Genomic DNA, 889,611 nt, shown 5'->3' on the forward strand with positions numbered 1-889,611 from the left:
GCGGCTTGGCGAGACCGTCAGCGCCATCGACACGGCGCGCCGGCAGTCGAAGGAGGCCCACACCCACCTGCCCGAGGCCCCGGAGGGCTGGGAGCGCCGCGCGTGGGAAGACCCCAATCCGGATGCCGCCGAGATGCTGGCGGGCCTGCCGCTGACCGAGCAGATGGCGGTCAAGCGGGAGCTGAAGAAGGCGGCGCAGGTCGCGTTGTTCGACACGTGGGATTACGTGCGGGGCGACGAGATGGTGCGCCTTTCGGCGCGGTATATCGGAAATGATTCCAAGGAGCGGGGGATCGTGGCGCTGGGGCACCTGGTGTCGGAATCGATCTATGGCGCCTCGGGCCCGAGCTATGCGCCCTATGCCGTGGTGCAGGGCGTGCCGTTTTTCGAGGTGACGGGCGCCGAGGTGCAGGGCGGCGCGGCCCTGGCGCTGGAGGCCTTCATCGGGGAGGACATCCTGATCGGGGTGGCGGCCAATGCGGCGCCTAAGACGGTGCGCGCCTTCCTGGAACGGATCGATTACGACAGCCTCAACCTGATGCTGGACGAGCCGGTGGCGGGCGTGGGCAGAGCGGCGCCGGCGCTGAGCGCGGCGGAGGAGCTGGAGGTTGCCACGCTGGCTGCGGAACAGCGCTATGGCCAGGCCGGCGATGCCGAGGCAGAGGGGGCGCCCGAGCCGCAGGAACCGGCCGCTGCGACGGTGACGCTCAACGGCGGCAACGCGCTTGGCGGACGCGCGGAAGAAAGCGGCGTCAGCCGGCTGCAACTGTCCGGCGGGCGGACCTGCCTGGGGGCCTCGAGCGGCAAGTTCTGCGACTGACCCGCGCTTTTTCGTGACACGCATCTGCCGCCCGGGGTCCGACCGCCCCGGGCGGCGTCGGTTTTAAGCCTGTTTATGTCGGCTGAAACCGCCGTCGCCATGCAGGAATGATACATATGCGCCAACGCATGCACGAAGGAGTCGCAGCCCATGAAAACGCAAGTGAAAGCCCTGGTCGTCGGCGGCGGCGCCGTTGGCACCTCGATCGCCTATCACCTGGCCAAGGCCGGCTGGGAGGACGTGATGCTGGTCGAGCGCGACGAGCTGACCGCGGGGTCGACATGGCACGCGGCCGGGCTGCTACCGCTGTTCAACATGTCCTATGCGACGACGCATATCCACAAGTACTCGGTCGATTTCTACAAGACGCTGGAAGAGGAAACCGGGCTGAATGCCGGGTTCGCCGTGGTGGGCAACCTGCGCATGGCGCAGACTCAGGAGCGGATGGACGAGTACATGCTCTATGCCTCGACTGCCGAGACCTGTGGCGTGTCCTACGAGTTCCTGAGCCCGGACGAGATCAAGGCGCGCTGGCCGTTGATCAACACCGAGGACCTGGCGGGCGCCATCTATCACCAGACCGACGGCTACATTAACCCCGCCGACGTGACCATGGCGATGGCCAAGGGTGCCCGCCAGCGCGGCGTGATGATCGAGCGGAAGTGGCAGGCCGACAAGTTCGAGTGGATGGGCGACCACTGGGACGTGACGCTCACCAAGATGGTCGAGAAGGGCGGCAACCTCGTGCCCGGGGAAGAGCAGACCGTGATCAGCGCCGAGCACGTGGTGACCGCGAGCGGCAACCACGCGCAGCGCACCGCGAAGCTGCTGGGCATCAAGATGCCGGCCATCCCGGTGGAGCACCAGTTCATCGTGACCGATGCCGACCCGGCGCTGCAGAAGTACCGCGCCGAGGGCAATGGCGAGCATCCGGTGATCCGGGACGCCGATGCGCAATCCTACGTGCGGGAAGAGCGGGGCGGCTGGATCCTGGGCGTCTACGAGAAGAACGCGCCGGCCTGCTTTGAATACGGCGTGCCGGACAGTTTCCGTGCCGACCTGTTCCCGCTCGACCTCGAGCGGATCGAGGAGCAGTACATGGCGATGATCCACCGCATGCCGTCGAGCGAGGAATGCGGGCTGAAGGACGATTTCAACGGGCCGATCTGCTATACGCCGGACGGCAACCCGCTGGTGGGCCCGGCGCCGGGGCTGCGAAACCTGTGGCTGGCCGAGGGGTTCAGCTTCGGGATCACCGCTGCCGGCGGCACCGGGTACTACCTCGCGCAGATGATGGTGGATGGAGAGGCCGAGATCGACATGGCCTCTCTCGACCCCAAGCGGTACTCGTCGAACTGGATGACCACGGAATTCGCGGCGCGCAAGAACGAGGAGTGCTACGACCACGTCTATATCCTGCACCACCCCGACGAGGAACGCCCGGCCTGCCGCCCGCTGCGGACCGTGCCGGCCTATGACCGGCAGAAGGCGCGGGGCGCGCAGTTCGGCTTCGTCAACGGCTGGGAGCGGCCGAACTATTTCGGGCCGCTGGATGCGCCGGACAGCTTCGACCACGACGCTCGCAGCTTCCGCCGCGGCGCGTGGTGGCAATACGCGGTCGAGGAGGCCAAGGCGATCCGCGAGGGCGTGGGCCTGATCGACGCGTCGGCCTTTACCAAGCATATCGTCAAGGGCGCGGGCGCGACCGCCTTCCTCGACTGGTTCACCTGCAACAAGCTGCCCAAGGTGGGGCGGATCAACCTGACCTATGCGCTGACCGCCAATGGCACGACGCGGACCGAGTACACCATCGTGCGGCTGGAGGAGGACAAGTATTACCTCGTCTCGGCCGGGGCGTGGACGGAGTATGACGCCGATTACCTGAAGAAGGCGATCGAGGACAAGGAGGCCGAGTTCGGCCGGATCGAGCTGCAGGACGTGACCAGCCAGTGGGGCGTATTCGCCATTGCCGGGCCGAAGTCGCGCGACGTGCTGAACGAGGTGATCAAGGATGCCGACCCGGCAACGGCGTTGTCGAACAAGCGCTTCCCGTGGCTGTCGGCGCGGCCGATCGAGCTGGGCATGTGCCCGGTCAACGCGATCCGCGTGGCCTATACCGGCGAGCTGGGCTGGGAGCTGCATCACCCGATCGAGATGCAGAACTACCTGTTCGACCTACTGGAAAAGGCGGGCGAGAAACACGGCATGAAGCTGGTCGGTGCGCGGGCGCAGAACTGGCTGCGGCAGGAGAAGAGCTATCGCGCCTTCGGCAACGAGCTGGGCCGCGATGCGACGCCGCTGGAGGCCGATCTGCCGCGCTTCGTCGACCTCGACAAGGAGTTCCACGGCAAGGACAAGCTGGTGGAAACCGGCGTGCGGGTGAAGTGCTGCACCCTGCTGATCGACGGGCCGGAGGATGCCGACCCGTGGGGCCGCGAGGTGCTTTACACCGAGGATGGCACCCGCGTGGGCCGCTTGACCTCGGGCGGGTATTCGGTTCACTTCGGGAAGTCCATCGGCATGGGTTACGTCAAGCCCGAGCAGGCGGTGGAAGGCACGAAGCTGAAGGTCAAGATGCAGGACAAGCTGTGGGATGCCGTGGTGACCTGTGACAGCCCCTACGATCCGAAGAACGAGGTGATCCGCAAGGATGGATAAACCCGCCCGCCATCGGTACTTTCTAGCCCCGGTGGCGGCGGTTTTCTGCTTTGCGTTGGCGTTCTTCTATCCGCTCAACCCGTTGTCCAACGGGGCGGAAAGCTATGCCAGCCGGGTCGCGGCGGCGAGCGCGGTGACCTATGTCTCGCTGCGCACGATCAACGCGTTCCTGTCGACCGCGCAGGAGGCCGAGGTCGGCCTGTCGGTGGGGGCGTCGGCGTCGGTGCAGCCGCTCAAGACGCTGGAGCCGATCGACGACACGATCGAAAGGATCGCCTCTGTCGTCTTCGCGATGATGATGGTGTCGGGGGTGCTGTCGGTCGCCATGGGGCCGGTGGGGGCCATCGGGTTCGCGATGAGCGGGTTTGGCCTGCTGGCCATGGTGCTGGTGACGCGAATGCGGGTCGGGCGGAAGCTGTTGCTGTACGGGGCGTTCTTCGCGGTTGCCTTGCCCCTGTCGTACTGGCTGTCGGGGTCGCTGGCCGATTTGATGACGGAGCGGACATGGACCGAGAACCAGCGCATCGTCAGCGAGATCATTGACGGGGTGGACACCGCGCAACCGGAGACGGAGGACGAGGGCTGGCTCTCGGGATGGTTCGAGCAGGGGGATGCGATTGCCAGATACAGCTCGATGGCCACGCGGATCGCGTCGGAGGCCGACGAGCTGATCCAGAGCTATATCAAGCTGCTGGCCGTGCTGCTGTTCAACCTGATCCTGCTGCCGATGATCCTGATCGGCGGGGTCTTCGTGCTGTTCCGCTGGGTGGCCAACGACGCGCTGGCGTGAGCGCCTTATTCTGCTTTGTGAAATGCGGTTTCGGGCGTATCATTGGCGCACTACCGCCGTCGGGCGGTTGTTCGATGGCGATAGCGTTAACCTTTTACAGGAGGGCGCTCCCATGAAAATCACCCTGAAATTGACGACCACGACCTGCCTGTTGCTTGCGGTGACCTCGTCGGCCCGGGCGATGGACGTCTCGGCCGAAGACCTGATGCAACGGCTCGAGGGCGTCGCCCCCGTCGCAGTGCTCGCCAACGCGACGCTGTTGCACGTCCCCGAAGAGGGCGAGCCCGAGGTCTTGCGGGAGGGCACCAACGGCTGGACCTGCATGTATCCCGGCGGTGACCCGATGTGCCTCGACGGTGCAGCGATGGCATGGGCTCAGGCCTGGATGAGCAAGACGGAACCGCCCGCCACGGTCGGCTTCGCTTACATGATGTTGGGCGACGAAGGGGCGAGCAACATCGATCCCTTCGCCATGGCCGAGTCCGCCGACAACCAGTGGATCGAGACCGGACCGCATGTCATGATCGTCGGCTCGGACGCGAAGGAAATGCTCGCCACTTACCCGCACGAAGTGCCCGAAGGTGCCGGTGCGCCCTGGGTCATGTGGCCTGGCACGCCCTATGCCCACGTGATGCTTCCGGTCAAGTAAGGGACGGCAAACGCCGGTGCGGGCAGGCTCTCTCGTCGACCCGCCCGGCCGCGAAAAATACGCATTTTCCGGGGAGGACACCCGCGCGGCATTTCGCCCCGGAAAACGCTGCCTAGAACGCCTCTGGCTTCGCCTCGCGCGCCATGTGGTCGAGCACGGCGTTGACGAACTTGGGCTCGCGCCCCTCGGGGTAGAAGCTCTTGGCGATGTCGACGAATTCCATGATCACCACCTTGGGCGGGGTGTCGGAATTGACCATCTCGGCCCCGGCGGCGCGGAAGAGGGCGCGGAGCGTCGGGTCAATGCGGTCGATCTTCCACTTGGCGACGATGGCGCGGTCGGTCATCTGGTCGATCTTTGCCTGCCAGGTGACCGCGTCGTCGAGCAGCTTGCGGAAGAGGTCGATATCGCCGTCGGCCATCTCGACGCCTTCATCGAGTTCCGCGCCGAACCGGTGCGACAGGAACTCCTGCGCCACCGCATTGACGCTTTGCTGCGAATGCTCCATCTGGAACAGCGCCTGCACGGCGTAGAGCCGCGCGGCCGAGCGCATGCGGCGCTTCTGGTTTCCGGAAACTGCTTTCACGTCGTCGGTCATGCCTTGGGGGCGTCCTTGTCATGGTCGGATGGCGTCGTGTCGGGCTCGGGCAGGAAGCCCACGCCCTTGCGACGGCCGCCCCACTTACGGCCCAACGCGACCAGATGCAAGGCTGCCGCCGCGGCGCCGGCGCCCTTGTTCATCTGGGTGGGATCGGCGCGGGCGACGGCCTGGTCGCGGTTCTCGACCGTGAGGATGCCGTTGCCCACCAGCGTGCCCTGAAGCCCCAGCAGGGTGATCCCGCGCGAGCTGTCGTTGCAGACGGTGTCGTAATGGGTCGTCTCGCCCCGGATGACGCAGCCGAGCGCGACGTAGCCGTCGAACTTGGCCATCCGGTCGGCCATGCCGATGGCGGTGGGGATTTCCAGCGCGCCGGGCACCTCGACGATCTCGTGCGTGCCGCCGCTGGCCTCGATCTCGGCCACGGCGCCGGCGATCATCATGTCGGCGATGTCGCGGTAGAAGGGGGCCACCACGATCAGGAGTTTCACCGGGTCGGTGAAGGTGGCCCGGGGCAGGGTGTATTCGGTTCCGGCCATCAGGATTTTCCTTGGCTGAGGGGCTTGGTGCCGACGATGGTGATGCCGTAGGCGTCGAGCCCGAGATAGCGGGTGTCGCGGTTGTCGGACAGCAGGATCAGCTCGTGCAGGCCCATGGTCGACATGATCTGGGCGCCGAGGCCGGTCTGCTTGATGGTGCGCGGGCCCTCGTCTTCCTCGATCTCGCCGGAGAGCTTGGGGCGGGGCTGGCGGAAGAGGAAGACGGCGCCGCGGCCTTCCTCGGCGATGATGTCCATGGCGCGGGGCAGCTTGCCGGTGGGGCGGCCCTCGGCGGCCGAGAGGCCGATGCCGAGCACGTCTTCCAGCGCGTTGAGCGCATGGGCGCGGGCCAGTACCGGCTTGCCGTCGGTGATGTCGCCCTTGGTGAGCACGACGTGCTCGGTGCCGGTGATCTGGTCGGCGAAGATGCGCATCTGCCACTCGCCGCCATGGGAGGAGGTCACGGTGTCGCGCCGCACTTCGCGGATCAGGTTGTCGTGCTTGTGGCGATAGGCGATGAGGTCGGAGATCGTGCCGATCTTGAGGTCATGCGCCTCCGCAAATTCCACGAGGTCGGGGAGGCGGGCCATGGTGCCGTCTTCCTTCATGATCTCGCAGATCACGCCGGAGGGGTGCAGCCCGGCAAGCCGGGAGATGTCGACGGCGGCTTCCGTGTGACCGGCGCGGACCAGCACGCCGCCGTTGCGGGCGCGGAGCGGGAAGACGTGGCCCGGCGTGGCGATCTGGGCTGCCGTGTTCTGGTCGTTGATCGCGGTGGCGATGGTGTGGGCGCGGTCGGCGGCGGAGATGCCGGTGGTCACACCCTCGCGCGCCTCGATCGAGACGGTGAAGGCGGTTTCGTGCCGCGAGGAGTTGTTGACCGCCATCATCGGCAGGCCCAGCCGGTCGATCCGTTCGGCGGTCATCGGCAGGCAGATCAGCCCGCGGCCATGGGTGGCCATGAAGTTGATCACCTCGGGCGTGGCGAACTCGGCGGCGACGACGAGGTCGCCCTCGTTCTCGCGGTCCTCGTGGTCGACGAGGATGAACATTTCGCCCTTGCGGGCGGCGGCGATGATCTCCTCGGTGGAGGAAATCGCGCTTTTCAGGCCGGATTCGACCGGTCCGGGTTTTTCAAAGGCATGGGTTTCGGACATCTCGGCTCCCCGGGGGCGGTGCAGGACTGCCAGATAGCGCAGGGGCGATGCAATGGCCAGAGCGGAATCCGGTGGCAGAAATACGCATGCGACCGGAAATCGCGGGTCGGAAACCGGGGATTTCCTTGAGTGCCGGGCCTCTTGTGCTACACTTATTGGCGCACCTCGCAAAGGAGTCGCACACCATGCCCAAGCTTATCAGCCTCTACATCAAGAATGTCGCCATCGGCTTCGGTCTTGCGGGGGTGTTCGTGGGCATGCTGCTGTGGTTCAACATCGCAAATCTCTGGCACCTGATCAGCACGTCCGACAAGGGCTGGATCGCGCTTGTCGTGCTGTGGATTTCGAACGGGGTGATCTTTGCCGGCGTGCAGTTCGGCATTGCCGTCATGCGGATGAAGGATGACGACGACGATGACGGCCCCGGCGGCGGGCTGCGCCAGCATGTCGAGATGCGGCGCGACTACGCGACCATCCCGGTGCGGGCCGACCAGGGGAACCGGGCGTTCTGGGAAAAGCGGTAGGGCTACCGACATATCGCAAGCAGTGATGCCGCGCGGGTCAACCGACGCGGCATTTTTCACTGGCGGTGTCGTCGTTGTGCGGAATGTGTGACGGGCCCGCACGCAACCGTTTGGTTATCTCATTCCCGAGGACCTGCATGTACAGGTGGGCGCCGGGTAACCGGACCAGGGCCCGGACAGAGCCAGCTCCCTCGGAATTATTTAAGGCCACCGGAATGCAACCGTTCACGAGAAGGGCAGCACCCGTCACGCGCAATAGGTAAGCTGCGGAAGGGCCCAGAGCAAGGGGTCTGTCAGTCTTCTTGCGTCACGAAATTGTATTCGCGAAGCTGTTCGGGCAGCAGCACGTAGATCTCGTCGGGCGGGGTGGCCAATGCGTGGGTCATGACCATCGGGTCGATGCCCATGTCGTTGAGGTAGACCATCACCTCGCCCTGTCCGGCCTGGATGTCCTCGACCGCGAAGGAGGCGGGCAGGATCGAGCTTTGGCCGAAGTAATGCTGGTGCACGCCGACCTGGGCGCCATCGTCGATGTCGCGCGTCGCGCCGCCGGCGAGGATGTAGGGGCAGGCGGAGAGGCAGAACTCGCCGGCCAGCATCTGCGTGCCGATCTCGCGGTCGCGCAGGTGGCGGCCAAGCTCGAGCGCGTCCTGCACCGAGCCGCCGGGGGATTGCAGGACGAGGGTTTCGGGCGTGGGCGTGGCCTCGGCCAGCAGTTTCTTGACGCGCGCCCCGTCGCCCTCGGCCACGGCGCCTTCGAGCCGGTAGGTGGCGCCGTCTATTTGGGTCAGCATCAGGCGTTCAGGCAATTGGCCGGGGTCGCGGGCGGGCTGGGTCGGTGGGCGGTCGCGCTCGGGGGTGTAGGTGCGGCGCTGGTCGCCGGGGCGCACGGGTTCGGTCAGGCGCGGGGCGTCCGGGCCGAGGCCGGGGAGGGAGAGGCGGCCAAGCTGCACGTCGCCCAGTACCAGCATGGCGCCGATGCCGAGCTGGAAGATCAGGATGGCGGTGAGGATCCGGCCGACGCCGTTGCCCTTCCTGTCCTTGCGGTTCGTCCCGGGCGGGCTCTCGCTGTTCATGACGAACCGCCGGTGATGCGCTTGATCTTGTTGCCGTCGGCATCGCGGGCGGGGGGCTCGTCATGGTGGTCCATGGCGGCGTCGACCTCCCGCGCCGCCGCCAGGGCGGCGCGCAGTTCGGCCAGTGTCAGCGTGTCCTCGACAGTGGTGCCGTCGCGGCCCGACCGGATGGCCGACTGGGTGATGGCGAGGATCAGGACCAGCACGGCGGGCAGCAGGTCGATGGCGATGGCGCCGGCCCAGGAGGGCACGAAATTGCCGGCATAGAGGATCACCGCGTCGGCGGCGGAAATGGGCGTGTAGGTGACTTCCGGGGCGGCGGGCAGGTTGGCCACCTCCTGTGCCGCGCCTTCGAGCGTGGCGGCGCGCTGGCCCAGCACCTCGAGCACGGAGGTGATGGTCGAGGACTGGCTGTCACGGCTTTCGGCGGTGCTGCCGTCGAGTTCGGGGAGGACGACGGAATCGGCGAGATCCTGCGCGGCGCGGGTCACGAGGGGGGCGACGGTGAGTTGCCGGAGCTGAGTGATCAGGCCCTGAAGGCGCACGGCGAGTTCGGAGAATTCGATGGAGCGGGCCTCGACCGGCCCGGGCTCGACCGTGAGCGCGCGCATCCGGCTGAGGATTTGGTTGCCCTCGGTGAAGGCGTTGTCGACCAGCGGGGTCTGCTGGGCGATCTGGGTTTCGAGCGCCGTGAGTTCCGCCGCCTTCTGGCGGAGGACGCGGAACACGGCGCCCCGCCCGGCGAGGCCAGAGAGGTTGCCGGTGGCTTCCTGTTCGCTGAGATCCTCGAAGGACTGGCGGACACGGGCGACGTCGCGTTCGAGGGCCTGGCCGGTCAGGGCGACCTCGTGGGCGCGTTCGAGGCTGGTCTGGTAATCCTGCACGGTCTTGGCGAGGTGCTGTTCCACCGCTGCCGAGCCGGCCAATGCCGCGGCGTTGAGCCAGCTGGACATGGCGACGATGGCGAGCGAGCCGAGGCCCATGGCGCCCAGCAGCCCCATCCGCGCCTGCCGGGAGTTGACCGCCGGGAAGAGCCGCAGGAGGTAGGACCAGAAGACGAAGATGCCGACCGAGACCGCCACCGAGTAGGCAATGGCAGCGAAGGCCGACATGGCGCCGGTGTCGTCGAGCAGCGAGGAGACGCCGAGATAGGTATAGATGCCCGAGGCCACCGCCAGTACGCCGAGCGCGGTGCCCGAGAAGGAATTGAGCCAGTCCACGTGGCCCTCGAGTTCGCGGGCATAGCGCACACCCCGGCTGCGGGCGGTTTCGGATTTCGGTTCGGACATGGTCAGGCGCTTTCGGTTGGGCGGGTTCGGGGCGGAGCCCCTTGGGGAGTATGAGTTGGTTGCGGCAAACATCAAGCGCGCAAAGCCCGGCCTTACGGGCACGTGAAGGAAGGGGTTGTCAATGTTCACGTATTGTTCATAAATTGGGGCCATGACGCAGGTGCTGATCCCTTCCGAAACGCTGATGCCCGGCCAGTTGCTGGCGCGGGGCGTGTGCCGTCACCTGGCCAGCCACGACTTCGTCTGTGTCGAGGAGTTCACGCCGGAGCGGGGCCGCCGGGTGGACGTGATGGCGCTGGGGCCGAAGGGCGAGATCTGGGTGATCGAGTGCAAGTCGTCACGCGCCGATTTCATGTCGGACGCGAAGTGGGAAGCCTACCTGGGCTGGTGCGACCGGTATTTCTGGGCGGTGGACGAGGCGTTCCCGTCGGACCTGCTGCCGCCGGAGACGGGGCTGATCATGGCCGATGCCTATGACGCCGAGATCATCCGGATGGCGCCGGAGGACAAGCTGCCGGCGGCGCGGCGCACGGCCCTCACGCGGCGCTTTGCCCGCCACGCGGCGCGGCGGCTTCAGGCGCTGCGCGATCCGCTGTCATGAGCCGCGCTTCTCGGCGGCCTTGGCGGCTGCCATGATTTCCTCGGCAATCTCGCGGGCCTCGTCGGGCTCGAAATCCATGGGGATTTCAACGCCGTCCGCCTCGACGTAGATGCGCACCATGCCCTGGTCGGTCGGCCCGATCTGCAGGTTCGCCTCGATGTCGCGTTCGGTGTTGATGCCCATGGTGGCCTCCTGAAAAAGCGCTCTGCAGGTATATCTTTCCGGCTTGAAAGACAAGCCTGCAAACGCTTTGGTTGTTCCATGGATACCATCACCATCCGCCCGTTCACGCCCCGCGACGCCGACTGGATCGTCGCCCGGCATGGTGCGCTTTACGCGCGGGAGGCGGGGTTCGACGACAGCTTCGGGGAGTTGGTGGCCGAGATCGTGGCCGATTTCGTGGCCGCGCACGACCCGGCCTGCGAGCGGGGCTGGATCGCCGAGCGGGAGGGGCAACGGCTGGGTTGCATCTTTTGCGTGCGGCTGGAGGGGGAGGTGGCCAAGCTGCGGCTGTTCCTGGTGGAGCCGGAGGCGCGGGGCACGGGGCTTGGCCGGCGCCTGCTGGAGACCTGCCTGGGGTTTGCCACGGACTGCGGGTACAGGCGGCTGACGCTCTGGACGCATGAGAGCCACCGGGCGGCCTGTGCGCTCTACAAGGCGCGGGGGTTTGCCTGCGAAAGCTCGGTTCCCGTCCGCTCCTTCGGGCAGGACCTGGTCGAGCAGAGCTGGACGATCGAGCTTTCCGATCGCTGAGGGCGGGGTGCGCGGGTCGCCATAAAAACGTTGACCGGTTGCTTTACGTAGGGTCAAATATTTCCCCAATGACCCGACCCTGGGGCGTGCGGCGCGTTGCAGGCGCTGGTCAGCATGGGGAGACGGGGACATGGCAATCACGCAAAGGGGACGTGCGGGTGCGCTGGCCAGCGTGTCGGCGATGGCATTGCTGGTGGCGGGAGGCGCCACGGCAGGCGAGTGGGAGATCGAGGTCAGCGGTTACATGGAGCAGTACCTGGGCTTCAGCGACTACGATGCGACCGGCGCCCCCAATCGCGATGCGTTCGATGCGGGGCTGGAGACCGATTTCCATGTCCGCCCGGCTTTCATTGCCGACAACGGGCTCAAGTTCGGGGCGGATTTCAACATCGAGGGGTCGGCGTCTACCAACGGGATGTCGGATGCGGAGATCGACGCGGCCTTTCTGTTTGTCCGGGGCAGCTTCGGCGAGGTCCTGATCGGCGACCACGAGCTTGCCGGCAACCGTTTGCAACCGCGCACGCCGGGGACCCGGGGGCCGGGGCCGGATATCACCTTCGACTCCATCAGTTCCGGCTCGATGTCGAATTTCATTGCGTTCTCCGGTTCGGTCGACGGGGTGCGGACGGGCGGCGACATCCGGCGCGGCTCGCTGGGCAGCACGCGGATTGCCTTCGGCGGCGAGGACCTGTCGGCCGGGATCAGCTATTTCACACCGCGTTTCGCCGGGTTCCAGCTTGGGGTGAGCTATGTTCCCGACGCGGGCGACAGCGTGTTCGGCTCGCCCGACTATCGCGACGTGAGGGATGTCTTCGATATCGGGGCCAGTTACTCGGGCAGCTTCGGGGAGGCGCAGGTGACGCTGTCTGGGCGCTGGGCCACGGCGGACAACAGGTTCGATCCGAGGGCCGACCCGCAGCTCTGGGGCGGTGGGATCAATATCGTGATCGGCGATCTCTCGATCGGTGGGAGCTGGGCCGAGATCCGGGGCACGTCGCGCGGGCGAAACGACGGCGTGTCGTATGATATCGGCGTGCAGTATGACCTGGGGCCGTGGACCTACAGTGCCGCGCATTTCCACGGGCAGAACACCGACAACGAGCATATCGGCTTTGGCCCCAAGGAGCGGCTGGACGCTTTCAGGATCGGGGCGTCCTATGACCTGAAGCACCCGGCCTCGCGGTGGTCGCCACCGGGGCTGCTGGGCTGGGCGGAGGAAGCGCGGCTTTTCGGGTCGGTCTCGACGATCTGCTTTACCGAGGATGTGGGCGACCTCGGTTTCGGAACGCCCGGAAACGATGTCGACGGGTTCGTCATCGCGACCGGGCTGCGGCTTACGTTCTGAGGAACGGGGTTTTTCCGCCAGAGGCCCGGTCGGGGGGCGCTTTTCCCGGTTGCATCGGCCGGTGAGCTTTGGCATACGAGGCTCCAGTCTCGGCACCTGACGGTTTCGCCTGTGCCGGGATGGATTGGCAGTGCCGCCTTAGCTCAGTAGGTTAGAGCGCTAGATTGTGGATCTAGAGGTCCCCCGTTCGAGCCGGGGAGGCGGTACCATCTTCCCCCCAGTTTCACAGGTCCGGCAATCATTCCACCTGGAGGGTCTGGCGCAGCACGCCGCTGTCGAGGTCGAAGATCAGGATCCGGTCGTCGGAGGTGACGACGGCGTACCAGTCGGCGCCCTTGGTGAAGGCGGTGGGGGTGGTGCCGTCGGGCAGGGTGATGACATCGGGCAGCTTGGGGCCGAAGGCATCCGAGAAGCGGATGACAAACAGCACGACGATCACTATGAACCCCAGAATCATCGTCGCGGTCAGCACCGTGACCAGAATACGCAGGTATTTCACGGTTCCGGCATCGACCGGCTGTTCGTGGGAGTTGTCCGCCATGGGGTCGTCACCCTTGTCTTTCCGGATCGCGGCCGCGCCGCCGCCCCGCCTTGATAAGGCGCTTTCGCGTGATGTGCCAGAGGGGGCGGCGTTGTCGCGTACGCGGCTGGCGCGGCTGATCGCGGAGGGGCAGGTGCGCGTGAACGGCGCCGTGGTGACCGACGGCAAGGCGCGGGTGGCCGAGGGCGACCTGGTGGAGATCGAGGTTCCGGAGGAGGGCGAGGTCGAGACGGTGGCGCAGGATATCGCGCTCGACGTGGTCTACGAGGATGACGACCTGATCGTCGTGAACAAGCCCGCCGGGATGGTGGTGCATCCCGCGCCCGGAAGCCCCGAGGGCACGCTGGTCAACGCGCTGCTGCATCATTGCGGTGACACGCTGTCGGGCGTGGGGGGCGAGAAGCGGCCGGGGATCGTGCACCGGATCGACAAGGAGACCTCGGGCCTGCTGGTGGCGGCGAAGTCGGACCGGGCGCATCACGGGCTGGCGAAGCAGTTCGAGAAGCACAGTGCGGAACGGGTTTACCTTGCGCTGGCCTATGGCTGCCCGGATGCGGCCGACCCGAGGCTGCGCGGGACGCGGGGGGTGTCGTTCGAGCCGGGCAACGTGCTGAAGATCACCACGCAGCTGGCCCGGCACCGGACCGACCGGCAGCGGCAGGCGGTGCTGTTCGATGGCGGGCGGCACGCGGTGACGCGGGCGCGGGTGATCGAATGTTTCGGAAATCCGGGCGCCGTGAGCCTGTTGGAATGCCGGCTGGAGACGGGGCGGACGCACCAGATCAGGGTGCACATGGCCCATGCCGGGCACGGGCTGATCGGCGATCCGGTTTACGGGGGGCGGCGGAAACTGGCGGCCAACGCCTTGTCCGAGAACGCTTTTTCGGCGCTTTACGGGTTCAGGAGGCAGGCGTTGCACGCCGCCGTTCTGGGCTTCGAGCACCCGGTGTCGGGCGAGTGGCTGCGGTTCGAGGCGCCGCTGCCGGCGGATTTCGCCGGGGTGCTGGAACTGCTGCGGGACTGACATCGTTTGCACGGTTGCGTGAGAAGACTGTCACAGGTCTGGCCAAATCAGTGCAAGAGGTTCATGCTAATTTAAACTATTCGGTTCAGTTGGGTTGAAACGGCCCCTACGTCATCTTAAATCAATGTTAACGGGTTAAACATTGGTTAACCGGTTCACTTGGAGGAACGAGGCTTTGAGTAACTACGCAAATCTTCCCGCACCGACGCCGGAGGGCGGGCTTAACCGGTACCTGCAGGAAATCCGCAAGTTTCCCCTGCTGGAGCCGGAAGAGGAATACATGCTGGCCAAGCGCTGGGTCGAAGGGCAGGACACCGAGGCCGCGCACCAGCTTGTCACCAGCCACCTGCGGCTGGCGGCCAAGATCGCCATGGGCTATCGCGGCTACGGCCTGCCGCAGGCCGAGGTGATCTCGGAGGCCAACGTGGGCCTGATGCAGGCGGTCAAGCGGTTCGATCCCGAGAAGGGGTTCCGGCTGGCGACCTACGCGATGTGGTGGATCCGCGCCAGCATCCAGGAATACATCCTGCGCAGCTGGTCGATGGTGAAGCTCGGCACGACGAGCGCGCAGAAGAAGCTGTTCTTCAACCTGCGCAAGGCCAAGTCGCGTATCGGCGCGCTGGAGGAGGGCGACCTGCACCCCGACAACGTCAAGCAGATCGCGCATGACCTGGGGGTGACCGAGGACGAGGTGATCTCGATGAACCGGCGGATGTCGGGCAGCGACGCGTCGCTGAACGCCACGGTCGGCTCGGACGAGGACAGTTCGATGCAGTGGCAGGACTGGCTTGAGGACGAGGACGCCGACCAGGCCGCCGATTACGAGAAGCAGGACGAGCTGACCGCGCGGCGGGAATTGCTGGCCGAGGCGATGGACGTGCTGAACGATCGCGAGAAGGACATCCTGACCCAGCGGCGGCTGAGCGACCAGGCGGTGACGCTGGAAGAGCTGAGCGGCCAGTATGACGTGAGCCGCGAGCGGATCCGGCAGATCGAGGTGCGCGCCTTCGAGAAGCTGCAGAAGCGGATGCGCAGCCTGGCGCAGGAAAAAGGCATGATGCCGGCCGTCTGAGGTCTTGGAGCGTCCGTGAATTCGAAGTAGCCTTCCCGCGCAGTCCGTGGGGAGGCTTTTTCATGACCGGCGTTCCGAATTCGTTAATGGCCCGGCCGGTCGTGCGGACCGTGGCCCGCAGGGTGGCCCTGATTGTCCTGGCGGCGGCGCTGGTCGCCTGTTCGCCGCGGCAGGCCGCGCAGTTCGCCCCGCCCCATCCTTCGGCCAGTATCGAGCGGATCTACGTGGCGACCGAGCTGGAGCTCGACGACCTGGGCCGGCAGTTCGGGCAGACCCGGCCGCGCGGCTTGAAATACCTGCACGTGGATGTCTCGGTGCCGCCGACGCACAGGCCCGGCAACGTGGAATGGCCCGAGGGCCCGCCGGATGCGGCGACGGATTTCGTGATGACCGGCAGCCAGGTCTATCGCGGGGCGGACGAGATGCTGGGGGCGATGCGGCGCCGGACGCCGGGCCGCGAGACGCTGGTTTTCGTGCATGGCTACAACAACACGTTTTCCGACGCCGTCTATCGGTTTGCCCAGATGCGGGCCGATTTCGGAACCACCGGGCCGGGGCTTTTGTATGCGTGGCCTTCGGCGGGCGATCCGCGCGGCTATGCCTATGACCGCGACAGCGTGCTGTATTCGCGCGACGATTTCGGCAAGGTGCTGAAGAGCGTGACGGCGAGGGGCGACGACCGGGTCTTCCTGCTGGCGCATTCCATGGGCTCGCAACTGGTGATGGAGACGCTGCGGCAGGCGGCGCTGCGGGGGGACCGGGCGCTGTTGAGCCGGATCAACGGCGTGGTGCTGATGTCGCCGGATATCGACCCGGACGTGTTCCGGATTCAGGCGGCCGCGATCGGCCAGCTCCCGCAGCCGTTCCTGATCTTCGTCTCGCAGCAGGACCGGGCGCTGTCGCTGGCGGGGCTGTTGTCCGGGCGGAAGCCGCGGCTGGGCACCATCGACAATCCCCGGCAACTGGAGGGGGTCGAGGGGGTTCGCGTGATCGACATCACCGCGCTGGGCGATGGCGAGGGGCTGAACCATTCGACCGCCGTGACCTCGCCCGCCGCGATCGAGGTGCTGAAGGGCATGATCTCTCAGCTGACCGACGGGGCGCAGGATTTCGAGGATTACATGGTGCTCGACGCCGACACGTGACGCGGCGGGGCGCGCCGTGGAAGTGCTTGTATTTTCCCGGCGTTGGCGCATCTTGGGCGCTGTTCGCAGCAACGGGAGGGGCAGCGCATGCATGCCATAGCGGATACGAAAAGCCTGGTGGCCGATGGGGTGATCGACGCGGGACAGGCGCGGGTGATCGAGGCGCGGGCGCGGGAGACGATGGTCGCCATGGCGATCAACTCGATCCTGTGTTTCGGCATCGTGGCGGCGACGGCGGGGCTGATCTTCTGGCTGGCCAACGCGGTATCGGTGGCCATTTTCGGGGCGCTGGCGCTGGCCGGGGGGCTGGCGGTCCTGGCGAAGGGCGGCGAGATGTACCGCATGTTCGGCAATGCCGCCGCGCTGATCGGGGCGGGGATGCTGATCGGCGGCGGGGTGTTCGAGCTGATCGACAAGTACGAGGCGAATGCCGGCTGGGTGATGCTGTTTGCCGGTGTGATCGTGGCCGTGGCGGGGGCCGTGGCGCTGTGGCGGGGGGCGTGGACCACGCATTTCGTGACCGGGGCCATCTTCCTGATGGGCGTGGCGTTGCACCTGGGCGGCTGCGCCTTGCTGATGGTCCAGTACGAGGTGACCGGCCTTCCGGTGGCGATGATGTATCTCTATGCCAGCCTGCTGATTGCCGGGGCCGGGATGCTGACCGACGTGCGGCTGATCACGGCGCTGGCCATCGCGCCCTTCGCGCAGATGCTGGATACCGGGACGGCCTATTTCCATGCCGCTTACGTGTTCTATTCGCCCGAGCCCACGCTGACGATATTGCAGATGGGGGTGATGGTTCTGCTGCTGATCTGGGCCAAGAACGTGTGGCCCGAGCGCTGGGCGAGACACGCGCGGGTGCTGTCGGTGCTGGGGTTCATCGTGGCGAGCCTGTGCGCGCTGGTGGGCTCGCTCTGGGGTGACGTGGTGGGCGAGACGATGTGGGGGCCGGGGCGGTTCAGCGATCCGGACCAGACATGGGAAGAGTTCGAGGCGCAGCGCGAGGCCTTCCGGGAGAGCACGCTGGTGATCTCGCACCACGTCTATTCCGTGGTCTGGGCGGTGGTGCTGGCGGTGGTGATCTATGTGGCCGCCATGCGGGCCAACCGGGGCATATTCAACGCGGCGATGACCTTTGCGGGCATTCACGCCTATACGCAGCTGTTCGAGAGCTTCGGGGACGAGCCGCTGGCCTATGTCATCGGCGGGCTGGCGGCGATCCCGCTGGCCTGGGGGATGTGGCGGCTGAACGGGTGGATCACGGCGCGGCTGGAGTAGGCGTTTTCCGGCGGCGGAATTTTGGAAAATTCCGTGTGTGGCCGGGGGCTGGATCAGGAAGCGGGTAACGGAAAACTGGAGTTTTCCGAACCGGAAACCTGGAAGTTTCCGGTTCGGCAGGGCTTCCGGCCGTGGGTCGGTGCCGGAGAATTGGAATTCTCCGGGACGGAATTTTGGAAATTTCCGTCAGGGGCCCATGGCGCTTGTCGCAGGCGGGTACCGGAAGACCGGGGCCTTCCGGTTGACCCTGCTCAGTCCTCCATCGCTTCCAGCTCGTCGATAAAGCGAGAGATCATCGACAGGCCCTTGTCCCAGAAGGCCGGGTCCGACGCATCGAGGCCGAAGGGCGCCAGAAGCTCCTTGTGGTGCTTGGAGCCGCCGGCGCGGAGCATGTCGAAATACTTGTCCTGGAAGCCCTCGGGGTTCTCCTCGTAGACCGCGTAGAGCGCGTTCACCAGACCGTCGCCGAAGGCGTAGGCGTAGACGTAGAAGGGCGAGTGGACGAAGTGGGGGATATAGGCCCAGAAGCTGTCGTAGCCGTCCATGAATTCGAAGGCCGGGCCGAGGCTTTCGCCCTGCACCGACATCCACAGCGCGCCGATATCCTCGGGCGTGAGTTCGCCGTCGCGGCGGGCGGCGTGGAGCTTGCATTCGAAGTCGTAGAAGGCGATCTGGCGGACCACGGTGTTGATCATGTCCTCGACCTTGCCGGCGAGCAGGACCTTGCGTTCCTGTTGGTCCTTGGCGGCGTCGAGCATCTTGCGGAAGGTCAGCATCTCGCCGAAGACGCTGGCGGTTTCGGCGAGCGTCAGGGGCGTGGAGGAAAGGAGTTCCCCCTGGTCGGCGGCGAGCACCTGGTGGACGCCGTGGCCGAGTTCATGCGCCAGGGTCATCACGTCGCGCGGTTTGCCGAGGTAGTTGAGCAGCACGTAGGGGTGGACGTTGGTCACCGTGGGGTGGGCAAAGGCGCCGGGGGCCTTGCCGGGCTTGACGCCCGCGTCGATCCAGCCCTTGTCGAAGAAGGGTTCGGCGATCTCGCCCATGCGGGGGTCGAAGGCCACGTAGGCATCCATCACCATGGAGCGGGCGGTGGGCCAGTCGAGGACCTTTTTCTCTTCCATCGGCAGGGGCGCGTTGCGGTCCCAGACCTGCATGGTGTCGAGGCCGAGCCACTTGCGCTTCAGCTCGTAATAGCGGTGGCTGAGCTTGGGATAGGCGGCGACGACGGCGTCGCGCAGGGCCTCGACCACTTCCGGCTCGACATGGTTGGCGAGGTGGCGGCCGGTCTGGGCCGTGGGCATCTGGCGCCAGCGGTCGATGATTTCCTTTTCCTTGGCGCAGGTGTTGTGGACGCGGGCGAAGGTGCGGATGTTTTCGCCGAAGACGCGGGCGAGTTCGCGGGCCGCGGCCTCGCGCTTGGCGCGGTCCTGGTCGGTGAGCAGGTTCAGCGTGCTTTCGATGCCGAGCTCTTCGCCGTCGACGGTGAAGGTGAGCCCGGCGATGGTTTCGTCGAAGAGGCGTTCCCACGCGTCGCCGACGACGCCGAGGTCGTGCAGGAACCTCTCGAGCTCGTCGGAGAGCTGGTAGGGCTTCATCGCGCGGATGCGGTCGAGCACCGGCTTGTAGCGGGCGAGCCCTTCGTTCTCGGCGTACATCGAGGCCAGGGCGTCATCGTCCAACCGGTTGAGCTCGAGCGTGAAAAAGACCAGCGGGGTGGTGTAGTTGGTGATCTTTTCCTGGCAGTCGGAGAGGAACTTGGCCCGGCCCGGATCGGTGGTGATCTGGTGATAGCGGAGGCCGGCGAAGGACATGATGCGCCCGGCGATGTTGCTGATCTTCTCGTCGCGTTCTATGCAGGTCAAGAGGCCCGCGGCGTCGAGCGAGGCGAGCTTTCCCTCGTAATCGGCGGCGAAGGCGGCGCATTCGGTTTCCAGCCAGTCGAGATCGCGCTGGAGTTCGGGGGCGTCCTCGGATGCGTAGAGATCCGTCAGGTCCCATTCCGGCAGGTCGCCAAGGTTGTCGGAGCCGGAGCTGGCGTTGGCGTCGAAGGCGGGCCGGGGCAGATGGATCATGAAGCACTCCTGTCAGGTTTGGGCTCAGACATAGAAGCAGGTGGCGGCGGGCTCAAGCGGGGAGATTGCCGCGGTGGCCGGGCATCCTTGGGCGAATCGGGGTTAACGGACTGAAACGGTAGGATTTCCCGGTTTCGGTATCGCGTCGGTATAACGTCGGTATTACGTCGGTATTTCTTGCGGTATTGCCCCGGCCGCGGGGCGGGTTAACCGGCCGGGCGTTGCGAACCCACGGGTCTGCCCGGTCAGAACCGCTGTTCGAGCGTGGCGTGAAAGGCGGTGCCGTCGCGGCTTTCGGTGGCCGACATGATCCAGGACGTGCTGTCGCGCAGGATGAAATCGGCCGCCACGCCGTAGGCGTCGTCCTTGTCGTCGAGGCTGATCTCGCCGAAGGCCAGCAGGTCGAGCCCCTTGGTGGCGGAGAAGGCAAGATCGAGCGCCAGCGTATCGGGCCGGGCATTGGCACCGGGGTGGAGATAGGCGAGGCCCATGCGCGTGCGGCCGAAATCGTAGGTTCCGCCGATCTTGGCGTTGACGCCGTCGGTGGTGACGATGTCGGCCCAGACGCCCTCGACGGCGCCGGCGAGGGTAAAATTCTCCCACTCGCGCGAGACGGCGAGGGCGACTGCGGTGAAATCGCCCTTGCTGGCATGGTGGGCGGAGGCGACGACCGTGGTCTGGCCGAAGGTGCCGGTATAGGAGAGGCCCCAGGGCACGGCGCCGCGGCGGATCGGTTCGACGGTGGCGAGCGCGCGGGTGTATTCCACGCGGTTCGAGCCGAGCCGCGGGGCGGTGTGGTCGAAGGTGGAAATCAGCACCGAGTCATAGGCCGAGGGGGTGAAGCCCAGGCGCCAGGTGTCGTTCCAGGTCAGCGCCGCGTAGGTTTCGTGCGGGCGGCCGGCCTTGCCGGCGAAGCCGTAGAAGCCCAGCTCGGCGCCGAGGGGGACGGTGCGGAAGAAGTCGAATCCGACGATCAGGTCGGCGGCGCCGATCCCTTCGCCGCCATTGAGGCTGGTGGCGCCGACGCGCAGTTCGCCGTCGAAGTCGAGCTGCTGCGCCTGGGCGGCGGACAGGGACAGGACAAGCGCCAGGGTGGCGCAGGCTACTCGGAACATGGCCTCGGCCTTGTGATTGTTGTTGCGGGGGAACATGCACCAGGGGAGGGGAATAGGGAAGCGGGAAAGGGTCTGGGTGGGATTTGGCGTGGGGGGCGTGGTGTTATTGGCGAAAGGTTTGGCAGAAACTCAACCGCGCTGTCCCGGAATTTGTTCCGCCGAGCGAGCGCCGGCCCGTGGGGAGGCGCGGCAACGGTGTTGGTTGGCAGTTTATGGTGCCAAGTACATCCTGCGTCTGCGGCCTCGCGCTACACCCGCCAAAGCGCCTGCCCGCCGGGACGGGCCGGCGCTCGCCCGGCGCCGCGCCAAGGCGCGGCTTTGTTCCGGGCGTGTGACCGGCATGACCGTGGGCGCCGCCCGGCGCTCGCCCGGCGTCAACCCTCCTCGGCCTACTGGTACCCCAGTGCCGAAATGGCCGTGTCCTCGTAATGCGTGCCGGGGTAGGTGGCGAGGATCTCGAGCTGGAGCCAGCGTTGCGCCGCCATGCCGGGCAGGTCGAAGCGCTGCCAGTCCATCGTGTCGCGCAGGGAAAGCGTGGCCTGCGCCCCGGTGGAGCCGGTGACGCGCAGGCTGGCGACGCGGGCGTTGCGGGTGAAGGTGCGCTCGGATTTGGCGTAGCCGTTGACAAGGTAGAGCGTGCGGATGTCGGTATCGGCGCCGAATTCCCAGGCCAGCGTCTGGCCTTCGCCGGTGCCGCTGACGCCTTCGACCCAGGCGGTGGCGAGGCTGTCGTCGATCAGGTTTTCCGGCCCGTAGCTGTTGGACCCTTGCGAGGCCAGCACGCTGGAGGCGCAGAGCCGGGTGGGCACGCCGTCGATCTCGCCCGAGAGGCAGGTTTCGGTCACCAGGGCCGGGCGGGGATTGTGGGTGACGGCCGGCCGGGCGAGGGCGGTGTTGGCGTCGGTATTGTTGTCGGCGGTGCGGGGCAGGCCGGCGAGGTAGACCTCGTCGATCAGGGCCGAGTTTTCCCACGGGATCTGGCGGTTGTTGGAGGCTTCCATCACGTCGGCGCGGACGCGGCGCATGACGGCGTGGATGTTCTCGCCGGGCCGGTCGATGTGGCGGAGCAGCGCCTCGGTGAAGGGGCTGTTGCGGCCGGCGCCGTCGGAGGCGACGTTGCCCGGCTCGGTCGAGTAGGCGATGAAGGAGCCGACGCCGGCATCCATGCGGAAGAGGCCGCGTGTGCCGTCATCGGCGGAGCGGGAGCCGTCGGTGCTGGCGACGAAGGGGTTATTGCGGCAGGCGTCGAGGATCACGAGGCGGGTCTGGGCGCGGGATTCCAGCGTGGCGAGAATGGATTGCAGGCTGATCGAGCTGAGGACCAGCTCGTTCTCGGATCCCGGCGAGGCGTCGACCGGCATGATGTAGTTCTGGCTGCCGAGCTGGGTGGCGTGGCCGGCGAAGTAGAAGAGCACGGTGTCGTCATACTGGAGGCGCTGGCCGACCTGCTGGACGAGGAGCAGCGCGTCGCGCTGGGGCAGGTCGATGCCTTCGTAGACGGTGAAGCCCATCTCGCGCAGGCGGGCGGCGACGTCGGTGGCGTCGTTGACCGCGTTCTTCAGCGGCTTGGCGTGGCGGTAATTGCCGTTGCCCATGACGAGGGCGACACGTTCGGCGAGGGCGCCGGAGGCGGTGGCGAGCAGCAGGGCAAGGGCAATGAGCAGGCGCATGGAAAGGATCGCTATCTAAATCGAGAGCGATGTTAGCGCGGGATTTGACGTCGGGGAAGGCGGATTCAGCCGTATTGCGACAGCAGGGCGTGGAGGTCGTCGAGGGAGTTGGCCTCCTGCACCGGCTTGTCGTGGCGCCAGCGGGCCATGCGGGGGAAGCGCAGCGCGATGCCGGATTTGTGGCGGGGGCTTTCGAAGATGCCCTCGAAGGCGATCTCGAACACATGCTCGGGGCGGACCTGCCGGACGGGGCCGAAACGCTGCAGGGTGTTCTTGCGGACCCAGGCGGTGATCTTGCGGAACTCGGTATCGGTGAGGCCGGAATAGGCCTTGGTGAAGGGCACGAGATCGTTGCCGGACCAGACGGCGAAGGTGAAATCGGTAAAGAGGTTGGCGCGGCGGCCGTGGCCCTGCTGGGCGTAGATCATGACGGCGTCGATGGTCAGCGGGTCGAGCTTCCATTTCCACCAGTCGCCCTTCTTGCGGCCGACGTGATAGGGGCTGTCGCCGCGTTTGAGCATGAGCCCTTCGGCGCGGTGATCGCGGGCGGTGGCGCGGGTTTGGGCGAGGTCGTCCCATGATGTGAAGGGGATGAGGCGCGAGGGGCGCAGGGGGGCGTCGGGGGGCAGGTCTTGCAGGAGGGCGTCGAGGCGCGCGCGGCGGGTGGTGAAGGGGAGGTCGCGGAGGTCGTGGCCGTTTTCCTCGAGCAGGTCGTAGGCGAGGAGGATGACGGGGGCTTCCTTGAGGAGCTTCTTCGGGACGGTCTTGCGGCCGATGCGTTTCTGCAGGGCGTTGAAGGGGAGGGGGTGGGGGTCTTCCCAGGCGACGATCTCGCCGTCGATGACGGTGCCTTCGGGGAGGAAGTCGCGGGCGCGGGCGAGTTCCGGGAAGCGGTCGGTCATCAGTTCCTCGCCGCGGGACCAGACGAAGTGCTCGGCGCCGCGGAGGATGAGCTGGCCGCGGATGCCGTCCCATTTCCATTCGGCGTGCCAGTCGGCGGGTTGGCCGAGGCTGTGGGGGGTGGCCTCGTCGAGCCCGTAGGCGAGGCAGAAGGGGTAGGGGCGGGAGAGTTCCGCCGCCTTGTCCTCGGCTTCGATGAGGCTGTGGTAGCTGGTGGTTTCCGGCGTCCAGTCGCCCATGAGGCGGTGGGCGAGCTGGGCCTCGTCCTGGCCGGTGGCCTGGGCCAGCGCGCGGGTCATCAGTTTGCGGGAGATGCCGACGCGGAAGCCGCCGGTGAGGAGCTTGTTGAAGACGAGCCGTTCGAGCGGCTCCATCCGGTTCCAGGCGTCGAGGATGGCGGTTTTGCGGTCGTCTTCGGGGGCGGCGTCGAGGGCGCGGAGGCGGGTGATCCAGGTGGTGAGGCTGTCGTCATGCGTCTCGGTGGGTTCGGGCAGGACGAGGGCGATGGTCTCGGCAAGATCGCCGACGATGGGGTAGCTTTCCTCGAAGAGCCAGAGGGGGATGCCGGCGCGTTCGGCCGCCCATTCGCGCAGGCGGGTGGTGGTGATGGTGCGGCGGGGGCGGCGGCCGGAGAAGAGCGCGATGGTCCAGAGGCGGTCATCCTCGGGGGCCTCGGAGAGGTAGGCGGCCAGCGCCTCGACCTTGCGGGTGGTCTTGGTGGTCTGGTCGATGGTGGCGTAGAGGGCGGCGAAGCGTTTCACGGGCGGACCTCGTCGAGGAGGCCGGTGACGTTCTCGATCGGGACGGGGCCGAGGCCGCCGGAGATGTCGGTGAGGCGGCTGTCGACGGAATTGTCGCGGTTGTCGCCGAGCACGAAGATATGGCCCTCGGGGACGGTGACGGGGGGCGTGTTGTCGAGCGGGCCGGGGCCTGCGTCGAGGATGTCGTAGCTTTGGTGGCCGAGGGTTTCGGTCAGGCGGGTCTTGGTGCAGTCGCCGCCGGGGGCGGGGGCGTTGGCGCAGCGGGGCAGGGCGCCGCTGTGGTCGGACGGGGTGTTGGGTTCGGTGAAGGTGCCGGCTTCGGACGTGGGGACCGGGGTGCCGTCGATATGGAGACGGCCCTCGCGCATCTGGACGGTCTGGCCGGCGGTGGCGACGATCCGTTTGAAGAATGGCGCGTCGGTGGCGGGGTGGCGGAAAATGACGATGGTGCCGGGGGTTAGATCGACGGGGTCGAAGACGGTACGGGCGGTGAAGCACTGGCCGGGCAGGATGGTGGGTTTCATGGAGCCGGCCGGGGCCCAGTAGCTGTCATAGAGCTGGGTCAGGCATTTGAGGCAGACGCAGACGGGTTGCGCCGGCGCGGGCGTGGCGAGGAGGAGGAGCAGGAGGGCGAGGCGGATCATGCGGCGGTGTCCCCTGCCGGGTCGTCGTCGGTGGTGTCGAGGGATTCGCCGGTGAACTCGGTCGGGACGACATGGGCGTCGTAGCCCTGTTCGGTGAGCCAGCGGGCGAAGATGTCGGTGTAGCCGTGGGTGGCGTAGATGGTTTCGGCGCCGGTGGCCTTGATGGCGGCGTTCAGCCCGTCCCAGTCGGCGTGGTCGGACATGACGAAGCCGCGGTCGACGGCGCGGCGACGGCGGACGCCGCGCAGGCGCATCCAGCCGGAGGCGAAGCCGGTGGAGGCGGGGCGGAAGCGGCGGGCCCATGGCGTGGAGAGCGCGCCGGGCGGGGCGAGGACGAGGGCGCCTTGGTGGTCGGCCGCCTTGGTGTCGGGGGTGACGTGGATGGTGTCGGGGAGGGGGAGACCCTGCCCGCGCAGGACGGCGTTGGTGTTTTCCACGGCGCCGTGGGTGAGGATGGGGCCGATTTCCGGGTCGAGGAGCGACAGGACGCGCTGGGCCTTGCCGAGGGAATAGGCGCCGAGGAGGGAGAAGCGCCCGTTTGCGGCGTTGTCGGCCCACCAGCGGTTGAGTTCGGCGGCGACCTCGGGTTCGGGGGCCCATGTGAACACGGGCAGGCCGAAGGTGCATTCGGTGATGAAGCTGTGGCAGCGGACGGGTTCGAATGGCTCGGAGAGGCGGTCGGCCTCGGTCTTGTAGTCGCCGGAGACGACCCAGACCTGGCCCTTCACCTCCACGCGGATCTGGGCGGAGCCGGGGACGTGGCCCGCCGGGTGGAAGGAGACGCTCGCCCCGCCGATTTGCCGTGTCTCGCCATAATCGACGGTATCGAGGGTGATCTCGCCGAGGCGGTGATGCATGACGGGGGCCGCGGCGGCGGTGGCGAGGTAGCGGGAGTGGCCGGGGCGCGCATGGTCGGCATGGCCATGGGTGATGAGCGCCCGGTCGACGGGGCGCCACGGGTCGATGAAGAAATCGCCCGCCGGGCAGTAGATGCCCTGTGGTTTGAATTCCAGAACCATGGGCGAAGGATAGCCCGGTTCCGGCGGGGGGAAAGGGGGCTCAGGCGGGGGTGGCGACGCTGCCGTGTGAGGCGAAGAAATCGCCCATCAGGCCGAAGACCGTGGCGCGGGTTTCGGGGTCGTCCATCATCACCTCGTGGCGGCCGCCCTCGATCACCTCGAGCCGGCCGCCGGGCCAGGCCGCCATCCGCTGGCGGATGCGGGGGACGTCGACGATATCCTCGTCCGAGCCCATGATGGTGAGGCAGGGCAGGTCGGGCGAGGGCAGGCGGGCCAGCGCGCGGGTTTCCATCAGCGCCTCGTGCAGCCAGTGCAGGCTGGGGCCGCCGAGGCCGAGCTCGGGCCGGTCGGTGAGATGACGGGTCATGTAGTCGTACATCTCGCGGTCGCGGGTGAGCTTGTTGGTCTCGAAGGGTTCGGTGAGCACGTAATTGCCGCCCGCCGTGCCGGGGGCGTAGCGGTGGCCCATGCCGAGGCGCTTGGAGGTCCAGGACAGCGACCAGGCGACGGGCCGCAGGGCGTCGGCGATGCGTATGCCCCACATCGGCCCGGAGAAGACGCAGGAGGCGACGGGCATCCCTTCCATCGCCGCGCGCAGGCCGATGCAGCCGCCCATGGAATGCCCGAGCAGATGCCACGGGCGGGGCAGGTCGAGCTCTTCGGCCGCGGCGAGCATGGCGCGGACATCGTGCTGGTAGTCGGTGAACTGCATCACGTGGCCGGCCATCGCGTCATCGACGAGCCGGTCGGCCAGGCCCTGGCCGCGCCAGTCGATGGTGAAGGTGGCGAGCCCTTGGGCCGCGAGGTCGCGGGCGGCACGGCCGTATTTTTCGATATACTCGGTGCGGCCGGGGAAGAGGAACACCGTGCCGCGCGCCCCCTCGTGCCGCCAGAGGCCAAGGCGGATGCGGGTGCCGTCTTCGGTCTCGGCCCACCAGGCCCGGCCGCCGCCGGGCCCGTCGGACATCTCGTCGAAGAAGGGGGCGGTTTCGGTCACGCGAGGACGGAACCGAGCTTCATGGCGAGGCCCATGTCGCCGTCGACGCTGAGCTTGCCGGACATGAAGGCGGAGGTGGGGTCGAGATCGCCTTCGAGGATGGCCTGGAAGGTCTCGGCCTCGGCGGTGAGGGTCACGTCGGCCTCCTCGTCGCCTTCGCGCACGCCGTTCTCGTCGATCATGATGGCGCCTTCGCCTTCGATCACGAACTTGGCGGTGCCGTCGTCGAACCCGTCGCCGACCTTGGGCTTGAGGGCCGCGACGGCGCTGTCGATCACATCACTCATGTTCAATTTCCTCCGGTATTGCCATCGGGGGGCTATGATTCCCCGCGACGGGCGCTAAATTCAGGGGTGTTATGGGCATGTCATTCCAATTTCTCAATCGTACCGTTGCGTCGGTTCTGGCGATAGTCCTGTTTTCAACCGTTTCATGGGCGGCGGACCGGGAGAAGCTCGACCGGCTGTATGGCCAGTTGCAGGATGCCGACCCCGCCGGGGCGCGCCGGGTGGCGCGGGATATCGAGATGGAATGGTCGAAATCGGGCTCGCCGGCGATGGACCTGCTTTTGAAGCGCGGGACGGACGCGCTGGAGGCGGGCGACATGGAGGCGGCCATCGGCCATTTCACCGCGCTGACCGATCATGCGCCGGATTTCGCCGAGGGCTGGCACCGGCGTGCCGTGGCCCTGGCGCGGGCCGAGATGTTCGGGCCGGCGGTGGCCGATCTTGAACGCACGCTGGCGCTGGAACCGCGGCATTTCGAGGCGATTGCCGCGCTGGGCGCCATCCTGGGCGAGATCGACCGGTTCGACCTGGCCGTCGAGGCCTTCGAGCGGGTTCTGGCTATACATCCGCATCACGCGGAGGTAACCGAGACCCTTGAACATCTGGGAAGCCGGGCCGGCGGCGCAGATCTCTGATCAATTACGGAGCGGTCGCATGGCCGAGCAGTCAAGAACCCTTGCGGTTCTGGGGCCGACGAACACGGGCAAGACCCATTTCGCGATCGAGCGGATGCTGGGCTACCGGACCGGGGTGATCGGTCTGCCGCTGCGCCTGTTGGCGCGGGAGGTGTATGACAAGATCGTCAAGGTGCGCGGGCCCTCGGTTGTGGCGCTGGTCACCGGCGAGGAACGGATCGTGCCGGAGCGGACGCAGTACTGGGTCTGCACGGTGGAGGCGATGCCGGAGGGGATGGGCGCCGATTTCGTGGCCGTCGACGAGATCCAGCTTTGTGCCGACCCGGAGCGGGGGCATGTGTTCACCGACCGGCTGCTGCGGATGCGGGGGCAGCACGAGACGCAGTTCTTGGGCTCGCACACGATGCGGGGGGCGATTGCCGCGCTGGTGCCGCAGGTCGAGTTCGTGGGGCGCGAGCGGATGTCGCAACTCATGTACACGGGCTCGAAGAAGATCCCGAAGATGCCGGCGAGGAGTGCGATCGTGGGGTTCTCGGTGGAGAATGTCTATGCCATCGCAGAGCTGTTGCGCCGCCAGAAGGGCGGGGCGGCGGTGGTGATGGGGGCGCTATCCCCCCGGACGCGGAATGCGCAGGTGGAGCTCTACCAGAACGGGGACGTCGATTACCTCGTGGCGACGGATGCGATCGGGATGGGGCTGAACCTCGATATCGATCACGTGGCGTTCTCTTCCCTGACGAAATTCGACGGGCGGCGGATGCGGGCGTTGCAGCCCAACGAGCTGGCGCAGATCGCGGGCCGGGCGGGCCGGGGGATGAGCAACGGCACGTTCGGGGTGACCGGAGAGGCGCCCGACCTCGACCCGGAGGTGGCGCAGGCGATCATGGATCACAGGTTCGCGCCGATCCAGAAGCTGGAATGGCGGAACCCGGCGCTGAGCTTCGGGCACCTGGATGCGCTGATCGCCTCGCTGGAGGCGCGGCCCGACAACGAGCGGCTGGCCAAGGCGCGGCAGGCCGACGATCTTGGCGCGCTGAAGACGCTGGCGGAGGTGGCCGAGGTGCGGGCGCGGGCGAGCGACGGGCCGTCGGTGCGCCTGCTCTGGGACGTGTGTCGGGTGCCGGATTTCCGGGGCATCAGCCATGCCGAGCATGCCGGGCTTCTGGAGACGATCTATTGCGACCTGCACGAGCGCGGGCGGGTCTCGGAAGACTGGTTTTCGCGGCAAGTTCGCCGAATCGACCGAACCGAAGGCGACATTGATACGTTGAGCAAACGTCTGGCCTATATCCGGACGTGGACATACGTGGCCCAGCGGAATGGCTGGATCGAGAACGAAACCCATTGGCGCGAGGCGACTCGCGCGGTAGAAGACCGCCTGTCGGATGCGCTGCACGGCGCCTTGACGCAGAGATTTGTCGACAGGCGCACCTCGGTGCTGCTCAGGCGGCTCAAGCAGAAGGAGGCCATCGTGGCCGAAGTGAACGATACCGGTGAAGTGACGGTCGAGGGCGAATTCGTCGGCCGGCTGGAAGGATTCCGTTTCATCCAGGACAAGGCGGCCGCCGGGCAGGAGGCCAAGACGCTGCAGCAGGCGAGTTTGCAGGCGCTGAGCCCGCATTTCCACCTGCGGGCGGACCGGTTCTACAATGCGCCGGACACCGAGATCGATTTCACCGAGCAGGGTGGCCTGATGTGGGGCGACCAGGCAGTGGGCAAGCTTGTCGCCGGGTCGGACCCGCTGAAGCCGGGGGTTTCGGCCTATGTGGACGACACCGCCGGGCCCGAGGTGATGCAGAAGGTGCAGCGGCGCCTGCAGCATTTCATCGACCGCAAGATCGCCACGCTGTTCGAGCCGCTGCTGAACATCCAGCGCGACGAGGCGCTGGCCGGGCTGGCGCGGGGCTTCGGCTTCCGCATGGTCGAGAATTTCGGGGTGATCCCGCGGGGGCAGGTGGCCGACGAGGTCAAGGCGCTGGACCAGGAATCGCGCGGGGCGCTGCGCAAGCACGGTGTGCGGTTCGGGCAGTTCACGATTTTCATGCCGCTATTGCTGAAGCCCGCGCCGACGCGGTTGCGGCTGGTGCTGTGGTCGCTGTCGAAGGGGCTGGACGAGTTCCCCGAGTCGCCGCCGCCGGGGCTGGTGACGGTGCCGGCGACCGAGACGACTGAAGGGTATTACGCCATGGCCGGCTATCGCGCGGCGGGCGAGCGGGCGATCCGGATCGACATGCTGGAGCGGCTGGCCGACATGCTGCGGGCCGAGGACAGCCGGGGCGGGTTCGAGGCCAAGGCCGACATGCTGTCGATCACCGGCATGACGCTGGAGCAGTTCGCCGACCTGATGCAGGGGCTGGGCTACAAGGCCGAGCGGGCCGAGCGCGAGAAGGTGAAACCGGTCGATCAGGCGGTGGCCGATGCCTCTGCCGACGAGGCGGCGGCGGCCGAGGCCGGTGAAGCGCCGGTGATGGACGCGGGCGAGGCCGGCGATGCGCCGGAGGGTGCGGATGCGCCGGTGATGGATGCCGCCGAGGCCGCGGCGGGCCACGTGCCGGAGGCTGCGGATGCGCCGGCGGAGACCGCCGAGGACAAGGTCGAGGAGATTGCCGACGAAGGCGAGGCGCCGGTGGCGGCAGAGCCCGCCGAGGCGCCCGAGGACGCGGCGGAAATCCCCGCGACGCCCGAGGAGGAGATCCTGCCCGGCGAGACGCCGGCGGAGGTGGCCCAGCCCGAGCTGGAGATTTACTATACCTTCACCTGGGCCGGGCGGCCCAAGGCCAACCGGCAGAACCACCAGCGCCGGCAGGGCAAGCCGCAGGGGCAGGAGAAGGGCCAGGAGCGCGGGCAGGAGCGAGGCCAGGGCCGCAAGCCCAAGGGCAAGCCCCGGGGCGCCAAGCCCGAGCAGAAGGGCGCGCGCAATTATTCCTCCCGCCCCGAGAAGAAGGACCGGATCGACCCCGACAACCCCTTTGCCGCCGCGCTGATGGGGTTGAAGGACAAGAGCTGATGGTTCGGTGACACAAGGCCCGGGCAAGATCCGCCTCGACAAGTGGCTATGGCAGGCGCGGTTCTTCAAGACGCGGGGCCTTTCGGCGAAGCTTGTCTCGGGCGGGCATGTGCGGGTGAATAGCCAGAAAGTGGCCAAGCCCGCCCATGCGGTGGGCGCGGGCGACGTGCTGACCTTCCCGCAGGCCCGGCAGGTGCGGGTGATCCGGATCGTGGCGCTGGGTGAGCGGCGCGGGCCGGCGCCCGAGGCGCAGGCGCTTTACGAGGACCTGGCCCCGCCCGAGCGCGAGGAGGCGAACAGTGTTCCGGCTGCGCCGCGCTACGAGGGAAAAGGGCGGCCCACGAAACGGGAACGCCGCAAACTCGACCTCAATCGCCCTGATACGCTTGAATGATCCGGGGCTCTGGATTAGTTCAGGCGCGAGATATCAAGGATGAACCCGCCAGATGACTTACGTGGTGATCGATAACTGCATCGAATGCAAATACACCGACTGTGTCGAGGTGTGCCCCGTGGACTGTTTCTACGAGGGCGAGAACATGCTGGTGATCCACCCCGACGAATGCATCGACTGTGGCGTGTGCGAGCCGGAATGCCCGGCCGACGCGATTCGGCCCGATACCGAGCCGGACATGGAAGAATGGGTGGAGTTCAACCGCAAGTATTCCGAGATGTGGCCGGTGATCATCACCAAGAAGGACCAGCTTCCCAATGCCGACGAGCGCGACGGGGAAGAGGGCAAGCTGGCCAAGTATTTCTCGGAAACCCCGGGCGAGGGGGGCTGAACCGGGCGGTTCAGCTGATTCGATGGAAGACGGCCTTGCGCGGGCTTGAATCGACTTGAGGACTGTCGTGTAAGGCCTTTGTTTCAAAGGCAGAATGCGGCGGATCAAGTGATTGTGCTTCCAGATGTCGCATTTTTATGCTATGATTTTATGACATATGAAGAACACCGGCTGGTATCCATTCACCCGAGACACATTTGGGAATGGATATTTCTGCGCCTGTTGCATCGGCTCATCGGATCCCCACATCCCCTGGGACGTGCCCAATGCGCTGTCTGCGACGGTTTGCATGATGAGGAAAGACTGAATGAGCAAATCCAAGAAATCCGAGTTTCGGCCTGACGATTACGTTGTCTACCCCGCCCATGGCGTGGGGCAGATCGTCTCGATCGAGAAGCAGGAGATTGCCGGGATCGAGCTGGAACTGTTCGTGATTTCGTTCGAAAAGGACAAGATGACCCTGCGGGTGCCGACGAACAAGGCGGCCGAGATCGGCATGCGGAGCCTGTCGAGCCCGGACGTGGTGTCGAAGGCCATGAGCACGCTGAAGGGCAAGGCCCGGGTGAAGCGCGCCATGTGGTCGCGCCGCGCGCAGGAATACGAACAGAAGATCAATTCCGGCGACCTGATCGCGATTGCCGAGGTGGTGCGCGACCTGCACCGCACCGACGACCAGCGCGAGCAGAGCTATTCCGAGCGCCAGCTTTACGAGGCCGCGCTGGAGCGCCTGACCCGCGAAGTGGCCGCCGTGAGCGGTGGCGACGAGGTGCAGGCGGCCAAGAAGGTCGACGAAGTGCTGGTGTCGCGCGCGGCGTAACCGCCCGGCGACATTGAGATAAACGTGCGAAGGCCGTGCCCGTTCCGGGTGCGGCCTTTGGCGTTTTCGGGGGCGTGATCGGGGCTCAGGTGACGAGGCTGAAGAGGATGGCGATCTCGGCCACCTGCTGGGTCGCGCCGAGGATGTCGCCGGTCTGACCGCCGATCATGGAGCGGGCGAGAAAGCCGATGGCCAGTGCCGCGGCGAGGGCCCAGAAGATGGCGGGCAGGCCGCTCCACCCGGCGAGGAGGAGGGCGGCGAGGGCGGCGATGGCCAGCGCCAGCCACGCCGTGCGCTCGGGCACGGGGCCCACGCTGTGCGAGAGGCCCCCGGCACGGGCATGGGGCAGGCGGGCCATCAGGAGCGGCATGGCGGCGCGGGAGAGCGCGGCGGCGGTGATCAGGGCCGCGGCCGCGATGCCGCCGCCGGCTTCGTAGAGCAGGGAAAGCGCGGCCCAGCGGGCGGCCAGCGACAGGACAAGGGCCACCACGCCATAGGTGCCGATATGGCTGTCCTTCATGATCTCGAGCCGGCGGTCGCGGGTCCAGCCGCCCCAGAGCCCGTCGGCGGTGTCGGCCAGCCCGTCCTCGTGCATGGCGCCGGTGGCGAGGATCAGAAAACTGAGCGCGATCAGGGCCGTGAGGGGCGAAGGTAATCCGAGGGTATGGGCAATGGCGCCGGCCAGCGCGGCCAGCCCGCCGAGGATCAGCCCGGCCACCGGGTAGGCCCAGGCGGCCGCCGCCGTGCGCTCCATGTCGGCGGGCGGGACCGGCAGGCGGGAGAGCAGGCCGAGGGCCGTGGCGATATCCGACGGGGCAACGAGAGCGGTTTCGTTTTTGTGCATGCCGGTGCCTCTTTTGGGGCTGTCTCGGGGTACGGGCTGGGGTAAACGGGCGGAAACGGGAATGACGGGGACAGGTATGCATCAGGATTTCGGGTCGGTCGAGGCGTTTTCGCAGCTGTTGCAGGACCTTCCGGAAGAAGACGCCGCGGCGCGGGCGGCCGCGCAGGAGCGCAATGGCCAGCTGACCAAGCCCCCGGGCGCGCTGGGCCGGCTCGAGGACCTGGCGGCGTGGTACTGCGCGTGGCGGGGGGATGCAAAGCCGGTCATCTCCAGGCCGCAAGTGATTGTTTTCGCGGGTAATCACGGGGTGACGGCGCAGGGGATCTCGGCCTTCCCGGCCGATGTGACCGCGCAGATGGTGGCGAATTTCGAGGCCGGTGGCGCGGCGATCAACCAGCTGGCCAATGCATTTGGCGCGCGGATGGATGTGCATGCGCTGGAGCTGGAGCGGCCCACGGCGGATTTCACGCAAGGACCGGCAATGGCGGCGGAAGAGTTCGTGGCGGCCTTGAAGACCGGCTGGGAAGCCGTTGATCCGGAAGCGGATTTGCTTGTCGTCGGCGAGATGGGGATCGGCAACACGACGGCCGCCGCGGCGATGGCGCTGGCGCTTTATGGCGGCGAGGCGGGCGACTGGACCGGCCGGGGCACAGGGGTCAGCGACGAGGCGCTCAGGCTGAAGGCCGACGTGGTGGCGCGCGCGGTGGCGGCCAATGCCGGCTGTGGCGCGGACGGGCTGGAGGTGCTGCGCTGCCTTGGCGGGCGGGAGATAGCCGCGATGGCCGGGGCGATGGTGCGGGCCAGGGGGCTGCGGATACCGGTGATCCTGGACGGGTTCATCTGTACGGCGGCGGCGGCCTGCCTCGCAGTCACGCGGAAGGGCGCGCTCGACCACGCGGTGGCGGGCCATGTGAGCGCCGAAGCGGCGCATCCGGCGCTTCTCGAACGGCTCGGGAAGGAGCCGCTTCTGGCGATGGGGATGCGGCTGGGCGAAGGCTCGGGCGGGGCGCTGGCGATCGGCGTGCTGAAGGGGGCGGTGGCCTGTCATTCCGGCATGGCCACCTTTGCCGAGGCGGGCGTGTCGGGGGGCTAGGCGCCGTCGGTGTCCTTGTCGGGCAGGTCGTTGGCGGCCGTCTCTTCCAGTTGGGAGAGCAGCATGGTCTGGAGTTCCGATTCGAGATCCTTGGCGCGGGAAATGTAGGCCGCGTTCTCGACCGTGGGCAGTTCGGGATCCCAAAGGGTGGCCAGTTCGCGGACGGAATGGCGGTCGTGCTTGTAGAAGGTCTTTTCGAGCTGGGACGCCTCGAATTCTGAGAGCCCCATGTTTTCAAGGACATAACGCCCCGCGCGGAGCGAGCTGTCGAACAGCTCGCGGACGATGTCGTCGGCGCCGGCCTGGTAGAGACGGAAGACATGCGTGCGGTCGCGGGCGCGGGCGACGATGTGCAGGTCGGGCCGTTCGCGGCGGGCGAAACTGACCAGCCGGGTGGTGGCCTCGGGGTTGTCGAGGGCGACTACGAGCACCTTGGCATCCTTCAGCCCGGCGGCATGGAGCAGTTCGGGGCGGGAGGGATCGCCGAGGAAGCCCTTGATGCCGAAGCGGCGCATCCTCTGGATGGCGGCGAGGTCATGGTCGAGGACCACGGTTTCGAAGCCGCTGGAGCGGACGAGGCGGTTGACCACCTGGCCGAACCGGCCGATGCCGGCGATGATGACCGGGCCGCGCGCGTCGATCTCGTCGGGTTCATGGGCATCGGACCCGTCGTCGATGCGGTTGGACAGCCAGTCGTAGAGGATGAAGAGCAGCGGCGTGATCAGCATGGTGATCGCGACGACGAGGAGCAACATCTCGGTCATGGCTCGGGGAATGACGTTCTGTTGACCCGAGAAGGAGATCAGGACGAAGCCGAATTCGCCCGCCTGGGCCAGCGACAGGGTGAAGAGCCACAGGGTGCGGCCGCGCAGTGTGAAGATGCGGCCAAGGAAATAGAGGATCGCGCCCTTTAGTATGATTATTGAAAGTGCAAGGCCGATTACTGTGAAGAAATTGGCAAAGAGGATCGTAAAATTGATACCTGCGCCGACGGTAATGAAGAACAGCCCGAGCAGCAGGCCCTTGAACGGCTCGATATCGCTTTCCAGTTCGTGACGGAATTCGCTGGAGGCGAGGACGACCCCGGCCAGGAAGGCGCCGAGCGCCGGGGAGAGGCCCACCACGTTCATCAGGAAGGCGATGCCCACGACAATGAGCAGGGCCAGCGCCGTCGACATTTCGCGCAGGCGGGCGGTGTGGATGTAGTGGAAGACGGGCCGCGTCAGGTAGATGCCGGTGAGGATGATCGCCGCCACTGCCGCCAGCGTGACAAGGGTGACGCCCCAGCCCGGCAGGCTCTGGATGAAGGTGGCGGCCGCCTCGTGCGCGCCTTCCGAATGGGCCGCGGTCTCGCCCTCGCGGACACGCTTGATGGTCTCGCCCAGGATCATGTCGGGCGTCTTGGGCATGGCGAGGAGCGGGATCAGTGCCAGCATCGGGATGACCGCGATGTCCTGTGTCAGCAGGACGGAGAAGGCCGAACGACCGCCGCCGGTCTGCATCAGCCCCTTTTCCGACAGGGTCTGCAGCACGATGGCGGTCGAGGAGAGGGCGAAGACGAGGCCGATGGCGAGCGAAATGCTCCATCCGATGCCGAGCGCCATCGCGCCGGCCATGACGGCGAGCGTGGTCAGCGTGATCTGGAGCCCGCCGAGGCCGATCAGTCGGTGCCGCATGTCCCAGAGCGCGCGGGGTTCGAGCTCGAGCCCGATGAGGAAGAGCATCATGACCACGCCGAATTCGGCGAAATGCTGGAGTTCTTCGGTCTCGTGCCCCGCCACGAAGCCGAGGACCGGGCCGATCAGGATGCCGGCGGCGAGGTAGCCCAGGACCGAGCCCAGCCCCAGCCGCGCCGCGAGCGGCACCGCGATCACCGCGGCGGCGAGGAAAATCGTGGCCTGGAACAGGAAACCTTCCATGAAATGTTAAGTCCTTCGTAATGATGTTGCGGTCATAATGGCAGGGGCGCGTCGGGTTTGCACTGGTCCATGACGATCTGGCTTTGCACCTTGGCGACGGCGGCGTGCGGCAGAAGGATTTCGTGGATCAGGCGGTTGAGCGCGGGGAGATCCTCGCAATAGACGCGGAGGAGGTAATCGGCATTGCCCGTCAGGGTCCAGGCGCTGACGACTTCGGGCCTTGTGTCGAGCAGGCGGGTGAAGGAGCCGCCCTGTTCGGGGCCGTGGCTGATGAGTTCGACCTGCACGAAGGCCTGGATGGCAAGGCCGAGCTGGGCGGGGTCGAGCTTGGCGGAATAGCCGCGGATCAGGCCGCTGGATTCCAGCCGCTGCCGGCGGCGGCCGGCCTGGCTGGGCGAGAGGCCGAGCTCGGCGCCGAGATCCTGCGCGGTGAGCTGCGCGTTCTTCTGGAGGGCGGAGAGCAGGCGGATATCGGTTTCATCAAGCATATGCGGATATTATGCGGATTCTGCGACGGAATTGCAAATCCCCCGCAATAGTCATGTGAAATCCGGGCGTGAATGCGCGCATCGCGTATGTGGCATGCGGTATATTGGTCCTGAACAGGAGCAACCGCGAAGGAGATGCGCCAATGGGACCGTTCCCGCATGACCGCCCGCAATCGAAAGTCACCGAGGAGAACCCCGCCGGCACGGACGGGTTCGAATTCGTCGAGTTCGCGCACCCTGACCCGGAGGAGCTGCGGACGCTGTTCGCCTCGATGGGTTATCAGAAGGTGGCGCGGCACAAGGAGAAGGATATCGAGCTGTGGCAGCAGGGCGATATCACCTATGTCGTGAACGCCGAGAAAGGCAGCTTCGGCCAGAAATTCGTGAACGAGCACGGGCCTTGCGCGCCGTCGATGGGCTGGCGCGTGGTGGATGCGCAGCACGCGTTCGAGCATGCGGTGGCCAAGGGTGCCGAGCCGTATGAGGGGGGTGGCAAGGTCCTTGATGTTCCGGCGATCTACGGGATCGGGGGGAGCCTGATCTATTTCATCGACCAGTATTACGACACCTCGCCCTATAACGAGGAATATCAATGGCTTGAAGTGTCGAAGCCGAAGGGCGTGGGGTTCTATTACCTCGATCACCTGACGCATAACGTGTTCAAGGGGAACATGGACAAGTGGTTCCGGTTCTACGGGGACCTGTTCAACTTCAAGGAAATCCGGTTCTTCGATATCGAGGGCAAGTTCACCGGGCTTTACAGCCGCGCGCTGACCTCGCCCTGTGGCCGGATCCGCATCCCGATCAACGAGGACCGCGGCGAGACCGGGCAGATCGTGTCCTACCTGAAAAAGTACAACGGCGAGGGAATTCAGCACATCGCGGTGGGGACCGAGGATATCTATGGCTCGACCGATGCGATTGCCGAGATGGGCGTGAAGTTCATGCCGGGGCCGCCGGACACCTATTACGAGCTGTCGAAGGAGCGGGTGACCGGCCATGAAGAGCCGATCGACCGGATGAAGAAACACGGCATCCTGATCGACGGGGAAGGCGTGGTCGATGGCGGGGAGACGAAGATCCTGTTGCAGATCTTCTCGAAAACCGTGATCGGGCCGATCTTCTTCGAGTTCATCCAGCGCAAGGGCGATGACGGGTTCGGCGAGGGCAACTTCAAGGCGCTCTTCGAATCGATCGAACAGGAGCAGATCGACAGTGGCGAGTTGAAGGCGGGCTGAGGCCGGCCGGGGCGAGGGGCGGGTTGCCGCCCTTCGCCGTCCCGGGGCTAGCCCTGGGGCATTTTCAGAACGACGGAGCGGCCGCCCTTGACGTAGCGCAGCTCGCTCTCGCCGATGGCGGCGACCTGGCCGCCATCGAGGCGATCCCCCACCTGCACCTTCTGATAGCTGCCATTGGCCATGCGGACCAGGGCGCGACGGCTGCTGGGTTTGCCGTAGACGCCGATAAGGTTCAGTTTTCTCAGGGAAATCTGTTTGCGCTCGGTCGCCGCGCGGGCGACGGAAGTGGCGGTCGGGATGCTGACGGCGACGCGCTGTTCGCGGCTGACGGGCTGGGCGGCGGCGGCCTGCTGCGCGGCGGCGGCGGCCTTGCGGGCGTCGGCGATGATGGTCTCGAACCCGGTGGGCCGGTTCTGCGGCTTGAGCGAGGCGGCGACGGCCTGTTCGGTGGCGGTGGCCATCGGGTCGGCGCTGTCGGGGTCGATGCCGGTTTCCCGGGCCAGCGCCTCGACCGCGCGCTGCTGGTCGCTTTTCGGGCGCAGGCGGGGGCGGAAGCTGGCCAGTTCCGTGCGGGTCCGGCCGCCGAGGATCGAGCGTTCGCGGGTCTCCTGCAGGTCGCCGGGACGGGCGCGCGGGCGGATCGTGGCGCTGTCGGGCGCGGCGGCGGCAGGGCCGTCGACGACCTCGGCCGAGGCGCGCGGCGGCGTGTCGGGCGGGATGATGGGCGGCGGGCCGCTGAAGACGATGGCGCCTTCAGGGGTTTCGGCGCCTTCCCGCGTGGCGGCGATGAAGCCGCGTTCGTCGAGCTGGTAACGCACGCCCGGCAGCGGCGGATCCGAGGGCGTGACGGGCCGGGCGCCGGGGGTCAGTTCCTCGGCCCCGGGCAGGGCGACCGCGTCGGAGAAGTTCACCTCGGGGTCGAGGTTGGTCTGGTAGACATCCTCCAGAGTCGTAACGCCCGGCACCTGTGAGGGTTCGGGCGCCATTTGCCAGATGCCGGTGGCCGCGTAGCGGGCGCGGGCCTCGTCGGGGGTCAGCTCTTCGGTGACGAGCTCGGGCCGGGGGGAGGGCGGCGGTTCTTCCAGAAGTTCGACCTGGGGGGTGGAGGCGTCGGGCTCGGCCGGATCGCTGCCCGAGAGGGCGGCGGTTTCGGTGCCGGTCTCGCCCTCGACCGGGTCTTCGGCGGTCTGATCGGTCAAGGCGGCGGAGACGGCCTCGTCGATGGCGCCCGCCTCGGCATCGGGATCGGCCTGCTGGACCGTTTCCACCGGGTCGCCGGTGCGGAAGAGGCCGGCGACGCCGTTGTCGAGGAAAAGCGCCGCCCATGCGGCGACGCCCACGAGGACGAGCAGGAGGATGGCGGTGAAGATCAGCGCCATGTAGCGCGGCTTCTCGGGCTGGATGTTTTCCGAGCGGCGGGCGCCGAAAATGGTCATCCGGTCCTTTTCGTCGAGGGAACGGGCGGCGGCGGTGGGTTGCGGCTCTGTCGCCGGGGCGATGCTGGTGTCCGCGGGAGGTGGCGCGGGCACAGGCTGCCGGGGTTTGGCGGCGGTTTTCGCGGCCGGCAGCCCGGTGGAGGCATTGCGCCGGGACAGGAAGCCGCCGATGCGTGATTTCTCTTTTGCTTCAGGCGCTTCCGGCGTGAGGCTCGCGGGGGGCTGACCGGTGTACTCCTCGTCCTGCGGACGTGGCGCGAACGCGGTCTCGGGTTCGGGCGCGGGCACGGCGGCGAGGGAGGCCGCAAGCTTGGCCGGCGGCATTTCCGGGGTTTTTTCGGGTGGCGGCGCCACCTTCGGCGGCCGGTCGGCCGGCGGTGCGGGGTTGCTGATGCCGGAGACGGGCGGCGGCGTAAAGCGGGCGCCGGGCAGGTTGCCCGGGCCGCGCGGCGCGGCGGGCTGCGGTGTCTTTTCGGGTGCGGGGCGGGGCGCGGTGCGGATCGAGGTGAAGGCGACGGCGGGGACAGCTTGCTGGTCGCCGTCTTGGTGCGCCGGTGCCTCGTCGGCGGGTTCCGGGCCTGACGGGCGCGCGGTGGCCGACGCCTGATCGGGCTGTGGCCTGGCAGGCTGTGGCTGTTCCTGTTGGGCCTGGCGCCCCTTGCCCTTCTTGCGGTTCTTCTTGTTGCGCTTGGCGTTGGGGGCGGGGTCGGCATCGGCCCGTGGCTGGGCAACCGGCTTTGCCTCGGTTTCCGTCACGCGTTCCGGTGCCGGCTCGGGCTCGGGGGTCGGTTCGGGCTCGGGTTCGGGGGCCGGTGCCGATTGGGGCTCGGGGGTCGGCGTGGCTTTCTGGGCCGGATCAGCCTTCGGCTGTGCATCGGCGGTCGCCTCGGGCACGGGGGCCGGTTCGGGCAGGCGGGCGGCGCCGACGATGTGGATGACCTCGTTCTCGCGGTCGACCGATTCGTCGGGGCCGAGGACCTTGCCGGCATAGGCGGTTTCGCCGAAGAACGGCTCGCCCGCGAACGCGTCGTCGGCGGGCATGGCGACGAAGCAGAGCGGGTTGAGCTTGTGTTCCTGCGCGAAGCTTTCGGCCTCGGCCAGGGTTTCGCGGGCGCAGGCGGCGACGTGAACCCGGCCGTTGCGCACCGACCAGTCGTAGGACAGGTCGCGCAGCGGGTAGGGCGTGGCGCCGTCAAGCGCCTCGCGCACCTCGGCCTCGATGGTGTTGACGTCGCGGGCGGAGCTTTCGAGGGAGAGATACTTGATCTGGTCGTCGGGCAGGACCAGCTTGGTGCGCAGGCCGGTCGGGTCGAGCATGCGCGCCTTGGAGGTAAGCTCGGCCAGGTCGGCCGTCAGATCCTCGGCGTTGAGCGCCACCTCGCCGACAAGATGCCAGCCTGCATGCGTGCGGTGCAGCAGGCTGATCCCGTCAAAGGAAAGTGTCAGCGCGAAATTCGGTTTCATCGGCAACGCTTTAGCACAAGGAGTTCACTCGGGTACATACGTTTGAGACCACCGATTTTACCGCAGCTTGGCCCCGAGGGAAAGACAAAGCCCCGCGCCCCTTCGAGGGGTATATAGGGCGCGGGGCGGGAGGCTTTAAGTGGGTCAGCTTGATGCCTTTTTCAGGGCCTGGTCGAGATCGGCGATGATGTCGTCGGCATCCTCGATCCCGATGGAGATGCGCACCACGTTTGGCGCGGCACCGGCGGCGGTCTGCTGTTCGGGGGTGAGCTGGCGGTGGGTGGTGGAGGCCGAGTGGATCACCAGCGAGCGGGTGTCGCCCAGGTTGGCGACGTGGCTGAAGAGCTCGAGATTGTCGACCAGCTTGACGCAGGCCTCGTAGCCGCCCTTGAGCGCGATGGTGAAGAGGCCGCCGGCGCCCTTGGGGCAGATCTTGGCCACCCGGTCGTAGGAGGGCGAGGATTTGAGGCCGGCATAGGTGACGGCCTCGACCGCGTCGTGCTTTTCGAGCCAGGCGGCGACGGTTTCGGCGTTTTCCACGTGTTTCTGCATGCGCAGGCTGAGGGTTTCGATGCCCATCAGCGTGTAATGCGCGGCCTGGGGGTTCAAGGTCATGCCGAGGTCGCGCAGGCCGATGGCGATGCCGTGGAAGGTGAAGGCCAGGGGCCCGAACGTCTCGTGGAATTTGAGGCCGTGATAGGCGGGCTCGGGCGCGGAGAGGGAGGGGAACTTGTCGGAGGCGGACCAGTCGAACGTGCCCGAATCGACGACGCAGCCGCCGGTGACGGTGCCGTTGCCGGTGAGGAACTTGGTCATCGAGTGGACGACGAGGGTCGCGCCATGCTCGATGGGCCGGCAGAGGTAGGGCGTGGCGGAGGTGTTGTCGACGATGAGCGGCAGGCCGGCGTCGTCGGCGATTTTCGCCAGCGTGTCGAGATCGGCGATATGGCCGCCCGGGTTGGCGATGGATTCGCAGAAGACGGCGCGGGTGTCGTCGTCGATCGCGGCTTTCACGGCGTCGGTGTCGTCGATGTCGACGAACTTGGCCGACCAGCCGAAGCGCTTGATGGTTTGCGAGAACTGCGTGACCGAGCCGCCGTAGAGGCGGGTGGAGACGACCACGTTCTTGCCCGGGCCCATGAGCGGGAAGAGCGCCATGATCTGGGCCGCGTGGCCGGAGGAGCAGCAGACGGCGCCGGAACCGCCCTCGAGCGTGGCGATGCGTTCCTGAAGGACAGCAACGGTGGGGTTGGTGAGGCGGGAGTAGATGTAGCCCACTTCCTGGAGGTTGAAGAGGGCGGCGGCATGTTCGGCGTCGCGGAACACGTAGGCCGTGCTTTGGTAGATTGGCGTCTGGCGGGCGCCGGTGGCCGGGTCGGGGCGCGAGCCGGCGTGGATCTGCAGCGTGTCGAAGCCGAATTCATGAATCTTGTCGGACATGAGAAACCTCCCTGAATGCGTTGCTCTCAGGGGTATGCCAAGTTCAGGATCGGAACAACAACGATATTGACGGGGCCGGCCTGTCGTCGGGGCGGGTGGCAGGCCTTGTCCCGGCCCTCGGCCCGGCGCGTGCCGGTCAGTCGGGGCCGGAGCCCTTTTCGCCGACGCCGGCGGGGAGTTTCTCTTCCTTCGCGGCCTCGGGGGTGGCGGTGACGGAGAAGGAGCCGTCGCTTTCGATGACCACCGTCTGGGCCTGATCCGGAGAGGCGAGCCCGGCGGAGCGCAGGATGGTGTCGAGCTCGGAGCGGGTGACGCGCTCGCGCCGGAGGGCGTCGTCGCAGGTCTCGCCGCGGTAGACGAGGAGTTGCGGCTCGGACCGGACCAGCCGCGCGACGCGGGCGGAGCGGACCGAGGTGGCGGTGACCGCCCATTGCAGGCCGATCAGCAGCAGGAGCGCGGTGAGCCCTTCGAAGAGCGTGACGGTCTTGGAGAGCAGGATGGTGGCCAGCGTGGAGCCGATGGCGACGGTGACGACGAGATCGAAGGCGTTGAGCTTGGCCAGCGTGCGCTTGCCGGAGATGCGCAGCATGGCGACGAGCGCGGCATAGGCGAGCGTGCCGACGAGGACCACCCGGAAGAGGTCGGCCCAGCTTTGGAACAGCATGTCTTCGATTTGCACCATCGGAGGGTCAACCGGTGGCGCAGCCGCAAGTTCCCCCCGGTCAGCGCATCCAGTAGCCGTTGCGGCGGATGGTGTTGCGGATCGCCTGTTCCTTGCGGGGGAGATTGTCGCGGTCGAAGAGGGCGCGCGCCTTCCGGCCGCGGCCATGGTAGACCATGAACTTGATCGGGTCGTATTTCTTGAGGACCTTCTTGACCGGGTTGGGGGCGGCGATCTCTTCCAGCACCTCGACCACGCGGTCGGATTCGCGGGCATAGAGCAGGGGAAGCATGCGGTAGTGGCAGGTGATGTCGCCGTCGAGCAGACCTTCCGGCAGGGTGTCGCGGCCGCCGCCCAGGGAATGGATGACGAGGGGCAGCGCCACCTGGTCGAGCCAGGGGTCGAGGGACTGGCAGACCAGTTCCGGCGGCGGGTCGTCGCGGATGGAGAGCGCGTAGTCGAGGAAGCGCTGGCCGAAGACGTGGGGGCATTTGTAGAAGAAGAAGCCCGCGTTGAAATAGAGGTAGCGGCGCCAGTATTCATCCGGCTGGGACAGGTCGAGCGAGCATTCGAAGTCGAGGCCGAAGCGGTCGTAGAGGGATTTCCAGATTTGCGTGTAACCGGGGCCGTAGAGTTCGATCTCGGGCCAGGTGCCCTCGCGGCGGAGCGAGGCGGTGGGGCGGTCGAAGTCGAAGGGGACGGTGGCGAGGTCGCCGGTGACCAGCGTGTCGGTGTCGAAGAAGACGAAGGGTTCACCCTTGGGCAGGGCGAAAAGGGCTTCGATCTTGTTGCCGTAGGGGTAGGCCTCGCCGAAATGGACGCTATCGAAGGGCAGGATCTCGGCGCCGAGGCGGTCGAGGAGTTCGAGCGTGTCATCGCCGCGGATCGTCGGATCCTTCTCCCACAGGGGGCCGGGCCGGGGTTCGGCGACGATGAGGCGCCCGGGGAAATCCGGCGCGTTCATCCGGAGCGAGGCCGCGAAGAGGATGGCCTCGTATTGCAGGCGGCCGCCCTGGCCGACGATCACGACGTTGAACGGTTGGGTCTCGCGCGCCTTTGCGGCCATGTCGGGTATTGTCCTGCCTGTCTGCCCTTTGGGCCAGTATAGGCGGCGAGGGGCCGGGGCAGAAGGGGGAGTTTGGGGCGATTCTCGGCGGTGCTCGGGGCGGGTGGAGACGCGATACTCGTGGGGTCGCGGAGACCGGGGCGGGGGCGCAGGAAGAGATTAATGCCTCCGGCGGGGATATTTTCGGCCAGAAGAAGCCGCGGGCTTGCCTCGGGCCATGCGTTTCCGCTTAAGTTTCGCGGCGATCCGCATATATTGGGCGCGAGGATGTTTCAGACAGGGAGTTTTCGATGGCCGATTTGGACGCGCAGGTGCGCGAAAGCCAGCAGCAGGTGGAACAGGCGCAGGCCCGGATCGCCGAGCTGACCAGCCGGATCGAGACGGCGCGCAGCAAGATCAAGGGCGGCGAGGACGCCACGCTCGACATCGAGAACGCCACGCTGGAAGAGGTGCATGCGCATACCGACACGATGAATGCCAACATTGCCGAGCTGATCATGGGGCTCGACGATGTGACCGCCGCGTTTTCGCGCGATTTCGACGAGATGCGCAACAAGACCGGGTGGGAAAGCTTTGTCGGAATCTTTTCCAAGGCCAAGGCCGACAGCATGCGGCAGGACCGGATCCGGACGGCGAATATCGACGACAAGCTGCAGGACCTGATTTCCAAGTCGGACGTGATCGTGAACCTTCTGGAGGGCCAGCTGACCATGCTGGAGGAGCAGAAGGTGAAGGTGGAACAGAACCTGTCCGAGACGCTCGACGAGCGGGAGGCGACGGTGGGCGAGCTGGAGACGCTGCGCGCCGATATCCAGGGGCTCGACCCGGAGATCATCCAGCTGGAGCAGAAGATCGCCAACGAGACGGATGCCGCGGCGCGCACCAAGCTGGAGACGCAGCTGGCGGAGATGAACGCGAAGTACAACGAGAAGGTGCAGCAGGAGCAGGTGAAGCTGGCCAAGAGCCAGACGCTTGAGCGCTATATCGAGAAGGGCAAGACCTGGGTCGACAGCCTTCAGAACCAGGCGGCGACGCAGATGGTGCTGATCAACAAGCTGCAGACGGATACCAAGCAGCGGGTGGTGCTGTACGATGCGCTCACGAAGTCGCTGAAGACCGCGCAGCAGCAGGACGTGGCGCACCGGATCAACGAGATCGGGGTGCAGACCGACCAGGAGGCGCAGAGCGCCATGGCCGGGATCGGGGCCGCGACCAACCAGCGGATGGCCGACATGATGGAGCAGCACGAGGAGCACATGGTGTTCGCCCGCGAGGTGCTGGAGGCGAAGGCCAAGGCGGACGAGCGGTTCGCGCGGCGCTTCGCGAAGATCATCGAGAAGCACGACAAGAACCTTTATGGGGCGTAAGTGAGCGAAGGAAAGGCCATCAAGCTCGTGCTGCGGGTGGTGGTGCGTTACGGATTGGTGGCCGGCTTCCTGGCCGTCGCGATGCTGGCGGCCCGTCACCAGGTCTATTGGCTTTCCATCGCGGGGGTGATCGGGGCGGGTGCCATGATCGCCTTTATCATGGCCACCACGAAGGGCGGAGCGGTGACGCTCGATGCCTACAAGGACCAACAGATAATGGTAGATCGGAACAAGATTGATTGATGAACTGCCACAGAACGCGCGGAGGGCTGCGGCCAACGACCATGTCGGGCTGACCGATCTTTACGCCTCGCGCCGGTATTTCGCCAAGTTCGAGCGGATCACGCAGCACCTGAATCGGGTGGCCGCGGTGATGCAGGCGGACGGCAAGTTCGACAAGGACGAGGTGGAGGTGCTGACCGCCTATGTGCAGGGCATCGCCTATACGTTCCGGGCGCTGGGCATGAAGTACCTGCTGGTGGGGCGGGACACGGGGCGGTTCTTCGGCTCGCTGGCGATGGATATGCGGGAAAGCGGCTTTCCGGTCTTCAACGAGTTGATGGTGATGGCCAACGACGCCCAGCAGGCCGGGCGGCACCTGCAGAACATGCCCGGCGCGGACACGCTCAAACGCGAGATGGTGGAGCAGATCATCGGCGAGCGGGTCATTCCCACCAAGCTGCAATTTGCCTTGTCGCAAAGGCTTTACTACGAGGAGCTCATCCGCGGGCACCTGTTCTGGGCGCAGAACGATCCGCAGCTTGTCTGGCTGAGCGGGATGGGCGAACGGCGGCGTTACCTGATGCACTGGGCGGTCTATGACAGCCAGGTGAACCTGCCCACGATCTACCTGATGGAAATCGAGGATACCGGGCGCACGCCCTTGCCCAAGGACGGGCGGCGCTGGCCGGAGGTGCAGGCGCACCTGATGGGGCAGGCGCTGGGCGGGCTGAAGCTTCTGACCATCGCGCGGGGGTTCGACGAGACGTTCGATGACATCCACCCCAAGCGCCTGCGGCGCCTGCATATGGGGCCGATGTATTCGCATGCCTATACCGAACAGACCGGGCCGATCCGGGACGTGCTGGTCGAGGCGCGGGCGCCGGAGGGGCAGGACTGGGCGCTGGCCTGGACGGACGAGGTGCTGGAAAGCGAGCGGGTGCGCGAGGAGCGGTCGGGCTGGTTCGGGACGGTGGAGCGCGAGGTCTTCGCGCTCGACCCGTTTTCCGGGCGCGGCGTGGATACCGGGGCCACGCGGACGGAGCGGAGCATCATCCTGCCCGAGCGGCCCTATCAGGTGCTGGCCGAGAAAACGCCGGCGGGGTTCGCGGCGGTGACGAAATACGTGGTGAGCCCCGGCGGCCGCGTTCTGCGGTATTGAGGGGTGGGAAATTGAGTATTTTCGGAACAGTGAAGGAACGGGGGGCAGCGCATTGAAACGATTTGCTTTTCTGGTCGTGGCGGCGTCCGTTCTGGTGGCGGGCTGTGCGCAGGTCAAGGAGCCGGCGGCGCCGTCGGCGCAACTGATCGCCGAGCGGCTGGCGGTGCGCAAGGAGAGCCCGGCGACGGTCAAGCGCTGGCTGGTGTCGCGTGGGTTCCAGCCGATCGGGCGGACGGGTTACGGCGGGGTCTGGCCGCGCACGGGCCCGTGCTATCAGACGGTGAAGGGGCTGCTGTACCGCGACCGGACGATTACGCGGGTGTGTTTCGCGGGCGACCTTTACCCGGTGGTCCTGCTGCGGGAAACCGACGGGTATTACTGGACCGAGGTCTATCCGAACGACCTGTCCTACAACCTCAACGGGCCCAGCGGGCTTGGGACGATTTCCGATGAAACGGTGGAGATTTTGAAGCGATGAGCCTGACAGCGGATACGATGGAGCTTCGCGAGGAGGAGATCGCGAAACATTACGAGGCGGCGCAGGCCATGCTGGACGGGTTCGACCACACGCCGCGCGTGGGCAAGCCGCGGGAGACCGAGCAGGTGGAGCGCTCGGCCGGGCTTGGCACGCGGCGGCGGTTCCGGACGACGACGCCGGGGCTGGTGACACGCTCGACGGCGCGGGCCGAGGGGGTGCACCTGCTGGCCACGATCGCGGCGGCGGACGGGGATGACCCGCTGACGAGCCCGTTGCAGGCGACGGTGATGCACGGGCTGCGACGGGCGCTGGCCATTGCGCTGGCGGTGGGCGAGGCGTTTGCCGAGGCGACCGGCCTGGCGGAGCTGCGGCGGGCGAACCTGGCGGGGTCGCTGGGGGCGGACCGGAAGACGGAGTTTACCGAGCTGCTGGCCGCCGAGGCGCTGGCGGTGGCGCATGTGTTCGCCAACGCGACCGCGTTCCTGATGGGGCCGCATGGCTCGGAAGTGTCGGTGGAGGTGGGCGAGGTCGAGGAATTGCTCACCGACAACGCGCAATTGGCGCTGCACGGCCTGCTCTGGGAGCTGGACCAGGATATCGCCGGGCTGGCGGGCGACGATGCGCGGCTGGTGGCCGTGGTGGCGGCGTTTGCCGAGCAGGTGATGGAGAAGGTCGCGATCCGGGCGCAGAATGCCGGGCGGCTGGGGGCCTTTACCGGGGCGAGCTGGCGGGTGGAGGCGGATGATTTCACCATTCGCGGCTTCGAGGCGGCGGCGAAGGGCAAGTCGACCACGCTGACGATGGAGTTCAAGCAGCCGCACGAGGTGGTGGGCAACCATATCGCCAAGTACCAAGCGCTGAAGCTGGCGAAGATGATCATGGCCTATGATTTCGACCGGCGGCTGAACCCGTTCGTGGAGCTAGGCGGGTTCATCTTCACCTTCATGGGCGACGGCAAGCCGGGCACGGGGAAGACCACGCTGATCCGGATGATGGCGGGGCTGATGAACGGCTATTGCGAGGTGGCGGGATACCCGTTCCGCTACATGAACCTTTCCACGGAAAGCATTGATTCCTATCAGGGAAAGAGTGCGCAGAATGCCAAGACCTTCATCAATACGGTGCTGGATCCGGGGGTGATCGGGTTCGGCACGATCGACGATATCGACCAGCTGGCCGGCAAGCGCGGCGACCGGCAGTCGAGCGCGGGGCAGCTGGAGATCACGGCCGTGCTGATGGAGAGCTTCTCGGGGGCGAACACGGTGGTGCGGGGGAACTGCACCTTCGGGATGTTCTCGAACTACCCCGAGAATGTGGACGATGCGCTGCGGCAGCGGGCGGGGGCGAGGTTCCTGGTGGACGGGCCGCAGACGCGGGAGGATTACATCGACATCCTGCACCTGCTGATGGGAAAGAACCATTCGATCCCTCTTGGCGCCCATGAACTGTACGCCGCGCAAGAGATCAAAAAGGCGGTTGCGGCGAGCTTCGAAAGCCACGGCCGGCCACATGAGGATGGCCTTATAAAGGTCTATGATCGCGTGGAAAAAGACCTTGGCAAGCTGGACACGATCGCCAAGCTGGGCAGTTACCTGAAGGGCATCCAGGAGGCCGACGAGCGGTTCACCGGGCGGGCCATCAAGAACATCACCGACGCGGTGAAGGTGCGGGCGATGGATTTCGAGCTGCCGGATGAGTGGATGGAGGAGCCGGACCGCTTCCTGTTCAAGCCGTACGAGGAAAAGCTGGGCATGATCGAGGAGCTGCGCCAGCCGATCACGGTGGAGATGGTGATCCAGGAGATCAACCGCTACGCGGATTCGGAATTCCGCTATGCCGACAAGTCGGACGAGGTGGCGATCGAGAATATGGTGCGGGAGTTCGGACGGACGGAAGAGGCCAAGCGGCGGTACCTGGAAGGGAAGGATGGGTGAGACCGGCTTCGCGACGGGGCCGGCGCGCGGGAGGCGCGATTGAACGAGACGACGATAGACTTCTGGAACACGGGGCTTCCGCTGGCGCTGATTGCCGGGGCGACGGTTCTGCTGCCGCTGGTTTTGATCCCGGGGCGCACGCGCTCGCATCGGCGGGTGTTGGGCGGTATGGCACTGTGTGCCCTGTTGATGATCGGGGTTTCGGCGGGCGTTTCCGCGCTTTTCGACAAGCGCGGTATTGCTGCGGGGATCGAGATCATGGGGCTTTGGCCGTATGTGTGGTTCATGATCGTGTCGTCGCTGAAAGCGGCCTTGCTGTGGGTGCCGCTTCTGGGGCTTTTCTGGTTCAACGCGGCGCAGCGGGTGGAACGGTTGCGCGGCGAGGACATGGCGCGGAAGGGGAGCGTGTGATGCGGTCGATGGTTGCGGATTTGGGGAGAGGCCCCGGCTCGGGGGCCGGGGCGGGAAGAGAGCGATGAAACGCCTGATCACATCCGGCCTGATGTTCGGCAATCTGATCCACGTGGACAGCCCCGCGCTGGTGGAGCGGTATAACCGGGCGCTCAAGCACCTGACGGGGAAAGAGACGGGCCTTACCGATTTCTATATCGACATCTCGGGGTATTCGCCCGAGGTGGGGGACGAGCTGGGCGATCCGCTCTACCTGAACCATGCGGGGGTGAACCGGCAGTTCATATTGCTGACGACAGCGCAGAAGACGGCGCCGCTTCTGGATGCGAAATTCTCGACCTCGCGGGGCATCCTGCGGCAGTTCATCGAGGAGAACGAGCCGGCGCTTTTCGCTCTGACGGCGCGGGACGCGGTGGCAGGGGAATTGGTGAACTCCGTCTTCGATATGACTGAACCGAAACGGCTTTTCGATATCCGGCGGATCGTGATCGAGGCCGACACGACGAACGGGCGGATCCGGCGGGCGGCGGAGCTCGATGCCAAGGTGGACAGGTTCCTCAACGAGGAGGATGCGTGGTTCGACGACGTGCTGATCGCCGAGATGATCGGGCTGGCGGGCGAGACCGGGGATATCGTGCGCAACCCGGTGACGCTGAAGCAGATGGAGTTCGAGCAGCGCAATTTCTGGACGGCGCATTTCGGCGGGCTCTACCTGTTCCAGGACCTGGAGCTGCCCGGCGTGCTGGCCTCGGCCGGGACGGAGGGGTTGGGCGAGCTGCCGATCGAGTATGTCTTCGGGCTGGAGGAGCGGAACCGGATCGCCAATTTCCTCGACCTGAACGGATTGGTGGAACCGATTGTAAAGGCTCGGGGAATCGACGCGGGCGCGCTGCTTCGGCAGAAGATGGATTTCCTTATGGTCGATGCGCTGGCCGATGCCGGCGTCGACCTTGCCGGGCGCACGCGCACCGATATGCGGCGGCTGGCGCGCACCCATGCAGGGCAGTTGCCGGAGGAGTTTCACGCGCTGGCCGCGCTGCTGAACTGGGCCGAGAGCGGAGGGGCGTGGCCCACGATCGGCAGCGACAGCCCGGCCTATTTCTATACGTTGCGGGCCTCGGCCCACAAGGATGCGGACCTTGTGAACATGCTGCTGGCCGAGCTGGCGCCCAAGGATTTCCGGCAGCTTTTCATCTGTCACAAGGAGCTGTTCTATCGCCGCTATGCCGGCTGGACGGAAACCAAGAAGGCCTATGTGGTCGAATACCTGCTGCGCGAATATCAGGTGGACAAGGTGGGCGCGCGCAAGGCACTCTTTGGCAGGGACGCGCCCATGGAAGAGGCGAAACCGGTGCGGGACATGGACGAGCTGATCGAGCTTGTCGGTCCCTGGGGCCCGGTGAGGAGGTAAGGCATGGCGGCACTGGCCAAGCTCGTGGTGATCGGGTTCATCGTGTTGACGGTGATCTATGTGTGCCTGTCGCTGTATTCCCGGTCGGTGCGCAAGGGGAAGCTTGCCGAATGGTGGGAGGAGGAGGGCCGGCCGGGCGACCGCGAGGCCTATATCGACGCCGGGTTGAAGGAATACGAGGGCTCGCTGCGCCGCAAGTTGATCTGGGGCGTTTATATCGTGCCGGTCGTGGTGATCAGCGCGGTCATTTATTTTACGAATTTTCACTGAGGCGGGGCGATGGTTTATCTGAAATGGGGATTCTGGATCATCGTCTGGCTGCTGATCGCGGCGTTTTTCCATTACACCCTGCCGCAGCACGATATCGCCCGGATCACCGACACCTATGAAAAGCGGATCGATTTCGGGGAGAACTCGATCTTCTGGGCAAGCCCGGACGTGGGGAACGATACCGGCGCGGTGAACCGCGACGTGTTCTTCATCCAGGCGGTGCGGACGAACGGTCGGGTGATGGTCTATCGGAACGAGGATACCGGCTGGGGCTGGCCGCCCTATTTCAAGTTCGACACGTCGAACCTTCAGGCCGAGGCGGCCGACCAGAGATCGACCGGGGACAATCCGAAATGGGTGTCGATCAAGCACTATGGCTGGCGCAACGAATTCATGTCGATCTATCCCAACGCGGTCAGCGTGCGGGCCGTGGCGGGGCCGGATGTGGGCACTGGAATTCCGTCGTTCAACATCCTGATAATCGGGTGTTTTCTTGCGGTCGCGCTTGGCCTCTGGGCGCTGTGGCGGCGGTTTCGGGCGCGGCGGATCGACCCGGTGTTCGACGATATCGGCGAGAGCTGGGATGCCGCGGGCGATCGGGTGGATCACCATCGCGGGCGGTTCAAGCGCTGGCGTGACAGCTGGAAGCCCAAGCACAAAAGGTGAGGTTCCGGGAGGGGGAAAGTGGTGGGCGACCTAGGAATCGAACCTAGCGTGCGTCTCCGCGAGGGAGTTACAGTCCCCTGCCACACCTTGCGGCCTGTCGCCCACTGAGCCCCGGGTTGCCCCGTGGCGTGACGGCGTATTTAGAAGCGCCGCCTTGGCCCGTCAACCGGAAAATGCCTTGCGGGCGGGACGATGGCCGCGCATTGTCGCGGCCCGGACAAGGAGGGCTGAGATGGCCACGAAGAAACCCCGCTGGGTCGTCGAGAAGGAGCAGGCGAAGAAGGCCGCATCGGCTGAGACCGTCTGGCTTTTCGGGCTGCACGCGGTGCGCGATGCGCTGCAGAACCCGGCGCGCGAGAAGCTGCGGCTGGTGGTGACGAAGAACGCGCTCGACCGGCTGGGCGAGGCCGTTGTGGCAGAGGCCGGGGTAGAGCCCGAGATGGCGGATGCGCGGAAGTTCCCGGCGCCGCTCGACCCGCAATCGGTGCACCAGGGGGCGGCGCTGGAGGTGAAGCCGCTGGACTGGGGGAGCCTGGCGGACCGGTGCCTGGGCGATGGCGAGCGGGTGCCGCGGGTGGTGATGCTCGACCGGGTGACGGATCCGCATAACGTGGGGGCGATATTGCGCTCGGCAGAGGTGTTCGGGGCCTGTGCCGTGGTGGCGCCCCGGCATCATTCGGCGCCGGAGACGGGGGCGCTGGCCAAGACCGCAAGCGGGGCGCTGGAGCGGCAGCCCTACCTGCGGGTGCGGAACCTGTCGGATGCGATCACCGAGCTGCAGGGGATGGGTTACGTGGTGCTGGGCCTCGATGGCGAGGCGGAGGCCACGATCGAGCAGGCGCTGGAGGGGCGGCGGGACCGGCCCGTGGCGCTGGTGCTGGGGGCCGAGGGGCCGGGGCTGCGCGAGAAGACGCGGGAGACTGTGGACCAGCTTGTGCGGATCCCGTTTGCCGGCGCGTTCGGGTCTCTCAACGTGTCGAACGCGGCGGCGGTGTCGCTTTATGCCGCGCGGGCGGAGGGCTAGGCCAGCGGCGGCTCGTCGCGCAGGACGCCGAAGACGCGGCCCTTGAGGCACCAGGATACACCGAAGGCGACCAGCCCCAGCGCCTCGAACCAGAAGGTGAGGTTGGCGCGGTTCCAGGCCGAGAAGCCCTGAAGCGGGTCTTCGAGGCCGAAGGAGCGGATGAACTTGTAGATCAGCGCGCCGATCGCCACGAGGATCAGGATGCCGCAGGCGCGGTAGGCGAGATTGCGCAGCTTTTTCCTGCCGTGGCAGAGCCCCGTGGCGGTGACCGAGGCGGGCGACTGGGGTCGGGGGAAGACCACGAGCGAGTAATAGGCCAGCACCAGGAACATGCCGGCGGCCGAGCCGTAATGCATGTAGGTAAGCAGCCCGTCATTGATGCCGAGGGTCGCCCAGAAATCGAAGCTGGCGGTGCCGGTGACGGGCGTGTCGGGCGCCTGCGTGGCGTGGCCGCCCTGGGTGTTGGTGAGGAAGACGCGCGAGGCGAGGCCGCCGTAATCCTCGCAGCCCTTGCCGGTGGTGGGAATAAGCGCCACGCCGAAGGCGCAGAGCCCGGCGAGGCGGGCGGCGCGGATGTCCCACTTGTTGTGGCCGAGATAGCCGTCGACCGCCTGCTGCTGCCCGCCGGGGGCGGCAGGGAGGTGGTAGAAGAAGGTCATCTGCAGCCCGATGAAGCAGAGCGTGCCGACGAGGATGTCGCCGCCGAGGCGCGAATAATAGTAGTGGCTGATCGAGTCGATGCCGGGGCAGGTGTTGCCGAGGGCGCTGACGAGGAGCAGCACGAAGGGCAGCAGGAGGGCGGCAAGACCGATGCCCTTGTTGACCGATTCCAGCTTGATCCGGAAGGGCAGGCCATCGTCGGCATGGGCCCTGAGCGAGACGATATCCATTGTATTCTTCCCCGACGGCTAAACCTATGGGCGAATCCTACGCCAGCGGCGCCACGCGCGTCCAGCCGTTGCGGTTGCAACCGGCGCGCCGAGTGACTTTATGGAAGAGGTGGATTTTGACGGGGGACGGATGCCCGAAGGACGAAAGATTGCCACCTGCTGTTATTGCGGGACACGCGCCGTTCTGGTCTTTGACCGGGCGCGTCACGAGCTGACCTGCCAGGGCTGCGGGGCGCCGCTGCACAACATGAAGTCGATGCCGCAAGAGCCTGGCCGGGAAAGGAAATCACCGTCTGGCCGTAACGTGGCCCGCGGCCGGCTGCCGGAGTATCCGCGCGAGGCGCCGCGGGAGCGCGGCCACGGCTATCACCGCGACTGGCACCCGGTGAAGCACAAGCAGACGCGCAAGAAACGCAAGCCGATACTGCGCCGGCTGGTCGAGGAGATCTGGGACGAGGTCGAGGATATCTTCGACTGAACCGGGGCGCGCCTTAACGCTCCGTTCACAGCTATATTACATTCTCTTTTTATTCTTGGAATCGGACCTATCTATTGTCCCAGAGGCGCTGGTACGGAACACCGGCGTTTCTCTTCACTGTCCCTCGTTCCGCGACTGGCGCCCGGGAATTGCCCGGGCGCTTTTTTTTGGTCCGGGCGGAGCGAACGCTTTCACGGACACTCGGCCCGGACTATTCCTGATGACATGACCGAGCATTATTCCGATTCCCACCTGCGCCGCATCCTGAACCGCACCCGCCGCATCGCGGTGGTGGGCGTGTCGCTCAACGAGGTGCGGCCGAGCTATTACGTGGCGCGGTACCTGTCGCTGAAGAAGTTCGAGGTGTTTCCGGTGAACCCGGCCTATGCCGGGCAGAGCGTGTTCGGGCGCGAGGTGCATGCCAGCCTGTCCGATATCGGGGAGGCGGTCGACATGGTCGATATCTTCCGCCGGCCGGAGCATGTGCCGGAGGTGGTGGACGAGGCGCTGGAGGCGTTTCCGGAACTGCAGACGATCTGGATGCAGATCGGGGTGATCCATGAGGCGGCGGCGGAAAAGGCGCGGGCGCGGGGCGTGGACGTGATCATGAACCGGTGCCCGAAGATCGAGTATCAGCGGCTGTTTGGCGAGTTGCGCATGGGCGGGTTCAATACCGGGGTGATTTCCTCGAAGCTGTAAGCGTGGTTCGGGGCGCTGCCCCGTCGCGCCGGGGGCGCGACTCCCCGGGATATTTTCGGCCAGAAGAAGCGCGGGCGTTGCGTTATGCCGGGGCGGCCTCGATGTCGGCGGCGATGCGGGTGTCGCGGAGAGGTTTCACGATCGCGATGGCCTGTTGGTAGAGCGGGTGGGCCTTGTAGGCCTGCAGGGCGGCGGCGTCGGTGAACTCGGCGTAGACGACGAGGTCGACCGGCGCTTCGGTGAGCGCGTCGGCGTTGAGGTTTGGGCCGACCTCCCAGTGGCTGGCATGGGGGATGCCGGCCAGAAGGGTGAGGCCCTCGCGCACGCGGTCGAGATCGGCCCTGTCGCGGACGGTGAAGAAGACGATGTGGCGGATCATGACTTGCGGGCGGCTTTCTCGGCGAGGCCGGAGCGGGATTGGCGGCTTTCGAGCTCGGCCATGACGTCGGCCACGGAAACGCCGCGGGCGTGCAGCATGACGAGCAGGTGAAAGAGCACGTCGGCGGCCTCGGAGGTGAGGCGTTCGGGGTCGTTCTTCACGGCTTCGATGATGGCCTCGATGGCCTCTTCGCCGAACTTCTCGGCCACCTTTTCGGGGCCCTTGGCGAGCAGCTTGGCGGTCCAGCTTTCGTCGGGCGAGGCGGCGGCGCGGGTGGCGACGATCTGTTCGAGCTCTTCGAGGGTCATGCGCCGGTTCTCATCGGGATGCCGGCGGCGGCCATGTGGGCCTTGGCCTGGGCGATGGTGTAATCGCCGAAATGGAAGATCGAGGCGGCGAGCACGGCGGAGGCGCCGCCTTGGGTCACGCCGTCGACGAGATGGTCGAGATTGCCCACGCCGCCCGAGGCGATGACGGGGATCGAGACGGCGTCGGAGATGGAGCGCGTCAGGGGCAGGTTGAAGCCCGCGCGGGTGCCGTCGCGATCCATCGAGGTGAGGAGGATTTCGCCGGCGCCTTTCGCTTCGACCAGTTTGGCAAACTCGACCGCGTCGATGCCGGTGGGTTTGCGGCCGCCATGGGTGAAGATCTCCCACTTGCCGGGCGAGACGGTCTTGGCGTCGATGGCCACCACGATGCACTGGCTGCCGAAGCGGTCGGCGGCCTCTCGCACGACGTCGGGGTTGGCGACGGCGGCGGAGTTGAAGCTGACCTTGTCGGCGCCGGCCAGCAGGAGGGCGCGCACATCTTCCGCCGTGCGCACGCCGCCGCCCACGGTGAGCGGGATGTAACAGTTCTCGGCCGTGCGGCGGACCACGTCGAACATGGTGCCGCGGTTTTCGTGGGTGGCGTGGATGTCGAGGAAACAGAGCTCGTCGGCGCCGGCGGCGTCATAGGCGCGGGCCGCATCGACCGGGTCGCCCGCGTCGCGCAGGTTGACGAAGTTGACGCCTTTCACCACGCGGCCGTCGGCCACGTCTAGGCAGGGGATGATGCGGGTCTTGAGCATGGATTGCCGCCTGTCGGGTGTATCACCGGCTGTTTAGGGGCAAACCGGGGGACATGCCAGAGGGGGCGATCAGGCCGGGCCGGGTTTGCGCCCGAGGACGAGGTTGGCGGCGTAGGCGAAGACGGCCAGCGGGATGCCCGCGAGGATGTAGATCTTGCCGGCGAGGACCTGCAGCGGAAGGGTGCCGGTGACGGTTTCCCCCAGCGCGGCGCTGCCGAGGCAGGTGTCGTAGCCGGTCATGAGCGAGCCGTCGCAGGCCAGCATCGGCAGGATCACCATGGCAGCCAGGACCACCGCGACGCAGCCGCCCCAGAACATCAGCGCGCGGGCCGGCGGGAAGGTGAGGTTGCGGGCGGTGGCGACCGCGACGATGGCGGGCATGCCGAAGAAGAAAGACAGCAGGACGGCGTTCAGCATGGGCGGGCCCTTCTCGCGGCGGTGAAGCTGGACGGTATTATGGGCGCATCTTTGTGGCTGTCAACGCGGGGGCGCGGGCAGGGGGCCGCCGTTGAAGGGCACCTCACGCGGATGTTGGTGGGCAAGCCGCGCGGCATGGCCGAGGATGGAGGTGATTTGAGCACGGGATTGAAAGGAGCGATGAGATGCGGAAACTTTTGCAGGCGCTGGTGCTGGGCGGGGCGGTATGGGCCGCGCCGGGCTGGGCCGACGATGACGATATCGTGCGGGTGCAGGCCGCGGGCGACGTGGCGGCGACGATGGCGGCGCTGGAGGCCGCCGTGGAGGGCGCCGGGGCCACGGTGTTCGCGAAGGTCGACCACGGTGCCGGGGCGGAGGGCGCCGGGCTGGAGCTTGGCGCGTCGCAGCTTCTGATCTTCGGCAATCCGCAGCTTGGCACGCCGGCGATGCAGGCCAACCCTTTGGCGGGGCTTTACCTGCCGCTGAAGGTGCTGGTTTACGAGGATGCGGGCGGGCAGGTGTGGCTGGCCTATGAAGCGCCGGAAGAGACGCTGGACGACCTGGAGGGGATCGACGACGATGCGGCGTATATCGGCAAGATGACCGGGGCGCTTTCGAAGCTGACGAAGAAGGCGGCGGGCGGTTGATCAGCCGCGGCGCGCGCGCAGGCGCAGGTGGCGGATGAGGGCGAAGAGACCCCACGCCGCGCCGGAGGCCAGCACGAAAGGCCCGAAGATGAGCGGGCCCCAGGCGGCCAGCACGCCCAGCATCGCGGCGGTTTCGCCCACGTCGCGGCCGAGGGCGTCGCACGGGTAGGCGCCGGCCTCGTCGATGCGGCAGCCATAGAGCGAGCCGAGGATCAGAACGCCAAGCACGCAACCCAGCCAGACCAGCACGGGCAGTAGGGTCATGAACGCGAAGAAGCGGTTGATCCAGCGGGACATTTCCCACTCTTAGCTCGGCGGGGCGGTGCTGTCACGCGGTTCAGATCTCGAAGGCGGGCAGGCGGTCGAGCGCATCGGTGAGCGCGATGCCCCAATCGCGGGAGACGGTCTGGAAATAGGGGTCGTCCAGCTCGATCCGGCCGGTCCTGCCCTTTTTCAGGCTGTCGGTTTCATAGACGTGAAAGTCGATCGGCGCGCCGACGGTGAGATTGGCCTTGAGGGTAGAATCGAAGCTGACCAGCAGCAGGCGGAGCGCCTTTTCGAAGCTCATGTCGGGCCGGTAGGCGCGGACCAAAATTGGCCGGCCGTACTTGATCTCGCCGATCTGGAAATAAGGGGTATCTTCGCCGGTCTCGATGAAGTTGCCCTCGGGGTAGATCAGGAACATGCGCGGCGGGCCGCCCTTGATCTGGCCGCCGAGCAGCATGGTGGCATGAAAGGCGCTGTCGGCCTTCTGGCCGGTATTAGCATGGGCCTCGATCACCTCGCGCAGGACATCGGCGACCAGCCGGGCGGCCAGGAACATCGAGGGGGCCGCCATGATCGAGGGGTCGCGGTCGTCGGGGGCCTTGGTGCGTTCCTCGAGCAGGCTGATCACCGCCTGGGTGGTGGCGAGGTTGCCGGCGCTGAGCAGGGTGAGCACACGCTCGCCCGGGGCCTCGAAGATCTTCATCTTGCGGAAGGTCGAGATGTTGTCGAGCCCGGCATTGGTGCGGGTGTCGGACATGAAGACGAGGCCGTGATCCAGCATCATACCCACGCAATATGTCATCTGTCGGCCCTTACTGCTGCGCCACCTCGATCTCGACCGACAGGCTTTCGCCCGATCCGCCGATCCGGGTTCCAGTTACAGGCGCGGCATCGGCATAGTCCAGCCCGGTTGCGACGCGGACGTAGCGTGTATCCGGCGAAATGCCGTTGGAGATGTCGAATCCGACCCAGCCCAGCCCGTCGACATGGGTCTCGGCCCAGGCGTGCATGGCCTCCTGACGGATCGAATCGTTCAGCATGAGGTAGCCCGACACGTAGCGCGCCGGGTAGCCCATGCGGCGGGCGGCGGCGAGGAAGATATGGGTGTGATCCTGGCAGACGCCCTTGCCGGCGGTGATCGCGTCCTCGGCCGACCAGTTGGGTTCGGACGCCTCGAGCTGGTAGGTGACCGCGTCGCGGATCACGGCGGAAAGGGCGTGGAGCTGGTCGAGGTCGCCCTCGGCCTCGACCTCGCGGACGAGGCTTGCCACACCCTGGCCCGGTTTGGTCTGGGCCGTGCCGCGCAGGTAGAGCCAGAGCGGCGCCGGGCCGGGGTGGGGCCCGAGGATGCCGTGGCTTTCGGTGATGTCGAGCGTGCCGGAGGAGGTGATGGTCAGCTCGCGCGTATCCGGGGCGATGCTGAGCAGTTCGACCACGTTGTTGTGGTGATCCTGGAAGGACAGCTCCTTTTGTCCGCCAGTGACCTCGGTCGTCCAGTCCAGGACCTTTTGCTGGTGGCTGGTCTTGGGGGTCTTGCGCAGCTGTTGCAGGCCGAAGCTGACGGGTTCGGGGAACTGGTAGCGGGTGGTGTGGCTGATGGATAGGCGCATGGGCTTACTTGTAGAACCTGTAGTCGATCTCGATCTGGCCGCCGAGGTCGGAGAGCAGGCCGAGGATTTGTTGCAGGTATTCGTGGAGGCCGTAGTCGAAGATGGCGTCGATGTCGTGGCTGAGGAACTTGCGCTCGATATGGTCGGCCTTGGCGAAGGCCTGTGGGCGCGCGCCGTAGTTGGTGCAGAGATAGCCGAGATTGTCGCGCAGTTTGCAGATGCAGAAGGCGAGCGAGCGGGGCATGCGCTTGTCGAGGATGAGGAAATGGGCGATGTCGCGTGGTTCGTAATGGCTGCCGTATTCCATGCGGAAGCCGCCGCGGGCCGAGACCGAGCGCAGGATCGTCTCCCACTGCACATTGTCGATGGAGGAGCCCACGGACATGACCGAGGGCAAGAGGACGTAGTATTTCACGTCGAGAATGCGGGCGGTGTTGTCGGCGCGTTCCAGGAAGGTGCCGAGGCGGGCGAAATCGTAGATGTCGTTGCGGAGCATGGTGCCGTGGGTGGCGCCGCGCACCAGCGCGCTGCGCTGGCGCAGGTCGCCCAGCACGGCGGGCAGGTCGCGTTCCGAGACCTTGCGGGTGAGCAGGTCGCGGGCCGCCATGTAGGCGCTGTTCGTGGCTTCCCAGACCTCGTGCGTGAGGGCGGTGCGCACCATCCGGGCATTCAGGCGGGCGGCCTCGATCGAGGAGCGGACGGAGGAGCCGTTTTCCTTGGAGCGCAGCATCCAGTCGATGGCCGCGTCCTTGGTGAGCGTGTCGTGATGGGCGTGAAAGGCGGCCTCGACCCCGGCCGTCTGCATGACCGAGCGCCATTCCTCGTCAGTGCTGCCCGAGCGGGTCAGCGCGATGCGCTGGCCGGTTTCGATCAGGCGGGCGGTGTTCTCGGCCCGCTCGAGGTAGCGGTACATCCAGAAGAGGCCGTTGGCGGTTTTTCCCAGCATCGTCAGTCCTCCAGCACCCAGGTGTCCTTGGTGCCGCCGCCCTGGGACGAGTTGACGACCAGCGAGCCCTTCTCGAGCGCGACGCGGGTCAGCCCGCCGGGGGTGATGTGCACGCGTTCGGGGCTGCAGAGCACGAAGGGCCGCAGGTCGACATGGCGGGGCGTGAGGCCCGAGCGGCCTAGGATCGGCACGGTCGAGAGCGAGAGGGTGGGCTGGGCGATGTAATTGCCGGGGCGGGCCTTGAGCTTCTTGCGGAACTCGGCCAGCTCCTTTTTCGAGGAGGTGGGGCCGATCAGCATGCCGTAGCCGCCGGAGCCGTGCACCTCCTTGACCACCAGATCGGCGAGGTTGTCGAGCACGTAGGCGAGCGACTCCTCCTCGGAGCAGCGCCAGGTGGGCACGTTCTCCAGCAGGGGCCGTTCGCCGGTGTAGAACTCGACGATATCGGGCATGTAGCTGTAGATCGCCTTGTCGTCGGCGATGCCGGTGCCGGGCGCATTGGCGATGGTGATGCCGCCCGCGCGGTAGACATCCATGATGCCGGGCACGCCCAACGCGCTGTCGGGATTGAAGTTGAGCGGGTCGAGGAAATCATCGTCGACCCGGCGGTAGAGCACGTCGATGGGCTTATAGCCTTCGGTGGTGCGCATGGCGACCCGGCCGTCGGCCACGCGCAGGTCGTGGCCCTCGACCAGTTCCACGCCCATCTGGTCGGCCAGGAAGGCGTGCTCGAAATAGGCGGAGTTGTAGATGCCCGGCGTCAGGATCGCCACGGTCGGCTTTCGCCCGGTCACGGCCGGGGCGCAGGCGGCGAGGGACCGGCGCAGATCGGAGGGGTAGTTCTGCACCGGCTGCACGCGGTTGCGCGAGAAGAGTTCGGGGAACATCCGCAGCATGGTTTCGCGGTTTTCCAGCATGTAGCTGACGCCCGAGGGGGTGCGGGCGTTGTCCTCGAGCACGTAGAACTGGTCGTCGCCGGTGCGCACGAGGTCGATGCCGACGATATGGGTGTAGATGCCGCCCGGGGGTGTCACGCCGATCATGTGCGGCAGGAAGGCGGCGTTGCGGCTGATCATCTCCTCGGGGATGCGGCCGGCGCGGACGATCTCCTGCTTGTGGTAGATGTCGTGCAGGAAGGCGTTGATCGCGCGGACCCGCTGTTCGATGCCGCGCCCGAGCTTCTGCCATTCGCGGCCCGAGATGATGCGGGGCACGATGTCGAAGGGGATCAGCCGTTCCTCGGCCTCGGCCCGGCCGTAGACGTTGAAGGTGATTCCCGTCAGGCGGAAGAGCTCCTCGGCTTCGCGCTGCTTGGCGCGCAGGCGCTTGGGTTCTTCGCCGTCGTACCAGGTCTTGAAATCGGCATAAGGGGGGCGGAGCGTCTCGGACGTGCCCCACATCTCGTCGAAAATGTCCTGCGTGTTCATGGGATGATTAAGACATGGTTTTTCGTTTCCGCAAAGGGTCTTGCTGGGGCGGGTGCCCGCGGGGCGTGCGGAATGGTTACTTTTCAGGCGTTTGCACGAGGCAGGGTCGGGCCGTGTCGGACACCTGGCGTCGCCGGAGGGGGTGGCGCAACGTGACGCTCGAAAAAATGCGCGCGGCTGCTATCGTCGGAGGTATCTGAGGGGTTCGGGTGCGGCAGCGCGGCGAACCGTTGCAATCACCAGAGGGAGCGGTGACGCGCCATGAAACTGACGGTCAACGGGGTGGAGCACGAGGCGGATGTCGAGCCGGAGATGCCGCTACTGTGGGTGCTCAGGGACGAGTTGGGGATTCGCGGGCCGAAATACGGCTGTGGGATCGCCCAGTGCGGGGCCTGCACGGTGCATATGGACGGGATCGCCGTGCGGTCCTGCCAGATTGCCGCCGGGGATGCCGAGGGGGTCGAGGTGGTGACGATCGAGGGGCTGGGCACGCCCGAGAGCCTGCATGCCGTGCAGGCCGCGTGGATCGAGCACCAGGTGGCGCAGTGCGGGTATTGCCAGTCGGGGCAGATCATGCAGGCGGCGTACCTGCTGGAGATGATGCCGGAGCCCACGGACGAGGAGATCGACAAGGTGATGGGCGGGAACCTGTGCCGGTGCGGGACCTATCCGCGTATCCGGGCCGCGATCAAGGCGGCCTCTGCGGCGATGAAGGGGGCTTGAGATGAGCCGGGTGAGAACGATCACGCGCCGCGCTTTCCTGGTGGGCTCCGCCGCCGTGGCGGGCGGGGTGGCGTTCGGTGTCTATACGGTGCGCAAACCACACGCGAACCCGCTGGCCAAGGGGCTGGGGGCAGGGCAGGCCGCGCTGACGCCCTATGTGCGGATCGACGGGGACGGCGTGACGCTGATCACCCCGCGGGCCGATATGGGGCAGGGGGCCTATCACGTGCAGGCCGCTTTGCTGGCCGAGGAGCTGGATGTGGCGCTGGAGGATATCCGGGTCGACCCCGGACCGCCGAGCGGGGCCTACTGGAACACCGCGATGGCCGAGGAGGCGGCGGAGTTCATGGTGCCCTCGCAGGGGATCATGCAGGCCGGCGCAGCGAATGTCGTGGGCGCCGCGATGAAGGTGATGGGGCTGCAGATCACCGGCGGGTCGACCACGGTGCCCGACGGGTTCGACAAACTGCGCGCGGCCGGCGCCTCGGCACGGGAAACGCTGAAGGCGGCGGCCGCGGCGAAGGCGGGCGTTCCGGTGGGCGAGGTGACGACCGAGGCGAGGCAGGTGGTGCTGCCGGACGGGGCGAAAGTTGCCTATGCGGACCTGGTGGCGGATGTGGCGGGCATGGAGGTGGTGCAGGACGTGCCGCTGCGCGATCCGTCCGAGTGGCGCTATATCGGCAAGCCGATGCGGCGGATCGACGTGGTGGCGAAATCCACCGGCACGCAGGCTTACGGGATCGACGCGGAGATCGAGGGGATGGTGCACGCCGCCATCCGGCTGAACCCGGCGCAGGGCGGGCCGGTCAATGGCTTCGACGCCAGCGAGGCGGAGGCCATGCGCGGGGTGAAGGCTGTCGTGCCGGTAACGGGCGGCGTGGCGGTGGTGGCCGACAATACGTGGCGCGCCTTCCGGGCGGCGGAGGCGGTGAAGGTCGAGTGGGGCGAGGCGGCTTTCCCGGCCTCGATGGAGGAGCATTGGGCGGCACTGGGCCGGGCCTTTGCCGATGAGGCGCAGGACAGCCGGAACCGCGATGACGGCGATGTCGAAGGGGCCTTGGGCGGCGATGAGGTGATCGAGGCGGAGTACCGCGCGCCCTACCTGGCCCATGCGCCGCTGGAGCCGATCAACGCCGTGGTGCGGGTGGATGACGATGGCGCCGAGGTCTGGACCGGCACGCAGATCCCGCGGTTCGTGCAGCAGAACGTGGCACAGGTGGCCGGGCTGGAACCGGACCGGGTCGTGGTTCACGTGCTGATGATGGGCGGGAGTTTCGGGCACCGGCTGGAGGACGAGGTGGTCAAGCAGGCGACCGAGATCGCGATGACGATGAAGGGCACGCCAGTGAAGCTGACCTATTCACGGGAGGAGGACATGATGCACGACTTCCCACGCCAGATCGCCATGGGGCGGTTGCGGGGCAGGGTGGCGGAGGGCAGGGTCGAGACGCTGGACCTGTCGATTGCCATGCCGTCGGTCATGGGCTCGCAGATGGGCCGGCAGGGGCAGCCGGTGCCGGGGCCGGACAGCCAGATCGTGGCAGGCGCCTGGAACGCGCCGTTTGCCATTCCGAACCACCGGGTGACCGGGTATCGCGCGCCGGAGCTGGCGCCGGTGTCGTCGTGGCGGTCGGTGGGGGCCTCGACGAACGGGTTTTTCTACAATGCGGCGCTGGATGAGCTGATCCATGCGGCGGGGGCCGATCCGATGGAGGAGCGTTTGCGGTTGTGCGACGATCCGCTGTCGCGGCAGGTGCTGGAGGCGGTGGCGGAGATGTCCTCGTGGAACGGGCCGTTGGGCGACGGTCGAGGGCGCGGTGTGGCCTTCGTGCAGAGCTTCGGGGTGCGCTGTGCCGAGGTGGTCGAGGTCAGCCAGGGCGACCGGGGGCTGCGCATCGACAAGGTCTGGGTGGCGGCCGAGGTGGGCCGGGTGGTCGACCCGGTGAATTTCGAGAACCACGTGCAGGGCGCGGTGATCTGGGGGCTGGGACACGCGATGAATTGCGAGACGACCTATGCCGATGGCCGGGCCGAGCAGGACAATTACCACGCCTTCGAGGGGATGCGGATATGGCAGGCGCCCGAGATCATGGTGCGGGGGCTGGAGAATGGCGCGGGGGTGACCGGGGTGGGCGAGCCGCCCGTGCCGCCCGCCGCGCCGGCGCTGGCGGGGGCGATCTTTGCCGCCACGGGGCAGCGGTTGCGAGAAATGCCGTTCAGCAAGTTCGTGGAGTTCGCATGAGGGGCGGGGTGAGAGGTGCGGTGTTGGTGCTTGCGCTGGTCCTGCCGGTGCAGGCGACGGGCGAGGAACTGGTGATCGAGCCGCCCGCGGACGGGTCGGTCAGCCGGGCGGACGGGCTGGCGGCGTGGGCGCGGATCTACGAGGTCACCTCGCACCCGCGCTGTGCCAATTGCCACGTGGGGCCCGACAACCTGCCGATGTGGTCGGGGCCGAGCTATGGGAAGGCGCGGCCGCATGGCATGAACATCGACGCGGGCGAAAGCCGGGTGGGCGCGGAATACGTGCCGTGCCAGGCGTGTCATGCGTTCAGCGAAGCCGGCGGCAACATGGGCGCGCACGAGGCGCCGCAGGTGGCGGACGCCTGGCACCTGGCGCCGGTCGAGATGGAATGGTTCGGCAAGAGCTCGGTCGAGATCTGTCACCAGTTGCGCGACCCGGAGCGCAATGGCGGCCAGGATTACATCGAGCTGGCCGAACACCTGGGGCACGGGCCGCTGGTCGCCTGGGGCTGGGCGCCAGGCGGCGGGCGGGAGCCGGCGCCCTACAGCCTGCAGGCGCATATCGACGACATGCTGGCCTGGGGCGCGGCGGGATTTCCTTGCGAGGATGAATGAGGAGGAGCCGATGAGGAGCGAGCTGTTGCGGATGGCGGCGGTGCTTATGCTGATGATCGGCGGGCTGCATGCGGTCGCGGCGGTGTTTGCCGGTATCGGGGCGGCCGGCATGGCCGGGGTTCTGCCAACGGTGGCGGCGATGATCGTGGCGGCCGGGATGCTGCGCGGCTGGCGCTGGCTGGCGTGGCTGGCGATGCTGGGCGTGATCGTGGCCACTGGATGGGTGCTGGGCCGGCTCGGGGCCGGGCCGGTGCCTGATGTCCTGCATTTTTTGCTGTTGGCCGCTTACGCGGTGTTCGTCGCGCTTACCTTTGCCGGGCTTTGGCAGGGCAGATCCGAACCGGCGGGCGATCGTTCAGAACCCGTCGAAATCCGACAATGAGGGCAGTGCCGGGCCGTCGGTACCGGTCGCCGCGGCGGGCAGGTCAGGCAGCCGTGGGGCGGGAGACGCGGCGGGCACGACCCCAGCGGCGGGTTTCGATGGCTGCGGGGGGCGGGCCTTCGCGCGCGGTCGGTCCGTAATGTGGCCGCGGTCGGGCACGGGGCGTCGGGCCTTGCCGGGGGCCTGCTCCGACGGCCCGGTCGCCAGCGCCGTGGTGTCCTGCTCCAGCCGGGCGGCGATGCCGGTGACCTGGTCGGTGATCCCGGCGGTGGCTTTCGTGGCGGCGTCGAGCTGGCCGATGCGGTCATTGATCTCGCGGATGCCCGCGGCCTGGTCGCGGGCGTCACGGGCGGTTTCCGAGATCACGGTTTCGAAGCTGATGGTATTTTCGAGGATCGCCTCGAGCCGTTCGCCGGAGGTGGTCACCAGCCGGCTGCCGGTGCTGACATGCGTGGCGCTTTCGGTGATCAATGCCTTGATTTCCTTGGCGGATTCGGAGGCGCGCTGAGCGAGGGACCGCACCTCGGAGGCGACGACGGCAAAACCCTTGCCGGCCTCGCCCGCGCGGGCGGCCTCGACCCCGGCGTTGAGGGCGAGCAGGTTGGTCTGGAACGCGATGCCGTCGATCACGCCGATGATGTGGCGGACGTTGTCGCTGCTTTCCTCGATCCGGTGCATCGCTTCCATCGCTTCGCGCACGACGGCGGCGCCGCTTTCGGCCTGTGCGCGGCTGTCATGGGTGACGGTCTCGGCATGATCGAGCCGTTCGCTGGTGCCGCGGACGTTTTCGCCCAGCTGGCTGAGCGCCGAGGCAGAGCCGTCCAGGAGCGAGGCCTGCGATTCGGTGCAATCCGCCAGCTCGGTGGCCGCGCGATGGATGTCTGCCGCGCCGTTGCGGATGGTGCCGACAGCCCCCTGGACCGGGCCGAACCGCGCCTCGAGCGCGGCGGCGGCGGTGTTGAAGGATCGGTGGAGGGCGTCCAGGTCTGGCTGGCCGGGATCGCGGGGCGTGTCGGAGAGACGGGTGGAGAGCTCGCCGGCGGCCAGCCGCGACAGGGCCTCGGTCATTGCGGCGATGGCACGGGCCGCCGCTTCGGTCTCGCGCTCGGGCGGGGCGGCGTTCGGCGGGGCGAGAGATTGCGGCACGTCGCGCTTAGGCGGCGCTGTGGCCAGCCCCTCCCTGAGCGCGAGGAAACCGCGGGCAAGCTCGCCCGCCGCGCCGGGCTGGCCTGAATGGGGTATGTCGGTCGTCAGTTCGCCGCGATTGAGCCGGTTGGCCGCACGCCTGATGTCGGAGAGCGGGGTCAGCAGGCGCTGTTTCAGTATCCCGAAGGCGCCGAGCGCCAGCGCGGCGACGATGCCGGCCGGGCCAAGCCCGGCGAGAACGGCCGCGGTGCGGGTGTCGGGGGCGACGCGCAGCAGTGCGGCGAGGGCAAGACCCGCAAGCCCGCAGGTCAGGATTGCCATGATCGGGCCAATGAGGCGGGGGGCGAAGCGGGGCATGGGGCTATCCTTCATGCTGATCGGCTGGGGGCGCGGGGTGGCGCATTTCAGAACAGTTCGACGCTGCAGGCGGGCGGCGCGGGACGGCGCCCGGCCTGGTCGGGCCGCGGAATGTCAACGCGCGCGGGATCGACCCGTTCGGCCCGCGCGAGCCCGGTGGCGGGCCGGAACCGCAGGCGCCGGCCGAACGTACCGCCCAGGTCCTCGGCGCGGAGGATGAACCCCTCCTGCCGGACGAAATCGCGGGCGAAGATCGCGTTGCTGTCGCCGATCCGGCTGAGGCCCTGAACGACATTCGCGCCGCCGAAGAGCTGAATCTCGAGGCGGTTGCGCTGGGCCCCCGCGCGCAGCATCGCGTTGATCAGCTGCTCCATCGAGTGGGCCCCGTACCGCACGTTGTTGCCCGCCGAGGGATCGTTCCCGGGAAGCAGGAAATGGTTCATGCCGCCGAGCTTGCGGAACGGGTCGAACAGGCAGGCCGCAACGCAGGAGCCCAGTATGGTGGTCATTTCCGCGTCGGGGCTGTCCGAGACGCGGAACTGGCCCTGGATGATGTGGATGACGTTGCCGGGTCGGTCAGCCATGTCGGCTCCTTTCGGTGGAATGGGCGGCGGCGGACAGAAGGGCCGACCCGATGCGGGAGATGGGCAGTTGCTGGGCGACTGCGCCCATCTGGTGGGCGGCGCGGGGCATGCCGTAAACGGTGCTGCTGGCCTCGTCCTGGCCGATGGTCCAGCTTCCTGCGCGGCGCATGGCGGCGAGCCCCTCGGCCCCGTCGCGCCCCATGCCCGTCAGCAGCACCCCGACGGCGGCGGGCCCGAGGGCGGCGGCCGAGTGAAACAGCACGTTCACCGATGGACGGTGGCCCGAGACGGGGGCGCCGGGGGTGAGCCGGCAGCGGTGGCCCGGCGCGACGATGGACAGGTGCCTGTCATTGCCGGGCGCCAGCAGGACGAGCCCCGGCGCGAGCCTGTCATTGGCGGCGGCCGGCCGGACCGTGGCGGCGCAGTGCCGGTCGAGGCGCTGGGCCAGGCCGGGCAGGAAGTTGGCGCTGATATGCTGGACGATCAGGGTGGGCGGGCCGGTTTCCGGATAGTCCGAGAGCACCCGGATAAGCGCCTCGACCCCGCCGGTGGAGGCACCGATCACCACGGTCTTCCACCCCGTGTCCCGGCCGGTACCCGACCCGCTCGGGACCGTCATCCGCCGCAGGCCACAGCGCGCGGCGAGGAAGGGGCCGAGACCGCCCGACAGGTCGATCTCGGCGTCGGTCGCGCTGCTGTACGGTCCCGGCGCCGTACTGTGGCCGGCGGCGATCACGACACAATCCACCTCGAGCGCGGCGAGCATGGCGGCATACATGGGGAAGTTTCCCAGCCGCGTCACCTCCTCCGCCAGGAGCACGAGGTCGGGATGCTCGTGTTCGGTGAGGTTGTAGGCCTGGGTCAGGTCGCGGGCGCAGCCCACCAGGGCGATCTCGGGCGTTTCCGCGATGGACAGCAGGTAGCGGTGCGACCGGTGCCGTCGCGGATCGAGCAGAAGCACGGAGAGGCTGGACGATCTGTCTGGCGGCACGGGTCACTCCCTCATACGGGCGCCCGGCCTGTCCGGGCATGCGGGATGTTTACGGGCAGATGGTTAAGAGCCGGAAAACGGATTCCGGGCATTTTAGTGGATTACCCGCGTACCGGCAGGGCCGATGTTAACCGATTGTTCTTTGTTGATGCCTAACGTCCGACACTGACCGGAGCCGGTGCGCCGCCGACAGGACTGGTCGCCGCAGGCAGGGCGAGGCGAAAAGAGGTAAGACATGGAAGCTCGGAACATCGTTGAGGAAATGCCGGAGGAGCGCTTTGCCGGGTTCGGGCTCGATTCGGCCAATACCGCGACGCTGAGACGGCTGCGGCCAACGATCGAGGGCGCGCTTGGCCAGGCCCTCGACGGGCTTTACACCAGCATTCGCGCAAACCCCCATCTCAACGGGTTGTTCGATGACGAAACGCAGATGGCCGGCGCGAAGGAGGCGCAAAAGCGCCACTGGCTGGCGATGTGCAACGGCCGGTTCGACGACGACTTCCAGGACCGCGCGCGCCGTGTCGGCAGGGCCCACGCCCGGATCGGCCTGCGCCCGCTCGACTATATCGGCGGCTATTCGCATGTCATCGATCACCTGATCGCGGCCGTCGTCGCCGAGCATATGGGCCGACCCCGCCGCCTGTTCCGGCCGGGCGTGCCCGATGCCGACGAGCTCACGCTGGATATCTGCACGTTGGTCAAGGTCACCCTGATCGACGTGGGCGCCGCGGTGTCGGTCTATACCGACAGCGTCGAGGGGATGAAGGACGAGGCGCAGACCTGCCTGGAGTTCTCGCTCGACAAGCTGGCCGATGCGCTGGGCGCGCTGGCGGATGGCGATCTTACGGTGTCGGTCGATACCGGCGGCTTCAACGGGAACGAACGGCTCGCCAACGCGCTGAACCTGGCGGTGACCAACCTGAGCGACCTGATCTCGGAAACCCGCAGAAGCGCCGAGACCATCAAGTCGAGTTCGCGCGAGGTGGCACAGGCCGCCGACGACCTGGCCAAGCGAACGGAGCAGCAGGCGGCCAACCTCGAGCAGACCACCGCCGCGGTGAACACGCTCAACGCGTCCGTGCGTGAAACGGCGGCCTCTGCCAAGACGACGAACCAGACGGTGGACCACGCGCTTCGCGATGCGCGGGCCGGCGGACAGGTGGTCGAGGATACGCAGAAGGCCATGGCGCAGATCGAATCGTCGGCCCACGAGATGAGCCAGATCATCGGCGTGATCGACGAAATCGCGTTCCAGACCAACCTGTTGGCGCTGAATGCCGGGGTGGAGGCCGCGCGGGCCGGCGAAGCCGGGAAGGGCTTTGCCGTGGTGGCTTCGGAGGTGCGCACGCTCGCGCAGCGTTCGGCCGAGGCGGCGAAATCGATCAAGTCGCTCATCGGCGCCAGTTCGGATCATGTCTCGGCGGGGGTCGACCTGGTGCAGAATACCTCGGACGTGCTCCAGCGCACGATCGCCGCGTTCGGCGAGGTGAGCGACCAGGTGACGGCCATTTCGGAGGCCACCCAGACCCAGGCCTCGAACATCGAGGAGATCAATGCCGCCGTCTCCTATCTCGACCAGATGACCCAGCAGAATGCCGCAATGGTCGAGCAGACATCGGCCGCGGGCGCCTCTCTGGCGAACGAGGCCGACACGATGGCCGGCCAGGTGGCGGAGTTCAGGCTGAACGGATGAGCCGCCGGGCCCGGGCCCGGCTTCCGGAAACACGAAGCGAGACACGGATGTTCATGTTCCGATCGAGAAGGACTACGAGAATGGACGAAAAGCTATTGCTTCCCCAGCGGATCGACAGCGCCGCCGTCCGCGCCGTCGCGGAGGGGATACAGGCCAGGCGCGGGCAACCCCTTGTCCTCGACGCGGGCCAGGTCGAGTATGCCGGGGCGCTCGGGCTTCAGGTGCTGGTCGCGGCCCACCGCCAGTGGCGGGAGGCGGGGCTCGCGTTCCGGGTGACCGGCGCCGGCGCGGCCCTGCTCGACATCTGCCGCACGCTCGGGGTCGCCCCGGCCGAGATCGGCGCGGGCCCGGAAGAAGGGGCGCCGGCATGACGGTTCAGGTTCTCGCGATCGACGATTCCCGCACCATGCGCAACCTCCTCAACGCCACGCTCAGCTCGGCCGGGTTCGAGGTCGACCTCGCCGAAGACGGCGAGGACGGTCTGCGCCGGTTCGACCAGACCGACCCCGACGTGATCATCACCGATATCAATATGCCCCGGCTCGACGGGTTCGGCTTCATCGAGGCGGCGCGCGGCCGGCGCCGCGACCGGGTCGTGCCCATTCTCGTACTGACCACGGAAAGCGCCGCCGAGCTCAAGAGCCGCGCCCGGGCGGCCGGTGCCTCGGGCTGGATCGTCAAGCCGTTCGACGAGGAAAAACTGCTCTGGGCGATCACCCGCGTCGCCGGGCCGGAGGTGCGAAAATGAGCTCCGGGGGGACCGAGGATTTCCGCAGCTCGTTCTTCGAGGAGTGCGAGGAACTGCTGGAATCGATGCATGACGGGTTCGACCTGCTGGCCGACGGGGCGCAGGACGGCGAGACGATGAACGCCATCTTTCGGGCCGTCCATTCCATCAAGGGGGGCGCGGGGGCGTTCGGGTTCACCGATCTTGTGACCTTTGCCCACCAGTTTGAGACCGCGCTCGACCATGTCCGGTCGGGCAAGTGCGATGCCGAGGAGGACCTGCTCGATCTCTTCCGGCAGTGCGGCGATCACCTGGCCGACCTTGTCGCGGCCGCCCGGTGTGACGGCGATGCGCCACCGCGGGGGGAGGGATTGCTCGACCGCCTGACCGAGGCGACGGGCACCGGCGATTCCGGCCCCGAGGAGGTCCTGCCCGATTTCGAACCGGTGACGCTCGACCTTGGCGGCGGCGCGCCGGCCGACCGGGCGGTCACCCTCCGATTTGCCGCCGAGCCGGGCCTTTTCGCGTCGGGCAACGAGCCGCTGATCCTGTTCCGGGCGCTGGCGGGGCTGGGCCCGCTCGAGGTCGAGGCCAACCTTTCCGATGTACCGGCGCTCGATGCTCTCGACCCGTCCGAGTGCCGGATGGACTGGACGGCACGGCTCGTCACTGCCGCGTCTGACGATGATATCCGGGAGGTGTTCGAATTCGTGGACGGGGTGTGCCGGCTCGACATCGAGTCGGACACGGCGCCAGTGGTCGCCCCGGCGGTCCTGCCGGACGGGCCATTGCCCTCGCTGTTAGAGCTGATCGGTGGCGGCGACCCTGCCGGCCCCCCGGGGCCGGAGGGATCGGGGCCGGAGCCGTCGGCGGCGCGCCCCGACGCCGGCGCCCCCCGGCCCGGCGGCACGATACGGGTCGATCTCGACAAGATCGACAAGCTCATCAATCTCGTCGGCGAGTTGGTGATCAAGGAGGCCATGCTCTCGCAATCGATCGCCGACCTGCCCGGTCAGGCCGAGAGCGACCTGTCGGCTTCGCTGGAAAGCCTCAAGCAACTCGCCGGGGAGATCCAGGAAGGCGTGATGGCCGTCCGCGCCCAGCCGGTCAAACCGATGTTCCAGCGCATGGCCCGGATCGTGCGGGAGGCCGGGGCGGCCACCGGAAAACGTGTGAAATTCGTGACCAGCGGCGAGTTCACCGAGGTCGACAAGACCGTGATCGAGCGGCTGGTCGACCCGCTGACCCACATGATCCGCAACGCGATCGATCACGGTCTCGAAACCGGGGACCGGCGCGAGGCGGTCGGCAAACCGCGGGAGGGAACGGTGACGATATCCGCGGCGCACCGGTCGGGCCGCGTCATGATCGACGTCGCCGACGATGGCGGCGGCATCAACCGGGAGAAGGTCAGGGCGCTCGCGATCGAGCGCGGCCTGATCTCCGCGGCGGATATGCTGTCGGCCTCGGAGATCGACAACCTGCTGTTCCTGCCGGGGTTCTCCTCGAAGGACGAGGTGTCGGAACTGTCGGGCCGCGGGGTCGGGCTCGACGTGGTGCGCAGCGAAATCCAGACGCTGGGCGGGCGGCTCGCGATCCATTCGGAACCGGGCGAGGGGACGGTCTTCTCGATCAGCCTGCCCCTGACGCTGGCGGTCCTCGAGGGGATGGTCATCCGCGTGGCGAGCCAGACGATGGTGGTGCCGATCTCGGCGATTCACGAGACGCTGCAGCCGCGATCGGCTGCGATCCATGCGATCGGCGCCGGGGGCTGGGTTCTGAAGAACCGTACGGGGCTCGTCCCGGTCATCGACCTGGGCCATTTCTTCGGCTTTCGCAGCCCGGTGACCGATCTCGATTCGCACGTGCTGCTGCTGATCGAATCCGACGCCAGCCAGTACTTCGCACTGATCGTCGACGACATCCAGGAACAGCGGCAGGTCGTGATCAAGAGCCTCGAGACGAATTACCAGCAGGTCCAGGGCGTTGCGGCAGCCACGATCCTCGGCGATGGCCGCATCGCGCTCATCATCGACCCGGACAACATCACCCGCGGCAGCGTCGCGCTGGGCGGGGCGCATTCTTCTATCCAGATGGCGGTATGATCATGAAACAGTCGGTCCCCGAGCAATCGAAAACATATCAGGAGGTGGTGGCATTCCGGGTGTCGGATCAGGATTTCTGTTTCGACCTCACCTCGGTACGCGAAATCCGCGGATGGACGGAAACCACGATCCTTCCGCGCGCGCAAAGCTATGTCAAAGGCGTCATCAACCTGCGGGGGTCGGTGGTGCCGGTAGTCGACCTGTCCGAGCGGTTGGGCCTCGGACCGACGGAACCTCATCCCCGCAACGTGATCATCATCACCGTGCTGGGCAATCAGACGGTCGGCCTTCTGGCGGATGTCGTCTCGGATATCCTGACCGTCTCGCCGAACGATTTGCAGCCGATTCCGGACATCGTCGATGATGTCGTGCGGCGGTTCATTTCCGGTGTCCTGGTGATCGAGGACCGAATGATCCGCAAGATGGACCTTGCAGAAGTCCTGCCGTCCGGGCAGGTCGAGGCGGCATGACGTGACGGGGATGCTTCACCCGGCCGCCGGTCTCGCGCTCAACGAGGTCGACGATCGCTCGTTCCGGCGCCTCGCCGAGCGGGTCTATGCCGATTGCGGGATCGTCCTGAGCGACGGCAAGCGCAACCTGGTGACCTCGCGGCTGGCGCGCCGGCTGCGAGATCTCGGGCTGGCCGATTTCGACGCCTACTGCCAGTTTGTGGAATCGCCCGACGGCACCGAGGAGCGACGGCGCATGATCTCGCTTCTGACGACGAACGTGACCAAGTTCTTCCGCGAGGCGCACCATTTCGCCAGTCTCGAGACAGAGGTTCTGCCGCCCCTGGCCAAGCGGGCCCGGGCGGGCGGGCGCGTGCGCATCTGGTCGGCCGGGTGCTCGTCGGGGCAGGAACCTTACAGCATCGCGGTAACGGTTCGGAAGGTGATGCCGGAGGCGGCGCAACACGATGTCCGCATCCTCGGCACCGATATCGATCCGGAGATGATCCGGGTCGGGCGGGCGGCGGTCTATCCGGACGCGGGCGATGCCCAGATTCCACCGGAGATGCGGCGGTTGATGTTCGGCCCGGGGCCGGCCGGCGACGCGGCCCGGCCGATTGCCCCCGAGCTTCGGGCGCTCGTGACCCTGACCGAATTGAACCTGATGCAGGACTGGCCCATGCGCGGAAAGTTCGACGTGATCTTCTGCCGCAACGTGGTGATCTATTTCGACGCGCCGACCCAGGCCCGCCTGTGGTCGCGCTTTGCCGAGGTGCTGGCGCCTGGTGGGTTCCTGTTCGTCGGGCATTCGGAGCGGGTTTCGGGCCCGTCGGCGAGCCTTTTCGCCCCCGCGGGCGTGACGCAATACCGCCGTTTGTGACCCCGGTCCGCGGCATCTGAAACACAGGAGACGAACTTGAGTCTGAAGGAAAGATTGAGCGTGATGGTCGTGGATGACATGTCGGTCAGCCGCGGCCTGATCATCCAGGCACTCGAGGATATCGGCATCAAGTCGATCGATTTCTGCAATGACGGCGAGGCCGCGTTCCGCAAACTGGCGGTCAAGCCCGTGCATCTGGTCATCTCGGATTACAACATGCCGGGCGCGAACGGGCTGCAGCTTCTGGCCGGGCTGAGGCAGTACCAGGCGACGCAGCGGATCGGGTTCATCCTGATCACCGGCACGGCCTCGCAGGAGATTGTCGACAAGGGCAATCAGCTGGGAATGAACAATTACCTCAAGAAGCCGTTTTCCTCGGTCGACCTCAAGGCCTGCATCGAGCAGGTGGTGGGGCCGCTATGAGCGCGGCGGGCGATGACAGGATTCCGCTGGCCTCGGTGCTGTCGAACACGGCGCAGTTGCTGGAGGTTCTGTCGGACAAAGCGGCCGAGATCGACGAGGCGGTGGGCGACTGGCTGGTCAGTGGCGACGGGACACGCCCGCCGCTGGCGTTGCTGCAGGACGTCGACCTGATGCGGCAATCGGTGGATTGCCTGCGGATCCTGACGGCGAACCTTGCGCGGCAGGACCTGGAAGACTGCAACATTTCCGTCGTTGAGGCGGTGGACGGCATCTACCTGGAATCGATCCGAAGCGGGTGTCGCCGCATCTGAACATATCCGCCCCCCGCGCCGGAAACATATGCGCCGCCGCCCGGACCCGGGCGGCGGCGTCTTCGTTCGGGAGTCCGGGCCTGCTGTCGGATGCCCCGCGGCCTGGCGGAGCGCGCAGGTGCGGCGATGACCGGGTCAGGCGACGCGGGCGGTGCGGGCGTGCTGTTCGGTGCGGAAGCTTTGCACGGCGGCGTTGAGATCACGGGCGTCCTGGTCGAGCTGGTGGGTGGCCGCGGTCGATTGCTCGACCATGGCGGCATTCTGCTGGGTGACGCCGTCGAGCTGGCTTACGCCCGTGTTGATCTCGGTCAACCCGACCGACTGTTCCTGGGTGCGTTCGGCGATCCGACCGATGTGCTCGGAAATCTCGGAGACCTGGCGCACGATGAGTTGCAGCGCGTCGCCCGCCTTTCGGACGAGCGAGACGCCTTCCTCGACATGCGTGGCGGAGCCGTCGATGAGGGACTTGATCTCGAGCACGGCCTCGGACGAGCGGTGCGCCAGCGCGCGCACCTCGGTGGCGACCACGGCGAACCCCTTGCCGGCCTCGCCCGCGCGGGCGGCCTCGACCCCGGCATTGAGAGCGAGCAGGTTGGTCTGGAAGGCGATATCCTCGATCACGCCGATGATCTGGTGGATCTGGGCCGAACTTTCCTCGATCGTGCTGACCGCATCGACCGCGCGGTTGACCACGTCGCCGGTGTCGTTGGCATCGCGGCGCGCGGTATTGGCGATATCGGCCACCTCGCGGCTTTCGCTGGCGGTGGTGGCGATGCTGCGGGTCAACTCGTCGAGCGCGGCGGCGGTTTCCTCGAGCGTGGCGGCCTGGCCCTCGGTGCGCTGCGACAGGTCGTCGGAGGAGCGGGCGATCTCGGTCGAGCGCTGGCTGATGAAGCCGGCATTGTCGCGCACCTTCTCGACGGCCGTGGAGAGCAGGGTGGTTGCGCGATTGAAATTCTTGCGCAGCGCCTCGTAGTCGGAGGTGAAGGGCACGTCGATCCGGCGGGTCAGGTCGCCCTCGGCCAGCCCGTCGAGACCGATGGTCAGCGCGTCGACGACCGTGCGTTGTTCCTGTTCCTTGCGGGCGATGAGCTCGGCGGATTCGAGGGCCTTTGCATCTGCCTCGCGTGCGGCGCGTTCCGTTTCCTGGGCACGGACGAGTTTCTTGCGCTGGCCGTCGAGGGCACGGGCGATGCGCCCGATCTCGTCACCCTTTCCGAGATGCGGAACGGGCGTTTCCAGTTCGCCTTCGGCGACACGGGTCATGGCCAAGGTCACGTCTTCGAGCGGGCGCGAGAGCCAGTACCGGAGCAGCCAGGCGGAGACGAGCAGAAGGGAAACGAGAACGCCTATGGCCCAGAGCCAGGCCTCGCGGCTGGCGTCGTGCACGATCTGCATCTGCCCTTCGGATGACCACAGGCTGCTGACGGCGCCGACGATCGTCGCCTCCTCGCCCATCGTGACCGGAACGGCCACCGCCAGGCCGTCGTCGCTGAACTGTGCCTCGCCGCTTTGCATGGCGGCGAGGGCCAGCGGCCGGAGTGCCGATGTCGGATCGAAGCCGACGACCCCGGCACGGGCCGCCTCTTCCGCGCCGGGGCGGTAGGCCGCGAGGCCGATGATGTCGCCGCGCTCCTTCTCCAGTAGCGTGGCCATTTCGTCATTAATGCGGTCGAACTTGCCGAAACGGATGGCGCCCGCCGACCGGTCGGCCAGGGCGGAGGTCGTCGAAGTGGCCCGCATCGCGAGCTGGTCGCCGACCAGATCCTTCAACATGGCCGAGTAATGAAACGCCGGTATCGTCGCGACGCAGACCGCCGTGAGGAAGACCATGGTGATGGCTTTGAAAAACACGTTGAATTGCATCCGGATCTCCAGTTCCTCGACGCCGCCCCGCGGGGCCTTACATCAGGGCTTCGGCATTGACGCCTACGGTGAGCGCGCCCACCGCGGCGCCGGTCGCCGGGTCCGTCAGGGTGACGGAAATCTGGCCCTGGTAGGTCTGGGTGGACTCGTCGAACTCCACATCGCCGAGATGCGTGGCGCCCGGACCCATGGCATAGGTCTTGGTGAATTTCGCCTCGTCGCCCTGCCACATGTCCGAGGTCACCGCGGTAGCAGCGACATTGAGGCCGTGGGCATCCATGGTGAAGGCTTCGGTGATGATGCCGCCGGAATCAGCCACGCGGGCGCGCAGGAAGTCGGCGGCGGCGTTGTTCAGGACAGGGTCGATCACCGGGGCGTCGGCCGCGCCGACCTGGGCCCGCCATTCGCTGTCCATCGCGTCGATATCGGCCTGGGTCATCCCTGAGCGCGCGGCATTCTGCTCGGCGATGGCCGAGATCAGCGCCGGATCGTTGGCCCAGGCGGCAATCTGGCTGTCGTAATACCCCGACAAGGCCTCAGAGAATTCATCGGCCGCGGCGGGCAGGCTGACAAGAGACAGGCCCGCCGTGGCGGCGAGGGCGAGGGTGGTTTTGAGCATGGATTGCCTCCGTTCATGATTGGACATTGAACAGGGCTAGAGAAAATTAGCTTACATGCGGTTAAGGCCGGTCCGGCCGACGGCGAGGGCGCCGGGTGCGGCGCATCGCATTTGACTAGATTTGGCGCGGTTCCGGGCTCAGGTCACCCGGTTGGCCCTGCGGTAGTCCGGCCTGTCCCAGGCGGACGTGTCGAGGATGTCGGCGAGGATGGCCACCGCGGCGGAGACGTCGGCGCTGTCGATATAGAGCGGCGTGAAGCCGAAGCGCATGACATCCGGCGCGCGGAAATCGCCGATGACGCCGCGGGCGATGAGGGCCTGCATGGCGGCATAGCCGTGCTCGAAGGCGAAGGAAACCTGGCTGCCGCGGGCCTGTGGGTCGCGCGGGCTGACGAGGCGGAGGGCGGGGCAGGCCGCTTCCACCTCGGCGATGAACTGTTCGCAGAGGGCGACGGAGGCGGCGCGGATGTCGGCCATGTCGATGCCCTCCCAGACTTCGAGGGCCGCTTCGAGGGCGGTCATCTGCAGGACCGGGGGCGTGCCGACGCGCATCCGTTCGATGCCGGGGGCGGGGCGGTAGCCCTGTTCGAAGGCGAAGGGCGCGTCGTGGCCAAGCCAGCCGGAGAGGGCGGCCTGCGCCGCGGCGGCGAGGTCGGGGCGGATGTAGATGAAGGCCGGGGCGCCGGGGCCGCCGTTGAGGTACTTGTAGGTGCAGCCGACGGCGAACTCGCAGTTGGAGCCTGCCAGATCAACCTCGAGCGCGCCGGCGCTGTGGGCGAGATCCCAGATCATCACGGCGCCGGCGGCCTGGGCTTTCTCGGTGATGGCGTGCATGTCGTGGCGGCGTCCGGTGCGGTAATCGACCTCGGTCAGCATCACGGCGGCGAGGCTGTCGTCGATGGCGTCGGCCACCTTCTCGGGGGCGACGGTGCGCAGCTCGTAGCCTGCGTCCTTGAGCGCGATCAGCCCCTCGGCGATGTAGAGGTCGGTGGGGAAGTTGCCGGTGTCGGACAGGATCACCCGGCGGTCGGGGCGCATGGCCAGCGCGGCGGAGAGGGCCTGGAAGACCTTGATGGAGAGCGTGTCGCCCATCACGACGGAGGCCTCGGGCGCGCCGATCAGCCGGGCCACGGCGTTGCCCACGCGCAGCGGTTGCTCCATCCAGCCGCAGGAATTCCACGCGCGGATCAGCTCCTGCCCCCATTCGCGGGTGACGGCCTCGGCCACGCGGGCGGGGACGTGTCTGGGCAGGGGGCCGAGCGAGTTGCCGTCGAGGTAGATGACGCCGTCGGGCAGGTCGAACAGGTCTTTCCGGGGCAGGGTGGGCATCACAATCCTCCGCGCATGTGCCAGAGTTCGGGGAAGAGCTCGACCTCGAGCATGCGGCGCAGGTAGGCGACGCCGCTGGTGCCGCCGGTGCCGCGTTTGAGGCCGATGACGCGCTCGACGGTGGTGACGTGGTTGAAGCGCCAGCGGCGGAAGTAATCTTCGAGATCGACGAGTTTCTCGGCGAGTTGGTAGAGGGTCCAGTGCTTGTCGGGGGCGCGGTAGATGGCGGTCCAGGCGGCGATGACGGCGTCGTCGGCCTTGTGCGGTTCGCGCTGGCGGAAGGTTGCGGGGTCGAACCGCTGGCCAAGGTGGTCTTCCAGCAGGTGCAGGGCGACGTGGTAGAGGGTGGGTTTGTCCAGCTCCGCCTCGAGCAGCGCCAGCAGGTCGGGGCGGTGGCCGTGGACCTTCATCATCGCGGTGTTGCGGTTGCCGAGGAGGAATTCGATCAGCCGGTACTGGTGCGACTGGAAGCCGGAGGATTGCCCAAGGCTTTCGCGGAAGGTGGTGTAATCGCTGGGCGTCATGGTGCGCAGCACGTCCCAGGCGCCGTTCAACTGCTCGAAGATGCGGGCGACGCGGGTGAGCAGCTTGAAGGCCTGTTCGGGCTGGCCCTGTTGCAGCAGGTCGCGGGCGGTGCCGAGCTCGTGGAGCGCCAGTTTCATCCAGAGCTCCGAGGTCTGGTGCTGGATGATGAAGAGCATTTCGTCATGGGCGTCCGACAGCGGGTGCTGGGCGGCGAGGAGCGTGTCGATGGAGAGGTAGTCGCCGTAGCTCATGTCGCCCGCGAAACTCGTCTTGGCGCCGTCGTCGGTGGGGTCGTATCCGCTCATCGCAGGATTTCTTTCGTGAGCGGGCTGTCGGGCTGTTCCAGTGCGCCGATGACGGTGAAATGGTTGTGGCCGGGGTCGTAAACGGCGGTGACGTCGGCGCCCTTGAGGGCCCAGACTTCCTCGATCAGGCGGGTCTGGCGGAGGAATTCGGGGCGTTCCTGTGCGCCGACCCAGGCGGTGAGGGGGACGTTCGGCAGCGGGTCGTGGGCGGCGGGGCTTTCGGCATCGGCCTCCTCGGGCGTGAGGCGGAGGGTGTCGTTGAGCTTGATGCCGACGAGCGGGCCCAGCTGGTGCAGGCCGGAGATCGAGGTGACGCGGGCAAGGCGGGTGGCCACGGCGTCGGGCAGCACGCCCTGGCACATCATCCGGGTCACGAGGTGCCCGCCGGCGGAATGGCCGGCGAGGCGGATGGGGCCGGCGACCTGCCCGGCGGCGGCCGTCACGGCGCGGGTGATGCAGGCGGTGATGTCGCTGATCCGCACCTCGGGGGCCAGCGGGTAGGAGGGCAGGGCGACCGTCCAGCCGTTCTCGACGAGGCCGCGGGCAAGGTGGGTCCAGTGTGACTTGTCGAAGGCGCGCCAGTAGCCGCCATGGACGAAAACCACGATGCCGCGGCTGTCGCCCTCGGGGGAGACGATATCCATCACCTCGCGGGCCCCGTCGCCATAGGCCACGTCTTCCTTCAGGCGGCCGGCCCCGGCCATTTCGGCGCGAAAGTTCGCGGCGGCCTCGGCCCATTGGCCCGGCAGGGCCTGGCCGCCCGGCACGTAGGCCATGTTCTCGAACGCGTCGTCCCAGTCGATCATGTAAACTCCTCCGAGTCTTGCCCGCATTGGCGGGCATGGTACAGGTGCGCCGATATATTTCAAGCTTGAAATTTCAGGCTTGAAATAAATGCGCGCTGCGCCTATCCTGACCGGGAAACGCTTTGCGGGAAAGGGAGGAAGAGCCATGCGCGTTGCCTGTCTGGGCGGAGGGCCCGCCGGCCTTTACTTCGTCATCTCGCTGAAGCTGCGCCAGCCGGAGGCTGAGGTCGTGGTGATCGAGCGCAACAAGCCCGACGACACGTTCGGCTGGGGTGTGGTGCTGTCGGACGAGACGCTCGACAACCTGCACCAGAACGACGCCAAGAGCGCCGAGGCGATCCGGGCGCATTTCGCCTATTGGGACGATATCGCCGTGCATTACCGGGGCGAAAAGGTGGTTTCGACCGGGCATGGCTTCTGCGGCATCGGGCGCAAGCAGTTGCTTTTGTTGCTGCAGGAGCGGGCGCGCGAGCTGGGCGTCGAGCTGCGGTTCGAGACGGAGGTGGAGAGTGCCTCGGCCTACGCGGCCGAGTATGACCTCGTGGTCGCCTGCGACGGGCTGAATTCCCGGACCCGGACAGAGTTTGCCGACACGTTCAAGCCGGATATCGAGCCGCGCGCCTGCAAGTTCGTCTGGCTGGGGACCCGCCAGAAGTTCGACGACGCCTTCACCTTCATCTTCGAGGAGACCGAGAAGGGCTGGGTCTGGGCCCATGCCTACCAGTTCGACGAGGACACCGCGACCTTCATCGTCGAGACCGACGAGGCGACGTGGGAGGCCTATGGTTTCGGAAATATGAATCAGGAGGAGAATATCGCGGTCTGCGAGGAGATCTTCCGCGATTACCTCGACGGGCACAGCCTGATGTCGAATGCGAAGCATATCCGCGGGTCGGCCTGGCTGAACTTTCCCCGGGTGCTGTGTGAAAAATGGTATCACGAGAATATCGTGCTGATGGGCGATGCCTCGGCCACGGCGCATTTTTCGATCGGGTCGGGCACGAAGTTGGCGGTGGAGAGTGCCATCGCGCTGGCCGAGTACCTGACGACGAAGCCGACGATGGAAGCCGCCTTCGAGGCCTACCAGGACGAGCGGCGGCTGGAAGTGCTGCGGCTGCAATCGGCGGCGCGGAACTCGCTGGAGTGGTTCGAGGAGGTGCATCGGTACCTGCACCTTGACCCGGTACAGTTTAACTATTCCCTGCTGACCCGGTCGCAGCGGATCAGCCACGAGAACCTGCGCCTGCGGGATGCGGCGTGGCTGGAAGGGGCCGAGAAGTGGTTCCAGACCCGCGCGGGCGGGCCGGAGAGCCCGGTGCGCTCACCGATGTTCGCGCCGTATCGGTTGCGGGAGATGGCGCTCAAGAACCGGATCGTGGTGTCGCCGATGGCGCAGTACAAGGCGGTCGATGGCTGTCCGACCGACTGGCATCTCGTGCACCTGGGCGAGCGGGCCAAGGGTGGGGCGGGGCTGGTTTATACCGAGATGACCTGTGTCAGCCCCGAGGGGCGGATCACGCCGGGCTGTCCGGGGCTTTATGCGCCGGAGCATGAGGCGGCGTGGCGCCGGGTCGTCGATTTCGTGCATGGCGAGACGGATGCGAAGATCTGTTGCCAGATCGGCCATTCGGGGCGCAAGGGCTCGACGCAGCTTGGCTGGGAGGAGATGGATGCGCCTTTGCCGGAGGGGAACTGGGAGACGATGTCGGCCTCGGCGATTGCGTGGTCGGACCGGAACGCCGTGCCGCGGGAGATGACTCGGGAGGATATGGACCGGGTCAGGGACGAGTTCGTGGCGGCGGCGGAGATGGCCGAGCGGGCGGGGTTCGACATGATCGAGCTGCACGCGGCGCACGGCTACTTGATTTCGTCGTTCATCTCGCCGGTGTCGAATATCCGGGAGGATGAGTATGGCGGGTCGCTGGAGAACCGATTGCGCTATCCCTTGGAAGTCTTCGAGGCGATGCGGGCGGTGTGGCCCGAGGAGAAGCCCATGGCCGTCAGGATTTCCGCCAATGACTGGGTCGGCGATGATGGGGTGACGCCGGAAGAGGCGGTGGAGATCGCCAATGCGTTCCATGAGGCCGGTGCCGATATCATAGACGTCTCGGCCGGTCAGACCAGCATGCAGGCCAAGCCCGTCTATGGCCGGATGTTCCAGACGCCCTTCTCGGACCGGATCCGCAACGAGACCGGCATCGCGACCATGGCGGTGGGGAATATCTACGAGGCGGATCACGCCAACTCGATCCTGATGGCGGGGCGGGCGGATCTGGTGTGCCTGGCGCGGCCGCACCTGGCGGATCCCTACTGGACACTGCATGCGGGCGCCGCGATTGGCGACAGGCATGCGGACTGGCCGCTGCCGTATGAGGCCGGGCGGGATCAGCTGTGGCGCCTGTCCGACCGCGAGGCCGAGGCGGTGCGGGTATGAGCGTGGCGGGCCAGCATGTGGTGATCACCGGAGGCGGCTCGGGCGTGGGGGCGGAGATGGCCCGCGTCTTTGCCGGCGAGGGGGCGAAGGTGACGATCCTCGGGCGGAGCTACGCGCCGTTGAAGGCGGTGGCGGAGGAGACGGGCGCGCTGCCGCTGGCGGCGGATGTGACGCGGCGCGACAGTCTCAACGCGGCCTTGGGGCAGGCGCGGGAGGTAAACGGGCCGGTGGCGATTGCCATCGCCAATGCGGGCGCCGCGCCGTCGGCGCCGTTCCGGAAGGTGAGCGCGGAGGATTTCCGCGCCTCGCTGGCGGTGAACCTCGAAGGGGTGTTTCACGTCTGGCAGGCCTGTCACGAGGAGATGGCGGCGGCGGGTTGGGGGCGGCTGATTGCCATTGCCTCGACCGCCGGGTTGAAGGGGTATCCTTACGTTTCGCCCTATTGCGCGTCGAAGCATGGGGTGGTTGGCCTGACCCGGGCGCTGGCGCAGGAGCTGGGGCGGACGGGGATCACCGTCAACGCTATTTGCCCCGGGTTCATCGACACGCCGCTTCTGGAGAAATCCATCGAGGCCATCACTGCCAAGACCGGCAAGACGGAGAACGAGGCGCGGGCGCAGCTTTACGCGGGCAACCCGCAGAAAAGGTTCGTGGAAACGGGCGAGGTGGCGGGCACGGCGTTGTGGCTGTGCTTGGATGCCGCCGCCTCGGTCAGCGGGCATGCGCTGGCCCTTTCGGGAGGAGAGATATGAACAAGATCAAGGCACGCCCGGCGCCGTCGCCCGCGTCGAAGGAAAGCCTGCGGCTGTGGCTGCGCATCCTGAAGGTGCAGCGGATGGTCGAGGCGGAGTTGCGGGAGCGGCTGCGTGTCGAGTTCGACACCACGCTGCCGCGGTTCGACGTGATGTCGGCGCTTTACCGTTACCGCGACGGCATGAAGATGAGCGAGCTGTCGCGAGCGCTGAAAGTGTCGAACGGCAACGTGACCGGGATCGTCGACCGGCTGGCCGAGGACGGGCTGGCGCTGCGGGTGCCGGTGCCGGGCGACCGGCGGGCGGCGATGGTGCGGCTGACGAAACGCGGCGTCGAGCTGTTCGAGGCGCAGGCCGCCGCGCACGAGGTCTGGGTCCACGAGGCGCTGGGCGGGCTGGAAGGCGAGGAGAGCGCGATGGTGACCCGGATGCTCGACCATGCTTTGACGGAAGGAGACGACGATGCGGAGTGACGTTCAGCATTTCCAGTGCAGTATCGAGGACGGGATCGCGCGCGTGGCGCTCGACCGGCCTGAGCGGAAGAACCCGCTGACCTTCGACAGTTATGCCGAGCTGCGCGACTGGTTCCGCGACCTGCATTACGCCGATGACGTGGATGCGGTGGTGTTCGCGGGGAGCGGCGGGAATTTCTCCTCGGGCGGTGATGTGCACGAGATCATCGGGCCGCTGACCAAGATGAACATGAAGGAGCTGATGCGGTTTACCCGGATGACCGGCGACCTCGTGAAGGCGATGGTGAATTGCGGCAAGCCGGTGATCGCGGCGGTGGATGGCATCTGTGCAGGGGCGGGGGCGATTATCGCCATGGCCTCGGACCTGCGGATTGCCACGCCGGAGGCGAAGACGGCGTTCCTGTTCACCCGCGTGGGGCTCGCTGGGTGTGACATGGGGGCCTGCGCGATCCTGCCCCGGATCATCGGGCAGGGCCGGGCGGCGGAGCTGCTTTACACCGGGCGGGCGATGAGCGCCGAGGAGGGGGAGCGTTGGGGGTTCTACAACCGTCTCGTCTCGCAGGAGGAGCTCGAGGCCGAGGCGATGGAGATGGCCCGCCGCATCGCCGCGGGCCCGAACTTCGCCCACATGATGACCAAGACGATGCTGGCGCAGGAATGGTCGATGTCCATCGAACAGGCCATCGAGGCGGAAGCGCAGGCGCAGGCGATCTGCATGCAGACCGGGGATTTCACGCGGGCGTTCAACGCGTTCGTGGCGAAGGAAAAACCGGTCTTCGAGGGGGATTGATGGCTGACAAAAGCTATCTCGACTGGCCGTTCTTCGAGCCGCATCACAAGGCCCATGCCGATGCGCTGGCCGGGTGGTGTACCTCGCTGGAGGTCGACCATTCCGATACCGACGCCGCCTGCCGCAAGCTGGTGGCCGAACTTGGCGCCGATGGCTGGCTGAAACCGACCGCCAGCGTCGATGGCGGCCCGCTCGACGTACGCACGCTGGCGCTGTCGCGGGAGACGCTGGCGCGGCATGACGGGCTGGCGGATTTCGCCTTTGCCATGCAGGGCCTCGGCACCGGGGCATTGTCACTTTTCGGCTCGGACGCGCAGAAACAGGCCTGGCTACCACTCACGACCGCCGGACAGGCGATTTCGGCCTTTGCGTTGACCGAGCCGCAGTCGGGCTCTGACGTGGCGGCGTCGACGATGACGGCCACGCAGGACGGTGGGGATTTCATCCTCAATGGCGAGAAGACGTGGATCTCGAATGGCGGGATCGCGGATATCTACACCGTCTTTGCCCGAACGGGGGAAGCGCCGGGGGCGAAAGGGCTCTCGGCCTTTCTTGTCACGCCGGACATGCCCGGCTTCGAGGTGGTGGAGCGGTTGCAGGTGATCGCGCCGCATCCGCTGGCCCGGCTGCGGTTCAATGATGTGCGCGTGCCGGCGGCGAACATGATCGGCGCGCCGGGGCAGGGGTTCAAGGTGGCGATGGCGGTGCTGGACGTGTTCCGCACCACGGTGGCCGCCGCCGCGCTGGGCTTTGCCCGGCGGGCGCTGGACGAGGCGGTTGCGCGGGTGACCGAGCGGCATATCCAGGGCGCGCCGCTTTCGGATCTGCAGATGGTGCAGGGGCATATCGCCGACATGGCGCTCGACGTGGATGCCAGCGCCCTGCTGGTCTATCGCGCGGCCTGGACCAAGGACAGCGGTGCGCCGCGGGTGAGCCGCGAGGCGGCGATGGCGAAGCTCTTCTCGACCGAACAGGCGCAGAGCGTCATCGACCGGGCCGTGCAGCTTCATGGCGGCGACGGCGTGCGCAGTGGCCAGGCGGTGGAGGCGCTTTACCGCGATATCCGGGCGCTGCGGATCTACGAGGGCGCCTCGGACGTGCAGCGCGTGATCATCGCGCGCGCCACATTGGATCAACTGAAAGGGAAATGACGATGCTTGGCCCTTCTGCTCATGTCGATACGTTCACCCGTGACAACCTGCCGCCCGAGGAGATGCAGCCCGCCTTCCTGCTGGACGGGTTCGAGTACCCCGAGCGGCTGAATGTCGGGGTGGAGCTGACCGACCGCATGGTCGAGCGCGGCATGGGCGACCGAACCGCACTGATCGGCAACGGGCGGCGGCGGACCTACAAGGAGCTGTCCGACTGGACCAACCGGCTGGCGCATGTGCTGGTCGAGGACCTGAAGGTGCAGCCCGGCAACCGCGTGCTGATCCGCTCGGCCAACAACCCGGCGATGGTGGCGGCGTGGCTGGCGGCGACCAAGGCCGGGGCGGTGGTGGTCAACACCATGCCGATGCTGCGGGCCGGCGAGCTGGCGAAGATCGTCGACAAGGCCGAGATCACCCACGCGCTGTGCGACACACGGCTGATGGACGAGATGGTGACCTGCGCCAAGGGGTCGAAATTCCTGAAATCGGTGGTGGGGTTCGACGGGACGTCGAACCACGATGCCGAGCTGGACCGGCTGGCGCTGGAGAAGCCCGTGACCTTCGAGGCGGTGGAGACGGGCCGGGATGACGTGGCGCTTCTGGGCTTCACCTCCGGCACGACGGGCAACCCGAAGGCCACGATGCATTTTCACCGCGACCTGCTGATCATCGCGGATGGCTATGCGAAAGAGGTGCTGAACGTCGTGCCCGACGACATCTTCATCGGCTCACCGCCCCTGGCCTTTACCTTCGGGCTTGGGGGGCTGGCGGTCTTCCCGCTGCGCTTCGGGGCGACGGCGACGCTGCTCGAGACGGCTTCGCCGCCCAACATGATCGAGATCATCGAGAAATACCGCGCCACGGTCTGTTTCACCGCGCCCACCGCCTATCGCGCCATGCTGCGGGCGATGGAGGAGGGCGCCGACCTTTCCAGCCTGCGCGCCGCCGTGTCGGCGGGCGAGACCCTGCCGGGGCCGGTCTATGACGAGTGGATGAAGAAGACCGGCAAGCCGATGCTCGACGGGATCGGGGCGACGGAGATGCTGCATATCTTCATCACCAACCGGTTCGACGATCACCGGCCCGCCTGTACCGGGCGGCCGGTGACGGGCTACGAGGTGAAGGTCGTCGACAATGACGGAAACGATGTGCCGGTGGGCGAGCCCGGGCGGCTGGCGGTGCGGGGGCCCACGGGGTGCCGCTACCTCGCCGACGAGCGGCAGGCGGAATACGTGCAGGACGGCTGGAACATCACCGGCGATACCTTCGTGATGGACGAGGGCGGCTATCTGCATTTCGCGGCGCGGAACGACGACATGATCGTCTCGTCCGGCTACAACATCGCCGGGCCCGAGGTCGAGGCGGCGCTGCTGTCGCACGAGGCGGTGGTGGAATGTGCCGTGGTGGGCGCCCCGGACGAGGAGCGCGGCGCCATCGTCGAGGCGCATGTGGTGCTGGCCGAGGGGTATGAGGGCGACGCGCTGATGATCAAGACGCTGCAGGATCACGTGAAGTCCATGATCGCGCCTTACAAGTATCCGCGCTCGGTCAAGTTCTGCGCCGAGCTGCCCAAGACCCAGACCGGCAAGATCCAGCGGTTCCGGCTGCGGGAGGGCGCGGCATGAGCGCCCCGGCCTGCGCCTTTTGCCGGGACGCCAAGGTTATGTTCAAGCATTGCGACCCGGCGGAGCTGGTGTTCTTTCCCCGGTTCTTCGAGATGATGAACGACCTGGTGGAGGAGTTCTTCGACAGCATCGGCTACCCGTTCGAGGAGTTTCACCATCAGGGCGCCATCCCTACCGTGCAGGTCGAGGCCGGGTTCCCGAAGCCCAGCCGGCATGGCGACCGGCTGCAATTCTTGCTGTGGGTCGAAAAGATCGGGCGGACGAGCAGCACCATCCGCATCCTGACGGAATGCGATGGCGAGACGCGGATGAGCTATCGCGCGACGATGGTGCTGGTGGGCGAGGACGGGCGGCCCAAGGGGTTTCCCGACGCCCTGAGACAGGCAATGATGCCCTACATGGAAAGCGAGGACGCATGACACACCAGGTGATCTCTCCCGAGGGTTGGGCGCCGGCCAAGGGCTATGCCAACGGCATCCTGACCAAGGACGGCACGCTGTATGTCGGCGGCCAGATCGGCTGGACCGCCGAGCAGGTGTTCGAGAGCCACGATTTCATCGGCCAGATGGAGCAGGCCCTGCGGAATATCCTTGCCGTGATCGAGGCGGCGGGCGGCGCGGCGGAAGACCTGACGCGGCTCACGTGGTATGTCACCGACAAGCAGGAATACCTGGCCCGGCAGCGCGAGGTGGGCGAGGTCTATCGCCGGGTGCTGGGGCGTCATTTCCCGGCGATGACCATGGTGGTGGTCGCGGGCCTCGTCGAGGACGAGGCGCTGGTGGAGATCGAGGCGACGGCGGTGATCGGCTGACAGGGGGAGACGGGTTCATGAAGGTTCTGATCGTAGGCGGAGGGATTGGCGGGCTGACATTGGCGCTGATGCTGCATGAGCGGGGGATAGCGGCGCAGGTGTTCGAGCAGTCGGCGCAGGTGCGCGAGCTGGGCGTGGGGATCAACACGCTGCCGCATGCGATTGCCGAGCTGGAGCGGCTGGGTCTGCTGCCGGCTCTGGATGCGGCGGCGATCCGGACGCGGCGGCTGATCTATAAGACGGGGCAGGGGCTCGATATCGTGGCACAGCCGCGGGGGCTTTGGGCCGGGCTGGACGCGCCGCAGTTTTCCATTCATCGCGGGCGGTTACAGAAACTGATCCATGACGCGGTGCTGGAGCGGCTGGGCGAGGGCGGTGTGCAATGCGACCGGCGGCTGGTGTCGTTCGAGGAGACCGGGGAGGGTGTTAGGGCCGTGTTCGAGGCGCGCGATGGCACGCGGTACGAGGAGAGCGGCGATGTCCTGATCGGGGCCGACGGCATCCATTCCACCGTGCGGGCGCAGTATTACCCCGACCAAGGGCCGCCCTCGTGGAACGGCGTGCTGATGTGGCGGGGGGCGGCGTGGTGGCCGCAATTCCTCGATGGCGCGTCGATGATCGTGGCGGGCGGGTTCCGGCACAAGCTGGTGCTCTATCCCATCGCGCATGACCCCGACCGGCCCGGCGCGGCGCTGACCAACTGGGTGGTGTGTTCGAAGCTGGGCGATGCGGACATGCCCATTCCGGGGCGGGACGACTGGTCGCGCAAGGCCTCCGCCGAGGAGGCGCTGGAGATGGCGGAGGGGCATCTACACGTGCCGGAGATGGATATCCGCGAGCTGATCCGCGCGACGGAGGAGATCTTCGTCTACCCGATGTGCGACCGCGACCCGTTGCCGCGCTGGACGCATGGAAGGGTGACGCTTTTGGGGGATGCGGCGCATCCGATGTACCCGGTGGGCTCGAACGGGGCGAGCCAGGCGATCCTGGATGCCCGCGACCTGGCCGACCGGCTGGCGGAGGGCGGCGACCCGGCGGCGGCGCTGGTGGCCTATGACGCGGTGCGCCGCCCGGCGACGGCGGCGATTGTGGCGGCGAACCGCAAGGGCGGACCGGAAGGGGTGATTGACTTCGTCGAGGAGCGCGCGCCGGAGGGGTACGAGGACGTGCACGACGTGGCGACCGAGGCGGAGTTGCGCGCCATCGTGGGGGATTACGAGGTGCTGCAGGTGGCGGGGCGGTAGCGGCCGGGTGCCCCGGAATTTGCGCAGGAAACAGCAGTCCGGACGCTTGGAGGAAGCTGCGTATCGACCATTTCGGAAATTGCGGTATAATTTGCGGTATATTCCACAGCCCGCCATGAGGCCGACGTGCCAAGGACACCACGCAAATCCACTTCCATGACCCTCGATGCCGCCACGCTGGAAGAGGCGCACCGGCTCGGGATCAACGTCTCTCGCGCCGCGGAGGAGGGCGTTCAGGCGGCGATCCGGGCCGAGCGGGCCCGGCAATGGCGCGCGGAAAACGCTGATGCCATCGCGGATTACAACGCCTTCGTCGAGGCCGAGGGCGTGCCCTTGTCTGGCTTTCGCAAGTTCTGAGGCATGGCGGCTCAGTACGACGTCTACCGCCTTCGGGATGGCACCCTCGTCGTCGTGATACAAGGCGATCTTCTCGACCAGCTTCAGACGCGCGTGGTGGCGCCGCTGATACCCGCTGGCAAGGTCAAGCGCGTATTGCGCAGCCTGAATCCAACTGTTTCTCTGGGAGAGGAAACCTACCTCATCATGCCGCAACTGGTCGCCACGCTGACACTGGCCGAGCTTGGTGAACGCATCGGATCTCTCTCCATGATGCGGGATCAGATCACACGGGCGGTGGATGCGCTGTTGTCGGGCGTGTAAGGCATGATCGCCGTTTAACCGGTCTCCAACCTGTATTTCAGAAATTCACAGCCCTCGTGGTCAACCCGCCCGAAATACCGCGCCCCCAGCCTTTCCAGCGGGCGCAGGTGCCGGCGGGATGGCGGCAGCAGGAAGGTCACGTAGGGAATGCGGGTATCCGAACGGGCGAACGCCAGAGCCTGACGGGTGACGGCCATGCCAAGGCCGAACCGCTCCGGCTTCAGGACCAGCCCGAAATCCCACTCCGCGCCTTCCTTCTGGAAGCCGCCCCAGCCGGCATAGGCGCCGTCGGCGAGGATGGCCCAGTGGCCCAGCCCGTCACGCTGCCAGCAGGCTTCCTTGGCCGTGACGAACTCCGCCACGGTGTCGCGCGTCCAGCCGCCCTTCAGGAGCGGCATGTGCCGGGCGGTCACCGGGTGGGACATGTGGGCGAGGATCGCCTCGGGGGCGATGTCGGGCAGGCGGGTGAATGTGAGGGCGGCGCGCGGGCGGGTCATGCCGGACATAGACCCCGGATGGCGCGCGAAAGGCAAGGGGGCGCCGGTCACCATTTGGCGACGGGGCAGGGGATCGGCCCCGGTGTTCCGGGGCCGAGAGGGACACGGGAAAGGGCGCCGCCTATTCGGGCGGGGGCAGGAAATCGACTTCGTGCTCGGCCGAGATGCGCACCAGCTCCTCGGGGTCGGTGACGCCGTCGAGCTTGCCGAAGAGCTCGAACAGTTTCCGCGAGGGCGCCACGCCGAAGAGGCAGGTGGCGGTCTTGCCGGAGCGGTTGTAGATGCCATGCGCCAGGCCCATCGGCATGCGGATCGTGTCGCCCGCGCGGCCGACTTGCTTCTCGTCGCCGAACTCGACCTCCAGCTCGCCCTCCAGCATGCAGATCCATTCGTCCTGCGTGGGGTGGATGTGCGGCGGCACGAAGGTGCCGTCGGGGATGTCGGCATGCCAGACGAAGGCGTTCTCGGAGTGCATTTTCGGCGTGTAGGTATGGCCGACGACGTTCCATGCGAGGCCGTCGAGCCCGTCTTTTTCAGGCGTTATTCCGGGGGTCAGTGTCATCTTTCGGGTCTCCCTCATTGGTTCCGGATCAAAGATGCAAATGGCGTTCGAGCGTGGCGGTGATGGTGTGGCCTTCCTCGGCGGCGGTGACGGTGGTGATGATCTCGCCCTTCTCGATCACGTAGTGGCGGTCGGCGAGGCCGGCCAGCGCGCCCACGTTCTTGTCGATGAGCAGGATCGCCTCGCCTTCCGCCTTCAGCGTCGCGAGGCGGGCCCAGATTTCCTCGCGGATGAGGGGGGCGAGGCCCTCGGTCGCCTCGTCGAGGATCAGCAGGCGCGGGTTGGTCATGAGCGCGCGGGCGATGGCGACCATCTGTTGCTCGCCGCCGGAAAGCTGTGCGCCGAGATGGGTGCGGCGTTCCTTCAGGCGGGGGAAGAAGTCGTAGACGGAGGCGAGATCCCACCGGTTGCGGCCCTGGGGCGTCTTGGCGGCGGCGAGGAGGTTTTCCTCGACCGTGAGGGTGGGGAAGACCTGACGGCCCTCCGGCACGAGGCCCACGCCCGCGCGGGCGATGGCATAGGGGGGCTGGCCCGCGAAGTTCCGGCCGTCGACCTGCACCTCGCCCGACCACGGCTTGATCAGCCCCATGATGGCGCGCACGGTGGTCGTCTTACCCATGCCGTTGCGGCCCAGCAGGGTAACGACCTCACCCTCGCCGATCTTCAGGTCGATGCCGAATAGGACCTGGGCCGCGCCATAGCCGGCGGTGATGTTGGTCAGTGACAGCAGCCTCATGCCGCACCCTCCGCATGGTCTTCGCCGAGATAGGCGGCGCGGGCCTTGGGATCGGCGCGCACCTCGTCGGGGGTGCCGGTGGCGACGATGGCGCCGGCGACCAGCACCGAGACCCGGTCGGCGAGGCGGAAGACGGCCTCCATGTCATGCTCGATCAGCAGCATGGGGTAGGTGGCCTTCAGCTCGAGCAGGGTGGCGGTGAGGCTTTCGCTTTCGGCGCGGCCCATGCCCGCCATCGGCTCGTCGAGCAGCAGGGCGCGGGGCTTTCCGGCGATGGCGATGGCCAGTTCCAGCATCCGCTTCTCACCGTAGGAGAGGGCGCCCGCCATGGTGGCGGCGCGGGGGGCGAGGCCGATGCGGGCGAGCGCGGTCATGGCGGCATCGTTCAGCGCCTCTTCGCGGTCGGCGCGGGCAAAGAACCGCATGCTGGAGCCCGCGCGCATCTGGGCGGCGAGGGCCACGTTCTCCAGCACGGTGAAGTCCGGCAGGATCGAGGTGATCTGGAACGACCGGCCGAGGCCCGCCACGGCGCGCTCGTGCTGTTTCTGGCCCGTCACGTCGCGGCCTTCGAAGGCGATACGGCCCGCGTCGGGTTGCAGGAGGCCCGAGACCTGGTGGATCAGGGTGGATTTGCCCGCGCCGTTGGGGCCGATCAGGGCGTGGCATTCGCCGTGGCGCAGGTCGAGATCGACCTTGTCGGTGACCACCAGCGCGCCGAAGGCCTTTTGCAGGCCCTTGAGTTGCAGGACGGCTTCGGTCATTGCGGCCCCCTGACGCGGTCGAGCAGGCCCACGAGGCCGCCCCGGGCATAGAGCGCGATCAGCACCAGCAGGGGCCCGAAGATCAGCCGCCAGTCATGGGTGATGGACGACAGCGTTTCCTCGATCAGGATGAAGAAGAGCGCGCCGATCAGCGCCCCGTTGCGGGTGGCCATGCCGCCGAGGACGACCATCACGATCAGGTCGCCCGAGCGCTGCCATGCCCCCAGCGAGGGCGAGATGAAGGCGGCGTGGGTGGCCCAGAGCACGCCCGCGATGGCGGCGATCACGCCGGCGATGACGTAAGCCGTCAGGCGGTAGCGGAAGACCGAGTAGCCCATCGAGGCGACGCGCGTGGGGTTCTGGCGGGCCGCGCGCAGGACGCGGCCGAAGCGCGCGCCGGTGATGCGGTGGACCAGCGCCCAGGTGGCCAGCAGCACGGCGAAGACGGTGACATAGACGCCCATCTCGGAGCCGAGCCAGCGTGTGCCGAGGAAATCCGGCCCCGACCACAGCGTCAGTCCGTCATCGGCGCCGTATTGCGCGAGCGAGCCGAGGGCGAAGTAGATCATCTGCCCGAAGGCCAGCGTGATCATGATGAAGGAGACACCCGAGGTGCGCAGGCAGATCGCCCCGCTGACGAAGGCAAAGAGCGCCGCCGCGCCGATGGCCACGGGCAGGATCAGGGCCATCTCGTAGACCCCTTCGGTGATCATGATCCCGCAGGCATAGGCGCCGATGGCGACGAAGGCGGAATGGCCGAAGCTGACCATGCCGCCCTGGCCCATCAGCAGGTCGAGCGAGATGGCGACGATGGCGAGGATCATGGCGCGCACCGCCAGCGAGGTGAGCCAGGCGCCGCCCCAGGCCTCGGCCAGCAGCGGGACGAGGGCCAGCGCGGCGAAGATCACGCCGGCGACGATCAGCGGCGCGCGGGGGGTGGCGGCGACGGGGGCCTGGATGTCGGTCTGGTCGGTCATCGCGCCACCTTGGGGGCAAAGAGGCCCTCGGGCCGCCAGAAGAGCACCAGCGCCATCAGCACGTAGATCAGCATCGAGGCGATGGCCGGGCCGATCTGGTTGGCCGAGGAGGGATCCATCACGAGGCGCAGCCCGTCGGTGACCAGCGTGCGGCCCAGCGTATCCACGAGCCCCACCAGCAGCGCCGCGACGAAGGCGCCGCGGATCGAGCCCGCGCCGCCGATGATGATGACGACGAAGGCCACGATCAGGAGGTTGTCGCCCATCCCCGGCTCGACCGAGTAGAGCGGCGCGGCCATGACGCCGGCGAAGCCCGCCAGCATGGCGCCGAAGCCGAAGACAATGAGGAACAGCCGGCGCACGTTGACGCCCAGGGCCGAGACCATGTCGGGGTTGGTGGCGCCCGCGCGGATCAGCATGCCGACGCGGGTGCGGGTGATCACCAGCCAGAGACCGAGCGCCACCAGCAGCCCCGCGACGATCAGCGCCACGCGGTAGGCCGGGTAAAGCAGCCCCTCGACCAGGGTGAAGGAGAAGTCGAGGAAGGCGGGCGGCGGCACCGAGAGGGAGGCGGGCCCGAAGATCACCTTCATCAGCTCGTTGAGGAACAGGATCACCCCGAAGGTGGCCAGCACCTGGGACAGGTGGTCGCGGTCATAGAGATGCCGGAAGACGAGGAATTCGAGCACCAGCCCCAGCAGGAGCGCCAGCGGCAGGGCCAGCACCAGCGCGGCAAGGAAGCTGCCCGTCAGCCCGTAGAGATAGACGGCGAGGTAGGCGCCCAGCATGTACTGCACCCCGTGGGCGAGGTTGATGAAGCCCATCACCCCGAAGACGAGCGTCAGACCGGCCGCGATCAGGAACAGGATCACGCCAAGCTGCAGCCCGTTCAGGAGCTGGATCAGGATCAGGATTGAGGACATGGGAGGCCTTTACCGCCGGAGCCGGGAATGGCGGGGCCGGTGGCCGGCCCCGCCGCATCGGCTTACATGCTGCATTCTTCGGCGAAGCTGTCGCCGTAGTTCTCGAACACCAGTTCGCCCGTCGCGGTGGCCCACTGGCCGTCTTCCCGCTCTTCCACCGAGAGCTGGTAGAAGTTCTGGGTCGGGTAGTGGTTGGTGTTGAAGGCGAAATCGCCGCGGAGCGAGGTGAAATCGGCCTTCTCCATCGCGGCGCGCACGGCGTCCTTGTCGGAGAGGTCGCCGCCCACGGCGGCCACGGCGCTGTCGATCAGCAGGGCCGCGTCATAGGCCTGCATGGCGTAACCGCCGGGGACGTAGCCGTATTTCTCCTCGAAGGCGGCGACGAATTTCTGGCTGGCCTCGTTGTCGGCATCCGGGGCCCAGTTGCCCGCGGCGATGAAGCCTTCGGCGGCCTCCTTCTGGGCGGGCAGGGTGGTCTCGTCGGTGGTGAAGACCGACATGAACTGGATGCGGTCGGCAAGGCCTGCGTCGCGGAACTGGCGGACGAAGCGCACGCCCATGCCGCCCGGCGTGAAGGCGAAGACGGCGTCGGCTTCGGAGGTGGCGATGCGGGCGATCTCGGCCGAGTAGTCCTGGTGGCCGAGCGGCACGTAGACCTCGTCGACGATCTCGCCCTCGTAATGCATGCGGAAGCCTTCGAGGTTGTCACGCCCGGCCTGGTAGTTGGGGGCGATCATGAAGACCTTCTTGTAACCCGCCGCCTGGGCGTGGGCGCCCATCACCTCGGCGTTCTGGTTGTTCTGGTAGGAGGTGACGAAGAAATAGGGGTTGCAGTTGCGCCCGGCAAAGGTCGAGGGGCCGGCATTGGGGCTGATCAGGAAGGTTTCCGACTCGATCACCGGCTTGAAGATCGCCTGCAGCATGTTCGAGAAGATCGTGCCGACGACGAAATCGACCTCTTCCTGCACCATGCCGTTGGCCTTCGAGAGGGCCACTTCGGGCTTCAGCTCGTCATCCTCGACGATGAGCGTGGCGTCTTCGCCGCCAAGCTTGCCACCGAGGTCGTCGAGGGCGAGGTTGAAGCCGTCGACGGCCTGCTGGCCGAGGGCCGCGGGCGGGCCGGAAAGGGTGACGATCATGCCGACCTCGATCTCGGCAGAGGCGGCGGTGCCGAGGCCCAGAAGACCGGCGGCGAGGGTTGTGCCAAGTTTTTTCATCCGTACTTCTCCCTGTTCGCGCGTTTTTGCGCGTATTTTTCCAGTCCGCGTGGCCGGGCCTTGCAGATCGGTCGCGGGCGGCGGTCCTGCGGCTGGCTGGTCCCCAACCTTGAGCAGGACGCCCCGCCGCCGTCAACGCCTCTTTGGCCGGGTCCGGCGGGACCTGGGGGAAGGATAGGCCGGAAGCGAATGATATTTCAAGCTTGAAATTTCAAGCCTGAAGTAAACCGGCGGAATATATGCGGAAAGGCCGGGTGGCGCAGGGCCCCGGAACGCGGTGGTTAACGAAGTGTGAAGGGAGGGGTGGCAGCCCGTAGGGGAATCGAACCCCTCTTTCCAGGTTGAAAACCTGGCGTCCTAACCGATAGACGAACGGGCCATGCCTTGGCGTGAGGCGTTTCCTATGAAAAAGCCGGTCCCTGCGCAAGAGGCAAAATGCAAATTTTTCGCGTGGCGCGCCGTTGTTGAGGCCTGCCGGTGGCGAACGTGGCGTCAGGTGTGGCGGAGGCGGGTTAAGGCCGGGTGAATTGGCCGTGTCAGGGGGATCGGGAGGGGGTGGCGACGGGTTGGCGCAGCACGATTCGGGCGGCTCAGCCGGCTCGGGCCGCGTCTTCGAGTCGAAGCTGCACGGTCTGACGCCCGCCCCATGTGTTGAGGTCGAGCCGGCCGGCGAGGTGGAAGCGGGCGCCGCCGTGCTCTTCCAGCGTGGCGCCGATCTCGGTGTCGTAGGCACCGAAGGCGATGGCGTCGAGCTTGGGGCCCGTGCCGTCGCCGAAGCGCAGCTTGAGGTGATTGGCGCCCACGCGCTTGGCAAAGCCGATCTGCATGTCGGGGAAGGCGTAGCGCGGGCCGGGAGCGCCCGCGCCGAAGGGGCCGGCGGTTTCGATCTGGGTGACCAGTTCCGGCGTGGCAGCCCCTGGCATGAGCAGGCCGTCGAGGGCGAGGTCGCGGGGGCCGGCGGTGCCGGCGCCCTGGCGTTCCAGCAGCTCGGAGAGGCGCTCCATCGCCGCCTCGAGCTTGTCGCGGGCGACGGTGAGGCCCGCGGCCATCCGGTGGCCGCCGCCCTTGATGAGGAGGCCTTCCGCCGCCAGCCGGTGGATCGCCGCGCCGAGGTCGACGCCCGAGACGGAGCGGCCGGAGCCCTTGCCCTCGTCCCCTTCGAAGCCAATGACGATGGCGGGCCGGTTGGTGGCCTCCTTGAGGCGGGAGGCGACGATGCCGACGACACCGGGGTGCCAGCCATCCTTGGCGGCCCAGACCAGCGGCGCGTCGAGCCCGCGCGCCTCGGCCTGTTCGAGGGCGGCGTCGCGTACCGCGGTCTCGATCTCGCGCCGCTCGGTGTTGAGCTGGTCGAGGCGGTCGGCCATGGCCCTGGCCTCGTGCGGGTTGTCGCAACACAGAAGCCGCGCGCCAAGGTCGGCCTTGCCGATGCGGCCGCCGGCGTTGACGCGGGGGCCGAGGACGAAGCCCAGGTGGTAGGAGGTGGGCGCGCTGTCGAGGCGGGAGACGTCGGAGAGCGCCACGAGGCCGGGGCGGTGGCGACCGGCCATGACCTTGAGGCCCTGCTGGACGAAGGCGCGGTTGACGCCCTTGAGCGGGGCCACGTCGGCCACGGTGGCCAGTGCCACGAGGTCGAGCATGGCCATCAGGTCGGGGCCCTTTTGGCCGGCTTCGCGCAGTTGGCGGCCGGCCTCGACCAGCATGAGGAAGACGACGGCGGCGGCGCAGAGATGGCCGAGATCGCCCGGCTCGTCCTGCCGGTTGGGGTTCACCACGGCCAGCGCGTCGGGCAGGGTTTCGCCGCCCAGGTGGTGGTCGAGGATGATGACGTCGGCACCCTTGGCCGCGGCCACGGCATCGTGGCTGAGCGTGCCGCAGTCGACGCAGACGATGAGGTCATGCGCGGCGGCAAGTTCGGCCATGGCGGGCTCGTTCGGGCCATAGCCCTCATCGATGCGGTCTGGGATGTAGAGCGTGGCGGCAAGGCCCATCTGGCGCAGCCAGTCGATCAGCAGGGCGGCGGAGGCGCCGCCGTCGACGTCGTAATCGGCGAAAATGGCGATGCGGCCCTTCCGGCTGACTTCTTCGAGGAAGCGGGCGGCGGCCTTTTCCATGTCCTTGAGGCGGCGGGGATCGGGGAGGAGGTCGCGGAGCTTCGGCTCGAGGTAGCCCGCGCAGGCCTCGGGCGCGACGCCGAGGCGGGCGAGCGTCTGGCAGAGGGCGCGGGGCAGGGCGGCGGATTGCACCAGCGCCTCGGCCAGCCGGTCGGTTTCGGCCGTGGGGCCGACCCAGCGGCGGCCGGTCAGCGAGGATTCGACGCCGAGGAAGCTCATGCCCGGCCTTGCAGGATGTCGGCCACGGCGCGGGCGGTGGCGAATTCGCCGTGGAGGTGGGAGATGGCGGCCTGGTGGATGGCGTCGGCTGTCATCGGGGCAAGGCCCGCCTGCCAGCCCGTGTCGGCATTGGCGGTGAAGCTGGCGCAGGCGTCATGGGCGAGGGTGACGGCGAAGCCCAGGTTGGCGGCCATGCGCACGGTGGTCGAGACGCAATGCGGCGTGGTGAGGCCGCAGATCACGAGGCCGGTGATGTCGCGCTCGCGCAGGTGCGCCTCGAGATTGGTGCCGATGAAGGCGGAGTTGACCGATTTCTCGAAGACCGGTTCGCCCGGGCGCGGTATGACCTGCGGCTTGAAGGCGGTGCCGCCGGTTTTTGGCCCCAGCGGGCTGTTGGGTTCCGTGCTGACATGGAGGACGTGGCAGACCGGATCGCCCGCCGCCCGCCAGGCGGAGAGCAGGGCGCCGGCGGCGTCTTCGGCGCCGGGGTTGTTGCGCTCCCCCCAGGCCGGGTGGTCGAACCCCGTCTGGATATCGATCAGGATCAGCGCCGCCGCCATGGCCCGGTCAGAGCGGGTGGCGGCAGGTCATCCGGCGGCGTTCCCCGGTCTTCGACCTGAGCAGCAGGGTTTCGGTCTGTATGCTGTCGCCGCGCGGTTTGAGCCCGGCCACGAGCGAGCCGGTGGTGACGCCGGTGGCGGCGAAGATCACCTCGTCGGTGACCATCTCGTCGCGGGTATAGACGCGGTCGAGATCGGTGATGCCGGCCTTCTCGGCGCGGCCCTTCTCGTCATCGTTGCGGAAGAGGAGCCGGCCCCAGATCTGGCCGCCGAGGCACTTGAGCGCGCCCGCCGCCAGCACGCCCTCGGGCGCGCCGCCCGAGCCCATGTACATGTCGATGCCGGTGGCCTCGGGGTCGGTGCAGTGCATGACGCCCGCCACGTCGCCATCGCCGATCAGGTACACCGAGGCGCCGACCTCGCGCAGCTCGGCGATGACCTCTTGGTGGCGGGGGCGTTCGAGCACGCAGACGGTGATGCCCGACGGCTCGCAGCCCTTGGCCTTGGCCAGCGCCTCGACCCGTTCGCGCGGGCTCATGTCGAGCGAGACCACGCCCTCGGGGTAGCCGGGGCCGACGGCGAGCTTGTCCATGTAGACGTCCGGCGCGTGCAGCATGGTGCCGCGCGGGGCCATCGAGATGACGGTGAGCGCGTTGGGCATGGCCTTGGCGGTGATGGTGGTGCCCTCGAGCGGATCGAGCGCGATGTCGACGCCGGGGCCGTTGCCGGTGCCCACCTCCTCGCCGATATAGAGCATCGGCGCCTCGTCCCGCTCGCCTTCGCCGATCACCACGACGCCGGCGATATCCAGCTTGCCCAGCTCCTCGCGCATGGCGTTGACGGCGGCCTGGTCGGCGGCCTTCTCGTCACCGCGGCCAATAAGCGGGCGGCAGGCCAGCGCGGCCTGTTCCGAGACCCGGGCGAGGGCGAGCGACAGGATGGTGTCGTCGAATTGGGCGGCGTCGGACATGGAAACTCCTCAAGGAAAGGGCCGGGGACGTGGCCCGGACGGTCGGGCAACAGAATTAGCGGCGGGGTCGGCCCGGCACAAGGGCCGGGCACCGGGATCAGACGGATTCGATGCGCAGGGCGACGGGCTGGACGGCCATGACGTCGAGCCGGCCCATGGCGTCGAGCGCCTCGTCGAGCGCGCTGCGGGTGGTGCGGTGGGTGACGATCAGCACCGGCGCGGTGTTGTCCTTGTGCTTGGTCTGGCGCATCCGGTCGATCGAGATGCCGGCATTGCCGAGCGCCGTCGCCACCTTGGCCAGCGCGCCCGGCTTGTCGTCGAGCGCCATGCGCAGGTAGTAGGGCGCAGGCGTCGCCGTCTTGGCCGGGGTGGCGCGGGTGAGCGCGGCGGCCGGCACGCCGAAGGTGGTGCAGCGGAAGCCGCGGGCGATGTCGAGCACGTCGCCCATCACCGCGCTGGCGGTGGGGCCTTCGCCCGCGCCGGGGCCGCGCAGGACGATCTGCTGCACCTGGTCGCCTTCGAGCACGACCATGTTGGTGCCGCCCTCGAGCTGGCCCAGCGGGCTTTTCTTGGGCACGAGGCAGGGCGACATGCGCTGTTCCAGCCCGCGGCCGGTCATCTGTGCGACGCCCAGCAGCTTGATGCGGTAGCCCAGGTCGTCGGCATGGCGGATATCGGCGATGGTGACCCGTTCGATCCCTTCCAGTTCCACGGCGTCGAAATCGACCTGGCAGCCGAAGGCGATGGCCGAGAGGAGCGACAGCTTGTGGCCTGCGTCGATGCCGCCCACGTCGAGCGCGGGGTCGGCCTCGAGGAAGCCCAGGGCGTTGGCCTCCTCGAACACCTCGTCATAGGGCAGGCCGCCCGATTGCATGCGGGTGAGGATGTAGTTGCAGGTGCCGTTCATCACGCCCATGACGCGGGTGATCTCGTTGCCGGCAAGGCCCTCGGTAAGCGACTTGACCACCGGGATGCCGCCGGCGACCGCGGCCTCGAAGCGCAGCACGGCGCTGTTCGCCTCGGCCAGTTCGGCCAGCGCCTGGCCGTGATGGGCGAGCATGGCCTTGTTGGCCGTGACCACGTGTTTGCCGGCCTTCAGCGCGGCCTCGGTCGCGGCCTTGGCGGGGCCGTCACTGCCGCCCATGAGCTCGACGAAGAGGTCGACATCGTCGCGCGTGGCCAGCGCCACGGGGTCGTCTTCCCAGTCGTAGTTCGACAGGTTCACGCCGCGGTCCTTGTCGCGGGTGCGGGCCGAGACGGCGGAAATGGTGACCGGGCGGCCCGCGCGGGTCTCGAGCAGCTGGGCTTTCTGGCGGATGATCTTGACGACACCGGTGCCGACGGTGCCGAGCCCGGCGATGCCTAGGCGCAGGGGGGTGGTCATTTGGGCGCTCCGATCAACAACTCAACTTCGCGGAAAGGTCTGGGATGGGCGTGTAAACCCTTGGTGCGGGGCTTGCAACGCGGGTTTTGTACGGGAGCGGGCGGGGGCACCATGCTCGGCGCGGAACAAGGGCGAAGCCCGCCGCGCATCGACGGGCCGTACCGACGGCACGGCGATCCGGAGAGGGCAATGCCGCTTTCGGATGATGGATGTGCACGGCGGGCATAAAGTGGTGGCCATAAGCGTTGGGTCGCCGTACCACGGCCCGTCGATGCGCGGCTTGTCGGTGTTTGGAATGGCAGGGTGCCTCGGAAGCCTGGCCTGGCCCGCCGGGGCCAGGCGGCGGGGGTCAGCCCTCGTCCTCGTCCATCTCGATCGTCTGGTTCAGCCGGTCCCTGTCGGCCTCGCCGATCACCTCGCCCCTGAGCCTTGCGGCGCGGGCCTTGAGGCTTGCGGCGCGGGCGTCGATCTCGGGCGCGGGGGAGGTGGCGGAGAGGGTCGTGCCGTCGGCCGAAACCGGCCGGGCCGTGGCGCGGGCGCGGAGGGTTTCGGCGGGAACCAGCGCAGGATAGTCGGAGGCCCAGGCCTCGTCGCTGACCACGGCGTCGAGCTGCGGGAACGAGCCGCAAGCCGCCACCAGCGCGGCGGCGCAGAGCACGAGGGAAGGGCGCAGGGGCATTGGCGCTGTCCTTGGAGTGGCCACTGTCTCTTCCTTGCCACTTTTGCGTGGGGGGTGGCAAGTCGGGCGTTGATCTGAACAGGCGTTCAATTATGCTGCGGCCCATGGCAAGAACCCAAGGCTCTCATTCCGGGATCACCGGCCCCAAGGTGCGCGAGGCGGCGCTTAAACTCTTTGCGGACAAGGGGTTCGCCGCCGTGTCCATGCGCCAGATCGCGGCCGAGGTGGGGGTGCAGGCGGGCGCGCTCTACAATTACACGCCCGACAAGCAGAGCCTTCTGTTCGACCTGATGAAGACCCATCTGGAGGACCTGCTGGCCGCGCAGAAGGCGCAGGCGGCGCGGGAGATGCCCTTCCCGGCGCTGCGGGAATTCACCCGGTTCCACATCAATTTCCACAGCGAGCGGCCCGAGGAGGTGTTCATCGCCTACATGGAGCTGCGCAACCTCAGCCCCGAGAATTTCGCGGTGATCGAGACGCTGCGCCGGGCCTATGAGCGGCGGCTGGAGGACATCCTGCAGCGGGGCATCGACAAGGGGGTCTTTGCCATTGCCGACACGCGGATCGCGGCGATGGCGCTGATTGCGATGCTGAACGGGGTGAATACCTGGTTCCGGGAAGGCGGGCGGCTGTCGCTGGCGGAGGTGCAGGAATTGTACTGGGACATGGTGCGCAAGTCGGTGGCGGCCTGAGGGGCGCGAATCGGGGTTAACGGGCTGATTTGGCTGGGAAACCGGGTATCGGTATCGCGTCGGTATAACGTCGGTATTTTGTCGGTGTTTTTAGCGGTGCCGCGCCGGGTTGATGTGGCGCGCGATGGGGGGTGACGCAAGATGTGGTTCGGCGCGCAACGGCGCCGGGGCGGCGGTTGCCCTCCGGCGGCATCCCGCCTTCGCCCGCAAAGAAGTCGGAACAGGCCCGGCGGGGGTTTTGTTGACCTCCTGCAATGAAAAGGAGGACTTCCATGACCGTTGCACGCGTAACAGAACTTTCCGCGACATCCCCGAACAGCTTCGACGACGCCGTCGAGAAGGGTATCAGCCGCGCGACCGAAACCCTGCGCAACGTGAAGAGCGCCTGGGTCAAGGATTCGAACGTCGACGTGGAGAACGGCAAGATCTCGACCTACCGGGTCAACCTTGCGGTGACCTTCGTTCTCGACGACTAGGATCTCCGGCGATGCCGGAGGTGAAAGCAGGCCGCGCCCGGAGGGGTGCGGCCTGTTTTCGTCTGGCGGGGTCGCTGCGTCATCCGGCGAGGCGGGCGGTGCGCAGGGCGCGGGCCCACCAGTCGAGCTGTGCCAGCATCCTGTCGGCGGAGCGTTCGAGATGGGGGAGGTCGGCAAGCTGCGTCTCGCCCTTCGAGACGGGCAGGTAGTCGGACATGGTGATATGCACCGCCGCCTGCATGGTGGGCATTTCCAGCTCGGCGGCGATGCCGCGGACATGCTCGACCGCGCGGGCCCCGCCGACCCCGCCATAGCCCACCAGCCCGGCCGGGCGGCGCGACCAGTCACCGTGATCGAGCGCGTTCTTCAGCACGGCGGTGGGGGCGTGGTTGTATTCGGCCACGGTGAAGAGGAAGGCGTCGAACGCGGAGAGGCGGGCGGCGAAATCCGTGGCGGCACGTGTCTGGGCGTCGGTCGCCGCAGGGTCGCCGAGGAAGGGCAGGGGCACGTCGCGCAGGTCGATCACGGTCACGTCGAACCCGGCCTGCCGCGCCTTGCCGGCGATCCAGATGGCGGGTTTGTCGCCGAACCGCCCCTCGCGGGTGCTGCCGAGAATGACGGCGAGCCGGAGCGGGGTGTCCTCCCCGGCGCCCTGGAAGGCGCCGGCGAGGCGGACGGGCATGGAGTTCACCGTTTCCACGAGCGGCGCGATCCGGTCGAGATGGGCGGCGAATTCGGGCGAGGCCTGCCATTGCGCCTTGGCCTCTTCCGAGCGGAAGCGGGTGACGATGACCAGCGCGTCGCCTTCTGTCGCGCGGTAGACGGTGTTGCCGAGCCATCCGGTCTCGGCCGCGGCGGCACGGAGAACGCCGATTTCCTTCAATTGCAGGTCGAGCAGCCTGTCGGCCATGCCGGGCCTGGGGGTGAAGGTGTTGATCAGGGTATGCGCGGTGTCGTCGGTCATGGTGGGCGCCTGTCTTTTAAGGTGGATTTGAGTATGGGCTTACAATAAGTAAGTAACTGACCGGATTTAAGACCGGACCTTGATGGTAGGACCTGACATGAAAGTAAGCCCAAGCCACGCCGCCCCGTCGGACCCGATGCATTCGGACTGTCCGGGGCGGGACGTTTTCAAACTTGTCACCGGCCGCTGGAGTCTTCTGATCCTGTGGGCGCTGAAATCTGGGCCGGTGCGGTTTCACCGCATTCGCGATACCGTCGACGGGATCAGCGAGCGGGTGCTGTCGAGCAGCCTGAAGGAGCTGTGCCGCCACGGGCTGATCACCCGCCACGTGGAGCCCAGCGTGCCACCGCGGGTGAGCTATGAGCTGACGGCGAGCGGTGAGGGGTTGCTGGGCGTCATGGAGGGGCTGACCGGCTGGATCGCGCGGGAGCTGGAGGGGATCGAGGCGGCGAAGCGGCGGTATGACGAGGGCGCCGGGGGCTGAGGGCCGGGGGCGTTTTCCGCGCGGAAAACGGGACAGAAAATGCGCATTTTCTGTTCCGGAATCTTCGAAAATTCCGGGGCGTGTGGCGACGGGTGGCATTCTTCCGTCAGGCCGGGCAGGGTGGTGCCGGAAAAGGGAGGTGCCACATGGTCTTCGGGCATTGGAACCAGACGGGGGTCGATATCTGGCTGACGCTGATCGGGATGGCGGTGGTCGGCTTGGTGCTGCTTTACGTGGTGCGGCGGAAGAAGTGAGGGCGCGGCCCGTGGACGGGCCGGCCCCGTTGGTGAGCAGGGTCAGGCGGCTTCCGCGTCGGGGCGGCTGAAATTCACCTCGCGGGTCACCTGCCAGCGGCCGTCTTCGAAGATGAAGTCGATGCTGAGGTCGATCATCATCTTCGGCCCGCCCACGGGGATCTTGCGGGAGATCAGCACGTGTCCGCGATGGCCCGAGACGGTGAGGCGGTGGAGGTGGAACCAGAGGTGATCTTCGGGCGTCTTGTCGCGGAACGTCTCTTGCAGCATTGCCATGAACTCCTGCTTTTTCAGGGTCACCAGGCGGCCGTCGATGCCGAGGTCCATCACCTCGATATCCTCGTGATAGATGGTGTCGAGTGTGGCCATGTCGGCGCGCACGCCGGCCTGCATGAGCTCTTCGAGCCGGGCGCGGAGGGTGGTTTCGGTGGGTTGGGTCATGGGTTGTCCTTTCAGGCGTGGGTGCCGTTGATGGGGGTATTGGCGAAGGCGCCGCGGCGGAAGCCGATGCCCTTGGCGATCCATGCCAGGTCGGGGCGGGCGAAGGGGACGTTGGAAATGTCGGTGATCTGGAGGAGGCCCGCATCGTCGATGACGAAGAGGCCGGGTTCGGCGAAGGGCGCCTCGACGTCGCGGCCGTTTTCAAGGCCGGAGATGTAGAGGCCAAGGGTCTGCATCTGCGGAATGGTGAGCCCGTAGGCGACGTCGAATTGCGGTGCGACCTCCTCCATGTGGGCCGCCGCGCGGGCCTCGGTATCGGCCGAGACGGCGAGCACGTCGGTGCCTTGCGCGGTGAAGTCGGGCAGGCGGTCGTTCAGCTCCTTCAGGTAGGTGGTGCAGAGCGGGCAGTGCTTGCCGCGATAGACGATGGTGAGCAGCCAGTCGAAGCCGTCGCGGGGTTTGGCGAGGCTGCGGGTGCCGCCGGAGAGCACGGGGAGGTCGATCGCCGGAAACAGGGTTCCGGCGGCGCGTTTGGGGGTGGTCATGGGGTGTCCTTCGTATTATATATCGAACGATACACATATGCCGGTGGCGGCGGAGCGGGTCAAGGGTTATATATTGAACGATACAAAAAAATTAGGACGGCCGCGGAGTTTCGACTACGACGCGGCGCTGAGGCAGGCGATGCATGTCTTCTGGACGATGGGCTATGACGGCGCGTCGCTGCGCGATCTGAAGGGGGCGATGGGGATCACCGGGCCCAGCCTTTACGCGGCCTTCGGCGACAAGCGGGAGCTGTACCTCAAGACCATCGACCATTACCGCGATGCCGAGGGCTGTGCGCCCCTGGTGGCCTTCGAGGCGGAGGAGGATATCGGGGCGGCGATCCGGGCCTTCCTTATCGAAATCATCGATTCCGCCACGGGCCACGAGAGCGGGGCGAAGGGGTGTTTCCTGGCCTCGAGCGTGGCGACGACGGCGGGGCAGGTCGAGGGCGTGTCCGAGCGGTTGCAGGCGGCGATTGCCGAGGCGCAGGCGCGGCTGACGGCGCGGTTCGAGCGGGAGGTGGAGAAGGGGACGCTGCCCGAGGGGTTCCCGTCAGGGGCGCGGGCTGCGCTGCTCTTCGATATAAGGCAGGGCTACATGTTCCGCGGCCGGGCCGGGGCGGGGCGGGAGGAGCTGATGCGGGATCTCGACGCGCGGGTGGCGTTGTTGCTGGCGTGAGCCGGGCCGCGGCAGTGCGCGGCCCGGGGTATTGCGTCAGTGGGCGGGCTTGATGAAGGTGCCGTTGCGCAGCTCGCTCATGGCGGTCATCAGCTCTTCGCGGGTGTTCATCACGATCGGCCCGTGCCAGGCCACCGGCTCCTGGATCGGCGCGCCGGAGACCAGCAGGAAGCGCACGCCGTCCTCGCCCGCCTGCACCGTGATCTCGTCACCGGTGCCGAAGCGGATGAGCGTCCGGTTGCCCGACATGTCGCGGATGTTCACCTCCTGCCCGGCGACCTCCTTCTCGAGCAGCACGCCCGAGGGGGCCGAGGCATCGGCGAAGGCCGCGGAGCCTTCGAAGACATAGGCGAAGCTGCGGCGGTAGGTGTCGACCTTGAAGGTCTTCTTCACGCCCGCCGGCACCGAGATGTCGAGATATTGCGGATCGGCGGCGATGCCGTCGACCGGGCCGGTCTTGCCCCAGAAGCTGCCCACGACGACGCGCACGGTGGTGCCGTCATCGTCGGTGATGACCGGGATGTCGCCGCCCTTCACGTCCTGGTAGCGGGGCGCGGTCATCTTCAGCGACGAGGGCAGGTTGGCCCAGAGCTGGAAGCCGTGCATCTGGCCGCGGTCGTTCCCCTTGGGCATCTCCTGGTGCATGATGCCCGAGCCGGCGGTCATCCATTGCACGTCGCCCGCGCCCAGCGTGCCGGTGTTGCCCAGCGAGTCGCCGTGCTCGACCGTGCCCGACAGGACATAGGTGATCGTCTCGATGCCCCGGTGGGGGTGCCACGGGAAGCCTTGCGCGTAATGTTCCGGCACGTCGTTGCGGAAATCGTCGAAGAGCAGGAACGGGTCGAGCTCGGACGGGTCCTGGAAGCCGAAGGCGCGGTGAAGGTGGACGCCGGCGCCTTCCATCGTGGGCTGGGCGGGGCGTTGCTCGAGGATGGGTCTGAGGGACATGGGATGGTCCTCCTTTCCCGACAGATGTAGAGATTTGCCGGCGCCGCACCAGTGGGGCGGGTGGCCGGTTCCGGCAGGGCGTTTGTGCGCGGATGCGCAAATCCCCCTCGCGCCGGGCCGGCGGAGCCTGTAGAGCCGGGGCAGACGGTCAGGAGAGGACGGATGCGGGAGAACGACATGGCGGATGGGGAAACGGTGCTGGCCACGGTCCGCGCCTCGGCCATGCGGCGCGGGCTGGGGGTGACGATGCTGGCGGTGCTCGGGCTGCTTCTGGTCTATACCGGCATTGCCAGGCCGCCGGCCCAGTTCGCCTGGCAGGCCTTCCTGATCGTGATGGGGATCATCGCACTGTGGGGCGCCGAGCGGATGCGCCGGGCGACACGGGCGACGGTGGAACTGACCGAGGCCGGGCTGCGCACCAGCGACGGCGAGGAGATCGCGGCGATGGACAACATCGCCTCGGTCGACCGGGGGGCGTTCGCGTTCAAGCCGTCGAACGGGTTCATCCTGCGGCTGAAGCGCCGGGCGCCGGGTCGCTGGCAGCCGGGCCTGTGGTGGCGGATGGGTCCGCGCGTGGGCATCGGCGGGGTGACACCGGGGGCGCAGGGCAAGGTGATGGCCGACATCATCGCCGCGAAACTGGCCGAGCGCGACGCGCGCTGAGCCGGTTTACGAGGAGCATTCCACGAAGCAGAGCTTCGGCGAGAAGCGGAGGCTGGTGAAGACCCGGGTGTCGATGTTGATCTTGTCGCTGTAGACCAGCGAGAAGAGCGAGTCGTAGAGCGAGACGCTTTCGACCACGATGACCTCTTCGCCGTCGCTCAGGATCGGAAAGCTGTCGTGCTGCGTGGCGGTGTCGCTGGTGGTCAGGACGGTCATGCGGCCCTCGCCGCGCACTTCCGACCATTGAACCTTGTACTGGTCGTCGGTCTCGCTGTAGCGGATGACGGTGACGCGGATCTGGTTGTCGCCGTTGTCGTTGGAGATCTCGTCGAACAGGATCTTGACGTTGTCCATATAGGTTTCGGTCACGGTCAACTGTTCGCGCGACAGCAGGTCGGCGATGGTGTAGGTCGCCTTTTCGCGCACGCTCTTGTAGCGGTGGACCTCGAAGAACTCGTAGGTGGCGCAGATCGTCCAGAAGAGGAGCGGGAAGGCGAGCACCGACTCGACCATGAACGAGCCGCGCTCGTCGTCGCGGAAGCGTGTCAGAAGGTGCTTGAGATACAGCCAGGACATCAGAGCGGCTCCTGCACGAAGGCGGTCATGGACACGATCGAGGACTGGCCGTTGGCGTCCTTGGTCAGGGCGCTGCCGAGCGCGTCGTCGGGGAAGAGCGGGTCGAAGCGCAGGCAGGCACGCAGCAGCATGAGCTGGTTCTGCTGGCCGTTGACGAACTGTTTCACCGGCTTGGTGGGTTCGGCCGCGTCGGTGCAGTCGGCGGTGGTGTCGAGCGAGTTGAAGGCGCGGATGTCGGCCGAGCGCATCTCGAGCCGCAGCGTGGTGGCGCAGTCGCGGATCATCAGGGCGTTCTGGCAGATCAGATCCTTGATCTCGTCATGCTGCGGCGCGGTGCCGGTGCCGAGGCGGACTTCGCGCACGGCGATGTCCAGCCCGCGTTCCAGCAGGGTATGGCGCAGGGTGACGAAACCCAGCTCGATCGACATCAGCATGAGCGCGAGATAGGCCGGGAAGACCAGCACAAACTCGACCGAGGCATTCCCGCCTTCTTCCCGGAGGAAGCGGCGCAGCTCGTATCCGAAGGGGCCGATCATTCCGTGAGCCTCAGGTTCTGCACGTTCGAGGCGATGGAGTTGAACGCCGCGCTGATATCGGTGCCCGACGCCGGGTAGTAGTGGTTGAGCGTCGAGGCGCAGGAGGACAGGGTGGTTTCGGCGGTGCCGCCCGCGGGCACCTCGAAGCCGATCGTGTAGACGATGACGCCCTCGGTCTTGGTGGCCGTGCAGACGCCCAGCATCCGGGTGTTCTTGTCCGAGCCGCTGAGGGATTCGGAGCCGACATAGTCGTTCCACGGGCCCCAGTCGCCGGTGATGTCGCCGTAATACTCGGGCGTCATCAGGCCCCAGGCCATTTCCCAGGTAAGCTGCTCGGTCGAGATGTAGCCTTCCAGCGTGTTCTCGAGGTCGTTGAATTCCGATGTCGAGATCCAGTTGTCGGCCACTTCCGGGTCATCGGCTTCGGCGGCGTAGAAGCGGTCGTCGGCTGCGTCGCGGAGGTAGTAGACGGACATTTCCGGGCCGTTGGCCTCGTAGACGCAGGTCCACTTCACCTTGCCGCACTTGCTTTCGTCGTCGCTCTTGGTGTGCTTGTACTCGTGGTAGGCGTATTTGAAGACGCGGTCCTGGTACTTGACGTGGTACAGGTCGGAATGCGCGCCGCGGTATTTCGGGCTGCTCTTGTCGAAGAAATAGGAGGTGGTGTTGGCGCCGTCGCCCATCATCACGATGATCTTCAGGGTTTCCGCCTCGTTGTAGTTCGAGGGCACGGTCGAGAGCGAGCTGTCGACCTCGCCCGAGGCGATCAGGTCGGCGGACACGGCCCGGAACGAGGGATCGAGCAGGGCGGCGCCCCAGTTCATGCCCTGGTGGCCGCTGGTGTTACCCGACGCCTCGAGCGCCTCGATCTTGGCATGGAGGGCCGTTTCGCTGATCGAATAGGGCATGATCTCCATGTAGCTGTCGGGGTAGCAGGAGCGCCATTCCAGGTTGAGGCTGTCGAAGCCGCCATAGACCGAGGTGTAGATCATGTGATCGACGGGAATGCCGCTGCTGAGCGCCGATGCACCTGTCGTGAGCGTGGCGTGGTTGTAATCGTTGTCCTTGAATTTCAGGCAGGTGGAATAGTTGTGTGCCCGGTCCACCGCGAGCGCGTCGAAGATGGTCCAGCCGGGGGTGACCGACCAGCTGAACGGCACGATCGAGATCACGACGTTGCCCGGCTCGGAGCCGTTGAGGACGGTGGTGACGAATTCCTTGGCGGCCGCCTGGAGGTTGAGAAGCTTGTCGCCCTTCATCGAGCCCGAGACGTCGAGCACGATGACGATTTCCAGTTTCGGGGTCCGCACTTCGGCGGCGGCCGTGCCGTAGGCGGAGAGCTGATCGACGCCCGACAGCTTCATCATGTAGGTGTCGAGGGTCATGCTGGCCGACGCGCGGACCATGGTCGAGTTCAGCGAGGTCACGATGTCGTCGTCGCCTTCGCCGTCGACGTCGATATCGTGCAGGTAGCTGGCCATGTCGCTTTTGGTGAAATAGTCCTCGATGATGGCCTTGACCTCGGCCTTGTCGGTGCCGGGCGGGGCGCCCGCGCCGGCGAGCACGGCGGCGTCGAGCGTGGCCTGGAGGTGGGCGCGTTCCATTTCCTGGCGCATGGTGTCGACGCCGAGCCCGGCCATCACGAACATGAACAGGAAGAAGAACAGGACGAGGATCGTGGCGGCGCCCTCTTCGTCGTCACGAAAGCGGACGAGACGGCCCCGCGCCACGGCGATGTCCGCGCTTTTTCTGGCCCGACGCCAATACGTCCGGCCCCCCAAAAGATCCAGCATTCCGGCACCCTCACAAATGTAAAACGCAGATTCGCGCGCACTTTTTGACCGGCAAGATATTGCTGACCACCGTGGCATAAATATGGCGAAAGAGGGGATTATTCCCCCGAATCAGGTGGTTGTCGGGCAACTATTGGGCAGGGCGCGGGGAATTGTTGCGAAGGCGTGGAGGATGGCCGGGCGGCCTGCCCGAAAAATCGGCGGGTGGACAAAGCCACGCCATGCAGTAACGATACCGCCAAAAAAGATCCGTAAAAGCCAACAGGACGGACGCGAAACGCAAATGGGAGAGACGTGACATGAGTACCCCCCGGAAGGAGCCGAGTTTCCGCGAAAGCGTGGACTTGATGTTTAACCACGCGGTCGCGCTGATGGATCTGCCGCCGGGGCTGGAGGAGAAGATCAGGGTCTGCAACGCCACCTATACCGTGCGCTTCGGCGTGCGGCTGCGCGGGCAGATCCAGACCTTTACCGGCTATCGCAGCGTGCATTCCGAGCACATGGAGCCGGTCAAGGGCGGTATCCGCTATTCCATGGGCGTCAACCAGGACGAGGTCGAGGCGCTGGCGGCGCTGATGACCTACAAATGCGCCATCGTCGAGGCGCCGTTCGGCGGCTCGAAGGGCGGTCTGCGGATCGACCCGCGGGAATGGGACGAGCACGAGCTGGAGCTGATCACCCGGCGGTTCGCCTACGAGCTGGCCAAGCGCGACCTGATCCACCCCAGCCAGAACGTGCCCGCCCCCGACATGGGCACCGGCGAGCGCGAGATGGCGTGGATCGCCGACCAGTACCGGCGGATGAACACTACCGACATCAACTCCCGCGCGTGCGTGACCGGCAAGCCGGTCAACGCCGGCGGCATCCAGGGCCGGACCGAGGCGACGGGCCGGGGCGTGCAATACGCGCTGCAGGAATTCTTCCGCCACCCCGAGGACATCAAGGCGGCGAAGCTGTCGGGCACGCTCGACGGCAAGCGGGTGATCGTGCAGGGCCTCGGCAACGTGGGCTATCACGCCGCCAAGTTCCTGTCGGAGGAGGATGGCTGCAAGATCGTCGGCATCATCGAGCGCGACGGCGGGCTTTGGGACGATGACGGGCTCAACGTCGAGGAGGTGCGCAACTGGATCGCCAAGCATGACGGGGTGAACGGCTATTCCTCGGGGAAGTACGTCAAGGACGGGTCGAGCTTCCTCGAGGAGGAGTGCGACATCCTGATCCCGGCGGCGATGGAGGGGGTCATCAACCTCGACAATGCCGAGCGGATCAAGGCGCCGCTGATCATCGAGGCGGCGAACGGCCCCGTCACCGCCGGGGCGGACGAGATCCTGCGCAAGCGGGGCACGGTCATCATCCCCGACATGTATGCCAACGCGGGCGGTGTGACGGTGTCGTATTTCGAATGGGTCAAGAACCTCAGCCACATTCGCTTCGGCCGGATGGGCCGGCGGCAGGAGGAGGCGCGCCATCAGCTCATCGTGTCGGAGCTGGAACGGCTGGACAGTCACCTTGGCGATGCCTGGGTGATGTCGCCCGACTTCAAGAAGAAGTACCTGCGCGGCGCGGGCGAGCTGGAGCTGGTGCGCTCGGGTCTCGACGACACGATGCGCACCGCCTACCAGCAGATCCGCGAGGTCTGGCACGGCCGCGAGAACGTGCATGACCTGCGCACCGCCGCCTACCTGGTGGCGATCACCAAGGTGGCGGCGAGCTACCGGGCGCTGGGGCTCTGACAGGCGTGGCGGGGCGGGAGATCGACATCGCGTGCCGTTGCGGGAAGCTGACGGGACGCATGTCGGGGATCTCGCCCGCCACGGGCTGCCGGGTGACGTGTCATTGCAAGGATTGCCGGGCCTTCGTCACCCATGTGGGCGCCGCCGGGATGCTTGACCGCAACGGCGGGGTCGAGCTGTTCCAGACCTTGCCGGCACGGCTGGAGATCACGTCGGGCCGCGAGCACCTGCGCTGTCTGCGGTTGTCGCCGAAGGGGATGATGCGATGGTACGCGGGGTGCTGCGGCACGCCCGTGGGCAATACGCTGGCAAGCCCGGGGTGGTATTTTCTGAGCCTCGTCGTGGGGACCGTGCCCGAGGGGCAGGCGGCGGCGCTTGGGCCGAACCGGGGGACGTTCTTTGCCAAGGACGCGCCGGAAGGGGCCAGCCCGCCGGCGGATCATGGGAAATGGGGCTTGCTGTCCGGGGCCTTCGGGCGGCATTTCGCGGCCATGCTGGGACTGGCGCCGAAGGGGTCGCCTTTCTTTGAAGGCGGCCGGCCGGTGGTGGAGCCGGAGATCCTGTCGAAAGAGCAGCGGCTGGCGGCTGAGGCGGTTTAGCGCAACGGTGCCGCCCGTCGCGCATCGACGGGCCGCGGGGCGGCGAACCGACATTGGTGGCCTGGCGCTTTATGGTGGCCAAGTCAGGAATACCTTGTTGCGTGGTGTTCCATTTGCAAAATCGCCGGACCGTCGGGGCGGCCCGTCGATGCGCGGCGGGCTTTGCCCTTGATTCCGCGCGTTTTCGCCGGCTTGAAGGACATCGCTGTCGCCTCCGGACCTGAATTTGTCGAACCGGTGATCGCATGTCATTCCGCGTGTTGCTATCCGGGGCGGGACTTGCTTCACTCCGGCCAACCAAAGGGGAGTCTTTACATGCGCTTTTCCGGCTTGCGCGTTCTCAAGGAAGGCCTGACGGGCAACAAGGGCTGGCAGGCCCACTGGCGCGATGCCGAGCCGAAGGGCGAGTATGACGTCGTCATCATCGGCGGCGGCGGGCACGGCCTCTCGACCGCCTATTACCTGGCGAAGAACCACGGCATCCGCAACGTGGCGGTGCTGGAGAAAGGCTATCTCGGCGGTGGCAACGTGGGGCGGAACACCACGATCGTGCGGGCCAACTACTTCCTGCCGGGGAACTCGGAATTCTACAGCCACTCGCTCAAACTGTGGGAGGGGCTGGAGCAGGACCTGAACTACAACACCATGCTGTCGCAGCGCGGGCAGATCGCGCTGTTCCACTCGGACGGGCAGCGGGACGCGGCGATCCGGCGGGGGAATTCGATCGTCAACCAGGGCGACGAGGCGGAGCTTCTGTCGCTGGCGCAGCTGAAGAAGATGGTGCCCTATCTCGATTACGAGCAGCAGCGCTTTCCGATCCATGGCGCGCTGCTGTCGCGCCGGTCGGGGACGGCGCGGCATGACGCGGTGGCCTGGGGCTATGCGCGGGGCGCGAGCGAGCGGGGCGTGGACCTGGTCCAGAACTGCGAGGTCACGGGGATCGACATCGAGGGCGGAAAGGTGACCGGCGTGCAGACCACGCGGGGCGCGATCCGGGCGAAGAAGGTGGCGATGATCGTCGCCGGCCGGTCGAGCCAGGTGGCGGCGATGGCCGGCATGCGCCTGCCGATCGAGAGCCACGTGCTGCAGGCCTTCGTGACCGAGGGACTGAAACCCTGCATCGACCACGTGATCAGCTTCGGCATGGGGCATTTCTATATCAGCCAGTCCGACAAGGGCGGGCTGGTCTTCGGCGGCGATCTGGATTTCTACGCCTCCTACGCGCAGCGCGGCAACCTGCCGATGGTCGAGCACGTGATGGAGGCGGGGATGACGCTGATGCCGGCCATCGGCAAGGCCCGGGTGCTGCGCAGCTGGGGCGGGATCATGGACATGTCGCCCGACGGCTCGCCCATCATCGACCGGACGCATATCGGCGGGCTCTACCTCAATTGCGGCTGGTGCTATGGCGGGTTCAAGGCGGTGCCGGGCTCGGGCTACTCGATGGCGCACCTGGTGGCGACGGACACGCCGCACGAACCGGCGGCGCGGTTCCGGCTGGACCGGTTCCGCACGGGATACGGGCTGATGGACGAGGAAGGCACGGGGATGCAGCATAACCTGCATTGATGGTCTGCGTGGCGAGGTCGGGATAGTGAGTATTTTCGGAACAATGAAAGGCGCGGGGATGAGCATGGACGGCGGCGCGCGGGGAGAGGGCGGGAATTTGAGTATTTTCGGAAAGATGAAAGGGCTGGGGTGTGCCTTGTGTCTGGTGGCGGTGCCGGGCGGGGCGGCCTTCGCGCAGGACGATCCGCTGCCGGCGGGGAAATACACGCTCGACCCGTATCACTCGACGCTGGTCTTCTCGGTGAGCCATATCGGGTTTTCCAACTACGTGATGAGCTTCGACAGTTTCGATGCCGAGCTCGAGCTCGATCCGGCCGATCCGGGCAAGGCGGCGCTGAGCGTGACGGTGGATCCGGCCTCGCTCGACGTGCCGCGGCCGCCGGAGGGGTTCTTGGAGGAGTTGACGGGCGAGACCTGGCTGAACACGGGCGCGCATCCGGAGATCACATTCACCTCGACCGGGATCGAGATGTCGGGCGAGAAGGCCGCGACGGTGACGGGCGACCTGACCCTGCTGGGGGTGACGAAGCCCGTGACGCTGGAGGTCACGTTCAACGGCGGTTACACCGGCCACCCGATGGACCCCAACGCGCGGATCGGCTTTTCGGCGGAGGGGGCGTTCAACCGCTCGGATTTCGGCATGGGCTACGGCATTCCCGCGCCGGGCACGACCATGGGCGTGGGCGACGAGGTGACGGTGCGGATCGAGACCGAATTCACCGGCCCGGCGATGGAAGAGAACAAGGACTGAGGACGGTTTCATGCGGATCACCTGCCCCCTCTGCGGCACGCGCGACCGGCGCGAATTCTATTACAAGGGCGATGCCGTGGCGCTGGACCGGCCTGATCCGGCGGCGGGCGAGGCGGCGTGGGACGACTATGTCCACAACCGCGACAACCCGGCCGGGCCGACGCGCGAGCTGTGGTATCACGAGGCCGGTTGTTCGGCCTGGCTGGTGGTGACGCGGGACACGCGGACGCACGAGATTGCCAGTGTCGAGCTGGCGTCCGACGTGGCGGCTAACGTGGCGGAGGCGGGCGCATGAGGGTTGCGGGCGAGGGGTTGATCAACCGCAAGCGCCGGGTGGAGTTCACCTTCGACGGGCGCGCCTACCAGGGGGTCGAGGGCGATACGCTGGCCTCGGCGCTGCTGGCCAACGATATCCGGCTGATCGGACGGTCGTTCAAGTATCACCGGCCGAGGGGCCTTCTGACTGCCGGAAGCGAGGAGCCCAACGGCCTCGTGACCACGGGGCGCGGCGCGGGGCAGGAGCCCAACATGCGCGCCACGATGGTGGAGCTGTTCGACGGGTTGCAGGCGCGGAGCCAGAATGCGTGGCCGACGCTGGATTTCGACCTGATGGCGGTCAATGACCTGGCGGCGCCGTTCCTTGGGGCGGGGTTCTATTACAAGACCTTCATGTGGCCGGCGAAGTTCTGGGAGAAGCTTTACGAGCCGGTGATCCGCCGGGCGGCGGGGCTGGGCGCGCTGTCGATGCGGGCCAATGCGGACAAGTACGAGAAGGCCTGGGCGCATTGCGACCTGCTGGTGATCGGCGCGGGGCCAACCGGGCTGATGGCGGCGCTCACCGCGGCGCGGGCCGGGCTCGACGTGGTGCTGGCCGAGGAGGACACGCGGACGGGCGGCAGGCTCAATGCCGAGAGTTTCGAGGTGGACGGCGTACCGGGGCGCGTCTGGGCCGAGGAGGTGACGCGGGAACTGGCGGCGATGGAGAATGTGCGCATCCTCACGCGGACCACGGTGACCGGCGCCTATGATCACTGCACCTTTGGCGCGCTGGAGCGGCTGTCGCCGTGGGATGCGGCCAAGAAGGGCGCTCCAAGAGAGTGTTTCTGGCGGATCGTGGCGAAGCGGGCGGTGCTGGCGGCGGGGGCGATTGAACGGCCCATCGCGTTCCAGAACAACGACCGGCCGGGGATCATGAATGCGGGCGCCGTGCGGGCCTATCTCAACCGCTGGTGCGTGAGCCCGGGGCAGAGCGTGGCGGTCTTCGGCAACAATGACGATGCGCACCGGACGGCGGCGGATTTGCTGGAGGCGGGGGTGCATGTGAGCGCGCTGGTGGATGCGCGCCATGATGCGACGACGAGCCTCGACGTGCCGTTCTATGCCGGGGCGCAGGTGTGCAACAGCGAGGGGCGGCGCGGGCTGGAGGCGGTGTCGATCGCCACCGCCTCGGGCATCGAGAAGGTGAAGGCCGAGGCGCTGGCCGTCTCGGGCGGGTGGAACCCGACGGTGCACCTGACCTGTCACATGACCGGGCGGCCGGTGTGGAACGCCGAGATTGCGGCGTTTGTGCCGCAGCCGGGGGCGATCCCGGGGTTGGTGACGGCGGGGGCGTGCGAGGGCGTGTTCTCGACCCGCGGCTGTCTCGGGGCCGGGGTGCGGGTGGCGACGGCCGTGCTGGAGGATCTGGGGGTCAAGGCGCCGGAGGTCGACGTGCCGGGGGCCGAGGACAGCGACTATGACATCAGCCCGCTCTGGGCCGTGCCGGGCAAGGGGCGGGCGTGGCTGGATTTCCAGAACGACGTGACCGTGAAGGACGTGAAGCAGGCCGCGACGGAGAATTTCCGCTCGGTCGAGCATATGAAGCGCTACACGACGCAGGGCATGGCGACGGATCAGGGCAAGAACTCGAACGTCGCGGCGCTGGCGGTGCTGGCGGACGTGACCGGGCGGGGGATACCCGAGACGGGGACGACCACGTTCCGACCGCCCTACGTGCCGGTATCCATCGCCGCGTTGGGCGCGGGCGGGCAGGGCAAGGGCTTCGCGCCGCAGCGCTTCACCACCTCCCATGCCGCTACGGTCGAGCGGGGCGCGCCGATGATCGAGGCGGGGTTGTGGTACCGGCCGAGTTACTTCCCGCAGAAGGGCGAGCGGACGTGGCGGCAATCCTGCGACCGGGAGGTCGGGATGGTGCGCGAGCATGTGGGGGTGTGCGATGTCTCGACGCTGGGCAAGATCGACATCCAGGGGCCGGATGCAGGGGCGTTCTTGGATTTCGTCTATACCAACCTGTTCTCGACCCTGAAGGTGGGGCGGGTGCGCTATGGCCTGATGCTGCGTGAAGACGGGCACGTGATGGATGACGGCACCACGGCACGGCTGGGCGAGACCCATTACGTGATGACCACCACCACCGCCGCGGCGGGGGAGGTGATGCGGCACCTGGAATTCGTGCACCAGGGGCTGTGCCCGCAGATGGACGTGCGCTTCGTGTCGGTGACCGAACAGTGGGCGCAGTTCGCGATTGCCGGGCCGAAATCGCGGGAGGTGCTGAACGGGGTGCTGGGCGAGGCGATCGACGATGAAAGCTGGCCGTTCATGTCCTGCGGGGAGGCGACCGTCGGCGGCGTGAAGGGGCGGCTGTTCCGGATTTCCTTCTCGGGCGAACATGCCTACGAGGTGGCGGTGCCGGCGCGTTATGGCGCGGCGCTTTTTGCCGAGCTGGTTCGCCGGGCCGAGGCGATGGAGGGCGGACCTTACGGGATGGAGGCGCTGAACGTGCTGCGCATCGAGAAGGGGTTCATTACGCACGCCGAGATACACGGGCGGGTCACCGCCTTCGATATCGGGATGGGCCGGATGGTGAGCGGCAAGAAGGATTGCATCGGCAAGACCATGGCGGCGCGGCCGGGCCTGACGGACGAGAACCGTGAGCAACTGGTGGGGCTGAAACCCGTGGGCGCGGTGAAGCAGCTTGTCGCCGGCGCGCATCTCTTCAACGAGGGGGACGAGGCCGTGCGCGTGAACGACCAGGGCTATATCACCTCGGTCGCCTTCTCGCCCACCTTCGGGCACGTGCTGGCGATGGGGTTCCTGAAGAACGGGCGGGCGCGGATCGGCGAGCGGATCCGCATGGTCGAGCATCTGAAGGGGGTGCAGACCCTGTGCGAGGTGATCGACCCGGTGCAGTTCGACCCGGAAGGAGGGCGCGTGCGTGGCTGAGTTGACGGCAATGACCCCGCTGGACGGGATGGCGCCGCTGGCGATCGGCGGGATGACGCTGAGCGAGGTGGATCTCGGGCGGCTGACCTCTGTGGCGCCTTACAAGGGGCGCGACGGGGCGCTGGGCAAGGCGCTGGAGGCGGCGCATGGCGTGGGCTGGCCGGAGCCGAACCGGGCCACCGGGGCGGAGGGCGCGCGGGCGATCTGGTTCGGGCAGCGTACGGCGCTGCTGGCGGGGCCGGAGCCGGCGGAGGGGCTGACCGAGCACGCCGCGCTGACCGACCAGTCGGATGCGTGGACGGCGGTGACGCTGGAGGGCGCAGGCGCGGCGGACGTGCTGGCAAGGCTGGTGCCGCTCGACCTGCGGCCCGGGGTGTTCGCGCCGGGCCATACCGCGCGGACCGAGTTGCAGCACATGATGGCCTCGGTCACCAAGACGGGCGAGGCGGCGTTCCTGATCCTCGTCTTCCGGTCAATGGCGCAGACGCTGCTGCATGACATGCAGGTGGCGATGGAAGGGGTTGCGGCACGGGGCCGGCCCTGACACTCTGTCCCGGTTGGGTGTCATGCGGAGGGGTCTGTCGTGTCACGGCTGTGCCTTGCACTGTTTCTGAGTATCGCGCTGCCCGCTGCGGCGGCGGCGCAGGGCCTGAGCCGCGAGAATTGCCGGGCGACGCGGGATATCCTGGCGCAGGTGATCGAGGGGCGGAAGGCCGGGATGTCGGCCAGGGCGGTGACCGCGCGATTGTCGAAGGGCGAGCAGGCGGTCGACGAGAAATACGTCGAGACCGTGCCGCCGCTGGTGAAGCTGGCCTATTCGCTGGAGCCCGCGATGCTGACCGGGCAGGTGGCGAAGGATTACGAGGCACAGTGCCTTAGCTACAGGCCGTGATGTGGTCTTGGCCCCGGGGCCGGATTGCCCCATATTCGGGGCATGAGCCTGCCCCCCGGATTCCTTGACGAGCTGAGAACGCGCACCTCGCTGTCGCAGGTGGTGGGCCGCAAGGTCATGTGGGACAACCGCAAGTCGAACCAGGGCAAGGGCGACATGTGGGCGCCGTGCCCGTTCCACCACGAGAAGACCGCCAGTTTCCACGTCGATGACCGGAAGGGCTATTACTACTGCTTCGGCTGTCACGCGAAGGGCGACGCGATCAGTTTTGTCCGCGAGACCGAGAACGTGGATTTCATGGAAGCCGTGAAGATCCTCGCGCAGGAGGCCGGGATGACCGTGCCCGAGCGCGACCCGCAGGCGCAGCAGAAGGCCGACCGGCGGACCGAGCTGGTAGAGGTGATGGAGATGGCGGTGCGCCATTTCCGGATGTCTCTGCGAACCGGCGCGGGCGAGGCCGCACGGGAATACCTTGTCGGGCGAGGGCTAAACGAGTTGGCACTCGAGCGGTTCGAGATCGGCTTTGCCCCCGATGGCTGGCAGGGGTTGTGGGATCACCTGACCGGCAAGGGGGTGGAGCCGCAGAAGATCCTCGATTGCGGGCTGGCCAAGCCCTCGCAGAAGGGCGGCAAGCCCTATGACACGTTCCGCAACCGGATCATGTTCCCGATCCGCGACGTGCGCGGGCGGTGCATTGCTTTCGGCGGGCGGGCGATGGACCCCAACGACAACGCCAAGTATCTCAACTCGCCCGAGACCGAGCTCTTCGACAAGTCGCACACGCTTTACAACCACGCGCCCGCGCGCGAGGCGGCGGGCAAGGGCCAGCCGCTGATCGTGGCCGAGGGCTACATGGACGTGATCGCGCTGTCCGAGGCCGGGTTCGGGGCGTCGGTCGCGCCGCTTGGCACTGCGGTGACCGAGCACCAGTTGCAATTGCTGTGGCGGATATCGGACGAGCCCATCGTGGCGCTGGATGGCGACACGGCGGGTCTGCGCGCGGCCTACCGCGTCATCGACATCGCCCTGCCGCTGCTGGAGGCGGGCAAGTCGCTGCGCTTTGCCCTGATGCCCGAGGGGCAGGACCCCGATGATTTGTTGCGCCGGTCCGGTGCGAAGGCGGTGCAGGACGTGCTGGATGCCGCCATGCCGATGGTGACGCTGCTGTGGCAGCGTGAGACGGAAGGGCGCAGCTATGACAGCCCCGAGCGGCGGGCCGCGCTCGACAAGGCGCTGCGCGAGAAGATCGCGCTGATCAAGGATCCCTCGATCCGGCACCATTACGGCGAGGCGGTGAAGGAGCTGCGCTGGCAGCTTTTCAACCCGCGCAACAACCGGCCGCAGGGGGGGCAGGGCGCCCGGCGCACCGGCGGCGGCAAGGGCAAGTGGACGCCGGTCGAACCGGTCCGGGCCGAGACCAAGAGCTCGCTTCTGGTGACTTCGGACGAGAAGGCCTATGGCGAGCTGCGCGAGGCGGTGATCCTGGCCGTGCTGATCCTGACGCCCGAGGTGCTGGACGAATTCGAAAGCCGGATCGAGACCCTGCCCTGTACCGGGCGCGACCATGCCCGCCTGCGCGACCTGCTGCTGCGCCACGGCGACACGGGGGCGGAAAGCCTGCATGAATATATTGCCGCCGAAATGGGCGAGGGGGCCGTTGAAAACCTGTGCCGCCGCCCCCATGTGGCGCTTATTCCCGCGGTGCGCCGGCCGGGTGATCATGACCTTGCCCGGCAGACCGTGAAGGAAGAGCTTGAGAAACTCGACGCCGCGCGTGGATTGGAACAGGAAATCAACGAGGCGTCCGAGGATATCGGGGGCATGGCCGGAGAGTTCGTGACCCACCGGCTCAAGGCGGCCGCGCAGGCGCGTGAAAGCGCGACGCGCAGCGTGCAGGAGGATCAGACCGAGTATGAAATCGGGGCCAATGGCGCCCCGGTCAGCCGGTCGGAAAAGGAAGCGTTCGACGCCTTGCTGGAGACCATGGGGTTCCGGAAGAAGCACGATGAGTGACTTTTGGGCACGAATCAGTAAAGAAATCAGGGTAAAGGGTTTGCGAATCACCTATTCGCGCTATTGATTCGGATTATCCGCGAATCACCCGCCCACTGTTCAGGAGACGTTCATGGCCGCCAAGGACAACGACGACCAGAAGCCCGAAGATCAGGAGGCTGAAATCTCGCTCGACATGAGCCAGGCCGCGGTCAAGAAGATGATCGCCGAGGCGCGTGAGAAAGGTTTCATCACCTACGATCAGCTCAACAAGGTCCTGCCGCCCGACCAGGTGGGCAGCGAGCAAATCGAGGACGTGATGTCGATGCTGTCGGAGATGGGCATCAACATCATCGAGGACGAGGAAGCCGAGGAGGAAGAGCAGAAATCGACCGCCGTGGCCGAGATCGGCCGCAAGGGCGAGTTGACGCTGGGTTCCGGCAAGGAAGAGAAGCTCGACCGTACCGACGACCCGGTGCGCATGTACCTGCGCGAGATGGGCTCTGTCGAACTGCTCAGCCGCGAGGGCGAGATCGCCATCGCCAAGCGGATCGAGGCGGGGCGGAACACGATGATCGCGGGGCTGTGCGAAAGCCCGCTGACCTTCCAGGCCATCACCATCTGGCGCGACGAGCTTCTGGGCGAGGACATCCTGCTGCGCGACGTGATCGACTTGGAGACCACCTTCTCGGGCCAGATGGGCGACGAGGAAGGCGAGCCGATGGTCGAGGCGGCGAACATGGCCTCGGCCCCCTCGGGCGGCGGCCAGAAGGACAGCGGCTCGGAGCCCGAGCTCGACGCCGACGGCAACCCGCTCTCGCGCGAGGATGACGGGGACGAGGACGAGGACGAACAGGCCAACATGAGCCTCGCCGCGATGGAGGCCGCGCTGAAGCCGCGCGTGCTGGAAACGCTCGACCGGATCGCCAACGATTACGAGAAACTGGCGGCGATGCAGGACAGCCGGATCTCGGCCACCCTGAACGAGGACGGCTCGTTCTCCCAGGCGCAGGAAGACACCTACCAGACGCTGCGCTCGGAAATCGTGCAGCTGGTCAACTCGCTGCACCTTCACAACAACCGGATCGAGGCGCTGATCGACCAGCTTTACGGCATCAACCGCCGGATCATGCAGATCGACAGCGCGATGGTGAAGCTGGCCGACCAGGCCCGCATCAACCGCAAGGAATTCGTCGACGAATACCGCGGGCGCGAGCTGGATCCGAACTGGATCGACGACATGGCGGCCAAGTCGGGCCGCGGCTGGCAGGCGTTCATGGAGCGCTCGCCCGGCAAGGTGGCCGAGCTGCGCGCCGACATGGCGCAGGTGGGCCAGTACGTGGGCCTCGACATCAGCGAATTCCGCCGCATCGTGGCGCAGGTGCAGAAGGGCGAGAAGGAAGCCCGCAACGCCAAGAAGGAAATGGTCGAGGCGAACCTGCGGCTGGTGATCTCGATCGCCAAGAAATACACCAACCGGGGCCTGCAGTTCCTCGACCTCATCCAGGAGGGGAACATCGGCCTGATGAAGGCGGTCGACAAGTTCGAATACCGCCGCGGCTACAAGTTCTCGACCTACGCGACCTGGTGGATCCGGCAGGCCATCACCCGCTCGATCGCCGACCAGGCGCGCACCATCCGCATTCCGGTGCACATGATCGAGACGATCAACAAGCTGGTCCGCACCGGCCGCCAGATGCTGCACGAGATCGGGCGGGAGCCGACGCCGGAAGAGCTTGCCGAGAAGCTGCAGATGCCGCTCGAGAAGGTCCGCAAGGTGATGAAGATCGCCAAGGAGCCGATTTCGCTCGAAACGCCCATCGGCGACGAGGAAGACAGCCAGCTCGGCGATTTCATCGAGGACAAGAACGTCATCCTGCCGCTGGATTCGGCCATTCAGGACAACCTGAAGGAAACCACCACGCGGGTGCTCTCCTCGCTCACCCCGCGCGAGGAACGGGTTTTGCGGATGCGCTTCGGCATCGGCATGAACACCGACCACACGCTCGAGGAGGTGGGCCAGCAGTTCAGCGTGACCCGCGAACGGATCCGCCAGATCGAGGCCAAGGCGCTGCGCAAGCTGAAGCACCCGAGCCGGTCGCGGAAGCTGCGGTCGTTCCTGGATCAGTGAGCGGGCTGTACAGCCGGACATGGACTTGGCGGGCTGTCGAGAGACGGCCCGTTTTGCGTTCAGGGCCGGCAGTGCGTGAGACCGGGGGCGAGCATTTGTTTGAGATGGACCACGGCGGGGCGCCGCGATGACCGAATATCGGTTTTACATCCATGACTTCGACGGTGATGCGAAGGAGGTTGCAGGGTTCCTTGGCTTCCCCGGTGCAAGCCACGCGAACCGCGGTGAGCGCAATCCGGAGAGGATCGTCCCCCGACGGAACAGCGTGATCTTCTCGGTCAATGACCCGACGGAACGGGGCGCGGCCCGCCTGACAGCCTTTGCGATGGAAGTGACGAACAGGCGCGAAAAACTGAGAGAGCTGGGAGGGGGGACGACGTTCAAGATCGCGCTGGTCGTCACGGGGCGCGGGGCCGAGGAAGACGTGCATGTCACCATTCCGCCTGAGATTTCCGAGTTAGCCTGCGAGCTTGGCTGTGAGATCGACGTCTTCGCGTCGAGCGTGGAGTGATCGGGCGGACCGGTTTTACTGGCTTTCAGGTCAGGCCGAGGAACCGCCGCGGGAATGCCCCCAACCTTGACACAGCCCGACCGCCGCACCACCCTTTGCGCTGTCCGGCATGGCCGGGCAGAGGATCAGCCGGAAGGGAAACCGCCCATGTCGCTCTTGTCACGTCTCTTCGGGTCCGGCTCCGGCTCGGACAAAGGTTGGGGCAAGGGCTCGGCGCCCGCGCACGACCCGGTCGAGTACGAGGGCTTCACCATCCATCCCGAGCCGATCAGGGAGGGCAGCACCTACCGTGTCGCCGCGCGGATCGAGAAGGAGGTGGGGGGCGAGATGAAGGCGCACCATCTTATCCGGGCCGACATGGTGAGCGACCTCGACGGCGCCGCCGCCGAGTCGGTGCGCAAGGCGCAGCGGCTGATCGACGAGCAGGGGGAGCGGCTGTTCGACCGGGCCCGGTGAGGGACAGTTTGGCAGTCCCGAACCGGCGGCGGCTCCAATACGTTGCCAGGGAAACCCGCCGGGAGAGCGCCGGCCCGTGGGGAGGCGCTGCTACGGGTTTGGCTCACGCTTTATGACGCCGCGTACATCTTCCTTATGAACGTCATGATACACCTCGAAAGCGCCTGCCCGTGGGGACGGGCCCCTCTCGGCGATTGCACTGCAATCGCCTGCCGGGCAGCGGGCGCTCGCCTATCGTGAATTGCGTTGCAATTCACTTGCGGCAGGCGATTGCAAGCAATCGCCGATAGCCCGGCGCCGCGCCTTGGCGCGGCTTGATTCCGGGCGGACGCGCGCGTCGGACGGCCACGGTAAGGGAGGATCAGGGGTTGGGTTGTGCCGGGGAGGTGCCGGGCTGAAGCCCGGCCTACGGGCCTACCGCCCCGCCAGCCACTCCGCCACACTCATCCAGACCGGCAACGTCACCGCACTGAGGATCGTCGTCTGGGCAATGAGCGTCGCCGCCAGCCGCCGGTCGGCGCCGAACCCCGAGGCCAGCACATGCGCCGCCGAGGCCGTGGGGAGCGCGGCGAAGACCACCAGAACCGGCACGATCGGCGCCGAGGAGCCGAGCGCCAGCGCCACCAGCGTTACCGTCAGCGGCAGGATCACCAGCTTGGTCGCCACGATCACCCCGGTAAAGCGGTTCATCCGCCCCAGCGCGCGCCAGTTGAGCGTCGCCCCGATGGAGATGAGCGCCACCGGGATCGCCGCCTCCGCCAGCAGTGTCACCGGCGCCAGCACCGGCGCGGGGATGGTGACCTGCGACAGCCCCACCGCCACGCCCGCGAGGCTGGCCAGCAGGAAGGGGTTGAGCGCCACCCGCCGCAGCATCGCCCCCGCCGTCAGCCCCGTCCCGCGCGACAGGGCCGAGACGGCGAAGATGTTGGCCATCGGGATGCCGAGGCCGATGGTGACCGAGTAGAGCCCGATATCGGCCGAAGGCAGCGCCTGCACCAGAACGAAGCCCAAGGCCGTGTTGAACCGCCAGGCCGATTGCCAGCAACCGGCGAAGTCGAGGAACTTCTCGGGCCCGAACGGCCGGGCGAGCCAGCCAAGCGCCAGCCCCAGCGCCAGCACCGCCCACACCAGCGGGCCCACGATCAGCAGGCTGGCCGGTTCGATCGGCCGGGAGGCGGCGGCGGTGAAGATGAGCGCCGGAAAGAGGATCTCGAAATTCAGCCGGTCGAGCCCGGCCCAGGCGTTCTCGCTCAGCCGGTTGCGCACCGCCCCGCCCAGCAGGACGAGCAGGAAGACGGGCAGCAGGCCGGTAAGCAGGATGGGCAGCATCGGGATCGAGGGTCCGGGAATGGCGGTCTGCCCCGTCATGCCCGCTGGCGGGCGCAGGGTAAAGGCCCCCGGGCGCGATTGCGTCATCGCCGTTGCCGGGCGCGGGGTGCATGGCGTATGTCTGTTGGCAGTTGGTTCATGTCATTTCCGGAGACCGCCGATGCGCCTGTCCCTCATTGCCGCCTGCCTTGTCCTGTCGCCCCTAGCTCCCGGCACCGCCGCCGCGCAATCCGGCTGCGCGGGCATCCCGCTGTTCCAGTGTCAGGCGGGTAGCAAGGCCATCGACCTCTGCCTGGTGGGCGACGTTGCGGTCTATCGCTACGGGCCCGCGGGCCGCGCGGCGGAGCTGGTGCTGGAACGCCACGTGACCGAGGTGGACCTGCAGCCGTGGAACGGCGTCGGGCGCTACCTGTGGGAGGAGCTGACGCTTCATAACGCGGGCTATTCCTATGCGCTCAATTACAGTGTCGACCGGATGGCACAGGGCGATCCGCAGGTCACCGGCGGGGTGACCGTGGCAAAGGGCGGCCAGGTGCTGGCCGAGGTGCAGTGCAGCCCCGGCACGGTGGGCGCGCATGATTTCTACCCGGTCTTCGAGCGCAAGGAAGCCAACGGGCAGTGCTGGAACCTCGACAGCCACGCATGGCAGCGGTGCTGAGCGACATGCAGACCAGTTTCGGCATCGAGACGCGGGGGCAGGGGCTTTACGAGTTCACCGGGCAGGTGGACCGCTGGCTGCGCGAGGCGGGCGCGGACGAGGGGCTGCTGACGCTTTTCATCCGCCACACCTCGGCCAGCCTGCTGATCCAGGAAAACGCCGACCCGGACGTGCAGCGCGACCTGCTGGCCTATTTTTCGCGCCTCGTGCCGCCCTCGGACGACCCGTCGATGGGCTACCTGCGGCACACGATGGAAGGGCCCGACGACATGCCCGCCCATATCAAGGCGGCGATGATGCCGGTCAGCCTGTCGATCCCGGTGAGCGGCGGGCGCATGGTGCTTGGCACCTGGCAGGGGCTCTACGTCTTCGAGCATCGCGACCGCCCGCACCTCCGGAAGGTGGCCGCGCACCTGGCTGTGTCCGGCTGACCCGTTCGGCCGGATTTCGCAGGGGCGCCGCAAACATCCGTTGCGCGATTCCAAAAAGGGAATAAAAGCGAATCAGGGCAAGATCGCCCGTATCGGCCGTGGCGCGACCCGCGCCCGGTAACAGTCGAAAGGACTATAAAAGATGGCTGAAGCCAAAACCAAGACCCCGCTCACCGAAGAGCAGAAACAGCGCCGCTGGGCCGGCCGCAAACTGGCGTACCTGCATTTCGCCCAGCAGTACCGCGCCGCCAATCCCGAGGCCAGCAAGGAAGACCGCAAGGCCGCGTGGAAAGAGGCCAAGAAAGCGCAGACCAAGATGGCGATGCGCACGCTGACCCAGATGGAACGTGCCGGCTTCGGGTTCACCGTGCCGGAAAAGGCGGCCGAGGCCGCCGAATAACACCCTGACCTGACGCGCGCCCGGCCCGGCAGACCGCCGAAAGCGATGCCCTGGGCCGGGCGCAACACCAAGCTCCCCTTCATATAGCGCCGCAAAATCCCCTCTACCCAAAACTTTGCGGCTGCCCTATAGTGGCTGTGGATAAATGGGCCAGAGACCCATAACCAACGAGGCAGAGAAGAGAAGGGGCTGGGGCGATGCGGTGCCCGTTTTGCGGAAACATTGATACACAGGTGAAGGACTCGCGTCCGGCAGAGGATCACGTGTCGATCCGGCGGCGGCGGTTCTGCCCGGCCTGCGGGGGCCGGTTCACCACCTACGAGCGGGTGCAACTGCGCGACCTCGTGGTCGTCAAGACCAACGGGCGGCGCGAGGATTTCGACCGCGACAAGCTGGAACGCTCGATCCGGATCGCGCTGCAGAAGCGCCCGGTGGAACCCGAACGGGTAGAGCAGATGATCTCGGGCATCGTGCGGCGGCTGGAAAGCCTGGGCGAGACCGATATCCCGTCGAAGACGGTGGGCGAGATCGTGATGGAAAGCCTGGCCCGGATCGACACCGTGGCCTACGTGCGGTTTGCCAGCGTTTACAAGAACTTCCAGGCGGCGGACGATTTCGACAAGTTCGTGAGCGAGCTGCGCCCGAACGCCGCGGAAGACGCGCCCGCGGACGAGTGAGCGACACCGACATCCGGTACATGCGCCTCGCGCTGTCGCTCGGGCGGCGCGGGCAGGGGCAATGCTGGCCCAACCCGGCCGTGGGCTGCGTGATCGTGCAGGGCGGCCGGATCGTCGGGCGCGGCTGGACGCAACCGGGCGGCCGGCCCCATGCGGAGCGCGTGGCGCTGGCAGAGGCGGGGGCGGCGGCCAGGGGGGCAACCGCCTATGTCAGCCTCGAACCTTGCGCGCATCACGGACAGACGCCGCCCTGTGCCGAGGCGCTGATCGAGGCGGGCATCGCCCGCGTCGTGGCGCCGCTGGAGGACAGCGACACACGGGTCTCCGGCCGGGGCTTTGCCATGCTGCGCGCGGCCGGCGTCGAAGTGGTGACCGGCGTGCTTGCAGACGAGGCCGCGGCCGACCTCGTCGGATTCTTCCGCAAGGCCACCGAGGGTCGGCCGTGGATCACCCTGAAACTCGCCAGCTCCTTCGACGGGCGCATCGCCACCGCCAGCGGGCACAGCCAGTGGATCACCGGGCCCGAGGCGCGGCGGCTTGTCCACGGGCTGCGCGCGCGGCACGACGCGGTGATGGTGGGGGCGGGCACGGCACGGGCCGACGACCCGATGCTGACCGTGCGGGGCCTTGGCGTGGCGCGGCAGCCGGTGCGGGTGGTCGTCTCGCGCAGGCTGGACTTGCCGCAGGATGGCAAGCTGGCCCGGACGGCGGGCGAGGTGCCGGTGTGGCTGTGCCACGGGCCGGATGCGGACGAGGATCGGGTCGCGGCCTGGCAGGGTTTCGGCGCAAAGCTGCTGCCCTGCGAGCTGACGGGCCGGCAGATCGACCCGGTCTCGGTCTGTGCGGCGCTCGGGGCCGAGGGGCTGACGCGGGTGTTCTGCGAGGGCGGCGGGGCGCTGGCGGCCTCGCTCCTGTCGGCCGGGCTGGTCGATGAGCTTGTGGGGTTCACTGCCGGCTTCGCCGTGGGGGCCGAGGGGCTGCCCTCGGTGGGGGCGATGGGCATTTCGTCGCTGGACGAGGCGGAGCGGTTTGCCTTGGCCGAGGTCCGGCAGGTGGGCGGGGACGTGATGCACCGGTGGGTTCGGACCTGAAGCGGCGGTTCCAAGTGGGGCTGTCGGATGCCTCCGGCGGGGATATTTTTAGCCAGAAGAAGCACGGGGTTAAGTAATCGGGCCGGAGCTCAGAAGGGCAGGTCGCGGCCGTCCCATGTGCGAAAGCAGCCGGTGGTGTCGAGGGTCAGGCGGTCGAACTCGGCGATCAGGCCATCGGCGCTGTCGCCGACACCGACCTCGCCCTTTTCCCCGCCCATGTCGGTGCGGACCCAGCCGGGGTGGTAGATGCCCACGGCGATATCCAGCTCCTTCAGGTCGACGGCCAGGTTGCGCCCGAGGTTGAGCGCGGCGGCCTTGGAGGCGCGGTAGACATAGCTTCCCCCGGCGGCGAGCTCGTCACTGCCCAGGCGGCTGGAGAGGATGGCGATCTTCGGCTGTTTCGCCAGTTGCAGCCCGGTCATCAGGGTCTGGACCGCCAGGAAGACGCCGGTCACGTTGGTGGCCATCACCTCGGCCCATGTTGCGGGCGCGAAGCCGCTGGCCAGTGACTGGCCCTTGTCGGGATAGATGCCGGCGTTGCAGACGAGGAGGTCGACCGGCTTGCCGTCGACATGGGCGGCCAGCGCCTCGAACTGGTCGGACTCTGTCACGTCCAGAGCGACCTCGGCCCCGCCGGAACGGGCTGTGCCCGTCACCTCGTGGCCCATGCGGCGGTAACGCTCGGCAAGGGCGTGGCCGATCCCCCGGCTGACCCCGGTGATCACGACATGCATCGCCGCCTCCTCAGTTGGATTTCCGGTTGGGCAGGAAGGGCAGGGGCGCGATCGGCACGCCGTCCTCGATCAGCTTGCGGGCCTCCTCGGGCTTGGCTTCGCCGTAGATCGAGCGTTCGGGCGCGCTGCCCTCGTGCATCTGGCGGGCCTCGCGGGCGAAGTTGAGGCCCACGTATTCCGAGTTTTTCTCGACATGGCGCTTCAGGTCTGCCAGCGCCTGTTCGGCGGTGGTCGCGGGGGCGGAAAGCGGGCGGGGGCGGGGGGTGTCGGGCGCCTCGGGCGCCTGCGGGGTCTTGCGGCGGCTGTCGCGCACGCTGGGCGCCATCAGGGCCTTTTCCACGTGGGTCGAGCCGCAGATCGCGCAGGCCACCATGCCCGCCGACTGCAGCTTGTCGAACGCCGCGGCCGACTGGAACCAGCTGTCGAAGCGGTGGTCCTTGTCGCATTTGAGGGTGTACTGAATCACACCGTCTACTCCATCACGCAATTGCGGAATAGTTATACTGTCGGGCCCGGTTTTCAAGCGGCGCGGCCCGCGCTCAGAACCGCAGCAGCTTGGGGTCGAAGCGGCGGATGATCTGGGCCAGCTCCGGCTCCTCGACCTTGGCGGCCGCCTTCTTGCGGCGCATCCACTTGCGCCTGCGCTCGTCCTTTTCGGGATAGTCGTCGGCCAGCGCGCGCACCCGCACCGGGTAGACCATGGCGACACAGGGCAGCCCGCCCTCCTGCGGGGCGGATTTGTGATAGGAGAACAGCCCAAGGCTCGGGCCCGCCACGCGGCCCAGCACGCCCGCCTCCTCCCACGCTTCCTGCAGCGCGGCGTTGGCCGGGGTGTGCCCGTCGAGCGGCCAGCCCTTGGGGATGATCCAGCGCTTGGTCCCGCGCGAGGTGACCAACAGGAATTCCGGCTTGTCGTTGCGGATCCGGTAGCACAGCGCGGCGAACTGCGTGCGCAGGTCGGACTTGTGTCGCGAACGAAGCGCGATGGGCACCTGTTTGAGATAGTGCTGGGACATCGGGTTGTCCTTCTCCCTTGCGCCCGGCTGCTCGGCCGAATTGTATATACAGGTTGCCAGAGAGGCGCCGTCAAAGCGAGTCCTGATTTTTGCGGGCGCGGGATTTTCTCGGGCGGGGCCGGGGCGGTCCTGGGGCGGGGCCAGCGCAGTCCCGGGGCGGGACACGGGCGAAGATCTGCATGGCCTAATCCCAGTGAAACAATCAGGATTGACAAAGCTGAGTGAAAAAGTCAGAAATGAAACCAGCCAACCCGCAGCGGTCAGCCATCAGCCCAGGACACCAGGAAAGGAGCGACGGATGATTGCTGAACGGGTGACGCGCCAGGCGGCGCCGGTGCGGGGGGCCTTGCCCACGCGCGACCAGGCGGCGGAAATGGCCATGGCGGGGCTGCTGACGCCCGACATGGTGCTCGAGCACCTGCTCGACCGGATCGAGGGGCGCCCGGCATGATGACGCTTCGCAAAACCCCCGATGGCGACGTGGCGACGGCCCAGCCGCAATACGACGCCCGCGAGCTGATCGGCGAGGGCGCCACCGCGACGATCACGCTGGACGGCCAGATCTACACCCTGCGCATCACCCGGATGGGCAAGCTTATCCTGACGAAGTGACCCGGATGAAACATCACAGCGACATGCGCGGCGGGTTTCCCGTCGCCGGGTTCGACACCCTTTCCGGCGCCGAGCGCGTGCTGGTCCGGGCGCTGCGCCACTGGTCCGACGGGCCGGAGGGGCAGGACCATATCGCCCGGCTGCTGCTGGAGGTGATGGGCGCGGCGCGGGCGAAGACCTGCCAGCGGGCGCTCAACGACGTGATGGGCATGATCGGGCGGCACGGGCGGCGCAAGCTGATACGGCACCAGCCGCACTGTGCCTGCGTCGGCGCAGACGAGGCGGTGTTCGCCCATTTCATCATGCTCGCCGCCACCGGCGAGCGGGAGGACGCGATGCTGGTGGGCTCGCTGATCGTCGAGGGGCCGCTGCTGCTGCCGCTGACCGAGGCGGCGCGCGAGGCCGGGCTCTACCTGCACCGCTCGACCCTGTCGGGCATGCTGCCCTCGGCGGACATGGCGGGGGTCACCGTTCATTGATGCGGGGGAACCTGCGGCAAAGCCGCGCGTTTCCCTGTATCCGACAGAAAAACTCTGGTTTCTGCCGCCGAATCGTGCAGAAGTCAGCAACAGGACGGGGCGAGCCCGATCCGATGATGAGGCCGAGATGATAATCTGCCATTGCCAGTCGATCACAGACCGCGATATCCGCGCCGCCGTGGACTGGATGCGCGCGGCCGACGAAGACACGCTCATCACGCCCGGCAAGGTCTATCGCGCGCTCGGCAAGAAGGCCGATTGCGGCGGCTGCCTGCCGCTCTTCCTTGACACCATGCAACAGTGTGACACCTTTGTCATACCCATGCAGCGGCGCGACCGGCGCCGCGAGGAATCAAAGGAAGCGAGCGATGAAGGGCGACGAAAAGGTTATCGAGTACCTTAACAAGGCACTGCGGAGCGAACTCACGGCGGTCAGCCAGTACTGGCTGCACTACCGGCTCCAGGAAGACTGGGGCTATGGCAAGAACGCCGCCAAGTCGCGCGAGGAAAGCATCGAGGAGATGCACCACGCCGACAAGCTGATCACGCGGATCATCTTCCTCGGCGGCCACCCCAACCTGCAGAAGCTCGACACGCTGCGCATCGGCGAGACCCTGCGCGAGACGCTCGATGCTGACCTTGCCGCCGAACACGACGCCCGCACCCTCTATATCGAGGCGCGCGACCATTGCGAGAAGGTGGGCGATTACGTCTCGAAGAACCTGTTCGAGGAGCTGATCGCCGACGAGGAGGGCCATATCGACTTCCTCGAGACGCAGATCGACCTGTATGACAGCATCGGCGCCGAGCGCTATGGCCTGCTGAACGCGAGCCCGGCGAACGAGGCGGAATAGGGGCTCCGCCCCCGACGTTGAAATCCCGAAGGATTTCAACGTCTCCCCCGGGATATTTGGACCAAGAAGAAGCATGGGGCGGCGCCTTTGCCGGGGCCGCCCTTTTGCTATTCGGCGAAGTGGCAGGCGGCCTGGGTGCCGTTGGCGAGCGTGCGCAGTTCGGGGCGGTCCTGGCGGCAGACGGCCTCGGCCATGGGGCAGCGCGGCGCGAAGGGGCAGCCGGGCGGCGGGTTGACCGGGTCGGGCAGTTCGCCGGGTTTGCGCGGGTTGTCGAAGGAGCCGCCCTCGAGCTTGGGGATCGCGTCGAGCAGGAGGCGCGTGTAGGGGTGCTTCGGCGTAGCGAAGAGATCTTCGGCGCGCGCCAGCTCCATGATCCGGCCCAGGTACATCACCGCGACGCGGGTGCCGAAATGCTCGACCACCGACAGGTCGTGGGTGATGAAGAGGTAGGTCAGCCCGCGCTCGGCCTGCAAATCGGTCAGCAGGTTGAGGATCTGCGCCTGGATCGAGACGTCGAGCGCCGAGATCGGCTCGTCGGCGACGATGAAGGCGGGGTTGGTGACCAGCGCCCGGGCGATGGCGATGCGCTGGCGCTGCCCGCCCGAGAACTCGTGCGGCAGGCGGCGCTGCCAGCTCTGGTCGCAGCCGGTGGCATCCAGCACCTCCTCCACCCGCTGGCGCACCTGCTGGGCGTTCATTTCCGGCATCAGGTGGCGCACCGGCTCGGCCAGCGTGTCGAACACGTTGCGGCGCGGGTTGAGCGAGGCGTAGGGGTTCTGGAACACCATCTGCATGTCGCGGCGCACCGGCTTGCGGGCGGTCTCGTCCATGGTGTCGATGCGCCGGCCCTGGAAGTGGATCTCGCCCTCGGTGGGGTTCAGCAGGCCGATGATGGCGCGGCCCAGCGTGGTCTTGCCACAGCCCGACTCGCCCACGACGCAGAAGCTTTCGCCGGGCTCGATGGCCAGGTCGACGCCGTTCAGCGCGTGCAGCACCGGGGTTTCGCGCGACAGAAAGTGCGTCGGCAGCGCGAAGCGCACCTCGACGCCCTTGGTTTCGACGATGGGCTGGCTCATGAGGCGGCCTCCGCCGGGGTCAGGGGGTGGAAGCAGGCGGCGTGGCCGCCCGCGCGTTCGGGGATCTCCCGCCGGCAGCGCTCGGTCGCGCGGTTGCAGCGGGGGTGATAGGCGCAGCCCTGGGGCAGGGCGGTGATCGGCGGCATCGAGCCCGGGATCTGGTAGAGCCGCTCGCCCCGCGCCGCGTTCTGCGGCAGGGCCTGCAGCAGGCCGTAGGTATAGGGGTGCTGCGGGCCGCGGATGATCTCCTGCGTGGGGCCTTCCTCGACGCATTTGCCGGCATACATGATCATGATCCGCTCGGTCACCTCGGCCACGACGCCAAGGTCGTGGGTGATCAGGATCAGCGCCACGTCATTCTCGCGGCAGAGCTTGAGGATGAGCGCCATGATCTCGGCCTGGATGGTCACGTCGAGCGCGGTGGTGGGCTCGTCGGCGATGATCAGTTCCGGGTCGGTCAGCAGCGCGATGGCGATGACGACCCGCTGGCGGAGGCCACCCGACAGCTCGTGCGGGTAGGAGGTCATCCGGTTCTCGGCCGAGGGGATGGCGACCATGCGCAGCTTTTCCACGCAGAGCTTGTGGGCCTGCGATTTGGAGATCTTCCGGTGCGCCTGCAGCGTCTCGATCATCTGGGCGCCGATCGTCATCACCGGGTTCAGCGTCACCATCGGATCCTGGAAGATCATCGAGATGCGGTTGCCGCGCAACTTGCGGATCTTCCGCTCGGACAGCGCCAGCAGGTTTTCCCCGTGAAAGTTGATCGTCCCGCCCGACACCCGGCCGGGCTCGGCAATCAGGTTCAGGATGGCGAAGGCCAGCATCGACTTGCCCGCGCCGGATTCGCCGACAACGCCAAGGCGTTCGCCCTTCTCCAGCGTCAGGTCGACCCCGCGCAGGGCCTCGACCTCGTCGCGCTTGCCGCGCGGAAAGGCCACGTGAAGGTCGCGCACTTCGAGCATCGCCATCAGTCCTCTCCCCGCCGCAGTTTCGGATTGAGCACGTCGCGCATCCAGTCGCCCAGGAGGTTCAGCGCCAGGATCAGCACCACCAGCACGATGGCGGGGTAGAGGGTGATCCACCACGAGCCCGAGAAGATGAACTCGAACCCCGAGCGGATGAGCGAGCCCAGCGACGGCTTGTCGGTCGGCATCCCGAGCCCGAGGAAGGAGAGCGCCGCCTCGGTCATGATCGCCTCGGCCACCTGGATAGTCGAGATCACCAGCACCGGCGTCAGCGTGTTGGGCAGGATATGCCCCCACATCACCTTGCGCGGCGGCAGGCCGATCACCCGGGCGGCGTCGACATATTCCTTCGACTTCTCGCCCAGGACCGAGCTGCGCACGGTACGGGCGAACTTGGGCCATTCGGCGACGCCGATGATCAGGATCAGCATGAAGATGGCGTAATCGGCATAGGTGTTGGCATCGAAAGCGGCGTTGAAGATGGCCAGCACGATGATGGCGATCATCAGCGTCGAGAGCGACATCTGGATATCCGCCAGCCGCATCAGGAAGGCGTCGATCCAGCCGCCCTTGTAGCCGGCGATCAGCCCCAGCGTGATGCCGAGGATGGCCTGCACGATCACCGCGCCGATCCCGATCAGGAGGGAGATGCCGGTGCCGTACATGATGGTCGACAGCACCCCGCGCCCCTGCGCGTCGGTGCCCAGCAGGAAGCGTTCGTCGCCGCCGTCGCGCCACGACGGGGGCATCTCGCTGTCCATGATGTCGAGCTGCATCAGGTCATAGGGGTTCTGCGGCGCGATGAAGGGCGCGAAGATCGCCATCAGGATGAGCAGCAGCAAAACGATGCCCGCGGCCATCGCCACCGGGTCGCCAAGGAAGCGTTTGAAGACAAAGCGCCAGGTGATCATGATTTGGCCCCCGGCAGTTTCACGGTGGGGTTGATCAGCGTGTAGATGAAATCGACGATGGTGTTGACCACCACGAAGATCAGGCCGACCACGATGATGTAGGCGATGATGAGGGGCGTATCGACCCGGTTCACCGCCTCGAGAAAGAGAAAGCCCATGCCCGGCCACTGGAACACCGTCTCGGTCAGGATGGTATAGGCGATGAGCGTGCCGATCATCAGCCCGCCCACCGTCACCACCGGCAGAAGCGTGTTACGGAAGGCGTGGACATAGCGCACCCGCCGGGTCGAAAGGCCCTTGGCGCGGGCGAAGCGCACGTAATCGGTGGCCATCGTCTCCATCATCTCGGCCCGGATCAGGCGGATGAAGAGCGGCAGCATGATCGAGCTGAGCGCGACCGAGGGCAGGATCAGGTGCGCCCAGCCATCCGCCGTCAGAAGGCCGGTATCCCAGCCCCATGGCAGCTCGACCGTGTCGCCGCGCCCGAAGGCGGGCAGCCATTTCAGCTCGACCCCGAAGATCCAGACCAGCATGATCGCGGTCAGGAAGACCGGGATCGAGATGCCGATGATCGACCCGGTCATGATGACCCGCGTGAGGAAACTGTCGCGGTTGATGGCACAGTAGATGCCCGCCGGGATCGACACCGACAGGAAGATGACGACGGCGCCCAGCACCAGCTCGAACGTGGCCGGGAACTTGTCCATGATCACGTCGAGGGCAGGGCGCTTGAAGAAATACGAGGTGCCCAGGTCCCCCTGCACGGCATTGCCGAGGAACCGGAGATACTGTGCGAGGAACGGGTCGTTGAGGCCCAGCTTCTCGCGCAGGGCGACGCGCTCTTCCTCCGAGACCGACTGGCCCACGAGTTCGCGCAGCGGATCGCCGAGGTTGTCCTGGATGGAAAAGCCGATGAGCGAGATGACGAACATCACGATCACGGCCTGCAGGGCCCGGCGGATGAGGAAAGCTAGAATGTGCATGGCTTCGGTTCTGTCCCGTGGCGCGCGCCTGTCAAGCGACTCAGGTGTTGCGTGGCGCGCGACAAATCACGGATGGCGCACCGGGTGCAAGGCGCGGAATGCCGGCGGGCCGGGAAAACCGGCCCGCCGGACGCAGCGTAATGCTTACTCTTCGATGACCAGGTCGCCCAGGTAGGGGAAGTTCATCACGTTGAGCACGGGCTCGATGTCGACACCCTTGCGCGCGGCCCAGGCCAGGTCCTGCCAGTGCAGCGGCACGAAGGCGGCCTCGTCATAGAGGATCTGCTCGACCTGCTGCAGCATCTCGGCACGCTTCTCGCTGTCGGTCTCGGTCAGCGACGCCATGGTCAGGCGGTCGACCTCCTCGTTCGAGTAGTTGCCCGAGTTGTACTGGCCACGGCCGGTATCGGCGTTCGGGGTCATGGTCAGGAACTCGTTGAAGTTGGCGCTGTCCTCGGTGTCCGCGTGCCAGCCGATCATCATGATGTCGGCGGCGCGTTCGTCGAACTTGGGCCAGTATTGTGCCTTGGGCATGGTGGTCAGGTCGATCTCGATGCCGATCTTGGCCAGCATGGCCGCCGCCGCTTCGCAGATCTTGTAGTCGTTCACGTAGCGGTTGTTGGGGCACATCATCGTGGCCGAGAACCCGTCGGCATAGCCGGCCTCTTCCATCAGCGCCTTGGCCTTCTCGACGTCGAAGCGCGGCTCGAGGCTGGGGTTGTGGCCCACGTAGCCCTCGGGCGATTGTTGCGCCGCGACGGTGCCGAAGCCCTTCATGATCTTCTGCACGATGCCTTCGTTGTTGATGGCATGAACGATCGCCTGGCGGACCTTGACGTCGGCCAGCGCCTCGTTGCGCTTCTGGTTCAGCTGCAGCGTGATGATCCGGGTGCCGGTCATGGTGACGAGGCTGGTGTTCTCGTCGTTCTCGATCCGCTCGAGATCGGTCGGCGGCACCGGCGCGATGAAGTCGACGTCACCCGACAGAAGGGCGGCCACACGGGTCGGCGCTTCCTTGATCGGGGTCAGCACCGCGGTCTGCACGTTGCCCGGGCTTTCGGTGTCCCAGTAGTCGGCATTGCGCTCGAAGGTCACCTTCACGCCCTGTTCGCGCTCGGCCACGGTGAACGGACCGGTGCCCGAAACGTTCTGGCTGGCAAAGCTGTCGCCGTGCTTGGTGATCTCGTCGCCGCCCTCGGTGTAGAACTTCTTGTCGAGCGGGAAGACGTAGGTCGCCGTGTGCAGGATCAGCGGGCTCGGCCCGTCGGTCTTCACTTCGACGGTGTAGTCGTCGACCGCGGTGGCCGAGGTCCAGCCGGCGAAGATGCCCTTGAAGTCGGCCGAGGATTTCAGCCGCTCGATCGTGTAGACCACGTCTTCCGCCGTCAGCTCGTTGCCGGAATGGAATTTCACGCCTTCGCGGATGTGGAACCGCATGGTCGTGTCGTCGACCCGCTCCCACTCGGTCGCGATGCGCGGGTCGAAGCCCAGGTCCTTGTTCCAGCGGACCAGCGGATCGAAGATCATGTGGCTGAGCTGCAGCGTGCCGCCCGAAAGCTGTTCATGCGGGTCGAGCGAAACCGGGTCCGCGTCATAGGCGAAGTTCAGCGTCTGCGCCGAACCGATCCCCGCGGCCGCCACGAGAATCGCAGAGGCTGTTGCGAGATTGCGTAGGATTTTCATGTATTTCTCCCTGGATAAGCCGGTTTTCGTGGCACCACCATAGCGTGGGTGCCCCGACATGCGCGCAAGGTTGTCGCGATTCTGGACGGGTGTAAAGGCCGTGTGCCCTTACGTCAGGGCTGTCAAGCGGGATAAAAAGTCAGCCAATCCAGCAGCATATGGGAATTTTATCAAAAGGTCAAAGGCTTGCGCCGTGCCGTGGCGCGGGGCACGCGACGCGGGCCGGGCTGGTCCGGAGAGGCGATTTCCAATCCTGACAATAATGCATGGCTTTGTTGACACTCATGGCAGGGGGCAATACCAATTATTTCTATCAGGAACCCGAGGAGATCCAGCAATGACCGACACCCCCGAAAAACCCCGCCGCCTTGTCGCCGCCCGCCGCAGCGTGGCGCTGGGCACGCTGGCCGCCGTCGTCGCCGGTGGCACCGCCGCGCACGCCGCCGTGGTGACCCCCGACATGACCGACACGCCCGACTGGGTCCTGCTGGCTTCCGGTGAGGGGGAATCCGAAGGCGAAGGTGAAGCCGAGGGTGAAGGTGAAGCCGAGGGAGAAGGCGAAGGTGAAGCCGAGGGCGAAGGCGAAGCCGAGGGAGAAGGTGAAGGCGAAGGCGAAGGCACCGAGGAATACTCCGAGGAAGGCGAAGGCGAGTCCTCCGGCGAAGGCGAAGGCGAAGGTGAGGGCGAAGGCGAAGGTGAGGGCGAGGGCGAAGGCTCCTGACCTCCGGCCAGTCACCGGCCAACCGACCCTGCAGGCGCCGCATGTCCCACATGCGGCGTCCATGATTTCAGAGCTTCCCGAAAGGATCGCGCCATGACGCAGACGCCCCGCAAACCCCGCCGGCTGGTCGCCGCGCGCCGTACTCTGACCGTCGGCACGCTGGCCGCCGGCCTTGCCACCGCCGCCCATGCCGCCGTCATCACCCCGGCCGAGGCCGACCTGCCCGACAGCTACTGGCTCGCCGCCGGCGAGGGTGAGGGCGAAGGCGAGGGAGAAGGTGAAGGCGAGGGAGAAGGCGAGGGCGAGGCCAGCGAGGCCCGGCTCGACGACGATACCTTCCTCGTGGCGCTCGGCCGTCTGGAAGGCCGGCTGCGCGCCGCCACCGCGATGGCCGAGGATGGCGAGGTCGAAGCGGCCTCGGCCCTGCTCGCCATACCCGAGGCCGAGGCGCTGGACGCGCTCGAGGCCCGCGGCATCGACGGTGTGCCCGAGGCGCTGGACGCGCTCGAAGCCGCCCTGCCGGAGGGAGCGCCCCAGGCAGAATACGAAGCGGCCCGCGACCTTTTCGAAGACGCCCGCCGCGAGACCACCGCCCGCGCCCAGTTCCGCGCGCTCATCGCGCTGGCCCGCGAGGCCGGCAAGACCTATGCCGCCGCCATCGAAGGCGACCAGATCACCGACCCCGCCGCCTACCAGGCCGCCTGGGGCATGATCGAACTGGCGAAGACCGAGGCGCAAGAGCTGGCCGATGCCGGCAACGAGCGCATCGCCCGCGCGGGCCAGGGCCTGCTCGACGCGCTGGCCTTCGCCGACCCGGCCTTCACCGACCTGCAAGCGGCGGGTCTGGACCCCGATGCCAGCCTCCTCCACGGCGCCGCCGGGCGGATGGAGCTGGCCCTGTCGAAGGTGTATTGACCCATGTTCATGGTGATCGGAGACGTGCTGACCAAGGACGAGGTGGCCGAGTTGCGCCAGGCCGCCGACGCCATCGAGTTCCAGGACGGGCGCGCCACGGCGGGCCGCTATGCCCGCGACGTGAAGTCGAACCTGCAGGCGAAACCCTCGAAGGACCTCGACGAGATCCTCGCCACGGTGCGCTCGAAGCTCTTCAAGAACGAGCTCTTCCGCTCGGTCGCGCGCCCCCGCAAGATCGCCCGCTCGCTGCTCTCGCGCTATGGCCCCGGCATGGAATACGGCTTCCACGTCGACGACCCGATCATGAAGGGCAGTCGCACCGACCTGTCCTTCACCCTCTACCTGTCGGAACCGGAAGAATACGAGGGCGGCGGGCTGGTCATCGACGACGTGATCGAGGAACGGGTGATCCGGCTTCAGGCGGGCGACATGGTGCTCTACCCCACCTCCGCCCTCCACCGGGTCGAACCCGTCACCACGGGCGAACGCGTGGCGGTCGTGGGCTGGGTCACCAGCTGGGTGCGCGACGCGGCGAAACGCGAGGTGCTGCACGATCTCGACGTGGCCACCCGCTCGATCTTCGACCAGCACGGCAAGACTCCGGCCTTCGACCGGCTCTTCAAGGCGAAAAGCAACCTTTACCGCATGTGGGCGGACGGATAGGCAGGCGGCCCGCGCCCCGGTGCGGCCATGGACGAGGAAAGGCGGACCGACCCTGAAACTGCTGAGTGAACCCCTCCTGCACCGGCTGGCCTGGGTCGTCGTGGCGTTCTGCGTCGCGCCCATCCTCGCGGCGGCGCTGGCGGCCTTCACCGGCGACCTCGACACCTGGCGCGACGTGCTGGCCTCGGTCCTGCCGCGCTATGCGCGCACCACGCTGATCCTCGTGGCGATCGTGGGCATCTCGACGGCGGTGATCGGCAGCGTCACGGCCTGGCTGGTGACGGTCTACCGCTTCCCCGGCGCCCGCTGGCTGGAGATCGCGCTGGCCCTGCCGCTGGCCTTCCCGGCCTACGTGATGGCCTATGCCTATACCTACATGCTCGACCATCCCGGGCCGGTGCAGACGGCGCTGCGCGAGGTAATGGGCTGGGGCCCGCGCGATTACTGGTTTCCCGAGGTCCGCTCGATCGGGGGCGCGGCGCTGATGCTGACCATCGTGCTTTACCCTTACGTCTACCTGCTGGCCCGCGCCTCGTTCCGCCAGCAATCGGCCAATGCCTTCCTCGTCGCCCGCACCCTGGGCCGCTCGCCGCTCAAGGCGTTCTACCGCGTGGCCCTGCCCATGGCCCGGCCCGCCATCGCCGGCGGCGCGCTTCTGGCGATCATGGAGACCATCGCGGATTACGGCACCGTCGCCTTCTTCAACGTCCAGACCTTCGCCACCGGCATCTACCAGGCGTGGTTCTCGCTCGGCGACCGGGCGGCGGCGGCGCAGCTCTCGCTCTGCCTGCTGAGCTTTGCCCTGCTACTCGCCGGGCTGGAACGGGCCCAGCGGGGCCGGGCCCGCACCGCCGGGCGCGGCACACGGTTCGAGACGATGGAGCGGCCCCGCCTGACCGGCGCGCCGGGCTGGATCGCCTGCGCGCTCTGCCTCTTGCCGGTGCTGCTGGGCTTCGTCATTCCGGTGCTGATGCTGGGCGGCATGGCCATCGGCTCGGGCCAGTCGCTCCTGTCGTCGCGCTATGTCGGGCTGATGCAGAACTCCGTCACCGTGGCGGGGGTGGCGGCGGTGCTGACGGTGCTGGGCGCCATCCTGATCGGCTTCCGCGCCCGCACGCGGCCCTCGCGCAGCTCGAAACTGATCGTGATCGGCGCGGGCGTGGGCTATGCCGTGCCGGGTGGGGTGATCGCGGTCGGCCTGATGGTGCCCATGGCCGCGCTCGACAACCTCATCGACGGGGTCATGGAGGCGCGGTTCGGCATCGACACCGGGCTGCTGATCACCGGCTCGATCTGGCTGATGGTGCTGGCCTACATGGCCCGGTTCATGGCGGCCGCCCTCAACGCCTATGACAGCGGCATGGCCACCATCCCCCACCACCTCGACGCGATCGGCCGCTCGCTGGGCCAGCCGGGGCAAAAGCTGCTGTGGCGGATTCACCTGCCGGTGGCACGCAACTCGGTGCTGACGGCGCTGCTGATCGTCTTCGTCGATGTGATGAAGGAGTTGCCCGCCACGCTGATCCTGCACCCGTTCAACTTCCAGACCCTGGCGGTGCAAGCCCACCGCCTCGCCGCCGACGAGCGGCTGGCCGAGGCGGCGGTGCCATCGCTGGTGCTGGTGGCGTTCGGCCTCATCCCCGTCGCGGTGCTCTGCCGGGCGCTGGGGCGCGAGGGGCGGGGGCAAAAGGCGGCGCGGCTCGGCACGGCGGTCAGCGCGGGGTAGGGCCGCCGCGCGGGCGCCCGTTCGGAACAAATTTCCTTGCCGGGCATTCGTGCCGGACAGGAGGCGCGCATCACCTACTTCCAGAGCCTGTCCGCGGCGGGGTTCGCCGCCACCGCCATCAGCTATGGCCCCGGCCGCATGGGGTTCGGGCTGTTCGTGCCTGCCTTCGCCGCGACGTTCCAGCTGAACGACATCACGATCGGCCTGATTTCCAGCCTCGGCTTCGGCGGGTTCTTCCTGTCGCTGCTGGCCGCACAGGTCCTGCTCGGCCGGAAAGGGCCCGAGGTGCCGGTGCTGGCGGGCCTCGCCTCGGCCACACTGGGCATGGGGCTGGTGGCAGCGGCGACCGCGCTGCCGGTCCTGGCGGCGGGCGTGTTCTTCGCCTCGGCCAGCGCCGGGTTCGCCTGGACACCCTTCAACGACGCCGTTCACCGCAAGATCCGCGACGCCGACAGGCCCACCGCCCTGTCGGAAATCAGCACCGGCACCAGCGTCGGCATCGCGCTGGCCGGGGCCTCGGCGCTGGCGATGGTGTATGCCGGCGTCTCGTGGCGCGTGCTCTGGGCGATGTTCGCGCTGGCGGGGGCGGGCGCGCTGGTCGCCAACCGGGCGGCGCTGCGGCAGGTCGAGAAATCCGACGAGGCGCCACACCCCGGAAGCTGGCGCGCGCTATGCGACGGGGCGATGGCGCCGATGCTGGCCGCGGGCTTCGCGCTGGGCACCAGCTCGGCGATCTACATCTCCTTCGCGGGCCGCCATTTCGCACAGGCGGGGGGCGTGGCGGGGCTGCCGGCGGCGGCGACGCCGGGAGCGGTGTTCCTGTGCTTCGGCATCGCCGGGCTGGCCGGGCTGCTGACCGGGCGGTTCAGGTCCATGCTGGGTCTGGCACCGCTCTTGCGCCTGGCCATGCTGGCCGGGGCCGGGTCGCTGGCGCTGGCGGCGCTCCTGCCGGGAAGCTGGGCGGGGCTCGCCGGCTCGGCGGCGCTGCAGGGGGTGCACGTGATGGTCACCAGCGCGATCCTCGCCTTCTGGTCGGAACGGCTTTTCCCCTCGCTGCCGACGCTCAGCTTCACCGCCGCCCTGCTGGCCACGGCGGCGGGCAATATCCTCGGCCCGGCGGTGGCGGGGGCGGTATCCGATGCGCTGGGGATGACGGTGATGTTCCTCGGCGCGGCGGTCATTCCGGGGGCGCTCGGACTGGCGCTGCGCGGTCGGTACGTGCGGGAACACCCGGTCAGGCCGGGCTGAGCCGGCAAAAAAAATCCCGGCCACGAAGGGCCGGGAGGTCATCGCTCTGACCTGAGTAAGGGCCCCGGCCACTCGGGGAGATGTGCGGCCGGCGCCCGGTGTTCGTTGCGATCAGCGTCCCGTCTGCAGATACGCCTCGAGACTGTCGTCGAGCGCGTCCTTCCAGGGCGTGTGGTGCGCCGGGGCCTGCTTGCCGGTCAGCGGCGAGACATAGCCGTTGTCGCGGAAGGCCATGATGTCCTGCTTCTTGTGCTTCTTCCACTCGTAGAACTGCTCGCAGGCCTTATCGACATCGAAGCTCGGGTAATCCGTCTCGGCGATCAGCTCGGCCACGTAATCGCCTTGGTACTTGATGCAGGCGTAATCGTCCTCCAGCGCGTCTTCGTCGGCCTGCCGCTGTTTCCAGTCGGCCTCCATCGCGGCGCGGTCGGGGATCTCGAGTTTGCCCATGATGGCATCGCGCACCCACCAGGCCTGGCCGTCGAACATGTTGAAGGTGAACCACTGGTCCTGCATGCCGAGGTAGAAGAGCTTGGGGTTATGCACCCAGACCACGCCCTTGTAGAGGTCGGTCGTCGCCAGCCGGTTCGCCGTCTTCAGGCGCAAGTCGTCGGGCAGGAAGTTGAAATGGTGCTTGTAGCCGGTGCACAGGATGATGGCATCCACATCGCGGCTGGTCCCGTCCGAGAAATGCGCCGTTCGCCCCTCGACCCGGTCGAGCGCGGGCACCTCGTCCCAGTTGTCGGGCCAGTCATAGCCCATCGGCCCCGACCGGTAGCATGACACGATCGACTTGGCGCCGTACTTCCAGCACTGGCTGCCGATATCCTCGGCCGAGTAGCTCGAGCCCATGATCAGGATGTCCTTGCCCTCGAACTCGCGCGCGTCGCGGAAGTCGTGGGCGTGCAGGATGCGGCCGTTGAACCCGTCGAAGCCCGGGTATTCCGGCACGTTCGGCACCGAGAAATGGCCCGAGGCGACGATCACGTGATCATACTCCTCGGCCGTCTCGGCGTCCTTTTCGCTGTCCCGCGCGGTGACGGTGAACTTGCCCGTCGCGTCGTCGTAGCTGACGTCCCGCACCACGTTGTTGAAGCGGATCCAGTCGCGCACGCCGGCCTTCTTCACCCGCCCCTCGATATAGTCGAACAGCACGGCCCGCGGCGGGTAGCTGGCAATCTCCTGCCCGAAATGCTCGTCGAAGGAATAGTCGGCGAATTCGAGGCCCTCTTTCGGGCCGTTCGACCACAGGTAGCGGTACATCGAGCCGTGGCAGGGCTCGCCATCCTTGTCGACCCCGGTGCGCCAGGTATAGTTCCACAGACCGCCCCAGTCCGACTGCTTCTCGTAGCAGACGATCTCGGGAATATCCTCGCCGTTGTCCTTCGCCGACTGGAACGCACGCAACTGCGCAAGGCCCGACGGCCCGGCCCCGATGATCGCAACTCTCTTCTTGGCCATTCTGCTGGTCTCCCTGTCTGTATTGAACCAATATTTCATTTTGGTACTTTTGGTTCATTTCAGGAAACCAAAGCGTGAACCAATTTGTCAACAACAAACCTGTTCAGGCCGGCAGATTCCCCCTAGACTTGCCCAGCCCGCTTGCAGAAAGGACGCGTACGGTTGGAAGCTTCGAGTTTCGCACAACGGCTGGCGATTTCCGGTGCCATGCCAAGGCTTTCCGTCGGCATGGCCAGCACCGTCAATATCGGTTTCCTGGCGCCCCTGTCGGGGCAGGCGGAAAGCTGGGGCCTGCCGGGGCTGCATGGCTGCCGCATCTGGGAAGGCTGGCTCAACCGCGCGGGCGGGCTGCTGATCGGCGGGCGGCGCTACCCGATTCGCATCCACGCCCATGATTGCGGGGCCGGGCCGGACGAGGCGCATGAAGGCGCCGTCGAACTGGTCCAGGGCCATGACGTCAAGCTGATGATGATGCTGGGCGGCGACGATTACGCCGCCGTCGGCGATTACCTGACCGAGAAGCGTATCCTGACCTCGACGCTTCTGCCCTCCGACCTGTCGCCCGACACGCCCTACCTCATCGCGCCCTCCGAGGTGCACCCGGTCTACGTGGTCACCGGGGTCGATTGGCTGACCCGTACGCAGCCGGGCCTGAAAACCGTCGCGCTCTGCGCCCAGAAGGACGGGATGGGCCTGCCCTCGCTCGCCACCTACCGCGCGGCCTTCAAGGCGGCGGGCGTCGAGATCGTCAAGGAAGTGCAATACCCCGCCTCGGGCGGCGACCCGGCCGAAATCGTGGGGCCGATGCTGGCGGCGGACCCCGACATCCTCTGCTGGTGCACCAGCTACACGCCGATGGTCCACGCCATGACCGAGTACGCCCATGCACAGGGCTTCACGGGCCGGATCCTCTCCTGCACCTTCGACCATTACGACCGGCTGGTGGGCAAGCTGGGCGCGTCCTTCATGGAAGGCGTCACCTTCCAGTTCCCCGATTTCGACGACCCGGCGCTGCGGGAAAAGGCGTTCTTCTTCAACCAGCCCAACGTCTTCTACGAAGAATTCAACAACCGCTACCCGAACAGCTGGTCGGCGGTGAGCTGGGAATACGCCGCCATCCTCGACATCTGGCACGCCGCGGTCGAGAAGGCGGGCACGGTCAACCCGGTCTCGGTGCTGGCGGCGATGAAACAGCTGGGCCACGTCACCCACGCCTTCGGCCCGGCGGAATGGTGGGGCACCGACCTCTTCGGCATCGACAACGCGCTGGTGGGCGACTGGCCGGTGGTGTCGATCCGCGACGGCAAGGCCCGGATAGAGGAGTTCGGCTCGGTCCCCGGCTGGCTGCACGCCCATAGCGGGGCACTCCGCAGCGAGATGCTGGACCTAGGCCAGATGTGGGAACAGCGGCTCACGGGGCCTGCGCGCGCGACGAAGCTGGGGGCGCGGACGGTGGCGGAGTAGGGGGGCGCACCGACGTTATACCGACAAAATACCGACGTGATACCGACGTTGGATTTTGGCCCTGATGAGTCGACTTCCCGCCCCGGGCCTGATCCGGGGCCTCGTGCGCCTCGGCGGTGGGTACGCTGTTTATACAACGTCGCGATCTGGCACACGCCCGGAATCGGGGCCGAAGGCCGCCGGGCGAGCGCCGGCCCGTCCCGGCGGGCAGGCGCTTTTGCGATGTAGTGTCACTTACTTAGGTAGGATGTGTTCGGCAATATAAAATGCCACCCACATCCGTTGCAGCGCCTCCCCACGGGCCGGCGCTCGCCCGGCGGGGCGACGTCGCGTCCTTTGCCTGACCCGGGGACTCTGGCGTCCCGAGGTCCCGGCTCGGGGGCCGGGGCGGCAAAACCCGGAGGGTGGGTGCAAACCCACCACCCACGCACCCCCTCAAAAATCCTGCAACAACAGCTTCTGCTCTTCCACCAGGTGCAGCTTGATGAACTCCACCGCGCTCGCCACGTCCCGCGAGGCAATGGCGTTGAACAGCGTATTGTACCGCTTCTGGTAATCCTGCATCCGCTTCGGCGTCAGGTTCCGCCGCCGCAGCTTGGTGCGGAAGCTCTGCCGGTAGGTCTCGATCGTCAGCCGGTAGCACGACGCCAACAGCGGGTTCCCCGTGCCCTCGGCGATCTGCGTATACAGCTTCTCTTCCAGTTCTATGAACGCATCCACATCCGTCTGGATCGTCTCGATCTTCGACAGCGTTTCCGACAGGTCGTTGATCTCGCGCGGGGTCATGTTCACCACCGCCAGCCGCACCATCTCCGGCTCGAGGATCCCCCGCACCACGAGGTGATGCAGCGGGCTCGTCTCGTCGGCGACCGAGGCCGTCGCGGCATCCCCCGGCGCGGCGGACCGGTAGGTCACGAAACTGCCCGAACCCGGCCGCCGGCGAATGGCCTTCTGGCTCTCCAGCACGTCAAGCGCCTCGCGCACCGTGTTCCTTGCCACACCCAGTTCCGCGGCCAGCGTCCGCTCCGACGGCAGGCGCGTGTCGGTCGGGTATTCCTCCGACTTGATCCGCGCAAACAGCGTGTCGACGACGATCTGCACCGTCGCTCCCACCGGCTGGCCGGTGACGATCCCGCGCGCGCTGTCGTCGAGGTCCTTCTGCATGCGTTCTCCCCCGCTGGGCCTTTGACCGCGCGCACCAGACCAATCCGGACCGGGCCCGCGTGAATTGGTACTATGGCGGGGGATGGCGGCAATTTCCAGCCTCCTCTTGAGGGGCCGGGGCAGGGGGAGAAACCCTTTGCACTCCCGCGCGGCTTCGCCCTATCTTGCCGCGACCCTTGAATCAGCACGCGTGACCATGACCGATACCGGCCCGTTCGTGTCCTCCTTTCTCGAGATCGAGAAGGGCTGGATCGACTACAACAATCATTTGAACATGGGCTATTACACGGTGGTGTTCGACCGCGCCTCGGACCAGCTGTGGGATTGGCTGGGCTTCGGCGCGCATTACGTGGCCGAGACCAACCACACCACCTTCGCGGCCGAGTTCCACGTCCGCTACCTGCGCGAGGTCAAGCTGGGCGACCGGCTCTATTCCCGCATCCGCATCCTCGACCATGACGAGAAGCGGTTCCACACCTTCCAGGAACTCTACCACGAGGATGGCTGGCTGTCGGCGACGGGCGAGGGGCTGACCCTGCATGTCGATCTGGGCGGGCCGAAGGTGGCGCCGATGCCCCAGCATATCCAGCACCGTCTGGCGGAACAGGCCCGGGTCCATGCAGAGCTGCCCGCGCCCGAAGGGGTGGGCAGCCGGATCGGGATCAGGCGGAAGGTGAAAAGCGGCTGAGGGTCTATTCGCCCGGAGTTATCCGCGACAGGCGACGTGGCGCTCCGCGCGGAATCCAGGGCGAAGCCCGCCGCGCGATCGACAGGCCGGCCCGACGGGCTGGCGATTGGGAGACGGCAGAACTCCGTTAAGAGGTTTTTCGGATTTGGCTGGCATAAAGTGCGATTCACGGCCGTTGCATCGCCAGCCCCCGGCATGTCGATCGCGCGGCTTCGCACCGGGAGCACATCGCGCGATCAGCCTCCGGAAAAGCAAAAACGCCCCACGAAACAAATCCGCAGGGCGCTTAACCATTTCTCAACAGGTCTTGACCAACCGTTAACTCAGATCCCCAGCTTCTGCTGCACGATCTCGTTCACCGCCTTCGGGTTGGCCTTGCCGCCCGTGGCCTTCATCACCTGTCCGACAAACCAGCCGGCCAGCTTGGGGTTCGACTGCGCCTTCTCCACTTGCGCGGGATTGTCGGCGATGATCTGGTCGACCGCCGTCTCGATGGCGCCGGTATCGGTGACCTGCTTCATGCCGCGCTCCTCGACGATCTTCGCCGGGTCGCCGCCCTCGGTATAGACGATCTCGAACAGGTCCTTGGCGATCTTGCCAGAGATGGCATCGGAAGAGATCAGGTCGACGATCCCGCCCAGCTGCGCGGGGGAAACCGGGCTTTCGGTGATCTCGTGGCCTTCCTTCTTCAGCCGGCCGAACAGCTCGTTGATGACCCAGTTCGCCACCAGCTTGCCGTCACGGCCCTTGGCGGCCTCCTCGAAGAAGGCCGCGTTCTCGTGCTCGGCGGTCAGCACGTTGGCGTCATACTCCGACAGCCCGAAATCACCCACGAACCGCGCCTTCTTCTCGTCCGGCAGCTCCGGCAGGGACTCGGCGATGCCGTCCACCCAGTCCTGCTTGATCTCGAGCGGCAGCAGGTCGGGATCGGGGAAGTAGCGGTAATCATGCGCCTCCTCCTTCGACCGCATCGACCGGGTCTCGTTCTTGTCCGGATCGTAAAGCCGGGTCTCCTGCACAATCTCGCCCCCGCCCTCGACAATCGCGATCTGGCGGCGCGCCTCGTAATCGATGGCCATCTGGATGAAGCGCATCGAGTTCATGTTCTTGATCTCGCAGCGGGTGCCCAGATGCGAGAAATCCTGCGTTTCCATGTATTTCTCATACGCGCCGGGGCGGCAGACCGAGACGTTCACGTCGGCCCGCAGGTTGCCGTTCTGCATGTTGCCGTCGCAGGTGCCCAGGTAGCGCAGGATCTGGCGCAGCTTGAGGATATAGGCCGCCGCCTCCTCCGGCCCGCGAATGTCGGGGCGGGAGACGATCTCCATCAGGCAGACGCCCGTGCGGTTGAGATCGACGAAGGACATGTGCGGATCCATGTCATGGATCGACTTGCCGGCATCCTGCTCCAAGTGGATGCGCTCGATGCGCACCTTGCGGGCGATGCCCGGCTCCATGTCGACGATGATCTCGCCCTCGCCCACGATCGGGTGGTAGAGCTGCGAGATCTGGTAGCCCTGCGGCAGGTCGGGGTAGAAATAGTTCTTCCTGTCGAACGCCGATTTCAGGTTGATCCTTGCCTTCAGGCCCAGCCCCGTGCGCACCGCCTGCTCGACGCAGAACTCGTTGATCACGGGCAGCATGCCGGGCATGGCCGCATCGACGAAGGCCACGTTCGAGTTGGGCTCGGCCCCGAACTGCGTCGAGGCGCCCGAGAACAGCTTGGCGTTCGAGGCGACCTGGGCATGCACCTCCATGCCGATCACCAGTTCCCAGTCGTGCTTGGCCCCGGCGATCACCTTGGGTTTCGGGGGCTCGTAGGTCAGGTCAAGCATCTGCGGCGCTCCGTTTGCGTATCGTCCGGCGTTCTAGACCGGGCGGGCGGAACGGGCAAGAGGCGCGGGCCGGGCAGGGGCCCGCCCGACGTCTTCAGAAGACTTCGATCCGCGTTCTTTTCAAGAATGCGCTGCCACCGCTCAAAGCGCCGGCAGCCGGTACATGCCTTGCGGCGAGAACGCGATCGAGCTGCCATCGGCGATCTCGCCGGCGAACCGCGCCGCGATGATCCGAAGCGCCGTCTGCCGCCCCTTGACCACCAGCGCCCGGCGCGAGGGCAGCATCGGCACCTTTCCCGGCGCCAGCAGCGTCTGCGACCAGATCAGCGGGTGCAGCTCCTGCAGGTAATCCGCCAGCAGCCAGTCGAGACAGTCATGCAGCTGTTCCCGCGTCGCGTGCCCGCGCCGCGACAGTTGCTTGTCCTGCTTCAGCGGCGCCATGGAAATCGCGCAGAAGGCGGCGAACTGGTTGATCACGTGCTGGTCGCGCTTGCGGTCGATGATGTTCTCCATCCCCTCGATGAAGAAATCCGCGTCCAGCAGCTCGATCGCCTGCGGATCGGCGGTCAGCGCATCGAGATAGACCCAGGTATAACCGCCCGCCTGCCAGACCTCCTCGGTCTGCGAGGCGATGCGGCGGGCCTCGATTTCCAGCACGTTGGGTGACTTGCGCAGCAGCGGCACCATGTGCCGGCCCATGGCGCGCATGTGGCGGTGGCCCTCGGGGTCGATCCCGATCAGCGTGGCGTAATCCTCGGCCAAGTGGCGGCCGCGCTTCTCGTTGGTGGCGTTGAGCGCGCATTGCGCCGCCAGCACCGACGGCGCGTCGAGCGCCACCCCGTCATGGGGCGCCAGGATCTCCTCGGCGCGTTCCAGGTGCTCATGCGCCCGGTTCAGGCTTTTCTCGGGCGCGGTTTCGAACATGATGCTGTGCCAGGCCCAGGCGATATCGAGATGCGCCAGCGCCACGACCAGCGCGCAGGCATAATCGCCCGGCTCCTCCTCCAGCACCTCCTCCAGCGCCTCGATCCCCTCGGGGCTGGGCTCGGCATTGTCGTGCAGCGCGTCCTCGGCGGCCGACACCACGTCGCTGCGCGCCCCGAAGGCCAGCAGCAGCGAGGCCGTCTCGCCCCCCGGCGTGGTCAGGCGCGATTCGTCGGCATAGCGGATGCGGCGCGACAGCTCGGTCCAGCGGTCCTGCCGCGCGAGCTTCTGCCCCTTGTCCTGGTGGGTGGCGCGGGCCATCTCCTCGTCCGAGACGGGAAGCGAGGGCAGGATGATCCGTTTCGTCAGGGCGTCGATGTCCTTCTCGGTCATCTTCCGCGCCTTCGGCGCGGCCGACCTGCCGCCTGATCCGGTCAGCATTCCGCGCAGCTTCGAGAAGGTTCCGGACGCGGACTTTGACTGATTACGCGATTTCAACATACTTTGCCTGTTCAGATGGATTTCGGTGCTGCTTGTGACAGCGTATTCGGCCCAAATTTGGGCAAGTCGAGGGAGATGGCAGGGAAAACATGCGGCCAGTGCATGTATGCCATCGAACGGCGAAAGAAGGGGGTCCGAAAGGATGCGTCGGCTAATTCTTTGTCTTTATTTATTATTCTTGCCTTCCGCTTCTCAGGCTGAGGATGCGGAGCGCACCGAGGCCGGCGTTTTTCCGCCCGCTCGCGCCGCCCAGATTCCCCGCGCCCGCTGGGATCACCGCGCCGAATCCGCCCTCTGGACCCGCAGCGCGCTGTCGGCGCTCAAGCAGCACGGCGCGGGGCTGGTGGAAACGGTCCCGCGCGATATCGCCGATTGGTGCCCGGCCTATCCCACGGCCTCGGCGGAAAAACGCCGCGCCTTCTGGGTCGGGTTCCTGTCGGCGCTGGCGCGCTATGAGAGCACCCACCGGCCCCACGCCGTCGGCGGCGGCGGGCGATGGTTCGGGCTGTTGCAGATCCTGCCGGGCACGGCGCGCGGCTATGGCTGCCGGGCGCGCAGCGGGCAGGCGCTGCTCGACGGGCCGTCGAACCTGTCCTGCGCGATCCGGATCATGACCCGCACCGTCCAGCGCGACGGCGTGGTCTCGAGGGGGATGCGCGGCGTGGCGGCGGACTGGGGGCCGCTGGTCAGCCGCAAGAAACGGCACGAGATGATGGCCTGGACCAGCAAGCAGAAATACTGCACGCCGCTGTCCAGCACCCGGCCGCGCGCCCGGCCCGAGGACCTGGTCGTCCCGCGCGGCATCGTGGACCTGCGCCCCCGGCTCCGGCCGGGCATGCCGCCCGGGCCGCTGCCGCACACGGTGCCGGGGATGGTGACGGAGGTTTCGGCGCCCCGGGGCGCGGCGCCCCGCTAACCGGCCACGTCCCCCAGGTGGCGCAGCTTGTCGGGGTTGCGCACGATCCACAGCGCGGCGATTCGCCCGTTGCGCAGGCTGACGGCAGTGGTCTGAACCACTCCCGCCGGGTCGACCGAGATGAAGCCCGGCGCGCCGTTGATCCGCCGCAGGGGCGGGCAGGGGCGCTGGGGCAACTGCCGCTTGCGCGCCAGCCCCACGAAGAGGCCGGCGGCCCGGCGCGCGCCCGACAGCACGTTGATCGCCGCGGGCACCTTGCCCCCGCCATCGGTGTGCACCGCGATATCCTCGGCGAAGATCTCCAGCAGGCGCTGCATGTCGCCCTCGCGACTCGCCTCCCAGAAGGCGGTGATGATCGGTCGGGCGGCGTCGAGCGAAGCCGCTTCGGGCGGCTCGGCCCCCGCCAGCCGCTTGCGGGCGCGCGAGACGAGCTGCCGGCAGGTCGCGGGCGTGCGGCCCACCACCGGCGCGATCTCCTCGAACTCGTAGTCGAACGCATCGCGCAGCAGGAAGGCCGCCCGCATCTCGGGCGACAGCGTCTCCAGCAGCAGGATCAGCGCGATGCTCACATCCTCGGTCACCATCCATTGCTGTTCCGGCGTCGGCTCGGGGCTTTCCAGCAGCGGCTCGGGCAGCCACGCGCCGACATAGGTCTCGCGCTGCCGCCGGGCCGATTTCAGGTGGTCGAGGCTCAGCCGGCTGACCACCGTGGTCAGCCAGCGCGCCGGGCTCTCCAGCGCCGCCAGATCCTGCCCGGCGAAACGCAGCCAGGCCTGCTGCAGGATATCCTCGGTCTCGGCCACCGACCCCGTCATCCGGTAGGCGAGCCCCGCCAGCCGGCGGCGCTCGCCCTCGAAGGTCGCGATATGCCGGTCAGGCGGCATCCTGCGCCTTCCGCGCCGGGTGTTGCGAGCGGAAGCCCACGGCGAACCGGTTCCATGCGTTGATCGTGTTGATGATCAGCGTCAGGTCGACCTGCTCGGCCTTGCTGAACTCCTCGGCCAGCGCGGCGTAATCCGCGTCCGGTGCGCCCGTCGCCTCGATCCGCGTCAGCGTATCGGCCCATCCCAGCGCCGCCCGCTCGCGCGCATCGAAGGCCGGGCTTTCCCGCCACGCCGCCAGCACGTCGAGCTGCTGCTGGGTCACGCCCGCCTTCAGCGCCTCGGGCGCATGCATGTCGAGGCAGTAGGCGCAGCCGTTGATCTGAGACACGCGCATCTTGATCAGCATCCGCAGGGCCGGGCCGATGGTCAGGTTATGGGCGGCGTTCTCGACCGCCAGCATGGCCTTGGCGGCCTCGGGCGAAGCGGTGTGGATGTTCAGTCTCGGTGTCATGGCGACGTCTCCTTGTCAGGTTGTTACTGCCTCCATGACGATCCACCGCCCCGATCTGTGACAGGGGCGGCGGATTTATTTCCGATCACGCCCCCCGGATGCGGCTGACCATCTCGGTCGTGTCGCGGCTCAGCCCCTCGACGGCAAGGATCCGGTCGAGCTCGGCGCCGATCTTCGCCTGCCGGTCGGCATCGTAGCGCTTCCACGTCTCGAAGGCCGAGCACATCCGCGCCGTGGTCTGCGGGTTGAGCGGGTCGAGCCTTATCAGCCAGTCCGCCAGCACCCGGTAACCCTCTCCCGACGCATGGTGGAACCCAGCCGGGTTCATCGCCAGCGCCCCCAGCGTAGCGCGGAAGCGGTTGGGGTTCTTCATGCTGAAATCCGGATGCTGCGTCAGCCGCTCCGTCACCGCCGCCGCCTCGTCCGGCGCAGCATTGACGATCTGCATCATGAACCACTTGTCGATCACCAGCCGGTCATGCTGCCACTGGTCGTAGAAGGCCGTTGTGGCCGCCTCGCCCTTCCCGGCCTGCAACAGGCAGGAGAAGGCGGCCAGCTGCTGGGTCATGTTGTCAGCCGCATCGTATTGCGTCTGCGCCAGCACCCCGCCATCCAGCCGCGTGATGATCCCCAGCGCCGCATTGGCCAGCGCCCGCGCGCCGGATTGCTCGGCATCGGGCTGATAGGGCTCGGTCACCTGGTGGCCGGCATAGAGCTTCGGCGCAAGATCCTGCATCGCCTCGGCGCGGGCGTGTTTCAACGTCTCCAGCGCCTCGTAAATCGCCTGCGGGTCCGGCGTGGTGCCGCCCTCGTGCAGCGCTTGGGCCAGGTCATCCTGCGACGGCAGGCCAAGCGCCAGCGCCCGGAAGGCGGGGTCGAGGCTCTCGTCCCGCGCCAGCGCCTGCACCGCGTCGAGATACCGGTCATCGGGCTGGGCGCCCTCGCGCAGCATCCGCAACAGCCCGTCGCGGGCAAGGTCGCGGCCGGCCTCCCACTTGTTGAATGGATCGGTGTCATGGGCCATCAGGAAGGCGCGCTCGGCATTGTCGGTCTCGCGCTCGACGATCACCGGCGCCGAGAAGCCGCGCAGGATCGACGGCACCGGCTTTGCCCCCAGCCCCTCGAAGCGGAAGCTCTGCTTGGCCTCCGTCATCTCCAGCACCTGCGTCTCCCGCACCTCGTCGCCATTCGGACCCAGCAGCCCCACGGCGATCGGAATGACCCGCGGCGGCTTGTCGGTCTGGCCCGGCGTCGGCGGCGTCGACTGCTCGAAATGCAGGGTATAGGTGCCATCGGCCCACTCGTCGGTGACTTTCAGGCGCGGCGTGCCCGCGTCCGTGTACCACCGCTTGAACTGCGTGAGATCCCGCCCCGTCGCCTCCTCGAACACGGTCAGCCAGTCCTCGATCGTCGCCGCATCACCGTCATGCCGCTCGAAATAGAGGTCGAGCGCCTTGGCATAACCCTCGTCCCCCACCAGCGTCTTCAGCATCCCGATCAGCTCGGCGCCCTTCTCGTAGACCGTGGCGGTGTAGAAATTGTTGATCTCGACGAAGCTTTCAGGCCTGACCGGATGCGCCAGCGGCCCGTTATCCTCGCGGAACTGCCGAGCACGCAGGGCGATCACGTCCGAGATGCGCTTGACCGCCGCCGAACGCATGTCGGCGGTGAACTGGCTGTCGCGGAAGACGGTCAGGCCCTCCTTCAGGCAAAGCTGGAACCAGTCGCGACAGGTGATCCGGTTGCCCGTCCAGTTGTGGAAATACTCATGCGCGATGATCGCCTCGATCCGCTCGAAATTCATGTCGGTCGAGGTGGCCGGGTTGGCCAGCACGGCGGCGGAGTTGAAGATGTTCAGCCCCTTGTTCTCCATCGCGCCCATGTTGAAATCGTCGACCGCGACGATGTTGAAGGTGTCGAGGTCGTATTCCCGGCCATACACCTCCTCGTCCCACTTCATCGACTTGATCAGGCTTTCCATGGCAAAGGCGCATTTGTCCTCGTCGCCGGGGCGGACCCAGACGTTGAGCTCGACCGCCTTGCCCGACCGGGTGGTGAAGCTGCCCGGATGGTTCACCAGGTCGCCGGCCACCAGCGCGAACAGGTAGGCGGGCTTGGGCCACGGATCGTGCCACTCGGCAAAGCCGTCGCCGCGCGCGCCGGGGTTGCCGTTCGACAGCAGCACCTTTTCGGCCCCCTCGATACGCACGTCGAACGGCGCCATCACGTCGGGGCGGTCGGGGTAATAGGTGATCTTGTGGAACCCCTCGGCCTCGCACTGGGTGCAGTACATGCCGTTCGACATGTAAAGCCCCTCGAGCGCGGTATTGGCCTGCGGGTCGATCTCGACCTCGGCCTCCCACACGAAGGGGGCATCGGGCACCTCGCAGGTCAGCCCCTCATGGGTCACCTCGGGCGTGACGGGCTGGCCGTCGATGCTGGCCGAGATCAGCTTCAGCTTCTCGCCATGCAGGAAAAACCGCCGGTCGCTGCTGTCCGGATTGGGCCGGAACGCAATGCGCGAGAGCACCCGCGTGGCAGACGGATCAAGCCGGAAGGTCAGCGCGACCTCGTCGACCCGAAAGCCGAACGGCGTGTAATCCTCAAGGTAGATCGTCTGGGGGGATGCATCCTTCATCGCGGCCTCCGGTCGGGGAACATAAGCGGTCGGCTGCACGTTATTTCCACAAGCAGGGGGCTGCAATGGCACCGCCCCGCGATTTTCACCTTCAGCTTGAAAGGGTCCGACGTGTCCGCACCCAAAACAGATATCAAGAAGCAGGAACGCCGCCACAAGACGCCGCTGGTCGGCATGGTGGCCGTCGTCGTCTTCGCCTCCGTACTTCTCGTGGGGCTGGTGCTCTGGCTGGGGTATCAGGGAAACGAACCCGGCAATGCCGAACCCCAGATCGACGGCCGCACCGGCGAGCAGGAACAGACCGACGGCTCCTGACCCCCGCGCTGCCGCTTTCGTGATCACGCGGGGCGAAATCTGCACTGGCGCGCGCCCGGTTGTGCGGGAATAGCTGTTTCCTTATCCTCTGGTCGAATATATCCAGAGTGACAGGCTCGAACGCACAAAGGATCAGCATGACCCGCCCGATCATCGGCATCATCGGCAACAGTTATCTCATCGAAGGCAGCTACCCGGTCCATGCCGGCGGCCAGATGAACTCCGACGCCGTGGCACAGGTGGCCGACTGCATCCCGATGATCGTGCCCACCGATCCGCGCTTCTTCTCCGTTCAGGAACTGCTCGACACCTGCGACGGCTTCCTGCTGACCGGCGGCCGGCCCAACGTCCACCCCGAGGAATACGGCCACGAGCCGACCGAGGCGCATGGCACCTTCGACCGCTCGCGCGATGCCGTGTCGCTGCCGCTGGTGCGGGCCTGCGTGGAACGCGGCCAGCCGTTCCTCGGCGTCTGCCGCGGCTTCCAGGAGGTGAACGTGGCGCTGGGCGGCACGCTGCACCCCGAGATCCGCGACCTGCCGGGGCGCGAGAATCACCGTATGCCCCCCGACGGCACGATCGAAGAGAAATTCGCCCTCCGCCACACGGTGAAGTTCACCGAGGGCGGCGTCTTCCACCGCCTGCTGGGCGAGGCCGAGGTCATGACCAACACGCTCCACGGGCAGGGCATCATCGACCCGGGCCGCGGCGTGGTGATCGACGGCTACGCCCCCGACGGCACGCCCGAGGCGATCTATGTCGAGGATGCGCCGGGCTTCACCCTGTCGGTGCAATGGCACCCCGAGTACAACGCCGCCGCCGACCCGGTCAGCCGGGCGCTGTTCGGCGCCTTCGGCCAGGCCGCCCGCGACTGGGCGGCGGGCCGCGTCGCCCCGGTGCGCCGCTCGGCCTGAGCGTTCCGATATTGCCACCTTCAGGCTTGCGGGCACCGCCCCCGGTGATCAGGCGCGGCCCGCGCCTCCTCCCTCCGATCGGGGCAGCATCGCACATGCAGGGCCAATTCCCGTATCGCTCCCGCCAACGCCGGGGCCGCGCATGAGGAGGGGTTGCGCGCCACACCCGGCGGCGGAGAGACCGGAATGAGACTGTCAGCCCCCATCTACAAACTGAAACGCCAGGCGAAACGCATGGCCCGCGACAAGGGCATCGCCCTCCACGCCGCGCTCGACCGGATCGCCGGCGCAGAAGGCTTCCGCTCCTGGAGCCACCTTGCCGAAAACGCCAACCCCGGCCCGGCCGAAGCCGTCCTGCGCCAGCTCGCCCCGGGCGACATGCTGCTCGTCGCCGCCCGGCCGGGGCAGGGCAAGACGCTGCTGGGCCTCGAACTCGCCCGCGGCGCCGGAACCCTCGGCCGCCGCGGCGTGTTCTTCACGCTCGACTACACGCGCCGTGAGGTGGAGGACCACCTGGCACGACTGCCGGGGCAGGGGGAGGTCATGATCGACACCTCCGACGAGATCTGCGCCGCCTACATCACCGCCCGGCTGGCCCGCCTCGATACTCCCGTGCTCGCCGTGATCGACTACCTCCAGATCCTCGACCAGAGGCGCGACACCCCGCCGCTGGCCGAACAACTGGCGGCGCTGAAGGCCCACGCCATGGCCTCGGGCGCCATCCTCGCCATGATCTCGCAGGTCGACCGGGCCTTCGACCCGGCCTCGGGCAAGCTGCCGGGGCTGCGCGACATCCGGATGCCCAACCCGTTCGACCCAGACCTCTTCGACAAGGCCTGTTTCCTGCATGACGGGCAGGTGCGCACGGGCCGGGTGGGCTGAGGTTACGGGGCGGGTGGGCCAACGCTTTCTTAACCGAACTGCGGCTACAGTACCCTACCTCTCACTGCAATTTCCCTGCGCCACGGGCCGATGCGATGGCCGGCGGCGCAGGGGATGGCCTTGAGACGCACACTCGTTAAGGAAATCTTAACCTTCCCAACAGCTTGCTCACTCCAGCACGATCCCCAGCTCGGCCCGTGCCTTCTTTGTCAGGTTCCGCGCCACCATCTCATAGGACGCCACGATATGCTCGCGCAGGCTGTCATCCGACATCCCCTGCGCCTCGTAGACCTGCAGCCATTTCAGACCGCGTGAGGCAAGATACGGGGCAGGGCGCACGCCCGGCTGATCCTGCAACACCTCGAAGGCCAGCTCCGACGCCTTGAAGGTGAACGCCTCCCGCCCCTCGTTCCAGCCACATATGGCAAAGACCTTGGACCCCACCTTCCACACGTCCGCATCGCCCCACTGCACCACGTGATGCGTGCCGGTCAGCCCGCCGCAGAAGGTGTTGAACTCCTCCCGGGTCATCGCCTCAACTCTGCCCGCCCATGATCTCGATCGTCTGGCCGTTGATGCTTTGCGAGCCCGGACCGCACAGCCACATCACCGCCGCCGACACCTCCTCCGGCTCGATCAGCCGCTTGTGCCGGTTGGTGTGGACCATGATCTTCCTCGCCTCCTCCTCGCTGATCCCGGCGCGGTCGCGGATGGTCTCGACATTGCGGGTGATGATCTCGGTATCCGTGTAACCGGGGCAGACCGCGTTGAAGGTGATGGGCTGGGCCAGGTAATCCTCGCTCAGGCTGCGGATCAGGCCGATCATCCCGTGTTTCGACGCGGTATAGGCCGCCGCCCCCTTCAGCCCGCGAATGCCCGCGACCGACGAGATGGCGATCACCCGGCCCCAGTCGGTCTGCCGCATCGAGGCCAGCGATTCCCGTATCGTCCAGAACGCCCCGTCGAGGTTGGTGGTCATCACCCGCCGCCAGAACTCGGTATCCGTCTTGTGCAGCGCGCGCCCCTCGGCCACGCCCGCGTTGGGCACGCAGATCTGCACCGGCCCGCGCGCCTCGACCGCCTGCGCGATCCCGTCCGCGACAGACGCCTCGTCGGTCACGTCCATCACCAGCGGGTGCAGCACGTCGCCCGCCGCTTCCTCCAGCACCTCGCGGCGCCGCCCGGTGATCGTCACCGCCGCGCCCTGATCCGCCAGCGCCCGGGCGATGGCCAGCCCGATGCCCGTGCCACCCCCGGTGACGATTGCGTGTTTCCCGTTCAGCATCGCGGCCTCCTTGGTCCTGTTCCGGCGCAACCCTATAGGACATATCCGGGGGAACAAGCCGGTAGCGCGCCACGTGCCGCATGGACAGCGGGGCGCCCCCGCTTCATATGCTGCGTGCAGGATGTGGAAATGGATCGACATACCGCCGGTCTGGCTGGCCGGCTTCGCCGCGCTCGCCTGGTGGCAGAGCGCGCGTTACCCGATGGGGCTGGGCTTCGGCGGGGGATGGGCCGATTTCGCCGGCGGCCTGCTGGTGGGCGGCGGGCTGGTGCTGGTGGCGCTGGCACTGGCCGAATTCCGCCGCCACAAGACAACCGCCATCCCGCATCGCGAGGCCGACCGCCTGGTCCAGTCGGGCATCTTCCGCCGCACCCGTAATCCCATCTACCTCGCCGACGTGCTGATCCTCGCCGGGCTGATCCTGCGCTGGGACGCGGTACTGTCGCTGCCGCTGGTTCCGGTCCTGCTCTGGGTGCTGGAAAACCGCTTCGTGATTCCGGAAGAAGACCGCCTGCGCCGCAAGTTCCGCGCCGAATTCGCCCGATATTGCCAAAAAACGCGGCGATGGGTCTGAAAAATGGGGCAATCTGGGTGTCGCATATCCGGGGGTATTGTGAAATAACGACCGTTGGACGAATAAAACCGTCACGCGCGCGGGAGGAGTTGACGCGCGCCTTCGAACAGGGAGACAAGCCATGGCCGACAACAAGAAATCCGGCAAGCAGACCCAGTCACCGATGGACCCGTTCGGGTTCTCGCAGATGTTCCAGGACTCGTTCAGGATGTTCGACCCCGACCGCGTCGCCCAGATGTTCGACCCGCAAAAGGTCTTCGCCCAGATGCCGGCGATGCAGGCGGCCGACATGGACATGAACGCGATCATCAAGAAGAACCAGGCCTCGTTCGAGGCGATGGTCGAGGCCAACAAGGCCGCCGCCGCCACCTACCAGGACATGCTGGAAAAGCAGATGGACATCTTCAACCGCATGACCGCCGCCGCCCAGGACGTGGCCAAGCAGACCGAAAGCCCGGTCAATGCCGACGCCGCCGCGAAGAATTCCAAGATCTACGCCGAGGCCGCCGAGACCGCCTTCAACCTGATGCGAGAAATGGCCGAGGCCGCGCAATCGGCCAACCAGCAGGCCTTCGACCGCCTCAGCGGGCAGGTCGCGCAGGCCATGGACAACCTGAAGACCAAGTAACGCCGCGACAGACCGCGGTCCTTTGACAGCAAGGGGAATGAGACATTGAAGATCGGAACGCCAAAGGAAGTTCTGAAGGGCGAGAACCGGGTCGCGATGACGCCGGACTCGGCGTTGCAGCTCCAGAAGCTGGGCTATGACTGCGCCATAGAAACCGGGGCGGGCCTGAACGCCGGCTTCAAGGATGCCGATTACGAGGCCGCGGGCGTCGAGATCATCAAGACACCGGCCGCGCTGTGGAAGGCCGCCGATATCGTCGCCAAGGTGCGCGTCCCCACCGAGACCGAGCTCAAGCGGCTGCGCAAGGACCAGACGCTGATCACCTTCTTCAACCCCGGCGGCAACGAAGAGGGGCTGGAACTGGCCAAGTCCAAGGGCGCCACCGTCATCGCCATGGAAATGGTGCCGCGGATCAGCCGTGCCCAGAAGATGGACGCGCTCAGCTCCATGGCCAATATCGCCGGCTACCGCGCGGTGATCGAGGCGGCCAACAACTTCCCCCGCCTGATGACCGGGCAGGTCACGGCGGCGGGCAAGGTCGCCCCCGCCCGCGTCCTCGTCGTCGGCGCCGGTGTGGCGGGCCTTGCCGCCATCGGCACCTCCACCTCGCTGGGCGCCATCACCTACGCCTTCGACGTGCGCCCCGAAGTGGCCGAGCAGATCGAATCGATGGGCGCCGAGTTCGTCTATCTCGACTTCGAGGAAGAGCAGAAGGACGGCTCCTCCACCGGCGGCTATGCCGCGCCGTCGAGCCCCGAGTTCCAGGAAAAGCAGCTCGAGAAGTTCCGTGAACTCGCCCCCGAGGTGGATATCGTCATCACCACGGCGCTCATCCCCAACCGGCCCGCGCCGGTCCTGTGGACCAAGGACATGGTCGAGGCGATGAAGCCCGGCTCCGTCATCGTCGACCTCGCCGCCGAGCGGGGCGGCAACTGCGAGCTGACGCAAGCAGACGAGAAGATCGTCACTGACAACGGCGTCACCATCGTCGGCTACACCGACTTCCCCAGCCGGATGGCCACGCAAAGCTCGACGCTCTACGCCACCAACATCCGCCACATGATGACCGACCTGACGCCCGAGAAGGACGGCAAGCCGGTCCATGACATGGAGGATGACGTCATCCGCGGCTCGACCGTCACCCACCAGGGCGAGATCACCTGGCCGCCGCCACCGCCCAAGGTCCAGGCCATCGCGGCCCAGAAACCCAAGGAAAAGCCGAAGGAGCTGACCGCCGAGGAACGCCGCGCCCAGGAAGTCGCGGCCTTCAAGCAGCAGACCAAGAACCAGGTCACGCTGCTCGCCATCGGCGGCGCGCTCGTGCTGCTCGCCGGGCTCTACGCGCCCGCCAGCTTCATGCAGCACTTCATCGTCTTCGTGCTGGCCGTCTTCGTGGGCTTCCAGGTCATCTGGGGCGTCTCCCACTCCCTGCACACGCCCCTGATGGCGGTCACGAATGCCATTTCGTCGATCATCATCCTCGGCGCCTTGATGCAGATCGGCTCGGGCTCGTTCATCGTCATCCTGCTCGCCGCGCTTTCGGTCTTCATGGCCGGGATCAACATCTTCGGCGGCTTCCTCGTCACCCGGCGCATGCTCGCCATGTTCCAGAAGTCCTGAAGGAGGCCTGAGAGATGGAATTCGGATTTACCATTGCGGCCTATGTCGTGGCCGCCGTTCTCTTCATCCTCTCGCTCGGGGGGCTGTCGGGGCAGGAAAGCGCCAAGCGCGCGGTCTGGTACGGGATCGTCGGCATGGGGCTGGCGGTGCTGGCCACGCTCATCGGGCCGGGCTCGGGCCTGTGGCTGCTGTCGCTGATCCTCGTCGCCGCGGGCGGCGTGATCGGGGTCTATGTCGCCAAGCGCGTGCAGATGACCGAGATGCCGCAACTCGTCGCGGCCATGCACTCGCTGGTCGGCCTCGCCGCGGTCTTCGTGGGCTTCAACGCCGATATCGAGATCGGCCGCGTCATGGCGATGGAGGCCGACACCTACTCCACCCTCAAGGGCTTCGCGGCGCTCGTCGCCAAGAAGACGCAGGTGGAGATCAACATCCTCCGGGTCGAGCTGTTCCTCGGCGTCTTCATCGGCGCGGTCACCTTCACCGGCTCGGTCATCGCCTTCGGCAAACTGGCGGGCAGGGTCAGCTCCAAGGCCGAGAAGCTGCCGGGCGGGCACATGCTCAACGCCGGTGCCGCGATCATCTCGGTGATCTGCCTGATCTGGTATCTCAACAGCGGCGACTTCTTCCCGCTCCTGCTGATGACGGCCATGGCGCTCTTCATCGGCTACCACTTGATCATGGGCATCGGCGGCGCCGACATGCCGGTCGTGGTGTCGATGCTGAACAGCTACTCGGGCTGGGCGGCCGCCGCCATCGGCTTCTCGCTCGGCAATGACCTGCTGATCGTGGTGGGCGCGCTGGTGGGCTCCTCGGGGGCCATCCTCAGCTACATCATGTGCAAGGCGATGAACCGCTCGTTCATCAGTGTGATCCTCGGCGGCTTCGGCAACGATGGCGGCCCGGCGGCGGAAATCGAGGGCGAACAGGTCGCCATCGAGGCCGACGGCGTGGCCAACGCGCTCAACGAGGCCGACAGCGTGATCATCGTGCCGGGCTACGGCATGGCGGTGGCGCAGGCCCAGCAGGCGGTCAGCGAGCTGACCAACAAGCTGCGCGCCAAGGGCAAGACCGTCCGCTTCGGCATCCACCCGGTCGCGGGCCGTCTGCCCGGCCACATGAACGTGCTGCTGGCCGAGGCGCGGGTGCCCTACGACATTGTCCTCGAGATGGAGGAGATCAACGACGACTTCCCGGAAACGGACGTGGTGATCGTCATCGGCTCGAACGACATCGTGAACCCGGCCGCCCAGGAAGACCCCAACAGCCCCATCGCCGGCATGCCGGTGCTGGAGGTCTGGAAGGCCAAGACCGTCTTCGTCTCGAAGCGCGGGCAGGGCACCGGGTATTCCGGCATCGAGAACCCGCTCTTCTACAAGGACAACACGCGCATGTTCTACGGCGACGCCAAGGACAGCGTGACCAAGCTGATCGGCCTGATCGACTGATCCGGTCCCATGCGGACCATGCGGGCACGGGGGCGAAAACCCCCGTGCCCGTTTCGTTTCGGGGGCAGTTTTTTGCCACCGGGGGGTGGCTTTTCGTATATACACGGTATATCAAACGCATATGCGCCGCACAGCTTGACCAGCGGCGCCACATGAGGAAAGGACATCACATGGCCAAGAAAGCCAAGATCAAGGCACTCAAACAGGAAGTCGCCTCGCGCAAGAAGAAACTCGCGCGTCAGGAAACAAAGCTCAAGAAGGCCAAGAAGGCCCTCAAGAAAGCGGCCTGAGCCATATTCGGCGAAAACCACCACGGGGCGGCGGCGAGGATCCGGCGCCCCGTTGCCATTCGCTGGCCCGAAAACGGATTGCATACGGCAGTATTCATCTAACCTATTGAACCTGCGAATAAATCTGTTCCCTTCAGCGGCCCGGTGTCGTAGTTTGCCCGTGACATCACGGAAAACCCGGGCCCATGCCACCGATCAAGGACCATCCCCTCCGCTACGGCCTCGCCAACGAGCTGCACGCCCGCCCGTTCCCGGCGCTGAGCGTGCCGTCCACCGCCGTCTTCCTCGCCATCAAGCAGGAACACCGCGCCGCCGGCCGCGACCGGGCCGCCGACATGGCCCATCTCGTGGCGCTGCTCGACCGGCACGGCGCGGCCCATCCCCGGCTCGGCGACACGCACTATTCCGGCACCATCGGGCGGCACACGCTGAAATGGGAAAGCCATACCGAGTTCGTGACCTACACCGCCTTCTCCGAAGGGCAGGGCAAGCGCCCCTTCGACCCGGCGGATTTCGAGGTATTCCCCGCCGACTGGCTGGCCGAGGCGCCGGGCCTTCGCATCACCTCGGCGCTGATCCGCATCCAGCCGCTCAAGGATGACGAGGCGCTCAGCGCCGATATCGCCGAGTGGTTCGTGCCCGACAGCGTGGCCGTGGCCCGGGTGCTCGACAACGCCGCCGTCATCGCCGGCGATTTCCGCATCGACCCGGCGGGCCACCAGCGCCTGCTGATCAGCGTCTCGCCCGAAACCGGCCCGCGCCGGGTGGGCCGGATCATGCAGCGCCTCTGCGAGATCGAGACCTACAAGTCGATGTCGATGCTGGGCTTCTCCCGCGTGGGCGAGCTCAGCCCGCGGATGGGCGAGCTGGAGAACCGGATGCGCGCCATGATCGGCGACATGACCGGCGGCGAGAAGAAGGCCGAGGAAACGCTGCCCGACCTGCTCGACATCTCCGCCGAGCTCGAGGCGATGGTGACGCAAAGCTCCTTCCGCTTCGGCGCGACCGAGGCCTACGAGACCATCGTCAACCAGCGCATCTCGGTCCTGCGGGAGGAGCGCTTCAAGGGCCGCCAGACCTTTGCCGAGTTCATGATGCGCCGCTACGACCCGGCCATGCGCACCGTCCGCTCGGCCCAGGGCCGCCTGCGCGCCATGGCCGATCGCGCCCGCCGCGCGGGCGAGTTGCTGCGCACCCGGGTCGATGTCGAACGCAGCGCCCAGAACCAGGCGCTGCTGGAAAGCATGGACCGGCGCGCCGACCTGCAGCTTCGCCTGCAGAAGACGGTCGAGGGGCTGTCGGTGGTCGCCATCAGCTACTATGCCGTGTCGCTGGCGGGCTACCTGCTTTACCCGCTGACGGGCGTGCTGGGCGTCAGCAAGGGGCTGATCACCGCCGCCGTGACCCTGCCGGTCGTCGCCGCCGTCTGGCTTCTCGTCCGCCGCATCCGCAACAAGTTCCACTGACCCGCCAAGGCGAACCCCCAGCTTTCATTGTTCCCCAAATACTCCCGCCGGAGCGTCCCGCGGCCTCCACCCGCACACCGGCCCGCTACTGCTGCCGCAGCCCGACCCATTGCGCCCAGGCCTGCCGCGACCCGGCAAAGGCGTTGAGATCCACATCGCCCTTCAGGCCCGGAACGACCCCCGTGCCGCTATACTGCCAGAAGCTCCAGCGCTGGCCGGGATAGACCTGGTCGAGGGGCCTGGCCACCGACCGCAGCCAGAATTCCTCCTGCGTCAGGCGGTGAAGCCCCGCGTCCTTGTAGAATTGCGGGGTGGTATAAACCACCGGCCGCTGGCCGTAATGCCGGTGCAGCATGTCGAGGAAGATCTTCATCTCGCTCCGGACAACCGACCCGGAGGGCCGTTTCTGGCAGGTGGGCGACAGGTGGTTCCACTCCATGTCCAGAACCGGGGGCAGGGCGCCCTTCTGACGCGGCACGTTGCGGATGAACCATTTCGCCTGCGTCTCGGCATCGGTGCAGAAATAGTAGAAGTGGTAGGCCCCGCGCAGCACCCCCGCGCGGCCCGACATCAGCCAGTTCTGCGCGAATTCCGAATCCAGAAGGTCACCGCCCTCCGTCGCCTTGATGAAGGCGAAGTTGACCCCGGCCCGCGCCGCCGCGTGCCAGTCGACCGTGCCCTGGTAACGGGCCACGTCGATCCCGTGCACCGGGTAGCGATCCGGCCCGTTGCGCCCGAAATCCACCGGGTCGCGATCGTCGAACTCGGCCGACCGGACCGCGATCACCTGCTGTTGCGCCAGCACCACCCCGGGCAGGGCGACACCGGCCAGCAGGATCAGCGACAGCAGCGAAGCGGCAAGGCGGGGCATGGTCAGGTCTCCGGGGCGCGTTGCGTGACGAACGCAAGGTTGTTGGCAGGCATCTCGACCACGTCGACGAGCGTCAGCCCCGCCGCGTGCAGCCAGTCGATGGTGGTGAAATCGTCCTTGTAGCCGACCTCCGGATCACTGGCGCGCAGGCTGGCGTCGAAGCTGGCATCGCCCTCCGACGTGGCCTCGCCGTCGCGCAGGAAGGGGCCGTAAAGGACGAACCGCCCGCCCGGCGCCAGCGCCCGCGCGACCTCGGTGACGATGGCCTGCGCCTCGGGCGTGCTGATCAGGTGCAGCAGGTTGACCAGCACGATCAGGTCCTGCCCGCCTTGCGCATCGGCCCAGCCCGGCGCGGTGGCATCGAGCGCGATGGCGGGCCGGATATTGGCCAGTCCTTCCGTCGTCGCCCAGGCGTCGATGCTGGCCCGCCGCTCGGCCGCGATCTCTGTCGGCTGCCACGTCAGCCCCGGAAACGCCCGCGCGAAGGCCAGCACGTGCTGGCCTGTCCCGCTGGCAATCTCCAGCGCCCGGCCCTCCGCCGGCGCATGGGCCCGCAGCAAATCCGTGATCGGCCCGGCATTGCGCAACGCCGACGGCGCCGACAGCCGCGCGTCCCCGCCCGGCTCGGCGACCGAGGCAAGCTCTGCAGGCAGGTGTCGTTGCGGCATGAAATCTCCCCCGGTTGGCCATTCACGATAGCCGGGGCCGGGACATTTTCAAGCGGCGGCCCCGTAAAAAAGAGAGGCCCGCCGAACCGGCAGGCCCATGCACGCGGGAGCGATCCGACGCGATGCGCCATCCGGGGCCGATGGCCGCCGCGCCCCCTCAGCCGAAGGTTTTTTCCATCAGGTAATTGTGGATCTGCACGTTGTTCCGCTCGAAATCCCGACGCCTGACAACGGCAAACCCGGCCCGAAGAAAGAACCTGCGGGCCGCTTCGCTCGCCTCGACATAGAGGCGCGACAACCCCGCCTCCAGCGCCGCCCTTTCCAGCCGGTCGTAGAGAGCTTTGCCCACACCGCTCCCGGCATGATCCGGGTGGCAGTAAAACAGGTCGATATGACCGTCGCCTTCCAACTCGACAAAACCAATCGGCGTCCCGTCGTCATCGACGGCGACAAAGACCGAGCGTCCATCGGACACACGGGCATGAAACCTGTCCGCGGGCACGGGGGCCGGGCTCCAGGCATCGACCTGGGCCGCACTGTAATCCTTGCGTCCAATGGCATGGACCGACTGGTGAAACACTTCGACCAGTACGGCGGCATCGTCGGGCTTGTAATCGCGTATTGTCATGGGCGCGATCTAGCGGCTTGGCGCGGCAATGGAAATGGCTATTTCGTCCGCGTGACCCGCCTACCGCCCCGGCGTCCTTGCCCGCCAGAAAAGATACAGCGCCGCCCCGAGTGACAGGAGGGCCAGCGACAGCCATGCAAGTCCCGATTGCTCCCGGTACACCACGCCCGACTCCGCATCGAAACAGCGGCCCAGCTCGTTGAAACAGTGACGCCATCGGAAATACTGGACATAGCAGAGGTATCCGAACGCGCCGGACAGCCCGAGGCATAAAAGGGAAAGCACCCGTCCGGTCATCTGTCGCTCTTTCGGATCATTTCGTCAGCGTACTCCCTCGACCGCGCAGGTCAACGACCCCCTTGAACGACACCCCCAAACGCAACAGGCCCCGCCAAACCGGCGGGGCCCTGCCTTGTCTCGCGAACGTCCCGCCTTACTGCGGGATCTCGCCCGTCAGCCCCTCGACGTAGAAATCCATGCCCAAGAGCGTGCCGTCATCCGCCGTCTCGCCCTCGGCCAGCCAGTCCGAGCCGTCCTGCTTCTTCAGCGGGCCGGTGAAGGGGTGATACTCGCCATTGGCCATCGACTCCTTCAGGGCCAGCGCCTCTTCCTTCACCTCGGCAGGCACCGCATCGGTGATCTCGCCGATCTCGACCATGCCCGGGCCGATCCCGTCCCAGGTCTGCTTGCTCTCCCAGGTGCCGTCCATCACCGCCTGGGTGCGCTCGATATAGTAGGGCGCCCAGTTGTCGATGATCGAGCTCACCCGCGGTTTCGGCTTGTACTCGGCCATGTCCGAGGCCTGCCCGAAGGTGATGACGTTCCCGGCCTTCTCGGCGGCGGCCTGCGGCGCGGTCGAATCGGTGTGCTGCAGGATCACGTCGGCGCCCTGTTCGATCAGCGCGGTAGCGGCATCGGCCTCTTTCGCCGGATCGAACCAGGTATAGGCCCAGATGATCTTGAACTGCACGTCCGGGTTGACTTTCTTGGCGTGGATATAGGCCGAGTTGATGCCACGGATCACCTCCGGAATGGGGAAGGAGGCGATGTAGCCGATGATGTTCGATTCCGTCATCTTGCCGGCGATATGCCCCTGCACGGCGCGGCCTTCATAGAACCGGGCCGAGTAGGTGCTGACATTGTCGGCGGTCTTGTAGCCGGTGGCATGTTCGAACTTCACGTCCGGGAACTTCTTGGCCACGTTCACTGTCGGGTCCATGTAGCCGAAGGACGTGGTAAAGATCAGGTCGGCCCCCTGAAGCGCCATCTGGGTGATCGCCCGCTCGGCATCCGCGCCCTCGGGCACGCTTTCCTGGTAGACCGTCTCGACCTTGTCGCCGAAATGCTCCTCGATGGCCAGCCGGCCCTTGTCATGCTCGAAGGTCCAGCCGCCGTCGCCGATCGGGCCCACGTAGATGAAGCCGACCTTGGTCTTGTCCTGCGCCACCGCCGTGGTGGCGAGGCCAAGCGCCAGCGCGGCGCCGGTGAGAAGTCTGGTAAGTGTCATTGAGGTCTCCCGTGTTGTTGGTGTCGTGCGTGTTGCGTTGCCGTCTGCCTCAGGACGAGGCGTGGAAGACGCGGCCCAGGGATGCGGGCGCGCGCGATTTGTCCGCCGACATGATGACCAGCACGACGATGGTGATCAAGTAGGGCGACATCGAAAGATACTCCACCGGGATGGCGACACCCGCGGCCTGCAGGTTGAGCTGCAGCACCGTGACCCCGCCGAAAAGCCACGCGCCGAGCAGGACGCGCCCCGCCTTCCAGCTTGCGAACACCACCAGCGCCAGCGCGATCCAGCCCGCGCCCGCCGTCATGCCCTCGGTCCACTGCGGCACGCGCACGAGGCTGATATAGGCCCCGCCGAGGCCCGCACAGGCGCCCCCGAACAGGATCGCCATCAGCCGCACGCGCACCACCTTGTAGCCCAGCGCGTGCGCGGCATCGTGGTTCTCGCCCACCGCCCGCAGGATCAGCCCGACACGGGTGTATTTCAGCGTGGCCCAGACCGCGGCGACCAGCGCCAGCGCGAAATAGACCATCAGGTCATGGGAAAACACCACGCGGCCGATGAAGGGCAGGTCGCTCAGCACCGGGATATCCAGCTTGGGCGTCGGCGGCGGCTTGATCCCGACATAGCCTTGCCCCATCAGCGAACTGAGGCCCAGCCCGAACAGCGTCAGCGCCAGCCCGCTCGCCACCTGGTTGGCCAGCGCCACCTGCGTCAGCAGCGCGAAAAGCAGCGCCAGCACCGCGCCGCCCAGGGCCGCCAGCAGGAAGCCCAGGGCAGGCGAGCCGGTCTCGACCGACACGGCAAAGCCGCAGATCGCCCCGGTGATCATCATCCCCTCGACCCCGAGGTTCAGAACGCCCGAGCGCTCCACCACCAGCTCGCCGATCGCGGCCAGCAGGATCGGCGTCGCCGCGACAAGCAGCGAGGCCACGAGAAGGGCGGGGTTGATCGAAGAAAGGTCCATCACGCGGCCTCCGCTGTCTTGATCCGGATACGGAAATTGGTGAGCAGGTCGACGGCCAGCAGGAAGAACAGAAGCATCCCCTGGAACATCTGGATGGCGGCGGCCGGCAGGCCGAGGTTCGACTGCGCGATCTCGCCCCCGATATAGGTGAGCGCCATCAACAGCCCGGCAAACAGGATGCCGATCGGGTGCAGCCGCCCGAGGAAGGCCACGATGATCGCGGTGAACCCATAGCCCACGTTGAAATCGATGCTCACCTGCCCCGACGGGCCCGACACCTCGAACATTCCCGCCATCCCGGCCAGAGCACCCGCGGTGCCCAGGCAGAACAGGATCAGCCGCGCCGGGTTGACGCCCGCGAACCGCGCCGCCCGCGGCGCCTCGCCGGTCAGCCGGATGTGATAGCCCAGGATATGCCGGTTCAGCAGCACATAGGCCAGGATCACCGCCAGGAACGCGGCCAGCACGCCCCAGTGCATCCCGGTCCCGGCAATCACCTCGCCATTATAGGCGGACTCGTATTGCTGCAGGTTCCGCGAGCCCGGAAATCCGTGGCCCTCCGGGTTCCGCAACAGCCCCAGCGACATCTTCGCCAGCAACTGCTCGGCCACGTAGACCAGCATCAGCGATACCAGGATCTCGTTCGTCCCGAACCGCACCTTCAAGAGCGCCGGGATCATCGCCCAGGCCCAGCCGCCCAGCGCCCCCGCGATCACCATCAGCGGAAAGATGAACCACGCCTCCATCGGGTAGAAGGCCAGCCCCACCCCGGCGCCGGTCAGCGCGCCGATGATATACTGCCCCTCCGCCCCGATATTCCAGATCCCCGCCCGGAACCCCAGGCTGAGACCGATGGCGATCAGGATCAGCGGCGCCCCCTTCACCAGCAATTGCGGCCGGTAATAGAACGCGAACTCGCCGAACAGCGGCTCCCAGAAGATCGTCCCGATCGCCTCGACCGGGTTCTTGCCCAGAAGCGCGAACAGCGCGCCGCCCGCGATCATGGTGATCACCACGGCCACCACCGGCGTCAGGTAAGTCCAGAGCCGCGACGGCTGCGGCCGTTTCTCAAGCTTCAGCATGCCACGCCTCCTTCAACATTGTCCCTGGATATTGTCCCGCCGGAAGAAACAGGGCACCGCGCCCGGGCTTCTTCTGGCCCGAAATATCCCCGCCGGAGGCATGAAATCTCTTTTCCCGACGCTCAGGCATGCGACACCTCCATCCCGTGGGCACCGCCCATCATCAGCCCGATCTCCTCGACCGTCAGGCCCTTGGCGGGCCGGATATCCGACAGCCGCCCCTCGTTCAGCGCCCCGAACCGGTCGGAGATTTCCATCAGCTCGTCGAGGTCCTGGCTGATGCAGACGATCGCCGCGCCCTCGGCGGCCAGGTCCAGCAGCGCCTGCCGGATGGCCGCCGCGGCCGCGGCATCGACACCCCAGGTGGGCTGGTTCACCACCAGCACCTTGGGCCGTTGCAGCATCTCCCGGCCGATCACGAATTTCTGCAGGTTCCCACCCGACAGCGACCGTGCCGCGTTGTCCGGGCCGGGCGTGCGCACGTCGAAGCTTTCGATCACCTTCTCGGCAAAGCTCCGCGCCGCGCCCCATTTCAGGAAGCCGCGGTTCAGCAGGTTCTCCCGCTGCGCCGCCGTCAGCACGCCGTTCTCGATCAGGCTCATGTCGGGCGCCGCCGCATGGCCCAGCCGCTCCTCGGGCGCCGCCAGCAGGCCCAGCTCGCGCCGCGCCGTCGGCCCCAGCCGGCCGACCGGCTGACCAAGCAGGCGGATCGCGTCGGGATGGGTCTTCAACTCCCCCGACAGCACCGCCAGCAATTCGTCCTGCCCGTTGCCCGCGACCCCGCCGATCCCGAGGATCTCGCCCTGCTGCACCGTCAGGTGGATGTTCTTCAGCGAGGTGCCGAAGGCCGAGGGCGACTTGACCGACAGCCCCGAGATATCCAGCGCCACGTCGCCAAGCGCACGCCCGGCACGTTCCGGCGCCTCGAAGGCCGAGCCCACCATCAGCTCCGCCATCTCCCGCGCCGAGGTCTCCGCCGGCACGCAGGTGCCCACGTTCTTGCCCAGCCGCAGGATCGTCGCGTGATCGCAAAGGGCGCGGATTTCCTCCAGCTTGTGCGAAATGTAAAGGATCGCCACGCCTTCCCCGGTCAGCTTCCGCAGCGTCTCGAACAGGATCTCCACCTCCTGCGGCGTCAGAACCGAGGTGGGCTCGTCCATGATCAGGAGCTTCGGCTCCTGCAACAGGCACCGGATGATCTCCACCCGCTGCCGTTCCCCCGCCGACAGGTCTCCCACCGTCCGATAGGGATCGAGCGGCAGCCCGTAGGTCTCCGACACCGCGCGGATCCGCGCCGCGAGGTCGCGCATCTGCGGCGGGTGCTCCATGCCCAGCGCGATATTCTCCGCCACGTTCAGCGCATCGAAGAGCGAGAAGTGCTGGAACACCATCGCCACCCCCGCGGCCCGCGCCGCGCGCGGCTCGGCCGGGGTGAAGGGCTGGCCGCGCAGCGTCATCGCGCCGCTGTCCGGTTTCACCAGCCCGTAGATCATCTTCACCAGCGTCGACTTGCCGGCGCCGTTTTCGCCAAGCAGGGCATGAACCTCGCCCTCCTTGATCTCGAACGAGACGTCGTCATTGGCAACGACGCCCGGATAGGCCTTGGTCAGGCCCTTGATTGTCAGAAGTGTCCCTGTCACGCGATTTTTCCTTGTTGGAGGCGGGTTTGCGCCCCGTTTCTCAGTATCTCGGCCGCCACGCCGACCGCAATGGCCTGCGGGTGTTTGCCCAAGGACGGGTCGCCGATCGGGCAGCGGATGCCGTCGATTTGATCGGGCCCATGCCCGAGCGCGGTCAGGCGCTTTCGGAACCGGGCCCATTTCGTGGCCGAGCCGATTAGGCCCGCGCTGGCGAAGCCGTGGGTCAGCAGCTGATGACACAGCTCGAGGTCGAGCGCATGGGAATAGGTCAGGATCAGGTGATGCGCGTCCTTGGGCGCGTGTGGCACCAGCCGCGCGGGCTCCGCCGCGGGCAGGGGGGTCACGCCCTCGGGAACCTCCCCGGGAAAGCGGTCGGGCGCCGTATCGACCCAGGTGATCCGCACCTCCGGCAGCGGCTCGAGCACCGAGACCAGCGCCCGCCCCACATGGCCCGCGCCCCAGATCCATATCTCGCGCGTGGGCCGCGCCACCGGCTCGATCATCCAGCCATCGAGCAGCTGCGCCTCCGGCGGCCGCCCCTGGTTTCGCGCGGTCGCCAGCAGGCGCTTCACCGACAGCGGCATCGCCGCCGGGCCACTGACCGGGCGGGCGACAACCGTCTCCGCCTGCGGCAGGCTCCCGGCGTCATACACCTCGCTCACCACTTCCACGGCCCCGCCACAGCACTGGCCCATCTCCGGCCCCAGCGCATGGCGGCTCAACCGAACGGCCACCGCCTGCTCCCGCGCCGCCCGCGCCAGCTCGTACTCGAGCGCACCACCGCCGATCGTGCCCGACTGCCCGTCCTCCCAGACCAGCATCGCCGCCCCGGTCTCCCTCGGGCAGGAGCCATGCGTCGCCGCAATCACCACGCGCGTCACGCGCCCATGCGCGGCCACGGCGCGGGAAAGGCTCTCCAGATCAAACCCCATGACGCACCCGTTCCACCGTCAGGAACACCCGCTCCGCCGTCGCCGGCGCATCGAGCGCCGGATAGGCCTCGCCGCAACTGGCAATCGCATCCGACAGTGCAAGAAAGGCCGAAATCCCCAGCATGAAGGGCGGCTCGCCCACCGCCTTCGACCGGTAAATCGTCTCCTCCCGGTTCTCGTCATCCCAGAGCGACACGTTGAACACGTCCGGCCGGTCGCCACAGGCGGGGATCTTGTAGGTCGACGGCGCATGCGTGGTCAGCCGCCCCTTGTCGTTCCACACCAGCTCTTCCGTCGTCAGCCATCCCGCGCCCTGCACGTAACCGCCCTCGACCTGCCCGATATCGATCGCCGGGTTCAGGCTGGCCCCCGCATCGTGCAGGATATCCGTCCGCAGGATCCGGTTCTCGCCCGTCAGCGTGTCGATCACCACCTCGGTGACAGCCGCCCCATAGGCGAAATAGAAGAACGGTCGGCCCTCGCCGCGAATGCGGTCCCAGGCCAGCTTGGGCGTCTTGTAGAACCCGGTCGAGGACAGGCTCACCCGGTGCTCATAGGCCAGCTTCGCCGCCTCGGCGAAACTGCGTTCATGCTCGCCCACATACACCTTGCCACCCTCGAACCGCACCGTCGCGGGCTCCGCCTGGTGATACTCCGCCAGGAACTCCGCCATACGCTCGCGGATGGTGTCGCAGGCCGCCTTCACCGCCATCCCGTTCAGGTCACTCCCCGAACTGGCCGCCGTGGCCGAGGTGTTGGGCACCTTGCCGGTATCGGTCGCGGTGATCCGCACCATCTCCTGCGGCACCCCGAACCTGTCGGCGGCCACCTGCGCCACCTTCTGGAACAGCCCTTGGCCCATCTCCGTCCCGCCATGGTTCAGGTGGATCGAGCCGTCGTTATAGACATGCACCAGCGCGCCCGCCTGGTTGAGATGGGTCAGCGTGAAGGAAATCCCGAACTTCACCGGCGTCAGCGCGATGCCCTTCTTCAGCACGGCATTCGCGGCATTCCACTCCGCCACCGCCTTGCGCCGCGCGTGATAGTCGGCGCGTTCCACGAGCGCATCGGTCATCTCGTGCAGGATGAAATCCTCGACCGGCTGCCCGTATGGCGTGGTCTGCACGCCCGCGGGTGGCTTCGGCGCCGCGTCCGGCGGCATCTCCGCCTGCGCCCCGCGCGAGGTCGGGTCGATATCGTCCGGGATCGGCCCGGCCCTGCTGGCCCCCGGCGAGAAGTCCCCGCCGAACCGCTGTCCCGTACCCGGCCCTGTCTTCTTCGGCGCGGCATAGTAATTCACCCGCCGCACCTCCAGCGGGTCGCGGCCCAGCTCATGGGCGATATGGTCCATCACCCGCTCGATCCCGATCATCCCCTGCGGCCCGCCGAACCCCCGGAAGGCGGTGGCCGACTGCGTGTTGGTCTTCAGCCGGTGCGACAATATCCGCGCGTTCTCAAGGTGATACGCGTTATCCGCATGCAGCATCGCCCGGTCCGCCACCGGCAGCGACAGGTCCTGGCTCCAGCCACAGCGGGCGTACTGGGTGAACTCCACCCCCAGAACCCGGCCATCATCGTCGAACCCCACGCGATAGGCGATCCGGAAATCGTGCCGCTTGCCGGTGATGATCATGTCATCGTCGCGGTCATAGCGCATCTTGCAGGGCCGGCCCGTCAGCTGCGCCCCCAGCGCACAGGCAATCGCCAGCGCATTGCCCTGGCTCTCCTTCCCGCCAAAACCGCCGCCCATCCGCCGGCATTCCACCCGCACGCCGTGCATCGGGATGCCCAAGGCGTGCGCCACCTTGTGCTGGATCTCGCTGGGGTGCTGGGTCGAGGACATCACCACCATGTCGCCGCCTTCCTGCGGCAGAGCCATGGCGGCCTGACCCTCAAGGTAGAAATGCTCCTGCCCGCCCATCTCCAGCGTGCCCTCGACGGTACGGGGCGCGCCGGCAATGGCCTTGCCCGCATCGCCCTTCTCGTAGAGCCGCGGCCCGTCCTCGAAATGGCTCTTGGCGGCAATGGCATCGTCGATGGTCAGGATCGGCGCACGCGCCTCGATCTCCACCGTCGCCTTCCGCGCCGCCTTCCGCGCGTTCAGGTGGCTGTCGGCGATGACAAGAAACAATGCCTGCCCGGCATAATGCACCTCGCCCGTCGCCAGCAACGGCTCGTCATGTATGGACGGCGAGGTATCCGCCTCCCGCTCCAGGTCATCGGCGGTCAGCACCGCGACCACCCCGGGCGCGGCGCGAACCCCGGAAAGATCCATGCCGGTGATCGTCCCCGCCGCCACCTCGCTCAGCCCGAAGGCCAGGTGCAGCGTCCCCGCCGGCGCCGGGATATCGTCCACGTATCTTGCCTGCCCGGTCACGTGCAGCGGGGCGGCGTCATGCGGGAGGGGCTTCGTCACGCTCATGCCGACACCTCCAGCACGCTCGTCGCCTGCCCCTGATCCTCGTGGAAATACCGGGTCAGCAGGTTCCGCGCCCCCTCCAGCCGATACCGGGCCGAGGCGCGCATGTCCGACAGCGGCGTGAAATCCTTCTCCCAAGCCCCGGCCGCGGCCTCCACCGTCTCCAGCGTCCACGGCTGGCCCGTAATCGCCGCCTCCACATGGCTGGCCCGCTTCGGAACCCCCGCCATGCCACCGAACGCAATCCGCGCCCCGCGCACAACGCCATCCTCGACGGTGATGTTGAAACACCCGCACACGGCGGAGATATCCTGGTCGAACCGCTTCGACAGCTTGTAACAGCGCAGCCGGTCCGCCTGTGCCGGGATGGTGATCGCCTCGACGAACTCCCCCTGCGCCCGGTCCTGCTTGCCATACTCGAGGAAGAAATCCTCAAGCGGCAACTCCCGCCGCACATCCCCCTTCCGCAAGTGCAACACCGCCCCCAGCGCGATCAGCGCCGGCGGCCCGTCACCGATGGGCGAGCCGTTGGCGATATTCCCGCCAATCGTTGCCGCCCCGCGCACCTGGGCCGAGCCATACCGCCGGATCAATTCGGCAAAGGACGGATGCCGCCCGCGCATCTCCCGCATCAGCCGGTCGAGCGTCACGCCCGCGCCCACACGCAGGCCGGCCTCGCTTTCCTCCACCTGCTGCAAATCCCGGCAGCGGTGCAGGAACGCCACCGGCGCCAGCTCCCGCAACTGCTTGGTCACCCAAAGCCCCACATCCGTGGCGCCGGCCACCAGCACCGTCTCCGGCGCCTGCTCCAGCAGCGCCGCCAACTCGTCCGAGCTTTCCGGCAAGGCCGGGGCAGGGGCCACCGCCGCCATATTCTCGCGCAGCCACTTCGGCACCGGCTCGGTCGCCGCCGCCTCCGCCGCCCGGATGATCGGCGCATAGCCGGTACACCGGCACAGGTTGCCCGCCAGCGCCGTGTCGAAATCCGTCTCGCCGTTCAGATGCGCCACCGCCATGGAAACGATGAACCCCGGCGTGCAGAACCCGCATTGCGAGCCGTGATGCTCGATCATTGCCCGCTGCACCGGGTGCAGCGTGCCATCCGGCCCGCTGATCCCCTCCACCGTGCGCACCGCCTTGCCATGCAGCTGCGGCAGGAACAGGATGCAGGCGTTCAGCGCCTTCGCCCCCTGCGCATCGCTCACCATCACCGTGCAGGCCCCGCAATCGCCCTCGTTGCAGCCCTCCTTGGTGCCGGTCAGCCGCCGACGTTCGCGAAGCCAGTCGAGCAGGGTCTCGGTGGGCGACACCCCGGCAAGATCGATGGCCTCCCCGTTCAACCGAAAGGAAATGTCCATAAGCACGTCTGCCTGCCGCGTTACCTCCGCCCTTTTCTGGTGCGCTCCCCCGATGCGGCGTAGAGGGGCGCGGGCTTTCCTTGCATCAAGGCTATGCGCGCAATTCGCGGCTTGGCAAGGATTCAGTGGGCCCCGGAAACGGCCAATCCGGCGGGGAACTGGGCGCTCCCCGGCGTCAATGACGCAAGGGAAATCAACGGGTTGAGCGTGCCGAACCCCGATTGCCTTGGAATCGTAGGAAGTCTTTCTGACCGGATATGGCAATGGTTTCGCCCATTCTCGGGGCGTCACCGCCGGTTTCCGAAGGGCGTCCGGTATTCCGAAACTGCCGCCGGGTCATGCGGCAATCGGCTATTTCCACCGCCCCGTCGCCTGCCGTAAGCTCGCCCCATGAGCAGCGCCCCCCGATTCATCCACCTCCGCGTCCATACCGAATACTCCCTCCTCGAAGGCGCCGTGCGGCTGAAGAAGCTGCCGGGGCTGTGCGAGGCGGCCGACATGCCGGCGGTGGCGGTGACCGACACCAACAACATGTTCGCGGCGCTGGAATTCTCCGTCACGGCACAGGGCGCGGGCATCCAGCCCATCATGGGCTGCCAGGTCGACCTGCAATACGTCACCCCCGCGCCGGGCGAGCGGCCCAGGCCCCCGGCGCCCGTGGTCCTGCTGGCACAGTCCGAGCGCGGCTACGAGAACCTGATGAAGCTCAACTCCTGCCTCTACCTGCGCGGCGACGGCCAGCTGCCGCACGTGACGATGGAGGAGTTGCAGCGCCATTCCGAGGCCGTCATCTGCCTCTCCGGCGGCCCCGACGGCCCGGTCGGCCGGCTCCTGCAGGCGGGCCAGCGCCCGGCGGCGGAGATGCTCATGCGCGACCTGCACAAAGCCTTCGCCGACCGCCTCTATGTCGAACTGCAACGCCACCCCGGCGAGACCGGCGCGCCCGAGAACGAACGCCTGACCGAGCAGGGCTTCGTCGAGATGGCCTACGCCATGGAAATCCCGCTCGTCGCCACCAACGACGTCTATTTCCCGCAGGAAAAGATGTACGAGGCCCACGACGCCATGATTTGCGTCGCCGAGGGTGCCTATGTCGACCAGTCGCAACCCCGCCGCCGCCTGACCGCCCAGCACTATTTCAAATCCCCGCAGGAAATGGCGACGCTCTTCGCCGACCTGCCCGAAGCCATCGAGAACACCGTCGAGATCGCCAAGCGCTGCGCCTTCGGCGCCTACCGGCGCGACCCGATCCTGCCCCGTTTCGCCGATGACGAGGTCGACGAGCTGCGCCGTCAGGCCAAGGAAGGGCTCGAGGCCCGCCTCGCCGTCATCCCCCACGCCGCCCCGGTCGAGGAGTACCAAAAGCGCCTCGAATTCGAGCTCGGCATCATCGAGGGCATGGGCTTCCCCGGCTACTTCCTGATCGTGGCGGACTTCATCAAGTGGGCCAAGGAACAGGACATCCCCGTCGGCCCCGGCCGCGGCTCGGGCGCCGGCTCCCTCGTGGCCTACGCCCTCACCATCACCGACCTCGACCCGCTGCGCTACTCGCTGCTCTTCGAACGCTTCCTCAACCCCGAGCGGGTCTCCATGCCCGACTTCGACATCGACTTCTGCATGGACCGCCGCGAGGAGGTGATCCAATACGTCCAGCGCAAGTACGGCCGCGACAAGGTGGGCCAGATCATCACCTTCGGCGCGCTGCTCTCCAAGGCCGCCGTCCGCGACATCGGCCGCGTCCTGCAAATGCCCTACGGCCAGGTCGACCGCCTCTCCAAGATGATCCCCGTCGAGGGCGTGAAACCCGTCTCCATCGAGAAGGCCCTGCAACAGGAAGACCGCCTCCGCGAGGAGGCCCGCTCCGAGGAAGTGGTCGACCGCCTCCTGAAATACGGCATGCAGGTCGAGGGCCTCTTGCGCAACGCCTCCACCCACGCCGCCGGCGTCGTGATCGGCGACCGCCCGCTGGACGAGCTGGTCCCCCTCTACCAGGACCCCCGCTCCGACATGCCCGCGACCCAGTTCAACATGAAATGGGTCGAACAGGCGGGCCTCGTGAAATTCGACTTCCTCGGCCTCAAGACCCTCACCGTCGTCCAGAACGCCATCGAGCAGATCCACGCCTCGGGCCGCGACCTGCACATCGCCGCCGACGGCAGCACCATCTACGAACCCTTCGACGGCGCCGAGAACGATATCGGCCAGATCCCCCTCGACGACCCCAAGACCTACGAGCTCTACGCCCGCGCCAAGACCGTCGCCGTGTTCCAGGTGGAAAGCTCGGGCATGATGGACGCGCTCAAGCGGATGAAGCCCACCTGCATCGAGGATATCGTCGCCCTCGTCGCCCTCTACCGCCCCGGGCCCATGGAGAACATCCCGAAATACTGCGAGGTCAAGAACGGCCTCTCCAAGCGCGACAACCTGCACCCCTCGGTCGACCACATCCTCGACGAGACGCAGGGCATCATCGTCTACCAGGAACAGGTGATGCAGATCGCGCAGGAGATGGCCGGCTACTCCCTCGGCGGCGCCGACCTGCTCCGCCGCGCAATGGGCAAGAAGATCCAGGAAGCGATGGATGCCGAGCGCCCCAAGTTCATCGCCGGGGCCAAGGAAAACGGCGTCGACGACGCCAAGGCGCTCGAGGTCTGGAACCTGCTCGACAAGTTCGCGAACTACGGCTTCAACAAGTCCCACGCCGCCGCCTACGCCGTGGTCAGCTACCAGACCGCCTGGCTCAAGGCCAACCACCCGGTCGAGTTCATGGCCGGCGTCATGAACTGCGACATCCACCTCACCGACAAGCTCGCCACCTATTTCGAGGAGGTGAAGCACGCCCTCGCGCTGCCCTACGTGCCGCCCTGCGTGAACCGTTCCAACGCCACCTTCATGGTCAGGGACGGCGCGCTGCACTACGCGCTGGGCGCGCTCAAGAACGTGGGCGTCGACGCCATGCGCCTGATCGTCGAGGGCAGGGGAGAGAAACCCTTCGTCACCCTCTTCGACTTCGCCCGCCGCGCCGACCTCAAGCGCATCGGCAAGCGGCCGCTGGAGATGCTCGCCCGCGCCGGCGCCTTCGACGAGCTCGACCGCAACCGCCGCCGCGTCTTCGACAATGTCGAACGGCTGATGAACTACTCCGCCGCGATCCACGAACAGAAGAACTCCAACCAGGTCTCGCTGTTTGGCGAGGCGGGCGACGACCTGCCGGAACCGCGCCTCTCCCCGGTCGAAGATTGGCTGCCCGCCGAACGCCTGACCGAGGAATTCCAGGCCGTGGGCTTCTACCTCTCCGGCCACCCGCTCGACGACTATGCCGCGCCCCTCAAGCGCAAGGACGTCAAGACGCTGGAGGAAGTCACCGAACACGCCCGCCGCGGCGCCGCCGTGGTCAAGATGGCCGGCGTCGTCGCCGGGCGTCAGGAACGCCGCTCGGCCCGGGGCAACCGCTTCGCATTCGTCCAGCTCTCCGACACCACCGGCAGCTACGAGGTCACGGTCTTCTCCGACACGCTGGAGGCCTCCCGCGACCACCTCGAGACCGGCTCGATGGTCGTCCTCACGGTCGAGGCGACGATGGAGGAGGACCAGCTCAAGCTGCTCGCCCGCGTCATCCAGCCCGCCGATACGGTCGTCGCCGATGCCGGCGCCTCGGGCCTGCGCATCTTCGTCGAGGATGCGGGCGCGGTGCCCTCCGTAGCCACCGTTCTGGAAAAATCCGCCGACGCCAAGGGCGGGCGCGGGCCGATCTATTTCTGCCTCCTCGACCAGGCCCTGCCGGGCGAGGTGGAAATCTCCGCCGGGCGCGACTACCCGGTCTCGCCCCAGATCAAGGGCGCGCTCCGCTCCCTGCCGGGCGTCGCCATGGTCGAGGAAATCTGAAGACACGCGGGCAAGTGCCTGAATTGTCGCGGCAATGCCCCCGGGCTGGACGGCGGCGTATGGCGTGGGATAAGGTCTCGGCCAGCCAACGGATGGAAAGGGGCTCACCCGGATGCGTATCGCCGCGGCATGTCTGGTTCTCACCCTCACGGCCGCCTGCGGCGCCGAGATGGCCGAGGTGCCGCGCCTCGCCGAGGAAAGCGTGGAAGCGGGCGCACCCACCATGTCGATGGCCGCCCCCTCCGGCACGCAGAACGCCCGCGGCGGGTTCCTCTCGGGCCTGTTCGGCGGCAACGCCACCGCCCCCACACCCGACGCCGATGCGCGCGAGCCCTCGCTGGACGGCGACGGCGCCACCGTGACCGAGGCCTCGCTGCCCGCCGCCGACGCCTCGAAAAGCGAGATCGCCTTCGGCACACGCCTGCCATACGGCCGCGTCGCCACCATCTGCGGCGTCGACACGCGCCAGCTCGGCACCCGCACGGCCCAGTATCCCGAACGCCGCCCCCGCTACCAGCTTTACGACAGCGCCCCGGGCCACACCGATCCGCACACCTTCTACATCACCGGCTTCGACGATGGCTGCGCCCGGCAGTTCACCGCCGCGATGGCCGTCTTCGGCTCGGTCGAGATGCACGAACAGCTCCGCTACGGCCTCCCGGCGGAGGTGCAGCCCTATTCAGACACCGACAAGGCCTACGAGAAACTCAAGCGCCGGGTCTGCAACAAGCCCCGCCGCAAACCCTGTGGCAGCCGGATCGGCCAGATGGCGAAGGACACGGTTTTCCTCAGCGTCTACGAACGCTTCGGCGGCAATGCCCAGTGGATGAACCTGCTGCTGCATGGCGGCGACCTCGTGGCGCAGGACCGCAAGTCCGGCCTCTGACGGCGCGCCGCCTCAGTAATGCGGCGGCCGCTCGTCGCCGATCACCTCGGCCCCGGAACTCAGGCTCTCCCGCTCCGCCTCGCGCTGCAACAGCAGGGCCACCCGCCGCTTGAGCTGGTCGATCTCGGTTTCCTGCCGGGCCACCACATCGGACAGATCGTCGACGACGCGGGCAAGGTGGGCGATGTATTCTTCGAGCTTTTCCATGAAAGGCATCTAGGCGGGCCGGACGGACCGGTCAAGCGCGCGCCTGCCGCTTGCCCCTTCACGCCCCTTCGGCTAGACCGCGCGGCGAATGGCACCGGCAAGGACCCGCAAGATGGCCAAGACCAAGAAACAGCCCCGCCCCAAGGCCGAAACCCCCAAGGGGTTCCGCGACTATTTCGGCGCGGAAGTGAGCGAACGCGCAGAGATGCTGCAGAAGATCGCCGCGGTCTACCATCGCTACGGCTTCGACGCGCTGGAATCGAGCGCCGTCGAGACGGTCGAGGCGCTGGGCAAGTTCCTCCCCGATGTCGACCGCCCCAACGAGGGGGTCTTCGCCTGGCAGGAGGCCGACGAAGATGGCCGCGGCGACTGGCTCGCCCTGCGCTACGACCTCACCGCGCCGCTCGCCCGCGTCTACGCCCAACACCGCAACGACCTGCCCACCCCCTACCGCCGCTTCGCGATGGGCCCGGTCTGGCGCAACGAAAAGCCCGGCCCGGGGCGCTTCCGCCAGTTCTACCAATGCGACGCCGACACCGTCGGCACCGCCAGCATGGCCGCCGACGCCGAGATCTGCGCCATGCTCGCCGACACGCTGGAAGAGGTGGGCATTCCGCGCAGAGATTACCTGATCCGGGTGAACAACCGGAAGGTTCTGAACGGCGTGCTGGAAAGCATGGGGCTCGCCGACGACGCAGAGCGCAGCGCCGCCGTCATGCGCACCATCGACAAGTTCGACAAGGTCGGCGAAACGGGCGTGCGCGAGCTGCTCGGCAAGGGGCGGCTCGACGCGTCGGGGGCCTATATCGACGGGGTAGGTTTGAGCCAGGCGCAAGTTGAACCGGTGGTTAAATTTCTAACGTCAGGCAAGCGTCTCGCCAACGTAGGCGGTTACGGCGTACAACGAGTTCAAGGAGAAATTGGTAGCGAAGTGTCTCCTACGAACTATGCCCCATTTAAGAATGAAGAACTAAGCAAAGCCGTTCTTACCGGCACGCTTGCTGAACTAAGAAGAATTGTTGAGAGCAGTTCAGAAGGACTACAAGGCGTCGCCGAGCTTGAACAGATCGCCGACCTCCTCGCCGCGCAAGGCTACGGCCCCGACCGCATCATCATCGACCCCTCCGTCGTGCGCGGCCTCGGTTACTACACCGGCCCCGTCTTCGAGGCCGAGCTGACATTCGACATCCTCGACGAGAAAGGCCGCAAGCGCCAGTTCGGCTCCGTCGCCGGCGGCGGGCGCTACGACGACCTCGTCAAGCGCTTCACCGGCCAGGCCGTCCCCGCCACCGGCATCTCCATCGGCGTCGACCGCCTCCTCGCCGCCCTCCGCGAAAAGGGCCGCATCGGCCCCGCCGCCACCGGCCCCGTCGTCGTCACCGTGATGGACCGCGACCGCATGGCCGACTATCAGGCCATGGTCGGCGAACTCCGCCAGGCCGGCATCCGCGCCGAGGTCTATCTCGGCAACCCCAGGAACTTCGGCAACCAGCTCAAATACGCCGACAAGCGCAACTCCCCCGTCGCCATCATCGAGGGCGGCGACGAGAAGGAGAAGGGCATCGTCCAGATCAAGGACCTGATACTCGGCGCGAAAATCGCCGAGAACGCCACGCTCGAGGAATGGAAGGAACGCCCCAGCCAGTTCGAGGTGCCGCGCGACCAGATGGTCGCCAAGGTCCGCGAGATCCTGGACGGGCAGGGCGGATGACCAACCGCGCCGCGATCCGGGCCGAGGCGATGCGCCTGCGCGGCCTGTTCGAGGCGGCGGGGGCGGACCCGGTGGAAACCGCCATCCTCCAGCCCGCCGACCTCCTCCTCGACCTCTATGGCGAGGATATCCGCGCCCGCGCCTACGTCACCTCCGACGCGCTCAGGGGCGAACAGATGCTGCGCCCCGACTTCACCGTGCCGGTGGTGCAGATGCACATGGCCCACGGCGCCGATCCTGCCTGCTACACCTACGCGGGCGAGGTCTTCCGCCGTCAGGAACACGACCCCGACCGCGCCAACGAATACATCCAGGCCGGGTTCGAGGTCTTCGACCGCACCAACCCCGAGGCCGCCGACGCCCGCGTCTTCGCCCTCTTCCACAAGGTGCTGGCCCCCCTGAACCTCCGCGCCGCCACCGGCGATATCGGCATCCTCATGGCCGCCGTCGAGGGCCTCCGCACGCCCGAGCGCCGCAAGGCCGCGCTCCGCCGTCACATCTGGCGCCCGAAACGCTTCCGCGCGCTCATCGACCGCTACGTCGGCCGCGCCCGCGTGCCCGAAAGCCGCGCCGCCCTTTTGGCCGCCACCGACCCGATGGCCCATGCCGCCCCGATGATCGGCCTGCGCAGCGCCGCCGAGATACGAAGCCGTATCGACACCCTGCGCGAGGATGCCGCCGCCGCGCCCCTGTCGGAAAACGAAGTGGCGCTGCTCGACGCCATCCTCGCCGTGCGCGAAACCTCCGACAACGCGCTCGAACAGCTTCGCGACATCGCCGTCGACATGCCCGCAATCGCGCCGGCGATCGACCGGCTGGCCCGCCGCCTCGACGCGCTGGGCGACGCGGGCATCGACGTCACCGCGCTCGATTTCGAGGCCAGCTACGGCCGCACCCAGATGGAATATTACGACGGCTTCGTCTTCGGCTTCTACGCCGAACGCCGGCCCGACCTGCCCCCCGTCGCCACCGGCGGGCGCTACGACGCGCTGACCCGCCAACTGGGCGGCGGCGCGGAAATCCCCGCGGTCGGCGGCGTCATCCGCCCCGGCCTCGTCATCTCGCTGGGGGGTGCGGTATGAGCGTGAAGCTTGGCGTGCCGTCCAAGGGCCGGCTGATGGAAAAGACCTTCGAATGGTTCGGCGCCCGTGGTGTCGAACTGGGCCGTGCCGGCTCCGACCGGGAATACGCGGGCTTCGTCGGCGGCATCGACAATGTCGAACTCGTCCTGCTCTCGGCGGGCGAAATCCCCCGTGAACTCGCCGCCGGCCGCATCCACCTCGGCGTCACCGGCACCGACCTCGTCCGTGAAAAGCTGGGCCGGTGGGATCACCGTGTCGAGGAGCTGGCCGAGCTGGGCTTCGGCCATGCCGACCTCGTCCTCGCCGTACCGCGGGTCTGGGTCGATGTGGGCACGCTCGACGATCTCGACGCCGTCGCCGCCGCCTTCCGGGCGAAACACGGCTTCCGCCTGCGCATCGCCACCAAGTACCACCGCCTCGTGCGCGACTTCCTGCGCGAGAACGGCGTCGCCGACTACCAGCTCGTCGACAGCCAGGGCGCGACCGAGGGCACCGTCAAGAACGAAACCGCAGAGGCCATCGCCGACATCACCTCCTCGGGTGATACCCTGCGCGCCAATCATCTCAAGACGCTGGACGACGGGCTGATCCTGCGCAGCCAGGCCACGCTCTTTCGCGCCCGCGGCGTCGACATGGGCCCGGAGGACCGCCAGACCCTGAAACAGCTGATCGCCAGGCTGGGCGTCGATTGAAGCGGGCAGGGCGGGCAGGGCCCGCCCTCAAGCACCACGCCGTCAGAAAAGCAAAAGGCCCGGATGATCGCTCATCCGGGCCTTTCCAATCTCGGTCAGCCGATGATCAGAACTTGAACACGGTCCGAACCGCCAGCGTGGTGGCTTCCGCGCCAACCGGCGTGCCGGTGAAGTTGTCGTAGTCGTGGTACAGCAGCTCGCCGCCGATGGTCAGGTGATCGCCGACCATGTAGTCGTAACCGCCGCCGATGAAGTAGCCGTCGACATCGCCAACGATGTTGGTGTCGAGGTTGGTGTAACCACCGGTGGCATAAGCCAGGCCACGGCCCATCTTGACACCGCCACGCACCTTGACGCGCAGGATGTTCTCGGCCTGCACGGCCGGGGTCAGGTTCAGGCTGGTCCAGTCATAGTCGACGGCCGTACCCAGCACGAAGCTGCCGAAGTCATAGTCGTAACCGGCGGTGAAACCGGCGATCGGGTCGTCGCCGTCGACACCGGGAAAGTTGGTGTCCATGCTGAGGTAGCCGATTTCGCTACCGAGGTAGAAGCCGGTCCAGTTGGGGATGGCCGGTTTTGCCGGGGCCGGGACCATGACCGGTGCATCGACCACCGGATCTGCCAGGCTGCCGGCCAGCGCGGGGCCTGCAACGGTCAGAGTGGAGGCCACGAGCAGGGAGAGCGCATGCTTCATTTTGTTTGTCCTCACGTTGTCGGTTCGGGGGTGGGTGGGTCCACGAACCTTTTTTGAATATTCACAATTTGCCCGAATTGTCGGGTGCTGAGAAACAGTATCTATGCGAAAGCCGCGCGTACTCAACGGCATAAGGCCGGGAAACGATTATCGTTTCGTGAGTGTTGCTGTGATGAGACTTTGAAGCCGGATTTGGGGCTTTGGCAAGAGGTTTTGGGCAGAAAGTTGCCGAAAAATGAATTTAGGGAGTTGAAAAATGAACGGCCCGGGCTTGGGGCAGCCCGGACCGTCGCCAAATCAGAAGCGGAACGTGCCTCTGAGTTGAACCGTCGTCGCTTCGACATCCGTGCCGGTCGACTGGAAGTTGTCGAACTCGTGGTACAGCACTTCGCCGCCGAGCGACACGTTCTGGCTGATCATGTGCTCATAGCCTGCGCCCACGAAATAGCCGTCGTCGTCACCGATGCCGCTCACGTCGGCATTGGCATAGCCGCCGGTACCGTAGATGAGACCGTCGCCCACCTTGTAGCCGCCGCGCGCCTTGACGCGGTAGACCCGCTCGAGGCTGTTGCCGGGCGCGAGCGTGATGTCGGCGAAATCGTAGTCCATGCCGGCACCCACGACCCAGTTGCCGAGATCGTAGTCGTAACCGAAGGTCAGACCGCCGATCACGTCGTCGCCGTCAACGCCGGGGACGTTGGTCTCGACGTTGCCATAGCCAAGCTGACCACCGGCGTAGAAACCGGTCCAGTCCGGGCCGGCGGGGGCGGGCGGTGCTGCCACGGGCGCCATCACCGGCTCTTCCTGCGGTGCCGGGGTCATGCTGCCGGCCAGCGCCGGGCCGGCGATAAGGGCGGAGGTTGCCGCAAGCACGGTAAGCGTTCTCTTCATGTCTGGTCTCCTTTGTCCTGACGACCATTGTCTTTTCTGCTCTTCCGGTCCGCTGCGCGGCACCGGACACCCCGCCGGACCTTGGCCCGATCTTTTGGGTGTCGGGCGCACATATACGCCTCTCGCCACGTGACAAGGGGGGGACCGGGATATTTAAGCATTCGTGATCCGGCCGTGAGGCGCGGGGCGGCAAAACAGCAGAAACCGGCCGTTATTTCAAAGTCTTAGGCTGATTTACGCCGATGACCCTGCGTCAATCCCGGCCTGTCCCGGGCACTGCCCTCGGACGGATTCGGGGGCGGTCTGGGGCGGGGCCTGCCTTCCGGGGGCGCCTGCCTCGCGCAACACCGCCGCGCGCCGGCTTAACCCGGGCCCGGCACCGATTTTCGCACCGACGAAATACCGACGTTATACCGACATGGGGTTTTTCTGCGGAATCAGGGCGTTAACCCCGATTCGCCCGCCATTTCCAGGAATCCCCGTTTTTCGTCACAAAACCCCGATATCGGCCAGGGCCGCCGACAGGTCGGCGGGCAGGGCATCGTCCTCCTGCCGCGAGGCCGGCAGATCGGGCGGCGCATCGCTTGGCTGCAGGTACCGCCAGCCCTGGAACGGCCGTTTCCGGGCGCTGGTGGTCCGCACGATCTCGGGGTCCAGCACGATGGCACAGCGCCGGATCCCGTCCTGCCCGATCACCTCGTCGAACCGGACAATCCTCTGCCGGCACTGCACCAGCCCCTGGATCACCCAGTAAAGCGACCCGCCGTCGAGCACCTCATCCGCCCGCCGCGGCCACATCCGCGTGACATGCCTAGGCAGACCGTCCTCGGTCTGGGCCCGGCGCAGGGCCTGCCAGTCCGCCATGCTCTCGACGTTTTTCGAGCCGACGCTGAGTTTTATGAGGTGTAATGCGGCCATGGAAAAGAATCGTCCTTTGGGCCATATACGGTAGTGGAAATCCGGTGGGCTTCAAGGTATTGTGGATGTCTCCACAAATCAGGAAGCGCCGCGCATGACCCGTTTCGCCGCCCCCATCGCCGAGTCCATCTGGGACATGAAATACCGCCTCAAGGACGGCGACGGCACCGTGCGCGACCGCACGGTCGAGGATACCTGGCGCCGCGTCGCCCGCGCCCTGGCCCAGAACGAGGCCGAGCCGGAGGCGTGGGAAGACCCGTTCTTCCACGCGCTCGAGGATTTCCGCTTCCTCCCCGCCGGCCGCATCACCGCCGGCGCCGGCACCGCGCGGCAGGTGACGCTCTTCAACTGCTTCGTCATGGGCACCATCCCCGACAACCTCGACGGCATCTTCAACGCCCTGCGCGAGGCCGCGCTCACCATGCAGCAGGGCGGCGGGATCGGCTACGACTTCTCCACCATCCGCCCCCGCGGCGCCGAGGTGAAGGGCGTCGCCGCCGATGCCAGCGGGCCTTTGTCCTTCATGGATGTCTGGGACGCCATGTGCCGCACCATCATGTCCGCCGGCTCCCGCCGCGGCGCGATGATGGCCACCATGCGCTGCGACCACCCCGATATCGAGGATTTCGTCTCCGCCAAGGCCGACGCCTCGCGCCTGCGCATGTTCAACCTCTCGGTGCTGGTAACCGATGCCTTCATGGAAGCGGTCAAGGCCGACGGCCCGTGGGAGCTGACGTTCGGCGGCAAGGTCTATCACACCATCCAGGCCCGCGACCTGTGGAACCGGATCATGCAGGCCACCTATGACTTCGCCGAACCGGGCGTGATCTTCATCGACCGCATCAACCAGGCCAACAACCTCGCCTATTGCGAGACGATCTCGGCCACCAACCCCTGTGGCGAACAGCCCCTGCCGCCCTACGGTGCCTGCCTGCTGGGCTCGATCAACCTGGCCCGGCTTGTACGCGAACCCTTTGAAAACACGGCACATGTCGATGAGGCAGAACTCGACACCCTCGTCGCCACCGCCATCCGCATGATGGATGACGTGGTCGACGTCTCGAACTTCCCGCTGGAACAGCAGCGGCAGGAAGCCCAGGCCAAGCGCCGCATCGGCCTGGGCGTCACCGGCCTCGCCGACGCGCTGCTGATGAAAGGCCTGCGCTACGGCTCCGAGGAGGCCGCGGAACAGACCGAACGCTGGATGCACCGCATCGCCCGCGCCGCCTATCTCGCCTCGGTGGAACTTGCGAAAGAGAAGGGCGCCTTCCCCCTCTTCGACGCCGACGCCTTCCTCGCCAGCGGCACAATGCAGGCGATGGACGAGGACGTGCGCGCCGCCGTGGCCGAGCACGGCATCCGCAACGCGCTGCTGACCTCCGTCGCCCCCACCGGCACGATCAGCCTTTACGCCGGCAACGTCTCGTCGGGGATCGAGCCGGTCTTCGCCTATTCCTACACCCGCAAGGTGCTGCAGAAGGACGGCTCCCGCACCGAGGAGGAGGTCGAGGATTACGCCGTGCAGATGTGGCGCGAGAAGTTCGGCGATGCCGACCTGCCCGACCATTTCGTCAACGCCCAGATGCTCGCCCCCGAGGATCACGTGCGCATGCAGGCCGCGGCCCAGAAATGGGTGGATTCCTCGATTTCCAAGACCATCAACGTGCCCGAGGATATCGGCTTCGAAGCGTTCAAGAACGTCTACATGCAGGCCTACGAGACCGGCTGCAAGGGCTGCACCACCTACCGCCCGAACGACGTGACCGGCTCGGTCCTGAGCGTCAGCGAGAAAAGTTCAACGACGGGTGACGTCGGGAACAGGATTGTCGAATTGGCCAAGAAGAACGGACTGAGCCTGCGGGCGCTGTCCGTGAAGGCGGGCCTCGGACCAAACTACGTGCAGCAGCTCGTGAAGAACGAGAAATCGCCCTCGGTCGACAACGTTGCCAAGATTGCACAGGCTTTGGATGTCACTGCGGCGACAATCCTCGGTGATCAAGCGCCTGAAGTCTTGGCATCTTCTGATGCCGAACCGCTTCAGCCCCATGGCGACGTGGTCTACATGTCCGAGCCGCTCGACCGCCCGGCGGAGCTCGACGGCGCGACCTACAAGTTGAAATGGCCCGACAGCAACCACGCGATCTATGTCACCGTGAACGACGTGGTCCTGAACGGCCACCGCCGCCCGTTCGAGGTGTTCATCAACTCCAAGAACATGGAGCATTTCGCCTGGACCGTGGCGCTCACCCGGATGATCTCGGCGGTGTTCCGGCGCGGCGGCGACGTGTCCTTCGTGGTCGAGGAACTGAAAGCCGTCTTCGACCCGCGCGGCGGGGCCTGGATGAACGGCAAGTACATCCCCTCGATCCTCGCCGCCATCGGCGGCGTGCTGGAACGCCACATGATCCAGATCGGTTTTCTCGAGGGCGAGGGGCTGGGCCTCAAGGCCGACCCCACGGCCGAGGTCGTCAACCTGCCGGGCAAACGCGGCCCCGCCTGCCCGGCCTGCGGGCAGTACGACATGCGGATGGTCGAAGGCTGCATGACCTGCGTCAATTGCGGCCATTCGAAATGCGGATGAAGGCATAGCCGTTCACGTCGGCGGCATCGGAACATGCGGTACATTGCGTAAACCGGCGGAATGGTTCACCCTAGGGCCTGCCTGTGTTGCAGGCCCGGTGGCGTTTCAGAAGGGGCTCGCCCTTGAATACCGAAAAGATCGCATTGGCAGGCGAACTTGCCCTCGGCCTACTCGAGAAGGCCGAATGCGAACGGGTGCGCCGGGATTTGGAAGGTGATGCCGAACTGCGGGACGCCTACCGCTTCTGGACAGAGCGCTTCACCAGCTTCTACGAGGCCGAGGACATGGCCGGGGTGGCCCCGCCGCCGCGCGTTCTGGGCAATATCGAACACGCCCTGTTCGGAGAGGAAGCCCGCCCCCTCTCGGTGCGGCTGTGGAACGCCCTGAGCGCGACGGAAAACCGGGGGCTGGTCGTCACCCTGGCCGTGGCAAAGGCGGCCCTGCTGCTCTGGATACTCTACCTGTTCCTCTGACGGCTCAGCCCGCGGCGGGCACCGTCCGGCCGTCCATGATGCGCCCGATATAGGGCACGATCAGCAGCGTGGCGGCGACCGTCGCACACAGGCCAACCGTCAGGATCCCGACATGCGCCTCGAACCCGTTTGCCAGCGCATAGGCCGCGATGGCCACGATCGGAATATGCAAAAGCGCGGCGCATACGATCTGAACGCGACGCTTCCGGCGGGTTGGGGTCATCTTCGTGCTCCGGGACCATTCTGCATGTCGGTGTATGTCCGACTGTCTCACGTCGGGCGGGGGCGCGCAAGTCTCGGGCGGTGATTGAAAGGCGCTCGGGCGCGCGTCACGGGCAGGATGAACGGGCGAGAATACATTCGGGGCGGAGACCGTGCATTGCCTGCACGGCTGCCGCCCCGAACCACGCGCAGCCATGGGCTGCATCACCATAAAGTCACCTGCTTCGCGCATCCCGCGCGGCCGACAGAGCGGCGTTCCGGTTTACGCTGATGAGTTTTCCCTCATGATCGAAGCCCGCGCGCGGGAACCCTCCAAACAAAAAGCACTCGTCATGGCCGATGCCCAATCTGACCCGAAATGGGAGCAGGAATAGGGCAGGGCGAAGGTCATTGCGTGATGCGGTTTACCGAAATCTGCCGCAAATTATCGTTATGCGTGTATTTCTGCCCCGGCCTCGCCTGTAAAGGCACCGCAGGCTATCGGCGTTTCGCGAGATCCATGACCGTGCGGATCAGGCGCAGATCCCGGCGCTGGGACAGGCAGACGAGCGTCTCGTCCATGTGCAGGCTGGCCCCTTCGATCGACACCACCGTCACCCGGTCATCGGCGCCGAGTTCGGCCTGCGAGACGAACCCCAGCCCGGCGCCCGTCGCCACCAGTTCACGAACCGCTTCGCGCCCCTCGGCGACGATGGCGGGGGTCAGGCGCAGGCCCTGCCGCGCGGCCTCCTCTTCGACCTTGAGGCGGGTCTTGGAGCCGGATTCACGCATCACCAGCGGCAGTTGCAGCAAGTCACTCAGGGGCCGGGACGTGATGCCGGGCGGCAGCATGTCGGACCGCGCGAAGGCAACGATCTCGGCCCCGCCCAACGATATCGATTCGAAGTCCGGACCGGGGGCGATATCTCCCACCACCCCGATTTCGGCCTTGTAGGCGCGCAGGTCTTCGAGGATGGCTTCGGTGTTGCCGCCGCGCAGCGAGATCGTGATCTGCGGATATTTTGCGCGGACCTCGCGCAGCAGGCCGGTCACGTGATGCGCTGCATCGGCGATGACGCGCAGCTCGCCCGCCACGGCGGCACCGGATTGCGACAGGTGCTCGGATATCTGCTCCTCGGCCTCGAAATACGGCCGCGTCAGGCGGAACAGGGCCTCGCCGGCCTCGGTCAAGCGCACCTGCCGCCGGTCGCGGTGAAACAGCAGCGTATCATGATCCTGCTCGAGCTTGCGCACCTGTTCCGAGACGGCGGGCTGGGTCAGGCAGAGCGCCTCGGCGGCGCGGGAAAACCCGCCGAGCAGTGCCACGTGGTGGAAGGCCTTTATCTGGGTATGGCGCATTATAAATTCGGCCTATAGGTTTGTTCCGATCGCCAAATTTACATATACCGGGCCGTCCGGCAAGCAGGAGCGACGTCGGCAGAAGGGTGGCCGTATTCAAGGCCGGCCGCATTCCCGGCCATCGCCTGTATCGACGGCCCGCCCCCCGGCAACCGGACCATTCGGCAGAGGGTGCCGACCGCCTTTTCCCACGCCTTCCGCAATCAGTCCAGTTCACCCTTTTCTGCCCATATTTTGTACCGAAGGCTGGAAAACCTTGCGCAGAATCGGCTCATCTGGACTTATGTATTCTGTGAACTGTCACTTCGCGTTACGGGGAATGGCGGCGACACTCCGCACCATAAAAGCGTTACAATAAGAACCGAGGTTCATCGGGTCAAAGTCCTGAAGGGAGAAGACACATGACAACCAAATCCAACCTCACGCGCCGGTCGGTCTTGCGCGGAGCCACTACGCTGGGCGCCGCGGCGCTGGCCGCACCGCTTTATTCGAAGAGCGCGCTGGCCTCGTCGGGCGAGATCAACATCCTGATGTGGTCCGACTACCTGCCCGAGAAGTTCATCTCCGATTTCGAGGGCGAAACGGGCATCAAGGTGAATTACACCGGCATCGGCTCGAACGAGGAAATCATCAACAAGATGAAGGCCACCAAGGGCCAGGGCTTCGACATCGTCAGCCCCACCAACAACCGTTCGCTTCAGTGGGAGCCGCTGGAACTGTTGCAGCCCTTCGACATGAACAAGGTCAACATCGACGCGGTGAACCCGGCGATGGCCAAGATCGGCACCGACGCCTGGAACTTCGGCGGCGAAGGCGTACACTGGCTGCCGCATATCTGGGGCACCGAGGGCATCGCCTATCGCACCGACCTGTGGCTGCCGAGCGGCGATGCGCCGAGCTACGGCGACGTCTGGTCGGAAGAGAACGCGGGCAAGACCATGGGCCGGGCGCATTCGATGATGCTGGGCGCGGGCCTCTACATGGAAGCCTCGGGCCAGATGGAGCCGGGTTCGGTGTGGTCGGCCTATAACGACGAGGAAACCATGCGGAAGGTCTGGACCCAGATCGCCGACTGGACCATCGAGCGCAAGAACCGCATCAAGCTGATCTGGAACGATGCCGACACCCAGAAGAACGGCCTGCTGAACGAAGGCGTCGTGGTCGGCCAGACCTGGGACGGCCCGCCGCTGGCGCTGAAATCCGCGGGCGAGCCGGTGCACTACCAGGCCCCGGTCGAGGGCGCGATGGCCTGGGTCGACGGCATGTCGGTGCCGGTCGGTGCCCAGAACATGGAGCAGATCTACGCCTTCATCGACTTCGCCTACCAGCAGGAACCTGCGGGCGTCGCCATCGACAGCCACGGCTACAACTCGCCGGTGCTGGGCGCAGACCAGTATTCGGGCGACACCTACAAGAAGAACTTTGCCGAGGCCTATCCGGGCGAAAGCCTGGCCAACCTCAACCCGTGGCCGGCCGAGGCGCCCTGGTACGCCGAGGTGCGCACCGAGTTCGTCAACAAGTTCAAGAGCGCCTGACCCGCGCCTTGCCGAACCCCGGCCCCGTCACGGGGCCGGGGTAATTAGCATGACAGACAAGTGCGCGGCGTCCGGGGATGGGGCGAAACGCGCACGGCAAAGGGGGACAGCGGATGAGTGCAGGGGTCGGTGTCGATCTTGAGAACCTGTGGATCAGGTTCGGCGATTTCGTCGCGGTGCGCGACGCGAACGTGGCCATTGACGGTGGCAATTTCTTTTCGTTCCTCGGGCCGTCGGGCTGTGGAAAAACGACGATCCTGCGGGCTGTGTCGGGGTTCCTCGAGCCGTCGGATGGCCGGGTTCTGATCGGCGGCAAGGACATGAAGGGGATCGGCCCCAACAAGCGGCCGACCGCGCTGATCTTCCAGAACCTCGCGCTGTTCCCGCTGATGAAGGTGTGGGAGAACATCACCTTCTCGCTTGAAATCAAGGGGGCCAGCACGGCCGAGCGACGCAAGCGGGCGGACGAGTTGCTCGACATGATCGCGCTGAAGGGACAGGGCGACAAGCTGCCTTCGGAACTGTCCGGCGGCCAGCGTCAGCGGGTGGCCATCGCCCGCGCGCTCTGTGCCGAGCCGGACGTGCTGCTTCTCGACGAGCCGCTTTCGGCGCTCGACCTCAAGCTGCGCCAGCACATGCGCACCGAACTGCGTGAAATCCAGCAACGTGTCGGCATCACCTTCATCTACATCACCCACGACCAGGGCGAGGCGCTGACCATGTCCGACAAGATCGCGGTGATGAGGGCCGGCGTAATCGACCAGATCGGCACGGGCCGGGCCATCTACAACGATCCGGCCACCGCCTTTGCCGCCTCCTTCGTGGGCGAGAACAACGTGTTCCGCGGCACCATCAAGGAGGTGAAGGGCGACGAGGCGGTGATGTCCACCAACCGGTCGGGCGACCTTCTGGCGACCATATCGACGGCAAACCGCGGCAAGATGAAGGCGGGTGACAAGGCGATGATGTTCATTCGCCCCGAGGCCTTCGCCATTGCCCAGACGGGCGCCAAGGGCAACCATTTCGTCACTGCCAAGGTCACCAACGAAGAGTTCGAGGGCAACGCCTACAACATTTTCATGGAAGGCGAGGGCGGCAAGGAACTGAAGGTCTCGCTGCCCAATGTCGGCCAGTCCTTCCAGAGCCATGTTGGCGCGCCGATGACACTGGAATACGACGTGAGGAACGCGGTCATCGTGCCCCACGGCGAGCTGGCGACGGAATAGGGGGACGTTGGAATGCCCCGTTTCCTGAAGGAGTTCTTCAACCGCAACGGCCTGGGCGTCGGCCTCGTCATGCTGGGGCTGGTGCTGTTCTGGACGATCGGCCTGATCATCCTGCCGCAGCTTTCCATGCTCGACTTCTCGTTCCGGCACAACCTGCCGCCGCCAGCATATGGCGGGCCGAGCGACACCTATACGCTGGAAAACTACCAGTACCTGATCTTCGGCCCGGAAGGCGGCAGCCAGAGCTACAACGCGGTCGACCTGAAGGTATTCTACCGCACGATCATCGCCGCGATCTTCGTGACGATCTTCAACCTGATCCTGTGCTACCCGATCGCCTATTACCTCGGGCAGTCGAAGGGCAACCATATCCGCATCTTCGCGCTGATGCTGATCATCCCCTACTGGATCAACGAGATCCTGCGCGCCTTCGCCCTGCGGATCATCTTCGGCGAGAGCGGCGTGATCAACTCGGTGCTGATGGGGCTGGGCATATTCGACGCGCCCTTCGACTTCATCCGCAACGATATCGCGCTCTATGCGGGGCTGGGCTATGCCTACATCCTGCTGATGATCTTCCCGATCTACAACGTGATCGAAAGCCTTGACCGCAACCAGATCGAGGCGGCCCGCGACATGGGGGCAAGCTGGACCAAGATTCACCGGCGGGTCGTCATTCCCTACGCCAAGCCCGGCATCAGCTCGGGCTGTACCATGGTCTTCATGCTGAGTGCCGGCGCGCTGGCCGCGCCGCAGATCCTTGGCGGACCGTCGAGCCTGTGGTTCACGCAACTGATTTATCAGCAGTTCAACGACAACAATGACTGGCCGCAGGGCGCGGCCTACGCCATCGTCCTGCTGGTGACCTGTATCCTGCTTGTTCTGGCGATCATGCGCCTGTTCAAGGTGAACATGGGGGATATCGGCAAATGAACCTGTCCGCCCTTCGTGTGAGCGTCTGGATCTACCTGGCGATCTTCTTTGCCTACCTGCTGGGGCCGCTGGTGATCATGTCGGTCACGGCGTTCAACTCCTCGATCTTTCCGCGGGCGACGCCGTGGGAATGCCTGACCTTCGACTGGTTCGGCGAGCTTTTCAGGGATGAACGCATCCTCAACGGCATCAAGAACTCGTTCATCATCGGCGCGGGTACGGTGATCCTGTCGGTGGCGATGGGGCTGGCTGGCGCGCTGATGCTGACCCAGGTCTGGCCGAAGCTGCGCGCCACGTATTACACGATCGTCATCGCGCCGATCCTGATCCCCGGCGTGGTTATCGGCATCTCCACGCTGGTCTTCTGGGACCGGATCAACCGTTTCCTCGGCCTCGGCCCCGACAGCTTCCTGTCGAACGGCATCTTCCTGACCGTGATCGGCCAGTCCACCTTCATCGCCAGTTATTGCATGCTGGTTCTGGTGGCCCGCCTGCAGCGTTACGATACCGGCCAGACCGAGGCGGCGCTCGATCTCGGCGCGACGCATGCACAGGCGTTCCGCAAGGTGCTCTTGCCCTTCATGCGCCCGGCCATAGCCTCGGCCGCGGTGCTGGCGTTTCTCGCAAGTTTCGAGAACTACAATACGACGACCTTCACCTTCGGCCAGTATCCGACCCTGACGATCGAACTGGCGCAGAAGGTGCGCTACGGCATCAACCCGTCGATCTCGGCGCTGGCCTTCATCATCGTCGTGCTGACCGTGTTCTTCGCGTTGCTGAACGAGTCGATCATCCGGCGGCGGCAACTGGCCTTTGCGGCGCGTCAGAACCGATCGGTGGGCGAGGTGACGGGCGGCGGCGTGAGGCTGCCCCGGTTCCTGTCGGGCAACCCGGCGGCCATTGTCCTTGTCATCTTCTGCATTGGCGCGATCACCGTGGTGGGCACGGCCACCGCCTACAGCCCCGACGCCTGTATCGCCCGCGTGACCGAAGAAAAGCGCCTCGAGGCCGAGCAACGCATCCAGGAGCTGCGCGAACAGCGCGAAGAGGAGCGGCGCCAGCGGGAAGAGGAACGCCAGCGCAATTTCGACGGCGTGTTCGACCCCGACGAGTTGTCGCCGGGCACGGATTCCCAGGAAGAGGCGGCTCCGGAAAGCGGCAGCGACTCGGGCTTTGGCAACGTCTTCAATCCGGGCAACCTGCAAGGCGGGGAAGAGGACGAGGGGGCCGCGCCAGCCGAAGAGGATGACAGCTCCGGCTTCGGCAACGTGTTCAACCCGGGCAATCTTCAAAGCGAATAGGGCGCAGGATCGCGGGCCCGGCTGTCACAGGCAGTCGGGCCGCCGGGCATCCCCCGCTCTTTCGGGCGAGGTCAACAGGAAAGGGGCGCCCCGAGAGGCGCCCCTTCTTTCACTCGAACCATTGCGCTTGCGCGCTTACTCTTTGATCAGTTCGGGGTTCTCCGCCAGCACCCGGGCTTCGCGCACCTTCAGGGTCGGGCGCACCGGCTCGGAATAGGCCGTGACGTCCTCGCGCAGTTCCGGGAAGAGCTGCAGGATTTCCTCGCGTGCGTCCTCGGCAAAGGCGCCCATACCCACGTGGCCGGGGTGGAAGCTTTCCGACGGGATGCCCTCGGCATAGACCAGCTCGTGACGGTCGAACATCATGTGGTAGTAGTCCACCGTGCCCCCTTCCAGCGGGAAGACCGTCTCGTCGTTGATCAGCGCCTTGGCGGGCACGAGTGCCTCGGGCTTGCCGAACATCAGTTCCACGTGCCAGCCACGCACCAGCATCCGGTGCTGTGGCGAGACGCGCAGATCACGCTCGTTGCCCATTGCGCCCTTGCGGATCACCACCGGGGCAAGGCTTCCCTCGGCCGGAACCGTGGTCGAGCCGATCCAGCGGATTTTCTGGAACCCGTGGTCCATGGTGATCACTTCGTCGCCGGCTTTCAGGTCTTCGATCGGAACCGAACCGCGACGTGTGGCGATCAGCGTGCCCGAAACGAAGCAGGGCACGTTGGTGTTGTCGTAGGTCAGGCTCGACCCGGTGACAGCCCCGCCCGATCCGTCCTGCAGCGTCAGATCGACATCGCCGATCTGGGCGCTATAGTCGGTGCCGCCGATATTGCCGTCGATCCGGCCATCCTCGGCATCCGCCCGCAGCATGTCGATCGCCGAGGTGAAGCTGCCGCCGGCCGCGTTGACATCCGCCAGAGTGGTTTCGTTGTAGAACCCGCTCAGGTCGACGAAGTCGTTGTTCGACTGGTCGCCATCGGTGATCGGACCGGAGTCGCCGACGCCGAAGTCGGTGATCGTGTCGGCACCGTCGCCGCCATTCTCGACGAAGATGTCATTGCCGTCGCCGCCCGACATCTCGTCATCGCCGAGACCGCCGATGAGCGAGTCGTCGTCCTGGCCGCCGACCAGCGTGTCGTTGCCGTCGCCGCCGTCGATGGTGTCTTCGTCGATGCCGCCGTCGAGGTAGTCGTTGCCGTCCTCGCCGTAGATCTCGTCGTTGTCATCCTCGCCATAGACCACGTCGTCGCCCGCGCCGGCATAGATCGTGTCCATGCCGTTGTCGGTCACGAGGTCCGGGCTGGCGCCGCCGGTGTCGTCGTCGGTGATGTTGAGCTGATCCGGGAAGCTCGGGCCGAGGCCGCCGTAGATGGTGTCGTTGCCCTCGCCGGCCTCGACATAGTCCGAACCTTCGCCCAGCGTGATCAGGTCATCGCCGTCGCCGGCATAGACCTCGTCATCGTCGATGCCCGAGTTGATCGTGTCGTTGCCACCGCCCGAAACGATGGTGTCGGCGTCGTCGCCCGTAACGATGTTGTCGTTGCCATCGCCCGTGGTGACCGAGTCACGGTCATCGTTCGGATCGTCATCGGCCGGGAACAGGCCCGGGTAGCCGCGGTCGGGCAGGGCGGCCTGGCCGAGTTCGGAGGACGTGTCGATGGTGTTGTCGCCATCCAGATCCTCGACCACGTCATTGCCGTTTCCGCCGGTGACCGTGTCGTCACCCGCGCCACCGGTTAGCGTGTCGTCGCCGTCGCCGCCAAAGACCGAGTCGGAACCGTCGCCGCCGTCGATGTCATCGTCGCCGTCACCGCCGAAGATCTTGTCATTGCCAGGCACTCCGCTGCCCGACACGTCGAACGCGATGTCGGTGATGTTGATGCCGCTGTTGCCGCCGCCGTCCTGGCTGTGGATCACTTCGAAATAGGCGACCGGGCCCGGAATGCTGACCTTGAACGAGTGTTCGGGGTCGTTGTCGTCGGTGTAGTTGCCATCGTTGCTGTCGGCGAAATTGTTGCCGTCCAGACCATTGGTGCTCGACGTGGTGATGCCCGAGCCTGCGTCCTCGATATAGACCGGGATCTCGTTGCCTTCCGCGTCATAGGCGCGAACTTCGACAAGACCGTCGCCGTCGAGGTCGTTCACGCGGAATTCGACATTCTCGATCGTGCCTTCCTCGGACGTCCAGCGATAGGTGGTGCTGTTGCCGTTCACGTTCGTCACCGACTCGAACGAGGCATCTTCGGCGACCTCGTCGTCGAGACCCGCGGTCAGCTGGTCCTCGGTCTGGTACTGGCTCTGGGAGCCGGCATCGGCGTTCTCGATCGAGAAGGTGATCGATGCGTCGCCGGTGTCCTGGGTGAACTCGCCTGCACTTGCAAGATCGCCGAAGCCAGGCGCTTCCGACCACTGGAAGATCTCGCGGGCGCCGCCGGACGACCCGTCCGGCCCGTCGCCGCGGATGACGTCGTTGCCGCCGGCCCCGTCAATGGTATCGTCGCCGCCATTGCCGTAGATCGTGTCGTCGCCATTGGTGATCTGGTCGCCGCCCTGATCGGTCGGGGCGTTCGAGTCATCGTAACCGAGACCCATGTTCTCGCCGGTGTCTTCACCGTCGACAATGCCGGGATTGTTGGTCGGGGCCATAGTCGTGTTCCTCTTTACTGGGTGGCGGAGCGTTCGAAAACGCGCCGGTACTTGCATCAAGGAAAGTGGTAGCCGCCGGGCAAGGGAAAGACAAACGGATCATTCCGTATATTGAAATCACTCGCGAATTGTGGCGAAATTTGGAAACATTCCGGGCAGAAGCCGCCCAATTGCCTCCGCAGTTTCGACACAATCTCTCTGTCGATGGCGCCCGGATCCGCGTGAAATGAGGCGGATCGCGATGGCCTGATCCGAATCACCCGGCACACGCAAACAGAGCGCGCCCTGCTGGGCGTTCCAGATATAGCCCTGGTACTGGGCCTGGCGATACCGGTCGAGGAACTCGGGCTCGACAGTCACGCCACCCCCGGCTGCCCGCAGGGCGCGGGCGGTCATGCGGGTGACGGCCACCGGGTCGAAATGCGATAGCAGGACCGACGCAAGGTCGCTTTCGAAGAAGTCCACCTCGGTATCCTCGTCGGGGGTGGTGGTTTCAACGATGCGGGCCTCGCCAGCCTGGCTCAACACCGCGATATCGCATTGAATTCTGCGATGTTTCAGCGCCGCGTCCACCGCCGTGGAAACCGTATCGATCCCCGGCGGGCTGAAGAAGGCCCCGCGGAAACTGTCCCGCAGCTCGGCGGTGACGATGACGTGCATCTTGCCGAGCTGGTAGCGGACATAGCCCTGGGCGATCAACGCGTGGATGGCCCGATGCACCGCAGTCCGGCTGAGACCGCTGAGCGAGGTCAGCCGCTGAGGCGAGACCGGGCCATGGTCGAGCACCAGCCCGAGGCAGAGCAGGGCCCGGCCGGCCGATCCCGATACCGCGGCGCCGCGCCCCTCTATGTCGGTTTCGTCAGTCATTCGCGACACAGATTTGCCACATTTCCGCCTTTATGTGGAGCCGGCACGATCATTTCCGGAACGCGAACAACCGGCGCCTGCGACCAGGGAGGACGTGAACCGGTCACCCTGTCGTCACCGGTCCGACGGGCCGCGACATCAAGCCCGGCGGGCGCAGGTCGTCATAGGTACGGTCCGCCAGTGTCTTGGTGCCGATCTGCTCCTTGAGCGCCGACAGGAAGGCCGCCTCGGTCCGGCTCAGCCGGCTGGCAGGGTTGGTGACCACGAAAATGTCGACGGCCGGCGGCTCCTTGTAGGGCGGCAGGCGCCAAAGCGTACCGGTTTCGAGATCCTGCCGGACGACATGGATGGGCAGGGGGCCGATGCCAAGCCCGCAATATATAAGCCGCCGCACCTCTTCCAGGTGTGTGGACCGGCCGACGATGTTGTGGTCGAGGTCGTTGTCGCGGCGAAAGACGGCCACCGGCCGCAACGCGTCATCCATGCTGTCGGTTTCGAACGAAACCCCGGCACAGCCACGCAGATCGCTGATGTCCAGGTCACGCCGCCCGTAAAGCGGGTGGGGCGGGCCGCAGAAAAAACCAAAGTGCTCGCGATAGATTCGCTGGTACTCGAGCTTTGCCAGGCGCCGGTTAAGGAGGCAGATTCCGAAGGGCGCCGTTTTTTCCAGCACACCTCGAAGAACGTTTCGGCTGGTCTCGACGCGCACTTCGAAACTCACGGCGGGATGGGTGCGGTGAAAATCGATCAGCGTCTGGTCAAGGATCGGGGTGACCACGTGGCTTGCCAGCAGGATGTCGACATGGCCGCTGAGGTCTTTCGAGGCCGATCGGGTCAGGTCGGCCAGGCGCGAGACCGATCCGTAGATTTCGGTGCATTCGCGATACAGTTCCCGCCCCGCAGCCGTTAGCCGGAACGCGCCGCCACCCCGTTCTATAAGCCGGCTGCCGATCTGCGTCTCGAGCCGGCCGAGCGCCACGCTGACCGTCGGCTGGCGCCGGAGCAGGCGCGTGGCGGCAGCCGTGATCCCGCCTTCCTCGACAATCACCACGAACGTGCGCAGCAGGTTCCAGTCGAGATTGGTGACGAACTTGTCCGCGTGGTTCAGCGCCCCATCCTTCTCCGCTCGGGCCCGATGCTGCCGGCCCCATAAAACCCGTCTATGCTCTGAATAGGTATTATCAATTTGAGGCATTTTGTCGGGGGCTGCAATAGTTTGGCTCACGAGGCTCGGGAAAAAGAGCCGGGAACCAACGGGAGACAATCCATGACGACTTTCAGACTGCTGACCGCCACCGCGGTCGGCGCCCTTGTGACGGCCGGTGCCGCCATGGCGGCCGACTGCCCCATCAAGATCGGCGGGATCGCCCCGCTTTCCGCCCCCGGCACGGTGGTCGGCGGTGAAGCGATGCGCGAGGCGATGCTGATTGCCGAGGAAGACATCAACGCGGATGGTGGTGTGCTGGGCTGTGACATCGAAGTGGTGATCGGCGATTCCGAGGGCCTGCCCGAGAAGGGCGCCGCACTGATGGAGAAATTCATCACGCAGGATGGCGTCGTGGCCGTGGGCGGCGGCTATCACAGTTCGGTCGGCGTGGCCTCGAAGGACGTGGCGCAGCGCCTCGGGGTGCCGGTGGTCTTTGCCGAGACGTGGAACGACACGATCACCGGCGACAAGCAGAAGTACATCTTCCGCATCGCCCCGCTGAGCTCGTGGGCGTCGGCAACGATCTGGCAGTTCGCGCTGACGGTGCCGGGCGTCGAGAAGGTGGCGATCCTGACCGAGAACACCGATTACGGCATCCCGGCCTCGCAGGAAACGGCCAAGGGGCTGGAAAGCGGCGGCGTGGAAAGCACGACCTTCTCGGTCGATATCGGCACGCAGGACTATGCCGGCATCGTCCAGCGCATCAAGGCCGAGAACCCGGACATGATCATCACGCTGGTGACGGGCGAGGCTGCTTACAACTTCACCCAGCAGGCGGCCGATGCCGGCATCGGGCCGCTCGACCTTCCCTTCGTGACCGGACAGGACGCGCTGGAATCCGGCGCATACTGGCAGAACGTGCCGGACGGGCAGAACGCCTTCGTCCAGCGCATCGGCGTGCCCGAGTCGCAGTTCACCGAAAAGGGCAAGGCCTTCGCCGCCACCTACAAGGAGCGGATGGGCAAGTCGGACGTCGAGAGCTACGCGATGGAAGCCTACGACTCGATCGCCATCATCGCCCAGGCCATCGAGGAGGCAGGCTCGACCGAGGCCGACGCCATCGTGACGGCACTGGAATCGATCGAGCATGACGGAACGCTGGGCAAGATCTACTTCCCCTATGGCACCCAGAAGGATCCGTCGGAAGACGGCAAGGGCGACGAGTGGTGGCACCAGTGGCCCGATCCGGCCCTGACCATGATCCAGTACCAGGAGGAAGGGCAGGACTCGACCAGCGCGGCGATCGTCTACCCGGATGCCTACAAGACCGCCGAGCCGGTCTTCGTGAACGAGTGATCTGCTGATATGTCCGGGCGCCCATGCCGGCGCCCGGACACTCGACAATCCTAAAACAGCCGGGGCAAACCCGGCGTGACACGGGGGACATCGTGGAATTTCCGTTGCTGTTCTGGGGCGTTCTGGCCTGGATGATCTTCTGGGGCGTCGCCGGAAGCATTCTGATCAAGCGCCGCTATCTCGCCCGCGATCTCGACACCTCCAACGCGGCCTTCATCGGCACGATGGCAGGTGCGTCGCTCGGGCCCGTGGGGCTTGCGGCGGTCTGGGCCGCGACACCGCGCACCTCCGTCTACCTGACCACGTCGCTCGCGCTGTTGACCGTGCTGATCATCGCGGTGACCTTCAGCTTCGCCGATCCGGACAACATCTGCGTCGTCTCGGGCGGCTTCGTCGCCAGCCAGTTCGTCAACGGGCTGATCATCGGCATCATCTACGGGTTCATGGCGCTGGGCCTGTCGCTGATCTTCTCGATCCTCGGCGTGGTCAGCTTCGCCCATGGCGAGTTCTACATGATCGGCGGGATGCTCGTTTATTTCATCACCGAGGTCTGGTTTCCCGGGATCAACCCGCTGATGGGGGTGCTCGGCGCCTGCCTCGTGGCCTTCCTGCTGGGCGCGGTCTTCGAGCGGCTGATGCTGACGCCGATGTATCACGGCAAGATCGACCGGCCGATCGAATACGGCATCCTCGTCACCTTCGGCCTGGCCTTCACCCTGCAATACTTCGTTCAGGCCCTCGTCGGCGCCAACCCGGTGAAGGCACAGCGCTTTCTCGAATTCCCGCGCTGGCGCTTCCCGGCCGAGGCCGACCCGATCTGGATCAAGACCAGCCGTGGCAGCATGACGCTGTTCGAGCAGGTCACCATCTCCAGCCCGCGCTTCACGGCGGCGATCACCTGTATCCTCGTGCTGCTGGCGCTGCTGTTCCTCATGCACCGGACATGGACGGGCAAGGCCCTGCGCGCCGTCAGCCAGGACCGTGAAGCCGCGGCCATCACCGGCATCAACCCCAACACCATGAACATGCTGGCCTTCGCGCTTGGCGGGATGATCGCCGCCCTGGCGGGCGCGCTGCTGGTGCAGGCGTTCTCGTGGCTGCCGCAGGTGGGCGCCATCCCGGCGATGCGCTCCTTCGTGATCGTCGTGCTGGGGGGCCTCGGCTCTCTACCCGGCGCCTTCATCGGCGGCATCATGGTGGGGCTGGTCGAGGCGGCGGGCACCGGATGCGTGCCAGATGCGCAGAAGGCCGCCAGCTATATTCCCGCCTACGGGATGATCGTTCTCACGCTCACGCTGCTGCTGCGGCCCACGGGCATGTTCGGCCGCCGCTTCGCCGGCGGCATGCACGGAAAGGGCTAGGGGGTAGAGGCCATGAGAAAACAGATACCCAACCTCGCCGGCGGCGTCTTTCTGATCCTGCTGCTGATCTTTCCGCTGACCTATGGCGCGTCGGATTACGACTACATCATGCATATCCTGATCACCGGCTTCTTCTACGCGATCCTCGCGGCAAGCTGGTCGATGCTTTCGGGATATGCAGGGCAGTTCTCGTTCGGGCACATGGGCTTCATGGCGATCGGGGCTTATACGACGGGGCTCTTCTGCCACTACATCTATCTTTCGCCCGAACCGACGCAGCTATGTGCCGAAATGCCCTTCTTCGGACAATGGCTGGTCGTGGTGAACCCGATCGGGGTGACTTCGACCACGCTGACGCAGGATTGTTTGCGCCAAGCGCTCGATGCCTGGGGCGGCACGGTCGATGTACAGCCGATGCCGGTTCCGCTTGGCATCATCCTCGGCACGCTGATGGGGGCGCTCGCGGGGTTCCTCGTCGGGATGCTGGTGCTGCGGTTGCGGGCGGCTTACCTGGCGCTCTTCACGCTGGGCTTCTCGGAAATCCTCAAGGCCACGATTTCGGCCGAGATCGACATCACGCGGGGCCAGGCGGGGCTGGAACTGCCGCCGCTCTACCCCAACGGCATCAACCTTTTCGGCACCTATTTCGAGCCGACCGACAAGCTGCCGCCCTATTATACCATGCTGGCGCTACTGCTGGCCTGCCTTGCCATTCTCGGATGGCTCGCCCGGTCGAAATTCGGCCTCTTCGTGCGCGCCCTGCGCGAGGATCAGGACGCCGCCGCGGCGCTGGGCGTGAATACCACCCGCTACAAGGTGCTGGTCTTCACCATCACCTGTGCCATGGCCGCCGCAGCGGGCGCGGTGCAGGGGCATTACGTGCAGATCATCACGCCCAACATGCTGTTCCTGCTGCAGATGAGCCTTGTCGTCGCCATGGCGGTGATCGGCGGCATCGAGAATTTCGTCGCCGCCGCCATCGGCGCGATCATCCTGCAGGTGGTGTTGGAACTCTTGCGCAACAGCTTCGTCATTGGCGGGGTCGAGATCGACATGACGATCTGGCGGCTGGTGTTCTTCGGAGTACTTCTGATGATCACGTTGCGGTTCTTCCGCAACGGACTCATCGCCCCGATCATCGGCTATTTCCGCCGCGAGGGCGTGGCCGAGGAAACCGTGGCCAAGCGTGCCTCGACCGTCACCGGCCCGGGCGGCGGACCGCACAGAACGGAGGCACCGGAGTGATACATCTCAAGGTCACCAACCTGCAGAAACGCTTTGGCGGCAACCATGTCCTGAAAGGCGTGAATTTCGAGATCAACGGGCCTGAGCTGATCGGCCTGATCGGCCCCAACGGCGCGGGCAAGACGACGATGACCAACATCCTCGACGGGGCGATCAAGCCCACCAGCGGCACCGTCTACCTGGGCGAGGAACGTATCGACCAGTTGCAGCCCTTCGAGGTGGCCCGCGCCGGGCTTGGCCGCACCTTTCAGGTGACGCGGTCCTTCAGGCGGATGACGGTGCTGGAGAACCTCTACGTGCCGGCGCTCGCCATGGGCAACACGCATGGGCAGGCCGAACTGCGCGACAAGGCGATGGGGGTGCTGGAATTCCTGACCATCGACCACCTGCGCAACGAGTACGCGCAGGCCCTGTCGGGCGGGCAGCAGAAGCTGCTGGAACTGGGGCGCCTCCTGATGCTCAACCCCGACGTCATCATCCTCGACGAGCCCTTTGCCGGCGTTCACCCGCGCCTGATGGAGGTGATCTACGCCTACATCCAGCGCGTCAACGACGAGGGCAAGGCGATCATCATCATCAGCCACCAGATGGACTCGATCTTCTCGCTGTCCCAGCGGCTTCTGGTGCTGAACTTCGGCGACCTCATCGCCGACGGCCCGCCGCAGGAGGTCAAGAACGACCCGGCGGTGATCGAGGCCTATCTCGGCGCCGAGGAAGGCGAGGAGACCCCGGCATGACCGAACCGGCTACCGTTCTGGAAATGAAGAACCTCTCGGTGGGCTACTACCGCGATCTCAACATCCTGTCCGACCTCGACATCAAGGCGCGGCAGGGACAGATTACCACGATCCTCGGCGCCAACGGCGTCGGCAAGTCGACCGCGCTCAAGGCCGCCTTCGGCTTCCTCGCGCCCAACCAGGGCGACATCCTGCTCGGCGGCGAGTCGGTCCTCGGCATCCCGCCACATGAGAAGATCCTGAAGGGCCTAGCCTATATCCCGCAGCAGCCCGGCGTGTTCAAGGACATGACAGTCGAGGAGAATCTCGAACTGGGGGCCTGGACGTTCCGGCGCGACCGCAAGCAGGTGCGCCAGAAGGTCGAGGCGAACTACGACCGCTTCCCGGCGCTGCGCGACAAGCGCAAGCAGGTGACGGGCGAGCTCTCGGGGGGGCAGCAGCGTATGGTCGAGATCGGCCGTACGCTTATGTCGGAACCGAAGATGCTGCTGGTCGACGAGCCCACGGCGGGCCTGTCGAAGATGCTGGCGGAGGAAGTCTACGAGATGCTCACCGACCTGTCGAAGGTCGACAAGCTGACCATCCTCCTGGTCGACCAGGAAATCCGTCACGCGCTCAAGATCGCCGACTATGTGTACGTGCTTGAACTGGGCCGCAACAAGTTCGAAGGTCCGGCCAGCGAGTTCGACGATCTCGAAAAGGCGTTCTGGATAGCGTGAGAGACGACATGGACGGGCAGGGCAGGAGCCACCTATTCTATCAGACCCGGCAACGCCGCCCCCGGCTCAAGAAGGCCGAGGGCGTGTATATCTGGGACGTGGACGGCAAGCGTTATCTCGACGGCTCGTCCGGCGCGATGGTCTGCAATATCGGCCATTCCAACCCGAACGTGCTCGCCGCGATGCGCAAGCAGATGGAGATCGCCACCTTCGGCTATCGGCTGCATTTCGAAACCGAGCCGGGTGAAGCGCTGGCGGCCAAGGTTGCCGGGCTCGCGCCCGACGGGATGGAGCGGGTGTTCTTCGTCTCCGGCGGCTCGGAAGCGGTGGAAAGTGCCATCAAGCTGGCCCGGCAATACAAGCTGGCCGCGGGCGAGCCGCAGCGCTGGAAAGTCATCTCGCGCTACCCGGCCTATCACGGCTGCACGCTTGGTGCGCTCGCGCTGACCGGTTACGCGCCGATGACGGCACCTTTCGACCCGATGATGCGGCAGATGCCGAAAATCCCGGCGCCGCGCGCTTATCTCGACGGGCTCGACCCTGGCGATCCGGAAACCGGACGCCACTATGCCGACATGCTGGAGGAGCGCATCCTGCAGGAAGGCCCGGAAACCGTGCTGGCCTTCATCGTCGAGCCCATCGGCGGCGCCTCCACCGGCTGCCTGATGCCGCCGGAAGGGTACATGAAGCGCATCCGCGAGATATGTGACCGCTACGACGTGCTGCTGATCCATGACGAGGTGATCTCGGGCGGCGGGCGAACCGGTACCTTCTTCGCCGCGGACAACTGGGGCACCGTGCCGGACATCGCCGCGCTCTCCAAGGGGTTCGGCGCCGGTTACATGCCGCTGGGGGCGGTGATCGCACAGGAGGAAATCGTCGAGGCGGTGCTGGGGCAGGGCGGCTTCATCCACGGCTTCACCTATGCCGGCAATCCGCTCGCCTGTGCCGCCGGTCTCGCCGTGATCGAGGAGATCGAACGGCAGGACATGATGGCGAATGCGCTGGATGTGGGCACGCAACTCGGCCATCGCCTGCGTTCGCTGATGAACCGGTACCCGATCATCGGCGACGTGCGCGGCATGGGGATGCTGCAGGCGTTCGAACTGGTCACCGACCGGGCCACCATGGCGCCACTGCCGAAGGAGATGAACGCCTATGACCGGCTGGTCGAGGCGGCCTATGACGAGGGGCTCATCATCTATTCCCGCCGAACCCGGGGCGGGTATTCGGGCGATCACTTCATCGTCGCACCACCGATGATCACCACCGAGGAACAGGTGGATGAGATCATCGTGAAACTCACCCGCGCTCTTGATCGTTTCTGTGAAGAGGCGGGGCTTTGACCATGCGAGCTGACTTGACCGCATGTGCTCCGATGCCCCGTCGGATGCCTCCGGCGGGGATATTTCTGGCCAGAAGAAGAACAGAGCACGCGCGCTTGCTTCTTCTGGCTGAAAGTATCCCGGGGGGTGAGCAGGCAACCCGGAAACGCGCCGGGGGCGCGTTTCGCCTGCGAACGGACAGCGTCCCGGAAAGGGGGCTGGCCCCCAATCTGGCCGGTTAACTCCCATGTCGAAGATCATCATCACCTGTGCCGTCACCGGCTCGATCCACACGCCCAGCCTGTCGCCGCATCTGCCCTTCACCGCGAAGGACATCGAGGATCAGGCCGTGGAGGCCGCCGGGGCCGGCGCGGCGATCCTGCACCTGCATGCGCGTGACCCGGAAAACGGCCGGCCCTCCTCGAAGGCCGCGCATTTCATGGAGTTCCTGCCGGGCATCCGCGACCGCTGTGATGCGGTGATCAACATCACCACAGGCGGCAGCGCGATCATGTCCCTGGAAGACAGGCTCGAGGGTGCGATGGCGGCCGAGCCCGAGATGTGCTCGCTCAACATGGGGTCGATGAACTTCGCGCTTTATCCTCTGTCCGCGCGGGAGCGGGAATGGCGGTTTGACTGGGAGAAACCGTTTCTCGAGGCCACCGACGAGCTGATCTTCAAGAACACCCCGCGCGATATCGCCCATGTCCTGCACGAACTGGGCGAAAAGCGTGGCGCGCGGTTCGAGTTCGAATGCTACGACATGGGTCACCTCGTCATGCTGCGCCATTTTGTCGAGCGCGGCATGGTGAAGCCGCCGATCTTCATCCAATTCGTCTTCGGCGTGCTTGGCGGCATGGCGGCCGCGCCCGAGACGCTGACCCACATGGTGCGCCTGGCCGACGATTATTTCGGCGACGCGTATCGTTTCTCCGTGCTGGCCGCGGGCCGGGCCCAAATGCCCATGGCGGCGATGGCGGCGGGGATGGGCGGGCACGTTCGCGTGGGGCTCGAGGACAGCCTTTACATCGGGAAGGGGCGGTTGGCGGTCTCGAATGCCGAACAGGTCGAGAAGGTTCGCCGCATCGTCGAGGACCTGGGCCGCGAGGTCGCCACACCCGACGAGGCCCGCGCCATGCTCGGCCTGAAGGGAGCGGACCGTGTCGCCTTCTGACAGCTTGCAGGTCAGGCCGGCAGGTCCGGACGATATCCCCGACCTCGCCCGGGCGCTCGAGGCGCTGTCCGCCCATATGGGTGACACGCATTGCGCGACCGAGGCGGTGCTGGCCCGCGCCTGCCTGGGTGAGACGCCCGCCTGTCACGGTCTTTTGGCCCGTGATCGCGGTACCGTCATCGGCGCCGCGCTGGTCTCGCCGGTCTTTTCCACGACCCTGGGCGCCGCGGGCGTCTACGTGTCCGATCTCTGGATCAAGGACAGTGCGCGCGGACAGGGGCTGGGGCGGTCACTGTTGCGCGCCGTTGCGGGGTTTGCCCGCGACACCTGGCAGGCCCGTTTCCTGAAATTGACCGTATATGCCGAGAATACGGCCGCGCAGGCGTTTTACGACCGGCTCGGCTTTGATATTGCCGGGCGTGACCGGACCTGCCTGCTCAAGGCAGAGGCCTTCAACGACCTGCTGGGAGACCCTCAATGAAAGCCATTCTCGACGACCGTCAGCGCGCCCATGATCCGAAGAACTTCATGGCCAATGGATCGCGCAAGCCCAACCCCGAGGTGCCGAAACGGGTGGATATCCTGAAAGCGGGGGCCGAGGCGGCAGGCTGCGTCTTCGAAACCCCCGCCGACGCCGGGCTGGGGCCCATTGCGGCCGTCCATGCGGCCGAGTACCTGACATTCCTGCGCAATATTCACGCCCGCTGGCAGAGGATCGAGGGTGCCTCCGACGAGGTGATCCCCAACGTCCATCCAATGAACCGGACCGACAGCTACCCGGACTCGGCGGTGGGGCAGGCGGGCTATCACCAGGCAGACACCGCGTGCCCAATTGCGGAATACACCTGGAAGGCGGCTTACTGGTCGGCCCAGAGCGCCGTCAGCGGGGCCGACGCGGTCGCCGACGGTATGCGCGCCGTCTATGCGCTGTCGCGCCCGCCGGGGCACCATGCTTTCGCGGATCTCGCCGGGGGCTTCTGCTTCTTCAACAATTCCGGCATCGCCGCGCAACGATTGCTGTCAAGAGGGCTGCGTCCGGCCATCCTCGACATCGACGTGCATCACGGGAACGGCACGCAGGGCATGTTCTATGCAAGAGACGACGTGTTGACCGTGTCGATCCATGCCGACCCGGCGCGCTTCTACCCGTTCTTCTGGGGTCACGCTCATGAACGGGGCGAGGGGGCGGGGCTGGGCGCCAATTTCAACCTGCCGCTTCCCCGCGGTACGGATGACGACGCCTATCTGAAGACGCTCGACCGGGCGCTCGAACGGATCACCGATTTCGGCGCCGATGTCATTGTCCTGGCGCTGGGGCTCGACGCGCATGTCGACGATCCGTTCCAGGGGTTCGCGGTCACGACGCAAGGCTTCACCCGAATTGCCAGGGCCATCGCGGGCCTTGGCCTGCCTCTGGTCATCGTGCAGGAAGGCGGCTACGTCTCCGACGCTCTGGGCGCCAACCTGACCGCATTCCTCCATGGTATCGAAGGACACTGACATGGCCGAGTTTTCCTTTCGCAAAGTCTACCTCAAGAAGCGCTTTCCGCTGGCGATCAGTCGTGGCGAGATCGCAGGGGCCGAGAACCTGTTCCTTTCGATCACCGAGAACGGGCATACCGGCTGGGGCGAGGTTGCCCCAGGCATCACCGAGGGCGCCGAGTCAACGGCTGAAGCCGAAACCATGCTGCGCGGCGTGCTGGATCGCGGGTTCGATGCCCAGGCTATTCACGACACGTGGGACAGGGCTTGCGAAGCGGGCGTCGCCCCCTGCGCGCTGGCGGGGCTGGACATGGCCCTGTGGGATCTCAAGGCGAAACAGGCGGGCATGCCGCTTTACCGCCTTCTCGGGCTCGCACGGCGTGGTGTGCCGACCTCGCTGACCGTCGGGATCAACCCGCCGGAGGTGGTGCGCGAGCGGGTGCCGCTGCTGCTTGAAAAGGGCGCGAAGGCCCTCAAGATCAAGCTGGGCTCGCCCGAGGGGATCGAGGCCGACAAGGCGATGTACGCGGCCGTGGTCGAGAGCGTCGGCGATGCCAGGGTCGTTCTGCGTGTCGACGCCAATGGCGGCTGGTCGCTCGATGACGCGCGCCACATGATGGGCTGGCTGGCCGAGCGTCGGGCCGAATATGTCGAACAGCCGCTGGTGCGCGGGGCCGAGGATCAGCTCACCGAGCTTTTCAAGGACCGCCCCCTGCCGATCTTCGTCGATGAAAGCTGCCGGGTGTCGGGCGACATCCCGGGCTTCGCCGACAGGGTCGACGGGGTGAACCTGAAGCTGATGAAATGCGGCGGCATCACCGAGGCGCTGCGCATCGTCGCCACCGCTCGTGCCTTCGGCCTGAAGACGATGATCGGCTGCATGGGCGAAAGCGCTGTCTCGATCGCCGCGGGCGCCTCGATCGGGGCGCTGTTCGACTACATCGACCTCGACAGCCACCTCAACCTCGACCCCGATCCGGCCGAGGGGGCGCCGCTTGTCGACGGCGTCACCCTTCCCGCCGACCGGCCCGGCCACGGAGGAGACCTGCCCGATGCTTGAGCCGACCCAGAAGATCGCCATCTATGCCGAGGCCAACATGGGTCTCGTCAATGCCAAGATGGCCGAGGGGATCATCCGCTATGGCCGCAACCCGGTCACTTGTGTGATCGACAGCCACGCCGTGGGCAAGAACCTGCGTGATCTGTGCAAGATCGACCGGGACATTCCCATTGTCGCCACGCTGGATGAGGCGATGGAACTCGGCGCCGAGGTGTTGGTGCTGGGCACCACGCCGTCGGGCGGACGGGTGCCGCCGGAATGGATGGCGATGCTGGAACGGGCGATCGGCGGCAGGCTGTCGGTGGTCAACGGCCTGCATGACCGGCTGAACGACACGCTGGGCGACCGCTTGCAGCCCGGCCAGTGGATCTGGGACATCCGCACGCCGACCGACGCCATGCCGCCCATCGCCATGGGACGTGCCGCGAAGCTGCCAAACATCCGTGCGCTGATGGTGGGCACCGACATGGCCGTTGGCAAGAAGACCTCCGGCCTCGAAATCTGGTCATCGCTCTGTGATGCCGGCCACGACGCGGCTTTCCTCGCCACCGGGCAGAGCGGCGTCGCAATCACCGGCAAGGGCATCCCGCTCGATGCCTTCCGTGTGGATCATGCCGCGGGCGCGGTAGAGCGGATGGTGCTGGAAAACGCCGAGCACGACATACTGATCATCGAGGGGCAGGGTTCGCTCCTGCACCCCGGCAGTACGGCCACCCTGCCGCTGATGCGGGGCAGCTGTGCCAACGCGCTGATCCTGTGCCACCGGGCGGGTATGGACGTGCTCGATACCACGGGCGAGGCGATCCCCGTGCCGCCGCTGAAGGACGTCATTGCCCTTAACGAGATGGTGGCACGGGCGGGCGGGGCGCTCACCCCGGCGAAGGTCGTCGGCATTGCGCTTAATACACGCGACCTAGACGAGGCGGCGGCGCGCCAGGCGATCGACCGGACCGCGCAGGAGACCGGCCTGCCCGTTGCAGACCCGGTACGCTTCAGCGCGCAACCGCTGGCCCAGGCGGTGCTCTCCGTCAAGGCGTGACATCGGGCGACTGGTCAAGCCGGTGATAGGCTTGCTAGAACATCGCAATGACGAAGATGCTGCGCACCAGGCTGATCGTGGTCGCCCTGTTTCTCGGGGCGGTCGCGGCGTGTGCGGCGGGAATCTGGCATTACGCCCACGTGCAGGCGCTGGCACAGCTCGAAAAGCAGGGCCGTGCCGACCTTGCCCTCGCTTCGGACAGGTTTACCGGAGAACTTCGCCGCTTTCGTGAACTGGCGGTGCTGATGGCCGAGCATCCGGTCTTCGACGACCTCACGGCCGAAGACGGGGTCGCCCGCGCCGACTGGGTCCTGCAGGACGCGGCCGACAAGAGCGGGGCGCTGGCGCTCTTCTACACCGACACGGCCGGCACCGTCCTGGCACGGGCTGGCGACGTCACCCTGCGCCCGGCCGGCAGCCGTTATTTCCGCCGGGCGATGCGGGGCGCACTTGGCACGTTCTACGGCCGCCTCGGCCCCGATGGCCGCCGCGTCTACGCCTTCGCCGCGCCCGCCTTCGGGCCGGTCGGGGTCAAGGGCAGCGTCATTGCCCTTGTCGACATGATCGAGGTCGAGTGGGACTGGATCGGCGGGCAGCCCCCTGTATTCTTTACCGATCCGGAAGGTCGTATTTTCCTGTCCAACCGTCAGGAGATTCTTGGCTGGCAGCCGCGTGAGGACGGCACGGCCCTGGCACCGCCCGTCGACCCGGCGCCGGAGTTCAGCGCCGTACATCGCGGCTCCTATGAGATCTGGCGCATGGACTGGGGCGATTACCTTCCGCGGGCCGCCCTTCACCTCGCGCGGAACGAGCCGGTGATCGGCATGACCGGCCATGCCCTTGTCGACACGGCTCCGGCCCGCCGGATCGCCTGGCTGCAAACCTCGGTTTTCACCGTGATCTGCCTTGCTTTCGGAGTGGTCCTTCTGCTTCTTGGCGAGCGTCGCCGCACGCTGGCCCGTGCCAATGCCCAGCTTGAAACCCGCGTGGCCGAACGCACGGCTGAACTGTCCGAGGCCAATATCGCGCTCCGCCACGAGGTGCAGGAACGGGAAGAGGCCGAGGCCGCCCTGAAACGCGCGCAGGATGAGCTGGTGCAGGCCGGCAAGCTTTCGGCACTCGGACAGATGAGCGCGGGCATCAGCCACGAGTTGAACCAGCCGCTGATGGCGATCCAGCAATTCGCCGACAATGGCGGCGCCTTCCTCGCCAAGGGCCGCACCGACGCGGCGGGCGAGAACCTCAACCACATATCGCAGCTTGCGGCACGGGCGGCCCGCATCATCAAGAACCTGCGCGCCTTCGCCCGCAACGAAAGCGAACCCATGGGCAAGGTCGATCTCGTACAGGTCATCGACACGGCAACGGAACTGACCGAGTCGCGCCTGCACAAGGACGGCGTGACGCTCGACTGGCACCGCCCGGCACATCCGGTCCATGCGCTGGGCGGCGAGGTTCGGCTGGTCCAGGTCTTCGTGAACCTCATCAACAACGCGGCCGACGCCATGTCGGCGCAGGTCGAGAAGCGGATTGGAATCGCCATCGAAACCGGTCCGCCGCTCAGGGTGACGGTGCGGGACATCGGCCCGGGCATCAGCGATCCCGACAAGATGTTCGAACCCTTCTACTCGACCAAGGCGGTCGGCAGCGATGACGGCATGGGCCTTGGCCTGTCGATTTCCTACGGGCTGGTCCAAAGCTTCGGCGGCAATATTCGCGGCACCAATGCCGAGGGCGGCGGGGCCGTGATGACGGTCGAATTGGAACCGTGGCAGGAAGAGGCGGCGGCATGAGCGTGGACGTCCTTGTCGTGGATGATGACGCCGCGGTGCGCGAGGCGCTGGTGCAGTCGCTGGAACTGGCCGACCTGTCCGCGAAGCCCGCCGGTTCCTTCATCGAGGCCAAGGATCATATCGCCGAAGGTTTCCCCGGCGTGATCCTCTCTGACATCCGGATGCCGGGACGGGACGGGTTCCACCTGTTGAACTACGCCATGGGCATCGATGCCGAGTTGCCGGTCATCCTGCTGACCGGAGAGGGCGACATTCCCATGGCGGTCGAGGCAATGGGGCAGGGGGCGTTCGACTTCCTTGAAAAGCCTTGTGCGCCCGATGACTTGATCCCTGTGCTGCAGCGCGCCCTGTCGACCCGGCGGCTGGTGCTCGAAAACCGCCGGCTCAAGGCGCAGTTGCTGACGGGCGACCCCGCGGCGAGGATGCTGTTCGGTACATCGGCCCTGGCGGACGATCTGCGCGCGCGGGTGCGTGCGGTGGCGCCCATGGGGGTCGAGGTGCTGGTAACGGGCCCTCCGGGGGCCGGCGTGTCCAAGGTCGCCGAGGTCATCCACCTCCTGTCGCCGGTCGCGCGCGGGCCCTTCGCCAAACGCTCGTCGTCGGGCATGGACCTGGCGTCGCTCGACATGGCGTTCAGCGCGGCGTCGGGGGGCACGCTTTTCCTCGACGACATCTCGATCCTTCCCGCCGCCACCCAATATGCGCTGATCGAGAAACTCGAAAGCGGTTCAGATGCCCGCCTCATCGCCGGAACCACGGCCGATCTTGCCAACGAGGTCGAGGCGGGGCGCATGAATGCCGAGCTCTATTACCGGCTCGACGTGACACCCGTGCGCATCCCGGCTCTGGCCGAGCGGCCCGAGGATATTCCCGTCCTCTTTTCGCATTACGTGGCCCAGGCTGCGGAACAGGCGGGTATTCCGGTGCCGGAGGTCACGACCGATCATATGGCCCGCCTCATGGCCCAGGATTGGCCGGGCAATGCCCGGTCCCTCATGTCGGCGGCGATGCGCTTCGTGCTGGGCATGCCGGAAGAGGCCTCGGCCGCCGCGGAACTGGGGCTCGCCGAACAGATGGCCCGGGTCGAACGTTCGTTGCTTGTCGCGGCGCTCGGTCGGCAGAACGGACGCGCGACCGAGGCCGCCAAGGCGCTGAAGCTGCCACGCAAGACCTTTTACGACAAGCTGGCCCGCTACGGGATCCGGCCTGAGGATTATCGCCGCGAATGAGCGTTTCGGTCTCGGGAATCCGGATACAAGTGGCCCGCATTCCGTGTGCGGATTCCCGCACAACCTCGCTGGGGCCATGTGCGGAAATCCGCACAAGTTCCACGCGCCATTTCGTCAGTTTGTTGCATGTCGTTTTGTAAGATTTTGCTTTTATTCAATATTTTTCGCCCATCTTTCAGGCCAAACTAAAAACTTGAGCGATCTCCCTTCCCGGCGAACACTGGAAACACCGCCCCGCAAAGGGGGTGTTTCGTAATGTCTCAATTTTGGGAGGAGACCACACCATGAAGTTTTTGACCGCTGCCACCACCGCGCTGGCGCTGTCCGTTTCGGCCACGGCCGTCAGCGCCGCCTGCGACGATGGCGAGATCGTCGTCAAGTTCAGCCACGTCACCAACACCGACAAGCACCCCAAAGGGATCGCCGCGTCGCTGCTCGAACAGCGCGTGAACGAGGAGATGGACGGCACCATGTGCATGGAGGTTTTCCCGAACTCCACGCTCTACGACGACAACAAGGTGCTTGAAGCCATGCTTCAGGGCGACGTGCAGCTGGCCGCGCCCTCGCTGTCGAAATTCGAGAAGTTCACCAAGCAGTTCCGCATCTTCGACCTGCCTTTCATGTTCAAGGACATCAACGCGGTCGAGGAGTTCCAGGCCTCCGACGCTGGCCAGGCGCTTCTCGACAGCATGCAGCGCCGCGGCCTGCAGGGGCTGGCCTACTGGCATAACGGCATGAAGCAGATGTCGGCCAACGTGCCGCTGCTCGAGCCGTCCGATGCCGAGGGCCTCAAGTTCCGTGTGCAGTCCTCCGACGTGCTCGTGGCTCAGATGGAAGCGCTTGGCGCCAGCCCGCAGAAGATGGCCTTCTCCGAGGTCTACGGCGCGCTGCAACAAGGCGTCGTCGACGGGCAGGAAAACACCTGGTCGAACATCTACGGCAAGAAGTTCTTCGAGGTGCAGGACGGCGTGACCAACACCGATCACGGCATCATCGACTATCTCGTCGTGACCAGCGTGGATTGGCTCGACAGCCTCGAGCCCGAAGTGCGCGACCAGTTCCTGACCATCGTCTCCGAGGTCACCGAGACCCGGAACAAGGAATCCACCAAGGTGAACGAGGAAGCCAAGCAGGCGATCATCGACGCCGGCGGCACCGTGCGCGAGCTCGACGCCGACCAGCGCGCCAAGTGGGTCGAGACGATGAAACCGGTCTGGGACCAGTTCACCGACGACGTGGGCCAGGAGAACATCGACGCGGCGCAGGAAATCAACGCCAGCATGTAAGCTTTGCGGGTGCGTGATATCGCGCACCTCACGGGGCGGGCCTGAAACGACCGGGCCCGCCCTTTTCGCAAGACATTTGCGGGAGGAGGGGACAGATGCAACACGAGCACAGCTTCGTGGACAAGATCGAGGAAACGGTGATCGCCGCACTCCTTGGCCTGATGACGGTGGTGACGTTTTCCAACGTGATCGCACGGTACGTTTTCAATTCGAACATCCTGTGGGCACTTGAACTGACCGTGTTCATGTTTGGCTGGCTGGTGCTTCTCGGGGCTTCCTATGCCGTCAAGAAGCAAAGCCACCTCGGTGTCGACGCGATCGTCAACATCGTATCCCCGCCGGTGCGCAAGGCGATGGCGCTGTTTTCGATTGCCTGCTGCCTGGCCTTCTCGCTCCTGCTCCTCAAGGGCGCGTGGGATTACTGGTCGGTTTACGCCGAATTGCCGCCCACCACCGGCCGCTGGTTCCCGACCGGGTTCAACACCGATTTCCGCGGCCAGGGCTGGTACGAGGTTCAGGATATTCCCATGCCCGCCGTCCTGCGGTTCCTGGAAGACTGGATCAATTTCGGCGAGTCCTACGAAAAGATGCCGAAGGCGATCCCCTACGCGGTACTGCCCCTTTCCATGGCGCTCCTGACATTCCGATTTGCGCAGGTCGCCGTACAGATCTGGCGCGGCGAGGTCGACCGCATTGTCGCAAGCCACGAGGTGGAAGACGAACTCGAACAGGTTCGTTCCCAACAGGGGGAGCATGACTGATGGAAGTCCTTCTGCTTTTCGTGATGGTTATCGGTCTGCTGCTTGTCGGCGTACCGATTGCCGTATCGCTCGGTCTCAGCTCGATCCTGTTCCTGCTGTGGTTCTCCAACAGTTCGATGGCCTCGGTCGCACAAACGCTCTTCAGCGCGTTCGAAGGGCATTACACCCTGCTGGCCATCCCGTTCTTCATCCTCGCTTCCTCGTTCATGACGACCGGCGGCGTGGCCCAGAGGATCATCCGGTTCTCCATCGCCTGCGTCGGCCACCTGCACGGCGGCCTTGCCATCGCCGGCGTGTTCGCCTGCATGCTCTTCGCGGCGCTGTCGGGCTCCTCGCCCGCCACCGTCGTGGCCATCGGCACGATCGTGATCGCCGGCATGCGGCAGGTAGGCTACACGCGCGACTTCGCGGCCGGGGTGATCTGTAACGCCGGTACGCTGGGCATCCTCATACCGCCGTCGATCGTGATGGTGGTCTATGCCGCGGCGGTCGAGGTGTCCGTGGGCCGGATGTTCCTGGCCGGCGTCATCCCCGGGCTGCTCGCCGGGTTCATGCTGATGACGGCCATCTATGTCGTCGCCCGCGTGCGCAACATGCCCAAGGGTGACTGGCAGGGCTGGGGCGAGATCTTTGCCTCCGGGCGCGACGCCGCCTGGGGCCTGTTCCTGATCGTCATCATCCTCGGGGGCATCTACGGGGGCATATTCACCCCGACAGAGGCCGCGGCCGTCGCCGCCGTCTATGCCTTCTTCATCGCCTGCTTCGTCTACAAGGACATGGGGCCGCTGGCGGTCGGCAAAGAGCAGGGGGGCAACCTAAGCCTTCTCCGCAAGCCCTACGCGCTCGTGACGGCCTTCGTGCACCCGGACACCAAGCACACCCTCTTCGAGGCGGGCAAGCTGACCGTGACGCTGCTTTTCGTCATCGCCAATGCCCTCATCCTCAAGCATGTGCTGACCGACGAGCAAATCCCTCAGCATATCGCAGGAGCGATGCTCAGCGCGGGGTTCGGCCCGGTCATGTTCCTGATCGTGGTCAACGTGATCCTGCTGATCGGCGGTCAGTTCATGGAACCTTCGGGCCTTCTGGTGATCGTCGCGCCGCTGGTCTTCCCCATCGCCATCGAGCTGGGCATCGACCCCATTCACCTCGGTATCATCATGGTGGTGAACATGGAGATCGGGATGATCACTCCGCCTGTCGGTCTCAACCTCTTCGTGACCTCGGGCGTGGCGGGCATGCCGATGATGGCCGTGGTGCGGGCGGCGCTGCCGTTCCTCGCGGTGCTCTTCGTCTTCCTGATCATGATCACCTATATCCCGTGGATCTCGACGGTGCTGCCCAACACCTTCATGGGGCCGGAGATCATCACGAACTAGGAACAGGCCGGGCGCAGTCAGCTACTGCGCCCGGCCCGCATTTCCCGCCCGGTTTGTCGCACTTGTGTCATGGACAAGCCGGTTGACCCGCCCGATAGTCGGCCGGGTCAGCGAGGGAATACGTCATGCAATGGACCGACGAATCCGAACCCGGCACACCGTACTGGTGGGATGTTCTGGAAAACGAGCCGGCCGACGATCCGCTGCCGCAGGATTGCGACGTGCTGGTTATCGGCGCGGGCTACGCCGGGCTCTCGGCGGCCATCGCGGCACATGATTGCGGGGCCACAGTGGTGGTCGTCGACAAGGACGAGCCGGGCCACGGCGCCTCCACCCGCAACGGTGGCATGTTCGGCGCCCATCCCCGGCTGGGCTGGAAGGCATTGGCCGACAAGTTCGGCGCACAGGTGGCAGACGCGCTCTTTGCCGAAGCCAAGCCCGCGCTCGACTGGGCCAAGGGGCTGATCGACCGGGAAGGGATAGATTGCGACCTGCAACAGACCGGCCGTATCCAGCTTGCCTGGACAAGACAGCATTTCGAGAACCAGAAAACACTCGCTCGCCATGTCTCCGAGAAAAGCGAGGTCGATGTAGAGATCGTCGACCGTGACAGGCTCGGCCAGAACATCGAAACGCGCCGATACTTCGGCGGCCTGTATTTTCCCGAACATTGCGGTCTGCATCCGGCAAAATATCACCAGGGCCTGCGCGATGCCGTCACCCGCCGGGGCATCACGCTGACCGGCAGGGCCGAGGTCACCGCGCTCGAACGCGCCGGCAACCGTTTCACCGCGACCACCCCCAAGGGCACGGTGCGGGCGGAGAAGGTCATCCTCTGCACCAACGGCTACACCACGCCGCTCTTCCGTTGGCACGTGGCGCGGGTCTTCCCGCTGCCCTCCTACCTGATCGCGACCGAGGAGCTGCCGTCCAACCTGCTGGGCCACCTGGCGCCGGGCCGGCGCATGATGGTCGAGACCCGGGCCCGGCACAGCTATTTCCGCCTGTCTCCGGACGGCAAGCGCATCATCTGGGGCGGGCGTGCCTCGATGCGCGAGATACCGATGGAGCAGGCCGCCAGGCGTCTTCGCGAAACGATGCTCAGCGTCTGGCCCGAGCTGTCCGACGCAAGGATCAGCCACGCCTGGTGGGGCAACACCGGTTTCAGCTTCAATCACATGCCCCATGTGGGCGAGGATCGCGGGCTACACTATGCCATGGGCTTTTCCGGCTCGGGCACCGTCATGGCGCCTTACCTGGGCGCCAAGGCCGCCTATCGGGCCCTGGGCGATCCGCGCGGCGCCACCGCCTATGCCGACACGGTCCTGCGTCGCGATGCGCTGCATCCGTTCACCCGGCCGCATTTCCTCAAGGCGGCGGATATCTGGTACAGGGAAGTGATCGACCGGGTCGAGAACGCGAAAGCGCGCTGAGGCTCAGACCCCGTTGCGGAACTCCCGGGAATCGAGCACCGGCGAGGCATCGAGATTTGCGGCATTCAGCATCGTCGCCACCCGCTCCAGCGAGGCCACGATCATCGACTGTTCCCAATCTTCCAGTGCCTCGAACCGGGCGACAAACTGCTGCTGAAGCGCGTCGGGGGCATTGTCGACGGTCGCACGCCCCTCATCCGTCAGGATGATATTGGTCTGGCGCCGGTCGGTGTTCGACTTCTCGCGCACCACCAGTCCCTTCTTCACGAGCTTGTCCACCAGCGCCGTCACCGTCGCCTGCGATACGATCATCCGGTGCGAGATTTCCGTGGCGGTACAGTGCCCGCGCTCGGCGATCAGCTGCAACACTCGGAACTGCACAGCGGTCAGCCCGGCTGACTGGGCCAGGTCACGTGCATAGGTGTCGGTCGCGCGAAGGATTCTGCGCAGGGCAATAAGGCAGGTGTCGATCCGTTCCATGGCCGTCTCCGCAAACGGTTTTACTTTATAGTCACATAATAATTTTATTTCGGCAATCATCATGATGCTTTGCTGAATGAAGGAATCTAACTGTAAATAGGAGCATAAATCCGCCTCTTTCCAATAAAATAACGACATTCTGGGTCAGTTTGCTTTGCACCTTGAAGTTTGCGCTTGGGAAAACTACTTTAGTATCCAAAGGAAAAGTGAGGAGACAGCAGACCGATGCGACACACGCTCGAACTGATCGACAAGGCGACGCCCTCGTTGCGCAAGCCCGTGCCCGAGGACGGCGCGGACATTTGGGCGCTGATCAAGGCCTGCAAGCCGCTCGATGAAAACTCGATGTATTGCAACCTGATCCAGTGCGATCATTTCCGCGACACCTGTGTTCTGGCAGAGCTGGGCGGCAAGCCGGCCGGCTGGGTTTCGGCCTATGTCATGCCCAACGACCCGGCGACGCTTTTCGTCTGGCAGGTTGCTGTCTCGTCAGAAGCGCGCGGCACGGGCCTTGGCACCCTGATGCTCAAAAGCCTGCTGCAGCGCGACATTTGCAAGGATGTCGAGCGCATCCAGACCACCATCACGCGCTCGAACGCCGCCTCGTGGAAGCTGTTCCGCAAGTTCGCGAAACAGCAGGACGCGCGGCTTTCCTCGCAGGCCTATTTCGGTGAGGCCCTGCACTTCCGTGGAAAACACAACACCGAATACATGGTCACCATCGACCTCGCGGAAGAACTGAAGAAGGCAGCCTGAAGGGGCTGCCCGCCTTCCGCTTCAAATCCATCAAACCAAAGGACACGCCATGCCGACTGACACGTCAGCCGACAAATCTGTATTTGAACGCCGCGAATCTGAAGCGCGCAGCTACTGCCGCAGCTTCGATACGGTCTTCACCAAGGCCCTGGGCTCGGAACTCACCGATGCCGACGGCAAAACCTATATCGACTTCCTCGCCGGGTGTTCGTCGCTCAACTACGGGCACAACGACCCCGACATGAAGGCCGCCCTGATCGAGCACATCTCGGGCGACGGCATTGCCCACGGGCTCGACATGTACACGACCGAGAAGGCCCGTTTCCTGAAGGCATACGAGGACATCATCCTCAAGCCGCGCGGCATGGACCACAAGATCATGATGACCGGCCCGACCGGCACCAACGCCGTCGAGGCGGCGATGAAGCTCGCCCGCAAGGTCACGGGCCGCCGCAACATCGTGGCTTTCACCAACGGCTTCCACGGCATGACCATGGGCGCGCTCTCGCTGACCGGTAACGCCGGCAAGCGTGGCGGCGCCGGTGGCGGCGCGCTGGGCGACGTCACCCACTTCCCGTTCGAAGGCGCACTTGGCGATGATGTGGACACGCTGGCACAAGCCGAAATGATGCTCGACAACTCTTCCTCCGGCATCGACGCGCCCGCTGCGTTCATCTTCGAGCCGGTGCAGGGCGAGGGCGGTCTCACCGCCGCCTCCAAGGCATGGATGCAGGGCGTCGAAAGGCTGGCCCGCAAGTATGGCGCCATGCTGATCGTCGACGACATCCAGTCGGGCTGCGGCCGCACGGGTACGTATTTCGCCTTCGAAGAGGCCGGGATCGACCCCGACATGATCACGCAGGCGAAATCGCTGTCGGGCTTCGGCCTGCCGTTCGCCGCGCTGCTGATCAAGCCCGAGCACGACATCTGGAAGCCGGCCGAGCATAACGGCACGTTCCGTGGCAACACCCACGCCTTCGTCACGGGCCGCGTCGCGCTCGAGAAGTTCTGGAAAACCGATGATTTCGCGAAAGACGTCCAGGGCAAGAGCAAGATCCTGACCGACGGCCTGCAAGCCATCGCCGACGTCATCCCCGGCGCGCGCCTCAAGGGCCGCGGCCTGATGCAGGGGGTCGACGTGGGCTCCGGCGACCTTGCCGGCGACATCTGCGCCCGCGCCTTCGAGAAGGGCCTCGTGATCGAGACCTCGGGCGCCGACGACGAGGTCGTCAAGGTGCTCGCCCCGCTCACCACGCCGGAAGAGACCTTCCGCAAGGGGCTCGACATCCTGCTCGAGGCGGCACGCGACGCCTCGACATCCACGAAGATGGCAGCGGAGTAACAAGATGATTGTCAGAGATTTCAACGATATCGTCGAGAACCACAAGGACCGCGTCGTCAGTGACGCCGAATGGTCGTCGGTCAGGATGCTCCTGGCCGATGACAAGATGGGCTTCTCGTTTCACATCACGTTCCTGAACGCGGGGTCCGAACACACGTTCGAATACAAGAACCACTTCGAAAGCGTGTACTGCATGTCCGGCAAGGGGTCGATCACCGACCTCGCCACCGGGGAAACGCACGAGATCACGCCGGGCGTGATGTACGCGCTCGACCAGCACGACCGCCACGTCCTGCGGGCCGAGGAAGAACTGGTCATGGCCTGTGTGTTCAACCCGCCGGTGACCGGCAACGAGGTCCACCGCGAAGACGGCTCCTACGCCGCCGCCGAAGAGTTGGCGGACTGACCGCCGAAAGGAATGATGTCATGAGTTTTCCCAAGCATACCGTCGAGAAGATCGGCGGCACCTCGATGAGCCGCGTGGACGAATTGCTCGACACGCTGCTGATCGGGGGGCGCGAAGGATCCGATCTCTACCACCGCATCTTCGTCGTCTCGGCCTTTGGCGGCATCACCGACCTTCTGCTCGAGCACAAGAAATCGGGCCGTCCGGGCGTCTATGGCCTCTTTGCCAATGACGACAATGACCATGGCTGGCTCGATGCGCTCTCGTCCGTCGGCGATGCCATGTGCGAGGCGCACCGCAAGGTGCTCGACCATCCCGGCGACCAGAACATGGCCGACGAATTCGTCCGCGAACGGGTGGAAGGCGCGCGCTCGTGCCTCTTCGACCTGCAGCGCCTCTGTTCCTTCGGGCATTTCCGCCTGTCGAGCCACATGCTGGTGATCCGGGAGCTTCTCTCGGGCCTGGGCGAGGCGCATTCGGCCTTCGTCACCGCGCTGCTGCTGCAGCGCAACGGTGTCGACGCCCGGTTCGTCGACCTCAGCGGCTGGCGCGACGAGGCCGAGCACACGCTGGAAGAGCGTATCGCGGCCGGGCTCGACGATATCGACCTGACGCGCGAGCTGCCCATCGTCACGGGCTATGCCCAGTGCACCGAAGGGCTGATGCGCGAATACGACCGCGGCTATTCCGAGGTGACCTTCTCGAACATCGCCGCCCACACGGGCGCGCACGAGGCGATCATCCACAAGGAATTCCACCTGTCCTCGGCCGATCCGGGCCTTGTCGGCGTCGAGAACGCGCGCAAGCTGGGCCACACCAACTATGACGTGGCCGATCAGCTGGCGAACATGGGGATGGAGGCGATCCACCCCAACGCCGCCAAGATCCTGCGCCGCGCCGGCATCACCCTGCGCGTCACCAACGCGTTCGAGCCCGGCGATCCGGGCACGCTGATCGACGAGGAGAAGGCCGATAACCCCGGTGTCGAGATCGTCACCGGCCTCGGCGTGGTGGCGCTCGAGCTGTTCGAACAGGACATGGTGGGCGTCAAAGGCTACGACGCCACCGCGCTCGAGGCCCTCAAGCGCCATAACGTCTGGATCGTGTCGAAATCCTCGAACGCGAACAACATCACGCACTACATCCAGGCCTCGCTCAAGACGGCCAAGCGCGTGATCCGCGAGATCGAGGAGGTCTATCCGCAGGCCGAGGTCACCGCACGCGCCGTTTCGCTGGTGGCGGTCATCGGCCGCGACCTGACGGGCGAGCGGGTGCTGGGCCGTGGCCTGCAGGCGCTGCACGAGGCCGGCATCGACGTGGTTGCCGCCCAGCAGACGCCGCGCAATGTCGATGTCCAGTTTGTGGTGCCGCGCGATGCGGCCGACGAGGCTGTGAAATGCCTGCACGAGGCGTTCGTCTCGGGAAAGAGCGGGGCGGGGCTGGCGCGGGTGGCGTGACCGCTGCCGCATCTGCTCCGCTCTAAGAAGGCGCCCCGCCGGATGATGGCCGGCGGGGCGTCTCGTTTTTCAGCGATGATGCAACCTTACTTGTGGCTGCGATACTTGCCGGCTTCCGTCTTCTGTCCGAAGACCAGCGCCAGCACCGCCATCACGATCGCGATGAACGAAAAAACAGCCGGGGCCGAGCTTCCGACGCCCATGAAGATCGCGCCGGAAACGCCATCCCATGTCGGTGTGTCAAAGGGAAATCCCATGGTTCAGTCCTCCTGTTACTTGGATGCCGGGGGCGATGCCATGATGCCCTCCGGATAGGCTTGGGCCGGCACTTTGACCGTGTCGAGACCGGCGATTTCGGCCGCTTCCGGCACGCGAAGCATGCCGACCATCTTGAGGATGAGCGACCCTGCGTAGCCCGAGATGAACCCGATCGCGACGAAGACGACCGTGCCCACGAGTTGGCCGACGATGCTGACTGTCGGTGCATTCTCGCCGAGCAGGGCAGGGTAGCCGCTGCCGAGGATGCCCAGCATCAGCATCCCGAGCACGCCCATCGTGCCATGCACGGTGACCGCGCCCACGGCATCGTCGATGCCGAAGCTTTCGAGGAAGGTCGCAGCCGGTTTCAGCATCAGGCCCGCCACCATTGCGATGACGAAGGTGATCGACGGGAAGTAGATGTCGAGCCCCGAGGCCACCGAAATCAGGCCGGCCAGTGCGCCCGACATCATCCAGAACGGATCGCGCGTCAGCGACCACGCCCCGATGATGCCGCCCGCAACACCCATCAGGATATTGAAGCTGAGCGCGCCGAGATTGGTGGGCGTGCCATAGATGGTCGAGAAGTTGCTGCCCCAGGACCAGCTTTCGCCGCCCACCACGAGACAGGCCATCAGGAAGCCCCAGAACCCCACGACGATGAGCATCAGGCCGGTGGCCGTGAACGGCATGTTGTGCCCGGCGAGGTGATTGGCTGTGCCGTCCTCGTTGAACTTGCCGATCCGCGGGCCGAGGTTGATCAACACGCCAAGGGCAAAGAAGGCCGCGACCGCGTGAACAAGGCCCGCCGCGCCGAAGTCATGCACGCCCCATTGCTGGATCAGCCAGCCATCGGCATGCCAGCCCCAGGCGGCTGCCAGGGTCCAGCTGAACCCGCCCAGCAGGATTGCCAGAAGCACGAAGCCGACGGTCTGTATGCGCTCGATCACCGCGCCCGAGAAAATCGAGGCCGTGGTCGCCGCGAACAGGGTGAAGGCGCCCCAGAAGACCCCGTCGATCTGGTCTTCCGTGTTCGGGCCCATATAGGCCGCCGCCTCGCCCCAGGCGAGCGCGAAGCCGCTGGCGTATTCCGCGCCGGATATCCCGTTCGGACCGGCCGAGAGCGTGAGCCCTGTGGGAAACGCCCAGTAGACCCACCAGCCGAAGAAGTAGAAGGCCGGGATGACAAAAGCGAAGGCCAGGATGTTTTTCACCCCCGACGACAGGGCGTTCTTGGCGCGCGAGGCGCCCATTTCATAGGCCAGGAACCCGGCGTGAATGATGATCATCAGCGGGATGGTCAGGTAATAGTAGGTCTCCGCGAACATCGTGTTCGTCAGATTCCCCTTTGTTTCTATCGCGGCCACCTTGGCCGCGAGTTCAGCGAGTTGCTCTTCCATGTGGTTCGTACCTCCGTACCGTTGGTGGGCTTGCTTGCCGGCCCTTTTGGCTCACAATTGGTTCACTTTCCCTGAGAGCACTGCACCAATGCTAAGCCAGCACGGGGTTTCAATGTTGCTGAAAAAGAAGGCAAACGCGCTGATAATGCGGGCGTTTGGTCCGGTATGCGGGTCTTTTGCCCCGAAAAATCGCGTTTTGCGGAGTTCCGAAGGCGTCCGGTCCGATTGAACCAAAAGCGCCGGCCCAATGGGCCGGCGCTCGTTTCTTGGGCGGAAGTTCGGGCTGCGCCTATTCGCGCGCCTCCTCGTCGAACACCCTGGCCAGCCGCTCCTTGCTGCGTGCGGCGGCCTCGTCGACCTCGAACTCCTTCTTCTCGATCCGTGCCTGCAGGACGTGGAACAGGAGCCAGAAGGCCACGCCCAGAACGAAGAGCGTCACCTCCCATCCGACGCCTGGATAGATCGGGCCCAGTTGCGTCAGGTCCGCGCCGGACCAGCTTTCGACGATCGTGGTTGACATGGTTCTGTCCTCCTCAGGTCAGCAGTCCGAGGCGCTTGGCCTCTGCGATATCGGCTTCCGACACGGCAATGGCGTCGGCCTCCTCTCTCAGTTCCTCGCTCATATCGAGCCCCACGAGTTCCACCGCGGGCGGCACTCGAAGCATGCCGAACCCTTGCAGGATCTTCGACACGATCCACGCCGGGATGAAGCCCAGAACGATGAACATGATGCACGCCCCGGCGAACTGGCCCCACGGCGTAATGGCGGCGACCTCCTCGTGATAGCCTGCCGTCGCCGGATGGCCCCAGAGGACGAAGCCCGCGATCACCAGACCGATGAAGCCGGCATAGCCATGCACCGCAACCGCGCCGACCGGATCGTCGATCTTGAACGTCCGCTCGACCCAGAAATGCAGCTTGTAGGCACAGTATGCTCCGACCGCACCGATCAGCATGGCCTCGATCGGGTGATAGAGGTCATTACCGGCCGAGGCCGTGATGATGCCCGCAAGCCCCGCGGAATACGTCCAGAACGCCTCGCCGCGAGAAACCACGTAGCCCATCAGCAACCCGCCCGAAAGCGACATGAGGAAGTTGAAGACGATCGCTGACAGGGTGGTGGGGGTCAGGTAGATCGTGGTTGCGGTAAAGCTGCCCTCGGCGGCCCCGATATCGCCCGATGCGATGATCGGAACGTTGCAGGCCACGTAGAAGCCCCAGAAGCCGCAGTAGATCAGGAACAGCCCGATCGTCACCAGCCACTTGTTGTGCGGGTTGATGTTGCGCGGGGTGCCGTCGGGTGCGAACTTGCCAATCCTCGGCCCCAGCACGCAGATCACCCCAAGCGCGAAGCCACCGGCAATGGCGTGGATCACGCCCGACGCATAGGCGTCGTGATAGCCCAGCTGCGTGACCATCCAGCCATCGGGGTGCCAGCCCCAGGCCGCGTCTATGATCCAGGTGAACGAACCGATGACGACGGCCAGGATCCAGAAGGCCGACGGACGGATCCGTTCGATCGTGGCGCCCGAAACGATCGAGGCCGCAGTCCAGCTGAACAGCAGGAACGCCGCCCAGAAGACCCCGTTCAGACGCGCCCAGAACCCGTTCCCGAGATCGGCGCCATACCCCTTGGCCTGCGGGTCGTTCACGCCCGGTCCGCCAAGGTGCGTGCCCATCAGTTCACCCCACGGCACGGCGTTGTCCGATTGCGTGAGCCCACCGGTAATGCCCGGCCCATTGGGGAAGGCGAAGTAGATCCACCAGCCGAAGAAGAAGAAGGTCACGGTCACCAGCGGGATCAGCATGGTGTTCTTCATCAGGGTGTGGATGTGGTTCTTGTGCCGTGTCGCACCGACTTCGTACATGCAAAACCCGACATGGATCAGGAACATGAGCGGTACAGTGACCCAGTAATAAAATTCGGTGAATATCACCGTCAAAGCACCGATATCGGTATCCATTGACGTGTCCTCCCGTTCAGACTTCGGTTCGCGTTTACGGGGGTCTGATCTTCCGGCCCCCAGCTTATCCGGACCAGTTTTGGTTTTCTTTTCGTGCTGTTCGCCGCACCAATTTTAGCCCAAAGACGTTTCAACTCTGCATGAGTGATGAGCATGTTGCCAGATATTTCAGCATTAGAATAGAAAAAATTTCACTGGAGGAATAAAAATTTCACCCAGGGTTCATCCATTCATCCGTATGCGGCGAAAGATCGTCAGGCCGCGGTCATCCGGGGCGGATCGGCAAGCCCGGCACCACGCCAGTAGACCAGGGTCAGGATCGGTGTATCGGTGGTGGTCATGGCATGCGGTTGATTGGCCACGTGAAGCCGCGTCTCGCCGGGGCCGAGCAGGCGGTCGGGCGCGCCGTCGGCATGAAAGAGGCCGGTGCCGGAAACCACGGTATACAGCTCTTCCGGCTCGTGCTGATGGCGCGGATAGTAGAGGTTCGCCCCCCAGAACCCGACCGTGATGCGCGCCTGAGTCGTCAGGAAGTGTCCTTCCGGTCCGGCAAGCTCGAACCACCCGAACCGCTGGAGGAAATCGGCCCCGACCTCGTCCTCGGTATAGGTCAGGCGCCACTCGGCGAACGGGGCGATGGCAAGAATGGCATCCTTCAGGGCCCGCGACCTGTCCGACGCCGCGCCGGGGTCGTTCACCAGGTGGGCCAGCCCCGGCACCTGTGCCGACTCGCGCGGAATATAGGTCAGATCCTCCGGCCAAGGCGCGAATTCACGCTGGACGGGACAGCCCGCATGCCAGTCACGCGCAGCCGCAAGCGCGCGAACGAACAAATCCCGGACATCACCGGAATCGAGCAGCGGGGAGGGGGCGTCGATCAGCATCTGCTGGCCTCGGTCAGGGGGGCGTCAGCCCTGCCTTGCCAGAGAACGCCAAGCCTGTCTTTTCCGTTCGCGGCACCATTACGGCGCGAACAGGCCAGCGCCCCGGTCTGTCAGGCCTACGCCGCCGTCTCCGTCCAGACCGGCTTTTTCCCGATGTCACCCTTCCAGACGACGTAGGCGACAAGCGGCGACTCGTGCGTGGTCAGCGCGTGTGGCGCGTTCACCGGATGGTGCGCCGTTTCGCCCGGACCCAAGCTGCGCGAAGGCGCACCGTGCAGGTGAAACTCCCCCGAGCCCGCCAGCACCAGGTAGATCTCCTCCGCCGGATGGTGATGCAGCGGGTAATGAAACCCCGGTGCCTGGTAGACGAGAAAACTGCGCATCCCCTCGGCACCCAACACCGTGTCGCGCCCCACCACCTCGAAACTGCCGAAATGGGCGTGCAGCGTCTCTCCGAACGCCGTGTCGCGGTAAGTGTCGCGCCACTGCGCGCTTCGGGCGGCAGCCATCGCGCTGGCATGAAAGGGCTGCAGGCCGGGCAGGGGGCGAAGGTCCGGCTGCCCCAACATCGCGTCGCAAATCAGATCATGCTTTGCCGCGCAGCTCTGTGGCCGCACCGGGTCGGGGAAGTCGCAGAAGGCGGCCAGTTCCGGCACATCCTGGTGCAGCGCCCTCGCGGCGTCCAGCAAAGCCTGCCAGTTGGTGTCGATCATGGTTGGTCCAGACCTCGATGCCAGTGCTGTGCCGTTTATGCAGGTTCGCCGTCCGTCCGGAAAGCCCCCCGAGCCGCGCGCCGCCGATTTCCGGTTGCGCTCTGGCAGGGCAAACGGTTTACCAAGGGGCGAACGTACAGCCGGGTGACCGAACTGGACCCTGGCGAGCGCCGAGCACGGGAAAGGGACACCATGGCAGACTACACGCTCTATTACTGGCCGTTGCCCTTCCGGGGTCAGTTCATCCGCGCGGTGCTGGCACATACCGGCAAGACATGGGACGAGCCCGACATCGACGCCATCACCGGCGTCATGGGCCGGGACGTCGACGATCAGCCCCTGCCTTTCATGGCTCCGCCGCTTGTGGTCGACCATGCCAACGATGTGGCCATGGCCCAGATGCCCGCCGTGCTGGCCTATCTCGGCACGTCGCTGGGTATAATGCCGGACGATCCCGAGCGCACGGCGCTGACCCACAAGATCATCGCCGACGCCAACGACGTGCTTGATGAAGTCACCCGCTTCGGCGGCCGTTCCATGTGGATCCGCGAGGAATGGGAGAGCTTCGCAAGCGACCGCCTGCCGCGATGGGCGCAGATTTTCGAGGCGACGGGCCGGGCCCACGGGTTGCAGGCCGACTCCGGCCACATGCTCGGCACCGACGCGCCGGGCCTGGCGGATCTTGCCACGGCCACCCTCTGGTTCACCATGACCGCCAAGCTGCCGGAACTGACCGATCTGGTCCGGGAAAACGCCCCGCGCGTCGCCGCGCTGGCCCACCGTATCATGTCGACCGAGGCGCTGGCGCAGATGCGCGACGACACGGACACCCGTTTCGGCAACGCCTGGTGTGGCGGGCAGATCGAGGCCTCCATCCGCGAGATGCTCAATGGCGACTAGCCCGCGACAGCCTGCCTCTGTCGGCGAGGTCGTCGAGCATGGCCTCTGTATCGGATGCGGGCTGTGCGAGGCGCTCGGGCCCGACCGCTGGAAAATGACGATGACAGAGGAAGGGCGCCTGCGACCTGCGCCTCTGAGCGACGAAAACCCCGCCGCCGATGCGGCAATCCTTGCAGCATGTCCCGGCGTGACCGCAGAGGCCACCGCAGATGGCCCGGAGCATGACGAGGTCTGGGGCCGCTACGCCCATATGGGCGAGGCCTGGGCGGACGACCCCGAAATCCGTTTTCGCGCTGCCACCGGCGGGGTGCTGACGGCGCTGGGCATGCATCTTCTGAAAAGCGGCAAGGCCCGCTTCATCCTGCATTGCGCCGCCGACCCGGCGCATCCGGTCCGCTCCCGCTGGGTGATGAGCGAGACGCCCGAAGAGGTGGCCCTCCGCGCCGGCTCCCGCTACGGGCCGTCCGACACCTTGGCCGGGCTCGAGGCGGCACTGACCCGGAACGAACCCTTCGCCATAATCGCCAAGCCCTGCGACGCCGGCGCCGTGCGCGCCCGCGCCAAGGCCGACCCGCGGCTCGACGACCTGCTCGTCGCCGTGCTGGTCATGGTCTGCGGCGGCGCCTCCGATCTCGGCAAATCTTGGCTGCTGCTCGACGAGTTGGGCGTGACCGAGGACGACGTCACACTGTTCCGATACCGGGGGTTCGGCAATCCCGGGCGTGCCCGCGTGGAAACCCGGGACGGCCGCGCCTACGAGCGCACCTATGACGAGCTTTGGGGCGACGAGGCCGGCTGGCGGATCCAGACCCGCTGCAAGCTCTGCCCCGATGCCATCGGCGAGGCCGCCGATATCGCGGCCGCCGACATCTGGCCGGGCGCCCAGCCTGAGGGCGAGGATGCCGGTTTCAACGGCGTCATCACCCGTACATCCACCGGCCAGCGCCTCATGCAGGCCGCGGTCGAGGCCGGCGACCTCGTCCGCGGGAAGGATCACACACCCCGCGACTACGACCATTTCCAGCCTCACCAGGTCAGCAAGAAACGCGCCATGGCCGCCCGCCTGCGCGGCCTGTCCCGCGCGGGCTGGCCGGTCTACGCCCACAAGGGCCTCCGCCTCGACGCGCTCGACGCGGGCGACGAGGCGGAAGAGCAGGGCGCCCATGACCGCGCCCTCTCGGGCCGGTTCTCCGAAAAGCTGCCGCGCCCATGACCCAGTCGGGCAAGCCCTTCACACAGGACCAGGCCCGGGGCATGCTGATCGGCCTCGCGGTGGGCGACGCGCTGGGCACCACGCTGGAATTCAAGCCGCGCGGCACCTACGAGCCGGTCACGACCATCACCGGCGGCGGCCCCTTCAACCTCAAGCCCGGCCAGTGGACCGACGACACGTCGATGGCCATGTGCCTCGCCCAGATGCTCCGCTCGGCCAATGGCTGGGATCCCGAAGATGCCATGAAGCGCTTCGTCAACTGGCGCCGCCACGGCTACCTCTCCTCGACCGGCGTCTGCTTCGATATCGGCAACCAGACGGCCGAGGCGCTCGACCTCTTCGAGAAAACCCGCAACGCCTATTGCGGCCCGACGGACGAGGCGAAATCCGGCAATGGCGGCATTATGCGGCTGGCGCCCGTGGTGCTGGCCTATGGCGCCGAGGTCGACAGCGCGATGGCGGTGGCCCAGATGCAAAGCCGCCTGACCCATGCCAGCCCCACCTGCATGAAGGCCGCGGCCAGCATGGCGCGCTTCATGGTCACCGGGGACACCTCCCTGCTGCCGCGCCCCGATGCCCCGCCAGAGGTGGCCAGCGGCTATGTGGTCCGTACACTCCACGCGGCCTTCTGGGCGCTGACGCAGGGCGACGCGTTCCGCGACGTGCTGCTCGCCGCGGTCAACCTCGGCGGCGATGCCGACACGGTCGGCGCCGTCGCCGGCCAGCTTGCCGGGCGTATCTACGGTTACGAGGGTATCCCGGCCGATTGGCGCGCGGTGCTTTACGACCACGACAAGATCCTGACCGCCGCAGACGACCTCTATCTCCTGCGGCCCATTGATGTGTGACGGAGGACCCTGACATGAGCACATTCGACGAAGACCTCTTCCTGAAAGGCCTCGAACAGCGCAAGGCGACGCTGGGGGCCGAGTATGTCGAGAAGAACCTCGAAGCGGCCGACGATTTCACCCGGCCCTTCCAGGAGGCGATGACCGCCTGGTGCTGGGGCTTCGGCTGGGGCGACGACGTGATCGAACCCAAGACGCGCTCGATGATGAACCTCGCCATGATCGGCGCGCTGGGCAAGATGCACGAATGGGAAATCCACTGCCGCGGCGCCATCAACAACGGCGTCACCAAGGAGGAAATCCGCGCCATCATCCACGTGGTCGGCATCTATTGCGGCGTGCCGCAGTCGCTCGAATGCTTCCGCGTCGCCAGGAAGGTGCTCGAGGAGAAGGGCCTCTGACCGCGCTCCTCCCCGCTTGCGGGGCAGGGGGCTAGGCCGTAAACCTTCGAAAGACCGGAGGGGATATCAAAATGACCAACCCGTGCATCGTCTGCGTCGCCATCACCGGCTCGGTGCCGCAGAAATCCGACAACCCGGCGGTGCCGATCACCGTCGAGGAACAGGTCGAGTCGACCCACGAAGCCTTCGAGACGGGCGCCGCCATCGCCCATTGCCATGTCCGGATGGATGACGGCACGCCCACCTCCGACCCGGAGCGCTTTGCGCGGCTGAAGGAGGGGATCGAGAAGCACTGCCCCGGCATGATCGTCCAGCTTTCCACCGGCGGTCGCTCCGGCGCGGGGCAGGCGCGGGGTGGCATGCTGCCGCTGAAACCCGACATGGCCTCGCTCTCGGTCGGCTCCAACAACTTCCCCACCCGTGTCTACGAGAACCCGCCGGACCTCGTCGACTGGCTGGCCGGCGAAATGCGCACCTACGAGGTCGTGCCCGAAATCGAGGCCTTCGACCTCAGCCACATCCTCCAGGCGATCCGCCTGCACGAGGCGGGCAAGCTCTACGGGCCCCTCTACGTGCAATTCGTGATGGGCGTGAAGAACGCCATGCCCGCCGACAAGCAGGTGTTTGATTTCTATGTCAAAACCATGCGGGAGCGCGCCCCTGAGGCGCAATGGTGCGCCGCCGGGATCGGGCCGAACCAGATCGTCGTGAACGAATGGGCCATCGCCGCCGGGGGCCATACCCGCACCGGGCTCGAGGATAATGTCCGCCTCGACCGCGAAACGCTGGCACCCTCCAACGCCGCGCTGGTTCAGCGCGCGGTGGAACTCTGCGGCAAGTACGACCGCCCGGTCGCCACGCCCGCCGAGGCACGCGCCCTCCTCGGCCTGAGGTCCGCGTGACCGGGGCCGAACCCGGCGGCTGGCTCGAGGCGGTCGTGGGCGACGCCACGACCGCCGCCCGCCTTGCCGAGGTTCGCCGCCTGCAGGACATGCTGCGCGTCGAGGCCGCCTATTCCCGTGCCCTCGGTGCCGTGGGCCAGGTCATGCCGGAGATTGCCGAGGCCGCCGCCTCCGCCATCGAAACCGCGCAGATCGACACGGCCCGTCTCGCCCTCGAGGCGGCAGAAGACGGCATGCCCGTCCCCTCGCTTTCCCGCCAGTTGCGGAATGCCGTTCCCGAAAACCTGAGCGAGGCGGTCCACAAGGGTCTCACCTCGCAGGACGTGATGGATACCGCCCTCGTTCTCGCCCTGCACGACATCCTCGACGATTTCGAAACCCGGCTAGACCGGGTCGACGCAACGCTCGCGGATCTCGACGCACGTTTCGGCAATGCCCCCCTCATGGCCCGCACCCGGATGCAGGCAGCGCTTCCCGTTACCGTCGCCGACCGTATCGCCCTCTGGCGCCGGCCCCTGGCCGGTCACCGTGAACGCCTTGCTGAGCTCCGACCCCGCCTCCTGCGCCTGCAGCTGGGCGGCCCGGTGGGCACCCGCGGCACGTTTCACGGCCACGGCCCTGCCATCGCCCGCCACATGGCCAAGGCCCTGGAACTCGGCAATCCCGAAACCGCCTGGCACACTGATCGCACCCCGCTGGCCGAGCTCGGCGGCTGGCTCTCCATGGTCACCGGCAGCCTGGGCAAGATGGGCCACGACGTCGCCCTGATGGCCCAGCAGGGTGTCGATACCGCAAAGCTCCGGGGCGGCGGGTCATCCTCGGCGATGGCCCACAAGGTGAACCCGGTCAGTGCGGAATTGCTCGTCACGCTGGCCCGCTTCATCGCCGTCCAACTGCCCGGTCTGCACCTCGCGCTCGATCACGAGCAGGAACGCTCGGGCATCTCCTGGACGCTCGAATGGCTGATCCTGCCACCCATGCTGATCGCTACCGGCGCGGCGCTGTCCCGCGCGGCCGCGCTTCCCGCCGCCATCGAAAGGCTGGGGGAGGAGAGGGGCGAAAAGGGAACACCCGGCGCCTGACACCGATTCCAATCCGGCTCGACTCGGCCCTTAAATCGCCCCGATCGAACCCCGATTCCCCTCCCCGTGACCGCGCCCGGCGAGTCCTGCATACGGGGGGCGCGCGGGCCGGAAATGAGGATATTATAAGGAAAAAAGGACCTTTCCGTGCCGGGCCTGCCGGAAGTGTGTGATTATTACGTCACAACGCGGGCAACAACCGCACCGCCGGGGGGGCTCGCGTTGACACCCGAGGGGTAATTGGACCATTCCATCATCAAGCCGTTTCCAAGTACTGGTGCGGTGGAACATGAAACTTTCCTGCTTACTAGGAGGGACAACCTTGAAAAAGCAACTTCTCTGCACCAGCGCGATCGCTCTCGGCATCGCAGCTGCGCCGGCAGCAGCCCAGGAGTGGAACCTGGACTGGGGCGGCTACATGAACCAGCACGTTGCGTTCGGTGACATCTCGGACAACCTGGCTGTTATCGCGCCCGGCTTCGCCGGTCAGGACTGGGAAGGCGACGGCCTCTCCCTGCACCAGACCTCTGAGATCATCTTCACCCCGAACGTGACTCTCGACAACGGCATGACCTTCGGCATCAACATCCAGCTCGAAGGCGAAAACGTTGGCGCGCGGATCGACGAAACCTACATGTCGATCAGCAGCGACACCTTCGGCCGTCTCGACCTGGGTGCTGAAAACTCGGCTGGTTACAAATCGATGGTTGGCGCCCCGAGCGTGACCTCGATGTACATCAACTCGCCCTCGACCTCGGCGTTCATTCCGTTCACCGGTTATGATGCCGCGCTTACCGCTGCCGTAGCGACCCCGGTCAACATCGTGACCCTGCCGTTCCGTCAAGCGGGTATCTCGTCCTACACCGAAGTTGGTGGCAACAACGACGTTTCGCGTATCACCTACTACACGCCGGACTTCAACGGCCTGACCGTTGGTGTGTCGTACGCTGCTCAGGGCGCCGTCAACGCGGCTTCGAGCTACAGCATCAACAAGAACGCCGTCCTGTCGGACATCTTCGACATCGGTGTGAACTACTCGAACTCGTTCGGCTCGACCGACGTCACTCTGGCCGCTCGCTGGGGTACGGGTGAGACGCCGAGTGTTGCAGCAGGTGCTTCGGACTTCGAAACCTGGGGCGTTGGCTTCCAAGTCGGCTTCAACAACATCACCATCGGTGGTAGCTGGGCCGAGAACGACAACGACGAAACGCTCATCACGTCGGGTATTGGCCTCGGCGACTCCGAAGGCTGGAGCCTTGGTGTCACCTACGACGCCGCTGGTCCGTGGGCCTTTGAACTGCTGACCTACCAGTCGGAAACCGACCTCGTTGTCGGCGGCGCCTCGACCGGGTTCACGACCGATCGTGAAGCCTACAAGCTCGGCGCAAGCCGGACGCTTGGACCGGGCGTCGATTGGGACATCTACCTCGTTCACGAAACCCGTGAAGTGGATGTCATCCCCGGTACGGAAATCGAAGGCACCCTGCTGGGTACCGCGATCAACCTGAGCTTCTAAGAAGCTAAAAGGTTCGTCCTAGCGGGCGGGGGGATGAATAATCCCCCCGCCTTGCGTCGTTCTGCGACACCGAAGTTTCCCGAATAACAGATCATACAGGCGGGGAAGCATGAACAAGAGTATCGTTTGGCTCGCGTCTTACCCGAAATCGGGCAATACATGGACACGAATATTTCTCGCGAATTATTTTGCCAATGAAGACAAGGCGCTGTCCATCAACCATGCCGACAGGTTTGGCTTCGGCGACAGTGCCGAGCCAATGTATCGAAAGATCGCCGGCAAGGCCATTGATCCGCACGACAAGCGCCAGATACTCGCGTTGCGCCCGCGACTTCTGTCAGCCATTTCCACGAACGGCGCCTCGCACAATTTCGTCAAGACGCATAACGCCAACGCTGCAGCATTTGGTTTCGAACTGATACCGCCGCAGGTCACCCGCGCGGCAATCTATATTCTGCGGAATCCGCTCGATGTGGCCGTTTCCTTTTCTCGACATTTCGGCGTCGACCACGCGGAAGCGGTGGAACGCATGGGTCGCAGTGATTATGTGACGAAATCGAATGAGAAGTTTGTGACCGAATTCCTTGGCTCTTGGTCTGACCACATAATGAGTTGGTCAATGACGCGCGCCTTTCCGACGCTGGTGGTGCGTTACGAGGACATGCTCGCCTCACCGGAGGAGGCGTTCGAAAAGATGCTGCGTCATGCTGGTCTGCCGGTAGACGAGCCCCGCTTGGAGAAAGCCGTGCGCTTTTCCAGCTTCGAGGAAGTCTCGAAACAGGAGGAGGAGGGCGGCTTCAAGGAAACCTCGAAGGTATCCGACCGCTTCTTCATCTCCGGCACCAGCGGCCAATGGCAGACCGAGCTTGCACCCGCACTGGCCAAGAAGATACGTAAGCAGCACCGCAAGATGATGAAGAAATACGGATATCTCGAATGAGTGCGCCCAAGAGCATCATATGGCTGGCTTCCTATCCGAAATCCGGGAACACCTGGACCCGGATCTTCCTGGCCAACTACCTGATGAATGCCGACAAGCCCGTACCGATCAACCAGGTGCACCGCTTCGGCATGGGCGATTCCATCCCGCGGATGTACCACATGGTCGCCGGCCGCCAGATCGACATCAGCGATTACGAGCTGACCCTGAAACTGCGCGACAAGGTGCTTGGCGGCATCGTCGCCAACAAGGCCGACGTGAATTTCGTCAAGACCCACAACATCCGCACAGAGGCATTCGGCGTGCCCCTGATCCCTGAGAAATTCACCCGCTCTGCGATCTACATCATTCGCAACCCCTTGGATATGCTGGTTTCTTTCGCCCGCCACTATGGGCTCAGCCACGCCGATACGGCGGATGCAATCTCGCGGCCGGATCATTCCAACTCGGCCGATGGCTCGACCGTGACCCAGTTTCTCGGAAGCTGGTCGGAACATGTGGAAAGCTGGACCGGGGCTTTGCCCTATCCCGTCTGCGTCCTGCGCTACGAGGACATGCTCGCCGATCCGGAAACCAGCTTTGCCAAGGTGCTCGACCTCGTCGGCATCCCGAACGACCCCGAGCGACTGAAGAAGGCCATCCGCTTTTCCAGCTTCGACGAGCTCTCGAAGCAGGAGAAGGAAGGCGGCTTCGTCGAAAGTTCACCCAAGAACGAACGGTTCTTCTCCAAGGGCCAAAGCGGTCAGTGGCAGACAGAGCTCGCGCCCGAGATCGTCGAGCGGGTGAAGAACGATCATCGCAAGGTCATGAAAAAATACGGATATCTCGATGAGTAACCTGCGGCGTATCATCTGGCTGGCTTCCTACCCGAAATCCGGCAACACCTGGATGCGCAGCCTTCTGGCGCATTACTTCATGCCGCCGGGGCAGGCGCCCGACATCAACAACCTGCGCCGCTTCACCACGGCCGACATCCGGCAGGATTTCTTCGACGCCGCCAATGGCGCTCCGTTCTCGACCGACAGCGTCAGCGAATGGCTGCGCGTCCGCGACAAGGCCCTGCGCCTCATCGCCGGCTCCAAACCCGGCACCCATTTCGTCAAGACCCACTGCCAGGCGGTGCAATACATGGGCCACCACCTGATCCCGCCCGACGTCACCGCCGGTGCGGTCTACATCATGCGCAACCCGTTCGACCTCGCCCCCTCCTTCGCCCGCCACCAGAGCGCCGACATTGACACCGCCATCGACCGGATAATGAACCCCGAAACCATGATGGGCACGGAAACCGGCATCCGCGACGCGATGGGCCGCTGGGACACCCATATCGAAACCTGGACAGGCGCCCCCGGCCTCCCGCGCCACGTGGTGCGTTACGAGGACATGCTCGACAAGCCTGCCAAGGTCATGCGCGGCCTGCTCGATTTCCTCAGCGTCAAGCCCGACAGCGCCAAGCTCGCCAAGGCGATCAAGGCCACCACCTTCGAGGCGATGAAGAAACAGGAAGAGGCGCACGGCTTCTTCGAACGCCCCGCGGGCATGCAGGCCTTCTTTGCAAAAGGGCAGGCGGGCGTCTGGCGTGAAGATCTCACCCCGGCCCAGGTCGGCCGCATCCGCGAGGCGTTCCTGCCGACGCTGGAAAAGTGGTATCCCGAGCTCCTGCAGGAAACCGCCGAGGTGGCCGCCGCGGGCTGAACCGCGATTCAACCCGCGTGACCGATCCCGTTATTCCGCGGCCGTCGCCACCGGCTGTCCGTCATGCCCCTTCACGGCCAGCGTGCGATAGGTGCTCCACGCCGCCCCGCGATCGGTATAGCATCCGCGCAGGTGCCGCGCGCCGCTCTCGGCCGAGAATCCCTCCCGGCCATGCACGACCCGGTGATTGTCGAACACGATGCAGTCCCCGGCATTCAACCGGAACCGGCAGACGAACCGCGGGTCCTGCATCATCCGGATAAACTTGCAGAAGGCAGGGTAATAGGCATCCAGAACCTCCTGCGGCAGGTCCATATCCTCTTGAAGATGCTGCGAAATCGTCACGCCCGACACGTTCCCCCGCGCATCCAGCTCGATCACCTTCTGCCACGCCCGGTAATCCCAACCATCGTGCCGGTAGAAGAACGGGATCTTGTGCGTCGACAGTAGCTCGAACGCCTCCGGGTCTTCCTCCCGCAGCGCGCTGGCCACGGCGGCCCCGTCAAGGAACAGGCTGTAGCCGCCCTCCACCGTGTTCACGCGGCAATGCAGGAACTGCACGCCCGGCGCCATCTCCTCGCCCGGCAGATCGGTGTGCATTTCCAGCGGCCCGGCGGTAAAGGCAAGGTTCGTCGGCGCAATCTCCAATCGGACCTCGAAGTAATGCCCTTCGCCCGTGGGCGTCACGGGCCCGAGGCAATTGACCAGCCGCGTCAGGCTGTGGTCGCTGTCCTCCATGTCCGTGACCAGCGCCACGCCTTCCTCGATCAACGCCCGCGCCAGCCGCGCGCGGCCCGCGTCGGTGCCCTCGACCTCGGCCTGCGAGATGCGCCGGAACTGCGCGTCGTGCCCGGCATACCAAAGCCGCCGGGGCAGGTCGGCCGGGTCGGGCTTGCGGCCATTGGCCACGAAGGCCTCCAGCCGGTCCAGCGGCAGGCGGGTCACGTGATCCTCATTCGCCCAGTCGATCTCGAGCGTGTCGTCGGCAATACACGCCCTCCGCGCGCTCGGAGCGGCCTCCAGAGAGGTCACGTCGAACACCCGCTCCCGCGTCTGCGGGTCGATCGTCGTCGGATCGGCATCGCGCAGCCAGTGATAGTTGAAATAGGTCTCACCGCCGCTGAGCGGTGCATAAAGTCCGTTGTCCGTGAGCTGGACCTCGGCTTGCGTCATGGTGGTCTCCCGTCTGGTTCAAGGGTGGTTTTTAGATGGGTAAGTGGCTCAGAGGGCCTGATCTGCCGCGTCGGACATGGCCGGCTTTTCGGCCCGGCTTTCATGGGGCATTGGCATATCCGGCGTCCTGACCTCTGATTCCCCATCTATTGCAGGCCCGCCCCCGGCATTCAAACAATCGGCTCGGTGTGGTCACGTCAGGCGAATGCATATCGGGCGTTCATGTTCCGGTGTGCGGCGGGTCGCATTGCAGAGGGAACGGCCATCCCGCGCGGATGTTCCGTGTTGCGGACGAACAGGAACAAATGCTCGCGCTGTTCTGTTCAGTGAGTCCCACCACTCAACAAAGGAGCCGACAATGGCACTGTTTTCCAAAGACATCGAAACCTTCGAGCAGCTCTACCTGCACATGCTGCAGGACATCTACTATGCCGAAAAGCAGATCGAAAAGTCTCTGCCCAAGATGATCAAGAAGGCGGGCAACCCCGACCTGAAAAGCGGCTTCGAAGGGCATCTGGAAGAGACCCACGGCCATGTGGAGCGGCTCGAGAAGGTATTCGGCCTTATCGGCGAAGATCCGAAGGGCACGACCTGCCCGGCGATCGACGGCATCATCAAGGAGGCCGATGAGGTGGCCGGAGAGATCTCCGATCAGGACGTGCTCGACGCCGCGCTGGCGGCCGCCGCCCAGGCCGTGGAGCATTACGAGATGACCCGCTATGGCACTCTGATCTCCTGGTCCGACGAACTGGGCCGTTCGGACTGCGCCCAGATCCTCAAAAAAACGCTCGAAGAGGAAAAGGCCGCGGACGAGAAGCTCAACAAGGTCGCCAAATCGCGGCTGAACCGGGCTGCCTGAAGCAATTTCCTCGGCGGCCGGACCCCAAGGTTCGGCCCGGCCGCCGGACTGGACAGTTTCAGATTAACCGCGCCCTGATGCTGCCGCGGCCAATCATTTTTTCTAGCCCTCCGAAAAGCTGTAGCCTGACGAGAAACCGCGAAGGTGGGATTCAAGCCCTGGTTCGGACGTGACGTCCTCCGCCGTTCTTGCTACTCGGGAGCAAGCCGTCTTGGACAACCCGGAGACATGGAAGAAAACCTGCCGAAATTCACCGGAAACCCGGCCGGCGAACGCAAGCCCGAGTGTAACTTTAATTAATGAAATCAAACGCGAAACACGCTTCTCGCCTCTCCGTCGCCCCGATGATGGATTGGACCGACCGGCACTGCCGCTACCTGCACCGGCTGCTCTCGGCGCGCGCGCTGCTCTATACAGAGATGGTGACGGCCCCCGCGCTTGTGCGTGGCGGGGCGGTCCACCTGCTCGAATTTTCGCCCGAAGAACACCCCGTCGCCCTGCAACTCGGCGGCTCCGACCCGGATGAACTGGCCGAGGCGGCACGCATGGGGGCAGAGGCCGGCTATGACGAGATCAACCTCAATGTGGGCTGCCCTTCGGATCGGGTGCAATCCGGCACCTTCGGCGCGGTGCTGATGAAGGAGCCGGCGCTTGTCGCCGATTGCTGCGCTGCCATGATCGCGGCCACCGATGTCGAGGTCACCGTCAAATGCCGCATCGGTGTCGACGATCAGGACCCCGAACAGGTGCTCCCCGAATTCCTGTCCCGCGTCGCCGCCTCTGGCGTGTCCCGCTTCACCATCCATGCCCGCAAGGCCTGGCTTCAGGGCCTTTCGCCCAAGGAAAACCGCGACATCCCCCCGCTCGACTACGACCTCGTCCAGCGGATGAAGGGCCTTTTCCCGGCGCTGCACCTCTCCGTCAACGGCGGCATCTCCACGCTGGCCGAAGCGAAGGCCTTCCTGGATGCAGGGATGGATGGCGTCATGCTTGGCCGCGCCGCCTATCACAACCCGGCCGATATCCTCGGCCCGGCCGACCGGCTGATTTTCGGCGAGGAGACCCCGGATCGCACGCCCGAAGACGCGGTCCTCGCCATGCAGCCCTATATCGACCGCCACCTCGCCCAAGGCGGCAAGCTCCACCAGATCACCCGCCACATGCTGGGGCTCTTCACCGGCCGCCCCGGCGCCCGCGCGTGGCGCCGGGTTCTGTCGGAAGGCGCCACGCGGCCCGGGGCCGACTACGCCCTCGTCGAGGAGGCACTGGCCCAGGTCACCGGGGTACCGGTGGCGGGGTAGGGCGCCCTTACGCGTACTGCTCCCGCGGCAGCATCAGCACCGTCAACACCGTCGCGATCACCCCGCACAGCGCAATCGCCGCCAGCATCGGCAGCGCAGTTCCGTCAAAGAACGGCCCCGCCGCCACGATCATCAGCCCGCCGGCCAGCATCTGCAGCGTGCCGCCCAGCGACGAGGCCAACCCCGCGATATCGCCGTGATCATCCAGCGCCAGAACCATCGACGTGGGGATCACCACGCCAAGACAGGCATTGGCACAGAACAGCCCCGCCACGACCAGCGGCAGCGTCGCCCCCACCGTCATCGTCACGGCCACCAGCGCCAGCGTGAACAGGGTGAACCCCGTCACGCCCCGCCGGATCAGCCGCCGCATCCCCATCTTGGCGCCCAGCCACGAGGCCAGCTGCGACGCGGTGAAAAACCCGATGGCGTTCAGGGCAAAGGCCACCGAGAACCCGGTCGGCGACAGCCCGAACTGCTCGACATAGACGAACGGCGCCGAGGCCAGGAAGACGAAGAAGCTCGCCATCCCGAACCCGCCGATCAGCGTCACGCCCATGAACCCCGGATCGAACAGCAGCACCCGGGATCCCCGCATCATCGAACGCACCGAGATCTTCACCCGCTGCGCTTTCGGCAGCGTCTCGGGCTGCGCCAGCAGCGTCAGCACCGCCGACAACACACCGAGCCCCGCCAGCACGAAGAACACCGCCCGCCAGCCGGAAACGGCCATGATCCCGCTGCCCGCCAGCGGCGCAAGCATCGGCGAGATCGCGATCACCAGCATGATCATCGCCATCAGCTTCGTCGCCTCGACCCCGGTATACTGGTCGCGAATGATCGCCCGCGGCACCACCATCAGCGCGGCACCGCCCAGCCCCTGCAGGGCGCGCCAGGCTACCAGAGCCTCTGCCGTCCCGGCCAGCGCAGAGCCAAGCGCACCGATAATGAAAATCCCCAGCCCGAGGAAGATCGGCAACCGGCGCCCGGCCTGATCGGCCAGCGGGCCATAGACAAGCTGCGCCACGCCGAAGGCGATGAAATACCCCGTCAGCGTCATCTGCACACGCGTCTCGGACGTACCGAAATCCTCGGCAATCCGCGGCATTGCCGGCAGATACATATCGATCGCCGCAGGCCCGACCAGCGCCAGCAGGCCGAGCACCAACCCGGTTCTTAACATGGGATGTCCTTTCAGAAACGCGGCCTGTCTCCCGGCCGCCCGTCGCGCGCCGGAAACCTAGAAGCAGGTTATGGAAAAGGCAATGCCGGGATTCCCGCTTGCCGCCGGCGCGGAATTCCGCTCAACATGGCGCCCGCGATCCGGCGCCATATCAAGGATTTTCCTCATGCCCGACACCATGCTCCTTCTCCAGATGCTGGCGCTTCTGCTGGTGATCGGCGGCCTCGCGGGCGTGCTCGCCGGGCTTCTGGGCGTGGGCGGCGGGATCGTGCTGGTGCCGGCGTTTTTCTACGCGTTCCAGACACTTGGCTATGACGGCCCGCAACTCATGCAGATCTGTCTCGCCACCTCGCTGGCGACGATCATCGTCACCTCCATCCGCTCGGTCCTCAGTCACAACAAGAAGGGCGCGGTCGACTGGCATATCCTCAAGACATGGATGCCCGGCATCGTCATCGGTGCCATCGCCGGGGTCATGGTGGCCGCCTCCCTGCGCTCGACCGTGCTGCAAGGCGTCTTCGGTGTGCTCGGTATCGTCATCGGCCTCTACCTCGGCCTCGGCCGGTCGGACTGGCGGCTGGGCCCGGCCATGCCCCGCGGCGTCACCCGCGGGTTGCTTTCGCCGATCCTGGGGTTCCTGTCGGTGCTGATGGGCATCGGCGGCGGCAGCTTCGGCGTACCGCTGATGAGCCTCTACGGCGTGCCCATCCACCGCGCCGTGGCCACCGCAGCAGGCTTCGGCGTGACCATCGCGGTGCCCTCCGTCATCGGCTTCCTGTTCCTCACCATCGCGCCCGAGAACCGCCCGCCGCTCACCTTCGGCGCGGTCAACCTCGTAGCCTTCGTCGTGGTCATCGCCATGACGCTGATCACCGCGCCCTGGGGCGTGAAACTGGCCCACGCGATGGATCCCAAGCCCCTCAAGCGCGTCTTCGCGGTGTTCCTGACGCTGGTTGCGCTCAACATGCTGCGCAAGGCGCTCGGATGGTAGACCAGCTGCTCGACAGGGGCTGGATCAAAGTTCCGGCCGAACCGGCGGTCCGCGATTGGGTCGCAACGGCCCTCCAGGTGGCGCGTGAACGGGTGAACGACCCCGAGGAACAGGCGAAATGGCTCACCTGCGAGGGCACGTGGTTCGTCGGCGTCGATACCTTGCCCAACGACGCCTCGGGCGATGCGGGAGGGGGGCCGCTGACCGGCACGGCTTACGAGACGGCCAGAAGGCTTTACGGCACGCTGCCCCTCCACCGCGCGCAGGTTTCGGTGGTCTATCCGGGCTACCCCCGCCCGCGCGAAGGCGAAAGCGAGGCGGCCTTCCGCTACCGCCTCGACCGCGATTCCGCCCATGTCGACGGGCTGCTCGCCATCGGCCCCGCCCGCCGGCGCATGCTCAGGGAACGCCACGCCTATATCCTCGGCCTCCCGCTGACTGAATGCAGCGCCGGCGCGGCGCCGCTGACTGTCTGGGAAGGCAGCCACCACGTCATGCGCGCGGCCTTCGCCGAGGCGCTGAAGGACATCCCCGAAACGGACTGGGCCGAAACCGACCTTACGGATATCTACAAGACCACCCGCCGCGTGGTCTTCGCCACCTGCCGCCGCATCACCCTTCCGGCGAAACCGGGCGAGGCCTATCTCGTCCACCGCCTCGCCCTGCACGGCGTCGCGCCGTGGCAGGAGGGCGCCACCGCCCCGCCCGACGGCCGGATGATCGCCTATTTCCGCCCCGAGCTTCCCGCCGGCACCCGCGACTGGCTCGATCTGCCCTGAGCGAAGAATGGGGGCGCTGCCCCCGTCGCCGCAAGCGGCGACTCCCCCGGGATATTTCCGGCCAGAAGAAGCAGCGACCCAACCTTTCACCGTTCCGGAAATACTCCGGGGGAGGCGTTGAAAGCCGCAAGGATTTCAACGTCGGGGGCAGCGCCCCCAGCCACGCTTCGGGAAGAACTCAGCCCCGCGACAGCCGCGCTGCGCGCCCGCCACGCCGCTTGCGCAGCATCGGCGCGCGGTCGGCCAGGGCGGCCATGATCTCGCGCCGCTCTTCGGCGGACATCTTCGACCAGCGTGCGATTTCGTCGACCGTGCGGAAACAGCCGGTGCAGATGCGTGCATCCGGATGCACCACGCAAACCCGCACGCAGGGACTCTCGATCTCGTTACGCGTCCAGACTGGAGCGTTATCGTTCAATTGCCTGCCCTCACATGCCTCAGTCGGTCCAGTGCTCCCTGCAGGATATATGAGGCGGCGACCGCGTCGATAACCTCTTTCCGACGCTTTCGTGTCAAATCGGCCTCGATCAGTGCCCTTTCTGCCGCAACCGTCGACAGGCGCTCGTCCCAGAAGCCGATCGGCAGGTCGGTGAGTCGCTCGAGGTTGCGGGCAAAGGCCCGGGTCGACTGGCAACGCGGCCCTTCCGAACCGTCCATGTTGCGCGGCAGGCCAAGGATAATCCCGCCGGCCTCGCGGCCCCCGGCAATCTCCAAGAGCCGCGCGGCATCCAGCCCGAACTTCTTCCGCTTGATCGTCTCGACGGCGTTGGCCGAGGACAGAATGCCGTCCGACGCCGCCACCCCGATGGTCTTTTCGCCAAGGTCCAGCCCCAGGATCGGCCGCATCGGCGGCAGGGCGGCGGCGAAGTCCTCGATCGCTTCCAGTATCACTCCAGAACCCCCGCGTCCCGTGCCGCCGTGCGCAGGATCTCCATCTCCGCCTCGCGCCCCTCGAACACCTGCTGCGCCTCCTGCCAGATGGCGCGCGCCTGCTCCGTCTCGCCCAGGACGCCATACGCACCGATCAGCCGCGCCCACTCCTCCGCCGTGCCGCCCTCGCTGGCCAGCCGCTCCGACAGGCGCGTGACCATACCCCGGATCATCTCGCCGCGATCGGCATCGCTCATCTCGTCCGCGGCCTCGATATCCTCGGCGCTGGGGCCGGGGGTGTCTTCCATGTCCGGCAGCCGATATTCAACGCCCGCACGCCATGCCACTTCCTCGATCCGGCTGCGGATCAGCGGCACCCAGGGCGCGCCGGGGCGGCTCTCCTCCAGCAGCGCCCGCCACGTTCGAAAGGCCGCGTCGGGACGGTCCACCTGCATGTAGTAAAGCCCCAGGTAATACCGCGCCCGTGGCTCCCGCGGCTCGAGCTCCAGCGCGGCGCGGATCGCCTCCTCCGCCTCCCGAGAGATATAGCCGCCCGCGGCCGACACCATCAGGTCGGTCAGCAGCGCGTAATCCGCCGCCGTCGCCGCATCGCCCTTCACCTCAATCAGCTGCCGCTGCGCCGCATGGGCCGCGCGCAAATTGCCGAGCGCCGCCTCGTTGCGCACCAGAAGCTGCAGCCCGCGCTGATCGTCGGGCCGCTGTTCGACCGTCTCCCGCAGCTTGTCCATCAAAGCGAGGAATTCCTCGGACACGTCCGAGGGCACCTCCGCCTCGGGCACCTGCGCTTCCGCCTCGGCCTGCGTCTGCCGGTTGGCCCGCGCTGCGTCCGACGCGGCGATCCGGCCCTTCAGCGGCACATCCGTATAGCCCGGCGCCCCCAGTTCCGAATAGAGCAGCATCGCCCCACCGCCCAGTCCGATCACCGCCAGCCCGGTCACCGCCCAGCCCGCCAGCCTGGGCTGCCCGCCGCTCTCGCCCCCTTCGCGCAGCTTGGCATCGGCCGCAAGGATCCGGCGCGACACCTCGGCCCGCAGCCGCTCGGCATCCTCCTCGCCGATCACCCCGCGTGCGAGGTCGCGGTCCACCTCCTTGAGCTGGTCGCGATAGACCCGCAGGTCGTAGGCTGCAGGCGGCTCCTCCCCGGCACGGCCCCGCAACACCGCGACCCCGAGGACCGCGCCGCAGAACAGGGCAAGGGCAATGACGATGATCCAGAAGAGCATGAGGCCTCCGTAGCTTGCCCCCATGTAGCCGGGCCGGCGCCCGAGCAAAAGAGGCAAGCGGGTGCAGATGGTCGCAGGTCAGCGACCGCGCTCCCGCACCATCCGCGCCCATTCCCGACCGGCATAGCCGATCGCGACGAGGCGGACCTCCTGCCTGTCATCATCAACGGCGAAACAGATCACACCCTTGCGCGCTACGGGAATGGCCCTGAGACCGTGGTAAACATCGTCCCGCACCGTGCCCACATGCGGCAGGTCGGCCAACTCACGCACGGCCGTTTCGATCTCGCCAAGAATGCGCATGGCTGTGTCCTTGCCGGAATAGTTGGCCAGAAGCGCCAGGATGTCATCCAGATCGGACGCAACTTGCGGATGCCGAAGCAGCCTGTAACGGCCCACGCCCCCTTACCGCCCGGCCAGCTTGGCCCGCGCGCCCTCGAACAGGTCGTCCACCCCTTCGTGCCAGTCATCGTCCGGCGCGGTCATCCGGTCACGGATCGCCTGTTCCATCGCCGATAGCGCCGCATCGCGTTCGGCTTCATCCCGGATCATCTGTTCCAACCCGGCCGCCACCACGCTGCTGAGCGATCCGTGCCGGCCTTCCTCGGCCAACCGCCTGGCATAGGCGTGATGGCGGTCGGTCAGGCTGATGGTGGTCTTCACGGTCATTGGCGGTTCCCGATCTTGAGAGTATGACCAAGTATGACCATGGCGGATCGGTCTGTCAATCCACGCGACCCGCCCGCGCATCCCGACCCATGTCGCGAATCGCATATCTTATGCCGCGCCGGATATCCTGCCGTGGCGCGGGATATCGCATTACCACCTCCATGCAGACCGGCTGCGAATCCATCTGACCTGAGAGCGCGCATGAAACGTTATTCCGCCTTCGCCATCGCCAGGGAAGCCCTGAGCTACCACATGGGATGGGAGCGGGCCTGGCATTCCCCCGAGCCGCGCAAGCGGTACGACGCCATCATCATCGGCGCCGGCGGGCACGGCCTTGCCACGGCCTATTACCTCGGCAAGAACCACGGCATCACCAATGTCGCCATCCTCGAAAGGGGCTGGCTCGGTGGCGGCAATACCGGCCGGAACACCACCATCATCCGCTCCAACTACCTGCAGGATTCCTCGGCTGCCATGTACGAGAAATCCCGCAGCCTCTACGAAACCCTCAGCCAGGACCTGAACTACAACGTCATGTTCAGCCCCCGCGGCGTGATCATGCTCGCCCAGACCGAACACGAGGTCCGCGGCTACAAGCGCACCGCCCAGGCCAACGCCCTGCAGGGCGTCCAGACCGAGTTCATCACGCCCCAGCGTGTCCGGGAAATCGTGCCGATCATCAACCTCGAGGGGCCGCGTTACCCGGTGCTCGGCGGCCTCTGGCAGGCGCGCGGCGGCACCGCCCGGCACGACGCCGTGGCCTGGGGCTTTGCCCGGGCCTGCTCGGCCATGGGCATGGATGTGATCCAGAAATGCGAAGTCACCGGCATCCGCTCGGAAAACGGCAAGGTCAAGGGCGTCAGCACCAACCGCGGCGATATCGAATGCGACAAGCTGGGCATCGTCGTGGCCGGCCATTCGGGCCACCTCGCCGACATGGCGGGTTTCCGTCTGCCGATCGAGTCGGTGGCGCTTCAGGCGCTCGTCTCGGAACCCATCAAGCCCTGCATGGACGTGGTTGTCATGGCCAACACCGTGCACGGCTACATGAGCCAGTCCGACAAGGGTGAGATGGTGATCGGCGGTGGCGCCGACGGCTACAACAACTACACCCAGCGCGGCAGCTTCCACCATATCGAGGAAACCGTCCGCGCCCTCTGCGAAACCTTCCCGATGATCCAGCGGCTCAAGATGCTGCGGCAATGGGGCGGCATCGTCGATATGACCGGCGACCGTTCGCCCATCCTGTCGAAAACTCCGCTGGAAAACTGCTTCATCAACTGTGGCTGGGGCACCGGCGGGTTCAAGGCCACCCCGGGCTCCGGCTGGGGCTTCGCCGAGCTGATGGCGACGGGCTACTCGCCGCTGACCGACGAGTTCTCGCTCGACCGTTTCAAGGAAGGCCGTTTCATCGATGAATCCGTCGCGGCGGGGGTCGCGCACTGATGCAAGCACGGGCCCAACGCCCCCATCCGACGCTCTCGTCGGTGTTCGGCGCACAAGATGCGCCGACTATCGCGTGGTCTGTGCAAATTTGCGGCCACACCTCTGACGAGCCATCGGTTTTGGCGGGAACCGGCCCATCCCGGCCCCCCGAAATGGCGCCAATTGGCCCGTCTTTCGGCCGGCGCCCCGCTCTCACTCCCCCTGCAGGCACGACGCGCCTATCTCTATCTTACCATGGAGAGGAGATCGTCTCATGCCTAGTGAACTCGACTACGACCCGAACATCCAGCGCTACCAGCGCATGCCGCAATACCAACTCGAAGAAGACCGTGGCAGCGGGTGGCAAATCTGGGCACTCGTCGTTCTTATCGCCGGTGGTGCCCTGTTCCTCACCGTTCTCACCGGTTTCGGCCCGGACGAACAGACCGGCACCGGCACCGAGCCTGCCGTCAGTGCCCCGGCCGATGGCGAAGAGGGCGGAGCCGTTCCGCAATCCGTCATGGAAGCCGACGGCCAGTAACGCACGCGACCTTACCGACCACGCAGGCGGGCGCCCGGCGGTGCCCGCCTTTGCCATGGCCTGGCGCCACCGGGCGGAAAATGGCGCATATGCAGCACTTGCGCCGACACAGGGGAACCGCGCCCCGTTCGATCTCGTTGATGTGGAAGAAACATGTCCGAAAGGAACCGACCCATGTCAAACCAGACCGATCATACGCATAATACAGAACACGATCGCGACCACACCTATATCGAACGCACCGAAGAGCGGCGCGGCGGCGGAACAGGCATTGCCCTGTTGGTCGGCGGCCTCATCGTTGCGGTGGGTGTGCTGTTCTGGGCCATCTATGGCGGCTTCGAAACCAGCACGACGGGCGGCGATGTCGACGTCAACGTCGAAAGCAGTGAAGGCTCGGTCGATAACGCCGCCGGCGCGGTCGAAGATGCGGCCGGAGCCGTCGAAGACGCAGCCGACACCACGGCTGGCGCAGCCGAGGAAACGGCAGACGATGCCGCCGGCGCAGCCGACGCCGCAGCGGACGACGCCGCCAACTAACGGGCTCCGCCCCCGCACGACATCCACGAAGCCGCGCCTTTTCGGGCGTGGCTTCGCCTTGGCCGCCGTTACCCGCATTACAGCGGAAACCGGCCTAGCGAATCCCTCCCGATACGCGGCCCTTCGCACGGATCGGGCGGGGATTTCCGCTCATTCTTCCGCCGCTCTGCATGACCGGTCATCCTCCCTGTCACTGATACAGGAGGAATCCAGATGTCCTATGAATGGCAAAGATCGAGCAACATGCCCGACTTCACCCGCAGCGGCAATGATGTCGGCTCGGGCGGCGGTCGGCTCACCGTGCTCGTCGTCGTGCTCGCCATACTGGGCGGGCTCGTGCTCTTCAGCGCGTTCAGCTATGCCCCGACGGGCACCGAGGGCGAGGCCAGCGCGCCTGCTGCCGCGGACGGCGCGACCGGCACCGGCACAACAGTCGACTGACTACCTGACGACCGATTTTCCGGGCGGGTGCCTTGCGGCGCCCGCCCTTTTCGTGCGCAACGCACGGCCCAACCCCCACAACACAACCTCAGAATGGTGGAGACGCGCATGCTGATCCTTGAATGCCCCTATTGCGGCGTCAAAGGCGAGGAGACCGAGTTCGCCGGCGGCGGCGAGGCGCACCTGAAGCGCTTCGGTCCGGGCTCGTCGGATGACGAGTTCCACGGCTATCTCTTCTCGAAGGTGAACCCCAAGGGGGTCCACTTCGAACGCTGGCGCCATTCCCACGGCTGCGGCAAGTGGTTCCACGCCGCCCGCGACACCGTCACGCTCGAGGTCTTCGGCACCTATCCCGCCCAGACCACCGAACCCCCGCAGGACATCAAGGACAGGATCTCGGCCAAGAAGCCGGGCTGGAGCTGGAGAGAATTCGCATGAGCACGCGCCTTGCCACCGGCGGGCGGCTTCTGGACAAGAGCCAAACGCTGAACTTCACCTTCAACGGCAAGCAGCTGCGCGGCGTCGCGGGCGACACGCTCGCCTCGGCGCTGCTGGCCAATGACCAGATGCTGGTCGGGCGGTCCTTCAAGTACCACCGGCCCCGCGGCATCGTCGCCTCCGGCGTGGAAGAGCCCAACGCGCTCTTCAACATGGGCAAGGGCGCCGATTTCGAACCCAACCAGCGCGCCACCACGACCGAGCTGTTCGACGGCCTCACCGTCGAAAGCCAGAACCACTGGCCCAGCCTCGAATTCGACGTGGGCGAGATCAATTCCAAGCTCTTCTCGCGCTTCCTGCCGGCGGGCTTCTACTACAAGATGTTCATGCATCCCCGCCCGCTCTGGAAACATGTCTACGAACCCTTCATCCGCCAGTCGGCGGGCCTGGGCCGCGCGCCCAAGGGCGGCGACAACGACACCTACGAGCATTTCTACGCCTTCGTCGACGTCGCCGTGATCGGCGGCGGCGTGGCGGGCCTTCAGGCGGCCAGGGCCGCGGCCGAGGCCGGCGCCCGCGTCCTCGTCATGGAACAGACCGCGCATTGGGGTGGCCGCTCGCCCGTCGATGGCGGCGAGGTCGATGGCCAGCCTGTGGATAAGTTCGTGGACGAAACCGTCGCGGCGCTTGAGGGTATGGAAAACGTGACCCTCCGCACCCGGATGATGGGGGCAGGGGTCTACGACCACGGATATCTGCTGGGCTACGAGCGCGTGACCGACCACACGCCCGGCACGCCGGGACCCCGCCACCGCCTCTGGCGCATCCGCGCGGGTCAGATAATCACCGCCACCGGCGCCATCGAACGCCCGCTCAGCTTCGCCGGCAACGACATTCCCGGCGTCATGCTGGCCTCGGCGGTGCGCGACTACGCGGTCGATTACGGCGTCTCCGTGGGCGACCGCACCGTCGTCGTCACCAACAACGACGATGCCTACCGCACCGCGATCACCCTTAAAAACCTCGGGCTCGACGTGCCCGTCATTCTCGACGCCCGCCCCGAGGGCGGCAGCGCGCTGGCCCAGAAGGCCCGCACCATGGGCATCCGGGTCGAGAACGGCAAGGCCATCGCCAAGGTCAAGGGCGGCAAGCGCGTCGAAGCCGTCGAGATCTGCGCGCAGGCCGGTGAAGGCGCCGTGCTGGAAGAGATCAAGTGCGATGCCGTTGCCATGTCCGGCGGCTGGTCGCCGGTCGTGCACCTGTGGTCCCATTGCGGCGGCAAGCTGCTCTGGGACGAGGCGCAGGCCTGCTTCCGCCCGGATGTGGATAAGGCCCCGACCGGTGACGCCGGGCAACCCTTCGTCATCGCCGCCGGCGCCGCCAATGGCGAACTGTCGCTGGCCGGTGTCCTCACCGATGCCGACGCCGCCGGCAAGGCCGCGGCAAAGGCTCTCGGCCATACACCGAAGCAGACCGACGCACCGAAAGCCGCCACCATCGGCGAGGCCCCGCTTCAGCCGGTCTGGCTCATGCCGCAGGGCGCCAAGATCCAGCTCCGCATGAAATCCTGGCTCGACTACCAGAACGACGTGAAGGTCTCCGACGTGCAGCTCGCCGCCCGCGAAGGCTTCGAATCCGTCGAACACGCCAAGCGCTACACCACGCTCGGCATGGCCACCGACCAGGGGAAACTGAGCAACATCAACGGCCTCGCGATCCTGTCCGACTCCCTCGGCCAGCCGATCCCGCAGACCGGCACCACCACCTTCCGCCCGCCCTACACGCCGATCTCCATGTCGGCCATCGCGGGCGAGGCGAAGGGCGCTCTCTTCCAGCCCCTGCGCAAGACGCCGATGTATGAGTGGCACGCCGAAAACCACGCCGATTTCGAACCCGTCGGCCAATGGCGCCGCGCCTACAGCTACCCCAAGCCGGGCGAAACCCGGCACGATGCCGTCAACCGAGAGATCAAACAGGTCCGCGACAGCCTCGGCCTGCTCGACGCCTCGACGCTCGGCAAGCTCATCGTCAAGGGGCCGGATGCGGGCAAGTTTCTCGACATGCTCTACACCAACATGATGAGCACGCTGAAACCGGGCCGTTGCCGCTATGGCCTGATGTGCAACGAGAACGGCTTCCTGATGGATGACGGTGTCGTCGCCCGGATCGACGAGGATACCTTCCTCTGCCACACCACCACCGGCGGGGCCGAGTCGATCCATGGCCACATGGAAGAATGGCTCCAGACGGAATGGTGGGACTGGAAGGTCTACGTCGCCAACGTGACCGAGCAATACGCCCAGATCGGTGTGGCCGGCCCGAACTCCCGCAAGGTGCTGGAAAAGCTCACCCAGGATGACGTCAGCGCCGAGGCCCTGACCTTCATGGGCTGGAAGGACATCACCGTCGCGGGCGTCCCGGTGCGCTGCTACCGTATCTCCTTCGCGGGCGAGCTGTCCTTCGAACTGGCCATCCCGGCCTCCCACGGCCGCGCCGTCTGGGACGCGCTGATGGAGGCAGGGGCCGAGTTCGGCGTCATGCCCTACGGCACCGAGGCAATGCACGTCATGCGCGCCGAGAAGGGCTTCATCATGATCGGCGACGAGACCGACGGCACCGTGATCCCGCAGGATCTGGGCCTCGACTGGGCGATCTCGAAGAAGAAAGAGGACTACCTCGGCAAGCGCGCGCAGGAACGCAAGCACATGGCCGACCCGAAGCGCTGGAAGCTCGTGGGGCTGGAAACCACCGATGGCGGCGTCCTGCCTGACGGGGCCTATGCGACGGCTGAGGGCACCAACGCCAACGGCCAGCGCAAGACGCAAGGCCGCGTCACCTCGACCTACCATTCGCCCACGCTGGGCCGCGGCATCGCCATGGGCCTCGTGCTCGACGGTCCCGACCGCATGGGCGAGGTGATCGAGTTCCCGAAACTCGACGGCACCGTCATGAAGGCGAAAATCGTCGATCCCATCTTCTACGACAAGGACGGGGAGAAGCAGAATGTCTGACGCAGTCAGCGCACTCAAGGGCGCATCCTTCGACGGCACGGTCACCGTCCGCGACGCAGGGCTTCAGGGCATGATCACCCTGCGCGGCGATCTCGGCTCGGCCAAGCTCAAGAAAGCGGTAAAGGACGCCACCGGCGCCGCCATGCCCGGCCAGCGCGAAATCACCGCCTCGGGCGACAGTGGAGCCGCCTGGATGTCGCCCGACGAGCTGCTTGTAATGGTCCCATATGCAGGGGCCACCGACGCGCTCTCGAAAATCGACACCGCGCTCAAGGGCGAGCACTATCTTGCCGTCAACGTCTCCGACGCCCGCGCCATGTTTGAGATCAGCGGGGCAGGGGTGCGCGAGGTGATCTCCAAGCTCTGCCCGGTCGACATGTCCCCCGGCGCCTTCGAACCGGGCGCGATCCGCCGCACCCGCATGGCGCAGGTCGCCGCCGCCATCTGGATGACCGACGCGCAAACCATCCGCATCGTCTGTTTTCGCTCGGTGGCCGAATACGTATACGGCCTGCTTTGCGACGCGGCCGAACCGGGCGGCGCGGTCGGTTACTTCGCCTGACCGGCCACGCGACGGGTCACACGGAACGAAAGAAGGGGGGCGGCGCCATCGGCGGCCGCCCTCCGCCGTTTTCGCAAGATACGCCTTGACGTCACTGCCCCCCCGATCACATGTAATGCCACAGGTTAAACGCAATAACGCACGAGAGGTCCGATATGGCTTTTGAACTTCCCGATCTTCCTTACGCTCACGACGCGCTGGCCGACAGCGGCATGTCCAAGGAAACGCTGGAGTATCACCACGACATTCACCACAAGGCGTATGTCGACAACGGCAACAAGGCCATTTCCGGAACCGAGTGGGAAGGCAAATCCGCCGAAGAGATCATCAAGGGCACCTATGACCCGAACGCCGTGGCACAATCGGGCATCTTCAACAATTCCTCGCAATACTGGAACCACAACCAGTTCTGGGAAATGATGGCGCCGGGTGGCACCGGCATGCCGGGCGAGCTCGAGAAGGCGCTGAAAGAGTCGTTCGGCTCGGTCGACAAGTTCAAGGAAGAATTCGCCGCCGCCGGCGCGGGCCAGTTCGGCTCGGGCTGGGCCTGGCTGGTCAAGGACACCGACGGCAGCCTTAAGGTCACCAAGACCGAGAACGGCGTCAACCCGCTCTGCTTCAACCAGACAGCACTTCTGGGCTGCGACGTGTGGGAGCATTCCTACTACATCGACTTCCGCAACAAGCGCCCGGCCTACCTGCAGAACTTCCTCGACAACCTGGTGAACTGGGAAAACGTCGCAGGCCGCATGTAAGCCAGACCCGTACCATTCCAGCGAAAGGCCCCGTCATCCGGCGGGGCCTTTTTGCGTCGGGCGGGGCGCGTTTCTGTGCGCGACTGCCGGTGACAGGACGGCCAAGGATGATCTATTCGTGAGAACAGGCAGGCGCCAGCGCCTGCCCAGCCTCGTGGCAGCCGAAAGGGCAGTACATGCAGATCGTCCCGGTCCTGAGGGGGTGCCTCGCCGCCTACGCGATCGGCGTCCTGTTCAACTGGGGCGGACAGCTCTTGTCCGATGCCCAACGTCCGGGCCACCCTCTCGATCCGTGGAACGACCTTTGGTTCAGTGCGGTTTTCGGTGCACTCCTGGCCCTGCCGGTGACCGCGCTCGTCATCGCGCTCTGGTTTCTTCTGGCACGGCGGTCAAGCACCGTGACCTACCGCGATGCCATGACAGCGGGCGCCGCCGGCACGGGCGTCTTGTTCTGGGCCGTGGGCAACCCGCTTCCCTCGCTGCTCGTGGGCCTCGCCCTCGGCGCGGTGTTCGGCGCCGCATTCTGGCTCTCGGCCTTCGGCTTCCGGCGTCAGGTCACCCTGACCCTGCGCTAGCGCCGCCTTGCCGCCACGTCGCCTCCGGAACCCGGATGTGACCCCATGCGTTTTACCATCGAGCACCAATGACAAGGAGGCGCCACGATGGCCGAGCGCAAGCGATCGAAGGACGGCAGTCGCGACAGCGACAAGTTCGTCGACAACTCCACCGACCAGCCGGATCAGGAAGGCCGCGAGGGCGGCACCTTGACCCGCAAGATCGGCACCCGCGACGAAGAGAAACGCGCCAAGGAACGCCCCGCCGGCCGCACCCGCGTCACCGGCGCGGACGAACGCGACCACGGATCGGACAGAGGAGACGAATGACATGAGTACGCTGACCCACGGCACCTGGGTGCTGATCGCCGATGGCGAGAAGGCCCTCTTCCTGCGCAACGATCTCGACGAGAAGAACCCGGATCTCAACGTCATCCGCATCGAGGAGCAGGACAACCCGTCCGATTCCGCCCAAGGCTCCGACAAGCCTGGCCGGATGCAGGACACCGGTGTGCAACAGCTCTCCGCCATGCAGGAAGCCGACTGGCACCAGTTGGCCAAGGACCGCTTTGCCGACGACTTGGCCGAGCTGCTTTACAAGTACGCCCACAAGAACACGTTCGAGCGCATCGTTCTCATCGCGCCGCCCCGCGTACTTGGAGAGTTGCGCGACAAGATGCACAAGGAGGTCGCCTCGCGCGTCGTCGCCGACATGCCGAAAGACCTGACCAACCACCCGCTCGACAAGGTCGAGGAACTGTTGAAGAAGGAACTCGATCCGGCGGCCTGACGCCGTCCCCCTAAACCGGCTTGTCTTCCGCGCCGTCCTGCGTCAGCAAGGCGGCGCGGGCAGGCAAGGCGAGGGGCATCATGACAGACAGCGGCAAGGGCATCGCGGCCATGGTGTCGGCCTGTACGATATGGGGCCTCACGCCACTTTACTACAAGCTGCTGACCCACGTGCCGCCGTTCGAGGTTCTGGCCCACCGCACGCTCTGGTCGCTCGTGTTCTTCGCCGGCGTCCTGACGCTTCAGGGCCGCCTGCGCGTCCTGCGCCAGGCCGTCTCCCACCGGCGCGACCTTGCGATCCTTGCCTTCGCGGCGCTGATGATCTCCAGCAACTGGCTGATCTTCATCACTTCCATCCAGATCGAACGCGCCATCGAGGCCTCGCTCGGCTATTACACTTTCCCGCTCGCCTCGGTCCTGATGGGCGCGATCTTCTTCCGCGAAAGGCTGGGTAAGGCCCAGACCGTCGCCGTGGTCCTGGCCGGTATGGCGGTGGTGGTTCTGGCGGCCGGCTACGGTGCCGCGCCGTGGATTCCGCTCGTGGTCGCCATCACCTTCGCCCTTTACGGCGTGGCAAAGAAATGGCTCAGCATCGGCCCGGTCGTTTCGGTCACCGCCGAGGTGCTGCTGCTTTCCCCCTTCGCGCTGGCGATCCTCTGGGTGGCCCATCGCGGTGACGCCGGCCACTTCGCCTCCGACACCTCCACGACGCTCCTGCTGATGCTCTCCGGCCCGCTCACTGGCCTGCCGCTCATCCTCTTCAGCTACGCCGCCCGCCGCCTGACGCTCGCCACCGTGGGCGTGCTGCAATACATCAATCCCAGCCTGCAATTCCTCTGCGCCACCCTGATCTTCCGCGAACTCTTCAGCCTCTGGCATGCCATGGCCTTCGCCCTGATCTGGACGGCGCTGGCGATCTACACCACCGCCCTCTGGCGTCAGGACAGGGCCGCGCGCAGGGTGCCGCCCAGCGTCTGAACATCGTCGCAAACGGTGACGAAGCCGCGGATCGACTGGTCGGCAAACCCCTCCGCGATCACGTGGTCAATGAGCGCGGCCAGCGGCGTCCAGTACCCTTGCGTATTGAGCAGGATGACGGGCTTTTCATGCAGGCCAAGCTGCCGCCATGTCAGAACCTCGAAGAACTCGTCCAGCGATCCCGCGCCGCCCGGCAGCACGACAATCGCGTCGCAATTCATGAACATGACCTTCTTGCGCTCGTGCATCGTCTCGGTCACCACGTACCGCGTCAGGTCGGTCTTCCCGACCTCCCAGCGCACCAGGTGCTCGGGGATCACGCCGAACGTGTCGCCCCCCGCGGCCTGTGCCGCCCGGGCCACCGCGCCCATCAGCCCGACATCGCCCGCCCCGTAGACCAGCCGCCAGCCTTCTTCCGCGATCCACCGCCCCAGTGCCGTCGCCTCGGCCTCGTATTCGGGCCTCGCCCCCACACGTGAGCCGCAAAAGACACAGACCGACCGTACTGCCATGAAATCACCGGAATTTGCAAAAGGGTTGTTTTGACCCTAGATAGCGGTGTTGATATTCTCCGGCAACCATGCGGCGCATGGCCTGGGGCGGAAGGAATTGGATGAGTAAACTGGCTGGAATGGCGGGCGGTCAATCCGTCGTCATCGCGGGGGCGGCGGTTGCCGGTATCGTCGTGGGCGGCCTTTATATGGCGGGCGTCTTCACCCCGGGTCCGGAACGACCCGAGGTCGAACCTGCCGCGATGGTCAAGACAGACGGGCAAACCGCGCCGGAAACCGGCACCGCTCCCGAAACCCTGCCTGCCACCGATACGGCCGACACCACCGGGCGCGACACTGACAGCCCGGCCGGTCTTGCCCCCGCCACCACCGGTGACCAGCCCGCCGCCGACACGGACCCCGCGGCCCAACCGGACGCCACGACAGGGGCCGACCCGGCCGCGCAGCCCCAGGATACGGCCGGCGGCGCCGAGACGCAGGAAAACACCGATGCGCCGGCCATCAGCCTCTTTCGCCTCACCCCCGACGGCCAGATGCTCGTCGCCGGTACGGGCAAACCGGGCTGGGACCTCTCCATCCTGATCGACGACGAGGTGCTGACCACCGTCACCCCGGATGAAAACGGCGATTTCGTCGAATTCATCGACGTGGACAGCAGCGCCGATCCACGGATCCTGACCCTCACCATGCACTCCCCCGACAGTGGCGAGGATATTGTCTCGCTCGACGAGATCATCATCATCGCGCCCACGCCCCCCGTCGCGATGGCCGGGAACGACACCGCGACACAGGACAGCACGGAAGACAGCGCCGGCACGGCAGCGACGGCGACAGGTGCGACTGACGAGACGGAGAACGCCACCCCGCTCGAGATCGCAGGCATCGACGCCACCGAAGAAACCGGCGCCCCGTCCGCCTCCACGCCCGCGGCAGAGGATGCCGACACGTCCGAATCCCCGCTCGAGATGAGCAGCGCCGATACCGGCACACGCAACCTGCCCGAAAAGGCGCAGGACGGCACCGCCGAATCCGACAACGTCGAGCCGGTCGAAACCGCCGCCCTCGACGTCGAAGCCACCGACCCGGAACCGGCCAGCACCACGTCCGGGGATGTAGGGGCGTCCGAGACCGCCGATACCGACCCGGAAGCCACGACACCTTCTGAAAAAGACGTCACCGCCGAAGCAGACCCGCCCGCCGGCTCCGACACGTCCGACCCGGAAAACATCGCCGCCGCAACAGCCGGCGAGGAGCCGCAGAACCCTGACGCGACCGAGGGTGACCCGTCCAAGCCTGCCGAACTCGCCAGCGCCGAGAGCGGCACCTCCGCCCCCGAGCCGGCAGACCCGGCCCCGGCCGACGCCGAGCCCGCCTCCGACGGCGCCACCTCGCAGGCCGTCCTGCGCTCCGATGCCTCCGGCGTCACCGTCATCCAGCCGCCCACCCCCGGCGACACCGCGCCAGAGGTCATGTCGACCGTCGCGCTCGACGCCATCACCTATAACGACGAAGGCGAGGTCGAACTTACCGGCCGCGCCCAGGGCGACGGCTTCGTGCGCGTCTACCTCGACAACACCCCCATCACCACGTCGCGCATCGCCGAGGACGGCAACTGGCGTTCGGAGCTGCCCGAGGTCGACACCGGCGTCTACACCCTCCGGATCGACGAGGTCGACGAGGACGGCAACGTCCTGTCCCGCGTCGAAACCCCCTTCAAGCGCGAGGACCAGGAACTGCTCGGGACCCGCGACACCAACCGCAAGATCCAAGCGATCACCGTGCAGCCGGGCAACACGCTCTGGGCCATCTCCCGCGACAAGTACGGCGAGGGCGTGCTCTACGTGCGCATCTTCCAGGCCAACCGCGACCGCATCCGCGACCCCGACCTGATCTACCCGGGCCAGGTCTTCACGGTCCCGAACTGAACACGCACCCGCCCCGCACGGTCCGCCGGCAGGCCTTGAACACCCTCCTGTGCGCGCATTCGCACTGGCCGCCTCACCGCACCCGGTCTATCTGTGTCCAAGCCCAGATTGAAGAAACCGAATGCGCCGCAGAACCCTGACCACCACCGAGCCGCCCAAGAACGGCTGGAAGACGATCCGCCAGGTCGCCCCCTACCTGTGGCCCAGGGGCGAGGCATGGGTCAAATGGCGCGTGATCCTCGCCCTCGCGGCGCTCTTCATTGCCAAGCTCGTCGCCGTCGGCACGCCGCTTCTCTACAAGGGCGCGGTCGACGCGCTCGCCGGCGAAAGCCAGGCAGAGGCCTGGATGCTCGCCATCGGCGCCATAGGCCTGACCGTCGCCTACGGCATGGCCCGCCTGATGAACACCGGCTTCCAGCAACTGCGCGACGTCTTCTTCGCCCGCGTGGCCCAGCGGGCCTTGCGCAAACTCGCCCTGCGCACCTTCCGGCACATCCACGCCATGTCGCTGCGCTACCACATCACTCGCAAGACCGGCGGCCTTTCCCGCATCATCGAGCGGGGCGTCAAGGGCGTCGAGTTCCTGCTCCGCTTCCTCGTCTTCTCCATCGGCCCGCTCGTCCTCGAACTGCTGATGATCGGCATCGTGCTCTGGACGCTCTTCGACATCTGGTACCTCGTCGTCGTCGCCGGCGTCATCGCCTTCTACGTGCTCTTCACCTTCAAGGTCACCGAATGGCGCGTGAAGCTGCGCAAGCGGATGAACGACCAGGACACCGACGCCAACCAGAAGGCCATCGACAGCCTGCTCAACTTCGAGACCGTCAAGTATTTCGGCGCCGAACAGCGCGAGGCCGAGCGCTATGACAAGGCCATGGAAGGCTACCAGGAAGCGGCGATCCAGACCTCCTATTCGCTGGCCTTCCTCAACGTGGGGCAGGCGGTGCTGATCACCGGCGGGCTGGTCATCGTCATGGTCATGGCTGCCACCGGGGTCCAGTCCGGCGCCATGACCGTGGGCGATTTCGTCATGGTCAATTCCTACATGATCCAGATCACCATGCCGCTCAACTTCCTCGGCACCGTCTACCGCGAGATCCGCCAGGCCCTCGTCGACATGGGCGAGATGTTCGGCCTGCTGGAACAGGACCCGGACGTGAGTGACAAGCCCGGCGCCGGCCCGCTCCACGTCACCGGCGGCACCGTCGAACTCGATGACGTCACCTTCGGCTACGAACCCGACCGCCCGATCCTCAAGGGCGTCAGCCTGACCGTTCCGGCAGGCCAGACCGTCGCCATCGTCGGCCCCTCGGGCTCGGGCAAGTCGACTATCGGCCGGCTGCTCTTCCGCTTCTATGACGTCTCCGGCGGCGCCCTGAAGATCGACGGTCAGGACGTGCGCGACGTGACGCAAGACAGCCTGCACGACGCCATCGGCGTGGTCCCCCAGGACACCGTGCTCTTCAACGACACGATCGGCTACAACATCGCCTATGGCCGCGACGGCGCCACCCGGGCCGAGGTCGAGGCGGCGGCGAAATCCGCCCAAATCCACGATTTCATCGCCAGCCTGCCCGACGGCTACGACACCACCGTCGGCGAACGCGGCCTCAAGCTCTCGGGCGGCGAGAAACAGCGCGTCGGCATCGCCCGCACCTTGCTCAAGAACCCGCCCATCCTGCTGCTCGACGAAGCCACCAGCGCGCTCGACACCGAGACCGAGCACGGCATCCAGGAAGCGCTCCGCCGCGCGGGACAGGGGCGCACCGTCATCACCATCGCCCATCGCCTGTCCACCGTGGCCGATGCCGACCACATCATCGTGCTCGAAGACGGCCGGATCGTCGAGGAAGGCAGCCACACCGACCTGCTGGACCGCGACGGCCGCTATGCCGGGCTCTGGCGCCGACAGGCCAGCGAGCGCGACCTGGCGGCGGAATAGACCCATGGCCCGAAAGGAACGCCTGACCACCCCCGATGGCCGCTATTTCGTCACCCGCGGCCGCCTCTGGCGCTGCACCGACCCGTCGCTCGACGACAGCGAACGCCGCGCGGCGGTCAAGGCCCTTATGCAGGCCCGCCGGGCGGTCCAGATGGCCGACACGCCGGAAGCCGAACGCGCGGCCCGCGCCGATGTCGACGCCGCCAAGCACCGGCTGGGCGAACGTGGGCCCGTCTGGTGGGATGACGGCGCCCCCGACGAAGGCCGACGACACCCGAAGAACACCAGCTATGCCGACTGGTGGGCCGGGCTCGACGCCGAAACCCGGGACAGGGCCGAGGGGAAAGCCTGACCGGGCGATCTTTCCCGGTCCGGGCCGAAATCACCCGACATCGGCCATGATTTCAACAGGATTCCGGCCTACCGGCTGAGGCGGAGAAAACCGAGCGGACAAGGCGACATGCCGAAACGGGCAATCTGGATTTGCGGCCTTTTCGCCGTCGAGATGGTGCTGATCATGCTGGCCTTCCAGGTGCTGGCCTCGGTCGAGTGCCGCCTGACGCCGATCGAAGCCGCCTGTCGCGGTCTGCGCGGGGCGGTGGTGCGCGCCATGTGCCTCGCCGCGCTGATCGGTGTCTACCTCTGGGCGGCGCCCTCGGCTCGCCACGGCTTTGCCCGCATGGCGCGCGGCCGCGACGGGGGCAGGGGATGGGTCCTGCTGCACGCCGCCGCCTTCGCCGCCGTCTTCGTGCCGCTCTTCGTGATCGCCCCGCGCGACCTGAACGACCTGTTCGGCTACGTCTTCCCTGTCCTGACCGCCGGCGCGCTCACCGCCATGCTGGCGGGGCTCTTCTGGCTCGCCGCGCCCCGCGACTGGCAGCGCTGGCTTCAGGGCCGCACCGGCACGCTTCTGGCCATCGCCGTGCTGGCCTTCCTGCTGCCCGATATCGCCGCGCTTCTGGGCCCGCTCTGGTACTGGGACATCCTGACCGAAATCACCTTCCGGGGGGTCGTGCTGCTCATGTCCCTCGTCGCAGACGACATGGTCATGGCGCCGCCCTTCCAAGTCATCGGCACGCCCGATTTCCTCGTCTCCGTGGCCGATTCCTGCTCCGGCATCGAGGGGTTCGCCCTGATCACCGCCTTCATGGGTATCTATGCCTGGCTCTTCCGTGACACGCTGCGCATGGGCCGTTTCTGGGGCGTCGTCCTGCCCGTCGCGCTGTCGCTGAGCTGGATGCTCAATATCCTCCGCATCACCCTGCTGGTCCTCATTGGCGACCGCGTCTCGTCCACGCTGGCGCAAAACGGCTTCCACAGCTTCGCGGGCTGGCTTTTCTTCATGCTGCTGGCCTTCGGCGTGCTGGTCGCGGCCAGCCGCATCTCCTGGCTTCGCAAGGACACCGCCATTTCCGCCAACCCCTCGACCCCGCTTTCGCAGGACGATACCGCAGTCAAGCTGATCCCCTTCATTGTCTTCATGGTCTCCGGCGTCGTTGCCCAGACCTTCTGGACCGCGCCGGAACTGGCCTACCCGGTGCAGGTGGCGCTGATGTTCGGCGCGCTCTGGTGGGGCAGGGCGGTGCTGGTCCGCTACGCCCAATGGCCGGACATGGTCTCCGTGCTGGCCGGCCTTGCCATCGGCATCGGCTGGCTCGCCATGGCGCCCGAGGCGGAAGCCCCATCAGAGGCGCTGATGGCGCTGCCCCTCTGGGCCTTCCTGCTATGGGCCGTCATTCGTATCGCCGGCACCGTACTGTTCGTGCCGGTCATCGAGGAACTGTTCTTTCGGGGATACCTGCAATCGCGGCTCGATATCGGCGGCTGGCCGGGCAGGGCGCTTGCCATCGTCGTGCCCACAACCGCCTTCGCAGCGCTGCATGGCCGCTATCTCGAGGCCGGCATCGCCGGCATCATCTTCGCGCTGCTGGTGATGCGGCGCGGGCGGCTCGCTGATGCGATCGCCGCCCATGCCGTGGCCAACGCGCTCATCGCCGCGGTCGCGGCGTGGCGCGGAGATTGGGGCCTGATCTGATCAGGCGCTGCGGCGGCGCTTGATTTCCCACGCCAGGATCAGCATCGCGCCCACGGCCGCCAGCGCCAGCGCGCCGCTCGACACGTCGATCTCCGGCGCCGGCGTCGTGTTGGTATGGCCACCCCAGCCGCAATAGATCCCGTAGCGGCTGCAAAGATAGTCGCTCCAACTCTGCGCCGACACAACCGCTGCGGTCGACAGATACATCGTCGTCGCGGCCCCCAATGTCATCATGATGCGTCTCATGGTTCACCCTTCCTCATGCCTAAGCACTTGTTTACCCGCCATAGTCTTGCCACATTTCACGCGGCGCGGGCCAAGTATTTCTGCAATTGTCGGTTGTTTGCGAACAATACGGCGCAATGCGAGGAAACTGTCGGTCTGACGGGCGCAGTCCGGTGGTGAATTGGGCAAAAAATGGGCAACGGGCCAACCGGCCCAAGCGCTCCCAAAATGGTTGATTCGCCCTATTCGGCAGCCTTCAGCGGCTTGCTGCCCCGCGCGCCCAGCACCTTGCGGAACGCATCGAGGCTGGGGCCGTCATCGCCCATGTCCCCCTCGAATCCGCCCCGGCTCTCGCGCTCGTCACCCCAGATGACCTCGGGCGCCTTGTGACGCCGCGCCTCGCGGTTGAGCACCCAGTCCTGCGCCGCCCGGCTCGTCCGGCCCAGCGACAGCTTCGCCATCAGCCGCGCGAACCACGTGACATAGGTCGTGGTCCACACCCTCAGCGCCAGCATCGAGGGCGTGAAGATCAGCGTCAGCACCGTCGCGATCCCCAGCCCGAAGACCACCGCGGTCGCCAGCTGCTTCCACCACAGCGCCGTGGGGCTGTTTACCGTGTACCCCCCGCCGATGAAATCGAGGCTCAGCCCGAACATCATCGGCGCAAGCCCGGCCATCGTCGTGATCGTGGTCAGCAGCACCGGCCGGATCCGCGCCTCCGCCGTCCGCGTGATCGCCTCGATCCGCGGCATGTAGCGGCTGAACTCCTGGTAGGTGTCGATCAGCACGATATTGTTGTTCACCACGATCCCGGCCAGCGCCACGATCCCCGTGCCCGTCATGATGATCGAGAAGGGCTGGTTCATCACCAGCATCCCGATCAGCACACCCGTGGTCGACAGCACCACCGCCAGCAGCACCAGCACGGCATTATAGACGCTGTTGAACTGCGCCAGCAGGATGATGAACATCAGGCCCAGCGCCCCAAGGAACGCCTGCTGCAGGAAGGCGCCGGATTCCTCCTGGTCCTCCTGGTCGCCGGTCCATTCATACTCGATCCCGGCCGGCAGCACACCGCTCTCCAGCCATTCGGTCAGCGTCGTGATCCGCTCGTTGGCGTTGACCGGCACCTCCTGGCTGTCTCCGCTCTCGTCGGTCACCGTCTTGGTCAGGCCTTCCTGCACAGCCGCCTTCACGTCGAAGAACCGTGTCTGGTCCACCCGGTCGATCTGCGACAGCCCCTCGACCGGCTTGCGGGTGATGAAGTTTGACAGCGGCACCAGCCCGTCATCGGTGCGCACCTTCAGCGTATCGAGCGTGCTCAGAACCCGGTCTTCCTCGGGAAGGCGCACCCGGATCTCGATCTCCTCGTCCGACGACGGCACCCGCATCGTGTCGAGCAAAATGCCCCGCGTCACCAGTTGCACCATCGCGCCCACCGTCGCCACGTCGGCGCCATAGCGGCCCGCCTTCTCGACATCCACGTTGATCTGCCAGTCGATGCGGGGCAGGGGCAGCGTATCCTCCACCAGCGTCAGCCCCCGCGTCTCGTCGAACTTCTCCCGCGCTTCCTCGGTGAACGCCTTCAGCGCCTCCCAGTCATCGCCCTTGATCCTGAGATGCACCGGCTTGGCCGAGGCCGGGCCCTGTTCCAGCGACAGGATTTCGAACTGGATACCCGGTATCTCGCGCAGCGAGGCGGTCAGCTGGTCGATCGTCAGGTCGCCGTCTGCGGACGGGTCCAGCACGGTGCGCTGCACCTCATAGCCGATGAAGGGGATCGTGAACCACGTCTCGGTCGTGGTCGGCCGGTCCTCCCACTTGACGATCTCGAACTGCACCTGCCCGATCGTGTCGAGCGGCGGCTGCGCGCCCCCGGTGTTGTTGTTCAGCCCGCTTTCCCCGGCAAAGGCAAAGGCGCTCAGCACGTTGGGATGGGCCAGGACCACCTGTTCGGCCTCCTCGACCAGCGCGCTTTTCTGCTCGATCGACAGGTTGCCACGCGCCTTGACATAGGCGATGGCGTTCTCCGGCTCGGATTCCACGAAGAACTCCGTGCCGTTGTTGTTGTTCACGTAATACAACAGCACCGAGCCCACGAAGACGAAGATCGCGCAGAAGGCCAGCAGCGGCGCCACCGGGTTGCCCGCGATCAGGTGGATGAACCAGCCGAAGACCGTTCGCCGATAGCCCGCCTTCACCTTGCCCTCGCGCCGGGGCATGACCTTGCCACCGACCCAGCGCAGCCCGTATTTCACCCGCCGGAACACCGCCATCGCGCCCAGCAGGATGGCCACCACCCCGGACACCCCGGCCGCGGCCAGCGCCACCACGCCCAGCAGCAGCACGAACACCGTCGCCAGCGTCGGCACGACCGAGCTCAGGATATTGCCGCCGTTCATCTGCCCGAACTGCGCGTTGACCATGCCCAGCAGCACCGGCGCCAGCGCGCCCGTCGCCGCCACGGCCGCCGCCGCGATCGGGAACAGCAGGATATGCCACAACCAGAACCCGTGCGCGATCTGCCGGATGCGGTTGTCGAACCACCGCTCGATCCGCCCCGTCACCCCGCCCATCACCGGCAGGTAGATCAGCGCCACCAGCAACGAGGCAGACAGCACGAAGATCAGCGTCACCGGCAACATCCCCATGAACTGTCCCGGCACACCCGGCCAGAACAGCATCGGCAGGAAGGCACAGAGCGTCGTCGCGGTCGAGCTCACCACCGGCCAGAACATCCGCTTGGCAGCAGCCACGTAGGCATGCATCGGCCCTTCGCCCTCGGCGATGCGCTTGTCGGCATATTCCACCACCACGATGGCGCCATCCACCAGCATCCCCACGGCCAGGATCAGCCCGAACATCACGATGTTCGACACCGACACACCCATCACCGCCAACAGCGCGAAGCACAGCAGGAACGAGGTCGGAATGGCGAACCCCACCAGCAGGGCAGGGCGGATGCCAAGCGCGGCCAGCGTCACGATCATCACCAGCGCGATGGCGGTCAGAACCGACCCCTCAAGCTGGCTGACCATCGACTCGATGATCCGCGACTGGTCGTTCGACGTGCCCACCTGCACGGCGGCCCGCAACTGGTCGGGCCAGGTCTCTTCCGCCGCCGCCACCGTCTCGCGGATCAGCGCGGCGGTGTCGATGATGTTGAACCCCTTCCGCTTGACCACCTGAAGCGCGACCGTGTTCTCGCCGTTGAACCGCGCCGTGCCCACCCGGTCCTCGAAGGTCAGGTTGATCGTCGCCAGGTCGCCCAGCGTCACCACCCGGTCGCCATTGGTCTTCACCGGCAGGTCATAGATGTCGCGCGTCTCGTCGAAGGAGGAGGGGATCTTGACCGAGAACGCCCCTTCCGAAGTATCCACCTCGCCCGCCGCGATCAGCTGGTTGTTGTTCTGAACCACGTTGATCAATTCCAGCGCGGTGACGTTGTAGGCCTCCAGCCGCAGCGGGTCGATCACCACCTCGACCATCTCGTCGCGGTTCCCGGCGATCCCGGCCTCCAGCACCGGCTCGAGCCCCTCCAGCCGGTCCTGCAGATCCTTGGCGAGCCGGGCCATGGTCCGCTCGGGCACGTCGCCCGACAGGTTGACGATGATGATCGGGAACTCCGAGAAGTTGATCTCGGAAATCGTGTACTTGTCCGCACCCTCCGGGAACTCGGCCTCGGCCGTGCTCATCGCGTCGCGCACGTCGGCCATGATCTTGGTCTTGTCCCAGCCGAACTCGAATTCCAGCGCCACCCCGGCGTAATTCTCCGCCGCGGTGCCGGTCATTGTCTTCAGCCCGTCAAGGTCGGAAAGCTCGGTCTCCATCACCTTGACCAGAAGCTTCTCGCTGTCCTCGGCCGAGATGCCCGGAAACTGCACCGAAACGAACAGGGCAGGGATCTCGATATCCGGCTCGCCTTCCTTGGGCAGGCCGACATAGGCCATCGACCCGGCAAGGATCGACAGCACGATGAACGCCACGACCATCCGCGCCCGTGACGCGGCCCAATCGACGATACCCGTCATTGCCCGACCTCTCGGAACGTCGGCGCCACCTTCACGCCCTCGGTCACGTATTCCTGCCCGATGACGATCACGTCGGCCTCCTCGGGCAGCCCGCCCAGCCACGCGCCGTTGGGCGTATCCCGCAGCAGGTTCACCGGCACGAAGGCCACGTTGCGGTCCGCGCCCACCGTGCGCACGCCCAGCGTGCCCTCGTCATTCAACGTCATCGCCGAGTTGGGCAACAGGTGCGCCGTCGTGCCCTCCGCGGCAATCTCGATCTCGGCGGTCTGCCCGTCGCGCAGGGTCAGCTCGGGGTTGGGCACCCGGATATCCACCCGGAAGGTCCGCGTCGTCTCGTCCGCGGCGCGCGAGATGAACACCACCTCGCCCTCAACCGTCTCGCCCGAGGCCAGCTCGGCCGTGGCCTTCGCCCCCATCTCGACCCGGCTCACCGCCGTCTCCGGCACGTAACCCACCAGCATCATCGGATCGAGCCGGATCACCGTCGCGCACAGCCCGCCGGGCTGCAGCAGGCTGCCCCGCTCGGCACTGTCGCTCTCCAGCAGGCCCGAGAAAGGCGCGATGATCTGCAATTGCCGGATTTCCCGCTTGGCCGAGGCCACGGCGGCCTCCGCGCTCTGCACGCCCGCCTTGGCGGCCTCGATATTCGCGGCGACCGTATCCAGCCCCGATTCCGCGGCCCGCAGCCCGGCCCGTGCGCTCACGATCCCGGCCTCGGCGCCGCGCACCGCGGCCTCGGTCGCGGCCACCCGCGTTTGCGGGGCGTATCCGTCCTCGCTCAACCGGCTCGCGGCATTGGCGTTGATCTCCGCCTCCGCCAGCACCGATTCCGCCTCCGTCACCCTTGCCTCGGCCTCTTCCACGCGCGCCTCGGCCTCGGGCTGCTTCGCCTGCGCCTCGGGCACCCGGGCCTTGGCCTCGGCCAGACGCGCCTCGGCCTCGGCCAGCACCGACTCCCGCGTGCCCGGATCGAGCTCGCACAGAACGTCACCCTCTTCGACGAAATTGCCCTTGCGCAGCGGCTCCGACACGACCTGGCCCGAGGTCTCGGCCCGCAATTCCACCTGCCGGTCCGCCTCGGTCTGGCCGCGCACCACCACCGCCCGGTCGATCGGCCGCGCCTTGGAATGCACCGCCACGACGCTCACACCTCCGGCGGGCACGCCGTCCTCCGGCTCTTCCGCCTCGGCCGGGGCCTCCGCCGCCTCGGCCTCCGCCGTGGCCTGCTCGACCTCTTCCGCCGCCGGTTCCGGCAACAGGGCAAGCACCCGATCGCGCTCGAATACAAACGCGTAAATGGCCGCAATCACCAGCAGGGCCGCCAGAATAGGAAACAGTCGCATATATCAACTTTCTGCACAGACGGGGTCTGAACGAACGTCACATGGGGCGCCGCGCCCATTTTGCAACGGTTCCTTACCCTGAACCAACCAGTTTAGTTTAAGGTTTTTGCCAGAGAGGTTCAAGACGTACAAATCCGGGGCCTGCCCGCAACACCGCGCGCCTCTTGGCAGCGCCCGGCGCACACTGTAAGAGGGGGCGACCGGCCGGGATACCCGAACGGCCCAGACACCCAACAGGCGCGAGGCAGCGTGAGCGACAGCGACAGTTTCATCGACGAGGTTTCCGAAGAGGTCCGCCGCGACCGGCTCTACCGTTACGTCCGCCGCTACGGCTGGATCGCCGTTCTGGCCGTGGTGCTGCTCGTCGGCGCCGCCGGCTGGTACGAATGGCAGAAGGCCCAGGACCGTCAGCAGGCCGAGGCGTTTGGCGACGCCATCCTCGCCGCTCTCAACGAACCCGAACGCGCCGCCCGGGCCGAGGCGCTGGCCTCCATCGACGCCCCCTCCGACGGCGGCCGCGCGGTCCTGGCGCTCCTGACCGCCGCGGAGGAGGGTTCCGAGAACCCCGAGGCCGCCGCAGAGCGCCTCCTTGCAATGGCCGACAGCCAGGGCGTGCCGATGGTCTACCGCCAGCTCGCCACGCTCAAGGCCGTCGCCATCCAGGACTCCGGCCTCAGCGTCGAAGACCGTCGCGCCCGGCTCGAGGCGCTGGCCGGCACAGGCGGTCTGGTCCGCCTGCTGGCCGAGGAACAGCTGGCCCTGCTCGACATCGAACAGGGCAACCGTGACGCCGCGCTTGAACGGCTTCAGCGGATCGTCGAAGATGCCGAGGCAACGGCAGGCTTGCGCCAACGCGCCGGCCAAGTGATTGTGGCTCTGGGTGAGGAGCCGGCCGCATAGGGCGGTCTTGATGTATACTAGCCGGGCCCGGCCCGGCGGCACGCACCAAAGACGGGGGCGAAAGCGTTGAAACGAACTGCGATTTCTGTTGCACTGGCCGGCATCGTCCTGCTGGCGGCCTGCGAAAAGAAAGAGGTCATCCTGACCGGCGAGCGCGAGAATATCGACGCCGTCCTGTCCGAGGGCAACGTCGAAACCACGCTGGCCTCGAACCAGGCCCCCGCGGCCGCCCCGCCGCTCAGCCTGCCGGCCACCCGCGCCAACACCGACTGGACGCAAAGCATCGCCAGCCCGGCCACCCGCACCGCGCATCCGGCCCTCGGTGCCACGCCCCGGCTGATCTGGTCGGTGGGCATCGGCGCCGGCGACAGCAAGCGCAACCGCATCACCGCCGACCCGGTGGTCGCCGGCGGCCGCATCTTCACCCTCGATTCGGAGGCCCGCGTCAGCGCCGTCTCCACCGCGGGCCAGCTCCTTTGGACCCGCGACCTGACCCCGCCTAACGATTCCGGCTCCGATGCCAGCGGCGGCGGGCTCGCCTACGGGGCGGGCAAGGTCTTCGTCTCCTCCGGGTTCGGCCTGATGACCGCGCTCGACGCGGCCACCGGCGCCGAGATCTGGCAGCAGGACCTGCGCACCACCGGCACCGGCAGCCCGACGGTCTATGACGGGCTGGTCTACCTCGTCTCCGGCGACGAGATCGGCTGGGCGCTCGACGCGAACAATGGCCGCATCAAGTGGCAGATGTCCGGCACGCCCGACCGCAACAACGTCCTCGGCGCGCCGGCGCCCGCCATCTCCAACAAGTACGCGGTCTTCGCCTTCGGCTCCGGCCAGGTCCAGGGCGCCTTCCGCAAGGGCGGCCTGCGCCGCTGGGATGCCCAGGTCGCCGGGCGCCGCCTCGGCTTCGGCACCGGCAGCGTGACCGACATCACCACCGACCCGGTGATCGACGGCAACGCCGTCTATGTCGGCAGCCATGCCGGGCGCACCGTCGCGCTCGACCTCGGCAACGGCGAACGGCTCTGGACGGCGCCTGACGGGCCGCTCAACCCGGTCTGGCCGGCGGGCGACTCGATCTTCATGGTCTCCGACCGCAACGAGCTTCTGCGCCTCTCGGCCCGCGACGGCAGCCGTCTCTGGGCCCGCAAACTGCCCTTCTTCACCAATGCCAGGCCCCGCCGCCAGAACGAGATCTACGCCCATCACGGCCCGATCATCGCCGGCGGCCGGCTGATCATCGCCTCCAATGACGGGCTGATGCGCTTCTTCAACCCGCAGAACGGCCAGTCGCTGGGCTCGGTCGAACTGCCCGGCGGCGCGACGACCGATCCCGTGGTGGCGGGCCGCACGCTCTACGTCGTGTCGACCAAGGGACAATTGCTGGCTTTCCGTTGATCGCGGAATGCGTTAACAGGGCGGCTTGATCCGCTTTGGAGCATAGGTAAATGACGTTCTCCCTCGCCATCGTGGGCCGCCCGAACGTGGGCAAGTCCACGCTGTTCAACCGTTTCGTCGGCAAGCGCCTGGCGCTGGTCGACAACCAGCCCGGCGTCACCCGCGACCTGCGCGAGGGCGAGGGGCGGCTGGGCGACCTGCGCTTCACCGTGATCGACACCGCCGGGCTCGAGGAAGCCACCGACGCGTCGCTCGAGGGGCGGATGCGCAAGCTGACCGAGCGCGCGGTCGACATGGCCGATGTCTGCCTCTTCCTGATCGACGCCCGCACCGGCGTTACCCCCACCGACGAGCTTTTCGCCGACATCCTGCGCAAGCGCTGCGACCACGTGATCCTCGCCGCCAACAAGGCCGAGGGCTCCGCCGCCGACGCGGGCGTGATCGAGGCCTATGCGCTGGGCCTCGGCGAGCCCGTCCGCCTCTCCGCCGAACATGGCGAGGGCATGAACGACATTTACACCCACCTGATGCCGCTCGCCGACGCATTCGCCAAGCGCGCCGCGGCGGAGGCACCGGACACCGACATCGCCCTCGACGAGGCCGAGGCGGAAGAGGACGGCGTCCGCCGCCCGACGCTCGACCGCCCGCTTCAGGTCGCCGTCGTCGGCCGGCCCAATGCCGGGAAGTCCACCCTTATCAACAAGATACTGGGCGAAGATCGCCTGCTCACCGGCCCCGAGGCCGGCATCACCCGCGATGCCATCTCCCTCAAGCTCGACTGGGAAGGCCTGCCGGTCCGCATCTTCGACACCGCCGGCATGCGCAAGAAGGCCCGCGTTCAGGACAAGCTCGAGAAGCTTTCGGTCTCCGACGGCCTGCGCGCGGTCAAGTTCGCCGAGGTGGTCGTTGTCCTGCTCGACGCCGCCATCCCCTTCGAACAACAGGATCTCCGCATCGCCGACCTGGCCGAGCGCGAAGGCCGAGCCGTGGTCGTCGCTGTCAACAAGTGGGATATCGAGACCGAGAAGCAGCAGAAGCTCCGTGACCTGCGCGAGGCCTTCGACCGCCTCCTCCCGCAGCTCCGCGGCGCGCCGCTCGTCACCGTGTCGGCCAAGACGGGGCAGGGGCTCGACCGCCTCCGCGCCGCCGTCGAAAAGGCCCATGACGTCTGGAACCGCCGTGTTTCCACCGCCCGCCTCAACCGCTGGCTCACCGGCATGCTCGAGGCGCATCCGCCGCCCGCACCGGGCGGCCGCCGCATCAAGCTGCGCTACATGACCCAGGCGAAAACCCGGCCGCCCGGCTTCGTCGTCATGTGCTCGCTGCCGGAGAAACTCCCCGATAGCTACTCGCGCTACCTGATCAACGGGCTGCGCGAGGATTTCGACATGCCCGGCACGCCCATCCGCCTCCACATGCGCTCGCAGGCCGACAAGAACCCCTACAAGGGCAAGAAGAAATCCACGCCCTCGCGCCTGCGCAAACACCTCAAGGACAAGTAGCGCCGGGCGGCTCAGGCTGTCCGCCAGCTCATCACGCCCAGCCCGGCGATCCCGGTCACGGCCAGCCCCAGCACCGGCGCGTTCACCGGCGCCGCGTTGGCCACGGCCACGCCCAGCAGCGCCCAGATCACCGCAAGCCCGTATTCCGGCGTCCCCGGCCGCATCGCCAGCACCGCCGCCGCCAGCACCAGCGCCAGCACCAGGGCCCCCAGCGCCGCCACCTGCGCGCTCACCACGCCATGGCCCGCCAGCACCAGCGCCAGCGCCACGCAGGACGCCGCGGTCAGCCACCCGGCATAAACCGCCACCGGCGCCTGCAGCCACAGCCGGTCACTCCGCCCCGCCTGCATCAGCGCAGCCAGCGCCGTGCCCAGCATCACCCAGATCAGCACGGTCGCCGCCACGGGCGACACCTGCGCCACGGGCAGCCAAGCCGCGCCCACCGCAAGGCTCGCGAAGAGCGGCCCCCGATGCGCCGCCCATCGCCCGTCATCGGCCCGCAATAGCAATCCGAACCCGGCCCCGGCGATCAACCACACATAGATCAGCAACCAGATCGAGAACGCCCACCCCGCAGGCTGCGCCGGCGGATCCTCCTGCGGCACCGGGAACTGCCCCGGCTCGAACCCGTTGAACCCCGGCACCATCAGCGGCGACACGGCAAAGGCAATCGCGGCAGTCAGCACAAGTATGGCAAGCATTCTGGTCATCTCGGTAATACTGGGGCGATAACCCGCCGCTTCAACCGCCCGTCCCGATTTCCCGTTCCACGGCCCTTGCTAAGTTATTAATCTGTTCCAAATAACAGTTAAGTGATCAGTGTAACGAATTGCGATCCTGTAGTTTTTGACGACCCGGGACAAAAATGATGACAGATATACGCGAGTACACACGCCAATACGCGGTCAAGAGCGACGCGATGGGCGCACTGAGCTTTTTCGCCTCCCTCGCCGCCTACGGCACGGCCCTGTGCCTGGCCGCCATCCACGCCTCCACCCTCTGGATCTCCGTCCCGATGGTGGTGATCCTTGCCTTCGCCTCGGTCCGGCTCTACGTGCTCCAGCATGATTGCGGCCACCACTCGCTCTTCGAGACGAAGTGGATGAACGACGCGGCCGGCTACGTGCTCTCGATCTTCTCCCTCACCCCGTTCCGCGTCATGCAGTACAACCACAACCTGCATCACGCCTATCTCGGCAACCTCGAACACCGCGAGACGACCGAGGTCTACACCATGACCCTCCGCGAATGGGAGGAGGCCGGGTTTCTCACCCGCCTCTGGTACCGGCTCTACCGCAACCCGGCCATCATGCTGTCGCTGGGCGGCATCTACACCTATTTCATCGCCTACCGCTGGCCCCGCAACACGCGCAAAGTGGGGGCAGGGGGCGTCATCGCCCACAACCTGATGCTCGCCGCCTACGTGGCACTCGTCTACCTGGCCTTCGGGCTTCCGGGCCTCGTCGTCCTCGGCCTCAGCGCCGTCATCGCCGGCGTCATCGGCGTCTTCCTCGTCTACCTCCAGCACAATTTCGAGGACACCTACTGGGACCGGAAACCCGATCTCGATTTCCGCAAGGCCACGCTGGTGGGCTCAAGCTCGCTCGATCTCGGCCACTGGTGGGATATCGGCACCGGCAACATCGCCTATCACGACCTGCACCATTTCAACCCGTCGATCCCGTCCTTCATGCTCCGCAAGTGCCAGAACAACCTGCCCGACGAGCTCAAAAGCCACGACGTGATCCGCTGGCCCGAGGCGATCCGCTCCTTCCGGCTCAAGCTCTGGGACGAAGACGCCGAGCGCCTCGTGCCCTTCCCGAAGGAACGCGCCCACAGCATGGCCGCGGCGGGCTGACGGGCCCGCCGGGATCAGCCAAAAGGCGCTCATGACCACCGCCCGAACCCAAAGATTTTCGTTGCGAAAATAGGGCGTTATGGCAAATTTGCGGCGAAGGCGCTGTTGCCTTCGATTCGGCGGCAGATGCCGCCTTGGAGAGACCTCTGAAATGATCACCCGTGCTCTGTGCCTTGCCGCCATCCTGGCGGTTTCCGTGGTTCAGGCCCACGCCGAAACCGCGGTGGAAGACGCCGACGGCAACGGCTCCTATTCGATGGACGAGATGACCGCAGCCTTCCCCGAGCTGACCGAAGACCAGTTCGTCGAGATCGATGCCGACGCCTCCGGCGAAGTGAGCGAGGAAGAGCTCGCCGCCGCCATGGAAGGTGGCGTGCTGGCCGAATAACCCCGGCCGCAAACCTATTTCTGACTGTCCCTTCTACTGCCCCGGTGGTCTCCCCAACCGCCGGGGCTTTTTGATGGGCCGGGCAGAATGACAGGATTGGGCGCGGTCTGCCGGGCGCTAGGATCGCCCGTTGATCAATTCGGCACGGAACGACACCCGGCCCAGCTCCACGCCGATCAGGCGCCCGTCATCGACGGCCGCCGCCACGTCCTCGCGAAGATAACGTTTGTGGCCAAGTCCGATGATCGAAGGAAAATCAGCCGTGACCATCCCGAGCTGCTCGGGCAGGGGAATGTCGAGAACCGTCCGCGCCGTGAAGTAATCCCGGAACATCTTGGCGGAGGAGAACCGCAATCCCGGCTGCAAGACCTCCAGGTCCCCAGGGCCATCCAGCGAAACCGCATCGACGCACTGAAACGAGGACGCGCCGAAGTCGATCCACGCTGCCGCGGTCTCCTCCCGGCAGGCCGGCATCCCCAACAGGATCTGCATTTCGTCAAACCCGACGGACAGATGCGCCGCAACTGCGCCACTCAAGGCAGTGTCCAGCCCGAACGACGCCCCCACATCGGTCGAGATCAACAGCCCGCCCGCGAAACACGTTGAATTGGGCAGCAGGATATTGGGTCGGGGCACCCCCTCGCGAAGCGACATGCTGACTGACACAGGATCGTCCGGCCGCGGACGCAGCCCAAGCCGTTCTTCCAGGTCCAACACGGGCTGCGCCACCTTCGGCGGCCCGAACCGGTCTTCCAGCTCGAGAACCGACGAATGATCCAGTGGCCCAAACCCATCCCTCCCCAGATAGGCCAGGTCTTGCGTGATCAGCGAATACTCCATGACCGGCAGCCTACCCGCCGCCCGCCCTTGGGGAAAGTATCAGCCCCCCGTAGGCCGGGCTTCAGCCCGGCACGCAGAGACACACAAACCTGGTAGGCCGGGCTTCAGCCCGGCCCCAGCGGCACCCCAACTGTTACGCCAACTCCCCGTCCGCCCCCAACCGCGTCTTGCCGCGCAGGTACGGATGCAGCGCCTCCGGCAACTCGACCGAGCCGTCTTCCTGCTGCCCGTTCTCCAGCACCGCGATCAGGCACCGCCCCACCGCCAGCCCCGAGCCGTTCAGCGTATGCAGGAATTGCGGCTTGCCGCCATCCGCCGGCTTGAACCGCGCGTTCATCCGCCGCGCCTGGAAATCGCCGCAGACCGAGCAGGACGAAATCTCGCGATACAGGTTCTGCCCCGGCAGCCACACCTCGATATCATGCGTCCGCCGCGCGCCGAACCCCATGTCGCCCGTGCACAGCACGATCGTCCGGTAGGGCAGGCCCAGCCGCTCGAGAATGCCCTGCGCGCAGCCCGTCATCCGGTCCAGCTCCTCGCGGCTCTTCTCGGGATGCGTCACGCTCACCATCTCGACCTTCTCGAACTGGTGCTGCCGCAGCATCCCGGCCGTGTCCTTGCCGGCGCTCCCGGCCTCCGAACGGAAACACTGCGTATGCGCCACGTAGCGCCGGGGCAGGGTGGCTTCCTCCACCGTCAGGCCATTGACGATATTGGTCAGCGTCACCTCCGCCGTCGGCACCAGCCACCAGCCATTCGTCGTCCGGTAGCTGTCCTCGCCGAATTTCGGCAGCTGCCCGGTGCCATACATCATCTCGTCGCGCACCAGCACCGGCGTCCATGTCTCCGACAGGCCGTTCTCCTCGGTGTGCACGTCCAGCATGAACTGCGCCAGCGCCCGGTGAATGCGCGCCACGGCGCCCGACAGCACCACGAAGCGCGAACCGCTGAGCTTCGCCGCCGTCTCGAAATCCATCCCCGGCTTCACGCCGTCGAGCTCGTAATGCTCCCTGGGCTGGAAGTTGAAGCCCCGCGGCTCCCCCCAGCGATGGATTTCCACGTTGTCGGCCTCGTCCTCGCCGTCCGGCACATCCTCCATCGGCAGGTTGGGCAGCGACATCAGAAGGTCGTTGAGCGCGCCGTCCAGCTCCTTTGCCTCGGCCTGCATCGCCGCCACCTCGGCCTTCTTCTCGCCCACGAGCGCCCGCAGCCGCTCGAACTCGGCCTCGTCGCCCTTGGCCTTGGCGGCGCCCACTTCCTTGCTGGCCCGGTTCTGCTCCGCCTGCGCGGTCTCGGCCGCCTGGATCCTCGCCCTGCGTGCCTCATCGGCCTTCAGGATCTCCGACGACGCATCCGACACCCCCCGACGTGCCATGGCGGCGTCGAACTGGGCAGGATTTTCACGGATCGCGCGGATGTCGTGCATCGGACTGGTTCCTTGGATTGATTGAGTCGTGGGTCGGGTTATGCACCAGTTTGCCGCGGAGGTGTAGGGCGGGGTTTCGGCTGGCGCACATCCTCGTCGCACTATCCGCTCCGGGCCTGACCCGGGGCCTCTCACCCCCACCACCCCCCGACACAAACACCGACAAAATACCGACGTTATACCGACGCGATACCGACACCCGTTTCCCGCCTTGCAAATACCCGCCCCCGGACTTAGGTTCCGGCAAAATTTTACGCGGCCAAGGCCGCCTTCAACCGACAAGGAAAGCGCGCATGGAAGCCCTTGGCCAATTCGTCCCCCTCATCCTGATCTTCGCCATCATGTGGTTCCTGCTGATCCGGCCCCAGCAGAAAAAACTCAAGGAACACAAGGCGATGGTCGCCGCTCTTCGCCGTGGCGACCAGGTCGTTACCCAGGGTGGCCTGATCGGCAAGGTCGCCAAGGTCAAGGACGAGGACGAGATCGAGGTCGAGATCGCCCAAGGCGTCAAGGTGCGGGTCGTAAAATCGACCGTGGCACAGGTTCTCTCGAAGACCGAACCGGCCGAATCCTGACCCTGATCTTCGACCTCTATCCTGTTGTAAAGGCTGAATAATGGTACAGATCGACCTGTGGAAGCGCGTTGTCATCTGGGCGGTCGTGGCCCTCGGCCTGTTCATGGCGCTGCCCAACGCGTTCTACCCCCGGGTCGAGTCCCATAACGACGCCGTCGCCGCCATCGAGCGCGGCACCGAGGCGACGCCGGAACTGGCGGAACAGGCCGCCCAATGGCCGGACTGGATGCCCTCCAGCCTCGTCAATCTCGGCCTCGACCTGCGCGGCGGCGCGCATCTGCTGGCCGAGGTGCAGGTGGGGGACGTCTACGAATCCCGGATCGAGGCGATGTGGCCCGAGATCCGCGACGTCCTCCGCGAAGAGCGCGACCGCGTCGGTCCGATCCGGCTGCAACCCATTGAAAACGCGGAGCTTCGTGTCCGCCTCGTCGAGAACCCGGACGAGGCGCAATACGCCGCCTCCGTCGTCCGCGAACTGGCCCGCCCGGTCACCAGCCTCACCGGGGCGGCCGCCAGTGACATCGAGGTCACCACCGACGGTGACGAGATCGTCGTGCGCCTCAGCGAGGCCGAGCAGCGCGCGACCGATGAGCGCACCGTGCGGCAGGCGCTCGAGATCGTCCGCCGCCGGATCGACGAGGTCGGCACCCGCGAACCCACCATCCAGCGGCAGGGCTCGAACCGGATCCTGATCCAGGTGCCCGGCATCGGCAGCGCCGCCGAGCTCAAGGAAATCATCGGCACAACCGCCCAGCTGACCTTCCAGCCGGTGGTCAGCCGCACGTCGAACGCCGAGGAAAGCCCCGGCGCAGGCAATGAAATCCTGCCCTCACTCGACCAGGAGGGCGTTCATTACATACTCGAAAGCGCGCCCGTGGTGACCGGCGAGGAGCTGGTCGACGCGCAGCCCGATTTTGATCAGAACGGCCGCCCGGCGGTCTCGTTCCGGTTCAACCCGTCGGGCGCCCGCAAGTTCGGCGACTACACGGCCGCGAATATCGGCAATCCCTTCGCCATCGTCCTCGACGAGGAGGTGATCAGCGCCCCGGTCATCCAGGCCCATATCGCGGGCGGTTCGGGGATCATCACCGGCGATTTCACCGTCGAGGAAAGCACCAACCTCGCCGTTCTGCTCAGGGCAGGCGCCCTGCCGGCGGGGCTGACGTTCCTCGAGGAACGTACCATCGGCCCCGAGCTGGGCGCCGACAGCATCGAGGCGGGCAAGATCGCCTGTATCGCGGCCTTCGGGCTGGTGCTGGTCTACATGTTCCTGAGCTACGGCATCTTCGGCATTTTTGCCAATATCGCCCTGATCATCAACGTCGGTCTGATCTTCGGCCTGCTGAGTGCCATCGGCGCGACACTGACCCTGCCGGGCATCGCCGGGATCGTGCTGACCATCGGTATGGCGGTCGACGCCAACGTGCTGGTCTTCGAGCGTATCCGCGAGGAAATGGCGACGGCCAAGGGCCCCGCGCGGGCCATCCAGCTTGGCTATGAGCGCGCGCTGAGTGCCATCACCGATGCCAACATCACCACCTTCATGACGGCCGTTATCCTGTTTGCCATGGGCAGCGGGCCGGTCCGGGGGTTCGCCATTACGCTCGGCCTCGGCATCGTGACGTCGGTCTTCACCGCGATCTTCGTGACCCGGCTGATGGTTGTGATGTGGTTCGAGCGCAAGCGGCCCAAGACCGTGCTTCAGGGCCGGGCCCTTCGGCTGGTGCCGAAGCAGACCAACTGGGATTTCTTCCGCCGCTGGAAGTTGTCGCTGGGCGTCTCGGCGGTGCTGATCCTGCTGGCGCTGGGGTCCTTCGGGCTGCAGGGGCTGAATTTCGGGATCGACTTCCGCGGCGGCACCACCATCCGCACGCAGAGCGAGCAGCCCATCGATATCGGCGAGTATCGCGACGCCATCCAGCAGCTGGAACTCGGCGACATCTCGATCACCGAGGTCTTCGACCCGACCTTCGGGCCGGAGCAGAACGTCGCCATGATCCGCATCCAGGCACAGGACGACCAGGAAAGCGTCTCGGCCCAGACCATCCAGACCGTCGAGGCGGCGCTGCAGGAGGTCGTGCCGGATATCGAGTTCACCTCGGTCGAAAGCGTCGGGCCGAAAGTGTCGGGCGAGTTGATCCAGACCGCCGTGATCGCGGTGCTTTTGGCAATCGGGGCGGTGCTGATCTACATCTGGCTCAGGTTCGAATGGCAATTCGCGCTGGGGGCGGTGGCCGCGCTGGTGCATGACGTGGTGCTGACCATCGGCATATTCTCGGAGCTGCAGATACAGTTCGACCTGGCCATCATCGCGGCCCTTCTGACCATCGTCGGCTACTCGCTCAACGACACCGTGGTCGTCTTCGACCGGGTGCGCGAGAACCTGCGGAAATACAAGAAGAAGGCGCTGAGCGAGGTGCTCAACATCTCGATCAATGAAACCCTCAGCCGGACGATGATGACCTCGGTGACCACTTTGCTGGCGCTGGTGGCGCTCTTCATCCTGGGCGGTGACGTGATCCGCGGCTTCGTCTTCGCGATGATCTGGGGCGTGATCGTGGGCACCTATTCGTCGATCTTCGTGGCCAGCACCATCCTTCTGTGGCTGGGGGTCAAGCGCGACTGGTCGAAGCCCGACAAGGGCGCCGGCACGCAGTTCGCCGACGTGGATGCCTGAGGCACTGACCCACGCCCTGGCGACGCCGGGGCTGGTCTGGCTGATCTGTGCCATCGGTGTCGCCGGTATCGTGCGGGGGTTCTCGGGCTTCGGCACGGCGCTGATCTTCGTGCCAGTGGCCAACATCTTTCTCGATCCGAAGACCGTCGTTGCGATCATCGCCCTGACGGGGATTGCCTGCAACGCCGTGGTTCTGCCGCGTGCCTGGCAGCAGGGCAGCCGGGGGGAAGTGGGCCGCCTTGTCGTGGCGGCGCTGCTGACCGTTCCGGTGGGGCTTTGGCTTCTGGATGTGCTGGACAAGACAACGGTGCGCTGGGTCGTCACCCTGGTGGCGGGGGGCATGCTGGCGGCACTTGTGGCCGGCTGGCGGTTCTCGGGCGTGGTGTCGAAACCGATGCTGTTCGTGATCGGGGCGGCGGCGGGACTTATCGGTGGCATGACCGGGCTGACCGGGCCGGTGGTGATTCTGTTCTACCTGGCAGGGCAGGCGGTGGCGCAATCGGTGCGGGCCAACACGATCCTGTTCCTGGCCGCGCTCGACGTGGTGATCCTGGTGACGCTGTTCGTGAAGGGCGACGTGACCCTCTATATCGTCCTGATGGCGGCGATCCTGTCGCTGCCCTACGCGGCGACGACAATGCTGGGCCAGTCGCTGTTTGACCCGAAACACGAACGGCTTTACCGCTGGGCCGCCTACGGGGTGATCGCGCTGGCGGTTGTCAGCGGGTTGCCCGTCTGGAACAATGGGGCCTGACATGCAACTGAACGAGATGAGTTTCGACGGCGCCACCCCGATCGAGGGGTACGGGCCGGGTTTCTTCCGCATCGGCGGGCAGGCCTTCGAGGGCGGCGTGCTGGTCACGGCACGGGGCGCCAGAAGCTGGGGCGGGTACGAGGATACCGGGCCACTGCTGGCGCTGAAGGACGATGTGGACGTGATCTTCGTGGGCACCGGGGCGGAAACCGGGCATATCCCGTCCGAGCTTCGCCAGTCGCTCGAGGCGGCAGGACTGGGGGTCGAGGCGATGAACTCGCCCGCCGCGTGCCGCACCTACAACGTGTTGCTGTCCGAGGGCCGCCGGGTCGCCCTTGCAGTGCTCCCGGTATGAGGCGCGCCCGCTGACGCCTGCCCTCGCTGTTCGTGACGGCACGAGAACTCCGTCTTTCCCACCCGATGCCTATGCGCTAAGGGGTGGCCATGAGCCTTGAGGTCAACGATCTGTCGATCGCACGTGGCGGCGTGCGGGTGCTGGAGGGGGTGAGCTTTACCCTCGCGCCGGGCCGGGCGCTCGTGTTGCGCGGGCCGAACGGGATCGGCAAGACCACGTTGCTGCGCACCGTGGCCGGGCTTCAGCCGCCGGTGAGCGGCGCGGTTCAGGTGGAGCCCGAAAACCTTGTCTATGCGGGCCATGCCGACGGAATCAAGGCCACGCTGACCGTAGCGGAGAACCTGAGCTTCTGGGCGCAGGTCTTTGGCAGGAAAGACATTTCCCCGGCATTGAAGGCGTTCGACCTGGACCCGCTGGCGGCCCGCGCGGCGGGAATGCTGTCGGCGGGCCAGAAACGCCGTCTGGGCCTCGCGCGGCTGCTGGTGACAGGCCGGCCGATCTGGGTTCTGGACGAGCCGACCGTGTCGCTCGACCGGGACGCCGTGGCGATGTTTGCGCGGGCCGTGGGCGTACATCTGGCGGGGGGCGGTACGGCGCTGCTGGCCACCCATATCGAACTGGGGCTGGAGGAGGCCGAGACGCTTGAACTCGCGCACTATCGCGCCCGGGCGGCCGAGGTGGACGATTTCGACGAGGCCTTCCTGTGATCGCGCTGCTGCTTCGTGACCTGCGCCTTGCGATGCGGGCGGGCGGGGGCTTTGGCCTCGGCCTTGCCTTCTTCCTGATCGTTGTCACACTTGTCCCGTTCGGCGTTGGCCCGCAGGGCGCTCTATTGGCCAGGATCGCGCCGGGCATCCTGTGGCTCGGGGCGCTGCTGGCCTGCCTGCTGTCGCTCGACCGGGTCCTGGCGCTCGACTGGGAGGATGGCAGCCTCGACCTGCTGGCGACCGCGCCCTTGCCGATGGAGGCCGTGGTGAGCGTCAAGGCACTGGCGCACTGGCTGAGCACGGGGTTGCCGCTGGTGCTGGCGACGCCGGTCTTCGGGCTGCTTTTGAGCCTGCCGTCAACGGGTTACGCGCCGCTCCTGGTGTCGCTGCTGCTGGGCACGCCGGCGCTGTCGGTGATCGGCACGTTCGGTGCCGCACTGACAGTGGGGCTCAAGCGCGGCGGGCTTCTGCTGTCGCTGCTGGTGCTGCCGCTTTACGTGCCGACGCTGATTTTCGGCGCGGAGGTGGCGCGGCGGGGCGCCGACGGGCTCGACTACACGACGCCGTTGCTGATGCTGGCTGGGATCACCTGCGGCACGATCGCGCTTTTGCCTTTCGCGTCGGCTGCGGTATTGAAGGTCAATCTGAGGTAGGCGGCGGGAATCGGCGATGACTCTCAACAGGCTATGGGCATATGCCAACCCGAAGAAGTTCATCGAGACCACCGACAGGGTGTTGCCCGCGGTGTCGATGCTGGCCATGCTGTGCCTTGTCGTCGGGCTGGTCTGGGGATTCTTCTTCACGCCCGACGACTACCGGCAGGGCTCGACCGTGAAGATCATCTACATCCACGTGCCGAGCGCCCTGATGGCGATCAACGCGTGGCTGATGATGCTGGTGACCTCGCTGATCTGGATCGTGCGGCGGCACCACGTGAGCGCGCTGGCGGCGCGGGCGGCGGCGCCGGTGGGCATGGTGATGACGGTGATCGCGCTGCTGACCGGGGCGATCTGGGGCCAGCCGATGTGGGGCACGTGGTGGGCGTGGGATCCGCGGCTGACCTCCTTCCTGATCCTGTTCATTTTCTACCTTGGCTATATCGCGCTGTGGGAGGCGATCGAGAACGATGACACGGCGGCCGACCTGACCTCGATCCTGTGTCTTGTCGGCTCGGTCTTCGCGCTGCTCAGCCGGTATGCGGTGAATTTCTGGAACCAGGGCCTGCACCAGGGGGCGTCGCTCAGCCTCGACAAGGAAGAGAACGTGGCGGACGTGTTCTATTACCCGCTGCTGGTGGCCATCGCGGGGTTCGTGCTGTTGTTCGTGGCGCTGGTGCTGTTGCGGACGCGGACGGAAATTCGGGCCCGGCGGATGCGGGCCCTGCTGGCGCGGGAGCGGATGGGATGATGCCTGACCTCGGGAAATATGCCGAGACGGTGCTGTCGGCCTACGCGGTGTCGCTGGTGCTGATCGTGGTGCTTGTGCTGGTCAGCCTGCGCCGCGGGCGCAAGGTGAAGGCCGAGCTGGAAGCTGTTGAAAAGAAAGTCGGAAAGAATGGCTAAGGTGTCGCCCCTGATGATCGCGCCGCCGGTGATTTTCGCCGCGCTGGCCGCGCTGTTCTATTTCGGGATGCAGCGGGAGAATCCCGACGATCTGCCCTCGACCTTCATCGGGCGGGAGGCGCCGCCGGTGCCCGAGGCAAGCCTGGAGGGCCGGACGAATTTCACCGATGCCGACCTGCGGGAGGGGAAGGTGACGGTGGTGAACTTCTGGGCCAGCTGGTGCCCGCCCTGCCGGGCCGAGCATCCCACGCTGCACCGGTTGGCCGAGGAAGGCATCCAGCTCTACGGCGTCAACTTCAAGGACGAGGCGGAGCAGGCGATCCGTTATCTCGACGATGACGGCAACCCATTCCTCGGCATTGCCTTTGATCCCAAGGGGCGCACGGCGATCGACTGGGGGGTCACGGCGCCGCCGGAAACCTTCATCATCGGGGGCGACGGCACGGTGCTTTACAAGTTCATCGGGCCCCTGGTGGGCAGCGATTACGAGCAGCGGTTCCGCCCGGAGCTGGAGAAGGCACTGGAGGCCGCGCGGTGAGCACGCCCGCACCGAGACTTGAGGTCAGGCATCTCGTGCGGCGCTATGGCGGGCGCGTGGTGGTCGACGACGTGTCGCTGCACGTGGAGCCGGGGCAGGTGACCTGCCTGCTGGGGCCGTCGGGCTGTGGCAAGTCGACGACGCTGCGGATGATCGCCGGGGTCGAGATGCAGGATGCGGGCGAGATCCATGTCGACGGCAAGCTGATCTGCGACACGGTGTTCCGGGTGCCACCGGAGCGGCGGAATATTGGCCTTATGTTTCAAGACTTTGCGTTGTTTCCGCACCTGAAGGTGGGGGAGAACGTGGCGTTCGGGCTGTCGGGGGACAAGGCCGCGATGGCGCGGCGGGTGGGCGAGCTGCTGGAACGGGTGGGGCTGGCGGATTACGAGAACGCCTATCCTCACGAGCTGTCGGGAGGTGAGCAGCAGCGCGTGGCGCTGGCGCGGGCGCTGGCGCCGGGGCCGTCGATCATGCTGATGGACGAGCCGTTTTCCGGGCTCGACAACCGGCTGCGCGACGGCATCCGGGACGAGACGCTGGAGATCCTGCGGGAGCAGGACACCGCCGTTCTGCTGGTCACGCACGAGCCGGAGGAAGCGATGCGCATGGCCGACAACATCGCGCTGATGCGCGATGGGCGGATCGTGCAGGAGGGGGCGCCCTACAATATCTACAACGCCCCCGCCGATCGGGATGCGGTGGCTTTCTTCAGCGATATCAACGTGATCCGGGGTAAAGTTGAAGGATCCCTGGTGCAGACGCCGTTCGGCCAGTTCCTGGCGCCTGGCGCACATGAAGGCCACGAGGTCGAGATCGTCATCCGGCCCCAGCACGTCAAGATCGACTTCGACCGCAGCGGACGGGGCCCTGACCCGACGATCGAGTATGGCACCCCGGCGCGGGGGGTGGTCAAGCGGGCAAGGTTCATGGGGTCGGAGAGCCTTGTGGAGTTCCGGATGGACCATGACGGATCGGTCTTTCGGGTGACGGTGCCGAACGTGTTCCTGCCCGCGGCGGGCAAGGTGATGTGGCTGATGATCCGGCGGGACAAGTGTTTCCTGTTCCCGGTCAAGAAGGGCGGCAGGGCCTGAGTTAACAGGGGTTTCGGCCTGAAACGGCGTGTCGGTATCGCGTCGGTATAACGTCGGTATTTTGTCGGTGTTTTTTACCGAAATCCTTTAGTTTCAATTGGTTAACGCACCGGACGTTGCGGTGTGGCGGGTCCGGTGGCGCGAGGTCCCGGCTCGGCGGCCGGGACGGGGGTGAGTGGTGGGTTTCACCCACCCTACGGCTCGTCCTCGGGCACCAGCAGTTTGATCTCGCCGGCGGCTTCCAGCGTGCGGATGGTGTTGATCACGGCGGTCATCGCGGCCTCGCCATCCTTGGCCGAGACTTTGCCCTGTTCCTCGATCTCGTCGCGCAGGGCGTCGCCCATGCGTTTCGACAGGCTGTCGAGGAGGAAGTTGGCGGCCAGCACCAGATCCTCGTCCTCCGAGGCCAGCGCGGCGGCCAGCGCCGGGGCGAGATCCTGGCGGGGCATGTCGCGGGTGATGGCGGGCACGTCGAGCGGATTGATCCGGTCGGGGATGTTGGCAAAGGTGAAGATCGCCTTGCGCACGAGGCGGGCGAAGTCAAGATCGGTTTCCTCGAGCCCCGTGAGCACGTCGTCGCGGGTGGCGGCCTGCGAGTAGTTGAGGATGGCGCCGACCCGTTCCACCGGGCCGTTCTCAAAAGCGGTGGGGGGCACCTGGTGCAGCTGGGCGGCGAGCGACAGGCCGATCCGGTCGACGGCATCGGGGGTCGCGGCCTCGGTCTGCGAGACGGCGTAGGTGATGCGTCGGGCCACGGGACCGGGCAGGCGGCCGAGCAATTCGGCCGCGCGGGTGACGTCGAGCTTCGAGAGCAGGATCGCCGCCACTTCGGTGCTTTCGGATTGCAGGATTTTCAGAAGATGTTCGGCCCCGGCGTTGCAGACCTGTTGCCAAGGGTCGCCGAACTGGCGCACGCCGGCCTCCTTCCGGAGGCGGGCGGCGGTCTGGCTGCTGATCCGGCCGTCGAGGGCGGATAACGCCCCGGCGACGCCGCGCGGGAAGGTGAGGCCCATCGCCTCCAACTCCTCCGAGAACTCGGCGACTACGTCGGTGAGCGTGGTCCGGTCGACATAGCGCATCGAGCCCATTTGGGTCGTGAGCTCGGCCTGCAGCCCCTCCGGCAGGTCGGTGAGCGGCACGTCTGCCCCTTCATTGAGCAGGAAGCGGACGATGATGGCAGCTTTCTGCCGACGGGTCAGCCGCGCGGCGGCGGAGCCGGCGGCCGAACCGGGGCCGGAGGGCAGGGCGAGGCGCGCAAGGTCGGTGGAGGACATACCGATTCCCGAACTGGTGACGGCGTGACACTAGGCCGGGAAGGTGAACAAAGGTCTAAGGCAAAACAGGCGGCCCGAGGCCGCCCGTTGCATTCGGATATGGGCCGCGATCAGCTTGTCGTGGGCACGCAGGACTTGGATTCGGAGTCGTAGGTGGTGCCTTCGGCGCAGCTCATGGCCTGCTGTTCATGGTAGGTGCAGCCGGCATAGGCCGAGACGGCCGATGCGAGGGTGAGGGCGGCGGCTGTCAGAATGGTCTTCACTTGCATGGTGTACCTTTCCTGTTCGAATGGGTGGATCATAACATAGATCGCCTTTCCGCGGGGTCACATTTTGCGGGGGCTAGTAGCTGTAGGTCACGCCGGTCATGATCGCCTGCCGGAGGGAAGTTTCCGACCAGGTGCCGCTGCCGCCATGTGCCGCGATTTCGAGCAGTTGCTGCCGGGCGCCGACGAGGTCGCCGGTTTCGACGAGGGCCTGGCCCATGTAGGAGCGGGCGGCGATGTTGCCGGGGTTCCTTGCCAGCGCGGCCCTGTAGAAGCGCATGCCTTCGTCCATGTCGCCCAGCTTGCGGGTGGTGAAGCCCCAGTAGGTGAGTACGCGGTCCTCGGACTGGTCGGACATGGCCGAGAGGGCGGCCTGGGCGTTCTCGTGCTGGCCGGCGTAGGCGAATTCGCGGACCGCGCCGTAGAGCGTGTCGTCGTCCAGCGCGCCGCTTTGCGGGTTGACGCAGCGCCCGGTGCGCTTGTCCCAGACCTGGCCGTTGGTGCAGGTCTGGGTGGTGGGCGAGGGCTTGGGTGGGTCGTCGTCGAACCGGTCCTTGGCGAGGGCCGTGCCCGGGATCAGGGTGGCGGCGAGGATTATGGCGCGTAGCATGGCAACTCCCTGTGATCGGTGTTGCCCCTAGCTACGCAGCCGCGCGGGAAACAGTTGCAAAATACCCGGCCCGATCACGGGGTTGTGAGGTCAGCTTTCGCCGAAGACCCGGCGGAAGATCGTGTCGACATGCTTGGTGTGGTAGTCCATGTCGAACTTTTCCTCGATCTGCTCGGGGCTCAGGGCGGCGCAGACTTCGGCGTCGGCGAGAAGCTCTTCCTTGAAGTCGGTGCGGTGTTCCCAGACCTTGAGCGCGTTGCGCTGGACCATGGCGTAGGCATCCTCGCGGCTGACGCCGGCTTGCGTCAGGGCCAGCAGGACGCGTTGGGACATGACGAGGCCCGGGAACTTGTTCATGTTCTCGAGCATGTTTTCCGGGAAGATGATCATCTTGTCGACCACGCCCGTGAGGCGGGCCAGCGCAAAGTCGAGGGTGACGGTGGCGTCGGGGCCGATCATCCGCTCGACCGAGGAGTGCGAGATGTCGCGCTCGTGCCAGAGGGCCACGTTTTCCATCGCCGGGATCACCGACATGCGCACGAGGCGGGCGAGGCCGGTGAGGTTCTCGGTCAGCACGGGGTTCTTCTTGTGCGGCATGGCCGAGGAGCCCTTCTGGCCCATCGAGAAGAACTCGGCCCCTTCCAGAACCTCGGTGCGCTGCATGTGGCGGATCTCGATCGCGACATTCTCGACCGAGGAGGCGATGACGCCCAGCGTGGCGAAGAAGGCGGCGTGGCGGTCGCGCGGGATGACCTGCGTGCTGATGGGCTCGGGCTTGAGGCCGAGCTTGGCGCAGACATGCTCTTCGACGGCCGGGTCGATATTGGCGAAGGTGCCGACGGCGCCCGAGATGGCGCCGGTGGCGATTTCCTCGCGGGCGGTGCGCAGGCGGGTGAGGTTGCGCTCCATCTCGGCGTAGAAGCGGGCGAAGGTGAGGCCCATGGTGGTGGGCTCGGCATGGATGCCGTGGGAGCGGCCGACGCGGAGGGTCATCTTGTGCTCGAAGGCGCGGCGCTTGAGGGCGGCGAGCAGGCCTTCGAGGTCGGCGATCAGGATGTCGGCGGCGCGGGTGAGCTGGATGTTGAAGCAGGTATCCAGCACGTCCGAGGAGGTCATGCCCTGGTGGACGAAGCGGGCCTCGTCGGAGCCCACGTGTTCGGCGAGGTGGGTGAGGAAGGCGATGACGTCATGCTTGGTCACGGCCTCGATCTCGTCGATGCGGGCGACGTCGAACTCGACATCGTTGGCTTTCCAGACGGCCTCGGCATTTTCCCGCGGGATGACGCCCAGGTCGGCCATGGCGTCACAGGCATGGGCCTCGATCTCGTACCAGATGCGGAACTTGGTGGCGGGGTCCCAGATCTGGACCATGTCGGGGCGGGAATAGCGGGGAATCATGCTGGACGGTTTTCCGGTTTGAATGGGCTGTCGCGGGGGGTTTAGACTTATGCGTGCCGGGCAGCAAGGCGGGAGCGGGTGCGTGGGACTTGGGCTGAATGATTTCGAGGGCGTGTGGCAGGTGGAGCGGCGGATCGATAATGCCGCGGGGCCGGATGCGCGGTTCGAGGGGGTGGCGCGGTTCGAGCGGGATGGCGCGGGGCTGGTCTATGCCGAGGCGGGGGAGTTGCGGCTGGCGGGGCAGGCGCCGATCCGGGGGGAGCGGCGGTATTTGTGGCGGGAGGAAGAGGACGGGAGGATCGCGGTGTTCTTCGATGACGGGCGCGATTTTCACCGGTTCGATCCGGGGGCGGAGGCGCCGGGGGACCGGCATCATTGCGCGCCGGATGTGTATGACGTGGCCTATGATTTTCGGGAGTGGCCGGAGTGGGAGAGCCGCTGGCGTGTGGCGGGGCCGCGGAAGGATTACGCGATGGTGTCGCGGTATCGGCGGTGAGTGGAGGCGGGAAGGGGGGCTTTGCGTTTTGTGTGAGAATGTCGGCTTTGCGGGTCGGAATGGTCCGTGAACTCCGCCGTTGAGAAGCCGCGCATCGACGGGCCGTGGTGCGGCGAACCAACGATGGTAGCTGCCACTTTATCCCTGCCAAGCACGTCGAACCCACGAGCGTGGCACTCCAACTGCCAAATCGCCGTGCCGTCGGGGCGGCCCGTCGATGCGCGGCGGGCTTCGCCCTGGATTCCGCGCAGGCGCTTCATCGGTAGGTCGATTTGGGCTCGAAGCGGGCTTTGGCCGCGCATCGCGGATATAGTGTCGGCATTGCAGAACGGCGCGGGATTCTGTCCTGTCTTACAAGCGCGGCGGGCCTGGCAGGTGATGGACCCGATTTTCCGGAAATCGGGGTCACGTGTGCCATCTTATGGACAAACTGTTCCGGCAGGGTTGAGGGGAGCCCGACGGAAAAGTGCTCCCTACGGCCAGGCAGAGAAGTTTCAACTTGAAGCGGTGCGGCGATGCTGTGCCGCTTCCTTTCGTTTTGCGGATGCGGTCGGTTGTGCGGCTGGCTAAGGTCTGGCGCATGACCGAGATTCTGCAGACCCGCACGCCCCATGACGTGACCTCGCCGAAGCCCTTGCCGGGCGTGGCGCCGCTGGAGGTGGCCGATTGGCTGCTGGTGGACGAGGCGTTCGCGGGGCAGATGGCGGAGCGGGAGAGGCTGCTGGCCGGGCGGCGGGACGAGGTGCTGGCGGTCACCGACGCGGGGCAGGCTGCGGCGGCGGAGCTGCTGGAGCATGTGCTGGGCTGGCTGGCCGAGCATGGGACGGCCTACGAGGTGTCGGGGACGCAGGTGCTTCGGCCCGATGGCGTGACCGTGACGGTCGACCGGGGCGATCCGATGGGCACGCTGGGGCGGCTGGTACAGGAGGACCTGTGCCTGCTGGAAAAGCAGGGCGAGGAGCATGTGCTGACGGCCGCCGTGCTGTGCTTTCCGGCGAGCTGGCGGCTGGCCGACAAGATCGGGCGGCCGCTGACGGGGATTCACGTGCCGGTGCCGGCCTATGACGAGGGCATCGCGCGGCGGGTGCAGCGGCTGTTCGACGGGGTCAGGGTGGGGCGGCCGCTGTGGCGGTTCAACGTGCTGAGCTATGCCGATGCGGAGCTGTTCCAGCCGGTGCGGCGGGAGGCGCCAGCCGCGCCTGAGGATGTGGCGACGTATCCCTTCCTGCGGTCGGAGCGACAATGCGTGCTGCGCCTGCCGGAGACGCAGGCCTGCGTCTTCTCGATCCACACCTACGTTTTGCGAAAACCCGGTCAGACGGCCTGAGCGGCCATCGGGAAGATATCGCGCAGCATGGTGTAGGCGAACATCGCGGCGCCCAGCGGCGGTGCGTAAAGGCAGAGCGACAGGGCCAGCGTGTGAATCGTCAGGCGCAGCGGCTTGGTGGGTTCGGCGCGGGTCAGGAGCATCTGCCCCAGGTCGTTGGTGAAGGTCTTCGGGCGTTCCTCGACCTCGGGCCCGGCGGGCGCGCGCATCCAGGGCGGCGGCATCGTGTCGGCCATGTCGGCATAGCTGTCCGGATCGGGCGCGCCTTCGAAGCGGTCACGGCGCGTGGAACGGGCATCGCCATGCATGTCCTGCGTGTCCATCCGCAGCAGGTCGAACGTCCGGTCGACGAGATCGGCGCTGATCGGCTGGCGCGCGTCGCCGTGCAGGACGGCGGACGAGGGCAGGAAATCCTGGGTGCGCTCGACGATGCGGTCGGCGAGGTAGCGGAAGGAGTTCGGATCGACGCGGACCTCGTCGGTGGCGGTGGAGGCGGTGCCCACGGCGATGACCAGGTGCCACGGCTCGTCCTCTGTCTTCGCGGGCAGCCAGCCAAGGGCGACGCGCACGCTGTCGCGGTCGATGATCGCGATATCGTCGCAATCCCAGATCAGCGCGCGGCTGCGCGAATCGACCATCTGGAAGGCGATGTCGAACTCTTCGACGATGTCCGCGAAACCGATGCTCGGTTTGCGGCGAAACTCCATCGCGACGATTGAACCGAAGGTCTGAACTTCCATTGCTCCAAAGCCTTTTTTGCCCCGTTAAGGCAATGTTAAGCATGCAAATCGGTTTGGAGTTGGGACAGATTGTGGCTGTTTCTTGTTGACCTTGCGAAATTTCCGGATCAGCCGCGCCGGACAAACCGCTGTCCGGGCGCGGTTTTTTCCGGTCAGCCGCCGTCGATCTGGGCGGCCATGATGGCGATGGCCTTCTGGTAGACGCCGGCCGCGTTCCAGGCCTCGATCACCCGGAAGTTCGGCTCGCCCGGCTGGTAGCCCAGGCCCGGCCGCCAGCCTTTCTGGCGCAGGAAATTGGCGGTGGAGGCCAGCGCGTCGGCCTGGCTGTAGAAATCGACGCGGCCGTTGCGGTCGGCGTCGACACCATAGGCCAGCGCGTTGCCGGGCAGGAACTGGGTGTGGCCCAGCTCGCCATGCATGGCGCCCCTGGTCTGCGCGGTGATGGACCCGTTGTCGACAAGCTTGAGGGCGCCGATGGCATGGGGGACGAAGAAGGCCGAGCGGCGGCAGTCATAGGCGAGGGTGGTGATGGCCGAGACGACCTCGGCGTCGCCCATGAAGCGGCCGAAGCCGGTTTCCATGCCGTGAATGGCGATCAGGACGCCGGCGGGCACGCCATAGGAGCGTTCGAGCGCGGCGTAGAACTGGGCGTCGCGGGCCTTGCGCTGGCGGCCCTGCGAGACGATCGTGGAGGAGCCGCGCACCTGCATGAACTTCTCGAGCGTGTAGCCGAAGCTTTTCTGGTTGCGGTCGGCGGAGATGGTTCGGTTGGCGTAGCGGGTGGCGGCGAGGGCCTGAAGCCCCCGTTGGCCGACGCCGGCGCGCTGGGCTTCGCCGGCGAAGGCGGCTTTCCACGCCTCGAACCCGGCGGAGGTATTGCCGCATGTCGCGGCGGTTGCTGGTTGTCCTGAAAATACGGCAAGGCTGCCGAGAAGGGCGAGGGCCGTCGCAAACCGGGTCATTGATACGCCTCCGAATTAAAATATCGAAGGAAGTCTAACCCGGCGCGGCGGCCCTAGGAAGCGTGTTGATGCGCGGATATCAGCCGATAATGCCCTGCAGCGCCGTCATTGCGTGGGCGGTGGTGCCGAAGGTCTGGAAGCCGATGAACGTGCCGGTCAGCGCCGCGGTCTGCGAGGCGAGGCGGAGGTTCTCGCCCTTGGCGCAGTTCAGCACCATCAGCATGACGCCCAGCGGCAGCGCGAAGAGCGCGACGGCGAAGGACAGCATCCAGGCCGACAGGCGCAGGGGCGCCGCGTGTTCGATATCGGCCTTGTCGCGGGCCACCTTCTCGGCCGCGGCCTCGGAGGCGAGCACGTCGGGATCGACCCAGTTCTCGGTGAAGACCTTGCGCAGCCGGTCGGGCGCGGCGGCGTGATCGAAGATCGCCGGGTCCTGGCTGGTGATGCGCTGCTGGAGGAGGTCGTTGGTTTCCTCGATATCCGGCAGCGTCCTGGCGCAGGTCACGCGGCGGGGCCTGACCTTCGCGGGCTGTTTCCCGACCGCCGGTTCGAGCCCCGTGGCCCGGGCGAAATCGGCGGCGGAGAGCACGACATCGGTGTCGATCCACTTGACGAAATCCGGCGTCAGCTCGGTGTAGAGTTTCTGCAGCACCCGGGCGAGGGCGGAATCGCGCGAGAAGGTCGAGGTGCGCCGGTCGTCCTTGCTGGCGATGGCCACGGACAGGTAGGCCGGCGAGGGCGCCGGCAGGGCGGCAAGCGTGACGTCGTCCCGGATGGTGAGGTACAGCTCGAGCTGTTCGGTGGTCACCATCGCCCGGTTGCCGGACAGGATATGCGAGCCCTGGACCCGGTGGCCCAGCGCTTCGAAACTGCCAACCACGTGGTTGGCAAGTTCTACGATGTCGAGCGCGCGGAACCGGCTGAATGCCAGCCCTGCGGTTGCCCATGTGTTGCCTGTCGTCATGATCAGCCCGTTCACGTCTTTTTTGTTGTCGTTCCGGCCGACACTGGCCGCAAAAGGCGGAGGCAGTTTGTTGCAAATGTGGAACTAATTGGGCAAATCGCCCGGCCATTGATGAGCCGGCCTCGTGCGCGCGCGCAAGGGTGGCGCGCAAGTCTTTGACAGAAAAAAGAAAAGGCGCCCCGAGGGGCGCCTTTCCGAAAGGCGGTGAACGCCGGCTCAGCAGCTGTAGTACATCTGGAATTCGACCGGGTGCGGCGTGTGCTCGTACATCTCGATCTCTTCCATCTTCAGCGCGATGTAGCCGTCGATCTGGTCCTTGGTGAAGACGTCGCCGGCCAGCAGGAAGGCGTGATCCGCGGCCAGCGCGTCGATCGCTTCGCGCAGGCTTCCGCAGACGGTGGGGATGCCTTCGAGCTCTTCGGCGGGCAGGTCGTAGAGGTTCTTGTCCATCGCCTCGCCCGGATCGATCTTGTTCTTGATCCCGTCGAGACCGGCCATCAGCAGGGCCGAGAAGGCCAGGTAGGGGTTGGCCGAGGGATCGGGGAAGCGGGCCTCGACGCGCTTGGCTTTCGGGCTTTCCGTCCACGGGATCCGGACGCAGCCCGAGCGGTTGCGGGCCGAGTAGGCGCGCAGCACGGGGGCCTCGAAGCCCGGGATCAGCCGCTTGTAGCTGTTGGTCGACGGGTTGGTGAAGGCGTTCAGCGTCTTGGCGTGCTTGAGGATGCCGCCGATGAACCAAAGCGCTTCCTGGCTCAGGTCGGCGTACTTGTCGCCGGCGAAGAGCGGCTTGCCGTCCTTCCAGATCGACATGTTGACGTGCATCCCGGTGCCGTTGTCGCCCGCGATGGGCTTGGGCATGAAGGTGGCCGTCTTGCCGTAGGCCTGGGCGACGTTATGGATGACGTACTTGTATTTCTGCAGCTCGTCGCCCTGCTTGGTGAGCGTGCCGAAGATCAGGCCGAGCTCGTGCTGACAGGAGGCCACCTCGTGGTGGTGCTTGTCGACCTTCATGCCGAGGCGTTTCATGGTCGAGAGCATTTCCGAGCGGATGTCCTGGGCATCGTCGGTGGGGTTCACCGGGAAGTAGCCGCCCTTGACGCCGGGGCGGTGCCCCATGTTGCCCATCTCGTACTCGGTGTCGGTGTTCCACGAGGCGTCGAGCGCGTCGACCTCGTAGCCGACCTTGTTGATCGAGTTCGAGAAGCGGACGTCGTCGAACAGGAAGAACTCGGCCTCGGGCCCGAAGAAGGCGCTGTCGCCGATGCCCGACGATTTCAGGTAGGCCTCGGCCTTTTCGGCGGTGCCGCGGGGGTCACGCTCGTAGGGCTCGCCGGTGTCGGGCTCGACCACCGAGCAGTGCACGCAGACGGTCTTCTCGGCATAGAACGGGTCGATATAGGCCGAGTCGGTGTCGGGCATGAGTTTCATGTCGGACGCTTCGATCGATTTCCAGCCGGCGATGGACGAGCCGTCGAACATGAAGCCTTCCTCGAGGAAGTCCTCGTCGACCTGGTCGCTCAGCACGGTGACGTGCTGAAGCTTGCCGCGCGGGTCGGTGAAGCGGATGTCGACATACTCGACGTCCTCGTCCTTGATCAGTTTGAGCAGATCGCTTGCGCTCATGGTTACAGATCCCCTTGGTTTGTTGATGTTGCTGGGTGCGGGTTAAAGCGCGTCCGAGCCGGATTCGCCGGTACGGATGCGGATGGCCTGTTCGACGGGCGAGACGAAGATCTTGCCGTCGCCGATCTTGTCGGTCTTTGCGGCCTCGACGATCGCCTCGATGGCGCTGTCGACCTGATCGTCGTCGAGCACGACGTCGATCTTCACCTTGGGCAGGAAATCCACGACATATTCGGCGCCGCGGTAGAGCTCGGTATGGCCTTTCTGCCGGCCGAATCCCTTGACCTCGATCACCGAGAGCCCCTGAACGCCAATCTCCTGCAGCGCCTCCTTGACCTCATCAAGCTTGAACGGCTTGATGATCGCTTCGATCTTTTTCATGCGCCCGACCTCCTTGCGGCTGTGTCCGGGGATTTCGATCACTTCTCCCCTGCGCGCACAATCGTATAGGGTGGGCGGCGAGGTATGGGGCGGGGTCGAATTGGGTGTTGCCTAAAATTTAGGCATAACGCCGCGAAACCGGGCGGAATTGAATCGAGGGAGAGCGGATTTGACGGAATTGCTGACCGCCGCGCAGATGCGGGCCGTGGAACGGGCGGCCATCGAGTCGGGTGAGGTGACCGGGCTGGAGCTGATGGAACGTGCCGGGCGGGGTGTTGTCGAGGCGGTGTTCGAGGAATGGCCGGAACTGGCGCAGGCGCCGCACCGGGCGGTTGTGCTGTGCGGGCCGGGGAACAATGGCGGCGACGGGTTTGTCGTGGCGCGGCTGTTGCGGGAGTGGGGGTGGGAGGTGGAGGTTTATCTCTACGGGGACGCGGAGAAGCTGCCGCCGGATGCGCGGGTGAATTATGAGCGGTGGCGGGAGATGGGGGAGGTTCAAGCCTATCTGGACGAGGGGGACGGGGCGTTCTGGCTGGAGCCGTCCGAATGGGGCCCCGAGACGCTGATCGTGGATGCGCTGTTCGGTACGGGCCTCACGCGGCCGGTCGAGGGGGTCGATCAATTTGGCTGGGCCACGCAGATGTCGGGGTGGCGCGTGGATGGCAGGCCCGCTGGTGGAGAGAATTATCCGGATGCGCGGGTTGTGGCCGTGGATATGCCGAGCGGGGTCTGTTCGGATTCCGGGCGCTACCTGCGCTCGGAGGGGCAGGGGAGACAGCACGAGGATATCCGGACGCACCTGACAGTGAGCTTTCATGCGCGCAAACTGGGTCATGTCCTGGCCGATGGGCCCGATGCCTGCGGGAGGGTCGTGGTCAAGGATATCGGTCTGAGCCAGCCCGCCGACCGGCAGATCGTGCGCGAGGTTGTTGCGTCCCGCCGCGGGGGATTGGGCAAGCGGGGCGGGCATAAGTTTGGATATGGCCACGCCCTTGTCCTGACCGGTGGCTCCGGGCGGACCGGGGCGGCAAGGCTGGCGGCGCGCGGGGCGCTCAGGATCGGGGCGGGGCTGGTGACACTGGGGGTGCCGCCCTCTGCCCAGCAGGAGGTGGCCTGCCAGATCACCGCGCTGATGTTGCGGCGGGTGGCGGATGCCGAAGGCCTGGCGGAGGTGCTGGAGGACAGGCGGGTGAATGCGCTGTGCCTCGGGCCGGGGCTGGGGGTCGAGCGGGCGCGGGAGCTGGTCCCGGTGGCGCTGGGGGCGGAGCCTTCCCGCGCCGTCGTGCTGGATGCGGATGCGCTGACGGCATTTGCCGAGGCGCCGGAAGAGCTGTTCGGGATGCTGCACGGGGCTTGCGTGCTGACGCCGCATGGCGGGGAGTTTGCGCGGCTTTTCCCGGCTATTGCAGAGAAGCTGGATGCGGCGCCCACGAAAGGGCCGGCCTATTCCAAGGTGGATGCGACGCGGGAGGCGGCGGAGCGGGCCGGGTGCGTGGTGCTGTTCAAGGGGCCGGATACGGTGATCGCGGGGCCGGACGGGCGGTGTTCGGTGAATTCGGCGCAGTACGAGCGGGCCGCGCCGTGGCTGGCGACGGCGGGCGCGGGCGATGTGCTGGCGGGGTTCATCACCGGGCTGCTGGCACGGGGTTTTGCGCCGATGCAGGCGGCGGAGACGGCGGCGTGGCTGCACGTGGAATGTGCGCGGGCCTTCGGGCCGGGGTTGATCGCCGAGGATTTGCCGGAGGAATTGCCCAGGGTTTTCAGGGAGTTGGGCGCTAGTTAAGCAAAAACCCCGGGGAGAGCCCGGGGTTTTCACTTGGTTTGGAGGGTTGAAATCGAGTGGTTAACAATTCGTATCCGGCAGTGCGCTTTTACCCATGAAGCTCGCCACTTCGAGGCCGTCGACATAGAGCACGTGGGGTGTGTCGAACTCGAGGTCGTAGACGGTCATCGTGGCGTTATCATGCAGGGTCACGAACTCGCCATCGACGAGGCGGGAGACGGGCACGAGCGCCTGTTCCGCACCGAACAGGGCCCTGGCCCGCCAATCGCGCACGAGAACCGGCTGGCCGGCGGGCAGGGTCGCGTCACGCTCGGGGCGGTTGTGGCCAAGGGAGCTGGCCTTGATCCGCACCGCGCGGCCCGTGATCCGGCGGCGGCGGACCGATCGAAGGACCGCCATCCCGGTGTCGCGGGTGATGACACGACTGCCCGGCCGCAGGTCGGAGACACGCATTTCACCGTCGAGCGTCATGATGACCGAGCCCCCGAGAAGGCCTGCCTCGTTCTGGTCGACGGTTGGAGAGAGGTCAAACGTATCCTGCCGAGCAAATGCCGGTTTCATGTTCGTATCCTGCTGTTTTCTGCCTCAATTTTTTCACCACAATATGGCAATATTGCGTTAATGTCGCGTCCTTTCTTTGGACGCAGCCGCCGGAGGGGCCGATTTTTTCGCTCGCATCGGCCTGTGGGCTTTGCTATTCCACGGCCTCGATGCGGGTGTGGCGAAATTGGTAGACGCACCAGATTTAGGTTCTGGCGCCGCAAGGCGTGGGGGTTCAAGTCCCTCCACCCGCACCACTTATGGCTGGCCTGCCGCATTCAACTGCTTGAGCGCGGGTTATCGCGCGACCGGCTTGCAGACAATATCCCCGAAACCGCCCGTCGAATGAGCCGCAACCATGGCGCGCTTGCGTCACCGTGGGAGGGATTTTCGTGCCGTCGCGGATTGCCGTTGCTGTCCAAGCGCCGATGTGCAAGGCAGAATTTGGGCAATCCCGCCTCAACCTCATGACTACCGGGAGGGAATGGATGCGGCCAATATCCGCCATTCTGCCGTTGGCTTTTCTGGCTGTTGCAGCCTGTGATGACACTGTTTCGGGGGTTCCCACCGGGCCGGACGGGTATCTCGAGACCGTGCCGCCCGAAGTGGCGGCGCTGGCCGCGCCGGACCAGAACCTGCAGACCGTGCAGCTGCGGTCCGACGGGTGTTACTGGTACCTGTACGAAGGCCCGGTCGAGACGCTGATGGTGCCGCTGCGGGCCAATACCGGGGGCAAGATCTGCACCTGAGCCGTCTGGCCGATGCGTGACCCCATGAAAAAAGGCCTTCCGCCATGCCGGCGGAAGGCCTTTTCGTTAGGTCGCCCCGCGGCGCGGCGGGCTCAGAGCACGCCGCTGGTGGGGTAGAGATAGGCCGTCGAGCCGAGCGAGACGTTCGGGTAGAGCTCGTTGATATGGGCCATGACCATGCGGATGCAGCCCGAGCTGGCGCGGCCGCCGATTGTGCGGGGTTCGGGCGTGCCGTGGATGCGGAGATAGCTGTCGCGGCTGCCGCGATAGAGGTAGAGCGCGCGGGAGCCGAGCGGGTTGGTCGGCCCCGGTTCGACGCCGCCTGCGTGCTGGGCGTAAAGCTCGGGGTCGCGCTCGATCATGCTTTTGGTGGGGGTCCAGCTGGGCCACTTGGCCTTGCGCTTGATCGAGTAGATGCCGGGCACGTAGAGCTTGCCGCGGGCGATGGCGACGCCGTAGCGCATGGCCGTGCCGCCGGGCTCGATGTGGTAGAGGAAGCGGGCGACGCTGTCGACATGGATGTCGCCGGCCTTCAGCCCCGGCTTGGTTTCGACCCGCACGGGCAGGAAGCGCGGCTCGAGCCCCCAGGGGTTGGTGGTGGCGGGGTCATAGCCCGGCGGGGTGACCTGGGCATCCCACATGTCCCAGTCGCCGGCGGCGGCGCTGGCCATGCCAGGTGCGAGGGCCGGGCCGGAGAACATGGCGGCAGTCGTTATGATGAAATGGCGCCGGGTGAGCATGGCAGGGGGCTCCTTGGTTTTGTCCGGGCCGCGCAGCGCAGGCCCGCATAGTTATCTGGAACGGACAACGTATGAACTATAGAATCGGGTCCGAAGATCAATCAATAAGTCTTGAACCGTTGCAGGCTTGCAATGAGGGGCGCGCGGGCCGGCCTAGTCCTCGGCAATATCCTCGTTCCAGAGCTCGGGTTTTTCGCGGATGAAGCGCTGCATGAGGGCGATGCAGTCGGGATCCTGCAGGAGGTGCACCTCGACCCCGCGGTCGCGGAGGAAGGGGATGTTGCCCTCGAACGTCTCATTCTCGCCGATCACCACGCGGGGGATGCCGAACTGGATGATCGTGCCGGTGCACATCATGCAGGGGCTGAGCGAGGTATAGAGGGTCATGTCGCGGTAGGAGCGCTGGCGGCCGGCCTTGCGCAGGCAGTCCATCTCGCCGTGGGCGATGGGGTCGCCCTGTTGCACACGCTGGTTGCGGCCCTGGGCGATGAGCGTGTCGCCGCGGGCGAGCGCGCTGCCGATGGGGCAGCCGCCCTCGTTGTAGCCGGCGAGCGCCTCGTCATAGGCGATGCGGAGGAACTGGCGGTCGGTGTCGGTGAGCAATCGGGGCCTCGCTGTGCCGGAAGGGGTGCCGTCAGGGTGGGGCAGACGGCCCCGGAAGGGAAGTGAAATCATGACGCGAGGGGCCCAGACTCCGCTTGCACACGCGCCCCGCCAACCCTAGAAGGGCGCGAGATTTTGACCGCCGCGGACGCCTCTGCGGCCCTTGGATGCAATGGAAGGACGAACATGCAGGTCACGGAAACCCAGAACGAGGGGCTCAAGCGCGCCTACAAGATGGTGCTGACGGCCCAGGAGCTTGACGACAAGGTCATGGACAAGCTCAAGGAGGCCCAGCCCGACATCGAGATGAAAGGCTTTCGCAAGGGCAAGGTCCCGCTGCCGCTGCTGAAGAAACAGTTCGGCCAGCGCGTGCTGGGCGAGGCCATGCAGGAAGCCGTCGACGGCGCGATGAGCCAGCATTTCGAGGACAAGGGCGAGCGCCCCGCCGGCGAACCGGCGGTGAAGATGGTCAACGAGGACTGGAAAGAGGGCGACGACGTCGAGGTCGAGATGTCCTACGAGGCGCTGCCCGAGGTTCCGGAAGTCGACTTCAAGTCGGTGAAGATCGAGCGCATGATGGTGAAGGCCGATGACGGCGCCGTCGACGATGCGCTGAAGAACCTGGCCGAGAACGCGCAGAACTTCGAGGACCGCAAGAAAGGCACCAAGGCGAAGGATGGCGACCAGGTCGTGATCGACTTCGTGGGCCGCGTCGATGGCGAGGCGTTCGAGGGCGGCAGCGCCGAGGATTACCCGCTTGTGCTGGGCTCGAACAGCTTTATCCCCGGTTTCGAGGAGCAGCTTGTCGGCGTCAAGCAGGGCGAGGAAAAGGTCGTGACCGTGACCTTCCCCGAGGAGTACCAGGCCGAGCACCTGGCCGGGAAGGAAGCCGAGTTCACCTGCACCGTGAAGGCGGTGAAGGCACCGGCGGCCGCGGAGATCGACGACGACCTGGCGCAGAAATACGGCTCGGACAGCCTGGATGCCCTGAAGGAGCAGATCAAGGAGCGTCTGGAGCAGGAATATGCCGGTGCGTCGCGGGCCGTTCTGAAGCGCAAGCTGTTGGACGAGCTGGATAAAAAGGTCGATTTCGAGCTGCCGCCGAGCATGGTGGAGGCCGAGGCCAAGCAGATCGCGCACCAGCTTTGGCATGACGAGAACCCGGATGTTCAGGGCCATGATCACCCCGAGATCGAGCCCACCGAGGAGCACACCAAGCTGGCCGAGCGCCGGGTGCGGCTGGGCCTGCTGCTGGCCGATATCGGCCAGAAGGCCAAGGTCGAGGTGACCGATGCCGAGATGACGCAGGCCGTTATGGAGCAGGCGCGGCAATACCCCGGGCAGGAGCGCCAGTTCTTTGAATTCGTTCAGCAAAACCCACAGATGCGGCAGCAGCTTCGGGCGCCGATCTTCGAGGACAAGGTGATCGACTATATCGTCGAGCTGGCCGATGTGACCGAGAAGGAAGTCACCAAGGACGAGCTTGAAAAATCGGTTGAGGCGCTGGAAGACGAGTAAGCCGTCTTGCAGTGACCGGAAGAGGGAAAGGCCGTCCGAGAGGGCGGCCTTTTCTGTTGGCGAAGGCCGAAAAACCAACGTCGGTATAACGTCGGTATTTTGTCGGTATTACGTCGGTGCGCCGTCAGCCCGTGCGGGCGGTACGGTGGCGGTCAGGGCAGCCGCCAGTGGCGTGTGTCGGGGCGGGCGCGGCGCGAGGTCGGGTCGGGGGAGAGGGGCTCGACCGTCAGCCCGGCGACTTGTTGCAGGGCCTGGCGGATGCTCGGAATCTCGGGCGCGGCATGGTGGAGGGCGGCGAGCTCGGTGAGGTTGCCCCTGGCGTCGAGCGTGTAGAAATGGACGAACCTGTTCGCCTCCGGCCCGCCGGGCCGGCGGGAGCCGCCGCGGTCGGAGGGGTCGAGGAATTCGCCCGCCGGGTGGCCGGGGCGGAGAGGGATGGTGCGGGTGCCGAAGGCCGTGGGCAGGACCAGGGCGTCGGGGCGGATCGTGAGCATGGGGCTGCGCCAGGCGTTGAGGAAGGCGAGGCCAAGCGCCACGGCGCCCAGGACGCCGGCGAGGACGAGGAGGTTGGTTGTCAGGTCGAAGCCCGTGCCGGCGAAGAGGGCGAAGCCCAGCCCGGCGCAGGCGGCGGCGATAATCAGCACGCCCATCGCGGCGATGAGCGGGCCATCGGGTCTTCTGAAGTCGGCTGTCTGCACGGGTGCGCCTTTCCAGCGGGTGATCCAGCCTAGCAAGCGGGCGGGGATCGGCCAACGGAAAAGGGGGGGGGCGCTTGCCATCCAGCCCATTGCTTTTCGTGTTGTGGGCGAGGACGACGTGTCAGAGGGCAACGACCGCTTTGAGCCCAAAGCTGACCTGACAATGAAGCGCGTGCGCGGAACAAAGGGCTTTAGCCCGCCGCGCATCGCCGGGCCGTACCGACGGCACGGCGATTTGGCAAATGGAGTGCCACGCTCGTTGGTCGGATGTACGTCGCAGCCATAAAGGGGCAACTACCACCGTCGGTTCGCCGCACCACGGCCCGTCGATGCGCGGCTTCGCACCGTCGGGATCCAATGACCATTCTGTCCGCACAGCGGCCGTTCATGCTGAGCCTTTGATCGTCAATGCCTCCCGAAGAAACCCTCGGGAGGCCTTCCTCGCCCACCATCTATAATTACTGGACCGAACGACAGATTCTGCGATCGGACTACAACACAGAGTGCAAAGGGCTGCGCTTGCCATCGCGGGTTCGGAGCGGGTATCGTCGCGGCACCAGTAACAGGTGAGGCCGGTGCGGTTGGCCCGGCCCCCGCGATGCGGGTCCTTTCGCGCACCGGCGGTCCGGTTGTCGCGTCCCATGGTCCAGGCGCTTGCGCATGTCGCGCAGGCGGAGTGACAAGGACTTGCGACATGCAACAGCAGATTTCGGTGATCACCCTCGGCATCGGCGACCTCGAGAGGTCGAAGCGGTTCTACCGGGAAGGCTTCGGCTGGCACCCGGTTTTCGAGAACGCGGAGATCGCATTCTACCAGATGAACGGGTTCGTTTTCGGCACGTGGCTGCGGGCGGCGCTGGAGGAGGATGCGCGGAGCGGCGGGCTGGCCGCGCCGGGGGCGATGACGCTGGCCCATAACGTGGGGGACGCGGGCGAGGTGAGGCCGCTGATGGCGCGGCTGGTGGCGGCCGGGGCGCGGGTGCTGCGGAAGGCGGATGCGCCGCCGCAGGGCGGGGTGAGGGGCTATGTCGCCGATCCGGACGGGCATATCTGGGAGATCGCGTGGAACCCGGCCTGGCCGATCGACGCGGCGGGGCATGTGACGTTCGGCGTGTAGGGGAGGTGTGGGGCCGCGCCCGGGTCGGGGCGCGGCCCTTCGGCTCGGGCCTATGGCAGCCCGCAGGCCCGGCGGATGGCGATCTGGACCGGCGAGGGGGGCAGGGCCGGGTCGAAGGCGCCCGCCGGGCGCAAGGGGGGCTGGGCCATGAACCGGGGCGCCGTGCCGCGATGCGGCTGGGCGGCATGGACCAGGAAGGGATGGCAGAGATAGACCGTGCCGGCGGCGCCGGTGGCGAAAACGGTGTCGCAGCCCGCGCTGGAGGCGTAACCGTCGGCCGAAAGCTGCCGCAGGGTGGCGCCGGCCTCGCCATGGGGCAGAAGTTCGCGCGCGATGACGGCGTGGGAGCCCTTGCGGATCCGGGTGGGGGCATCATCCGCCCCGGTATCGGAGAGCAGGAACAGCATCAGCAGGGCGCGGTCGCGGCTCAGGATATTGGCGCGCCATTCCATGAAGTCGGGGATGTCGGTGCCGAAGCTGGCATCGATGTGCCACCCGTCGTCGCCGGGGCTTACGTCGGAGGGAAAGCGGATCGGAAAGGTGCCGAGGCCGTCCGGGCGTTGCCAGCGGCCGTGTCCCGCGAGACTGTCATAGGCCGCGTGCAGAGGCGGGGTGTTGGCCGCGGCGACGAAGGGCGGGGCGGACATCCAGCCAACGCGGATGACCGGCTCGGCCCAGGTTTCGGGCCGGTCGGGGGAGAGGCCGATCTCGGCCCATAGCGCCGTGCGGCAGTCGCGGGCGAGCGTGCTGTCGAAGGCGTCGGGGAGTTTCAAGAAGCCGTCGGTGATGAAGGTTTCGACCTGGTCCGGGGACAGGCCGGTTTTCGGGGATCGGGACATGTCATGTCTTCCTGTTCGGCGCGCATCCTGCGGCGCCGGTGTGATCTGTTCGGCGCCGGGGGCGCCTGCGACGAGGGTCGCTCAGACCAGGGGGAAGCGGGTGGACATGAACATCATGGGGATATGGCTATGCCGGCGCGGGGGAGAGGTCAAGCGGCGTGAGGGGCCACGAAAAAGGGCCGCGCCTGGTGGCGCGGCCCCGGATCCTTGCAAGGCGGGAGGCTTACTTGTCCTCGTCGTCGCCCTGGGCGTCTTCCTCGGGAAGCACGTCTTCGACCGCGTCGGCCAGGTCTTCATCGTCGGAGGCGGCGGAGCCGATATCGTCGAAGAGTTCCGCGATCTCGTAATCGGCGGCTTCCTCTTCCTCGGCGGCGACTTCCTGGATGGTCTTGCCGGAGGCCTGAAGCTCGGCCTCTTCCGTCGAGCGGGCGACGTTGACCTTGATGATCACCTCGACCTCGGGGTGCAGGGTGATCATGACCTCGTGCAGGCCGAGCTCCTTGATCGGGCCGCCCATGGCGACCTGCTTGCGGTCGATCGAGAAGCCTTCCTCGCAGACGGCGTCGGCGGCGTCACGGGTGGTGACGGAGCCGTAGAGCGCGCCGGAATCGGAGGCCTGGCGAATCACGACGAACTGTTTGCCGTCGAGGGTTTCGGCCAGTTTCTCGGCTTCCTTGCGGGTTTCGAGGTTGCGCGCCTCGAGCTGGGCCTTCTGGCCTTCGAACTGGGCGATGTTGGCCTCGGAAGCCGTCAGCGCCTTTTTCTGGGGCAGGAGGTAATTGCGGGCGAAGCCCGGTTTCACGTCGACGACTTCGCCCATCTGGCCAAGCTTGGCGACACGTTCGAGAAGGATGACTTGCATTGGTATTCCTCCTTACTTCACGGCGTAGGGCAGGAGCGCGAGGAAGCGGGCGCGCTTGATGGCGCGGGCCAGTTCACGCTGCTTCTTCGCCGAGACGGCGGTGATGCGCGAGGGCACGATCTTGCCGCGCTCGGAGATGTAGCGCTGCAGGAGACGGGTGTCCTTGTAGTCGATCTTGGGTGCATTCTCGCCCGAGAAGGGGCAGACCTTGCGGCGGCGGAAAAACGGTTTTGCGGCCATGGGTTAGTGTCCTTTCTTCAAGCTGATCAACGACGCTCGCGGCGGTCGCCGCGGTCTTCTTTCTTCTGCATCTGGATCGACGGGCCTTCTTCGTGGTCCTCGACCTTGATGGTCAGAACGCGCATGACGTCGTCATGCAGCCGCATCAGGCGCTCCATCTCGTGGACGGCCGGTGCCGGGGCATCGGTCTTGAGAAATGCGTAGTGGCCCTTGCGGTTCTTGTTGATCTTGTAGGCCATCGTCTTGACGCCCCAGTACTCGCTGTCGACGACCTTGCCGCCGTTGTCCGCGAGGACGGTGCTGAAATGTTCGACGAGACCCTCGGCCTGGGTATTGGACAGGTCCTGGCGCGAGATGAAAACATGCTCGTACAGCGGCATGTGAGCTCCACTTCTATCTGGGCGCATTTCAAAGGCGGGCCTTTTCATCCTTTCGCGGCCCATCCACGAGAGACTGCGCGGTTCATGCGTGATGCGAAAGGAATGCGGCCTATACGACGGATCGGCGGGCTTGGCAAGCGCCGGGGGACGTGCCGGGATTTTGCCCACGCGCCGCCCCATTGATGGCGCGATTGTCACGCAGGGTGCGGCGAGATGCAAACCCCCCGGAAGGACCCGACGCGATGACCGTCTTGCCCGATACCATGACCCAGTTCCAGGCCCATGAACGCCGCACCATGCAGCGCCAGCCGGTCGAGGTGGCCGAGGGGCCGGGCGTGCTGGCCGGACGGGTGGTGACGGGCGGTGCGGCGCTGGCGTTGATGGTGGCGGGGCTGGGGATTTGGCTGTTCCCGGCGCCGGATCACGCGGTGATGCTGGTCAAGCTGGGCGCGTCGCTGGCGATGGCCGGGACGGGGGCGGTGCTGTTGTCGGCGCTGAACGCGAGACAGGAGATGGCGCGGGTCGAGATCGACACGCAGCGCGACGAGATCCGGACCTATGACCGGGAATTGCGGGGGCAGGTGTACCTGACCGGGCGCTACCGGATGTCGGAGTTTGCCGAGATCCGGCTGAACAACCGGACCTTCTTTGCGCGCGACACGTCCGGGGCGCTGGTGGTGTCGGTGCCGGTGCGGGGGCGCAAGCAGGAGCGGGCGTTGCGCCGGGCGCTGGCGCTGGCCTGAGCGGCGCGGGCTGTTTTCGGTGTAAGGGATCGAAATCTTTGAAAGGTTTCGATCCGCTTTCTTTTCGGAAACCCTTGCAGAGGAGCCGTCCACAACTTGCAGCACCATGTGACCCCGCCGATGACCAGACTTCGTTACTCCTTGAAATAAGGGATAAAAGAAAGAAAGAACGCGACGAGGACAGATAGAACCAGAATGTATGCGTATCCCTGGTCAGCGCCAATTGCCACCATAACCACTATGAAAAAGGTCACCAGCGCTACGGCCGAGAGAAGCAAAAGTGCTCGGCTTTCACCGTTGATTTTGCGAATTCTTGCCCACCTCGCGATTGTCGGCAAGGAAATGAACGGCCAAAAGAAGTTGTACAAGTCATAAGGAGGGCGGCTAAAAAAACCTACAGAATAGAACATTAAGAATGCAGCAGCAGTAAACCCCAACACCAGTAATGCCGTTCTAAGGGACGACCCCATGAGCATTAACATAAAACCGTGCTTTTGGTATGCTTCGTCTACATTTAACCGGGTCGCTTCGACAATCTTGTTGCCCTGCACGTTACCGCCTCCTCGTGTTCGTCACGCTTTCCGTTACTTTCTTCACCCCGAATATCATTCATAGAGACCTCGGCGAAGCATTGAGGAGTCTTCTGCCCACCTGCGAGCGTGGCGTGCGTTTGGCCGAGGTCGTTTTCAAGAAAGCGGCGTGCACAGGCCGAGTGTTCGTTTCTCCACACGATCTGTTGATTACCGTCGGATTGATCGGTCGCGTACAGGGGTTACTCTGTGTGGCACGACCGATATGACACATTGTAACAGGAGTTACGCGATGAAGACGACACTGATGGCCGCAGCAATGGCCTTCGCGGCCACCGGCGCCGTTGCCGCCCCCGAGGCTTACAAGCTCGATCCGAGCCACAGCCAGGTGGTGTTCAGCTACGAGCACCTCGGCTATTCCACGACCTACGGGATGTTCTCGGGCTTCGAGGGCGAGATCATGTTCGACCAGGAAGACCCGGCGAATTCGTCGGTCGAGGTGTCGATGCCGGTGCGCTCGATGCTGACCGGCTGGGAGAAGCGGTTCGATCACTTCATGTCGGACGATTTCTTCGGCGCGGCCGATGGCGACATGATCACCTTCACCTCCACCGGCATCGAGGTGACGGGCGAGGATACGGCGAAGATCACCGGCGACCTGACGATCGGCGACACGACGCAGGAAGTGGTGCTGGACGCGACGCTGAACCAGGCGGGCGATCACCCGATGGAAGGCAAGGCCTGGGCCGGGTTCGACGCAACGGCGACGGTGCTGCGCTCGGATTTCGGGCTGGAGAAATTCGCGCCCAACGTGAGCGACGAGGTCCAGGTGATGATCTCGATCGAGGCCGGCAAGGCGGAGTGAGCCTTTCACGGTTTTGAGAATGGAGGGCCGCCGGGGGAACCTGGCGGCCTTTTTCTGTTTCGGTTCGGTTAATCGCGCCGGGCAGCGGCCGTCCGCGGGTGGGCGCGCCGACAGGGGTGTTGGTTGATTTATGGTTCGGACCACCTCTGACGATTGTTCTGCATGGTGTCGTTGCAGAAGCGCCCGCCCGTCACGCCGAAGGCGTGCCGCCTAAAGTGGCGCACCTCTGGTGCGACGGGCGGACGGGCGCTGCCCGGCGGTGCGCCTTTGGCGCACCTTGATTCCGGGCGGGGTAGGCTTAGCCCGTCACCGGCGTGCGCACCCAGAGCAGCACCGCCAGGGCGATCAGCAGGCCGAGCCAGATGCCGCCATTGACCAGCGTGGAGCGGCGGGCCTGTTTCTTTTCGAACCATGTGCGGGGCGTGATGCCGCGGGAGAGCATGACGACCTGCGCCGCGAGGTTGACGCAGGCGACGTTGACGCAGAGGAGCAGCAGGGCGCCGAGGGCGTAGGCGGGAAGCCCTGCACCGAGGAAGAGGCCGATGGCGGCGGTGGGGGGCAGGAGCGCCACGGCGACCATCACGCCGACAAGCGCCGAGGAGAGGCCGGTGACGAGCGAGAGCGCCGCGGCGGCGCCGGAGGCGAGCGCGATGGCCATGCCGTCGAAGCCCACCTGCGTGCGCGACATCAGTTCCTTTGACGAGGCATCGACCGGCCAGACCGCGCCGATCAGCAGGCTAAGCCCGAGCGCCACGGCGATGCCGGCGGCGTTGGTGGTGATGGCGCGGGCCATGAGCTTGCCGTCACCAAGCGCCACGCCCACGGCCAGCGCGAGGTTGGGGCCGAGAAGCGGCGCGATCACCATGGCGCCCACGACGACGGCGACGTTGTCGGCGATCATGCCGAAGGCCGCGACCACGGTGGAGAGGACCACGAAGACGATGTAGTTGCGGTCGGTCTGGGCCTGTTTCCAGACGTTGTTGTAGATCTCCTCGCGCGACTGGCCGCCGCGGTGTTTGCGGGCGTCCTTCTTGGCGGCTTCCTTCTCTTCCTCCTCCTTCTCCTTTTCGGGGAAGGGGATGGTGGTTTCCACGGGCAGGAGGGTGATGCGCCAGCCCTCGCGCCCGCCCATGAGGGATTGGAGGCGGTCGAGCAGGGCCTGTCGCGTGTCCTGCGTGGCGAGGATGTGGACGCAGACGTGATTGGTGTTGTGGAGGTCGGCCTGGGCCGTGGTGGAGAGCGCCTCGTGCTCCTCGGCCTGCCGGAGGATATCCGGCAGGGCGTCTTTCGGAGCGGAGACGATGATCTGGCGCAGGCTCATGGCGCCAAGTGTTAGCGCAAGCCTGCGCCGGGGTCACGGGCGTTTGGCGGTCAGGTCGAAGGATATGTCGACGGTGAAGCCGAGGGTGCCTTCGTCCTTGGTGCCGAGGCCGATGTTGAAATCGCGGCGGTCGACGGAGAGGGCGCCCTGGGCGGTGGCGGTGTCGCCGTCTATGGCGAGGGTGAAGGGGAGTTCGACCGGAACGGACTGGTCCTTGATGGTGAGGGTGCCGTCGGCGACGTGGCCATCGCCTTCGGCGAGGATATCGGCGGTGAAGGTCGCGGTGGGGTGGGTTTCGGCGGCGAAATAGTCGGGGCCCATGGCCTGATCGGTGACGGAGCCGAGGGTGAGGGAGGGGATGGAGACGGTGACGGTGACATTGCCGTGCTTGCCGTCGGCGTCGGGTTCCTCGGAATAGGCGATCTCGGCCGTCCAGTCGGCGAAGGTGCCGGAGACGACGGAGCCCATTTGAGAGACGGTGATGTCGAGCGTGCCCTCCTGTACCTGCCAGTCGCTTTCCACGGCTTCAAGTGCCGCGGTTTCGGCGCCGGTTTCGTGCTCGTGCGAGAAGAATCCCGCCGCGGCGCCGCCCCCGATGGCGATGGCCCAGACGGCAAGGGCGGTGACGAAGGGCAGGGCGTGGCCCGGTTGGCGGTCGGTCGGTGTGGCGGTGGTGCGGCCCGGGAGCATGCGGCGCAGGGTGGCGTCGCGGTCGATGACATGGTGCTTGAGGGCGCCGAGGATGTGGAGGGTGACGGCGCCGATCAGCACCCATTGCAGGATGTAATGCAGGGTGGCGCTGGTCTGGGCCACGCCTTCATCCTTGGGCACGAAGGGGAGGGTCTGGCCGAAGGGCCACCAGATGGGGGCGAAGCCCGAGGTGGCGGCGTGGTGGACCCAGCCGGTGAGGGGAACCAGAACGAGGGAGCCGTAGAGCAGCCAGTGGACGGTGGAGGCGAGCCATGCCTCGGCCGGCTTGTCGCCGTTGAGGAGCTTGGGGTGGGGCTGAATGACCGCCCAGAGGATGCGGAGGAGGGCCACGACAAAGATGGTGACGCCGATCGTCTTGTGCAGCGAGAAAAGGAGGGCGGCGCGGGCGGTGTCGGCCTCGGTCGTGGCGATGTCGGGGTTGCGGACCGCGTGGGCGAGGTCGTTGGCGATCAGCCCGAGGGGGATGATCGTCAGGATCAGCAGCGCGGTGAGCCAGTGGAAGCCCTTGGCGATGGCGCCGTAGCTGTGGGTGGTGTTGGCGTAGGGCATGGGGGATCCGGTATCCGAGTTGGGTTCGCGGCAGAGAGTAGGCCCGCGTGGGGCCAGCACAACAGGAAATGGCGCACAGCGTCGGTGCGCGGGGTGAGGGGCGTTGCCTCTGCCCGGCGGGCACGGTATCCGGGGGGAACGATTTGGAGGGGACTGAAGATATGAGCCGAGCATTCGTATTTCCCGGGCAGGGGGCGCAGAGCATTGGCATGGGGCGCGAGCTGGCCGAGGCCTATCCGGCGGCGAAGGCCGTGTTCGACGAGGTGGACGAGGCGCTGGGCGAGAAGCTGAGCGCGCTGATCTGGGAGGGGGAGGCCGACGAGCTGACCCTGACGCAGAACGCGCAGCCGGCGCTGATGGCCACGTCGCTGGCGGCGATGCGGGCGCTGGAGGCCGAGGGTGTGAGCGTGGAGGCGGCCGGCATGGTGGCCGGGCATTCGCTGGGCGAGTATTCGGCTTTGGCCGCGGCGGGCGCGCTGAGCGTGGCGGACACGGCGCGGTTGCTGCGGACGAGGGGCCGGGCGATGCAGGAGGCGGTGCCGGTGGGCGTGGGCGCGATGGCGGCTTTGCTGGGCATGGACCTGGAAGGCGCAAGGGCGCTGGCGGCGGATGCGGCCGAGGGGCAGGTCTTGCAGGCCGCGAATGACAACGACCCGAGCCAGGTGGTGATTTCCGGGCATAAAGAGGCCGTGGAACGGGCCGTGGAGATGGCCAAGGAGCGGGGTGCGAAGCGCGCCATGCTGCTGCCGGTGAGCGCGCCGTTTCATTGCGCGCTGATGGAGCCCGCCGCGAAGGTGATGGAAGAGGCGCTGGCCGGGGTGGAGATCGCCGCGCCGAAAGTGCCGCTGGTGGCCAATGTTCGGGCCGGGGCGGTGAGCGACCCGGACGAGATCAGGCGGTTGCTGGTGGAACAGGTGACGGGCTCTGTCCGGTGGCGCGAGTCGGTGGAGTTCATGAGCCGTGAGGGTGTCACGGAAGTCTGGGAGATCGGGGCCGGGAAGGCGCTGAGCGGGATGATCCGGCGGATCGACAAGGAGATTGCCTGCCGCGCCGTCGGGGCGCCGGCGGATGTGAGTGCGGCGGCGGAGAGCTTGCGGGGCTGAGGCCCGTGTCAATGGATGAACAGGGAGCTATAGATGTTTGATCTGACGGGAAAATGCGCGCTGGTGACGGGTGCCTCGGGCGGGATCGGCGGGGCGATTGCCAAGGCGCTGCACGGCGCGGGGGCGACGGTGGCGCTGAGCGGCACGCGGGTCGAGCCGCTGGAGGCGCTGGCGGGGGAGCTGGGGGAGCGGGCGCATGTGCTGCCCTGCAACCTGGGCGATCCGCAGGCGGTCGATTCGCTGCCGAAACAGGCGATCGAGGCGATGGGGGGCCTGGATATTCTTGTGAACAACGCGGGCGTGACGCGCGACCAGCTGTTCATGCGGATGTCGGACGAGGACTGGCAGACGGTGCTGGACGTGAACCTGACCGCGACGATGCGGCTGTGCCGGGCCGTGGTGCGGCCGATGATGAAGGCGCGCTGGGGCCGGATCGTGAATATCAGCTCGGTCGTGGGCACCACCGGCAATGCGGGGCAGGTGAACTATGCCGCCTCGAAGGCGGGCATGGTGGGGATGACCAAGTCGATCGCCCACGAGGTGGCGAGCCGCGGCATCACCGCGAATGCCGTGGCGCCCGGTTTCATCGCCACCGCGATGACCGACAAGCTGTCGGATGCGCAGAAGGAGGCGATCAATACGCAGATTCCCGCCGCGCGCATGGGCACGCCCGAGGAAATCGCCGCCGCGGTGCTATATCTAGCCAGTCCGGAGGCCGGATATGTCACCGGCGCGACCTTGCATGTGAACGGCGGAATGGCCATGATTTAGAGCGCCGTGGCTTGTAATTTCGCCGGTAAACCCCAGTTCGGGAAAACATTTGCCAATCGCGCGCCATGTGCTATAGGCGGCGCAGTTTCGAACCGGGGGCGGGCAGATGACCTGCCGGCCGACGCCCGTGATGGACGGGCCGAATGAACCGCCCAGAGGGGCACAACCGAAGGCCGCTTCCCGGTGCGGGCAGGGGCGGAAAACGGGCCAGAGCGCCCGAGACAAGATGAGGAACGAAAACATGAGCGATATCGCAGACCGCGTGAAAAAGATCGTTGTCGAGCACCTTGGCGTGGAAGAGGACAAGGTGACCGAGAACGCTTCGTTCATCGACGATCTGGGCGCGGACAGCCTCGACACGGTCGAATTGGTCATGGCCTTCGAAGAAGAATTCGGCATCGAGATTCCCGATGACGCCGCCGAAACGATCCAGACCTTCGGCGACGCGGTCAAGTTCATCAGCGAAGCCCAGTAAGCCACCCGGCTTACCGCAGGAACGCAGGCCCCCGCCCGGAATGGCGGGGGCCTTTTGCATGGGGCGGTGACGGGACGAAGACCGGGTGGACCGGTCCCGGTGCCGCGCTATTTGATGCCTCGAGGCCGCTTACGGGGCCCATCATGCCGATTTGGAGATATACCCGAATTCGCATAGACTTCATTTTCCCCGCCGACCGCCGAGCCGGGCGGGACAAGCCGAATCAAAAGGGCTGAAACCATGATTATCTATCCCACTCTGGAATTGTATAACGGCAAGGTCGTCTCGCTGACGCGGGGGCGGCTGGAAGAGCCGGTGATCTGGCATGTCGACCCGATCGAGACCGTCAAGTCGTTCGCCGCGCAGGGCGCGTCGTGGGTGCATGTCACCGACATCAACGCGCTGGCCGGGGAAGGTGACAACAACGAGCTGCTGGAGGCGATCATCCGCGCCGCCGGCATTCCGGTGCAGCTTGGCGGCGGGTTCCGGTCGCGCGACGGGGTCACCCGCTGGATCGACAAGGGCGCCGGGCGGATCGTGATCGGCACCATGGCCGCGCATGACCCCGACCTGGTGAAGGAACTGGCGAAGTATCACCCCGACCAGATCGTGCTGGCCGTGGACATCTTCGACGGCTCGGTGATGACCGAGGGCTGGCGGACGCGCAGCGCCTTCGTGCCGGAGACTTTCGTGGCGGCCTTCGAGGAGGCGCCGCTGGCCGGGATCATCGTCACCGATATCGACGCGGATATCGAGGATACCGACGGCAGTCTCGGGGTGATTTCCGGGCTGGCGAAGGAAACCCGCCACAACGTGATCGCACGTGGCACGGTGCGCAGCGCCGATGACGTGGCACGGCTGAAATACATCCCCAACATTGCCGGCACGCTGATCGGGCGGGCCCTGCTTTCCAAGGATGTGGACCTCAAGCGCGCGCTGGAGATCGCGGCCGCCGAGGGCGAGCCCGTCGCGGAATTCCAGTAGGCTTCGGGATGCGGAAAACGGAGGGGCGCCGACGTGGGCGCCCCTTTTTCGTTGGGCTTGCCCCTTGGGGGCAAGGCACGGTATGAGCAGCGGACAGAGTTGAGAAAGGGCATAGGTATGCGTCGTGTCGTCGTCACAGGTCTGGGACTGGTTACGCCTTTGGCGGATGGGGTCGAGGAAAGCTGGAAGCGCATACTGGACGGTCAGTCCGGGGCAGGCCCGATCCAGAAATTCGATGCCAGCCGGGTGATCACCAAATATGCCTGCGAAGTCCCCTATGGCGACGGGAGCGACGGGACGTTCAACCCCGACGCCTATCTCGAGCCCAAGGAGCAGCGGAAGGTCGACGATTTCATCCTGTACGGGATGGCCGCCGCCGACCAGGCGGTGAAGGATGCCGGCTGGACGCCCGAGGACGAGGAAAGCCGGCTGCGCACCGGCGTGATGATCGGCTCGGGGATCGGCGGGCTGCGTTCGATCGAGCAGACCACGCTTCTGATGCACGAGAAGGGGCCCAAACGGGTGTCGCCCTTCTTCATTCCCGGCGCGCTGATCAACCTTGTCAGCGGGCAGGTGGGCATTCGCTATGGCTTCAAGGGTCCGAACCATTCGGTGGTGACCGCCTGTTCGACGGGCGCGCACGCCATCGGCGATGCCGCGCGACTGATCCAGCATGGCGATGCCGAGGTGATGATCGCGGGCGGGGCGGAATCGGCCATCTGCGAGATCGGGATTGCCGGGTTCAACGCCTGCAAGGCGCTGTCGACCAAGCGCGAGGACGACCCCAAGGCCGCGAGCCGCCCTTATGACGTGGACCGGGACGGGTTCGTCATGGGCGAGGGCGCGGGCGTGGTCGTGCTCGAGGAATACGAGCACGCCAAGGCGCGGGGTGCCAAGATCTATGCCGAGGTGCTGGGATATGGCCTGTCGGGCGATGCCTATCACATCACCGCGCCGAGCGAGGATGGCGATGGCGGGTTCCGGGCGATGCAGGCGGCGCTGCGCAATGGCGGGCTCGATGCGTCGGAAGTGGATTACATCAACGCGCACGGCACATCGACCATGGCCGACACGATCGAGCTGAAGGCCGTCGAGCGGCTGTTGGGCAACGCGGCGAGCAAGGCGACGATGAGTTCGACCAAGTCGTCGACCGGGCACCTGCTGGGGGCGGCGGGCGCGATCGAGGCGATCTTCTCGATCCTGGCGATCCGCGACCAGGTGGCGCCGCCGACCATCAACCTCGACAACCCGGCGGTGGAGACGCCGCTTGACCTGGCGCCCAATGCCAAGCGGGAGCGGAAGATCAACGTGGTGATGTCGAACAGCTTCGGCTTTGGCGGCACCAACGCGTCGGTCGTGATGGGAGCGCCGCGCTGATGTGGCGGAACATTGCGTCGAATTTCCTGACGTTCCTGGTTGTCCTGGTGTTCCTCGTTGCGGGGGTGATCCTGTGGGGGCAGAACGCGTATAACGCGGCCGGGCCGCTGGAGAGTTCGATCTGCCTGCGGGTGGACCGGGGCAGCAACATGCGGCGGGTGTCGGCAGACCTCGAGGAGCGGGGCGCCGTGAGCAGCAGCACGATCTTCCGGATCGGGGCGGATTACACCGGCAAGGATGGCTCGCTAAAGGCCGGGAGCTGGCTGATCCCCGAGGGGGCGACGATGGCCGAGATCACCGACCTGGTGACCCGCGGCGGGGCGAGCACCTGTGGCACGGAAGTGGTCTACCGGATCGGGGTGACGCAGGTGCAGGCGCAGGTGCGCGAGCTGGACCCGGATACGGAGGCCTATCGCGAGGTCGTGGAGTTCGACCTGCTGGGCGAGGCGGAGAAGCCCGGGGAATATACCGAGGTGGTGTCGCAGGATGACACGCGGTTCCGGATCAACATCGCCGAGGGCGTCACGAGCTGGCAGATCGTCACCGCGCTGAACGCCGTGGAGGTGATGGAGGGCGAGGTCGAGGGCGTGCCGCCCGAGGGGAGCCTTGCGCCCTACAGCTACGAGGTGGAGCGCGGCGACGGGCGGGCCGAGCTGCTGGCGCGGATGAAGGAGATCCAGAAGACGCGGCTGGCCGCGGCCTGGGAGGCGCGGGACGACGACCTGCCGCTGGAAGACCCGGCCGACGTGCTGATCCTGGCCTCGATCATCGAGAAGGAAACCGGTGTTCCGGACGAGCGCGGGCAGGTGGCCAGCGTGTTCGTGAACCGGCTGCGGCGGGGGATGCGGCTTCAGACCGACCCGACGGTGATCTATGGCATCACCAAGGGCGAGGGGGTTCTGGGCCGGGGCCTCCGGCAGAGCGAGCTTCGGCAGGCGACGCCTTACAATACCTACGTTATTCAAGGGTTGCCGCCGACGCCGATCGCCAACCCGGGCGAGGCGAGCCTGATGGCCGCGGTGCAGCCGGCGGAGACGGATTACGTGTTCTTCGTGGCCGATGGTTCGGGCGGGCACGCCTTTGCCGAGACGCTGGACGAGCATAACGAGAACGTGGCCCGCTGGCGCGCGCTGGAAGCGCAGCAGCAGAACCAGTAGGCGGATCAGGCCGGGCGCGAGGGCGCCCGGCCTGCGCGTCAAACCTTAAGAAAATGTAATTATTACGGGCGCTTGGGTTGCATGGCTCAGGCGCTTTTCATTGACATTTGCAGTTCATGCAAGTATAGGTTGTGCTTGCGTGCCGATGGGCCAGGGGGACCGGGACGAAAGCTGCAGGTCATAATCAGCGAGCGTCGCCCGCCCGGAAATGAGCGCGCCTTGCGAGCGGTGAAACATGATTCTGATAACACGGGACGACGGGCCTTCGGGCCTGGCGGCCTCGGTCGGGCTGATCGAACGCCAGATGGCGGAGATGCGGGCCGAGCTGGAGGCAATTCACGCACGGATCAGGGATGGTGAGCTGGAGGGCATCAGGGATGCTTCCCGGATCACGGCCGATATCCGGCACTGGTTGAAACTTGCACTGGAAGCGGAGGTGCAATTTGCAAAGTTCAAAGAGAAAGACAACGGGATCGTGCGGGATTACGCCCTCGATTTCACGGAAGCCAGAGAGTCCATCCGGGGCCGCCTGGCTCGTCTCGGAAGGGGCTGAGGTTCAGGCAGAGTTTCTCGACAGCCTGAGCGACGGGGAGATCCTGGCGCTGCCCTACCTGTTCGAGTTCTGGGCGATGGCGCACCAGGTGGCACCGACGGGCGACTGGCGGGCCTGGGTGGCGATGGGCGGGCGCGGGGCGGGCAAGACCCGCGCCGGGGCCGAATGGGTGCGGGCGCAGGTGGAGGGCGCCAAGCCGCTCGACAAGTGGCGGTGCCGGCGGGTGGCGCTGGTGGCCGAGACGGTGGACCAGGCGCGCGACGTGATGGTGTTCGGCGAGAGCGGCATCCTGGCCTGTTCGCCGCCCGACCGGCGGCCGGAGTGGCAGGCGACGCGGCGGCGGCTGGTCTGGCCCAACGGGGCGGTGGCGCAGGTGTTCTCGGCCAGTGAGCCGGAGAGCTTGCGGGGGCCGCAGTTCGATTGCGCCTGGGCCGACGAGCTGGCCAAGTGGAAGAAGGGGCGCGATGCGTGGGACATGCTGCAGTTCGCGCTGCGGCTGGGGGAGAGGCCGCAGGTTTGCGTTACGACGACGCCGCGGAACGTGGGCGTGTTGAAGGAGCTGCTGGCGCGGGAGAGCACGGTGGTGACGAGCGCGCCGACGGAGGCCAACGCGGCGAACCTTGCGGCGTCGTTCCTGCGGGAGGTCGAGGCGCGCTATGCCGGTACACGGCTGGGGCGGCAGGAGCTGGAGGGCGTGTTGCTGGAGGACGTGGAGAATGCGCTCTGGACGTCGCGCGGGCTGGAGCAGGCCCGGGTGCCGGTGTTGCCCGATCTCGACCGGGTGGTCGTGGCGGTGGATCCGCCGGTGACGGGCAAGGCGGGCTCGGACGCCTGCGGGATCGTGGTGGCGGGCGCGGTGACGCGGGGGCCGGTGCAGAACTGGAAGGCCTACGTGCTGGCTGATTGCACGGTTTCTGCCGCCAGCCCGTCGACCTGGGCCAAGGCGGCGATCCGGGCGATGGAGCGGTTCGGGGCGGACCGGCTGGTGGCCGAGGTGAACCAGGGCGGGGATTTGGTGACGGAGGTGATCCGGCAGGTCGACCCGATGGTGCCGGTGAAGCAGGTCCATGCGAGCCGGGGGAAGGCCGCGCGGGCGGAGCCGGTGGCGGCGCTCTACGAGCAGGGGCGGGTGCATCATTGCGGCGACCTGGGGGCGCTGGAGGACCAGATGTGCGCGATGACGGCGCAGGGGTTCGACGGCAAGGGCAGCCCGGATCGGGTGGATGCGCTGGTCTGGGCGCTGACCGAGCTGATCGTGGAGCCGGCGGCGAAATGGCGGCAGCCGCAGGTGCGGGCGGTGTGAAGTCGTTAACAGGTGAAGTGATTGGGGCGGGGCGCTGATGTGCTCCGCCCTTTTTCGATTCCGGTGCGGAGACGCGGATCGCTGGGCCGTGGTGCGGCGAACCGACATCCGCGGAAGGCAATTTATCCCTGCCAAGTACATCGAACATTCGAGTGTGCCACTTCGATTGCAAAATCGCCGTGCCGTGGGAACGGCCCTGCGATGCGCGGCGGGCGGAAGCCCTGGATTCCGCGCGGGAAACTGCCGCGAGGTGGGACACGCAACGGCCACCGTTCGGTGGCGTAGCACTCCCCTAAGGCTTTCGGTGTCGATTGCCTCTCGAGCGACAGGCCGGGTGACCGGCGAGCAGCAGAGCAAGGAGACCCCGCCAATGATCGTGGATTTCTTCCGTCAGCGCGGCGCAGAGCCCGCGGTGCCTGAACAGAAGGCCAGCGCCACCGGCCCGATCATGGCGTGGCATGGCGCGGGCCGGGTGGCGTGGAGCCCGCGGGACAGCGTGACGCTGACCAGGACGGGGTTCTCGGGCAACCCGGTGGGGTTTCGCTGTGTGAAGATGGTGGCCGAGGCGGCGGCGAGCCTGCCTTTGGTGCTGCAGGACAAGGCCGAGCGGTTTGCCGAGCACCCGGTGCTGGGGCTGATCGCGCGGCCGAACCCGATGCAGGGGAAGGCGGAGCTGTTCGAGGCGCTCTATGGTCAGTTGTTGTTGACCGGGAATGCCTTTGTCGAGGCCGTGGGCGGTGGCGAGGGCGTGATGCCGGCCGAGCGGCACGTGCTGCGCTCGGACCGGATGAGCGTGGTGCCGGGGGCCGATGGCTGGCCCGTGGGGTATGAATATGCCGTGGGCGGGCGGAGGCACCGGTTCGACGTGGCCGAGGCGCCGGCGGTGATCTGTCACCTGAAGAGCTTCCATCCGCAGGACGACCATTACGGGCTGTCGGCCTTGCAGGCGGCGGCGCAGGCGGTGGATGTTCACAACTCGGCCTCGCGCTGGTCGAAGGCGCTGCTGGACAATGCGGCGCGGCCGTCTGGCGCGGTGGTCTATCGCGGGGCGGATGGGCAGGGCACGCTCAATGCCGATCAGTATGACCGGCTGGTGTCGGAGATGGAGAGCCATCACCAGGGCGCGCGCAATGCCGGGCGGCCGATGCTGCTGGAAGGGGGGCTCGACTGGAAGCCGATGGGGTTCAGCCCCTCGGACATGGAGTTCCAGAAGACCAAGGAGAGCGCGGCGCGGGAGATCGCGCTGGCCTTCGGGGTGCCGCCGATGCTGCTGGGGATACCCGGCGATGCCACTTACGCGAATTACCAGGAGGCGCATCGGGCATTCTATCGTCTGACGGTGCTGCCGCTGGCAATGCGGGTGGCGGCGGGTGTGGCCGAGTGGCTGGCGGGGTTTGCGGGCGGCGGGCTGGAGCTGAAGCCCGATCTCGACCAGGTCCCGGCGCTGGCGGCGGAGCGCGATGCGCAGTGGCGGCGCGTGGCGGGGGCGGATTTCCTGACGGATGGCGAGAAGCGGGCGTTGCTGGGGCTGCCGGCGCTGCCTTTGGAGGGTGACGATGCCGGATGAGGGCGGGCGCTATGGGTTCGAGGCGTTCGAATGTGCGCCGGCGCTTCGGCTGGAGGCGCATGAGCGGGTGTTTCGGTTGCACCTGGAGCAGTTGACGCAGCGGTTGGACAAGATCGAGGCGTCGATCGAGCGGCTGGAGCGGCGGTTGTGGTTGGCGGTCTATGGCGTGGCGGCGGCGATGCTGGCGCAGGCGGTGTTGCCGTTGGTGGAGCGGTTGCCGGGGTAGGCGTGGGGCCGGTGGGTGCCGGTGGGTGCCGGGCTGAAGCCCGGCCTACGGGGCCTACGGGGGCCTGCGGGGGTGCGGAGGTCGAGAGATGGAAAAGGTGATGGCGATGGATGGGCAGTTGGAACGGAAGTTCTGCCGGGTCGAGGGAGATCTGGCGGTGCAGGAGGGCGCGGTGATCGAGGGGTATGCGAGCCTCTTTGGCGACCGCGACCGGGGCGGCGATATCGTGGAGACCGGCGCCTATGCGGCCTCGCTCAAACGGTTGGCCGAGGAGGGGCGGCAGGTGAAGATGCTGTGGCAGCATGACCCGGCCCAGCCGATCGGCGTGTGGGACGAAGTGCGCGAGGATGAGCGGGGCCTATACGTCAAGGGCCGGCTGCTGGAGCAGGTGGCGCGGGCCAGGGAGGCGGCGGCGCTGATTGCCGAGGGGGCGATCGACGGGCTGAGCATCGGGTACCGGACGGTGAAGGCCGTGAGGAACGACAAGGGCCGCAGGCTCTTGCAGGAACTGGAGCTGTGGGAGGTGTCGCTGGTGACGTTCCCGATGCTGCCCAGTGCGCGGGTGGGGGCGAAGGGGGAGACCCCGGATGCGTTTCACATGCGTGAGTTGGCGCGGGTCTTCGACGACGCGCGCCGGGAGTTGGCGCGGGGTTAAGGCGCGCCGGAAACCACCACAATCCACGAGGACAAGCGATGAGCAAGACCGGGACGCAGTCTCGGGCCGGGGAAGATGCGTCTCCGGTCGCCGAGGTGAAGAACGCCGTGTCGGGTTTCGTGAGCGAATTCAAAAGCTTTCAGGCCGACATTCAACAACGGATCGAGAAACAGGAAGAGCAGATGACGAAGATGGAACGCAAATCCGCCGGGCTGAAGCGCCCGGTCCTGGCCGCCGCCGAGACGGGCGCCGCGCCGCATCAGAAGGCGTTCGACGCCTACCTGCGTTCGGGCGATGACGACGCCCTGCGCGGGCTGGAGATGGAGAGCAAGGCGATGAGCAGCGCCGTGGCGGGCGATGGCGGCTATCTTGTCGATCCGCAGACGGCGGACGTGATCAAGAGAACGCTGGCCTCGACCGCGTCGATTCGAGCGATTGCCAATGTCGTGCAGGTGGAGGCGACATCGTTCGACGTGCTGATCGACCATTCGGACGTGGGCCATGGCTGGGCCACCGAGAGCGGCAGCGTGAGCGAGACCGGCACGCCGACGATCGACCGGATCACCATTCCGCTGCACGAGCTGTCGGCGCTGCCCAAGGCGAGCCAGCGGCTGCTGGATGACAGCGCGTTCGATATCGAGGCGTGGCTGGCGGGGCGGATCGCCGACAAGTTCGCGCGGGCCGAGGCGGATGCCTTCATCAACGGCGATGGCAGCGACAAGCCGGTGGGGTTCCTGACCCATACCATCGTCGATGATGCGTCCTGGGCGTGGGACAGCCTGGGCTACGTGGCGACCGGCGTCGATGGCGGGTTCGACGGGGGCGAGGCGATCATCGACCTGGTCTATGCGCTGGGGGCGCAGTACCGGGCGAACGGGACGTTCGTGATGAACTCGAAGACGGCAGGCGCCGTGCGCAAGCTGAAGGACGGCGACGGGCGGTTCCTGTGGTCGGACGGGCTGGCCGCCGGGGAGCCGGCGCGGCTGCTGGGCTACCCGGTGCTGATTGCCGAGGACATGCCGGATATCGCGAGCGATGCGATGGCGATTGCGTTCGGTGATTTCGCCGCGGGCTACACCATCGCCGAGCGTCCGGACCTGCGCGTGCTGCGCGACCCGTTCAGCGCCAAGCCGCATGTGCTGTTCTACGCGACCAAGCGCGTGGGCGGGGATGTGAGCGACTTTGCCGCGATCAAGCTGCTGAAGTTCGGCCTGTCCTGATCCCGAGACGAGGCGGGCGGGGGCAACGGCCCCCGCCTGATGGGCGCGGAGATGCCGCGCGACGGGCTTGAAGTTCCTGGAGTAGGTCCATGATTTTGATCGAAGATTCACCGGTGGCACTGGCCGCGCTGCCCGTCGAGAAGTTCAAGGCCCACCTGCGGCTGGGCACCGGGTTTTCCGATGGCGACCTGCAGGATGCGGTGCTGGAAGGGTTCCTGCGGGCGGCCATCGGGGCCATCGAGGCGCGCACCGGCAAGGCGCTGATCGAGCGGGCGTTCACATGGACGCTGTCGGCGTGGCGCGACCAGAGCGGGCAGGCGATGCCGATCGCGCCGGTGACCGGTGTGACCGGGGTGGTGATGCGCGACTCTGGCGGAGTGGAGAGCGTGGTCGATGCCGGGCTTTACCGGCTGGAGGAAAGCGCGGTGCGGCCGGTATTGCGGCCCGTGGGCGCGCTGTTGCCGGGGATCCCGGCCGGGGGGAGCGTCGTGATCTCCTTCACCGCCGGGATGGCGGAGGAGTGGGGCGGTCTGCCGGCCGACCTGGGCCAGGCGGTGCTGCTGCTGGCGGCGCATTACCACGAATACCGGCACGAGACCGCGTTGGGCGGGGGGTGCATGCCGTTTGGCGTGACCAGCCTGATCGAGCGGTACCGGAGCATGCGGCTTTTCATGGGGTCGGCGTGATGGGGCCGGTGCGGTTGAACCGGCAGCTGGTGCTGGAGGCGCCCGAGCGGGTGGCCGATGGCGCGGGCGGCTGGAGCGAAAGCTGGGCGGCGCTTGGCATGCTGTGGGCCGATGTCAGCGCCCGCACGGGCCGGGATGCGCGGGGCGAGACCGCGGGGGTGTCGGTGGCGCCTTACCGGATCATCGTGCGGGCCGCACCGGTGGGGGCGGTGTCGCGCCCGGTTCCGGGACAGCGGTTTCGGGATGGGACACGGGTTTTCGCCATCCGGGCGGTGGCGGAGGCGGACAAGGGCGGGCGGTACCTGACCTGCTTTGCCGAGGAGGAGGTGGCGCTATGAGCTACGGGATGGTGGCGGCGTTGCAGGAGGCCGTGTTCGAGAGGCTGAGCAATGATGCGGGCGTAACGGCGCTGGTGGGCGGGGCGATTTATGACGCGCTGCCGTCGGGGACGGTGCCGGCGTTGTACGTGGTGCTTGGGTCGGAGGATGCGCGGGCGCGGGCCGATGGGTCGGGCCAGGGCGCGTGGCACCGGTTTACCGTGTCGGTCGTGTCGGACGGCACCGGGTTTCATGCCGCCAAGCAGGTGGCGGCGGCGGTCAGCGATGCGCTGGTGGAGGCGGAGATGAGCCTTTCCCGGGGCCGGCTGGTGGCGCTGCATTTCTGGCGGGCAAGGGCCCGGCGGGAGGGCAGCGGGAACCTGCGGCGGGTCGATCTGACCTTTCGGGCGCGGGTGGAGGAGACGTGAGCGTGCCGGGCTGAAGCCCGGCCTACGGGGACCAAATCAACCTTTCAGACGGAGAGAGCAATGGCAGTGCAGAATGGCAAGGACCTGCTGGTCAAGATCGACCTGACGGGCACGGGCAATTTCGAGACGGTGGCGGGGCTGCGTGCGACGCGGGTGAGCTTCAACGCCGAGAGCGTGGACGTGACGAGCCTTGAATCGGCGGGGGGCTGGCGGGAATTGCTGGCCGGCGCCGGGGTGAAATCGGCGGCGATCAGCGGCTCGGGGATCTTCCGCGACGAGGCGAGCGACGAGCGGGCAAGGCAGATCTTCTTCGACGGGGAGACGCCGGATTTCCAGGTGGTGATCCCGGATTTCGGGGTGGTCGAGGGGCCGTTCCAGGTGGGCAGCATCGAGTATGCGGGGACCCATGACGGCGAGGCGACCTATGAGCTGTCGCTCGCCTCGGCCGGGCAGCTGACCTTCACGGCGGCCTGATGCGCGGCGGGGCCAATCCATGGAGCGGCGAGGTGGCGCTGGTGATCGGCGGGGAGCGGCATGTTCTCAAGCTGACGCTGGGGGCGCTGGCGGAGCTGGAGGCGGCGCTGGAGACCGGGACGCTGGTGGAGCTGGTGGATCGGTTCGAGGGCGGGGCGTTCTCGACGCGGGATGTGCTGGCGCTGATCGTGGCCGGTTTGCGCGGGGGCGGCTGGCAGGGGCGGGCCGGTGACCTGGTGGCCGCCGAGATTGAGGGCGGGCCGGTGGGCGCGGCGCGGGCGGCGGCGGAGTTGCTGGCGCGGGCGTTCATGCTGCCCGAGGGGGCGGGATGAGGGGCGTCGACTGGCCCGCGCTGTTGCGGGCGGGGATGCGCGGGCTGGGGCTGAGGCCGTGGGAGTTCTGGGCGCTGACGCCGGCGGAGCTGGAGCTGATGCTGGGAAAACCGGGGGGCGTGGCGCCGCTGATGCGGGGGCGGCTCGACGAGTTGATGCGGGCCTATCCCGATGGCGAGGGGGAGCGAGATGGAGACGGGTGAGCGGATGGATGATTTCGACCTGCAGGTCGAGGCGATGGAAGAGAGCCTCGGGCAGGCCACGGAGATGGCGGCGGCGTTCAATGGCGAGCTGGCCAGGGTGCGGGACACGTTTGCCGGCACCGGGCAGGATGTGGCGACGCTGGAGCGCGGGATCAGCCGGGGGCTGAACAAGGCGATCCGCGGCGCGGTGCTGGAGGGCGACAGCCTGTCGGATGCGCTGCACAACCTGGCGAATTCTATGATCAACGCGGCGTTCAACGCGGCGATGCGGCCGGTGACGAGCCATATCGGCGGGCTGATTGCCAATGGCGTGGGCGCGATGGTTGGCGGGATTTCCCCTTTCGAGAAGGGCGGGAGTTTCGCGCAAGGCCGGGTGATGCCCTTTGCCAATGGCGGGATCGTCAGCGGGCCGGTGACGTTCCCGATGCGTGGGGGCACCGGGCTGATGGGCGAGGCCGGGCCGGAGGCGATCATGCCGCTGAGGCGGGGGCCGGATGGCAAGCTGGGGGTGGCCGCGCAGGGCGGGCGGGCCGTCAGCGTGGTGATGAACATCACGACGCCCGATGCCGAGGGGTTCCGCCGGAGCCGGGGGCAGATCGCCGCCGAGCTGGGCCGGGCCATCGGGCGCGGCAGCCGCAATCGTTAAGGGAGTAGAGGGATGTTTCACGAGGTACGGTTTCCGGCGTCGCTGAGTTTCGGCTCGGTCGGCGGGCCGGAGCGCAGGACGGACGTGGTGACGCTGGCCAACGGGTTCGAGGAGCGCAATACGCCGTGGCGGCATTCGCGGCGGCGGTATGATGCGGGGGTGGCGCTGCGAAGCCTTGACGATATCGAGGCGCTGATCGCGTTTTTCGAGGCGCGGCAGGGGCAGGTCTTCGGGTTCCGGTGGAAGGACTGGACCGATTACAAGTCGTGCGGCGCCAAGGCGGAGCCCGGCCCCGAGGACCAGGTGATTGCCGTAGGTGACGATGTGACGGCGGCGTTCCAGCTTGTGAAGCGGTACCGGTCGGGGCAGCAGGTGTACGACCGGCCGATCTGCAAGCCGGTAGCGGGAAGTGTGCAGGTGGCGCTGGGGGATGTGCCGCAGCAGGAAGGCGTGCATTTCGAGGTGGATACGGCCACCGGGATGGTGACGTTTGACCATCCGCCCAATGCCGGGGCGGAGATCCGGGCGGGGTTCGAGTTCGACGTGCCGGTGCGGTTCGCGACGGACCGGATCGAGACCAGCCTGGCCAGTTTCCAGGCGGGTGAGGTGCCGAGCGTGCCGGTGGTGGAGGTGCGGGTATGATCGGGCTGGACGAAGGCCTTCAAGCGCATCTCGAGGGCGGGCACACGACGCTGTGCCATTGCTGGGCGGTGACGCGGGCCGATGGTGTGGTGATGGGGTTTACCGATCATGATGGGGCGTTGAGCTTCGAGGGGATTGCGTTTCGGGCGGATACAGGCCTGAGCGCGCTGGCGTTGCAGCAGACGACGGGGCTGTCGGTGGACAATACCGAGGCGATGGGCGCGCTGAGCGATGCCGCGATAAGCGAGGTGGATATCGAGGCGGGCCGCTATGACGGGGCCGAGGTGCGGGCGTGGCTGGTGAACTGGCAGGATGTGAGCCAGCGGCAGCTTCTGTTTCGCGGGCGGATCGGCGAGATGCGGCGGAGCGGCGGGGCGTTCGAGGCGGAGCTTCGCGGGCTGACGGATGTGCTGAACCAGCCGGAGGGGCGGGTGTTCCAGAAGCCCTGCGGGGCGGTGCTGGGGGATGACGCTTGCGGGTTCGACCTGGGGACGCCGGATTACACGGTGGAGGCGGCGTTGGTGGCGGTCGAGGCGCGGCGGGTGTTCCGCTTTGCCGGGCTGGACGAGGTCGAGGACGGGTGGTTCCGGTTCGGGTCTTTGACGATGGTGGACGGCGCGGCGGCGGGCCTGTCGGGGCCGGTGAAGCGGGACCGGATCGAGGGCGGCGAGCGGGTCGTGGAGCTGTGGCATCCGCTGCGGGCGGGCGTGGCCGTGGGCGATGTGGCACGGCTGGTGGCCGGGTGTGACAAGCGGGCGGAGACCTGTCGGTTCAAGTTCAACAACTTCCTGAATTTCCAGGGGTTTCCGGACATTCCGGGCGATGACTGGTCCTATACCGATCCGAGCAGGGCGGGCCGGCTGGATGGCGGGAGCCGGCGATGAGTGGGTCGGGTGAAGAGGTGGTGCGCGCGGCAAGGTCGTGGATCGGCACGCCCTACCGGCATCAGGCGTCCTGCAAGGGCGCGGGGGCGGATTGCCTTGGGCTGGTGCGGGGCGTGTGGCGCGAGGTGAGGGGAGCGGAGCCGGAGGCGGTGCCGGCCTACAGTTTCGACTGGGCCGAGGCGGGTGGCCAGGAAAGGCTGTGGCGGGCGGCGTTGCGGCATTTCGTGCCGGTGGAGGTGGGCGCCGAGGCGCCGGGGCATCTGCTTCTGTTCCGGATGCGGGACGGGGCGGTGGCCAAGCACCTCGGGCTTCAGGCCCGGTGCGGCGAGGGCGCCAGTTTTATTCACGCCTTTTCGGGTCATGGCGTGGTGGAAAGCTCGTTGAGCGCGCCGTGGCGGCGCCGGATCGTGGCCCGTTTCGCATTTCCGCAAGGAGTATAGACCATGGCGACAATTCTGCTTTCCGCTGCCGGGGCCGTGATCGGCGGGTCGATCGGCGGCACCGTTCTGGGCCTGTCGATGGCCGCCGTGGGCCGGTTTGCCGGGGCGATGATCGGGCGGTCGATCGACCAGCGGCTGCTGGGGCAGGGCTCGGACGTGGTGGAGACCGGACGGGTGAGCCGGCTGCGCCTGACCGGCACGGGCGAGGGTGACGCGATTGCGCGGGTGCACGGGCGGATGCGGGTGGCGGGGAATGTCATCTGGGCCACGGAATTCCGCGAGAGGAAATCCGTCACGGGCGGGAGCGGCAAGGGCGGGCCGCCGCGGCCGACACAGGTGAGCTACAGCTACTCGGTCAGCGTGGCCATCGCGCTGTGCGAGGGGGAGATCGGCCATGTCGGCCGGATCTGGGCCGACGGGGTGGAGCTGGCGCGGGATGCGCTGACCATGCGGGTTTATACCGGCACGCGCGACCAGTTGCCGGACCCGAAGATCGAGGCGGTCGAGGGGGCGGGCACAGTGACGGCCTATCGCGGCACGGCCTACGTGGTGATCGAGGATCTGGACCTGACGGAGTATGGCAACCGGGTGCCGCAGTTCACCTTCGAGGTGCTGCGCCCGGCGCCGGTGGAGTTGCCCGGGGCCGAGCTGGACCCGGCCCATGCGGTGCGCGGGGTGGCGATGCTGCCGGGCAGCGGGGAATACGTGCTGTCGACGGAAGAGGTGTGGTCGGGGTTCAGCATCCTGGAATCGGCCTTCTCCAACGTCTCGACGCCGGCGGCGAAGGGGGATTTCAACGTCGCGCTGGAGCAGTTGCAGGGGGAATTGCCGGCGTGTCGGGCGGTGAGCCTGGTGGTGAGCTGGTTCGGGGATGACCTGCGCTGTGGCCAGTGCACGGTTCGGCCGAAGGTGGAGCGGGACCACTCCGACGGGTTCGGCCGGCCCTGGCAGGTGGCGGGGCTGACACGGGGGAGTGCCGAGCTGGTGCCGCGCGACGGGGGAGGGGCGCCGGTTTACGGGGGCACGCCGACGGACCAGTCGGTGCTGGAGGCGATTGCCGCGCTGAAGGAGGCCGGGCAGGAGGTGATGTATTACCCGTTCATCCTGATGGATCAGCTGGCCGGGAACGGGTTGGACGACCCCTATGGCGGGGAAGAGCAGCCGGTTCTGCCGTGGCGGGGGCGGATCACCACGTCGGTCGCGCCGGGGCGGGAGGGCAGCCCGGACGGGAGTGCGGCGGCGGCGGCCGAGGTGGACGCGTTCTTTGGCACGGCAAGTGCGGCGGATTTCGCGCTGGCGCCCGAGGACGAGGTCGAGGAAGAGTTCAGCGAGGGCGGGGAGAACATGGAATATGCGCCGCTGGCCTATACCGGGCCGGTGGTGAACAGCCCGGTGCTGTATGATGGGCCCGACGAGTGGAGCTATCGGCGGTTCATTCTGCACCAGGCGATGCTGTGCCTGAAGGCGGGGGGCGTGGAGAGCTTCTGTCTCGGCTCGGAGATGCGCGGGCTGACCACGATCCGCGGGGAGGGGAACAGCTTTCCGGCGGTGGCGCACCTGGTGGCGCTGGCGGCGGAGGTGCGGGCGATCCTGGGGCCGGAGGTGAAGATCAGCTATGCCGCCGACTGGTCGGAATATTTCGGCTATGCGCCGCAGGATGGCAGCGGCGACCGGTTCTTTCATCTCGATCCGCTCTGGGCCGATGACAACATCGATTTCATCGGGATCGACAATTACATGCCCCTGTCGGACTGGCGGGATGGCGAGGACCATGCCGATGCTGGGGCGGGGGCGATTTACGATCTCGACTACCTGATGGGCAACGTCGCGGGGGGCGAGGGCTATGACTGGTACTACCATTCCGACACCGCGCGGGAGGCGCAGATCCGGACGCCGATCACCGATGGCGCGCATGGCGAGCCGTGGGTGTGGCGGTACAAGGATATCCGGGGCTGGTGGGAGAATGCGCATCACGACCGGGTGGGAGGCGTCAGGGCCGGTGAGCCCACGGCGTGGGTGCCGGGGTCGAAGCCTGTTCGCTTTACGGAGTATGGCTGCGCCGCCATCGACAAGGGGACGAACCAGCCCAACAAGTTCCTCGATCCGAAATCTTCGGAAAATGCCGTGCCGCATTTCTCGACCGGGCAGCAGGACGAACTGATCCAGTTCCAGTACCTGCGGGCGATGGCGGGATATTGGGGCGATCCGAAGAATAACCCGGTGTCGGAGACGTATGGCGGGCCGATGGTGGATATGGCGCATGCCTATGCCTGGGCGTGGGATGCGCGGCCCTATCCGTTCTTTCCCAATGACGTCGAACTGTGGAAGGACGGGGAGAATTACCTGCGCGGGCACTGGATCACCGGGCGGGTGACGGCGTGGCGGCTGGCCTCGGTGGTGGAGGAGGTCTGCGGCCGGGCGGGGCTGGAGGATTGCGACACGGGAGGGCTGCACGGGCATGTGCGCGGCTACCTGGTGGAGCAGGTGGCCGAGCCGCGGGCGGCGTTGCAGCCTTTGGCGTTGCGTTATGGGTTCGATGCGGTGGAGCGCGGGGGCGCGTTGGTCTTCCGGCAGCGGGACGGGCTGGCGGACCACGTGGTCGATGTGGACCGCGTGGTGCGGGATGGCGAGCGCGACGGTGCGATCGAGGAGGTGCGCGGGAGCGAGGTGGAACTGGCGGGCCGGGTCAGGCTGCGCTTCATCGAGGCGGGGGCGGATTACGACGTGATCTCGGAAGAGGCGGTGCTGGGCGTGGATGACGCGACGGTGTCGACCTCGGAGATTCCGCTGGCAATGACGCGGGCCGAGGGGCGGCAGACGGTGGAGCGCTGGCTGTCGGAATCGCGGGTGGCGACGGACATGGTGCGGCTGACGCTGCCGCGGTCGCGGCTGGCGGTGGGCGCGGGGGACGTGATCGCGCTGCCCGAGGAGGTCGGGCAGGGGCATTTCCGGGTCGACCGGGTCGAGATGCTGGCGCATGCCCAGAAGCTGGAGGCGATCCGGATCGAGCCGGAGAGTTACCGGCCGGTGCTGGTGGAGCCGGAGGTGGGGCCGCTGCGCGGATTCGATGCGCCGGCGCCGGTGGTGCCGTTCTTCCTCGATCTGCCGCTGATGACCGGCGAGGAGGTGCCGCAGGCGCCGCATATTGCGGTGACGGCGCGGCCGTGGCCGGGATCGGCGGCGGTGTACGTGGCGGACGGGGGCGAGGATTTCCGGCTGGACCAGGTGCTGGAGGCGCGGACGCCGATTGGCGTGACGGAGAGCGCGTTGCTTCCGGCGCCGGCGGGGGTGTTCGACCGGGGGCCGGCGCTTCGGGTGCGGATGCTGCATGGCGGGCTGGAGAGCGTGGGCGAAAGCCGTTTGCTGTCGGGGGCGAACCTGTGTGCCATCGGGGATGGCAGCCCCGGCGGCTGGGAGTTGGTCCAGTTTCGCGATGCGGCGCTTGTTGGGGTGGATACCTACGAGATCGGGCATCGGTTGCGGGGGCAATTGGGGACGGAGGTGGAGGCGATCTGGCCTGCGGGATCCTACCTGGTGCGGCTGGACGGGACGCCGCGGCAGATCGGGCTGACCGAGGGGCAGATCGGGCAGGCGCGGCATTACAGGGTGGGGCCGGCGAACCGGCCGGTGGATGATGCGGCCTATGTGCATACGGTGCTGGCCTTCGAGGGGGCGGGGCTGCGACCGTTGAGCCCGGTGCATTTGTCCGTGAACGGGGTGCCGGGGGCGGATATGGCGTTCGGTTGGACCCGGCGGACGCGGATCGGGGGCGACCGGTGGGAGACGCCGGAGGTGCCGCTGGGCGAGGAGGCGGAGCGGTATGTCGTGCGGGTGGTGCAGGGCGAGAGCGTGCTGCGCGAGGAGATGGTGAGCGCGCCGGGGTGGACCTACACGGCCGGGGCGCAGGCGGCGGACGGGCTTGCGGGGGCGTTCGAGCTGCGGGTGGCGCAGGTCTCGGCGCTGGTGGGCGCTGGGCGGTTCGCGGCTCTGGGGCTGGTGGCGTAGGTAACCCAACGCTCGCTTTTGCCGTCAGGGAGGTGGGTTTGCACCCACCCTACGGCGGGGCGAGGGGCCGGGACGGGGAGGAGCCGGGTGTCGTTAGCCGCTGGCGCAGTCGACGCAGCGGGTGGCGGCCGGATCGAGCTGCAGTCGGGCGGGCGCGATGGCGTCGCCGCAATCCTCGCAATAGCCGAACTCGCCTTCGTCCATGCGGGCGAGGGCCGCCTGCAGCCGGGCGCGTTCGGTCTTGCGGCGGGTGGCACTGGCCTTGGCCATGGCCTGGTTCTGAAGCGCATCCATGCGGCTGAGCCGGCCGACGGCCTGTTGGTCGAGCTCGACCGTGGCCTGGCCCGCTTCGCCCATCTGGTCCTCCGCATCCAGTTCGGCCAGGCGCGTGGCAATCAGGTCGCGAAAGGATTCCTGGCTTTCGTCATTCATTCTTGTGAAAGCTCCCATCACGCCTTTGCATTTTACGCGCCGTGCCTAAATGGTATAGTCCGGCATGCCCATGAGGAGCAATGACATGGCAGAAACCCGTACCAAACTGGCCGAGCTTGACCCGGTCTGGGCCCGGATCCGATCCGAGGCCGAAGAGTCGGTCGAGCATGAACCGCTTTTGGGCGGGGTCGTGCATTCTTCGATCATGCACCACAAGACACTGGAATCGGCGCTGGCCTACCGGGTGTCGATGAAGCTGACCTCGAACGAGATGTCGGAGCAGATCCTGCGGGAAATCTGTGACATGGCCTATGCCGACGACGACAGCCTCGGGCTGGCGGCGCGGGCGGATATCGTGGCGGTCTATGACCGCGATCCGGCCTGCGATCGGTTCCTGCTGCCGATGCTGTTCTTCAAGGGGTTCCAGGCGATCCAGGCCTACCGCGTGGCGCATTGGCTGTGGCGGAAGGGGCGGCGCGACCTGGCGCGGTTCTTCCAGATGCGCGGTTCGGAAGTCTTCGGCGTGGATATCCACCCCGCCGCCCGGATCGGCAAGGGGATCATGATCGACCATGCCCATTCGATCGTCATCGGCGAGACGGCGGTGGTGGGCGACAACGTGTCGATGCTGCACTCGGTGACCCTGGGCGGGACCGGCAAGGAAGAGCAGGACCGGCATCCGAAGATCGGCGATGGTGTGCTGATCGGCGCGGGGGCCAAGGTGCTGGGCAACATCAAGATCGGCCATTGCAGCCGGATCGCCGCCGGGTCGGTGGTGTTGCAGGAAGTGCCGCCCTGCAAGACCGTGGCCGGCGTGCCCGCGAAGATCGTGGGTGAGGCGGGTTGCGACCAGCCCTCGGTGAACATGGACCAGTTGCTGGGCGTGCGCTGAGGCGGCACCACCCGTACCCCCTTGGAAAACGAAAAGCCCCGGAGATGATCCGGGGCTTTGCTGTTTCTTGCGGTCCGACGCGCAATCAGCTCGGGGAGTTGAACTCTTCCTTCTTGGCATCGCGCTTCTTCTGCGCGCGCTTGTAGGCGAAGACCTCGTCGCGCGGGGTCCAGTTGTAACGGGTGTCCTTGCGGACGATTTCCCAGAACAGGTCGCCGGCGTTGCGCCACGGGTCGAGCACGATGCTGTCCTCCATCCGGTCGCCGCGGCGGCCGAGGATGGTGGTCGAGTGTTCCAGCCGGAGGTTGTTGTAATTGGCGATGGCGCGGTGGATCTCGAGGGTCTTGAACCGTTCCATCTGCAGGCGGATGTCGAGATCATGCGCCCAGTGCCAGCACAGGCCGCGGGGCTTCTGGCCGAAATTGACCTTGGTGTTGTGCGCCAGCGGGCTGCTGTCTTCGATCTGGTACTCGACGATCAGCTGGTCGACATAGGTATAGACGACGCGGGCCGCACGGGCCGCTTCCTCGGGGTCGACGCCGGGGCCGAGGTTGAGGAAGGCCTGGCGCAGCTTGTCGATCTCGGCGGCGTGTTTCCGGGCCGAGGCATCGCGGAACGCCTGGTCGAACAGCTTGGGCGGTTGCACGGTACGCACCTTGCGGGTGCCGTATTCCGTCTCCGTTTCGGTGATCGTGCCGCTGGCCGACGTGCTGCTCCCCGGGGCGAGGGTGTTCACGTTGTCCGAGAAGCTGGCCGAGGTGACGGGCGCGCTCACGTCGTTGGGGGCGTCTGCGCACCCCGTTGCAAGCAGGAGAAGCGGAACGGCGGCATACCGTTTGGCGGTCGAGATCATGTAGACGGAATCCAATCGTCGTTGGCACTTTCCGGGGAAGCTAGTGTCGGTGGGGGGGGAAGTCGATAGAAGGGCGCAGATTGTGCGCCGGGGGTGGCCTCGGCGCATCAGTTTGCGGTGACGGTTCCGCTGGGTAACCGGGCGCCCCCCGCCGGTTGGCAGGGGGCGAAAGGACCAGATCAGGCCAGCATGACCATCGGGTTCTCGAGGTTCTGGACGATCTGCTCCAGAAGCTGTGCGCCGAGCGCACCGTCGATGACCCGGTGATCGACCGAGAGGGTGACCGACATGACGGTGGCCACGGTCAGTTCGCCATCCTCGCCCACAACGGGTTTCTTCACGCCAGAGCCCACGGCAAGGATGCCGCCATGGGGCGGGTTGATGACGGCGTCGAAATTGTCGATGCCGAACATGCCGAGGTTGGAGATGGCAAAGCTGCCGCCCTGGTATTCCTGGGGGGCGAGCTTGCGGTCGCGGGCGCGGGAGGCCAGGTCTTTCATCTCGGCCGAGAGGGTCGAGAGAGACTTCATGTCGGCATCTTTCAGCACCGGCGTGAAGAGCCCGCCCTCGATGGCCACGGCGACGGCCACGTCGGAGGCTTTCATCTTCAGCACCCGGTCGCCCGCCCAGACGGCGTTGGCGTCCGGCACGGCCTGAAGCGCCAGCGCGCTGGCCTTGATGATGAAGTCGTTGACCGACAGTTTGACACCACGGCCCTCGAGCTGCTTGTTGAGCTGGCTGCGGAACTTGAGCAGGGCGTCGAGCCTGATATCCCGCCGCAGGTAGAAATGCGGGATGGTCTGCTTGGCCTCGGTCAGGCGGGCGGCGATGGTCTTGCGCATCCCGTCGAGCTTGACCTCCTCGTAGTCGCGGCCCTCGTACATGGCGGCGACGGCATCGGCGGAGGGGCCGGCGGGCGCGGCGGCCGGGGCTGCGGCGGGGGCGGCCTTGTCCTCGGCCTTGGCGGGGGCGGCGCCGGGTTTGGCGTCTTCCACGTCGGCCTTGACGATGCGGCCATGGGGGCCGGAGCCCTTGATCTGGCCGAGGTCGAGCCCCTTCTGCGCGGCGATCCGGCGAGCCAGGGGGGAGGCGAAGATGCGTTCGCCCTTGGCGTCGGTCGGGGCGGCCGGGGCCGGGGTGTCGGGCTTGGCCTCGGGCGCGCCACCGCCGCCGCCTTCGGGCGTGGCGGCGGGTTTCTCGGCCTTCTCGTCGCCGGCGCTTCCACCGCCGGAGGGTTTGGATTTCGAGGCGGATGTGTCGATGTCGGAGGCGTCCTCGCCCTCTTCCAGCAGCACGGCGATGGGGGTGTTGACCTTCACCCCCTCGGTGCCTTCCTCGATCAGGATCTTGCCGATCGTGCCTTCGTCGACGGCTTCGAACTCCATCGTTGCCTTGTCGGTCTCGATCTCGGCCAGCAGGTCGCCGGAGCTGACCGTGTCACCTTCCTTGACCAGCCACTTGGCCAGCGTGCCCTCTTCCATGGTCGGAGACAGGGCGGGCATGAGAATTTCGGTAGGCATTTCTTGATCTCCTTACCGGTAGGTGACTTGGCGGACTGCCTCGAGCACTTCGGCGGTCGAGGTCAGGGCCAGCTTTTCGAGGTTCGCGGCATAGGGCATCGGCACGTCCTTGCCCGTGCAGTTGATGACCGGCGCGTCGAGATAGTCGAAGGCGCGTTCCATCAGCGTGGCCGAGATGTGGTTGCCGATGGAGGCGACGGGCCAGCCTTCCTCGACCGTGACGCAGCGGTTGGTCTTCATGACCGACCTGATCACGGTGTCATAGTCGAGCGGGCGCAGGGTGCGCAGGTTGATGACCTCGGCGCTGATGCCGTCCTCGGCCAGTTTCGCGGCGGCCTCCATGGCGTAGGTCATGCCGATGCCGAAGCTGACGATGGTGACGTCCTCGCCCGCCCGTTCGATGCGGGCCTTGCCGAAGGGGATGGTGAAGTCATCCAGCACCGGCACCTCGAAGCTCTTGCCGTAGAGGATCTCGTTCTCGAGGAAGATCACCGGGTTGGGATCGCGGATGGCGGTTTTCAGCAGGCCCTTGGCATCGGAGGCCGAGTAGGGCTGGACCACCCGCAGGCCGGGGACCTGGGCGTACCATGCGGCGTAGTCCTGGCTGTGCTGGGCCGCGACGCGGGCGGCGGCGCCGTTGGGGCCGCGGAACACGATGGGAGAGCCCATCTGCCCGCCGGACATGTAGAGGGTCTTGGCGGCGGAGTTGATGATCTGGTCGATCGCCTGCATGGCGAAGTTGAAGGTCATGAACTCGACGATGGGCCGCAGCCCGCCCCAGGAGGCGCCGACGCCGATGCCGGCAAAGCCGTGCTCGGTGATCGGCGTGTCGACCACGCGCTTGGCGCCGAACTCGTCGAGCAGCCCTTGGGTGATCTTGTAGGCGCCCTGGTACTCGGCCACCTCCTCGCCCATGATGAAGACGGTGTCGTCGCGGCGCATTTCCTCGGCCATGGCGGAATTGATCGCCTCGCGCACGGTGATGGTCTTCATCTCGGTGCCCTCGGGCCAGTCGGGGCTGGAATCGGGTTCCGGGGCGGCGGGGGCGGCAGCCTTGGCCGGGGCCTTCTCCTCGGACTTGGCGTCTTCCTTGTCGTCGGCCTCGGCCGGCGCGGCGGCGGGGGAGGAGGCGCTTTCGATGTCGGAGGCGTCTTCGCCCTCTTCCAGCAGCACGGCGATGGGGGTGTTCACTTTCACGCCCTCGGTGCCTTCCTCGATCAGGATCTTGCCGATCGTGCCTTCGTCGACCGCCTCGAACTCCATCGTGGCCTTGTCGGTCTCGATCTCGGCGAGGATATCGCCGGATTTCACTTCATCGCCTTCCTTGACCAGCCACTTGGCCAGCGTGCCTTCTTCCATCGTCGGCGACAGGGCGGGCATGAGAATTTCGGTTGCCATCTATCTTATCTCCTTCTCACGCGTTCTGCGGGGCGACATCGGTGATGATGTCGGTCCAGAGCTCTTCGGTCGCCGGCTCCGGGCTGTCCTTGGCGAAATCGGCGGAGGCGTTGACGATGCCCTTGATTTCCTTGTCGATCGCCTTGAGGTCCTCCTCGGTGGCGTGGTCGCCGGCCAGCAAAAGGTCGCGCACGTGTTCGATGGCGTCCTTCTCCTCGCGGATCTTCTGAACCTCCTCGCGCGTCCGGTACTTGGCCGGGTCCGACATGGAGTGCCCGCGGTAGCGGTAGGTCTTGACCTCGAGGATGTAGGGGCCCTTGCCGTCGCGGCAGTGTTTGACCGCCTTCTGCCCGGCTTCCTTGACCGCCAGCACGTCCATCCCGTCGACCGCCTCGCCGGGGATGCCGAAGGCCTCGCCGCGAGTGTAGATGTCGGGGGTGGAGGTGGAGCGTTTCTGCGAGGTGCCCATGGCGTACTGGTTGTTCTCGATCACGAAGACCACCGGCAGTTTCCACAGGGCGGCCATGTTGAAGGTCTCGTAGACCTGGCCCTGGTTGGCCGCCCCGTCGCCGAAATAGGTGAAGGTGACGCGGCCGTTCTCGAGATACTTGTCGGCGAAGGCGAGGCCCGCGCCGAGCGGCACGTTGGCGCCGACGATGCCGTGGCCGCCATAGAAGTGCTTGTCGGTCGAGAACATGTGCATCGAACCGCCCTTGCCCTTGGAATAGCCGCCCTCGCGGCCGGTGAGCTCGGCCATGACGCCGTCGGGATTCATCCCGCAGGCCAACATGTGGCCGTGGTCGCGGTAGGTGGTAACCCGCTTGTCGCCTTCCTCGGCCGCGGCCTCGAGGCCGACGACGACCGCTTCCTGGCCGATATAGAGGTGGCAGAACCCGCCGATCAGGCCCATGCCGTAAAGCTGGCCGGCCTTCTCCTCGAATCGGCGGATCAGCAGCATGTCGCGGTAATACTGTTTCAGCTCGTCGGCAGAAATATTTGGTTTCTTTGTGGTTTTCCGGGCGGCCATGGGTGGCGTTCTCCTCCGATCACAATATAGTTTAGTGTTAAACTATCTATAACATGACAAGGCCCTTCGTGGCGAGGGAGAATTTGCCGCAGGGGAACATGGCAATTGCGCGGGGGCGGTGTAGGCTGCGGCTGCCTGGAGGGAGGGACGCGGATGGCGGTGAGAATCGAAAGGAACGGGCCGGTCTGGACCGTGATCAATTCGCGGATAGAGGCGCGCAACGCGGTCGATCCGGAGACGGCACGGGCGCTTTACGACGCGTTCCTTGCCTTCGAGGCGGAAGAGAGCGCGGCGGTGGCGGTGTTCTGGGGCGAAGGCGGGGCGTTCTGCGCGGGCTGGGACCTCAAGCGGGCGGCGACCCTGTCGGATCCGGATGCCATCGACGCCTATGATTTCACCGACGCGCCCACGCCGCCGATGGCGCCGATGGGGCCGAGCCGCCTGGAGCTGTCGAAGCCGGTCATCGCGGCGGTCGCCGGGCCGGCGGTGGCGGGCGGCATGGAACTGGCCATGTGGGCGGATATCCGGGTGATGGAGGAAAGCGCCTTCATGGGCGTCTATTGCCGCCGCTGGGGCGTGCCGCTGATCGACGGCGGGACGGTGAGGCTGCCGCGGCTGGTGAGCGAGGGGCGGGCGATGGACCTGATCCTGACGGGCCGCAGGGTGGAGGCGGCCGAGGCGCTGCAGATCGGTTTGTGCGAATACGTGGTGCCGGAGGGCGAGGCGCGGGCCAGGGCCGAGGCGCTGGCGCGGGATATCGCGCGGTATCCGCAGAGCTGCGTCCGGGCCGACCGCCGGTCGGCGCGCGGGCAGGCGGGGCTGTCGGAGCGTGACGCATTGCGGGCCGAGTGGGCGGGCAGCAAGGGCGAGGTTGCGGCGGCAGGCGTTGCCGGGGCCGGCCGGTTCGCCGCGGGCAAGGGCCGTGGCGGGGATTTCGGGGATATCTGAGAAAGGGAGCAGACCATGGCAAAGGTACTTTACGAGCGCGACGGGCGGATCGGACGGATCACGCTGAACCGGCCCGAGGTGATGAACGCGATCGACGATGATCTGCCGCGCGAATTGATGCAGGCGGTGCAGGAGGCCGATGCCGACCGGCGGGTTCACGTCATGGTGCTGTCCGGAGCGGGACGGGCGTTTTGCGCGGGCTACGACCTGGCGCATTATGCACAGGACCCCGACAACGTGATTACCCAGGACATGCCCTGGGATCCGATGCAGGACTATCAGTTCATGTGGGCCAACACGCAGGCCTTCATGTCGCTGTTCCGGGCGATGAAGCCGGTGATCTGCAAGGTGCACGGTTTCGCCGTGGCCGGGGGATCGGACATCGCGCTGTGCTCGGACCTGGTGGTGATGGGCGAGGGGGCCGAGATCGGCTACATGCCGGTGCGGGTCTGGGGGTGCCCGACGACGGCGATGTGGGTGCATCGGCTGGGGCCGGAGCGGGCCAAGCGGATAATGTTCACCGGCGACCGGATCGGCGGGGCCGAGGCGGCGGAGATGGGGCTGGTGCTGAAGGCCGTCCCCGACGACCGGCTGGATGCCGAGACGGAGGCGTTGGCGGACCGGATCGCGACCGTCCCGATCAACCAGCTGGCGATGCAGAAGATGGTGATCAATTCCGCCATCGAGGCGCAGGTGCAGCAGACGCAGCGGCTGGCGACGGTCTTTGACGGGATCACCCGGCATTCGCCGGAGGGGCTGAACTTCAAGGCGCGGGCCGAGACGGTGGGCTGGAAGCAGGCCGTGCGCGAGCGGGACGAGGGTACGTTCGACTGGTCCCGGAACCGCCCGTTCGATACGGCCAACGCGCCGGACTGAGGCGGCGCCGGCCTAGCGGATCACAATCTCGTCGGAGCGGATCATGCCGAGCACGTCGCGGGCCTGCTGGTCGAGCAGGTCGAGGTCGAGAAACCCGTCGGAGAGGCGCTTGGTGAGGTTCTCCATCCGGGCGACCTGGGATTCGATCTGGTCGAGCTGGGCCTGGAGGGCCTTTTCCTCGGCCTCGATCTCGGCCCGGCGAAAGAGGCCGTAATCGCCCTGCACCGCGGCAAAGGTGAAATAGCCGCACATCGCGAAGGCGATCATGAAGTAGACGAGCGCACCGAAGGCGGGTCGTTTGCGGGTGGACATGATTGGTCTGCTCTGCCTTTTCCTGCCACCTCTTTGCGGGCGGTCGAGGGGTATCCTGCCACAGGCGAATCGCTTTGTGAATCCCCTTTCGTTCACAAGGATTTGCGCGCTAGGATTAGGGGTGAGGAGAGTCTTTCATGCCACATCTGCCACCCCGGTCCGACCTGCCGACGCACGAGGTGACGAACCAGCCGCCGGCGCGGGGCGATATCGACCTCTGGGCGGGCGATCCGGCGCTGCAGACTCATGCCGGGGCGGCGGGGGCGGATGCGCCGCACCTGGCGGGCTACGGCGCCACGATCGGGACGGAGGAGATGCAGGCGGCGGGGCGCGAGGCCAACCGGCAGGCGCCGGAGCTGGTGCAGTTCGACGCGGGCGGGCGGCGGCTGGACGAGGTGCGGTTTCACCCCGCTTACCATCGGCTGATGGAGGCGGGGGTCGGTGCGGGCTATTCCGCGATTGCGTGGGAAGGCGCCAAGGGCGGGCATGCCACTCATGCGGCGATGGTGTATCTCACCAGCCAGATCGAGCCGGGCGTCTGCTGTCCGATGACGATGACCTATGCCGCCGTGCCGGCGATGCGGGCGGACGAGGGGCTGTTCGGGGAATGGGTGCCGAAGCTGACCTCGCGGGTCTATGACGGCTCGGCCCGGCCGCTGGCGCGCAAGCCCGGGGCGACGATGGGCATGGCGATGACCGAGAAGCAGGGCGGCTCGGACGTGCGGGCGAATGCGACAATGGCCACCCGCGATGGCGAGGCCTACCGGCTGCAAGGGCACAAGTGGTTCTGCTCGGCGCCGATGTCGGACGGGTTCCTGACGCTGGCGCAGGCGGAGGGCGGGCTGACCTGTTTCCTCGTGCCCCGGTGGCTGGAGGAGGGGCGGAACGCCATCCGCATCCAGCGGTTGAAGGACAAGCTGGGCAACCGCGCGAACGCGTCGTCGGAGATCGAGTACGAGGGGGCGGTGGCGTACCGGCTGGGCGAGGAAGGCGCGGGGGTGCGCACGATCATCGAGATGGTGCATCACACGCGGCTGGATACGGCCATGGCGCCGGCCGGGCTGATGCGGGCAGCGCTCGATCATGCGTGGTACTGGGCAAGGCACCGGACGGCGTTCCAGAAGCAGTTGAGCGACCAGCCGCTGATGCGGGCGGTGCTGGCCGATCTTGCGCTCGACTGGGAGGGGGCGCTGGCGCTGGGGATGCACGTCGCGCGGAGCTTTGACAGCCAAGGTGACGGGCACCGCGCCTTTGCCCGGCTGGGGGTGGCGCTGGCCAAGTTCCTTGGCAACAAGCTGTGCCCGAACGTGGTGTACGAGGCGATGGAGTGCCTTGGGGGCATGGGCTATGTCGAGGACACGCCGATGCCGCTTCTCTATCGCGAGGCGCCGCTTAACTCGATCTGGGAGGGGTCGGGGAACGTGATCTGCCTCGATATCCTGCGGACGCTGCGCAAGGCGCCGGAGGCGGGCGAGGTGCTGGCCGCGGAGCTGGGCCGGGCCACGGGCCAGGATGCGCGGTTCGATGCCGGGCTGAAGGCGCATATGGAGCGGTTTCCGAAGCTGCCCGAGGAGGGGCAGGCGCGGTGGTACGTGGAAAGCCTGGCGTCTTTGTTGACAGCGGCGGTGCTGATCCGGAATGCGCCGGCACCGGTGGCCGAGGCCTATGCCGCGACGCGGCTGGGGGCGCCGCGGGGCCGGGTGGCGGGGGCGATTTCGGGCGTGGACACGGGCGCTGTACTGGCGCGGCTGGGGGAGTAGCCCCTAGTTTATCCCGTTCTCGCGCTGCACGGCGCGGACATAGGCGACGATGTTCTCGATATCCGCGTTGGTCAGGCCTTCGACCGGTGGCATGTCGCCGAATTGCCAGTGATGGGCCCGCACGCCCTGGCGCGCGGCCATCAGGAAGGCGCCGTCGCCGTGGTGGCTGGGTTCGTAGATCTTGTGGATGAGCGGCGGGCCCTTGCCAACGAGGCCGGTGGCGTTTTCCCCGTGGCAGGTGGCACAGTTGTTCTCGAAGGCCGTTCTGCCGAGGGCTTGTTGTTCCGTGAATTCGGCGGGCAGCGTGACCTCGACCATCTGAACGCCTTCGGAGGCCGGGCTTGCCGTCTCGGGGGAGGGCTGATCGTTTCGTGTCAGCAGGTAGGTGCCGCCCGCGAGCAGGATCGCCGCGAGAAGCCAGAGAAGTCGGGAATTCATCTGTCGTTTCATCCTTGCCAGTCAGGTCGGCACGCGCCCGGCGGTGGCCGGACGCGTACCGTGCCCGCCTGCTATGCGGGTTCCAGCAGGAGGAAGGTCAAGCGCGAATCCGGGCCGGTCTCACGCGGGAAGGTGGATGCGGAACCGCTCGCGGATGGCCTTGTCGGTTTGCGGGTCGAACCGGGCGGCGGAGCGCTCCGAGAGGATCGCCTCCTTCCGGCGGATGGCGCTCTGGTTCAGGTCGGGCCTGTCCTTTTCGACCCATTCCTTGGGAGACATGCGTTCGCCTGTAGTCGGGTAGACGTAGTCGGACTGCATCCGCGCGAGCGTCTGGCCCGTGCCGAGATAATGGCCGGGGCCATGCAGGCAGACCTCGCGGATTTGTTCCACCGCCAGCGTCTCGTCATCCACCTCGATGCCGCGCACGCAGCGCAGGGCGTGGCCGATGAGGTCGTCGCCGAGGATGAGCGACTCGTGGCAGAAGCCCAGGAGCGAGGCGTGCATGCCCGCCGCCTCGTAGACCATGTTGAGCCCCGAGAGCCCGGCCATGACGTTCGAGCACATGGCTTCCCAGCCGGCCTGCATGTCGGGCAGCTTGGCGTCGGTGATGCCTCCGACAGCGCCGCCGGGCAGGCCGTAGAACTTGTGCATCTGGGCGCAGCCGGCCGAGAGGAGCGCCTGTTCGCCCGAGCCGCCCGTCATCGCCCCGCTGCGCAGGTCGAGGCCGAAGGGCCAGGTGCCGAAGATCGCCGGAGCGCCGGGGCGCACGGCGTTGACGTAGACGAGCCCGGCCAGGCATTCGGCGACCGATTGCACGATGGCGCCGGCGATGGTGGAAGGCGTGGTGGCGCCGGCCATGCCGGCCGAGAGCAGCAGCACGGGCATGCCGCCCTCGATGCAGGCCTCCATCGTCTGGCAGGCCTCGGTCGCGAATTTCATCGGCGGGACGACGAAGCAGTTGGAGTTGCTGACGAAGGGGCGCGCGCGCCATTCCGCCTCGCCCCCGGCAATGAGGTGCAGCATGTCGAAGGACTCCGCCACGTGCGAGGGGTCGGAGAAGGAGACGCCGATATGCTTGGTGGTGCCCGAGCAGCAGGCGTAGATGGTGTTGAGGTCCATCTCGCGGTTGTCGGGAATGTCGCGGGCGACCATCGGGCGCTGCAGGAAGTGGATGTTATCGAGCCGGTCGGTGATGCGGGCGGCGTCGTGCAGGTCCTGCAGGGTGCTGTCGCGGTAGTTGCGGCCCTCGACGTCGACCATGCTGACCGCGGCGCCGGCGGTGCCGTAATGCACGCGGTTGCCGGAGAGTTCGAGATCGTGCCTGCCATCGCGGCTGTAGAGCATGATCTGCCGGTTGGCATTCGCCACCGTATCCTCGACCAGCGCGCGGGGGAAGCGGATGCGCCCGTCGGCCCCGTGAATGGCGCCGGCGCGGGTGAGGTGGTCGATCCCGCTTTGCGGGGCGTCGGCGAGGCCGATCTCCTCGAGCACCTGGAAGGCGGCGTTGTGGATCTTCAGGATGTCCGTCTGCGACAGCACCTTGAGGGCGTCGCTTTCCATACCGGGGCGTACGGGGCGGATGGCGTCATCGAGCGGGGCGGCACGGCTGGCACGGCGCGCAGCGCGGCCACCGGTCCGGCGCGGGGGATTGTCTTTCATGTCTCTGATCCTTGAACGTGGAGGTCGTGGAAGGGGGGTGGGATAAGCTCAGGGCCTTCCCGGCCTTCCACGTGCGGCGCGGCCACGCACGGCGCCGATCGTATAGATCACAAGGGCGATCTTGCAGCTTGGCGACATGGGCCAGCTCCTCCCGAAAGTGGGAGGAGGGGACCATGATTCCCCGGTGCGGTCTGTCTCAATTGCGACTTGTGTCGCTTTCAGACCCTGAAGCGGCGATCGGGGGTGTTCAGGCGGCCAGTTCGGTGGCGAGCTCGATCAGCAGTCCGATGGCGCCGGCCAGCCGGTCGTCATCGACGGTGAGCGCCACGCGGATATGGCCCGATGCTGCCTCGCCGAAGCTTTCGCCGGGCATGACGGCGACGAGGTGCTCGGTCAGCAGGCGGTCGGCGAAAGCCTCGCCCGAGAGGCCGGTGGCGCGCACGTCGAGCATGACGAACATGCCGCCATCGGCGGGGATGGCGCGGACGGCGTTCTGGCCTTCCAGCATGTCGATCACGAGGTCGCGGCGGCGGCGGAAGGGCTCGGAGATTTCGGTCTCGAAGGCGTCGCCCCGGGAGAGCGCGAAGGTCGCGGCCTCCTGCACGAAACCCGCCACGCCGTAGGTGGTGTGGGTCGAAAGGTTGCCTAGATGCTCGATCGCGTCCTCCGGCCCGATGATCCAGCCGATGCGGCTTCCGGTCATGGCGTGGCTTTTCGACATCGAGCCCACCACGAGCGTGCGCTCGGCCATGCCGGGCAGGGTGCGCGGGCTGATATGTTCGCCCTGCCAGATCATGGTGTCGTAGACCTCGTCCGAGATCAGCCAGAGGTCATGCTCCTGGCAGACGCCGGCGATCCCCTGCATCGTCTTGCGGGTGTAGATCACGCCGGTGGGGTTGTTGGGCGTGTTGATGAGCAGCGATTTCGCGCCCGGGGCCTTGGCGGCGATGTCGGCCGGGTCGGGCTGGAAATTGCGATCGGGGCGGGCGAAGACGGGCTCGGCCCTGGCGCCCACGCCGCGGATCGTGCCGGGGTAGGTGGCGTAATAGGGGTCGATGTAGAGCGCGGTGTCGCCCTCGTCGCAGGCGGCGTGATGGGCGGCGAAGAGGCCGGCCTGGCCGCCGGGCACGACCAGCACGTTGTCGGGCGTGGTGGGCACGCCGGTGCGGGCGGTGACGCGGGCCGCCACGGCCTCGCGCAGGTTGAGGTTGCCGTTGAACATGGAATAGCCGACATGCCCCCCCACGGCGGCGGCATGCATCGCGTCGATGATCTTTCGGTCGGTGCCGATATCATGCTCGCCGATGGTGAGCTGCACCACCGGTTGGCCCGCGGCCAGCATGTCCTTGGCGCGGTAATACACGTCCCACCCGTCCGAGCCGCCGGCGGTCAGCCCGGTGATCCTGCGCGACAGTTGCATGGCCTGCCTCCCATTGTCTGAAGTCTCGTTCGCGGCGCCAGATGGCCCGGCGGAGAGGGGCAAGTCAAGCAGGTCGCCGGGCGGGGGCGGTTCAGATCTCGTCGGAGCGGTCGCCCATGACGTAGCGTGGGCCCTGGCCGCGGGTGCGGGCCTTGTCCTTGGGGTTGTAGAGCGCGCAGGTCTTCAGCGACAGGCAGCCGCAGCCGATGCAGCCGTCGAGCCGGGCGCGCAGGGCCTGCATCTGGTCTATCCGGTCATCCAGCACCTTGCCGAAGCGGCGCGAGATGCGGGCCCAGTCGCCCTTGTTGGGAGTGCGGTGCTCGGGCAGGTCGGTGAGCGCCTCGCGGATCTCGGAGATGGTGAAGCCCAGCCCTTGCGAGATCATCACGAAGGAGAGCCGCCTGATGTCGGAGCGGTCATAGCGGCGGTGGCCGCTGTCGTTGCGGTCGGGGGTGACCAGCCCCTCGTCCTCGTAATAGCGGATGGCCGAGGGGGCGAGGCCGGTACGGTCGGCGATATAGCCGATGGTCAGGCCGCGTTGTCGCAAGCTGCTGGAAGGCATGGAGATTTTTCCTATTGGCTTCAAGTTTACTTGAAGAATTACGTTGAATTCAGAACGGAATCAATACTGGAAGGAAAGACCCATGCAGATCGAACACGTGAACATCACCGTCCCGGACCCCAAGGCGAGCGCCGCCAAGCTGTGCGAGCTTTTCGGCTGGCACATCCGCTGGCAGGGCGATGCCCTTAACGGAGGGTTTACGGTGCATGTCGGCGACGACGACAGCTATCTCGCGCTTTATGCCCCGAAACCGCCGCTGGAACCCATGGGCGTGACCTATGGCCGGGTGGGTGGCCTTAACCACGTCGGCGTGGTGGTCGACGACCTGCGCGGCACCGAGGCGAAGGTGAAGGCGGCCGGGTATAAACCGCATAACCATGCAGATTATGAACCCGGCGAACGGTTCTATTTCGACGGGCCCGACGGGATCGAATTCGAGGTGGTGCATTATGGCTGAGGCAGGTGGAAACGGGCGGGCCATCGGCCTTTTGCTCTATACCGGGGCGTTGCTGGGGGTGAACCTTCCCCTCGGCAAGCTGGCCGCGCAGGGGGGCGTGCCGCCGCTTCTGTGGGCGATGGTGGTGTCGGCCGGGGCGGCGGGGCTGATGCTTCCGGCGCTGGTGGTGCAGAAACGGTTCGTCGTGCCGAGGGGGCGGATGCTGCGCTACACGGTCATTTCCGGGCTCATAAGCTTTGCGGCGATCAATGCGCTGCTCTACCTGCTGATCCCCCGCGTGGGGGCGGGTTATGCCGGGCTGATGTTCGCGTTGTCGCCTGTCGCCACGCTGGGGGTGACGGCGCTGGCGGGGCTGAAGACGCCGCCACGGCTGGGCGTGATCGGCATCGGCTTCGGGTTGGCGGGCGCCGCGGTGGTGGCGCTGACGCGCAGCGGGAGTGGCGGGGCCGAGGGGCTGATCTGGCCGCTGGTGGCCTTTGCCCTGCCGGTGATCCTCGCGCTGGGCAACGTGTATCGCACGATCGACTGGCCCGAGGGCGGGCATCCGGCGGTGCTGGCGGTGTGGAGCCATCTTTTCGCGCTGATCGGGCTGGCCGGGCTGCAGGTGGCCACGACCGGCGAGCTGCCGCTGCATCACCTGCGCGAGGTGCCGGGTCTGGTGCTGGCGCAGGCGGTGGTGGCGGGGCTGACCTTCCCGGCCTATTTCGCCCTGCAGAAGGCCGGCGGGCCGGTGCTGCTGAGCCAGATCGGCTATGTCGCGGCGGCGGTGGGGCTGGCGACCGGGACGCTGTTCCTGGGCGAGGTCTATGCGCCGCTCACATGGGCCGGGGCTGCGGTCATCGCGGTGGGCATCGCGCTGACCATCCGGGCGCAGGTGGCACCGCGTCGGGAGGTGGCTCCCGAGGCGACGGCCACCGGTCGCTGCGCCGCCTGAAACAAGGCGCCGCCGTCCGATCCGGGCGGCGGCGTTTTGCGTGGCAGGACGAGGAGGAGAGGCCCATGCAGGTCGAGACGTTCGGCATCATCCTGAACACCGAGCATTACGCGGACTGCGTGGGCTTCTATCGCGACGCGCTGGGCCTGAAGGTGATGTTCGAGAAGGCCACCGCGGAGGAGCGTCTGACCTGTTTCGACATGGGCGGCGCCTATCTCATGGTCGAGCCGGGTGGTCGGGCGTCTGCGGCGGGCAAACCTCCGGGAGAGTGCCCCTCCAAGCTGCGGTTCAACGTGGCGGACGTGGAGGCGGCGGTGGCGGAGCTGGCCAGCCGGGGCGTGCAGGCGGAGGTTCGGCGCAGGCCCTGGGGTGTCACGGCGGAGTTCCTTGACCCCGACGGCAATCGCTGCGCGCTGCGCGGAGTGGCGGGGTTCGGTGAATGAGACGGCTTGACCGGGCCGGGGCGGGCCCATATGGTCGCCGCCATGAAGACCGCAACCATCATCATCTGCTGCATTACCCGCTGACATAGTCAGGCGGGCCGGTCTTCTATTCCAAATTCGAAACCGAGTTGATAAGCCCGCCGCGGGGAACGCATGCCTGCGCAAGAGGGGCCTATGACCGAGATCACGCTCTACAACACGAAGTCGCGGAAGAAGGAGCGGTTCGAACCGCTCGATCGGGATAACGTGCGCATGTATGTCTGTGGGCCCACGGTCTATGACCGGGCGCACCTGGGCAATGCGCGGCCGGTAGTGGTGTTCGACGTGCTTTACCGGCTGCTGCGGCATGTCTACGGGGCGGAGCACGTGACCTATGTGCGCAACTTCACCGACGTCGACGACAAGATCAACGCGCGGGCGAAGGAGAACGTGGGCGAGGGCGGCGACGTGAATGCCGAGATCGCCCGGCTGACGGCGCAGACGACGCAGTGGTTCCTCGATGATATGGGGGCGCTGGGGGCGTTGGAGCCTGACCAGATGCCAAGGGCGACGCAGTTCATCCCGCAGATGGTGGCGATGATCGAAGGGCTGATCGCTGACGGATTCGCCTACGAAAAGGAGGGGCATGTGCTCTTCCGCGTGCGGAAATACTCGGATTACGGCAAGCTGTCTGGCCGGTCGGTAGATGACATGATTGCCGGCGCCCGCGTCGAAGTGGCGCCGTACAAGGAAGATCCGATGGATTTCGTGCTGTGGAAGCCCTCGAGCGATGACCTGCCGGGGTGGGAGAGCCCCTGGGGCCGGGGCCGGCCGGGCTGGCATATCGAGTGCTCGGCCATGTCGCATGAATTGCTGGGGGACAGTTTCGACATTCACGGGGGCGGCAACGACCTGATGTTCCCGCACCACGAGAACGAGATCGCCCAGTCCTGCTGTGCCCATCCGGAGGGGGAGTTCGCCCGCGTCTGGATGCATAACGAGATGCTGCAGGTGGAAGGCAAGAAGATGTCCAAGTCGCTGGGCAATTTCTTTACCGTGCATGACCTGCTGGAGAAGGGCTATCCGGGGGAGGTGATCCGGTTCGTGTTCCTGAGCACGCATTACCGGAAGCCGATGGATTGGACGGAGGCGAAGGCGAAGGAAGCGGAAGCGACCTTGCGGAGGTGGAGAAAAGCGACCAAAGGGGTCGCCCCTAGCGCAACCCCTCCGATTGAGGTCTTGGATGCGCTTGAGGACGATCTAAACTCAAGCTTGGCAATCACGGTGCTAAGTTCGATTGCATCTGGCACGCCGTTAGAATTTTTGGGCTATGCGGAAACTGAAAGTTATGGCGCCGCGGACCTTCTTGCTGGTGCTAACCTGATGGGACTTCTTCTTGAAGAAATGGGTGATTGGGCAGCCGCCCCGCAGGTCGATCTTTCGGACTGGGAAGCGCGTCTTACCGAAGCGCGCAAGATCGCAATGGAGAGCAAGGACTTTTCTGAAGTCGACCGGCTCAAGGCAGCCTTGGTTGACACTGGTATCGAAGTTCGAATGAGCAAGGCCGGCGTTGAGCTAGTGCCAAATCCGGACTTCAACCCCGCCAAGCTGGAGGCCCTGAAATGAGCCGCCCGGCAACGACGCACCATCCCGTCCTGGGCCTGGCCCGGGACCTCTGCGCCACCGCGAGGCCCCGGCTCGGGGGCCGGGGCGGGGAGGTTTGCCGATGACCCGCGAGCGCCTCTACCTCTACGACACCACGCTGCGGGACGGGCAGCAGACGCAGGGGGTTCAGTTTTCTACCCCCGAGAAGCAGGCCATTGCCAAGACGCTCGACAAGCTGGGGCTCGATTATATCGAGGGGGGCTGGCCGGGGGCCAACCCGACCGACAGCGCGTTTTTCGATGCCGCGCCGGAGACGCGGGCCACGATGACCGCCTTCGGCATGACCAAGCGGGCGGGGCGGAGTGCGGAGAATGACGATATCCTTGCCGCCGTGCTGAACGCGGGGACGAAGGCGGTTTGCCTTGTCGGCAAGACCCATGATTTCCATGTCGAGACCGCGCTGGGCGTGACGCTGGCTGAGAATACCGAGAATATCGCCCGGTCGGTCGAGCATATCGTGAAACAGGGCCGCGAGGCGCTGTTCGATGCGGAGCATTTCTTCGACGGGTACAAGGCGAACCCGGATTACGCGCTGGAGGCGCTGAAGGCGGCTCTGGACGCGGGCGCGCGGTGGATCGTGCTGTGCGACACCAATGGCGGTACGCTGCCCACGGAGATCTTCACCATCACCAGCGCGGTGATTGCGGCCGGCATCCCCGGCGAACGGTTGGGCATTCACACCCATAACGACACCGAGAACGCGGTGGGCGGGAGCCTGGCTGCCGTCGATGCCGGGGTACGGCAGATTCAAGGGACGCTGAACGGGCTGGGGGAGCGGTGCGGGAATGCCAACCTGACTTCGCTCATCCCGACGCTCTTGTTGAAGGAGCCCTATGCCTCGCTTTACGAGACGGGGATCACCCGGGAGGCGCTGACCACGCTGACGATGGCGAGCCGGCAGCTCGACGAGATCCTCAACCGAGTGCCGATGAAACAGTCGGCTTACGTGGGCGCCTCGGCCTTTGCGCACAAGGCGGGGCTGCATGCCTCGGCCATCCTGAAGGACCCCACGACCTACGAGCATATCGACCCGGCGGCGGTGGGCAATGCCCGCGTCATCCCGATGTCGAACCAGGCCGGGCAGTCGAACCTGCGTCGGCGGCTGGCCGAGGCGGGGCTGGAGGTGGAACCGGGCGATCCGGCGCTGGCGCGCATCCTCGACGAGATTAAGGAGCGGGAGGATCGCGGCTACACCTATGACAGCGCGCAGGCGAGTTTCGAGCTGCTGGCGCGGCGGGAGCTGGGGCGGCTGCCGGATTTCTTCGAGGTGAAGCGCTACAAGGTCACGGTGGAGCGGCGGAAGAACAAGTATGACCAGATGGTCTCGCTCTCCGAGGCGGTGGTGGTGGTGAAGATCGACGGGGAAAAGACGCTGTCGGTCTCGGAATCGATGGACGAGCTGGGCTCGGACCGGGGGCCGGTCAACGCGCTGGCCAAGGCGCTGGCCAAGGATTTGGGCAAGTACCAGTCGGCGATCGACGACATGCGGCTGGTGGATTTCAAGGTGCGGATCACGCAAGGCGGCACCGAGGCGGTGACGCGGGTGATCATCGACAGCGAGGACGGCTCGGGCCGGCGGTGGTCGACCGTGGGGGTGAGCCCGAACATAGTGGATGCCTCCTTCGAGGCGCTGCTGGACGCGATCGTGTGGAAACTGCTGCGCGATGCATGAGGACGTCATCGCCTGTGCCGACCTGGTGCGCCGGGGCGACCCGGACCGCTTTCGTGCGGTGATGGCCGCGCCGGTGGCGGCGCGGGAGAAGCTGTTTCCGGTCTATGCCTTCAACCTCGAGGTGTCGCGCGCGCCCTGGGTGACGGAGGAGCCGATGATCGCCGAGATGCGCCTGCAATGGTGGCGCGATGCGCTGGGCGAGATCAGGGATGGCGGGCCGGTCCGGCGGCACGAGGTGGCGACGCCGCTGAGCGGGGTGGTGGACGCCGAGGGGGCCGAATTGCTCGATCAGTTGGTCGCGGCGCGGCGGTGGGATGTCTACCGCGAGCCGTTCGAGGACGTGGCGCATTTCCGGGAGTATATCGGCAAGACCTCCGCGAACCTGCTGCTTGTGGCGGCGCGGTCGCTGGCGGAGGTGCCGGACGATACGGTGCGCGAGGCGGGTTATGCGCTGGGCCTGGCCAACTGGCTGCGGGCGGTACCGGCGCTGGAGCAGGCGGGGCGCATCCCGCTGGTGGAAGGCACGCACCAGGCGATCCGGACGCTGGCGGAGGAAGGGCTCGACCACCTGGCCAGTGCGCGGGCGGCAAGACGGACGATCCCGCCGGCGGCGCGGCCGGCGATGCTGGTGCTGTGGCAGGCGGGGCCGGTGCTGAAGGCGGCGCGCGACAGGCCAGGGCGGGTGGGCGACGGCACGCTCGATACGGCGCCGTTCCGCAGCCGGCTGACGCTGATGGCGCGGGCGGCGACGGGGTTGTGGTGAGGCCGGTTCAGGGGCTGGTATGCGTGGTCCAGCCCTGCGGGCGGATCACGAAGCGGCGGGTCTGGGCCATGGCGAAGCGGTGGTCGCCCTCGGCCGCGGCGTAGCGGGTGACGTCGATCAGCCCGTCCTCGATTTCCAGCAGGTTGAAATCATTGTCCTGCCCGCGCAGCCGGGTCGAGAGGCCGGTGCCGGCATGGACCTGCAGCACCGCGTTGCGCTCCGGCTTCTCGGCGAAGGGGTCGGCGCGCCAGCTGTGCAGGTGGCCCGAGAGGACGACATCGGCGTTGAGGCGGGCCAGCTCCTCCATCGCCGCGTCGGCGCCGCGCATGCGCTTCTTCTTCTCGCCGGGCAGGTGTTCAAGCGGGTGATGCGCCACTACGATCCGGGTGCGCCGCCCGCGGGTGTTGCCGAAGGCGTTGCGGACGCGGTCGAGGGCGTGGGGCGTGAACCAGCCGCTTTGATGCGCCATCGGGTTGACGGTGTTGACGCCGAGCACGATCATCTCGCCGTCGTGGAACTCGGGCTCGAGATCGGGGGAGATCCACTTGCGGTACTGCCGCCACGGCCAGAGCAGGCGCAGGAAGAGGTTGTGGAGCGGCACGTCGTGATTGCCCGGCACCGCCAGCACGGGCGCCTCGAGCCGGTCGATGAAGTCGCGCGCGGCGCGGAACTGGGCCGGGCGGGCGCGCTGGGTGAGGTCGCCGGAGATGGCCGCGAGGTCGGGCGACAGGTCGTTCACCGCCTCGACGAGCGGGTCGAGCAATTCCGGGCGGTCGCGCCCGAAATGCAGGTCGGACAGGTGGGCGATGCGTCTCACCGCGTGTCGCTCTGCCGGGTGAGGGGGGCCACGACCTTAAGCTCGTTCTCGATCACCTGCAGGTCATAGGGGGCCTTCATCCGGTCGCGCTCGCCATCGCAGGCGATGTCGTGCTTGCGCTCGTTGTTGATGATCCGGATGCGGTCTGCTGCGATGAAGTCGAACTCCTTCTCGCGCTCGGCCAGGCCGAGGGCCAGCAGCAGCGCGTTGCGCAGCATGCCCCAGCGGTTGGTGTCGGGCGCGATGAAGAGGGCGAGGCGGCCGCGGGCAATCTCGTCCTCGCCCTGCAGGCCGATCTGGTTGAGCTGGAAGGCGTTGTTGACGGCAAAGATCAGCGGCGTGCGGCGTTCGAGCACCTGGTCGTCCGCCTCGACACGCACGCGGAGGGGGCGGCGCAGGGTGACCAGCGTCACCAGCACCGACCAGTAGGCGGCGATGCGGCGGCGGCCCCAGCGGCGGTAGACATCCTCGCGCGTCTTGAGGATGGCGGGGTAGGCGCCGAGGCTGGCGTTGTTGAGGAAGACGCGGTCGTTGATCCGGGCGATGCGGACGGGGCGCGCGGCGCCGTCGCAGAGCAGGTCGATGGCGGCGGGGATTTCGGTGGGAATGTCGAGCGATCGGGCGAAGTAGTTGAACGTGCCCAGCGGCAGGATCCCCATGGTGACGCCGGTGCCGCGCAACACGCTGGCGACGCCCGAGACGGTGCCGTCGCCGCCGGCGGCGACGATCATGTCGAACCCTTCCTCGACCGCCTTGCGCGTGGCGGGCAATAGATCCGACCCGCTTTCCAGCACACGCAGTTCGGCATTGGGGGCGCGTTTGGTTAACGAAGTGCGAATGCGCGACGGGATATCCTGCGTGTCACGACGGCCCGATTTACCGTTCATGATGACGCACATCCGCCCCAGCTCGGTCGGCGTAGGCTCGATGGATTGCATTTTCATTCCGTCCCCGCGCGTTGCGCACCCTTTGCGGGGAAGAAACGCGGTGCAGCCTTGCGGGTTCCCGGGATCACGAAAAGCTGATGGCCGGCCGGGGCGGTCAGCGGACGCGCTTGCGGAAGGCCAGGGCCTTGCGGAGCCAGCTTGCGGGCCGGCGGGAGAGATAGGGGAAGGCGTCTTCGGGTGCGATGGCCTTGCGGTGCAGGAATTCTGCGAGCGCGACCGCGCGCGAGGCCTGTGACATGTACCCCGCCCAACCGGCCTGTTCGGCCGCTTCCAGCTGGATCACGCCATACCCGGCGATAATGGCATGCAGGTCGGTTGCCAGCTCGTGGGCGGGTGCGCCACCCGGCAACGCGTCGACCACCGTGGACAACCTTGCGTGGATAAGCTCGTGTGCAAGGGTGTTGATGAACATGACCGGTTGGCGCATCAGCTTGGGGTTGTAGGTGATCAGAGGTGCCTCGGCATCATCCCAGTATTGACCGGCGGTGTCCCCCATCCGGGTGTAATCGTGCAGCAGCTCGTCGGGGAGGTCGGGCAGCGGCTCCAGCGCGATGGGCTGCGTGAGGCCGAGCTGGCGCTTAATGTCCTCGAACACCAGCAGCGCGGTTTCGTGGTCATGGCCGCCCGGGGCGTGAAAGTACTCTCTCGTCGGACGGATGAGCTCGGCCATGGCCCACCAGGCGGGCCGCTCGCTCTCGACCCAATCGAAATTGTCGATGATCCAGTCGTGCAGATCCTCTCCGATCAGGGGCGTCTTTCCGAAAAGGCGCATCTCACGTCTCTTTCGGCCTCAGCATCAGCCAGATCAGGGCGCCGCCCGCCAGCGTCAGGCAGGGGATCATCGCGATGTTGACCAGGGCCCAGCCGGCCTCGGGCGTACCACCGGAGCAGTTCATCAGCCCGCCCGAGGAGAGCGAGGCCAGCGTCACGCCGCCGAAGACGATCAGGTCGTTGAGGCCCTGCATCCGCCCGCGTTCATGGGGTTCATGCGAAGCGGCCAGCATGGTCGTTGCGCCAATGAAGCCGAAATTCCAGCCGAGGCCGAGGAGGACAAGCGCGATGAAGAAGTTTTCGAGCTCGACCCCCTGGAGCGCCACGGCACCGGCGCCGGCCAGGATCAGCAGGCCCAGCCCCATGATCTTTTCCGTGCCGTACCGCGCGATCAGGTGGCCGGTGAAGAAGGACGGCGCGAACATCGCCAGGACGTGGCCGGTGACCACGTCGGCGGCATCGCCGGTGTTGAAACCGCAGCCCACCACGGCAAGCGGCGTCGAGGTCATCACGAGGTTCATGAGCGCGTAGGAGATCGTGGCGCAGATCACCGCCACGGCGATGCGCGGCGTGGTAAGCAGCTCAATCCGCGAGCGGCCGCGCGGGGCGTCGTCGCCCGGCACCGGGGGTTTGGGGATGTCGAGGAAAAGGAACAGCAGCACGCCCACCACGTTGACGCCGATCACCGCGAGATAGGTGCCGAGGAACGGGATCACCATCGCTTCGGCCGTCAGCTTCACCAGTTGCGGGCCGATTACTGCGCTGACCAGCCCGCCGGCCAGCACGTAGGAGATGGCCCGGGGGCGGAAGGCGTCGCTGGCCGTGTCGGCGGCGGCGAAGCGGTAGAAGCCTTGGGCGGACATGTAGATGCCGGTGAAGAGGCTGCCCAGCAGGTAGACCGAGAAGGAGCCGAGATAGAGCCCGTAGGCGCCGATGGCCGCCCCGAGCGCGCCGCCAGCGGTGCCGATCACGAATCCCGCACGCCGGCCCCAGCGCTGCATCGCCCAGCTGAGCGGCGTGGCCGAGAGCATCGAGCCCAGCACGATCAGCGAGATGGGCAGGGTGGCAAAGCAGATGTTGCTGGCCAGCGATTGCCCGGCCAGCCCGCCGACGACGAAGATCATCGGCATCTGCGAGCCCAGCACCGCCTGCGCCAGCACCAGCACGGCGACATTGCGCCGTGCGCGGGTGTCGGATTGGGGGAAGACGATGTCGGTCATGGGGATCTGCTAGCCGCGTTGGCGGGAAGCTGCAAGTCGCGCTAGCGCACAGTCGGGTCTGCGTCGATCACGTGGGCGAAGCTGCCCGACACGCGGCCGCGGCGGAGGCCCATGTCGGGCAGGGCCGTGCCCTCGGCATCGGTGGCGCGGAAGAGCGGGTCGCCGGCTTCGCGCAGGGTGGTGGCGTAGTGGAATTCGTGTCCGGCGAGCGGGCCGGTGAAGGGGCCGCCCAGCGGGGCGAGGTGACGGTAGCCGAGGTGCAGGCGGCGGTGCTCGAAGGAGGTCTCCACCCCCAGCATCCCGGCCATGGCGTGCCGTGTGCCATCGGCATTGACCAGCCCCTCGCCCAGCACCATGTAGCCGCCGCATTCCCCGTAGACATCAATGGTTTGCGCGGCATGTCTCAGGGTGTTCAGGAAGCGTGTCGCCGCCGCAAGCCGGCCCGCGTGCAGTTCCGGGTAGCCGCCGGGCAGGAAGACGAACCCGGCCTCTGGCACGGCGTCGTCCGCCAGCGGGGAAAAGGGCCGGATCTCGGCGCCCCTGGCCCGCCAGTCGGCCAGCATGTGCGGATAGGCGAAGGCGAAGGCCTCGTCCTGCGCCAGGGCAATGACCTGTGCGGGCGGGTCGAGGCGCGGTGCCGGTTCGGGCGCGGGCAGGGGGCGGGCGATGTTCAGAAGGGCGGCCCGGTCGAGCGTCTCCGCCAGGGCATCCGCCGCCCGTTCGAGAAAGGCGTCGAGATCGGGCCGCTCTCCGGCCTGGACCAGGCCGAGGTGCCGCGAAGGCTGGGACAGCGCCGCATCGCGCCGGAGGGCCGCCAGCACCGGCAGGCCCAGCGGGGCGAGCGCGCGGCGCAGCATCGCCTCGTGCCGGTCGCTGCCGATGCGGTTCAGGATCACGCCGGCCACCGGCACATCGCCGTCGAACCCGGCGAAGCCCGCCACCAGCGGCGCCACCGAACCGGCCATCCGGCCCGCATCGACCACCAGCACCACGGGCAGGCCCAGCTGGCGCGCCAGGTCGGCCACCGCGCCGCGCCCGTCGGGCGGGGCACCGTCGAACAGTCCCATCGCGCCTTCGACCAGCAAGAGGCCCTCGCCCGCCGCCAGCGCGTGCAGGCGAGCGGGCGTCATGGCCCAGGCGTCGAGGTTCAGGCAGGTCCGGCCACAGGCGGCCTCGTGGAATTTCGGGTCGATGTAATCGGGGCCGGACTTCGCCCCGCGCACCGCCACGCCCTCGCGCGCCAGGAGCCGCAGCAGGGCCAGCGTGACCGTCGTCTTGCCCGCGCCCGAGGACGGTGCCGCGAGGATCAGGCCCCTTTCCACGCCCAGCCTTTCACTTTTCCGCAAATACTCCGGGGGAGGCGTTGAAATTCCATGGGAATTTCAACGTTGGGGGCAGCGCCCCCGGATCCCCGTCCACCCTTCAAGACGCCTCGGCCGGGCGCCCCCGGCCCAGCGGGTCGAGGTTGCGCGGGCGCTCGCCCGCCAGCATGCCCTGCCAGTCGAGCACCTGCCGCATCAGCACCGAGCGCCCGACGCAGAGGATGGCGGGCGGCTCGAGCGTGCTGGCGGCGATGTCGCGGGCCATGTCGCCCAGCGTGGTTTCCAGCACCTTCTGGTCGCCGGTGGTGGCGGCGCAGACCACGGCGCAGGGTTCGCTGGCGGGGCGGCCGGCCTCGATCAGGGCGCTGGTGATCTGTTCGACATGCTTCATGCCCATGTAGATCACGATCACCTGGCTGCCCTGGGCGATGGCTTTCCAGTTGAGCGAGGAGGGGGTCAGGCCCGACTGGTCATGGCCGGTGACGAAGGTCACCGACTGGTTCACGTCGCGGTGGGTGACGGGGATGCCGGCATAGGCCAGCCCGCCGATCCCGGCGCTGATGCCGGGGATGATGCGGATGGGAATGCCGTGCTGGACAAGGGTTTGCGCCTCTTCCCCGCCGCGGCCGAAGACGAAGGGGTCGCCGCCCTTGAGGCGCAGGACGCGCTTGCCTTCGGCGGCGAGGTCGACCAGCCGGAGGGAGATGTCGCGTTGCACCGCCGAGGGTTTGCCGCCACGCTTGCCGGCGTAGATATGCTCGGCCTGCGGGGCCCAGTCGAGGATGCGGGGCTCGACCAGCGCGTCGTAGATCACCACGTCGGCCTGCCGCAGCGCGTTGACCGCGTGCAGGGTCAGGAGGCCCGGATCACCGGGCCCCGCGCCGCAAAGCCAGACCCAGCCGGGTTCGAGCGTGGGCCAGGGGCCGTCGGGGAGGGGAAGCGAGTCGGTCATTTTCCTTGTATGCCCCGACTTGGCGCGCCGGGAAAGGGCGGCTGCGACGTCTGGCCCCGGCAATCGCGACATGTGAATTGCCGATTGGCCTTGTTTTACGCCATCCCTATAGTCCGCCCCTGACATGGCCCGCAAACCCGACAGACCCCTGCGCCGTGGCTGGACCACGGGCGCCTGTGCGACCGCCGCGACGCGGGCGGCGCTGATGGGGTTGTGGGGGGGCGGGCGGCCCGAGAGGGTGCAGATCGTTCTGCCGAGGGGCGAGCAGCCGGAATTCGAGATTTCCCATTGGGACCAAGGCGATGGATGGTGCGAGGCGGGTGTCGTGAAGGATGCGGGCGACGATCCGGACGTGACCCATGGCGCCTTGATCCGGGCAAGGGTGTCAGCCTCGACCGGGGGTGTGGTCTTTGCCGCGGGCGAGGGGGTGGGCACGGTGACGATGCCCGGCCTGCCCATTCCGCCGGGGGAGCCCGCGATCAACCCGGTGCCGCGGCGGATGATGGAGGATGCCGTGGGCGAGGTGGCGGCCGAGCTGGGACGGGCGCCGGATATCCGGATCGAGGTGTCCGTGCCCGGGGGTGCGGCGCTGGCGCAGAAGACATGGAACCCGAGGCTGGGGGTGAAGGGGGGCTTGTCGATTCTCGGGACGACGGGGATCGTGCGGCCGTTTTCCTGTGCGGCGTGGATTGCGTCGATTCACAGGGGCATCGACGTGGCCTGTGCGCAGGGGCTGGAGCATGTGGCCGGGTGTACGGGCGCGAGCAGCGAGAAGGCGGTGCAGGCGCTTTATGGCCTGCCGGATCATGCGATGCTGGATATGGGGGATTTTGCCGGGGGCATGCTGAAATACCTGGCGAAACATCCGGTGCCGCGGGTGACGGTGGGCGGCGGGATCGGCAAGATGACCAAGCTGGCGCAGGGGGCGCGGGATCTGCATTCGGGGCGGAGCCAGGTGGATTTCCGGGGGCTGGCGGAGGTGCTTGGGAATGAGAATGTGGCCTACATGAACACGGCCTTGCAGGTGTTTGAGAACACAGGGGAAAGTTACGCGGAATGGGTGGCGCAGGCGGCGCTGGAGCAGGTGCGGGGGATGCTGCCGGAAGGGGTTCGGGCCGATACGGTGGTGACGGATCGGCAGGGCGGGATCCTGGCGAGGGCCGGGGTATGAAACTTCTGCTGCTGGCGGGCACGGGCGAAGCGCAGGAGGTGGCCAAAGCCTTGGCGGAAAAGGGCATTCCGGCGGTGGCATCGCTGGCCGGGGCGACACGTGCGCCCAAGCCCATGGGGTTGCCGACGCGGGTTGGTGGCTTCGGCGGGGATGAGGGGTTCGCCCGGTACCTGGAGGCGGAAGGGATCACCGCCGTGCTGGATGCGACGCATCCTTATGCGCACCGTATTTCGAACAGGTCGGCCGAAATTTGTCGTGATAAATCAGTAGATTACTGTCAAATCCTCAGGCCGGAATGGGTGCCGGGGCCGGGCGATCGGTGGACGGAGGTTCAGCGCGAGGAGGATGTCGCGGCGCTGGTGCCGGAGGGCGCGGTGGTGTTCCTTGCCACCGGGCGGCAGACGCTGGAGAGGTTCGGCAACATGGGCCATGCGGAGTTGATCTGTCGCCAGATCGATCCGCCGGACCGCCCGTTTCCATTCGTTAACGGAAGGTTTCTTGTGGGGCGTCCGCCGTTTTCGGTGGAGGAGGAGCGGGAGTTGTTTCAAAGGCTCGGTGTCGACTGGCTGGTTGTTAAGAATGCGGGCGGGGCGGCGGCGATGTCGAAGCTGGTGGCGGCCAGGCAATTGGGGGTGCGGGTGGCGATGATCGTACGGCCGCCGCAGCCCGAAGCGCTTAAGGTGGCGAGCGTTGCGGAGGCGCTGGCGTGGGTGGACGGGCTGTGACCGGGCGGATCATCCAAACGCTGGCGGATGTCGAGGAGGGTGCGGATCACCTCGAGCGCCTTTGCCCGCGGCTGGCCCATGCCAGGCAGATGACCGGGCCGCTGCCGCTGCGGCGCAAGCCGGAGGGGTTTGCGGAGCTTCTAAGCGCCATCGTCAGCCAGCAGGTGAGTACCGCCTCGGCCGCCGCGATCTGGGGGCGGATGAAGGCGGCCGGGCTGACCGGGCCACGCAAGATCATGTGGGCGAGCGACGATGACCTGCGGGAGGTCGGGCTGAGCCGGCAGAAGATCCGGTATGCGCGGGCGCTGGCGGAGGCGCGAATTGATTTCAAGGGGTTGCGGGACAAACCTGATGCGGAGGTCGTGGCCACGCTGACCCAGGTGCCGGGGATCGGCGTGTGGACGGCGGAGATCTACGCGATGTTCAGCCTTGGCCGGGCGGACGTGTTCGCGCCGGGCGACCTGGCCCTGCAGGAGGCGGCGCGGGTGCTGTACGGGTTGCCGCAGCGACCGAAGGACCGGGAATTCCGGGCGATGGCCGAGGCCTGGCGGCCATGGAGATCGGTTGCGGCGCGGCTTTTGTGGGCCTACTACCGGGTGGACAAGCAAAGGGAAGGGATCAGATGACGCGCGTTCTGAAGGCGGGCCGCAAGGAGCCGCAATCCGGTGAGACACGGTCGATCGTGGTGTTCCTGCACGGTTACGGGGCCAACGGGGCCGACCTGCTGGGGCTGGCCGACGTGCTGGGCGAGCATCTGCCCGATACGCTGTTCGTGGCGCCGGATGCGCCGGAGGTGATCCCGATGATGCCGACGGGCCTGCAATGGTTCCCGATCCCGTGGATCGACGGCTCGTCCGAGGAGGAGGCCGAGCGGGGGTTGCTGGCGGCGGCCGAGGATCTGAACGCGTTTCTCGATGCGCTGATGGTGGACGAGGATGTTCTGCCGGAACAGGTTGTTTTGTTTGGCTTTTCGCAAGGGACGATGATGGCTTTGCATGTCGCGCCCCGGCGGGAGGATGCGGTGGCGGGTGTCGTGGCCTTCTCTGGCCGGCTTTTGTCGCCGGACCTGCTGAAGGACGACGCGGTGAGCCGGCCGCCGGTGCTGCTGGTGCATGGGGACCAGGACGACGTGGTGCCGCCGCAATCGCTGCCCGAGGCGGCGGAGGCGCTGCAGGCGGCAGGGTGGAAGGATGTCTATGCGCACGTCATGAAGGGCACCGCGCACGGGATCGCGCCCGATGGTTTGTCGGTGGCGCTGGCCTTCATGCGGGACAAGCTGGGGCTTTAAGAACCGGTTAATTCCGGGTTTTCGGGGCGTTGCGCGGGGTTTCCGCGGTAATATGCGTAAATGGCTGAAATCGTTGAATACCCGACGTCGGTATTACGTCGGTATTTTGTCGGTATTGCGTCGGTGTCCGTTGCCGGCGGTGACGGGCCCGCAAAAGGATTAACACGCTCGAAAGAGGCGACATAGACGGGGCGTGCCCGGAAAACGGGCAGAACGCGAAAACGGGCCCGGCGCGATCAACGAATAGGCGAACAATCGCCGGCAACCCCCCGGTGTGCGGCGCGAAATTGCTTGCAGGGGTGCCGGTGGTCACGGCGGGGGTGGACCGTGGGCATCGAAGATTAGATGTAATTGCACATCGCAACCACGAGGCCTCACGTGCATCCTGTTTTCAAGAAATCCCGTCACGCCGCCGCGCTCGCCGTCGCTGCTGTTTTCGTTCCCGCCGCCGCGCAGGCCTATGTCGGTCCGGGCGCCGGGCTGACGGCAATCGGCACGATGATTGCGCTGTTCGCCGGCATCGTTCTCGCGATCATCGGATTCGTCTGGTACCCGCTGAAGCGGATGATGAAGAACCGGTCGAAACCTGCGGAGCGTGCGGAGCCCTCTGCGGAGCGTAGCAAGTGATCGTTGCAGCGCTGCTGCTCGGGCTGATCGCCTTCATCGCCGTACTGCGTATCCTGAGGGCCGAGAGGGTGGCCCGGCGCGTGGCGTCGACCGCGCAGACCGCGCTGCGGGTGATGAGCGACCCCGACACGTCGGACGACGAGAAGGAGCGCGAGGTGCGGCGCGCCTCGGTGACGCTCCTGGGCCTGTTCCTTGCGATTGCCGGGATCGGCGTGGCCGCGCTTGGCGCGACGGCGGCGGTGGTCTGGGGCGGGGCGCAGGCCGGGCTCTATTCCCTCGACGCGGCGATTGCCGTGGCCTCGAGCTGGCCGTTCCTGTTGGGCTCGACCGTGGGCGCGGTGGTGCTGTGGCTGGCGCTGGACCGGCTGGGGCGGGGCAAACCCGCACCAGAGAGCCGGGAGACCGCGGACCGCGACGCCGTGCCCTACGGGCCGATGGAGCAGGCGCTGCACAATTTCGCCTTCGCCTCGCCCGCGCGGCAGAAGCGGCTGGGAGCGCTGGAGACGCGGCTTTTCCGGCGCCGGATCGATCCGGAGCGGTCGGCGCGGCCGGTTTTCGTGACCTCTCTGCCGCGGGCGGGTACGACGATCATGCTGAACGCCATGGCGGGGCTGCCGGAGTTCGCCTCGGCCACCTATCGGCACATGCCGTTTACGCTGGCGCCGCTTCTGTGGAGCCGGATCGGGCCGATTTTCCAGCAGGGCGCCGCAAAGGGCGAGCGCGCCCATGGCGACGGGCTGGAGGTGTCGGGGGACAGCCCCGAGGCGTTCGAGGAAATGCTCTGGATGGCGTTCTACCCGGACCATTACCGGCAGGACCGGATCCTGCCGTGGAACGTGGGCCATTACGACCAGGCCTTTGCCGAGTATTTCCGCGTGCACATGGCCAAGGTGGTGGCGACGAAGCCGGGGGCGCGGCGGTACCTGTCGAAGAACAACGCCAATATCGCGCGGCTGCCGCTGATCGAGGCGATCTGTCCGGATGCGACCGTGCTTGTTCCGGTGCGGGATCCCCGGGCGCATGTCGCCTCGCTCATGCGGCAGCATGCGCGGTTCCTCGACCTGCATGCGCGCGAGCCTTTCGGGCGGCGCTACATGGAGGGGGTCGGGCATTTCGAGTTCGGCGCGGCGCTTCGGCCGATCGCGTTCCGCGAGGGAGCGCCGGGGCCCGAGGCGGCGACGGGGCCGGATTTCTGGCTGCGCTACTGGATCGACGCCTACGAGCACGTGCTGGCGACCGCCGGGCGGGGGGTCGTTTTCGTCGATCACGACGCGTTCTGTGCCGCACCGGGGGCGCATCTGCCGCTGCTGGCCGAGGAGATCGGCGCGGCGGACCCGGCGCAGGTGGCCGGGCTGGTGCCGATGTTCCGCGCGCCGGGGCCGGCGCCGGTGCTGGAGGGGGCCGATCCGGCGTTGCTGACGCGGGCGGCCGCGTTGCATGACAATCTTTGCCGCCGCGCCCTCGGGGCCGGGGCGGCCCAATACGCGAAGGAAGCCACCGCATGAGCAAGCGGCCATTTTCGGACCGGATCGCCCCGGTCGTGTTCACGGCCTCGGTTGCCGTTTTGGGAATCGTCTATGGCACGGTCTCGTCCTGGTGGGGCTGGTTCCCGGCGCCGCAGATCGGGCTGGCGCACCGGACCTACATGGATGTGAAGAACAACTGGCGCAACGATATCGGGCTGGAGCCGACACGGCATATCGTGGCGCCCGACGACAGCGGCGAGACGCCGGACCCCGAGCGCGGTTTCACGGCGCACCAGCCCGACCGGGCGGAGGGCGGCTATACGCTGGTCGCCGGGCTGAATACCGACCCGGAGGGAACGTTCCACGTGGTGCGGCTTTACGATGCCAGCGGCGAGGAGGTGCATCACTGGCCCGTCACCTATGGCGAGATCGACAGCCAGAACAAGCCGCAGAACACCATGCTGCACGGGATGGAGGTGTTCGAGGACGGCTCGATCGCGGTGACGTTCGATTCGGGGCAGGTGCTGGCGCGGCTGGATACCTGTGGCGAGCCGATCTGGAGCAACGTCAACTCGTTCCACCATTCGCTGACGCGGGACGGGGAGGGGCACCTGCTGTCGTGGCGGGAAGAGATGATTTCCTGGGTGGACGAGGAGAGCGGCGAGGAGGTGCGCACGCTCGAACTGCGCGAGCAGATCATCTATGGGGATGACAAGGCCCAGCAGGGCTATCTCGATATCCGCACGGTGACGCCGGAGAAGCCGGACGAGCGGGTGCGGTATGTCGACGACCCGTATCACCCCAACGATGCCGAGCCGCTGCTGGCCGAGATGGCCGACGCCTTTCCGATGTTCGAGGTGGGTGACGTGCTGATCAGCCTGCGGGAGCTGAACCTGGTGGCCGTGGTCGACCCGGAGACGGGGAAGATGAAGTGGTGGCAGCACGGGCCGTGGTTCAAGCAGCACGACCCGGATTTCCAGCCCGACGGCACGATCACGGTGTTCGACAACGGCACCGGGACGGGGCGGTCGCGGATCATGCGGGTCGATCCGAAGACCGGCGAGGTGACCGAGGATTTCGCCGGGAGCGAGGAGCTGCCTTTCTATACCTGGCGGCGCGGCAAGCACCAGGTGCTGCCGAACGGGAACCTGCTGCTGACCGAGGCCGAGCACGGGCGGCTGCTGGAGGTGGACCCGGAGGGTGAACTGGTCTGGGAGCGGCACATGCGGTGGGATGACACGATGAACGTGATCGTCACCGAGGCGCGGCACGTGCCGGAGGATTTCTTCACCGACGGCGTGCCGAGCTGCGAGGCCGAGGTGGCCGAGGCGGAGACCAGGGAACAGGGGTGAGGGGCGCCGGTGGCGCCCCTGGCCGGCCGGTCTAGCCCAGCTTGCGCAGGCGCTTGAAGAGGCTGGAGGTATCCCAGCGGCCGCCGCCCATCTTCTGGACGTCCTTGTAATACTGGTCGACCAGCGCGGTGACCGGCAGCGAGGCGCCGTTCTCGTTGGCGGTTTCAAGGCAGATGCCGAGATCCTTGCGCATCCAGTCGACGGCGAAGCCATGGTCGAACTTGTCGTCCAGCATGGTTTCGTAGCGGTTGGCCATCTGCCAAGACCCGGCCGCGCCCTGGCTGATCACCTCGACCACCGAGCGGCCGTCGAGACCGGCCTTCTCGGCGAAGTGCAGCGCCTCCGACAGGCCCTGAACCAGCCCGGCGATGGCGATCTGGTTGGCCATCTTGGTCATTTGCCCGGCGCCCGAGCCGCCGATTCGGCGGCAGAGCTTGGCGTAGGTATTCATCACCGGCTCGGCGGCGGCATAGACATCCTCGTCGCCGCCGCACATGATCGAGAGCTGGCCGTTCTCGGCCCCCGCCTGGCCGCCGGAAATGGGCGCGTCGACGTAGCCCAGGCCGGCCTCCTTGGCGGCTTTGTAAAGCTCTTCCGTCACCTTGGCCGACACGGTGGTGTGATCGACGAAGGTGGCGCCCTTTTTCATGCCGGCGAACGCGCCGTCCTCGCCCAGGCACACGCTGCGCAGGTCGTCATCGTTGCCCACGCAGGACATCACGAAATCGGCCCCTTCCGCGGCTTCCCGCGGGGTGGCCGCGTGGGTGCCGCCATGCTGATCCACCCATTTCTCGGCCTTCGACGCGGTTCGGTTGTAGACACAGACCTCGTGGCCCGCTGCCTGCAGATGCCCCGCCATCGGGTAGCCCATCACGCCAAGGCCCAGGAATGCCAGTTTTGTCATCGTCTCGTCGCCTCCCATTGTCTCGCCCCGAATTTCTGACTATCCCGACCCGAGATGCAAGGAGAAACCGGGCAGGATGGCGCAGGTCTTCAAATGGCTTTTTCGGATCGCCGGGGCGATGGTCGTGCTGGCCGTGCTGGCGATCACGGTGATCTATTTCCTGCTGTCGCGGTCGCTGCCCGAGTATGACAAGACGCTGGCGGTGGACGGGTTGTCGAGCCAGGTCGAGATCGTGCGGGACCATTCCAACGTGCCGCACGTGTTCGGGGGCACCGATCTCGATACCTTCTACGGGCTGGGCTATGCCCATGCGCAGGACCGGCTGTGGCAGATGGTGATGCTGCGCCGGACGGTGCAGGGCCGGCTGTCGGAGGTGTTCGGCACGCAGACCGTGGACGTGGACAAGGTGCTGCGGCGGTTCGACCTTTACGGACAGGCGCGGGATTCGGTCAACGTGCAGGACGCCTGGACGCAGGAGGCGCTGCGGGCCTATTCGCGGGGCGTGAACGCGCGGCTGAACGAGATCAACGAGGAGGCGCGGGGGCGCGGGGCACCGGAGATGTTCCTGTTCGATTTCCCGATCGCGCCGTGGCAGCCCGCCGATTCGATCGCCATCGTGAAGCTTCTGTCGGTGCAGTTGTCGGCGCATCTGGAGGAGGAGGTGCTTTTCGCCCGCACCTCTATGGCGCTGAACGACGACGACCGGATGAAGGATATCATGCCGCTGGCGCCGGGCAGCGGGCTCGCGGCGCTGCCGGATTATGCCGCGCTGTTTCCCGAGCTGCGGGATCATGCGCCGCGCTATGCGAAATCGGATATCACGAAGAACCGGCTGTCGCCGTTCAATCATCGCGCCTTTGCCGGGGCTTCGAACGCCTGGGCGGCGGCGCCCTCGCGCTCGGCTTCGGGCGGCACGCTTCTGGCCAATGATCCGCACCTGGGGTTCACCGCGCCGTCGGTGTGGTACCTGGCCCGGATCGAGCTGTCGACCGGCGGGGTGATCGGCGGGACGATCCCCGGCGTGCCGGTGGTGATGACGGGGCGGAGCGAGAATCTCGGCTGGGGGGTCACCTCGTCCTACATGGATGACCAGGATGTCTATATCGAGCGGCTGAACCCCGAGAACCCGGGCGAGTACCTGACGCCCGATGGCTACAAGGAATTCCGCACCGAAAGCACGATCATCGAGATCAAGGATCTGGATCCGATCACCCTGACGCTGCGCTGGACGGACAATGGACCGGTCATGCCGGGGACGCATTACGACCTGGCCGAGGTGACGCCGCCGGGGCACGTGGCGTCGGTCGCGTGGACGGCGCTTTCGGGGGCCGACACGACGATGACCGCGGCGATGCGGCTGATGCAGGCGCAGGACGTGACCGAGGCGCTGGAGGCGGGGCGGTTTTATGTGGCGCCCTCGCAGAACCTGATGCTGGCGGATGACGAAACCATCGCGATGAAGATGATCGGCGCGATGCCGCGCCGGGATGCCGGGCACGAGACCAAGGGGCGGATGCCGTCGCGCGGGTGGATCGCCGAGAACCGCTGGCCGGCGATGACGCCCTATTCGTCGAACCCCGAGTTCGTGGCGCCGGTGGGCGGGGTGCTGGGCAATACCAACAACAAGACGGTGAGCCGGCCGTTCCCGTCGCATGTGAGTTTCAAGTGGGGCGATACCCAACGGATCCACCGCTGGCAGCGGCTGATGCAGTCGCGCGAGGTGCATACGCGGGACAGTTTCATCGAGGCGCAACTGGATACGGTGAGCTTTACCGCGCGGTCGCTGTTGCCGCTGATCGGGCGGGACCTGTGGTTCACCGGCGAGGCCGCGCCCGACGGCACGCCCGAGCGGCAGAGGCAGCGGGCGCTGGACCTGCTGTCGAACTGGAACGGCGAGATGAACGAGCATCTGCCGGAGCCGCTGATCTATTCCGCGTGGCTGCGGGCGCTGATGACGCGGCTGATCCAGGATGACCTTGGGCCGCTGGCGTCAGAGTTCACCCATCCCGACCCGGTGTTCATCGAGCGGGTCTACCGCGATATCGAGGGCGCCTCGGCATGGTGCGACATCCGGCAGTCGACGCAGAAGGAGAGCTGTACCGACATTGCCCGGCTGGCGCTGGACGATGCGCTGGTCTGGATCGGCGAGCGGTACGGGACGGCGCTGGAAAGCCTGCGCTGGGGCGACGCGCACCAGGCGACGCATGATCACCAGGTGCTGGGGGATGTGCCGTTGCTGCGGTATTTCGTGAATATCCGGCAGTCCACCTCGGGCGGGGATCACACGCTATTGCGGGGCCGGACGAGTGGCGAGGGGCCCGAGCCTTACGAGAACGTGCATGGCGCGGGGTTCCGGGGGGTTTACGACTTTGCCGACCCGGACAGCAGCGTCTTCATCATCTCGACCGGCCAGTCGGGGCATTTCCTGAGCCGGCATTACGACGACCTGGCACAGCTCTGGCGGCGGGGGGAGTATATCCCGATGTCGCTGGATCCCGCGCTGGCAAGGGCGGCGGCGGTGGGTGTGACGATGCTGGTGCCGCGGTAGGGCTTAGTCCCCGAGCGCCTCGACCCCGCACCATTCGGCGATGAAGAGCGCCATGGCGATGGTGGTGCGGCGGATCGATTCGACGCTGACCCGTTCGTCGACGCCGTGGATGTTTTCCGAGATTGGCCCGTAGCAGAGCGAGGGGATGCGGTTGTAGAGCTGGTAGACCCGGCAGTCGAGATAGCCGGGGGTGACGAAGCTTTGCAACTCTTCGCCGGTGGCCGCCTGGTGGGCGCGGCCCAGCACCGCCTCGGCCTCGGAGCCGGGCTCGAGCGTGTAGCCTTCGGAGAAGAAGCCGTTGAAGGTGACCTTGGGCGGGGAGTTCGCCAGGTAGGGGTCGGAGGCGGCGAAGGTGCTGATCGTCTCCTCGATCCGGCGGGCGGCCTCGGCGGCCCTGATGCCGGGAAAGAGGGCGATGCGGCAGTCGACGCGGCACCATGACGGCACCGAGGAGGCCCAGTCGCCGCCCTCGATCTTGCCGATGTTGAGGTTGATCGGGTGGTCGAGATCCTCGAAGAAGCGGTGATCGCCTTTCTCGGCGTTCCAGTCCGCCTCGAGCCCGCGCAGGGCGGCGACGACGCGGTAGGCCGCGTCGATGGCGTTGGCGCCGCTGCCCATTTCGCGCACGTGGACCGGCTTGCCCTGCACCTCGACCTGGAACCAGAGCGTGCCGACATTTGCGCGCACGAGCATTTCCTCTTCCGGTTCGGGGATCAGGACGGCGTCGGCATCGTAGCCCTTGAGGTAGGTCATCAGGGCGCCGTTGCCGGTGGATTCCTCCTCGACCACGGTTTGCAGGTGGACCCGGCCCGCCGGGGCGAAGCCGGCGCGGCGGAGCGCGTCCATGGCGAAGAAGATCTGGGCCTGGCCGGCCTTCATGTCGGCACCGCCGCGACCATAGAGCCAGTCGCCCTCGACATGCGGCTCGAAGGGCGGGTGGCGCCACATGGTGTCGGGGCCGGCGGGCACGACGTCGACATGCGATTGCAGGATGAGCGAGCGGCCAGCCTCGTTCCGGGGCCGGTGCGTGCCGACGACGATCGGTGCCGTGGAGTGCTCGGGCGTGATCTTTCCGCCGCCTTCATGGGCCTCGATGGCGGCGGGGTCCATGTCGAACTGGTCGACCTCGTAGCCCCGTTCCGCCAGCTCGCCGGCGATGAAATCGACGACCTCGTGCTCCTTCCCGCGGATCGAGGGGAAGCGGACCAGCACCTTGGTGAATTCGATCTGGTCCGGGAAGCCCTGTTCGACGGCGTCGATGATGGCGGTCCTCACGTTGTCGGATAGGGGCATTGGGCGTTCCTGTTCTTGTCGCGTGTCGGGGGCACCTTGTCACGTCTGCGGGGAGGCCGGAAGGCTTTGGCGGAAAATCCTTGCCGGGCCGGGATGGGCGCGGCGGGTTGGCGGTATCGGGCTTGGCGGCGGCCTTGCCCTTTCAACGGGTTTGACCTGACGGCGAACCGCCACTAGCTTCGGCTCAGCGCTTCCGAACAGGAGATCCCATGCTCGACCGTCCCGTCGCCCGCATCGAGAATCTGCGGGTGCAGTTCCAGACACGCGATGGCCCTGTGACAGGTGTCGAGGACGTGTCGTTCGAGGTGTTCCCCGGAGAGACGGTTTGCGTCGTGGGCGAATCCGGGTCGGGCAAATCGGTATCGTCGCTGTCGCTGATGCGGCTGGTGGAGTTCGGGGGCGGCGAGATTTCCGGTGGTCGGCTGTTGTTCGACCGCGGACGGGACGACGAGATCGACCTGGCGCAGACGCCGCAGAACCTGATGCGGACGATCCGGGGCAACCAGATCGGGATGATCTTCCAGGAGCCGATGACGGCGCTGAACCCGGTGTTCACCATCAGGCGGCAGCTGACCGAGGGGTTGAGGCTGCACAAGAACATGGACCGGAAGGCGGCCAGGGCGCGGGCGCTGGAGCTGTTGCGCGAGGTGCGTATCCCCGAGCCGGAGCGGCGCCTGACGCAGTACCCGCACGAGTTGTCGGGGGGGATGCGGCAGCGCGTGGTGATCGCGATGGCGCTGGCCTGTCAGCCACGGCTGCTGATCGCCGACGAACCGACCACGGCGCTGGACGTGACGATCCAGGCGGAAATCCTGGCGTTGATGAACCGGCTGAAGCGGGAGACCGGGACGGCGGTGATGTTCATCACGCACGACATGGCCGTGGTGGCGCAGATGGCCGACCGGGTGGTGGTGATGTTCCGGGGCCACAAGGTCGAGGAAGGCACGGTGGAGGAGATCTTCGCCAACCCGCAGCATGATTACACCAAGGCGTTGCTGGCCGCCGTGCCGCGGCTGGGCGAGATGCGGGGGAAGGCGGCACCGGAGCCGATGAAGCTGCTTGGGGTGCCGGACCAGAAGATTGCGCCGATCACCGGAACGGACGAGCGGCTGTTGTCGGTAAAGGGGCTTGTCACCCGGTTTGCCGTGCGCGGCGGGCTGTTGCGCCGGACGCTGGCCGAGGTGCACGCGGTCGAGGACGTGTCGTTCGAGCTGGATCGGGGCAAGACCCTGTCGCTGGTGGGCGAATCGGGCTGCGGGAAGTCGACCGCGGGCCGCTCGATCCTGCGGCTGATCGAGCCGGACCGAGGCGAGATCATGCTGGACGGCACCGATATCATGGCGCTGGGGCCGGGCGAGCTGCGCAAGGCACGGATGGACATGCAGATGGTCTTCCAGGACCCGTTCGCCAGCCTCAACCCGCAGATGAAGCTGTCGGACCAGGTGGCCGAACCGATGAAGAATTTCGGGATCGGCAGCGCATCGGACCGGGGCGACCGGGTGGCGATGCTGTTCGACCGGGTGGAGCTGCCGCGGAGTTTCCTGCGGCGCTATCCGCACGAGCTGTCGGGCGGGCAGAGGCAGCGGGTCGCCATCGCGCGGGCGCTGGCGCTGAACCCCAAGCTGATAGTGGCCGACGAGGCGGTGAGCGCGCTCGACGTGAGCGTGCAGGCGCAGGTGCTGAACCTGATGATGGAATTGCAGGCCGAGCTTGGCCTGTCCTTCCTGTTCATCAGCCATGACATGGCGGTGGTGGAACGGGTGAGCCATGACGTGGGCGTGATGTACCTGGGCCGGATCGTCGAGCGGGGGCCGCGCGCGGCCGTGTTCGAGAACCCGCAGCATGCCTATACCAAGGCGCTGCTGAAGGCCGTGCCCGTGGCCGACCCGGCACGGCGCCGGTCGGAGGAAGATCTGAAGTTCAAGCCGATCCCGTCGCCCATCCACGAGGTGGGGTACGAGCCGGGCCCGTCCGTCTACGAAGAGGTGGAGCCGGGCCATGTCGTGCTGGTGTCGGAGAGCGGATATTGAGGAAGAAGGAGCGAAAGAGATGCCCGTGAAGAACCGGTTTGCAGAGCTGCATGACGAGATCACCGCCTGGCGGCGGGATATCCATGAGCACCCGGAGATCCTGTTCGAGACGCACCGGACCAGCGCCCTGGTGGCCGAGAAGCTGAAGGATTTCGGCTGTGACGAGGTGGTGACCGGGCTGGGCCGGACCGGCGTGGTCGGCATCATCAAGGGGCAGAAGGCCGACAGTGGCAAGGTGGTGGGGCTGCGCGCCGACATGGATGCGCTGCCGATCCACGAGCAGACGGGGCTGGACTATGCCTCGAAGACGGCCGGCGCGATGCATGCCTGCGGGCATGACGGGCATACGGCGATGCTGCTGGGGGCGGCGCGCTACCTGGCCGAGACGCGGAATTTCAACGGCACCGTGGCCGTGATCTTCCAGCCCGCCGAGGAAGGCGGCGGCGGCGGCAAGGTGATGTGCGACGACGGGCTGATGGAAAGGTTCGGCATCCAGGAGGTATATGGCATGCATAACTGGCCCGGCATGCCGCAGGGCCAGTTCGCCATCCGGCCGGGCGCGTTCTTTGCCGCGACGGACAAGATCGAGATCCTGGTCGAGGGCAAGGGCGGGCATGCCGCCAAGCCGCACGAGACGGTGGACCCCTCGGTGATGGCAGCGCACCTGCTGACAGCGGTGCAGACGATCGCCAGCCGGAACGCCGACCCGACCGAGCAGCTGGTGGTGTCGGTCACGTCGATGGAGACCTCGTCGCATACGTTCAACGTGATCCCCTCGTCGGTGAAGATGATCGGGACGGTGCGGACGCTGAGCCCGGAAATGCGGGATCTGGCGGAGGCGCGGCTGCAGGCGCTGTGCGAGAGTTTCGGGCCTGCGTTTGGCGGGAAGATCACGCTGAATTACGAGCGTAATTATCCGGTGATGGTGAACCACCCCGATCAGACCGAGTTTGCGGCCGAGGTGGCGCGATCGGTCAGCGGGCAGTGCGAGGACGCGCCGCTGGTGATGGGGGGCGAGGATTTCGCCTTCATGCTGGAGGAGCGGCCGGGGGCGTATATCCTGGTCGGCAACGGCGATACGGCGGCGGTGCACCACCCCGAGTACAACTTCAACGACGAGGCGATCCCGGCGGGGTGCAGCTGGTGGGCCGGGGTGGCCGAGCAGCGGATGCCTTTGTGATGCGGGGTAGGAGTGGGGGCTCTGCCCCCACGCCCCCGGGATATTTTCTACCAAGAAGAAGCCGGGGCGGGGTGCTGACCTGTGGGCGCGGCTTTGGTGGTGAGGGCAAGAGTGGGGGCCAGCCCCCACACCCCCGGGATATTGCTGGCCAGAAGAAGCGGGGGGTCAGGAGTCCGCCCAGAGCTGGTCGTAGACGGCGGCGATGGCGGTGGCTTCCTGTTCGATGCTGTAGTGGGTTTCCGCGGCGTTGCGGGCGGCGGTGGCCATTTCGGCGTGGCGCTCGGGGTCGGAAAGCAGGGTGGCGAGGGTTTCGGCGGCGCGGTCCGGTTCGGTGATGAGGCCGCAGGTGCCCTGGCCCGAGAAGCTTTGGTAATAGCCCTGGTCGGTGGCGACGAAGGGGGTGCCGGAGGCCATGCCTTCGAGGGGCGCCATACCGTAGCCTTCGTAGCGGGGGAGCTGGACGACCGCCGATAGGGCGCGCATCAGCGGCGGGAGGTCGTCGGGGGGGATTTCTCCGGGGAAAAGGATGCGGTGGGAGAGGCCGGCGGCGGCAATGCGGCTCTGGAGGCCGGCGAGGAAGGCGGCGTCGGATTTGGCGGCGCGGCCTATGATGAGGGCTGTGAGGCCGGGGTGGTGTGGCAGCAGTTCGATCATGGCATCGACGAAGCGGTCGGTGCCTTTCTCGGGGCGGATGCGGCCGATGGTGGCGATGCCGGCGGTGCCGGGGTGGCCGGTGGCGGCCCAGGCGGCGGCGCGGTCGGTTGCGGGGGTGAAGCGGGTCGTGTCGACGCCGTGGGGGACCGTGGCGCGGACATGGGGGACGAAGCTGGCCGCCTTCTCGGTCGTGGCGATCACGGCGTCCATGCGGGAGATGAGCCAGCGGGGGACGGCCGAGTGGCGGCGGATGGCGGCGGAGGTGAAGACGATCTTCACCGGCAGGCGGAGCACGTCGCGGGCCCAGAGAGCGGCGCGCATTTCCGGGTTGCGGCGGACGTGCCAGATGGTGAAGGGGCGGTTTTCGGGCTTGGTCTTCGAGAGGCGGATGGCGTCCTTGCGGGTGACCGGTGTGGGGCAGCCCGGCAGGGGGTGGCCGGCGAGGACCATGTCGAACCGCGCGGCCTGCTGGCGGATGACGCCCGCGGCGGTGGCGGAGACGCCGGTGAAGTTCGGGTTGAAATTGGTGACGATGAGCTCGGGCAAGGGAGGCGCCTTGGTTGGGGTGGCGCCTGACTAGCGCAGGGCGAGGGCCTTGCAAAGGGTTTCGGCGAAGGCGTCGAGCATGTCGGTCTGGGCGGCGGCGAAGGTTCGGGCGTTGGCGCGCATGGTGTCGAGGGCGGCGGGGTCGGAGAGAAGTGTGTCGAGTTCGGTGGCGAGGGCCTCGGCGTCGGTGACTTCGCGGGCGGCGCCAGAGGCGTCGAGCTCGGGGTAGATGGTGGCGAAGTTGGCGTGGAGCGGCCCGTGGAGGATGGCGGAGCCGGCATGGGCGGGTTCGAAGGGGTTGTGGCCGCCGACGGGGGTGAAGGAGCCGCAGAGGCAGGTGATCGGGGACAGGGCGTACCAGAGGCCCGTCTCGCCCAGGGTGTCGGCGAGGTAGACCTGGGTTTCCGGGGTGATCGGGTCGTCGGCGCTGCGGCGGGCCGGGGTGAAGCCGGCGTCGGTGACCTGGTTCGCGATGGTGTCGGCGCGTTCGGGGTGGCGGGGGACGAGGATGAGGAGGGCGTCGGGGTGGGTTTCTAGGAGGGATCGGTGGGCGGAGAGCATGATCTCGTCTTCGCCGGGATGGGTGGAACTGGCGAGCCATAGGGGGCGGTTGGCGATCGTCGCTTGCAGGTCGGTGAGCGTGGCGGCGTCGTAGGGGGCGGGGCCGGCGAGGGATTTGAGGTTCTGGCCGGCTTCGGCCTGGGTCAGGCCGAGGTCGTGGAGGTGTTGGGCGGTGCGCTGATCCTGGCAGTGGATCAGGCGGAAATGGTTCATCAGGTAGCGGGCGGTGCGCGGGAAGCGCTTCCAGTTGCGGGCCGAGCCGTCGGAGATGCGGGCGTTGATCAGGGCCAGGGGGATGCCCGCGTCGTGGGTGCGGGAGAGCATCTGAGGCCAGAGCTCGCTTTCGACGAAGATCGCCGCCTCGGGGTGCCAGGTGCGCAGGAAGCGGCGCAGGGGGCGGGCGGCGTCGAGGGGGGCGAACTGGTGCTGGGTGCGGGGCGGCAGGCGCTTGGCCACGACCTGGGCCGAGGTGGCGGTGCCGGAGGTGAGCAGGAAGGAGGTGTCGGGCAGGGCGTGGCCGAGGTGTTCGATCAGGCGGAGAACCGAGAGGCTTTCGCCGACGGAGGCGGCGTGGAACCAGACGAGGCGCCCCTTTGGGCGCGCGGCGGTGGCACAGCCGCGGCGCTCCTTCTGGCGGGCGGGGGAGATGCCCTGGGCCGAGAGCTTGGCGGCGACGCGGCGATAGGCCAGCGGCGCCACGAGATTGGCAGCGGCGCGGTAGAGCCAGACGGGCAGGGGCGCCCCCTGCATCAGCCGCCGGTGTGGCTCATGTGGCGGGACATCTTGCCGTCGACCGCCTGGCGCGAATAGTCGAAATCGTGGCCCTTGGGCTTATGCGCGATGGCGTCGCGGATGGCCTGTTCGAGCGGCGCGTCGTCGGACGGGTTGTTGCGGAGCGGCGCGCGCAGGTCCGCCATGTCTTCCTGGCCGAGGCACATGAAGAGCTCGCCCGTGCAGGTGAGGCGGACGCGGTTGCAGCTTTCGCAGAAATTATGGGTGAGCGGCGTGATGAAGCCGATCTTCTGGCCGGTTTCCTCGAGCCGGACATAGCGGGCAGGGCCGCCGGTGCGTTCGGGGAGGTCGGTGAGGGTATACTGTACGGCGAGGCGGGCGCGGAGGTCGGTCAGTTTCCAGTACTGGTCGAGCCGGTCCTCGTTGCCGATATCGCCCATCGGCATGACCTCGATGAAGGTGAGGTCCATGTCGCGGGTGGCGCACCATGTGACGAGGTCGAAGAGCTCGTCCTCGTTGAAGCCCTTGAGCGCGACGGTGTTGATCTTGACCCTGAGGCCGGCCTTTTGCGCGGCGTCGATGCCCTTGAGCACCTGCGGTAGGCGACCCCAGCGGGTGATGTCGGCGAATTTCGTCTCGTCGAGCGTGTCGAGGGAGATGTTCACCCGGCGGACGCCCGCGGCATAAAGATCGTCCGCAAAGCGGGCGAGCTGGGAGCCGTTTGTGGTGAGGGTCAGTTCGCGCAGATTGCCGCTTTCGAGGTGGCGGGTCATCGAGTGGAAGAAGGTCATGATATCGCGGCGGACCAGCGGCTCGCCCCCCGTGATGCGCAGCTTTTCCACGCCCATGCGGACGAAGGTGGAGCACATGCGGTCAAGCTCTTCCAGCGTCAGCAGTTCCTTCTTGGGCAGGAAGGTCATGTTCTCGGACATGCAGTAGACGCAGCGGAAATCGCACCGGTCGGTGACGGAGACGCGCAGGTAGGAAATGGCGCGCTGGAAGGGGTCTATGAGCGGGGCGGTCATGGGGAAGAACCTATGCCGTGGGGGAACGCGGCACAAGGGTTGTTCTTTGGATTGTCGGCGGCGGGCGGGGGCCCTAGATTGGGGGGATGAAACAGGTTTTTGCGATCATTGGCTGCGTGGCACTGACCGGGTGCGGGGCGTTCGAGGGCGGGCTTTTCAAGCCGAAGGAGCGGGCCGCGCGGGCGCCGGACCAGGCGGAGGCGCAGGCGACAACCACCGCGGCGGCACCGCCGGCGGGGGCGAATACGGCCGACGCGCTGGATACGACGAGCGACGAGGAACGGCAGAAGGCGGTGGCCGATGCCGGGAACGCCGGGGGCGAGACCGATCTTGGCGTGACGATCGCCTCGTTGGGGGCGGTGTCGGAGCCGGGGATCTGGATGAAAACGCCGCTGGTCAAGGCGCAGGCGCGGGGCCGGGTGGAGTTTCCGGAGAAGGGCACGAAGGTGGCGGTGGACCTGCTGCCGCTCGATGCCGAGCCGGGGGCCGGAAGTCGGTTGTCGCTGGCGGCGATGCGGCTTCTGGAGGCGGATTTGACCTCGCTGCCGGAGGTGCGGGTGTACCGCACCGAGTGAGCGCTTAGCCGAAGTTCTCGTCGAGGTACTTGGAGGCTTCGCGGCGGGCGAAGCGTTTCATGTGGCTGGCATTGGCCTTGAGGAAGGCGCGGACACGCTCGGGGTCGTGTTTCGAAAGCTCGCGCAGCCACCATGCCACGGATTTCTGGATGAACCAGTCGGGGTCCTGCACATAGGCCTCGGCCCAGCCGAGGACGCGGGTGCGGATGGCTTCTTCGTGCGGCTTGGGGTTGTTCTGATGGGCGAAGGGCAGGGTGATGACCATCGCGGCGCGGCGGATCCAGTGGGATTGCGCTTCGGTCCATGTCGCCACCTCCTCGATGCGGGAGGGGTCGGCGGTGAGGCGTTTCTGGCCGGCCATCATGGCGTGATCGGCGATGGCCCAGCTGTCGAGATCGGGGAGCCAGCTTTTGATGAGCTCCCAGACGGCGTCGTCGGGGCGGATGCGGGCCTGGGTCAGCAGCTTGGCGGCGGCGAGGCGGGCCTCGAAGATGTCGGTGTTCCAGAGGTCGCGGGCGAGGGTGACGCGCTCGTCGACCGTGAGGGTCTGGCGCCATTCCTTGGCAAGCTCGTTGATGGCCGGGTTGGCGACGCCGAGATAGCGGCGGGGCACCTTGTGATAATCGGCCATCCCCTCGGCGCGGCCGGGTTCGACATGGGTTTCGAGCTGGGCGAGCGCGTCTTCCAGGGTCATGCCGGGCCCTCGATGCCGGTGGGGGCGCCGTCGAGGGTTTTGGCGTTGCGTTCCGTCCAGTAGGTGCGGATGCCGTCTTCGCCCTTGTCGTCGGTCCAGTGTTTGAGCGTGTCGCGGTCGGCCACGTGCTCGAAGAAGGGCACGGCATAGCCGCAGGATTTCTGCACCATGTCGATGGTCATGTCGTAGATCTGGCGCATGCCGGGCTGGGGCGGGAAATGGTCGGCCATCTCGGCCCAGTCGGCGTCGTGCGGGTGGATGGTGCGGGCGGTGCCGTAGGCGCGCAGGATGATCGGCTGGCGGGTGAAGGAGCACCACATCAGCGTCATGCGGTTGGATTGCGCGAGGTGGCCGGCGGTTTCGTTGCCGCTGCCGGTGAAGTTGCGCCAGAGGATGCGGTTGGGGGACAGGACGCGGAGGCTGTCCATCCCCTTGGGCGAGACGTTGACGAGCCCGGTCGGCGCGGCGGTGGCGCAGAAGAAGAGGTGCTGCTGGCCGATGAGCTTGATATGGGCGTCGGTGAGGGCGTCGTATTGGGTTCCCATGGTTCACTCCACCGTGACGGATTTGGCGAGGTTGCGGGGCTGGTCCACATCGGTGCCCTTGGCCACCGCCGTGTGATAGGCGAGGAGTTGGGCCGGCAGGGCGTAGAGGATGGGAGCGACGAGCGGGTCGCAATCGGGCACGATAAGCTGCCACCAGACGCCGTCATCGGCTTCGGCCGCGCCGCCGCGGTCGGTCACGAGGAGAACCTTGCCGCCGCGGGCCATCACCTCCTGCATGTTGGAGACGGTCTTGTCGAAGAGCGCGTCGCGGGGGGCCATGACGACGACCGGCATGGTCTTGTCGATGAGCGCAATGGGCCCGTGCTTGAGTTCGCCCGACGCATAACCTTCGGCGTGTATATAGCTGATTTCCTTGAGTTTCAGCGCACCTTCGAGGGCGAGCGGGTAGAGCATGCCGCGCCCGAGGAAGAGGGCGTGGTCGGCCTCGGCCAGCTGGTTGGAGGCGCGGCGGAACTCGTCGCCGCGTTCCAGCGTGAGGTTCATCAGCGCCGGAAGGGCGCGGATGGAGGAAAGCTTGTCGGCGAGCTCGTCGCCGGTCATGGCGCCGCGGTCCTTCGCGGCCTTGAGCGCCAGCAGGAGGAGGACGACCAGCTGGCAGGTGAAGGCCTTGGTCGAGGCGACGCCGATCTCGGCACCGGCGTAGATCGGCAGTGCGAGATCGCTTTCGCGGGCGATGGAGCTTTCGGTGACGTTGACCACGGAGAGGATGCGTTCGGCCCGGCCTTCGCAGTAGCGGAGGGCTGCGAGGGTGTCGGCGGTTTCGCCCGACTGGCTGACGAAGAGGGCACCGGTGCGGGCGGGGATCGGCGGCTCGCGGTAGCGGAATTCGGACGCGATATCGACGTCGACGGGCAGGCCCGCCACCTGTTCGAACCAGTATTTCGCGGTGAGGCAGGCGATATGGGCGGTGCCGCAGGCGACGAGGGAGAGCCGGTCGAGCGAGGAGAAGTCGAGGCGCGCGTCGTCGAGCGCGATGTCGCGGCCATCGTCGGAAAGGTAGTGGCGCAGGGCGTCGCCGAGAACGACGGGCTGTTCGGCGATTTCCTTGGCCATGAAGTGCTTGTGCCCGGCCTTGTCGACGCGGGCGTTGTCGATGTTGACGGTGCGGATTTCGCGGTTGGCCAGTTCGCCGTTGACGTCGGTGATGGTGACGCCCGCGCGGGTGACGACGGCGCAGTCGCCCTCCTCGAGATAGGTGATCCGGTCGGTGAGGGGGGCCAGTGCGATGGCGTCACTGCCCACGAACATCTCGCCGTCGCCGTGACCGATGGCCAGCGGGCTGCCCTTGCGGGCGGCGACCAGCAGGTCGGGTTCGCCATCGAAGAGGAAACAGAGAGCGTAGGCGCCTTCGAGCTCGTTCAGGGTGAGCTTGGCGGCCTCTGCGGGCCCGTGGCCTTCCTCCATGAATTGCCGGGCGAGGAGGGCGACGGTTTCGGTGTCGGTGTCGGTGTCGAAAGCGTGACCCTTCTCGGCGAGCCTTGCGCGCAGGTCGCGGTAGTTCTCGATGATGCCGTTATGGACGACGGCCACGGGCCCGGCCTTGTGCGGGTGGGCGTTGGAGACGTTGGGCGCGCCGTGGGTGGCCCAGCGGGTGTGGCCGATGCCGGCCTTGCCCGCGAGCGGCTGGTGCACGAGCAGGTCGGAGAGGTTCACGAGCTTGCCCACCGCGCGGCGGCGGTCGAGTTTACCTTCGTTGATGGTGGCGATGCCGGCGCTGTCATAGCCCCGGTATTCGAGCCGTCTCAGCGCCTCGACCAGTGTGGGGGCGACCTCGTGGGTGCCAAGAATGCCTACGATGCCGCACATGTCAGCCTGCCTCCGTCCTGGTTTTTTGCGCCTTCTTTTTCTTCAGAAGGTCGAAGAGTTTCCGGGCCATGCCGGGCTTGTTCACTTGCGTCGCGCGGGCGATGGCGAGCGCGTCGGCGGGCACGTCTTTCGTGATGACGGAGCCGGAGCCGGTGAGGGCGCCGTTGCCCACGGTGACGGGGGCCACGAGCATGGTGTTCGAGCCGATGAAGACATTCTCGCCGATCTCGGTACGGTGCTTGGAGACGCCGTCGTAGTTGCAGGTGATGGTGCCGGCGCCGATGTTGGAGCCGCTGCCCACATGGGCATCGCCGATATAGGAGAGGTGGTTGACCTTGGCGCCCTCGTCGATGGTGGCATTCTTGACCTCGACGAAATTGCCGATGCGGGTATCCTCGGCGAGTTCCGCGCCGGGGCGGAGGCGGGCGTAGGGCCCGACGACCGCGCCGCGCGAGACGTGGCAGCCCTCGAGATGCGAGAAGGCGCGGATATGAGCGCCGGTTTCCACGGTGACGCCGGGGCCGAAGACGACGTTCTGTTCGATGATCGTGTCGCGACCGATGGCGGTGTCGAAGGCGAAATGCACGGTTTCGGGGGCGGGCAGGGTGACGCCGTTCTCCATCGCCTCGGCGCGGGCGCGGGCCTGGAAGGCGGCCTCGGCGGCGGCGAGGTCGGTGCGGGAGTTGATGCCGAGGGTTTCCGCCACGTCGCAGGCGATGGCGGTGGCGGAGAGGCCGCGGGCATTGGCGATGGCGACGATGTCGGTGAGGTAGTATTCACCGGAGGCGTTGTCGTTGCCGACGGCGTCGATCAGGTCGAAGAGTGTCGCGGCGCCGGCACAGATTACGCCTGAATTACAGAAGCATATGGCGCGTTCTTCATCCGAGGCGTCCTTGAATTCGACGATCCGGTCGAGCTGGTCGCCCTGCATCACGAGGCGGCCGTAGCGGGCCGGGTCGGCGGGTTCGAACCCGAGGACGACGACATCGTGTGACCGTCGCGCCTCGGCCATGCGTTCGAGCGTTTCGGGCGATATGAAGGGGGTGTCGCCGTAGAGGACGATGGCGTCGCCGTCGAAGCCTTCGAGGGCGGGTCTGGCCATGGAGACGGCGTGGCCGGTGCCCTTCTGTTCTTCCTGCAAGGCGATGATGGCGTCGGGGTCGAAGTCTTTCGCGGCCGCCTCGACCTGTTCCGCGCCGTGGCCGGCGACGACGATGGTGCGCTCGGGGGACAGCGCCGCGCCGCCGCGCATGGCGTGGTGCAGCATGGGCACGCCGGCCACCTTGTGGAGCACCTTGGGCAGGTCGGATTTCATGCGGGTGCCCTTGCCTGCGGCAAGAATGATCAGCGCCGTGGACATGCGGTTCCTCTTCCAATTCGGGTGCGCCCGTTTTATCGGGTTGCGTGTCCCGTGCAAGGCGGGGGCCCATCAAAACTGATTGCGGCATGTGACAGGGCTTGGCGGAATGGCGCCGAAACCGTGGGGAGACTGGGTGATGCGGACGGTTGTGTTCGATCTTGACGGAACGCTGGCGGATACGAGCGGCGACCTGATCGCGGCGGCGAATGCCTGTTTCCGGGCGATGGGCGAGGGCGACCTGCTGGACCCGGTGGCCGATGCGGGCACGGCGCTGCGCGGCGGCAAGGCGATGCTGACGCTGGGGCTGGAGCGGCTGGGGCGCGCCGAGGACGTGGCGGAGATCGAGCGGCAGTACCCGTTGCTGCTGGAGGCCTATGCGGGGGCGATCGACACGCATACGGTGCTGTATCCCGGCGCGATGGAGGCGGTGGCGATGCTGGTGGACAACGGTTATCGCGTGGCGATCTGCACCAACAAGCCGGAGCGGTTGGCCGTCATGTTGCTGGACAGGCTTGGGGTGAGCGGGGCGTTCGGGGCGATGATCGGGGCGGATACGCTGGCCGTCAGAAAGCCCGACCCGGAGCCGCTGCGCGAGGCGGTGCGGCGGGCCGGGGGCCTGCCGGAGCGGGCGCTGCTGGTGGGGGACACGGTGACGGATCGCGAGACGAGCCGGGCGGCGGGGGTGCCGTCGGTGCTGGTGACCTTCGGGCCGGCCGGGATGAGCGTGGCCGAGCTGGAGCCGGAGGCGATGATCGGGCATTTCGACGAGCTGCCGGGCGTGTGCGACCGGCTGCTGGGGCCGGCGTGAGGGGCGGCGGGTTATTGACCTGCGGCCAGACCGGGCGCAGAAAAGAGCCATGACGGAAAAGTTCACAGGCAGTTTCACCCAGCAGGAGCCGATCCCCGAAGAGGGGATCGCGGCGGCGCTGGAAGTGATGCGGCACGGGCGGCTGCACCGGTACAACCTGGCCGAGGGCGAGGATGGCGAGGTTGCGCTGCTGGAGCGGGAATTCTCAGGCTACGTGGGTGCGAAATACGCGCTGGCGGTGGCGTCGGGCGGGTATGCCATGGCCACGGCGCTGCGGGCCGTGGGTGTGACGCCGGGCGACCGGGTGTTGACCAATGCCTTCACGCTGGCGCCGGTGCCTGGGGCGATTGCCGGGATCGGCGCGGTGCCGGTCTTCGTGGGGGTGACGGAAGAGCTGGTGATCGACCTTGACGACCTGGAGGCGAAGGCGGGCGAGGCGGATGTGCTGATGCTGAGCCACATGCGCGGGCATATCTGCGACATGGACCGGCTGATGGCGATCTGTGACGCGGCCAGGATCACCGTGATCGAGGATTGCGCCCATACCATGGGCGCGGCGTGGAAGGGCGTGCCCTCGGGCCGGCACGGGCTGGTGGGGTGTTACTCGACCCAGACCTACAAGCACATGAATTCGGGCGAGGGCGGGTTCCTTGTCACCGACGACGACGAGGTGATGGCGCGGGGGGTGATGCTGTCGGGGTCCTACATGCTGTATGGCCGGAACGGGACGGTGCCGCCGGAGGAGGTTTTCGCGCGGGTGAAGTACGAGACGCCCAACGTGTCGGGGCGGATGGATAATCTGCGGGCGGCGATATTGCGGCCGCAACTGGCGAAGCTGGACGGGCAATGCGCGGCGTGGAATGCGCGGTACCGGGCCGTGGAGGATGGGTTGCGCGGCACGCCGGGGCTGCGGGTGGTGGAGCGGCCGGAGGAGGAGCGGTACGTGGGCTCGTCTATCCAGTTCCTGCTGCTCGACTGGCCCGACGCCGCCGTGGCCGACGTGATCGACCGCTGCAAGGGGCGGGGCGTGGAGCTGAAATGGTTCGGCGGGGCGGAGCCCACGGGGTTCACCAGCCGGTACGACAGCTGGCGTTATGCGCCGTCGGAGCGGATGCCGGAGACGGACCGGGTGCTGAAGGGGATCGTGGATATGCGGCTGCCGCTGACCTTTTCCCTCGAGGATTGCGCGCTGATCGCGCGGATCATCCGGGCCGAGGTGGGGGCCGTGTGGCAGGAGCAGGCGGCGTAAAGTGAAACGCGCGGCGAAGTCGTCGGCAGCTTTCTGATCCGAACGTCGGCTCGGCGGGACAGGGCGGACACTGGCGCGATCAGCTGTAGCTTCTGACGACGGCGATGCAGTTGGCCTTGGCACTTGTAAACTCGAACACGTGGCAGAAGCGTCGCGTATGCCCGTTCGCGAACGTCACCTCTCCGCTCGCAGCACCAACCTTGCCGTGCGTAATCGCGTGCTGGACGACGACAGAGCTTGGTTTCGGCCGATCTCGAAGATGCTCGAGAAGCGCACGCTTTCCCGTGATTTGCTCTGTTGAGGGGGTCTCCCAGATCACGTTTTCGCTGAACGCGCCCGGGTCGGTTTCACCACATTCCAGGGCGACCGCCACATCCTGAGCGAACTTGTTCTTCGGGGAGTTGCCACAGTCCTTGCTGCCTTGCACCTGGGTCAAAGTCGCCTCCCTGCTTCGCTCGTTCTCAGCATATGACCAAATTCTTGACGGTCCAAGCGGGCTCGGGGCGGACACTGCACTTCGGGCTCCGAGAAGGTTCGTTTGCACCACGAAACAAAAAGCGCGGCCACAGGGCCGCGCTTTTCGCATTCTGCCATCCAAGTTCAGAACGTCAGGTGGCCGTGCTTGCCGAGGTCGGGCGTGTCCTCGGTCAGGTTGGCGCGGGCCATTTCGAACAGGGTCTTGGCCGTGCCGTCGGTTTCCCAGACCTCGGCCTTGACCGGGGTGAAGCCGACGAGGCAGACCTTGTCGTCGTGGCGGCCGTCTTCGAACCACGCGGCGGCCATGGGCGACCAGATTTCATCGAGCTTCTCGGGATCGTTGACGACCTTCAGGGTGCCCTCGATCGCCGCGTAGAGCTGACCGTGGGAGGAGGCCAGCGTGTACTGGCCCGGCGCGCCGGTTTCGGCGGCCTGCGCGATGTCGGTGCCCTTGGCGGTAATGAACCAGAGCATGCCATCCTTGCGCTTGGCGATATGGGCCATCGGGCGCGGCGGGGCCGAGGGGGCCGAGAGCATCCCGGCGGTGATGTCGTCGAGACGGTCCCAGAACGTGTCTTTCAGGTTGTCGGTCATGATAGGATCCTTTTCCAGATGTCAGCCTCTTCGCACGATCAACGCGGGCTGGCGGGGCGGGGTTCCTCGCCGATCGGGGGTGCGGGCGGGGCCGCGCCGACGGTTGTGGGATTGACGCGACTCGGATTGCGAGTTAGTAAATGAACAAGTGTTCAATAAATGCCGGAGATCCCGATGTTCAACGCCGTCATGAAGTTCGACCTGGGCGAGGATGTGAACGCGCTGCGCGAGATGACGCATCGCTGGGCGCAGGACCGGGTGAAGCCGATGGCCGCCTCGATCGACGAGACGAACACCTTTCCCAACGAGCTTTGGAAAGAGATGGGCGAGATGGGCCTGCTGGGTATTACCGTGCCGGAGGAATATGGCGGGGTCGACATGGGCTATCTGGCGCATGTGGTGGCCGTGGAGGAGGTGGCGCGGGCCTCGGCCTCTGTATCGCTGAGCTACGGCGCACATTCCAACCTCTGCGTGAACCAGATCAGGCTGAACGGCACTGCCGAGCAGAAGGAGAAATACCTGACCAGGCTGGTTTCGGGCGAGCATGTGGGGGCGCTGGCCATGTCGGAGGCGGGCGCCGGGTCTGACGTGGTCGGCATGAAGCTGAAGGCCGAGAAGCGGAACGATCACTACAAGCTCAACGGCAACAAGTACTGGATCACCAACGGGCCGGATGCCGATACGCTGGTGGTCTATGCCAAGACCGACCCGGAGGCCGGGAACAAGGGGATCACCGCCTTCCTGATCGAGAAGAGCATGAAGGGGTTCTCGACCAGCGTGCATTTCGACAAGCTGGGGATGCGCGGGTCGAACACGGCCGAACTGATCTTCGAGGACGTGGAAGTGCCGTTCGAGAACGTGCTGGGCGAGGAAGGCAAGGGTGTTCGGGTGCTGATGTCGGGGCTGGATTACGAGCGAGTGGTGCTGGCCGGGATCGGGCTGGGCATCATGGCGTCCTGCCTCGACGAGATCATGCCCTACATGGTGGAGCGCAAGCAGTTCGGCCAGCCGATCGGGAATTTCCAGCTCATGCAGGGGAAGATTGCCGACATGTACACGGCGATGAACTCGGCCCGGGCCTATGTCTACGAGGTGGCCAAGGCCTGTGACCGGGGAGAGGTGACGCGACAGGATGCGGCGGCGTGCTGTCTCTATGCCAGCGAGCAGGCGATGGTGCAGGCGCACCAGGCGGTGCAGGCGATGGGCGGGGCCGGGTTCCTGAACGACGCGCCGGTGGCGCGGATATTCCGCGATGCCAAGCTTATGGAGATCGGCGCCGGGACGAGCGAGATCCGGCGGATGCTGGTGGGGCGCGAGATGATGGGGGCGATGGGATGAGGTTTGCCTTGGTGGCGTTGATGCTGGCGGCGCCTGTCATGGCGCAGGAGCAGGTGTTCGACGCCTCGGTGGCGGAGGCCTGTCTCGAGAGCGTGGGCGTGGCCGGCCAGTTCGAGGAATGTATCGGGCAGGCCGCCGAGCGCTGCATGGAAGAGAGCGAGGGCGGGCAGACCACGGTGGGAATGAGCCAGTGTCTGCAGGCCGAGGCGCAGTGGTGGGACACGGTGCTGAACGCGACCTATGGCGAGCTGCTGGCGTTTTCCAAGGAGATGGATGCGGAGAATGGCGAGGGAGTGCCCAGCCAGGAAGTCGCGTTGCGGGACATGCAGCGGGCGTGGATCGGCTATCGCGATGCGCGGTGCGGGTTCGAGCAGTCGCAATGGGGCCGGGGCTCGGGCGCCGGGCCGGCGGTGGCGGCGTGCCTGATGCAGGAGACGGCGCAGCAGGCCCGCGTTCTCAAATCGGCCCTGCCGGAGTAGGCGATGCTGGCGCGCACGGAGTCATACGAGGCGCTTTGCGGCGGGTTCCGGTGGAACCTGCCGGAGCGGCTGAACATGGCGGCGCAGGTTTGCGATTACTGGGCGGAGACGGCGCCGGACCGTCTGGCGATCCTCGATCTGAGCGACGGGCGGCAGGAGGTCAGTTACGGCCGGCTGCGGGAGATGGCCGACGGGCTGGCGCAGGCGCTGGTGGCGCGGGGCGTGGGGCGCGGCGATCGTGTTGGCGTGCTGCGGAGCCAGGGCGCGTGGTGTGCGGCGGCGCATGTGGCGATCTGGAAAATCGGTGCGATTTCAATACCCTTGTTCAAACTCTTCAAGCAGGAGGCGTTGACGAGCCGGGTGTCGGATGCCGGGGCGGCCGTGGTGGTGACGGATGCCGAGGGCGTGGGCATGCTGGAGGCGTTGCCGGGGGTGGCGGCCTTCGTTCCGGAAGAGGAGGCGCTGCCCGAGGGGCGGTTCGAGACGGTCGAGACCGGGGCGGAAGAGCCGGCGGTGCTGATCTATACCTCCGGCACGACGGGAAGCCCCAAGGGGGCGCTGCACGCGCATCGGGTGCTGACGGGGCATCTGCCGGGGGTCGAGGTGAGCCACGATTTCCTGGGCGAAGAGGGCGATTGCCTGTGGACGCCGGCGGACTGGGCGTGGATCGGCGGTTTGTTCGACGTGCTGATGCCGGGGCTGGCGCTGGGGGTGCCCGTTGTCGCGGCGCGGCTGGCGAAATTCACGCCGGAGGAGTGCGTGAGGATTGTCGGCGAAGGCGCTGTCAAAAATGTATTTTTTCCGCCCACGGCGCTTCGGATGCTGAAGGCGGCGGATGTGCGGATCGAGGGGTTGCGGACGGTGGCCAGCGGGGGCGAGCCGCTGGGGGCGGAGATGCTCGACTGGGGGCGGACGGCGTTCGGCGTGACGATCAACGAGTTTTACGGGCAGACCGAGTGCAACATGGTGGCGAGTTCCTGTGGCGCGCTGTTCGCGGCGACGCCCGGGTGCATCGGTAGACCGGTGCCGGGGCACGAGATCGCGGTGCTGGATGGTGATGGTCAACCGACCGAGGAAGAGGGGGACGTGGCGATCCGGCGCGGGTCGGCCTCGATGATGCTGGAATACTGGCAGCGGCCGGAGGAGACGGCGGCGAAATTTCGCGGCGACTGGATGCTGACCGGCGACCGGGGTACCTGGGAGGGGGAGTACCTGCGATTCGTGGGGCGCGAGGATGACGTGATCACCTCGGCAGGCTACCGGATCGGGCCGGCGGAGATCGAGGATTGCCTGCTGAAACACCCGGCGGTGGCGACCGTGGGCGTGGTGGGCAAGCCGGACGAGATGCGCACCGAGATCGTCAAGGCTTACGTGGTGCTGAAAGACGGGGTCGCGGCGAGCGAGGAGTTGGCCGGAAGGTTGCAGGATTTCGTGAAGGAACGGCTTGCAAGTTATTCCTATCCAAGGGAAATCGGGTTCCTGGACGCGTTGCCGATGACGGTGACGGGCAAGGTGATCCGCAAGGAGCTGAAGGCCCGCGCGGCGGCGGAGGGGGGCTCATGAACCGGAACGAGATACGGGCCGGCGTTTCCGCCGGCCCGCGCCTGTCCCTTCATCCGACGGGATCAGAATTTCAGGACGTAGGCCGCGCCGATCACGATCGGGTCGATGCTGACATTGCCGATCGGAACGCCGCCGACCGTGGCCTTGGTGTCGATGTCCATCCAGCGGATGTCGGCGCGCAGCGAGGCTTTCTCGCTGATCTTGAAATCGAGGCCGGCGTGGACGGCAACGCCCCAGCTGTCATCGAGGCTGACCGGGACGCCGGTCAGGACGCCGGTGCCTTTTTCATCCCAGAAGTGGGTGTAGTTGACACCGATGCCCGCGAAGGGCGTGATGTTCGACGAGTTGGTGAAGTGGTACTGGATCGAGACCGTGGGCGGCAGGTGCTTGGTCTTGACCACGTCGCCCGCGCCCAGCAGCTGGGCGTCGTGCTCGAAGGGCCATGCGGCCAGCACTTCGAGGCCGATCCGGTCGGCGATGAAGTATTCGAAGGTCAGGGTCGGGCGGACGTTGTCGTCGACGCGGACCGGGCCGGCGGCGGTGGCGCTCCAGCTGTCGGTCGGCACGACCCAGTGGACACCGAGACCGAGGGTCATGTCGCCTTTGGACTGCGCGAGGGCCGGAACGGCCGCGACGGTGGCAAGGGCGGTGGTGAGAGCAAGTTTCGTCAGGGTTTTCATGGTATGTCCCAATCGTTTTTCGTGCGCCCTGATTGCGCCCGGAGGGATGAGTCGGGCCTTGATTCAGGTCAAGCTGCCGCGCGAATGCGGCACTGCAGCATAATTGCAACTACGCGGGCCGTGACGGGCGCCGCGCGTGTGTGAGGAGAGACGATGAAACTGAAATCCAAGGTCCTGACATCGTCGGAGGAATTCCTGTCCAACCGCAAGGCGCATCTCGAGGCGCTGGGGCTGGTCGAGGAGGCCGTGGCCGCCGCCGCGCAGGGCGGGGGCGAGGCGGCGCGGGACCGGCAGCGCAGCCGGGGCAAGATGCCGCCGCGGGAGCGGGTGGCGAACCTGCTGGACCCGGGGAGCCCGTTCCTGGAGGTCGGCGCGACGGCGGCGCATGACATGTACGGGGGCGACGCGCCCTGTGCCGGGGTGATCGCCGGCGTGGGCCGGGTGAGCGGCACGGAATGCATGGTGGTCTGCAATGATGCGACCGTGAAAGGCGGGACGTATTACCCGATGACCGTCAAGAAACACCTGCGCGCGCAGGAGATCGCGGCGGAGTGCGGGTTGCCCTGCATCTACCTGGTGGACAGCGGGGGCGCGAACCTGCCCAACCAGGACGAGGTGTTCCCGGATCGCGACCATTTCGGGCGGATCTTCTACAACCAGGCGAACATGAGCGCGCAGGGCATTCCGCAGATCGCCGTGGTGATGGGGTCTTGCACCGCGGGCGGGGCCTATGTGCCGGCGATGTCGGACGTGACGATCATCGTCAAGGAGCAGGGGACGATCTTCCTGGCCGGGCCGCCGCTGGTGAAGGCGGCGACGGGCGAGGTGGTGAGCGCCGAGGAGCTGGGCGGCGGCGATGCGCATACGCGGCTGTCGGGCGTGGCGGATTACCTGGCCGAGGATGACGCGCATGCGCTGGCGCTGGCGCGGCGGGCGGTGGCCGGGCTGAACCGGCGCAAGCCGGATACGGTGATGTGGCAGACCTCGGAAGAGCCGGCTTACGATCCGGACGAGATATTGGGCGTGGTGCCGGCCGGGCTGCGCACGCCCTATGACATTCGCGAGGTGATCGCGCGGGTGGTGGACGGCTCGCGTTTCGACGAGTTCAAGGCGCGGTTCGGGGAGACGCTGGTCTGCGGGTTCGCCCATGTGAAGGGCTGCCCCGTGGGGATCGTCGCCAATAACGGCGTGCTGTTCTCCGAGTCGGCGCAGAAGGGGGCGCATTTCGTGGAATTGTGCAGCCAGCGGAACATTCCGCTGGTCTTCCTGCAGAACATCACCGGGTTCATGGTGGGCAAGGCCTATGAGAACGAGGGGATCGCCCGGCACGGCGCCAAGATGGTGACGGCGGTTGCGACGACGAGCGTTCCGAAGATTACCATGCTGGTGGGCGGCTCGTTCGGGGCGGGGAATTATGGCATGGCCGGACGGGCTTACCAGCCGCGCTTCATGTGGACGTGGCCGAATTCGCGGATCTGCGTGATGGGGGGCGAGCAGGCGGCGGGCGTGCTGGCCACGGTCAAGCGCGACGCGATCGAGCGCAAGGGCGGGACGTGGTCGGCCGAGGAGGAGGCCGAGTTCAAGCGGCCGACGCTGGAACAGTTCGAGCACCAGAGCCACCCGCTTTATGCCAGTGCGCGGCTGTGGGATGACGGGATCATCGACCCGAGGAAGACGAGGGATGTGCTGGCGCTGTCCTTGAGTGCCGCGCTGAACAAGCCGATCGAGGAGACGCGGTTTGGCGTGTTCCGGATGTAGGTATGGCGGGCGAGCGTAAGGTTCTTCCGTTCCGCCGCGGAGCGCGGCGCCATCCCAAGTGGGATATGGGTTTGCCCAACCCGCGGGGGAAGAAACCGCGGTGGTGGCGGCCGGGGCGGACGAACTGGGCCACGGTGCTGATGATCGTCGGGGCGTTGGTGATATTCGGGCCGGTGGCGCTGGATGCCGCAAGTCTGACATGGAGGGAGAGCGAAGGGTGCAAGGTCTGGATGGTCGTGGATGGCGACACGGTGAAAATGACCTGTCCGGCGGAGGGGCCTGTCAGCGGGCGCCTTCTCGGGTTCGATACCCCGGAGATGAAATCGCGCTGTCCGAAGGAGTTGGGTATGGCGGTGGCAGCCACATTCTATCTTCGCTGGCAGCTCTGGACGGCAGGAAAAGTGGTGGCGACCCCGCGCGGGAAGGATCGGTATGACAGGGTTCTGACGCTGATGGCGATCGACGGTGAACATGTCGGGGCGCGCATGATCGAGGCCGGATTGGCCCGGCGATATGATGGCGGCAGGCGCGGGGGTTGGTGCGGGGCAGATGCATGACCTTCCGGTTCCTTCTCCGCGCGATTGTGCTGACCTGTCTGACGGTGGCGGGATGGCTTTATATCGTGCGGCAGGAGGTGCACTGGACCGAGGGAGGCGAGCCCATGGCGGGTTGCGAGGTAGCTGAAGTGATGGATGTGCGGACGGTGCGGTTGAGTTGCGGGGAAGATGAACGGGTGGCGCGGCTGGCCGGGCTCGAGGTTCCGGACATGGCGGAGCCTGGTTGCGAGGTGGAACGGGCGCATGGGGCGCTGGGGCGGGACCGGTTGCGGGTGCTGCTGGAGGAGGACGACGTGGAGGTTTTCCGTGTCGGTGACCCGGCAGAGGACGGGGCGGTGCCCGTCCGGATGACGATGGCGGATGAGGATTTGGCCGGTCGGCTGGTGCGCGAGGGGCTCGCGGCGGAGGCCGGGACCGGCGCGGCGGTCAACTGGTGTGACCGGCTGGGCGCCCTGGTGGAATGACGGAAGGATGAAGCATGTTTGACACGATACTGATCGCGAACCGGGGCGAGATCGCCTGTCGGGTGATCGAGACGGCGCGGGCGATGGGCGTGCGCACGGTGGCGGTCTATTCCGACGCGGACCGGACGGCCAAGCACGTGGCGATGGCGGACCGGGCGGTGCATATCGGCGGGTCCGCCCCGTCGGAGAGTTACCTGAAGGGCGACCGGATCATCGAGGTGGCGCTGGAGACGGGCGCGCAGGGGATCCATCCGGGTTACGGCTTCCTGAGCGAGAACCCGGATTTCGTGGAGGCGGTCGAGGCGGCGGGGCTGACATTCATCGGGCCGTCGGCGAAGGCGATCCGGGCGATGGGGCTGAAGGATGCCGCCAAGAAGCTGATGGAAGAGGCCGGGGTGCCGGTGGTGCCGGGCTATCACGGCGAGAACCAGGAGCCGGAATTCCTGGCCGGGCAGGCCGGGGAAATCGGCTATCCGGTGCTGATCAAGGCCGTGGCCGGGGGCGGCGGCAAGGGGATGCGGCTGGTCGAGAAGCCCGAGAAGTTCGCCGAGGCGCTGGAGAGTGCGAAGGGCGAGGCGAAGACGGCGTTCGGCAACGAGGCGGTGCTGATCGAGAAATTCGTGCAGAAGCCGCGGCATATCGAGGTGCAGGTGTTTGGCGATGGTACGAAGGCCGTGCACCTGTTCGAGCGGGATTGCTCGTTGCAGCGGCGGCACCAGAAGGTGATCGAGGAGGCGCCGGCGCCGGGGATGACGCCGGAGATGCGCGAGGCGATGGGCAATGCGGCGGTGCGCGCGGCCGAGGCCATCGGCTATGCCGGGGCCGGGACGATCGAGTTCATCGTGGACGGCTCGGACGGGCTGCGGACCGACGGGTTCTGGTTCATGGAGATGAACACGCGGCTGCAGGTGGAGCATCCGGTGACGGAGGCGATCACGGGCGTGGACCTCGTGGAGTGGCAGTTGCGCGTGGCGAGCGGGGAAGGCCTGCCGAAATCGCAGGAGGAGCTGGAGATCAACGGCCATGCCTTCGAGGCAAGGCTTTACGCGGAGGATGTGCCGAAAGGGTTTTTGCCGGCGACGGGGCGGCTGGCGCATCTGGAGTTTCCGGAGGGCGCGCGGGCCGATAGCGGGGTCCGGGCGGGGGACGAGATTTCGCCCTTTTACGACCCGATGATTGCAAAGCTGATCACCCATGGCGCGACGCGGGCCGGGGCGTTGCGGCGGATGTCGGCGGCGCTGGGGGATTGCCAGGTGGCGGGGACGGTGACGAACCTCGCCTTCCTTGGCGCGCTGACGCATCACGCGGGGTTTGCCGCGGGCGACGTTGATACGGGGCTGATCGAGCGGGACCTTGATGAGCTGATCGTGGTGCCGGAGCCGGGGGCGCGGGAGACGGCGTTGGCGGCGCTGGCGGCGCTGGGGTTGCTGAGCATGGAAGGGTTCGAGACCGGCTTCATCCTGTGGACGCCGCTGACGCGCAGTGTGCATCTGCGGCGGGGCGGCGAGGAGATCGTGGTCAAGGTGCGGACGTTGTCGGCCGAGGCGCATGAGGTGGTCGTGGGCGATGTCACGGTCGCGGCGCAACGCAGCGGCGGGCGCTGGCAGCTCGATGGCGAGACGGCGCCGCCGGTGGCGGTGAATGGCGCCCTGGTGAGTGTCTTTGCCGATTACGGGCTGAGCTTCGAGGTGGTGGACCTGCTGGAGCGTGACAGTCTTGCGGGCGGCGATGCCGACGTGATCGAGGCGCCGATGCCGGGGCTGGTGAAGGTCTTGCTCGCCAAGCCGGGGCAGGAGGTGAAGGAGGGCGACCGGCTGGCCGTGCTGGAGGCGATGAAGATGGAGCACTCCCTGCTGGCGGCGCGCGACGGGGTTGTGGCCGAAGTGCTGGTCGAAGAAGGCGCGCAGGTGACGGCGGGCGCGGCGCTGGTCCGGCTGGAGGAGGCGGAGGCGTGAGCGAGCTCACCCTCACCGGCTACCACCTGAGCGTCTACACGCGGGCCGCGCGGATGGCGCTGGTGGCCAAGGGGGTGGTGTTTGCGGATGAGGAATGCGACCCGTTCGATGCCGCCGATGCGGTGCGGCTGCGGGAGGTGCATCCGTTCGGGCGGGTGCCGGTGCTGACACATGACGGGTTCCGGGTCTACGAGACGCAGGCGATCATGGAATATGTCGATTGCGCCTTCGACGGGCCGGCCCTGGTGCCGGAGGCGGCGCAGGCAAGAGCGCGGATGCGGCAGGTGATGGGGATCGTCGACAGTTACCTCTATTGGCCGCTGGTCCGGCAGGTGTTCTCGCACCGTGTGTTTCGCCCGCTGATGGGCGAGGCGGCGGAGGAGGCGACCGTCCGGGAGGGGCTTGAGAAGGCCGGACCGGTGCTGGATGCGCTGGAGGAGATCGCGGCGGAAGGGCTGGTGCTGGTGCCGGGCCGGGTGGAGCTCGAGACCTGCCTGCTGTGGCCGATGCTGGATTATTTCCGCATGGCGCCCGAGGGGGCCGAAATGATGTCGGCAAGGCCGGCGCTGTCGGCGTGGGCGGGCTGGGCCGAAACCTGCGACGCGGCAAGAGTGACTCGGCCGAAACTGCCGGAAGGAGTTTGACGATGATTACCCTGCACCACGTGCCGCAGTCCCGCTCGATGCGGGTTCTGTGGTTGCTGAACGAGCTGGACGTGCCGTTCCAGCTGGTCGAGCACCCGTTCGACAAGTCGCTCCGGCGGCCGGAATTCCTGACCCTGTCGCCTGCCGGCCGGGTGCCGGCGCTGGAGATCGAGGGCGAGCGGATGTTCGAGAGCGGCGCGATGGTCGAGTACCTGTGCGAGAAGTTCCCCGAGGCGGGGCTGGGCCGGGCGCCGGGGGCGATGGACCGGATGGACTGGCTGATGTGGGTGCATTTTGCCGAGACGGTCAGCCAGCATGTCGCCATCCTGACCCAGCAGCATATCATGCTTTACGACGATGCCATGCGCAGCCCCGTGGTGATGAAGCTGGAGGCGGCGCGGCTGAAGAAATGCTATGCCGCGATCGAGGCGCAGTTGTCGACGCCGGTGGAGAACCGGGATTACCTGCTGACGAGCGGGTTCTCGGCCTGCGATATCAGCGTGGGGCAGGCGGTCTACATGGCGCGGCACTTCGCCAAGACGGATGAGTTTCCGGAAGTGAGCGCGTGGATGGAGCGGATCACGGGGCGCGCGGGGTTCAAGGCCTCGCTGCCGGGGCCGGAGGCGATGTTGCTTTACCGGAAGGATTTTTACGAGGCCTGGGATGTCTGAATACGTCGAGATTTTCGAAGTGGGCCCGCGCGACGGGTTGCAGAACGAGAAGCGGCAGATTGCCACGAAGGACAAGATCGCGCTGGTCGACTGCCTGAGCGGGGCGGGGTTCCGGCGGATCGAGGTGGCGAGTTTCGTGAGCCCGAAATGGGTGCCGCAGATGGCGGATTCGGCCGAGGTGCTGGCCGGGATCCGGCGGGCCGAGGGGGTGCGTTACGCGGCGCTGACGCCCAACATGCGCGGGTTCGAGGCGGCGGAGGCGGCGAAGGCGGACGAGGTGGCGATCTTCGGGTCGGCCTCGGAAGGGTTTTCCAAGGCCAATATCAACGCGACGATTGCCGAGAGCCTCGAGCGGTTCGCGCCGGTGGCGGCGGCGGCGAGTGTGGCGGGGTTGCCTGTGCGTGGGTATGTCTCCTGTGTCACCGATTGCCCGTATGACGGCAAGGTGGCGCCCGCGTCGGCCGCCCGCGTGGCCGAGGCGCTTTACAAGATGGGCTGTTACGAGATCAGCCTTGGCGACACGATCGGGCAGGCCACGCCCGAGAGCATCGACGCGATGCTGGCGGCGGTGTCGGAGGTGGTGCCGGTGGAGAAGCTGGCGGGCCATTACCATGACACGTCCGGCCGGGCGGTGGAGAATATCGAGGCGTCGCTCGAGCGTGGCGTGCGGGTGTTCGACGCGGCGGTCGGGGGCTTGGGCGGGTGCCCTTATGCGCCCGGGGCCAAGGGGAACGTGGCGACCGAGAAGGTGCATGCGCGGCTGCGCGGGCTGGGCTACGAGACCGGGCTCGATTCGGCCATCCTGAACGATGCCGCGGTGCTGGCGGTCGAGATGCGGGGCCGTGCGGGCGGATGAGCGGGGTCTACCGCGCCATGGAACGCCTGATGGGCATGAGCGACCAAGTCTGGGCGCGTCATGCGAGCCCGTGGTCTGTCTATTCGCGGTTCGCGATCCTGCCGCTGCTGGCGCTGGCGGTGTGGTCGCGGGTGTGGATCGGGGCGTGGGCCTGGGGGGCCGTGGCATTGGTGTTGTTGTGGACATGGGTGAACCCGCGGGCCTTTCCGCCGCCTGCGCGCCTGGATAGCTGGGCATCGCGCGGCGTGCTGGGGGAGCGGGTGTTCCTGACCCGGCGGGACGAGGTGGCCGGGCACCATCGGCGATGGGCGGCGATCCTGTCGGTGGCGGCGTTTCCGGGTGCGCTGGTGATGGCGTGGGGGTTGTGGGCGCTTGATGCGGCATGGGTGGTGTTCGGCACGCTGCTGACGATGATCCCGAAAATTTGGTTCGTGGACCGCATGGTGTGGGTTTACGCGGACTGGCGGAGACAGACTGGCAAGGAGTTGGGTGATGTATGAGACGGTGAGCATCGAGACCGATGGCCGCGGGGTGGCGACGCTGTGGCTGGACCGGGAGGAGAAGCACAACGCGCTGTCGGCGCGGATGATTGCCGAGCTGCATGAGGCGGCGCAGGTGCTGGCCGAGGATGACGGGGTGCGCGTGGTCGTGCTGGCGGCGAAGGGCAAGAGCTTCTGCGCGGGGGGCGATCTTGGCTGGATGCGCGAGCAGTTCGAGGCCGAGCCGGAGGTGCGCTCGGCCGAGGCAACGAAGCTGGCGATGATGCTGCAGGCGCTGAACACGCTGCCAAAGCCGGTGATCGGGAAGGTGCATGGCAATGCGTTTGGCGGCGGGCTTGGCATGATGAGCGTCTGCGACGTGGCCATCGGGGCCGAGGGCGTGAATCTGGGCTTTACCGAGCCGCGGCTGGGGCTGATCCCGGCGACAATCGGGCCTTATGTCTGTGCCCGGATGGGCGAGGCGAATGCGCGGCGGGTGTTCATGTCGGCCCGGATCTTCGGGGCGGAGGAGGCCGTGCGGCTGGGCCTGCTGGCAAAGGTGGTGCCGGTTGCGGGGCTGGATGCGGCGGTCGAGGAAGAGGTCGTGCCCTATCTCAACTGTGCGCCGGGGGCGGTGGCGCGGTCGAAGGCGCTGCTCCGTACGCTGGGGCCGCGGATCGACACGGAAACGATCGAGCATACCATCGGCGCGCTGGCCGATGCCTGGGACACGGCGGAGGCGCACGAGGGGGTTGCGGCGTTTTTCGACAAGCGCAAGCCGGCGTGGATGCCGGAGGGGTAGGCCGGCCCTGCCGCCCGGGCTTGGTTAACGGCCCATAAACCATGTTGTGCCACACCTTCGGTCATTGGATTGCAGGAGGCTCGGCATGGTTGGACATTTGGCGCGGTGGATTTGGGCGGGGGCGCTTGCGCTGTGGTCGGTGCAGGCGGCCGCCGAGGAGGGGATGTACAACCCCGACGGCCTTGTCCGCACGAGCCTGCACTATTCCGAGGAGATGTTCGACCGGCAGGACCACGTGACCAACAAGGTCGCGCGCATGTTCCTGGCCCGCAGCGAGGCGCGGCTGGAGCCGGGCGCGCTGTACCTGGGCGGGCGGTTCGTGGCGACGCAGATCTGGGAGCGGACGAATACGCCGGGGCGCTTTCCCATCCTGTCGCGGCTGCCGCCGACCCACACCGCCGGTACGTCGGACAGCTATGGCGTGATCAACGACATCTCGGTGCATACGACGCTGGTGCTGCCGATGGTGACGGCGTTTGCGCAAGGGGAATACACCGAGGTGGAGTATCCGGGGCAGAAGCCCATCCAGCTGCGCAAGTACTGGGTGGCGATCGGCGATCCGGACGTGGCGCCGGTCTACCTTGCCTTCGGGCGCAAGACGGTGAATTTCGGCAATTTCGCCACCTATGCGCCGTTCACCCACAGCCATTCGACCCATTATTTCTGGGCGCAGAGCGACGAGCCGGTGATCGAGCTTGGCTATGTCACCCCGCGCACGGAGCTGGCGCTGACCTTCATTCCTGCGCATCGGGGCCTGCGCGTGCTGAGCAGCCCGCGGAATGACGGGGCCTTCAGCAATTTCGCGGTGAACGGGTCGCACCGGTTCGACCTGGGCCGGGGCCGGAGCCTTCGGATGGGGGCGGGATACCTGCACGGGACGATCTATGACAGCGTGATTGCCCACCATCCGCCGGGGCGGGGGATCAACCGGGTCTGGAACGGGTTGTGGGACGTGAACGCGGTCTATTCCACGCCGCGCTTCGACGTGATGGCGGAGTTCACGCGGACGCTGCATGACTGGCCGGCGACGGGCCACCATGTGCAGGCGACCACGGTGCAGGGGCGATGGAGGAGCGAGCTGTTCGGGCGGCCGGCGGTGTGGTCGGCCTCGTTCAGCCGGGGCGTGCAGGGCGCGCGGGGGCTGCCGTGGGAGAAGATGGAGCAGGCGATCCTCGGGCTCGAGGTGGAGGTGGCGCCGCATGTGACGCTGGGGGCGGAGTACATGTTCAACGATGGGTTCGTGCCGCTGATCCTGCCGCGGGTGACGAGCGTGGCGGGGGTGAAATCGCACACGGTGATCGTCGGGGCTGCGCTGACCTTCTGAGGCGCGGGCGAAGCGGTTTGTCCAGGGGACGGACGGTCAGCCGCGTCGGGCGTTGGGATCGGGCGCGACACCGCGGAGGCAGACTCAGGCGCCGGGGCATCGCCGCGCTGCGCGCATGGCGATGCGGCGGCGCGGCGAAATCGTGAGCGCTTCTGCCCTCGACAGCGCCGCGCGCAAGCTTACATCACATGGAATGACACGCCGGATCGCCTTGAAATCAAGCGGTTTCCGGTGAACCTGTGCCCCGCTGACCGGCAGGGCATCGCGGGTGTCCGGACGGGTGCGAAATTGTCACCGTCTGGTTGACCCCACCATGGGGCAGGGGTAAACCCGATTATGTCAAAAGAGCCAGCTTGATGCGCATGGATTGCGCATGAAAGGAGCCACCACGTGGATGAGATGCTGAGGGAATACCTCCCCGTCCTGTTTCTACTGGCCATCGCCATCGGTCTTGGCCTTGTGCTGATCCTCGCCGCCGTCGTCCTGGCCGTCCGCCACCCGGATCCCGAGAAGGTCAGCGCCTATGAATGCGGTTTCAACGCCTTCGACGATGCGCGGATGAAGTTCGACGTGCGGTTCTACCTCGTGTCGATCCTGTTCATCATCTTCGACCTCGAGATCGCGATGCTGTTCCCGTGGGCGGTGGCCTTCCAGGATATCAGCATGGCCGCCTTCTGGTCGATGATGGTCTTCCTTGCCGTGCTGACCGCCGGGTTCGCCTATGAATGGAGAAAGGGAGCCATGGAATGGGAGTGAAGAGCGACATGGCCGAGGAAGAGGCCAGGGTCACCGAGACCCAGGGCCAGGGCCTTCAGAGCGACCGGATCAAGAGCGGCCCGTCGGCGGAAGCGCCGGTGGAGGCCTACAAGCCCGGTTACGAACGCGAGCCGGCGGTTCAGGCGCTGAACCGCGAGTTGCAGGACAAGGGGTTCCTTGTCACCTCGACCGAGGACATCATCAACTGGGCCCGCACGGGCAGCCTGCACTGGATGACCTTCGGGCTGGCCTGCTGTGCCGTGGAGATGATGCACACCTCGATGCCGCGTTACGACCTCGAGCGGTTCGGCACCGCGCCGCGGGCGAGCCCGCGCCAGTCGGACCTGATGATCGTGGCGGGCACCCTGACCAACAAGATGGCGCCGGCCTTGCGCAAGGTCTATGATCAGATGCCCGAGCCGCGCTACGTGATCTCGATGGGTTCCTGCGCCAATGGTGGGGGGTATTACCATTACAGCTATTCCGTGGTGCGCGGCTGTGACCGGATCGTGCCGGTCGATGTCTACGTGCCGGGCTGTCCGCCGACGGCAGAGGCGCTGGTCTATGGCATTCTGCAGTTGCAACGCAAAATCCGCCGGACGGGGACGATCGTAAGATGACGGCAGCATTGAAGGAACTGGGCGAACACATCGAGGCCAAACGCACCGACTGCGTGTTGAGCTGGGAGGTGTCGTTCGACGAGCTGAATGTCGACGTGGCGCTGGCGAATATCGTCGGGCTGGTGGAGTTTCTGAAGACCGACCCGACCTGCCGTTTCTCGACGCTGGTGGATATCACGGCGGTGGATTACCCCGAGCGGGCCAAGCGGTTCGACGTGGTCTATCACTTCCTGTCGATGTACCAGAACCAGCGCATCCGCCTGCGGGTGGCCGTGCGGGAAGAGGATATGGTGCCGTCGATCACCGGGATCCATTCCTCGGCCAACTGGTTCGAGCGGGAGGTTTTCGACATGTTCGGCATCCTGTTCTCGGGCCATCCCGACCTGCGGCGCATCCTGACCGACTATGGTTTCCGCGGCTATCCGCTTCGCAAGGATTTCCCGACCACGGGCTATACCGAAGTGCGCTATGACGAGGTGCAGAAGCGGGTGGTCTATGAGCCGGTGAGCCTTGTGCAGGAATACCGGCAGTTCGATTTCATGAGCCCGTGGGAGGGTGCCGAGTACATCCTGCCGGGGGACGAGAAAGACACCGCATCGAAATGAACGGGTGGGGCGCAGCGAGGGGTGACAGAATGATCTGGCTTATTCTTCTCTCGGTGGCCTTCGTGGTTCCGTTCTGGAAGCTGCTTCCGGAATACGGCATCTCCAGCTACTGGGCGATCACCGCGATCTTCCCGCTCTGCACGCTCATCATGCTCTATATCATGGCCTTTTCGGCCGAACGTAAGGGAGGTCCGCGATGATGGACGGCTCCAAGGGATTTGAAGACGCCCAGACGGGCGAGCAGAAGATCCGTAACTTCAACATCAACTTCGGCCCGCAACACCCTGCGGCGCACGGGGTTTTGCGGCTGGTGCTGGAGCTTGACGGCGAAATCGTCGAGCGCTGCGACCCGCATATCGGGCTGCTTCACCGCGGCACCGAGAAGCTGATGGAAAGCCGGACCTACCTGCAGAACCTGCCGTATTTCGACCGGCTCGACTACGTGGCGCCGATGAACCAGGAGCACGCCTGGTGCCTGGCCATCGAGAAGCTGTGCAAGGTCGAGGTGCCGCGCCGGGCGCAGCTGATCCGGGTGCTCTATTCCGAGATCGGGCGCATCCTGAACCACCTGCTGAACGTGACGACGCAGGCGATGGACGTGGGCGCGCTGACCCCGCCGCTGTGGGGCTTCGAGGAGCGCGAGAAGCTGATGGTGTTCTACGAGCGGGCCTGTGGCGCGCGGCTGCACGCCGCGTATTTCCGCCCGGGAGGCGTGCACCAGGACCTGCCGGACGAGTTGCTTGACGATATCGAGACATGGGCGAACGAGTTCCCGAAGGTTCTGGGCGATCTCGACGGGCTGCTGACGGAAAACCGCATCTTCAAGCAGCGCAATGCCGATATCGGCGTGGTGACGGAGAAGGACATTCTCGACTGGGGTTTCTCGGGCGTGATGGTGCGCGGCTCTGGCCTGGCCTGGGATCTGCGGCGGGCGCAGCCCTATGAATGCTACGACGAGATGGAGTTCCAGATCCCCGTCGGCAAAAACGGCGACTGTTATGACCGCTACCTCTGCCGGATGGAGGAGATGCGGCAATCGCTGAAGATCATGCACCAGTGCATCGAGAAGCTGCGGGCGCCCGAGGGCCGCGGCGACATCCTTGCGCGCGGCAAGCTGACGCCGCCGACTCGGGGCGACATGAAGACCTCGATGGAAGCGCTGATCCACCATTTCAAGCTGTACACGGAGGGCTTCCACGTGCCCGAGGGCGAGGTCTATGCCGCCGTCGAGGCGCCGAAGGGCGAGTTCGGCGTTTATCTCGTGGCGGACGGGTCGAACCGGCCCTATCGCGCGAAGCTGCGGGCGCCGGGGTTCCTGCACCTGCAGGCGATGGATTTCGTGGCCGGCGGGCACCAGCTTGCCGACGTGGCGGCGATCATCGGGACGATGGACGTCGTGTTCGGGGAAATCGACCGGTAAGAACGCCGGCAAGGCTGTCGGGGGACCGGCGGCGACGAGGGGGAACGATGATGGGATTTCGGAAGGTGATGGCGCTTGCGGGGTTGCCCCTTGGCCTGGCCGCCTGTGTCACGACGCCGGAGGGCGTGAACGAGCAGATGATCGCGGATTACACGCTGGCGGCCTCGACCATCGGGTGCGAGCTGAAGCATGATTCCGATTACCTGCCGGTCGAGCTGCAGGCCGGGCTGACCCGGCAGCAAGCCCTTGATATCACATCCTACATGCTTGCCAACGACAAGGCCGTGAACCTGCCTGACGGTGGCGTGAAACTGACTACGGGAGCCTGTGCCTGAGCATGCTGAGACGTCTTCACCACGAACAGCCAGAGAGCTTTGCGTTCACCGAGGCCAACCGGGCCTGGGCCGAGGCGCAGATCACCAAGTATCCCGAGGGCCGGCAGGCCAGCGCGGTCATCCCGCTTCTGTGGCGCGCGCAGGAGCAGGAAGGCTGGCTGTCGCGGCCGGCGATCGAGCACGTGGCGGAAATGCTCGACATGGCCTATATCCGGGCGCTGGAAGTGGCCAGCTTCTACTTCATGTTCCAGCTGCATCCCGTTGGTTCCGTTGCACATATCCAGGTTTGCGGCACGACCTCCTGCATGATCTGCGGGGCCGAGGACCTGATCGGCGTCTGCCGCGAGAAGATCGCGCCGAACGCGCATGAGCTGAGCGCCGATGGCAAGTTCAGCTGGGAAGAGGTGGAATGCCTGGGCGCCTGTGCCAATGCGCCGATGGCCCAGATCGGCAAGGATTACTATGAAGACCTGACGGCCGAGCGGATGGGCGAGCTTATCGACGAGCTGGCCGCCGGCAAGGTGCCGGTGCCGGGGCCGCAGAACGGGCGTTACGCGTCGGAGCCTGCGGCCGGGCTGACCAGCCTGAAGGAATTCGACAGCGGGCAGACCAAGTACAACGCCAGCGTGCAGCTTGCCACCGACCTGAACGACACCGTGAAGCGGATTGACGGCACCGAAGTGCCGCTGCTGGCACCGTGGCGCGACAAGGGGGCGAACCATCGCCCCGCCGATCCTGCGGTGAAGGTGAAGGAGCCGCCGAAGCAGGAGGCCGCGAAGGACCAGCCCGTAGACAAGGTGCCGCCCAAGGCCACTGCCGACGATACCGGCGTGACCAAGGCAGAGGCGCAGGCCAAGGAGAAGGGCAAGCCCGAGTCGGCCCGCGCCCCCGAAGGCAAGCCTGGCAAGGCGGACGAACCGGCGGTGAAATCCAACGCCAAGCCAAAATCCAAGAAGGCCGCTCCGGCAGCGGAAGCGGGCGAGGGGAAGAAACCCGTACTGCTGTCCGAGGCGCGCGAGGGCGGGCCGGACGACCTGAAGCATATCAAGGGCGTGGGGCCGAAGCTGGAACAGGCGCTGCACGATATGGGCGTGTTCCATTTCGACCAGATCGCCGCGTGGTCCGAGGACGAGGTGGCCTGGGCCGATCAGAACCTCGTGGGGTTCAAGGGCCGGGTGAGCCGCGACGACTGGGTGAGCCAGGCCAAGATCCTGGCCGAGGGCGGCTCGACCGAGTTTTCGGACCGGGCCAAGAAGGGCGACGTTTACTGACGCCTCCGCGCGGGGCGTCTGAGGAAAGGCTGTGATGTCACAGACGGCGAAACCGGAAACCTGCCTGTGGGCATGCTGGGGCGTTGGCGCGCTCACCGGTTTCGTCGCGTTGTTCGTCGTGGTGTCGGCGTTCCCGGTTTTGGCGACGCTGATGTTCAGCGGCGGGCTGGCGGTGCTTGTGGCGATTTCGGTCTCGCGGATCGTGTGCGGCGAGGGTGCCGCGCGGCAGGGGACGGCGCCGGTCGCCGGGCCGGTGGGCGAGCGCGTTATCGGTGATGAGGTAGCCGAGGCGCCGGTGGCCGTGGCCGATGCGGCGGACGGGCGGCCCATCGCGCTTGACAGGGCGCGGGGCGATGCGCCTGACGACCTGACCAGGATCAAGGGGATCGGTCCGAAGCTTGCCGGGCTGTGCCACGAGCTTGGCATCTACCATTTCGACCAGATTGCCGCCTGGGGCCCGGCGGAGGTGGCGTGGATGGACGCGCATCTCGAGGGGTTCAAGGGCCGGGTGACCCGCGATGACTGGGTAAGCCAGGCCAAAACCTTGTGTGATCACGCGAAGACGGACGGGTCAAAGCGTGATAAGAATGCGGCGCAAGCCGACACAGGGGGAACGTAGAATGGCGAACGTGGCTCCGAACATGAGTTGCCCGGCGAAATGCTGGCTGTCGGCGGCAGGGGTGGCGGTGCTGACCTTCGTGCTGCTGGCGGGGTTCGACGATGTCGGGCTGTTGTGGCCGTTGGTGTTGGGCGTGGTGATCTTCGCGGCGCTCGGTTTGGCATTCCGGTTCCTGCTGTGCGGTGGGCCTGCGGCCTCCGACGCTTCGGCGGCCCCGGCCAAAGCGGTCCCGGCGGTCGAGCCCGCGCCGACCCCCGTACCGGCCGCGGAGCCGGCGCCGGCAAGCCCGGCCACGGCGGCGGAGCCCGAGGCCGAGGTGACGGATGCACCGGCGACGGACGGCGAGGGTGCCAAGCCCGAGGGCCTGTCAGCGCCGCGCGGTGGCAAGGCGGACGACCTCAAACAGATCCGGGGCGTCGGGCCGAAACTGGAGACGATGCTGAACGGGATGGGGTTCTACCATTTCGACCAGATCGCCGGGTGGGGCCCGGCCGAGGTGGCGTGGGTCGACGAGAACCTGCAGGGCTTCAAGGGCCGCGTGACCCGCGACGACTGGGTGAGCCAGGCGAAGACGCTCGCCTCGGGCGGGGAGACCGCCTTTTCGAAGCGGGTCGACAACGGTGACGTATACTGAATGAGCGAGAGGCATGAGCAAACCCGACACAGCCGCCCGCAAGGGACGCCAGGCAGCGCTGGTCATCGCCGGAACGGCGGTGTTCTGGATCCTGGCCACCCTGATCGGAGACAAAGAAGGCTTCAGCCAGCGGCTGCGGCTTCTCTTCGATCTGCTGGCGCTGGCGGGTTTCGTCTTTGCCTTCTGGCTGATCTTTCAATACTGGCGGGCTCGCCAGGACAATCAGGGGTAGCGGCATGCTAAAGGACCAGGACCGTATCTTTACCAATCTCTACGGGATGCACGACCGCACGCTGAAAGGCGCGCAGGCGCGGGGCCACTGGGACGGTACGAAGAAGCTGATCGAGATGGGCCGGGCCGAGATCGTCGAACAGATGAAGGCGAGCGGGCTGCGCGGCCGGGGCGGGGCAGGGTTCCCGACCGGGCTGAAATGGTCGTTCATGCCGAAGGAAAGCGACGGGCGACCGGCGTATCTGGTGGTCAATGCCGACGAGTCGGAGCCGGGCACCTGCAAGGACCGCGAGATTATGCGGCACGATCCGCATACGCTGATCGAGGGGTGCCTGATCGCGAGCTTCGCGATGGGGGCGCATGCCAGCTATATCTACATCCGCGGCGAGTACATCCGCGAGCGCGAGGCGCTGCAGATGGCCATCGACGAGGCCTATGACGCGGGGCTGATCGGCAAGAACGCCTGTGGCTCGGGCTGGGATTTCGACCTCTACCTCGTGCACGGGGCCGGGGCGTATATCTGTGGCGAGGAAACCGCGCTTCTGGAAAGCCTGGAAGGCAAGAAGGGGATGCCGCGGATGAAGCCGCCGTTCCCGGCGGGCGCGGGCCTTTACGGCTGCCCGACCACGGTGAACAACGTCGAGTCGATTGCCGTCGTGCCGACCATCCTGCGGCGCGGGGCCGACTGGTTCGCGAGCTTCGGGCGCGCGAACAACGCGGGCACGAAGGTTTATGCCATCTCGGGCCACGTGAATAACCCCTGCGTGGTGGAAGACGCGATGTCGATTTCCTTCGAGGAGCTGATCGAGACCCATTGCGGCGGCATTCGCGGCGGGTGGGGCAACCTCAAGGCGGTGATCCCCGGCGGCTCGTCCGTGCCCTGCGTGCGCGGCGAGAAGATGAAGGACGCGATCATGGATTTCGACGCGCTGCGCGAGGTGGGCTCGAGCCTCGGCACCGCGGCGGTGATCGTGATGGACAACTCGACCGACATCATCAAGGCGATCTGGCGGCTGTCGAAATTCTACAAGCACGAAAGCTGTGGACAGTGCACGCCCTGCCGGGAAGGCACCGGCTGGATGATGCGGGTGATGGACCGGCTGGTGCGCGGCGAGGCCGAGGTCGAGGAGATCGACATGCTGTTCGACGTGACCAAGCAGGTCGAGGGCCACACGATCTGTGCCTTGGGCGATGCGGCGGCCTGGCCGATCCAGGGCCTGATCCGCAACTTCCGCGACGAGATCGAGGACCGGATCAAGGCGCAGAAGACCGGCCGGGTCAGCGCCGTCGCGGCGGAGTGACCGGATCATGCGCGCCCTTCTTCCATATTCCTGCCCGGCTGGGCCGGTGACCGCGCCCGCGCGGGGGAAGGGGGCGTCGTGATCAAGAAGTACCGTTTCACCGGCGAGGACGTGGTCGCGGACATCCGCGACAAATACGACTATGACGGCGACCTGGCCGAGATCTATGCCACGACGCAGGATTACGTGGTGCACAAGTGGCATCATTACATCCCGCTTTATGACCGGTACTTCGGCAAGTACCGGGGCACGAAGGTGCGGTTCCTCGAGATCGGCGTCGACAAGGGCGGGAGCCTTCAGATGTGGCGGCGATTTCTGGGCGAGGATGCCGTTCTGTTCGGGGTCGATATCAAGAAGAGCTGCAAGGCGTTCGACGGCGTGGCGGGGCAGGTGAGGATCGGGTCGCAGGACGATCCGGACTTCCTGAATGCCGTGATCGACGAGATGGGCGGGGTCGATGTGGTGCTGGATGATGGCAGCCACCAGATGCCGCATATCGAGGCGTCGCTGCGCGCGGTCTACCCGAGGCTGGAGGTGGGCGGCACCTACATGATCGAAGACCTGCACGCGGCCTATTGGAAAGGGTTCGAGGGCGGCTATGACGCCGAGGCGAACTTTTTCAACACGGTGCGGCGGATCGTCGATGACATGCACGAGCGCTATCACCACCAGGGGCTTCAGGTGCCCGAGCTGGAAGGCGCGGTAAGCGGGCTGCACGTGCACGATTCCATCGTGGTGATCGAAAAGGATGCGGTGCATCCCCCGACCCATTCGAAGGTGAACTGAGATGGCGGGCGGGATGCAAGGGCGGCAAGTTGCTGGTCTCGCTGATCGTGGGTGTCGCGGCCGGGGCAGGGACGTACGACATCTTGTGCGCCGGTGGAAGCTGAGGGGCCGGAATTGAACCGATGATGGATTTCGCTGAATACGGACATGCCCTTGCGGCGATCGTCGGGCTGGCGCTGTTGCAGCTGGTACTGGGGCCCCTGTCGGCGATGCGCAAGACGAAGGCCGGGCTGGCACCGGGGGCACAGCCGCCGGCGGATTATTCCGACAGCGGCTATCGGTGGCACCGGGCCTATGGCAATCTCGTCGAGTCGATGCCGGCCTTTGTCGGGCTGGTACTGGCCGCGATCCTTGCCGGGGGCAGCCCGTTCTGGGTGAACCTGTTCGCCTCGGGCTTTCTGTTGTTGCGTATCCTTCTGGCGGTGGTGCATATCAACGGCATCGGAAAACCGGATATGGGGCTGCGGTCCTTCACCTATGTCGCGGGCTGGCTCATGTGCCTTGGCCTTGCGTATCTTGTTGTAAAGGCGGTGTTTCTCAATGGCTGAACGGATTTGGCACAAGGCGCCGGGGCGCGTGGCGGTGGCACTGCTGCTGGTTGCGACGGTGGCCGTGGCGGGCTGCTCGAAGAAAAGCGAGCGGGTGTTTTTCAACGGCAATTACTATCCGAGCAAGGCGCGGGCCGCCGACAAGGCCGACCGCAAGCGGTTCACCGTGTCGGTTCGACGGGCCGACCAGGGCCGGGCCGGGGCACGCGAGGCGGGGCGGTACGGCGGCAAGCAGTACTGCCTGAAGCATTTCGGCACGTCGGAGATTGCATGGACCGTGGGGCCGGATGCGCCCGACGCGGTGCTGGCCCGGCAAAGCGGTCGGCTGACCTTTAGCGGGACCTGCGTTCTTTGGTGAATTCGTCTTTCATAACAGGGGTTTGGCGCGCGTGTTATTGCATATCACGCGGGGTGCGACCCATCTGCGCTGCAGATGGGTGTGCCGCCGTGGCGCGCCCCCGTGTGAGTGAAAGGAAATCCACATGAAACGCATGACCGCCCTTGTCCTGAGCCTTGCCCTGTCAGCCGGTGCCGTCGGTGCGAGCGCCGGTGCCGGCCTCGAAAACGAGCGCGACATCAACGACGGCCTGCTGGCGCTGGCCGTGGCCGACAAGATCCGCCGCGAGTGCAACAGCATCGGCGGCAAGTACTTCAAGGCGCAGAGCTATGCCAACGGTCTGAAATCGCTGGCCGCGGCACGCGGCTACAGCGACGCGCAGATCGACGCCTACATCAACGACGACGTCGAAAAGGAAAAGATGCGCCAGCGGCGCAACGCCTATTTCGAAGCCAGAGGGGCCAGCAATCTGGATGCCGAGAGCCTGTGCGTGCTCGGCCGGGCGGAAATGGCCCAAAAAAGCCGGATCGGCCAGTTACTGAGAGCAAAGTGAGAACGGATGTCTGACCTTCGCAAAATCATCATCGACGACCAGGAAGTCGAAGTCGACGGGGCGATGACCCTGATCCAGGCGTGCGAGCAGGCGGGGATCGAGATTCCCCGTTTCTGCTATCACGAGCGGCTTTCGATCGCGGGCAACTGCCGGATGTGCCTTGTCGAGGTGGTGGGCGGCCCGCCCAAGCCCGCGGCAAGCTGTGCCATGCAGGTGCGCGACCTACGGCCCGGGCCGGAAGGTCAGCCGCCGGTGGTCAAGACGAACTCGCCCATGGTCAAGAAGGCGCGCGAGGGGGTGATGGAGTTCCTGCTCATCAACCACCCGCTCGATTGCCCGATCTGCGACCAGGGCGGGGAATGCGATTTGCAAGACCAGGCAATGGCTTACGGGGTGGATTTCAGCCGCTTCCGCGAGCCGAAGCGGGCGGTTGACGACCTCGACCTCGGGCCGCTGGTGGAAACCCACATGACGCGCTGCATCTCCTGCACGCGCTGCGTGCGGTTCACCACCGAGGTGGCGGGCATTCACCAGATGGGCCAGACCGGCCGGGGCGAGGATGCCGAGATTACCGCCTACCTGGGCGAGACGCTGGATTCGAACCTGCAGGGCAACATCATCGACCTGTGCCCGGTGGGCGCGCTGGTGTCGAAGCCCTATGCCTTTACCGCGCGGCCGTGGGAGCTGACCAAGACCGAGACGATCGACGTGATGGATGCGTTGGGCAGCAATATCCGGGTGGATACCAAGGGCCGCGAGGTCATGCGCATCCTGCCGCGGAACCATGACGGCGTGAACGAGGAATGGATTTCCGACAAGACCCGGTTCGTCTGGGACGGCCTGCGCCGGCAGCGGCTGGACCGGCCGTATATCCGCGAGGGCGGCAAGCTGAAGCCGGCGACGTGGCCCGAAGCGCTGGCCAAGACCGCCGAGGCGCTGAAAGGCGCCAAGAAGGTGGCCGGGCTGGTCGGTGACCTGGCTCCGGTCGAGGGCGCCTACGCGCTGAAGCAGCTGGTCGAAGGCCTTGGCGGGCAGGTGGAATGCCGCACCGACGGGGCGCACCTGCCGGCTGGCAACCGCTCGGCCTATGTGGGCAATGCCCGGGTCGAGGAGCTGGATACGGCGAAGACGGTTTACCTGATCGGCACCGACCCGGCGGTCGAGGCGCCGGTGCTGAATGCGCGGATTCGCAAGGCGTGGCTCAACGGGGCCGAGGTGATCCATATCGGCCAGCCGACCGACCTGACCTATGAGGCGGCCCAGCACGGCGGGCGGAACAAGTTCATGAACCGGGCGCTGGCAGAGGCCGAGGCGACCGAGGGCGCGATCGTCGTGGTGGGCCAGGGCGGCCTGCGGGGCGAGAACGGGCCGGCGGTGCTGAGCCTGTCGATGCGGCTGGCGGAGAAGCTGGGCGGCAAGATGCTGGTGCTGCACACCGCGGCGTCGCGCGTTGGCGCGATGGATGTGGGCGCGGTTGCCGAAGGCGGCATCGAAGGTGCGCTGGAGGGGGCCGACGTGGTCTACAACCTCGGCGCCGACGAGATCGAGATCGCCAGCGGGCCCTTCGTGATCTACCAGGGCAGCCATGGCGACCGGGGCGCGCATCGCGCCGACGTGATCCTGCCGGCGGCGGCCTATACGGAAGAGCAGGGGCTTTTCGTCAACACCGAGGGCCGGCCGCAGCTGGCGCTGCGCGCGGGGCATCCGCCGGGCGAGGCGAAGGAAAACTGGGCGATCCTGCGGGCGCTGTCGGGCGAGATGGGCAGCGCGCTGCCCTTCGACAGCATCGCGCAGCTGCGCCGGGCGATGGTCGAGGCGGTTCCGCACCTGGCCGCGATCGACACGGTGCCGGAGAATGGCTGGACCCTGGTCGAGGAGGTGGAGCTTGGCGCCGGCCAGTTGCAGCCCGCGATCCAGGACTTCTACCTGACCAACCCGATTGCCCGGGCGAGCGCGCTGATGGCCGAGCTGTCGGCCGAGGCCAAGGCCCGCCGGACAGAGCCGGTGGCCGCCGAGTGATGCGGCGCGGCGCGCTGATATCTCCACTGGCGATTTCGGTGGCGACGGCCGTGTCGGGCTGCGACGCGGCCGATTCCGAGCCGGAAGCGCCGTTCCGGCCGGATTACAGGGGAATCGAAACCCGCCTGCTGGACGGGGATCTCGTGAGTTTCCAGGTGGAAATGGCCGGGGCGCGGGACAGCACCGACCTCGATCGCTATGCCGAATGTGCGGCGGCGCAGTACACGCTGATCCGCGGCTTCGGATTTGCGCGTCACGTGCGCACGAAAGTGGTCGAAGAGGGTGGCATCTGGCGCGGAGATGCGGTTTACACGATCTCGCCGACGATACCCGACGGGATCAAGAAAATAGACGCCGAAGTCGTCGCCGCCGATTGCGCGGAAAACGGAATACCGATGGTGTGAGGAGCTGATGGCTGAATTTCTGACAACCCCCTTGGGGATCGCGCTGATCATCACCGCGCAGTGCCTGGCCGTGGTTGGCTTCGTCATGATCTCGCTGCTGTTCCTCGTCTATGGCGACCGGAAGATCTGGGCCGCGGTGCAGATGCGGCGGGGGCCGAACGTGGTGGGCATCTACGGCCTGCTGCAGACGGTGGCCGACGCGCTGAAATACGTGGTCAAGGAGGTCGTCGTGCCCGCGGGGGCCGACAAGGCGGTGTTCATCCTGGCGCCGCTGACCAGCTTCGTGCTGGCGGTGCTGGCCTGGGCGGTGATCCCGATGAACGAGGGCTGGGTGCTGTCGGATATCAACGTGGCCATCCTCTTCGTCTTCGCCGTCTCCTCGCTCGAGGTGTACGGCGTGATCATGGGCGGCTGGGCGTCGAACTCGAAATACCCGTTCCTCGGCTCGCTGCGGTCCGCCGCGCAGATGATTTCCTACGAGGTGTCGATCGGCCTGATCATCGTGGGCGTGATCATCTCGACCGGCTCGATGAACTTCAGCGCCATCGTCGGCGCGCAGGACACGGCCTATGGCTTCTTCGGCTGGTACTGGCTGCCGCATTTCCCGATGGTGTTCCTGTTCTTCATCTCGGCCCTGGCCGAGACGAACCGCCCGCCCTTCGACCTGCCGGAGGCGGAATCAGAGCTGGTGGCGGGCTACCAGGTGGAATATTCGGCCACGCCCTTCCTGCTGTTCATGGCCGGTGAATACATCGCCATCTTCCTGATGTGCGCGCTGACCTCGCTGCTGTTCTTCGGCGGCTGGCTGTCGCCCATTCCGGGCCTGCCGGACGGGGTGCTCTGGATGATCGCGAAGATGGCGTTCTTCTTCTTCATCTTCGCCATGGTGAAGGCGATCACGCCGCGCTATCGCTACGACCAGCTGATGCGGATCGGCTGGAAGGTGTTCCTGCCCCTGTCGCTGGCATGGGTGGTGATCATCGCGTTCCTTGCGAAATTCGAAGTGCTCGGGGGCTTCTGGGCCCGCTGGGCGATTGGAGGCTGACAGATGACGCAGATCGATTATGGCCGGGCTGCCGGTTACTTTCTGCTGAAGGACGTGTTCAAGGGGTTCGGGCTTGGCCTGAAGTACTTCTTCGCGCCGAAGGCCACGGTGAACTACCCCCACGAGAAGGGGCCGCTTTCGCCGCGGTTCCGGGGGGAGCATGCGCTGCGCCGCTATCCCAACGGGGAAGAGCGCTGCATCGCCTGCAAGCTGTGCGAGGCGATCTGCCCGGCGCAGGCTATCACCATCGATGCCGAGCCGCGCGACGACGGCAGCCGCCGCACCACGCGCTATGACATCGACATGACCAAGTGCATCTATTGCGGCTTCTGCCAGGAGGCCTGCCCGGTGGATGCCATCGTCGAGGGGCCGAATTTCGAGTTCGCCACCGAGACGCGGGAAGAGCTGTATTACGACAAGGCCAAGCTGCTGGAGAACGGCGACCGCTGGGAAGCCGAGATCGCCCGCAACCTGGAACTGGATGCGCCTTACCGATGAGCGACATGAAGAACCCCTTCGAGGCCATGATGGCCCAGGCGCAGGAGATGGCGAAAGCCTTCAACCCGGCGCTTGAGTCGTTCTCGCCCAAGGGGTTCGAACAGCTCTGGCCGACCATGCCGAAGGAATTCATGGAAATGTCCTTCGGCAGGGGGTTGAACAAGGATGGGCTCGATGCCAAGACGCGGCTGCTGCTGACATTGGCGGGGCTGACCATGCTGGGCGCGCAGAGCGACACGCAGATCCGGATGACGGTGCGCCATGCGCTCGAGGCCGGGGCGACCAAGGACGAGATTGCCGAGACCATCGCGCAGATGTCCATGTTCGCCGGCATCCCGTCCATGACCCGGGCGATGGAGTTCGCCCGAGAGGTGCTGGACGAGGACAAGGAAGGGGATAAAGACCGATGACCGTAGCCGCGTTTTCCTTCTACCTGTTTGCCGTATCGGCACTTGTGGGCGGGCTTTTTACCGTGATCAGCCGCAGCCCGGTGCACTCGGTGCTCTGGCTGATCCTGTCGTTCATCTCGGCGGCGGGGCTGTTCGTGCTGCTGGGGGCCGAGTTCGTGGCGATGCTGCTGATCATCGTCTACGTGGGTGCGGTGGCGGTGCTGTTCCTGTTCGTGGTGATGATGCTCGACGTGGATTTCGCCGAGCTGAAGGCCGAGATGGCGAAGTACATGCCGCTGGCGCTGCTGATCGGGGTGATCCTGCTGATGCAGTTCGGGCTGGCTTTCGGCAACTGGCAGATGGCCGACGGGGCCGAGGCCGCACGGGCCGCGGTGCCGGTCGAGGGGGTGGAGAACACCGCCGCGCTGGGGATGATCCTCTATGACAAGTACTTCCTGCTGTTCCAGCTGGCGGGCCTCATCCTGCTGGTGGCGATGATCGGGGCGATCGTGCTGACGCTGCGCCACCGGACGCATGTGAAGCGGCAGGACGTGCTGGCGCAGATGTACCGCGACCCGGCCAAGGCGATGGAGCTGAAGGACGTGAAGCCGGGGCAGGGGCTGTGAAAGCTGCGCGCGGCATAGCGCTCGGCGCGGCCTGGGCCGTGCTGTTTGCCGGGGGCGCCGTGGCGCTGACCCCGCCGCCGCCCTGTGACCGGGAAGAGAACGGCATGATGACCCATGACGTCGAGTACCTGGGCGACGAGACCAGCGGCCACACCATCGAGACCTACCTGAACAAGACCACCGCCGATGGCATCATCGCCGGTGCGCCGGGACCGATCCCTCAGCTCGACAATTTCAACGGGGTCCGGGTGACCGATTGCCGGAGCGGGCATTTCGTGGCGATCCACGGCGTGGGCCAGCGCGAGGCCTATGCCGCGCTGACGGCGACCGAGTTCCTGCGCCCGCGGCTGAAGGCGGGAAAGGCGGTGCGGGTGCAGGACGTGCGCCGCGCGGCCGACGCGCTTTACGGCGGCGAGCATTACCTGCGGGTTCTGACCCTGCGGGAGACCGAGGAAACCTGTGGCTGCAATGCCCTGTACCCGGGGCTTTGGCAGAATTGAGACAAAGGGCCGCGCGCGCCCCGAAGTGACGGATATTTCGGCGGACAAGACCGAAGAGGGACGGACAAATGATAGGACTCGAACATTACCTGACGGTGGCTGCGGCCCTTTTCGTCATCGGCATCTTCGGGCTTTTCCTGAACAGGAAGAACGTGATCATCCTGCTGATGTCGATCGAGCTGATGCTTCTGTCGGTCAACATCAACCTCGTCGCCTTTTCCGCCCACCTGGGCGACCTGGTGGGGCAGGTCTTTACCCTCTTCGTGCTGACCGTGGCCGCCGCCGAGGCCGCCATCGGCCTGGCGATCCTGGTCTGCTTCTTCCGCAACCGCGGCACGATCGCGGTGGAAGACGTCAACGTGATGAAAGGCTGAGGCGATGGAAACGATCATTCTCTTCGCCCCGCTCGTGGGTGCCATCATCGCGGGGTTCGGCTGGAAGCTGATCGGCGACGCCGCCGCGCAGTGGGTGTCGACGGGGCTGCTGTTCCTCGCCTGCCTGCTGAGCTGGATCGTGTTCCTGGGCCATGACGGGCAGAGCCATTCGATCCATATCCTCGACTGGGTGCAGTCGGGCACGCTGGACACGGCATGGGCCATCCGGCTCGACCGGCTGACGGCGATCATGCTGATCGTGGTGACGACCGTCTCGGCGCTCGTGCACCTTTATTCGATGGGCTACATGGCCCATGACGAGAACTTCAACGACGAGACCGAGAGCTATCGGCCCCGGTTCTTTGCCTACCTGTCGCTGTTCACCTTCGCGATGCTGATGCTGGTGACGTCGGACAACCTCGCGCAGATGTTCTTTGGCTGGGAAGGGGTTGGCCTCGCGTCCTACCTGCTGATCGGGTTCTATTTCCGCAAGCCTTCCGCCAATGCCGCCGCGATCAAGGCCTTCGTGGTCAACCGGGTGGGGGATTTCGGCTTTGCGCTGGGGATCTTCGCGCTGTTCTACCTGACGGACTCGATCAAGTTCGACGACGTGTTTGCCGCGGCGCCGGAGCTGGCGGAGACGCAGCTGACCTTCCTCTGGACCGAGTGGAACGCGGCAAACCTGATCGCCTTCCTGCTGTTCGTGGGGGCGATGGGCAAGTCGGCGCAGTTCATCCTGCACACCTGGCTGCCCGACGCGATGGAAGGCCCGACGCCGGTGTCGGCGCTCATCCACGCCGCGACCATGGTGACGGCGGGGGTGTTCCTTGTCTGCCGGATGTCGCCGCTCTTCGAGTTCGCTCCGGAAGCGAAGATGATCGTGGTTGGCATCGGCGCCCTCACCGCCTTCTTCGCCGCGACGGTGGGCCTCGTGCAGAACGACATCAAGCGCGTGATCGCCTATTCGACCTGTTCGCAGCTGGGCTACATGTTCGTGGCGGCCGGTGTCGGCGTCTACTCGGTGGCGATGTTCCACCTGCTGACCCACGCCTTCTTCAAGGCGATGCTGTTCCTCGGGGCCGGTTCGGTCATCCACGGGATGCATCACGAGCAGGACATGCGGAACTATGGCGGCCTGCGTAAGAAGATGCCCTACACGTTCTGGGCGATGTTGATCGGGACGCTGGCGATCACCGGGGTGGGCATTCCGCTGACCCATATCGGCTTTGCCGGGTTCCTGTCGAAGGACGCGATCATCGAGAGCGCCTATGCGGGCACGGCCGGGGGCATCGCCTTCTGGGCGCTGGTCGTCGCGGCGCTGTTCACCAGCTTCTACAGCTGGCGGCTGATGTTCCTGACCTTCTTCGGCACGCCGCGGGGCGACAAGCACACGCATGAGCATGCCCATGAAAGCCCGCCCGTGATGCTGGTGCCGCTGGGGGTTCTGGCGCTTGGCGCGATCTTCTCGGGGATGGTGTGGTATGGCAGCTTCTTCGGCGACCATAACCAGGTGAACCACTTCTTCGGCATCCCGGAGCATCATGCCGAGGCGGATGCCGGGCATGGCGAGGAAGAAGGCCACGGGGAAGACGCCGCGGCGGAGGAAAGCCATGGCGACGACGCGGTGGCCGACGAGAGCCATGCCGAGGACGGCGCCGCCGAGGGCGAGGCCGAGGCCGGGCACGACGTGGCCCATGCCGGCCCGCCGCAGGGTGCGATCTACATGGGGGCCGACAACCACGTGATGGATGACGCGCACCATGCACCCACATGGGTGAAGGTCAGCCCGTTCGTTTCGATGATCCTCGGCTTCCTGGTGGCGTTCTGGTTCTACATCGTGAACCCGGCCATGCCCAGGGCGCTGGCCGAGAGCCAGCGGCCGCTCTACCTGTTCCTGCTGAACAAGTGGTACGTGGACGAGATCTACGACTTCCTGTTCGTGAACCCGGCAAAACGGCTGGCGCGCGTGCTGTGGCGCGGCGGTGACGGGCGGATCATCGACGGCTTCCTCAACGGCGTGGCGATGGGGATCATCCCGTTCTTCACCCGCCTCGCGGGCCGGGCGCAATCCGGCTACATCTTCACCTATGCCTTCGCCATGGTGCTGGGCATCGCGGTTCTGGTCACGTGGATGACCTTCACCGGAGGGGCTGAATAATGGATAACCTGCTTTCCATCACCACGTTCATCCCCGCCATCGCCGCGGCGATCCTGGCGATCTTCCTGCGGGGCGAGGATGCGGCGGCGCAGCGGAATGCCAAGTGGGTGGCGCTGATCGCGACGTCGCTGACCTTCATCGTGTCGATCTTCATCCTTGTGGGTTTCGACCCGAACGACACCGGCTTCCAGTTCGTGGAAGAGCGGGAGTGGCTGCTGGGCCTGAAGTACAAGATGGGCGTCGACGGGATCAGCGTGCTGTTCGTCATGCTGACCACCTTCATCATGCCGCTGACCATCGCCGCGTCGTGGAACGTGACGAGCCGCGTGAAGGAATACATGATCGCCTTCCTCGTGCTGGAAACGCTGATGCTGGGCGTGTTCATGGCGCTCGACCTCGTGCTGTTCTACCTGTTCTTCGAGGCGGGGCTCATTCCGATGTTCCTGATCATCGGCATCTGGGGTGGTAAGGAACGGATCTACGCGTCGTTCAAGTTCTTCCTCTACACCTTCTTCGGCTCGGTGCTGATGCTGGTGGCGATGGTGGCGATGTTCGCGGAAGCCGGCACCACCGACATCCCGACGCTGATGATGCACGAGTTTGCCTTCGAGAGTTTCTCGCTTCTGGGCATCCAGATCGTGGGCGGGATGCAGACGCTGATGTTTATCGCCTTCTTCGCCAGCTTTGCCGTGAAGATGCCGATGTGGCCGGTGCACACCTGGCTTCCCGATGCGCACGTGCAGGCGCCGACGGCCGGCTCGGTCGTGCTGGCGGCGATCCTGCTGAAGATGGGCGGCTACGGCTTCCTGCGGTTCAGCCTGCCGATGTTCCCGGTGGGGGCCGAGGTGATGACGCCGCTGGTGCTGTGGATGTCTGCCATCGCCATCGTCTATACCTCGCTGGTGGCGCTGGCGCAGGAGGATATGAAGAAGCTGATCGCCTATTCCTCGGTCGCGCATATGGGCTATGTCACCATGGGCATCTTCGCGGCCAACCAGCAGGGGATCGACGGCGCCATCTTCCAGATGATCAGCCACGGCTTCATCTCGGGCGCACTCTTCCTGATCGTCGGCGTGATCTATGACCGGATGCACACCCGCGACATCGACGCCTATGGCGGGCTGGTGAACCGGATGCCGGCCTATGCGCTGATCTTCATGCTGTTCACCATGGCCAATGTGGGCCTGCCAGGCACGAGCGGGTTCATCGGCGAGTTCCTGACGCTGGTCGGGATCTTCCAGGTGAACACCTGGGTGGCTGCGGTGGCGACCTCGGGGGTGATCCTGTCGGCGGCCTATGCGCTGTGGCTCTATCGCCGGGTGGTGATGGGCGAGCTGGTGAAGGAAAGCCTCAAGTCGATCAGCGACATGACCGGGCGCGAGCGGGCGATCTTTGCGCCGCTGGTGGTGATGACTCTGCTGCTGGGCGTCTACCCGAGCCTGGTTACCGATGTCACCGGCCCGGCGGTCGAGGCGCTGATCGGCAATTATGAAACGGCCTTGTCAGAGGCGGGCGCCGCCAACGACGTGGCGCAGGTGGCGGAATAACGGAGACCCATGATGCAGGCTGATCTGAATGTTATCCTGCCCGAGATCGTGATCTCGGTCTACGCGCTGGCCGCGCTGCTGCTGACGGCCTACACGGGCAAGGACAAGATGGCGGGGATGCTGACATGGCTGACCGCCGCGATCCTGCTGGCGATGGCACTGTGGCTGAGCACGTCGGGCGGGGGTACGCGCACCGCCTTTGGCGGCATGTTCAACGACGACGCCTTTGCCCGCTTTGCCAAGGTCGTGACGCTGGTTTCGGCGGCCGCGGTGATGGTGATGGGCCAGGAATACATGGCCCGCCGGGGGCTGTTGCGGTTCGAGTATCCGCTGCTCATTGCGTTGGCCGCGGTGGGCATGATGATGATGGTCAGCGCCGGCGACCTGATGGCGCTTTACATGGGGCTCGAGCTGCAGTCGCTGGCGCTTTACGTGGTGGCCTCGCTGCGCCGCGACAGCGTGAAATCGACGGAGGCCGGGCTGAAGTATTTCGTGCTGGGCGCGCTGTCGTCGGGCCTGCTGCTTTACGGCGCTTCGCTGACCTACGGCTATACCGGCACGACGCTCTTCTCGGGCATCATCGCCTCGGCCGAGGGGCAGGCGCCCATTGGCCTGCTGATCGGGATCGTCTTCGTGATCTCGGGGCTGGCCTTCAAGGTGTCGGCCGTGCCGTTCCACATGTGGACGCCGGATGTCTACCAGGGGGCGCCGACGCCGATCACCGCCTTCTTCGCCACCGCGCCCAAGATGGCGGCGATGGGGCTGTTTGCCCGCGTGGTGCATGATGCCTATGGCGGCGTGGTGCAGGACTGGCAGCAGGTGGTCGCGGTGCTGTCGCTGCTGTCGATGTTCCTTGGCGGCGTGGCGGCCATCGGGCAGCGCGACATCAAGCGGCTGATGGCCTATTCCTCGATCGCCCACATGGGCTATGCGCTGATGGGGCTGGCGGCCGGTACGGTGTTCGGCGTGCAGGCGATGCTGATCTACATGGTGATCTACATCACCATGAACGTGGGCACCTTCGCCTTCATCCTGTCGATGGAGCGTGACGGGCAGCCGGTGACGGATATCGCGAGCCTCAACATGTATTCCAAGGCCCATCCGGGCCGGGCGCTGGCCATGCTGATCCTGCTCTTCAGCCTGGCCGGGGTGCCGCCGCTCCTGGGCTTCTTCGGCAAGCTCTACGTGCTGCGGGCGGCCTATGAGGGCGGGCTGGTGTGGCTGGCGGTGGCAGGCGTGATCGCCTCGGTCATCGGGGCGTTCTATTACCTGCGGATCGTCTATTACATGTATTTCGGCGAGGACCAGGAGCCGCTGGAAACCGGCAAGTCGCCGGTGCAGTGGGGCTTCCTGATGGCGTCGGCCGCGCTCATGCTGCTGGGTATCGTGAACATGTTCGGTATCGAGGGCATGGCACAGGCCGCGGCGACGACCCTTGTCAACTGACCTGATGACCAGGCCCCGCCGGAGGATGCCTCCGGCGGGCGTATTTGCGGAACAATGAAGGTCGCGGGCTGGCCAGAGGGGTACGGGCGCCGGGTGCTGCCGGAGGTGGACAGCACCAATGCCGAAGCCGCGCGGGTGGCCGGTACGCTGGCCGGGCCGGAATGGATCCTGGCGCTGAAGCAGACCGCCGCACGCGGGCGCCGGGGGCGGGCCTGGGCCAACCCGGAAGGGAACTTCGCCGCGAGCCTGGTGTTGCAGCCGACCGAGCCGCCATCGGTGGTGGCGCTGCGGTCCTTCGTGGCCTCGCTGGCGCTTTACGATGCCTTCGTGGCGGCGACGGGGCGGCCCGAGGGCTTCGCGCTCAAGTGGCCGAACGACGTGCTGCTGAACGGCGGCAAGGTGGCGGGCATCCTGCTGGAGCAGGCCGGGCAGGGGACGAAGCTGTCGCCGCTGGTGATCGGGATCGGTGTGAACCTTGTCCATGCGCCCGGGGCCGAGGAAGTGGAACCGGGGGCGCTGCGGCCCGTCTCGCTGTTGTCCGAGACCGGGACCGAGATCAGCCCGGGCGATTTCCTCGACCTGCTGGCGCCGGCCTATGCGGCCTGCGAGGCGCAGTTCGTGCAGTATGGCTTCGGGCCCATTCGCCGGGCCTGGCTGGATCGGGCGGCGCGGCTGGGCGAGGTGATTACCGCCCGCACCGGCAAGGCCGAGATCACCGGCACCTTCGAGACGGTGGACGAGGCGGGCAATCTTGTTCTAAAGACCCGCGATACCCGGCAGGCCATCCCGGCGGCCGAAATCTTCTTCTGAGCGAAGCGAGCTGGACATGCTACTGGCGATCGACTGCGGCAACACCAACACGGTCTTTTCCATCTGGAACGGGACAGAGTTCCTGTGCACGCTGCGCACTTCGACCCACCATGCCCGGACAGCGGATGCCTATTTCACCTGGTTCTCGACGCTGGTGAAGCATTACGGGATCGAGATGGACATCACCGACGTGATCATCTCGTCGACCGTGCCGCGGGTGGTGTTCAACCTGCGCGTCTTTGCTGACCGGTTCTTCGGCTGTCGGCCGATCGTGGTGGGCAAGCCCGATTGCGCCCTGCCGGTACAACCTCGGGTGGACGAGGGGACGCAGGTGGGGCCGGACCGGCTGGTGAACACCGCCGGCGCCTTCGACCGGCATGGCGGCGACCTGATCGTGGTGGATTTCGGCACCGCCACCACGTTCGACGTGGTGGCCCATGATGGGGCTTACGTGGGCGGGGTGATCGCGCCGGGCGTGAACCTGAGCCTCGAGGCGCTGCACATGGCCGCCGCCGCCCTGCCGCATGTGGACGTGACCAAGCCGCAGAAGGTGATCGGCACCAACACGGTGGCCTGCATGCAATCGGGCGTGTTCTGGGGCTACGTGGGGCTTGTGAACGGCATCACCGAGCAGATACGGGCGGAGTACGAGCGGCCCATGCAGGTGATCGGCACCGGCGGGCTGGCCCCGCTTTTCGCGCAGGGTGACCTGCTTTTCGATCATATCGAGGAAGATCTGACCATGCATGGGCTGACGGTGATCCATGCGCATAACGAGAAAGGCTGAGGCAGCATGAGCAACGAGCGGCTGATCTACCTGCCCCTTGGCGGGGCGGGCGAAATCGGGATGAACGCCTATGTCTATGGCATCGGCGCACCGGGGAAGGAGCGGCTGATCCTTGTCGATCTGGGCGTGACCTTTCCGGACATGGACGGCACGCCGGGCGTCGACCTGATCTTTCCCGATATCAGCTGGCTGGAAGAGCGGCGGGATAGGCTGGAGGCCGTGTTCATCACCCACGCGCACGAGGATCACGTGGGGGCGATTTCGCATTACTATGACCGGCTGGGCGCGCCGGTTTACGCCCGGGCCTTCACCGCCAATATCGCGCGGAAGAAGATGGAAGAGCGGGGCCATCCGGAGAAGGCCGTGATCACCGCGAGCGCGTGGCCCGAGGTGATCGAGGCAGGCCCGTTCAAGGTGGGCTTCGTGCCGATCTCGCATTCGATCCCGGAAAGCGCGGGGCTGGTGATCGACACCAAGCTTGGCCGGCTTGTGCATTCTGGCGACTTCAAGATGGATACCGGCCCCGTGGTGGGCGAGGCGTTCGACGAGGAGCTCTGGGCCTCGCTGTCGGAGCCGGGGGTGCTGGCGCTGATGTGCGATTCGACCAACGTGTTCAGCCCGCATCCGGGGCGGTCGGAAAGCAGCCTGGGCCCCGAGATCGAAAGCCTGATCGCCGGCGCCAAGGGTATGTTCGTGGCCACCACGTTCGCCAGCAACGTCGCGCGGGTGAAGACGCTGGCCGAGGCGGCGGAGCGGGCGGGCCGGTCGATCTGCCTAATGGGCCGGGCGATGCGGCGGATGATCGAGGCGGCGGTGGAAACGGGCGTGCTGACCGGGTTTCCGCGTACCGTGAGCCCCGAGGACACCAAGAACATCCCGCGCGAGAACCTGATGCTGATCGTCACCGGCAGCCAGGGCGAGCGGCGGGCGGCCAGCGCGCAGCTGGCGCAGGGCAAGTATAACGGGATCGAGATGAAGCCGGGCGATACATTCCTGTTCTCGTCCAAGACGATCCCCGGTAACGAGCGCGGCGTGATCCGGATCATGAACCAGTTCAGCGAGATGGGCGTCGACGTGGTCGATGACGATGGCGGCCGCTATCACGTGTCGGGCCATGCCAACCGGCCCGACCTCGAGCGGTTGCACAAGCTGATCCAGCCGTCCTACGTGGTGCCCATGCATGGCGAGCACCGGCATCTGCGCGAGCACGTGAAACTGGCCAAATCCAAGGGGTTCGGGGCCGTTCTTGCCCCCAATGGCACGATGATCGAGCTGACCGGAGAAAGCCCCTCGGTCGCCGATTACGTGGAGACGGGGCGCGTCTATCTCGACGGCAATGTGCAGGTCGGCGCGCTGGACGGGGTGGTGCGCGACCGGATTCGCATGGCGCTGAACGGGCACGTGTTGGTGAACGTGATCCTCGACGAGCAGGACGAGCCGCTGGGCGAGCCGTGGTGCGAGCTGAAGGGGCTGGCCGAGGAAGGCAGCAGCCGGGCGCCGCTGGTCGACGTGCTGGAAGAGGACCTGAGCCAGTTCCTCGGCCGGGCGGGCGACAGGACGCTGACCGATGATGACAAGCTGGAGGACGGGCTGCGCAAGATCGTGCGGCAGGTGGCGCAGGCCGAGATTGGCAAGCGGCCCGAGGTGACGGTGATCATCAGCCGGCTGACGGCCTGAGGCTCAGTCGCCCCGTCGGATGGCCAGGCCGAGTTCGGTGTGCATGACCGTGTCGTTGCGCGCCCATGAGCCGCTCTTGACCTCGTGAATGCGGGCGGAGGTGTTTTCCTTCATCCGCCCGCCTGCGGCCTCGCCGAAGGCGTCGATGACCTTGAGCAGGATGCGTTCCTTGTCCTCGTCGGTGAACACACCTTCGAGCACGTGAATGTCGATGAGGGGCATGATTGTCTCCCGTCCGTATTGCCGCCTTGATGTTAAGGGCAAGGGACGGGAAGACTAGGCGTTCTAGCCGGTGCGGCGCTGGTCGAAGCTGAGGGCGATGAACTGGGGCATGTGGTCGCCCATGCCGACGGTCTTGTTGTCGTCGCTCTTGCCGCGCCTGCTGCTGCCGCCGCGGGAGGACGAGGAGGAGGATTTCGGCTTGTCGTCGCTCTTCTGCGGCTTGCTGTCCTGCGCCTCGGGCTCCTTGGCGGAGGTGTCCTTGGCCGGGGCGTCGTCGGATTTCTTCGAGCGGCTGCGCGAGCTGCGCTTGGGTTTTTCCTCTTCCTGCGCCTCGTCGGCCGCGGGGGCGTTGCCCAGCGGGTTCTCGGCGCGGGGGATTTCCTTCTGGATCAGCTTTTCCACCGCGTCGAGCGCCTTCTCGTCGCGGGTGCTACAAAGCGTGATCGCCTTGCCGTCGCGGCCTGCGCGGCCGGTGCGGCCGATGCGGTGCACGTAATCCTCGGGGTGGCCGGGTACGTCGAAATTGAAGACGTGGCTGACGGAAGGCACGTCGAGCCCGCGGGCGGCCACGTCGGAGGCCACAAGCAGTTTCAGCGTGCCCGAGCGGAAGCCATCGAGCGTGCGCGTGCGCTGGCTCTGGTCGAGGTCGCCGTGGATCGGCGCGGCGTCATAGCCGTATTTCTTCAGCGATTTCGCCACGATATCCACATCCGTCTTGCGGTTGCAGAAGATGATGGCGTTGGTGCATTTCTCGCCCTCGCCGTCGATCATCGCCCGCAGCAGCGCGCGTTTCTCGCCGTCGGCCTTGTCGCGGCGCGAGGGTTTGAACATCACCACTTCCTGCTTGATCGTCTCCGAGGCGGTGGCCTGGCGGGCGACCTCGATCCGTTCGGGGTTCTGCAGGAAGGTGTTGGTGATGCGCTCGATCTCGGAGGCCATGGTGGCCGAGAAGAACAGCGTCTGGCGGGTGAAGGGCGTCAGGCCGAAGATGCGCTCGATATCGGGGATGAAGCCCATGTCGAGCATGCGGTCGGCCTCGTCCACCACCATGATCTTGACGTCGGAGAGGATGAGCTTGCCGCGCTCGAAATGGTCGAGCAGGCGGCCGGGCGTGGCGATCAGCACGTCGACGCCCTTGTCGATGATGGCTTCCTGTTCCTTGAAGCTGACCCCGCCGATCAGAAGCGCGCGGGTGAGCTTGAGATACCTGGAATAGGTGTCGAAGTTCTCGGCCACCTGCGCCGCGAGTTCGCGGGTGGGGCAGAGCACCAGGCTGCGCGGCATGCGGGCCCGGGCCCGGCCGCGGGCCAGCAGCGACAGCATCGGCAGGGTGAAGCCCGCCGTCTTGCCGGTGCCCGTCTGGGCGATGCCCAGGACGTCGCGGCCTTCGAGGGCCGGGGGGATGGCGCCCGCCTGGATGGGGGTGGGGGTTTCGTAGCCGGCTTCTTCTACGGCCTTGAGGACCTTCGGATTGAGGTTCAGATCAGAAAATTTGGTCATATGTGTCCATGGTTTGCGGACACAATCTTGGCCCGCCGTCTCATCGTATGTGGAGGTGAAAGCTCTCGTATGGTTCAGCGCACCCCCATGCGTGCGCCAGCCTTTATCGAATCAAGGGGGGTGTGGTCAATGCAAGCTTGACCGAAATGGCCGGTAGCGTACCGAATTCACACCGGTTTTCCCGATTGTTTGCAGTGCGGCGACAATCAACCGGCTTCGGGGAAGTGTTTTCGGCGTTTTGCATCGAGGTCGAGGCGGACGGCGTGGAGGTGTCCGTGCCGGTCGAGCCGGGCGCGCAGCTCGGGCGTGGCGGTGCAGACCTCGCGGTAGAAGGCGCGGAGCGCGGGTTCGCCGCCGTCGTCCTCGAGCAGCGAGAAAAGCTGGTTCATGGTGAGCGCCACGCCATCGGGCATCGGCGCGGCGCGGAGGCTTTCGCGGTAGCTGCCTTGCGCCATGCGGAAGCGGAACGTCTCCTGCCAGTGGGCCCAGCTATGGGCGTGGAGGTGGACGAGGGGCGTGTCGTCGAGGCGGGCGGGGTCCGGGTCCTGCTGGCGGTCGAAGAAGGCGTTGTGGATGCGCAGGGAGACGCCGTCGAGCCCGGTGCGGGCAAAGACCTTGCCGGCCACGTGGCTGAGGAAGCCGCCGTTCAGGTGTTCGCCGTAGGTGGGGTAGATCTCGTTGGTCTGGGCGCGGCGGGGGCCTTGCTGGCGGGCGTGGCCCTTGCACCAGAGCTGGCCGTCGGGCGGCGGGTCGTCGGGGTCGGGGGCGAGCGCCTCGATCGGGCGGACGCGGGCGCTGCGGGTGTTGGCCGGGAGGGCGGCGAGTTGGTCGGGCAGGGGCGTGGCGGGCCAGAGGAACTCGTCGACGTCGATATGGGCGAGCCAGTCGACCTGGGGGCGGCGGTTGTAGCAATGGGTGGCGTTGGCCGTCTGGCGGGGCTGGTGGGCGTCGGGGCGGGTCTTGCCGCGGCGGCGCCAGTAGGCGTCATCGGTAACGGTGACGCGGCATTTAGGGTGGGCGGAGAGATGGGCGCGGGCCTGGGGGGCGTCCTCGTCGAGGTAGATATGCACCCGGTGGGCGCCCAGGTCGAGGTGATGGGCGGCGAAGTTCAGGATGTCGTTGGCCGGGGCCTTGATGGTCGAGACCACGCCCCATGTGGGAAGGCTGCTCATGGGGAGACAATGCGGTGTGGTGCCGGGGGGCGCAAGGGGGAGGTGTGGCACCTTAGGCAGGCGTGGGACGCCTCCGGCGGGAGTATTTGGGGAAAGATGAAAGGGCGGGGCGTGAAGGGCCTCAGCCCATCATTTCCTTTGTGGCAGAAAGGGTTACGTCGGGATAGTCGCGTTCGATACGGTCGATGTCCCATTGCAGGCGGGTGAGGTAGACGACGTCGCCGTCATGGTCATGGGCGATGTGCTGTTTGTTAACGGCCATAAACTTTTCGACGGCGTTTTTCTCCCCCGTGACCCAGCGGGCGGAGGTGAATTGCGAGGCTTCGAAGCGCACGGGCAGGCCATACTCGAGCTCGATCCGGGAGCCGAGCACCTCGAATTGCAGGGCGCCGACGACGCCCACGATGAAGCCCGACCCGAAGGTGGGCTTGAAAACCTTGGCCGCGCCTTCCTCGGCAAACTGCATGAGCGCCTTTTCGAGGTGCTTGGCCTTCATCGGGTCGCCGGCGCGGCAGGATTGCAGCAGTTCCGGCGCGAACGAGGGGATACCCGTAACACGCAAAGGTTCCCCTTCGGTTAACGTGTCGCCGATGCGCAACTGGCCGTGGTTGGGGATGCCGATGATGTCGCCCGCCCAGGCCTCTTCCGCCAGTTCGCGGTCGGAGGCGAGGAAGAGGACGGGGGCGGAAACGGTGAGCGGTTTCTTGGAGCGGACATGGGTGAGCTTCATGCCGCGCTTGAAGTGGCCGGAGGCCATGCGGACGAAGGCCACGCGGTCGCGGTGCTTGGGGTCCATGTTGGCCTGGACCTTGAAGACAAAGCCGGAAACCTTTGTTTCTTCGGGAGAAATCTGGCGCGGCTCGGCCGATTGCGGCTGCGGCTCGGGGCCGTAGGCGCCGATGCCTTCCATCAGTTCCTTGACGCCGAAGGAGTTGATGGCGGAGCCGAACCAGATGGGCGTCATGTGCCCTTCGAGCACCGATTGGGGGTTCAGCGTGGGCAGCAGTTCGCGGGCCATCTCGACCTCCTCGCGGAGCTGGTCGACGAGGTGGGCGGGCACGTGCTGGGCGAGCTTGGGGTCGTCAAGCCCTTTGATTTCAATGGTTTCCGCGACCTTGTTGCGGTCGGCGCGGTCCATGAGTTCGAGCCGGTCGTTGAGCAGGTCGTAGCAGCCGACGAAATCGCGGCCGACCCCGATGGGCCAGCTGGCGGGGGTCACGTCGATGGCCAGGTTCTCCTGGATTTCGTCAATGATTTCAAACGTGTCCCGGCTCTCGCGGTCCATCTTGTTGCAGAAGGTCAGGATCGGCAGGTCGCGCAGGCGGCAGACCTCGAAAAGCTTGCGGGTCTGGCTTTCGACGCCCTTGGCCCCGTCGATCACCATGATCGCCGCGTCGACCGCGGTGAGCGTGCGATAGGTGTCTTCGGAGAAGTCGGAGTGGCCGGGCGTGTCGACAAGATTGAAGCGGAAGTGCTTGAAATCGAACGACATCGCCGAGGCGGATACGGAGATGCCGCGATCCTTCTCCATCTGCATGTAATCGGAGCGGGTGCGCCGCGCCTCGCCCTTGGCGCGGACCTGTCCGGCCATCTGGATGGCGCCGCCGAAAAGCAGGAACTTCTCGGTCAGGGTGGTCTTGCCGGCGTCGGGGTGCGAGATGATCGCGAAAGTGCGCCGGCGGGCGATTTCGGCGGGCAATTCCGGGCGGTTATGAGAGGCGTCTGGCATGTGCGGGCATATAGAGAGGTGCGGCGAACGGCGCAAGCTGGCACGTCGGTATAACGTCGGTATTTTGTCGGTATTGCGTCGGTGCGGCTGCGAGGTGGAGCAGTTGTCAAAGGGCGGCCTGGCCTTACGTGGAGGGAGGTAACCGAAAGGAGGACCCATGGCTTCCAAGAGCCGAAACCCGAATTTCGCGCGTCCCGACCGGGACAACGACCCCGCCACCCCGGTGCCGGAGCGTGAGCAGGGCGAAACCGCCAAGGCGAGCAATTCCGTGAAGGCGAAGGACGCGTTCGGCAAGCCGCGCAACGAGACGCAGTGGACGCGGGAAGCGATCAGCGCGCATAACGCCAAACCGGCACTGGAAACGGACGGCAAGACCGCCAAAGAGCAGGCGCGGAAGTTCCGCGGCTGAGGTTCAGCGCGTGGAGGCGCGCTTGAGCAGGCTGGCGGCGTCGGGGTGTTTCAAGAGCGCCTCGCTGACCTCGTATTCGAGATGGCGGCGGCCGGAATGGCCGGCGAGCCCCTCGTCGAGCGTGCGGGTGAGCTCGGCGGGCAGGGCATCGCGCGTGCGGGTATCGACGAGGAAGGTTTCCGCGGCGATGCCTTCGGCGAAGATGATGTGGTGCCGGTCGAAGAGCAGCTGGAAATAGTCGACGAAGCCGCCCGACTGGCGGGTCACGGTGTCGCCATTCACCAGGTGGCGGGCGCGCACCAGCACCTCGTGCCGGCCGGCACCGAGCGCGTCGAAGCGCTGGTAGATGAAAAGCCGGTGATCGGGGCTGACCAGCAGGTCGTTCTCGTTATGGAGCGTGCCGGCCTTGATGCGGATCGGGGCGAACTCGCCCACGGCGCGGACGGTCGACTGGCCGATCCAGCGCACCGCCTGGGGCCCGTCGTCGCGGGTGAGGACGATATCGCCGATCTCGAGCTGTTCGATGGGCTTCTGGGCGCCCGAGGCCATGGTGATATGGGTGCCGCGCGAGAAGGAGACGCAGGCGACCTGGGCGAATTTCTGGCGGGCGGTGTCGCGGTCGATGCCGACGAGGGAATAGCCCATGCGCGGCGTGAGCTGCGCGAGCGGCAGGGCGTAGACATTATCGACATTGCCCTGGTCGTCGACCTCGACCAGCACCAGCAGGTCGGCCGTCTGGCCGGTGGAGGACATCATGGTGAGGCAGCTGTCGAGGTAGAGCGTGGCGCCGGGGCGGCCGAGCGCGGTGTCGGGCGAGATGGTGAAGGTGCCGTTCTCGGCCGGGGTGATGGACAGGCGGCGCAGGCGGGCGTTCAGGCGAAGCTCGTACGTGTCGTCGAGGTCGAGCTCCATCGCGAAGGAAAGCGGATCGCCGAGATTGGCGCCGTTGACGACCGTGAGGTCGGCGGCCTGGAAGACCGGAATGGATTGCGCGGCGTTCTGGGCGGGTGTCTTCATTGGCCTGTCATTCATGCTTGAAATATCGGCGCGTCCCCCAGGGGCGCACCGGTCGATGTCTAGCCGGGCTTTGTGTCAGCAAGTGGCCGAATCCCCGGTGTTTTGCTGGCAAAGCGGGCACAAGCAGTGGTACGCCTTTTGGCAAGGAAATGGGAGAGGTTTGATGGATCTGGGTATACGTGGAAAACGCGCGCTGGTCTGTGCGTCGTCGAAGGGGCTGGGCCTGGGCTGTGCGCGGGCGCTGGCGGAGGCGGGTGTCGACCTGGTGATGAATGCGCGGGGCGCGGAGGCGCTGGAGGCCGCGGCGGCCGGGATTCGCGAGGAATTCGGTGTCGGGGTCAAGACCGTGGCGGCGGATGTGACCACGCAGGCCGGGCAGGCGGAGGTGCTGGAGGCCGCGGGCGAAGTGGATATCCTTGTCACCAACGCCGGGGGCCCGCCGCCGGGCAGCTGGCAGGACTGGGAGCGCGAGGATTTCATCAAGGCGCTCGATGCCAATATGCTGACGCCGATCGCGCTGATGAAGGCGCTGTTGCCGGGGATGATGGAGCGCGGCTGGGGCCGGGTGGTGAACATCACCTCGCAATCGGTGAAGGCACCGATCGCGGTGCTGGGGCTGAGCAACTCGGCGCGGGCCGGGCTGACCGGTTACGTGGCCGGGACGGCGCGGCAGGTGGCGGGAAAAGGTGTGAATATCAACAACCTGCTGCCCGGAATTCACGCGACGGACCGGGCCGATTCGCTGGACAAGGGCGTGGCGGACAGCCAGGGCATCACGATGGACGAGGCGCGGGCGCAGAGATATGCCACGCTGCCCGCCGGGCGGTACGGCACGAAGGAGGAGTTCGGCGCGGCCTGTGCCTTCCTGTGCAGCCAGCACGCGGGGTTCATCGTCGGGCAGAACATCCTGCTGGATGGCGGTGGCGTGAACGCGACGCTGTGAGGGGCTGACCGGGTTGGGCATGGAATTCGGGGTTTTCGACGGCAGGGCCGGCAGTCGGGTGGCGGCGGACGTGGTCTATGGCCAGGCGCCGCTGGGCGGGCAGGAGGTGGCGCTGCGGGCGTCGGTTTACCTGCCGAAGCCGGGCGGACGGCCACCGCCCCTGCTGGTGTGGATCCATGGCGGCGGGTTCCGGGACGGAAGCCATGACCAGCTGCAGATCCGCCGGCTGGCACGGCAGCTGACCATCGAGGGGTTCGCGCTGGCGACGCCGGAATACCGGCTGGGGGCGGAGGAGGCGGATCTTGCGGTGGAGACGCGGGTGCGGCTGACGGCGCTGGAGCGTTTGCCGGTGGCGGGCGGGCCGTGGATGGCGGGCGCGGCGGCGATCGCGGCGACGGAGGATGTGGCGCGGTTCCTGTCATGGCTCGAGGGGCAGCGGGCCGGGCTGGGCTTTGCCGGGCTGCCGGTGCTGGGCGGCAGCGGGGCGGGCGCGGTGACGGCGTTCAACGCCGCGTACCTGGCGCCGTTCCTGAAGCTGGAGCGGCCGGAGCCCGGGGGAATCCTCAGCTATTCCGGGGGCTTCGCGTGGCCGGAGCTGTACGAGCCGGGCAAGTATCCGGTCTTTGCCCTGCACAACCCGTTCGACGAAACCCTGAGCATCGCCCCGGTCCGGGCGCTGTCGCAGATGGACCCGGAGATGGAGCTGATCGAGGCGTGGGAGCAGGAGCACGGGCTGCTGCGGGTGCATCCGCAGGAGACGAAACCCGTCACCTTCGGGCGCATCCGGGGCCTGCTGGAGGCGTGGTCGGGGGCGTGAGGCACGGGCGCCAGCGGCGTATCGTCTCAGCCACGGGGTGCGGCGCGGGGCCCAACCCGCCAAAAAACAGTGCGAGCAGGCCCTTTGGTGCTTTCATCCTTGCGCGCGAGAGCTTAGATACGGTTGACGAAATTGCGAGGGTCGCGCAGAAAAGTGGCCCGAGCTATGGGAGAGAAAGCATGCTCAACAATATCGGCCTTCCGGGCCTTCTTCTGATCGCCGTCGTGGTGCTGGTGCTGTTCGGCCGCGGCAAGATCTCGTCCCTGATGGGGGAGGTGGGCAAGGGCATCACCTCGTTCAAGAAGGGCGTTTCCGAGGGCAACAAGGAAATCGAGGACGCCAGCAACGAGGCGTCGCACGACCCCGTGACCGAGACCGACAAAGAAAAAGACAAGGTCTGATCCCTTAAATGTTCGATCTTGGCTGGACCGAGCTTCTGCTCATCGGCATCGTGGCGCTGATCGTGGTGGGCCCGAAGGACCTGCCCGGGATGTTCCGGACGGTGGGCAATTTCGTCGGCAAGGCCAAGCGCATGGCACGCGACTTCTCGAAGGCGATGAACGATGCCGCCGACGAGGCCGGGGTGAGCGACGTGAAACGCTCGCTCAACGCCGCGTCCAACCCGATGAAATCGGCGATGGACGAGGTGAAGAAATCGACCGACAGCTTCACGTCCAAGACCATGGCTGGCCCCAAGAAGGCCGAGCTTGACCCGGAACGGGCCGAGCAGGCCGAGAAGATCCGTGAACGCGCCGGCAAGATGGCCCAGGAACGTATGGATCGCGAGGCCGCCGAGGCCGCCGCGAAGGAGGCCGACACGGCGTCTGGCGGCGCGGTCGCGAAGGCCGGGGAGAAGACCAAGCCGGCCGGGACGAAGACTGCGGCGAAGGCGACCACGGCGAAATCCGGCACGGCGAAAACGGCTGCGAAAACCGCCTCTTCGGCCAAGACCACGGCCAAGCCGGCTGCGAAGAAGAGCACGGCAAAGACCGCCGCTGCGTCGAAGGGCAACGCCAAGTCGACGGGTACGCGCAAGACGGCCGCGAAATCCGCCTCCGGCACATCGAAATCCACCACCAAGACATCGGCCGCGCGCAAGTCCACGGCCCGCAAGACCGAGGACAAGGCATGAGCCGTGCCGCCGATGACGACATCGAAGACAGCGCCGCCCCGCTGATCGAGCACCTGGCCGAGCTGCGCACGCGGCTGATCAAATGCGTGGTGGCCTTCCTCATCGGCATGGTCATCTGTTTCACCGTCGCCACGCCGATCTTCAACTTCCTGACCGCGCCGCTGTGCCAGGTGCTGGCCGAGCGGGGGCAGAACTGCGACCTGATCTTCATCAAGCCGCAGGAAGGCTTCTTCGTGGCGATCAAGGTGTCGCTGCTGGGTGGCTTCATGCTGTCCTTCCCGTACCTTGCGAACCAGATGTGGCGCTTCGTGGCGCCCGGGCTCTACCGGTCGGAGAAGGGGGCGTTCCTGCCGTTCCTGCTGGCCTCGCCCTTCATGTTCATCCTGGGCGCGTCGTTTGCCTTCTACGTGGTGACGCCGCTGGCCTATGACTTCTTCCTGGGCTTCCAGCAATTCGGCGCCGGCGGAGAGGCCGTGCCCGCGGGCGAGCCGCAGAACCGGCCGGGCCTGTCCGTGGTGTTCCAGGGCTCGGCGCAGGAATACCTGAACCTGACGATCAAGTTCATCGTGGCCTTCGGGCTGTGCTTCCAGCTGCCGGTTCTGCTGACCCTGATGGGCAAGGCGGGGCTGGTGGGGGCCGAGGGGCTCAAGACCATGCGGAAATACGCGGTGGTCGGCATCCTGGTGCTGGCCGCGCTGGTGACGCCGCCGGATGTGATCACGCAGGTGATCCTGTTCGTGGTGGTCTACGGGCTTTACGAGATTTCGATCTTCCTTGTGGGCCGGGTCGAGCGGAAGCGCATCGAGCGGCTCAAGGCCGAGGGGGCGTGGTTCGAAGAGGACGAGGACGAGGATATCGACGCGGACGATCCGCTGCTGGCCGAGTTCGAGGACGAGGATGGCGACCCGGAGGACCGCGGGGGCAAGGCGTGACCGAGCCGCTGGACCGGATCGCCGCGGCGCTGGAGCGGATGAGCCCGGCGCCGCTGGAGGCGCCCGATTTCGGCGCCGCCGACGCCTTCGTCTGGCACGTGGAGCCCGACAGGCTGGTGCCGGTGCCGAAGGTCAACCGGATCGAGATGGGCCTGCTGGTGGGGATCAACCGGTCGCGCGACACGCTGCTTGAGAACACCCGGCAGTTTGCCAAGGGTCTGCCCGCCAACAACGCGCTCCTCTGGGGTGCGCGGGGGATGGGGAAATCCTCGCTGGTGAAGGCGGTGCATGCCACTGTCCGGGCCGAGGGCGCGCCGCTCAAGATCGTCGAATTGCAGCGCGAGGACCTGACCAGCGTGGGCCGCCTTCTGGGCCTGCTGCGCGAGGCAAAGGAGCGGTTCCTGCTGTTCTGCGACGACCTGAGCTTTTCCCATGACGACCAGCATTACAAGTCGCTGAAAGCGGTGTTGGATGGCGGGATCGAGGGGCGGCCGGACAACGTGGTGTTCTATGCCACCTCGAACCGCCGCCACCTGATGCCGCGCGACATGATCGAGAACGAACGCTCGACCGCGATCAGCCCCAGCGAGGCAACCGAGGAGAAGGTGTCGCTGTCGGACCGGTTCGGGCTGTGGCTGGGCTTCCATCCCTGTGACCAGGACGAGTACCTGTCGATGATCCGGGGCTATTGCGATGCCTACGGGGTCGAGATCGACGACGCGACCCTGCGCGCCGAGGCGATCGAGTGGCAGGCCACCCGCGGCGCCCGCTCGGGCCGGGTGGCGTGGCAGTATTTCACCGATCTGGCCGGTCGCCGGGGTGTCTCGGTCGCGCTCTAGGCGCCACGCCCCGCTTCTTCTGGCTGAAAATATCCCGGGGGAGACGTTGAAATCCCGAAGGATTTCAACGTCGGGGGCGGAGCCCCTTACCCGGCTCGCTTACTGCAGATACGGCCCCGGATCGACCGAATCGAACCCTTCGCGCACCTCGAAATGGACCGCTGCCGTGCCGTCGCTGCGGATCTCGGCGAGTTTCTGGCCGCGGCTGACGCTGTCGCCCTTGGAGACCGCCACGCCGCCGACGTTGGAATAGACCGTCAGCAGGTTGTCGGGGTGTTTGACCACGATGATCGGCACGCCGTTGGTGTCCTCGGTGATCGCCGCGACCGTGCCAGAGGCTGCGGCGTTGACGGCCGTGCCGGGGGCGGCGGCGATGTCGATGCCGTCATTCTTGCCCTTCTCGTAGTCGCGGATGATGTCGCCGTTGACCGGCATGCCCATCCGGCCCTTGGGCGCGCTGGTCTCCTGGCTCATGTCGGGGGCGGCGGTGGTTTCGACCGGCTGGGCCGAGGGCACGGTTTGCTCGTCCGGCAGGGGTTGCGAGGCGCTTGGCGGCTCGGGCGTCTGGGTGCCCTGTCCGGGCATCGAGGTGGCCGTCGGGTCGAGCGCGCTTTTCGGCTTGCCGGGAAGCGCCACCGGGATCAGCAGGAATTGCCCCTCGCGAACGCCGAAATCGCTGCCGAGCCCGTTCCACTCGGCCAGGCTGGTGACCGAGACGTTGTAGAGCCGGGCGATGGAATAGGCGGTTTCGCCGCGCTCGACCTTGTGGCGCACCGGCTCTGTGCCGGAGGTGCCGGTAGGCTGGCTGGAGGCCGCGGGGGCGGGGTCGAGCGTGCTGGTCTGTACGCCGGACGTGCCGCTGTCGGCGTTGTCGATGGCATTGCCGGCGAGCGTGGTGATGTCGACGTCACCGGGGCGGATCGGGCCGCCATCGGGTTCGGTGACGCGGTCGGGCAGGGCCACGATCTCGCCGTCGCGCAGCGGGTCGGTGGTCTGCAGGCCGTTGTAGCTGGCGACCGACTGGGCGTTGGCGCCGATCCGCTGGGCGAGCGAGGCGACGGTGTCGCCGCGCCGGGCCACGGCGACCTGGTAGCTGGGATAGGAGATGATGCCGCGGCTGTCGGGCCGGGGCCGGTCGGCCGTGGCCGAACGGGCCGCCTCGGTGGTGCTTGGGGCGTTGCCGAAGGCACCGCGCATGTCGAAGTCGAGCCCCGAGTCAGCGCAGGCCGTGAGGCCCGCGAGCGCGGTGGAGGCCAGCAATACGGCCGGTCGGTGGAAAATTGGCATCTCGATAAGCTCCTCGTCTCTTTCAGCGCCTGCGCGCGCGCCCCGTGTGACCCGGGGTCTACATTCCGGTCGTCCTGTCCTACCCGCTGTCCCGGCCGAGGCCCTCGACCAGCGGCACGAAACGGACCGGCAGCATCTCGTCATATTCGAAGCCGTCTTCCGTGCGTGTCACGCGGATCAGGCTTTGCACGGCGTCCGACTGTCCAACCGGCAATACCATGATACCCCCGATTTTCAACTGGGCCAAGAGCGGGCCGGGCGGGTCCTCGGCGGCGGCGGTGACGAGGATGCGGTCGAAGGGGGCCTGGTCGGGCAGGCCGAAGCTGCCGTCGGAGGTGACGGCGGTGATGTTGGTGAGGTCGAGCTTGCGGAACACCTCGGTCGCCTCGGTCACGAGGCGCTTGTGGCGGTCGACGGTATAGACCCGGCGGGCGAGCTGGCTGAGGATCGCCGCCTGGTAGCCCGAGCCGCAGCCCACCTCGAGCACCTTGTCGCGGTTCGACACCTTGAGGGCCTGGGTCATCAGCCCGACGACGGAGGGCTGCGAGATGGTCTGGCCGCAGGCGATGGGCAGCGGCATGTCCTCGTAGGCGCGGGCCGCGAAATGGCCGCGCACGAAGAGGCCCCGGTCGACCTTTTCCATGGCATGCAGCACGCGCCGGTCGGTCACCCCGCGCGAGCGCAGCGCGAACAGGAACTGCATCTTGCGCTCGGCGATATCGGGGGAGTCGTCGGTCATTCGATCGCTTTCAGCGCCTCCAGCGCGTCATGCGCCGTCAGGTCCGCGCGCATGGGTGTCACCGAGATATAACCCTTCAGGTTCCAGTCTGCATCGGTGCCTTCGGAGGTGGGCTGTTGCTGGGGCGCGCCGGTGACCCAGAGGAAGCGGCGGCCCGAGGGCGAGGTGGTGGGCTGGACGCCGAAACCCATGTCGCGACGGAAGCCCTGCGGCGCGGCGCGGGTGCCCTTGACGCCGGCGGCGGGCGTGGGCGGGAAGTTGACGTTGTAGAAGATGCCGTAATCGTCCTTGGTCCAGACGCCCTTGTCGAGCAGGCGCCGGAGCGTGTCGAGCCCGTGGACGCGGGCCGCTTCGAACTTGTCGTCGAGGTCGCGGTTCTCGGGGCCGTAATACTGGCTGAGGGCGATGGCGGGCAGACCCTGGAGCGCCGCTTCCATGGCGCCGCCCAGCGTGCCGGAATACAGCGCGTTCTCGGCCGCGTTGTTGCCCCGGTTCACGCCCGACAGGACGAGGTCGGGGCGGTCGGGCATGATGTCGTGGACGGCGGCCAGCACGCAGTCGGCGGGGGAGCCTTGGGTGGCGAAGCGGCGCTCGGCCAACTGGCTGACCATCATCGGCTGGGTGTAGGAAATGCAGTGGCCGACGCCGGATTGCTCGAAGGCGGGCGCCACTGTCCAGACCTCGCCCGAGGGCCCGGCGAGCTCGGTCGCGATCTCTTCCAGAACGGCGAGGCCGGGCGCGTTGATGCCGTCGTCATTGGTGATGAGAATGCGCAAGAGTGCCTCCGGGCTGCCTGTCCGCCTTGTGTAGCGGCGGTAATCCGCCGGGGCAAGCGGAGCGGGGGCTGACGTCCGGTCGCGGGGCGGGGTGTGTTCGCGATGCCGCTTGATTGGATCGCGCAGCGGATTGAGGGAACGTGACCGGTCGGTCAGGAGGGGCGAATGAAGCGGGCGTTGAACGATCCGATCCGGGGACGGCTTTACGGGCCCTACGGCCTTGAGGATGTGGCCGGGGCGTTGGCGCGGGTTGTCTCTGAGGGTCGGGGACCATCACCATACCGGGCTGGCGGCGTTTCTGCGGGACCGGGCCGGACTGGATGTGCCGGCGGAGGGGCAGCGGCGCCTGTTCCGAGCGCCCGGGCCCGGATCAGATCATGCCGAGCAGGCGCTGTGCCTCGTCCGCCGTCGGCGTGAGCGTCGCGCGGTCTTCGCCGGGGAAGAAGCGGGCGCGGGTGGCGGTGGGCATGGGTTTGGGCTGGAGGATGTGAACGCGCGGGCCGATCTTGTCGGATTCGGCCTGCCAGCTTCGGGCGAGGGCCGTCTGGGCGGCCTTGGTGGCGCCGTAGGCCGCGAAGAACTTGTCGCCTGCATGCGGGTCGTCGAAGAAGAGCGCGGTGCCGTGCTCGCCCAGGAGCGGCGCGAGGAAGGGGATGAGGCGGCCGGTGGCGGTGACGTTGACGGCGACCGACTTGTCCCAGTCCTTGGGGTCGAGATGGCCCGCAGGCGTCAGGGGGGCGGCGTGGATGGCGCAATGGGCCCAGAGGTCGACCTTGCTCCAGCGGTCGTAGATCGAGCGGCAAAGCTGCGCCATGGCGTCGGGGTTGGTGATGTCCATGGGCGCCAGCGTGGCCTGGCCGCCGCGGGCCTTGATGCGGTCGTCGAGCTCTTCCAGCGCGCCGGTGGTGCGGGCCACGGCGACGACGTGGAAATCGGGCGCAAGCGCCTCGGCCATGGCCGCGCCGAGGCCGCGGGAGGCGCCGGTGACCAGCGCGATCTTGGGGGATGACGTGTCGCTCATGGGCCGGGGATGTCCCACCGCGCGGGAGGGAAATCAAGTGCAATCGCTTGACTTCCCCCCCGCAAAGGCGAAAAAGTCGCACAGGTTTTGAAGCAAAGGATGCGAGGACAACATGCGCGATACCACTCTTGCCGGGGCCGTGATTGGCCACGATTCCCTTCTGAAACAGGCGGCCCTCGTGTTGGGCGGGACGATGTTCATCGCGCTGGCCGCGCAGGTGAGCATTCCGTTCTTCCCGGTGCCGCTGACGCTGCAGACGCTGGCGATCCTGATCGTCGGCCTGACCTTCGGCGCGCGTCTGGGCGCGGTGACGCTGGCGGCCTACCTGGCCGAGGGCGCGATGGGCCTGCCGGTCTTTGCCAACGGCGCCTCGGCGCCGGCGCTGATCGGGCCGACCGCCGGCTTCCTGTTCGGCTTCGTGCTGATGGCATGGCTGGCCGGGCTGGCCGCCGATCGCGGGCTGACCCGCGGGGTGGTGTCGACCGCCATCGTGGCGCTGGTCGCCTCGGCCGTGCTGTACATCCCGGGCGTGGCATGGCCGATGGCCGTGGCCGAGCTGGCCGGGATCGGCGGCAAGTGGGTCGGCACGTCGGCCTCGGCGCTGTGGAGCGGCTGGGTCGCGCCCTTCCTGCTGGGTGACGCGGTCAAGGCCGCGATCGCCGCCATGGTGGTGACCGCCGGCTGGAAGGCCGTTCAGTCCCGCAAGGGCTGAGCCTGTCGCCATACGCGTTTCAGAGCGCCGTCCCGGTTCGGGGCGGCGTTTTGCGTTTCATGGTTCCGGATGTGCCCGGTCCGCCGGTTCGGCGTGCAGATCGCTCAGCGCCTTCTCGCAGAGGCCCAGGTCGAGCCACTGGCAGCCGGCGCAGAGCGAGGCGAGCGCGCCCGGGGGCACGCGCTTGACGATCCGGCGCTTGGCCTCGCCCCAGGTCAGGCGGGTGCCGGCGAAGAGGCCCAGGGCCCGCGCATGGCGGGCGTCGAGCGCGGCGATCTTCGACTGGCTTTCGCACAGCTGGCCGCGGCGCTTGGGGCAGGGGCCGCAGATGTCGTCGGCGGCGCCCACCACCTCGATCTCGACCACGTCGCCGCCGGGCGCGCGCAGGCGCCCGTCGATGATCTCGGACATGTTGGCGACGAAGCCGTCGGAATAGCCCTTGCCCTGGAACCCCAGCGAGCAGAGGAAATGGTGCGGGCGATAGCGGATGGGCGTGTCACTCATGGCGCGGCAGGATGGGGCGGGGCGGCGGTGCCGTCAAGTTTCGTCCTCGTCCCGCTCGGGCCGGGCCTGGGGGCGGACCCGGGCCGGCGGATCGGGCTGGAGCCGCGGCATGGTGAGCCGGCGCGCGAGGCCCCCCTCGGCGAGGTGCAGCGTGCCCGGCTCGATCGCGGTGACGACGGCCTGTCCCAGAAAGTCGCCGCGGACGAGCTTGTGGATACCGCCCGCCGCGCTGCGCACCAGCGCCATGCTGGAATCGTCGCCGCGGATGAAGGTGCCCAGCAGGACGGCGGTGTCGAGCGGGATCACGTTGGTTTCGGTGGCCTTGAAAGAGGTGACGAGCCCCTCGGGGATGAAGTCGGTGTCTTGTGCCATTGGTCCGGTCTTTGGATGCGAAACGGCGCGCCGATGGCGCGCCGAAAACGGGGATTTATGATGAATTGGCGTCAGGCGAAAGGGCGCGAAATGTCCCTGCGCGGAATGATGCCGGCGGGAGGGGTTACTCTGCCGCCTTGAGCTGGAAGCCCTTCTCGATCTGGTCGGAGGGTTCGACCGGGTAGTCGCCCGAGAAGCAGGCATCGCAGTATTGCGGGCATTTCGCGTCGCGGCCCGACGCCTCGCCCACGGCGCGGTAGAGCCCGTCGAGCGAGATGAATTTCAGGCTGTCGACGGCGAGGTGGTCGCGCATCTCCTCTTCCGACATGGTGGCCGCCAGCAGCTTGTCGCGCTGGGGCGTGTCGACGCCGTAGAAGCAGGGCCAGGCCGTGGGCGGGGAGGCGATGCGGAAATGCACTTCGGCCGCGCCGGCGTCGAGGATCATCTCCTTGATCTTGCGGGAGGTGGTGCCGCGCACGACGCTGTCGTCGACGAGGATCACGCGCTTGCCCTCGATCAGGGCCCGGTTGACGTTCAGCTTGAGCCGGACGCCCATGTTTCGGATCTGCTCGGTCGGCTCGATGAAGGTGCGGCCCATGTACTGGTTGCGCACGATCCCCATGGCGTAGGGGATGCCGGATTCGTGGGAGAAGCCGATGGCCGCAGGTGTGCCGCTGTCGGGGACGGGGCAGACGAGATCAGCATCAACCGGCGCCTCGCGGGCCAGTTCCACGCCGATCTGGTGGCGGGTTTCATAGACCGAGCGGCCGCCGATGATGCTGTCGGGGCGCGAGAAGTAGACGTGTTCGAAGATGCAGAAGCGCGACTTGGCGGGGCGGAAGGGCCGGTGGCTTTCGACGCCGTTGTGGTTGATGACGACCATCTCGCCCGGCTCGATCTCGCGCACGAAGCGGGCGCCGATGATGTCGAGCGCGCAGGTCTCCGACGAGAGCACCCAGCCGTCGCCCACCTGGCCCAGCACCAGCGGGCGCACGCCCAGCGGGTCGCGCACGCCGATCAACTTGGTCCGGGTCATGGCCACGACCGAGAAGGCGCCTTCGACCCGGCGCAGCGCGTCTTCCATCCGCTCGGGGATGTTGCGCTGAAGCGAGCGTGCCATCAGGTGGATGATGCATTCGCTGTCGGAGTTCGACTGGAAGATCGAGCCGCGCTCGATCAGCTCGCGCCGCAGCGCGTCGGCATTGGTGATGTTGCCGTTATGGGCAATCGCCGCGCCGCCCATCGCGAACTCGCCGAAGAACGGCTGCACGTCGCGGATGACGGGCTGTTTGCCGCCGGCGGTGGAATAGCGCACGTGGCCGATGGAGAGCGGCCCCGGCAGGGTTTCCATCAGCGACTGGCGGGTGAAGTTGTCGCGCACGTAGCCGAAACGCCGGGCAGAGTTGAAGCCCTGCTCGGGGTCATGGCTGACGATGCCGCCGGCCTCCTGCCCGCGGTGTTGCAGGGCATGAAGGCCGAGGGCCACGAAGTTGGCGGCATCGGATACACCGATGACGCCGAAGATGCCGCATTCCTCGCGCAGTTTGTCGTCGTCGAAGGGATGGGCGGGGGGCATTTGCTTGGGCAAGGGCAGCTCCGAATCTCACGGTATGCCAGACGCCCCCTACATAGGGCGGCATCCCGCCGATGTCACGAAACTATCAAGAAAGTGATGTGACGGAAGATCAGGGTGTGGCAGGGGGGCCGGCGCGCGCTCATGACGCGTCGCAGGCGCCGACCAGTTGCTCGTATTGCAGGGTGATCCAGCCGAGCGCCGCCTCGGGGTCGCGATCCTCGACGCTTTCGGTGAGGCGGGCGAAGACGCGGGCCGAGCGGCTGTCGTCGATGATCTGGATGTCCTGGCTGGTGACGATCGTCTCGTAGACGAAATAGGCGATGGCGACGAGCAGCACGCCGCGGGCCACGCCGAAGAGGAAGCCCAGGGCCTGGTCGACGCCGCCGAGGGCCGAGCGCTGGACCAGCGAGGAAAACAAGGGCGTGATCAGCGAAGCGACGATCAGGGCGACTGCGAAGATGGCGGTGAAGGCGGCGATCATCGACAGCTCGCAGCTGTCGGCGATGAAGTCGCCCACCATGGGCACTTCCTTGACCAGCGGTTCGATCTGGGGCGCGAAGAGGAAGGCGAGGATGCCGGCCGCGACCCAGCCGGCGATGGCCAGCGCCTCGCGGACGAGGCCGCGGGAATAGGCCAGAAGCGCCGACAGCACGATGACGAGCGCCACGACGCCGTCGATGATGGTGAAGCCTTCCATGTGTTCTTCCTGTCCCTTTGCCGCGCTCAACCCGCGCCGAATATGTCGCCGACGAAGGCGGTCAGATCGCCGTATTCGTCAAGGCGCATGCCACCCGATCCGCCCGGCTTTCCGCCGGACGGGACAATCGCGGATGTGAAACCAAGTTTTTGCGCCTCTTTCAACCTGTTTTCGGTCTGGGAGACCGGACGGAGGGCGCCGGAGAGGGATATTTCCCCGAAAACCGCGGCTTCGGGGGGGAGCGCGATGTCTTCGCGGGCGCTGAGCAGGGCCGAGGCGACGGCGAGGTCGGCGGCGGGTTCGGAGATCTTTATGCCGCCGGCGACGTTGAGGTAGACGTCGAGCCCGGCGAAGGGGATGCCGCAGCGGGCCTCGAGCACGGCGAGGATCATGGCGAGGCGGGCGCTGTCCCAGCCGACCACGGCGCGGCGGGGCTGGGCCGTGGTTGTGGGGGCGACGAGGGCTTGAAGCTCGACCAGCAGGGGCCTTGTGCCCTCGATGCCGGCGAAGACGACGGAGCCGGGCGAGGGGGTGCCGCGGCCCGACAGGAACAACTCGGAGGGGTTGGCGACCTCCTGCAGCCCGCTGCCGGTCATCTCGAAGACGCCGATCTCGTCGGCCGGGCCGAAGCGGTTCTTGACCGAGCGGAGGATGCGGAACTGGTGGCCGCGCTCGCCTTCGAAATAGAGGACGGTGTCGACCATGTGTTCGACCACGCGGGGGCCGGCGATCTGGCCCTCCTTGGTGACGTGGCCGACGAGGATGACCGAGCAGCCCTTGCGCTTGGCGAAGGTGGTGAGCTCATGCGCGGCGGCGCGGACCTGGGCGACCGAACCGGGGGCGCTGTCGACGGTGTCGACCCACATGGTCTGGATCGAGTCGATGATGACGAGGCCGGGGGATTCCGCGTCCAGCGTGGTGAGGATGTCGCGCAGGGAGGTCGCGGTGGCGAGCTTGACCGGGGCGTCGGAGAGGCCGAGGCGGGCGGCGCGGAGGCGGATCTGGGCGGTGGCCTCCTCGCCGGAAATGTAGAGGGTTTTCAGGCCGTTGCCGGCGAAACGGGCGGCGGCTTGCAGGAGCAGGGTGGATTTGCCGATGCCCGGATCGCCGCCCACCAGCGTGGCCGAGGCGGGCACGAGACCGCCGCCCAGGGTGCGGTCGAGCTCGGCGATGCCGGAGCTGGAGCGGGGGGGTGGCGTCTCCTGTGCCGCGAGGTCGGTGAGGGCGATGGCGGCGCCGCGTTTGGTGCCGAGGGCCTTCTTGCCGGGGCCGGCGGAGAGGGGGGCTTCCTCGATGATGGTGTTCCATTCGCCGCAGGCGTCGCAGCGCCCGGACCACTTGGTGTGGACGGCGCCGCAGGCGGTGCAGGTGAAGGAGGCTTGCTTGGCCATGGGGGTGTTAGTGCCTGCTGTTCGGCTCGGAGGCAAGCGGGTCGCGTGCCGTCAGGATCGAGAGGGCGAGGGAGGCCAGGATGCAGGCGGTGAAGAGGTAGAGGCCCCAGGCGGTCTCGATCCGGCCGATGCCGATGCCCTTGGCGATAGTGATGTAGAGGGCGATGAGGAAGATGTCGGCCATGGCGAGTTTGCCCAGTATATGCAGGGCCGGGAGCACGGCGCGGTCGAGCAGGTGGAAGTGGACGAGCGCGAGGCCGAGGGTTTTGAGGTAGGGGGCGAAGAGGGCGAAGATCGTGACGATCAGGGCGAGGATGACGTCGGATTGCCAGAGGGACTGGAGCCCGGAGATGACGGAGATTTCCGACAGGCCGAAGAGGGGCAGCATGCCGGCGCGCATCATGGGCGCGAACCACGAGACGGGGAAGAGGACGAGGAGGGCGAGGTTGGCGTAGCGGAGCATGGGCCGGGTCTTTGCGAAAGGTTAGGCAGAGGTAAACGGTGCGGACGGGGGCGGCAAGCCCGGTGTGCGCGGGGTGGGGGCGAATCGGGGTTAACGGCGTTGGTTTGCGGGGAAAGGGCGGGTCGGTATCGCGTCGGTAAAACGTCGGTATTGCGTCGGTGTTTTTCGCGGTGGAGGGCGGGGTTAACGGGGGGCGCGGTGGGGGTGGGATTTGGGTAAGGGGTTGGGGGGTAGGGTTGGGGTGTGGTTTTTTGTGGCGCGAGGTCCCGGCTCGAGGACCGGGACGGGTGAATCCGTGGTGGCGGGGTGGGACACGCCCGGAATCGAGGCCGAAGGCCGCCGGGCGTGTGCCATAGTCATCCGTTGTTAGGTCCGAGGTCGGAACGGTGGGTTGGCACCCGCCCTACGTCACCGTACCGCTCGATCGGGCCTTCGGGGCTGCCGGTGATGAACTGGGCGAGGTAGGGGTCGCCGGACGCGTCCATCTCCGACACCGGCCCCGTCCACTGGATCACGCCGTCATGGAGCATGGCGACGTTGTCGGCGATGGCGCGGACGGAGGTCATGTCGTGGGTGATGGTCATGGCGGTGGCGCCCATCTCGGTGACGATCTCGCGGATGAGGTCGTTGATGACGCCGGCCATGATCGGGTCGAGTCCGGTGGTGGGTTCGTCGAAGAAGATGATTTCCGGTTCCGCCGCGATGGCGCGGGCGAGGCCGACGCGTTTCTGCATGCCGCCCGAGAGCTCGGCCGGGAAGAGGTCGGCCTGTTCGGGCTTGAGGCCGACGCGGCGGAGCTTCTCGATGGCGATTTCGCGGGCCTCGTGTTTCGGCCGCTTGAGCGAGCCGCGCAGGAGGCGGAAGGCGACGTTCTGCCAGACGGGGAGCGAATCGAAGAGCGCGCCGCCCTGGAAGAGCATGCCGAACCGGGCGAGGAAGGCGTCGCGGTCGCCCTTGGTGACGTCCTTGCCGTCGAGGGTGATGAGGCCGCTGTCGGGGCGGACGAGGCCGAGGATACATTTCAGCGCGATCGACTTGCCGGTGCCCGAGCCGCCGATGATCACCATGGAGGTGCCCGAGGGGATGGTCAGGTTCACCCCGCGCAGGACGTGGTTGGATCCGAAGGATTTGTGGATGTCGCGAAGCTCGATCATAGCGAGAAGAAGAGGCTGGTGAGGAGGAAGTTGGCGGCGAGGATCAGGACGGCGGCGGCTTCCACGGCGGACTTGGTGGCGCGGCCCACGCCCTGGGCGCCGCGGCCGGTGTTCATGCCGTAATAGCAGCCCAGAAGCGTGGCGATGAAGCCGAAGGCCGCGCCCTTGACGAGGGAGGAGATGACGTCGCGCGCCTCGATGAAGTCGAAGGTGTTCTGGAGGTATGCGGCGGCGTTGAAGCCGAGGCTTCTGACCCCCACCACATAGCCGCCGAGGATGCCGATGATATCGCCCACGCCCACCAGCAGCGGCACCATGATGAGCCCGGCGAGCACACGGGGCACGGTGAGGTATTTCATCGGGTGGGTGGAGAGGGTGACGAGCGCGTCGATTTGCTCGGTCACCTTCATGGTGGCGATCTCGGCGGCGATGGAGGAGGTGACGCGGGCCGCGACCATCAGGCCCACGAGCACGGGGCCGAGTTCTCGGACCATGCCGATGGCGACGATCTGGGGGACGACCGCCTCGGCGTTGAAGCGGGAGCCGCCGGAGTAGATCTGCAGGGCCAGCGCGCCGCCGGTGAAGATGGCGGTGAGGCCGACGACGGGGAGGCTGAAATAGCCGATGTTCAGGAGGCTTTGCAGGATTTCCTTGAGGTAGATCGGCGGGCGGACGACATGGGAGAGCGTCTGGCCGCCATAGATTGCCAGCCGTCCGATGAACGCGAGCCCCCCCATCACCGCGCGGCCGATGGCGGCCAGGAAGGCGGTGATCCAGCTCATCCGCCGATATAGCGCAGGGAATAGCGCGGGCCGAGCGCCGTGAGGATCTCGTAGGCGATGGTGTCGGCATTGTCGGCCAGCGTGTCGATCGACTGGTGCCGGCCCATGAGTTCGAGCGTGGCCGGGTCGGCGCCGGAGGGCAGGTCGGTGATGTCGACGCCGATCAGGTCCATCGAGATGCGGCCGGCGATCGGGCAGGGCGTGTCGCCGGCATAGAGGTGGGTCTTGGGCCCCAGCGCGCGCAGGATGCCGTCGGCATAGCCCGCCGAGACGGTGGCGATGCGGGTTTCGCGGGTGGCGGTGAAGCTGTTGGCGTAGCCCACGGTTTCGCCGGGTTCCAGCGTGCGGCACTGGATCACGGGGAGGTCGAGCGTGACCACGGGCGCCGCGTCGATATAGGGCAGGCCGCCATAGGCGCCGATGCCGGGGCGGGTCATTTCGAAATGGTAGTCGGGGCCGAGCAGCACGCCGCCGGTATTGGCCAGCGACCTGGGCACGCCGAGCCCGTCGGTGAGCTCGAAGAAGGTCTTGAGCTGCTGGGCGTTCATCGGGTGGTCGGGCTCGTCGGCGCAGGCGAGGTGGCTCATCAGCAGCGTGGGCCGCTGTTCCAGCGCCACCTGGGCCACGGCGCCCCATTCGGCGGGCTCCATCCCAAGGCGGTTCATGCCCGAATCGAGCTGGATGCCGAACGGGTGGTTCGGCAGCGCCTCGACATGGCGGATGAGCTGGTCGATGGAGTTGATCATCGGCACGAGGTGGGTGTCGTGGATCATGTCGGCATCGCCCGGCATGTGGCCGGAGAAGACGTTGATGACGGGGTCGGGCCCCAGTTCCTGGCGGAGTGCGGCGCCTTCCTCGGCCATGGCGACGAAGAAGGTGCGGGCGCCTTCCTTCTGCAGGGCGCGGGCCACCTTGCCCGCGCCGAGGCCGTAGCCGTCGGCCTTGACCACGGCGGCGGTTTCGCCCGAGTTCATTGCCGCGAGGTTGCGCCAGTTGGTGCGGATCGCACCGAGATCGATTGTCAGCTTTCCGGTACCCATGGCAGGGGTTTTGACAGTCTGGGCGGAGGGGTCAAGCGGAAAGGTTCGGGCTGTCAGCCGCGCAGCGGGTTGTGGCGGGTATCGTTGCAAACGGGCGCGATTTCCCGCATCTCTGCGACATGGTGGGTTTCCGGAGCGGGGAGGCTGGAGATGGATGCGCGGCGGGACCGGATTGGGCCGACACCGTTCTCCTTTCGTGATGACCCGGAGGTTCCGGTGTTCGACGACGGGGCGCCGCTGGCCGTGATGGATGCGGAATGTGCCGTCTGTAGCTGGGGCGCGCGGATGATCCACCGGCTGGACCGGAGCCGGTCGGTGCGGATCTGCCCGATCCAGTCGCCGCTGGGGGCGGCGCTGTTGCGGCATTACGGGCTCGAGCCGGTCGATCCGACCACGTGGCTGTTCATCGACGAGGGCGTAGCGCACCGGGATTTCGAGGCGGTCATTCATGCCGCAAGGCGGTTCGGGGGGTGGGGCCGGTTGGCGACGGTCCTGCTGATCCTGCCGCAGCCACTGCGCGACTGGGGGTACCGGCGGCTGGCCCGGAACCGGTACGCGCTGTTCGGGCGGGGGGATATGTGCGCGTTGCCCGATCCCGAGTTTCAGAAGCGTCTGCTGCGGTGAAGATCCTGCTGGTCGGCGGATACGGCGTGTTCGGCGCGCGGCTGGCGCGGCTGCTTGTGGCGGACGGGCATGACGTGTGTGTCGCCGGACGGCGGCTGGACAAGGCCCGGGCCTGTGCGCGGGAGCTGGGGTGTCGGGCGGTTCGGTTCGACCGGGCGGAGGGACGGTATGCGCTGGAGGGGCATGATGTCGTCATTGATGCCGCCGGGCCGTTTCACGCGTATGGAGAGGCGCCGTATCGGCTGGCCCGGGCGGCGGTGGCGGCGGGGGTGCATTGCCTCGATCTGTCTGACGATGCCGAATTCTGTGCCGGTATAAAGGCGCTGGATGCCGAGGCGAGGGCGGCCGGGGTTTGCGTGCTGTCCGGTCTGTCGTCGGTGCCGGCGCTGTCCTCTGCCGCCGTGCGGGCGCTGGCGGGGGGCGAGCGCCCCGTGGTGATCGACACGGCGATCCTGCCCGGCAACCGCGCGCCGCGGGGGATTTCGGTGCTGCGGTCGATCCTGTCGCAGGCGGGGCGGCCGATGCCGGTCTGGCGGGGCAACAGGTGGGAATGGGCCCGTGGCTGGTCGGGGCCGGCGCAGTACAGGCTTCCGGGCGGGCTGGTGCGGCAGGGCTGGCAGATCGGGGTGCCGGACCAGCGGCTGTTTCCGGCGCATTTCGGCGCGGCGACGGTGCGGTTCCGGGCGGGGCTGGAGCTTGGCGTGATGCGGTACGGGCTTGCGTTATTCGCCGGCCTGCGCCGGGTGGTGCCGGTTCCGGTGACGCCCTTCGTCGTGCGCCTGTTCAAACTGGCGGCCGATGGTCTGGCGCCGTTCGGGAGCGGCCGGGGCGGGATGTCGGTGTCGGTGACCACGCGGCAGGAGACCCGGAGCTGGCGCCTTCTGGCCGAGGATGGCGATGGGCCGTTCGTCCCGGCGGTGGCGGCCCGCGCCCTTTTGCGCCGGGCTGCATTGCCGGTGGGGGCGGGCCCGGCGCTCGAGGTGGTCACGCTGGCGGAGGCGGAGGCGGCGATGGCGGACCTTCGCGTGGTGACGGAGCGCGATGTGGCCCCGGTCTCCTTCCTGTTCGCGAGTGTGCTGGGTGATGACTTCGCGGCGCTGCCCGAGGAAATCCGGGCGACCCATCTGACGCTCGGCGTGTCGCGATGGGAGGGGCGGTGCGAGGTGCGTCGTGGCAAAGGCGTCTGGTCGCGGCTGCTTTGCGCGGTCTTCCGGTTTCCGCCGGAGGCGGCGGATGTGCCGGTCGAGGTGACCAAGACGGTCACGCTGCGCGGCGAGACATGGGTTCGACGGTTCGGCCGGAGCGCGTTCCGGTCGCATCTATCCCGGGACGCGGGTGGGCTTTGCGAGCGGTTCGGGCCGTTCAGCTTCGCGATCGGACTGGAGGTGCGAGATGGCGCGTTGCACTACCCGGTGACCGGCGGGCGCGTCGGGCCGGTCGGGCTGCCGAAATGGGGGCTGCCGGGGTCCGTGGCGCGCGAGTTCGCGGCGGAGGGCCGGTTTCATTTCGATGTGGCGCTGTTGGTGCCGCTGACGCAGGCGCCGCTGGTGCATTACCGGGGGTTTCTTGTGGCTGCCGCGGCGGACGATCCGTCCGAGCCGCCGGGCGGCAAGGCGTGAAAGCCCGGCGCCGCCCTGCACTCTGGCGCTGCCTCAGAACTCCTGCTCGCCGCCCTGTTGCCAGGGCTTCACGAGGTTGCCGAAGCGGGTGAACTGGCCCTCGAAGGAGAGCTCGACCGTGCCGATGGGGCCGTGGCGCTGTTTGCCGATGATGACCTCGGCCTTGCCATGGAGGCGTTCCATGCGTTCCTGCCAGGCGGCCATTTCCTCGAGCCGGTCCTCGGAGGGTTTTTCCCGTTCGACGTAGTATTCCTCGCGGAAGACGAACATCACCACGTCGGCGTCCTGTTCGATCGAGCCGGATTCGCGGAGGTCGGAGAGCTGGGGGCGCTTGTCGTCGCGGCTTTCGACCTGGCGGGAGAGCTGCGAGAGGGCGATGACGGGGATGTCGAGCTCCTTGGCGATGGCCTTGAGACCCTGGGTGATCTCGGAGACCTCGTTGACGCGGCTGTCCTTGGCCGAGGAGGGGCGGACGAGCTGGAGGTAGTCGATGATCAGCACGTCGAGCCCGTGGGTGCGCTTGAGGCGGCGGGCGCGGGCGGCAAGCTGCGAGATGGGCAGGGCGGGCGTGTCGTCGATATAGAGCGGGCAGGTTTCCAGCGTCTTGGCGGCATCGACGAACTTGCGGAACTCGCCCTCGGTCATGTCGCCCTTGCGGATCTGCTCGGAGGGGATTTCGGAGGCTTCGGAGAGGACGCGGGCGGCGAGCTGTTCGGCGCTCATCTCGAGCGAGTAGAAGCCCACGACGCCGCCCTCGACCGCACCTTCGGAGCCGTCGGGGCGGGTGCCGCGGCGGAAGGCCTTGGCGATGTTGAAGGCGATGTTGGTGGCGAGCGAGGTTTTCCCCATCGAGGGGCGGCCGGCGAGGATCAGCAGGTCGGACTTGTGCAGGCCGCCCAACTTGCGGTCCATGTCGATGAGGCCGGTGGAGATGCCGGCGAGGCCGCCCTCGCGCTGGTAGGCGGCGTTGGCGACGCTGACGGCATCCTTGACGGCGCTGAGGAAGCTCTGGAAGCCGCGTTCGGCCTGGCCCTGTTCGGACAGCGCGTAGAGTTTCTGTTCTGCCTCGACGATCTGGTCGCGGGGTTCGACCTGGACGTCGGCCTTGGCGGCGCGGCCGGCGATGTCGTGGCCGAGCTCGATCAGCTCGCGCCGGATCGCCATGTCGTAGATCATCTGGGCGTAGTCGCGGGCCGCGAAGGAGGAGATGGCGGCGCCGGCGAGGCGGACGAGATAGGCGGGCCCGCCGAGTTCGGCGAGACCCTCGTCGTCTTCGAGGAAGGTCTTGAGCGTGACCGGCGAGGCGAGGTTGCCCTTGGCGATGCGGGCGGCCGCGACCTCGTAGATGCGGGCGTGCACTGGCTCGTGGAAATGCTGCGGCCCGATGATGTTGGCGACCCGGTCGTAGACGTCGTTATTGGTCAGGATCGCGCCCAGAAGCTGTTGCTCGGCCTCGATCGAGTTCGGTAGAGACTCGGTTCCCGTGGCTTCAGCGCCGGTGGCGTTGAAGCTTGCGACATTGCTCATCATGTCCCCCATGTACCTGTAGGGTGGTGTCATACAAACGTTACCTGCGGCCGCGCAACTTGTATGTTTTTGTGGAAAAGCGTGTGGATAACGATTTCCAACCTCATCTTGTGGTGGGGCGAGGTTGTCTGTCAAGATGTTGGGGTGGGCGGGCGTTGCCATTTGGCCACGCCGGGGCGGAAATTGCCTTTGGGGGCCAAGCGCTTGGGTGAGTCCCCGGCCGGGTCAAGGCGTTTATTTTCGCGCTTCCTGCCAGGCGCGGGGGTCGTTGAGGAAGTGCTCGACCCCGTCGAGCGTGTCCTTGGAAAAGCTGCCCTGTTCGCGGGCCTCGGCGAGCACGTCCCACCAGGTGCAGAGGTAGTGCAGGCTAACCCCGTGATCGCCCAAGGTTTTCACCGTTTCGGGGAAGATGCCGTAGTAGAAGATGACGGCCGTGTGGGCGCAGGTGGCGCCAGTGTCGCGGATGGCGTCGACGAAGGAAAGCTTCGATCCGCCGTCGGTGGTGAGGTCCTCGACGAGGAGGACGCGCTGGCCCTCGGACATGGCGCCCTCGATTCGCGCGTTGCGGCCGTAGCCCTTGGGCTTCTTGCGCACGTAGGTCATGGGCAGGGCCATGCGTTCGGCCACCAGCGCGGCGAAGGGGATGCCCGCGGTTTCGCCCCCGGCGATGTTGTCGAAGGCCTCGAACCCGGCGTCGCGCAGCACGGTGACGGTGAGGAAATCCATCAGGGTCGACCGGATGCGCGGATAGGAGATGAGCTTGCGGCAGTCGATATAGGTGGGCGAGGGCAGGCCCGAGGCGAGGGTGAAAGGCTCGTCGGCGTTGAAATGCACCGCCTCGATCTCGAGCAGCATCCGCGCGGTGAGGCGGGCGATTTCGTCTTTCGGGGGGTAGGTGCTGGGGATCATCGGGTGTCTCGCTTGGGCCGGGGTTGAGGTGGGTTAGCGCCAGTGCGGGCCGAGATCAAGCGGGAGGACCCGGCACAGACGGCACAAAGGCGCGCCGGGGCGCGCCTTTGCGATGATTTCGGAGCGGCGGGGCCGCGATCAGCCGAAGGTGAAATCGTTCTCGTCGATCACCCCGGTTTCGCCCAGCAGCGTGACCGAGCCGCCATCCCACGAGACCACCGTGTCGCCGCCCACCTGTTCGATGGTCAGGTCGCCGAACTCGGTGCTGCCGCGGATTTCGATCGTGTCGAAACCGTTCTCGAAATCGGTGATGGTGTCGTTGCCGGTGCCGAAATCGGGGTTGAAGAGGAAGACGTCGGGCCCGTTCTCGCCGGTGAGTTCGTCGTCGCCCTCGCCGCCGACGAGCGTATCGCGGCCCGGGCCGGCGAGCAGGGTGTCGTTGCCGAGACCGCCATCCATGTAGTCGTTGCCGTTGCTGCCGTCGATGAAATCCTCGCCGAAATTGCCGTAGAGGAAATCGTCGCCGTTGTTGCCGAGCACGCTGTCGTTGCCCTCGCCACCGGATACGGTGTCGTTGCCGTTCTGGCCCAGCATGGTGTCGTCGCCGGCGCCGCCGTCGATCGTATCCCAGTTGAAGCCGCCCTTGATGCTGTCGTTGCCGGCGTCGCCGTTCATGGTGTCTTCGCCGTTGTTGCCGAGCAGTGTGTCGTTGTCGGCCCCGCCGTTCATGATGTCGCTGCCGTTCTGGCCGCGCAGCAGGTCGTCGCCGTCGCCGCCGTTGAGCAGGTCGCCCCCGGCGCCGCCCTTGAGGAGATCGTCGCCGGCGCCGCCATCGATGGTGTCGACCCCGTCCCAGCCGCGCAGGTCGTCGTCGCCGTCATTGCCGCGCAGGATGTTGGCGCTGGCGTCGCCGCGGATGTAGTCGCCCTCGGCGGAGCCGCGCACCTCCTCGATATTGGCGAGGGTCTGGCTGAAGGGATTGCCGTTCCAGGTGCCGGTGGCGGTGCCGGTGAGCAGGTCGACCTCGAGCCCGGCCTCGACGCCGGAGCGGTCGTAGCGGACCCGGTCGAAGCCGGCGCCGCCGTCGATCGTGTCGTCACCGCCTTCGCTGATGAAGGATTCGTCGGCCGCGCTGCCCATCACCGTGTCGGCGAACTCGGTGCCGCGCAGTTCCCAGATGTTGCCGACGATGGTGTCGGTGTCGCCGTCCTGCATCACCGTACCGGCGGCGAGATCGGCGTTGATGGCGCCGCCGCCGCGGAAATCGACCCGAAGCTGGCCGTCGCCGCTGACGGTGATGACGTCACTGCCCGCGCCGGGGCGCAGCGTCATCCACTGTTCGGCGCCGATGTTGAGGTTGAAGACGTCGTTGCCGGCGGTGCCGCGCAGGTCGAGCCCGCCGGTGGTCCAGCCGGCGTTGAGCGGGTTGACGACGTTGACGAGCGTGTCGGTGCCTTCGGCGCCCGCGCTGATGCTGCCGGTGTTGAGTTCGCCGTCTATGTTCACGACGATCGGGCCGGTCAGGCTGTTATGGGAGAGGGTGAAAAAGCCCATGCTGGCGTCGGAGAAGTCGATCGTGTCGTCGCCGGGGCCCGCGTCGATGCCGTCGAAGCCGGTCGCGCCGCCGAGGTTGTCGCCGGGGTTGATGGTGTCGTTGCCGAGCCCGCCGAAGATCTCGTCATTGCCGTCGTTGCCGAAGATCCTGTCATTGTCGGCGCCGCCGTCGAGCTGATCGTTGCCGGCATCGCCGTTGATCGTGTCGTCGCCGCCATTGCCGTTGATGGTGTCATCGCCAATGCCGCCATTGAGCAGCTCGGCGGTGTCGTCGCCGTCGATCATGTCGTCCTCGACCGAGGTGGCGCCGGGCAGGGATTCCCAGGCGATGTCGTCGCCTTCACCGAAGGGCGCGCCGGCCGCGCCGACGCTGGTGATCGAGGCGTTGAGGGCGTTGAAATCGGCCACCGTGTTGATCGCGGGCAGCGGATCGCCGGAGATCTGGATGACGTAATGGGTGTCCTCGACAGGGCCTTCGACGGTCACGATCATGATCACGGCGGAATTGCCGGCGCCGAAATTCACCACGCCGAACTCGACGCTGGCGGTTTCGGGCACGGACACGCCGTCGATGGTGATGCCGTAGCTGTCCTCGTCCACCAGCACCTCGGGGAGGCCGTCCGGCGGGATGTTGTCGATGGTATAGCTGAACGTGGCCCCGCTGTCGGCGGTGACCACCACGTCGACGGAGGGCTGAACGCCGGTCACGTCTTCGGTGGTGTTGTTGGTGCTGTAAGAGAATCCGTTAATCGTGGTCGTGGTCCTGCGTTTCCTGTGTCAAAATTTCACACGCGTCAGCAGGACCGCTCCAACGAGGGGTAGATGGAACGCCTTTAATAAAATGCCTTTAAAAGCAATAGGTACGTCCTGCAAACAGGGGCAGGTTAACCAGATCGAAACGGTCTGGGAAGGCGAAAGTTAACTGCCTTACGTAGGGTAAAGGTCGGGAAGGCCGAAAGGCCGGGGCCTGCGCCGGGGGTGACCGGCAGGTCAGCCGGCCGGGCCGTCCGCCACCTGCCAGAACACGTCGAAGCCCGGGTCGAAGACGGTCACCGGCCCGTCGCCGGTGTCGATCTTGGCCGGGAAGGCCGTGGGGCTGTCGCCCTTCGTGAGGGTGAGCGTGGCGTCGTTCACCGGCAGGCCGTAGAAGCCGGGGCCGTTGCGGGAGGTGAAGGCCTCGAGCCTGTCGAGCGCGCCTTCCTCCTCGAACACGTGGGCAAGGAGGGCCATGGTGTTGGTCGCCGTGAAGCAGCCCGCGCAGCCGCAGCCGGTTTCCTTGGCCGCGTCCACATGCGGGGCGCTGTCGGTGCCGAGGAAGAAGCGCGGATCGCCCGAGGTGGCCGCGGAGCGGAGGGCGAGGCGGTGTTCCTCGCGCTTGGCGACGGGCAGGCAGTAGTAATGCGGCCGGATGCCGCCCACGAGGAGGTGGTTGCGGTTGATGATCAGGTGATGGGTGGTGATCGTGGCGCCGAGGTCGGTGTCGTTGGCGCGCACGTAATCGACGCCGTTGGAGGTGGTGATGTGTTCCATCACCACCTTGAGGCCCGGCGTGGCGCGGCGGATCGGGTCGAGCACGCGGTCGATGAAGACGGCCTCGCGGTCGAAGATGTCGATCTCCGGGTCGGTCACTTCGCCATGCACGCAAAGCGGGATGCCGGCCTCGGCCATCGCCTCGAGCACGGGGCGGACGCGGTCGAAATCGCGCACGCCCGAGGCGGAGTTGGTGGTGGCGCCGGCCGGGTAGAGTTTGACCGCCGTGACGATGCCCTCGGCATGGGCCTGCACCACGTCAGCCGGGTCGGTCTCTTCGGTGAGGTAGAGGGTCATGAGCGGCGTGAAGGGGCTGCCTTCGGGCCGGGCGGCGAGGATGCGCTCGCGGTAGGCGGCGGCCTGGGCGCCGGTGACGACGGGGGGCACGAGGTTCGGCATGATGATCGCGCGGGCGAAGTGGCGGGCGCTTTCGGGGCAGACGGCGGAGAGCATCGCGCCGTCGCGCAGGTGCAGGTGCCAGTCGTCGGGGCGGGCGAGGGTGAGCGTATCGGTCATGGCCGAGGCTTTACACAAAGGCGGAGGGCAGGGCCAGAGGGTGTGTCAGCCGGTGGCGGCGGTGTCGGGGCCGATGTCGGTTGCGGTGTCGATCGTGGTGTCTGCCTCGGTGTCTGGCCCGGTACCGGCCACGGTGTCGGTCACGGCGTTCGGCGTGATTCCGGCCTGGTTTTCCGCGGGCGGGTTCTGCCGGAGGCCCAGCGTGGCCTCGGCGTGGTTGAGGGCCTTGCGGAAGGGCCGGCCGTTGCGCCGGCGCAGCACGTCGTTGCAGAGGTGGATGACGAGGCGGTGCCGTTCCTGCGCCTGGAGGTGGCGGAGCAGGGTGAACTGGTAGGGCGCGTCCTTGTGCCGGGCGCGCAGCAGCCGGGCGGTGGCCGTCAGCGTCAGCTTGTCGGCGCTCATCTGCGCCAGCATCCGGTAGAGCACCTTCATCCGCAACAGAGAGGTTTCGAGGTTCAGGTCGAGGAAGCGGACGCGGATCTTGGTGACGTTGGGCCGGGTGAAGAGCGCGGCATGCATGGCGTCGAGCTCGTTCTCCTGGTCGTAGACGATGAAGGCCTGCGCGGCGGCGTCGAGCATGTCGGGCGCATAGCCGAAGCGCGAGGTGAAATCGGTGCGGCGCATGTGGCGGAAGCGGTCGTCCCAGTCGGTGACGCGGGGGTCGAGCGTGGCCTGCGGTTGCAGGGCCAGCACCTTGGCGCCGGGGGCGGCGACCGAGTAGGCGGCGGCGGCATAGCCGGCGGGGCCCGCGCCGTAGAACAGCACCTGTTCGAATTCCTCGAAGAAGCCGTCGTCGATCAGGCGGTCGAAGAAGCCGATGACCTGCCGGTCGCGGAACCAGGTGTCGCCGTCGGAGACGAGGGTGAGCTGCGACCAGCCCAGTGCGTTCGTCATTTCCCAGCCGATCGGGTGGGCGGCGTCGGAGCGCTCGCGGATGGCGTCGTAGCTTTCGAAGCTGACCAGCAGAACGGGTTTCTTCTCGATGAAGACGGCGGTGTGGCGGGGGCCCAGCCGCTCGGCGAAGCCGTCATCGCCGGCGATGTCGTGCATCCGCTCGGACCAGTCGGCCCATGCCAGGCCGCTGAGATCGGTTTCGGTCGGGTTGGTCCTGTCCTGCATCCTGCTCGGTCCTTCGACACGTAAAGCGCGCGGCCGCTATTCCGCGGCTTTGTTGTACGCTTGTCTAGGCAGGAAGTTGGGCGAAAATTTGGAGAATCCAAGAGGGTTCCGGGCGCATCGGCGGCGATCCTGCGGCGGCGCTGTCTCTTGACGGACAGGGGGCGGCGGGGCAGGTAGAGGGACCAGTGCGGAGGGTTACATGACGGCCATTTCCACCATCGACGACGTGCAGGCCATGCTGGCGGGGCAGGGCTATGTCTGCGGCCGGGCGCTGGGGACGGTGGTGTTCCTGTCGCTGACGCTGGGGCGGCCCTTGTTCCTGGAGGGCGAGGCCGGGGTCGGCAAGACCGAGATCGCCAAGGCGATTGCGGCGGGGCTGGGGCGGCGGCTGATCCGGTTGCAGTGTTACGAGGGGCTGGATGCGTCCTCGGCGGTTTACGAATGGAACTTCGCCGAGCAGATGATCGCCATCCGCGCGGCGGAGGCGGCGGGCGGGGTGGATCGCGAGCGGCTGACGGATGAGCTGTTTACCGAGGAATTCCTGATCGAGCGGCCGCTGTTGCAGGCGATGCGGCCGCAGGCGGGTGGCGCGCCGGTGCTGCTGATCGACGAGCTCGACCGGACGGACGAGCCGTTCGAGGCGTTCCTGCTGGAGGCACTGAGCGATTTCCAGGTCACGATCCCTGAGCTGGGGACGATCGCGGCGCCCGAGCCGCCGATCGTGATCCTGACCTCGAACCGGACGCGGGAGGTGCATGATGCGCTGAAGCGGCGGTGTCTTTATCATTGGGTCGATTATCCAACGTTCGAGCGCGAGATCGAGATCCTGCAGGCCCGCGCGCCGGAGGCGGCCGAGAAGCTGAGCCGCGAGGTGGTGGCTTTCGTGCAGCGTCTGCGGACCGAGGATTTGTTCAAGAAGCCTGGCGTGGCGGAGACGATCGACTGGGCGAAATGCCTGCTGGCGCTGGACGTGATCGACCTCAGCCCGGAAGTGATTGCCGACACGGTGGGGGCGATATTGAAGTACCAGGACGATATCCAGCGGCTTCAGGGGTCGGAGGCGAAACGCATCCTCGACGAGGCGAAGGCGGGGCTGGAGCCGGCATGAGGCTTCTTCTTGGGAAAAGTATCCCGGGGGTGTGGGGGCAGCGCCCCCACGAAACCCTTGCCTGAGATCGCGCCGCTCGACCTGCCGGAGACGCCGCGGCTGTCGCATAACATCACGCATTTCGCGCTGGCCTTGCGCAAGGCGGGGCTGCCTGCCGGGCCGGGGCGGGTGATCGATGCGATAAGGGCGGTGGAGGCGGCGGGGTTCACCTCTCGCGACGACTTCTTCTACACGCTGCGGGCCTGTTTCACGTCACGCCCCGAGCATCGGGCGGTTTACGCGCAGATCTTCCGGCTCTACTGGCGCGATCCGCGCTACATGGAGCACATGATGGCGATGATGCTGCCTGCGCTGCGCGGGGTGCAGGAGGAGCAGGTCGCGGAGGCCGCGCAGAAGCGGGCGGCGGAGGCGTTGCTGGACGGGGTGGAGCGGGAGGCGCCGGAGCGGGAGGACGAGGAGGGCGAAGAGACGGAGATTGAGGTCGATGCCTCGCTCACCATGTCCACCGAGGAGCGGCTCAGGATGCTCGATTTCGAGCAGATGAGCACCGAGGAGATCGCGCAGGCCAAGCGGATGCTGGCGCGGCTGATCCTGCCGGTGAAGCCCTTTGCGTCGCGCCGGGGGATGGCGAGCCATACCGGCCACAGGATCGACCATCGCAAGACCTTGCGGGCGGCGATGCGGCGGGGGGGCGAGATGCGGCGGATCCATCTGAAGAAGCCGCGGCCGCGGTGGCCCAACCTGGTGGTTCTGTGCGATATTTCCGGGTCGATGAGCCAGTACAGCCGGATGGTGCTGCATTTCCTGCACGCGGTGGCCAATCACAAGGGGGCGGGCTGGGCGAAGGTCCATGCGTTCACCTTCGGCACGCAGTTGACCAATATCACCCGGCATCTGGCCACGCGCGACGTGGATGCGGCGCTTTCGGCTGCGGGGAAACAGGCGCAGGACTGGGAGGGGGGCACGCGGATCGGGGCGTGCCTGCATGCGTTCAACCGCGACTGGTCGCGCCGGGTGACGGGGCAGGGGGCGGTGGTGCTCTTGATCACCGACGGGCTGGACCGGGACGACCCCGAGATACTGGGGCGCGAGATCGAGCGGCTGCACCTGTCGGCGCGGCGGCTGATCTGGCTGAACCCGCTGCTGCGGTGGGACGAATTCGCGCCGAAGGCGCGGGGCATCGCGACGATGCTGCCGCATGTGGACAGTTTCCGGGCCGGGCATTCGGTGGCGACGCTGGAAGAACTGGCGCGGGTGATCTCGCAGCCCGACGACATGGGCGAGAAATTGCGCCTGCTGTCCGAAATACGCTGAGGCCCAGAAACCTTTTCGCCTGTCTGCGCGTTTCTTGTGCATATGCGACTATCCCCAGCAGACGCGGGCTTTCCGTGGCTGCGAGAAAAGACCGAAGGAGCAGACATGAAACGCAATTGGCTTAAATCGACAACGGCTCTCGCAGTTGTGATCGGGCTGGCGACACCGCACGGCGCGATCGCTCAAAGCGCGGAGAACAGCACCACCGGCATCACACTGGAAGGCGAGGCGGAGGCCAATACCGAGGCCAATACCAACGCCGAAACGCTTGGCGAGGCGCTTGGTCAGACGAAGGACGAGGAAGAGGAAGCGCAGAACGAACCGGTCGAGGAGGCCGAGACCGAGCAGGCGCAGGACAATGCCGCCGAGCAGGGCACGGCCGAAGAGGCCGAGAACCTGCGCGAGAAGCTCGAGACCAAGGCCGATGCGGATGAGGTGACCGACGAGGCACTGGACAATGCCGGCGAGGTCGCCGAACAGGCGTCGGATACCGCCGAGGAGTCCACGGAGAACGCGGAGGAGATCGTCGACGAGGCGACCGAGACCGCGGACGAGGCCACGGACAGCGCGCAGGACACGGCCGAAGAGGCCACGGAGAACGCGCAGGATACGGCCGAAGAGGCGACGGAGAACGCGCAGGACACGGCTGAACAGGCGCAGGAGAACGTCGAGGAGGCGGTCGAAGAGGCGCAGGAAAACGTGCAGGAGAGCACGGAAGAGGCGCAGGAGACTGCCGAGGACACCGCCGATCAGGCCGAGGAAACGACGGAGCAGGCCGAGGGCGACACCGCCGCCGACGAGCTTCGCAACGCGCTTGGGCTTGACGGGAACGCCGAAGCCGAGGCCGAGGCCGATGCCGAGGCGGATGCCACTGCAACCGGAACTGCCGATGCCGATGTCGATGCAGACGCCAATGCGGAGGCCGATGCGAATGCGGATGCCGGCGATACGACCGATGCCGACGCCAGCGCCGATGCCGATGCGACCGCCGAGGCCACGGCCGAAGTCGACGAAGAGGTCGTCGAGGAGGCGCTGGAGAAGGCAGAGCGTGACGATGTCGAACAGCTGAGTGCCGAAGAGCAGGCCCAGCAGGCCGCACAGACCGCCGCCGATACCGGCGCCGCGGCGCTGAGCGGCGTGGGTGAGCTTCTGGACCGCACGCAGGAGACCGTGACCGAGGAACAGGCACGGTCGTCGAGCGAGGAATTCGATACGGATCTCTCGGACCAGGAGCGGATCAAAGCCAACATGGAGAAGGCCGCGCGGGCCAAGGCGCTGGCCGATGCCAACGACGACGACGATGATCTCGCCGCCGTTCTGGGCGCCGCTGCCGTGGGCGTCCTTGGCGCCTACATGGTCGGCCAGTCCTTCGAGGGCGGCGGGCAGGTCGTCTCGAACACCGGTGACCGGATCGTGATCGAGGATGGCGGCCAGTACCGCGTGATCCGCGACGACAACGCGCTTCTGCGCCGTCCGGGCAGCACGGTCGAGACCGAGACCTACAGCGACGGCTCGACCCGCACCATCATCGACCACGAGGATGGCAGCCGTGTCGTGACCGTGCGGTCGAGCAACGGTGCGATCCTGCAGCGCGTGCTGATCCGGCCCGACGGGCAGGAGATCGTGCTGATCGACGACACCCGCGATTACACCGAGGTCGACGTGACGCGCCTTCAGCAGAACGAGGCGCAGACGATCGACTATGACCCGGGTCAGACCGACCAGCTGCGGACCGCGCTGGCCGCGCAGGGCGGGGTGGACCGCGCCTATTCGCTGAACCAGGTGCGCAACATCAACGTGGTGCGCAGCCAGGTGCCGGTGATCTCGCTCGACTCGATCAATTTCGACACCAACTCGGCCGTGATCCGGCCGGAGGAAGCCGAGGAGTTGCAGGCGCTTGGCGATGCCATGCGCGAGGCGATCGAGGAAGATCCGCAGCAGCTGTTCCTGGTGGAAGGGCACACCGACACGGTGGGCCGGGCCGCCTATAACCTCGCGCTGTCGGACCGCCGGGCGGAATCGGTGGCTCTGGCGCTGACCGAGTATTTCAACGTGCCCCCGGCGAACATGATCGTGCAGGGCTACGGTGAATCGGATCTGAAGGTGCAGCAGGCGGGCGATATCCGCGAGAACCGCCGCGCCGCCGTGCGCAACATCACCCCGCTTCTGAACGGCGGGTAAGCAAAGCCGGCATCCGGGTGTGCCTCACGCACCCCGGAGAGCCTGGAGTCGCGGTCGGGAAACCGGCCGCGGCTTTTTTCGTGCCATCGTGGCTGCGACAGTTTGACGTGGATCAATGCGGCCGGGTTCGTTCCATATATATTCAGTAATATGAATGTATATGGAGACAGGAACATGCCACTCAACTGGAAGACTGGCGGGCTGCTGCTGGGGCTCGTCTTTTTCGCGGCGGTGCTGCTGGTCAAGCCCATCGGGGTGTCGACGCAGTTCGTCATTCTCGACGCGATGATCGGGGATGTCGCCAACCCCGACCTGATCACGCAGACGGAGGAGGGCTATGGCTCGACCAATGCCTACCTGGCGAAGTCGGGCGGGAAGTATGCCAGAAACGCGGCCAACCCGCTGAATTACAGCTTCGTCTTCGTTCTGGCGATGATGGTAGGCGCGGGCCTTTCAGCGCTGATGCGCGGGGGCGTCGGGCGTGAGGAGCGGCGGTTGCCGGCGATCTGGAAAGCCAATTTCGGGGACACGCCGTGGGCGCGCTATGCCGTCGCCTTCGCCGGCGGCTTCGTGGTGCTTTACGGGGCGAGGCTGGCCGGGGGGTGCACCTCGGGGCACATGATGTCGGGGATGATGCAGACATCGCTCTCGGGCTACGTGTTCGCCGCCGGTGCCTTTCTGGCCGCGATTCCCGTTTCCATGATGATGTACCGCAAGGAGGGCTGAGCCATGAGTACCATCATTCTTGCCATTGTGATCGGTGCGGCGTTCGGCGCCGTGCTTGACCGGATCGGGGCGACGAACCCCAACTGGATCGGGAAGATGCTGTCGCTGAAGCATCTGCACCTGATGAAGACCATCCTGCTGGCCATCGGCACGGGCTCTGTCCTGATGTTCGCAGGCCAGATGGCCGGGCTGGTCGAGTTGGGCCACATGGACGTGAAGGCGGTCTATACCGGCGTGTTCATCGGCGGGCTGATGCTGGGCGCGGGCTGGGCCGCGGCGGGGTATTGCCCGGGCACCGGCGTGGCGGCGGCGGCCACGGGGCGGCGGGATGCGCTGTTCTTCGTGGCGGGCGGGTTGCTGGGGGCTGCGGCCTACATGGTGACCTACCCGGCGTGGAAGGCGTGGGGCCTGCTGGAGGGCGCCACGCTGACGCTGGGGACGGTGCCGGATGCGGGCTATGACGGGCTGATCGGGCTGCGCGGCGATGTGCTGGGCATCCTTCTGGGGCTCGGGTTCATTGCGGTTGCCTTTGCCCTGCCGGAGCGTCCCCTGGGCAGGACAGCGCGTGTCGCGGCCGAGTGAGGGCTGCGGCGCTCGCCAAGGGCGGCCGTCCCGAAAGGGGCGGCCGTGCCGGGGGCGAGGCGCCCCAGGATCAAGGCTCCGCTTATGCGGAAGGCCGAGGTTCAAACGGTATCGCGCCGCGTTCGAGTAGCGTTTCCCTGAGTTCTTCTGCAAACCTGTGCGCAAAGGCTTCGCGTTCTGAATCTGGTCTGGAAAAATAGAGACTGTCCGCGACATCCTGATCGAGGTCGAGCGCCGTTTGGTGATCAAGAACCTTTTGATGATAGTCAGCCAGGTGCCCAAGCTCGTGCAGGAAAGTACGATAGAGTATCGTGTTCCGCACCGCTTCTTCGGTCTGCTTTGTCACTTGGTATCGCCTGGTTTCGACAAAGACGTGCCCGTCGCGAAGGAGACGTTCATACTCTGCGCGGTCATCCAAAGCCATTCGTTTTGACCATTTTAGCGGCGATCCCAGCGCTTGAGCTTCTACGACAATTGCCGTTCCGTGCTGCTCGGCAAATTCTGCGCGATACAGGAAACGGCCCCAAACCGGGTTTTGCTGATGTTGCTTTCTGGTGGGTTGTCGAAACGCGACTATGTCCGGAAAAGCTGGGACAAGGCTTGAAACAACTGTCAGCAATTTAACAACGTCCGCGGGTGAACATCCATAAGAGAACCCTTCGCGGGGTGTCTCGTACAGAAACTTCATTTTGCATTCGCCGAAGGTTACATTCTCAACACGAGGCGTCTCGAGCCGTTCAAAGTAGAGCGTGTAGTTCCCGTGCTTGTCCACCCAGCTTTCTGGTATTCGCATGTCGTTGGACTTGGAAAACCCTGACGCCTTGGTTCCAATTCTTCTGTTTCGACGCTCTGGTCGCCAAACGCCCGTCAAGAACACGTCCTCCGAACTTCTTGAACAGGACGTTAGAGAAGCCTGTGGCATGTTTCAATTTGGCCTTTGCCGTTTGCGGATGCAAGGTCGGCACTGCTGGACGACGCCGCCATTCCTTGCCGACGGTCAAATGCCGCGTAGGCGTTTCGTGGTGATGTCCGTGAAGGGCCAGACGGCCAACACGGCGAGGCGGCCGATGGCTGTGCTGCAGGGCCTCCGGCAAGGGGCCTGTCCCGGACGGGGCGGGTGTTTTTCATTGTACCCCGGTGGCCGCGTCTCCATATTGGCCCCGCTGGAAGGAGGCTCTCATGGACCGCTTCGACACCATTCCCGAAACCGCGCTGGCCTGGCACAGAGAGGGCAAGGGCGCCGCGCTTGCGACCGTGGTCGAGACATGGGGCAGCGCCCCGCGCCGGGTGGGCAGCCAGCTGGCGATTTCCGGGGCGGGCGAGATCGAGGGGTCGGTCTCGGGCGGCTGTGTCGAGGGGGCGGTGGTGGCGGAGGCCATCGACGCCATCGACGAGGGCCGTCCGGTGATGCTGGAATACGGCGTGAGCGATGGCGATGCGTTTGCCGTAGGGCTGGCCTGTGGCGGGACGATCCGGGTGCTGGTGGAGCCGATCGGCAGCGTGATGCCGGAGCAGGTGCTGGAAGACCTGACCATCGCGCGGGACGGGCGGGTGCCAGTGGCCTATGTGACCGGCATGAAGGCCGAGCAGAGGCTGGTGCAGGACGGCTATGAAGAGCGGTTCCGGATGGACCGGTCGGGGTTCGAGGAAGATGGCGAGACCTTCGTGGCGATCCACAACCCGCCGCTGAGGCTGCTGATCGTCGGTGCCGTGCATATCGCGCAGGCGCTGGTGCCGATGGCGCGGATTGCCGGGTATGACCCGCTGCTGATCGACCCGCGGGAGAGCTTCGCCAGTGCCGAACGGTTTCCGGGCGAGACCGTGCTGCACGAGTGGCCGGACGAGGGGGTGCGGGCCTTTGGCCTCGACCAGCGGACGGCGCTGGTGCTGCTGACCCATGACCCGAAGCTGGATGATCCGGCGCTGGAGGAGGCGCTGCGGTCGGACGTGTTCTATATCGGGGCGCTGGGGTCGACGCGGACCCATGCCAAGCGGGTGGAGCGGATGAAGGAGCGGGGCTTGAGCGACGCGCAGATCGCGCGGATACACGGGCCGATCGGCCTCGATATCGGGGCGGCGGGGCCGGCGGAGATTGCGGTGGCGATCCTGGCGCAGATGACCCAGGTGCTGAGGCAGGGCGGATGAAGTTCGGCACGGTGCCCGTGGCGGAGGCGGCGGGCGCGATGCTGGCCCATTCGCTGAAGCTGCCCGGCGGGCGGCTGAAGAAGGGGCATGTGCTGGGGGCGGCGGACCTTGGCAAGCTGGCGGAGGCCGGGATTGCCGAGGTGACGGTGGCGCGGCCCGATCCGGGGGATTTGTCGGAGAATGACGCGGCGGAGATGCTGGCGGGGGCGATCCATGACGGGGCAGAGGGGTTGCATCTGAGTGCGCCTTTTACCGGCAGGGTCAACCTCGTGGCGGACGGGCCGGGGGTGGTGTTGCTGGAGGCGGAGCGGATCAACGCGGCGAATGCGGTGGACCCGATGATCACGGTGGCGACGGTGCCGCCCTATCGGCAGATCCACGCGGGCGGGATGGTGGCGACGGTGAAGATCATTTCTTACGCCGTGGCGGAGCGGGCCGTGGCGGAGGCGGCGGAGGCGGCGCGCGGGGCGATCCGGCTGGCGGTGCCGGCGTTCGCGGATGCCACGCTGATCTTGACGGATATTCCGGGCGGGCCGGGGGAGAAGGGTGTCGAGGCGATCGAGGCGCGTCTTGCCGGGCTGGGGATGGCGCTGGCCGAGACGGTGAGCGTGGCGCATGACGAGGATGCGCTGGCGGAGGCTTTGACGGCGGCGAAGGGAGGGATCGTGCTGGTGCTGACCGGGTCGGCCACGTCGGATGCGGAGGATACGGCGCCCGCCGCACTGCGGCTGGCCGGGGGCCGGGTGGAGCGGTTCGGGATGCCGGTCGATCCGGGGAACCTGTTGTTTCTTGGCGATCTGAAGGGCAAGCCGGTGATCGGGCTGCCGAACAGTGCGCGGTCGCCGGTGCTGCACGGGGCGGACTGGGTGCTGTCGCGGGTGGCCTGCGGGATCGCGGTGACGAGCGCGGATATCGCGGCGATGGGGGTGGGCGGATTGCTGAAGGAAATCCCGACCCGGCCGCAGCCGCGGCAGCGCAAGCCGGCCGGGTAAGGCGGGCCAGATAGGCGGGCCGGGCGGCGGACCGCCCGGCGCCGGGGTCAGGCTACGGCCGCCAGTTTCTCGAGAATGGATGTCCAGCCCTTGCGGTGACCTTCGCGCTGGTCCTCGCTGAGGAAGCGGACCTGCGTGAGTTTGACATGGGTGCCGCCGGTGCCGGGGGTGAAGGTGAGCGTGACCTCGCTGTCGTCGCGCGAGGCGTGGCTTTCCCAGGTGAAGACGAGGCGGTTGGGCCGGTCGATTTCCTTGTAGGTGCCGGTGTGGGGCAGGTCCTTGCCGTTGACGCGCATCATCACCTCGAAGCGGCCGCCCTCGTGGGCGTCGGAGAAGGCGGAGGGCACGGTGGTGTCGAACGGGCAGATGAAGCGTTTCATCGTCTCGGGGTCGAGCCAGGCGTCGAAGAGCTTTTCGGCGGGCGCGTCGATCACGCGTTCGACGGTGAGGGTAAGGTCGGTATCGGTGGCAGTCATTGGTCGGTCTCCTGAGTGAGCAGCTTGTCGAGCGCCTCCAGCCGGAGGGCCCAGATCGAACGGAGGTCGCGGAACCAGCGGTCGACATGTTCGAGTTCCTCCACCCGCACTTCGATCAGGTGCTCGCGCCATTCGGTGCGGCGCGTGGCAAGCCCGGCCGCCTCGAGCACCTTGATGTGCTTGGAGACGGAATTGAGGCTCATGTCGAAATGCCCGGCGATGTCGGTGACCCGGAGTGGGCCTTCCTGCGCCAGAAGCGTCAGGATGGCCCGGCGGGTGGGGTCGCCGGCGGCCTTGAAGATCTCGGTCAGTCGTTGGGGCGATTCTTGTTCAACCATATGGGTGAATAACCCGTGGCGGCCCTTCAGTCAACCCTTTGGGTGAATGATGACCGGAACCGGCCTTTGATCGCCACGGGCGGGTGCGCGAAAAAACATTCTTCTCAAGTGAGGGGTCGCGTGTTTAACTCCAACCTGTCGATTGCATAAACATTTTTGGGAGGAGCCAGATGCCCCAGGTCAGCATGACCGTGAACGGCAAACCAGCGACCGGAGAGATCGAGGGCCGGACGCTGCTTGTCGAATTCCTGAGGGAGAGCCTGCACCTGACCGGCACGCATGTGGGCTGTGATACCAGCCAGTGCGGCGCCTGCGTGGTGCATGTGGATGGGAAGGACGTGAAGGCCTGCACCATCTTCGCCGCCGAGTGCGAGGGGGCGGAGGTGACCACGATCGAGGGGATGGCCGCGGCGGACGGCACGCTGAACAAGGTGCAGCAGGCGTTCCAGGATCACCACGGGCTGCAATGCGGTTTCTGCACGCCGGGGATGGTGATGACGGCGGCGGCGCTGCTGGAGAAGAGCCCCAACCCGAGCGAGGAGGAGATCCGCTCGTACCTGCAGGGGAATATCTGCCGGTGCACCGGGTATCACAACATCGTCAAGGCGATCATGGCCGCGGCCGGCCAGGATACGTCGAAGATCGCCGCCGAGTAGGGCGGGCTCGTCGCGCCTTTGCGGCGCGCCTCGTGACGAGGATGGACGGGTTTCAGTTATTCAGGGAGGACAGATCATGCCCAAGGATGGCGGCATAGGCGACGCGACCAAGCGGCGCGAGGACGTACGGTTCCTGTCAGGGACCGGGAAGTATACCGACGATATCAACGTGGCCGGGCAGGCCTATGTGCATTTCCTGCGTTCGGACGTGGCGCATGGGAAGATCACCAGCCTGGATACCGCGGCGGCCGAGGCGATGCCCGGCGTGCTGCGCATCTTCACCGGCAAGGATTTCGAAGGCGTGGGCGGCATTCCCTGCGGCTGGCAGGTGACCGACAAGCACGGTGAGCCGATGCAGGAGCCGGCGCACCCGGTGCTGGCGCAGGGCAAGGTGCGGCATGTGGGCGACCCGATCGCCGCCGTGGTGGCCGAGACGCGCGAGCAGGCACGGGATGCGGCCGAGGCGATCGAGGTCGATATCGAGGACCTGCCGGCGGTGATGGACATGAAGGCGGCGCTGGCGGACGGCGCGCCGAAGGTGCATGACGATCTGACCTCGAACCTGTGTTACGACTGGGGGTTCGTGGAGGACAACAAGGCGGCGACGGATGCCGCGTTCGAGAATGCCGCGCATGTCACCACGCTGGAACTGGTGAACCAGCGGCTGGTCGCGAACCCGATGGAGCCGCGCGTGGCCGTGGGCGCCTATAACCGGGCGGGCGACGATTACACGCTGTATACCACCAGCCAGAACCCGCACGTGATCCGCCTTCTGATGGGGGCCTTCGTGCTGGGCATCCCCGAGCACAAGCTGACGGTGATCGCGCCGGATGTGGGCGGGGGCTTTGGCTCGAAGATCTATCACTATGCGGAGGAGGCGTTCGTGACCTTTGCCGCGAAGGCGATGAACCGGCCGGTGAAGTGGACGTCGAGCCGGTCGGAGGCGTTCATTTCGGACGCGCAAGGCCGGGATCACGTGACGAAGATCGAGCTGGCGCTGGATGCGGATAACAACTTTACCGCCATCCGGACCGAGACCTATGCCAACATGGGGGCGTACCTGTCGACCTTTGCGCCCTGCGTGCCGACCTACCTGCACGGGACGCTGATGGCGGGGAACTACAAGACGCCGAATATCTACGTGAACGTGAAGGCGGTCTTTACCAATACCGTGCCGGTCGATGCCTATCGGGGCGCCGGGCGGCCGGAGGCGACCTATCAACTGGAGCGCGTCATCGACAAGGCGGCGCGGGAGTTGAAGGTGGACCCGATCGCGCTTCGGCGGCAGAACTTCATCACGGAGTTTCCTTATGCCACGCCGGTTGCGGTGGAATACGACACCGGCGATTACGTGGCGACGATGGACAAGCTGGAAGAGATCGCCGACGTGAAGGGCTTCCCGGCGCGGCGGGCCGAGAGCGAGAAGAACGGCAAGCTGCGTGGCTTGGGCGTGAACTGCTACATCGAGGCCTGCGGGATTGCGCCGTCGGCCCTGGTGGGTGCGCTTGGGGCGCGGGCGGGGCTGTATGATGCCGCGACCGTCAGGGTGAATGCGACCGGGTCGATCAGCGTGATGGTCGGTGCGCATAGCCACGGGCAGGGGCACGAGACCGCCTTTCCGCAGGTGGTGGCCGAGATGCTGGGGATCGATCCCGGCATGATCGACATCGTGCATGGCGATACCTCGAAGATCCCGTTCGGGATGGGGACGTATGGGTCGCGCAGCCTTGCGGTCTGTGGGTCGGCCATGGTGCGGGCGACCGAGAAGATCATCAACAAGGCCAAGAAGATCGCCGCGCACCTGATGGAGGCCAGCGAGGCCGATATCGAGTTCAAGGACGGCCAGTTCAGCGTGGCCGGCACCGACAAGTCGGTGGCCTGGGGCGACGTGACGCTGGCGGCCTACGTGCCGCATAACTACCCGCTGGAGGAGATCGAGCCGGGGCTGGAGGAGACGGCGTTCTATGATCCGGCGAACTTCACCTACCCCTCGGGCGCCTATGCCTGCGAGGTGGAGGTGGACCCCGAGACCGGCAAGGTCACGGTGGAGCGGTTCGCGGCGGCGGATGATTTCGGCAATATCATCAACCCGATGATCGTCGACGGGCAGGTGCATGGCGGGATCGGCCAGGGCATCGGCCAGGCGCTTCTGGAGCAGTGCGTCTATGACGAGAGCGGGCAGTTGCTGACCGGCTCCTACATGGATTACGCCATGCCGCGCGCCGATGACGTGCCGTTCTATGCGGTCGACCATTCCTGCCAGACGCCCTGTACGCACAACCCGCTGGGGGTGAAGGGCTGTGGCGAGGCGGGGGCCATCGGCTCGCCGCCCTCGGTGGTCAACGCCGTGATCGACGCCCTGCAATCGGGCGGGCACAATGTCACCCATATCGATATGCCGGTCTCGCCCTCGCGGGTCTGGCAGGCGATGCAAGGGTAAGGAGGACGTAACCCATGTATGCATTCGATTTCGAACGCCCGAAGACACTGGCCGATGCGGTCAAGGCGATGGCGGACGAGGACGCGGTGGCGCTGAGCGGGGGGCAGACGCTGATCCCGTCGCTCAAGCAGCGGCTGGCGATGCCCTCGAAGCTGGTGAGCCTGACCGGCATCGACGAAATCAAGGGGATCTGTGTCGACGATGACGGGCGGGTCTGTATCGGCGCGGCCACGATCCATGCGGATGTGGCGGCGCAGGAGCATTACCCGGCGCTGGCGGCGCTGGCCTCGAGCGTGGGCGACCCGGCGGTGCGCAACCGCGGGACGATCGGCGGCTCGCTGGCCAACAACGACCCGTCGGCGTGTTACCCGGCGGGGGCGTTGGGCTCGGGCGCGGTGATCGTGACCGACAAGCGGGAGATCGCGGCGGATGACTACTTCACCGGCATGTTCGAGACGGCGCTGGAGGAAGGCGAGATCATCACCGAGATCAAGTTCCCGGTGCCGGAAAAGGCCGCCTACATGAAGTTCGAGCAGCCCGCGTCGCGCTTTGCGCTGGTGGGCGTGTTCGTGGCCAAATACGCGGACGGGGTGCGTGTGGCGGTGACCGGCGCCTCGAACGGGGGCGTGTTCCGCTGGTCGGAGGCCGAGGCGGCGCTGGGGTCGGATTTCTCGGCCGGGGCCGTTGAGGGGCTGTCGCTGGATGGTTCGGACATGATCGCGGACGTGCATGGCTCGGGCGATTACCGGGCGCATATCGCGAAGGTGATGACCAAGCGGGCGGTGGCGAAGGCCGGGTGAGTCTGTTTTGGGATTGATTTGAAAGGGGCCGGGGTGACAGCTTCGGCCTCTTACCGGATGTGTTGAAGACTCAAGCGCGACCCCATGTGCAATACTGCTCAGAATATGCCAATGCCCCCGTAGAAATCTGCGGGGGCATTGGCATGTCCCGGAGGTCGGCTTTGCGGACAGAATGGTCATTGGATCCCGACGGTGCGAAGCCGCGCATCGACGGGCCGTGGTGCGGCGAACCGACGGTGGTAGTTGCCCCTTTATGGCTGCGACGTACATCCGACCAACGAGCGTGGCACTCCATTTGCCAAATCGCCGTGCCGTCGGTACGGCCCGGCGATGCGCGGCGGGCTAAAGCCCTTTGTTCCGCGCACGCGCTTCATTGTCAGGTCAGCTTTGGGCTCGAAGCGGACGATCGCCCTTTATGTGATCGAGACTTACATGGTCGAGATCATCAACACTTCTGTTAAAGGTCTTGGTGAAAGCTTCGGCCCTTTTCTTTGTGGCGATGTCACCGGGGCGGTTGCGCAACGGGTTATCGTGGGCGGGCCGCGGGGGCGGGGCCAGCGTTGCGTTGCGAGGCCAATCCTGTAGCTTTTGGGCAGGACACCATTTTCGAAAGTCAAAGATACAGAGATTGGCCTGGTTTCGCAGTTTGAACATCCTTCTGAGCCTTGCGGGCGTCGTGATCTTCGGGGCGGCGCTGGTCGTGCTTGTGACCGCGCCGGACAGGATCGACCGGATGGTGCAGGATTTTGCCGTGAGCCAGGTGTCCGACCGGTTCCAGGAGACGATCGCCGCGCATCAGCTCGAGGATCGGGCAGGGCGGCTGAAGGGGCTTGCGGCAGGGCTGGCGGAGCGGTTCACGGACTCCATCGAGGAACAGAAGGCGCGGCTGGAGGCGGGGTTCGACAAGTTCGTCGCGGATGTCCTGACCGCGGGCTGCAAGATCGATTGCGACCGGCAGGCGGCCGTGCGCGAGGACGTCACCGCGTTTTTCGAGGGAGTGCTGCGCGCGACGGAAGACGCGCGGGCGCGGATCGAGACGTTTATCGAGACGGAGTATGACGAGGTGCTTGCCGAGCTGCGGCGCGACCTGACAATCTTCTGCGCGTCCAACCTGGTGGTGTTCCTGATGGCGCTGGCCCTGGCGGTGTTCAAGGGCCGGGCCAGCGCGCACCTGTTGCCGATTTCGCTGTTGCTCTCGGTGGCGACCGTGATTGCGACCTATTTCTACGTGTTCAACCAGAACTGGCTGTGGACGATCGTCTTCAACAATTACTGGGGGTGGAGTTACCTGGGCTTTGTCGGGGTTCTGTTCGCCTTCCTGATGGATATCGCCTTCAACCGGGGGCGGATCACCACGCGGGTGATCAATTTCTTTTGCCACCTGGTTGGCGCGGCGGCGTCCGTGTTTCCCTGTTAGGGGCGGGGTGGTTCGAGCGCGGCTCAGGAGCCTTTGCCGGGCCGGCGGTGCGCGAGGGCTTCTACGGCGGCCTCGATGGCGGGTGCGATCAGGCGGGCGCCCTGGGTGGAGAGGTGGTCGTCGTCGTGGTAGAGGATACGGCCCAACGCGATGTTTGCGCAGCGGTCCGGGATCATCGTGTCGCACAGGATCCCGGACGGGCGGACATGGGCCAGGTTTTCCGCGGTCAGCGTGTCGAAGGCGTTGATCGCGACGTGGTTCCTGTCGAGAAACCTTTGATGGCTTGTGGACAGTTCGATGTTTTCCAGAGGCTGCCCCTCGAACGCGGCGATCTTGTAGGCCATTCTCGGGACGTTCCACCCGGCTTCGGGGACGGGATGGACCAGCACCACCTTGTAGCCGGTCTCCAGATACGTCTCGATGCCGCGCTGGAAGTGCGCCGCGACCGCATCCCGGTAGGCGGCGCTTCCGCGGCGCAGCTTGTCCACCACAATGGGCTCGGACACCCCGTGTTCCACCCCGCCCTCGCCATTGTCGAAGCGCTGTGCGGTCACGTAGGAGGTCCATCGCGAGGCGATGATGACGATATCCATGCCGGTCTGCTCGAGGGCCTGCTGCAGCCGGGTGTAATAGTGGTCGCAGTTTCGTTTCCCGGTCCGGACCCCCGCGAATGGCGGGCAGGAGTTGGCGGTGAACTGGTAGAAATTGAACTGCCGGTCCGGAAGCTCGCGCAGGGCGCGGGCGAAGTGATCGGCGTGGGAATCGCCGATCAGGGCGACGTTCAGCCTGTCCTTGCCCTTGATGTCGGAGCAGTCGGCGGCAAGCGCCTTCCAGTCGAAGGCGATGGAGGAGGGCAGGCACTGTTTGAGGCGGTCGTTGGTGTCGAACTCGGCCTGAATGACGCGCGGGTCCATGGGCCAGGGCTGCAGGGCGGCGCCCTTGTGAAAGACCACGAGACCAAGGGCAACGAGGGCGGCACTGCCGGCGGCACTGACGCCCAGCAGCCGGACGGGCCCCCGGATGGCCGGGTTGCGGCGGTGGCGGAAGGGTTGTTCGACGAACCGCCAGGTCAGGGCGGCAAGCGCAATGCACAGGGCCGCGAGACCAAGCATGAGGGCGGGGTCGGGCTCGAGAAGGCTGCGGATGCGGGCGAAGGCGAACACCGGCTGGTGCCAGAGATACGCGCTATAGCTGATAAGCCCGAGGCCGACGAAGGCGGGCAGCGACAGGAGCCGCGCGACAAGCGTGCCGTTGCCTGCGAAGAGTATGACAAGGGCGGTTCCGCCGACCGGCGCCAGCGCCCAGACGCTCGGAAAGGGCACGGTGTCGTCATAGGCGAAAATGGCGAAAAGGACGAGGCCGAGGCCAAGCAGGGACAGGATCTGGCTTTTCCACGGGGGCCTGTCCAGAAGCAGGATGGCACAGAGCGAGCCGGCCAGCAGTTCCCAGAACCGCGAGAGGGTGAAGAAGAAATTGGCATCCGGTTCGTGCCGCGCGCCCCATTCGCTGAGCCCCAGGGAGGCCAGTGCCATGAGGGCGATGACCAGCAAGTAGGCCCCGCGTCGAAACCGGCCGAGCAGCAGAAGGATGAGGGGAAACACGAGGTAGTACTGCTCTTCGATGGCGAGGCTCCAGGTATGCAGGAGGGGCTGGATCTCGGCATCGCGGGCGAAGTAATCGGTGTGTTCCCAGAAATGTACGTTGGATATGAAGAGGGCCGTCGCGGCGAGGCTGCGGCCGTAATCCGCGAACTCGTGCGGGTGCATCCAGAGCCACGCGACGGGCACGCTGCAGGCCAGCACGAGAAACAGTGCCGGCAGGATGCGGCGGGCGCGCCGTTCGTAGAAGCGCAGGAAGCTGAACGACCCCTGCCGGCGCTCGGACACGATGATGGTGGTGATCAGGTAGCCGCTGATGACGAAGAAGACGTCGACGCCGACGAAGCCACCGCGGAAGAGCGAGATGCCGGCGTGAAACAGGATGACGGGCAGGACGGCCACGGCCCGCAGACCATCGATTTCACGCCTGTAGTGCATTCACGGGGTCCCGGGTCGACTATGCTTTTGGTCCAGTTTCTTCCCTTACCCATGGTCCGGGGAAATTGCCAAGGGCGTTTGGTGCTTTCGGGCGGCGCTGTTGCCCGGCGGCCCGTCGGTGTGCATGGCGGACGGGCCAGGTGGCCGATGCGCGGGCGGGTCTTGTTTTGGCGGGTCGGGTTTCGCGGCGAGGCCCCGGCTCGGGGGGCGGGGCGGGGTGGCTGCGGTGGCTAGGTACGCCGGCAGATGACGCGTATCTCGACCAGTGTGCCTTCGGTGATCAGTTCGGTCGTGCCGATGCATGACCAGGCCGGGTAGGGCGGTGCGATGAACGCGTCCTTCACCTTGATGAAGGCATTGAGGTGTTTTCGCAGATCGACGTGATATGTCGTCATTTCCACGATGTTTTCCCATGACAGGTCACCTGCGGCCAGCGTGTCGCCGAAAAACGAGAACGCGTCGCTGAACTGCGCCTCCGGGTCGCGGGCGACCGTGCCGTCCGGTCGGCAGCCGGTCACGCCAGAGAAGAACACGAAGTCGCCGGTGTCCAGCCCGGGCGAGAGGTGCCACTGATCGTGGAAACGGGCGAATGCGGGGGCTGAGAATGTCTTGCGCATGATACCATCCTTTTGATGGGCAACGTGCGGCACGGCGTGGCCAGGGCAACCCGTTTCTTGCTGGAAGCGCCGGGGCGGTCTTCGATCGCGGCGCAGCCCGGGGGGCCAGGGCGTAGCGGAGGGCAGGCCCCCGGTTTCCGTTGAGGGTTGCGGGGTGTCGTCATAGGGTGGTCGTGGCGACATGTGTTCGGACGGTGAAAGGGAGGTCCCGGGTGTCGATAACACTTGAAACCTATCTGGCCTATGTGGGCACGGTCCTGATCTTCTTTGCGCACCCTCCCGGACCGGGCCAGCTGTTGTTCATGGCGCATTCGCTGAAGGCCGGTGTCGGCAAGGCTGTTCCGGTCATCGCCGGGAACCATTCGGCCAACGTCATCCAGATGCTTCTGGCCGGGTTCGGACTGGCCGGTGCGATCGCGGCATCTGCCGAGGTCTTCGTCGTCGTCAAATGGCTTGGGGTGGTCTATCTGCTTTGGCTCGGCGTCAGAACGGTCTTGAGGGCCGGCGGCGGACCATCGGCGGGGCGGGACGAGCGCGGGTCTTCCCTGTTCAGGCAGGGGTTCGTGACCGCCGCGGCGAATCCTTACGCGGTGCTGTTCTTCGCGGCGCTGTTTCCCCAGTTTCTCGATCCGGGCGCGGCGCTCCTGCCACAGATCGCGGTGTTCGGAGCCACCTACCTGGCCATCGACGCGGTCATCCTGGTTGCAATGGGGGCATCGGCAGCGCGGATCTCACGGAAGATTGGCGGGCGGGCGATGACGGTCATCGACCGCGTGTCTGGGGCGCTGATGATCGGTGCGGCAGTCCTGCTGGCGACGCGTGACCTTTCGCCCGACCAGACGCGCTGACCGGGGATTTGGTGATGCGCGGCGGGCCCGGGAGCCGGGGCGGGGGTCAGTCCTTGTTGAACCAGAGGTTGGGTTCGGCGATCTCGATGGAATTGCCGGCCGGGTCGCGGAAGTAGATGGAGCGGGCGCCGTTGGGCCAGGGGAAGTCGGCCTCTATCGGGTGGCCTGCGGCTTGCAGGCGGTGGCGCCATTGGTCGAGCTCCTCGGCGGTTGCGGAGAAGCAGAGATGGCCCGGGCCCTTTGCGCCGTGGGGCGGGACGGGGAGGTCGGGGTTGGAGGAGCCCTCGACCGTGGCGTCGGGGTTGAAGATCAGCAGGATGCCGGCGCCCACGCGGTAGAAGATGTGGCGGCCCTCGACGCGGAGCACCTCGGGCAGGCCCATCACCTCGCCGTAGAAGGCGGCGGCGGCGTCGAGATTGTCGGCGTAGAGCGCGGATTCGAGGATCGCGCCGGGGGGCGGGGCCGGGGGCAGGTCAGCGGGGTAGGTCATCTTCCTTATGTAGGGGCGTTCCATCGTTGCACAAACCCCGGGCAGGGGTGTGGATAACTGTCACATCAGGGTCACGGAATCAGGTTACGCAAACCCCAAAATGTTCCGCAATTCGTGGGGCTTGTCAGGTCCGAAACACGATATATAGTGAACATCACGACGGGGCGGGCTGTGCCGCCCCGGAGCAATAACAAGAGGTGTACCGGGCGGGAGCGAGTGGCTGTCATGGATGGGGATTTCAGAACAGAATTTGTCAGGGAGCCGTCAGCGCTGAGGCATCATCCGGCGCTGGTCTTGAACGCCGATTACCGGCCGCTCTCGTACTACCCCCTGTCGCTTTGGCCCTGGCAGGATGCGGTGAAGGCGGTGTACCTCGATCGTGTTGATATCGTTGCCGAATACGAACACACGGTCCGAAGCCCGAGTACCGAGATACGCATCCCGAGCGTGATCGTCCTCAAGGACTACGTCAAACCCCAGAAGCGCGTGGCATTCACGCGCTTCAATCTTTTTCTGAGGGACGAATTCCGCTGCCAGTATTGCGGCTCGAAGGGCGAGCTGACCTTCGACCACGTTGTACCGCGGGCGCGGGGCGGAATCACGAGCTGGGAAAACGTCGTCGCCGCCTGTTCGAGATGCAACCTGAAGAAGGGCGCCAAGAGCCTGCGGCAGGTGGGCATGACGCTGCAGAAACCGCCGCGCGCGCCTGGGGCGGAGGAGCTTCGGAACATGGGGCGCAAGTTTCCGCCGAACCACCTGCATGACAGCTGGATCGACTTCCTCTACTGGGATGCCGAGCTGGAAGCCTGAGCGCTTGCAATCGGCCGGGGCTTTGCGCATCCTTGGTTTTCCGTAATTGGGAGGCCACGCGCGCATGGGGGCGTCGAAACTCAGCCAGGATCCGCACAAGCTTCGGGAAAGCCGCGAGAAAAACCTCGAGACGGCGATCGGCCGGGAGGTGCGCGAGTTTCGCCATGCGCGGGGGATGACCGTGGCCGACCTGGCGGAGGTGACGGGGCTTTCGGTGGGGATGCTGTCGAAGATCGAGAACGGGGTGACCTCGCCCTCTCTGACCACGTTGCAGGCGTTGTCGGCGGCCTTGTCGGTGCCGGTGACGTCGTTCTTCCGCCGCTTCGAGGAGCGGCGGGAGGCGGTGCATGTGAAGGCGGGCGAGGCGCTGGAGATCGAGCGGGCCGGCACACGGGCGGGGCATCAGTACAACCTGCTGGGGCATATCGGGGCCAATAACAGCGGCGTCGTGGTGGAGCCCTACCTGATCACGCTGAGCGAGGAATCGGACACGTTCGAGACCTTCCAGCACGAGGGGATCGAGCTTTTGTACATCCTCGAGGGAGAGGTGGGCTATCGCCATGGCGACCAGAGCTTTCACCTGCGTCCCGGGGACAGCCTGTTCTTCGATGCGGACGCGCCGCACGGGCCGCATGAGCTGATCCGGTTGCCGATCCGGTACCTGTCGGTGATCTCCTATCCGCAGGGTGGCGGGTGATCCGCGGCCAAACGGGTTATTCCTGTGAGGAAATTTTAATTCCAGATATTGAACCAGCGGGTGATTTGCGCTAGCCTGTCTCCAACACCGGTTATGGAGACGCCAATGTGTGGAATCGTCGGACTGTTTCTGAAGGACAAGTCGCTCGAGCCGAAGCTGGGCGAGATGCTGACGGATATGCTGATCACCATGTCGGACCGGGGGCCCGACAGCGCGGGGATCGCGGTTTACGGCACGGATCGTGACGGCTTTGCCAAGCTGACCGTGCAGGCGGCGGACCCGTCGGGGTTCGCGGGGTTGGACAAGGCGTTGGGCAAGGCGATCGGGGCGGATGTGACCTGCCGGGTGATCGACACGCACGCGGTGCTGGACCTGCCCGAGGAGAAGATGGCCGAGGCGCGGGCGGCGCTGAAGGCGGATCATCCGCAGATCCGGGTGATGAGTGCCGGGGAAGTCATTGAAATCTACAAGGAAGTCGGGCTTCCGGGGGATGTGGCCAAGCGCTTCGATATCCCCAAGCTGACCGGCACGCATGGCATCGGGCACACGCGGATGGCGACGGAATCGGCGGTGACGACGCTGGGGGCGCACCCGTTCTCGACCGGGGCGGACCAGTGCCTCGTGCATAACGGGTCGCTCAGCAACCACAACTCGCTGCGGCGGAAGCTGAAGCATGAAGGCGTGGAGGTGGAGACGCAGAACGACACCGAGGTGGCCGCGGCCTACCTGACGTGGAAGATGCGCGAGGGCGCCAGCCTTGGCGAGGCGCTGGAGGCGGGGCTCGACGATCTGGACGGGTTCTACACCTTCGTCGTGGGCACCAAGGACGGGTTCGGCGTGCTGCGCGACCCGATCGCCTGCAAGCCGGCCGTCATGGCCGAGACCGATCAATACGTGGCGTTCGGCAGCGAATACCGCGCGCTGGTGAACTTGCCGGGGATCGAGGATGCCCGGGTGTGGGAGCCGGAGCCCGCCACTGTCTATTTCTGGAGGCATTGAGACATGCAGACCTATGACCTTGCCGCCGATGGCCTGCGCGGCCTGAACGAGGCGTTGCAGGCGCAGACCGCGCAGACCAACGAGACCGCCTGGGAGGTGGTGAACCCGCGGGGCAGCCATGCGATTGCCGTGGGGCTGGATGCGCCGATCGAGGTGCAGGTGAAGGGCTCGACCGGGTATTACTGCGCGGGCATGAACCAGCAGGCGACGGTGCATGTGACGGGGTCGGTGGGGCCCGGCGTGGCCGAGAACATGATGAGCGGCACGGTGGTGGTCGAGGGCGATGCCAGCCAGTATGCGGGCGCCACGGGCCATGGCGGGCTGCTGGTGATCAAGGGCAATGCGTCGAGCCGCTGCGGGATTTCCATGAAGGGGATCGATATCGTGGTGCATGGCAACGTGGGGCACATGTCGGCCTTCATGGGGCAGGCGGGGCACCTCGTGGTGTGCGGCGATGCGGGCGATGCCTTGGGCGACTCGATCTACGAGGCGAAGCTGTTCGTGCGCGGCAAGGTGAAGAGCCTTGGTGCGGATTGCATCGAGAAGGAGATGCGGCCGGAGCATCTGGAAAAGCTGGCCGAGTTGCTGGAGCGGGCCGGATCGGACGCCAAGCCGGAAGAGTTCCGCCGCTATGGCTCGGCCCGGCAGCTTTACAACTTCGACATCGACAACGCCTATTGAGGAGCGCAGGACATGGCCAAGGACAATGCACACGCCCCGCGGACCCCGCCGCGCTTTTCCGCCAGTTTCACGCCGGACGTGAATGCCGAGATCCGGCGGGCGGCGGCCACGGGCATCTATGACATTCGCGGCGGGGGCGCCAAGCGCCGGGTGCCGCATTTCGACGACCTGGTGTTCCTGGGCGCGTCGATGAGCCGGTACCCGCTGGAAGGGTATCGCGAGCGGTGTGATACGAACGTGGTGCTGGGCACGCGGTTCGCGAAGAAGCCGATCGAGCTTAAGATCCCGATCACCATTGCGGGCATGTCCTTCGGTGCGCTGTCGGCGCAGGCGAAAGAGGCGCTGGGGCGCGGGGCGAGTGCGGCGGGTACGTCGACCACCACCGGTGACGGCGGCATGACGAAGGAAGAGCGGGGCGAGTCGAAAACGCTGGTTTATCAGTATCTTCCGTCGCGCTACGGGATGAACCCGGTTGATTTGCGCAAGGCCGATGCGATCGAGGTCGTGGTCGGCCAGGGCGCCAAGCCTGGCGGTGGCGGCATGCTGCTGGGGCAGAAGATTTCCGACCGGGTGGCCGAGATGCGGACCCTGCCCAAGGGGATCGACCAGCGCTCGGCCTGTCGGCATCCGGACTGGACGGGGCCGGATGACCTTGAGATCAAGATCCTCGAGCTGCGCGAGATCACCGCGTGGGAGAAGCCGATCTACGTGAAGGTCGGCGCGGCGCGGCCCTATTTCGACACGACGCTGGCGGTGAAGGCCGGGGCGGACGTGGTGGTGATCGACGGGATGCAGGGCGGCACGGCCGCGACGCAGGACGTGTTCATCGAGCATGTGGGCATTCCGACGCTGGCCTGTATCCGCGAGGCGGTGCAGGCGCTGCAGGACCTGGGGATGCACCGCAAGGTGCAGCTGATCGTGTCGGGCGGCATCCGCTCTGGCGCGGATGCGGCGAAGGCGCTGGCGCTGGGGGCGGATGCGGTGAGCATCGGCACGGCGGCGATGGTGGCCATCGGCGACAACGACCCGAAATGGGAAGAGGAATACCAGAAGCTGGGCAGCACCGCCGGCGCCTATGACGACTGGCACGAGGGGCGCGACCCTGCGGGCATCTCGACGCAGGATCCGGAGCTGTCGAAGCGGCTTGACCCGGTCGAGGCTGGACGGAAATTGCGCAATTATCTCAAGGTGATGACGCTTGAAGTTCAGACGCTGGCGCGCGCCTGCGGGAAGAACCACGTGCATAATCTGGAGCCGGAAGACCTGGCGGCGCTGACGATGGAGGCGGCGGCGATGGCCAAGGTGCCGCTGGCGGGCACGTCGTGGTATCCGGGGATGCCGGGCCAGGGGTTCTGATGCCACGATACATGGTCATCGAGCGGTTCAGATCCGGCTCTTCCGCGGCCGTCTATGCACGGTTCGCGGAAAAGGGCCGGATGCTGCCGGATGGCCTGGCCTATCTCGACAGTTGGCTTTCACGGCAGGACGATACCTGCTTCCAGCTGATGGAGGCCGATGTGCCCGAAACCTTTGACAAATGGGTGGGGCACTGGAACGATCTCGTGGATTTCGAGATCGTCGAATTGAAAGAAAAACCAACCGGGAGCATTCACGTATGACCAAGAGTCTGGCCGCCTTTGCGAAAGACAAGGGCGTAAAATACTTCATGATTTCCTTTACCGACCTGTTCGGCGGGCAGCGGGCGAAGCTGGTGCCGGCGCAGGCGATTGCGGACATGCAGGAAGACGGGGCCGGGTTTGCCGGGTTCGCGACGTGGCTCGACATGACGCCGGCGCATCCCGACATGCTGGCGGTGCCGGACCCGGACTCGGTGATCCAGCTGCCGTGGAAGCCAGAGGTGGCCTGGGTGGCGGCCAACCCGGTGATGGAAGGCGAGGACGTGGCGCAGGCGCCGCGCAACGTGTTGCGGCGGCTGATCGACGAGGCGGCGGCAGAGGGCCTGCACGTCAAGACCGGCGTCGAGGCGGAGTATTTCCTGCTGACGCCCGATGGCAGCGCGCTGTCGGACGAGTTCGATACCGCCGAGAAGCCGTGCTATGACCAGCAGGCGGTGATGCGCCGCTATGACGTGGTGCGCGAGATCTGCGATTACATGCTGGAGCTGGGCTGGGGCCCGTATCAGAACGACCACGAGGATGCGAATGGCCAGTTCGAGATGAACTGGGATTTCGACGATGCGCTGGTGACGGCGGACCGGCATTCCTTCTTCAAGTTCATGACCAAGTCGGTGGCCGAGAAGCACGGTTTCCGCGCGACCTTCATGCCGAAGCCGGTGGAAGGGCTGACCGGCAACGGTGCGCACGTGCATATCTCGGTCTGGGATGCGCCGGGCAAGAAGGCCAAGACCAACATGTTCGCCACGGACAAGAGCGAGGGGCCGACCGGGGAACTGGGGCTTTCCGAGCAGGGCGCGCATTTCCTTGGCGGGATCATGAAGCACGCCTCGGGGATGGCGGCGATCACCAACCCGACGGTGAACAGCTACAAGCGGATCAATGCGCCGCGCACCAGTTCCGGCGCCACGTGGGCGCCCAACACGGTGACCTGGACCGGCAACAACCGCACGCACATGGTGCGCGTGCCGGGGCCGGGGCGGTTCGAGCTGCGGCTGGCGGATGGCGCGGCCAACCCCTACCTGCTGCAGGCGGTGGTGATCGCCGCCGGCCTGTCGGGGATCCGCAGCAAGGCCGACCCCGGCAAGCGGCATGACATCGACATGTATGCCCAGGGCCACAAGGTGCGCGGGGCGCCGAAGCTGCCGCTGAACATGCTGGACGCGATCCGCGCCTTCAACCGCGACACCGCGCTGAAGGCGGCGCTTGGCGAGGAATTCTCGGCGGCGTTCATCAAGCTGAAGACCGACGAGTGGAACAGGTTCTGCGCGCATTTCACCGCGTGGGAGAAAGAGCATACGCTCGATATCTGAACCGGTTGCACGATCATGCGTCAGCGCCTGCCGGATCGCCCGGCGGGCGCTGATTTCTTTCGGGAAATCCGACCGCGCCCCCATTGACCCCACCGGGCGGAACGGCCTTAATGCCGGCATCAGTCCAGGGAGGATATTTCCATGAAGTTCCGTGCATTCACGGCGCTGGCCATTGCCGCCGCCATGGCCGTTCCGGCCGCCGCCGAAACCCGCGTCACCTACAAGTCGGCCAAGTCGTCGTCGTCCTATTACCAGATGGCGGTGCAGATCGCCGAGGCGATGCAGGAGGCCTCGGGCGGCGAGATCAGCGTGACCGTCGAGGAAAGCCAGGGCTCGGTGCAGAACGTGATGGAGGTGCGGGGCCGCGGCGCGGATTACGTCTTTACCACGCCGCCGGTTCTGGTGAGCCTGGCGCAGGGCGGCAAGGCGATGTTCGAGGGCAAGGGCGACCCGGCCTTCGACGATATCCGGGCTCTGTTCCCGATCCCGTCGCTGACCATGCATTTCGTCATGACCGAGGAGAGCGGGGCCAAGACCTTCGACGACCTGAAGGGCAAGACGATCCTGCTGGGCAAGGGCAGCTTCGGCGCCACCGAGGGCGAGAAGTATCTGGGTCTGTTCGGGGTGCAGGACGAGGTGAGCATCGCCGACGTCGAGCTGTCGAACGCGGTGCCGGCGATGCAGAACGGGCAGATCGACGGGTTCGTGACCGCCGGCTCGTGGCCCGCGCCGAACGTGGTGGAGGCCGCGGCTTCGACCGGGGTGCACGTGCTGTCGCTGAGCGACGAGCAGATCGCCGAGACCAAGCGCACCAAGCTGGTCATCCCGGCGGGCACCTATGCCGGCCAGGACGAGGATATCGTGACCACCTCGCTGCCGGTGGTGGCCTATACCACGACCAAGATGGATGACGAGACCGCCTATCAGCTCACCAAGACCTACTGGGAGCAGAAGGCTGCCATGACGGAGGCCGCGAAATGGTGGGGCGGCGTCGACGAGGCGCTGATGGAGAACATCACCGGCCAGATCCACCCCGGCGCCGTGCGCTATTACGAGGAAGCGGGCTTTACGCTCACTGACGATCAGAAGTGAGCCTGACCTCGACCGACAGCCCCGCGCCGGCAGGCCTGGCGCGGGTGATCTGGGCCAGCTTCGCGCTGGCCTCTGTCGTTTTTCACCTCGGGCTGGTGTTTTCCGGGCTGGTGCCGAACCTGGTGAGCCGGCCGATGCACCTGGTGTTCGTGCTGCCCTGGGTGCTGATCTGGGGACGGCAGGGGGTGTCGCTGTGGTCGGGCGTGGTGCTGGCGGCGCTGGGGATGGGGGCGGCACTGTGGATCGTCTTCAACCGCGAGATGCTGGGGGATCAGTACGGGTTCCTCGAGGGGGATTTCCAGGTGGCGCTGGCGGCGGTGCTGGTGTTGGTGGTGCTGGAGGCGGCGCGGCGGTCGATCGGCTGGCCCTTGCCCGTCGTGGCGGCGGTGGCGCTGCTTTACGGGCTCTATGGCCAGCATATTCCGGGGCGGTTCGGGCATTCAGGCACGCCGCTGGAGAGTTTCCTCGGTACGCTGACGATTTCGGAAGGCGCGCTGTGGGGGACGCTGACCGCGGTGTCGGTGAACGTGGTGGCGGTGTTCGTGATTTTCGGCGCGGTGCTGAACGCGGGCGAGGCGGGGCAGGGGTTCATGAACGTGGCCTCGGCCGCCGCCGGGCGGCTGAAGGGCGGGGCGGCGAAGGTGTCGGTGCTGTCTTCGGCGCTGTTCGGGTCGATCTCGGGTTCGGCCTCGGCCAACGTGGCCTCGACGGGGGCGATCACCCTGCCGGCGATGGAGCGGCTGGGGTATCCCAAGCGGATTGCCGGGGCGGTGGAGGCGGTGGCCTCGTCGGGGGGGCAGATCATGCCGCCGCTGATGGGGGCCGGGGCCTTCGTGATGGTCGAGCTGACGGGGGTGCCCTATACCGGCATCATGGCGGCGGCGACGCTGCCGGCGCTTCTGTATTTCTGGGCGGTCTGGATCGGGATCGACGGCTATGCGCGGCGGTTCGACCTGCGCGGTCTTCGGGCCGAGGACCGGCCGGCGGGGCGGGACGTGGCGGTGACCTCGGCGTTTTTCCTGGTGCCGTTCTTCATTTTGCTGTGGGGGATGTTCGGGCTGGGCGTGACGCCGCAATACGCGGCCTGCCTGTCGATTTTCGCCGGGGTGGCGCTGCTTTTGACCGGGGGCGATCTGCGGCTCGACCTGGGGCGGTTCGCGGCGCGGTTCGAGATTGCACTTCTGATCGCCGGGCGGCAGGTGGCGCTGATCGGGTCGATCATCTTCTGCGCCTCGCTGGTGATCGGGGTGCTGGGGGTGACCGGCTTGGGTGTCAAGATCACCTCGCTGATCCTGTCTGCCTCGGGCGGCATGCTGTGGCCGTCGCTGCTGCTCACGGCGTTTGCCTGCCTGATCCTGGGGATGGAGGTGCCGACGACGGCGGCCTACGTGATCTGCGTGTCCGTCGCCGGGCCCGCGCTGATCGAGCTGGGGATGGACCCGTTGCAGGCGCATCTTTTTGTTTTCTGGTACGCGCTTTTGTCGACGATCACGCCACCGGTGTGCGGCGCGGTCTTCATCGCGGCGGGGATGATCGGGGAGAACTGGCTGCGCGTGGCGCTGACGGCGATGACGCTGGGGGTGGGGCTCTACCTGATCCCGCTGGGCATGGTGGCCGCGCCGCAGGTGACGCAGATGGTCGAGACGCCGGTGATGGCGGTGGTGGCGGCCGTCAAGATCGGGGCGGGTTTGGCGGCGATCAGTTTCGCGCTGGTGCGGCGGAAGAGCCTTGCCATGCGCGCGGTCGCGATGGCCGGGGGCGCGGCGTTGGTGTTGTGGCCGTTGTAACGGGACGGGTGCCGGGCTGAAGCCCGGCCTACGATTGGCACGACGCCCCTGTTTCTTCTGGCCGGAAATATCCCGGGGGCGTGGGGGCAGCGCCCCCACTCCGACAGTCAATTCACGCGTTGGCTTCGCGGATTTTCTCGGCGGCGTCCTTGTCGTAGGAGACGCCGGATTTCTCGAAGAGCTGGTCGAGTTCGCCCGACAGCGTCATCTCGGTGATGATGTCGCAGCCGCCGACGAATTCGCCCTTGACGTAGAGCTGCGGGATGGTCGGCCAGTCGGAGTAATCCTTGATCCCCTGGCGGATCGCGTCGTCGGCCAGCACGTTCACGTCGGTATATTCGACGCCCATGTAGTTGAGTACGCCGGCCACGCGGCTGGAGAAGCCGCATTGCGGCATGGTCTTGGTGCCCTTCATGTAGAGCACCACGTCATTGGCTTTGACGGTTTCGTCGATCTGGGTCTTGGCGTCGGTCATAGCGGCGTTCCTGTTCCTGGTCGTGAGGGGCGCCTTGGGCGTCTTCCTCGGGGGCTTCGTAGCTTGGCGCGTCCTCGTCGAAGGGAAACGCGCTGCGCCGGTTTTGCGAGGGACCGTAACGCCACCAGCGCCGGAGTTCCACCCATGCCGCCCAACCGAAAATGAGGATGAAGGGCGCAAGGACGAGGATGACGACGGGATGCGGGTCGATGTCGGGCAGCGATCCCGTGGCGATACAGTCGCGAATGCTTTCCGTGTCACAGATGGCCATTGCGCGCCTCAGGTCAAGAGCGGCCGCGGCGATTCGCGAGGGTCAGGCCGGGGCCTTGGTGGTCAGCGCCAGCGCGTGGAGGTCGCCATCGGGGCCGTCCATCTTGCCCTTGAGGGCGGCGTAGACGGCGCGCTGTTGCTGCACGCGGTTCATGTCCTTGAAGGAGGCGTCGATGACCTCGGCGGCGTAGTGGTTGCCGTCGCCCGCAAGGTCGGTGATCGTGATCTGTGCGTCCGGGAAGGCCTGGCGGATCAGATCCTCGATTTCCTGGGCTTGCATGGCCATGCGCGGATTCCCCCTTGCTGTGTCTGGGTCAGACTTATGACGGTTCGGGGTGGGGTTCAAGCGTCGGACACGACCGGCGGGGTGACAAGTTCGACATGGGGGCAGGTCGCGAGGGCGGCGGTGTCGTCGGCATAGGAGGCGGCCATGGCGGCGTGGTCGGCGGCGGTCCAGGGGTCGAGGCCGGGGGTGGTTTCCGTTTTGGGAAATCGCTTGCGGGCGGCGAGGACGGTGTCCTTGTCAGGGGCCTCTTGCTGGCCGAGCCAATGGGCGGCCTCGGCTGACAGGCCGGGGCGCATGATGCGGTCGACGGGGGTGACCTGTGCGCCTGCGTCGGGGCCGAGGAGGCGGGTGGTCACTTGCGGGAAGACCTGCGGGTAATCCTCGTAGCGCCAGGCGATGATGCGGGCGTGGGGGGCGGCCTCGTGCAGGCGTTGGGCCAGGGCGGACCAGCGCAGCGCGAGCGGGTCGACGCCCTTGGTGAAGCGGCGGAAGGGTTCATAAGGCCCGTGGTGGAGGCTTTCGCTCCAGCACGACGGCATGAAGGTGGCCGGGCTGCGGATGGCGAGGCCGATCTCGATCTCGTGGCCGGGAAAGAGGGTGATGATGCGGCCGAGGCGGTGGTGGGCCCAGGGGTAGAGCCGGGTCTTGCGCATCAGCATCTTGCGGTCGGTGCTGCCGAGGATGTTTTCGTCCATCAGCACGACCGTGGGGGCGGTGCCGCCGTGGAGCGACAGGAAGGCCGCGCCCGCGCCCTGGCCGATCTCGGGGGAAATGCCGTCGCGCACCAGCGCCGAGACCGGGGTGAGATCGGCGCGGATCAGTTTCGGCGGCAGGATGGCGACGCCGCGGGCGGTGAGGGCCGGCGCGGCGTCGAGCAAGCTTTGCTGCAGGTGGCTGGACGCGGTTTTATGCGCGCCCACCAGGAAGACGAGCCGTCGGCGGGCGGGCGCGGTTGGCATGGGCCTAGCCGAAATGGCTGCCGAAGCTCGACCGGTAGAGCTCGGAGAGGTCGGCGAGCGGGGCGGAGGTGCCGCCCATCGTGACATCGCTGCCGGTGAAGCGGCCGACGGTCTGTATGGGCACGCCCGCTTGGCCCGCGGCGGCCATCAGGGCCTCGGCGGCGTCGAAGCTGCAGGCGATGAGGTAGCGGCCCTGATCCTCGCCGAAGAGCTGGCCCATGTCGGCGCTGTCGAGCTGGACGCCGACGCCGGCGGCCTCGGCCATCTCGAAGGCGGCCAGTGCAAGCCCGCCATCGGAGAGGTCGGTGCAGGCGCGGATCCAACGGGCGTTGGCGCGGATGAAATCGCCGTTGCGCTTCTCGGCGGCGAGGTCGACCGGCGGGGCGGCGCCCTCGGCGCGGTTGAAGACCTCGGCGAGGATGGCGGACTGACCGAGATGCCCTTGGGTTTCGCCGACGAGGATGGCGACATGGCCGTCGCGGGCGGTGCCGGTGATGGCGTCGTCGGGGCTGGTGATCAGGCCTACGGCGCCGATGGTGGGGGTGGGCAGGATCGCCGTGCCGTCGGTTTCGTTGTAGAGCGAGACGTTGCCGGAGACGATCGGCATGTCGAGGGCCGAGCAGGCCTCGCCAATGCCGCGGATGGCGCCGACGAACTGGCCCATGATCTCGGGCTTTTCAGGGTTGCCGAAATTGAGGTTGTCTGTGGAGGCGAGCGGCACGGCGCCCACGGCGGTGAGGTTGCGGTAGGCCTCGGCCACGGCCTGTTTGCCGCCCTCGACCGGGTCGGCCTTGACGTAGCGCGGGGTCACGTCGGAGGTGAAGGCCAGCAGCTTGTCGGTGCCGTGGACGCGGATGAGCCCGGCGCCGAGGCCCGGCGTGCGGGCGCTGTCGGCCATGACCATGGTGTCGTATTGCTCGTAAACCCATTCGCGCGAGCAGTAGTTCGGCGAGGAGATGAGCGCGCGGAGGCCGTCGATGGGGTCGACCGAGGGAATGGCGCTGTCGTCGAGCGGGGCGGCCGGGACGGGTTCGTTCCAGGGCCGGTCGTATTCGGGGGCGGAGCCGGAGAGGGTGGCGAGCGGCAGGTCGGCCTTGACGTCGTTGCCGTGGAGGATGAGGAAGCGGTCTTCGGCGATGGTCTCGCCGACGATGGCGAAGTCGAGATCCCACTTGTCGAAGACGGCGCGGGCCTCGGCCTCCTTCTCGGGGCGCAGGACCATGAGCATGCGTTCCTGGCTTTCCGAGAGCATCATCTCGTAGGCGGTCATGTTGGCTTCGCGCTGCGGCACCTGGTCGAGGTTGAGGCGGATGCCGAGGCCGCCCTTGTCGCCCATTTCCACGGCCGAGCAGGTGAGGCCGGCGGCGCCCATGTCCTGGATCGAGATGACGGCGCCGGTGGCCATCAGTTCGAGCGTGGCCTCCATCAGGCGTTTCTCGGTGAAGGGGTCGCCGACCTGGACGGTGGGGCGTTTTTCCTCGATCGTCTCGTCGAATTCGGCGCTGGCCATGGTGGCGCCGCCGACGCCGTCGCGCCCCGTCTTGGCGCCGAGGTAGACGACCGGCATGCCGACGCCGGAGGCGGCGGAGTAGAAGATCTTGTCGGTATCGGCGAGGCCCGCGGCGAAGGCGTTGACGAGGCAGTTGCCGTTATAGGCGGGGTCGAAGCGCACCTCGCCGCCGGCGCAGGGGACGCCGAAGCAATTGCCGTAGCCGCCGATGCCCTCGACCACGCCATGCACGAGCTGGCGGGTCTTGGGATGAGCCGGTTCGCCGAAGGAGAGGGAGTTCATCGAGGCAATGGGGCGGGCACCCATGGTGAACACGTCGCGGAGGATGCCGCCCACGCCGGTGGCCGCGCCCTGGTAGGGCTCGATATAGGAGGGGTGGTTGTGGCTTTCCATCTTGAAGACGACCGCCTGGCCGTCGCCGATATCGACGATGCCGGCATTCTCGCCCGGGCCGCAGATGACCTGGGGCCCGTCGGTGGGCAGGGTGCGGAGCCATTTCTTGGAGGATTTGTAGGAACAGTGCTCGTTCCACATGGCCGAAAAGATACCCAGCTCGGTGAAGCTGGGCTCGCGGCCGATGATCTGAAGGATCCGGTCGTATTCGTCGGGTTTGAGGCCGTGGGCCTCGATCAGCTCGGGCGTGATGGCCGGCTCTTCCATTGCTCGTCAATCCCCTCGGGTGGTCCGCCTTGGCGTCTCTTTAGGGCATACGGGCGCGGGGGAAAAGGGGCAGCGGGCGGGGTGGGCCCGGAGAAGGGAAACCGGGCCGCTTGGTGATGCGGCCCGGCTTGAACAAACGTCTTAGTTGGTGGTGGTTGCTTCGACCTGAGCCGCGATCCGCGACTGCAGCTGGGCCACGCTCATGCCGTAGGTCAGCTCGCCATTGGCGCGGTCGGTGAGGTCCTGTGCCTCGACGGCGACCTGTTTCACCGGGGCGCCAAGATCGTCGGCGAGCGAGATGATGGCCTGCGTGCTGCCGTCCTTGTCGTCGACGCGGGTGCCGGCGACTTCGCCGATGATCTCGCCATCGGTGGACATGACGGTCGCGCCGGTCGTGACGGTGACGTTCAGCTCGCCGCTCGATTCGGTGTCGGCCGTGGCCGATGCGCTCGCGCTGCTTTCGTCTTCGCTGTCGGCCGTCGAGCTGCTGTCTGCCGTATCGGAATCGGCGCTGGCGTCGGCGCTTGCATCGGCTTCGGCATCCGCCGAGGCGTCGGCCTCTGCGGTGTCGGTATCGGCACCTGCATCGACGCCGGCATCGACATCTGCATCTGCGGTGGCACCGTCGGTTCCGACATCGGCGCCCACGTCGGCGCCGGCCGTGGCACCGGCTTCTGCGCCGACGCCGCCGACACCGGCATCGGCGCCAGCATCTGCGTCAGCCGCGCCGCCAACCTGTGCGTAGGCCGGGAGCGACAGTGTGGTGGCCAGGGCGGTCGTCAGTGCAAGGGTCTTGAGTTTCATGGTGGTCACCTTTCGAACAATGGTTTTCCCGGAGCCGCCGGAACGGCCCGGTGGACGATTGGGCAACGTGAGGATTTGGGGAAAGTTCCATCACTTGTCTGTTTCGACATGAAAGGAAGATGAAGTTCGTCGCATATATGACTGGCACAAATAGGAAAACCGCGACCCTAACGATGCGGGCCGCGGTTCGTTTCCGGGTTGCGCGGGTTTAGCCGCCCACAACCTGGCGGATGTGATCGCGAAGGTGCTCGCGGCCCGAGTGATATTCGAGCGCATCTTCCTCATCGACCACTTCGAGCGTGGCGATCGGGAAGGCCAGCATCGGGACCGGCAGGTCGGCTTCCTCGCTGACGTCGACGACCACGATCGCGCCTTCTTCGGCGTCATCGCGGGTCGAGGCGACCGCGCCGATCAGTTCACCCTTCACGGAATAGACCGGGGCGCCGGTCTTGGCGGCGTTGAGGATGTTCTCGGGTTCGGTCAGGGCCGTGTCCTGCGCCTCGTTCGGGGCGACCTCGTCGTTCACGCCCTGTTCGGTGGCCTCCATCTCGGGGCCGACGGTGACCACGCGGTTGCCGTTGATCTCGTAGCTGTCGGCATCGTAGTTGGTGGCCTCGTCCATGCCGGGCGCGTCGTCGGCCTGTGCGGCGTTCTCCATTTCGTGGCCTTTTTCCTCGATCGCGTCGTCGCCGATCGCGCTGTTCTGGGCGTGGGCGCCGAGCGCGGTGGCACTGGTGAGGATCGTGGCAAGGGCCAGTTTGTGGAAGGTCATTCGAAAATCTCCTGTCGTTTGCCTGTATGCAGCAGTTGCTGCGGCGATCTTGCAGCCGGGATCTGCCGGCCTTCGTGGGCATTCAACCAAAGGTGGGGGGGTGATGTTCCTTGGCTGACTTTGCGGAAGGCCGGGAATCGGGCTCGAGGGGATCGTGGCCCGGGGGGGCGGCAGGGCCGGAGATTTTCCCGGGAGTTGCGGCACCTGACCCTTGACCTTGGGGCAGGTGCGGGGTGTCCTGCGGGCAGGAGGGTGGCGATGGATATTCTCGAGAACGCGTGGCGGATGCAGGGCGGGTTGAACGAGGAGGTTCTGCCGGATGTGCCGTGGCCGAGCGTGGCGGCGGAGCGGCCGCGGGGTTTGCTGGCGAGGTGCCCGGCGGCGGGGATGACGCCGCTGACGGTGCTGGACGGGTTCGGTGCAACGGTCTGGGCCAAGGACGAGCGCGGGCGGATGGGGCTGGGCAGCTTCAAGGCGCTGGGGGCGGCCTATGTGATCGCGCATGAGGCGGAGGCCGCGGACGCGGAGGATATGGGGACCGCGCTGGAGGGGCGGACCTATGTGACGGCCAGTGCCGGGAATCACGGCATGTCGGTGGCCGCCGGGGCGCGGGTGTTCGGGGCGAAGGCGGTGGTCTACCTGGCCGAGACGGTGCCAGAGGGGTTCGCGCAACGTTTGCGGGACAAGGGCGCCGAGGTGGTGCGCGAGGGGGCGGAGTACGAGGCCAGCATGGCGGCGGCGGAAAGGGCGGCCGGGGAGAATGGCTGGACGCTGCTGTCGGACAGTTCGTGGCCGGGCTACGTGGATATCCCGCACCGGCTGATGGAGGGGTATCTTGCTCTGGCCGCCGAGGCGGTGGAGCAATGCCCGGAGACGCCCACGCATATCTACCTGCAGGCCGGGGTTGGCGGGCTGGCCGGGGCCCTGGCCGCCTATTTCCGGTCGTGCTGGGGCGGGGCGCCGCGGATCATCGTGGTCGAGCCTGCCGCCGCGCCGGCGCTGATGGAAAGCATCCGGGCGGGGCGGCCGGTGGTGACGGAGGGACCGGTGTCGAACATGGGGCGGCTGGATTGCAAGGCGCCGTCGCTGATTGCGCTGAAGGGGCTGGCGCGGGATGCGGATGCGTTCGTGACGGTGAGCGATGCCGAGGCGGAAGGGGTTCTGGCCGAGCTGGAGGCGCAGGGGATGGCGACGACCACATCCGGCGCGGCGGGGATCGCTGCGGTGAAGGAGATGAACCCGGGCGCCGGGGCGCGGGTGCTGGTGGTGATCAGCGAGGAGGCCGAGTGAGCCGGGGGTTTCCCGTCGCCGAGTACGAGGGTCGGGTGGCCCGGGCGCAGGCGCGGATGGCCGAAGAGGGGCTGGGCGCGCTGTTGCTGACGACCGAGCCGGAGGTGCGGTATTTCAGTGGGTTTCTGACGCGGTTCTGGGAATCGCCCAGCCGGCCGTGGTTCCTGGTGGTTCCCGTGCAGGGCAAGCCGATCGCGGTGATCCCGTCGATCGGGGCGGCGCTGATGGAGAGCACATGGGTCGAGGATATCCGGACTTGGGCGGCGCCGGACCCCGACGATGACGGGGTGAGCCTGCTGGCCGGGACGCTGCGCGAGGTGGGCGGGCCGGTGGGGGTGCCGTCGCATATGGAGACGCATCTGCGGATGCCGCTTGCGGATTTCGCAGGGGTTCAGGCGGCATCGGGGCTGGCGTTTGGCGATGACCGGGGGATCGTGGCGGAGCTTCGGGCGGTGAAGTCGGCGGCGGAGATCGGGAAGATTGCCGAAAGCTGTGACGTGGCGGCGCGGGCCTTTGCGCGGGTGGGCGAAATTGCCGCGCCGGGCGTGGCGCTATCGCGCGTGTTCCGGGATTTCCAGCGGTTGCTGCTGGAGGAGGGGGCGGACTGGGTGCCGTATCTTGCGGGCGGGGCGGGCCCTGACGGGTATGCCGACGTGATCTCGCCCGCGACGGAGGTGCCGCTCGCGGAGGGGGACATCCTGATGCTGGATACCGGGGCGGTGTGGGATGGGTATTTCTGTGACTACGACCGGAATTTCGCCATTGGCCGTGCCTCGGAGGGGCAGAGGGCGGCGCATGGGCGGCTGATCGAGGCGACACAGGCGGGGCTGGAGGTGGCACGGGCCGGTGTGCGGGCCGACGAGGTCTGGCAGGCGATGGCGGCCGTCACGGGCGGCGGAGAGGGCGCCGGGCGGCTGGGGCACGGGCTGGGGATGCAGTTGACGGAGGGGCTGTCGCTGACGGCGAAGGACCGGACCGTGTTGCAGCCGGGGATGGTGATCACGCTGGAGCCGGGGGTGGAGACCGTGCCGGGGCGGATCATGGTGCACGAGGAGAATATCGTGATCACGGAGGGCGCGCCGCGGGTGCTGTCGCCGCTGGCGGGGGCGGAACTGCCGGTTATCTGAGCGTGTAGCGCAGCAGGGGCAGGCGGCGGCCGGGGATCGAGCCGGACGGCGCGCTGCCGGTGATTTTCGCGCCCATGCGCTGGTAGAAGGGGACGGCCTCGGGGTCGGCCTCGATCCGCAGCTCGGCGGCGCCAAGCTTCTCGGCCTGGGCCACGCACCATGCGAAAAGCTGACGGCCGACACCGGTGCCCATGTGCGGCGGGTCGACGAAGAGCTTCCAGATCTCGGCGCCGTTTTCCTCGGGCTTGACCTGGGCCACGCCGGCCAGCGCGCCGTCTCGCCAGGCGGCGGTGAGGGCGGAGGTGTCGAGATCGTTTTCGGTGAGCGTCAGTTCCTCGCGGCAGGCGGCCATGAAAACCGCGTCGTAGCCCCAGTGCGCCTTGGAGCGGAGGCAGAGGGCGGACATGGCGGCAAGGTCGGCGGAGGTGACGGATGACAGCGTGACAGGCATCTTGCCCATATACACGGCATTTCGCGAAAAAAAAGGCCGAGCACTAAGCTCGGCCATAGTCCAACAGGGAGGTGTGATGGTGCGCGCGATGCGCGGCACCGTCACGATTGGCAATTAAGAGTTGCAGCGGCGCCGATCAAGGAAAATGATGCTGCAACTGCATCATGTCCGGTATGTGTTGCATGCATAACTCACACCGAAAACGGTCAAAAATTCAGCTATCTGCCTGTTTTTGAACTTCTTTTCTGTAGAGGATGATCTCCTCTTGCACGAAATCGCGGAAGGCGGCTATCCGCTTAGATTGTCTGAGCTCGGACGGGTAGGCGAGGAAAACGGGGACCTCTACCGAGTGAATCTCGGGCAGAACCCGGACGAGCTGGGGGAAATCCCGACTCAGATAGTCAGGCAATACGCCGATTCCCAGATTGTGCAGCACGGCCTGCAGGACGCCGTAGTAGTTGTTGACGGTCAGAAGCGAGGGAATGTCGTTCGTCATCAGCTCCTGTACCAGCGTGGCGCCGGCGCCGACCTGGGCCGAGCGGGGGTTCTGGCAGATCAGGCGGTTGCCGGAGAGATCGGCGGGCCGTTCGGGCGTGCCGTGCTGGGCGAGGTAGTCCTGCGAGGCGTAGAGGCACATGTGGACGCTCATCAGCCGCTTGCGGATCAGGTCGGCCTGGCTGGGCTCCTTCATGCGGATGGCGACGTCGGCCTCGCGCATGGGGAGGTCGAGCACCTGTTCCTCGAGCATGAGGTCGATGTTGAGCTCGGGGTACTTCTCGAACAGCTTGGGCAGGCGGGGGGCCAGCCAGAGTGTGCCGAAGCCGATTGTGGTGGTGACGCGCAATTCGCCGAACACCTCCTCCTCGCTGTCGCGGATGCGGGCGGTGGCGGTGTCGAGGCGGCGCATCATCGCCTTGGTGGCGTCGAACAGAAGCTCGCCCTGCTCGGTGAGAATCAGGCCGCGGGCATGGCGGTGGAAGAGGGTGGCGTTGAGCGAATCCTCGAGCGCGCGGATCTGCCGGGAGATGGCGGATTGCGACAGGTGTAGCTGATCGCCGGCATGGGTCAAGCTGCCCGCGTCGGCCACCGCATGAAAGATTCTGAGCTTGTCCCAATCCATCGTAATACTTTCGTTACCCGTTCCCCCCGGAAACGAAATAGCAGAAAACCTTGCACAGTATAGATATCAGCGGACGATCATTTCCCAAATATTGTTTGATAGGTCACTAATTATGACCTAATATTGCTCTATATTTGGACACCAGGATCAACCCATACGGGAGGCCCGCCATGAGCAAGCAGAAGATCAGTTTGAATGACCGTTACGACCTGACGAAATCCCCGGTTTTGCTGAACGGCACGCAGGCGCTGGTGCGGCTGATGCTGATGCAGGCGGCGCGGGACAAGGCGGCGGGGCTGAACACCGCGGGCTATGTCACCGGGTATCGCGGCTCGCCGCTGGGGGCGGTCGATCTTCAGATGAAGAAGGCCGAGAAGATCCTGACGGAGTCCAACGTGACCTTCCAGCCCGGCTTGAACGAAGACCTCGCCGCGACGGCGTTGTGGGGTACGCAGCAGGCCGAGATGCGGGGCGAGGGCAAGTATGACGGTGTCTTTGGCCTGTGGTACGGCAAGGGGCCGGGCGTCGACCGGTCGGGCGACGTGATGCGGCATGCCAACATGGCCGGCACCTCGAAGCATGGCGGCGTGCTGATGGCGATGGGGGATGACCATACCGGCGAAAGCTCGACCGTGTGCCACCAGTCGGACTGGGCGCTGGTCGATGCCTACATGCCGGTGCTGTCGCCGGCGGGGGTGCAGGAGATCCTCGATTTCGGGCTGTACGGGTTCGCCATGTCGCGGTTCGCGGGCGTCTGGTGCGGGCTGAAGACGATGAAAGACACGGTCGAGGTGACGAGCGTGGTGGATGCGCGGCCCGACCGGATGCAGTTCGTCGTGCCGGAGTTCGACATGCCCGCGGACGGGCTGAACATCCGGTTGGGCGATCACTGGATCCCGCAGGAAGCGCGGATGATCGACCACAAGAGGTTCGCCGCGGAAGCCTTTGCCCACGCTAATAAAATCGACAAGCGCATGTGGGGCAAGCCGGGGGCGAAGATCGGGTTCGTGGCCGCCGGCAAGAACTGGCTGGACCTTGTCCATGCGCTGGACCTGCTGGGGGTGGACGAGCGCGAGGCCGAGCGGCTGGGGATCACCACCTACAAGGTGGGCCAGACCTTCCCGATGGACATGAAGGGCTTCCACGACTGGGCCGAGGGTCTGGAGCTGATCGTGGTGGTGGAAGAGAAGCGCAAGCTGATCGAGATCCAGATCAAGGAGGCGATCTTTGACGACCGTCGTGGCCGCCGCGTCTATGGCTGGTACAAGGGCGGTGCCGGGGGGATGCATACCGAAGAGCTGTTCCCGACGCGCATGGCGCTGGACCCGATCATGATAGCCGAGAAGATCGGCGATATCCTGATCGAGGAGGGGCGCGGCACCGACCGAGTGAAGGCGGGGCTGGCCGAGATCGCGGAATCGCGCAAGGCGGACAATGCCGAGGATATCGCGTCGCGCCTGCCGTATTTCTGCGCCGGGTGCCCGCACAACACCTCGACCCGGGTTCCGGATGGGAGCCGGGCCTATGCCGGGATCGGCTGTCACATCATGGCGCTGTGGATGGACCGGGAGACCAGCGGTTACACCCACATGGGGGCCGAGGGCGCGAACTGGATCGGGGAGGAGAAGTTCTCCAAGACCGGGCACGTGTTCCAGAACCTGGGCGACGGGACGTATAACCATTCGGGGCTGCTGGCCATCCGGGCGGCGTTGGCTGCCGGCACGAACATCACCTACAAGATCCTTTACAACGATGCCGTGGCGATGACCGGCGGGCAGACCAACGAGGGCGGGCTTGGGCCCGACCGGATTGCGCGGGAATTGCAGGCGATGGGTGTCGAGCACGTCGCCGTCGTCTATGACGAGAAGGAAGAGCCGGACCGGGCGCCGTTCCCGAAGGGCCTGACCTGGCATGAGCGGGAAGAGCTTCCGCAGGTGCAGGAGAAGTTCAAGGATATCAAGGGCGTATCGGCCATCATTTATATCCAGACCTGTGCGGCCGAAAAGCGGCGGCGGCGCAAGCGGGGCAACTTCCCCGATCCGGACAAGCGGGTGTTCATTAACACCGACATCTGTGAGGGCTGCGGCGACTGCGGGGTGAAGTCGAACTGCGTGGCTGTGGTGCCGAAGGAGACGGAGCTTGGCCGGAAGCGGGCGATCGACCAGTCGGCCTGCAACAAGGATTTCAGCTGTCTGAAAGGGTTCTGCCCGTCCTTCGTGACGCTGGAGGGGGCGAAGATCCGGAAGGAGGCGGCGACGGAGTTGACGCTGCCCGAGCTGCCGTTGCCGACGCTGCCGCAGATCAAGCGGACGCATAATGTTGTCATTACCGGGGTCGGCGGCACCGGCGCCGTGACCATCGGGGCCGTGCTGGCGCAGGCCGCGCAGATCGACGGCAAGGGCGCGGGCATGATGGAGATGGCCGGTTTGGCCCAGAAGGGCGGCGCGGTGCATATCCATTGCCGGATTGCCGAAAAGCCGAGCGATATCAGCGCGATCCGGGTGGCGACCGGCGAGGCCGATGCGCTGATCGGCGGTGACCTGGTGGTGAGCGCCGGGGCGAAGACGCTGGGCCTGACCAAGGGCGGGCGCACCGGGGGCGTGGTCAACAGCCACGAGATCATCACCGGGGAGTTCACGCGGAATACGGAGTTCCAGATTCCGTCGGACCGGCTGGAGCTGTCGCTGAAGGCCAAGTTGAAGGACGACGTGCAACTCATTGATACGACTGAGCTTGCGCGGGCCACGATGGGGGATTCGATCTATTCAAACATGATGGTGTTCGGCGCCACGTGGCAGCGGGGGACGATCCCGGTGAGCCTCGAGGCGATCGAGGAGGCGATCCGTCTCAACGGGGCGGCGGTGGATGCCAACCTGCGGGCGTTCGAGATTGGCCGCTGGGCCGCGGCCTTCCCGGAGGAGGCCGGCAAGATGATCGCGCCGAACGTGGTCGAGATGCCGAAATCGCTCGAGGAGCGGATCGCGTATCGGGAGGATCACCTTGTCGCGTACCAGGGCAAGGGGCTGGCAAAGCGGTACCGGAAGCTGGTCGACGGGATTTCCGACCCCGAGTTGAAGGAAGCGGTGGCGAAGGGTTATCACAAGCTGCTGTCCTACAAGGACGAGTACGAGGTGGCGCGGCTGCTGCTGAAGAGCCGGGACAAGGCGAAGGAAGAGTTCGACGGCGACTTCAGGATGACATTCCACCTTGCGCCGCCGATCCTTGGCGGGAAGGGGCCGGACGGCAAGCCGAAGAAGCGTGAGTTCGGGCCGTGGCTGGAGACACCGCTGCGGGTGCTGCCGAAGCTGAAGGCGCTCAGGGGCACGCCGCTGGATATCTTCGGGTATTCCGCCGAGCGCCGGATGGAGCGCGGCTTGATCAAGCAGTACGAGGCGGACATGGCCGAGGTGCTGCCGAAGCTGGATTCCAAGACGCATGATGCCATCGTGGCGCTGGCGGAGCTGCCGCTGTCGATCCGGGGGTTCGGGCATGTGAAGCAGGCCAACGAGTCCAAGGCGTCGAAGCGGCGCGAGGAGCTGCTGTCGGTGATCCGGTCGGGCGGTGAGGAGATGTCGAAAGCGGCGCAGTGAGCTGTCACAAAAGCTTCACCATGACTGTTCAGAACCGTCTAAAACACCGACCAGGCGCGCGAATCGAACAGGACCGGGACCATGCGGCAGGACCATCACGTTGCCCGTGACATAAGCTATTCATATTCCGCGCAAACTCGCAGCGGGCGGGCGATGATCCGGGCGATGGAGAACCTGACGGGGCGCATCCGGCTCATCAAGCGGGCCGAGGGCTATGAACGGGAAGTGGCCGAGGGGCGCGACTTCTGGCAGGTCATGGTGGAGCGCTATGGGCTGACGCTGGACGTGATCGGCGGGAGCCTTGCCAATATCCCGCGCGAGGGGCCGCTGGTGCTGATCGCGAACCATCCGTACGGGATTTTGGATGGGCTGATGATGGGGCATATCCTGAGCCAGACGCGGCCGGATTTCCGGATCCTGGCGCATCACGTGTTTCGCAAGGCGCCGGACCTGAACCGGATCATCCTGCCGATCGACTTCGACGAGACGAAGGAGGCGATGGCGCTGAACCTTCAGACGCGGCGGGTGGCGCATGACTACCTCGGGAATGGCGGGGCGATCGGGATCTTTCCGGGGGGCACCGTGTCGACCGCGATCAAGCCCTTTGCCCAGCCGCTTGACCCGTCCTGGCGGGCGTTTACCGCGCGGCTGGTGGGGCGGAGCAATGCGACGGTGGTGCCGGTGTTTTTCGACGGGCATACGAGCCGGTTGTTCCAGATTGCCAGCCATTTGCATTACACGTTGCGGATGGGCTTGCTGATCAAGGAATTCAGCAAGCGTGTCGATACCTCGGTGCGGGTGGTGGTGGGCGAGCCGATCGGGCGGGAGGAGCTGGATGCGCGGGCAAAGGAGTCGAAATCCCTGATGGCGTTTCTTCGGCAGAAGACGTATGAGCTTAGCCCGAGGCCGATCAATCCGAACGATCTGGGCTTCGAGTTCGAATGAGGGGCGCCCCGCGCGGGCTGCAGGCAGATGACGGTTGGTATCTTCGACAGCGGGCTTGGCGGCCTGACCGTGCTGGATGCGGTCAGCAAGCGGCTGCCCGACGTGAATTTCATCTATCTGGGCGACAATGCCCATGCGCCTTACGGGGTGCGGGATGCCGACGATGTCTATCACCTGACCAAGACGCATGTTGAGACGCTTTGGGATATGGGGTGCAACCTTGTCGTGCTGGCCTGCAATACCGCGTCGGCCGCCGCGCTGCGCCGGATGCAGGAAGACGGCGTGCCGAAGGGCAAGCGGGTGCTGGGCGTGTTCGTGCCGCTCATCGAGGCGCTGACCGAGCGGAACTGGGGCGACAATTCCCCGCCGCGGGAAGTGGCGGTGAAGCATGTGGCGCTGTTTGCGACGCCCGCGACGGTGTCGAGCCGGGCGTTCCAGCGGGAGCTGGCGTTCCGGGCGATCGGCGTGGACGTGGAGACGCAGGCCTGTGGCGGCGTGGTGGATGCCATCGAGGAAGGCGACATGATCCTGGCCGAGGCGCTGGTGAAAAGCCATGTCGAGGCGCTGAAGCGGAAGATGCCGCATCCGGAGGCGGCGGTGCTGGGGTGTACCCATTACCCGCTGATGGAGGATGTGTTCCAGGCGGCGTTGGGCGAGAATGTGCAGGTGTATTCGCAGGCCGAGCTGGTTGCGGCGAGCCTGGCCGATTACCTCGAGCGGCACCCGGAGATGCGGGGCGACGACCTGCCGGCGCGGTTCCTGACCACGGGCGATGCGCGGCGCGTGTCGGACCGGGCGACGCAGTTCCTCCGACGAAAGATCACGTTCGAGGCCGCGCCGGTGATGGCCTGAGCCCCGGACGGAGCGCGGACTGAGCCCAGACGCCGCATTGCGGGGCGCGGGCTTTTCTCTTACATCCTTTCCAGCTTTCCTGAACGAGGTATGACCATGACCCAGAACATCGCGATTCTCGGCGCGTCCGGATATACCGGCGCCGAACTTGTCCGGCTGATCGCCACCCATCCGGGGATGGAGATTGCCGCCCTTGCCGCCAATTCCAAGGCCGGCCAGAGCATGGCCCAGGTGTTTCCGCATCTGCGCCATCTGGACCTGCCCGACCTGGTGACGATCGAGGAGATCGACTTTGCCGGGATTGACCTGTGTTTTTGCGCCTTGCCGCACAAGACCAGCCAGGAGGTGATCAGCGCGCTGCCGCGGGATCTGAAGATCGTCGACCTGTCGGCGGATTTCCGGCTGCGCGATCCGGAGGTCTATCAGAAGTGGTACGGCAATCCCCACGCGGCGGTGGAGATGCAGGGAGAGGCGGTTTACGGCCTGACCGAGTTCTACCGCGACGAGATTGCCGGGGCGCGGCTGGTGGCCGGGACGGGGTGCAATGCCGCGACCGGGCAGTTCGTGCTGCGGCCGCTGATCGCGGGCAAGGTGATCGACCTCGACGAGATCATCCTCGATTTGAAATGCGGGGTGTCGGGGGCGGGGCGGAGCCTGAAGGAGAACCTTCTGCATGCCGAGCTGTCGGAGGGGTACAACGCTTATGCCGTGGGCGGGACGCACCGGCACCTGGGCGAGTTCGACCAGGAGTTTTCTGCGATTGCCGGGCGGGAGGTTCGGATCCAGTTCACGCCGCACCTGGTGCCCGTGAACCGGGGGATCCTGGCGACGGCCTATGTGAAGGGGGAGGCCGCGGCCGTGCATGAGGCGTTGTCGAAGGCCTATGCTGCGGAGCCGTTCATCGAGGTCCTGCCGTTTGGCGAGACGCCCAGCACGCACCATGTGCGGGGCAGCAACTTCTGCCATATCGGCGTGGCGGGCGACCGGTTGCCGGGCCGCACCATCGTGGTGGGCGCGCTCGACAACCTGACCAAGGGGTCGAGCGGGCAGGCCATCCAGAACGCCAACCTGATGCTGGGTCTCGAGGAAACGGAGGGGCTTATGCTGGCCCCGCTGTTTCCGTGAGCTACGGGGTGTAGTGCCATGAAGTCGCTGAAGAAAAAGCGCAGGGTGCAGATCATCGCGATTGCGGCGGTGGCGCTGATCGCCTCGACCGCGTTGATCGGCTATGCCATGCGCGACGGGATCAATTTCTTTCGCTCGCCCAGCCAGGTCATGGCCGAGCCGCCGGCGCCGACGGAAGTGTTCCGGATCGGCGGGCTGGTCGAGGAAGGCAGCCTTGTCCGCGGCGAGGGCGAGACCGTGCGGTTCAACGTGACCGATGGCGGCGCGGCGGTGCCGGTGACCTATACCGGCGTGCTGCCCGACCTTTTTGCCGAGAACCAGGGGATGGTTGGCACGGGGACCTATGAGAACGGGGTGTTCGTGGCGTCGGAAATCCTTGCCAAGCATGACGAGGATTACATGCCCAAGGAAGTGATCGACAGCCTGAAGGAGCAGGGCGTTTACCAGCAACCGGACGATAGCTGAACCTGCTGTTAACCATCTCTACCCAGCTTTTCCGCGAGCAAGTGGCGGAGGGGCTGGTGATGCAGACCGTGGAAGAGATCGCGAAAGAGATCGTGGGCCGTGAAGGCGGGTTCGTGAACGACCCGGACGATCCGGGCGGGGCGACGAAGCATGGCGTGACGATCCACACGATGCGGCGGCTGGGGCTGGACCTGACCGGCGATGGCGCGGTGGGCGTGGCGGATGTGCGGGCGCTGAGCCGGGCGCAGGCCGAGGCGATTTTCATCGAGCATTACTTTCGCCGGCCAAGGATCGGGTCGCTGCCCGTGTCGCTGCAGGCGTCGGTGTTCGACATGTACGTGAATGCCGGGGGCAACGCGGTGAAGATCCTGCAGCGGCTGCTTCGGCAGATGGGCCATGACGTGGCGGTCGACGGGGTGATCGGGCCGCAGACCGCCGATGCGGCGCAGGCGGCCCATGCCGCGGCGCCGGATCACCTGGCCGATGCTTACGGGATTGCGCGGCGCAACTATTACTTCCGGCTGGCCGACCGGCGCCCGGCGTCGCGCAAGTATGCGCGGACGCGGGCCGGCGGGAAGGGTGGCTGGATCAAGCGGGCGGAGGCGTTCATCTCGCCGCGCTACCACATGACGGAGGCCGAGTTCGGCCGGAGGGTGGCGGCATGGGGCTGATCGGGCAGATGTTCCGGTTGCTGTTCGGCGACGGTCGCAACGTGGTGGCGGAAACGGCCGAGGTTTTCCGGGTCAACGCCGACGGGGCGGATGCGCGGGCCGCGGATATCCAGTCGGCCGCGCTGGCACAGCTGGCGGCGGAGTTCCAGCATCAGCGGAAGGGGCTGTTCGACCGGGTGATCGACGGGTTGAACCGGGTACCGCGCCCGGCGATGGCGCTTGGCACGCTGGCGCTGTTCGTGTCGGCGATGACCAACCCGGTGTGGTTTTCCGAGCGGATGCAGGGGATTGCGCTGGTGCCAGAGCCGATGTGGTGGCTGCTGGGAGCGATCGTGAGCTTCTATTTCGGCGCGCGGCACCAGGCCAAGGGGCAGGATTTCCAGCGCTCGCTGGCGGGTGTCATGGCGCGGACGCCGCAGGTGGTGGACAATATCGCGGCGCTGCGCCGGCTGGAGCCGGGGACGCCGGGGGCGGCGGCCACGGGGCACGATGCGGGGCTGGCGCTGGAGACGGTCCTGGCGGGGGAGAACCCGGCGCTGGACGCGTGGCGGCGGGGCAGGGACGTGACCCCCGCGACAATGTGATCCGGCGCACGCGCCGATTGTCATTGGCCCGCGCGGCGCGGAAATCTATAAGGGGCGCATGATTACCGAGCTTGGTCACTTCGCCCTGATCCTCGCCTTCTTCGTGGCGTGCTTTCAGTCCCTCGTTCCGCTTGTCGGCGCCCACAAGGGCTGGGCCGGCTGGATGTCGGCGGCGGAACCGGCGGCGGTGTTGCAGTTCCTGCTGTCCGCCGGGTCGTTCCTGGCGCTGATGTGGGCCTTCGTGACCTCGGACTTCTCGCTGCAGCTGGTGGTGCAGAACAGCCATTCGCTGAAGCCGATGCTGTACAAGATCACCGGCGTGTGGGGGAACCACGAGGGCTCGATGCTGCTGTGGGTGCTGATCGTCACGCTGTTCGGCTTCTTCGCGGCGTGGTTCGGGCGGGAGTTGCCGCCGACGCTGAAGGCGCGGGTGCTGGCGGTGCAGGGGATGATCGGGGCGGCGTTCTTCGCCTTCATCCTGTTCACCTCGAACCCGTTTTTGCGCATGGCGGTGCCGCCGTTCGACGGCACGGACCTCAACCCGCTGTTGCAGGACCCGGGCCTCGCCTTCCATCCGCCCTTTCTCTACCTCGGCTATGTCGGCCTTTCGATGACCTTCTCCTTTGCCGTGGCGGCCCTGATCGAGGGGCGCGTCGATGCGGCCTGGGGCCGGTGGGTGCGGCCTTATACGCTGGCGGCGTGGGTGTTCCTGACCATCGGCATCGGGCTGGGCTCATGGTGGGCCTATTACGAGCTGGGCTGGGGCGGGTTCTGGTTCTGGGATCCGGTAGAGAATGCGAGCTTCATGCCCTGGCTGATCGCGGCGGCGCTGCTGCATTCGGCGGTGGTGGTGGAGAAGCGGGAAAGCCTGAAAAGCTGGACGATCCTGCTGGCGATCATCGCGTTTGGCTTCTCGATGATCGGGGCGTTCATCACCCGGTCGGGGGTGATCACCTCGGTGCACGCCTTCGCGTCGGACCCGGAGCGGGGGGTGTTCCTTTTGCTGATCCTGGCCGCGTTCATGATGCTGGGGCTGACGCTGTTCGCGGCGCGCGCGGGTGTCATGCAGTCGAAGGGGGTGTTCGGGCTGGTGAGCCGCGAGTCGGTGCTGGTGGTGAACAACCTTTTGCTGGGCGTTGCGGCCTTCGTGGTGTTCGTGGGCACGATCTGGCCGCTGGTGGCCGAGATGTTCTTTGACCGGAAATTGTCGGTCGGGGCGCCGTTTTTCAACCTGGCCTTCACGCCGTTCATGATCGCGCTGGGGCTGCTGTTGCCGGTGGGCGCGATGCTGTCATGGAAGCGGGCGCAGGTGGGCCGGGTGCTGCGGAAGCTGGCGCCGGTTTTCGTGCTGGCCGTGGCTGTTGGCGTGCTGGCGTGGGCGATGCAGACCGGGCGGAGTGCTGTGGGGCCGGTGGGGCTGTTCCTGGCCGCGTGGCTGATCGGCGGGGCGGTGACGGATATCTGGTCGCGCACCGGGCGGGGCGGCGACAGGCTGGGCCGGTTGCGGCGACTGCCGCGGGGCGACTGGGGCAAGACGGTGGCCCATGCGGGCCTCGGCGTGACGATGGCGGGCGTGGCCGCGATGACCGCATGGGAGGTCGAGGATATCCGCGTGGTGCAGGAGGGCGGCAGCTTCGAGGTGGCGGGATTTACCCTGACGCTCGATGGCGTGAGGCAGGTTGAAGGGCCGAACTATCGCTCGACCATGGGGGATTTCACGCTGGCCAAGGATGGTGACGTGATCGCCACGATGCATCCGGAGAAGCGGGTCTATCCCGTGGCGGGGATGCCGACGACCGAGGCGGCGCTGGATAACGGGTTCCTGCGCGATGTCTACGTGGTGATCGGCGATCCGCAGACCGGCGGGGGCTGGGCGGTGCGGACCTATTACAAGCCGCTGGCGAACTGGATCTGGGGCGGGGCCATCCTGATGGCGATCGGCGGGGCGCTGTCGCTGTCGGACCGGCGGTATCGGGTGGCGGCAGGCGCGCGCCGCACGCGGGCGCAGGGGGTGCCGGCGGAATGAGGCGGCTGGTGCTTTTGCTTTGCCTTGTGGCGGGGCCGCTGTTCGCGGTGCAGCCGGACGAGATGCTGGACGATCCGGCGCTCGAGGCGAGGGCGCGGGATATCTCCGCGGGGCTGCGCTGTGTCGTGTGCCGGAACGAGAGCATCGACGACTCCAATGCCGACCTGGCCGGCGACCTGCGCGTGCTGGTGCGAGAGCGGCTGCTGGCGGGGGATACGGATGAAGAGGTCGTGGATTACATCGTCGACCGGTATGGCGAGTACGTGCTGCTGAAGCCGCAGACCGGCGGATCGAACCTCGTGCTGTGGCTGGCGGGGCCGGCGATGCTGCTGCTGGGCGCGGCGATCGGCGTGGTCTTCGTGCGCCGGCGGTCACAGGCCGCGCCGCAGGCCGAGGCGGGGCTGACGGACGAGGAACAGGCGCGGCTGCGCGAGATCATGAAGGAATGACGCATCGTCGGGCTTGGCCCGCCGCATGGTTTGCGGCTAGAGCTTTGGCGTGAGACTTGGAAAGGCGCACCCCCGTGAAACAGTACCAGACCATCACGCTCGAGATCGAGAACGACATCGCCGTGCTGCGGCTTGACCGGCCGGACCGGATGAACGCGCTGAACACCCAGATGCGGGCAGAGATTACCGACGCGATGCGTTTCGCCGGGCGGGAGGCGCGGGTGATCGTGCTGACCGGGAACGGCAAGGCGTTCTGTTCGGGGCAGGACCTGTCCGACAGTGGGTCGGCCGCGTCGCTCGACCTCGAACGCGTCCTGCGGGACGAGTACGTGCCGATGCTCAAGGCGATCAGTGAATGCCTGGTGCCGACGATTTCCGCCGTGAACGGCCCGGCGGCGGGGGCGGGGGCGAATCTTGCGCTGGTGGCGGACGTGGTGATCGCGACGGAGAGCGCGTATTTCCTGCAGGCGTTTACGCGGATCGGCCTCATTCCCGATGCGGGCGGCACGTTCTGGCTGCCCCGGCAGATGGGGGCGGCGAAGGCGATGGGGGCGGCGCTGTTCGCGGAGCCGATCAGCGCCCGCGAGGCGGACCAATGGGGCATGATCTGGGAAGCGGTGCCGGATGCGGAGTTCGATACGCATTGGCGGGCGCGGGCGGAGCACCTGGCGAATGGGCCGACGGCGGCCTATCGGAACCTGAAACAGGCGATCCGGGGAAGCTGGGAGAACGGGCTGGATGCGCAGCTCGACCTTGAAGCGCGGCTTCAGGGGGAATGCGGCAACTCGCGTGATTTCAAGGAAGGCGTGGTGGCCTTCCAGGAGAAGCGGACGGCGAAGTTCGAGGGCCGCTGAGGCCCGTCAACGGGGCGTTTGCGTGACGGCGACGTTGTCGAGCGTGAAGCCGGTGTCGTCGAGGAACAGCACCGCCACGGGTTTTCCGTTTGCCATCAGGGCGCTTACGGCGCGGTCTTCATCCGTTTCGATGGTGAGAAGCGGCATGGGCGCGCCGGCGTCGAATTCCAGCGACAGGACATGTTTGCGCGGGTCGAAGGCGGTGATGCGGACCGGGCCTTCGCTTTCCCTCCAGTAGCTCTCACGTTCCAGCGACGTTCTGAGGAAACCCGGCAGGGTGCCGCGTTCGACCTGTGCCACGGCCCGGGCCGCGCTGGGGACCGGCGTGGCTTCTGCCGGCCGGCGCAGGATGGCTGCCGGGGGATTTGGGGGGATATGCGTTGCTCGATGGGTCATGATGCCTGTCGCCCGTTGGAATATCCGGCGGGTATGGCAGAACGAGGGAAAACAGGTGGTGAATCCGCGCCGATTACAAGCCGGCGATTTTAACCGATTTCCATGAAAAAGCCCCGGGCAGGAGGTCTGCCCGGGGCTGATTTCTTCTCGGTGACGGCGCTCAGCGCTTCTCGATATCCACGTAGTCGCGCAGCGTGGCGCCCTGGTAGAGCTGGCGCGGGCGGCCGATCTTGAGCTGGGGATCGGCGATCATTTCCTTCCACTGCGAGATCCAGCCGACCGTGCGGCTGAGCGCAAAGATGGGCGTGAACATCGAGGTGGGGAAGCCCATCGCCTCGAGGATGATGCCGGAGTAGAAATCGACGTTCGGGAAGAGCTTCTTGTCGACGAAGTAATCGTCTTCCAGCGCGGCCTTCTCGAGCTCCTTGGCGACCTGCAGGGTCGGGTTGTCCTCGATCCCGAGGAGGTCGAGCACCTCGTCGGCCGACTGTTTCATCACCTTGGCGCGAGGATCGAAGTTCTTGTAGACCCGGTGGCCGAAGCCCATCAGGCGGAACTCGTCATTCTTGTCCTTGGCGCGGGCGATGTATTCGGGGATCTTGTCGACCGTGCCGATTTCGCGCAGCATTTCGAGGCAGGCCTGGTTGGCGCCGCCATGGGCCGGGCCCCAGAGACAGGCGATGCCCGCCGCGATGCAGGCGAAGGGGTTGGCGCCCGATGAGGAGGCGAGGCGCACGGTCGAGGTCGAGGCGTTCTGCTCGTGGTCGGCGTGGAGGGTGAAGATCCGGTCCATCGCGCGGCTCAGGATCGGGTTCACCTCGTAATCCTCGGCCGGGACGGCAAAGCACATGCGCAGGAAGTTCGAGGCATAGTCGACGTCGTTGCGCGGGTACACGAAGGGCTGGCCGATGGAATACTTGTAGGCCATGGCCGCAATGGTCGGCATCTTGGCGACCAGGCGGATCGAGGCGACCTCGCGCTGCCACGGGTCGTTGATGTCGGTCGAGTCGTGGTAGAAGGCCGAGAGGGCCCCGACCACGCCCACCATGATCGCCATCGGGTGCGCATCCCGGCGGTAGCCGCGGAACAGGAAGTGCATCTGTTCGTGCAGCATGGTGTGGTTGGTCACCCGATCCTCGAAATCCTCGAGCTGTGCGGCCGAGGGCAGTTCGCCATAGAGCAGCAGGTAGCAGACCTCGAGGAAATGCGATTTCTCGGCCAGCTGGTCGATCGGGTAGCCGCGGTGCAGCAGCTCGCCCTTGGCACCGTCGATGAAGGTGATGGTGCTGTCGCAGCTGGCGGTGGAGGTGAAGCCCGGATCATAGGTGAACACGCCCGCCTTGCCGTAAAGCTTGCGGATATCGATCACGTCGGGGCCGGCGGTCGGCGATAGGATCGGCAGTTCGTAGTCGGTTCCGTCGATCGTCAGTTTCGCGGATTTGGTACTGTCAGCCATAAGGGTCCTCCCTCGTCACGCCCGCGCGGTTCAATGCTTTCGGGCAGGTTACTCTCATCTGGCCTTTCGAGACGGTCAACCACTCTCGCAGGCGGCATCCTCGAGCCGGGCAAGGGATTCTTCCCGCCCCAGCACGAGCATCATGTCGAACACGCTAGGTGTCGCAGCCCGGCCGGCCAGTGCGGCCCGCATCGGGCCCGCCAGCTTGCCGAATTTGGTATCAATGGACTCGGCGAACTGCGTGGCGGCAGCCTCCAGATCCTCACGGGTCCACCTAGCATTTTGCATATGCGGCGTCAATTGCCTCAGTATACCACGGGATACATCGTCAAGGTTCTTCGCCGCCTTCTCGTCGGGTTCGATCGGGCGGTCGGTCAGGATAAACGCCGCTTTTTCAAGGAGTTCCGGGAAGGTCTTGGCGCGCTCCTTGAGGCAGTACATGCCGGATTCCAGCAAGGCTGTCTTTGCGTCATCCAAGGGCGGGGCGCCGGTGATCTCGCGGAACTGGAGCAGCTCATGCAGCAGTGCAGCATCGTCGGATGCCGCGATGTGCTGGCCGCTGAGATTGTCGAGCTTCTTGAAGTCGAACCGGGCGGGCGACTTGCCGATGCCGGAGAGGTCGAACCAGTCCTGCGCCTGGGCGTCGGTGAAGAATTCGTCGTCGCCATGGCTCCAGCCCAACCGGGCAAGGTAGTTGCGCATGCCCGCCGCCGGGTAGCCCATGCGCTGGTATTCCTCGACGCCGAGCGCGCCGTGGCGTTTCGACAGCTTCTTGCCGTCGGGTCCGTGGATCAGCGGGATATGGGCGTAAACGGGCAGGGGCCAGCCCATCGCCTGGTAGATCATCATCTGCCGGGCGGCGTTGTTGAGGTGGTCATCCCCCCGGATCACGTGCGTGACACCCATGTCATGATCATCCACGGCGACGGCCAGCATGTAGACCGGTGTGCCATCGCTGCGTAACAGGACCATGTCGTCGAGCTGGTCGTTGCGGATGGTGACGTCGCCCTGCACCTCGTCGCGGATGACGGTGCTGCCGTCGCGTGGGGCCTTGATGCGGATGACGTAAGGCGCATCCGGGTGCGTGGAAGGATCGGCATCGCGCCAGGGGCTCCGGAAGAGGGTGGAGCGGCCCTCGGCGCGGGCGGCCTCGCGGAAGGTTTCGATCTCGTTCTGGGTCGAGAAGCATTTGAAGGCCTTGCCCTTGTCCAGCAGCTCGCGGGCCACCTCGGCATGTCGCTCGGCGCCGGCCGCCTGGCTGACCGCCTCGCCGTCATGGTCGAGGCCGAGCCATGCGAGCCCGTCGAGGATCGCCTGCGTCGCCTCGGGGGTCGAGCGGGCGCGGTCGGTATCCTCAATCCGCAGAAGGAATTTCCCGCCGCGGCCCCGCGCATAGAGCCAGTTGAACAGCGCCGTCCGCGCCCCGCCGATATGCAGAAAGCCGGTGGGAGAAGGGGCAAATCGGGTGACGACCGTCTGGGACATGTCGGGCAGGGTCCTTTCTGGATTAACCTTTCGGTAACGGTTTTGGGGGATATCGAACGGATCAGTTTTCCATGACTGTCTATCGGCCCGCCGGAGGGGAAACAAGTCTTGGAACTCGTCCATAGCGCCGTTTCCGCGTGGTTGGCGCAGCGCGGGCAACTGTTTTGCTGGGCGCCCGTGGCGCTGGCGACAGGTGTCGGGCTCTACTTCGCGCAGAAGGTCGAACCGACCGCGGTGCAGTATTTCTGGATCGGCGGGATGGCGGTGGTGTTCGTGGTTCTTTCGATCCGCACCGGGGCGTTGCTGTCGCCGGTATGGCTGGCCTTGGCGCTTGTCGCGACCGGCATCTGTATCGCGGGGGCCAGGGCGCATATGGTCAAGGCGCCTGTGCTGACATGGCGTTATTATGGCCCGGTCGAGGGGCGGATCGTGGGGATCGACAGGTCGGGGTCGGACGCGCTGCGGCTGACGCTCGACCGGGTGGTGCTTGCGCGAGTCTCGCCGGGGCGGACGCCGGAGCGGGTGCGGGTTTCACTGCATGGGGTTCAAGGCTACCTGGAGCCCGCGCCGGGGATGACGGTGATCCTGACCGGGCACCTGTCGCCGCCCGCCGGCCCGGTGGAGCCGGCCGGGTTCGATTTCCAGCGGCACGCCTGGTTCAAGCGACTGGGGGCGGTGGGGTACACGCGCACGCCGGTGTTGTTGCTGGAGCCTGCGGGCGGGGGGCAGTGGCTGTTCAAGGCGCGGATGTGGCTGTCGGACAGGGTTCAGGAACGGCTGCCGGGCGAGACGGGCGCCTTTGCCGCGGCGATCATGACCGGGGACAGGTCGGGGATCGGGCAGGACACGCTTGAAGCCTTGCGGATTTCCAACCTCGCGCATTTGCTGGCCATTTCGGGGCTGCACCTCGGCCTTCTGGCCGGGGTGGTCTTCGGGGCGGTGCGGCTGGGCTTCGCGGCGGTTCCCTACCTGGGCCTGCGCCTGCCGTCGAAGAAGATTGCGGCCGGCGTCGCCGTGGTGGCGGCGGCGGGGTATTATTCGCTGTCCGGGGGCAACGTGGCGACCGAGCGGGCCTTCGTGATGGTGGCGGTGATGCTGTTTGCGGTGATGGCGGACCGGCGGGCGCTGTCGCTGAGGGCGGTGGCGATGGCGGCGCTGATCGTGCTGGTGCTGCGGCCGGAGGCGATGCTTGGGCCCGGCTTCCAGATGTCCTTTGCGGCGACGACCGCGCTGGTCGTGGTGTTCGGCTGGTTCCGGGATCATGAGGTCTCGCTCGGGCCGCGCTGGTTTCGGCCGGCGGTGGCGGTGGCGGTCTCGTCATTGGTGGCGGGGCTGGCCACGGCGCCGATCGCGGCGGCGCATTTCAATCAGATTGCCCATTACGGCCTGCCTGCCAACTTGCTGAGTGTGCCGCTGATGGGGGTGCTGGTGATGCCGGCGGCGCTGGTTTCGGTGTGTCTGCTGCCGGTCGGGCTGGAGTGGCTGCCGCTCTGGCTCATGGGGCAGGGGCTGGGCTGGATCCTTGGCGTGGCGCACTGGATTTCTGAGCTCGAGGGGGCAAGGGGCACGGTGCCGGGGCCGGGGCCGGCGGTACTGCCGCTGATTGCCGGCGGGGCGCTGCTGCTGATCCTGTGGCAGGGGCGGTTCCGTGTGGCGGGGCTGGCGCCCGCGGCGCTTGGTTTCGTGCTTTGGGCGCAGACGGTACGGCCCGATGTGCTCATTTCCGACACGGGCGCGCTGGTGGGGGTGATGACCGAGGAGGGCCGCGCCCTGAGCAAGCCGCGGGGGGCGGGTTTCGTCGCGGATATCTGGCTGGAGAACGATGGCGATGCAGAGGAACAGGCGGCCGCGCATGAACGCTGGGGGGACGTGGCAGCGACGGGGTGGCCCGTCATCGCCCTGTCGGGCAAGCGGGCGGCGGAGGCGCTGACCACCTGCCGCCCCGAGGACTGGATCGTGCTGACGGCCATGCCGGTGGTGGAGCTGCCCTGTCGCGTGATCACGCCGGAGACGCTGCGCGCCACCGGGGCGATTGCCCTCTTCGACGAGGGCGGCAAGATCAGGCAGGTGACCGCGCGCGAGGTGACCGGCGCGCGGCTCTGGAACACTCACTGGAACACTCAGTAGGTGCGGATCAGGCCGACCAGCTTGCCCTGTACGCGCACCTTGTCCTCGGGCAATACGCGGGTTTCGTAGGCGGGGTTCGCCGCCTCGAGCGCGATGGCGTTGCCGTTGCGGTAGAATTTCTTGAGCGTGGCTTCCTGATCCTCGACCAGGGCCACGACGATATCGCCGTTATCAGCCGTTCCGGTTTCCCGGATCACCACCACGTCGCCATCGTTGATGCCGACGCCGATCATCGAATCGCCTTTGACTTCAAGCGCGTAGTGATGGCCCTTGCCGCTGAGCATGTCGCCGGGCACGGCGACGTTGTGGCTTGCATGGGCGATGGCCTCGATCGGGACACCGGCGGCGATGCGACCCATGAGGGGCAGTTCCGTGGCCGCCGCATGGGCGACCGGCATGGCATTGGCCGGGGCCGCCGCGTCGGGCCTGTCGCCCTCGATCACCCGGGGTTCGAACCCGCCGGCTGTGCCGCCGAGGCTTTCGGGCAGTTTCACGATTTCCAGCGCCCGGGCCCGGTGGGCGAGGCGGCGGATGAAGCCGCGTTCCTCGAGCGCCGTGATCAGGCGGTGGATGCCCGATTTCGACCGCAGGTCGAGCGCATCCTTCATCTCGTCGAAGCTTGGCGGTACGCCGTCGCGCTGGACCCGTTTGTGAATGAATTCCAGCAGATCGAGTTGTTTCTTGGTCAGCATGTTGCACGTCCTCCGCGACCATACGTTTACGTTTGTTCTACGCATGTTCCCGTTTTGTGTCAACTCTGGTGAACAAAACCTGTGGATAAGTCAGAGGGGGATATAGTCGATGCCGTCGCCCTTCGCGCGGGCGGGATCGTCGGGCGGGCGGATCATCAGGGCGTTGGCGCGGGCCAGGACGGAGAGGAGCGAGCTGTCCTGCCGCTCGGCCGGGGTGAGTTCGCCGCCCGAGAGGGTTGCGCGCATGTAATGCTCGCGCGGGCCGTTGGCGGGGATGTCCTGTGCCAGCCGTGCCGTGCGGCGCGGGGCGGGCGCGGCAGGGAGGCCCAGCATCAGGCGGATCATGGGCGCTAGGAAGACGTGGCCGCAGACCATGGCCGAGACCGGGTTGCCCGGAAGGCCCACCATCGCGGCGCGGCCCATGCGGCCGGCCATGAGCGGTTTGCCGGGGCGCATCTTCACCTTGTAGAAACTGCGCTCCATCCCGAGGCTGGCGGCGACGTCGCCCACGAGGTCATGATCGCCCACCGAGGCGCCGCCGATGGTGACGACGAGGTCGGCGCCCTCGGCAAGGTCGAAGGCCATTTCGAGGGAGGGGGTGTTGTCGCGGGCGATGGGCAGAAGGCGGGCCGAGGCACCCATCTGTTCGAGCATCGCCTTGAGGCCAAAGGTGTTCGACGCGATGATCTGGTCCGGGCCGGGATCGTCGCCCGGCATGACCAGTTCGTCGCCGGTGGAAATGAGCGCCACGACGGGTTTGCGGGTGACCATCACCTGCGGGATGTTCATCGCGGCCAGAAGCGCGATGTCCGACGGTGTGAGGAGGCGGGGCACGTCGATGGTGTCGCCGGTGGCAAAGTCGATGCCCTTGCGGCGGATGTGAGGGCCTTCGTCGAGACGGTCGCCAAGGGTGATCGTGTCGCCCTCGCGCGTGACATCTTCCTGGATCACGACACGGTCTGCGCCTTGGGGCACTGGGGCGCCGGTGAAAATGCGGACGGCCTGGCCGGGTTTCACGTTGCCGGGGAAACCATGGCCCGCCGCGGACTCGCCGATCACCTCGAGCCGGGCGCCGGGAGCTGCCTCATCGGAGCGGACCGCGTAGCCGTCCATGGCCGAGGCCGGAAAGGGGGGCTGGTCGCGCCGGGCGGTGGCGGGTTCGGCGAGAATGCGACTCGCGGCCTCCTGCAGGGGGACGGATTCGCGTTCCAGCGGGGCCACGAGGGAAAACAGGTGCGAGAGGGCCTCGTCGACCGAGATCATGACGCCTCGTAACGACCTGATTTTCCGCCGTCTTTCAGTTTCACGCGGGTGCCGCCGATCTCCATGGCCCGGTCGACGGCCTTGAGCATGTCGTAGACGGTGAGCGCGGCGGTGCTGACGGCGGTCAGGGCCTCCATCTCGACCCCGGTCTGGCCGGTGGTCCTGACCGTCGCCTCGATCCGCACGCCCGGCAGGTCGGCATCGGGGGTGAGGTCGACCGAGACCTTGGTGATGGGCAGCGGGTGGCACAGCGGGATCAGCTCGGCCGTTTTCTTGGCGCCCATGATCCCGGCAAGCCGCGCGACGGCCAGAACATCGCCTTTCTTGGCGCGACCTTCTGCCATGATATCAAAGGTTTCGCGGGCCATCTTCACGTGGCCCTCGGCCACGGCGATGCGCGCGGTCACGTCCTTTTCGGAGACATCGACCATATGCGCATGGCCGTCACCGTCGAAATGGGTCAGGCCGCTCACATCATCCCCCCGGGCACGGTGGGCACGTCGAGCATGGCCTTGGTGGCGGTCGTCACGTCCTCCTGCCGCATCAGCGCCTCGCCGATCAGGAAGCAGCGGGCGCCGTAGCGGGCCATTTCGGCAAGATCCCCGGGGCCGGTCAGGCCGCTTTCGCAGACGATGATCTTTTCCGGGGGCACAAGCCGTGAGAGTTCACGCGAGGTGTCGAGCGTGGTTTCGAAAGTGTTGAGATCGCGGTTGTTGATGCCGATGAGCTTCGACTTGAGAAGAGCGGCGCGGTCGAGCTCGGCCTTGTTGTGGACCTCGATGAGGGCGTCCATGCCCCAGCGCGTGGCCGCGGCTTCCAGTTCGGCGGCCTGCTCGTCGGTGACCGAGGCCATGATGATCAGGATGCAGTCGGCGCCCCAGGCGCGCGCCTCGGCGACCTGGTAGGTGTCGTACATGAAATCCTTGCGCAGGACCGGCAGTTCACAGGCCGCGCGGGCCTGCTTGAGGAATTCGGGCGAGCCCTGGAAGCTGGGCGTGTCGGTCAGCACCGAAAGGCAGGCGGCGCCGCCTTCCTCGTAGGCCTTGGCCAGCGCGGGCGGGTCGAAATCGGGGCGGATCATGCCCTTGGAGGGGCTGGCCTTCTTGATCTCGGCGATCAGGCCGAAGCCTGTCTTGCTGGCTTGCAGGAGCGCGTCGGCGAAGGGCCGGACCGCAGGGGCCGCCTCGGCCTGAGCCTCGATTTCCTCGGGGCTGGTGGCCTGCTTGGCGGCGGCGATTTCTTCGAGTTTGTAGGCCTTGATTTCCTCAAGGATCGTGGGCGTGCTCATGCGGCCTCCGATGTGACTTGGGCGAGGGTTTCGATCTTCGCCTTGGCGGCCCCGCTATCGAGGCTTTCGCGGGCAAGGTCCACCCCGTCTTTCAGGGTTTCGGCTTTCCCGGCGACAACCAGCGCGGCGGCCGCGTTGAGCAGCACGGCGTCGCGGTAGGCACCGGGCGCGCCGTCAAGGAGCGCGCGGAAGGCGTCGGCGTTCTGTTGCGGCGTGCCGCCGAGGATATCCTCGAACGGGTGGACGGGCAGTCCGGCATCTTCGGGGTGAACCTCGGTTTCGCGGATGCTGCCATCCTCTTCCAGCGCGGCCAGCCAGGTGGTGCCGGTGATGGTCATCTCGTCGGTGCCGTCGCTGCCATGGACGAGCCAGGCGCGTTCGGAGCCGAGTTTGCCGAGCGTTTCGGCCATCGGGCGGATCAGGTCGCGGGCGAAGGCGCCGGTAAGCTGGCGCTTGACGCCGGCGGGGTTGGTCAGGGGGCCGAGGATGTTGAAGATGGTGCGGGTGCCGAGCTCGGTGCGCACCGGGCCGACATGGGCCATGGCGGGGTGATGCACGGGCGCCATCATGAAGGCGATGCCGGCGGCTTTCAGAGCCTTTTCAACGACTTTCGGGCCGACCATCACGTTGACGCCCAGTTGCGTCAGCGCGTCCGCCGCGCCGGATTTGGAGCTGAGATTGCGGTTGCCGTGCTTGGCCACGGGCACGCCCGCGCCGGCGACGACGAAGGCCGTCGCGGTCGAGATGTTGAGCGTGCCCTTGCCGTCGCCGCCGGTGCCGACGATATCCATGGCGCCGGGCAAGCTGTTGACCTTGTTGCATTTCGCGCGCATGACCGAGGCGGCGGCGGCGTATTCGTCGACCGTCTCGCCGCGGGTGCGCAGAGCCATCAGGAAGCCGCCGGTCTGGGCCGGGGTGGCCTCGCCCTCGAAGAGGCAGTTGAAGGCGGCTTCGGCCTCCTCGCGGGAAAGGGCGCGGTCGGCGGCGATGCCGATCAGGGGTCTGATGTCGCTCATGCGGGCACCTTCATGATGTCGAGGAAATTCTTCAGCAGCGCGTGCCCGTGCTGGGAGGCGATTGATTCGGGGTGGAACTGGACACCGTGGATCGGCAGATCGCGATGCTGCAGCCCCATGATGGTGCCGTCTTCGAGTTCGGCCGTGATTTCAAGGGCTTCCGGGCAGGAGCTGCGCTCGACCACGAGGGAATGATAGCGGGTCGCCTCGAAGGGCGATGGCAGGCCGGCGAAAAGGCCCCGGGCGGTGTGGCGGATATGGCCCATCTTGCCATGGACGATCTCGGAATGGCGGATGACCTTGCCGCCGAAGGCCTGCCCGATGGTCTGGTGCCCGAGGCAGACGCCCAGCAGCGGCGTCTTCGTCTCGGCCGCGGCTTCGGTCAGGGCGAGGCAGATGCCCGCCTGGTCCGGGTCGCAGGGGCCGGGCGACAGCAGGATGCCGGCGGGGTTCATCGCCATCGCCTCCTGCACGTTCAGGGCGTCGTTGCGCCGCACCACCACCTCGGCCCCGAGTTCACCCACGTAATGCACCAGGTTGTAGGTAAAACTGTCGTAATTATCGATCAGTAGCAGCATTTCGAGCATCCTGACGGGATTGGGGGGCTTTAGCCCGGGGTCTCAGTCGCGGTATACTTGTTCAGGGTTGCAAGGCACCGTCAAGGGGCGCAAAGGTAACGAAACGGCAATAAAGAGGGCAGGATTGGTGCTACGCGGGGTATTGGGCGGTTTTCTGACGGGGACAATTCTTTCCGGTTTGGCGCTCGGGACGGCGTCGGTGATGACGTCGCTTCCCAACCAGGCGCCGCCGGAGGCGACGGAGGTCGAAGTGCCCGCCGCGTCGGAGTTCAACCAGTCGCGCGAGGATACAGAGGCCCAGTTGCCCGCCGCCGACGAAACGCCGAGCGCCGACAGCGCGCCCAAGGTCGAGGCGCCGGAACCCGACGATCTGAGCTCTCTCGAGAGTGCCGACACCGCGCCGACCTCGCAGCCGCAGACGGGGAGTGCGGAGAGCACGCTGAACTCGCCCGAAGCCCAGTCGAACAATGCCGGGGTAGACGTCGACAGCGACGAACCGGTTCTGCCCAGCCCGCAGGCGCTGGCGCCGGAAGCGCCCGATAGCGAGGATGACCTGTCGATCTCGACGGAGCCGGCCCAGCCGATACAGCCCGAGGTCGAGGAGGAGAGCGGCGCATTCCCGGCGCAGGACGAGATGGAGACGGCCCCGGACGTCGCGGAACCGGAACCGCAGGTAGAGCTCGAAGACGCCGGCACCATTGAGGTCGAGCCGCAGGACGCGGTGCCGCCTGAAGACGAAACGGACGGTCAGGACGTCGCCGAGGAGGAGCTTGCCGATCAGGAGGCCTCCGATCAGGAGATGGCGGACCAGGAGACCTCGGGCGAGGACATGGCGGTTCTCGACGAGGCGCCGGACGAGCCGTCCGGAACGATCGGCGACCTGGCCGAGGGTGTTACGACCGACCGTCTGCCTTCCGTCAGCGATGACGGGTCCGCCCAGGAAGACAACCCGCCGCCGCTGGAAGCCTATGCAGCCCCGTTTTCCAACCCGGAGGGCAAACCGCTCATGGCGATCGTGCTGATCGATGACGGCAGCAGCCCGATCAGCTTCGAGGCGCTGGCCGATTTTCCCTATCCGATCAGCTATGCGGTCGATGCCAGTTGGCCGGGGGCGGCAGAGGCCGCCGAGAAATACCGGGCGGCGGGGCTGGAAGTGCTGGCCATGGCGGACCTGCCGCCGGGGGCGGGGGCGACGGATGCGGAGGTGGCGATGCAGTCCTACCTCGGCGCCGTGCCGGAGGCCGTGGCGGTGATGGAGGGGCTCGATGGCGGGCTTCAGGCCAGCCGGGCGGCGACCGAGCAATTGATCCCCATCCTTCAGGACAGCGGGCACGGGCTGGTGCTGTTTCCCAACGGGCTTGATACGGCGCAGAAGCTGATGTCGCGGCAGGGCGTGCCGGTGGTGTCGGTGTTCCGTGATTTCGACAGCGAAGGGCAGGATGCCACGGTGATCCGGAGGTTCCTCGACCAGGCGGCGTTCAAGGCCGGGCAGCAGGAGCAGGGTGTGGTGATGGTGGGCCGGTTGAGGGCCGAGACGGTGAGCGCGCTGCTGCTGTGGGGGCTACAGGACCGGGCCGGCAGCGTGGCGCTGGCGCCGGTATCCGCCGTGCTGAAGGCGGAGCAGTAGGTCAGCACGCAAGCGCTCAGGGCGCCTTGTCGCTGTCGGCCTCCTTCCATTCGCCGGGGGCGAGGTCGTCGATCGTCCAGCCGCCGATGCGCCAGCGGACGAGGCGCAGGGTGGGGTGGCCCACATGGGCCGTCATCCGCCGCACCTGTCTGTTGCGGCCCTCGGATATTGTCAGTTCCAGCCAGCAATCGGGCACCGACTTGCGATAGCGGATCGGCGGGTCACGCTCCCATATTTGGGGCGGGTCGATGAACCGGGCCTTCGCGGGGCGGGTGCGGCCGTCTTTCAGGTCGATGCCGCCCCGTAACGCGGCCAGCGCCGCCTCGTCCGGGGTGCCCTCGACCTGAACGAGATAGGTCTTCTCCTGCTTGTGCTTCGGATCGGCGATGCGGGCCTGCAGCCGGCCATTATCGGTGAGCACCAGCAGCCCCTCGCTGTCGCGGTCGAGCCGCCCGGCGGGATAGACGCCCGGCACGTCGATATAGGCCGACAGGGTCGGGCGTGTGCTGCCCTCGGTGCCCTTGTCGGTGAATTGCGAAAGCACGCCGTAGGGCTTGTTGAACAGGATCACGCGGGTCATGGCCCCAGATAGCCGCGCGGGCCGGCCAATTGAAACCTTTCTTTCGGCCCAGAATCGCACGTTTTCCCCCGCAGAGGAAAAATCTGGTATCACTGTCATCGGGGTTGTCCGGGGTTTGTCAGTCGTGTCGGTTGTGTTTCGTGCTCGGGTGCTGTGGGTGGCGTGGTGGTACCGCGCGATCTTTGCCCGGCTGTCGGGACAGCGCGACATCGTCCGGGCCAACCTTGCGCGGGTCTTCGCGGATGAAAGCGACCGGGCGCGCCGGGGGCTCGAACGGCGCATCCTGGGGAACCAGGCGCGGTTCTACGGCGAGATCATGAATGCGGAGCGATTCCTGCCCGCTTTGGGGAAGCCCGAGATCGAAGGGCCGGGGAAGGCGCCGTTCTTCGAAGCGGTGGAAGCGGTCAAGCCGGTCATCCTGCTGACGGGGCATGTGGGGAATTACGTGGTGGGCCTTCAGATGCTGACCGCGCTGGGGATCAGGGCGGGGTTCCTGTACCGGACGCGGGGCAACCTGCTGCTGGACAGCCGGTTCGAACGGGTGCTGGGCCAGATGGGGCAGGTGGGGTTTAAGATCGGCCACCGGAAGCACCGGCAATACGAGGGCAGTCTGAAGGATTTCATTTCCTTCCTTGGCGACGGAAACCCGGTGGTGATGCTGGGTGACCATCGTGATCGGCGGGGCGCGCGGCTGCGGTTCCTGGGGCAGCGCAAGGCGCCGACCTCGCTGACGCCCGCGAAGCTGGCACTGGCGCATGGCGCGCCGCTAATCCCGTGTTTCGTTCTGCGGCAGGGGCGGCACAGCCGGTTTCGGGTACACATGGCGGCGCCGATCCCGCCGGGGGAGCCGAAGAAGATGATGCAGCATTTCAACGATGTGGTCAGCGAGCTGATCTTCGAGGATCCCGCGCAGTGGTCATGGACGATCCGCCGATGGTAGCGCCGAAACTCCTCATCCATGTGCCGGGCAACCTGCTGGACCGGCACGGGCAGGCGGGATTCGGGCTCTATGGCCGGATCGCGCCGGAACTGCGGCGCATGGGGCTGGAGGTGAATTTCGTCGAGCGGCCGTCGACGACCGAATTGAGCACCTATTCGAAGGACGATTTCCACCTCGTCCATCACGGGTTCCTGCGACGGTTCAACCTGCTCAATTGCGGCATCGCCTATGTCTGGCCCTACTGGTATCTCGATCAGCGGGGCGTCCTGTGCGACAGCTCGATGATCAATGCCAATCCGCGGCTGGCGGGGGTGAATGACAGGCAGGCGAAGAAGTTCTTCAACGCGCTCCATGGCAAGACGGTGGAGCGGGGTGTTTCGAAATATGACCAGCCCGAGCGCAGGGAGGCTATCGGGCAGGACGCGATTATCGTCTTCCTGCAGGGCCTGTCCGACCCGGTGCTGCGCAGCATGCACATGATGGAGACCGAGATGCTGGATCTCGTGATGCGATACCGGCAGGGGCGCAGGGTGCTGATCAAGCCGCATCCGAAGTTCCCGGAAACCATCGCCTCGGCCCACGCGCTGAGGCTGGCCGAAAACGAGCCGGACGTGCAGGTCATCGACGCCAATATTCACGACCTTCTGGAGGGGGCGTATTGTTCGGTGTCCATCTGTTCGGGGGCCTCTTTCGAGGGGCTGTTTCATCGCGTGCCGGCGATCCTGTTCGGACGGAGCGATTTCGCGGCCTGTGCCTGGACCGTGCGCACGGATGAGGAGGCCGAGAAAGCGCTGAAGGAGATCGGTGGCGCGGAGTTCCCCTATGAGCGGTTCCTGTTCTGGTTCCTGCGGAAGAAGATGTACAACCAGCGCAACCCGAACCTTGCGGCGCGGGTGCTTCAGCGGATCAAGCGGACAGGGTTCGAGTTGATGCCGGACGGGGCGGTGAGCAAGGTGACGCAGGTGCTGGGCCCGTCGGGCGACGAGGTGCCGCCCGTACCGCTTTCGCGCCCTGAGGCGCGGAAGTCGTCAGACAAGCGCAGCCGAAAGGCCTGAACGGTTCCTCAGCCGTTCCCGTCGCCAGTGAACCGGGCGGCATCGGCCGCCGCGCGGCGGATGGCGTTCGATTTGTGAACGGTTTCCATGTACTCGGCATCCGGGTCGCTGTCATAGACGACGCCGCCGCCGGCCTGGATATAGAGCTTTTCGTCCTTCACCAGCGCGGTGCGCAGCGCGATGCAGATATCCATGTCGCCGCCCGCGCTGAAATATCCCACGCCGCCGCCATAGACGCCGCGTTTCTCGGGTTCGAGCTCGTCGATGATCTCCATCGCGCGGACCTTGGGGGCGCCGCTGACCGTGCCGGCGGGAAGGCCCGCGAGCAGGGCCGAGAGGGCATCCTGATCCTCGGCCAACTCGCCCACCACGTTCGAGACGATGTGCATGACGTGGCTGTAACGCTCGATGATGAATTCCTCGGTTGGGCGGACGCTGCCGATCTTCGCGACCCGGCCCACGTCGTTGCGGCCGAGGTCGAGCAGCATCAGGTGCTCGGCCAGTTCCTTCCGGTCGGCCAGAAGGTCGGTTTCGTTCGCGCGGTCCTCCTCGGGCGTGGCGCCGCGGGGGCGGGTGCCGGCGATGGGGCGGATGGTCACCTGCTTGTCGAACACCCGCACGAGGATTTCCGGGCTGGCACCGACCACCTGGAAGCCGCCGAAATTGAAGTAGAACATGAAGGGCGACGGGTTGGTGCGCCGGAGGCTTCGGTAGAGCGCGAAGGGCGGCTGGCGGAACGGCTGGGTCCAGCGCTGGCTGGGGACGACCTGGAAGATGTCGCCGGCGCGGATGTATTCCTTGGCCTTCTCGACCGCCTCGCGATAAGCCTCGCGGGTGAAGTTCGACACGGGCGGCGCGTCTTCATGAGCCTCGCCCAGGTTGCGGCTGGTCTGGGGCAGGGCGCGGTCGAGGTCGCGCACGGCATCCATCACCCGTTCGGCGGCCTGGGCATAGGCGGCCCTGGCAGAGAGTCCGGCATCGGCCCACGCGGGGGCCACCACGGTCACGTCACCCTTTACCCCGTCCAGCACGGCGACGACCGAGGGGCGCAGCATCAGCGCGTCGGGCACGCCGAGCGGGTCGGGGTTGACGTTCGGCAAGTGCTCGACCAGCCGGATCATGTCATAGCCGAGGTAGCCGAAGAGCCCGGCGCTCGCGGCGGGGAGGTCGTCGGGCAGGTCGATCCGGCACTCGGCAATCAGGGCGCGCAGGTTGTCGAGTGGGCCGCCTTCCTGGTCCTCGAATGCGGCGCCGTCATAACGGGCCTGACGGTTGATGCGGCTGGTGGTGCCGTGGCACTGCCAGATCAGGTCGGGCTTCATGCCGATGATCGAGTAACGTCCGCGAACCTCGCCGCCGGTGACGGATTCCAGCATGAAGGCGTCTTGAGCGGCCCCTGTCAGCTTGAGCATCAGCGAAACGGGCGTATCGAGATCGGCCGCGAGCCGGGCATAGACGACCTGGTTCTTTCCGGCGCTGTAACCCTCGGCGAAGGTTTCGAAAGAGGGAGTCAATTCCACCTTGGGTGCCTTCTACCGGAAGTTCGAATGCACGGCGTTGAGCGCCGCCTGGTCCAGGTTGATGCCGGCGCGCGCGCGGATGTCGTTGGCCAGCAGCTGGAACAGGTCCTGCGACAGGCTGGTCGCGGCGCGTTGCTGCAATGCGCCCTGAAGCTCTTCGAGGTCGCCGTCCTCGGCATCGGGGGGAAGGATCTCGTTCAGCTTGATCACGAAGATGCGGCCATTGCCCTCGATCATCGTGGCGCCGCCTTCTTCCATGCCGAACACCGTCTCGATGAAGGCGGGCGGCACCTCGGCGCGGAAATCGCGGCGGGTCATGGTTTCCGACCCGTCGACCGCCAGGCCCACATCCTCGAGGCTTTCGCCGTTGGACAGCTCGGCCACCAGCGGCTCGGCCTGGGCCTTCAGCTCGGTGACGAGCGCGTCGGCTTCCCATGCGGCGGTGACGGCGTCGCGCACCTCGTCGAGCGGCTGCACCTCGGGCGGCACGACCTCGTCGAGGCGCATGGCGAAGATGCCGCCCTCGTCCAGCTGGATCACTTCGGGGTAGTCATCCTCGGACAGGGCGTTGGCCGCGCTGCGGAAGGATTCGTAGGCGGCGATGCCGTCGCTCACGCCCTCGTGCCAGTCGATCTGGCCAAGCTCCAGATCGGTTTCGTCGGCCAGGTCCTCGATCGTGGCGCCGCCGGCCAGAAGGTCGTCGACCGCATCGATGCGGCTGTCGATAACGCGGCGGGCCCGGTCGGCGGCCAGTTCGGCGCGCAGGTCGGGTTCGGCTTCCTCGAAGCTGGCGACCTGCTCGGACAGTACCGCGTTGATGCGGAACAGGGCAGGGCCAACGGACGAGGGCAGCGGGCCGACCACGTCACCGGTGGAGGCCGCGAACACCTCCTCGCCGGCACCGCCGAGATCGGTCTTGGACACGTCGCCAAGGTCGATATCGGAAAGCTCCAGCCCGCGGTTCGCCACAAGCTCTTCAAAGGTGGCCTCGCCGCTTTCGATCTTCTCGAACGCGGCCCGGGCCGCCTCCTCGTTGCCGAAGACCAGCCGTTCGACCAGCCGCCGCTCGGGCTGGTTGAACTCGGCATTCCGCGCCTCGTAGGCGTCGCGCAGGGCTTTCTCGTCCACCTCGACCGTGTCGATCAGCATGTCGGGCGTCAGCAATGCATAGGTGATGCGCTTGCGCTCGGGGATGGTGAACCGGTCTTCGTTCTCGGAATGATAGGCTTGAAGGTCGTCTTCGTCAGGCACCGGCAGGCCGGTCTGCAGATCGCCCCGCTCGAGCACCGACCATGCGACGGAGCGTTGCTCGCCGAGATATTCCAGCAGCGTCTGCATGTAGCCCTCGGGCATGGTGACGCCGGCCATCACCGACGCCTGCAGGAAGCTGCGCGCGGTTTCGGCGCGGATGTCTTCCTCGAAGGCGGTTTCCGAAAGACCCGCCTGATCGAGGGCATACCGGTATCCCTCGCGGTCGAACTTGCCGTCGACACCCTGGAATTGCTGCATGTTCACGATCTCGTCGCGCAGGTTCTCGTCGCCGATCGACAGGCCGATCTGCGTGGCTTCATGGTCGAAGGCCGCCGACGCGATGAGCCGCGCCAGGACCGAGTCGGTCACGCCCATGTCGCGCGCTTCCGACAGGCTGACGGGTTGGCCACGCTCGGCCTCGACGGCGCGGATCTCGCGCTGGAGCGCCCGGGCATACTCGTCGACGTCGATGTCGGAGTCGCCGACCGAGCCGACCGACCGCACGCTGCCCGACAGGTTGGTCACGCCAAAGCCGCCGAGCCCCAGGATCAGCAGACCCATCAACCCCCAGACAAGCGCGTTCGTGATGCCCTTCTTCGCCATGTTTTCCCCTGTAAGACAGCGATGTTCCGCGCCTGTCTACGCGCTGCTGCCATTCGGGGCAAGGGGCAGGTCCAGCCCTGCCAGACGGTCGAAAAGTGTATCGATGGCGGGGCGGTCTACATTGGCAAAGGCCACGCGCAATTCCCGGGCGCCCCGCGGCTCATCGTCGGGATAGAACATCGTGGCGGGCAGCAGCAGAATTCCGGCCTCGCGCACCAGCAGGGGCGCAAGTTCGTCCGAGGGGATGTCGAACGGATGGTGCAGGTAGGCGAAATAGGCGCCGCATCCCAGAAGCTGCCAGCCCTGCGGGGTGATCTTGGGCATGTTGTCGTGGATGGCGGCGCGGCGGTCGAGGATCTCGTCGCGCTCTCCGGCCAGCCATTGGCCGAGGTTGCGCATACCCCAGAGCGCGGCGATCTGGCCAAGCTGGTTGGGGCAGATGGTGACGGTGTCGAGGAACTTCTCGACCTCGGCGAGGAGAGACGGCTGCGCCACCATGGCGCCGACGCGGTGCCCGGTCAGGCGGTACGCCTTGGAAAAGGAGTAAAGCTGGATCAGCGTGTCGGGCCAATCGGGATCGGTGAACAGGTCATGCGCCGCGCCGGGGCGCGCGTCGAAATCGCGGTAGGTCTCGTCAACGATCAGCTTGAGCCCGCGGGCCTGGGCCAGTCGGTAGAAGCTTTCGACCAGGTCGGCCGGATACTCCACGCCGCCCGGGTTGTTGGGCGTCACAAGCACGATGGCCCGGGTGTTGTTGGTGATCCGCGCCTCGGCCTCGCCCGGATCGGGGAGGAGTTCCGGGCCGGTGGGCAGGGGCACCGCGGTGACGCCCGACATGTCGAGCCACATCTTGTGATTGAAGTACCACGGCGTTGGCAGGATGACCTCGTCCCCTTCGGTGCAGAGCGCGGTGATCGCGGCGCAGAAGGCCTGGTTGCAGCCCGAGGTGATGGCAACCTGCTCGGCCTCGATGTCGCCGCCATAGGCACGGCGCCATTGCCCGGCCACCTCTTCACGAAGCGCCGGAAGGCCGAAAACGGGCCCGTAGAGATGCGCCGACGGCTGGTTCAGCGCGGCCTCGGCAATGACCTGACGAAGCGTTTCGGGCGGGGGCTCGGCCGGGGCGGCCTGGCTTACGTTGATGAGGGGGCGGTCGGCGGGAAATTCCACCCCCTCGACCCAGCGTTTGGCCGCCATGATCGGCGGGGGAAAGGTGGTGGCGGTGCGGGAAGGGCGGGTCATGGGGCGGTCCCTGTGAACTGTGTTTCCCGCTCTTACCGCGCCGGTCCTCCGGTGCCAAGCTGGGGCCCGAAAATCTGGGCGACGATCGCTTCCGCAAGCGCCGGCCCGGGCGGAAGGTGCCCGGCGAGAACCCGGAAGAAAAGCGGCCCATAGATCATGTCGAGCAGGGCGTCCATGTCGGCCGGCTCGGGCAACAGCCCGTCCGCGACCGCCTGGGTCAGCACCGTGCGGCCGGCTTCGCGGCTGGAGAGGATCACGCGGTTGCGGAAGGCCTTGGTGAATTCGCTGTCCGGATCGGCGGCTGCGAGGGTCATGGCCACCTGTCGGCCGCGGGTGCTGGCGAAGGCACGGCAGAGCTGGTCGAGCTGGGCGGCGAGGGCGCGGTCGGGGGGAAGGGTGGTGTCGGCAGGCGCGTCCGGCGCGGTGTCGATCAGCGCGGCCATCGCCAGTTCCTGCGCGTTCGACCAGTTGCGGTAGATCGTGGGTTTGCTGACGCCCGAGGCCTGCGCCACCGCGTCGATGGTCAGGCGGCCCAGCCCATCCTCGATCAGAATGGCGCGCGCCGCCCGCAACGCCTTCTTGCGGGCTTCGGCCGAGGGCGGGCGCCCGCGGCGGGGAGGAGAACTGTCTTGACTCATTTAATTACTAAACGTAACGTAAATTAAATGCAGTCGCAAGGATGTTGTCATGTCTACAGAACAATCTATCACGCCGTATATCGTAACCAAGGGTGCCTCGAAGGCCATCGACTTTTACCGCGACGCGTTCGGCGCGGCGGAGCTGTTCCGGATGACCGATCCGTCGGACAGCGGCAAGATCGGTCATGCCGAGTTGCAGATCGGCGGTTCGATCCTCTACCTCGCTGACGAGTATCCGGATTTCGGGGCGATTTCTCCCGATACGCTCGGCGGTACGCCGGTTACGCTGCATCTGCGGGTCGAGGATTGCGACGCCGCGACCGAGCGCGCGGAACAAGCCGGGGCGATGGTCTTGCGCCGGCCGAAGACGCAGAGCTTCGGGGACCGCAACGCCGTGGTGCAGGATCCGTTCGGTCATCGCTGGATGCTGGGGCAGGTGGTCGAGGAAATGGCACCGGAAGAGATGCAGCGCCGGTGGGAGGCCGAAACCGGGGGCTGAGCCCCCCGGCGGCGTGGGTCACACCCCGCGATAGGGCTCGACATATTGCAGCGCCATGTCCCACGGGAAGAAGATCCACGTGTCCTGGCTGACCTCGGTGACGAAGGTGTCGACCATCTCGCGCCCCATGGGCTTGGCGTAGATGGTGGCGACCGTGGCCTTTGGCATGTGTTTGCGGACCACTTCCAGTGTCTTGCCGGTGTCGACGAGGTCATCGACGATCAGCACGCCCTCGCCATCGCCGACGACGTCCATGTCAGGCGACTTGATCACGATCGGGGCGCTCTGGGTCTGGTGGTTGTAGGATTTCACGCTGATCGTATCGACGGTGCGGATGTCGAGTTCGCGCGCCACGATCATCGCCGGGGCCATGCCGCCGCGGGTGATGGCGACGACCGCTTTCCAGCCGTCCGCCGGCGCCTCGCCCTGAAGCCGCCACGCCAGGGCGCGGGCATCGCGGTGAAGCTGGTCCCAGCTGACATGGAATCCTTTTTCGTGGGGCAGGCGGTCTTGCATGGCGTCACTCCGTCGTTTTTCCGGGCGCATTAGCGCAAAGGCAGGGCGAACGGAAGGCGGACCTTCTCGCCCGGGTCAACTCCGGTCGAAGGCCAGTTTCAGCCCGAGCGCGCCCAGCACCCCGGCCGCGATACGGTCGAGCACCGGTTTCAGCCGGAGGTAGCCATCCCGCGCCGCGCGGGTCGAAAGCGCGCAGGCGAAGGCGGTGTAGGCGGCGAATTCGACAAGCATGTGATTGCCCACGATCAGCGCCTTCTGCGCGAGGGTCATGTCGCGGGGGAAGATGACCACGAGAACGGCGGAGGCGAAGAGCACGGATTTCGGGTTGGCGAAATTGACCAGCAGGCCGCTGACGAACGGGCGCCGCCTGGCGGTCCGGGCCGCGCCGAGAGGCGTCTTCGCCTCGCGCCAGATGGTGATGGCGAGGTAGATCAGGTAGGCGGCGCCGATGATCTTGAGCGTCATGTAGGCCCAGGGGAAGAGCGTGAAGATCACGTCGAGGCCCAGCAGGGCTGCGCCCGTCCATGCCGCCGCGACCGTGCCGAGCCCGAGGCCCGTCAGGATGCCCGCAGTGCGCCCCTCGACCAGGGTGGTGCGCAGGGCCATCAGCATCGCCGGGCCCGGGCTGGCCAGTGCGGCCAGCAGTGTCAGGTTGAAGGCGATGAAATGGGCCGGTTCCATGGTGTCAGGTCTTCTCGATATCGGGCGCGTCGACGGCCTTCATGCCGACCACGTGATAGCCCGCGTCAACATGGAGGACTTCGCCCGTGGTGCCGCTGCCGAGATCGGACAGCAGGTAGAGCGAGGCCTTGCCGACATCGTCGATCGTGACGTTGCGGCGCAGGGGCGAGTTCAGCTCGTTCCATTTCAGGATATAGCGGAAATCGCCGATGCCGCTGGCGGCAAGCGTCTTGATCGGGCCCGCCGAGATGGCGTTGACGCGGATGCCGTCCTTGCCGAGATCCTCGGCCAAGTACATCACCGACGCCTCGAGCGCGGCCTTGGCGATGCCCATGACATTGTAATGCGGCATCACCTGTTCGGCACCGTAATAGGTCAGCGTCAGCATCGCGCCGCCTTCGTTCATCATCTTCTCGGCGCGTTGCGCGACGGCGGTGAAGGAGTAGACCGAGATGTCCATCGTGTTGAGGAAGTTCGTCCGCGTCGTGTCGACGTAGCGGCCGCGCAGCTCGGTCTTGTCGGAAAAGCCGATGGCGTGCACCAGGAAGTCGATCTTGCCCCAGGTCTTCTCGAGCTCCGCGAAAAGCGCGTCGACGCTGTCCATGTCACTGACGTCGCAGGGCAGGACCACGTTTGACCCCAGCTGTTCGGCCAGCGGCGCCACGCGTTTCTTCAGCGCATCCCCCTGGTAGGAAAAGGCCAGCTCCGCCCCGGCCTCGGCACAGGCGCGGGCGATGCCCCAGGCAATGGATTTGTCGTTCGCAAGGCCCATGATCAGCCCGCGTTTGCCTGCCATCAACGTATTCGACATTTTTTGCCCTCGGCGCACTTTGTATTATGCTATTCCTTTAGGCGATCGACCACTCCGCATCAAGGGCATGGCGACGCCAACAAATGCCCTTGGCGGATCAACGGTCTAGCCGGCAGGGCGGAAAATCGGCTTGTGCCCCGCCCCGCGCCATCCTAGCAGCAGGGTTAACGACTTCTACGGAGTGATGCGAGACCATGGAACGCGACGGGATTTTTGCCGGGGACGATCCGTTCCGGATTGCGCGCGACTGGCTGGCCGAGGCCGAGGCGGGTGAACTCAACGATCCCAACGCCGCGGCGCTGGCGACGGTGGACGCGACCGGCCTGCCGAACGTGCGGATGGTGCTGTTGAAGGATATCACTGACAGCGGCTTCTGGTTCTACACGAATTACGAAAGCGCCAAGGGGCAGGAAATTGCCGCGACAGGCAAGGCCGCCATGGTGCTGCACTGGAAATCGCTGCGGCGGCAGGTGCGGGTGCGCGGCGAGGTGGTGAAGGAGGACGGCCCCGAGGCCGACGCCTATTTCGCCTCGCGGTCGCTCAAGAGCCGCCTGGGCGCGTGGGCGTCGCAGCAGTCCCGGCCGCTGGAATCGCGTGCCAGGCTCATGGCGGAGGTGGCGAAAGTGACGTCGCGTAAGGGCGCGAATCCCGAGCGCCCGCCGTTCTGGGGCGGTTTTCGCATCGTCCCGGTCGAGATCGAGTTCTGGGCCGACGGCGCCTTCCGCCTGCACGATCGTTTCGTCTGGCGGCGGGAAACTCATGAAAACGCATGGGAAATTCAGCGGCTCAGCCCCTGAACCTTGCGCAGCACCGATTGCAACGTGCTGAATAAAAATGGAATTTCCCTTGCCTTGTGTGTCCGATACACCTCTAATGCGTGAACATGTCTGGGCGGGGCTTGTAGGTTGAATGCTGTGACGAAAGACCGTGAAAACACGCGAAAGCTGAAAGGGCAGGTCAAGTGGTTCGACCCCGTCAAGGGCTTCGGCTTCGTGGTGGCCGAAGAGGGCGGGCCGGATATCCTGCTTCATGCCAACGTGCTGCGCAATTTCGGGCAGAGTTCCGTCGCCGACCGCGCCGGAATCGAGCTTGAGGTTCAGCAGACCGAGCGCGGCATTCAGGCGGTCGAGGTGCTGTCGATCGAACCGCCGGATCAGGACGCCCTGAGCGGGCTTGCCGATCTCGAGGATATCGACCCCGAAGAAATCCGCGCCGCGCCGTTGGAACCCGCCCGCGTCAAGTGGTTCGACAAGGGCAAGGGTTTTGGTTTCGCCAACACGTTCGGGCGTGACGAGGACGTGTTCATCCATATAGAGGTGTTGCGCAGGTCAGGCATGGCCGACCTGCAATCCGGGGAGGCGCTGGCCATCCGGGTGATCAATGGTAAACGCGGCCGGATGGCCACGGAGGTGTGTGGATGGGAAACCGCGGTAAAGCATTCCGACTGAGCGTGGCGGCTTTCTGGCTTGTGTCGCTGGCTGCGCCTGCGGCGGCAGAGACGGCGTGCCGGGACGACCAGATTTCGCTGCGGGGTGACTGGGGCGAGGCGCGGTTTACCGTGGAAGTCGCCGACGAGCCCGACGAACGCGCCCAAGGCCTCATGCATCGCGAGAGCATGGCCCGCAGTGCCGGAATGCTTTTCGTCTACGACAGCGCGCGTCCCGTGCGGTTCTGGATGAAGAACACGCTCATCCCGCTCGACATGATCTTTGCCGATGAAACCGGCACCGTGCGGAATATCCACCGGATGGCCGAACCGGAAAGCGAAGAGATGATCTTCGGCGGCAACGAGATCCAGTACATTCTCGAGATCAATGGCGGGATGGCCGATGCGCTGAAGATCGGCGAAGGCAGCGAACTTCGCCACCCGGCCATCACGGCGGGGGCCGCCGCCTGGCCCTGCTGACGGTTTCCGCCCCAAGGCGCGGAAGGCCAGATTTGGCTTTTCAAGCCCCGCGTTCCCGATTAGATACCCCGCACGGTCCGGGGCGTGGCGCAGTCTGGTAGCGCACCTGTTTTGGGTACAGGGGGTCGTGAGTTCGAATCTCGCCGCCCCGACCACACCTTCAATCAGCCACTAGATGTAGTTGTTTGCGTGCTCGACCTGCAACAGGTCGTGTTCTGACGGCGATTGCAGCGTCGCGATGCAAATTTTTTCCGATCCCTCGCGCCACCGGATCGAGCGGTCGGGATTGCCGCGTTCTGCGCATCGGCCGCGACTGTCCACAGGCGCCGGTGGCCTTAAGGCGCAATCATAGAAAGACTTTCCGCAACTCATCCACAGCAGGACCGGAAATTGTAACATTCGCGTGAATCACTTCCCGGGCCGGGCGGAATCGAAACCGGAAAATTAATCAACTTTTTTTTGCCCGGGATTGCCAAAAAAAGCCGTTGACCCGCTATGGTCTCATACGCCACTTTGTGTGGGCGGATCGCTAAGCCACAAGATATAGTGGCGGCGGGATGCGGTAGGGACGATCTAATCGGTTTTGACGGGTACCAGCCCAACATCTGATCTTGCGGCTCGCGCACTGGCCGCAATGCCGTCTCCTACTGTCTGAACAACCGCGCAACAGGCCCTGGCCATCAGGCTGGTCCGGAGCCATCACAAACGCAATGCTGAAGTCACGGGGCAGCAATGAAAATTGAACGCAAATTCACCAAGGCAGGCCAAGACGCATACGCCGAGCTCGAATTCGTTACCACGAGCTCGGAAATCCGCAATCCCGACGGCACCACCGTGTTCCGGCTGGACGAGGTCGAAGTGCCCGCCCGCTGGAGCCAGGTCGCCAGCGACGTGATCGCGCAGAAGTATTTCCGCAAGGCCGGCGTTCCGGTCGAGCTCAAGAAGGTCAAGGAAAAGGGCGTGCCCGAGTTCCTGTGGCGCTCCGTGGCGGCGTCGGACAAGACCGAGCGCACCGGCGAAACATCGGCCAAGCAGGTCTTCGACCGGCTGGCGGGTGCATGGGCCTACTGGGGCTGGAAGGGCGGCTATTTCTCGACCGAGGACGACGCCCGCGCCTATTACGACGAGATGCGTTTCATGCTGGCGCGCCAGATGGCGGCGCCCAACTCCCCGCAATGGTTCAACACCGGCCTGCACTGGGCCTATGGCATCGACGGCCCCAGCCAGGGCCACTACTACGTCGACTTCAAGACGGGCGATCTGACCAAATCGAGCAGCGCCTACGAGCACCCGCAACCCCATGCCTGCTTCATCCAGTCCGTCGCCGACGACCTGGTGGGCGACGGTGGCATCATGGATCTGTGGGTGCGTGAAGCCCGGCTCTTCAAGTACGGCTCGGGCACCGGCACGACTTCTCCTCCCTGCGTGCCGAGGGGGAAGCCCTTTCGGGTGGCGGCAAGTCAAGCGGCCTGATGGGCTTCCTCAAAATCGGGGACCGCGCCGCCGGCGCCATCAAGTCGGGCGGCACCACGCGCCGCGCCGCCAAGATGGTGATCTGCGACGCCGACCACCCCGATATCGAGGAGTTCATCAACTGGAAGGTGCGCGAGGAGCAGAAGGTTGCTTCCATCGTGGCCGGGTCCAAGATGCACGAAGCCAAGCTGAACGACATCTTCGCCGCCATCCGTGGCTGGGACGGCAGCGCGGAAGACGCGGTAGATCCGAAGAAGAACGATCAGCTGAAAGAGGCGATCCGGGGCGCGAAGAAAGCCTCGATCCCCGAAACCTATGTCAAGCGCGTGCTGGATTATGCGCGGCAAGGCTATGACAGCATCGAATTCCCGACCTACGACACCGACTGGGACAGTGAAGCCTACGCGTCGGTCTCCGGACAAAACTCCAACAACTCCATCCGGGTGACCGACGCGTTTCTAAAGGCGGTCGAGGACGATGCCGACTGGGCGCTGATCAACCGCACCGACGGCAAGGTCGCCAAGACCATCAAGGCGCGCGACCTTTGGGAAGACGTGGGCCACGCGGCCTGGGCCTGTGCCGACCCCGGCATCCAGTTCCACGACACGATCAATTCCTGGCACACCTGCCCGGAAGACGGCGAGATCCGCGGCTCGAACCCGTGCTCGGAATACATGTTCCTCGACGACACGGCCTGCAACCTGGCCTCGATGAACCTGCTGTCTTTCTACCGTGACGGCCAGTTCGACGCCGATGCCTATGTCCACGCCACCCGGCTCTGGACCGTGACGCTGGAAATCTCGGTCCTGATGGCGCAGTTCCCGTCGAAGGAAATCGCCCAGAACTCCTACGACACCCGCACGCTCGGCCTGGGCTACGCCAATATCGGCGGGCTGCTGATGAATATGGGCTACGGCTACGACTCGACCGAGGGCCGCGCCCTGTGCGGTGCGCTTACCGCGATCATGACCGGTGTGGCCTATGCCACCTCGGCCGAGATGGCGGGCGAGCTTGGGGCCTTCCCGGCCTACGAGCGCAACGGCGCACACATGCTGCGGGTCATGCGCAACCACCGCAACGCGGCCTATGGCGAGACCGAGGGTTACGAGGGCCTGGCCATTCCGCCGGTGCCGCTGGATCACGCCGGATGCCCCGACGACCGACTGGTCGAACTGGCCAAGGCCAGCTGGGACGAGGCGCTGGAACTGGGCGAGCAGCACGGCTATCGCAACGCCCAGGCCACCGTGATCGCGCCGACCGGCACGATCGGGCTGGTGATGGACTGCGACACCACCGGCATCGAGCCCGACTTCGCGCTGGTGAAGTTCAAGAAGCTTGCCGGCGGCGGTTACTTCAAGATCATCAACCGCTCGGTGCCGGCCGCGCTGGAGAAGCTGGGCTACGGCTCGGCCCAGATCGAGGAGATCGTCAGCTACGCGGTGGGTCACGGTACCATCGGCAACGCGCCGGGCGTCAACCACACGTCGCTGGCCGGTCACGGCTTCGGCCCGGCCGAGCTGGAGAAGGTCGACAACGCCGTGGGGCAGGCCTTCGACATCCGCTTCGTCTTCAACCAGTGGTCGCTGGGCGAGGAGTTCTGCACCCGCGTGCTGGGCATCCCGGCCGCCAAGCTGAACGACCCGACCTTCGACATGCTGGCACACCTGGGCTACTCCAAGGCCGAGATCGAAGCCGCCAACGACCATGTCTGCGGGACGATGACGCTGGAAGGCGCGCCGCATCTCAAGACCGAGCATTACTCGGTTTTCGACTGTGCCAATGCCTGCGGCAAGAAGGGCAAGCGCTTCCTGTCGGTCAACAGCCACATCGACATGATGGCGGCGGCGCAGAGCTTCATCTCGGGCGCGATCTCGAAGACGATCAACATGCCCAACAACGCCACCATCGAGGACTGCCAACAGGCCTATGAGCGTAGCTGGAAGATGGGCGTCAAGGCCAACGCGCTCTACCGCGACGGCTCCAAGCTCAGCCAGCCGCTGGCCTCGGCCCTTGTCGAGGATGACGAGGACGCGCAGGAGGTGCTGGAAAGCGGCAGCCCGCAGGAAAAGGCGCAGGTTCTGGCCGAGAAGATCGTCGAGAAGGTGGTGGTCAAGGAGATCGTCCGCACCCATCGCGAGAAGATGCCCGACCGCCGCAAGGGCTATACCCAGAAGGCGATGGTCGGCGGCCACAAGGTCTATCTCCGCACCGGGGAATACGGCGACGGTTCGCTTGGCGAGATCTTCATCGACATGCACAAGGAAGGCGCCGGGTTCCGGGCGATGATGAACAACTTCGCCATCGCGGTGTCGGTCGGCCTGCAATACGGTGTGCCGCTCGAGGAATTCGTCGACGCCTTCACCTTCACCAAGTTCGAACCGGCGGGCATGGTGCAGGGCAACGACTCGATCAAGAACGCCACGTCGATCCTCGACTACATCTTCCGTGAACTGGCGGTCAGTTATCTCGACCGGACGGACCTCGCCCATGTCAAACCCCAGGGCGCGTCCTTCGACGACCTTGGCCGGGGCGAGGAGGAGGGTGTCTCGAACATCTCGGAGATGAGCGAGGATGCCGCCAACAAGTCGCTGGAAGTGCTCAAGCAGATCAGCTCGACCGGCTATCTCCGCAAGCGGCTGCCGCAGGAGCTGGTGGTGTTCAACGGCGGGCAGAGCATGGGGGCCACGGCGCTTGACGGTGCCGCCGATCCCTCGGCCACGCTGAAGACGCTGGTGCCGGAAACGGCGCAGGCCACGGCCACCACCACCACGGCCGTCGCGTCGGGCGCCGTCGGCATGAACGCGGCCACCAAGGCGCGGATGCAGGGCTACGAGGGCGAGGCCTGCGGCGATTGCGGCAACTACACGCTGGTGCGCAACGGCACCTGCATGAAGTGCAACACCTGCGGCTCGACCAGCGGGTGTAGCTGAGGGGACAAGATCGCGCCCTACCGGGCGTGAAGGGGTGGCAGGGCCGAGCCGACCGGTCCGCACCCCGCCGAAACAAAGGGGGGATGCTGCCAAGCTTTTCCCGAACCGACATGGAGCGGGTGCGCTCGCTCCTTGACGGCACTCAGGCCGCAGGCAGAAAACCGGGCGGTACAAATATCGAGCCTGAGTGGCGAAACTTGAACCGGGGGGCCTTGGCCCCCCGTTTTTCTGTTGCAGGGGCAGGCGCGGCTAGGGCAGAGACACCGGCATGAGCACAACGCCCGCCATCAGCGTCTGTATTCCCGCCTATGACATGGGCGGCGCCGGGGGCGATTACCTGGGCCATTCCCTCGACCGGCTCGCGCGGCAGACCTTCAAGAATTTCGAGGTGGTGGTGTCCGACCAGTCCGACGGCCCCGGCGTGGCCGAGGTCTGTGCCGCCTATACCGACCGGCTGACCCTCCGCCGGGTGGCGTATCGCGAGGGGAAACGGCAGGCCTCGGCCAACACGAACAACGCGATGCGCCACGCCGGGGGCCGCATTCTCAAGATCCTGTTTCAGGATGATTTCCTGTGTGATGACAGTGCCTTGCAACAGGTCTTCGATGCGTTTCAGGATCGTGCCTGCAAATGGGTGCTGACGGGCTCCGCCGTCACCCGCGACGGCGAGACGCTGGAACGCCCTATGGTGCCGCGCTGGCACGACCGTATCCGCTGGGGGTTCAACACGATCTCCAGCCCCTCCGTCCTGGCGCTGGAGGCCGGGCACGGCATCTGGTTCGACGAGAACCTGCAATGGCTGATGGATGGTGACATGTATCACAGCTGTCACCAGGCCTTCGGCGCGCCGGTGATCCTGCCCGACACGCTGGTCGCCAACCGCATCCACGCGGGCCAGGTCAGCGCCGGGGTCAGCCGCAAGCTGCGGCGGCAGGAAGTGCGCTACACGGCACGGAAAGGCGGGCTTATGCGGAACAAGGGCGACATGCGCGCTTTCCTCTACCAGTATCTCAAGGCAATTGGCTGACGGCCTAGCGCCCGACCAGCCGGTTGAGCCACGGAATGCGCGGCCTGGGCAATGCCTTTCCGGGTTTTGCCGCCTTCACCACATCTTCGCAGGTATAACCGAACCGCTTGAAGTCTTCCGCGTAGACCTTCGCGATCACGCCCAGCACCTCGTCCGACAGCGGCGCCTGTCCGGCCGCGTAGCTCACGCCGCCGCGGCTCTTGTTCTCATGCGGCATCTTGCGCGGGCCATCTGAGTTGCCGGCCAGCCCGTCCAGATACGCCACCACACCCTCCAACCCGTCCTCCAGCCGGAAAACCGTCGCGCCATGCGGCACGAGATCGGCGGCGGGGCGCGGGTGGTTGTCATAGCGGAACGGCATCCGGTCGCGTTGCGCCACCCAGTCGAGGAACCAGGCGTTGATGTCCATGCCCTCCGGCACCGTCTTCTCGCCCGTCAACTGGTAGTCATACGCGCTGCGCAGGCGTGTCACCGGGTGGCGGACGATACCGAAGCTGGAGGTGATCCAGCCGGGCGGGACCAGCAGGGCCAGCGCTTCGCGGTCGATGTGCTGGGGCGACGATTTCGTCCACCGCTGCGCTTCCGGAAGGTTGTAGAACTGCGAATTGGCGAAGGCGACCTTGCCGAAGCGTTTGCGCAGGTACACCTCGACCGAGGCCCCGGCGCACTTGGGGACATGCGCGAAATAGTGAAGCTCCCCGTCGATTCGAAAGATCGGCATGGAGCATAGTTACTGTCGCGCCATGAAGCCGTAAAGCTCAGGCACCGGCGCGTTGCAGCATCCCGAACAGGTCGCGCGGGTCGTCGGGGTCGGCCAGAAGGTCGAGCTCGAGATAAAAATCGGTGTTGCCGATATGGTCGCGAATGTAGCGAAGGGCGCTGAAATCCTCGATGGCGAAGCCGACGCTATCGAACAGCGTGATCTGCTGCGCGCTGGTCCTGCCCTGCGCCTCGCCATTCATCACGCGCCACAGCTCGGTCACCGGGTGGTCGGGTGCCAGTTGCTGGATTTCGCCCTCGATCCGGGTCTGCTCGGGGTATTCCACGAAGATCGACGAGCGGTGCAGCACACCCGGCGCCAGTTCCGTCTTGCCCGGGCAATCCCCGCCAATCGCGTTGATATGCACGCCGCTGCCGACCATGTTGTCGGTCAGGATGGTGGCATATTGCTTGTCGGCGGTGCAGGTGGTGATGATCTGTGCGCCCTCCATGGCCTCTTCGGCGCTCTGACAGGCCACGACGGTCAGGCCCAAGCCTTGCAGGTTGCGCGCGGCCTTCTCGGTGGCCGCCGGGTCGATGTCGTAGAGCCGCACGCTTTTCAGCCCGCAGATGGCCTTCATCGCCATGCTCTGGAACTCCGATTGAGCCCCGGCGCCGATCATCGCCATCGTGTCGGCCCCCTTGGGGGCGAGGTAGCGGGCGACCAGCGCAGAGGTTGCCGCCGTCCTGAGCGCGGTCAACACCGTCATCTCCGACAGCAGCACCGGGTAGCCGTTGCTGACATCCGCGAGCAGGCCGAAGGCCGTCACCGTCTGCAGCCCGGCCTTGGTATTCTTGGGATGGCCGTTGACATACTTGAACCCGTAGACCTCGCCATCCGAGGTCGGCATCAGCTCGATCACCCCCTCGGCCGAATGGCTGGCCACGCGCGGGGTCTTGTCGAACAGCTCCCACCGCTTGAAATCGTCCTCGATATAGCCCGCAAGCCCGGTCAGCATCTCCTCGATGCCGATATGGTGGACCAGCTTCATCATGTTCTCGACGCTGACGAAGGGCACCAGCGCCTTGTCGGAGGGGGGCAGGGTGGTCATGAGGCGGCTCTTTCGTAGGAGAAGGAATGGGTCGGGCGGTCGAAGACCCGGCGGCCGAGGGCCGAGGCGGTGAGATCGACCATCACCTGCGCCGTGCGCCCGCGGTCGTCGAGGAAGGGATTGAGTTCCACGAGGTCGAGCGAGGTCATCAGCCCGCTGTCGCAGATCATCTCCATCACCAGGTGCGCCTCGCGGATCGTGGCGCCGCCGGGGACGGTGGTACCGACGGCGGGGGCGAAAGAGGGGTCGAGGAAATCGACGTCGAGCGAGACATGCAGCGCGCCGCCCGCCTTGGCCACGTCACCGAGGAAGGCCGCCAGCGGCCGGGCAATGCCGGCCTCATCGATGGCGCGCATGTCGGTATAGCGGATGCGGCTGGCCTGCAGCACCTCGCGCTCCGCCGCGTCGACCGAGCGCAGGCCGAGGATGCAGATGTTTTCCTCCGGCACCGGGGCCGTGACCTCCGGAAAGCCGTGAAACCCGTCACGCCCCGTGACATAGCCCAGCGGCGTGCCGTGCAGGTTGCCCGAGGCGGTCGACATGGGCGTGTGGTAATCGCTGTGGGCATCCAGCCAGAGCACGAATTGCGGCCGGTTTCGCCGCGCGGCGTCCATCGCCACGCCGGCGACCGAGCCCAGCGACAGCGCGTGATCGCCGCCCAGGAAGATCGGCAGACCTTCCTGCATCGCCGCCTCTGCCGCGCCGGCCAGCGCCTCGGTCCAGCCGATGGTTTCCGCCGGCTCGTGCAGATGCCCGGGCAAGTCATCCGGCGTCGCGGCCGGGCGCGGGCGCAGGTTGCCCGCGTCCTGCACCCTGTGCCCCAGCCCTTCCAGGGCCTCCGTCAGCCCGGCCACGCGGTAGGCATCCGGCCCCATCAGGCAACCGCGCCTTGCCTTGCCGCTGTCGACCGGGGCGCCGATCAGGATACAGGTCTGTTCAGTCATCGCTGGCCCATTTGTCAGGAATCTCAGGTTACGCGTAGCGTCTGCGCAAATCGGGTTGAACTGAACCCGGCATTTTGCACTATTCGGGGGCGGTTTGATCGGAACGGACGCGAGAGGCGGCGAAATGGATGATGTGGATCAGCGGCTGATTTCGGCGCTCAGGCACGATGCCCGCGCATCGCTGTCCGATCTGGCGCTGACGCTGGGCGTGTCGCGGACCACGGTGCGCGGCCGGATCGAGAGGTTGCGCCGGTCGGGCGAGATTGTCGGCTTCTCGGTGGTGCTCAAGGGCGACGCGGCGCGCGACCCGGTGCGCGGGTTGATGATGATCGGGATCGAGGGCCGCGGCACCGACCGGATCCTGCGGCAGCTGAACGGCCTGTCGGCCGTTCGCGCCACGCATACCACCAACGGCCGGTGGGACCTGATCGTCGAGATCGGCACCGCCACGCTGGAGGAGTTCGACGACGTGCTGGCCCGCATCCGCCGCTTCGACGGGATCGCCCATTCCGAGACCAGCCTGCTGCTTTCGACGCGGAAAGCGGCAAGCTGAGGGCAGGGGGCTCAGCCCCCGGCCGCCTCGACCAGCTTCTTCTGGAAGTAGGCCACGCCCTGCTCGTGCCGGGGCGAGAGCGGCCCGGCGCGATAGCCGCCGCTTTCGTAATTCTTCTGGGTTTCGATGCAGATCTCGAAATCCTCGCGGACGACGGCAAGGTTGTCGGCGATGGTCTTCTCCCGTGCCGCTTTCCCTTCGGGAGAGGTGTCCTCGAAATAGAAGTTGTAAATCAGCTCTGTCCGCCGGTGATCGAGCGGGTTGATGCGTGACGTGTTCATGCCGCCCGAGAACAGCGAGAGCGTCCAGTTCGGCCACATCCACAGCCACTTGCCGCGATAGAACAGCCCCTCGCGCGGCGGCGCGGTCATCCGGACCATGCCGTCATGGGCGGTGGTCTCGAACCGGTCGAACTCGATCGCGCTGTGAAAGGCCGGGTGGATGCCGGGGATGTGGTAGCCCTCGACGAAATTGTCGGTGTAGATCTTCCAGTTGGCGTCAAAGACCATCCGCTCCTCGTGCATCCATGTGAAGCTCTCGAGCGGCTCGTCCTGAAGCTCCGGGATCACGGCGCCGAGCTGGGCCGTCAAGGGTTTTGCCGGAGCGATGGCGACGAACAACAGCCCGCGCCAGGTATCGAACTCCACCGTGTCGAGCGCCCAGTCGGATTTCTCGAAATCCGGGTCGTCGCCCCACCACGGCACGTTCAGAAGCGAGCCGTCCTCGCCCCAGACCCACTGGTGATAGGGGCAGCGGATGGTGGCGCAGCGGCCGTTGCCCTCGGGCAGAAGCCGCGCGCCGCGGTGGCGGCAGACATTGCGGAAGGCGCGCAGACCATCTCGGGTTCGGATCACGAAGACCTTCTGGCCGGCGATCTCGGCGGCGATGTAGTCGCCCCGCTGGGCCAGCCGCGAGGCGGGGCCGAGCAACTGCCACGTGCTCGAGAAAATATGGCTGACATCGCCCGCGTGAATGTCGGGAGACGTATAGTGAACGGGATCGAGATTTCGCACGCGCTGGCCCTTCTGCTGACGGTTGCGGGAACGCTACGGCCCCCGCGCAGCAAAGGTCAAGCGCGCCGCGCCGCCATCACCCAGATCACCGCCAGCGCCAGCGAGGCCAGCATGTTCCAGCTTGCCATCGACAGGCCGAGCATTTCCCACGGCACCTCGTCGCAGCGCACCAGCGGGGCGTTCATGATCTGGTCGAACAGCTCGTCCGTCGAGACATCCGCGGCCGAGGAGGAGGTGCAGGTCGACGGGCCCTGCCACCAACCGCGCTCGACACCGGTGTGATAGGCGCCGATGCCGGCGGTGGTCAGCGCGGCGAGACCGCCCAGCAACGGCAGAACACGCCCCGGCAGGACAAGCGCCACCACGCCGATCGCGATGGCCGCGCCATGCGGCCAGCGTTGCCAGATGCACATCTTGCAAGGGGCGAGCCCGCCCAGGTGCTGAAAGGCCAGGGCGCCCAGCAAAAGCGCGAGGGAGCCGCCGGCGGCCAGTATCACAAGGGAATTACGTGTCACGGTTGCCTCGATCGGTTGTGGGTGGGAATGGTCATCTGGTCGTTTCCTGGCTTGGCCACCGCATCAAAGGCCGAGCCATGTTTTGATCAGGCTGGCCAGCGTCGCCCCGGCAACCAGCAGCGTGCCGATCCATGCCGTGCCTATCAGGGCGCCGATCAGGACAAGGATGCCATCGCGCTGCAACAGCCCCATCGCCACCAGCACCACGGCAAAGCCGGGCACCGTGTTGGTGCCGGGCAGGGGCACGAGGATCGAGGCGCTGAAGAGGACCAGCGCCGCGCCCACGAGGCGATCAAGCGGCGCGCGGGTCAGCACGCCGAGGCGCGGCCGGCTGACCGCCTCGATCCGCCGCAGCCACGGGCCCGCCCGCTGCGACAGCCCGCGCAGCCCTTCAGCCGAGACGTCGCGCGCAGCCAGTTTGCGCGGCAGCCACGGCACGCGCCGACCGATCAATACCTGCACCGATATGAACATCAGCGGCAGGGCCACGATCTGCGGCACGCCGTAAAGGAACGGGATGCAGCAGGGCAGGGCGAGGATCAGCAGGAACAGGCCGAAGGCGCGCTCGTGAAGCTGTTCGAGAATCCAGCCCAGCGTCACCTTCTCCCCGCCGGCGCGGGCCACCAACTGATCAAGCCGGTCCGAGATCGCAAGATCATCCGATGCGGTCACGGTCGCGGTCATGGTCTGGGATCCTCGGTCAACGGCGCGGGAAGGGCCAACGGCCATCCGGTAGCAAATCGCATGGCCCGACGCCAGCAACAGTTCTGCTATTGTCCTTGATGCAACTGTTGAGTAAAACCCCGAAACGTTGCCCAAGTGGCGGAATGGTAGACGCAGGGGATTCAAAATCCCCCGCCGCAAGGCGTCCCGGTTCGAGTCCGGGCTTGGGCACCATCCTGAAATCGTTGGCGTTTTTGGCCAATGGTGGGATTGTCCCACAATCAGAAATCTCACCTTGTTCCACTGCCTTGTTCTCTTCGATTTGGGCGAAGTCGTAAGGCCACTTTCCGTCGAACCAGCCAGTAAATATCCCGGTTGACCCGTACTCTATGGCGGCAAACTCTGTCCCGTCTTTTGGGCAGTATTGCCCCTCTTTCCACCCCAGTTCCTTCAGGCGCTGGCGGGCATCGCATAGCGCGCGAAGGGCAGCTTTGGTATCCGGCATCATCGCGGCTCGTTGTGCTTTCTCAATCTCAACGGCCTTCCAGAGAGCATCTGCCTCTGCTCTGGTAATCGGAACATGCGTCCCGTCGCTTAATGTGCCGTGTCCGACAATTTCATTTTGACCTTCTGCCATCGCTTTGCCTCACTTCCTTCTCTTCTGCGCATTCCGGCTCAAAACCTTCCGGTTCGCCATCTTCCGGTAATACGCAATCGTTTCTGGTGACTGGTTGGTGATGGCTTGAATCTCGGCATCGGTTGCCCCGCTCTCGGCCAGCTGGATGATGGCCAGCTTTCTCAGGCCGTGCAGGGTGTATTGTTTGGCAGGCTCGCCCAGGCCCTTGCGCCAGCCCCGGAACGCCCGCTCAACGGCGTCGTACCCCATTGGCTCGGTAAGATTCCTGGCAAGGAGGTGCGCGCCCTGTGCGGGCCACTCGGCCACGAAGGCGGCAAGTCGCTCGGGACAGAATACCTCGAATTCCGTCGCGCCTTTCTCGTCGGTGACGGTCATCCACTCTCCGCGAAACTGGTTCCGTTTCATGGTGATGGCGGCGCTCGGGCGCTGGCCGGTGCCTAGGATCAGCTCAGCGGCGCACTGAACCACGTCAGGCGCCTCCGGCAGCTTCTCTATCATCCAGTCAGGCCATGGCTCAAACGGGCGCTGTGTGCCGTACTTGTCGAGCCCCGTTGCTGGGTTGTCTCCCAAGGGCCAATCCAGCTTGGTCTTGGCGTAGTTCCATAGCAGGGAGACGATTTGCACCCGCCAGTCGGCTTTCCTCGGGGTGTCGGCCATCGCGGTGTGAACCACCCGCAGCCCGCCCCGCGTGGTCTTGCGAACGTCCTTGTCGCGGTTATTCTGCAAAAGGGCTTCCATTTCCCGGCGGTAGCTCTTTTTCGTGCCCGGTGCGATGCGGCCCTGAATGCGTGGATCGGCCCGCCATTCCTTGACCAGCTCGCCCCATGTGTACTTGGTCGGTGCCTGTTGCTTTTCGTGGCGGTTGGCTTCGCAGGCCCAATACAGGCGGTCGAGTTCTGCCGGATCGCCGCCCCAATCCAAACGGATCGCGCGTTCCTTTCGCTTGCCGTTCTCGTGCCATGTGATACGATGCTGGGGTTCCCATACGCCCGCAACCGGGCGCCACTGCCAGCGCAGGCGTGGCTTGGTGATACGGGGCTTGGGCGGGCGCTTCATACCTCTATGTCCTCATCGGGTCGCGCGGCGGTGCCATCGAGGATAGCGGCGAGGTCGGACATGCGCCAGCGCTCGATCCCGTCCGCCAGCACGACAGGCGGCGGCATAGCGCCCTTCTTCACGAGGTCGCGGAATTTGGCCGTGGGCATATCCAGCACCTTCGCCGCGTTGGTATCGCGGAGGGCAAGCGGTTGGATATGGCGCGGCGTTCCCATCTCACTCTCTCATGTCGGGGGTGTAGGGGCGGGTCATTGGGGGGGCTCGGCTATCACGACGCGGACGCCAGCCTTTCGAGCCTTGGCGATCATGTCGGCAGTTCCCTTCCCGCCGGGGAAGGCGACCAGCAAGTCTGGCTTGTGCACGTCGATCATGTACTGGTTCCGCATTGGACCGGCGGCACGACCGTATTTATCCCAAGCAGCGGGGCAGGCGATTTGTGGAATCCCACGCCCCTTGGCCCACTCGCCAGCCAGCCTATCCGCGCCGCTTGCCGCGCCGTGAATGACACGAGTTACGTTGTGCGTGTCATGAACAACGTTCAATCCCGCCTCAAGAAACGCCGCGTCCGAATAATTTCTTCCGCCACAAACAAGTACCCGCATCTACTCCCCCTCCGCTATCAGGGCCGGGGGTTCGGGGAGGGGCATCCAGTGGGTTGGCATCGGGTCTTCATCCCAACCAAGCCAATAGTCCTCGTGCCCGTATGTGAACCCCATGCAGTCATGGCCCCATCCATACATCCAAGCATCTTGCTCACTCCCGTCTAGAACCGGGTTGCCGGGGTATTCCATGTATTGTGCCACGGGGTAGCAGTCCCAACCCCTCCGGCCGATAACGATAGGCGTCCCATCCTTCGGCGCCGTCTCAATCGGTTGCCACCCGCTCAGCGCTTCCTTGCTCATGTGTCGTCTCCCCAAATCCTTTGGTGTGTCAACGCGGTTTCCAACATCTCCATTGCAATGGCCCTGTCATAATACTGAGATGATGCGATCCGGGGCACCTCGATCAGTATGCCAGAGGGGATATGATAGAGGCGGATCACGGTATCCATGCCACCGATCCCCATGCCTATTCGCTGGTCAATGACGCGGATATGGACATCGTCTAGATTCACAATGTCGGTCATGTGTCGTCTCCCCAATGCACTACGATCCAAGGCAGCAAGTGGTCGTAGTCTAGTTGCTCGTCGCTGGTTATGGTGCGAGTCGCGTTTGGCGGGTCATCGACAAAGCGAACCTTGCTCCCGATCCGGCACCCCATTTCTCGGAAGGTCATGTGTCGTCTCCCAGGGCGGCGCGGGCGTCAGACACAGACGATATTGTTGATGTGTCTCTCACCATTAGAAAAAGATCGTCCACCGGATCGCGGCGCGGATTTTCATTGATGTGATCGAAGGCGCGCAATAGAAATTGTCCGATCTCCCGCAGCCGGGCGTTCTCTGCCTGTAGGGCTTCTAGGGCGTCGGCTTGCTCACGTATCATATCTCGGACGGCAAAGTGATATTGTGTCGTCGCGGACTGCCATAATTTGCAGGAGCGCCCCATGGCGTCGGCGCTGTTCGCAAGGTGCTTGGGGTCTTTAAACGGTTCGGTCATGTGTCGTCTCCCAGGGCGTCCAGTTTATTGATGGCGGACTCCACGCTGACAAACCCCGCAAACGCCAAGCGAGCTTGATTGCACGCCTCCCGCAGTCTGTCCCTCTCTGCCTGTAGGGCTTCGATGGCGGCATCCTTTTCCGCCAGCTTTACGCTCATGTATTTTGCGTGGCTGTCATAGATATCTTCATCGACATATCGGTGAAATTCCCGATCGCGCTGTTTGTCTCCCTCCCATCGAACTACAGTGGCGTGTTCCGACAGAACTGCGCTCACAACGCCTTGATCGTGTTCATCGCGTTCGGCCATCCAGATTTCGCGGGGCCACTCCAGATCACTCATGGCTCTCTCCCTCTATGGTTCGAGTGTTCCATGCGGTGATCGCCGCCTCCATCTGGCTCATGTCCTCGGTGTAGAACAGTCGCCCACCGATACATGCATCGTCGGGGTCCAATTGGCCCCAATGGTTTTGACAGCCCAGATTGAACCATTCGCCATGATGATCGTTATCGGTTTCGAGTTCAGCAGGATCGCCACAAAACGGGCACGGTTTCAATTGCTCACTCATGGCTCCCTCCCTCTGCTTTGCGGAAGGCGGTGATTGCCGCGTCTGCGGCCTTCGTGGCCTCGTATCGGGCAAGCCCGCCGCGCATCCTGATTTCGTCCCGCATGACTTCCAAAGCCGCCACAGCATCCCGCCCCGCCAACGCCAGCGCGGCAAGGTCAGGGGCGTGGAGTCTGGTGATCGCCATGGGGTCGCGGTCTAGCGCCTCCAGGTCTTTCTCTAGCTGGGTCCAGTCGGTCATCGCGTCATCCTCTCAATCAGGCCACACCGGGCTTCCATCGAAGCGCCGATATGGGATTTTCTTCTTCTTGCGGGTGTCGGCGCCAACGTGCTTCTTGCGAACGCTGGCGTTCTTCTTCTTCACCGCCACGTCCTCGCGGTTCTTCACCGGCAGGCACCAGTTGCAGGTCACGCCAAGGTTGCCTTCCCTGTTCTCGCCCCCGTTGATGAGGGCTTGCAGGTGTTCCAGCGTCCAGCTTTCGCCGGCATTGATCTTCCGCCCGCAGCTATGACAGCAGCCCTCGGCCCGCTCGAAGACGCGGAGCCTCACCCTCGGGGGCGCTTTCGTGTCAGGGGTAGCGCCCTGCCATTCTGCTACGGAGCGGGCGGTCATGCATCCACCCCCAGCCGCTTGGCGATCTTCATCAGCCGATAGCCGCGCGTCACGGGGTCCGGTGAGTTGTGAAGGGCATCGCTGACCTGCCGGTGAAGGCTCTCCGCCTCCCTTTGCGCTTGCCTGTAGACGTGCTCCATGAACACCGGAGACCAGCTTTTCTTGGTCGTGATGAATGCCGGGATGTACTTTACGTTCATCCTGTCTTCTGAGGATGTGCGCCGGATTGCGTGATGCAGGGAATCCGCAAGACGGTCATGCCCCCTGTAGGTGGGGTCGGGGTGGCCCATTGGCTCGCAGGCACTACCCATGCCGCCCATGCCCACGTGACCCGCTGCCTCTGTCGCCCCAGCCGCCGCGAGGGGCGATGCCAGAAGTTTTCCGAGAAATGTCCTGCGTCCAATCGTCATGCTGCACTCCCGTACCCGCGCTCAGCGCCGCGCTGGTTGGCGTTAAGCGAGCGCCAGTATTCAATCTGCATCTTCGCGGCCTCACGAAGCGCTCGCAGTTTCTCGTAGTCCCCCGCCACCTGCGCCAGTTCCGACACCGCGTGCTGATATTGCTCGCTGGCGTAGGCTTCCCGCTCTTGAGCGGCGGCGCTGTTCTGACCGCTGTTCTTCATTGCCAGAGACTTCGTGACGCGCAGCATGTTCTCCGCGCGTACGAGGTCAGCCTTGGCCGCTGCAATCTCGGCGGCACTGTCAATGAGGTACTGCGTGGCCTTCTGGGCCTTCTCTGTGGCGGTGGTATCCATCACTCAGACCTCGCCACGACTTTAGGCTCAAACCCTCGGCGCATGGCGGCGTCGTGAATGGAAAACCCGCTCACCCCGTACCGTTCGGCCATGTCCAATATCGTGGTCTTGGAATACCACATGCGCTTGAATTCCTCGGTGTCGTAGTCTGCTCGACGTGGCGCGGGCATCAGCTTTCCTTCTCCATCTTCTGTTTCAGTGCGTCCTTCATGTCGCGGACCACCTCGTCTTTTTGGTACTCAATCGAAAGATTGCTCCACACAGTCTTAAGCGCCTCTAGGTCGGGCGCGTCGGCCAGCCTCATGAGGGCGAAGGTGCGACCGTTGGGGGTCATTGCGCGGCGTACTGCGAGGTGTCGTTGCCAGTCGCTCGCATCATCTCGTTTTCGTACAGGTCAACGATTTGACCGTGCAGTTCAGGGAACCGGCCCTGCATGTTCTCGATGATCGAGCGGTGCTTGTTCCAGCGGTTCTGGAGAGCCTTTTCGCCCTTGCCCTTGAAGTCCTCGCAGATGGCGTCCGCGTAAGCTTTCGCGCGCTGCTGGGGGGTCGCGCCGGCGGGGATGCTGTCCTCGACCGACTGTTTCCAGGCATCGTTCAGGGCGGCGCCCATGCTATTGCCCTTGCGCTCGGTTTCCGCGTCGTCGTCATCGTCCGCACTGGCAACGCCGGTGATGTTCTCAAGGCCGATCCGCTTGGCGTAGGTGCTGGAAGCCTTGAGTTGCTGCATGTCCTGCTTGCCCATCAGGAGCGGCACGTCTTCTTCGATTGAGGTTCCGCTGGCGGGATGGTACAATATGGTCCTGACGAAATTGCCGGTTTCGTTGGAAATCACGGGCTGCGAAAGGGCAATGCCGTGCTTGTTCAGAGCCGGCTTCACTGCCTCGATCACCGCCAGAAGGTCGGCGTAGGTGTTGCCGAAGTGCTTGTTCGCGGCGTTCTTGCCGGGCGACTTGAATTCCTTCTGCGCCTCAAGAAACGCAGTCCAGATGTTCGGGATGGTTTTGTGTTCAGTCATCTCAACCTCCAATGCTATGAAGCGTCAGTGCAGCGGCGATCCCGGCAAAGGCGCCGGCACCTCCGAGAAAGGCGTAGACAAGCCCGTCGATGTACTTGGCCTTCCGGGTGTCCTGCGGGTCCGTGCGGGCCACCAGATGGCCTTCACGGAGGCGGGCGTAGTGGGGGAGGGTGGTCATTGGGGTGCTCCTATCCCGGGAAATATCCAGCCACACGGGCCGACCGATTTGTTGACGCGGCGAGCGCTTGGAGCGCCCTGTCAGCCGCGTTGCGCTCCGACCCGTTTAGGCTGTCGCGCTTTTCATCGAATCCGCGCTCACCGACCTTGCAAAGGGCTTTGGCCTCCGCCTCTGAGAGGATTATGGAAACCTGCCCACCTTGTCTGAGATACGCGGCCATCACTGCACCTCCACCGGATCGGGATGCACGGAGCGCGCTAGACGCAAAACTTCGTCGATCACGTCATCCAGAGGCATCAAGGGGCGAGCCTCTCTGTGAATGGCTTGGATTGCCCGGTATTCGAGTGAGTTTCGATTGAGGATTTCGGCAGCATCCGAGACGTGCTTTCGGGCCAAGCCCCACTCTCGCCCGCTGTCGTCGGCATAGTGATGGCTTGCGAGTTGCAGGTGCTTGATGACTTGCCTCAGATCGTCTTCCGGCGCGTTCTTGAAAAGCGGCGCATTCGACGGAACATTGTCGATGAAAAAGACCATGACGGCTCCTTTCAGTCGTGTTGGGTTACAGGGTCCGGATGCACGGTTGCGGCGTCCCAGACATCGAAGAAGTGAACGGTCAGCGTCACGACCAGCAGGACCACGAGGCCGATTTGCACGACGGGAATGATGTAGTCAGCCCACCGTTCCGCACGGTTCAGGCCATCATCCAGCCATCCGTAATGCTCCGGCTCCGGTGTGTCGCAGAGCGTCGGGAATACCATGCTGGCGCGCGAGCCGGGACGGGAGGAGGAGGTATCCCGGCCCGCGCTGTTCCCCATGGGAGGGGTGGGGAAGTCGGTGTAAAAGCCGGCGCCTTCGTCGGGGAGGCGGGGGGTGTTACTGAGGTGGGTCATGCCGCGTCCTCTTGGGCTGCGTCTTCTTCGCGCTCGACAAGTTCCAGCCCGAACAGGGCGGCGAGTTCTTGAAGGTCGTCGCGCACCTGTTTGCGCAGGTGGTCAGCGTCTCCAACGGAGCTTTCCATCCAGTAGGCGGCGTGAGCATCCTTCGATATCTGGTTCGCGCGGAAAGACACGCTGCAAAGGTCAAGTGTGCTCGGTTTCATCGTCTCATCCTTTCAAAAAGCCCGGCGGAGCGCGGGATGGCCCCGCCGGGAAGTTGGGGAGAAATCAGTGGGGTCAGACCAGATGCCCCTGTTCGCGCAGTTCCTGCAGCAGCGCCTCTTCTTCGAGGCCCCACACGTACCGGATGCCGAAAACCTTGATGCACCACGCACGGTCGAAGTGGGTGAAGCCGCTGGTGCTCTCGACAGAGAGGCCGTTGAGGGTCAGGGGGTTGTCGTCGCCAGCGCGAAAGCCAACGTCGTCGCGACGAAGATAGGCCACCAAATTGTCGCCCTCGTCAAAGATGCCGGGGTAGCTCTCGCCAATCACCTCGGTCACGTCCATGGTGACATCCTCGATGGTCCACTTGGGCTTAACGTCCGGTGTCGGAATGTTCGCTTGGTAGGTCATGCGTTCCTCCGTGGGGTTAGGCCCAAGCCTGGGCTTCTTCTCTGGTGAGAAAAAAATGCACACCGCCGGTACATTCGACGGTCCAATCTTCATCCCACTCGTGGCAGGTGACGCGCTCGCCAGTGCGATAGATGGTCTTGGCGTCATGCATCCCGACACCCTCGTCAGCGCCTTGCACTTCGAGAACGTCAACGAACTCTGCGCGGCACTTCCGGCCAAAGGCATGGGAGCGGCGAGCCTCCTTCGGGACCAGAAGCTTGACGATCACGCCGCCAGAACATGCCTTCCAAACGATCAGGTCGCCTTCGGGGAGGATGCGGGTGCGGGCAATGATCAGTTCGGCACTCTTGGCACCCGCGAGGTAGGCATCCGCGAGGTTGGCACCCGCGAGGTAGGCACGCGCGAGGTTGGCACCCGCGAGGTTGGTACCCGCGAGGTAGGCATCCGCGAGGTTGGCACCCGCGAGGTTGGCATCCGCGAGGTAGGCATCCGCGAGGTTGGCACCCGCGAGGTTGGCATCCGCGAGGTTGGCACCCGCGAGGTAGGCACGCGCGAGGTTGGCACCCGCGAGGTTGGCACCCGCGAGGCTGGCACCCGCGAGGTTGGCACCCGCGAGGTTGGCATCCGCGAGGTAGGCATCCGCGAGGTTGGCACCCGCGAGGTTGGCATCCGCGAGGTTGGCACCCGCGAGGTAGGCACGCGCGAGGTTGGCACCCGCGAGGTTGGCACCCGCGAGGCTGGCACCCGCGAGGTTGGCACCCGCCTTAACCGCCCATTTCACTGCAAGGCCAAGCTTAACCGACTTCGGTGCATCATCCGCGCAGTCGATGTCTGCGATGAATTGCACCTCTCCGGTGAAGCGGTTGAATACGTCGAATTTCACTGTGCGTTCCTCCTTTGCCCGTGGGCTATGGGAGGAAGGTAGTCCAGAAAAAATGGACAGTCAAGAAAGAAGTTCAAAAAATCTGGACTAGACGTAAGCCGCCCTGCTACCTTGCGTCTGTCAGCAGGGGGCTGGTTGCACCCCAGCGGCATAGACTCAGAAGGAAAGCCATGTGATGATTTTTAGATGCTGGGATTTGGGATTAAGCTTGTTCTATGGGTCGGCGCGGTTGTTTCCGCCGTGGTCGGGTACTTACTTTTCCCCGCCGACTTACAGGCGATCAGACAGCTCTATCCGGACACGCTTTGGTGGGTGCCGGACATGACGGTCAATTTGGTACTGCTTGTAATTTCAATCTCGTTGGCGTCCGTGCTGATCTATCGGGATGGACAAGAGTTTCTGGCGGCGTGGAAAGCTCGATGGCTTCCGGTGTCCCAGGCTTCCAAGTATTTCAGGGACGCGCTGGACAAGACAGACTTGGAGCAAATCAAGGCCGAGTTTGATGTCTGGGGGAAGGAAATGGGAACCGATGACCCATTCGCCATGTATTTCACAGGCTTTATCCCGCAGGGCGTCAATCTCGGAATTCTGAAGGTAAAGGGCACGCCGAACAACGGCTTACGTGCAGTCAAAATAGAGCCGGAAATCAGTTTGAACGAAAATGGGGTGGACTTAGACGACCGCATAATCGGAGGCGATCACCGTCGCTACTCCGGTCTACAGGTTCATAAGGGCTCTATCCTGCGCTACGTTAATTGGCTGGAAGGGCATGGGGGCGGGTAGGCGTTAACCCAACCAATTGAACCCTAGCCAAACCGACCACCCATGAACTACTGCAACCGGCGCTATCAGCGCCCCAACAATCATGAACAACCACGCCTTAGCCATGATACCAACGACGATATGGGTGACCCACCCGGCCAGCGCGGCGAGCATAAGTGTCCCCGCTATGATCGACCCGAAGGAATCCATGTTGCCCGCTCCAATTTTGACATTTCTGTGGCTTCCCGCGTAGCGTGTGCTGGTTGGGAAAGTTGGGAAGATAAGATGAAGGCCAAGTTGATTATACTCATTGCGCGGATCGGGATTTCTCTCGGCGTCGATCTGAACTGGATTTTTGATCCCATTCATCGTTGGCGCGTTGGAGCGCGGGGATTATCCGTTCCACGAGATCAAAGGGGAGCTGGGAAAACTCGCCGTTCATCTGAAAATTAAAGTCCAAACGAAAAGCTCGGTAGATGTACCTCATAATCTCAATGTTCGGGTAATTCACGCCGTTTTCAGCGTTGCTATAAACGGTTTTTGATACCCCAATATTGCTGGCGAGATCCTTCGCCTTTAGTCCTGACATAATCCGGGCTGCACGCAGGCGAATTGCCTGCGCTGTGGGGCTGGTATCGCCCTTGTGGGAAAGTCTTTCTTTCTCATCAATATCCATGCCGCGTTTATACCCTCTGTCCAAAAAATTTGAACATACGCCGCGCTGAACCTTGTCAGTCCAGATTTTTTGGACTAAACTTTCCGCATGAGAACCGATCGAAAGAAAAACGCCGTCGCTGAAATCTGCGATGAGGTGGGGCGAGGTGTCATCGCCGAGCGGATGAAGGTGGGCAAGACCGCAGTTGGGAACGCTGTCAGTGACGGTGTTTTCCCGGCGCGCTGGTATCACGAAATGCGACTTCTCTGCGCCGAACGCGACATCTCGTGCCCGGACGATCTCTTTAACTTTGTCCGCGCTTCCTCCGGAGACGCCGCATGACAGCGGCAGCGCCACTAGGGGACGGGGCAGGGCGCTGCCGCCCGGAGAGGTCTCTGCTTTCTCCATGCCAGCAATGTGCGCCCTTACCCCGCGTCAACCAACCGAAAGCATAGGAAGGATTTTCGGATGAGAGCAGCCAAACCCGGAAGTGTTCAGTGTTGCGTTCAGGAGGCCTATCGAGCGGCAGGCGGACTTGAATGCGTATCCGACGACCTCGGCCTGTCTATCAGCACCCTTTCCCAGCATACCGAAAAGCCGGACGGGCGCAAGAAGGCCGGTGGCCTCGGCATCAACTATGCCGACACGCTGGCCCGGATGCATCCCGCCGTTGCGGTGGTGTTGGCAGAGCATTTCGCGGCACTGGCCGGTGGCCGTTTCGAGCGGTTCCAGTCCGGCGACGCCCGCGAGGCATGGGAGCATGTCTCAGCCCTGTGCCGGGAGGTTGCCGAAGCCGTCGAGAAACTGTCGGACCCGAATGCTGACCCGGCTGAAATCCAGAAAGAACTTCGCGACGTTGTGAATGCGGCCTGCGCCGCCCAGCGGGATACCGCATCACTCGTCACCGTCCCCCATCTCGGGGAGGTGAAGGCGAAATGACCGACCGCCCTATCCTTTTCTCCGCCCCGATGATCCGCGCGCTGCTGGACGGCCGCAAGACGCAGACGCGGCGGGTGCTGAAACCGCAGCCTTCAAACGTCGATGGTGTCGGCCGCTGGTATAGAATGTCGAGCGGCGGCGAGAGCCTGAACTGCTACGAGATCCCAATTACCCCCGGCGACCGCGTCTGGGTGCGGGAGACATGGAACGTCCCTGACGCCTACCTAGAACCCAGAAACCGCCAAACAGCGCTTGAGCTGATGAACTATGCGGCCACGCCATGGGCAATTCCGGGCCGTTGGCGCCCTTCCATCTTCATGCCCCGCTGGGCCTCCCGCCTGACGCTCACCGTGACCGACGTGCGGGTGCAGCGGGTGCAGGAAATCAGCGAGGCGGATGCGATGGCTGAGGGGATCAAGCGGAACATTCCGGGTTGGTTCCCCGTGCCGGGCATAGATGGTTCGGGCACCACGGCGCGCGCCGCCTTTGCCATGCTCTGGGACAGCCTGAACGCCAAGCGCGGCTTCGGCTGGTCCGAAAATCCGTGGATCGCCGCATACACCTTCACCGTCCACCACTGCAATATCGACCAGATGGAGGTGCCGAAATGACATACGTCTGGATATTCCTCGTCCTCTACGCCGCTGTCGGGGCCATCTTCCTACTTCGCAGCAAGTCACGGGGTTTCATCGCAGACGCGCTCTTTGCGCTTCTCTGGCCCGTCTACCTGCACATCACGCGGGGGTACTGATGATCAAGCTCACCAACCCCCACGGTCGCCCCATCTGGGTCAACCCTGACCGCATGTACACCCTCTCCCCTCAGTACCACGAGGGAGAGGCCACGGGCTACACCACCATTCACGTTCCCGGCGGGCGTGTCACCGTCAAGGAAAGCTGCGAGGAAATCGCGGAGATGTGGGGGGATCAGTGAAACCCTCCCGCTCCCCCATATGGATGCACCGCCAGCGCAAGACCCACACCATAGAGCAGCGCACCCGTGAGGCACAGGCAAGGTCGCTGAACCGCAGGAAGACCGCCGTTTCCCTGCCCAAGGCGCCGTGGGTGAAGGGGGCGAAGGGGTGACATACGACTGGCAACAGGACGCTCAAGACAGCTACCTCGTCGGCATTGCCGCCAAGCGGGAAGAACTGCTGATGGACACCATCACCGGCCTGAAGCGGGTCAAGGTGTTTCCGGGCGGCGGGTGTGAACTGTATCAGGGCGATTGCCTGGAAATCATGCCGCAGCTTGGGGCGGTTGATGCCGTGGTGACTGACCCACCGTATGGGATAGCCGACAAGTGGCAGGGCGGCAAAGGCCACGGCTGGGGAAATCAGGACGGCATGAAGGCCGTTCGCAACAAATGGGACGCCGCAGCGCTCGGAGACAATGAATGCGCCGTTCTGCTATCTGCTGGGAAGCGCGTCGTCATTTGGGGCGGCAACTATTTCCCCCTGCCTCCATCTCGCTGCTGGCTCGTGTGGAACAAGCCTGAGCGCGGGTTTACCTTAGCGGAAGCTGAACTGGCATGGACTAACTTCGACAGCGTGGTTCGCGTGTTTGACGCGCCACGTTCTGAGCCGGGCAGGCAGCACCCCACGCAGAAGCCTGTCGCGGTCATGTCTTGGTCGATCCAGAAGGCCAAAGGTGACACCATCCTCGATCCCTTCATGGGCAGCGGCACCACCTTGGTTGCCTGCGCCAAGCTGGGCCGCAAGGGCATCGGCATAGAGATTGACCAGGATTACTTCGACATAGCCTGCAAGCGCGTCGAGGAAGCTTACCGGCAACCGGACCTCTTTGTGGCCCCTCCCAAGCAAGCCGTTCAGGAGGGGTTTGATCTATGATCCGCCGCTTCCGTCTCCGCCGCGCCTATCGCGCCATAGAGGCCGCAGAGCGCGCGTACACCGCCGCCCATGACCGCCGGGACACGCGGTCCATGTCAGCCGCCCTGCAAACGCTCAGAGAGGCCAAGCACGCCGCTCTCAGGCTGGAGGTGATGTGATGGGCAAGCTTCGCGTACTCGACCTTTTCAGCGGTATCGGCGGCTTCAGCCTTGGTCTTGAGCGGACGGGTGGATTCGAAACCGTCGCCTTTTGCGAAATCGAGGAATTCCCCCGCAAGGTTCTGAGAAAACACTGGCCGGAGGTGCCTATCTATGAAGATGTCCGAAACCTCACAGCAGACACTCTGGCCCGAGACGGAATTGAAGTCGATGTCATCACGGGCGGATTCCCGTGCCAAGACCTCAGCCTCGCCGGGAAAAGGGCCGGAATGGGTGAAGGGACTAGAAGCGGGCTATTCTCCGAAATTGTTCGGCTCATTAGCAGTCTTGGACCATCTTACGTCCTCCTGGAGAACGTCGCAAACTTGCTTAGTGGCCCTAGCGAGCAACGAGGCGAATGGTTTGGCAAGGTTCTCCGAGACTTGGCCGGATGCGGGTATGATGTCGAATGGCAAAACATTCCGGCTGGAGCCTTGGGCGCTCCACACCTTAGAGAGCGCGTCTGGATTATTGCCTACCCCAAGGCACAACGACAGCCAGAAGCGCGGGAACTTCAATATCCACGAATTACGCAATGGCTTCCCCGCTGCCGTGAAGCGGCTTTTCTTGCCCACGATCGGAAAAAACGAGCCGAAGGGCGCAAGCCGCAACAGGTTTCGGGGTTCTCCGCATTTTCGTGGTGCAAAGATGTGCGAAGGGCTGAGGATCTGCGCGGACGATCCGATTTACCTACACCCCTCTTTCGCGGAAGCCGCGATGGGATTCCCGATTGGGTGGACCGAGTTGGAGCGTGCGGAAACGCCGTAGTCCCTCAAATCCCCGAGATGATTGGCCGCGCCATCCTGGAAGCGGAGGCAACCGCATGACCACATTCGAGATACCGGGCCGCCCCTTCGCCAAGCAGCGCCCCCGCGCCACACGGCAGGGCAGGGTCTACACCCCCAAGGAAACCGTCAGCTTTGAGCGCACGGTCGGGCAGATAGCTATGCAGCACTTTCCCGAGCCTCTTACCGGGCCGGTGAGCGTCATCATCCGCGCCAGCTTCGAGCCGCCGAAAAGCTGGTCGAAGAAAAAGACCGCCGCGCATCTAAACCGCCCGCACACGCAGCGCCCGGATTTGGACAACATGGCTAAGAGCATCCTCGACGCACTGAACCGTATCGCATGGGCGGATGACGGGCAAGTGTCGGAGATCACGGTGAGCAAGGTCTGGGGTCCGACAGCGCGGACAGTGGTTCACGTGGAGCCGAAGGGCACAGAGGACAACTGGCGGTCTATCGGCAGCATAGCCGCTGAAATGGTGAAGGGGCAGGATAAATGAGCGGATGGTACGCAATGAAGCGCGGCTGGATGGACCACGAAATATTCGAGTCCAAGCAGCCGTACACCAAGCGGGAAGCTTGGGTTTGGATCGTTGAGAGCGCCGCCTACAAGGCAACGCCGGTGGACATAGGGGGGAAGCCCTACACGGTTCCGCGCGGCGGCATGTGCTTCTCTCTCCGGTTCCTTGCCCAGAAGTGGCGTTGGAGTGTCAAGGCGGTTCAGACGTTCCTTTCGCAACTTGAAGCCCACGGAATTGTGCAAGTCAGCGTGGCAAAAACCGGGACAGGAACGAAGACAAAACGGACACAAATAACCCTTTGTAATTACGACAAATATCAGCAGGTGGGCGACAAAACAGAAACAAGAGAGAAACAAAAGAGCGACAAAGAAGAACAAGGAAACAATATTCCCGTAGGGAGCGCTGACGCGCTCGACCCTGACAAAGTGCTTTTCGACAGCGGCATTCAATACCTGACAGCATCAGGCATCCCCGAAAGGAAAGCCCGCATGTTGCTAGGCAAGTGGCGGAAAGAACACGGCACCGAAGCGGTTATTGCTGCGCTCGGCAGAGCAAAGCGTGAAGGCGCGATTGAGCCGGTGGCATTCATCGAAGGGTGCCTGAAGTTCAGGGCCAAGAAGGCAAAACCCGAAATTGGCCAGACCCGCACCACGCCGGACGGTCGCAAGCAGGTTTACGTCAACCACTATGACGGGTGGGTGCAGGAATATGCTTGATATCGACCAGTACGAAAACACGGCGGCATGGCTCGAATACTGCGACGGCATGAGCCGGTTCCAGGCGGAGACGGAAGCCGCGCGCCGCCAAGGTTATCAGCGATGGGAGGCAGTGAATGAAATCCGCAAGCGACATTCTGAGGGACAACGGGATCGAGGTCAGGCGGCAGGCGGGAACGCAGCGCACGACCTGCCCGGAATGCAGCCCGCAACGAAAGAAGAAACGCGACCTGTGTCTGAGCGTGACGTTCAAGGGGGACGGGATCGTCTGGCATTGCTGGCACTGCGGGCATAGCGGAGGGGAATACTTTGACCAAAGACGTGATGGAATGGCTGCAAGAGGTTCGGAGGCTGGATCGCGCCGTTCTGGATCACATGGGCGTCGTGCAGAAGGATATTCCGGGTCTCGGGGCAACCGCCGCGTTCCCGTATCGTCAGGACGGCAAGCCCTACGCTGCTAAGTTCCGCGCGGTCGAGAAAAAGGATTGGCGGTCAACGCGCGGTGTTTCTCGGGGGCTCTACAACGAAGACGTTCTGAAGCTTGGCGAGGGTCCGATTGTCATCACCGAGGGCGAGATTGATTGCCTGTCGATCATGCAGGCCGGCCACTCGCGGGCGGTATCTCTCCCCGATGGTTGGGCCGCAGACGGTGAAAAGCGGGACTGCCTCCTGAAAGAGGAGGCCCGGCTGCGGGAAAGCCCGTATGTCATCGTGGCGGGGGATAACGACGAAGCCGGGCAATCTCTGCCGAAAGCCGTGGCAAACATTCTCGCCGGCCATGACGTTCGGTTTGTGACGTGGCCCGAGGGGTGCAAGGACGCCAACGAGGTTCTTTGCACCTATGGCGAGGGCGAGCTGGCGCGGTGCCTGACGGAAGCCAAGCGGATCGACCCGGAAGGCGGGTTCATCACCGGCATATCGGATCTTCCGCCCATGCCGGAGCGCCGCGTTCTGCGCACCGGGCTTATTCCGTATGACAACGGGCTGGCCTTCGAGGTCGGCGCCATGTCGGTTGGGACCGGCACGCCGGGATCGGGGAAATCCACGTTCTCGACATTCGTGGCGCACCACGTTGCGGAGCATGAAAACGCCCGCGTGGGCTTTCTGGCGTTCGAGACGCACCCCTACCGCATCAGGGACCATCTGAGCCGCCTGCGGGCCAAGCAGCCGTGGGACAGGCTCACTGTGGAGCAGAAGGCCGAGCTGGCGGCAAAACTGGATCGGCAGTTTCGGATTGTTCACCGCACCTTCGAGAAGCGCGAACACAACATCGAATGGCTGCGCCAGATGATTTACACGCTGGCGGTTCGGGATAACTGCAAACTGATCCTTGTGGACCCGTGGAATGAGCTGGAGCACCTGCCGGAGCCCGGCGAATCCATGACCGCCTATATCAATTGGGCGCTTCAGCAGATCAGGACGTGGGCGGAGCGGTACGACTGCCACATCTGCCTGATTGCGCACCCCCGGAAGATGGGAACCGAAGGCAAGCCGAGAAGCCCCACGGGCTACGACATTGCCGACAGCGCGGCGTTTTTCAACAAGCCGTCGCTCGGGTTCAGCGTTCACCAGGAGGAGGATGAAGACGAGGGCGAGCGTTGGGTGCGGATCACCACATGGAAGGTTCGCGACACGCAGCTTTACGGCTTTGAGTGCGGGTCAATGCGCCTGTCCTTCTACCCCGACGCGATGACCTACACGCAGTTTCAATCCAACGCAAAATATGGAGGCCGCTAATGCTCGCATCACAGAAATCTCACCGCCGCTTTGTCCCGGCCAACCACGACAGGCCAGCCCGCCCGGCCCTGGTGGATGCTTTCGGCGCCTCTCCCCACATCGCAGCCCGGCACGAGGCATGTGTTGCCCGGATCATGCACCGGGTGATTGGGCTTAACGGACAGCTGCCCGCCGGCACCAACGGGCTGGTTGGAATTACGAGGACCGCCGAGGAAAACCGGGCGGCGGTGCTGGCTGATCTTCGCGAGCACGGCCCTTCGTCCACGCGGGAGGTTGCCGGTCGGCTTGGCCTTCAGCGTGACCGGGCCGGCTATTACCTGTCGGTTCTTTCACGGCTCGGGAGGGTCACGAAAACACAGCCGGGGCGACTGCTTCCGGCAACTTGGAGGGTAGTGGAATGACCAACTACAACGATGGGAATTGGTGGGGATGGAACGGGGGAGAGTGCCCGGTGCATCCGGAGACGGAAGTTACTGTTACTTATCCTAACGGGGCCGTCTGTCTTAACGCCGTCGCTAGTTCACACCGATGGGAGGGCCCGATTTTGTTCCGCGTCACCAAGGAACACCGGGAGCCGAGGGAGTGGTGGGCAGACCCTGAAACGGGGCAGTTGTGCAAATCAAGTTACGGCAGGTTCACCGTCAAGGTCCGCGAGGTACTGGACGAATGACCCCCGACCAGCGCGACCAGATAGCCGAATGCAAGCAACTCCGCAACGAGGGCGGCACGTTCCAGGCCCGTCTGGACATGGGCTATGCGTATGCCTGCGTTGCCATCGCCTTCGGGCGTGATCCGGAAAACCTCTGCCCCTACGGGGCGAACAACCCACCAGTGAAGGAGACATGAGATGACCACGGTAGCGATGGAAGCCCTGAAGCGTATCGCGCAACGAACACCCTCCTGCGTGGATTGTCGGTTTTTCATGGAGGCGGAGTCTTTCCGGAAGTTCGGATGGTTCGGTCTGCGGAAGGATACGTCCACAGCAAATAGCATGCGCTTCGCCAACTGCGTCAAGCATTTCACATACTGCTCCACGGCCTTCGAGTTCGACTGCAAGGGGCGCGACTTCGAGGAACGGGGCTAACCTCATGACAGCGCTAGACCGCCACCAGACCAAGACAGGCACGATACGCAAGGAGTTGGACAGGCTTCTCCGCAAGGCCGGGGAAATCCATGCGAAGTGCGAGACGGACAGCGACAAGGCGGCGGTATTCGACGCTCTCATGGCAAAGGCAAGAGAAATCAGGGAAGGGCAGTGAATGAACACTTATGCGATCAACACGACGCGCCGAAAGGAATTCGAGGTCGAGGAGGAGCTACAGGCCCTCGGCCTCCACCCGTGGGTGCCGCGCCGCCTCGATAGCAAGTACATCAAGGAAAAGCGCGTGGCTGTCTGGTACGACCGTCCCTACGTTCACAAGCTGATCTTCTGCGTCATCCCGGCAATCTACTGGCGGGACGTGGTGGACATGAAACACGTGATCGGCAAGCCCGTGCCCCTCTCAAGGCTGGACCTGGAGGGAATGCCCGCCATGAACGGCAGGCCGCCCCGCTACGGCCTGAAGCAGTTCAAGGAAGCCGTAGAGGCCGAATACGCCGACATGCAGCGCAGGAAGGCCAACAGCGAGTATGTGTGCCAGTATCGCCCCGGTGAAGCGTTGGAAATGCTGGGAGGGCCGTTCGACGGCTTCCATGCCGAGTTCAAGGACGTGATCCGCCGGGCACATGACGATTTCGCAAAGCTGCGCGTTGAGGTGGCGATTTTCGGTCGCACAACGGAAATGGATGTGGCGCCGGATAAGGTGAGGGCGCGTGGGTAAAAAGCTTGTGGGTGGGCCGAGACACAAATCTCCCAACATGTGCCTCGGCGAATTCCAGTAACCACAGTTGCAGTGCGGCCACCACTCACGGAACAATTAGATGATGCCTTTTTTTGTCGGGATAATCAAGCCGCATTGCAACCCTCCAACGGGTAGTTGCACGGCATCGCGCCATGTGGTAGTGTCTTGTCAAGTGCTGTTATCGGCGGCTTAAGCAATTGCTAGGGGCCCCCAGTGCTGCAAGGGCAAAGACCCGAAAGATGAGGTTATAGGCGATAGCCGATGCCTTGTCGCGGAACCTTGGAGTATGTCTTGAGAAAGCACAGCACAGAAGCCGGAAAATGGATCGCAGAAAACAACCTGTCGTGGGGCCCGAAGAAGGAGCCGCATGGCGGGGAGCAGGCGAAATATTCAGGGGCGAAGGCTAAGCGCGTGAGGCGTGCGAAGGTTCTGGGCGGGCGGATATCTAAGTTCGACAGCATCAAGGACTTCGTGGAGCGCAATAGGGGCCACCGGGGCGATGAATGCTTATTTGTCCCCGCTGCTCAGCCGAGCGTACCTGCTGCGGTGAGCTTCTGTGGCCGCAACATCGCAGCGGCCCGATACATGGCGCTACTTACGATTGGCACGCCGAAGTCCGAGGGAATGATTGTCCGCCACAAATGTGGGAACGGGCATTTGTCGTGCGTGAATCCCGCGCATCTTCTCTGGGGCACGCCCGGCGACAACCTTGCGGACGCGAACAAGCACCGGAAGGCCGGTGATGATGTACGGGACCGCATCAGCGCAATCGACTAGAAAGCGCGGTGCTTCTGCATTTTCAATTTTGAGTTCACGCGACGGCGTGGAACCGCATGGTGACTGAACATCCGGGCGCCGATCCCGGAAAGGTATGGCTGGAGGGTAGCCCCCTCGCTTAGCAGCAAACAGTCGGTCTGGCGATTTAGACAGGTAGTCGGATAGCCAGTGCAGGTAAACCCAACTCCTGCCCATGCACATAATACTGGTGTCGCCCTTGCAAATCATCGAGTTTGACGAAGACGACCTAGACGAAGCCCGTGACCGCATCTGCGATCTACTGGCAGACTGGCAGCAAGAGGGCCGCACACCATCAACGCTTCTCGTTGCTCTCGTGGAAATCATGGACGACATCGAGGACAAGGCCAAGTCGCCGTTACAGTAACGCATCTATCCACTGCGTTTCCCTCCCTCACAAGGACACACCCACATCTTTCAGCGCTGCTATGCGCTAGTCGTTAACACCGCGGAGACGCGCACCATTTGGGTAGCGGTGAATAGCAGACGTGGGAAGATTTTCAGGCGCGCGGTTGGCCCGTGGCGCGACTTGCTCACCCGGTCTAACGATTGCCGAGGTAGCCACTCGGCATAACGGGCCATTCAACATCAAACAGGATCCGCCATGCCCAGAAAGCGCATAACAGACGCTGACTGCAAGACAGCATACGATATGCGCGAAGCCGGTGAAACATGGAAGGCAATAGCGGAAGCCATCGGATGCGCGGAATCAAAGGCGAAAGCATGCTACCACAAGCATGAAGCAAAGCTTGATAAAGAGCAGTACGCCAAGAACGATGGACGGCCCACGAAATACAGCAGGGATATGTCGGACCGCATCTGCGATATGCTGTCGCGCGGAAAGACAATCGACCAAATCGCCGCAATGGACGATATGCCGGTGCAGGCGACAATCTATGATTGGAAGCGTGACCACGCCGAGTTTTCGGAGGCTATTGCGCGAGCGAGGGTTGATCAGACGTGGGCCTGGGCTGAGCAAATCCTGACCATTGCTGACGATATTCAACAGGATGTAGCCCGCAACGAGGATGGCACTGTTCGCCTCAATGACAAGGGTCAGCCCGTTTATATCAAGGAGATGCCGCAGAGGACCAAGCTGCGCATCGAGACGCGGCAGTGGATCATGGAGCGGGTCAACCGCGGCGATTTCGGCAATCGCCAGCAGATGGATGTGCATCACCACTTTGCCGACAAGGACGACGCCGAGATTCTGCATGAACTTCGCACTGCGGCAGAGGCGGCGGGTCTGAGCCCCGATGATGTGACGGCGCTTTTGAGTGGCGAGCAGGCGATTCACTAGCCGTTCTTTCACTTAGGCAACATGTTGCTCCGGGCAGACACTTATAATTGAGTGAATGCCTTTCACAAATCGAACATTTTGGGGGGTGAGATGACCGCACAACTCACTGCCGCTCAACGCCGCTGGGCTCTGGAAAGCGCCATCCCGGCTCTGACAACAATAGGCGAGCGCAAGGCACAGCGGCTGTTCTACTGCCTGTTTCCGGACGAGGATTCACCGGCACCTCCTGCGATGCATGGATACTTCCCGACTGGCGTCATTCATGCCCGCGAGAAGTATCAACGTCATCTCGAATTCTTCGAGGCTGGCGAGAAGTATCGTGAACGCTGCTTCATGGCGGCCAACCGAGTTGGGAAAACGTTTTCGGCAGGCGGCTACGAGATGGCCTGTCACTTGACCGGCGAATATCCGGACTGGTGGCCGGGGCGCCGCTTCAACCGCCCGATCCGCGCATGGGCGGCGGGCAAGTGGAACGAAACGACGCGGGATATCGTTCAGGCCACGCTTCTCGGCCAGATAGCATTCAGGTCCGGGCGGAAGGCGATGGATGGGACCGGCGTCATTCCCGGTCATGCCATCGGCGCCATCACCTGGAAGCAGGGTATCACTGATCTGGTGGATACGGTTCGTGTCCGGCACGTCTCGGGCGGCTGGTCCACGTTGGGGCTCAAGTCTTACCAACAGGGTCGCGGTTCATTCGAGGGCACGTCGCAACATGTGATCTGGTTGGACGAGGAATGCCCGCTCGATGTGTATGGCGAGTGTCTAATCCGTACAGCAACCACAAACGGGCTCGTCATGCTGACGTTCACGCCGCTTGAGGGCATGAGCGAGACGGTCCTGCAATTCCTGCCCGACGACATGCGACCGGGTATCTGATCAAGGAGATCGACTATGCCTAGCTACCCCAGCGCCCCCGCGGGCACTGTTTTCACGAGCGAGGATCGTATCCTCACCCATCTCGACGGCCATCCCATGGCAATGCGCCCGGATAACGTCCTGACTGGGCACTACAACAAACTGGAGGTCGAGGCCGGCAGCGGTATCGCTGGAATTGCCGAGACCTACAAGGCCGGTGTGATCCAGATGGGGCCGTTGGTTTGGACTTCGATTTTCATCGACCTGACCGGGCTCAATTCCAACGCCGCCGGCGACATCATCGGCGATGACGGCGAGGCCAACTGTCACCTCGGGAAAATCACGGTGGCCCGAAACGGTACGTTGATTGGGGGCCGCATGTCCTGTCTGGAAACGCCTACGGGCGGTGAGCCGGATATCGACCTGTATTCTGCGGTGGAATCCACTGGCACCGAGGACGCAGCCATTACCGGGCTGGATGAAACCGCGCTTCTGGCTGCCGCGGCAGATTGGACGGGAGCCACTGCGCCCAAGGGCCTGACCGGCCTCCCGGCTGATGGCGAGTTCCTGTATCTCGTCGGGTCCGGCGACGGGACAAACGCCACCTACACCGCCGGCAAGTTCCTGATCGAGTTCTGGGGCTACAGCGCCTGATTGGGAGGCTAACATGGCTGATATCAAACCTAGCTACGATGGGGCTTACGACAAGCCCATCGAGGTCGTGTGGGAAACCCTCGACAACAGCGACAGCGACGGTGCGGCTTGGGAGCCTGCTGGCCTGTCCGCGCTGGTCTGCGGTGTGCAAGTCACCGGGACGTTCGACAGCGCCACGGTCGTGATGCAGGGGTCGTGGGACGGCACCAACTATGTCACGCTCAAGGATCTGGATGGGTCTGATATCTCCATGACTTCGGCGGGCTCTGCGGAATTCTCGACATCCGCTGTCAAGATCAGGCCATCCACCTCCGGCGGGGGCGGCAGTCAGGACATTGATGTCACACTAATCGCTCGGGGGAACATGTAACCGTGGGTGAGGTGTCGAAGTCTCGTTACATGGTGCAGGCGGGGTGGCGTGATGTTCCACATATCAGCCCGGAGGCACAGCAGGAACTGCTGGACGGGACTGAGCCATACCTGCGCGATGCACGCTCAAAGGGCATTCCGAATCTCGGCACCGGCGCCATCTATCCCATTCATGAGAGCGAAATCACGGTCCCGCCGTTCCAGATACCGGACTACTGGCCCCGCGCCTATGCCATGGATGTCGGCTGGAAAAACACTGCCGCCATGTGGGGCGCGAAAGACCCGTCTGATGGGGTGATCTATCTCTACGGGGAATACAAGCAGGGCGAGGCGCTTCCGGTGGTGCATGCCTCGGCCATCAAGACGCGTGGTGAGTGGATCAAGGGCGCAATAGACCCGGCCAGTCGCGGACGAAGCCAGAGGGATGGTGAGCAGCTCTTCCAGGAATACCGCAATTTGGGGCTGAAGCTGGTGCCGGCGGAAAACGCGGTGGACGCTGGTATCTACCGTGTGTGGTCCGGTCTGGTGCAGGGGCGCATCAAGCTGTTTTCGACGCTGAGCCAGACGCTCAAGGAATACCGGATGTATCACCGGGTCAAGAAGAAAGACGAGAACGGCGTCGAGAAGGTGAAGATCGTCAAGAAGGACGACCACCTCATGGATTGCATGCGCTACCTCATCGCCACCTTCGATCAGATCGCCAGCGTTCGACCGGTGGATACCACGGGCCAGCATGCCTACCAGATCGCGGACCAGACGGCGGGGTACTGACCTATGGCTATGAGCGCACACGCAGTCAAGGGCCACGAGGGGCAGGATACCTACGAGATGGAGGAAAGCGAGCAGCAGAAGATGCTGGAGTCGCTGGAAGCCTTCGCTGCCAAGATGGAGGAGGAGGCCAAGCGCCGGGTCGATCGTCGCCTCCACGTTGAAGAGCGCTGGTTGGATGATCTGCGGCAGTATAACGGCCAATACGACGAAAAGCTGCTGGAGAGGTTGAAGAAGGACCGCAGCAGCAAGGTCTTCGTGAACCTCACCCGGCCCAAGACAAACTCGATGATTGCCCGGCTGGTGGACCTGTTGTTCCCGACAGATGACCGCAACTGGTCGGTGTCACCTACGCCGGTGCCGGAACTGACGGAACAGGCCGAAGCGGCGCTGGAAAAGGTCTATGAGGCCGACAAGAAGGCCATGACGGCGCAGGCGGAGATGGAGCAGGCCGACGCGCAGGGCGACCAGGAAGGGCGCATGCAGGCCGCACAGGCTGCGGACACAGCGGAGGAAGAAAAGAACGCGGCACAGCAGGCCGCGGACCAGCTTCAGGAGGTCATGCAGGAAGCCAAGCGCCGGGCCCGGCTGATGCAGGAGGAGATTGACGATCAGTTCAAGACCTGCCTCTACCAGTCTGAGGCGCGGGATGCCATCGAGGATGCCTGCAAGATCGGCATGGGCGTGATCAAGGGTCCGGTTCTGGGCGAGCGGATGAAGACGCGCTTCCAGAAGGTGGGTGGGGAAGTCTACGAACTGACGCGCGAGCCCAACGACATGCCCGCGGCGCACCGGGTTGATCCTTGGAGCTTCTTCCCTGACCCCGATGCTCGGCGCGTCGAGGACAGCGAGGGGTTCTTCGAGCGTCACCTGATGACGAAGACCCAGCTTCGCAAGCTGGCGCAGCGCCCCGATATTGACGATGACACGGTGCGGACACTCCTGACGGACGGCCCTGATCGGGGTGGATCGCCCAGCTACCTCATTGAACTGGTCAATCTCACCGGGCAGCAGACCGACGCCGCGAAAGAATACTTTCATGTCTGGGAATATACTGGTCCGGTTGACCATGACGACATGATGCTTCTGTCGCAGGCATTCGAGGACGACTCGACCGCGGCAGAAGTCGAAGACGCCGACCCGCTTGTCGAGTTCCACGCAAAAATCTGGTTCGCGCAGGGCAAGGTGCTTTCCTTTGCACTTCACCCGCTGGACAGCAACGAGCCGATTTACTCCGTATTCAACCTCGAACGCGACGAGGGCAGCCTGTTTGGCTACGGCATTCCGTGGCTGATGCGCAACGAGCAGAGCATTGTGAATGCCTCGCACCGCGCGATGATGGACAATGCCGGCCTGACGGTCGGCCCCCAGATCGTATACGACCCGGATCAGGTGGAACCCGACAACGGTATCTCAACGCTGGAACCGCGCAAGATGTGGAAGCGCAAAAGCGGAGGACAGGCAAATCCTTCGGTCCCGGCGTTCGAAACATACAATATCCCGACACAGCAGGATCAGCTTGCCGCCATCATCGAGATGGCCCGCCAGTCGATTGATGAAGTCACGTCGATGCCTCAGATCGCGCAGGGCGAGCAGGGCACGGGCGTCACCAAAACCGCGCAAGGTATGGCGATGCTGATGAACAGCGCCAACGTGGTGTTCCGCCGTGTGGTCAAGAACTTTGATGACGACATGACGACGCCGCTGATCCGACGGTTCTATCACTGGAACATGCAGTTTTCCGACAAGGATGAAATCAAGGGCGATTATGATGTTGTCGCCCGCGGGTCCAGTGTTCTCCTGGTCCGGGAAATGCAGGCCCAGAACCTCGTGATGATCGCGCAGATGTTTGGTGATCACCCGGTGTATGGCCCGATGCTGAAGCACGGCGACCTTCTGCGCGAAGTCTTCCGCGCGCATATGGTTCCGACCGACGAGATCGTCAAAACGGATCGTGAGTTCGAGAAGTTCCAGTCGGAGCAGGCCAAGGAAAAGACGCCGGAACAGCAGCAGGCCGAGAGAGAGGCAAAGAACAAGTCGCGTGAGCTGGATCTGAAAGAGCGCGAGATGGACAAGGATATCGAGATATCGAACATGGAGTGGGATGCCCGCCGGTATATCGCGGATCGCCAGTTCGATGCCAAGATGCATGAATTGGCCGAACGCCTGAACATGAACCGGGAGCAGCTTGAGACCAAGTGGGCCGAGTCTGAATCCAAGGCCAATGACAAGGCAGAGGCCGCCCGCATCACGGCAGAGCAGAGGGACCGCTCGCTGGCGGTGGAAACAGCCATGAAGCAGCGGACGGGTGACAGCAGCGGAGGCGCCATCTGATGGCTGATACGCCGCTATATGCGCTGATCGCGCATGAGAGCAGCGATTGGCGGGCCATCGAGCGCCACGCGGTCGGGCAGATTGAGAAATACCAGCGCCGTCTCGAAGCGGACCTGACGGAGACGGAAACCGCGAAGCTGCGCGGGCGCATTTCCGAGTTGCGCGACTTTCTGAGGGCAGCGCGTATCCCCGACGATATCGGGAACGACGAACAGACAGAATTCGGCTCGAACGTCCCGCTCTACTGAGCAGACCTTCGACCCCGAGTAGGCCGCTTGCAGATGCAGGCCGCCGCTTGCCGCTTGTGCGGCACGACCGAGCCCTTCCCCCGTGGAAGCGCAAAACGTCAACTTAATCAAGGTGTTACAGAATGAAGGACGACGACCTGCAAGGCCGCGATGATGCCGCTGTGAATGATGCAGCCGCTGATGCGGAACAGACTGACGAGCAGCTTTGGGATGAACTCGATAAGCTGGATCCAGATTTCGCTGGCCGGGATGATGAGGACGATGCGCCTCACCCGGAAACAGGCGAAGACGGCGATCCGAGCGAGGATGATCAAGGCACCTCGGGAGATGACGAGCGGGCCGCCGCGCCGGAAAACGACGACACCAAGGATAACCCTGAAGACCTGCGCGAGCAGGTAGAGCGCCTGAAACACGCGCTCAACAGCGAAAAAGGACGGACTGCGGCGAGTCGCCGCGAGATTGAACGCCTCACCCAACAACTCCAACAGCCCAGCGTGAGCTCGGCTGACGGGGAAGGCGACGATCCCTCCAAGCGCCAGGAACTGGAGCAGCACCTCGAAAACGTTCGTGAAGAGTATGGCGATGTCGTCGGCCCTTTGGTCGACAAAATCAAGGAACTGGACAGCCGTGAAGGCCGCTGGACAGCCTTTGAGGAGCGGCAGCGCCAGGATGCTCAATCCCGCCTCGACGCCATTGTCGAGCAGGAGGTGGGCAAATTCGAGGAAGAACACCCTGACGGGTGGGAAACGCTACGCCAGCACGGCGCGGCTTTCCGTGAATGGATTGACGACCAGCCCAAGCAGCTGCGCGACATCTGGACGGAAAACCGGGAGCAGATCGTTGATGGAATCGGGACCGCGTATCTCGTGAGCCAATTCAAGCAGGCCCTCCAAGACGCACAGGGCGATGCCCCCGAACCTCAACCTTCACAGGAAAATCGGCTTCAAGACCGTCGCCAACGCCAGTTGGACGGCGCTCGATCGTCTCGCAGCAACAAGCGCATGGGCGCTCTTCGCCGCGGGCCGCCGGATACGGATGACCCGGAAGCTATCTGGGATTATTTCGAGAAGATGGATGCAGCTAAAGGCTGATCTGTCCTTGGGGCCAGTGCATAAGGAAGCACTGTCATGACTATCACCAAGTCAACTGACACCAACATTTCCCAGCGTACAAACGTTTGGGCGGCGCGGGAAATGCTTAAATTTGCTGGGGCTACGACCGTTCTTGATAAGTTCGGCGTGGCAAAGCGGATGCCGAAGAACAGCTCGACTTCGGTCAAGTTCCGGCGCCCGAAAGTGTTCACCGAGGTCACTGCACCTCTGGTGGAGGGCGTGACGCCCAACACGACCGCATTCGAGTATGAAGATGTATCTGCCGAACTGAAACAGTATGGCATGGTCGTCGGTATCACGGATGTGATCGAGGACACCCACGAGGATCCTGTTCTTCAGGATGCCACCGTTCAGGCCGGTGAAAACATCGGTCGCACCATTGAAGCGCTCTGCTATGCCAAGCTGAAAGCTGGCAGCAACGTCTTCTATGCGAACGGAACCAGCCGCAGCGATGTGAGTACGCCGATCACCCTGAACAAGCAGCGCGCGGTCACTCGTGCCCTGAAGGCTCAGAAGGCGATGAAAATCACGCGGATGCTGTCTCCCTCGCCGGGCTATGAAACCCGCGCGATCGAGGCGTCGTATATCGGCGTGGCGCATACCGACCTCGAAGCGGACCTTCGCGGCCTCGCCGGCTTTGTTCCCGTTGCGGAATATGGCCAGCGCAAGCCGGTCTGCGAGGAGGAAATCGGCAGCGTGGAGGATGTGCGTTACATCCTGTCGCCCGATCTTGACCCGGTTCTGGCGTCCGGTAGCGGCACCCTGAACGGCATGGTCAGCGCCGGCGGCTCCAACGTGGATGTCTATCCGGTTCTGTACTTCGGGAAGGAAGCCTACGGCAACGTGGCGCTTCGCGGTCAGGGCGCCGTCGCTCCCTCGATCATCCCCGTGGGGCAGAAGACCAAGGACGACCCCCTCGGCCAGCGCGGCTATGTCGGCTGGAAGACGTGGTTTGTCTGCGTTCGCCTCAATGAGAACTGGATGGCGCGTCTCGACGTGGCGGTCACGGATCTCTGATCTGACATGAGGGGCTGCCGATCCGGTTAGCCCCTCTCTTTCACCCCCCAAAATGGAGGCTCTTATGTTCAAGGGTCATATCTCTACGGGCACCGTCACTGGTACGGGGTCTGCGATCAACGTCGAGGTCGGCTTTGAGCCGAAGGTCGTCGTGATCATCAACGAAACCGATCCGGGCCTGTATGTCTGGACCGACACGATGGCGAATGCGGAAATGCTCAAGGTGACGGATGCCGTTGCCATGACGTTCCCGACATCGAACGGCGTCAGCGCGTATGCCGGTTCCGTTGCCACGAACAGCACCGGCTTCACGATCGGCGCTGACAGCGACATGAACGCGTCGTCTGACGTGATTCACTACATCGCGCTTGGCGCCGAATAAGCGCCTTTGCCGGGGGCTGTTCGGCCCCCGGTTCCTTTGATCCGTCAAAAAGGATTTGACCGATGGCCAACAAGCCTGACGCAGCCGCGGTAGCCGCTGCGCTCAAAACGCTGTCGCCCGATGACTTCGGAGATGACAGCACCCCCAACATGAAGCCGCTGAACAAAGCCCTGAAAGATGCGGGCTTTGCTCAAATCAAGGCGTCGGAGCGGGATGCTCTCCTGCCCGAAATCCTGAGCGGTGAGCCCGAACTTGAAGACATCCCGCAGGGCATGGTCCGCGTCCGTCTGGATGCCAGCGATGCCAGCCCTCTGCCCTTCTACGTGCATGGCTTCGGAATGCTCTCGCTGCAGGAGGGCGAGGAAGCAGACATTCCGGTGTCCGCCCTCGACGCCCTCCGCAACTCGGATCACGAAATCACCGTCATTGGAGTCAATAAATGAAACAGCGCACACTGAAAATCGAAGAGGCGGCACCGGCGGAACTCCGGGAGTTCGCCAAGACCATCCTTCAGCTTGATCTCGATGGCCGGGAAGGCGCGGACAAGCTTCGCAGCAAGATCAAGGAAGCGGGCTATCACGCCGACACGATCACGCTGTTCGACATGGCCAGCGCGGATGTGAAGGCTGCACAGGCCGACAGCAAGGGCCGGCGCACATTCATGAAAAAAGACGCGGCTGGGAAGGACCGTGAGTATGTCAAGATCCTGATTCCCACCCAGGAAAAGGCGGGTGGCGAGGAACCTGTCCCCGTGGGCGTGAACGGTCGGATCATGTACATCCCCCGTGCCGAGGTTGTCGAGATTCCGGTCGAGTACGCCGAAGTCCTCGAAAATGCCGAGGAGTTCATCTACGAGCCTTATGACGGGAACGGCCTTGGCGGCCTCAAGCCGCCGCGTGTCGTCAAGTCCTACCCGTTCCAATACGCCTGATTCCTGATGGCGACCTTTTTGGAACTGGTTCAGGACGTGGCCCGCGAAAGCGGCACTGAGCCCAATATCAACGACCCGAGCACTCTGACAGGCGTCACCGGGCGCCTGCTTCGGATGAAGCACATGGTCGAGGATTCGTGGCGGGACATCCAGCGCCTTCATAAGAGTTGGCTCTGGATGTATGCCGCGTTCAGCGGCACCACCATCGCCAGCACTCAGGACTATGATGCCGCGGCCATGGGGATTACCGCCAGTCGTTTTTCTCGCTGGGTGATCCATGATGAGCAGGGCGAGCTCACCATGACATCCTACCTGACATCCGCGGGCCGCAGCGAGGAGCGGTTGCTGGCTTACGTGGAGTGGCCGGAGTTCTACCGCCGGTACTTGCGCGGGGATGCGGCGACGACCACAGGCGAGCCGCAGGTTGTCACGGTCGACCCGCAGAGAAAACTGCATTTCTACCCGATCCCGGATGCGTCCTACACGATCAGGGGGCGGTATTACAAAGCGCCGCAGGTGCTCTCGGTCGACGCTGACGAGCCGGAATGCCCCGCAGAGTATCACGACACGATCAAGTGGAAGGCTCTGAGTCAACTCGCGGTGTTTGACGAGAACAGTGAACAACTGCCGATGTGGCAGAACAACTATTTCGGGGAACTCAGCAATCTGCGGTCTGGCCAGCTTGCCCTGATGAACACTGCCGGGCCCCTCGCATGACAAACTATGCCGTGGATATCGCCCCCTGCAAAGGGGGCCTTGATCTGGTTACGTCTCCCATTCAGATCCCGAAGGGGCGGTTGATTGCGTGCCAGAACTACGAGGCTGATTACCGAGGATATCGGCGATTCGACGGGTACGAAAGATTTGATGGGCGCCCCAAGCCGTCCAAGGCGTCCTACTGGGTCATGAACTTTGACGCCGGTCAGACGGCTATATCGGAAGACGACACGGTTACAGGGGCAACGTCTGGGGCAACCGGCATTGCCCTTCAGGACGCAACGGTCAGCAGTGGATCATGGGGCGGGAATGACGCCGCCGGTGAATTGATCCTCTACAATGTGTCGGGCACGTTTCAGGACAATGAAAACCTGGAAGTCTCCGCATCGACGGTGGCTGTGGCTGATGGCGTTGCGACGGAAGGCGGGGCGTCGACGGACGCGCTGAACGATACCTACACGCAGGCCGCGATCGAGAAGCGCCGGGACGCGATATCCGCCATTACCGGGTCCGGGGATATTCTGGGTATCTTCACGCTGTCTGGTACTGTCTATGCGGTTCGCAACAATGCCGGCGGCACTGCTGCGCAGATGTGGCAAGCAACCGCCAGCGGATGGACACAAAAAACCTTTGGCCACACCCTCGACTTTGACAGCGGAGCAACCGCGGAGATTGTCGAGGGCGAGACGATTTCAGGCGGAACGTCTGGCGCGACGGCAACAGTGGAGCGCGTCGTGCTGCAAGACGGGGCGTGGTCGGGCACGGCGGAGGGGTACTTTGTCCTCTCCGGCATAAGTGGCACGTTTCAGGCCGCGGAGACGGTCACGGGCGGGGCATCCGGTGGCACGGCTTCCGCGGGTGGGGCGCAGAGTGCTATCACGCTACCGCCCGGCGGGAAATATCGGGCGGTTCGGCATAACTTCTTTGGCACCAGTAACCTGAAGCGTGTCTATTTCGTGAATGGTGAGGGATACGCCCATGAGTGGGACGGGACTATTCTGGCTCCGATCCGAACCGGGCTGAGTTCTTCGCTCGACAAGCCAAAGCATATCGCCATTCTGAGCAACCACCTGTTTCTCGGGTATGACGGCGGGACCATGCAGTTTTCGTCAACTGGCCTGCCGCTCGTGTTTGACGCGACGACAGGTGCCGGCGAGGTCGGGGTTGGTGACGACATCACGGGCATGAAGGGATTCACCAAAAACTCAATGGTGGCCACGGCCCGCAACAAGGTCGTCTATGTCACCGGGAGTGATGTGAACGACTTTCAGGTGAACTTCGTATCCGAGGATAGCGGCGGGGTCTCCGACACCTTGGAGGCGGTTGGATCGCCAATGTTTCTTGATGATAGGGGTGTTCGCAGGCTTGAGGCGGTGCAGGCTTACGGGGATTGGCGGATTGGGACAATCACCTCTCTGGTTGAGCCGTTCATTCGCCAGAAACGAACGAACAGCGTCACGCCCGTTGGTGTGCAAAGGGTTCGCTCCAAGGATATCTACCGGCTGTTCTACGATGATGCCACGGTCCTGAGTATTTTTGTCGGAGAGAAGTACCCGGCATGTATGCGGCTGTCGCTCGGGTTCACGCCTACAGTCGTGGTATCGTCGGAAGACGCGTCCGGGAATGAGATACTGCTGGCCGGGGACGGCAGCGGGTACGTTTATGAAATGGACGCCGGGACTTCGTTTGATGGCGAAGAGATCGAGGCGTTCATTCGTTTCGCCTTCATGCATCAAGGCTCGCCCAACCAGAACAAGCGCTATCATAACCTGGAGATCGAGGCGGACCTTGACGGGGACAACGTTGAGCTCTCGCTTTCAAGCGATTTCTCCTATGGCAATCCGAACAATTCCAGTGGTGAAGAGCAATCCGTCGATATCTACGGCGGTGGCGGTTTCTGGAACACCATGTTCTGGAACCAGTTTCATTGGTCTTCACAGATTCAGGGACAGGCCGGCGCTGAATTGCAGGGTATCGGCACAAACGTGAGCCCGGTCATCATGTCGGACGCGATATATGAAGAGCCGCATACGCTGACATCAATGCGCGTCAACTACACTCCCCGGAGACAGGTCAGATGAGCAACGATTATTTCAACCACAACTCCCCTCTGTCTCGCCATACCCTGGGCCGCGCGGAGGCCATGAACGCGATATTCAACACCATTGCGTCCGGGTTTGAAAAGCTCCCTGATGTGATCGAAACCAATCAGGGGCGGGTGAACTTTGCTGTCGATGGCGGGGCGGCGGATGTCTATACCGCGGCAATGCCGAAGACATGGACCAGCTATGTCAATGGCGCCACGCTTCTCCTGGAAATCGGGTCCGGCAATACCAACACCGGTGCGGCTACGTTGAATGTGGATGGTCTGGGCGCGAGGGCAGTCAAGACATTCGCGGGTGGAGACCCGGCGGCGGACGATCTGGAGGCGGGGAAGGTATACCACCTCGTTTATGACGCGTCTGCCTCGCAGTTCAGAATGCTGTCCTACGCGTCTCAGGACACTGTGAATATTTCGACCGTGGCTGACAACATCTCCGACATCAACACGGTGGCGGGGATATCAGGAAACGTAACCGCTGTGGCTGACATCGACAGCAACGTGACCACGGTAGCCGGTATTTCCGCGAACGTCACCACGGTGGCAGGCGTCAGTGCCGATGTTGCTACAGTCGCCGGGATCAGTGGCGACGTGACCACCGTTGCCAATGACGGTACGGATATTGGCACCGTGGCCGGTGACAGTGCGGATATTCAGACGCTTGCGGCCATTTCCACGGATATCTCCACGGCGGCGGGAATTAGTTCGGACATTACCACCGTTGCGGCGGACGGAACGGACATCGGCACTGTTTCCACGAACATCGCGAACGTGAACACCGTGGCCGGTATTTCCTCTGATGTCACGACAGTGGCCAATGACGGCACCGACATCGGGACCGTGGCCGGGCTGAGCGCCGACATCGGCACGCTTGCGGACATTGAGGACGGTACGACCGCTACTAGCGCGATTTCGACAGTCGCGGGCATTTCGTCTGATGTGACCACAGTTGCAGCGGATGGAACCGACATCGGGACGGTCGCTGGCATTTCCAGTGATGTGACGACAGCGGCCGGAATTTCCGCCAACATCACCACGGTGGCTGGCATCTCGGCCAATGTTACGATCGTCGCGGGCGATAGCACTGATATCGGGACGCTGGCCGGGATTTCGTCTGACATCACCACGGCGGCGGGAATTGATACCGACATCACGACCGTGGCCGGGATCAGTGCGAACGTCACTACGGTTGCAGGTATCAGTTCGGATGTGACGACCGTTGCGGGCATGTCTGGCGATGTGAGCAACTTCGCGGCGCGCTACCGGATTGCCGCGTCAGCACCAGCCACCAGCCTTGACGAAGGCGATCTATATTTCAACACGACCGACAACCAGCTTTACATCTACGATGGCTCGTCGTGGTCCGCGGCGGCGCTGGACACAAACGGCGCGCTTCTGGCCGCCAACAACCTATCCGATCTGGGCAACGCCGGGACGGCGCGGACGAACCTTGGCCTTGGCTCTCTCGCCACTGTAAACAATATCAATAACGCGAACTGGTCAGGCGCGGACTTGGCCATCGCCAACGGGGGCACAGGGGCGTCTACGGTGGCAAATGCCCGAGCGAACCTTGGCCTTGAAATCGGTACAGACGTGCAGGCTTTTGATGCGGACATTCTCAAGGCCGACACCCATGACACCCTGACCGCAGGCTTCGATAGCGATGCAGAGAACCTCGGCACGGTGACAACTGGCACAGTGACGCCAGAAGTGGATGGCGCAGGCGAGGAAAACTTCAAAACGCTGACGGCAAATGGAGCCTTCACACTTGCACCGCCATCAACCTCAGGGAACTGCACGATTATCATTCAGGTGACGAATGGCGCAAGTGCCGGCACGGTCACCACATCGGGCTTCACCATTGTCAACGGTGATGATTACGAGACGACGAACGGTAACGACTACCTATTCCACGTCAAGAAAGTCGGCTCCTTCTCGTCGCTGACAATCGAGGCGCTGCAATGATAATGCCATTTGCGCACGCTCCCATCGCATACGTGCCAACTGCCACCTTCGGAACCGTTGATATCACAGTCGGGTTTGATGGCAGCATTACTTACGGATACAGCCGAGATGACCTCTCTATTGGCTCGAAGGGCACCGACACTCTGTGCCGATTGAACTCGGACGGTCTTCTGGTCGAATATTACTTCGGTAGTTTCCGAGCGTTTGAGATGGAGTTTGCAAGCAACGCAGATGCCATCACGGCACTAGCGGACATGCAAGCATTGTACACCGGCATTCGTGTCCAGAACGAAAGCCTTCTGACATTTCCCACGAGCTTTATGTCGGTAAACGGATCAAAAATTCAAAGCGCTGGCGGAAGTGGTTCATTCGGCGCTGGCGAGAACGGAAACACCTATACCTTGGAGTGGTACTGATGCTCTACGATCCAGAAACACAGACGCTTTACCGCAACCAGTCAGAGGCCAAGAAGCTCGGGCTACCGAAGGTATCGACCGCACCACGTCCTGATGTTGACGCCGGGCAGGTTGCCGTCCGCGATGACATGCCAACGGAGCAGGGCGATGGTTCGTGGCGGTTCGAATGGACGGTCGAGCGGATGTCGGACACCGAAATTAAAAGGGCCGTAAATGTCGAGCGGGACCGCCGGGTTGCTGCGGGAACCACGGTGGCTGTCACGGGATATGGTGACGTTCCCGTTCAGGGAGGGGTATCTGACCAGATCAACATGATTGCCTTAGATGCTACCGCGAAAAGCCTCAAGGCGTCGGGCGAAACCGGCGCGATTATCCCGTTCCGCGATGCGGTTGATATAATGCATGATTTGACACCCGATCAGATGATTGAACTGGTCGCGAAGTCCAAGCAGGTTGCCACGGCAATTTACGCTGTTTCGTGGGACATGAAGGACGGCACCGGGGATTTTACCGGCGGTATCCCGACCGATTTCACTGACGACAGCTACTGGCCGTAACTGGATTACACGAGGCGAAACCATGGATTCACTGCCGGGCATTTTGCGCGACTGGATAGCTATTGCGGGCGCGCTGGTGGCTGCTGTTTTCTGGTTCGCCACGCTAGAGGGGCGCGCCAGACGGAACGGGCGCGAGGCGCGTGATAACCGGGACGCGATCAGCAAGGAAACGCAGGACCGGATAGAGGCTCTGCGCATGCTGGAACGCCGTCTGGAAAAGCAGCGCGAAGAAGACAGGGCATCGCGGGAGCGGGACTGGCAGCACATGAATGCGCGGCTGGACGGCATTCAGACGGATATCAAAGAACTTTTGCAAAGGACGGTGCCGAGATGACGGATATGCGTCTGGGTGACACGCAACTGATTGTTGAAGAGTGCCAGAAACAGGGCCTTCTTCGCAATCAGGCGGCGTATGTGCTGGCAACGGCATATTGGGAAACCGCCCGCACGATGGAGCCGGTGCGGGAGGCGTTCTGGCTGTCCGAGGGGTGGAGGCAACGCAACCTGCGCTATTACCCTTGGTACGGGCGAGGCTACGTCCAATTGACGTGGGAAGCCAACTACACGCGCATGGGCGAACGCCTCGGGCTGGACCTGACAACAGACCCTGACGTTGTGATGCGCCCCGACATCGCAGTGCAAATCCTCGTTATCGGGTGCCGTGAGGGGCTGTTTACCGGCAAGAAGCTGTCCGATTACATCACCTTGCAACGCTCCAACTATCGCGGCGCGCGGCGCGTAGTGAATGGCATGGACAAGGCTAACGCCATTGCGGAACTGGCCCGTGAATACGAAACGGAACTTGAGGCAATGGGGTATGGCGTGGAGGAGCCCGCGCCAGTAGTGAATGAGCGCCGGGATGGAACGCAGCCGCGCGAGACCATTGCCAAGAGCAAGACGGTGCAGGCGCAGGCTGTCCAGTGGGCGGGTGTGGCCGGGCCGGGGGCGTTTGCGTGGTTTCAGGCCGAAGACCAGATTGTGAAGCTCGCCATCCTCGGCGGCTTGGTGCTGGTGCTTGTGGCTGGTGTCATAGTTTTCCGCGAGCGCATCAAGAAATGGACGGGGGGTGTTCGATGATGACCTACTTTCCCAAATACGAACCCCGCATCTGCTTTGTGAACTGTGGCCTGCCGGGCGAGCAATGCGCTTGCTATCGGGCGATGATGGCGCTGCCGGGTTTGAAGGCCATCGAAAGCACGACAATTGTCGGAACGCACGGCGGTGTCGTGGACGACGATATTCTCGCCATGCTTGAGGGCGCGCGAGACTAATGACCCGCTACGCCCTTATAGCGGCCCTTGTGGCGGCCATTGCCGCCGCCGGGTGGATTGCCCTGCTGCGAATCGAGAACAGCGCCCTACAGGCGGAGAATGAGCGTCTAGGGCGTTCCGTTGTCGCACTCAAGGAGCAAGCCGCACAGTCGGCCCTTGCGCGCGAGGTAGAGAGTGCCCGCGCCAAACGCTGGCAGGCGCGCTCCAAGGAGCTTTCCGCCGCCATCGAGGGCCTGCTTACAGGAGATATCAAAGATGCGCCTCTGGATCCTGATCTTGCCGATCGCATTAACAGCCTGCGCGGAGACTGAGTATGTCTATGTCCGGCCTGAAATACCTTCTGAGACACTTGCGCCCTGCCCAATTTCAGAGCGCCGCGTGGAGACGGTCAACGAACTGGCCGTCCTGGCCACGGAGCACCTGCGGAGTGCGGAGTGCGCCAATGGGAAGCTGGTCGCCGTAGGCGAGATACTGGAGGGCGAGACATGACCTGCTCAAGGCCGTCGAAACCTATCGCGCGTATGTGCGCGTCAAAAGGAGATGTCTGATATGGCGCTCAACGCACAATACCTCCGAGACCAACTGAAGCGCAGTGGCTTGGAAAGGCACGGTCTCGATCTGGCGACAGAACCGCTTGAGAGCACGAAAAAGAGCATGCAGGCAACCTCTGCTCCGAAGCCGATGAGCATGCAGACCGCGCCCCAAGCGAACCCGCCGAAGCCGGAAAAGACCGAGAGCGCACCGCAGACCATGCAGGCCACGAGCGCGACGACACCGCCGCCTCAGGGGTTCTCTGCCACCAATGAGCAGACCGGACGCCTGCGCGGTCTGGAAATGGCGACATCCGGTCCGGATGCTGACACCTACGGCACGACCAATGTCGCGGATATCGCCGCCGAGATGATGAGCGAAGACAGCGATCTGATGCAGCGGGCGAAAGCCGAGGGTCGTCAGGTCGCCAATCGCCGCGGCCTGCTGAATAGCTCCATGGCAGCAGAGGCGAGCGCCAACGCTGTTCTTGATAGAGTTGTTCCCATGGCCTCTCAGGAGGCGCAGCAGCGATTTGGCCGGCTCCTGTCGGAGCAGGAATTCGGTCAGAGGCTACAGGAGGCCGGATACCAAGGGGAAATTCAAAGCGGCTTGTCGCGTCAGGAATTCGAACAGAATTCTGCGCTGTCCGAACAGGACTTCGAGCAGAAACTTGGGCTGTCAAAGCAAGAGTATGAATACGCCCTGAGCCTACAGGAGTCGCAACAAGGGTTTGAACTGGCCTTGTCAAATCAGGAGTTCTCTCAAAACCTGACGCTGCAAGACCGAGAGTTTGCCAACGATCTGGCGGTACAGGCCCAACAGTTTCAGAACGATCTGGCTTTGTCGGATCAGGAATTCCAGCAGAAGTACCAGCTCACCAAGATGGAGATGGCGCAACAGATCGAGTTGCAGCAAAAGGAGTTTGCCTTCCGCATCGAGGACCGCAAACTTCAACAGGACTTCGAGCTCGCCCTTTCTGACAAGGAATTCGAGCAGGCGCTGGGGCTTTCGAAGCAAGAGTTCGACCAGGCCCTTGAACTTTCCGATCAGGAATTTGAGCAAGCACTCGGGCTGTCAAGAGAAGAATTTCGGCAACAGCTTGAAATCGTCGCGCAAGAGAATTCCAACCGCATTGATCTCGCCAATATCGAGAAGGAAATTCGACTTGAACTGTCGGCCCAGGAGTATGAACAGGCACTCGGGCTTTCTCAGGCTGAATTCGAGCAGACGAAAGAACTGACCGATCAGGAATTTGAGCAAGCACTCGGGCTGTCAAGAGAAGAATTTCGGCAACAGCTTGAAATCGTCGCGCAAGAGAATTCCAACCGCATTGATCTCGCCAATATCGAGAAGGAAATTCGACTTGAACTGTCGGCCCAGGAGTATGAACAGGCACTCGGGCTGTCTCAGGCCGAATTCGAGCAGACGAAAGAACTGACCGATCAGGAATTCGAGAACCAGCTTGGCCTGACCCGTGCCGAGTATAGTGAGCGGATGAAGATGCAAGCCGCAGAATTCCAGTTCGACAAGGAAGTTGCCGAGATGGAAATCTTTGCCGAGCAGGAATTGGCGCAGCTTGATTCTGATACGCGTAAGGAGTTGGTTGCTCTTGAGAACGAGACGAAGGAAAAGATCGCCGCACTCGATTTCGAGATGGACGAAAAGCAACTGATTTCCGACATGACCATCTCCATGAATGAGCTCTGGAATCAGTCGTTCGACTCCATCATGCGCAATCCTGACATCTCGTCCAAGGACCGAACGGCACTGATGCTGGCCGTTGGTGAGCGCCTGAACAACCAGCTTATACTGACCGAAGAGCTATATGGCATTGATCTGGAGTGGGAGGTTCCGATTCCGAGCCAAGGCGGCGGCTCGGGAGGTGGTGGAGGCCGCACCGGTGCGGCAAATGATCTTTTCAATTTCCTTGGCGTCGATGGCGGCGGCAGCGGTTTCAGCGACGGATTGCTTGATGCCATTGACGGTGGCAACCGAACCGGCGGGCAAGTCACGTATGAACCAGCCAAACCGCATCCCGGTAGAAGCTCTGGCGCCGGTCGATAACGCCAGTGAGTTTAAATGAGGCAAGGCCGGCGAGATTTGCGGATATTCCGTACATCATCGCGCTTGGGAAAAAGTGCCACGAAAGCAGTCGGCTATTCGAAACTACCGAGATTGTAGAAGACGCGGCTCGAAATTTTCTGTTCACGGCCATCAAGGGTCATAGCACTCCAGCAAGCCTCATGAGCATGTCGGTATTCGTGACCAACGGTATGGAAAACGAGCCGTGGATCAGCGGCGTGATCATCGGGCTTTTGCAGCCTCGATATTTTGTCATGACAGAGGCGGTCGTGACGGACCTGATTTGGTACGTGGATCCAGACATGGCCCATCCGAGGGCTGGCGCAAACCTTCTACATGCGATGCACGAATGGGCGGATACGTTCGAGGATGGTCCGGTTGCGCGGGTCCATTGTGTAAATGACGCAGTAATGAACCCGCGAGTGACGGGCCGAATGTTTCGAATGGCCGGCTACAAAAAGACCGGCGAAATCTACGAAAAGGAGGCAGAGCAATGAGCGCAGCCATCATTCCTATCATTGGGGCGGTCGTTTCCGGTGTTGGCAGCGCCATGGCGGCCAAGAAACAGCGCGAGGCGGAAGAAAAGGCCCGCATCGCCGAAGAAAAACGCCGCGAGGAGCGGTACGCCGGTATCGGTGAGGCCGTTGCCAGCACGCAACCGGTTCGAGGCAGCGCCTTGGGTGGGAATGTTCCAGAGCGGCAAACAAGAGACCCTGTTGGAAAGAGGACAGACCGGGTTGGGCTGGAAGCTGCAACCAAGCTCGATAAGAGCCTGGGTAAGGCGGGACCGGAGGCGGGCAGCCTTGAGGCGCGGCTTAACAAAGTGACTGGCCGGAGAGGGCCGTTGCAGCCGAATTCTGCAAGAACGCAGCCGGCGCTTCCGAAAAACCAAGCGCGTGTTGCCCGCTCCATGGAGCAAAGCCAGCAGCGCTATCAATACGACCCCGGTCAAGGCCGGATTATCCGGGCATAAGGAGCTTCCGACATGATGCCGCCTAAAGGACTGAACGCCGCCACGGATGCAGGCCAGAAGCCTCCGCGCCAAAAGCGTCCCGGTATGCCGCGTCAAAAGGGGCTGGAGGGCCCGGAGCCGCGTGATGCACCTGGGGCCGAAAACATGCCAACCCCGGAAACAAAGGAGGCGTACAACAAGCTGTATGCCTATTCCCTCCTCCACCTCTACAACAAGGAATTCATGCCGAAGGCCGTGGAGTCAATCAAGAAGGCGCCGACACCGGAGGCCGGGATCGCAGGAATTGCCAGTTCGATCGGGGCGAAGCTGTATTTCTCCGCACAGAAGGCCGGTGAGAGAATTCCTGACGAAGCGATGCTGATGGCTGGCTGGCAGGTTGTGAATGAAATCGCGAAGTTTGCAGAGATCAAGGCCGAGGTTGGCAAGCTCTCGGAAGAACAGATCGAGGATGCCTTTCTGATTGCTGCGGATGAACTTCAGGCGAAGTTGGGTCCGGACAGCACGCTGGGCGACGGCGTGACGCCCGAAGAAGTGCAGGCAATGGCAGAGAAGGCAGGTGGGGAAGAAGGTATCCGAGCGCTTGAACAGCGCAAGATGGCCAAAATGATGCCGCAGGATATGCGTCAGCAGATGCAGGGGACCGGGGCTGATGCGCCTATTCCTCGCCAACCGAAAGGGGCAATGTCATGAGCGAGATTTTTGCTGGTGCCCTTCAGGGGTTGGGCCGCGGCCTTGTGGCTTATGCCGAGCAGCAGCGGGAGGATGCGCTGTACGAACGGCGCAAAAAGGACCGTGAAGCATATCGTCAGGCCGCGTGGGACCGGGATGATCGTCTCCTTGAAGAGAAACGCGCCTATGAACGCGGCAAGGAACGGCGGGCAGCTGCGGCCATGGAAAGCGCGAACCGGGCCATGTACGGGCTGGATGCGGCAACCGGAGCCACCGAAAAAAAGGTAGACCCGGCGCGTGACATGGGTCGCGGCACGTCGCCGGGATACCGTGGCGACACGGTTCAGTCGAATGGGAAAACCTACGACATGGGCCGGAAGGTGTCATCGGCAGCGCCGGAGGATCGGGATTTGCTGGCCAAGCTGATTACTGCCGAAGCAGGCAATCAGGGATACGAGGGCATGCTTGCGGTGGGGTCCGTCATCGGCAATCGCATGAAGTCATCGAGATATCCGAACGCGGTTCGCGATGTGTTGATGCAACCCGGTCAGTTTTCCCCGCTCAACAGCAAGACCGGCTACGCCAATGGTGAGCAGGGGCAGGATGTGGACAGCATCCGGGCCTCGGAAGACGCCTACCGTGTGGCAGATGCAATTCTGGCGGGGGCCTACGATGATCCGACAGGCGGCGCGCTGAACTTCTACAATCCCGATATTTCCGACCCGGTATGGGGGCGGAACATGGCCAAGACGCGGATCGGGGATCATGTCTTCGGCACGTCAGGCGCAGGGGCGTTGCGGGAGCAGGAGGCGGTGTCGCGGGGCGAGACACGGCTGGGCATGATTGGCGGCGTGAAGAATGACCGCGATGTGTATCAGGGTTTTGACGCCAAGGGGCGGGCTCATGCATCCAATCCGGAGTATGCGGATTATTCCCAGCTATTTCGGGAATATCGCTTCAATTCTCCGGATGATAGCTGGATCGCGGTGGGCAAGCGTGATGGCAAGACGGTTTATGCAGCGCCTGACTATGCCCGCGATGAAAGCGGTAACTACCTATCGGTTTCGGCTGCCGAGGCGGAACGTCTGGCGCAGGACCGTGGCTCCATTATCCCGACGCGCGACGAGGTGAAGGCTGTCTACGACAAGGCCAAGCGCGTCCGTATGCCCACCAGTGCGGATTTCGGCAAAAAGGGCGGGGAAGGCACTTCGGAGGAATATACCGCGCTTGTCACGCAGCGCATGCGGGATGAGGGCATTGGGCCGGGTGATGCTGTTGTTCATGGCAAGGAATTCTACGCTGAAGCGACATCTGGCCAGGGATCGTCGCAAGCAGGAGGCGGACTACGGCAGCCGCGCGGGCTGGATATCGTGATGAATTCCGAGAATCCGTTTGCCACCACGGACACGCAGGGGAATGTGACGGTGCGCTCCGCCGGAAAAACGGAAGCGGATGCCTCGAAAAAGAAGCGCGCGGAAATCCTTCTGGGCATTATCGGCAACCCTGACGTGGATTATGATACACGTCGCCGCGCCGCCTCCAACCTCGACAAGTTGATGGAGAAGGATGACAAAATCAATCTGGAAGGCGAGGAGTGGATTCCGACCGGCGACGGCAAGGAAACCCTGCACCGCTACAATGGCCGTACCAACGAGGCCATTCCTGTCACGCGCAACGGTGAGCCGGTTACGCGCGCCATGAAGAAGACAGCGCCGGAGCTCTCCAAGGCCACGAAGTCGCGGCTACGTCTCGCTTTGCGTCGAACGGATATGTTCATTGACGATGGTATCGCTGATGACATCGAGACACTGGTCGGAGCGGAGGTTATGCGCCTCATGAAAGAGGAAAACATGAGCGAGGCGCAGGCGATCGACAGTGCGGTTTCCCGACTGGAAACGGATGATGTCGGGTCGCCAACCGGCGTAATACTGCCGCCGTCTCAGCCTCAACCAACACCCACCATGCCATCTGACCCCGGAACTCCGCCTTCGGCTTCGCGTCAGCCCTCACCTGATGGCCGCACGCTTCCGGCGGGCGTGACGGCGCAATCCGCTCTCGATCAGGCACGCAAGGCCATCGAGGCCGGCGCAAATCGCAGCGAGGTCGAGGCACGTCTTCGCAGCTATGGTATCGACCCGAAAGGTCTGTAAATGGGTATCTTTGACGACCTGATCCCAGCCGACGAGGTTGGTCTGTTCGATGACCTTCTGCCCCGGAAGGAACCGGAGAAGCTGCGGGTTTCGCCAGGCGACATGCCGGAAGCGGATGGGGCAGGGGATATCCCACAGGACGACCCCACTCCGTCCAGCCTTGGCATGCGAAGCGCCCAGCGTCAGACGAGCCTTTCGCCGCAGGTAGGCGGGCCCAGGACAGCCCCGCCGGCAGAACCCGTTACGCCGGAACCTGTCGTCAACCGCGGCAATCCTGACACGACCGACGACGCTCGTGCAGAGCGTGGCTTTGGCCGTTCTGCTTATCTGGACGATGGCGCCATGCCGGATGTGCAGCCCAATGCCGTGACGCGGACCGCGCAGCGCCCCGCTGATCCGCCGCCGATGGCGGCACAGGCTGCAACCCGCGACGACCCGTTTGAGGGCGAGGGCTTCGGCTCGCTCGCCAAGCGCCGCGGGCAGCAAGCAGCAAAGGGCGCTACAGAAGTAATCGCCTCAGTCCCCGAAGCGCTTGCGATACTTGACAGAGATATCACCCGCCAACGCTACGGCTCCGCGCTTGATGCCGTTCCGGCTCTGCGGAAGGAGCGTGAAGACCTGAACCGCATCATTGCGGATACCGAAAAGGATGACCCGCGCAACCGTGCGGCCCGGATGCGCCTAACCAATGTCGAAGGGGAAATCTTGCGCGCCGCCAATATGGTGCGTGAAGACAGCGCTTCCCTTGAGACGCCGGTTGAGGATACCGGCATGTTTGGTGTCGGCGGCAAAATTCGCCAATCCTCCGAGGATGTGTTCGGTGCGCCCGATCCGCGCGACACCTCGTTCTGGGCTGGCGTGGCCGAGGGTGCCGGCAACATGACCGCTCTTGCCGGGGCAAGCATCATTGCGGGCCCGGCTGGTCTGGGTGTTGGGGCCGGGCTTGGTTCTTCGCTGAATTCGTCGCAAATCTACAAGGAAGCCCGCGCCGCCGGTGTAGATGAAGAGACGGCTCTGGCGGCTTCTCGCTGGGCCGGCGCCATTGGCGCGACTGAAATCATTCCGATCAGCCGCGCGCTGAAACTGTTGCCGCCCCGTCTCCGTCCGAAGGTGAGCAATACGCTCATGAAGCGGTTCGCGGATATCGCGCAAGGTTCGGGGGAGGAGGCTGCACAGGAATATCTGGCAACGGTTGCTAACAACCTTGTTGCCCAGAAATTCTATGATCCGGAGCGCGGATGGGACGAAGGTGCCGCGGAGGGCGCACTTGTCGGTGCCGTTCTTGGTGGTGGCATGGGGCTCGTCGGGTCCGTTGCTGGTCGTGACGGTGAGACCCCGGCGAGTAAGCCGCCAGAGCCGCAAGGCGCTCCGCCTCGTCCCGACTATGGCAACAGTCCGCTCCTGACGCCGGAGGACAGGGAAAGCCCGATTGCCGATGATGTCATCGGAGAGGGCAAGGAGCTCGTCGACAGTATTGTGCGGGGCGAAACGCCGCCCCGGCCGCCGCAGGCCGGCGTTCAGCCTCTGGATCAGGGCGGTGCGGATGTACTGACACCGCAGCAGAGCGTGGTACAGGAGCCGTCAGCCATCGACAGGCTGTCGCCCACACCTCCGGCACAACCGACCCCTGAGAGCGCGCCCGCAGCCGCCCCTGAACGGGCCACCGAAGGTGTGGTCGGGCGTCCTGTTGAGGACCGCCCTGCGCTGCAAATGCCGGAACCAGAGGATCGCGAGCAAGTCGGCGGTGACGACGATTTCTTCGAAGAAGAGGTGGATGGCCAGTCAACCGGGCGCATGATGCGCATCGACCCGGAAACAGGCGGCGTTGTGCCGGTCGAAACTCAGGTGGCGCCGGAAGCCGTCGAACCCCAACAGGAGAGCAATGACCAAGCGCAACAAGCCGCCCAGCCGACAACTCCGGTACGCGAGACTTCTGAGGATGTGGAAACGCCCCAACCGGCAACTCGACGTGCCCCGAAGGAAAGGACGGCATCTCGCCGCCGTCCGCTGACGGACGAGGTTAAGGCCGCCGGTATCCGGATCGATCCGGAAGGTATTGCAGGGCAGGAGTTGCGCAACGCTGGTATTACCCCGCAAAACACGCCGGGGCTTTTCAAGCGCGGCGGTCGCGCGGACATCGACAATATCGAACCGCAGATCAGTTCCTATCTTGCCGAAACGGTACAGGCTGACGAAACCGGCAATTACCTGGACCGCAATGACTTGATGAATGCGCTTATTGACGAGGCGAACGGTCGTCCGCGTCGGGACGCGGTGGAATCAAATCTGTCGGTTAACGAAGCGGCTCAGGTTCGGGCGCAATCCGGACGAGATAGCGATTTTGAGCCGGAGTTCGACGCCGTAGAGATCGGTGATTATTTCATCCCGGCGCGCGACACCGACATCAGCACCGATAACGAGCGATCGGGGCGCGTGCGGGAAGCCGTGCGCCGGGTGGAGAACGAGAAGCGCACGATTTTAACCGCATCGGAGCGGAAAAACGTGTATGATCGACTTGAACGGGACGGTGGGGATGTCGAGGACATCATCATTGACGAGCAAATCAGGAGTGCCTTGAATGAAGCAGGCATCGAAGACTTCCAGCCTCAGCGCCAAGATCGAGACCGGACGCCAGCAGATGCGGGCGATACTGGACAACCCGAAGTCCAGCGAGGCAGCCAAGCGGAAAGCTCAGCGCGCCCTGAATACGATGAACGCGGTCGTGGAGAGCCGGAACGAAAAGGCCCGGAAATCACGGGAGAGCGCCGGGACGTAGGCGACGAGCGTGAAGGCTGGATAATCCGTCAGAGGGATACCGGCGAAGTCGTGATGGAAACGCGCGACCGCGACAAGATCGATGCCATCAATGCCGACAGGTATGAGGCGGTTCCAGTTCGTGAGCATCTTGCGGATTTGAATGGGGACACTCCGGCGGCGCGCGCGGCGGGGCAATCACCCGACGCTCAGACCGATGCTGTTTCCCGCGCAATCTCCGAACCTGCTACCGAACGCACCGAAGCGGGCGAGCAGCAAGTCATCCCCGGCGCAGAACAGGACGTTGCACGCTCAGAGAGCGCCCGTGAGGCCGACCAGCGCCGTGAGGTGGGTGCCCGTCAACAACAGAGCCGGATGCGGTCAGCCACCCCGCAGGATGAGCCGGGCGGGCTGTTCGACACGCAAGGCGACATGCTGGATCAGGCTGAGCAGGATGAAGCCGTATCCGTTCGCCCGGATGGCAGCGACAATACGTCCCGAAAGTACCAGCGTCGGAACGACACTTTCGCGGCTGAGTTCATGTCCGAGCTTGCGGCCAACGACGATCTTGGTAATATCCAGTCACTGATCGAAGTTTCCACGGAAAGCCTTGCTCATTATGTCCCAGAGTTCCGTAGCGCTCGATATGACTTCCGAACAGGAACCTTCCGAAACTCTGAAGGCGCACCCATATCTGATGAGGTGCTGGACGGGTGGGCATCTAAGCATCCAAGAGTGCGAGCGGCGCGCGCGGGGCGCAGAACGCTTAAAAGAGGTATACTCTTCAATACCCTGGCACGCACAGAGGGCGGAGAAAGATCCGGATTATTGGAGCAAGTTCTACAGCAGCCGGGTAAACTGGTAGGCGATAACCTCGAAGGCACCTTCTACCGACGCGATTCCGCGCTGGACGAGCAGAAGGTACAAAGCCTCCTGCCGGAACTGCGCAAGCGCCTCGACAAGCTGATGATCCGCAACGTCGATCTGCGCTTTGATCCGGCCATGTCCGAGCAGGGTGCCACGGAAATCAGTCCCAACGACGACATCGCTATCCTGATCGGCGCGGCTCTCAATGATGTCGCGACACTGAACCACGAGGTAATCCACGTCCTTCGGGCGCGCAATCTCTTCAAAGATGGCGAGTGGTCCGCGCTGCGCGAAGCCGCGGATAAGGAATGGCTGAAACGCTACAACATTGCCGAACGCTACGGTGATCTGGACCGTGAAGGTCAGATTGAAGAGGCTGTTGCGGAGGCTTTCGCAGATTGGACGCAAGGCAATCTGGACCTGACGGACAAAGCCAAAGGCCCGATGGCCAAGATCAGGCGGTTCTTCAAGGCGCTCATGGAGACACTGCGAGGGCAGGGGGTTACTTCACCGGCGGATATCTTCAAGGCCATTGATGCTGGCGATGTGGGCGCGCGTGACGGCGCCATGCCGGCGGATATGACCCGTAAGTTCCAGCGCCCCGCGACGGCCATGAAAACCGACGCCCGTCAGGCACTGGCGGATGCAACCAATACCGCGACCGTTCCGGATCGTCGCATCTGGGATGAGGCGGTGCGCCGCAACGGAAACCTCCTAAACCGTGCCGGCGGCGCTAAGGGCGCCATCATGGACAGCATTGACGAATTGCGCGTCGAGTTCCAGGACATGATGCTTCCGCTTCTACGTGCGGAGCAAGCTATTGCCGCGGTAACGGGGCAGGAGATATCCAAGGCCGAGAGCGCCTATTATGCGGAGGAGCGATATACGGGCCGGGTCGGGCGCCGTCTCGATGTGCTGCGGGAAGAGTACACCGAACCGATGGCCTACATGATTGCGCAATCGGATGCGCCGATCAAGCTCACCGATCAGAACGGTCAGGTGCGGGAAGGCGCCGATGCAGTGGACCTGTGGCTTACGGCCCGCCACGCCGAGGAGCGCAACGCGCTCGTGCAGCAGCGCGATCCCAATATGACAAGCGGTTCCGGCATGACGGACGCGGAGGCACAGGCTGTCCTTAAGCAAGCCAGTGGCCAGCCTTTCATGCCGGTTTTGCAGCGTATCGGAGACATGGCCGACCGGCTTGGGCAGGACATGATCCAGTGGCGCGAAGATGCGGGGCTCCTGTCCACGACAGAGGCCAATGCGTGGCGCGCCATGTTCAAACATTACGTCCCTCTAAAGGGATTTGCAGAAACAGACATGTATGATGCCATCGCCAACGAACCCACGGTGCGGCGCGGGCGCAAGTACAACGTTACCGGGAAAGAAGCGAAAGCTATTACCGGGCGGAGTTCGGAAGCATTTTCGCCGCTGGCCACCATGCTGGCGATGGCCGAGGAAGTCACGGTTCGCGCTGAAAAGAACCTCGTGATGCAGTCGTTCTATAATCTCGCCACGAAGTATCCGAACCCGGCGATGTGGAAAACGCAGGACGTGAAGACCAAACGGGTGTTCAACCGCAACACGGGCCGTGTGGAAACCCGCCTCATGGACGCCGCACAAACGAACCTTGGTCCGAATGAAATAGCGCTCAAGATCAACGGCGAGGAAAAGCGCATCGAACTTGTCGATCCGCGACTGGAGAAAGCACTGAGTTCCGTGGGTGCGGTCCCGCAGTTCAACAGGATCACGCGGGCCGCCAGTGCCTTCAGCCGGTTCTTTAGTTCTGTCAACACAATGCTGTCACCGCCCTTTGTTATCGTGAACGCCTTCCGTGACATGATCACGGCTCAGTTCAATCTTGGCCAACTGCCGAAGGAAATCCGCGGGAAGGTCAAAAAGGCAGCGGTGCGGGACTGGATCAAAGCTTTCAGTGGCTCCTATCAGGGCCTGGGGGATACAAACGCGCAAGGAGAGTGGGCGCAGTATTTCCATGAGTTCGCGGAGAGTGGTGCCAAGGTCAGCTTCTTCAAGTTGGAACTTCCCGGTGCCCGGCAGCACGAATTTGCCAAGCAAATCAAGCTGAATACGGGAAACAAGATCAAGCGGAGCGCCAAAAAACTGAAACGCGCCAACACGCAAGACAACCCGGTTCTAAAGGTTATTGAGCGTCTGAACCTTGCGGTAGATAATGCTGTCCGTCTGTCGGTGTTCATGGAAGCCCGCAAGCAGGGCATGACTATCGAGGAAGCGTCCTCGCTCTCCAAGAACCTGACCGTGAACTTCAACCGGAAAGGCAGCGCCACGGCTGTAGCGAACGCATGGTTCCCGTTCTTCAATGCGGCGGTACAGGGCTCTCAGGTGATATTCAAGGCGACGACGCACAAGCGTGTTGCGGCGAGCGTTGCCGGGGCGACCGTTCTGGGTTTGGCGCTTGATCTGCTCAATGCGTACCTTTCCGAGCCAGATGAAGACGGAGAATTGAAATATGACAAAATCCCGAATTACATCGGTGAACGTAACCTGATAATCCCCGGGCCCGGTGACAGCTACTTCACCATCCCGCTGCCCTATGGGTACAACGCCTTTTTCTATGCGGGCCAACAGATGGGCAAGACGATGCGGGGCGTGAAGGATGCGGACGAAGCTGCGCTGGATACGGTTTCCGCTGCGTTCGCCGGCTTCTCGCCCTTGAGCGGAGAGAGTGTGACGCAAACCGTGATGCCGACATTGGGCGATCACCTTCTGGAGCTTGTCACCAACAAGGACTGGCTGGGCCGACCGATCCGCCCGGAAAACCCGTGGGACGATACTGGCCCGCAATCGCAAAAGATGTACAAGAACGAGCCGCCAGAGGTTTACCAGAAGGTGGCGACGGGCTTGAACGCTCTGACGGGTGGTGATGAGGGTCGTGCCGGTTGGCTGGATGTCTCGCCCGAATACCTGCATCATACCGCCAAATTCCTGGGGGGCGGCGCTGGACGGTTTGCCGATCGCATGATTGAGACCGGCACGAACCTTGCGCGGGGCGATACCGATCTTATTGAGGCGCATCGTGTTCCCTTGGCGCGTGTCCTGCACTACAGCCATGGCGATTGGTTGAACCAGGGTCGGTACTTTGATTTCAAAACGGAGGTGGAGAAGGCAGAACATGACTATGAGACCAAGCGTGAAAGCAGAAATCTCGAAAACGTCAGCGAAGAGACGTTGAAAGCGGTTCGCTTGCGCGGCCACCTGAAGCTTGCTGAACAGCGGCGGGAATCAAACGCAAAGAAAATTAAATCTATCTATGCCAACCCATATTTGACGGATCAGCAGAGGCGGGATAGGCTTAATGTCTTATACGATAGGCGGAATGATATCTACGTCACCTTCAACAAGAGGTTTATTGACATAATGGGGCCGCAAGCAGAATGACCTGGCTGGTTCCCGGTGCTGTTGCGGCTGGTGCTTTGATAGCATGGACCGCTTACGAGGCGGGGTGGCAGGGCGCCGTGAAGGCGTCTCCGGAATATGAGGCGCTAAAGAAGCAGGAACGCTTGGCCGACGAGGAATTCTGGCGGGAACTTGAATCTCAGGTCACGGACAGGGAGAAAGTTTGCGACCGGATATTCGAGGATGTCGAGGCTCTTCTTCGCGGCGAACACTTCAACGACCAGAACGAAATGAGCCAGACGAGGGAATACTGACGATTTACATCACGCCGAGCCTAAAACGCGGCGGCTGCATTTCCAAAGAGGATATTCCACTCTGATCCATCCGACATACGAACCGTTCCTGAGCCCGCCTGTAGGGAGTTGTCACGGGTGACAGTGGCAATGCCTTTCAGGCCATTACTGCAAGTTACAGGAAACGCCACCGTTGGGGATGTGTTTAGCGGGTCAAAGCTGCCTCCGCACCGCACGCTCCCCCGAGAAACCTCAAAAGAGCCCGTGCTTAAGCCGGCGGTTGTTGAACCCTTGTAGGTTTGCCCATTCTCACCGATAGCGACGACTGGATAGGTAACGGAGCATCCGGACAATCCCGCAAGGGCAAAGGCCGCCAGAATGCTAAGCTGCGTCGTATTTCTCATCAGTAGATTCTCCCAAGGGGGCGGGGAAACTACTGACCGCCCGTTCATAAAGTTTGTCATCCAGCCGGCAGTGTTCCAGTATTTCCTTCCCTCGCGGGTGTTTCTTAATATCATCGGCGCGCCACCTCTTAATGGACGCGCTGTCGTTGAATGAGGGGCCTCTGTAGCCAATCCGCTCCAAGGCAGCATCGAAGTGATCAAACGGGATAAGCTGAAGGTTGCATCCTTCGGTGTCGATATAGCCACATTGAGCACGGAAAACGCGGTTGCGTCTAGAGTCAAATGCCCGGTTTATCGCGTCATCCAGGCTGACTTCCTCGTCAGAAAACTCGCCAAAGGAGTGATTCAGGGCGCTGATGAATCTGGACACAGGTTCCCGCACCACGGCCATGACATCGGGCGGCCCATCCGGCATGAGCCCTTTCTCGGAAGCCTTCTCGAACATTCTTAGAATTGAATCGTGCTCACTGAACACGATCGCATCATCGCCATGCTGCCGCCGCACCGCCTCATGGAGCGTGCGCGTCCCTGTCTTCGGGATCTGGACAACAAACAGGTTCAACGGAGCGACAAACATATCAGGACAATACCCGAACATGCCGAAGGAATACAGCCATGCTCGACTTGCCGATTAACAATTTCCGCCTCTCCTCCCCCTTTGGCCGGAGGAGGGGGTTCTCGCCTGCTGACCTGTTTCGGTTTGGTGAAAAGGGCACGGCGCTAATTGTCGGCCCGAACGTCTGCTTTCAGGACGCCGCAGGCACCACGCCAGCAGGGGCCGGTGATCCGGTTGGGCTGGTGCTGGATACCAGCGGCAACGGTAACAACGCCACGCAGTCCGACAATGACGACTACCGGCCCACGCTACAGACAGCGGGCGGCCTCTGGTATCTCGATCCAGACCTCATTGACGATTGTGTGGTCCACAATATTTCGGGAAGTTTTTCGGGCGGGCGCGCATTCAGCAGCCCTCATGGCCACCAGATTGACAATAACATCCCGCTCGCCGGTTTTGATACCAGATTACCAAATGTCCGACTGCCCAGCTATGTCGCTCGTGAAGGTAACTTTACGGCGACGGAGATTGACAGGGTGTCGGCGCACATGACTGGCGACCGTCAATACATGGTCACGATGACCGATGACCTGACACTTGCGAACCTGCGAATGGAAATGAGCAACGCGGAGACGCCTGTCGTGACGGCTATTGGCGCCAACGGTGTTGAGGCAACCGTTACTTTGGGTGATCCGTCGGATAGCGCACTGGACCTTGGTGCGGCAGGACTGACCGCGCCAGCTACTGTCCTGTGGCCGCTGGTGAATGATAACACAAGTCTTGAGGTTTTCTGGTGCCATAACAACTCTCTGACAGGCTCTATTCCTAATCTGTCGTCTAATACCACCCTTGTGTATTTCTGGTGCTACAGCAACTCTCTGACAGGCTCTATTCCTAATCTGTCGTCTAATACCAACCTTGTGGTTTTCTGGTGCCATAACAACTCTCTGACAGGCTCTATTCCTAATCTGTCGTCTAATACCACCCTTGTGTATTTCTGGTGCTACAGCAACTCTCTGACAGGCTCTATTCCTAATCTGTCGTCTAATACCAACCTTGTGGTTTTCTGGTGCCATAACAACTCTCTGACAGGCTCTATTCCTAATCTGTCGTCTAATACCACCCTTGTGTATTTCTGGTGCTACAGCAACTCTCTGACAGGCTGGGCAGGTGGTACGCTCCCTGTGTCTCTTGATGATTTTCGAGCACAAAATAACGACCTGCCGGAGGCCACGGTGGACGCTCTACTGGCTGCTCTGGACACGGCAGGGGCATCAAATGGCGATTGTAAACTCGAAGGCGGAACAAACGCAGCACCATCATCGGCGGGAGAAACATCCATCGACAATCTGCGTGGTAAAGGCTGGACCGTCACGGTAACGGGAGGATACTAAGATGCACCGCGTAACCCTCATTGTTCCTGCTGCTCTGTGCGAAGCCGGTGCCCATGTTCACGTCCTCATGGGCAAGGCAACCGCGCTGACCACTTACAGCAATCCGTCCTATGAAGACGCCAGTGAAAACTTGTACGCCGTCTCATCTGGTCTCTGGACACCGGATCAACTGGCTGCCGTACAGCACCCGGCCATCCTTGACCGGGAAGATCTACAAGCGCTCTACATTGAGAACGGCGGCATAGTGGACAGGAGCCTCTGTGAGACGGCCCAAGCGGTGTTCGAGGTGTACGACCCGGAAAACCCTGTCACTGCCGCTCCTGGGCGCATTATGGCGATTGTCCATGACGTTCCCCAACAGGCGCTGGAATGGGCCGGGGTGAGCAGGGTCGAGGCTGAAATCTAGCAAGCCCACCCCCTTGCATCGGAGGGATGCAATATGCTGGACCTGCTTGAGCTTCTGGGGTTCGACTTTGACAGTCTGGATTCAGGCGGTTCGTGCAAGTGGCAGCAATGGCTATGGCCCGGTTCAAAACCGCAGAGCGTGTGCAGCTATCTGTTTCATAGAAAGCGGTGGGCGCTTGTGGTGGTTATCGGGTTCTTTCACTCCCGGAGGTCTTGGGGGCGGTATCATGGGTGAGGGGCCGCCAGTGTCGCGCCCGCGACGGCTAGAGCCGAAACCCACCCCCACGGGGTTCTCCTGACATCATCAGGATTTTCGCCGCCGCGTAACGCCTCAATATCATACAGGAATCCCCATGAACGAGCAACAGCAACGTGACGAAAAGATATTGCAGCGCGTGCTGGACCGTGTAGCGCGTGGCGTGCCCGAGCACAGGGAAATCGAAGCAGGGGAAACCATGCCCGTTATCCGTGCCGCCGAGCGCTGGCGCAGGATCGCCATGAACCTCTGGGCCGACAAGATGCAGGCCGAGACAGACAGCTTGAGCCTCCATGGCTAACCGTGAGCGCGTGGAGAGGATAGCGGAGTACGTGTATAAGGCTTGGCCGCAGACCGGGCCTGTCGTTGCCGAACTGCTGCTTGAGATGCTGGAGCGGATTGAACAGCTTGAGGCGGAAGGTTAGGGCGGCTGGGCCCGAAAGCATTGGCTCGTGTCCAGTGCTCATCGCCCTTTAGCCCGCCGAAGGCTGCCACAGTATCGCTGTAGCCCGTGAGCGCTGTCTTGCAAGTAGGAAGCGGCAAAAGGCAACCCCCACAGCGCCCGGTATTCCTAGCAGATTTCCGAAGCACTCGCAACAACGCCAGTGCATAGCCTCAAGGAGGCCCTTACCATGAAGTTCATCCTTGCAGCCGCCTTGGCGGTGTTCTCGACGTGTGCGATTGCTGCACCTTGGATTCTGGAAAATCTCGGCAGGCATGTGCAGGAAACCAACTTTGCCCTCGACGGCAAGTGCTCCTCCACCATGATCGACCGGGAGGCAGGGCTTCTCCTCACCGCGCACCACTGCGTTGCCGACAAGGATCTCGGCGACATGACCATGGTCAAGCAGAACCTCTACGTCGACCACGAGAATACCGGCATTTTCATGGTGCAGGCCGAATACGTGGCAAAGGACCACCTGAACGATCTGGCCCTTCTCAAGCTGTCTGACGGCGCAACGGCCCCGTTCCCGATGGAGGCCAGCATTGCAACGGAAGCCCCCATCGTCGGGGAAACCATCTGGGTCGTCGGCAACCCCCTCGGGCTCGACAACACCGTTACCAAGGGCATCATCAGCGCCAAGCACCGCAAGATGGAGCGGCACGAATACTGGCAGACCGACGCCGTGATCGCCGGCGGTGCATCTGGTGGCGCGGTCTACAATGACCAAGGCGAGCTGATCGGCGTGGTTTCCGCTGGCATCATGGCCCAGATGGGGTTCACCCGTGTTCCGATGAGCTTCAACTTCGTTGTGCCTCTGGATCGGGTTCAGACCCTTCTAAGCAACTACCGCTCTTCCCTTGAGGTGGCGGCGGAGTAGGGGCCATGAAAACCGAACGGCAGGCCGAGGCGCAAAGGCTGCGTCAGGAGGGCCGCTCGTGGGCCGATATCGGGGATATCATGGGCATCCGCGTGTCGGGCGTCAAATCCCTCCTGGAACGCGCCAGTAAGTGGGATGACGCCCCCTCCGCCCTGACAAACGGAGCGCAGGTCATCGGGGCAGACACCCCCGCCAGCATCGTTTGGACCAAGACGCACAAGGACGGCACGACCACTCACAGCGTCATGCACTCCAACAAGCCCGCGCCGCCTGATCCGGTGGAGTACGCGGAGGCCATCCGGGAGGCCATCGCAACCGTTCCGCCGCCCCTGCCTGTCGTGAAGCCGAACGCCCCCAAGGATATCCTGGCGACCTTCACTGTGGCGGATCTTCACATGGGCCTTCTCACCGATCAGGAGGAAGTCGGGGAGGATTGGGACACCAAGAAGGCGCAGAGAGTGTTCAAGGAAACCTTCGGGCGGCTCGTGACCATCACCCCGGACGCCGGCACGGCTCTGCTGGCGCAGCTGGGCGACCTGACCCACACCGACGACCAGCGTAACGTGACGCCCCAGAGCGGGCACCAGCTGGACGTTGACAGCCGGTTTTTCATCATCCTCCGCCGGGCCGTGGCCGTGATGAAATGGGCCATCGAAGCCCTTAGACAAAAGTACGGCAAGGTGATATACTGCGGTCGTCGTGGGAACCATGACCTGACGGCGCACCACGCGGTGACGCTCGCCCTGTCGGAATACTACGCCGACTGCAAGGACGTGACGATCATTCAGGATGCCTCTGACTTCTACGTTCACGAGTTCGGCGCCAACATGATCCTTCTGCACCACGGGGACAGGGCAAAGCCCGACAGGCTGGTCCACTTCGCCGCCGCAGAGTTCCCCGAGATATGGGGTCGAACCAAGTACCGTCTTGCCCTCTCAGGCCATGTGCATCACGAGTCGGCCAAGGAGATCGGCGGGATGCGGTTTGAGAGCGTCGGCACCATCATTCCCCGAGATTTCCATGCATATACACATGCGTACTCTGGGGCACGTTCCTTGACCTCCATTGTCCATCATATAGAGGACGGAGAGATTTCACGGGCGAGGGTCGGGGTGCGGTAGCAGAGCATAGACGGAAGGCGAGGGGTTAGGGGGCCTCTCCACGGGCCTTGGCGAGGGCAGCGGCAGCCTGTTCGAGTTCGCCATCTGTGGCGCCGTGGCAGCATCCATGCTCTTCTTGCCACCACTCAATAGCGGTTACCGCCTTCTCCAGCGCCTCATACAGTTCCGGCGCGGCGGCGATTAGGTGGGCGTTGGCAAACCTAGACGGCTCCCTTTCTGCCGTGTCTGCGTCATTCCCGACCAATGCAACAAAATTGGCCCCACCTTCGGGAAGAGCGTGTGCAATGACGCCATGACAACCGCGCTCAAGTGCGGCTTCCCAAGGCCCTTTTGTCCATTTACGTTCGCTCATCTTCCATCCTCTACAGTTGCCTGTGGAATGCTGGGGTGGGCTATGCTGCCCTCTCCACACGCTCGGGTTCTCTGGTCAGGCAGGAAGTGTCCCAGAAGCACCCACTGGCACAATCCCAACCATAGTACCAATCAAGCTCTAGCCGCCGCTCGTATATGTACGGCGTGATAACAATCCCTTGGTAAAACTGGCCGACCAGTATCCAGTCTATGCCGGAATCCAGAAAGCCACCGTGGCACCAGAAGTCTTGAGTGAATTGATCGAGTTCCTCTGGCCGTGAAAGGTGCAGGACATGAGACATGTCCACCAGAAAATCTGTCCTATTCTCGCCTATGCCATAGGCGTTATCCGCACACCACTCTCCCCAGCCGTAATCACTTTCATCTGAAAGCCAGAAGCCTTTTGGCTTCTCGAAGCTTGATGGTTGCCCTCGTCGGAAATCAGGGGCCACACATCGGATAGGGCCGAGGTGTTCTTTGTGAAAGTGTGTCATTCGCATGGCGGTGGCCTTTCCAATCCCCTCCACCCTACACCCGCCAACGCAAAATATCAACCCACCAAGTGCGCCAACATCACGCTTGCGCTTCCACCCCGTTCCGCGTACACTCCCTGCATGAGTTGGAAGGACTATCTCCGCCCCGGCGAGCAGGCCGAATTACAGCGCGCCATTGAGGCCCGGGACGCCATCCGCGCCGTATACAACGCCACTGTCGCCAAGCTGAAAAGCAGGGCAGAAGCCCGGATGCGGCGGGGGGAAGAACCAGACAAGGAAGCCGATCAGTGACGCTTTTCCTCGTGAACCTCAGCGCGGTTATTGAGATTGAAGCCGATACCGTCGAAGAGGCAGAGGACATTTTGGACACCGCGATTAGGCCGATATGCGAGCGCGGCACTGTAAGTTTTCATGGCCCGCTGACCGAGGCTGAATACGAAGCCCGGATGCGGCGGGGAGAGAAACCGGAGGATGAGGATGGATGACCAAACAAAACTGCGGCCTTATGTATCAAACGCACCAGCCGGAGGGGCTGAGCGGTGATTAAGGCTTTGGTGCTAGTTGCGCTTCTCGAACCTTTTGAGGACCATTGGCTTGAAGGCGTCAGTAGTGGGGCGCGGGAGCAGGTCCATCGCTTTGCAAGTGTAGAGCTGCGCGGCGAAGGCGCGCCTGTCGTCCCAAACGTATTCTACCAGTGCCATGATGTATGCCCTGTTGGCGGTGAGGCCCGATCCGGAAATGTGCATGGCAATTGTCTCGAAGGAGCTGATGGTCGGCTCAATGATTTTTGGTGTGCCAGGGAAAACGCTGTGTTCCGCCATGATAACAGACCGCTCAGCGGTATCTTTCACAAATTGATCAATACTGGTACTTTCGAAAGTATCGCTAACCAAGGACCGAACAACAAAGACCGTCTTGAACGCGGGGGATCTTCCGTGGTTGGTGATTTGAACTTTTGGAGTGATGTAGGGGATAACCCCGCCGTTCTCGGTGTAGGCGTGACGAATTTTGAATTCCAGAATCTCGAAATCAAGCCATGGCCTCTGCTCATTTCGCATGATTTGGTTGGCCTCTTGAGCGGCTTTGGCGGCATCCAGACTAGCAGAGGTAGCTTTCTCACCTTCTCGAACAGCTCTTACGGTTTCATCCAAAGTTCTCTTGAGCAGCCAGACCGCCCAAGCGCTTATGGCCACGCCCAACAGCGCAAAAAACGCCATTGCCCACTGTGCGTAACCGTCCCCGAAAATGACGTGGGGGGGCTTCTGAGGATTTTCATCGCTACCTTTGGTGCTACCGCCATCATGTTCGGGGCTGGTTTCGCTAGCTGGGGTGGCGACCGTTGGCTCAACCGGAAGTGGCTCTACGGCGGATTGTTCGGCGGGATGCTCCTGAGTGGCATCTGGTTGTATTTCTGGCTTGGGTTCATTTTCCTGAGCCTGTAGCGTCTGCGGCGGGCGCGGCTGGTGTACGCCTGAGCAGAACAAGACAGGCTAGGGTGCCACGCACTCATTCCCCCGCGTGGCACCTTCCCGATTTCCCCCAGCAAAAACAACACCCGAATTTCGGGGTGGTAGGCCCGGAGGGACTCGCACCCCCTTGTTCCACTTTCACCATCCGTTCACGGCATGTCCGTGGAACAAGATCGACCTAAGCCGTTGAAGTCATTCAGGACCGATAGGATTCAAAATCCCCCGCTGGCGACAGCGTGTCGGTTCGAGTCCGACCTTGGGCACCAAAACTCCGAAGAGCATTCCGATCGGCCCCGAAGATGGCCGGCGCGGTCAGGCCAGGCGCGGCGGCCGGCCGCTCCGGAAATTGGCGGAAATGTGGCACGAACAGGAACATGCCCTGTGCGCGCGCGACGATTCGGGCAGGGCGGCCCCGATTCGTCCCGTTTGACCGGCTGATTTGGCTTCGGATTCGAAACAGTCTGCCGTGAAACGGGAAACTGATAACGGAACCTACCGCTAAACGCTTGTGGTGCGATGATTTTTCAGACGCGGGTTCGCGAGGTCAAAGTTCGGATGGATTGTTTCGTATCGGGAAACGTCTGGAGCGGGCAAGCCGAAGGGCGCCAGCACCGCGAGAGCAGGGAACCCGTCAGTAATAACTGGCCTGAGGCGCGCTGGAACGGCGACATGAGTGGAGCAACGCCAGGTGCCAATAGCCCCTGACGGCGAAACAATCCACCCGGGAGGAATGGGGCGCGGGGCCCCGATCTTGCCACATTTACGCCCGAATTGCGGCAGTCGATCCTTAAATATGGCTTTATTCGGGCGGCGCTCGACAGTAGCTTCTTAATTGCCTGACTGGGGGGCGAAGATTTGGCTAAGGGGCGGCCGACCTTGTGTCACGAGTTGTTGCGTGACGTGTCAAGGGTCTGGTCGAACAGGTCTGTTTCTGACCGAGGCTCGAGCGATACGCCTTCCGGTGCGAAGGCAGGTATGGCTGACCGGCACGTTCATCGCATGTGTGAGTGAGTGAAGTGCGAGTGCCGGGCAATCCGCCCGGAATGTTTGAAGGTTAACGAGTGCAAGTGCTGGTCTAAAAGGAGACGACATGCCGCCGATCGAGAACCCCGCAAGCCAGAATGCCGCCATCGCGGCGCTTGGCGCAAGCGAGCAGGCAGAGCTGCCCATCGAGAACGTCGTGCCCTGCTTCACCCCCGGCACGGTCATCGCCACGCCGAAGGGCGAGAAACGGGTCGAGGATCTTCAGCTCGGCGACCGGGTGCTGACCCGCGATAACGGGCTGCAGGAAATCCGCTGGATCGGGTCGTGCCGTCTCGGCGCCGAAGACCTGCGCAAGGCGCCGTCGTTGCGGCCGGTCCTGATCCGGTCGGGCGCGCTGGATCACGGGCTGCCCGAGGCCGACATCCTTGTCAGCCCCTGGCATAACGTGTTGATCCAGAACGACAAGACGGCGCAGTTCTTCGAGGATAGCGAAGTCCTATCGGCCGCCGGGCACCTGACCGGGCTCGACGGTGTGGACGTGGTCGACGTGGCACAGGTCACGTATATCCACTTCATGTTCGACCAGCACCAGGTGGTGCTGTCCAACGGCTTCTGGACCGAAAGCTTCCGCCCCGACGAGCGGGTCATGGACAGCCTCGGGACACGGCAGCGCCGCCAGATTTTCGAGTTGTTCCCGGATCTTCGCGATACCGCGGGTCGCAAGGCCTACCAGGCCGCGCGCCGTGCGCTGACCGAAGCGGAGAGCCGTCTCCTTCTGAAGTGAGTACGAGTGTTGCAGCTGGCCGGGCTCCGTTTCGGGGCCCGGCCTCATTGAAATCGGTGCGGGGGCAATTTCCGGTTTCGAAGGCGGCAATCCCGGCGAAAGCCGGGATTGTTCGTTTTCAGGGCCCAGGTTTTTCCTGACGATCACGCCACGCCGCCCAGTCCTCGGGCGTGTCGAGGTCTGTCGTGGCATGACGGCCGGGCAGGGCGATGCGGGTGACGGGTTCGGATTGCAGAACCGGCTTGGCCCCGTCATCGCCGCGCAGGGCCTGAAGCCTCCCGAAGAGGCGCGCCGGCAGGATCACCGGATGGCCCGGCTTGCCCGTGGCATCGGTGGCCCGCAAGACGGTTTCAGGCGCCTTTTCATGGGCCTGCGCCATTTTCTTCAGGTCGTCGAGCGTCAGCTCCGGCAGATCCGCCAACAGGATCATCAACCCCTGCGCCCCTTGCGCGAGCGCCCAGCCGGCCCCGGCCCGGATCGAGGCGGATATCCCCTCATTGGCATCGCGCAGCACGGCCCGGCTCAGCCCGTCCAGCCCGTCGAGCGCCGTGCCCCGCGCCGGCCGGTCCTCGGCCAGGGTCACCATGACCGGAAGGTGCAGCCCCAGCGCCAGCCGCACCTGCCGCCGCAGGATGGGTTGGCCCTCGACCGGTTCCAGCAGCTTGTCACGGCCCCGCATACGCGCGGAGCGGCCCGCGGCGGGGATCAGGACGCAAAGCCGGCTCATGGCCGCCACCCACGTATTTCGAGTATTTGCAGAACGAAGTAGGTCATGCCGAACCCCGGTGTTTCACCGTTCCACAAATACTCCCGCCGGAGGCGTCCCGCCAGTGCGGCCGCGCATTACATCCGGAACCGTTCCCCTTCCGGATCGAATAGCGGCTCGGTGATCAGTCGGGCAGGGCGTTTCTCACCCAGGATCTCGATCTCGGCCTCCAGCCCTTCTTTGGCCATGGACCGGGGGATCAGGGCCAGCGCCACGGATTTCTCCGCATGGTGCGAATAGCCGCCGGAGGTGCAGAAGCCCTGCACGCTGCCGTCGATCCAGATCGGTTCATAAGCGTGCGGATCGGCATCCAGCGCATCGACCTCGAAGGCCACGAGTTGCCGCTCGGACCCCTTGTTTCTCTCGTCCTCCGCGGCCGCGCGGCCGATGAAGTCGGTGTTCTTGGTGAAGCTGATGAACCGGTCCATCCCGGTCTCGCCGGGGGTGTAGTCGGGTGAGAATTCCGACAGCCACGAGCCGAAGAACCGGTCAAGCCGGAGCGACATCATCGCCCGCATGCCGAAGGGTTTCATGCCGTGTTTCTGGCCCTCTTCCCAGAGGGTTTTCCAGAGCGCCCGCTGGGCCATCGGGTCGCAGTAGATCTCGTAGCCCAGGTCGCCGGTATAGCTGACCCGCTGGATCAGGCAGTCGACCATGCCCACCGTGGCGCGGCGCAGGTCCATGAAGCGCATGTCGGCGACCGGGTCGCGGGTGCAGGCCACCAGCACGTCGCGGGCCTTGGGCCCGGCGACCTGGAAGCCGTTGAGGCGGTCGGAGATGTTCTCGACGCGGACGCCCTGGGCCTCGTTCTGTTCGAACCAGCGCATGTGGTAGGCCTGGGCGCCGTAGGAGGCGGTGAGCTGGAAGGCTTCCGGCCCAAGGCAGGAAACGGTGAAATCGCCGATCAGCCGGCCCTTGGGCGAGAGCATCGGGGTGAGCGAGACGCGGCCCTGTTTGGGGATGCGGCCGGCCATGATCCGGTCGAGCCAGTCGCGGGCATTGGGGCCGGTGACGAGGTACTTGCCGAAGTTGTGAACCTCATTGATTCCAACGGCTTCGCGGACGGCCTTCACCTCGCGTTTCGTCGCCTCCCAGGCGTTGGAGCGGCGGAAGGAAGGGGTTTCGAACCGGGGTTCATCGCCTTCGGCGAAGTAGTTCACCACCTCGAGCCCGTATTGGTGGCCCCAGACCGCGCCCATGCTGTCGAAGATGTCGTACATGGGCGTCGTGTTCATCGGGCGGGCCGCGGGAAGTTCCTCGTTCGGGTAGGAGACGGAGAACCTTTTCTGATAGTTTTCAATGACTTTCGGGAGGGTGTAGCCCTTGTTGATCCAGTCGCCGTAGCGGGCGACATCCATGGCCGAGACGTCGCGTTCGCATTCGCCTTCGATCATCCATTGCGCCAGCATGAGGCCGACGCCGCCGCCCTGGCTGAATCCGGCCATGACGCCGCAGGCGGACCAGTAGTTGCGCAGGCCCGGCACGGGGCCGACGAGGGGGTTGCCGTCGGGGGCGAATGTGAAGGGGCCGTGGATGACGGACTTCACCCCGGCGCGTTCGAGGGCGGGGAAGCGTTTGTAAGCGAAATCAATGGATTGCTCGATCTTGTCGAGGTTGTCGGGAAGCAGCTCGTGGCCGAAATCCCACGACGTTCCGTCGACGGCCCAGGGCTTGCAGGGCTGTTCGTAGAAGCCGATGCAGAGGCCGCGGCCTTCCTGGCGGAGGTAGCTTTCGCCGGCGGGGTCCATGACGTGGGGGTGTTCGCCGCCGGCTTCGATGATCTCGGCGATCTCGGGGACTTCCTCGGTCACGACATACTGGTGTTCCATGGGGTGAAGCGGCAGGTAAACCCCTGACATCGCTGCAACTTCCCGGGCCCAGAGGCCGCCGGCATTGACCACGTGCTCGGCGTCGATGGTGCCTTTTTCCGTGACGATTTGCCACGTGCCGTCGGGTTTCTGCTTTGTTTCCAGCACCTTGCAGTGCGTCTCGATCGTGGCACCAGCCATGCGGGCGGCCTTGGCGTAGGCGTGGGTGGTGCCCGACGGATCGAGGTGGCCGTCGAGCGGATCGTAGAGCGCGCCGAGGATGCCGTCGGTGTTGGTGACGGGGGCGATCTTGCGGATTTCTTCCGGCCCGACGATCTCGGTTTCGAGCCCCATGTAGCGGTGCTTGGCGCGCTCGGCGAGGAGCATGTCGAAGCGGTCGCGGTTGTCGGCCAGGGTGACGCCGCCCACGTGATGCAGCCCGCAGGAGAGGCCGGTGATTTCCTCCAACTCCTTGTAAAGCTTGATCGTATAGCCCTGAAGGGCGGCCATGTTGGTGTCGCCGTTGAGGGTGTGGAAGCCGCCGGCGGCGTGCCAGGTGGAGCCGGAGGTGAGCTCGGACCGCTCGACCAGCATGACATCGGACCAGCCCAGCTTGGTGAGGTGGTAGAGAACGCTGCAGCCGAGGACTCCGCCGCCGATAATCGCCACGCGGGTGGTGGTTTTCATGTGTGACTCCCTGCTTTTCCGGTGGCCCTACACTGTCGTCTGACGCGGATCGGGCATGTCCGTTTGCGACAGATCATGTCGGTAACCGATTCGAAGGTTAACGGCCATGATTTGCAGGGAAACCGACGTCGGTATCACGTCGGTATTACGTCGGTATCGCGTCGGTATCGGGTCGGTGGAGGCGGAGTGTTAATGTGGCGCGCGATGGGGGGAGGGGCGAGATGTTGTTTCGGGCGCAACGGGGGGTGGCTTTGGGCGAAGGTTATTTGAAGCCAATCCGTTGGAGCAAAGACATTAGTGGGGGTGTTACACCCGCCGCTCGCTTTACATGGTCAAGCGAAAGAACGCGTCGAATTTCGCTTGAAGTCATACCCTTACGATAACCGGGCCAATGTGCTTGAAGACGTGCCAAGGTTTGACCGCTTGGAGGGTTATCGTGCTCATGTCCAGCAAAATGCCTAAGTAAATGTGCTTCGTGATCTTGGATTTGCCATATGATAATAAACTCTTCTGCGGCAAGTAGATCATGAACCTGTCCCTTCATGGCAGGGTTGTCTGAAAGCCTATCTGCATCAAGCAAGACGGCACGTACTTCAAAGGCGCCTCGACTTCTCGCATCGCGTTTTGCTGAGTCGATGGCTTTCTTCGCCAGTTTAATGGGGTCACCTGCTGGCTGAAGGTTCACCGCTTTGATGTGTACGTGATGTCCGTTGTCTTGAGCTAATCGATCTAGAAAAGCACCATAACCTTGTTCGCTTTCCCCCTCGCAACCAAGGAAAATGCGTCTCCGTCTTGGTATGCGAGCACGTCCACTCATCCAATCCTCGGTACAGCTCCATAAACTCCGCCAAGGTACTTTGACCCGAAGTTTTCGGATCGGCGAATTCCTTGAACATCCTTAAGTGCAAACACTTCGGTTGCTCCGTCACTTGTCTTTTCACAAAAAAGAATTTCTTCCTTGAGTAAGTCGTCCAATAAAGACGTGCTGTGGCAGCTAATCCACAACTGGGCGCCGTTTGGATTACGCCTTTCATCTCCGAACCAACGAAGTATCTCTGGAAGGACCACCGGATGTATAGCTGCGTCAAGTTCATCAATGACGGCGATACCACCTAAGGCTAATGTCTGATACAATAACGGAAATAACCGCATGAATTGCTGTGTTCCGTGGCTTTCGAAATCCATTTCTATTTGGTGTTCTAGGCCAGAGTGGGTGAACATCGCTACAGGGGCGCCGTTTCTTGCAAGTATCTTAATCTCTTCAACGCCCAAGTCGATGCGACGGATGTCCCTATTTAGTGCGCCGAGTAAATCAGTATTTGAAGCGTAGAGTTCCAAAATCTGCCCGGTTTCAGCTTCATGCCTTGTGATAAGAATGTTCGAGATTATCGATCCCGCTGCTTCGACGAAATCGGTAGCGATCTTATTGTTCAATTGGGCAAGGGTTGCGATTACACTGGCATCAGGACGAAGGATCTTTTCGAGCACTCCGCGTTCTTTTCCTAGCCCAATACCGAGGGCACCTTTAACCTCTCCTCTCTCGTTACGCTCAAGTACGCGCGTAAATCGCTTGGCGCCCTTCGGTCGATGGTAAACGCTTTCTAATATGACACGATCTGGCCCTGCGCCTCTTGGAGCAAGTTCCAAGGTATACACATAGGGGCAAGTGGGAGAATTTTCTGGATCGAGAAGGTTCTCTGGCAGTGCGAACGTTATTGAGATGCGCGTGGGCGATTCAACCATCGAGTCACTGGCAAACTTCCGATATGGAAGCTGTTTGCCCGTATCATATCGAAAGCTTGAATGAACAAACCAAGCAAGAAACGAGATCGCTTTGAGTAAGTTAGACTTACCGGAAGCATTTGGGCCATAGACGGCAACCACTCTCGGTGCCCGTTCTTCTGAGTCGTCATATGTTGGAAATAATCTGCCGGGCTCGTCGGGCACTTTTCCACCAACCGTCAGATCAACCACCTGTCGGTCTCGAATTGAATAGAAATTTTCTACTTCAAGCCTGTAGATCATATATGGGCCTCCACGTGAAAGGATATTCCTCCGAAAAGGCGTTTTCAACATTAATTCGTTAAAATCGCGACTTATTATCTAAGATCTCGCTCTTTTCATCATGTTATGTTTTTTGAAGTTCGCTCATGCGCAATTACAAGGGCAGTCGTGAAGGTCAAAAATCGAACACCACCCCCTGCCGCAAACCTAAATCCCCTGACGCAAAACGAAACGACAATGGCCCCCGACCGACGAATGATGTCGGGAACCGGCATTCATGGCGCCTTCAATCGGTGTCAGGCTGGCCGCTGAAACAAGGGTCAAGGGACGACACATGAAAACCCATGCACAGGCTGTCGTGATCGGCGGCGGCGTTATCGGATGCTCCATCCTCTATCACCTCACCAAGCTGGGGTGGACGGACGTGGTTCTGCTGGAGCGGGACGAGCTGACGAGCGGCTCGACCTGGCATGCGGCGGCGAACATCCACGGGCTGCATGACAGTGCCAATATCTCGCGGCTGCAGCATTACACGATGAATCTCTACAAGCAGCTGGAGGAGGAGACGGGGCAGAGCTGTGGCGTGTTCCAGCCCGGGAGCCTCTACCTCGCGCAGACGGAGAACCGGGAGCATCAGCTGAAGCTGCAGGCGGCGAAGGCGAAGCTTTACGGCATGAACTTCTTCGAGATCAGCCGGGAGGAGGCGGAGGAGAAGCATCCGCTGGTGAATTTCGACGGCATCCGCTGCATCATGTGGGAGCCGGACGGGGGGAACGTGGACCCGTCGGGCGTGACCAATGCCTACGCGGTGGGGGCGCGGCAGAAGGGGGCGGAGATTTACCGGTTCACGCCGGTGACGGGAACGGTTCAGAAGCCCGACGGCAGCTGGGTGGTGGAGACGCCCAAGGGGAATATCGAGACGGAGTGGGTGATCAACGCCGCCGGGCTCTGGGGCCGGGAGGTGGCGAAGCTGGCCGGGATCGAGGTGCCGCTGCAGCCCACCGAGCACCAGTATTTCGTGACCGAGACCATGCCGGAGATCGAGGCGGCGGGGCGGCGGTTGCCGTCGGTCGCGGACCGGGATGGCGAGTATTACCTGCGGCAGGAGGGCAAGGGCCTGCTGATCGGCGCCTATGAGCGGGACATGCGGTTCTGGGCGGAGGATGGGACGCCCTTGGATTTCGCGCATGACCTGTTCCCGGATGATCTGGAACGGATCATGGAGAACGTGATGCGGGCGATGGACCGGGTGCCGGCGGCGGCGGAGGCCGGGGTGAAGCGGGTGATCAACGGGCCGATGATCTGGTCGCCGGATTCGAACGTGATCCTGGGCCCGGTGCCGGAGTTGAAGAATTACTTCATGTGCGGGGGGATCATTCCGGGGTTCTCGCAGTCGGCCGGGATGGGGCTGATGGTGGCGCAGTGGATCGTGGAGGGGGAGATGCAGTATGACATGTTCCCCTGGGATATCGCGCGGTTCGGGCTGTGGGCGAATGACCGCAAGTTTGTGATGGCGAAGGTGGAGGACGTGTATACGCATCGGTTTGCCATTCACTATCCGAACGAGGAGCGGGCGGCGGGGCGGCCGTTGCGGACAAGGCCGGTTTACGAGCTGCAGAAGGAAATGGGGGCGGTGTTCGGCCTCAACTATGGCTGGGAGCATCCGCAGTGGTTCGCCGGAGAGCCCGGCGCGAAGGACACGAACGGGTTCGTGCGGCAGAACTGGTGGGGGCCGGTGGGCGAGGAGTGCCGGATGCTGCGGGAGCGGGCCGGGATCATCGACATCTCGAACTTCGCCAAGTACCGGGTGAAGGGGCCGGGGGCGGCGGACTGGCTGAACGCGGTGTTTGCCAACAACATGCCGAAAAGCGTCGGGCGGTCGTGCCTGACGCCGCTGATTTCCGTGCGCGGCGGGATTGCCGGAGATGCGACGGTGACGCGGGTCGAGGAAGACGAGTTCTGGGTGGTGTCGTCGGGGATGGCGGAGCGCTATCAGAAGCGGTTCTACGACATGGTGCCGCTGCCCGAGGGGACCACGTTCGAGAGCATGACCGAGGCGATGTGCGGGTTCAACGTGGCCGGGCCCAAGTCGCGCGAGATCCTGCAGCGGATGACGAACACGTCGCTGGCGACCGAGGATTTCCCGTTCATGCGGTCGAAGATGATCGACATTGCCGGGGTGCGGTGCCTGGCGCTGCGGGTGAGCTTTACCGGTGACCTGGGCTGGGAGCTGCATTGCAAGACGGAGGACCAGGAGAAGCTCTACCGGGCGCTTCTGGAGACGGCGAAGGAGTTCGGCGGCGGGCCGGTGGGGGCTCGGGCGCTGATGTCGATGCGGATCGAGAAGGGCTATGGCTCGTGGAGCCGGGAATACTCGCCCGAATACTATCCGCACGAGGTGGGGCTAGGGGCGCTCTGCAAGATGGAGAAGGACTTCCTCAACAAACCCGCCGCGCAGAAGGTGATGGCCGAGCCCACGCGCGAGACGCTGGTGCTGGTGCATATCGACGAAGAGGCGGTGACGGCCTCGAACGCGGACGCCACCGGGGGCGAGCCGATCTTCAAGGATGGCAAGGGCATCGGGCGGGTCACGTCGGGCACCTATGGCTATACCGTGGGGATGAGCCTCGCGCTTGGGTATATCAAGAGCGGCACGGCAGCGCCCGGCGACGAGGTCGAGGTGATGGTGCTGGGCCAGCCGCACAAGGCGCGGATCCTGGAGGAGCCGCCGTTCGACCCGAAGGGGGAGAAGCTGCGGGCATAGGTCGGAGCGTCGGAAGGATTGCGCGGGCCGGGGGCGACCCCGGCCTGTTCTGTTTTGGGGGGCGGCCTTTTCTGTTGTTGCTTGTCCCCATCTCGGCTTCCTCGCCTGATAGTAAGGGGTAGGGGCACCTCAAATAGAGGTGGCTCGGTTTGTTTTAACAGTTTCGAGCCGTTTCGTAAGTGGATTTCCCGCTCGGTTATGCCGCGACCGGAATTGGCCGGGGCGTGTTGAGATATGCCTGATCGGGGGTCTGCCCGTCCAGCGATGAATGCGGTCTCCTGGTGTTGTAGAAGGCCAGATACCGGCCGAGGCTTTCGCGAGCGGCCGAGACGCTATCATAGGCGCGTAGGTAGACCTCTTCGTATTTGATGGTCCGCCATAGGCGCTCGACGAAGACGTTGTCCCGCCAGGCCCCCTTGCCATCCATGCTGATCCGGATCCCGGCACCTTTCAGCGCGGTGATGAAGTCGATGGAGGTGAACTGGCTGCCTTGATCGGTATTCATGATCTCGGGTGCGCCGTGTCGTGCGAGGGCCTCGTTCAGCGCCTCCACGCACGGGCCGGTTTCCAGCGTGACCGAGAGCCGCCAGCTCAGCACCTTGCGGCTGAACCAGTCGACAACGGCCACCAGGTAAACAAAGCCGCGCGCCATCGGCACATAGGTGATGTCCATTGCCCAGACCTGGTTGGGCCGGGTCACTGCCAGCTTCCTCAGCAGGTAGGGGTAGACCTTGTGCCCCGGCGCCGGTTTCGACGTGTTGGGCCTGCGATACAAGGCCTCGATGCCCATCTGCTTCATCAGCGTGGCCACGTGCAGCCGCCCGGCGGTGAACCCTTCCTGGCGCAGAAGACCCTTCATCATCCGGCTGCCCGCGAACGGATAGTCCATGTGCAGCTCGTCGATCCGGCGCATCAGCCGCAGGTCGTCCTCGCTGGCCGGGCGCGGGGCATAGTAGAGGCTGCCCCGGCTGATCCCGAGCAGCTCGGCCTGCCGGGTCAGGCTCAGCCTGTGGGCGCGGTCCGTCATTTCCTTGCGCTCGGCAACAGACCGGCCTTGGCGAGCGCTCCCTCTAAAAAATCGTTCTCAAGCGTGAGCTGGCCGATCTTTGCATGTAGAGAGGTGACATCGATCTCCGGCTCCTTCGCCGCTTTCGGCTTGTCATCGAATACGCCGGAGACTCCATCCAGCAGCTGATCCTTCCATTGCTTGATCTGGTTCGGATGCACGTCGAACTGCGTCACCAGCTCGCTCATCGTCTTGTCGCCCTTCAACGCCGCCAACGCGACTTTCGCCTTGAAAGCTGGGCTGTGGTTTCGTCTCGGTCGTTTTGCCATATTCGCTCCTTCGTCCCGGCAACGCTGCAGGATTGGGAGCGGAAAATCCACCTAACTCACCTGTTCAGATTTCCCGAGCCACCTCTCCTCTCAACATCGAGATTCACGCCATCTTCAAGAGAATTACTGCGGCAGCGGACGTTTAAGTTTGCAATCGCTCTGTCAAAAGGTTCTGGCGGAACAAAACTGTCATCAATCGAGAAGGAACGATCGGTCATCAAAGTTCACCACATATATCTGCAGTCAAGGGTGACTGATGACTGAAGGTTTAGTCAAGCAAATCAGCGTTCATTCACGCTCATTCCGATGTTCCAGGGCACGGATAGCTGACCGTCGCGGCCAGGCAGAAACTGGGAAGTGTGGGCTCGAAGCGGGCTTTCGCTGCGATCCTGGATCATGGTGAGCCTTGCAGGGCAAGCCGCGCATCGACGGGCCGTGGTGCGGCGAACCGACGTTGGTGATGGGCAGTTTATGGCTGCCAAGTACGTCCATCATTCGCGCGTGGCACTCCGCTGGCCAAATCGCCGTGCCGTCACGCCAGAGGCGTGCCGGGTATGGGCGGCGCACCTTTGGTGCGACGGGGCGGCCCACCTCTCGGCGATTGCGTTGCAATCGCCTGCCGGCCAGCGGGCGATGCGCGGCGGGCTTACGCCCTTTGTTCCGCGCGGTGTGTCTCTGCGAAAAATCCCAAGTCCTCGCCAACCTTTTGACCTCTCGGCGCGTTCTCCTAGGTAACGGGGCAAGCAACGGAGGACCGCCATGCCAACCAATCTCCGCGGCCAGACGGCCACCCGGCCGGCCGAGATCCCGCGGCGCGGGTGGTGGGAGATCGTCAAGCGGCTGGTCGCCGGCATACCCGCCGATCACATGTCGGTCGTCTCGGCCGGGGTGGCGTTCTTCGGGCTGCTGGCGATCTTTCCCGCCGTGGTGGCGCTGATTTCCATTGCCGGCGTGCTGCTCGACCCCGCGGATGTGGCGGGCCAGCTGGAGGGGTTCGTGGCGATGATGCCCGCCGAGGCGGCGGCGATCGTCCGGGACCAGATCCTGAAGGTCACCGGCGGCGACGAGGCGGCCACGGGCTTTGCCGCCATCCTCGGCCTGCTGCTGGCGCTTTATGGTGCCACCAAGGGCATGATGACCCTGATGGAAGGCATGAACATCGCCTATGCCGAGACCGAGCGGCGGGGGTTCGTGAGGCTCTACGCCACCGGGCTGGTGCTGACGCTGGTGATCATCGCGGGCCTGCTGACGGCGCTTGGCGTGATGATCGTGGTGCCCGCGGTGATCGTGTTCCTGGGCCTGCCCGGCGCGGTGGAGACCACCATCGTCTGGCTGCAATGGCCGGTGCTGGCGGTGCTGGCGATGCTGGGGCTGGCCGTGCTCTACCGGTTCGGGCCGTCGCGGGCCAATGCCAGGTGGCGCTGGATCAGCCCCGGGGCGGTGGCCGCGACGGTGCTGTGGATGATCGGGACGATCGGCTTCTCGCTCTACACCCAGAATTTCGCCAGCTATAACGAGACCTATGGCACGCTGGGGGGTGTCATCATCCTGCTGACATGGCTGTGGCTGTCGGCGTTCATCGTGCTGGCCGGGGCCAAGCTGAATGCCGAGATCGAGCACCAGACGCGGCGCGACACCACCACCGGGCCGCCGAAGCCGGAGGGGGAGCGCGGGGCGGTGAAGGCCGACACGCATCCCGACGGCCCCGCGCCGGGCGCGGGGGACGGTTGAGGCGCGCGCCGGGGGTCCGGCATATTTTCATGGACAGGTGGCGTTCGAGGATTCACCATGGGCTGGAGCTTCATCTGTGCCCGGGGGGAGGCGTCGATGGCGGAGGAAGATGATCTGATGGCGCTGTTCCGGCGCTACGAGGCGGCGCTGCGGGACGGGGATTCCGAGAGCTGCGCGGGGTGTTACGCGGAGGATGCGGAATATATCGCCTCGGCCATGGCGCCGGTGCTGGGGCGCGAGGCGATCCGCGACCTGCATGACGAGCTGTTCCTGGTGGGGGTCAAGCAGTGGTCGCTTCGGGTGCGGAGCCTCAGCGTGTCGGGCTGGATGGCCTATTCGCGGCAGAAGATCGTGGCCGACGGGACGTCGTCGGACGTGATGCTGGTGGCGGTGAAGGGGCGCGACGGGGCCTGGCTGATCCAGGCGGAGGCGGAGATCCCGGTGCGGTAGGAGGGAGGGGAGCGATGGCGCGGTTCGCCGATCACGACGCCTATATCGCCGCGGCGCCCGAGGCGTTCCGGCCGCTGCTGGAGGCGCTGCGCGCCCGGCTGGCCCGGGCGTTGCCCGATGCGGAGGAGACCATCCGCTATGACATGCCGGGTTTCGTGATCGAAACGACGATCGTGGCCGGGTATGCGGCGTTTTCGAAACAGTGCGGGCTGTATGTCGGCAAGGGCGCGATTGCCGCCCATGCCGATGATATTGCCGCCGCAGGGTTGAAGGCCACGAAGACGGGGGTGACCTTTACGGTGAAGCGGCCGATCCCGGAGGCGTTGGTGGCGAAGCTGGCCGTCGCCTCGCGGGAGGATTACGGGGTGTGACGGTCAGTCGATGGCCTCGATGCCCTGGGCCTTGAGGCGGGCGAGGCCCTCGTGCATGGCCTGGAGCTGCTCGGGCGAGTGGCCCTCCCATTCCGCAACCTCGCCCACGATGCGGAGCGGTTCGCGGGAGCGGAAGGACAGGGTGGGATTGCCGGGGAATTTCTTGTCGGTGAGATTGGGGTCGGCCTCGAAGGGGCCGGTGGGCTCGACGATGTAGATGCGTTCGCGGCCGTCGCCGGCGGCCAGCTCGGCGCCCCAGATCGCCGCCTCGAGCGTGCCGGCGAAGTAGACCCAGGACATCGGTTTGCGCGAGCCGAAGTTGGATTTGCGCCCGGCGGTGATCAGGTCGCCGGTGCCGAGATCGGCGCGGGTGCCGTGATACCAGGGGCCGGAGGGGGTGTCGGTTTGCGGGGTCAAGGCGCTCTCCTGTCGCAAGGATAATTGTAACGGCTTGAATTTGGGGAGAAAAATCTTGGCGCGCAATTCTTGAATAAATTTTGTCGATGCTCATGTTTATGTCAGGCGGGAGGGATCCGACGGATCGCCCGCCTTTTCCTTTTCCAGGATCGGTGAAACGGGACGCGCGGCGTGTGCCTGGTCGGGCGCGCGCAGGGGCGCGGGTTTGTGGATGGCCACCCCGAGCATGACCAGCAGGACGCCGGCGATATCGGCGGGGCCGGGGATTTGGCGCAGGACGAGCGCGCCGATGATCGTGGCGGAGGCGGGCAGCAGGGCGAGCAGGAGCGCGAAGCTGGCGCGGGGCAGGCGGGCCATGGCGAGCTGGTCGCAGACGTAGGGGATGACCGAGGAGGTCAGGCCGACGCCGATGCCGGCCAGCACCAGCAGGGGGGCGCCGAACGCGTTCAATGCCTGCAGGACCCCGATCGGCATGACGAAGAGGAAGGCCGCCGCCATCGCCGCGCCGAGGCGTTCCACGCCGCCCGAGGCGCCGTTGCGGGAAATCCTGTGGCCGAGGATGATGTAGAGCACGAAGAGCCCGCCGTTGAGCCCCGCCCAGAAGAGACCCAGCAGGTCGGAGGCGGCCCGGCCGGGGGCGGCCAGTCCGGGGATGTCGAGAAGCAGGGCGACGCCCGCAAGGGTGGCGGCGAAGGCCAGCCAGTTGCGCCCGGTGCGCAGGCCCCAGAGGGCGAGGCCGATGGTGCCCGCGAACTCGATGGCGGCGACGAGGGCGATGGGCAGCCGGTCGAGCGCGAGGTAGAAGGCGCAGTTCATCACCGCGAGACAGGCGCCAAGCGCCAGCAGGAGGGCGCGCTCGCCGGGGCCGGCACGCCGGAAGGTGCGCCAGGGCCGGGTGAGGGGCGCGAAGATCAGCGCGGCGGAGGCGATGCGGAACCACGCCACGCCCAGCACGCCGACGGCCGGGAAGAGCAGCACGGCGCAGGCCGGGCCGAGGTAGTGGAAGACGGCCGAGACGCCGAACCACAGATGCGGCGGCACGGCGTCGGAGACGCGGGAGAGGCGCGGGGGTGGGGCTTGATCCGGCATGGGGTCATCATGCAAGGTGTATCCGGGTTTTTATATGGAGATTCGATATGTCCAGCGGCGATATTGCGAACGAACAGAAGGAAATTTCGACGGAAGGCCTTCGATCCGGTGAAACGGGTCTCGACCGGATCGACGCGGCGATTCTGCGCGAGCTTTGCGCCGATGCGCGGATCGCGCGGGCGGAGCTGTCGCGTCGGGTTGGGCTGTCGGCGCCGAGCGTGGCCGACCGGGTCAGGCGGCTCGAGGATACCGGGGTGATCACCGGCTACGGCGCGCGGATCGATCCGGCGCGGCTGGGCTACGGGCTGACGGTGATGATCCGGGCGCGGCCGTTGCCGGGGGAGATGGCGAACATGATCGCCGCCATCCGGGCCACGCCGCAGATCGTCGCCTGCGACCGGGTGTCGGGAGAGGATTGCTTTGTCGCACGGGCACACGTGCGCGACGTGGCGGAGATGGAGGCGGTCATCGACCGGATCGTGCCTTTCGGGGCGACGAACTCGTCGATCGTGCAATCCTCGCCGGTGGCGGAGCGGTTGGTGGCGTTGTGACGGGGGGGGCACCAGGGGTGCGTGGGGGCCGGTGGGGGCCGGGCTGAAGCCCGGCCTACGTGGGCGACGGTAGCCTACAGCTTGCGGATCTTCAGCTTGGTGATGCGGTTGCCGTCTTTCGCCATGACCTCGAAGCGGAAGCCGTGGAGGTTGAAGACCTGGTGGACTTCCGGGATGATCTGGGCCTCGTGGATGACCAGCCCCGCAACGGTGTTCGCCTCGTCGTCGGGGAGGTTCCAGTCGGTGGCGCGGTTGAGGTCGCGGAGCGTCATGGCGCCTTCCACCAGGAACTGGTTGTCGTCGCTGCGGCGGATCGGGTGGTCGGCGTCGGGGTCGAACTCGTCGGCGATCTCGCCCACGATCTCTTCGAGGATGTCCTCGAGCGTGATCAGACCCTGCAGGACGCCGTACTCGTCGACGACCAGCGCGAAATGGGTGCGCAGGCGCAGGAACTGGCGCATCTGGTCGTCGAGCGTGGTGGTTTCGGGCACGAAATAGGGCTTCATCGCCACGTCGGTGATGTCGAAATTCTTCAGCACCTCGTCGGACAGCCCGCCCTCGCTGACCAGCTTGTACATGGCGCGCAGCAGGTCCTTGGCGTGGACCACGCCGATGATGTTGTCGGGGTCGTCGCGGTAGACGGGCAGGCGGGTGTGGCTGCTTTTCAGGCACTGGTCGAGGATCGCCTGGGGTTCCAGCTCGGCGTCGATCATCTCGATGCCGGAGCGGTGGAGCATGATCTCCTCGACCGCGCGGTCGCCCAGGTCGAGCGCGCCGAGGATGCGGTCACGGTCCTCCTTTTCGACGACGCCCTCGGAATGGCCGAGATAGAGGGCGCCCGCGATCTCCTCGCGGACGGCGAGGATATGGCTGTCGGGGTCGATCCGGACGCCGAAGAGGCGCAGTACCATCCGCACGAAGACGCGCACCGCCGAGACGACGGGTGAGAAGATGGAGATGACCAGCGTGATGATCGGCGCGGTGCGGGCGGCGGCGGCCTCGGCATTGGTGATGGCGTAGGTCTTGGGCAGCACCTCGGCGAAGACCAGCACGAGGAGGGTCATCACCAGGGTCGCGAGCGCCACGCCGCTTTCGCCGAAAAGCCGGGTGAAGAGGGCGGTGGCCAGCGAGGCGGCGAGGATGTTGACGAGGTTGTTGCCCAGCAGGACCGAGCCGATCAGGCGCTCGTTGTCCTCGGTGATCTCGAGCGCCTTGGCGGCGCCCTTCTCGCCCTTGTCGGCGCGGGCGCGGAGCTTGCCGCGGGAGGCGGCGGTGAGCGCGGTTTCACTGCCCGAGAAGAAGGCCGAGAGCACCAGCAGGGCGAGGATGGCACCGCCCGTGATCCAGAAGGTGGCGTCGAGCAGCGTAGATGAGGGTTCCATTCGGGTCGTTATCCTTTCAGCCCCTCGGGTTATGGGGGCTCGGGGGGCGGCGATCAAGGGATCATCGGCGCGGAACGTCGGGTGAGGTGTGCTCAGTCCTCGCCGCGGGTGGCGGCGGCCTTTGCGAGTGGGTGGTGCTCTTCCACCAGCGTGCGCAGGCGTTCGTCGACCACGTGGGTGTAGATCTCGGTGGTGGCGACGTCGGCATGGCCCAGCAGAACCTGGATGGCGCGCAGGTCGGCGCCGCGGGCCAGCAGGTGCGTGGCGAAGGCGTGGCGCAGCGTGTGGGGCGTGACGCTTGCCGGCGAGACGCCGGCGGCGACGGCCATTTCCTTGACCAGCAGATAGAAGCGGTTGCGGGTGAGGTGGCCCAGCTTGCCGCGCGAGGGGAAGAGGAAGGGCGAGGGCGGCTTGCCCTCGGCGCGCCCGGCCTCCTCGGCGCGGTCGCGCAGGGCCAGCCAGTCGGTCAGTGCCGCGCGGGCGGGCGGGGAGAGCGGGACCATGCGTTCCTTGCCGCCCTTGCCGCGCACGAGCAGCATTTCCGGGTTGCCGCGGGCCGCCGCGACCGGCAGCGTGACCAGTTCGGTGACGCGCATGCCGGTGGCGTAGAGCAGTTCCATCAGGCAGGTGTTGCGGCCGCGGTCGGCGGCGTTGCGGCCGACATCGCGGGCGGCGGCGAGCAGGCGGTCGACATCCGCTTCCGACAGGGTCTTGGGCAGGCGCTTGGCCCGGCCGGGCCCGCGGATCCGGGCGGCGGGGTTGTCGTCGCGCAGCCGGTCCTCGAAGGCGAAGACGTAGAGCTGGCGGATGGCCGAGAGGCGGCGGGCGCGGGTGGAGGCGGCGAGGCCTTGGGCGTCGAGATCGACGAGGTAGGCCTCGATGTCGGCCTGGGTGGCGGTGGCGAGGGCAAGGGCGTTGCGGTCGAGCCAGCCGGCGAAATCGTCGAGGTCGCGGCGATAGGCGGCGAGCGTGTTGGCCGCTGCCCCCAGTTCGGCCGCGCGGGCCTCGAGAAAGGGCTCTATCCAGCCCCGGCCGGGTGTCATTCCCCTTCCGCCAGCAGCAGGACCTGGAGCGAGGCCTGGCGGGCCACGTCTTCCAGCCCGACGACGCGCAGGGTGGCAAGCGCCGCTTCGAGGTCGCGGGTCTGGCCGGTGCTGGCGTCCTGAAGCTGTACCGCCGCCGCGAGGATGGCCTGGCCCAGCCGCCCTTCGCGCAGGGGGCCGGCATGGTCGGGCGGCACCTTGCGGGCGGCGAAGGCGCGGGCGATGGCGGATTCGACGGCGCCCGTGGCGAGCGCGGCGTCCGGCGCGCCCTTGGCCAGCCCTTCGAGGAAGTTGAGGCGGCGGGTCTGTTCGCCCGGCGCGCGGGCCGCGCTTTCGTAGACCGGCGAGAGGAGCGCCACCTCGTGGGCGAGGCCGGAGGGATCGTCGAGCACGGCCAGGTCGGCGCCGTAGAGGGCGGCGAAGGCCACGGCGAGGCCGTTCTCGCGCATCAGCAGCCAGACGCTGCGCAACTCGCGGTCGATGGCGGCCACGTCGCCGGAGGCGAGGGCGGCGTCGAAGGCCTGGATCGCGCGGACCCGTTCCCAGACCCCGCCGGAGGCGGCCGGGTCGCGGTCGGTATAGAGGCCGAGCAGGCGGTTGGCGGGCAGGGCGCCGGTGCGGGCGAGGCGCTCGGCGGCCTCGACCTCGGCCTTCCAGCCCATGGTGCCGCGCAAATCGGCCACGGCGTATTCGCGCGGCAGGTTGCGGGTGGGCAGCGGCATGCCGTTCGCCTCGTAGAGGCGGAAGATCAGCGGGGTCATGTGGCGCGGCGGGGGCAGGTCGGCCCCGTCGGCGGTTTCTGGGTCGAGGAACCGCGCCAGAAGCTGCGATTCATGGGCGTCGAGCGCGCCGATGGCGTTGGCGGTGTCGTAGGTCAGCGCCGCGGTCGACCAGTCGCCGGCGCGGGCGATGCAGAAGATGCGGGCGGCATAGCTTTCGGACAGGTCGGGCGTGTCGGCGAGCGCCTGGCAGGGATCGTCCTCGGTGCCCTTGAGGAGGGCGAGGTCGAGCCATTCATCGAAGAGGAGCGGCGTGTCGGCGCCGGCGCGTTCGAGCAGTGCCAGCGCCGCGTCGACCGCGCCGTAGCGGCGGAGCGCATCGACCCGGGCGCGCAGGAAGCGGGCGTTCTCGGCCGCGTCGGAGGGCGGGTCGGCCTCGGCCAAGAGCAGGGTGTAGTAGAGCGCCTGGATGGCCGGCAGGGGCGTGTCGCCGAGGCGCGACAGCTGGGCCACCAGCGTGTCGGTCTCGCTGGCGGACCAGAGCGAGCGGGGCAGCCCGGTAGTGGAAGATGGCAGCAGGCCCACCGCGTCGGGGCGCACGTCGTCGAGCGGCAGGACCGTGACGGAGGGCACGGTGACCCCCTCGGTCACCGGCGGGTTCGCCAGCGGCTGGACAAGCGGCTGGGCCACGCTGACCGGGGCCGGCTGGGTCAGCCAGTCGATGGCCGACAGCGGCTCCTCGGCCAGGGCGAGGCCCGGCACCAGAAGCGCGGTGAGGGTCAGGCTATTCGGTTTCAAGGAGGATATCCTGCCGAATCTCTTCCTCGGGCGGAGAGAAATCCGCGCCGAAGAACGGCCCGACATAGGCATAGGCCACGAGGGCCAGGAAGGCCAACACGGCCAGGTAGAAAAGCCACTTGATCAGGCGCGCCATATTGCCTCTTGCTCGTAGGTTTGTTCGTTAACGACTTTATAGCTGGCCTTTTGAACAAGATCACGTCATTCAGTGCAAACGATTTGGCAATTGGCATGGGAGCGCCGAACATTGGCCGCCGTAAGGCATTGGAAACTACACAAGACCGTGGTTCTGGTGGGCATGATGGGGGCTGGGAAGACCGCTGTGGGAAAATCTCTTGCAGCGCGGCTCGGGGTGCCGTTTCTTGATTCGGATGCCGAGATCGAGCGGGCGGCGAACATGTCGATTGCCGAGATTTTCACCCGCGACGGCGAGGCGTTCTTTCGCGACCGCGAGACGCAGGTGATCAACCGGCTGCTGGAGGAAAAGCGCGGCATCCTGTCGACCGGGGGCGGTGCGTTCCTGGCCGAGCGGAACCGCAGGCTGATCAGCGAAAAGGGTGTTTCGGTGTGGCTGGATGCCGATCTGCCGATCCTGTGGAACCGGGTAAAACACAAGGATACCAGGCCCTTGCTGCGCACGGATAAACCTCATGCGACGCTGAAGGCGATCTACGAGGCGCGGGTTCCTGTCTATGCGACGGCCGATCTTTCGGTGAAGGCGCAATCGGCCTACGCGATCGAGACGATGGCGGAAAAGGTGATCGAGACATTGCTGACGCGGCCCGATGTCCTGGAGGAGAGCGAATGACCGAGACCGTGCATGTACCGCTGGGCGAGCGGGCCTATGACGTTCATATCGGGAGCGGGTTGCTGGCCCGCGCCGGGGTGCTGGTGGGCCCTTTGCTGGCCCGCAAACGGGTCGCGATCGTCACCGACGACAATGTCGGGCCGCTGCATCTGCCGAGGCTGGAAGAGGGGCTGGCGGCAGCGGGGATTTCCGCCGTTTCACTGGAATTGCCGGCCGGGGAAGGCACGAAAAGCTGGCCGCAGTTGGAGCGGGTGGTGGAGTGGCTGCTCGAGCAGAAGGTCGAGCGGAGCGACGTGGTTGTGGCCCTGGGCGGCGGGGTGATCGGTGACCTCGTGGGGTTCGCGGCCGCCGTGCTGCGCCGGGGGGTGCGGTTCGTGCAGGTGCCGACGAGCCTGCTGGCGCAGGTCGACAGCTCGGTCGGCGGCAAGACCGGGATCAACGCGCCGCAGGGCAAGAACCTGATCGGGGCGTTTCACCAGCCGAGCCTGGTTCTGGCCGATACGGATGTGCTGTCGTCCCTGACGGAGCGGGATTACCTGGCCGGGTACGGCGAGGTGGTGAAATACGGGCTGTTGGGGGATTCGGAGTTTTTCCAATGGCTTGAGGCGCATGGTTCATCCGCCGCGGGCGGGGATCATGCGGCACGGATCCACGCGGTGCGCCGGTCGGTGGAGATGAAGGCCGAGATCGTCGTGCGGGACGAGACGGAACAGGGCGACCGGGCGTTGCTCAATCTGGGCCATACGTTCTGTCATGCGCTGGAGGCGGCGACGGGGTATTCGGATCGGCTCTTGCATGGCGAGGGGGTGGCGATCGGCTGTGCGCTGGCCTTCGAGCTTTCGGCGCGGATGGGGCTCTGTTCGCAGGAGGAGCCGGGGCGCGTGAGGGCGCATTTGCGTGACATGAAGATGAAGGTCGATCTGTCTGATATTCCGGGGGAATTGCCGGATGCGGACGGGTTGCTCGACCTGATGGCGCAGGACAAGAAGGTGGTGGATGGCACGCTGCGGTTCATCCTGGCGCGGGGGATCGGCGAGGCCTTCGTGACCTCGGATGTGGAACGCGACACGGTCAGGGCGCTGTTGCAGGAGGCGCTGGACGCGCGTTAACCGGCTGCTCAGCCGCCGGTCGCTTTCGGCAGGTTCACCCGTTTCGACAGCTCTTCGAGGCTTTCCACCCGTTCGGAGTACCGGTCGGTGAGGTAGCCGCTTTGGCCACGTGTCAGCAGGGTGAATTTCATCAGCTCTTCCATCACGTCGACGAGGCGATTGTAGAACGGCCCGGGTTTCATGCGGCCGTTATCGTCGAACTCGTCCCAGGCTTTCGCCACCGAGGATTGGTTGGGGATGGTGAGAAGCCGCATCCAGCGGCCGAGGATGCGCAACTGGTTGACCGCGTTGAAACTTTGCGAGCCGCCGGAGACCTGCATCACCGCCAGCGTCTTGCCCTGGGTGGGGCGGATGCCGCCGATCGGGGCCAGCGGGATCCAGTCGATTTGCGTTTTCATGATGCCGGTCATGGCGCCGTGGCGTTCGGGGGTGGACCAGACCATGCCCTCGGACCACATGACGAGATCGCGCAGCTCGGCCACCTTGGGATGGGTGGTGTCGGCGTCGTCGGGGAGCGGCAGGCCCGAGGGGTTGAACATGCGGCATTCGGCGCCGAGTCGAGTGAGGATGCGGGCGCCTTCCTCGGCCGCGAGGCGGGAGAAGGAGCGCGTGCGCAGCGAGCCGTAGAGGAGCAGGATGCGGGGCGGGTGCGTGGGGTGGTCGGAGGGGAAAAGTCGCGCCTCGTCAATGGCCTGGAAGGCGTCGTTCACGAGGTTCGGGGTGGTCTTGTCTTCAGGCAACGCGGGTTCCTTCGGCGGTCAGGAGGGGCGATCCGTCTTCCTTGGTGTAGGGGCCCTGGGGCCAGACCTCCAGCAGGTCGAGCACGGTTTCGGACGGGCGGCAGAGGCGGACGCCCCTGGGCGTGCAGACGATGGGGCGGTTGACCAGGACCGGGTGGGCGAGCATGGCGTCGAGGAGGGTGTCGTTGCTGGTGGAGGGGTCGAGGAGGCCCAGTTCTTCGGCCGGGGACTTGGTGGTGCGCAGCGCCGTGCGGGGTGTGAGGCCGGCCGCGGCGAAGAGGGCGAGGAGTTGCGGGCGGGTCCAGCCGGTGTCGAGATACTCGATTACCGTGGGCTGGTAGCCTGCGTCGCGGATGATCTGCAGCACGTTGCGCGACGTGCCGCAGGCGGGGTTGTGGTGGATGACGACGGCCATGGGGTTATTCGACCGGTTGCCGGCGTGATTGGGACAGGTCCTTGAGGAGCCATCCGAAAAGTGCCACGCCAAGGGCCGCGCCGACGAGTTCGGCGCAGATGAAGCCGGGCAGGTCGAGCGGGCGGATGCCGGAAAAGGTGTCGGTGAAGGCGCGGCCGATGGCGACGGCGGGGTTGGCGAAGGAGGTGGAGGCCGTGAACCAGTAGGCGGCGGTGATGTAGAGGCCGACGAGCCACGGCACGGCCTCGGCCCGGAAGCGGATGCCGGCGAGGATGGTGCCGACGAGGCCGAAGGTGGCGACGATCTCGGCGAACCACTGGGCGCTGCCGGTGCGGGGGGTAGTGGAGAGCTGCACGAGATCGAGGGCGAACATGCCGTGCGCGGCGATCGCCCCGGCCACACCGCCGAGGACCTGCGCCGCGATGTAAGCCACGGATTCGGATGCGGAAATCTCGCGCCGGAGAAGGAAGGCAAAGGTCACCGCCGGGTTGAAATGGGCGCCCGAGATGGGGCCCAGAAGGGTGATCAGCACGACGAGGATGGCGCCGGTGGGAATGGTGTTGCCGAGCAGCGAGACGGCCACGTCATCGGACAGCATGTCGGCCATGATGCCCGAGCCCACGACGGTGCAGACGAGCATCGCGGTGCCGAGCGCCTCGGCGGTCAGGCGGCGGGGAAGGTCGAAGATCATGCCGGGGCGGTGTCCTCTGCGTGGGTGTGCTGGCCGATGCGATCGAGCTCTTTCTGAAGGGAAAATCGGTCGAGCTGGGCCAGGGGCAGGTTGACGAAGATCGAGATGCGGTTGCGGAGCATCCGGTAGGCATCCGTAAAGGCGAAACTGATTTCCGCGTCGGTGCCGGTGGCGGCGGCCGGGTCGGGCATGCCCCAATGGGCGCTCATCGGCTGGCCGGGCCAGATCGGGCAGGGCTCGGCCGCGGCCTGATCGCAGACGGTGAAGACGAAATCCATTTGCGGGGCGTCGGGGCCGGCGAATTCCTCCCAGCTTTTGGAGCGGATGGCGGAAGTGTCGTGGTTGAGGTGCTGCAGAAGCTCGATCGTGCGCGGGTGGGGTGCGTCTTTCGGCCGGGAGCCGGCGGAGAAGCCGCGGAACCTGCCCATCCCTTCGCGGGTGATGATGGCCTCGGCCATGAGCGACCGGGCGGAATTGCCGGTGCAGAGGAAAAGGACATTCTTGGGGGCGTCGGGCATCGGGGCCTCCTTCAGCAGGCGCAGGCGAGTTTGGAGATGAGGGGCTGGCAGAGCTCGGGGTTTCCGCCGCAGCAATCCTCGAGCAGGAAGGCGAGCAGGCCGCGCGTGCCGTCGAGATCGGCGAAGTAGCGGATCGAGCGGCCCTCGCGGGTGTTGCGGACGAGGCCGGCCTGGTGGAGGACGGAAAGGTTGGCGGACATGGTGTTCTGGCGGACGCCGAGCGCGTCGGAGATTTCACCGGCGGCCATGCCGGTCTCGCCGGCCTTTAGGAGCAGGCGGAAGACGTCGAGCCGCGTGGGCTGGGACAGGGCCGAGAAGGCGGTGAGGGCGTGCGTTTTATCCATATATCGTGAAGTATTGATATATGGAGGGGGAGTCAACGGGAAGTTGACGTGCAGAAAATTGGAATTTTCCGGCTCGGAATTTTCGAAAATACCGCAGGGGCGGAACGGTGTGAGGGAGACGTTTTCTTGGAAGAAAACGTCCCGGAAAAATTCGAATTTTCCGGGTCGGTGCCGTGGGTTAGCCGGCGATCTTCACCAGGGCGTGGCGCTTCTTGCCCGCCGACAGCTTGATGGCCTCGGCGAATTCGTCGGGCGTCATCAGGCGCGGTTCCTTCACCACCTCGTCGTTGATGCTGGCGCCGCCGCTGGCGAAGAGGCGCTTGGCTTCCTTGCCCGAGGGGCTGAGCCCCGCCTTCACGAAGAGCGCGGTGTTGGCAATGCCCTCGCCGATATCGGCGGCGGTGAGCGTCACGGTGGGCAGGTCGTCGCCCACGCCGCCCTTCTCGAACACCTCGCGGGCGGTGGCTTCGGCGGCTTTCGCGGCCTCGGCCCCGTGCAGCAGGGTGGTGACCTCGTTGGCGAGGATGATCTTGGCGTCGTTGATCTCGGACCCCGAGAGCGCGCCCAAACGGTCGCATTCGGCCACCGGCAGCTCTGTGTAAAGCTTGAGGAAGCGGCCGGTGTCGGCGTCGGTGGTGTTGCGCCAGAACTGCCAGAATTCGTAAGGGCTGAGCATGTCGCTGTTGAGCCAGATCGCGCCCCCGGCGGACTTGCCCATCTTGCGCCCGTCCGAGGTGGTCAGCAGCGGCGAGGTCAGGCCGAACACCTCGCGGTCGAGCACGCGGCGGGTGAGGTCGACGCCGTTGACGATGTTGCCCCACTGGTCGGAGCCGCCCATCTGCAGGACACAGCCGTAGCGGCGGTTCAGCTCCATGAAGTCGTAGGCCTGCAGGATCATGTAGTTGAACTCGAGGAAGGACAGCGACTGTTCGCGGTCGAGCCGGGATTTCACCGATTCGAAGCTGAGCATCCGGTTGACCGAGAAATGCCGGCCGATGTCGCGCAGGAACTCGATGTATTTCAGCCCGTCGAGCCATTCGGCATTGTTGAGCATCAGCGCGTCCGAGGGACCCTCGCCATAGGTGAGGTACTGGGCGAAGACCGATTTCATCCCGTCGATATTGGCGGCGATCTGGGTGTCGTCGAGCAGCGGGCGCTCGTCGGAGCGGAAGGAGGGGTCGCCCACCTTCGTCGTGCCGCCGCCCATCAGGGTGAGCGGCTTGTGGCCGGTCTTCTGCAGCCAGCGCAGCATCATGATGTTGAGGAGGTGGCCCACGTGGAGCGACCTGGCCGTCGCGTCATAGCCGATATAGGCCGGTACCACGCCCGCCGCGAAGGCCTCGTCGAGGCCCTGGTAATCGGTGCAGTCGGCGAGAAAGCCGCGCTCGATCATGATGGTCATGAAGTCCGATTTGGGGTGGTAGGTCATATGGCTTGTTCCCGGGTTTTTCGCGCGGCATGTATAGGCATGGTTCGGGCGAAGGAAAAGAGCATGTTGAAGGCGGGCCGCGTGTGGGCGCTCGGGGCGATGTCGGGCACCTCGCTGGACGGGGTGGATGCGGCGATGGTCGAGACCGATGGCGAGGCGATCTTCGGCTTCGGGGCGTCGGACTATCGGAGCTATACGGGCGCGGAGCAGGCGGTGCTGGCGGGCGCCCTGGGCAAGTGGCCGGGTGAGGACGTGGCGGAGGCCGAGGCGGTGGTGCAGACGGCCCATGCGGAGTTGCTGGCGCGGTTCGAGGGGGCGCAATTGGTGGGGTTTCACGGCCAGACGCTGGCGCATGAGCCGCGGGGGCGGGGAACCTACCAGATTGGTGACGGGGACGCGCTGGCGGAGGCGTTGGGCGTGCCGGTGGTGTGGGATTTCCGGTCGGCCGATGTGCGGCTGGGCGGGGAAGGTGCGCCGCTGGCGCCGTTCTTCCATTTTGCCTGTGCCAAGTGGATCGGGGCGGACAAGCCCTTGTGTTTCCTGAACCTCGGGGGGGTCGGGAACCTGACATGGGTCGACCCGCGGAAGGCGGTGCCGGAGGCGGAGGGGGCCTTGCTGGCTTTCGACACCGGGCCGGCGAACGCGCCGATCAACGACCTGATGATGGCCCGGCGGAGGGAGCCGTTTGACCGCGACGGCGCGCTGGCGCGGCGGGGGCGGGTCGAGGACGGGGCGCTGGAGCTGTTCCTGGATGACGCGTATTTCACGAGAATGCCGCCCAAGTCGCTGGACCGGAACGAATTTTCCGACATGATCGGCCTGGTGGGCGAGCTGGGCGATGCCGATGCGGTGGCCACGCTGACGGGGATGAGTGCCGCCGCCGTGCTGCGCGGAATGGAGCATTGCCCCGAGCCGCCCGAGCGCTTGCTTGTCACGGGTGGCGGGCGGCATAATCCGGTGCTAATGGAAATGTTGCGGGTGGCGCTGGATTGCCCGGTGGAGCCGGTCGAGGCGGCCGGACTGGACGGCGACATGCTGGAGGCGCAGGCGTTTGCCTATCTCGCGGTGCGCGTGGCGCGGGGGCGGCCGACCTCTGGCCCGGGCACCACGGGGGTGCGGGCCGCGGTCTGCGGTGGCACGATCAGCCGGCCGGAACGCACGGAATAGCCGGTCGAAGGGGACGGGATGACGTATGAGCTTGACCAGGGGGCCGGGGCCGGGCTGCGGCTGGGGATGATCCTGCTGAGCGTCGACGAGACGCTGGAATTCGAGGCGCGGCAGGTGGTGGCCGGGCGCGAGGTGAACCTGCTGCATGCGCGGATCCCGGCGCGGGGTGACGTGACGCGGGAAGACCTCGAGACGATGGCGGGCGAGATGACGGCGACCGCCGCGCTGTTGCCGCAGGGGTTGGATGCGGTGGGGTATGCCTGTACCTCGGGCGCCACGATCATCGGGCCGGAGCGGGTTGAGGCGCTGGTGCAGATGGCGCATCCGGGCGTGCCGGTGACCAACCCGCTGAGCGCGGTGATCGCTGCGCTGGGGGAGTTGGGCTTGAGCCGGATCGCGCTGGTCTCGCCCTACATAGAGGAGATCACCGGACCGCTGCGCGCGGCGCTGGCCGGGCACGGCATCGAGACGGTGAGCGAGGTGAGTTTCGGACAGAAGGAAGAGCATACGGTGGCACGGATCACCGAGCGGAGCACGCGGGCCGCGATCGTCGAGGCGGCGCAGGCGCCGGGGGTGGAGGCGGTGTTCACGAGCTGCACCAACCTGCGGACCTTCGGCATCCTCGAGGAGGTCGAGGCGGAGCTGGGCGTGCCGGTGATCAGCTCCAATTCGGCGCTGATGTGGCGGATGCTGACACTTGCCGGCGAGCCGGCGACAGGCTGGGGGCCGGGGCGGCTTTTCGGCCGCAAGGCCGCGTGAGAGCAGCGGCATGAGCGATCTGGCCTACCGCAGGGAACTTGACGGCGTGCGCGCCATTGCCGTGCTGAGCGTGGTGCTGTTCCACGTCGGTTATCCGGACATGCTGGGCGGGTTCGTCGGGGTCGACATCTTCTTCGTGCTGTCGGGCTACCTGATCTGCGGGCAGACCTACATGCGGCTGGAGCAGGGGACCTATTCGGTCACCGAGTTCTTTGCCCGGCGGATACGGCGGCTGTCGACGGCCTATGCGCTGTGTTTCCTGGTGACCGCGCTTCTGGCAAACGCGTTCTTCCTGCGCTCGGAGATGGGGCTGGTGGCGGACGGGTTCCTGGGCTCGATCACCTTCACGAACAACTTCAACCTGTTGAATTCGGTCGGCTATTTCTCGGCCCCCGCGCATGAGAACCCGTTCCTGCACACCTGGTCACTGTCGATCGAGGAGCAGTTCTACATCGTGCTGCCGATGCTGATCCTGCTGACGCGGCGCAACCGGACGGTGTTCGCGTGGCTGCTGGGCGTGCTGTTCGTGGCGTCGCTGGCGCTGACGCTGTTTTCGGGCGACCTGATCTATGACCGGGAGGAGCGGTTCTTTTCCTCCACCTTCCGGGTTTGGGAGCTGGCGGCAGGGGGGCTGGTCTTCCTCGTGACCTATCACCGGCTGATCCCTGACAGGGTTCCGCTGATGCCGCTGGTGGGGCTGGCGCTGGTGATCGCGCCGGTGAACCTGCTGGATGCGAGCTATCTCTATCCCGGCTGGGCGACGCTGCTGCCGGTGCTGGGCACGGTGATCCTGATCGCCTTTGCCGCGCCGGGGCATAGCTGGATCGCGAAGGCGCTGGCGGTGCGGCCGATGGCCTATATCGGGCGGATTTCCTATGGCACCTACCTGTGGCACTGGCCGGTGATCGTGGGGGCGCTCTATTACGGCGTGACGCTGACCGACGAGATCCGGGCGGTGCTGGTGCTGGTGTCGCTGGGTTTGGGCGCGCTGTCCTATCACGTGGTCGAGATGCCGATCCGGCGGATATCGGTGCGGGGCGCGGGCAAGACGCGGCTTTACATGCTGTTCGCGGGGCAGGCGCTGGTGCTGCTGGGGGTGGCCGTCTACCTGATGCAGCAGCCCGGCAAGGCCGCGGCGGGCGAGGATGCGCGGCTCGAGGCGCTGAAGGCCGAGGTGATGAACGTGCATGACGGCTGGAACCGGTGCTGGGACAAGACGACGCCCGCGACCTTCTGCAAGCTGGGCGTGCCGGGAGAGACGCCGGATTACGTGCTGTGGGGCGACAGCATGGCGAACTCGGCCTTCGCGGCGCTCGATGATTACGGCAAGGCGCGGGACGAGACCGGCTTCCTAATCACGAGGGCGGCCTGTGCGCCGCTGCTGGGGGCCGGCACGAAGGAGGAGTGCATCGCCTTCAACGACCGGATCTTCGCCTATCTCGACGAGGCGGCGCCAATGGACGTGGTCATGTTCGCGCGCTGGTCGTATTACTCGGAAGGGTCCGGCCATGGCGGCGACCGGCCCGGCAGCGTGCCGCTGCTGCGGGCCGACGGCAGCGTGGCAAAGGACGGGTTCGCGCTGTTCGAGGAAAGCCTGAACGCCGCCATCGCGCGGGTGGCCGCGCGGCACCGGGTGATCGTGATCAACCACGTGCCGGAATTCCTCGAGTCGGTGCCGAAATCCATGCTGCGGACCATGCGGTTCGGGTCGGAGCCGCTGCACCTGAGCCGCGAGGCGTTCGACGAGCGCCGGGGCCGGACCATCGAGGCGGTGGCCCGGGCGGCGGAGGAGAACGGGGCACTTCATGTCGCACCGCACGAGCTTTTCTGCGATGATGGGGTCTGTCATCATGAAGTCGATGGTATCCCGCTGTTCATCGACAACGTGCATCTCGGGCCGAAGGGGAACGAGGTGCTGCTGTTCGTGCTGAACGAGGCGCTGAAGAAGGAAGGCCGGCCATGAGCGCAGAAAAACCCCTCGACCCCGCGACGATCGCCGCACGGGCGGCGGGGGCAGTGGACACGGGCCACGGGGGCGTGGTGCCCGGCGTGCAGCCGACCACGACCTTCCGGCGCGACGAGAGCTATGCGCTGCAGTCGGGTGGCAGCTATGGCCGGGATCACAATGCCAACGTGGCGCAGGCCGAGGAGGTGCTGCGCCAGCTCGAGGGGGCGGCGCAGACGCGGCTGTTCCCGTCGGGCATGGCGGCGGTGGCGGCGCTGTTCCGGACGCTGCCGGACGGCGCGCGGGTGGTGATGCAGTCGGGCATCTACTGGGGTGTGCTGGCCTGGGTTCGGAAGTTCTGCGCGCGGCGCAACATCCGGCTGGAGGAGATCGACGCGGCCGATCCGCTGGCCATCCGCAAGGCGCTGGTGGAGAAGGCGGACCTGGTGTGGATCGAGGTGCCGTCGAACCCCTGGCTGAAGGTGGCGGATATCGCCGCCATCGCCAAGCTCACCCATGACAGCGGTGGCCTGCTGGCGGTGGACGGTACGGCGGCGACGCCGGTGCTGACCCGCGCGCTCGATTTCGGCGCCGATATCTCGATGCATTCGGCGACCAAGGCGATCAACGGCCATACGGACGTGCTGGCGGGCGTGCTGTCGTGCCGGGATGCCGACAGCGAGGTGTGGCAGGCGATCTGTGCCGACCGGATGGAGGCGGGCGCGATCCTGGGCGCGTTCGAGGCGTGGCTTCTGATGCGGGGGATGCGGACGCTGCCCCTGCGGATGGAGCGGATGTGCCGCAGCGCGCAAATGCTGGCCGAGGCGCTGGACGCGCATGACCGGGTGGAGCTGGTGCGCTATCCCGGCCTGCCGGAGCATCCGGCGCATGTGCTGGCCCGGGCGCAGATGAAGGGCGGCTTCGGCTACCTGATGTCGGTGCTGGTCAAGGGCGGCACCGAGGAGGCGCTGGCGGTTGCCGGGCGGCTGCAGCTCATCCACCGGGCGACCTCGCTGGGCGGGGTCGAGAGCCTGGTGGAGCACCGGGCGACGATCGAGCCGCATACCGGCATTCCGGGCAACCTGCTGCGGCTGTCGGTGGGGATCGAGGACCCGGGCGACCTGCTGGCCGATCTCGACCAGGCGTTGAGGGGGTAGGCCGGGGGCGGCTCAGTCGTCCTTGATCCGTTCCATCGCCCAGCCGACGCTGAACCCGTGCAGGATGGTGGAGAGCAGGATGACGAGGCCGACGAGCGTCCAGAGCTGGGATTCGTTGGTGAATTCCATGTGGCTGCCGGCATAGCAGAGGTAGTAGATCGAGCCGATGCCGCGCACGCCGTAGACCGATACGGCGGCGCGGTCGCGGTAGGGCATCGGGCTGCCCAGGAGGCCGATCCAGCCGGAGAGGGGCCGCACCACCAGGATCAGCAGCAGCGCGAAGAGCACGTGGATCCAGTTGAGATCGGTCAGAAGCAGCGGCAGCACGGTGCCGAGCCCGACCAGCAGCACGGCGGTGAGCGCGTGTTCGATGGATTCGGAGAAATCGTGCAGGCGGCGGTGGAAGTGGTGGTCCTGCTCGACCCGGCGCAGGGTGAGCCCCATGACGGCGACGGCGATGAAGCCGTAGCCCTCGACCAGCTCGGTCGAGCCGTAGCAGAGCAGCACGCCGGCCAGCGCCACCACGCCCGAGCCGGTTTCGGCGAGGATCGCGCCCTTCGGCACGGAGAAGAGCACGTAGCCCAGCACCCGCGCCCCGGCCCAGCCCATCGCCGCGCCCACGGCGATGCGGTAGACCACGTCGAGCAGCAGCCAGTCGAGCAGCAGGTCGCCCGCCGTCAGCCCGCCCGCGGCGGCGAGCAGGCCGAGATAGACGAAGGGGAAGGCCAGGCCGTCATTGAGCCCGGCCTCGGTGGTGAGGGTGAAGCGGACGGGGTGTTCGACGCCTTCCTGTGGCGGCCCCGCCTGCACGTCGGCGGCCAGCACCGGGTCGGTCGGCGCCAGCACCGCGCCCAGCAGGATGGCCCCGGCGACGGTCAGCCCCTCAAGCCCGATGCCCAGCATCGCCACGGCGAGGATGGTGAGCGGCATGGCGATGCCCAGCATCCGGAACGTGGGCGTCCAGCGGCGCCAGGGGCGGAGCGCGTCGATCCGCATGCCGGTGCCGAAAAGGGCGATGATCACGGTCAGTTCGCTGACAAGTTCCCAGATGCGCGGCGCCTCGCGCGGGTCGGGGAGCGTGGGCAGGTTCGGCACCAGCAGCGCCGCGCCCGCGCCGAAGAGGATCATCAGCGGCGCCGAGGCCGGTTCGCGGTCGGAGACGAGGCGGGGCAGCCAATGGGCGAGGATGACGATGGCCCCGACGACCGCGAGGGCCATGTGGTAGGAGCTGAACGCGAAGAAGTCTTCTGGCGGCACGTGGGGGGGCATCCTTTGTCCTGGGAACCGGGGATATGATAATACGGGGGTACGCCGGTTGAACAAGCGCCATGATCAACGCGGGCCGCGGCCCGGGTGTTCCCCCGGCGGCGGCGCGCGGGCGGCGGGGGTGGTGCATGGATATTTGTGACCAAGAAGAAGCAGGGGTGGCCCGACGGCGGCAGCAGTGTTTTTTCCCCGTGTACAGCGGGCGCAAGGCAGGGTAGGAGGGCGCTTTCCAGACCTGTCGCGCGACAGGGGGCGGTGCCGGTGGCGCCGCGAGCTCAAACAGAACGGTTTTTCCCGATGATCCAGTCCCTCTCCGATGCGCTCGCCGAGCGCGGTTACGATATTCTGACCCCCGTGCAGGAGGCGGTGACGGCGCCGGAGCTGGCGGAGGCCGACCTGCTGGTCTCGGCGCAGACGGGCTCGGGCAAGACGGTGGGGTTCGGGCTGGCGATCGGGCCGACGCTCTTGGGGGAGGCGGGCGTGTTCGGGCCGGCGGAGGCGCCGCTGGGGCTGATCATCGCGCCGACGCGGGAGCTGGCCTTGCAGGTGACCCGGGAGCTGGGCTGGCTTTACGCCAAGGCGGGCGCGCGGATCGCCTCCTGCGTGGGCGGCATGGACATGCGCGACGAGCGCCGGGCGCTGGAGCGGGGCGCGCATATCGTGGTGGGCACGCCGGGGCGGCTGAGCGATCACATCCGGCGCGGGTCGCTGGAGATGGGCAGCCTGCGGGCCGTGGTGCTGGACGAGGCGGACGAGATGCTCGACCTCGGCTTCCGCGAAGACCTGGAGTTCATGCTGGGCGAGGCGCCGGAGGCGCGGCGGACGCTGCTGTTCTCGGCCACGGTGCCGCCGATGATCGTGACGCTGGCCAAGCATTACCAGCGGGATGCCGTGCGGGTGACCACCCTGTCGGACAGGAGCCCGCATGCGGATATTTCCTACCAGGCGCTGCGCGTGGCGCCGCAGGATGCGGAGAACGCGATCATCAACGTGCTGCGGTTCCACGAGGCGCAGAACGCCATCGTCTTTGCCAACACGCGGGCGACGGTGAACCGGCTGACGGCACGGTTCGCGAACCGGGGGTTCTCGGTCGTGTGCTTGTCGGGCGAGCTGAGCCAGGCGGAGCGGAGCCATGCGTTGCAGGCGATGCGCGACGGGCGGGCGCGGGTCTGCGTGGCGACGGACGTGGCGGCGCGGGGGATCGACCTACCGAACCTGGAGCTGGTGATCCATGCCGAGCTGCCGTCGAATTCGGAGACGTTGCTGCACCGGTCGGGGCGGACGGGGCGCGCGGGGCGGAAGGGGATCTCCGCTCTGATCGTGCCGCCGAAGGTGGGCAAGAAGGCCGAGCGGCTGTTGAAGGGTGCCAAGGTGGAGGCCGAGTGGACGGTGCCGCCGGGGGCGGAGGAGATCCTGCGGCGTGACGAGGAACGGCTGCTGGCCGATCCGGTGTGGCAGGAAGCGCCGAGCGAGGCGGAGGCGGAGTTTGCCGCGCGGCTTCTGGCGGAGCAGTCGCCCGAGGCGGTGGCGGCGGCCTATCTGCGGCTGTTCCGGGCGCGCCATTCGGTGCCGGAGGAGCTGTCGGACGTGGCGTCGCGGCCGGAGCCCAAGCCTCGGCCCGAGTTCGGGGCGAGCGTGTGGGTCTCGCTCTCGGTGGGGCGCGACAAGGGGGCGGAGCCGCGCTGGCTGTTGCCGCTGATGCTGCGGGCCGGGGCGCTGGAGAAGGCCGACGTGGGCGCGATCCGGGTGCAGGACACGGAGACCTTCGTGGAAATCGCCGAGGCTGCGGCGGAGAATTTCATGGCGTCGCTGGAGCAGGGTGGCGTGCTGGAGAAGGGCGTGAGCGTTCGGGCCGTCGAGGGGGTTCCGGAGTTCGGGCGGCCTGAGCGGTCAGAGCGGCCGGCGCGTCCGGCGGGCGGTGCGCCGAAACGGGGCGGCGGCAAGCCGTGGCAGGAGAAGAAGGACACGCGGCCGAGGGGGCCGAAGCCCGAGCGGCGCGAGACAGCGGAGCGGGCGGAGAAACCTGCGCGGGCGGAGCGTGGGCCCCGGCCTGAGCGGAAGGCGGAGCCGCCGCGGGAGAAACCGGGGAAGGCGTTCGAGAGGACGGCGCCCGGCGGCAAGCCGAAGAAACCTTATGAACCGCGCAAGCCGAAACCGGCCGCGGAGGGCGGGGCGCCGCAGGATACCCGCAAGCCGCGGAGCAAGGGGCCGAAGCCCGGTAAGCCGGCAGGGAAGCCTGTGGGAAAGCCGGACACGAAGGCCGGTGCGGGCAAGCCGAAGCCCAGGGCCAATGCCTCGGATACTTCGAAACGGTTCACGCCGCCGGGGAAACCGGGCAAGCCGGCCAAGCCCCGGGGCGGGGTGCGTGGAAAGGGTGGCAGCGCCGTGCCGAAGCGGCGCAAGCCGTGACCGGCCGGGCCGTCAGTGGCCCATGATCATGCCTTCGAGGGCGGATTTCTCCATCGAAAGCTCCTGAAGCCGGGCCTTGACCACGTCGCCGATGGTGACGATGCCGACGAGCTTGCCGTTCTCGACCACGGGCATGTGGCGGAAGCGGCCCTCGGTCATGCGGGTGAGCACGGCGTCGGAGCTGTCCTGCTTGGAGCAGCAGACGGGGTCGGGCGTCATCATCTGGTCGACGGTTTCCTGCAGGCACTTGGCGCCGCGGGCGGCCAGCGAGCGGACGATGTCGCGCTCTGACAGGATGCCCTCGGCCGCCTCGCCATCGGACGAGACCACGAGGCCGCCGATGCGCTTGTCGGAGAGAATCTGGGCCGCATCCGAGACGCGCGTGCCGGGTTTTATGGTGATGACACCGTCATTGCCCTTGGATTTCAGGATCTGTTGCACCAGCATGGCCGGTTACCCCGCAATATTATTCCGTCAATTCAAGGGTCTGTTATTCGATTGTTTCTGTCAAGCCTCGGCCTCGAGCCGGGCGATTTCTGCGCGGATTGCCTCGCAGAAGGATTGGGCGAAGCGGTTGAGCCGGTCGAGGCGGCGGTCGTCGGCGGGCCGGACGAGGTAGAAGGCACGGGTGAGGCTGAGCTGATCGGTCAGGAGCTTGCGGGTGCCGGGGAAGAAGGGCATGGCGAAATCATGCATGATGCCGACGCCCGCGCCCTGCCGGATCCAGCCCATCTGGACCGCGACGGAGTTGGAGGCGAGATCGACCCGGGTGAGCCCGGCCTCGCCGAGATAGTCGAGTTCCTTGTCGAAGATCATGTCCTGGATGTAGCCGATGATGCGGTGGCCGTTCAGGTCGTCGAGCGAGGTGATCGGCGGGGCCTCGCGCAGGTACTCCTCGGAGGCGGCGAGGTGGAGGCGGTAATCGGCGATCTTCTGCACCGTCAGCCGCCCGGCGGTGGGGGGCGAGACGGCGACGACCATGTCGGCCTCGCGCCTTGTGAGGTTGAAGAGGCGGGGGAGGGCGACGATCTGGATCTCGAGCCCGGGATTGGCGCGGCCGATGCGGTCGCAGACCTGTGGCAGCAGGAAATTGGCCGAGCCGTCGGGCGCGCCGATGCGGATCTGGCCGGAGATGCCGGCGGCCTGGCCCGCCATGTCGTCGGCGGCGTCTTCCACCGCCTGTTCGGCGCGGGTGGCATGGGTCATCAGGCGTTGGCCCGCGTCGGTGAGCGCATAGCCGGTGGGCGACTTGGCGAAGAGCGGCGCGCCGTAGCTGGCCTCGAGCCGGGCGACGCGGCGGCCGACGGTGGCGGGGTCGAGTTTCAGCAGACGCCCGGCGCGCGACAGGCTTTCGGCGCGGGCCACGGCGAGAAACACTTTCAAATCATCCCATTGCACCTGCATCCCGTTACCCTTTGCATTTATGCAAGACGTTTTTGAGACATTGCCCCTTTTCCATCTATTTTTGCAACGGTAGGGTCGCGCCAAATTCTCATGGAGGAGCGTCATGAAAGAACTGACCCATTATATCGGCGGCGAGCATGTGAAGGGCACGTCGGGCCGGTTTTCCGATGTCTACAACCCCGCGACGGGCGAAGTTCAGGCGAAATGCCCGCTGGCCTCGACCGAGGAATTCGGCAAGGCGGTCGACATCGCCGAGAAGGCGCAGCCCGCCTGGGGTGCGACCAACCCGCAGCGCCGCGCGCGCGTGCTGATGGAATTCGTGCGCCTGCTGAACCGTGACATGGACAAGCTGGCCGAGGCGCTGTCGTCGGAGCACGGCAAGACGGTGCCGGATGCCAAGGGCGACGTGCAGCGGGGCCTCGAAGTGGTGGAATACTGCATCGGCGCGCCGCAGCTTCTGAAGGGCGAGTTCACCGACAGCGCCGGCCCGGGGATCGACATGTATTCCATGCGCCAGCCGCTGGGCGTGACCGGGGGCATCACCCCGTTCAACTTCCCGGCGATGATCCCGATGTGGATGTTCGCGCCGGCGATTGCCTGCGGCAACGCCTTCATCCTCAAGCCGTCGGAGCGTGACCCCTCGGTGCCGCTGATGCTGGCCGAGCTGATGGAAGAGGCCGGGCTGCCCAAGGGGATCCTGCAGGTGGTGAACGGCGACAAGGAAGCCGTGGACGCGATGCTGGATCACCCGGTGGTCCAGTCGATCGGCTTCGTGGGCTCCACGCCGATTGCCGAGTACATCTATGGCCGCGGCTGTTCCAACGGCAAGCGGGTGCAGTGCTTCGGCGGGGCCAAGAACCACATGATCGTGATGCCGGATGCCGACATGGACCAGGCGGCGGATGCGCTGATCGGGTCGGGCTACGGTGCGGCGGGCGAGCGCTGCATGGCGATCTCGGTGGCGGTTCCCGTGGGCGACGAGACCGCCGACAAGCTGATCGAGAAGCTGGTGCCGCGGATCGAGAAGCTGAAGGTCGGGCCCTATACCGCGGGCGACGACGTGGATTACGGCCCCGTGGTGACGGGCGAGGCGAAGAAGAAGATCCTCGGCCTTGTCGAGAAGGGGATCGAGCAGGGCGCCGAGCTGGTGGTCGACGGGCGGGATTTCTCGCTCCAGGGCTACGAGGACGGGTTCTTTGTCGGCCCGCACCTCTTCGACAAGGTGACGCCGGACATGGATATCTACACGCAGGAGATTTTCGGCCCGGTGCTGTCGACCGTGCGGGCGGGCTCCTACGAGGAGGCGCTGGCGCTGGCGATGGACCACGAGTATGGCAACGGCACGGCGATCTTCACCCGTGACGGCGACGCCGCGCGCGACTTTGCCAACCGGGTCAACGTGGGGATGATCGGTGTGAACGTGCCGATCCCGGTGCCGCTGGCCTACCACACCTTCGGCGGCTGGAAGAAATCGGCCTTCGGCGACCTGAACCAGCACGGGCCGGATGCCTTCAAGTTCTACACCCGCACCAAGACCGTAACGGCCCGCTGGCCGTCGGGGATCAAGGAAGGCGGCGAGTTCAACTTCAAGGCGATGGACTGACCTTGCCGACATGAGCATACTGACCGGGCCGCGCGCTTCCTGCCGCGGCCCGGTTTCGTTTTGGGGAGGACGTGGCGATGTGGCCTGACACGCGGCTTTGCAGATTGCTGGGGATCGAGCACCCGATCATCCTGGCGCCGATGGCGGGGACGACGACGCCCGAGATGGTGGCGGCGGTGTCGAATGGCGGGGGGTTGGGCTCGCATGGCTGTGCGACCATGCCGCTCGACCGGCTGGAGCGGGACGTGGAGGTGCTGGCGCGGTCGACGAACCGGCCGGTAAACCTCAATTTCTTCTGTCACACCCCGCCCGAGATCACCCGCGCCCAGCACGAGGCGGTGCTGGAGGCGCTGGCGCCGTTCTATGCCGCGGCCGGGGTCACGCCGCCCGAGGGCGTGCCGAAAGCGCCCTATGCCCCCTTCGGGCAGGCGCATCTGGAGGCGCTGCTGGCGCATCCGCCGGCGGTGGTGAGTTTCCATTTCGGCCTGCCGGAGGGTGACGCGGTGAAGGCGCTGAAGAAGCGCGGCTGCCTGGTGTTCAGCTCGGCCACCACGGTGGCCGAGGCGCGCTGGCTGGAGGCGCGGGGCGTCGATGCGGTGATCGCGCAGGGCTGGGAATCGGGCGGGCACCGGGGCGTGTTCCTCGAGCCCGAGAACGACGCGCAGGTTGGCCTGTTCTCGCTGCTGCCGCAGGTGGCGGACGCGGTGAAGGTGCCGGTGATTGCCGCGGGCGGCATTGCTGACGGGCGGGGCATTGCCGCGGCCTTCAAGCTGGGCGCCTCCGGCGTGCAGATCGGCACCGCCTTCATCAGCGCCGACGAGGCCGCGCACAAGCCCCTGCATGACGAGGCGGTGGCCGCGGGCGCCGATGACAGCACGCGGATCAGCCTTGCCGGCTCGGGCCGCCCGGCGCGGGCGCACCGGACGCCGTGGCTGGACGCGATGACCAAGGTGGGCACGGCGCCCTTCCCGCTGATGTATCATTACACCGCCGGGTTGCAGGCGGCGGAGGCGGAGAAGCACCGCTTCTCGTTGTACGGCCAGAGCGCGCGGCTGGCGCCCGGCGGCGATACCGGCGCGCGGCTGGCAGCGCTGGTCGAGGGGGCGCGGCGGGCCTTCGGGTAGGCCCCGGTTTGACGGCGGCTGGTGCGGTGCGCCGGCATGTCCGCCGGAACATTCGGCCTGGCGGTCCCGTTGACAGGGCAGGCGCGACATCGCGCCGGATGACCCGGAGGACCGACATGCAGACCTTACCCCTTGCCGCCATCGCGTTGCTGCTGGCCGGCGCGCAGCCTTTGCTGGCGCAAAGCACGCAACAGGATATCGAGGCCGAACAATCGCCGACGCTCGAGATGCCGGAGTCCGGCGTCGTCGACGAAGAGGCAGCCGGTTCGGAGGTGGACGACCCCTCGGATGTCGGTGTGGAGACGAATTTCGACTCCGCGGCAGATGACCCGGGCACCGCGGCGGAGACTGACCCCGCGGCCGATCCGGACATGCCGGCCAATGCGCGGCTCTCCTACGAGATGCTGAACGACCGGCGCAAGCTGGCGGACAGCATCCGCAGCAAGACCGCGGCGCCCGACGCGCCGCTGTCGCACCTGGAGGATCTGGCCGATGTGTACATCCTGCCGCTGAGCAAGGTGAAGGAGCAGGGCAATTACGAGGGCCCGCCGATGGACGAGATCCTCGAGGGCAAACAGGACATGGTGGCGGCGTATCGCAGCCAGATGGCAAACAACCAGTTGGTGCGGCTCAAGCTGGACGAGGCCGGGTTCACCCACGAGGACGTGCTGACCTGGGAAACCGCCGGCACGGCCGTGGCGACCGTGGTGGTCGATGATCGCTGAGCCGGGTCGGGCGCGCGCCTCTTTGCGGATGAGCCCTTGATTTCCGCCGTGCAGGGCGGGGAGACTGGGGCGACCAGCGCAGGAGGGGCGGGCATGGCGATTGTGGAACCGGAGTTCACCATCGGGATCGAGGAGGAATATCTTCTCGTCGATCGCGACAGTCTCGACCTGGCCGAGGCGCCGGAGGCGTTGATGGAGGCCTGCCAGACCGAGTTGCAGGACCAGGTCGCGCCGGAATTCCTGAAATGCCAGATCGAGATCGGCACCAAGGTTTGCCGCACCGTGGCCGAGGCGCGGGAGGATCTGAAGCGGCTCAGGTCCTGCGTGTCGAAGCAGGCGGCCAAGCACAACCTCGTGCCGATTGCTGCCTCGTGCCATCCGTTCTCCGACTGGCGCGAGCAGCATCATACCGACAAGGAACGCTATAACGAGTTGCACGACGACCTGGCGGGCGTGGTGCGGCGGATGCTGATTTGCGGGATGCACGTGCATGTGGGCATCGCCGAGCCCGACCGGCGGGTCGACCTGATGAACCAGTTGGCCTATTTCCTGCCGCACCTGCTGGCGCTCAGCTGTTCCTCGCCGTTCTGGCAGGGGCGGGATACCGGGCTCGACAGCTACCGGCTGACGGTGTTCGACAACCTGCCGCGCACCGGGCTGCCTCCACGAATGGCCAGTTTCGGCGAGTTCGAACGCTCGGTGCAGATACTGACCGATCTCGGCGTGATCGAGGATGCCTCGAAGATCTGGTGGGATCTGCGGCCCTCCTCGAAATTCCCCACCATCGAGTCGCGGATCTGCGACGTGCAGCCCCGGCTCGAGCATACGCTGACGCTGGCGGCGCTCACGCAGGCGCTGACGCGGATGCTGTGGCGGCTGGCGACGCGGAACCAGCGCTGGCGGATCTACGACCCGTTCCTGGTGTCGGAAAACCGCTGGCGGGCGCAGCGCTATGGAAGCCGCGAGGGGCTGATCGACCTCGGCCGGGGAGAGATCGTGCCGATGGGCGAGCTGGTCGAGGAGATCGCCGGGCTGATCGCCGAGGATGCGCAGCATTTCGGATCGCTGGAGGAGGTGGAGCGCGCGCAGGAGATCGTGCAGGGCGGCACCAGTTCGGCGCGGCAGCGGCAGGTCTATGTCGATGCGCTCGAGGCCGGCGACGACCCCGAGCGCGCGCTTCAGGCGGTGGTGCGGCACCTGGTCGACGAGTATCACGCCGACCTCTGAAAGGGCCGTGCGGGGCGGCGGCAACGGCGCCGGGTTTCGGTCTGTTTCGGCCTTGCATTCCCCGGCGCAGTATTGTTGCTTGTGCCCGCGACAGAGCGCCCGGACTGAATGGAGGAGCCGCCCATGCGTATCGGACTTTATCCGGGGACGTTCGACCCCATCACGCTTGGTCATATCGACATCATCCGCCGGGCCTCGTTCCTTGTCGACCGGCTGGTGCTGGGGGTGGCGATCAACCGGGACAAGGGGCCGCTCTTCACGCTGGAGGAGCGCGTCGAGATGATTGAGGCGGAATGCGAGAAGCTGAGCCGCCAGACCGGCACCGAGATCGTCGCGCACCCGTTCGAGAACCTGCTGATCGACTGTGCCCATGACGTAAACGCGACGCTGATCATCCGCGGCCTGCGGGCCGTGGCGGATTTCGAGTACGAGTTCCAGATGGTCGGCATGAACCGGGTTCTGGACAGCTCGGTCGAGACGGTGTTCCTGATGGCCGACGCGCATCACCAGGCGATTGCCTCGAAACTGGTGAAGGAGATCGCCCGGCTGAACGGCGACGTGGGCAAGTTCGTGACCCCGCCGGTGAACGAGGCGCTGAAGGCGAAGTTCGCGGCGAAGTAGGCGGGGGCGGGCCGGTGATCGGGTCTGTCGACCGCCTGAAACGTTTCTTGCTCCTGACGGCGCTGTTGGCGCTCTGCGGATGCGCGCAGACAATGACCTCCTCGAGCGTGACTGTCGATGCGGCTTACCTGACGGAGGAGACCGAGGCCACTCTGGTCGCGGCCGTTTACGCCAAGGCCGAGGCGCTGTCCGGGACGTGCAAGCTTGTGAACGCGGAGCGACGATACCATAGCTGCTCGGTTGGAGAGGTTTCGGGAAACCCGTCGTTCGAGATGAATGTGGGGTATGGTCAGAACGGGGAGTTTGGCGTCAGCCTGACCACGGTCCTTGTGCACTGGTTTCCGCCCCCGAAAGTGGACGTCATTTCCGGGGCCTTCCTTTCGGAGCGCCATAAGCGGTTGGAAGACTGGATGCTGAGCCTGGTACCGGAAGAGGCGGCCGTGAATGCCGTGAGGCATTACATCGGGTATGACCACTCCGAAGAATTTTAACCGACGCCTAGCGCCAGAAGGCCAGCCACTCGATCAGGTCGGCGAGCTTGCGGGCCAGGAAGATCGAGCCGGACCAGTCGTAATACATGTAGTCGACGCCGAGCCCGATCAGGATCAGCACGCCTAGGAAAAGAGCAACCTGGTTGTTCATGTCTCGGGCCTGGTCCTGCCTGCCGGTTGTCTGCCGGATATGCCCGAGGCGGGGCGGGGGCGCAAGGGTCCAGGCCGGGCATGACCGCCGGCGCCGGTGACCGGGCCGGTCTATTCGATCACCAGCGAACGTATCGCCACCTGGTGCGGCTGGTTCAGGATGAAGAGGATCGCGCCGACCACCTCGCGCGTGCTGAGGGTGTGGTCGGGCGGCTCCGGCGTGGCCCAGTCCGGGCTCGACGGCGCGACCTCCTCGAAATCGCCGGGATAGACCGCCGTGACCCGGATGCCGGTGGCCGACAGCTCGTCGGCCAGACCTGTCACGAAGCCTGCCTGCGCGTGCTTTGCCGCCGTGAACGGGACCGAGGCGACGTTCAGCGGCCGGTTGGGCACGCCGCTGGTCGACACGACGGTGTGAATGTCCGCCCCGGGCCGCGCCTTGAGGATCGGCAGGACATGGCGGGTGAGGATCAGCGCCCCGATGGCGGCCGAGGCGATGCAGGCCGCGATGTCGGTGTCGGTGGCCGCTTCCATCGCGCCCGGCAGCCACATGGCGCCGTTGTGGACGATCCCGTCGAGATCGGGATGGCCGTGGGCCAGCGCCTCTCCGGCGCGGGTGGCGCTTTCCCGGTCGGCGAGGTCGCAGGCGATCAGGTCCGCGTTCTGCCCCGTCAGGTCGCGGATCGTGCGGGCGGTGGTGTCGAGCGCGGCTTCCGTGCGGGCCAGCAGCACGGGTCGGGCACCGGCGCGGGCCATCTCGATGGCGAGGGCGGCGCCCAGGCCACGGGCGGCGCCGGTGATGGCGAATTTCCGGTTCGATATGCGCATGGCTGTCCCTTCCCTTGGTCACGAGCGGTGATTCGAAGGGCAGCGTAGGACTTCAAGGGCCCTTGAAGGCAAACGCCAAATGCCGTGGCGGGCGAGAAGGGGGTTGTAATGTAAAACGAACGTTTTACATTTGAAGCCATCTGACGATGGAGGCGTCCCGATGGACAGGACAACAAAACTGATCGCCGCCGCCGAGCGGCTGTTCGACCGGCACGGCTATGTGGCCACCGGCATGGACCGGCTGACGCGGGCGGCGGGCATGTCGAGCCGGACGCTCTACAAGCATGCCGGCAGCAAGGATGCGCTGATGGCGCGGGTGCTGGGCGCGCGGGACCGGCGGTTCCTGCGGCGGCTGGAGGTGAGCCGGGTGGATGCGCTCTTTACCGCGCTGGCCGATTGGCTTCGGGTCGAGGGCGCGCGAGGGTGTTTCTTCCTGCGGGCAAGAGCCGAGACCGGCGGCGACGTGCCGGAGATCGCCGAGGCGGTGGCCGCGCACAAGGCGGCGTACCGGGCGAGGATTCAAGCGGTTGTGACGGCCGAGCTGGGCCGGGAGGACGAGGCGCTGGCAGAGCAGGTGCTGGTGTTGCTCGAAGGGGCGACCCACGCGGCCGTCTACCGGGGCGCGGAGGCGGTCGAGGCGGCGCGCGCGGCGGCGGCGGTGCTGGTGGAGAGGGCACGGGCATGAGCTCGGCGCTGCGCATCGGGGCGACGGGCTTCGGCCTGATCGCGGTCTGCTACGGCTTCGCGCGCTTCGCCTTCGGGCTGTTCCTGCCGCAGATCGACGGCGCGCTGGCGCTCGGGCCGGCGGTGAGCGGGGTGATCTCGGGCGGGGCCTTTGCGGGCTATTGCGTGGCCATCGTGGCCTCGGCCGCACTGACCGAGCGGGTGGGCGCGCGGGCCGTGGCATCCGGCGCGGCGCTGGTGGCGGCGGTGGGCATGGCGGGGATCGCGCTGGCGCCGACGGCGGGCGTTCTGGCGGTGGCGGTGATCGTTGCGGGGCTGAGCACGGGGCTGGCCTCGCCGCCGATGGCGGCGGCGGTGGCCGTGGCCGTGCGGCGCGCGCGGCAGGACCTGACCAACACGGTGATCAATGCCGGGACGAGCGCGGGCGTCGCGCTGTCGGGGCCGGTGGCGCTGGCCATGGCGGGGCAGTGGCGGCTGGCCTTCGCGGGGTTCGCGGGCGTCGCGCTGATCCTGGCGGTGGTGGCGTTGCGCGCCCTGCCGCCGGCGGGTGGCACGGCGGCGGGTGGCTTGCCAAAGCTGACCGGACAGCTGCGCCGGCTGATCGGGGCGTCCATCCTGATGGGGATGGCCAGCACGGCGCTGTGGTCCTTCGGCGGTGCGCTGGTGGCGCAGCGACTGGGCTGGGGCCCGGGCGGGGCCGGGATGCTGTGGAGCTGCATCGGCGCGGGCGGCGTGGCGGGCGCGGTGGCCGGCGGGCTGGTGGCGCGGTTCGGGCTCGATGCCGTGCACCGGGCGTTCCTTGGCCTGATGGCGGCGGGGATCGTGGCCGTCGGCGGGGTGGTGACGGCGCCGGCGCTGGTGCTGGCCGGCGGGGCGGCGTTCGGCGCGGCCTATGTCATGCTGACCGGCGTCTACCTCGTCTGGGGCGTGCGGGCGGTGCCGGGGCGGCCGGCGACCGGGCTGATGGTGGGGTTCCTGACCATCGCCGTGGGGCAGACGGCCGGGGCGCCGGTCTTCGGGGTGGTGCTGGGGCGCTTCGGGGCCGGGCCGGCGGTGCTGGTCTTTGCCGGGCTCGCCCTTGTCGCGGGGCTGTTCGCGGCGCGGCGCGGGCCGGCGGGGAAGGCGGCAATGGCGGGGTGACCGCAGCCGGGGGCGGCTGCGGTCGGTGTCAGGTCAATCGGTTCAGGACAGCCGGCCCATGGCGACGGCCACGTCGGCCATGCGGCAGGAGAAGCCCCATTCGTTGTCGTACCACGCCAGTACGCGGACAAGGCGGCCGCCGGTGACCTTGGTCTGCTCGGGGGCGAAGATCGAGCTTTCCTCGGTATGATTGAAGTCGATCGAGACCTTGGGCTCAGGGTCATAGCCCAGCACGCCCTTCATCTTGCCCGCTGCCGCTTCGGCGACGATCTCGTTCACGTCGGCTTCGGTCACGTCCTTCTTGGCGATGAAGGTCAGGTCGACCGCCGAGACGTTGGGCGTGGGCACCCGGATGGCCGAGCCGTCGAGCTTGCCCTTGAGGTCGGGCAGCACCTCGCCCAGCGCCTTGGCGGCACCGGTGGAGGTGGGGATCATCGACATCGCCGCCGCGCGGGCGCGGTAGAGATCCTTGTGCCGTCGGTCGAGCGTCGGCTGGTCGCCGGTATAGGCGTGGATCGTGGTCATGATGCCGCTTTCGATGCCGATCCCCTCGTGCAGGACCTTGGCGACGGGCGCCAGGCAGTTGGTGGTGCAGGAGCCGTTCGAGATCATCTTCTCGCCGGCGGCCAGATCCTCGTGGTTGACGCCGTAGACCACGGTGCGGTCGACATTCTTGCCCGGCGCCGAGAGCAGCACCTTGCCGGCGCCGCGCTCGAGATGGGCCTTGGCCTTTTCACCGTCGTTGAACTTGCCGGTGCATTCGAGCACCACGTCGACGCCGGACCAGTCGAGCTCGTCCATCTCGTAGGTCGAGAACATCTCCATCGGGCCGCGGCCCAGGTCCATCGTGCCGTCGCCCAGCGTGATCTCGTTGGGGAAGCGGCCGTGGACGCTGTCATACTTGATCAGGTGCGCCGCGGTTTCCAGCGGGCCGGTGGCGTTGACCTTCACGACCTTGATGTCGTTGCGCGTGCTGGTGGCGATATGGGCGAGGGTGCAGCGGCCGATCCGGCCGAACCCGTTGATGCCGACGGTGATGGTCATGAGGCAGACTCCCGGTGCGTGGATGTTGGCCGCGATATAGACGTGGGGAGGGCGGGGAGAAAGGTGAAAATCGGCCTTTATCAAAGTGATAGCGATAACGTAGCGGGGGTGTGGCGGGGATGCGCTTATGGTGGCGCTAACGTCGTGGGGGCGGTAGGGCGAAGTCGGGCCAGCCAGGTTGGTCGGGTGCGCGGGACCAAGCGGACACCACTCCCAGGCCAGGAAATGTCAGCTTTCGGTTTGCATCGACCAATCGAGCGCTTTGACCTCAAGCGCTTCGTCTCTGAAGTAGAAATGGAAGTGTCTAGTGCCCAAGCCGTTCATTGTGATCCAAGGTGTTTCGTCGAGATCATCACGAGTGTTACCCGAAATTTCGTAGAACTCGCCCCACTCCGGTGCGAAGCCACTGAAACGACATTGTCCATCATACCAGCAGTCGTCGTTTACGCTTGTAATGCGGTACCTTTCGCAGCTTTGAAATCTTACCGATATCAACGAGACATGCTTGAACTCAGGATAGAAGAATTGATTGGGTCTGAAACGGGCGACGAGCGACGTGTCGTACTGCACGACTCGGAGATTGGGCGCATTCGGTTCCGCATTCCAGTCAGTGTTCAGTTGAGTGAACTTCAGCATTGTTAGTTGCTCTCACGCGAGATCCTCAGAAGCTGATAGCAGACCTTTGTGCAACGCGCAGCATTCCGAATAGTGGATGCCAAGCCGACGTCTGACCCGACAAAAAAAGGACCGGTCGCGATGACCGGCCCTGTGAGGTTTCAAATCGGCGCCCTTAGCTGGGCACTTCTCTGATCCGGTTGACGTCGACCGTGCCGGTGCCCTGCTGGCAGAAGGACATGTCGGCGCGGGTGCCGCTGACTTCGACATATTCGCCTTCGGTGAAGCGGACATCGTCGCTGGTCAGCGACCAGGTGTCGCCGTCGCTCGTGCGCAGGACCATGCATTCGACGCCCTGTTGCACGCGGCCTTCCAGCGTGACGCGGTCGTTGCGGGGGGCCTCTCTGTCGCCGCCGTCGCGGTCGATCTCGGTCAGGCGGATGACGTCGACGGTGCCCAGCCCCTGCTGGCAGAAGGCGGCGGCCTTGCGGGCGCCGCGCACGCGGACGTATTCGCCGGCGGTGAAATCGACATCGGCGCCGGTGAGGGACCAAAGATCGCCATCCGCCGTGGTCAGCGTGGCGCATTCGGTGCCGTCGCCGATGCGGCCTTCGAGGGTCAGCATGTCACTGCCGCGCCCGTTATCTTCCTCGCGGTCGCGACCGTCATCGCCGCCCGGTGCGATCTCGTTCAGCCGGGCGACCTCGACCGTGCCGATGCCCTGCTGGCAAAAGGACATGTCGGCGCGGGTGCCCGAGACCCGGACATATTCGCCGGGGGTGAAGTCGACATCGGCGCCGGTGAGGGACCAGGTGTCGCCATCGGCCGTGGTCAGCGTGGCGCATTCGGCGCCCTGGCTCACGCGGCCTTCCAGCGTGATCCGGTCATTGCCGCCGCCGGTGTCACGGTCGCGCCCGGTGACCTCGAAGCGGCCGGATTTGAGGGTCATGCCCCGGTCGGTATCCAGCACGTAGATCAGGTCGTCGCCCGGATCGGCCCAGTCGGGCAGGCCCACCTGCGCCGAGAGGTTGCCCTCGCCATTGGCGCGGGCCTGGCCCATGGCGCGCCATTCCGACGAGACGCGGCCGACTCCGATGGTGACCCAGTCATCGGGCCGCAGGTTGCGGGCGCGCAGGGTCACCTGCGTTTCCGGCGGGCCGCTGTCGGGGGTGATCCGCACGGCGGCGGAGGGGTCGTCGGTGGGAATGTCGATGACCTCGCCCACGCGCAGGTCGGCGGGGTCGATATCGCCGTTGGCGTTGAGCAGTTCGATGATCGACACGCCGACCGCCTGGGCGATGGAATAGAGGGTTTCGCCCTGGCCCACGCGGTAGGTCTCGGCGCCCCTGCGGGTGCCGTCGCTGTAACTGGCCTCGCCCCCGGCACGTGTGCCGGCGGTCAGGCGGACGCTCTGGCCGACCGACAGGTCGCGGGCGTCGATCTTCGGATTGAGCTCCATGATCCGGGTCAGGCCCACGTCGCAGCGCTGCGAGACCTGGTAGAGCGTGTCGCCCGGCTCGATTGCGTAGGACGTGCCGCAGGCGCCCTGGGCGTTTGCCATGCCCGCCCCGGCGGTCAGGGCCGCCGCGATGACGGCGGCGCGGGTGGTGGTGGGTTTCATCCGGTTTCCTCCGTTTTTTCCTTCTCCCTTTGCGCCCAACCAAACCCCCGGCGGTCATGTTCCGGGGAATTCGGCCTTGCGGCAGGGGGCGAGGCGGCTAATCCTAGGCGGGCACGGACACCACGGGGGCGAGACATGACCGATTTTCTGCTGCTGGCGTTCATCTTCCTCGTGGCGGGCGTGATCTCTGTGCCGATCGCGACGCGGCTGGGGCTGGGCTCGGTGCTGGGCTACCTGATCGCGGGGATCGTGATCAGCCCGATGCTGGCGCTTTTGCGGGTCGACGTGGTCTCGATCCAGCATTTCGCGGAGTTCGGCGTGGTGATGATGCTGTTCCTCGTCGGGCTGGAGCTGGAGCCCAAGCACCTGTGGTCGATGCGGGCGCGGCTGCTGGGGCTGGGCGGCGGGCAGATCGGGCTGACCGTGGCGCTGGTGGCGGGCGCGGGGATCGTGCTGGGCCTGTCCTGGACCGTGGCACTGGCGGTGGGGCTGGTCTTCGCGCTGTCCTCGACCGCCATCGTGCTGCAGACGCTGGGCGAGAAGGGGCTGATGAAATCCGATGGCGGGCAGTCCTCCTTCGCGGTGCTGCTCACGCAGGATATTGCGGTGATCCCGATGCTGGCCTTCCTGCCGCTGCTGGCGCTGCCGGAGCTGGCGGATCACGCGGCGGTGGTGGTCGGGCACGGCGCCGAGGAGGCCGCCCACGGTGCGGCCGAGGCGGGGCATGACGACGGCGGGCACGGGCCCGCGATCAGCCTTGTCGACGGTCTCTCGGGCTGGCAGACGGCGCTGGTGACCTTCGCGGCGGTGGCGGCGGTGGTGATCGGCGGGTCGTACCTGACCACCCCGGTCTTCCGCTTCATCGCGGCGGCCGGGCTGCGCGAGCTTTTCACCGCGACGGCGCTTCTGATGGTGGTGGGCATCGCGCTGCTGATGCTGGTGGTGGGGTTGTCGCCCGCGCTGGGGACGTTCCTGGCGGGGGTGGTGCTGGCCAACTCGCCCTACCGGCACGAGCTGGAAAGCGATATCGACCCGTTCCGGGGGTTGCTGCTGGGGCTGTTCTTCATGACGGTGGGCGCCTCGATCAACTTCGCGCTGCTGTTCGACAACCTGTTCGGCATCCTCGCCATGACCATCGGGCTGATGGCGGCGAAGGTGGCGGTGCTGCTGGTGCTGGCGGTGGTGTTCCGGATCCGGGGCGCCGACCGGTGGCTTTTCGCGCTGGGGCTGGCGCAGGCCGGCGAATTCGGGTTTGTCCTGCTGTCCTTCACCGTGGCCAACGGGGTGATCCCGACGGCGCTGGCCGATCAACTGTTGCTGGTGGTGGCGCTGTCCATGCTGCTGACGCCGGGGCAGTTCATCCTCTACGACCGGGTGATCGCGCCGCGCTTTTCCACCGTGCAGGAGCGCGAGGCCGACGAGATGCCGGGCGACAAGCAGATCATCATCGCCGGCGCCGGCCGGATGGGCGGGCTGATCGACAGGGTGACCAAGGCGGCGGGGCTGAGCACCACGGTGATCGACTACAACGCGCGGCGGCTCGATATCCTCGAACGGTTCGGCACGCGGCATTACTACGGCGACGCCTCGCGCCCCGACCTGCTGCACGCGGCGGGGATCGGGGAGGCGAAGATGCTGATCGTCGCCATCGACGACCGCGGACAGATCAACGAGATCGTCAGGCACGTGACCAAGACCTATCCGCAGGTGCATATCGTGGCGCGCGCCGTCGACCGGGATCATGTCTACGAGCTGTGGACGCTTGGCTGTCGCGACATCATCCGCGAGACCTTCGACAGCTCCATGCGGATGAGCCGCTCGGTCTTCGAGGCGCTGGGGCTCGAGCGGGACGTCGCCCAACAGATGGTCGACGCTTTCATCGAGACCGACCAGGCTGCGATGCTGGAGGCGGCGGAGGCCTATGACAGCGGGGTGCCGCTGCACGAGAACACCGCCTATATCGAGCTTGTCCGGTCGCGCCGCGGCGTGTGGGAGGCGGAAACGCGCGAACGCATGGAACGGATACGGGGCGGCGGGGCTTAGGTTTCCAGGGTAACGATTCTAGCGGGGGCACAGGGTTATGAGCGGACTTATCGCATTGCTGGACGACGTGGCGGCGCTGGCCAAGGTGGCGGCGGCCTCGGTCGACGACGTGGCGGGGCAGGCGGCCAAGGCCGGCGCCAAGGCGGCGGGCGCGGTGATCGACGACGCGGCGGTGACGCCGAAATACCTTCAGGGCTTTGCGCCGGCGCGGGAACTGCCGATCGTCTGGCGGATCGCGCGGGGCTCGCTGATCAACAAGCTGGTCTTCCTGCTGCCGGCCGGGCTGGCGCTGTCGGCCTTCGCGCCTTGGCTCATTCCGCCGCTTCTGATGCTGGGCGGGGCATACCTGTGTTTCGAGGGGGCCGAGAAGGTGGCCCACGCGCTGGGGTTCGGCCACGAGCATGGCGGCCCGGACGGCAACCACAAGATCACCGACCCGGCGCATCTCGAGGAGGAAAAGGTCAAGGGCGCAATCAAGACCGACTTCATCCTGTCGGCCGAGATCATGACGATCGCGCTGGCCGCCATACCGCCCAGCAACATCTGGATGGAAGGGGCGACGCTGGCCATCGTGGCGGTGGGGATCACGGTGGCCGTCTATGGCGCGGTGGCGCTGATCGTGAAGGCCGATGACGTGGGGCTGTTCATGTCGAAGAACGGGGCCCTTCGGGTGACCCGCGCGCTGGGGCGCGGGATCGTGCGGGCGATGCCGCGCTTCATGTGGCTGCTGACGGTGGTGGGCACGGCGGCGATGCTGTGGGTCGGCGGGTCGATCATCATCCACGGGCTCGACACGATGGGCTGGCCGGTGATCTATGACTGGATCCACCATTTCGCCGAGGATATCGCCCACGCGGCGGGCCGGGCCGAGGGCGCGGTGACCTGGGCGATCGTCGCGGCGCTGGACGGGGTTTTCGGGCTGGCGCTCGGGCTGGTGCTGGTGCCGGTGGGCACGAAGCTGGTCGCCCCGGTCTGGCAGCGGGTGGCGCGGCTCAACCCGTTCGTCTGAGCCGAGCGTCCCGGTTTCGGAAACAGACTGACGCCTTGTATTCTTCGGCGAGGCCGGTATCGTTCCGGTTGTATTCGTGCCGGGGGGTGTTGTTTTGGAACTTTTGATCTTGTTGCCGCTGGTCGTCGCGGGGGCGTTCCTGTTCGACTGGGGCGGGGATGACGACGATGACGCCGTTGCGGCCCCGGGCGGGGATATCGACCTCGAGGATTTGCTGGGCCGGGGCGACGGGCCGCCGGTCGAGGACGAGACGCCCGGCGACGATCCGGGCGAAGACGAGCCGGAAGACGATCCCGAGGACGAGCTTACCCATGAAGAGCTGCGCGAGCTTTACGCCGGCGACGACACGATCGAGGGCGCGAACGACAGCGAGCGGCTGCGCGGCTATGCCGGCAACGACGTGATCGACGGCAATCGCGGGGATGACCGGATCAACGGCGACGAGGGCGATGACACGATCACCGGCGGCCGGGGACTGGATTCGATCTTCGGTGGCGCTGGCAATGACGTGATTGACGGCAATGCCGAGATGGACCGCCTCGAGGGCGGGGCGGGCGACGACACGCTGCGCGGCGGCGCCGGCGAAGACACGGTCAGCGGCGGCAGCGGCGATGACCTCGTGGACGGCGGGGACGACGACGACCTGCTGGTGGGCGACGAGGGGATCGACACGCTTCTGGGCGGCGCGGGCGACGACCGGATGGTCGATGCCAACGTGCCGCGCGACGACGGCCCCGGCTGGAGCGTCATGGATGGCGGGGCGGGCGACGACACGCTGATCTTCGAGGGCGGCAGCACGGTGACCGGCGGCGACGGGGCCGATACGTTCTCGCTCTACGATGACCTGTTCGACGACAACGTCACGCAGATCACCGATTTCGACCCGGCGGTCGACCGGCTGCAACTGAGCCTCGGCGTGAACGAGACCAGCGGCGGCGAGCTGAGGCTGGAGACGTGGGAGGATGGCACCGGCGCCGACCTTTATTATGGCGACGACCTGATCGCCGAGATCGCGGGCGGGCAGGATCTCGACCTGTCGTCGATCGACGTCTTCATCGAGCTTGACGAGGAGACCGAAGTCGAGCGCTTTACCGCGGGGGAGGGCGACGACTGGATCTCGGGGAATTTCGAGGACAACACCATCGACGCCGGCGGGGGCGACGACGTGGTCAACGCCCAGCGTGGCGCCGGGGCGGATTTCGTGGAAGGCGGCGCCGGCAACGATTCCCTGACCGGCTCCGGCGGGACGCTGGACTCGTTCGATCCCGATGACGAGGGGCCCGCCGGGCTGGAATACCTGCGGACGATCGAGATCGACACGCTGATCGGCGGCGAAGGCGATGACGTGCTGGTCTCGCAGGACGGCGCGGTGCTGACCGGGGGGCCGGGGGCGGACACGTTCGGCATAGATCACGACCCGACACCCGACGGGGTCGAGCCGCTGCCGGCGACGCAGGTCACGGATTACGATCCGGGCGAGGACCTGATCATCGTGGCGCTCGCCCCCGACCAGGAGGCCGATGACCTTTCCGTGGCGGTCTGGGATGACGGGCAGGGGGCGGATATCGTGGTCGACGGGATCGTCATCGCCAACGTGATTGGCGGGCAGTCGCTGACACCCTCCGACATCCGGGTGGTGGACCGCTCGATCACGGCGACGGCGCTTTAGGCAGGGTCGGCGCGGGCCGCGCGTCGCTTCACGTCCTGCCGCCGCGGGGTAGCCTGCCCAACGGGTCATTCGCGCGGCCGCTCCGGGCCGGAAGGGGGCGTCATGGATGCAGAGACGGTGATATCCACGATCGCCGGTGCATTGCGGGATCAGCCCGCGGTTCGGGCGCTGTTCCTGAGCGGAAGCCATGGCAACGGCCGGGCGGACGCGTATAGCGATATCGACTTCCTGCTGGTGACACCGGACGGGCCGAGCGACGGGGTGGCCGCACTTTGGCGCGATGCCGTCGCGCGGACCGGTGAGATCGTGCTCTGGCGCGACAGGGTGGTGCGCCCCGCGCTGATCAACGCGATCACCGCGGACTGGACGCGCACCGACGTGATCCTGCTGACGCCGGAGCAGGCCGGGACATATGCCCAGGACGGGCTGTCGCCGGTTTTCGACCATGACGGGCTTTACCCGCAGCTTCCGAAGGCGGCGCCGCAAGCGCAGATGCCCCCGGCGCGGCTGCGCTACCAGGTCGAGGAGTTCATCCGGATCCTTGGCCTTCTGCACCTCGCGGCGGGGCGGGAAGAGTATATCAACGGCGTGGCGGGCGTGTTTCACCTGCGCAACCTGCTGGTCGAGCTGCTGGTCGAGGAGACGACCGCCCCCGACCGGGGCGGCGCGCTGCATCTCAACCGGTTGCTGACGGAAGAGCAAAAGGCGCTGGTGGCCGGCCTGCCGGCGCCGGAGGCCAACCGGGGCGCGATGATCGCGGCGCATATGGCCTATGCCGCGGCCTACCTGCCACGCGCCCGCCGGATGGCACGGGCGCGCGGTGTGGACTGGCCGGAACGGTTCGAGGCGGCAACCTGGGCCAGGCTTGCCGAGGCGCTGGGGGTGGAGCGGCCCTACGAGATGTAGGGCCGGGCAACCTGCAACAATGTAGACAAGGGCGCGTTCCGCCGCGCCCGGAATTTGCGCAAATTGCGGGATGGAAAATGCGAATTTTCCATCCCGTTTTCCGCGCGGAAAACGGGCCCGCCGGCTGGCGGGCCTGACCTCAGAGCAGCGAGCGGACCTTTTCGGCCACCGCCTCCGGCGTGATGCCGAACTTCTCGAACAGCACCTCGGCCGGGGCCGATGCGCCGAAGCTGTCCATGCCGACGAAGCCGGATTTCCGCGGCCGGCCGCGTTCGCCGCAAAGCCAGCGGTCCCAGCCCTGCTGCACGCCGGCCTCGACCGCCACGCGGACAAGGTCGCCGCCGGGCAGGACGCGGCGGCGATAGTTCTCGCCCTGCGCCTCGAACAACTCCCAGCAAGGCATCGACACGACGCGGGTGCCGATCCCCTCGGCTTCGAGCAGGTCGCGGGCAGCCAGCGCCACGTGCACCTCGGAGCCGGTGGCCATCAGGATCGCCTTTCTCGGCGCTTCGGAATCGGCCAGCACGTAGGCGCCGAGCGCGGTCATGTTGCGCCGCTTGTGCTCGGTCCGCAGCGTCGGCACGCCCTGGCGGGTCAGCGACAGGACCGACGGCGTCGAGGTGGATTTCAGCGCCAGTTCCCAGGCCTCCGCCGTCTCGACCGTGTCGCAGGGGCGGAAGACGTGGGTGTTCGGCGTGGCCCGGCTGATGGCGAGGTGTTCGACCGGCTGGTGCGTCGGTCCGTCCTCGCCGAGCCCGATGCTGTCATGGGTCATGACGAACACGGTCGGCACCTTCATCAGCGCGGCCAGCCGCATCGAGGGGCGGGCATAGTCGGTGAAGCACATGAACGTGCCGCCATAGGGGCGCACACCGCCATGCAGGGCCATGCCGTTCATCGCCGCCGCCATGCCGTGCTCGCGGATGCCGTAATGGATGTAGCGGCCCTTGCGGTTGCCGGTGTCGAACACGGTCATGTCGCCGGTGCGGGTGTTGTTCGACCCCGACAGGTCGGCCGAGCCGCCGAGGGTTTCGGTCATGATCGGATTGACCACCTCGAGCACCATCTCGCTCGACTTGCGGGTGGCGACCTTCGGAGCCTCCTCGCTGACCTGTTTCTTCAGGGCGGTGATGCGGGCCGAGAGCTTCTTCGGCGCCTCGCCGGCCATGATCCGGGCGAATTCCCGCTGCCGCCGCTCGGAGGCCTCGGAGAGGCGGGCGTTCCAGGCGGAATGCTCCTCTGCGCCGCGGCGGCCGATCTCTTCCCAGGCCGACTTGATGTCGGCGGGCACCTCGAACGGGCCGCCCGTCCAGCCATAGGCCTCCTTGGCGGCCTGAAGCTGGTCGGTGTCGGTCAGCGCGCCGTGGCCCTTGGAGGTGTCCTGCGCCGCGTGGCCCAGGGCGATATGGGTCTTGCAGGCGATCATCGTGGGGCGGCGGGATGTCTTGGCCTTGGTCAGCGCCGTGTCGATCGCGTCGGGGTCGTGGCCGTCGATCTTGATCACTTCCCACCCGGCGGAGGCGAAGCGCTTGGGCTGGTTGGTGCGGTCGGCGAGGCCCACCTCGCCGTCGATGGTGATGTTGTTGTTGTCCCACAGCACGATCAGCTTGCCCAGAGATTGCCGACCCGCGAGCGTGATCGCCTCCTGGCTGACACCCTCCATCAGGCAGCCGTCGCCGGCGATGACATAGGTGTGGTGATCGACCAGCTTGCGGCCGAAGCGCGCGCGCAGGGATTCCTCGGCGATGGCGAAGCCCACGGAATTGGCGATGCCCTGGCCCAGCGGGCCGGTCGTGGTCTCGATGGCGTCGTGCAGGAAGTTTTCCGGGTGCCCGGCGGTGATCGCGCCCCACTGGCGGAAGTTGCGGATCTGGTCGAGGGTCATGCCCTCGTAGCCCGTGAGGTAAAGCAGCGAGTAGAGCAGCATCGAGCCGTGGCCCGCCGACAGGATGAACCGGTCGCGGTCGGGCCAGTTGGGGTCGGCCGCGTCGAATTTCAGGTGTTTCTCGAACAGCACGGTGGCCACGTCGGCCATGCCCATCGGCATGCCGGAATGGCCGGAATTGGCCGCGTGCACGGCGTCGAGCGTCAGCGCGCGGATCGCCGCGGCCTTTTTCCAGTGATCGGGATTGGCAGTGCGAAGGGCGGCGATATCCACGGGTCGGGCATCCTTGATATGAAAACCGGTTGACGGCTGAATACCAGCCACGGGGCAAAGTTCAAGCGGGCTGGACCCGCGAATTTTGAGGGGGCGAACTTTTCCCTGCGATTTTGTAGAGTTGAGCGAGAACGTTCCACCGCCGATTCGCGGCGGGACCAAGAAAAGCAGACGAAGGACTGGGGATATGAGCCAGATAGAGGACCTACAGGGCCGCATCGCCGCCGCGCTCGACCGGATCGGGCAGGGCGTCGACCGGATGGGCGACGGGGCGGCAGCAGGGGGCGGCGCCGCGCCAGGCGCGCTCGAGGCCGTCCAGCAGGAGCTCGAGGACGAGCGGATCGCCAACGAACAGTTGCAGGAGCGGGTCAAGAAGCTGCAGATCCGCCGGCAGCGGCTGGAGGAGGAACTGCAGTCGGCGCGCGACACGATTGCCGAGAGCATCGCGAAATTCGACGGCGATCTGCAGGGGCTGCGTGACGCCAACGAGAAGCTCCGCGAGATCAACGCCCGGCTGCGCGAGGCCAACGAGGCCGGCGTGGGCGATGCGGAGCTGATCAACCGCGGGATGGAGGCCGAGATCGAGGGGCTGCGCGCCACCCGCGCCGCCGACCGGGCCGAGGCCGAGATCATCTATACCGACCTCAACGAAGCGGTCGAGAACGTGCGGTTGTCGCGCCAGGCGGAGGAGTGAGCATGCCCGAGATCGAGATTGAAATCGGTGGCCGGACCTTCGAGGTGGCCTGCCAGGAGGGCGAGGAGCATTACCTCAAGTTCGCCGCCAAGATGCTGGACGAGGAAGCCTCGGTGCTGGCCTCGCAGATCGGCCGCATCCCCGAGGCGCGGATGCTTCTGATGGCCGGTCTGATGCTGGCCGACAAGACCGCCGGGATGCAGGACAAGCTGCGCGAGGCCGAAGACAAGCTGATGGAGAAGGATGCCGAGCTCGACCAGCTGCGCAACGCCCAGGCCGAGCCGCACCGCATCGAGGTGCCGGTGCTGCCCGACGACGTGATGGACGCGATGGCCGAGCTGGCCGCGCGGGCCGAGGCGCTGGCCGACCAGGTCGATGGCGGCGCGGCCCCCCGGCACGACGAGAACGCCTGATCCTTTCGGGCGGCGGCGCGGGCGCTACTGCATGCGCAGCGCGCCGTCGATCCGGATCACCTCGCCGTTGAGGTAATCGCATTCCACGATGAAGCGGGCGAGGCTCGCGTATTCGTCCGGGTCGCCCAGCCGGCGCGGGCAGGTGACGTCGGCGGCCAGCTGGTCCTGCACCTCCTGCGGCAGGCCCAACAGCATCGGCGTCAGCATCAGCCCCGGCGCGATGGCCATGACCCGGATCCCCTCGCGCGCAAGGTCGCGGGCCATCGGCAGCGACAGCCCGACGATCCCGCCCTTCGAGGCCGCGTAGGCCGCTTGCCCCTTCTGCCCCTCGAAGGCCGCGACCGAGGCGGTGTTGACGATCACCCCGCGCAGCCCGTCGTCGCTTGGATCGTTCTTCGCGATCTCGGCCGCGGCGAGGCGCGCGACGTTGAAGCTGCCCACCAGGTTGACGTTGATGGTCTGCTGGAAGGTGCCGAGATCGTGCGGGCCGTCCTTGCCCAGCGTCTTGGCCGCGGGCGCGATGCCGGCGCAGTTGACCGCGCAGGTGATTTTACCCATCGCCTCGGACGCCGCCGCGATGGCGGCCTGGACCGAGGCCTCGTCGGTCACGTCGGTCTTGACGAAACAGGCGCCGATCTCGTTCGCCACGGCGGTGCCGCGTTCCTCGTCGCGGTCGAGCAGGGTGACCTGTGCGCCGCGCTTGCGGAAATGGCGGGCGGTGGCCTCGCCGAGGCCCGAGGCGCCCCCGGTGATGATGGCGGCGGTGTCTTCGATACGCATGGGCGGCTCTCCCGTCAGGAAATGAACATGCGTTCAGATAACCTGCGGAAGGCCGCGTGTCAAAGTCTCAGAAATTGCGCCGCACCCAGGGCGCCGAGGCCATCAGCCAGACCACCGTCATCAGGATGCGGAAGATGTGGTGCAGGGTGACGAAGGCGGGGTTGGCCTGCAGGCTGAGCGCCACCAGCGACATCTCGGTCACCCCGCCGGGGGCGAAGCTGATCAGCAGCACGTCGATCGGTTCCGCCACGAAGGGCACGACCGCGACGGCAAAGACCAGCGCCAGCGCCAGCATGCCGCCCACCGACAGGAGCGACAGCCCCGCGCCGCGCAGGATCAGCCCGCGCGACAGGCCGGTAAAGCGCATCCCCAGCGCGCAGCCGACGATGATCTGGGCGATGTTGACCAGCCAGACGGGGATGTCGACATGGAAGAGGCCGGTCACCGACAGGATCGCCGCCGCCGCCATCGGCCCGGTCAGCTGCGCTGCCGGAAAGCGCAGCAGCCTGCCGCCGAAATACCCCGCCGCCCCGGCCAGCACGATGAAGGGCAGGTCCGTCCACGGCACGTCGTCCCGCGCCAGCGTCATGCCGCCCGAACTGCCCACCGGCTCGCCCAGCCACAGCGACAGGCCGACGGGCAGGGCGGTGACCACCACGATGACTCGCAGGAACTGTTGCAGCGTCAGGCGCGCCACGTCGCCCCCCGCCGCCTCGCCCAGCGCCAGGGATTCGTACAGCCCGCCGGGGGTGCTGGAATAGAAGGCGGTCACGCGGTCGTAACCGCCCAGCCGTCGGAAAACCCAGAAGTTGAAGGCCAGGCAGACGCCCACGAACAGCGTCAGCGCGGTGAAGGTGACCACGAATTCGGGGGCCTGGGCGAACAGCTCGGGCGTCACCTGCGCCCCGATCATCAGGCCGATCACCCCGATGAAGACCGTCCGCAGCCGGTGCGAGAAGCGGTACCCCTCGGGCAGGCGGTGCGGCAGGATCGTGGCGATAGCGGCACAGATCATGAGCGGCCCGATCAGGTAGGGCAGCGGCAGTCCGAGGAGCGAGGCCGCCCAGCCGGTCAGCGCGCCCAGGCAGATCAGGCCGAAGGTGACAAGGATGTTCGCCATGCCGCCTATGAACCACCGGACGGGGGGAGGTGCAAGCCGGTGCGGGCGGCGGTCAGGGGATCCAGACCGGATCGTGCCGGGTCAGCCGGTCGACCGCCTGCGCATGCAGCGCGGGCGTGGCGGCGGCAAGGATCGCGCCCTCCGAGGCCAGCGTGAGGGGGCGGTTCTCCCAGTCGGTGATGGTGCCGCCGGCCTGCGTGACAATGGGCACCAGCGCGCAGATGTCATAGGGGTCGAGGTCGGGGCCGTTGAGGCAGAGATCGACCTGCCCGCGGGCCAGCGCGCCGTAGGCCAGGCAGCCGCCGTCATAGACGGTCAGCCGCGCGGCCTCGGCGATGGCGTCCGCGGGCTCGCGCATTTCCTCTGGGAAGGAGGCGGGGTTGGCGATGGCCACGGTCGCCTGCGACAGGGCGCGGGTATCGCTGGCGGTTATCGCCGCGCCGTTGAGCGTGGCGCCATGCCCCCCGGCCGCGGCAAAACGCGCGCGGGCCAGCGGCTGGTCGATGATGCCCAGCACCGGCCGCCCCTCGTGGCAGAGCGCGATCAGCACGCCGAAATTCATCAGCCGCGCCGCGAATTGCCGCGTGCCGTCGATCGGGTCGAGCACCCAGACGAACTCCTCCTCGAGGTCCGTGGCGCCATATTCCTCGCCGTGGATGCCGTGCCCCGGGTGCCGGTCAGCGATGATCTCGCGCAGGCGCGCCTCAACCTGCGTGTCGGCCTCGGTCAGGGCCGAGCCGTCGGGCTTCAGCCCGGTCTCGGAGGCGGCGAACCAGTGCGCTCGGGCGATCTCGCCCGCCGCGTCGGCCAGCAGGTGCGCGGTCTCGAGGAAACCGTCGAGGGCGGGCCCGCTCATTTCCACGCGAATTCCGGCTGGTCGTAATGCGCCACGCGCGTGTCGTGACCCCGCAGCGCCACCTCGCGGAACTGGTAGAAGACGGCGGCGGTGGGCGCGTACATGGTATGCCCGAGCGTCGGGAAGAAGGCCGAGAGCACCGGGTGCTCGCTATGCGGCTTGAGGTCGAGCAGCGGGATATCGTCGCTGTCCAGCTCGGACAGCGGCAGGGAATGCACCTCCGCCACCTCCGCCGGGTCAGGCTGCATGGCGGAGATGTCGTCGCACCAGAAGACATGCGGCATCATCGCGAAGCCCGAGCGGGTGGGATAGTCGTCGAGCCGGCCGATCAGGTCGGCCTCGGTCAGGGTCAGGCCCAGTTCCTCCCGCGTTTCGCGGATGGCGGCCTGAAGCGGGGTTTCGCCGGGGTCGAGCCGGCCACCGGGCAGGGCATACTGCCCGCTGTGCCGGTTGATCCGCCTGGGCCGCAGGGTGACCAGCACGCCGGCCTCGTGGCTGTCCTCGCGCGGGGCGACAAGCAGGGCGACGGCGGCCAGCCGCAATTCGCCGGTGCGGGCCGTGACCGGGGCGAAGCGCGCCAGCCGGGCCTCCAACCCGCGACGCAGCGCCGGGGTGAAGGCGAAGTCGGGCGGCGTGTCGGTCATGGCATGGTCCCCTCCGGTTTGGCTCAATGGAGCAGGTCTGCCCGCCGGTGTCGAGGCGATAGGGCGGGTGGGGTTAACCATGGGGGCGGTTGGCGCGGGGCGGCGGGCTGAAGCCCTCGATTCCGCGCAGGCGCTACGTGGACACGTCAGGTTCGACCTCGAAAGGCTCACCTGGGATCCGGCAATGAGGGGGGAAGTGGCGGACCGAGGAGGATTCGAACCCCCGACCCCCTGATTCGTAGTCAGGTACTCTATCCAGCTGAGCTATCGGTCCGTGGAGACGAGCATCTAGACGGTGCGGCATCTCAATGCAAGGGGGTGCGGGACAAAATTGTCAGCCCGGTTTCGGGGCGTGGGGCAGGCGGATCTCGAAGGTGGTGCCGGTCTCGTCGGTGCGCGCCAGCGTCAGGTCACCGCCATGCCCGCGCACCAGCTCCTGCGCGATCGACAGGCCGAGGCCCGTGCCGCCCTTGGTGGCGCCGCCGTGGAAGGGCTGGAACAGGTGCTCGCGCGCCTTGGGGGGCAGGCCGGGGCCGGTATCGGTGACGGTGATGATACAGTCGTTCTTCTCGTCATAGGCGGCGATGCCGATCTCGCCCTCGCGGCCGGTATTGATGATCGCCTGCCGCGCGTTGCGCACCAGGTTCGACAGCACCCGGTGCAGCTGTTCGCCATCGGCCCGCGCTGTGAGGCGCGAGGACACGTCGGTGGAAAAGCTGATACCGGCCTCGCCCACGGCCAGCCGCTCGCTTTCGATGACGTCGTCCACGAGATTGTCGAGATTGACGTCTTCCATCCGGGGTGCCGGCTCCTCGGCCCGGCCATAGGCCAGCGTCGCCTCGCAGAGATGCACCGCGCGGGTGATCGAGTTCACCAGCTTGGGCGCCATGCGCTTGACCTGCGGATCCTCGCTCATCTCGATCCGGTCGGTGAACAGCTGGGCCGAGGTCAGGATGTTGCGCAGGTCATGGCCGACCTTGGCCACCGCGCCGCCCAGCTGGGCCAGCCGCTCGCGCTGCTTGAGGGCATGGGTCAGCTGGGTCTGGAGTTTCTGCAGCGCCTCCTCGGCCTCGCGCAGCTCGGTCACGCCGGCCGAGGGGATGATCACCTGCCGCGCATCCTCGGGCGCCGCGGCATAGGATTGCATGTGGCCGACCACCCGGCGGATCGGTTTCACCAGCAGCCCGCGCACGGCGAGGAACAGCAGCACCGCGGTAAAAACCGAGATCACCGCCGACAGCAGCAGGATGCGCAGGCCATAGTCGATCATCGCACTGCGCAAGGGCGCCGATTCCAGCGTCACCTCGATCAGCAGCCCGGCCATCTGTGCCGGCTCGCCGATCACCCGGATCACCCGCGGCGTCGGGTCGGCCAGCGCCGCCAGCGCGTCGCCGATCAGCTCGAACGGGGCGGGATTGCGAAGGTCGTAGGTGGCATGGATGGGCGAGGGGATGGGCGAGCTCAGCACCAGTTGCCGCGCCGCGTCGCGCCGCAGCACCACGTTGAAGACACCCGCGTTGAGCAGCAGTTCCTCCTGCAACTCGTCGGTGATGTCGTCATTGGCCAGCAGCGCCAGCGAGGCGATCTGCGCCCGCTCCAGCCGCGACATCAGGAAATCCTCGCGGAACCGGGCGACGGAGGGCACGAAGATCAGCACCTCCGCCAGCATGACGAAGATCGCGGTCAGAACGAGGAAACGCCCGGATAGAGTCTTGAAAAACCGCATATGCCGCCCGGATCAGGGGAGCCAGCGTTGCACCAGCCCCACGACTTTCTTCACAATAGGATTATCAAACAGTCGCGGAGAGAAATAGGCCCCGGCGGCCGCTTTGTTGATCTCGCCCAACGTGGGGTAGGGCGCGACCATCCCCGCGATCTGGCTCATTTTCAGGTTGTTGGCAATGGCAAGCGCCCAGAGCCCGATCTGCTCGCCCGCCTGCGCGCCCACCATCGAGGCGCCGACGGGCCGGCCGCGCACCACCATCACCTTGAGGAAACCGGTGGTCCGGCGCTCGGCGATGGCGCGGTCGTTGCGGGCATAGTCGGTGCGGATCACCTCGAGATTGCCGCCATGGGTCTCGCGCGCCTGCGCCTCGGTCAGGCCGACCTGCGCCAGTTCCGGATCGGTATAGGTGACATGCGGGATATGCGCCGATTTCGTCCTGGCGGGCAGGCCCAGCACGGCCGAGCGGATCACGATACCGGCGTGGTAACTGGCGACATGGGTGAATTGCAGACCCCCCGCCACGTCCCCGATGGCATAGGTGCGGCGGTTGGTGGTCCGGAGGCGGCTGTCGGTCTTGATGCCGCGTTTCGTGGTCTCGATCCCGGCCTTGTCGAGGGCGAGCCGATCGATGTTGGGTTTGCGCCCCACGGCGATCAGCAGGTGCGTGCCGGCGAAGCGGCGCCCGTCCCCGGTCGTCACCTCGATGGCGCCGGCTTGGCCGCTGATCTCCGACGCCTGCGCGCCCTCGGCAATCTCCACGCCTTCCGCGTGCAGCCGGTCGAGCACGATGGCCGCAAGCTCCGGGTCGTCCTGCCCCAGCGCCTTCGCGCCCTCGATCACCGTGACCTTGCAGCCCAGCCGCACATGCGCCTGCGCCATTTCCATCCCGATCGGCCCGCCGCCGATGATCAGCAGGTGGTCAGGCTTCTCACGCCGGTCGAAGAGGGTCTCGTTGGTGTCGTAGGGCACGCTGTCGAGCCCCGGAATGGGCGGCACCAGCGGCGAGGAGCCGGTGGCGATGACGATCCGGCGGGGCCGGATGAGGGTGTCGCCGGCCTTCACCTCGCGAGGCGATATGAATTCGCCGTATTCCCGGATCACCGTGACGCCGAGCTTTTCGAACCGTTCCTGGCTGTCATGCGGCTCGATCGTGGCGATGGCCTGGGCCACATGCTCCATCGCGGCGCCGTAATCGACCTTCGGCGAGACATTGGCCATGCCGAAAGGCGCGGAATGGGCCTGGCCGTGCGCCGCCTTGGCGCTGGCGATCAGCGCCTTCGACGGCACGCAGCCGAAATTCAGGCAGTCGCCCCCCATCCGGTGCCCTTCCAGCAGCACGACCGAGGCGCCCATCTGCACCGCGCCCGAGGCCACCGACAGCCCGCCGGAGCCCGCGCCGATGACTAGGAGGTCGGGGGTCAGGCGCTTGGGTTCAGGCATTCTTGCGGCCTTTCAGGTGCTTGATGACAATGGGCAGCGCCGCCAGCACGCAGAGCCCCAGGATCGGCCCGATCACCTGCGGCTCCCACAGAAGCGACAGGTCGGGGCTTTCGCCGCGGTCGAACACCTCGCCCAGCCCGACGCCGATCCAGGTGAAGACCAGCGCGCCGGGGATGATGCCCAGCACCGTGGTCACCGCGAAATTCACGAAGCGCACGCCGACAAGCGCGGGCAGGAGGTTCGCCACGAAGAATGGCACCACCGGCACCAGCCGCATGAGAAAGAGCACGCTGACCTCGTTCTCGTGCAGGCCTGCCTTGATCTTCTTCAGCGTGCCCTCGGAGGTTTCGATCCTCTCGGCCAGCACCCGGCCCAGCCCCCAGCGGGCGGCCAGGAAGATGGCAATGGCCCCGATCGAGGCGGCGATCACGTTGAAGACGGTGCCCAGCGCCAGCCCGAACAGGAACCCGCCGGTGACCGAGGCCACCGCGGCGCCGGGCAGCGAGAAGGCGACGATCACCACGTAGATGCCGATGAAGGCCAGCGCGAGACCGGTGAAATTGGCGTCGCGGAACGCCACCAGCGTCTCGCGATGGGCGCGCAGCGTCTCGAAGCTCAGCAGGTCGCCGAGGGTGAAGAAGCCGATGATGGCCGCCGCCACGATGACGGCGAGCGGTATGTGCCGTGCCAGGGGGTGTCTGCCCCCGTGTCTCGCCTGGTCCATGTCCTCGTCCGGTTTTATGGCTGTTTCCCTTCGTCTTTCCTCTAGATGCGCCATGCCGTGCGCCGGGGGAAGAGGCTTCACGCGGCGGTGATCCGGGGTGAGGCGAAAGCGGCCCCGGACGGCGTAAATGATAGAAATCCCCGGCTTTTGTAACAGAAGCCCCGGGCCATGCGCGGTTTTTGTTGCAAAACCGCCTGGCCGGGTTTGACTTGGGCCCGCCGCGCGACTATAGACCGGGCTTCGAAGCATTCCCCGGGCTGCGCCGATTCCGGCAGACGGCCCCGCAAGACCGGAGACCGGAGCGATGAAACGCACCTTTCAACCCTCGAACCTGGTTCGCAAGCGCCGGCACGGCTTCCGTGCGCGCATGGCCACGAAGGCTGGCCGCAAGATCCTGAACGCGCGCCGCGCCCGTGGCCGCAAGTCGCTGAGCGCGTAAGCCTCGGCCCTTCAGGCTCTTTCATGATCATGGCACCGCCGGAGGCCCCCGTAGAGAACACGGGGAATGAGCCCCCGGCGGTGTCTCTTTGCGTCCGGCGCCTGCGCAAGCGGCCGGATTTCCTGGCGCTCAACCGCGCGCGGCGGCAGGGCACCGGCTCGATGTTGGTGCAGGGGCGCGACCGGGGCGATGGCGACGCGACGGTGCGCGTGGGCTTCACATGTTCCAAGAAGGTCGGCAACGCCGTGGCCCGCAATCGCGCCAAGCGCCGCCTGCGCGAGGTGGCAAGGCTGCTTCTGCCCGAGCATGGCCGCGCGGGCTGGGATTACGCCCTGATCGGCCGGCCCGAGGTGACGGCTTCGCGCGATTTCGAGGATCTGCAGCGCGATTTCCTCTACGCCCTGCGCAAGCTGCACGGCGCATGAGCCCCTTTGCCTATATCCTGTCCCTGCCGGTCAAGGCGTACCGGCTGGTCTTCAGCCCTTGGGTGGGCTGGCACTGCCGCTACCAGCCGACCTGCAGCGCCTATGCTCTGGAGGCGCTGGAACGGCACGGCGCCCTGAAAGGTGGCTGGCTGGCGCTGCGCCGGATCGCGCGGTGCAACCCGTGGGGCAAATGCGGGTATGATCCGGTGCCGGAGCGAAAGACCCGAATTCTTTAGAAGAATTCGGGCCGTTTTCTTTTAAAGAAAACGGTATGTTGCACAGCGATGCTAATGTTGCGACGCCGGAAAATTCCAATTTTCCGACCCGCTTTCTTCGAAGAAAACGGCCTCAACCCGCCCCCCTCGCATGAAACACGAACCCCAGCAGGTTCAGCAACACCTGCGCCGCCAGGATCGACGTGCCGCCCGTCGGGTCGTAATCCGGCGCCACCTCGACAAGGTCGATGCCCACCACCTCGTGCCGCCGTGCCACCTGCTGCAGGATCTCCAGCACGTCGTAATAGAGAAACCCGCCATGGCTGGGCGTGCCGGTGCCCGGCGCGATCGACGGGCAGAAGGCGTCGATATCCAGCGTGATATAGACCCGCGCGCCCGCCGGAATGCGCGCCGCCGTGGCCTCGGGCCCCAGCTTGCGCACCTGCCGCACCGACAGGATGTCCGACCCCATGGCGCGGGCGTCGTCATAGCCTTCCTTGGCGGTGGAACTGACATTGCGGATGCCGATCTGCGTCAGCCCCGTGACATACGCCTTCTCCGCCGCCCGCCGCATCGGGTTGCCGTGGCCGAACCGCACGCCGTGGCGCTCGTCGACGAAATCGAGATGGGCGTCGATCTGCAGGATGTGGATATCGCCTTGGTCGTCAAACGCGTTGATGCAGGGGATATTCACCGAATGATCCCCGCCGATCACCACCGGCAGGGCACCCGCCTTCAGGATCGCCCGCACGCCCGCCTCGATATTGGCGTGGCTCTTCACCGTGTCGGTATGGACGATATCGGCGTCGCCCAGGTCCACGATCCGCACGTCGCCCGGAAGATAGGTCACGTCATCCTCGTGATCGTAGGCCCCGGCATGGCCGAAACTGAAGAGCGTCGAGGCCTCGCGAACGCCCCGCGGCCCGAACCGGGCGCCCGCCCGCCACTGGGTGCCGAAATCGAACGGCGCGCCGAGGATCGCGGCATCGGCCTCGATCGCCGCCCAGTCGGCCACGTAGGGCCGCTTGCCGAAGGTCGAGATTCCCACGAAAGGCAGGTCGAGCCGCCCCGCCTCGTAGCCGTGTTTCGTCATGATGTGCCCCCTTCAGCCTCCGCTCGCCGCCACGGTGGCCGGAAATCCCGCCCCCGGCAAGGCCCGAGACCCGGCGCCGCCTGCAACCCCGCCTTGCCCTCCCGCCAACGAATTGGCCTTTCACCCGCCCCCGATCCATGTAATAGGGAAGCGCCAAACGATCCCTGCCATGGAGACCCCCAATGGAGATTCGTGAGGCGCTGACCTTCGATGACGTTCTGCTCGTACCCGCCAAGTCGAGCGTGCTGCCCAACACCGCCGACACGCGGACGCGCGTCACCAGGTCGATCAATCTCAACATACCGCTTCTGAGCTCGGCCATGGACACGGTGACCGAATCGCGCATGGCGATCACCATGGCCCAGGCGGGCGGGATGGGGGTGATCCATCGCAACCTGACAATCGAGGAGCAATCGCGCGAGGTGCGGCGGGTCAAGCGCTTCGAATCCGGCATCGTCTACAACCCGGTGACGCTGACCCCGAACCAGACCCTGGCCGATGCCAAGGCCCTGACCGAGCGCTACGGCTTCACCGGCTTCCCCGTGGTCGACGAGAAACGCCGCGTCGTCGGCATCGTCACCAACCGCGACATGCGCTTCGCCACCTCCGACGAGACGCCGGTGCACGTGATGATGACCTCGAACGACCTGGCCATCCTGCGCGAGCCGGCCGACCGGGAAGAGGCCAAGAACCTGATGCGCGCCCGCCGGATCGAGAAGCTGCTGGTCACCGACAAGGATGGCAAGCTGACCGGGCTCCTGACGCTCAAGGACACCGAGCAGGCCGTGCTGAACCCCACCGCCTGCAAGGATGACCTCGGCCGCCTGCGCTGTGCCGCGGCCTCGACCGTGGGCGACGCGGGCTTCGAACGCTCGGCCGCGCTGGTCGATGCCGGGGTCGACATGATCGTGATCGACACCGCGCATGGCCATTCCGAGGGCGTCGCCAAGGCGGTCGAACGGGCCAAGGGCCTGTCGAACGAGGTGCAGATCGTCGCCGGCAACGTGGCGACGGGCGAGGCCACGCGCGCCCTGATCGGCGCCGGGGCCGATGCCATCAAGGTGGGCATCGGACCGGGCAGCATCTGCACCACGCGGATGGTCGCGGGCGTGGGCGTGCCCCAGCTCACCGCCATCATGGATTGCGTCGAGGCCGCCGACGGCACGCCGATCATCGCCGATGGCGGCATCAAGTTCTCGGGCGATTTCGCCAAGGCCATTGCCGCCGGCGCTTCCTGCGCCATGGTGGGCTCGATGCTGGCGGGCACCGATGAAAGCCCGGGCGAGGTGATCCTCTACCAGGGCCGCAGCTTCAAGGCCTATCGCGGCATGGGCAGCCTCGGCGCCATGGCCCGCGGCAGCGCCGACCGCTACTTCCAGAAGGACGCCGCCAGCGACAAGCTGGTCCCCGAGGGGATCGAGGGGCAGGTGCCCTACAAGGGCACGGCGGCGGCGGTGGTGCATCAGCTCGTGGGCGGCCTGCGCGCGGCGATGGGCTATACCGGCTGCGCCACGGTCGAGGAGATGCGCAACAATTGCAGCTTCGTCCGCATCACCGGCGCGGGGCTGAAGGAAAGCCATGTGCACGACGTCCAGATCACGCGCGAGAGCCCGAACTATCGTATTGGGTAATCAAAGGGTTAGCGGGCGACGTTAAGCCCGGTTCACACCCGCCCGTGCCTGAATCCGACCTGTTCGATCGCGCCCTCCGGGGCGCGATCTGTCTTGTCGGGCATCACCTGACCGGCCAGGCGCCAACGGCAACAACCGGCGCGCGCGACACCGGGTTTCACCACATCGTCATCCTCGGGGAATAAGTGGCGGAGAGACAGGGATTCGAACCCTGGGACCCCGTGAAGGGTCAACGGTTTTCGAGACCGCCCCGTTCGACCACTCCGGCACCTCTCCGCGGGGGTCTGGAGGGTGCGTTTAATCGCCTTTCCGGCGGGGGACAAGGGGGTTTTGCATTGTTTGCCGCCAGAATTTGCCTAGATTCAGGAATGAACAATTCGGCCATAGGAGTGCCCCCTTGTCGCGACGGTCCCTGATCCACGCCCCGTTCATCGCCATACTTGCCGCCATCGCGCTTCTGGCGCCCCTGCAGGCCCGCGCCGCCGACCGCGCCAACCTCGAGGCGTTCCTCGAAGTGACCGGCTTCGACGTGGCGCTCGAATCGATCAAGCAGTCGGCCTCGGACGCGCCCGAGATGCTGGGGATGAAGCCCAGCGATTTCGGCCATGACTGGGCCCGCGTCACCCAGCAGGTCTTCGACACCGGCACCATGCACGACATGGCCATCGAGATCCTCTCCGAGACGCTGAGCGACGAACTGCTGGGCCATGCCGCGGGCTTCTACGCCTCGCCGCTGGGCCAGAAGCTGGTGAAACTGGAAAACGCCGCGCACATGGCCGAGGACAGCGCCGCGCAGCGCGCCGAAGGGGCCGAACTGCTGGCCGAGGCGCGCGCCGAAGGCAACGGCCGGGCCGAGATGTTCGAGCGCATGGCCGACGCCATCGATACCGAGGACCAGTCGGTCCGCGCCGTGCAGGAGATCATGGTGCGGTTCCTGATGGCCGCCTCCTATGCCGGGGTGCTGGATTACGAGATCGACGAAGGCTCGCTGCGTGCCGTCATCCGCAACCAGGAAGACGAGATGCGCGCCGACATGACAGAGGCCGGGCTCGCGAACGCCGCCTATACCTATCGCGACCTGACGCTCGAGGAGATCGAGACCTATACCGAGGCGCTGGAAGCCCCGGAAATGCAGGAGGTCTACGAGCTGATGAACGCCATCCAGTACGAGATCATGGCCAACCGCTTCGAGGTTCTGGCCGCCCGCATGGCCGAGATGCACCCCGGCGAGGAGCTGTGAGAATGGGACCGATCCGTGCCGCCGCGGCGGCCGTTGCCGCCGCCGTGATCTGGGCCATGCCGGCGCAGGCCGAGGACCGGGCCGAGCTTGACGTGCTGCTCCAGGCTTTGCGCGTGGGCGATACGGTCGAGATCATGCGCGAGGAAGGGCTGGCCTATTCCCAGAGCCTGGCGCGCGACATGATGCCCGAGGCCGATCCGGCCCGCTGGCAGGCCACGGTCGAGCGGATCTACGACACCGGCAAGATGCGCAACCTCGTCGAGGAACGCATGGCGCGCGGGCTCGAAGGCGTGGACCTGGCCCCGCTCAACGCCTTCTTCACCTCCGAGCTGGGCGCCGAGGTGGTCGAGCTGGAGCTGTCCGCGCGCGAGGCCTTCCTCGACCCGGAGGTCGAGGACGCCGCCAAGGAGCAATACGAGAAGCTCGACCGCGAGGGCGCGCTGATCGTCGACCAGATCGACACGCTGATCGCCGACAGCGACCTGATCGAGCACAACGTGATGGGCATCCTGAATTCCAACCTGATGCTCTATCGCGGGCTGGCCGATGGCGGCGCCTATGACCTGTCGGAAGAGGATATGCTGCTCGACGTCTGGTCGCAGGAAGAGGGCGTGCGCGAGGACAGCGCCGCCTGGATCGGCGCTTACCTGCTGACCGCCTACCAGCCGCTCGAGGATAACGAGGTGCAGGAGTATATCGACCTGTGGCGCAGCGACGAGGGGCAGGCGCTGAACCGGGCGCTGTTCTCGACCTTCGACCGGATGTACGAGGAGCTGTCCTACCTCGTCGGCCAGGCCGTGGCCCAGCACATGCGCAGCCAGGAGCTGTAGGGTCAGCGGGCACCGGCCCGGGGGAGGGCGCGATGCAGTACCATTTCGACGGGGTCACCCCCGGTGATCCGCGGATCGCCCCCGAGGCCGCGGGGGCGGGCGACCGCCCCTCCGATGTCGATGTGCTGATCGTCGGCTGCGGCCCCGCCGGGCTCACGCTGGCGGCCCAGCTTTCGGCCTTCCCCGACATCGTGACCCGCATCGCCGAGCGCAAACCGGGACCGCTCGAGATGGGGCAGGCCGACGGCATCGCCTGCCGCTCGATGGAGATGTTCCAGGCCTTCGGCTTCGCGACAAGGGTGATGGAGGAGGCCTACTGGGTCAACGAAACCGTGTTCTGGGCCCCGGGCTCAGGAGGGGGTGAAGCGGGCGGGGGCCTCATCCGCACCGACCGGATCGACGACGTGGCCGACGACCTCTCCGAGATGCCGCACACCATTCTCAGCCAGGCGAGGGTGCATGATTTCTACCTCGATATCATGCGCAAATCGCCCCGCCGGCTGACCCCCGATTACGGCTTTCACCTGACCGGGCTGGAACGAACCGACGCCCCCGATTACCCCGTCACCGCCAACTTCGAGGCGCCCGACAACACCACCGAAACCATCCGCGCCAGATACGTGGTCGGCTGCGACGGCGCCCGCAGCGCGGTGCGAACCTCGCTCGGGCTCACGCTCAAGGGCGATGCCGCGCGGCAGCTCTGGGGGGTGATGGATATCCTCGCCGTCACCGACTTCCCCGACATCCGCCTGAAGGCCGCGATCCGCTCGGCCCACAGCGGCAGCCTGCTGATCATCCCGCGCGAGGGCGGGGCGATGGTGCGGATGTACGTGGAACTCGACGAGCTGCACGAGACCGAGCGCGCCGCCGACCGCAACGTCACCGCCGACATGCTGATCGAAAAGGCGCAGGCGATCCTGTCGCCCTATACGCTCGATGTGCGCGACGTGGCCTGGTGCTCGGCCTACGAGATCGGCCAGCGGGTCTGCGACAGTTTCGACGACCTCGGCACCGGTCCGCGCGACGGGCACGCCCCGCGCATCTTCATTGCCGGCGATGCCTGCCACACCCACAGCCCCAAGGCGGGGCAGGGGATGAACGTGTCGATGGCCGACACGTTCAACCTCGGCTGGAAGCTGGCGGCGGTGCTGCGCGGGCAGGCCGTGCCCGACCTGCTCCACACATATTCCGGCGAGCGCCGCGCCAAGGCGCAGGAGCTGATCGAGTTCGACCGCGACATGGCCCGGCTCTTCAGTTCCCGCTCCTCCGACCCCGACGCCTCGGCCCGGTTCCAGCAGTATTTCCAGAAGCACGGCCGCTATACCGCCGGGGTCGAGGCGCGCTACGAGCCGTCGATGATCGTGCAGGCGGGGCACCAGCCCCTCGCCACCGGCCTGCCCATCGGCATGCGCTTTCACTCCGCTCCCGTCATCCGGCTGGCCGATGCGAAACCCATGCAGCTTGGCCATGCCATGCTGGCCGACGGCCGCTGGCGGCTGGTGGCCTTCGCCCCGCGGGGCGACGCGGGCATGCCGGGCGGCGCCATCGCCCGGCTCTGCGACGCGCTCGCCACCGGGCCCGACAGCCCCCTGCGCCGCTACACCCCCGAAGGCGCCGATATCGACGCGGTCATCGACCTGCGCGCCGTCTTCCAGCCCCATCACCGCGACATGGACCTCTCGGCGTTGCCCCGCCTCCTGACCCCGCCCAGGGGCCGTTTCGGGCTCACCGATTACGAAAAGGCCTTCTGCCCCGACCTGAAAACCGGCCCCGACATCTTCGACCGGCGCGGAATCGACCGCGACAAGGGCGCGCTGATCGTCGTCCGCCCCGACCAGTTCACCGCCGCCATCCTGCCGCTCGAAGACCTTGCCGGCCTGACTGCCTTCTTCGCCCGCTTCATGCTCCCGCAACACGGAACCGTTCCGGGCGGAAACCCCGGATTTCCCCCTTGACTTTGGCCCCTCATCCCCCGATAAGCGCCCATCCCGGCAGGTGGCATATCTGCGCGGGGGTTGATGGAATGACGCCCACGACATAGGGCGCGCCGTCCGAGGCGGGGGAGTGACCCCCACGCAACACCCGGAACCGGGGGCCACAGGACGCGGAAGTTGAAAAGGAAGACGAACATGTTTGCGGTCCTCAAGACCGGTGGCAAGCAATACAAGGTCCAGTCGGGCGACATGCTCCGCGTGGAAAAGCTTGCAGCCGACGCCGGTGAAAAGGTGCAGTTCAACGAGATCCTGATGCTGGGCGGCGACAACCCGGTGATCGGGGCGCCTCTCGTCGATGGCGCGGCCGTTCAGGCCGAGGTCGTCGATCAGGTCAAGGGCGACAAGGTCATCCACTTCGTCAAGCGCCGCCGCAAGCACGGCTCGCAGCGCACGAAGGGCCACCGCCAGCAGCTGACCCTGCTGCGCGTGACCGAAATCCTTGAGAAGGGCGCCGACAAGTCGGGCATCAAGGCCGCCGTGGGCGCAGGCGCACTGGCCGCCGGCATGGGCAAGGAACGCTATGCCGACAACGCCACCGACCAGGCCGAGATGGCCAAGCGCGTGAAGAACAAGGACGCCGGCGAGAAAAGCGTCGCCAAGAAGGCGGACAAGAAAGCCGACAAGCCGGCCGAGAAGAAAGCCGAGCCCAAGGCCGAGAAGAAGGCAGAGCCCAAGAAGGCCGAGCCGAAGAAGGCCGCCGCCGACGACCTGACCGCGATCACGGGCATCGGCCCGGCGGTCGAGAAGAAACTGGTCGAGGCCGGCATCACCACCTATGCCGAGCTGGCCAAGGTGGACGCGGACAAGTTCGAGGCCGTCAAGGTCAAACCCGAATGGATTGAACAAGCCAAGGAACTGGCTAAGTAATCCGGCGAGATAGGAGACAACGAGATGGCACACAAGAAAGCAGGCGGTTCATCACGTAACGGTCGCGATTCCGTCGGCCGCCGCCTTGGCGTGAAGAAATACGGCGGCGAAGCCGTCATTCCCGGGAACATCATCGTGCGTCAGCGCGGCAACAAGTTCTGGCCGGGCGACGGCGTGGGGCAGGGCAAGGATCACACCCTCTTCGCCACCGTCGAAGGTTCGGTGACGTTCCACAAGGGCCTCAAGGGCCGCACCTTCATTTCGGTCACGCCAGTGGCGGAGGCCGCAGAGTAAGCCGACCGAAAAGGTGTAATGAGAACATCGGGGGATCGGCAAGGGCCGGTCCCCTTTCTTGTTCGCGGATCGACGCCCACCATCCGTCAATCCCCGGTTCGGGCCCGGCCACGGGCCCCGCGTTTGGGAGGAGAACGCAATGAAACTGGAGACGATCGACACGCAACCCACCCTGGCGGCCGGCCGGTTCGACCTGCGCCCGCCGCGCGCCTCGGATGCGGGGCTTCTGGCGCATTACGCCGGCGACGAGCGCGTGGCGCGCAACACGTCGAGCATTCCGCACCCGCTGCCCCCCGGCACGGTCGAGGCGTTCCTGACCCGCGTCACCGCCCCCGACCGGACCGAAACGGTCTGGATCATCGACGGCTCGCGCGACGGCGGCGAGGAGGTGATGGGCGCCATCGGCCTGAAACGCGTCGACGAGGGCCAGTGCGAGATCGGCTACTGGGTGGCGCACGCCTTCTGGAACACCGGCGTCGCCTCGGAAGCGGTGGGCGCCATCGTGGCCGCCAACCCCTGCAAGTGCCGCACGATCTTCGCCTCGGTCTTCCAGGACAACCCGGTTTCGGCCCGCGTGGTCACCAACCACGGTTTCAGCTACCTGGGCGACGCCGAAACCTTCTCGGTGGCGCGCAACGCGAAGGTGCCCACCTGGACCTACAGCCGGAAAATGGATTGAGCCAGACAGGACCTTTGCCTAAAGGATGACAGCATGAAATTCCTCGATCTCGCAAAGGTCTATATCCGGTCCGGTTCGGGCGGCGGTGGCTGTATCAGCTTCCGGCGGGAGAAGTTCGTCGAGTATGGCGGGCCCGATGGTGGCGATGGCGGCAAGGGCGGCTCGGTCTATGCCGAGGCGGTCGACGGGCTGAACACGCTGATCGACTTCCGCTACCAGCAGCATTTCTTCGCCGATAACGGCCAGCCCGGCATGGGCCGCCAGCGCACCGGCAAGGATGGCGAGGATATCGTCCTGCGCGTCCCCGTCGGCACCGAGATCCTCGACGAGGACCAGGAGACGGTGATCGCCGACCTGACCGAGGTGGGCCAGCGGATCGAGCTCGCCCATGGCGGCAATGGCGGCTGGGGCAACCTGCGATTCAAAACCTCCACCAACCAGGCGCCGCGCCGCTCGAACCCGGGGCAGGACGGGGTCGAGCGCACACTCTGGCTGCGGCTGAAGCTGATTGCCGACGTGGGCCTCGTGGGCCTGCCCAACGCGGGCAAGTCGACCTTCCTCGCCGCCACTTCCAACGCCCGGCCCAAGATCGCCGATTATCCCTTCACCACGCTGCACCCCAATCTCGGCGTGGTCGAGGTGGATGGCGTGGAATTCGTGGTGGCCGACATCCCCGGCCTGATCGACGGCGCGCATGAGGGGCGGGGCCTGGGCGACCTCTTCCTCGGCCATGTCGAGCGCTGCGCCGTGCTGCTGCACCTGGTCGACGGCACCTCCGGTACCTTGGTCGAGGATTATCACACCATCATCAACGAGTTGGAGGCCTATGGCGAGGCGCTGGCCGACAAGCCGCGCGTGACGGTGCTCAACAAGATCGACGCGCTCGATGACGAGGAACGCGCCTTCCTGCGCGACGAGGTGCAGGCCGCGGGCGCGGAAAACGTCATGCTGATGTCGGGCGTCTCGCGCGAAGGTGTGACGGAGGTGCTCCGCGCGCTCCGGGCCCAGATCGACGATGGCCGCCTGCGGGAAAAGGCCAAGGACGAAGAGCCCGAGCCGTGGCAACCCTGAGAGACGCCAAAAGGATTGTCGTCAAGATCGGCTCGGCCCTGCTGGTGGACCGGGCCAGCGGCCAGCTGCGCGCCGATTGGCTCAAGGCGCTGGTGGCCGATGTGGCCCGCATCCGGGCGCGCGGGACGGACGTGATCCTCGTCTCCTCGGGCTCCATCGCCCTCGGACGGGGCGCCCTGGGCCTGCCGATGACCGAACTGACGCTGGAGCAATCCCAGGCCGCCGCCGCCGTGGGCCAGATCCAGCTCGCCCATGCCTATGACCGGGCGCTATCCGAGCACGGCCTCCGCGCCGCTCAGGTTCTGGTGACGCTGGAGGACAGCGCCGACCGCCGCCGCTATCTCAACTCCCGGGCCACGCTGGAACAGCTTTTGAAGCTCGGCGCCGTGCCCATCGTCAATGAGAACGACACCGTCGCCACCGACGAGATCCGCTATGGCGACAATGACCGCATGGCTGCCCAGATCGCGGTGACGGCGGGCGCCGATCAGCTCATCCTGCTCAGCGATGTCGACGGGTTCTATTCCGGCAATCCCACGCAAGACCCGGCGGCGACCCGCTTCGACGTCATCGCCGAGATTACGCCCGACATCGAGGCAATGGCGGGCGATGCCGGCTCGGGCCTCTCGAAGGGCGGGATGAAGACCAAGCTGATGGCCGCCCGCACGGCGACAGCGGCCGGCTGCGACATGGCGATCACCGAAGGATCGGTGCTCAACCCCTTGTCCGCGCTGGAAAAAGGCGCCCCGGCCACCTGGTTCACCGCCCAGGGCGACCCGCAGCAAAAGCGCAAGGCCTGGATCGCCGCGATGAAGCCCAAGGGCCGCATCACCGTCGATGACGGCGCGGCGACAGCGTTGCAGGGCGGCAGCAGCCTTCTGCCCGCCGGCGTCACCGCCGTCACCGGCCGCTTCGGCCGCGGCGACCCGGTCGAGGTGGCCGACACCACCGGCCGCAAGCTGGGCCAGGGCCTCACCCGCTACGATGCGCAGGATGCCGCGCTGATCAAGGGCCTGAAAACACAGGATATCGAGCCACGCCTCGGCTACCCGGCGCGCGGGCCGCTCATCCACCGCGACGATATGGCGTTCTGACCGCCTTTGATGCTACGCTCCCGCCGACCCGCGAAGGACCGCTAACCATGAAAGACCTCGACAACATCCCCGCCCTGATGGCCGAGATCGGCGACCGTGCCAAATCCGCCGCCGCAAAGCTTGCGACCGCAAAGCCGGAGACCAAGCAGAAGGCGCTCGAGGCCGCCGCCGACGCGCTCTGGGCCGCCCGCGCCGACGTGATCGCCGCCAACGGGAAAGACCTCGATTATGGCCGCGAAAAGGGCCTGTCAGACGCGATGATGGACCGGCTCCTGCTCAACGAGGATCGGGTGAAATCCATGTGCGACGGCCTGCGCGCCGTGGCCGCGCAGGATGACCCGGTGGGCGAGGTGCTGGCGGAATGGGACATGCCCTCGGGCCTGCATATCCGCCGCGTGCGCACGCCGCTGGGGGTGATCGGGGTGATCTACGAAAGCCGGCCCAATGTCACCGCCGATGCCGGGGCGCTCTGCCTGAAGTCGGGCAATGCGGTAATCCTGCGGGGTGGCTCGGAAAGCTTCCATTCCTCGGCGGCAATCCACGCGGCGCTGGTCGAGGGGCTGCGCGCGGCGGGCCTGCCCGAGGATGCGATCCAGCTTGTCCCCACCCGCGACCGGGCGGCGGTGAAGGAGATGCTGACCATGACCGGCACGATCGACGTGATCGTCCCGCGCGGCGGCAAGGGTCTCGTCGGCCTTGTCCAGCGCGAGGCGCGCGTGCCGGTCTTCGCCCATCTCGAGGGGATCGTGCATATCTATATCGACAAGGACGCCGACCCCGAGAAGGCGCTGCGCGTGGTGATGAACGCCAAGACCCGCCGCACCGGCATCTGTGGCGCGGCCGAGTGCCTGCTCATTCACCGCAAGGTGGCCGACACGATCGGGCAGGGGCTGATCCGGGCGCTGATCGACGCGGGCGTCGAGGTGCGGGCCGATGCCGCGCTGCAGGTCATTGCCGGCACCCAGGCGGCCAGCGACGAGGATTGGGGCCGCGAATACCTCGACAGCATCATCGCCGCCAAGATGGTCGAGGATATCGACGGCGCCATCGCCCATATCCGGCAGTACCATTCCCAGCATACCGACTGCATCATCACCGAGGATGACAAGGCCGCCGAACAGTTCTTCGCCGAGCTCGACAGCGCCATCCTGATGCGCAACGCCTCGACCCAGTTCGCCGATGGCGGAGAGTTCGGGATGGGCGCCGAGATCGGTATCGCCACCGGCAAGATGCATGCCCGCGGCCCGGTGGGCGCGGCCCAGCTCACCAGCTTCAAATACCTGGTCGAGGGCGACGGCGCGACCCGGGCCTAGAAGAGGATTTCTACTGTCTCTTCAGTGGTTTGAAGCTCGATCTTCGCGTGATCGCCGAGGACATGCGGAAGCAGCAGGAACTGCACCGCCGCCGGCGGTATCGCCTCCGGCCCCGGCGCGCCGCGCAGCAGGTTCCACAGTGCCGGGTCGGGCGACAGCCGGTCCGCCTCGGCCCGGATATGCCAGCGCGCGCCGTCGCGGGCCACCACGATCCGCCCGCCGGCCACCAGCGCCTGTTCCACGCACATCAGCGCCAGCAGCGCCGCCTTGACCCCGGGCCGTGCGAAATCGCCCTCGGCCTGCCAGTCGATCCCGATCCGCCCGGCCTCGTAGACGGCGGCAAGGATGTCGGCCACGGCCTGCCCGGACACCACCTGGCCCGGCTCGGCATCGCCGAAGGCCAGCCGGAAATACTGTATCCTGGCCGAGGCATGGCCCGCACTCTCCGCCACCAGCGAAAATTCCGGGCTTTTCGGCAGGCCCGACAGCTCGAGCAGTTCCAGGCCGTTGGCCACCGCGCCCACCGGGCTGATCAGGTCGTGGCAAATGCGAGACCCTATGAGAGAGGCGATCTTGTCGCTAGGATGGGGCAATGGTTACTCCACGATGGCTGAAACTGCATGTCAGATCTTAACAGTTTCCTGGAACCCGGCATGTTGGTCGAACATCCGCATCAGCCCGACTGGGGCACCGGGCAGGTGCAGTCGAATATCGGCGGCCGGATTACCGTGAATTTCCAGGAAGTCGGCAAGGTCGTGATCGATGGCTCCCGTGTCGAATTGATCCCGGTGATCAAAACATGAAGGAGGTTACGGAAAAGTTAAGGCACCCGAAAGGGGCGATCGGCGCGCGGCCGCCATGTGCCGTTGCGTTCGTGGCCGCTGCGCCATAAAACGCGGGCAACGGAGGCGCGAGGACAGCGATGGGCGGGAGCGAGGAACAGTTCAGCGTCAGGCTGGCGGGCTCGGAAGACGATCTGAGGGCCGCGCAGCGCCTGCGTTACGAGGTTTTCGTCGAGGAACTGGGCGGCGACGGGCCGCTGGTCGACCATGACGCGCGGCTCGAGCGGGACCGGTTCGACCCCTATTTCGACCATATCATCCTGACCGATACCGCCCGGGGCGGCGACGTCGTGGGCGTCTACCGCGTCCTGCGCGACGACCAGGCGCGCGCCGTGGGGCAGTTCTACTCCGAGGACGAGTACGACCTGACGCCGCTGAAACAGAGCGGCCGGCGGCTGATGGAGCTGGGCCGATCCTGCCTGGCGCCACCCTATCGCGGCGGGGCGGCGATGTATCACCTCTGGAACGGGCTTGCGCGCTACGTGCTTGAAAACGAGATAGAAATCCTGTTCGGCGTGGCCAGTTTCCACGGCACCGACGTCAACGCGCTGGCCCAGCCGCTGTCGCTGCTCCATCACCGCCACCTCGCGCCCGAGGCGCTGCGGGTCCGGACGCAGGCGGCGCATTACCAGTCGATGAACCTGCTGCCCGAGGACCGGATCGACCGGCGCGTGGCGATGCTGCAGGTGCCGGCGCTGATCAAGGCCTACCTCCGGCTTGGCGGCTACGTGGGCGACGGGGCCTTCATCGACCACGCGTTCAACACGACCGATATCTGCCTGGTGATGGATACAGAGCGGATGAGCGAAACGCAGAAAAACATTTACTCCAAGGGCATTACGGCGTGACGTTCACCTGGTCGCCTGAGGAGCCCGCGCCGCCCCACAGGATCACGGCGGCGGGCTGGCTTCGGGCCGGGCTGCGCGGGGCGGCGCTGGTTGTCATCCTGCTCGTGGGCGTGGTGGCGATGATGGCGTTGCGGCTGGTGGAGCGGCCGCTTTACGGGCTGCACCGGCCGTGGACGCCCTTCATCACGCAGGTGGTGTGCCGGACGGCGTTTTTCGTGCTTGGCATGCGGCACGAGGCGGTGGGAGAGCGGATGGCGGAACGGGGCGCCGTGGTGGCCAACCATGCGTCATGGCTCGATATTTTCTCGCTCAATGCGCGGAAGCGGGTCTACTTCGTGTCGAAGGCCGAGGTGGCGGGATGGCCGGGCATCGGGTTCCTGGCCAAGATCACCGGGACGGTGTTCATCACCCGCGATCCGAGGGCGGCGAAGGCGCAGCAGCAGGTGTTCGAGGAACGGCTGCTGGCGGGGCACAAACTGCTGTTCTTTCCGGAAGGCACCTCGACCGACGGATTCCGGGTTTTGCCTTTCAAATCAACGCTGTTCCAGGCGTTCTTCAACGATAACCTGCGCGACGAGTTGCATATCCAGCCGGTGACCGTGATCTATCATGCGCCCGAGGGGGAAGACCCGCGGTTCTACGGCTGGTGGGGGGACATGGATTTCGGCTCTCACGCGCTGAAACTGCTGGCGGCGCGTCGGAATGGCAGGGTGAAGGTCGTCTACCATGCCCCTGTAAAGGTTGCCGATTTTGCAAGTCGCAAGGCGCTGGCGGCGCATGTAGAAGGGGTCGTCCGCTCCGGCATGCCGACAGAACGGCAGGTGGCGAGCGGCGAGGCGCGGCCAACCCGTTGAAAACGCTGCAAACGCAACGTCGGTATCACGTCGGTATTTTGTCGGTATAACGTCGGTGCCGGAGACCGTCACACGTCGCCCATCGCCGCGATCAGCCGGCCCAGCTCGGCGGCGGGATCCTCGGCGCCCCAGATCTCGGTGCCGATGCCGAAGAAGTCGGTCACTGGGGCGAGGCGGCGGATCAGCTCCTCGTCGAGCGCGCCCTCGGCCACGACCGGCACCTCGATCATCTGCGACCACCATTCGAACACCTCGAACTCCGCCCGTGACCCGTCGCCCAGCACGGTATCGCCCGCCGGGCCGAAGCTGACGTAATCGGCGCCCGCTTCGCCCGCGCTCATCCCGTCATGGCGCGACGTGCCGCAGAAGGCGCCCACCACCGCGTCTGCGCCCAGCGCCTTGCGGGCGGTGCGGATCTGGCGCGCGCCGTCGGTCAGGTGGACCCCGTCGAGGCCAAGCCGTTCGGCCAGGATGAAATGGGTGTTGATGACGATGGCGATGTCGCGGGCATGCGCCACCTCGCGGCAGGCGTCGGCGGCGTGCGAAAGCGCGGTCTCGTCATGGGTCGAGAGCGCCAGCCGGATACAGGCCACCTCATGCGCGTCGAGCACCCGGGCGAGCGTGTCCGGGAACCGGCTGAGCTCGATCTCGGGCGGGGTGATCAGGTAGATCTGCGGCTGCTCGGGCTCGGCCATCGGGGCGCTCCTCTTTCGGCTTATCCGGGCTGCTATAACTTGGAAAAACGGGGGCGTCCATGGCCGCAAACGCGGGGGCCGCGGAGAGGTCGGGACGCCTCCGGCGGGAGTATTTGGGGAAAGATGAAAGGGCGGGATGCCCCGGCGGGCGCGGCGCCGGTCGCGGGCATCGGACGCCTCCGGCGGGAGTATTTGGCGAACAATGAAAGGGCCGGGGGCTTTTCAGCGGCGGGGGCCTCGCTTAAGAGGCAGGCGGTGAAGGAGAATGCCCATGCCGACCGAGACCCCGCAGCCCGCCTTCGTGCTGGTGCGCCCGCAGATGGGCGAGAATATCGGCGCCGCCGCGCGCGCCATGTGGAATTTCGGGCTGGACCGGATGCGGATCGTGGCGCCGCGCGACGGCTGGCCCAATTCCAAGGCCGCGGCGATGGCGAGCGGGGCCGGGCGGTTGCTGGACGAGGCGGTATTGGCCGACGACCTGCCCGGGGCGCTGGCGGATTGCTCCTACGTGTTTGCCACCACCGCGCGGGTGCGGGGGCTGACCAAGCCGGTCTATGCGCCGGAGCGGGCGATGCAGGTGGCGGCCGAGAAGATCGCCGCGGGCGAGAAGGTGGCGGTGCTGTTCGGGCCGGAGCGGGCCGGACTGGAGAACGAGGACGTGGCGCGGGCCAACGCCATCATCAGCGTACCGGTGAACCCGGCCTTCGCCAGCCTGAACCTTGCGCAATGCGTGTTGCTGACCGCCTATGAATGGCGGCGGGCTTCTGGCGAAGTGGAGATGGAGCGCACCGACATGGCCGGCGCCGACTGGGCCACCCAGACAGAGGTGGAAAAGCTGGCGGATCACTATGAGCAACGCATGGAGGAGGCCGGCTTCTTTTTCCCCGAGCACAAGCGCGAGGGCATGAAGATCAACCTGCGCAACATGTGGAGCCGGATGCCGCTCACCGGCGCCGATGTGCGGATGCTGCACGGGGTTCTGCGGCAGATGGTCCGCTGGAAGGATCGGGCCGAGTGAGCTTGAAGCGGGCGCATGGCGGCACTACCCTCCGCCGGAACAAGGGAAAGGGCCGGGGATGAGCGGCAAGCGCAGCATTTTCGAAGAGGTGGGCGAGGGCACGCCCCGGCGCGAGGCGCCGAAGGGCGGCATGATCGACAAGGGCCGGCGCGGCGCGCGTGGCGCGGTGCGGGCGTGGCTGCTGGTGCTTTTCGCGCTGGTGGTGGTGATGATCGCCGTGGGCGGGCTGACCCGGCTGACCGATAGCGGGCTCTCGATCACCGAGTGGAACGTGGTCAAGGGCGCCCTGCCGCCCACCGACCAGGCCGCGTGGGAGGCCGAGTTCGAGAAATACCGGGCCATCCCCGAGTACGAGCTTCAGAACAAGGGCATGAGCCTCGAGGAGTTCAAGACGATCTATTGGTGGGAATGGGGCCACCGGCAGCTTGGCCGGGTGATCGGTCTTGTCTGGGCGCTGGGGTTCCTGGGCTTCCTGCTGACGCGGAAAATCCCGCCGGGCTGGACCGGGCGGCTTCTGGGCCTGGGCGTACTGGGCGGCGCGCAGGGGGCGATCGGCTGGTGGATGGTATCCTCGGGCCTGACGGGCCAGATGCTCGACGTGGCGAGCTACCGGCTGGCGGTGCACCTCGGCCTCGCCTTCGTCATCCTCGGGCTGATCGCGTGGTATGTCTTCTGCCTCGGGCGTGAGGAGCGGGAGCTGATGCAGGCCCGCCGGGGCCGCGAGCCGAAGCTCTTCAGCCTGTCGACCGGCTGGATGCATTTCGCCTTCCTGCAGATCCTGATCGGCGCGCTGGTCGCCGGCATCGACGCGGGCCGCACCTTCACCGACTGGCCGCTGATGGCGGGGGGGTTCCTGCCCGTCGATTTCTGGATGCCCGAGCTGGGCTGGCGCAACCTGTTCGAGAACCCGGGCTTCGTGCAGTTCACCCACCGGATGGTGGGCTACCTGCTGCTGGCCTTCTCGGTCATGGTCTGGCTCAAGGGCCGGCGCAGCGCCAATAACGCGACGCGCGCGGCCTTTACCGGCGCCTTCATCGCGCTCTGCGCACAGGTGGTGATGGGCATCGCCACCGTGCTTTACGCCGCGCCCTGGCAGGTGGCGATCGTGCACCAGCTTCTGGCGGTGGCGGTCTGGGTGCTGATCATCCGGGCACGGTTCCACAGCCAGTATCCGCTGGCGCAATCGGTCAGGGGGTAAGAGAATGGCGGCCTATGACGAGTTGATGGCGCATGAGCGCGAGACACAGGCGCTGGCGCAGGTGGCCGGGCGGCTGAGCTGGGACCAGGAGACGGTGATGCCCCGCGGCGCGGCCGAGCAGCGCTCGGAGGAATCCGGGGCGATGGAGGCGGTGCTGCATGCCCGCCGGACCGACCCGCGCGTGGGCGACTGGCTGGCGGCGGCCGAGGCGGCGGATGACGTGGCCGAGGCACAGCTTCGGCAGATCCGGCGCGCGCATGACCGGGCGCGGAAGGTGCCGGCCAGCCTTGCCACGGCGCTGGCACGGCTGACCAGCCGGTCACAGGGCATCTGGGCCGCGGCGCGGGCGGCGGATGACTTTGCCGCCTTCGCGCCGACGCTGGAGGAGGTCGTCCGCCTCAAGCGCGAGGAGGCGGCGGCGCTCGCGGAAACCGGCACGCTCTACGATGCGCTGCTCGACGATTTCGAGCCGGGCGCCACGGCGGCGATGCTGGAGACCATGTTCGACGACATGCGCCCCGGCCTCGTCCACCTGCGCAAGCGCGCGCTCGAGGGGGCGGCAGCGGAAGGCGTCAGCGGCGATTTCCCGGCGGAGGCGCAGCTGGCCTTCGCCCGCGAGCTGGCCGCGCGGTTCGGCTATGACGGCACGCGCGGGCGGCTCGACCTTGCGGTGCACCCGTTCTCCTCCGGATCCGGCGACGACGTGCGGATCACCACCCGGACGGCGGCGGACGACCCGTTCAACTGCATCTATTCCACCATCCACGAGACCGGGCATGCCTGTTACGAGCAGGGCGTCGACCCGGCCCTTCGCCTGACCCCGCTGGGCCAGGGCGTGTCGATGGGCGTGCATGAAAGCCAGAGCCGGATCTACGAGAACCAGCTCGGCCGCTCGCCCGCCTTCTGCCACTGGCTTTTCGGCGAGATGCGGGAACGCTTCGGCGATATCGGCGTGGCGGACGAGGCGGAATTCTACCGCGCCGTCAACCGCGTCCATCGCGGCTATATCCGGACGGAGGCGGACGAGGTGCAGTACAACCTGCATATCATGCTGCGCTTCGATCTCGAGAAGGCGCTGGTCTCGGGCGACCTTGCGGTGCGCGATCTCGAGGCGGCGTGGAACGACCGGTTCGAGACGGATTTCGGCTACAAGGTGGACCGCGCCGCCAACGGCGTGCTGCAGGACGTGCACTGGTCGGTGGGGCTCTTCGGCTATTTCCCGACCTACAGCCTCGGCAATGTCTATGCCGGTTGCCTCTACAAGGCACTGCGGGGGGCGGTGCCGGATATCGACGCCCATCTCCAGCGCGGCGATCCGGGGCCGGCCACCCGCTGGCTGCACGAGAACGTGCAGCGCCATGGCGGGCGCTATCGCCCGCGCGAGGTGATCACCCGCGCCTGCGGCGGGGAGGAGCCGTCGGCGGGGCCGCTGATGAGCTACCTCGCCGACAAGTTCTGCGCCCTTTATCCGGGGTGAATTGGGGGCCAGCCCCCTACGTTGAAATCCTGCGGGATTTCAACGCTCCCCCGGGATATTTTCAGCCAGAAGAAACAGGGCGTTGAGCGCCTTTCCTCATGTAAAGCGGCCCCGGCGCGGGGAATGTGCGCCGGGGCCGGAATGGTGCCTGTTGAGGGAGGGAAGGGTCAGGCGACCATCTTCTCGACAACCTCGCCGAAGGAGGAGGGCGTCGGGACAATCGTCACGCCCGCTTCCTTGAGGATGTCGACTTTCTCCTGCGCCGATTCGCCGAAGGCCGAGACGATGGCGCCGGCATGGCCCATGCGCCGCCCCTTGGGCGCCGAGAGCCCGGCGATATAGGCGGCGACCGGCTTGGTCATGTGGTCGCGGATGTATTCCGCGGCCTCTGCCTCCTGCGGGCCGCCGATCTCGCCCACGAGGACCACGGCATCGGTTTCCGGATCGTTTTCAAAGAGTTCGAGGATGTCCTTGAAGCTCGACCCGTTGATCGGATCGCCGCCGATCCCGATCGAGGAGGAGACGCCGATGCCCCGGTCGGACATCTGGCTCGCCGCCTCGTAGCCCAGCGTGCCCGAGCGCCCGACGATGCCCACGCGCCCCGGCTTGTAGATCGAGGGCGGCATCAGCCCGGCAAAGGCCTGGCCCGGCGTGATGATCCCCGCGCAGTTCGGCCCGATCAGGCGCATCCGCCGGTCTTCCTTGTAGCGGCGCATGTAGCGTTTCACCTGGATCATGTCCTGCGCCGGGATGCCGTCGGCGATGCAGACGCAGGTCTTGATGCCCGCATCCGCCGCTTCCATGATCGAATCCGCGGCAAAGGGCGGCGGCACGAAGCTGACCACCAGGTCGGCGCCGGTTTCGGCCACCGCGCCCTTGACCGTGTTGAAGACCGGCAGGTCGAGATGCTTGGTGCCGCCCTTGCCCGGGGTCACGCCGCCCACGACATTGGTGCCGTGCCGGATCATGTCCTGCGCGTGGAAGCTGCCGATCCGCCCGGTGATGCCGGTGACGAGAACGCGGGTGGTGCTGTCGATCAGAATGGCCATCACGAGGCCTCCTTCATATGGGCCGCCTTCCAGGCGCCGACGACCTTCTCGGCCGCCTCGGCCAGGGTGCTGGCGGTGGTGATGTTGAGGCCGCTGTCGGCCAGGAGCTTGCGGCCTTCCTCGACATTGGTGCCCGAGAGCCGCACGACGAGCGGCATGTCGAGCTCGAGTTCCTTCACCGCGCGGATCACCCCCTCGGCGATCCAGTCGCAGCGGTTGATGCCGGCGAAGATGTTGACGAGGATGCCCTCGACATTGCGGTCGTTGAGCACGGCCTTGAAGGACATGAGGACCCGCTCGGGCGAGGCTCCGCCGCCCACGTCGAGGAAGTTGGCCGGCTCGCCGCCCGCCATCTTGATCATGTCGAGCGTCGCCATGGCGAGGCCGGCGCCGTTGACGATACAGCCGATCCGGCCGTCGAGCCCGATATAGTTCAACCCCCGGTCGCCGGCATAGGTCTCGCGCGGGTCTTCCTGGCTCTTGTCGCGCAGCTCCGAGATATCCGGGTGGCGGAAGAGCGCGTTGTCGTCGAAGGCGAGCTTGGCATCCAGCGCCACGATCTCGTTGGCCGAGGTGACGACCAGCGGGTTGATCTCGACCATGTTGGCATCGGTCTCGCTCATCAGGCGGTAGCAGCCGATGATGGTTTTCACGGCCGCGGGGATCAGCGCCGGGTCGAGCCCCAGCTGGAAGGCGATCTCGCGCGCCTGGAAGTTCTGCATGCCGACGGCGGGGTCGACCACGCTGCGGATGATCGAGTCGGGCTCGTTGGCGGAAATCTCCTCGATCTCCATCCCGCCCTGCGCCGAGGCCACGACGACCACGCGCTCGAGCTTGCGGTCCATCACGAAGCCCAGGTAGATCTCCTGCGCGATGTTGGTGGCCTCCTCGACATAAAGCCGGTTCACCAGCTTGCCCTGCGGCCCGGTCTGGTGGGTGACAAGGCGGCGGCCCAGCATCCACTGCGCGGCCTCGGCCACCTCCTCCTCGCTCGCGCAGATGCGCACGCCGCCCGCTTTCCCACGGGCGCCGGAATGGATCTGCGCCTTGACGACCCACTTGTCGCCGGAAAGCTCCGAGCAGCGGTAAACGGCCTGCTCCGGCGAATAGGCGATGCCGCCGCGGGGCGTGCTGACACCGAAGCGGCGCAGCATCTCCTTGGCCTGGTATTCGTGAATGTCCATGGGGTGACCTCCTTGTTATCCCTTGGCCGCGATGGCGTCGGCGACGGTGATGACGTTGTTGGCCATCCGCTCGCTGGCGGCGTCGATCATTTTGCCGTCAAGCGCGGCGGCGCCCTTGCCCTGTTCGGCGGCCTTTTTCAGCTCCTCGATGATGCGGCGGGCCTTGGTGACCTCGCCCTCGGGGGGCGAGAAGACGTCGTTGGCAAGCTTCACCTGGCTGGGGTGGATGGCCCATTTGCCCTCGATCCCCAGCGCTGCGGCGCGTTTCGCCGAGGCGATATAGGCCTCCGGGTCCGAGAAATCGCCGAACGGCCCGTCGATGGCGCGCAGGCCATAGGCGCGGCAGGCCACGGTCATCCGCGACAGGGCGAAATGCCACTGGTCGCCGGGGTAGTCGGGGTTCAGCCCGCCGATCACCACGGTGCGGGCGCGGGTCGAGGCGGCATAATCGGCCACGCCGAAATGCATCGCCTCCAGCCGGCCGGGGGCGGCGGCGATGGCTTCCACGTTGGCCATGCCGAGCGAGGTCTCGATCAGCGCCTCGAGGCCGATCTTGTGGGTGAAGCCTTTCGCCTCCTCGATCTGGCTCAGCAGGGTCTCGACCGTGTAAAGGTCGGCCGGAACGCCCACCTTGGGCACCAGCACGGTATCGAGGTGCTGGCCCGCCTGTTCGACGATCTCGACCACGTCGCGGTACATGTAATGGGTGTCGAGCCCGTTGATCCGGATCGACATGGTCTTGCCCTTGGCCTTCCAGTCGATGTCGTTCAGCGCCTGGATGATGTTGGCGCGGGCCTGCACCTTGTCGGGGGGCGCCACCGCATCCTCGAGGTCGAGGAAGATGTAGTCGACCTCCGACTCTGCCGCCTTGTCGATCATCGACGGGTTCGAGCCCGGTACGGCCAGTTCCGACCGTTGCAGGCGCTGCTTCTTGAGCGGGTGGATGGTGTAGCTCATCGGGGTGTCCTTTCCTCGGGCGGACGGGGTGTCCGTTGCCTTTGGTTGTCGCCCGTAAGCGGCGGCGGCGACACTTCCCTGCGGGTAAGAATGGCGGCACGGGGAAGGGGGGCGGGCGACGAACGGGTAGGGCGGGCCTACCCGGATCGGGGCCTGCGGGATGCGGTGGGATGCACTCGCTGCGGCGCAGAGAAGTGGATGGATTACAGGGGTTTACGATCGGAAACTTGTGCTGCGATCAGGGCCGGGCCTTCGGACAGGCCGCCCGAGTCGCGGCGCCCGGTGAAAGCCCGGAATTTGCGCAAATTCCGGGCTCGGGAAATGCGCATTTCCCGAGGGTCCTTTCCGCGCGGAAAGGACCTACAGGATCACGCGGATCGGTTCCTGGTTGCAGAAGATGACCATCTGGCCGGCATTCTCGACCGCGTGATATCCGCGCCGGGCCAGTTCGGCCTCGAACCGGTTGCGGCCGATATAGCGGTCGATGTCGCGCAATTGCCGGCGGATGACGCGCCCCTCTCGCGCCGCGCGCGAGGAGAACAGCTTGCCCAGCCATTGCTCGGGCGTGATCGGACCATGCACACTCATGCCCCGATCCTTCCCCATCCGTGGTTAATGTCCGGTTTACGTCACCAGATCCCCCGGCGTCTCACCCGCCAGGAAGGCCTTGAGATTGTCGATCGCCCGGTGCCCCATCGCGGCGCGGGTGGCCTCGGTGGCGCTGCCCAGGTGCGGCGCCAGCACGATGTTCTCAAGGCCGAGGAACCGCGCATCCAGCGCCGGCTCGCCCATGTAGACGTCGAGCCCCGCCGCCGCCAGCTTCCCTGACGCGAGCGCCGCGAACAGCGCGTCCTCGTCCACCACGTCGCCGCGGGCCGTGTTCACCAGGATCGCCCCCGGTTTGAGCGCGTCGAACACGTCTGCATTGATCAGCTTGAACGTCTCCGCCCCGCCGGGACAGTGGAGCGACAGGAAATCCGCCTCCGCCGCCACCTCGGCAATCGAGCCGAGCTGTTCCGCCTGGCCGTTCGCCGCCCTGATCTCCGCCGGCACGTCCCAGGCATCCTGGAACACCACGCGCATGCCGAACCCGCCATGGGCCCGCCGCGCCATCGCCTGGCCGATCCGGCCGAAGCCGACGATCCCGAGCGTCGCGCCCGAGACCTTCTTGCCGATCATGTGGGTGGGCCGCCAGCCCTCCCATCCGCCGGCCCGCGTCTCGCGCTCGCCCTCGCCGATGCGGCGGGCGGCGGCGAGCAGCAGTCCCATGGCCAGGTCGGCGGTGCAGTCGGTCAGCACGTCGGGCGTGTTGGTCACCGCGATGCCGTTCTCACGCGCGGCACCGATGTCGATATGGTTGAACCCCACGCCGTAATTGGCCATCACCCGAACCTTGCCCTTTGCGGCCACGTAGAACTCCGGCGGGATCCGGTCCGACACGGTGGGCAGGATGGCGTCGTAGCTTTCCGCCGCCGCCATCCATTCCTCGCGGCTCAAGGCCGTGTCGGGGTGGCGCAGGGTGACGGTGCCCAGCCCTTCCGACACCAGCCTTTCCTCCGCCGCCTTCGGCCAGGCGCGGGTGACGAGAATCTTCCGCTCTCCCATCGATCAGGCCGCTTTCGCGGTGGCGGTCACCGCCGCCGGGGTGGTCTCGCGGAAATGCGCCTGCGCGGCGGCCACGCCCGAACCCGGCACGATCTGCGCGCCCGCATCCACCAGCGCCATCTCGGCGGCCGAGATCGCCCCGCAGAGCATCACCGGGTTCAGCGAACCCAAATGCCCGATGCGGAACGCGCGGCCCATCAGCTTGTTGAGCCCGGTACCGAGCGACGTCTGGTACTTGTAATAGGCGCCGGAGATCACGTCGCGCGCATCGACGCCCTCGGGCGCGTAGATCGCCGACACCGTGTCGGAATGCCATTCCGGCCCGGCCGCCACCAGTTCGCACCCGTCCCACGCCGCCACGGCGGCGCGCACGCCGCCGGCCAGCCGGTGATGCCGCGCCCAGACGCTTTCCATCCCGGCCTCGAGCAGCATATCCAGGGAACAGCGCAGGCCCCGCAGAAGCTGGGTCGCGGGCGTGTAGGGGAAATAGCCGGTATCGTTCAGCTTGATCATGTCCTCGAAGCTGAAATAGCACCGCGCCATGCCGTCGCCCGCCAGCGCCCGGTTGGCCGCCAGCGCCTTGTCCGAGACGCCGAGGATGCCCAGCCCGGCGGGCAGCATGAACCCTTTCTGCGAGCCCGAGACGGCCAGGTCGACGCCCCATTTCTCCATCTCGAACTCGATCGACGCGATGGAGCTGACCCCGTCGACATAGAGCATCGCCGGGTGACCACAGGCATCGAGCGCGCGGCGCACGCCTTCGATGTCGGAGGTCACGCCCGTCGCCGTCTCGTTCTGGGTGGCGAAGACCGCCTTGATCTCGTGACCCTTGTCGGCCTCGAGAATACGCGCATAGTCTTCCACCGGCACGCCCTTGCCCCACTCGACCTCGCACAGCTCCACGTCGAGGCCCAGCCGCTCGGCCATGTCCACCCACAGAAGCGAGAACTGGCCGAAGCGCGACATCAGAACCTTGTCGCCCGGGCGCAGCGTGTTCTGGATGGCGCTTTCCCACGCGCCCGTTCCGGACGACGGGAACACGAACACCCGGCCGCCCTGCATCCGGTAGACCTTCTTCAGGTCCGCCAGCAGCCCGCTGACGAAGCCGGGGAAATCGGGGGCGCGCATGTCTTCCATGGGCAGGTTCATCGCCTGGCGCACGGGCTCGGGCACGTTGGTGGGGCCGGGAATGAAAAGGTGCTGGTAGCCGTTCATGGGATGGTCTCCTCGTCTCGATTGGCCCATGTATCGACGCTCGCGCCCGCCCCGGTAACGCCCAAGGGGATACCCCGTGCAGGCCGGTGGCGGAGGGGCGCCACCGAACGGGTAGGCGCGGCCCACCCTTTCGGGTGAAGGCATGCGACGGAACACGACGGCATGCGCTTGCATACCGATTTTTCGTTTGATTTCATCGGTTTCCGGCGTCGAAGTGTCGCAAACCATTCGCTCCGGCACGGGCCGGTATGGTGTATGCTCGACCGATGACACACGTGCAGGACCAGGCCGAAATGACCGCTGACACCATGGCAGAGCGCCCCCAGGTGATCGTCGCCGACCGGCAGCTCATCGTCTGCCAGGGCATCGGCTCGCTCGTCGCGCAGATCCCCGAGGTGCGGCTGGGGCCCTTCGCCACCGACAAGGCCGGGCTCAAGCAGCTCCTGTCGAAGACCGAAGGCCCGGCAATCCTGATCCTCGGCGTGCGCCTGTCGGATGGCGACCTGACCTCGGTGCTGGACACGGTGCGCAAATCCTACCCGCAGGTGATGATCGTGGTGGTGGCCGAGGATACCGAGTTCGCCTTCATCCGCACGGCGATCAAGTCGGGCGCCAACTCGGTCTGCATGATGGGCCAGATCCTGACCAGCCTGCCGCGCATCCTCGGCAAGCTGGTCGAGGGGCATTCCATCGTCCCCACCGACATCCTGCGCCGCCTGACCTCGGAAAACGCCGACAGCCTGTCGCGGCGCGAGCACGAAATCCTGGCGCTGCTGGTCGACGGGCTGACCAATTTCCAGATCTCCGCCCGGCTGGGCCTGTCCGAGAACACGGTCAAGTATTACCTCAAGGCGATCTACCAGAAACTCGACGTGAACTCGCGCGGGGCGGCCATCGCCAAGTACGTGGCGGGGAATTACTGATCCCCTCGGGCGGCGCGCGGGGCGGGCAAGGGATTTGAGTATTTTTGGAAAGATGAAAGGGCAGGGTGCGCACCCCGCTACCCGGCGCGAATTGGCGCTCTCGGCGCGTGAAACTGTGCTAGGTTTGCGCGCAGGGATTTTCTTAGGGGGGATTGTCATGCGCCTATTTCTGATCGCCTGTTGTGCCGTTCTGTGGGCCGCCGTACCGGCCCGGGCCGACCTGAGTTTCTGCAACGACACGGCCGGGCGGGCCGTGGTGGCCATCGGCTACAAGGGCGCCAAGGACTGGACCTCGGAAGGCTGGTGGGAGGTGACGGCGGGCGACTGCGCCACCGTGGTGCCGGGGCCGCTGCCGCTGACGCATTACTACTGGCGAGGCTCCACGGGGGAGGAGGATTTCCCGGCCGGCGATTTCTACTTCTGCACCAGCGAGACCGCCTTCACCATCGTCGGCGACACCGAATGCGAGGCGCGCGGCCATGCCCGCGAACGGTTCAGCGAGATCGTCGTGGGCCAGACGGGTGAAGCGACCGTGCGGATCACCGGGCCGGCGGCGCCGGCGCCGGTGGCGGGGCAAGCGCCCGCGCCCGAGCCCGAACCGGCGGCGGAGGGGATCGACCTGCAGGCGGTCTCGCGCTCGTTGCAGGGCGTCTGGCATGACCTCGAGGACGACGCCCTCACCACCATCATACGCGAGGACCGGATCGAGGACCGCTACCTCGGCATCGTGGTCGCCAACGCGGCCTTCACGCTCGCCCCGACCTGCGACGGGGCCGGGGGCGCCGGGCCGGTGATGCTGGTGACCTACGAGGACACCGATACCGGGCCGATCTGCTGGATCATCCTCAGGCTCGACGATCACGAGTGGCACTTCGTGCCCGCGGGCTATGACGACCCCAGCCGCATGCGCCGGGGTGTCTGACGCGCGCGCCCGACGCGGGGTCATGCAGACGTGATGGAAACATAAGCCGCCCCATGCGTTGCCTCCGGAAGCCCCCCACGGATGCGACTGGAGGATCCCATGACGAGCACGCTGAAAACGATCAACCCCGCCACGGACGAGACGATCGACACCTACACCACCATGAGCGACGAGGAGATGCGCGCCGCCATCGACCTCTGCCATGGCGCTTTCGAAAAGTGGAAACTGGTCCCGCTCGAAAAGCGGGCCAATGTGATCAAGGCCATCGGCCAGGCCCTGCGCGACAACAAGGAAGACTTCGCCCAGCTCATGACCCGCGAGGTCGGCAAGCTGATCAACGACAGCCGCGAGGAGGTCGAGCTCTGCGCCGCGATCTGCGACTACACCGCCGAGAACGGCCCCAGGGAGCTGGCCGACGAGGAGCGCGACATCCCCGGCGGCACCGGCGTCGTGACCTATGCGCCGGTCGGCGTGATCTACGGCATCCAGCCGTGGAACTTCCCCTGCTACCAGGCCATCCGCTATGCCGTCGCCAACCTGATGGCGGGCAATGGCGTGATGCTGAAACATGCCGAGACCTGCACCGGCAGCGGCCTGTTCCTGCGCGACGTGATGAAACAGGCGGGCCTGCCCGAGCATCTCTTCACCATCCTGCTGATCGACCATGACCAGTCGGACAAGGTCATCGCCCACCCCCATGTGCGCGGCGTCACCCTGACGGGCAGCGACAGCGCCGGGCGGATCGTGGCCGAGCAGGCCGCGAAACACCTCAAGAAGACGGTGCTGGAGCTGGGCTCGAACGACGCCTATATCGTGCTCGACGATGCCGATCTCGACCTCGCGGTGAAGACCTGCGTGGCGGGCCGCATCTACAACAACGGCGAGACCTGCGTCGCCGCCAAGCGCTTCATCGTGACCGAGAAGAACTACGACGCCTTCGTCGAGCGTTTCACCGAGCAGATGAAGGCCATCGAGACCGGCGCCCCCACGGACGAGAACACCAAGCTCGGCCCGATGGCGCGGACCGAGCTGCGCGACACCCTGGCCGAGCAGGTAGAGGAGAGCGTGGCGAAAGGCGCCCGCGTCCTCTGCGGCGGCGAGGTGCCGGCGGGCAAAGGGGCCTATTACCCCGCCACCGTGCTGGTCGACGTGCAACCGGGCCAGCCCGCTTACGACGACGAGCTCTTCGGCCCCGTCGCCTCGATCATCAGGGCGAAGGATGACGAGGACGCCATGCGCATCGCCAATGACAGCCGCTATGGCCTGGGCGGCGGCATCTTCTCGAAGGACACCGAGCGCGCCCGCAAGCTGGCGGCGCAGCATTTCGACACCGGCATGGTCTGCATCAACAAGTACAACGTGGCCCTGCCCAACATGCCCTTCGGCGGCGTCAAGGATTCCGGCTATGGCCGCGAGCATGGCGGCTTCGGCATGAAGGAGTTCGTGAACGCCAAGTCGCTTTACATGGCGGCCTAGGCTTTCCAGGGGCGGTCAGGCCGCGACGAGCTGGCCGCCCTCGACCCGCAGCACCCGGTCGGCATCGCTGATCGTCTGCGGCCGGTGCGCGATCACCAGCGAGGTGCGCCCCTCCGACAGCCGGTTCAGCGCTTTCTGGATGCGCTTCTCCGTCTCGAGATCCAGCGCCGACGTGGCCTCGTCGAGGATCAGGATCGGCGGGTCCTTCAGGAAGGTCCGCGCAATCGCCACCCGCTGCTTCTGCCCGCCCGACAGCGCCACGCCGCGCTCGCCCACCACGGTATCGAGCCCCTGTGGCAGGTTCGCCACCAGCTCGCTCAACTGCGCCTGCGCCAGCGCTTCGAGAATCTCCTCCTCGCTCGCGCCCAGCCGGCCATAGGCCACGTTTTCCCGCAGGGTGCCGCCGAACAGGAACACGTCCTGGCTGACCACGCCGATCTGGCGGCGCAGGCTGGTCAGGGTGAACTCTCGGATATCCACCCCGTCGATCAGGATGCGCCCGCCCTGCGGGTCGTAGAAACGCGGCACCAGCGACACCAGCGTCGACTTGCCCGCACCCGACTGGCCGATGATGGCAACCGTCTCGCCCGCTTTCACGGAAATCGAGATATCCTCCAGCACCGGCATCGCCGGGTCATAGCTGAACGAGACGTTCTCAAGCGTGATGTCGCCGCGAAAGGCCGGGGCCTCCTGCGCGCCGGGCTTCTCGGCCACGTCGGGCTCCAGCGCCATCAGCTCGCGGTAGCGTTTGAACCCGGCCAGCCCGCGCGGATACAGCTCCATCACCGCCGCGATCTTGTCGAGCGGGCGGAAGAACACGCCCACCAGCAGCAGGAACGCCACGAAACCGCCGATCGACAGGCTGCCCCGCGCCACGAACAGCGCGCCGGCCACCAGGATCGCCACCTGCACCAGCCGCATCCCCATGTAGTTCAGCGTGGTCGAGGCCGCCATCAGCCGGTAGGCATCGAGCTTGGTGCGCCGGTAATTGGCGTTGTCCTGCGCGAACAGGTCCTTTTCATGCGCCTCGTTGGCGAAGGACTGCACCACCCGGATGCCGCCCACGTTTTCCTCGAGCCGCACGTTGAAATTCGCCACGCTGCGGTAGATCTGCTGCCATGTCTGTGTCAGCCTGCGGCCATAGACCGCCACCAGCACCACCACCGCCGGGAAGATCACCGCCGTGATCAGCCCCAGCTCGACATTGATGAACACCATCAGGATGAAGGCACCGACGAAGGTCATCAGCGCCACGAACAAATCCTCGGGCCCGTGATGCGCCACCTCGCCGATCTCCTCCAGATCCCGCGTCACCCGCGCCACCAGCGTGCCGGTGCGCTGCCGGTCGAAGAAGGCGAAGGACAGGCGCTGCAACTGGTCGAACGCCTTGCGCCGCATCTCCGTCTCGATATTGATGCCCAGCATGTGGCCCCAATAGGTCACCACCGCCATCAGCCCGGCATTGAACAGGTACACCACCAGCAGCCCGGCCGCCGCCAGGATGATCAGCGGCAGGTCGCCGCTCGGCAACAGCCGGTCAATGTAGAACTTGATGGCGATGGGAAAGGCCAGCTCCAGCAGGCCGGAGGCGATGGCACAGCCGAAATCCAGCAGGAACAGACCCCGCCACGGGCGGTAGTAGGACAGGAAATGTCTGAGCATCCGTCGGTCGCCCGCGCTGTTGGGTCGTGATTTGGCTGGCGTCCGCGTCTGGCGCGGGCCGGCTGGCTGAGCGGGGTGATAATCGCTGAACGGAAAATGGGCAATCCCCGCCGCTTGTAGGATCGGCCCCTTTGGTTGACACCCGCCCGCCACGCGGTACAACAGCCCCCAGCCAGCGATTTCGCCCAGCCATCCCGGATGCAGAGGCGAGGCGCATGAGTTTTCACCCCAGGATGTACGCCGCCGTTCAGGGCTTCCAGCCGCTGGGCGAGCTGAAAAGCCTGTCGCTCGACCGGATGGTCGTGGATTACTGGCGCGTGCGGGGCCGGGCCGGGGCAGGGGGGCGCTATGCCTCGCTCCACCCCCGTTTCGTGCTGATCCTCGACGACCGCCGCCTGTCGCTCTCCCGCGCCCGCGGCGGGGCGGCGGAACCGGCGGCGGGCTGTTACATTCCCGCCGGGCTGGAAATCTGGGGCACGCTGCCGGAGGCCGGAGAGCTGCGCCATGTCGACATCCACCTGCCGCTCGCCCGCCTTCGGGAACTGACCGAGCCCTGCACGCCGCTCGACCGCCCGGTGATCCTGCCCGAGCTCGGCCCGCTGGCGCCGCTGGCGGGCCTCCTGCGCGACGAATGCACGGCGGCGAAACCCTCGGGCCCGCGCGGCGAAGCGCTGGCCCGCGCGGCGGTGACCGAGATGTTCCACCTCGGCCGCGCCGGCCAGCTCGGGCACGGCGAGACATGGCTCGACACGCTCCGCGCCCACGTGCTCGACCGCATGGCCCACCGCATCGCCATCGACGATCTCGCCCGCGCCGCCGGCCTCTCGCGCACCCATTTCAACCGCACCTTCCGCCGCGCCACCGGGCAATCGCCCTATCGCTGGGTGCTGGGGCTGAAGCTGGGCTATGCGAAACGCCTGCTGGTCCACGGCGTGCCCTGCGCCGAGGTGGCCCAGGTGACGGGCTTCGCCGACCAGGCCCATTTCTCGCGCAGTTTCCGGGCGGAAACCGGCGCCGCGCCCGCCCATTGGGCGCGGGAACAGGCGGCGGGGCCGAATGGTCCGATTGTTCAAGACAACCCTTCCCGATAGTTTTTATCAGGAACTCGGATCGCCAGCTGTCAGACCCTCCTTTCCGGTCGGGCCAGCCGCGAAATGACTTTCAGAGGGACGCCGACATGGCCAACACCACCACCCGCGCCCGCGGAGCCGCCCGACTGGGCGCGCTCGGGCTTCTGCTGCTCACCACCGCCACCATGGCCCATGCCCAGGCGGAGGACGAGAATTTCGACCTCGGCACGCTCACCCTGCGCAACCAGGAAGACGCGACAGGCCCCGTCGGCGCCGACACCAACCCGCCCACCGTGACCGGCACCAAGGCCCCCGTCACCGTCAGCGAGGTGCCGCAATCCGTCTCGGTCCTCGGCCGCGAGAAGATCGAACGCTTCGGCGCCAACCGCGTCAGCGAAGCCCTGCGCTACACCGCCGGCGTCACCTCCGACGTGTTCGGCGACGACAACGATTACGACTGGCTCCGCATCCGCGGCTTCCAGGCCGACCAGACCGGCATCTACCTCGACAACGCCCAGAACCTTTCCTTCGCCTTCGGCTCCTTCTTCATCGACCCCTACACGATCGAGCGGATCGAGGTGCTGCGCGGGCCCTCCTCGGCGCTCTATGGCGGGTCGAACCCGGGCGGCATCGTCAACTACGTCTCGAAACGCCCCGGCGGGCGGATCCGCGAATTCACCCTCGGCGCCAACGACGCGACCGGCGCCTATCTCGAATTCGACTACGGCGACGATCTCGGCGACAGCCGCTCCTACCGCCTGACCGGGCGGATCGAAGGCGGCGACACCTACGACGCGCTCAACGAGGGCCTGCGCGGCACCTTCGCGCCCTCCTACCGCTTCACCACCGACGGCGGCACCGAGGTCACGCTGCTCGCCAACATCCACGTCGCGGACGAAAAGCACAACGGCAGCACCTTCCTGCCCTATTGGGGCACCGTCGCGCCGACCGCGCAGTTCGGCTATATCGACCCCGACGCCAACTTCTCCGACCCGAACTGGGACAAGTACGAGCGCCGGCAGGCCTCCGTCTCGGCCATCGTCGAGCACGAGTTCTCCAACGGCTTCACCTTCACCGGCATCGGCCGCCTCGGCTATGCCGACGTGCACGAGCGCTACTACTACCCGTTCGGCTATGCCGGCTTCTCGCCCACGCCGACCGACCCGCAGGGCACGCTCAGCCTCATCGCCTTCGAGCATGACACGCAAGTGGCCACCGCCCAGACCGACCTGCGCTATTACGGCACCGTCTCGACCGGCGCGGTCGAGCATGACCTGCTCTTCGGCCTCGACGCGCGCTATTACGAGATCGACGAGGTTCAGGCCTCGGGCTTCGGCTCCAACCAGGTGGTCGGCCCCACGCCGCCGGGCACCCCGGTGCTGGGCGCCCCCTACCAGGACGCCACGACGAAACAGCGCCAGGTCGGCCTCTACTTCCAGGACCAGATGCGCTGGGGCAGCGGCTGGATCGCCACGCTCAACCTGCGCCACGATGTCGTCAAGACCAGCCAGGACGGCACCGGCGCCTTCAGCCGCGACGACAGCGAAACCTCCTGGCGCGCGGCGCTGGCCTATGAAACGGCCTCGGGTTTCACGCCCTATCTCTCCTATTCCACCTTCTTCAACCCGCTCATCACCTCGCCCGCCAACGGCGTGACCAAGCCGGAAACCGGCGACCAGGTCGAGATCGGCTTCAAATGGGCGCCCGAGGGCGGGAATTTCTCGCTCACCGGCTCGGCCTTCGAGATCAACCGCGAGAACGTGGTCGTCGGCGTCTTCCCGGTCTTCAGCCAGCTGGGCGAAGTGCGCTCGCGCGGGGTGGAACTGGAAGGCGAATACGATTTCGGCAACGGCTTCTACCTGCAGGCGGCGGCCACCTGGCTCGACGCCGAGGTGCGCCGCGACAGCAACGCCGCGCTGATCGGCACGACGCCCACGCTCATCCCGGAAACCGAGCTGTCGCTGCTCGGCACCTACGCCTTCACCGGCGCGCTTCAGGGCCTCGAACTGGGCGCCGGCATCCGCCATCGCGGCGAAAGCTTCGCCGATGCGGCCAACACGCTGACGGTCCCCGACTCGACCATCTACGACCTCTACGCCAGCTACGCCTTCCAGAACGGGCTCGAGGCCAACCTGTCGGTCACCAACGTCGCCGACGAGCGCTACGTCACCGGCTGCCAGACGGTCTATGTCTGCTCCTACGGCTCGGGGCGCGAGTTCAACTTCTCGGTGACCTCGCGGTTCTGAAGACGTTTCACACTACGGAAAAGGGGCGCGGTCCAAAAGGGCCGCGCCCCTCACCGTTTCACCCGCCGTCCCGCACGTTGATCCCATACAGCGAAGTCGACGTGAAGTCGCACGTCTTCGCCATCCGGCCGATCCGGTCCTCGGTCGCGATCAGCGCCCCGGTCCCGTCGAACCAGAAAAGCCGCATGTCCTTGTCATCATGGGCGCGCTCGCCCCATTCCTCGGTGCTGATCAGCGAGACGGTCACCAGCAGATTGCCGGCGGGGTAGGGATCGTCGGGATCGATGAAGCGGTTCGGCCCCGTGGCCGCGCACCTGCCGTGGACCCATCCCCCCGGCGGAACCAGCCCGTCTTCCCGCATCCGGGCGTTCATGTCGATCACCCGGCCCTTGGCGGTGTAAAGAAAGGTCTGCCGGATCAGCAGCGCCTTGTCATTGAGCCGCGAGGGCCGTTTCGGGAACTGCGTTTCCTTGCCCGCGACCGGGCGCCCCAGCACAAGAAGCGTTCCATCCTCGACCTGGTACCGCCCGCCCACGACCGGCAGGAGCATCCGGTGCACGGCGGTGGAATCGAGCGCCACCAGCTTCTGCACCTGCATGACATAGGACAGCCCCGACAGCGGCAGCGCAATCAGCAGGGCGGAAAACGCGGTCGCGGTCGCGGCGGCGGCCACCGGGACAAAGGCCATGACGACAAGCGGCACCAAGATCGCGGCGGCAATCGCGCAAAGACCGATCCAGAGCGGCAGCGGCGAATGCGCGACATGCAGTGCCACGTAGGTGGTGACAAGCGGCAGCGCAAAGCCCAGCACCACCAGCCCCGCCTTCAGCAACCCGCGACCCGCCCGCGGCGGCGGGTCCGCCGGGCGGGCAGGGTGCGCCTCCGCCGTGCCGGCCGTGGCCGTCTCGCGCCCGGCGGGCCTCGCCTCCCTCGGTGACACGCTGTCGTCCGGCTCCTCCGCCACGTCGGCAAAGATCTCCTCGGGCCCGGGATCGTCGTCGATCGAGGCCAGGATCTGCGGCGCCTCCAGCACCGTGCCTTCGCCTCGGACCGGGCCGGTCAGACGCCCCGACAGGGGCGAGCGGATGCGGATCTGCTGCCCCGTGGCCGTCGTCAGGTCATAGAGCCTGTCGCCCTTCGCAATGGTCTCCCCCGCCGCAACCGCCACCGCCGCCACCGTGATCGGATAGTCCACCGATTTCGGCGACATGAGTTTCTTGATGGCCATTGCCCGCTCCCCCCGCGTTTCCCCTTCGTCAATCGCCGAACGAACCGCAATTATCGCCCATTGGCAAGGGGTTGGGCAGGTTGCCTTTGCCCGACCGTGTCCGATAGGCTGCAGGCGGGAACATCGTTTTGGGGGTCTCGGGGATGCGTTTGGCGGGCGGTTCGTGGTGGATGATGGTATGGGTCTGCGCCCTGTTCATGGGGCTCGCCCCGATCGCGCGGGCCGAGACGCTGACACTCAAGGAGTATTCGGCCCGCGAGCTGCTCGAAAGGGTCACCTGCGAGGGGGGCTTCCGGGAAAACTTCTGCACGCTGCTGCCCGTTTTCGAGACGGCCGAGGATTTCGGCTTCTGGCTCGGCCGGTGCCATGCCCAACTGGGTGTCGAGGCGCTGTACGAACAACCCGATTTCGCCTGCACCCCGGACCAGGCCAAGTGGAACACCGAGCCGATGGGCCTTCTGACCCACCTGTCGATCCGGTTCCTCGACGCCAACGCACGGATGCGGGCCGTCTTCCGGCATTACCTCGAGCAGGGGCGGCCGGAGGCGTTTTCCGCCCTGCTGAACCGCCGCGATTCCCGGGGCCGGACCCATCTCGACATTCTGCATGAGCGGGAGTCGAGCGGGCGATATTACGGCCACGCCTCGATTGGCATGGAGGATCGCAAATCCTATGCCTGCGCACTCGGCGGACGATATGCCATGCGGCCGCAACCGCCCGACTGCCAGCGCCGCGACAAGCTCTTCTCCGAAGAGTTCATCCAGCGCGCCCGCGACCGCGCCACCGAATAGGCTGGGTAGGGGCAATCCGCCCCGTTGCGCCCGACACAACATCTCGCCTGTTGCGCCCGGGACGCCGCATTAACACCCCGCCTCACAGACCGGAAAACCGACGTGATACCGACGAAATACCGACGTGATACCGACGTCGAAATCCCTTCAAAACAACGGCGTTAACCTTCGAATCGCTTTTCACGCCGTCCAGTAGGCCGACAGGTACATCTCCTGCCGCTTCAGACCGGCCTCCTCCCGGAAATACTGCCGCGCGGCCCGCACCTCCCCGGCCTCGGCCGCGAACCACACGAACCGGCTCTCCTCCGGCCCCGGCAGCTCCGCGGCCAGCATATACGCCCTCAGCGGCGCATCCTCGCCCCGCGTCAGCCACGTCAGCCGCATCCCCTCGGGCACGGTCAGCGGGTAGCGGTCGGCGGGGTCGCCAAGCTCGATGAGAACCTCGCCCCTCTGGGCCTTCGGCGCGTGTTCCAGGATCCGCCGGATCGCCGGAAGGGCGGTTTCATCTCCGCCCATAACCATATGATCGGCCTCTGGAAAATCGCCTCCGCCAGGCCCCATCACGCCCACGATATCACCGGGCTGCGCGGCTCTCGCCCAGCCCGTCGCCAGCCCGCCGTCATGCTCGAAAACATCGAAGCTGAACCACTTTTCCGCCGCGTTCAGCTCCACGAAAGTATAGGCCGCCCGATGCAGCACCTCTTCCCCCGTGGGCCAGACCGTGCGGCCCTTCTCGTTGACCTCCGGCCAGCGCGGCTCCGGCCCCGGCGGCAGCAGGAGCGAGAAGTGCATCCCCCCGGTCAGAAGGTGTAACACCCCCTCGCAACCCATTGTCACCCTTAGGAAATGCGGCGACACCCGCCGCACCTCCAGCACCGTGCCAAGGTGAAAATTCGGCGGCCTGACATTCCGCGCCACTTCCCCCGTCCATTCCAGCCCCGCACAGGCCTCCGGGCTGATCTGGTCGAGCACCACCAGCACGCCCTCGCGGGCCTGGTGAAGCTGCGCCGAATTGCCCGCCCGGATGTCGAGAGAGAAGCCGGCACCGTCCATTGAGAGTTCCACATAAGCCTCGGAAAACCTTGCGGAAAGCGCGGTATCGCCCAGCTCGATCGGCAGGTCGTAGGCGCGCAGGTAGCCGGCCGTCTGCTGCAGAAGGCCCTCGGGCGGGGCGCCGTCGAACCGGGCGGTGCTGCGGTGGGTGTCAGTCATGCGGGAACCTCCGTTGCAGGGGTATCGAGGGGCACCACCATCGGCGTGCCGGTTACCGGGTCGGGCATCACCTGCGCCCGCAGCCCGAAGGCTGAGGCGAGGTGCTCCGGCGTGAGGACGTGATCCGGCGTCCCGGTGGCGGTCACGCCATTTTCTCCAAGCAAAACAATGTGATCCGAATAGCGCGCCGCCAGGTTGAGATCGTGCAGGACGCTCACCACCGCCGTCCCGGATTGCCGGTTGAGCCGTCGCAGCAGGCCCAGAACCTCCATCTGGTGGGTGAGGTCGAGATAGGTCGTGGGTTCGTCCAGCAGCAGCCACGGCGTGCCCTGCGCCAGCACCAGCGCCAGCCACGCCCGCTGCCGCTGCCCGCCCGACAACTCCGCCAGGTCGCGATGGGCAAGCTCCGTCATCCCAACCGCCGCCAGCGCCTCGGCACAAGCCGCCCGATCCTCCTCGCGCCACGGGCTCAGCAGCCCGCGCCACGGCAGACGGCCCCGGCGCACAAGGTCGGCCACGCGGATCCCCTCGGGCGCACGCGGCGCCTGCGGCAGGATCGCCAGCCGCCGTGCCAGCGCCCGCGGGGGCAGCTGCGCCATGTCCTCGCCATCGAGCGTGACCCGGCCGGAATGTACTGGAAGTATGCGCGCCAATGCCTTGAGAAGTGTGGATTTTCCGCAGCCGTTCGGCCCGATGATCGCGGTGACCTTGTTGCCCGGAAGCGACAGGTCGAGCGCCTCGATCACGGGCGCTCCATCATAGGCCAGCGTCAGGCTGCTTGCCTCCAGCATCACAGGTCCCCCTTGTCCATTTCACGCGACAGGCGCCACAGCAGGTAGGGCGCGCCCAGCAGCCCCGTCGCCACGCCGACGGGCAGTTGCAGACCGGGCAGCGCCGCCCGCGCCAGCAGGTCCGCGAGCACCACGATCAGCGCCCCGGTCGCCGCGCCCGCGGCCATCCGCGCCGCCGGGCTCCGCGCCCCGGACATCCGCGCCCCGAACGGCCCCGCCATCAGCGCCACGAAGGGCACCGGCCCCGCCACCGCCACCCCCGCCGCGGCCAGCAGCACGGCAATGCCCGAAATCCGCCACCGCGCCGGCTCCGCCCGGACGCCAAGCCCGGTCGCCAGCTCGCCCCCCAGCTCCATCGCCATCAGCGGCCGCGCCTGGGAAAAAGCCAATAGAGTCAGGGCCATGCCAAAGCCCCAGACCTGCGCCGCATGCCCCCAGTTGCGGGCGGCGAGCGACCCGGTCAGCCAGCGCTGCGCCTCCGCCGCCGCGGTGCCGGGCAGAAGCGTCATCAGGAAGGTGGCCAGCGCCGTGGCGGTGAACCCGGTGCCGAGGCCGACGAGGATGATGGTCAGCGCCGGCGTGCCGCTGCCCCGGCGCCAGGCCAGCGCGCCCACGACCCCGGCCACCGCCAGTCCGCCGATGGCCGCCAGCACCGGTGCGGGCAGGGCGATGCCGAAGGCGATGCCGGCGATGATCGCAAGGCCCGCGCCGGCGTTGAAGCCCAGAAGATCGGGCGCGGCCAAGGGGTTACGGAACAGCGTCTGGAAGATGGTGCCCGACAGGCCCAGTACCGCGCCTGCGCCCAGGGCTGTCGCCACGCGCGGCCCGCGGATCGTGTCGAGGATCAGCGCACCGGGACCGTCGCCGGTCAGCAGCCCCTGCCAGAGGACCGAAGGCGCGGCGTCGATCTGACCGTGCAACAGGGCCGCCACGCTGGCCAGCACCAGCAACAGGGCCAGCAACATCGCCCCCCTCATGCCATCGCCCCCGGCCGCAGCCGCCGCGCGATCCAGACGAAAACCGGCCCGCCCAGGAGCGCCACCATGATGCCCGCCCGCACCTCGCCCGGCGCGAGGATGACCCGGCCCGCCACGTCGGCCAGCGTCAGGATCAGCGAACCAAGCGCGGCCGATGTGGCAAGCTGCATCCGGAGCGAGGTGCTGGCGAGGGGCCGGGCGAGGTGCGGCGCCATCAGCCCGAGAAAGGCGATCGGCCCGGCGATGGCCACCGCCGCGCCGGTGGTCAGGGTCACCGCCACAAGCCCGCCCGCCTGTACTCGCGCGGGCCGCGTGCCCAGGCCGCGCGCCATGTCGGCGCCCATCGACAGCGCCTCGATCAGCGGCGCGATGAGCAGCGCCAGCGCCGCGCCCGCAAGGGCGAGCAGCGCCATCTCCGCGACCGGGCGATAGACCGCCTCGGTCAGCGACCCGGCCACCCAGAAGCGCAGGATATCGAGCGACTCCTGCCGCACCAGCACCATCGCCGTGACCATCGAGAGCAGGAGCGCGTTCAGCGCCGCCCCCGCCAGCGTCAGCCGCACCGGCCCCGCATCGCCCCGCAGCCCGCCGCCAAGCGCGAAGACCGCGACCGAGGCCAGCGCCGCGCCGGGAAAGGCGAAGAGCGCGATGGCGGCCTGATCGGCGCGCCCGAAGACCGCCGCGCCCAGCAGCAGGGCAAAGGCCGCGCCCGCGTTGATGCCGAGGATGCCGGGATCGGCCAGCGGGTTGCGGGTGAGGGTCTGCATCACCGTGCCCGCCACCCCCAGCGCGGCCCCGGCAATCAGGCCCGCCACCAGCCGGGGCAGGCGGATTGCCATCAGGGTCACATGCGCCGGGTCATGAGGGTCATAGGCGGTGAGGGCTGTGAGGAAATCGGACAGGCCAAGCGCCCGCGGCCCGGTGGTCAGCGACAGGGCGGCAGCCAGAGCCAGCAGAAGGGCGAGGAGGGCGGCCCGCCTCATGGCAGAAGCCCCGCGGCACGGGCGGAGGGCACGACGGTTTGCGGATCGCCATCGAGCGCGGCGGTGATCTCGGCCTCGAGCCGGTCGAGGGCGAAGGGCAGGGAGAGGACGCTGCCGAAGGAGAGAGCGGCGGCGGTCACCTCGTCGGCGAAGACTTCACGGCCTTCGAGATGCGCCTGAAGCGTGCGGCGCATGGGTAGGGTGGCGATGGCCTTCGCGCCGCTGAAGGAGGAAATCCAGACGAGCAGGTCGGCATCGAGCGGCGAGAGGTCCTCGGGCGAGAGCGTGGTGTAGAACCCGTCGACCGCCGCCAATTCCTGCAGCTTGGCGGGCAGGGTGAAGCCCAGCCCCGCGAAGAACTGCGCCCGGCTGTCACCGGGCATGAAGGCGCCGGTCTGGCCGCCGTTCTGCCAGGCCGCGACGGCCGTGGCGCCTTGCCAGCCGGGATGGCGGGCCCGCGCGGCGGCGAAACGCGCCTCGACCCCGGTGATCAGGCGTTCGGCCCGGTCGGACTGCCCCGTGGCGCGGGCGATGCGCCGGGTGTCTTCCTGCCACGGCGTGCCGAAGGCGGGCTGGCCGGGCGCTTGCATCAGGACGGGCGCGATCCGCGACAGAAGCTCGTATTCCGCACGCGATATCCCTGAGCCGATGCCGACGATCAGGTCGGGCGCGAGGCCCGCCACCAGCTCCATCGAGACCTCGCCCGTCAGCACCCGCGGCGCGGCGTCCCCCAGCCGCTCCTCGGCCCAGGGCCAGGCGGCATGGGGCCGCGCGCCGAACCATTCGCGCACCGCCAGCGGCACCACACCGAGCGCCAGCAGCGGATCCTGCGTGGTATAGCCCAGCGACACGACGCGCCGGGCGGGCCGGTCGAGCACCGCCTCGCCCCAGGGCCCGGCAAAACGCAGCGTCTCAGCCGCGCGCAGCAGGGAGGGCGCCGCCAGCAGGGCACAGCCGGCCGCGGTCAGAACCTGCCGCCGGGTGCGGGCCGATGCGGCGCGGGCACGGGTTGGGGAAGGGCGGGTCATGGCATCCGGACAATCGGCAGCGCTGTGGTTTTTCGGGTCGGTGGCGGATGACGCCATCGCGGTCGGAAAGGTGCAGCGGGGTTTCGGGAATGAACCAGATGCCTAGTCGTCACCAATTGCGCCGCACCTTACCGCCCGTGCCGGGGCGGTTCAAGGTCGTACGGGGCGGCATGCCGGCCCCGACGATTCCCCCTTTCCCCCCACCGCGATCCGCGCTACCAGAGCGCTGCTTCGGTCCGGGCGGTGCGCCGCCCGGTGAAAAGGGAACACGGTGAGGATCAGCCATCAGGCGCCAATTCCGTGACTGCCCCCGCAACTGTAGGCGGAGAGCGAAGCCGGACCATGTCACTGCCGCGCGCAAGCGCGGTGGGAAGACCCGGCCTAGCGATGACCCGCGAGTCAGGAGACCTGCCGCAGCGATCACCCTGTCCGGGCGCGGGGCGCGCATGGGCAACGGAGCTTTCCGTAGAGGTGATGTTTCACCGTCTGCGGGGGCCAATCCTCCGAGACCAACCAAGTTGAATTGCACTGCCAAGCCGGTGCGATACGGAGGGACCGACATGAAACGCCACGCGCGTCCTGGCCTGCTGGCCACCACCATCCTTGCAATACAATTCGCCACGCCCGCCAAGGCCGAACAGGTCCATGACCTGGGCACGCTGGTCATCTCCGGCGGCCTGACACCTGTCGAGGCGCGGGAATACGGGCGCGCCGCCACGGTGCTGACCGAGGAGGAGATCGAGGAGAGCGGCGAGGCATACGTGGCCGACCTGCTGCGCTCGCTGCCCGGCGTTTCGGTGTCGCGCACCGGCGGGTTCGGCGGGCGCACGCAGGTACGGCTGCGCGGGCATGAGGGCAACCATACGCTCGTGCTGATCGACGGGGTCGAAGTGGCGGCGCCTGATGTTGGCGAGTACGATTTCGGCAGCCTGCTGGCCGCGGATATCGCGCGGATCGAAGTGATCCGCGGGCCGCAATCGGCGCTTTACGGGTCGAACGCCATCGGCGGGGTGATCTCGATCACCACCAAGCGCCCGACCGAGCCGGGCATCAGCGGCGAAGTAGGGTTCGAGGTGGGCTCGGACGGCACATATGAAGGGCGGATGGCCGTGCGCCAGCGCTCGGAACGGGGCGAGATCAGCTTCTCGGCCGCCCGGCGCGAGACCGGCGGCTTCGACATCTCCGGCACTCCCGGCGGCGAAGACGACGGCGACCTGAACCGCACTTACAACCTGACGGGGCGGTTTTTCGTCAATGACCGGCTGACGCTTGGCGGCACCTTGCGCCACACCGACCGGGTCTCCGACACCGACAGTTCGGTCTTCGGCGCGGCCACCCGCGCCGGGCTGGTGGTCGACGATGCCTCGAATGCCGAGGTACAGGAGAGCTTCGGCTCGGTCTTCGCCGAGCTGGAAACGTTCGGCGGGCGGTTGCAGAACCGGCTCGAGCTGTCCTTCGGCCATATCGACCGGCAGGGCCGCGACGGCGCCGGTGTCCGCAACCAGGACAACACTGGCACCCGCGCCAAGCTGAGCTACAAGGGCACCGTCGCGCTCGATTCCAACGACGTGGACACCGCCGATCACACGCTCACCTTCGCGGCCGAATGGGAATACCTGACCTACAAGGGGAACCAGGCGTTCTTCGGCCCCGGCGAGCTGGTCAAGCGGACGCGCGAGCAGACGGCGCTGGTGCTCGAATACCAGGGCAGCCTTGGCAACGGGTTCGACGTGCAGGGCAGCATCCGGCAGGATTACAACGACAGGTTCGACGATTTCACCACCTACGCGGTCGGCGCCTCCTACACGCTTCCGAACCAGGTGACGCGCATTCACGCCTCCTATGGGACGGGCGTGCAGAACCCCACGCTGATCGAGCAGTTCGGCTTCTTCGCCAATTTCCGAGGCAACCCCACCCTTCAGCCGGAGCAGAGCGAGGGCTGGGATATCGGGATCGAGCAGCAGTTCCTCGACGGGCGCGGGATCGTTGACGTCACCTATTTCGACGACGAGCTGACCGACGAGATCACCTCGGTCTTCGACCCCGCCACCGGGATGTCGACGCCGGTCAACCAGGTCGGCAGGAGCGACCGGAAAGGGGTGGAGGTGTCGGCCGACCTGGCGGTGACCGACCGGTTCGACGTCGGGCTGAGCTATACCTGGCTGGATGCCTCGAACCCCGACGGCACGGTCGAGGTGCGCCGGCCCGAGCACGAGGCGCTTCTGCAGCTGGGCTACCGGCTGCCGAACGACCGGACGCGGTTCAACCTCGACCTGCGCCACGTGGCGGGCAATCACGACAGCGACTTCACATCCCCCTCGTTCGGTGCGATGCAGGTCAGACTGTCCGATTACACGCTGGTCAATCTCCGCATGAGCCACGACCTAACCGACACCGTCCGGCTGACCGCCGGCATCCACAACCTGACCGACGCGCGCTACGAGGAGCTTGACGGGTTTGCCACGCAGGGGCGCACGGTGTTCTTCGGCGCGTCGAGCCGGTTCTGAGGTGACGGGCGCGGGCTTGATATCCCGGCTGGGTGCGGTTGCGCTGGCGGTAATGACCGCCGAGGCAGGGGCGGCGCAGACCGAGGCGCAAACCGGGGCCCCGGCCCGCGTCGTGTCGATGAACCTCTGCACCGATCAGCTTGCCATGTTGCTGGCGGGCGAGGGGCAGTTGCATTCGGTCAGTCACGTGGCGAGGGACGCCCGCGTTTCTCCCATGTCCGACGCGGCGGCAGGCTATGTCGCCAATCACGGTCGGGCCGAGGAGATCTTCCTGATGCGGCCCGACCTGGTGCTGGCGGGCGAGTTCTCGCCCCCGGCGACCCTTGCCATGCTGGACCGGCTGGGGCTGGCGGTTACGGTCATTCCTGCCGCGTCCACGCTCGAAGATGTGCGCGAGCGGATCATCCGGGTGGGAGAGGTGCTGCACCGGGACAACGCCGCCGCGCGCATGGTCGCGGATTACGACGCGCGGCTGGCGGCCCTGCGGGCAGAGGTGGCGGAGCGGCCGTCGGCGGTGCTCTACTATGCCAATGGCTATACCTCTGGCGAGAATACGCTGGCGGGGCAAATCCTGCTGGCCGCGGGCTTCGGGAACGCGGCGGTCGAGGCCGGCTACGGCGCGGGCAGCAAGCTGCCGCTGGAGGTGCTGGCGATGGCCGCCCCCGACACGGTGATCACGGCGCGGGCCTATCCCGGCGCGTCGCGCTCGGAAGAGGTGATGGACCACCCGGCCGTGCAGGCGTTCCGCGCGCCGCGCAGCGCGGCGATGACCGATCAGGACTGGGTCTGCGGCACGCCCTTCGTGCTCCGCGCCATCGAAAGGCTGGGCACCGCGCGGCGCCAGATCACCGGGGCGGCGGATTGAACCGGGTGATGATCCCCCTCGGGCTGCTGGTGGTGGCGCTGATGCTGGCCTCGCTTCTGATCGGGCCGGCGGGGCTGGGCGTGGGTGAAAGCCTTTCGGCGCTGGTGGCGGGGGATGGCGGGCCCATGACGCTGATCATGCGGGAAATCCGGCTGCCGCGGATGATCCTGGCGGTGATGATCGGCGGTTCGCTCGGGTTGGCCGGGGCGGCGATGCAGGGTTACCTGCGCAATCCGCTGGCCGAACCGGGGCTGATCGGCGTCTCGGGTTCCGCCGCGCTGGGGGCGGTGTTGGCGCTTCAGACGGGGCTTGCGGGCGTCTTCGCCCTTGGCCTGCCGCTGATGGCGCTGGCCGGGGCGCTGGGGGGCGTGACGCTGGTGATGCTGCTGGCGGGGCCGCGGGGCGGGTCGCTGACGCTGATCCTTGCGGGCATCGCGGTGTCGGCGCTGGCCGGTGCGCTGACCTCGCTGGTGCTGAACCTGTCGCCCAACCCGTTCGCGGCCAACGAGATCGTCTTCTGGATGATGGGCTCGCTCGCCGACCGCTCGATGACCCATGTGTGGCTGGCGCTGCCCTTCATGGCGGTGGGCGTGGCGATCCTGGCATCGCTGGGGCGGGGGCTCGATGCGCTGACGCTGGGCGAGGACGCGGCCGAGGCGATGGGCGTGCGGCTCAAGCGGCTGCGGCTGCAACTGGTCTTCGGCACGGCCTGCGTCGTGGGGGCGGGCACGGCGATGGCGGGCGCCATCGGCTTCGTCGGGCTGGTGGTGCCGCATATCCTGCGCCCGCTGGTCGGCGCGCGGCCCTCGCGCCTTTTGTGGGCCTCGGCCTTGGGCGGGGCGGCGATGGTGCTGGCTGCGGATATCGCGGTGCGGGTGGTCCTACCCGAGCGTGACCTGAAGCTCGGCGTGCTGACCGCGCTGGTCGGCGCGCCACTCTTCCTGCACCTGATCCTCAAGCTGCGGCGGGAGCGGATATGAGCATGCTGACCCTCTCCGATCTTTCGGTCTCGCTGCAAGGGCGGGACGTGTTCCGCGATGTCTCGCTGTCCATCGGCGAGGGAGAGCTGGTGGGGCTGATCGGCCCCAACGGCGCGGGCAAGACCTCGCTGATGCGCGCCGCGCTCGGGCTGTTGCCTTGCACCGGCACGAGCTCGCTGGCCGGGCTGTCGCCAGCCGAGCGGGCCCGCCAGGTGGCCTGGATGCCGCAATCGCGCGAGATCGCCTGGCCGGTGAGCGTCGAGGACGTGGTGATGCTGGGGCGGATGCCGCACATGACCGGGCGCCGCCCGTCGGAGGCCGACCGCGCCCGTACCGAGGCGGCGCTGGACTGGATGGAACTGAGCGGCATGCGCCACCGCGCCGCCACGCGTCTCTCGGGGGGCGAGCAGGCCCGCGTTCTGATCGCCCGGGCGCTGGCGCAGGACACGCCGCTGCTGATGGCCGACGAGCCGGTGGCCGGGCTCGACCCGGCGCACCAGATCACGACCATGCAGACCTTCGGCAGCCTGGCGCAGGTGGGCAAGGCGGTGCTGGTCTCGCTGCACGATCTCAGCCTTGCGGCGCGCCACTGCACCCGGATCGTCATGCTGGGCGAGGGCAGGGTGGTGGCCGACGGCACCCCCGCAGAGGTGCTGACGCCCGAGCGGCTGGCGCATGTCTTCCACATCACCGCCTGGTATCGCGACACCGAGGACGGGCCGATCTACCAGCCGCTGGAGGTGATCCGGTGAGTGCCGTGACGGTTGACCGCCCGTGGCTAGAGTTCGACCTTGGCCGCGAGATGCAGGTGCTGAGCTGGGCCGTCCATCGCCCCGGCCTGGTCAGGGCGCGGCGCATTCTGTGGCGCGAGGTGCGCAATGCCGACCTGCCGAAAGAACTGGACGTCGAGACGTGGCTTCAGGGCAAACTGGCGGCACGGGGCGCCTCGGATGCCGTCACCTTCCTGACCTCCCGCGATATCCGGCAGGTCACCCGCGCCACCGCCACCATCGGCGTGACCGAGGCGCAGGCGGTGGCGACCGTGGGCCTGTCGAACGCCGAACGGGTGGGGCACCGCGTCGACTACACGGGCCGCGACTGGGGCACGATCAACGTCGCGGTGCGCCTGAACCTCGGCCTGACCGAACCCGCGCTGCTCGAGGCGATGAGCATCGCCGTCGAAGCCCGCACGGCGGCGGTGATCGAGGCCGACATGCCGCTCGGCCCGGGCCGCGCCACCGGGACCGGCACCGATTGCGTGGCCGTGGCGGCCCCGCCGGGGGAGGAGCGCTATGCCGGGCTGCACACCGGGATCGGCGAGGCCGTGGGCTGTGCCGTATATGACGCCGTGCTGGAGGGCGCCTGCCACTGGCTGGCAACGGCGGGCGGGAAGACTGCCTCTTAATGCGGCGTTGCCAGATGCCGGACGACACCGACAGGACACAGCCCGGGTTTGTCCCGCCCGCCGTATTGACATAGAAAAATAGTCGGGTATCAGGCGTGAAACTGCACCAAGCAGTCTCAGTCAGCCAGAACGCCCTCATTTCTCGCGTTTCAGCCAATCGGGAAACACGACGAACACGAGGGTAACCATGAAACATTACGGATGGATTCTGTCCGGCGCGGTCGCGGCGCTTGGAACCGCGCAGGTGCACGCACAGGAGGCGGACCCGTTCTTCCTCGGCACGCTGCGGATCGAATCGAGCAAGGCGCAGGCGCTGCTGGGCAACGAGGAGATCGACGAGGAGGACCTCGAGAACCGCAACGCCTCGACCACCAAGGACGTCTTCGCGGGCGAGTCCTCGATCGTGGCCAGCGGCGGGGCGGCGATTGCCCAGAAGGTCTTCGTCAACGGGATCGAGGAAAGCCTCCTGTCGATCACTATCGACGGCGCGCGGCAGAACAAGTCGGCCTTCCACCACACCGGCAACGTGCTGCTCGACCCCGCGCTTCTGAAGCGCGTCGAGGTGAGCGAGGGGATCGCGCCGGCCGATGCCGGCCCCGGCGCGCTGGCGGGGCGCATCGCCTACGAGACCAAGGATGCCAAGGACCTTCTGGAAGAGGGCGACAATTTCGGCGGCATGGCCTCGGCCACCATCGGCTCAAACGAGGAGAGCGGGCGCGGCACGCTGACCCTCTTCGGCCGGCAGGGCGGGTTCGAATGGCTGCTGAGCGCCACCCGCCACAAGAGCGGCGATTACGATGACGGCTCGGGCAACCGCGTGCCGGGCACCGAGGCGGACCTGACCGACTACATCCTCAAGCTCGCCTATGAAAGCCAGGGCGGCGAACGGCTGGAATTCTCGGCCTCGCAGACCGAGGACACCGGCACCCGCTCGGCCCAGGCGGGCCCGGGCGGCATCCTGTTCACCCGGCCCGACTTCGCTGCCGTGGTGGGCCGGCCCAGCGTCTTCGTCGACGCGCTGTCGCGCCGCACCTCCTACACGCTGACCTATACCGACGAACAGCCCGAGGGCTGGTTCGATCCACTGATCCAGCTCAGCTATAACGAGCAGGAAATCGACGCCTCGGGTGTCTGGGGCGTGAATGATAGCCTGAGCGGAATCTTCCAGAACGAATGGGATATCGGCAACGGCACCCTGACCGCGGGGCTGGATTTCTTCCATGAAACCGCCACCGGGCGGGGCCGCGGGCCGGGCCCGTTCGGCAGTTCCGGCAAGGAAGAGCTGACCAACGTGGGCCTTTACGCGCAGGCCCGGCAGGATGTCAGCGAGCGGGTTTCGGTCTCCTACGGCGCCCGGATCGACACGCAGGAATTCACCGCGGCGACCGGGCAGACCTTCGACGATACCGGCGTCAGCGCCAATGCCGCGGTCGACGTGATCCTCAGCGACCGCTGGACGCTCAACGCCGGCCTCGCCTCGAGCTGGGGCGGCTACGAACTGGGCGAGGCGGCGCTGATCAACTTCGGCGGCGCCTGGACCTATGCGGGCATCACCACCTCGCGCGCCAACGCCGCGCGGATCGGCCTGCGCTATGCCAGCGGCCCGTGGGAAGCGAGCGGCGCGCTGTTCTACACCGAGGTGAACGACATCAACGCCGTGCTGCCCACCGGTGGCAACCGCGGCGCGGTCTCCGACCTCGTCTCGCGCGGCTTCGACGGGTCGTTCGGCTATTACGGCAGCCGGGGCTTCTTCCGCGCGAACTACACCTATGCCGATGTCGAGCTGAACGACGCCGCCATCGGGTCGACCGCCTATTACTTCGGCCGCCCGATGGGCAGCATCGTCGGGCTGGAAGCGGCCTATGATTTCAGCCAGCAATGGCGCCTCGGCGGCACGGCCGAGATCGCCTTCGACAACAACGACACGCCGGTGAAGCTGTCGGGCTACGAGGCGCTCGACCTCTACGCCGCCTACACGCCCAAGGCGGCGCCGAATGTGGAGATCCGGCTGGACGTGCGCAACGTGCTCGACGCCACCTACGCCTCGCGCAGCTCGGACGGCGTGGGCGTGCCGACCGTGGTGCCGCTGAACGAGCCGGGCCGGACGTTCGAGCTGACGGCGCGGGTGAAGTTCTGAGGGGTTAGCCTTAGGTGAAACGAAGAAGGGGCGCGGGTTTCGCGCCCCTTTTTGGGTTTCGGGATGCATCACTTGGCCGAGCCCCGAGGTCGATCAGATTGCTGGACCTAGACCCATTCCCGGTCTCTCCACTTTTCAAGGGGATGCGCGGTCAGCCAGGTGTCGAACTTTCCTTGAATAATACCGTCTATGTTTGATGGATTGGCCTCCGGCCAATGAGGTGCGAAATTTCCAAAACTTTTCAAATCCTCCACGGCACAATCGAGAAAGTAGAAGTCGAGTGCGTCAGGCGGGAACTCTTCCTCATTGGCCAGTCTGGAGATCGCCGCCAATGTCTGCGCGCGACTTGTCCATCCCTTTGCATGCCTTCTGATGTGACACGTAACCAGGATCTCCAGCGCTTCTTTGTCCGAGGAAATCGGGGGCACTTCAAGTTCCCGCCCGGTCCGTTGGAGCAGTTCCTTGAGTTCAAATTGATTGTACGGTGGAACTTCGCCGACCAGTATAATCAGGTAATCGCTATCGAACCCGGCCAGCAGCATCGCCTCGGCCCATGCGACAACTTGAGGTCCAGCGACGCGGTTCAAAACGAGTTCCGCAAAAACCTCTGCCGTATAGGGTGTGCCTTCTGGTGCGCTCATGGAGGTTTACTACGACGTTCGTTGCTGAACTCGAAGACAAACTTGGGCTCGATTCCGACATTGCACGTCGATGTACCTGAAACTCGTCTGTACCACGAACTGCAAAGCGCCGAACCGGAGCGCCCGTTCAGACCGCCTGCCAGTCCATCGTCTCGAAATTCTCGCGGAAGGCGAAGCGGGCGAGATGCGAGTCGATGATATAGCGCGCCACCTTCAGCGCCGCGTCGTCTTCGCCCGTGATCCGCACCGTCAGGTCGCTGTCGGTGGCGTGCAGTTCCGCCGGGCCCGGGGGCAGGGCGGCCTTGCCGGTCTCGGCATCGTAGTCGACCTCGACCTTGTGGGCGAAGTGCTTGCACAGCTGCTGGAGGTACTTGCTGGCGTTCTGCGTGGGGAAGACGCCGGTTTCGGCCTTGAGGGTCTCGGTCATTCTCACATTCCTGACTGTTTTGGAAAGAATTAAGCCTTGCGCCCTCCGCTGACAAGGGCGTATCCAGTGGCCGACCCGCGCCGCCAGCGATCCGCAAGCCCCGCGCACCCCGTTGATCAGGAGCGTCCTGCGATGAAATCCCTTGTGGCGGCCGGGCTGGCCGCGTTCCTTTGCGCCTCGGGCCCGGCATGGGCCGAAGAGGTGACGGTGGAAACCGCGCGCGGAGATGTCGCGGTGCCCGCCGGGCCGGAAAGCGTGGCGGTGTTCGACATCGCGGCACTCGACACGCTTGCGGCGCTCGGGGTGCTGGTCGACGGCGCGCCGCGGCCGCTCTACCTGCCATACATCGAGGCGGCAGCAGGAGAGACCACGCCCGTCGGCACACTCTTCGAGCCGGATTTCGAGGCGCTGGCGGTGATGGGCCCCGACCTGATCGTCGCCGGCGGCCGCTCTTCGCCGCAGATCGACGCGTTGTCGCGCATCGCGCCCACCATCGACATGACGATCTGGGGCGCCGACATGGTGGGGCAGGCCAAGGCGCGGCTGACCTCCTATGGCAAGCTCTTCGGCAAGACCGCCGAGGCCGACGCGCTTCTGGCGCAGCTTGACGCGAAGCTGGCCGAGGCGCGCGAGGCGATCGAGGGCAAGGGCGACGGGCTGATCCTGCTGACCAATGGCGGCAAGATTTCCGCCTATGGCGATGACAGCCGCTATGGCTGGCTGCACACGGCGACGGGCCTGCCGGAAGCTTATCCGGGCGTCGCGGCGGAAACCCATGGCGAGGCGGTCTCGTTCGAGTTCCTGGCCGAGATCGACCCCGACTGGCTCCTGGTAATCGACCGGGGCGCGGCCATCGGCGACGCGGCGAATGCCGGGAACGCGGCCGCCGCGACGCTGGACAACCCGCTGGTCAGGGGCACCACGGCGGCGAAGGAGGGGCGCATCCTCTACCTCTCCTCCGGCCCGCTTTACATCGCCGGCGGCGGGATCCAGTCGATGCTGGGCACGCTGGACGAGCTGATCGCGGCCTTCGGCGGCGAGGGGTCCGGTTCTTGAAGCCATGGGTTGCCTGGGCGCTGCTGCTGGGCGGGCTGTCGGCGGTCAGCCTCTGCGTCGGCGCCACCTCGATCTTCTCGGGGCAGCTTGACGCGGGCTGGATCCTGGCGATCAGCCGCTTTCCCCGCACCGCCGCCGCGCTGCTGACCGGTGTCGGGCTGGCGCTGGCGGGCGTCGTGGTGCAGCAATCGGTGCAGAACCGCATGGTCGAGCCGTCGCTGATCGGCACGCCCGAGGCGGCGATGCTGGGTTTGCTGGCGATCACTCTTCTGGCACCCGGCGCGGCGATCGTGACCAAGATGTCGGTGGCGGCGGTCGCGGCGCTTCTGGGCATGGGGCTCTTCCTGCTCATCGCCCGCGCCATCCCGCGGCATGACCCGATGCTTCTGCCGATCATCGGGCTGATCTATGGCGGCATCCTGTTTTCCTCGGCGATCTGGATCGCGTGGACGACCGACCTGATGCAGTATCTCGGCACCTGGCGGCTGGGCGAGTTCTCGGGCGTGATGCAGGGCCGGTACGAAATGCTCTGGATCGTGGCGATCATCGCCGTGCTGCTCTATGCCATCGCCGACCGCATCACGCTTCTGGGCTTCGGCGAGGCGCAGGCGCGCAGCCTTGGGCTGAACTATGCCCAGACGCGGGGCCTCGGGCTGGCGGCGGTGGCGGTGATCACCGCGGTGATCGTGGTGACGGTGGGCTATCTGCCCTTCGTGGGGCTTCTGGCACCCAATATCGTTTCACGCTGGCGCGGCGACAATTTGCGGGCCAACCTGCCGGTGGTGGCGGCGCTCGGGGCGGCCTCGGTGCTTTCGGCGGATATCCTCGGCCGGGTCCTGCGCCCGCCCTACGAGATCCCGGCGGGCACGATCTTTGCCGTCTTCGGCGCCTGCGTCTTCCTGTGGATGCTCAACGCCCGGCCGGCACGGCGTGCCCATGGCTGACCGCCGCGTGCTGATGCTGACCGGCGTGCTGCTCGCCGCCGCGCTGCTGTTCCTGACATGGCACCTGCGCGAGCCGGTGGGCTTCATCTTGTCGCTCAGGGCCGGGAAACTGGCGGCGCTGATCCTCGTGGGCGCGGCCACCGGGGCGGCGACGGTGCAGTTCCAGACCATCGTCGGCAACCGGCTGCTGACGCCCGGAATCGTCGGGTTCGACGCGCTCTTCATTTTCCTGCAGACGATGCTGGTGCTGGTTCTGGGCGGCGTGGGCTTCACCCAGCTTCACCCCAACCTCACCTTTCTGGGCGAGACCGCGCTGATGACCGGCGCGGCGCTCTTGCTGTTCCATATCCTGCTGCGGCGCGGGGCCGAGGATATTGCGCGCATGGTGCTGACCGGCATTGTGCTGGGCCTGCTCCTGCGCGGGTTGTCGGATTTCGCGCAACGGCTGCTCGACCCGTCGGAATTCTCGATCCTGCAATTCGTCACCTTCGCCAGTTTCAACAGCGTCGAGACCGCCAACCTTGGCGTCGCCGGGGGGCTGATCGCGCTGGCCATGCTGGGCGCGCTGCGGCTGGCGCCGTCGCTCGACGTGGCGGCGCTTGGCCGGCCCGTGGCGCGGGGGTTGGGGCTGGGCTATGACCGGGTGGTGATGCAGGCGCTGGCGCTCGTGGCGGTGCTGGTCTCGGCGGCGACCGCGCTGGTCGGGCCCATGACCTTCCTCGGCCTGATCGCCGCCAGCCTTGCGCGCGAGGTGGTGCCGGAAAACCGCCACGCGCTGCTCCTGCCCGCCGCCGCGGTCATCGGCGCCATCACCCTTGTCGCCGGGCAGTTCCTGTTCGAGCGGCTGCTGGGCCAGCAGGGGGCGCTTGGCGTGGTGGTCGAGTTCCTCGGCGGGCTGCTGTTCCTCGCACTCGTTTTCGGCCGGAGGCGCCTTTGATCACGGTTTACAATCTCAGCCACGAGGCGGGCGGCGCCCGCATCCTGTCCGATGTCTCGGTCGAGATCCCCTCGGGCGGCATCACCGCGCTGATCGGGCCGAACGGCGCGGGAAAATCCACGTTGCTGCACTGCCTGGCGGGGCTGATCAGTCCGGCTGCGGGTGCGGTGTATATCGACGACGCGCCGGTCCTGGTGCTGGCCGATCGCGACCGGGCCCGCGCCGTGGCGCTGCTTCAGCAGTCGCAGACCATCGTCAACCGCCTGACGGTGCGTGATCTGGTGGCCTTCGGCCGCTGGCCGCATCACCAGGGCCGCCCGGGGCCAGAGGATGCCCGGCTGACCCAGGCCGCGCTCGAGACGTTCGAGCTGGGCAGCATGGCCGACCGCGCGCTCGAAACCCTTTCGGGCGGGCAGCGGCAGCGGGCGCAGGTGGCGATGGTCTGGGCCCAGTCGACCCCGTGGCTGCTGCTTGACGAGCCGCTCAACGCGCTTGACCCGAAATATGCCCGCGACCTGATGCACCGCTTGCACGAGCTGACCCGGCCGGGGCCGGAGGCGCGCTCGGTGGTGGTCGTGCTGCACGACATCAACGCCGCGGCCACATGGGCCGACCGGGTCGTGGCGATGAAGGACGGGCGCATTCACGCCAGCGGGGAAAGCGCCGAGATCCTGACGCCGGATGTGCTGGGCAAGCTTTACGAGACGCCCTTCGATGTGCTCGACCACGAGGGACGGCCGGTGGTGGTCTCACGCTGAGGCGCGCCTACTCCGAACGCCGCATCCACAGCCGCGTGACCAGCCAGAGCGCCACGCCAATCCCGATCAGCACCGCCGAGATCGTGTATTGCGCCGGGTCGCGCCCCGTCCACGGGCCCACGAGGAAGGCACAGCTCAGCGCGCCCGCCACCGACACGGCGGTCGGGCTCTCGAAATGCTCGTGCTCGACCTTGTCGCTTCGCAGCACCAGCACGGCCACGTTCACCACCGTGAACACGGCCAGCAGCAGCAGCGCGGTCGTCCCGCCAAGCTCCGGCACCGCGCCCACGAAGGTCACCAGCCCCGCCGCCAGGAGCGAAGTGAAAAGGATCGCCGTCACCGGCGTCTTCCGCGACCGGTTCACCCGGCCCAGCACCCGGGGCAGTACGCCTTCCTCGCTCATGCCATAGACAAGCCGGCTGGCCATCAGCAGGTTGATCAGGGCCGAGTTGCCTACGGCGATCATGGTGATCAGCCCGAACACCCACGGCGGAAAGGCCGGCGCGCCGGTCTCGACCACCTTCAGAAGCGGCGTGTCGCCCTCGGCCAGATCCTCGACCGGCACGATGGAAATCGCCACGATCGAGACGATCAGGTAAAGCAGCGCCGCAATCGCCAGCCCGGCGAACAGCACCTTGGGAAAGGTCCGCGAGGGGTGCTTCGTCTCCTCGGCCATGTTCACCGAATCCTCGAACCCCACCATGGCGAAGAAGGCCAGCGTGGTGCCCGCGATCACCGGCCAGAATATCCCGTCCGAGCTTTCGAACTCGAACGCCTTGCCGATATCCGCCTCGCCCGCGCCGAAGACCATGACGCCGATGCCGATGATGATGATCAGGCCGGTCAGCTCGATACAGGTGAAGACGGCGTTGAGCAGCACGCCCTCGCTGACCCCGCGCAGGTTGATGAGCGCGATCGCCCCGATGAAGGCCAGCCCGATCACCGTCACCGCGACCGGCCCGAACTCGAAAGCGAAGCCGGTCGAGAAGTTCTCGGCAAAGGCCCGTGCCGCCGTGGCCGAGGAGGTGAGGCCCGAGGACATCACCGCGAAGGCCACGAGGAAGGTGACGAAATGGATGCCGAAGGCCTTCTGCGTGTAAAGCGCCGCGCCCGCCGCCTTGGGGTACTTGGTGACCAGTTCGAGATAGCTGCAGGCGGTCAGCGTGGCCACGGCAAAGGCCACGAGGAACGGCACCCAGACCATGCCGCCGACTTCCTCGGCCACCTTGCCGGTCAGGGCGTAGATGCCGGTGCCCAGCACGTCGCCCACGATGAAGAGCAGAAGCAGGCCCGGACCGATGGCGCGCTTGAGCTTGGTATCGGTCGCGTCTGCCGTGTCGGAGGGGCGGGTCGGATCGGTGGTCTGGGCCATGGCCGGCTCTCCGCAAAGTCTGGGTCACGGGATCAACCCGGCCTGGCCCGGCCCGGTTCCCCGCGCCGCTCACGAAAACGCGATCCGGTGTGAGCGGCCGGGGCAGGGGGCGGCATTCCGCCGACGGCGCCACGGCCTGTCGGGGAACGTCACGCACGAGGCCCGCGTTTTGCCCATGACCGCAGCCGACGAAAAGGAGAAAGCAGATGATCGAGATCGGCCATACCCCCGCGAAAAGGCTCGTCACCATCCGCGTGAGCGGCAAGCTGACGTCGAAGGAATACGACACCGCCGTGCCCGAGATCGAACAGGCGATCGAGCAGTCGGGCGGCAAGCTGAATGCCGTGGTCGAGCTGGACGACATGCGCGGCTGGGACATTGCCGCGCTCTGGAAGGATCTGAAGTTCGATGCCCGCCATTTCGACGATTTCCGCCGCATCGCCGTGGTCGGTGGCACGAGCGGCGAGAAGCTGAGCGCCAAGGCGGCCGAGGCGTTGACCAGCGCCGATGTCGAGTTCTTCCTGCGCGACCAGGTCGACAAGGCCGAGGACTGGGCCGCCGCCGACTGAGCGGTTATCCCTAAGGAGAACTACAATGTTGGAACCAACCCCTCATACCCTGAAGGCCGGACGCCAGCCCAACGAGGTGCCCGCACCAAGCCCGGACGAACTGCCCGGCCAGCCCGACGAGGTGCCGCCCGAGCCCCGCGAAGTGCCCGACGAACCGCGCGAGGCGCCCCGCTGGCCTGACGAAACGCCGCCCGAGCCACAATAGGACAAAGGCCAGGGCCGTTCAGCGGATCAGCCTGTCCCAATCGCCATAACTGTCATGCACCGCCCCGCGCGGGATGCTGAGCGCAATCAGCGCCAGCCCCGCCACGGCCGAGATGGCGAACACGCCCCAGCTCGCCTCCACCACGAACGGCGCGAAGAGCAGCGCCACTCCGATGACCATGTTGAACACCCGCGCCAGCCGCGCGACCGGCGCGAGCGCCGTGGCCGCCGCGGTGATCGCCAGCGCGCCGGCCACGTGGAAGGTGCCGGCCATCGGGCTTTCCCACGTCACGAAGATCGGCAGCAGCATCAGCCCGACCCCCAGCGCCGCACTCGCCGCCAGCGTCCAGGGCAGGGTCATGCCACCGGTCAGCATGTCGCGGAGGATCTCACGCGGGCCGCGCTCGAAATCCTCGGCCGGAAAGCGCGTCGGCCCCTCGTCGGTATCGCCGGTGAAGAACACCTTGAGCCACGGCTGCCCGGCCTTGTGGCGGCGGCGCAGGAACTGGTAGGTCGCGACCATCTCGTCGACCGAGAAGGGGATCTGCAGCACCATCGCCGCCGCCGCGATCAGGCAGAGCGTGCAATAGGTACCGATCAGGATCGGCTGAATCACGATGAAGAAGATCGACACCGCGCCCAGCGGCACGATCATGATGCCGAACAGCACCGTCAGCCACGGCATCGTCCGCCAGCGCGAGGCCGAGCCGATGGCGCCCACCAGGATCTCCAGCCCGTAGGTCAGCGCGCCCACACCCGCGTCCGGAACCGGCCATGCCTCCGACACGTCCGATGTGGTGATCTGCTCCGAGCCGTTCTTGCCCGGCACGGTGCCCTCGAAGAACGGCTCCCAGATCCCCGGCAGGCTTTCGAGCTGGTAGCCCGTCAGGTAACGCGAGATGATCAGGCCGACGACGGCCAGCAGGATCACCGGCAGGCGCTGGAACCAGTCCGAGGGCGAATAGCTCCACCCCGGCGGCACCACCGGCCCGGATTGCGCCGCGGCGGCCGACACGCCCGGCGGCGGGCGGATCGCCACGGCGAAGCCCGCGACCAGCATCCCCACCAGCGTGCCGTTGGCATAAGCCGCGGCCGTCGGCGCCCAGAACAGCAAAGGCGCCGCCATCACCCAGACGCCCAGGCCGGCCGTCACCCACCGCGCGGGCCAGAGGCGCCAGGACATCGACAGGAAGGCGAAGACGATGACCAGCGCCCCCGCGACCACGTCGCTGACGGTCATCCACGTATCCTCGTAGCCCAAGAGCGCCGGCGCGCTCATCAGCCAGACGCCCAGCCCGGCATTGACCCAATGCGCCCACAGCCCGTCGCGATGCGCCTCGCGGTAACGCCGCTCGTGGCGGACGCGCAGCGCCTCGGCATCCTCGCTCCGCTCATCGGCCGAGCGCAGCCAGGCCGGCGGCTTGATCCCGTTGGCGCGGTACCAGCCCGCCGGGTCGTCCTTGAGCGAGGCGACCAGCGCCTCCAGCCCGTCGTAAATTCGGTGGTCCGGCGACCAGCCCAGCCGCTCGCGCGCCCGTGTAATGTCGAGCGCGTAATGATCCGAGGCCATGTCGATCATGAAGGGCCGGATGAACGGCGTCTCACCCTCGTCGAAGGCATCCGGAACCACCGGCTCGGCCCGCACCTGCAGCTTGGCGCCAAGCCGCGCGACGGAGGGCGGCAGCGACAGGGTCTGCCAGTCCTCCTCGCCATGGATCAGCCCGCCGATCCGGTGTTGCAGGGCATCGTAATTCATCACCTCCGGCTCGCCCGCCAGCACCTCGAGCCCCGGTTCCAGTTCGCCCCGCCGGTCGACCGCCCGCTCGAACAGGTCCAGCATGTCCTCCTGGTGCAGGAAGGCCTGCCCGGCGGAGGTGTCGCCGGCATAGACATGCGATTCCATGTCGCGCTCGTAGATCCGGGCGATCTGGTGCGACAGGGTCGGCACCGCGGTGGTGTCGTCGTAAAGCCCGGCCAGCCGCAGGAAGAGCACGGGAATACCGCCCGCCTCCTCGCGGAGGACCGCCTCGGTCTCGGCCTTGGATTGCGGATAGGCCCAGCGGGGCCCGAGGGGCGAGCTTTCATCGATCAGCTCGCCGGGGCGGGTGGGGGCGTGCACCAGCATGGTGCCGGAAAAGACGAACTGCTCGACCTCGAACTCCTGCAGGCCCCGGACCAGGTTGTGCGTGCCGCCGACATTGACCTTCTCGTAAAGCGGGCTCTCGCGGCCCGAGAAGTCGAAATAGGCGGCTAGGTGGATGACCGAGGCGATGGCGCGCCCGTGCTCCTCGGCCAGCGTACGAAAGGCCAGCTCGACCGAGGCCGGGTCGGTCAGGTCGCAGCCGATGCACTTGCCTTCGGCCGCATCCGGCAGGTCGAGCCCGACCACGTTGTAGTGTCGCGACAGGCGGGCGCGCAGTTGCTGGCCGATCCGGCCCATCGCTCCGGTGATGACGACTGTCGGGCGTTTCCTGGTGCTCAAGGCTTGCGGCTTTCCTTTTGGCTCGCCGGATACGGGCGGGGCGAGACATCCCGGAAAACAACGTAAGCGGGCGTGCTGATGTTCCGGTTTGCGTGCCACCCGGATCGGCAGATTCCGGCGAGATCGGCGCGCGACCCGGAACTTCCGCGCGCCGGGCTTGTTGGAAAGACATGACGCAGGATAGCTCGCCCCCCCGCCGCCCCGAGACCGAAACCGCCGACAGGACCAACGGCTCCGCGGCGGTCACCCGCCTGCGCGATCACATCGACCGGGGTGGCGCCGCCGACAAGGCCGCGGCCGCCGATCCTGCCGCCGCGCCGCTGGGCACCGATGCCGAGGCCGCGGGCAAGCCCCCCACAGCCGAGGAGGTGGCGGTGGCCAGTTCCGCCGAAGCCGGCCGCGCCGAGCCCGCAGACCGCAAGCGTGGCCCGGCCGAGCTGCAGGGGTCACGCCTGCGCCCGCGTGTCCTGCTGGCGCTGGTGGCCGGGGCCATCGCCGTCATCGCCGTTCTCATCGCCTTCGGAGGGTTCTCATGACGCAGTATTCCGACAACCGCGTACAGGACCAGCAGCCGGGCCTCGAACACGAGATGTCGCCCGCGCCCGACTACATGCCGCGCTATCCCGGCTCCGGCCGGCTCAAGGGCAAGGTGGCCCTGATCACCGGCGGCGATTCCGGCATCGGGCGAGCCACCGCCGTGCTCTTCGCCCGCGAAGGGGCCAAGGTCGCCATCCTCTACCTGAACGAGGACCGCGATGCCGAGGACACGCTCGACGCCATCCGCGCCGAGGGGGCCGAGGGCATGGCGATCCGCGGCGACGTGGGCGACCGGCGCTTCTGCTTCGATGCCGTGGCGCAGGTGGCCGGGGCGTGGGGACGCCTCGATATCCTGGTCAACAACGCCGCCGAACAGCACGGGCAGGAAGAGTTCGAGGATGTCTCGGAACAGCAGATCGAGGCCACCTTCCGCACCAACATCTTCGGCCAGATGTTCATGGTGCAGGCCGCGCTGCCGCATCTCGACGATGGCGGGGCGATCGTCGCCACCACCTCCGTCACCGCCTACCGGGGCGAAGACCTGCTGATCGACTATTCCGCCACCAAGGGCGCGATCCTGTCCTTCACCCGGGCGCTGGCGCACAAGCTGGCGCCGCGCGGCATCCGCGTCAACGGCGTGGCGCCGGGGCCGATCTGGACACCGCTGATCCCCGCCTCCTTCCCGCCGGAAAAGGTGGAAACCTTCGGCGAAGGCAATCCGATGGGCCGCCCCGGTCAGCCCAACGAGGTGGCGCCCTCCCTCCTGTTCCTCGCCTGCCAGGACAGCTCCTTCATGACCGGCCACGTGCTGCACCCGGATGGCGGCGCGCCGACGGCGGACTAGGCCGATGAGAAAGGCGGGGCCATGCCCAGGCTGATCCTGATCTCCGGCCCGTCCTGCATCGGGAAAAGCCCGCTGGTCAAGGGGATCGGCACGCTCTGCCCCAGGGTTGCCGAAACGCTGGAAACCCTGGTCCTGACCACCGACCGCGCCCGCCGCCCGGGAGAGGAGGACGGCAAGGATTACCATTTCCGCACCCGCGAGGAGATCGAGGCGCTGCGCGACGATGACGGGCACGTGGTGGTCGACAATCGTGGCGACCTTCAGGCGCTGGAACTCGCGGCCATCGACCGGATCCACGAGAAGGGGAGTCACGCGCTGTACGAAGGCAACCCGCGGCTGCCGGCGAAGCTGCGCGAGGCGGGGGTGCTGGACCGCTACGACACCCTGTCCATCTTCCTGACGCCGCTGTCGCGCGACGAACTCCGCGCGGCGCAGGAGGCCGGGCTCGACCGCGAGGCGCTGGTCACGCAGATCCAGCGCCGCAAGCTGCTCTACCGCACCACCCTGCAGCAGGGCATGCTCTCTCGTCCCGATCTCGACGATATCGAAACCCGCGCCACCAGCGCCTATGACGAGATGCACGAAGCCTGGCGGTACGACGCCGTCGTGCCGCTTCACGATGGCGAAGGGCACGACAACTGGTCGCGTTTCGGCCTGCCCATCGGCAGCGCCCGCGCCGCGATCCGGACGGTGGCCGCGCTGATCGACGGCCAGCACACGGACGGCACCGAATACTGGGAAGCCGACCTGCTGGAATGACCCGGACCCGCGGCCGGTCTCGTTGCCATGGCAGAGATGGAACCGTCCCGCGCGGCGGTTCGTTTTGATGGTGAAACTCACGACGCCGGCCGACCGGCGTGTTTCGCAAAGGAGGCCACGATGCCCCGAAGACCCGATCACATGACAGACCACGAAGCCCGCATGGAACTGGCCCGCCGCCACCGGCACGAGCGGCCGGGCCCCTACGGCTACGAAGACGAATACGGCGGGCCCCGCGATGCGGCGGCCTATGGCGCCGGCACCTTTCCCGGGGCCGGGTACCCGTGGCCGGTGCCGGTCTATCCCGCACCGGAACCCGGCCTGCCCACCGGCTACCCGGGCCACGCCCCGCGCCGGTCGGACTACGGACACCGCCAACCGCCGCGCGGCTACGAGGAACGCGGCATGCTTGACCGCGCCGGGGACGAGGTCGCCTCGTGGTTCGGAGATGACGCGGCGGAGGAACGTCGCGAGGCCGACCACCGCGGCCGCGGGCCCAGGAACTACGTCCGTTCCGACGCCCGGATCGAGGAGGACGTCAACGACCGGCTGACCGACGACCGGCATGTCGACGCCACCGAAATCGCGGTCAGCGTCAAGGACCGCGAGGTCACGCTCGACGGCACCGTCGACTCGCGCCGTGCCAAGCGGCATGCCGAGGATTGCGCCGACAGCGTGTCCGGCGTGGTCCACGTGCAGAACAACCTCCGCGTCGAACAGGCGGCCCGGTGACACCACACGCCGGACCCCGCAGGAACATTTCCCGGAGCGTTCCGGTTTTCCATCCGTGCAGCAAGCCGCACCGCCCGACCCCCGGGCGGTGCGCCCGCTGCCCATCCGAGAAAGGACATCCCTCAATGACCCACTCCACCCTTTCCCCGTCAAGCCTTCCCCGCACCCTGTGCAGCGCCGCGGCAGCCACGCTGTGCCTCGGGCTTGCCCCGGCAGCCATGGCCCAGGACAGCGACACCGCCGCCCCCACGCAGGAGGTGACCTTCCTCTCGGCCGAGGGCGAAGAAACCGGCACCGCCACGCTGACCGGCACACCGCATGGGCTGATGATCGAGCTGAACCTGCAGAACCTGCCCCCCGAAAGCTGGCACGGGTTCCATATCCATGAAGAGGGGACATGCGACCCCGAGGATGGGTTCAAATCCGCCGGCGGCCACTACAATGCCGGCGATACCAAGCACGGCTTCCTGCTCGAGGACGGCCCGCATACCGGCGACATGCCGAACCAGTATGTCGCCGCCGACGGGACGCTGAAGGCCCAGGTGCTCAACACCTTCGCCTCGCTCGGTGGCGGGGACGGCGATGTCTCGGGCCGCGCGCTCGTCCTGCATGGCGGCTTCGACGATTACGAAAGCCAGTCTTCGGGCGATGCCGGCGAACGCATCGCCTGCGCCGAGATCGAGTGACACACCCGGTGCCGGGCCCGGACAGGGGCCCGGCACCGTCAGGCATTGCCAGGTTTCAGCTCTCGTCCGATGGCCGGTCGTTGCCCTGCTTGTCCTGTTCATCCGAAAGGATGTCCTCGACCTCTCGCATCAGGGCGTCGCGCCCCTCGCGGTGATGCGCGTGTTCGGCCTCGGCCTGCGACAGGCCGGTCAGGAGGGATTTGAGGTATTGCTCGCGATCACCCGCGGAATACCCCGCGTCAAGCAGCAGCTCGTGCAACTCCTCCGGTCCGACGAATCCGCCCTCGCGGGTCCGGAACCTGTTGATATCGGGCATATGTGGCATTGGTGCGCCTCCTGTCGAGCCAACAGCGCAGGCCCCCGAAGGTTCCCGGCCGCAGCGCGTCCTCTGGCCGGTTTCCGCCTGCCGGCAAGAGAGAGTCCGCTCAACACTGGCGGAGGGCGCGCGCCGATCTACCTATCCATGAGGCGCCGGGTCGTGTAGGGTGGCGCTACTGCTCGTCATGCCGAACGGCAGCACAGACGCGGCCGGAGACTGACAATGTTGTCACTCCGGGTTGCGCCCGCCGGCCTGGAACCAGATATCGGGGGAAAGACCGAACCTCGAGAAAGGGATGCCCATGTCTGCCCGCAGGGTGCTGATCCTCGAAGATCAGAAGGTCGTCGCGCTCGACGTGGCGTCGATGCTGGAAGAAAAGGGATACCATCCGGTCATCGTCTGCAGTTCCGCCGAAATCGCCAACCGCGCCATCGACCTCGCCATGCCGGATCTCGGCATCGTCGACCTGGGGCGGCGCGAACGCCGCCAGCGGCTCGATACCGCGGCGCGGCTGGCCGACCGGGCCTGTCCGGTGCTTTTCCTCACCGACGGTGCCAACCCGCTGCACGACCTGCCCGAGGCGATGCAGGATTACGACGTGATCGTGAAACCCTTCAGCGACACCTGCGTTCTGCGCACGGTCGAATCCCTCGTGCTGGGCAGGGGGCCGCAAGGCCTCGAGATGCCGGGCGAGGCGCCGACCCTGCCGCACGACGGCCCCGAGACGCCCGGGGGGCGCCTGTCCTGAGGCCGGCGGGCCAGGGGTGACATCACCACGACCCTCGACGTCTGAAAGGCCGATACCATGACGGGCGACAGCCAGGACAAGGTCATATCCTTTCTCGGCGATCCCGCCACCCATCGCGGCACGCCCCCCGATCACGTCGAAACCCACGGGGCGCATGTCTTCCTGGCCGGGGACACCGCGCTGAAGGTCAAGAAGGCGGTGCATTTCGACTATCTCGACTACACGGCGCTTGCGACCCGCGAGAAGATGCTCCGCCGCGAGCTCGAGCTGAACCGGCCGGCCGCGCCGCAGATCTACCGCGATGTCGTGCCGGTCACGCGCGACGGCGACGGGCTTGCCCTCGACGGGGACGGCGAGACGGTGGAATGGGTCCTCCGGATGCACCGGTTCCCGAAGGAGGACGAGCTTTCCGAGGTGGCCGCCCGTGGCGCGCTGACCGACGAGCTGGCCGACAGGCTCGGGCACGAGATCGCCGCCTACCACGACACCGCCCCGCGGCGCGACGGCACTGGCGCCGACCGCATGGCCGCCATCCTCGACGAGCTGGAGAGCGCCTTTGCCGGGATGAAGGACACGCTCGGCCCCGACCGGATCACGGCATTCGCCCGCCAGACCCGCGCCGCCTTCGACCACGCCTCGCCGCTGCTCGACAGCCGCGCCGCGGAGGGGCACCTCCGTCGCTGTCACGGCGACCTGCACCTGCGCAACCTCGTGCTGATCGACGGCAGGCCGGTGCTGTTCGATGCGCTGGAATTCGACGAGGAGCTGGGCACCTGTGACGTGCTCTACGACCTCGCCTTCCTCGTCATGGACCTGCTGAACCGTGGCCTGTCCCGGCCCGCCAACATCGTGCTGAACGCGTGGCTTTTCGCACATCAAGGGCGGCAGGATGCCGGGCTGGCGGCGCTGCCCGTCTTCCTCGCCCTGCGGGCCGGAATCAGGGCGATGGTCACGGTCCAGACCGGCGCGGGCGATCCCGCGGAAATGCGCGACGCGGCGCAAGGCTATCTCAAGACGGCGCTCGACGCGCTGAACGACCCCGGCCCGCGCCTCGTGGCGGTGGGGGGCCTGTCAGGCACCGGCAAGACGACCCTCGCACGTCGGCTCGCCCCGGCGATCGGACGGCAGCCCGGCGCGGTCCACCTGCGCAGTGACCTGGAACGCAAGGCGCTGGCCGGCGTCGCGCCCGAGGACCGGCTGCCGGCGGACAGTTATACCGCCGAGGCCGCCCGCGCGGTCCACACCCGGCTGACCGATCGCGCCCGCTACCTGCTCGCCGCGGGCCAGTCGGTGCTGCTCGACGCCACCTTCCTGTCGCCGGACGAACGGCGCGGCGTCGGGCAACTGGCAAAGGAGCTGTCGGTGCCGTTCACCGGTCTCTGGCTCGAGGCCCCGGTCGAAACGCTCACCCGCCGCGTGACCGCGCGGCAAGGCGACGCCTCCGATGCCGATGCCGACGTGGTGCGCCGGCAGACGCAAACGGATACCGGGCCGGCCGACTGGCCCCGGATCGACACCTCGGGCGGGATCGAAGTGGTGGAAGCCGCCGCGGCACAACAGCTGGGCGTGACCCCCCGGACGTGATGCCCGGCGCCGGTCAGGACCGCTTTCGCGGCATGACCCCCCCCGTTTTCGTGACCTTGGCCAACGCCCAGGCGCATTGGTCACGTGTCTCGGCCTCCGGTCGTTCTGCCCGCCGTCGACGAATACCGACCGGGCGGTCACCCATCCTGGCCGTTCGCGGCAAAAACCGGAAGGTCGGTTCCGGGATTGGGCCGAACCCCGCGTTCAGCCCTCTTTACCCGGGCCACGGTGATCGCCGCGATATGTCTGGAACGAGGGGGAAATCGAATTCGCCGTGTCCTGCAACTTCGGCAGGATGTCCTTCTCGATCCTCTCGCGGCTCCAGGTATGGGCGGAGACCGAGCATTGCACGGCGGCATAGGCCCGCCCGTTATGTCCGACGATCGGCGCGGCGACCCCGATCTCGTTCAGGATCATCTGGCCGGTCGAGATGGCGAACCCGTCCAGCACCGCACGCTCGATGCTTTCGCGGATTACGGCACGGTCGGTCGTCGTGCTGGGCGTGAACCTCTTGATCGGCCAGGTTTCGATCGCCCGGTTGCGCTCGTCCTCGGGGAAGGTCGAGAGCATCGCCCGACCGCCCGAGGTGGACAGGGCGGGAAGGCGGCGGCCGATGATCGTCGCGGCGAAATAGGTGCGTTTGCAGGGCAGGCGGCTGACATAGACGATGTGATCGCCCGACAATTCGGCAAGGTTGATGGTTTCACCCAGCTCCTGCGAAAGGTCTATCAGCTTGGGGATCGCCTGTCCGACAAGGGGGTCGGACCAGTAATAGGCATAGGCCAGTTGCAGCCAGGCATGAGACGGGCGAAAGCGCCTCGTGTCCGGATCCTTTTCCAGCATCCCCTCGGTATGAAGCGTGTTGGCCAGGCGCTGCGTGGCGCTTCTGTCGAGACCGCTGCGTTCGGCAAGTTCGAGCAGCGACAACTCGGTATGGCTCTCGTCGAAGGCCCGAAGCAATCGCAACGCCTTGGCGACGGAGGCGACGTAAAGCGTGTTCTGTTTTGATTTCATGCAATTACCGGCTGAGTGAGGGAAATGGCGCTGAAAGGGGCTTGACGCATTCGAGTGCGTTGCCCTTAATTGATCATATAACGGTGGTAAATATCATAATGTAATACCACGTCAAGTCGCAAACACAATGACGCCCGCAGACGGGCGCCGTGGAACAGGGAGAGAAAAATGCAGACATCCTGGTTGAGATCGACCATTGCCGGCGTCGCCTTGATCGCCGCAGGGGGCGCCGCCTTCGCGGAAAAGGCCAACGACACGCTGCGCGTGGCCTTCACCAAAGAGCTCGAGAACGTCGACAGTTTCTTCAACTCCTCGCGGGAAGGCGTGGTCCTGCAGCGCGCCATCTGGGATGGCCTGATCTATCGCGATCCGGTCACCAACGAGTATTCCGGCAACCTCGCCACCAACTGGGAGTGGATCGACGACACCACGCTCGAGCTGAAGCTGCGCGAAGGCGTGACCTTTCACAACGGCGAGGCGTTCAACGCCGATGACGTGGTCTACACGGTGAATTTCGTCTCCAAGGAGGAGAACGGCGTCAAGACGCAGCGCAACGTGAACTGGATGGAGTCTGCCGAGAAGGTCGATGACTACACCGTCCGCATCCATCTCAAGGAAAAGTTTCCGGCGGCGATCGAATTCCTGTCCGGCCCGGTGTCGATGTACCCGGACGAGTATTACGCGGAAGCGGGCCCGAGCGGCATGGGGCTCGAACCCGTGGGGACCGGTCCCTACAAGGTCGTCTCGGTCGTGCCCGGACAGCATTTCGTGCTCGAGAAGAACGAGAACTATCACGACAGCCCGAAGGGTCAGCCGGAAATCACCAATATCGACATCCGCACGATCCCGGATGTGAACACCCAGATGGCCGAGCTTTTCAGCGGCTCGCTCGACCTCATCTGGCAAGTGCCGGCCGACCAGGCCGAGAAACTGGCCGAGATGGACAAGTTCGCCGTGAAGAACGAATCCACGATGCGGGTGGGGTACCTGTCGATGGACGCGGCCGGCCGGTCGGGCGAGACGCCCTTCACCGACATACGCGTTCGCCAGGCCGTGAACCACGCGATCAACCGCCAGGAGCTGGTCGACGCCCTTCTCAAGGGCAAGTCCAAGGTTGTCTGGACCCCCTGTTTCCCCAGCCAGTTCGGTTGCGTCGAAGACGCGGCAGCGACCTATGAATACGATCCCGAGAAAGCCAAGGCACTGCTTGCCGAGGCCGGCTATCCGGACGGGTTCACCACCGAGCTCTACGCCTATCGCAACCGTGAATATGCCGAGGCCATCATGAGCTACCTGAACGCCGTCGGCATCCAGACGGATTTCAAGTACCTCCAGTATTCGGCCCTGCGCGAGATGAACATGAAGGGCGACGTGCCGCTGGCCTTCCTGACCTGGGGCAGCTTTTCGATCAACGACGCCTCGGCCATGGTCAGCCAGTTCTTCAAGCACGGCTCGCTCGACGATGCCCGCGACGACCAGGTGCTCGAGGATCTGAACGTGGCCGACAGCTCGACCGACCCCGATGTGCGGATCGAGAATTACGCCAAGGCGATCGAACGCATCACCGAACAGGCGTACTGGGCCCCGATGTTCTCGTACAACACGAACTACGTGTTCACCAAGGAAGTCGAGTACACGCCGACGGCCGACGAGGTCCTGCGCTTCACGACCATGTCCTGGCAGTGATCCGGACAGGGCGCGGGGACACACCCCGCGCCCGACATCCCCAAGGAACAACCTGACGTTTCACAGGTCCCTCGCATGACGGCGAGCGATTCAGAAAGGGTCTGCCCGTGCTCCTTTTCATCATCAAACGCCTCGGGCTGGCCATCCTCGTGGCCTTCACCGTGTCGTTCATCAGCTTCACGCTGCTGTTCCTCGCAGGCGATCCCGCCGCGGCACTGGCCGGCGAGACGGCCAGCGGCGAGGATATCGAGGCCATCCGCAAACTCTACGGTTTCGACCGCCCGATGCTGGTCCAGTACGTGGAATGGCTGCTTGCCGCGCTGCAGGGCGATTTCGGCGAAAGCTACTACTTCCGCCTTCCCGTTGCCTCGCTGATCGTCGAGCGTCTGAGCGTGACCATGACGCTGGGTGTCTGCGGCATCACCTTCGCGCTGCTGACGGCCGTGCCCCTGGGCGTGGCGGCCGCGATCCGGCCCAACTCCTTCATCGACCGGATTGCCCTCTTCCTCTCCGTCGCGGGCCAGGCGATGCCGAGTTTCTGGTTCGGCCTGATCCTGATCGTCATCTTCGCGATCCAGCTTGGCTGGCTGCCCCCCTCGGGCGCCGCGTCGCCGGCGCATTTCATCATGCCGACGATCGTGCTGGGCTATTACGCCATGCCGGCGATCATGCGCCTGACGCGGGCCGGCATGCTCGAGGTGCTGTCCTCGGATTACATCCGGACGGCGCGGGCCAAGGGCGCGCCGGAAGGCCGGGTGCTGTTCCGCCACGCCCTGCGCAACGCCATCATTCCCGTGGTTTCGCTCGCGGCGGTCCAGATGGGCTTCATGCTGGGCGGCTCCATCGTCGTCGAGTCGATCTTCGCGCTGCACGGGGCAGGGTACCTTGCCTGGGAAAGCATCGCGCGCAACGACCTGCCCACGGTGCAGGCGCTGATCCTCGTCTTTTCGATGTTCTACATCGTCTTTACCTTCCTGGCGGACGTGCTGAACGCCTGGCTCGACCCCCGGATGCGGAGTAGCTGACATGGCCACGACCGAAACCAAGGATCCCCTGCTGCAGGACATCACCGGCCCGACCCCGGCGCAGATGCTGCGCAAGCGCGTCTTCGGGCACCAGGGGCTGCTGATCGGGGCAACCGTGCTTGGCGTGCTGCTCTTCGTGGCGATCTTCGCGCCGCTGCTGGCACCGCATGACCCCTATGCCCAAAGCCTGATGAGCCGGATGGAGCCGCCCGTCTTCCTCGGGGGGACGTGGGAACACCCGCTGGGAACCGACCACCTCGGGCGGGATTACCTCTCGCGCCTGATCTACGGCGCGCGGGTCTCGCTGATGATCGGCACGATCGCGGCGCTCATTTCCGGGCTGATCGGCACCGCGATGGGGGTGGCCGCGGGATATTTCGGCGGACGCGTCGACATGGTGGTGACCTTCCTGATCAACGTCCGGCTGGCGATGCCGGTGGTCCTGGTCGCGCTTGCGGTCGTGGCCATCCTGGGGGGCTCCCTGCAGGTGGTGATCGTGGTGCTGGGGCTGCTGCTCTGGGATCGGTTCGCCGTGGTGATGCGGGCGTCGACGCTGCAGGTGCGCGGGCGCGAATATGTCGCCGCCGCGCGGGCCATCGGTGCCTCCACCCCGCGGGTGATCCTGTCGGAGATCATGCCCAATATCGCCAACAACCTGATTGTCGTCGTCACGCTGGAAATGGCGCACGCCATCCTGCTCGAGGCGGCGTTGTCCTTCCTCGGGCTCGGGGTTCAGCCGCCCACGCCAAGCTGGGGCCTGATGGTTTCGGAAGGCAAGAACATGATGCTGTTCGAGCCGTGGATGGTGCTCATTCCGGGGGCCGTGCTGTTCCTGCTCGTCCTGGCGATCAATCTCATGGGGGACGGCCTGCGCGACGTGACCGCCCCGGAAAACCGGAGCTGACAGAATGAGCGACCCCTTGCTGAGCGTCCGCAACCTCACCATCGACATTCCCGTCGGGGCGGGCACGCTCCATGCCGTGCGCGGGATCGACTTCGACCTCCATCGCGGCGAGACATTGTGCATCGTCGGAGAAAGCGGGTCGGGGAAATCCCTCACGTCGCTGGCGGTGATGGGCCTGCTGGGAAAGAACATCCGCCGCGGCGCCGACCGCATGGAATTCGACGGCACCGACCTGATCGCTGCGGGCCCGCGCAAGATGCGTGCGCTGCGGGGCGCGCGCATGTCGATGATCTTCCAGGAGCCGATGACCTCGCTCAACCCGGCCTACACGATCGGCGACCAGCTGACCGAAGCCCTGCTGCTGCACAAGCGCGTCGGGCGGGAGGCCGCCCGCGCCCGTGCCGTCGAACTGCTCGAGAAGGTCGGCATCACCGCCGCGGAAAGCCGGCTGTCGCAATATCCCCATCAGCTCTCCGGCGGGCTGCGCCAGCGGGTGATGATCGCCATGGCCCTGATGTGCGAACCCGAACTGATCATCGCGGACGAGCCGACCACGGCGCTCGACGTGACCATCCAGGCCCAGATCCTGCGGCTGCTCTATGACCTCGGGCGCGAAATGAACATGGCGATGATCCTGATCACGCACGACCTGGGCGTGGTGGCGCGTGTCGCCGACAAGGTCGCGGTGATGTATGCCGGGGAGCTGGTGGAAACCGGGTCCGCCACCGACGTGTTCAACACGCCCTCGCACCCCTACACGCGCGGCCTGCTGCGCTGTATCCCGTTGCCCGGCAAGACCGAACGCGGCAGCGAGCTCGGCACCATCCCGGGCATCGTGCCGTCGTTGATCGGTGACGTTCAGGGCTGCGCCTTCCGCACCCGCTGCCCTCATGCGGTCACCTCCTGCAGGGACACGATCCCGATGCAGGGGGGCCAGGCGCACGCGTTCCGCTGCGTGCACGCGGATGGCAAACGCCAAGCAGAAGAGGAGATGCCGGCATGACCGCAGATGCCTCGAAGGCCGTTCTGGAATTGCGCGGCGTCACCAAGACATACCGCGTCAAGCAGGGCATTTTCGGAAAGGCCCGCCCGCTGACCGCGGTCAACGACGTTTCCCTGTCACTGCCCCGCGGCGAAGTTCTCGGCCTCGTGGGCGAGTCGGGCTGCGGGAAATCCACGCTCGCCAAGATCCTGCTGGGTCTCGAGATGCCCACCGACGGGAAGGTGCTGATCGACGGCAAGGAGATCCTTGCCCAGGATCGTCTCAGCCTCGCGCGGCGGATCCAGCCGATCTTCCAGGATCCCTATTCGTCACTGAACCCGCGCAAGAGCATTTTCGACATCGTCTCGCTGCCGCTGCGCGTACACGGCGTGGGCGGCCCAGGGGAATGGGATCAGAAGGTGCGCGAGATCCTGGATATCGTCGGGCTTCCGGCGCGGGTCATGAACACCTATCCCAGCCAGATGTCAGGCGGTCAGCGCCAGCGCGTGGCGATTGCCAGGGCGCTCATCATGAAGCCCGAGATCGTGATCTGCGACGAACCGACTTCGGCGCTGGATGTCTCGGTGCAAAGCCAGATCCTCAACCTGCTGGGCGAGCTGCGGCGGGAATTCGGGCTGACCTACCTGTTCATCAGTCACGATCTGGCGGTGGTCGAGCACCTCGCCACACGGGTCGCCGTGATGTACCTGGGGCGCGTGGTCGAGGAATCCGACGTGGCGGGCCTTTTCGACGAGGCGGGCCATCCCTACACCCAGGCGCTTCTGAAGTCGGTCCTGACACCCGAGCCCGGGCTCGGCGTGCCGGATACGCAGCTCGGCATGGCCTATCCCAACCCCATCGATCCGCCGTCGGGGTGCCAGTTCCACCCGCGCTGTCCGATGGCCACGGATCATTGCAAGCAGATCGCCCCGCGCCCGGTGGCCACGCCCCGGGGGCGCGTCGAATGCCATTTGCACGATCCGCAAAGTCCCATGAACAACGCGAAGGTGGCGTAAGATGTCTGCGAACCTGTCTCGCACGGCGCAGACCCGGAAAACCGTCATCGAAACGGAACACGGCGTTGTCGCGGCCCAGCACCGGCTGGCGGCGCAGGCTGGCGCGAATGTCCTGCGCGCCGGCGGCGATGCGGTCGACGCGGCGGTTGCGACCTCGTTCGCGATCGGCGTGCTCGAACCCTGGATGAGCGGCCCGGCCGGCGGCGGGGCATTGATGCTCTGGCGCGCGGACGAGGGAAGGGCAGAGGCCCTGAACTACGGCATGCGGGCCCCGGCAGCGCTCGACGTGGCGGACTATCCGCTGTCCGGCTCGGGCGTGGCGGGCGACCTGTTCCCGTGGCAGGAGGTCGAGGGCAACCGCAACCTCCAGGGCGCGACCGCCGTGGCCGTGCCCGGTGTCGTGGACGGGATGGGCCGGATGCACGACCGCTATGGGCGGATGCCCTGGGCCGACCTGCTTGCCCCGGCCACGGCCTTCGCCCGCGAGGGCCTTCTGGTGGACTGGTACGCGGCCCTGGTCATCGCCTCGGCCACCCGCGAGCTTGCCAAGGATCCCGATGCCGCCGAGCTTTTCCTCGAGGACGGCACCTGGCCCAGGATCAGCGGGTGGACCGCGCTGGCGGACCAGCGCCTCGACCAGACGCGCATGGCCGACAGTCTCGATCAACTTGCCCGGCACGGCGCACGCGCGTTCTACGACGGCGATCTCGGGGCGGCACTCGCCGCCGACATGCAGGACAAGGGCGGCAGCCTGTCCCATGACGATCTCCGCACCTACCGGGCCGAGTTTTCCGAACCGCTCAGTTTCGACTACCGGGATGCGCGGTTTCACGTCGCCCCCGGCCTCACGGCCGGCCCCACCTTCCGGCAGAGCCTGGACGCCATGGCGCGCACGGGTTTCGGCCCGGAACCGGATGCGACATCCTTCTGCGCCACCACCGATGCGCTCTTCGCGGCCTATGACGACCGCCTCGAAACCATGGGCGACACCGGGGAAACCGAAGCGCAGTCAGGCTGCACCACGCACTTCTCGGTGGTGGACCGGGATGGCAACATGGTCAGCCAGACCCAGACCCTGCTGTCGATCTTCGGGGCGCGTGTGGTGTCTCCGTCGACCGGTTTCCTGATGAACAACGGGATCATGTGGTTCGACCCGGTGCAGGGCCGGCCCAATTCCCTCGGTCCCGGCAAGCGCTGCCTGATGAATGTCTGCCCGATTCTCGGCGAGAGGGGCGATACGCGCTTTGCCTTCGGGGCCTCGGGCGGGCGCAAGATCGTCTCGGCGATGGTGCAGATGGCCTCCTTCGTGGCGGATTTCGGCATGGATGCCGAAGCCGCCTTCCATCACCCGCGCATCGACGTGTCCGGCGGCCAGACCGTCGTGGCGGATGACACGCTGCCGACCGCCGTGATCGACGCCCTGTCCGCCCGCCACCCGGTGGTGACCACACGCCGCAGCCCGTTTCCCTATGCCTTCGCCTGCCCGGCGGGCGTGATGCGCCAGGGCCGTATCAACACCGGCTGCACCGAAATCATGTCGCCCTGGGGCGATGCCATTTGTGAAGACCCTGACAGGTAGACCATGACACGCAATTCCGCCATCGACACCGTCTCCGCCTATTTCGACGAGGGGCGTTTCCAGAACGACCTCGCCGATCTCGTCGCCTACGAAACCGAAAGCCAGAACCCCGGGCAGGCCCCGGAACTCGCGCGTTACCTGGACGAGGCGATGACGGAACGGCTTGGCGCGATGGGGTTCACCTGCCACATTCACCCCAACCCGGTCGAGGGCGCCGGCCCGATCCTGGTCGCCGAACGCCACGAGGGCAACGACCTGCCCACCGTCCTGACCTACGGGCACGGCGATGTCATCCGGGCCCAGACCGACCAGTGGCGCGAGGGGCTGCATCCCTTCCGCCTGGTCGAGGAGGGCGACCGGCTCTACGGACGGGGCAGTGCCGACAACAAGGGCCAGCACCTCATCAACCTTGCCGCGCTCGAGGCGGTTCTGCAGACCCGCGGCACTCTCGGCTTCAACTGCCGCGTGGTGATCGAAACCGGCGAGGAGACCGGCTCGCCCGGTCTTGCCGAGTTCTTTCAGGCCCACAAGGACGCCTTGTCGGCCGACGTGCTGATTGCCTCCGACGGGCCGCGCCTCCAGCCCGAGACGCCGACCATGTTCATGGGCTCGCGCGGCGGCGTGACCTTCGATCTGGTCGTCGATTTCCGCGAGGGGGCGCACCATTCCGGCAACTGGGGCGGGCTGCTGGCGGATCCGGCGATGGTGCTGGCCCAGGCGCTGTCGACGATCACCGATCCCCGCGGCCAGATCCGCATCCCCGAATGGCGCCCGGACAGCCTGACCGACGACGTCCGCGCGGCCTTGCGCGGCCTGCCGATCGCCGGGGGCGACGGCCCTGCCATCGACGAGAACTGGGGGGAAGAGACCCTGACGCCGGTCGAACGCGCCTATGGCTGGAACAGCTTCGCGGTCCTCGCGATGAAAAGCGGCGTGCCCGAGGCGCCGGTCAACGCCATATCGGCCCACGCCCGCGCCACCTGTCAGCTGCGCTACGTCGTCGGCACCGACCCCGAGGACATCGTGCCCGCGCTGCGCCGCCACCTCGATGCGCACGGGTTCGAGGGTGTCCGGATCGTCCCGCACGACCGGGGTTTCTTCCGCGCGACCCGGCTCGCCCCCGACCACCCGTGGGTGAGCTTCGTGGCGGCCTCCCTGGAAAGGACCGCCGGGCAGAGCCCGCATATCCTGCCCAACCTCGCCGGCTCGCTGCCCAATGACGCATTCGCCGATATCCTCGGCCTTCCCACCGTCTGGGTGCCCCATTCCTACCGAGGCTGTTCCCAGCACGCGCCGGACGAACATGTCCTGAAGCCGGTATGCCGGGACGCGCTCAGAATGATGGCAGGCCTTTTCTGGGACGTCGGCGAGGGCAACACGCCCCGCTGACCCCGATGCCTTCGTCGCATCGAGGGAGGTATCTCGCAAAATCAACGCTTTAGGTGATTTTGGCTCCGGCGGTAGGGGCGAGGATGGCGTTTCGCTATGTTTCATATAGTTGCCAAAATCTATTTAGATCAAATGGTTTAGCAAATAACTTGTTTCGACTAGTTGCGCAGTGTTTCACTTAATGCCATTTTTTTTGACACCTAGGAAGGCACGTAAGATTGGCTCCCACCACCGGAATCGAACCCAATGCCGAAGATCGCCGATGAGCTTAGCGCCCTCGAAATCAAGAAACTGAAGCACCCCGGCGGGCGCTGGAACGCAGTCATCAATGTGGGGGGTGTTACCGGTTTACAGATGCAGATCACGCCGGCTGGCGCAAAGAGTTGGCTTTTGCGTGTGACGGTGGGAGGTAAGCGCAGGAAGGTCGGCCTCGGCAGCTATCCGACCATCACACTTGCGGCGGCCCGTGAACGGGCCCGCGAGGCGCTGGAAATGATCGAAAGGGGAGTTGATCCGGTCGAGCAGCGTAGGGCTGCGCGGGCCGCTCTCGCGGCCCAGCAGGCCCGCTCGCTGACATTTGCCGAGGCCATGGAAAAGTTTGCTCCGAAGAAGATGGCCGAGTTTAGGAGCGAGAAACAGCGCCGCCTGTGGCGAAACTCGCTCGAACTTCATGCTTTGCCGATCCTCGGGAGTATCCCGGTAGATCAGATCACGCGGGCCGACGTTCTCCGTGTGCTCGAACCGATCTGGACGGAAAAGACCGAAACCGCCACAAAACTGCGGGGGCGGATCGAGGGGGTGATGACGTGGGCGGAGGTGGCCGGGCATTGCGAGGGTCCGAACCCGGCACGTTGGCAGGCGAACCTAGACCAATTCTTGCCCCAGCCCTCCAAAATCCGCCAAGAGCAACATTACCCGGCGCTCGCTCTCGCAGACGCGCCAAGGTGGTTCAGCGACCTTCGCGGACGCGAAGGCATGGCGACGCGAGCGCTTGAGTTTGTCGCGTTGACTGCGGCCCGATCTGGCGAGGTCCGGGGGGCGGTGTGGTCGGAAATTGACATTGGAGCGGGCTTGTGGACCATCGCGGGGGCCCGCATGAAATCGGGCCGCCCTCATCGCGTGCCCCTCAGCACCGAAGCCGTCGCTCTTCTGCACGATCTGCCCCGCATGGATGGGGGCGAGCATGTGTTCTGGGCGGTGCGCGGGGGGATGCTTAGTGACGCCAGCCTTTCGGCCACCATAAAACGAATGCACGCGGCCGAAGTTAAAACTGGGCACCCCGGATACCTCGACCCGATGAGTGGGCGGCCCGCGGTTGTTCACGGCCTTCGCTCGACTTTTAGGCAGTGGGCAGCCGAGCGCGGCTATGATCGGGACATGGCGGAGATGCAGCTTGCCCACGCGGTCGGTAGCGATGTTGAACGGGCTTATCAGCGTTCGGACATGCTGGAACGCCGCCGGGCGATGATGGCCGCGTGGGCGGGCTTCCTTGGCGGTGAGGAAGCCGGGCAGGTTGTGCCGCTCAGGGGAGCAGGGGCGTGAGCGGCACGCGCTTCAGACCGCCCCGCTCTATCTGGGATACCGAGATACCCGGTATGCAGCACGCGGGCGAAAGACGCCCTGACCTGTGGCGGACTTTGCATGACGTGCTGTCGGAACTCGATGGCGAAGCCGCGTCGCGCGTTGAGCGCGCGATGCGGGACCCGCTAGCGAGCGAGGGGTTGGTCGCGGCGATGGAGGTTTGGGAAATCCGCGAAGGCGACCCGGTGACCATTTTTCGTGAACGGTACGACGACGCCGACAATAGGACCGCCAAAACGCGCCTAAAGGACATTCGCAAGCGCCTCGACCGCCTGCCCGAAGAGTACATGACCGCGATGATTCCCCGCCTGATTGCCGCCGCTTTGGAGGTGGAAGACCGTCCGGGCGCACCTATCGGGGACAAGGTTGGTCGGGCGGCTCGCGATGCGGCCCGCGCCCTTGCGAAGCTACGCGAGCTTGTGGTGCAAGCCGAGGAAGCTGCACCGCCTGCCCGAGGAGGACAGCTAATGGCCGAAACGCAGGCCCGTTTGCGACTGTTCGATAGTGTCCGACGCACGCTTGAATGCGAGGATGATGCGGTGTTCAAGGTGATCAAACAGGCGCTTTGGGAGACGATAACCGGCGCGGAGGAACTGCCCGACTACAAGAGGAACGACCGCTAAGCCATTGCCAAAAAACGCAAAGGGCTGGAATGGGCGAAAACCGCCGTTCCAGCCCTTTCTGTTTCAGGACGCCCCGCCCGTATGTTGCAGACAGAACGCAGACAGAACGCAATAGAACGGAATGAAAGGAGCGCGGGATGTGGATCACCATCAAAGCGACATGTGCTCGCTACGGTTTCAGTCGAACGACGCATTGGCGGTGGGTTAAGTCCGGGCGACTACCCGAGCCGGTCGAAATCGGACCCGGCTGCAAGAGGCACAACGTTGCCACACTGGACGAATACGACGCGAAGTGGCTGGCAAAATGATCGACCTAGCGAAAAACAAGCGCGAGATCATCCGCGTCCGGCAGCGTGAATACGGCGGGTATCGCTACATCGATGCCCGTATTTTCTTCCCCGGTGATGACGGCGAAATGCGCCCGGTCAAACAGGGCGTCACCATCGCGCTCGACCGCGCCGGTGAGCTTGCCGCGGCCATCGAGCAGGTTGCCCGGCAGGAGGCGCCCGATGATGATTGAAACCAGCCCCTTTAACGTGGAGGGCGCCCGATCCAGCCAGATCGCGGGCGCCCTCATGTCCACATCAAGTCATATCTCCGTGGATGTTCCGAGAATAGCTCAGACGGCGTCCACGGGCAACGAGAAAGGCGGGTTTTTCCCGCCTTTTCTAACCGCAGGAATGCCTAAAATGAGCCCAGATGCCTACATCGAAGAGGAAGCCCGCAAAGCCTTTACGAAGCGAAAAATTCAGTGGGTTTTGGAGGTAACGGCAAATCAAAAGCGCCTCCACCGGCTGGCCCCCGCGTTCGTCAACATCTTGGCTTTTGAATTCTACAACTTCGAGAAGGGATACGCGTACCCCGGCATCCCGGCGATAGCCAGGAAGCTCGGCGCGGGTCAGACGGCGGTGAAGCAAGCAATCTCCTCTCTTGAAGAGCATGGTCACCTGATCGTGCAGCGGCGAGGGTGGCGCCAGTCGCACTATTATTGGCGCTTCAGAAGTGAAGCCGAAGGCGGTGATGTTGTCGTAGAAGATGACCATCCCGTTGTCGGTCGGATATCCGACCGACAAGAAGCGCGCACAGTTGGCCGGAAAGGCGACCGACATGGTGCCCATGTGAGACGGGAACCCGACCAACATGGCGAAAACACAGTGAGCCGGACTTCCGTCTCACACGGAACCCCCGAGGTGGATCATGGCGCAGTGGGGCGGGAAGCCGCCCCACATAAGGGAGCGCACGAAGATGGGAATATTCCTAAGTGGGACGGAAAGCCGACCCGCATGTTAGGCGGAAACCCGACTACAATACCTGAGAGAGATACCTTGGAGGTAGAGAGAGGCGCAAGCAGCGCCTCTCTCTCTACTACTTTTTCACCAAGTGCTACCGTAGTAGGGGGTAGGTCAATTTGCGACGCAGAAGAGAAGGAAGAGCGGCTCCTTGAGGGAGCCGCCCTTCCATCCGCGACGGGTTCGCCTTGCGACGAAACCACCCCACCTGCTGCGTCGCACAAAGACCACCCCCATCCTGAAAATCCTTCCTCCTCAGGTACGTTTTCGGAATTCTGGCAGGCTTACCCGCCCTGCTGGCCGGGCGCTGACGATCCGTTTTCGGGCGAAAGTCTAGACGAACAGAATGAGGCCGAGGCGGCATGGACTGAATGCGAAGGTGAAGGCGACGACCTCGCCGCGATCTGCGAGGGCGCCCGAGCCTTCGCTTCACACTTCGAGCGGATCACCGCATCCATCGAACATCGGGGAGGATGGCCAACGCCCTCGGATTTCCTCCGCGAGGAGATGTGGATGAGATGGCTGACCAAGCCCGATGTGCGGGCGGTGTGAAAATGACCAAGCACACCACCGCGCGCCCAGCGTGGGCCGAGGCAGCGGCCGGCGATCCGGACCTCGCGCCGGCGCTCGACCTGCTAAAGTTGGCCGAAAGCGGCCTGCTGTGCCGGCACGCAGGCGCGCAGCGGATCGCGTCGCGCCTGTTGCGCTGGCTCGAAATGGACGGCGCGGACGTGCCACTCGACGTGTTCATCGGCCTCGCGGGCACCGGCCAGCGCGCGGCGCGCCAACGAATGCGGCTCGGCACGCGGGACGCACTGATCCGGCGCCTCGCGCAAACGACCTACCCGACGTTGAATTACAAGGCCGGTGGCGACAAGATCGCACGGTCGTGGTGCCGATACGCCGCTGGCGATCTACGCCGCGATCTAGCTTCCGGAACCGTCCCGCACCGGGAGCCCGCACAGACGTTTTTCAGCTTGGCCCGGCGCGGACACGAGCCGCTCTCGAAGCACACGATCCGAAAAATTCTCGCGCGGCAGGCTGATCATCTTAACCCCGTTGAGCCGGCCAGCGGAAAGGATGAAAATTTTCCAGAAAGAGGGGCATCCGACGATGAAGACGATAAAGCTAAAGCACCCTGTAGTTCACGATGATTTCACGATCCGGGCCGTCACAATCACACGAATTCCGGACACGGCAATCCCGGAAATACGCGCGGCCGCCAACGAGGGGCTCGGCGATTTCTTCGAGGCCGCGGTTGCGGCGATGATCCGGCTGCCGCGCGAGACGGTGCGGCAGCTTGATCTCGCGGATTTCCGTAATCTTGCAGCATTCCTCGAGGAAGCCTGCCCGAACCAACTTCTGAGGGGGAGGGGCTGACATGGCCACCGAAACGTCACGGCTGATTGTCGAGCTTATGGATCGCGTGACGGAGCCGGCGCGCCGCGTCGCCCGCTCCTTGGCTGGGATCAAGCGCGCCACCACGGAGGCCAATAGGGTGCCCCTCTCGTTCTCCGAGCGCCTCGATAGCGCAATGGCCCGCAATAGTCAGGCCCTTGCGGGCGCCCGGGCCGGCCTGTTCGACGCGGCCGCCGGGATCTACGCGATCAAGGCGGCGATCAGTGGTCCCGTATCCGAGGCGGCCAACCTTCAGCAGGCGATGCTTGATGTGTCGAAGGTGGTGGACTTCACACCGGAGGGTCTTGAAAAATTCAAGCGCGATCTGGCGATCATGTCGCGCACCGTCTCCATGACGCAATCTGAGCTTGCCGCTATCGCGGCAGCGGCGGGGCAATCGGGCATCCCGCAAGATGAGATTATCGAGTTCACCGAGGCTGCGGCCAAGATCGGCCTCGCCTTTGACGTGAGCGCTGAGGAAGCCGGGCGCGGCCTCGCAAAGATGCGCACCGGCCTTGGCATGTCGACTGAGGAGGTCGTCGTCCTTTCGGATGCGATGAACCACTTGTCGAACGTGCAGGGCGCGACCGCCGCCGAAATCATGGACGTCATGCTGCGCGTCGGCGCAACCGCAAAGACCTATGGCCTCGCGGCCAAGGATACGGCGGCCTTCGCATCGGCCATGATCGCGGCGGGTGCTGAAACCAACGTGGCCGCCACCAGCCTTCGAAACATGGGCCGCGCGCTCACCAAGGGCGAGGCTGCGACCAGCCGCCAGCGATCTGCATTTAAAGAACTCGGGCTTGAGGCGACTGATGTTGCCAAGCGAATGCAAGAGGACGCTACCGGAACTATCGTTGATGTTCTGGAACGGCTGCAACAGGTTCCGAAAGAGGCGCAGGCGGCTGTGGCTTCCAACCTGTTCGGGGACGAGGCGCGCGCGCTTGGCCCACTCCTGACCAACCTCGATCTAGTTCGTGAAAGCCTCGGCCTTGTCGCCCAGCAAAGCGACTACGCGGGATCGGCCTTTGAGGAGTGGCTGCGCGTGAGCGGCGGCTTCTGGTCGAACCTTGATCGCTTCAAGAATGCGATCAAGGAAGTGACCGGGGCACTTGGCACGGCACTGATCCCTCGGCTTGAAGAACTGATGGCCGCGATCAAGCCGATCCTCTACAGCATCGCGGAGTTCGTGAGCAACAACCAGCGTCTTGCGGCAACGATCTTCACGGTGACAAGTGCCGTCATCGGCTTTCGCGTGGCGCTGGCGGGCCTCCGTTATCTTGGCCTCCTCGGGCGTTCCGGCCTGCTGGCGATGATTGCCGCGGGCTTCCGCGCCATCGGGGCCACGGCGGTCCCGCTGGGCCGGGCGGTCGGGCAGAGCGTTGGTTTGCAGCGCAGCCTTGCGGCAATGGCCGGTCAGCGGCTCGGCTTCCTCGGCACGATCCGGGCCGGCCTATCCGGCATTGCGGGCGTGACCGGCTTGACGGCGGTTGCGAATGGCGTCCGGGCGATCACCGCCGCCCTTGCGGCCGGGCTTGGGAAGGTCGCCGCGGTGACCGGCCTGACGGCGGTCGCGCGCGGCCTGCGATCCCTGATCCACGCCACAGGGCTGATCAAGGTGCCGAAGGCCATCGGCGCGCTGGCGCGGGGCCTTGGGTCCGTTGCTGGCGTAGCGGCCCGGCTGACCGGCCTCAAGCTGGTCGCCTCCGGCATCAGCGCCGTTGTGGCGGCCGTGGGCGCGATCAGCGCGCCGCTTTGGGTGCCCATTGCCGCCGCCATCGCGGCGGTTGGCGCGGCGTGGAAATATTGGGATCGGATTACGGCTATTGTCTCCGGCGTAGCCTCCGCCATCGGCGACCAGCTTGGCCCTGTCATGGACGGGATCAAGGAAAAGCTCGACTTCTTGGAGCCGGTTATTCGCCCGGTGGGCGAGGCGTTCTCGTTTCTGGCCGAAAAGGTCGGCGCGGCGTGGCGGGCGGTCAAAGACTTCCTTTCCGGCGACCTGTTCAAGCGGGAGAAGCTGGGCGAGGAGGAATTCGCCAGCATCGAGGCGCGCGCCAAGGCGGTTGCCACGGCGATCATCGAAACGATCAAGGGGGCGTTTCGCGACTTCTTCGAGTGGGTGCGCGGCATTCCCGACCGGATCATCGAGGCAATCGGCACTATCGACCTTTCGGGAGTTATTCGATGGCCTCAGGTTCCGGAGGAGCTTAAATATTGGTGGCGGCGGTTGTTCGGAGGGGAAACGCCTGAGCCCGTCACGGTGACCCGCGAGGAGTTCGCCGCCGACGCGGCAAAGGCGGGCCAGACCGAGCAACAGCGCGCCGAGGCGGTGATCGCGGGCGCGGGCAGCCTTACATCGGCCGCCGAGCTTGCCGAGATGGGCGCGGAGGCGGAGGGCCTTCGCGACAAGATCGCCGCCATCAACCGGGAAATCCGAAACACCCCCCGGGGCCGGGGCGGCGAGCGGAAGATTGCGCAGCTTGAGGCCGAGCTTGGCCCGCTGAAGGCGCGGCTGGTGGAGGTCGAGGGCAAGATCGGCGACGCCTCCCGGAAGGCGGGGGAGCTACAGACGGCCCTTGAAATTGTCGGCAGCGCGGACGTGACGCCCAACGTCAATGACGCGGCGATCCAGCGGGCGCTTTCCAAGGCCGAGCGGCTTGAGCGGGCGCTGAGCCGGATCAACAGCGGGAGCGCGGCGGCCGGGGCGAGCACTGAGGGAACGCCCGCGCCGAGGGCGCGCGGCGGCCCGATCAGCCGGGGCGCTCGGTATCTGGTTGGCGAGCGGGGGCCTGAGCTTATCACGGCCGCGCGCAGCGCGTATGTGGTCCCTAACCGGATCACGGAGCGGATCAGGTCGGTGGGCGAGCGGGTTTCCGGGGCGGCCTCGGGCGGCCTTCTGGGCCGCGCCCGGGCGGCGATCCAGCCGGCGATTTCGGGGCGCGAGGCCACGCTTGCCCCCATCAAGGCGATCACGGCACCCGCGGCCCGTGGAACAGGGCCGATACATCAGGCCGGCCCCTATGGACCACCTGCGGTGCCCACGGTTTCCGCGGCGCCGTCGCCCAACGGGCGAACGGCAACGGCGCCCTCGGCAACGAGGTCTATGACATTGAACGCGACGTTCAACTTCTCCGGCGTTTCAAGTGCCGATGCCGGCGAAATCGAGCGGGGGGTCCGCCGGGCGCTCCGCGAGGAGGTCCGCGAGATGTTCCGCGGGGTCTACTCCGACACGGGCATGGGATTTTCTTGATGAGAGCCCTCTTCTACCAGATCGCATTCGATGCGGCGCGGGCACGCCATCACCACCAAGCAACGGAGGTTGAAGTGACAACATCATCGAGAACCCAAGCGACGGTCGATAGGGCCCGCGCGGAGGGCGCGGCCGGGGAGCGCAAGCGCGTTGGCGCCATCCTGACCTGCGAGGCGGCTGAGGGCCGCGAAAAGCAGGCGCGGACGCTGGCGCTGAAAACGGACATGACGCCCGAGCAGGCGGCCAAGGTGCTTGAGGCCAGCCCGAAAGCGCAGGGCGGCCAGTCCATTGAGGAGCGCGCCAACGGCGAGGCCGAAATCGGTGCCTCGTTCTCAAGTGACCCCAGTCTTGGAAGTCATACGGACCGCGCGTGGCAGAAGGCGGTTGCGGGCGGATGAATACTGATGCCGGCCCCGGGAAGCCCGCCACCGCTGGCCATCTTAGCGCCGTTGAGCCGGTCAGCCCGCGCAGCCATGTTCTCGGAAAAAGGAGGTCACCATGAAGTTTGACAGTAAGAATAGATTGGACCACTTGGGCGCGATCCGACACGCCAAGGTCGCGACCGTGCGTGATGCGTCGGATCGCGCAACCGACCTCCGCGCGCGCTGTAGGCGCGCGCAGGGTCGGCTTCGCCAGATCGAGACCGACTACCTCCCAAAAGATGCCGCCGAGACCGCCGAGAAGATCGCGGCGGAGATTGATACCTTGAAGGAAGAGCTCGCGGCCGCCGAGGCGCGACGGGATCGCGTGGGGCAGGAGTTTCAAGCGGCAGCCGCCTGCCACGAAGCGGCTCGAAACTATGCCGTCGAGCATGGCTTGCCGATGCCGAGCGAGGATGCCGCCGAAGTCGCCGCGATCAGTGGGGGTGTCGAATGAAGACCGCAAACTCACTTTCGAAGGCCCGCGATGGCGCCATGAAGGCAACCGGCGAGGCCCGGCAGGCAGTCGACCAGTTGCGCGATCTGCGGGTTCGGCTGCTCGATGAGAGGGACGAGGTTGCATCCCGGCCCTTACCCTTTGAACTGGCGGCCGAGGCGGCTGAACAGGCGATCCAGCGCCGTGCAGAGGCGGCGCTGGATCGCCTGAGCGTGACCGGCTTGATGCGCCCCGCCGATAGGCGCAGGCCGCATCTCGAAATCTCCGACGAGCAAGCCGCTGATCTCGCCTTCGCAGCCAACGCTGCGGCAATTGCCGGTCTCATCCGAGAACGCCTTGAACAAGAGTGCAAGGGCTCGAAACCGCTCGCGCCAGAGGACCGGGACCGCGAGATCGAAAGGCTAGACGCGGAAATTCTTGCCGCCGAACTTGCCGAAGAAGGCTTGATCCGCGGTTTAGAGCAGGCCGGGATCGAAATGCTTCGCCGTCCTGATGCAGACCCGCGCGCGTTGCTCGTGTCGGACGCGGAGTTAACGTGAATTGCGCGGGCGACGGCGAACTCAGTCGCGCCGTCGCCCAAGCAGGCCGCGATCTAGCCAAGCGCGGCCGGGCGGGGGAGGTTGGTCTCCCTGCCCCCGCCCACCAGCCTCATCGCCGCAGCGCGCAAGGAGCAGCCGCAGGAGGGGCGCAGGCGCAGATCGAGTGGCCCACCACTGCATTTCGCGGAGTGCCTGTTGTCGCGCTACTGAGGGCCTCTGGCGGCCAATAGGGACCTTATGACCAGCGGTCTAGCGCGGGGACGCGGCCGCCCGGGTCTTGCCCGTTTTTCAGCATTTTGAAAACCCAGTTCCCTGCCCGAAGGAGAAGACATGAAGGACACCAACAATCGAAAGATCACCGTCGCCGAGGCCGCGGAAATCACCGGCCGTTCGACCCGATGGATAAAGAAGCTCAAGGCTGAGGGTTACATCGCCGAGTACACCGTGCCGGCGTTAGGCGCGGGCATTGCGGCCTACTACGAGGACAAGCTGAAGGAGGCCCAGAAAAGCGAGGTCGCCAACAAGGCGAGCCTCGCGCGCACCCGGGAGATCGAGCTTCGCACCGCCGAGCGGGCCCGGAAGCTGGTCCCGATAGACGATAGCCTGATGATCATGTCTCATATCCAGAACATGGTCCGCGCGGAGTTCGCGGGCTTTCCCGCCCAGATCACTCACGACCCTGACCTTCAGCGCCGGATGCAGACCGCTCTCGATGACATTTTCGAGCGCGCTTCCCGAAAGGCCAAAGACCTCGGCGAAGCACTGCGATCTGGTCGCTTCGATATGGAGGCCAGTTGAACCGGTCTGGACGGGCATCCGAGCGTAAGCTAGAAATGACAATTGCGGGACGGGCCCACCACCCGCCCAACCCGCCGGCCGTGCAGACTTAGTTCTGAACCGAGTGTGCGGCATGTGCCCCCGGTGTCCCCACGCCGGGGGCACTCCCAACTTGGGATTTGCCAACGGTCGTGACGATCCGCTCATCCAAGTTGGATAAGCGGCTTCACTCCGCGATCCGTATCAAAGACCGAAGGTATCTTTTTCCTTGATCGGTAAGCGATACATGACTGTCAGGCTCAATCGACGCCAGACCAACCTTGAACAGCCTTTCGGCCTTGTGTTTGTCGATGAAGTGCAGGTTGCCGTCTTGGATTTGGCGGAGCATTACGACTTCATCCTGCGTGAGACCTGTATCCATTGTAATTCTCCCCTTCGCAACCAGTGCGCGCAAAGATGCACCAACTGAACGAGGACTTCAAATCAGTGAGCGCGTCTATGCCGAGACCGCCCGCCAGCGGGCCATTCCACTGGCGGGTTGCTATCTAGGTGGCTGACGTGATGGGCTCCGCCACGAATTCGGCGCGTCGACAGCACACGGTAAAGCAGCCATGGAGCGCCGCTCGCGGCTTCAACAGCACGGAAACGGGATGATCTCTGCGGAGTGCTTTGGAGGCCTATGGCCGTCACCATACCGAACCCGGACGTTATCTCGCACGGGTTCGGACATCGCTGACGTGCTCGGGCCTAATTGCCCTTCGCCGCCCGACGCATCTTCTGGAAACACAATGCGGTAGGCTTCGTGATCGGGCCGATCCGAAAGCCACTCACGGAACTCGACTGGATCGAACCTGTCGCGCCCGCTTTCGCGGAGATAGTCAGCACGCACTCGGTCGCGCCATTTCTTCTGTTTATAAGTCCAAGACATTGCACGGTTCCATTTGGAAGATTGTTTGAGGAAACAACCATGCCGTACCATGCCTTGCCGCGCCCTGAGACGCGCAGAGCGCCTCACCTTCCTGCCGTGGATCACCGCAGGGATTACGAAGCCCCTACGCCAGATGGCTCAACCGGTCAACCCTTTGCCCGTTGAAAGGCCTACTTCGGAAGGTAGCCCAGTTCCTTAAGGTGCGCGACAAGCACGCGATCCACATAAGACGCGATGGAACGCCCATCACCTTCTGCCGCCTTTTCGACGGCTGCCTTAGTTTCATCGTTCACTCGAACGGAGATCGCGGAGGTCTTGGCCATATGATTACCTGAATTTGTTTGACATCGGATAGGATTGGAATCACTGTAAATACAGTTGCACACAAATGCAACGGCCCTTGCTGGTTCTCCCCACCAGCAAGGACCTAACCAAAGCACGATCTGGATAGGAGATCATACAATGGCTGACGCCAACCCTAACGACCGCAACGAACCTCGGATAGAAATAATACACACAATTGCGAGCCCCTACGCCCGCTATCGCCTGCGCCGAACGCAGGCGGTGATTATGACCCAGAGCCTCTGCGACGCGGGGGCTGAGCCGAGCGAGACGAACGAGGCCCTGACAAATCGGCTTATCGAGGCAGGCCACTATCAACGGGAGATACAGGTTGCCGGGGACGCCGCCATTCGGGCCTTCCGCGAGGCTTGCATTCTTCCAGCGTGAACGACCTTGCGGCATAGCCCTCATTGCCCAGCGAAGGAGCCCGAGAAATCGGGCGCCTTTTGCTTGATGGATGGCTGGGTGCCAAATTCGGAGCGAGTAGAAACAGATCAAATGTCGGACAGTAGATTCTTGTGTATGCGCAGGATATTACTTTGACGTAATCGAAAGATCGGTGCGGGGACCGACATAATGGAAACTGATGTTGCGAAATTTCTTTTGTCAGTACTGAGCGCCGGAGGTGGGGGCGCCTTTGTTGCATACTACGTGTTTAAACGTCTAGGAGATGCGTGGCTAGAAGCCAGATTTGCCGAAAAGCTCGAAGCCTATCGGCATGACCGCGCGAAAGAGTTGGAGCGCTTGAGGGCGGAGATTGATGGTGCACTAAAAGCGCAAGTTAGGTTTCAAGAAAAGCAGTTCGAAGCCTGCCTAGACATTTGGAACGCCCTAAAGGAGGCCCAGTCAGAACTGCTTGGTTCAATATCGCCCCTTCAGCAGTACAGTGACATCAAGAGGCTGGATGAGGATGCTCGGGCAGAATACCTGAACACTCTTGATCTTAAAAAATGGCAAGTCGATGAGATATTGTCAGCCCCCGATATTCAAGCCCAGTTTATGGAAACAATGAACAGAATGCGCTTCAACGCCGCGGCTCAGGCATTCTCAGAATTTGACCGCGTTACGCGGCGTTATGAGTTATTTTTGAATCCTGAAACGTTCGCGCTCATACGCTCAGTGGCGGACGCAATGCGTTCATCGCTAGTTGCAAAAGAGATGTCACTTGATCAGCCCGACCACAAACTGTCACATGAAGCTTGGTCAGAGTACGACAAGAACTGTGTTCCTTTGGTCAAGAAGCTCGTCCCTCAGTTGCAAGAGTTGATAGAGGTTCGCTGAGCTTTTCGGGATGGACGGCTTGGGGCGGCTGGGTGGCCAAACAATATACACCGCGTGGATTTGCATCGAGAGGAAAGAGACCTTTGAAAGAAGCAAAATCTGTAGCGGACGTGTTCAGAGGTGGCTCGGTTTGTTTTAACAGTTTCGAGCCGTTTCGTAAGTGGATTTCCCGCTCGGTTATGCCGCGACCGGAATTGGCCGGGGCGTGTTGAGATATGCCTGATCGGGGGTCTGCCCGTCCAGCGATGAATGCGGTCTCCTGGTGTTGTAGAAGGCCAGATACCGGCCGAGGCTTTCGCGAGCGGCCGAGACGCTATCATAGGCGCGTAGGTAGACCTCTTCGTATTTGATGGTCCGCCATAGGCGCTCGACGAAGACGTTGTCCCGCCAGGCCCCCTTGCCATCCATGCTGATCCGGATCCCGGCACCTTTCAGCGCGGTGATGAAGTCGATGGAGGTGAACTGGCTGCCTTGATCGGTATTCATGATCTCGGGTGCGCCGTGTCGTGCGAGGGCCTCGTTCAGCGCCTCCACGCACGGGCCGGTTTCCAGCGTGACCGAGAGCCGCCAGCTCAGCACCTTGCGGCTGAACCAGTCGACAACGGCCACCAGGTAAACAAAGCCGCGCGCCATCGGCACATAGGTGATGTCCATTGCCCAGACCTGGTTGGGCCGGGTCACTGCCAGCTTCCTCAGCAGGTAGGGGTAGACCTTGTGCCCCGGCGCCGGTTTCGACGTGTTGGGCCTGCGATACAAGGCCTCGATGCCCATCTGCTTCATCAGCGTGGCCACGTGCAGCCGCCCGGCGGTGAACCCTTCCTGGCGCAGAAGACCCTTCATCATCCGGCTGCCTGCGAACGGATAGTCCATGTGCAGCTCGTCGATCCGGCGCATCAGCCGCAGGTCGTCCTCGCTGGCCGGGCGCGGGGCATAGTAGAGGCTGCCCCGGCTGATCCCGAGCAGCTCGGCCTGCCGGGTCAGGCTCAGCCTGTGGGCGCGGTCCGTCATTTCCTTGCGCTCGGCAACAGACCGGCCTTGGCGAGCGCTCCCTCTAAAAAATCGTTCTCAAGCGTGAGCTGGCCGATCTTTGCATGTAGAGAGGTGACATCGATCTCCGGCTCCTTCGCCGCTTTCGGCTTGTCATCGAATACGCCGGAGACTCCATCCAGCAGCTGATCCTTCCATTGCTTGATCTGGTTCGGATGCACGTCGAACTGCGTCACCAGCTCGCTCATCGTCTTGTCGCCCTTCAACGCCGCCAACGCGACTTTCGCCTTGAAAGCTGGGCTGTGGTTTCGTCTCGGTCGTTTTGCCATATTCGCTCCTTCGTCCCGGCAACGCTGCAGGATTGGGAGCGGAAAATCCACCTAACTCACCTGTTCAGATTTCCCGAGCCACCTCTGTTCATCGACACGAACATACTGAAATTTGCAGCCGTCAAGAAGCACGTCTATCGTTCGAGACTGGGCACTGTCGATTGGGGTGGAACTGATTACGAGGTTGAGTACCACGAACGGTACACCGTTAACGATATACATAAGATCAAAAATAACGAGACGCTGAAAAGTGATGCTATTCTGCTTGGAATGCTGGCTTATGCTGGTATCTCCGGGCGCCTGAAATTTCATTCCCACCGCGAGGTCTATCTTGAGACGTTGGGGTTGCGGGGCATGTGTAGCGCCTCCGGTAGGTTTTTTGGGTGCCCGATTCATAGAGTAGCTGACCCAATGGCACCGCGTGTTCGGATAATCTCCGATGGGAAAAAGAGCGGCGCGGATCATGCCTTGGACTTCCTCAGTCGCATCAGACACCCGCGCTATGGTGAACTCACGAGGATGACTGGCGCGTACCAAGGCCCAAACAAGCCTCTAATCATCAATCAAGCGATGGACGCGTACCACCTCTGGTGCGCCGAATGCGCAGGCATGAATTATTTTCTGACGATGGACTACAGACTCCAAAAGGTCGTATCGCAATCAAAGAAGGTCGAGACACCGGTTGTTATAAAAACCCCCAACCAGTTATTGCGAGAAGTGCTGCCGAAGTTCGGTCTAGTCGGTGCATTCAAGTTTCTGTGGCAGGGATACCGTTTCGCCAAGCCGCGAGTTGGCTTTGATGAAGGAAAGGGCTGGACATAGGCTCGACAAGAGCGAGTGGCACTAATCGCATAGCCGAGGCACCATGTGCATTCTCTCGAAACTCAATTGGCGCGGCAGCGGCCGATGATGTGCGATGCATCTGAGGCCGGGTTGTCCCGACCAACTGACTTCTCGAACAACGATTCTCGGCCATTCCAATGAAATGCAGAAAGGGCAAATCGGCAGTCGTTTTCAGGATGGCACGCTTTTTGGCGCGTAACGCAGCCTATAACATCTCAAGTACTTGTTTTTATTTATAAAATTTGGATTTTTGGCTCCGGCGGTAGGGATCGAACCTACGACCAATTGATTAACAGTCGAAATTCTACACCTAACAAGCCATAACTATGTAGAACTATCGCTCCAGAAAATTGCCATGTAAAACAAGTATTTTCTTGCATTGTTATGCAATGTTCCTAACTTGGGGTAACAGTCGAAAACACGCGAAACTGTTACCCCAGCGTTACCCCAAGGGACAAATTGATTATGGCAAAGGCGATGACAACCAAGGCGGTGGAGGCTTTGAAGCCGGGGGCAACCCGTCGCGAAATTCCAGACCCGGCACTTTCTGGTCTGTACCTCGTGATCCAACCTAGCGGTGTCAAAAGCTGGGCGCTCCGATATCGTTATGCCGGCAAGCCGCGCAAACTCACGCTGGGCAAATGGCCGATCATGGGAGTGGCAGATGCACGGGCCGCAGCATCGGAGGCAATCGAGGCGCTGGAACTAGGCAACGATCCGGGTGCCGCGAAAAGGAAAGCCAAGGCCGCGCGGATCGAGGCGCACTTATCCGAGCGCGACAAGATCAAGACGCTACTGGAACAATACGCAAAAAGGCACCTCAGCACCTTGAAATCCGGCGCGACTGTGAAGCGCGAGTTAGACCGTCACGTTGGGACCGTCTGGGGGGATCGCGACATTCAGGACATTGCCCGCCGCGATGTGATCGACCTTCTAGACGGGATAGCTGATAGCGGTCGCGTCGTGAGCGCAAATCGCGTCCGATCCTATCTCGGGACGTTCTTCGGTTGGTGCGTGGATCGTGACATCATCGCCATGTCACCGGCGCAGGGCGTCAAGCCGGTTGCCAAGGAAAAGAGCCGCGACCGCGTTCTGAGTGATGACGAAATCCGTTGGTTCTGGCGCGCCTGCGACGATCTGGGCTTTCCTTGGGGGCCGTTTGGTAAAACCTTGCTTTTGACCGGCCAGCGGCTTGGAGAAGTTGCCGGGATGACCGAGACCGAAATAGAAGGTGGTGTTTGGTATCTGTCTTCCGAACGCACCAAGAACGGGCGCGCGCATTCCGTGCCGCTTTCTGAGGCCGTGCGGGCCGTTCTAGCGGGCGTGGAGCGGGTAGAGAGTCCCGCCCGCCTAATCTACACCACGACCGGCGCAAGCCCGCTTAGCGGCTTTCACAAAGGCCGAAATCACATTGCCGAACGCATGGCCGAGATTGCCAGCGAGGAAGCCGGCGAGGCGGTAGATATTCCGCATTGGACCTTTCACGATCTACGCCGCACCGCCGCTACTGGCATGGCACGGCTTGGCATCCCGGTTCGCGTAACGGAGGCAGTGCTTAACCACGTCAGCGGCACGGGCGGCGGCATTGTGGCCGTGTATCAGCGACATGACTATGCCGACGAAAAGCGGGCCGCGCTGGACGCATGGGCGCGGTTGGTGGCCGATCTGGTAGAGGGCAGGGCGGACAACGTGGTGCGGATCACGGAGGCAGGGCATGGCTGAACTAAAATCATCGGGCCAGACCGCGCTTAGGGCGCGCGCCAAGCGTAAGGAAGCCGAACGTCTAGAGGCGGAGGCAGAAGGATCTTCAGATAGCAATGATTGTCTTAAAAAAACGAAACAAGCTATGGAGCTCCATAAAGAAGCTCGGGATTTAGAAAGGGCAAGCCGATGGTTCGAGTACTTCGAAAACAAAAATAGAGGAAATCGGGGCATCCAGCAAAAGACCAAGGATAGGATCGAGTTCTTGTGTGCCGTTTCTAAGAGTATCGGCGGTGCAAGCCGCGAAGCAATCGCAGAAGAGTGCGTAAGAAATCATTCTGAGCAGGTACGCAACCTGTGGAACCTAAAGGGTAAGGCGTTTTTTCGCGAGCGAGAAAGCAGGAGGATGAAGTACAAGGAGCAGACAGCTGCGGGCAAAAGTGCCCAAATTAAGATATTGAATTTTATGAATAATAAAGGCGTACCCTAAGCTCTTAATTTTCGAAAACTACGATCTCTGGGTAGTTACGGCACGGGCAACACCGTGATTATTGATAGGCCACGATGCAACACCAAAGGAGCCGTGGCCGATGAATACCAATCACGACACATGCAATCCTCACCGCAGAATTCAGGCAACCGCTGTACAAAAGATGTGCGGCGATATCAGCGCGATGACGCTACATCGCTGGCTGCATAAGCCCGAACTGGATTTCCCCCGCCCGATGTACATCGGACGCCGCCGCTATTGGCGGGAAATTGAGGTTATCGACTGGCTCGAATCCCAGAACATCGAAGCCGCATAAGAAAACCCCCGTCCGTGGCGAGGCGGGGGCTTTCCGTCAATGCGAACTTTTGGAGGGTTCGAGCGGAAAAATACCATGCCGCGCCACCTCGGGCAACCACGAGGTGAGCAAATGAAGAACCTACAAATCAAATTCTTGATGCGTCAGCACGGTCTGACGAGGGCACGGGCGAAGGCCCTTGCGGTCCTGATCTGGGGGGTTTCCTGATGAGCAAGGAGAGGAAGCCCACGCGCCAGCAGATGTGGCGCAAGCGCCACCCCAAGCGCTACTTGGCGCACCTCACGGTGCAGAACGCCATGCGGCTCGGCGTGATCGAGCGCAAGCCGTGCGAGGTATGCGGCGATCCGAAAACGGACGCCCATCATGACACGTACGACAATCCCCTTGAGGTGCGGTTTCTCTGCCGCCGCCACCATAAGGCACACCATGCCAAGGGGGGCAGCAATGGGCCGTGACCGGCGCAACGAGAAGCGCGGCGAGCATTTCACCAAGATGGAGCGCAATACGATGGAGGCGCCCGCGTGGCGCGCCCTAACGCCCGTGGCACAAGCTCTCTATCCGTGGCTCAAGCTGGAGTGGCGCGGCCCGCAGGCGAACAACAACGGTAAGATTAGCCTGAGCGTGAGGCAGGCTGCCGAGCGGTTGGGCGTGGGCATCAACACTGCCGCGCGGGCTTTCCACGACCTGCAAGCCAAGGGCTTCATTGTAGTAATCGAACCCGCGCGTCTCGGGATCAAGGGACAGGCGACATGCCCGACCTATGAGTTGACCGAGATTGCACTTCCCCATGGCGAGAAAGCGACCGGGCGGCGGCTGTTCAAGGAATGGCATCCGGGCGCTGACTTCACCGTTCACAAAGCCACAGTTCACAACGCGGAGGGCAGCCGGAAAAAACAAAACCCTGTCATCAAATTGGTGACGCCCCGTCACCAAAATGGTGACGCCTGAATGAAACACGTCACCAAATCAGTGACAGGGCGTCACCAAATCAGTGACGAAACGGCCCATTCCGACCGGCCCAACGTCACCAAATCAGTGACATCCTTACTTACCATTCCCAACGCCCTGACGCGGGCACCTTCAAACCTTCCACAAAGGAGCAAGTCCAATGAACGAACACCAGATGAACGGCATCGACGACAAAGCGCGAGAAACCGTCGAAACCATCCTCGCGCAATCTCGCGCGGGCGGCACATGCCCGATTGAAGCTCTTGATGGGCTGATCTTCTGGGCGAAGGAAGTGATTGTCCTGGCCGAGAGCGCGAAGGCTCGGCATGGCGCGCCGCGTGAATGATGCGACTTTCATAAGTCGTTTTTAATCCGATGTGTAACTTTACACAGATGCGCATCAATGGTAATGTAATTGCAGTTTCAACAGCGAGGGGTAGCTATGAGCGCCATCGAAATTGGAAAGATGACGGGACTTTCGCGCGATACCGTCAACAACGTGATGCGCCTTGGGCCGTTGGTTTCCGAGGGTATCCGGGCAAACGCGCTTGAAGTGGCAAGCATCCGGGCGCTGATCGACGCCGGGTGTTCTGCAAAAGAGGCTCGCGTGATCGCGAACTTCTGGTTTGGGCACATGGATAGCCCGCCGAGTTCGTGGGCTTTCAACGCCTCTCAACCGTTCTGTTTCGGCACCACGCCCGCCGGGGTTCCGATGGAGCGGAGCGACAGCATCGCCGGTGTCATGGCGGCCCTGGCAGACGACGACAACCACGAATTCACGGAAGAACTGGCACCCGTTCGGGAGCCTGTTTCGGTTGCGTTCATCAACGTTGCCGAAATCAACAAACGCATCAAAGGAGAAGAGCAGTGAGTATGGAAACCCGCACCCTGCGCGTTTCGCGCGCCGAAAAAGTGGAAGTGGCCAAGTCCATTGTCACGAAGGCCGAAGAGGAAGAGCGCAACATGAGCAAAGATGAGCAAACCCGCTTTGATAGCCTCATGTCTGAGGCAGAATCCCTTGGCGAGCAAATCGAGCGCCGCGAGCGTGTGCGGCTCGCTGAGGCCGAGATCGACAATTATCGTTCCCCCAGCATAGGTGGGCATCTCGGTGAAGCTGAACGAGAGTTTCGGGCCATGCTCCGGGGCGAAGCCCGAGGCATGACCACTTCATCGGGCAGTGACGGTGGCTATGCCGTTCCGCTCCAGATTGACGAGATGGTGGGTCGGCAGGTGAAAGAAATCTCACCCATGCGCCGCGTTGCTCGTGTGGTGCAAACGTACACGCAAGATTATCGCGCGCTGCTCTCCATCCGGGGCGAGGGTTCTGGCTGGATCCAGGAAGACGTGAACCGCTCCACCACCACGGCACCGCAACTGATTTCGATCGAGCCGAAGAGTGCAGAACTTTTCGCATACCCTCAAGTCTCGGCGCACTTGCTCGATGATGCTAGTTTCGATGTGACCAACTTCCTCAGCGATCACGTCTCATCTGAATTCGCCTATCAGGAGGGCGCGGCTTTCGTGAATGGCGATGGGGTTACGGGCAAGCCTAAAGGCTTCCTGCGATATGATACCTCCACGGATGGCGATGACACGCGCTCCACCAATGAGCTTCAGCATCTGGTGACGGGCAGCGCCTCGGCTATCACCGGCGACAGCTTGATTGATCTGCTCTACTCGCTTCAGCCGAGCTATCGGGTTGGACCCGGCGTTGCGTGGATGATGGCCAGCGACACAATCGCGAGCATTCGGAAACTGAAAGACGGTGAGGGCAACTACCTGTGGCGCGATGGCTTCGGGGATACACCCGCATCGCTTCTGGGCTTCCCGGTTGTTGAGGCGAACGACATGCCCGCAGTGTCGAACGGTAATGTTCCGGTTGCGTTTGGCAATTGGTCGCGCGGTTACCTGATCGCCGAACGTGTCGGGATGCGGCTGGTCCGTGACGATATCACCCGACCGGGTTTCATTCGGTTCTACTTTGCGCGCCGCATCGGCGGCTGTGTCTACGATCCGAACGCGATCAAGTTGCTCAAGGTTTCCACGTAATAGTTGCGTCTGCCTGCGCGACTTGGTGACCGCTGGTCTTCTGCCATTGCCAGCGGTCACCGCCATACCGGGGGGGTAGGTCAAATCCCCACGGTTTTTCTCTCGGGACCGGCGGCGGGCGTCATTTTTTCACGAGGTCAGGATTGAGGTGAATTTCCATGAAGGGCGGCAAGTCAAAACCCGATGAGTTGAAGGTTATCGCGGGCACGTTCCGCAAGGACCGGAGTAACCCGAATGCGCCGTCTGTACCATCGGGCATACCAGAGGCGCCTGCGTGGCTCTCTGAGCGGGCGTCAGAGCTATTCGCGAGCCTTTGCGCGGTACTGGATAGCCTGAACATCGTCAGCCCGGCAGATGAATGCATGATTGCCATGCTGGCCTCGCGGCTTGAAGAAATCGAGGTGCTGACGGCAACGATCGAAGATCAGGGCCGGACGTACAAAGGCGAAAGCGGCCTTTGGAAAGCGCGCCCCGAGGTGGCAATGCGCAACGAGGCTTTGCGCCACTGTCACGCCCTTCTAAGCGAGTTTGGCCTAAGCCCGGCGACAAGAAACAAAGTCACGGCGAACAAGCCCGCCCAGCAAAACCCATTCGCAGCATTGGATTGAAGACATGGCACGAGTTGTTGGCGATATCGCCGTAGAAGTTTCCGCAGACATTGGCCCGCTTCAAAGGGGGCTGCGCAACGCGCGCGGCGATGTGAGCCGCTTTGGAACCAGCGCTGAACAGATGGCACAGCGCGCCACCCGCGCGACCCTGGCAATGAGCGGGGCAATCATTGCTGCAACGGCGGCGGGCGCGGCGCTCGCGCATCGTGTGGGCGAAATTGGTGAAAGCCTGACCAACCTTTCCCGAGTCGCAGGCACCACGCCGGAGAAGTTCCAGGAAATGGCGGCGGCTACTCGTTCGGTTGGTATCGAACAGGAGAAGTTGGCCGACATACTAAAGGACGTTCAGGATCGCGTTGGTGACTTTCTTGCGACCGGCGGCGGTCCGATGGCCGACTTTTTCGAGAACATCGCACCTAAGGTTGGTGTGACTGCTGAGCAGTTCGCCCGACTGAGTGGGCCGGAAGCGTTGCAGCTTTATGTTTCGTCGCTGGAAAAGGCGAACCTGACGCAAAGCGAGATGACCTTCTACATGGAAGCGATGGCGTCGGACCTGTCGCTGATGCTTCCGCTTCTTCGCGACAATGGCCGGGAAATGGACCGGCTGGCGAATGAGGCGCGAGACGCTGGCACTATTCTGTCGAATGAGACTGTCGCCGGGGCTAACGAGCTAAATGGCAAGTTGCGTGATATTCGTGACGAAATCCGAGGTGAACTTGTCCCGGCGATGCTGTCGGTTGAAGATGAGATCATTGCTCTTGCGGATTTCGTGAGAGACATCGGCATTCCCGCCCTACAGGGGCTTATCCAGGGCGCAGGCTGGGCGGCTGAAAAGTTTGAGTGGCTTGCCAGAGCCATGGCATCGCTGAAGATCGGCTTCAATTTGAATGAGGGGCCGAGCATTTCGATTGACGGAAGCAGCCCTGAAGAACCGCCCGAAGACGGTGGCAACGGGCCGCTGCAAATGGACGTGCCAACGCCTCCGGGCCGCGCTCCCGTTCGCCCTGGTGGCACCAGTCGTCGCGGTGGGTCCAGTCAGGGGCCTACCGAGGACGATTTTGAACGCCTCCGCGACCAGTTCGCGACGGAACAGGAAATCATTCAAGAGAACTACGAGCGCCAGCTTGAGCAGCTTGAAGAATTCCGCAGCCGGAAGCTGGCGACCGAGGACGAGTTTAACCAACTCGAGGAGCGCATCCAGAAGGATCATCAGGAAAAGATGCTCCAACTGGAAAAGGCGCGGCGGGCGATGATTCTAGGAGAAGTGGCCGGGGCGTTTGGCGATCTTTCCGCACTCATGCAGGTCGAGAACAAGAAGATGTTTCAGATCGGCAAGACGGCGGCAATCGCCGAGGGGCTTATCAATGGTTACTCAGCCGCACTGTCTGCTTGGGATAAAGGGATGGAAATTGGCGGTATGCCAACTGCTATCGCCTTTACAGCGGCGTCTCTGGCTAAGACGGGAGCGCTCATTTCCAGCATTCAGGGGACCAGTTACGGCGGCGGAGGCGGTGGCGCAGGCGCGGCGGCAGGCGGCGGCGCTGCGGCCGCAGGTGGTGCGGCGCAGCAGACACCCGCCCAATCTCCCCGTGTAGCGCTCACATTGACCGGCGGGGATATGTACAGCCGCGATCAGGTCGTGAAGCTGATCAACCAGATCAACGAGGCGCAGGAAGATGGCGCAATCATAAGGCTCGTGGGATGACGGTTATCTGCGGAATTCCGCAGATGGAAAGTGGCAACGGTTGCCACCCTGAGCGCATTCGTGCGCGGGCCACGCGGCGAGCCGGTGAACTGTTGAAACAGGTGGAGCCGTCAAAAGGGGGGCGGCCAATCTCCGAAACTAAGGACGGTGCCGACCCTAGTTTTTCAACGTCCCGAAAGTCGGCGGCAGCCGACGCCGGGTTTTCGGAGCGCCAAGCCAAGACCGCTCAACGTCTTGCCAACATTCCCGAGCACGACTTCGAAAAGATGGTGGAGGCCGACACCACGATAACGAAGATGGCGGAGGCGGGCACCTGTTAAGCGCTTTACAAAAAGGGAATGTCGGGGAATACTTTCGTCATGACCTACAGGACATTTTCAATTCTCGCATTCTCCGCCGCCTTGGCCGCCTGTAGTGCACCAGACGATTATGCTGGGGAAGTCACATCTTACAACGGCAACTTTCTCACGATCAGCGGCATGATGAATCAAAAGAAGGGCGTGCCGGGTTTTTATCCGACACCTGCGATGCAGGAGAAAGCAGAGGCAACGTGCGGCGGTCCTGCCAAGTTTGAAGGCACCGTTGACAGCAATCCGACTGCGGACAGCTTCACCAACTCAATGTTCATTGGCTACAATTTCATCTGCCAGCTCTGACACGCGTCATTGACGCTTGGCGAGCCTCACACCGGGCCCGCCGCCGTTTTGTTCGATGAACTCTACCCCGGCGGCTTCAAGGGCAGAGCGGATGGCGGCGATGGCCGCATCCGAAACGACACGCCGTTCCTTCTCAAAGTCTATCACCGTCGATTGTCCAAGCCCCGCTGCCTTTGCGAGTTCAGTTTGCGTCATGGTTACAAGGCCGCGAGCAGCGCGTGATTGTGCAGGTGTCATTATCAACGTTTTTCATTGACGGCGGGTGCCGTGAGGTTTATCAACTAAAAACGTTGATATACTAATCGGGAGACTGAAACAATGCCCAAGACAATTTCCGACCTGCAACTAGAGGCCGTTCACCTGGCCGGGATGATCGGTGGCGCTGAGGTGCTGTCCGAACAAGCAATGGACGGGGCCGATGAAGACCCACTGACGGCGATGGCTCACAACTCTCTGCCAGCAATCTTTGAAGACTTGCGCCGCAGGTCTTACGCGATTGCCGATGATCTGGAGAAGCTTGAGAAACAGGAGAGACAAAATGCGTGAAGAACTCAGCACCATGACGCCGCAGGATAAGCTCATCGCCGCAATGAGCATCATACAGCACAGCATCCTTGCTGAGGATTCGAGGTGCAATCCGGGCAAGATGTTCACGCAGCGGCACTTTCCGACAGCGGGCTTGGAGCTTGCCGAAAAGCTTCTCGCCGATGTTCTGCCGCTCATGGACGAATTGGAGACGCCGGAAACCGGGGGGGCAGCATGACCAGCCCGTATACAGAAGCATTCAAAGCGCTAAGCCTGACCGGCGCCTTGCTCGACGCGCTCTACGATTTGGCGGTGGATAGCGACACGCTTGGATCCTCCGACCCGGAAGCAATGCAGCTCATGGCAATGCTAGAGGTTGCCCGCGAGAAAGCACACAAGGCGGCGGAATTGCATGAGGCCGAGTGGAAGTTATCGTGCGAGCATCGCGACGAAGCCGCTTAGGGCATGACGCGAATCCAACCGAGAAGCCGGGGCCGTGTGCCCCGGTTTTTTGTTACCCTGAGCGTTACCCCAGCCAAGAACTAGAAGCGCCCAGCGAAGGGCTATCTCTGTACGTAGCTGATTTTATTGAGATTTTTGGCTCCGGCGGTAGGGATCGAACCTACGACCAATTGATTAACAGTCAACTGCTCTACCGCTGAGCTACGCCGGAACACGAGGCGCGATATAGCAATAGCCTCCGGTGGCGTCCAGTGGGTTTGTGACAAAAATTTCACCGATCCGGGCAGGGGTGGTCACACCAGCCGGAAGGTCGCGTGCTGCGAGAGGGGGCCCACCGGCTCCACACGGTTTTTCCCATACAGGTCAATGAGATGCGCGAGCACGTTGCGCTCGGCCGCCGGCCACATCTGCGGCGCGACATCGGTGTAGATCGCCGCCGTCAGCGTGGCGGTGTCCGCCGCACCCGCCTCCAGCGCCTTCAGGATCGACGCCTCGCGCCCCTCGCGGTGGGCGATGAGCCAGTCGAGCCGAGACATCGGCGCCGTGATCGGCGCGCCGTGGCCGGAATGGAAGACCTCGGCACCCCGGTCGCGCAGCCGCCGGCAGGAGGCCATGAAATCGGTCAAATCGCCATCGGGGGGCGAGACCAGCGAACTGGCCCAGCCCATCACCAGGTCGCCGGTAAAGACCATGTCGCCCATGGCCAGGCACAGGTGATTGCCCAGGTGCCCCGGCGTCCAGAGCGCGGTAAGCGACCAGTCCTCGCCCGTCACCATCTCGCCGTCGGCCAGTTCCACGTCCGGCGCGAACCCCGGGTCGATGCCTTCGCCGGCCTCCTCCAGCCCCTGCGCCGCCAGCTCCCGCATCACCGCGCTGCGGCCCGAGCCCGACGGCCCGAAGCCCAGCACCCGCGCGCCCGTCTCCCGCGCCAGCCGCGCGGCCAGCGGCGAATGGTCGACATGCGAATGGGTCACGATCACATGCGTCACCTGCTGCCCCGGACCCAGCGCACCGAGAATGGCGGCCAGGTGCGCCTCGCTCTCCGGGCCGGGGTCGATCACCGCCACCTGCCGCGCCCCCAGCAGGTAGGTGTTCGTTCCCCGATAGGTCATCGGCGACGGGTTGGGCGCCAGCACCCTGCGCACCCCACCGCCCAGATCCTCGGCCACACCCGGTTCCGGGTTGAAATCGCTCTCGTTCATGGCCCTTTCTTACGCACATTTCCTTGGCTAGGTTCAAGCATGTCCTTTCGCTGGCTCAAACTCTACATGCCCCGCAGCCTCTATGGCCGCGCCATCCTGATCCTGCTGCTGCCGGTAATCTCGCTGATGCTGGTGGTTTCGGTGGTCTTCATCCAGCGCCATTTCGAGGGCGTGACCATCCAGATGACCAACTCGGTCAGCCGCGAGGTCCGGCTCATGCTCGACAGCGGCATGACGGCCGAGGAGGTCTCCGACTCGGCGCTCGCCCGCACGCTGCTGATCCGGGTCGACCCGGTGCCCCAGAGCCTGGTGCCGGAGGAGAATTACCGCCGCTGGTACGATTTCACCGGCGCCACCGTGATCCGCGAGTTCACCGCCCGGCTGCCCGACCTGCTGGCGGTCGACCTGCCCGACGATCAGCGCGTCTCGCTCTTCTTCGAAAGCGATGACGGACCGATCCGGATGACCTTCGACCGCCGCCGCGTCTCGGCCTCGAACCCGCACCAGCTTCTGGTCAACATGGTGATCTTCGCCGCGATCATGACGGTGATCGCCTATTTCTACCTCCGCAACCAGCTGCGCCCCATTACCCGGCTCGCCCGCGCCGCCGAGGCGTTCGGGCGCGGCCGCCACCTCGATTACCGTCCCGCCGGCGCGGTCGAAGTGCGCGCCGCCGGCAACGCTTTCCTCGACATGCGCGCCCGGATCGAGCGGCAGATCGAACAGCGCACCCTGATGCTCTCCGGCGTCAGCCACGACCTGCGCACGCCGCTCACCCGGCTCAAGCTCGGCCTGTCCATGCTCGACGATGAGGACCGCGAGGCGATGGAGCAGGACGTGACCGACATGGAGCGCCTGATCGACGAGTTCCTCGATTTCGCCCGCGGTGCCAGCGAGGGCGAGGCAACGCCGATCGACCCGGTCGCGCTGGTGGCCCAGATCGTCGAGGACATGCGCCGGGCCGAGCGCGACGTGACGCTCTTCCTCGCCGAGGGCGAGGGCACCGTGGCGCTCCGCAGCGCCGGCATCCGGCGGGCGGTCGAAAACCTGATCAACAACGCCGTCCGCTACGGCACGAAGGCCGAGGTTTCGGTGCTGCTGACCGACAGATCCCTGCGCATCCGGGTCGAGGATGACGGCCCCGGCATCCCCAGGGAGCGGCGCGAGGAGGCGGTCAAACCGTTCGTCCGGCTCGACACCGCGCGCAACCAGAACCGCGGCTCGGGCGTGGGCCTGGGCCTTGCGATCGCCACCGACATCGCCCGCGCCCATGGCGGAATGCTGCGGCTGGGCGAAAGCGAACGTCTGGGCGGATTGCGCGCCGAGATCGTGATCGGGCGCTGAGGCCTAACGCGCCGGCCCCAGCCCCGCCTCGACCGTATCGCGGATATACCCCCGCAGGCCCCGCGCCCCCTCGAGCGAGATATGCCCGCTGTCGTGGTAAAGCGGCCGCCCGTCGAGATACCAGATATACCGCCCCTCGACCATGAAGGGCAGGGGCAGTTCCACCACGTGCACACCCTCCGCCTGCCGCGCGGTGAACACGTCCAGCACGTATTGCTGGATGGCATCATTGTCCGGCACGTTGACGAAAGTATTGGCAATCAGCGTGTCCACCTCCGCATCCGCACCGTGCCCGGTCAGGATCAGCTTCGCCAGTAGCAGTTTCGGCGTCACCTTCTGCTCGGGCACTTCCGTCACCAGGAACACCTCGACCCCGGCCTCCCGGTAAAACGCCACCGTCCGATCGACCGCCGCCTCGAACACCGCGCGCGACTGCTCCAGGTCCCCGTGGTTCCCGTTCAGCTCCTCGGCCAGGAAGTACCGCGGGTTCGCCCCGGCATAGACCGGCCCGGTGTAAAGCGTCCAACGCCCCACCAGGAACACCGCCGCGACCCCCTCTTCCGTCAACGCTTCCGCCAGCCGCTCGGTGTAGCCATGGCAGGACAGCTCGTCCTTCCGGCTGCGCGAGGTATAGACACCCAGGATCGGCGGACAGCCCGGATGCGTGCCGGCCAGCACCGTCACCGGCCGCTCCGCCGCCACCGTCTCGAAGGCCGGGAGCAGGGAAATCGCGTAGCTGTCGCCGATCACCGCAATGGCCTCCTCCGCCCCCACCGGGGCGAAGGCGGTGCAGAACACGTCCTCCGGCCGAACGGTCTGGGCCAGCTCGGAACAGGTCTGGTACTCCGGCCGCTCGTCGAGCGACGCCAGCGCCGCCCGCAGGGGCGAGTCCCCCCGCAGATCCAGCCGCGCCGGGAACCCGCTGCCCATGAAACCCGCCATGCCGATGGCGAAGTACAGCACCGTCACCCCGCCGCTCGCCCACAGCAGCCGCGCCCGGCCCGGCAGGATCGCCGCCGGCAGCTGCCGGAAGGGCCGCTCCACGAACCGCCATGTCAGCGCCGCCAGCACGAAGCTCAGCGCCGCCAGTGCGATCATCAACGCGTCCGAGGGCGGGCCGAAACTGCGGATGCGGGCAAAGGCGAACAGCGGTTGATGCCACAGGTAGGCGGAATAACTCACCAACCCGATCCCCACGATCGGCCCCAGCGACAGCAGCCGTCCCGCCACCGTGCCCGGCCCGGCGAACAGGATCACCAGCACCGTGCCACCGACCGGCAACAGCGTATAGACCGACGGGAAAGGCGTGCCCGCGCCAAAGAGCACCGCCGCCGCCCCGATCATCACAAGCCCCAGCGCGGCGGGAATGTCTGACCCCTCGACCTCCCGGTCGATCAGCCACAACGCGCACAGGGCGCCGGCCATCAGCTCCCAGAACCGCGACGGAGTGAAATAGAAATTCGCCGCCGGATGGTAGCGCCATCCCCATTCCGCCACCCCCATCGAAAGAACCGCCAGCCCGGCAATCGCCCAGAACGCCACCCGCGTCCCGCCCTTCAGAGCCAGCCCCAACAGCAGCGGGAAGATAAGGTAGAACTGCTCCTCCACCCCCAGGGACCAGGTATGCAGCAGCGGCTGATACTCGTTTGCGGCGGTGAAATAGCCCTGCACGTTCTCGAGGAAATGGAAATTCGACACGAAGAACGAGGCGAACGCCATGCTCCGCGCGAAGATCTGCAACTCGTAGGGCGGCATCCACAAAAGCGCGAAGGGAATGCAGGCCGTCATGACCAGGAACAGCGCCGGCAGAATGCGCCTCGCCCGACGCTCGTAGAACTTCGCCAGCGAATAGCTACCCTTCCGGCGATCCTCGATCAGGATGGTGGTGATCAGGTAGCCGGAGATGACGAAGAACACGTCGACCCCGACAAACCCGCCCGGCAGCGCGGAAAGCCCGGCATGGAAGAGGATGACAGGCACCACGGCCACCGCCCGCAAGCCGTCTATCTCCGACCTGTATTTCACGTGTGGAATCCGTTTTAGAAATCGCCGTTCCGGCACTGACAGTATAGCCGGATGCGATAGCGAAAAGCTGGCAATCCGTCCAGTCCGGAGGGGTGCGCTACCGTAGGTTTGACGCCCAATGGCCCGGCCCTGAACGCCCCGGTCATCCACGGTTGACCCGGCAACAGAAGGCCGACCGAAACGCGCGACACGGCCTGCCGATGCACCGGGCAACATTTATTCATTTAATTAAGGTTTATATTTAGCGGTCCTAAGTATAATATTACCGCCAGGGTGTGGGCGGCATCCTGTGGAGCGGGAGTACAATATGAAACCCGACGGGACGGTCATCAAACTGATAGCCATCATTGTCCCCATCACCGTGGTGCTCTTCCTCCTGAACTGGCTCTGAACCGGGCTTCCCACACGTCAGGGCTTCCGACGGCCCAGCCTCAGTTTCCAACGCAATAGGTCGACCCCCGATACAGAACGGAAGCCCAGGGCGGGCAGATGCTGTCGACCTTGCGCACCCGCTTGACCCTCACCACCGTGGTCGTCGTGGTCGTCACGGCCCGCCCCAGCCGCGCATCGGCGCAGGCGTTGATCCACGCGGCCTCGCCGGCGCCGACGCTGCCATGGGGCAGGATCCGAAGCACGGTATCACCGCCCCAGGGGTAGGCCACGTAGGTCGCCTGGATCTTCGGCGCCCCGCGCAGGCCCAACTCGTACTTGCAGTCGATGATCGCCTGGTGCTGCTCGGTCGCCGGAATATGTCCGGTCCTGATGGCGGTATCGGCAAGGGCAGGGTGGAAAGGCGCGAGGGCCGCGCAAGCCAGTATGAAGGGTTTGAGTAGATGGCGCATGTTCAAATCCTCTTCGATCAACGCGGCCCGGGCCGCAAGGCCGCGCCGGAAAGGTGCGGCGGCAAATCTCTGGGGAAAAAGTAGTACGCTGTCCGACATTGTGAAGGCATGTCTGCCGGGAAAGCCGAACCCGGCCGGCGGACGAACTGGTAGGCCCGGAGGGACTCGAACCCCCAACCAAAGCGTTATGAGCGCTCTGCTCTAACCAATTGAGCTACAGGCCCGACCTGGAAGCACTGGTAGGCAAGGGGCCGGGGGTCGTCAAGCCTTGGCCGGGGGGCATCTGGCGCAGGGCAGGGCGCAACGCCACCGCACGCCCCGTTAACCCCGTCCCGCCACCGAAAAAAGCACCGACAAAATACCGACGTAATACCGACGTGATACCGATACCCGGTTTTCCCGCCGTTTCAGCAGGTTAACCCTGATTCTCCGCCCCATGCCCCGCAAGGTACTTCCCTTCACGTTACGCATAAGCTAACCCGGCGCCACCAAGCGGCGAGAGGTCTGACGATGAGCAAGGGCAGGAACGGCATCACCTATGCCGAGGCAGGCGTGGATATCGACGCGGGCAATGCCCTGGTCGAACGGATCAAGCCCGCCGCCAAGCGCACCGCGCGCCCCGGCGTGATGGCGGGCCTTGGCGGCTTCGGCGCGCTGTTCGACCTCAAGGGGGCAGGCTACGAAGACCCCATTCTCGTCGCCGCCACCGATGGCGTCGGCACCAAGCTGCGCATCGCAATCGACACCGGGAATGTCGAGACCATCGGCATCGACCTTGTCGCCATGTGCGTGAACGACCTTGTCTGCCAGGGCGCCGAGCCCCTGTTTTTCCTCGATTATTTCGCCACGGGCAAGCTCGAGACCGAAACCGCCGCGCGGATCATCGAGGGCATCGCCGAGGGCTGTGCACAGTCCGGCTGCGCCCTCATCGGCGGTGAGACGGCCGAGATGCCGGGCGTGTACGAGGCGGGCGATTTCGACCTCGCGGGCTTCGCTGTGGGCGCCATGGAACGCGGCACCGACCTGCCGGCGGGCGTGAAGACGGGCGACGTCCTCCTCGGCCTCGGCAGCAGCGGCGTCCATTCCAACGGCTACAGCCTCGTGCGCAAACTGGTCGAGCTTTCCGGCCTCGGCTGGGACGCCGATTGCCCCTGGTCCGACGGCTCGCTCGGCGAAGCCCTGCTGGCCCCCACGCGCCTCTATGTCCGCCAGGCGCTCGAAGCCGTCCGCGCCGGCGGCGTCCATGCGCTGGCGCACATCACCGGCGGCGGTCTGACCGAGAACCTGCCGCGTGTCCTGCCCGACGACACCGGCGCCGAGATCGACCTGAACGCCTGGGAATTGCCAGGCGTTTTCAAGTGGTTGTCCGAGACCGGCGGCATGGCCGAAGCCGAGATGCTCAAGACCTTCAACTGCGGCATCGGCATGATCATCGTGGTCGAGGCCGACCGGGCCGAGGCGCTTACCTCGCTGCTGCAGGACGCGGGCGAGACCGTCCACACCCTCGGCCACGTCACCGAAGGGCAGGGCGTCCGCTACACCGGCACGCTCCGTTGACCAGGCGGGTCGCCATCCTGATCTCCGGCGGCGGCTCGAACATGGTGGCGCTGGTCGACAGCATGACCGGCGACCACCCGGCGCGGCCCTGCCTGGTGCTGTCCAACTCCGCCGATGCGGGCGGTCTGGCCAAGGCCACAGAGCGCGGCGTGCCCACGGCGGTCGTCGATCACCGCCCCTTCAAGGGCGACCGCCCGGCCTTCGAATCCGCTCTCCAGGCAGAGCTGGAACAGGCCGGGGCCGACATCCTCTGCCTCGCCGGTTTCATGCGCATCCTGACCGAGGGCTTCGTCCGCCGCTGGCAGGGGCGCATGCTGAACATCCACCCGTCGCTCCTGCCGAAATACCCCGGGCTCGACACCCATGCCCGTGCGCTTGCGGCGGGCGATACAGAGGCCGGCTGTACCGTGCACGAGGTCATCCCCGACCTCGACGCGGGCCCGGTGCTGGGGCAGGCCACCGTCTCCATCCGCCCCGGCGACACGCCCGACACGCTCGCCGCGCGCGTGCTGGCACAGGAACATATCCTCTACCCGGCCGTCCTGCGCCGCTTCGCGGCTGGCGACCGCACCCCCGTCACCATCGACGCCCGCGGATAACCGGCACCCGCCCTTGTGGTCCGGCCACGGCAGAATTCAACCAGCGCCTTTTCTTTGCCGATCCGCTGTCATATACCGTGCCGAACTGGGGGCGAAGAGGCAGAATGACCAAGGAAAAAACCCGTTCGCGGATCACCACCATCACCACGACAGAAGCGCTGGCAGAGTTCTGCGCCCGCGCGGCCGACTGCGATTACGTGACCGTCGATACCGAGTTCCTGCGCGAGCGCAGCTACTATTCCAAGCTCTGCCTCGTGCAGCTGGCCCTGCCCACGCGGGGCGAGGACGACGCGGTGCTTGTCGACCCGATCGCGGGCGACCTGTCGCTCGAGCCGCTTTACGAGCTCTTCCGCGATACCTCGGTCGTCAAGGTCTTCCACGCCGCCCGGCAGGATCTCGAAATCTTCCACGTCGACGCCGGCGTGATCCCGGAACCGCTCTTCGACACGCAGGTCGCGGCCATGGTCTGCGGCTTCGGCGAGCAGGTGGGCTATGAAACCCTCGTCCGCCGCATCGCCCGGCAGTCGCTCGACAAGACCTCGCGCTTCACCGACTGGTCGCGCCGCCCGCTGACCGAGGCGCAGATGGTCTACGCGCTGGCCGACGTCACCCACCTGCGCGACATCTACGAGTACCTCGCCGCCAAGCTGGCGGAGACGGGGCGCGAGAAATGGGTGGCCGAGGAGATGGAGATCCTCAAGGATCCGGAAACCTACATCATCCGCCCGGAAGATGCCTGGAAACGGGTAAAGACCCGCAACGCCTCGGGCCGGTTCCTGGCCATCGTGCGCGAGCTGGCCCGCTTCCGCGAGGACTACGCCCAGACCCGCAACGTGCCCCGCAGCCGGGTCTACAAGGACGACGCGCTGGTCGAGCTGGCCTCGACCAAGCCCGGCTCGCTCAACGAGCTGTCGCGCTCCCGCCTGCTGCTGCGCGAGGCCCGCAAGGGCGAGATCGCCGACGGCATCCTCGCGGCGGTGAAGGCAGGGCTGGAGACGCCCAATGACGACGTGCCCAAGCCCGACCGCTCGCGCGAGAAGCTGCAGGTCAACCCGGCGCTCGCCGATCTGCTGCGCGTGCTGCTGAAGGCCAAGACCGAGGAATTCGGGGTGGCCTCCAAGCTCATCGCCAGCGCCGCCGATCTCGACGCCATTTCCGGCGGCGAACGCGACGTACCGGCCCTCAAGGGCTGGCGCAACGAGGTGTTCGGCCGCGACGCGATGCGCCTTTGTCAGGGCAAGGTGGCGCTGGCCGCCAAAGGCAAGTCGATCGTGGTCGTCGACCTCTGACGCGGTTCGGACGTAACCTGCGACACCGCTTTCCGCGAAACGCGTGCGGCGCCGGAACGCTTTAGCGCCGGGCGCTCTGGCGGGTGTTGCGCTTGGCGATCACCCGGATCGTGCGGATCTTCTCCAGATCACCATGGGTGAGCGCCTGTGCCGCCTGGATGCGGCGGGTATGCTCGGGGCCCTGGGGCGTATTGATCGGCTGCAACGCCAGGAATTCGTAGGTCAGCACGCCATCCCGCGGCTCGCCGTCGAACAGCGGCAGCAGCCGCACGTCATAGGCGCCCTGCCGCGTGGTAAGTCCCACGGCGCGCACGATGGCCCCGGTGGCCGTCGGCTCGATCGTGAGGTCGGTCACCTGGCTGATCAGCGTGCCCTGGTAGATGACTTCCTTCTTGCGCCCGAAGAGGCCCGTGCGCTCGGTGGTGACCTTGCGGTTGGCCGCGCTCAACTGCGAATACCCGCGTTCGCCGATCAGCGGGTTCACCGCCTGCACACGCCCGTCGGCGGTGCGTACCGTGGCCGGTTCCGTCTCGACCGAGGTGCTGCGCCCGAACCAGTTGGCCGGATTCAGGCGCGACTCGCGAAGGCCCCCGCCGCAGGCCGACAGCAGCAAAGTCGAAAGGATGAGGGCGACAACAGTGAAACGCATGCGCGATGACCTTTCCTTGGCTTTCCGCCTGTTACCGCAATTGGCGTGACTTGAAAAGCGCCCTTGGGGCTGGACGTGCCGCAATAGCGCGCCTAGGTGTCTGGGGACACAAGGAAAAGGGACCGGACCGTTGGCCACCGAGGCATTTGAGGAGATCGTCGAGGATTTCGAGTTCCTGGAGGACTGGGAAGACCGCTACCGCTACGTGATCGACCGCGGCAAGGCGATGGAACCGCTCGACGACGCCCTGAAGGTGCCCGCCACCAAGGTCGACGGCTGCGCCAGCCAGGTCTGGCTGCACCCCCGGATCGAGAACGGCACCTTCAGTTTCGAGGGCGAAAGCGACGCGATGATCGTGCGCGGGCTGATCGCGGTGCTCAAGGCGCTCTATAACGGCCGTCCGGTGGCGGAGGTGCCGAAGGTCGACGCCCATGGCGAGCTGGCCCGGCTGGGGCTGAACGATCACCTGTCCTCGCAGCGTTCCAACGGTCTTCGGGCGATGGTCGAACGCATCCGCAACGTCGCGGCCGAGGCGGCCTGAGCGGGGGGAGGGGCGCTGCCCCTCTTGGCCCTGCGGGCCAATTCCCTGGGCTCCGCCCGTTCGTGGGCGGACCTCTCCACCGGAGAGGTCCCGGGAAGCCCACTCACCCCCGGGATACTTGGACAAAGAAGAAGCGGCAGGTCAGGCCCGGGCGGCGAGCGCGGTCTTAAGGTCTCCGTAACCTGTGAAGCGGTACTCGTACTCCAGCCCGAGTCGCGCGGCGCAGTCGCGCGCCTTTGCTTCAAGCGCCGGGTCGTTAACCTGCGCTTGATAAACCAGCTTGGTGTAATTGCCGAAGATCATGTCGCGCAGCTCCGGATGCCGGTCGAGGCCCATGGGTTTCCACACGAAGGCGTCGAACTGCTTCACCAGGAAATCGGTCAGGTAGAAGGCGGTGATCTCGTCGCGGGCGGCGAAGGTGTCGTTGCCCTCGAAGAAGGAATAGCAATGCGGGCCCGCCACCATCTCGACCCCCAGCTCGGCACATTTCGCCTGCAACAGCCCGCCGGTGCCGCAATCGGCATAGACCACGAAGATCTCGTCATAGGCGCCGCGGTTCTCGCGCACCGTCTCCTCGACGGCCTGCGTGATCTTCTCGGGGTAGAGGTGATACTTCGCCGGCAGGCATTGCAGCACCATGTGATCCCAGCCATTGGCCCGCTTGAGCGCCAGGATCTCCCGCGCCAGCGCCCCGCAGGCGATGAGCAGGATGCGGCCCCGCGTGGCTTCCGCAAAGCCGTCCTCGGTCAGGGTCGTGTCGCTTGGCAGCTCGGTCATCATCTCATCCCGAAAAGAAACGGCCCGCACAGTCGGGCGGGCCGTTCCGAATACCGATCAGGCGGCGGTTCAGCCCGTGGCGCCCTGGTTGTGCTTGCGGCTGACGAAGGTCTTGGCGGTTTCCACCGCCACGGCCGCGTCGCGGCAATAGGCGTCGGCGCCGATCGCCTTGCCGAATTCCTCGTTCAGCGGCGCACCGCCCACCAGCACGATGTAATCATCGCGCACGCCCTGTTCCACCATCGTGTCGATCACGACCTTCATGTAGGGCATGGTGGTGGTCAGCAGGGCCGACATGCCAAGGATGTCGGGCTGTTCGGTTTCCAGCGCCTCGAGATAGTTCTCGACCGGGTTGTTGATGCCGAGGTCGACCACCTCGAACCCGGCGCCTTCCATCATCATCGAGACGAGGTTCTTGCCGATGTCGTGGATGTCGCCCTTGACCGTGCCGATCACCATCTTGCCCACGCGGGGCGCGCCGGTTTCGGCCAGCAGCGGCTTGAGGATGGCCATGCCGCCCTTCATCGCGTTGGCCGCCAGCAGCACCTCGGGCACGAACAGGATACCGTCGCGGAAATCCTTGCCGACGATCGTCATGCCGCCGACCAGCGCCTCGGTCAGGATCTGGTAAGGCTGCCAGCCGCGCTCGAGAAGAATGTTGACGCCTTCCTCAATCTCTTCCTTGAGACCGTCGTAAAGGTCGTCGAACATCTGCTGGACAAGTTCTTCGTCGTCCAGTTCCGAAAGGATGATGTCGTCTTCTTCGTCGGACATGAGAGTTTCCCTGAATTCCTTGCGCACTGCGCGTGTGACTCTGGCGAAGCTATCGTCAATTTGCCGCAGGCGCACTTTCCGAATTACGACACTGGCCGCATCGCTTCCGACGTCTCGCGCGATTTCGCGCCGGGGCAGGGGCGGCAAACCGGCCTTCCACCATGGGGTTATTGCAAATGTTCTCTTAATGTTCCATGAATGCGCCATGGAACGCAGCAAGTCGCAAACCGTCGATCCCGGGCTGAGACGCGCCGCGCGCGGCGCGCAGAGCAACGCCGCCGGCCGGTACGAGCGGCACGCGCGCGTCTATGAGGATGACGGCTGGAACCTAGAGCCCGGGGACGAGGCGCCGCTGCGCACGCAGGTCAGCGTCGAGGTGCCGCGCCGGATGATCACCTACAACCGCTCGCCCGACCTGCCGTTCGACCGCTCGATCAACCCCTATCGCGGCTGCGAACATGGCTGCATCTACTGCTTTGCCCGCCCCAGTCACGCCTGGCTCGGCCTGTCGGCGGGGCTGGATTTCGAGACGCGCCTGGTGGCCCGCCCCGACGCGCCCGGGGTGCTGGCGCGGGAGCTGTCAGCCAAGAGCTACCGGCCTGAAATCATCGCCATCGGCACCAACACCGACCCGTATCAACCGATTGAGAAGACGCATGAAATCATGCGCGCCTGCCTTCGGGTCCTGAGCGATTTCAACCATCCCGTGGGCATCGTCACCAAGGGCACCCTGATCGAGCGCGACATCGATATCCTGTCGGACATGGCCGCCCGCGGGCTGGTGCGCGTGGGGCTGTCGGTCACCACGCTCGACGCGGCCCTGTCACGCAAGATGGAGCCGCGGGCGCCGGCGCCCAGACGGCGGCTGCAGGTGATGGAACGGCTGAGCGCCGCCGGCATCTCGGTCAGGATCATGACCTCGCCCATCGTCCCCGGCATCAACGATCACGAGATCGAGGCGCTGCTCGACGCCGGCAGGGAGGCGGGCGCCGAGGGGGCAAGCTGGGTCATGCTGCGCCTGCCGCTGGAGGTGTCGCCGCTATTCCGTGAATGGCTGGAGATGCATTTCCCCGACCGGGCCGCCCGGGTCATGGGGCTGGTGCGGGGTATGCATGGCGGCAAGGATTACGACCCCGAATGGGGCCGCCGCATGCGGGGCGAGGGGCCCCATGCCGAGATGATCGCGGCCCGCTTCCGCGTGGCGGCGCGGCGGCTGGGGCTCGACAGGCGCCTGCCGCCGCTGCGCCGGGACCTGTTCCGCGTGCCGGGCCGCGCCGAGCAGCTGGACCTGTTCTGACGCGGCGCCGGGCAAGGGCGTCAGCCGGCGTGGGCATCGCCCGTCGTCGGGTCGATCTGGCCGGTGATCGGCGTGACCTTCGTGGCCGGGAACCCGCTGAGTCTCGCGTGTTCATGGATCGCGCTCTCGTCCTCGGCGAGGTAGATGCAGAAGGTCTTGTCGCCGGTCACGTAGGAATGCTGCCACTGCACCTTGGGCGCCAGCTGCGCAAGCGCCTTGCAGGATGTGGCGGCGGCGCCGCAAAGCTCGTCGCCGGTCATGGCGCCGACGCCGGGAATGTCGCGTTCGATCATGTAGGCTTTCATGGGTGTCCCCCTTGAGGTTTTCTAGTCGCCCCCTCAGTGTACACCCGATTTTTCTGCAAATCACGTCAGTCTTTCTGCTATCCTGACAAGGAAAGCTTGTCGGGAGGCTTGATGCATCTGTCGCATCTCAACGGGTGGCGGGCGGTCGAAGCGGTGCATCGCCTCGGCACCATCGCCGAGGCGGCCGAGGAACTTGGCGTGACGCGGGCCGCGGTCACCGCGCAGGTGCGCGGGCTGGAAGAGCGGCTTGGCCGGCCGCTTTTCACCAGAACGCCCGGCGGGCTGGCCCCCACGGCGGAACTGGGGGCGGTCGCCGGGCGGCTGACCGGGGCGATGACGGCCCTGGCCGGTGCGCAGGAGGCGCTGAGTACTGAGCCGGCAGGCAACCGCGTGGCCGTGTCCGTGACCCAGACCTTTGCCGAGACCTGGCTGCCCCGGCATCTGCCCGATCTCTTCGCCCGGCTGGGGCAGATCGACCTGAACCTGAACACGACATGGGACGTGGTCGACCTGCACGGGGCGGAACTGCATTTCGCGATCCGCTACATGGGCGAGATCGGCGATGACCTGGCCGGTCTTCCGCTGTTGCCCAGCGGGGTGGTGCCGGTCTGCACGCCTGATTTCGCCGCGCGCTATGGTCTGGGCGAAGGGGCGATGGATGTCAGCGGCGTGCCGCTGGTGCATATCGACGTGCCCACCACCGATCCCGACTGGGCCGACTGGGGGCGTTGGGGACGTGAGATGGGCGTGCCGATCGACGAGGCGCAGTCGGCGCAGCCGCGCTATGCTCTGACGGGCAGCGGCGTGCGGCTGGCGCAATCCGGCGTCGGGCTGGTTCTGGGCGGCCTGTCGGAGATCTTCGCCTCTGTCGCGCAGAGCACCTTGATCATGCCGTTCGGTCAGAAATCCGTCTTCCCGGCGTCCTACGAGCACAAGCTGATCTGGGTCGATGGCCGCCGTTTCGGGGCGGTCCAGCGAGGGTTTCGCGATTGGGTCGCGGACAGGGCGCAGGCAGATCGCCGCGTGATGGCAGGGCTTTTCGGCCTCTGACCGCGTCAGCCCCGGCGGCGGCGCCCGCCACGGGCCCGGCGGGCGGATTGCTGATCGCCATCGTCTTCCGTGCCGTCCACGGCCGACGAGAACGGCCCCAGCGCCTCGGTGATCCGGTCGAGCGTCGGCCGCTCGCCGCGCTCCCGCGTCTCCAGCGCCTCGCGCATCTTCGACAGGTGCTCGGGCATCGTGCCACAGCAGCCGCCGATGATCGTGGCGCCCGCGTCGCGCGCCAGCACGGCATATTCCGCCATCAGGTCCGGCGTGCCGTCATAGTGGATGTGCCCGTCGACGTACTTCGGAATACCCGCATTGCCCTTTGCGATGATCGGCCGCCCGGTGCCCTGCGCCACGAAGCCCAACACCGTGCGCATCAGGTCCGACGCGCCGACTCCGCAATTGGCGCCATAGGCCAGCGGCGGCGTGTCGAGCTTCTCCACCATCTCGGCCATGTCGGCCGAGGTCAGGCCCATCATCGTGCGGCCGGCCGTGTCGAAGCTCATCGTCCCGCACCAGGGCATCCCGGCCAGCTGGAAGGCCTCGGCGGCGGCCTTGTACTCCTCGGGGGCGGAGATGGTCTCGAGCCACAGCACGTCGGCCCCGCCTTCCTTCAGACCGTCGGCCTGCTCGTGGAAGATCTCCACCGCAAGCTCATGGGTGAGAGAGCCCATCGGCGCCATGATCTCGCCCGTCGGCCCGACCGAGCCCGCCACGATCACCGGGCGATCCCGCCGGTCGGCCACCTCGCGCCCGATCTCGGCCGAGATGCGCGACAGCTCCCGCGCGCGCTTCTCCGCCCCGTGCAGCTTCAGCCGCGAGGCATTTCCGCCGAAGGAATTGGTCAGGAACAGGTCGCTGCCCGCATCGACCGCCATGGTGTAGAGCTTCTCGATCCGGTCCGGATGCTCCTCGTTCCACATCTCCGGCGCGTCGCCCGAGCTCAGCCCCATGTTGAACAGGTTGGTGCCCGTGGCGCCGTCGGCCAGGATCCAGTCGCGGGTTTCCATCATGCGGGAGAGAGCGTTGGTCATCGGATATCCTGTGAAAAGACTGAGATTTCATGTGTCACGTTCCCGCCTCGCGCGCAAACACAAAACGTGCATGATCATCATGAGCCAGGGCCATGCAAAAGGGCGCCCCCGTTACCACGGAAACGCCCCTGAACGGTTTCGGATCAGAGGCTTACGCCTCTTTCATCACCTGGTCCTTGGCGACTTTCAGAAGCTCGTCCATCTTGCCGCGAATGGTGTCGGCATCGGCCAGGTCGCCCAGGTCGCCCGCCACCTTGCGTACCACGTCCTCGTGGCCGGCTTCCTCGAAATCCGATTTCACCACCTCGACGGCATAGGCGTTGGCATCCTCGCCGGTCTTGCCCAGCAGTTCCGCCGCCCAGAGGCCCAGAAGCTTGTTGCGGCGCATCTCGGCCTTGAACTTCATTTCCTCGTCATGGGCGTACTTGTTTTCGAAGGCGTTTTCGCGATCGTCGAATGTGGTCATGTGGCCGCTCCCAGGCAAAGCGTTTCGGTTAATCCTTGGTATGCCTTCAGGGGCCGCGTTCCGCAAGGGGGCAGGGTGCCGCGGCGCCCTTGTCCTGTGGCTTGCGGCAGAGGGTCCCATGCCTTATGGAGAGCGCAAAGGCAGGACGGGGAGTCGCCCGGCACCTGCAGTATCTGGAGTCAGCATGGCGCGTCGCAAGAAAATCTACGAAGGCAAGGCGAAAACCCTGTACGAGGGGCCGGAACCGGGCACCATCGTGCAGTATTTCAAGGACGACGCCACCGCCTTCAACGCCGAGAAGAAGGACGTGATCGAAGGCAAGGGCGTGCTCAACAACATGCTGAGCGAGTATTTCATGACCGGGCTGACCAATGTCGGCATCCCGAACCACTTCATGAAACGGCTCAACATGCGCGAGCAACTGGTCCGCGCCTGCGAGATCATCCCGCTCGAGGTGATCGTGCGAAACTACGCCGCCGGCTCGATGGCCAAGCGGCTGGGCATGGACGAGGGCACGCAACTGCCCCGGCCGGTTGTCGAATACTGCCTGAAGGACGACAAGCTCGGCGATCCGCTGGTCACCGAGGAGCATATCGCCGCCTTCGGCTGGGCCACCCAGCAGGACATGGACGACATCCTCAGCCTCGCACTTCGGGTCAACGATTTCCTGTCCGGCGTGATGTACGGGGTGGGGATCAAGCTGATCGACTTCAAGATCGAGATCGGCCGCGTCTATGACGGCGATTTCATGCGCCTGATCGTGGCCGACGAAATCTCGCCCGACAGCTGCCGGCTGTGGGATATCGAAACCGGCCAGAAACTCGACAAGGACGTCTTCCGCCGCGACCTCGGCAGCCTGACGGATGCCTATTCGGAAGTGGCCAAGCGGCTGGGCGTCATGCCCAAGGCATCGACCCCGATGACCAAACCGCACCTGATCAATTGAGCAGAAGAGGGGCAGGGCCGATGAAGGCACGTGTGCAAGTGATGCTGAAAACCGGTGTGCTCGACCCGCAGGGCGAGGCGGTGCGCCACGCGCTGGGGTCGCTGGGCTTCGACGGTGTCGAGGGTGTGCGCCAGGGCAAGGTGATCGAGCTCGACCTCGCCGAGACCGACAAGGCCAAGGCCCGGGAAACCGTCACGCAGATGTGCGAGAAGCTGCTCGCCAACACGGTGATCGAAAGCTACACGGTCGAGATCGCCTGATGGACCGTCCCCGGGGGTATACCGGGGCAATCGTGGCATGGGCCCTGTCGGGCCGCCTTTCACGGATGACGTGGCGCCAGCGCGTGGCCGTCGTGCTGTTCGTCTTTCCCGTGCTGACGCTGCTCGCGGCGCTGCTCTATGGCCTGGAAAGCGCGGTCTATGTCGCCCGATCGGAGCGCGTCATCGGTACGGTGGTGGAACGCTACGAATGGCCGGGCGAGACGATCTTCGACCGCGGCACGGTGAACTACGAACCGATCTTCACCTACGAGATCGACGGCGCCCCCCGCCGCGCCAGTGTCGGCAGCGCGCATGCCTCCTTCGACATCGAGGTAGGCGAGACCGCCGCCATCCGGGCCATTCCCGGCTCACGCGGCAACGTGCGGCTCGACACCTGGCAGGGCTTGTGGTTTATGCCCGTTATCCTTGGGCTCATCAGTCTTGTCGGCTGGGCCGTCGCCGGTCTGCTCTGGCTCGTCACCGACAGGATATTCTTCAGAAGGAACGCGACATGAAAGCGGCAGTGGTGGTCTTTCCCGGTTCGAATTGCGACCGGGACCTGAAAGTGGCTTTCGAGAACGCAGGGGCCGACGTGACGATGGTCTGGCACAAGGACACGCAGATGCCCTCGGGCATCGACGTGATCGGCGTGCCGGGCGGGTTCTCGTTCGGCGACTACCTGCGCTGCGGGGCGATCGCGGCGAACTCGCCGATCTGCCAGTCGGTCATCGCCCATGCCGAACGGGGCGGCTATGTCCTTGGCGTCTGCAACGGCTTCCAGGTGCTGACGGAAACTGGGCTTCTGCCGGGGGTGCTGCTGCGCAATGCCGGGCTGAAATATGTCTGCAAACCCGTTGAACTCAAAGTGGAAACCGCCGACAGCGCCTATACTTCCGGCTATGCCGAGGGCGACACGATCACCATCCCGATCGCCCACCATGACGGCAACTATTACGCCGACGAGGACACGCTGAAGCGGCTCAACGACGAGAACCGCGTCGCCTTCCGCTACGTGCAGAACCCCAACGGCTCGCTGCAGGACATCGCCGGCATCCTGTCGGAAAACCGCCGCGTGCTGGGCATGATGCCCCACCCCGAGCGGATGGCCGACCCGCTGCACGGCAACACCGAGGGGCGCATCCTCTTCAACAGCCTCGTCGACCAGCTGCAGACCGCGTGAGCCCTTGTTGCAACGCCCGTGGCGGCGTATCCTGACGCGCATGGCAATGTCGTCGGACAAGGATCCCTCGGTCGGCCCGCGCAGGCGGTTGCGCACGCTGAGTTGGCGGGCGCGGCTGGCGCTTGCGATCCTCGTGGTGCTGGCGGTCTCGACCGTGGCGGTGACCAACAGCCTGCTGACCGACCGGTTCACCGAGACGACACGCAACCGCGCCGAGCTGCGGCTGGTGCTCTACAGCGGCAACCTTCTGAGCGAACTGCGCCAGAACGCCATCGTCCCGCAGCTCCTGTCGCGCGACCCGACGCTGATCTCGGCGCTGGCCACATCGGATTTCTCGCAATCCTCGCAACGGCTTATCTCGTTCAACGAGGAAATTTCGGCGGCCTCGCTCACGCTTCTGGGCAATGATGGGCGGGTGGTCGCCTCGACCGACCGTGAATCGATCGGCCAATCCTTCCGCGAGTCGCCCGTCTTCATCGAGGCGACACGTTCGAAAGACAACATATTCAACATCCTGCGCGACGATGCCGGCCGCTTCCGCTTCTTCTATTCCCGCCGGGTCGAGACACAGGCGGGGCTGGCGGGCGTGATCCTCGTCGAGGTGGGGCTGGGCAAGTACGAACGCGCGTGGGCCGGCATCTCCGACGCCGTCCTCGTCACCGACAGCGAAGGGCGGATCATCCTGGCCACCGAACCCCGCTGGCGCGGCCTGACCGAGGAGGAGGCGCTCGCCAAGGAGCCGCCCTCGAGCGCCATCCAGCGCGCGCTTCAGGCCACGGCCGACTGGAATACCCTGCCGCCCGATGCCTATGTCCAGGGCGAGGCGGTGATGCGGGTGGGCGGCCGGGTCGCTTTCCGCGGGTGGCGCATCGCCAGCTTCACCACCTATGCCAGCGTGCGGGAAAAGGTGAACGGCTTCCTCGCGCTCGAGATCATGTGCTTCGCCATCCTGCTGGCGCTGGCCTTCTACTTCCTCAACCGCAAGGCCACCGTCCGCTTGGCGCTTTTCCAGCGCGAGTCGGCGGAGCTTCGCGCACTGAACATGCGCTTGCAGCGGGAAATCGCCGAAAGACAGAGGGTGCAGGAAAACCTCGCGGTGGCCGAACAGACGCTTGCGCAAAGCTCGAAACTGGCCGCGTTGGGCGAGATGTCGGCGGCCGTCAGCCACGAGTTGAACCAGCCGCTCGCGGCGATGAAAACCTATCTCGCCGGCGCCCGTCTTCTGCTCAATCGCAACCGTCCGGAAGAGGCCATCTCCTCCTTCCAGCGGATCGACGACCTGATCGAAAGGATGGGCGCGATCACCCGGCAGCTCAAGTCCTATGCCCGGCAGAGCGGTGACGAGCTTGCCCCTGTAAACATGGCCGATGCGCTTAATTCCGCCCTTGCCATGATGGAGCCGCAGCTGCGCCAGCGGCAGGTCAAGATCACCCGCACATTGCCCGACGCACCGGTCATGGTGATGGGCGACCGGGTGCGCATCGAACAGGTGATGATCAACCTGCTGCGCAACGCGCTCGATGCCACGCGCACCATTCCCGACGCCGCCATCGACATCATCCTCGCCGCGGGCGAGACCGCCGTGCTGACCGTCCGCGACAACGGCATCGGCATCGAGAATATCGAGAACCTGTTCGAGCCGTTCTACACCACCAAGCAGCCGGGCGAGGGGGTCGGGCTGGGCCTTGCCATTTCCTCGGGCATCGTGAACGACTTGGGCGGACGCCTGACGGCACGCAACGCCGCCTCGGGCGGGGCTGTATTTGAAATGCAGCTACCTATCTTACCGGAAGACACGCAGACGGCCAAACGGCCGGCCGCAGAGTAATTGGCAGCGGAGAAGAACAAGATGCCAAGCGCCATGAAAATCGCGATCATCGACGACGAAAAGGATATGCGCCAGTCGATCAGCCAATGGCTGGCCCTGTCCGGTTACGACACCGAGGCCTTCCCGTCGGCAGAGGAGGCGCTGAAAGTGCTGGGCCCGGATTACCCGGGCATTGTCGTCACCGACATCAAGATGCCCGGCATGGACGGCATGCAGTTCCTGAAAAAGCTGATGGGCACCGACTCGAGCCTGCCGGTCATCATGATCACCGGCCATGGCGACGTGCCCATGGCGGTCGAGGCGATGCGGATGGGGGCGTTCGATTTCCTCGAGAAGCCCTTCAACCCCGACCGGATGAACGAGCTGGCCAAGAAGGCCGCCAATGCCCGCCGGATGACGCTCGATTCCCGCGCGCTGCGGCGCGAGCTGTCGGATGGCGGCCAGCTCATGAAGAAGCTGATCGGCCAGAGCCCGGTGATGGAGCGCCTGAAGGAGGATATCCTAGATCTCGGGCAGGCCGACAACCACGTGCTGATCGAGGGCGAGACCGGCACCGGCAAGACGCTGGTGGCCCATGCCCTGCACGCCGTGGGCGCCCGGGCCGGCAAGAAATTCGTGCTGATCTCCTGCGCTGCGCTGGAGCAGGACGTGCTGGTCAAGCGCCTGCTTGGCCCGATGAACCCAGAGGACAACCAGCTTCCCGCGGTGGAAGAGGCCCGCGGCGGCACGCTGGTTCTGGAAGACATCGAGTCGCTCAGCGACGCGGCGCAGGCCAAGCTGCTGACCTTCATCAACGACGAGGGCGCGCCGCCGGAAACCCGGATCGTGGCCATTTGCAACCTGCAGGAGCAGGACCGGACCTGCGAAGACGCGCTGCGCCCCGACCTGTTCTATCGCCTGGCCAGCCTGCGCATCACCGTGCCGCCGCTGCGCCAGCGGGGCGAGGATATCCTGACGCTGTTCACCCGGTTTTCCGACCAGTTCGCCGAGGATTACGGCTGCGACGCGCCGCAGGTCAGCGCGCAGGAAGCCGCGCAACTGCTGCAGGCGCCCTGGCCCGGCAACGTGCGCCAGCTCATCAACGTGGCCGAGCGCGCGGTTCTGCAGGCCCGGCGCGGCAGCGGCACCATCGCCTCGCTGCTGATGTCGGATCACCAGGACATGCAGCCGGTGATGACGACCGAGGGCAAGCCGCTCAAGGAATATGTCGAGGCCTTCGAACGGATGCTGATCGACAACACCATGCGCCGTCACAAGGGCTCGATCGCCTCGGTGATGGACGAGCTGTGCCTGCCGCGGCGAACGCTGAACGAGAAGATGGCCAAGTACGGCCTCCAGCGTTCGGACTATCTCTGATGGGCCCAGGGGCGGGGGACCGGCATTTTGCCATTGTCTTTCGCCCCGGGAAGGCATTAGGGTAACCGAAGGCTTTCGGCACACGAAAACCGACAGCCAAGAGTTTCGCTGTATCAGATTCTGCCTGGAAGAAAATTCCGCACCTCTGAACAGACCGATTGGGCCCGCCATCGATGGGCCACCCGTATGCCGGTACACCGTGAAATCGGGTCGTGCCGGCCCCGAATTGGCACCCCGTCGGGGCGCCGGAGAAGAAGAAACGCGATGAGGCGCGCGAGACCAGAACAGGCCAAGTGCATGGGCACCCCACCCGGTGCCATGGTCCGCGCATCCATACTCGCCCCCAGACAAGTTCCGCAGAAAGCCGCCCCCGCGCGTGACCGAAGGATGACCTTCGGTCGGTTCGGGCTGGCCGGCCGATCGCGGCCGAGATCAATTACATGGCTAAGAAAATGCTTATCGATGCCACCCACGCGGAAGAGACCCGCGTCGTGGTGGTCGACGGAAACAAGGTCGAGGAGTTCGATTTTGAATCCGAGAACAAACGGCAGCTCGCCGGAAACATCTACCTCGCAAAGGTAACGCGCGTCGAACCGTCGCTTCAGGCGGCCTTCGTCGATTACGGCGGAAACCGGCACGGCTTCCTCGCCTTCTCGGAAATCCACCCGGATTACTACCAGATCCCCGTGGCCGACCGCGAAGCCCTGCTCGAGGAAGAGCGCGCCTATGCCGAACAGCAGCGCGCCCGCGAGGACGACGACGAGAAGCCCAAGAAATCCTCCTCGCGGCGCTCGTCGTCGCGTTCGAAGGCCGCCAAGGCGAAATCCGATGATGCCGTGACCTCGTCCGAGGAAATCTCGGGCATGGAGACGATCGAGCTCGACGAGGGCGCCGGGGCAGGGGACGAGGAAGGCCTCTCGCCGATGGAGACCGTGGCGGAAACGCCGGTCGAGGAGCCGGAAGACGGTGCAGCCAGCACGGATGCCGCCGGTAACGACGCCACCTCCGATGATGACACCCATCACGAGCATTCCCACGACGACAACGGCAACGGTTCGTCCAAGGGCCGCTCCTCGAAGCGCTCCGATGCCGCGTCGAAGGACGACACGATCGAGTCGGTCGCCGATGACGACGATACCGACGACATCCGCCCGCCGCGCAAACCGCGCCCGCGCCGCTACAAGATCCAGGAAGTCATCAAGGTCCGTCAGATCCTGTTGGTGCAGGTCGTCAAGGAAGAGCGCGGCAACAAGGGCGCCGCGCTGACCACCTACCTGTCGCTGGCCGGCCGGTACTGTGTGCTGATGCCCAACACCGCCCGGGGCGGCGGCATCTCCCGCAAGATCACCAACGCCGCCGACCGCAAGAAGCTGAAGGAAATCGCGTCGGAGATCGACGTGCCCAAGGGCGCCGGCCTGATCGTGCGCACCGCGGGCGCCAAGCGCACCAAGTCCGAGATCAAGCGCGACTACGAATACCTGCAGCGCCTGTGGGAGCAGATCCGCGAGCTGACGCTGAAGTCCATCGCGCCCGCGAAGATCTACGAGGAAGGCAACCTGATCAAGCGTTCGATCCGCGACCTCTACAACCGCGACATCGACGAGGTGCATGTCGAGGGCGAGGCCGGCTATCGCGTGGCCAAGGACTTCATGAAGATGATCATGCCGTCCCACGCCAAGAACGTGAAGCACTACGCCGACCAGATGCCGCTCTTCGCGCGCTACCAGGTGGAAAGCTACCTCAGCTCGATGTTCAACCCGACGGTTCAGCTCAAGTCGGGCGGCTACATCGTGATCGGCGTGACCGAGGCGCTGGTGGCGATCGACGTGAACTCGGGCCGGGCCACCAAGGAAGGCTCGATCGAGGAGACCGCGCTCAAGACCAACCTCGAGGCCGCCGAGGAAGTGGCCCGCCAGTTGCGCCTGCGCGACCTGGCCGGCCTGATCGTGATCGACTTCATCGACATGGACGAGCGCAAGAACAACAACGCCGTCGAGAAGAAGCTGAAGGACAAGCTGAAATCCGACCGCGCGCGCATCCAGGTCGGCCGCATCTCGGGCTTCGGCCTGCTGGAGATGAGCCGCCAGCGCCTGCGCCCCGGCATGATCGAGGCGACGACGCAGGCCTGCCCGGCGTGCCACGGCACCGGCCTGATCCGGTCGGACGACAACCTGGCCCTGTCGATCCTGCGCCAGATCGAGGAGGAAGGCGTGCGCCGCCGCTCGCGCGAAGTGCTGGTGAAATGCCCGGTCGGCATTGCCAACTTCCTGATGAACCAGAAGCGCGAGCATGTCGCCCAGATCGAGATGCGCTACGGCCTGTCCGTGCGGATCGAGGGTGACCCGGTCCTGATCAGCCCCGATTTCAGCATCGACAAGTTCAAGACCGCCACCCGCCACGTGCCCGAGGCCGCGCCGGTGGTGTCGGTCGACAGCTCGCTGATGGACGATGTCGACGAGGACGAAAGCACCGAAGAGGATCAGGCCCAGCAGGCCGAGGAGGCCCCGGCCCCCACGAATGGCGAGGATGACGGCAAGCCGAAAAAGCGCCGCCGCCGTCGCCGTCGCCGGTCGAAATCCCGTTCGGGCAATGGCGAGGACCAGTCGACCGAGGACGCATCGGGCGAAAACACGTCCACGGACGAGGCGGGCGCCGAGTCTGACGTGAAGCCGGAGGCCGAGGCCGAGACGGCCGGTGAGGAGCAATCCGAAAAGACCGAGACCGCAGAGGCGAAGGCCGAAGAGGCTGAACCCGCGACGAAGCGCAAGGTGACACGCAAGCCGCGCAGCTCGTCGAAGTCCAAGGCCAAGGCCGAGGAGGCCGAGGCCACGCCGGAGGCCGCTGAGGACGCACACGAGACGGAGGCCGTCGAAGCCAAGCCCGAAGCGGAAACGGCCGAGGCGCCGGAGGCACCGGAGGTGGCAGAGGAAGAGACCGCCAAGAAACCGGCGCCGAAGAAAACCACCCGCTCGCGTTCGAAGAAGGCCGAGCCGGCGCCGGAGCCCGAGCCCGAAGCCGCGCCCGAAGCGGCCTCGGAACCGGCCCCGGCAGAGCCTGCCAGCGCGCCGGAACCCGAGCCGGAGCGTCAACCGGAACCCGCCAATGCAACGGCTGAGCCTGCCGAGGAGGACGACAAGCCGAAACGCCGCGGCTGGTGGTCGATCGGACGGTAAAACCGGTCAGAGAAACGAATGATCCCGGCCCCTTGCGGCCGGGATTTTCATGTCCGGCGCCTCAGCCGGACTTGCGCACGCGGTAGACGGTAAAGCCGTCCTGCTCGTCCATCCCGAGGAAATAATGGCCGGATTCGCTGCAATAATGCTGCACGTCGATCACCGCGGCCGGATCGTCGGCCCACAGCTCGAGCACCGCGCCGATTTCCAGCGACTTCAGGCGCTTGCGCAGTTTCAGCACCGGCAGGGGGCAGAGCAATCCGCGGGCATCGAGGGTAAGATCGGCTTCCATGCGCGCGGGATAATCCACGCATCACGGCAAGTCTACAGGGTTGTGACAGATGGCCTCGTGACCCGGCCCCGCGAATGGTCTATGTGAGCGCCATGTTCGGAATCGAGATCATCGACGCGGCCCTTCTTCCGGCCATGGCCGTGGCCCTTGCCGCGGGGATCATTTCGTTTCTCAGCCCCTGCGTGCTGCCCGTGGTGCCGCCTTACCTGGCATACATGAGCGGGATTACCGTGGGGGATCTTTCGGCCTCCGGACAGCCGCGGTCACGGGCCATTCTTCCGGCGCTGTTCTTCGTGCTGGGGCTGTCGACGGTGTTCCTCCTGCTCGGTTTCGCGGCCTCGGCGGCGGGCATGGTGTTCCTGCAATATCAAGGCTATTTCAATACCTTGGCGGGGATAGTTGTCATGATCTTCGGCGCGCATTTCGTCGGCATCTACCGGATCGGCTTTCTCGACCGCGAGGCGCGGATGGATGTGGGCGACCGGGGTGGATCGTCCTTCGGGGCCTATGTTCTGGGGCTGGCTTTCGCCTTTGGCTGGACGCCCTGCATCGGCCCGCAATTAGGCGCTATCCTGTCGCTGGCGGCCTCGGAAGGATCCGTCACGCGGGGAACAGCGCTTCTGGCGGTCTACGCGATAGGGCTGGGCGTGCCGTTCCTGCTGGTCGCGGCCTTCCTGCCGCGGCTGGGCGGGCTGATGGCGTGGATGAAACGGCACATGGAACAGATCGAGCGGGTCATGGGCCTGCTGCTCTGGACGATTGGCCTGCTGATGCTCACGGGGGGCTTTTCCGCCTTTTCCTTCTGGCTTCTCGAGACATTCCCGGCACTTGCCACCCTCGGTTAGGTCTTACTCTTGCCAAAAAGCTGCGCTAGACTTTCGCCCAACAGAGGTGAGGTATGAGCAGCTTGCCCCAGCAAACCGTGCGCCGCCGGCGCGTTTTCTACATCCCGGGCTATGACCCGATCCATCCCCGCCGCTATCGCGAGCTCTATCGGAAAGAGGGCGCGGAGCAGGCGGAGATCTCGGGCTATGCCATCGACCTGCAGGCCAAGCGCGGCAAGAAGCGCTATGGCTGGAGCGTGCGTGGCGAGATGGACGGCGCGACGGTGGATGCCGAGTTCAACGTGCTGGTCTGGTCCGATATCGTGCGTGACAGCATGGAGCGGGGGATCGTGGGGACCTACCTGCTGATGATCCGCACGGCGTGGGTCTATATCGCCTCGGGGGCCTTGTTCCGGCTGATGCGGCTGCGCAAGGGGCCGGTGATCGCGGCGCTTTACCCGGTGGGGTTCCTGCTGGTGCAGTTGCTGATCGCGCTGGGGCTGGCCTGGGGGCTGGGAAGCCTGCTGGCGGCCTATGTGCATCCCTGGCTGATCTGGGCGGGGCTGGTCGTGGTGCCGTTTGCGCTGGAGTGGTTTCGCAGGAAAGACAACAAGTTTTTCGCGTATTACCTGATGCATGACTATGCCTATTCCGCGCGCCACCGCGGCGCGGAGCCGCCGGAGCTGGAGACGCGGATGGCGAAGTTCACAGCGGAGATTGCCGATGCGATGAGGTCGGATGTGGACGAGGTTCTGGTCGTCGGGCATTCCTCGGGCGCGCATCTGGCGGTGTCGGTGCTGGCCGACCTGATCCGGCTGGGATACGTGCCGGCGAACGGGCCGACGCTGTCGTTCCTGTCGCTGGGGCAGGTGGTGCCGATGGTGTCTTTTCTACCGGATGCCAAGAGGTTACGGCGCGATCTTGCGTTCCTGTGTACCCGCGACGAGCTGACCTGGGTCGATGTGACGGCGCCGGGGGATGGCTGTGCCTTTGCGCTGTGCGACCCGGTGGCGGTGTCGGGGGTGGCGCCAGCGGAGGGCAAGCGCTGGCCGCTTATCCTGTCGGCGGCGTTCACGCAGACGCTGAGCCCCGAGCGGTGGAAGGCGCTGCGGTGGCGGTTTTTTCGGCTGCATTTTCAATACCTTTGCGCCTTCGATCAGCCGGGGGATTATGACTATTTCCGGATCACCGCCGGGCCGATGACCCTGTCGGAGCGGTTCGAGGATCGCCCGCCATCGCCCAGCCGGATCGAAATCGCGGCGTCGAAATACACGAGCACGGCGGCATGACCCTGCCGCCCAAGCCCCCCGCGCGGGAGGGTGCGGTATCGCTTCGGCGGTATATGCGGTTGTTTCGGCAGGATATTCTGTCGGCCCAGCCGGCGAGGCTGTACCGGGCATGGATGGCGGAATACCGGACGCCGTTCTTTCGGTCTTTCCTTTGCAACCAGCCGGAACTGGTCGACCTGATCCTGAAGGAACGGCCGGATGATTTTCCGAAATCGGACCGTATTCGCGAGGGGTTGAAGCCGCTTCTGGGGAACTCGGTGTTCGTGACGAATGGCGAGGTGTGGAAGCGGCAGCGGCGGATCATCGACCCGTCCTTCGAGGGCGGGCGGCTGCGCGATACCTTTCCCGCGATGCTGGAGGCCGGGCAGGGGGCGGTGGCGCGCGTGCGGGCGAGGGCTGATGGAGAACCCCTTGAAATAGAAGAGGAAACCAGCCACGCGGCGGCGGACGTGATCTTTCGCACGCTGTTCTCGATCCCCATCGAGCATGCGGTGGCGCGGGAGGTCTTTGCGGAGTTCAAGGAGCATCAGCGGAGCCAGCCGGTGCTGAACCTGGGGGCGCTGATCCCCTTGCCACGTTGGTTTCCGCGGTTTCACCGGAGGAAGACGAAGGCCACGGCGGCGACGATCCGGCGGCTGATCACGCAGTTGACGGCAGAGCGGATGGCGGAGATCGAGCGGGGGGAGGCGCCGGACGACCTGGCGACCAAGATCATGACCACGGCGGACCCGCAGACGGGGGAGCGGTTCGACACGGAGGAGATGGTCGACCAGGTGGCGATCTTCTTCCTGGCGGGGCATGAGACGAGCGCCTCGGCGCTGGCCTGGGCGCTGTATCTGCTGGCGCTTTATCCGGAGTGGCAGGAGAAGCTGGCGGCGGAGGCGGAGGAGGTCTATGGCGCGGGGGTTCCGGGCTTTTCCGACATGGGCAAGCTGCGGGTGGCAAGGGACATTTTCCGTGAGACTCTAAGGCTTTACCCGCCGGTGCCGATGATGGTGAGAGAGGCTGCGTGCCCGGAGCAGTTCCGGGACAGGGAGGTGCCGAAGGGCAGCCAGATCGTGCTGAGCCCATGGCATTTGCAGCGGCACGAGAGGCTGTGGGAAAGGCCCGACGAGTTCGACCCGGCGCGGTTCGCGACGGAGAACGGGAAGGAGTGTTTGCGCCATGCCTATATGCCTTTTTCGGCGGGGCAGAGGGTGTGTACCGGGGCGGGGTTCGCGATGATCGAGGGGCCGCTGATCTTGTCGCTTCTGGTCAGGGAATGCCGGTTCGAGGTAGTGCCGGAGCGGCCGGCGATGCCGGTGGCGCATCTGACGGTCAGGGGGAAGGACGGGATTTGGCTAAGGGTGACGCCGCGGTGATTTCGGGGCTGTCGACAGGGTTTCCGGACGAATCGGGTTAACGGGCTTATTTTGCTGGGGGTGCGACGTCGGTATCGCGTCGGTATGACGTCGGTATTGCGTCGGTGTTTTGGTCAGTTTCGCGGGGTGTTGATGCGCCGTACAGCGCGCAACAGGCAAGATCTTGTGTGGCGCGCAACAGGGTGCTTTCGCGGAATGGTCAGTCTTGCTGACCGATGCGGTCGAGCGTGGCTTTCAGCTCGCCCTGTTCCATGGTCTCGAAGTTCATGTCGAGCAGCGCCAGGGCGCGACGCTCGAGCTTGTCATAAGCCTCGTTGAAGGCCGCCTCCCACTCCGCCTCGGGGGCCGCGGCCGGGTCTTCCACGCCCCAATGCGCGCGGACCGGGGCGCCGGGCCAGACGGGGCAGGTTTCGCCCGCCGCCGAACCGCAGACGGTGATCACCATGTCCATCAGCGGCGCGTCGTCGGCGGCGAACTCGTCCCAGCTTTTGGAGCGGGCATGCGTGATGTCGTGGCCCTTCTCCTCGAGCAGTTTCAGCGACTGCGGATGTACCTGGCCCGCCGGTTGCGAGCCGGCGGAGAACGCGCGGACGCGGCCGACGCTTTCGGTGTTCAGGATGGATTCGAGCAGGATCGACCGGGCGGAATTGCCGGTGCAGAGCACAAGAATATTCATGCCTCGCGCCCTAGCGGAAGCATGTAACAATCAGATGACGCTGGTGTCAGAACCAGCTTTGTACGCCGCGTGCCGCGCCCGAGATATCCCGGCCAACGCCGTCGATCGTTGCACAGCCGGTCAGTGCTGCCGCGATCAGCGCCAAAGCAATCAGCCTCTTCATTGGTCCACCCTCGTGGTTTCTTGTTATGCCTGTTACCGGTCTTCTGCCTCATACCACCAGACCTGCGGGAGGAACCAAACGCCATCCCCGTAGACCGGCAGATGATCCTGTGGATAACTCAATTCCTTCACATGCGCAATCCGGCCCTCGGAATATTGATGTATCGGAATGACATAGCGGCCTGAAATCAACACCCGGTCGAGCGCCCGGACCGCGGCGAGGAAGTCCTCGCGCGTGCGGGCGGAGAGCATTTCGTCGATCATCGCGTCGGCGGCGTCGGACTTCATGCCCATCAGGTTGCGCCCGCCGGGCTGGTCGGCGGCCTCGGCGCCCCAGTAGAGGCGTTGCTCGTTGCCGGGGGAGAGCGAGAGGTCGCGGCGCATGAAGGTGATGTCGAAATCGTACTCCGCCTCGCGGGCGAGATACTGGGCGTTGTCGATGGTCTCGATCCGCAGGTCGATGCCGAGCCGTTCGAGCGCCTGCTTGTAGATCTCCATGTAGGTGGTGACCTGGCTGAGGAGCGCGTCCTGCCGGAGGAGGACGTTCAGCACCAGCGGGCGGCCCTCGGGGTTGGTCAGCACGCCGTTCTCGACGGTCCAGCCGGCCTCGTTGAGGAGTTTCATGGCGGCGCGGATATTGCCGCGGTTGCGCTTGGTGCCGTCGCCCTCGGGCAGTTGGTAGCCTTCGAGCGTGCCGGGGGGCAGGGTGTCGGCGAAGGGTTCGAGCAGTTCGCGGACGCGGCCCTTGGCCGGGCCGGGCTGCAGGGCGAGGTCGGAATTGGAGAAATAGGAGGTGATGCGCGGCTGGCGGCCGCCGGTGAGCGTGTCGTTGACATACTCGAAGTTGAAGGCGCGGATCAGCGCCTCGCGCACGCGCCAGTCATCGAGCGGGGGGCGGCGGGTGTTGAAGACGAAGCCGGTGATGCCGGAGGGTTTCTGGTGCGGGATCTCGGTCAGGACGATGTCGCCGCGATCGACGGCGGGGAAATCGTACTGTGTCGCCCAGCGTTCGGCGTTGAATTCGCGCAGGTAGGAGACGGCCTGGGCCTTGAAGGCCTCCTGCAGAACGGTGTTGTCGCCGTAGAACTCGATGCGGATCTCGTCGAAATTCATCGTGCCGCGGCGGAACGGGAGGTCGTTGCCCCAGTAATCGGGATTGCGGCGGAGGGTGACGTGGCGGCCGATCTCGTAGTTCTCGACCACGTAAGGGCCTGTTCCGACGGGAATATCCTCGAGCCTTGCGGCGGCGAAGTCGAGCTCGTCCCATTGGGATTTCTTGAGGATGGGGCGCATGCCCGCCAGCAGAGCCAGTTCACGGTCCTCGGTGGTGAAGGTGAGGCGGACGGTGCGGGGGCCGGTGGCCTCGATCTCGCCCACCTGGCTCCAGAAGGAGCGGTATTTCGGGTGCCCTTCCTCGCCGATGGTGCGGTAGGACCAGATCACGTCCTCGACCGTGACGGGGGAGCCGTCGGAGAAGCGGGCGTCCTCGCGGAGGGTGAATTCGACCCACTCGCGATTCGGCCCCGTCTCGACCGATTCGGCGAGTAGGCCGTAGAGCGTGAAGGGTTCGTCGTAGGACCGGCCCATCAGCGACTCGTGCGTGAGGTAGGACAATTGCCAGGGCGCCTCGCCCTTGAGGGTGAACGGATTGAGGGTGTCGAAGCTGCCGACATTGCCGGTCACCACGGCGCCGCCGCGGGGAGCGTCGGGGTTGGCGTAGGGCAGGGACACAAAATCCGGGGGGAGGGCGGGATCGCCATACATAGCTATGCCATGCGCGGGCTCGGCGCGGGCCGTGGCGGCGGTCAGGACGAGGGCGGCGGAGGCGACGCAGAGCCGGGCGCGCCTGAAAATTTCTGATCTCATTTCGGCAACAATCCCGTCACGTCTTTGCAGGGCTGGCAGGGACCGTAAAGACGGTTTCGCGTCTTTTCAAACTTTTAGCTTGGATCACGGCGCCGGATTGCTTATAAAGGGGTCACTGCTCGATAGGTTTCTTGCCTGTATGAAACCTGCCTCAATAACTTAACGCCGGCTTCGTGCCGGCGTTTTTTTTTGGCTGCGGGTTGGGTCACCGGGCTTTCCCCCTTCAACGAGAAAGGGCGCCGAAGCGCCCCCTGCATCGCGGCCCCTGGCGGGCCGGTCAGTATTTCTGTGGAACGTACAGGTCGTCGGGTAGCACGCGGCGTTCGTAATCGGAATTGTAGACGCGGTCCGGCAGGGTCACATCCTCGTGTTCGACGGGCTCGTAGGGGACGAGGCCGAGGAGGTGGTCGATGCAGTTGAGGCGCGCGCGCTTCTTGTCGTTGCCTTGCACGATGTACCAGGGCGCCTCGGGGATGTTGGTGCGCTCCAGCATCTCTTCCTTGGCCTTGGTGTAGGCCTCCCACTTGACGCGGCTTTGCAGGTCCATCGGCGAAAGCTTCCATTGTTTCATCGGGTCGTGGATGCGCATGAGGAAGCGGAGCTGCTGTTCCTCGTCGGTGATGGAGAACCAGTATTTGACCAGCCTTATGCCGGAGCGGACGAGCATGCGCTCGAATTCGGGGACGTCGTGGAAGAAATCCTGCACCTGCGCCTCGGAGGCGAAGCCCATGACGCGCTCGACGCCGGCGCGGTTGTACCAGGAGCGGTCGAAGAGGACGATCTCGCCGGCGCCGGGGAGGTGGGGGACGTAGCGCTGGAAATACCATTGCGTCTTTTCCCGGTCGGAGGGGGCGGGGAGGGCCGCGACGCGGACGATGCGGGGGTTGAGGCGCTGGGTGATGCGCTTGATGACGCCGCCCTTGCCGGCGCTGTCGCGGCCCTCGAAGATGACGACGATCTTTTCGCCGGTGGCCTGGACCCAGTCCTGCAGCTTGATGAGTTCGGATTGCAGGGTGAGCAGCTTGACGAAGTAATCCTTGCGCTCGAGCGAGGGCGGGTGCGCCTCGCGGTAGATGCGGCGGATTTCCATCGACAGGGCGGGTTCGGACATCTCGAGCTCGAAATCCTCGTCGAGCGTGTCGGCGAGTTCGGCGGCAAGCCAGTCGGAGGGGCCGTCTTGGTGGTCGAAGTCGTGCATGGTGTGATCTTTCCGGTCGTCTGCGGTTTGTCCTGACGGTTAAACACCGTGAAATCAACAGAACTGTGAATTGCGGCCCTGCGCGGGATTATCACGTTTATTTTGCAGGCGCAGCATGGCAGGGTCCGGGTGCAGGGCTTATGTGGGCCCGAGGATATCATTGAAACCGCTTGCGGAGGGAAAACCATGTCAGTTTCAGGCAAGACAGCAATCGTCACGGGGTCGAATTCGGGGATCGGGCTTGGTGTCGCGCGGGAATTGGCGAAGGCCGGGGCGGAGGTAGTGATCAACTCGTTCACGGATAACGAGGAGGATCACAAGCTGGCCCGTGACATCGGCAAGGAGTTCGGCGTCAAGGTGCGCTATATCCAGGCCGACATGTCGGACCCCGACGCCTGCCGCAAGCTGGTGGAGGACGCGGGGCGCTGCGATATCCTGGTGAACAACGCCGGCATCCAGCATGTCGCGCCGATCGCGGAATTCCCGGTCGCGAAGTGGGATGCGATCATCGCGATCAACCTGAGTTCGGCCTTTCATACGACCGCCGCCGCGCTGCCGATGATGCGCAAGGCGGGCTGGGGCCGGGTGGTGAATATCGCCTCGGCGCACGGGCTGACGGCGAGCCCCTACAAGTCGGCTTATGTGGCGGCCAAGCACGGGGTCGTGGGGCTGACCAAGGTCACGGCGCTGGAGACGGCGGAGGAACCGATTACGGCCAATGCGATCTGTCCGGGTTACGTGCTGACACCGCTGGTGGAGGCGCAGATACCGGACACGATGAAGGAATACGACATGGGCCGCGAAGAGGTGATCAAGAACGTGATGCTGCAGCGCCAACCCTCGCGGGAGTTCGCCACGGTCGAGCAGATCGGCGGCACCGCGCTTTACCTGTGTTCGGACGCCGCGGCGCAGGTGACGGGCACCACGATCAGCGTGGATGGCGGCTGGACGGCGCTGTAAGGACGCGCTGGCATCTTGCCGACCGGGGGTGACGCATGACCAAGCGGATCAACCTTGCCCTTCAGGGCGGGGGCGCGCATGGCGCGTTCACCTGGGGCGTGCTGGACCGGCTGCTTGACGAGGAAGATATCGAGGTGGCGGCGATCACCGGCACCTCGGCGGGCGCGCTGAACGGGGCGGCCTACAAGTCGGGCTGGCTGAGCGGCGGGCGCGAGGGGGCGCGGGAAAGCCTCGACTGGCTGTGGCGGCAGATGGGGGCACTGAACGACCTGCGGCTGCCGGGGTGGATGGCGGGCAACCCTCTGATCCCGGGGCAGGTGGCCACGGCGCTGGAAGCCTCGCCGCAGTTCCTTGTGGCCGACGCGATGACGCGGGTGATCTCGCCCTATGCCTATGGGCCGTTCTACGTCAATCCGCTGGAGCGGATCGCGCGGGAGTTCTCGTTCGAGAAGGTCTGTGCGCATGAGGGGCCGTACCTGTTCGTCGGCGCGACGAACGTGCATTCGGGCAAGATCCGGATCTTTTCCGGCGACGATATCAGCCCCGAGAGCCTTCTGGCCTCGGCCTGTCTGCCGACGCTGTTCCAGGCGGTCGAGATTGACGGGGCGCATTACTGGGACGGCGGCTATACCGGCAACCCGGCGCTGTTCCCGCTGTTCCGGCCGGAGTTGCCGGCGGATATCGTGATCGTCAACATCAACCCGCTGGACCGGCCGGAAGTGCCGCGGTCGCCGCAGGAAATCCAGAACCGGATCAACGAGATCAGCTTCAACAGCTCGCTTCTGCGGGAATTGCGGGCGATCAACTTCGCGCAGCGCCTGCTGGAGCAGGACATCATCAACGAGGGCGCGATGAAGCGGCTGTTCGTGCACATGATATCCGACGACCGGCTGATGCGGGACATGTCGGTGGCGACCAAGCTGATGCCGACGCCGCTGACGCTGAGCCGGCTGAAGGCGGCGGGGCGGCGGGCGGCGGAGGGGTTCCTGGAGGCGCATCGCGACGACCTGGGCGCGCGCGGCACGGTCGACCTGGCGGATGCCTATTCCTGAGGCTCAGGCGGCGCGGTCGCGCTTGGCGGGCGTGCCTTCGCCCGGGGCGGGCATATTGGGGTAGACGAGCCCCGCCGAGATCACCAGCTTGGCCGCATCCTCGATCGACATGTCGAGCTCGATCACGTCCTCTTTCGGGAAATAGAGCAGGAAGCCCGAGGTCGGGTTGGGCGTGGTCGGCACGAAGACCGACAGCAGCTCGCCCCCGGTTTCGGCCTTCTCGGTGATCTCGCCCCGGGCCACGGTCGAGATGAAGCCGATGGCCCAGATGCCCTTGCGCGGGTACTGGATCAGGCAGGCCTTTTCGAAGCTGCGCTCGGTCTGGGCGAAGACGGTTTCGGCGATCTGTTTCACGCCCGAGTAGATCGAGCGCACCACCGGCATCCGGTCGACGAGGGATTCCGCGAACCTTATCAGCGACTTGCCGATCAGCCCCTTGGCGATCCAGCCGACGATGATGGTGAAAAGGAGGAAGATGATGACGCCGACGCCGCGCAGGTTGATCCCGATATAGTTCTCGGGGCGCATGTTGTAGGGCACGAGGGGCAGGACGAAGCTGTCGACCCAGCCCATCAGGGTCCAGACCAGCCAGATGGTCAGGCCCACCGGCGCGATCACGACGATACCGGTCAGGAAGCTGGCCCGCAGCCCGGCGAAGGGGCCGGGGCGCTTGGGGGTATCGTCGTCAAATGGCGTATTCATTTCAATTTTTCTGCCGCAGGTGGACAGATGTTAATTAAGGCCTTCTGCATCCCGCCACAATGGGTTTTCCCATCAGGCGGGTGCAGTTAGCCGTTTGGCGATTTCCGTGGCGATGGCGCTGGCGAGGGCCGCATTATTGAGCACGAGCGCGATGTTGGCCTCGAGCGAGCGGCCGTGGGTCAGCTCGAAGAGGCGGTCGAGCAGGAAGGGGGTGACGGATTTGCCGGTGATGTTCTGTTCGGCGGCCTCGGCCGTGGCCTGGGCGATGATGGGGTCGATCTCCTCCGGCGGGATCTCGGCCGTGGCGGGGAGGGGGTTGGCGACGAGCTGTCCGCCGGGGATGTCGAGCGCTGCGCGGGCGAGGTGGGCCTGCGCGATCTGGGCGGCCGTATCGAGGCGCAGGGGCGCGGGCAGGGGGGAGGTGCGTGACCAGAAGGCGGGGAAGCTGTCCTGTCCGTAGGCGATGACGGGGACGCCGAGGGTTTCCAGCACCTCCAGCGTCTTGGGCAGGTCGAGGATGGCCTTGGCGCCGGCGCAGACCACGGTGACGGGGGTTTGCGCCAGTTCCTGGAGGTCGGCGGAGATGTCGAAGCTTGTTTCCGCGCCGCGGTGGACGCCGCCGATGCCGCCGGTCGCGAAGGTGGCGATGCCGGCGAGGCGGGCGGCGATCATGGTGGCGGCGACGGTGGTCGCGCCGGTGCCGCCGCGGGCCATGCAGACGGCGAGGTCGGCGCGGGAGAGCTTGGCGACGTCCTTGGCCTGGGCCAGGGTTTCGAGCTGGGGGTCGGTGAGGCCCACGTGCAGCGTGCCGTCGAGGACGGCGATGGTGGCCGGGGTGGCGCCGTTGTCGCGGACGGTCTGTTCGACCTGCCGGGCGGTCGAGAGGTTGTCGGGCCAGGGCATGCCGTGGGTGATGATGGTGCTTTCGAGGGCCACGACGGGGGCACCGTCGGCAAGGGCGGTGGCCACCTCGGGGGAATAGGTGATGTCGGTCAAAGTTTCATGTCTCCGGAGACGTGGATGGCGGCGGCGTCGAGGGCGCGGGTGAGGGCGGTGGCGCGGTCGGCGCCGGCGGTCTCAGCAGCGATATGGGCGGCCATGAACGTGTCGCCCGCGCCGGTGACGCGGGTGACGAGCACCTGGGGCGGCTGGCCGGTGAGCACTCTGTCGCCCAGCCCGTCGGCGGCGGGGTTGCCGCCATCGGTGACGATGGCCCGGCGGGCGCCGCGTTTCAGCAGGCCATGGGCGGCCTCGGGCGCCGTGGCGAAGGGTTGCTGGCAGAGGAGGCCGGCCTCCTCGAGGTTGACGTAGAGGGTGCCGCGGGCGTGTTGCAGGAAGGGCAGGAGGCGCTCGGCCTTGCCCGGCGAGGCGGGGGCGACACGGAGGTCGGCGGTGGCGAAGAGGGGGCTTCGGGCGATCTCGGAGAGGAGTTCGGCGGTGAGGTTGCCGTCGAGCGCGACGGGACCGGTATAGGGCTTGTTTTCTTGGGCCAGGCGCCCGTCGCGGAGGGGCTCGAGGATGCGGGGGCCGGCGGCTTCGAGCGTGTGGGCGTCGGCGATGGCGGCGATGAGGCCGTTGGCGCCCTCGACCGCCATGTAGCGATCGGTGGGCAGGTCGTCTGAGCGGTAGACATGGGCGGTCTCCATCCCCATGGCGGCGCAGCGGGCGAGGAGTTCCTCGCCCTGGCGGTCGCGGCCGACGGCGCTGAGCAGGACGGGGCGCAGGCCGAAGCGCAGCAGGGTCATGGCGATGTTGAGGGCGACGCCGCCGGGGAGGCGGGTGATGCGGCCCGGCACGTCGGAGCCCTGCCGCATGACGCTGGCGGAGCGGCCGATCACGTCCCACAGGACGGAGCCGATGCAGAGGATGTCTGTCATGGGGGGTATGTTGCGTGTCGGGAAAGCGGGTGCAAGGCGGATTCCGGGGCAGGGGGCGCGAATCGGGGTTAACGGGTTGATCTGGCGGCGAAAGCGGAGGTCGGTATCGTGTCGGTATGACGTCGGTATTTTGTCGGTGTTTCCGACCGACGGGGACGGGGTTAACGCGGCGGGCGGTGCGGTTCGGGGCTTGAGGCGGGCGAGCGGCTGGGGGATACCGGGGCGGGGAACGAGGGACGATGGGCGTGAAGCGGCTTCTGCGGACATACCGGTACTATCTTCTGGCCCTGCTGGTGGCGGCCGGGCTGGCGGCGAACCTGCCGCAGGCCTGGCTGATCGGGCAGGACGAGGAGGCCCGGCGGAGCGAGGTGATCTCGGACTTCCTGAACCTGTCGGTCGATCCCGGCGCGGGCGGGTTTTCCGGCGTGCGGATGGACTGGCTGGTGCAGGCGCGGCAGTTGCGGGAGCGGCGGGAGGAACGGCTGGCGCATGTGCCGGGGGCGCTGCTGGCGGGCTACGCGGCGGAGACGGGGCTGACTGAGGCGGAATTGCGGGCGGTGCTGACCAATCCCGAGCAGGCGGACCCGTTCGAGATTTCGGGCCATGATTTCGGCCATGTGGAGGATATCGCGCATGGCGCCGAGGGGCCGTGGCGCTGGGGGCTGGTCGTGGCGGAAGCGGAAGCGGAGGCTGAGGCGGAGTCGGAGGACGAGGCGCGGGAGCCGGCGCCGGAACTGGCGGGCTGCGGCAAGTGGCTGGTGTTCTGGGACGACGCGGCGTGGTTCTACGCGCCGGTGGGAAGCCGGGAACTGAACGGCCTGCTGGCGGCCGCGGTGCCGGAGCTGGCCGGGGTGGCGCCGGGCGGCGTGGATCGCTGCCGAGCCAGGCTCAGGCGATGAGATCGGTGTTCAGCGGGTCGGCGGGGATCGGGCCGAAGAGGTCGTCGGGGTCGTAGGGATCGTCGAAGACGGTGTCGTAGCCCATGTCCTCGAGCGTGGCGATGGTCATGACCGAGATGTAGCTGCCGTCGTCGACATAGCCGGTCATCAGTTCCTGGTCGAACAGCGCCTCGTCCCAGTGGCCGCCGGCGGTGCCGGAGCCGCCGTCGGTCTCCACCGGCACGCCGGTGAGCGACCCGGAATCGGCGCCGGCGATGCCGGGAAACTCGGAATTGTAGGTGTCGATGGCGTTCTGGCCGGTGAAGCGCAGGTCGCCCGAGGCGACGGAGCCGCTAAGCAGGCCCATCAGCGACCAGAGCGGGCCGAAGCCGAGCGCATGGAGCATCTCGTGCAGGACCACGGCGCTCCAGTTGCCGTTGTCGTGGAGGTTCTCGGCATCGGCGATGTCGAAGGTCATGGCGCCGGTGGCGGGCAGGTAGCTGCCATCGTCGCGCAGGACGCGGGGGCCGGCGCTGCCCAGCACGCCGCCGGTGCCGTCGATCGAGGCGAGCGTGGCGGTGATGACGATATCGTCGATCAGCACGCCGTCGACGAAGACGTCGGGGATATCCTCGAGAATGAGGGTGCCGAGATAGTCGGCGGCGGCGATGAAGGCCTCTTGCAGCTCGACCGTCCAGGGGCCTTCGAACTCGATGGTGACGTTGTAAGTCGAGCCGGCGGGGCCGGGGCTGGTGTAGGTGGTGACGGGGCCCGGGGGAAGGGGGGCGGGCTCGGCATCGGGCGGGCGGCCGAAGGCGCCGTTGTCGTCGGGCAGCGGTGGCGGGGGCGTCGGGGCACCGGGCGGGCCGGGCAGGGCGCCGGCGGGGCGGCCATCCTCCTGCGGTTCGTCGGGTGCTGGGTCGGGCGTCACCGGGGGCGGGGCCGGATCCGGGTCGGAATCCTCCGGTTGGGCCGGGTCGGGATCGGGATCGGGGCGGCCGTCGCCCTCGGCATTGGCGACGAAATCGAACTCGTCGACCGCGTCCATCGAGAAGAGGCGGGCGGGCGCGTCGGGCGCCGCGCGGGCGAAGGAGGCGGCGAGCAGGTCGAGGAGGAAGGCCGTGGCCGGGGCGGGAAGTTCCGCCGGTTCCGGTGCGGCATCGCGGGCGGCGTGGACGGCCATCAGGTCGGCGAGTTGGGCAGGCAGGGCGAACCGGGTCATCGGCGGGACCTTCTGTTGGCGCGGTCGGGCGGCGCGGGCACCGTGGCGTCAGGGTAGCACGGGCAGAGGGTCGCGCAATGGTTGAGGCGGGGTGGGGGCGCTTTCCTGGGAAGAAAGCGTTTCGAAATCTTTGGAAGATTTCGGGGCCGTGGGCGCTTCAGAGCAGGCCGGAGCGTTGCAGGCGCCAGCCGATCAGGGCCAGCGCGGCGATGGCGACGATGTAGCCCTTGGGCCCCAGCAGCACCCGCATCAGCCAGTTGAGCAGCACGAAGCCCAGCATGATGCCGGCGATCAGCAGGGATTTCTCGACCGAATGGCCGGCGAGGCGGATGATGATGAAGGTGGCGAGCGTCATCAGCGCGGCGGTCATCGGCATGATGCGCCTGAGATAGGCGAACTGTTCCTCTTCGGTGCGGCGGGGCATGGCGGTGTCTCCTCTGGCCGGAGCATAGCACGGATCGCAGCGGGGGGCTTGCGCCGGGGGGCTGCTGCGTTTATATGCGCGCCATTCAATCCCGCAGGCATGGGCGGGCTGACCGGGGGAGACATCCCCGGCGGTCCACCGGTTGAAGCATCCCGCTTCTCTCCCCGTGCCGAGGCGTAAACCGGAAAGGAAAAAGACCATGGCTCTTCCCGAGTTCAATCTGCGTCAGCTGTTGGAAGCCGGCGTTCACTTCGGCCACCAGACGCAACGCTGGAACCCCCGCATGGGCGAGTTCATCTATGGCGCGCGCAACGGCATCCACATCATCGACCTGACGCAGACCGTGCCGATGCTCGACGCGGCGCTGAACGTGATCCGCGAGACCGTCGCCAAGAACGGCCGGGTGCTGTTCGTGGGCACCAAGCGGCAGGCGAGCGCGCCCGTCGCCGAGGCGGCCGAGAAATGCGCGCAATACTACATGAACCACCGCTGGCTGGGCGGTACGCTGACCAACTGGCAGACGGTTTCCAAGTCGATTCAACGGCTTGCGCATATCGACGAGGTTCTGGGCGGTGGTGCCGAGGGCATGACCAAGAAGGAACGCCTGGGCATGGAGCGCGAGCAGGAGAAGCTGCAGGCGAGCCTTGGCGGCATCCGCGAGATGGGCGGCCTGCCGGACCTGCTGTTCGTCATCGACGTGAAGAAGGAAGCGCTGGCGATTGCCGAGGCGAAGAAGCTGGGCATCCCGGTGGTGGCCGTGGTCGATACCAACTGCTCGCCCGACGGGGTGGATTACATCATCCCCGGCAACGACGACGCCGCGCGGGCGATCTCGCTTTACTGCGACCTGGTTTCGCGCTCGGCGCTTGACGGCATGTCGGCGCAGATGGGCGCCGCCGGCGTCGATATCGGCGCCATGGAAGACGCCCCGGTCGAAGAGGCCGCCGCCGAATCGACCGGTGTCGAGACCGGCGCCGTGAGCGAAGAGACCGCGCATGACGATACCGTGGCCAAGGACGCGCCCTACGACCTCGAATCGGCCGAAGAGGTCAAGAAAGAGGCCGAGGAGAAGGCCGAAAGCTGAGCCGCTTTCACGAAACTGACACGGGCGGCGGGGTAGTCCGCCGCCACACGATCCTGAAGATTTGAGGAGAGCCGAGATGGCGATCACTGCTGCGATGGTGAAGGAACTGCGCGATACGACGGGCGCAGGCATGATGGACGCGAAAAAGGCGCTGACCGAGAATGATGGCGACATGAATGCCGCCGTCGACTGGCTGCGCACCAAGGGGCTGGCCAAGGCCGCCAAGAAATCGGGCCGGACCGCGGCCGAGGGTCTCGTGGCCGTTCAGGTCGAGGGTGGCCGGGGCGTGGCTGTCGAGGTGAACTCGGAAACCGATTTCGTCGCCAAGAACGCCGACTTCCAGAAGATGGTGTCGGACATCGCCGGCGTCGCGCTTGGCGTGTCGGACATCGAGGCGCTGAAGGCGGCCGACCTGGGCGGCAAGAGCGTCAACGACGTGATCACCGACAAGGTGGCCACGATCGGCGAGAACATGTCGGTGCGCCGGATGGCCAAGATCGAGGGGCAGTCGGTTGTCTCGTACATCCACAACGCCGCGGCCGATGGCATGGGCAAGATCGGCGTGCTGGTCGCGCTCAACGGCGGTGACGAGGCGTTTGGCCGGCAGGTCGCGATGCATATCGCCGCCACCAACCCGGCCGCGCTGAACGAGGCGTCGCTGGATGCCGAGATCGTCGAGAAGGAACGCCAGATCCAGATCGACATCGCCCGCGAATCCGGCAAGCCGGAGCAGGTGATCGAGAAGATGATCGAGGGCCGGATGCGCAAGTTCATGGCCGAGGTCACGCTTCTGGGCCAGGCCTTCGTGATCAACCCCGACCTGACCGTCGCGCAGGCGGCCAAGGAAGCCGGCGCCGAGATCGCCGGGTACGTGCGCCTGGAAGTGGGCGAGGGGATCGAGAAGAAGGACGAGGATTTCGCCGCCGAGGTCGCCAAGACCGCGGCCGGTGGCTGAGCCGTCCGATCCGAAAAAAACCGTTTGATCAGGGCGCCTTGGGGCGCCCTTTTCATGTGAGTTGCGCGGCCGGACCATCAAAAGCGGCGCGGCTCCTTGAAAAAGGAACCGCGCCGCCATGACCCCGCCGCCGCTATCTTGGGGATGAATGACGGAAGGTAAGCGCCGGCTGGACGCCCGAACAAAAAAGCGCCACAGCCGGCATCCGGCGCACTGCCGGGAGACCGAAGAGCCCTGAAATCGCAAGGGATTTCCGATCTCGCGTTCCAGGCTTTAAGCCACCACTCACGGAACGGTGACAGAATGCGACGTTACGTTGCGTCAGGAAAGTACGGGATTCCTTACCATCCGGTAAAAATCAGTATCCCACCGTACAATTCTAGCGTTCGACCACGAAAATCTGGTTCTGGAACGCGGCCTTGAGCACCGCCTGGGCCGTAGTCTCGACGCTGAGCGCCTTGCGCGCAAGGCGCAGGTGCTTTTCCACCGTGGGCGGTGTGAGCCCCATGAGCAGTGCGATATCCTGCACCGTCTTGCCGTCACCGACCCATTCCAGCACCTCGCGCTGGCGGTCGGTCAGGGCACGGGCCGGGCCGGTATAGGGCAGGGTCATGATGCGCAGGTGGGTGAGGTTGTTGAGCAGCAGGATGTCTTCGCCATGTTCGGCCCAGACCTCGTCGACCTCGGCCTGGGTCATGCCGGCGCGGGCGGTGAGCGCGATGGCGCCCTTGGCGCGGGTCGAGACCGACTTGAAGCTGATCGAGTAGCCGGCGACCACGTCCATCGAGCGGTTGAACTCGACCACCTTGCGCTCTTCCTCGGTCAGGGCGCCGATCTCGATCATGTCCTGCAGGAGCGACCAGGAGCGCGCGCCGTCGTTTTCCAGCGCCCAGCGGACCATGGGAGCGTTGAAATAGAGGCCCTGGCCGATGAAACGGTCGGTATAGGCGGTGTCGTGGTTGCTGAGCAGGACGAAATCGTCGGGATCGCCGAGGGAATGGCGCGTGAGGTAGCGGGTGAAGCCGTAGATCAGCCGGTCGAACCCATAGCGGTGCATGTGGCGGGTGTGCATGTCCCAGAGGAGCTCGATGCTGGGCGCCGTGATCAGCGCGTTCAGCTCCTCCGCCGGGATCACTTTCGCGCCTCGAGGTGTCGGGCCATGGCGTCGATGGCCAGCTCGTATCCGGCCGGGCCGAAGCCGCAGATCACGCCCACGGCAACGCGGGCGATATAGGAGGTGTGGCGGAAGGACTCGCGCGCATGGACGTTGGAGAGGTGCAGCTCGATGGCGGGCAGCTCGACCGAGCTGATCGCGTCCATCAGGGCGATGGAGGTGTGGGTATAGGCGCCGGCGTTGAGGATGAGGCCGTCATGCACGCCGCGGGCGGCATGGATCGCGTCGATCAGCGCGCCCTCGGAATTGCTTTGCATGAAGTCGAGGCCGAGCCCCATGTCCCGGGCCTTGGCGCGGCAGGTTGCCTCGATCTCGGCCAGCGTGGTGGCGCCATAGACCTCCGGCTGGCGCTGACCCAGCAGGTTGAGGTTGGGACCGTTGAGAACGAGGATCGAAGTCATTGATTATGCGCCCTTATTGCGGGCATTTAAATCGGAAGATGCAGAAACTGTCGAGTGCTCACGTGCAGGCGGTGGCACGAGGCGCGGCAGGTGTGGCGAAGTTGCCCGGTGCGGGGATGTTCGGGGCTGTGGAGAGATGGGCGGAGGGGACATGGAATGCGGTGGTGGAGATGGTGACAGAGTTGAGCTTTGGCGGGTAAGTGGTTGGGGTGATTGCAGGAATTATGTATGTCGGATAATCTTTTTTTAACATAATATATATTATGCGCCTTACGTGGTCCAAAAATGAACCACTGGCTGATTTTGGTCCAGAAAACGCGTTGTGGTTGTATCCACAACGTATAGTTGAAAAGGACAAAAGCCATGCAAAAGAAGCACATAAGCGAGTGTCTTAAGGCACTTGGCGTGTTGTTTAACCATGAAATCATCACGCTTGATGATTATGTGGCGTATCTCAAAAAGGCCCGGCAAGCTCCGGAAGCCGCCCCGCAGGGAGGAAAAAATGCTTGAGAGCTTGAAGTTACAGGCCGTTCTTATGGTGCTGCGTAAGATGATTCCCGTAATCCTCGGTGCAGTCGGCGGTTTCGTCGCTGCGAATTATCCCGAGGTATTCGGGGCGTTCTGCACGGGCGGCATGTAATGGCGTTCCCGTGGGGTTCCGTGATCAGTGCCGTTGGTGGCCTGCTTGGCGGCGACAACGGCGCGAAAAAGATCGCGGGCGCGCAATATTACTTGGCGAAAAGGCAAGCGGAAAAGGGTATCCAGATTCGGGTCGCCGATGCGTTGGCCGCCGGTATTAATCCGGTAACGGCGATTGCCGGTGCCGGGGCGCCGAATGTGCAGGCGAACATCGGGAGTATCCCGCCGCTATCCTCGACACAGTTTGTCGCCGATGCGCTCGGCGACGTGGCTGATAGCTGGTTTAATCGCGAGGCCATTGCCCAAGAGCAAGAGGTTGAGCGGCTTAGGCTGGAACAAGCCAAGGAACAGCTAAAATACTGGCGGGACAGAAATGACCGCCGCCCTCCCCCGCCGGAAAAGTCGTTCGGGTTTTCGATCCCTCATGTGGTGGAGGAAACGCGGCAAACGCTCGGCGCTCCGCAACTGCGGCCGCAGGCGCGGCCTACGTTGGGTAGCGCGGGGAAAATGCCGGTGTTTTTGCCTGACGGGCAACCGGCGTCAATCCCGCGGCGAACGGGCGAGCGGCTGCAAATGAAGCCGTGGGATGCCATGACGGCAGGCGATTATTCCGAACTGGTTGGCGAAGGGCGCGGCGAGGCAGAGGCCGTGTTGGCTGTGGATAGCATAGGCGATGCGCAAGGTGTGCCGCTGTTTAGTCGGCCGCCCAAGGATAGCTTCTTGGGCAAGTTGTTTGAACGGCGCAAGTCGCGCCCGTTCAATCCTTGGACCGGGTTTGAGGATTAAGCCGAAAAAATGCGCGGCATGCGCTCGTAGGCGGCGCGCGCTGCGAAAGGCCGCACGGAAACTCGTGCGGAAACTCCGTCGCAACAGAAAGGGAAAGCGATGAAACTAACGGAAACGATTTCAGCGTTGCCGATTGAGGCGGAAGCGTCTCAAAGGTCGGATGTTCTGCGCTGTATTACCAGCGGGCGCGCGGGCGAGTGCTTGCCCCTCGCGTATGTGCCAATGCTGCGCGAAGATCGGGCCAATGGGCGTGTGCGTATCCGGGTGGAAATGGAGGAGACAGTGTTCCCGCTGCTTAATGCGGTGAACGTTACAGCGATGGCGCACTTTGTGCCGTATCTGGCCTTTGAGCGCTTTAACGGGCTGGAACACCTTAACCGCTCCTACAAAGGCGAGCCGGAAGTGGACGCGTCGGTAACTCCGTTTATCGAGGATATGGATTACGACGTGCTGCATGAAATCAACTATACGATGGGGATTCATGCCCGCACGGGGTCCAAGATCAACAGTGCGGTGGTTGAGGCGTATAATACGCTGTGGAATTTCCGTGCGCGGGCGCGGTCTACGAAAATCGCCCAGCGGGGTAAGCTGGATACGGATTTGGCTCCGGCGTTTTGGCGGAATCCGGGCATGTCTCATATTGTGCCGGACTTTGATCAGGCGATGATTGACGGCGAGGTCGCGTTGCAGGTCGTCAATCCGAAGCTGCCTGTGAAATCAGAGACAAGGCGGCTGTCGCCGGACAATAACCATCAGATGCCGTCGATTGTAGACGCAGACGATAACGCGGTGCCGGGTGATGCAAACGGCTTCCGCGATTGGGGCGAGCGTATTTTTGCGGAAATGAGCGCGGATGGTCTGGTCGTGTCGCTCGCAAATATCGAGCTTGCGAAAAAAACGGCAGCGTTTGCGGCGCTGCGGAAGCAGTATGCAGGGGTTGAGGAAGATTACCTTATTGACCTGCTTATGTCAGGGTATCGGATTCCTGACCTGCAAATGAGCCAGCCCATTTTGCTTGATCGTCGTTCGACGATTGTTGGTTATTCGCAAAGGTGGGCGACGGATGGCGCGAACCTTGATCAGTCCGTTACGCGGGGCGAGACTTATATTGATCTGCGTATGCGGACTCCGCCGATGAATACAGGCGGTATTATCCTGATCACGATGGAAATCGTGCCTGAGCAACTATTCGAGCGTCAACAGGACTGGTTCCTGAACAACGCGCCGAATTTCGCGCCGACTGTGGACGATTTCCCGGAGTTTGTCCGCGATTATCTCGACCCGGAAAAGGTCGATGTGGTCCCGAATAGCCATGTTGATGTTGAGCATACCGACCCGACAGGGACGTTTGGCTATGCGCCGCTCAACCATGTGTGGAAGCGCAACATCCCGCGCGTGGGTGGCAAGTTTATGCGCCAAGTTGGCGATCCGTTCGTGGAGGACCGTCAGCGGATTTGGGGTGTCGAGACAATCGACCCGGCGCTGGTGGAGGATTTCTATGTGGTGAACAATCTCCACCATAACGTGTTTGCGGACACAAACGCGGACCCGTTTGAAATCACGACGCTGGGTAACGTCGATATCGTTGGGAACACGGTATTCGGCAAGCGTCTGGAAGAGGATACCGGCGATTATGACGTGATTGATAGCCAGGTCGATAAATCGCGGATCGAGCAAGAGGAAGAATGACGATGAGGACGTTTGAAATCAAAAACCCGGCGGATTGGACGCATGTCCTCGCCGGGGAGGTGCTGGAAATGGCAAATCCGGCGGGTGTGCGTCGTGCGCGGCTGTCGATTAACACGACAGAAAAAGTCGCGGTGTTCATGGCGAATAATCCCGACATGAAAGATCCGATTTTGGTCGGGGCGTCGGATGGCATGTTTGACGTGGTGTTTACGGCGAAGGGTATGGCGTATGTGCAAATTAAGTCGCCGAAGGGCGCGATTGTGTTCGTTAAGCATCATACGCGTGATCAACTGCATAAGCAGGTTAATACGGAGCGGTTTACCAACGTCGAGCAATTCCGGCGCCGTGCGACCGAACAGGATCGCATGGTGCATCTGATCAAGCTGAATGAGCAAAAGCGCGATAAGATGCTGGCGAAAGATCGCGCTGAACTACGCGCGGAAATCGCGCGGCTGAAGGAAGTGCAGAAGCCGCCGGAGGTTGTAGAGCGGGACCCGGCGCCGCAGCCGGACCAAGCGCCCGAGCCGGACCCGGCGGAAGGCGGTGGCGAGGAATGATGCAACATATTCGCCGGATCATACAACGTTTTATTCGGCGTGGCATGGCGACGGCAGGGGGTGAAACCCCTGCCCTAGCCTCCCGTTTCGTTCCGAAGCGTTTGCCTGCGTCGTATCAGCAAGCCGCGAAAGCGATGGTGGATTTCGCGGAGTTGAAAACGCAATATTATCGCGACCGTGTAATCCGGTGCAGCCGTGAGGGCGCGCACCCGGATATTATCGACTTCGAGCAACAGTTTCGCAAGGCGTTGGCGGCGCGCGGGTATCCGTTCTATGCGTTTGAGTTCTATCGCTCGGATGAAAGGCAGGATCAGCTATACCGTCAAGGCGTCACGAAAGCGCAGCACGGGCAAAGCCCTCATAATTGGGGCTGCGCGGTTGATATAATTCATTTGCGAAAGCTCTGGGACTTGAGCGAAAAAGAGTGGGCCATAATTGGCGCGCTCGGAAAAGAGGTCGCCAGAAAGCGCAATATCAAAATTACATGGGGCGGTGATTGGGACTTTTATGATCCCGCCCATTGGGAGTTGCGCGATTGGCGAAGTTATCGGGATGCGTGGCATGCGCTTGGCGATGTGCCGGAAAAGCCGCTGAAAGGCGACTTTGAGCGCATGCGCGATTACATCTGGCCGAAAAGGGCCGATCGTCGCGCCGTGCGGGCGGAAAAGACCGCGCGGCGCCTTAAGGAAAATGAATGGAGGTAAGAGCATGGACTGGGAAAAGGCAGTGCGAGAATACCGTTTGAAGCGGTATCGGGGGCAGCGTCCGAAGAAAGTCGGCGGCGGAAGCCCTAACGCATTAATGAAGCTTTTGAATATTGAGCGTCACGCTGAGCCGGTTTCCCCAATTGAGCTACATAAGCGGACGCAAAAGCGCGTGCGGACGATCCAACGCCGCTGAACCACGACACTTGTCGTAAGAGAAAAACCCCCGCGCGGCCTCTGCGCGGGCGGTAGCCTCCTGCCGGAATGGAATTCCTATGTAATGGAATTCCGGCAGGAGGCGGGCAACACCTTCTTGTTGAGATATGCATTTAGTGACAGGATGCGAGGGACCGGAGAAAATGCGAGGTGAAAATGTTTCAGAATTTGACCTGGCGAGGGCTGGCGATCATATTCGTCTTTGGTGTGTTGATCGTCGGGCCGTATGCCTGCTCGTGAGCGAATGGTCGGGCGATGTGTAGGCGCCCGAACCAGTTGGACGACGGGACGCTCGTAGCCTGTCGCGATTGTTGGCAATGCAAGAAAAACCGGGTTAATGATCTTGTAGGCCGGTGCATTGCCGAAAGCAGGGCGCAAAATGTGGTGCAGACGGTGGCGGTTACGCTGACGTACTGCGGTGACAGCCCAAATTGCGCCCTGCTGATTTATAAAGACTTTCAAGATTTCATGAAGCGCCTGCGGGCAGGCGGCTTCAATGTTCGCTACATTGTTGTTGGCGAATACGGGTCAAAGAATGGTCGCGCTCACTGGCATGCGATCTTGTTCTTTCGTGGTAAGCCGTTGAAAGTCGTTGATACCCCCGATGAGCGCGGTCCGTGGGATATTATATTCCCTCGGTTTAAGGATGATGATTGGGCGCGCATCCAGTGGGCGCCATGGTCGAAAAAGAAAGCGTTTCGGGGGTTTGCGTATTTTCAGGAGCCGGATTACGGCGCGATGGAATACGTATTGAAGTATGTCACGAAAGATATAGGCGGCGAGGTTAGCCAATATCATTTGGCGATGAGTAAGTATCCGCCGCTCGGGGATGAGTTCTTCATAACCGACTTGGCGAATAGGTATATTCGGCAAAGCCTCTCTCCGCAGAATCCGGAATATTCGTTCCGTGATATTTTTGCGTCCGATGGGAAGCGGCGCAAGTTCTGGCTGCAAGGCCGGATGCGGGAAATATTCTGTGAGTACTTCATATGGGCTTATCGTTCGGCGAAGGGCCGGGAATATCCGTTCACGGAATTTCTGGAGCTGACCGAGGATAAGCAGATAGCGAAACACCGGCTGTTCGCCATGACAGACGATGAATGGCAGGCGATGCTGTCGGACCCCCTCTTTAAAAGAGGTCGTGGGGTGCGACCGCCGGACGTTGAGCAAGAGGTGCCGCCGCCCAGCGATGGGCAATACCTGATGATTGGTGAAAATCGAATGGTGGTTAGGCGGACCGATGGAAGAATAGATGTAGTCGAAGGAGAAGAAGCATGGCGCGTCGAAAACGTCGATCAAATGGCCGTATTACTCCGAGAAATCGGCGTAAGCAGACGATTGGGGGAGGAAATTACAAATCGGCTCGGCGGCGAACGTCAAGCGTGACGGGCGGCTTGCCGCCACCGCCGCCGGGCGTAATGGCCAGCTATTCATATAGGTCTCGAAATCTATCGAGCAGACGGCGCGCGCAAAGGCGCGCGCAACTGGCCGCGTCTGCGGCCTACTCAATGGCCCGTGAGCGGAACCGCTTAGCGGGCCGCTCGCGGGCTTCAACGGCTGCGACAGAAAAAAACCAGCTAACTATGACACGCGGTAAATATGCGGCGGCATGGTCTGTCGGTCGAGGGCAGGACACCCGTCCTTCATCCCAGATGCGCCCCACCTGTAAGGAAAGACCGGACAATAGAAGCCGCTCGCGTGGTGCTGGTGTGGCACGGCGAAAATTTGTGCCGTGGTGTGATAGAAAATGACTACTATATGATTGACACCCCACTAAATATGGTAAAGGGTGGGGTGTACCAAAAAGGCCAAGGGCGCGGTTAGCTCAACTTATTGGAGTTAACAGTTTATATATTATGCGCCAAATGGATGCGCGGTTGTGATGCGGGTATGAACGCGGCGTTTCCCGCGTCGCCCGGTTCAGCCATCCGCCCCTTCCGTGTCCCGCAACCTCTGAGCGGTGGCCGCGGCCTCGCGCCGGAGCCAGCGAAGGACGCGCTTCAGTGCCGGGCGGCGGGCCTGGCGTGCCGGGAATGTGAGCCAGTATGCCTCGCCACAGCTTACCGCCACCGGGAACGGCGTGACGAGCTGGCCGTTGGAGATTTCATCCTGCACCAGCGCGCGGAACATCAGCGCGACGCCCTGACCGGCAATGGCCGCCTGCCGGAGCGCGCCCGTGTCGCTGATCTGCTGGCTGCACGGGGTGACGCCGGCGAGCGACTGGCGTGCGAACCATGCGGCCCAGTCTTCGGTGCGGAACTCGTGGAAGAGCTCGCAGCGGAGGAGCGATGCGGGGTCGTCGGGGTCGATGCGGGCTTGGGCGTAGTCCGGGCTGCAGACCGGGATCAGCTCGCCCGTCAGCAACGGTTCGGCCACGATGCCCGGCCGCTCGGGCCGCAGGCTCCAGTTGAGGCCGATGTCGATGTTGTCGACGTCGAAATCCGGCGGGCTGTAGGCATGGGTCAGCCGGATGTCGAGATCGGGATTGTCGCGCAGGAATCCCAGCAAGCGCGGCGTGAACCACGCGGCGGACAGGAACGGCGCGACGGAGATGTGCAGGACGGGATCGGCCGTGGCGTTGCGGGCGGCGGCGATGCCGCGGTCGATCTGCGCCAGCCCGTGGGAGATTTCGTGGTGGAGCGCCCTGCCCTCGTCGGTCAGCGTGCAATGCCGGGTGGTGCGGTCGAAGAGCCGGCATTCGAGGTCGCGCTCGAGCGCGGCGACATGGCGGCTGACTGCCGACTGGCTGATCCGCAATTCGGCGGCGGCGCGGGAGAAGCCGCCGTGTCGGCCGACGGCGGCGAAGGCGCGCAGGGTGCTCATGGAGTAGCGGGACATATATGATCTGCCGTCATTAATGATGTCACTGAATATATTTGTCCGACTCGGCCGGATTGTGAAGGCTGAACTTCGGATGAAGAACGGAGACCAGTGATGACGGAGCGAAAGAGTGCCGCGGAGATCCGCAAGGGCGAGCAGCGGGTCATGATCCTGAGCGAGGCGGACGTGGAGCGGTTCATCGCGCCGCGCGCCCTGCTGGACGGGCTGCGCGAGGGGTTCCGGCAGGTGGCCCGGGGAGAGGTGCAGTTGCCGCCGCGGCCGGAGATCAGCGTGCCCGGCAAGGGGTTCATGCTGTCGATGCCGGCCTGGCGTGCCGGCGGGCCGATGATGGTGAAGATGGTGAACGTGTTCGAGGGAAACCTCGAGCTGGACCTGCCCAATCACCTGGCCACGATCGTGCTGTTCGACGAGGCCACGGGGGCGACCCGCTGCATCATGGACGGCACCTATATCACCGGTGTGCGCACGGCGGCGAGCGCGGTGGTCTCGGTGGAGGTTCTGGCGCGCGAGGACGCCCGTGTCGCGACAATTGTGGGGGCCGGCGTTCAGGGGCGCGAGCACCTGGGGCTGTTGCCGCTGGTGCGCGATTTCGACAGGATCTACGTGACCTCGCTGGAGCACGAGGACGCGGTGCGCCTTGCCGCCACCTGCCCCGTCGCCGAGGCGGTCGAGGATGTCGAGGGCGCCGTGCGGGCGTCGGACGTGGTGTGCCTTGCGAGCCATTCCTATGCGCCGGTGATCGACAGTGGCTGGGTGCGGGAGGGCACGCATGTCTCGTCGGTGGGCTATGCGCCGCCGCAGGGGGAATTGCCGGTCGAGCTGATCCGCCGCGGCCGGCTGTTCGTGGAGGACCGGTGTGCGTTCGAGCCCGTTCCGGTGGGCTGTGCCGAGCTTGCGGGGCTGAACCCGGATCGTGGCACGGTGCTGGGAGAGGCGCTGTTGCGGTCGGACCGGCCGCGGCGCGATCCGCGGGAGATCACGGTGTACAAGGCGATGGGCATCGCCATGGAGGATCTTGTCGCCGCGCGGCTTGCCTATGACGGGGCCGTGGCGGCGGGGCACGGGACGGCCGCCGTGTTCTGAGCCCCTGCCCCCGCCCGGGCGGCGGGGGCGCGGTTTGCAGCCTCGATCAGAAAAACGCCTGCAGCCCGGTCTGCGCCCGGCCGAGGATCAGGGCGTGGACGTCATGCGTGCCCTCGTAGGTGTTGACCGTTTCGAGGTTGAGGGCGTGGCGGATGACGTGGAATTCGCCGGAGATGCCGTTGCCGCCATGCATGTCGCGGGCTTGCCGCGCGATCTCGAGCGCCTTGCCGCAATTGTTGCGCTTGATGAGCGAGATCATCTCGGGCGCGGCGCTGGCTTCGTCCATCAGGCGGCCGACGCGGAGGGCGGCCTGCAGGCCGAGGGTGATCTCGGTCTGCATGTCGGCGAGTTTCTTCTGGAAGAGCTGGGTGTTGGCCAGCGGGCGGCCGAACTGGTGCCGGTCGAGCCCGTATTGGCGGGCGGTGTGCCAGCAGAATTCGGCGGCGCCCATGACGCCCCAGGCGATGCCGTAGCGGGCGCGGTTGAGGCAGCCGAAGGGCCCTTTCAGGCCTTCGACATTGGGCAGGAGCGCGTCCTCCCCTACCTCGACGCCGTCCATGACGATCTCGCCGGTGACAGAGGCGCGGAGCGAGAGTTTCTTCTCGATTTTCGGTGCGGAGAGCCCCTTCGCCCCCTTGTCGAGGACGAAGCCGCGGATCTTGCCGTCATGCGCCTCGGACTTGGCCCAGACCACGAAGACATCGGCGATGGGGCTGTTGGAGATCCACATTTTCGAGCCGGTGAGCTTGTAGCCGCCATCGGTTTTCACCGCGCGGGTCTTCATGCCCGCCGGGTCGGAGCCGGCATCGGGTTCGGTGAGGCCGAAGCAGCCGATGAGCTCGCCCGAGGCGAGGCCGGGGAGGTATTTCTGGCGCTGTTCCTCGGTGCCGTAGGCGTAGATCGGGTACATGACGAGGCTGGATTGCACCGACATCATCGAGCGGTAGCCGCTGTCGACGCGTTCGATCTCGCGGGCGACGAGGCCGTAGCTGACATAGCCCGCGCCGATGCCGCCGTATTCCTCGGGAATGGTGGTGCCCAGCAGGCCCATCTGGCCCATTTCGCGGAAGATGCCGGGATCGACGGTTTCCTTTTCGAAGGCCTCCATGACGCGGGGTTGGAGGACCTCCTGGGCGAAGGAACGGCCGCTTTCGGCGATCATGCGCTCGTCTTCCTCGAGCTGCTTGGCGAGGTAGAAAGGGTCTTCCCAGTCGAAGCTGGAAAGGTTGGGTTTGTCCTTGGCGCGGATCTTGGGGGCGTCGAGGCTCATGGCGGTCTCCTTATGCGCGTTCGTCAACTTAATTGTAATGTATCGCGGGTTCGGGGTAGAAAACAGCGAGAATTCCGCATCAATCCATGAGGGAATCGCATATATGCCCCCTGCCCCGCGCCGTTTCCTGCCCTCGACCGCCGCGCTGCGCGCGCTGGAGGCGGTGGACCGGCTGGGCAGTGTCACGGCGGCGGCGGAGGACCTGAACCTGACGCAGGGCGCCGTGAGCCGGCAGGTTCAGACGCTGGAGGAGCAGCTGGGTGTGCCGCTGGTGATCCGGCGGGGGCGCCGGGTGGTGCTGACGCCGGAGGCGGCGCATTACGCGGCGGATATTCGCGGGGCGTTGCAGAAGATCACGCAGGCGTCGCTCCGGCTGACGGTGAACCCGACGGGGGGCAGCCTGGATTTGGCGATTTTGCCGACCTTCGGGATGCGCTGGCTGGTGCCGCGGCTGGCGGATTTCGCGCGGCGGCATCCGGAGGTGACGATCAACCTGACGACGCGGTTGAGGCCATTCAACTTTGCCTCGGAACCCTTTGATGCGGCGATACATTTCGGCAATGCGGATTGGCCCGGGACGGCGGCGATGAAGTTGAGGCCGGAGGCGGTGGTGGCGGTCTGTGCGCCGGGGTTGCTGGAGGGGGCCTATCCGGAGCGGGCGGCGGACCTGCTGCGCCTGCCGCTTCTGCATATCGAGACGCGGCCCGAGGCGTGGGCGGCGTGGTTTGCCGAGCACGGCGTCGAGGGGGCGCAGGTGACGGGGCAGATCTATGACCAGTTTTCCACGATCACGCAGGCGGCGCTGCATGGGCTGGGGGTGGCGCTGTTGCCGGATTACCTTGCAGAACAGGACCTTGCGACGGGACGTTTATGCAAGGCCTGGGGCGGGCCCACGCCTTCGCCCGGGGCGTATCACCTGGTCTGGCCGGTGGAGAAGTCGCGCGACCGGGCGCTGCTGAAGTTTCGCGACTGGCTGGCGACGCAGACCGAGGATGACGAACGGCTGCCGCGGTGAGGATTACGCGATGGAGCGGGTCACGCGCCGGCGGGCGGCGTCGGTGGTATGGACCCGCCCTGCCCTTGCGTCTGCCTGCCCGCGTTCGACGGAGGCGATGAACGCCCGTTCCTCGGCACGGCAGTGTGCGAGGGCGTCGTTGCCCAAGGGGCGCTCGTCCAGGCCCGCCTTGCTCTCGGAATGGGTATGGAAGGTGACGGGGGCGCGGTCGGGCATGGCAGTTCTCTACGAGTTGGATGTGTACATTGTAGAGTGGTGTTCCGGGCTCGGCAAAGGAGCGAAATCTTGAAAAGATTTCTGTCCGAATTCTTTTAAAGAATTCGGGGGGTTAGCCGAGGGCGTAGCCGGCGCCGCGGACGGTGCGGAGGGGGTCCTGGCCGCCGTGCTGGCAGAGCGCCTTGCGCAGGCGGCCGATATGGACGTCGACGGTGCGGGTGTCGACGTAGATATCCCGGCCCCAGACGCGGTCGAGGAGTTGTTCGCGGCTCCAGACCCGGCCGGGCTTTTCCATGAAGGTGGAGAGCAGGCGGAACTCGGTCGGGCCCAGCTTGAGCTGGTTGCCGTCGCGGGTGACGCGGTGGGTCTCGCTGTCGAGCAGGATATCCTCGTATTCCAGCCGCTCGCCCACCGTCGAGGGCCGGGTGCGGCGCAGTTGCGCGCGCACGCGGGCCATCAGCTCGATCACCGAATAGGGTTTGACCACGTAATCGTCGGCGCCGGTTTCCAGCCCCCTGACCCGGTCGACCTCTTCCGAGCGGGCGGAGATCATGATGATCGGCACGCCGCGGGTGGAGGCGCGGGTTTTCAATTGGCGGCAGACCTCGATGCCGGAGACGTTGGGCAGCATCCAGTCGAGCAGGATGATGTCCGGCGCGGCCTCGTCGACGAGCATCAGCGCCTCCTCGCCGTTCTCGGCCTTGGTCACGGCGAAGCCGTCGGCCTCGAGGTTGTAGGCCAGCACTTCGCGCTGTGCGGGTTCGTCTTCGACAAGAAGGACGCTGGGTTGTTCAGAGGCCATTTTTCAAAGTCCTGCTTACTGCGTCATGCCGGGGCGACGCCGGGGTCGGTCGAGGTCCGGTCGCTTTTGGGGCGCTTGTCCTCGGGGATCTCGCCGGTGACGAGGTAGATCACCTGTTCGGCGATGTTGGTGGCGTGGTCGCCCATCCGCTCGGTGTTCTTGGCGATGAAATGCAGGTGCATGCAGGCGGTGATGTTGCGCGGGTCTTCCATCATGAAGGTGAGGAATTCGCGGAAGAGGGCGTTGTACATCTGGTCGACATCCTCGTCGCGGTGCATGACCTCGCGGGCGGTGCCGGCGTCGCGCTGGACGAAGGCGTCGAGCACGTCCTTGAGCATGCGCTCGACCTCTTTCGCCATGCGGCGGATCGAGGCGGTGGCGCCGTGGATCTGGCCCATCTGGCTGAGCACCGTGGTGCGCTTGGCCATGTTCTTGGCGTAGTCGCCGATGCGTTCGAGGTTGGAGGCGATCTTCATCACCGAGAGGATCACGCGCAGGTCGACCGCCGCCGGCTGGCGGACGGCGATGATGCGGGCGGCTTCCTCGTTGATCTGCTCTTCCAGCTCGTCGATGGCGCGGTCGGCCTTGCGGACCTGTTCGGCCAGCTCCTCGTCGCGGGTTTCGAGCGAGGTGGCGGCCTTGAGGATGGCATCCTCGACCAGGCCGCCCATCTTCATGATGTGCGCCTGGATCGTTTCGAGATCCCGGTCGAAGGCCGAGGCGATATGTGTGTCGGTCATGTCTGCTCCTTACCCGATACGGCCGGTGATGTAGCTTTCGGTCCGCTCGTCCTTGGGGTTGGTGAAGATCTGGCCGGTTTCGCCGAATTCTACCAGATTTCCGAGGTGGAAGAAGGCGGTCTTCTGGCTGACGCGGGCGGCCTGTTGCATCGAGTGGGTGACGATGATGACCGAGTAGTTGGTGCGCAGCTCGTCGATCAGCTCCTCGACCTGGGAGGTGGCGATGGGGTCGAGGGCGGAACAGGGTTCGTCCATCAGCAGCACTTCCGGCTCGGTCGCGACGGCGCGGGCGATGCAGAGGCGCTGTTGCTGGCCGCCGGAGAGGCCGGTGCCGGGGGCGTGGAGCCTGTCCTTCACCTCGTTCCAGATGGCGCCGCGGCGGAGCGATTTCTCGACGATCTCGTCAAGCTCGGCCTTGTTCTTGGCCAGCCCGTGGATGCGGGGGCCGTAGGCGATGTTGTCATAGATCGACTTGGGGAACGGGTTGGGTTTCTGGAACACCATGCCCACCTTGGCGCGCAGTTGCACCGGGTCGACCTTCTTGTCGTAGATGTCCTGCCCGTCGAGCAGGATGTCGCCCTCGACGCGGCAGACGTCGATCGTGTCGTTCATCCGGTTCAGGCAGCGCAGGAAGGTGGATTTGCCGCAGCCCGAGGGGCCGATGAAGGCCGTGACGGTCTTGTCCTCGATGTCGACGTCCACGTCCTTGATGGCGTGGGTGTCGCCGTAATAGACCTGCACCTTTCGGGCGGAGAACTTGGTTTCGTTCTTGGTCACGGTTCTCTCCGTATTGGGGGTGTCATACATGAGGTCTGTCCTTGATTACCAGCGGCGCTCGAAACGGCGGCGCAGAATGATGGCGAGGATGTTCATCGACAGCAGGAAGACCAGCAGCACGATGATACCGCCCCAGGCCTTTTCGTAGAAGGCCACGTCGGCGCGGGCGGCCCAGGTGTAGATCTGGGCGGGCATGGCCGAGTTCGGATCGGTGAAGCCGGCGACGATGCCGTCGGGGTAGCCGCGGGCGACGAAGCCCACCATGCCGATCAGCAGGAGCGGCGCGGTCTCGCCGAGCGCCTGGGCCAGGCCGATGATGGTGCCGGTGAGGATGCCGGGCATGGCGAGCGGCAGGACGTGGTGGAAGACCGCCTGCATCTTGGAGGCGCCGACGCCGAGGGCCGCGTCGCGGATGGACGGCGGGACCGCCTTGAGCGAGGCGCGGGTGGAGATGATGATGGTGGGCAGGGTCATCAGGGTGAGCACCAGCCCGCCCACAAGCGGGGCGGATTGCGGCAGGTGCATGAACTGGATGAAGACGGCGAGCCCGAGGATGCCGAAGACGATGGACGGCACGGCGGCGAGGTTGGAGATGTTCACCTCGATCAGGTCGGTGAAGCGGTTCTGGGGGGCGAATTCCTCGAGGTAGATGGAGGCCGCGACGCCGATGGGCAGCGACAGCACCAGAACCACCAGCATCATGAAGAACGAGCCCACGACCGAGGCGCCGATCCCTGCCCCGCCGGGGTTGTCGACGCCGGAATCGGCGCCGGTGATGAAGGTCCAGTTGAAGGCCGAGCGCATGATGCCGGCGTCGTGGAGCGCATCGACGATGTCGAGGTCGGTCTTCATCAGGAAGCGGCTGTCCTGCATCCCTTCGCGGGTGACGCGGCCGTTGAAATAGCCGTCGACGCGGGAGGAGGCGGCGAGTTCGAAGCGGACGGGCTCGCCCAGCATGTTGGAGTTGCCCTGGTAGTATTCGCGGATCGTGCCGCCGGTCTTGCCCAGCAGGCGTTCGATGGCGTCGGCGTCGAAATCGACCTCGAGGCCGCGCTCTTGCAACTGGGCTTCGAGCTTGGAAATGAACAGGTCCTGGTAGGCCTTGGTCTTGAAGAGCTCGCTTTCGGCGGCCTCGTACTCGGCCTGGGTGATGGTGAACTCGACGTCGACCACGGTCTTGGTGAAGGCCGGGATGCCGGAGCGGATGATGGTAAAGGCGAGCACCACGAGGAAGAAGAGCCCGATGCCGATGGCGATCATGCCGTAGGCCTGGAAGCGCTTCTCGGAGGCGTTGCGGCGTTTGGTGCGGGCGTCGCGGGCGGTGAGCGAGCTGCTCTTGCCCGGGCCGTTGCCGTTCAGGGTCGCATCGGTCATTCGTATTGCTCCCGGTATTTGCGCACGATGTAGAGCGCGAAGATGTTGAGGCAGAGCGTGATCACGAAGAGCGTCATGCCGAGGGCGAAGGCGACGAGCGCCTCGGGAGAGGCGAAGTCGGCGTCACCGGTGAGCTGGCTGACGATCTTGGCGGTCACGGTGGTCATCGCCTCGAAGGGGTTGAGCGAGAGCCGGGCCGCGGCCCCTGCCCCGAGCACCACGATCATGGTCTCGCCGATGGCGCGGGAGGCCGCCAAAAGGATGGCGCCGACGATGCCCGGCAGGGCGGCGGGAAGGACGACCTGCTTGATGGTTTCGGACTTGGTGGCGCCGAGGCCGTAGGAGCCGTCGCGCATGGCCTGCGGGACCGAGTTGATGATGTCGTCGGAGAGCGAGGAGACGAAGGGGATGAGCATGATGCCCATGACCAGCCCCGCCGTCATCACCGCCGTGCCCGATTGCATCCAGTCGAGCCCGTTGTCGCCGAAGAGTTTCAGGAGCAGCGGCCCGACCGTCAGCAGCGCGAAGAGGCCGTAGACGATTGTGGGGATGCCGGCCAGCACCTCGAGCATCGGCTTGGCGAAGGCGCGGATGCGGGGGCTGGCGTATTCGGAGAGGTAGATCGCGGCGAAGAGGCCGATGGGCACGGCCACCGCGAGGGCCACGATGGAGATGTAGAACGTGCCCCAGAGGAGCGGCAGGACGCCGAGATCGGAGCTGCCGCCGCGGCCCGAGAAGCTGGGCGCCCAGTTGGTGCCGAGGAAGAAATCGGCCGCCGGGTAGAGGCGGAAGAACTCGATGGTGTTGAAGACCAGCGACAGGACGATGCCGATGGTGGTGAGGATGGCGATGGAGGCGGCGCCGACGAGGATGGCGCGGACGCTGTGTTCGACCACGTTGCGGGCGCGGAACTCGGACTTGCTTTCGCGGAGACCGTAGAGGAAGCCCAGCACGGCGAGGATCAGCACCGCGATGGTCATGATCAGGTTGCCGGTGTCGTTCATGATCCGGTACCGCTGGGCCGCGCGGAGGATCGGCTGGGTCACTTCGGAGGTGACGATGGAGCCCGCGTCGCGCAGGCGCTGGGTGACGTCGGTGAAGTCGGCGCGGAGGTTGCGGGCCTCGGCATCGGTCATCAGGCCCTGGGCCACGGCGGCGTCGAGCCCGTCGGCGGCGCGGCGCACCTCGGCCATCACCAGCCCGAGCGAGGAGCCTTCCTTGACCGATGCGTCGGGGATCATGCCGGAGATGGTGTTGCCCACGTAGATGGGCTGGATCAGCAGCCATGCCACCACCAGCAGAGCCGCCGGCACGATGGCCTTGATGGCCACGTTGGAGCCGTAATAGGACGGCAGCGAGTGCAGCTTGCGGTTGTCGCCCCCGGCGCTGGCGAGCGCGCGCTGCCGGCCAAGAACGTAGCCCGCCACCGCGATCGCGAGCACGATCAAGATGAGCCAGAGTAAAGGCATGTGCCCCCCATCCCCTTGGTTTGTGAAAAATGTCCTAAAAGGCGTGGCGGGGGCGGCGAAACCTGCCGCCCCCCGTGATCAGGCGGGGCCTGATTACATGCTTTCGCTCATGGTCGTTTCGTTCTCGACCTTGGACTGGGTGTCGGCCAGTTCCGGATCGGCCACGAGGCCGTAGTTGGAAAGCGGGCCGCCCGGGCCTGCGATCTCGTCGGCGACGAAGAACTGGGCGTATTCCTTGAGGCCGGGGATCACGCCGATATGGGCTTTCTTGACGTAGAAGAACAGCGGGCGCGAGACCGGGTATTCGCCGGCGGCGATCGACTCGGTCGTGGGCTCGACGCCGCCCATGGTGGCGACCTTCAGCTTGTCGGTGTTGTTCTCGTAGAACGCGAGGCCGAAGACGCCGATGCCGTTGGTGTTGGCGTCGATGCGGGCCAGGGTCTCGGTGTAGTCGCCGTCGATATCGACCGACTTGCCGTCGGTGCGCACGTCGAGGCAGGCATCCTCGGCGTCGTCCTCGTTCATGCCGCCATCCATCATGGCCTGCATGGCGCCGGTGGCTTCGCAGCCTTCCAGCAGCACCTTGTCTTCGAAGACTTCACGGGTGCCGTGCTTGGTGCCGGGGATGAACATGGCGATCTCGGCATCGGGCAGGTCGCTGTTGAAGTCGGACCAGTTGGTGTGGGGGTTGGTGACCACTTCGCCGTCGACCATCACCTTGGCGCCGATGGCGTTGAAGATGTCGGAGGGCTCGAACGCGGTGAACTCGGGGCCCGACTGCTGGCTGGCGAAGACGATGCCGTCATAGCCGATGCGGACTTCGATGATGTCGGTGACGCCGTTGTCGGCGCAGGCCTTGATCTCTTTTTCGCGGATGGCGCGCGAGGCGTTGGCCACGTCGATGGTGTTCTCGCCCACGCCTTCGCAGAAGCGCTTGAGGCCGGCCGACGAGCCGCCCGATTCGACGACCGGGGTCGGGAAGTCGGTGTTCTCGCCGAACAGCTCGGCCACGATCGAGGCGTAGGGCAGCACGGTCGAGGACCCGGCGACCTGCACGTTGTCACGTGCGGCGGCGGCGGTTGCGGAAACGGCAGCGATCGCCAGCGAGGAGGCGGTCAGTTTCACAAAGGACATGGATAGCTCCTGATTTCGGGTTGCGGGGCCTCAACAGCAGATGGCCCTTGGCCGTTCTGCTAGTCCCCGGCGACGACGCTTTTGTTACAGGGATGTAACGGTTTTATGACAGCGCGGGTGTTGTCGGGGAAAATCGGCGTTTTGACGCGGGGTCGGCCGCCCCCGAGGCCGTGGCGGGCGGTGTCAGCGGGGCTGCTGGGCGCTGTCGCGGGGCAGGACGACGCGGAAGACGCTGCCCTCGCCGGGGCGCGATTCGATTCGCAGCCGGCCGCGGTGGCGCCCGACGATGTGCTTGACGATCGCGAGCCCGAGCCCGGTGCCGCCCATGGCGCGGGAGCGGTGGCTGTCGACGCGGTAGAAGCGTTCGGTGAGGCGCGGGATGTGGACCGGGTCGATGCCCGCCCCCTCGTCGCGGACGGAGATGACGGCGGCGGGCCCGCGCACCAGCGGCTCCTGCTCGGTCATGGTGAGGGAGATGTGGACGGTCTTGCCCTGCCCGCCATACTTGATGGCGTTCTCGGTCAGGTTGGTGATCACCTGCTGAAGCTGGTCGGCATCGCCCGGCACGATAATCGGGGTGTCGGGCAGGTCGGCCCGCAGGGTGACGCCGTGATCGGCCGCGAGCGGCGACAGCGCGTGGCGGACGGTGCCGATCAGGCGGCAGAGGTCGACCGGGTCGGTGGGGCGGACGCGTTCCTGCCCCTCGACGCGGGAGAGCGAGAGCAGGTCGCGGACGAGCCGTTCCATGCGCTGCGCCTCGTCCTGCATGGTGCCGAGGAAACGGTCGGTCACCGCCGTGTCGCCCTTGGCGGGCCCACGCAGGGTTTCGATGAAGCCCAGAAGCGCGGTGAGCGGGCTGCGCAGTTCGTGGCTGACATTGGCCACGAAATCGCGGCGCATCTGGCCGGCCTGTTCGAGATGGGTGACATCCTCGAAACAGACGAACACGCCGTGGCCGGCCTCGGTCTGGACCGGGGAACAGGTGACGTCGAAGGTGGTATCCTGCGTGCCGTCGGAGGAGAGGTAGCGGGTGCTGCGTGGCTGGCCGTCGCGCAGGGCGGCCTCGATCGCGTCGAGGATGGCGGGCTGGCGCAGGGCGGTGATGAAGTGGCGCCCGACGATGCCCTGTCCCAGGAGCTGGAGCGCGCGGTCATTGGCGCCGAGGATGCGCTCGCCCCGGCCGATCAGGACCGAGGGCAGCGGGATGGCGCTGAGGAGCGACGAGATGTTGTCGGCGTTCATCGCCTGTCGGTGCCCCCGTCAGACCGCCTTGAGCCCGTCGCGGTAGCGGCGCATGTTCTCCTGGTAGTGGAGCGCGCCGTAGGTGACCGCCTTGAGCGCCTTGTCGTCGAGCTGGCGGATGACCTTGCCGGGGGCGCCCATGACGAGGCTGCCATCGGGGATTTCCTTGCCCTCGGTGATGAGCGCGCCCGCACCGATCAGGCAGTTGTTGCCGATCTTGGCGCCGTTCAAAATGGTGGCGCCCATGCCGATGAGGGTGTTGTTGCCGAGCGTGCAGCCATGCAGCATGACCTTGTGGCCGATGGTGCAGTTCTCGCCCACCGTGAGGGGGAAGCCCATGTCGGTGTGCATGACGCAGTTTTCCTGGACGTTCGAGCCGCGGCCGATGGTGATGGGCTCGTTGTCGCCGCGCAGCGTGGCGCCGAACCAGACGGAGGCGCCCTCCTCGAGGATCACCTGGCCGATCAGGTTGGCGTCGGGGGCGACCCAGGTGTCGTCGGCAAGCTGCGGGGTGTGGCCGTCGAGGGTGTAGATGGTCATGTGTTCTCCTCGAATTCCTGCTGGAGTTTCTGCACATGGGCGTTGAGGCCCGGCTGCTGGATGCGCTTGAGGCGGGCGGCGGTGACGATGCTTTTCAGCCGCGCGTCGGTGGCGTCGAGATCGTCGTTGATCAGAACGTAATCGTATTCGCCCCAGTGGCTGATCTCGTCCCAGCTTTTCTGCATCCGTTTCGAGACCACGTCGGGCGCGTCCTGGCCGCGCTTGACGAGGCGGGCGCGCAGCTCGGCGATGGAGGGGGGCAGGATGAAGATGGACAGCGTGTGCTGGCCCAGGCCGGAGTTCTGGATCTGCTGGGCGCCCTGCCAGTCGATATCGAAGAGCACGTCGCGCCCGGCGCTGATGGCTTCTTCCACGGGCCCTCGCGGCGAGCCGTAGAAATTGCCGAAGACATGGGCGTGTTCGAGCATCTGGCCGGCGCCCACCGCGCGCTTGAAGTTGGTCTCGGTCATGAAGTGGTAATCCTGCCCGTCCACCTCGCCCGCCCGCGGGGTGCGGGTGGTGGCGGAGACCGAGAAGGAAATCGTGGCGTCCCAGTCGCGCAGGCGCCGGGACAGGGTGGATTTGCCCGCGCCCGAGGGCGAGGAGAGGATGATCAGAAGGCCGCGCCGGTCAGCCATGGGCGCCCTGCCCTTTCATCTTTCTAAAAATACTCAAATCCCCCGTTGTCCGATATGTGCCGTCATTCGACATTCTGCACCTGCTCGCGCATCTGGTCGATGACGGTCTTGAGTTCGAGCCCGGTGGCGGTGAGCGCCTTGTTCTGGGCCTTGGAGCAGAGCGTGTTGGCCTCGCGGTTGAATTCCTGTGACAGGAAATCGAGCTTGCGGCCGACCGGGCTGCCGCTGGCGAGGAGGTCGCGGGCGGCGGCGATGTGGGCGCGGAGGCGGTCGATCTCCTCGGTCACGTCGGCCTTGACGGCGAGGAGCGCCAGTTCCTGGGCGACGCGGGCCTCGTCGGCGGTGTCGGCGGTGTCCATCACGCGGGCGAGCGCGGTGCGGAAGGCCTGTTCCATTTCCGGGCGGCGGGCCTCGGCGGCTTGCGCCGCGTCAGCCGTGAGGCGTTCGATCTCGTCGAGCTGGGCGGTCAGTACTTCGGCCAGCGCCCGCCCTTCGGTGGCGCGCATGTCGAGGAAGGCGGTCAGCAGGGGTTCGAAGTCGGCCAGCAGGGTCGTGCGGAGCGTCTCGGTATCCTCGTCGGCCGCGCCGGTGTCGAGCACGCCGCGCAGGCCGAGGAGGTCGGCGGCGGTGGCCGGGGCCAGCGTGACGCCGCGGGCCATGGCACGGTTTTCCACCTCGGCCATGGCGGTGAGCACGTCCTCGAGCTGGGCGGCGTTGACCGCCAGCGCCCCTGCCCCGTCATCGCGGGAAAGCTTGAGGTTGAGCGAGACGTTGCCGCGCCCGAGCGCCTTGCCGATGCGGGCGCGCAGGCCGGGCTCGAGCCCCTCGATCCAGTCGGGCACGCGCAGGCGCAGGTCGAGCCCCTTGCCGTTGACGCTGCGCATTTCCCATGTCCAGGAAAAGCCGTGCTGCGCCCCCTTGGACGCGGCGAACGCCGTCATTGATCTGAGCACCTGGATCCTCCTGCCTTGTCCCTGTCGGGAGCGGTCGGGTTTCGTCCTAGCCATTCGTTTGGGCAAGGGCAAGCGCGGCGGCGGGGGCGGCCGCGCGATGCGAAGTTAACCAATTATTAACATTTCGGGCGCCCTGTCGGTGTAATCGTGCCAGATTCCGGGAACGCGCCGGCTGCGCCGCAAGGCCGTGGCGGGCGTTTCGAGCCACCGACCCGAGCGAGGGCAGACCAATGCAAGACGACACCGACAGACCGGACGACGTGATCGAGCTTCGGCCAAGGCACCGCGCCGCGGGCCGTGACCCGGAGGCGCTTGTCGATTACTGGCAGGGCTTGCGGCAGGGGACGGCCGTGCCGCGCCGGGCCGAGATCGACCCGCGGCGGATCGAGGGGCTGTTGTCGGACACGTTCATCATCGAGCGGATCGCGCCGGGGCTGGCGCGGTTCCGGGTGGCGGGGGCGCACCTGGCCGACCTGATGGGGATGGATGTGCGGGGGATGCCGGTGAGCAGTTTCATCCACCCCGACCGGCGGGACGGGTTTGCCGGCGCGCTGGCGCGGCTGTTCGAGGAGCCGGCGACGGTGCGGCTGGACCTGCTGTCGCGGGGCGGGTTCCGGCAGCCGGAGCTGAGTGCGCGGATGGTTCTGCTGCCGCTGCGCAGCGATCTGGGCGACGTGAGCCGGGCGATGGGCTGTCTCGTGGCCGAGGGCGAGGCGGGCCGGGTGCCGCGGCGGTTCGAGGTGACGCGCCTGCGGGTGGCGCCGGTGGATGGCGGCAATGTGGAGGTCAGCCGGCCCGTGGCGGAGCCGCCCCGCCCCGCGCCGAAGCGGCGGCACCGCCCGTTCCTGCGTCTGGTGACAAGCGATTGACGACGCCGATTGTCGCGAACCGAACAGGTTGGCGCGTTTTCCGGCTTTCCGGCGGGCCCGGCGCGGCCTAGCCTGCGGCGGAGTTTCCAGGCACAGGACCCGCCCGCATGGCCGTTATTGCTTCCGTCACCGCCACCCCGCTGCGCCTGCCGCTGCGCCAGCCCTATATCTGGTCGCAGGGGGTCGAGGACGCGTTCACCGTCAACCTTGTCACGATGACCTGCGAGGATGGCACGGTGGGCCATGGCGAGACGCCCGCCGCGCCGTATGCCGATGCGCAGAAGATCGTGCTGGAGAAATTGGGCCGGGGGCTGGTGGGGCGGTCGGTCTTCGATATCGCGCAGGGTTTGCAGGATGTCTACCGCGAGCATTTCCTGGTGTTCGGCGGCAATATGCCAAGGTATTTCAACCAGTTGCGGAACGCGCTTGAGACGGCCGCGCTGGATGCGCAGGGCAAGGTGCTGGGGCGCCCGGTGTGGGATCTTCTAGGCGGGGCGGTGCGGAAGGACGTGGGGTATTTCCATTTCCTGCAGGGCCAGACGCCCGAGGCGCTGGCCGAGGATGCCGCCGCCGCGGTGGCCGAGGGGCAGCCGATCCTGTACCTGAAGGTGGGCGTAGGGGCCGAGCATGACATGGCCGCCGTGCGCGCCGTGCGGGAGGTGGCGCCGGACGCCCGGTTGCGGCTCGATGCGAACGAGGCGTGGGACCAGGCGGTGGCGCTGCGGATGATCGCGCGGCTGGCGCCCTATGACATCGAGTATATCGAGCAGCCGACCGCCAGCACCTCGCAGGCCGCGCTGGCGCATGTGGCGGCGCGTTCGCCCATCGCCATCGGGGCGGATCAGAGCGTGTTCACCTTGCAGGAAGTGCATGTGGCGGCCGCCGTGCACCGGGCCGACATGATCGCCGTGGGCCCGCGCGAGATCGGGGGCTTGCGGCCGCTGATGAAGGCGGCGGCGGTGGCCGAGGCGGCGGGGGTGCCGCTGTGCATCCATTCGTCGATGACAACGGGCATCACCACCTGTGCCGAGCATCACGCGGGCCGGGCCATTCCGAACCTCGACGACGGCAACCAGATCATGTGGCAGTTGCTGGCCGAGGATATCGTCGAGGCGCCGGACCTTGCGCCGAAGAAGGGCCGGCTGGCGCTGGAGGGCAAGCCGGGGCTGGGCTTCACGCTACGGGAAGACGTGATTGCCGAAGCCGCCGCGCGGCACCGCAAACACGCTGGTTGATCAGCCCGGCATGGGCGACATCAGCTCGACCTCTGCCCCGTCCTCGATGGCGGTGTAGAAGCAGGTGCGCCGGTTGGTGTGGCAGGCGGGCCCGTACTGGTGGACGCGGACGAGGATACAGTCGCGGTCGCAATCGACGCGGAGTTCGACCAGTTCCTGAACGTGGCCGCTGGTTTCGCCCTTGATCCAGAAGGATTGGCGAGAGCGGCTCCAGTAGGTGACGCGGCCGGTGTCGAGGGTGCGGCGCACCGCTTCGGCGTTCATCCAGGCGAGCATCAGCACCTCGCCGGTCTCGGAATCCTGCGCGATGGCCGGCACCAGCCCGTCTGCGTTGAATTTGAGTGTTTCGGGATCGAATGCCATGAAGGAAACCCTTTCCGTCTGCGTCACGCGCCTCTATCTATGGGGGGAACGCGGAAAGGGAAAGCCATGAGCGGCGAAACCGACCTGATCAAACTGTACTCGGCCCGGATCCTGGAGCTGGCGGCGGATATTCCGCATCATGGCCGGCTGGAGGATCCGGATGCGAGCGTGAAGCGGCGGGCGCCGCTGTGCGGGTCGACCGTGACAGTGGATATCAAGACCAACGGGTCGGTGATCACCGATTACGCGGCGGAGGTGAAGGCCTGTGCGCTGGGGCAGGCCTCGGCCAGTATCGTGGGCGGGCATATCATCGGTTGTGACCTGGCGCAGGTGACCGAGGCGCGCGATGCGCTGAAGGCGATGCTCAAGCAGGACGGGCCGACGCCCCCTGCCCCGTTCGACGGGCTGGAGGTGCTGCGGCCGGCGAAGGATTACAAGAACCGGCACGCGTCGATCCTGCTGACGCTGGAGGCGACGGTGGAGGCGCTGGAGACGGCGCAGGCGTCGAGTTCCTGCGCGTGAGGCGCGCTCCGCGAGCTTTGGTGCGCAATCATTTGAATTCCGGATAAAAAAACCGCCGCGCGCTTGGGGACAAGCGGCGGCGGAAGGAAGCTCGGTTCCGTTTTACGGCCTGTCCGTGATCAGGGGGAGGCAGACCCCGGGGACAGTGATCAGGCGCGGCGCATCGAGACTATGGGGACAGGCGATGCGGATTGCGCGACAGGCCAGGAACGTCGCAGGCAGAAAGGGTTACAGAAGCCCCGGCAGGTAGAGCCCGCCCAGGAGCGTGACCATCAGGGCGGCGCCGCCGATGAGATCGCCCACGAGGGTATCGCGGGAGCGGTAGGCGGCGGTCTTGAACTGGCTGAGCATTGGGTGGCTCCTTCGTCCGGTGTGGCTTTGTTGCTTATTTGTTCTCATTTCGGAAAGGGTTTGTAAAGAACTTTGTGAGAACAAAGCGGAACGTTTGTGAATAAATCAGCTTAACGCCTTGGTAAGGAACGAAAGTTTTTGTTCCGCTTCCGTTCCAGTCTGTGGATAAGTTTCAGCCGACGCTGATCAGGCGGATGGCCTGGTCCTGCTCCATCAGCCACAGGAGGATGCGGGCCGCCTGCCCCCGCTCGCCCGTCAGGTCGGGGTCGTCGTTCAGCAGCTTGCGGGCGTCGGACTGGGCAATCGCCATCAGCGCCGCCTGCCCTTCGAGGTCGGCGATGCGAAAGCGTGGCAGGCCGGATTGGGCGGTGCCGATCAGGTCGCCCGCGCCGCGCATCTCGAGATCGACCTCGGCGATGCGAAAGCCGTCTTCGGTTTCGCGCATGGTGGCAAGGCGCTTCTCGCCGGTCTCCGACAGCGGCGGCTGGTACATGAGCAGGCAGGTCGAGGCGGCCTCGCCCCGGCCGACACGGCCGCGGAGCTGGTGGAGCTGGGCGAGGCCGAAGCTTTCGGCGCGTTCGATCACCATGATCGAGGCGTTGGGCACGTCGACGCCCACCTCTATGACGGTGGTGGAGACGAGCACGGCGGTGTCGCCCCGCTGGAAGGCGGCCATGGCGGCATCCTTCTCCTCGGGCGGCATCTGGCCGTGGACGAGGCCGACAACGCCCTCGCCAAGCGCGGCACGGAGGCGTTTGAAGCGTTCGACCGCGCTGGAGAGGTCGATCAGTTCGCTTTCCTCGACCAGCGGGCAGACCCAGTAGGCCTGTCGCCCCTCGGCGATGGCGCGGCGGAGGTGATCGACGACCTCGTCCATGCGGCCCTGGCTGACCAGCGCGGTGGTGATCGGTTTGCGGCCCGGCGGTTTCTCGTCGAGGATCGAGACATCCATGTCGCCATATTGCGCCAGTGACAGGCTGCGGGGGATGGGCGTGGCGGTCATCACCAGGACGTCGGCCTGTGCGCCCTTGCGGCCGAGTTCCAGCCGCTGGCGGACGCCGAAGCGGTGCTGTTCGTCGACGATGGCGAGGCGCAGATCGTGGAATTCCACATCCTTCTGGAAGACGGCATGGGTGCCGACGAGGATCTGGATATCGCCCGCCTTGAGGGCGGCGAGCTTGCGGCGGCGCTCGGCGCCCTTGTCGCGGCCGGTGAGGATTTCGATGACGACACCCGCGGCCTCGGCCAATGGGGTGAGCCCTTCGAGATGCTGGCGGGCGAGGATTTCGGTGGGGGCCATCATGACGCCCTGCCCGCCCGCCTCGACCGCGATGAGCAGGGCTTTCAGCGCGACGAGGGTCTTGCCGGCGCCGACATCGCCTTGCAGGAGGCGGTTCATCCGGCGGTCCTGGGCCATGTCGGCGGCGATCTCGGCGATGGCGCGGGTCTGGGCGCCGGTGGGGGTGTAGGGCAGCGCGTCGAGCACCCTGGCCTGCAGCTTGCCGGTACCCACGGTGGCGCGGCCCTTGGTGCGGCGCAGCTTGGCGCGGGCGAGGCCGAGGGTGAGCTGATGGGCCATGAACTCGTCATAGGCGAGGCGTTCGCGGGGGGCGTCGGACGGGCTGAGATCGGCCATGTCCTGTGGCGCGTGGGCGCGGGCGATGGCCTCGTGCCAGTCGGGCCAGCCGGCGCTGGCCTTCTGGGCGGGGTCGATCCACTCGGGCAGCTCGGGCGCGCGGGCGACGGCGGAATGCGCGGCCTTGCCCATGGTTTTCTGGGTGACGCCGGCGGTCAGCGGGTAGACCGGCTCGAAATCGGGGATAGTGCCGGCCTCGTTCGGGGGCAGGATATGGTCGGGGTGGACCATCTGGGCCATGCCGTCGAAGAGCTCGACCTTGCCCGAGACCACGACGCGCTGGCCGGTGGGGAGGATGCGGCGGAGGTATTCGTCGCGGGCGTGGAAGAAGACGAGCTGGAAGGTGGTTGCGGCATCTTCGACGTTGACGCGGTACGGGCCGCCACGGCGCTGGGGCGCGCGGTGGTCGCCGACGGTGACCTCGACGGTGACGGTTTCGGGGTAGTTGGCGCCCTGCACCGTTTCGCGGCGGCGGCGGTCGATGCCGGAATAGGGCAGCGTGAAGAGCACGTCGCGCGGGCGTTCGATGTCGATCGCGGCGAGGGCCTTGGCGGATTTGGGGCCGACCCCTTCCAGGGTTTCCAGCTCGGCGAAGAGCGGGAAAAGGATGGGGGGCCGGGTGCTCATGCCTGCCCTATGAGGTCGAGCCAGCCATCCTCGTCGATGATCTCGACGCCGAGTTCCTCGGCCTTTTTTGCCTTGCTGCCGGCGCCGGGGCCGGCGACGACGAGGTCGGTCTTGGCGGAGACGCTGCCCGAGACCTTGGCGCCGAGGGCTTCGGCGCGGGCCTTGGCCTCGGCCCTTGTCATTTTCTCGAGCGTGCCGGTGAAGACGACGGTCTTGCCGGCGACGGGGCTGTCGGCGGTGGATGGGCGGGCCGCTTCGGCGACGGTGAGGTGGGCGGTCAGGCGGTCGATGCTCTCGCGTTCGTTGTCCTGCGCGAAAGCGGTGACGAGGGAGCGGGCCATGACCTCGCCCACGCCGTCGATGCCGAGGAGGCGTTCCCATTCGGGGCCGTCGCAATCGGCGGCGCTGTCCATGGCGGCGGTGAAATCATCCCAGTTGCCGTAGAAGCGGGCGATGAGGTTGCTGGCCTGTTCGCCGACATGGCGGATGCCGAGGGCGAAAAGGAGGCGGCCGAAGGGGATGTTCCGTTTTTCTTCAATGGCTTCGAATAGGTTCTTCGCGCTTTTCTCGCCCCAGCCTTCGCGGTTCTTGAGTTGGCGTGGGCCGGAGCCGTAGCGCTCTTCCAGTGTGAAGATGTCGGCGGGTTCCCTGATCCAGCCGTCGCGGTAGAATTGTTCGACCTGCTTGGCGCCCAGCCCCTCGATGTCGAAGGCGGCGCGGGAGACGAAATGTTTCAGCTTTTCAACCGCTTGCGCCGGGCAGATGAGGCCGCCTGTGCAGCGGCGGACGGCGTCGCCCTCCTCGCGGATGGCCTCGGAGCCGCATTCGGGGCAGGTTTCGGGGAAGGTATAGGGTTCGGCCCCGTCGGAGCGCTTGGAGAGGTCGACATCGGCCACCTTGGGGATGACGTCGCCGGCGCGGTAGACCTGGACCCAGTCGCCCACGCGGATGTCCTTGCCGCCGCGGATCTCGTTGCCCTTGCTGTCGCGGCCGGCGATGTAATCCTCGTTGTGGAGGGTGGCGTTGGAGACGACGACGCCGCCGACGGTAACGGGGGTCAGGCGGGCGACCGGGGAAAGGGCGCCGGTGCGGCCGACCTGGATGTCGATGGATTCGAGGCGCGTCCAGGCGAGTTCGGCGGGGAACTTGTGGGCGATGGCCCAGCGGGGGGTGGTGCTGCGATAGCCGAGGCGGGCTTGCAGGGCGAGGTCGTCGACCTTGTAGACGACGCCGTCGATATCGTAGCCGAGCTCGGCGCGGAGTTGCTCGATCCTGGCGTATTGGGCGAGCATTTCGGTTGGCCCGTCGCAGAGGGCGGTGAGCGGGTTGGTCTGGAAGCCCAGCTTGGCCAGGCGGTTGATGGCGCCCATCTGGGTGTCGGCGAGCGGTTCGCTGGTCTCGCCCCAGGCATAGGCGAAGAAGCGCAGGGGGCGGTTGCGGGTGATCGAGGAATCGAGCTGGCGGAGGGAGCCGGCGGCGGCGTTGCGGGGGTTGGCGAATTGCTTGTCGCCCTTCTCAGCCTGCCGGGTGTTGAGGGATTCGAAATCTTCGTGGCTCATGTAGACCTCGCCGCGGATCTCGAGCACATCGGGGGCGCCTTTCAGGGTGACGGGAATGTCGTCGATGGTGCGGGCGTTGGCGGTGACGTTCTCGCCCACCGCGCCGTCGCCGCGGGTGGCGGCCTGCACAAGCTTGCCGGATTCGTAGCGCAGCGAGAGGCTGAGCCCGTCGATCTTGGGCTCGGCGGTGTAGGTGAGGTTCGCGTCTTCCGATAGACCGAGATAGCGGCGGATGCGGGTGTCGAACTCGGTGATGTCGGCGTCGTCGAAGGCGTTGGAGAGGCTGAGCATCCGCACCGCGTGGGTGACCTTGGCGAAGGCCTCGGACGGGGTGGCGCCGACCTGGTCGGAGGGGCTGTCGGCGCGCTTGAGATGGGGGAAGCGCGCCTCGATCGCCGCGTTGCGTGATTTGAGCGCGTCGTATTCCGCGTCAGTGATCGCCGGGGCGTCTTCGGTGTGATAGGCGGTGTTGGCCTCGGCCAGGCGCTGGGCCAGGTCGGCCAGTTCTTCCGTCGCCTGCGCCTCTGTCAGGTTGTCGACCGCTGGTTTCTGCGCCATCTTGCCCCTCCGCCTGAACGGGGCGCGGCCGGCCTGCCGCGCGCCCCCGGTCTGTCGGTCCAAGTGATAGGGCGCGGCGGCGGGCGCGTCCAGACCGTCAGGCGCCGACGGCGAGCGGCCTGTCCCCGTCGGCGGCGGGATCGGGATCACGCAGCACGTAGCCCCTGCCCCAGACGGTTTCGATATAGTTGGCGCCGCCCGTGGCCTCGGCCAGTTTCTTGCGCAGCTTGCAGATGAAGACGTCGATGATCTTCAGCTCGGGCTCGTCCATGCCGCCGTAGAGGTGGTTCAGGAACATCTCCTTGGTCAGCGTCGTGCCCTTGCGCAGGCTGAGGAGTTCCAGCATCTGGTATTCCTTGCCCGTGAGGTGCACGGTCTTGCCGTCGACATCGACCGTCTTGGCGTCGAGATTGACGTGGACCTTGCCGGTGCGGATGACCGATTGCGCGTGGCCCTTGGAGCGGCGGACGATGGCGTGGATGCGGGCGACCAGCTCCTCGCGATGGAAGGGCTTGGTCAGGTAATCGTCGGCGCCGAATCCGAAGCCCTTGATCTTGTTCTCGGTATCGTCGGCCCCGGTCAGGATCAGGATCGGCGTGTCGACCCGCGCCAGCCGCAACTGCCGCAGCACGTCGTGCCCGTCCATGTCGGGCAGGCCAAGATCCAGGAGGATCAGGTCGTAATCGTAGAGCTTGGCGAGATCGATCCCCTCCTCGCCCATGTCGGTGGTGTAGACGTTGAGATTCGCATGGGTGAGCATCAACTCGATACTCTTGGACGTTGTCGGGTCGTCCTCCACCAGTAGCACACGCATGACGGTCTCCGTTCGTTTAAACTCTTCCCGACACGAGTAGTGACTAACAATGGTTAACTACAGGTTACCCGGACAGAAAATAATACCTGCCGCTACTTGGGGTTGTCGACAGTTTTGTCCGCGGGGGGACGATTTGTCGCTTTCAGGCCGTCCGCGCCATGGACCGACAGGGCGGTGACCCATTCCTGAAATTCCTCGTCGCTGAGCCGGTAGCGTTCGAGCGCCTCGTCGCGTTCGAGCAGGCCATAGAGCACACCGCGCACCACCATCAGCTTGCGCGAGGCGACCCAGCGCCGCGTGTCGGCGGGCGGCAGGTCGGCCCGCGTCATCACCGTTCCGTCAGGAAGTTGCACGGCCCTTTTCCCGGCCACTTTCTTCAGATACATCACTCTCACCCTTACATTCCATGGGCCGGAGTGTTGCCGCAGCCGCTTAACGCGGGGTGAAACCGGGCCTTGAGAGTGTGTTGCATTTTCCTATATTCCGCGGGACCGGAGCCGGAGAGAGACATGGCGCTCGACACTGAACTGAATTCGCTGGGCCTGCCCAAGGCCCCTGCCGACACGCGCGTCGTCGTGGCGATGTCGGGCGGCGTGGATTCTTCGGTCGTGGCGGCGATGCTGGCCGAGGAAGGCTATGACGTGGTCGGCGTGACGCTGCAGCTTTACGACCACGGCGCGGCGCTGGCCAAGAAGGGTGCGTGCTGTGCCGGGGTGGATATCCACGATGCAAGGCGCGTGGCCGAAGAGATGGGCTTTCCGCATTACGTGCTGGATTACGAGAACATCTTCAAGGACGCGGTGATCGACGAGTTCGCCGACAGCTATCTTGCGGGCGCGACGCCGGTGCCCTGCATCCGCTGCAACGAGCGGGTGAAGTTCAAGGACCTGCTGGAGACGGCGAAGGACCTCGATGCCGATTGCATGGCGACGGGGCATTACATCCAGCGCAAGGTCGGCGCCGCCGGGGCGGAGCTGCATTGCGCGGCGGATGCCAACCGCGACCAGAGCTATTTCCTGTTCTCGACCACGCCGGAGCAGCTGGATTACCTGCGCTTCCCGCTGGGGCACCTGCCCTCGAAGGATGCGACGCGGAAGCTGGCGGCGCGGTATGGCCTCGCGGTGGCGGACAAGCCGGACAGCCAGGATATCTGCTTCGTGCCGAACGGGAATTATGCCTCCGTCATCGAGAAGCTGCGGCCCGGCGCGGCCGAACCGGGGCAGATCGTGCATGTGGATGGCCGGGTGCTGGGCGAGCATGAGGGTGTCATTCACTACACGATCGGGCAGCGCCGGGGGCTTGGCATCGGCGGGCTGTCGGAGCCGCTTTACGTGGTGAAGCTGGACGTGGATGGGAAACAGGTGATCGTGGGGCCGAAAGAACTGTTGGCGACCCGGGTTGTGCCGGTGCGCGAGATCAACTGGCTGGGCGACGAGGCGTTTACCTCGAAGGAGGAATGGCACGTGTCGGTCAAGGTCCGCTCGACCCGGCCGCCGCGGGAGGCGATCATCCGGCCGATCTCGGAGACGGAGGCGGAGGTGGAACTACTGACCGCCGAGGAAGGCGTGTCGCCCGGTCAGGCCTGCGTGTTCTACGAGACCGGTGGCAGCCGGATCCTGGGCGGCGGGTGGATCTGGCGGGGGTAGCGGGGGTTCCCGTTCCGACGGTATTGACCGCCCTGCCCCGACCTGTGTGTCGCGGGCGCAACGTTGGAGGCGGAGACCCTTTTCGCTCACGCAAGGTCAATGGCGCGGACGGGCGCTTGGGATTAGCATGGCGCCGTGCCTGCCCCCGCCCAGTGGAGCTTTTCCTTGGCCTGTATTTCCCTGAAGTGCCTTTCCTGCCTTGCCCTTGTGTTCGCGACCGGATGTGCCGGCGGAATTGGGTCCGGTGCCACCACCGCATCGGCCACGACTGCAGCTTTCGCCGCACGAATCGAGAGCACCGAGCGGTTTGCCGTACGCACCCGGCTCGACGGGCCCGGCCGGAAGGAAATCAGGGGGATGCGCTGTGTCCTGGCCTCCGAGGAGGTCACGGCGACGGTCGAGACGCCGGGCAAGGTGGCGTTTCCCACCATGCGCGGGCGGCCGTCGCCGATGCGGATCACCTGTTCCGACGGGACCTATCGCGGGTCGATCCTCCTTCATCCGGGCGTGACCGGGGTGCAGATTCTCGCGCCTTACGTGCCCGGTGGGTCTTCGGCCGCGATGAAGGCGGGGGCCGACCATCCGGCTACGCTGTGGGTTTACACCAAGGCGCCGGTCTGGGTCACCGTCAGGTGACGGGCGCCCGGTAATCGGGCACCGGGCGCTGTCGCGCGGGACGGGGTGTACGTTTGCGGGTTGCCGAGGGGGGCAAGCGCTGCCAGTGTCTATTTGTCCATACATATTAAGAGGCCCTGCCCCATGTCCACGCCTGCCGATACGCCGCCCGTCTACCTCGACTACCTGAACCGCTTCGATATCGAGGCGCTGGGGTTCACCGACGGGGAGATCCTGTCGGCGATCGAGGATTCGCTGAGGATGCAGGGCAAGGGCGAGACGGCGATCGAGCCGCGGATGCATATCCGGCCGCGGGCCGGGGTCGAGGGGCATTTCAACGTGCTGCGCGGCTGGATCGGCGGCGAGATCGACAGCGCCGGCACCAAGGTAGTGGGCGATTTCGTTGATAACTACAAATCGGGGCGGCCCTCGGAATACGGGCTGCTGACGCTGTTCGACCCGCGGATGGGGGCGCCCAAGGCGCTGATCGATGCGACGGGGATTACCGAGATGCGCACGGGCGCGATCACCGCGCTGGGGGCGAAGTACCTGGCGCCGGAGAAGCCAAAGGTGCTGGGCCATATCGGGGCGCGGGGCACGGCCTATTGGAACGTGCGGTTGCTGTGCCATCTGTTCGATTTCGAGGAGGTGCGGGTGCATTCGCGGCGGCCGGAGAGCCGGGAGGCGTTCGCGGAGCAGTTGCGGCGTGACCTGGGGCGGGAGATTACCGTGACGGAGGACTGGAAGTCCTGCCTGCAAGATGCTGATATCGTTGTGGAAGCGTCGAGATTGTCTGAACCGCAGCCGCTGTTGAAGACCGACTGGATCAAGCCCGGGGCGCTGGTTGTTCCCTATGGCACGATGTCGGCGGTGGAGCTGAACCTGACGGATATCATGGACAAAGTGGTGATGGATGACTGGGGCCAGGCGCATGGCGTATTCGGTGCGCTTCGGGAGCATGTGGACCAGGGCAAGCTGACCGCCGAGACGCTGCATGCGGAGCTGGGGCAGATCGTGGCTGGGGTGAAGCCGGGGCGCGAGAGTGCCGAGGAGACGATCCTGTTCTGGCACCGGGGGCTGTCGCTGTCGGATATCGCGCTTGGCCATGCGATGTTGGCCAAGGCGAAGGATATGGGCGTGGGGCAGCGGCTGCGCTTCTACTGAAGATGTTTCAGCACGGCCTTCGCGGCGCGGAGGCCGGGGGCTTCGCCGCCCTTGCCGAGGCGGTCCATGGTGAGGGCCATCGCCTCGGGTTGATCGCCGGGGTTGTCGAGCAATTCCAACAGCTTGGGGGCGATAAGTTCAGGTCGGCAGTCGGCGCCGTTGAGTTCGGGGACGGCGCGGGTTTCGCTGACGAGGTTGACCAGCGTGAGCGTGTCGATCCGGAGCATGCGTTGCAGGATCATGCGGCTTATCGGGTGGACATCGTAAGCGATGAGCATCGGCGTGCCGGCAGCGGCCAGTTCGAGCGAAACGGTGCCGGAGGCCGCGAGCGCGCGGTCGGCGGCGCCGAAAGCGGCGGCCTTTTCAATGGCATAGACCTTGGGATTGCGGTTGTCGGGGGCGACGATGATGGGCTGGCCAGGCCAGTCGGCGGTCAGTTCGCGGACCTGGGCGGCGCGGGCCTCGGTGGCGGGGATGACGAGCCGCAGATCGGGCCGGGCGCGGCAGACCTCTTTGAGGGCTTCGCCGAAGATCGGGGTGAGCTGGGCCACCTCGGAGCGGCGGGAGCCGGGGAGCACCATGAGGAGCGGCGCGTCGCCGATGCCGCGGCTTTCGCGAAAGGCGGCGATCTGTTCGGGCGTGGCCTGTGGTTCGCTCACGACCGGGTGGCCGACGAAATCGCAGGCCATCCCGGCGGCTTCCATGTAGGGCGGCTCGAACGGGAGGAGCGCCAGCACCTGGTCGATATGGGAGGCCATGCGCTCGGCGCGTTTCGGGCGCCAGGCCCAGACGGAGGGGGCCACGTAATGCACTGTTCTGATGTTGCTTTTCGCCTTCACGATCTTCGTCACGCGGAGGCAGAAATCGGGGCTGTCGATGGTGATCAGCACGTCCGGGTTCGCGGCGAGCACCGCATCGGCGGCCTCGTGCAGTCGGCGGCGGAGGTGCGGGTATTGCTTGAGCACCTCGACCAGCCCGTGCACGCTGAGATCGTCCATCGGGAAGATCGAGGAGAGGCCTTCGGCCTCCATCATCGGGCCGCCGATGCCTTCGAACTGCACATCGGCAAGCTGCTTCAGCCCGGCCATGAGCGCGGCGCCGAGCCGGTCGCCCGAGGCCTCGCCGGCGATCAGGAAGATACGCATCTAGAGCTCTGACGCGACAAGGAAAATGCCCTTGTCCCGCGCGGCCTGAAGGGTGGTGTCGCGGTCGAGGATCATGACCTTGCCGGCCTCGATCACGAGCCCGGCGAGGCCCGCCCCCGCCACGGCGTCGATGGTGCGGGGGCCGATGGTGGGCATGTCGATGCGCAGGTCCTGGCCCACCTTGGCGGCCTTGACCAGCACGCCGGGGTGAGCGCGGCGGAACTCGGGCGGGGTGGCGGCCACGAAATCGAGCAGCGCGTCGGTGCCCTGCACGGTTTCGATGCCGAGGCACTGGCCGCCGGCGACGACGCAGGCCTGGCCGAGGTCGAGGGGGGCGAGGCCGCGCAGGATCTGCGTGGCGCGGCTGATGTCAGCTTGCGTGGCCTCGTCCGGCGCGGTGCCGGCGTGGAGGCCCGGATCGGCGGTGAGCGCGGGCAGCACCTGGTGCGCGCCGATGACGGAAAAGCCTTGTTCCTCGAAAACGTCGATGACCGTCCTCAACAGGCCGTCATCGCCCATCTGCAGCGCCGCCATCAGGCGGGGGGCGATGGCGGCCATCTCGGCGTCGAAGGCCGAGGGGTCGAGCGCGGGGCGCACGAGGGAGCCCGCGAAGACCATCCGGTCGACGCCTGCCTCCTTCATGGCCGAAAAGAGCGTGCCGATCTGCTCGAGCCGGTGGCGCTCCGACTGCGCCTCGAGCTCGCTGGGGATGCCCTCGAGCGTGATGACCATGGCGTCGGGGTTGGCGCGGGCAATGGCCACGGGCAGCGCGCCGGCGCAGGCGAGGATCGCGAGCTTTCCGGACATGGTCAGACCGAGCCCGGCGTGAGGAAGGAGCGGTCGGAGCCGGCGGTGATGAAGTTGACGATCTGGCGGACGTAGTCGCTTTCGGTCTCATCCCCGAGGCGGCGGGCGCGTTCCTGGAAGCTGCCCTCGCCCTGGGCCAGCATCTGGAAGGCGGCGCGCAGCGCGGTGATGTCGGAGCGGGCCACGCCGCGGCGTTTGAGGCCGACGAGGTTGAGCCCGTCGAGCTCGCCCCGGGGCGCCTGGACAAGACCGTGGGGGATCACGTCGTTGGTGACCATGGTGACGGCGCCGATGATGGCCCCCTGCCCGATGCGCACCCATTGGTGGACGCCGGAGAGGCCGCCGATGATGACGTCATCCTCGATCAGGCAATGGCCGGCCAGTGCGGCGTTGTTGACGATGATGACCCGGTTGCCGACCTGTACGTCATGGGCCACGTGGCAGCCCGCCATGAAGAGCCCGTCATCGCCGACGCGGGTGACGCCGCCGCCGCCCTCTGTGCCGGTGTTCATGGTGACGTGCTCGCGGATGCGGTTGCGGGCGCCGATCACCAGGCGGGTCTTCTCGCCGCGGAACTTCAGATCCTGCGGGATCTCGCCGATGCAGGCGAAGGGGAAGAGGGTGCAATCCTCGCCGATCTCGGTGTCGCCGCTGATGACGACATGGCTTTTCAGCGTGACGCCGTCGCCGAGCTTCGCATCCGGTCCGACATGGCAGAAGGGGCCGATATGGCACCCCTGCCCCAGCTGGGCGCCGGGCTCGACGACCGCGCTGGGATGGATCTCGGTTTCGCCGCGTTCGCTCATGCCGATCACTCCTTGGGCATATCGACCATGGCGGTGAAATCGGCCTCGCAGGCCATGTCCCCCTCGACCGTGGCCACGCCGCGGAACTTCCAGACCTTGCCGCCCGGCCGGCCGCGCAGGGTTTCGATGTCGAGCGCCAGCACGTCGCCGGGTTCGACCATGCGGCGGAACTTGCAGCTTTCGATCGACATGAAATAGATCAGGACGTTCTTGTCCTGAAGGCCAAGATGGCTTCCGACCATGACGGCGGCGGTCTGGGCCATCGCCTCGACCATGGTGACGCCGGGCATGATGGGCTTTTGCGGGAAGTGGCCCTGGAAATGCGGCTCGTTCATGGTGACGTTCTTGATGCCGCGGGCGGACTGGTAGCCGTTCATGTCGACCACCTTGTCGACCAGCAGGAACGGGTAGCGATGCGGAATCAGCCGCTGGATCATGTTGATATCCGCGGTCTTCAGCGGCTCTGTCATCGTCGGTCCTTTCGGTAAGTCGCGTTCGGTTTCCCTACCAAGCGGGGCCCGGCTGGGCAAGCACGGGGGTTACTCGCCGTCGGTGGTGCCAGTGTCTTGCGATCCGGTGTCTTGCGAGCCGGTGTCCTGGGCAGCGGGATCGGCCTCCGGGTCGGGCAACCTCTCGCCAAGCGCCTGGTCGATCCGGGTGACGGCTGTGTCGGTCACGTCGACCGCGTCGAGGCGGAAGAGCACGGTGCGGGCGTCGAGCACCACGGTGCCGCCGGCCTCGCGCATGACCTCGGAGAGCACCGGTTCGACGGCGCGTAGGAACTGGATCGGCAGCCGCTCGCGGTCGCGCTCGAGGTCGACGACACGGCGTTCGCTGTCGCGGCGGATTTCCTGCACCTTGGCGTCGAAGGCGTCGGCCATGTCGCGGAATTCCTCGGGCGAGGTTTCGGCGCGCAGCTCGGTCAGGCGTTTCTCCTCGGCCTCGAGCTCGGCCTCGAGGCGGCGGTTGCGCGCGGCGAGTTTTTCCCGCTCGGCCTGGTGGTCGGCCACCATGCGCTGGCCCAGCCTGGTCCGCTCGAACAGGCGCTCGGGGTCGAGAACGAGGATGTCGTTCTGGATGATCCCGAGCTCCTGCGCCCGGGCCTGCGGCGGGCCGAGGCATGCCAGGGCGAACGCCGCAACAGCAAGGCCGCGCAGGAGGGACAAGATCAGAAGTCCGTTCTGACCGAGAAGTCGAACTGGCGTTCGATGTCGCCCGGTTCTTTCTGAAGGGCCTTGGAGAAGTCCATCCGGATCGGGCCGAAGGGCGATTCCCAGAACAGCGAGAGGCCGATGACGTGGCGCGCCTCGAAGCCGACCGACTGGGCCACGGGGGGCACGACGGTGTCGACGTTCCAGATCGAGCCGATGTCGTAGAAGGCGCCACCGGTGATGCCGAACTCTGCCGGCAGGCCCAGCGGGAATTCCGCCTCGAACTTGGCCGCCGCGAAGAGGTTGCCGCCGAGGTGTTCGCCGGCCTGCACCGGGCCCATGCCGTTGGGCTCGAACCCGCGGATGACCTTTTGGGTGAACCGGTCGACGGCGCGGCCGCGGGTGCCGCCCATGAAGTCAATCGAGCCCGCCTCGAAGATGCCGCGCAGGGTGACTTCCTCGTTCAGGACGCGGGTTTCGCCGACCACGCGCAGGGTCGATTTCAGGTACTCCTGGTCGCCGCCGAGCCCGGCATATTCGAGCCCGGTGTCGATCAGGACGCCGGCATTGGGGTTGAGGCCGTTGTCGCGGCTGTCGAACACGTAGCGGTAGCCGACGGCGCTGGCGAACTGGCCGCCGAGGGCCGCTTCGGCGGCGAGCGTCGGCGAGGCGCCGACATAGTTGCCCTGATCCGAATAGGCTGCGCTGTAGTAGAGCGTCATCCGCGAACGTTCGGCCAGCGGGAAGGTGATGCCGGGCCGGAAGCTGGCATAGGTGGTATCGTAGAGGCTGTTGTCGCTGTCGGTCTCGACATAGGCGGACGAGAAGGAGAAGGCGACGTCGCGGCCGAGGAAGGCCGGCTCGATGAAGTTGATCGAGTAGTTCGACCGGTCGCCCGAAAGCGCCACGGTGGCGGCGAGGGTCTGGCCCCGGCCGAGGAAGTTGCGCTCGCGGAAGCCGACCGAGATGCCAAGCCCGGCATCGGTGGAGTAGCTGCCGCCGAAGGTGAGCGAGCCGGTGGTGGTTTCCTCGACATCGACGTCGACGACCACCTGGTCGGGGCGAGAGCCTTCGCGGGCGTTCACCTTGGCGTCACTGAAATAGCCCAGGGCGCGAATGCGCTCGGCCGTTTCGCGGATCTCGCGCGGGTTGAACGGGTCGCCCTCGACGGTTTCGAACTGGCGCCGGATCACGCGGTCGAGCGTGGTGGTGTTGCCCTCGATGTCGATCCGTTCGACGAAGACGCGGGGGCCGCGGATCAGCCGGAATTCGACGTCGAGCGTGAGCGCGCGGTCGTTGCGGGTGATGTTCGGCTCGACGCGCAGGAAGTCGATGCCCTTCTTGATGGCGAGCCGTTCCATCCGGGCGATGGAGTTCTCGACCAGCGTGGGCGAATAGACGACGCCCGGCTTGATCTTCAGCACCCGCTGGAATTCCGCCGAGTTGGCCTCGGGGATTTCGCTGGTGGTGGTGATCCGGCCGAAGCGGAACTGCTGCCCTTCCTGGATGTTGAAGGTGACGAAATAGCCGTCACGTTCGCGGGCCAGTTCGGCATTGGTGCCGGTGACGCGGAAATCGACATAACCGCGCGACTGATAGAAGTCGGTCAGGACCTGTTCGTCGAATTGCAGGCGGTCCTCGACGAAGGTGTCGCTCGAGACGATGGCGCGCAGCAGGCCGGCCTGCTTGCTGCCGACGACGCGGCGCAGGCGGCGGTCGGAATAGATCTTGTTGCCGACGAAGCTGACGCGCTGGATCTCGATGCCCTTGCCCTCGAAAATCTCGAAGACCAGGTCAACACGATTCTCGCTGCGGCGGATGATCTTGGGGGTGACGCGGGCGGCCACGCGGCCGTTCTGGACATAGGCCTGGGAAATCGCGGTGGCGTCACGCTCGGCCTGGCTGGGGTTGAAAACCTGCCGCGACTTGCTCTGGACGATCCCGGTGAGGTCTTCGTCCTTGATCTTGCGATTCCCTTCGAAGGCGATCTTGTTGATCGTCGGATACTCGCGGACCTTGATGACCAGCCGGCTGCCGCGCGGCTCGATCTCGACGGTTTCGAACAGGCCGCTCTCGACGATGCGCTGATAGGCCTCGTTGAGCTGGCCGGCCGAGACGGTCTGGCCACGGGAAATACCGGCATAGGTCAGGATGGTGCCCGGCTCGATGCGCTGGTTCCCTTCGATCGTCACGGAAGTGAATCGGTAGGTCTGGGCGGCGGCGTCTCGCGGGGTGGCGAAGCAGGCCAGCACGACTGCGAAAATGATCAGACCCCGTGCCACGAAACCCTTAAGGGAAAAGCGTGCTTGGCGCACGTCTCGCCACGCATTCAAGACATTCATTTGCAAACCCAGTCAGACATCCCAGTATACGAAGTCAGTAACCTCTCTCTCTGGGCTTGTCAAAGCGCGTGTGGGCAGATTTTGTGGATGACCCGTGACGGAAGACAAGAAGCGCCCCGTTCCCCGGCAACCCAAGGGGGCGCGGGGAGCGTTCAAGCGCTGTCATGGAAGGCAATTCCGGGCTGTCGCGCGCCGGGTTGGACGGCGCGCGGGAGCCGCTTACATCGAGCCGAAAAAGGCCCCGGCGAGCAGCGCCACGGCGATGGTGGCGAGATAGAGAATCCGGTCCCAGTTGACGTCGACCAGAAGGCTGATGCCGCGGTATCCGCTGACGAGTTGTTGCATAGTCCTGCCCCTACTTCGTTTCAGGCGCTAACTGACGCAGCAATGTGACACGAATCCGGATTGAATTGCGGCAAGATCGTGGCGGAGCGCCCTGCCCCGGCCCTCAGGGGCAGAACAGATCGTTGGTGATCGCGAAGGCCATGATCGAGAGCACGAAGAACAGCCCCACGGTCATGATGATCCGCAGTGCCTTGTCGCTGGGCGGACGGCCGGCAACTGCCTCGTACGCATAGAAAACCAGGTGGCCGCCGTCGAGCACGGGGATCGGGAAGAGGTTCAGGAGGCCGACCGCGGTGGACAGCACGGCGATGAACCAGATGTAGTTCGAGATGCCCTGGCTGGCCATGGCGCCCGAGACCTCGGCGATGCCGATGGGGCCGGACATGTTGCAGCTGCTGATGGCGCCGGTGATCATGTGGTAGAGGCCCGAGACCGAGCCGGAGATCACATTTCCGACCTGCGCCGTGCCGTTGGCGAGCGCGTCGAGCGGGCCGAGCCGTTCGGTGGCGGGTTCGAAGGCGAGGCCGCCGGCGATGCCGATGCGCCACTCGGTGCGGAAGCCGCCCTCGTCCTGCGGCTCGTCCACGCGGCGGGGCGCGAGGGCGAATTCGAGCATCTCGCCGTCGCGCCAGACGTCGAGCTGAAGCACACGGCCCTCGGACGATTCGACGATGTCCTTGAGTTGCGCAAAAGACACGATCGGCTGGCCATCGACGGCGGTGATGACGTCGCCCTGTTTCATGTCGATGTCATAGGCCGCCGACTGCGGCGAGAGCTGAACCACGTGGGGCGGCATCGGGTACGGGCCATGCACGGTGATCAGCTCGCCCTTGCGGCGGACCTCGTAATCGAGCAGCTCTTCCTGCGGCAGGGCGTCGATGAAATCCTGGAAAGTGTCGCCGCTTTCGGCGTCGCGGGCGGGCACTTCCTGCCCTTCGATACGGACAAGTTCGTCGCCCGGCTGCAGGGTGATCCCCTCGACCGGCAGGTCGGTCAGCTCGCCCACGGTCAGCGGTTCGGCCACCTTGCCCTGGGCCATCATGACCCCGGTGAAGACGATGATGGAGAGGATGAAGTTGAAGACCGGACCGGCGGCGACCGTGAGGGTGCGCGCCCAGAGCGGCGCGCCCAGCATGGTATGGCGTTTCTGGTCGGCGTTCATCGTCTCGTAGTCGTCACTGGCGGTGCCGCTGGCGGCGTTGGCGTCGCCCATGAACTTGACGTAGCCGCCGAAGGGCAGCGCCGCGAATTGCCAGCGGGTGCCGTGCCGGTCGGTGCGCGAGAAGAGCACCGGGCCGAAGCCCAGCGAGAAGACCTCGGCCTTGATCCCGCACCAGCGCCCGACGATGTAGTGGCCGTATTCGTGGATCGCCACGATGATCGAGAGGGCGACGATGAATGCCACCACGGTCATGAACAGGCCGCCAAACTGCGGGATGATCGCCATCGGGTCCACGCGCAACTCCTAACTAGTTCTTTCTCTTACCACGTCGTCTGCGCGGGTTCTTGCGAGGTGGTCTGCCTTCAGCACGGTGTCAAGCGTGAAGGCGGCAGATGTGAGGCTGTCTTCTGACGAAAGCCGGGCCAGCACCTCCTCGACCACGTCGCACATGTCGCAGAAGCCGATGTGGCCGGCGATGAAGTGATCGAGGGCACGTTCCTTGGCGGCGTTGAAGATCGCGCCGGAGAAGCCGCGCTCGTCCATCACCTCGCGGGCGAGGCGCAGGACGGGGTAGCGGCGCAGGTCGGGTTCGCTGAAATTGAGCTGGCCAACGGCGGCGAGATCGAGCTGTTCGACGGGAAGCGCAGAGCGTTCGGGCCAGTACATGGCATGGCCGATGGCGTGGCGCATATCGGGCGGACCGACATGGGCGATCATCCCGCCATCGCAATAGGCCACCAGCGCATGTACGAGGGATTCGGGGTGGACCAGGACCTCGATCTGCCTGGGGGAGAAGCCGAAAAACTCTCGCGCTTCAATCATTTCCAGGGCCTTGTTGAACATCGAGGCGCTGTCGATGGTGATCCGCTGGCCCATGTCCCAGTTGGGGTGGGTGGCGGCCTGTTCGGGGGTGGCGGCCTCGAGTTCCTCGAGCGGCCAGTCGCGGAAGGCGCCGCCGCTTGCGGTGATGATGATCCGGGTGACCGCGGCCGAATCCTCGCCCCGGAGGGCCTGGAAGATGCCGGAATGTTCGCTGTCGACCGGCAGGATGCGGCCGCCGTTGCTGCGGGCGGCGCTCATCACCAGCGGACCGGCGGCGACCAGCGATTCCTTGTTGGCGAGCGCCAGGGTCGCGCCCCGTTCCAGCGCGGCGAGGCCGGGGCGGAGGCCGGCGGCGCCGACGATGGCGGACATCACCCAGTGCGCCGGGCGCTGGGCGGCCTCGATCAGGGCGGTGTCGCCAGCCGCGGCCTCGACCTTGCTGCCCTTGAGGGCCGCGCGCAGGTCGTCGAGGCGGGACTCGTCGGCCGTCACGGCGATTTCGGCGTTGAGGGCGATGGCATCCTGCGCGAGCTGCGCCACGTTCTGCCCGCCGGTCAGCGCCACCACCTGGAAGGATGACGGGTCGCGGCGGACGAGGTCGATGGTGTTCTGACCGATCGAGCCGGTCGCTCCGAGAATCGAGATCCGTTTCATGCCGTGTGCGAGATCACGTTGAGGGCCCAGAGCAGCATGGCGATGGCCGCGCCGCCGAGCAGCCCGTCGAACCGGTCGAAGACGCCGCCATGGCCGGGGATGAGGTTGGAGCTGTCCTTGACGCCCGCCCGGCGCTTGACGGCGCTTTGGGCGATGTCGCCCATCTGCGAGGCGAAGGAGACGAGGACGGAAATGGGCACGAGGGCCAGCCCGGCGCCGGTCGGGCCGGCGAAGATGGCGCCGACGATCGCGGCGGCGACCCAGCCGCCGATTGTGCCGCTCCAGGTTTTCTTGGGGCTGATCGCAGGCCAGAATTTCGGCCCGCCGAGGCTGCGCCCTGCGAAGTAGCCGGCCACGTCAGTGGCCACCACGACGGCGACCAGCCAAAGGATCGAGGCGAGCCCCGCCTGCCCGCGCAGCACGACAAGGGCGAGGCAGGCCAGCAGGATCCAGATATGGACGCAGAAGCAGAGCGGCTTGTCGCGGCCCGCGCGGCTGGCGGTGACGACGGCCGAGGCGGCGAGGATCGGCAGGGCGAAGATGCCCGGAAGGAGCGCCGCGAGCAGCAGCGCGCCGCCGGCGAGCGCCCCGTCCTGCATCGGTGCGGGGGCGTCGAACATGCGGGCGTTTTCCCAGGCCATGAGGCCGCAGACGGTACAGGCGACGATGGTGAAGACCCAGCCGCCGAGCCAGAGCGCGACCAGCCCCGCCACCCCGATCGCCACGCCCGAGAGAACGCGCGGCACGAGATCATGCCACTGCCGCGCGTCGCTCATGCGAGCACGGCCCCGAAGCGCCGGTCGCGGGCGCCGTAGCCTTTCAGCAGTTCGGTGAACACGTCCTTGGTGAAGTCGGGCCAGAGCGTGTCGATGAACTCGTACTCGGCATAGGCCGACTGCCAGAGCAGGAAGTTGGAAATCCGCGCCTCTCCGCTGGTGCGGATCACGAGGTCGGGATCGGGTAAAACGTATGTATCCAGGTACTTTGGAAGCGTTTCTTCATCCACGTCCTGTGGCTTCAGCCGGCCCGAGGCCACGTCTTCGGCCAGGCGCCGCGTGGCGCGGGAGACCTCGTCGCGGCCACCGTAGTTGAGCGCGATGGTCAGGTTGGTGCCGGTGCAGTGGCTGGTCATCTGCTCGGCCTCGTCCATCAGCGCGCGCAGCTTGGCGTCGAGGCGGGGCCGGTCGCCGATGAAGCGGACGCGGACATTCTCTTTAACGAAGTCCTGCATCTCTTTCATGATGTAGCGGCGGAACAGGCTCATGAGGCCCGCCACCTCGGTCTGGGTGCGTTTCCAGTTCTCGGTGGAGAAGGCGAAGATCGTCAGGTACTCGACCCCGAGGTCAGGGCAGGCGGTGACGATCTCGCGCACCCGGCGGGCGCCGGCGTGGTGGCCGAAGAGCCGGGGCCGCCCGCGCGCCTGGGCCCAGCGGCCGTTGCCGTCCATGATGATCGCGACATGGCGGGGGCCGTTGGGGGCGTCGTTTGTCCGCGTGTCGCGCTTACCTGCCATGTCAGACCTGCATGATCTCGGCTTGCTTGCTTTCCAGCGCCTCGTCGACCGCCGCGATATACTCGTTGGTCAGATCCTGAACCTCGGTTTCCCAGAATTTCTGGTCGTCCTCGGACATGCCGTCGGCCTTGGCCTTCTTGATCTGGTCCATCCCGTCGCGGCGGACGTTGCGGATGGCGACGCGGGCGTGCTCGGCATACTGGCCGGCGACCTTGCCCAGTTCCTTGCGGCGTTCCTCGTTCAGTTCGGGGATCGGCAGCATGATGATGGTGCCGTTCATCTGGGGATTGATGCCCAGCCCGCTTTCGCGGATCGCCTTCTCGACCTTGTTGACGAGGGACTTGTCCCAGACGTTGATGGTGACCATCCGGGGTTCGGGCACGTTGACGGTGCCGACCTGGTTGATCGGGGTCATCTGGCCATAGGCCTCGACCTGGACGGGCTCGAGCATGCTGGCCGAGGCGCGCCCGGTCCTGAGCGAGGCGAACTCGGTCCGGAGGGAATGCATCGCGCCGTCCATCCGGCGTTTCAGATCGTTTGTGTCGAGCTCGAAATCATCCGACATATCGTGGAATCCTTGCTTGCGGTCGTGGTCTTTCGACCCTTTTTATCCTCAGGCGTGCACCGTTGTATAGGTGCCCTTGCCCGCGAGTATGCTGCGGAAGCCGCCCGGCTCGTCGAGGGAGAAGACGATGATCGGCAGGTTGTTGTCGCGGGCGAGCGCGATGGCGCTGGCATCCATCACCTTGAGGTGCTTGGCCAGCACCTCGTCGTAGGAGACGTTGTCGAAGCGGACCGCGTCGTCGTGCTTGACCGGATCCTTGTCGTAGACACCGTCGACCATGGTGCCCTTGAAGATCGCCTCGCAGGCCATTTCGCTGGCCCGCAGCGTGGCGGCGGTGTCGGTGGTGAAATAGGGGTTGCCGGTGCCGGCGGCGAAGATGCAGACGCGCTTCTTCTCGAGGTGGCGCACGGCGCGGCGGCGGATATACGGCTCGGCCACCTCGTCCATGCGGATGGCGGTGATGACCCGGCAGAAGACGCCGAGCCCCTCGAGCGCGCTTTGCATGGCGAGCGCGTTCATGACGGTGGCGAGCATGCCCATGTAGTCGGCCGTGGTGCGTTCCATCCCCTGCGCCGAGCCCTGGAGCCCGCGGAAGATGTTACCGCCACCGATCACCATGCAGACCTCGACGCCCATGTCGTGGACCGACTTGACCTCCTGCGCGATGCGCTCGACCGTCGGCGGGTGCAGCCCGTACCCCTGGTCCCCCATCAAGGCTTCGCCGGAAATCTTCAGGAGAACGCGGCGAAAGGTGGTCTTGTCGGGGTCGGAATCGGGCATGGGGTGAGGCTCCGTCTGCGCCGGGCTGGCAATCGCGCGCAAAATGTCGGAAAAGGCGGGCAGGTTCAATCCAAGAAACCCCTTTCCTGCGGATAAAGCGTGAAAGCGCCCCGCGCGACGGCCCGGAGCCCCGTAATACCCCCTGCCCCGCCATGATACCTTTTGCCGATATCCCCGCCGACATGCCGGTGCTGATCGCCGGGCCGACGGCGTCGGGCAAGTCGTCATTGGCGATGGAGATTGCCGCGGCGCAGGGCGGCGTGATCGTCAACGCGGATGCGATACAGGTCTACGAGAACTGGCGGGTTTTGACCGCGCGGCCGTCGGAGGCGGACGAGGCGTTGGCGCCGCATCGGCTCTACGGCCACGTGGCGCATGATGCAGAGTATTCGGTGGGCCGGTGGCTTTCCGAGGTGGCGGAGGTGCTGGCGGGCCCGGCGCGGCCGATCATCGTGGGGGGTACGGGGCTCTATTTCACGGCGCTGACCGAGGGGCTGGCCGAGATCCCGGCGACGCCGCCCGAGGTGCGGGCGGAGGCGACGGCGCGGCTGGAGGCGGAGGGGATGGCAGCGCTTCTGGCGGAGCTGGACGCCGACACGCTGGCGCGGATCGACAGGCAGAACCCGATGCGGGTGCAGCGGGCGTGGGAGGTGCAACGGACGACCGGGCGCGGCATTGCCGCGTGGCAGGACGAGACGCCGCCGCCGCTTCTGCCGCCGGAGCGTTGCGCGCGGCTGGTGGTGGAGGCGCCGAAGGCGTGGCTGACCCCGCGGATCGAGCGGCGATTCGACCTGATGCTGGAGGCCGGGGCGCTGGAGGAGGCGCGGGTGAACCTGCCGATCTGGAACCCGGCGCACCTGTCGGCCAAGGCCATCGGCGCGCCGGAGCTGATCGCGCATCTGAAGGGTGACATGACCCTTGGCGAGGCGCGGGAGGCGGCGATCGTGGCCACGCGGCGCTTTGCAAAACGGCAAAGAACGTGGTTTCGCGCCCGGATGGCGGGCTGGGAGCGGCTTTCCGCCGCCGACTTGTAGGAATCCGGACATTTTTTCCTTTTAATGCGCTCTCGCCTCGTGAAAACTGTTGAAAAGACGACAGGACGCGGAGGACAGGGCCGCAGTGACCAAGCACGTCAAGATCATGAGCATCGCCCAGTGGTCCGGCGCGGGCACGTGGCGGGCAGAGCTGCCGCATTCCCATGAGCATCATGCGCTGATCTGGATCACGCGCGGGCAAGGCCGGTGCATGGTGGAAGGCGTGATGCGGGGCCTGAGCGTGCATACCGCGCTTTGTGTACCGGCAAGGACGCTGTTTTCGCTGGATATGGGCAAGCAGGGATTCGGGACGGTCTGCACGATCCCTGCGCGAAGTGCGGTGCTGATGCCGGATCAGCCGGTGTTGCTGCGGATCCGTGACGTGCTGGCGCAGGTGGAGCTGACCACCATCCTCGAGACCATGCAGCGCGAGCAGAGCAACGCGCGCCCCTTTGCCGACGAGGCGATGATGGCGCATGCCGCGTTGCTGACGGTCTGGCTGCGGCGGGCGATCATCGACCAGCCCGAGGATCCGCCCGCGCATACCGCCGCGCAACGGCTGGTGATGGCCTATGCGGCGCTGGTGGAGCGGGATTACACCACCGGCAAGCCGATGTCGGATTATGCCCGCATCCTTGGCGTGACGCCCACGCACCTGACCCGCGCCTGCCGGGCAAGCGCGGGGATGACGCCTGCGGCCGCCGCGCCGGCACCGTCGCGCGCGCCCGAGCGTGGCCCTGCGCTTGCGCCAGCGTCGGCGCCACCGGCCGACGTTGCGCCGACAGCCGTGCCGTCGCCGGCCCCGGCCGAAGAGCCGGTCCCCTATCGCCGACCTGCCTCGATGAAGACGCCCGACAGCTGATGGATGCGGGCGATCGGAACTTGAACAATGCCCCGGGGTTGTGTGTAAGCGAATGAAGGCTTTGCCCCTTTGCCATTTCCAGGTGTTCCCATGTCATTGACCAAACGTGCCGTTTCCCCCCTGCATCCCGCCGCAGAGGGGCTGGCGCGGGAGTTGCACGAGGGCGCCATCGGGCGGCGGGAGTTCCTGGCGCGGGTCACCGGGCTTGGTGCAAGCACCGCCGCGGCCTGTGCGCTGGGCGGGTTCGCCCTGCCCTCGCCTGCCGCGGCGCAGATCGCGCAGGGCGGAACGCTGCGGATCCAGCAGACCGTGCGCGAGATGAAGGATCCGCGCCGCTATGACTGGAGCGAGCTGGGCAACCAGACGCGCGGATTCCTCGAGTATCTCGTCGAGTACCAGGGCAGCGGCGCGTTCCGGGGCATGCTGCTGGAGAGCTGGGAGGTGAACGAGGACGCCACCCGCTATGTCCTGCATGTGCGGCGGGGTGTGCGGTGGAACAATGGCGATGCGTTCACCGCGCGGGACGTGGCGCGCAATATCGAGAGGTGGTGCGACAGGTCGGTGGCGGGCAACTCGATGGCCGGGCGGCTGGCCGGGCTGATCGACCCGGAAACCGGGCAGCTGCGCGACGGGGCCGTGACGGTGACCGACGACCATACCGTCGAATTGTCGCTCGGCACGCCGGATATCGCGATCATCGCCAACATGTCGGATTACCCCGCGGCGGTGGTGCACGAAAGTTACGAGGGCGGCGACCCGTTTGCCCACGAGATCGGGACCGGGCCGTTCCGGCCGGTCAGCCTGACACCGGGGGAGAGCTGTATCCTCGAACGCCATGCCGGGCATCAGTGGTGGGGGACGGAGGTTTATGGCGGGCCGTATGTCGACCGGGTGGAGTTCCTCGATTACGGCACCGATCCCGCGAACTGGGTCGAGGCGGCGCGGGAGGGCGAGGTCGACCTGCTTTACGAGACGGTGGGGGATTTCGTCGAGGTGATGGACGAGCTGGGCTGGACCCAGACCCGGACCGAGACGACGGCGACGACGGTGATCCGGGGCAACCAGCAGGCGGAGATCGACGGGCGGCGGCCCTACGGGGATGCGGCGGTGCGCCGGGCGCTGGCGTTGGCGGTGGATAACGAGATCTGCCTCGAGCTGGGCTATGGCGGGCGCGGCACGGTGGCGGCGAACCACCATGTGAGCCCCATCCACCCCGCCTATGCCGATATCGGCCCGGCCGAGTATGACCCGGGCGCCGCGCTGACCCAGATGCGCGAGGCGGGGATGGAGGCGTTCGAGCACGAGCTGATCACCATCGACGACGAATGGCAGCGCAACACCGGCGACGCGGTGGCCGCGCTTTTGCGCGACGCGGGGCTGCGGGTGCGGCGGACGATCCTGCCCGGGGCGATTTTCTGGGACACGTGGAAGGAATACCCGTTCTCGGCCACGCAGTGGAATCACCGGCCGCTCGACGTGCAGGTGCTGATGCTGGCCTATCGTTCGGACGCGGCGTGGAACGAGAGCGGCTATGCGAACCCGGCCTACGATGCGCTGCTCGACGAGGCGATGTCGATCGCCGATGCCGGCAAGAGGCGGGCGGTGATGGAGAAGATCGAGACGATGCTGCGCGAGGACGGGGTGATCATCCAGCCGTTCTGGCGGGCGCTTTTCAGTCATCACAACGGGCTGGTGAATGCCGAGAAGCACCCGGCGCATGAAATCCATCTCTACGAGATCGGGTTCGCCGAGCCGGAATGAAAAAGCCCCGGTATACCGGGGCTTTGATACGTGAGAGGTCGGGACGGCCCTAGCTGCCCCAGATCACCTTCACGTAGTTGGTGGTTTCCGCGTAGGGCGGCACACCGCCGTATTTCTCGACCGCCTTGGGCCCGGCATTGTAGGCCGCAAGTGCCAGCCGCCACGAGCGGAAGGCGCGGTATTGCTGGGCGAGGTAGCGGGCGCCGCCATCGAGGTTCTGGTAGGGATCGTGCGGATCGACCCCCAGCACCGCCGCGGTGCCGGGCATGAGCTGCGCGAGGCCGATCGCCCCCTTGTGCGAGAGCGCCTTGGCGTTCCAGCCCGATTCCTGCTGCACCAGCCGCAGGAACAGGTCGGTCGGCACGCCGTGGCGCAGCGCCGCCGATTTGGCCATGTCGAGGAATTCGCCCTTGTAGCGGCCGTTATAGGCCTTGGCGTTGCCCCACTTGGTGGGCGTCACCACCTGCGCGGGCTGAAGCCGGACGGAGGCCTTGTATTGCTGGCTGGCGCGGGTATCGAGCACCCGCGTCTGGTTGCTGAAGTTCTTCTTGCCCTTGTTGCCGAATATGTCGGCCTGGGCGCTTACCGGAAATGAAAACGCGGCGCATAGCACCGCTGTTACGATTGAGCGCATCCCCGTCACTGTCCCTAATTATCCCCAGATCCAATAATGGGGGGACTATACGGATTTTGGCGCGGATTTCCAGTTCACCGTGCCCGGCGGCCCCTCGACAGGCGGATTCCCGTCATTTGTATAGAATTTTAGGCTTTCCTTCACCCTTCTGCGATGGTGTAACCAGCAGAACACGAGATGAACCGCAGGAGGGCGCGATGGCCGGATCGGTCAACAAGGTAATTATCATCGGCAACCTGGGCCGCGACCCCGAGGTGCGGACGTTCCAGAACGGCGGCAAGGTCTGCAACCTGCGCGTGGCGACCTCGGAGCAGTGGAAGGACCGCAACACCGGCGAACGCCGCGAGCGGACGGAATGGCACAGCGTCGCGATCTTCCAGGAAGGCCTGGTGCGGGTGTGCGAGCAGTATCTGCGCAAGGGCTCGAAAGTGTACCTGGAAGGCAAGCTGCAGACGCGGAAATGGCAGGACCAGTCCGGGCAGGACCGCTATTCGACCGAGGTCGTCCTGCAAGGGTTCGACGGCACGCTGGTGATGCTGGACGGCCGCGATGGCGGCAGCGGCAGCCAGGGCGGCAGTTACGGTGGTGGCGGCAGCGACTATGGCAGCGGCTATGACAGCGGGCCGTCGCAGGGGCAGCCCAGTTCGCAGGGCCCGTCGCGCGATTACGACGACGAGATACCGTTCTGAGGGTTTCGGGCAGGACGTCAACGATCGGTGCCGTGCAATGCGCGGCCCTTTTTCATTGGCCCCACAGCCGGAACAGGCCGAGGGCCAGTAAAAAGCCGAAGGACAGGCCCACCGCAAAGAGGGTCAAACCGAAGAGCGTGGGGCGCGGGGCGGGGGCCTGGTGATCCAGTACCGAGAATTTTCTGTTTTTCATCCGGCGGACTTAACGGACCGTTAGGTTACCAAATGGTTAACTCCTCGCCATGCGACTCGAAAAAAGTGCCGGTGGTGACTGGCCCGCCCTGCCCTGCCCGATTCAGCAGCACCCGAGCTATGGAAAATCCGTGCGCCGGCTGGGAGGTACGGTTGGGCGCTACCGGATTCTTTCCGGCGAAAACGAGATCGGGCGGGTGCAGGTTCTGTTTCGGCGATGGGGTCCGTTCAGGCTGGCCTGGGTCGGGCGTGGGCCGGTATGGCTGGCCGGGGTTCCCGAGGCGGACCGGCGCGCGGCACTGGCGGAACTTGCGGGCGCGTTGCCGGGCGTGGCGCTGGTGCAGGCGGACAGCGCGGCCGAGGCCCGGTGGCTTGGCGCGCCGGCGTTGATGACGGCGCCGAGCGTGGCCGAACTCGACCTGGCGGCCCCCGGCGCAGACCGGATGGCGCGGCAGCACGGCAAGTGGCGCAACCGGCTGCGAAAGGCGCAAGCCGCGGGGCTGACCGTGCGGAACCGAACGGTGGATATGGCGGCGGACGCGGATTTGCTGACGCGGGAGGCAGAGCAGCGCAAGGCGCGGGGCTATACCGCCCTGCCCCCGGCTTTCCTGCACCACTGGGCCGGTCGGGACCCACAGGCCACCCGGCTGTTCACCGCCCATCATGGTCAGGATACTGTGGCCTTCATGCTGTTCCTGCTGCACCCGCCGGTGGCGACCTATCATGTCGGCTGGTCCGGCGCGGCGGGCCGCCGGACCTCGGCGCATCACCTGCTGTTGTGGCAGGCGTCGGAGTGGCTGGCGGCGCGGGGGTTCGTGCGGCTGGACCTGGGAACGGTCGACACGGAGACCAGCCCGGGCCTGGCCCGTTTCAAGATCGGCAGCGGTGCCCGTATTCGCGCCATCGGCCCCACGCTGCTGCCCCTGCCGCGCTTTTTGCGCCACCCCTCGGCGGTTGTCCGCGCTTTCCCTCTGGCCATTCGCCGGAACCGCGGTTAAGCCCCGCGCAAACATCCCAAGGACACCCGAATGGACCTGCGCAACATCGCGATCATCGCACACGTGGACCACGGCAAGACCACGCTTGTCGACGAATTGCTGAAGCAATCCGGCGCCTTTCGCGCCAACCAGGCCGTGGCCGAACGCGCCATGGACAGCAACGAACTTGAACGCGAGCGGGGGATCACCATCCTTGCCAAGGCGACGAGCGTCGAATGGAAGGGCACGCGGATCAACATCGTCGACACGCCCGGCCACGCCGATTTTGGCGGTGAGGTCGAGCGGATTCTGAGCATGGTCGACGGTGTCGTCCTGCTGGTGGACGCGGCCGAGGGCCCGATGCCGCAGACGAAATTCGTGACGTCGAAGGCACTCGCGCTGGGGCTGCGGCCGATCGTGGTGCTGAACAAGGTCGACAAGCCGGATGCCGAGCCCGACCGCGCGCTTGACGAATGCTTCGACCTCTTCGCCAATCTCGACGCAAACGAGGATCAGCTCGACTTTCCGCATATGTATGCCTCGGGCCGCTCCGGCTGGGCCGATCACGATCTCGACGGGCCGCGCAAGGACCTGTCGGCGATGTTCGACCTGATCGTGAACCACGTGCCGGCGCCGAAACAGCTCAAGCGCGCGAACGAGGATTTCCGGATGCTGGCGACCACGCTGGGGTCCGACCCGTTCGTGGGCCGCATCCTGACCGGCCGGGTCGAATCGGGGCACCTGAAGGTGGGTGCCACGGTGCAGGCGCTGTCGCGGATCGGCCAGAAGATCGAGCAGTTCCGGGTGACCAAGATCCAGGCCTTCCGGGGCCTGACCCTGCAGGACATCCCCGAGGCGCAGGCGGGCGACATCGTCACGCTGGCGGGCATGTCGAAGGCCACTGTGGCCGACACGATCTGTGCGCTGGCCGTGGACGAGCCGCTTTCGGCCCAGCCGATCGACCCGCCGACCATCTCTGTCACCTTCGGCATCAACGACTCGCCGCTGGCGGGACGTGACGGCAAGAAGGTGCAATCGCGCGTCATCCGCGAGCGGCTGATGAAGGAGGCCGAGCAGAACGTCGCCATCCGCGTGACCGACACGCCGGGCGGCGAGGCGTTCGACGTGGCCGGCCGGGGCGAATTGCAGATGGGCGTGCTGATCGAGAACATGCGCCGCGAGGGGTTCGAGCTGTCGATCTCGCGCCCTCGCGTGCTGATGCGGGAGGACGAGAACGGCCAGACGCTGGAGCCGGTGGAAGAGGTCACCATCGACGTCGATGACGACTATTCCGGCGCGGTGATCGAGAAGATCACCGGCGCGCGCAAGGGCGAGATGACCGAGATGAAGCCGGCGGGCACCGGCAAGACCCGGATCGTCGCCCACGTGCCGTCGCGCGGGCTGATCGGGTATCATGGCGAATTCCTGACCGACACGCGCGGCACCGGTGTTCTCAACCGCGTCTTCCACGGCTGGACCCCGCACAAGGGGCCGATTCCCGGCCGGCGGGCGGGTGTGCTGATCTCGATGGAAGCGGGCGAGGCCGTGGCCTATGCGCTGTGGAACCTCGAGGATCGGGGCCGCATGTTCATCGGCCCGCAGGAGAAGATCTACCAGGGCATGATCATCGGCGAGCACAGCCGCGAGAACGATCTCGAGGTGAACCCGCTGAAGGGCAAGAAGCTGACCAACGTGCGGGCCAGCGGCACCGACGAGGCGGTGCGCCTGACGCCGCATGTCCAGTTCAGCCTCGAGGAGGCCATCGCCTATATCAACGATGACGAGCTGGTCGAAGTGACGCCGAACGCCCTGCGTCTGCGCAAGCGGTATCTCGATCCGCACGAGCGCAAGCGGCAGTCGAAAGCGTCGTAAGACCAGGCAGGTTCGGCGGGGTTGTCAGGCAAACGGAAACTTTCGCTGCGTCACGGAAAAAGGCCCGGTCAATCGACCGGGCCTTCGTTTTCACGGTGACAGAGTGTGCGGGTCAATCGCAGCCGGCCGCCGTCATTCGCTCGTCTCGACGATCAGAAGATCGCGTTCCGACGCGTCGCGGGCATGATCCAGCGCCTCCTGATATTCAGGCGAGCGATAGCACTCTTCCGCCGCCTCGACCGAGGGGAACTTCGCCACCACGTTGCGCGGCCGGTCATTTCCTTCGAGCTGGACGTAGCGGCCGCCGCGGGCGATGAAATAGCCGCCGTGCTTTTCGATCGCGGGGCCGGCGAGCTTGGCATACTTGCCGTAGGCCTCCTCGTCGGTGACGGTGACATGGGCGATCCAGAGTGCGGGCATTGGTTCTCTCCTGTGGTCTTGTTCACATACCGTCGACGATGACGAGATCGCGCGTGCTGTTCGCGAGCGCGATCGGCAGGATGCGCTGGTAGGCGTCGGAATTGTACCAGTCGATGGCGGTTTGACGGTCGGGGAACTCGATGACGACATGCCGGTCGGGGCAGTCACCCTCGAGCACCTCCTGCGCGCCGCCCTTCACGAGGAAACGCCCGCCGAATTCTTCGGCCAGGGCCACCGTCTGGCTGGCATAGGCCTTGTAGGCTTCGGGGTCGGTCACGGTGATCCGCGCGATGATATAGGCGCTCATGTCTGTCTCTCCTCAGTCGGCCAGCACCTGCTCGGCCGCCTCGATGGCCGCCTGGGCGTTCTCCACGTCCTTGCCGCCGCCCTGGGCCATGTCGGGGCGGCCGCCTCCGCCCTTGCCGCCCAGGTGGGGCACCGCCGCCTTGACCAGGTCGACGGCCGAGACGCGATCGGTCAGGTCAGGCGTGACACCCGCGGCCACCGCGGCCTTGCCGCCCGCGTCGGCGATCAGCAGCACCGCGCCGGAGCCAAGCCGCGCCTTCATCTCGTCGATGAGCGGCGGCAGGTCCTTGCCCGAGACGCCGTTCAGCACCTGGGCCAGGAACTTCACCCCGCCCACGTCCTTGGCCTCGACCCCCTCGCCTTTCGACGCGCCGCCGCCCATGGCAAGCTCGCGCCGGAGCTGGGCGACCTCGGCACTCAGCGCCTTGCGCTCGTCGAGCAGCGCGCGGACACGGTCGACCGCCTCCTCGGGGCGGGTTTTCAGCTCGGAGGCCACGGCGGCCAGCCGGTGATCCTGTTCCGAGAGGTAGCGGAATGCGTCGGCCCCGGTCAGCGCCTCGATCCGGCGGACGCCGGCGCTCGACGCGCCCTCGCCGATGGTCACGAAGACGCCGATATCGCCGGTCTGGCGCACATGGGTGCCGCCGCAGAGCTCGATAGAGTAGGTCCGGCCGTCGAGCCCCTTGCCGGAGCCTTCCTCGGCGCCCATCGACACGACGCGCACCTCGTCGCCGTATTTCTCGCCGAAAAGCGCCTGTGCGCCGATCTCGCGGGCGTCGTCCGGGGTCATGATCCGGGTTTCGACGGGCGAGTTCTGGCGAATGAAGGCGTTCACCTCGGCCTCGACCTGGGCCAGCTCCTCGAGCGTCAGTCCCTTGGAATGGCTGAAGTCGAAGCGCAGCCGGTCGGGCGCGTTGAGGCTGCCGCGTTGGGCCACGTGATCGCCAAGGGCCTTGCGCAGCGCCTCGTGCAGCAGGTGCGTGGCCGAGTGGTTGGCGCGGATCTGCGTGCGGCGGGCGTGGTCGACCTCGAGCTTCGCGGCGGTGGCGTTGGCGATCTCGCCTTCGGTCACCTCGGCGAAATGGATGAAGACGCCGGCCACCTTCTTCGTGTCGGTGATGCGGGCGGTGCCGGTATCGGTTTCCAGCGTGCCGGTGTCGCCCACCTGCCCGCCGGCCTCGGCATAGAACGGCGTCTGGTTCAGCACGAACTGGACGGTGTCGCCCGCCCTGGCGCTGTCCACCCGGTCGCCGTTCTTCACCACGGCCACGATCTGGGCCTCGGCCACTTCCGTGTCGTAGCCCAGGAAATCGGTCGTGCCCTTCTCTTCGGCGATGTCGAACCAGACGGTGGAATCCGCCGCCTCGCCCGAGCCCGACCACGCCGCGCGGGCCTTGGCCTTCTGTTCGGCCATGGCGGCGTCGAACCCTTCCGTATCGACGCCGCGGCCCTGTTCGCGCAGGGCGTCCTGCGTCAGGTCGAGCGGGAAGCCGAACGTGTCGTAGAGCTTGAACGCCGTCTCGCCCGGCAGGTTCTGACCCTCCGGCAGGCCCTTCAGCTCGGCATCGAGCAGGCTGAGCCCGCGGTCGAGCGTCTGTTTGAAGCGCGTCTCCTCGAGCTTCAGGGTCTCCTCGATCAGCGGCTGGGCGCGGCCGAGTTCCGGGAAGGCCTGGCCCATCAGCGCGACGAGGTTCGGCACCAGCCGGAACATCACCGGATCCTTCGCGCCCAGCAGGTGCGCGTGGCGCATCGCCCGCCGCATGATCCGCCGCAGGACATAGCCGCGCCCCTCGTTCGAGGGCATGACGCCGTCGGCGATCAGGAAGGAGGTCGAGCGCAGGTGATCGGCGATGACGCGGTGGTGCACGTTGCCGGGCCCGTCGGGGGCGCCGTCGGTGACGTTGGCCGACGCCTCGATCAGCGTGCGCATCAGGTCGGTGTCGTAATTGTCGTGCTTGCCCTGCAGCAGTGCGCCGATCCGTTCCAGGCCCATGCCGGTGTCGATCGACTGCATGTCGAGCTCGCGCATGGTGCCGTCTTCGAAGCGCTCGTTCTGCATGAAGACCAGGTTCCAGATCTCGATGAACCGGTCGCCGTCTTCCTCCGGGCTGCCCGGCGGGCCACCCCAGATCTCGGGCCCGTGGTCGTAGAATATCTCGGTGCAGGGGCCGCAGGGGCCGGTGGCGCCCATCGACCAGAAATTGTCATCCGTGGCGATGCGGATGATCCGGTCATCGGGGAGGCCGGCGTATTTCTTCCAGATATTGGCCGCCTCGTCATCGGTGTGGAAGACGGTGACCAGCAACTTGTCCTTGTCCAGGCCGAAATCCCTGGTCAGCAGGTCCCAGGCATAGGGAATGGCCTGTTCCTTGAAGTAGTCGCCGAAGCTGAAATTCCCCAGCATCTCGAAGAAGGTGTGGTGGCGCGCGGTATAGCCCACGTTATCGAGGTCGTTGTGCTTGCCGCCGGCGCGCACGCATTTCTGGCTGGTGGTGGCGCGGGTATAGTCGCGGTGTTCGACCCCGGTGAACAGGTTCTTGAACTGAACCATGCCGGAATTGGTGAACATCAGCGTCGGGTCGTTGCGCGGGACGAGCGGCGAGCTTGGCACGATCCGGTGATCGTTGCGCTCGAAAAAGTTCAGGAAGGTGGAGCGGATTTCGTTGAGCGTCGGCATCGGGTCTCTTCCGGTAGCGGAAATGGCGGGCGTCACGCTGATTTAGCGGTGCGTCAATCCCATGTCCACAGCTTGCGGACACGACGAAAAGGCCCGGGCCGATGCGGCCCGGGCCCCTGCCCCGCGGATCGCGGAAGATCAGGCTTCGAGAATGTCGTCCGACGGTTCTTCGTCGGAGCCCGACATGTCGAAATCGAGCCCGTGGGCAGCGCGGATCTTGTCTTCGATCTCGAGCGCGATCTGCTTGTTTTCCTTGAGGAAAACCTTGGCATTCTCGCGACCCTGGCCAATGCGCTCGTCGCCGTAGCTGAACCAGCTGCCGGATTTCTCGACCACGCCGGCCTTGACCCCGAGATCGAGCAGTTCGCCGGTCTTGGAGATGCCCTCGCCATACATGATGTCGAATTCCACCTGCTTGAAGGGCGGTGCGACCTTGTTCTTGACCACTTTCACCCGGGTCTGGTTGCCGACCACCTCGTCGCGGTCCTTGACCGAGCCGATGCGGCGGATGTCCATCCGGACCGAGCTGTAGAACTTCAGGGCGTTGCCGCCGGTGGTGGTTTCGGGCGAGCCGAACATCACGCCGATCTTCATGCGGATCTGGTTGATGAAGATGACGGTGCATTTCGAGCGGCTGATCGAGCCGGTCAGCTTGCGCATCGCCTGGCTCATCAGGCGGGCCTGCACGCCGACGCTGCTGTCGCCCATGTCGCCCTCGAGCTCGGATTTCGGGGTCAGGGCCGCGACCGAATCGACCACAACCATGCTGACCGCGCCGGAGCGGACCAGGGTATCGACGATCTCCAGCGACTGCTCGCCCGTGTCGGGCTGCGAGATCAGCAGCTCGTCGAGGTCGACGCCCAGCTTCCTGGCATAGATCGGGTCGAGCGCATGTTCGGCGTCGACGAAGGCGCAGACGCCGCCCTTCTTCTGTTCCTCGGCCACGCAATGCAGGGTCAGCGTGGTCTTGCCCGAGCTTTCGGGCCCGTAGATCTCGACGATCCGGCCCTTGGGCAGGCCGCCGATGCCGAGCGCGATATCGAGGCCCAGCGAGCCGGTCGAGGTCGATTCGATATCCTGTACCGGGTTGTCGGCGCCGAGCTTCATGATCGAGCCCTTGCCGAACTGGCGTTCGATCTGCGCCAGCGCGCTGTCGAGCGCCTTCTGCTTGTCCGCGTTCTTCTTCGAATCCATCGTCAAAAGATCTGCCGTTGCCATGTGGTTTTCATCCTTATTTCACACCCTGTTCCGGGCGTCCATCGCTGCATTCGTTCACCTCTTGTTCTCGCACTTATGGAGACAAAAGCGGAACATATCAAGAAAATTGTTGTCAAATCCACTTTTGCCCAGGCGGGTTAAGAAGTAGTTTACAGGCCAGGGCAAACCGGGGGCCAGGGGACGAGATGCTTGTATTTGCACGCGAAAAGCTGGTTTTCCTGTCGGTGCCGAAAACCGGGACGACGGCCTGGCAGGCCGCGCTCGAGCCGCTGGCGACCATGGTGGTGCGCGATCCGCCGGAACTCAAGCACGCGCCGGTCTTTCGCTACAACCGTTTCTTCCGGCCGATGCTCGAGAAATTCCTGGGCGACGACCTGACGGTTCTGGCGGTGATGCGAGAACCGGTCGACTGGCTGGGGAGCTGGTACCGGTACCGGCAGCGCGACTTCCTCAGGGGGCAGCCGACCAGCACGCAGGGCGTCGATTTCGATGCGTTCGTGCAGGCCTACATGAAGGGGGACCGGCCGGCCTTTGCCAATGTCGGCTCACAGGCGAAATTTCTCGAGCCCCAGCGCAACGGTACCGCCGTGACGCATCTCTTCCGCTACGAGGACCAGGCCGGGTTACGTGCCTTCCTCGAAGAGCGGCTTGGTCCGCTGGCGGAAACCGAGGTCATGAACGCCTCGCCCCCGATGCCGCTGGCGCTGTCCCGGGATGTGGCGGACAGGTTTCGGCGAAAGTTCGGCCACGAATTCTCCCTTTACGAGGGCATCGCGACCGACGGACAGTATGAGCCCCTCCCCGGCGAGGTGACCCGCGGGCCGTGATCGGCGCGCGGTACGGAGTTCTCAGGCCGGGCGGTTGCCGGCGGCATTCACCTGTGCGCCAACGGTTTCGGTCAGCTCGGTCAGCGAAAACGGCTTTGGAAGGAAGACCGAGTTCGGCACGTCGGCTTCGTTGTCACCGAATGTTTCGGGGGCATAGCCCGAGATGAAAACCACCTGCGTATCGGGCCGGGTCGTCAGCGCCTCGCGCACCCAGGTCGGGCCATCCATGCCCGGCATGATGACATCCGTCACGAAGACATCGATCCGCAGCGCCTCATCCTCCAGGAGCTTGAGCGCCGCCTCGGCCGAATCGGCCTCCAGCACCGTGAAACCACGCATCTTCATGGCACGGCTGGCGAACGCCCGGACCGGCGCCTCGTCCTCCACCAGCAGCACGACCCCCTCCGCCTTGGCATCGCGCAGCGATGGCCTTGCCACCGGGGCGGATGCCCGGGCCGGCGCTTCATGGGCCGGAAACAGCATGAGGAACCGCGTCCCCTCGCCCGGGGTGCTGTCGACGAAGATGAAACCACCGGTCTGTTTCATGATGCCGTAGACCGTCGACAGGCCGAGGCCGGTGCCGTCGCCCGGCCGCTTGGTGGTGAAGAAGGGCTCGAATATCTTTTCGAGATGGTCGGACGCGATCCCCGCACCCTGGTCCTCTACCGTCACCGCCACGTAGCGGCCGGGCGCGACGACGGCCCGGTCGCGCCGGAGCGCCTCCTTCAGAATGCGGTTACCGGTGGTGAGGGTGATTTCCCCGCCCTCGGGCATGGCGTCGCGCGCATTGACGACGAGGTTCATCAGCACCTGCTCCAGTTGCCGCTTGTCGGCGCGCACCGCCCAGAGCTCGGGATCGTGAACGACCTCGAGCGTGATCTTTTCGCCCACCAGCCGGTTGAGCAGATGCGTGAGGTCGAACAACACCTCACGCAGGTCCATGACTTTCGGCCGCAGTGTCTGTTTCCTCGAATAGGCCAGGAGCTGGTTGACCAGCGCCGCGGCGCGGTTGGCGTTCTGGCTGATCTGGACGAGGTCGGCGTAATCGCCGTCATCCTGTTCATGGCGGAGCAGGAGCAGGTCGCAATGGCCGGAAATCGCCGTCAGCAGGTTGTTGAAATCATGCGCCACGCCACCCGCAAGCTGGCCGATGGCCTGCATTTTCTGGCTCTGGACGAATTGCGCCTCGAGCGACTTGAACTTGGTGGCGTCTTGCAGCACCGCGACCAGAACCGCCTCGCCCTCGTCGAGTGCCGGGGTCAGTGCCACCTGCACGAACACTTCCCGGTCTTCGCGCCGGACACGCATGGTTTCGGCCTGTACCGTCCCGCGACCCGCGACCGCGTCATCGAGCCATTCCGGCAGCGGCCGGCCCGGGCTTTCCATCACGTCCGTCAGGCGCCGCCCCTCGGCGCTGTCGATACCGAGCAGCGCGCGGGACCGGCGGTTCGACAGCAGGAGCCTACCGTCCCGCGAGAGCTTGAGCAGCGGCACCGGCAAGGAATCGAAGAAGGCCCACCCGTCCGGCGCCGTTTCCGCCGAGGCGGTTGCGGGGAAAAGGTAGACATCGCGGGTGCCGTCCTCGCGCGGCCAGTCGGCCACGAGGCATTCGGCCGCCCCGTCCCTGGTGACGATCCGGCTGATATGGCCGGCGCGCAGGTCGTCCGGGGGGCAAAGGGTCTCGCCCTCCTCGGCATGCGGGCCCAGGAGTTTTCTCGCCGCGTCGTTGAAGCCGAGCATCTCGCCGCCCGCGCCAAGGCGAATGACCGGAACGTCGCCGCCCTGAACCGCCGCGCCATCGTGAACCGGACTGCGGTCGATGCGCCAGAGGCATCGCTCGCCGCCCGCCCGGTGAACCGTAATCGACAGCCGCCCGTCGGGCCTGTCCACCACCCGAAGGGCCGCGCCGCGCATGCGGGCGTCGTGTTCCAGGTCGAACAGGAAGGCCGAGGCATTCGCGAACTCGGCATCCAGAAGCCCGGTCAGGGTGGTGTCGCCCTCCTCCCCGAAGGTCGCGAGCGCGGACGGGTTGACATAGAGAAGCACCAGATCGGGCCCGGTGAGCGCAACCGGCACCGGATCGTTGCCCGCGAGGGCGGTCGCGTGCCGCACGGCCGCGCGGTCTGCCCTGTCGGTGCGCCGGACCATCACGTAGATCCAGACCGCCGCCAGGGCGAGCAGCACCGATGTAAGGATGAATGTCAGGCGGGCCAGCCCGCCCCCTGCCAGCTGCCCCGCGGCGGCGAACAGCAGGGCTGCGCCGAGGATGGCCTTTCCGCGGGGCCGCAGCTGTGCCACTGCGCGATGAATGGAAGACTCTTGAGCCGTGTCGAAGTGCAAAACCGTGCCCCGAATGAAAAACAGCGATACGTCCTGTTTTTCCGAAAAAGATTAAGCATGATTTAACGGCGGCGCGATCTGCACGTCAAGGTTGCGACATGTGTCAACCCGGCGCACGGAACGCGGCGAGGAAAAAGCCGTCTCCCGCGTCGGACACCGGCCACCTTTTCGTGAATTCTGCCTTCCATCCGTCTGTTTTCTCGGCAAATTTCTCGATCTGTGCTTCGTTCTCCTCACGCAGGATGGAACAGGTCGAGTAGGCGAGAACGCCGCCCGGTCTGACCAGGCCTGCCGCCTGTTGCAGGATGTCGGCCTGCAGCCCGATCAGGGTGGCGAGCCTGTCCGGACCGAGGCGCCACTTCGCATCGGGCGCGCGCCGCCACGTGCCGCTGCCGGAACAGGGCACGTCACACAGAACGAGATCGTAGGGCGCCTCGGCGGCGACGTCGCGAGTGGACAGGCACGTAACGGTCGCCCCCGCCCGGGCGGCCCGTGCGGGGAGATCCTTCATGCGGGCCGGGTCGGCGTCATGCGCATACCAGGTGCCGTCGGTCGCCGCGGCGAGCGCGAGGATTTTTCCGCCACCGCCGGCGCAATAGTCGAGGACCCTGCTGCCGGGCGCGACGGCGAGAGCGTGCATTGCGGCCTGGCTGCTGCCGTCCTGAAGCTCGACGATGCCGTCGCGATAGGCGGCAGACCCGGCAATGCGGCGGGCACCTTCCCTGACGACAATGGCGGTCGGGGCGATATCGAGACCTTCGGCGTGGATCCCGTCATTTTCCAATATATCAATGGCTTCCGGCCGTGTCTTGAGGCGTTGGTTGACCCTAAGGACGACGGGCGCGCGCGAGCGGAGGGCGAGCGCCGTGGCCTCGGCCGCGTCGCCGAGGCTGTCCTGGAAGGCGGTGACCAGCCAGTCGGGCAGATCGAGGCGGTCGCCCTCCGCCTCGGGGCGGGCGCCGCCTTGACGTTCCGCCTCGCTCAGCCGTTCCGGGGCGTGGCCCTCTCCGGTGAAGATTTCATCGGGATCGGATCCGGCCGCCCGCAACGCGCCGATCATCACGCCCCGACCGCTGCGCCCCCCGCCGAGGCATGAATAGGATCGCAGGCAGCGCAATGCCTGGTAGACGTGGTCGCGCACGGCGGCGCGGTCCTTGGAGCCGGCGTAGCGCGCGCCCCGGGCCCAGCGGGTGAGGCTTTGCTCGGCAGGGGTGCCCTCGAGCACCTGGTCCAGCACCGAAATGGCGGCGGCGACGCGGGCGCCAGGGGTCATGAGTTTACCTCAGGTGCGACAGATAAACTTCTGAAATTACGCAAATATATACGTTTCAAACAATAAGCCGAGCCGCGCGATCTGCGGCTCGTCGTGGCGCCCGCCCATGCTTTCTTTTCTCGCCGCAGCCTGTCCATGGCTTTCCTTTCCGGGCCGGCGCATGCCGGGAACGGCCTCGCCCTGTCGTCATGTCGGGCATACCGGGTCAGGCCCGGTGTATCAAGCTGGGCGCGCCACGATGCGGCAGGGCGTTTGCATTCCCTGACAACTGCTCTATTGATGGCCCAAAGGAGCGCGCGATTGTCCAGCATTATCAAGGTTCTGACCGACCCGATCCTGCCGATTTTCGCGATTGCGATCATCGGCTACCTGCTGGGCCGTTCAGGGCGCGCGACCGAGGAAAACGCGCGCATCATCAACCGCTTCGCCATGTCGATCCCGATGCCGGTGCTGGTGTTCGGCCTTCTGGCCCGGTCCGATTTCGGCGCGTTCGTCTGGGACAAGCTGCTGATCTACGCGCTGGCCGAGGCGGTCGTGTTCACGGTCGTGTATGTCGCCGCCCGCAAGCTGTTTGCCTGCGGGGTCACCGAGGCGGTCCTGCTGGGGGTCTGCGCGGTTTTCTCCAATACTGTCATGTACATCCTGCCGATTTCTCAGCTTGTTTATGGCGCGGATGGGGTGGGCCCGGTCGTGTCGGTCATCGTGCTGGACGTGCTGTTCCTGTTTGCGGGGTCGCTGATATTCCTGGAACTTTACGGCAGCACGGCCTGGCGCCCGGGCGTGATCGCGGGAAAGCTGGTGCGCATGCCGCTGATCGTGGCCATCCTGGCGGGGCTCGTCGCCGGGCTGGCACAGGTGGAGATGCCCGGGCCAGTCGACACGTTCATCGACTTCAACGGCGCCGCCGCCCCGCCGATCGCGCTGTTTGCCCTGGGCGTAGTGCTGTCCAAGACGCGCATGTCGGCCGATCCCGTGGTGCTGACCGTCGGCGCGATCAAGATGCTTGCCTTTCCGGCGCTCGTCTGGGGCGCGTATGCGACCCTGTCGCCCGGCTGGACGCCGCAAAGCCAGCAATTCATCCTCGCCGCGGCCGGCCCCGCCGGGGCGATGGCCTTCAGCATGGCGTTGCTCTATGATGTGCGCGCCGACCGGATCGCGCAGATCATCGTGGGCACAAGCGCACTGACCCTGCTGTCGCTAGCACTGGTGTTGTCGCTTTAGCGTCCGAGGTCACGCAATACCCCTCGTTTCGGGCAATTTCCGCCTCAATCGGATCTTAATCCCCGCTAGAGTACACCCGTACGAGTGCCCGGAGATTCGCCTGATGCGCCCTGCCCCGCTGCCCCTTCCGCCGTCCTTGTCCCGCCACGCGAGGCTGTTCGAACTAATCCGGCAGGACAACCTTGCCGCGCAGCGCCGTGAGACGCGGCTGACGAAAGACAGCGCGCAGGAAGACAGCGCCGCCTTCGCCAAACGCGCAGCGGAGACCCTGGCGGCGCGAAACTAGGCTCTACTCGGGCGCGCCACGGTATCCGGTGGCCACGACGAATTTCTCGGAACTGTCCGAACGCGACGCCGGCGGCTTGACGTTGGCGACCTTGGTGAAGCGTTGCTTGAGCAGTTTCTGCAGCTCGCCCTCCGCCCCACCGGCCAGCACTTTCGACACGAAGGTGCCGCCCTCCTCCAGCACGTCGAAGGCGAGATAGGCCGCGGCCTCGCAGAGCGCGATAATGCGCAAATGGTCGGTCTGCTTGTGCCCGGAACTGGCGGCGGCCATGTCGGACATGACGACATCGGCCTTGCCGCCCAGCCATTCCTTGACCTTGTCGTCGGCGCCTTCGTCCATGAAATCGAGCTGGTGCAGCTCGACCCCGGCGATGGGCTCGACCTCCTGGAGGTCGACGCCGAGGATGAAACCCTGCGCCTTGCCCGACCTGTCGCCCAAGGCATTGACGCGCGGCACCGCCACCTGGCACCAGCCGCCGGGGGCGCAGCCGAGGTCGACCACCCGTGCGCCGGGAACGAGGAAGCGGAACTTGTCGTCGAGCTCCATGATCTTGAAGGCCGCGCGGCCGCGATAGCCCTCGGCCTGCGCCCGTTTCACGTAAGGGTCGTTCAGCTGCCGCTGCAGCCAGCGGGTCGAGGACGACTTGCGCCCCCGCGCGGTCTTCACCTTGACCGTCAGATCGCGCTGTCCGCGCCCCGAGGTGTTCTTTCCGTCCGGTTTCTTGGCCATCATGTGTCCGTATCTTCGAGCACCCCGTCGGATGACATGAGTGCGTAGAGTATGCCCTCGCGCAGGCCGCGATCGGCGACAGAAAGCCGGTCGGTGGGCCAGCAGCGCAGGAGCGCCTGAAGGATCGCCGCGCCCGACATGATCAGCGCCTGCCGGTCGATGCCGATGCGCGGGTCGCGGCGCCGCCCGGCGGGGCCGAGGGCGAGATAGGTGCGGATCACCTTGTCGATTTCGTCGGAGGTCATGCGCAGCCCGTCGACCTTGTTGCGGTCATAACGCTTGAGGCCGAGGTGGCTGGCGGCGACGGTGGTGACGGTGCCGGAGGTGCCGACGATCTGGAACCCCTCGCGCGGCGGTTCGTCCTTGTAGGGCGCGAACTCGGCGAGGTTCTCTTCGAAAAACCAGCTCATCAGCGCGAAGCGGGCGCTGTCGTCTTCCACATCGCGGAACTGGTCACGCAGCGTGGCGACGCCGAGCGGTACGCTGATCCAGTCGACGACCCGCGCCCGCGGCCCGCCATCGTCGGGCAGGTCGAAGCCGCCATGCATCCGCATGATCGCCCGCGCCCGGCCCTGCGGCGGCACGTCGGTCAGGTCGATCCAGACCAGCTCGGTCGAGCCGCCGCCGATATCCACCACCAGAAGCTGCTCGGTCTTCGGGCTGACCAGCGGCGCGCAGGAGACGACGGCAAGCTGGGCCTCCTGCTGGGGTTCGATGATCTCGAGCCGGAGGCCGGTTTCGCGATGCACCCGGTCCATGAACTCGCGCCCGTTGGCGGCGCGGCGGCAGGCCTCTGTCGCGACGAGGCGCATCTTGACCACCTTGTTGCGCTTGAGCTTCTGCTGGCAGACCCGAAGCGCCTGGATGGTGCGATAGATCGAGGCGCGCGAAAGCCGCCCGGTTTTCTCGAGACCCGAGCCGAGCTGAACAGATTTGGAAAAGCTGTCTACGACCGAAAACTGGCCACCCTTCGGACGGGCAATCAGCATTCGACAGCTGTTGGTGCCCAGATCCAACGCCGCATAGAGCGGCGGCGCATCGGGCCGGGTCAGTGCGGGGCTCTCTACCGCTTTCGGGATCGCGCCCGCACTTACGGGACGCTTGGGCGTCATATTCCTACGCCCTCCATTTCGAGTTGAATCAAAGGTAGGCTCTTGCGACGCCTCGCGCAAGCGTTTGGCGTTTCACATTATGAATATGAAAGTTTTTCCGGTTAGCCCTGGTGGCAAGGCCCGCGCCGCGGCGCTAGTGTCAGACTGTCGCAGTATGCGCGCGTTCTGTCGAAAATCGACCCTGCCGGTGGCCCGTGCTGCTTTAGAGAGAGGCCACTGAAAACGAGGAATCAGTCATGGTTGATGTCACCATCGTCTACTGGCGGGATATTCCGGCGCAAGTGATCGTCGGAAAGGGTCGCCGCGGCGCGAAAAAGCAACTGCCCGAGCGTTTCGAGCAGGCGATCGACCGCGCCGCGATGAAGGTGGGGGCGTCGGACACCGACACCTATCTGGCGGAATGGCGCAAGGCTGCGCCCTACTTGGTGGAGGGAGAGGCGGCGGACGTTGCCGAGGCCGAGGCGGCCCGGCTGGACGCGGAGTATGATCAGGAGCGTATCAAGGCCCTGATCGCCAATGAAGGCTGGGCATGAGCCCGAAACCTGCGCTATGGGAGGCCGTGATGGCTTTGTTGAACTTCAAGAAGCGTGAGAAACCTGCCGCGGTGGCCGATGGCCGGCTCGAGGCGGTTCTGCAAGGCTACTCGATCGAGGTGATGCCCCGCACCGCCGAAAAGGTCGAGAATTTCCGCGACCTGCTGCCCGAGGGCACGCGCGTCTACATCGCCCATATCGAGGGCACGCCGATCAACGACATGGTCGCCACCGCCAAGCGGCTGGCCGACGAGGGTTACCCGGTGATGCCGCACTTCCCGGCGCGGATCATCAAGGACAAGGCGACGCTGGCCGACTGGATCGCCCGCTACAACGGCGAGGCCGGGGTCGAGCAGGCGCTGCTGCTGGCCGGTGGCGTGGCCCAGCCGCATGGCGATTTCCACAGCTCGATGCAGCTGATGGAATCGGGCGAATTCGACAAGGCGGGCTTCAAGCGCCTGCACGTGGCCGGCCACCCCGAGGGCAACCGCGACATCGACCCCAATGGCGGCACCGCGACCGTCGACGAGGCGCTGCAGTGGAAGCAGAAATTCTCGGAGCGGACCGATGCCGAGATGGCCATCGCCACGCAGTTCGCCTTCGACGCCAAACCGATGATCGAATGGGCCAACCGCCTGTCCGCCGCCGGTGTCACCCTGCCGATCCATATCGGCATCGCCGGGCCGGCCAAGCTGCAGACGCTGATCAAGTTCGCCATCGCCTGCGGTGTCGGCCCCTCGCTGAAGGTGCTGCAGAAGCGCGCGATGGATGTCTCGAAACTGCTGCTGCCCTACGAGCCGCACGAGGTGCTGCGCGACCTGGCCACGCATCGCGAGGCCAACCCCGATTTCAACATCACCAACGTCCACTTCTTCCCGCTGGGCGGCATCAAGACGAACGCCACATGGGCGATCGAGAACGGTGGCGACGCCACCAAACCCGCAAACGCCTCCTGAAGGATCGAAAATGACCCGTACCATCGTCGAGAGCAAAACCAAAACCGCCATCATCGGCTTCGATGAACCGTTCTGCGTGATCGGCGAGCGGATCAACCCCACGGGGCGCAAGAAGCTGGCCGCCGAGCTGGAAGCGGGCGATTTCTCGACCGTGGAATCGGATGCGCTGGCGCAGGTCGCTGCCGGCGCCAACGTGCTCGATATCAACGCGGGCGTGGTCTACAACTCGAACCCCGATCCGAACCAGACCGAGCCGCCGCTGATGACCAAGGTGGTCGAGCTGGTGCAGGGGCTGGTGGATGTGCCGCTCTGCATCGACAGCTCGGTGCCCGGCGCGCTCGAGGCCGGGCTGGCCGCCGCGCATGGCCGCCCGCTGCTGAACTCGGTCACGGGCGAGGAAGAGCGGCTGGAACTGGTGCTGCCGCTGGTCAAGAAATACAACGTGCCGGTCGTGGCCATCTCGAACGACGATACCGGCATTTCGGAAGATCCCGACGTGCGGTTTGCCGTGGCGAAGAAGATCGTGGAACGCGCGGCCGATTTCGGCATTCCGGCCCATGACATCGTGGTCGACCCGCTGGTAATGCCGATCGGCGCCATGGCGACCGCCGGTCAGCAGGTCTTCACCCTCGTCCGCCGCCTGCGCGACGAGCTGGGCGTGAATACGACCTGTGGCGCCTCGAACATTTCCTTCGGCCTGCCCAACCGGCACGGCATCAACAACGCCTTCCTGCCGATGGCGATGGGCGCGGGCATGACCAGCGCGATCATGAACCCGATCGCGCTGCCGGTGAAACAGTCGGAGATCGACGCCAAGAAGGCCGAGGTCGCCGCTCTCGGCATCGTGCTGCCCGAGGACATGGAAGACGAGACGTTCTGCCAGCTCTTCGGTCTCGGCTCGACCAAGCCCAAAGCGGGCAAGGAGATGGAGGCGATCCGCGCCGCCAACTTCCTGACCAACAACGACCCGCATGGCGGCGAGTGGATTCGGTTCAACAAGGCCCCGCCGAAGCCGGGCGAAGAAGCGGAAGGCCGTGGCCGGGGTGGGCGTCGGCGGCGTCGCGCTTGATGGCATCGGGCGGATTGGGGGCCAGCCCCCAAACCCCCGGGATATTGGGACCAAGAAGAAGGGCCGGGGTTTTTCCCGGCCTTTCGCGTTTCTTGGGAGTTCAGGCGCGCTTGTCCTTGAGGTCGGTCACGCCCAGGACGTCGAGCACCTTGGCCTCGATATGCGCCGCACTGAGTTTCGCGGTGGCGTACATGTCGTCGGGGCTCGACTGGTCGATGAAGACGTCGGGCAGGACCATGGAGCGGAACTTCAGGCCATGGTCGAAGACGCCGTTCTCGGCCAGTAGCTGGGCCACGTGGCTGCCGAAGCCGCCGACCGAGCCCTCCTCGATGGTGATCAGCGCCTCGTGCCGGGCGGCGATATCGAGGATCAGGTCGGTATCGAGGGGCTTGGCGAAGCGGGCGTCTGCGATGGTGGGTTCGATCCCGCGCTGCATCAGCGCCTCGCGGGCCTTGCGCACCTCGCCCAGCCGTGTGCCAAAGGAGAGGATGGCGACGCGGGCGCCCTCGCTCACGATCCGGCCCTTGCCGATTTCCAGCACTTCGCCGCGTTCGGGCATGGTGACCCCCTGCCCCTCGCCCCGCGGGTAGCGGAAGGCGATGGGCCCGCTGTCATGCGCCACGGCGGTGGCGACCATGTGGACAAGCTCGGCCTCGTCGGCCGCCGCCATCACGGTGAAATTCGGCAGGCAGGCAAGGTAGGCCACGTCGAAGGCGCCAGCATGGGTCGGGCCGTCGGCGCCGACAAGCCCGGCACGGTCGATGGCGAAGCGGACCGGCAGGTTCTGGATGGCGATGTCATGCACGACCTGGTCGTAGCCGCGCTGCAGGAAGGTGGAATAAAGCGCCGCGAAGGGTTTCATGCCCCCCGCCGCAAGCCCGCCCGCGAAGGTCACCGCGTGTTGTTCGGCAATACCCACGTCGAAGCAGCGGCTGGGATAGCGTTTCTCGAAGAGGTCGAGCCCGGTGCCGTCGGGCATGGCGGCGGTGATGGCGCAGACCCGGTCATCCTGTGCCGCATGCTCCAGCAGGGCGTTGGCGAAGACCTTGGTATAGCTCGGCGCGTTCGAGGGCTTCTTCTGCTGCTCGCCGGTCACCACGTCGAACTTGGCCCGGGCATGACCCGCGTCGCTTGACTGTTCGGCGGGGGCATAGCCCTTGCCCTTCCGGGTGATCGCGTGGATCAGGATCGGGCCGGTCGCCCGCTGCCGCACGGTGCGCAGGACGGGCAGAAGCTGGTGAATGTCATGGCCGTCGATGGGGCCGACATAGGAAAAGCCCAGCTCCTCGAAAAGCGTGCCGCCCACGGTCATGCCCTTGAGCATCTCCTTGGCCCGGCGCGCGCCTTCCTGGAAGGGCATGGGCAGGAGGGACACGGCCCCCTTGGCGGCCGCCTTGAATTCCTGGAACGGCTCGCCGGCGTAGAGCCGCGACAGGTAGGAGGAGAGCGCGCCCACCGGCGGGGCGATCGACATCTCGTTGTCGTTGAGGATGACGATCAGGCGCTTCTTGAGGTGGCCTGCGTTGTTCATCGCCTCGAAGGCCATGCCGGCACTCATCGCGCCGTCGCCGATCACCGCGATGGCATCGCCATGGCCGGTGTCGCACACGCCGCCCAGGTCGCGCGCCACGGCAAAGCCGAGCGCCGCGCTGATCGAGGTGGAGCTGTGGGCGGCGCCGAACGGGTCATAGGGCGACTCGGTGCGCTTGGTGAAGCCCGAGAGCCCGTCCTTCTGGCGGATCGTGCGGATGCGGTCGCGGCGGCCGGTGAGGATCTTGTGCGGGTAGCACTGGTGCGAGACGTCCCAGATCAGCTTGTCGCGCGGCGTGTCGAAGACATGGTGCAGCGCGACGGTCAGTTCGACCACGCCCAGACCCGCGCCGAGATGGCCGCCGGTTTCGGAGACGGCGGAGATGGTTTCCTGCCGCAGCTCGTCGGCCAGCTGCACGAGCTGCGCATCGCTGAACCGCTTCATGTCGGCGGGCGTTTTCACCTGGTCCAGCAGGGGTGTATTCGGGCGGTCTGACACGGGGGGTCCCCTCTCTGGCTCGTCGCTTCCGTCAGGTCTGGCGTGAGATAACGAAGCGCGCCAGCTGCCGCAAGCGCTCGGCCTCCTGACCATGGCAAGATATGGCCTCGCAAGCCTCTTCTACAAGGGCTGCGGCGCGGGCGCGGGCGGCATCGAGGCCCAGAAGCGACACGAAGGTCGCCTTGCCGGCGGCTTCGTCCTTGCCCACGGCCTTGCCCGCGGCGGAGGCATCGCCGGTGACGTCGATCACGTCGTCCTGGATCTGGAAGGCGAGGCCGAGGGCCGCGGCGTAACGCTCGAGCGGTCCGGTATCGGCGCCCGCCATGCGCGGCCCGGCGGTGGCGGCCCAGCCGATGAGCGCGCCGGTCTTGCCGGCTTGCAGGGCCGTGATGTCTTCGAGGGTCAGCGGCGCCGCGGCGGTTTCGGCGGCGATGTCGAGGGCCTGGCCCAGCACCATCCCCTGCCCGCCCGCGGCGCGGGCCAGCGTCAGGGCGAGGTCGGCGCGGGCCTCGGCCGTCTCTGCCCCGTCCGGGTGGGCCGCCAGCTCGAAGGCCAGCGATTGCAGCGCGTCACCGGTCAGAACGGCGGTGGCCTCGTCCCATTTCACGTGCACCGTGGGCTGGCCCCGGCGCAGGTCGTCATCGTCCATGCAGGGCAGGTCGTCGTGGACAAGGCTGTAGGCATGCATGGCCTCGATCGCACAGGCGGGCCAGATCGACCGGGCATCGGACACGCCGTGCAGCCGCGCGCCCTCCATCACCAGCGCCGCGCGCACCCGCTTGCCGCCGCGCACCGCGTAGCGCATCGCCAGTGCCACCGGGCCCTCGCCGAACGGCGCCAGCACATCGGCCAGATGCGCCTCGACCGAGGTGCGCAGCCCGGCGAGCCGGTCTTCCAGATCGGTGCTCACAAGTTTTCGACGGGTGTCGTGCCGGTCGGGTTGCCCTCACCGTCGAGCGTGATGGCGGCGACCTTCTCCTCGGCTTCCTTGAGCTTTGTCTCGCAGCGTTTCTTGAGGTCCGCGCCGCGCTCGTAGAGCTTGATGGAATCCTCCAGCGCCACGTCGCCTCGCTCCAGCTTGCTGACCACCTGTTCGAGCTCTTTCATGGCCTCCTCGAAGGACATTTCGGAAACGGGGGTGTCGGTCATGGGCGCCTCGCAAGTCTTGCCGGATTTGGCGTCACCATAGACGGGGGGCGATCCGGGTTCAATTCGGTTGACGCCCCAAGAGGCATGCGGAATTGTGGCGGCCATGGCGAAAACGCGCGGCTCTTCCCCCCTGCCTGACATGGACGCGATGATGGCGCTCGTGCAGTCGTTCGAGGCGTTGGCCGCGAAGGACGTACGGCTGGCGGGCGCGGCGCTGGAGGAGGTGCTTCGGCTGGTGCCGGGCAAGCGCGCGATCCTGTCGGGCCGCTTCGGGAAGCGCCCGGCGATCTTCCGGTTCTACATCGAACATGCCGAGGAGTATGCGACGCGGGACTGGGCCGAGTTGCAGCGCACCGAGCGCTACATGTCCGAGGGCGATTTCCAAGTGAACAGGCCGCTAGCGCATGTGCCGGACCTGGGGCTCGTGGTGGTGGAACGGGTGCCGGGCCAGCCGCTGATGGAGGTGATCCGGGCGACCGGCGGGGCGCATCGGGCCGATTTCCTGCCCCCGGCCGCGGCGTGGCTGCGCAAGTATACCGCCCCCAGTGAAGAGCTGACGGAGGTGCGGCTCGACGGGTGGTTCAAGCGGATCGGGCGCGGAATGGCGCGGCAGCGAAACGGGGGGCTGCGCCGGGCCGAAGAGGCGGTGCTGGCCGAGCTGCAGCGCATTTCAGCCCCGCATGAGGCGGGTCGCTGGCGGGTGGCGATCAGCCATGGCGATTTTCATCCCAACAACCTGTTGGCTGTCGGGCCGCGCCTGAAGGGGATCGACACCGGTGGATCAGCCAAGCTGCCGATCTACAAGGACATGGCGCGCTTCCTGTCGCATATGGCGCGGCGCGGGCTGATCCCTTCGGGAGAGGCGCGGTTCGGGGTCGATGCCCGGGGTATCGACGCCTTTGCCGGGGCCTTCGCTCTGAACGAGGTCGAGCGCAACATCTGGCTGCCCTTCATGCTGGGGGTCGAGGTGCTGATCCGGATCGAGGCGAAGCGCCTGCCCGCCGGGCGCATCCGCAAGGCGGAGGCCTTCTATGACACGCTGCTAAACGGGTTGCGGGATATCCGCCCCTAGCGCCCCTTGAACAGCCCGCCGAGAATGCCGCGCACGATGCGGCGGCCCGTGGTGCCCTTCATTTCCTTGATCACCGCGTCCGACATGGCATCGCCGAACTTCCGGCCGAAACTGCGATCCTCGCGGCTGGTCGAGCGCGGCACGCGGGAGCCGGAATAGCGGCGGCCCGCGTTGAACTCCCGTTCGGCGGGGGGCATCTCCTCCACCGCCTCTTCGGCGGCTTCGGCCTGTTTGGCGGCCTTCTCCGCCCGGGCGGCGAGGATCTCGTAGGCCGACATCCGGTCGAGCAGCTCGTCATACTTCCCCCTGACCGGCGAGGCCGCCATGGCCGCCTCGCGCTCGGCGGCGCTGGCCGGCCCGAGCTTCGAGGATGGCGGGCGGATCAGGGTGCGCTCGACGATGCCCGGCACGCCCTTGTCTTCCAGCATCGAGGTCACCGCCTCGCCCACGCCCACGTCGCGGATCGCGTCGACCGTCTCGAAGCGAGGGTTGGGCCGGTAGGTTTCCGAGGCCCGCTGCAACGCCTTGCGGTCGCGGGCGGTGAAGGCGCGGAGGGCATGCTGGAAGCGGTTGCCGAGTTGGCCGAGGATATCCTCGGGGATGTCGTCGGGGTTCTGCGTCACGAAATAGACGCCCACGCCCTTGGACCGGATCAGCCGGGCCACCTGTTCGACCTTGTCGACCAGCGCCTTGGGCGCGTCGTCGAACAGCAGATGCGCCTCGTCGAAGAAGAAGACCAGCTTCGGCTTGTCGGGGTCGCCCACCTCGGGCAGCGTCTCGAAGAGCTCGGAGAGGAGCCACAGCAGGAAGGTCGCGTAGAGCCGCGGCGCGCCCATCAGCTTGTCGGCGGCGAGGATGTTGACCTGTCCCCGGCCATCGGCGGCCGTGGTCATCAGGTCGGCCAGGTCGAGCGCCGGTTCGCCGAAGAAACCGGCGCCGCCCTGGTTCTCGAGCACCAGCAGCGCGCGCTGGATGGCGCCCACCGACTGGGTCGAGACGTTGCCATAGCGCAGCGATAGCTCGTCGCGGTTCTCGCCGACCCAGACCAGCAGCGCCTGAAGGTCCTTGAGATCGAGCAGCGGCATCCCCTCCTCGTCGGCCACGCGGAAGGCGATGTTCATGATCCCCTCCTGCGCCTCGGTCAGCTGCAGGAGGCGGGAAAACAGGAGCGGGCCCATCTCGGCGACGGTGGTGCGAACGGGGTGTCCCTGCTCTCCGAACAGGTCCCAGAACGTGACGGGAAAGGCCTCGTATCGGTAGTCGTTGAAACCTATGGTTGAGGCGCGCTTGGTGAAGGCGTCATGGAGCTTGAATTCGGCACTGCCGGAGGCGGCAAGCCCCGACAGGTCGCCCTTCACGTCCGACAGGAAAACCGGCACCCCCGCGGCGGAGAACCCTTCGGCCAGGATCTGGAGGGTCACCGTCTTGCCCGTACCCGTCGCCCCGGCGATCAGACCGTGGCGGTTGGCATACTTCAGCGTGAGCCCCTGCGCATCGCCGTACCCTTCGCCGCCACCACCGATAAAAACCTTGTTTTCCAACTTATTAGACCCCCGTCCCAACTTTTCCACGATCTGAACATACTAAGTTAATCATTGTCTGGCACCTTCAATCTGCCCTGGGCCTCATGTCCTCTTGGTGCCGGGGCGACTTCCTCCCTGTCAGACTGGCCGCGCCGTTTCGGTGCGGCCTTTTTTCGACCTTTCGGGGCCCGACTCAGCCCCCGGAATCCGGGCCCATTTTCCGCCCTTAACAGTGCCATCAAAAATTTTGAACCATTCCTGTTGACGGGTTGCGGTAACTGTCATAGCGTTCGCTCAATAACTAAGTCGGCCAGTCCGGCAGGGAGAAACAGGGGAAGAGACCGAAAGGTCTCTTTTCCTTTTTTATGGGAGGCGGCGGCATGTGTGCGGCGGAAAGCCTTGAAACCTGCCGACCGGTACGATTTTATCTCCTCAGCCCGTTCCCGGAGTCGGGAGCGACGACAAAACACTGATCACCAAAACGGGGATTTCATGTCCAGATTTCTTTTCACCCTGCCGGTCATTGCGCTTCTGGCGGCCGGTTCCGTCGCCATGGCGCAGGATGATACGACATCCGACACCACGACCGAGGCCGAAGCCGAAACCCAGACCGACACGGAAGCCCAGGCCGACACCGAAGGCCAGAGCGAGGAAGGCGCCGCCGACGCCAACACGCTCGACATGGGTCAGGAGGTTCAGGAAGATCCGTCCTACGTCAAGGAAACCTACGGCGACTGGCAGCTTCAGTGCTTCCGCAGCGAGGCCGAGGAAGACCCCTGCCAGATGTACCAGCTTCTGCGCGAGGATGCCGGCAACCCGGTGGCCGAGTTCAGCCTTTTCAAGCTGCCCGACGACAGCCAGGCCGTGGCCGGCGCCACCATCGTCGTGCCGCTGGGCACACTGCTGCCGCAGGGTCTGAAGATCGCCGTGGATAGCGGCCAGGCGAAGGCCTACAACTATTCCTTCTGCTCGATGGTCGGCTGCTTTGCCCGTATCGGCTTTACCCAGGCCGACATCGACCAGTTGAAGGCCGGCAGCGAGGCGCTGCTGACGATCGTGCCCGCGCAGGCCCCCGACCAGCGCGTCGTGATCAAGGCCTCGCTTTCGGGCTTCACCAAGGCTTACGAGAACGTCTCGGTCGCGCCGAACTGAGGCGCGGCCGGTTACGGGAATGACAAGCGCCGCCCTTCGGGGCGGCGTTTTTCGTTCTGCCCGGTGGCAAAGCTGTCGTTCAGGAAAACCGTTTCAGAGCCAGGACGGCGTTGAGCCCGCCGAACGCGAAGGCGTTGGACAGCGCCACCTCGACATGCGCCTCACGTGCCTCGTTGGGCACGACGTCGAGCGCACATTCCGGGTCGGGCTCTTCATAGCCGATGGTCGGTGCCACGATCCCGTCGCGCACCGCCATGATGCAGGCCAGCAGTTCGACCGCCCCGGTCCCGCCGATCAGGTGGCCATGCATCGATTTGGTCGAAGAGATCATCAGCCGGTCGGCATGGGCGCCGAACACATCCGCCACCGCGGCACTCTCGGTCTTGTCATTGGCCGCCGTGCCGGTGCCGTGGGCATTGATATAGCCCACATCCGTCGCGTCGATCCGCGCGTCCTGCAGTGCGCCGCGAATGGCCCTTGCCGCCCCCTGTTTCGAGGGCATGACGATATCGGAGGCGTCCGAGGACATGGCGAACCCCGCCACCTCGGCCAGGATCTCGGCGCCGCGCGCCTTGGCGTGCTCCAGCTCCTCGAAGACGAACACCCCGGCCCCTTCGCCCTGCACCATCCCGTTGCGGTTGGCCGAGAACGGGCGGCAGGCATCCTTGGACATGACGCGCAGCCCTTCCCACGCCTTGACGCCACCGAAGCACAGCATCGATTCCGAGCCGCCGGTGATCATCACCGGGGTCAGCCCGCCATGCACCATCTGGAAGGCCTGCGCCATCGCGTGGTTGGAGCTGGCACAGGCAGTCGACACGGTAAAGCTCGGCCCCTTGAGGTTGAACTCCATCGACACGTGGCTGGCGGCGGCGTTGTTCATCAGCTTGGGCACGACGAAGGGGTGAACGCGGTTCTTCCCCTCCTCGTAGACCGAGCGGTAATTCTCGTCGAGCGTGGTCATCCCGCCACCGGAATTGCCCAGCACGACACCCGACCGGGCGGCCAGCTCGCCGGAAAACTCCAGCCCCGACTGCGCGATGGCCTCGCGCGCGGCGACGAGGGTGAACTGCGTGAAACGGTCATACAGCGCAAGCTGCTGCCGGTTGAAGCGTTCCTCGGGCTCGTAGCCCTTCACCTGCCCGCCGATGCGAATCGCCAGCCGCTCGACATCGCGAAACTCCAGCTCGCTGATGCCACAGCGGCCTTCCCGCATGGCGGCAAGGGTTTCGGGCACCGAGAACCCGAGCGCATTGATCGTTCCGGCGCCCGTGATGACGACCCTTTTCACGGTTTCTGTTCCGCCACCAGCTTTTCGATACCCGCAACGATGCTGGCGACCGACGAGATGTCGAAATCGCTTTCCTGCGGTTCGTTGGCGTTGAACGGGATGGAAATGTCGAACTCTTCCTCGATGGCGAAGATGCTCTCGACCAGCCCGAGACTGTCGATGCCGAGGTCTTCCAGCGTGCTGTCCATCGTGACATCGGAAGGTTCGAGCACGGCCTGCTCGGCAATGATCCTTATGACGCGGTCCTTGATGTCCATCGCTCCGGCCCTCTTCCTTATGTCGCGCCCGATTTAGTCTTTCGCGGGCGGGTTGGAAACCGTTTTCTTGAGCTCGGCCACATCCGAGAACAGGCGCTTGAGCCGGCGGAAGCCCTTGAAGACCTCCATGGTGGTTTCCATTTTCATCGCCGGATAGCCCAGCATGACACGGCCGGCCGGGATGTTGGCCAGCACGATCGTACCGCCCCCGGTGATCACGTTGTCGCCGATGAAGATATTGTCGCTGACGCCGGTCTTGCCGCCCATGACCACGTTGTTGCCGATCCGGGCCGAGCCGGCGATACCGACCTGGCCGCAGAGCAGGCAATCCTCGCCGATCTCGACATTGTGGCCGATCATCACGAGGTTGTCGATCTTGGTGCCGCGGCCGATGCGCGTGCTGCGAATGGTGCCGCAGTCGATCGTGGTGTTGGCACCGATCTCGACATCGTCGCCGATCTCGACACCGCCGAGGCTGTGGATCCGAGTCCAGGTCTGGGCCTGCGCCTCGCCCCGGTCGCCAAGGCTTTCCCGCACGTTCTCGACGACAGAGGTTTCGGCCGTGACGAAAGAGAACCCGTCGCCGCCGATGGCCGCCCCGGGCTGGGCGATGAACCGGTCGCCGGTGGTGACCCGGGCGCCGATCCTGACGCCTTCGCGCAGAAGACTCATCTGGCCGATCCTGGCGCCGGTGCCCACGTAGCATTGCGGGCCGATCACCGTGCCTGCACCGATATAGGCGTTTTTCGATATCACGCTGAAGGGACCGACGCTTACCCCCTTCTCGAGCCGTGCGTCGGGGTGGATCACCGCGCTGGGGTGAATGCCGTGGTCCCACCCCTGCCCCGGGTCGAGCATCGCCGTCAGACCCGACATGGTATAGCGCGGCCGCGGCGCGAGGATGGCCGCCTCGAGCCCGAGGGCCTGCCAGTCCGCGTCGCCCCAGAGGATGGCGGCGCGCGCCTGGCCGTCGCCCAGCCCGTCGGCGAACTGGGGCTTCATCGCCAGGGCAAGGTGGCGCGGCCCGGCATCCGCCGGCTCTGCCAGCCCGTCAATCTCTATCCCGGCATCGCCAACGGCCTGCGTTCCCAGCGCGGCCGCAATCTGCTCAATCGTATAGCCCATGAGACTCCCCTCGTGCTGCCGCAAAGATTTAGCCGCGATATGGCGCCAGTAAAACCCCTCCGCCACGGCAAGGCGCGGATTCCGTCATTTCCGGGCCGCCGCCGGTCCCGCGCGGCGAAAACGAAAAACCCCCCGCCGCGGCGGGGGGCATCTCTGCCTGGAAACAGGGCCGGTTCTACCGATCGCGCGAGCGCAGGTTCAGGCTGGACCCCCGCGATGTCTGAGGTTGCGACCGGGCCTGGTACCGCGGCTGGTTGACGACGCGAACCTGCGCGCGCGGCTGCGACACCTGCACCGTCTGCGGCTGGCTCTGCCGGGTGGTCTGGCGCACCTGCGGCTGCGAGAAATACTCGGGCTCGGGAATCTGCATGTCCGCGGCATAGACTGCCGGCGAGGACACGCCCGCATTCATCATCGCCGCCCAGATCCGCGCGTCGCGGCCGTAGACGTCCTGCCGGTACTGCGGCTCGCCCTTGGCGTTGGTAAAGGCCGTCCGATAGATGATGTGAACGGGAATCTTCGTCTCGAGATCGACCTGCGTCTCCTGCCCGGTGTCGAGAACCCGGTGGAACAGGCCCTTCGGATCATCCGTCTGCTTGGACAGGATCTCGTAGGCGAATTCGAACGGCTGCGCCAGCCGGATGCACCCGTGGCTGTAAGCCCGGCGCGCGTGGGCAAAGAGGTGTTTGCTGGGCGTGTCGTGCAGGTAGATGTTGTACTTGTTGGGGAACATGAACTTCACCAGACCCAGCGCATTGCTGTTCGACGGCGGCTGCTTGAGGTCGAAGGGGAAGTTGTTCTTGTTGTACGCGTTGAAGTTGACCCTCGACCGGCTGACCTGCCGCCCCGAGCCATCGTAGAGCCGCAAATGCCCGGCGGCGCCGGGGTTGCGCTGCATCTGGGGCAGGTACTCGTTGACGGTGATCGAACGCGGCACGTTCCATGTCGGGTTGATGACCAGGTGTTCCATCTCGTCCGAGAACTCGGGGCTGCGGCGGTCGTGCGAATTGGCGCCGACCACGGCGCGGGTCTCGAAGGTGATGATGTCGTTGTCGATGATCCGGGCCGAGAAGTCGGTCAGGTTGACGAGGATGTGGCGCTCGCCCCGCTCCTTGTTGAGCCAGCGTTCGCGTTCCATCGCCACCAGCACCGAGGCCAGCCGCGTGGCCGGCGAGGTGTTGATCTCGTCGATCGTGTTCGACCCGGCCTTGCCGTCGGGCTCGAGCCCGTGGGCGGACTGGAACTTCAGGACCGCCTTCTCGATATTGTTGTCATAGACCATCGTCGACGTGCGCCCGAGATAACCCATCGTCATCAACCGGTCGCGCAGGGCCACCACGGCCTGCCCGCTATCGCCCTTTTCCAGCGATCCGGCCTGAACCGTCGGGCCCCAGCCGCCGGTCTCGATCAGCCGCTCCAGCCGCATCTTTTCCTTCATCAGACGGGCGTATTCCCGCGTCTGCGGCACCAGGGTGCGGAAATAGGCGCGCGGATGCCCGCTTTCGGTCAGGCCGGTCAGGTAGGTTTTCGCGTCCTTGTAGACACCGTTGCGCTTGATCCCGTCGTCAATCGAGGCCGGGTCCAGCGCACCGGACTGCATGTCACGCGCGATCTGGATGAACGCCTTGGTCATCTCCACTTCGGCCATGCCGCGTTTCCGCGGCGAATTGACGTCCGACAGAATGCGGACAAGCCGGTCGGTGTCGTACCGGGATGCGGGAAGCCCGTGCATCGACGCGGTCTTCATCGCGGAGAGCAGCGCACTCCTGCGGGCGCGATCCTCTTCGGTGGTTCCGGTCCAGACGGCCCCGAACTTGTTCGACCGGTAGAACGCCGCGATATCGCGGTCCGACGACGCGGCCTCGGCCACGGCCTGCTTGAACGCGGTTATGGCGGCCTCGGCGGCCGAGGCACTATACCCGATCGCCGAAAACGCGATCGCCAAACCCGTTACCCGGATGCTGGCCCCCAAGGTTCTCAGAATCATGTCGTTTCCCCTGACTTGGCAAATTTCATGTGTTTAATGTAATTGATCATGCGCTGTGGGCAATTTCTGTCCAATCAAAAGTTTGACAGGAGATGTACCTTTTTCCCAAGAGCAGCGTCTGCGCTGCGCACACCGAGTAAATTAGGCACATTGCGGGAATTTTGCGCGAGATTTTGCCGAAACCCCTTGATCGGTAAAAGTTTCGCCTTAGCCCCCTTTTTCCCAAAAACTGAATATGTCATAAAAATCGCACATCTGGGGATGGATGGCAGAGCCGCCACAAGGCGGAGGACACAGGTAAGCGACGGGACAGGCGCATACACATGACAGAAGTTAGCTCGTTGAGCATGACGCGGCGCGCCCTGCTGGGTGCATTCGCAGCAACAACCGTGGTGGCGGCGCCCACCTTTTCAAACGCAACAGGTTTTCTGAAAGGTGCCGGCGATATCCGCCGCATTCGGATGACCTCCCCCCGTACCGGCGAAACGCTCGACACGATCTACTGGATCGAGGGCGAGTACATTCGCGACGCGGTCCGGGAGATCAGCTATTTCATGCGCGACTGGCGCACGGACGGCGTGATCGACATCGACCTTCGCACCATCGACATCATGACGGCGGCGCATAACATGCTGGATGTCAGCGAGCCTTACATGCTGATCTCGGGCTACCGCAGCCCCGAGACCAACGCGATGCTTCGCAGCCGGTCGAGCGGTGTCGCCAAGAATTCGCGTCACCTCAAGGGCGAGGCGGCGGATCTTCGTCTCGGGTCGCGCTCGGTCAACCAGATGTACCGCGCGGCGATGGCCTGCCACGGCGGCGGCGTCGGCCGCTACACCCGCAGCAACTTCGTTCACATGGATTGCGGGCCGGTGCGGAGCTGGGGCAGCTAAGCGCCACTCGACACAGCACGGATTGCAATCTCGCGAAAAGCACCGGCCGGATATCCCCGTCGGTGCTTTTGCATTGCAATTGGATCAGTTGCCGCCCTGCATGGCGTCAGTCAGGCGCCAAGCCGTTCCTGCCGTGCGGCGCTGAGCCGGGCGAAATCGTCGCCCGCATGATAAGATGAGCGCGTGAGCGGCGTGGCCGACACCATCAGGAACCCCTTGCCGAACGCCGCCTTTTCGTAGGCCGCGAATTCGTCGGGCGTGACGAACCGGTCGACCGCGTGGTGCTTGGGCGTGGGCTGAAGGTACTGGCCGATGGTGAGGAAATCCACATCCGCCGCGCGCATGTCGTCCATCACCTGCCGCACTTGTTCGCGGGTCTCGCCCAGGCCGACCATGATGCCGGACTTGGTAAAGATCGTCGGATCCATCTCCTTGACCCGCTGCAACAGGCGCAGGCTGTGGAAATACCGCGCCCCTGGCCGCACCGCGGGGTAAAGCCCCGGCACCGTCTCGAGGTTGTGGTTGAAGACATCCGGCCGCGCGTCGACCACCACTTTCAGCACGGCAGGATCGCAATGCAGGAAGTCCGGCGTCAGGATCTCGATCGTGGTGCCGGGGCTGCGGTGCCGGATCGCCCGGATCGTCTGGGCGAAATGGGCCGCACCCCCGTCATCGACATCATCGCGGTCAACCGAGGTGACGACGACGTGGTTCAGCCCCAGTTTCTGGACGGCATCGGCCACGCGCCCGGGCTCGAACGGGTCGAGCGCCTCGGGCGGCTTGCCTGTCGCGATGTTGCAGAAACTGCAGGCCCGCGTGCAGGTGTCGCCCATGATCATCATCGTGGCGTGGCCCTGGTTCCAGCACTCGCCCGCGTTGGGACAGCCCGCCTCTTCGCAGACCGTCACCAGCTTGTGCTCGCGCATGATTCTCTTCGTCTCGCGATAGCCCTCGCCGTCGGGGGCCTTTACCCGGATCCAATGCGGCTTTTTCGGCTGGGCATTATCGGGCCGATGGGCCTTTTCGGGATGTCGCTGCTGTGGGATCTTGATGTCACGCACGGAATTTCCCCCGCGAACTGTTTGGTACCTCCTCCCCTGCATAATGCATCGCGGTGGGATGTACCAGTTCTGCGGCGGCACAGGGCAGTGCGGCCCTTCGGTAACGAGTTCCCACTGCTGCCCTGCCCATAGATCGGTTGCGCCACACGGCAGGCGCCGTATACCGGCGGTCATAGGTTTCCCGGATCAGCAGGCAGGGCGATGGATTGGCAGGCACACCGGCGCGAGGCGCACAAGCTCGGCCGCACACAGGAACACCTCAAGCAGCTCGTCTACGGCGGCAATGACGGAATCGTGACCACCTTCGCCATCGTGGCGGGTTTCGCCGGGGCCGCCGCGGATGGCGTGGCCCAGGTCGGGGGCTTGGCCGTGCTGGTGTTCGGGCTGGCGAATCTCTTCGCCGACGCGGTCAGCATGGGGCTGGGGGAATTCCTGTCACTACGGTCGCAGCACGACCTTTACCGCGCCCGCCGGCAGAGCGAGCTGGAAGAGATCGCCAACGACCCCGATCACGAGAGGATGGAGCTGTTCGAGATCCTTCGCCAACGCGGCATCCCCGCGGGCGAGGCCGACACCGCGGCCGGAATCCTCTCGCGCCATCCCGATATCATGGCCGACCTGATGATGACTTACGAGTTCGGCATGTCGCACCCGGAAGAGGACAATCCCCTCATCAGCGGCCTGTCGACCTTCCTGTCCTTCGTGGTTTTCGGAGCGATTCCCCTCACCCCGTATTTCCTGCTGCCGCCCGACGACCGAACGTTCCTCTTTTCGGTCGCTGCTACCGGGCTGGCGCTGGTCAGCCTCGGCCTGCTGCGCTGGAACGCGACCGGCGAACGGTTGTGGCGTTCGGTCGGCGAGACGGTTCTGGTCGGGCTGATCTGCGCTCTCGTGGCCTTCGCCGTCGGGTGGATCGTCGCCGGGTGACAGGCCGTCATCCCATCAGCGCGCCGCCGTCACCCAGCCGGTCGTAGTGACGCCGCAGCCGCTGCAGGGCGATGCGCAGCACCACCTTGCCCGACCGGGCAGACCATCCCATCTGTTTCTCGGCGCTTTCCAGCCCCTCGAGGTGACAGCAGCACCGCAGGGCCACGTCGCCCAGGCCCGGCCCGAGATCCCGCAGGGCGCCCAGGACACGGGCCCGCGCGGCCGTGGCGCCGTCATGATCCGACCTGGCGGCCTCGACCAGGGTCAGGAACCTGTCCCAGCTTTCGGTCTTTCGGCTGCCGATATCCGCCATCTCGTAATCCTCGCGCAGGCGTTCCCCGGCGCGAACCAGGTCGTCGGACAGGAATTTCCGACCGC

At 65.9% G+C, this 889,611-nt stretch carries 924 protein-coding genes, 10 tRNA genes, 1 pseudogene and 1 riboswitch (2 of these 936 cut by a window edge); of the genes and pseudogenes, 545 read left to right on the forward strand and 390 right to left on the reverse strand.

From position 1 onward, the window contains the following. From ACO07J_RS05500 to ACO07J_RS05515, 4 genes are all read left to right on the forward strand, one after another. Window positions 1-820: the 3' portion of a hypothetical protein gene (locus ACO07J_RS05500; protein WP_422027052.1), read on the forward strand. The gene continues 140 nt to the left of window position 1, outside the view; 820 of the gene's 960 nt are visible here — the last part of the coding sequence; its start codon lies off the left edge, out of view; it ends in the stop codon at window positions 818-820. Between the two features lie 150 nt (window positions 821-970). Beyond that, complete coding sequence (locus ACO07J_RS05505) at window positions 971-3,478, forward strand: GcvT family protein (RefSeq protein ID WP_422027054.1); 2,508 nt, start codon at window positions 971-973, stop codon at window positions 3,476-3,478. After that, window positions 3,471-4,268 (forward strand): hypothetical protein, encoded by a 798-nt coding sequence (locus tag ACO07J_RS05510; protein ID WP_422027056.1) that lies wholly within the window; start codon window positions 3,471-3,473, stop codon window positions 4,266-4,268. The genes ACO07J_RS05505 and ACO07J_RS05510 overlap by 8 nt, the downstream gene beginning before the upstream one ends. Before the next feature lie 112 nt (window positions 4,269-4,380). Continuing rightward, window positions 4,381-4,917 (forward strand): hypothetical protein, encoded by a 537-nt coding sequence (locus tag ACO07J_RS05515; RefSeq protein WP_422027058.1) that lies wholly within the window; start codon window positions 4,381-4,383, stop codon window positions 4,915-4,917. 112 nt (window positions 4,918-5,029) lie between these two features. Here ACO07J_RS05515 and nusB read toward each other — a convergent pair whose 3' ends face one another. The 3 genes from nusB to ribB are packed head-to-tail and all read right to left on the reverse strand — an operon-like array spanning window position 5,030 to window position 7,211. Next, window positions 5,030-5,515 carry a transcription antitermination factor NusB gene (gene nusB / locus ACO07J_RS05520; RefSeq protein ID WP_422027060.1) on the reverse strand — a complete coding sequence of 162 codons (486 nt, stop codon included), beginning with the start codon at window positions 5,513-5,515 and terminating at the stop codon, window positions 5,030-5,032. Continuing rightward, window positions 5,512-6,054 carry a 6,7-dimethyl-8-ribityllumazine synthase gene (locus tag ACO07J_RS05525; RefSeq protein ID WP_422027062.1) on the reverse strand — a complete coding sequence of 181 codons (543 nt, stop codon included), beginning with the start codon at window positions 6,052-6,054 and terminating at the stop codon, window positions 5,512-5,514. Before ACO07J_RS05525 ends, nusB begins: the two co-directional genes overlap by 4 nt. Beyond that, window positions 6,054-7,211: a 3,4-dihydroxy-2-butanone-4-phosphate synthase gene (gene ribB / locus ACO07J_RS05530; protein WP_422027064.1), complete on the reverse strand. Its 1,158-nt coding sequence runs from the start codon at window positions 7,209-7,211 to the stop codon at window positions 6,054-6,056. Before ribB ends, ACO07J_RS05525 begins: the two co-directional genes overlap by 1 nt. Before the next feature lie 185 nt (window positions 7,212-7,396). Here ribB and ACO07J_RS05535 point away from each other — a divergent pair, with 185 nt between their 5' ends. After that, entirely contained in the window at window positions 7,397-7,735 is a 339-nt protein-coding gene (locus tag ACO07J_RS05535; protein WP_422027065.1) for a hypothetical protein, read from the forward strand. A gap of 293 nt (window positions 7,736-8,028) precedes the next feature. On the opposite strand, the gene ACO07J_RS05540 is transcribed toward ACO07J_RS05535, so the two are convergent. After that, entirely contained in the window at window positions 8,029-8,811 is a 783-nt protein-coding gene (locus ACO07J_RS05540; protein ID WP_422027067.1) for a hypothetical protein, read from the reverse strand. Beyond that, window positions 8,808-10,100, reverse strand: coding sequence for a hypothetical protein (locus ACO07J_RS05545; protein ID WP_422027069.1), 1,293 nt, complete (start codon window positions 10,098-10,100; stop codon window positions 8,808-8,810). The genes ACO07J_RS05540 and ACO07J_RS05545 overlap by 4 nt, the downstream gene beginning before the upstream one ends. A gap of 151 nt (window positions 10,101-10,251) precedes the next feature. Here ACO07J_RS05545 and ACO07J_RS05550 point away from each other — a divergent pair, with 151 nt between their 5' ends. Beyond that, window positions 10,252-10,701 (forward strand): MmcB family DNA repair protein, encoded by a 450-nt coding sequence (locus ACO07J_RS05550; RefSeq protein WP_422027071.1) that lies wholly within the window; start codon window positions 10,252-10,254, stop codon window positions 10,699-10,701. Here ACO07J_RS05550 and ACO07J_RS05555 read toward each other — a convergent pair. Then, window positions 10,696-10,884, reverse strand: a complete 189-nt coding sequence (locus tag ACO07J_RS05555; RefSeq protein ID WP_300892060.1) for a DUF6324 family protein — start codon at window positions 10,882-10,884, stop codon at window positions 10,696-10,698. The two genes, ACO07J_RS05550 and ACO07J_RS05555, sit on opposite strands and share 6 nt — an antisense overlap. Window positions 10,885-10,962: 78 nt before the next feature. Here ACO07J_RS05555 and ACO07J_RS05560 point away from each other — a divergent pair, with 78 nt between their 5' ends. The 3 genes from ACO07J_RS05560 (at window position 10,963) to ACO07J_RS05570 (ending at window position 13,008) form a co-directional block, all read left to right on the forward strand. Continuing rightward, entirely contained in the window at window positions 10,963-11,454 is a 492-nt protein-coding gene (locus ACO07J_RS05560) for a GNAT family N-acetyltransferase (protein ID WP_422027073.1), read from the forward strand. 130 nt (window positions 11,455-11,584) lie between these two features. After that, window positions 11,585-12,799, forward strand: coding sequence for a porin (locus ACO07J_RS05565; RefSeq protein WP_422027075.1), 1,215 nt, complete (start codon window positions 11,585-11,587; stop codon window positions 12,797-12,799). 132 nt (window positions 12,800-12,931) lie between these two features. Next, window positions 12,932-13,008, forward strand: a tRNA-His gene (locus ACO07J_RS05570). Between the two features lie 29 nt (window positions 13,009-13,037). Here ACO07J_RS05570 and ACO07J_RS05575 read toward each other — a convergent pair. Beyond that, complete coding sequence (locus ACO07J_RS05575; RefSeq protein ID WP_422027077.1) at window positions 13,038-13,340, reverse strand: DUF6476 family protein; 303 nt, start codon at window positions 13,338-13,340, stop codon at window positions 13,038-13,040. On the opposite strand from ACO07J_RS05575, the gene ACO07J_RS05580 reads away from it, so the two are divergent. The 4 genes from ACO07J_RS05580 (at window position 13,339) to ACO07J_RS05595 (ending at window position 17,859) form a co-directional block, all read left to right on the forward strand. Continuing rightward, on the forward strand, window positions 13,339-14,364 hold the full coding sequence (locus ACO07J_RS05580) for an RluA family pseudouridine synthase (protein WP_422027079.1): 1,026 nt from the start codon (window positions 13,339-13,341) through the stop codon (window positions 14,362-14,364). The genes ACO07J_RS05575 and ACO07J_RS05580 overlap by 2 nt on opposite strands. A 175-nt stretch (window positions 14,365-14,539) precedes the next feature. Beyond that, window positions 14,540-15,436, forward strand: coding sequence for an RNA polymerase sigma factor RpoH (gene rpoH / locus ACO07J_RS05585; protein ID WP_422027081.1), 897 nt, complete (start codon window positions 14,540-14,542; stop codon window positions 15,434-15,436). A 62-nt stretch (window positions 15,437-15,498) separates the two neighbouring features. Then, window positions 15,499-16,581 carry an alpha/beta hydrolase gene (locus tag ACO07J_RS05590; RefSeq protein ID WP_422027083.1) on the forward strand — a complete coding sequence of 361 codons (1,083 nt, stop codon included), beginning with the start codon at window positions 15,499-15,501 and terminating at the stop codon, window positions 16,579-16,581. 87 nt (window positions 16,582-16,668) lie between these two features. Then, window positions 16,669-17,859 (forward strand): hypothetical protein, encoded by a 1,191-nt coding sequence (locus tag ACO07J_RS05595; protein WP_422027084.1) that lies wholly within the window; start codon window positions 16,669-16,671, stop codon window positions 17,857-17,859. Window positions 17,860-18,110: 251 nt separating this feature from the next. Here the strand turns inward: ACO07J_RS05595 and ACO07J_RS05600 are convergent, their stop codons facing one another. The 8 genes from ACO07J_RS05600 to ACO07J_RS05635 all read right to left on the reverse strand — a co-directional run bounded on the left by ACO07J_RS05600 (window position 18,111) and on the right by ACO07J_RS05635 (window position 27,324). After that, entirely contained in the window at window positions 18,111-19,931 is a 1,821-nt protein-coding gene (locus tag ACO07J_RS05600) for a M3 family oligoendopeptidase (RefSeq protein ID WP_422027086.1), read from the reverse strand. A gap of 245 nt (window positions 19,932-20,176) precedes the next feature. Then, a complete protein-coding gene (locus ACO07J_RS05605) occupies window positions 20,177-21,046 on the reverse strand; it encodes a hypothetical protein (protein WP_422027088.1) in 870 nt (289 codons plus the stop codon). Between the two features lie 389 nt (window positions 21,047-21,435). Further along, on the reverse strand, window positions 21,436-22,716 hold the full coding sequence (locus ACO07J_RS05610; RefSeq protein ID WP_422027090.1) for an NADase-type glycan-binding domain-containing protein: 1,281 nt from the start codon (window positions 22,714-22,716) through the stop codon (window positions 21,436-21,438). A 65-nt stretch (window positions 22,717-22,781) separates the two neighbouring features. Then, on the reverse strand, window positions 22,782-24,377 hold the full coding sequence (locus tag ACO07J_RS05615; protein ID WP_422027092.1) for an ATP-dependent DNA ligase: 1,596 nt from the start codon (window positions 24,375-24,377) through the stop codon (window positions 22,782-22,784). Then, complete coding sequence (lepB, locus tag ACO07J_RS05620) at window positions 24,374-25,021, reverse strand: signal peptidase I (protein ID WP_422027094.1); 648 nt, start codon at window positions 25,019-25,021, stop codon at window positions 24,374-24,376. The genes ACO07J_RS05615 and lepB overlap by 4 nt, the downstream gene beginning before the upstream one ends. Beyond that, window positions 25,018-26,040 (reverse strand): ligase-associated DNA damage response exonuclease, encoded by a 1,023-nt coding sequence (locus ACO07J_RS05625; protein ID WP_422027096.1) that lies wholly within the window; start codon window positions 26,038-26,040, stop codon window positions 25,018-25,020. Before ACO07J_RS05625 ends, lepB begins: the two co-directional genes overlap by 4 nt. A gap of 40 nt (window positions 26,041-26,080) precedes the next feature. Next, window positions 26,081-27,037 (reverse strand): alpha/beta fold hydrolase, encoded by a 957-nt coding sequence (locus ACO07J_RS05630; RefSeq protein ID WP_422027098.1) that lies wholly within the window; start codon window positions 27,035-27,037, stop codon window positions 26,081-26,083. Then, the gene (locus ACO07J_RS05635) at window positions 27,034-27,324 is read right to left on the reverse strand and encodes an SCP2 sterol-binding domain-containing protein (RefSeq protein ID WP_422027100.1); all 291 of its coding nucleotides are present in this window, start codon (window positions 27,322-27,324) and stop codon (window positions 27,034-27,036) included. Before ACO07J_RS05635 ends, ACO07J_RS05630 begins: the two co-directional genes overlap by 4 nt. A gap of 77 nt (window positions 27,325-27,401) precedes the next feature. Between ACO07J_RS05635 and ACO07J_RS05640 the strand changes: the two genes are divergently transcribed. The 5 genes from ACO07J_RS05640 (at window position 27,402) to ACO07J_RS05660 (ending at window position 32,568) form a co-directional block, all read left to right on the forward strand. Beyond that, complete coding sequence (locus ACO07J_RS05640) at window positions 27,402-27,959, forward strand: hypothetical protein (RefSeq protein ID WP_422027102.1); 558 nt, start codon at window positions 27,402-27,404, stop codon at window positions 27,957-27,959. A 19-nt stretch (window positions 27,960-27,978) separates the two neighbouring features. After that, window positions 27,979-30,966: a helicase-related protein gene (locus tag ACO07J_RS05645; protein ID WP_422027104.1), complete on the forward strand. Its 2,988-nt coding sequence runs from the start codon at window positions 27,979-27,981 to the stop codon at window positions 30,964-30,966. Window positions 30,967-30,973: 7 nt separating this feature from the next. After that, window positions 30,974-31,360 carry an RNA-binding S4 domain-containing protein gene (locus ACO07J_RS05650; RefSeq protein ID WP_422027106.1) on the forward strand — a complete coding sequence of 129 codons (387 nt, stop codon included), beginning with the start codon at window positions 30,974-30,976 and terminating at the stop codon, window positions 31,358-31,360. Between the two features lie 52 nt (window positions 31,361-31,412). Continuing rightward, entirely contained in the window at window positions 31,413-31,751 is a 339-nt protein-coding gene (gene fdxA / locus ACO07J_RS05655) for a ferredoxin FdxA (RefSeq protein ID WP_300892077.1), read from the forward strand. Window positions 31,752-32,058: 307 nt separating this feature from the next. After that, entirely contained in the window at window positions 32,059-32,568 is a 510-nt protein-coding gene (locus tag ACO07J_RS05660) for a CarD family transcriptional regulator (RefSeq protein WP_300892078.1), read from the forward strand. Between the two features lie 85 nt (window positions 32,569-32,653). On the opposite strand, the gene cobS is transcribed toward ACO07J_RS05660, so the two are convergent. Further along, window positions 32,654-33,412 (reverse strand): adenosylcobinamide-GDP ribazoletransferase, encoded by a 759-nt coding sequence (gene cobS / locus ACO07J_RS05665; protein ID WP_422027109.1) that lies wholly within the window; start codon window positions 33,410-33,412, stop codon window positions 32,654-32,656. 76 nt (window positions 33,413-33,488) lie between these two features. On the opposite strand from cobS, the gene cobT reads away from it, so the two are divergent. Further along, window positions 33,489-34,505, forward strand: a complete 1,017-nt coding sequence (gene cobT / locus ACO07J_RS05670; RefSeq protein ID WP_422029709.1) for a nicotinate-nucleotide--dimethylbenzimidazole phosphoribosyltransferase — start codon at window positions 33,489-33,491, stop codon at window positions 34,503-34,505. Here cobT and ACO07J_RS05675 read toward each other — a convergent pair. Further along, complete coding sequence (locus tag ACO07J_RS05675) at window positions 34,502-36,424, reverse strand: monovalent cation:proton antiporter-2 (CPA2) family protein (protein WP_422027111.1); 1,923 nt, start codon at window positions 36,422-36,424, stop codon at window positions 34,502-34,504. The genes cobT and ACO07J_RS05675 overlap by 4 nt on opposite strands. A gap of 32 nt (window positions 36,425-36,456) precedes the next feature. Beyond that, window positions 36,457-36,912, reverse strand: a complete 456-nt coding sequence (locus ACO07J_RS05680) for an Lrp/AsnC family transcriptional regulator (protein ID WP_422027113.1) — start codon at window positions 36,910-36,912, stop codon at window positions 36,457-36,459. Between the two features lie 143 nt (window positions 36,913-37,055). Between ACO07J_RS05680 and hppD the strand changes: the two genes are divergently transcribed. Further along, complete coding sequence (gene hppD / locus ACO07J_RS05685) at window positions 37,056-38,150, forward strand: 4-hydroxyphenylpyruvate dioxygenase (RefSeq protein WP_422027115.1); 1,095 nt, start codon at window positions 37,056-37,058, stop codon at window positions 38,148-38,150. Window positions 38,151-38,197: 47 nt separating this feature from the next. Here the strand turns inward: hppD and ACO07J_RS05690 are convergent, their stop codons facing one another. The 4 genes from ACO07J_RS05690 to ACO07J_RS05705 form a co-directional block, all read right to left on the reverse strand. Next, window positions 38,198-41,050 carry a hypothetical protein gene (locus tag ACO07J_RS05690; RefSeq protein WP_422027117.1) on the reverse strand — a complete coding sequence of 951 codons (2,853 nt, stop codon included), beginning with the start codon at window positions 41,048-41,050 and terminating at the stop codon, window positions 38,198-38,200. 144 nt (window positions 41,051-41,194) lie between these two features. Beyond that, window positions 41,195-42,490: an O-acetylhomoserine aminocarboxypropyltransferase/cysteine synthase family protein gene (locus ACO07J_RS05695; protein WP_422027119.1), complete on the reverse strand. Its 1,296-nt coding sequence runs from the start codon at window positions 42,488-42,490 to the stop codon at window positions 41,195-41,197. 136 nt (window positions 42,491-42,626) lie between these two features. Further along, a complete protein-coding gene (locus tag ACO07J_RS05700; protein ID WP_422027121.1) occupies window positions 42,627-43,172 on the reverse strand; it encodes a DUF421 domain-containing protein in 546 nt (181 codons plus the stop codon). Between the two features lie 40 nt (window positions 43,173-43,212). After that, window positions 43,213-44,217, reverse strand: coding sequence for a hypothetical protein (locus ACO07J_RS05705; RefSeq protein ID WP_422027123.1), 1,005 nt, complete (start codon window positions 44,215-44,217; stop codon window positions 43,213-43,215). Between the two features lie 290 nt (window positions 44,218-44,507). Here ACO07J_RS05705 and ACO07J_RS05710 point away from each other — a divergent pair, with 290 nt between their 5' ends. The 9 genes from ACO07J_RS05710 (at window position 44,508) to ACO07J_RS05750 (ending at window position 52,135) form a co-directional block, all read left to right on the forward strand. Continuing rightward, window positions 44,508-45,584 (forward strand): hypothetical protein, encoded by a 1,077-nt coding sequence (locus tag ACO07J_RS05710; RefSeq protein ID WP_422027125.1) that lies wholly within the window; start codon window positions 44,508-44,510, stop codon window positions 45,582-45,584. Further along, window positions 45,585-45,827 (forward strand): hypothetical protein, encoded by a 243-nt coding sequence (locus ACO07J_RS05715; RefSeq protein WP_422027127.1) that lies wholly within the window; start codon window positions 45,585-45,587, stop codon window positions 45,825-45,827. Beyond that, the gene (locus tag ACO07J_RS05720) at window positions 45,820-46,965 is read left to right on the forward strand and encodes a hypothetical protein (RefSeq protein WP_422027129.1); all 1,146 of its coding nucleotides are present in this window, start codon (window positions 45,820-45,822) and stop codon (window positions 46,963-46,965) included. Before ACO07J_RS05715 ends, ACO07J_RS05720 begins: the two co-directional genes overlap by 8 nt. Window positions 46,966-47,017: 52 nt before the next feature. Next, window positions 47,018-47,443: a hypothetical protein gene (locus tag ACO07J_RS05725; RefSeq protein ID WP_422027131.1), complete on the forward strand. Its 426-nt coding sequence runs from the start codon at window positions 47,018-47,020 to the stop codon at window positions 47,441-47,443. Then, window positions 47,440-49,377 (forward strand): ATP-binding protein, encoded by a 1,938-nt coding sequence (locus tag ACO07J_RS05730; protein ID WP_422027133.1) that lies wholly within the window; start codon window positions 47,440-47,442, stop codon window positions 49,375-49,377. Before ACO07J_RS05725 ends, ACO07J_RS05730 begins: the two co-directional genes overlap by 4 nt. Window positions 49,378-49,416: 39 nt before the next feature. Further along, window positions 49,417-49,788: a hypothetical protein gene (locus ACO07J_RS05735; protein ID WP_422027135.1), complete on the forward strand. Its 372-nt coding sequence runs from the start codon at window positions 49,417-49,419 to the stop codon at window positions 49,786-49,788. Window positions 49,789-49,852: 64 nt separating this feature from the next. Beyond that, complete coding sequence (locus tag ACO07J_RS05740; RefSeq protein ID WP_422027137.1) at window positions 49,853-51,199, forward strand: DUF6638 family protein; 1,347 nt, start codon at window positions 49,853-49,855, stop codon at window positions 51,197-51,199. A 3-nt stretch (window positions 51,200-51,202) separates the two neighbouring features. Beyond that, window positions 51,203-51,469 carry a hypothetical protein gene (locus tag ACO07J_RS05745; protein WP_422027139.1) on the forward strand — a complete coding sequence of 89 codons (267 nt, stop codon included), beginning with the start codon at window positions 51,203-51,205 and terminating at the stop codon, window positions 51,467-51,469. Window positions 51,470-51,478: 9 nt separating this feature from the next. Beyond that, window positions 51,479-52,135, forward strand: coding sequence for a DUF1523 family protein (locus tag ACO07J_RS05750; protein WP_422027141.1), 657 nt, complete (start codon window positions 51,479-51,481; stop codon window positions 52,133-52,135). A gap of 19 nt (window positions 52,136-52,154) precedes the next feature. Here ACO07J_RS05750 and ACO07J_RS05755 read toward each other — a convergent pair. Continuing rightward, window positions 52,155-52,238: transfer RNA gene (locus ACO07J_RS05755), tRNA-Tyr, on the reverse strand. 129 nt (window positions 52,239-52,367) lie between these two features. On the opposite strand from ACO07J_RS05755, the gene rlmB reads away from it, so the two are divergent. Further along, window positions 52,368-53,159, forward strand: coding sequence for a 23S rRNA (guanosine(2251)-2'-O)-methyltransferase RlmB (gene rlmB / locus ACO07J_RS05760; RefSeq protein WP_422027143.1), 792 nt, complete (start codon window positions 52,368-52,370; stop codon window positions 53,157-53,159). Here rlmB and ACO07J_RS05765 read toward each other — a convergent pair. Further along, window positions 53,156-54,049: a hypothetical protein gene (locus ACO07J_RS05765; RefSeq protein ID WP_422027145.1), complete on the reverse strand. Its 894-nt coding sequence runs from the start codon at window positions 54,047-54,049 to the stop codon at window positions 53,156-53,158. The two genes, rlmB and ACO07J_RS05765, sit on opposite strands and share 4 nt — an antisense overlap. Before the next feature lie 130 nt (window positions 54,050-54,179). On the opposite strand from ACO07J_RS05765, the gene ACO07J_RS05770 reads away from it, so the two are divergent. Further along, window positions 54,180-54,527, forward strand: a complete 348-nt coding sequence (locus ACO07J_RS05770) for a hypothetical protein (RefSeq protein ID WP_422027147.1) — start codon at window positions 54,180-54,182, stop codon at window positions 54,525-54,527. A gap of 225 nt (window positions 54,528-54,752) precedes the next feature. Further along, on the forward strand, window positions 54,753-55,226 hold the full coding sequence (locus tag ACO07J_RS05775) for a CoA-binding protein (RefSeq protein WP_422027149.1): 474 nt from the start codon (window positions 54,753-54,755) through the stop codon (window positions 55,224-55,226). Between the two features lie 82 nt (window positions 55,227-55,308). Here the strand turns inward: ACO07J_RS05775 and ACO07J_RS05780 are convergent, their stop codons facing one another. The 4 genes from ACO07J_RS05780 to ACO07J_RS05795 form a co-directional block, all read right to left on the reverse strand. Beyond that, entirely contained in the window at window positions 55,309-55,605 is a 297-nt protein-coding gene (locus ACO07J_RS05780; protein ID WP_422027151.1) for a Dabb family protein, read from the reverse strand. After that, window positions 55,602-55,913, reverse strand: coding sequence for a phosphoribosyl-ATP diphosphatase (locus tag ACO07J_RS05785; RefSeq protein WP_422027153.1), 312 nt, complete (start codon window positions 55,911-55,913; stop codon window positions 55,602-55,604). Before ACO07J_RS05785 ends, ACO07J_RS05780 begins: the two co-directional genes overlap by 4 nt. Then, window positions 55,910-56,674: an imidazole glycerol phosphate synthase subunit HisF gene (gene hisF / locus ACO07J_RS05790; RefSeq protein ID WP_422027155.1), complete on the reverse strand. Its 765-nt coding sequence runs from the start codon at window positions 56,672-56,674 to the stop codon at window positions 55,910-55,912. The genes ACO07J_RS05785 and hisF overlap by 4 nt, the downstream gene beginning before the upstream one ends. 69 nt (window positions 56,675-56,743) lie before the next feature. Then, complete coding sequence (locus ACO07J_RS05795; protein WP_422027157.1) at window positions 56,744-57,091, reverse strand: hypothetical protein; 348 nt, start codon at window positions 57,089-57,091, stop codon at window positions 56,744-56,746. Window positions 57,092-57,276: 185 nt separating this feature from the next. On the opposite strand from ACO07J_RS05795, the gene ACO07J_RS05800 reads away from it, so the two are divergent. Next, window positions 57,277-57,738, forward strand: a complete 462-nt coding sequence (locus tag ACO07J_RS05800) for a DUF302 domain-containing protein (RefSeq protein WP_422027159.1) — start codon at window positions 57,277-57,279, stop codon at window positions 57,736-57,738. On the opposite strand, the gene ACO07J_RS05805 is transcribed toward ACO07J_RS05800, so the two are convergent. Genes ACO07J_RS05805 through ACO07J_RS05825 form a run of 5 tightly spaced genes read right to left on the reverse strand, consistent with a single transcriptional unit; the run spans window position 57,739 to window position 61,988 of the window. After that, entirely contained in the window at window positions 57,739-58,035 is a 297-nt protein-coding gene (locus ACO07J_RS05805; RefSeq protein WP_422027161.1) for a hypothetical protein, read from the reverse strand. Between the two features lie 40 nt (window positions 58,036-58,075). After that, window positions 58,076-58,789, reverse strand: a complete 714-nt coding sequence (locus tag ACO07J_RS05810) for a peptidase (protein ID WP_422029711.1) — start codon at window positions 58,787-58,789, stop codon at window positions 58,076-58,078. A gap of 28 nt (window positions 58,790-58,817) precedes the next feature. Then, window positions 58,818-59,615 carry a transglutaminase family protein gene (locus ACO07J_RS05815; protein WP_422027163.1) on the reverse strand — a complete coding sequence of 266 codons (798 nt, stop codon included), beginning with the start codon at window positions 59,613-59,615 and terminating at the stop codon, window positions 58,818-58,820. A gap of 4 nt (window positions 59,616-59,619) precedes the next feature. Next, the gene (locus ACO07J_RS05820; RefSeq protein ID WP_422027165.1) at window positions 59,620-60,561 is read right to left on the reverse strand and encodes an alpha-E domain-containing protein; all 942 of its coding nucleotides are present in this window, start codon (window positions 60,559-60,561) and stop codon (window positions 59,620-59,622) included. A gap of 2 nt (window positions 60,562-60,563) precedes the next feature. Beyond that, complete coding sequence (locus ACO07J_RS05825) at window positions 60,564-61,988, reverse strand: circularly permuted type 2 ATP-grasp protein (RefSeq protein WP_422027167.1); 1,425 nt, start codon at window positions 61,986-61,988, stop codon at window positions 60,564-60,566. 261 nt (window positions 61,989-62,249) lie between these two features. On the opposite strand from ACO07J_RS05825, the gene ACO07J_RS05830 reads away from it, so the two are divergent. The 4 genes from ACO07J_RS05830 to ACO07J_RS05845 are packed head-to-tail and all read left to right on the forward strand — an operon-like array spanning window position 62,250 to window position 65,949. Continuing rightward, window positions 62,250-62,711, forward strand: a complete 462-nt coding sequence (locus ACO07J_RS05830) for a (2Fe-2S)-binding protein (protein ID WP_422027169.1) — start codon at window positions 62,250-62,252, stop codon at window positions 62,709-62,711. A gap of 1 nt (window position 62,712) precedes the next feature. Then, window positions 62,713-64,953 carry a molybdopterin cofactor-binding domain-containing protein gene (locus tag ACO07J_RS05835; protein WP_422027171.1) on the forward strand — a complete coding sequence of 747 codons (2,241 nt, stop codon included), beginning with the start codon at window positions 62,713-62,715 and terminating at the stop codon, window positions 64,951-64,953. A 26-nt stretch (window positions 64,954-64,979) separates the two neighbouring features. Continuing rightward, a complete protein-coding gene (locus ACO07J_RS05840; protein ID WP_422027173.1) occupies window positions 64,980-65,567 on the forward strand; it encodes a hypothetical protein in 588 nt (195 codons plus the stop codon). 10 nt (window positions 65,568-65,577) lie between these two features. Beyond that, window positions 65,578-65,949: a hypothetical protein gene (locus ACO07J_RS05845; protein ID WP_422027175.1), complete on the forward strand. Its 372-nt coding sequence runs from the start codon at window positions 65,578-65,580 to the stop codon at window positions 65,947-65,949. On the opposite strand, the gene ACO07J_RS05850 is transcribed toward ACO07J_RS05845, so the two are convergent. The 3 genes from ACO07J_RS05850 to ACO07J_RS05860 are packed head-to-tail and all read right to left on the reverse strand — an operon-like array spanning window position 65,923 to window position 69,027. Further along, the gene (locus ACO07J_RS05850) at window positions 65,923-67,452 is read right to left on the reverse strand and encodes a methyl-accepting chemotaxis protein (protein WP_422027177.1); all 1,530 of its coding nucleotides are present in this window, start codon (window positions 67,450-67,452) and stop codon (window positions 65,923-65,925) included. The two genes, ACO07J_RS05845 and ACO07J_RS05850, sit on opposite strands and share 27 nt — an antisense overlap. Before the next feature lie 47 nt (window positions 67,453-67,499). Then, the gene (locus tag ACO07J_RS05855) at window positions 67,500-68,036 is read right to left on the reverse strand and encodes a chemotaxis protein CheD (protein ID WP_422027179.1); all 537 of its coding nucleotides are present in this window, start codon (window positions 68,034-68,036) and stop codon (window positions 67,500-67,502) included. Then, the gene (locus ACO07J_RS05860) at window positions 68,029-69,027 is read right to left on the reverse strand and encodes a chemotaxis protein CheB (RefSeq protein ID WP_422027181.1); all 999 of its coding nucleotides are present in this window, start codon (window positions 69,025-69,027) and stop codon (window positions 68,029-68,031) included. The genes ACO07J_RS05855 and ACO07J_RS05860 overlap by 8 nt, the downstream gene beginning before the upstream one ends. A 235-nt stretch (window positions 69,028-69,262) precedes the next feature. Here ACO07J_RS05860 and ACO07J_RS05865 point away from each other — a divergent pair, with 235 nt between their 5' ends. The 8 genes from ACO07J_RS05865 (at window position 69,263) to ACO07J_RS05900 (ending at window position 75,615) form a co-directional block, all read left to right on the forward strand. Next, window positions 69,263-70,720: a methyl-accepting chemotaxis protein gene (locus ACO07J_RS05865; protein WP_422027183.1), complete on the forward strand. Its 1,458-nt coding sequence runs from the start codon at window positions 69,263-69,265 to the stop codon at window positions 70,718-70,720. Between the two features lie 80 nt (window positions 70,721-70,800). Further along, window positions 70,801-71,091, forward strand: coding sequence for an STAS domain-containing protein (locus ACO07J_RS05870; RefSeq protein ID WP_422027185.1), 291 nt, complete (start codon window positions 70,801-70,803; stop codon window positions 71,089-71,091). Next, window positions 71,088-71,468, forward strand: a complete 381-nt coding sequence (locus ACO07J_RS05875; RefSeq protein WP_422027187.1) for a response regulator — start codon at window positions 71,088-71,090, stop codon at window positions 71,466-71,468. The genes ACO07J_RS05870 and ACO07J_RS05875 overlap by 4 nt, the downstream gene beginning before the upstream one ends. Continuing rightward, on the forward strand, window positions 71,465-73,552 hold the full coding sequence (locus tag ACO07J_RS05880; RefSeq protein ID WP_422027189.1) for a chemotaxis protein CheA: 2,088 nt from the start codon (window positions 71,465-71,467) through the stop codon (window positions 73,550-73,552). Before ACO07J_RS05875 ends, ACO07J_RS05880 begins: the two co-directional genes overlap by 4 nt. Before the next feature lie 2 nt (window positions 73,553-73,554). After that, window positions 73,555-74,022, forward strand: coding sequence for a chemotaxis protein CheW (locus ACO07J_RS05885; protein WP_422027191.1), 468 nt, complete (start codon window positions 73,555-73,557; stop codon window positions 74,020-74,022). Between the two features lie 10 nt (window positions 74,023-74,032). After that, window positions 74,033-74,881: a CheR family methyltransferase gene (locus tag ACO07J_RS05890; protein ID WP_422029713.1), complete on the forward strand. Its 849-nt coding sequence runs from the start codon at window positions 74,033-74,035 to the stop codon at window positions 74,879-74,881. A 36-nt stretch (window positions 74,882-74,917) separates the two neighbouring features. Beyond that, window positions 74,918-75,304 (forward strand): response regulator, encoded by a 387-nt coding sequence (locus ACO07J_RS05895; RefSeq protein WP_422027193.1) that lies wholly within the window; start codon window positions 74,918-74,920, stop codon window positions 75,302-75,304. Further along, window positions 75,301-75,615, forward strand: a complete 315-nt coding sequence (locus ACO07J_RS05900; RefSeq protein WP_422027195.1) for a hypothetical protein — start codon at window positions 75,301-75,303, stop codon at window positions 75,613-75,615. Before ACO07J_RS05895 ends, ACO07J_RS05900 begins: the two co-directional genes overlap by 4 nt. Before the next feature lie 135 nt (window positions 75,616-75,750). Here the strand turns inward: ACO07J_RS05900 and ACO07J_RS05905 are convergent, their stop codons facing one another. The 5 genes from ACO07J_RS05905 to ACO07J_RS05925 form a co-directional block, all read right to left on the reverse strand. Further along, window positions 75,751-77,481 carry a methyl-accepting chemotaxis protein gene (locus ACO07J_RS05905; RefSeq protein ID WP_422027197.1) on the reverse strand — a complete coding sequence of 577 codons (1,731 nt, stop codon included), beginning with the start codon at window positions 77,479-77,481 and terminating at the stop codon, window positions 75,751-75,753. A 37-nt stretch (window positions 77,482-77,518) separates the two neighbouring features. Then, window positions 77,519-78,100 carry a hypothetical protein gene (locus ACO07J_RS05910; protein ID WP_422027199.1) on the reverse strand — a complete coding sequence of 194 codons (582 nt, stop codon included), beginning with the start codon at window positions 78,098-78,100 and terminating at the stop codon, window positions 77,519-77,521. 138 nt (window positions 78,101-78,238) lie between these two features. Next, on the reverse strand, window positions 78,239-79,429 hold the full coding sequence (gene kynU / locus ACO07J_RS05915) for a kynureninase (RefSeq protein ID WP_422027201.1): 1,191 nt from the start codon (window positions 79,427-79,429) through the stop codon (window positions 78,239-78,241). Beyond that, on the reverse strand, window positions 79,429-80,259 hold the full coding sequence (locus ACO07J_RS05920) for a tryptophan 2,3-dioxygenase (RefSeq protein WP_422027203.1): 831 nt from the start codon (window positions 80,257-80,259) through the stop codon (window positions 79,429-79,431). Before ACO07J_RS05920 ends, kynU begins: the two co-directional genes overlap by 1 nt. Continuing rightward, the gene (locus ACO07J_RS05925) at window positions 80,256-81,065 is read right to left on the reverse strand and encodes an alpha/beta hydrolase (protein WP_422027205.1); all 810 of its coding nucleotides are present in this window, start codon (window positions 81,063-81,065) and stop codon (window positions 80,256-80,258) included. Before ACO07J_RS05925 ends, ACO07J_RS05920 begins: the two co-directional genes overlap by 4 nt. Before the next feature lie 145 nt (window positions 81,066-81,210). Between ACO07J_RS05925 and ACO07J_RS05930 the strand changes: the two genes are divergently transcribed. From ACO07J_RS05930 to ACO07J_RS05980, 11 genes are all read left to right on the forward strand, one after another. Further along, window positions 81,211-83,499, forward strand: coding sequence for a bifunctional salicylyl-CoA 5-hydroxylase/oxidoreductase (locus ACO07J_RS05930; RefSeq protein WP_422027207.1), 2,289 nt, complete (start codon window positions 81,211-81,213; stop codon window positions 83,497-83,499). After that, window positions 83,496-84,251 (forward strand): SDR family NAD(P)-dependent oxidoreductase, encoded by a 756-nt coding sequence (locus ACO07J_RS05935; RefSeq protein WP_422027209.1) that lies wholly within the window; start codon window positions 83,496-83,498, stop codon window positions 84,249-84,251. The genes ACO07J_RS05930 and ACO07J_RS05935 overlap by 4 nt, the downstream gene beginning before the upstream one ends. Next, window positions 84,248-84,724, forward strand: a complete 477-nt coding sequence (locus ACO07J_RS05940) for a MarR family winged helix-turn-helix transcriptional regulator (RefSeq protein WP_422027211.1) — start codon at window positions 84,248-84,250, stop codon at window positions 84,722-84,724. Before ACO07J_RS05935 ends, ACO07J_RS05940 begins: the two co-directional genes overlap by 4 nt. Beyond that, window positions 84,714-85,514 carry an enoyl-CoA hydratase family protein gene (locus ACO07J_RS05945; RefSeq protein ID WP_422027213.1) on the forward strand — a complete coding sequence of 267 codons (801 nt, stop codon included), beginning with the start codon at window positions 84,714-84,716 and terminating at the stop codon, window positions 85,512-85,514. The genes ACO07J_RS05940 and ACO07J_RS05945 overlap by 11 nt, the downstream gene beginning before the upstream one ends. Beyond that, entirely contained in the window at window positions 85,514-86,665 is a 1,152-nt protein-coding gene (locus tag ACO07J_RS05950; protein WP_422027215.1) for an acyl-CoA dehydrogenase family protein, read from the forward strand. Before ACO07J_RS05945 ends, ACO07J_RS05950 begins: the two co-directional genes overlap by 1 nt. A 2-nt stretch (window positions 86,666-86,667) precedes the next feature. Continuing rightward, window positions 86,668-88,290 carry an AMP-binding protein gene (locus tag ACO07J_RS05955; protein ID WP_422027217.1) on the forward strand — a complete coding sequence of 541 codons (1,623 nt, stop codon included), beginning with the start codon at window positions 86,668-86,670 and terminating at the stop codon, window positions 88,288-88,290. Beyond that, the gene (locus tag ACO07J_RS05960) at window positions 88,287-88,709 is read left to right on the forward strand and encodes an acyl-CoA thioesterase (RefSeq protein ID WP_422027219.1); all 423 of its coding nucleotides are present in this window, start codon (window positions 88,287-88,289) and stop codon (window positions 88,707-88,709) included. Before ACO07J_RS05955 ends, ACO07J_RS05960 begins: the two co-directional genes overlap by 4 nt. Next, window positions 88,706-89,101, forward strand: a complete 396-nt coding sequence (locus ACO07J_RS05965; RefSeq protein ID WP_422027221.1) for a RidA family protein — start codon at window positions 88,706-88,708, stop codon at window positions 89,099-89,101. The genes ACO07J_RS05960 and ACO07J_RS05965 overlap by 4 nt, the downstream gene beginning before the upstream one ends. Before the next feature lie 17 nt (window positions 89,102-89,118). Further along, window positions 89,119-90,345, forward strand: coding sequence for a flavin-dependent oxidoreductase (locus tag ACO07J_RS05970; protein WP_422027223.1), 1,227 nt, complete (start codon window positions 89,119-89,121; stop codon window positions 90,343-90,345). A 126-nt stretch (window positions 90,346-90,471) separates the two neighbouring features. Further along, a complete protein-coding gene (locus ACO07J_RS05975; RefSeq protein ID WP_422027225.1) occupies window positions 90,472-90,702 on the forward strand; it encodes a type II toxin-antitoxin system CcdA family antitoxin in 231 nt (76 codons plus the stop codon). A 3-nt stretch (window positions 90,703-90,705) separates the two neighbouring features. After that, complete coding sequence (locus tag ACO07J_RS05980; RefSeq protein ID WP_422027227.1) at window positions 90,706-91,005, forward strand: CcdB family protein; 300 nt, start codon at window positions 90,706-90,708, stop codon at window positions 91,003-91,005. A 14-nt stretch (window positions 91,006-91,019) separates the two neighbouring features. On the opposite strand, the gene ACO07J_RS05985 is transcribed toward ACO07J_RS05980, so the two are convergent. The 13 genes from ACO07J_RS05985 to ACO07J_RS06045 form a co-directional block, all read right to left on the reverse strand. Further along, entirely contained in the window at window positions 91,020-91,502 is a 483-nt protein-coding gene (locus tag ACO07J_RS05985; protein WP_422027229.1) for a GNAT family N-acetyltransferase, read from the reverse strand. Between the two features lie 121 nt (window positions 91,503-91,623). After that, window positions 91,624-92,064 (reverse strand): cupin domain-containing protein, encoded by a 441-nt coding sequence (locus tag ACO07J_RS05990; RefSeq protein WP_422027231.1) that lies wholly within the window; start codon window positions 92,062-92,064, stop codon window positions 91,624-91,626. Window positions 92,065-92,092: 28 nt separating this feature from the next. Then, window positions 92,093-92,800, reverse strand: a complete 708-nt coding sequence (locus tag ACO07J_RS05995) for an ABC transporter ATP-binding protein (RefSeq protein WP_422027233.1) — start codon at window positions 92,798-92,800, stop codon at window positions 92,093-92,095. Further along, window positions 92,797-93,561, reverse strand: a complete 765-nt coding sequence (locus tag ACO07J_RS06000) for an ABC transporter ATP-binding protein (RefSeq protein ID WP_422027235.1) — start codon at window positions 93,559-93,561, stop codon at window positions 92,797-92,799. Before ACO07J_RS06000 ends, ACO07J_RS05995 begins: the two co-directional genes overlap by 4 nt. Beyond that, entirely contained in the window at window positions 93,558-94,538 is a 981-nt protein-coding gene (locus tag ACO07J_RS06005; RefSeq protein WP_422027237.1) for a branched-chain amino acid ABC transporter permease, read from the reverse strand. Before ACO07J_RS06005 ends, ACO07J_RS06000 begins: the two co-directional genes overlap by 4 nt. After that, window positions 94,535-95,461 (reverse strand): branched-chain amino acid ABC transporter permease, encoded by a 927-nt coding sequence (locus ACO07J_RS06010; RefSeq protein ID WP_422027239.1) that lies wholly within the window; start codon window positions 95,459-95,461, stop codon window positions 94,535-94,537. Before ACO07J_RS06010 ends, ACO07J_RS06005 begins: the two co-directional genes overlap by 4 nt. A gap of 62 nt (window positions 95,462-95,523) precedes the next feature. Then, window positions 95,524-96,678 (reverse strand): ABC transporter substrate-binding protein, encoded by a 1,155-nt coding sequence (locus ACO07J_RS06015; protein ID WP_422027241.1) that lies wholly within the window; start codon window positions 96,676-96,678, stop codon window positions 95,524-95,526. A gap of 304 nt (window positions 96,679-96,982) precedes the next feature. Beyond that, window positions 96,983-97,057: transfer RNA gene (locus tag ACO07J_RS06020), tRNA-Glu, on the reverse strand. A 211-nt stretch (window positions 97,058-97,268) separates the two neighbouring features. Further along, a complete protein-coding gene (gene recJ, locus ACO07J_RS06025) occupies window positions 97,269-99,011 on the reverse strand; it encodes a single-stranded-DNA-specific exonuclease RecJ (RefSeq protein WP_422027243.1) in 1,743 nt (580 codons plus the stop codon). Next, complete coding sequence (locus tag ACO07J_RS06030; RefSeq protein WP_422027245.1) at window positions 99,008-99,571, reverse strand: cysteine hydrolase family protein; 564 nt, start codon at window positions 99,569-99,571, stop codon at window positions 99,008-99,010. Before ACO07J_RS06030 ends, recJ begins: the two co-directional genes overlap by 4 nt. Window positions 99,572-99,578: 7 nt before the next feature. Further along, window positions 99,579-100,541: a class II fructose-bisphosphatase gene (gene glpX / locus ACO07J_RS06035; protein ID WP_422027247.1), complete on the reverse strand. Its 963-nt coding sequence runs from the start codon at window positions 100,539-100,541 to the stop codon at window positions 99,579-99,581. 97 nt (window positions 100,542-100,638) lie between these two features. Further along, window positions 100,639-101,925 (reverse strand): homoserine dehydrogenase, encoded by a 1,287-nt coding sequence (locus ACO07J_RS06040; protein ID WP_422027249.1) that lies wholly within the window; start codon window positions 101,923-101,925, stop codon window positions 100,639-100,641. Window positions 101,926-102,274: 349 nt separating this feature from the next. Next, a complete protein-coding gene (locus ACO07J_RS06045; protein ID WP_422027251.1) occupies window positions 102,275-102,604 on the reverse strand; it encodes a hypothetical protein in 330 nt (109 codons plus the stop codon). Between the two features lie 104 nt (window positions 102,605-102,708). Between ACO07J_RS06045 and ACO07J_RS06050 the strand changes: the two genes are divergently transcribed. Further along, window positions 102,709-103,296, forward strand: coding sequence for a TetR/AcrR family transcriptional regulator (locus ACO07J_RS06050; RefSeq protein WP_422027253.1), 588 nt, complete (start codon window positions 102,709-102,711; stop codon window positions 103,294-103,296). A gap of 272 nt (window positions 103,297-103,568) precedes the next feature. Beyond that, window positions 103,569-103,772 carry a dodecin family protein gene (locus ACO07J_RS06055; RefSeq protein WP_422027255.1) on the forward strand — a complete coding sequence of 68 codons (204 nt, stop codon included), beginning with the start codon at window positions 103,569-103,571 and terminating at the stop codon, window positions 103,770-103,772. Window positions 103,773-103,851: 79 nt separating this feature from the next. Here the strand turns inward: ACO07J_RS06055 and ACO07J_RS06060 are convergent, their stop codons facing one another. Then, window positions 103,852-104,736 (reverse strand): NAD(P)H-dependent oxidoreductase, encoded by an 885-nt coding sequence (locus ACO07J_RS06060; RefSeq protein ID WP_422027257.1) that lies wholly within the window; start codon window positions 104,734-104,736, stop codon window positions 103,852-103,854. A 97-nt stretch (window positions 104,737-104,833) separates the two neighbouring features. Between ACO07J_RS06060 and ACO07J_RS06065 the strand changes: the two genes are divergently transcribed. Together ACO07J_RS06065 and ACO07J_RS06070 are read left to right on the forward strand one after the other, a co-directional pair. Further along, window positions 104,834-105,220, forward strand: a complete 387-nt coding sequence (locus ACO07J_RS06065; RefSeq protein ID WP_422027259.1) for a winged helix-turn-helix transcriptional regulator — start codon at window positions 104,834-104,836, stop codon at window positions 105,218-105,220. A 146-nt stretch (window positions 105,221-105,366) separates the two neighbouring features. After that, window positions 105,367-105,474, forward strand: a complete 108-nt coding sequence (locus tag ACO07J_RS06070; protein WP_300892154.1) for an LPXTG cell wall anchor domain-containing protein — start codon at window positions 105,367-105,369, stop codon at window positions 105,472-105,474. Between the two features lie 42 nt (window positions 105,475-105,516). On the opposite strand, the gene ACO07J_RS06075 is transcribed toward ACO07J_RS06070, so the two are convergent. Both ACO07J_RS06075 and ACO07J_RS06080 read right to left on the reverse strand, forming a co-directional pair. Further along, window positions 105,517-105,915: a nuclear transport factor 2 family protein gene (locus tag ACO07J_RS06075; protein WP_422027261.1), complete on the reverse strand. Its 399-nt coding sequence runs from the start codon at window positions 105,913-105,915 to the stop codon at window positions 105,517-105,519. Between the two features lie 11 nt (window positions 105,916-105,926). Continuing rightward, a complete protein-coding gene (locus ACO07J_RS06080) occupies window positions 105,927-106,460 on the reverse strand; it encodes a redoxin domain-containing protein (RefSeq protein WP_422027263.1) in 534 nt (177 codons plus the stop codon). A 73-nt stretch (window positions 106,461-106,533) separates the two neighbouring features. On the opposite strand from ACO07J_RS06080, the gene ACO07J_RS06085 reads away from it, so the two are divergent. Next, window positions 106,534-107,139 (forward strand): TetR/AcrR family transcriptional regulator, encoded by a 606-nt coding sequence (locus tag ACO07J_RS06085; protein ID WP_422027265.1) that lies wholly within the window; start codon window positions 106,534-106,536, stop codon window positions 107,137-107,139. Window positions 107,140-107,175: 36 nt separating this feature from the next. Here the strand turns inward: ACO07J_RS06085 and ACO07J_RS06090 are convergent, their stop codons facing one another. Beyond that, on the reverse strand, window positions 107,176-108,087 hold the full coding sequence (locus ACO07J_RS06090) for a pirin family protein (protein WP_422027267.1): 912 nt from the start codon (window positions 108,085-108,087) through the stop codon (window positions 107,176-107,178). 162 nt (window positions 108,088-108,249) lie between these two features. Between ACO07J_RS06090 and ACO07J_RS06095 the strand changes: the two genes are divergently transcribed. Further along, window positions 108,250-108,750 carry a hypothetical protein gene (locus ACO07J_RS06095; protein WP_422027269.1) on the forward strand — a complete coding sequence of 167 codons (501 nt, stop codon included), beginning with the start codon at window positions 108,250-108,252 and terminating at the stop codon, window positions 108,748-108,750. Window positions 108,751-108,756: 6 nt separating this feature from the next. Here the strand turns inward: ACO07J_RS06095 and ACO07J_RS06100 are convergent, their stop codons facing one another. Genes ACO07J_RS06100 through ACO07J_RS06110 form a run of 3 tightly spaced genes read right to left on the reverse strand, consistent with a single transcriptional unit; the run spans window position 108,757 to window position 111,592 of the window. After that, window positions 108,757-109,326, reverse strand: coding sequence for a TadE/TadG family type IV pilus assembly protein (locus tag ACO07J_RS06100; protein WP_422027271.1), 570 nt, complete (start codon window positions 109,324-109,326; stop codon window positions 108,757-108,759). Next, complete coding sequence (locus ACO07J_RS06105) at window positions 109,326-109,862, reverse strand: TadE/TadG family type IV pilus assembly protein (RefSeq protein ID WP_422027273.1); 537 nt, start codon at window positions 109,860-109,862, stop codon at window positions 109,326-109,328. Before ACO07J_RS06105 ends, ACO07J_RS06100 begins: the two co-directional genes overlap by 1 nt. Continuing rightward, window positions 109,859-111,592 carry a pilus assembly protein TadG-related protein gene (locus tag ACO07J_RS06110; protein ID WP_422027275.1) on the reverse strand — a complete coding sequence of 578 codons (1,734 nt, stop codon included), beginning with the start codon at window positions 111,590-111,592 and terminating at the stop codon, window positions 109,859-109,861. The genes ACO07J_RS06105 and ACO07J_RS06110 overlap by 4 nt, the downstream gene beginning before the upstream one ends. Window positions 111,593-111,954: 362 nt before the next feature. Here ACO07J_RS06110 and ACO07J_RS06115 point away from each other — a divergent pair, with 362 nt between their 5' ends. The 12 genes from ACO07J_RS06115 to ACO07J_RS06170 all read left to right on the forward strand — a co-directional run bounded on the left by ACO07J_RS06115 (window position 111,955) and on the right by ACO07J_RS06170 (window position 125,511). Beyond that, a complete protein-coding gene (locus ACO07J_RS06115) occupies window positions 111,955-113,388 on the forward strand; it encodes a Glu/Leu/Phe/Val family dehydrogenase (RefSeq protein ID WP_422027277.1) in 1,434 nt (477 codons plus the stop codon). Between the two features lie 5 nt (window positions 113,389-113,393). Beyond that, complete coding sequence (locus ACO07J_RS06120; protein WP_422027279.1) at window positions 113,394-113,987, forward strand: DUF6151 family protein; 594 nt, start codon at window positions 113,394-113,396, stop codon at window positions 113,985-113,987. Window positions 113,988-114,302: 315 nt separating this feature from the next. Then, window positions 114,303-115,556: a sarcosine oxidase subunit beta family protein gene (locus ACO07J_RS06125; protein WP_422027281.1), complete on the forward strand. Its 1,254-nt coding sequence runs from the start codon at window positions 114,303-114,305 to the stop codon at window positions 115,554-115,556. 97 nt (window positions 115,557-115,653) lie between these two features. Further along, window positions 115,654-116,307: a YceI family protein gene (locus tag ACO07J_RS06130; RefSeq protein WP_422027283.1), complete on the forward strand. Its 654-nt coding sequence runs from the start codon at window positions 115,654-115,656 to the stop codon at window positions 116,305-116,307. A gap of 10 nt (window positions 116,308-116,317) precedes the next feature. Continuing rightward, window positions 116,318-116,602: a sarcosine oxidase subunit delta gene (locus ACO07J_RS06135; RefSeq protein ID WP_422027285.1), complete on the forward strand. Its 285-nt coding sequence runs from the start codon at window positions 116,318-116,320 to the stop codon at window positions 116,600-116,602. After that, window positions 116,599-119,529: a sarcosine oxidase subunit alpha family protein gene (locus tag ACO07J_RS06140; protein ID WP_422027287.1), complete on the forward strand. Its 2,931-nt coding sequence runs from the start codon at window positions 116,599-116,601 to the stop codon at window positions 119,527-119,529. Before ACO07J_RS06135 ends, ACO07J_RS06140 begins: the two co-directional genes overlap by 4 nt. After that, window positions 119,522-120,073, forward strand: a complete 552-nt coding sequence (locus tag ACO07J_RS06145; protein WP_422027289.1) for a sarcosine oxidase subunit gamma — start codon at window positions 119,522-119,524, stop codon at window positions 120,071-120,073. Before ACO07J_RS06140 ends, ACO07J_RS06145 begins: the two co-directional genes overlap by 8 nt. Window positions 120,074-120,112: 39 nt before the next feature. Continuing rightward, window positions 120,113-120,421, forward strand: coding sequence for a hypothetical protein (locus ACO07J_RS06150; protein ID WP_422027291.1), 309 nt, complete (start codon window positions 120,113-120,115; stop codon window positions 120,419-120,421). Window positions 120,422-120,463: 42 nt separating this feature from the next. Next, window positions 120,464-122,434, forward strand: coding sequence for a DNA primase (dnaG, locus tag ACO07J_RS06155; protein WP_422027293.1), 1,971 nt, complete (start codon window positions 120,464-120,466; stop codon window positions 122,432-122,434). 112 nt (window positions 122,435-122,546) lie between these two features. Next, complete coding sequence (gene rpoD / locus ACO07J_RS06160) at window positions 122,547-124,544, forward strand: RNA polymerase sigma factor RpoD (protein WP_422027295.1); 1,998 nt, start codon at window positions 122,547-122,549, stop codon at window positions 124,542-124,544. Window positions 124,545-124,671: 127 nt separating this feature from the next. Then, the gene (locus ACO07J_RS06165) at window positions 124,672-125,055 is read left to right on the forward strand and encodes a hypothetical protein (RefSeq protein WP_422027297.1); all 384 of its coding nucleotides are present in this window, start codon (window positions 124,672-124,674) and stop codon (window positions 125,053-125,055) included. A gap of 147 nt (window positions 125,056-125,202) precedes the next feature. Next, entirely contained in the window at window positions 125,203-125,511 is a 309-nt protein-coding gene (locus ACO07J_RS06170) for an HlyU family transcriptional regulator (RefSeq protein ID WP_422027299.1), read from the forward strand. 414 nt (window positions 125,512-125,925) lie between these two features. On the opposite strand, the gene ACO07J_RS06175 is transcribed toward ACO07J_RS06170, so the two are convergent. Then, complete coding sequence (locus tag ACO07J_RS06175) at window positions 125,926-126,927, reverse strand: AEC family transporter (protein ID WP_422027301.1); 1,002 nt, start codon at window positions 126,925-126,927, stop codon at window positions 125,926-125,928. Window positions 126,928-127,000: 73 nt separating this feature from the next. On the opposite strand from ACO07J_RS06175, the gene ACO07J_RS06180 reads away from it, so the two are divergent. The 5 genes from ACO07J_RS06180 (at window position 127,001) to ribD (ending at window position 130,097) form a co-directional block, all read left to right on the forward strand. After that, window positions 127,001-127,498, forward strand: coding sequence for a hypothetical protein (locus ACO07J_RS06180; RefSeq protein WP_422027303.1), 498 nt, complete (start codon window positions 127,001-127,003; stop codon window positions 127,496-127,498). Window positions 127,499-127,503: 5 nt separating this feature from the next. Beyond that, window positions 127,504-127,929 (forward strand): secondary thiamine-phosphate synthase enzyme YjbQ, encoded by a 426-nt coding sequence (locus ACO07J_RS06185; protein ID WP_422029715.1) that lies wholly within the window; start codon window positions 127,504-127,506, stop codon window positions 127,927-127,929. 142 nt (window positions 127,930-128,071) lie between these two features. Further along, entirely contained in the window at window positions 128,072-128,329 is a 258-nt protein-coding gene (locus ACO07J_RS06190; protein WP_422027305.1) for a hypothetical protein, read from the forward strand. A 197-nt stretch (window positions 128,330-128,526) separates the two neighbouring features. Then, the gene (gene nrdR / locus ACO07J_RS06195; protein ID WP_300892178.1) at window positions 128,527-129,006 is read left to right on the forward strand and encodes a transcriptional regulator NrdR; all 480 of its coding nucleotides are present in this window, start codon (window positions 128,527-128,529) and stop codon (window positions 129,004-129,006) included. Next, the gene (gene ribD, locus ACO07J_RS06200; protein WP_422027307.1) at window positions 129,003-130,097 is read left to right on the forward strand and encodes a bifunctional diaminohydroxyphosphoribosylaminopyrimidine deaminase/5-amino-6-(5-phosphoribosylamino)uracil reductase RibD; all 1,095 of its coding nucleotides are present in this window, start codon (window positions 129,003-129,005) and stop codon (window positions 130,095-130,097) included. Before nrdR ends, ribD begins: the two co-directional genes overlap by 4 nt. A gap of 89 nt (window positions 130,098-130,186) precedes the next feature. Here the strand turns inward: ribD and ACO07J_RS06205 are convergent, their stop codons facing one another. From ACO07J_RS06205 to ACO07J_RS06215, 3 genes are all read right to left on the reverse strand, one after another. Further along, window positions 130,187-130,831, reverse strand: coding sequence for an SDR family NAD(P)-dependent oxidoreductase (locus ACO07J_RS06205; RefSeq protein ID WP_422027309.1), 645 nt, complete (start codon window positions 130,829-130,831; stop codon window positions 130,187-130,189). A gap of 10 nt (window positions 130,832-130,841) precedes the next feature. Next, entirely contained in the window at window positions 130,842-131,297 is a 456-nt protein-coding gene (locus ACO07J_RS06210; RefSeq protein WP_422027311.1) for a DUF1178 family protein, read from the reverse strand. Window positions 131,298-131,370: 73 nt separating this feature from the next. Further along, the gene (locus tag ACO07J_RS06215; RefSeq protein ID WP_422027313.1) at window positions 131,371-131,847 is read right to left on the reverse strand and encodes an NUDIX hydrolase; all 477 of its coding nucleotides are present in this window, start codon (window positions 131,845-131,847) and stop codon (window positions 131,371-131,373) included. 298 nt (window positions 131,848-132,145) lie between these two features. Between ACO07J_RS06215 and ACO07J_RS06220 the strand changes: the two genes are divergently transcribed. From ACO07J_RS06220 to bfr, 5 genes are all read left to right on the forward strand, one after another. After that, window positions 132,146-132,298, forward strand: coding sequence for a hypothetical protein (locus ACO07J_RS06220; protein WP_422027315.1), 153 nt, complete (start codon window positions 132,146-132,148; stop codon window positions 132,296-132,298). Further along, entirely contained in the window at window positions 132,298-132,459 is a 162-nt protein-coding gene (gene hemP, locus ACO07J_RS06225; RefSeq protein WP_422029717.1) for a hemin uptake protein HemP, read from the forward strand. Before ACO07J_RS06220 ends, hemP begins: the two co-directional genes overlap by 1 nt. 5 nt (window positions 132,460-132,464) lie before the next feature. Next, window positions 132,465-132,938, forward strand: coding sequence for a hypothetical protein (locus tag ACO07J_RS06230; RefSeq protein WP_422027317.1), 474 nt, complete (start codon window positions 132,465-132,467; stop codon window positions 132,936-132,938). A gap of 127 nt (window positions 132,939-133,065) precedes the next feature. Continuing rightward, entirely contained in the window at window positions 133,066-133,341 is a 276-nt protein-coding gene (locus ACO07J_RS06235) for a (2Fe-2S)-binding protein (RefSeq protein ID WP_422027319.1), read from the forward strand. After that, the gene (gene bfr, locus ACO07J_RS06240) at window positions 133,307-133,792 is read left to right on the forward strand and encodes a bacterioferritin (RefSeq protein WP_422027321.1); all 486 of its coding nucleotides are present in this window, start codon (window positions 133,307-133,309) and stop codon (window positions 133,790-133,792) included. The genes ACO07J_RS06235 and bfr overlap by 35 nt, the downstream gene beginning before the upstream one ends. 107 nt (window positions 133,793-133,899) lie before the next feature. Here the strand turns inward: bfr and ACO07J_RS06245 are convergent, their stop codons facing one another. The 5 genes from ACO07J_RS06245 to ACO07J_RS06265 all read right to left on the reverse strand — a co-directional run bounded on the left by ACO07J_RS06245 (window position 133,900) and on the right by ACO07J_RS06265 (window position 139,410). Beyond that, a complete protein-coding gene (locus ACO07J_RS06245; protein ID WP_422027323.1) occupies window positions 133,900-134,868 on the reverse strand; it encodes an ABC transporter ATP-binding protein in 969 nt (322 codons plus the stop codon). Then, window positions 134,865-135,836: an ABC transporter ATP-binding protein gene (locus ACO07J_RS06250; RefSeq protein WP_422027325.1), complete on the reverse strand. Its 972-nt coding sequence runs from the start codon at window positions 135,834-135,836 to the stop codon at window positions 134,865-134,867. The genes ACO07J_RS06245 and ACO07J_RS06250 overlap by 4 nt, the downstream gene beginning before the upstream one ends. Further along, a complete protein-coding gene (locus ACO07J_RS06255) occupies window positions 135,836-136,744 on the reverse strand; it encodes an ABC transporter permease (RefSeq protein ID WP_422027327.1) in 909 nt (302 codons plus the stop codon). The genes ACO07J_RS06250 and ACO07J_RS06255 overlap by 1 nt, the downstream gene beginning before the upstream one ends. Beyond that, window positions 136,741-137,727, reverse strand: a complete 987-nt coding sequence (locus tag ACO07J_RS06260) for an ABC transporter permease (protein ID WP_422027329.1) — start codon at window positions 137,725-137,727, stop codon at window positions 136,741-136,743. Before ACO07J_RS06260 ends, ACO07J_RS06255 begins: the two co-directional genes overlap by 4 nt. 144 nt (window positions 137,728-137,871) lie before the next feature. Continuing rightward, window positions 137,872-139,410, reverse strand: a complete 1,539-nt coding sequence (locus tag ACO07J_RS06265) for an ABC transporter substrate-binding protein (RefSeq protein WP_422027331.1) — start codon at window positions 139,408-139,410, stop codon at window positions 137,872-137,874. Window positions 139,411-139,747: 337 nt separating this feature from the next. On the opposite strand from ACO07J_RS06265, the gene ACO07J_RS06270 reads away from it, so the two are divergent. From ACO07J_RS06270 to ACO07J_RS06290, 5 genes are all read left to right on the forward strand, one after another. Next, window positions 139,748-140,131, forward strand: coding sequence for a hypothetical protein (locus tag ACO07J_RS06270; RefSeq protein ID WP_422027333.1), 384 nt, complete (start codon window positions 139,748-139,750; stop codon window positions 140,129-140,131). Between the two features lie 93 nt (window positions 140,132-140,224). After that, window positions 140,225-141,046, forward strand: a complete 822-nt coding sequence (locus ACO07J_RS06275) for a hypothetical protein (RefSeq protein ID WP_422027335.1) — start codon at window positions 140,225-140,227, stop codon at window positions 141,044-141,046. Window positions 141,047-141,049: 3 nt separating this feature from the next. Then, complete coding sequence (locus ACO07J_RS06280) at window positions 141,050-141,709, forward strand: Fe2+-dependent dioxygenase (RefSeq protein WP_422027337.1); 660 nt, start codon at window positions 141,050-141,052, stop codon at window positions 141,707-141,709. A gap of 61 nt (window positions 141,710-141,770) precedes the next feature. Then, the gene (locus tag ACO07J_RS06285; RefSeq protein WP_422029719.1) at window positions 141,771-143,435 is read left to right on the forward strand and encodes an ABC transporter permease; all 1,665 of its coding nucleotides are present in this window, start codon (window positions 141,771-141,773) and stop codon (window positions 143,433-143,435) included. A gap of 36 nt (window positions 143,436-143,471) precedes the next feature. Beyond that, the gene (locus ACO07J_RS06290; protein WP_422027339.1) at window positions 143,472-144,683 is read left to right on the forward strand and encodes an MFS transporter; all 1,212 of its coding nucleotides are present in this window, start codon (window positions 143,472-143,474) and stop codon (window positions 144,681-144,683) included. Between the two features lie 111 nt (window positions 144,684-144,794). Here ACO07J_RS06290 and ACO07J_RS06295 read toward each other — a convergent pair whose 3' ends face one another. Next, on the reverse strand, window positions 144,795-146,144 hold the full coding sequence (locus ACO07J_RS06295) for an NAD(P)-binding domain-containing protein (RefSeq protein ID WP_422027341.1): 1,350 nt from the start codon (window positions 146,142-146,144) through the stop codon (window positions 144,795-144,797). A gap of 162 nt (window positions 146,145-146,306) precedes the next feature. On the opposite strand from ACO07J_RS06295, the gene ACO07J_RS06300 reads away from it, so the two are divergent. Beyond that, window positions 146,307-147,608, forward strand: coding sequence for an ABC transporter substrate-binding protein (locus tag ACO07J_RS06300; RefSeq protein WP_422027343.1), 1,302 nt, complete (start codon window positions 146,307-146,309; stop codon window positions 147,606-147,608). A gap of 435 nt (window positions 147,609-148,043) precedes the next feature. Here the strand turns inward: ACO07J_RS06300 and ACO07J_RS06305 are convergent, their stop codons facing one another. Next, entirely contained in the window at window positions 148,044-148,772 is a 729-nt protein-coding gene (locus tag ACO07J_RS06305; RefSeq protein ID WP_300892199.1) for a FadR/GntR family transcriptional regulator, read from the reverse strand. 196 nt (window positions 148,773-148,968) lie between these two features. Here ACO07J_RS06305 and ACO07J_RS06310 point away from each other — a divergent pair, with 196 nt between their 5' ends. Next, window positions 148,969-149,460 (forward strand): thioesterase family protein, encoded by a 492-nt coding sequence (locus ACO07J_RS06310; RefSeq protein ID WP_422027345.1) that lies wholly within the window; start codon window positions 148,969-148,971, stop codon window positions 149,458-149,460. A 323-nt stretch (window positions 149,461-149,783) separates the two neighbouring features. On the opposite strand, the gene gatB is transcribed toward ACO07J_RS06310, so the two are convergent. Both gatB and ACO07J_RS06320 read right to left on the reverse strand, forming a co-directional pair. Beyond that, a complete protein-coding gene (gatB, locus tag ACO07J_RS06315; protein WP_422027347.1) occupies window positions 149,784-151,295 on the reverse strand; it encodes an Asp-tRNA(Asn)/Glu-tRNA(Gln) amidotransferase subunit GatB in 1,512 nt (503 codons plus the stop codon). Window positions 151,296-151,436: 141 nt separating this feature from the next. Continuing rightward, a complete protein-coding gene (locus ACO07J_RS06320) occupies window positions 151,437-152,612 on the reverse strand; it encodes a hypothetical protein (protein ID WP_422027349.1) in 1,176 nt (391 codons plus the stop codon). A 286-nt stretch (window positions 152,613-152,898) separates the two neighbouring features. On the opposite strand from ACO07J_RS06320, the gene ACO07J_RS06325 reads away from it, so the two are divergent. After that, window positions 152,899-153,636: a transglycosylase SLT domain-containing protein gene (locus ACO07J_RS06325; protein WP_422027351.1), complete on the forward strand. Its 738-nt coding sequence runs from the start codon at window positions 152,899-152,901 to the stop codon at window positions 153,634-153,636. On the opposite strand, the gene sigJ is transcribed toward ACO07J_RS06325, so the two are convergent. The 3 genes from sigJ to pepN form a co-directional block, all read right to left on the reverse strand. Next, on the reverse strand, window positions 153,633-154,520 hold the full coding sequence (gene sigJ, locus ACO07J_RS06330; RefSeq protein WP_422027353.1) for an RNA polymerase sigma factor SigJ: 888 nt from the start codon (window positions 154,518-154,520) through the stop codon (window positions 153,633-153,635). The two genes, ACO07J_RS06325 and sigJ, sit on opposite strands and share 4 nt — an antisense overlap. Next, complete coding sequence (locus ACO07J_RS06335; RefSeq protein ID WP_422027355.1) at window positions 154,510-154,971, reverse strand: carboxymuconolactone decarboxylase family protein; 462 nt, start codon at window positions 154,969-154,971, stop codon at window positions 154,510-154,512. Before ACO07J_RS06335 ends, sigJ begins: the two co-directional genes overlap by 11 nt. 85 nt (window positions 154,972-155,056) lie before the next feature. After that, window positions 155,057-157,609, reverse strand: a complete 2,553-nt coding sequence (gene pepN / locus ACO07J_RS06340) for an aminopeptidase N (protein ID WP_422027357.1) — start codon at window positions 157,607-157,609, stop codon at window positions 155,057-155,059. 111 nt (window positions 157,610-157,720) lie between these two features. On the opposite strand from pepN, the gene ACO07J_RS06345 reads away from it, so the two are divergent. The 3 genes from ACO07J_RS06345 to ACO07J_RS06355 all read left to right on the forward strand — a co-directional run bounded on the left by ACO07J_RS06345 (window position 157,721) and on the right by ACO07J_RS06355 (window position 159,720). Then, a complete protein-coding gene (locus tag ACO07J_RS06345) occupies window positions 157,721-157,924 on the forward strand; it encodes a hypothetical protein (protein WP_422027359.1) in 204 nt (67 codons plus the stop codon). Window positions 157,925-158,061: 137 nt separating this feature from the next. Further along, window positions 158,062-158,838 carry a gamma-glutamyl-gamma-aminobutyrate hydrolase family protein gene (locus ACO07J_RS06350; RefSeq protein ID WP_422027361.1) on the forward strand — a complete coding sequence of 259 codons (777 nt, stop codon included), beginning with the start codon at window positions 158,062-158,064 and terminating at the stop codon, window positions 158,836-158,838. Between the two features lie 186 nt (window positions 158,839-159,024). Next, complete coding sequence (locus ACO07J_RS06355; protein ID WP_422027363.1) at window positions 159,025-159,720, forward strand: DNA helicase; 696 nt, start codon at window positions 159,025-159,027, stop codon at window positions 159,718-159,720. Between the two features lie 168 nt (window positions 159,721-159,888). Here ACO07J_RS06355 and ACO07J_RS06360 read toward each other — a convergent pair whose 3' ends face one another. Together ACO07J_RS06360 and ACO07J_RS06365 are read right to left on the reverse strand one after the other, a co-directional pair. Then, window positions 159,889-160,251 carry an MmcQ/YjbR family DNA-binding protein gene (locus tag ACO07J_RS06360; RefSeq protein WP_422027365.1) on the reverse strand — a complete coding sequence of 121 codons (363 nt, stop codon included), beginning with the start codon at window positions 160,249-160,251 and terminating at the stop codon, window positions 159,889-159,891. Window positions 160,252-160,255: 4 nt separating this feature from the next. Beyond that, window positions 160,256-161,005: an SDR family NAD(P)-dependent oxidoreductase gene (locus tag ACO07J_RS06365; protein WP_422027367.1), complete on the reverse strand. Its 750-nt coding sequence runs from the start codon at window positions 161,003-161,005 to the stop codon at window positions 160,256-160,258. A gap of 121 nt (window positions 161,006-161,126) precedes the next feature. Between ACO07J_RS06365 and ACO07J_RS06370 the strand changes: the two genes are divergently transcribed. The 5 genes from ACO07J_RS06370 to ACO07J_RS06390 all read left to right on the forward strand — a co-directional run bounded on the left by ACO07J_RS06370 (window position 161,127) and on the right by ACO07J_RS06390 (window position 167,031). Beyond that, window positions 161,127-161,579 carry a methyltransferase family protein gene (locus ACO07J_RS06370; RefSeq protein ID WP_422027369.1) on the forward strand — a complete coding sequence of 151 codons (453 nt, stop codon included), beginning with the start codon at window positions 161,127-161,129 and terminating at the stop codon, window positions 161,577-161,579. Window positions 161,580-161,700: 121 nt separating this feature from the next. Next, on the forward strand, window positions 161,701-162,207 hold the full coding sequence (locus ACO07J_RS06375; RefSeq protein ID WP_422027371.1) for a phasin family protein: 507 nt from the start codon (window positions 161,701-161,703) through the stop codon (window positions 162,205-162,207). 45 nt (window positions 162,208-162,252) lie between these two features. Next, window positions 162,253-163,827 (forward strand): Re/Si-specific NAD(P)(+) transhydrogenase subunit alpha, encoded by a 1,575-nt coding sequence (locus tag ACO07J_RS06380; protein ID WP_422027373.1) that lies wholly within the window; start codon window positions 162,253-162,255, stop codon window positions 163,825-163,827. Window positions 163,828-163,841: 14 nt separating this feature from the next. Beyond that, window positions 163,842-165,275, forward strand: a complete 1,434-nt coding sequence (locus ACO07J_RS06385) for an NAD(P)(+) transhydrogenase (Re/Si-specific) subunit beta (protein ID WP_422027375.1) — start codon at window positions 163,842-163,844, stop codon at window positions 165,273-165,275. A gap of 475 nt (window positions 165,276-165,750) precedes the next feature. Further along, window positions 165,751-167,031, forward strand: coding sequence for a DUF3422 family protein (locus ACO07J_RS06390; protein WP_422027377.1), 1,281 nt, complete (start codon window positions 165,751-165,753; stop codon window positions 167,029-167,031). Between the two features lie 85 nt (window positions 167,032-167,116). Here ACO07J_RS06390 and ACO07J_RS06395 read toward each other — a convergent pair whose 3' ends face one another. From ACO07J_RS06395 to xdhA, 11 genes are all read right to left on the reverse strand, one after another. Continuing rightward, entirely contained in the window at window positions 167,117-167,908 is a 792-nt protein-coding gene (locus ACO07J_RS06395) for a GH25 family lysozyme (RefSeq protein WP_422029721.1), read from the reverse strand. After that, entirely contained in the window at window positions 167,905-168,570 is a 666-nt protein-coding gene (locus ACO07J_RS06400) for a DUF938 domain-containing protein (protein ID WP_422027379.1), read from the reverse strand. The genes ACO07J_RS06395 and ACO07J_RS06400 overlap by 4 nt, the downstream gene beginning before the upstream one ends. A 157-nt stretch (window positions 168,571-168,727) precedes the next feature. Then, window positions 168,728-169,198 carry a GNAT family N-acetyltransferase gene (locus ACO07J_RS06405; protein ID WP_422027381.1) on the reverse strand — a complete coding sequence of 157 codons (471 nt, stop codon included), beginning with the start codon at window positions 169,196-169,198 and terminating at the stop codon, window positions 168,728-168,730. 60 nt (window positions 169,199-169,258) lie between these two features. Next, on the reverse strand, window positions 169,259-169,495 hold the full coding sequence (locus tag ACO07J_RS06410; RefSeq protein ID WP_422027383.1) for a hypothetical protein: 237 nt from the start codon (window positions 169,493-169,495) through the stop codon (window positions 169,259-169,261). Window positions 169,496-169,631: 136 nt separating this feature from the next. Next, on the reverse strand, window positions 169,632-170,705 hold the full coding sequence (locus tag ACO07J_RS06415; protein WP_422027385.1) for a BMP family ABC transporter substrate-binding protein: 1,074 nt from the start codon (window positions 170,703-170,705) through the stop codon (window positions 169,632-169,634). A 49-nt stretch (window positions 170,706-170,754) separates the two neighbouring features. Continuing rightward, entirely contained in the window at window positions 170,755-171,675 is a 921-nt protein-coding gene (locus ACO07J_RS06420) for an ABC transporter permease (RefSeq protein WP_422029723.1), read from the reverse strand. Further along, entirely contained in the window at window positions 171,675-172,757 is a 1,083-nt protein-coding gene (locus tag ACO07J_RS06425) for an ABC transporter permease (protein WP_422027387.1), read from the reverse strand. Before ACO07J_RS06425 ends, ACO07J_RS06420 begins: the two co-directional genes overlap by 1 nt. A gap of 122 nt (window positions 172,758-172,879) precedes the next feature. Further along, window positions 172,880-174,397: an ABC transporter ATP-binding protein gene (locus ACO07J_RS06430; protein ID WP_422027388.1), complete on the reverse strand. Its 1,518-nt coding sequence runs from the start codon at window positions 174,395-174,397 to the stop codon at window positions 172,880-172,882. Next, entirely contained in the window at window positions 174,394-175,329 is a 936-nt protein-coding gene (xdhC, locus tag ACO07J_RS06435) for a xanthine dehydrogenase accessory protein XdhC (protein ID WP_422027390.1), read from the reverse strand. Before xdhC ends, ACO07J_RS06430 begins: the two co-directional genes overlap by 4 nt. Then, the gene (gene xdhB / locus ACO07J_RS06440) at window positions 175,319-177,751 is read right to left on the reverse strand and encodes a xanthine dehydrogenase molybdopterin binding subunit (protein WP_422027392.1); all 2,433 of its coding nucleotides are present in this window, start codon (window positions 177,749-177,751) and stop codon (window positions 175,319-175,321) included. Before xdhB ends, xdhC begins: the two co-directional genes overlap by 11 nt. Next, window positions 177,748-179,106, reverse strand: coding sequence for a xanthine dehydrogenase small subunit (gene xdhA / locus ACO07J_RS06445; protein WP_422027394.1), 1,359 nt, complete (start codon window positions 179,104-179,106; stop codon window positions 177,748-177,750). Before xdhA ends, xdhB begins: the two co-directional genes overlap by 4 nt. A 390-nt stretch (window positions 179,107-179,496) precedes the next feature. Between xdhA and dnaE the strand changes: the two genes are divergently transcribed. Then, window positions 179,497-182,991, forward strand: coding sequence for a DNA polymerase III subunit alpha (gene dnaE / locus ACO07J_RS06450; protein WP_422027396.1), 3,495 nt, complete (start codon window positions 179,497-179,499; stop codon window positions 182,989-182,991). 112 nt (window positions 182,992-183,103) lie between these two features. Then, window positions 183,104-183,877 carry a hypothetical protein gene (locus ACO07J_RS06455; protein WP_422027397.1) on the forward strand — a complete coding sequence of 258 codons (774 nt, stop codon included), beginning with the start codon at window positions 183,104-183,106 and terminating at the stop codon, window positions 183,875-183,877. A gap of 12 nt (window positions 183,878-183,889) precedes the next feature. On the opposite strand, the gene ACO07J_RS06460 is transcribed toward ACO07J_RS06455, so the two are convergent. Then, window positions 183,890-184,084, reverse strand: a complete 195-nt coding sequence (locus ACO07J_RS06460) for a SlyX family protein (protein ID WP_422027399.1) — start codon at window positions 184,082-184,084, stop codon at window positions 183,890-183,892. Window positions 184,085-184,196: 112 nt separating this feature from the next. Between ACO07J_RS06460 and hisS the strand changes: the two genes are divergently transcribed. From hisS to hisG, 3 genes are read left to right on the forward strand one after another with little or no spacing between them, the layout of a single operon-like run. Beyond that, window positions 184,197-185,795 carry a histidine--tRNA ligase gene (gene hisS / locus ACO07J_RS06465; RefSeq protein ID WP_422027401.1) on the forward strand — a complete coding sequence of 533 codons (1,599 nt, stop codon included), beginning with the start codon at window positions 184,197-184,199 and terminating at the stop codon, window positions 185,793-185,795. Further along, window positions 185,792-186,877: an ATP phosphoribosyltransferase regulatory subunit gene (locus ACO07J_RS06470; RefSeq protein ID WP_422027403.1), complete on the forward strand. Its 1,086-nt coding sequence runs from the start codon at window positions 185,792-185,794 to the stop codon at window positions 186,875-186,877. Before hisS ends, ACO07J_RS06470 begins: the two co-directional genes overlap by 4 nt. Next, window positions 186,874-187,569, forward strand: coding sequence for an ATP phosphoribosyltransferase (hisG, locus tag ACO07J_RS06475; RefSeq protein WP_422027405.1), 696 nt, complete (start codon window positions 186,874-186,876; stop codon window positions 187,567-187,569). The genes ACO07J_RS06470 and hisG overlap by 4 nt, the downstream gene beginning before the upstream one ends. A gap of 106 nt (window positions 187,570-187,675) precedes the next feature. On the opposite strand, the gene ACO07J_RS06480 is transcribed toward hisG, so the two are convergent. The 3 genes from ACO07J_RS06480 to ACO07J_RS06490 form a co-directional block, all read right to left on the reverse strand. Further along, window positions 187,676-188,263: an outer membrane protein gene (locus ACO07J_RS06480; RefSeq protein WP_422027407.1), complete on the reverse strand. Its 588-nt coding sequence runs from the start codon at window positions 188,261-188,263 to the stop codon at window positions 187,676-187,678. 297 nt (window positions 188,264-188,560) lie between these two features. Then, a complete protein-coding gene (locus ACO07J_RS06485; protein WP_422027409.1) occupies window positions 188,561-189,154 on the reverse strand; it encodes an outer membrane protein in 594 nt (197 codons plus the stop codon). Between the two features lie 489 nt (window positions 189,155-189,643). Then, a complete protein-coding gene (locus tag ACO07J_RS06490; protein WP_422027411.1) occupies window positions 189,644-190,072 on the reverse strand; it encodes a DUF1489 family protein in 429 nt (142 codons plus the stop codon). A 94-nt stretch (window positions 190,073-190,166) separates the two neighbouring features. Between ACO07J_RS06490 and ACO07J_RS06495 the strand changes: the two genes are divergently transcribed. Both ACO07J_RS06495 and ACO07J_RS06500 read left to right on the forward strand, forming a co-directional pair. After that, window positions 190,167-192,653 carry an adenosylcobalamin-dependent ribonucleoside-diphosphate reductase gene (locus ACO07J_RS06495; RefSeq protein WP_422027413.1) on the forward strand — a complete coding sequence of 829 codons (2,487 nt, stop codon included), beginning with the start codon at window positions 190,167-190,169 and terminating at the stop codon, window positions 192,651-192,653. 143 nt (window positions 192,654-192,796) lie between these two features. Beyond that, window positions 192,797-193,126, forward strand: a complete 330-nt coding sequence (locus tag ACO07J_RS06500) for a hypothetical protein (protein WP_422027415.1) — start codon at window positions 192,797-192,799, stop codon at window positions 193,124-193,126. Between the two features lie 4 nt (window positions 193,127-193,130). Here ACO07J_RS06500 and ACO07J_RS06505 read toward each other — a convergent pair whose 3' ends face one another. Together ACO07J_RS06505 and ACO07J_RS06510 are read right to left on the reverse strand one after the other, a co-directional pair. Then, a complete protein-coding gene (locus ACO07J_RS06505) occupies window positions 193,131-193,349 on the reverse strand; it encodes a hypothetical protein (RefSeq protein ID WP_422027417.1) in 219 nt (72 codons plus the stop codon). Window positions 193,350-193,825: 476 nt separating this feature from the next. Next, window positions 193,826-194,686 (reverse strand): LysR substrate-binding domain-containing protein, encoded by an 861-nt coding sequence (locus tag ACO07J_RS06510; protein ID WP_422027419.1) that lies wholly within the window; start codon window positions 194,684-194,686, stop codon window positions 193,826-193,828. Between the two features lie 401 nt (window positions 194,687-195,087). Here ACO07J_RS06510 and ACO07J_RS06515 point away from each other — a divergent pair, with 401 nt between their 5' ends. The 4 genes from ACO07J_RS06515 to ACO07J_RS06530 all read left to right on the forward strand — a co-directional run bounded on the left by ACO07J_RS06515 (window position 195,088) and on the right by ACO07J_RS06530 (window position 199,681). Next, the gene (locus ACO07J_RS06515) at window positions 195,088-196,221 is read left to right on the forward strand and encodes an extracellular solute-binding protein (protein ID WP_422027420.1); all 1,134 of its coding nucleotides are present in this window, start codon (window positions 195,088-195,090) and stop codon (window positions 196,219-196,221) included. Window positions 196,222-196,334: 113 nt separating this feature from the next. Beyond that, on the forward strand, window positions 196,335-197,447 hold the full coding sequence (locus tag ACO07J_RS06520) for an ABC transporter ATP-binding protein (RefSeq protein ID WP_422027422.1): 1,113 nt from the start codon (window positions 196,335-196,337) through the stop codon (window positions 197,445-197,447). A 12-nt stretch (window positions 197,448-197,459) separates the two neighbouring features. After that, on the forward strand, window positions 197,460-198,380 hold the full coding sequence (locus tag ACO07J_RS06525; RefSeq protein ID WP_422027424.1) for an ABC transporter permease: 921 nt from the start codon (window positions 197,460-197,462) through the stop codon (window positions 198,378-198,380). Further along, the gene (locus ACO07J_RS06530) at window positions 198,377-199,681 is read left to right on the forward strand and encodes an ABC transporter permease (protein ID WP_422027426.1); all 1,305 of its coding nucleotides are present in this window, start codon (window positions 198,377-198,379) and stop codon (window positions 199,679-199,681) included. The genes ACO07J_RS06525 and ACO07J_RS06530 overlap by 4 nt, the downstream gene beginning before the upstream one ends. A gap of 135 nt (window positions 199,682-199,816) precedes the next feature. Here ACO07J_RS06530 and ACO07J_RS06535 read toward each other — a convergent pair whose 3' ends face one another. From ACO07J_RS06535 to ACO07J_RS06545, 3 genes are all read right to left on the reverse strand, one after another. Continuing rightward, entirely contained in the window at window positions 199,817-202,324 is a 2,508-nt protein-coding gene (locus tag ACO07J_RS06535; protein ID WP_422027428.1) for a Hint domain-containing protein, read from the reverse strand. A 117-nt stretch (window positions 202,325-202,441) separates the two neighbouring features. After that, the gene (locus ACO07J_RS06540; protein WP_422027430.1) at window positions 202,442-203,191 is read right to left on the reverse strand and encodes a MarR family transcriptional regulator; all 750 of its coding nucleotides are present in this window, start codon (window positions 203,189-203,191) and stop codon (window positions 202,442-202,444) included. 103 nt (window positions 203,192-203,294) lie between these two features. Next, window positions 203,295-204,455 (reverse strand): LysR family transcriptional regulator, encoded by a 1,161-nt coding sequence (locus ACO07J_RS06545; protein WP_422027432.1) that lies wholly within the window; start codon window positions 204,453-204,455, stop codon window positions 203,295-203,297. A gap of 3 nt (window positions 204,456-204,458) precedes the next feature. On the opposite strand from ACO07J_RS06545, the gene ACO07J_RS06550 reads away from it, so the two are divergent. From ACO07J_RS06550 to ACO07J_RS06630, 17 genes are all read left to right on the forward strand, one after another. After that, window positions 204,459-205,694 (forward strand): ABC transporter substrate-binding protein, encoded by a 1,236-nt coding sequence (locus tag ACO07J_RS06550; protein ID WP_422027434.1) that lies wholly within the window; start codon window positions 204,459-204,461, stop codon window positions 205,692-205,694. A gap of 92 nt (window positions 205,695-205,786) precedes the next feature. Then, window positions 205,787-207,055, forward strand: coding sequence for a branched-chain amino acid ABC transporter permease (locus ACO07J_RS06555; RefSeq protein WP_422027436.1), 1,269 nt, complete (start codon window positions 205,787-205,789; stop codon window positions 207,053-207,055). Between the two features lie 12 nt (window positions 207,056-207,067). After that, a complete protein-coding gene (locus tag ACO07J_RS06560; RefSeq protein WP_422027438.1) occupies window positions 207,068-208,300 on the forward strand; it encodes a branched-chain amino acid ABC transporter permease in 1,233 nt (410 codons plus the stop codon). Further along, window positions 208,297-209,037: an ABC transporter ATP-binding protein gene (locus ACO07J_RS06565; protein ID WP_422027441.1), complete on the forward strand. Its 741-nt coding sequence runs from the start codon at window positions 208,297-208,299 to the stop codon at window positions 209,035-209,037. Before ACO07J_RS06560 ends, ACO07J_RS06565 begins: the two co-directional genes overlap by 4 nt. After that, window positions 209,034-209,756 carry an ABC transporter ATP-binding protein gene (locus ACO07J_RS06570; protein ID WP_422027443.1) on the forward strand — a complete coding sequence of 241 codons (723 nt, stop codon included), beginning with the start codon at window positions 209,034-209,036 and terminating at the stop codon, window positions 209,754-209,756. Before ACO07J_RS06565 ends, ACO07J_RS06570 begins: the two co-directional genes overlap by 4 nt. Window positions 209,757-209,764: 8 nt before the next feature. Continuing rightward, window positions 209,765-211,102 carry an aspartate aminotransferase family protein gene (locus ACO07J_RS06575; protein ID WP_422029725.1) on the forward strand — a complete coding sequence of 446 codons (1,338 nt, stop codon included), beginning with the start codon at window positions 209,765-209,767 and terminating at the stop codon, window positions 211,100-211,102. Between the two features lie 226 nt (window positions 211,103-211,328). Next, entirely contained in the window at window positions 211,329-212,255 is a 927-nt protein-coding gene (locus ACO07J_RS06580) for a 3-keto-5-aminohexanoate cleavage protein (protein WP_422027445.1), read from the forward strand. Next, window positions 212,242-212,736 (forward strand): GNAT family N-acetyltransferase, encoded by a 495-nt coding sequence (locus tag ACO07J_RS06585; RefSeq protein WP_422027447.1) that lies wholly within the window; start codon window positions 212,242-212,244, stop codon window positions 212,734-212,736. Before ACO07J_RS06580 ends, ACO07J_RS06585 begins: the two co-directional genes overlap by 14 nt. After that, window positions 212,733-213,755: a histone deacetylase family protein gene (locus tag ACO07J_RS06590; RefSeq protein WP_422027449.1), complete on the forward strand. Its 1,023-nt coding sequence runs from the start codon at window positions 212,733-212,735 to the stop codon at window positions 213,753-213,755. The genes ACO07J_RS06585 and ACO07J_RS06590 overlap by 4 nt, the downstream gene beginning before the upstream one ends. Window position 213,756: 1 nt before the next feature. Then, entirely contained in the window at window positions 213,757-214,797 is a 1,041-nt protein-coding gene (locus tag ACO07J_RS06595) for a dipeptide epimerase (protein ID WP_422027451.1), read from the forward strand. Then, a complete protein-coding gene (locus ACO07J_RS06600) occupies window positions 214,790-215,836 on the forward strand; it encodes a DUF1611 domain-containing protein (RefSeq protein WP_422027453.1) in 1,047 nt (348 codons plus the stop codon). Before ACO07J_RS06595 ends, ACO07J_RS06600 begins: the two co-directional genes overlap by 8 nt. A 47-nt stretch (window positions 215,837-215,883) precedes the next feature. Then, window positions 215,884-217,629: an ATP-binding protein gene (locus ACO07J_RS06605; RefSeq protein ID WP_422027455.1), complete on the forward strand. Its 1,746-nt coding sequence runs from the start codon at window positions 215,884-215,886 to the stop codon at window positions 217,627-217,629. Then, a complete protein-coding gene (locus tag ACO07J_RS06610; RefSeq protein ID WP_422027457.1) occupies window positions 217,626-218,858 on the forward strand; it encodes a sigma-54-dependent transcriptional regulator in 1,233 nt (410 codons plus the stop codon). The genes ACO07J_RS06605 and ACO07J_RS06610 overlap by 4 nt, the downstream gene beginning before the upstream one ends. Window positions 218,859-219,142: 284 nt before the next feature. Next, window positions 219,143-220,144 (forward strand): DctP family TRAP transporter solute-binding subunit, encoded by a 1,002-nt coding sequence (locus ACO07J_RS06615; protein WP_422027459.1) that lies wholly within the window; start codon window positions 219,143-219,145, stop codon window positions 220,142-220,144. A gap of 95 nt (window positions 220,145-220,239) precedes the next feature. Then, complete coding sequence (locus ACO07J_RS06620; protein ID WP_422027461.1) at window positions 220,240-220,905, forward strand: TRAP transporter small permease; 666 nt, start codon at window positions 220,240-220,242, stop codon at window positions 220,903-220,905. Then, the gene (locus ACO07J_RS06625; protein WP_422027463.1) at window positions 220,905-222,284 is read left to right on the forward strand and encodes a TRAP transporter large permease; all 1,380 of its coding nucleotides are present in this window, start codon (window positions 220,905-220,907) and stop codon (window positions 222,282-222,284) included. The genes ACO07J_RS06620 and ACO07J_RS06625 overlap by 1 nt, the downstream gene beginning before the upstream one ends. Before the next feature lie 125 nt (window positions 222,285-222,409). Beyond that, a complete protein-coding gene (locus ACO07J_RS06630; RefSeq protein ID WP_422027465.1) occupies window positions 222,410-223,717 on the forward strand; it encodes an NAD(P)/FAD-dependent oxidoreductase in 1,308 nt (435 codons plus the stop codon). A 3-nt stretch (window positions 223,718-223,720) separates the two neighbouring features. Here the strand turns inward: ACO07J_RS06630 and ACO07J_RS06635 are convergent, their stop codons facing one another. Then, entirely contained in the window at window positions 223,721-224,197 is a 477-nt protein-coding gene (locus ACO07J_RS06635; protein WP_422027467.1) for a MarR family winged helix-turn-helix transcriptional regulator, read from the reverse strand. Window positions 224,198-224,422: 225 nt separating this feature from the next. Here ACO07J_RS06635 and ectA point away from each other — a divergent pair, with 225 nt between their 5' ends. From ectA to ACO07J_RS06655, 4 genes are read left to right on the forward strand one after another with little or no spacing between them, the layout of a single operon-like run. Then, window positions 224,423-224,953, forward strand: a complete 531-nt coding sequence (ectA, locus tag ACO07J_RS06640; protein ID WP_422027469.1) for a diaminobutyrate acetyltransferase — start codon at window positions 224,423-224,425, stop codon at window positions 224,951-224,953. 49 nt (window positions 224,954-225,002) lie between these two features. Beyond that, window positions 225,003-226,295 carry a diaminobutyrate--2-oxoglutarate transaminase gene (gene ectB / locus ACO07J_RS06645; protein ID WP_422027471.1) on the forward strand — a complete coding sequence of 431 codons (1,293 nt, stop codon included), beginning with the start codon at window positions 225,003-225,005 and terminating at the stop codon, window positions 226,293-226,295. Window positions 226,296-226,299: 4 nt separating this feature from the next. Beyond that, on the forward strand, window positions 226,300-226,701 hold the full coding sequence (locus ACO07J_RS06650; RefSeq protein WP_422027473.1) for an ectoine synthase: 402 nt from the start codon (window positions 226,300-226,302) through the stop codon (window positions 226,699-226,701). 20 nt (window positions 226,702-226,721) lie between these two features. Then, entirely contained in the window at window positions 226,722-228,158 is a 1,437-nt protein-coding gene (locus ACO07J_RS06655; RefSeq protein WP_422027475.1) for an aspartate kinase, read from the forward strand. Window positions 228,159-228,244: 86 nt separating this feature from the next. Here ACO07J_RS06655 and ACO07J_RS06660 read toward each other — a convergent pair whose 3' ends face one another. From ACO07J_RS06660 to ACO07J_RS06685, 6 genes are all read right to left on the reverse strand, one after another. Continuing rightward, window positions 228,245-228,415 (reverse strand): hypothetical protein, encoded by a 171-nt coding sequence (locus ACO07J_RS06660; RefSeq protein ID WP_350123291.1) that lies wholly within the window; start codon window positions 228,413-228,415, stop codon window positions 228,245-228,247. Between the two features lie 15 nt (window positions 228,416-228,430). Continuing rightward, window positions 228,431-229,816, reverse strand: a complete 1,386-nt coding sequence (locus tag ACO07J_RS06665) for an ammonium transporter (protein WP_422027477.1) — start codon at window positions 229,814-229,816, stop codon at window positions 228,431-228,433. A gap of 289 nt (window positions 229,817-230,105) precedes the next feature. Continuing rightward, the gene (locus ACO07J_RS06670; RefSeq protein WP_422027479.1) at window positions 230,106-230,336 is read right to left on the reverse strand and encodes a hypothetical protein; all 231 of its coding nucleotides are present in this window, start codon (window positions 230,334-230,336) and stop codon (window positions 230,106-230,108) included. A gap of 13 nt (window positions 230,337-230,349) precedes the next feature. Further along, window positions 230,350-231,780 (reverse strand): ammonium transporter, encoded by a 1,431-nt coding sequence (locus tag ACO07J_RS06675; protein WP_422027481.1) that lies wholly within the window; start codon window positions 231,778-231,780, stop codon window positions 230,350-230,352. A 254-nt stretch (window positions 231,781-232,034) separates the two neighbouring features. Further along, complete coding sequence (locus tag ACO07J_RS06680) at window positions 232,035-232,664, reverse strand: dimethylsulfonioproprionate lyase family protein (protein ID WP_422027483.1); 630 nt, start codon at window positions 232,662-232,664, stop codon at window positions 232,035-232,037. 116 nt (window positions 232,665-232,780) lie between these two features. Next, complete coding sequence (locus ACO07J_RS06685) at window positions 232,781-233,377, reverse strand: dimethylsulfonioproprionate lyase family protein (RefSeq protein ID WP_422027485.1); 597 nt, start codon at window positions 233,375-233,377, stop codon at window positions 232,781-232,783. A 192-nt stretch (window positions 233,378-233,569) separates the two neighbouring features. On the opposite strand from ACO07J_RS06685, the gene ACO07J_RS06690 reads away from it, so the two are divergent. The 10 genes from ACO07J_RS06690 to ACO07J_RS06735 all read left to right on the forward strand — a co-directional run bounded on the left by ACO07J_RS06690 (window position 233,570) and on the right by ACO07J_RS06735 (window position 242,874). Further along, a complete protein-coding gene (locus ACO07J_RS06690; protein WP_422027487.1) occupies window positions 233,570-234,277 on the forward strand; it encodes a glutathione S-transferase in 708 nt (235 codons plus the stop codon). After that, window positions 234,267-235,490 carry a Coenzyme F420 hydrogenase/dehydrogenase, beta subunit C-terminal domain gene (locus tag ACO07J_RS06695; protein WP_422027489.1) on the forward strand — a complete coding sequence of 408 codons (1,224 nt, stop codon included), beginning with the start codon at window positions 234,267-234,269 and terminating at the stop codon, window positions 235,488-235,490. Before ACO07J_RS06690 ends, ACO07J_RS06695 begins: the two co-directional genes overlap by 11 nt. After that, entirely contained in the window at window positions 235,487-236,338 is an 852-nt protein-coding gene (locus ACO07J_RS06700; RefSeq protein WP_422027491.1) for an ADP-ribosylglycohydrolase family protein, read from the forward strand. Before ACO07J_RS06695 ends, ACO07J_RS06700 begins: the two co-directional genes overlap by 4 nt. A gap of 14 nt (window positions 236,339-236,352) precedes the next feature. Then, entirely contained in the window at window positions 236,353-236,739 is a 387-nt protein-coding gene (locus tag ACO07J_RS06705; RefSeq protein ID WP_422027493.1) for a carboxymuconolactone decarboxylase family protein, read from the forward strand. A gap of 71 nt (window positions 236,740-236,810) precedes the next feature. After that, window positions 236,811-237,641: a 3-keto-5-aminohexanoate cleavage protein gene (locus ACO07J_RS06710; RefSeq protein WP_422027495.1), complete on the forward strand. Its 831-nt coding sequence runs from the start codon at window positions 236,811-236,813 to the stop codon at window positions 237,639-237,641. Beyond that, entirely contained in the window at window positions 237,638-238,723 is a 1,086-nt protein-coding gene (locus ACO07J_RS06715) for a 3-carboxy-cis,cis-muconate cycloisomerase (RefSeq protein ID WP_422027497.1), read from the forward strand. Before ACO07J_RS06710 ends, ACO07J_RS06715 begins: the two co-directional genes overlap by 4 nt. A gap of 322 nt (window positions 238,724-239,045) precedes the next feature. Further along, window positions 239,046-240,239: a porin gene (locus tag ACO07J_RS06720; protein ID WP_422027499.1), complete on the forward strand. Its 1,194-nt coding sequence runs from the start codon at window positions 239,046-239,048 to the stop codon at window positions 240,237-240,239. Window positions 240,240-240,348: 109 nt separating this feature from the next. Next, window positions 240,349-241,179 (forward strand): sulfotransferase domain-containing protein, encoded by an 831-nt coding sequence (locus ACO07J_RS06725; RefSeq protein ID WP_422027501.1) that lies wholly within the window; start codon window positions 240,349-240,351, stop codon window positions 241,177-241,179. Then, a complete protein-coding gene (locus tag ACO07J_RS06730) occupies window positions 241,176-242,015 on the forward strand; it encodes a sulfotransferase domain-containing protein (protein ID WP_422027503.1) in 840 nt (279 codons plus the stop codon). Before ACO07J_RS06725 ends, ACO07J_RS06730 begins: the two co-directional genes overlap by 4 nt. Next, on the forward strand, window positions 242,008-242,874 hold the full coding sequence (locus ACO07J_RS06735) for a sulfotransferase domain-containing protein (protein ID WP_422027505.1): 867 nt from the start codon (window positions 242,008-242,010) through the stop codon (window positions 242,872-242,874). The genes ACO07J_RS06730 and ACO07J_RS06735 overlap by 8 nt, the downstream gene beginning before the upstream one ends. A gap of 30 nt (window positions 242,875-242,904) precedes the next feature. On the opposite strand, the gene ACO07J_RS06740 is transcribed toward ACO07J_RS06735, so the two are convergent. Then, entirely contained in the window at window positions 242,905-244,047 is a 1,143-nt protein-coding gene (locus tag ACO07J_RS06740; protein ID WP_422027507.1) for a TauD/TfdA family dioxygenase, read from the reverse strand. A 358-nt stretch (window positions 244,048-244,405) separates the two neighbouring features. Here ACO07J_RS06740 and ACO07J_RS06745 point away from each other — a divergent pair, with 358 nt between their 5' ends. Both ACO07J_RS06745 and dusA read left to right on the forward strand, forming a co-directional pair. Beyond that, window positions 244,406-244,906, forward strand: coding sequence for a ferritin-like domain-containing protein (locus ACO07J_RS06745; protein WP_422027509.1), 501 nt, complete (start codon window positions 244,406-244,408; stop codon window positions 244,904-244,906). Between the two features lie 299 nt (window positions 244,907-245,205). Continuing rightward, window positions 245,206-246,207: a tRNA dihydrouridine(20/20a) synthase DusA gene (dusA, locus tag ACO07J_RS06750; RefSeq protein ID WP_422027511.1), complete on the forward strand. Its 1,002-nt coding sequence runs from the start codon at window positions 245,206-245,208 to the stop codon at window positions 246,205-246,207. A 7-nt stretch (window positions 246,208-246,214) separates the two neighbouring features. Here dusA and ACO07J_RS06755 read toward each other — a convergent pair whose 3' ends face one another. Next, window positions 246,215-247,390 (reverse strand): multidrug effflux MFS transporter, encoded by a 1,176-nt coding sequence (locus tag ACO07J_RS06755; protein WP_422027513.1) that lies wholly within the window; start codon window positions 247,388-247,390, stop codon window positions 246,215-246,217. Between the two features lie 166 nt (window positions 247,391-247,556). Between ACO07J_RS06755 and ACO07J_RS06760 the strand changes: the two genes are divergently transcribed. Continuing rightward, the gene (locus ACO07J_RS06760; RefSeq protein ID WP_422027515.1) at window positions 247,557-248,381 is read left to right on the forward strand and encodes a sulfite exporter TauE/SafE family protein; all 825 of its coding nucleotides are present in this window, start codon (window positions 247,557-247,559) and stop codon (window positions 248,379-248,381) included. Continuing rightward, the gene (locus tag ACO07J_RS06765) at window positions 248,375-249,160 is read left to right on the forward strand and encodes a hypothetical protein (RefSeq protein WP_422027517.1); all 786 of its coding nucleotides are present in this window, start codon (window positions 248,375-248,377) and stop codon (window positions 249,158-249,160) included. Before ACO07J_RS06760 ends, ACO07J_RS06765 begins: the two co-directional genes overlap by 7 nt. A 178-nt stretch (window positions 249,161-249,338) precedes the next feature. On the opposite strand, the gene ACO07J_RS06770 is transcribed toward ACO07J_RS06765, so the two are convergent. The 5 genes from ACO07J_RS06770 to ACO07J_RS06790 form a co-directional block, all read right to left on the reverse strand. Further along, the gene (locus tag ACO07J_RS06770; RefSeq protein WP_422027519.1) at window positions 249,339-249,578 is read right to left on the reverse strand and encodes a DUF1289 domain-containing protein; all 240 of its coding nucleotides are present in this window, start codon (window positions 249,576-249,578) and stop codon (window positions 249,339-249,341) included. Then, on the reverse strand, window positions 249,575-250,051 hold the full coding sequence (gene ruvX / locus ACO07J_RS06775; protein ID WP_422027521.1) for a Holliday junction resolvase RuvX: 477 nt from the start codon (window positions 250,049-250,051) through the stop codon (window positions 249,575-249,577). The genes ACO07J_RS06770 and ruvX overlap by 4 nt, the downstream gene beginning before the upstream one ends. Beyond that, window positions 250,048-251,274 (reverse strand): c-type cytochrome biogenesis protein CcmI, encoded by a 1,227-nt coding sequence (gene ccmI, locus ACO07J_RS06780; RefSeq protein WP_422027523.1) that lies wholly within the window; start codon window positions 251,272-251,274, stop codon window positions 250,048-250,050. The genes ruvX and ccmI overlap by 4 nt, the downstream gene beginning before the upstream one ends. A gap of 78 nt (window positions 251,275-251,352) precedes the next feature. Then, on the reverse strand, window positions 251,353-251,673 hold the full coding sequence (locus tag ACO07J_RS06785) for a type II toxin-antitoxin system RelE/ParE family toxin (protein WP_422027525.1): 321 nt from the start codon (window positions 251,671-251,673) through the stop codon (window positions 251,353-251,355). 6 nt (window positions 251,674-251,679) lie between these two features. Next, window positions 251,680-251,943, reverse strand: coding sequence for a ribbon-helix-helix domain-containing protein (locus ACO07J_RS06790; RefSeq protein ID WP_422027527.1), 264 nt, complete (start codon window positions 251,941-251,943; stop codon window positions 251,680-251,682). A gap of 201 nt (window positions 251,944-252,144) precedes the next feature. Here ACO07J_RS06790 and ACO07J_RS06795 point away from each other — a divergent pair, with 201 nt between their 5' ends. The 12 genes from ACO07J_RS06795 (at window position 252,145) to rarD (ending at window position 261,974) form a co-directional block, all read left to right on the forward strand. After that, the gene (locus tag ACO07J_RS06795) at window positions 252,145-253,389 is read left to right on the forward strand and encodes a sarcosine oxidase subunit beta family protein (protein ID WP_422027529.1); all 1,245 of its coding nucleotides are present in this window, start codon (window positions 252,145-252,147) and stop codon (window positions 253,387-253,389) included. A gap of 253 nt (window positions 253,390-253,642) precedes the next feature. Then, window positions 253,643-253,909 carry a hypothetical protein gene (locus ACO07J_RS06800; RefSeq protein ID WP_422027531.1) on the forward strand — a complete coding sequence of 89 codons (267 nt, stop codon included), beginning with the start codon at window positions 253,643-253,645 and terminating at the stop codon, window positions 253,907-253,909. 174 nt (window positions 253,910-254,083) lie between these two features. After that, on the forward strand, window positions 254,084-254,446 hold the full coding sequence (locus ACO07J_RS06805) for a hypothetical protein (RefSeq protein WP_422027533.1): 363 nt from the start codon (window positions 254,084-254,086) through the stop codon (window positions 254,444-254,446). Window positions 254,447-254,659: 213 nt separating this feature from the next. Then, window positions 254,660-254,887: a hypothetical protein gene (locus ACO07J_RS06810; RefSeq protein WP_422027535.1), complete on the forward strand. Its 228-nt coding sequence runs from the start codon at window positions 254,660-254,662 to the stop codon at window positions 254,885-254,887. Between the two features lie 108 nt (window positions 254,888-254,995). Continuing rightward, on the forward strand, window positions 254,996-255,325 hold the full coding sequence (locus ACO07J_RS06815) for a sarcosine oxidase subunit delta (protein WP_422027537.1): 330 nt from the start codon (window positions 254,996-254,998) through the stop codon (window positions 255,323-255,325). Further along, window positions 255,322-258,336, forward strand: coding sequence for a sarcosine oxidase subunit alpha family protein (locus ACO07J_RS06820; protein WP_422027539.1), 3,015 nt, complete (start codon window positions 255,322-255,324; stop codon window positions 258,334-258,336). Before ACO07J_RS06815 ends, ACO07J_RS06820 begins: the two co-directional genes overlap by 4 nt. Next, on the forward strand, window positions 258,329-258,898 hold the full coding sequence (locus ACO07J_RS06825; protein WP_422027541.1) for a sarcosine oxidase subunit gamma: 570 nt from the start codon (window positions 258,329-258,331) through the stop codon (window positions 258,896-258,898). The genes ACO07J_RS06820 and ACO07J_RS06825 overlap by 8 nt, the downstream gene beginning before the upstream one ends. A 155-nt stretch (window positions 258,899-259,053) precedes the next feature. After that, window positions 259,054-259,653: a superoxide dismutase gene (locus ACO07J_RS06830; protein ID WP_422027543.1), complete on the forward strand. Its 600-nt coding sequence runs from the start codon at window positions 259,054-259,056 to the stop codon at window positions 259,651-259,653. 176 nt (window positions 259,654-259,829) lie between these two features. Further along, on the forward strand, window positions 259,830-260,228 hold the full coding sequence (locus tag ACO07J_RS06835) for a hypothetical protein (RefSeq protein WP_422027545.1): 399 nt from the start codon (window positions 259,830-259,832) through the stop codon (window positions 260,226-260,228). 87 nt (window positions 260,229-260,315) lie between these two features. Next, window positions 260,316-260,537, forward strand: coding sequence for a hypothetical protein (locus tag ACO07J_RS06840; RefSeq protein ID WP_422027547.1), 222 nt, complete (start codon window positions 260,316-260,318; stop codon window positions 260,535-260,537). Between the two features lies 1 nt (window position 260,538). Continuing rightward, window positions 260,539-260,997, forward strand: coding sequence for a host attachment protein (locus ACO07J_RS06845; protein WP_422027549.1), 459 nt, complete (start codon window positions 260,539-260,541; stop codon window positions 260,995-260,997). Window positions 260,998-261,077: 80 nt separating this feature from the next. Beyond that, a complete protein-coding gene (gene rarD, locus ACO07J_RS06850) occupies window positions 261,078-261,974 on the forward strand; it encodes an EamA family transporter RarD (RefSeq protein WP_422027551.1) in 897 nt (298 codons plus the stop codon). On the opposite strand, the gene ACO07J_RS06855 is transcribed toward rarD, so the two are convergent. Further along, a complete protein-coding gene (locus tag ACO07J_RS06855; RefSeq protein ID WP_422027553.1) occupies window positions 261,935-262,486 on the reverse strand; it encodes a TIGR00730 family Rossman fold protein in 552 nt (183 codons plus the stop codon). The two genes, rarD and ACO07J_RS06855, sit on opposite strands and share 40 nt — an antisense overlap. Window positions 262,487-262,587: 101 nt before the next feature. On the opposite strand from ACO07J_RS06855, the gene ACO07J_RS06860 reads away from it, so the two are divergent. The 4 genes from ACO07J_RS06860 to xrtE all read left to right on the forward strand — a co-directional run bounded on the left by ACO07J_RS06860 (window position 262,588) and on the right by xrtE (window position 268,388). Then, entirely contained in the window at window positions 262,588-264,411 is a 1,824-nt protein-coding gene (locus ACO07J_RS06860; protein ID WP_422027555.1) for a LysM peptidoglycan-binding domain-containing protein, read from the forward strand. A 121-nt stretch (window positions 264,412-264,532) separates the two neighbouring features. After that, on the forward strand, window positions 264,533-266,353 hold the full coding sequence (locus ACO07J_RS06865; protein ID WP_422027557.1) for an ABCB family ABC transporter ATP-binding protein/permease: 1,821 nt from the start codon (window positions 264,533-264,535) through the stop codon (window positions 266,351-266,353). A gap of 4 nt (window positions 266,354-266,357) precedes the next feature. After that, a complete protein-coding gene (locus ACO07J_RS06870) occupies window positions 266,358-266,705 on the forward strand; it encodes a hypothetical protein (protein ID WP_422027559.1) in 348 nt (115 codons plus the stop codon). 108 nt (window positions 266,706-266,813) lie between these two features. Next, a complete protein-coding gene (xrtE, locus tag ACO07J_RS06875) occupies window positions 266,814-268,388 on the forward strand; it encodes an exosortase E/protease, VPEID-CTERM system (protein ID WP_422027561.1) in 1,575 nt (524 codons plus the stop codon). Here the strand turns inward: xrtE and ACO07J_RS06880 are convergent, their stop codons facing one another. The 3 genes from ACO07J_RS06880 to ACO07J_RS06890 form a co-directional block, all read right to left on the reverse strand. Next, the gene (locus ACO07J_RS06880) at window positions 268,389-268,634 is read right to left on the reverse strand and encodes a VPEID-CTERM sorting domain-containing protein (RefSeq protein WP_422027563.1); all 246 of its coding nucleotides are present in this window, start codon (window positions 268,632-268,634) and stop codon (window positions 268,389-268,391) included. Window positions 268,635-268,855: 221 nt separating this feature from the next. Continuing rightward, on the reverse strand, window positions 268,856-272,644 hold the full coding sequence (locus tag ACO07J_RS06885; protein WP_422027565.1) for an efflux RND transporter permease subunit: 3,789 nt from the start codon (window positions 272,642-272,644) through the stop codon (window positions 268,856-268,858). Next, entirely contained in the window at window positions 272,641-273,987 is a 1,347-nt protein-coding gene (locus ACO07J_RS06890; RefSeq protein ID WP_422027567.1) for an efflux RND transporter periplasmic adaptor subunit, read from the reverse strand. The genes ACO07J_RS06885 and ACO07J_RS06890 overlap by 4 nt, the downstream gene beginning before the upstream one ends. A 249-nt stretch (window positions 273,988-274,236) precedes the next feature. On the opposite strand from ACO07J_RS06890, the gene ACO07J_RS06895 reads away from it, so the two are divergent. The 3 genes from ACO07J_RS06895 (at window position 274,237) to der (ending at window position 277,787) form a co-directional block, all read left to right on the forward strand. After that, window positions 274,237-274,887, forward strand: a complete 651-nt coding sequence (locus tag ACO07J_RS06895) for a tetratricopeptide repeat protein (protein WP_422027569.1) — start codon at window positions 274,237-274,239, stop codon at window positions 274,885-274,887. A 66-nt stretch (window positions 274,888-274,953) separates the two neighbouring features. Further along, on the forward strand, window positions 274,954-276,285 hold the full coding sequence (locus tag ACO07J_RS06900; protein WP_422027571.1) for a PQQ-binding-like beta-propeller repeat protein: 1,332 nt from the start codon (window positions 274,954-274,956) through the stop codon (window positions 276,283-276,285). A gap of 50 nt (window positions 276,286-276,335) precedes the next feature. Continuing rightward, window positions 276,336-277,787, forward strand: a complete 1,452-nt coding sequence (der, locus tag ACO07J_RS06905; protein ID WP_422027573.1) for a ribosome biogenesis GTPase Der — start codon at window positions 276,336-276,338, stop codon at window positions 277,785-277,787. 11 nt (window positions 277,788-277,798) lie between these two features. Here the strand turns inward: der and ACO07J_RS06910 are convergent, their stop codons facing one another. After that, on the reverse strand, window positions 277,799-278,497 hold the full coding sequence (locus ACO07J_RS06910) for a hypothetical protein (RefSeq protein WP_422027575.1): 699 nt from the start codon (window positions 278,495-278,497) through the stop codon (window positions 277,799-277,801). 155 nt (window positions 278,498-278,652) lie between these two features. On the opposite strand from ACO07J_RS06910, the gene ACO07J_RS06915 reads away from it, so the two are divergent. Further along, entirely contained in the window at window positions 278,653-279,645 is a 993-nt protein-coding gene (locus tag ACO07J_RS06915; protein WP_422027577.1) for a fatty acid desaturase, read from the forward strand. A 151-nt stretch (window positions 279,646-279,796) separates the two neighbouring features. Continuing rightward, window positions 279,797-280,033: an EF-hand domain-containing protein gene (locus tag ACO07J_RS06920; protein WP_422027579.1), complete on the forward strand. Its 237-nt coding sequence runs from the start codon at window positions 279,797-279,799 to the stop codon at window positions 280,031-280,033. 117 nt (window positions 280,034-280,150) lie between these two features. Here the strand turns inward: ACO07J_RS06920 and ACO07J_RS06925 are convergent, their stop codons facing one another. Both ACO07J_RS06925 and serS read right to left on the reverse strand, forming a co-directional pair. Further along, window positions 280,151-280,873, reverse strand: coding sequence for a hypothetical protein (locus tag ACO07J_RS06925; protein WP_422027581.1), 723 nt, complete (start codon window positions 280,871-280,873; stop codon window positions 280,151-280,153). 133 nt (window positions 280,874-281,006) lie between these two features. Continuing rightward, window positions 281,007-282,299, reverse strand: coding sequence for a serine--tRNA ligase (gene serS, locus ACO07J_RS06930; protein ID WP_422027583.1), 1,293 nt, complete (start codon window positions 282,297-282,299; stop codon window positions 281,007-281,009). A gap of 293 nt (window positions 282,300-282,592) precedes the next feature. Between serS and yajC the strand changes: the two genes are divergently transcribed. The 10 genes from yajC to ACO07J_RS06980 all read left to right on the forward strand — a co-directional run bounded on the left by yajC (window position 282,593) and on the right by ACO07J_RS06980 (window position 290,561). Continuing rightward, window positions 282,593-282,874, forward strand: a complete 282-nt coding sequence (gene yajC / locus ACO07J_RS06935; RefSeq protein ID WP_300892342.1) for a preprotein translocase subunit YajC — start codon at window positions 282,593-282,595, stop codon at window positions 282,872-282,874. A gap of 40 nt (window positions 282,875-282,914) precedes the next feature. Beyond that, the gene (gene secD, locus ACO07J_RS06940) at window positions 282,915-285,551 is read left to right on the forward strand and encodes a protein translocase subunit SecD (protein WP_422027586.1); all 2,637 of its coding nucleotides are present in this window, start codon (window positions 282,915-282,917) and stop codon (window positions 285,549-285,551) included. Then, a complete protein-coding gene (locus ACO07J_RS06945; protein WP_422027588.1) occupies window positions 285,544-286,305 on the forward strand; it encodes a TSUP family transporter in 762 nt (253 codons plus the stop codon). Before secD ends, ACO07J_RS06945 begins: the two co-directional genes overlap by 8 nt. Before the next feature lies 1 nt (window position 286,306). After that, window positions 286,307-286,660, forward strand: a complete 354-nt coding sequence (locus ACO07J_RS06950) for an Mth938-like domain-containing protein (RefSeq protein WP_422027590.1) — start codon at window positions 286,307-286,309, stop codon at window positions 286,658-286,660. Window positions 286,661-286,749: 89 nt separating this feature from the next. Next, a complete protein-coding gene (gene ccmA / locus ACO07J_RS06955; RefSeq protein ID WP_422027592.1) occupies window positions 286,750-287,367 on the forward strand; it encodes a heme ABC exporter ATP-binding protein CcmA in 618 nt (205 codons plus the stop codon). Then, window positions 287,364-288,020, forward strand: coding sequence for a heme exporter protein CcmB (ccmB, locus tag ACO07J_RS06960; RefSeq protein ID WP_422027594.1), 657 nt, complete (start codon window positions 287,364-287,366; stop codon window positions 288,018-288,020). Before ccmA ends, ccmB begins: the two co-directional genes overlap by 4 nt. Before the next feature lie 16 nt (window positions 288,021-288,036). Next, window positions 288,037-288,774: a heme ABC transporter permease gene (locus tag ACO07J_RS06965; protein ID WP_422027596.1), complete on the forward strand. Its 738-nt coding sequence runs from the start codon at window positions 288,037-288,039 to the stop codon at window positions 288,772-288,774. Further along, complete coding sequence (gene ccmD, locus ACO07J_RS06970; protein ID WP_422027598.1) at window positions 288,771-288,929, forward strand: heme exporter protein CcmD; 159 nt, start codon at window positions 288,771-288,773, stop codon at window positions 288,927-288,929. Before ACO07J_RS06965 ends, ccmD begins: the two co-directional genes overlap by 4 nt. Beyond that, entirely contained in the window at window positions 288,922-289,467 is a 546-nt protein-coding gene (locus tag ACO07J_RS06975) for a DsbE family thiol:disulfide interchange protein (RefSeq protein WP_422027600.1), read from the forward strand. Before ccmD ends, ACO07J_RS06975 begins: the two co-directional genes overlap by 8 nt. Next, window positions 289,464-290,561 (forward strand): ABC transporter ATP-binding protein, encoded by a 1,098-nt coding sequence (locus tag ACO07J_RS06980; protein ID WP_422027602.1) that lies wholly within the window; start codon window positions 289,464-289,466, stop codon window positions 290,559-290,561. Before ACO07J_RS06975 ends, ACO07J_RS06980 begins: the two co-directional genes overlap by 4 nt. A gap of 194 nt (window positions 290,562-290,755) precedes the next feature. On the opposite strand, the gene ACO07J_RS06985 is transcribed toward ACO07J_RS06980, so the two are convergent. From ACO07J_RS06985 to purB, 4 genes are all read right to left on the reverse strand, one after another. Next, complete coding sequence (locus ACO07J_RS06985) at window positions 290,756-291,835, reverse strand: flagellar motor switch protein FliG (protein ID WP_422027604.1); 1,080 nt, start codon at window positions 291,833-291,835, stop codon at window positions 290,756-290,758. Window positions 291,836-291,945: 110 nt separating this feature from the next. Continuing rightward, entirely contained in the window at window positions 291,946-292,104 is a 159-nt protein-coding gene (locus ACO07J_RS06990) for a chitin-binding domain-containing protein (RefSeq protein WP_422027606.1), read from the reverse strand. A 73-nt stretch (window positions 292,105-292,177) separates the two neighbouring features. After that, the gene (locus ACO07J_RS06995; RefSeq protein WP_422027608.1) at window positions 292,178-292,711 is read right to left on the reverse strand and encodes a tetratricopeptide repeat protein; all 534 of its coding nucleotides are present in this window, start codon (window positions 292,709-292,711) and stop codon (window positions 292,178-292,180) included. Between the two features lie 90 nt (window positions 292,712-292,801). After that, entirely contained in the window at window positions 292,802-294,109 is a 1,308-nt protein-coding gene (purB, locus tag ACO07J_RS07000) for an adenylosuccinate lyase (RefSeq protein ID WP_422027610.1), read from the reverse strand. Between the two features lie 82 nt (window positions 294,110-294,191). Here purB and ACO07J_RS07005 point away from each other — a divergent pair, with 82 nt between their 5' ends. Further along, a complete protein-coding gene (locus ACO07J_RS07005; protein WP_422027612.1) occupies window positions 294,192-294,605 on the forward strand; it encodes a DUF6314 family protein in 414 nt (137 codons plus the stop codon). Between the two features lie 580 nt (window positions 294,606-295,185). After that, the gene (locus ACO07J_RS07010) at window positions 295,186-295,932 is read left to right on the forward strand and encodes a heme-dependent oxidative N-demethylase family protein (protein WP_422027614.1); all 747 of its coding nucleotides are present in this window, start codon (window positions 295,186-295,188) and stop codon (window positions 295,930-295,932) included. On the opposite strand, the gene ACO07J_RS07015 is transcribed toward ACO07J_RS07010, so the two are convergent. The 5 genes from ACO07J_RS07015 to ACO07J_RS07035 form a co-directional block, all read right to left on the reverse strand. Further along, window positions 295,920-296,672 carry a hypothetical protein gene (locus ACO07J_RS07015; protein ID WP_422027616.1) on the reverse strand — a complete coding sequence of 251 codons (753 nt, stop codon included), beginning with the start codon at window positions 296,670-296,672 and terminating at the stop codon, window positions 295,920-295,922. The genes ACO07J_RS07010 and ACO07J_RS07015 overlap by 13 nt on opposite strands. A gap of 152 nt (window positions 296,673-296,824) precedes the next feature. Further along, window positions 296,825-297,634, reverse strand: a complete 810-nt coding sequence (locus ACO07J_RS07020) for a lytic murein transglycosylase (protein WP_422027618.1) — start codon at window positions 297,632-297,634, stop codon at window positions 296,825-296,827. A 79-nt stretch (window positions 297,635-297,713) separates the two neighbouring features. Beyond that, window positions 297,714-298,598 carry a hypothetical protein gene (locus tag ACO07J_RS07025; protein WP_422027620.1) on the reverse strand — a complete coding sequence of 295 codons (885 nt, stop codon included), beginning with the start codon at window positions 298,596-298,598 and terminating at the stop codon, window positions 297,714-297,716. A gap of 216 nt (window positions 298,599-298,814) precedes the next feature. Further along, on the reverse strand, window positions 298,815-300,221 hold the full coding sequence (gene glnA, locus ACO07J_RS07030; RefSeq protein ID WP_422027622.1) for a type I glutamate--ammonia ligase: 1,407 nt from the start codon (window positions 300,219-300,221) through the stop codon (window positions 298,815-298,817). Window positions 300,222-300,263: 42 nt separating this feature from the next. Continuing rightward, window positions 300,264-300,602 carry a P-II family nitrogen regulator gene (locus tag ACO07J_RS07035; protein ID WP_057819330.1) on the reverse strand — a complete coding sequence of 113 codons (339 nt, stop codon included), beginning with the start codon at window positions 300,600-300,602 and terminating at the stop codon, window positions 300,264-300,266. Window positions 300,603-300,771: 169 nt separating this feature from the next. Between ACO07J_RS07035 and ACO07J_RS07040 the strand changes: the two genes are divergently transcribed. Beyond that, on the forward strand, window positions 300,772-302,385 hold the full coding sequence (locus tag ACO07J_RS07040) for an NAD(P)H-hydrate dehydratase (RefSeq protein WP_422027624.1): 1,614 nt from the start codon (window positions 300,772-300,774) through the stop codon (window positions 302,383-302,385). A 60-nt stretch (window positions 302,386-302,445) separates the two neighbouring features. Here ACO07J_RS07040 and ACO07J_RS07045 read toward each other — a convergent pair whose 3' ends face one another. Continuing rightward, window positions 302,446-302,946 carry a Hint domain-containing protein gene (locus ACO07J_RS07045; protein ID WP_422027626.1) on the reverse strand — a complete coding sequence of 167 codons (501 nt, stop codon included), beginning with the start codon at window positions 302,944-302,946 and terminating at the stop codon, window positions 302,446-302,448. Window positions 302,947-303,097: 151 nt separating this feature from the next. Between ACO07J_RS07045 and ACO07J_RS07050 the strand changes: the two genes are divergently transcribed. Together ACO07J_RS07050 and ACO07J_RS07055 are read left to right on the forward strand one after the other, a co-directional pair. Further along, window positions 303,098-303,182 (forward strand) — tRNA-Leu (locus ACO07J_RS07050). Window positions 303,183-303,413: 231 nt separating this feature from the next. Next, window positions 303,414-303,674 carry a hypothetical protein gene (locus tag ACO07J_RS07055; RefSeq protein ID WP_422027628.1) on the forward strand — a complete coding sequence of 87 codons (261 nt, stop codon included), beginning with the start codon at window positions 303,414-303,416 and terminating at the stop codon, window positions 303,672-303,674. Window positions 303,675-303,766: 92 nt separating this feature from the next. Here ACO07J_RS07055 and ACO07J_RS07060 read toward each other — a convergent pair whose 3' ends face one another. Together ACO07J_RS07060 and ACO07J_RS07065 are read right to left on the reverse strand one after the other, a co-directional pair. After that, entirely contained in the window at window positions 303,767-304,414 is a 648-nt protein-coding gene (locus ACO07J_RS07060; RefSeq protein ID WP_422027630.1) for a L,D-transpeptidase, read from the reverse strand. A gap of 153 nt (window positions 304,415-304,567) precedes the next feature. Further along, window positions 304,568-305,017, reverse strand: coding sequence for a nucleoside deaminase (locus tag ACO07J_RS07065; RefSeq protein WP_422027632.1), 450 nt, complete (start codon window positions 305,015-305,017; stop codon window positions 304,568-304,570). A gap of 186 nt (window positions 305,018-305,203) precedes the next feature. Between ACO07J_RS07065 and tig the strand changes: the two genes are divergently transcribed. Further along, complete coding sequence (tig, locus tag ACO07J_RS07070) at window positions 305,204-306,535, forward strand: trigger factor (protein WP_422027634.1); 1,332 nt, start codon at window positions 305,204-305,206, stop codon at window positions 306,533-306,535. 152 nt (window positions 306,536-306,687) lie between these two features. Here tig and ACO07J_RS07075 read toward each other — a convergent pair whose 3' ends face one another. Further along, the gene (locus tag ACO07J_RS07075) at window positions 306,688-307,233 is read right to left on the reverse strand and encodes a hypothetical protein (protein ID WP_422027636.1); all 546 of its coding nucleotides are present in this window, start codon (window positions 307,231-307,233) and stop codon (window positions 306,688-306,690) included. 694 nt (window positions 307,234-307,927) lie between these two features. Between ACO07J_RS07075 and ACO07J_RS07080 the strand changes: the two genes are divergently transcribed. After that, on the forward strand, window positions 307,928-308,350 hold the full coding sequence (locus tag ACO07J_RS07080; RefSeq protein ID WP_422027638.1) for a VOC family protein: 423 nt from the start codon (window positions 307,928-307,930) through the stop codon (window positions 308,348-308,350). A 50-nt stretch (window positions 308,351-308,400) separates the two neighbouring features. On the opposite strand, the gene ACO07J_RS07085 is transcribed toward ACO07J_RS07080, so the two are convergent. The 4 genes from ACO07J_RS07085 to rpsF all read right to left on the reverse strand — a co-directional run bounded on the left by ACO07J_RS07085 (window position 308,401) and on the right by rpsF (window position 310,671). Next, window positions 308,401-309,189, reverse strand: coding sequence for a phytanoyl-CoA dioxygenase family protein (locus ACO07J_RS07085; RefSeq protein WP_422027640.1), 789 nt, complete (start codon window positions 309,187-309,189; stop codon window positions 308,401-308,403). A 223-nt stretch (window positions 309,190-309,412) separates the two neighbouring features. After that, complete coding sequence (gene rplI, locus ACO07J_RS07090) at window positions 309,413-310,051, reverse strand: 50S ribosomal protein L9 (RefSeq protein WP_300892373.1); 639 nt, start codon at window positions 310,049-310,051, stop codon at window positions 309,413-309,415. 12 nt (window positions 310,052-310,063) lie between these two features. After that, entirely contained in the window at window positions 310,064-310,291 is a 228-nt protein-coding gene (gene rpsR / locus ACO07J_RS07095) for a 30S ribosomal protein S18 (protein WP_005608650.1), read from the reverse strand. 26 nt (window positions 310,292-310,317) lie between these two features. Next, window positions 310,318-310,671, reverse strand: coding sequence for a 30S ribosomal protein S6 (gene rpsF, locus ACO07J_RS07100; RefSeq protein ID WP_422027643.1), 354 nt, complete (start codon window positions 310,669-310,671; stop codon window positions 310,318-310,320). Between the two features lie 242 nt (window positions 310,672-310,913). Here rpsF and ACO07J_RS07105 point away from each other — a divergent pair, with 242 nt between their 5' ends. Beyond that, complete coding sequence (locus ACO07J_RS07105) at window positions 310,914-311,414, forward strand: hypothetical protein (protein WP_422027645.1); 501 nt, start codon at window positions 310,914-310,916, stop codon at window positions 311,412-311,414. Between the two features lie 134 nt (window positions 311,415-311,548). On the opposite strand, the gene ACO07J_RS07110 is transcribed toward ACO07J_RS07105, so the two are convergent. Next, on the reverse strand, window positions 311,549-311,965 hold the full coding sequence (locus ACO07J_RS07110) for a hypothetical protein (RefSeq protein ID WP_422027647.1): 417 nt from the start codon (window positions 311,963-311,965) through the stop codon (window positions 311,549-311,551). A gap of 271 nt (window positions 311,966-312,236) precedes the next feature. Here ACO07J_RS07110 and ACO07J_RS07115 point away from each other — a divergent pair, with 271 nt between their 5' ends. Next, window positions 312,237-312,809: a YceI family protein gene (locus ACO07J_RS07115; protein ID WP_422027649.1), complete on the forward strand. Its 573-nt coding sequence runs from the start codon at window positions 312,237-312,239 to the stop codon at window positions 312,807-312,809. Between the two features lie 298 nt (window positions 312,810-313,107). Here the strand turns inward: ACO07J_RS07115 and ACO07J_RS07120 are convergent, their stop codons facing one another. Both ACO07J_RS07120 and ACO07J_RS07125 read right to left on the reverse strand, forming a co-directional pair. Beyond that, complete coding sequence (locus ACO07J_RS07120) at window positions 313,108-314,130, reverse strand: TIGR00341 family protein (protein WP_422027651.1); 1,023 nt, start codon at window positions 314,128-314,130, stop codon at window positions 313,108-313,110. Window positions 314,131-314,163: 33 nt separating this feature from the next. Next, on the reverse strand, window positions 314,164-315,390 hold the full coding sequence (locus tag ACO07J_RS07125; RefSeq protein ID WP_422027653.1) for a cytochrome b/b6 domain-containing protein: 1,227 nt from the start codon (window positions 315,388-315,390) through the stop codon (window positions 314,164-314,166). 161 nt (window positions 315,391-315,551) lie between these two features. Between ACO07J_RS07125 and fabD the strand changes: the two genes are divergently transcribed. The 23 genes from fabD to ACO07J_RS07240 all read left to right on the forward strand — a co-directional run bounded on the left by fabD (window position 315,552) and on the right by ACO07J_RS07240 (window position 335,838). Continuing rightward, window positions 315,552-316,493: an ACP S-malonyltransferase gene (gene fabD, locus ACO07J_RS07130; RefSeq protein WP_422027655.1), complete on the forward strand. Its 942-nt coding sequence runs from the start codon at window positions 315,552-315,554 to the stop codon at window positions 316,491-316,493. A gap of 33 nt (window positions 316,494-316,526) precedes the next feature. Next, complete coding sequence (fabG, locus tag ACO07J_RS07135) at window positions 316,527-317,264, forward strand: 3-oxoacyl-[acyl-carrier-protein] reductase (RefSeq protein ID WP_350124850.1); 738 nt, start codon at window positions 316,527-316,529, stop codon at window positions 317,262-317,264. A gap of 241 nt (window positions 317,265-317,505) precedes the next feature. Then, a complete protein-coding gene (locus ACO07J_RS07140; protein WP_057819526.1) occupies window positions 317,506-317,739 on the forward strand; it encodes an acyl carrier protein in 234 nt (77 codons plus the stop codon). Between the two features lie 240 nt (window positions 317,740-317,979). Next, entirely contained in the window at window positions 317,980-318,723 is a 744-nt protein-coding gene (locus ACO07J_RS07145; RefSeq protein WP_422027658.1) for a 1-(5-phosphoribosyl)-5-[(5-phosphoribosylamino)methylideneamino] imidazole-4-carboxamide isomerase, read from the forward strand. A 117-nt stretch (window positions 318,724-318,840) separates the two neighbouring features. Further along, window positions 318,841-320,100, forward strand: coding sequence for a beta-ketoacyl-ACP synthase II (fabF, locus tag ACO07J_RS07150; RefSeq protein WP_422027660.1), 1,260 nt, complete (start codon window positions 318,841-318,843; stop codon window positions 320,098-320,100). Continuing rightward, window positions 320,100-321,257 carry an endolytic transglycosylase MltG gene (gene mltG, locus ACO07J_RS07155; protein WP_422027662.1) on the forward strand — a complete coding sequence of 386 codons (1,158 nt, stop codon included), beginning with the start codon at window positions 320,100-320,102 and terminating at the stop codon, window positions 321,255-321,257. Before fabF ends, mltG begins: the two co-directional genes overlap by 1 nt. 235 nt (window positions 321,258-321,492) lie before the next feature. Then, window positions 321,493-321,810, forward strand: coding sequence for a hypothetical protein (locus tag ACO07J_RS07160; RefSeq protein ID WP_422027664.1), 318 nt, complete (start codon window positions 321,493-321,495; stop codon window positions 321,808-321,810). 43 nt (window positions 321,811-321,853) lie between these two features. Continuing rightward, window positions 321,854-323,113, forward strand: a complete 1,260-nt coding sequence (locus ACO07J_RS07165) for a DNA-packaging protein (RefSeq protein WP_422029727.1) — start codon at window positions 321,854-321,856, stop codon at window positions 323,111-323,113. 370 nt (window positions 323,114-323,483) lie between these two features. Continuing rightward, window positions 323,484-324,680 carry a phage portal protein gene (locus ACO07J_RS07170; protein WP_422027666.1) on the forward strand — a complete coding sequence of 399 codons (1,197 nt, stop codon included), beginning with the start codon at window positions 323,484-323,486 and terminating at the stop codon, window positions 324,678-324,680. Then, a complete protein-coding gene (locus ACO07J_RS07175; protein ID WP_422027668.1) occupies window positions 324,670-324,906 on the forward strand; it encodes a GTA head formation protein, RCAP_rcc01685 family in 237 nt (78 codons plus the stop codon). Before ACO07J_RS07170 ends, ACO07J_RS07175 begins: the two co-directional genes overlap by 11 nt. A gap of 100 nt (window positions 324,907-325,006) precedes the next feature. Next, window positions 325,007-325,561: an HK97 family phage prohead protease gene (locus ACO07J_RS07180; RefSeq protein ID WP_422029729.1), complete on the forward strand. Its 555-nt coding sequence runs from the start codon at window positions 325,007-325,009 to the stop codon at window positions 325,559-325,561. A gap of 38 nt (window positions 325,562-325,599) precedes the next feature. Then, window positions 325,600-326,781, forward strand: coding sequence for a phage major capsid protein (locus ACO07J_RS07185; protein ID WP_422027670.1), 1,182 nt, complete (start codon window positions 325,600-325,602; stop codon window positions 326,779-326,781). A gap of 89 nt (window positions 326,782-326,870) precedes the next feature. Continuing rightward, the gene (locus tag ACO07J_RS07190) at window positions 326,871-327,467 is read left to right on the forward strand and encodes a head-tail connector protein (protein WP_422027672.1); all 597 of its coding nucleotides are present in this window, start codon (window positions 326,871-326,873) and stop codon (window positions 327,465-327,467) included. Next, on the forward strand, window positions 327,467-327,805 hold the full coding sequence (locus ACO07J_RS07195; RefSeq protein WP_422029731.1) for a head-tail adaptor protein: 339 nt from the start codon (window positions 327,467-327,469) through the stop codon (window positions 327,803-327,805). Before ACO07J_RS07190 ends, ACO07J_RS07195 begins: the two co-directional genes overlap by 1 nt. Next, entirely contained in the window at window positions 327,802-328,212 is a 411-nt protein-coding gene (locus ACO07J_RS07200; RefSeq protein ID WP_422027674.1) for a DUF3168 domain-containing protein, read from the forward strand. The genes ACO07J_RS07195 and ACO07J_RS07200 overlap by 4 nt, the downstream gene beginning before the upstream one ends. 60 nt (window positions 328,213-328,272) lie before the next feature. Beyond that, on the forward strand, window positions 328,273-328,686 hold the full coding sequence (locus ACO07J_RS07205) for a phage major tail protein, TP901-1 family (RefSeq protein ID WP_064258474.1): 414 nt from the start codon (window positions 328,273-328,275) through the stop codon (window positions 328,684-328,686). Then, entirely contained in the window at window positions 328,686-329,018 is a 333-nt protein-coding gene (locus tag ACO07J_RS07210; RefSeq protein ID WP_422027677.1) for a gene transfer agent family protein, read from the forward strand. Before ACO07J_RS07205 ends, ACO07J_RS07210 begins: the two co-directional genes overlap by 1 nt. After that, a complete protein-coding gene (locus tag ACO07J_RS07215) occupies window positions 329,015-329,221 on the forward strand; it encodes a rcc01693 family protein (protein ID WP_422027679.1) in 207 nt (68 codons plus the stop codon). The genes ACO07J_RS07210 and ACO07J_RS07215 overlap by 4 nt, the downstream gene beginning before the upstream one ends. Continuing rightward, complete coding sequence (locus ACO07J_RS07220; protein ID WP_422027681.1) at window positions 329,208-329,867, forward strand: phage tail tape measure protein; 660 nt, start codon at window positions 329,208-329,210, stop codon at window positions 329,865-329,867. Before ACO07J_RS07215 ends, ACO07J_RS07220 begins: the two co-directional genes overlap by 14 nt. A 12-nt stretch (window positions 329,868-329,879) precedes the next feature. Next, window positions 329,880-330,509 (forward strand): phage distal tail protein, Rcc01695 family, encoded by a 630-nt coding sequence (locus ACO07J_RS07225; RefSeq protein WP_422027683.1) that lies wholly within the window; start codon window positions 329,880-329,882, stop codon window positions 330,507-330,509. Next, on the forward strand, window positions 330,506-331,393 hold the full coding sequence (locus ACO07J_RS07230) for a DUF2163 domain-containing protein (protein WP_422027685.1): 888 nt from the start codon (window positions 330,506-330,508) through the stop codon (window positions 331,391-331,393). The genes ACO07J_RS07225 and ACO07J_RS07230 overlap by 4 nt, the downstream gene beginning before the upstream one ends. Continuing rightward, the gene (locus ACO07J_RS07235; protein WP_422027687.1) at window positions 331,390-331,833 is read left to right on the forward strand and encodes an NlpC/P60 family protein; all 444 of its coding nucleotides are present in this window, start codon (window positions 331,390-331,392) and stop codon (window positions 331,831-331,833) included. The genes ACO07J_RS07230 and ACO07J_RS07235 overlap by 4 nt, the downstream gene beginning before the upstream one ends. Window positions 331,834-331,836: 3 nt before the next feature. Then, on the forward strand, window positions 331,837-335,838 hold the full coding sequence (locus ACO07J_RS07240; protein WP_422027689.1) for a baseplate multidomain protein megatron: 4,002 nt from the start codon (window positions 331,837-331,839) through the stop codon (window positions 335,836-335,838). 93 nt (window positions 335,839-335,931) lie between these two features. On the opposite strand, the gene ACO07J_RS07245 is transcribed toward ACO07J_RS07240, so the two are convergent. After that, complete coding sequence (locus ACO07J_RS07245) at window positions 335,932-336,270, reverse strand: TraR/DksA family transcriptional regulator (protein ID WP_422027691.1); 339 nt, start codon at window positions 336,268-336,270, stop codon at window positions 335,932-335,934. Between the two features lie 85 nt (window positions 336,271-336,355). Between ACO07J_RS07245 and cysE the strand changes: the two genes are divergently transcribed. After that, window positions 336,356-337,162, forward strand: coding sequence for a serine O-acetyltransferase (cysE, locus tag ACO07J_RS07250; RefSeq protein WP_422027693.1), 807 nt, complete (start codon window positions 336,356-336,358; stop codon window positions 337,160-337,162). Between the two features lie 85 nt (window positions 337,163-337,247). On the opposite strand, the gene ACO07J_RS07255 is transcribed toward cysE, so the two are convergent. From ACO07J_RS07255 to pdhA, 4 genes are all read right to left on the reverse strand, one after another. Continuing rightward, window positions 337,248-338,015, reverse strand: coding sequence for a hypothetical protein (locus ACO07J_RS07255; protein WP_422027695.1), 768 nt, complete (start codon window positions 338,013-338,015; stop codon window positions 337,248-337,250). Window positions 338,016-338,194: 179 nt separating this feature from the next. Next, window positions 338,195-339,535, reverse strand: coding sequence for a pyruvate dehydrogenase complex dihydrolipoamide acetyltransferase (locus tag ACO07J_RS07260; protein WP_422027697.1), 1,341 nt, complete (start codon window positions 339,533-339,535; stop codon window positions 338,195-338,197). A gap of 12 nt (window positions 339,536-339,547) precedes the next feature. Next, entirely contained in the window at window positions 339,548-340,933 is a 1,386-nt protein-coding gene (locus tag ACO07J_RS07265; protein WP_422027699.1) for a pyruvate dehydrogenase complex E1 component subunit beta, read from the reverse strand. A 16-nt stretch (window positions 340,934-340,949) separates the two neighbouring features. Further along, window positions 340,950-341,960: a pyruvate dehydrogenase (acetyl-transferring) E1 component subunit alpha gene (gene pdhA / locus ACO07J_RS07270; RefSeq protein ID WP_300892406.1), complete on the reverse strand. Its 1,011-nt coding sequence runs from the start codon at window positions 341,958-341,960 to the stop codon at window positions 340,950-340,952. Between the two features lie 153 nt (window positions 341,961-342,113). On the opposite strand from pdhA, the gene ACO07J_RS07275 reads away from it, so the two are divergent. Both ACO07J_RS07275 and ACO07J_RS07280 read left to right on the forward strand, forming a co-directional pair. Continuing rightward, the gene (locus tag ACO07J_RS07275; protein ID WP_422027701.1) at window positions 342,114-342,908 is read left to right on the forward strand and encodes a crotonase/enoyl-CoA hydratase family protein; all 795 of its coding nucleotides are present in this window, start codon (window positions 342,114-342,116) and stop codon (window positions 342,906-342,908) included. A 15-nt stretch (window positions 342,909-342,923) separates the two neighbouring features. After that, on the forward strand, window positions 342,924-343,784 hold the full coding sequence (locus ACO07J_RS07280; RefSeq protein ID WP_422027703.1) for a crotonase/enoyl-CoA hydratase family protein: 861 nt from the start codon (window positions 342,924-342,926) through the stop codon (window positions 343,782-343,784). Between the two features lie 12 nt (window positions 343,785-343,796). Here ACO07J_RS07280 and ACO07J_RS07285 read toward each other — a convergent pair whose 3' ends face one another. After that, entirely contained in the window at window positions 343,797-344,096 is a 300-nt protein-coding gene (locus tag ACO07J_RS07285; RefSeq protein WP_422027705.1) for an FtsB family cell division protein, read from the reverse strand. A 137-nt stretch (window positions 344,097-344,233) separates the two neighbouring features. Here ACO07J_RS07285 and ACO07J_RS07290 point away from each other — a divergent pair, with 137 nt between their 5' ends. Beyond that, window positions 344,234-345,856: an acyl-CoA dehydrogenase family protein gene (locus tag ACO07J_RS07290; RefSeq protein ID WP_422027707.1), complete on the forward strand. Its 1,623-nt coding sequence runs from the start codon at window positions 344,234-344,236 to the stop codon at window positions 345,854-345,856. A 3-nt stretch (window positions 345,857-345,859) separates the two neighbouring features. Here the strand turns inward: ACO07J_RS07290 and ACO07J_RS07295 are convergent, their stop codons facing one another. From ACO07J_RS07295 to soxR, 4 genes are all read right to left on the reverse strand, one after another. Beyond that, window positions 345,860-346,294, reverse strand: a complete 435-nt coding sequence (locus tag ACO07J_RS07295; protein WP_422027709.1) for a c-type cytochrome — start codon at window positions 346,292-346,294, stop codon at window positions 345,860-345,862. Between the two features lie 120 nt (window positions 346,295-346,414). Continuing rightward, window positions 346,415-347,953 carry a trimethylamine methyltransferase family protein gene (locus ACO07J_RS07300; RefSeq protein ID WP_422027711.1) on the reverse strand — a complete coding sequence of 513 codons (1,539 nt, stop codon included), beginning with the start codon at window positions 347,951-347,953 and terminating at the stop codon, window positions 346,415-346,417. 247 nt (window positions 347,954-348,200) lie between these two features. Beyond that, complete coding sequence (locus ACO07J_RS07305; protein WP_422027713.1) at window positions 348,201-349,373, reverse strand: pyridoxal phosphate-dependent aminotransferase; 1,173 nt, start codon at window positions 349,371-349,373, stop codon at window positions 348,201-348,203. A gap of 91 nt (window positions 349,374-349,464) precedes the next feature. Further along, window positions 349,465-349,935 carry a redox-sensitive transcriptional activator SoxR gene (gene soxR / locus ACO07J_RS07310; protein WP_422027715.1) on the reverse strand — a complete coding sequence of 157 codons (471 nt, stop codon included), beginning with the start codon at window positions 349,933-349,935 and terminating at the stop codon, window positions 349,465-349,467. An 82-nt stretch (window positions 349,936-350,017) separates the two neighbouring features. Here soxR and ACO07J_RS07315 point away from each other — a divergent pair, with 82 nt between their 5' ends. The 6 genes from ACO07J_RS07315 to ACO07J_RS07340 all read left to right on the forward strand — a co-directional run bounded on the left by ACO07J_RS07315 (window position 350,018) and on the right by ACO07J_RS07340 (window position 355,848). Next, window positions 350,018-350,392 (forward strand): VOC family protein, encoded by a 375-nt coding sequence (locus tag ACO07J_RS07315; protein ID WP_300892415.1) that lies wholly within the window; start codon window positions 350,018-350,020, stop codon window positions 350,390-350,392. Further along, entirely contained in the window at window positions 350,385-351,326 is a 942-nt protein-coding gene (locus ACO07J_RS07320; RefSeq protein ID WP_422027718.1) for a DMT family transporter, read from the forward strand. Before ACO07J_RS07315 ends, ACO07J_RS07320 begins: the two co-directional genes overlap by 8 nt. Window positions 351,327-351,391: 65 nt before the next feature. Then, window positions 351,392-351,769: a VOC family protein gene (locus ACO07J_RS07325; RefSeq protein ID WP_422027720.1), complete on the forward strand. Its 378-nt coding sequence runs from the start codon at window positions 351,392-351,394 to the stop codon at window positions 351,767-351,769. Window positions 351,770-351,943: 174 nt separating this feature from the next. Further along, window positions 351,944-353,374 (forward strand): cysteine--tRNA ligase, encoded by a 1,431-nt coding sequence (cysS, locus tag ACO07J_RS07330; RefSeq protein ID WP_422027722.1) that lies wholly within the window; start codon window positions 351,944-351,946, stop codon window positions 353,372-353,374. 100 nt (window positions 353,375-353,474) lie between these two features. Continuing rightward, entirely contained in the window at window positions 353,475-355,085 is a 1,611-nt protein-coding gene (gene cimA, locus ACO07J_RS07335) for a citramalate synthase (protein WP_422027724.1), read from the forward strand. Next, a complete protein-coding gene (locus ACO07J_RS07340; protein WP_422027726.1) occupies window positions 355,078-355,848 on the forward strand; it encodes a phytoene/squalene synthase family protein in 771 nt (256 codons plus the stop codon). The genes cimA and ACO07J_RS07340 overlap by 8 nt, the downstream gene beginning before the upstream one ends. Window positions 355,849-355,855: 7 nt before the next feature. On the opposite strand, the gene ACO07J_RS07345 is transcribed toward ACO07J_RS07340, so the two are convergent. The 6 genes from ACO07J_RS07345 to cobA all read right to left on the reverse strand — a co-directional run bounded on the left by ACO07J_RS07345 (window position 355,856) and on the right by cobA (window position 361,877). Next, complete coding sequence (locus tag ACO07J_RS07345) at window positions 355,856-356,665, reverse strand: metallophosphoesterase family protein (protein ID WP_422027728.1); 810 nt, start codon at window positions 356,663-356,665, stop codon at window positions 355,856-355,858. Continuing rightward, window positions 356,662-357,609, reverse strand: coding sequence for a diacylglycerol/lipid kinase family protein (locus ACO07J_RS07350; RefSeq protein ID WP_422027730.1), 948 nt, complete (start codon window positions 357,607-357,609; stop codon window positions 356,662-356,664). Before ACO07J_RS07350 ends, ACO07J_RS07345 begins: the two co-directional genes overlap by 4 nt. Window positions 357,610-357,706: 97 nt before the next feature. Further along, window positions 357,707-358,384 (reverse strand): hypothetical protein, encoded by a 678-nt coding sequence (locus tag ACO07J_RS07355; protein WP_422027732.1) that lies wholly within the window; start codon window positions 358,382-358,384, stop codon window positions 357,707-357,709. Window position 358,385: 1 nt separating this feature from the next. Beyond that, the gene (locus ACO07J_RS07360; RefSeq protein WP_422027734.1) at window positions 358,386-359,603 is read right to left on the reverse strand and encodes an MFS transporter; all 1,218 of its coding nucleotides are present in this window, start codon (window positions 359,601-359,603) and stop codon (window positions 358,386-358,388) included. Between the two features lie 41 nt (window positions 359,604-359,644). Next, window positions 359,645-360,925 carry a cobyrinate a,c-diamide synthase gene (locus ACO07J_RS07365; RefSeq protein ID WP_422027736.1) on the reverse strand — a complete coding sequence of 427 codons (1,281 nt, stop codon included), beginning with the start codon at window positions 360,923-360,925 and terminating at the stop codon, window positions 359,645-359,647. A 100-nt stretch (window positions 360,926-361,025) separates the two neighbouring features. Then, window positions 361,026-361,877 carry a uroporphyrinogen-III C-methyltransferase gene (gene cobA / locus ACO07J_RS07370; protein ID WP_422027738.1) on the reverse strand — a complete coding sequence of 284 codons (852 nt, stop codon included), beginning with the start codon at window positions 361,875-361,877 and terminating at the stop codon, window positions 361,026-361,028. Window positions 361,878-362,001: 124 nt separating this feature from the next. On the opposite strand from cobA, the gene ACO07J_RS07375 reads away from it, so the two are divergent. From ACO07J_RS07375 to ACO07J_RS07405, 7 genes are all read left to right on the forward strand, one after another. Next, window positions 362,002-363,048 (forward strand): cobalt-precorrin-5B (C(1))-methyltransferase, encoded by a 1,047-nt coding sequence (locus tag ACO07J_RS07375; protein ID WP_422027740.1) that lies wholly within the window; start codon window positions 362,002-362,004, stop codon window positions 363,046-363,048. Further along, on the forward strand, window positions 363,045-363,773 hold the full coding sequence (locus tag ACO07J_RS07380) for a cobalt-precorrin-6A reductase (RefSeq protein WP_422027742.1): 729 nt from the start codon (window positions 363,045-363,047) through the stop codon (window positions 363,771-363,773). The genes ACO07J_RS07375 and ACO07J_RS07380 overlap by 4 nt, the downstream gene beginning before the upstream one ends. Beyond that, the gene (locus ACO07J_RS07385) at window positions 363,770-364,399 is read left to right on the forward strand and encodes a DNA-3-methyladenine glycosylase family protein (protein ID WP_422029733.1); all 630 of its coding nucleotides are present in this window, start codon (window positions 363,770-363,772) and stop codon (window positions 364,397-364,399) included. The genes ACO07J_RS07380 and ACO07J_RS07385 overlap by 4 nt, the downstream gene beginning before the upstream one ends. Further along, entirely contained in the window at window positions 364,396-365,061 is a 666-nt protein-coding gene (locus ACO07J_RS07390) for an alpha/beta hydrolase (protein ID WP_422027744.1), read from the forward strand. Before ACO07J_RS07385 ends, ACO07J_RS07390 begins: the two co-directional genes overlap by 4 nt. 378 nt (window positions 365,062-365,439) lie before the next feature. Then, entirely contained in the window at window positions 365,440-365,688 is a 249-nt protein-coding gene (locus tag ACO07J_RS07395) for a hypothetical protein (protein WP_422027746.1), read from the forward strand. After that, entirely contained in the window at window positions 365,685-367,193 is a 1,509-nt protein-coding gene (locus ACO07J_RS07400; protein ID WP_422027748.1) for a sulfotransferase, read from the forward strand. The genes ACO07J_RS07395 and ACO07J_RS07400 overlap by 4 nt, the downstream gene beginning before the upstream one ends. Next, window positions 367,190-368,506 (forward strand): arylsulfotransferase family protein, encoded by a 1,317-nt coding sequence (locus ACO07J_RS07405; RefSeq protein WP_422027750.1) that lies wholly within the window; start codon window positions 367,190-367,192, stop codon window positions 368,504-368,506. Before ACO07J_RS07400 ends, ACO07J_RS07405 begins: the two co-directional genes overlap by 4 nt. 31 nt (window positions 368,507-368,537) lie before the next feature. Here the strand turns inward: ACO07J_RS07405 and ACO07J_RS07410 are convergent, their stop codons facing one another. Beyond that, on the reverse strand, window positions 368,538-369,410 hold the full coding sequence (locus ACO07J_RS07410) for an NAD(P)-dependent oxidoreductase (RefSeq protein WP_422027752.1): 873 nt from the start codon (window positions 369,408-369,410) through the stop codon (window positions 368,538-368,540). A 76-nt stretch (window positions 369,411-369,486) separates the two neighbouring features. Between ACO07J_RS07410 and ACO07J_RS07415 the strand changes: the two genes are divergently transcribed. Next, the gene (locus ACO07J_RS07415) at window positions 369,487-371,958 is read left to right on the forward strand and encodes a penicillin acylase family protein (RefSeq protein ID WP_422027754.1); all 2,472 of its coding nucleotides are present in this window, start codon (window positions 369,487-369,489) and stop codon (window positions 371,956-371,958) included. 3 nt (window positions 371,959-371,961) lie between these two features. On the opposite strand, the gene ACO07J_RS07420 is transcribed toward ACO07J_RS07415, so the two are convergent. Further along, a complete protein-coding gene (locus tag ACO07J_RS07420; protein WP_422027756.1) occupies window positions 371,962-373,251 on the reverse strand; it encodes an ArgE/DapE family deacylase in 1,290 nt (429 codons plus the stop codon). 209 nt (window positions 373,252-373,460) lie between these two features. Between ACO07J_RS07420 and ACO07J_RS07425 the strand changes: the two genes are divergently transcribed. Then, window positions 373,461-375,281 (forward strand): ABC transporter ATP-binding protein, encoded by a 1,821-nt coding sequence (locus ACO07J_RS07425; RefSeq protein WP_422027757.1) that lies wholly within the window; start codon window positions 373,461-373,463, stop codon window positions 375,279-375,281. Window positions 375,282-375,300: 19 nt separating this feature from the next. Beyond that, window positions 375,301-376,461, forward strand: coding sequence for a M20 aminoacylase family protein (locus ACO07J_RS07430; RefSeq protein ID WP_422027759.1), 1,161 nt, complete (start codon window positions 375,301-375,303; stop codon window positions 376,459-376,461). A 165-nt stretch (window positions 376,462-376,626) separates the two neighbouring features. Here the strand turns inward: ACO07J_RS07430 and ACO07J_RS07435 are convergent, their stop codons facing one another. From ACO07J_RS07435 to moaA, 3 genes are read right to left on the reverse strand one after another with little or no spacing between them, the layout of a single operon-like run. After that, entirely contained in the window at window positions 376,627-377,661 is a 1,035-nt protein-coding gene (locus ACO07J_RS07435) for a glycosyltransferase family 4 protein (protein ID WP_422027761.1), read from the reverse strand. Window positions 377,662-377,691: 30 nt separating this feature from the next. After that, complete coding sequence (locus tag ACO07J_RS07440; RefSeq protein WP_422027763.1) at window positions 377,692-378,972, reverse strand: 3-deoxy-D-manno-octulosonic acid transferase; 1,281 nt, start codon at window positions 378,970-378,972, stop codon at window positions 377,692-377,694. After that, complete coding sequence (gene moaA, locus ACO07J_RS07445; protein WP_422027765.1) at window positions 378,972-379,979, reverse strand: GTP 3',8-cyclase MoaA; 1,008 nt, start codon at window positions 379,977-379,979, stop codon at window positions 378,972-378,974. The genes ACO07J_RS07440 and moaA overlap by 1 nt, the downstream gene beginning before the upstream one ends. 86 nt (window positions 379,980-380,065) lie before the next feature. On the opposite strand from moaA, the gene ACO07J_RS07450 reads away from it, so the two are divergent. Further along, window positions 380,066-380,554 carry a hypothetical protein gene (locus tag ACO07J_RS07450; RefSeq protein ID WP_422027767.1) on the forward strand — a complete coding sequence of 163 codons (489 nt, stop codon included), beginning with the start codon at window positions 380,066-380,068 and terminating at the stop codon, window positions 380,552-380,554. Window positions 380,555-380,558: 4 nt separating this feature from the next. Here the strand turns inward: ACO07J_RS07450 and ACO07J_RS07455 are convergent, their stop codons facing one another. The 4 genes from ACO07J_RS07455 to glmU are packed head-to-tail and all read right to left on the reverse strand — an operon-like array spanning window position 380,559 to window position 384,980. Further along, window positions 380,559-381,248, reverse strand: coding sequence for a DNA alkylation repair protein (locus ACO07J_RS07455; protein WP_422027769.1), 690 nt, complete (start codon window positions 381,246-381,248; stop codon window positions 380,559-380,561). Continuing rightward, on the reverse strand, window positions 381,245-381,793 hold the full coding sequence (locus ACO07J_RS07460; RefSeq protein ID WP_422027771.1) for a pyridoxamine 5'-phosphate oxidase family protein: 549 nt from the start codon (window positions 381,791-381,793) through the stop codon (window positions 381,245-381,247). The genes ACO07J_RS07455 and ACO07J_RS07460 overlap by 4 nt, the downstream gene beginning before the upstream one ends. A gap of 3 nt (window positions 381,794-381,796) precedes the next feature. Then, the gene (gene glmS / locus ACO07J_RS07465; protein ID WP_422027773.1) at window positions 381,797-383,620 is read right to left on the reverse strand and encodes a glutamine--fructose-6-phosphate transaminase (isomerizing); all 1,824 of its coding nucleotides are present in this window, start codon (window positions 383,618-383,620) and stop codon (window positions 381,797-381,799) included. Window position 383,621: 1 nt separating this feature from the next. Next, a complete protein-coding gene (gene glmU / locus ACO07J_RS07470; protein WP_422027775.1) occupies window positions 383,622-384,980 on the reverse strand; it encodes a bifunctional UDP-N-acetylglucosamine diphosphorylase/glucosamine-1-phosphate N-acetyltransferase GlmU in 1,359 nt (452 codons plus the stop codon). Between the two features lie 136 nt (window positions 384,981-385,116). Between glmU and ACO07J_RS07475 the strand changes: the two genes are divergently transcribed. Together ACO07J_RS07475 and ACO07J_RS07480 are read left to right on the forward strand one after the other, a co-directional pair. After that, complete coding sequence (locus ACO07J_RS07475; protein ID WP_422027777.1) at window positions 385,117-385,788, forward strand: HAD-IA family hydrolase; 672 nt, start codon at window positions 385,117-385,119, stop codon at window positions 385,786-385,788. A gap of 49 nt (window positions 385,789-385,837) precedes the next feature. Next, on the forward strand, window positions 385,838-387,037 hold the full coding sequence (locus ACO07J_RS07480; protein ID WP_422027779.1) for a DegT/DnrJ/EryC1/StrS family aminotransferase: 1,200 nt from the start codon (window positions 385,838-385,840) through the stop codon (window positions 387,035-387,037). Window positions 387,038-387,116: 79 nt separating this feature from the next. Here ACO07J_RS07480 and ACO07J_RS07485 read toward each other — a convergent pair whose 3' ends face one another. Both ACO07J_RS07485 and ACO07J_RS07490 read right to left on the reverse strand, forming a co-directional pair. After that, on the reverse strand, window positions 387,117-387,464 hold the full coding sequence (locus tag ACO07J_RS07485; protein ID WP_422029735.1) for a hypothetical protein: 348 nt from the start codon (window positions 387,462-387,464) through the stop codon (window positions 387,117-387,119). A gap of 173 nt (window positions 387,465-387,637) precedes the next feature. Next, window positions 387,638-388,108: a pyridoxamine 5'-phosphate oxidase family protein gene (locus ACO07J_RS07490; protein WP_422027781.1), complete on the reverse strand. Its 471-nt coding sequence runs from the start codon at window positions 388,106-388,108 to the stop codon at window positions 387,638-387,640. Between the two features lie 174 nt (window positions 388,109-388,282). On the opposite strand from ACO07J_RS07490, the gene ACO07J_RS07495 reads away from it, so the two are divergent. From ACO07J_RS07495 to ACO07J_RS07505, 3 genes are read left to right on the forward strand one after another with little or no spacing between them, the layout of a single operon-like run. After that, on the forward strand, window positions 388,283-389,446 hold the full coding sequence (locus ACO07J_RS07495) for an isovaleryl-CoA dehydrogenase (RefSeq protein ID WP_422027783.1): 1,164 nt from the start codon (window positions 388,283-388,285) through the stop codon (window positions 389,444-389,446). Continuing rightward, window positions 389,443-389,925 (forward strand): lysozyme inhibitor LprI family protein, encoded by a 483-nt coding sequence (locus tag ACO07J_RS07500; protein ID WP_422027785.1) that lies wholly within the window; start codon window positions 389,443-389,445, stop codon window positions 389,923-389,925. Before ACO07J_RS07495 ends, ACO07J_RS07500 begins: the two co-directional genes overlap by 4 nt. A 3-nt stretch (window positions 389,926-389,928) precedes the next feature. After that, the gene (locus ACO07J_RS07505; protein WP_422027787.1) at window positions 389,929-391,488 is read left to right on the forward strand and encodes an AMP-binding protein; all 1,560 of its coding nucleotides are present in this window, start codon (window positions 389,929-389,931) and stop codon (window positions 391,486-391,488) included. Between the two features lie 62 nt (window positions 391,489-391,550). Here ACO07J_RS07505 and ACO07J_RS07510 read toward each other — a convergent pair whose 3' ends face one another. Then, window positions 391,551-392,168 carry an OmpW/AlkL family protein gene (locus ACO07J_RS07510; RefSeq protein WP_422027789.1) on the reverse strand — a complete coding sequence of 206 codons (618 nt, stop codon included), beginning with the start codon at window positions 392,166-392,168 and terminating at the stop codon, window positions 391,551-391,553. Window positions 392,169-392,321: 153 nt separating this feature from the next. On the opposite strand from ACO07J_RS07510, the gene ACO07J_RS07515 reads away from it, so the two are divergent. The 39 genes from ACO07J_RS07515 to ACO07J_RS07705 all read left to right on the forward strand — a co-directional run bounded on the left by ACO07J_RS07515 (window position 392,322) and on the right by ACO07J_RS07705 (window position 425,974). After that, a complete protein-coding gene (locus ACO07J_RS07515; protein WP_422027791.1) occupies window positions 392,322-393,926 on the forward strand; it encodes a carboxyl transferase domain-containing protein in 1,605 nt (534 codons plus the stop codon). A gap of 71 nt (window positions 393,927-393,997) precedes the next feature. After that, the gene (locus ACO07J_RS07520; protein WP_422027793.1) at window positions 393,998-394,483 is read left to right on the forward strand and encodes a thermonuclease family protein; all 486 of its coding nucleotides are present in this window, start codon (window positions 393,998-394,000) and stop codon (window positions 394,481-394,483) included. Continuing rightward, entirely contained in the window at window positions 394,480-394,947 is a 468-nt protein-coding gene (locus tag ACO07J_RS07525; protein ID WP_422027795.1) for a thermonuclease family protein, read from the forward strand. Before ACO07J_RS07520 ends, ACO07J_RS07525 begins: the two co-directional genes overlap by 4 nt. Window positions 394,948-394,961: 14 nt before the next feature. Next, a complete protein-coding gene (locus ACO07J_RS07530; protein WP_422027797.1) occupies window positions 394,962-396,902 on the forward strand; it encodes an acetyl/propionyl/methylcrotonyl-CoA carboxylase subunit alpha in 1,941 nt (646 codons plus the stop codon). Next, complete coding sequence (locus tag ACO07J_RS07535) at window positions 396,899-397,546, forward strand: glutathione S-transferase family protein (RefSeq protein ID WP_422027799.1); 648 nt, start codon at window positions 396,899-396,901, stop codon at window positions 397,544-397,546. Before ACO07J_RS07530 ends, ACO07J_RS07535 begins: the two co-directional genes overlap by 4 nt. 2 nt (window positions 397,547-397,548) lie before the next feature. After that, complete coding sequence (locus tag ACO07J_RS07540) at window positions 397,549-398,217, forward strand: glutathione S-transferase family protein (protein ID WP_422027801.1); 669 nt, start codon at window positions 397,549-397,551, stop codon at window positions 398,215-398,217. Further along, window positions 398,210-399,073 (forward strand): hydroxymethylglutaryl-CoA lyase, encoded by an 864-nt coding sequence (locus tag ACO07J_RS07545; RefSeq protein WP_422027803.1) that lies wholly within the window; start codon window positions 398,210-398,212, stop codon window positions 399,071-399,073. The genes ACO07J_RS07540 and ACO07J_RS07545 overlap by 8 nt, the downstream gene beginning before the upstream one ends. A 17-nt stretch (window positions 399,074-399,090) precedes the next feature. Next, entirely contained in the window at window positions 399,091-399,573 is a 483-nt protein-coding gene (locus ACO07J_RS07550; protein WP_422027804.1) for a DUF6653 family protein, read from the forward strand. Then, complete coding sequence (locus ACO07J_RS07555) at window positions 399,566-400,354, forward strand: crotonase/enoyl-CoA hydratase family protein (RefSeq protein WP_422027806.1); 789 nt, start codon at window positions 399,566-399,568, stop codon at window positions 400,352-400,354. Before ACO07J_RS07550 ends, ACO07J_RS07555 begins: the two co-directional genes overlap by 8 nt. 85 nt (window positions 400,355-400,439) lie before the next feature. Continuing rightward, window positions 400,440-401,678 (forward strand): hypothetical protein, encoded by a 1,239-nt coding sequence (locus tag ACO07J_RS07560; RefSeq protein ID WP_422027808.1) that lies wholly within the window; start codon window positions 400,440-400,442, stop codon window positions 401,676-401,678. A gap of 390 nt (window positions 401,679-402,068) precedes the next feature. Next, a complete protein-coding gene (locus ACO07J_RS07565) occupies window positions 402,069-402,434 on the forward strand; it encodes an NADH-quinone oxidoreductase subunit A (protein ID WP_057816534.1) in 366 nt (121 codons plus the stop codon). Next, window positions 402,425-403,054, forward strand: coding sequence for a NuoB/complex I 20 kDa subunit family protein (locus tag ACO07J_RS07570; protein WP_422027810.1), 630 nt, complete (start codon window positions 402,425-402,427; stop codon window positions 403,052-403,054). Before ACO07J_RS07565 ends, ACO07J_RS07570 begins: the two co-directional genes overlap by 10 nt. Then, entirely contained in the window at window positions 403,051-403,659 is a 609-nt protein-coding gene (locus tag ACO07J_RS07575; protein ID WP_422027812.1) for an NADH-quinone oxidoreductase subunit C, read from the forward strand. The genes ACO07J_RS07570 and ACO07J_RS07575 overlap by 4 nt, the downstream gene beginning before the upstream one ends. Before the next feature lie 29 nt (window positions 403,660-403,688). Further along, window positions 403,689-403,859, forward strand: coding sequence for a hypothetical protein (locus ACO07J_RS07580; protein ID WP_422027814.1), 171 nt, complete (start codon window positions 403,689-403,691; stop codon window positions 403,857-403,859). Further along, window positions 403,859-405,079: an NADH-quinone oxidoreductase subunit D gene (locus ACO07J_RS07585; RefSeq protein WP_300892664.1), complete on the forward strand. Its 1,221-nt coding sequence runs from the start codon at window positions 403,859-403,861 to the stop codon at window positions 405,077-405,079. The genes ACO07J_RS07580 and ACO07J_RS07585 overlap by 1 nt, the downstream gene beginning before the upstream one ends. A 50-nt stretch (window positions 405,080-405,129) precedes the next feature. Then, window positions 405,130-405,414: a hypothetical protein gene (locus tag ACO07J_RS07590; RefSeq protein ID WP_422027816.1), complete on the forward strand. Its 285-nt coding sequence runs from the start codon at window positions 405,130-405,132 to the stop codon at window positions 405,412-405,414. Window positions 405,415-405,416: 2 nt separating this feature from the next. Continuing rightward, window positions 405,417-406,685, forward strand: a complete 1,269-nt coding sequence (locus tag ACO07J_RS07595) for an NADH-quinone oxidoreductase subunit E (RefSeq protein ID WP_422027818.1) — start codon at window positions 405,417-405,419, stop codon at window positions 406,683-406,685. Between the two features lie 34 nt (window positions 406,686-406,719). Next, window positions 406,720-407,304, forward strand: coding sequence for an NADH:ubiquinone oxidoreductase (locus ACO07J_RS07600; protein WP_422027820.1), 585 nt, complete (start codon window positions 406,720-406,722; stop codon window positions 407,302-407,304). Window position 407,305: 1 nt separating this feature from the next. Continuing rightward, window positions 407,306-407,938 carry a hypothetical protein gene (locus ACO07J_RS07605; RefSeq protein WP_422027822.1) on the forward strand — a complete coding sequence of 211 codons (633 nt, stop codon included), beginning with the start codon at window positions 407,306-407,308 and terminating at the stop codon, window positions 407,936-407,938. Between the two features lie 13 nt (window positions 407,939-407,951). Next, a complete protein-coding gene (locus tag ACO07J_RS07610) occupies window positions 407,952-408,170 on the forward strand; it encodes a DUF5337 family protein (RefSeq protein WP_300892467.1) in 219 nt (72 codons plus the stop codon). Between the two features lie 4 nt (window positions 408,171-408,174). Then, window positions 408,175-409,470: an NADH-quinone oxidoreductase subunit NuoF gene (gene nuoF, locus ACO07J_RS07615; protein ID WP_422027824.1), complete on the forward strand. Its 1,296-nt coding sequence runs from the start codon at window positions 408,175-408,177 to the stop codon at window positions 409,468-409,470. Window positions 409,471-409,548: 78 nt separating this feature from the next. Then, window positions 409,549-410,256, forward strand: coding sequence for a class I SAM-dependent methyltransferase (locus tag ACO07J_RS07620; protein WP_422027826.1), 708 nt, complete (start codon window positions 409,549-409,551; stop codon window positions 410,254-410,256). Between the two features lie 122 nt (window positions 410,257-410,378). Further along, on the forward strand, window positions 410,379-410,804 hold the full coding sequence (locus ACO07J_RS07625; protein ID WP_422027828.1) for an MAPEG family protein: 426 nt from the start codon (window positions 410,379-410,381) through the stop codon (window positions 410,802-410,804). Beyond that, a complete protein-coding gene (locus ACO07J_RS07630) occupies window positions 410,797-411,162 on the forward strand; it encodes a hypothetical protein (protein ID WP_422027829.1) in 366 nt (121 codons plus the stop codon). Before ACO07J_RS07625 ends, ACO07J_RS07630 begins: the two co-directional genes overlap by 8 nt. A 124-nt stretch (window positions 411,163-411,286) precedes the next feature. Continuing rightward, the gene (locus tag ACO07J_RS07635; RefSeq protein ID WP_422027831.1) at window positions 411,287-411,694 is read left to right on the forward strand and encodes a DUF5333 domain-containing protein; all 408 of its coding nucleotides are present in this window, start codon (window positions 411,287-411,289) and stop codon (window positions 411,692-411,694) included. Window positions 411,695-411,700: 6 nt separating this feature from the next. Next, a complete protein-coding gene (gene nuoG, locus ACO07J_RS07640; protein WP_422027833.1) occupies window positions 411,701-413,713 on the forward strand; it encodes an NADH-quinone oxidoreductase subunit NuoG in 2,013 nt (670 codons plus the stop codon). Next, the gene (locus ACO07J_RS07645; protein ID WP_422029737.1) at window positions 413,713-414,117 is read left to right on the forward strand and encodes a hypothetical protein; all 405 of its coding nucleotides are present in this window, start codon (window positions 413,713-413,715) and stop codon (window positions 414,115-414,117) included. Before nuoG ends, ACO07J_RS07645 begins: the two co-directional genes overlap by 1 nt. Before the next feature lie 7 nt (window positions 414,118-414,124). Beyond that, window positions 414,125-415,162, forward strand: coding sequence for an NADH-quinone oxidoreductase subunit NuoH (nuoH, locus tag ACO07J_RS07650; protein WP_422027835.1), 1,038 nt, complete (start codon window positions 414,125-414,127; stop codon window positions 415,160-415,162). 3 nt (window positions 415,163-415,165) lie between these two features. After that, window positions 415,166-415,660, forward strand: a complete 495-nt coding sequence (nuoI, locus tag ACO07J_RS07655; protein ID WP_300892478.1) for an NADH-quinone oxidoreductase subunit NuoI — start codon at window positions 415,166-415,168, stop codon at window positions 415,658-415,660. Continuing rightward, complete coding sequence (locus tag ACO07J_RS07660; RefSeq protein ID WP_420423591.1) at window positions 415,657-416,070, forward strand: carboxymuconolactone decarboxylase family protein; 414 nt, start codon at window positions 415,657-415,659, stop codon at window positions 416,068-416,070. Before nuoI ends, ACO07J_RS07660 begins: the two co-directional genes overlap by 4 nt. Then, window positions 416,067-416,675, forward strand: a complete 609-nt coding sequence (locus ACO07J_RS07665; RefSeq protein WP_422027838.1) for an NADH-quinone oxidoreductase subunit J — start codon at window positions 416,067-416,069, stop codon at window positions 416,673-416,675. Before ACO07J_RS07660 ends, ACO07J_RS07665 begins: the two co-directional genes overlap by 4 nt. Continuing rightward, entirely contained in the window at window positions 416,672-417,175 is a 504-nt protein-coding gene (locus tag ACO07J_RS07670; protein WP_422027840.1) for a hypothetical protein, read from the forward strand. The genes ACO07J_RS07665 and ACO07J_RS07670 overlap by 4 nt, the downstream gene beginning before the upstream one ends. A gap of 68 nt (window positions 417,176-417,243) precedes the next feature. Next, window positions 417,244-417,549, forward strand: a complete 306-nt coding sequence (gene nuoK, locus ACO07J_RS07675) for an NADH-quinone oxidoreductase subunit NuoK (protein WP_268954300.1) — start codon at window positions 417,244-417,246, stop codon at window positions 417,547-417,549. A 4-nt stretch (window positions 417,550-417,553) separates the two neighbouring features. Beyond that, window positions 417,554-419,707: an NADH-quinone oxidoreductase subunit L gene (gene nuoL, locus ACO07J_RS07680; RefSeq protein WP_422027842.1), complete on the forward strand. Its 2,154-nt coding sequence runs from the start codon at window positions 417,554-417,556 to the stop codon at window positions 419,705-419,707. Next, a complete protein-coding gene (locus ACO07J_RS07685) occupies window positions 419,707-421,254 on the forward strand; it encodes an NADH-quinone oxidoreductase subunit M (RefSeq protein WP_422027844.1) in 1,548 nt (515 codons plus the stop codon). Before nuoL ends, ACO07J_RS07685 begins: the two co-directional genes overlap by 1 nt. A gap of 9 nt (window positions 421,255-421,263) precedes the next feature. After that, window positions 421,264-422,700: an NADH-quinone oxidoreductase subunit NuoN gene (gene nuoN / locus ACO07J_RS07690; RefSeq protein ID WP_422027846.1), complete on the forward strand. Its 1,437-nt coding sequence runs from the start codon at window positions 421,264-421,266 to the stop codon at window positions 422,698-422,700. A 54-nt stretch (window positions 422,701-422,754) separates the two neighbouring features. Next, on the forward strand, window positions 422,755-423,510 hold the full coding sequence (locus tag ACO07J_RS07695) for a biotin--[acetyl-CoA-carboxylase] ligase (RefSeq protein ID WP_422027848.1): 756 nt from the start codon (window positions 422,755-422,757) through the stop codon (window positions 423,508-423,510). Between the two features lie 16 nt (window positions 423,511-423,526). Then, window positions 423,527-424,297: a type III pantothenate kinase gene (locus ACO07J_RS07700; RefSeq protein WP_422027850.1), complete on the forward strand. Its 771-nt coding sequence runs from the start codon at window positions 423,527-423,529 to the stop codon at window positions 424,295-424,297. A 6-nt stretch (window positions 424,298-424,303) separates the two neighbouring features. After that, window positions 424,304-425,974, forward strand: coding sequence for a ribonuclease J (locus ACO07J_RS07705; RefSeq protein WP_422027852.1), 1,671 nt, complete (start codon window positions 424,304-424,306; stop codon window positions 425,972-425,974). A gap of 3 nt (window positions 425,975-425,977) precedes the next feature. On the opposite strand, the gene ACO07J_RS07710 is transcribed toward ACO07J_RS07705, so the two are convergent. The 4 genes from ACO07J_RS07710 to ACO07J_RS07725 all read right to left on the reverse strand — a co-directional run bounded on the left by ACO07J_RS07710 (window position 425,978) and on the right by ACO07J_RS07725 (window position 430,597). Further along, the gene (locus ACO07J_RS07710; RefSeq protein WP_422027854.1) at window positions 425,978-426,196 is read right to left on the reverse strand and encodes a tautomerase family protein; all 219 of its coding nucleotides are present in this window, start codon (window positions 426,194-426,196) and stop codon (window positions 425,978-425,980) included. A 63-nt stretch (window positions 426,197-426,259) separates the two neighbouring features. Next, entirely contained in the window at window positions 426,260-427,696 is a 1,437-nt protein-coding gene (locus tag ACO07J_RS07715; RefSeq protein ID WP_422027856.1) for a DEAD/DEAH box helicase, read from the reverse strand. A gap of 206 nt (window positions 427,697-427,902) precedes the next feature. After that, window positions 427,903-428,868, reverse strand: a complete 966-nt coding sequence (locus tag ACO07J_RS07720) for a glycosyltransferase family 2 protein (protein ID WP_422027858.1) — start codon at window positions 428,866-428,868, stop codon at window positions 427,903-427,905. A 121-nt stretch (window positions 428,869-428,989) separates the two neighbouring features. Next, window positions 428,990-430,597, reverse strand: a complete 1,608-nt coding sequence (locus tag ACO07J_RS07725) for a peptide chain release factor 3 (RefSeq protein ID WP_350123582.1) — start codon at window positions 430,595-430,597, stop codon at window positions 428,990-428,992. Window positions 430,598-430,754: 157 nt separating this feature from the next. On the opposite strand from ACO07J_RS07725, the gene ACO07J_RS07730 reads away from it, so the two are divergent. After that, a complete protein-coding gene (locus ACO07J_RS07730; protein WP_422027860.1) occupies window positions 430,755-431,006 on the forward strand; it encodes a hypothetical protein in 252 nt (83 codons plus the stop codon). A 3-nt stretch (window positions 431,007-431,009) separates the two neighbouring features. Here the strand turns inward: ACO07J_RS07730 and ACO07J_RS07735 are convergent, their stop codons facing one another. After that, window positions 431,010-432,023, reverse strand: coding sequence for a Hint domain-containing protein (locus ACO07J_RS07735; RefSeq protein ID WP_422027862.1), 1,014 nt, complete (start codon window positions 432,021-432,023; stop codon window positions 431,010-431,012). Between the two features lie 163 nt (window positions 432,024-432,186). Between ACO07J_RS07735 and ACO07J_RS07740 the strand changes: the two genes are divergently transcribed. The 6 genes from ACO07J_RS07740 (at window position 432,187) to ACO07J_RS07765 (ending at window position 436,686) form a co-directional block, all read left to right on the forward strand. Next, on the forward strand, window positions 432,187-432,966 hold the full coding sequence (locus tag ACO07J_RS07740; protein ID WP_422027864.1) for an SDR family oxidoreductase: 780 nt from the start codon (window positions 432,187-432,189) through the stop codon (window positions 432,964-432,966). 19 nt (window positions 432,967-432,985) lie between these two features. Continuing rightward, window positions 432,986-433,783 (forward strand): alpha/beta hydrolase, encoded by a 798-nt coding sequence (locus ACO07J_RS07745; RefSeq protein ID WP_422027866.1) that lies wholly within the window; start codon window positions 432,986-432,988, stop codon window positions 433,781-433,783. 179 nt (window positions 433,784-433,962) lie between these two features. Then, window positions 433,963-434,184, forward strand: a complete 222-nt coding sequence (locus ACO07J_RS07750; RefSeq protein WP_422027868.1) for a twin-arginine translocase TatA/TatE family subunit — start codon at window positions 433,963-433,965, stop codon at window positions 434,182-434,184. An 8-nt stretch (window positions 434,185-434,192) separates the two neighbouring features. Continuing rightward, complete coding sequence (tatB, locus tag ACO07J_RS07755) at window positions 434,193-434,915, forward strand: Sec-independent protein translocase protein TatB (protein WP_422027870.1); 723 nt, start codon at window positions 434,193-434,195, stop codon at window positions 434,913-434,915. Then, a complete protein-coding gene (gene tatC / locus ACO07J_RS07760; protein ID WP_422027872.1) occupies window positions 434,912-435,847 on the forward strand; it encodes a twin-arginine translocase subunit TatC in 936 nt (311 codons plus the stop codon). Before tatB ends, tatC begins: the two co-directional genes overlap by 4 nt. Next, window positions 435,844-436,686, forward strand: coding sequence for an ATP-binding protein (locus tag ACO07J_RS07765; protein ID WP_422027874.1), 843 nt, complete (start codon window positions 435,844-435,846; stop codon window positions 436,684-436,686). The genes tatC and ACO07J_RS07765 overlap by 4 nt, the downstream gene beginning before the upstream one ends. Window positions 436,687-436,785: 99 nt before the next feature. Here ACO07J_RS07765 and ACO07J_RS07770 read toward each other — a convergent pair whose 3' ends face one another. From ACO07J_RS07770 to ACO07J_RS07785, 4 genes are all read right to left on the reverse strand, one after another. Beyond that, complete coding sequence (locus ACO07J_RS07770; RefSeq protein WP_422027876.1) at window positions 436,786-437,973, reverse strand: peptidoglycan DD-metalloendopeptidase family protein; 1,188 nt, start codon at window positions 437,971-437,973, stop codon at window positions 436,786-436,788. Window positions 437,974-438,052: 79 nt separating this feature from the next. After that, entirely contained in the window at window positions 438,053-438,712 is a 660-nt protein-coding gene (locus tag ACO07J_RS07775) for a protein-L-isoaspartate(D-aspartate) O-methyltransferase (protein WP_422027878.1), read from the reverse strand. Next, complete coding sequence (gene surE, locus ACO07J_RS07780; RefSeq protein ID WP_422027880.1) at window positions 438,709-439,488, reverse strand: 5'/3'-nucleotidase SurE; 780 nt, start codon at window positions 439,486-439,488, stop codon at window positions 438,709-438,711. The genes ACO07J_RS07775 and surE overlap by 4 nt, the downstream gene beginning before the upstream one ends. 370 nt (window positions 439,489-439,858) lie before the next feature. Beyond that, the gene (locus ACO07J_RS07785) at window positions 439,859-440,509 is read right to left on the reverse strand and encodes an SDR family NAD(P)-dependent oxidoreductase (RefSeq protein ID WP_422027882.1); all 651 of its coding nucleotides are present in this window, start codon (window positions 440,507-440,509) and stop codon (window positions 439,859-439,861) included. Window positions 440,510-440,621: 112 nt separating this feature from the next. Between ACO07J_RS07785 and ACO07J_RS07790 the strand changes: the two genes are divergently transcribed. Beyond that, complete coding sequence (locus ACO07J_RS07790) at window positions 440,622-441,221, forward strand: biotin transporter BioY (RefSeq protein ID WP_422027884.1); 600 nt, start codon at window positions 440,622-440,624, stop codon at window positions 441,219-441,221. Between the two features lie 57 nt (window positions 441,222-441,278). On the opposite strand, the gene ACO07J_RS07795 is transcribed toward ACO07J_RS07790, so the two are convergent. From ACO07J_RS07795 to alr, 9 genes are all read right to left on the reverse strand, one after another. Next, on the reverse strand, window positions 441,279-441,725 hold the full coding sequence (locus ACO07J_RS07795; protein ID WP_422027886.1) for a DUF1284 domain-containing protein: 447 nt from the start codon (window positions 441,723-441,725) through the stop codon (window positions 441,279-441,281). 33 nt (window positions 441,726-441,758) lie between these two features. Continuing rightward, window positions 441,759-442,097: a hypothetical protein gene (locus tag ACO07J_RS07800; protein WP_422027888.1), complete on the reverse strand. Its 339-nt coding sequence runs from the start codon at window positions 442,095-442,097 to the stop codon at window positions 441,759-441,761. 124 nt (window positions 442,098-442,221) lie between these two features. Then, window positions 442,222-443,673: an amidophosphoribosyltransferase gene (gene purF / locus ACO07J_RS07805; RefSeq protein WP_422029739.1), complete on the reverse strand. Its 1,452-nt coding sequence runs from the start codon at window positions 443,671-443,673 to the stop codon at window positions 442,222-442,224. A gap of 139 nt (window positions 443,674-443,812) precedes the next feature. Beyond that, complete coding sequence (locus ACO07J_RS07810; RefSeq protein WP_422027890.1) at window positions 443,813-444,370, reverse strand: CvpA family protein; 558 nt, start codon at window positions 444,368-444,370, stop codon at window positions 443,813-443,815. Between the two features lie 26 nt (window positions 444,371-444,396). Beyond that, window positions 444,397-445,761: a DNA repair protein RadA gene (radA, locus tag ACO07J_RS07815; RefSeq protein WP_422027892.1), complete on the reverse strand. Its 1,365-nt coding sequence runs from the start codon at window positions 445,759-445,761 to the stop codon at window positions 444,397-444,399. A gap of 7 nt (window positions 445,762-445,768) precedes the next feature. Further along, window positions 445,769-446,224 carry a paraquat-inducible protein A gene (locus ACO07J_RS07820; protein WP_422027894.1) on the reverse strand — a complete coding sequence of 152 codons (456 nt, stop codon included), beginning with the start codon at window positions 446,222-446,224 and terminating at the stop codon, window positions 445,769-445,771. 356 nt (window positions 446,225-446,580) lie between these two features. Next, window positions 446,581-447,378, reverse strand: a complete 798-nt coding sequence (locus ACO07J_RS07825; protein ID WP_422027896.1) for an ABC transporter ATP-binding protein — start codon at window positions 447,376-447,378, stop codon at window positions 446,581-446,583. After that, complete coding sequence (locus tag ACO07J_RS07830; protein ID WP_422029741.1) at window positions 447,375-448,115, reverse strand: MlaE family ABC transporter permease; 741 nt, start codon at window positions 448,113-448,115, stop codon at window positions 447,375-447,377. The genes ACO07J_RS07825 and ACO07J_RS07830 overlap by 4 nt, the downstream gene beginning before the upstream one ends. Before the next feature lie 41 nt (window positions 448,116-448,156). Continuing rightward, window positions 448,157-449,200: an alanine racemase gene (gene alr / locus ACO07J_RS07835; RefSeq protein ID WP_422027898.1), complete on the reverse strand. Its 1,044-nt coding sequence runs from the start codon at window positions 449,198-449,200 to the stop codon at window positions 448,157-448,159. Window positions 449,201-449,350: 150 nt separating this feature from the next. Here alr and ACO07J_RS07840 point away from each other — a divergent pair, with 150 nt between their 5' ends. After that, the gene (locus ACO07J_RS07840) at window positions 449,351-449,824 is read left to right on the forward strand and encodes a thiol-disulfide oxidoreductase DCC family protein (RefSeq protein ID WP_422027900.1); all 474 of its coding nucleotides are present in this window, start codon (window positions 449,351-449,353) and stop codon (window positions 449,822-449,824) included. Next, on the forward strand, window positions 449,821-451,443 hold the full coding sequence (locus tag ACO07J_RS07845) for a DUF4166 domain-containing protein (RefSeq protein ID WP_422027902.1): 1,623 nt from the start codon (window positions 449,821-449,823) through the stop codon (window positions 451,441-451,443). The genes ACO07J_RS07840 and ACO07J_RS07845 overlap by 4 nt, the downstream gene beginning before the upstream one ends. Before the next feature lie 33 nt (window positions 451,444-451,476). Here ACO07J_RS07845 and ACO07J_RS07850 read toward each other — a convergent pair whose 3' ends face one another. The 5 genes from ACO07J_RS07850 to ACO07J_RS07870 all read right to left on the reverse strand — a co-directional run bounded on the left by ACO07J_RS07850 (window position 451,477) and on the right by ACO07J_RS07870 (window position 458,598). Further along, window positions 451,477-452,970, reverse strand: coding sequence for a replicative DNA helicase (locus tag ACO07J_RS07850; RefSeq protein WP_422027904.1), 1,494 nt, complete (start codon window positions 452,968-452,970; stop codon window positions 451,477-451,479). Between the two features lie 234 nt (window positions 452,971-453,204). After that, window positions 453,205-453,879, reverse strand: a complete 675-nt coding sequence (locus ACO07J_RS07855) for an orotate phosphoribosyltransferase (protein WP_422027906.1) — start codon at window positions 453,877-453,879, stop codon at window positions 453,205-453,207. 138 nt (window positions 453,880-454,017) lie between these two features. Further along, window positions 454,018-456,141 (reverse strand): calcium-binding protein, encoded by a 2,124-nt coding sequence (locus ACO07J_RS07860; RefSeq protein WP_422027908.1) that lies wholly within the window; start codon window positions 456,139-456,141, stop codon window positions 454,018-454,020. A gap of 282 nt (window positions 456,142-456,423) precedes the next feature. Continuing rightward, on the reverse strand, window positions 456,424-457,479 hold the full coding sequence (gene pyrC, locus ACO07J_RS07865; protein ID WP_422027910.1) for a dihydroorotase: 1,056 nt from the start codon (window positions 457,477-457,479) through the stop codon (window positions 456,424-456,426). Window positions 457,480-457,524: 45 nt separating this feature from the next. Beyond that, a complete protein-coding gene (locus ACO07J_RS07870; protein WP_422027912.1) occupies window positions 457,525-458,598 on the reverse strand; it encodes a phosphoadenosine phosphosulfate reductase in 1,074 nt (357 codons plus the stop codon). 199 nt (window positions 458,599-458,797) lie between these two features. Here ACO07J_RS07870 and ACO07J_RS07875 point away from each other — a divergent pair, with 199 nt between their 5' ends. The 5 genes from ACO07J_RS07875 to ACO07J_RS07895 all read left to right on the forward strand — a co-directional run bounded on the left by ACO07J_RS07875 (window position 458,798) and on the right by ACO07J_RS07895 (window position 464,509). Further along, window positions 458,798-459,706: an AAA family ATPase gene (locus ACO07J_RS07875; RefSeq protein ID WP_422027914.1), complete on the forward strand. Its 909-nt coding sequence runs from the start codon at window positions 458,798-458,800 to the stop codon at window positions 459,704-459,706. 57 nt (window positions 459,707-459,763) lie between these two features. Next, a complete protein-coding gene (locus tag ACO07J_RS07880) occupies window positions 459,764-461,020 on the forward strand; it encodes a vWA domain-containing protein (protein ID WP_422027916.1) in 1,257 nt (418 codons plus the stop codon). 105 nt (window positions 461,021-461,125) lie between these two features. Next, the gene (locus ACO07J_RS07885) at window positions 461,126-463,201 is read left to right on the forward strand and encodes an OmpA family protein (RefSeq protein ID WP_422027918.1); all 2,076 of its coding nucleotides are present in this window, start codon (window positions 461,126-461,128) and stop codon (window positions 463,199-463,201) included. Window positions 463,202-463,375: 174 nt separating this feature from the next. Continuing rightward, complete coding sequence (locus ACO07J_RS07890; protein WP_422027920.1) at window positions 463,376-463,927, forward strand: YeeE/YedE thiosulfate transporter family protein; 552 nt, start codon at window positions 463,376-463,378, stop codon at window positions 463,925-463,927. Between the two features lie 3 nt (window positions 463,928-463,930). Further along, window positions 463,931-464,509 carry a DUF6691 family protein gene (locus ACO07J_RS07895; RefSeq protein WP_422027922.1) on the forward strand — a complete coding sequence of 193 codons (579 nt, stop codon included), beginning with the start codon at window positions 463,931-463,933 and terminating at the stop codon, window positions 464,507-464,509. A gap of 82 nt (window positions 464,510-464,591) precedes the next feature. Here the strand turns inward: ACO07J_RS07895 and ACO07J_RS07900 are convergent, their stop codons facing one another. Continuing rightward, window positions 464,592-465,380 carry an ImmA/IrrE family metallo-endopeptidase gene (locus ACO07J_RS07900; RefSeq protein WP_422027923.1) on the reverse strand — a complete coding sequence of 263 codons (789 nt, stop codon included), beginning with the start codon at window positions 465,378-465,380 and terminating at the stop codon, window positions 464,592-464,594. A gap of 308 nt (window positions 465,381-465,688) precedes the next feature. Here ACO07J_RS07900 and ACO07J_RS07905 point away from each other — a divergent pair, with 308 nt between their 5' ends. Beyond that, complete coding sequence (locus ACO07J_RS07905; RefSeq protein WP_422027925.1) at window positions 465,689-466,654, forward strand: XdhC family protein; 966 nt, start codon at window positions 465,689-465,691, stop codon at window positions 466,652-466,654. Further along, complete coding sequence (locus tag ACO07J_RS07910) at window positions 466,651-467,646, forward strand: molybdopterin-binding protein (RefSeq protein WP_422027927.1); 996 nt, start codon at window positions 466,651-466,653, stop codon at window positions 467,644-467,646. Before ACO07J_RS07905 ends, ACO07J_RS07910 begins: the two co-directional genes overlap by 4 nt. A gap of 47 nt (window positions 467,647-467,693) precedes the next feature. On the opposite strand, the gene ACO07J_RS07915 is transcribed toward ACO07J_RS07910, so the two are convergent. Next, window positions 467,694-468,122 (reverse strand): SRPBCC family protein, encoded by a 429-nt coding sequence (locus ACO07J_RS07915; RefSeq protein ID WP_422027929.1) that lies wholly within the window; start codon window positions 468,120-468,122, stop codon window positions 467,694-467,696. After that, a complete protein-coding gene (locus ACO07J_RS07920) occupies window positions 468,119-468,460 on the reverse strand; it encodes an ArsR/SmtB family transcription factor (protein ID WP_422027931.1) in 342 nt (113 codons plus the stop codon). The genes ACO07J_RS07915 and ACO07J_RS07920 overlap by 4 nt, the downstream gene beginning before the upstream one ends. A gap of 170 nt (window positions 468,461-468,630) precedes the next feature. Here ACO07J_RS07920 and ACO07J_RS07925 point away from each other — a divergent pair, with 170 nt between their 5' ends. The 4 genes from ACO07J_RS07925 to ACO07J_RS07940 all read left to right on the forward strand — a co-directional run bounded on the left by ACO07J_RS07925 (window position 468,631) and on the right by ACO07J_RS07940 (window position 473,773). Then, on the forward strand, window positions 468,631-469,116 hold the full coding sequence (locus ACO07J_RS07925; RefSeq protein WP_422027933.1) for a (2Fe-2S)-binding protein: 486 nt from the start codon (window positions 468,631-468,633) through the stop codon (window positions 469,114-469,116). A 76-nt stretch (window positions 469,117-469,192) separates the two neighbouring features. Beyond that, on the forward strand, window positions 469,193-471,556 hold the full coding sequence (locus ACO07J_RS07930; RefSeq protein WP_422027935.1) for a xanthine dehydrogenase family protein molybdopterin-binding subunit: 2,364 nt from the start codon (window positions 469,193-469,195) through the stop codon (window positions 471,554-471,556). Window positions 471,557-471,570: 14 nt separating this feature from the next. Next, window positions 471,571-472,356 (forward strand): FAD binding domain-containing protein, encoded by a 786-nt coding sequence (locus ACO07J_RS07935; protein ID WP_422027937.1) that lies wholly within the window; start codon window positions 471,571-471,573, stop codon window positions 472,354-472,356. Window positions 472,357-472,984: 628 nt separating this feature from the next. Then, a complete protein-coding gene (locus ACO07J_RS07940) occupies window positions 472,985-473,773 on the forward strand; it encodes a hypothetical protein (protein WP_422027939.1) in 789 nt (262 codons plus the stop codon). A gap of 23 nt (window positions 473,774-473,796) precedes the next feature. On the opposite strand, the gene ACO07J_RS07945 is transcribed toward ACO07J_RS07940, so the two are convergent. Together ACO07J_RS07945 and ACO07J_RS07950 are read right to left on the reverse strand one after the other, a co-directional pair. Beyond that, complete coding sequence (locus ACO07J_RS07945; RefSeq protein WP_422027941.1) at window positions 473,797-475,809, reverse strand: acyltransferase family protein; 2,013 nt, start codon at window positions 475,807-475,809, stop codon at window positions 473,797-473,799. Between the two features lie 230 nt (window positions 475,810-476,039). Further along, entirely contained in the window at window positions 476,040-476,426 is a 387-nt protein-coding gene (locus ACO07J_RS07950) for a RidA family protein (RefSeq protein ID WP_422027943.1), read from the reverse strand. A 194-nt stretch (window positions 476,427-476,620) separates the two neighbouring features. Between ACO07J_RS07950 and ACO07J_RS07955 the strand changes: the two genes are divergently transcribed. After that, a complete protein-coding gene (locus tag ACO07J_RS07955; RefSeq protein ID WP_422027945.1) occupies window positions 476,621-477,274 on the forward strand; it encodes a LysE family translocator in 654 nt (217 codons plus the stop codon). A 46-nt stretch (window positions 477,275-477,320) separates the two neighbouring features. Here the strand turns inward: ACO07J_RS07955 and ACO07J_RS07960 are convergent, their stop codons facing one another. Continuing rightward, entirely contained in the window at window positions 477,321-477,764 is a 444-nt protein-coding gene (locus tag ACO07J_RS07960) for a VOC family protein (RefSeq protein WP_422027947.1), read from the reverse strand. Between the two features lie 225 nt (window positions 477,765-477,989). Between ACO07J_RS07960 and ACO07J_RS07965 the strand changes: the two genes are divergently transcribed. The 9 genes from ACO07J_RS07965 to ACO07J_RS08005 all read left to right on the forward strand — a co-directional run bounded on the left by ACO07J_RS07965 (window position 477,990) and on the right by ACO07J_RS08005 (window position 486,777). Continuing rightward, complete coding sequence (locus ACO07J_RS07965) at window positions 477,990-478,574, forward strand: HNH endonuclease (RefSeq protein ID WP_422027949.1); 585 nt, start codon at window positions 477,990-477,992, stop codon at window positions 478,572-478,574. A gap of 64 nt (window positions 478,575-478,638) precedes the next feature. After that, entirely contained in the window at window positions 478,639-479,271 is a 633-nt protein-coding gene (locus ACO07J_RS07970) for an XRE family transcriptional regulator (RefSeq protein ID WP_350126380.1), read from the forward strand. Window positions 479,272-479,376: 105 nt separating this feature from the next. Then, on the forward strand, window positions 479,377-480,270 hold the full coding sequence (locus ACO07J_RS07975) for a class II glutamine amidotransferase (protein ID WP_422027952.1): 894 nt from the start codon (window positions 479,377-479,379) through the stop codon (window positions 480,268-480,270). 3 nt (window positions 480,271-480,273) lie between these two features. Then, window positions 480,274-480,951 carry a protein GlxC gene (locus ACO07J_RS07980; protein WP_422027954.1) on the forward strand — a complete coding sequence of 226 codons (678 nt, stop codon included), beginning with the start codon at window positions 480,274-480,276 and terminating at the stop codon, window positions 480,949-480,951. A 12-nt stretch (window positions 480,952-480,963) separates the two neighbouring features. Beyond that, a complete protein-coding gene (locus ACO07J_RS07985) occupies window positions 480,964-482,307 on the forward strand; it encodes an FMN-binding glutamate synthase family protein (protein ID WP_422027956.1) in 1,344 nt (447 codons plus the stop codon). Beyond that, complete coding sequence (locus ACO07J_RS07990; RefSeq protein ID WP_422027958.1) at window positions 482,307-482,570, forward strand: DUF3303 domain-containing protein; 264 nt, start codon at window positions 482,307-482,309, stop codon at window positions 482,568-482,570. The genes ACO07J_RS07985 and ACO07J_RS07990 overlap by 1 nt, the downstream gene beginning before the upstream one ends. Continuing rightward, entirely contained in the window at window positions 482,567-483,898 is a 1,332-nt protein-coding gene (glnT, locus tag ACO07J_RS07995; protein ID WP_422027960.1) for a type III glutamate--ammonia ligase, read from the forward strand. The genes ACO07J_RS07990 and glnT overlap by 4 nt, the downstream gene beginning before the upstream one ends. A 141-nt stretch (window positions 483,899-484,039) precedes the next feature. After that, the gene (locus tag ACO07J_RS08000) at window positions 484,040-484,990 is read left to right on the forward strand and encodes a TAXI family TRAP transporter solute-binding subunit (protein WP_422027962.1); all 951 of its coding nucleotides are present in this window, start codon (window positions 484,040-484,042) and stop codon (window positions 484,988-484,990) included. Next, window positions 484,987-486,777: a TRAP transporter permease gene (locus ACO07J_RS08005; RefSeq protein ID WP_422027964.1), complete on the forward strand. Its 1,791-nt coding sequence runs from the start codon at window positions 484,987-484,989 to the stop codon at window positions 486,775-486,777. Before ACO07J_RS08000 ends, ACO07J_RS08005 begins: the two co-directional genes overlap by 4 nt. Before the next feature lie 112 nt (window positions 486,778-486,889). Here ACO07J_RS08005 and grxD read toward each other — a convergent pair whose 3' ends face one another. The 7 genes from grxD to ACO07J_RS08040 form a co-directional block, all read right to left on the reverse strand. Continuing rightward, window positions 486,890-487,252 (reverse strand): Grx4 family monothiol glutaredoxin, encoded by a 363-nt coding sequence (gene grxD, locus ACO07J_RS08010; RefSeq protein ID WP_422027966.1) that lies wholly within the window; start codon window positions 487,250-487,252, stop codon window positions 486,890-486,892. After that, the gene (locus tag ACO07J_RS08015) at window positions 487,206-487,523 is read right to left on the reverse strand and encodes a hypothetical protein (protein WP_422027968.1); all 318 of its coding nucleotides are present in this window, start codon (window positions 487,521-487,523) and stop codon (window positions 487,206-487,208) included. The genes grxD and ACO07J_RS08015 overlap by 47 nt, the downstream gene beginning before the upstream one ends. A 42-nt stretch (window positions 487,524-487,565) precedes the next feature. After that, on the reverse strand, window positions 487,566-487,808 hold the full coding sequence (locus ACO07J_RS08020) for a BolA/IbaG family iron-sulfur metabolism protein (RefSeq protein WP_422027970.1): 243 nt from the start codon (window positions 487,806-487,808) through the stop codon (window positions 487,566-487,568). A 56-nt stretch (window positions 487,809-487,864) separates the two neighbouring features. Further along, entirely contained in the window at window positions 487,865-488,767 is a 903-nt protein-coding gene (locus tag ACO07J_RS08025) for a hypothetical protein (RefSeq protein WP_422027972.1), read from the reverse strand. 4 nt (window positions 488,768-488,771) lie between these two features. After that, complete coding sequence (purL, locus tag ACO07J_RS08030) at window positions 488,772-490,937, reverse strand: phosphoribosylformylglycinamidine synthase subunit PurL (protein WP_422027974.1); 2,166 nt, start codon at window positions 490,935-490,937, stop codon at window positions 488,772-488,774. Between the two features lie 141 nt (window positions 490,938-491,078). Beyond that, a complete protein-coding gene (locus ACO07J_RS08035; protein WP_422027976.1) occupies window positions 491,079-491,741 on the reverse strand; it encodes a hypothetical protein in 663 nt (220 codons plus the stop codon). 208 nt (window positions 491,742-491,949) lie between these two features. Beyond that, window positions 491,950-492,513: a hypothetical protein gene (locus tag ACO07J_RS08040; RefSeq protein ID WP_422027978.1), complete on the reverse strand. Its 564-nt coding sequence runs from the start codon at window positions 492,511-492,513 to the stop codon at window positions 491,950-491,952. 258 nt (window positions 492,514-492,771) lie between these two features. Between ACO07J_RS08040 and ACO07J_RS08045 the strand changes: the two genes are divergently transcribed. Both ACO07J_RS08045 and ACO07J_RS08050 read left to right on the forward strand, forming a co-directional pair. After that, complete coding sequence (locus ACO07J_RS08045) at window positions 492,772-493,803, forward strand: pyridoxal-phosphate dependent enzyme (RefSeq protein ID WP_422027980.1); 1,032 nt, start codon at window positions 492,772-492,774, stop codon at window positions 493,801-493,803. Then, entirely contained in the window at window positions 493,800-494,930 is a 1,131-nt protein-coding gene (locus ACO07J_RS08050; protein ID WP_422027982.1) for a M24 family metallopeptidase, read from the forward strand. The genes ACO07J_RS08045 and ACO07J_RS08050 overlap by 4 nt, the downstream gene beginning before the upstream one ends. On the opposite strand, the gene ACO07J_RS08055 is transcribed toward ACO07J_RS08050, so the two are convergent. Continuing rightward, complete coding sequence (locus tag ACO07J_RS08055; protein ID WP_422027984.1) at window positions 494,923-495,390, reverse strand: GNAT family N-acetyltransferase; 468 nt, start codon at window positions 495,388-495,390, stop codon at window positions 494,923-494,925. The genes ACO07J_RS08050 and ACO07J_RS08055 overlap by 8 nt on opposite strands. A 205-nt stretch (window positions 495,391-495,595) precedes the next feature. Then, the gene (locus tag ACO07J_RS08060; protein ID WP_422027986.1) at window positions 495,596-496,501 is read right to left on the reverse strand and encodes a LysR family transcriptional regulator; all 906 of its coding nucleotides are present in this window, start codon (window positions 496,499-496,501) and stop codon (window positions 495,596-495,598) included. A gap of 170 nt (window positions 496,502-496,671) precedes the next feature. On the opposite strand from ACO07J_RS08060, the gene ACO07J_RS08065 reads away from it, so the two are divergent. The 10 genes from ACO07J_RS08065 to ACO07J_RS08110 all read left to right on the forward strand — a co-directional run bounded on the left by ACO07J_RS08065 (window position 496,672) and on the right by ACO07J_RS08110 (window position 508,062). Next, window positions 496,672-500,091, forward strand: coding sequence for an indolepyruvate ferredoxin oxidoreductase family protein (locus ACO07J_RS08065; protein ID WP_422027988.1), 3,420 nt, complete (start codon window positions 496,672-496,674; stop codon window positions 500,089-500,091). 81 nt (window positions 500,092-500,172) lie between these two features. After that, entirely contained in the window at window positions 500,173-501,036 is an 864-nt protein-coding gene (locus ACO07J_RS08070) for a lysophospholipid acyltransferase family protein (RefSeq protein WP_422027990.1), read from the forward strand. Between the two features lie 27 nt (window positions 501,037-501,063). After that, window positions 501,064-501,888: a glutamate racemase gene (murI, locus tag ACO07J_RS08075; protein ID WP_422027992.1), complete on the forward strand. Its 825-nt coding sequence runs from the start codon at window positions 501,064-501,066 to the stop codon at window positions 501,886-501,888. Between the two features lie 96 nt (window positions 501,889-501,984). Then, window positions 501,985-503,013 (forward strand): N-acetyl-gamma-glutamyl-phosphate reductase, encoded by a 1,029-nt coding sequence (gene argC, locus ACO07J_RS08080; protein ID WP_422027994.1) that lies wholly within the window; start codon window positions 501,985-501,987, stop codon window positions 503,011-503,013. 18 nt (window positions 503,014-503,031) lie between these two features. Further along, complete coding sequence (gene ccmE, locus ACO07J_RS08085; RefSeq protein ID WP_422027996.1) at window positions 503,032-503,478, forward strand: cytochrome c maturation protein CcmE; 447 nt, start codon at window positions 503,032-503,034, stop codon at window positions 503,476-503,478. Window positions 503,479-503,537: 59 nt separating this feature from the next. After that, window positions 503,538-504,149 (forward strand): holin-associated N-acetylmuramidase, encoded by a 612-nt coding sequence (locus tag ACO07J_RS08090; protein ID WP_422027998.1) that lies wholly within the window; start codon window positions 503,538-503,540, stop codon window positions 504,147-504,149. Continuing rightward, window positions 504,140-504,733, forward strand: a complete 594-nt coding sequence (locus ACO07J_RS08095) for a holin family protein (RefSeq protein WP_422028000.1) — start codon at window positions 504,140-504,142, stop codon at window positions 504,731-504,733. Before ACO07J_RS08090 ends, ACO07J_RS08095 begins: the two co-directional genes overlap by 10 nt. A 58-nt stretch (window positions 504,734-504,791) precedes the next feature. Beyond that, window positions 504,792-506,759 (forward strand): heme lyase CcmF/NrfE family subunit, encoded by a 1,968-nt coding sequence (locus ACO07J_RS08100; protein WP_422028002.1) that lies wholly within the window; start codon window positions 504,792-504,794, stop codon window positions 506,757-506,759. Then, complete coding sequence (locus ACO07J_RS08105) at window positions 506,756-507,208, forward strand: cytochrome c-type biogenesis protein (protein WP_422028004.1); 453 nt, start codon at window positions 506,756-506,758, stop codon at window positions 507,206-507,208. The genes ACO07J_RS08100 and ACO07J_RS08105 overlap by 4 nt, the downstream gene beginning before the upstream one ends. 74 nt (window positions 507,209-507,282) lie before the next feature. Further along, entirely contained in the window at window positions 507,283-508,062 is a 780-nt protein-coding gene (locus ACO07J_RS08110; RefSeq protein WP_422028006.1) for an enoyl-CoA hydratase-related protein, read from the forward strand. 6 nt (window positions 508,063-508,068) lie between these two features. On the opposite strand, the gene ACO07J_RS08115 is transcribed toward ACO07J_RS08110, so the two are convergent. The 3 genes from ACO07J_RS08115 to gltX form a co-directional block, all read right to left on the reverse strand. Then, window positions 508,069-508,458: a hypothetical protein gene (locus ACO07J_RS08115; protein ID WP_422028008.1), complete on the reverse strand. Its 390-nt coding sequence runs from the start codon at window positions 508,456-508,458 to the stop codon at window positions 508,069-508,071. 160 nt (window positions 508,459-508,618) lie between these two features. After that, entirely contained in the window at window positions 508,619-509,914 is a 1,296-nt protein-coding gene (gltA, locus tag ACO07J_RS08120) for a citrate synthase (RefSeq protein WP_422028010.1), read from the reverse strand. Window positions 509,915-509,989: 75 nt separating this feature from the next. Beyond that, on the reverse strand, window positions 509,990-511,399 hold the full coding sequence (gltX, locus tag ACO07J_RS08125; protein ID WP_422028011.1) for a glutamate--tRNA ligase: 1,410 nt from the start codon (window positions 511,397-511,399) through the stop codon (window positions 509,990-509,992). A gap of 108 nt (window positions 511,400-511,507) precedes the next feature. Here gltX and ACO07J_RS08130 point away from each other — a divergent pair, with 108 nt between their 5' ends. Then, window positions 511,508-513,526: a ComEC/Rec2 family competence protein gene (locus ACO07J_RS08130; protein WP_422028013.1), complete on the forward strand. Its 2,019-nt coding sequence runs from the start codon at window positions 511,508-511,510 to the stop codon at window positions 513,524-513,526. Here ACO07J_RS08130 and lexA read toward each other — a convergent pair. From lexA to ACO07J_RS08160, 6 genes are all read right to left on the reverse strand, one after another. Beyond that, window positions 513,520-514,218, reverse strand: a complete 699-nt coding sequence (lexA, locus tag ACO07J_RS08135) for a transcriptional repressor LexA (protein WP_422028015.1) — start codon at window positions 514,216-514,218, stop codon at window positions 513,520-513,522. The genes ACO07J_RS08130 and lexA overlap by 7 nt on opposite strands. 90 nt (window positions 514,219-514,308) lie before the next feature. Next, entirely contained in the window at window positions 514,309-515,481 is a 1,173-nt protein-coding gene (glp, locus tag ACO07J_RS08140) for a gephyrin-like molybdotransferase Glp (protein WP_422028017.1), read from the reverse strand. Beyond that, window positions 515,478-515,954 carry a cyclic pyranopterin monophosphate synthase MoaC gene (gene moaC / locus ACO07J_RS08145; RefSeq protein WP_422028019.1) on the reverse strand — a complete coding sequence of 159 codons (477 nt, stop codon included), beginning with the start codon at window positions 515,952-515,954 and terminating at the stop codon, window positions 515,478-515,480. Before moaC ends, glp begins: the two co-directional genes overlap by 4 nt. Beyond that, complete coding sequence (trpC, locus tag ACO07J_RS08150) at window positions 515,951-516,769, reverse strand: indole-3-glycerol phosphate synthase TrpC (RefSeq protein ID WP_422028021.1); 819 nt, start codon at window positions 516,767-516,769, stop codon at window positions 515,951-515,953. Before trpC ends, moaC begins: the two co-directional genes overlap by 4 nt. After that, window positions 516,766-517,785, reverse strand: coding sequence for an anthranilate phosphoribosyltransferase (gene trpD, locus ACO07J_RS08155; protein ID WP_422028023.1), 1,020 nt, complete (start codon window positions 517,783-517,785; stop codon window positions 516,766-516,768). The genes trpC and trpD overlap by 4 nt, the downstream gene beginning before the upstream one ends. After that, window positions 517,782-518,363: an anthranilate synthase component II gene (locus ACO07J_RS08160; protein ID WP_422028025.1), complete on the reverse strand. Its 582-nt coding sequence runs from the start codon at window positions 518,361-518,363 to the stop codon at window positions 517,782-517,784. Before ACO07J_RS08160 ends, trpD begins: the two co-directional genes overlap by 4 nt. 202 nt (window positions 518,364-518,565) lie before the next feature. Between ACO07J_RS08160 and ACO07J_RS08165 the strand changes: the two genes are divergently transcribed. Further along, window positions 518,566-519,990, forward strand: a complete 1,425-nt coding sequence (locus ACO07J_RS08165) for a divergent polysaccharide deacetylase family protein (protein WP_422028027.1) — start codon at window positions 518,566-518,568, stop codon at window positions 519,988-519,990. 16 nt (window positions 519,991-520,006) lie between these two features. On the opposite strand, the gene ACO07J_RS08170 is transcribed toward ACO07J_RS08165, so the two are convergent. Further along, on the reverse strand, window positions 520,007-520,570 hold the full coding sequence (locus tag ACO07J_RS08170) for an rRNA large subunit pseudouridine synthase E (RefSeq protein WP_422028029.1): 564 nt from the start codon (window positions 520,568-520,570) through the stop codon (window positions 520,007-520,009). 124 nt (window positions 520,571-520,694) lie between these two features. On the opposite strand from ACO07J_RS08170, the gene ACO07J_RS08175 reads away from it, so the two are divergent. Together ACO07J_RS08175 and ACO07J_RS08180 are read left to right on the forward strand one after the other, a co-directional pair. Next, window positions 520,695-521,510, forward strand: a complete 816-nt coding sequence (locus ACO07J_RS08175; RefSeq protein WP_422028031.1) for a lysophospholipid acyltransferase family protein — start codon at window positions 520,695-520,697, stop codon at window positions 521,508-521,510. Beyond that, window positions 521,483-522,565: a hypothetical protein gene (locus ACO07J_RS08180; RefSeq protein WP_422028033.1), complete on the forward strand. Its 1,083-nt coding sequence runs from the start codon at window positions 521,483-521,485 to the stop codon at window positions 522,563-522,565. The genes ACO07J_RS08175 and ACO07J_RS08180 overlap by 28 nt, the downstream gene beginning before the upstream one ends. An 8-nt stretch (window positions 522,566-522,573) precedes the next feature. Here the strand turns inward: ACO07J_RS08180 and trpE are convergent, their stop codons facing one another. The 4 genes from trpE to ACO07J_RS08200 are packed head-to-tail and all read right to left on the reverse strand — an operon-like array spanning window position 522,574 to window position 527,819. Next, on the reverse strand, window positions 522,574-524,085 hold the full coding sequence (gene trpE / locus ACO07J_RS08185) for an anthranilate synthase component I (RefSeq protein WP_422028035.1): 1,512 nt from the start codon (window positions 524,083-524,085) through the stop codon (window positions 522,574-522,576). 12 nt (window positions 524,086-524,097) lie between these two features. Next, entirely contained in the window at window positions 524,098-525,939 is a 1,842-nt protein-coding gene (locus tag ACO07J_RS08190; protein ID WP_422028037.1) for a peptidyl-prolyl cis-trans isomerase, read from the reverse strand. 36 nt (window positions 525,940-525,975) lie between these two features. Continuing rightward, the gene (locus ACO07J_RS08195) at window positions 525,976-527,181 is read right to left on the reverse strand and encodes an aminotransferase (protein ID WP_422028039.1); all 1,206 of its coding nucleotides are present in this window, start codon (window positions 527,179-527,181) and stop codon (window positions 525,976-525,978) included. A gap of 32 nt (window positions 527,182-527,213) precedes the next feature. Then, the gene (locus ACO07J_RS08200; RefSeq protein WP_422028041.1) at window positions 527,214-527,819 is read right to left on the reverse strand and encodes a TetR/AcrR family transcriptional regulator; all 606 of its coding nucleotides are present in this window, start codon (window positions 527,817-527,819) and stop codon (window positions 527,214-527,216) included. 49 nt (window positions 527,820-527,868) lie between these two features. On the opposite strand from ACO07J_RS08200, the gene ACO07J_RS08205 reads away from it, so the two are divergent. After that, window positions 527,869-528,318, forward strand: a complete 450-nt coding sequence (locus tag ACO07J_RS08205) for a VOC family protein (RefSeq protein WP_422028043.1) — start codon at window positions 527,869-527,871, stop codon at window positions 528,316-528,318. A gap of 18 nt (window positions 528,319-528,336) precedes the next feature. Here the strand turns inward: ACO07J_RS08205 and gpt are convergent, their stop codons facing one another. The 3 genes from gpt to fabI form a co-directional block, all read right to left on the reverse strand. Next, window positions 528,337-528,834 carry a xanthine phosphoribosyltransferase gene (gene gpt / locus ACO07J_RS08210; protein WP_422028045.1) on the reverse strand — a complete coding sequence of 166 codons (498 nt, stop codon included), beginning with the start codon at window positions 528,832-528,834 and terminating at the stop codon, window positions 528,337-528,339. A 75-nt stretch (window positions 528,835-528,909) separates the two neighbouring features. Further along, window positions 528,910-529,515, reverse strand: coding sequence for a LysE family translocator (locus tag ACO07J_RS08215; RefSeq protein ID WP_422028047.1), 606 nt, complete (start codon window positions 529,513-529,515; stop codon window positions 528,910-528,912). A 4-nt stretch (window positions 529,516-529,519) separates the two neighbouring features. Beyond that, a complete protein-coding gene (gene fabI / locus ACO07J_RS08220; RefSeq protein ID WP_300892604.1) occupies window positions 529,520-530,326 on the reverse strand; it encodes an enoyl-ACP reductase FabI in 807 nt (268 codons plus the stop codon). A 194-nt stretch (window positions 530,327-530,520) separates the two neighbouring features. On the opposite strand from fabI, the gene pdxH reads away from it, so the two are divergent. From pdxH to ACO07J_RS08250, 6 genes and pseudogenes are all read left to right on the forward strand, one after another. Continuing rightward, window positions 530,521-531,123, forward strand: coding sequence for a pyridoxamine 5'-phosphate oxidase (gene pdxH / locus ACO07J_RS08225; RefSeq protein ID WP_422028049.1), 603 nt, complete (start codon window positions 530,521-530,523; stop codon window positions 531,121-531,123). Window positions 531,124-531,240: 117 nt separating this feature from the next. Next, window positions 531,241-531,774: a cold-shock protein gene (locus ACO07J_RS08230; protein ID WP_422028051.1), complete on the forward strand. Its 534-nt coding sequence runs from the start codon at window positions 531,241-531,243 to the stop codon at window positions 531,772-531,774. Continuing rightward, a complete protein-coding gene (locus ACO07J_RS08235; RefSeq protein WP_422028053.1) occupies window positions 531,744-532,232 on the forward strand; it encodes a DUF192 domain-containing protein in 489 nt (162 codons plus the stop codon). The genes ACO07J_RS08230 and ACO07J_RS08235 overlap by 31 nt, the downstream gene beginning before the upstream one ends. A 78-nt stretch (window positions 532,233-532,310) precedes the next feature. Beyond that, window positions 532,311-532,387 (forward strand) — tRNA-Pro (locus tag ACO07J_RS08240). 577 nt (window positions 532,388-532,964) lie between these two features. Beyond that, window positions 532,965-536,635: pseudogene (locus ACO07J_RS08245) on the forward strand (vitamin B12-dependent ribonucleotide reductase). Window positions 536,636-536,903: 268 nt separating this feature from the next. Next, window positions 536,904-537,662, forward strand: coding sequence for a glycosyltransferase family 2 protein (locus ACO07J_RS08250; protein WP_422028055.1), 759 nt, complete (start codon window positions 536,904-536,906; stop codon window positions 537,660-537,662). A gap of 4 nt (window positions 537,663-537,666) precedes the next feature. Here the strand turns inward: ACO07J_RS08250 and ACO07J_RS08255 are convergent, their stop codons facing one another. From ACO07J_RS08255 to rocF, 3 genes are read right to left on the reverse strand one after another with little or no spacing between them, the layout of a single operon-like run. After that, window positions 537,667-538,383, reverse strand: a complete 717-nt coding sequence (locus ACO07J_RS08255) for a sulfotransferase family 2 domain-containing protein (protein WP_422028057.1) — start codon at window positions 538,381-538,383, stop codon at window positions 537,667-537,669. 37 nt (window positions 538,384-538,420) lie between these two features. Then, the gene (locus ACO07J_RS08260) at window positions 538,421-539,473 is read right to left on the reverse strand and encodes an ornithine cyclodeaminase (RefSeq protein ID WP_422028059.1); all 1,053 of its coding nucleotides are present in this window, start codon (window positions 539,471-539,473) and stop codon (window positions 538,421-538,423) included. Next, a complete protein-coding gene (rocF, locus tag ACO07J_RS08265; RefSeq protein ID WP_422028061.1) occupies window positions 539,470-540,417 on the reverse strand; it encodes an arginase in 948 nt (315 codons plus the stop codon). Before rocF ends, ACO07J_RS08260 begins: the two co-directional genes overlap by 4 nt. Before the next feature lie 124 nt (window positions 540,418-540,541). Between rocF and ACO07J_RS08270 the strand changes: the two genes are divergently transcribed. Further along, window positions 540,542-540,970: an Lrp/AsnC family transcriptional regulator gene (locus tag ACO07J_RS08270; RefSeq protein ID WP_422028063.1), complete on the forward strand. Its 429-nt coding sequence runs from the start codon at window positions 540,542-540,544 to the stop codon at window positions 540,968-540,970. Window positions 540,971-540,981: 11 nt separating this feature from the next. Here the strand turns inward: ACO07J_RS08270 and ACO07J_RS08275 are convergent, their stop codons facing one another. From ACO07J_RS08275 to ACO07J_RS08285, 3 genes are all read right to left on the reverse strand, one after another. Further along, window positions 540,982-541,983 (reverse strand): aromatic ring-hydroxylating oxygenase subunit alpha, encoded by a 1,002-nt coding sequence (locus ACO07J_RS08275; RefSeq protein WP_422028065.1) that lies wholly within the window; start codon window positions 541,981-541,983, stop codon window positions 540,982-540,984. A 56-nt stretch (window positions 541,984-542,039) separates the two neighbouring features. Further along, window positions 542,040-542,498, reverse strand: a complete 459-nt coding sequence (locus tag ACO07J_RS08280; protein ID WP_422028067.1) for a disulfide bond formation protein B — start codon at window positions 542,496-542,498, stop codon at window positions 542,040-542,042. Window positions 542,499-542,561: 63 nt separating this feature from the next. Then, entirely contained in the window at window positions 542,562-543,182 is a 621-nt protein-coding gene (locus tag ACO07J_RS08285; RefSeq protein ID WP_422028069.1) for an exopolysaccharide biosynthesis protein, read from the reverse strand. 129 nt (window positions 543,183-543,311) lie between these two features. On the opposite strand from ACO07J_RS08285, the gene ACO07J_RS08290 reads away from it, so the two are divergent. Continuing rightward, window positions 543,312-543,395 (forward strand) — tRNA-Leu (locus ACO07J_RS08290). 412 nt (window positions 543,396-543,807) lie between these two features. On the opposite strand, the gene ACO07J_RS08295 is transcribed toward ACO07J_RS08290, so the two are convergent. From ACO07J_RS08295 to ACO07J_RS08390, 20 genes are all read right to left on the reverse strand, one after another. Then, window positions 543,808-544,854, reverse strand: a complete 1,047-nt coding sequence (locus tag ACO07J_RS08295; RefSeq protein WP_422028071.1) for a tyrosine-type recombinase/integrase — start codon at window positions 544,852-544,854, stop codon at window positions 543,808-543,810. Continuing rightward, window positions 544,851-545,069: a hypothetical protein gene (locus ACO07J_RS08300; RefSeq protein WP_422028073.1), complete on the reverse strand. Its 219-nt coding sequence runs from the start codon at window positions 545,067-545,069 to the stop codon at window positions 544,851-544,853. The genes ACO07J_RS08295 and ACO07J_RS08300 overlap by 4 nt, the downstream gene beginning before the upstream one ends. Window positions 545,070-545,102: 33 nt before the next feature. Next, window positions 545,103-545,456, reverse strand: coding sequence for a DUF2493 domain-containing protein (locus ACO07J_RS08305; RefSeq protein ID WP_422028075.1), 354 nt, complete (start codon window positions 545,454-545,456; stop codon window positions 545,103-545,105). Further along, on the reverse strand, window positions 545,457-545,756 hold the full coding sequence (locus ACO07J_RS08310; RefSeq protein WP_422028077.1) for a DUF551 domain-containing protein: 300 nt from the start codon (window positions 545,754-545,756) through the stop codon (window positions 545,457-545,459). It abuts the gene before it with no gap. Then, a complete protein-coding gene (locus tag ACO07J_RS08315; protein WP_422028079.1) occupies window positions 545,753-545,980 on the reverse strand; it encodes a hypothetical protein in 228 nt (75 codons plus the stop codon). The genes ACO07J_RS08310 and ACO07J_RS08315 overlap by 4 nt, the downstream gene beginning before the upstream one ends. Window positions 545,981-546,125: 145 nt before the next feature. Next, complete coding sequence (locus ACO07J_RS08320) at window positions 546,126-546,449, reverse strand: hypothetical protein (RefSeq protein WP_422028081.1); 324 nt, start codon at window positions 546,447-546,449, stop codon at window positions 546,126-546,128. After that, entirely contained in the window at window positions 546,446-546,790 is a 345-nt protein-coding gene (locus ACO07J_RS08325) for a hypothetical protein (RefSeq protein ID WP_422028083.1), read from the reverse strand. Before ACO07J_RS08325 ends, ACO07J_RS08320 begins: the two co-directional genes overlap by 4 nt. Beyond that, on the reverse strand, window positions 546,783-547,016 hold the full coding sequence (locus ACO07J_RS08330; RefSeq protein WP_422028085.1) for a Lar family restriction alleviation protein: 234 nt from the start codon (window positions 547,014-547,016) through the stop codon (window positions 546,783-546,785). Before ACO07J_RS08330 ends, ACO07J_RS08325 begins: the two co-directional genes overlap by 8 nt. Then, window positions 547,009-547,254: a hypothetical protein gene (locus ACO07J_RS08335; protein WP_422028087.1), complete on the reverse strand. Its 246-nt coding sequence runs from the start codon at window positions 547,252-547,254 to the stop codon at window positions 547,009-547,011. The genes ACO07J_RS08330 and ACO07J_RS08335 overlap by 8 nt, the downstream gene beginning before the upstream one ends. Window positions 547,255-547,266: 12 nt before the next feature. Further along, window positions 547,267-547,563 (reverse strand): HNH endonuclease, encoded by a 297-nt coding sequence (locus ACO07J_RS08340; RefSeq protein ID WP_422028089.1) that lies wholly within the window; start codon window positions 547,561-547,563, stop codon window positions 547,267-547,269. Window positions 547,564-547,622: 59 nt separating this feature from the next. After that, on the reverse strand, window positions 547,623-547,826 hold the full coding sequence (locus tag ACO07J_RS08345; protein WP_422028091.1) for a hypothetical protein: 204 nt from the start codon (window positions 547,824-547,826) through the stop codon (window positions 547,623-547,625). A gap of 206 nt (window positions 547,827-548,032) precedes the next feature. After that, window positions 548,033-548,380, reverse strand: a complete 348-nt coding sequence (locus ACO07J_RS08350) for a hypothetical protein (RefSeq protein ID WP_422028093.1) — start codon at window positions 548,378-548,380, stop codon at window positions 548,033-548,035. Between the two features lie 169 nt (window positions 548,381-548,549). After that, the gene (locus ACO07J_RS08355; RefSeq protein WP_422028095.1) at window positions 548,550-548,714 is read right to left on the reverse strand and encodes a hypothetical protein; all 165 of its coding nucleotides are present in this window, start codon (window positions 548,712-548,714) and stop codon (window positions 548,550-548,552) included. Next, a complete protein-coding gene (locus tag ACO07J_RS08360; protein ID WP_422028097.1) occupies window positions 548,711-549,397 on the reverse strand; it encodes an ERF family protein in 687 nt (228 codons plus the stop codon). The genes ACO07J_RS08355 and ACO07J_RS08360 overlap by 4 nt, the downstream gene beginning before the upstream one ends. Window position 549,398: 1 nt before the next feature. Next, window positions 549,399-549,575 carry a hypothetical protein gene (locus ACO07J_RS08365; protein WP_422028099.1) on the reverse strand — a complete coding sequence of 59 codons (177 nt, stop codon included), beginning with the start codon at window positions 549,573-549,575 and terminating at the stop codon, window positions 549,399-549,401. Between the two features lie 219 nt (window positions 549,576-549,794). Further along, window positions 549,795-550,109 carry a hypothetical protein gene (locus ACO07J_RS08370; RefSeq protein ID WP_422028101.1) on the reverse strand — a complete coding sequence of 105 codons (315 nt, stop codon included), beginning with the start codon at window positions 550,107-550,109 and terminating at the stop codon, window positions 549,795-549,797. Between the two features lie 11 nt (window positions 550,110-550,120). Continuing rightward, window positions 550,121-550,465 carry a hypothetical protein gene (locus ACO07J_RS08375; protein WP_422028103.1) on the reverse strand — a complete coding sequence of 115 codons (345 nt, stop codon included), beginning with the start codon at window positions 550,463-550,465 and terminating at the stop codon, window positions 550,121-550,123. Continuing rightward, on the reverse strand, window positions 550,462-550,674 hold the full coding sequence (locus ACO07J_RS08380) for a hypothetical protein (protein ID WP_422028105.1): 213 nt from the start codon (window positions 550,672-550,674) through the stop codon (window positions 550,462-550,464). The genes ACO07J_RS08375 and ACO07J_RS08380 overlap by 4 nt, the downstream gene beginning before the upstream one ends. Before the next feature lie 73 nt (window positions 550,675-550,747). Beyond that, window positions 550,748-551,083: a hypothetical protein gene (locus ACO07J_RS08385; protein WP_422028107.1), complete on the reverse strand. Its 336-nt coding sequence runs from the start codon at window positions 551,081-551,083 to the stop codon at window positions 550,748-550,750. Window positions 551,084-551,099: 16 nt separating this feature from the next. Further along, complete coding sequence (locus ACO07J_RS08390) at window positions 551,100-551,966, reverse strand: pentapeptide repeat-containing protein (RefSeq protein ID WP_422028109.1); 867 nt, start codon at window positions 551,964-551,966, stop codon at window positions 551,100-551,102. Between the two features lie 186 nt (window positions 551,967-552,152). On the opposite strand from ACO07J_RS08390, the gene ACO07J_RS08395 reads away from it, so the two are divergent. Further along, window positions 552,153-552,749, forward strand: coding sequence for a hypothetical protein (locus tag ACO07J_RS08395; protein ID WP_422028111.1), 597 nt, complete (start codon window positions 552,153-552,155; stop codon window positions 552,747-552,749). A gap of 286 nt (window positions 552,750-553,035) precedes the next feature. On the opposite strand, the gene ACO07J_RS08400 is transcribed toward ACO07J_RS08395, so the two are convergent. Then, window positions 553,036-553,791 carry a helix-turn-helix transcriptional regulator gene (locus ACO07J_RS08400; protein WP_422028113.1) on the reverse strand — a complete coding sequence of 252 codons (756 nt, stop codon included), beginning with the start codon at window positions 553,789-553,791 and terminating at the stop codon, window positions 553,036-553,038. 60 nt (window positions 553,792-553,851) lie between these two features. Here ACO07J_RS08400 and ACO07J_RS08405 point away from each other — a divergent pair, with 60 nt between their 5' ends. From ACO07J_RS08405 to ACO07J_RS08635, 47 genes are all read left to right on the forward strand, one after another. Then, window positions 553,852-554,322 carry a hypothetical protein gene (locus ACO07J_RS08405; RefSeq protein ID WP_422028115.1) on the forward strand — a complete coding sequence of 157 codons (471 nt, stop codon included), beginning with the start codon at window positions 553,852-553,854 and terminating at the stop codon, window positions 554,320-554,322. Next, complete coding sequence (locus ACO07J_RS08410; protein WP_422028117.1) at window positions 554,319-554,933, forward strand: hypothetical protein; 615 nt, start codon at window positions 554,319-554,321, stop codon at window positions 554,931-554,933. Before ACO07J_RS08405 ends, ACO07J_RS08410 begins: the two co-directional genes overlap by 4 nt. Further along, window positions 554,930-555,073: a hypothetical protein gene (locus tag ACO07J_RS08415; RefSeq protein ID WP_422028119.1), complete on the forward strand. Its 144-nt coding sequence runs from the start codon at window positions 554,930-554,932 to the stop codon at window positions 555,071-555,073. The genes ACO07J_RS08410 and ACO07J_RS08415 overlap by 4 nt, the downstream gene beginning before the upstream one ends. Beyond that, the gene (locus ACO07J_RS08420; RefSeq protein WP_422028121.1) at window positions 555,073-555,255 is read left to right on the forward strand and encodes a hypothetical protein; all 183 of its coding nucleotides are present in this window, start codon (window positions 555,073-555,075) and stop codon (window positions 555,253-555,255) included. Before ACO07J_RS08415 ends, ACO07J_RS08420 begins: the two co-directional genes overlap by 1 nt. Before the next feature lie 148 nt (window positions 555,256-555,403). Next, on the forward strand, window positions 555,404-556,171 hold the full coding sequence (locus ACO07J_RS08425; protein WP_422028123.1) for a DNA-methyltransferase: 768 nt from the start codon (window positions 555,404-555,406) through the stop codon (window positions 556,169-556,171). Continuing rightward, window positions 556,168-556,329, forward strand: a complete 162-nt coding sequence (locus ACO07J_RS08430; RefSeq protein WP_422028125.1) for a hypothetical protein — start codon at window positions 556,168-556,170, stop codon at window positions 556,327-556,329. The genes ACO07J_RS08425 and ACO07J_RS08430 overlap by 4 nt, the downstream gene beginning before the upstream one ends. Continuing rightward, on the forward strand, window positions 556,329-557,195 hold the full coding sequence (locus ACO07J_RS08435; RefSeq protein ID WP_422028127.1) for a DNA cytosine methyltransferase: 867 nt from the start codon (window positions 556,329-556,331) through the stop codon (window positions 557,193-557,195). The genes ACO07J_RS08430 and ACO07J_RS08435 overlap by 1 nt, the downstream gene beginning before the upstream one ends. Continuing rightward, a complete protein-coding gene (locus tag ACO07J_RS08440) occupies window positions 557,192-557,650 on the forward strand; it encodes a RusA family crossover junction endodeoxyribonuclease (RefSeq protein WP_422028129.1) in 459 nt (152 codons plus the stop codon). The genes ACO07J_RS08435 and ACO07J_RS08440 overlap by 4 nt, the downstream gene beginning before the upstream one ends. Next, on the forward strand, window positions 557,647-558,387 hold the full coding sequence (locus tag ACO07J_RS08445; protein WP_422028131.1) for a hypothetical protein: 741 nt from the start codon (window positions 557,647-557,649) through the stop codon (window positions 558,385-558,387). The genes ACO07J_RS08440 and ACO07J_RS08445 overlap by 4 nt, the downstream gene beginning before the upstream one ends. Then, the gene (locus ACO07J_RS08450; RefSeq protein WP_422028133.1) at window positions 558,380-558,682 is read left to right on the forward strand and encodes a hypothetical protein; all 303 of its coding nucleotides are present in this window, start codon (window positions 558,380-558,382) and stop codon (window positions 558,680-558,682) included. Before ACO07J_RS08445 ends, ACO07J_RS08450 begins: the two co-directional genes overlap by 8 nt. A 14-nt stretch (window positions 558,683-558,696) precedes the next feature. Beyond that, window positions 558,697-560,124, forward strand: a complete 1,428-nt coding sequence (locus ACO07J_RS08455) for an AAA family ATPase (RefSeq protein ID WP_422028135.1) — start codon at window positions 558,697-558,699, stop codon at window positions 560,122-560,124. 134 nt (window positions 560,125-560,258) lie between these two features. Further along, window positions 560,259-560,525, forward strand: coding sequence for a FaeA/PapI family transcriptional regulator (locus ACO07J_RS08460; RefSeq protein ID WP_422029743.1), 267 nt, complete (start codon window positions 560,259-560,261; stop codon window positions 560,523-560,525). A gap of 265 nt (window positions 560,526-560,790) precedes the next feature. Further along, window positions 560,791-560,970, forward strand: coding sequence for a hypothetical protein (locus ACO07J_RS08465; protein ID WP_422028137.1), 180 nt, complete (start codon window positions 560,791-560,793; stop codon window positions 560,968-560,970). A gap of 1 nt (window position 560,971) precedes the next feature. Further along, a complete protein-coding gene (locus tag ACO07J_RS08470) occupies window positions 560,972-561,208 on the forward strand; it encodes a hypothetical protein (RefSeq protein ID WP_422028139.1) in 237 nt (78 codons plus the stop codon). Between the two features lie 4 nt (window positions 561,209-561,212). Next, a complete protein-coding gene (locus ACO07J_RS08475) occupies window positions 561,213-561,383 on the forward strand; it encodes a hypothetical protein (protein WP_422028141.1) in 171 nt (56 codons plus the stop codon). Beyond that, window positions 561,384-561,944 (forward strand): transcription termination/antitermination protein NusG, encoded by a 561-nt coding sequence (gene nusG, locus ACO07J_RS08480; protein WP_422028143.1) that lies wholly within the window; start codon window positions 561,384-561,386, stop codon window positions 561,942-561,944. 312 nt (window positions 561,945-562,256) lie between these two features. Next, window positions 562,257-562,742, forward strand: coding sequence for a hypothetical protein (locus ACO07J_RS08485; RefSeq protein WP_422028145.1), 486 nt, complete (start codon window positions 562,257-562,259; stop codon window positions 562,740-562,742). A 217-nt stretch (window positions 562,743-562,959) separates the two neighbouring features. Then, window positions 562,960-563,127: a hypothetical protein gene (locus ACO07J_RS08490; protein WP_422028147.1), complete on the forward strand. Its 168-nt coding sequence runs from the start codon at window positions 562,960-562,962 to the stop codon at window positions 563,125-563,127. Window positions 563,128-563,364: 237 nt separating this feature from the next. Beyond that, complete coding sequence (locus ACO07J_RS08495; RefSeq protein ID WP_422028149.1) at window positions 563,365-564,060, forward strand: hypothetical protein; 696 nt, start codon at window positions 563,365-563,367, stop codon at window positions 564,058-564,060. A gap of 90 nt (window positions 564,061-564,150) precedes the next feature. Further along, the gene (locus tag ACO07J_RS08500; protein WP_422028151.1) at window positions 564,151-564,939 is read left to right on the forward strand and encodes a terminase large subunit domain-containing protein; all 789 of its coding nucleotides are present in this window, start codon (window positions 564,151-564,153) and stop codon (window positions 564,937-564,939) included. A gap of 15 nt (window positions 564,940-564,954) precedes the next feature. Continuing rightward, on the forward strand, window positions 564,955-565,572 hold the full coding sequence (locus tag ACO07J_RS08505; protein ID WP_422028153.1) for a hypothetical protein: 618 nt from the start codon (window positions 564,955-564,957) through the stop codon (window positions 565,570-565,572). A gap of 13 nt (window positions 565,573-565,585) precedes the next feature. Then, a complete protein-coding gene (locus ACO07J_RS08510) occupies window positions 565,586-565,942 on the forward strand; it encodes a hypothetical protein (RefSeq protein WP_422028155.1) in 357 nt (118 codons plus the stop codon). A gap of 2 nt (window positions 565,943-565,944) precedes the next feature. Continuing rightward, on the forward strand, window positions 565,945-566,712 hold the full coding sequence (locus ACO07J_RS08515) for a hypothetical protein (protein ID WP_422028157.1): 768 nt from the start codon (window positions 565,945-565,947) through the stop codon (window positions 566,710-566,712). Between the two features lie 57 nt (window positions 566,713-566,769). Then, the gene (locus tag ACO07J_RS08520) at window positions 566,770-569,043 is read left to right on the forward strand and encodes a portal protein (RefSeq protein ID WP_422028159.1); all 2,274 of its coding nucleotides are present in this window, start codon (window positions 566,770-566,772) and stop codon (window positions 569,041-569,043) included. Next, window positions 569,043-569,291: a hypothetical protein gene (locus tag ACO07J_RS08525; protein WP_422028161.1), complete on the forward strand. Its 249-nt coding sequence runs from the start codon at window positions 569,043-569,045 to the stop codon at window positions 569,289-569,291. The genes ACO07J_RS08520 and ACO07J_RS08525 overlap by 1 nt, the downstream gene beginning before the upstream one ends. A 122-nt stretch (window positions 569,292-569,413) precedes the next feature. Further along, window positions 569,414-570,382 carry a hypothetical protein gene (locus tag ACO07J_RS08530; protein ID WP_422028163.1) on the forward strand — a complete coding sequence of 323 codons (969 nt, stop codon included), beginning with the start codon at window positions 569,414-569,416 and terminating at the stop codon, window positions 570,380-570,382. Window positions 570,383-570,418: 36 nt separating this feature from the next. Beyond that, complete coding sequence (locus tag ACO07J_RS08535; RefSeq protein ID WP_422028165.1) at window positions 570,419-571,420, forward strand: N4-gp56 family major capsid protein; 1,002 nt, start codon at window positions 570,419-570,421, stop codon at window positions 571,418-571,420. A gap of 64 nt (window positions 571,421-571,484) precedes the next feature. Further along, window positions 571,485-571,802, forward strand: coding sequence for a hypothetical protein (locus ACO07J_RS08540; RefSeq protein ID WP_422028167.1), 318 nt, complete (start codon window positions 571,485-571,487; stop codon window positions 571,800-571,802). 62 nt (window positions 571,803-571,864) lie between these two features. Then, window positions 571,865-572,245: a hypothetical protein gene (locus tag ACO07J_RS08545; RefSeq protein ID WP_422028169.1), complete on the forward strand. Its 381-nt coding sequence runs from the start codon at window positions 571,865-571,867 to the stop codon at window positions 572,243-572,245. Continuing rightward, window positions 572,242-572,733, forward strand: a complete 492-nt coding sequence (locus tag ACO07J_RS08550) for a hypothetical protein (protein WP_422028171.1) — start codon at window positions 572,242-572,244, stop codon at window positions 572,731-572,733. Before ACO07J_RS08545 ends, ACO07J_RS08550 begins: the two co-directional genes overlap by 4 nt. Window positions 572,734-572,739: 6 nt before the next feature. Next, a complete protein-coding gene (locus ACO07J_RS08555; RefSeq protein ID WP_422028173.1) occupies window positions 572,740-573,450 on the forward strand; it encodes a hypothetical protein in 711 nt (236 codons plus the stop codon). After that, window positions 573,447-575,531: a hypothetical protein gene (locus tag ACO07J_RS08560; protein WP_422028175.1), complete on the forward strand. Its 2,085-nt coding sequence runs from the start codon at window positions 573,447-573,449 to the stop codon at window positions 575,529-575,531. The genes ACO07J_RS08555 and ACO07J_RS08560 overlap by 4 nt, the downstream gene beginning before the upstream one ends. Further along, complete coding sequence (locus ACO07J_RS08565) at window positions 575,528-577,516, forward strand: hypothetical protein (protein ID WP_422028177.1); 1,989 nt, start codon at window positions 575,528-575,530, stop codon at window positions 577,514-577,516. The genes ACO07J_RS08560 and ACO07J_RS08565 overlap by 4 nt, the downstream gene beginning before the upstream one ends. Continuing rightward, window positions 577,513-577,932, forward strand: a complete 420-nt coding sequence (locus tag ACO07J_RS08570; protein WP_422028179.1) for a hypothetical protein — start codon at window positions 577,513-577,515, stop codon at window positions 577,930-577,932. The genes ACO07J_RS08565 and ACO07J_RS08570 overlap by 4 nt, the downstream gene beginning before the upstream one ends. Continuing rightward, entirely contained in the window at window positions 577,932-578,489 is a 558-nt protein-coding gene (locus tag ACO07J_RS08575; protein ID WP_422028181.1) for a hypothetical protein, read from the forward strand. The genes ACO07J_RS08570 and ACO07J_RS08575 overlap by 1 nt, the downstream gene beginning before the upstream one ends. 22 nt (window positions 578,490-578,511) lie before the next feature. Beyond that, window positions 578,512-578,823 (forward strand): hypothetical protein, encoded by a 312-nt coding sequence (locus ACO07J_RS08580; protein WP_422028183.1) that lies wholly within the window; start codon window positions 578,512-578,514, stop codon window positions 578,821-578,823. Next, a complete protein-coding gene (locus ACO07J_RS08585; RefSeq protein ID WP_422028185.1) occupies window positions 578,820-579,566 on the forward strand; it encodes a glycoside hydrolase family 19 protein in 747 nt (248 codons plus the stop codon). Before ACO07J_RS08580 ends, ACO07J_RS08585 begins: the two co-directional genes overlap by 4 nt. Continuing rightward, complete coding sequence (locus ACO07J_RS08590; protein ID WP_422028187.1) at window positions 579,563-579,760, forward strand: hypothetical protein; 198 nt, start codon at window positions 579,563-579,565, stop codon at window positions 579,758-579,760. The genes ACO07J_RS08585 and ACO07J_RS08590 overlap by 4 nt, the downstream gene beginning before the upstream one ends. Further along, complete coding sequence (locus ACO07J_RS08595) at window positions 579,760-580,071, forward strand: hypothetical protein (protein ID WP_422028189.1); 312 nt, start codon at window positions 579,760-579,762, stop codon at window positions 580,069-580,071. The genes ACO07J_RS08590 and ACO07J_RS08595 overlap by 1 nt, the downstream gene beginning before the upstream one ends. Beyond that, window positions 580,016-580,249, forward strand: a complete 234-nt coding sequence (gene lysC / locus ACO07J_RS08600) for an Rz1-like lysis system protein LysC (protein ID WP_422028191.1) — start codon at window positions 580,016-580,018, stop codon at window positions 580,247-580,249. Before ACO07J_RS08595 ends, lysC begins: the two co-directional genes overlap by 56 nt. Window positions 580,250-580,309: 60 nt before the next feature. Then, a complete protein-coding gene (locus tag ACO07J_RS08605) occupies window positions 580,310-582,355 on the forward strand; it encodes a hypothetical protein (RefSeq protein WP_422028193.1) in 2,046 nt (681 codons plus the stop codon). A gap of 5 nt (window positions 582,356-582,360) precedes the next feature. Further along, the gene (locus tag ACO07J_RS08610) at window positions 582,361-582,870 is read left to right on the forward strand and encodes a hypothetical protein (RefSeq protein WP_422028195.1); all 510 of its coding nucleotides are present in this window, start codon (window positions 582,361-582,363) and stop codon (window positions 582,868-582,870) included. Beyond that, on the forward strand, window positions 582,867-583,346 hold the full coding sequence (locus ACO07J_RS08615; protein ID WP_422028197.1) for a hypothetical protein: 480 nt from the start codon (window positions 582,867-582,869) through the stop codon (window positions 583,344-583,346). Before ACO07J_RS08610 ends, ACO07J_RS08615 begins: the two co-directional genes overlap by 4 nt. A 12-nt stretch (window positions 583,347-583,358) precedes the next feature. Further along, entirely contained in the window at window positions 583,359-584,036 is a 678-nt protein-coding gene (locus tag ACO07J_RS08620; RefSeq protein ID WP_422028199.1) for a hypothetical protein, read from the forward strand. Beyond that, a complete protein-coding gene (locus tag ACO07J_RS08625) occupies window positions 584,033-586,165 on the forward strand; it encodes a cell wall hydrolase (protein WP_422028201.1) in 2,133 nt (710 codons plus the stop codon). The genes ACO07J_RS08620 and ACO07J_RS08625 overlap by 4 nt, the downstream gene beginning before the upstream one ends. Then, window positions 586,166-593,203 carry an LPD38 domain-containing protein gene (locus ACO07J_RS08630; RefSeq protein ID WP_422028203.1) on the forward strand — a complete coding sequence of 2,346 codons (7,038 nt, stop codon included), beginning with the start codon at window positions 586,166-586,168 and terminating at the stop codon, window positions 593,201-593,203. Continuing rightward, window positions 593,200-593,475 carry a hypothetical protein gene (locus tag ACO07J_RS08635; protein ID WP_422028205.1) on the forward strand — a complete coding sequence of 92 codons (276 nt, stop codon included), beginning with the start codon at window positions 593,200-593,202 and terminating at the stop codon, window positions 593,473-593,475. Before ACO07J_RS08630 ends, ACO07J_RS08635 begins: the two co-directional genes overlap by 4 nt. Before the next feature lie 360 nt (window positions 593,476-593,835). Here ACO07J_RS08635 and ACO07J_RS08640 read toward each other — a convergent pair whose 3' ends face one another. Beyond that, the gene (locus tag ACO07J_RS08640) at window positions 593,836-594,456 is read right to left on the reverse strand and encodes a hypothetical protein (protein WP_422028207.1); all 621 of its coding nucleotides are present in this window, start codon (window positions 594,454-594,456) and stop codon (window positions 593,836-593,838) included. Window positions 594,457-594,473: 17 nt separating this feature from the next. Between ACO07J_RS08640 and ACO07J_RS08645 the strand changes: the two genes are divergently transcribed. The 5 genes from ACO07J_RS08645 to ACO07J_RS08665 all read left to right on the forward strand — a co-directional run bounded on the left by ACO07J_RS08645 (window position 594,474) and on the right by ACO07J_RS08665 (window position 598,912). Beyond that, complete coding sequence (locus tag ACO07J_RS08645) at window positions 594,474-595,808, forward strand: leucine-rich repeat domain-containing protein (RefSeq protein ID WP_422028209.1); 1,335 nt, start codon at window positions 594,474-594,476, stop codon at window positions 595,806-595,808. Between the two features lies 1 nt (window position 595,809). Beyond that, the gene (locus ACO07J_RS08650; RefSeq protein ID WP_422028211.1) at window positions 595,810-596,214 is read left to right on the forward strand and encodes a hypothetical protein; all 405 of its coding nucleotides are present in this window, start codon (window positions 595,810-595,812) and stop codon (window positions 596,212-596,214) included. A 352-nt stretch (window positions 596,215-596,566) separates the two neighbouring features. Beyond that, the gene (locus ACO07J_RS08655; protein ID WP_422028213.1) at window positions 596,567-596,770 is read left to right on the forward strand and encodes a hypothetical protein; all 204 of its coding nucleotides are present in this window, start codon (window positions 596,567-596,569) and stop codon (window positions 596,768-596,770) included. Window positions 596,771-597,101: 331 nt separating this feature from the next. Further along, the gene (locus ACO07J_RS08660) at window positions 597,102-597,791 is read left to right on the forward strand and encodes a S1C family serine protease (RefSeq protein WP_422028215.1); all 690 of its coding nucleotides are present in this window, start codon (window positions 597,102-597,104) and stop codon (window positions 597,789-597,791) included. Between the two features lie 5 nt (window positions 597,792-597,796). Further along, window positions 597,797-598,912 carry a hypothetical protein gene (locus ACO07J_RS08665; RefSeq protein WP_422028216.1) on the forward strand — a complete coding sequence of 372 codons (1,116 nt, stop codon included), beginning with the start codon at window positions 597,797-597,799 and terminating at the stop codon, window positions 598,910-598,912. 25 nt (window positions 598,913-598,937) lie between these two features. Here the strand turns inward: ACO07J_RS08665 and ACO07J_RS08670 are convergent, their stop codons facing one another. Next, window positions 598,938-599,264, reverse strand: coding sequence for a hypothetical protein (locus ACO07J_RS08670; RefSeq protein ID WP_422028218.1), 327 nt, complete (start codon window positions 599,262-599,264; stop codon window positions 598,938-598,940). 469 nt (window positions 599,265-599,733) lie between these two features. Here ACO07J_RS08670 and ACO07J_RS08675 point away from each other — a divergent pair, with 469 nt between their 5' ends. Together ACO07J_RS08675 and ACO07J_RS08680 are read left to right on the forward strand one after the other, a co-directional pair. After that, window positions 599,734-600,048, forward strand: a complete 315-nt coding sequence (locus ACO07J_RS08675) for a hypothetical protein (protein ID WP_422028220.1) — start codon at window positions 599,734-599,736, stop codon at window positions 600,046-600,048. Further along, a complete protein-coding gene (locus tag ACO07J_RS08680) occupies window positions 600,045-600,242 on the forward strand; it encodes a hypothetical protein (RefSeq protein WP_422028222.1) in 198 nt (65 codons plus the stop codon). The genes ACO07J_RS08675 and ACO07J_RS08680 overlap by 4 nt, the downstream gene beginning before the upstream one ends. 72 nt (window positions 600,243-600,314) lie before the next feature. Here ACO07J_RS08680 and ACO07J_RS08685 read toward each other — a convergent pair whose 3' ends face one another. Then, a complete protein-coding gene (locus tag ACO07J_RS08685) occupies window positions 600,315-601,241 on the reverse strand; it encodes a hypothetical protein (protein ID WP_422028224.1) in 927 nt (308 codons plus the stop codon). A 1,075-nt stretch (window positions 601,242-602,316) separates the two neighbouring features. On the opposite strand from ACO07J_RS08685, the gene ACO07J_RS08690 reads away from it, so the two are divergent. Next, window positions 602,317-602,994, forward strand: a complete 678-nt coding sequence (locus tag ACO07J_RS08690) for a Hint domain-containing protein (RefSeq protein WP_422028226.1) — start codon at window positions 602,317-602,319, stop codon at window positions 602,992-602,994. 118 nt (window positions 602,995-603,112) lie between these two features. On the opposite strand, the gene ACO07J_RS08695 is transcribed toward ACO07J_RS08690, so the two are convergent. From ACO07J_RS08695 to ACO07J_RS08710, 4 genes are all read right to left on the reverse strand, one after another. Further along, a complete protein-coding gene (locus ACO07J_RS08695; protein ID WP_422028228.1) occupies window positions 603,113-603,721 on the reverse strand; it encodes a nucleotidyltransferase family protein in 609 nt (202 codons plus the stop codon). 116 nt (window positions 603,722-603,837) lie between these two features. Continuing rightward, window positions 603,838-606,255 carry a GcvT family protein gene (locus tag ACO07J_RS08700; RefSeq protein WP_422028230.1) on the reverse strand — a complete coding sequence of 806 codons (2,418 nt, stop codon included), beginning with the start codon at window positions 606,253-606,255 and terminating at the stop codon, window positions 603,838-603,840. Between the two features lie 262 nt (window positions 606,256-606,517). Then, complete coding sequence (locus tag ACO07J_RS08705) at window positions 606,518-607,072, reverse strand: hypothetical protein (RefSeq protein WP_422028232.1); 555 nt, start codon at window positions 607,070-607,072, stop codon at window positions 606,518-606,520. Beyond that, the gene (locus tag ACO07J_RS08710; RefSeq protein WP_422028234.1) at window positions 607,069-608,280 is read right to left on the reverse strand and encodes an AAA family ATPase; all 1,212 of its coding nucleotides are present in this window, start codon (window positions 608,278-608,280) and stop codon (window positions 607,069-607,071) included. Before ACO07J_RS08710 ends, ACO07J_RS08705 begins: the two co-directional genes overlap by 4 nt. Window positions 608,281-608,593: 313 nt before the next feature. On the opposite strand from ACO07J_RS08710, the gene ACO07J_RS08715 reads away from it, so the two are divergent. Next, window positions 608,594-611,023 carry a GcvT family protein gene (locus ACO07J_RS08715; RefSeq protein WP_422028236.1) on the forward strand — a complete coding sequence of 810 codons (2,430 nt, stop codon included), beginning with the start codon at window positions 608,594-608,596 and terminating at the stop codon, window positions 611,021-611,023. Window positions 611,024-611,219: 196 nt separating this feature from the next. Here ACO07J_RS08715 and ACO07J_RS08720 read toward each other — a convergent pair. Both ACO07J_RS08720 and ACO07J_RS08725 read right to left on the reverse strand, forming a co-directional pair. Next, a protein-coding gene (locus ACO07J_RS08720; protein WP_422028238.1) for an IS3 family transposase occupies window positions 611,220-612,358 on the reverse strand; the annotation gives its coding sequence in 2 pieces (ribosomal slippage) (window positions 611,220-612,094 and window positions 612,094-612,358; 1,140 coding nt in all). A 56-nt stretch (window positions 612,359-612,414) separates the two neighbouring features. Further along, window positions 612,415-612,576, reverse strand: a complete 162-nt coding sequence (locus tag ACO07J_RS08725; RefSeq protein WP_422028240.1) for a hypothetical protein — start codon at window positions 612,574-612,576, stop codon at window positions 612,415-612,417. A 541-nt stretch (window positions 612,577-613,117) separates the two neighbouring features. Here ACO07J_RS08725 and ACO07J_RS08730 point away from each other — a divergent pair. The 3 genes from ACO07J_RS08730 to ACO07J_RS08740 are packed head-to-tail and all read left to right on the forward strand — an operon-like array spanning window position 613,118 to window position 614,910. Continuing rightward, window positions 613,118-614,089: a YihY/virulence factor BrkB family protein gene (locus tag ACO07J_RS08730; protein WP_422028242.1), complete on the forward strand. Its 972-nt coding sequence runs from the start codon at window positions 613,118-613,120 to the stop codon at window positions 614,087-614,089. A 57-nt stretch (window positions 614,090-614,146) separates the two neighbouring features. Next, window positions 614,147-614,539: a YybH family protein gene (locus ACO07J_RS08735; RefSeq protein ID WP_422028244.1), complete on the forward strand. Its 393-nt coding sequence runs from the start codon at window positions 614,147-614,149 to the stop codon at window positions 614,537-614,539. A 14-nt stretch (window positions 614,540-614,553) separates the two neighbouring features. Next, window positions 614,554-614,910, forward strand: a complete 357-nt coding sequence (locus tag ACO07J_RS08740) for an iron chaperone (RefSeq protein ID WP_422028246.1) — start codon at window positions 614,554-614,556, stop codon at window positions 614,908-614,910. A 3-nt stretch (window positions 614,911-614,913) separates the two neighbouring features. Here ACO07J_RS08740 and arr read toward each other — a convergent pair whose 3' ends face one another. Beyond that, a complete protein-coding gene (gene arr, locus ACO07J_RS08745) occupies window positions 614,914-615,327 on the reverse strand; it encodes an NAD(+)--rifampin ADP-ribosyltransferase (protein ID WP_422028248.1) in 414 nt (137 codons plus the stop codon). Window positions 615,328-615,423: 96 nt separating this feature from the next. Beyond that, a complete protein-coding gene (locus tag ACO07J_RS08750) occupies window positions 615,424-616,416 on the reverse strand; it encodes an EamA family transporter (protein ID WP_422028250.1) in 993 nt (330 codons plus the stop codon). A gap of 47 nt (window positions 616,417-616,463) precedes the next feature. Here ACO07J_RS08750 and ACO07J_RS08755 point away from each other — a divergent pair, with 47 nt between their 5' ends. Beyond that, entirely contained in the window at window positions 616,464-616,967 is a 504-nt protein-coding gene (locus tag ACO07J_RS08755) for an Lrp/AsnC family transcriptional regulator (RefSeq protein WP_422028251.1), read from the forward strand. Window positions 616,968-617,041: 74 nt separating this feature from the next. Here ACO07J_RS08755 and ACO07J_RS08760 read toward each other — a convergent pair whose 3' ends face one another. The 4 genes from ACO07J_RS08760 to ACO07J_RS08775 form a co-directional block, all read right to left on the reverse strand. Beyond that, the gene (locus ACO07J_RS08760) at window positions 617,042-618,349 is read right to left on the reverse strand and encodes an HlyC/CorC family transporter (RefSeq protein ID WP_422028252.1); all 1,308 of its coding nucleotides are present in this window, start codon (window positions 618,347-618,349) and stop codon (window positions 617,042-617,044) included. 92 nt (window positions 618,350-618,441) lie between these two features. After that, window positions 618,442-619,392 carry a tyrosine recombinase gene (locus ACO07J_RS08765; RefSeq protein WP_422028254.1) on the reverse strand — a complete coding sequence of 317 codons (951 nt, stop codon included), beginning with the start codon at window positions 619,390-619,392 and terminating at the stop codon, window positions 618,442-618,444. Then, window positions 619,389-620,909: a hypothetical protein gene (locus ACO07J_RS08770; protein ID WP_422028256.1), complete on the reverse strand. Its 1,521-nt coding sequence runs from the start codon at window positions 620,907-620,909 to the stop codon at window positions 619,389-619,391. The genes ACO07J_RS08765 and ACO07J_RS08770 overlap by 4 nt, the downstream gene beginning before the upstream one ends. Continuing rightward, the gene (locus ACO07J_RS08775; protein WP_300894666.1) at window positions 620,896-621,045 is read right to left on the reverse strand and encodes a hypothetical protein; all 150 of its coding nucleotides are present in this window, start codon (window positions 621,043-621,045) and stop codon (window positions 620,896-620,898) included. The genes ACO07J_RS08770 and ACO07J_RS08775 overlap by 14 nt, the downstream gene beginning before the upstream one ends. 162 nt (window positions 621,046-621,207) lie before the next feature. Here ACO07J_RS08775 and ACO07J_RS08780 point away from each other — a divergent pair, with 162 nt between their 5' ends. Both ACO07J_RS08780 and aroB read left to right on the forward strand, forming a co-directional pair. Beyond that, window positions 621,208-621,717 (forward strand): shikimate kinase, encoded by a 510-nt coding sequence (locus ACO07J_RS08780; protein ID WP_422029745.1) that lies wholly within the window; start codon window positions 621,208-621,210, stop codon window positions 621,715-621,717. Beyond that, window positions 621,714-622,826, forward strand: coding sequence for a 3-dehydroquinate synthase (gene aroB, locus ACO07J_RS08785; RefSeq protein WP_422028258.1), 1,113 nt, complete (start codon window positions 621,714-621,716; stop codon window positions 622,824-622,826). Before ACO07J_RS08780 ends, aroB begins: the two co-directional genes overlap by 4 nt. 8 nt (window positions 622,827-622,834) lie before the next feature. On the opposite strand, the gene arsH is transcribed toward aroB, so the two are convergent. The 6 genes from arsH to tyrS form a co-directional block, all read right to left on the reverse strand. Further along, window positions 622,835-623,566, reverse strand: a complete 732-nt coding sequence (arsH, locus tag ACO07J_RS08790; protein ID WP_422028260.1) for an arsenical resistance protein ArsH — start codon at window positions 623,564-623,566, stop codon at window positions 622,835-622,837. Beyond that, entirely contained in the window at window positions 623,559-623,981 is a 423-nt protein-coding gene (gene arsC / locus ACO07J_RS08795; RefSeq protein ID WP_422028262.1) for an arsenate reductase (glutaredoxin), read from the reverse strand. Before arsC ends, arsH begins: the two co-directional genes overlap by 8 nt. A 4-nt stretch (window positions 623,982-623,985) precedes the next feature. Next, window positions 623,986-624,672, reverse strand: coding sequence for an MIP/aquaporin family protein (locus ACO07J_RS08800; RefSeq protein ID WP_422028264.1), 687 nt, complete (start codon window positions 624,670-624,672; stop codon window positions 623,986-623,988). Next, on the reverse strand, window positions 624,669-625,190 hold the full coding sequence (locus ACO07J_RS08805) for an arsenate reductase ArsC (RefSeq protein WP_422028266.1): 522 nt from the start codon (window positions 625,188-625,190) through the stop codon (window positions 624,669-624,671). The genes ACO07J_RS08800 and ACO07J_RS08805 overlap by 4 nt, the downstream gene beginning before the upstream one ends. A gap of 11 nt (window positions 625,191-625,201) precedes the next feature. Further along, complete coding sequence (locus ACO07J_RS08810) at window positions 625,202-625,534, reverse strand: ArsR/SmtB family transcription factor (RefSeq protein WP_422028268.1); 333 nt, start codon at window positions 625,532-625,534, stop codon at window positions 625,202-625,204. Window positions 625,535-625,712: 178 nt separating this feature from the next. Next, window positions 625,713-626,963 carry a tyrosine--tRNA ligase gene (gene tyrS / locus ACO07J_RS08815; protein ID WP_422028270.1) on the reverse strand — a complete coding sequence of 417 codons (1,251 nt, stop codon included), beginning with the start codon at window positions 626,961-626,963 and terminating at the stop codon, window positions 625,713-625,715. A gap of 63 nt (window positions 626,964-627,026) precedes the next feature. Between tyrS and ACO07J_RS08820 the strand changes: the two genes are divergently transcribed. From ACO07J_RS08820 to ACO07J_RS08835, 4 genes are read left to right on the forward strand one after another with little or no spacing between them, the layout of a single operon-like run. Then, complete coding sequence (locus ACO07J_RS08820; RefSeq protein ID WP_422028272.1) at window positions 627,027-628,130, forward strand: anhydro-N-acetylmuramic acid kinase; 1,104 nt, start codon at window positions 627,027-627,029, stop codon at window positions 628,128-628,130. A gap of 18 nt (window positions 628,131-628,148) precedes the next feature. Beyond that, entirely contained in the window at window positions 628,149-628,889 is a 741-nt protein-coding gene (locus tag ACO07J_RS08825; RefSeq protein ID WP_422028274.1) for a maleate cis-trans isomerase family protein, read from the forward strand. Between the two features lie 10 nt (window positions 628,890-628,899). Next, a complete protein-coding gene (locus tag ACO07J_RS08830) occupies window positions 628,900-630,852 on the forward strand; it encodes an acyltransferase family protein (protein WP_422028276.1) in 1,953 nt (650 codons plus the stop codon). Beyond that, complete coding sequence (locus ACO07J_RS08835; RefSeq protein ID WP_422028278.1) at window positions 630,849-631,991, forward strand: trans-sulfuration enzyme family protein; 1,143 nt, start codon at window positions 630,849-630,851, stop codon at window positions 631,989-631,991. The genes ACO07J_RS08830 and ACO07J_RS08835 overlap by 4 nt, the downstream gene beginning before the upstream one ends. A 12-nt stretch (window positions 631,992-632,003) precedes the next feature. Here ACO07J_RS08835 and ACO07J_RS08840 read toward each other — a convergent pair whose 3' ends face one another. Beyond that, a complete protein-coding gene (locus tag ACO07J_RS08840; protein WP_422028280.1) occupies window positions 632,004-633,260 on the reverse strand; it encodes a cation:proton antiporter in 1,257 nt (418 codons plus the stop codon). Window positions 633,261-633,554: 294 nt separating this feature from the next. Here ACO07J_RS08840 and ACO07J_RS08845 point away from each other — a divergent pair, with 294 nt between their 5' ends. After that, window positions 633,555-635,666 (forward strand): DEAD/DEAH box helicase, encoded by a 2,112-nt coding sequence (locus ACO07J_RS08845; protein WP_422028282.1) that lies wholly within the window; start codon window positions 633,555-633,557, stop codon window positions 635,664-635,666. A gap of 12 nt (window positions 635,667-635,678) precedes the next feature. Here ACO07J_RS08845 and ACO07J_RS08850 read toward each other — a convergent pair whose 3' ends face one another. Beyond that, window positions 635,679-636,113, reverse strand: a complete 435-nt coding sequence (locus tag ACO07J_RS08850; protein WP_422028284.1) for a CBS domain-containing protein — start codon at window positions 636,111-636,113, stop codon at window positions 635,679-635,681. 60 nt (window positions 636,114-636,173) lie between these two features. Beyond that, window positions 636,174-637,070: a LysR family transcriptional regulator gene (locus tag ACO07J_RS08855; protein WP_422028286.1), complete on the reverse strand. Its 897-nt coding sequence runs from the start codon at window positions 637,068-637,070 to the stop codon at window positions 636,174-636,176. Between the two features lie 103 nt (window positions 637,071-637,173). Here ACO07J_RS08855 and ACO07J_RS08860 point away from each other — a divergent pair, with 103 nt between their 5' ends. The 6 genes from ACO07J_RS08860 (at window position 637,174) to ACO07J_RS08885 (ending at window position 642,861) form a co-directional block, all read left to right on the forward strand. After that, complete coding sequence (locus ACO07J_RS08860; protein WP_422028288.1) at window positions 637,174-638,673, forward strand: CoA-acylating methylmalonate-semialdehyde dehydrogenase; 1,500 nt, start codon at window positions 637,174-637,176, stop codon at window positions 638,671-638,673. Between the two features lie 77 nt (window positions 638,674-638,750). Next, the gene (locus ACO07J_RS08865; protein WP_422028290.1) at window positions 638,751-639,797 is read left to right on the forward strand and encodes an NAD(P)H-dependent flavin oxidoreductase; all 1,047 of its coding nucleotides are present in this window, start codon (window positions 638,751-638,753) and stop codon (window positions 639,795-639,797) included. A 116-nt stretch (window positions 639,798-639,913) separates the two neighbouring features. Beyond that, window positions 639,914-640,522 carry a hypothetical protein gene (locus ACO07J_RS08870; RefSeq protein WP_422028292.1) on the forward strand — a complete coding sequence of 203 codons (609 nt, stop codon included), beginning with the start codon at window positions 639,914-639,916 and terminating at the stop codon, window positions 640,520-640,522. A gap of 93 nt (window positions 640,523-640,615) precedes the next feature. Beyond that, window positions 640,616-641,749, forward strand: a complete 1,134-nt coding sequence (locus ACO07J_RS08875; RefSeq protein WP_422028294.1) for a carboxylate-amine ligase — start codon at window positions 640,616-640,618, stop codon at window positions 641,747-641,749. Window positions 641,750-641,872: 123 nt separating this feature from the next. Further along, complete coding sequence (gene coaD / locus ACO07J_RS08880) at window positions 641,873-642,370, forward strand: pantetheine-phosphate adenylyltransferase (protein WP_422028296.1); 498 nt, start codon at window positions 641,873-641,875, stop codon at window positions 642,368-642,370. A gap of 92 nt (window positions 642,371-642,462) precedes the next feature. Continuing rightward, entirely contained in the window at window positions 642,463-642,861 is a 399-nt protein-coding gene (locus tag ACO07J_RS08885; protein WP_422028298.1) for a hypothetical protein, read from the forward strand. Between the two features lie 7 nt (window positions 642,862-642,868). On the opposite strand, the gene ACO07J_RS08890 is transcribed toward ACO07J_RS08885, so the two are convergent. Together ACO07J_RS08890 and ACO07J_RS08895 are read right to left on the reverse strand one after the other, a co-directional pair. Continuing rightward, window positions 642,869-643,012: a hypothetical protein gene (locus ACO07J_RS08890; RefSeq protein ID WP_350133087.1), complete on the reverse strand. Its 144-nt coding sequence runs from the start codon at window positions 643,010-643,012 to the stop codon at window positions 642,869-642,871. Window positions 643,013-643,122: 110 nt separating this feature from the next. After that, on the reverse strand, window positions 643,123-643,839 hold the full coding sequence (locus ACO07J_RS08895) for an SDR family oxidoreductase (RefSeq protein ID WP_422028300.1): 717 nt from the start codon (window positions 643,837-643,839) through the stop codon (window positions 643,123-643,125). Between the two features lie 160 nt (window positions 643,840-643,999). Here ACO07J_RS08895 and ACO07J_RS08900 point away from each other — a divergent pair, with 160 nt between their 5' ends. Both ACO07J_RS08900 and ACO07J_RS08905 read left to right on the forward strand, forming a co-directional pair. Next, entirely contained in the window at window positions 644,000-644,524 is a 525-nt protein-coding gene (locus ACO07J_RS08900) for a TetR/AcrR family transcriptional regulator (protein WP_422028302.1), read from the forward strand. After that, on the forward strand, window positions 644,521-645,663 hold the full coding sequence (locus tag ACO07J_RS08905; protein ID WP_422028304.1) for an MFS transporter: 1,143 nt from the start codon (window positions 644,521-644,523) through the stop codon (window positions 645,661-645,663). Before ACO07J_RS08900 ends, ACO07J_RS08905 begins: the two co-directional genes overlap by 4 nt. Before the next feature lie 42 nt (window positions 645,664-645,705). On the opposite strand, the gene gap is transcribed toward ACO07J_RS08905, so the two are convergent. The 3 genes from gap to ACO07J_RS08920 all read right to left on the reverse strand — a co-directional run bounded on the left by gap (window position 645,706) and on the right by ACO07J_RS08920 (window position 648,943). Next, window positions 645,706-646,707, reverse strand: coding sequence for a type I glyceraldehyde-3-phosphate dehydrogenase (gene gap / locus ACO07J_RS08910; RefSeq protein WP_422028306.1), 1,002 nt, complete (start codon window positions 646,705-646,707; stop codon window positions 645,706-645,708). Window positions 646,708-646,935: 228 nt separating this feature from the next. Continuing rightward, window positions 646,936-647,343, reverse strand: coding sequence for a hypothetical protein (locus tag ACO07J_RS08915; protein WP_422028308.1), 408 nt, complete (start codon window positions 647,341-647,343; stop codon window positions 646,936-646,938). A 154-nt stretch (window positions 647,344-647,497) separates the two neighbouring features. Continuing rightward, a complete protein-coding gene (locus tag ACO07J_RS08920) occupies window positions 647,498-648,943 on the reverse strand; it encodes a DUF5818 domain-containing protein (protein ID WP_422028310.1) in 1,446 nt (481 codons plus the stop codon). Window positions 648,944-649,078: 135 nt separating this feature from the next. Here ACO07J_RS08920 and ACO07J_RS08925 point away from each other — a divergent pair, with 135 nt between their 5' ends. The 4 genes from ACO07J_RS08925 (at window position 649,079) to ACO07J_RS08940 (ending at window position 654,570) form a co-directional block, all read left to right on the forward strand. Beyond that, window positions 649,079-650,986: a cation:proton antiporter gene (locus ACO07J_RS08925; protein WP_422028312.1), complete on the forward strand. Its 1,908-nt coding sequence runs from the start codon at window positions 649,079-649,081 to the stop codon at window positions 650,984-650,986. A 37-nt stretch (window positions 650,987-651,023) separates the two neighbouring features. Next, entirely contained in the window at window positions 651,024-651,995 is a 972-nt protein-coding gene (locus ACO07J_RS08930) for a DUF808 domain-containing protein (protein ID WP_422028314.1), read from the forward strand. Between the two features lie 94 nt (window positions 651,996-652,089). After that, window positions 652,090-653,664, forward strand: a complete 1,575-nt coding sequence (locus ACO07J_RS08935) for a calcium-binding protein (protein ID WP_422028316.1) — start codon at window positions 652,090-652,092, stop codon at window positions 653,662-653,664. A gap of 102 nt (window positions 653,665-653,766) precedes the next feature. After that, window positions 653,767-654,570, forward strand: a complete 804-nt coding sequence (locus tag ACO07J_RS08940; protein WP_422028318.1) for a nucleotidyltransferase domain-containing protein — start codon at window positions 653,767-653,769, stop codon at window positions 654,568-654,570. A gap of 139 nt (window positions 654,571-654,709) precedes the next feature. On the opposite strand, the gene tkt is transcribed toward ACO07J_RS08940, so the two are convergent. Beyond that, window positions 654,710-656,728, reverse strand: a complete 2,019-nt coding sequence (gene tkt, locus ACO07J_RS08945) for a transketolase (RefSeq protein ID WP_422028320.1) — start codon at window positions 656,726-656,728, stop codon at window positions 654,710-654,712. Window positions 656,729-656,915: 187 nt separating this feature from the next. Between tkt and ACO07J_RS08950 the strand changes: the two genes are divergently transcribed. Together ACO07J_RS08950 and ACO07J_RS08955 are read left to right on the forward strand one after the other, a co-directional pair. Continuing rightward, window positions 656,916-657,422, forward strand: coding sequence for a hypothetical protein (locus tag ACO07J_RS08950; RefSeq protein ID WP_422028322.1), 507 nt, complete (start codon window positions 656,916-656,918; stop codon window positions 657,420-657,422). 2 nt (window positions 657,423-657,424) lie between these two features. Continuing rightward, a complete protein-coding gene (locus tag ACO07J_RS08955; RefSeq protein WP_422028324.1) occupies window positions 657,425-657,835 on the forward strand; it encodes a cell division protein ZapA in 411 nt (136 codons plus the stop codon). A 24-nt stretch (window positions 657,836-657,859) separates the two neighbouring features. Here ACO07J_RS08955 and ACO07J_RS08960 read toward each other — a convergent pair whose 3' ends face one another. From ACO07J_RS08960 to ACO07J_RS08995, 8 genes are all read right to left on the reverse strand, one after another. Further along, a complete protein-coding gene (locus tag ACO07J_RS08960) occupies window positions 657,860-658,615 on the reverse strand; it encodes an SDR family NAD(P)-dependent oxidoreductase (RefSeq protein ID WP_422028326.1) in 756 nt (251 codons plus the stop codon). 67 nt (window positions 658,616-658,682) lie between these two features. After that, window positions 658,683-659,735 carry an AbrB family transcriptional regulator gene (locus ACO07J_RS08965; protein ID WP_422028328.1) on the reverse strand — a complete coding sequence of 351 codons (1,053 nt, stop codon included), beginning with the start codon at window positions 659,733-659,735 and terminating at the stop codon, window positions 658,683-658,685. A gap of 52 nt (window positions 659,736-659,787) precedes the next feature. Next, on the reverse strand, window positions 659,788-660,591 hold the full coding sequence (locus tag ACO07J_RS08970) for an inositol monophosphatase family protein (RefSeq protein ID WP_422028330.1): 804 nt from the start codon (window positions 660,589-660,591) through the stop codon (window positions 659,788-659,790). Then, complete coding sequence (locus tag ACO07J_RS08975; protein WP_422028332.1) at window positions 660,588-661,235, reverse strand: NUDIX hydrolase; 648 nt, start codon at window positions 661,233-661,235, stop codon at window positions 660,588-660,590. Before ACO07J_RS08975 ends, ACO07J_RS08970 begins: the two co-directional genes overlap by 4 nt. Before the next feature lie 197 nt (window positions 661,236-661,432). After that, window positions 661,433-661,509: transfer RNA gene (locus ACO07J_RS08980), tRNA-Arg, on the reverse strand. A gap of 60 nt (window positions 661,510-661,569) precedes the next feature. Further along, window positions 661,570-662,961: a sensor histidine kinase gene (locus ACO07J_RS08985; RefSeq protein ID WP_422028334.1), complete on the reverse strand. Its 1,392-nt coding sequence runs from the start codon at window positions 662,959-662,961 to the stop codon at window positions 661,570-661,572. A gap of 12 nt (window positions 662,962-662,973) precedes the next feature. After that, complete coding sequence (locus tag ACO07J_RS08990; protein ID WP_422028336.1) at window positions 662,974-664,401, reverse strand: dihydrolipoyl dehydrogenase family protein; 1,428 nt, start codon at window positions 664,399-664,401, stop codon at window positions 662,974-662,976. Beyond that, window positions 664,394-665,125, reverse strand: coding sequence for a TVP38/TMEM64 family protein (locus tag ACO07J_RS08995; protein ID WP_422028338.1), 732 nt, complete (start codon window positions 665,123-665,125; stop codon window positions 664,394-664,396). Before ACO07J_RS08995 ends, ACO07J_RS08990 begins: the two co-directional genes overlap by 8 nt. A 304-nt stretch (window positions 665,126-665,429) precedes the next feature. On the opposite strand from ACO07J_RS08995, the gene rpmH reads away from it, so the two are divergent. Genes rpmH through yidD form a run of 3 tightly spaced genes read left to right on the forward strand, consistent with a single transcriptional unit; the run spans window position 665,430 to window position 666,225 of the window. Then, the gene (gene rpmH / locus ACO07J_RS09000) at window positions 665,430-665,564 is read left to right on the forward strand and encodes a 50S ribosomal protein L34 (protein WP_012177012.1); all 135 of its coding nucleotides are present in this window, start codon (window positions 665,430-665,432) and stop codon (window positions 665,562-665,564) included. 29 nt (window positions 665,565-665,593) lie between these two features. Then, window positions 665,594-665,989: a ribonuclease P protein component gene (rnpA, locus tag ACO07J_RS09005; RefSeq protein WP_422029747.1), complete on the forward strand. Its 396-nt coding sequence runs from the start codon at window positions 665,594-665,596 to the stop codon at window positions 665,987-665,989. Continuing rightward, window positions 665,986-666,225: a membrane protein insertion efficiency factor YidD gene (gene yidD, locus ACO07J_RS09010; RefSeq protein ID WP_422028341.1), complete on the forward strand. Its 240-nt coding sequence runs from the start codon at window positions 665,986-665,988 to the stop codon at window positions 666,223-666,225. Before rnpA ends, yidD begins: the two co-directional genes overlap by 4 nt. Window positions 666,226-666,337: 112 nt before the next feature. Here the strand turns inward: yidD and speB are convergent, their stop codons facing one another. Beyond that, on the reverse strand, window positions 666,338-667,297 hold the full coding sequence (gene speB / locus ACO07J_RS09015; RefSeq protein WP_422028343.1) for an agmatinase: 960 nt from the start codon (window positions 667,295-667,297) through the stop codon (window positions 666,338-666,340). Window positions 667,298-667,479: 182 nt separating this feature from the next. Here speB and guaB point away from each other — a divergent pair, with 182 nt between their 5' ends. Continuing rightward, window positions 667,480-668,928, forward strand: a complete 1,449-nt coding sequence (gene guaB / locus ACO07J_RS09020) for an IMP dehydrogenase (protein WP_422028345.1) — start codon at window positions 667,480-667,482, stop codon at window positions 668,926-668,928. Between the two features lie 186 nt (window positions 668,929-669,114). Here guaB and ACO07J_RS09025 read toward each other — a convergent pair. Then, a tRNA-Ser gene (locus ACO07J_RS09025) sits at window positions 669,115-669,204 on the reverse strand. A 121-nt stretch (window positions 669,205-669,325) separates the two neighbouring features. Between ACO07J_RS09025 and ACO07J_RS09030 the strand changes: the two genes are divergently transcribed. From ACO07J_RS09030 to ACO07J_RS09070, 9 genes are all read left to right on the forward strand, one after another. Beyond that, window positions 669,326-670,168, forward strand: a complete 843-nt coding sequence (locus ACO07J_RS09030; protein ID WP_422028347.1) for a DUF2059 domain-containing protein — start codon at window positions 669,326-669,328, stop codon at window positions 670,166-670,168. 2 nt (window positions 670,169-670,170) lie between these two features. Next, entirely contained in the window at window positions 670,171-670,998 is an 828-nt protein-coding gene (locus tag ACO07J_RS09035; protein ID WP_422028349.1) for a DUF2059 domain-containing protein, read from the forward strand. 32 nt (window positions 670,999-671,030) lie between these two features. Continuing rightward, window positions 671,031-672,953, forward strand: a complete 1,923-nt coding sequence (locus ACO07J_RS09040; RefSeq protein WP_422028351.1) for an FAD-dependent monooxygenase — start codon at window positions 671,031-671,033, stop codon at window positions 672,951-672,953. A gap of 174 nt (window positions 672,954-673,127) precedes the next feature. Continuing rightward, entirely contained in the window at window positions 673,128-673,859 is a 732-nt protein-coding gene (gene rplU, locus ACO07J_RS09045) for a 50S ribosomal protein L21 (protein ID WP_422028353.1), read from the forward strand. A gap of 24 nt (window positions 673,860-673,883) precedes the next feature. Further along, the gene (gene rpmA / locus ACO07J_RS09050) at window positions 673,884-674,153 is read left to right on the forward strand and encodes a 50S ribosomal protein L27 (RefSeq protein WP_300894615.1); all 270 of its coding nucleotides are present in this window, start codon (window positions 673,884-673,886) and stop codon (window positions 674,151-674,153) included. A 139-nt stretch (window positions 674,154-674,292) separates the two neighbouring features. Next, on the forward strand, window positions 674,293-674,832 hold the full coding sequence (locus ACO07J_RS09055; RefSeq protein WP_422028355.1) for a GNAT family N-acetyltransferase: 540 nt from the start codon (window positions 674,293-674,295) through the stop codon (window positions 674,830-674,832). 33 nt (window positions 674,833-674,865) lie between these two features. Continuing rightward, window positions 674,866-675,903, forward strand: coding sequence for a GTPase ObgE (gene obgE / locus ACO07J_RS09060; protein ID WP_422028357.1), 1,038 nt, complete (start codon window positions 674,866-674,868; stop codon window positions 675,901-675,903). Further along, on the forward strand, window positions 675,891-676,997 hold the full coding sequence (gene proB, locus ACO07J_RS09065; protein WP_422028359.1) for a glutamate 5-kinase: 1,107 nt from the start codon (window positions 675,891-675,893) through the stop codon (window positions 676,995-676,997). Before obgE ends, proB begins: the two co-directional genes overlap by 13 nt. A gap of 47 nt (window positions 676,998-677,044) precedes the next feature. After that, the gene (locus ACO07J_RS09070; protein ID WP_422028361.1) at window positions 677,045-678,310 is read left to right on the forward strand and encodes a glutamate-5-semialdehyde dehydrogenase; all 1,266 of its coding nucleotides are present in this window, start codon (window positions 677,045-677,047) and stop codon (window positions 678,308-678,310) included. Here ACO07J_RS09070 and ACO07J_RS09075 read toward each other — a convergent pair. Next, entirely contained in the window at window positions 678,307-678,903 is a 597-nt protein-coding gene (locus ACO07J_RS09075) for a histidine phosphotransferase family protein (protein WP_422028363.1), read from the reverse strand. The genes ACO07J_RS09070 and ACO07J_RS09075 overlap by 4 nt on opposite strands. Window positions 678,904-678,930: 27 nt before the next feature. Between ACO07J_RS09075 and ACO07J_RS09080 the strand changes: the two genes are divergently transcribed. The 3 genes from ACO07J_RS09080 to ACO07J_RS09090 all read left to right on the forward strand — a co-directional run bounded on the left by ACO07J_RS09080 (window position 678,931) and on the right by ACO07J_RS09090 (window position 680,854). Next, window positions 678,931-679,113, forward strand: coding sequence for a DUF3553 domain-containing protein (locus ACO07J_RS09080; RefSeq protein ID WP_300894608.1), 183 nt, complete (start codon window positions 678,931-678,933; stop codon window positions 679,111-679,113). 119 nt (window positions 679,114-679,232) lie between these two features. Beyond that, entirely contained in the window at window positions 679,233-680,000 is a 768-nt protein-coding gene (locus ACO07J_RS09085; protein WP_422028366.1) for a GNAT family N-acetyltransferase, read from the forward strand. Continuing rightward, the gene (locus ACO07J_RS09090; RefSeq protein ID WP_422028368.1) at window positions 679,997-680,854 is read left to right on the forward strand and encodes a lysophospholipid acyltransferase family protein; all 858 of its coding nucleotides are present in this window, start codon (window positions 679,997-679,999) and stop codon (window positions 680,852-680,854) included. Before ACO07J_RS09085 ends, ACO07J_RS09090 begins: the two co-directional genes overlap by 4 nt. Window positions 680,855-680,922: 68 nt before the next feature. Here ACO07J_RS09090 and ACO07J_RS09095 read toward each other — a convergent pair whose 3' ends face one another. Then, window positions 680,923-681,549 (reverse strand): thiamine phosphate synthase, encoded by a 627-nt coding sequence (locus ACO07J_RS09095; RefSeq protein ID WP_422028370.1) that lies wholly within the window; start codon window positions 681,547-681,549, stop codon window positions 680,923-680,925. 271 nt (window positions 681,550-681,820) lie between these two features. Between ACO07J_RS09095 and ACO07J_RS09100 the strand changes: the two genes are divergently transcribed. Genes ACO07J_RS09100 through ACO07J_RS09110 form a run of 3 tightly spaced genes read left to right on the forward strand, consistent with a single transcriptional unit; the run spans window position 681,821 to window position 685,242 of the window. Beyond that, the gene (locus tag ACO07J_RS09100) at window positions 681,821-682,567 is read left to right on the forward strand and encodes an RNA methyltransferase (protein WP_422028372.1); all 747 of its coding nucleotides are present in this window, start codon (window positions 681,821-681,823) and stop codon (window positions 682,565-682,567) included. 58 nt (window positions 682,568-682,625) lie between these two features. Continuing rightward, the gene (gene ctaA, locus ACO07J_RS09105) at window positions 682,626-683,765 is read left to right on the forward strand and encodes a heme A synthase (protein WP_422028374.1); all 1,140 of its coding nucleotides are present in this window, start codon (window positions 682,626-682,628) and stop codon (window positions 683,763-683,765) included. A gap of 4 nt (window positions 683,766-683,769) precedes the next feature. Beyond that, window positions 683,770-685,242 carry a carboxypeptidase M32 gene (locus ACO07J_RS09110; RefSeq protein ID WP_422028376.1) on the forward strand — a complete coding sequence of 491 codons (1,473 nt, stop codon included), beginning with the start codon at window positions 683,770-683,772 and terminating at the stop codon, window positions 685,240-685,242. Between the two features lie 167 nt (window positions 685,243-685,409). On the opposite strand, the gene sucD is transcribed toward ACO07J_RS09110, so the two are convergent. The 6 genes from sucD to ACO07J_RS09140 form a co-directional block, all read right to left on the reverse strand. Beyond that, window positions 685,410-686,291: a succinate--CoA ligase subunit alpha gene (sucD, locus tag ACO07J_RS09115; RefSeq protein ID WP_422028378.1), complete on the reverse strand. Its 882-nt coding sequence runs from the start codon at window positions 686,289-686,291 to the stop codon at window positions 685,410-685,412. Continuing rightward, complete coding sequence (locus tag ACO07J_RS09120) at window positions 686,291-687,475, reverse strand: malate--CoA ligase subunit beta (RefSeq protein WP_422028380.1); 1,185 nt, start codon at window positions 687,473-687,475, stop codon at window positions 686,291-686,293. Before ACO07J_RS09120 ends, sucD begins: the two co-directional genes overlap by 1 nt. Before the next feature lie 15 nt (window positions 687,476-687,490). After that, window positions 687,491-688,432 (reverse strand): HpcH/HpaI aldolase/citrate lyase family protein, encoded by a 942-nt coding sequence (locus ACO07J_RS09125; RefSeq protein ID WP_422028382.1) that lies wholly within the window; start codon window positions 688,430-688,432, stop codon window positions 687,491-687,493. Between the two features lie 360 nt (window positions 688,433-688,792). Continuing rightward, on the reverse strand, window positions 688,793-689,020 hold the full coding sequence (locus tag ACO07J_RS09130; protein ID WP_422028384.1) for an N-(5'-phosphoribosyl)anthranilate isomerase: 228 nt from the start codon (window positions 689,018-689,020) through the stop codon (window positions 688,793-688,795). Between the two features lie 36 nt (window positions 689,021-689,056). Continuing rightward, window positions 689,057-690,037, reverse strand: a complete 981-nt coding sequence (locus ACO07J_RS09135) for a 2-hydroxyacid dehydrogenase (RefSeq protein ID WP_422028386.1) — start codon at window positions 690,035-690,037, stop codon at window positions 689,057-689,059. A gap of 3 nt (window positions 690,038-690,040) precedes the next feature. After that, on the reverse strand, window positions 690,041-691,252 hold the full coding sequence (locus ACO07J_RS09140) for an aminotransferase class V-fold PLP-dependent enzyme (protein WP_422028388.1): 1,212 nt from the start codon (window positions 691,250-691,252) through the stop codon (window positions 690,041-690,043). 293 nt (window positions 691,253-691,545) lie between these two features. On the opposite strand from ACO07J_RS09140, the gene ACO07J_RS09145 reads away from it, so the two are divergent. From ACO07J_RS09145 to ACO07J_RS09155, 3 genes are all read left to right on the forward strand, one after another. Then, window positions 691,546-692,175 carry a LuxR C-terminal-related transcriptional regulator gene (locus ACO07J_RS09145; protein ID WP_422028390.1) on the forward strand — a complete coding sequence of 210 codons (630 nt, stop codon included), beginning with the start codon at window positions 691,546-691,548 and terminating at the stop codon, window positions 692,173-692,175. A 157-nt stretch (window positions 692,176-692,332) separates the two neighbouring features. After that, entirely contained in the window at window positions 692,333-693,097 is a 765-nt protein-coding gene (locus tag ACO07J_RS09150; RefSeq protein WP_422028392.1) for a DUF1036 domain-containing protein, read from the forward strand. A 99-nt stretch (window positions 693,098-693,196) separates the two neighbouring features. Beyond that, on the forward strand, window positions 693,197-694,573 hold the full coding sequence (locus ACO07J_RS09155) for an NAD-dependent succinate-semialdehyde dehydrogenase (protein ID WP_422028394.1): 1,377 nt from the start codon (window positions 693,197-693,199) through the stop codon (window positions 694,571-694,573). Between the two features lie 15 nt (window positions 694,574-694,588). Here the strand turns inward: ACO07J_RS09155 and ACO07J_RS09160 are convergent, their stop codons facing one another. After that, the gene (locus ACO07J_RS09160) at window positions 694,589-696,235 is read right to left on the reverse strand and encodes an ABC transporter ATP-binding protein (protein WP_422028396.1); all 1,647 of its coding nucleotides are present in this window, start codon (window positions 696,233-696,235) and stop codon (window positions 694,589-694,591) included. A 215-nt stretch (window positions 696,236-696,450) separates the two neighbouring features. On the opposite strand from ACO07J_RS09160, the gene ACO07J_RS09165 reads away from it, so the two are divergent. Together ACO07J_RS09165 and ACO07J_RS09170 are read left to right on the forward strand one after the other, a co-directional pair. After that, window positions 696,451-697,326 carry a helix-turn-helix domain-containing protein gene (locus ACO07J_RS09165; protein WP_422028398.1) on the forward strand — a complete coding sequence of 292 codons (876 nt, stop codon included), beginning with the start codon at window positions 696,451-696,453 and terminating at the stop codon, window positions 697,324-697,326. 86 nt (window positions 697,327-697,412) lie between these two features. Further along, window positions 697,413-699,551 carry a TonB-dependent siderophore receptor gene (locus ACO07J_RS09170; RefSeq protein ID WP_422028400.1) on the forward strand — a complete coding sequence of 713 codons (2,139 nt, stop codon included), beginning with the start codon at window positions 697,413-697,415 and terminating at the stop codon, window positions 699,549-699,551. 58 nt (window positions 699,552-699,609) lie between these two features. Here ACO07J_RS09170 and ACO07J_RS09175 read toward each other — a convergent pair whose 3' ends face one another. Further along, a complete protein-coding gene (locus ACO07J_RS09175) occupies window positions 699,610-700,779 on the reverse strand; it encodes a hypothetical protein (RefSeq protein WP_422028402.1) in 1,170 nt (389 codons plus the stop codon). 170 nt (window positions 700,780-700,949) lie between these two features. Here ACO07J_RS09175 and ACO07J_RS09180 point away from each other — a divergent pair, with 170 nt between their 5' ends. Continuing rightward, on the forward strand, window positions 700,950-701,570 hold the full coding sequence (locus ACO07J_RS09180) for a hypothetical protein (RefSeq protein ID WP_422028404.1): 621 nt from the start codon (window positions 700,950-700,952) through the stop codon (window positions 701,568-701,570). 180 nt (window positions 701,571-701,750) lie between these two features. Here ACO07J_RS09180 and ACO07J_RS09185 read toward each other — a convergent pair whose 3' ends face one another. From ACO07J_RS09185 to ACO07J_RS09205, 5 genes are read right to left on the reverse strand one after another with little or no spacing between them, the layout of a single operon-like run. Continuing rightward, window positions 701,751-702,782 (reverse strand): siderophore-interacting protein, encoded by a 1,032-nt coding sequence (locus ACO07J_RS09185; RefSeq protein WP_422028406.1) that lies wholly within the window; start codon window positions 702,780-702,782, stop codon window positions 701,751-701,753. After that, window positions 702,779-703,573, reverse strand: a complete 795-nt coding sequence (locus ACO07J_RS09190) for an ABC transporter ATP-binding protein (protein ID WP_422028408.1) — start codon at window positions 703,571-703,573, stop codon at window positions 702,779-702,781. The genes ACO07J_RS09185 and ACO07J_RS09190 overlap by 4 nt, the downstream gene beginning before the upstream one ends. Further along, window positions 703,573-704,550: a FecCD family ABC transporter permease gene (locus tag ACO07J_RS09195; RefSeq protein ID WP_422028410.1), complete on the reverse strand. Its 978-nt coding sequence runs from the start codon at window positions 704,548-704,550 to the stop codon at window positions 703,573-703,575. The genes ACO07J_RS09190 and ACO07J_RS09195 overlap by 1 nt, the downstream gene beginning before the upstream one ends. Further along, a complete protein-coding gene (locus ACO07J_RS09200) occupies window positions 704,547-705,533 on the reverse strand; it encodes a FecCD family ABC transporter permease (RefSeq protein ID WP_422028412.1) in 987 nt (328 codons plus the stop codon). Before ACO07J_RS09200 ends, ACO07J_RS09195 begins: the two co-directional genes overlap by 4 nt. Then, window positions 705,530-706,561, reverse strand: coding sequence for an ABC transporter substrate-binding protein (locus tag ACO07J_RS09205; RefSeq protein ID WP_422028414.1), 1,032 nt, complete (start codon window positions 706,559-706,561; stop codon window positions 705,530-705,532). The genes ACO07J_RS09200 and ACO07J_RS09205 overlap by 4 nt, the downstream gene beginning before the upstream one ends. 215 nt (window positions 706,562-706,776) lie before the next feature. Beyond that, a riboswitch (cobalamin riboswitch) is annotated at window positions 706,777-706,991 on the forward strand. 130 nt (window positions 706,992-707,121) lie between these two features. On the opposite strand from ACO07J_RS09205, the gene ACO07J_RS09210 reads away from it, so the two are divergent. The 6 genes from ACO07J_RS09210 (at window position 707,122) to ACO07J_RS09235 (ending at window position 714,455) form a co-directional block, all read left to right on the forward strand. Then, on the forward strand, window positions 707,122-709,068 hold the full coding sequence (locus ACO07J_RS09210; RefSeq protein WP_422028416.1) for a TonB-dependent receptor plug domain-containing protein: 1,947 nt from the start codon (window positions 707,122-707,124) through the stop codon (window positions 709,066-709,068). Window positions 709,069-709,120: 52 nt separating this feature from the next. After that, entirely contained in the window at window positions 709,121-709,933 is an 813-nt protein-coding gene (locus ACO07J_RS09215; protein WP_422028418.1) for an ABC transporter substrate-binding protein, read from the forward strand. An 8-nt stretch (window positions 709,934-709,941) separates the two neighbouring features. After that, on the forward strand, window positions 709,942-710,913 hold the full coding sequence (locus tag ACO07J_RS09220) for a FecCD family ABC transporter permease (RefSeq protein ID WP_422029749.1): 972 nt from the start codon (window positions 709,942-709,944) through the stop codon (window positions 710,911-710,913). Continuing rightward, window positions 710,910-711,665 carry an ABC transporter ATP-binding protein gene (locus tag ACO07J_RS09225; RefSeq protein ID WP_422028420.1) on the forward strand — a complete coding sequence of 252 codons (756 nt, stop codon included), beginning with the start codon at window positions 710,910-710,912 and terminating at the stop codon, window positions 711,663-711,665. The genes ACO07J_RS09220 and ACO07J_RS09225 overlap by 4 nt, the downstream gene beginning before the upstream one ends. A 5-nt stretch (window positions 711,666-711,670) precedes the next feature. Further along, window positions 711,671-712,318 carry an adenosylcobinamide amidohydrolase gene (locus tag ACO07J_RS09230; RefSeq protein WP_422028422.1) on the forward strand — a complete coding sequence of 216 codons (648 nt, stop codon included), beginning with the start codon at window positions 711,671-711,673 and terminating at the stop codon, window positions 712,316-712,318. 187 nt (window positions 712,319-712,505) lie between these two features. Further along, on the forward strand, window positions 712,506-714,455 hold the full coding sequence (locus ACO07J_RS09235; protein ID WP_422028424.1) for a TonB-dependent receptor domain-containing protein: 1,950 nt from the start codon (window positions 712,506-712,508) through the stop codon (window positions 714,453-714,455). Window positions 714,456-714,562: 107 nt separating this feature from the next. Here the strand turns inward: ACO07J_RS09235 and ACO07J_RS09240 are convergent, their stop codons facing one another. Continuing rightward, a complete protein-coding gene (locus ACO07J_RS09240) occupies window positions 714,563-715,096 on the reverse strand; it encodes a hypothetical protein (RefSeq protein WP_422028426.1) in 534 nt (177 codons plus the stop codon). Between the two features lie 127 nt (window positions 715,097-715,223). Then, the gene (locus ACO07J_RS09245; protein ID WP_422028428.1) at window positions 715,224-715,523 is read right to left on the reverse strand and encodes a DUF2218 domain-containing protein; all 300 of its coding nucleotides are present in this window, start codon (window positions 715,521-715,523) and stop codon (window positions 715,224-715,226) included. Window positions 715,524-715,655: 132 nt separating this feature from the next. Here ACO07J_RS09245 and ACO07J_RS09250 point away from each other — a divergent pair, with 132 nt between their 5' ends. The 4 genes from ACO07J_RS09250 to ACO07J_RS09265 are packed head-to-tail and all read left to right on the forward strand — an operon-like array spanning window position 715,656 to window position 719,218. Next, the gene (locus ACO07J_RS09250) at window positions 715,656-716,579 is read left to right on the forward strand and encodes a siderophore ABC transporter substrate-binding protein (protein WP_422028430.1); all 924 of its coding nucleotides are present in this window, start codon (window positions 715,656-715,658) and stop codon (window positions 716,577-716,579) included. Then, window positions 716,576-717,523 (forward strand): ABC transporter permease, encoded by a 948-nt coding sequence (locus ACO07J_RS09255; RefSeq protein WP_422028432.1) that lies wholly within the window; start codon window positions 716,576-716,578, stop codon window positions 717,521-717,523. Before ACO07J_RS09250 ends, ACO07J_RS09255 begins: the two co-directional genes overlap by 4 nt. Then, window positions 717,516-718,460: an iron chelate uptake ABC transporter family permease subunit gene (locus tag ACO07J_RS09260; protein ID WP_422028434.1), complete on the forward strand. Its 945-nt coding sequence runs from the start codon at window positions 717,516-717,518 to the stop codon at window positions 718,458-718,460. The genes ACO07J_RS09255 and ACO07J_RS09260 overlap by 8 nt, the downstream gene beginning before the upstream one ends. Continuing rightward, entirely contained in the window at window positions 718,457-719,218 is a 762-nt protein-coding gene (locus tag ACO07J_RS09265; RefSeq protein ID WP_422028436.1) for an ABC transporter ATP-binding protein, read from the forward strand. Before ACO07J_RS09260 ends, ACO07J_RS09265 begins: the two co-directional genes overlap by 4 nt. A 7-nt stretch (window positions 719,219-719,225) precedes the next feature. On the opposite strand, the gene ACO07J_RS09270 is transcribed toward ACO07J_RS09265, so the two are convergent. Further along, window positions 719,226-720,590, reverse strand: coding sequence for an APC family permease (locus ACO07J_RS09270; protein ID WP_422028438.1), 1,365 nt, complete (start codon window positions 720,588-720,590; stop codon window positions 719,226-719,228). Window positions 720,591-720,796: 206 nt separating this feature from the next. Between ACO07J_RS09270 and ACO07J_RS09275 the strand changes: the two genes are divergently transcribed. Together ACO07J_RS09275 and ACO07J_RS09280 are read left to right on the forward strand one after the other, a co-directional pair. Continuing rightward, entirely contained in the window at window positions 720,797-721,159 is a 363-nt protein-coding gene (locus tag ACO07J_RS09275; protein ID WP_422028440.1) for an STAS/SEC14 domain-containing protein, read from the forward strand. 25 nt (window positions 721,160-721,184) lie between these two features. Further along, window positions 721,185-721,364, forward strand: a complete 180-nt coding sequence (locus ACO07J_RS09280; protein WP_422028442.1) for a hypothetical protein — start codon at window positions 721,185-721,187, stop codon at window positions 721,362-721,364. Between the two features lie 18 nt (window positions 721,365-721,382). Here ACO07J_RS09280 and ACO07J_RS09285 read toward each other — a convergent pair whose 3' ends face one another. Further along, window positions 721,383-723,845, reverse strand: coding sequence for a vitamin K epoxide reductase family protein (locus ACO07J_RS09285; RefSeq protein WP_422028444.1), 2,463 nt, complete (start codon window positions 723,843-723,845; stop codon window positions 721,383-721,385). Window positions 723,846-724,015: 170 nt separating this feature from the next. Here ACO07J_RS09285 and ACO07J_RS09290 point away from each other — a divergent pair, with 170 nt between their 5' ends. From ACO07J_RS09290 to ACO07J_RS09310, 5 genes are all read left to right on the forward strand, one after another. Then, window positions 724,016-724,381: a hypothetical protein gene (locus tag ACO07J_RS09290; RefSeq protein WP_422028446.1), complete on the forward strand. Its 366-nt coding sequence runs from the start codon at window positions 724,016-724,018 to the stop codon at window positions 724,379-724,381. Beyond that, the gene (locus tag ACO07J_RS09295; protein ID WP_422028448.1) at window positions 724,378-725,226 is read left to right on the forward strand and encodes an SDR family oxidoreductase; all 849 of its coding nucleotides are present in this window, start codon (window positions 724,378-724,380) and stop codon (window positions 725,224-725,226) included. The genes ACO07J_RS09290 and ACO07J_RS09295 overlap by 4 nt, the downstream gene beginning before the upstream one ends. A 21-nt stretch (window positions 725,227-725,247) precedes the next feature. Next, a complete protein-coding gene (locus tag ACO07J_RS09300) occupies window positions 725,248-725,985 on the forward strand; it encodes a hypothetical protein (protein WP_422028450.1) in 738 nt (245 codons plus the stop codon). 141 nt (window positions 725,986-726,126) lie between these two features. Next, window positions 726,127-726,717 (forward strand): BON domain-containing protein, encoded by a 591-nt coding sequence (locus tag ACO07J_RS09305; RefSeq protein ID WP_422028452.1) that lies wholly within the window; start codon window positions 726,127-726,129, stop codon window positions 726,715-726,717. Between the two features lie 125 nt (window positions 726,718-726,842). Next, on the forward strand, window positions 726,843-727,403 hold the full coding sequence (locus tag ACO07J_RS09310) for a superoxide dismutase family protein (protein ID WP_422028454.1): 561 nt from the start codon (window positions 726,843-726,845) through the stop codon (window positions 727,401-727,403). A 55-nt stretch (window positions 727,404-727,458) separates the two neighbouring features. On the opposite strand, the gene ACO07J_RS09315 is transcribed toward ACO07J_RS09310, so the two are convergent. Continuing rightward, a complete protein-coding gene (locus tag ACO07J_RS09315) occupies window positions 727,459-727,728 on the reverse strand; it encodes a hypothetical protein (protein WP_422028456.1) in 270 nt (89 codons plus the stop codon). A 295-nt stretch (window positions 727,729-728,023) separates the two neighbouring features. Between ACO07J_RS09315 and ACO07J_RS09320 the strand changes: the two genes are divergently transcribed. Next, window positions 728,024-728,470 (forward strand): hypothetical protein, encoded by a 447-nt coding sequence (locus ACO07J_RS09320; RefSeq protein WP_422028458.1) that lies wholly within the window; start codon window positions 728,024-728,026, stop codon window positions 728,468-728,470. Between the two features lie 57 nt (window positions 728,471-728,527). Beyond that, entirely contained in the window at window positions 728,528-730,054 is a 1,527-nt protein-coding gene (locus ACO07J_RS09325; protein ID WP_422028460.1) for an AAA family ATPase, read from the forward strand. A 204-nt stretch (window positions 730,055-730,258) separates the two neighbouring features. On the opposite strand, the gene ACO07J_RS09330 is transcribed toward ACO07J_RS09325, so the two are convergent. Next, window positions 730,259-731,068 (reverse strand): IclR family transcriptional regulator, encoded by an 810-nt coding sequence (locus ACO07J_RS09330; RefSeq protein WP_422028462.1) that lies wholly within the window; start codon window positions 731,066-731,068, stop codon window positions 730,259-730,261. Window positions 731,069-731,236: 168 nt separating this feature from the next. Between ACO07J_RS09330 and ACO07J_RS09335 the strand changes: the two genes are divergently transcribed. The 18 genes from ACO07J_RS09335 (at window position 731,237) to ACO07J_RS09420 (ending at window position 750,006) form a co-directional block, all read left to right on the forward strand. Then, on the forward strand, window positions 731,237-732,754 hold the full coding sequence (locus ACO07J_RS09335) for an ABC transporter substrate-binding protein (RefSeq protein WP_422028464.1): 1,518 nt from the start codon (window positions 731,237-731,239) through the stop codon (window positions 732,752-732,754). Window positions 732,755-732,861: 107 nt separating this feature from the next. Further along, entirely contained in the window at window positions 732,862-733,779 is a 918-nt protein-coding gene (locus ACO07J_RS09340) for an ABC transporter permease (protein WP_422028466.1), read from the forward strand. Between the two features lies 1 nt (window position 733,780). Further along, window positions 733,781-734,683, forward strand: coding sequence for an ABC transporter permease (locus ACO07J_RS09345; protein WP_422028468.1), 903 nt, complete (start codon window positions 733,781-733,783; stop codon window positions 734,681-734,683). A 4-nt stretch (window positions 734,684-734,687) separates the two neighbouring features. Then, the gene (locus ACO07J_RS09350) at window positions 734,688-735,686 is read left to right on the forward strand and encodes an ABC transporter ATP-binding protein (RefSeq protein WP_422028470.1); all 999 of its coding nucleotides are present in this window, start codon (window positions 734,688-734,690) and stop codon (window positions 735,684-735,686) included. Continuing rightward, a complete protein-coding gene (locus tag ACO07J_RS09355) occupies window positions 735,683-736,681 on the forward strand; it encodes an ABC transporter ATP-binding protein (protein ID WP_422028472.1) in 999 nt (332 codons plus the stop codon). The genes ACO07J_RS09350 and ACO07J_RS09355 overlap by 4 nt, the downstream gene beginning before the upstream one ends. A 1-nt stretch (window position 736,682) precedes the next feature. Then, window positions 736,683-738,260 (forward strand): gamma-glutamyltransferase family protein, encoded by a 1,578-nt coding sequence (locus ACO07J_RS09360; protein ID WP_422028474.1) that lies wholly within the window; start codon window positions 736,683-736,685, stop codon window positions 738,258-738,260. A 3-nt stretch (window positions 738,261-738,263) separates the two neighbouring features. Then, window positions 738,264-739,649, forward strand: a complete 1,386-nt coding sequence (locus tag ACO07J_RS09365; protein WP_422028476.1) for a M20 family metallopeptidase — start codon at window positions 738,264-738,266, stop codon at window positions 739,647-739,649. 246 nt (window positions 739,650-739,895) lie between these two features. Further along, on the forward strand, window positions 739,896-741,191 hold the full coding sequence (locus ACO07J_RS09370) for a tyrosine-type recombinase/integrase (RefSeq protein WP_422028478.1): 1,296 nt from the start codon (window positions 739,896-739,898) through the stop codon (window positions 741,189-741,191). Continuing rightward, window positions 741,188-741,853: a hypothetical protein gene (locus ACO07J_RS09375; RefSeq protein ID WP_422028480.1), complete on the forward strand. Its 666-nt coding sequence runs from the start codon at window positions 741,188-741,190 to the stop codon at window positions 741,851-741,853. Before ACO07J_RS09370 ends, ACO07J_RS09375 begins: the two co-directional genes overlap by 4 nt. A gap of 304 nt (window positions 741,854-742,157) precedes the next feature. Then, window positions 742,158-742,373, forward strand: coding sequence for a transcriptional coactivator p15/PC4 family protein (locus ACO07J_RS09380; protein WP_422028482.1), 216 nt, complete (start codon window positions 742,158-742,160; stop codon window positions 742,371-742,373). After that, complete coding sequence (locus ACO07J_RS09385) at window positions 742,363-743,694, forward strand: hypothetical protein (protein WP_422028484.1); 1,332 nt, start codon at window positions 742,363-742,365, stop codon at window positions 743,692-743,694. The genes ACO07J_RS09380 and ACO07J_RS09385 overlap by 11 nt, the downstream gene beginning before the upstream one ends. 2 nt (window positions 743,695-743,696) lie before the next feature. Next, window positions 743,697-744,296: a hypothetical protein gene (locus tag ACO07J_RS09390; RefSeq protein WP_422028486.1), complete on the forward strand. Its 600-nt coding sequence runs from the start codon at window positions 743,697-743,699 to the stop codon at window positions 744,294-744,296. Continuing rightward, on the forward strand, window positions 744,256-744,522 hold the full coding sequence (locus ACO07J_RS09395) for a phage tail assembly protein (RefSeq protein WP_422028488.1): 267 nt from the start codon (window positions 744,256-744,258) through the stop codon (window positions 744,520-744,522). The genes ACO07J_RS09390 and ACO07J_RS09395 overlap by 41 nt, the downstream gene beginning before the upstream one ends. A 1-nt stretch (window position 744,523) precedes the next feature. Then, complete coding sequence (locus tag ACO07J_RS09400) at window positions 744,524-747,793, forward strand: phage tail tape measure protein (RefSeq protein WP_422028490.1); 3,270 nt, start codon at window positions 744,524-744,526, stop codon at window positions 747,791-747,793. After that, window positions 747,793-748,191, forward strand: a complete 399-nt coding sequence (locus ACO07J_RS09405; protein ID WP_422028492.1) for a hypothetical protein — start codon at window positions 747,793-747,795, stop codon at window positions 748,189-748,191. The genes ACO07J_RS09400 and ACO07J_RS09405 overlap by 1 nt, the downstream gene beginning before the upstream one ends. Window positions 748,192-748,291: 100 nt before the next feature. After that, entirely contained in the window at window positions 748,292-748,669 is a 378-nt protein-coding gene (locus ACO07J_RS09410) for a hypothetical protein (protein WP_422028494.1), read from the forward strand. Then, entirely contained in the window at window positions 748,666-749,208 is a 543-nt protein-coding gene (locus ACO07J_RS09415) for a hypothetical protein (RefSeq protein ID WP_422028496.1), read from the forward strand. Before ACO07J_RS09410 ends, ACO07J_RS09415 begins: the two co-directional genes overlap by 4 nt. Window positions 749,209-749,538: 330 nt before the next feature. Continuing rightward, window positions 749,539-750,006 carry a hypothetical protein gene (locus ACO07J_RS09420; RefSeq protein ID WP_422028498.1) on the forward strand — a complete coding sequence of 156 codons (468 nt, stop codon included), beginning with the start codon at window positions 749,539-749,541 and terminating at the stop codon, window positions 750,004-750,006. Window positions 750,007-750,211: 205 nt separating this feature from the next. On the opposite strand, the gene ACO07J_RS09425 is transcribed toward ACO07J_RS09420, so the two are convergent. Both ACO07J_RS09425 and ACO07J_RS09430 read right to left on the reverse strand, forming a co-directional pair. Then, window positions 750,212-750,406, reverse strand: a complete 195-nt coding sequence (locus ACO07J_RS09425; protein WP_422028500.1) for a hypothetical protein — start codon at window positions 750,404-750,406, stop codon at window positions 750,212-750,214. Between the two features lie 677 nt (window positions 750,407-751,083). After that, window positions 751,084-751,236, reverse strand: a complete 153-nt coding sequence (locus tag ACO07J_RS09430) for a hypothetical protein (protein ID WP_422028502.1) — start codon at window positions 751,234-751,236, stop codon at window positions 751,084-751,086. Window positions 751,237-751,375: 139 nt separating this feature from the next. Here ACO07J_RS09430 and ACO07J_RS09435 point away from each other — a divergent pair, with 139 nt between their 5' ends. Together ACO07J_RS09435 and ACO07J_RS09440 are read left to right on the forward strand one after the other, a co-directional pair. Beyond that, entirely contained in the window at window positions 751,376-751,642 is a 267-nt protein-coding gene (locus ACO07J_RS09435) for a hypothetical protein (protein WP_422028504.1), read from the forward strand. A gap of 189 nt (window positions 751,643-751,831) precedes the next feature. Further along, window positions 751,832-752,536 (forward strand): hypothetical protein, encoded by a 705-nt coding sequence (locus ACO07J_RS09440; protein WP_422028506.1) that lies wholly within the window; start codon window positions 751,832-751,834, stop codon window positions 752,534-752,536. A gap of 177 nt (window positions 752,537-752,713) precedes the next feature. Here the strand turns inward: ACO07J_RS09440 and ACO07J_RS09445 are convergent. Beyond that, window positions 752,714-753,852 (reverse strand): IS3 family transposase gene (locus tag ACO07J_RS09445; RefSeq protein WP_422028238.1). Its coding sequence is split into 2 segments (ribosomal slippage): window positions 752,714-753,588 and window positions 753,588-753,852, totalling 1,140 coding nucleotides; the frame shifts between segments, so codons are not numbered across the junction. On the opposite strand from ACO07J_RS09445, the gene ACO07J_RS09450 reads away from it, so the two are divergent. The 13 genes from ACO07J_RS09450 to ACO07J_RS09510 all read left to right on the forward strand — a co-directional run bounded on the left by ACO07J_RS09450 (window position 753,739) and on the right by ACO07J_RS09510 (window position 763,168). Beyond that, complete coding sequence (locus ACO07J_RS09450) at window positions 753,739-754,674, forward strand: hypothetical protein (RefSeq protein ID WP_422029788.1); 936 nt, start codon at window positions 753,739-753,741, stop codon at window positions 754,672-754,674. The genes ACO07J_RS09445 and ACO07J_RS09450 overlap by 114 nt on opposite strands. Before the next feature lie 486 nt (window positions 754,675-755,160). Further along, window positions 755,161-756,417 carry a tyrosine-type recombinase/integrase gene (locus ACO07J_RS09455; RefSeq protein WP_422028508.1) on the forward strand — a complete coding sequence of 419 codons (1,257 nt, stop codon included), beginning with the start codon at window positions 755,161-755,163 and terminating at the stop codon, window positions 756,415-756,417. Next, window positions 756,410-756,886, forward strand: coding sequence for a hypothetical protein (locus ACO07J_RS09460; protein ID WP_422028510.1), 477 nt, complete (start codon window positions 756,410-756,412; stop codon window positions 756,884-756,886). The genes ACO07J_RS09455 and ACO07J_RS09460 overlap by 8 nt, the downstream gene beginning before the upstream one ends. Window positions 756,887-756,986: 100 nt before the next feature. Beyond that, entirely contained in the window at window positions 756,987-757,202 is a 216-nt protein-coding gene (locus tag ACO07J_RS09465; RefSeq protein WP_422028512.1) for a helix-turn-helix transcriptional regulator, read from the forward strand. 206 nt (window positions 757,203-757,408) lie between these two features. Continuing rightward, complete coding sequence (locus ACO07J_RS09470) at window positions 757,409-757,657, forward strand: hypothetical protein (RefSeq protein WP_422028514.1); 249 nt, start codon at window positions 757,409-757,411, stop codon at window positions 757,655-757,657. Then, window positions 757,647-758,150, forward strand: a complete 504-nt coding sequence (locus ACO07J_RS09475; RefSeq protein ID WP_422028516.1) for a hypothetical protein — start codon at window positions 757,647-757,649, stop codon at window positions 758,148-758,150. Before ACO07J_RS09470 ends, ACO07J_RS09475 begins: the two co-directional genes overlap by 11 nt. Before the next feature lie 160 nt (window positions 758,151-758,310). Continuing rightward, window positions 758,311-758,496 (forward strand): hypothetical protein, encoded by a 186-nt coding sequence (locus ACO07J_RS09480; protein ID WP_422028518.1) that lies wholly within the window; start codon window positions 758,311-758,313, stop codon window positions 758,494-758,496. A 96-nt stretch (window positions 758,497-758,592) separates the two neighbouring features. Further along, a complete protein-coding gene (locus ACO07J_RS09485; protein ID WP_422028520.1) occupies window positions 758,593-759,021 on the forward strand; it encodes a hypothetical protein in 429 nt (142 codons plus the stop codon). 2 nt (window positions 759,022-759,023) lie between these two features. Further along, on the forward strand, window positions 759,024-760,199 hold the full coding sequence (locus ACO07J_RS09490; RefSeq protein ID WP_422029751.1) for a phage major capsid protein: 1,176 nt from the start codon (window positions 759,024-759,026) through the stop codon (window positions 760,197-760,199). A 158-nt stretch (window positions 760,200-760,357) separates the two neighbouring features. Then, the gene (locus ACO07J_RS09495; protein ID WP_422028522.1) at window positions 760,358-760,807 is read left to right on the forward strand and encodes a phage terminase small subunit P27 family; all 450 of its coding nucleotides are present in this window, start codon (window positions 760,358-760,360) and stop codon (window positions 760,805-760,807) included. A gap of 4 nt (window positions 760,808-760,811) precedes the next feature. Next, the gene (locus tag ACO07J_RS09500; protein ID WP_422028524.1) at window positions 760,812-762,512 is read left to right on the forward strand and encodes a hypothetical protein; all 1,701 of its coding nucleotides are present in this window, start codon (window positions 760,812-760,814) and stop codon (window positions 762,510-762,512) included. Continuing rightward, window positions 762,509-762,832, forward strand: a complete 324-nt coding sequence (locus ACO07J_RS09505) for a hypothetical protein (protein ID WP_422028526.1) — start codon at window positions 762,509-762,511, stop codon at window positions 762,830-762,832. Before ACO07J_RS09500 ends, ACO07J_RS09505 begins: the two co-directional genes overlap by 4 nt. Before the next feature lie 39 nt (window positions 762,833-762,871). Then, window positions 762,872-763,168, forward strand: coding sequence for a hypothetical protein (locus ACO07J_RS09510; RefSeq protein ID WP_422028528.1), 297 nt, complete (start codon window positions 762,872-762,874; stop codon window positions 763,166-763,168). 6 nt (window positions 763,169-763,174) lie between these two features. Here ACO07J_RS09510 and ACO07J_RS09515 read toward each other — a convergent pair whose 3' ends face one another. Beyond that, a complete protein-coding gene (locus tag ACO07J_RS09515; RefSeq protein ID WP_422028530.1) occupies window positions 763,175-763,405 on the reverse strand; it encodes a helix-turn-helix domain-containing protein in 231 nt (76 codons plus the stop codon). Window positions 763,406-763,486: 81 nt separating this feature from the next. On the opposite strand from ACO07J_RS09515, the gene ACO07J_RS09520 reads away from it, so the two are divergent. The 3 genes from ACO07J_RS09520 to ACO07J_RS09530 are packed head-to-tail and all read left to right on the forward strand — an operon-like array spanning window position 763,487 to window position 764,155. After that, window positions 763,487-763,714: a hypothetical protein gene (locus ACO07J_RS09520; RefSeq protein ID WP_422028532.1), complete on the forward strand. Its 228-nt coding sequence runs from the start codon at window positions 763,487-763,489 to the stop codon at window positions 763,712-763,714. After that, the gene (locus ACO07J_RS09525) at window positions 763,707-763,931 is read left to right on the forward strand and encodes a hypothetical protein (protein ID WP_422028534.1); all 225 of its coding nucleotides are present in this window, start codon (window positions 763,707-763,709) and stop codon (window positions 763,929-763,931) included. The genes ACO07J_RS09520 and ACO07J_RS09525 overlap by 8 nt, the downstream gene beginning before the upstream one ends. Then, complete coding sequence (locus ACO07J_RS09530) at window positions 763,928-764,155, forward strand: hypothetical protein (RefSeq protein ID WP_422028536.1); 228 nt, start codon at window positions 763,928-763,930, stop codon at window positions 764,153-764,155. The genes ACO07J_RS09525 and ACO07J_RS09530 overlap by 4 nt, the downstream gene beginning before the upstream one ends. A gap of 136 nt (window positions 764,156-764,291) precedes the next feature. Here the strand turns inward: ACO07J_RS09530 and ACO07J_RS09535 are convergent. Next, window positions 764,292-764,366 (reverse strand) — tRNA-Asn (locus tag ACO07J_RS09535). Window positions 764,367-764,448: 82 nt separating this feature from the next. Then, on the reverse strand, window positions 764,449-765,357 hold the full coding sequence (locus ACO07J_RS09540) for an MBL fold metallo-hydrolase (protein ID WP_422028538.1): 909 nt from the start codon (window positions 765,355-765,357) through the stop codon (window positions 764,449-764,451). Between the two features lie 39 nt (window positions 765,358-765,396). On the opposite strand from ACO07J_RS09540, the gene ACO07J_RS09545 reads away from it, so the two are divergent. After that, window positions 765,397-766,701 (forward strand): ATP-binding protein, encoded by a 1,305-nt coding sequence (locus ACO07J_RS09545; protein WP_422028540.1) that lies wholly within the window; start codon window positions 765,397-765,399, stop codon window positions 766,699-766,701. Between the two features lie 3 nt (window positions 766,702-766,704). Here ACO07J_RS09545 and ACO07J_RS09550 read toward each other — a convergent pair whose 3' ends face one another. The 3 genes from ACO07J_RS09550 to ACO07J_RS09560 all read right to left on the reverse strand — a co-directional run bounded on the left by ACO07J_RS09550 (window position 766,705) and on the right by ACO07J_RS09560 (window position 769,792). After that, entirely contained in the window at window positions 766,705-768,726 is a 2,022-nt protein-coding gene (locus ACO07J_RS09550; protein WP_422028542.1) for an acyltransferase family protein, read from the reverse strand. 431 nt (window positions 768,727-769,157) lie between these two features. Next, the gene (locus tag ACO07J_RS09555; protein ID WP_422028544.1) at window positions 769,158-769,568 is read right to left on the reverse strand and encodes a hypothetical protein; all 411 of its coding nucleotides are present in this window, start codon (window positions 769,566-769,568) and stop codon (window positions 769,158-769,160) included. Window positions 769,569-769,715: 147 nt separating this feature from the next. Beyond that, a tRNA-Ile gene (locus tag ACO07J_RS09560) sits at window positions 769,716-769,792 on the reverse strand. A gap of 286 nt (window positions 769,793-770,078) precedes the next feature. Between ACO07J_RS09560 and purM the strand changes: the two genes are divergently transcribed. The 3 genes from purM (at window position 770,079) to rnd (ending at window position 773,013) form a co-directional block, all read left to right on the forward strand. Further along, the gene (purM, locus tag ACO07J_RS09565; RefSeq protein WP_422028546.1) at window positions 770,079-771,125 is read left to right on the forward strand and encodes a phosphoribosylformylglycinamidine cyclo-ligase; all 1,047 of its coding nucleotides are present in this window, start codon (window positions 770,079-770,081) and stop codon (window positions 771,123-771,125) included. After that, window positions 771,122-771,724, forward strand: a complete 603-nt coding sequence (purN, locus tag ACO07J_RS09570; protein ID WP_422028548.1) for a phosphoribosylglycinamide formyltransferase — start codon at window positions 771,122-771,124, stop codon at window positions 771,722-771,724. Before purM ends, purN begins: the two co-directional genes overlap by 4 nt. A gap of 131 nt (window positions 771,725-771,855) precedes the next feature. Beyond that, window positions 771,856-773,013 (forward strand): ribonuclease D, encoded by a 1,158-nt coding sequence (rnd, locus tag ACO07J_RS09575; RefSeq protein WP_422029753.1) that lies wholly within the window; start codon window positions 771,856-771,858, stop codon window positions 773,011-773,013. Window positions 773,014-773,074: 61 nt separating this feature from the next. Here rnd and ACO07J_RS09580 read toward each other — a convergent pair whose 3' ends face one another. Next, the gene (locus ACO07J_RS09580) at window positions 773,075-773,662 is read right to left on the reverse strand and encodes a hypothetical protein (protein ID WP_422028550.1); all 588 of its coding nucleotides are present in this window, start codon (window positions 773,660-773,662) and stop codon (window positions 773,075-773,077) included. A gap of 130 nt (window positions 773,663-773,792) precedes the next feature. On the opposite strand from ACO07J_RS09580, the gene ACO07J_RS09585 reads away from it, so the two are divergent. Beyond that, window positions 773,793-774,203 carry a SufE family protein gene (locus ACO07J_RS09585; protein WP_350125288.1) on the forward strand — a complete coding sequence of 137 codons (411 nt, stop codon included), beginning with the start codon at window positions 773,793-773,795 and terminating at the stop codon, window positions 774,201-774,203. 141 nt (window positions 774,204-774,344) lie between these two features. On the opposite strand, the gene ACO07J_RS09590 is transcribed toward ACO07J_RS09585, so the two are convergent. Then, window positions 774,345-774,980 (reverse strand): DUF1638 domain-containing protein, encoded by a 636-nt coding sequence (locus ACO07J_RS09590; protein WP_422028552.1) that lies wholly within the window; start codon window positions 774,978-774,980, stop codon window positions 774,345-774,347. Between the two features lie 69 nt (window positions 774,981-775,049). After that, window positions 775,050-775,754, reverse strand: a complete 705-nt coding sequence (locus ACO07J_RS09595) for a corrinoid protein (protein ID WP_300894508.1) — start codon at window positions 775,752-775,754, stop codon at window positions 775,050-775,052. 205 nt (window positions 775,755-775,959) lie between these two features. Here ACO07J_RS09595 and ACO07J_RS09600 point away from each other — a divergent pair, with 205 nt between their 5' ends. After that, window positions 775,960-777,051: a PA0069 family radical SAM protein gene (locus ACO07J_RS09600; protein ID WP_422028554.1), complete on the forward strand. Its 1,092-nt coding sequence runs from the start codon at window positions 775,960-775,962 to the stop codon at window positions 777,049-777,051. 20 nt (window positions 777,052-777,071) lie between these two features. On the opposite strand, the gene ACO07J_RS09605 is transcribed toward ACO07J_RS09600, so the two are convergent. Then, on the reverse strand, window positions 777,072-777,356 hold the full coding sequence (locus ACO07J_RS09605) for a DUF4242 domain-containing protein (protein ID WP_422028556.1): 285 nt from the start codon (window positions 777,354-777,356) through the stop codon (window positions 777,072-777,074). A gap of 111 nt (window positions 777,357-777,467) precedes the next feature. Between ACO07J_RS09605 and ACO07J_RS09610 the strand changes: the two genes are divergently transcribed. Beyond that, a complete protein-coding gene (locus tag ACO07J_RS09610; RefSeq protein WP_422028558.1) occupies window positions 777,468-778,406 on the forward strand; it encodes a LysR family transcriptional regulator in 939 nt (312 codons plus the stop codon). Window positions 778,407-778,411: 5 nt separating this feature from the next. Here ACO07J_RS09610 and bmt read toward each other — a convergent pair whose 3' ends face one another. Continuing rightward, entirely contained in the window at window positions 778,412-779,437 is a 1,026-nt protein-coding gene (gene bmt, locus ACO07J_RS09615) for a betaine--homocysteine S-methyltransferase (RefSeq protein ID WP_422028560.1), read from the reverse strand. Between the two features lie 151 nt (window positions 779,438-779,588). Then, a complete protein-coding gene (locus ACO07J_RS09620; protein ID WP_422028562.1) occupies window positions 779,589-779,903 on the reverse strand; it encodes a DUF1476 domain-containing protein in 315 nt (104 codons plus the stop codon). 184 nt (window positions 779,904-780,087) lie between these two features. Here ACO07J_RS09620 and purC point away from each other — a divergent pair, with 184 nt between their 5' ends. The 7 genes from purC to ACO07J_RS09655 all read left to right on the forward strand — a co-directional run bounded on the left by purC (window position 780,088) and on the right by ACO07J_RS09655 (window position 788,646). After that, entirely contained in the window at window positions 780,088-780,849 is a 762-nt protein-coding gene (gene purC, locus ACO07J_RS09625) for a phosphoribosylaminoimidazolesuccinocarboxamide synthase (RefSeq protein ID WP_422028564.1), read from the forward strand. Between the two features lie 20 nt (window positions 780,850-780,869). Next, window positions 780,870-781,109 carry a phosphoribosylformylglycinamidine synthase subunit PurS gene (gene purS / locus ACO07J_RS09630; RefSeq protein ID WP_422028566.1) on the forward strand — a complete coding sequence of 80 codons (240 nt, stop codon included), beginning with the start codon at window positions 780,870-780,872 and terminating at the stop codon, window positions 781,107-781,109. Further along, window positions 781,109-781,624: a hypothetical protein gene (locus ACO07J_RS09635; RefSeq protein ID WP_422028568.1), complete on the forward strand. Its 516-nt coding sequence runs from the start codon at window positions 781,109-781,111 to the stop codon at window positions 781,622-781,624. Before purS ends, ACO07J_RS09635 begins: the two co-directional genes overlap by 1 nt. After that, window positions 781,621-782,289: a phosphoribosylformylglycinamidine synthase subunit PurQ gene (purQ, locus tag ACO07J_RS09640; RefSeq protein WP_422028570.1), complete on the forward strand. Its 669-nt coding sequence runs from the start codon at window positions 781,621-781,623 to the stop codon at window positions 782,287-782,289. Before ACO07J_RS09635 ends, purQ begins: the two co-directional genes overlap by 4 nt. A gap of 46 nt (window positions 782,290-782,335) precedes the next feature. Then, window positions 782,336-784,117 carry a sensor histidine kinase gene (locus ACO07J_RS09645; protein WP_422028572.1) on the forward strand — a complete coding sequence of 594 codons (1,782 nt, stop codon included), beginning with the start codon at window positions 782,336-782,338 and terminating at the stop codon, window positions 784,115-784,117. A 21-nt stretch (window positions 784,118-784,138) separates the two neighbouring features. Continuing rightward, window positions 784,139-785,473: a sigma-54-dependent transcriptional regulator gene (locus ACO07J_RS09650; protein WP_300894492.1), complete on the forward strand. Its 1,335-nt coding sequence runs from the start codon at window positions 784,139-784,141 to the stop codon at window positions 785,471-785,473. A gap of 440 nt (window positions 785,474-785,913) precedes the next feature. Further along, entirely contained in the window at window positions 785,914-788,646 is a 2,733-nt protein-coding gene (locus ACO07J_RS09655; RefSeq protein WP_422028574.1) for an Rne/Rng family ribonuclease, read from the forward strand. A gap of 61 nt (window positions 788,647-788,707) precedes the next feature. Here ACO07J_RS09655 and ACO07J_RS09660 read toward each other — a convergent pair whose 3' ends face one another. Next, on the reverse strand, window positions 788,708-788,938 hold the full coding sequence (locus ACO07J_RS09660; RefSeq protein ID WP_422028576.1) for a sulfurtransferase TusA family protein: 231 nt from the start codon (window positions 788,936-788,938) through the stop codon (window positions 788,708-788,710). A gap of 92 nt (window positions 788,939-789,030) precedes the next feature. On the opposite strand from ACO07J_RS09660, the gene ACO07J_RS09665 reads away from it, so the two are divergent. The 3 genes from ACO07J_RS09665 to ACO07J_RS09675 are packed head-to-tail and all read left to right on the forward strand — an operon-like array spanning window position 789,031 to window position 792,412. Continuing rightward, a complete protein-coding gene (locus tag ACO07J_RS09665) occupies window positions 789,031-789,783 on the forward strand; it encodes a cytochrome c biogenesis CcdA family protein (protein WP_422028578.1) in 753 nt (250 codons plus the stop codon). A 53-nt stretch (window positions 789,784-789,836) separates the two neighbouring features. Further along, a complete protein-coding gene (locus tag ACO07J_RS09670; protein ID WP_422028580.1) occupies window positions 789,837-791,051 on the forward strand; it encodes a hypothetical protein in 1,215 nt (404 codons plus the stop codon). Then, window positions 791,048-792,412 (forward strand): cytochrome P450, encoded by a 1,365-nt coding sequence (locus ACO07J_RS09675; RefSeq protein WP_422028582.1) that lies wholly within the window; start codon window positions 791,048-791,050, stop codon window positions 792,410-792,412. Before ACO07J_RS09670 ends, ACO07J_RS09675 begins: the two co-directional genes overlap by 4 nt. A 199-nt stretch (window positions 792,413-792,611) precedes the next feature. On the opposite strand, the gene ACO07J_RS09680 is transcribed toward ACO07J_RS09675, so the two are convergent. The 4 genes from ACO07J_RS09680 to ppk2 form a co-directional block, all read right to left on the reverse strand. Beyond that, complete coding sequence (locus tag ACO07J_RS09680) at window positions 792,612-793,088, reverse strand: arsenate reductase ArsC (RefSeq protein WP_422028584.1); 477 nt, start codon at window positions 793,086-793,088, stop codon at window positions 792,612-792,614. A 46-nt stretch (window positions 793,089-793,134) separates the two neighbouring features. Further along, window positions 793,135-793,251, reverse strand: coding sequence for a lipoprotein (locus ACO07J_RS09685; protein WP_422028586.1), 117 nt, complete (start codon window positions 793,249-793,251; stop codon window positions 793,135-793,137). Between the two features lie 32 nt (window positions 793,252-793,283). Further along, window positions 793,284-795,116, reverse strand: coding sequence for an extracellular solute-binding protein (locus tag ACO07J_RS09690; protein ID WP_422028588.1), 1,833 nt, complete (start codon window positions 795,114-795,116; stop codon window positions 793,284-793,286). A 277-nt stretch (window positions 795,117-795,393) separates the two neighbouring features. Beyond that, on the reverse strand, window positions 795,394-796,314 hold the full coding sequence (gene ppk2, locus ACO07J_RS09695) for a polyphosphate kinase 2 (protein WP_422028590.1): 921 nt from the start codon (window positions 796,312-796,314) through the stop codon (window positions 795,394-795,396). A 186-nt stretch (window positions 796,315-796,500) separates the two neighbouring features. Here ppk2 and ACO07J_RS09700 point away from each other — a divergent pair, with 186 nt between their 5' ends. After that, on the forward strand, window positions 796,501-797,274 hold the full coding sequence (locus ACO07J_RS09700) for a 3-hydroxybutyrate dehydrogenase (RefSeq protein ID WP_422028592.1): 774 nt from the start codon (window positions 796,501-796,503) through the stop codon (window positions 797,272-797,274). Window positions 797,275-797,309: 35 nt separating this feature from the next. Further along, window positions 797,310-798,326, forward strand: a complete 1,017-nt coding sequence (locus tag ACO07J_RS09705) for a patatin-like phospholipase family protein (protein WP_422028594.1) — start codon at window positions 797,310-797,312, stop codon at window positions 798,324-798,326. Between the two features lie 3 nt (window positions 798,327-798,329). On the opposite strand, the gene ACO07J_RS09710 is transcribed toward ACO07J_RS09705, so the two are convergent. The 3 genes from ACO07J_RS09710 to ACO07J_RS09720 form a co-directional block, all read right to left on the reverse strand. Beyond that, a complete protein-coding gene (locus tag ACO07J_RS09710) occupies window positions 798,330-799,028 on the reverse strand; it encodes a DUF502 domain-containing protein (RefSeq protein ID WP_422028596.1) in 699 nt (232 codons plus the stop codon). 72 nt (window positions 799,029-799,100) lie between these two features. After that, entirely contained in the window at window positions 799,101-800,024 is a 924-nt protein-coding gene (locus ACO07J_RS09715) for a pseudouridine-5'-phosphate glycosidase (RefSeq protein ID WP_422028598.1), read from the reverse strand. Next, the gene (locus tag ACO07J_RS09720; protein WP_422028600.1) at window positions 800,021-800,905 is read right to left on the reverse strand and encodes a PfkB family carbohydrate kinase; all 885 of its coding nucleotides are present in this window, start codon (window positions 800,903-800,905) and stop codon (window positions 800,021-800,023) included. Before ACO07J_RS09720 ends, ACO07J_RS09715 begins: the two co-directional genes overlap by 4 nt. Window positions 800,906-801,150: 245 nt before the next feature. On the opposite strand from ACO07J_RS09720, the gene ACO07J_RS09725 reads away from it, so the two are divergent. Then, on the forward strand, window positions 801,151-801,804 hold the full coding sequence (locus ACO07J_RS09725; protein ID WP_422028602.1) for a hypothetical protein: 654 nt from the start codon (window positions 801,151-801,153) through the stop codon (window positions 801,802-801,804). Here ACO07J_RS09725 and ACO07J_RS09730 read toward each other — a convergent pair. Beyond that, window positions 801,794-803,005, reverse strand: coding sequence for a leishmanolysin-related zinc metalloendopeptidase (locus ACO07J_RS09730; RefSeq protein WP_422028604.1), 1,212 nt, complete (start codon window positions 803,003-803,005; stop codon window positions 801,794-801,796). The genes ACO07J_RS09725 and ACO07J_RS09730 overlap by 11 nt on opposite strands. A gap of 157 nt (window positions 803,006-803,162) precedes the next feature. Beyond that, entirely contained in the window at window positions 803,163-803,429 is a 267-nt protein-coding gene (locus ACO07J_RS09735; protein ID WP_422028606.1) for a hypothetical protein, read from the reverse strand. 199 nt (window positions 803,430-803,628) lie between these two features. Between ACO07J_RS09735 and rpsB the strand changes: the two genes are divergently transcribed. Then, complete coding sequence (gene rpsB, locus ACO07J_RS09740; RefSeq protein ID WP_422028608.1) at window positions 803,629-804,513, forward strand: 30S ribosomal protein S2; 885 nt, start codon at window positions 803,629-803,631, stop codon at window positions 804,511-804,513. A 76-nt stretch (window positions 804,514-804,589) separates the two neighbouring features. Then, complete coding sequence (gene tsf / locus ACO07J_RS09745) at window positions 804,590-805,468, forward strand: translation elongation factor Ts (protein ID WP_422028610.1); 879 nt, start codon at window positions 804,590-804,592, stop codon at window positions 805,466-805,468. A gap of 379 nt (window positions 805,469-805,847) precedes the next feature. On the opposite strand, the gene ACO07J_RS09750 is transcribed toward tsf, so the two are convergent. Both ACO07J_RS09750 and aroQ read right to left on the reverse strand, forming a co-directional pair. Continuing rightward, window positions 805,848-806,603 carry a LuxR family transcriptional regulator gene (locus ACO07J_RS09750; RefSeq protein WP_422028612.1) on the reverse strand — a complete coding sequence of 252 codons (756 nt, stop codon included), beginning with the start codon at window positions 806,601-806,603 and terminating at the stop codon, window positions 805,848-805,850. Further along, complete coding sequence (aroQ, locus tag ACO07J_RS09755) at window positions 806,600-807,043, reverse strand: type II 3-dehydroquinate dehydratase (RefSeq protein ID WP_422028614.1); 444 nt, start codon at window positions 807,041-807,043, stop codon at window positions 806,600-806,602. The genes ACO07J_RS09750 and aroQ overlap by 4 nt, the downstream gene beginning before the upstream one ends. Window positions 807,044-807,406: 363 nt before the next feature. Here aroQ and ACO07J_RS09760 point away from each other — a divergent pair, with 363 nt between their 5' ends. From ACO07J_RS09760 to ACO07J_RS09790, 7 genes are all read left to right on the forward strand, one after another. Further along, a complete protein-coding gene (locus tag ACO07J_RS09760) occupies window positions 807,407-807,553 on the forward strand; it encodes a hypothetical protein (RefSeq protein WP_422028616.1) in 147 nt (48 codons plus the stop codon). Beyond that, window positions 807,546-807,683, forward strand: coding sequence for a hypothetical protein (locus ACO07J_RS09765; RefSeq protein WP_422028618.1), 138 nt, complete (start codon window positions 807,546-807,548; stop codon window positions 807,681-807,683). Before ACO07J_RS09760 ends, ACO07J_RS09765 begins: the two co-directional genes overlap by 8 nt. Continuing rightward, on the forward strand, window positions 807,683-808,468 hold the full coding sequence (locus ACO07J_RS09770) for a hypothetical protein (RefSeq protein WP_422028620.1): 786 nt from the start codon (window positions 807,683-807,685) through the stop codon (window positions 808,466-808,468). Before ACO07J_RS09765 ends, ACO07J_RS09770 begins: the two co-directional genes overlap by 1 nt. Window positions 808,469-808,567: 99 nt before the next feature. Next, entirely contained in the window at window positions 808,568-810,157 is a 1,590-nt protein-coding gene (locus tag ACO07J_RS09775; protein WP_422028622.1) for a hypothetical protein, read from the forward strand. After that, entirely contained in the window at window positions 810,154-810,714 is a 561-nt protein-coding gene (locus ACO07J_RS09780; RefSeq protein WP_422028623.1) for a hypothetical protein, read from the forward strand. The genes ACO07J_RS09775 and ACO07J_RS09780 overlap by 4 nt, the downstream gene beginning before the upstream one ends. Then, window positions 810,711-811,418: a M15 family metallopeptidase gene (locus tag ACO07J_RS09785; RefSeq protein WP_422028625.1), complete on the forward strand. Its 708-nt coding sequence runs from the start codon at window positions 810,711-810,713 to the stop codon at window positions 811,416-811,418. Before ACO07J_RS09780 ends, ACO07J_RS09785 begins: the two co-directional genes overlap by 4 nt. 492 nt (window positions 811,419-811,910) lie before the next feature. Continuing rightward, window positions 811,911-813,020, forward strand: a complete 1,110-nt coding sequence (locus ACO07J_RS09790) for a rolling circle replication-associated protein (RefSeq protein ID WP_422028627.1) — start codon at window positions 811,911-811,913, stop codon at window positions 813,018-813,020. Between the two features lie 534 nt (window positions 813,021-813,554). Here ACO07J_RS09790 and ACO07J_RS09795 read toward each other — a convergent pair. Next, window positions 813,555-814,472 (reverse strand): LysR substrate-binding domain-containing protein, encoded by a 918-nt coding sequence (locus tag ACO07J_RS09795; RefSeq protein WP_422028629.1) that lies wholly within the window; start codon window positions 814,470-814,472, stop codon window positions 813,555-813,557. 96 nt (window positions 814,473-814,568) lie between these two features. On the opposite strand from ACO07J_RS09795, the gene ACO07J_RS09800 reads away from it, so the two are divergent. Next, window positions 814,569-815,558, forward strand: coding sequence for an ornithine cyclodeaminase family protein (locus tag ACO07J_RS09800; protein WP_422028631.1), 990 nt, complete (start codon window positions 814,569-814,571; stop codon window positions 815,556-815,558). A gap of 46 nt (window positions 815,559-815,604) precedes the next feature. Here the strand turns inward: ACO07J_RS09800 and ACO07J_RS09805 are convergent, their stop codons facing one another. Beyond that, complete coding sequence (locus tag ACO07J_RS09805) at window positions 815,605-816,828, reverse strand: acyl-CoA dehydrogenase (RefSeq protein WP_422028633.1); 1,224 nt, start codon at window positions 816,826-816,828, stop codon at window positions 815,605-815,607. A gap of 103 nt (window positions 816,829-816,931) precedes the next feature. Between ACO07J_RS09805 and ACO07J_RS09810 the strand changes: the two genes are divergently transcribed. Then, window positions 816,932-817,843: a LysR family transcriptional regulator gene (locus tag ACO07J_RS09810; RefSeq protein WP_422028635.1), complete on the forward strand. Its 912-nt coding sequence runs from the start codon at window positions 816,932-816,934 to the stop codon at window positions 817,841-817,843. A gap of 3 nt (window positions 817,844-817,846) precedes the next feature. On the opposite strand, the gene ACO07J_RS09815 is transcribed toward ACO07J_RS09810, so the two are convergent. The 11 genes from ACO07J_RS09815 to ACO07J_RS09865 all read right to left on the reverse strand — a co-directional run bounded on the left by ACO07J_RS09815 (window position 817,847) and on the right by ACO07J_RS09865 (window position 827,728). Beyond that, complete coding sequence (locus ACO07J_RS09815) at window positions 817,847-818,059, reverse strand: hypothetical protein (RefSeq protein ID WP_422028637.1); 213 nt, start codon at window positions 818,057-818,059, stop codon at window positions 817,847-817,849. A gap of 112 nt (window positions 818,060-818,171) precedes the next feature. Then, on the reverse strand, window positions 818,172-818,861 hold the full coding sequence (gene phoB / locus ACO07J_RS09820; protein WP_300895477.1) for a phosphate regulon transcriptional regulator PhoB: 690 nt from the start codon (window positions 818,859-818,861) through the stop codon (window positions 818,172-818,174). Window positions 818,862-818,884: 23 nt separating this feature from the next. After that, window positions 818,885-819,601: a phosphate signaling complex protein PhoU gene (phoU, locus tag ACO07J_RS09825; protein ID WP_422028639.1), complete on the reverse strand. Its 717-nt coding sequence runs from the start codon at window positions 819,599-819,601 to the stop codon at window positions 818,885-818,887. Window positions 819,602-819,610: 9 nt separating this feature from the next. Continuing rightward, on the reverse strand, window positions 819,611-820,408 hold the full coding sequence (pstB, locus tag ACO07J_RS09830) for a phosphate ABC transporter ATP-binding protein PstB (RefSeq protein WP_422028641.1): 798 nt from the start codon (window positions 820,406-820,408) through the stop codon (window positions 819,611-819,613). Between the two features lie 15 nt (window positions 820,409-820,423). Beyond that, window positions 820,424-821,752, reverse strand: coding sequence for a phosphate ABC transporter permease PstA (gene pstA / locus ACO07J_RS09835; RefSeq protein ID WP_422028643.1), 1,329 nt, complete (start codon window positions 821,750-821,752; stop codon window positions 820,424-820,426). Next, entirely contained in the window at window positions 821,749-823,221 is a 1,473-nt protein-coding gene (gene pstC / locus ACO07J_RS09840; protein WP_422028645.1) for a phosphate ABC transporter permease subunit PstC, read from the reverse strand. Before pstC ends, pstA begins: the two co-directional genes overlap by 4 nt. Window positions 823,222-823,314: 93 nt before the next feature. Continuing rightward, window positions 823,315-824,355 (reverse strand): substrate-binding domain-containing protein, encoded by a 1,041-nt coding sequence (locus ACO07J_RS09845; RefSeq protein ID WP_422028647.1) that lies wholly within the window; start codon window positions 824,353-824,355, stop codon window positions 823,315-823,317. Window positions 824,356-824,538: 183 nt separating this feature from the next. Next, window positions 824,539-825,597 (reverse strand): ATP-binding protein, encoded by a 1,059-nt coding sequence (locus ACO07J_RS09850; RefSeq protein WP_422028649.1) that lies wholly within the window; start codon window positions 825,595-825,597, stop codon window positions 824,539-824,541. A gap of 18 nt (window positions 825,598-825,615) precedes the next feature. After that, a complete protein-coding gene (locus tag ACO07J_RS09855; RefSeq protein WP_422028651.1) occupies window positions 825,616-826,137 on the reverse strand; it encodes a gamma carbonic anhydrase family protein in 522 nt (173 codons plus the stop codon). Next, complete coding sequence (gene gmk, locus ACO07J_RS09860; RefSeq protein ID WP_422028653.1) at window positions 826,134-826,775, reverse strand: guanylate kinase; 642 nt, start codon at window positions 826,773-826,775, stop codon at window positions 826,134-826,136. The genes ACO07J_RS09855 and gmk overlap by 4 nt, the downstream gene beginning before the upstream one ends. A gap of 62 nt (window positions 826,776-826,837) precedes the next feature. Continuing rightward, window positions 826,838-827,728: a YicC/YloC family endoribonuclease gene (locus ACO07J_RS09865; protein WP_422028655.1), complete on the reverse strand. Its 891-nt coding sequence runs from the start codon at window positions 827,726-827,728 to the stop codon at window positions 826,838-826,840. Window positions 827,729-827,958: 230 nt separating this feature from the next. Here ACO07J_RS09865 and ACO07J_RS09870 point away from each other — a divergent pair, with 230 nt between their 5' ends. Together ACO07J_RS09870 and ACO07J_RS09875 are read left to right on the forward strand one after the other, a co-directional pair. Continuing rightward, window positions 827,959-828,597, forward strand: coding sequence for a PAS domain-containing protein (locus ACO07J_RS09870; protein WP_422028656.1), 639 nt, complete (start codon window positions 827,959-827,961; stop codon window positions 828,595-828,597). Between the two features lie 107 nt (window positions 828,598-828,704). Then, window positions 828,705-829,832 (forward strand): mandelate racemase/muconate lactonizing enzyme family protein, encoded by a 1,128-nt coding sequence (locus tag ACO07J_RS09875; RefSeq protein WP_422028657.1) that lies wholly within the window; start codon window positions 828,705-828,707, stop codon window positions 829,830-829,832. On the opposite strand, the gene hisI is transcribed toward ACO07J_RS09875, so the two are convergent. Beyond that, entirely contained in the window at window positions 829,833-830,195 is a 363-nt protein-coding gene (gene hisI, locus ACO07J_RS09880) for a phosphoribosyl-AMP cyclohydrolase (RefSeq protein WP_422028658.1), read from the reverse strand. Between the two features lie 66 nt (window positions 830,196-830,261). On the opposite strand from hisI, the gene ACO07J_RS09885 reads away from it, so the two are divergent. After that, window positions 830,262-830,717: an iron-sulfur cluster assembly scaffold protein gene (locus tag ACO07J_RS09885; RefSeq protein WP_422028659.1), complete on the forward strand. Its 456-nt coding sequence runs from the start codon at window positions 830,262-830,264 to the stop codon at window positions 830,715-830,717. Between the two features lie 228 nt (window positions 830,718-830,945). On the opposite strand, the gene ACO07J_RS09890 is transcribed toward ACO07J_RS09885, so the two are convergent. From ACO07J_RS09890 to ACO07J_RS09910, 5 genes are all read right to left on the reverse strand, one after another. After that, window positions 830,946-831,068 (reverse strand): hypothetical protein, encoded by a 123-nt coding sequence (locus ACO07J_RS09890; protein WP_300895462.1) that lies wholly within the window; start codon window positions 831,066-831,068, stop codon window positions 830,946-830,948. Window positions 831,069-831,240: 172 nt separating this feature from the next. Then, window positions 831,241-833,331, reverse strand: coding sequence for an ATP-dependent DNA helicase RecG (gene recG / locus ACO07J_RS09895; protein WP_422028660.1), 2,091 nt, complete (start codon window positions 833,329-833,331; stop codon window positions 831,241-831,243). Further along, entirely contained in the window at window positions 833,328-835,448 is a 2,121-nt protein-coding gene (ligA, locus tag ACO07J_RS09900; protein WP_422028661.1) for an NAD-dependent DNA ligase LigA, read from the reverse strand. Before ligA ends, recG begins: the two co-directional genes overlap by 4 nt. A gap of 97 nt (window positions 835,449-835,545) precedes the next feature. Further along, the gene (gene ctrA, locus ACO07J_RS09905) at window positions 835,546-836,262 is read right to left on the reverse strand and encodes a response regulator transcription factor CtrA (RefSeq protein ID WP_422028662.1); all 717 of its coding nucleotides are present in this window, start codon (window positions 836,260-836,262) and stop codon (window positions 835,546-835,548) included. 92 nt (window positions 836,263-836,354) lie between these two features. Then, complete coding sequence (locus ACO07J_RS09910) at window positions 836,355-836,648, reverse strand: DUF1153 domain-containing protein (RefSeq protein WP_422028663.1); 294 nt, start codon at window positions 836,646-836,648, stop codon at window positions 836,355-836,357. 123 nt (window positions 836,649-836,771) lie between these two features. Here ACO07J_RS09910 and mnmA point away from each other — a divergent pair, with 123 nt between their 5' ends. From mnmA to ACO07J_RS09925, 3 genes are all read left to right on the forward strand, one after another. Continuing rightward, window positions 836,772-837,908 (forward strand): tRNA 2-thiouridine(34) synthase MnmA, encoded by a 1,137-nt coding sequence (gene mnmA, locus ACO07J_RS09915; protein ID WP_422028664.1) that lies wholly within the window; start codon window positions 836,772-836,774, stop codon window positions 837,906-837,908. A gap of 357 nt (window positions 837,909-838,265) precedes the next feature. After that, entirely contained in the window at window positions 838,266-838,544 is a 279-nt protein-coding gene (locus tag ACO07J_RS09920; protein WP_422028665.1) for a hypothetical protein, read from the forward strand. Window positions 838,545-838,667: 123 nt separating this feature from the next. Further along, on the forward strand, window positions 838,668-839,687 hold the full coding sequence (locus ACO07J_RS09925) for an ornithine cyclodeaminase family protein (protein WP_422028666.1): 1,020 nt from the start codon (window positions 838,668-838,670) through the stop codon (window positions 839,685-839,687). On the opposite strand, the gene lpxB is transcribed toward ACO07J_RS09925, so the two are convergent. From lpxB to pyrH, 13 genes are all read right to left on the reverse strand, one after another. Then, entirely contained in the window at window positions 839,681-840,832 is a 1,152-nt protein-coding gene (lpxB, locus tag ACO07J_RS09930; protein WP_422028667.1) for a lipid-A-disaccharide synthase, read from the reverse strand. The two genes, ACO07J_RS09925 and lpxB, sit on opposite strands and share 7 nt — an antisense overlap. Continuing rightward, window positions 840,833-841,639: an LpxI family protein gene (locus ACO07J_RS09935; protein WP_422028668.1), complete on the reverse strand. Its 807-nt coding sequence runs from the start codon at window positions 841,637-841,639 to the stop codon at window positions 840,833-840,835. A gap of 2 nt (window positions 841,640-841,641) precedes the next feature. Further along, entirely contained in the window at window positions 841,642-842,445 is an 804-nt protein-coding gene (gene lpxA / locus ACO07J_RS09940; protein ID WP_422028669.1) for an acyl-ACP--UDP-N-acetylglucosamine O-acyltransferase, read from the reverse strand. Between the two features lie 5 nt (window positions 842,446-842,450). Next, a complete protein-coding gene (gene fabZ / locus ACO07J_RS09945; RefSeq protein WP_422028670.1) occupies window positions 842,451-842,915 on the reverse strand; it encodes a 3-hydroxyacyl-ACP dehydratase FabZ in 465 nt (154 codons plus the stop codon). Between the two features lie 69 nt (window positions 842,916-842,984). Next, the gene (locus ACO07J_RS09950) at window positions 842,985-843,611 is read right to left on the reverse strand and encodes an OmpH family outer membrane protein (protein ID WP_422028671.1); all 627 of its coding nucleotides are present in this window, start codon (window positions 843,609-843,611) and stop codon (window positions 842,985-842,987) included. 2 nt (window positions 843,612-843,613) lie between these two features. Then, window positions 843,614-845,938, reverse strand: coding sequence for an outer membrane protein assembly factor BamA (gene bamA, locus ACO07J_RS09955; protein ID WP_422028672.1), 2,325 nt, complete (start codon window positions 845,936-845,938; stop codon window positions 843,614-843,616). Window positions 845,939-846,157: 219 nt separating this feature from the next. Further along, window positions 846,158-846,283, reverse strand: coding sequence for a hypothetical protein (locus ACO07J_RS09960; RefSeq protein ID WP_422028673.1), 126 nt, complete (start codon window positions 846,281-846,283; stop codon window positions 846,158-846,160). Window positions 846,284-846,386: 103 nt separating this feature from the next. Continuing rightward, window positions 846,387-847,739 carry an RIP metalloprotease RseP gene (gene rseP / locus ACO07J_RS09965; RefSeq protein WP_422028674.1) on the reverse strand — a complete coding sequence of 451 codons (1,353 nt, stop codon included), beginning with the start codon at window positions 847,737-847,739 and terminating at the stop codon, window positions 846,387-846,389. Window positions 847,740-847,748: 9 nt separating this feature from the next. Then, window positions 847,749-848,921 carry a 1-deoxy-D-xylulose-5-phosphate reductoisomerase gene (dxr, locus tag ACO07J_RS09970; protein ID WP_422028675.1) on the reverse strand — a complete coding sequence of 391 codons (1,173 nt, stop codon included), beginning with the start codon at window positions 848,919-848,921 and terminating at the stop codon, window positions 847,749-847,751. Continuing rightward, complete coding sequence (locus ACO07J_RS09975) at window positions 848,918-849,697, reverse strand: phosphatidate cytidylyltransferase (RefSeq protein WP_422028676.1); 780 nt, start codon at window positions 849,695-849,697, stop codon at window positions 848,918-848,920. Before ACO07J_RS09975 ends, dxr begins: the two co-directional genes overlap by 4 nt. Then, window positions 849,694-850,434 (reverse strand): isoprenyl transferase, encoded by a 741-nt coding sequence (locus tag ACO07J_RS09980; protein WP_422028677.1) that lies wholly within the window; start codon window positions 850,432-850,434, stop codon window positions 849,694-849,696. The genes ACO07J_RS09975 and ACO07J_RS09980 overlap by 4 nt, the downstream gene beginning before the upstream one ends. A 1-nt stretch (window position 850,435) precedes the next feature. Beyond that, window positions 850,436-850,999: a ribosome recycling factor gene (gene frr / locus ACO07J_RS09985; protein ID WP_422028678.1), complete on the reverse strand. Its 564-nt coding sequence runs from the start codon at window positions 850,997-850,999 to the stop codon at window positions 850,436-850,438. A 48-nt stretch (window positions 851,000-851,047) separates the two neighbouring features. Further along, on the reverse strand, window positions 851,048-851,779 hold the full coding sequence (gene pyrH, locus ACO07J_RS09990) for a UMP kinase (RefSeq protein ID WP_422028679.1): 732 nt from the start codon (window positions 851,777-851,779) through the stop codon (window positions 851,048-851,050). A 152-nt stretch (window positions 851,780-851,931) separates the two neighbouring features. On the opposite strand from pyrH, the gene miaA reads away from it, so the two are divergent. The 3 genes from miaA (at window position 851,932) to ACO07J_RS10005 (ending at window position 855,436) form a co-directional block, all read left to right on the forward strand. Continuing rightward, window positions 851,932-852,813, forward strand: a complete 882-nt coding sequence (gene miaA, locus ACO07J_RS09995) for a tRNA (adenosine(37)-N6)-dimethylallyltransferase MiaA (RefSeq protein WP_422028680.1) — start codon at window positions 851,932-851,934, stop codon at window positions 852,811-852,813. 85 nt (window positions 852,814-852,898) lie between these two features. Further along, the gene (locus ACO07J_RS10000; RefSeq protein WP_422028681.1) at window positions 852,899-853,675 is read left to right on the forward strand and encodes an AraC family transcriptional regulator; all 777 of its coding nucleotides are present in this window, start codon (window positions 852,899-852,901) and stop codon (window positions 853,673-853,675) included. A gap of 90 nt (window positions 853,676-853,765) precedes the next feature. Continuing rightward, on the forward strand, window positions 853,766-855,436 hold the full coding sequence (locus ACO07J_RS10005) for an ABC transporter substrate-binding protein (RefSeq protein WP_422028682.1): 1,671 nt from the start codon (window positions 853,766-853,768) through the stop codon (window positions 855,434-855,436). 49 nt (window positions 855,437-855,485) lie between these two features. Here ACO07J_RS10005 and ACO07J_RS10010 read toward each other — a convergent pair whose 3' ends face one another. Continuing rightward, a complete protein-coding gene (locus ACO07J_RS10010) occupies window positions 855,486-856,070 on the reverse strand; it encodes a lytic transglycosylase domain-containing protein (protein WP_422028683.1) in 585 nt (194 codons plus the stop codon). A gap of 197 nt (window positions 856,071-856,267) precedes the next feature. Between ACO07J_RS10010 and ssb the strand changes: the two genes are divergently transcribed. Beyond that, a complete protein-coding gene (ssb, locus tag ACO07J_RS10015; RefSeq protein WP_422028684.1) occupies window positions 856,268-856,759 on the forward strand; it encodes a single-stranded DNA-binding protein in 492 nt (163 codons plus the stop codon). 52 nt (window positions 856,760-856,811) lie between these two features. Here the strand turns inward: ssb and ACO07J_RS10020 are convergent, their stop codons facing one another. Then, window positions 856,812-856,952 carry a hypothetical protein gene (locus ACO07J_RS10020; RefSeq protein ID WP_422028685.1) on the reverse strand — a complete coding sequence of 47 codons (141 nt, stop codon included), beginning with the start codon at window positions 856,950-856,952 and terminating at the stop codon, window positions 856,812-856,814. A 49-nt stretch (window positions 856,953-857,001) separates the two neighbouring features. Here ACO07J_RS10020 and ACO07J_RS10025 point away from each other — a divergent pair, with 49 nt between their 5' ends. After that, the gene (locus ACO07J_RS10025) at window positions 857,002-857,949 is read left to right on the forward strand and encodes a GNAT family N-acetyltransferase (RefSeq protein ID WP_422028686.1); all 948 of its coding nucleotides are present in this window, start codon (window positions 857,002-857,004) and stop codon (window positions 857,947-857,949) included. A gap of 30 nt (window positions 857,950-857,979) precedes the next feature. After that, window positions 857,980-859,800 carry a translational GTPase TypA gene (gene typA, locus ACO07J_RS10030; RefSeq protein ID WP_422028687.1) on the forward strand — a complete coding sequence of 607 codons (1,821 nt, stop codon included), beginning with the start codon at window positions 857,980-857,982 and terminating at the stop codon, window positions 859,798-859,800. 132 nt (window positions 859,801-859,932) lie between these two features. Here typA and ACO07J_RS10035 read toward each other — a convergent pair whose 3' ends face one another. The 4 genes from ACO07J_RS10035 to recA all read right to left on the reverse strand — a co-directional run bounded on the left by ACO07J_RS10035 (window position 859,933) and on the right by recA (window position 864,421). Next, on the reverse strand, window positions 859,933-860,220 hold the full coding sequence (locus ACO07J_RS10035; RefSeq protein WP_300895431.1) for a DUF1330 domain-containing protein: 288 nt from the start codon (window positions 860,218-860,220) through the stop codon (window positions 859,933-859,935). Between the two features lie 22 nt (window positions 860,221-860,242). Then, window positions 860,243-860,527 carry a DUF1330 domain-containing protein gene (locus ACO07J_RS10040; protein ID WP_422028688.1) on the reverse strand — a complete coding sequence of 95 codons (285 nt, stop codon included), beginning with the start codon at window positions 860,525-860,527 and terminating at the stop codon, window positions 860,243-860,245. Between the two features lie 12 nt (window positions 860,528-860,539). Next, on the reverse strand, window positions 860,540-863,203 hold the full coding sequence (alaS, locus tag ACO07J_RS10045) for an alanine--tRNA ligase (protein WP_422028689.1): 2,664 nt from the start codon (window positions 863,201-863,203) through the stop codon (window positions 860,540-860,542). 138 nt (window positions 863,204-863,341) lie between these two features. Continuing rightward, window positions 863,342-864,421, reverse strand: coding sequence for a recombinase RecA (gene recA, locus ACO07J_RS10050; RefSeq protein WP_422028690.1), 1,080 nt, complete (start codon window positions 864,419-864,421; stop codon window positions 863,342-863,344). A gap of 185 nt (window positions 864,422-864,606) precedes the next feature. Between recA and ACO07J_RS10055 the strand changes: the two genes are divergently transcribed. Next, window positions 864,607-865,248 carry a gamma-glutamyl kinase gene (locus ACO07J_RS10055; protein WP_422028691.1) on the forward strand — a complete coding sequence of 214 codons (642 nt, stop codon included), beginning with the start codon at window positions 864,607-864,609 and terminating at the stop codon, window positions 865,246-865,248. A gap of 21 nt (window positions 865,249-865,269) precedes the next feature. On the opposite strand, the gene ACO07J_RS10060 is transcribed toward ACO07J_RS10055, so the two are convergent. Beyond that, window positions 865,270-867,546 carry an ATP-binding protein gene (locus ACO07J_RS10060; RefSeq protein WP_422028692.1) on the reverse strand — a complete coding sequence of 759 codons (2,277 nt, stop codon included), beginning with the start codon at window positions 867,544-867,546 and terminating at the stop codon, window positions 865,270-865,272. 145 nt (window positions 867,547-867,691) lie between these two features. Beyond that, window positions 867,692-868,861 (reverse strand): RsmB/NOP family class I SAM-dependent RNA methyltransferase, encoded by a 1,170-nt coding sequence (locus ACO07J_RS10065; protein WP_422028693.1) that lies wholly within the window; start codon window positions 868,859-868,861, stop codon window positions 867,692-867,694. Window positions 868,862-869,161: 300 nt separating this feature from the next. Here ACO07J_RS10065 and ACO07J_RS10070 point away from each other — a divergent pair, with 300 nt between their 5' ends. After that, window positions 869,162-870,082 carry an AEC family transporter gene (locus tag ACO07J_RS10070; protein ID WP_422028694.1) on the forward strand — a complete coding sequence of 307 codons (921 nt, stop codon included), beginning with the start codon at window positions 869,162-869,164 and terminating at the stop codon, window positions 870,080-870,082. A 103-nt stretch (window positions 870,083-870,185) separates the two neighbouring features. After that, window positions 870,186-870,368 carry a hypothetical protein gene (locus ACO07J_RS10075; RefSeq protein WP_422028695.1) on the forward strand — a complete coding sequence of 61 codons (183 nt, stop codon included), beginning with the start codon at window positions 870,186-870,188 and terminating at the stop codon, window positions 870,366-870,368. 3 nt (window positions 870,369-870,371) lie between these two features. On the opposite strand, the gene ACO07J_RS10080 is transcribed toward ACO07J_RS10075, so the two are convergent. Together ACO07J_RS10080 and ACO07J_RS10085 are read right to left on the reverse strand one after the other, a co-directional pair. After that, window positions 870,372-871,097: an RlmE family RNA methyltransferase gene (locus ACO07J_RS10080; RefSeq protein ID WP_422029755.1), complete on the reverse strand. Its 726-nt coding sequence runs from the start codon at window positions 871,095-871,097 to the stop codon at window positions 870,372-870,374. Then, a complete protein-coding gene (locus ACO07J_RS10085; protein WP_422028696.1) occupies window positions 871,097-872,209 on the reverse strand; it encodes a Ppx/GppA phosphatase family protein in 1,113 nt (370 codons plus the stop codon). Before ACO07J_RS10085 ends, ACO07J_RS10080 begins: the two co-directional genes overlap by 1 nt. 236 nt (window positions 872,210-872,445) lie before the next feature. Here ACO07J_RS10085 and ACO07J_RS10090 point away from each other — a divergent pair, with 236 nt between their 5' ends. From ACO07J_RS10090 to ACO07J_RS10100, 3 genes are read left to right on the forward strand one after another with little or no spacing between them, the layout of a single operon-like run. Then, complete coding sequence (locus ACO07J_RS10090) at window positions 872,446-872,742, forward strand: virulence factor (protein WP_422028697.1); 297 nt, start codon at window positions 872,446-872,448, stop codon at window positions 872,740-872,742. Window positions 872,743-872,771: 29 nt separating this feature from the next. After that, window positions 872,772-873,698, forward strand: coding sequence for a methylenetetrahydrofolate reductase (locus ACO07J_RS10095; RefSeq protein WP_422028698.1), 927 nt, complete (start codon window positions 872,772-872,774; stop codon window positions 873,696-873,698). 10 nt (window positions 873,699-873,708) lie between these two features. Next, complete coding sequence (locus ACO07J_RS10100) at window positions 873,709-874,767, forward strand: methyltetrahydrofolate cobalamin methyltransferase (RefSeq protein ID WP_422028699.1); 1,059 nt, start codon at window positions 873,709-873,711, stop codon at window positions 874,765-874,767. 100 nt (window positions 874,768-874,867) lie between these two features. Here the strand turns inward: ACO07J_RS10100 and dxs are convergent, their stop codons facing one another. Genes dxs through ACO07J_RS10115 form a run of 3 tightly spaced genes read right to left on the reverse strand, consistent with a single transcriptional unit; the run spans window position 874,868 to window position 877,945 of the window. After that, complete coding sequence (dxs, locus tag ACO07J_RS10105) at window positions 874,868-876,796, reverse strand: 1-deoxy-D-xylulose-5-phosphate synthase (RefSeq protein WP_422028700.1); 1,929 nt, start codon at window positions 876,794-876,796, stop codon at window positions 874,868-874,870. A 31-nt stretch (window positions 876,797-876,827) separates the two neighbouring features. Next, complete coding sequence (locus ACO07J_RS10110; protein ID WP_422029757.1) at window positions 876,828-877,694, reverse strand: polyprenyl synthetase family protein; 867 nt, start codon at window positions 877,692-877,694, stop codon at window positions 876,828-876,830. A gap of 8 nt (window positions 877,695-877,702) precedes the next feature. Further along, window positions 877,703-877,945 (reverse strand): exodeoxyribonuclease VII small subunit, encoded by a 243-nt coding sequence (locus tag ACO07J_RS10115; protein ID WP_422028701.1) that lies wholly within the window; start codon window positions 877,943-877,945, stop codon window positions 877,703-877,705. A gap of 103 nt (window positions 877,946-878,048) precedes the next feature. On the opposite strand from ACO07J_RS10115, the gene ACO07J_RS10120 reads away from it, so the two are divergent. Next, entirely contained in the window at window positions 878,049-879,017 is a 969-nt protein-coding gene (locus ACO07J_RS10120) for a hypothetical protein (RefSeq protein WP_422028702.1), read from the forward strand. Here the strand turns inward: ACO07J_RS10120 and ACO07J_RS10125 are convergent. Then, on the reverse strand, window positions 879,014-880,558 hold the full coding sequence (locus ACO07J_RS10125; RefSeq protein ID WP_422028703.1) for a helicase HerA-like domain-containing protein: 1,545 nt from the start codon (window positions 880,556-880,558) through the stop codon (window positions 879,014-879,016). The two genes, ACO07J_RS10120 and ACO07J_RS10125, sit on opposite strands and share 4 nt — an antisense overlap. A 474-nt stretch (window positions 880,559-881,032) precedes the next feature. Between ACO07J_RS10125 and ACO07J_RS10130 the strand changes: the two genes are divergently transcribed. Continuing rightward, complete coding sequence (locus ACO07J_RS10130) at window positions 881,033-881,692, forward strand: invasion associated locus B family protein (RefSeq protein ID WP_422028704.1); 660 nt, start codon at window positions 881,033-881,035, stop codon at window positions 881,690-881,692. 79 nt (window positions 881,693-881,771) lie between these two features. Here ACO07J_RS10130 and ACO07J_RS10135 read toward each other — a convergent pair whose 3' ends face one another. The 4 genes from ACO07J_RS10135 to ACO07J_RS10150 form a co-directional block, all read right to left on the reverse strand. After that, window positions 881,772-882,983: a beta-ketoacyl-[acyl-carrier-protein] synthase family protein gene (locus tag ACO07J_RS10135; RefSeq protein WP_422028705.1), complete on the reverse strand. Its 1,212-nt coding sequence runs from the start codon at window positions 882,981-882,983 to the stop codon at window positions 881,772-881,774. Continuing rightward, window positions 882,980-883,240: an acyl carrier protein gene (locus ACO07J_RS10140; protein ID WP_300895403.1), complete on the reverse strand. Its 261-nt coding sequence runs from the start codon at window positions 883,238-883,240 to the stop codon at window positions 882,980-882,982. Before ACO07J_RS10140 ends, ACO07J_RS10135 begins: the two co-directional genes overlap by 4 nt. Before the next feature lie 33 nt (window positions 883,241-883,273). Next, window positions 883,274-884,365, reverse strand: coding sequence for a UDP-3-O-(3-hydroxymyristoyl)glucosamine N-acyltransferase (gene lpxD / locus ACO07J_RS10145; protein ID WP_422028706.1), 1,092 nt, complete (start codon window positions 884,363-884,365; stop codon window positions 883,274-883,276). A gap of 175 nt (window positions 884,366-884,540) precedes the next feature. Then, the gene (locus ACO07J_RS10150; RefSeq protein WP_422028707.1) at window positions 884,541-886,352 is read right to left on the reverse strand and encodes a L,D-transpeptidase family protein; all 1,812 of its coding nucleotides are present in this window, start codon (window positions 886,350-886,352) and stop codon (window positions 884,541-884,543) included. A gap of 323 nt (window positions 886,353-886,675) precedes the next feature. Between ACO07J_RS10150 and ACO07J_RS10155 the strand changes: the two genes are divergently transcribed. Beyond that, on the forward strand, window positions 886,676-887,245 hold the full coding sequence (locus tag ACO07J_RS10155) for a YcbK family protein (RefSeq protein ID WP_422028708.1): 570 nt from the start codon (window positions 886,676-886,678) through the stop codon (window positions 887,243-887,245). A 110-nt stretch (window positions 887,246-887,355) separates the two neighbouring features. Here ACO07J_RS10155 and lipA read toward each other — a convergent pair whose 3' ends face one another. Further along, window positions 887,356-888,306 carry a lipoyl synthase gene (gene lipA, locus ACO07J_RS10160; RefSeq protein ID WP_422028709.1) on the reverse strand — a complete coding sequence of 317 codons (951 nt, stop codon included), beginning with the start codon at window positions 888,304-888,306 and terminating at the stop codon, window positions 887,356-887,358. Window positions 888,307-888,507: 201 nt separating this feature from the next. Here lipA and ACO07J_RS10165 point away from each other — a divergent pair, with 201 nt between their 5' ends. Further along, on the forward strand, window positions 888,508-889,233 hold the full coding sequence (locus ACO07J_RS10165; protein WP_422028710.1) for a VIT1/CCC1 transporter family protein: 726 nt from the start codon (window positions 888,508-888,510) through the stop codon (window positions 889,231-889,233). Window positions 889,234-889,240: 7 nt separating this feature from the next. On the opposite strand, the gene ACO07J_RS10170 is transcribed toward ACO07J_RS10165, so the two are convergent. Next, window positions 889,241-889,611, reverse strand: partial view of a DUF6456 domain-containing protein gene (locus tag ACO07J_RS10170; protein ID WP_422028711.1) — the end only. The gene runs 700 nt beyond the window's last position; 371 of the gene's 1,071 nt are visible here — the last part of the coding sequence; the start codon falls outside the window, past its right edge; its stop codon occupies window positions 889,241-889,243.

The organism is Roseovarius sp. (assembly GCF_965228755.1).
Lineage (GTDB): Bacteria > Pseudomonadota > Alphaproteobacteria > Rhodobacterales > Rhodobacteraceae > Roseovarius.

Coding starts and splice junctions, on each gene's coding strand:
- ACO07J_RS05505 (WP_422027054.1), top strand. CDS start 971: ATGAAAACGCAAGTGAAAGCCCTGGTCGTCGGCGGCGGCGCCGTTGGC.
- ACO07J_RS05510 (WP_422027056.1), top strand. CDS start 3,471: ATGGATAAACCCGCCCGCCATCGGTACTTTCTAGCCCCGGTGGCGGCG.
- ACO07J_RS05515 (WP_422027058.1), top strand. CDS start 4,381: ATGAAAATCACCCTGAAATTGACGACCACGACCTGCCTGTTGCTTGCG.
- nusB (WP_422027060.1), bottom strand. CDS start 5,515: ATGACCGACGACGTGAAAGCAGTTTCCGGAAACCAGAAGCGCCGCATG.
- ACO07J_RS05525 (WP_422027062.1), bottom strand. CDS start 6,054: ATGGCCGGAACCGAATACACCCTGCCCCGGGCCACCTTCACCGACCCG.
- ribB (WP_422027064.1), bottom strand. CDS start 7,211: ATGTCCGAAACCCATGCCTTTGAAAAACCCGGACCGGTCGAATCCGGC.
- ACO07J_RS05535 (WP_422027065.1), top strand. CDS start 7,397: ATGCCCAAGCTTATCAGCCTCTACATCAAGAATGTCGCCATCGGCTTC.
- ACO07J_RS05540 (WP_422027067.1), bottom strand. CDS start 8,811: ATGAACAGCGAGAGCCCGCCCGGGACGAACCGCAAGGACAGGAAGGGC.
- ACO07J_RS05545 (WP_422027069.1), bottom strand. CDS start 10,100: ATGTCCGAACCGAAATCCGAAACCGCCCGCAGCCGGGGTGTGCGCTAT.
- ACO07J_RS05550 (WP_422027071.1), top strand. CDS start 10,252: ATGACGCAGGTGCTGATCCCTTCCGAAACGCTGATGCCCGGCCAGTTG.
- ACO07J_RS05555 (WP_300892060.1), bottom strand. CDS start 10,884: ATGGGCATCAACACCGAACGCGACATCGAGGCGAACCTGCAGATCGGG.
- ACO07J_RS05560 (WP_422027073.1), top strand. CDS start 10,963: ATGGATACCATCACCATCCGCCCGTTCACGCCCCGCGACGCCGACTGG.
- ACO07J_RS05565 (WP_422027075.1), top strand. CDS start 11,585: ATGGCAATCACGCAAAGGGGACGTGCGGGTGCGCTGGCCAGCGTGTCG.
- ACO07J_RS05580 (WP_422027079.1), top strand. CDS start 13,339: ATGGGGTCGTCACCCTTGTCTTTCCGGATCGCGGCCGCGCCGCCGCCC.
- ACO07J_RS05575 (WP_422027077.1), bottom strand. CDS start 13,340: ATGGCGGACAACTCCCACGAACAGCCGGTCGATGCCGGAACCGTGAAA.
- ACO07J_RS05590 (WP_422027083.1), top strand. CDS start 15,499: ATGACCGGCGTTCCGAATTCGTTAATGGCCCGGCCGGTCGTGCGGACC.
- ACO07J_RS05595 (WP_422027084.1), top strand. CDS start 16,669: ATGCATGCCATAGCGGATACGAAAAGCCTGGTGGCCGATGGGGTGATC.
- ACO07J_RS05600 (WP_422027086.1), bottom strand. CDS start 19,931: ATGATCCATCTGCCCCGGCCCGCCTTCGACGCCAACGCCAGCTCCGGC.
- ACO07J_RS05605 (WP_422027088.1), bottom strand. CDS start 21,046: ATGTTCCGAGTAGCCTGCGCCACCCTGGCGCTTGTCCTGTCCCTGTCC.
- ACO07J_RS05610 (WP_422027090.1), bottom strand. CDS start 22,716: ATGCGCCTGCTCATTGCCCTTGCCCTGCTGCTCGCCACCGCCTCCGGC.
- lepB (WP_422027094.1), bottom strand. CDS start 25,021: ATGATCCGCCTCGCCCTCCTGCTCCTCCTCCTCGCCACGCCCGCGCCG.
- ACO07J_RS05625 (WP_422027096.1), bottom strand. CDS start 26,040: ATGGTTCTGGAATTCAAACCACAGGGCATCTACTGCCCGGCGGGCGAT.
- ACO07J_RS05635 (WP_422027100.1), bottom strand. CDS start 27,324: ATGAGTGATGTGATCGACAGCGCCGTCGCGGCCCTCAAGCCCAAGGTC.
- ACO07J_RS05640 (WP_422027102.1), top strand. CDS start 27,402: ATGTCATTCCAATTTCTCAATCGTACCGTTGCGTCGGTTCTGGCGATA.
- ACO07J_RS05645 (WP_422027104.1), top strand. CDS start 27,979: ATGGCCGAGCAGTCAAGAACCCTTGCGGTTCTGGGGCCGACGAACACG.
- fdxA (WP_300892077.1), top strand. CDS start 31,413: ATGACTTACGTGGTGATCGATAACTGCATCGAATGCAAATACACCGAC.
- ACO07J_RS05660 (WP_300892078.1), top strand. CDS start 32,059: ATGAGCAAATCCAAGAAATCCGAGTTTCGGCCTGACGATTACGTTGTC.
- cobS (WP_422027109.1), bottom strand. CDS start 33,412: ATGCACAAAAACGAAACCGCTCTCGTTGCCCCGTCGGATATCGCCACG.
- cobT (WP_422029709.1), top strand. CDS start 33,489: ATGCATCAGGATTTCGGGTCGGTCGAGGCGTTTTCGCAGCTGTTGCAG.
- ACO07J_RS05675 (WP_422027111.1), bottom strand. CDS start 36,424: ATGGAAGGTTTCCTGTTCCAGGCCACGATTTTCCTCGCCGCCGCGGTG.
- ACO07J_RS05680 (WP_422027113.1), bottom strand. CDS start 36,912: ATGCTTGATGAAACCGATATCCGCCTGCTCTCCGCCCTCCAGAAGAAC.
- hppD (WP_422027115.1), top strand. CDS start 37,056: ATGGGACCGTTCCCGCATGACCGCCCGCAATCGAAAGTCACCGAGGAG.
- ACO07J_RS05690 (WP_422027117.1), bottom strand. CDS start 41,050: ATGAAACCGAATTTCGCGCTGACACTTTCCTTTGACGGGATCAGCCTG.
- ACO07J_RS05695 (WP_422027119.1), bottom strand. CDS start 42,490: ATGTCCGACAAGATTCATGAATTCGGCTTCGACACGCTGCAGATCCAC.
- ACO07J_RS05700 (WP_422027121.1), bottom strand. CDS start 43,172: ATGGTGCAAATCGAAGACATGCTGTTCCAAAGCTGGGCCGACCTCTTC.
- ACO07J_RS05705 (WP_422027123.1), bottom strand. CDS start 44,217: ATGGCCGCAAAGGCGCGCGAGACCCAACCGTTCAACGTCGTGATCGTC.
- ACO07J_RS05710 (WP_422027125.1), top strand. CDS start 44,508: ATGGCCGATTTGGACGCGCAGGTGCGCGAAAGCCAGCAGCAGGTGGAA.
- ACO07J_RS05730 (WP_422027133.1), top strand. CDS start 47,440: ATGAGCCTGACAGCGGATACGATGGAGCTTCGCGAGGAGGAGATCGCG.
- ACO07J_RS05740 (WP_422027137.1), top strand. CDS start 49,853: ATGAAACGCCTGATCACATCCGGCCTGATGTTCGGCAATCTGATCCAC.
- ACO07J_RS05745 (WP_422027139.1), top strand. CDS start 51,203: ATGGCGGCACTGGCCAAGCTCGTGGTGATCGGGTTCATCGTGTTGACG.
- ACO07J_RS05750 (WP_422027141.1), top strand. CDS start 51,479: ATGGTTTATCTGAAATGGGGATTCTGGATCATCGTCTGGCTGCTGATC.
- rlmB (WP_422027143.1), top strand. CDS start 52,368: ATGGCCACGAAGAAACCCCGCTGGGTCGTCGAGAAGGAGCAGGCGAAG.
- ACO07J_RS05765 (WP_422027145.1), bottom strand. CDS start 54,049: ATGGATATCGTCTCGCTCAGGGCCCATGCCGACGATGGCCTGCCCTTC.
- ACO07J_RS05770 (WP_422027147.1), top strand. CDS start 54,180: ATGCCCGAAGGACGAAAGATTGCCACCTGCTGTTATTGCGGGACACGC.
- ACO07J_RS05775 (WP_422027149.1), top strand. CDS start 54,753: ATGACCGAGCATTATTCCGATTCCCACCTGCGCCGCATCCTGAACCGC.
- ACO07J_RS05780 (WP_422027151.1), bottom strand. CDS start 55,605: ATGATCCGCCACATCGTCTTCTTCACCGTCCGCGACAGGGCCGATCTC.
- ACO07J_RS05785 (WP_422027153.1), bottom strand. CDS start 55,913: ATGACCCTCGAAGAGCTCGAACAGATCGTCGCCACCCGCGCCGCCGCC.
- hisF (WP_422027155.1), bottom strand. CDS start 56,674: ATGCTCAAGACCCGCATCATCCCCTGCCTAGACGTGGCCGACGGCCGC.
- ACO07J_RS05795 (WP_422027157.1), bottom strand. CDS start 57,091: ATGCTGAACGCCGTCCTGCTGTCTTTCTTCTTCGGCATGCCCGCCATC.
- ACO07J_RS05800 (WP_422027159.1), top strand. CDS start 57,277: ATGCGGAAACTTTTGCAGGCGCTGGTGCTGGGCGGGGCGGTATGGGCC.
- ACO07J_RS05805 (WP_422027161.1), bottom strand. CDS start 58,035: ATGTCCCGCTGGATCAACCGCTTCTTCGCGTTCATGACCCTACTGCCC.
- ACO07J_RS05810 (WP_422029711.1), bottom strand. CDS start 58,789: ATGATGCTGGATCACGGCCTCGTCTTCATGTCCGACACCCGCACCAAT.
- ACO07J_RS05815 (WP_422027163.1), bottom strand. CDS start 59,615: ATGCGCCTATCCATCAGCCACACCACCCGCTACCAGTTCCCCGAACCC.
- ACO07J_RS05820 (WP_422027165.1), bottom strand. CDS start 60,561: ATGCTGGGAAAAACCGCCAACGGCCTCTTCTGGATGTACCGCTACCTC.
- ACO07J_RS05825 (WP_422027167.1), bottom strand. CDS start 61,988: ATGAACACGCAGGACATTTTCGACGAGATGTGGGGCACGTCCGAGACG.
- ACO07J_RS05830 (WP_422027169.1), top strand. CDS start 62,250: ATGAAACTGACGGTCAACGGGGTGGAGCACGAGGCGGATGTCGAGCCG.
- ACO07J_RS05835 (WP_422027171.1), top strand. CDS start 62,713: ATGAGCCGGGTGAGAACGATCACGCGCCGCGCTTTCCTGGTGGGCTCC.
- ACO07J_RS05845 (WP_422027175.1), top strand. CDS start 65,578: ATGAGGAGCGAGCTGTTGCGGATGGCGGCGGTGCTTATGCTGATGATC.
- ACO07J_RS05850 (WP_422027177.1), bottom strand. CDS start 67,452: ATGCCCCGCTTCGCCCCCCGCCTCATTGGCCCGATCATGGCAATCCTG.
- ACO07J_RS05855 (WP_422027179.1), bottom strand. CDS start 68,036: ATGGCTGACCGACCCGGCAACGTCATCCACATCATCCAGGGCCAGTTC.
- ACO07J_RS05865 (WP_422027183.1), top strand. CDS start 69,263: ATGGAAGCTCGGAACATCGTTGAGGAAATGCCGGAGGAGCGCTTTGCC.
- ACO07J_RS05870 (WP_422027185.1), top strand. CDS start 70,801: ATGGACGAAAAGCTATTGCTTCCCCAGCGGATCGACAGCGCCGCCGTC.
- ACO07J_RS05875 (WP_422027187.1), top strand. CDS start 71,088: ATGACGGTTCAGGTTCTCGCGATCGACGATTCCCGCACCATGCGCAAC.
- ACO07J_RS05880 (WP_422027189.1), top strand. CDS start 71,465: ATGAGCTCCGGGGGGACCGAGGATTTCCGCAGCTCGTTCTTCGAGGAG.
- ACO07J_RS05885 (WP_422027191.1), top strand. CDS start 73,555: ATGAAACAGTCGGTCCCCGAGCAATCGAAAACATATCAGGAGGTGGTG.
- ACO07J_RS05890 (WP_422029713.1), top strand. CDS start 74,033: ATGCTTCACCCGGCCGCCGGTCTCGCGCTCAACGAGGTCGACGATCGC.
- ACO07J_RS05900 (WP_422027195.1), top strand. CDS start 75,301: ATGAGCGCGGCGGGCGATGACAGGATTCCGCTGGCCTCGGTGCTGTCG.
- ACO07J_RS05905 (WP_422027197.1), bottom strand. CDS start 77,481: ATGCAATTCAACGTGTTTTTCAAAGCCATCACCATGGTCTTCCTCACG.
- ACO07J_RS05910 (WP_422027199.1), bottom strand. CDS start 78,100: ATGCTCAAAACCACCCTCGCCCTCGCCGCCACGGCGGGCCTGTCTCTT.
- kynU (WP_422027201.1), bottom strand. CDS start 79,429: ATGCCCACCCTGCCCCGGAAAGACCTGTTCGACCTGCCCGACGGCGTC.
- ACO07J_RS05920 (WP_422027203.1), bottom strand. CDS start 80,259: ATGAGCGGATACGACCCCACCGACGACGGCGCCAAGACGAGTTTCGCG.
- ACO07J_RS05925 (WP_422027205.1), bottom strand. CDS start 81,065: ATGATCGACTGGGACGACGCGTTCGAGAACATGGCCTACGTGCCGGGC.
- ACO07J_RS05930 (WP_422027207.1), top strand. CDS start 81,211: ATGCGCGTTGCCTGTCTGGGCGGAGGGCCCGCCGGCCTTTACTTCGTC.
- ACO07J_RS05935 (WP_422027209.1), top strand. CDS start 83,496: ATGAGCGTGGCGGGCCAGCATGTGGTGATCACCGGAGGCGGCTCGGGC.
- ACO07J_RS05940 (WP_422027211.1), top strand. CDS start 84,248: ATGAACAAGATCAAGGCACGCCCGGCGCCGTCGCCCGCGTCGAAGGAA.
- ACO07J_RS05945 (WP_422027213.1), top strand. CDS start 84,714: ATGCGGAGTGACGTTCAGCATTTCCAGTGCAGTATCGAGGACGGGATC.
- ACO07J_RS05950 (WP_422027215.1), top strand. CDS start 85,514: ATGGCTGACAAAAGCTATCTCGACTGGCCGTTCTTCGAGCCGCATCAC.
- ACO07J_RS05955 (WP_422027217.1), top strand. CDS start 86,668: ATGCTTGGCCCTTCTGCTCATGTCGATACGTTCACCCGTGACAACCTG.
- ACO07J_RS05960 (WP_422027219.1), top strand. CDS start 88,287: ATGAGCGCCCCGGCCTGCGCCTTTTGCCGGGACGCCAAGGTTATGTTC.
- ACO07J_RS05965 (WP_422027221.1), top strand. CDS start 88,706: ATGACACACCAGGTGATCTCTCCCGAGGGTTGGGCGCCGGCCAAGGGC.
- ACO07J_RS05970 (WP_422027223.1), top strand. CDS start 89,119: ATGAAGGTTCTGATCGTAGGCGGAGGGATTGGCGGGCTGACATTGGCG.
- ACO07J_RS05980 (WP_422027227.1), top strand. CDS start 90,706: ATGGCGGCTCAGTACGACGTCTACCGCCTTCGGGATGGCACCCTCGTC.
- ACO07J_RS05985 (WP_422027229.1), bottom strand. CDS start 91,502: ATGACCCGCCCGCGCGCCGCCCTCACATTCACCCGCCTGCCCGACATC.
- ACO07J_RS05990 (WP_422027231.1), bottom strand. CDS start 92,064: ATGACACTGACCCCCGGAATAACGCCTGAAAAAGACGGGCTCGACGGC.
- ACO07J_RS05995 (WP_422027233.1), bottom strand. CDS start 92,800: ATGAGGCTGCTGTCACTGACCAACATCACCGCCGGCTATGGCGCGGCC.
- ACO07J_RS06000 (WP_422027235.1), bottom strand. CDS start 93,561: ATGACCGAAGCCGTCCTGCAACTCAAGGGCCTGCAAAAGGCCTTCGGC.
- ACO07J_RS06005 (WP_422027237.1), bottom strand. CDS start 94,538: ATGACCGACCAGACCGACATCCAGGCCCCCGTCGCCGCCACCCCCCGC.
- ACO07J_RS06010 (WP_422027239.1), bottom strand. CDS start 95,461: ATGTCCTCAATCCTGATCCTGATCCAGCTCCTGAACGGGCTGCAGCTT.
- ACO07J_RS06015 (WP_422027241.1), bottom strand. CDS start 96,678: ATGAAAAAACTTGGCACAACCCTCGCCGCCGGTCTTCTGGGCCTCGGC.
- recJ (WP_422027243.1), bottom strand. CDS start 99,011: ATGAGCTTCCTCGGCGTCGAATCCTCGCTGACCGGCCGCCGCTGGGTC.
- ACO07J_RS06030 (WP_422027245.1), bottom strand. CDS start 99,571: ATGGCGGCGGCGCTGATCCTGATCGATATCCAGACGGGGTTCGACCAC.
- glpX (WP_422027247.1), bottom strand. CDS start 100,541: ATGTCCGACGCCGCCCAATTCGACGACACCATCCTGTCGCTCGCCCTC.
- ACO07J_RS06040 (WP_422027249.1), bottom strand. CDS start 101,925: ATGACCACCCCCCTGCGCCTAGGCATCGCCGGGCTCGGCACCGTCGGC.
- ACO07J_RS06045 (WP_422027251.1), bottom strand. CDS start 102,604: ATGCCCCTGCGCCCTTCCCTCGTGCTCTGCGCCGCCGCGCTGGTGGCG.
- ACO07J_RS06050 (WP_422027253.1), top strand. CDS start 102,709: ATGGCAAGAACCCAAGGCTCTCATTCCGGGATCACCGGCCCCAAGGTG.
- ACO07J_RS06055 (WP_422027255.1), top strand. CDS start 103,569: ATGACCGTTGCACGCGTAACAGAACTTTCCGCGACATCCCCGAACAGC.
- ACO07J_RS06060 (WP_422027257.1), bottom strand. CDS start 104,736: ATGACCGACGACACCGCGCATACCCTGATCAACACCTTCACCCCCAGG.
- ACO07J_RS06065 (WP_422027259.1), top strand. CDS start 104,834: ATGAAAGTAAGCCCAAGCCACGCCGCCCCGTCGGACCCGATGCATTCG.
- ACO07J_RS06070 (WP_300892154.1), top strand. CDS start 105,367: ATGGTCTTCGGGCATTGGAACCAGACGGGGGTCGATATCTGGCTGACG.
- ACO07J_RS06075 (WP_422027261.1), bottom strand. CDS start 105,915: ATGACCCAACCCACCGAAACCACCCTCCGCGCCCGGCTCGAAGAGCTC.
- ACO07J_RS06080 (WP_422027263.1), bottom strand. CDS start 106,460: ATGACCACCCCCAAACGCGCCGCCGGAACCCTGTTTCCGGCGATCGAC.
- ACO07J_RS06090 (WP_422027267.1), bottom strand. CDS start 108,087: ATGTCCCTCAGACCCATCCTCGAGCAACGCCCCGCCCAGCCCACGATG.
- ACO07J_RS06095 (WP_422027269.1), top strand. CDS start 108,250: ATGCGGGAGAACGACATGGCGGATGGGGAAACGGTGCTGGCCACGGTC.
- ACO07J_RS06100 (WP_422027271.1), bottom strand. CDS start 109,326: ATGTCCTGGCTGTATCTCAAGCACCTTCTGACACGCTTCCGCGACGAC.
- ACO07J_RS06105 (WP_422027273.1), bottom strand. CDS start 109,862: ATGATCGGCCCCTTCGGATACGAGCTGCGCCGCTTCCTCCGGGAAGAA.
- ACO07J_RS06115 (WP_422027277.1), top strand. CDS start 111,955: ATGAGTACCCCCCGGAAGGAGCCGAGTTTCCGCGAAAGCGTGGACTTG.
- ACO07J_RS06125 (WP_422027281.1), top strand. CDS start 114,303: ATGCGCTTTTCCGGCTTGCGCGTTCTCAAGGAAGGCCTGACGGGCAAC.
- ACO07J_RS06135 (WP_422027285.1), top strand. CDS start 116,318: ATGCGGATCACCTGCCCCCTCTGCGGCACGCGCGACCGGCGCGAATTC.
- ACO07J_RS06140 (WP_422027287.1), top strand. CDS start 116,599: ATGAGGGTTGCGGGCGAGGGGTTGATCAACCGCAAGCGCCGGGTGGAG.
- dnaG (WP_422027293.1), top strand. CDS start 120,464: ATGAGCCTGCCCCCCGGATTCCTTGACGAGCTGAGAACGCGCACCTCG.
- rpoD (WP_422027295.1), top strand. CDS start 122,547: ATGGCCGCCAAGGACAACGACGACCAGAAGCCCGAAGATCAGGAGGCT.
- ACO07J_RS06165 (WP_422027297.1), top strand. CDS start 124,672: ATGACCGAATATCGGTTTTACATCCATGACTTCGACGGTGATGCGAAG.
- ACO07J_RS06170 (WP_422027299.1), top strand. CDS start 125,203: ATGTCGCTCTTGTCACGTCTCTTCGGGTCCGGCTCCGGCTCGGACAAA.
- ACO07J_RS06175 (WP_422027301.1), bottom strand. CDS start 126,927: ATGACGCAATCGCGCCCGGGGGCCTTTACCCTGCGCCCGCCAGCGGGC.
- ACO07J_RS06180 (WP_422027303.1), top strand. CDS start 127,001: ATGCGCCTGTCCCTCATTGCCGCCTGCCTTGTCCTGTCGCCCCTAGCT.
- ACO07J_RS06185 (WP_422029715.1), top strand. CDS start 127,504: ATGCAGACCAGTTTCGGCATCGAGACGCGGGGGCAGGGGCTTTACGAG.
- ACO07J_RS06190 (WP_422027305.1), top strand. CDS start 128,072: ATGGCTGAAGCCAAAACCAAGACCCCGCTCACCGAAGAGCAGAAACAG.
- nrdR (WP_300892178.1), top strand. CDS start 128,527: ATGCGGTGCCCGTTTTGCGGAAACATTGATACACAGGTGAAGGACTCG.
- ACO07J_RS06205 (WP_422027309.1), bottom strand. CDS start 130,831: ATGCATGTCGTGATCACCGGGGTCAGCCGGGGGATCGGCCACGCCCTT.
- ACO07J_RS06215 (WP_422027313.1), bottom strand. CDS start 131,847: ATGTCCCAGCACTATCTCAAACAGGTGCCCATCGCGCTTCGTTCGCGA.
- ACO07J_RS06220 (WP_422027315.1), top strand. CDS start 132,146: ATGATTGCTGAACGGGTGACGCGCCAGGCGGCGCCGGTGCGGGGGGCC.
- hemP (WP_422029717.1), top strand. CDS start 132,298: ATGACGCTTCGCAAAACCCCCGATGGCGACGTGGCGACGGCCCAGCCG.
- ACO07J_RS06230 (WP_422027317.1), top strand. CDS start 132,465: ATGAAACATCACAGCGACATGCGCGGCGGGTTTCCCGTCGCCGGGTTC.
- ACO07J_RS06235 (WP_422027319.1), top strand. CDS start 133,066: ATGATAATCTGCCATTGCCAGTCGATCACAGACCGCGATATCCGCGCC.
- bfr (WP_422027321.1), top strand. CDS start 133,307: ATGAAGGGCGACGAAAAGGTTATCGAGTACCTTAACAAGGCACTGCGG.
- ACO07J_RS06245 (WP_422027323.1), bottom strand. CDS start 134,868: ATGAGCCAGCCCATCGTCGAAACCAAGGGCGTCGAGGTGCGCTTCGCG.
- ACO07J_RS06250 (WP_422027325.1), bottom strand. CDS start 135,836: ATGGCGATGCTCGAAGTGCGCGACCTTCACGTGGCCTTTCCGCGCGGC.
- ACO07J_RS06255 (WP_422027327.1), bottom strand. CDS start 136,744: ATGATCACCTGGCGCTTTGTCTTCAAACGCTTCCTTGGCGACCCGGTG.
- ACO07J_RS06260 (WP_422027329.1), bottom strand. CDS start 137,727: ATGCACATTCTAGCTTTCCTCATCCGCCGGGCCCTGCAGGCCGTGATC.
- ACO07J_RS06265 (WP_422027331.1), bottom strand. CDS start 139,410: ATGAAAATCCTACGCAATCTCGCAACAGCCTCTGCGATTCTCGTGGCG.
- ACO07J_RS06270 (WP_422027333.1), top strand. CDS start 139,748: ATGACCGACACCCCCGAAAAACCCCGCCGCCTTGTCGCCGCCCGCCGC.
- ACO07J_RS06275 (WP_422027335.1), top strand. CDS start 140,225: ATGACGCAGACGCCCCGCAAACCCCGCCGGCTGGTCGCCGCGCGCCGT.
- ACO07J_RS06280 (WP_422027337.1), top strand. CDS start 141,050: ATGTTCATGGTGATCGGAGACGTGCTGACCAAGGACGAGGTGGCCGAG.
- ACO07J_RS06295 (WP_422027341.1), bottom strand. CDS start 146,144: ATGGCCAAGAAGAGAGTTGCGATCATCGGGGCCGGGCCGTCGGGCCTT.
- ACO07J_RS06305 (WP_300892199.1), bottom strand. CDS start 148,772: ATGCAGAAGGACCTCGACGACAGCGCGCGCGGGATCGTCACCGGCCAG.
- ACO07J_RS06310 (WP_422027345.1), top strand. CDS start 148,969: ATGACCGATACCGGCCCGTTCGTGTCCTCCTTTCTCGAGATCGAGAAG.
- gatB (WP_422027347.1), bottom strand. CDS start 151,295: ATGCTTGACCTGACCTACGAGCCCCCGAAACCCAAGGTGATCGCCGGG.
- ACO07J_RS06320 (WP_422027349.1), bottom strand. CDS start 152,612: ATGACCGAGAAGGACATCGACGCCCTGACGAAACGGATCATCCTGCCC.
- sigJ (WP_422027353.1), bottom strand. CDS start 154,520: ATGCCGCCTGACCGGCATATCGCGACCTTCGAGGGCGAGCGCCGCCGG.
- ACO07J_RS06335 (WP_422027355.1), bottom strand. CDS start 154,971: ATGACACCGAGACTGAACATCCACACCGCTTCGCCCGAGGCCGCCAAG.
- pepN (WP_422027357.1), bottom strand. CDS start 157,609: ATGAAGGATGCATCCCCCCAGACGATCTACCTTGAGGATTACACGCCG.
- ACO07J_RS06350 (WP_422027361.1), top strand. CDS start 158,062: ATGACCCGCCCGATCATCGGCATCATCGGCAACAGTTATCTCATCGAA.
- ACO07J_RS06355 (WP_422027363.1), top strand. CDS start 159,025: ATGAGACTGTCAGCCCCCATCTACAAACTGAAACGCCAGGCGAAACGC.
- ACO07J_RS06360 (WP_422027365.1), bottom strand. CDS start 160,251: ATGACCCGGGAGGAGTTCAACACCTTCTGCGGCGGGCTGACCGGCACG.
- ACO07J_RS06365 (WP_422027367.1), bottom strand. CDS start 161,005: ATGCTGAACGGGAAACACGCAATCGTCACCGGGGGTGGCACGGGCATC.
- ACO07J_RS06370 (WP_422027369.1), top strand. CDS start 161,127: ATGTGGAAATGGATCGACATACCGCCGGTCTGGCTGGCCGGCTTCGCC.
- ACO07J_RS06375 (WP_422027371.1), top strand. CDS start 161,701: ATGGCCGACAACAAGAAATCCGGCAAGCAGACCCAGTCACCGATGGAC.
- ACO07J_RS06385 (WP_422027375.1), top strand. CDS start 163,842: ATGGAATTCGGATTTACCATTGCGGCCTATGTCGTGGCCGCCGTTCTC.
- ACO07J_RS06390 (WP_422027377.1), top strand. CDS start 165,751: ATGCCACCGATCAAGGACCATCCCCTCCGCTACGGCCTCGCCAACGAG.
- ACO07J_RS06400 (WP_422027379.1), bottom strand. CDS start 168,570: ATGCCGCAACGACACCTGCCTGCAGAGCTTGCCTCGGTCGCCGAGCCG.
- ACO07J_RS06405 (WP_422027381.1), bottom strand. CDS start 169,198: ATGACAATACGCGATTACAAGCCCGACGATGCCGCCGTACTGGTCGAA.
- ACO07J_RS06410 (WP_422027383.1), bottom strand. CDS start 169,495: ATGACCGGACGGGTGCTTTCCCTTTTATGCCTCGGGCTGTCCGGCGCG.
- ACO07J_RS06415 (WP_422027385.1), bottom strand. CDS start 170,705: ATGACACTTACCAGACTTCTCACCGGCGCCGCGCTGGCGCTTGGCCTC.
- ACO07J_RS06420 (WP_422029723.1), bottom strand. CDS start 171,675: ATGGACCTTTCTTCGATCAACCCCGCCCTTCTCGTGGCCTCGCTGCTT.
- ACO07J_RS06425 (WP_422027387.1), bottom strand. CDS start 172,757: ATGCTGAAGCTTGAGAAACGGCCGCAGCCGTCGCGGCTCTGGACTTAC.
- xdhC (WP_422027390.1), bottom strand. CDS start 175,329: ATGGGGTTTGATCTGGAGAGCCTTTCCCGCGCCGTGGCCGCGCATGGG.
- xdhB (WP_422027392.1), bottom strand. CDS start 177,751: ATGAGCGTGACGAAGCCCCTCCCGCATGACGCCGCCCCGCTGCACGTG.
- xdhA (WP_422027394.1), bottom strand. CDS start 179,106: ATGGACATTTCCTTTCGGTTGAACGGGGAGGCCATCGATCTTGCCGGG.
- dnaE (WP_422027396.1), top strand. CDS start 179,497: ATGAGCAGCGCCCCCCGATTCATCCACCTCCGCGTCCATACCGAATAC.
- ACO07J_RS06455 (WP_422027397.1), top strand. CDS start 183,104: ATGCGTATCGCCGCGGCATGTCTGGTTCTCACCCTCACGGCCGCCTGC.
- ACO07J_RS06460 (WP_422027399.1), bottom strand. CDS start 184,084: ATGGAAAAGCTCGAAGAATACATCGCCCACCTTGCCCGCGTCGTCGAC.
- hisS (WP_422027401.1), top strand. CDS start 184,197: ATGGCCAAGACCAAGAAACAGCCCCGCCCCAAGGCCGAAACCCCCAAG.
- ACO07J_RS06470 (WP_422027403.1), top strand. CDS start 185,792: ATGACCAACCGCGCCGCGATCCGGGCCGAGGCGATGCGCCTGCGCGGC.
- hisG (WP_422027405.1), top strand. CDS start 186,874: ATGAGCGTGAAGCTTGGCGTGCCGTCCAAGGGCCGGCTGATGGAAAAG.
- ACO07J_RS06480 (WP_422027407.1), bottom strand. CDS start 188,263: ATGAAGCATGCGCTCTCCCTGCTCGTGGCCTCCACTCTGACCGTTGCA.
- ACO07J_RS06485 (WP_422027409.1), bottom strand. CDS start 189,154: ATGAAGAGAACGCTTACCGTGCTTGCGGCAACCTCCGCCCTTATCGCC.
- ACO07J_RS06490 (WP_422027411.1), bottom strand. CDS start 190,072: ATGGCCGCATTACACCTCATAAAACTCAGCGTCGGCTCGAAAAACGTC.
- ACO07J_RS06495 (WP_422027413.1), top strand. CDS start 190,167: ATGACCCGTTTCGCCGCCCCCATCGCCGAGTCCATCTGGGACATGAAA.
- ACO07J_RS06505 (WP_422027417.1), bottom strand. CDS start 193,349: ATGACCCCAACCCGCCGGAAGCGTCGCGTTCAGATCGTATGCGCCGCG.
- ACO07J_RS06510 (WP_422027419.1), bottom strand. CDS start 194,686: ATGCGCCATACCCAGATAAAGGCCTTCCACCACGTGGCACTGCTCGGC.
- ACO07J_RS06515 (WP_422027420.1), top strand. CDS start 195,088: ATGACAACCAAATCCAACCTCACGCGCCGGTCGGTCTTGCGCGGAGCC.
- ACO07J_RS06520 (WP_422027422.1), top strand. CDS start 196,335: ATGAGTGCAGGGGTCGGTGTCGATCTTGAGAACCTGTGGATCAGGTTC.
- ACO07J_RS06525 (WP_422027424.1), top strand. CDS start 197,460: ATGCCCCGTTTCCTGAAGGAGTTCTTCAACCGCAACGGCCTGGGCGTC.
- ACO07J_RS06530 (WP_422027426.1), top strand. CDS start 198,377: ATGAACCTGTCCGCCCTTCGTGTGAGCGTCTGGATCTACCTGGCGATC.
- ACO07J_RS06535 (WP_422027428.1), bottom strand. CDS start 202,324: ATGGCCCCGACCAACAATCCCGGCATTGTCGACGGTGAAGACACCGGC.
- ACO07J_RS06540 (WP_422027430.1), bottom strand. CDS start 203,191: ATGACTGACGAAACCGACATAGAGGGGCGCGGCGCCGCGGTATCGGGA.
- ACO07J_RS06550 (WP_422027434.1), top strand. CDS start 204,459: ATGACGACTTTCAGACTGCTGACCGCCACCGCGGTCGGCGCCCTTGTG.
- ACO07J_RS06560 (WP_422027438.1), top strand. CDS start 207,068: ATGAGAAAACAGATACCCAACCTCGCCGGCGGCGTCTTTCTGATCCTG.
- ACO07J_RS06570 (WP_422027443.1), top strand. CDS start 209,034: ATGACCGAACCGGCTACCGTTCTGGAAATGAAGAACCTCTCGGTGGGC.
- ACO07J_RS06575 (WP_422029725.1), top strand. CDS start 209,765: ATGGACGGGCAGGGCAGGAGCCACCTATTCTATCAGACCCGGCAACGC.
- ACO07J_RS06580 (WP_422027445.1), top strand. CDS start 211,329: ATGTCGAAGATCATCATCACCTGTGCCGTCACCGGCTCGATCCACACG.
- ACO07J_RS06590 (WP_422027449.1), top strand. CDS start 212,733: ATGAAAGCCATTCTCGACGACCGTCAGCGCGCCCATGATCCGAAGAAC.
- ACO07J_RS06595 (WP_422027451.1), top strand. CDS start 213,757: ATGGCCGAGTTTTCCTTTCGCAAAGTCTACCTCAAGAAGCGCTTTCCG.
- ACO07J_RS06600 (WP_422027453.1), top strand. CDS start 214,790: ATGCTTGAGCCGACCCAGAAGATCGCCATCTATGCCGAGGCCAACATG.
- ACO07J_RS06605 (WP_422027455.1), top strand. CDS start 215,884: ATGACGAAGATGCTGCGCACCAGGCTGATCGTGGTCGCCCTGTTTCTC.
- ACO07J_RS06610 (WP_422027457.1), top strand. CDS start 217,626: ATGAGCGTGGACGTCCTTGTCGTGGATGATGACGCCGCGGTGCGCGAG.
- ACO07J_RS06615 (WP_422027459.1), top strand. CDS start 219,143: ATGAAGTTTTTGACCGCTGCCACCACCGCGCTGGCGCTGTCCGTTTCG.
- ACO07J_RS06620 (WP_422027461.1), top strand. CDS start 220,240: ATGCAACACGAGCACAGCTTCGTGGACAAGATCGAGGAAACGGTGATC.
- ACO07J_RS06625 (WP_422027463.1), top strand. CDS start 220,905: ATGGAAGTCCTTCTGCTTTTCGTGATGGTTATCGGTCTGCTGCTTGTC.
- ACO07J_RS06630 (WP_422027465.1), top strand. CDS start 222,410: ATGCAATGGACCGACGAATCCGAACCCGGCACACCGTACTGGTGGGAT.
- ACO07J_RS06635 (WP_422027467.1), bottom strand. CDS start 224,197: ATGGAACGGATCGACACCTGCCTTATTGCCCTGCGCAGAATCCTTCGC.
- ectA (WP_422027469.1), top strand. CDS start 224,423: ATGCGACACACGCTCGAACTGATCGACAAGGCGACGCCCTCGTTGCGC.
- ectB (WP_422027471.1), top strand. CDS start 225,003: ATGCCGACTGACACGTCAGCCGACAAATCTGTATTTGAACGCCGCGAA.
- ACO07J_RS06650 (WP_422027473.1), top strand. CDS start 226,300: ATGATTGTCAGAGATTTCAACGATATCGTCGAGAACCACAAGGACCGC.
- ACO07J_RS06655 (WP_422027475.1), top strand. CDS start 226,722: ATGAGTTTTCCCAAGCATACCGTCGAGAAGATCGGCGGCACCTCGATG.
- ACO07J_RS06660 (WP_350123291.1), bottom strand. CDS start 228,415: ATGGGATTTCCCTTTGACACACCGACATGGGATGGCGTTTCCGGCGCG.
- ACO07J_RS06665 (WP_422027477.1), bottom strand. CDS start 229,816: ATGGAAGAGCAACTCGCTGAACTCGCGGCCAAGGTGGCCGCGATAGAA.
- ACO07J_RS06670 (WP_422027479.1), bottom strand. CDS start 230,336: ATGTCAACCACGATCGTCGAAAGCTGGTCCGGCGCGGACCTGACGCAA.
- ACO07J_RS06675 (WP_422027481.1), bottom strand. CDS start 231,780: ATGGATACCGATATCGGTGCTTTGACGGTGATATTCACCGAATTTTAT.
- ACO07J_RS06680 (WP_422027483.1), bottom strand. CDS start 232,664: ATGCTGATCGACGCCCCCTCCCCGCTGCTCGATTCCGGTGATGTCCGG.
- ACO07J_RS06685 (WP_422027485.1), bottom strand. CDS start 233,377: ATGATCGACACCAACTGGCAGGCTTTGCTGGACGCCGCGAGGGCGCTG.
- ACO07J_RS06690 (WP_422027487.1), top strand. CDS start 233,570: ATGGCAGACTACACGCTCTATTACTGGCCGTTGCCCTTCCGGGGTCAG.
- ACO07J_RS06695 (WP_422027489.1), top strand. CDS start 234,267: ATGGCGACTAGCCCGCGACAGCCTGCCTCTGTCGGCGAGGTCGTCGAG.
- ACO07J_RS06700 (WP_422027491.1), top strand. CDS start 235,487: ATGACCCAGTCGGGCAAGCCCTTCACACAGGACCAGGCCCGGGGCATG.
- ACO07J_RS06705 (WP_422027493.1), top strand. CDS start 236,353: ATGAGCACATTCGACGAAGACCTCTTCCTGAAAGGCCTCGAACAGCGC.
- ACO07J_RS06710 (WP_422027495.1), top strand. CDS start 236,811: ATGACCAACCCGTGCATCGTCTGCGTCGCCATCACCGGCTCGGTGCCG.
- ACO07J_RS06725 (WP_422027501.1), top strand. CDS start 240,349: ATGAACAAGAGTATCGTTTGGCTCGCGTCTTACCCGAAATCGGGCAAT.
- ACO07J_RS06730 (WP_422027503.1), top strand. CDS start 241,176: ATGAGTGCGCCCAAGAGCATCATATGGCTGGCTTCCTATCCGAAATCC.
- ACO07J_RS06735 (WP_422027505.1), top strand. CDS start 242,008: ATGAGTAACCTGCGGCGTATCATCTGGCTGGCTTCCTACCCGAAATCC.
- ACO07J_RS06740 (WP_422027507.1), bottom strand. CDS start 244,047: ATGACGCAAGCCGAGGTCCAGCTCACGGACAACGGACTTTATGCACCG.
- ACO07J_RS06745 (WP_422027509.1), top strand. CDS start 244,406: ATGGCACTGTTTTCCAAAGACATCGAAACCTTCGAGCAGCTCTACCTG.
- dusA (WP_422027511.1), top strand. CDS start 245,206: ATGAAATCAAACGCGAAACACGCTTCTCGCCTCTCCGTCGCCCCGATG.
- ACO07J_RS06755 (WP_422027513.1), bottom strand. CDS start 247,390: ATGTTAAGAACCGGGTTGGTGCTCGGCCTGCTGGCGCTGGTCGGGCCT.
- ACO07J_RS06760 (WP_422027515.1), top strand. CDS start 247,557: ATGCCCGACACCATGCTCCTTCTCCAGATGCTGGCGCTTCTGCTGGTG.
- ACO07J_RS06765 (WP_422027517.1), top strand. CDS start 248,375: ATGGTAGACCAGCTGCTCGACAGGGGCTGGATCAAAGTTCCGGCCGAA.
- ccmI (WP_422027523.1), bottom strand. CDS start 251,274: ATGCTCTTCTGGATCATCGTCATTGCCCTTGCCCTGTTCTGCGGCGCG.
- ACO07J_RS06790 (WP_422027527.1), bottom strand. CDS start 251,943: ATGACCGTGAAGACCACCATCAGCCTGACCGACCGCCATCACGCCTAT.
- ACO07J_RS06795 (WP_422027529.1), top strand. CDS start 252,145: ATGAAACGTTATTCCGCCTTCGCCATCGCCAGGGAAGCCCTGAGCTAC.
- ACO07J_RS06800 (WP_422027531.1), top strand. CDS start 253,643: ATGCCTAGTGAACTCGACTACGACCCGAACATCCAGCGCTACCAGCGC.
- ACO07J_RS06805 (WP_422027533.1), top strand. CDS start 254,084: ATGTCAAACCAGACCGATCATACGCATAATACAGAACACGATCGCGAC.
- ACO07J_RS06810 (WP_422027535.1), top strand. CDS start 254,660: ATGTCCTATGAATGGCAAAGATCGAGCAACATGCCCGACTTCACCCGC.
- ACO07J_RS06815 (WP_422027537.1), top strand. CDS start 254,996: ATGCTGATCCTTGAATGCCCCTATTGCGGCGTCAAAGGCGAGGAGACC.
- ACO07J_RS06820 (WP_422027539.1), top strand. CDS start 255,322: ATGAGCACGCGCCTTGCCACCGGCGGGCGGCTTCTGGACAAGAGCCAA.
- ACO07J_RS06825 (WP_422027541.1), top strand. CDS start 258,329: ATGTCTGACGCAGTCAGCGCACTCAAGGGCGCATCCTTCGACGGCACG.
- ACO07J_RS06830 (WP_422027543.1), top strand. CDS start 259,054: ATGGCTTTTGAACTTCCCGATCTTCCTTACGCTCACGACGCGCTGGCC.
- ACO07J_RS06835 (WP_422027545.1), top strand. CDS start 259,830: ATGCAGATCGTCCCGGTCCTGAGGGGGTGCCTCGCCGCCTACGCGATC.
- ACO07J_RS06840 (WP_422027547.1), top strand. CDS start 260,316: ATGGCCGAGCGCAAGCGATCGAAGGACGGCAGTCGCGACAGCGACAAG.
- ACO07J_RS06845 (WP_422027549.1), top strand. CDS start 260,539: ATGAGTACGCTGACCCACGGCACCTGGGTGCTGATCGCCGATGGCGAG.
- rarD (WP_422027551.1), top strand. CDS start 261,078: ATGACAGACAGCGGCAAGGGCATCGCGGCCATGGTGTCGGCCTGTACG.
- ACO07J_RS06855 (WP_422027553.1), bottom strand. CDS start 262,486: ATGGCAGTACGGTCGGTCTGTGTCTTTTGCGGCTCACGTGTGGGGGCG.
- ACO07J_RS06860 (WP_422027555.1), top strand. CDS start 262,588: ATGAGTAAACTGGCTGGAATGGCGGGCGGTCAATCCGTCGTCATCGCG.
- ACO07J_RS06865 (WP_422027557.1), top strand. CDS start 264,533: ATGCGCCGCAGAACCCTGACCACCACCGAGCCGCCCAAGAACGGCTGG.
- ACO07J_RS06870 (WP_422027559.1), top strand. CDS start 266,358: ATGGCCCGAAAGGAACGCCTGACCACCCCCGATGGCCGCTATTTCGTC.
- xrtE (WP_422027561.1), top strand. CDS start 266,814: ATGCCGAAACGGGCAATCTGGATTTGCGGCCTTTTCGCCGTCGAGATG.
- ACO07J_RS06880 (WP_422027563.1), bottom strand. CDS start 268,634: ATGAGACGCATCATGATGACATTGGGGGCCGCGACGACGATGTATCTG.
- ACO07J_RS06885 (WP_422027565.1), bottom strand. CDS start 272,644: ATGACGGGTATCGTCGATTGGGCCGCGTCACGGGCGCGGATGGTCGTG.
- ACO07J_RS06890 (WP_422027567.1), bottom strand. CDS start 273,987: ATGCGACTGTTTCCTATTCTGGCGGCCCTGCTGGTGATTGCGGCCATT.
- der (WP_422027573.1), top strand. CDS start 276,336: ATGACGTTCTCCCTCGCCATCGTGGGCCGCCCGAACGTGGGCAAGTCC.
- ACO07J_RS06910 (WP_422027575.1), bottom strand. CDS start 278,497: ATGACCAGAATGCTTGCCATACTTGTGCTGACTGCCGCGATTGCCTTT.
- ACO07J_RS06915 (WP_422027577.1), top strand. CDS start 278,653: ATGATGACAGATATACGCGAGTACACACGCCAATACGCGGTCAAGAGC.
- ACO07J_RS06920 (WP_422027579.1), top strand. CDS start 279,797: ATGATCACCCGTGCTCTGTGCCTTGCCGCCATCCTGGCGGTTTCCGTG.
- ACO07J_RS06925 (WP_422027581.1), bottom strand. CDS start 280,873: ATGGAGTATTCGCTGATCACGCAAGACCTGGCCTATCTGGGGAGGGAT.
- serS (WP_422027583.1), bottom strand. CDS start 282,299: ATGCACGACATCCGCGCGATCCGTGAAAATCCTGCCCAGTTCGACGCC.
- yajC (WP_300892342.1), top strand. CDS start 282,593: ATGGAAGCCCTTGGCCAATTCGTCCCCCTCATCCTGATCTTCGCCATC.
- secD (WP_422027586.1), top strand. CDS start 282,915: ATGGTACAGATCGACCTGTGGAAGCGCGTTGTCATCTGGGCGGTCGTG.
- ACO07J_RS06945 (WP_422027588.1), top strand. CDS start 285,544: ATGCCTGAGGCACTGACCCACGCCCTGGCGACGCCGGGGCTGGTCTGG.
- ACO07J_RS06950 (WP_422027590.1), top strand. CDS start 286,307: ATGCAACTGAACGAGATGAGTTTCGACGGCGCCACCCCGATCGAGGGG.
- ccmA (WP_422027592.1), top strand. CDS start 286,750: ATGAGCCTTGAGGTCAACGATCTGTCGATCGCACGTGGCGGCGTGCGG.
- ACO07J_RS06965 (WP_422027596.1), top strand. CDS start 288,037: ATGACTCTCAACAGGCTATGGGCATATGCCAACCCGAAGAAGTTCATC.
- ccmD (WP_422027598.1), top strand. CDS start 288,771: ATGATGCCTGACCTCGGGAAATATGCCGAGACGGTGCTGTCGGCCTAC.
- ACO07J_RS06975 (WP_422027600.1), top strand. CDS start 288,922: ATGGCTAAGGTGTCGCCCCTGATGATCGCGCCGCCGGTGATTTTCGCC.
- ACO07J_RS06985 (WP_422027604.1), bottom strand. CDS start 291,835: ATGTCCTCCACCGACCTTGCGCGCCTCGCCCTGCCCTCCGGCCCCGGT.
- ACO07J_RS06990 (WP_422027606.1), bottom strand. CDS start 292,104: ATGCAAGTGAAGACCATTCTGACAGCCGCCGCCCTCACCCTCGCATCG.
- ACO07J_RS06995 (WP_422027608.1), bottom strand. CDS start 292,711: ATGCTACGCGCCATAATCCTCGCCGCCACCCTGATCCCGGGCACGGCC.
- purB (WP_422027610.1), bottom strand. CDS start 294,109: ATGATTCCCCGCTATTCCCGCCCCGACATGGTCCAGATCTGGGACCCC.
- ACO07J_RS07010 (WP_422027614.1), top strand. CDS start 295,186: ATGACCGAGATTCTGCAGACCCGCACGCCCCATGACGTGACCTCGCCG.
- ACO07J_RS07015 (WP_422027616.1), bottom strand. CDS start 296,672: ATGGAAGTTCAGACCTTCGGTTCAATCGTCGCGATGGAGTTTCGCCGC.
- ACO07J_RS07020 (WP_422027618.1), bottom strand. CDS start 297,634: ATGACCCGGTTTGCGACGGCCCTCGCCCTTCTCGGCAGCCTTGCCGTA.
- ACO07J_RS07025 (WP_422027620.1), bottom strand. CDS start 298,598: ATGACGACAGGCAACACATGGGCAACCGCAGGGCTGGCATTCAGCCGG.
- glnA (WP_422027622.1), bottom strand. CDS start 300,221: ATGAGCGCAAGCGATCTGCTCAAACTGATCAAGGACGAGGACGTCGAG.
- ACO07J_RS07035 (WP_057819330.1), bottom strand. CDS start 300,602: ATGAAAAAGATCGAAGCGATCATCAAGCCGTTCAAGCTTGATGAGGTC.
- ACO07J_RS07045 (WP_422027626.1), bottom strand. CDS start 302,946: ATGAAACCGGCATTTGCTCGGCAGGATACGTTTGACCTCTCTCCAACC.
- ACO07J_RS07055 (WP_422027628.1), top strand. CDS start 303,414: ATGCGGCCAATATCCGCCATTCTGCCGTTGGCTTTTCTGGCTGTTGCA.
- ACO07J_RS07060 (WP_422027630.1), bottom strand. CDS start 304,414: ATGCTCACCCGGCGCCATTTCATCATAACGACTGCCGCCATGTTCTCC.
- tig (WP_422027634.1), top strand. CDS start 305,204: ATGCAGGTCACGGAAACCCAGAACGAGGGGCTCAAGCGCGCCTACAAG.
- ACO07J_RS07080 (WP_422027638.1), top strand. CDS start 307,928: ATGCAACAGCAGATTTCGGTGATCACCCTCGGCATCGGCGACCTCGAG.
- ACO07J_RS07085 (WP_422027640.1), bottom strand. CDS start 309,189: ATGTCCCGATCCCCGAAAACCGGCCTGTCCCCGGACCAGGTCGAAACC.
- rplI (WP_300892373.1), bottom strand. CDS start 310,051: ATGCAAGTCATCCTTCTCGAACGTGTCGCCAAGCTTGGCCAGATGGGC.
- rpsR (WP_005608650.1), bottom strand. CDS start 310,291: ATGGCCGCAAAACCGTTTTTCCGCCGCCGCAAGGTCTGCCCCTTCTCG.
- rpsF (WP_422027643.1), bottom strand. CDS start 310,671: ATGCCGCTGTACGAGCATGTTTTCATCTCGCGCCAGGACCTGTCCAAT.
- ACO07J_RS07105 (WP_422027645.1), top strand. CDS start 310,914: ATGACCGTCTTGCCCGATACCATGACCCAGTTCCAGGCCCATGAACGC.
- ACO07J_RS07115 (WP_422027649.1), top strand. CDS start 312,237: ATGAAGACGACACTGATGGCCGCAGCAATGGCCTTCGCGGCCACCGGC.
- ACO07J_RS07120 (WP_422027651.1), bottom strand. CDS start 314,130: ATGAGCCTGCGCCAGATCATCGTCTCCGCTCCGAAAGACGCCCTGCCG.
- ACO07J_RS07125 (WP_422027653.1), bottom strand. CDS start 315,390: ATGCCCTACGCCAACACCACCCACAGCTACGGCGCCATCGCCAAGGGC.
- fabD (WP_422027655.1), top strand. CDS start 315,552: ATGAGCCGAGCATTCGTATTTCCCGGGCAGGGGGCGCAGAGCATTGGC.
- fabG (WP_350124850.1), top strand. CDS start 316,527: ATGTTTGATCTGACGGGAAAATGCGCGCTGGTGACGGGTGCCTCGGGC.
- ACO07J_RS07140 (WP_057819526.1), top strand. CDS start 317,506: ATGAGCGATATCGCAGACCGCGTGAAAAAGATCGTTGTCGAGCACCTT.
- ACO07J_RS07145 (WP_422027658.1), top strand. CDS start 317,980: ATGATTATCTATCCCACTCTGGAATTGTATAACGGCAAGGTCGTCTCG.
- fabF (WP_422027660.1), top strand. CDS start 318,841: ATGCGTCGTGTCGTCGTCACAGGTCTGGGACTGGTTACGCCTTTGGCG.
- mltG (WP_422027662.1), top strand. CDS start 320,100: ATGTGGCGGAACATTGCGTCGAATTTCCTGACGTTCCTGGTTGTCCTG.
- ACO07J_RS07160 (WP_422027664.1), top strand. CDS start 321,493: ATGATTCTGATAACACGGGACGACGGGCCTTCGGGCCTGGCGGCCTCG.
- ACO07J_RS07170 (WP_422027666.1), top strand. CDS start 323,484: ATGATCGTGGATTTCTTCCGTCAGCGCGGCGCAGAGCCCGCGGTGCCT.
- ACO07J_RS07175 (WP_422027668.1), top strand. CDS start 324,670: ATGCCGGATGAGGGCGGGCGCTATGGGTTCGAGGCGTTCGAATGTGCG.
- ACO07J_RS07180 (WP_422029729.1), top strand. CDS start 325,007: ATGGCGATGGATGGGCAGTTGGAACGGAAGTTCTGCCGGGTCGAGGGA.
- ACO07J_RS07185 (WP_422027670.1), top strand. CDS start 325,600: ATGAGCAAGACCGGGACGCAGTCTCGGGCCGGGGAAGATGCGTCTCCG.
- ACO07J_RS07190 (WP_422027672.1), top strand. CDS start 326,871: ATGATTTTGATCGAAGATTCACCGGTGGCACTGGCCGCGCTGCCCGTC.
- ACO07J_RS07195 (WP_422029731.1), top strand. CDS start 327,467: ATGGGGCCGGTGCGGTTGAACCGGCAGCTGGTGCTGGAGGCGCCCGAG.
- ACO07J_RS07200 (WP_422027674.1), top strand. CDS start 327,802: ATGAGCTACGGGATGGTGGCGGCGTTGCAGGAGGCCGTGTTCGAGAGG.
- ACO07J_RS07205 (WP_064258474.1), top strand. CDS start 328,273: ATGGCAGTGCAGAATGGCAAGGACCTGCTGGTCAAGATCGACCTGACG.
- ACO07J_RS07210 (WP_422027677.1), top strand. CDS start 328,686: ATGCGCGGCGGGGCCAATCCATGGAGCGGCGAGGTGGCGCTGGTGATC.
- ACO07J_RS07215 (WP_422027679.1), top strand. CDS start 329,015: ATGAGGGGCGTCGACTGGCCCGCGCTGTTGCGGGCGGGGATGCGCGGG.
- ACO07J_RS07220 (WP_422027681.1), top strand. CDS start 329,208: ATGGAGACGGGTGAGCGGATGGATGATTTCGACCTGCAGGTCGAGGCG.
- ACO07J_RS07225 (WP_422027683.1), top strand. CDS start 329,880: ATGTTTCACGAGGTACGGTTTCCGGCGTCGCTGAGTTTCGGCTCGGTC.
- ACO07J_RS07230 (WP_422027685.1), top strand. CDS start 330,506: ATGATCGGGCTGGACGAAGGCCTTCAAGCGCATCTCGAGGGCGGGCAC.
- ACO07J_RS07235 (WP_422027687.1), top strand. CDS start 331,390: ATGAGTGGGTCGGGTGAAGAGGTGGTGCGCGCGGCAAGGTCGTGGATC.
- ACO07J_RS07240 (WP_422027689.1), top strand. CDS start 331,837: ATGGCGACAATTCTGCTTTCCGCTGCCGGGGCCGTGATCGGCGGGTCG.
- ACO07J_RS07245 (WP_422027691.1), bottom strand. CDS start 336,270: ATGAATGACGAAAGCCAGGAATCCTTTCGCGACCTGATTGCCACGCGC.
- cysE (WP_422027693.1), top strand. CDS start 336,356: ATGGCAGAAACCCGTACCAAACTGGCCGAGCTTGACCCGGTCTGGGCC.
- ACO07J_RS07255 (WP_422027695.1), bottom strand. CDS start 338,015: ATGATCTCGACCGCCAAACGGTATGCCGCCGTTCCGCTTCTCCTGCTT.
- ACO07J_RS07260 (WP_422027697.1), bottom strand. CDS start 339,535: ATGCCTACCGAAATTCTCATGCCCGCCCTGTCTCCGACCATGGAAGAG.
- ACO07J_RS07265 (WP_422027699.1), bottom strand. CDS start 340,933: ATGGCAACCGAAATTCTCATGCCCGCCCTGTCGCCGACGATGGAAGAA.
- pdhA (WP_300892406.1), bottom strand. CDS start 341,960: ATGGCCGCCCGGAAAACCACAAAGAAACCAAATATTTCTGCCGACGAG.
- ACO07J_RS07275 (WP_422027701.1), top strand. CDS start 342,114: ATGGCGGTGAGAATCGAAAGGAACGGGCCGGTCTGGACCGTGATCAAT.
- ACO07J_RS07280 (WP_422027703.1), top strand. CDS start 342,924: ATGGCAAAGGTACTTTACGAGCGCGACGGGCGGATCGGACGGATCACG.
- ACO07J_RS07285 (WP_422027705.1), bottom strand. CDS start 344,096: ATGTCCACCCGCAAACGACCCGCCTTCGGTGCGCTCGTCTACTTCATG.
- ACO07J_RS07290 (WP_422027707.1), top strand. CDS start 344,234: ATGCCACATCTGCCACCCCGGTCCGACCTGCCGACGCACGAGGTGACG.
- ACO07J_RS07295 (WP_422027709.1), bottom strand. CDS start 346,294: ATGAATTCCCGACTTCTCTGGCTTCTCGCGGCGATCCTGCTCGCGGGC.
- ACO07J_RS07300 (WP_422027711.1), bottom strand. CDS start 347,953: ATGAAAGACAATCCCCCGCGCCGGACCGGTGGCCGCGCTGCGCGCCGT.
- ACO07J_RS07305 (WP_422027713.1), bottom strand. CDS start 349,373: ATGCAACTGTCGCGCAGGATCACCGGGCTGACCGCCGGCGGCTCGGAC.
- soxR (WP_422027715.1), bottom strand. CDS start 349,935: ATGCCTTCCAGCAGCTTGCGACAACGCGGCCTGACCATCGGCTATATC.
- ACO07J_RS07315 (WP_300892415.1), top strand. CDS start 350,018: ATGCAGATCGAACACGTGAACATCACCGTCCCGGACCCCAAGGCGAGC.
- ACO07J_RS07320 (WP_422027718.1), top strand. CDS start 350,385: ATGGCTGAGGCAGGTGGAAACGGGCGGGCCATCGGCCTTTTGCTCTAT.
- ACO07J_RS07325 (WP_422027720.1), top strand. CDS start 351,392: ATGCAGGTCGAGACGTTCGGCATCATCCTGAACACCGAGCATTACGCG.
- cysS (WP_422027722.1), top strand. CDS start 351,944: ATGACCGAGATCACGCTCTACAACACGAAGTCGCGGAAGAAGGAGCGG.
- cimA (WP_422027724.1), top strand. CDS start 353,475: ATGACCCGCGAGCGCCTCTACCTCTACGACACCACGCTGCGGGACGGG.
- ACO07J_RS07340 (WP_422027726.1), top strand. CDS start 355,078: ATGCATGAGGACGTCATCGCCTGTGCCGACCTGGTGCGCCGGGGCGAC.
- ACO07J_RS07350 (WP_422027730.1), bottom strand. CDS start 357,609: ATGAAAATGCAATCCATCGAGCCTACGCCGACCGAGCTGGGGCGGATG.
- ACO07J_RS07355 (WP_422027732.1), bottom strand. CDS start 358,384: ATGCGCCTTTTCGGAAAGACGCCCCTGATCGGAGAGGATCTGCACGAC.
- ACO07J_RS07360 (WP_422027734.1), bottom strand. CDS start 359,603: ATGACCGACATCGTCTTCCCCCAATCCGACACCCGCGCACGGCGCAAT.
- cobA (WP_422027738.1), bottom strand. CDS start 361,877: ATGACCGACTCGCTTCCCCTCCCCGACGGCCCCTGGCCCACGCTCGAA.
- ACO07J_RS07375 (WP_422027740.1), top strand. CDS start 362,002: ATGGCCCGCAAACCCGACAGACCCCTGCGCCGTGGCTGGACCACGGGC.
- ACO07J_RS07380 (WP_422027742.1), top strand. CDS start 363,045: ATGAAACTTCTGCTGCTGGCGGGCACGGGCGAAGCGCAGGAGGTGGCC.
- ACO07J_RS07390 (WP_422027744.1), top strand. CDS start 364,396: ATGACGCGCGTTCTGAAGGCGGGCCGCAAGGAGCCGCAATCCGGTGAG.
- ACO07J_RS07405 (WP_422027750.1), top strand. CDS start 367,190: ATGAGCAAGCGGCCATTTTCGGACCGGATCGCCCCGGTCGTGTTCACG.
- ACO07J_RS07410 (WP_422027752.1), bottom strand. CDS start 369,410: ATGACAAAACTGGCATTCCTGGGCCTTGGCGTGATGGGCTACCCGATG.
- ACO07J_RS07415 (WP_422027754.1), top strand. CDS start 369,487: ATGGCGCAGGTCTTCAAATGGCTTTTTCGGATCGCCGGGGCGATGGTC.
- ACO07J_RS07420 (WP_422027756.1), bottom strand. CDS start 373,251: ATGCCCCTATCCGACAACGTGAGGACCGCCATCATCGACGCCGTCGAA.
- ACO07J_RS07425 (WP_422027757.1), top strand. CDS start 373,461: ATGCTCGACCGTCCCGTCGCCCGCATCGAGAATCTGCGGGTGCAGTTC.
- ACO07J_RS07430 (WP_422027759.1), top strand. CDS start 375,301: ATGCCCGTGAAGAACCGGTTTGCAGAGCTGCATGACGAGATCACCGCC.
- ACO07J_RS07440 (WP_422027763.1), bottom strand. CDS start 378,972: ATGCAGGGGGCGCCCCTGCCCGTCTGGCTCTACCGCGCCGCTGCCAAT.
- moaA (WP_422027765.1), bottom strand. CDS start 379,979: ATGACCGCCCCGCTCATAGACCCCTTCCAGCGCGCCATTTCCTACCTG.
- ACO07J_RS07450 (WP_422027767.1), top strand. CDS start 380,066: ATGAAACAGGTTTTTGCGATCATTGGCTGCGTGGCACTGACCGGGTGC.
- ACO07J_RS07455 (WP_422027769.1), bottom strand. CDS start 381,248: ATGACCCTGGAAGACGCGCTCGCCCAGCTCGAAACCCATGTCGAACCC.
- ACO07J_RS07460 (WP_422027771.1), bottom strand. CDS start 381,793: ATGGGAACCCAATACGACGCCCTCACCGACGCCCATATCAAGCTCATC.
- glmS (WP_422027773.1), bottom strand. CDS start 383,620: ATGTGCGGCATCGTAGGCATTCTTGGCACCCACGAGGTCGCCCCCACA.
- glmU (WP_422027775.1), bottom strand. CDS start 384,980: ATGTCCACGGCGCTGATCATTCTTGCCGCAGGCAAGGGCACCCGCATG.
- ACO07J_RS07475 (WP_422027777.1), top strand. CDS start 385,117: ATGCGGACGGTTGTGTTCGATCTTGACGGAACGCTGGCGGATACGAGC.
- ACO07J_RS07480 (WP_422027779.1), top strand. CDS start 385,838: ATGACGGAAAAGTTCACAGGCAGTTTCACCCAGCAGGAGCCGATCCCC.
- ACO07J_RS07490 (WP_422027781.1), bottom strand. CDS start 388,108: ATGACCGACAACCTGAAAGACACGTTCTGGGACCGTCTCGACGACATC.
- ACO07J_RS07495 (WP_422027783.1), top strand. CDS start 388,283: ATGTTCAACGCCGTCATGAAGTTCGACCTGGGCGAGGATGTGAACGCG.
- ACO07J_RS07500 (WP_422027785.1), top strand. CDS start 389,443: ATGAGGTTTGCCTTGGTGGCGTTGATGCTGGCGGCGCCTGTCATGGCG.
- ACO07J_RS07505 (WP_422027787.1), top strand. CDS start 389,929: ATGCTGGCGCGCACGGAGTCATACGAGGCGCTTTGCGGCGGGTTCCGG.
- ACO07J_RS07510 (WP_422027789.1), bottom strand. CDS start 392,168: ATGAAAACCCTGACGAAACTTGCTCTCACCACCGCCCTTGCCACCGTC.
- ACO07J_RS07515 (WP_422027791.1), top strand. CDS start 392,322: ATGAAACTGAAATCCAAGGTCCTGACATCGTCGGAGGAATTCCTGTCC.
- ACO07J_RS07525 (WP_422027795.1), top strand. CDS start 394,480: ATGACCTTCCGGTTCCTTCTCCGCGCGATTGTGCTGACCTGTCTGACG.
- ACO07J_RS07530 (WP_422027797.1), top strand. CDS start 394,962: ATGTTTGACACGATACTGATCGCGAACCGGGGCGAGATCGCCTGTCGG.
- ACO07J_RS07540 (WP_422027801.1), top strand. CDS start 397,549: ATGATTACCCTGCACCACGTGCCGCAGTCCCGCTCGATGCGGGTTCTG.
- ACO07J_RS07545 (WP_422027803.1), top strand. CDS start 398,210: ATGTCTGAATACGTCGAGATTTTCGAAGTGGGCCCGCGCGACGGGTTG.
- ACO07J_RS07550 (WP_422027804.1), top strand. CDS start 399,091: ATGGAACGCCTGATGGGCATGAGCGACCAAGTCTGGGCGCGTCATGCG.
- ACO07J_RS07555 (WP_422027806.1), top strand. CDS start 399,566: ATGTATGAGACGGTGAGCATCGAGACCGATGGCCGCGGGGTGGCGACG.
- ACO07J_RS07560 (WP_422027808.1), top strand. CDS start 400,440: ATGGTTGGACATTTGGCGCGGTGGATTTGGGCGGGGGCGCTTGCGCTG.
- ACO07J_RS07570 (WP_422027810.1), top strand. CDS start 402,425: ATGGGAGTGAAGAGCGACATGGCCGAGGAAGAGGCCAGGGTCACCGAG.
- ACO07J_RS07575 (WP_422027812.1), top strand. CDS start 403,051: ATGACGGCAGCATTGAAGGAACTGGGCGAACACATCGAGGCCAAACGC.
- ACO07J_RS07580 (WP_422027814.1), top strand. CDS start 403,689: ATGATCTGGCTTATTCTTCTCTCGGTGGCCTTCGTGGTTCCGTTCTGG.
- ACO07J_RS07585 (WP_300892664.1), top strand. CDS start 403,859: ATGGACGGCTCCAAGGGATTTGAAGACGCCCAGACGGGCGAGCAGAAG.
- ACO07J_RS07590 (WP_422027816.1), top strand. CDS start 405,130: ATGGGATTTCGGAAGGTGATGGCGCTTGCGGGGTTGCCCCTTGGCCTG.
- ACO07J_RS07595 (WP_422027818.1), top strand. CDS start 405,417: ATGCTGAGACGTCTTCACCACGAACAGCCAGAGAGCTTTGCGTTCACC.
- ACO07J_RS07600 (WP_422027820.1), top strand. CDS start 406,720: ATGTCACAGACGGCGAAACCGGAAACCTGCCTGTGGGCATGCTGGGGC.
- ACO07J_RS07605 (WP_422027822.1), top strand. CDS start 407,306: ATGGCGAACGTGGCTCCGAACATGAGTTGCCCGGCGAAATGCTGGCTG.
- ACO07J_RS07610 (WP_300892467.1), top strand. CDS start 407,952: ATGAGCAAACCCGACACAGCCGCCCGCAAGGGACGCCAGGCAGCGCTG.
- nuoF (WP_422027824.1), top strand. CDS start 408,175: ATGCTAAAGGACCAGGACCGTATCTTTACCAATCTCTACGGGATGCAC.
- ACO07J_RS07625 (WP_422027828.1), top strand. CDS start 410,379: ATGATGGATTTCGCTGAATACGGACATGCCCTTGCGGCGATCGTCGGG.
- ACO07J_RS07630 (WP_422027829.1), top strand. CDS start 410,797: ATGGCTGAACGGATTTGGCACAAGGCGCCGGGGCGCGTGGCGGTGGCA.
- ACO07J_RS07635 (WP_422027831.1), top strand. CDS start 411,287: ATGAAACGCATGACCGCCCTTGTCCTGAGCCTTGCCCTGTCAGCCGGT.
- nuoG (WP_422027833.1), top strand. CDS start 411,701: ATGTCTGACCTTCGCAAAATCATCATCGACGACCAGGAAGTCGAAGTC.
- ACO07J_RS07645 (WP_422029737.1), top strand. CDS start 413,713: ATGCGGCGCGGCGCGCTGATATCTCCACTGGCGATTTCGGTGGCGACG.
- nuoH (WP_422027835.1), top strand. CDS start 414,125: ATGGCTGAATTTCTGACAACCCCCTTGGGGATCGCGCTGATCATCACC.
- nuoI (WP_300892478.1), top strand. CDS start 415,166: ATGACGCAGATCGATTATGGCCGGGCTGCCGGTTACTTTCTGCTGAAG.
- ACO07J_RS07660 (WP_420423591.1), top strand. CDS start 415,657: ATGAGCGACATGAAGAACCCCTTCGAGGCCATGATGGCCCAGGCGCAG.
- ACO07J_RS07665 (WP_422027838.1), top strand. CDS start 416,067: ATGACCGTAGCCGCGTTTTCCTTCTACCTGTTTGCCGTATCGGCACTT.
- nuoK (WP_268954300.1), top strand. CDS start 417,244: ATGATAGGACTCGAACATTACCTGACGGTGGCTGCGGCCCTTTTCGTC.
- nuoL (WP_422027842.1), top strand. CDS start 417,554: ATGGAAACGATCATTCTCTTCGCCCCGCTCGTGGGTGCCATCATCGCG.
- ACO07J_RS07685 (WP_422027844.1), top strand. CDS start 419,707: ATGGATAACCTGCTTTCCATCACCACGTTCATCCCCGCCATCGCCGCG.
- nuoN (WP_422027846.1), top strand. CDS start 421,264: ATGATGCAGGCTGATCTGAATGTTATCCTGCCCGAGATCGTGATCTCG.
- ACO07J_RS07695 (WP_422027848.1), top strand. CDS start 422,755: ATGAAGGTCGCGGGCTGGCCAGAGGGGTACGGGCGCCGGGTGCTGCCG.
- ACO07J_RS07700 (WP_422027850.1), top strand. CDS start 423,527: ATGCTACTGGCGATCGACTGCGGCAACACCAACACGGTCTTTTCCATC.
- ACO07J_RS07705 (WP_422027852.1), top strand. CDS start 424,304: ATGAGCAACGAGCGGCTGATCTACCTGCCCCTTGGCGGGGCGGGCGAA.
- ACO07J_RS07710 (WP_422027854.1), bottom strand. CDS start 426,196: ATGCCCCTCATCGACATTCACGTGCTCGAAGGTGTGTTCACCGACGAG.
- ACO07J_RS07715 (WP_422027856.1), bottom strand. CDS start 427,696: ATGACCAAATTTTCTGATCTGAACCTCAATCCGAAGGTCCTCAAGGCC.
- ACO07J_RS07720 (WP_422027858.1), bottom strand. CDS start 428,868: ATGAGCAGCCTTCCCACATGGGGCGTGGTCTCGACCATCAAGGCCCCG.
- ACO07J_RS07725 (WP_350123582.1), bottom strand. CDS start 430,597: ATGCCAGACGCCTCTCATAACCGCCCGGAATTGCCCGCCGAAATCGCC.
- ACO07J_RS07730 (WP_422027860.1), top strand. CDS start 430,755: ATGGCTTCCAAGAGCCGAAACCCGAATTTCGCGCGTCCCGACCGGGAC.
- ACO07J_RS07735 (WP_422027862.1), bottom strand. CDS start 432,023: ATGAAGACACCCGCCCAGAACGCCGCGCAATCCATTCCGGTCTTCCAG.
- ACO07J_RS07740 (WP_422027864.1), top strand. CDS start 432,187: ATGGATCTGGGTATACGTGGAAAACGCGCGCTGGTCTGTGCGTCGTCG.
- ACO07J_RS07745 (WP_422027866.1), top strand. CDS start 432,986: ATGGAATTCGGGGTTTTCGACGGCAGGGCCGGCAGTCGGGTGGCGGCG.
- ACO07J_RS07750 (WP_422027868.1), top strand. CDS start 433,963: ATGCTCAACAATATCGGCCTTCCGGGCCTTCTTCTGATCGCCGTCGTG.
- tatB (WP_422027870.1), top strand. CDS start 434,193: ATGTTCGATCTTGGCTGGACCGAGCTTCTGCTCATCGGCATCGTGGCG.
- tatC (WP_422027872.1), top strand. CDS start 434,912: ATGAGCCGTGCCGCCGATGACGACATCGAAGACAGCGCCGCCCCGCTG.
- ACO07J_RS07770 (WP_422027876.1), bottom strand. CDS start 437,973: ATGCCAATTTTCCACCGACCGGCCGTATTGCTGGCCTCCACCGCGCTC.
- ACO07J_RS07775 (WP_422027878.1), bottom strand. CDS start 438,712: ATGACCGACGACTCCCCCGATATCGCCGAGCGCAAGATGCAGTTCCTG.
- ACO07J_RS07785 (WP_422027882.1), bottom strand. CDS start 440,509: ATGAGCGACACGTCATCCCCCAAGATCGCGCTGGTCACCGGCGCCTCC.
- ACO07J_RS07790 (WP_422027884.1), top strand. CDS start 440,622: ATGCGCGATACCACTCTTGCCGGGGCCGTGATTGGCCACGATTCCCTT.
- ACO07J_RS07795 (WP_422027886.1), bottom strand. CDS start 441,725: ATGAGTGACACGCCCATCCGCTATCGCCCGCACCATTTCCTCTGCTCG.
- ACO07J_RS07800 (WP_422027888.1), bottom strand. CDS start 442,097: ATGGCACAAGACACCGACTTCATCCCCGAGGGGCTCGTCACCTCTTTC.
- purF (WP_422029739.1), bottom strand. CDS start 443,673: ATGCCCCCCGCCCATCCCTTCGACGACGACAAACTGCGCGAGGAATGC.
- ACO07J_RS07810 (WP_422027890.1), bottom strand. CDS start 444,370: ATGGAAGGCTTCACCATCATCGACGGCGTCGTGGCGCTCGTCATCGTG.
- radA (WP_422027892.1), bottom strand. CDS start 445,761: ATGGCCAAGCAAGCCTCCTTCACCTGCACCGCCTGCGGCGCCGTCCAC.
- ACO07J_RS07820 (WP_422027894.1), bottom strand. CDS start 446,224: ATGCTCCGCTACGCCAACCTCGCCCTCCTCGTCCTCTTCCCCGTCTCG.
- ACO07J_RS07825 (WP_422027896.1), bottom strand. CDS start 447,378: ATGATCGAGCTTCGCGACATCCACAAATCCTTCGGATCCAACCACGTC.
- ACO07J_RS07830 (WP_422029741.1), bottom strand. CDS start 448,115: ATGGGGGGGCTCGCGTTCATCGGACGGCTGGCAATCTATGGCGGCCAG.
- alr (WP_422027898.1), bottom strand. CDS start 449,200: ATGGGTACCGGAAAGCTGACAATCGATCTCGGTGCGATCCGCACCAAC.
- ACO07J_RS07840 (WP_422027900.1), top strand. CDS start 449,351: ATGGATGCGCGGCGGGACCGGATTGGGCCGACACCGTTCTCCTTTCGT.
- ACO07J_RS07850 (WP_422027904.1), bottom strand. CDS start 452,970: ATGAGCAATGTCGCAAGCTTCAACGCCACCGGCGCTGAAGCCACGGGA.
- ACO07J_RS07855 (WP_422027906.1), bottom strand. CDS start 453,879: ATGATCCCCAGCACCTACCCCCCGAAAGACGAAATCGCCCGCCTCACC.
- pyrC (WP_422027910.1), bottom strand. CDS start 457,479: ATGACCGATACGCTCACCCTCGCCCGCCCCGACGACTGGCACCTGCAC.
- ACO07J_RS07870 (WP_422027912.1), bottom strand. CDS start 458,598: ATGCAGGACAGGACCAACCCGACCGAAACCGATCTCAGCGGCCTGGCA.
- ACO07J_RS07875 (WP_422027914.1), top strand. CDS start 458,798: ATGACGGCCATTTCCACCATCGACGACGTGCAGGCCATGCTGGCGGGG.
- ACO07J_RS07885 (WP_422027918.1), top strand. CDS start 461,126: ATGAAACGCAATTGGCTTAAATCGACAACGGCTCTCGCAGTTGTGATC.
- ACO07J_RS07890 (WP_422027920.1), top strand. CDS start 463,376: ATGCCACTCAACTGGAAGACTGGCGGGCTGCTGCTGGGGCTCGTCTTT.
- ACO07J_RS07895 (WP_422027922.1), top strand. CDS start 463,931: ATGAGTACCATCATTCTTGCCATTGTGATCGGTGCGGCGTTCGGCGCC.
- ACO07J_RS07905 (WP_422027925.1), top strand. CDS start 465,689: ATGGACCGCTTCGACACCATTCCCGAAACCGCGCTGGCCTGGCACAGA.
- ACO07J_RS07910 (WP_422027927.1), top strand. CDS start 466,651: ATGAAGTTCGGCACGGTGCCCGTGGCGGAGGCGGCGGGCGCGATGCTG.
- ACO07J_RS07915 (WP_422027929.1), bottom strand. CDS start 468,122: ATGACTGCCACCGATACCGACCTTACCCTCACCGTCGAACGCGTGATC.
- ACO07J_RS07920 (WP_422027931.1), bottom strand. CDS start 468,460: ATGGTTGAACAAGAATCGCCCCAACGACTGACCGAGATCTTCAAGGCC.
- ACO07J_RS07925 (WP_422027933.1), top strand. CDS start 468,631: ATGCCCCAGGTCAGCATGACCGTGAACGGCAAACCAGCGACCGGAGAG.
- ACO07J_RS07930 (WP_422027935.1), top strand. CDS start 469,193: ATGCCCAAGGATGGCGGCATAGGCGACGCGACCAAGCGGCGCGAGGAC.
- ACO07J_RS07935 (WP_422027937.1), top strand. CDS start 471,571: ATGTATGCATTCGATTTCGAACGCCCGAAGACACTGGCCGATGCGGTC.
- ACO07J_RS07945 (WP_422027941.1), bottom strand. CDS start 475,809: ATGCACTACAGGCGTGAAATCGATGGTCTGCGGGCCGTGGCCGTCCTG.
- ACO07J_RS07950 (WP_422027943.1), bottom strand. CDS start 476,426: ATGCGCAAGACATTCTCAGCCCCCGCATTCGCCCGTTTCCACGATCAG.
- ACO07J_RS07960 (WP_422027947.1), bottom strand. CDS start 477,764: ATGACCTACCCCGCTGACCTGCCCCCGGCCCCGCCCCCCGGCGCGATC.
- ACO07J_RS07965 (WP_422027949.1), top strand. CDS start 477,990: ATGGATGGGGATTTCAGAACAGAATTTGTCAGGGAGCCGTCAGCGCTG.
- ACO07J_RS07970 (WP_350126380.1), top strand. CDS start 478,639: ATGGGGGCGTCGAAACTCAGCCAGGATCCGCACAAGCTTCGGGAAAGC.
- ACO07J_RS07975 (WP_422027952.1), top strand. CDS start 479,377: ATGTGTGGAATCGTCGGACTGTTTCTGAAGGACAAGTCGCTCGAGCCG.
- ACO07J_RS07980 (WP_422027954.1), top strand. CDS start 480,274: ATGCAGACCTATGACCTTGCCGCCGATGGCCTGCGCGGCCTGAACGAG.
- ACO07J_RS07985 (WP_422027956.1), top strand. CDS start 480,964: ATGGCCAAGGACAATGCACACGCCCCGCGGACCCCGCCGCGCTTTTCC.
- ACO07J_RS07990 (WP_422027958.1), top strand. CDS start 482,307: ATGCCACGATACATGGTCATCGAGCGGTTCAGATCCGGCTCTTCCGCG.
- glnT (WP_422027960.1), top strand. CDS start 482,567: ATGACCAAGAGTCTGGCCGCCTTTGCGAAAGACAAGGGCGTAAAATAC.
- ACO07J_RS08000 (WP_422027962.1), top strand. CDS start 484,040: ATGAAGTTCCGTGCATTCACGGCGCTGGCCATTGCCGCCGCCATGGCC.
- grxD (WP_422027966.1), bottom strand. CDS start 487,252: ATGACCGACGCCAAGACCCAGATCGACGAAACCGTCAAAGCCAATGAC.
- ACO07J_RS08015 (WP_422027968.1), bottom strand. CDS start 487,523: ATGGCCATCTGTGACACGGAAAGCATTCGCGACTGTATCGCCACGGGA.
- ACO07J_RS08020 (WP_422027970.1), bottom strand. CDS start 487,808: ATGGCCATGCAAGCCCAGGAAATCGAGGATCTGATCCGCCAGGCCTTC.
- ACO07J_RS08025 (WP_422027972.1), bottom strand. CDS start 488,767: ATGCCAACCGCGCCCGCCCGCCGACGGCTCGTCTTCCTGGTGGGCGCG.
- purL (WP_422027974.1), bottom strand. CDS start 490,937: ATGGAAGAGCCGGCCATCACGCCCGAGCTGATCGAGGCCCACGGCCTC.
- ACO07J_RS08035 (WP_422027976.1), bottom strand. CDS start 491,741: ATGAAACTCAAGACCCTTGCACTGACGACCGCCCTGGCCACCACACTG.
- ACO07J_RS08040 (WP_422027978.1), bottom strand. CDS start 492,513: ATGACCTTCCACAAACTGGCCCTTGCCACGATCCTCACCAGTGCCACC.
- ACO07J_RS08045 (WP_422027980.1), top strand. CDS start 492,772: ATGGATATTCTCGAGAACGCGTGGCGGATGCAGGGCGGGTTGAACGAG.
- ACO07J_RS08055 (WP_422027984.1), bottom strand. CDS start 495,390: ATGGGCAAGATGCCTGTCACGCTGTCATCCGTCACCTCCGCCGACCTT.
- ACO07J_RS08060 (WP_422027986.1), bottom strand. CDS start 496,501: ATGGATTGGGACAAGCTCAGAATCTTTCATGCGGTGGCCGACGCGGGC.
- ACO07J_RS08065 (WP_422027988.1), top strand. CDS start 496,672: ATGAGCAAGCAGAAGATCAGTTTGAATGACCGTTACGACCTGACGAAA.
- ACO07J_RS08070 (WP_422027990.1), top strand. CDS start 500,173: ATGCGGCAGGACCATCACGTTGCCCGTGACATAAGCTATTCATATTCC.
- murI (WP_422027992.1), top strand. CDS start 501,064: ATGACGGTTGGTATCTTCGACAGCGGGCTTGGCGGCCTGACCGTGCTG.
- argC (WP_422027994.1), top strand. CDS start 501,985: ATGACCCAGAACATCGCGATTCTCGGCGCGTCCGGATATACCGGCGCC.
- ccmE (WP_422027996.1), top strand. CDS start 503,032: ATGAAGTCGCTGAAGAAAAAGCGCAGGGTGCAGATCATCGCGATTGCG.
- ACO07J_RS08090 (WP_422027998.1), top strand. CDS start 503,538: ATGCAGACCGTGGAAGAGATCGCGAAAGAGATCGTGGGCCGTGAAGGC.
- ACO07J_RS08095 (WP_422028000.1), top strand. CDS start 504,140: ATGGGGCTGATCGGGCAGATGTTCCGGTTGCTGTTCGGCGACGGTCGC.
- ACO07J_RS08100 (WP_422028002.1), top strand. CDS start 504,792: ATGATTACCGAGCTTGGTCACTTCGCCCTGATCCTCGCCTTCTTCGTG.
- ACO07J_RS08105 (WP_422028004.1), top strand. CDS start 506,756: ATGAGGCGGCTGGTGCTTTTGCTTTGCCTTGTGGCGGGGCCGCTGTTC.
- ACO07J_RS08115 (WP_422028008.1), bottom strand. CDS start 508,458: ATGACCCATCGAGCAACGCATATCCCCCCAAATCCCCCGGCAGCCATC.
- gltA (WP_422028010.1), bottom strand. CDS start 509,914: ATGGCTGACAGTACCAAATCCGCGAAACTGACGATCGACGGAACCGAC.
- gltX (WP_422028011.1), bottom strand. CDS start 511,399: ATGTCCCAGACGGTCGTCACCCGATTTGCCCCTTCTCCCACCGGCTTT.
- lexA (WP_422028015.1), bottom strand. CDS start 514,218: ATGCTGACCAAGAAACAACTCGATCTGCTGGAATTCATTCACAAACGG.
- glp (WP_422028017.1), bottom strand. CDS start 515,481: ATGATCTCGGTCGACGAGGCCCTCTCGCACCTGTTTTCCCTCGTGGCC.
- trpC (WP_422028021.1), bottom strand. CDS start 516,769: ATGAGCACGCCCACGATCCTTGAGGAAATCAAGGCCTACAAACTCGAA.
- trpD (WP_422028023.1), bottom strand. CDS start 517,785: ATGAGCGACATCAGACCCCTGATCGGCATCGCCGCCGACCGCGCCCTT.
- ACO07J_RS08160 (WP_422028025.1), bottom strand. CDS start 518,363: ATGCTGCTACTGATCGATAATTACGACAGTTTTACCTACAACCTGGTG.
- ACO07J_RS08165 (WP_422028027.1), top strand. CDS start 518,566: ATGACGTCGCTTCCCAACCAGGCGCCGCCGGAGGCGACGGAGGTCGAA.
- ACO07J_RS08170 (WP_422028029.1), bottom strand. CDS start 520,570: ATGACCCGCGTGATCCTGTTCAACAAGCCCTACGGCGTGCTTTCGCAA.
- ACO07J_RS08190 (WP_422028037.1), bottom strand. CDS start 525,939: ATGGCGAAGAAGGGCATCACGAACGCGCTTGTCTGGGGGTTGATGGGT.
- ACO07J_RS08195 (WP_422028039.1), bottom strand. CDS start 527,181: ATGACCCGCCCTTCCCGCACCGCCACCACCTTTCCCCCGCCGATCATG.
- ACO07J_RS08200 (WP_422028041.1), bottom strand. CDS start 527,819: ATGAGTCAAGACAGTTCTCCTCCCCGCCGCGGGCGCCCGCCCTCGGCC.
- ACO07J_RS08205 (WP_422028043.1), top strand. CDS start 527,869: ATGTCTACAGAACAATCTATCACGCCGTATATCGTAACCAAGGGTGCC.
- gpt (WP_422028045.1), bottom strand. CDS start 528,834: ATGCAAGACCGCCTGCCCCACGAAAAAGGATTCCATGTCAGCTGGGAC.
- ACO07J_RS08215 (WP_422028047.1), bottom strand. CDS start 529,515: ATGGAACCGGCCCATTTCATCGCCTTCAACCTGACACTGCTGGCCGCA.
- fabI (WP_300892604.1), bottom strand. CDS start 530,326: ATGTCGAATACGTTGATGGCAGGCAAACGCGGGCTGATCATGGGCCTT.
- pdxH (WP_422028049.1), top strand. CDS start 530,521: ATGGAACGCGACGGGATTTTTGCCGGGGACGATCCGTTCCGGATTGCG.
- ACO07J_RS08235 (WP_422028053.1), top strand. CDS start 531,744: ATGGGAAACCGCGGTAAAGCATTCCGACTGAGCGTGGCGGCTTTCTGG.
- ACO07J_RS08250 (WP_422028055.1), top strand. CDS start 536,904: ATGAGCACAACGCCCGCCATCAGCGTCTGTATTCCCGCCTATGACATG.
- ACO07J_RS08255 (WP_422028057.1), bottom strand. CDS start 538,383: ATGCCGATCTTTCGAATCGACGGGGAGCTTCACTATTTCGCGCATGTC.
- ACO07J_RS08260 (WP_422028059.1), bottom strand. CDS start 539,473: ATGACCACCCTGCCCCCCTCCGACAAGGCGCTGGTGCCCTTCGTCAGC.
- rocF (WP_422028061.1), bottom strand. CDS start 540,417: ATGACTGAACAGACCTGTATCCTGATCGGCGCCCCGGTCGACAGCGGC.
- ACO07J_RS08270 (WP_422028063.1), top strand. CDS start 540,542: ATGGATGATGTGGATCAGCGGCTGATTTCGGCGCTCAGGCACGATGCC.
- ACO07J_RS08285 (WP_422028069.1), bottom strand. CDS start 543,182: ATGACCGCGACCGTGACCGCATCGGATGATCTTGCGATCTCGGACCGG.
- ACO07J_RS08295 (WP_422028071.1), bottom strand. CDS start 544,854: ATGAAGCGCCCGCCCAAGCCCCGTATCACCAAGCCACGCCTGCGCTGG.
- ACO07J_RS08300 (WP_422028073.1), bottom strand. CDS start 545,069: ATGGGAACGCCGCGCCATATCCAACCGCTTGCCCTCCGCGATACCAAC.
- ACO07J_RS08305 (WP_422028075.1), bottom strand. CDS start 545,456: ATGCGGGTACTTGTTTGTGGCGGAAGAAATTATTCGGACGCGGCGTTT.
- ACO07J_RS08310 (WP_422028077.1), bottom strand. CDS start 545,756: ATGAGCAAGGAAGCGCTGAGCGGGTGGCAACCGATTGAGACGGCGCCG.
- ACO07J_RS08315 (WP_422028079.1), bottom strand. CDS start 545,980: ATGACCGACATTGTGAATCTAGACGATGTCCATATCCGCGTCATTGAC.
- ACO07J_RS08320 (WP_422028081.1), bottom strand. CDS start 546,449: ATGACCGAACCGTTTAAAGACCCCAAGCACCTTGCGAACAGCGCCGAC.
- ACO07J_RS08325 (WP_422028083.1), bottom strand. CDS start 546,790: ATGAGTGATCTGGAGTGGCCCCGCGAAATCTGGATGGCCGAACGCGAT.
- ACO07J_RS08330 (WP_422028085.1), bottom strand. CDS start 547,016: ATGAGTGAGCAATTGAAACCGTGCCCGTTTTGTGGCGATCCTGCTGAA.
- ACO07J_RS08335 (WP_422028087.1), bottom strand. CDS start 547,254: ATGACCGACTGGACCCAGCTAGAGAAAGACCTGGAGGCGCTAGACCGC.
- ACO07J_RS08345 (WP_422028091.1), bottom strand. CDS start 547,826: ATGAACGTAAAGTACATCCCGGCATTCATCACGACCAAGAAAAGCTGG.
- ACO07J_RS08350 (WP_422028093.1), bottom strand. CDS start 548,380: ATGGATACCACCGCCACAGAGAAGGCCCAGAAGGCCACGCAGTACCTC.
- ACO07J_RS08355 (WP_422028095.1), bottom strand. CDS start 548,714: ATGACCCCCAACGGTCGCACCTTCGCCCTCATGAGGCTGGCCGACGCG.
- ACO07J_RS08360 (WP_422028097.1), bottom strand. CDS start 549,397: ATGACTGAACACAAAACCATCCCGAACATCTGGACTGCGTTTCTTGAG.
- ACO07J_RS08365 (WP_422028099.1), bottom strand. CDS start 549,575: ATGACCACCCTCCCCCACTACGCCCGCCTCCGTGAAGGCCATCTGGTG.
- ACO07J_RS08370 (WP_422028101.1), bottom strand. CDS start 550,109: ATGGTCTTTTTCATCGACAATGTTCCGTCGAATGCGCCGCTTTTCAAG.
- ACO07J_RS08375 (WP_422028103.1), bottom strand. CDS start 550,465: ATGACCCACCTCAGTAACACCCCCCGCCTCCCCGACGAAGGCGCCGGC.
- ACO07J_RS08380 (WP_422028105.1), bottom strand. CDS start 550,674: ATGAAACCGAGCACACTTGACCTTTGCAGCGTGTCTTTCCGCGCGAAC.
- ACO07J_RS08385 (WP_422028107.1), bottom strand. CDS start 551,083: ATGACCTACCAAGCGAACATTCCGACACCGGACGTTAAGCCCAAGTGG.
- ACO07J_RS08395 (WP_422028111.1), top strand. CDS start 552,153: ATGCTGGGATTTGGGATTAAGCTTGTTCTATGGGTCGGCGCGGTTGTT.
- ACO07J_RS08400 (WP_422028113.1), bottom strand. CDS start 553,791: ATGGAGAAAGCAGAGACCTCTCCGGGCGGCAGCGCCCTGCCCCGTCCC.
- ACO07J_RS08405 (WP_422028115.1), top strand. CDS start 553,852: ATGAGAGCAGCCAAACCCGGAAGTGTTCAGTGTTGCGTTCAGGAGGCC.
- ACO07J_RS08410 (WP_422028117.1), top strand. CDS start 554,319: ATGACCGACCGCCCTATCCTTTTCTCCGCCCCGATGATCCGCGCGCTG.
- ACO07J_RS08415 (WP_422028119.1), top strand. CDS start 554,930: ATGACATACGTCTGGATATTCCTCGTCCTCTACGCCGCTGTCGGGGCC.
- ACO07J_RS08420 (WP_422028121.1), top strand. CDS start 555,073: ATGATCAAGCTCACCAACCCCCACGGTCGCCCCATCTGGGTCAACCCT.
- ACO07J_RS08430 (WP_422028125.1), top strand. CDS start 556,168: ATGATCCGCCGCTTCCGTCTCCGCCGCGCCTATCGCGCCATAGAGGCC.
- ACO07J_RS08435 (WP_422028127.1), top strand. CDS start 556,329: ATGGGCAAGCTTCGCGTACTCGACCTTTTCAGCGGTATCGGCGGCTTC.
- ACO07J_RS08440 (WP_422028129.1), top strand. CDS start 557,192: ATGACCACATTCGAGATACCGGGCCGCCCCTTCGCCAAGCAGCGCCCC.
- ACO07J_RS08445 (WP_422028131.1), top strand. CDS start 557,647: ATGAGCGGATGGTACGCAATGAAGCGCGGCTGGATGGACCACGAAATA.
- ACO07J_RS08450 (WP_422028133.1), top strand. CDS start 558,380: ATGCTTGATATCGACCAGTACGAAAACACGGCGGCATGGCTCGAATAC.
- ACO07J_RS08460 (WP_422029743.1), top strand. CDS start 560,259: ATGCACCGGGTGATTGGGCTTAACGGACAGCTGCCCGCCGGCACCAAC.
- ACO07J_RS08465 (WP_422028137.1), top strand. CDS start 560,791: ATGACCCCCGACCAGCGCGACCAGATAGCCGAATGCAAGCAACTCCGC.
- ACO07J_RS08470 (WP_422028139.1), top strand. CDS start 560,972: ATGACCACGGTAGCGATGGAAGCCCTGAAGCGTATCGCGCAACGAACA.
- ACO07J_RS08475 (WP_422028141.1), top strand. CDS start 561,213: ATGACAGCGCTAGACCGCCACCAGACCAAGACAGGCACGATACGCAAG.
- nusG (WP_422028143.1), top strand. CDS start 561,384: ATGAACACTTATGCGATCAACACGACGCGCCGAAAGGAATTCGAGGTC.
- ACO07J_RS08495 (WP_422028149.1), top strand. CDS start 563,365: ATGCCCAGAAAGCGCATAACAGACGCTGACTGCAAGACAGCATACGAT.
- ACO07J_RS08500 (WP_422028151.1), top strand. CDS start 564,151: ATGACCGCACAACTCACTGCCGCTCAACGCCGCTGGGCTCTGGAAAGC.
- ACO07J_RS08505 (WP_422028153.1), top strand. CDS start 564,955: ATGCCTAGCTACCCCAGCGCCCCCGCGGGCACTGTTTTCACGAGCGAG.
- ACO07J_RS08510 (WP_422028155.1), top strand. CDS start 565,586: ATGGCTGATATCAAACCTAGCTACGATGGGGCTTACGACAAGCCCATC.
- ACO07J_RS08520 (WP_422028159.1), top strand. CDS start 566,770: ATGGAGGAAAGCGAGCAGCAGAAGATGCTGGAGTCGCTGGAAGCCTTC.
- ACO07J_RS08525 (WP_422028161.1), top strand. CDS start 569,043: ATGGCTGATACGCCGCTATATGCGCTGATCGCGCATGAGAGCAGCGAT.
- ACO07J_RS08530 (WP_422028163.1), top strand. CDS start 569,414: ATGAAGGACGACGACCTGCAAGGCCGCGATGATGCCGCTGTGAATGAT.
- ACO07J_RS08535 (WP_422028165.1), top strand. CDS start 570,419: ATGACTATCACCAAGTCAACTGACACCAACATTTCCCAGCGTACAAAC.
- ACO07J_RS08540 (WP_422028167.1), top strand. CDS start 571,485: ATGTTCAAGGGTCATATCTCTACGGGCACCGTCACTGGTACGGGGTCT.
- ACO07J_RS08545 (WP_422028169.1), top strand. CDS start 571,865: ATGGCCAACAAGCCTGACGCAGCCGCGGTAGCCGCTGCGCTCAAAACG.
- ACO07J_RS08550 (WP_422028171.1), top strand. CDS start 572,242: ATGAAACAGCGCACACTGAAAATCGAAGAGGCGGCACCGGCGGAACTC.
- ACO07J_RS08555 (WP_422028173.1), top strand. CDS start 572,740: ATGGCGACCTTTTTGGAACTGGTTCAGGACGTGGCCCGCGAAAGCGGC.
- ACO07J_RS08560 (WP_422028175.1), top strand. CDS start 573,447: ATGACAAACTATGCCGTGGATATCGCCCCCTGCAAAGGGGGCCTTGAT.
- ACO07J_RS08565 (WP_422028177.1), top strand. CDS start 575,528: ATGAGCAACGATTATTTCAACCACAACTCCCCTCTGTCTCGCCATACC.
- ACO07J_RS08570 (WP_422028179.1), top strand. CDS start 577,513: ATGATAATGCCATTTGCGCACGCTCCCATCGCATACGTGCCAACTGCC.
- ACO07J_RS08575 (WP_422028181.1), top strand. CDS start 577,932: ATGCTCTACGATCCAGAAACACAGACGCTTTACCGCAACCAGTCAGAG.
- ACO07J_RS08580 (WP_422028183.1), top strand. CDS start 578,512: ATGGATTCACTGCCGGGCATTTTGCGCGACTGGATAGCTATTGCGGGC.
- ACO07J_RS08585 (WP_422028185.1), top strand. CDS start 578,820: ATGACGGATATGCGTCTGGGTGACACGCAACTGATTGTTGAAGAGTGC.
- ACO07J_RS08590 (WP_422028187.1), top strand. CDS start 579,563: ATGATGACCTACTTTCCCAAATACGAACCCCGCATCTGCTTTGTGAAC.
- ACO07J_RS08595 (WP_422028189.1), top strand. CDS start 579,760: ATGACCCGCTACGCCCTTATAGCGGCCCTTGTGGCGGCCATTGCCGCC.
- lysC (WP_422028191.1), top strand. CDS start 580,016: ATGCGCCTCTGGATCCTGATCTTGCCGATCGCATTAACAGCCTGCGCG.
- ACO07J_RS08605 (WP_422028193.1), top strand. CDS start 580,310: ATGGCGCTCAACGCACAATACCTCCGAGACCAACTGAAGCGCAGTGGC.
- ACO07J_RS08615 (WP_422028197.1), top strand. CDS start 582,867: ATGAGCGCAGCCATCATTCCTATCATTGGGGCGGTCGTTTCCGGTGTT.
- ACO07J_RS08620 (WP_422028199.1), top strand. CDS start 583,359: ATGATGCCGCCTAAAGGACTGAACGCCGCCACGGATGCAGGCCAGAAG.
- ACO07J_RS08625 (WP_422028201.1), top strand. CDS start 584,033: ATGAGCGAGATTTTTGCTGGTGCCCTTCAGGGGTTGGGCCGCGGCCTT.
- ACO07J_RS08630 (WP_422028203.1), top strand. CDS start 586,166: ATGGGTATCTTTGACGACCTGATCCCAGCCGACGAGGTTGGTCTGTTC.
- ACO07J_RS08635 (WP_422028205.1), top strand. CDS start 593,200: ATGACCTGGCTGGTTCCCGGTGCTGTTGCGGCTGGTGCTTTGATAGCA.
- ACO07J_RS08640 (WP_422028207.1), bottom strand. CDS start 594,456: ATGTTCGGGTATTGTCCTGATATGTTTGTCGCTCCGTTGAACCTGTTT.
- ACO07J_RS08645 (WP_422028209.1), top strand. CDS start 594,474: ATGCTCGACTTGCCGATTAACAATTTCCGCCTCTCCTCCCCCTTTGGC.
- ACO07J_RS08650 (WP_422028211.1), top strand. CDS start 595,810: ATGCACCGCGTAACCCTCATTGTTCCTGCTGCTCTGTGCGAAGCCGGT.
- ACO07J_RS08655 (WP_422028213.1), top strand. CDS start 596,567: ATGAACGAGCAACAGCAACGTGACGAAAAGATATTGCAGCGCGTGCTG.
- ACO07J_RS08660 (WP_422028215.1), top strand. CDS start 597,102: ATGAAGTTCATCCTTGCAGCCGCCTTGGCGGTGTTCTCGACGTGTGCG.
- ACO07J_RS08665 (WP_422028216.1), top strand. CDS start 597,797: ATGAAAACCGAACGGCAGGCCGAGGCGCAAAGGCTGCGTCAGGAGGGC.
- ACO07J_RS08670 (WP_422028218.1), bottom strand. CDS start 599,264: ATGAGCGAACGTAAATGGACAAAAGGGCCTTGGGAAGCCGCACTTGAG.
- ACO07J_RS08690 (WP_422028226.1), top strand. CDS start 602,317: ATGCCGCCGATCGAGAACCCCGCAAGCCAGAATGCCGCCATCGCGGCG.
- ACO07J_RS08695 (WP_422028228.1), bottom strand. CDS start 603,721: ATGAGCCGGCTTTGCGTCCTGATCCCCGCCGCGGGCCGCTCCGCGCGT.
- ACO07J_RS08700 (WP_422028230.1), bottom strand. CDS start 606,255: ATGAAAACCACCACCCGCGTGGCGATTATCGGCGGCGGAGTCCTCGGC.
- ACO07J_RS08705 (WP_422028232.1), bottom strand. CDS start 607,072: ATGAGTGGACGTGCTCGCATACCAAGACGGAGACGCATTTTCCTTGGT.
- ACO07J_RS08710 (WP_422028234.1), bottom strand. CDS start 608,280: ATGATCTACAGGCTTGAAGTAGAAAATTTCTATTCAATTCGAGACCGA.
- ACO07J_RS08715 (WP_422028236.1), top strand. CDS start 608,594: ATGAAAACCCATGCACAGGCTGTCGTGATCGGCGGCGGCGTTATCGGA.
- ACO07J_RS08725 (WP_422028240.1), bottom strand. CDS start 612,576: ATGACCGATCGTTCCTTCTCGATTGATGACAGTTTTGTTCCGCCAGAA.
- ACO07J_RS08730 (WP_422028242.1), top strand. CDS start 613,118: ATGCCAACCAATCTCCGCGGCCAGACGGCCACCCGGCCGGCCGAGATC.
- ACO07J_RS08735 (WP_422028244.1), top strand. CDS start 614,147: ATGGGCTGGAGCTTCATCTGTGCCCGGGGGGAGGCGTCGATGGCGGAG.
- ACO07J_RS08740 (WP_422028246.1), top strand. CDS start 614,554: ATGGCGCGGTTCGCCGATCACGACGCCTATATCGCCGCGGCGCCCGAG.
- ACO07J_RS08750 (WP_422028250.1), bottom strand. CDS start 616,416: ATGCCGGATCAAGCCCCACCCCCGCGCCTCTCCCGCGTCTCCGACGCC.
- ACO07J_RS08755 (WP_422028251.1), top strand. CDS start 616,464: ATGTCCAGCGGCGATATTGCGAACGAACAGAAGGAAATTTCGACGGAA.
- ACO07J_RS08760 (WP_422028252.1), bottom strand. CDS start 618,349: ATGGAACCCTCATCTACGCTGCTCGACGCCACCTTCTGGATCACGGGC.
- ACO07J_RS08765 (WP_422028254.1), bottom strand. CDS start 619,392: ATGACACCCGGCCGGGGCTGGATAGAGCCCTTTCTCGAGGCCCGCGCG.
- ACO07J_RS08775 (WP_300894666.1), bottom strand. CDS start 621,045: ATGGCGCGCCTGATCAAGTGGCTTTTCTACCTGGCCGTGTTGGCCTTC.
- ACO07J_RS08780 (WP_422029745.1), top strand. CDS start 621,208: ATGATGGGGGCTGGGAAGACCGCTGTGGGAAAATCTCTTGCAGCGCGG.
- aroB (WP_422028258.1), top strand. CDS start 621,714: ATGACCGAGACCGTGCATGTACCGCTGGGCGAGCGGGCCTATGACGTT.
- arsC (WP_422028262.1), bottom strand. CDS start 623,981: ATGGCCGTCGTCATCCACCACAACCCCGCCTGCGGCACGTCGCGCAAC.
- ACO07J_RS08800 (WP_422028264.1), bottom strand. CDS start 624,672: ATGATCTTCGACCTTCCCCGCCGCCTGACCGCCGAGGCGCTCGGCACC.
- ACO07J_RS08805 (WP_422028266.1), bottom strand. CDS start 625,190: ATGCCCGACGCCCCCAAGAATGTCCTTTTCCTCTGCACCGGCAATTCC.
- ACO07J_RS08810 (WP_422028268.1), bottom strand. CDS start 625,534: ATGGATAAAACGCACGCCCTCACCGCCTTCTCGGCCCTGTCCCAGCCC.
- tyrS (WP_422028270.1), bottom strand. CDS start 626,963: ATGACCTACCACCCCAAATCGGACTTCATGACCATCATGATCGAGCGC.
- ACO07J_RS08820 (WP_422028272.1), top strand. CDS start 627,027: ATGTTGAAGGCGGGCCGCGTGTGGGCGCTCGGGGCGATGTCGGGCACC.
- ACO07J_RS08825 (WP_422028274.1), top strand. CDS start 628,149: ATGACGTATGAGCTTGACCAGGGGGCCGGGGCCGGGCTGCGGCTGGGG.
- ACO07J_RS08830 (WP_422028276.1), top strand. CDS start 628,900: ATGAGCGATCTGGCCTACCGCAGGGAACTTGACGGCGTGCGCGCCATT.
- ACO07J_RS08835 (WP_422028278.1), top strand. CDS start 630,849: ATGAGCGCAGAAAAACCCCTCGACCCCGCGACGATCGCCGCACGGGCG.
- ACO07J_RS08840 (WP_422028280.1), bottom strand. CDS start 633,260: ATGCCCCCCCACGTGCCGCCAGAAGACTTCTTCGCGTTCAGCTCCTAC.
- ACO07J_RS08845 (WP_422028282.1), top strand. CDS start 633,555: ATGATCCAGTCCCTCTCCGATGCGCTCGCCGAGCGCGGTTACGATATT.
- ACO07J_RS08850 (WP_422028284.1), bottom strand. CDS start 636,113: ATGCTGGTGCAACAGATCCTGAAATCCAAGGGCAATGACGGTGTCATC.
- ACO07J_RS08855 (WP_422028286.1), bottom strand. CDS start 637,070: ATGCAGGTGCAATGGGATGATTTGAAAGTGTTTCTCGCCGTGGCCCGC.
- ACO07J_RS08860 (WP_422028288.1), top strand. CDS start 637,174: ATGAAAGAACTGACCCATTATATCGGCGGCGAGCATGTGAAGGGCACG.
- ACO07J_RS08865 (WP_422028290.1), top strand. CDS start 638,751: ATGTGGCCTGACACGCGGCTTTGCAGATTGCTGGGGATCGAGCACCCG.
- ACO07J_RS08870 (WP_422028292.1), top strand. CDS start 639,914: ATGCAGACCTTACCCCTTGCCGCCATCGCGTTGCTGCTGGCCGGCGCG.
- ACO07J_RS08875 (WP_422028294.1), top strand. CDS start 640,616: ATGGCGATTGTGGAACCGGAGTTCACCATCGGGATCGAGGAGGAATAT.
- coaD (WP_422028296.1), top strand. CDS start 641,873: ATGCGTATCGGACTTTATCCGGGGACGTTCGACCCCATCACGCTTGGT.
- ACO07J_RS08885 (WP_422028298.1), top strand. CDS start 642,463: ATGACCTCCTCGAGCGTGACTGTCGATGCGGCTTACCTGACGGAGGAG.
- ACO07J_RS08890 (WP_350133087.1), bottom strand. CDS start 643,012: ATGAACAACCAGGTTGCTCTTTTCCTAGGCGTGCTGATCCTGATCGGG.
- ACO07J_RS08895 (WP_422028300.1), bottom strand. CDS start 643,839: ATGCGCATATCGAACCGGAAATTCGCCATCACCGGCGCCGCCCGTGGC.
- ACO07J_RS08900 (WP_422028302.1), top strand. CDS start 644,000: ATGGACAGGACAACAAAACTGATCGCCGCCGCCGAGCGGCTGTTCGAC.
- ACO07J_RS08905 (WP_422028304.1), top strand. CDS start 644,521: ATGAGCTCGGCGCTGCGCATCGGGGCGACGGGCTTCGGCCTGATCGCG.
- gap (WP_422028306.1), bottom strand. CDS start 646,707: ATGACCATCACCGTCGGCATCAACGGGTTCGGCCGGATCGGCCGCTGC.
- ACO07J_RS08915 (WP_422028308.1), bottom strand. CDS start 647,343: ATGCTGAAGTTCACTCAACTGAACACTGACTGGAATGCGGAACCGAAT.
- ACO07J_RS08920 (WP_422028310.1), bottom strand. CDS start 648,943: ATGAAACCCACCACCACCCGCGCCGCCGTCATCGCGGCGGCCCTGACC.
- ACO07J_RS08925 (WP_422028312.1), top strand. CDS start 649,079: ATGACCGATTTTCTGCTGCTGGCGTTCATCTTCCTCGTGGCGGGCGTG.
- ACO07J_RS08930 (WP_422028314.1), top strand. CDS start 651,024: ATGAGCGGACTTATCGCATTGCTGGACGACGTGGCGGCGCTGGCCAAG.
- ACO07J_RS08940 (WP_422028318.1), top strand. CDS start 653,767: ATGGATGCAGAGACGGTGATATCCACGATCGCCGGTGCATTGCGGGAT.
- ACO07J_RS08950 (WP_422028322.1), top strand. CDS start 656,916: ATGAGCCAGATAGAGGACCTACAGGGCCGCATCGCCGCCGCGCTCGAC.
- ACO07J_RS08955 (WP_422028324.1), top strand. CDS start 657,425: ATGCCCGAGATCGAGATTGAAATCGGTGGCCGGACCTTCGAGGTGGCC.
- ACO07J_RS08960 (WP_422028326.1), bottom strand. CDS start 658,615: ATGCGTATCGAAGACACCGCCGCCATCATCACCGGGGGCGCCTCGGGC.
- ACO07J_RS08965 (WP_422028328.1), bottom strand. CDS start 659,735: ATGGCGAACATCCTTGTCACCTTCGGCCTGATCTGCCTGGGCGCGCTG.
- ACO07J_RS08970 (WP_422028330.1), bottom strand. CDS start 660,591: ATGAGCGGGCCCGCCCTCGACGGTTTCCTCGAGACCGCGCACCTGCTG.
- ACO07J_RS08975 (WP_422028332.1), bottom strand. CDS start 661,235: ATGACCGACACGCCGCCCGACTTCGCCTTCACCCCGGCGCTGCGTCGC.
- ACO07J_RS08985 (WP_422028334.1), bottom strand. CDS start 662,961: ATGCGGTTTTTCAAGACTCTATCCGGGCGTTTCCTCGTTCTGACCGCG.
- ACO07J_RS08990 (WP_422028336.1), bottom strand. CDS start 664,401: ATGCCTGAACCCAAGCGCCTGACCCCCGACCTCCTAGTCATCGGCGCG.
- ACO07J_RS08995 (WP_422028338.1), bottom strand. CDS start 665,125: ATGGACCAGGCGAGACACGGGGGCAGACACCCCCTGGCACGGCACATA.
- rpmH (WP_012177012.1), top strand. CDS start 665,430: ATGAAACGCACCTTTCAACCCTCGAACCTGGTTCGCAAGCGCCGGCAC.
- rnpA (WP_422029747.1), top strand. CDS start 665,594: ATGGCACCGCCGGAGGCCCCCGTAGAGAACACGGGGAATGAGCCCCCG.
- yidD (WP_422028341.1), top strand. CDS start 665,986: ATGAGCCCCTTTGCCTATATCCTGTCCCTGCCGGTCAAGGCGTACCGG.
- speB (WP_422028343.1), bottom strand. CDS start 667,297: ATGACGAAACACGGCTACGAGGCGGGGCGGCTCGACCTGCCTTTCGTG.
- guaB (WP_422028345.1), top strand. CDS start 667,480: ATGGAGATTCGTGAGGCGCTGACCTTCGATGACGTTCTGCTCGTACCC.
- ACO07J_RS09035 (WP_422028349.1), top strand. CDS start 670,171: ATGGGACCGATCCGTGCCGCCGCGGCGGCCGTTGCCGCCGCCGTGATC.
- ACO07J_RS09040 (WP_422028351.1), top strand. CDS start 671,031: ATGCAGTACCATTTCGACGGGGTCACCCCCGGTGATCCGCGGATCGCC.
- rplU (WP_422028353.1), top strand. CDS start 673,128: ATGTTTGCGGTCCTCAAGACCGGTGGCAAGCAATACAAGGTCCAGTCG.
- rpmA (WP_300894615.1), top strand. CDS start 673,884: ATGGCACACAAGAAAGCAGGCGGTTCATCACGTAACGGTCGCGATTCC.
- ACO07J_RS09055 (WP_422028355.1), top strand. CDS start 674,293: ATGAAACTGGAGACGATCGACACGCAACCCACCCTGGCGGCCGGCCGG.
- obgE (WP_422028357.1), top strand. CDS start 674,866: ATGAAATTCCTCGATCTCGCAAAGGTCTATATCCGGTCCGGTTCGGGC.
- ACO07J_RS09070 (WP_422028361.1), top strand. CDS start 677,045: ATGAAAGACCTCGACAACATCCCCGCCCTGATGGCCGAGATCGGCGAC.
- ACO07J_RS09080 (WP_300894608.1), top strand. CDS start 678,931: ATGTCAGATCTTAACAGTTTCCTGGAACCCGGCATGTTGGTCGAACAT.
- ACO07J_RS09085 (WP_422028366.1), top strand. CDS start 679,233: ATGGGCGGGAGCGAGGAACAGTTCAGCGTCAGGCTGGCGGGCTCGGAA.
- ACO07J_RS09095 (WP_422028370.1), bottom strand. CDS start 681,549: ATGGCCGAGCCCGAGCAGCCGCAGATCTACCTGATCACCCCGCCCGAG.
- ACO07J_RS09100 (WP_422028372.1), top strand. CDS start 681,821: ATGCCGACCGAGACCCCGCAGCCCGCCTTCGTGCTGGTGCGCCCGCAG.
- ctaA (WP_422028374.1), top strand. CDS start 682,626: ATGAGCGGCAAGCGCAGCATTTTCGAAGAGGTGGGCGAGGGCACGCCC.
- ACO07J_RS09110 (WP_422028376.1), top strand. CDS start 683,770: ATGGCGGCCTATGACGAGTTGATGGCGCATGAGCGCGAGACACAGGCG.
- sucD (WP_422028378.1), bottom strand. CDS start 686,291: ATGGCCATTCTGATCGACAGCACCACCCGCGTTCTCGTCACCGGCATC.
- ACO07J_RS09120 (WP_422028380.1), bottom strand. CDS start 687,475: ATGGACATTCACGAATACCAGGCCAAGGAGATGCTGCGCCGCTTCGGT.
- ACO07J_RS09125 (WP_422028382.1), bottom strand. CDS start 688,432: ATGAGCTACACCATCCACCCGCTCAAGAAGCAGCGCCTGCAACGGTCG.
- ACO07J_RS09130 (WP_422028384.1), bottom strand. CDS start 689,020: ATGAGTGTGCATGGTCCGATCACGCCCGAGCAATGGCTGGGCAAGCTG.
- ACO07J_RS09135 (WP_422028386.1), bottom strand. CDS start 690,037: ATGGGAGAGCGGAAGATTCTCGTCACCCGCGCCTGGCCGAAGGCGGCG.
- ACO07J_RS09140 (WP_422028388.1), bottom strand. CDS start 691,252: ATGAACGGCTACCAGCACCTTTTCATTCCCGGCCCCACCAACGTGCCC.
- ACO07J_RS09145 (WP_422028390.1), top strand. CDS start 691,546: ATGACCGCTGACACCATGGCAGAGCGCCCCCAGGTGATCGTCGCCGAC.
- ACO07J_RS09150 (WP_422028392.1), top strand. CDS start 692,333: ATGCGCCTATTTCTGATCGCCTGTTGTGCCGTTCTGTGGGCCGCCGTA.
- ACO07J_RS09155 (WP_422028394.1), top strand. CDS start 693,197: ATGACGAGCACGCTGAAAACGATCAACCCCGCCACGGACGAGACGATC.
- ACO07J_RS09160 (WP_422028396.1), bottom strand. CDS start 696,235: ATGCTCAGACATTTCCTGTCCTACTACCGCCCGTGGCGGGGTCTGTTC.
- ACO07J_RS09165 (WP_422028398.1), top strand. CDS start 696,451: ATGAGTTTTCACCCCAGGATGTACGCCGCCGTTCAGGGCTTCCAGCCG.
- ACO07J_RS09170 (WP_422028400.1), top strand. CDS start 697,413: ATGGCCAACACCACCACCCGCGCCCGCGGAGCCGCCCGACTGGGCGCG.
- ACO07J_RS09175 (WP_422028402.1), bottom strand. CDS start 700,779: ATGGCCATCAAGAAACTCATGTCGCCGAAATCGGTGGACTATCCGATC.
- ACO07J_RS09180 (WP_422028404.1), top strand. CDS start 700,950: ATGATGGTATGGGTCTGCGCCCTGTTCATGGGGCTCGCCCCGATCGCG.
- ACO07J_RS09185 (WP_422028406.1), bottom strand. CDS start 702,782: ATGACTGACACCCACCGCAGCACCGCCCGGTTCGACGGCGCCCCGCCC.
- ACO07J_RS09190 (WP_422028408.1), bottom strand. CDS start 703,573: ATGCTGGAGGCAAGCAGCCTGACGCTGGCCTATGATGGAGCGCCCGTG.
- ACO07J_RS09195 (WP_422028410.1), bottom strand. CDS start 704,550: ATGAGGGGGGCGATGTTGCTGGCCCTGTTGCTGGTGCTGGCCAGCGTG.
- ACO07J_RS09200 (WP_422028412.1), bottom strand. CDS start 705,533: ATGAGGCGGGCCGCCCTCCTCGCCCTTCTGCTGGCTCTGGCTGCCGCC.
- ACO07J_RS09205 (WP_422028414.1), bottom strand. CDS start 706,561: ATGACCCGCCCTTCCCCAACCCGTGCCCGCGCCGCATCGGCCCGCACC.
- ACO07J_RS09210 (WP_422028416.1), top strand. CDS start 707,122: ATGAAACGCCACGCGCGTCCTGGCCTGCTGGCCACCACCATCCTTGCA.
- ACO07J_RS09215 (WP_422028418.1), top strand. CDS start 709,121: ATGACCGCCGAGGCAGGGGCGGCGCAGACCGAGGCGCAAACCGGGGCC.
- ACO07J_RS09220 (WP_422029749.1), top strand. CDS start 709,942: ATGATCCCCCTCGGGCTGCTGGTGGTGGCGCTGATGCTGGCCTCGCTT.
- ACO07J_RS09225 (WP_422028420.1), top strand. CDS start 710,910: ATGAGCATGCTGACCCTCTCCGATCTTTCGGTCTCGCTGCAAGGGCGG.
- ACO07J_RS09235 (WP_422028424.1), top strand. CDS start 712,506: ATGAAACATTACGGATGGATTCTGTCCGGCGCGGTCGCGGCGCTTGGA.
- ACO07J_RS09240 (WP_422028426.1), bottom strand. CDS start 715,096: ATGAGCGCACCAGAAGGCACACCCTATACGGCAGAGGTTTTTGCGGAA.
- ACO07J_RS09245 (WP_422028428.1), bottom strand. CDS start 715,523: ATGACCGAGACCCTCAAGGCCGAAACCGGCGTCTTCCCCACGCAGAAC.
- ACO07J_RS09250 (WP_422028430.1), top strand. CDS start 715,656: ATGAAATCCCTTGTGGCGGCCGGGCTGGCCGCGTTCCTTTGCGCCTCG.
- ACO07J_RS09260 (WP_422028434.1), top strand. CDS start 717,516: ATGGCTGACCGCCGCGTGCTGATGCTGACCGGCGTGCTGCTCGCCGCC.
- ACO07J_RS09270 (WP_422028438.1), bottom strand. CDS start 720,590: ATGGCCCAGACCACCGATCCGACCCGCCCCTCCGACACGGCAGACGCG.
- ACO07J_RS09275 (WP_422028440.1), top strand. CDS start 720,797: ATGATCGAGATCGGCCATACCCCCGCGAAAAGGCTCGTCACCATCCGC.
- ACO07J_RS09280 (WP_422028442.1), top strand. CDS start 721,185: ATGTTGGAACCAACCCCTCATACCCTGAAGGCCGGACGCCAGCCCAAC.
- ACO07J_RS09290 (WP_422028446.1), top strand. CDS start 724,016: ATGACGCAGGATAGCTCGCCCCCCCGCCGCCCCGAGACCGAAACCGCC.
- ACO07J_RS09295 (WP_422028448.1), top strand. CDS start 724,378: ATGACGCAGTATTCCGACAACCGCGTACAGGACCAGCAGCCGGGCCTC.
- ACO07J_RS09300 (WP_422028450.1), top strand. CDS start 725,248: ATGCCCAGGCTGATCCTGATCTCCGGCCCGTCCTGCATCGGGAAAAGC.
- ACO07J_RS09305 (WP_422028452.1), top strand. CDS start 726,127: ATGACAGACCACGAAGCCCGCATGGAACTGGCCCGCCGCCACCGGCAC.
- ACO07J_RS09310 (WP_422028454.1), top strand. CDS start 726,843: ATGACCCACTCCACCCTTTCCCCGTCAAGCCTTCCCCGCACCCTGTGC.
- ACO07J_RS09315 (WP_422028456.1), bottom strand. CDS start 727,728: ATGCCACATATGCCCGATATCAACAGGTTCCGGACCCGCGAGGGCGGA.
- ACO07J_RS09320 (WP_422028458.1), top strand. CDS start 728,024: ATGTCTGCCCGCAGGGTGCTGATCCTCGAAGATCAGAAGGTCGTCGCG.
- ACO07J_RS09325 (WP_422028460.1), top strand. CDS start 728,528: ATGACGGGCGACAGCCAGGACAAGGTCATATCCTTTCTCGGCGATCCC.
- ACO07J_RS09330 (WP_422028462.1), bottom strand. CDS start 731,068: ATGAAATCAAAACAGAACACGCTTTACGTCGCCTCCGTCGCCAAGGCG.
- ACO07J_RS09335 (WP_422028464.1), top strand. CDS start 731,237: ATGCAGACATCCTGGTTGAGATCGACCATTGCCGGCGTCGCCTTGATC.
- ACO07J_RS09345 (WP_422028468.1), top strand. CDS start 733,781: ATGGCCACGACCGAAACCAAGGATCCCCTGCTGCAGGACATCACCGGC.
- ACO07J_RS09350 (WP_422028470.1), top strand. CDS start 734,688: ATGAGCGACCCCTTGCTGAGCGTCCGCAACCTCACCATCGACATTCCC.
- ACO07J_RS09355 (WP_422028472.1), top strand. CDS start 735,683: ATGACCGCAGATGCCTCGAAGGCCGTTCTGGAATTGCGCGGCGTCACC.
- ACO07J_RS09360 (WP_422028474.1), top strand. CDS start 736,683: ATGTCTGCGAACCTGTCTCGCACGGCGCAGACCCGGAAAACCGTCATC.
- ACO07J_RS09365 (WP_422028476.1), top strand. CDS start 738,264: ATGACACGCAATTCCGCCATCGACACCGTCTCCGCCTATTTCGACGAG.
- ACO07J_RS09370 (WP_422028478.1), top strand. CDS start 739,896: ATGCCGAAGATCGCCGATGAGCTTAGCGCCCTCGAAATCAAGAAACTG.
- ACO07J_RS09380 (WP_422028482.1), top strand. CDS start 742,158: ATGATCGACCTAGCGAAAAACAAGCGCGAGATCATCCGCGTCCGGCAG.
- ACO07J_RS09385 (WP_422028484.1), top strand. CDS start 742,363: ATGATGATTGAAACCAGCCCCTTTAACGTGGAGGGCGCCCGATCCAGC.
- ACO07J_RS09390 (WP_422028486.1), top strand. CDS start 743,697: ATGACCAAGCACACCACCGCGCGCCCAGCGTGGGCCGAGGCAGCGGCC.
- ACO07J_RS09395 (WP_422028488.1), top strand. CDS start 744,256: ATGAAGACGATAAAGCTAAAGCACCCTGTAGTTCACGATGATTTCACG.
- ACO07J_RS09400 (WP_422028490.1), top strand. CDS start 744,524: ATGGCCACCGAAACGTCACGGCTGATTGTCGAGCTTATGGATCGCGTG.
- ACO07J_RS09405 (WP_422028492.1), top strand. CDS start 747,793: ATGAGAGCCCTCTTCTACCAGATCGCATTCGATGCGGCGCGGGCACGC.
- ACO07J_RS09410 (WP_422028494.1), top strand. CDS start 748,292: ATGAAGTTTGACAGTAAGAATAGATTGGACCACTTGGGCGCGATCCGA.
- ACO07J_RS09415 (WP_422028496.1), top strand. CDS start 748,666: ATGAAGACCGCAAACTCACTTTCGAAGGCCCGCGATGGCGCCATGAAG.
- ACO07J_RS09420 (WP_422028498.1), top strand. CDS start 749,539: ATGAAGGACACCAACAATCGAAAGATCACCGTCGCCGAGGCCGCGGAA.
- ACO07J_RS09425 (WP_422028500.1), bottom strand. CDS start 750,406: ATGGATACAGGTCTCACGCAGGATGAAGTCGTAATGCTCCGCCAAATC.
- ACO07J_RS09430 (WP_422028502.1), bottom strand. CDS start 751,236: ATGGCCAAGACCTCCGCGATCTCCGTTCGAGTGAACGATGAAACTAAG.
- ACO07J_RS09435 (WP_422028504.1), top strand. CDS start 751,376: ATGGCTGACGCCAACCCTAACGACCGCAACGAACCTCGGATAGAAATA.
- ACO07J_RS09440 (WP_422028506.1), top strand. CDS start 751,832: ATGGAAACTGATGTTGCGAAATTTCTTTTGTCAGTACTGAGCGCCGGA.
- ACO07J_RS09450 (WP_422029788.1), top strand. CDS start 753,739: ATGCACGTCGAACTGCGTCACCAGCTCGCTCATCGTCTTGTCGCCCTT.
- ACO07J_RS09455 (WP_422028508.1), top strand. CDS start 755,161: ATGGCAAAGGCGATGACAACCAAGGCGGTGGAGGCTTTGAAGCCGGGG.
- ACO07J_RS09460 (WP_422028510.1), top strand. CDS start 756,410: ATGGCTGAACTAAAATCATCGGGCCAGACCGCGCTTAGGGCGCGCGCC.
- ACO07J_RS09465 (WP_422028512.1), top strand. CDS start 756,987: ATGAATACCAATCACGACACATGCAATCCTCACCGCAGAATTCAGGCA.
- ACO07J_RS09470 (WP_422028514.1), top strand. CDS start 757,409: ATGAGCAAGGAGAGGAAGCCCACGCGCCAGCAGATGTGGCGCAAGCGC.
- ACO07J_RS09475 (WP_422028516.1), top strand. CDS start 757,647: ATGGGCCGTGACCGGCGCAACGAGAAGCGCGGCGAGCATTTCACCAAG.
- ACO07J_RS09480 (WP_422028518.1), top strand. CDS start 758,311: ATGAACGAACACCAGATGAACGGCATCGACGACAAAGCGCGAGAAACC.
- ACO07J_RS09485 (WP_422028520.1), top strand. CDS start 758,593: ATGAGCGCCATCGAAATTGGAAAGATGACGGGACTTTCGCGCGATACC.
- ACO07J_RS09490 (WP_422029751.1), top strand. CDS start 759,024: ATGGAAACCCGCACCCTGCGCGTTTCGCGCGCCGAAAAAGTGGAAGTG.
- ACO07J_RS09495 (WP_422028522.1), top strand. CDS start 760,358: ATGAAGGGCGGCAAGTCAAAACCCGATGAGTTGAAGGTTATCGCGGGC.
- ACO07J_RS09500 (WP_422028524.1), top strand. CDS start 760,812: ATGGCACGAGTTGTTGGCGATATCGCCGTAGAAGTTTCCGCAGACATT.
- ACO07J_RS09505 (WP_422028526.1), top strand. CDS start 762,509: ATGACGGTTATCTGCGGAATTCCGCAGATGGAAAGTGGCAACGGTTGC.
- ACO07J_RS09510 (WP_422028528.1), top strand. CDS start 762,872: ATGACCTACAGGACATTTTCAATTCTCGCATTCTCCGCCGCCTTGGCC.
- ACO07J_RS09515 (WP_422028530.1), bottom strand. CDS start 763,405: ATGACACCTGCACAATCACGCGCTGCTCGCGGCCTTGTAACCATGACG.
- ACO07J_RS09520 (WP_422028532.1), top strand. CDS start 763,487: ATGCCCAAGACAATTTCCGACCTGCAACTAGAGGCCGTTCACCTGGCC.
- ACO07J_RS09525 (WP_422028534.1), top strand. CDS start 763,707: ATGCGTGAAGAACTCAGCACCATGACGCCGCAGGATAAGCTCATCGCC.
- ACO07J_RS09530 (WP_422028536.1), top strand. CDS start 763,928: ATGACCAGCCCGTATACAGAAGCATTCAAAGCGCTAAGCCTGACCGGC.
- ACO07J_RS09540 (WP_422028538.1), bottom strand. CDS start 765,357: ATGAACGAGAGCGATTTCAACCCGGAACCGGGTGTGGCCGAGGATCTG.
- ACO07J_RS09545 (WP_422028540.1), top strand. CDS start 765,397: ATGTCCTTTCGCTGGCTCAAACTCTACATGCCCCGCAGCCTCTATGGC.
- ACO07J_RS09555 (WP_422028544.1), bottom strand. CDS start 769,568: ATGCGCCATCTACTCAAACCCTTCATACTGGCTTGCGCGGCCCTCGCG.
- purM (WP_422028546.1), top strand. CDS start 770,079: ATGAGCAAGGGCAGGAACGGCATCACCTATGCCGAGGCAGGCGTGGAT.
- ACO07J_RS09580 (WP_422028550.1), bottom strand. CDS start 773,662: ATGCGTTTCACTGTTGTCGCCCTCATCCTTTCGACTTTGCTGCTGTCG.
- ACO07J_RS09590 (WP_422028552.1), bottom strand. CDS start 774,980: ATGACCGAGCTGCCAAGCGACACGACCCTGACCGAGGACGGCTTTGCG.
- ACO07J_RS09595 (WP_300894508.1), bottom strand. CDS start 775,754: ATGTCCGACGAAGAAGACGACATCATCCTTTCGGAACTGGACGACGAA.
- ACO07J_RS09600 (WP_422028554.1), top strand. CDS start 775,960: ATGGAACGCAGCAAGTCGCAAACCGTCGATCCCGGGCTGAGACGCGCC.
- ACO07J_RS09605 (WP_422028556.1), bottom strand. CDS start 777,356: ATGAAAGCCTACATGATCGAACGCGACATTCCCGGCGTCGGCGCCATG.
- ACO07J_RS09610 (WP_422028558.1), top strand. CDS start 777,468: ATGCATCTGTCGCATCTCAACGGGTGGCGGGCGGTCGAAGCGGTGCAT.
- bmt (WP_422028560.1), bottom strand. CDS start 779,437: ATGACCAACGCTCTCTCCCGCATGATGGAAACCCGCGACTGGATCCTG.
- ACO07J_RS09620 (WP_422028562.1), bottom strand. CDS start 779,903: ATGACCACATTCGACGATCGCGAAAACGCCTTCGAAAACAAGTACGCC.
- purC (WP_422028564.1), top strand. CDS start 780,088: ATGGCGCGTCGCAAGAAAATCTACGAAGGCAAGGCGAAAACCCTGTAC.
- purS (WP_422028566.1), top strand. CDS start 780,870: ATGAAGGCACGTGTGCAAGTGATGCTGAAAACCGGTGTGCTCGACCCG.
- ACO07J_RS09635 (WP_422028568.1), top strand. CDS start 781,109: ATGGACCGTCCCCGGGGGTATACCGGGGCAATCGTGGCATGGGCCCTG.
- purQ (WP_422028570.1), top strand. CDS start 781,621: ATGAAAGCGGCAGTGGTGGTCTTTCCCGGTTCGAATTGCGACCGGGAC.
- ACO07J_RS09645 (WP_422028572.1), top strand. CDS start 782,336: ATGTCGTCGGACAAGGATCCCTCGGTCGGCCCGCGCAGGCGGTTGCGC.
- ACO07J_RS09650 (WP_300894492.1), top strand. CDS start 784,139: ATGCCAAGCGCCATGAAAATCGCGATCATCGACGACGAAAAGGATATG.
- ACO07J_RS09655 (WP_422028574.1), top strand. CDS start 785,914: ATGGCTAAGAAAATGCTTATCGATGCCACCCACGCGGAAGAGACCCGC.
- ACO07J_RS09660 (WP_422028576.1), bottom strand. CDS start 788,938: ATGGAAGCCGATCTTACCCTCGATGCCCGCGGATTGCTCTGCCCCCTG.
- ACO07J_RS09665 (WP_422028578.1), top strand. CDS start 789,031: ATGTTCGGAATCGAGATCATCGACGCGGCCCTTCTTCCGGCCATGGCC.
- ACO07J_RS09670 (WP_422028580.1), top strand. CDS start 789,837: ATGAGCAGCTTGCCCCAGCAAACCGTGCGCCGCCGGCGCGTTTTCTAC.
- ACO07J_RS09675 (WP_422028582.1), top strand. CDS start 791,048: ATGACCCTGCCGCCCAAGCCCCCCGCGCGGGAGGGTGCGGTATCGCTT.
- ACO07J_RS09680 (WP_422028584.1), bottom strand. CDS start 793,088: ATGAATATTCTTGTGCTCTGCACCGGCAATTCCGCCCGGTCGATCCTG.
- ACO07J_RS09685 (WP_422028586.1), bottom strand. CDS start 793,251: ATGAAGAGGCTGATTGCTTTGGCGCTGATCGCGGCAGCACTGACCGGC.
- ACO07J_RS09690 (WP_422028588.1), bottom strand. CDS start 795,116: ATGAGATCAGAAATTTTCAGGCGCGCCCGGCTCTGCGTCGCCTCCGCC.
- ppk2 (WP_422028590.1), bottom strand. CDS start 796,314: ATGCACGACTTCGACCACCAAGACGGCCCCTCCGACTGGCTTGCCGCC.
- ACO07J_RS09700 (WP_422028592.1), top strand. CDS start 796,501: ATGTCAGTTTCAGGCAAGACAGCAATCGTCACGGGGTCGAATTCGGGG.
- ACO07J_RS09705 (WP_422028594.1), top strand. CDS start 797,310: ATGACCAAGCGGATCAACCTTGCCCTTCAGGGCGGGGGCGCGCATGGC.
- ACO07J_RS09710 (WP_422028596.1), bottom strand. CDS start 799,028: ATGAATACGCCATTTGACGACGATACCCCCAAGCGCCCCGGCCCCTTC.
- ACO07J_RS09720 (WP_422028600.1), bottom strand. CDS start 800,905: ATGACAGACATCCTCTGCATCGGCTCCGTCCTGTGGGACGTGATCGGC.
- ACO07J_RS09730 (WP_422028604.1), bottom strand. CDS start 803,005: ATGACCCGGTTCGCCCTGCCTGCCCAACTCGCCGACCTGATGGCCGTC.
- ACO07J_RS09735 (WP_422028606.1), bottom strand. CDS start 803,429: ATGCCCCGCCGCACCGAAGAGGAACAGTTCGCCTATCTCAGGCGCATC.
- rpsB (WP_422028608.1), top strand. CDS start 803,629: ATGGCTCTTCCCGAGTTCAATCTGCGTCAGCTGTTGGAAGCCGGCGTT.
- tsf (WP_422028610.1), top strand. CDS start 804,590: ATGGCGATCACTGCTGCGATGGTGAAGGAACTGCGCGATACGACGGGC.
- aroQ (WP_422028614.1), bottom strand. CDS start 807,043: ATGACTTCGATCCTCGTTCTCAACGGTCCCAACCTCAACCTGCTGGGT.
- ACO07J_RS09760 (WP_422028616.1), top strand. CDS start 807,407: ATGCAAAAGAAGCACATAAGCGAGTGTCTTAAGGCACTTGGCGTGTTG.
- ACO07J_RS09765 (WP_422028618.1), top strand. CDS start 807,546: ATGCTTGAGAGCTTGAAGTTACAGGCCGTTCTTATGGTGCTGCGTAAG.
- ACO07J_RS09770 (WP_422028620.1), top strand. CDS start 807,683: ATGGCGTTCCCGTGGGGTTCCGTGATCAGTGCCGTTGGTGGCCTGCTT.
- ACO07J_RS09775 (WP_422028622.1), top strand. CDS start 808,568: ATGAAACTAACGGAAACGATTTCAGCGTTGCCGATTGAGGCGGAAGCG.
- ACO07J_RS09780 (WP_422028623.1), top strand. CDS start 810,154: ATGACGATGAGGACGTTTGAAATCAAAAACCCGGCGGATTGGACGCAT.
- ACO07J_RS09785 (WP_422028625.1), top strand. CDS start 810,711: ATGATGCAACATATTCGCCGGATCATACAACGTTTTATTCGGCGTGGC.
- ACO07J_RS09795 (WP_422028629.1), bottom strand. CDS start 814,472: ATGTCCCGCTACTCCATGAGCACCCTGCGCGCCTTCGCCGCCGTCGGC.
- ACO07J_RS09800 (WP_422028631.1), top strand. CDS start 814,569: ATGACGGAGCGAAAGAGTGCCGCGGAGATCCGCAAGGGCGAGCAGCGG.
- ACO07J_RS09805 (WP_422028633.1), bottom strand. CDS start 816,828: ATGAGCCTCGACGCCCCCAAGATCCGCGCCAAGGACAAACCCAACCTT.
- ACO07J_RS09810 (WP_422028635.1), top strand. CDS start 816,932: ATGCCCCCTGCCCCGCGCCGTTTCCTGCCCTCGACCGCCGCGCTGCGC.
- ACO07J_RS09815 (WP_422028637.1), bottom strand. CDS start 818,059: ATGCCCGACCGCGCCCCCGTCACCTTCCATACCCATTCCGAGAGCAAG.
- phoB (WP_300895477.1), bottom strand. CDS start 818,861: ATGGCCTCTGAACAACCCAGCGTCCTTCTTGTCGAAGACGAACCCGCA.
- phoU (WP_422028639.1), bottom strand. CDS start 819,601: ATGACCGACACACATATCGCCTCGGCCTTCGACCGGGATCTCGAAACG.
- pstB (WP_422028641.1), bottom strand. CDS start 820,408: ATGTATGACACCCCCAATACGGAGAGAACCGTGACCAAGAACGAAACC.
- pstA (WP_422028643.1), bottom strand. CDS start 821,752: ATGACCGATGCGACCCTGAACGGCAACGGCCCGGGCAAGAGCAGCTCG.
- pstC (WP_422028645.1), bottom strand. CDS start 823,221: ATGCCTTTACTCTGGCTCATCTTGATCGTGCTCGCGATCGCGGTGGCG.
- ACO07J_RS09845 (WP_422028647.1), bottom strand. CDS start 824,355: ATGTCCTTTGTGAAACTGACCGCCTCCTCGCTGGCGATCGCTGCCGTT.
- ACO07J_RS09850 (WP_422028649.1), bottom strand. CDS start 825,597: ATGAACGCCGACAACATCTCGTCGCTCCTCAGCGCCATCCCGCTGCCC.
- ACO07J_RS09855 (WP_422028651.1), bottom strand. CDS start 826,137: ATGACCATCTACACCCTCGACGGCCACACCCCGCAGCTTGCCGACGAC.
- gmk (WP_422028653.1), bottom strand. CDS start 826,775: ATGGCTGACCGGCGCGGCCTTCTGATCATCCTCTCCTCGCCCTCGGGC.
- ACO07J_RS09870 (WP_422028656.1), top strand. CDS start 827,959: ATGCAAGACGACACCGACAGACCGGACGACGTGATCGAGCTTCGGCCA.
- ACO07J_RS09875 (WP_422028657.1), top strand. CDS start 828,705: ATGGCCGTTATTGCTTCCGTCACCGCCACCCCGCTGCGCCTGCCGCTG.
- hisI (WP_422028658.1), bottom strand. CDS start 830,195: ATGGCATTCGATCCCGAAACACTCAAATTCAACGCAGACGGGCTGGTG.
- ACO07J_RS09885 (WP_422028659.1), top strand. CDS start 830,262: ATGAGCGGCGAAACCGACCTGATCAAACTGTACTCGGCCCGGATCCTG.
- ACO07J_RS09890 (WP_300895462.1), bottom strand. CDS start 831,068: ATGCTCAGCCAGTTCAAGACCGCCGCCTACCGCTCCCGCGATACCCTC.
- recG (WP_422028660.1), bottom strand. CDS start 833,331: ATGAGCACCCGGCCCCCCATCCTTTTCCCGCTCTTCGCCGAGCTGGAA.
- ligA (WP_422028661.1), bottom strand. CDS start 835,448: ATGGCGCAGAAACCAGCGGTCGACAACCTGACAGAGGCGCAGGCGACG.
- ctrA (WP_422028662.1), bottom strand. CDS start 836,262: ATGCGTGTGCTACTGGTGGAGGACGACCCGACAACGTCCAAGAGTATC.
- ACO07J_RS09910 (WP_422028663.1), bottom strand. CDS start 836,648: ATGTATCTGAAGAAAGTGGCCGGGAAAAGGGCCGTGCAACTTCCTGAC.
- mnmA (WP_422028664.1), top strand. CDS start 836,772: ATGGCGCTCGACACTGAACTGAATTCGCTGGGCCTGCCCAAGGCCCCT.
- ACO07J_RS09920 (WP_422028665.1), top strand. CDS start 838,266: ATGCGCTGTGTCCTGGCCTCCGAGGAGGTCACGGCGACGGTCGAGACG.
- ACO07J_RS09925 (WP_422028666.1), top strand. CDS start 838,668: ATGTCCACGCCTGCCGATACGCCGCCCGTCTACCTCGACTACCTGAAC.
- lpxB (WP_422028667.1), bottom strand. CDS start 840,832: ATGCGTATCTTCCTGATCGCCGGCGAGGCCTCGGGCGACCGGCTCGGC.
- ACO07J_RS09935 (WP_422028668.1), bottom strand. CDS start 841,639: ATGTCCGGAAAGCTCGCGATCCTCGCCTGCGCCGGCGCGCTGCCCGTG.
- lpxA (WP_422028669.1), bottom strand. CDS start 842,445: ATGAGCGAACGCGGCGAAACCGAGATCCATCCCAGCGCGGTCGTCGAG.
- fabZ (WP_422028670.1), bottom strand. CDS start 842,915: ATGACAGAGCCGCTGAAGACCGCGGATATCAACATGATCCAGCGGCTG.
- bamA (WP_422028672.1), bottom strand. CDS start 845,938: ATGAATGTCTTGAATGCGTGGCGAGACGTGCGCCAAGCACGCTTTTCC.
- ACO07J_RS09960 (WP_422028673.1), bottom strand. CDS start 846,283: ATGCAACAACTCGTCAGCGGATACCGCGGCATCAGCCTTCTGGTCGAC.
- dxr (WP_422028675.1), bottom strand. CDS start 848,921: ATGAAACGGATCTCGATTCTCGGAGCGACCGGCTCGATCGGTCAGAAC.
- ACO07J_RS09975 (WP_422028676.1), bottom strand. CDS start 849,697: ATGAGCGACGCGCGGCAGTGGCATGATCTCGTGCCGCGCGTTCTCTCG.
- ACO07J_RS09980 (WP_422028677.1), bottom strand. CDS start 850,434: ATGGCAGGTAAGCGCGACACGCGGACAAACGACGCCCCCAACGGCCCC.
- frr (WP_422028678.1), bottom strand. CDS start 850,999: ATGTCGGATGATTTCGAGCTCGACACAAACGATCTGAAACGCCGGATG.
- pyrH (WP_422028679.1), bottom strand. CDS start 851,779: ATGCCCGATTCCGACCCCGACAAGACCACCTTTCGCCGCGTTCTCCTG.
- miaA (WP_422028680.1), top strand. CDS start 851,932: ATGATACCTTTTGCCGATATCCCCGCCGACATGCCGGTGCTGATCGCC.
- ACO07J_RS10005 (WP_422028682.1), top strand. CDS start 853,766: ATGTCATTGACCAAACGTGCCGTTTCCCCCCTGCATCCCGCCGCAGAG.
- ACO07J_RS10010 (WP_422028683.1), bottom strand. CDS start 856,070: ATGCGCTCAATCGTAACAGCGGTGCTATGCGCCGCGTTTTCATTTCCG.
- ssb (WP_422028684.1), top strand. CDS start 856,268: ATGGCCGGATCGGTCAACAAGGTAATTATCATCGGCAACCTGGGCCGC.
- ACO07J_RS10020 (WP_422028685.1), bottom strand. CDS start 856,952: ATGAAAAACAGAAAATTCTCGGTACTGGATCACCAGGCCCCCGCCCCG.
- ACO07J_RS10025 (WP_422028686.1), top strand. CDS start 857,002: ATGCGACTCGAAAAAAGTGCCGGTGGTGACTGGCCCGCCCTGCCCTGC.
- typA (WP_422028687.1), top strand. CDS start 857,980: ATGGACCTGCGCAACATCGCGATCATCGCACACGTGGACCACGGCAAG.
- ACO07J_RS10035 (WP_300895431.1), bottom strand. CDS start 860,220: ATGCCCGCACTCTGGATCGCCCATGTCACCGTCACCGACGAGGAGGCC.
- ACO07J_RS10040 (WP_422028688.1), bottom strand. CDS start 860,527: ATGAGCGCCTATATCATCGCGCGGATCACCGTGACCGACCCCGAAGCC.
- alaS (WP_422028689.1), bottom strand. CDS start 863,203: ATGCCGACGCTCAACGAAATCCGCTCCACCTTCCTGAACTTTTTCGAG.
- recA (WP_422028690.1), bottom strand. CDS start 864,421: ATGGCAACGGCAGATCTTTTGACGATGGATTCGAAGAAGAACGCGGAC.
- ACO07J_RS10055 (WP_422028691.1), top strand. CDS start 864,607: ATGCTTGTATTTGCACGCGAAAAGCTGGTTTTCCTGTCGGTGCCGAAA.
- ACO07J_RS10065 (WP_422028693.1), bottom strand. CDS start 868,861: ATGACCCCTGGCGCCCGCGTCGCCGCCGCCATTTCGGTGCTGGACCAG.
- ACO07J_RS10075 (WP_422028695.1), top strand. CDS start 870,186: ATGCGCCCTGCCCCGCTGCCCCTTCCGCCGTCCTTGTCCCGCCACGCG.
- ACO07J_RS10080 (WP_422029755.1), bottom strand. CDS start 871,097: ATGGCCAAGAAACCGGACGGAAAGAACACCTCGGGGCGCGGACAGCGC.
- ACO07J_RS10085 (WP_422028696.1), bottom strand. CDS start 872,209: ATGACGCCCAAGCGTCCCGTAAGTGCGGGCGCGATCCCGAAAGCGGTA.
- ACO07J_RS10090 (WP_422028697.1), top strand. CDS start 872,446: ATGGTTGATGTCACCATCGTCTACTGGCGGGATATTCCGGCGCAAGTG.
- ACO07J_RS10095 (WP_422028698.1), top strand. CDS start 872,772: ATGGCTTTGTTGAACTTCAAGAAGCGTGAGAAACCTGCCGCGGTGGCC.
- ACO07J_RS10100 (WP_422028699.1), top strand. CDS start 873,709: ATGACCCGTACCATCGTCGAGAGCAAAACCAAAACCGCCATCATCGGC.
- ACO07J_RS10115 (WP_422028701.1), bottom strand. CDS start 877,945: ATGACCGACACCCCCGTTTCCGAAATGTCCTTCGAGGAGGCCATGAAA.
- ACO07J_RS10120 (WP_422028702.1), top strand. CDS start 878,049: ATGGCGAAAACGCGCGGCTCTTCCCCCCTGCCTGACATGGACGCGATG.
- ACO07J_RS10130 (WP_422028704.1), top strand. CDS start 881,033: ATGTCCAGATTTCTTTTCACCCTGCCGGTCATTGCGCTTCTGGCGGCC.
- ACO07J_RS10140 (WP_300895403.1), bottom strand. CDS start 883,240: ATGGACATCAAGGACCGCGTCATAAGGATCATTGCCGAGCAGGCCGTG.
- lpxD (WP_422028706.1), bottom strand. CDS start 884,365: ATGGGCTATACGATTGAGCAGATTGCGGCCGCGCTGGGAACGCAGGCC.
- ACO07J_RS10150 (WP_422028707.1), bottom strand. CDS start 886,352: ATGATTCTGAGAACCTTGGGGGCCAGCATCCGGGTAACGGGTTTGGCG.
- ACO07J_RS10155 (WP_422028708.1), top strand. CDS start 886,676: ATGACAGAAGTTAGCTCGTTGAGCATGACGCGGCGCGCCCTGCTGGGT.
- ACO07J_RS10165 (WP_422028710.1), top strand. CDS start 888,508: ATGGATTGGCAGGCACACCGGCGCGAGGCGCACAAGCTCGGCCGCACA.